This is a genomic window from Arthrobacter sp. StoSoilB5 (genome assembly GCF_019977235.1).
In the GTDB taxonomy this organism is placed as follows: domain Bacteria; phylum Actinomycetota; class Actinomycetes; order Actinomycetales; family Micrococcaceae; genus Arthrobacter.
In genome coordinates this window covers 911,375-1,834,120 of sequence record NZ_AP024646.1, presented here as the reverse complement: position 1 = coordinate 1,834,120, position 922,746 = coordinate 911,375, and the positions used below count along the sequence as shown (strand labels likewise).

The following is a 922,746-nucleotide window of genomic DNA, read 5'->3' as shown; positions in this document are numbered from 1 at the left end:
GCGCCCGCGGAGCAGCATCTGGATACATGTGTTCGGCAGCGCCTGGCGCAAAGCAGCCAAGCGGTCCCAGGGATCCTCGCCAAGGAAGCGGAGCGCGACGTCGTACGTTGCACCGCCCCAGGCCTCCACCGAAAGCAACTCCGGCATCAGGGCGGTGACTGCCGGGCCGGCAGCCACGAGGTCGCGGGTACGGACACGGGTGGCCAGCAAGGACTGGTGGGCATCACGGAACGTGGTGTCCGTAACGGCCACAGCCTGCTGTTCGCGCAGTGCCTTGGCGAATCCCTCAGGACCGAGCTCCAGCAGCCTCTGGCGGGAACCGGAGGTGGGGACCGGACCTTCAACGACGGGCAGCTTGGTGGCGGGGTCGGAGTGGACCGTGAGCTCGCCATTGGGCTTGTTGACGGTGACATCGGCAAGCCACGTCAGCAGCTTGGTGCCGCGGTCCGCGGAGATGTGCGACTTGAGCAGCTCCGGACGCTTGTCGATAAAGTCCGTGGCCACGTTGCCGGCGTTGAAGTCCGGATCGGCGAGCACGGCCTGCAGGAAAGGAATGTTGGTGGACACGCCACGGATGCGGAATTCCGCCAGGCCGCGTCGCGCACGGGCAACGGCGGCCGGGTAGTCGCGGCCACGACAGGTCAGCTTGACGAGCATCGAGTCGAAGTGCGGGCTGATCTCGGCGCCGGAGTAGACCGTGCCGCCGTCGAGACGCACGCCGGCGCCACCAGCTGAGCGGTAACCCGTGATCTTTCCGACGTCAGGACGGAAGCCGTTGGCCGGGTCCTCTGTGGTGATGCGGCACTGCAGGGCGGCGCCCTTGATGGAGACCGTTTCCTGGCTCAACCCGAGATCTGCCAGGGTCTCGCCGGAGGCAATGCGCATCTGCGCCTGGACGAGGTCCACATCGGTGATTTCCTCGGTGACGGTGTGCTCCACCTGGATGCGGGGATTCATTTCGATGAAGACGTGCTGGCCTGCACGCTCGCCTTCGGTGTCAACCAGGAACTCGACGGTTCCGGCGTTGACGTAGTTCAGGGCCTTGGCGAAGGCCACTGCATCACGGTAGAGCGCTTGGCGGATGTTTTCATCCAGGTTCGGTGCGGGCGCGATTTCCACGACCTTCTGGTGACGGCGCTGCAAGGAACAGTCACGCTCGAACAGGTGCATCACGTTGCCCTCGGCATCCGCCAGGATCTGCACTTCGATGTGGCGCGGACGCAGCACGGCCTGCTCAAGGAACATGGTGGGATCGCCGAAGGCGGCATCGGCCTCGCGCATTGCTGACTGCAGGGCTTCGGGGAGGGCTTCACGTGTCTCCACGCGACGCATGCCACGTCCACCACCGCCGGCCACAGCCTTGGCGAAGATCGGGAAGCCGATTTCGTCTGCTGCCGCGATCAGTTCGTCGAGGTCCTTTGACGGCTTGCTCGACTTCAACACCGGGACACCGGCCCTGCGGGCAGCTTCCAGTGCGGCAACCTTGTTGCCTGCGAGCTCCAGGACCTCCGCAGGCGGGCCTACGAAGGTGATCCCCGCGGCCTTTGCTGCACGCGCCAAGTCGGGGTTTTCCGAGAGGAAGCCATAGCCGGGGTAAATGGCGTCGGCGCCGGCTTCCTTGGCGACGCGGACAACCTCCTCGACGTCCAGGTAGGCGCGGACGGGGTGGCCCACCTCGCCGATCAGGTAAGCTTCGTCGGCCTTCTGCCGGTGGATCGAGTTACGATCCTCGTGCGGAAAGACGGCTACGGTCTTGGCGCCCAGTTCATAACCAGCGCGAAACGCCCTGATCGCGATTTCGCCGCGATTGGCCACCAGAATTTTCGAAAACATACTTCTCCTGCATCATTGCGGGTGGATCGGTCGGTGGTCACAGTGTGTAGTGCCGCCAGCATCAAACACAAATCTTTGTGGCAACCATCACAATGGAATCGTCATCTGGGCTGTATATGCGTGCGCGCGACTCCCCACCGTGCTATTACCAGCACTATCCCCCAAGCGCCCGGGCGCGTAGAAAGCGGGAATCCACGGCCCTGCCCCATATGATGTTGGAGGGGCTTCGGCAAGCCCCGGCTCCGGCGGTCCCGGAGCGGAAAACAGCGCGATACGGCAACCGGCGTTAGGTTTTGGGTTTTCAAGTGCAAGTAGTCAGCATCAGCAGCCTCAAAGGCGGAGTGGGAAAGACGTCCGTGACCACCGGCCTGGCGTCCGCGGCCCTCGCAGCCGGCATTCCAACCCTCGTGGTGGACCTCGATCCCCATGCCGATGCTACGACGGCACTCGGTGTCCAGCGCGGCGAGCAGCTGGATATTGGCCGCATGCTCAAGAGCCCCCGAAAAGCCAAACTCCCCGAGAACGTTGCCAGCAGCAGCTGGGTCTCCAACGGTTCCAGCGGCGGCACGCTTGACGTGGCTGTCGGATCGGCGTTCACGGGCATCTATGACCGTCCGGACCTCGGTCGCCGGGACTTACGCAGGCTCTCGGCCGTCCTTGCAGGAACAACCAACTACGAACTTATCCTTGTCGATTGCCCGCCTTCGTTGAACGGGCTCACACGGATGGCATGGAGCGCGAGCGACCGCGTAGTACTCGTCGCCGAGCCCGGCCTCTTCTCAGTCGCCGGCACCGAGCGGACCATGCGCGCCATTCAGTTGTTCCGGCAGGAGTTTGCTCCCAACCTGGCCCCGGCCGGGATCGTTGCCAACCGGGTCCGCACCGGATCGGCAGAGCACACGTTCCGCCTGGCTGAGATGGAATCCATGTTCGGGGAACTGCTGTTGACGCCGCACATCCCCGAGCAAGCCAACTGGCAGCAGATCCAAGGGGCGGCCCATTCGGTACACCATTGGCCAGGGGATTCAGCCAAGAACTCCGCAAAGCTCTTCGATGCGCTCCTGCAGAGCCTGCTCCAAGGCCAAACGGCCACCCGGGATCGCCAACGGCGCTAGCCTCCCTATGTTCCAGCCAGAGCAACTGCCAGCAGCAGCACGTGCCGGCAGCAGCCACAACGGAAGAAGCCGCCTCCTATGCCTAGGAGGCGGCTTCTTCGTTAAGAACCAGATTCGGTGAGGTAGCAACCAGGTTTGGTGGGGCGCTCTAACCGATACGGCGCGCAACGCGCCGCTTGCTCAATTCGTCGTCCGGAAAGGACTGCTCTGCGGCGTGTTCGCTCGGAAGCGCGGCAAGGCTTCCCTCAACTTCCCGCCATACACGTCCCACGGCAATACCAAAGACACCCTGTCCGCCTTGCACGAGGTCAATGACTTCATCGGCAGAGGTACATTCGTAGACACTCGCGCCATCGCTCATCAGGGTGATCTGCGCGAGATCTTCAACGCCGCGCTCGCGAAGGTGCTCGACGGCTGAGCGGATCTGCTGCAGGGACACACCGGTGTCAAGCAGACGCTTGACCACCTTGAGCACCAGGATGTCCCGGAAACCATAGAGGCGTTGCGAGCCGGAACCCGCAGCACCGCGGACGGCTGGCTCAACCAAGCCCGTGCGCGCCCAATAGTCCAGCTGACGGTACGTGATACCTGCAGCCTTGCACGCAGTCGGGCCGCGGTAGCCCGCGTCCTCGTCCAGCACAGGAAGGTCCTCTGTGAAGAGCAAACCTTGGGCGCCGGATGCGGGCGCAGCAATGCCGGTCGAGGCCTGCTTCAGCTCGCCTGCTTCGCCTTTCGGACTCACGTGACCTCCTTGTTCTCAGTTCCCTTGGGGACGGTGCCTACCACTGATCACAACGCCGAAATTCAGCCGTGTAATTCCCACAAGCCGCACCTTCCAGTGTGACTTGCGCGGGCAGTGTATGCAACGGGAACTTGATACCTTCGACGTTAGGCCCGGGAGGCCCCTAGGTCAAAGACCCCGGGCGCAAAATCCGGTCGTGTCGAAAGTTTCACCCTCAACTTTAGGCTTAGGGTGACTCAGCCTTCGAAATCCTCAGGTTCGACGTCGTCCAGGAACTCCCGGAAACGCCGCATTTCACGTTCTTCGTCCACGCTGGGACCTGGCTCTGAATCTTCGCCTTCGTCGTGCTCGGTGATCCGGACCCCGGCCTCGTCCATCACAGCGTCCGCACACCAAATGCGGCACTTCGCCCGCAATGCAAGCGCCAACGCATCAGAAGCGCGCGAACTGACCACGGTGCCGTCGTCGAATTGCAGCTGTCCATAGAAGATGTTGTCTTCGACTGCCACGATGTTGACGCTGATGATGGAATGCCCCAAGGACTCTACGACGTCGATCAGGAGGTCGTGAGTCATCGGCCGCGGTGGGACAACGCCTTGCTGGGCCAAGGCGATGGCACTGGCTTCAGGTGTGCCGATCCAGATGGGGACGTGCCGCTCCCCCTTGATTTCCCGCAGGAGTACCAAGGGCTGGTTGGACGGCAGTTCGATCCGGACGCCGACAATTTCAACTTCGATCATCAGGTGTCCATCCGGGAGATACGGTCGTGGACAAGCGCCCTGTGCAGTGTCAGGCACAGTTCGCTGATTTCACGCGCTGCCTCGGCAGCGCGTGCTTGGGACGCGGCGTCGCGGCGGGACGTCAGGGGCGCAACTGCCCTTTCCACCAGGCCGAACTCGCGTTCGGCTGCAGCCTGGAACGGGCGGAGGTGGCGCGGCTCCAGGCCGTGACCCTCCAATTGGACGCAGGCGCGCGCCACCTGGAGGGCGTGTTCGTCGAACTTGCCGCCAACGTGGCTGATCAGTCCGAAACTCAGGAGCGATTCCAGCAAAGGCACGCTTGCGCCCGATTCGGTGCGGAGTTGCTCTTCGGTCAATGCGCGGGCGCGCCCCTGGATTTCCGCAGCCATTTCCGCCGAAACCACCCGGGGGGACACCGTGACGCCCGGAGGCAGGTTCTCGGGCCGTTCCCCGCGATCGATCGCGTCCAGATAATCCTTGATGACCTTGAGTGGCAAGTACTGGTCACGCTGCAGGGCAAGAACAAAACGGAGGCGCTCAACATCACTGTCCGCGTACTGCCTGTACCCCGCAGGGGTCCGCTTGGGATTAATGAGGCCCTTTTCCTCAAGAAAGCGGATTTTGGACGCTGTCATGCCGGGAAAGTCGTCGCTCAATTGAGCCAGGACTTCCCCTATGTTCAGGACCTGCGGTCCGCGACGTTCCGGCTGGGCCATTGCCACAGGCAGGTACCCCGGGGTCAGACTTGGCCAGCCGGGCGGCCAGGGCTCAAGTAGTAGGTCAGACGGAACTTGCCGATCTGGACCTCATTGCCACTCTTCAGCTGCACACGGTCCACGCGGTCGTGGTTCACGTAGGTTCCATTGAGGCTACCCATGTCCACGAGTTCGAAGCCCGTTGGGGTGCGGTGGAACTCTACGTGCTTCCGGGACACAGTGACGTCATCCAGGAAGATGTCGGCATCGGGGTGCCGGCCGGCCGTCGTGGTATCGGCGTCCAGGAGGAACCGGGCTCCCGCGTTTGGTCCGCTGTGCGCAATGAGCAAGGCAGAGTCCGGCGGCAGGGCATCAACGGAGGCACGCTCTTCGGGTGCAAGCCTGGGGGCAACGCTTGGCTCATCCCACGTTGGCGTGATGCTGATCGAGGTGGTCTCCGACGAGGGTTGCTCGTCCGCGCCTTTCCCGACATTGGCTTGATTCTGTTCGCCGCCAACCATGGAATTTCCTCCTCATCCGCCAGCAGTTCCATACTCTGCCAGCCACTTCCGCCTCCCGGTACCGCCGGGCAAATCGGTTGCTGGCCCGCCTTCCCGCGTCCCCAGCTAAAGGAATGCAGCCGGGCGGGCCAGATAACTTTAGCCTACCTGTTGTTCGTACTCCGATGCACTGAGCAGGGAATCCACTGCGTCGGCTTCTGCAAGCTTTACTTCAAAAAGCCAACCGTCGCCGTAAGGATCGGAGTTGATGAGTGCCGGATCCTGGTCCAGTGAGTCATTCCGATTAATGACTTCGCCGCTAACAGGGGCATAGATATCACTGACGCTCTTGGTGGATTCAACCTCACCAACAACTTCATTCCCGGTGATCTTGGTCCCGGGTTCCGGCATCTGGGCGTAGACAACGTCGCCCAGGGCGTCCTGCGCGAAGTCGGTAATACCAATCCGCACCACGCCGTCGGCGTCAGGTGCTGAAACCCATTCGTGCTCTGCGGTGTAGGAAAGATCGGCTGGGATATTGCTCATGGGTCGCCTTTCATCGGGACATTTACGGATCTCGACGGCGGCCCGGGCATCCGGCCACCGCTGAAAGTATAGGCACAATTCCCCTGTGCCTGATGAGGTCTCTGCCATGATTGACCCATGACTGAACAAGCACAAGTACCGGCTCGGAAAAAACGCAATTGGGGCGTGAAAATAATTCTGATCCTGGTGGCATTGCTTGTCGCTGTGGCCGCCTACTTCATTCTTGGGGCCATACTCCCCCGGTGGTGGTCCGACGTCGTAGCAGGACAGATCCGGCGCGATCTCGGCGCAAGCGTACTGGTGGGCATGTTTTACGGCTTCGTCTTCACCTTCATTCCACTCTTGGTGGCGTGGCAGGCTACGCACAAAGTCATCGCCTGGCCGTGGAAGATCGTGATCCTGCTTGTAGCGGTGGCGATCGCCACGCCGAACCTCTTGACTGCGGGCATCGTCTTCGGCACAACGGAATCCGCCCACGCTGGACAACGCACCTTGAGCGTGGATGCCGGCTTCTTCACCACGTGGACGGCAATCTCGGCCGTAGCGGCTGCCGTGATTTTTGTTGTGCTCACTGTTCTTGGGGCCCTCTGGCGCAGGCGGGGCAAGCAAATGAAGGTGTTGAAGCAGGCCGAGAACGAACGTAGCAGGGCTGCGAAGAGCGCAGAGCAGGAAGCCCGGGACAGCACCCCCAAGCCATAGGTCGGCCAAAGGGAAAAGCCCGCCGTGGAACGCTTGAACCGTTCGCGGCGGGCTATCACTTTCTCGTATCAAGCGTCAGGAGACGGTGGCCCCCTGAGGTTCGCGTTCGACGTCGGGCGTTGCTGCCTTTGCTGCCATAGCCTCCTTGCGCGTGGCTGCTGCAGAGGCGGCAAGCATAACCAGCAACGCGGCGACAGTTAAGGCAGCTCCCGCCCAGATGGGCGAGGTGTAGCCGAGGCCGGCCGAAATTGTGACTCCACCGAGCCAAGCACCCAGCGCATTACCCAAATTGAAGGCGCCAATGTTGGCACCGGATGCCAGGGTGGGCGCGGAGGAGGCAAAGTGCATCACGCGCATTTGCAGGCCGGGCACCGTTGCGAAACCGAAACCACCCATGAGGGCCAACGAGACCAAGGTAGCGATGCTGCTGGACGCCGTGAGGGCGAAGAAGACCAGGACCAGCACCAACCCGCCCAGAATGGCAACAAGGGACTTGTCCAGCGCCTTGTCAGCGGCCTTGCCGCCGAGGAAGTTGCCCACGAACAGCCCGCCGCCGAAGATCACCAACAGCCACGGGACGGCGCCTGGCTCGAATCCGGAAACTTCAGTCAGCGTGAAGGCGATGTACGTGAAAGCGCCGAACATGCCACCAAACCCCAGAATCGTGACGACGATGGAAAGCCACACCTGGCCGGATGCAAAGGCTCCCAGTTCACCGCGGAGGCCCTTGGTCGGATCCCCACTCCCCTTCTGGACCATCAACGCGACACCGAGCAGGGCGATGACGCCTATGCCTGTAATGGCCCAAAACGTTGAACGCCAGCCCAGGTTCTGGCCGAGCAGGGTGCCGAAAGGTACGCCGAGGACGTTGGCGGCAGTGAGTCCGGTGAACATGATGGCAATGGCCCCCGCCTTCTTGTGGGCAGGAACCAGGCTGGCCGCAACAACCGATCCGATTCCGAAGAAGGCTCCGTGGCACAACGCCGCGATGATCCGGCCGAGCAGCATTGCCATGTACGAGTCGGAGATGGCCGAGAGGAAGTTGCCGGCGATGAACAGGACAAGCAGTCCAACAAGGACCGGCTTTCGCGGAAGCCTGGTGACGGCGGCGGTAACCAGGAGGGCACCGACCGTGACGCTTAGTGCATAGCCGGAAATGAACCAGCCTGCCGAGGCCTCGCTCACCTGGAAATCTGCCGCTACCTCCGGCAAGAGGCCCATGATGACGAATTCGGTCAATCCGATGCCAAATCCGCCGAGGGCGAGGGCAATCAACCCTGCGGGCATATGGAACTCCTTAACTTAAATGGAATGGTCCCCGGGAGAAAGGTGGAGGTGCGCACCTGGGAACCCGTAGAATAATAGTTGCAGACGCTGTATATATAGTTGCACACGCTAGTTAATTGCGCAAGCAACTACTTTCGGGCGGCTGCACTGAGACTCAAACCAAGGCAGGAGCACAACAGCATGGGCATCAAGGATGACGCCGTAGAAGTACGGGCACAGGGATGGCGCACCCTCGCTGCCCTTCACGGAAGCATTGAGGCTGAACTCGAGAAAGCCCTCCAGGCTTCGAGTGAGCTGTCCGTGGTGGAATACGCGGTGCTTGACGCGCTCAGCCGACAGGACGGATGGCACATGCGCATGCAGCAGCTTGCCCGGGCCACGGCTCTTTCCAGCAGTGCGACCACCCGCTTGGTCAACCGTCTTGAGGACCGCGGGCTGCTAACGCGGATCCTCTGCGCCGATGACCGCCGCGGGATCTACACCGAACTCACAGTGGCCGGGCAGAAGCTCCTCGAGGCCGCCAAGCCGGTCCACGATGAGACGTTGGCGTCCGCCCTGGAGGCCGCTGAGCAGGTACCCGAACTCGAACCCCTGGTACGCGCGCTCGGAGCGCTCCAGAAGGCTTAGCCGAATCCCGGCCTTGTTCGTTTTTCCCGGCGCTGAACGGCGGGTGCAACGAACAAGCCCGGGGCCCTTCGTAACCATTAACGACCAAAGGCCGGAACCACGTGTTTCCACGTGATTCCGGCCTTCATGGTCGGGCTGACAGGATTTGAACCTGCGACCCCTTGACCCCCAGTCAAGTGCGCTACCAAGCTGCGCTACAGCCCGCTGGTTCCACCGTTCTCCGCCCAGGTTTTCCTCCGAAGAGTCCCACCTAAGCAGTCCGGCCGAACCACCTCCAAAAGCTTACACGAAGTTGGAGGGTGCCAACGCCATCACGGCCAAACTCGGCTGTGATGCCCGTCTCATTTAGCGCTTCTTGCCACGCTTCTCGCGGACGCGCATGTTGACCTCGATGGGCGTGCCTTCGAAGCCGAACGTTTCGCGCAAGCGACGCGTGATAAAGCGCCGGTATCCCGGATCCAGGAAGCCGGTGGTGAAGAGCACGAACTTCGGCGGGCGGCTGGAAGCCTGGGTGCCGAAGAGGATACGCGGCTGCTTGCCACCACGGACAGGGTGCGGGTGGGCAGCAACCAGTTCACCGAGGAACGCATTCAGGCGACCAGTGGGGATGCGACGGTCCCAGCTCTCCAGCGCGGTGTCCAAGGCAGGAACCAGACGGTCCTTGTGCCAACCGGTCTTTGCAGAGATGTTGACGCGGGGAGCCCACTCAACGTGGGCAAGGTCCTGCTCGATTTCGCGCTCAAGGTAGCGGCGGCGCTCGTCGTCGAGCAGGTCCCACTTGTTGAACGCGAGTACCAAGGCACGCCCGGATTCAATGGCCAACTGCAGGATGCGGACATCTTGCTCGCTGAGGACCTCATCGACGGCCAGAAGCACGACGGCGACCTCCGCCTTTTCGAGTGCGGCCTGAGTACGCAGGGACGCGTAGAAATCGGCACCCTGTGCCATGTGCTGGCGGCGGCGGATACCCGCGGTGTCCACGAAGCGCCAGGTCCGGCCGCCGAGTTCGATGAACTCGTCCACGGGATCACGCGTAGTGCCGGCCAGTGGATCTACAACAACGCGCTCGGAGCCGGCCAACTTGTTCAGCAGCGAGGACTTGCCAACGTTCGGACGGCCGATCAGGGCGATGCGGCGGGGGCCACCGGACCTCTCCACGCCCTCCACCAGTGAGAACTCGGGCAGGGTGTCCATGACGTGGTCCAGGAGGTCGGCGACGCCGCGGCCATGCAGGGCGGACACCGGGTAGGGCTGGCCGAAACCAAGGCCCCACAACGCTGCGGAGTCAGCTTCCTGCGCAAAGTCATCCACCTTGTTGGCCACCATGATGACCGGCTTCTTGCTCTTGCGGAGCATCTTCATGACGCCTTCATCCGTGGCGGTCGCGCCTACGGCGGAATCCACGACGAAGAGAACGGCGTCGGCAAGCTCAACAGCCATCTCGGCCTGTTCGGCGACGCGGGCGTGGATGCCCTTGGCATCGTGTTCCCATCCACCGGTGTCTACCAACGTGAAGTTACGGCCATTCCAACGCGCGGAGTACATCACGCGGTCGCGGGTGACACCCGGGGTGTCCTCAACGACAGCCTCGCGGCGGCCCAGGATGCGGTTGACCAGGGTGGACTTGCCCACGTTCGGACGGCCAATGATGGCAAGCACCGGATCCAGCTTGAGGGGACCTTCGTCGCCCTCGTCGTCGTAATCGCCGCTAAGCAGCGCGGCGTCGTCTTCGTCGAGGTCGTAATCATCCAGGCCGGCCCGGAGGGTGGCTGCACGGAGTTCGGCCTCTTCATCGTCCAGGGCCGCCAGGTTTTCAGCCACCTGGTCGGTGCCGGTGGGCGTGTATTCGTCGTCGCCGGCTCCGTGGAGGCCGGATTTTTGAGTCGTATCGCTCATTGCACGTTCCTTAATGGTGGTCTGCCGGCGTCCCGGCTACTTCTGTTTGGCGGTGCTGCGGTGTGGATGGTCCGGACGGAGGTTCCTGGGGAAGGCCCTGCCCTGTAGTCCTGACTGCATCCTGGACGTGTCCGGCCAGTGCATCGCGGATTGCCGCAGCCGCCCTGTCCATTGAAACACGCCCCGGTTCGCCCTTCCGGCGCTGCACCGTGAGGGGTTCTCCGAAGCTGACATACAGCCTGCGGCGGGGTTTGGGAATATGGTCGCGGTGCTCATCGTCCTTGCGGGTTCCGAGGATCGCGACGGGTATGACGGTGGCTCCGGAATTAATAGCCAGCCACGCGACACCGTTGCTGATGCTGTCGGCAGAGCCGCTCCCCCGGGTACCTTCGGGCAGTATCCCAACGCAACGGCCGGCGTCGAGCAATTGCTTGCCCACGTGCAGGGCGCTGCGGTCACCGCTTCGGTCCACGGGAATCTGCCCTGATCCCTTGAGGACGCACCCAAGGAATCCACGGAACATCTCTTTCTTGACCAGGATGTGCATGGGACGCGGCGAAGCGCCGAACATCACTGGACCGTCCAGGAAGCTGATGTGGTTGCCGGCAAAGATCACTGGACCAGCAGCGGGTATGTTGCTCTTGCCCCCCACGACAGTGCGGTAGATGACATGATCCAGGATCCAGCCGACGGGACGGCTCCAGATGCGTGTCCACTTGGCTGGAAGGCGGAGCTCCGGAAGCTGGTTACTAGTCGCCATAGATGACCTTGCTAACGATCGCCAGGGCTGTTTCCACTGTTTCCTCAAAGTCGAGGTCAGAGGAATCGAGGGTCACGACGCCGTCGGCCGCCTGGGTGAAGTTCACCACCGTGGAGTCCTTGGCATCGCGTTGTGTCACCTGTGCGGCAAGCTGTTCCTTGCTCTGTGTGCCGCCCAACTGGATACCACGACGCCGGAGCCTTGCTTCTTCGCTCGCGGTCAGGAGCATGCGGACCTCGGCGTTGGGAGCCACCACTGTGGTGATGTCGCGTCCCTCGACCACCATCCGGTGGTGATGTTGGTCGATGAGCTGGCGTTGGCGGCGGATCAGCTCCGTGCGGGCGCCCAGCGTTGTAGCGACGGCGCTCACGGAGGACGAGATCAAGGGATCGCGGATTTCATCGGTGATATCAGTGCCGTCTACTGCCACGTACTCGGTAGCCGTGCTGGTGCTGATTTCCAAGGGCATGACCTTGGAAGCCTGCTCCACCGCGGCGCCGTCCTGAAGGTCGAGGCCTGTTTTGAGGCAGTACCACGTGAGTGCGCGGTACATCGCACCGGTATCCAGGTACGCCAGCTTCAAGCGTCGGGCAACTTCCTTGCTGACGCTGGACTTGCCGGACCCCGAGGGGCCGTCGATCGCGATCACCAGCGGCTTGCCGGGGCGGGCGACTGTCTCCGGCCCAAAGAATTCACGCGTCATTACTGGAGTACCCGCCATCCACGATCGGTCAAGGCTTCAACAAGGAGGTCGTGCTTGCTTGGCAGGACTGAGAGCTCCACCATGCCCACGTTCTGACCCGACGAATGGTCGAGCCGGAGGTCTTCGACGTTCACTCCGATCTCGCCAATTTCGGTGAGAAGCTGCGCGATCTGGCCCGGCTTGTCATCTACGAGGATAGTCAGCCAGGAATACGCCTGCGGAGGTCCACCATGCTTACCCGGTATCCGGGCTTGCCCAGCGTTGCCTTCACTGATGAGCTGGGCGAGATCCAACCGCGCTCCGGGTGCAAGCGGCGCTTCCAAAGTCCCGATCAAGCGATTCAGGTCCTCTCGGACGCCATGCAGGATGGAGACGACCTTTTCCGCATTGCCACCCAGTATCTGTACCCAAAGGGTGGGATCGCTGGCAGCGATGCGTGTGGTGTCCCGCAACCCGTTCCCGGCCAAGGAAAGGGCATGCAGGGGTGTCCCCTGCAAACGGCTCGCCAGGAGGGAAGACATGATCTGCGGCAGATGGGAAACCAAAGCCACTGCTTCGTCGTGCTCGTCGGCAGTGAACTGGGAGACGATAGCTCCCAGGTCCCCTGCCAGCGAACGTGCCGTTTGCAGTGCGACGGTGTCCGTTTCCTCGGATGGGCAAACCACCCAGGGCATGGACGTGAACAGCTCGCCCCTGGCGGCAACCGGCCCGGACTTCTCCCTGCCGGCCATCGGATGGGTCCCCACGTACCTGGCCAGGTCCACGCCGCGCTCCCGCAACTGGGATTGGATCGTGGCCTTAACGCTTGCGATGTCAACCACGACGGCGGGCGGGTAGTCCGCCAGGGCTTTCTCCACGACGTCGGCCGTCACGTCGGGCGGCGCGGCGACCACAACCAACTGAGGCTGCTCGTCAAGCTCAGCCAGGGGCCGGCCTGCACCAATGTCTACCGCGACCGCCTGGTTCGTCGGCGAGGGATCGAAAAGGAAAACCGGAACGCCGCGTCCGCGCAGGCCGAGGCCGATGCTTGCCCCGAGCAGGCCTGTACCAAGAACCACGACCGGACCATCAAGATGGCCGCGGCCGTGCGTGCGGAATGCCGACATGCCCTAGAGCCCCACGGATGCCAGGAGGTGACCGACTTCCTGCCTGCCGAGGTTGCGGATGCTCCCCTGGCGCTGGTCTCCCAGGCCAATGGGGCCGATCTTGACACGGACAAGACGCTCTACCGGGAAACCCACAGCATCGAACATGCGGCGCACAATACGGTTCTTGCCGGAGTGCAGGACAACCTCGATCAGGACGTGCCCAGGGGTGGAGTCAACCAAGCGGAAGGAGTCCACGGTTGCCAGCCCGTCTTCAAGCTCGACGCCGGACTTCAGCTGCGCGCCAACGCCCTGCGGGAACGGACCGCGCACCTGAACCAGGTACGTCTTGGGCACCTCATACGAAGGATGGGTCAGGCGGTTGGCGAGTTCGCCGTCGTTGGTCAACAAAAGCAGGCCTTCTGTGGCGACGTCCAGGCGCCCGACGTGGAACAGCCTCTCACCCTTGGCGTTCTTCAGGAAGTCGCTGATGCACGGGCGACCCTCGGGATCCTCCATGGTGGAGACAACGCCCTTGGGCTTATTGAAGACCATGTAGACGAGGGTTTCATCAAGCTGGATGCGAATACCGTCAACGTGGATCACGGCGGTTTTGGGGTCGACCCGCATGCCGAGCTCCGTGGTGACCTGGCCATCGACCTCGACGCGGCCTTCGAGGATCATTTCCTCGCATACGCGGCGGGAAGCCACGCCGGCCTGCGCCATGACCTTCTGCAGGCGCACGCCGTCAACATCGTGAAGGTCCGACTGCGGGACTTCCTGGCGCGGACCGCGGTTGCGGGCAGGCTTGCGGATGGGGCCCAGGTTCTGGCCGAAGCGTTCGCTGCCGAAGGCTTTTGAGCCGTACTGCCTGGCGGGCTTCGCCTTGGGCTTCAACGCACCGGGGGTCCCGGGAGCCTTGCCATAGCCGGGCTTGTTGGAGCCGGGCTTGCGGAAAGGCTTGGCCGGCTTGGCGGCCTGGCGGGGGTCGTAGCTGCCGGCGGTCGTGGGGTTGTCAGGATCGAAAGGGGCCGCTTCCCGGGGCTTCGCAGCCTTGAATGGACGGCCTTCGCCCTGGTTGAAATTGCGCTTTCCAGCGCCGGCACTTCCGCCGCGGCCAGAGAAGCCGCCGGCGTTGGAGCGGCCCGTGCCACCCCTTGCCTCATTGCGTCCCGAACTGTTGCGTCCCGAACTGTTACGTGGTGAACCCTGGCGTCCCGCCTGTGTCATGACCCGTCCTTGTGTAGTAATGGCCGGCATTCAGTGCTGCAATCAACACTAGCCAGCCGGGCAGACATCGTCTGCCCCTTGTTGCCGTGGCACCGTCCGTGCGGTGCCGTGAATCAGTATGTAGTTCTCTTGGAGTGCCGGCTTACATCCGGCTGGCGTCGTAGTACTCGTCGATCCCTTCCAAACCCGGAAGGTGCGGCGAGAGCTGGGGCAGTTCCGCCACCGAGCCTATGCCCATCCGTTCCAGGAAGTAGGAGGTTGTCCTATACAGCACAGCCCCGGATTCAGGATCGTTTCCGGAGTCTTCGATCAAACCACGTTGGGTTAGAGTCCGGACCACGGAATCGACGTTGACGCCTCGAATTGCGGATACCCGGGCCCTGGAGACCGGTTGCCGGTAGGCAATGACCGCCAGTGTTTCAAGCGCTGCCTGAGTGAGCCTGGTGGTCTGCCCTTCGAGGACGAACCTGCCCACGATGTCCGCAAAATCGGACCGTGAATAGATCCGCCACCCACCGGCGACGTTCCGCAATTCAAAACCCCGGGGGGCAGAGCTGGCAACGGCAAAGCCGACAGCATCCACGTCCGGGGCTTTAACAGTATAGCCGCTATACTCCCGCTGCAGGTTCTGCAGCAAATCCTCGACGACGGCGACCGTTACGTTCAATCCCGCGGCCAACTCTTCGGAGGTGGCTGGCTCGTCGATGACCATGAGCACGGCTTCCAACGCTGCGCGTGCCCCGCCGGGCAGGGTTTCGAGCTCAGCAAGGCCGGCTGCGGCCACGTCCTGCTCAGTCACTGGTTTTCCCTTCGCTCGTTTCCTCGTATTCTTCGCTCAGGTTCGAGCTGTCCCATTCGGCCACGTCCCCCGTCCACCTAACAGTCAGTTCTGCCAAGGGACCGGGCTGTTCGAATGCCACAACACGGTCGCGGAACATCTCCAGCAAGGCCAGGAAGCGGGCCACCACCACCAGGGTTGTCTCGGCGTCGGCTATCAGTGTGCGGAAGGAGAGCGGGGCCCCGAGTTGCAGGCGGTATCCGATGATCTCGGCTTGCTCCTTGACGCTCACCGGCGGTGCGTGGAGGTGGTCCAATCCCACCTCTGCGGGCGCCACGTCCTTGGGCTTCAGCGCCTTGGCTGCAAGCTCTGCAAACTGTGCGGGAGTGTGCCGCCACACCAGTTCGGGCAGCAATGCGGCGAAATGTCCTTCCAATGCAACTTGGCGCGGATACCTCCGGCCTTCCTGCTCCAGCGTTTCGCTGATGAGGCCTGCCACTTGCTTGAACGCCTTGTACTGGAGCAAACGGGCAAAGAGCAGGTCCCGGGCCTCGAGGAGGGCAATGTCTTCGTCGTCTTCCACTTCGCCGGCAGGAAGGAGCCGGGCAGCCTTAAGGTCCAGGAGCGTGGCAGCGATCACCAGGAATTCGCTGGCCTCATCCAACGCCCAGTCCTCCCCCAGTTCCTGGAGGCGGCGAATGTACTTGATGAACTCATCGGTGACGGTGGCCAGCGCCACTTCTGTGATGTCCAGCTTGTGCTTGGATATCAGGCCGAGCAGGAGGTCGAAGGGACCGGTGAAGTTGGCAAGCCGAACCTCAAAGCCCGCCTTGCGGGCGTCGGAGGAGCCGGCGTCGGGCATTTCTTCCGGTATGACCGCCGCGGCGGGCGGGGCGAGTGACCGTCCCACGCGGTTCGCTACGGTGCGCCGCCGCGCGAGATAAGTTCCTTTGCGAGGCGGCGGTAGGCGTCTGCTCCGATGTGGTTGCCGGCGTAGCTTGTAATGGGCTCCGCGGCGACTGTAGCGTCCGCGAACTTAATCGAACGCTTGATGACTGTCTCGAAAACTTTGTCACCGAAAGCCTCCACGAGGCGCGAGATGACTTCGCGGCTGTGCAGGGTGCGGGCGTCGTACATGGTGGCAAGAACGCCGTCCACCTGCAGCCGGGGGTTCAAACGGTCCTGCACCTTCTCGATGGTTTCCACGAGCAGGGCCACAGCACGAAGTGCGAAGAACTCGCAGATCAGCGGGATGATGACGCCGTGGGCGGCGGTCAGCGCGTTGACGGTCAGGAGGCCCAGCGAGGGCTGGCAGTCGATCAGTACGACGTCGTAGTCGTCTTCGACACTCTTGAGTGCACGGTCAAGGACCTGTTCCCGGGCGACTTCGTTGACGAGTTGCACTTCGGCAGCGGAGAGGTCGATGTTTGCCGGTAGAAGGTCCACGCCGTCAACTCCGGTCTGCTGGATAGCATCCCGGATATCCACCTTGCGGTCCATGAGGACGTTGTACACGGTGAGATCGAGTTCGTGCGGATTGGCGCCGAGTCCTGCGGAAAGGGCACCTTGGGGATCGAAGTCCACCAAGAGCACCCGCCGCCCATACTCCGCGAGCGCCGCTGCGAGGTTGATGGTGGACGTGGTTTTGCCCACCCCGCCCTTCTGGTTGACCATGGCGATGACCCTGGCCGGGCCGTGGGAGGCAAGCGGAGCCGGTTCCGGGAAGTCGCGGTGAGGGCGGCCCGTAGGCCCCATGATGGCGTCTTCCAGATCGAGCTCGGTGTCTCCCAGCGTAGCTGTTCCCCGTTCGCTGCTCACGTATCTAACCACTCTTTCGACGACGATCTTCCCTGCCGCTGTTCCCCTGGATACAGCGCTGCTACCCACCTAGGCTACAGCGCCCGACACGGCATTTCGGGGAACTTGACTTTCGCTGCCGTTTGAGCCTTGACCCTCTAGTTGAGGTCGAAGGTTGCCAACGGCGGGCCTTTATTACTTGGACTCCCCGGCGAACGGCAGAGGGCCGACACCCTTCAATCGGGTGTCGGCCCTCGTGCGGTACGAAGCTGAGCCTGCTAGATGCTTGCCTTGTCCCGGGCTTCAGTCTCTGGAGCAGCCTCGGCGCCGTGGGCGATCATGGTCTGCTCGTCGAACGGCTCGCTTCCGGAGAGAACCCGCTCCACCTGGGCATTATCGATTTCCTTGACCCAGGTGCCGATCAGAACGGTGGCAACGGCGTTACCGGTGAAGTTCGTCAGTGCACGGGCTTCTGACATGAAGCGGTCGATGCCAACGATCATGCCCACGCCACCCAGGAGCTCGGGCTTGTGCGCTTGCAGGCCAGCCGCGAGCGTTGCCAGGCCAGCTCCCGTGACGCCTGCGGCGCCCTTGGAAGCGATGATCATGAAGATCAGCAGCGAGATCTGGGCGCCCAGGTCCAGCGGCGTGCCCATGGCGTTGGCGACGAACAGCGAAGCCATGGTCAGGTAGATGGCCGTGCCGTCAAGGTTGAAGGAGTAGCCGGTGGGCACTGTCACGCCGACAACCGGCTTGGAGACACCCAGGTGTTCCATCTTGGCGATAAGGCGCGGCAGGGCTGCCTCGGAGGAGGACGTGGAGAAGATGAGGAGGTATTCCCGGGCCAGGTACTTCATCAGTTTGAAGATGTTGACGCCGGCCACCGCACGGAGCAGCGAGCCAAGGATGACCACGATGAATACTGCGCAGGTGATGTAGAAGGCCAGCATCAGGGTAAACATGCTGAGGATTGCCTGGGCGCCAGTGGCACCAACGACGGCGGCGATCGCACCGAAGGCGCCGACGGGAGCCAGCCACATGATCATGATGAGGATTCGGAAAACAAGGCGCTGTCCGTGGCCGATTGCCGTGAGGATGGGGGTGCCCTGCTTACCCATCTTCTGGAGTGCAAAGCCGACCAGGATGGCTGCAAGGAGCGTGGGAAGGACGGGAATATCGCTGGGGATGATGCCCAGGAGGAAGTCCACGGTGCTGTCCGTGGCCGCCTTCTTGTTGGGATCATAAGGAGTCAGCTTCAGGCCTTCGCCCGGGTGGATGAGGTTGCCGACAACGAGGCCGATAGCCAGAGCGAAGGTTGACATGGCCACGAAGTAGCCCAGTGCTAGTCCGCCCACCTTGCCCACTGTTGCAGCTTTGGCGATGGAACCGATGCCCAGGACGATGGTGCAGAAGATGACCGGGGCGATCATCATCTTGATGAGCTTGATGAAGCCATCCCCGAGTGGCTTCAGGGACTTTCCAACCTCAGGGAACATCAGGCCGACCACGGCACCGAGCACAACGGCCAGGATGACCGCGATGTACAGGTAATGCGACTTGTCGAGCCCCCTGCGTCCACCGGTGGCGGCTACTGCCGACTCTCCTCGTTGAGAGGTCATGGGATTCTCCTTCTGGATACTGTGTAAGGCGCTGCGGTCCTGCACTTGTGTCCAATCCGCTGCCCTTGTGTGATATCCATCATTGAGCCATTGGTGACACACATCACCGTTGCGGTCATATTGGTCATGGGAGGCCTATTTGTTTCATCGCTGGAGCATCGCCCGCCGCTTGTTTGTGGCAAACCTGCTGTTCGTGCTGGTGCTGACGGCTGTCTTCGGCGCGTTCTCCGTACTGGAGGCACGGGACCGGGCATACGAGGACGCGGGCAGCCGGATGCTTGCCATCGCCACGTCCATTGCGAACAACCCACTGGTGTTGCAGGCGGCGGCGACTGCCGACCCATCGGCAACCCTGCAGCCCTATGCGTTGGAGGTCATGAAGGATGCGGACGCGGATTTCATCACCATCATGGCTCCTGACCGGACGCGCTGGACCCACCCCCGCCCCGAAGAGCTGGGCAAGCCCTACATCGGCACGATCGAGCCCGCCCTGCGGGGTGAGACTTTCACCGAAGTCACCGCCGGTACGTTGGGCCCCTCGGTCCGGAGCATCGTGCCCGTCAAGGATTCCGACGGCACCGTCAAAGCCCTGGTGGCGGCAGGGATCACAGTAAGGACGGTGGATACCGATGTCGCCGAAAGGCTGGGAGTGATCGGCGGCATCGCCCTGGTGGTGTTGTTCTTCGGTTCCATCGCCTCATGGCTGCTCGGACGCTACCTGCGATCCGTAACCCGCGGCTGGGGTCCGGAACAGCTCGCCCAGCTGTTCGCCTACTATGAATCTGTCCTGCACTCCGTCCGCGAAGGCGTGATCCTCATCGACACCCACGGAAAAGCAGTGATGTACAACGATCAAGCCGCTGAGTTGCTGGGGCTGGAACCTTCCGACGCCGACCGTTCGCCCGATGAGGCTCCCAAACTGTCCGACCTCCCCTTCGACGGGAGCCTGCGAGCGCTTTTCGAATCCGGCAGGCCAGCCCACGACGAAATCCATTTGACCGGTTCACGGATCCTGGTGGTCAACCAGGCCCCTGCCGTTGGTCCGGTTCCTGCCCGCAGCCGGCAGAAACCATCGGTCTACGGCACAGTGGCCACCATTCGCGATCGCACTGAGATTGAGTCCCTGGGGACAGAGCTGGAGACCATGAAGACACTTTCAGACGCTTTGCGGGCCCAGACCCATGAACATGCCAATCGACTGCATATGATCGTTTCCCTGCTTGAGTTGGGCCGCACGCCCCAGGCACTGGAGTTCGCCACCAAGGACCTGGAGCTCAGCCAGCAGCTCACGGACGACATGCTGGCTTCCGTGGACGAACCGGTGATGAGTGCCCTGGTGATGGGCAAGGCCGCCGAAGCACATGAGCGCGGGGTTGAACTGGTGGTTCGAACGTCCGGAAGCTCGGGGGTCCGTGGTTTGGAAATCCAGGACCTCGTGACGATTCTGGGAAACCTCCTGGACAACGCCATTGATGCTGCGGCGTCCGGTGACATGCCGCGAAGAGTGGAACTGGACGTTGAAGCCGGCACTGCAGCGGTTGAATTCACCGTTCGGGACTCCGGCGCCGGTATTGATCCTGATTCAATCGATGACGTGTTGCAGTACGGGTACAGCACCAAGTCATCCCAGGATGATCCCCGCGGAGCCCATGGCCGGGGAGTTGGCCTTGCCTTGGTCCGGCAGGCTGTCGAACGGTTGAACGGTACTATGGCGATCAGCAACCCAGGCGGCGCCCAGTTCCATGTTGTGCTGCCCGCGACCGTCCCCCAGGAAGAGAAGGCATGACAGACATCCGCGTCCTGGTGGTCGAGGACGAGCCCATCGCTTCGGACGCCCACTCCATTTATGTGGGCAGGCTCCAGGGGTTCACTCTGGTGGGAACGGCTCCGGATGGTCAGTCTGCCCTGCGCATCCTTGGCGAATTCGCGGCGTCGGGCTCCCCAGTGGACCTGGTGCTGCTGGATATGAACCTGCCGGACCTCCACGGCCTGGATGTTGCCCGGCGCATGCGTTCGGCGGGAATCTTCGCCGACATCATCGCCATCACGGCCGTCCGGGAACTGAACATCGTGCGCAGCGCCGTTTCAATCGGCGTCGTGCAGTATTTGATCAAGCCTTTCACCTACGCGACCTTTGCCGACAAGCTGAACAGCTACCGCACTTTCCGTGATCAATTGGCGGGCTCGGTGTCCGGCAAGTCCAAGGCCGGAGCTTCGCAGAGCGACGTGGACCAGGCCTTCGCCAGTCTCCGGGCCCCAACGGAACTTCCGCTGCCCAAGGGCTTATCCGGTTCAACGCTGGAATCGGTCAAGGATTTGGTCCGCGCCCGGCAGCAAGCTGTATCCGCCAGTGAAGTCATGGATGCTTTGGGGATGTCGCGGGTCACGGCCCGCCGGTATCTGGAGTACCTGGCCGACGCCGGGACGGTTACGAGGGCGCCGCGCTACGGAACACCGGGACGTCCGGAGAACGAGTACGGCTGGAACCGGGGATAGCCTTCTCCCGATTGAACGGGTCCAGCAGTAAGCTGGACCCGAACCCGTGGAGAGCCCATGTCCCAAGAGCTACAGCAACTTTCCAAGGCCCGCGATGCGTTTGCCCGTGGGGAATGGGACGTGGCGCGTCGAAGCCTGGAACTGGCATCCGAGGACGCCCCGCTCAGCTTGCCGGACCTTGAGATCCTTTCCCGTTCAGCGTGGTGGCTGGGAGATGTTCAACGGTCCATGTCCCTCTCGGAAGAGATCTTCCATCGCTTGGACAACGACCATCAGGCGCAGGCCGCGGCCCGGACAGCACTGACGCTCTCCATGCAGTGGGGCATCCGTGGCAATCTCGCGGTTTCTTCGGCCTGGCTCAACCGGGCGCGGCGGCTGCTGGAGAACATGCCCGAAGTGCCCGAACACGGGTATCTGCTCTACCTTGAGGCCAACGACGCAATGAACCTCGAAGGTGATCCGCGCCCAGCACTGGCGGCCTCGGTGTCCCTCAAGGAGATGACCCGGCGGCACGATTCACCCGAGCTCGCCAGCTTTGGGTACATGCTCTCCGGCTTGGCAGCGGTCCGGACAGGACAGTCCGCACGCGGTTTCCAGGACTTGGACGAGGCCATGCTGCCGGTGATCGCGGGCCAGGTATCCGCTGAGTGGGGCGGAGACATCTACTGCTCCATCATCCACCTCTGCTACGAGATGGCTGACTTCGCGCGAATGAGGGCTTGGACCGATGCGCTGGCCACGTGGTGCGCCGGCCTCTCCCAATCCTTCATGTACAGCGGCATATCGCGCGTTCACGAGCTTCAATTGCTCGGCACGGAGGGCCACTGGGGGCAGGTCGAAGCCGAAATGCCCCACGAAGCCGAACGCCTCAGAAATGCCCACGGCTGGATCGCCGCGGACGGATACTGTGAGCTCGGAGAGATCCGTCGACGCCGGGGCGATGTGGCCGGGGCCGAGTCCGCGTTTGCATTGGCCCGCGGACTCGGCGTGGATGCGCAACCAGGAAGTGCCTTGCTGCTCGCGGATGCAGGAAAGACAGACGCCGCAGTGGAAGCCCTTCGGGCTGCCTTGGCGGATCGTGGAACCCTGGGGAGGGCGGGCCTTCTGTTGCCCTTGGTGGAGTTGCTGGCTCCCCGGGACCCCGGCGCGGCGGCCACGCATTGCCTGGAACTCGAACAGACTGCCGCTTTCTACGGAACCCCTGGCTTCCTGGCGTGGGCCCATCATGCGCGGGGTGCTTTGATGATGGAGGAGCGTCGCTGGGCTGAGGCGATGAATGAGCTTGAATCCGCAGCACAGACCTACCGCTCCCAACACATGCGATACGAGCTGGCACGGATCCACGAACGCCTGGCAACTGTCCGGGCTTCCCGGGGTGAAACTGGGCGCGCGGAGGCTGAACGCGCTACTGCGGCGGCCATCCGGAACCAGCTCGGCGCCAAGCATATTTCCTGGACGGCGCCTCCCCGGGAGCCGGGTGGCTTAACCTCCCGGGAAGTGGAGGTGCTGGGCTGCGTCCTTGCTGGTTCCAGTAACCGGCAAATTGCCAAGTCGCTGACCATTTCGGAGAAAACAGCCGGACGTCATTTGGCGAACATCTTTACCAAGATCGGGGTCACCTCCCGGACGGCCGCCGCCGCCTGGGCCCACCAGCACGGCATCCCGGAGCGACCCGGATCGTAGATGCCGCCCCACGGGGCCCTGCATGGTTCGCCCCACGCCCGCAGAAAAAATGCAGAAAATGCCCGAAGAAGCCCGTCGGGGCGTGAATCTACCGTGGGATGTGGGCAACAGGCCGGAGCCACCGGTCCCCGAAGATCAAGGAAAAGCCATGGAAAGCACCCAGTCCGGGCAGTATGAAACCGCCACGATGCCCGAAACGACTTTCGAAGAAGCGGGACAGGACGCTGTCCAGGAAGCAGCCGGCAGGTTGATAGACATCCTGAACAGCTCATCCATCGGACTGCTTATTGCCGTCGGGCACCAGACCGGCATCTTTGAGACGCTTGCCTCCCTGCCCCCGGCGACAAGTCAGCTCGTCGCGGATGCAGCCGGAGCGAACGAGCGCTATGTTCGCGAATGGTTGGGAGGGATGACGACCGCAGGACTCGTGGACTTCGAACCCGGCGATTCCACCTACCACCTCCGTCCTGAATTTGTTCCTGTTCTGTGCGGGACCGGAATGGAAAACCTGGCGCGCACGCTGCAGTATCTCCCACTGATGGGTGAGGTGGCCCCCAAGATTGTCAGGGCTTTCCGGGAGGGAGGTGGAACAAGCTACAGCGACTATCCGCAATTCCACCACATTATGGCTTCCGAAAGTGCGGCAGTGAATGACGCCTCGCTCCTGGAGGCGATCGTCCCTTTGACCGGTTGCGAAGGCGACTTGAAGTCAGGGATCGCCGTGGCTGACATCGGCTGCGGGGAGGGCCACGCGGTGAACCTGCTTGCCGCCACCTTCCCCCGCAGCAGCTTCACGGGCTATGACTTTGCTGACGAGGCGCTGGCGGCGGCCAGAGCCGAATCCGCAGAATTGAGACTTCCAAACGTCCGGTTCGTGCCCAGGGATGTCACCCGGCTTGAAGAAGAAGCTCGATACCACCTCGTGACGGCCTTCGACGCCATCCACGACCAAGCGCACCCGGCCCAGGTCCTGAAAAACATCCATAAGGCGCTCAAGCCCGGTGGAACATTCCTCATGGTGGACATCAACGCCTCCAGCAACCTCGAAATGAACGCTGGCCTGCCGTGGGCTTCCTTCCTCTACACCATCTCCACGTTTCATTGCATGGCCGTATCCCTGGGGCAGGGCGGTGACGGGCTGGGAACCGTTTGGGGCAAGGAATTGGCGACAGCCATGATCCGTGACGCTGGCTTCAGCGCCGTAGAGGTCAAAGAACTCGAGGAAGATCCGTTCAACGTGTACTACGTCGCCAAGCGCTAGGCGTGTATACACAGATCAATATATATGGCTACTTTGGTGACTATTTCGATAGTTTTGTATACACTGAGGGCATGCGCGCCAGTGATCGGGCCTATGCGGCTCTCCGTGAAGACATCATTGAGTGGCGCCTGAGGCCAGGTACCGTCCTTGCCGAGGTGGAACAGTCCGAGCGGCTGGGGGTGTCCCGGACGCCGGTGCGGGAGGCGTTGGGCCGGTTGAGTGCTGAGGGATTGACGACGGCGGCCGGCGGCCGTGGCGTCGTCGTGACCGATATTTCGCTGGAGAGCATTGATGAATTGTTCGAGTTGCGCGAAACGCTGGAGGTGAGGGCTGCGGCCCTGGCCGCTGAGCGGGGAGAGCCGGCCGTTTTCGCCCAGCTGCATGCGCAGCTTCTGCAGGCGCCGGAGCTGCTCAGCGAGAAGGATCCTGCCCGTCACGAGTATTACGCGTTGGTGGGACGGCTGGATGAGGCCATCGATGCTGCGGTCTCCAACTCCTACCTTGCCCAGGCCATGCGGAGCCTGCGCGTCCATTTGGTCCGGGTCCGCCGGCTGGCAGCGGACGACACTGCCAGGCTCCACGCTGCTGCCGCGGAGCATGCGGCCATTGCCGAGGCCATCGCCGCCGGGAATCCCCGGCTGGCAGAGGCCGCCACCACACTTCATTTGCACCGCAGTCTCACCCACGTCAAAGCCGCCCGCTGGGCGCACTGAACCGTCCCACCAGAAGGAGCACCATGGTCAAGAACAACCACGTCCGTGTTTACAAGTCCGAAGAGAACCTCCCGCGTGAGGAGCAGCTGGCGCACAAGATCGCCGTGGTCGCCGCTGACCCCGTCGAGGTCACCGCCGAGGTGACGGACATGGTGATCAACCGCATCATCGACAACGCCTCGGTAGCGATCGCGTCGTTGAACCGTGCACCGATCATCGCAGCCCGCGCCCAGGCCCTGACCCATGCCCCGTCCGCGAACGGCAAGGGCGCCCACGTTTTCGGCATCACCGACCGGGTCTCCCCTGAGTGGGGAGCCTGGGCCAACGGTGTTGCCGTGCGCGAACTGGACTACCACGACACGTTCCTGGCCGCGGACTACTCCCACCCCGGGGACAACATCCCGCCGATCCTCGCCGTCGCGCAGCACGTCGGTTCCACCGGCAAGGATCTGGTCCGTGCCATCGCCACCGGGTATGAAATCCAGGTGAACCTGGTCAAGGCCATCTGCCTGCACAAGCACAAGATCGACCACGTCGCGCACCTGGGCCCGTCCGCCGCCGCCGGCATCGGCACGCTCCTTGGCCTGGACGTTGAGACGATCTTCCAGTCCATAGGCCAGGCCCTGCACACCACCACCGCCACCCGCCAGTCCCGCAAGGGCGAAATCTCCACCTGGAAAGCCCACGCCCCGGCCTTCGCCGGGAAGATGGCCATCGAAGCCGTGGACCGTTCCATGCGCGGGCAGACCTCCCCCGTGCCGATCTACGAAGGCGAAGACGGCGTGATCGCCTGGATGCTCGATGGACCCGACGCCTCCTACGAAGTGCCCCTGCCGCTGCCCGGAGAAGCCAAGCGCGCCATCCTGGACACCTACACCAAGGAACACTCCGCCGAATACCAGGCCCAGGCCTGGATCGACCTCGCCCGCAAACTCCACAACGAACACCCCGAAACCACCGACCCGGCCAACGTGGCCTCGGTCCTGATCAAGACCAGCCACCACACCCACTACGTCATCGGCTCCGGCGCGAACGATCCCCAGAAATACTCCCCCACCGCGTCCCGGGAAACCCTGGACCACTCCATCCCCTACATCTTCACCGTCGCCCTGCAGGACGGGTCCTGGCACCACGTAGACTCCTACGCCCCCGAACGCGCCGCCCGCCCGGACACCGTGGAACTCTGGCACAAGGTCACCACCGTCGAAGACCCGGAATGGACCCGCCGCTACCACTCCCTGGACATCGCCGAAAAAGCCTTCGGCGGCACCGTTGTCATTACCCTCACGGACGGAACGGTGGTGACTGATGAGATCGCTGTGGCCGACGCGCACCCGCTCGGTGCCCGGCCGTTCGCCCGGGAACAGTACATCAACAAGTTCCGCACCCTTGCTGCCGGGTTGGTGGAGGAAGCCGAAATCGAACGGTTCCTCACCGCCGTCGAACGCCTCACCGAACTCGCCGCAGGCGAACTGGACCAGCTGAACATCACCGCAGCACCCGGCGTGATCAACCTCGAAGCAGCTCCGAAGGGACTGTTCTAAATGCTGTACTCCACAACCACCCCCGAACAGAAACGCCTCAAACTCCGCGAACTGCTGAACTCCGGGACCGTGCAGCAATTCCCCGGCGCGTTCAACCCGCTCTCCGCCCGGCTCATCGAGGAAAAAGGCTTCGCCGGGGTCTACATCTCCGGCGCCGTCCTCGCCAACGACCTCGGCCTGCCCGACATCGGCCTGACCACCCTCACCGAAGTAGCCACCCGCGCCGGGCAGATCGCCCGCATGACCGACCTGCCCTCACTCGTTGACGCAGACACCGGCTTCGGTGAACCCATGAACGTAGCCCGCACCATCCAGGAACTCGAAAACGCGGGCCTGGCCGGCTGCCACATCGAGGACCAGTTCAACCCCAAACGCTGCGGGCACCTCGACGGCAAGAACGTGGTTGACCTCGACACCGCCACCAAACGCATCCGCGCTGCAGCAGACGCCCGCCGGGACCCGAACTTCCTCATCATGGCCCGCACCGACATCCGCGCCGTCGAAGGAATCCACGCCGCCCAGAACCGCGCCAAAGCCCTCGTCGACGCAGGCGCCGACGCGATCTTCCCCGAAGCCATGGCCACCCTGGACGAATTCCAAGCCATCCGCGACGCCGTGGACGTGCCCATCCTGGCCAACATGACCGAATTCGGTAAAAGCAAGCTCTTCACCGTGGACCAACTCCAAGGCGTCGGCGTGAACATAGTCATCTACCCCGTCACCCTGCTCCGCATTGCCATGGGCGCTGCAGAGCGTACGCTGGAATCGATCAAGGCTGCGGGGACCCAAGAGGCACAAGTGGAAAACATGCTCACGCGTGCGCGCCTCTATGAACTCGTGGATTACGAGGCATACAACCAGTTCGATACCGGCGTTTTTAACTTCCAGGTCCCTGGCATCCGCTAGGTCCGGGAATCACCAAGGGGAAAGCAAGCACTCCGGATTAACGGGGCTCTTGCACAATGAACGAAGGAGTTCAGCATGGCTGCTGAAGACATCAAAAAGGGCCTTGCCGGCGTCGTGGTGGACTACACCGCGGTCTCAAAGGTCAACCCGGACACCAACTCCCTGCTGTACCGGGGATACCCGGTCCAGGAACTGGCCGCCAAGTGCAGCTTTGAAGAGGTCGCCTACCTGCTATGGAACGGCGAACTGCCCGACGATGCCCAACTGGCTGAATTTGTTGCCCGCGAGCGGGCGGGGCGTGCCCTTGACCCAGTGGTCAAGTCAGTCATCGACACGTTGCCCACCACCTCCCACCCCATGGATGTTTGCCGTACCGCAGCTTCGGTAATGGGAGCCCGGCATGAGCTGGCTGAGGATTCCTCACCAGAAGCCAACATGAAGAAGGCAATCGACCTCTGGGCTGCGATGCCCGCGGTAGTCGCCTACGACCAGCGCCGCCGGCGCGGCCAGGACGTGGTCGAACCGCGGGAAGACCTCGACTACTCCGCGAACTTCCTCTGGATGACCTTTGGCGAGGAAGCAGTAGTGGAGGTTGTGGAGGCGTTCAACGTCTCGATGATCCTCTACGCGGAGCACTCCTTCAACGCCTCCACCTTCACGGCCCGCGTGGTCACCTCCACGCTCTCTGACCTGCACTCGGCTGTGACCGCTGCCATCGGCGCCCTCAAAGGCCCACTGCACGGCGGCGCCAACGAAGCCGTCATGCACACCTTCGACGAGATCGGCATCCGCAGCGAAGAATCCATGGAGGAAGCCGCGGTCCGGGCCCGTGCCTGGATGGAAGACGCCCTGGCGAAAAAGAAAAAAGTCATGGGCTTCGGACACCGCGTCTACAAGCACGGCGACTCCCGCGTGCCCACCATGAAAGCCGCACTGGACAAGATGATCGCCCACTACGGACGGCCCGAACTCCTGGGCCTCTACAACGGCCTCGAACAGGCCATGGACGAGGCCAAGGCCATCAAGCCCAACCTCGACTACCCCGCGGGGCCCACTTACCACCTCATGGGCTTCGACACCCAGACCTTCACCCCCTTGTTCGTCGCCAGCAGGATCACCGGCTGGACAGCCCACATCATGGAGCAATTTGCTTCCAACTCGCTGATCCGTCCGCTGAGCGAATACAACGGGCCCGAAGAGCGGCACGTGCCGTAGCTCGTTGGTGCCTCTGCACGCCATAGCAGCAGCTACCCCGGCGGGCCGGTCACCGAAAGGCGACCGGCCCGCCGTCGTTCACCTAGTAGCCCGGAGGGTGAGTCTCCGTTGGCTAGTCCGTTGCAACCCAATCGATGGTGTGGACCTCGGCCACGCTCTCGTTATCGGCAGCCAAGTCCACTCGAACTGCAATCCGCTGGCCGGAAATCATCGCGGGGAGCCAATGCTCGGCGTCTGCCCACATCCGTTCCACCGGCAACTTGGACACGGGGAACCATTCCGGCGCAATCTCGTCGCTTTCAGACGGTTCCCCTTCCCAAGCACGGGTCAGATACACAGTGGTGGCCATGTTCCACTCAGGTCTGGCAGGAAACACGAAATCAATGATGCCGGCCGGGATGAGGTCCGCGGCGTTGACCAGCACGCTGATTTCTTCCATGACCTCGCGGCAGACGGCCTGGATTGCGGTCTCCCCAGGCTCCACGTGGCCGCCTACGCCCACCACTTTCCCACGTCCAAAACCGGTCTTCTTGGTGCCGAGGAGGACGTGCTCCCCGTCCCCGCCGTCGCGGAGGAGGAAGCACAATGTCACATGGGCTGCTGTCATGCTGCCTACCTTAACCCGATCTCCCGTGCCGCGACTGCCATTGCTTCAGTGCAATTGCCACACTCAGTCCAATTGCTACAGTGAGCCCATGAGCGAAGGTGGGGGCGAAGCGCACGCCGAGGCAGCGGCCATCAAGAACACTGTGAAGCCGCACGTCGCGGACGATATCGGTGCAGCCCCCGTGGCCGAATCCGAGGCACCCACCAAAGCAGCACCGGAGCGCGACGGATGGCTGCCCGGTTGGGTGGTTGCGCATCCGCTCTACGCCGGCTGGGCCTGGACAGTGGTGTGGGCAGGACTCATCGTCCTTGATGAAGTGGTGGACCTGGCTGGATGGACCTGGTACCTACTCGTCCTCGCCGCTGCGCTGCCGACGCTGCTGTCCACGCTGGCCGTGCTGCATGCCACGCCACGCAGCCACCTCAAGGCCGTGGACGCCACCGTCCTTGGCCACTTTTTCGTCCGCTTCCTAGCCCTGGTGGCGGCCTTTATGGTGTGGGCCGCTTCGGTGGTGATGAGTGCTTCCATCTCCACAACTGTGCAATCCGTTATAGGCGATTCCGAAAAAGAGGTGACCGCACTCGGCTTCAACCTCATGCTGGCTTCGGTCCCGCTGGTTCTCTCGGTCCTGTGGATGGCGTTTATCGTGCGGTGCGCCTGGTTCCTCCGGCGGCTACGCGGTTGGCGGCAATTACCGTTGAAAACACGGGTACCCAAGAAATTCCTCAAGGGGCGTCCGCGCTTGAAACGGGTAGTGGTGGGACTCGCCCACCCCGGGCTTTTGCTCGTGGCCGGTTTGGGGACGTCGCTGCTGGCACTGTTTGTGGATGCTGTGGAATTGACATTCAGCGTGCTGGACTAGCTGCTGGCGCCTACCGGAATACAGCTCAGCGCAAGCTCAGCCGAGCGCCCTGGGATGGGCAGCTGCGTACACCTCACGAAGGGTATCGGCCGTGACCAAAGTGTAGACCTGGGTGGTGGTCACCGATGCGTGCCCCAACAGCTCCTGGACCACGCGTACATCGGCCCCGCCCTCCAGAAGATGCGTGGCAAAAGAGTGGCGCAGGGTGTGCGGCGAAACATCCTTGGTGATGTTGGCCTTCTCTGCAGCAGTCTTCAGTATGGTCCAGGCACTTTGCCTGCTGATCCTGCCGCCGCGGGCATTCAAGAACAGCGCTGGTGTCCCTTTGCCCTTGGAAGCGAGCATCGGCCTGCCACGGACCACATAGGCCCCGACGGCGCGCGCACCGTAGGAGCCCAAGGGGACCAAACGCTCCTTGGAACCTTTTCCGAACAACCTCACGATCGCCGGCCCGTCGCCAGTATCCTCAAGGGAAACGTCGTCGACGTCCAGCCCTACGGCCTCGCTGATACGCGCCCCCGTGGAGTAGAGAAATTCAAGCAGCGCCCGGTCCCTTAAACCCGTAGCAGAATCCGAACCTGCAGCTTCAAGGATCCGCGTTACTTCACCCACACTGATGGCTTTCGGAAGCCGTTTGCCCGGCATGGGTGGGTGGACATCGTTGGCGGGATCCGACGTCGTGGTTCCTTCAAGAGCCCAAAACTTGTGGAGCCCCCGAACCGCCACTACGGTCCGGGCTGCCGACCGAACGCCCAGGGCCGCAGCGCCATCGGATCCATCGGACAAGGCTTGGGCGAAGGCGGTGACATGGTGCCGCGTGATGTCTCCGGGCCGTTCCAAACCTTGGCCGGCCAGGAAGTTCGAATATCGGGCAAGGTCCCGGCGGTAGGCAGCCAAGGTGTTGGCAGCCAGACCGCGCTCCACTCCGACGTGCTGAAGGTAGTCGGTGACTCCGCGATCAATGCCGTTGGCGGTGCGGGTGGCGGCCTCGGCCATTCTTAGCGCTGGCTCGGGTGCGCAGGCCAGGGCGCGTCCGCGGGACGCAGGCTGGAAAAGCCATCGGCCTTCGCGGCAGCAGCGGCAAGGATTCCCAGGACCGCAGACGGATTGTGCAAGCGGCCTTCCAGTACGGCCTTCACGGCGTCGTCAAGCGGAATCCAGTGGAACTCAATTTCTGACTCTTCATCGGTGCGGACATGCAGGTCAGCCTCGGGAACATCGCTCAGCCCCCGGGCAAGATAGATGCGGACCGCTTCGCTGGAGGATCCGGGAGAGTTAAAGAAGTCCACCAGGACATTCCACGTCGCCGCAACAAGGTCAGCTTCCTCAGCGAGCTCCCGGGCGGCGCCCACCACGAAGTCCTCGCCCTCAACATCCAGCAAGCCTGCCGGGATTTCCCAGAGGTCCATACCAACGGGGTGCCTGTACTGCTTCAGGAGCAGGATTTCACCGTCAACGTTCATAGGCAGCACAGCCACCGCGCCAGGGTGGTCGATGTAATCACGGACCAGGGTGTCCGTATCCTCGCTGAGCTGGAAGGCGTCGCTGACCACATCCCAGATACGGCCTTCGTAGACCTTGCTGGTAGACAAAAGACGGCGCGGGCTCGGCGTATCCGAAACCTGCCTTGAGGTGCTGGGGGTTTCAGAAATGCCGGGCATCGCGCCGTCCTTCGTTAGTGGTGTTTGCGTTTAGTTGGCAGCCACCGCGTTACTTGGCAGCTACCGCGCTGGCACCGGTCTTGGTTCCCACAACGGCACCTTCACGCCGCTCCAAGGCTGCCTTCACGAGGCCCGCGAAAAGCGGGTGAGGGCGCGTCGGGCGGGAGCTAAGCTCCGGGTGTGCCTGCGTAGCAACGTAATATGGGTGCACTTCGCGGGGAAGCTCAACGTACTCAACAAGCTTGCCGTCAGGCGAGGTACCCGAGAAGACGAGGCCCTTCGCCGCGATCTGCTCACGGTACTTGTTGTTGACCTCGTAGCGGTGGCGGTGGCGTTCGCTCACTGAAGTGGTGCCGTACGTCTCTGCGACGACGGACCCCTCGTCCAGCTTGGCCTCATAGAGGCCCAGGCGCATCGTGCCGCCGAGGTCTCCCTTGCCTTCCACAATGTCCAATTGCTCTTCCATGGTGGCGATGACCGGGTACTTGGAGTCCGGCTCGAACTCGCTGGACGAGGCGCCTTCAAGGCCAACTACGTTCCGGGCGTATTCGATCACCATGCACTGCAGGCCCAGGCACAAGCCCAGAACCGGGAGCTTGGATTCACGGGCGAACTTCAACGCCCCCAGCTTGCCTTCGAGGCCGCGGATACCAAAGCCGCCCGGTACGCAAATAGCGTCGACGCCGGCAAGGGACTTGGTGGCACCGGCGAGGGTTTCGCACTCGTCCGAGGGAACCCAACGGATCTTGACCTTGGCCTCATTGGCGAACCCACCTGCGCGGAGTGCTTCGGTGACCGAGAGATACGCATCCGGGAGGTCGATGTACTTGCCCACCAGGGCGATTTCGACCTCGTGCTTAGGGTTGTGAACAGCCTCAAGCAGCTTGTCCCACTTGCTCCAGTCGACGTCCTTGAACGGCAGGTCCAGGGCGCGGACGATGTAGGAGTCCAGTCCCTGTGAGTGCAACGTCTTGGGGATGTCGTAGATGCTGGGTGCGTCGGCCGCGTTGACCACGGCGTCGATGTCGACATCGCACATGCGGCCGATTTTCTCACGCATGGCATCCGGAACTTCGCGGTCCGAACGGATCACGATGGCTTCGGGCTGGATACCAATGGAACGCAGGGCTGCCACGGAGTGCTGCGTAGGCTTGGTCTTCAGTTCCTGGGAAGGACCAATGTATGGGACCAGCGAAACGTGGAGGAAGAAGACATTGTTCCGGCCGATGTCCTGGCGCACCTGGCGGGCCGACTCAAGGAAGGGCTGCGATTCGATGTCGCCCACGGTGCCACCGATTTCGGTGATGATGACATCCGGAGCGTTCTTGCCTTCGGAGGGAAGGCGCATGCGGCGCTTGATTTCATCCGTGATGTGCGGGATGACCTGAACGGTGTCTCCGAGGTATTCACCACGGCGTTCCTTGGCGATGACCGTGGAGTAGATCTGGCCAGTTGTCACGTTGGCCGAACCTTCGAGGTTTTCATCGAGGAAGCGCTCGTAGTGTCCAATGTCGAGGTCGGTTTCGGCGCCATCATCAGTCACGAAAACTTCGCCGTGCTGGAAGGGATTCATCGTGCCCGGATCCACGTTCAAATAGGGATCGAGCTTCTGCATAGTTACAGACAAACCGCGTGCCCGCAGCAGGTGGCCGAGGCTGGAAGCCGTCAGACCCTTACCGAGCGAGGACGCCACACCACCGGTGACGAAGATGTGTTTGGTCGTCTTGGACGAGCCCGGGAACCGGGAATTTACACGGGAATTTGATCGCTGCACCACGGAATTCGAGCTTATCATCAATTACGCCTTCCAAGCGTCCGTCCGGATTCCCCAAATGGTCAATAGTTGCCCAAGACCATGCCTGCAATCAAGAGCCGGGCGGGAGCAACTGCACGGATGTGATAGTGCTCGCAGTCCGGCACTTGCTCCGGTCCCACCAAAATCCTAGGCCTCCTGGGGAAGCAATCTCGCGTCGTCCAGCAACTCCTGCGCGTGTGCCTGGGCAGATTCCGAGTCCTCCTGGCCAGCCAACATGCGGGCAAGCTCCTTGACCCGCTCGTCGTCGCCCAGGAGCTGAACGTCGCTGGAGGTAAATCCGGTGGTTGTTTTACCGTCGGCGCCGCGCACCGACGTCTTGGTGACGCGGATGTGCTGATCAGCGAACGCGGCAACCTGCGGCAGGTGCGTGACCACCAGGACCTGGACATGGCGGGCCAGCATCGCCAACCTCCGGCCAATCTCGACGGCGGCACGCCCGCCGACGCCTGCGTCCACTTCATCGAAAACAAACGTAGGAACAGGATCCACGGCAGCGAGCACCACCTCGATGGCCAACATCACGCGTGAGAGCTCACCGCCGGATGCCCCCTTGCCCAGCGGACGGGCAGGAGCGCCGGAATGCGGCTGCAGGAGGAAGGCGATCTCGTCAGTGCCCCAAGGGCCCAGGGAGCCGTTGTCCTCGACGTGGATGACCAGCGTGGCGTCCGCCATGGCCAGCGCCTTCAGTTCGGCGCTCACACGGGCTGAGAGGTCCTTGGCTGCCTTGAGCCGGGCCTTGCTGATCGCGGCAGCCAGCTTGCGGAGGGTCGCCTCCGAAGACGCAACCTCAGCGTCCAGGGATTCGATGCGGCTGGAATCGTCCTGCAGTTCATCCAAGCGCAGCCGGGCGGTGGCAGCCCACTCCAGCACTTCATCGATGCTGGGGGCATACTTGCGGATCAGCTTGGCCAGGACGGCCCGGCGTTCCTCGATTTCGGAGAGCCGCTCAGGGCCTTCAGTGTCCAACGCAGCCTGGTAGCTGGACAACTCAGCAGCGATGTCGTTCAGGAGGAAACCGACCTCAGCCAGCCGGGCTGCGGCAGCACCCAACTCCTCATCGTGATCTGCAACGTGCTCAAGAGTCCGCTTGGCTGCGTCGACCATTGACGTGGCATCCCCGGCATCGCCGAATTCCTCTGCAATGAGTGACTCATGTGCGGCTGCCGCTGCCAACCGGAGCTCCTCAACGTTGGCGAGCTTTACAGCCTCCGCCTTGAGGATTTCGTCCTCACCCGGCTGCGGATCCACGTCATCGATCTCTTTGAGTGCCGCGTCCAGCGACTCCGCTTCACGCAGGCGTTCCCGCGCCTCGCTGCGAAGGGTCTCCAGCTCGGCCTGAATTGACTTCCAGTGGTTGTACAGGTCCTGGTACTCTCCCAGGACCTTGGCCACCGATGCACCAGCGAAGCGATCCAGGGCGTGCCGCTGTGCAGTCGCGCTCTTGAGCCGGATCTGGTCCGACTGGCCGTGCACCACAACCAGGCTCTCGCCAAGTTCGGCCAGGACCCCCACAGGTGCCGCCCGTCCACCCACGTAAGCCCGGCTCCGGCCATCGGCACCAACGGTGCGCGCCAGCAAGAGCTCGGCCACGCCGTCGAACTCCTCGGCCTCACCGCCAGCCTCCTTGGCCCGCTCCACTGCGCTGTGGGCTGGATCAAGCTTCAAGACTGCCTCGGCGGAGGCCGATTTGGCGCCGCTGCGGACGGCGCCCGCGTCCGAACGGGCACCCAGGAGAAGCCCGACGGCGGTCACCACCATCGTCTTGCCGGCACCCGTTTCACCGGTAACGACGCTGAGGCCAGGACCTAGCGGCAGGGCGGCATCGGTGATGACGCCGAGATCACGGATTCGGAGTTCTTCAAGCATGCTTCACTTCGCATTCGTGGGGTCGGATGGCTCACCGTGCCCCGGGTTTTGGGAGGTTTCGGCGTCCCGGGGGCTACCCGCTTCCCGGGGAGTCGGCAAGGGCGCCGGTGAAAGGGTTCGGATCACCGGGATGGGACCGGTGTGGACTTCCCCTGACCGGGGAGCCGGACCGCGCCAGCCGTGGATGGGGAGTTGGAACTTGCGCACAAGCCGTGCCGAGAAAGGTGTCCTGTGCGTCCGTGCGAGCCGCACCGGCGTGGCAGAGCGCGTCACCTCAACACGGGCTCCAGGAGGCAAATCAACGGAGCGCCTGCCATCGCACCAAAGGACACCCAAGGCATCCGTCCGGTTCATGATTTCCACGGCGAGCTTGGAACGCGGAGAGACCACCAAAGGCTTCGCGAAAAGGGCATGGGCGCTGATCGGCACAATAACAAGCGCCTCCACCTCAGGCCACACCACCGGTCCACCTGAGGAAAACGCGTACGCTGTTGATCCTGTGGGCGTCGCAAGGACCACCCCGTCACAACCAAACGACGTCAACGGCCGTTCATCCACCTCAGTGACGACCTCAAGCATGCGTTCCCGGTTGGCCTTCTCAATAGCGGCCTCGTTCAGCGCCCACGTGTGCCAGATCTTCTGGCCCTTGATCCACACCTGGACATCGATAGTCATGCGTTCTTCAACGGTGTACTGGCGGCTCGCGATCCACTCAACCGTCTGAGCGAGGTCAGCACGTTCGCTCTCCGCAAGGAAGCCCACGTGGCCCAGGTTGACGCCCAGCAAGGGAACGTCCACCTCGCGGACCAGCTCCGCAGCGCGCAGGATTGTTCCATCGCCGCCCAGGACCATGACCAGTTCCACGTCTTCCAAACTGACGTCGTCGTGGAGGATTTCAATGGGCGTGTCCACGGCGCCAAAGAAGCGCTCAACGTCTGCCAATTCTGACTTCTGGAGGACCGGAACCAGGCCCGACGAGTGCAGTTGCGTACAGGCATCCCACGCTGCGCGGAGCGATTCCTCCCGCCCTGTGTGGGCAAGGACAAGTACATGCCTGCTCATCGGGTTCTGCTTTCTAGTCGTTCGGCCAGAGGTTCTTTATCAACGCAGCAACGTCCTCGTCCCGCTCTTCGATCTTAGGCAACACCGCGGACATCCTGCGCTTCATCCACAGGAAGTATTCAACATTTCCGTCCTGGCCCGGCAGAGGACTGGCCGCCAGGCCGTGAAGTTCCAGCCCGGCATCAACGGCACCGCGGGCCACTTGGGCCACCGCCCGGCGTCGTTCATGCTCCGATGACACGACACCTGTGCGGCTCAGCCGCTCCTTGCCCACTTCGAACTGCGGCTTGACCATCAGGACAAGGTCCCCACCAGGTTCCGTACAAGCAGCAAGCGGCCCCAGGACCAACGTCAGGGAAATGAAGGACAGGTCTGCGACGGTCAGGGCTGCGGTGCCGCCGATCTGCTCCGGCGTCATATACCTGACATTGAGCCCCTCATGGACCACCACCCTCGGATCATCCCGAAGGAGCGGCACCAGTTGGCCATGCCCGACGTCCACCGCCACCACTTGCGCGGCACCTTGGCGAAGCAGCACGTCAGTGAAGCCGCCCGTGGAGGCACCGGCGTCGAGACACCGGCGGCCGGCTACCTCGACCCCAGGAAAAGCGGCCAGCGCGCCCGCCAACTTGTGCCCGGCCCGGCTCACGTAAATGTCCTCGAGGTGGGATTGGACGTCCAGCTCCGTATCGGCGTCCACCTGCTGGGCCGCTTTGGCGAACACAACCCCACCCGAACTCACCTTGCCGTCGCTAATGAGCTTGGCAGCATGCGTCCGGGACCTCGCCAGCCCACGCGTGACGAGTTCCTGATCAAGTCTGGCCATCCGCTATTCGTCGCCTTCCGGGCGGGTAGGACTGGCATGCCGGTCCGCAGCCGGCGGCAGGCCAGGCTCAGCATCCAGCGCCTCCAGGAGAGAGTCATGAAGAGCTGAATACAGCCCCGCATGGTCTGCCACCGGAGCACCCTGAACCCCTTCCAGCAAGCTCAGGGCACGGTCCACAGGGGCATCGCCGGTGGGATCCAGAGCCTCCGGCCAGTGGACAGCAGGCCGTTCAGCCTCAGCTTCGGGCAGATTGTTGGGCTCGGTCATCGCACCAGTCTAGTGAGTTCGCCATTCCAGCTGGGGCGCTTGGGCCACAGCGGTGTCCGGAACCGCAGCCCACCATGCCGCACACGCGGCCCGCCACGCGTCGAGGTCATCCTTGTGCCCCGTGAGCGTGACCTTGCCGTCCTCGGCAATGGCTGATGCTGCACCGCAACGGTAGGTGCCGGCGTCGCTGACGATTTCCGGGTAGGGAGCGTAAAGGTCACCCAAGTTCGCCAACAAGTAGTCGGGGCGCTCTTCCGTCCGCGCAGCCAAAATCGTCAGTGTGGTATCCACCCCGGTGAGCACTGCCGCCGTCGCAAATCCAGCCCGGTTTCCGCCGAGGATGTCCGTGTCCAAGCGGTCCCCCACCACCAGCGGGCGATCAGACTTCAGCCGCTTGGCAGCAGCGTGGAACAACGGCGCTTCGGGTTTCCCGGCCACCAGCGGCGTCTTGCCTGTAGCGGCCGCCACCGCGGCAACGAGCGTGCCGTTACCAGGAGCCATACCGCGCGCCTGCGGGATGGACATATCCGTGTTGGTCGCGAACCATTGGGCGCCACCGGCAACAACATAGGAGGCCTCAGCGAGGTCCTTCCAACCGATCTCCGGGTTGAAGCCCTGGACAACAGCCACCGGCGACTCCGCAGCGCTATGCACGGGCTTGAGGCCCACGAGTTCGATCTCGTGGGCCAACGCCGCACTGCCCGTGATGAGGACGTGAGACCCGGCAGGCAGCATGGAAGCAAGCAACTCCCCCGCGGCCTGCGAAGAGCTGACCACCTGGTGGTCCTCCGCAGGCGCGCCGAGTTCCCGCAAATGCGCGGCAACCTGGGCGGGGGTACGCGAGGCGTTGTTCGTCACATATCCCAACCCGACGCCGACTGTTTCCAGCCGCTTCAGCGACTCCACAGCCCCGGGAATGGCATGGGGACCTGCATAGACAACGCCGTCAAGATCGGAAAGAACGGCGTCAAAATACGAAACGAGTGAATCAGCCATGCTGGGAGTCAGTGCCCTGTTCCTGGGTGGGTTCCGTGTGGGTTACGGTTTCGTCAGCCTCTTCTGCTTCGTCGGCTTCGTCCGTTTCATCGGCTTCGTCGGCTGAATCAATGTCCGACTCAGCGTCGTCCGACTCGAAGTAATCCGACTCGGCATCGTCAATGTCAACGTCGTCGTATTCGGCATCTGCAGCAGCCGCCTCGGCGATCACCGATTCGCTTTCCGGCCTCACGACGTCGGAATCCTCACCGCGCTTCTCGAAGCGCGGCTTCCGTGCAGCTGCTGCTTCTTCCTGCTCGTCCCAGCCGAGGTCAAGAATTTCCGGTTCGGCGAAGTCGCCAACACCCAGGGCATTCTCGGCTACCAGTGCCTGACGAGTCCACTTTTCGGCTTCCTCAGTCCGACCCACAGCCGTCAGTGCTTCAGCATAAGCACGGAACAGGCGGGGGCTGTAAGAGAATGCCCGGTTGATGTCCAGCTGCGGGATCTCAAGTTCGGCAACAGCAGCATCAAGCTGGTTGAGGTCCGCCCGGGCGCCCGAAGCCACGATCGCCAGCTCTACCTTGCCCGGCGCGTCCAGGTCCTGCGCTTCAGGGGACCGGACCATGTCCAGAGCACGGTCAGGGCGGCCAAGGCCACGCTCACAGTCCGCCATGACGGGCAGATGAACGTTGGATCCGCTGATGCGGCGGTACGTACGGAATTCCCGCAGAGCCTCGCCATAATGGCCAGCAGCATAAGCCGTCAGGCCAACAGCTTCCCGAACAGCCGACAGCCGGCCACCCCTACGGCTGGCAGCAAGCGCGTGCTGGAAAGCCAGCTCGGGCTCGACGTCGATCAGGCGGCCAGCCATGACCAGGTGCTTTGCAACCCAGCCTGCGCTCTGCTCTTCCAGGGTCTTGATCTGATGCCCCGTGGCGCGGTCAAGTTCCTTACCTGTGACGTCCTCATCGATCTCGGGAGAGCGTTCGCGGTCAGGGCGGTTGGCGCTGCGGATGTCCTTGGCGTTGGGAACCCGGGCCGGACGCTCTTCCCAGGAGCCGGCTCGATCGCCACGGTCGCCACCGAAGGAACGACGCTCGCCGCCGCGCTCAGGACGGTCACCAAAGGGCTTACGCTCGCCACGGTCACTGCTGTACGGACGACGTTCTTCGCCATCACGACGCGGACCATCAAAGTTCCGAGGACCGCGCTCAGGACGGCCACCAAAGGGTTTACGCTCGCCACGGTCGCCACCGAAGGAACGACGCTCGCCATCACGGGCCGGACGGTCCCCGAACGGCTTACGCTCGCCACGGTCGCTGTTGAAAGGGCGACGCTCGCCATCGCGGGCCGGACGATCACCACGGTCACCGAAAGGCTTACGGTCACGATCGCCACCGAAGGAACGACGTTCACCATCGCGGGCCGGACGGTCACCAAAGGGCTTACGCTCGCCACGGTCGCTGTTGAACGGGCGACGCTCTTCGCCGTCACGGCGCGGACCATCGAAGTTCCGCGGGCCGCGCTCAGGACGGTCACCGAACGGCTTACGCTCGCCACGGTCACTGTTGAACGGGCGACGCTCGCCATCACGGGCCGGACGATCACCACGGTCACCGAAAGGCTTACGGTCACGATCGCCACCGAAGGAACGACGCTCCCCGGCGCGCTCAGGACGGTCACCAAAGGGCTTACGCTCGCCACGGTCACTGTTGAACGGGCGACGCTCGCCATCACGGGCCGGACGATCACCACGGTCACCAAAGGGCTTGCGATCACGATCGCCACCGAATGAACGGCCTTGCTCCTTGCCGTCGCGATTCTCCCTGGAACGGAATCCCCGCGGATCCCCACCGGAGTTGTTGTTGGGGCGGAAAGACCCGCGATCGCCGCGATTCCCGCCAGAGTTCCCGCGGTTGCCGTCGCGATTGCCGCCGTTGTGCTCAGCCATGGTGGATTCCTCCTGTTGCGAGCCGACCACTGGCGCGTGCGTAGTCGCTCATAACCCTTATTTCGTTGTCACGCCGCCTGCAACACTGCGCTGCCGACTCGTATGTCTTATGCAATTCTAGGCGACGGCGCCTCAGGCACCGAACGGCTGGGCACCCGCAGAGGTGTTCCGTGGCACGTCTCACAGCCTTGTTGGCGCTGCGTTGTTTGGTGGGTTAAATGGGGCAAGCCCCGGCCGTGAGGGTCGGGGCTTGCCTGGTTTAAATGTGGGAGACCCCCCGACCTGGTGTGGGTTGGGGGGGTCTCTACCTAATGTGTGTCCGGCGGTGTCCTACTCTCCCACACCCTCCCGGGTGCAGTACCATCGGCGCTGTGGGTCTTAGCTTCCGGGTTCGGAATGGGACCGGGCGTTTCCCCCACGCTATGACCGCCGTAACCTTGTTACCCGTCCCCCGCCTTTTTTGCCGGTTGGTGCCGGTTGGGGGGTGGGAAGTTTTGTGGTTACAACATTGTGGTGTTGTTATTTAGTTGTGTTTGTTCCTGTGAGCAACGGTGTTGTTGTTCGGGAACCACATAGTGGACGCGTGCAGTGTTTGTGTGTGGTGTAAGTTGTTGGCCTATTAGTACCGGTCAGCTTCACGAGTCTTTGGTCCTCGCTTCCACATCCGGCCTATCAACCCAGTGGTCTGGCTGGGGGCCTCTCACACAAATTGTGTATGGAAATCTCATCTTGAAGCGAGCTTCCCGCTTAGATGCTTTCAGCGGTTATCCCATCCGAACGTAGCTAATCAGCGGTGCACTTGGCAGTACAACTGACACACCAGAGGTTCGTCCGTCCCGGTCCTCTCGTACTAAGGACAGCCCTTCTCAAATTTCCTGCGCGCGCAGCGGATAGGGACCGAACTGTCTCACGACGTTCTAAACCCAGCTCGCGTACCGCTTTAATGGGCGAACAGCCCAACCCTTGGGACCTACTCCAGCCCCAGGATGCGACGAGCCGACATCGAGGTGCCAAACCATGCCGTCGATATGGACTCTTGGGCAAGATCAGCCTGTTATCCCCGAGGTACCTTTTATCCGTTGAGCGACGGCCATTCCACAATGTACCGCCGGATCACTAGTCCCGACTTTCGTCCCTGCTTGAGATGTCTCTCTCACAGTCAAGCTCCCTTGTGCACTTACACTCGACACCTGATTGCCAACCAGGCTGAGGGAACCTTTGGGCGCCTCCGTTACTTTTTAGGAGGCAACCGCCCCAGTTAAACTACCCATCAGGCACTGTCCCTGACCCGGATCACGGGCCGAAGTTAGATGTCCAAAGTGACCAGAGTGGTATTTCAACGATGACTCCACCCGAACTGGCGTCCGGGTTTCAACGTCTCCCACCTATCCTACACAAGCCACTCCGAACACCAATACCAAACTATAGTAAAGGTCTCGGGGTCTTTCCGTCCTGCTGCGCGTAACGAGCATCTTTACTCGTACTGCAATTTCGCCGAGTTTATGGTTGAGACAGCGGGGAAGTCGTTACTCCATTCGTGCAGGTCGGAACTTACCCGACAAGGAATTTCGCTACCTTAGGATGGTTATAGTTACCACCGCCGTTTACTGGGGCTTAAATTCTCAGCTTCGCCACACAAGGTGGCTAACCGGTCCTCTTAACCTTCCAGCACCGGGCAGGAGTCAGTCCGTATACATCGTCTTGCGACTTCGCACGGACCTGTGTTTTTAGTAAACAGTCGCTTCCCCCTGGTCTCTGCGGCCCACACCCGCTCCACAGAGCAAGTCTGTATCACGGGGCAGGCCCCCCTTCTCCCGAAGTTACGGGGGCATTTTGCCGAGTTCCTTAACCATAATTCTCTCGATCGCCTTGGTATTCTCTACCTGATCACCTGTGTCGGTTTGGGGTACGGGCGGCTAAAACCTCGCGTCGATGCTTTTCTTGGCAGCATAGGATCACCGGATCCCCCCTTACGGGAGTCCCATCAGATCTCAGGATCGTGCTCGAAACACACAGGAACGGATTTGCCTATCCCTGACCCTACATCCTTGGACCGGGGCAACCATCGCCCGGCCCGGCTACCTTCCTGCGTCACACCTGTTAATACGCTTACCTCCCGGGATCAGGTCCCGCGCTCGGCCAAAACCCACACACCACAAGGGTGATAGGGCAGGCTCCGGGCGGTTAGTATCCCCCGCTTGGCATGGGCGGTTTTTCGCCGGTACGGGAATATCAACCCGTTGTCCATCGACTACGCCTGTCGGCCTCGCCTTAGGTCCCGACTTACCCAGGGCAGATTAGCTTGACCCTGGAACCCTTGATCATTCGGCGGACGGGTTTCTCACCCGTCTTTCGCTACTCATGCCTGCATTCTCACTCGTGTAGGCTCCACCGCTGGTTTCCACCGCGACTTCACTGCCCACACGACGCTCCCCTACCACTCCACACCCCTGAACCACGAAGGCTAGGGCAATGTGTGAAATCCACAACTTCGGCGGTGTACTTGAGCCCCGCTACATTGTCGGCGCGGAATCACTTGACCAGTGAGCTATTACGCACTCTTTCAAGGATGGCTGCTTCTAAGCCAACCTCCTGGTTGTCTTCGCAACTCCACATCCTTTCCCACTTAGCACACGCTTAGGGGCCTTAGTTGGTGGTCTGGGCTGTTTCCCTCTCGACTATGAAGCTTATCCCCCACAGTCTCACTGCTGCGCTCTCACTTACCGGCATTCGGAGTTTGGCTGACGTCAGTAACCTTGTAGGGCCCATCGGCCATCCAGTAGCTCTACCTCCGGCAAGAAACACGCAACGCTGCACCTAAATGCATTTCGGGGAGAACCAGCTATCACGGAGTTTGATTGGCCTTTCACCCCTACCCACAGCTCATCCCCTCCATTTTCAACTGAAGTGGGTTCGGTCCTCCACGACGTCTTACCGTCGCTTCAACCTGGCCATGGGTAGATCACTCCGCTTCGGGTCTAGATCACGCCACTACACTCGCCCTGTTCAGACTCGCTTTCGCTACGGCTACCCCACACGGGTTAACCTCGCGACGTAACACTAACTCGCAGGCTCATTCTTCAAAAGGCACGCCGTCACCAGAATCAGACTGGCTCCGACGGATTGTAAGCACACGGTTTCAGGTACTGTTTCACTCCCCTCCCGGGGTACTTTTCACCTTTCCCTCACGGTACTGGTCCGCTATCGGTCATTAGGAAGTATTTAGGCTTATCAGGTGGTCCTGACAGATTCGCACGGGATTTCTCGGGCCCCGTGCTACTTGGGATCCTCTCCAGGCGGTACACAACATTACGGTTACGGGGCTCACACCCTCTCTGGCCGGCCTTTCAAGACCGTTCACCTATGCCTGCACTACACACCCCACCAGTCCGGCAGAACCAGTACGGAAAGTCCCACAACCCCGCCCATGCAACGCCCGCCGGCTATCACACATGGAAACGGTTTAGCCTGATCCGCGTTCGCTCGCCACTACTAACGGAATCACTCTTGTTTTCTCTTCCTGCGGGTACTGAGATGTTTCACTTCCCCGCGTTCCCCCCACGCACCCTATGTGTTCAGATGCGGGTCACACAATCACCTTGCAGCGTTGTGCGGGGTTTCCCCATTCGGACATCCTGGGATCAACGCTCGGTTATCAACTCCCCCAGGCTTATCGCAGATTCCTACGTCCTTCTTCGGCTCCTAATGCCAAGGCATCCACCGTGTGCCCTTAAAAACTTGACCACACAAGATCAATAAACTTACTCGAGAGAACCATGCGCCACTTGGGCCCAAGGTTCATTCATAAGAAATTGCTGTAAGAACACACACACACGTGTGTGTGTCCTAGATGCTCGCGTCCACTATGTAGTTCTCAAACAACAACCCCATCAACCAGACCCCCGGACACCACAACCCACAACACGGGGCTGATAACAGTGACCGGCAATACCGGAAGCAGGAACAAGAAGAAACACCAGAACTGTGCCCCCCTGCATTGCTGCAAAAAGGTCCTGTTGCCTCAGGACCCAACAGTGCGCCAAACACAACCCACACAATCCACGCCCCGGCACGTTCCTGACAACACCCCACCACCACAAAAGCAGAAAAGGCGTTGCCGTACTGGCACCAGGACACAACCGGTAAAGGCCATGCCAAAAAACTTTGATTCGTTGATATTCCACCCATGAGCACCCACCGCAGAACAGACGCCTGCGCAATGGGCAACACTGACAACCACCACGCACCCGCATACACGGACACCAGCAGTTGTTAGCAGCTCCTTAGAAAGGAGGTGATCCAGCCGCACCTTCCGGTACGGCTACCTTGTTACGACTTAGTCCCAATCGCCGGTCCCACCTTCGACGGCTCCCCCCACAAGGGTTAGGCCACCGGCTTCGGGTGTTACCAACTTTCGTGACTTGACGGGCGGTGTGTACAAGGCCCGGGAACGTATTCACCGCAGCGTTGCTGATCTGCGATTACTAGCGACTCCGACTTCATGGGGTCGAGTTGCAGACCCCAATCCGAACTGAGACCGGCTTTTTGGGATTAGCTCCACCTCACAGTATCGCAACCCTTTGTACCGGCCATTGTAGCATGCGTGAAGCCCAAGACATAAGGGGCATGATGATTTGACGTCGTCCCCACCTTCCTCCGAGTTGACCCCGGCAGTCTCCTATGAGTCCCCGGCCGAACCGCTGGCAACATAGAACGAGGGTTGCGCTCGTTGCGGGACTTAACCCAACATCTCACGACACGAGCTGACGACAACCATGCACCACCTGTAAACCGACCGCAAGCGGGGCACCTGTTTCCAGGTCTTTCCGGTTCATGTCAAGCCTTGGTAAGGTTCTTCGCGTTGCATCGAATTAATCCGCATGCTCCGCCGCTTGTGCGGGCCCCCGTCAATTCCTTTGAGTTTTAGCCTTGCGGCCGTACTCCCCAGGCGGGGCACTTAATGCGTTAGCTACGGCGCGGAAAACGTGGAATGTCCCCCACACCTAGTGCCCAACGTTTACGGCATGGACTACCAGGGTATCTAATCCTGTTCGCTCCCCATGCTTTCGCTCCTCAGCGTCAGTTACAGCCCAGAGACCTGCCTTCGCCATCGGTGTTCCTCCTGATATCTGCGCATTTCACCGCTACACCAGGAATTCCAGTCTCCCCTACTGCACTCTAGTCTGCCCGTACCCACTGCAGAACCGGAGTTGAGCCCCGGTCTTTCACAGCAGACGCGACAAACCGCCTACGAGCTCTTTACGCCCAATAATTCCGGATAACGCTTGCGCCCTACGTATTACCGCGGCTGCTGGCACGTAGTTAGCCGGCGCTTCTTCTGCAGGTACCGTCACTTTCGCTTCTTCCCTACTGAAAGAGGTTTACAACCCGAAGGCCGTCATCCCTCACGCGGCGTCGCTGCATCAGGCTTTCGCCCATTGTGCAATATTCCCCACTGCTGCCTCCCGTAGGAGTCTGGGCCGTGTCTCAGTCCCAGTGTGGCCGGTCACCCTCTCAGGCCGGCTACCCGTCGTCGCCTTGGTAGGCCATTACCCCACCAACAAGCTGATAGGCCGCGAGTCCATCCAAAACCACAAAAGCTTTCCACCCCCCACCATGCGATGAGGAGTCATATCCGGTATTAGACCCAGTTTCCCAGGCTTATCCCAGAGTCAAGGGCAGGTTACTCACGTGTTACTCACCCGTTCGCCACTAATCCCCCCAGCAAGCTGGAGATCATCGTTCGACTTGCATGTGTTAAGCACGCCGCCAGCGTTCATCCTGAGCCAGGATCAAACTCTCCGTTGAAAACAAAAAATCAAACAGACACAACCACACCCACCGGAAATAACGACGGACCATGGCTGCACAAAATTCGAAACCAGCTGAAAACCAGACCACCACACACGGGGGTGCGCAGCAATCCGGCCATAATTTCAACCAATCAATAAAACAATCGGCATCAACAAACTTGGCACACTATTGAGTTCTCAAACAACAGGTCACTATTCCAAAGCTGTACCACCACCAACCCAAACGGGCCACTGGATCGCTCCGGAGCAACTTTTCAAACTTACCCGAACAACCGCATCCTGGCAAATCAGCGTTCCCGCGATTCCCGATCCGATCCTCGGCCCCACCCGGCTACCCGCACGCCCAAAAGCGCGCCATATTCCAGGCTGTTATCAAAGGGGGTCGGCCCCCACGGCTTCCAGCTCCAAGCTGTCTCACTCGCGGCGACTCAGAAGACATTACACGCCCACAAGCCCCCACACAAATCCACCCCAACACCACCCAAAAACCCCGCAAACACACGCCAAACACCCCCACCCAGGGCTTAGGACCAGCCCGGAATCGCCAAAACAACTACCGTGAAGCCCGTCACACGGGTCAAGCCCCACGACCCAGGCCGCCAGGCACTAACGCCAACTACCGCCGTCGAACGTCCCCAACAACCCCACCAAAAACCACGACTACCCGAGAGAGCAACGCCCAAAAAACGTCAGGACGTGAGAGAACAAACCCCAAAACGCCTCAGGACGTGAGAGAACAACCAAAGGCGGCGGTCACCCGGCAGCGCGCGTCCACGCAAGGAACGAGCGAACGCGCAGAGGATGACGGCTGCCACCGCACGGCAGAACAAGCACGCTTAAACGCAGAAAAGGCCGGCAACCATAGCAGTTGCCGGCCCTTTCAGGTATGTGCGTTGAGTAGGCGAACTAGGCCGAAACCTCAATGGTCGCCAGGTTCTTCTTGCCCCGGCGAAGGAGCAGATACCGGCCATGAAGCAGTTCGTCCTGGGCGATAACAGCCTCGGGATCGGACACCTTGGTGTTGTTCACGTAGGCGCCGCCCTCGCCGACGGTCCGTCGGGCTGCCGACTTGCTGTCGGACAAACCGGAGGCCACCAACAGGTCGATGATCCCAAGACCCTCGGCACTGATCTTGGCGGAGGGAAGTTCCGACGTCGCTGCTTCCAGGGTGCGCTCGTCCAGGACGGTGAGGTCGCCGTTGCCGAAAAGTGCTGCCGAAGCGGCGATGACCTTTTCGGTTGCATCGACGCCATGCACCAAGGAGGTGACCTCGAATGCGAGCTTCTTCTGGCCTTCCCGCGCGAAGGGACGCTCCGCTACAGCCCGGCCAAGCTCTTCAATTTCTGCGCGCGAAAGGAACGTGAAGACTTTGAGCCTATCCACCACGTCAGCATCCGCCGTGTTCAGCCAGAACTGGTAGAACGCGTACGGGCTGCACATTTCGGGGTCCAGCCAGATGGCGTTGCCCTCGCTCTTGCCGAACTTGGTACCGTCAGAGTTGGTGATGAGCGGCGTACCAAGGGCGTGGACGCTCTTGCCTTCCACCTTGCGGATCAGTTCCGTACCGCTGGTGAGGTTGCCCCACTGGTCCGAGCCGCCGGTCTGCAGTGCACAGCCGTAGTCACGGAACAGTTGGAGGTAGTCCATGCCCTGCAGGATCTGGTAGCTGAACTCGGTGTAGCTGATGCCCTCTTCGGAGCTCAAACGCGAGGCGACGGCATCCTTGCGCAGCATGGTGCCCACCCGGAAGTGCTTGCCGATCTCACGGAGGAAGTCGATGGCACTCAGCGGCGCCGTCCAGTCCAGGTTGTTGACCATGCGCGCCGCGTTCTCGCCCTCGAAACTGAGGAAACGGCGCACCTGGCCCTGGAGGTAGCCGACCCACTCCGCCACCGTGTCCTTGGTGTTCAAGGTGCGCTCCGCCGTCGGACGCGGATCACCGATCAGGCCCGTGGAACCCCCAACCAGGCCGAGCGGCTTGTGGCCCGCCAACTGCAGGCGCCGCATCAGCAGCAGCTGCACGAGGTTACCCAGGTGGAGGGACGGAGCGGTGGGATCGAAGCCACAGTAATACGTGATCGGATCCCCGGCGAGCAGCTTTTCCAGTTCCGTTTCATCGGTGGAAACGTGGACCAGGCCGCGCCATTTGAGCTCCTGCCAGATGTTGGCAAAGGCGGGATCGTTGTGCTGGGACTCGATGTTGTTTACGTGTGACACGAGTTCTAAGTTAGCAGGATTGTTGAGTCCACTTTTCCTAGCGTTCGATGCCGGCAGGTAGCGGTGCCGCAGCGATGAGCCTGAGCCGCTGCGTGGGTCGGGTCATGGCGACGTACAGGTCGCCCACCTTGCCATGCTCCTGATTGAGCATGGCGGCCGGTTCCAGGACGATGACGCCATCAAATTCCAGACCCTTCGCTTCCTTGGGACTGATGACCACGATGTCCTGCTCGTAGCTTCCAGCCCCCGCGCCGATGCGGCGACCGTAGATCGCGCGCAGCGCCGCAGTCGCCTGCGGCAGCAGGGGGCCGTCGGCGATCACAGCGAGCAGGCCGCCGTCGATGGCTTCCACTTCCCCGGGCAGGACCTCGACCAGGCGCGACACGATGCCGTCCGCTTCGACGCGGTCCACGATGGGTGACCATTTGCCTTCGCGGACGGCCTTCGGAGCGGAGACCACGAGGCCTGCGCGGTTGGCCATCCGGACAGCAGCTTCCGCGATCTGGGATGGCGTGCGGTAGTTCACGGTCAGCTCTTCGAGCTGCCAACGGTCACCGAACGACGGCGCCAGTGCGCTTTGCCACGAATTGGCACCGGCCGCGGCACTCGTCTGGGCGATGTCCCCCACGATCGTGAAGGACTTGAGGGGACAGCGGCGCACGAGGAGCCGCCATTGCATGGCCGAAAGTTCCTGGGCCTCATCAACCACGATGTGGCCGAAAGCCCACGAACGGTCGCTCGTGGCGCGCTCCGCTGCGGTGAGCCGGTTCTCGCGCTCCTGGTTCTGGTCTGCCAGCTCTTCCGCGCTCACCAAGACATCCACGCCCATGGCTTCCATGTTGGCCAGGGTCTGCTTGGCGTTGGCGAGATCGCGGGCGCGGTCTGCTTCCTGCTGGGCCAGTCCCCTGCCCGCGGCAGGGTCCAGCTCACCCAGCAGCTCGGCAGCTTCGTCCAGGAGCGGGACGTCGGCCTCGGTCCAGGGCGCATCGACGGGCCGCTGCAGCAGCGAACGCTGTTCCGGTGTCAGATGCGGCGTGCAGGCCTCCAGGATGGCGGGTTTGCTGAAGAGCTCGGAGATCAGCTTCTCCGGCGTCATCGGCATCCAGCAAAGGTTCAACGCGATGCGGACGTCCCTGGCAGACCGGACGTCTTCGGCGAGGTAGGCGCGATCGGCGTTATTGCCGATGTTCGATTCCTCGACGAGGTCAGTCAGTTGCTCCGTAAGCTCACGCAGGAGGATCTTGACGAACGTGAGCCGGGCTTCGTTGTGAGGCTTTCCGGTGGCCCGGGCCTTTTCCCGTGCACGGCGGACCTGGCGGACGGTCAGCGTCAGCTTGCGGGAATCGACTTCGAGAATGCGGTCTTCTGCAGGCGTACGTTGCCGGTTCGCGACGGCGTTCGCCACCACCGTGGCCATGTCGAGCTTGCCCTTGAGGGCCGCGACGTCAGCGTCTTCCTCTGGAACAGCGTGGATTCCGGGCATAAGGCGGCCCAGGCTCGCCATGACAACGCCGGTCTCGCCCAGCGATGGAAGGACGCGCTCGATGTAGTGCATGAACGACGACGACGGGCCAACGAGAAGCACACCAGCACTCTTGAGGCGGTCGCGGTGCGTGTACAGCAGATAGGCGGCGCGATGGAGCGCGACGGCCGTCTTACCCGTGCCTGGACCTCCTTGGACGACGAGCGCCCCGGAGATGGAGGAACGGATGATCCTGTCCTGCTCAGACTGGATGGTTCCCACGATGTCGGACATGCGGCCCGTGCGCTTGGAATTCAAGGCCGCGAGGAGCGCACCCTCGCCCTGCAGGGAATCGTTGTCCGCGAGCATCCCGGCGTCCAGGACGTCGTCCTCGATCGCTTTCACGTCGCGACCTTGCAGGATCAGGTGCCGACGGCGGCGCACGCCTTGACGGTCGAACGCGGTGGCCTGGTAGAAGTGGCCGGCTTCGGGCGCACGCCAGTCAACCATGAGCCGCTGGAGATCGGACGTGGACAACCCGATGCGGCCGATGTACTGCGCCTCACCCGAATCCAGATCGAGGCGCCCGAACACCAAACGGTCGTCGACGGCGTCGAGCTGGGCAAGACGGTCCTCGTACAGAGCGGCGAACGCGTCACGTTCCGAAACGTTTTGCATGGTTCCCACTGCACCGGCCTTGCGCACCTGCGCCAGTTGGGCGCGCTTTTCTTCCCGCAGCTCATCGAGCCGGGCGTATAGCCCAGCAACGTATTCCTGCTCGTGGACCAAATCAGCGTCGTGCATCGAACCGTAACCCCTATCGCAAAAGACAGACCGTCCATTCTACAGCGATTTTGGTAAACGTGCGGGGTGCATGCCACATGGCGGACCAAGGGCCCAAAAGTTCACGCGCGGTTGCGTGGCCGCGCTGCTTTGTATCGTGACACGGTGGGATCGTCTTCGATCCAGAAGCGCCAGGGATAGTCGGTACTCCCACCGGGACCAGCCACTCCAACCCGCGGCCCGCTGGCCACGGCCGCTGCCGGAGTCTTGGGCAACCAGAGGCCCAATGGTGGGGCGAGAGCGTCACGCCCGGTGTCCGCCGTCGTGAGTCCCAGCGCGGAGGCGAGCCGTGCCGGTCCACTCGCCAAGTCCTTGTGCGTTTTGGAGGCAGGCCTGCGGACACTGGCGAGGCCCTCACCATCGACAATCTCGCCGGCCCGCAAGAGCAGCGCGGACGGTGAGCCCTCGGGACCGCACACGATATTGGCACAGTAGTGCATGCCGTAAGTGAAGTAGACGTACAGGAATCCCGGCGGTCCGAACATGGGCGCGTTCCGGGCAGTGGGACCGCCGAAGGTGTGCGACCCGGGATCGGGGTGTTCGGAATCGTGTGGACCCATATACGCCTCCACCTCCGTGAGCCTGACCGAGACCGGGCCGGCTTCGGAATGGTGGCTGAGCACGGCGCCCAGTATCAGCGGAGCGATAACACGCGGATCCCCCTCAAGGAACCTACGCACTTCTTCGGGGCCGCTGACGCCGTTGCCGTTCTCCATGGACGAGCTCATGACCAGACACTAGCAAAACAGCAGAACGGCCATGTCCGATTTCCGCTAGCAGTGGCGAGGGCCGGCTGGCAGGATGAAGGAATGGACTTCTGGCAGCGCTACAGGGCAATCGACGCCCGGGACACCCGGTTCGACGGTCAATTCTTCACGGCCGTCAGCTCCACGGGCATCTACTGCCGACCGTCGTGCCCCGCCCGGACGCCGAAGGCCGAGAACGTCACGTTCTACGAAACCTCGGCCGCTGCCCACGAAGCCGGGTACCGCGCTTGCAAGCGATGCCTCCCGGAAGCCGTCCCCGGCACGCCGGCTTGGAACATCCGCTCGGACATCGCCGGCCGCGCGATGCGCCTCATCAACGACGGCGTCATCAGCCGCGAGGGCGTCGACGGCCTCGCGCACCGCCTGGGCTACTCCGCACGGCAACTCAACCGCATCCTCAGCCATGAACTGGGTGCCGGTCCCCTCTCCCTGGCACGGGCAAGCAGGGCGCAGACGGCCAGGACGCTGCTGGTCTCGACAGATATGCTGCTCGCCGACGTCGCCTTCGCTTCCGGTTTCAACAGCGTGCGGCAATTCAACGACACCATCGCAGAGGTGTTCGCGATGACCCCGACGGCGTTACGTGCCACGGGCGCGAAATCCGGCGTTCGCCGGGGTGCTGGGGAGGCAAGCGACGGGACGCCAGCGGCTCTGACGTTGAATCTGCCGTATCGGGAGCCCTTCGACCCGGGAATCTTCGACTTCCTGGCAGTTCGTGCGGTGCCGGGCATTGAGGCGGCAAGCACCGGACACGATGGAACCAGGACCTATGCCCGAACCCTCCGCCTCCCCCGGGGCAACGCCTCGTTCTCGGTGGCCTACAGCCCCTCAAGGCAGGGCAATCCATTGCAGTTGTCAGCCAGCGTCGTGGACCTCCACGACCTCCCGGTCTTGTTGAGTCGTGTGCGCAGGTTGTTCGATCTGGACGCCGATCCAGAAGCGATCGACGACGCCTTGGCCATGGACCCCCGGCTCACAGGGAGCATCAAGGAGATTCCTGGAATTCGCGTGCCGGGAGCCGTCGACCCCCAGGAATTGCTGGTCAGGGCAATGATCGGCCAGCAGATCACGGTTGCTGCTGCCCGAACGGCCCTGACCCAATTGTCCGCTGTTGGATCCCCGGCCGACGGCGGATTTCCCGGCTTGGAACGCCTGTTTCCGACCGCGGCGGAACTCGCCGAACACGGCCGCACCCTGCTGCGGGGACCGCAGCGCCGCATCGAGTCCATCGTTGCCGTGGCCGAAGCGATGGCCACAGGGGCCCTCGAGTTCGGCTACGGCGACGACGTTGCAGGGTTAGGGCGCATGTTGCTGCCGTTGCCAGGAGTTGGGCCCTGGACTGTAGGGTATGTCGCCATGCGGGTGCTGGGAGCGCCGGACGTTTTCCTGGGCAACGACGCCGCAGTGAGAAACGGGCTGAAAGCCCTCCCGACGGGTCCCGGCCTCAGCTCTGAATTCGGGGAAGTCAGCCCTTGGCGGTCCTACGCCACCATGCATTTGTGGCGCGCGGCAGCAAAGCCCAAGAAGGCGTAGCCCCAACGCGTCAGGAAGTGCGAGAGCATCACCCCAAACGCCACAGGAAGTGCGAGAGCATCACCCCAAACGCGTCAGGAAGTGCGAGAGCATCACCCCAAACGCCACAGGAAGTGCGAGAGCATCACACTAGCGGGCCGCAGGTTGTGCCGCGGGCCACGGAAGGAGCTCGGGCAGGTCGACTCCGTCGGCCGCCGCGGTGGCACGCAGGCTTCCCAGGCTTGGTTCGCGGCCAGCGAGCCATGCCGCAATGTCCGTGAGCATACCCGTGATGGCAATCGATGTGCCCCCGCTGCCGATGACTTGCTGCGGTAGTCCTGTTGGTTGGAGGACAAATTTGTAGGTCTCCGGAACCCGTGCTTCGAGGAAATTGAACAAGTGCTCGCACAGGGGGCGGCTCCACGTCTCTGGTCCGTAACCCAAACCCAGGTCAGAGGCGTGGATGACGAGCTCGCGCCACAGCGCCAGGCCGCCGTCGAGGACTGTGCCGTTCCGGTAGCTGATGCGGGCCTCCCAGTCGTCGGGTCCCAAAGCATCAAACGCCGAGAGGGCCCGCGCCAACGCGGTTTCCACGGACTCCTTGTGTTCCTGGAGGCTGTGCCCGGCGGCAAGTTCGATCGCCTTCGTACGGCCCTCCACCCCGCCGTCGTAAAGTTCCACCGTTTCGCCGCGCCGCGCGAATTCCAGTTGCCGGGCCATCGCGTTCGAGATTCCGGCGATGTGGGCAAGGACGTGGCCACGGGTCCAGCGTGGGAGCTCGGACGGTTCCGGCACGGAAGCTTCGTCCATTTTGGTGAGGAGACGGGTGACAATGTCAGCGGCTTTGTGAAGCTCTGCAGGCAGCGTCTGAGCTGTGATTGCGGTCATAGCGCCATGTTAACGCACAGCGGGACGGCACCCCGCGACAGAAATGCTTGGAGCATACCTGCGAGGTGCCGCCCCGTGGTGTTTCAGCTGGCGTAGGAGCGCGCAGCGTCCAGTTCAGCTTCGAGGGCTGCCAATTGGCGTTCGACGGCGGCTGGTGCCGTTCCGCCCTGCGAGTTGCGGCTGTTGAGCGAACCTTCAGTGCTGAGCACGCTCCGGACCTCAGGAGTCAGGTGCTCCGAAATCGCTGCGTACTCCTCGTCCGTCAGGTCCCACAGCTCCACGCCGCGGCCCTCGGCCTGCTTGACGGCAGCACCGGAGAGCTCGTGGGCCTCGCGGAAGGGCACGCCCTGGCGGACCAGCCATTCAGCGATGTCCGTGGCAAGCGCGAACCCTTGTGGGGCCAGCGACTCCATGCGTTCAGTGTTGAACTTCAGCGTCGCAATCATGCCGGAGACGGCAGGGAGCAACAGTTCCAGGGTGTCGGCGGCGTCGAACACTGGCTCCTTGTCCTCCTGGAGATCGCGGTTGTACGCGAGCGGCAGTCCCTTGAGCGTGGCGAGCAGCCCGGTGAGGTTGCCGATGAGGCGGCCTGCCTTGCCGCGCGCGAGCTCCGCAACGTCCGGGTTCTTCTTCTGCGGCATGATGGAGGACCCCGTGGAGTAGGAGTCATGCAGGGTCACGAAGGAGAATTCCTTGGTTGCCCAGAAGATGACTTCCTCGGAGATCCGTGAAAGATCCACACCGATCATCGAGCACACCCAAGCGAACTCGGCGAAGACATCGCGGGAGGCTGTGCCATCGATCGAGTTGTGGACTGCCGAGAAGAAACCGAGATCGGCTGCAACGGCCTCGGGATCAAGTCCCAGCGAAGAACCTGCCAAGGCACCCGAACCGTACGGCGAGACGCCCGCACGCTTGTCCCAGTCCTGGAGGCGCTGCACATCGCGCAGCAGTGCCCAGGCATGGGCTAGCAGGTGGTGGCTCAAGAGCACGGGCTGGGCGTGCTGCAAGTGGGTCCGGCCCGGCATGGCCACACCTTGGTGTGCCTTGGCCTGCTCGACGAGGGCATCGATGGTGGCGAGTACGCCACTGGCGATGATGCGGGCGTGGTCGCGCAGGAACATGCGGCCCAGAGTGGCTACCTGGTCATTGCGGGACCGGCCGGCGCGGAGCTTGCCGCCCAACTGTGTGCCTGCCCGTTCGATCAGGCCGCGTTCCAGCGAACCGTGCACATCTTCGTCACTCTCGGCGGGCTGGTAGGCGCCGCTCGCGACGTCCTCATCCAGCTGGGTGAGTGCGGCAAGCATGCCCTCGAGCTCTGCGTCATCCAGCAATCCGGCCTTCGCCAGCACCCGGGCGTGCGCCTTGGAACCAGCAATGTCGTAGCGGGCCAGCCGCCAGTCAAAGTGCGTGGACTTGCTCAGTGCGGCAAGCGCATCCGCGGGGCCGCCGGCGAACCGGCCGCCCCACAGTGCACCTTCATTTGTTGCGGACGTCATTACTCGCCCGAGACCCGGAGGTCGCGGCCCGAGGCGACCTTGGAGGACATGCCCCACAGCTCGATGAATCCGCGCGCCATGGACTGATCGAACGTGTCGCCGGTGTCGTACGTGGCGAGGTCGAAGTCGTACAGCGAGGTGTCCGAACGGCGTCCGTTGACGATTGCCTGTCCGCCGTGCAGCACCATGCGGATGTCGCCGGAGACGTACTTCTGGGTGTCCTCGATGAACGCGTCCAGGGAGCGCTTCAGCGGGGAGAACCACTGGCCGTCGTAGACCAGCTCGGCCCAGCGCTGGCCAACGGTGGCCTTGAAGCGGGCCTGCTCGCGCTCGATCGTGACATCCTCGAGGTGTTTGTGCGCCGTGATCAGCGCCATGGCACCCGGTGCCTCGTAGATTTCGCGGGACTTGATGCCAACGAGGCGGTCCTCGACGACGTCGATGCGGCCAACGCCCTGCGCGCCGGCACGGCGGTTCAGTTCCTGGATGGCCTGCAGCGGGGTGACCTTCACGCCGTCGATGGCAACCGGCACGCCGGCTTCGAAGGAAATGGTGACCTCGTCCGGCGCCGGCGGGAACTCCGGGGTGGCGGTGTAGTCGTAGATGTCCTTGGTGGGAGCATTCCAGATGTCCTCAAGGTAGCCGGTCTCGACGGCGCGTCCCCAGACGTTCTGGTCGATCGAGTACGGGTTCTTCTTGGTGGTCTCGATCGGCAGGCCCTTTTCCTCAGCGAAGGCAATCGCCTTGTCGCGGGTCAGGGCGAGGTCGCGGACGGGCGCGATGCACTTCAGGTCCGGGCCGAGGGTCTGGATGCCGACTTCGAAGCGGACCTGGTCGTTGCCCTTGCCGGTGCAGCCGTGAGCGACGGTGGTAGCACCGAACTCGCGGGCAGCCTTCACCAGGTGCTTGACGATCACCGGACGCGAAATGGCGGACACCAGCGGGTAGTGGCCCTGGTACAGGGCGTTGGCCTTCAGCGTCGGCATGGCGTATTCGTTGGCGAATTCGTCGCGGGCGTCGGCAACGTAGGCTTCGACGGCGCCGCAACCAAGGGCGCGCTGGCGGATGGTCTCCAGGGACTCGCCGCCCTGTCCAACGTCGACGGCCACGGCGATGACCTCGGCGCCGGTGGCTTCACCGATCCAGCCGATGGCTACGGACGTATCGAGGCCACCGGAGTAGGCCAGAACAATGCGCTCAGTCACGAGAGTGCTCCTTTGTTGTTGCTTGGTTCATTCGAATCAATGCTGTGTGAATCAATGCTGAAAAAGATCAATTAGTTGCCAGGCCCGGCTTCTTCGGCCATGCGCAGGAAACGCGCCGCCAGTTCTGCCCCGCCATCGGGATCCCGTGCGACCAGCAGCAAAGTGTCGTCGCCTGCGATCGTACCCAATACCGACGGCATCACCGAGTGGTCGATGGCGAGTGCTAGGAAGTTCGCGGCCCCAGGAGGTGTTCGCAGGACAACAATGTTGCCCGAAGCCTCAGCCGTTACGAGCAGTTCACCGCATAGCCGGGAGAGCCGCGCGTCCAGTATTTCCTGCGTGACGCCGCTTTTAGCGTTACGGTCACCGCCCTCCCCGGGAACGGCATAGACCAGTGCGCCTTCCTTGCCGCGAACCCTGACCGCGCCAAGTTCCACAAGGTCGCGGGACAGCGTGGCTTGGGTGACCTGAACGCCGTCGTCCGCCAGCAGGGCTGCAAGCTCTGCCTGGGAACGCACGGACTCACCCGTCAGGATCGCGGTGATACGCGCCTGGCGTGCGGTCTTGGTGGCCGGGCTGGCGCCCGGAACCGACGGATTCGTGGACACTAGAACGTGCTCTCCCCAGTGCCTTCAACGGGAGATAGGCCGTCCACGAACGCGAGTCCGGAACGGTGCATCAGCCAGGCCATGAGTGCCTTCTGGGCATGGAGTCGGTTTTCCGCCTCGTCCCAGACGATTGACTGCGGGCCATCGATGACGCCTGCGGATATTTCATAGCCCCGGTACGCCGGAAGGCAGTGAAGAACCACGGCGCCCGGCGCGGCCTGCGCCATGGCTGCCTCGTCCACTGAGTAGTCGCGGAAGAGCTGCATCCGGGCTTCCTTCTCCGCTTCCTGGCCCATTGACACCCAAGTGTCAGTTGCCACGACGTCGGCGCCCTTAAGTGCCTCGGCTGCATCACTCGTGACGAGGACGGAGCCGCCCGTCTCCGTTGCGCGCGCTTCAGCCGCTTCTACGATTTCCGCCGCCGGCAAGTAGCCAACGGGACCGGAAATACGGACGTGCATGCCAGCCGTTACGCCAGCAAGAAGGTAGGAATTCGCCATGTTGTTGGCGGCGTCACCGAGGTAGGCCATGGTCAGGCCCCTCAGTTCGCCTTTGTGCTCCTTGACCGTCAGCAGGTCAGCGAGGAGCTGGCATGGGTGGTAATCGTCGCACAGGGCGTTGATGACCGGTACCTTGGAGTTCTCGGCCATGGCGACCAGGCCCGAGTGGGCCCCGGTCCGCCACACGATGGTGGAGACCATACGCTCAAGGACCTTGGCAGTGTCCTCCACGGATTCCTTGTGGCCGATCTGTGCTTCGCCGGGGTTGATGATGAGCGCGCTGCCGCCCATGTCCGCAACGCCCGTGGCAAAGGAAACACGGGTTCGGGTGGAGGTCTTGTCAAAGATGACGGCGACAGTCTTGCGGCCGTTGCCTTCGCCAGCGAAGGGTTGGACGCTGTACGGAGCGGCCTTCATGCGTACCGCGAGCTCAAGGACCTCAGCTTGTTCGGCTGGGCTCAGGTCCGTGTCCTTGAGGAAGTGACGGGTGGTGGTGGATGTAGTCACTGTGAGTCCTTAGCAGTTTGGGCCGTAGCCGTTGCAATCAGCTCAGGCAGCGCAGCCAGGAAACGGTCTGCCTGCTCGATGGTGAGGATCAGCGGAGGCGCAAGCCGGATGGTCCGGGGCCCGGGGCTGTTGATTATGAAGCCTGCCTCCAACGCCGCCGTCACCATGGCAGGCGCTATATCGGCATTGACGTCGAATCCGATGAGGAGACCTTCGCCGCGTACTTCAGTGACGGAATCAAGCTCGGCCAGTCCGTCACGCAAGTGCGCTCCGACGGCCAGCACATTCTGAAGAACGCCCTGGCTCTCGATCGCATGCAGCGTGGCAAGGGCAGCCGCGGTCGCCACGGGGTTTCCACCGAAAGTGGTCCCGTGCTGTCCGGCGGTGAGCAGGGCCGACGTCGTGCTTCCGAAAGTGATCAGCGCACCAACGGGGAAGCCACCACCAAGACCCTTGGCCAGCGTGATGGCGTCCGGGACGATGCCCGCGTCTTCGCTGGCGAGCCACTTGCCGGTCCGGCCGATCCCTGTCTGGACCTCATCAAGGATCAGCAGCGCACCGGCCTTGCTGGTTGCTTCCCGGGCCGCCCGCAGGTACTCGGCGCTCAACGGCCGGACACCAGCTTCGCCCTGGATCGGCTCAAGGAAGACGGCTGCTGTGGAATCGTCGACGGCGGAGCGCAGGGCTTCGATGTCACCGAACGGGATGTGGACCACACCGCCGGGCAGCGGCTCGAAAGGAGTCCGGTAGGCCTCTTTCGCCGTGAGTGCCAAGGCACCCATGGTGCGGCCGTGGAAAGCGCCTTCGAGGGCAATGATCTTGGTGCGCTTGCCTGCGGGCCCTTCGCTGTTGCGCCTTGCGAGCTTGAATGCAGCCTCGTTGGCCTCCGTGCCGGAGTTCGCGAAGAAGACCTTGGATCCGGCCGGAGCGTTGGTGATGGCCAGAAGTTTCTCGGCCAACGCGATCTGCGTGGGGCTCGTGAAGAAATTGGAGACGTGTCCCAGGGTGGCGAGCTGGCTGGAGATCACCGAGGTGACGAACGGGTGGGCGTGGCCCAGGGCGTTCACGGCGATGCCACCGAGGAGATCCAGATACTCCTTGCCGTCGGCATCCCACACGAGGCAACCCGCACCGCGGACCAGGACCCGCTGCGGCGTGCCGAAGACGCCCATCAGCGACGTCGAATAACGTGCGAGCCAGTCACTCCCGGTGCTGTGGCCAGTGATGGCATCGGCAGGGGTTTCGACCAATTCTGCTTTGTTGGTGCTCATGCGGTCACTTCCTCATCAGGTACTACCTGGGTGCCTATGCCGGCGGTCGTAAAGGTTTCCAGCAGCATCGAGTGCGGCAGCCGGCCATCCACGATGTGCGCGCGTTCCACGCCTTCGTCGATGGCCTTCAGGCAGGCGGCCATCTTGGGGATCATGCCCGACTCAAGCTTGGGCAGCATCTCGCGGAGTTCGGACGCTGTCAGCGAAGAGATCAGCGACGATTTGTCCGGCCAGTTGGCGTAGAGGCCCTCGACGTCGGTCAGGATGACGAGCTTGGTGGCGCCCAACGCCGAGGCGACAGCTGCGGCCGCCGTGTCTGCGTTGACGTTCAGGACCTGGCCAGTAGTGGGACCGGAGCCGTTCCCGTCATCGAGGATTTCCGGAGCGACCGTGGAAATCACGGGGATGCGGCCGGCGTCGAGGATGTCCTTGATACCGGCGGGATCCACGCCCACGACTTCGCCCACCAAGCCGAGGTCCACTTCCTCGCCGTCCACAACGGTTCCGGTGCGCACGGCGCGCAACAGGCCGCCATCCTCACCAGACATGCCAACAGCATAGGGACCATGCGAATTGATCAAACCCACGAGTTCACGTCCCACCTGACCGGTGAGAACCATGCGAACCACATCCATGGCTTCCGGAGTGGTGACGCGGAGTCCGCCCTTGAACTCGGACTCGATGCCGAGGCGGCCAAGCATGGAGTTGATCTGGGGGCCGCCGCCATGAACCACCACAGGGTGGATTCCCACGTGGTGGAGGAACACGATGTCTTCGGCGAAGGCTCGGCGAAGGTCATCGTTGACCATGGCGTTGCCGCCGTACTTGATCACCATGGTGGTTCCAGCGAAACGCTGGATCCAGGGCAGTGCCTCGATGAGTGTGCCCGCTTTGTCCTGGGCATCGCTCATCGACGTGGTTTCCCGGGTGTGCGCAGTCATAGTCATCCGCTCAGCTCGAGTAAGCGCTGTTCTCATGCACGTAGTCGTGCGTGAGGTCATTGGTCCAGATGGTTGCCTCGGCGTCGCCGGCCTGCAGGTCGATGTCGACGAGCACTTCACGCGGTTCCAGGTCCACCAGGTTGCGGTCATCGCCGATGCTGCCGTTGCGGCAGATCTGCACGCCGTTCATGGAGACGTTGAGCTGGTCAGCTTCGAACACGGCATCCGTGGTACCCACTGCCGAGAGCACCCGGCCCCAGTTGGGATCCTTGCCGAAGATCGCCGCCTTGAAGAGGTTGGAGCGGGCAACAGCGCGGCTGACGATCTCTGCGTCGCGTTCGCTGGCTGCGTTGAACGTACGGATGGCGATGTCGTGGCTGGCGCCCTCGGCATCGCCGATGAGCTTACGGGCCAACTCGGCGCAGACCTTCGTGATGGCCTCGCTCAGCTGCTCCGCAGAGGGCAGCGCTTCGGAGGCACCCGAGGCCATCAGCACCACGGTGTCGTTGGTGGACATGCAACCGTCAGAGTCTGCGCGATCAAACGTGACACGCGTGGCATCGCGGAGGACGACGTCGAGTTCATCCGCCGGAACCTCGGCGTCGGTTGTGAGGACTACCAGCATCGTGGCGAGGCCGGGTGCCAGCATGCCGGCACCCTTTGCGATGCCACCAACGGTGAATTGCTTGCCTTCAGCATCGGTTCCAGTGAAGACGGCTTCCTTGGAGACGCTGTCCGTGGTCATGATCGCCGTGGCTGCGGCTGCGCCGCCGTCCTCGGACAGCTCCCGGAACGCGGCTTCGACACCCGGAAGGATCTTGTCCATGGGCAACTGCTCGCCTATGAGGCCAGTGGAACAAACCACGACGTCGGAAGCTGAGACGCCCAGCACGTCCGCCACCTTCTCGGCCGTGGCGTGGGTGTTCTGGAATCCCTGCGGACCGGTGCAGGCGTTGGCACCGCCGGAGTTCAGGATTACGGCGTCCACACGTCCATCGCTGACCACCTGGCGGGACCAATGGACGGGCGCGGCAGCCACTCGGTTGGACGTGAAAACGGCAGCAGCAGCCTTAAGCGGACCGTCATTGACCACGAGGGCCAGGTCCGGGTTGCCGGAGGCCTTGATGCCGGCCTTGACGCCTGCAGCGCGGAATCCCTTGGGGGCGGTAATGGTCACGGTGCAACTCCCTGGAGGTTCAGGCCGGCGGTTTCGTCCAGGCCGAGGGCAATGTTCATGGACTGCACGGCTCCGCCTGCGGTCCCCTTGGTGAGGTTGTCGATGGCGCACGTGACAATGACGCGGCCGGTGTGCTGGTCGAAGGCCAACTGCATGACTGCGTGGTTGGAACCCTGCACTGACTTGGTGGTAGGCCACTGGCCCTCGGGAAGGAGGTGGACGAACGGCTCGTCGTCATAGGCTTCCGTCCAGGCCTGGCGCAGTTCCGCGTAAGTAACTCCGTGCCCGACTTTTGCCGTGGCCGTGGTGAGGATGCCGCGGCCCATGGGAGCCAGGGTCGGCGTGAACGAAACGGTGACCGGCTCACCCGCGGCGTTGGAGAGTCCCTGCTCGATTTCCGGCGTGTGGCGATGACCGCCGCCAACACCGTACGGACTCATGGAACCCATGACTTCGGAGCCGATCAGGTTGACCTTTGCTGCCTTGCCAGCCCCAGAGGTACCTGACGCTGAGACAATCACGACGTCGTCCGTCAGCAGGAGATTGCTGGCGAAGCCTGGCGTCAAGGCAAGCAGGGCCGACGTCGGGTAGCAGCCGGGAACGGCGATACGTTTGGCGCCTTTGAGGGCGTCGCGCTGGCCCGGCAGCTCGGGCAGGCCGTACGGCCACGTCCCGGCGTGGGCCGAGCCGTAGAACTTTTCCCACGCAGCGGCGTCCTGCAGGCGGTGGTCCGCACCGGCGTCGATGACTACTGTGCCTTCCGGCAATTGCGCAGCGATCTCGGCAGAGGCGCCATGCGGGAGGGCCAGGAACACGACATCATGCCCGGACAGGTTCTCCACGGTGGTGTCTTCCAAAATCCGGCTGGCCAAACCGTGGAGATGCGGCTGCAACTCCCCTAGTCTTGTACCGGCGTTGCTGTGCGCAGTGATCGCACCGATAGTGACGTTCGGATGGCCTGAAAGCAGGCGCAGCACTTCTCCCCCGGCGTAGCCGCTGGCACCGGAGACGGCAACAGAAATAGTCATAGCTCCACTGTACAGCAAAACTATTCATGGTTGCCGATATTTATGCATGCCGTCTTCTGGCAAGTGCTGCTGTCTTCTGGCAGGTGCACGGCGTCACATCGGTTAGTGCGGACAGCGTATGCTTAGTGGAGGGTGATCCAGACCGTGCAGTCCGAACGTCGGCTGCAGCGTTGCCCGTTAGCGATACGGGGCACATATATGGCACCCACGTCCACCACTGAGCGCCCCAAGACACGCGCAATTCAGCCAAACCCCGTTGTTCAAAGCTATTCGGAGCTCCTTAAGAGCGTGAAGGCTGCCGGGCTCCTTGAACGGCGCAGCGGGTTCTACATCTGGCTCTTCGTAGCCCTCATGATCCTTATGGCCGCCACCTGGACAGGCTTCGCCCTCTTGGGTGATTCCTGGTTCCAGCTCCTGATCGCTGCCGCCGTGGGTATCTTCTGCACTCAGTTGAGCTTCCTTGCCCATGAGGCCGGACACAAGCAGATCTTCGCTTCCCGTCGTGCCAACGATTGGTCCGCGCGCCTTCTGGCCACAGGAATCGCGGGCATCAGCTACTCCTGGTGGGAGCAAAAGCACGGTGCCCACCACAACCATCCCAACGTCATTTCCAAGGATCCTGACATCCGGAACAATGCTCTGGTGTTTTACGAAGATGCAGCCGCGGAACGCAAGGGGCGCCTAGCCTTCCTGACCAAGAAGCAGGGCTGGTTCTTCTTCCCGCTCCTGATGCTTCTTGGCCTGAGCCTGCAATTCGATTCTCTTCGCTTTGTCTTCGGCAAGCAGAAGGTACGCCACCGCTGGGTGGAGACGCCTATCCTGGTTGCCCGTCTTACAGCACTTCCGGTCCTCGCCTTCACCTTCCTGCCCATCGGTATGGCGTTTGCGTTCCTCGGCGTCCAGATCATGGTCTACGGCTTCTACATGGGTGCTTCGTTTGCCCCCAACCACAAGGGCATGCCAGTCCTTCCCAAGGACAGCCGCGTGGACTTCCTCAACCGCCAGATCCTGACCTCGCGCAATATTTCCGGTGGCCTCTTCATGGACTTCCTCCTGGGTGGGCTCAACCGTCAAGTGGAGCACCACTTGTTCCCGGACATGGCTCGCCCCCATTTGTACAAGGCCACAAAAATCGTGCGCGAGTTCTGCGCCAAACACTCCATTACTTACACCGAAACCTCGCTGATTCAGTCCTACGGCATCGTGGTCAGGTACCTGAATGAAGTTGGCCTGGCAGCCGGACGTGGCTTCGACTGCCCCGTCGCTTCGACGCACGGACGCTTCTAGGCCTCCCCTACCCAAGGCGGCATCCTTCATAGGATGGATCCTGGAACCGGGCACCGGAAGGACCGCCCCGGAGTAAGGAGCCACCATGACGCACGCCATCGTTGCACAGCAACCCGGAGGACCCGAGGTCCTCGAATACACCTCCGTGGAGCCACCTGCACCAGGTCCCGGGCAGCTGCTGATCAAGGTCGCAGCTGCCGGGGTCAATTTCATTGAGACGTACCAGCGCCGAGGCACTTACAAGGTTGACTACCCCTTCACCCCAGGCGCGGAAGCCGCCGGAACGATCGAAGCAATCGGTGAGGGCGTGGAGGACTTCGCCGTCGGTGACAGGATTGCCACGGCCGAAGGCTCCAAGACCTACGCCGACTACACGCTGGTGGACGCCTCGAAGGCGCTCCCCGTACCGGCCGGCGTCGATGATCACACCGCAGCCGCCCTGCCGCTGCAGGGTATCACCGCCCACTACCTGATGAACTCCTCCTTCCGCGTGGAACCCGGGCACACGGTGCTGCTGCACGCGGGAGCCGGGGGTGTGGGACTGCTGCTGACCCAACTGTTGAAGGCGCGCGGGGCTCGGGTCATCACGACGGTTTCTTCCGACGAAAAGGCCGACCTCTCCAAGCTCGCCGGCGCCGACGAAGTCTTGCGCTATGAAGGCTTCGCGGACAAGGTCCGCGAACTCACCGATGGCGAGGGCGTCAATGTGGTGTATGACGGCGTAGGCAAGGATACGTTCGACGACTCCCTGCGAAGCCTGCGCATCAGGGGTGCCATGGTCCTCTTCGGCGCAGCCTCAGGCCCTGTCCCCCCGTTCGATCCCCAACGCCTGAACTCCGGCGGGTCCCTGTCGTTGACCCGCCCCACGATGGGCCATTTCGTCCAGAACACGCACGAGCGGCGTTGGCGTTCAGCTGAGATCTTCGAGGCCGCGGCGAACGGTACGCTGGCGGTTCGCGTCGGCGCTACCTACTCCTTGGCCGAAGCGGCGCAGGCGCACCGGGACCTTGAAGGACGCCTCACCACGGGGAAGGTCCTCCTGCTTCCCTGATCAGCCTGCTTCACTGATGGAGCTGCTATGTCCAGCAAGCTGTGACGGCAAAGCGAACACTCGTGCAACAAACCGTGACGGGCAGGAAACGTCAGACACCTTTTGTTCACTTTCCTGCGAAAAGCTGACCCCGTGAGCACAGAACACTCTGCCGTGGCCGGGAACATGCATGCCTTGGCCACCTACCGCCCCCAATTTCCGGGGGCGTCTGCAGCACCGGCCCAGCGGACCCTGGTGGATATCCTCGAAGCGACCGCGGCAGCTTTTCCGGAATCCTCCGCACTGGACGATGGCCGGAAGTCACTGAGCTACACCGAACTGCTTGCAGCAGTCCGCACGTTCGCGCGGGAGCTGAATATCGCTGGCCTTGGCCGAGGGCAGAGGATCGGCGTCCGCATCCCGTCGGGTACCAATGAGCTCTACATCGCCATCCTGGGGATTCTCGTGGCCGGAGCTGCCTATGTTCCGGTCGATGCGGACGACCCCGATGAGCGCGCCCGGTTGGTCTTCGGCGAAGCCAAAGTCGGAGCCGTGGTTGGTGCCGGCCTGGCCATTGAGCTCGTTGGCGTGGGACGGCAGGCTGTGGCTGCACCGGGAAAACCCGGGCTGGATGACGACTCGTGGATCATCTTCACCTCCGGTTCCACGGGCACGCCGAAGGGCGTAGCCGTCAAGCACCGCTCCTCCGCCGCTTTCGTGGACGCCGAAGCCCGTCTCTTCCAGCAGGCCGATCCGATCGGCCCGCAGGACAGGGTTCTGGCCGGCCTATCGGTTGCGTTCGATGCTTCCTGCGAAGAGATGTGGCTGGCCTGGCGGCATGGTGCCTGCCTGGTACCGGCTCCACGCGCCCTTGTACGGACCGGCATGGATCTGGGCCCATGGCTCATCAACCACGGCATCACCGTTGTTTCCACAGTGCCGACCCTCGCTGCTTTGTGGCCAGTCGAAGCCCTCGAGAATGTGCGCCTCCTCATCTTTGGTGGGGAGGCCTGCCCGCCTGAACTCGCCGAACGGCTCGCCGTCGAGGGCCGTGAAGTCTGGAACACCTACGGGCCTACCGAGGCCACTGTTGTCGCCTGTGCGGCTCCCTTGGGCGGACCCGGTCCCGTTCGAATCGGGCTGCCACTGGACGGCTGGGACCTCGCCGTCGTCGACTCCGCCGGCGTTCCGGTGGCCGAAGGCGATATTGGGGAATTAATCATCGGCGGAGTCGGACTGGCCCGATACCTGGATCCAGGCAAGGACGCTGAGAAGTATGCAGCCATGCCGACCCTGGGCTGGGAACGCGCCTACCGGTCCGGGGACCTTGTGCGCTTCGAGGCCGAGGGGCTGGTCTTCATCGGGAGGGCCGACGAACAGGTCAAACTGGGTGGGCGACGGATCGAACTGGGCGAAATTGATGCCGCGTTGCAGTCCCTTCCTGGAGTGGCAGGTGCTGCGGCCGCTGTGCAAACGACGGCGGCAGGTAACCAAATCCTGGTGGGGTACTTGGCTCCTGCAGATAGCGTCGAGCTAAACCTCGGGGAAGTCCGTGGGATACTGGGCGAAAGCCTTCCGGCGGCGTTGGTCCCCTTGCTTACCATTGTGGATTCGCTGCCCACCAAGACCAGTGGAAAAGTGGATCGACATGCTCTCCCGTGGCCGCTTGCCGGAGCCAGCGCCATGGAGGCCGGCAACGCACCACTGAATCTGCCAGATGATGCCCGCTGGATAGTGGAGCAATGGGAATCGGTCCTCGGCAGCCCGGTGGGCTCCCTCGACGCGGACTTCTTCGCGTACGGCGGAGGCTCGTTGGCAGCAGCACAGCTTGTCTCCGCCTTGCGTCTTCGCTACCCCCTCATCACCGTGGCGGACATCTACGCCACGCCGCGGATCGGTGCACTGATAGACACTGCCCGGCAGTCGCTTCCCGACGGCGGCATGCCCGGTCCCGCTGCGGAGCGCACCGTACGGCCCACTGCGTTCAAGTCGCAGATCTTCCAGATCCTCATGGGGGTACCACTGCACATCCTGGTAGGCATGCGGTGGTTGACCTACCTCATGGCTGCCAACCAGCTGCTGGCCGATTTCGGTGGATTCACCGCGGCCCCCGTTGTTTCCTGGTGGTGGATCGCGGCGTCCTGGCTGGTCTTTGTCAGTCCGCTGGGCCGCATGGCGATCTCGGTGGTGGCTGCCCGAATCCTCTTGGGCAAGGTCGGGCCAGGAACATATCCGCGATCCGGCAAAACGCACCTAAGGCTTTGGCTGGCTGAGCAAATACAGGACCTCTCCGGTGCTATTGGCCTGGCCAGCGCACCGTTCGTTCCCTATTATGCACGTGCCCTCGGCGCAAAGATCGGCCGGGATGTCCACCTGCACTCTTTGCCGCCGGTAACCGGCCTGCTGTCCTTGGGAAGTGGCGCCAATATAGAGCCCGAAGTGGACCTCTCTGGCTGGTGGGTGGACGGCGACTCAGTCCACATCGGCCAAATACATGTTGGAGCAGGAGCAGTGGTGGGATCCAGAAGCACCCTTATGCCCGGAGCCACCATCGGCGCTGGGGCGCACGTCGAAGCAGGGTCTGCAGTGCTGGGCAAGGTGAAGGCTGGGCACCTCGTGGCTGGCTCCCCGGCAGGACGCCTCGGAAAAGCAAAACACGACTGGCCGGAGCCCAGTAGCCGACGCCCCATCGTGGCCCGCTTGTGGTTCTCGGCATTCGCCACCGGCTCCGCGGTTCTGGCCTTGATCCCTTATGTGTCCGCCTTCGCCGGTGCTTTGGTCATCCTCGCTTTTGTCCGTGGGCATGGGTCTCTCGGAGAAGCCTTGCCGCAGATCACCATGGCGTTGCCGCTTGCCGCCCTCGCATGGTTCTTCAGCAACCTCATCCTGATCCTGGTTGTTACCCGGCTTCTAGGCTTGGGACTCAAGGAAGGCTACTACCGGGTCCGAAGCCGCATTGGCTGGCAAGTTTGGGCCACCGAGCGGTTGCTGGACATGGCGAGGGATCTGCTCTTCCCCATCTACGCGAGCCTCTTCACTCCAGTGTGGCTACGCCTGCTGGGGGCCAAAGTGGGCAAGAACGTAGAGGCATCAACTGTGCTGTTGGTGCCCAGGATGACGACGATCGGCGATGGAGCTTTCCTCGCCGACGACACCATGGTGGCCTCCTACGAGCTCGGCGGCGGCTGGATGAAGATCGCGCCAGCCAAGATCGGGAAACGCTCGTTCCTGGGCAACTCGGGTATGACGGCGGCTGGCCGCAACGTGCCCAAGAACTCGCTCGTCGCCGTGTTGTCCGCTACGCCGGCCAAAGCCAAGTCCGGCACCTCATGGCTCGGCAGCCCACCTGTCAGGCTGCGCCGCACAGCCGTCGACGCCGATCAGAGCCTCACGTTCCAGCCACCCTTGAAGCTGAAGCTGGCCAGGGGTCTCTGGGAATTGTGCCGACTGGTGCCGGTCATCCTCACGGTGGCAATCGGCGTCGGCGTCATGCTGGTTCTCGACGCTATCGCCAGAGGCTGGAGTTACTGGCTGGCCGCACTTCTAGGCGGTGTGGTGGTCCTGGCTGCCGGAGCGGTGGCGGCGTTCAGTTCCATCATTGCCAAGTGGATACTGGTAGGCACCATTCGCGCCGGTGAGCACCCCTTGTGGAGCTCGTTCATTTGGCGCAACGAGGTTGTGGATACGTTCATCGAAATGGTCAGTGCACCGTGGTTCGCCCGTTCGGCCGCAGGAACCCCTGCCTTGGTGTGGTGGCTGAGCGGCCTTGGCGCAAAGATTGGCCATGGAACGTGGTGCGAAAGCTACTGGCTCCCCGAGGCCGATCTCGTAACGCTCGGCGAAAATTCCACGGTCAACCGGGGCTGTGTGGTCCAGACCCATCTTTTCCACGACCGGGTCATGAGCATCGACACCGTGACATTGGGCAACGGCGCAACCATGGGCCCGCACGGTGTCATTCTTCCTGCCGCCAGCATTGGCGACGGCGGCACCGTTGGTCCTGCGTCGTTGGTCATGCGCGGCGAAACGGTGCCGGCAGGCACCTATTGGATGGGAAACCCCGTGAGTCCTTGGGAGGGTCCGGCAGCACCGTCCGTCCGACTCAAGTAGATTGGGGCAGACCATGACGGCACCGATAACTACTACCGCGACCAACGCCGACCCATACACCTTGGACCACGGCAGCACCAGCTACCGCGTGGACAGGTACGAGTTGGACCTCGATGTCAGGCTGGGCAGCAACAAGCTGATCGGCAAAGCGGTGCTGAGTTGCACGGCTTTGGAACCATTGACGCAGATAGTCCTGGACCTGGTGGGCCTGCGGGCATCCAAAATCCAAGTGGATGGCAGGAAGGTCCAAAAGTTCAGCCAACGCGCCGAGCACCTTGTGGTCGCAACTGCGTCTCCCTTGAAGGCGGGCCAGTCCTTCGTCGTGGAGATCCGCTATGATGGCAACCCGCAACCGCGCCGGGGCTTGTGGGGCGAGGTCGGCTGGGAAGAATTGACCGACGGCGTCCTGGTGGCTGGACAGCCCAACGGCGCGGCGTCGTGGTTCCCCTGCAACGATCATCCCCGCAGTAAATCGTCGTTCCGGATCTCCGTGACCACCGATGACAATTACCGGCCTGTTTGCAACGGCCAGCTTGTGTCCCGATCACGAAAATCAAGCCGCGAGACCTGGGTCTACGAGCATTCCGAGCCCATGGCCACCTATCTCGCCACGGTGCAGATCGGCCGTTACAGCATGATTCCCCTCAACCCGGATGATACCCACCACCGCGTGCCCCAGTTCGCCGCGGTTCCGCCCGGCATGGCCGAGGACGCCAGCTGGGGCCTACGACGCCAGCCGGACATGATGCAGACCTTCGAGGACTGCTTCGGCCCCTACCCGTTCTCGGAGTACACGTCGGTGGTGACGGAAGACGTGCTGGAAATCCCCCTTGAGGCCCAGACCGTGTCCATTTTCGGACGCAACCACATGCGTGATGCCTGGGATGCGCAGCGACTGATCGCCCACGAGCTTTCCCACCAATGGTTTGGAAACTCCCTCACTGTCAGCACCTGGAAAGACATTTGGCTGCACGAGGGATTCGCCTGCTACGCCGAATGGTTGTGGTCCGAAGAGTCGGGCACGATGACGGTGGCCGATCGGGCATTGGCAGCGTGGAAAAAGCTCGACGGCGGTCCACAGGACCTGCTGGTTGGTGACCCCGGTCCGGAGCTGATGTTCGACGATCGGGTCTACAAGCGCGGGGCTTTGGCTGTTCATGCGCTGCGTATCGCGGCCGGGGATGAGGCGTTCTTCGGTTTCCTGCAGCATTGGACTGCCGTTAACCGCCACGGCTCAATTTCCACAGCGTCCTTCATCGAAGCGGCCGATTCGTTTATCCCGGGTTTCGACGCCGCCGCTCTGCTGCGCCCCTGGCTCTACGAAGCAACGCTCCCGCCTTTGCCGCAAGGCTAGGAAACCGCCACCGCCGCCACAAACCCCTCCGGCAGTTCCTGGCCGTTTTCGTGGATCCTGGGGATGTCGCAGAGGCCGGGCAGGTCCAGAACATCGAGATCTGCCGGGTCGCGCCTCAGGCCCTCCCCGGTCATCTTCAACCAGGCTTCCTTGCGCGCCCATAAGCGTGCGCGCTGCACGGTCCATTGATTTTCCGGCATAGTCTTCAGGAAGTGCTTCTCCCCCGGGGTCAAGGCAACATCATCAAAGCCTTCGAACGCCGCTTGATTAGTCGCTTCAAGGTCCACTCCCAGCCGGAGGGCCGGCGTCGGATGCACGACGCCGGCCAGCAGCAACCAGCCCTGGGCTTTGGACGCGCTCAGCGCTAGAGGCGCGGGGGCGCCGTCGAGCATGAAGCCTGGACGTCCGTGGTCCTGGCCGTGACCGCACTGTGGGCAGACGTAGTCAGGCACGAGCCGGGCGGGATCCACGTCGAGGAGCGAAGCGGCCAAATGCCGCAGCGCAACCCGGCCAGCAATGAATTCTTCCCGATCCTTGGAACGGGCGTAATGGAGCGCCCGGTCCTGGGCGGGCCGCCCAAGCTCCTGAAGGCGGGCGCCCGAAATGAGCAGTCCGTTGAGCCTTAGCAGCTCGAACACAGGGCTCTGCATCACGCCCCACCCAGACGGACGAGGTCGTCGCCCGCTGCCATGAGATCCTCATCGTGGGTGGCTACGACGACCGTTGCGCCGCGCCGAGCCTCTTCTATGAGGAAGTTGATCACTAATTCACGATTCTTTCGATCCAACGACGCTGTTGGTTCGTCGGCAAGGACTACATCTGCCCCGCGGAACATCGCTCGGGCCAATCCAACGCGTTGCTTCTCACCACCACTTAGCCTGGCAGTCTGCTCCTTCCCCCGACCCGAAAGCAAGACGTGGTCGAGGACCTGCTCCACGCGATCGAGCTCTGGCTGACGCAGCCCGAAAAGACCCCTACGCCCGACAGTCACGTTGTAGTCAACACTGGCCTCTTCAATGAGCCCGTAGTCCTGAAAAACGAAAGCGACGTGGTCCCGCCAAAACCGGCGGCGCCGGGCATCGTTCCATGTAGTGGCGTCCTGACCGCCTACTAGTACGCTGCCCGTCCCGACTCGACCCAACAGGCCAAGAACATTCAAGAGCGTCGTCTTACCGCTGCCGCTCTTCCCAGCAAGTACGAGCATGCGGCCTGGCTCCGCTTTCACGGAAGCAGAGTTCAAAACGGCCTTTCCATCGATAACAACCGAAACACGGTCGGCGCTTAATTGCATATGATCTATCCTCTTCGTGCGAGTGTCGTGCGGAACGTCGTCGTTGCCGCCCATTGATGCAGGAACCATGCGACGGCAAGGTAGACCAGCGGGGCAAATCCGGAAATCCCAATGCTTGAAGGATCTAGTGCTGCGAACGACAGGGCCATGACGGCGCCGAACAACAAAGAGGCAGTTGCTTCCCACAACAGTCTCGGCAGGAGGATTGAACCCCACGATTTCCCGGCTGTGTGTTGTACGAACCAGCGACGTCGCCGAAGAAGGGCGAAGATCCAAGCGGTTACGCTTACGCACATAACGAGCGCAAGTACAGCGAGAGCGATGGCCCCTGCGCCGAGTTGAGCGTTGCGTTGCTTCGACTGGGCGTCATAAAGACCCAAGTCGGCTATGCGGTCAATCGACAGGACTTCCGCCCCCATGTCCCGCTCCTTCAAGAGCTCGCCCACCTGTCCGGGATCAGTGAATATTACATTTCCGCGACTCACCGCCGATGCCAGGAAGGCGTCATCGAACTGGGCCAAATCATTCACCACGAGGATCAGAGGACGCCGATTTGTGTCCAGGGTTCCTGACATACCACCTGATACGACAATCGGGACGTCGCTGGTGTTGCTGAACAGCTCAACATCTGGTCCTTGTCGGGACGTAGTCCACAGTTTCAGGTTGGGAAGAAGCTGGCGCTGGACCGAATCCGGTAGTTCATCCAGCGACTGCAGGGCACCAATGGGTTTCCAGATTGCTCCAGCGGCCCCGTTAACGGTGTCAAGGTATTGCCGATCAGTGAGGACAATACTATCGAAATCCAAATTCCGGAGGTCAACGGCCGCCAGATCGTCAACCAAATTGACTGTGTCAGAGCTCAACGACATCGAGAACATCGCAGCGTCATGCTTCGCCATGTCTCTGGTTAGGCCAGCGAATGCCGCCTCTTCGGCGTCCCCAAGCCGGTTGGCGATACGTACAGTAACGCTGTCGCCCATGGATTCCCATGTCGCGCCTTGAGATATGGCAGCCGAAGCGTTCGAAACCACGCCGGAAACGGTCGGCAATATGGCGGCAACGATGACCACTGCAACTACTTTCAGCAATTCGCTGATCACCCAGGAACCTCGCTCTGACGGTCGACGGGCTGCAATATCCCGTACAGAAGGAAGGGTGAGCGTCCCAATTAGCAGAGCCAACAAGACAGCAAACACCGCTACGGCGCCGGTAAACAGCCCAAAGGCCGAGATGAAAAACCCAAGACGGCCAAATCCTGTTGTCAGCACGACGACAACTGAGATCAATAAGGTTGCGAGGACAGGTAGCGCCATGGCTCCAAAGAACGAGCGGAGGTCAGTGAGCACAATATGCGATAGTCGCATGCCCGCCATGATCCGCAGCTCCCGGCCGCGCGCGCGCAGCACGTACCACGACATGATCGTGGCACCTAGCAGCAAGATTGCCGCTGACATCGGCACCCAAGCTCCAACAGTTAGAAGAGCATAGGAAAGCAACCCAAGAGGAGTCTTCTCGTTGAGCACCGCTTCGGCTTTGAGATCACTCATGGCCCAGGCCTGAAAGGCTACCGCTTGAGAGTCGCTCGCGTAGAGAGCGTAGACGCCATTCAGCGACGTAATGCCGAGATCGCCTGACTTCATCATCGATCCGCTCATGGTGGGCGAGAACCAGTCGATATCCATATTCTCGATATCCCCTGAGCCGAAGGCGAATGCGACGCGCTTATTCAGAAAATCATCCGGCGCACTCGCTACCCGGATGATGCCTGTACGCGAAGAGTCGGCGTAATCATCCAACCGGTCAATGATTTCCTCGCGGGATAGCGGGCTGCTGTCGAAGCGAATTGATGACACGTAGTCAGCATCGGGTAACCCATCGAGATCTGCCGCAGCTGAATAGACGCCAGCAATCAAAGCAATCAAAGCTGCTATCGCTACAGCGGCAAAGCGGACCAGGATCTTCAACATGATTCCACCCTACGGTCGTGCGCTGCACCGCATTTGCACACGGTGCAGCGCAAGAACACTTTTACTAGCAACCAGTGATGCGGTAATAGGCCCGGTTGTTCTGGAAGCTCGACGTTGCTTGGGAGTTGTTCGACCAAGTTCCAGCAGCCACGTTGGGTGAGGACGAGTAGCCCCAGTCATTCTGTGTTGACGAACCATGACACAGATTTTGCTGGAAGTAATCGGAGAAGAGGTGCACTCCACTAACGACACCGTAGTTCCACACACCGCCCTCCCCAGGATATACGGTGGCGGCTACTGCTGCCGCGCCTCCCACTGCAGAAAGACCAATTGCAATGATGCTTCCAGCAAGGCTTCGACGAATGTTCACGATATTTTCCCCTCGTTTCTGGTATTCAAATGTCCCGATACCAATCCCGTCCATGCCCAGATAGCAGCAGGAAAAGATCAGTATTGGCGTCCATCGTTAGATCACCAGAGACTCCCCGAATGCTTGGTTTGACCTCGCCTCGCGCGACACCCCCAATGTCTGAACTAACCATAGGTGTCATTTAGTAAGGAAACCAGTTAAAAGCGACTTGCAAGACGGAAAATCAATTTAATGTCCATTCGATTTGAGATGACTGCTTAATCCGCTTTAGTGTCACTTAGGGCGAAATCGTGATGCGCCTTTTCAAATATTTCTTAAGGTTTCACAGTTGCTACAACCAGCACGGAAGCAAAGGTTACGTGTCCTGCACAGCCCGATATCTGGAACCTGGCAGCCTTCGACTCAGACCCAGGCATAGTTGCGCCAAAGACAAACCTCGCTAAAGAAAGGATCCCCGGAACCCTCAGGTTCCGGGGATCCCGCTCACAGCGGGTGGATCAGCGCTGGACTGCTCCGAAGCGCTCTGCAGCAACAGCCACGGCGCCAGCGCGGGCCTCCGATGCCTCGTCCGCAGTGAGCGTGCGGTCAGCGGCGCGGAAGCGAAGGCCGAAGGCCAAGGATTTCTTGCCTTCCTCAATGCCAGGACCGACGTAGACATCGAACAACGCTACGTCTTCAAGGAGCTCACCGGCGCCTTCACGCAACGCGGCAAGGACCTCGTCAGCCGGCACGTCCTGCGGAACAACCAGGGCAACATCCTGTGTGGCCACCGGGAATCCGGAGATGTGCTTGGCAACAATGACGTCGGCAGCAGCTTCGAACAGCGCCTCCACGTTGACCTCGAGGGCCACCGAGCGGGCGGGCATGTCATGGGCCGCCAACAGCTTCGGGTGCAGTTCGCCGGCGTAGCCCACCACGTCGCCGGATCGCAGCGCGAGCTGTGCGGCACGTCCGGGATGGAACGCCTGGTGGCTTCCCTGGCTGACTACGAGTTCAACGCCGAGAACATCAGCGATGAGCCGGGCGACATCCAAAGCATCGGCCCAGTCCCATGCACGCGGCGTGTGCGTCGCGGCTGCGGGTGAATCATGGCCAGTCAAAACGGCGGCGATGTGCAGCGGCTGGTGCGGGACGCCGTCGTACAGTGCATCCAGTACCTCGTCGGCCGGCTTGACGCCCAGCGGCGGAATGGAATCCGTGCCCAGCTTGTCGCCAGGGAGGAAGACCGAACCGGCTTCATACAATGCCAGATCGCGGAAGCCGCGTGAGTGATTGCGGCGGGCCACCTCGATCAGGCCCGGCAGGATGGACGTACGGAGGTAACCGTGCTCCTCGCTGATGGGGTTCGCCAGCTTCAGCGCGGGACGCGCCTGGCCCTCAACGGCAACGCCGAAGGTGTCGTTGGCTGCCTTGGCCACGAACGGATAGGACAGGACTTCCGTCAGTCCGGCGTCCGCGAGTGCTTGCACGACGCGGCGCTTCTGCTGCTGACTGCGGCTCAGGCCACGGCCCGGAGGCGCAACAGGAAGGGTCGCCGGGATGTTGTCATAACCAACCAGACGGGCAATTTCCTCGGAGAGGTCTTCCTTGGTTTCAAGGTCGTTGCGCCAGCTCGGAGCTGTCACCAGATAGCCGGTGGCAGTCTTTTCCACGGCAGCACCAAGATCCACCAGGGATGTGGTGATCTGCTCTTCCGTGAAGTCGATGCCAATCCGGGCGGCAGCGAACTCTGCCGGCAGTTCAATGGTGACGGCGTCAGGAGCGGTTCCGACGTCGGTACCGGACTCGTCAGCGGTGCCACCAGCCAGTTCAACCAAGAGGTCCACCACGCGCTGAGCGGCGATATTGGCAACGTGCCAGTCAACGCCGCGCTCGAAACGCTTGGAGGCCTCGGACGGGAGCTTGTGGCGACGACGCGAACGGGCGATCGATACTTCATCGAAGTGTGCCGCTTCCACCAGGATGTTCGTGGTGGCATCCGAAACCTCGGTGTGGGCACCGCCCATCACCCCGGCGATGCCGATGGCTCCGGAGTCATCAGTGATCAGCAGGTCTTCGACGTCGAGCGTGCGCTCTTTGTCATCCAACGTGGTGATCTTCTCCCCCGCAACGGCACGTCGGACCACGATGTCGCCCGCAAGCCTGTCGAGGTCGTAGCAGTGGTTCGGCTGGCCGAGCTCAAGCATGACGTAGTTGGAGATATCAACCGGCAGGGAGATGGAACGGACGCCGGCCAGACGAAGACGCGCGGACATCCACGGCGGGGTGGGACGGGAAGCGTCCACGCCACGCACTGTGCGTGCCACGAAGCGGTCGCAGCCCGGCTTGCCATAGATGGGGGCGTCGTCGTTGAGCTTGACGCCATACCCGCCTTGGAGGCTTGCCGGAGCGTTGACCTTGGAGGCCGGGTCAACGAAGGATGTTCCGGTGGCGTGTGCATACTCGCGTGCCACACCGCGGATGGAGAAGGCGTAACCGCGGTCCGGGGTCACGTTGATTTCTGCGGCCTGGTCATAGAGACCAAGGAGTTCCATCGCGTCCGTGCCGATTTCCGGATCCAGCCCGATCCTTGAGAGGACCAGGATTCCATCATGGTCCTCGCCGATACCCAGTTCGCGGACGGAAGCGATCATGCCCGCAGACAGGTGGCCGTAGGTCTTCCGCGCCGAGATCTTGAAGTTTCCCGGCAGCACAGCCCCGGGAAGCGTGACAACAACTTTGTCGCCTTCCACGAAGTTGTGGGCGCCGCAAATGATGCCCTGCACGCCGGAGGGATCGATTCCCTCGCCAGTCAGGGTCTGTTCCTGCCCTTCAGGGACAACACGGACCTGGCACCAGTTGATGGTCTTGCCATTGGACTGCGGTTCCTTGACCAAGCTCAGCACCTGGCCCACCACAATCGGGCCCTTGAGTTCATCCGTGGGACGGTGGACTTCTTCTTCTTCGAAACCGACCTTGACGAGGTCAGCCATGACGTCTTCGGCCGTAGCATCGGCCGGAACCTGCGCGAACTCACGCAGCCAGGAAAGTGGGATACGCACTGTTAGATCTCCATCCCGAAGTGCTCGCTGAAACGTACATCGCCCTCGATCATGTCGCGCATATCGCCGACCTCGTTGCGGAACATGAGCGTGCGCTCGATGCCCATGCCGAAGGCAAAACCTGAATAGACATCCGGATCGATGCCGGCAGCCCGGAGGACGTTGGGGTTGACCATGCCGCAGCCGCCCCATTCGATCCAGCGGGGACCGCCCTTGGCGCCAGGGTGCCAGATGTCCAGCTCAGCAGACGGCTCGGTGAACGGGAAGTAGTTGGGGCGCAGGCGGATGGAGGCTTCGTCGCCGAACATCTGCCGGGCGAAGTGCTCCAGCGTTCCACGGAGGTCGGCCATGCTCAGGTTCTTGTCAATCGCCAGGCCTTCGAACTGGTGGAAGACTGGCGTGTGCGTTGCGTCGAGTTCATCAGTGCGGAACACCTTGCCCGGGCACAGCACGTAGATGGGAACCTCGCGCTCCAGCATGGAACGGACCTGAACCGGAGAGGTGTGGGTGCGCATGAGGAGGTGCGCTTCGGGAGGCTCCACGAAGAACGTGTCCTGCATTTCGCGGGCCGGGTGGTCCGGCTTGAAGTTCAGGGCGTCGAAGTTGAACCACTCGGACTCAACCTCGGGACCTTCGGCAATTTCCCAGCCCATGCCCACGAAGATGTCCGAAACACGGTCCTGCAGCGTTGAGAGCGGGTGCCGGGCACCGGCACGGCGTCGACGCGGAGCAGCCGTGACATCAACGGTTTCCTCTACCAGGATCCGGGCATCATTCTCGGCTTCCAATACTTCGGTCCGGGCGGCGAGCGCCTGGTTGACCCGGCCGCGTGAGGATCCCATGAGCTTTCCGGCGGCAGCCTTGTGTTCCTTGGCAAGGCCACCGATTTCACGGTTGGCCAGGCTCAGGGGCGACTTCTCGCCAGTGTGGGCGAGGCGGACAGCCTTGAGTTCTTCGAGGGAGGAGGCAGCCGCAATCGCGGCGATCGCATCCTCAACGGCGGCGTTGATGGCGGCTTCATCCAGCGGATTCGGGATGGCAGCGCCTGGCAAAGTGTCAGTCATCTACTGTTCTTAGCTACGAGTCGGGAGCGGCCGGCATGGCTGGCCTGCAAAACGAAAGGGCAGTGCTCACCGCGGACGGCAGGCACTACCCTTCAGTCTAGTTGAAGCTCACAGGCGCCATCTAACCGCTGAGGCACGTCCGTGTTCTAAGTACCCGACGCCGGTGGCACGGCAGGCGGCGGAGGAACCTGGCCGTCGTCGTGCTTTGGTTGTTCTGCTTGCACCTGCGTAGGCTGCGGCGCCGGGGGTTGTTGGGTTGGCTGGCTTCCAGGTGTGTAACCCTGCCCTGCCCAGTTTTGCTGGGGCGGCTGGAAACCTTGCTGGCCAGGCTGTTGCGGGTATCCAGGCTGCTGGGGGTAGCCGGACTGCTGAGGCGCGTAGCCGGGCTGATTGTAAGTTGCCGCCCCTGCGAGCGCCGGCGCCTGCTGGCCAGACTTCCTGCGCAGCAAGACGAAGAGGAGCACCAAGGCTGCAGCGACAACGAGTACGGCTACGAGGATCCAGATGATCCACATCGGAATGCCCGCGCTGGCCTCGGCCTTGGCCTGGACGGTGGTTTCACTGATGGAGAGCATGTCGAAGGTGGCAGTGTTGCCGTCCACCGCCGCACCCTTGGCCTCGACAACCTTGCCCGGGAACGTGAATTTGACGGTGGCTTCGTCGAAGACGGACTTGGCCATTCTGGCCGCTGCCGGATCGCTGCTGTCCGAGCCCGTGACTCCGCCCATGGTGATGAAGTAGAAATCTCCATCCTTCTTCAGCTCGAAGGAGGAATCCGAACCCGATGATTCGCCAAGCTTGCCGGGGTCCAAATTAACCGCGGTGATCCGCTTCCCCTTGTACTTATCGTCCTCGTAGTCCACAACCTGGGCACCGTCGGGGATGTCCATGTCTTCACTGCCGTTGCCGTTGGTCTCCATGAATTCGTCGAAGGACTTCTCGCCCAGGACCGATTTTTGGATGGCGTAGACAACCTCGTAATCGATGCTCTTTTCGTTGTTGACCTTCACCGCCATGTTGAGCTTGAAGCAACCGGTCAGTGCCACCATGACTGCGATCATGACACCGACGACGCCCATGGCGCGTTTGACGTTCATTTTTCCTCTTCCCCCTGGAGTGAGTACGCACCAGGCGCGCCCGGTGCGTGAACAGCGTATCCCCGCCGATCCTGCCGTGCCATACGCCACGGGTCTAGCATGGCTTCATGACTCCCGGGCAGCGCTTACGGCAAGTCGCCAACATGCTGAACCTGACCACACCGTTGGGGCTGTTGGTCGCGCGGACGTCCCGATCGCGCATTTCGCGTGGGCCCCGGGGACTGCTGATAGCAGCAGGGTATGCCTGGAAGCTCCCACACGCCGGAGCGTTTACTGTGGGGAACGTCGTCCTCTACCGCGCAGCCCACGGCCTGGCAGGACGCAATGAGCGGCTCCTTGCCCATGAGGAGCGGCACAGCACGCAGTACGCCTATTGCCTGGGGTTGCCGTTCCTCGTTTTCTATGGTGTCGCGGCCGGGTGGTCCATGCTGCGCACCGGCAATCCGGCGTCGAGGAATTTCTTTGAACGGCAGGCTGGACTGGCCGCAGGCGGCTACATTGACCATGGAATCGAGGCCGAAGCATGAAACGCACCATAACCGTCACCGGAAGTGCGAGCGCCAAGGCAGTTCCGGACCTGGTGACACTGACTTTGGGCGTCGAGACGCGACGGGAGACTGCATCCAGGGCATACGACGACGCAGGGAAGGCGGCCGCCGCCGTCGTCGCCAGTTTGCGCGCTGCAGGCGTGCATGACGCCGATCTGCGTACCAGCGCCCTGAACCTGCGGGCGGACCTCGTATGGGTGGAGGGACAAGGGCAAAAGGTTACCGCCTATGTGGCGTCCACTAATGTTCGCGTCGGCATCCGCTCCCATACCCAGGCACCGGCCACCATCGCAGCGGCGGTGGCCGCCGGTGGGGACGACATCCGGATCAACGGCATAGAGCAGGGTTTTGCAGACATCTCTCCGGTCACCAGCCAGGCGCAGGAAGCCGCATGGCAGGACGCCCTTCAGCGGGCGGAGCAGTACGCGTCCCTGGCCTCAGCCCGGCTGGGCTCCGTAGTCTCCATTTCCCAGCATCCCCTGCCGGGCTCCCCTATCCCGATGGGTGGACTCGTCAGGGCCTCTGCTGCTGACGCACTTCCTATCGAGGCCGGGGAGTCATCGGTAGCCGCAAGCGTCACCGTGGAATGGGAACTCTTGAATCCCTAGGTCCATCCACAGGCGCCTGGACTGCCGTCCTGACGACCACCGCGATGCCGGCAGCCATGGATTCCAGTGGCATGGAGGCAGTCAGGCTCCCCGCGGGCACCTGCTCCGGAAGAAAGGGAAGATGGACAAACCCTGCCCGAACGCCGGCCTTCCCTGACAGGGCGTTCATCAGCGCATAAAACACATGGTTGCAAACGTAAGTACCTGCAGACTGCGAAACCTCACCCTTGATGCCGGCGATCTGCAGGTTCCGTAGGGCGGCTTTGATCGGCAGCGTCGAGAAGTACGCCGCCGGACCGCCGGGAACCACTTCCTGGTCGATGGGCCGCTGGCCCTTGTTATCAGGGATGCGGGCATCATCGCAGTTGATGGCAACGCGCTCCAGGGAGACCCTGTCCCTCCCTCCGGCCAATCCCGCGCACAGCACGACGTCCGGCGTTAGGGTTTTTACGGCATCGAGCAGGACGGTTGCCGCTTCACCGAACACGCAGGGCAGCTCTAAAGCTTCCACCTTGTGCCCCTCGGAGCGCAGGATGTCGCGTGCGCGCAGGGCAGCCGCCCAGGACGGATTGACCTCTTGATCGCCAAACGGTTCGAATCCAGTCAGCAGAATCATGGGCCAACCTTAGCAAGCTCCTGAATCGGCATTCGGGGACCTTGACATTGGTTCGAACATACATTCGAATGGAGTGCATGAGATGGGACGCACAAGCACTTTCGCCAACCCGTGGACCGGCGTCCGAAAGCCTTGGCAGTACGGCTCCGGGGCCCGCCCCGGCCTTGGATGCCCTGCTGCCGCTGGCCGGGCTTGTGCGTTCCATCTCAACACCCGAATTCTCCGGAGTCACCTTCCATGAGGTCACCGCAAAGTCAGTGCTCAACAAGGTGCCTTCCGGTTCCAATATGCCTTTCGAGTGGACAGTGAATCCCTATAGGGGTTGCAGTCACGCCTGCGTCTACTGCTTCGCCCGGAAGACCCACACCTACCTGGAGTTCGACGCCGGACGTGACTTCGATTCCCAGGTGGTGGTCAAGATCAACGCGGCAGAGGTCCTTCGGAGGGAACTCGCCAAACCTTCCTGGGAACGGCACCAGGTGGCCCTGGGAACCAACACAGACCCCTACCAGCGCGCCGAAGGCCGATACGCGCTGATGCCAGGGATCATCCGGGCCCTGGCAGATTCAGGCACCCCGTTTTCCATCCTGACCAAAGGCACGTTGCTTGCCCGGGACATTCCCCTGCTCAAGCACGCGGCCACCCAGGTCCCGGTGGACCTGGGGATCTCACTGGCCATGACCAACGAGGACCTTGCTGAGATTGTCGAGCCCGGGACCCCCTCGCCGAGGGCCCGCCTCAAGCTCATTGCGCGGCTACGTGAAGCAGGTCTGGGTTGCGGAGTCATGGCTATGCCCATCCTGCCTTGGCTCACGGATTCAGACGAAGCCCTTGAATCCCTTTTCTCGGAACTTTCCAAGGCCGGCGCCACGGGCGTCACTGCCGGAGCCCTCTACCTCAAGCCCGGTACGCGGGAGTGGTACATGAAGTGGCTCGCCGCCCACCATCCCGAACTCGTGGGCCGGTACCGCCGCCTGTACGGACAGGGTTCTTATGCCTCCAAGGAATACCGAACCTGGTTATCGGGCAGGGTCAATCACTTCAAGGCCAAGCACGGCTTTACCGGGACGCATGGCTTCAGCCACCGGAATGCCCGTCCAGCCACCCCTGCAACTCCGGGCGCGGATGCTGTTGTCGGCACGCCGCTGCCAGGCCAAGAGCGACTTTTCTGAACAGACGCCCAGTGAAGAAGCAGTAAACAGGCCTAGGCAGGTGCAGCCACGCGTTCCAACAGTGCCCTGACGATAGGGAAGTCCGCCGGGATCCAGGCAAGGCTAAGAGCTTCCCCGCCATCAACCAGAGATACCCAGCGCAACTCGTCGTGATCTTCAAGCGCCTGGGGTGTGCCTTCAGCGAGTTCCGCCAACCACACACGCATGGCCGCGCGCTCATTGAGGGGCCATCCCGCTGCTTCCCCGGACTCCAGCTCGGCACCCAGCCGAACAGTCACTCCCAGCTCTTCCGCGAGCTCCCGATGCAGGGCAGCCTCGGACGATTCGCCGTCCTCCACTTTTCCGCCGGGAAATTCCCACATTCCGGCGAACTGCGGCGGCGCGGTGCGACGCGCTGCAAGGAGTCGACCAGGAGCGTCCAGGGAATCGACGACGGCGGCACCCACCACGTTTATCAATCCAGTCACCGAATCAGTCTATGGGTGGTGGGGATCATGGGCATCGTCACATTGCGACGTCAAAGTGTTGGGCACCGGACTAAACTTGTAATCGGATTTTCTCCACCTTTCCCCACGCCCTCAAGGCACCTCAAGAAGCAGGCTCATGACTATCACCGTGTCCCCAACCGCCGTCGCCACAGAAAGGCGTCACCTAGGTTTGGCCATCCTCGCGCTGGCCATGGGCGGGTTCGCCATCGGCACCACAGAATTCGCCATGATGGGACTTCTCAAGGAAATCGAGGAAGGCCTGGGCATCAGCACCCCGGAGGCCGGTAACCTCATCTCCGCCTACGCCCTGGGCGTCGTTATTGGAGCGCCCATCTTCGCGGCATTTGGAGCGAAACTGCCCAGGAAGCACTTGGCGTTGGGGTTGATGCTGTTCCTATCCATCGCCAACCTGACCTCCTTCATTGCACCCGACTACGGCTTCATGCTGCTTTCGCGCTTCGCTTCCGGTTTGCCCCATGGCGCGTTCTTCGGTGTGGCTGCCGTCATCGCTGCGGGATTGGTGGCACCCACTAAACGAGGTTGGGCCATCTCCATGGTGATGGCAGGCTTGACTGTCTCCAACGTCATCGGCGTGCCCCTGGCTACCTGGGTGGGCCAGACCTTCGGCTGGAGGCTTCTCTTCATCATTGTGGGGGTCATTGGCATGCTTACCGTAGTCATGGTGTGGAAATTCGTTCCCTTCGAAGCAGCGCACCCCGAAGCCAGTATTCGGCGCGAGTTGGGAGCCCTCAAGCGGCTCCAGGTGTGGCTTGCGTTGCTGATCGGAATCATCGGCTTTGGTGGGTTCTTCGCCGTCTACACCTACATCGCCCACACTATGACCGGCGTGGCAGGGATACCCGAAGGCCTCATTCCCGCGGTGGTGGCGTTGTACGGACTGGGCATGGTGGCAGGCAACATCATCGGGGGCCGCATTGCCGATAAGTCAGTCATGGGCACCATCTATTGGGTCATGCCCGGTATCGCCGCAGCCCTGGTGGTTTACGCCATCGCGGCGCACTGGGCTTGGTCCGCCTTCATCATGGCCTTCGTCGTCGGCGGCATCGGTTCAATGCTGACGCCAGCTTTGCAGACGCGGCTCCTGGATGCTGCTCCAGGCGCAGCCTCGCTCGCTTCGTCCCTGAACCACTCCGCCCTGAACATTGCCAACGCGCTGGGCGCTTTCCTCGGCGGTACCGTGATCGCCTGGGGTTGGGGCTACGTGGCTCCGGCCCTTGTTGGTGCGGTGCTCGCAATCCTCGGCTTGGGAGTCGCCATCATCAGCGGCCTGCTGGAACGCAAGAAACCGCTGGCCACCTGACCAGCCTGCGGCTCGCTGACCAGCAGCTGTCCACTTCAACAAGAAAGGATGGGCTCCGCGAATAGCGGAGCCCATCCTTTCTTAATGCTGACCGGACTATGCCTGTACGCGCTCTACATCCGGTTCCAAGTAGATGACCCGCGCAATCGGAACAGCCGCCCGGATCCGCTGCTCGGCGTCGTCGATGACTCGTGCAATTGCCTGGCCGGTATCGGCGGCACCCATCGTGATCTTGGCAGCAACCAAGAGTTCTTCAGGCCCCAGGTGCATGGTCTTGAGATGGATGATGCGGGTTCCGTCGGCCTGCAATGCCTCAGTGATGCGCGCAACGTCGTCTTTGGTAGCCGACTCACCCAGCAGGAGCGACTTGGTTTCGACCGCAAGGATAACGGCGATGGCTACCAGGAGAAGGCCGATCATTGCGGTACCGAGCGCGTCCCAGACGCCATCCCCCGTTACGAGGGTCATGCTGACGCCGAAGAGCGCGAAAACCAAGCCCAGCAAGGCACCGAAGTCTTCAAGGAGGATGACAGGCAGTTCGGGTTGCTTGGCGTTGCGGATGAACTTGGCCCACGTCTGCTTGCCACGGATATGGTTCGATTCCACGATGGCGGTTCGGAAAGAGAACGACTCGGCAATGATGGCGCCAACCAGGACGGCCAACGGCACCCACCAGAAGTCGCCTTCGATGCCGTGCGGGTGCTGGAACTTCTCCCATGCCTCGTACAGGGCAAAGAGGCCACCCACGCTGAAGAGGACAATGGACACGATGAACGCGTAGATGTACCGCTCGCGGCCGTAGCCAAAGGGGTGCTCGGGGCTCGCCGCACGCTGCGCGCGCTTGCCACCCACCAGGAGAAGGATCTGGTTGCCGGAGTCTGCCACTGAGTGGATGGCTTCAGCGAGCATGGACGATGACATCGTCAGGACGAACGCAACGAACTTCAGGACAGCGATGGTCAGGTTCGCGGCGAGGGCCGCCACGATCGCTTTGGTACCGCCACTTGCAGCCACGAAAGCTTCACCTCTTCGGTTTTGGGAAAGTTTGGAATGGGCCAAGAAGAGTCGTCATCGTGACGATCTTGCAAGAATTACCGTACCGGGCGTCGGGTTATTTATGCATTCCCGACCCGGGCGCCCTGCTGCGAACGGGCACTTGCATAGAGGCAAACAGTGGCCGCTGTACCCAGGTTCAAGCTCTCCGCTGCCCCATAGACAGGAACAGCTACACGGTGATCCGCAAGAGCCAATTCGGCGTCGGACAACCCTTGAGCCTCGTTCCCGAACAACCATGCCGTAGGCGCCTCAAGCGCATAATCAGAGGCCACATCGCCGTTTCCAAGCCTGCGGGCAGCATTCTCGTCCTGGAGCTTGTCCAGGTTCACTGTCCCATAGCCGTCAGCGGCCAGGACGCCGATCCCCCGTTCCCGGCAACGCGCCACGAGCTCTTCAACATCAGCCCCCAGGACGACCGGGAGGTGAAACAACGAACCGGCCGTGGACCGGACCGCCTTGGGGTTGTAAATGTCCACGCTGGAGCCCGTCAGCACCACAGCATCAGCACCTGCAGCGTCGGCCGCACGCAGGACCGTGCCTGCATTGCCGGGGTCCCGGACCTGGCACATCACCGCAATCAGGCGAGGACCGGCGTCGAGCACTGATTCAAGGCTGACATCCACAAAACTACACACGGCAACAATGCCTTGCGGATTGACAGTGTCCGCCATGGCGGACAAAACCTCGTCACTGGCCAGCCGAAGCTGCGTTCCTTCTGCAAGGTCCGCGAGTTCCGGCAGCCGGTCCAGGCAGGCCTCGCTCGCAAAGACTTCATGCACGACGGCGCTACCGCCTGCCGCTATGCGCTCACGGTGAAGCGTCAAGGCCTCGCGCACCGCCTGTGGACCCTCAGCCAGGAAACGGCCGCGCTTTAAACGAGCCGGGCGCCCGGCAAGCTTGGCGACGTCCCTCACCCGATCTGCTCGGGGGTTGGTCATCGGAAAGTCTTGCGGGCGCCCGGTTTGGTTCATATAAAGAACTTTAGTGGCAGTTGCGACTAGTTCTTGATCTGCTGGCGGGCTTCGCCGCCGGCCGGCTCGAAGCCAGCAGCCTTTGCAGCCTCAACGGTGGAGAACCAGTACTCAGCAGCCGTGTTCTCGTACCAAGTGGAACCCGGTACGTGGTACTTCTTGGACTCGGCGTTGCCCTTGATGGCGTGGCCTTCCGGAGCACCTTCGCCTTCAACGGCAGCAATAGCGCCATCGATGGCCGGCTTCTCGGAAACAGCAGCCTTGACAGCCGTTGCAGAAGCAGCAGCCGGAGCAACCTTGGCAGCCTTCGGTGCAGCAACCTCAGCCTTGGCAGCCGGAGCGGACGTGTCGGCCGGGAGGGCAGCCTTGGCAATGTTCACCAGAGCGGCAAATGCGTTTGCGTCCGAGACAGCCAGTTCGGCAAGCATGCGGCGGTCAACCTCAACCTCAGCGGCCTTGAGGCCCTGGATCAAGCGGTTGTAGGTGAGGCCGTTGGCGCGGGATGCAGCGTTGATGCGCTGGATCCAGAGGCGACGGAAATCACCCTTCTTCTTGCGGCGGTCGCCGTAGCTGTACACAAACGAGTGCAGCAGCTGCTCTTTGGCCTTGCGGTACAGGCGCGAACGCTGACCGCGGTAACCCTTGGCGCGTTCGAGGATAACCCGGCGCTTCTTGTGGGCGTTTACCGCCCGCTTCACACGTGCCACGTGCGTACTCCTTCAGAAATCTTTATCCCAAGCTGCTACTGCCGGAGAACCGGCCGGCCTGAGAAGGCTTTTGGTGTAGTCGGCCGCTACCGGATGGCAGCAACCAAAGAACTTGGAACTTAGACGCCGAGCATCTTCTTGATGACCTTGGCATCGCCCTTGAAGACGATCTTGTCGCCGGCGAGGCGACGGGTCAGCGTGGAGGACTTGTGCTCCAGGTAGTGGCGGCGGTTGGCCTGCTGACGCTTCAGCTTGCCGGTGCCGGTCAGCTTGAAGCGCTTCTTAGCACCGCTGTGGGTCTTCATCTTCGGCATGGGAACCGATCTCCTTACGTGTCCACGGACAAAGTCCGCAGTTCTTTCGTGCAGCCGGCCTACGGGGGCCGGCGTGCTGGTTGCTTGCCGTTGGAGGCCAGGGCCTCCGCGGCGCTGAACTAGTTGGTCTTGCGTGATGCAGGCTTCGGCGCAGCCTTGGGGGCTGCGGGCCGAGCTGCCGGCTTGGGAGCTGCCGGCTTGGCGACGGGCTTCGGAGCCGAGGGAACTGCAGGCTTCGGGGCAGCTGCCGGAACAGCTGGCTTCGGAGCTGCCTGCGGGACCGCTGCCGGTGCGGGGGCTGCCTTGGGGGCCGGGGCTTTCTCCGCCGGTGCAGCCTTCACAGCCGGGGCTTCCGCAACCACGGGTGCTTCTTCGACTACTGGCGCCGGGGTTTCCTCAACCACGGGAGCCTCTTCAACTACCGGAGCCTCTTCAGCTACCGGAACCTCTTCAACTACCGGGGCTTCTTCAACAACCGGAGCCTCTTCAGCAACGGGAGCTTCGACCTCGGGAGCTTCCACGGCTTCCTGCTTGGGCTCTTCTTCGGAAGCAAGCAGGCCTGCCGGAAGAAGGTCACCCAGGGTCTGCGTCAGCGGAGCCTGGTCACCCGTGGTGTCCACGCGTCCGGATGCCTTGGCCTCGTTCTGCGCCTTGGCTTCTGCACGCTGGGCGGCACGCCGGGCTTCAGCCTTGGCTTCGGCCTTGTTCTTCAGCGGACCGATCACCATGACCATGTTGCGGCCATCGATGCGAGGGCTGGACTCGACAATGCCAACCTCGGCTACGTCTTCAGCAAACTTCTGAAGCAGGCGGATGCCCATCTCAGGACGCTGCTGTTCGCGGCCACGGAACTGGATCATTGCCTTGACCTTGTCCCCGGCACCGAGGAAACGAAGTGCGTGTCCGCGCTTGGTTTCGTAGTCGTGCTTGTCGATCTTCAGGCGGAAACGGATTTCCTTAAGAACCGTGTTGGTCTGGTTCTTGCGGGCCTCACGCGCCTTGACGGCAGCCTCGTACTTGTACTTGCCGAAGTCCATCAACTTGCAAACAGGAGGCTTAGCCTGCGGGGCAACTTCAACGAGATCGAGATCGGATTCGGCAGCAAGACGCAGGGCGTCCTCGATGCGGACAATTCCTACCTGTTCGCCGGCAGGGCCGACCAGCCGCACCTCGGGGACGCGGATACGCTCATTGATTCTTGGCTCGCTAATGTTAAAGCTCCTGTGGTTGTGGTGAGTTTCACCGGCAAATAGAGAAGGCCTCCAATTGCTGGTGCAATCGAAGGCCTCAAGGATCGGATGTGTTCCCTTGAAGGGGAAGCACGCACTCGGGAGGCTGCGCCTCCGTGTGTCCGACCTGTACCCGGCAACCTCTTGTTCCCTGAGGGAATCCTGTCCCCGAAGGGAAACGGCTGACGCGGGTGGGAGAGAACTCCGCTTGCAAACTGAAAATCAATTCTACAGAAATAACCCGCCGAGCGCACATTGCACGGGCGGGAGCATTTAATGCGAATAACGACTTCCAGTCGGTCTGTGACAAGCTTACCAGTATGAGCACTGAAGACAGCAATCCGCGCAACTCCTACTCCGAGGACACAGCCACAGCCCCCGCCGCCGACGCCGGGGTTTCCCAGCAGATCCGCGACATCGCGGAAGTTCCGGCCGTAGAGGTCATCACCACCGGCGCGGTCCACCTGATGAGCGCCGCCGCTGTGAAAGTCGGCCTTGCCGACGACCCCAACGCAGAAGACCTCAAAGACCTCGACGAGGCCCGCAAACTCATCACCGCTTTGGCCGGCCTGGTAACGGCGGCTGCCCCCGAAATCGGCTCCCAGCACGCCGGGCCCTTGCGTGATGGGCTGCGTTCCCTCCAGCTGGCGTTCCGCGAGGCTTCCCTTATCCCCGACGCCCCTGGCAAAGGCCCAGGTGAGAAGTTCACCGGACCCGTGAACTAGCCCGGAACCGCCGCAAGAATTTCCGACGGCGGCCCAGCCACACAGGTGGCCGGGCCGCCGTCGTCGTTAATGGCAGTTGGAATATTCGCACTGGGCCACTCGCGCAGGGAATCGCGCAGGGAATATTCGCGCTGAAGAATTTCCCGACGCTGGAACTACACCCGCGCGGCACGCCGTCGCATGGACATGAGGATGAAGCCAGCGACGCAGAGCACGACCCCTGCTGAACCGACGGCGGCAAAGCCGCCCGATGTGCCCACGGTGTCGATGAATATCCCGGCAAGAGGCGCCCCCAGCGCAATTCCGGCGGTTAGTGCGGAACCGTACCAGCCCATCGCCTCGCCGCGACGTTCCTCATCCACAAGGTCCGCCACCTTCTCGGAGGAGGCCGACAGCACGGGAGCGCAAAGAAGGCCCGGGAAAATCGAGAGCACGGCCAGGGTCCATGTGTCGTGGGCGAAACCCATCGGGATGGTGAGTGCCGCCATGCCCAACAACAGGAGCATGGGAGAGACCGGACGATTCATGGCTCCGTAGATCAGCCCGCCCACCACAGATGCCGCACACCAGAAGAAGAAGACGATGCCGATCTGGTTCTGGTGACCACCGCGCTCCAGCAGGCCAACAATACTGACGTCCGAACCGCTGAGTACCATCCCAGATCCCGCAGCTACGGCGAACAGAGCCGCAACGGAAACCGTAAACCAGGTGAAGTTACGGGCTACGCGGGTCCGGAGGCCGGCCGTGCGGGATGTGGCCGTTGGCGCCATTTCAGACGCTGCCTCCTGCACATGGCCTGGGGCAGAGGCCACCATGGCCGCCTCGGCAGCGGCAAGGTCCGCGGCGGCACGTGCCGCAGATTCCTCCGGGGTGCAGGTGCTTTCAGTCCGGGTGGGTGGATTGAACCAGATCAGGAACAGGCCAGCCACGGAGACAGAGGCCCCTACCGCCGTGAGTCCTACGGCCGAGAAGCCGCTCGTGGCAACAATCGCGCCAACAGCGGGGCCGATCATAAACACAAGCTCAGTTGCGATGGAATCGAGCGCAAACGCCGAGCGCCGCTGGTCTCCATCCACCATGACGCCCAGCGACTGACGGACCACGCTGAAGATCGGCAGGGTGAACAAGCCCCCCACGAAGACCAAGGGAAGCAACCACGCATACGGGACGTGCGGAACGATCGTCCAGATGACTGTCTCCGAAACGACAGATGGGATCAGGGCCTTCCGCAGTCCTACCATGTCCACCCGCCGACCACGCCAGGGTGCCCCCAAGGCAATGCCAATTGTCATGACGGCGGCAGCAGCACCCGCGGCAGCATAGCCCTCCCCCAGCGTCAGGACGATGTGCAAAGTCAGAAGCACGCCAGCCGCCGAATGAGGAATGCGCGCAACCATTCCCACGAGCAGGAGCCGCCGGACAGGGCGGATGGACAGCATCTCTTTGTAGAGAGCGAAGTTCACTGGCTAAATCCTCTTGTTCCCCCGGGGCAGTCCCCGGTGGACGGGTACTGCCGTTAGTGCCGCCCAGGCTCCTGTGCCGCGCGGTGCAGTTTTACTTCGATGGAGTCGACGCCCTCGGCAAACGATTCCACCTGCGCCCACGCCTCATTCAAGCCAAGCACCAGCGATTGAACGGCAGCTGCGTCCAGTCCGTCCTCAAGGAAGAGCACTATCCGCAGTTCCGGGCCGGCACCTCCGCCGGGAACCGTGCGACCGTCCGCAGTCAGGGAGGCGACACCGCCACCGGGCTGCGTTTCCAACCGGCGCACCGCCGGAAAGGCCTGGGCCTGTGAAGCGAGAGCAAACTCCAGTTGATCATCAAGGTATGACGGCGTCCAGTCCCGCTGCTGGGCCAGCGCCCACATCGCGGGGCGGCGAACCACGAACGTGAACGCTGAACCGGGGTCCAGCACCAACAATTGTGCGCCTTCAGAAACGGCTGAAAGGGCCGCCCTCGCCGCATAAACAGCTACTGGCCGCGCCTCCGAATGCCACGCTTCAAGAGCAGCAGCCGTGGTGAAGACAGGCATTGCCTTCCGGCCATCAGGCGCCTTAAGTGTGACCAATGCCATATCGGCCTGCTTGTCCATGTGCAGCCCATCAACGCCTTCGGCCTCCTCTGCGAGCTGGGCCACTACGGGGACGAAGACCCTGGCCGTAGCGAGCGAGGCCACAACGTCGGCTTCACCACCGGTCCCCTCCACGAGGGCCGCAATGGCGGCGAGGTAACCGGCATCGGCAGTGCCGTCGTCGTCCTCGAAGTTGTGGATCTTGGCGTCGTCACCGCTCAGGCTGCGGCCGGCCCAAGGCTGCCCTGCAGAGTCGGTGGCTCCCCCGGCGCCGGCCAGGGCGGCGGCGATGTGCCCCGGCAGTTCACGCCGGACAGCGTTACCCTTGTCCGGGCTGTCGCCGTGGTGCGTTTCGGGCTGAGGCATCAGCGACGGCCGGCAACGTCCAGGGCTTCGGGCAGAGTGAAGGCACCGGCATAAAGCGCCTTGCCCACAATCGCGCCTTCAACGCCCAGCGGAACGAGTTCACGCAGCACCCGAAGGTCCTCGAGGCTGGAGATACCGCCCGAGGCAACAACCGGCTTGCCCGTCTTCTCAACCATCTGGCGCAGCAGGTCCACGTTCGGTCCCTGCAGCGTTCCGTCCTTGGTGACATCGGTGACAACGTAGCGTGCACAGCCGGCATCCTCCAGACGGGCAAGGACCTCCCAGAGGTCCCCGCCTTCCTTCGTCCAGCCACGTCCAGCCAAGGTGGTTCCGCGAACATCAAGCCCGACGGCGATTTTGTCACCGAAGCGGTCGATCGCACGGCGGGTCCATTCCGGGTTTTCCAGTGCCGCTGTGCCCAGGTTCACCCGGGCAACCCCCAGCGCCAGGGCGCGTTCCAGCGACTCGTCATCCCGCAAACCGCCGGACAACTCAACCTTGACATTGAGCTGGGACACGACCTCGCTGATGAGGTCTGCGTTGTTGCCGCGGCCAAAGGCGGCGTCGAGGTCCACCATGTGAACCCACTCGGCACCGGCGTTCTGCCAGTTCAAGGCAGCTTCAAGGGGCGTTCCATAGCTGGTTTCCGAGCCAGCCTCACCTTGCAGCAGGCGGACTGCCTGGCCATCAACGATGTCAACGGCAGGGAGGAGTTCCAGAACGGACTGGGCGGAGGTGGTCATGTGGGTCCTAGGAGTTGATGGGGACGCGCGGCGTTCAGTTGCCTGGAAGCGTCAGGAGATAGGCGGCCAACAGGGACATCCCCGCCAGCACATAGAAAGAAACGGAAACCCACAAGGGCTTCTTCTGCTGGTGGAAGGAAATGCCTCCGCCCACCAGCACACCGGCGAGGCCCATAAGCACTACCGACCACATTTAGGCTGCGCTACTGTCGTCCGATGCCGGAGCCTGTGCCGCCTTGGAGCCGGGTTTCCGGAGTCCGTCCACCCAGTTACGAAGGAGCCGCGCCCCGGCATCGCCGGATTTCTCGGGATGAAACTGGGTTGCACACAGGGGGCCGTTTTCAACGGCAGCGATAAAGCGTGCACCGTGCTCGGACCAGGTCACCAACGGTGGGGCCATCCGCGGCTGGACGACATCGAAGTTCCACTCCTGCACGCCATAGGAGTGCACGAAGTAGAAGCGTTCCTGCTCGACGCCAGCGAAAAGCTTGGATCCTTGGGGCACATCCACCGTGTTCCATCCCATGTGGGGAACCACGGGGGCCGGAAGGAGTTCAACTTTGCCCGGCCATTCGGCCATGCCCTCGGACTCGGTGCCGTGCTCGACGCCGGCTTCGAAGAGGACCTGCAGGCCCACGCAGATTGCCAGGACGGGCCGTCCACCGGCGACGCGGCGGCCAATCATGCGGATGGCATCCACAGATTTGAGTTCTTTCATCACCGTCTCAAAAGCACCCACGCCCGGGACCAGCAGCCCGTCAGCGTTCAGCACGTCTTCAGGCTTGGCGCTGAGGACCACCTGGGCACCGGCACGTTCAAGGGCGCGAACGGCGGAACGAACGTTTCCCGAACCGTAGTCCAGCACGGTAACGGTGGGCTTACCCTCGGGCGACTCCGGCTTGACGGCGGCCGAAGCGTGGGTAACGGCGCCGTTCTTCAGAATTTGTCCACTCACAGCGCCCCCTTGGTTGACGGAATGCCCTCGACGCGAGGATCCGACTCAACTGCTGAGCGAAGAGCGCGCGCAAAGGCCTTGAACTGGGCTTCGACAATGTGGTGCGGATCGCGGCCAGCAAGGACATTCATGTGCAGGCAGATACCTGCGTGCAACGTGATTGCCTCAAACACGTGGCGTGTCAGCGAGCCCGTGAAGTGCCCCCCGATCAGGTGGTACTCCTGTCCCGCAGGTTCCCCTCCGTGCACCAGGTACGGGCGTCCGGAAACGTCCACGACGGCATGCGCCAGGGCCTCGTCCAAGGGAACCGTTGCTTCGCCGAAGCGGCGGATGCCGGCTTTGTTGCCCAAGGCCGTGCGCAAGACCTCACCAAAAGTAATGGCGACATCCTCCACCGTGTGATGGGCATCAATGTGGGTGTCCCCGGTGGCTTTGACGGTCATGTCAATCAGGGAGTGCTTGCACAACGCCGTCAGCATGTGGTCATAGAAGGGAACCGTGGTGCTGATATCCGAGACACCGGTGCCATCGAGGTTGATTTCCACCAGGACGGAGGATTCGCTGGTGGTGCGCTCCATGCGAGCAGTGCGGGCAGCGGACGGCGTGGCGCCGGTTTCGCTCATTGGGACGTCCTTATACACGAAGGGTGGGGTGGGTCTATTGACAAGTTTAGTTGGGCTGGGACGCCGGGCTGCCCAGGAGGGTTTCCAAGGCCTCAAGGAAGACCGTTGTTTCCTTCTCCGTTCCGGCAGTCACCCGCAAGTGTCCGGGAATTCCGACGTCGCGGATCAGGACACCCGCCTCCAGCAACCCCTGCCAAATGGCGTGCGGGTTCTCAAGACCGCCAAAGAACACATAATTGGAGTCCGAGGCCGAGGGCTTGAGTCCCATTCGAAGGAGTTCGGTCACAATGCGATCGCGTTGGACCTTGATGTCCTCGACGTCAGCCATGAGCGCTTCGCGGTGGTTGAGGGCTGCCAAAGCGGTGGCTTGCGTGACTGCTGAAAGGTGGTACGGCAGCCGGACGAGCCTAATGGCATCCGTAACCTCAGGTGCGGCGGCCATGTAACCCAAGCGGGCACCAGCCAGGGCAAAGGCTTTGCTCATGGTGCGTGAAACGATCAAGCGCTCCCGCCCGGGAAGCAGCGTCAGTGCGCTTGGTGTGTTGTCGTGCGCGAACTCGTGGTAGGCCTCGTCCACGATGACGATAGCTTGGCTCGCCTCGCCCGCCTCGTACACGGCTTCGACCACGTCCAAACCCAGTCCGGTGCCAGTGGGGTTGTTCGGAGAGCACAGGAAGACGATATTTGCGCCAGTCTCCTTCACTTGGGCAGCAGCAGAAGCTGCGTCCAGCCCATAGTCATCAGCACGAACGCCGCGGACATACTCGGTGTCGGTGCCACTGGCAAGCAACGGGTACATGGAATACGTGGGAGGGAAACCCAATGCCTTGCGCCCGGGGCCACCAAAGGCCTGCAAAATCTGTTGCAGGACCTCGTTGGAGCCGTTCGCGGCCCAGATGTTGTCCGCGGAAAGCCCGTGTCCGAGGTAATCCGCCAGGGATTCACGGAGTTCCGTGAATTCGCGGTCAGGATACCGGTTCAGGCCAGTAGCCGCGGCAGCAACGGCCTCGGTGATCGCCGCTTGCACATCTGCCGGCACGCCATGGGTGTTCTCGTTGACGTTGAGCAAAATCGGGACGTCAAGCTGCGGTGCGCCATACGGGCTCAGTCCACGCAGATTGGTCCGGAGGGGAAGTCGGTCAAGTCGCTCAAGCTGGTCACTCACCAAGACAGTTTAAGGTGCCAGTGCGACTGCGGAGTAACTGTGACGCCGGAGGCGCTTTTCGCGCACCCGGCCGACCGTTTAGTTGGCGGGAACGAAAAGCTGCTGGCCCGGCTGGATGCGTCCTCCGCGGAGGTCGTTCAACTGGATGATTTCCGCGATGACATCGCGGGGGTCGCGCTCAGGAGCGGCCGCACCGGCAATGCCCCACAGGGACTGCCCGGGCTGGACGGTAACCGTGACAGCAACGGGCGGCTGCAACTGGGCCCGCGTATCCGAGGCTTTGGCGGGAGAGTTGATGAAGCCGGCCAGGCTCAGCAGTGCGGCAAGGAGCAGCATGGCAGGGATGCCGAAGAAGACGATCCTGCCGCGCCGGGTAAGCCGGAGACGCGTAGGCGCCGGGGTGTTGCGGAATTCGTGGAACGTTGAGATTGCGGACATGAGCTGAGCCCTTCTGAGCGATTGCCTGCATCGGATGCCCGTTGCCGGCTGCCAATTCCTTGTGTTCGCTTGGATCAACGTCCGGATGTTCGAACACTTTCTTCGAACATCCGGCCGATGGTCCGCGTTTATAGAACACATATTCGAACCTTGCTATGACATTTTTAGCACTTATCAACGAACGGTGTCGAGACTCGCTAGAACGAATGTTTGATAAACGCCTGTGCCTGGCCTAGGTTTGAGTGAAGAAACAGGCACTGTTTCAGTGGAACAGGAGGGTCTGACATTTTTCAGACCCGACCATCCCCGGGCACACTTCGGATCGTGACCGGGCGGAACGGAAGGGCATTGGCGAACATGGCAGCGAAAGCCACCGGCGGCGGGGTACCCCTGCGGAGCCAGCAGCCTCAAAAGAGTCCCAAAAGCCTGACTGTCCGGCAGAAGAAAATACTGGAAACCATTCAGCGGTCCGTCAATGACAACGGGTATCCGCCGAGCATGCGCGAAATCGGGGACACCGTTGGTCTCGCAAGCCTGTCCAGCGTCACGCACCAGCTCTCGCAGTTGGAAAAGCTCGGCTACTTACGGAGGGATCCCAAGCGCCCCCGCGCCATGGAGGTCCTCATGCCTTTGACGCTTGATGGCGGGACGATTCCCGGCGTGGAAGCGGCCACCACACTGCGCAGCGCAGGTGGACTCGCCGTGACGGAATTGGCCAGTGCCAGCGACACCGCAATGGTGCCCTTGGTGGGAAGGATTGCAGCCGGCGGGCCAATCCTCGCCGACCAGACCATTGAGGACGTCCTGCCCTTGCCCCGGCAGTTGGTGGGCCACGGCGAACTGTTCATGTTGAAGGTCGCTGGCGACTCAATGATCGATGCCGCCATTTGTGATGGTGACTGGGTAGTTGTCCGGCGACAGAACGACGCCATCAACGGCGACATCGTCGCCGCCCTCCTGGACGACGAAGCCACAGTGAAAACCTTCCGCCAGCGCGACGGACACACATGGCTGCTGCCCCAGAACACGCAGTACGAACCGATTCTGGGAGACCAAGCCACCATTATGGGCAAGGTCGTCTCTGTCCTGCGTTCCCTCTAAGGCGTTCGCCTACGTTTTCTTTGTGCCCAGGCGTTCCAGAACGCCGCGCACCACGTTGCGATCCGTCGTCGCCCAAAACGGTGGCAATGCGGCGCGCAGGAACCCTCCGTACCGTTCGGTGGAAAGCCGTGAGTCCAGCACCGCCACCACACCTTTGTCGGCGGTAGAGCGAATAAGGCGCCCTGCGCCTTGCGCAAGGCGAATTGCCGCGTGGGTAGCCGACACCGCCATGAACCCGTTGCCCCCGGACTGCGCAACGGCCCGCGAGCGTGCAGTCATCAGCGGATCGTCGGGCCTCGGGAACGGAATGCGGTCGATCACCACAAGGCGGCATGAACCACCAGGGACGTCAACGCCTTGCCACAGGGACATCGTGCCGAAGAGGCAGGTGTCCGGTTCATCGGCAAATTGCTTTACCAACGCTGCCATGGTGGATTCGCCCTGGCAGAGGATGTCCACATCCAGCCGCGGGCGCATGGCGTCTGCGGCTTCCTCGGCCGCCCGCCGTGAGGAGAACAGGCACAAGGCTCCCCCGCCGGATGCACGGATGAGGTCTTCGAGCTCATCGAGGGCCTCGGCCGACGTACCGCGGCCGGGCTTAGGCAGGTGTTTGGCCACGTAGAGGACGCCCTGCTTGGGATAGTCAAAGGGTGATCCGACGTCCAAGCCGGTCCAGCTCGGCGCCCCGTCCCCGATCAGTCCGAGGCCGCCCGCTGCAGGCTCAAACGCCGATCCAATTGCCAGCGTCGCGGAAGTCAGCACCACTGTGTGCCCTGCAAATAGGCCTTCCCGCAGCCTCCCCGCCACGCTGAGTGGGGCGATGTTGATCAGTGCCGGCGATGTCTCATCCGGCTGGGAGTAACCCTGCTGGGGATCGAAGGTGCTGTTTCTGGAGAACCACACCACTTCACGGTTCTCCTTGGCGGCGAGCATCCTCTCGCACAGTTCCAGAATGAGCATGAGCCGGGAGCGCGCAAGCTGCCGACCGCCGTCGACCGCGTTTGAAGAGTCAGTCTTCGAATCCGACAACGCGGCGCGGGTGGCATCCCGCAGTTGGTCCAGGCAGTCAAGTTGTTCGTCGTTGAGCCCATTGGGCAGCAGACCGTTGGGGACTCCGGCAATAGCCATATCCAGCCGGTCCGCAGCAGCATTCAGGGCGTCAACGGTGATGGCCGTGTGTTTGCGGGCGCTCGAGGCGGCCGCATGGACCATCGCCACGGACAACTGGCCCGACACGGCCCCCGTGACCCGGTCCTGAAGCTCGTGAGCTTCGTCAACCACCACGACGTCATATTCAGGCAAGACCGCGAGTCCTTCAAACGCGCTCACGGCCAGCATGGCGTGGTTGGTGACTACGACGTCGGCTTCGGCGGCCCTGGCGTGTGCCAGCTCGCTGAAGCACTCCTCGGCAAGTGGGCACTTCTGTGCTCCCAAGCACTCCATTGACGTCACAGAGACCTGCCGCCAGGCACGATCCGTGACGCCGGGCATTAGTTCGTCCCGGTCCCCTGTGGGGGTCGTTTCGGCCCACTCGCGGAGCCGTACTACTTCCTTGCCCAATTGCGACGACGGGCCCCCAACGGCCGCTGCGAAATGCGGCACGCTGGTGTCCTCGCCAAGGGAAAACAGTTGGCCTTCCGACGGCTCCTCGCTGGGGAAGCCCCCTTCGAGCTTTTGCAGGCAGACATAATTTGCCCGACCCTTGACGAGAGCTACTTTCACGGGCCGTTCAAGGGCCGGGCTTATGGTCTCCAACAGCCGGGGCAGGTCCCGGCCCACAATTTGAGTCTGCAGGGCCAACGTAGCGGTGGACACGAGTGTCGGTTTGTCGCTGTCCATGGAATGCGCGATCAACGGAATCAGGTAAGCCAAGGACTTACCTGTCCCCGTTCCCGCTTGGACGAGCAAATGTTCACCGGACTCGATTGCCCTGGTGACTTGTTTTGCCATCTCGTGCTGGCCTGCACGGCTTTGACCGCCCATTCCAGCAACAGCTTTGTCCAACAGTTCGAGGGTGAACTTCTCCCCCACCGACTCGACGACGTCCGCCGCCACCTCCTCAACCATTGCTGACGAATGACTCCAGCTCGGCGGCCAATCCTTCACGGACCATGGCCACCACACGGGTTCCGCTTTCCTCGTGCTCGAGGCTCAGGATTTCCGAATCGGAGTTGTGCAGCTTGTTGATCATGTCACCGCGGTCGTACGGGATGAGCACCTCGAGGCGGACGCCCGGCCTGGGAATGGACCGGCTGATCTCTTCCAGGAGTTCCGGGATGCCTTGGCCTGTGCGGGTGGAGACCACTGCGTGCCGCGGCTCTTTCTGCTTCAGGCGTTCCACCACAAAAGGATCCGCGACGTCCACCTTGTTCAGGACGATGATTTCTGGAACCTTGCGGGCGTCCACCTCGGTGAAGACGGCACGTACTGCTGCGATCTGCCCCTCCGGGTCCGGGTGGGAGGCGTCCACGACGTGCAGGATCAGGTCTGCGTCTGCAACCTCTTCCAACGTGGAGCGGAAGGCTTCCACCAGCTGCGTAGGCAACGAGCGGACGAATCCGACGGTGTCAGCAAGGGTGTAGCCGATGCCATCCGGTGTCTGCGCCTTCCTGACCGTGGGGTCCAGGGTGGCGAACAGCGCGTTTTCCACCAGCACCCCGGCATCCGTCAGTCGGTTCAGGAGCGAAGACTTTCCGGCGTTGGTATAGCCAGCGATTGCAACTGAAGGTACGGCATTACGACGGCGGTTGGCCCGTTTGGTCTCGCGGGCCGGCTTCATCGCGGCGATCTCCCGACGCAACTTGGCCATGCGTGTACGGATCCTGCGGCGATCAAGTTCGATCTTTGTTTCACCGGGACCACGGGAACCCATGCCGGCTCCGGCGCCACCCACCTGGCCACCGGCCTGGCGGGACATGGAGTCACCCCAGCCACGGAGCCTCGGGAGCAGATACTCGAGTTGCGCGAGTTCAACCTGCGCCTTACCTTCACGGCTCTTTGCATGCTGCGCGAAGATATCCAGGATCAGCGTGGTCCTGTCCACCACCTTGACCTTGACAATGTCCTCAAGTCCGCGCCTCTGGGACGGGGAAAGCTCGGTGTCAACCACCACAGTATCGGCGCCAGTGGCGGACACGATGTCTTTGAGTTCCTGGGCCTTACCCGAGCCGAGGAACGTTCCCGGGTCCGGCTTGGTGCGGCGCTGAACCAGCCCGTCAAGGACCTCGGATCCGGCAGTCTCTGCCAAGGCCGCCAGTTCCCGAAGCGAATTCTCGGCGTCAGCCAAAGTGCCTTCTGTCCAAAGGCCGGCCAGGACAACGCGCTCCAGGCGCAGTTGCCTGTATTCAACTTCGGTGACATCTTCGAGTTCAGTGGAAAGGCCCGCGGTACGGCGGAGGGCACGGCGCTCGGCCAGGTCTTCCTGGTCGCCGTCGTAAATGCTGTGTTCGTGGTCAAGCGTGGAGATCGCTTGCGCCCTGCCGAAAACACCTTTGGCATCATTGTCATCGGATGCCACTGCGGGTACATCCTTGGAAAGAATCCGGTCAATGACGGCCTGGATTTGTTCAGGACTCATGTCCTGGGCGTCGGAATCGGATCCGGAGTGCTTCTGGGTGGTCATGGTCTCCTTAGACTGTTCGGCATATCCAGAATAGTGCTGTTTGGTGTCCAATGGGACGGTATTCGCGGTGGGCTGACGAGCTTCGGCCATAGAGGGCCTCCTGTGGTGCTGGGATCGAGCGTGTGGGTCCGCGGGAGGTCCTGTCCTGCTGGAGAATCCATTGCCACACCAGAAGCCATCAACCGAAAGACAGATGGCTGGAGCCCGCTGTCTTCGAGACAGTTGGGGTGGGACATGTTCTTCTGAGCATCCGCAACACCAATAACGGGAGATGCAGATTGTGCCGGACGGAACCTGCCTGGCGGAATGGCCATGCGCTGGGCTGATGTGCCAAGCGGGGCCTGCATCGCGGGCGGGTGCCTAGCCGATGTGTTGCATCGGCTCGGGCTGATTACTCAAAGATCAAGAACATGCCCCCAACGTTAGCACCCGGTGTCAAACCACTCCGACTGGTGGCAGTTTCCCAAGCCGCCGATAGCCAACTAATCTGGCAAATTATGGAGTCTGCACACTATTTCAGCGCCCAACCGGCCGGACCGTTCACCCGCAAGCCCCTCACTGTGGAGCTCGCGGGAGCTACCCGTCACGTGCAGACGTCATCGGGCATCTTCAGCCCCGACGGTGTGGACAAGGGTACCAAGGTACTTTTGGCCGAGGTTCCACCGCCTTCGCCCCGTGGCAACCTGCTGGATATTGGGTGTGGTTGGGGCCCTGTTGCCCTCACCATGGGGCTCATGGCACCCCTGGCAAAGGTCTACGCCGTGGATGTCAACGAGCGCTGCATCGCCCTGACCAACGAGAACGCGGCTGCCCTGGGCTTGGACAATGTGACAGCCAGCCACCCGCATGAAGTAGACCCCGGCGTCGAATTCGACACCATTTGGTCCAACCCGCCCATCCGCATCGGCAAGGACGAACTACATTCGCTTCTCCTGACATGGCTGCCCCGGCTGGCACCGGGCGGCAACGCATGGATGGTGGTCCAGAAGAACTTGGGCTCGGACTCACTTCAACGCTGGCTGGCCAACGAATTGGACAAGTCCTTCACGGTCTCCCGCGAAAGCACTTCAAAGTCCTTCAGGATCCTTCGGGTCAGGAAAGCGTCCCAGTAGCCACAATGACTGCCGGTCCGCTGAGCTCAACGTGTTCGCGGCCATCCTCACCGGGGAAGAACTTCACAACCACCACGCCACCGGGAACGTTGACATGCCAGGTATTGGGGGCGCTGCTGCCAGCCCAATGACGGATCGCGACGGCAGCGGCACACGCACCGGTGCCACACGACTGGGTTTCGCCTACTCCACGCTCGTGGACGCGCATGGTGATACTTCCCACGCCATCGTGGACCAGCGGTTCAGCGGGCACCACGAACTCGACATTGGTGCCATTGGCAGGCTTGGGATCCACTACCGGAGCGGTGAACAGTTTCGTGGCGGCGAGCTCACTGAGCTCAGCAAGCGCTACAACCGTGTGCGGGTTGCCCATGCTAACGGAGAGTCCGGGCCTTGCCACTTCCAGGCCGTCGGCGCTCACCAAGGCGTCCATGGCTTTACTTTGGGCTTCTGCCGGGAAGATGAACTCCCAAGGGCCCATATCCACGGCATAGCCGTCGGCCGTGCGCACAATCTTCTTAATGCCGCCACGCGTTCCAATGGTCAAGGACTCACCGGGTCCGAGCTCAACCAGGCCCTGGGCGAGGAGGAAATGCACGAAGACCCGGACACCGTTACCGCACATCTCCGACAACGATCCGTCGCCGTTACGGTAGTCCATAAACCATTCCGCGGAAGCATCCTGCTCCAGCAGTTCGCGGCCTTCAGGCAGGTAGCGGGATGGGACAGCGCGGATAAGGCCATCGCCACCTATCCCCCGATGCCTGTCGCACAGCTGTGCTACCTGCTCGGGAGAGATCTCGTGGACATCACCGGGATCAGCAATCAGGACGAAATCATTGCCCGTTCCATGCCCCTTGGAAAACGCCATTCCGGAAAGGCTGGCAGTGGGCGCGGAGGCACCGGCAGCGGCGGACTGCTGGGAGGGAACTGCGGCGGTTTGATCCATGGGACTAGGCTACCCGCCGGGCAGGTTCGGCCAGAAATTGCCGTATGCGGTACCAGCCCCGGCTAGGCCAGGGACACTGCCTTGGACACGAGCTCAGGATCCTGCCAATCGAGCCAGGCAATGCGGGGATCGGCCCTGAACCATGTCAATTGTCGACGCGCGAACTGCCTCGTGGCCACAATGGTCTCCTCGGCTGCTTGAGCGACACTGGCTTCAGCGTCGAGCACTTTGAGGAACTGGGCATAGCCTAAGGCGCGCGACGCCGTCTTGCCCCGCCGCAGGCCCGCTGCATCAAGCCGATCCACTTCCTGGAGCAGCCCCGCGTCCACCATCCGATGTACACGGAGTGCAAGCCGCTCCCGCAGAACTTCCCGGTCAACGGATAAACCAATCTGCACGGCTGGCTGGAAGTACTCGCGTTGGGGCATGAACGAGCTGAACGGGCGGCCCGTTATTCCATGGACCTCAAGCGCCCTGATCACTCGCCGGGCATCGCCAAGGCGGTCTGCCGAGACCGGATCCACCTTTTCAAGCCGGGCCCGCAACGGCCCCAGACCAAACGTTTCCCATTCGTCTTCAAGCTGTTTTCGCAAGACGGGGTCCGTGCCGGGGAACTCCAGGACATCCAGGGCTGCCCGCACGTACAGACCGGAGCCGCCCACCGTGATGGCCCGCTTGCCCCGTCCGTGGATGTCACTGATGACTTCGCGGCATTCCGCCTGGAAGTCCGCCACGCTGGCTTCCTCCGTGACGTCCTTTGTGTCCAGCAGATGGTGTGGCACGCCCTTGCGGTCCTCCACGGGGATCTTGGCCGTACCGATGTCCATACCCCGGTAGAACTGCAGGGCGTCAGCGTTGATGACCTCGCCATCGAGGGCCAGCGCCAACTCGACGCCCAGATCCGATTTACCGGACCCTGTTGGTCCGACGACGGCGATCACCGGCGGCGCGACATGTGTGGGATCCATTCGATCTCTCAAGCAAACGCAGTCAGGCGCCGCGAACAGGCAGCGACGGCATGCCCAGCGACACGCCCCGCTTGCCCGAGGCCGCACCCGGCGTGGGAACACCACAGGAATCTGCCTGGGAACGATCCCAGGCGTCACCCGCGCGTGAGCGCCGCAACGTGTAATCCCCTGGGCCGGCAGGATCAGCGACCAGGTGGAACGCAGCGGCCTCGGTGATGGTCACGGTGACGAAGTCCCCGGGCCGAGGGGTTTCTGCTCCGGCAGGTACTGAGAAATGAACGAGCCGCTGATCCTTGGACCGCCCCGACAAGCGGTGCGTTTCATCCGCTTTGCGGCCAGACTGTGCTGTCACCAGAATTTCCACCCGGCGACCCAGTTGCTTGGCGTTCTCCTCGGCGGCGATACGGTCCTGCAGAGCGGTCAGCCGTTCATAGCGCTCCTGGACCACTGCCTTGGGAAGCTGCTCGGGTAGCTCGGCCGCTGGCGTCCCAGGCCGTTTGGAGTACTGGAAGGTGAAGGCTGAGGCGAACCGGGACTTCTCCACGACGTCAAGCGTCGCCTGGAAATCTTCCTCGGTCTCGCCCGGGAAGCCAACAATGATGTCTGTAGTGATGGCAGCATCGGGGATACGATCACGAACCTTGTCCAGGATGCCCAGGAACTTGCTGGAGCGGTACGAGCGACGCATGTCCTTGAGGACCTTGTCCGAGCCCGACTGCAAGGGCATATGCAGCTGGGGCATCACGTTGGGGGTCTCGGCCATGGCATCAATGACGTCGTCCGTGAATGCCGCAGGGTGCGGACTGGTGAAGCGCACGCGCTCCAGGCCTTCAATTTCCCCACATGCACGCAGGAGCTTCGAGAAGGCCTGGCGGTCACCGAACTCCACGCCGTAAGAGTTGACGTTCTGGCCCAGCAACGTGACTTCCACCGCGCCGTCATCCACCAAGGCCTGTATTTCCGCCAGGATTTCCCCGGGACGACGGTCCTTCTCCTTGCCGCGAAGGGAGGGCACGATGCAGAACGTGCAGGTGTTGTTGCACCCTACTGAAATGGAGACCCAGCCCGAATAGACGGAGTCACGTTTGGTGGGAAGGGTGGAGGGGAAGACGTCCAGCGATTCGAGGATTTCGAGTTGGGCCTCGTTGTTGTGCCGTGCCCGCTTCAGCAAAGCCGGAAGCGCTCCCACGTTATGGGTGCCAAACACAGCGTCAACCCAAGGGGCCTTCTTGACGATGGTTTCCCGGTCCTTCTGGGCAAGGCAGCCGCCAACAGCAATCTGCATGCCGGGGTTGGCTGCCTTGACCTGCCGCAGCTGGCCCAGGTTTCCGTAGAGCTTGTTATCGGCATTCTCCCGAACGGCGCACGTATTGAAGACCACGATGTCCGCCACTTCGCCTTCCGCTGGCACGTAACCGGCGTCCTCAAGGAGGCCGGCCATGCGCTCGGAGTCGTGGACGTTCATCTGGCAACCGAACGTCCGGACCTGATACGTCCTCGGTTCCAACGGCGCAGGCGCATTCGTCACTTGGGCATCAGCATTGGCTGCCAATGCTGATGCTGAAGGCGTGGTTTCTGCTGAGGGGGAAGGAATGGTCAAACTCACTACTCAAGGGTACCGGCTTGGGCAAGTACCTCACCGACGATCCGAAAGGCCATGGAGGGCGCATAGCCTTTCCGGGCCAGCATTGATGCCAACCGGCGCGTGTACTTGTCACGTTCTGCGCGGTCCGAGAGATCGATGCCTGGCCTCAACTTACGCTCAACAAGCTCGCGGGCGGCGGTTTCCTCATCCTCATCGCTGAGCTGCGAGAGCGCTTCCTCGGCGTCATCCAACTCAATACCCTTCTCCGTCAGTTCACGGCGAAGAGCGCCCTTGGCCAATTTCCGGCTTTGGGACCGGCTGCGCACCCACATTCTGGCAAACTCGGCGTCATCAATGAGCTGGACTTCCTCGAAGCGGTCCAACACAGCCTCCGCAACGTCCTGGGGAACATTCCGTTCGGCCAGCTTGCGGGACAGTTGCAGCCGACTCCGTGGCGCCATCGTCAGTTGCCGCAGGACGATGGCGCGAGCCACGGATTCGGGATCAGGCTCCGGATCCCCGGAGACGGAAGACTCCGGGTCCGGCCCGGTTCTAGCCGTCAACGGCCTTCAGCTTCGGAGAATCTGCCTCCGGCTTCACACCCACGCCAAGCTTTTCCTTGATGAGGCGCTCGAGTTCCTGAGCCAGCTCCGGGTTGTCCCGCAGGAAGCGCCGTGAGTTTTCCATACCTTGGCCCAGCTGATCGCCGTCGTACGTGAACCACGAGCCGGACTTCTTGATGATGCCGTGCTCGACGCCCATGTCAATGATCCCTCCCTCACGGGAGATGCCCTGGCCGTAGATGATGTCGAATTCAGCAATTTTGAAGGGGGGCGCCATCTTGTTCTTGACGATCTTTGCCTTGGTTCGGTTACCGACGGAGTCGGCACCTTCCTTCAGCGTCTGAATGCGGCGGACGTCGATGCGGACTGACGCGTAGAACTTCAGGGCCTTACCACCGGTGGTGGTTTCCGGCGATCCAAAGAAGACACCGATCTTCTCACGCAACTGGTTGATGAAGATGGCGGTGGTCTTGGTCTGACTCAGGCGACCGGTGATCTTTCGCAGGGCCTGGCTCATGAGCCGCGCCTGGAGGCCGACGTGCGAATCGCCCATCTCGCCCTCAATTTCAGCACGCGGAACCAAGGCTGCCACAGAGTCAATGACAATGACGTCGAGGGAGCCGGAGCCTACCAGCATGTCCATGATTTCGAGAGCCTGCTCACCCGTGTCCGGCTGGGACACGAGCAGGGCGTCCGTGTCCACCCCAAGCTTGGCGGCGTAGTCGGGATCAAGGGCGTGCTCAGCGTCAATGAACGCCGCGATGCCACCGTTGCGCTGCGCATTTGCTACAGCGTGCAGGGCCACGGTGGTCTTACCAGAGGATTCCGGGCCGTAGATCTCAACGACGCGGCCACGGGGCAGGCCGCCAATGCCAAGGGCGACATCCAGCGCAATGGATCCGGTAGGAATGACTTCGATCGGGGCGCGGGTGTCATCACCCAAACGCATGATGGAGCCTTTGCCGAACTGCTTGTCGATCTGGGCAAGCGCTGCTTCGAGCGCCTTCTCACGATCCGGGGTTGCCGCCATGGTTCACACCTCTGATGCTTTCTCGCTGTGGAGTGGCCTGAATGGCCGCTTTCCTGTCATGTCAGACGCTATTACGGCTCCCTGACATTTTTTGAAGCCGACGTGGGCTATGTGGATAACCATGCCCTCCGATTGCCTTTGGAACGCGTCCTCCAGGATCAATTTTCCTCTCACAGGAGCATATCCCCATCCGAACAGATATTCGAACAATGGAGCGGCGTGTCACCGCCAGGGAGCTGGAAGTCCTCGGCTAAACGTGGCCGGGCTTAGCTGGCTGCAGGCTTGATATCCCTGCCTAGCCTGCGTTCCGGAGGGACATCCTGGACTTCGCACATTGCCAGCCAGACCTCGCGTGGCTGGTAGCCAGCAGCCAGCGCCTCCACGGCAGTCCGTCCTCCCACCCCGGCGAGCACCAGGGAATTGGCCAGGACCCGGGAATAGCCCGCCCCGAATTCATCGTCCATCAAACGCCAGAAGTCACTTGCCCTCACGGATAGAGTCTCTCACGGCCCCGGACTCTAGAATGGTTGCCATGAGCAATCCTCTCCAGAGCACGCCTCCTGCGGCCGTGCCAGGCGACGCCGTAGACGACGCCCTTCAGCAGGTGGAACACCAGCTGAGTCTGCTCTGGCGCCGCGCCCGTTCAATCTCGCACCAGTTGTCGCGCCAGGTCCACCCCGACATGGAGCCCGCTGCCTATGGGCTGCTGACAATCATCCGCCGCGAAGGCCCCATCCGCTTGACAGACCTCGCCTCGTGCATCGGAGTCGGCAAGCCCTCGGTGAGCCGCCAGATCGCATTCCTGGAGAGCATCGGCTTGGTCTACAAAGAAGCAGATCCACAGGACGGCAGGGCTCAATCGATTCGTCTGACGGAAAAAGGCGAAGAGAAGATGCATCAGGTCCAGGACGCCCGACGGCAGGTGTTCCGCGAGCGACTCGGTGAGTGGCCGCTGGAGGATGTCCAAACCCTGGCCGACTACATGGGCCGACTCAATGCCGTCTACGGCGAAAGTATCCTCAAGGACTCCACGCTGAAGGATCCGGAATCCGGGGACACCGCCGATCCCTCTGAAGACTGACGCCACTGCGAGGCCGGCTTTTGTCCACATAGCATCACGCACGCGAAAGGTCCCCAGCCACAGGCTGGGGACCTTTCTTGATAATAATTCCTGGTGTGACCCTTTACCGGGCTCCGGAGAGCATGCCCTGCGGGAAGTCGTCGGTAAGGTCAAGGTCGCGACCGTAGCGCTGGGAGAATTCCTGCGGAACGGTGTCCGGAACAGCTACGCCCTCCGCAACGGCCACGCGGTCGCTGACTTCGCGGAGCATGCTGGACAACGGGACGTCCAGGGCGGTGCAGATAGAGGACAGGAGCTCGGAAGAAGCCTCCTTTTGGCCGCGTTCAACCTCACTCAGGTATCCAAGTGAGACGCGGGCGCTGTGCGAGACCTCGCGGAGGGTACGGCCCTGACGCTGGCGGACATCGCGCAGTACATCACCGATTTCGTGGCGTAGTACAACCATTTTGCGCTCCTTCTGTTCGCTCTGTGCCTGATCAGCCAAGCCCACATCCTTCCAGCGGACAACGCCGTTTACGGATACGGGCTGCTTTACCATCTGTATCGCCTTGCTCCCTCGTTCATCCGGTTCGCTGGCTGGCGGACCGGTGTGGTTTCCTACATCCTAGGCGCCCCGGCTGTTCCGAAGCGACACAATGACACAACTATTGGCAATGAGTTTTTGTTCCCGGCTACTTTACGAACGGTAACCAACCCCTCCCAGTGCTTCAAGCAGACGCTCCAGCGCGGCCTCGCAGGCTTGTTGCCTGATACTCTGCCTGTCCCCCGAAAAGGTGAATTCAAACGCATTGCTGCCCATAAGGGTCGCGACGCCAACGAACACGGTTCCTACAGCTTTGCCGTCGTGGGGCTCCGGCCCAGCGACGCCGGTAGTGGAAATTCCGACGTCGGCCAAACAGGCCCGCCTGGCGCCCTCGGCCATGGCCGCAGCTACTCCCCCATCCACTGATCCAACAGCGGCAATGAGGTCGGTAGGAACGCCGAGCATGTTGGTTTTCACGGAATTCTGGTAAGCAATCACGCCGCCCTGCAGCATTCCGGACGCACCGGGCGTGTTGGCAAGGCTGGCCGCCACCATTCCTGCGGTCAGTGACTCGGCCGTAGCCACGGTAAGGCTCTTGCCGAGCGCCAGGGCGACTGCCGCCGTCGCCAGTTCTGACGCTTTGGCAGCGTCTGCGGGAAGGCTCATGCGCGGCGGCCAGCGGCACGAAGCCTGAGCGCCTGGACGACGTATTCCACTCCGGTCCACAGCGTGATGGCGAGGGCGGCCATCATGACCCAGAAGGCCACCATAACCAGCCACGGTGCGATCGCCTCGAGCGGCAGGATGTATAGGAAGATGGCCACCGTCTGGATGACTGTCTTCAGCTTTCCGCCGCGTGAAGCCGGCATGACTCCGTAGCGGATCACAAAGAACCGCAGTGCCGTGATGCCCCACTCACGGACCAGGATGAGGATAGTCACCCACCAGGGCAGTTCCCCGAGGATCGATAAGAGCACCAGGGCTGAACCGATGAGCAGCTTGTCCGCGATGGGGTCCGCGATCTTGCCGAAGTTGGTGATGAGGCCACGCGCGCGGGCGATGTCGCCGTCGAGCTTGTCCGTGTAGATCGCTACGGCGAAGGCCACAACGGCCGCCCATCGCCAAAGGCCGTGCTGGTTGTCATCGGCCACCATGAACCAGACAAAAAACGGAACCAGGACGATGCGGAGCATCGTGAGGATGTTGGGGAGGTTCCAGACGTCGGAGCTGCTGGAAGTGGCGTTGTCACCCTCGGCTGTAGTCACTCCTCTAGGCTACCGTCTCTGAAGCGACCGACTTTAGAGGCGACCGTCATTTGAAGCTACCGCCCGGTGAGGGACCACGCGTCCTCGCCGCCCTCATCCTCGTCATCCGGAGCGTCGGCGCCGTCGTAATACACAACAGCCTGCGTCCTGTTTTCGAGGTCCGCCGCCACGAGGTCTTCGGCATAACCGCCGACGGCGATATTTGAGTTCGCGTTATCGCTCAGGGCCGCCGTGTGTGCGTCGGGCGCGGCCGGCGATTCCTGCCCCTTCATGGCCGCCAGGACAGCTGCGAGGTCGTCGGGCTTGACCAGGACGTCGCGTGCCTTGGAACCCTCCGAGGGACCCACGACTCCGCGGGACTCAAGGAGGTCCATGAGGCGACCGGCCTTGGCGAAGCCCACACGGAGCTTGCGCTGGAGCATCGAGGTTGAACCGAACTGCGTGGTGACAACGAGTTCGGTGGCCTGCAACAGCACCTCGAGATCGTCCCCGATGTCGTCGTCGATCTGTTTCTTGGGGGCCTCGGCGGCGACGTCGTCCCGGTACACGGCCTGCAGCTGGCCTTTGACGTGTTCCACAACCTTATGGATTTCAGATTCGGTCACCCAGGCACCCTGGACACGCATCGCCTTGGACGCACCCATGGGCAGGAACAAGGCGTCACCTTGTCCGATGAGCTTCTCGGCGCCCGGCTGGTCGAGCACAACGCGGGAGTCCGTGACGGACGAGGTGGCGAATGCCATGCGGGAGGGCACGTTGGCTTTGATGAGGCCGGTGACGACGTCAACGGATGGTCGCTGCGTTGCCAGTACCAGGTGGATGCCGGCGGCACGGGCGAGCTGCGTGATGCGGACGATCGAATCTTCGACGTCGCGCGGGGCCACCATCATGAGGTCGGCGAGCTCGTCCACTATCACCAGCAAGTACGGATATGGCTTGATGATGCGCTTGGAATCAACCGGAGGCGTAACCTTGCCTGCCCTGACCGCCTTGTTGAAGTCGTCGATGTGCTTGTAGCCGTAGTTGGCGAGGTCGTCGTAGCGGGCGTCCATTTCACGGACCACCCACTGCAAGGCCTCGGCGGCTTTCTTGGGGTTAGTGATGATGGGCGTGATCAGGTGCGGGACGCCTTCGTAAGCGGTGAGTTCCACACGCTTGGGGTCCACCATGACCATCCGTACTTCGTCCGGAGTGGCGCGCATCAGAATCGAGGTGATCATGGAGTTCACGAAGCTCGACTTACCGGCACCGGTAGCACCAGCAACCAGCAAGTGGGGCATCTTGGCAAGGTTTGCCACGACGTAGCCGCCCTCGACGTCCTTGCCAACACCCATCACCATGGGGTGGTCCGTGCGCCGGGCGTTCTGGCTCCGCAGGACATCGCCCAGGGACACCGTTTCGCGGTCCGTGTTGGGGATCTCGATGCCGATGGCCGACTTGCCGGGAATCGGGCTCAGGATGCGGACATCGCTGGATGCCACCGCATACGAGATGTTCTTGGACAGCGCCGTTACGCGCTCCACCTTCGTGCCGGGAGACAGTTCGATTTCATAGCGTGTCACTGTTGGGCCGCGGCTGAAGCCGGTCACCGCGGCGTCGACGTTGAACTGCGTCAGCGTGTCTGTCAGGGCGGCCACGACGGCGTCGTTCGCTTCCGTGCGCTCCTTCGGTATGGAGCCGGGCGTGAGGAAGTCCGAGGCAGGCAGGGTATAAGTGACGTCCCCAGCCAAGGACAGCTGTTCAGTCCGCTGCGGGATCGGCGTGGGCGGCGGCGGAGGCGTAGCGGGCCTCGCCGGAACCTGCGCCACCGTGGGCGCAGTCATCTCCGGCGTAAGGACGGGAATTGCCTCTGTGGGGTTGTCGATTCCGGGGCTGGCGCCCAAACCCTGGGCGGCCTTGATCTTGCCGACCGCTATCTCCGCTTGGGTGGGGCGGCGTACGCCCGGCGGAACGCGGGGCACAGACGCCTTGGGGGTTTCGTCGTCGTCGACTATTGCGTGCTCAAAGGCCTCGTCACCGACGTAACCTTCCAAACCGGCGTCGGGATCCTCATCCTTGCCGAAGAAGCGCATCCGCTTCTTCTTAGGCTTTGCAACGGCCCCGTTTTCATAAAGGTAGCTGCGATCGTGGGCATCCTTGCCGGACTCGGCGTCCATGAGGTCCACGCCCATAAGATGCTCATAGGCGGAGCGGATCCGCGAAGGAATCGCCCCAAACGGCGTTGCGGTAACGATCAGCACCGACACGAAAGCCAGCACGCTGTACACGATCACAGGAACCGCGGCATGAATGGCAGCAAGCGGAGACGCTGCAAGGAAGCCCAGCATTCCACCCGCCCTGCGCAGCCCGTCGAAGCCATCAGCCACGGTGGGCTGTCCGCCAATGATGTGGGCCAGGCCGGAACCAGCGAAAGTCATGATCATGAAGCCGATGCCAACGCGGTTATTGCCGCGGCCATCCTGCGGTTTGCGGAAGAGGCGGAAAGCGCAGATGAAAAGCATGAAGGGCAAAACGAGCGATATCCAGCCGAAAGTGCCATTGACTACGCTGTAGACGGCATCTGGCAGCCACCCTGTCAGGCCCCACCAGGCGAAGGTGGCAATGGCGATGCCCAGCACGAGATTGAACAGGGCTGCACCGTCGCGGCGATCGGCGGGATCGAGGTCGCTGACGTCGTATCCGATCCGGCGGACTCCTGCGCCAACGACGTGGCCAATACCCTGCCAGGCACCTGCCAGCATGCGCAGGGGAAGTGGGGCATGGGGCTCGACGGCGGCCGACTGCTTGGTACGGGCAGTGCTGCCCCGACCGTTCCTGGGAGTGGAGGCGCTGCTTTTGGATGCAGCTGCGCCCCGGCCTGTGCCGCCGGATTTACTGCTGGAGCTGCCTCGTGGCGTGGAGGAAGTACGGGTCGCCATGGTTGCCACGCTACCCCAAGGGGGCCCGAAATCAGCGGATTTCCGGCCCCCAGGATGCATGTTGCCGGTGGACTACGCTTCCAGGACCACCGGGATGATCATGGGACGGCGGCGGAGCTTCCGGTTCACCCACGTTCCGATGATCCTGCGCACCACCTGCTGCAGCTGGTGGTTGGTGTGGTCGGCATGGTTGAGCACGGCTTCTTCCAATGCGGCGTTGATCTTGGGGATGATTTCGTCGAAGACGGAGTCGTCCTCCGCTACGCCACGTGCATGGATTTCCGGTCCGGAGACAATCTTGCCCGTGGTCCGGTTGATGACCGTGATGATGGAGATGAAGCCTTCGTCGCCCAGGATGCGCCGGTCCTTTAGGTCAGCGTCGGTGATTTCACCAACGCTGGAACCGTCCACATAAACAAAGCCGACCTCCACCTGGCCCACGATGTTTGCCTTGTGGTCCTTCAGGTCAATGACAGTGCCGTTGTCGCTGAGGATGATGCCATCGGAGGGCACACCGGATTCCTCCGCGATATTTCCGTTGGCAATCAGGTGCCGCGTTTCACCGTGAACAGGCATCGCATTGAGGGGCTCAAGGATGTTGTAGCAATACAGCAACTCACCGGCAGCTGCGTGCCCGGAAACGTGAACCTTGGCCGTTCCCTTGTGGATGACATCGGCGCCGAGCTTCAGCAAGCCGTTGATGATGCGGAACACTGCATTCTCGTTGCCTGGAATGAGGCTGGAGGCAAGGATCACGGTGTCGCCTTGGCCAACAACCACGCGGTGGTCGCCGTTGGCCATGCGTGACAATGCCGCCATGGGCTCGCCCTGGGAGCCCGTGGACATGAGGACCACCCGGTCATCGGGGAGGTTGTCAATGTTCTTGATATCCACCAGGATCCCGTTGGGTACGTCCAGGTACCCCAGTTTGGCCGCGATGGCCATGTTCCGAACCATCGAGCGGCCTACGAAGGCAACGTTGCGGCCGTGCTTGGCTGCGGCATCGAGAACCTGCTGGACACGGTGGACGTGGGAAGAGAAGGAAGCCACGATGATGCGCTTCTTCGCCTGTCCGAACAGTCGATCAAGGGTGGGTCCGATTTCCTTCTCGGCGGTGGTGAACCCCGGAACGTCGGCATTGGTGGAGTCGGCCATGAAGAGGTCCACGCCTTCTTCACCCAAGCGGGCGAAGTGACGGAGGTCGGTGATGCGGCCGTCCAAGGGCAGTTGGTCCATCTTGAAGTCGCCCGTGTGGAGGACGGTGCCACCTTCGGTGCGGATGAAGACTGCCAAGGCGTCCGGGATCGAGTGGTTCACAGCGACGAATTCGCACTCGAACGGGCCGAACTGTTCCACCTGGCCCTCGGTAACAGTCAGCGTGTACGGCTTGATCCGATGCTCCTGGAGCTTCGCCTCCACCAAAGCCAGCGTCAACTGCGAGCCGATCAGGGGGATATCGGCTTTGAGGCGCAGCAGATAGGGAACAGCACCGATGTGGTCTTCATGGCCGTGCGTGAGCACTACGCCAACAACATCCTGCAGCCGGTCCTCAATGTAAGAGAAATCGGGAAGGATCAAATCAACGCCCGGCTGCGTTTCCTCGGGAAAAAGTACGCCGCAGTCAACGATCAGCAACTTGCCGTCGATTTCGAAGACCGCCATGTTGCGGCCTATCTCCCCCAGTCCACCTAGCGGAACAATCCGCAGTGTGCCTTTCGGCAGTTTCGGCGGAGTAACCAGTCCAGGAAGGGCTGTTTGGGTCATATTGTGCTTCTTTCCGGCGGAACCGTCCTAGACGTTGAAGTCCATTCCGGCTTCCGCCAAATCCCCGCGGATGGTTTGGATCTCGGCCTCGTCCGGCTCCACGAGGGGCAAACGGACAACCGAGTTGGGCAGGACTCCCTGCCACTTGAGAATCTGCTTGGCGGCTACCGCGCCTTGGACCCGGGTCATGGTTGCACGCACCACGGGTTCCAGTTCAAAGTTGATGGCCCGCGCCTTGGCAAGGTCATTGGCATTCACGGCGTCAATGAGTTCACGGAAACGCCGGGTGGCGACGTGGGTGGTCACGCCTACGAGGCCTACGGCTCCGAGGGCCATCCACTGCAGGGTGAGGCCGTCATCGCCGGAGTAAAACACCAAATCAGTCTCCGCCATGACGCGGGTGGCCGCTGCGAAGTCCGCTTTGGCATCCTTGACGGCCACGATGTTCGGGTGCTTCGCAAGCCCGATCATGGTCTCGGGAGCGATGGCAATGGACGAGCGGCCCGGGATGTCATACAGCATGACCGGCAAGTCCGTGGAGGACGCGATCGTCTCAAAGTGTGCCCGAACGCCGGCCTGGCTGGGCTTGTTGTAATAAGGGGTGACAATCAGGAGGCCGTCGATGCCAATCTGGGCCGCGCGCTGGGAAAGATGCACCGAGTGCGCGGTGTCGTTGGTACCGGTTCCGGCGATGATGGCGGCTTTGCCACCCACGGCCTCTTTGACCGCGCGGAACATGCCGAGGTTTTCTTCGTCAGTAAGGGTTGAGGTCTCTCCAGTGGTACCGGTAACCACGAGTCCGTCGCAACCGTCCTGGACAAGCTTCTCGGCCAGTGCCGCAGCTTGGTCGTAGTCGACCTTGCCATCCTCGGTGAACGGGGTGACCATGGCGGTCAGCAGGGTACCAAGTGCGGGAATGTGGGCGCGGGAGTCAGACATAAGAAAAACGTTACCTTGTCACGGCCATGTTCCGGGAATGGGTTCCGCGTGATGGTCGTCATCGGGGTTGCCGACTACGCGTGCTTGGGCGCCCGAGCCGTACCCTCCGAGCAATACTGCGCCACTGCTTTTTCCTTCAGCTGTTCCGCCCAGGCAACCAAGCGCTGGGAAGCGCGAACGTAGTCGAAGAGCTCCCTTGGCGTGAGGGCTTCAAGGTCGGTTTCAGCCAAACGCCGCGCAAGCTCAGCACCTGGCGCCTGCTCGACCAGGACCGTGCCCTCGCGCTGCCACTGGACGTCCTCCGGCGGTTCACCTGCCACGAGTTGCCTGAAAAGGAAATCGACCACACCCGGGCTCATCGCCTTCATGGGTCCGGCGAGGCCTTCCGGCGGCTTTGGAGCATCGTTCATGCAGCCATGCTATTCGAACATATATTCGAAGACAAGGCCTGTGAGCCAGCACCGCGCGTCCTACATACTGGTTCCATGCGGGTGACGACTGTTTTGGTTGAGGGCGAAAGTGACCGGCTTGCGGTGGAAACACTGGCCGTTCGCCTTGGCCATGACCTGATGGCTGAGCGCGTCTCGGTGGCGCCGATGGGAGGGGCAACCAACATCGTCCGGTTCCTGGACCGCTTCGGCCCGAACGGCTCGGACCACCGGATACTCGGACTTTGTGATGCAGGCGAAGCACATGGCATTGCCCGCGCACTCAGCCGGGCAGGCATAGGGTCCGGTTCCTTGTCTGAGAACGGCTTCCACGTTTGCCATGCGGACCTGGAGGACGAACTCATCCGCTGCCTTGGGATCGATGCCGTGCTCAACGTGATTGCGGCCCAAGGAGAGCTTGCCTCATTCCGACTCCTCCAACGGCAGCCCTCACTACGCGATAAGCCGACATCGGCGCAACTGCGCCGGTTCTTCGGGGGACGCAGTGGTAACAAAATCCGCTACGCATCCCTGCTCGTCGACGCACTGCCGGCAGGACAGGCACCCCCGCCGCTCGGTCGCCTCATTGAATCACTTCCGCTATGAGGCATCCGTCCGCGAAGGCTGCTTGCAGTCCGCTTCACAGCCGGACTAAAGCAGCTTGTGAGACGATCGCAGCATGACTTCGCAAGAGACGGCGCCAGCCCGGAAGGTGCCCCGGGGAGGCAAAGTCTCCACCCGCCTTACGGGCATAGATGCCGCCCGCGGCCTGGCCTTGCTGGGAATGATGGCCACCCATCTGATGCCGACGTTCGGCCCCTCCCCCCAATGGGAACCTACCTGGGTGGGACTGGTTTTCTCGGGCAGGTCCGCTGCACTGTTCGCAGTCCTGGCGGGAATTGGATTGGCACTCACCACCGGGAAACAAGAGCCGCGCCACGGCATGGACCTCTGGGCAGCGAGAAGCGGTGTTGCGATGCGTGCCTTGGTGATTGCCGTCGTCGGCCTTGCGCTTGGAGGCCTGGACGTCAACATAGCGATCATCCTGGTGCACTACGCCGTCTTGTTCGTGTGCATCCTGCCCTTCCTGGGGTTGCGGTTGAAAGCCCTCTTGGTGTGGGCGCTCGGCTGGATATTGGTGGCTCCCCTGCTGGCCTACCTCGTCCGGCCCTGGCTGCTCGACGCGAACCCGCCCTTGCAGTTGGGACACAACCCGAACACCGAGGACCTTCAAACGCCGGGACGCCTCATCGCCGACTTGTTCTTCACGGGGTACTACCCCGTGTTCCAGTGGATCGCTTACCTGCTGATCGGACTGGCGATCGGCCGTTTGGCGCTCACGACGCCGAAGATCCAGTTGCTGCTGTTCACCGGTGGATCCGCCGTGGCGGCGTTGGCAAAAATCCTGGGAACCCTGGCCATGGAGTTATGGGGCGGCCGCGCCGCACTGGAAGCACTGCCCGGAACGCGGGGATACCCACTGGAAAGCATGCTCCAGGTAAACCTCACCGGGTTGCAGCAGGTGGATTCGTGGTGGTGGCTGGCAAGCGCGGCACCACATGCCGGCACCACCCTGGACCTGCTTCATACCGGCGGCGTGGCTGCCGCCGTCGTGGGTTTGTTCCTGATGCTCGGCACCCTGGCCGAACGCATCAAAGTCAACTTCCTCATATTCCTCAGTGGTCCGGGCGCCATGACCCTCACGTTGTATTCAACCCACGCGTGGGTGGTATCCGGTTTCCACAACAAACCACTGCCGGCCGGGTGGACTGACGAAGGAATGTATTGGACGCAGGCCCTTGCTGCAGTAGGCATCGGCGTGTGCTTTGCCCTCTTCCGGCGGCGGGGTCCACTGGAGTGGGTGGCCCACCAGGCGTCGAGGCTGGGCAGCTACCGCCCGGCAGCCGTGGGCTGAGAGCGGAAGAGCTTCACGGCGTCGCGCATTGAAGCGCGGGCACGTTTGCGATCGCCGGAGGCGTCGTAGGCGCAGCTCAAACGGAACCAGGAACGCCAATCCCCGGGTGCTGCCTCGGCCTCCGCCCGGTACTTTTCGAACTCGGCGTCAGCGGCAGCACGGACAATCCGACCACCGGGCGTGCGCGGCAAGGTGTCCACCGGCAGGCCACCCTCGGCCTCCAGAACCTTGGCCATCTGTTCGGTACGTGCCCCAAACAACAGCTCGCGAATGAGTGCCCAAGCGCCAATCACAGGCAGGACAAGGTAGGCGGCGCCGATGCCCTTCGCCACCAGGTTGGGATCACCAAGCAACAGGATGGATCGCTGGAGGGACACCACCAGATACAGCACCAACAGCAAGGTGATGGCACCAACCCAGATCTTGGTGCGGTTTTTCTTCACTGCAGCCCACAGAGATCCCATGGCCCTAAAGCCCCAGGTCCAGGTAGCCGTCCAGGCCCACAGTCAGGCCGGGATGGTCCGCGACTTTGCGCAGCCCGAGCAGGACACCAGGCATGAATGAGGCCCGGTCGAAGGAGTCATGGCGCAGCGTCAGCTGTTCTCCGGGACCACCAAAGAGCACCTCCTGGTGCGCAACCAGCCCTCGGAGACGCACGCTGTGGACGCGTACACCCTCAACATCGCAGCCCCGGGCTCCGTCCAAGGACGTTTGCGTGGCGTCAGGACTTGCAGGCACCCCCGCTTCCTGGCGAGCCTCCGCAATCAACTGCGCAGTGCGGACGGCCGTGCCCGAAGGTGCGTCCACTTTGTTCGGGTGGTGAAGTTCGATGATCTCCACAGACTCGAAATACTGTGAAGCCTTGGCCGCGAAGGCGGATGCCAGCACGGATCCGAGGGCAAAGTTCGGGGCGATAAGGACGCCGGTTTCCGGATTCTGTTCCAGGAGCGCGCGCAAGGATTCAAGGCGCTGCGCATCCCACCCGGTTGTTCCGACCACAGCATGGATGCCGTGCTCGACGGCGAAGCGCACGTTGGTCTCGGTGGTGTCCGGAACAGTCAAGTCCACAACGTACTTGGCACCTGTGTCCAGCAATGCCTGCAGGGAATCGCCGCGACCAAGAGCCGCCACCAGCTTCATATCGTCGGCTGCTTCAACAGCCTTTACGGCTTCAATTCCCATGCGCCCGTAAGCGCCCAGCACTGCAACAGCAAGTTGTTCGGTCATGCCTTTAACCCTACCGCCGGGCCGGGTACCGGCAGGAACCGTGACTCCGCGCCTACTCCCCCGGGCCGTTCCCGTCTACTCCCCCGCCCCGACCCATTCCACTGTGCCGTCGCTGAAGAACTGTTCCTTCCAGATGGGCACCTGGGCTTTGACGCGGTCCACGAGTTCGGCACAAACGGCAAACGCCTGACCCCGGTGGGCGGCCGCTACGGCACACACCAGCGCGGGATCCCCGATCTCCAGCATCCCGATCCTGTGTGCGGCCCAGATCCTGACTGGTTGCTGCGCTTCACCTGAGTGCTCAGCCACCAGCTCCGCAACCACGTCCGACATGATCCGGTGCGCTGTGGGGTGGGCGCTGTAACTGAGGCGGTCCACGGGCTTGCCGGAATCGTGGTTGCGTACGACGCCGCTGAAGCTGACCACCGCACCGGCGGTGTCAGACTCGACTGCCGCAATTGCCTGCTCCACGGAGATGGGCTCGGCGCTAAGGACAGCGCTAACAACTTCGAAGTCTGTTTCAGTGCCCATGGCTTCCTTCCAATTGATCGACGAGGTGCCCGATCACCGGATCCAGGACAGCCAAGCCATCCATGACGCCCTTCGGGGAACCGGGCAAGTTAATGATGAAGGTCTTTCCTGCTGCTCCGGCATGGCCGCGGCTCAGCATGGCCATGGGTGTCTTTGCGGCGCCAGCCCGGCGAATGCCCTCCATAATGCCCGGGATCTCACGGTCCAGCAGGGGCAATGTTACTTCCGGCGTCCTGTCATCCGCGCTCAGGCCCGTTCCGCCACTGGTGATGACGACGGCGGGCTGCTGCGTCAGGAGCGCCCTCAAAGCAGCGCCAACGGGCTCGCCATCGGGCACCACCATGGTGGGGAAGGCGTCAAAGCCGTGTTCCTTCAGCCAATCCAGGATGACGGGGCCGGTTTCGTCCGCGTAGATTCCCGCTGCCGCACGGGTGGAAGCGATAACGACGCCGGCCTTCCGCGGCCCGTGGGCGTTTGGTTCGCACGCACTCATGCTTGGGCTCCTTCCGGCGCCGCGCTGCCCTGGTTCCAGGCAGTGTGTTTCCAATCCCCGCTCTTACCACCGCTCTTGGCCAGCACCTGGATGTCTGTCAGTACTGCGTGCTTGTCCACGGCCTTGATCATGTCGTAGACGCTCAGGGCCGCTACGGACGCAGCGGTGAGCGCTTCCATTTCGACGCCGGTGACACCACGCGTCTTCACCGTAGCTAGTACTTCGATCGAGTCGGTTCCCAGCTTGAAATCCACGGTGACCTTGGAAATGGGCAACGGGTGGCACAAAGGGATCAGTTCGGGTGTTTTCTTAGCGGCCATAATCCCAGCCACCCGCGCCACGGCGAGCGCGTCGCCCTTGGGGAGTTCGCCGGCGCCGAGGAGAGACAGGACTTCGGCAGTGCTGCGCACAGTGGCGGTGGCAGTGGCCTCACGGGTGGTAATTGCTTTCTCGGAGACGTCCACCATTTGGGCAGTGCCGTCTTGCCGGAGATGGGTCAGCCCGCCTGCGCTGCCGGAAGTGTTCGTGGGAGTTTCATTCACAGCATCCATACTTCCACTTCACTTCCCTCCGCGAGTTCCGTGACGTCGCTGGGGATCTGCACCAGGGCGTTCGAGCGCGCCAAGGCGTGCACGAGGTGGCTTCCGGCACCACCCTCCATCCGGACAGAGCCGTCGGGCAACAGGGTGCCACGGCGGACTTGATGCTTCCCTTCGGGTGAGCGCAGGGGTTCAGCCAAGCGCGCCCTCTGTACGGGCCGAGGTGCAGGGACGCCGTGGATCACCGAAAGCGCGGGTCGCAGGAACATTTCGAAGGAGACGAGGCAGCTGACAGGGTTGCCGGGAAAGCCGAGGAACGGAACACCTTCAAAGCGGCCTATTCCTTGAGGGCCTCCGGGCTGCATGGCCACCGGCAGGAAATCCACGTGCTGGTCCGCCATGGCTTGGCGGACTACCTCGTAGGCACCTTTGCTGACGCCGCCGGTGGTCACGATCAGGTCCACACCGTGTTTGCCGTCCTCACTTCCCACGTGGCTGTGAAGTACTGCGAGCAAACGGGCGGGATCGTCATCGGAGATTCCGCTTCTCACTACGTTGAGGCCCGCTTGACGCATGGATGCTTCCAGGAGCGTGCCGTTGGAGTCATAGATCTTGCCGGGTGCCAGGTTCTGGCCCGGTGCGAGGACTTCATCGCCCGTGGTGACCAGCAGGACGCGCCATGGCTTGCGGACTTCGACGGCGGTCAGCCCCAGCGCCGCCAACAAGCCGAGCTGCGCTGGCCCCAAATATGTCCCCGCGGGCAGGGCCAGGTCACCTTCCTTGATGTCGCTGCCGGCGTTGCGGACGTAAGTGCCGGGAGTAGTCGCGGGGACTTCAACCTCAACGTCCGTGGCCTCAGGATTTGGGAACGTGCTGGGAACCGCAAGCTCAATGGGAACAACGGCGTCGGCACCCTCTGGAATCATGGCACCGGTCATGATGGGCACGGCGAAGCCGGGCTTCAACGCGTCCGGAGCCGCCCCCGCCGGAACAGGTGCCGCCACACGTAGCTTCGCACCGCCGTCGGGAATGTCAGTGGAGTTGACGGCAAAGCCGTCCATTTGGGAGTTGGCAAACGGCGGCAGGGAAAGTGGCGCGAGGAGGTCGACGGCGAGCACCTTGCCCAACGCTTCCAGCAGCGGCAGCTGTTCAGTCGCCATGGTCGCGGCCGGACGGCTCAGTAGCTCCACTACGGCGTCGCGGTGGGCGGCAACGGATCTGGGCAAGGACATCCTCCTGTGTGGTCACGCTGTGTGGTCTGGAGATTATCCGGACGTACCCAGAGTAGGGCCTTAAGTGACCTTCACATTGATGGTGTGGTAGCCGGTGGCGCCGTCGGGAGCCACCGGGGCCCGGTCTTCGGTCTGTGGTTTGCCCGAAGAGTCAGTTGCACGCACTTGGACTTCATAGTCGCCGGGTGTGAGATCAAGGCCGAGCTGCCACTGGTACCAAGTGTCCGTGGATATTCCTGGTGCGAGCATCGCCTGCTTCCAAGGACCACGGTTGACGCGGAGTTCCACGTGGTCCACGCCACGATGCTGGGCCCAGGCCACACCTCCGAACTGAACTTTCCCCGCTTTCACCGTCCGGCCACTGCGCGGAACATCGATACGGGATTGCGTCTTGATGGGGCCATGGTCACTCCAGCCGCGGGGAGTCCAGTACGCGGTGTCGTCGGCAAAACGGGTGACCTTGAGTTCGGTGAGCCATTTTGTTGCTGAGACGAAGCCGTAAAGGCCCGGCACGATCATCCGCACTGGGAATCCATGTTCCAAGGGCAATGGCTCGCCATTCATCCCGACAGCCAGGAGGGCATCGCGGTCATCTGTGAGCGCTTCCAGGGGCGTACTTGCTGTCCATCCGTCATTGCTGGTGGACAGCACCATGTCCGCCCCGGGCTTGGGGCCCGCCATGGCCAGGAGCTCGCGCACAGGCCAGCCGAGCCAGAGTGCATTTCCGATGAGTTCGCCGCCGACTCCATTGGACACGCACGCGATAGTGATGTGCCGTTCCGTCATGGGCTTGGTGAGGAGCGTCGCGAAGTCGAGTTCGATCTCGCGGTCCACCATTCCGGTCACTTTCAATTTCCATGCCGGAGGGTCGATGGCCGGCACCGTCAAAGCAGTGTCGATCCGGTAGAAGTCGGTGTTGGGGGTGACCAAAGGGCTGATGCCTTCCAGTGGCAGCGATGCGCCGGCCGGAATGGCCTGCTGCGAGGTTGCTGGCTCCGGAAGCGTCAACGCGCCTCGAAAACCTGATGCCACGGCTGTCGCCCGCGTCAGGACAGCGGTGACCGCTCCACCGACTGCCGCCGCGAGCGAGGTGACCGCGAGCGCGTTCAGGAAGCTCCGCCTTGCGAGAGGGGCAGTTTCGGGCAGTAGTGGCGGTGTTCCGGGCGGTACCCAGGTGCCCAGCCGGCGAATCAGCATGCGGAGCAGCAGCATGGTGACGACGGCGGCCACGATGGGGGCGATGGCGGCCTGCGGTGTTGTTTGGGCCCGGGTCAGGACGGCGGTCAGGCCGGCAGCACCGGCCAGGCCCGCGAGGACAAGTCCGAGTCCTGTTTGCCGGCGCTCCAGGAACCCTGCCAGGGCGGCCAGGACCCCGGCCACAATCACGATGGTAGCGACCAGTACGATCTTGTCCGCAGTTCCGAAGAGCTGCACGGCGAGATCCTTCACTCCGGGAGGCACGGAATCGATAACTGCACCGCCCAGTGCGGTCACTGGAGAGACGAGGGGACTGAGGAAGCCCGCGCTCAGCTCGCCTGCGGCAATGCCCGCTGCTCCGGCGCCCAATCCGGCAACCGCTGCCCAGAATCCAGGCCTTCTCATGCTGCGCCTCCTTGGCGATCCGCGGCAGAAGCAGGCTTATGGGCTCCATGGCCTTCCGGAGGGGAACCTGCGCCTTCCTGAGGGGAAACTGCCGGAAGGGAGCCCGCAGGAAGCGACAGCGCAAAGCGGCACCCGCCGTCGACGTTTTCCACGGTCACATCTCCCCCGTGCGCTTTTACGATGCCTGCCACCATGCTCAGTCCGATTCCTGCCCCGCTGTAGCTTCCCTGCGGTCCCGCGGAACTGCCTCTCGAGGGGTCCTTCTGCCACCCGGTTTCGAACAGATGGGGCAGGTCCTCCGCGGGGATGCCCCCGCAATGGTCTTGCACGGCGACCACGGTGTTTCCGTTGTTTCTTCCAACGCTGATAAGTACGTCGGTATCCGGCTTGCTGTAAATGATCGCGTTGAGGAGGACGTTCCGGAGAGCCCGGGCCACGCTGGGTCCGTCGGCTACTGCCATGCATTCGCGGTCTCCGCCGCCGGTGAGCGTGATGCCGCGTTGCGCTGCAAGCGGCGCCAGGTCCGACAGCGCATCACTGACAAGGTCATAGACATCCAGTGGTTCGGCGCGCAAGCGCAGGCTTCCGGCCTGGATCTTGGACAGCTCCAGGAGATCGTTGACCATGGCAGTCATTTGCTCCGTCTGCCCGATGATTTTCCGGTAGTACTCCGGGATATCGGCGACCATGCCGTCCTCGAGGGCTTCGGTCATGGCACGCATGCTGGCCAGCGGAGTGCGGAGGTCGTGGGAAATCCACGATACGAGTTCGCGCCGCGCAGTTTCAATGGCTGCCTCCCGTTCGCGCGATTCCGCCAGGTTGCGGCTGCTGGCTTCCAGTTCCTGGGCCAGCTCCGCGAGTTCAGAGGTCATCGCAGGCCCGGCCCGCATTCCATCGGTACTGCTATGGTCCAGCGTTTCGCCCCGACCGAGCCTTCTGGCCGCTCCCACAAGGCGCGCCGCATTCCGGGACACGCCGGCTCCAAGCACGAGCGAGAGGGCCACTGCTACAGCCGACGCCGTCGCCAGGATGTACCACATGACCTCAAGGTCCCTGGCAGAAATGAACATGGCATTGAAAGCGCTGACCATGCCTGCCACGAGGACTGCCACTGTAGCCACTACAACCAGGCAGATCTGGGCCAGCACCGAGGCACGGCGAAGGACACGCAGCAGCCCCAGCGTGATGGCACCGATGATCACTGCCCACAAGAACACCCAGGCAAGGATGGTCGCCAGCTCAGTGCCCTGCATGGCCATCCCCTTTGGCATCGAACCTGTAGCCAACGCCCCAAACGGTCTTGAGCAGCTCTGGTTTGGTGGGATTGTCCTCGATCTTCTCGCGGAGGCGACGCACATGGACTGTCACTGTGGAAAGGTCGCCAAAGTCCCAGCCCCAGACTGCCTTGATGAGTTCTTCGCGGCTGAAGACCTGGTTTGGCCTGCGCAGCAAGAAGGCCAGCAGATCGAACTCGCGCACCGTCAACGTCAGCGGGGTTCCCAGATGAGTGACGGTCCGGGATGCGGGATCAAGTTCAAAGCCTGCCAGTTCCACCGGTGGTTCAGGGGAGAATTCCTTGACGCTGCGGCGCAGCACGGATTTGACGCGAAGGACAAGCTCCCGCGGCGAAAACGGCTTGGTAACATAATCGTCCGCGCCCATCTCCAAACCCAGGATCCGGTCATCTTCGGTTCCCAAGGCAGTGACCATAATGACCGGCACGCTCATGCTTTGCCTGAGCCGCCGGCACACTTCCACTCCGTCCAGTCCGGGCAGCATGCGGTCCAGGATCACCAGGTCAGGGTGGCGCGTTGCGGCTAGTTTAAGCGCCGTGAAGCCGTCGCCTGCCACGTCCACCTGGAATCCGGCCCGCAGGAGATAGTCGCGAACAACATCAGCGATGGTCTGCTCGTCTTCGACGAGAAGAATGCGGCGATTACCGGGCTCTGCCGCTGATGATGCCGATTGCGTGGTCACGCTTTCAGCATAGGTACCGCGGCGCTGCCCGGCACCGGATCCAGGCCTCTTCCGGGCCAATGTCCGCATTCCGTAAGAACTGACCGCAGCAAGGCATCTCCCTGGGGCAGGTCCTGGGCACGTCCGGGGCACCTCAACCAGGCGTCCGATGGGTGAAACGGAATGTAGCCGGTATCACTGTTCAAGCCAGTGTGGCGTAGCCTGAATTTATGAGTGTTCAGCTAGGCATGCCTGTGCCTCTTTCGGGCAGCGCTGCGGGCAGCGGCCCGGTTCCGCCGCCGCGTCCGGCTGGCACGCCCACGGGCCTGTGGGACCGCTACGGACGCCGGGCGACTGATATGCGCCTATCCCTGACGGATAAGTGCAATCTGCGCTGTACTTATTGCATGCCTGCGGAAGGGCTGGAATGGCTCTCCAAGCAGGCAGTGATGACCAAAGACGAGATCATCCGGATTGTGCGCGTAGGCGTTAACGCCTTGGGTGTGCGGGAACTGCGCCTCACCGGCGGTGAGCCTTTGGTCCGGGCGGACCTGGTGGACGTCATAGCAGGCATCCGCAACGAGCACCCCGAACTTCCCATTTCGATGACCACCAACGGCGTTGGCTTGGACAAGAAAGCTGCTGCCCTCAAGGCCGCGGGTCTTACCCGGATCAATGTCTCCCTTGATTCGCTTCACGAAGAAACCTTCGCCAAGCTCACGCGCCGGCCTTTCCTGGACCGCGTCCTTGCCGGTGTTGACGCTGCCTGGGCTGCGGGCCTTGGTCCGGTCAAGTTGAATGCCGTGCTGATGAGGGGCATCAACGATGCCGAGTCTCCGGACCTTCTCGCTTGGGCCTTGGGCCGCGGCTACGAACTCCGTTTCATCGAACAGATGCCACTCGACGCCGACCACGGTTGGACCCGGCGCAATATGATCACTGCGGCCGAAATCCGCGAACTCCTGTCCAAGGATTTCGTCCTCAGCCGGGATCCGCGCGAACGCGACGGCGCCCCAGCCGAACGCTTTGAAGTACGACGCCGGGACCTGGCAACCAGCCAAGCCACAGGGCCGGTCCTCGGTACTGTAGGGATCATCGCCTCGGTCACCGAACCGTTCTGTTCAGACTGCCGGCGCACCCGCATCACAGCCGAGGGCAAGATCATGAGCTGCCTGTTCTCCCGGGAGGAATTCGATCTCCTCGGGCTCCTTCGGGACGGCGCTACGGATAACGAGCTTGCCCAACGCTGGCAGGACGCCATGTGGGTCAAACCCAAGGCCCACGGAATGGACCACACCGGCCTCGGCGCACCGGACTTCGTGCAGCCGGACCGCAGCATGAGCGCAATCGGAGGCTGAACCCTTGCTTGTACGTTACTTCGCTGCCGCACGCGCGGCCGCAGGAGTCGAAGAGGAGATCCACCCGCTTCCGGAAGGAACCAGCCTGGAGGCCCTGCTGGAAGCTGCCCTCGCCGTCGAACGTCCAATGCCCCCGGAGGGAACGCCAACGCTCGCCCGCATTGTTGCCCGCAGCAGCTTCCTCAGGAACGAGGTAGCGGTTCGCGATCCCTCTGTCCCACTGGGTGCGGAGGACGTCATCGACGTCCTCCCTCCATTCGCAGGCGGCTAAACGGCAGAGTCAACAAACCCGGATTCACCGGCCGCGGCGCTTCCGAATGCCAACGCCAGGACGCCGGCACGGCTGTGCATTCCGGTTTTCGCGAAGATGCCCTTGAAATGGTCCTGTGCCGTTAGTGGCGAAATTCCCATCCGGTTGGCGAGGGACTCGTTCTCCAGGCCTGCCGCCAGCAGGGCCAACGCCTGCCTTTCGCGCGCCGTCAATCCGTAAGCCCGAACGAACACACCAAGGCGGGCTGCGGGCAGGCACTCCTGGATAGTGACAGCGATGGCCGGAGTATTTGGCGATTCAGTGGGGCTGTCCATCCGCGCGGCCCGCAACGAGGCCCACTGACCGCCACCGACGTGAATTCGGGCTGCGGACGCTCGATTGTCTATCTGTGCTTCCTTGGCCAACAGCTGCGCCACGACGTTGTATACCTCTGCCGGGATCCCGGCATGTGGACGGGGTGCCCGCTGTAGAAGGGACAACCAGTCGCTTGCGCTGCTTGTCTGTCCGAGGACCCGCATGTCTTCGTCCATCACCAGGACAGCTTGGGCGGGCATGGCCCCTTTCGGCCCAACAGGAGCTGCGGCGAATTGCTGCGCCCGGCTGCGGCGCAGTCCAAGGGTCATCGCCGGCGCGAGCGAAACAAGGAATTCGAGTTCCTCCACGCTGAATGCAGGATCTGTGGCTTCCCGCCAGAGATCGAGCCATGACCAGATGCCGTGCTGGTCCGCGAATGCCAGTGACGCGATGTCTCCCACTCCGTATCCGCGCAGGATGGTGTCCCAGAGCGGGTGTCGGGCAGGATCTCCAGCAGTGGCAGCAAAGAGTGAGGCGGCCGGCCGCGCGGCTTCGGACAGGACTGTCCAGCGGTTTATTCGGCTGGCATATCTGGCCTTGATGACCAGTGGCACCTCGTTGGGGCACGGCACTGCCGCCATGGGCGCAACACCGGTTGCCGACTCGGGATCCGTCAACGGCCAAACGAAAGCGCTGAAACCCACCACGTGCCGGATCTCCGCCAAAGCCGCCTCGCGAAGGGCATGGTCATCCCCCGCTGCGAGAAACAGGTCCTCAATCCGTTCCCGTGTTCGGTAGGTTGCCCACGAGCTGGCCATGGAGCAAGTATGCGCCGCCGCCGGCAGTTCCGGACCCCCATGAATCTGGGATATCCTCGCCTGTCCCCCGCTCCTAAGCTGGCAGCACCAACGTGAACTACAAGGAGGGAATGCCATGTACACCCTGTACATCGAACACGGAATCAAGGACTTCACCCAATGGAAAGCCGCCTTCGACCGTGATCCCTTGGACCGCGCCGCCTCAGGTGTACAGCAGTTCCGGGTGGGGAGGCCCTTGGAGGATCCCCGTTACGTGCTGGTTGAAATGGATTTCGAGCGTGCGGAGGAGGCTGCGGACATGGTAGAGCGGCTACAGGCATCTGTCTGGAGTTCCCCGGTCAACGCCCCGGCCCTCCAAGGCGCGCCAAAGACGCGGATTGCCGAAACGGTGTATACCGGAACGTATTGACGGAGCCCCTGCCTGACCGGAACTCTGCGCAGTTTCCCTCATGCCGCCGTCAGGTCTTCCGGAACACGCTCTTTAGGAGGGGGCTGAATTCGGTCGTGCCCTCGAGCCGCAGTTCCGCCGTGTGCACCAGGACCCCGTCCTCGACACGGAACGTGTGCCGGGCTACGCCGTCGGGTGTTCGCCGTTCCACCGTCAGAGTCCCGGAGTGCCATGTGCCGCGCACCGGGGCAGTTGGCGGGCGGCCCATGCTGTCAACGTAATACCAGAGCGTGTCCCCATGGGCGGGATCCACGGTGAACATTCCATGCCCTTCAAAGTGCGTTCCGTCGGGCTCACGGTGCCGGTAGCTCTGCACCACGGCGTATCCACCTGCGGCCTGCGTGAAAACTGCTTCGGCCTCGGCAGTCCGGGCTGCACCCCATGGTGACTGTGCTATTTCCGTGATGCCCCGCCAGTGTCCGATGAAGGCTTTCAGCAGTTCTGCGGCATGTCCGCTTGGGGGCAGGTCCATCACGACTCCAATGTGAGCAGGGCAGCATCATCGTGTGATCATGCTGCCCTGTTTACAGTGCGGGAGTCCAGAGAATATGGACGGGATGAAGACGCTGCGTCCTATAAGCCGAAGGTCTCACTTTCTTCGAAAGGCCCGACGACGGTGATGGTGCGGGGAGCTGCGGCAAGTTCCATGGCGAGTTCCTGGACTTCGTCAACAGTGACAGCCTTGATCCGGGCCAATGTCTCGTCAATATCCTGGAACTCCCCGGATACGAGTTCTGCCCGGCCCAACCGGGACATACGCGAGCCGGTGTCCTCGAGGGCGAGGACGATGCCGCCGCTGAGTTGCCCCACGGCCTTCCGGAGTTCCTCCTCGGTGATCCCATCCTTGGCAAGCTTGTCCAACTCGAGACCAAGAAGAGCCAGCACTTGGCGGACCTTTGACGGAGTGCATCCCGCATACATGCCGAAATAGCCGGCATCTGCATAAGCAGCCGTGAACGAATAGGTGGAGTAGACGAGGCCGCGCTTCTCGCGGATCTCCTGGAAAAGCCTGGAAGACATTCCGCCTCCGAGCACTGCATTGAGCACGCTCATGACGAACCGGCGGTCGTCCGTGGCCACGATGGTGGGGCAACCCATGATGATATTGGCCTGCTCCACGGGACGCTTGACCACGTGGAGACCAGACGTGCCCGTGATCACGGCGCGGTTGGTAGGCCGGCGATCTACCGGGGCTGCTTCCGGAGCCAGGTGCCAGCCTGCTGCTTCCAAAGCCTTTTGGACGAGATCGCAGACGACGTCGTGATCCAAACCGCCGGCCGCGGTGATGACCAGTTCCTCCGGACGGTAGTAGCGCTGGTAGTGCTCCCAGACGGAATCCCTGGCAACCGCTTTGATGGCGTCCGGCGTTCCACCAATGGGACGCGCGAGCGGGTGGCTGCCGAGGACGGCTGCCACGAATTTCTCGTGCGCCACGTCTGTGGGGTCATCGCTGTCCATGGCGATTTCTTCAAGGATGACGTCCCGCTCCTGTTCCAGCTCCGCCGGATCCAGGACAGCACCGGTGATCATGTCCGCGATGACGTCGATGGCCATGGGCAGATCCGTGTCCAGCACCCGGGCGAAGTAGCACGTACTTTCCTTTGCAGTGGCAGCGTTGGACTCACCACCCACCTCATCAAAGGCTGAAGCGATTTCCAAGGCGGTGCGACGTTCAGTGCCCTTGAACAGGAGGTGTTCCAGGAAGTGCGTGGAACCATGCTGGCCGTCCGCCTCATCACGGGAGCCGACTGCCACCCAGAATCCGATGGTGGCCGAACGCTGCCCGGGCATTGCCTCGGTGAGGACACGCACGCCGCCGGGTAGGACCGAACGCCGTACGACGGAACCGCCCTCGGCACCATGGATCAGTTCGCCGCCGGGAAGTGTCTGCTCCAACGGCAAGGGTACGACAGTCATTAAGACCTTTCGGGTTCAGGGGCGCTGCTGGTCAGTCAAATCTGCCCTGCAATCCTATCAGCGGGAGGATCCGCCAGAGGCCCCCTTCCGAAGGGCCCCATCACAGTATGCGTTGTTAAAAGCCGGAGGGGCCTGTGGACCTTTCAGCCCACCGGCCCCTCCGGGTACTGCTTACAGACTACTCTGCGGAAACTTCGGCTTCTGACGGAGCGTCCTCGGAGGCTGCGCCTTCTTCCTCGGCAACAACCGGGGAGAGGGAAAGCTTTCCGCGGTCGTCGATCTTGGTGATCTCGACCTGGACCTTCTGGCCGACCGAGACGACGTCATCAACGTTATCCACGCGCTTGCCGTTGGCCAGCTTGCGGAGCTCGGAGATGTGCAGCAGGCCATCCTTGCCCGGGGTAAGGGAAACGAAAGCGCCGAAGGTGGTGGTCTTGACGACCGTGCCCAAGTAGCGCTCACCGATTTCCGGTACCTGCGGGTTGGCGATGGCGTTGATGGCGGAACGTGCTGCATCAGCAGACGGACCGTTGGTGGCGCCAATGTAGACCGTGCCGTCATCTTCGATGGAGATGTCCGCGCCCGTGTCTTCCTGGATCTGGTTGATCATCTTGCCCTTGGGGCCGATGACCTCGCCGATCTTGTCTACGGGGATCTTCACGGCGATGACGCGGGGGGCGAACTCGGAGAGCTCATCCGGGGTGTCGATCGCTGCGTTGATGACCTCGAGGATGTGGAGGCGGGCTTCGCGGGCCTGCTTCAGGGCTGCTGCGAGCACCGAAGCGGGGATGCCGTCGAGCTTGGTGTCCAGCTGGATGGCCGTGACGAACTCGGACGTACCGGCAACCTTGAAGTCCATGTCGCCGAAGGCGTCTTCGGCGCCAAGGATGTCGGTCAGGGCTGCGTAGCGGGTCTGACCGTCAACCTGGTCGGAAACCAGGCCCATGGCGATACCGGCAACAGCTGCCTTCAGCGGGACACCGGCGTTGAGCATGGAGAGCGTCGAGGCACACACCGAGCCCATGGACGTCGAACCGTTGGAACCGAGGGCTTCGGATACCTGACGGATGGCGTACGGGAATTCTTCACGGGAAGGCAGAACCGGCACGAGCGCGCGCTCTGCGAGGGCGCCGTGACCGATTTCGCGGCGCTTCGGGGAACCGACGCGGCCAGTCTCACCGGTGGAGTACGGCGGGAAGTTGTAGTTGTGCATGTAGCGCTTGCGCGTTACCGGCGACAGCGAGTCGATCTGCTGCTCCATCTTGAGCATGTTCAGCGTGGTGACGCCCATGATCTGGGTCTCGCCACGTTCGAAGATGGCAGAACCGTGAACGCGGGGCAGAACCTCTACCTCGGCGGTCAGCTGGCGGATGTCCGTGAGTCCACGGCCGTCGATGCGGACCTGGTCCTTGAGGATGCGCTGGCGGACAACGTGCTTGGTGACCGAGCGGAAAGCTGCGGACAGCTCCTTTTCACGGCCTTCGAAGTTACCGGCGAGTGCACCGAGGACTTCGTCCTTGAGCTCGTCGGATGCGTTGTCGCGCTCCTGCTTGTCGGCGATCTGGAAGACCGCAGCCAGCTTGTCGGCGGCAGCGGCTTCCACAGCTGCGTAGACGTCATCCTGGTAGTCCAGGAAGACCGGGAACTCGACGGTCGGCTTCGCCGCACGGGCAGCAAGATCGGCCTGGGCTTCGCAGAGCGCCTTGATGAACGGCTTTGCGGCTTCGAGGCCCTCCGAAACAACTTCTTCGGTGGGAGCAGTTGCGCCCTGTTCCTTGATGAGGTTCCAGGAGTTGTCGGTTGCTTCGGCTTCAACCATCATGATGGCGACGTCGTCACCTGCAATGCGGCCGGCAACAACCATGTTGAACACGGCGTTCTCAAGCTGCGAGTGCTTGGGGAAGGCAACCCACTGTGAACCCTGTTCGTCGGCGATGAGGGCAACGCGGACGCCACCGATCGGGCCGGAGAACGGGAGGCCGGAGAGCTGGGTGGACATGGAAGACGCGTTGATGGCTACGACGTCGTAGAGCTCGTCCGGGTTGATCGCCAGGACGGTCACGACGATCTGGACCTCGTTGCGCAGGCCCTTGACGAAGGCCGGGCGAAGCGGGCGGTCCATGAGGCGGCAAGCCAGGATCGCTTCCGTGGACGGGCGGCCTTCACGGCGGAAGAACGAACCCGGGATACGGCCGGCAGCGTACATGCGCTCCTCGACGTCAACCGTCAAGGGGAAGAAGTCGAAGCCTTCGCGCGGCTGCTTGCCTGCGGTGGTTGCCGAGAGGAGTGCGGTGTCTTCGTCGATGTAGACCATCGAAGCGCCGGCAGCCTGCTTGGCAAGACGGCCGGTTTCAAAGCGGATGACACGCTTGCCAAAACGGCCGTTGTCAATAATCGCTTCGGAGAACTGGATTTCGGGACCCTCCATGAGAGTCACCTCCGTTTCTGATTTAGCGGAAGTCCGCCGCATCAACCCAGGCCTCTTCTTTATTCCTGGCCTGTACGACACCCGGTCATCGATCGAGATCCACGGGCTTCATCGTCACCGATGACCCTCCCGGGAATCACTACCGAGGACCGCGAATGCGCGATGCGGTTGATTTCCTGTTTTTTTAGTTGTTTTTGAAGAAGGCGGCCCGTTCCGCGAGGGATCGGGCCGCCCCCAAAGGCAGACTAGCGGCGCAGGCCGAGGCGCTCGATGAGCGAACGGTAGCGGGCGATGTCAGTGTTCTTCAGGTAGGAAAGCATGCGCTTGCGACGACCAACCATGGCCAGCAGACCGCGCTGGGTGTGGAAGTCGTGCTTGTGCTCCTTCATGTGCTCAGTCAGATCCTTGATCCGCTGGGTCAGGACTGCAACCTGGACCTCGGGCGAACCGGTGTCGCCTTCAGAGGTTGCGTATTCCTGGATGATGGACTGCTTTACAGCGGCGTCAAGTGCCACGTGAACTCCTAGAGTTGTGCCGTGCCTCCCGGTGCAGCGCCTCGCTGACGGGTTGCTTCCGGTGCGTCTCCGCACACAAAAACAGGTCCAGCCGCCACGGACTGCAGCCGGATCCACTAATAGTTTACCGGCAGGTCAGCATTGTTGTCGAAACACGTCGTGCCGGGCGAGTAGTCCTGCTGGGGCTAGGGCTTGGCCAGCAGTTCGTGTGCCTGGGCTACATCGAGGCACATCTGCTCCACCAGGGCCTCGGGCCCCCGATAGGCCACCATGCCGCGCAGGCGCTGGGTAAACTCGACCGCGACAGTCTGGCCGTAGAGGTCGAAGTCCTCCACGTTCTCCTCAGGACGGTCAATTACGTGGGCCTCCACCTGACGGCTGACACCATCAAAGGTGGGGTTGGAGCCGACGGAAATCGCAGCCGGCCATCGCGTTCCGGACTGGTCTACCAACCAGCCTGCGTAAATGCCATCCGCAGGAACGTAACCCGTGGAGTCGTGCGACAGGTTTGCCGTGGGGAATCCCAGGTCCCTGCCGCGGGCAGCCCCGTGGACCACTTCACCGCGCATACGGTGGGGGCGTCCGAGGACAGCGGCAGCAGTCACGACGTCGCCTTCCGACAAGGCTTCCCGCACCCAGGTTGAGGAGCAGCGGCGGTCGGTGTCGCCGTCGTCGTGGACCGGGAAGCCTCCTGCGCCAAACTCATTGACCACCTGGACGCCAAAGCCGAGCTGCTCGCCGAGCTCCTGCATGGTGACGACATCCCCCACGTTTCCAGCGCCGAAGCGGAGATCGTGGCCGACCACGACATGCGCGGCGTGGAGGGACTCGAGGAGGACCTGCCGGACAAACTCGATGGGCGTCATGGACGCGAGATCCAGCGTGTACTTCATGACCAGGACAGCGTCCACCCCTGTTTCGCCCAGGGCGTCCAGTTTGTCCTGGAGGCCCATGATCAGCTCAGGGGCGGAGTCGGGGCGGTGGACCTGGGCGGGGTGGGGATCAAAGGTCACGGCCACTGACGGGATGTGGTGACGCCTGGCGGTGTTCGTCAGTTGTGCGAGAACATGCTGGTGGCCGCGATGGACGCCGTCAAAGTTCCCGATGGTAACGACTGTTGGTCCGAAGTCCTTGGGGACTTCGGTGGGATCGTTCCAGATGTGGACCATCAACCTCGCCTTTTACTGCAGATATTCGTTCCGCCCGGCAACCTCCCGGCGCCGGAACATTCTAAGGTTACCCGCTGTGGCTATTCGCTTTGGACGGCCGGCGCTTGTTCAGCCACAGCAGTCCGAGGACGGGCAGCACGAGCGGGACGAAACCATAACCACGTCCAAACAGCGACCACACAGTGTCATGCGGGAAGGCCACCGGATCGAACAGGCTTATGGCCCCAACCACCAGCACGCCGAGGAGTTCGACAAGTACCGCGGCCAACGACACCTTGAACCACGTGCGGCCCGGCTTTGCCAGTGAGATGGTCGCTACGACGTAGACCACGGCGGCGAACGCCGACAGGACATGCGCCAACGGAGCCTCAGCAAACTTGGTGGCAATCTGGTAACCCGCGCGGGCGGTCGCCGAGAGCGCGAAGACGGCATAGACAGCGATCAGCAAACGCCCCGGGCCGGTGTTGCGGGTGTCCTTTTGCGGGGCCCGGCTGGCGTTGGCTTCAGTCTCGGTTCCACTCATGTTTCGTTTTTCCTTCACGGTCAGTACCAGATTTGGTTCATGCGGGCGGCCATAACGAGCGCGGTCACACCCACCGCTGCGAGGACGAAGTTGCTCCAGCGGGTCCGTTCCAGGATGGCCCAGTACACGGCTCCCAACGGAATCATCAGCGCCGTGACCAGATACCCCCAGAACTCCCAGGCTTCACCGGCCATCTGTTCGCCCAGGGCCACGCGAACAATCGAACCCACCAGGTAGACCAGCAGCGCCAGCTCCACAGCCAGCACGGAGAAGATGGTGACGTCGTTCGGGGCCTTCTTCATCAAACCTGCCACGACACACATGATCGTGGAGACCAGGCCAACAATGAGAATGGAGTAGAAATAGCCGTCCATGCCTACTTTTCCCCGCCGACTGTCCCGGTTCCGGTGCCGGGGGCAAAAACCAACACAGGCTTTGCGAAGCTCCCGGTATCGGCGAGCAGGGCCACCAGCTCTCCCGACGGCGCGAACGCTGCGGCAGGATTCTCTGCCGTGGCGGCAGCCGGCGTTCCGGCGCCAGGCCCCGCGGCGATGCGTCGGCCAAATGAGATCTCGGTGGTTTCCTCGCTGCTCAACTCCCTGTTGGGCATGAGGGAACGCGCAGCCAGGGACATGTCCAGGACTTCGAGTTCTTCAGCAAGTTGTTCCAAAGTCCGCGCTTGGTCGATCGTGTACGGACCCACCTGGGTTCGCCGTAATGCGGTGAGATGGCCGCCGACGCCCAAGGCGATACCGAGGTCGCGGGCCAGGGCCCGGATGTACGTACCGGAGGAACATTCCACTGTGACATCGACGTCGACCACCCTTCCGCCGTCGATCCTGTTGATGGCGTGGATGTCGAAACGGTGGATCGTGACGGGCCGTGCTGCCAGCTTGACCTCTTCGCCGGAGCGGACACGGGCATAGGAGCGTTCACCGTTAACCTTGATGGCGCTGACGCTGCTCGGCACCTGCTGGATGGGACCGGTGAGGGCAGCGACGCCGGTTGCAATGGCGTCATCGCTGACCTCCGCAGCACTCCGCGCCTGGGTGACTTCGCCCTCGGCGTCGTCAGTGATGGTGGTTTCGCCGAGCCTGATGGTAGCTGTATACGTCTTGGACGTTCCGACAATGTAGGTCAGCAGCCGTGTGGCCTTGTTGATACCAAGAACCAGGACGCCGGTAGCCATGGGATCGAGCGTGCCCGCGTGCCCCACTTTCCGGGTGCCTGCCAGCCGCCGCATCCGGCCAACCACATCATGGCTGGTCCATCCCTGCGGTTTGTCAACGATTACCAGTCCAGAAAGCACGCTTACCAGTATATGGGTGGCTAGGATGGCTCCCATGCCTGAGCTTGCCGCGCACGTCCGCGACGTCCCCGTAAACCAGATCCGTGAAATTACCGAGGCCGCCTGGGCCACCCCTGAAGCGATTGTGCTGAGCATAGGCGAGCCGGGCTTTGCCCTGCCACGGCACGTCCTCGACGCCGGAATAGCCTGCCTTGAGCGGGACGAAACCAACTACACACCAAACGCAGGCATCCCCGCGCTCCGCGAGGCCTTCGCCGAGAGGTTCCGTGACTATCATCACGTGGAAATAGGTGCCGAACGGGTCTACGTGGTGGACGGAGCGCAGCAGGGCCTGCACTTCGCCATGAGCCTGCTCCTCTCCCCCGGCGACGAAATACTGATCCCGAACCCCGGCTATCCCACGTTCGCAATGACCAGTCGGCTCCTCCACGCAGTGCCCGTTCGGTATCCCCTGTACCCACATAACGACTTCCAGCCGGACATTGCGGACATTGAAGCCCTCATCACGCCGCAGACCCGGGTTCTCGTGTTGAACTCGCCCTCCAACCCCCTGGGTGCCGTCATCAGCGAGGACGCCACCCGCCAACTTGTGGAACTCGCCGTCCGGCACGATCTCTGGATCCTCTCGGACGAGTGCTATGAAGCCTTCACCTTTGACGTCCCTCACGTCAGCCCGGCCCGGTTCGACAGCAACGTCCCCGGTGAGGCGCGCGTCTTCACTTCGCTGACGCTGTCAAAGACCTACGGGCTCACGGGCCTCCGGATCGGCGCCTTGATCTGCCCACCCGGTTTGGAAAAGAAGATGAACAACGTCATGGAAGCGATTGTTTCCTGCGTTGCCTCGCCCTCGCAGTATGCGGCGTTGGCGGCGTTGACCGGCCCTCAGGAGTACGTGACGGACGCGCGCAACCACTACAGGACCAACCGTGATGCCGCCTCCGCTGTTCTGCAGAGCAAGGGAATCCCCTTCCTGGGAGCCCAGGGAGCCTTCTACCTGTGGGCTGACGTGTCCCATGTGAGCGGCGGCGACGTCCGCGCATGGGTCCACGCTTTCCTGGCGGATTCCGGTGTCGCCTTCGCGCCCGGCACCGCTTTTGGGTCGATCGGCGAAGGCTGGATCCGGATTGCGCTGTGCGGCGATCAACAGGACCTGCTCGACGGCGTGCAGCGGCTTCCTGCCCGGGCGCACGTACTGTCGCCGGAGCTCGCGCAGCGATAGCTGGCGTCAGTAGTCGGTGCGTTCGGCATAGTTGCGCCATGCCTCGAAAGGCGTCTCGGAAGCAGCGACCGGCGCGTGTTCTACGGGAAGCAGCTCCGGCCGAGTGCCGGCGAAGTACTCGTAGAACACCGCATCATCGAAGCCGGCCCTGGCGGCTCCGTGCCTGTCAGCGGCGAAGTACACCCGGCCGATCCTGGCCCAGAGCGTGGCCGAGAGGCACAAGGGACATGGCTCGCAGCTGGCATAGAGCACTGAACCGCTGAGATCGAAATTGCCGATGTCGGCTGCGGCGCGGCGAATGGCAACCACTTCCGCATGCGCGGTGGGATCGTTGTCCCGTGTTACCCGGTTGACACCCTCATGGATGCGTCCATCCGGGGTGACGACAACAGCGCCAAACGGCCCACCGCCGTCGGAGACGTTCTGCACGGCGAGCCGAATCGCATGGTTCAGGAATTCCTCAAGCTGCTGAGCACTGTGCGCCGACATGCTCCGATCTTAGCGAGCATGGACGGCAGAAAGGCCGGTTCCCCATGAGGAACCGGCCTTTCCGGCAAGAAAAACTTCTAGCGGTTGGCGTCTTCGTCGAGTTCGTCATCGTCCGCGAGGTCGATGTCTTCTTCGTCGAAGTCGTCTTCGTCGATTTCTTCGGATGACTCGCCCTTGTAAGGGTCAGCCTCGCCTGCGTGCTTGGCGCCGGCAGCCAAAGCGGCTACCTCGGCGTCCCGACGCTTTGCCTCACGAAGCAGTTCCTCAAGGTTTGATGCGTTGACAGGGATCTGGTCCGCAACGAACTCGAGGGTCGGAGTGAGCCGGACGGTGATGTTGCGGCCAACTTCCTGTCGCAGCACACCCTTGGCCTTCTCCAATGCCCTCGCGGCATCAGCGTGGGCCACCTCGTCACCGAAGACGGTGTAGTAGATGGTGGCGTGCTGAAGGTCGTTGGTGACGCGGGCGTCGGTGATCGTAATGGACTCGACGCGCGGGTCCTTGACCCTGCGGCCGAGGGCCTCGGCAACGACGACCTTTATCCGCTGCGCCAACTTGGCAGCGCGTGCCGGATCGGCCATGACTTCCTCCTGGAAAGTAGAAACGGGTACGGAACGGGTCCGCCGGGGCTACCCGACGGACCCGCTCCAAGCGGAACCTAGACGCGCGGCTTTTCGCGCATCTCGAAGGTTTCGATGATGTCGCCTTCGGAGATGTCGTTGAACGAGCCAAGACCGATACCACACTCGAAGTCAGTACGGACTTCGGTTGCGTCATCCTTGAAGCGCTTGAGCGTCTCAACGGTGAGGTTGTCACCGATGACCTTGCCATCGCGGCTAACGCGTGCCTTGGTGTTACGACGGATGATGCCCGTGCGGACGATCGAACCGGCGATGTTTCCGAACTTGGAGGAACGGAAGACTTCGCGGACCTCGGCAGTACCGAGCTGGACCTCTTCGTACTCCGGCTTGAGCATGCCCTTGAGGGCCATCTCGATGTCATCGATTGCTGCGTAGATGACGGAGTAGAAGCGCATGTCCACGCCTTCGCGGTCAGCCAGTTCAGCGACGCGCTCAGCAGGCTTGACGTTGAAGCCGATGATGATGGCGTTGTCCACCGTTGCCAGGTTGACGTCGTTCTGCGTGATGGCACCCACACCGCGGTGGATGACACGGAGCTGAACGTCGTCGTCTCCGACATCGATCTTGAGGAGGGCGTCCTCAAGGGCTTCCACGGCACCGGAGACGTCACCCTTGAGGATGAGGTTGAGGGTGTCGATCTTGCCTTCGGCAACGGCCTGGTCAAAGTCTTCCAGGCTGATGCGCTTGCGACGCTTGGCCAGTGCGGCGTTGCGGTCGGCAGCTTCACGCTTCTCGGCGATCTGGCGGGCCGTACGCTCGTCCGGCGTCACCAGGAAGGTGTCACCAGCACGCGGCACGTTGGACAGGCCGAGGACCTGAACCGGGCGGGACGGCAGAGCGACATCCAGTGCCTCGCCGTTCTCGTCGAACATGGCGCGGACGCGGCCGTGAGCCGTACCGGCCACGATCGTGTCACCCACGGCCAGGGTACCGGACTGCACCAGGACGGTAGCCACGGAACCGCGGCCCTTGTCCAGGTTCGCTTCGATGGCAATGCCTCGAGCGTCCTTGTCCGGGTTGGCGCGCAGATCCAGTGCGGCATCGGCCGTCAGCAGGACGGCGTCGATCAGTTCATCGATGTTCAGGTTCTGGCGTGCGGAAACCTCAACGAACATGGTGTCGCCACCGTATTCTTCGGGAACCAGGCCGTACTCGGTGAGCTGACCCTTGACCTTGTCAGGGTTGGCGCCTTCCTTGTCGATCTTGTTCACTGCGACGACGATCGGCACGTTGGCTGCCTGGGCGTGGTTGAGTGCTTCCACCGTCTGCGGCATAACGCCGTCGTCGGCAGCAACAACCAGGATCGCGATGTCGGTGACCTTGGCACCACGTGCACGCATGGCCGTGAAGGCCTCGTGACCGGGGGTGTCAATGAAGGTGATGTCGCGGGCCTTGCCCTCGTGGATGTGGCTGATCTGGTAAGCACCGATGTGCTGGGTGATTCCACCGTGCTCGCCGGCCACAACGTTGGAGTTGCGGATGGCGTCAAGCAGGCGGGTCTTACCGTGGTCAACGTGACCCATGACGGTGACAACCGGCGGGCGTGCCTCGAGGACATCGTCACCCTCGGCGTCGAGCTCGTCCTGGATGTTGATGTCGAACTGGTCCAGCAGCTCGCGCTCTTCGTCTTCCGGCGAAACAACCTGGAGCTTGTAGCCAAGTTCGGCGCCAAGCAGGCCAAAGGTGTCTTCGTCGAGGGACTGCGTAGCCGTTGCCATCTCACCGAGGTGGAACAGAACGGTCACGAGCGACGCGGGGTTCGCATCGATCTTCTCGGCAAAGTCCGTGATGGATGAACCACGGCGCAGACGGATGATGGTCTCGCCATCGCCGCGGGGTACTGATACGCCGCCCAGCGACGGAGCACTCATCTGCTCCAGTTCCTGGCGCTTTGCACGCTTCGACTTGCGCTGCTTGCCACGACCGGCGCCGCCCTTGCCGAAGGCACCCTGGGTACCACCGCGACCGCGGCCACCCTTGCCGAAGCCACCGCCGGCGGGAGCGCCGCCACCGGTACCTGCACCTGGTGCGCCACCGGGACGACCCGGTCCGCCACCCGGACGGCCTGCGCCACCGGGACGGCCAGCGCCACCGGGAGCCGGACGCTCAGTGCGGTTGGGCATCATGCCCGGAGTAGGACGGTTCCCACCGGGGCCACCAGCGGGACGCGGGGCACCACCGGGACGGGGTGCACCGGGACGCGGAGCGCCCGGACGGGGACCACCGCTGCCTGCTGCGGGACGGGGACCACCGGCACCTGCTGCGGGACGGGGACCACCGGGGCGTTCGCCATCGTTGCGGCCACCGGCGCGGGGCATGCCCTGTGAGGTTGCAAACGGGTTGTTACCCGGACGCGGCGGACGTTCGCTGTCGCCCCCACGGCCGCGGGGCATGCCCTGGGACGTGGCGAAGGGGTTGTTACCCGGACGGGGACCACCAGGACGCGGAGCCTGGCCGCCCTGGCGGGACGGAGCCGGAGTCTCTGCCTTGGGAGCAGGACGGGCACCTGGCTTTGCCGAAAACGGCGTGGACGCAGCGGGAGCCGCGGGCGCTGCCGGGGCAGGCGCCGCAGGAGCAGGTGCAGCGGGGGCAGGTGCCGCCGCTGCGGGCGCTGCCGGAGCAGGAGCCTTGGGTGCTGCCGGGCCCGGCGCCGGAGCGGCCGGACGGGATGTTGCGGGAGCAGCCGGAGCCTTGGGGGCGGCTGCAGGTGCGGGGGCAGCTGACTTTGCAGCGCCTGCACCCGGGTAGGCGTCGCGAAGCTTCTTCACGACGGGGGCCTCAATGGTGGAAGAGGCGGAGCGAACGAATTCGCCCAATTCCTGCAGTTTTGTTACTGCATCTTTGGAAGTAATACCGAGCTCTTTGGCGAGCTCATGTACGCGGACCTTGGCCACATTTCTCCTGTCTCGGTCCGCACCGAGCCAGGCACGAACCGTCTACTTCTTACTGCGGGCCCCTGCCGCTAGCGCGACTGAAAGGCCCATTGCAGAGCGCAACAAAGTTGTCATCGTTACGCACTCATCGCTGGGAACTCATCGGGTTTCCATCAGTTTTCTGACCCGCTTTCAGGTTTGGACGGTTTTCCTGTGGCAGCCGGGGCCTCCACAAGTGGCGCGCCTGACATGAGGTAGCTTTCGACGGCGCTCGTTTCGGTAGCGCCCGCAAGGGCCCTTCCGAAAGCACGCCGCTTGATCGCCAATGCCAAGCACTTTTCGCTGGGGTGAAGCCACGCACCCCTGCCGGCCATCCGGCGTCGAACATCGACGAGGACAGTGGATGAACCACAGCCTTGGGCGACCAGCCGGACAAGCTCGGACCGGGAGCCTTGCTTCCGGCATCCGATGCACGTACGAACGGGACCATGGCCGCGTTCAAGCAGTTCAGCCACGATGTGTCCTTACCTGCCTCTGCAAACTTGCGCTGACGACCGGCCCTGCACACGCAAGTACGGCACGTCAAAGCGCGCGGATACCGGACGTAAGCCCGGTTCCATCTATTCTAGCCCCCCGGCCCCGGACAGCCGAAACCGGCCGCACAGCCAGCGCGGCGCGGAGCCCGGCGGCCAGGCCACCGGGATGGCCGCTACTCGGCCTTTGCCGGGGCGGCGTCTGACACGATATCGATCCGCCATCCTGTCAGCTTGGCAGCAAGGCGTGCGTTCTGGCCTTCCTTGCCAATCGCCAAGGAGAGCTGGTAGTCCGGAACCACTACCCGGGCCGAGCGCGTTGACTCGTCCGTGATGGTGACGGAATTCACTCGGGACGGCGACAAGGAGTTGGCGATGAAGGTCGCCGGGTCCTCGCTAAAGTCCACGATGTCGATCTTTTCGTCGTTGAGCTCAGTCATGACCGCACGGACGCGGGAACCCATTTCGCCGATGCAGGCGCCCTTGGCGTTCACGCCCGGGGTGTTCGCCTTGACGGCAATTTTGGTGCGGTGACCGGCTTCCCGGGCAAGTGCCACGATCTCCACGGAACGGTCCGCAATTTCCGGAACTTCCATTTCGAACAACTTACGGACCAAGCCCGGGTGCGAACGCGACAACGTAATGGACGGACCCTTTGCCCCACGGTGTACATCCACCACGAAAGCACGCAGCCGGCTGCCGTGGATGTACTTCTCGCCAGGAACCTGCTCGGGTGGCGGCAACAGCGCCTCCACGGATCCGAGGTTGACCTGGATCATGTGCGGGTTGTTGCCCTGCTGGATCATGCCAGCGACGAGTTCGCCTTCACGGCCCTTGAACTCACCCAACACGTTATCGTCCTCAACGTCGCGAAGACGCTGCAGGATGATCTGGCGTGCCGTGCTCGCGGCGATCCGGCCGAAACCGGCGGGGGTGTCCTCGAACTCCCCAATAGCCTCGCCCTCGTCGTCGATTTCCGTTGCCCAGATGGTCACGTGGCCGCTCTTGCGGTCCAGCTCAGCACGGGCCTTCTCGAAGGCACCGGGCGTCTTGTGATAGGCCACCAGGAGCGCTTGCTCGATGGTGGGAATCAGGAGGTCCAGCGGGATTTCACGCTCACGCTCCAGGAGTCTCAGTGCGCTCATGTCAATATCCATTAGGCCTCCTCGGAAGGTCCATTGTGTTCGTCTGCCAGCCCGGCCTCGTGGAGGTGGCTGAATTCAATCTCGACTTTTCCGTGGCGGATCCTGTCGAAAGGAATAGTGATTGGCTCGCCCTGCTTGGGCTTCATGCCCTTCTTGACCTCGTGCTCCGGAATGAGCGTCACACCAGTGTCATCGACTGACGCGATCCGGCCCAGGACGTTCTCACCTTGGATGACGTTGACCCGGACCATGCGGCCGCGGGCCCGGTGCCAGTGGCGCGGTTCCGTCAGCGGACGGCCTACGCCTGGCGAAGAAACCTCGAGGTCGTAGGGACGGCCGTCGTCGTGGGGATCGTTGTCCAGAATATCGGACAAGCCACGCGAGACGTCGGCGATGGCGTCAAGGCTGACACCTCCGGTCTCCTCCTGTGGAAGATCCACGACGACGTGGACCGTCCGGTGTGAACCGGCGACGTGGATGGAAACATCCTCGAGGTAGAGCCTGTTGGCAAGGACTGCCGGTTCGAGCAGCGCCTTTAGCCTGCGCTCTTCCGGGTTGTGGATGGTGGCCGTTGAATTCGACTCAGTACGGTCTGTTGAAGTCGTGGCTTCCGAGTCACTCACGTTGCCCGCCGCCTCCCGATAGATGTTGTTGTGACTACTAGCCTAACGATTTTCGGCAGCACATGGTGCATGGAGTTTCCCGCCCACATGACACCATGGTGTGTTGTGGACGAGCAGACAAGTGAAAAACGACGATCACCAGCGTGGGGCCGGCTCCTTCTCATTTCGGTGGTGGCACTGCTCGTTGCAGGCACTGGAATCGTGCTTCTTCCGCGGGATTCCGGGACTCCCCCGGAGCTTTCGTTTTCCGAGTCCGCCCTCGCCGACGCTTTCACCGATACCCAGAGACTGCGGGAATCGGCCGCAGGATTGTCGGCAGCCACAGGATCCGGTTCTCAAACAGCAGCCCTGGACAACGCTGTGACATTGCTGACAACGCAGTCGAGGGCCCTTCTTACGCCATCTGCCGCTACCAGCGGCCTGCCCAATACCACCGGTAGTGCTGCCTCCGCGGCAACGGGCCAAGATGACACGACCCCGGTGGCCATCGTGGCTGGCTTGACCGCCAGCGGCAGGCAACGACTGGACGACGCCCGCGAGGCCGACGGCGGGACCGCAAGGCTGCTCGCCGCCGTCGGATCCGCCCAACTGCTGCAGGGCGAAAAACTGGCTGCGGCGTGGCAGCTGACGGTACCGTCGCCGACGTCGGCCGGCACCCCGCCTGACACAACGCCGGCTGCGCACCAATGCCCCTCCGTGAGCCCCACTCCGGATGCAACGGCTGCCACGACAGATGCTGCTTTGGCCGCCACTGTCCGCTCGGAGCAGGAAGCCGTGTACATCTACCAGGTGGCACTGAAGCGACTGGACGCCAGGGCAACTGTCCAGGCCGCGAAGGACCTGGCGATGCACGAACGCCTCCTGCTGCAGGCGGAAGCCCTGACCCGCCTCAACTGTGGCGACGTGCCCACCCGGGAGCCCGGATACCGGCTACCTGCGCAGTTCGCTGAAAACCCGGGCGCCGGTTTAGGGACTTTGGAATGGGACTCTTTGCGGGGATTTGGCGACCTTATTGCGCTTTCCACTGGAGAGACCCGGGACTGGGCCGTCAGCAACCTGCTCGCCGCAGTGCGGAGGAGCATTGACTGGGGTGCCACTCTGGCCGCCTTGCCGGGCCTGGAGTTCGACGCCGATGACTTTCCTCCCCTGCCGGCGCCCACACCCAGTCCAACCCGGGCTGAGTCCCAACCGGGCTGAGCCCAAACACCCGGGACGGGATAGGCGAGCCTAGCCATGCTGGCCAAGGCGGCCCGCTGGTGCTTGGCTTGAACCATGGCTTCCGCAGAAACTGCCACTACGCACGAGAATGAACCGCATCGTGATGATCTTGCCCACAGGTTGAACTGGCTGCGCGCCGGAGTTTTGGGCGCCAACGACGGCATAGTCTCCGTCGCCGCGATCGTGGTCGGCATGGCCGGTGCCACGACCAATACCGGCAGCATCCTGGCTGCCGGCACGGCGGGTCTGGTGGGTGGCGCCATTTCCATGGCATTGGGCGAATACGTATCCGTCAGCAGCCAAAGCGACACCCAAAAGTCGCTCATCGAGAAGGAACGCCGGGAGCTCGCAGAACAACCGGAAGAAGAACTCGAAGAGCTCGCCGCGATCTACGAGGCGAAGGGACTCACCACGCGCACCGCCCGGACAGTCGCCGAAGAATTGACGAAGCACGATGCCCTTGCGGCCCACTTGTCCGCCGAGCTCAATATTCACGAGGACGACATCGTCAGTCCGTGGAACGCCGCCTTTGCATCGGCAGTGGCATTTACCCTGGGCGCAGTGCTTCCCATGCTGGCCATCCTGCTCCCTCCTCCGGCAATGCGTGTCCCGCTGACGTTCGTTGCCGTCCTGTTGGCGCTCGCGATTACGGGAGCCGTGGGGGCATGGATTGGTGGGGCACCGAGGATCCGGGCAGCAGCCCGTGTGGTGTTGGGCGGAGCGTTGGCTCTTGCAGCCACGTTCTCGATCGGAAGCCTGTTGGGCGCCAGCGGCGTTTTCTGAGGGTACTACCGCCCGGCAGAGCTAGGCTGATCGCGTGACCCTTCACGCCATGATTCCGATTCCGGGCGACCTGCACGCCCGTTACAACCGCGACTCCGCGGGGCGGGACTGGCTGGCGAGCCTTCCGGGGCTCATCAGCGAGTCCCTGGACCGCTGGCAGTTGTCCGTGGACCTCGCACCCGGCGAGGAGCCGTGGAACGGGCATGGAGCCTTGGTTGTACCCGTTCTCCAGTCCGGCAGGCAGGCTGCCCTGAAGATCGCCTATCCACATGAGGAAGCACTCCTGGAGCGCCACGCTTTGGCCCTGTGGGGTGGCCACGGAGCTGTCCGCCTCCTGGCAGCGGACGCCGCGAGCTGCTCCATGCTGCTGGAACGCCTGGACGCATCGCGTTGGCTGCAGGACGCCCCCATGGATGAAGCTATGGAGGCCTGGGGTGAGATCATGCGCGAACTTTCCATTGCCCCGGATGATCGTCCCGAATGGCGGGGATTCGATCACATCGCTGCAACGGCTGAGCGCTGGAGCGACGAACTGCCTGCGGAGTGGGAACGGCAGGACCACCCCTTCCCGCGATGGTTATTGGAGGCTGCGCTGGAAGTGTGCCAGACCCGGGGCGCTGTTGGCCGCCGATCCGGCAAGGACGTCCTGGTGCACACTGATCTCCACTTCATGAACATCCTTGCCGCATTGGGCGCGGACACCGCCAACTACCGGGCCATCGATCCCCAACCGCAGATCGGTGAGGCAGAATTTGCGGTGGCACCTGTTCTGTGGAACCGGATCAAGGATCTGCCGGGAAGCGATCCTGGCGCTGCCCTACGGGATCGGTGCCGGGACTTCAGCCTCGCCGCCGGCCTTGATCCGGAGGTCGCACGACAGTGGAGTATTGCCCGCGAAGTGAACAATGCCCTGTGGTCCGCGGGAAAACCAGGGCACGAAGGCGACCTGGCCCGTTCCCTATGGGTGGCCAGCACATTGGCGGGCAGGACGCTCGAAGGACTTCCAGCAGCACACGATCTGCCAGAGCCCGGGGACGCCGTCAGCTGAAGTTGTCGTTCCATACGTCCATGCCGAGCTTGATGATCAGTGCCGCGACGACGATCAGGAACACAATCCGCACAAAGCCGCTCCCCCTGGCCACTGCTGTACGGGCACCAAGGTATCCGCCCGCCATGTTCGCCAGCCCGAGCACCAGGCCCACTCCCCACAACAAGGAACCGTGGGGAAGGAAGAAAATCAGGGCACCGGCATTGGTGGCCATGTTGACGATCTTGGCCTTTGCACTGGCTTCAAGGAAGGCGTAGCCCATGGCCGAGACCAAGGCGATCACCAGGAAGGATCCCGTACCGGGCCCGATGAGGCCGTCGTAAAACCCGATCACAGCACCGATCAGGCAGGCCACGACGTAGTGCTTGTGTCCATCGTGCCGCAGCGCCGTCAGCTCACCGGCGCTGGGGCGGAGGGCCGTGAAAATCGCGACGGCGACCAGCGCCACGACGATGATCGGCTTGAAGACGCTGGCCGGCAGCGACGCAGCGAGGATGGCCCCGCCAAAGCTGCCCGCCAGGGCAATGACTGCCATGGGAATTGCTGTCCTGAGGTCCGGCCCCACCCGGCGGTAATAGGTGGTGGCACTGGTGGTGGTGCCGAAGATGGAACCCATTTTGTTCGTGGCCAGGGCCTGGACCGGGGTGATGCCAGGAACCAGCAGCAGAGCGGGGAGCTGGATCAGCCCCCCGCCTCCTACTACCGCGTCAACCCACCCTGCTGCGAATCCAGCAACCACAATCAGGATGATCGTGGTGAGCTGGATAGTCTCGAAGCCGGAAATCACCGGTTACGGACAGCGTTGACCACGTAATCCACGGCCTTATCCACCGAGATGTTCTCGGCTTCACCGCTGCGGCGGTCCTTGATCTCCACTACGCCGTCCACGAGTCCACGGCCGACCGCCAGGATCGTGGGCACGCCGACGAGCTCGGCATCGCCAAACTTTACGCCGGGAGAAACCTTGGGCCGGTCATCGAAGATGACGTCGAGGCCGGCAGCCTCCAGTTCAGCGGACAGCTTCTCTGCAGCTTCGAAAATTTCGTCGCCGCGGCCCACAGCCACAATGTGAACATCGGCCGGGGCTACCGTGCGTGGCCACACGAGGCCGCGGTCGTCGTGATTGGCTTCGGCGAGGGCTGCGACAGCACGGGTTACACCAACGCCGTAGGAGCCCATGGTGACCACAACCTGCTTGCCGTTCTGGTCCAACACCTTCAGGTCCAGTGCCTCGGCGTACTTGCGTCCGAGCTGGAAGATGTGGCCCATTTCGATGCCACGTGCAGTTTCAAGTGGTCCCGAGCCGTCAGGCGCAGGGTCCCCTGCCCGGACGTCGGTGCATTCGATGACGCCGTCCCACGTGAAGTCGCGGCCCGCCACGAGTCCGAAGACGTGCTTGCCGTCAACATTTGCGCCAGTCACCCAGGTTGTGCCGGAGACAACGCGGGGATCCACGAGGAAGAGCAGCTTGGAAGATCCTTCCAGGCCCAGCACCGCTTCATCCAGGGACAAACCAGGGCCGATGTAGCCCTTGACCAGCCACGGCAGCTTCTTGAGATCTTCATCGTTGGCAGCTTCGAGGCCGATCTCGCCCGCGATGGGAAGGAACGCACCAATGTTGGCTTCCACCCGCTTGAGATCCACGGCGCGGTCACCAGGAACGCCGAGGACGACGATCTGGCGTTCACCGGTGGGGAGCGTCACGGCGAGCACGACGTTCTTCAGCGTGTCAGCGGCAGTCCAGGCGCCGCCGTCGGCCTCGCTGCGGGGTGCCAGCTGGTTGGCTGCGTCAACCAGGGTTTCGATGGTGGGGGTGTTCGGGGTGTCCAAAACCTGGGCAGCCGGTGCGTCCGTGAAATCAATATCCTCAGGGACAACCGTGGTGACGGCCTCGACGTTGGCGTAGTAGCCCCCGGCCGAGCGCACAAAGGTATCCTCGCCGATCTCCGTGGGGAAGAGGAATTCCTCGCTCTTGGAGCCGCCCATGGCGCCTGCGGTGGCCGCAACCGGGATGACTTCCAGGCCCAGGCGTTCAAAGATCTTCAGGTAGGCAGCGCGGTGGGCGGCGTAACTTGCGTCCAGGCCGGCGTCGTCAACGTCGAACGAGTATGAGTCCTTCATGATGAATTCCCGGCCACGGAGGAGGCCTGCACGGGGTCGCGCTTCATCGCGGTACTTGTTCTGGATCTGGTACAGGCTCAACGGCAGGTCCTTGTACGAGGAGTACAGGTCCTTGACCAGGAGGGTGAACATTTCCTCGTGCGTCGGGGCCAGGAGGTAGTCGGCGCCCTTGCGGTCCTGAAGCCTGAAGAGGCCCTCTCCATACTCGGTCCAGCGGTTGGTGGCCTCGTAGGGTTCGCGCGGCAGCAATGCCGGGAAGTGGACTTCCTGTGCGCCAATGGCGGACATTTCCTGCCGGATGATTTCCTCCACCTTGCGCAGGACACTGAGTCCCAGCGGCAGCCACGTGTAAATGCCCGGCGCGGCACGGCGGATGTAACCGGCCCGGACCAGGAGCTTGTGGCTGGCGACCTCGGCGTCGACGGGATCTTCACGCAGGGTGCGCAGGAACAACTGGGAAAGGCGAAGGACCACGGGTACGTATCCGTTTCTATGGCAGATGTGGCAAAAACAACTGTCTACTAATCTACCGGCTGGTGGCGGGCGGCTCCGCACAGAGAAGAGCCACGCCGTCGAGTCTGGAAGCCCCTGGCCAATATCGGCTGGTCATCCTTCGATGGCGTGGCTCTGCGGCCGGCCGGCCGCAGACTCTGTCCGGGGACTAGTCCCCCGTTCCCTCCAGCGGAACGGGATCGCCTGCGACTGGGAAGCATTGGTGACTGCCGAGCTCACGGATGGTGCGGCTGCCAAAGGCAACCTTGAAGGTCTTTGCCATGAATTCCCCTGTAACCACCCGTGCCCCATCGACACGGCTTGGGAAAAACTTATGTGATAGCGGACACGTTTTCAAGGATTTCGCTGGCAAATCACCCTTGACCGCGCGGTTGGGCAGATTTAGCGTTAATTCATCACTTGGTGAATTACCTGATGGTGCCGGAGGCCGCCATGTCACTCGCAGCAATAGAAGCCACGGGCCTGCAGATCACGCGAGGCCGAACAAGAATCCTGCGGGGCCTGGACTTCGCGGTGGGCAGCGGTCGCATCACAGGACTGCTCGGCCCCTCAGGAAGCGGCAAGACAACACTCATGCGCGGCATTGTGGGGGTACAACGGATCACGGGTGGATCCATCAGCGTTCTCGGCCGCCCAGCAGGCAGCGCGCCACTAAGGCACGACGTCGGTTACGTCACCCAAGGTGCCAGCGTCTATGCAGACCTCAGCGTTGAAGCCAACGTCAAGTACTTCGGCGCCATGCACAAGGCGACGGCGGCGGACGTTGCGGAGTCGATTGCCGCCGTCGGGCTCGAATCATTTGCAAAGCAGAAGGCGGGAGACCTGTCGGGCGGGGAATTCAGCCGCGTATCACTGGCGTGTGCGCTGGTGGCGCACCCTAAATTGTTGGTCCTTGACGAACCGACAGTGGGCCTGGACCCAGTGCTGCGGGCAGAGTTATGGGAGAGGTTCGCTGCCATGGCCGCCAGCGGAACAACGCTCTTGGTCTCCAGTCACGTCATGGAAGAAGCGTCGCATTGTTCCTCGTTGCTGCTTCTGCGGGACGGCCTGCTGCTTGCCCAACTAACCCCAGCCGAACTCGCCACGCGCGGACGCAGCAGTGACCTTGAACGGGCGTTCCTGAACATGATCAAGGACGCCCAACAGGGCCCCGATAGCGGTCAACCAGCAAAAGAAAGCCAGGTGGCATCATGAATCTCCGAATGACCTTGGCAACCACAGCCCGCGTCCTGGGCCAACTGCGGCACGATCACCGCAGCGTGGCACTCATTCTGGTGGTCCCGGCGCTGTTGCTCGCCGCCGTCTATTTCCTTTTCGAAAACGAAACACTTCCGCCGGGCTTTCCGCGCACGTTCGACCGCGTCGGCCTGATGATGCTGGCGATCTTCCCGTTCGTGGTCATGTTCCTGGTCACGTCCATCACCATGCTGCGCGAACGAACATCCGGGACCCTGGAGCGGCTCCTCACCACACCCATCCATAAGGCAGACCTTTTGTTCGGCTATGCTCTTGCCTTCTCCATCATGGCCGCGCTGCAATCGCTGGTGGCCACGGCGGTTGCGTACTGGATTTTCGATCTCGACATCAAGGGCACTCCCTGGTTCGTCGTAATGATCGCGGTCATCAACGCTGTCCTTGGGGTGGCCTTGGGGCTGCTGTGTTCCGCCTTTGCGCGCACTGAGTTCCAAGCCGTCCAGTTCATGCCCGTAGTGGTGGTGCCGCAGATCCTGCTCTGCGGCCTTTTCGTCGCCCGTGAGCAGATGAACGAGGTCCTCGAGGCAATCTCCGGCGTCCTTCCCCTGACGTTTTCTGTTGATGCCCTTCAGGAGATCGCCGGGAACGCCGATGCCACGGCCACCCTGTGGCAAGACACGATGGTGATGGGCGGAATAGTGGTGGGGGTCCTCATCCTCGCCTCACTGACACTGCGGCGGCAGACTTCATGAGCCTCCAGCCCCTGCGCCGCGGCCGGCGAAGCGGTAACGATCACTCGCGCGAAGCCATTCTGCTGGCTGCACGGAAGCTGTTCGCCGAGCAAGGGTTCGATGGCACCAGTCTTCGGCAAGTCGCGCGGGAAGCTTCCGTGGATCCGGCCATGGTGCACCACTTCTTCAAAGGCAAGGACGAACTGTTCGCATCCAGCGTGGAGTTGCCTGCGGACCCTGAAGACGTCTTGGCGGGCGTTGAAACGCTGGATCCGGGGGCGAGGGCAGAAGCACTGATCCGCGCGGTAGTTCGGTTGTGGGAGGGCCCGGCGCAGCCCGGTCTGGTGGCATTCGTTCGGGGAACCATTGGGTCCAAAGCCAAAACGGCGTTGCTGCGGGAGACTGTGAGCCGGACCATCCTCTCCAGGGTCATGGTGGGCGTGCAAGGTCCTGCCGAGGAAGTACGACTGCGTGGCAACCTGGTGGCGACACAAGTGGTGGGACTGATGCTGCTCCGCTATGTGATCCGGCTCGAGCCCCTGGCCAGTGCTGATCAGGAGGAAGTGGTGAGGATAGTGGCGCCGACCATCCAGCGGTATCTCACCGGGAACCTGGATACCGCCAATCCGGACTAGCCAAGAACTGCTAGAACAAGACCGTTGCGAACGTACCGACTTGCTCGAAGCCCACCCTTTCGTAGGTGGCGCGCGCTTTGGCGTTGTAGTCGTTGACGTACAGGCTCGTCACGGGCGCGAACGTACGTGAGAGATTCACGACGGCGGCCATGTAACCAGCGCTCTGGTGGTGTCCACGCATCTCAGGATTCATCCATACGCCTTGGACCTGTGTGACGTCCGGAGTGACCGCGCCCAACTCTGCCTTGAAAACCACAGTTCCCGTGGCGTCGATGTGGACCAGGGAGTGCCCTTGACGAATAAGCCCCGCAACCCGCCTGCTATAGAAGTCCTGGCCTCCCAGGAAGGGCGAGTAGCCAACTTCTTCTTCGAACATGGCGGCGCAGGCAGGCAGGATACGTTCAAAGTCCGCCATGGTGCCGAAGGTCAGCAAAGGATTGGCTTCGATGGCCGGCCCACCGGAAATGGTCAAAAGGGGCTGTCTGGAGCGGACTTCGTGCGCGAAGTGGCCCAACTGCTCAAAGCGTGAGTAGAGCGCCAGCACTGTTTCCGCAGGCCCAAAGATGGAGGCGTACCGCCTGCCGGATTGGTGTGCTGCCGTAGCCACGTATCCGGTAAGATTCGGATCGAGTTGCACGGGGACCAGATTTGCCCCGGCCCAGCAGGCTCCCAGAAGGGTGTCGTCGTCGAACACGCCAAAAACGCTCGCGCCCCCACTGGTGGGGGCTGCCGTTCCTACGCTGTCCAGATGCGCCAGGATAAAGACGTTGGCAACGGGATCCTCACTCGCAAGCGCGCGAAGGGCCAGGGTGTCGGCACTGCCGAGCACCCTGACCCCCAGGCCTGTCTCGTTACGAGACGCTAACCACGGGGCTACCCTTGACAGCATCTTCGCCATCGGCCTCCCCCATCTCTTCAGCGATACGCATGGCCTCTTCGATCAGTGTCTCAACAATTTCGCTTTCAGGCACTGTCTTGATGACTTCGCCCTTCACGAAAATCTGGCCCTTGCCGTTTCCGGAGGCCACACCGAGGTCTGCTTCGCGGGCTTCGCCGGGGCCGTTGACGACACACCCCATCACTGCGACACGGAGGGGAATTTCCATCCCCTCAAGGCCAGCGGTTACCTGCTCAGCCAACGTGTACACGTCCACTTGGGCGCGGCCACACGAGGGGCAGGACACAATCTCAAGCTTGCGCGGACGCAGGTTCAATGACTGCAGGATCTGGTTGCCAACCTTGATTTCCTCCACGGGCGGTGCCGAGAGGGACACACGGATGGTGTCACCGATGCCGCGGGACAGCAGTGCCCCGAAAGCAGTCGCGGACTTGATGGTTCCTTGGAAGGCCGGACCAGCTTCGGTCACGCCAAGGTGCAGGGGCCAGTCGCCCTTTTCCGCGAGCATCTCGTAGGCCGCGACCATGATCACGGGGTCGTTGTGCTTGACGGAGATCTTGAAGTCGTGGAAACCGTGCTCTTCGAAGAGCGAGGCTTCCCAGACGGCGGACTCCACCAGGGCTTCGGGGGTTGCCTTGCCGTACTTCTTCATGATGCCCGGCTCCAGGGAACCAGCGTTGACGCCAATGCGGATGGACGTCCCATGGTCCTTTGCGGCTGCGGCGATTTCCTTGACCTGGTCATCGAACTTCCGGATATTACCGGGGTTCACACGGACCGCAGCGCATCCTGCTTCAATGGCTGCGAAAACGTACTTCGGCTGGAAGTGGATATCGGCGATCACGGGAATCTGCGATTTCCGGGCAATGATCGGCAATGCCTCGGCATCATCGGCTGAGGGGCATGCAACGCGGACGATGTCGCAGCCGGAGGCCGTCAGTTCGGCGATCTGCTGAAGCGTGGCGTTGATATCCGTGGTGGGCGTTGTGGTCATGGACTGCACGCTGATGGGTGAATCAGAGCCAACGCCAACGGACCCAACCTTGATCTGACGCGTCTTACGGCGAGGGGCAAGGACGGGGGGTGGGGCTGCTGGCATTCCCAGGCTGACCGAGGTCACGTGGACTCCTTGGGTTTGGGGTGGATCGTTGTGGTGGAGGACGCCGGAGCTAGGACGCGTGGGCAGCCAGGACGCCGATGATGGGATCCCATTCCGTGCTGCGGATGCCTGCAATGACTCCGGCTTCAGCGAACGGATCCTGCTTCAGGAGGTCGTTGAGTTCGGCTTCATTTGCCGCCTTGAAAATGAGCAGTGCGCCGGCACCGTCACCATAGGGGCCGCTCGCAAGCAGCGTGCCGTCCTCTGCGAGGTCGCCCAGCCAGGCACGGTGCGCGGGGCGGGCTTCGTCGCGGAGGGCGCCGGATTCGGCGACGTATACATACTCAACAGCGAAAACAGTCATGAAGCTAGCCTATCCCGCCGCGTCGCATGATCCGCCATCGATTCCGCCCTCGGAGGGCCCTGCCGTCCAGCGCATGGAGACATCAGCCAAAGATATTCACAGGCTTGACGATGTCTGCGTAGATCAGCAGCGCACCCATGGCCATCAGCAGCGCTGCCACCACATACGTGGCGGGAAGAAGCTTCGCGATATCAAAAGCACCGGGATCCGGCTTTCCCCTTAGCCTGGCCACTTGGCGCCGCGCACCCTCATACAGCGCACCCGCCACATGACCACCGTCGAGGGGCAGCAAGGGCACGAGGTTAAAGACGGCCAGCGCGAAGTTGAGCCCTGCAAGCAGCCCTACCAAGGTTCCAATACGTGATTGGAGGGGTACTTCTTCCATGGCGGCCACTTCGCCAGCCACCCGACCGACGCCAACCACACTGATGGGGCCGTTCGGATCACGGGGTTCCTCGCTGAAAGCGGCCTTCGCCACACCAACCACTCGGGCCGGCAGGTTAAGGATCACTCCGGAAATCTGCTTGATGTTCTCTCCCGCCATGGGAAGAACCGAGGACGCCGGCTGGGGAACCAACGCGCTTTGTGCGCCGATTCCCAGGAAGCCCACCTCCTGGTACTTCAGTACGCCGTTGGCGTCCTGCTCCTGGCGGCCATCGGCGCCCACAACCGGACGTGAAGACAAGACGGGGGTAACGGTCGTGGAAACTTCCGAGCCGTTGCGCTCTACGGTGATGGGCACCTCCCTGCCAGCGGAGGCCCGGATCCAACTGGTGAGTTCATCCCAGCTTGTGACGGTTTTGCCGTCGAAAGTCTTCACGGTGTCGTTCGGCTGCAGGCCGGCAGCAGCCGCAGGTGTTGGCTTGCAGTCCGCCGAATCCGGGTCCACCGTTTTCCCCGCAGCAACCTGGCACTTTGAAACATCCGCGATGGTGGTGGTGGCGGTCGCGACGCCAAATCCCATGAGAAGGACGGCCAGGAGGACCAAACCGATCAACATGTTCATGGCCGGTCCACCGAGCATGATGATGATCTTCTTCCAGACCGGCAGCTTGTAAAAGACCCTGTGTTCGTCCCCTGGGCCCACTTCTTCATGTGCGACCGAGCGGGCCTCGCTGGCAAGAGTCTGGAACATGCCCGTGCTGGATGGACGTACACCGCCATCTTGTTTGTTGGGCGGGTACATGCCAATCATGGCCACGTAGCCGCCTAACGGAAGAGCTTTGAAGCCGTATTCCGTTTCGCCCTTCTTCTTGGACCACAGGGTAGGCCCGAAGCCGATCATGTACTTGGTCACGCGCACTTTGAAGAGCTTCGCGGGGACCAGGTGGCCAACCTCGTGCAAAGCAATGGACACTGCGACGCCAAGGGCGACGAAGACGACTCCGAGGATGAAGAGAAGGACGGGACTCATGCCGATGGGACTGCTTCCATAGGGGTTTCTGTGCTAATACGCGTTTCGCTGTTACACGGCGCTGTTGGCTAAACGATCATGCGTGCGGGTGCGTGCCCACTTCTCAGCATCCAGCACGGACTCCACCGTAAGCTCCGAGGAACCTGAATGTTCGCTGAGGACGGACTCCACCGTATCCACGATGTCCGTGAAGCGGATACGACCGGCGTGGAAAGCCTCCACGGCTTCCTCGTTGGCCGCGTTGAAGACGGCCGGGTAGGTGCTGCCTTGCTTCGCGGCGTCCTTTGCGAGTTCCACCGCCGGAAACGCAACCGAGTCCAATGGTTCGAACGTCCAACTTGTGGCCTGCGTCCAGTCGCATGCCTGGGCGGCACGCGGAACCCGTCCGGGCCAACCCAGCCCCAGCGCTATGGGAAGCCGCATGTCAGGCGGCGACGCCTGGGCGATGATGGACCCATCCACAAACTGGACCATGGAATGGACTACCGACTGCGGATGGACCACGACGTCGATCCTGTCCAGGGGCACATCGAACAGCAGATGTGCCTCGATCACTTCAAGGCCCTTATTGACCAGGCTCGCGGAGTTGGTGGTGACCATGAGGCCCATGTCCCACGTTGGGTGCGCCAAAGCCTCAGCGGGTGTGACGTTGTGAAGCTGCTCACGGGTTCGGCCACGGAAAGGACCGCCGGAGGCGGTGAGAATCAACTTCTCCACCTCCTGTTCGGTGCCGGAACGCAGGCATTGGGCGATGGCTGAATGTTCGGAATCAACAGGCACAATCTGGCCAGGGCTGGCAGCTGCTTTCACCAAGGCACCACCGACGATCAGCGACTCCTTGTTGGCGAGCGCCAGGGTGGCACCTGACGCGAGCGCGGCCAGGGTTGGCGCCAGGCCGATGGAGCCAGTGATGCCGTTGAGAACCACGTCACAGTCCACTTCCGCGATGCGTGTGGACGCGTCCGGCCCAACGAAAATTTCAGGGGCAAAGCTGCCCAATCCGCTCCGCGCGGCCGCGGCGTCAATCAGGTCTTGAAGTGTTGCCGGATCGCCTTGGGCAATGCCTACCGCCTTCGCCCGCGTGTGGACAACCTGATGGGCAAGCAGTTCCAGGTTCCCGCCGCCGGCGCTCAGGGCCACCACTTCGAAAAGGTGCGGGGCGCCGTCGACGACGTCAATCGCCTGTGTGCCGATGGAACCGGTGGACCCGAGGATGACGATCTTGCGCGGCTGCATTGTTTAAGTATCCCAGCAGCTGCAGAAGGCTGCGAACGCAGCATGCGGCTAAGTGGAAAACCCTGCTTGACCACTTCCTCCCCGCGCGTAACGTGGAATTTGTGGAGTGGCTGGCCTGGTTTGACGCGCAGGACTGGTTTGACGCGCAAGACTACGAATTTGCGCGGCAAGTATTGCAACGCGGCACCGCTGTGCTTTATCTGGTTGCCTTTCTCTCCACCATGAACCAGTTTCCCGCCCTCCTTGGCGAGCACGGCCTGCTTCCCGTCCCCTCGTTCCTTGAGATGGCCCGCCGCTTGGCACGGCCCACCCTCTTCCAGTGGCGATACTCGGATGCCCTGCTGCGCGCAGTTTGTTGGGTAGGAATCGCTGTGTCCGCGATGCTGGTAGTCGGCCTACCGCAGCTGGGACCACCGTGGCTTCCGATGCTGGCGTTCCTGGCTCTCTGGTTCCTCTACATGTCGATCGTGAATGTGGGCCAGACGTTCTATGGCTTTGGCTGGGAGATCCTGCTCCTGGAGGCTGGCTTCACGGTAGCCTTCCTTGGATCGGACCAGGTTCCACCGCCCACCACCATCCTGATCCTGATTGTTTGGCTGGTGTTCCGGCTTGAGTTCGGCGCGGGAATGATCAAAATCAGGGGCGGCCGTGAGTGGCGGGACCTTACCGCCATGTTCTACCACCACGAGACGCAGCCGATGCCCGGACCGCTAAGCAGGCAGGCCCACCTCCTCCCCCGCCCGTTACACAAGGTGGAAGTGGTGGGAAACCACTTTGCCCAGTTGGTGGTTCCGTTCTTCCTGTTCGCGCCGCAGCCGCTGGCCAGTATCGCGGCAGGAATAATCATCGTGACGCAGCTTTGGTTGGTGGGCAGCGGCAATTTTGCGTGGCTGAATTGGATGGCAATCGTTCTCGCCTTCGCTGCCGTGAGTGATCCAGTGGCTCATGCGGTTCTTCCCGCTATCCCGCTTGAGTGGCACCCGGGAGCCCAAACGCCGGTGTGGTGGCTCGGCGTCGTACTTGCCGTGACGGTACTGCTGGTGGTCCTCAGCTACCGGCCGCTCCTGAACCTCTTCTCGCGCCAGCAGCTCATGAACGCGAGCTTCAACCGGTGGCGCCTGGTGAATGCCTATGGCGCGTTCGGTACGGTAACGAAGCAGCGGATCGAGATCGTCGTCGAAGGCACTATGGCGGAAGAGCCGGACGCTCCCGACGAACACTGGCTGGAGTACGGATTCAAAGGCAAACCCGGGGATGTCCGTCGCCTCCCGCGGCAGTGGGCGCCGTACCACCTCAGGCTTGATTGGCTCATGTGGTTCCTGCCCCTGCGGACAGTCCATGAGGGTTGGTTCTACGCCTTCCTGGAGAGGCTGTTGGAGGCGGACAAGCCCACGCTTGGGCTGCTTCGCCATGACCCGTTCGACGGCGAACGCCCGCGTTGGGTGCGTGCGCGCAGCTATCTTTACCGTTTCGCCAGCCGTGCGGAATTCCGCGAGACTGGTGAGCGTTGGGTGCGGGTGCTGCTGTATGACGCCATTCCGCCGGTCTCACTTACACCTCGACGGCGGCGGCTCCTCTAGCCCTGCCTGACTTGGCCGCGGACGCGGGCTTGGCAGTGGACGCGGGCTTGGCAGTGGACGGGGGCCGTGGTGGCGCCGTGGACTCACGGACCACAAGATGCGTTGCCAGTTCCACCCTGCGGGAGTCGATGTCCTCGCCACGGACCTGGCGCAGGATGAACCGCAGGGCCGAGCGACCCATCTCCTGCAGTGGCTGCGACACGGACGTCAGCGGCGGAACGGATTCCTCCGCCTGGTGCGTGCCGTCGAAACCGACGAGGCTCATGTCCTCCGGAATGCGGATGTTCTGCCGTCGGGCCTCTGCGAGAACTCCCAGCGCGATGCTGTCGCTTCCAGCGAATATTGCCGTGGGCGGATCCTCAAGGGCCAGCAGCGCCTTCATGGCCTTCACACCATTCTCGGGCCGGAAGGCGCCCGAGGACACATAGTCCTCGTCCACTGCGATGCCCTCCGCCATGAGTGCGGCCATATAGCCGTGCAAGCGTGCTTGGCTGCACTCGGCGGTGGCAGGGCCGCCGATGTAGGCAATCTTGCGGTGTCCCAACTCGAGCAGGTGGGTCGCAGCGGCCTTGCCCCCGGCCCAGTTGCTGGCCCCGACGCTGAAGACGTCTGCCGGTGGCGGATTAAGGGGGTCCACCACCACGATGGGGATCCGGCGGCGTTGGAAGGCTTCCAGTTGCGCGGACCCGAAGGCGGAAGTCACCACGATCATTCCGCTGCGGCCTTCGTCGATGATGCGTTGGGCCCGCTCTTCGGGGCCCAACGGTGACGCTGTTTGCCTGCTGGTCACAGAGAGGATGACTTCCATGTCCGAGACCGCCGCATGCTCCATGACACCGTTGAGGACTTCCACGGAATATGCCGAATTCAGGGAGTCGAAGACCACCTCAACCGCCTGCTGGGGTGGCGGACTTTTGCGCTGGAGGGGCGACTTGTATCCGGTCCGCTGCAGGGCAGCCAGTACCCGTGCACGCGTTTCCTCCGCCACGTCCTCCCTGCCGTTCACCACCTTGGAAACCGTAGGTGCCGAAACACCCACCTCTTTGGCCACCGCAGCCAGAGTGAGCTTGAGCGGACGTTGCTCGCGTTCCATGAATCCCCCTGCTTTCGAAAATATTTCGTTCCAATGCGAGTATGCGTGATGCCGCTTGAAAGCTCAAGAAGGCTGTAAGTCCGGCGCTGCTAAAGCTGGAAGAAGTCTTGACGTGTGATGAATTGCACTTTAGTTTAGACCGTGACCTAAACAGTATCTCCGAAATATTTCGATATTTTTCGGGAAGGGCCACCCCTTTGGGAGATGGGCACCGCAACGTGCCCAACGAGGCGACTACACATGGAGAAGCAATGAAGCAGTTCCAATCATCACGGCGTTCTTTTCTGGCTCTCGCGGCTGTTACGCCATTCGCAGTCATGGCAACCAGTGCCTGCGGTACGTCCGGGCCGGGCAGCGCGAGCGGAGGAGGCGCCAGCATGTGGTTCCTCTCCGGTGAGCCGAACCAGACCACCATCCAGAAGGCCGTCGATGCATTCGGTTCCTCGAATCCGGACAACAAGATCGCTGTGACGTACTTCCAGAACGATGCGTACAAGACGAAGATCAAGACCGCGATCGGCGCCGGCCAGGCACCCACCATTGTCTACGGCTGGGGTGGCGGTACGTTGAAGACCTACGCCGAGGCCAACCAGGTGGAGGACCTGACCAGCTGGTTCGAGGCCAACCCGGATCTGAAAAACAAGTTCTTCCCCGCTTCCTTCGGTGCAGCCACCGTCAACGGCAAGATCTACGCCCTCCCCAACCAGTACGTGGCCCCCGTTGTCCTGTTCTACAACAAAGAGCTCTTCGAGAAGGCAGGGGTGCAGCCGCCCAAGACCTGGGACGACGTCATGTCGCTGGTAAAGACCTTCAACGACATGGGCGTAGCGCCGTTCTCCTTGGGCGGTCAATCCCGCTGGACCTCGATGATGTGGCTCGAATACCTCCTGGACCGCATCGGAGGCGCCGAGGTGTTCAAGGCGATCTTCGAAGGCAAGCCCAATGCCTGGATGGATCCGGCTGTGATTGAAACGGGCACCAAGATCCAGGAACTGGTGTCGGCCGATGGCTTCATCAAGGGCTTCTCCTCCATCACGGCAGATTCGAAAGCGGATCAGGCGCTGTTGTTCACGGGGAAAGCAGCAATGTTGCTTCAAGGTTCCTGGACGTACGGACCCATGAAGAAGGAAGGCCAGAACTTCGTCCAGAACGGAAAACTGGGCTTCGTCACCTTCCCGACGGTCCCGGGAGGCAAGGGAGATCCGAAGAATGGCGTAGGCAACCCCGCCCAGTACATGTCCATTTCGGCCAAGGCCACGGACAAGGAAAAGGAAACGGCTAAGAAGTTCTTCAAGGACGGCATCATGACCGAAACGGTCATCGACGCCTACATCAACTCCGGTTCGGTCCCGATCGTCAATGGAATTGAAGACAAGCTCGCAACGTCCCCGGACAAGGACTTCCTGAACTTCGTCTACGACCTTGCCAAGAACGCCCCGAACTTCCAGCAGTCATGGGATCAAGCCCTGAGCCCCACCGCCGCCGAGGCCCTGCTTAACAACATCGACCAACTCTTCCTCAAGTCGATCACGCCACAGCAGTTCGCCCAGAACATGAACGCCACCCTGGGCAAATGAGCTCAACAACCGCTCATAGGGCTGCTACGGGATCGCGGAAAATCGAGCAAGCCGGGCAGCAAAAATCTGCACTTGCGTGGCTGACGCTGCCTGCTGTGATCTTTTTCGTGGTTTTCGCGCTTGCGCCGCTGGTAGGTGTACTGGTCCTGAGCTTCGCCAACTGGGACGGCATCGGCGCCATCGGGGCAGCTGGACTGGAGAACTGGTCCTCGGTACTCACCGACCCCGGACTGTACAACGCCCTGGGCCTGACCTTCCTGATCATGATTGTCTCCTGGCTGGTTCAGACCCCCATCAGCCTTCTCCTGGGAGTCTTCACTGCTGGCACGCAGCGCTACAGGGCTGCATTGGCCGTGTTGTACTTCTTGCCGCTTCTTCTCTCCTCGGCTGCAGTTGCCATCGCTTATAAAGCACTGCTGGACCCTAACTTTGGACTGGCCATGGGACTGGGCTTGCCCTTCCTGGCCCAGGACTGGCTGGGCGTCCCTCAGTTGGCATTGGGCCTGGTCATCTTTGTGATCGCTTGGCAGTTCGTGCCGTTCCACACACTCATCTACCAAGGTGGTGTCCGGCAGATCCCCAAATCCCTGTACGAGGCAGCACAGATCGATGGTGCGGGAATCCTTAAGCAGTTCTTCCACATCACGCTTCCGCAGTTGAAATACACCATCATCACCTCGTCCACCCTGATGGTTGTCGGATCGCTGACGTACTTCGACCTCATCTTCGTCCTCACCGGCGGCGGACCGGGCAACTCCACCCGCATCCTGGCGCTCGACATGTACTTGCGCGGCTTCCGGGCCAACCTGATGGGCCCTGCAAGTGTCATTGCCGTCATCCTCGTCGTCGTAGGCCTTGTCCTTGCCTTGTTCCTCCAGCGCCTTGGAGGCAAGGACAAGCAGGGCAGCCAATTGGAAGGTTTGTAAGGTGAGTACTGTCCTTCAAAGCGATTCGAAAACCGCTCCAGCCACTCCCCCGGCCCACTCCACCAAAGCCAAGCAAAGCCTCGGTTCACGGGTCCGGCGGCTGAACATACCCGGAGGCCTTGGCGGTTGGATGTGGCTGGCCATCATCATTGTGCCGATCTACTACATCGTCATCACCAGCCTGAAGACGTCTGAGGGGTACTTCGGGCAGAACCCGTTGGCTCTTCCGGCGACTCCCACCTTGGAGAACTACCAACTGGTTCTCGAGGCCAATTTCAGCACGTACTTCATGAACAGTGTCATCGTCACGCTCGGCTCCGTGATCCCCACGGTGCTGATCTCCTTCATGGCCGCCTTCGCGATCGTTCGTGGACGCGGCCGGTACCTGAAGTTTGTCAACGGTATGTTCCTGATGGGCTTGGCGATTCCGCTCCAGGCAACCATCATTCCGATCTACCTGATGATCATCCGGCTGAATCTGTATGACAGCCTGCTTGCCATCATGCTTCCATCCGTGGCGTTTGCCATTCCATTGACGGTGCTGATCCTGTCCAATTTCATCCGCGATGTGCCGAACGAATTGTTCGAGTCGATGCGGCTGGATGGCTGCAGTGACTGGCAAACGATGTGGCGGTTGGCGCTGCCTTTGACCCGCCCGGCGATAGTGACCGTGGCAATTTACAACGGCCTGCATGTCTGGAACGGATTCCTGCTGCCGCTGGTACTTACCCAAAGCCCCGGACTCCGTGTTCTCCCCTTGGGACTGTGGACTTTCCAAGGCGAGTTCAGCGTCAATATTCCTGCCGTGCTTGCCTCCGTCGTCCTGAGCACCCTGCCAATCCTGGTGATTTACGTCCTTGGACGCCGTCAGCTGGTTAGTGGCCTTACCGCAGGCTTCAGCAAGTAGCAGCTGCCAACCCAGGACAAGAAAGGACTTGTTGTGACTGAACCAAAACCCTTGCGTGTAGGCATGGTGGGCTACGCCTTCATGGGTGCCGCCCACTCCCACGCGTGGCGGACCGCTCCGCGGTTCTTCGATCTTCCGCTCGCCCCGGAACTGGCTGCCGTGGCCGGCCGCAACGAAGAAGGCGTCCGTGCTGCGGCCCGTAAGTACGGTTGGGATTCCGTGGAAACGGACTGGCGCCGCCTGATTGAGCGCGATGACATTGACCTCATCGATATCTGCACGCCCGGAAACACGCACGCCGAGATCGCCATCGCCGCCCTCGAAGCGGGCAAGCACGTCCTCTGCGAAAAGCCACTGGCCAACTCAGTGGAAGAGGCGGAGAAAATGACAGCGGTTGCCCGGGCGGCAGCCGGGCGCGGCGTGCTGTCCATGTGCGGCTTCAGCTACCGCCGCACTCCCGCTTTGGCCCTGGCAAAGCGGATGGTGGAGGAAGGGCGCCTGGGCGACATCCGTCACGTCAGGGCGCAATACCTGCAGGACTGGCTCAGTGACGCGGATGCGCCGCTCACGTGGCGCCTGGATAAGTCCAAGTCCGGTTCCGGTTCACTGGGCGATATCGGCGCCCACAGTATCGACGCCGCGCAGTGGATCACGGGCTCCACCATCACCGGAGTCTCGGCATTGATGGAAACGTTCGTGAAAGAACGGCCTGTGGGTGGAGATTACGTGGGCCTCGGCGGCCGCGGCGGTTCGGACGCTCCCAAGGGTCCGGTCACCGTGGACGACGCCGCGCTGTTCACCGCGCGATTTGGCGCAAGGCACGACGGCGGTGCTGCCGCCGGACCAATCGGCATTTTCGAAGCCACTCGTTTTGCCTTGGGCCGCAAGAATGCCATGCGGCTGGAGCTGAACGGGACCAAGGGCTCACTCGCTTTTGACTTCGAGGACATGAACTCGCTTCACGTCTACGATTCAGCCCTGGAACCAGACGCAGGATTCCGCAAGATCATTGTCACCGAACCGTCCCATCCGTACACAGGCAATTGGTGGCCCACAGGGCACGGCCTTGGTTACGAACATGGATTCACCCACCAGGTTGTGGACCTGGTGAATGCCATCGGCGCTGGGGAGCAGCCCTCGCCGTCGTTCGCTGATGCCTTGCAGGTTCAGAGGGTGCTGGCCGCCGTTGAGGCTAGCGCGGGCAACGCGAGCCGCTGGCAGAACGTCTGAGAGGACCCATCATGACCCGACCCATCACCCTTTTTACCGGCCAGTGGGCCGACCTGCCGTTTGAGGAAGTAGCGCGCCTTGCTGGCGAGTGGGGCTTCGACGGCCTGGAGATTGCCTGCTGGGGCGATCACCTGGACCCGCAGCTCATCGTCGAAGACGACTCATATCTTCAAGGCAGGCTGGACATCCTGGAGAAGCACCACCTCTCGGTCCACGCGATCGCCAACCACCTCACCGGGCAAGCAGTGTGCGATGACCCCATCGATGAGCGCCACCGGGACATCCTGGCGCCCGATGTGTGGGGCGACGGCGATCCCGAGGGCGTCCGTCAGCGGGCCGCCGACGCCATGAAGACCACAGCCCGTGCCGCGGCAAGGCTGGGGGTCAAGACCGTTACGGGTTTCACGGGCTCGTCCATCTGGAAATGCGTCGCTATGTTCCCGCCGGCTTCCGAAGCCATGATCGAGCGCGGCTACCAGGACTTCGCAGACCGTTGGAATCCCATTCTGGATGTCTTTGACGAGGTGGGTGTCCGTTTTGCATTGGAAGTCCATCCTTCCGAGATCGCCTACGACTACTGGACTGCCAAACGCACACTGGAAGCAATCGGGCACAGGGAGAGCTTTGGATTGAACTTTGACCCCTCCCACTTCATCTGGCAGGACCTTGACCCTGTGATGTTCCTCCAGGACTTCGCGGACAAGATCTTCCACGTGCATGTGAAGGAATCCGTACGTCACCTCGACGGACGCAACGGCCGCCTTGGATCCCACCTGCCGTGGGCGGATCCCCGCCGCGGCTGGGACTTCGTCACTGCAGGCCATGGCGACGTGAACTGGGAACCCATTTTCCGGATGCTCAATTCGATCGGGTATGAGGGACCCACCAGCATCGAATGGGAGGACGCCGGAATGGACCGGCTGATCGGCGCTCCACAAGCGCTGGCCATGGTCAGGGATCTTGCCACCATCCGCCCGCCCGCTTCCGCCTTTGACGCGGCTTTCGCCTCCCGCTGAACCGACTTTCGAACACCAACAGACTCACCCGGACGCTTACGTATTACGAAGGAAGACATGACAAGCAAGAACAAGACCGCACTGGTGGTTCGAGGTGGTTGGGACGGACACCAGCCGGTGGAAGCCACGGAACTCTTCATCCCCTATCTCAAGGACAACGGCTACGAGGTCCGGGTGGAGGAATCCCCCAAAATCTACGCTGACGCGGAGTACATGGCCGGAGTGGACCTGATCGTGCAGTGCATGACGATGTCCACCATCGAGAAGGACGAATTCGAGGGGCTCCGCACCGCCGTCGAAAATGGCACCGGACTTGCCGGTTGGCATGGCGGCATCGCCGATTCCTACCGCAACACCTCGGACTACCTTCACTTGATCGGGGGCCAGTTCGCCTGCCACCCCGGCAAGCACCAGGACGAACGGACCGGTGAACAGTCAGACAACTATGTGCCTTACACCGTGAACATGCTTCCGGCTGCAGCAGAGCATCCCATTACCCAGGGAATCGGCGATTTCGACCTCGTCACCGAGCAGTATTGGGTCCTGGCCGATGACTACATCGACGTCCTGGCCACCACCACCCAGAAGGTACGCGAATGGGACCCGTGGAACCGTGAGGTCACCTCGCCTGCTATATGGACCAGGCAGTGGGGCAAGGGAAGAATCTTCGTCTCCACTCCCGGCCACCGCGTGGAAATCCTCCAGGACTCCAACGTCCGCACCATCATCGAAAGGGGCATGCTGTGGGCATCCCGGTAGAACCAGCCAAACCGCTGAATGTAGGAATCATTGGCTGCGGCGCCATCATCGCCCAGTACCTTGCGAGCTTCCGCCGACTGGACGCCATCAACCTGGTAGCCGTCGCGGACCTTGATCCCGCCCGTGCCGAAGCAGTTGCTGAATCCTACGACGGCGTCCGTGCGTTGTCCGTGGATGGGTTGCTGGCGGCGGACGACGTCGAACTTGTTCTCAACCTGACCATCCCGGCCGCGCATGCGGACATCGCGCTCAAGGCAATCGCGGCGGGCAAGGCCGTTTATGGCGAGAAGCCGTTGGCGGCAACCACGGCCGAGGCCCGGCAAGTACTCGAGGCAGCCAACGCGGCCGGAGTGATGGTCGGCTGTGCCCCGGATACTGTCCTCGGCACCGGTATCCAAACCGCCCGGAAAGCGATCGACGACGGCCTGATTGGCGCTCCTGTTTCGGCGACCGCAACCATGGCTACGCCCGGGCACGAGCGCTGGCATCCGAACCCCGACTTCTACTACCAGCCCGGCGGGGGTCCGCTGCTGGACATGGGCCCTTACTACGTGTCCGCTCTGGTCACGTTGCTCGGCCCCGTAGTGTCGGTGGTGGGCGCAGCCAGCCATACGCGCAGCGAACGAACCATCGGTTCCGGTCCCCGCAAGGGGCAAAAAGTGACGGTGGAGATCGATTCCCACGTCACAGGTGTGTTGGTGCACGCATCCGGCGCCTTGTCCACGCTGTTCATGAGCTTCGACGCCGTCAAGACCAAGAGCCCCAACATCGAAGTCCATGGGGAGAAGGGGTCGCTTGTTGTTCCGGATCCCAACCACTTCGACGGCGACGTGCAGTTGTTCGAGCTGGGAGCCGAGGAGTGGAAAACGCTGCCTGTATCCGCCGGTTACGTTGATGCCGGCCGCGGCTTCGGCATCGCTGACTTGTCGGCCACTCCGGCCGGACAAGAGCCCCGCGCGGGAGGCCAACTGGCTTTCCACGCCCTTGAGGTCATGGAGTCTGTGCTGGAATCCGCCAAGAACGGGAGCGCTGTAGTCATCAAGAGCACCGTCAAGCGCCCAGGGATGGTGGAGCTAACGGAACTCTCGACGCCGGTACGCGCCGCACCGGTCCGCGCCTAGGGCTCCAGCCGCCCGTCGAATTGGCAGTTAATACCAATGTTCCCGAAAAACATTGGTTGTGGAGTCTCATGACTTAATGGACACTTCTGTCTCAGGACATCGTGGACAGTGTGTCTCGGGACATCGTGGGCACTTGTGCGGGTTTTGCTCGTTCCATGAGCGAACTCAAACCCGATATGAAGGTCCGGTATCTTGTCGCCTCGTGGCCTGAGGAGAGTCCTCGAGGTGCCGTGGCAGCCTTCTGCCGCGAGCACAACGTCTCACGGTCTTGGTTCTATAAGGTCAGGGCCGCTGCGGTGTCGGGTGGGCCGGCACAAGCGATGGCTATGCGTTCGACCAAGCCACGTACCAGCCCTAACGCTACTCCCGCAGGGGTCACCGCGTTGGCTTTGCATGTGAGGGAAGCGTTGGAGGCCCAAGGCCATGACCATGGGCCTTTGAGCGTTCAGGCAAGGATGCGCCGGGACGGTGTGGAACCGCCGTCCCGGGCAACGCTTGCCCGGCTCTTTACCAAGGCCGGCATGGTGGTTCCGGAGCCGCGGAAGAAGCCTCGAAACGCTTACCGCCGGTTCGTATATCCCGCACCGAACTGTTGCTGGCAGATCGACGCCACGGAATGGCAGCTGGAAAACGGGGCGGAAGGTTGTGATTTTCCAGCTCATTGATGATCATTCACGCTTGGCCTTGGCGTCACTGGTTGCGGCCGGAGAAACGAGCGAAGCGGCCCTGCGGGTGGTCAAACATGCCATCAGTAAACACGGGGTTCCCCGGAAGTTTCTCTCCGACAACGGCATGGCCCTGAACCCCACACGCAGGGGACGAAGCGGGGCATTGGTGGACTACCTGAGATCTCTCGGAGTCGAACCGATCACGGGCAAGCCCTACAAGCCCACCACCCAGGGCAAGAACGAACGATTCCACCGCACACTGCACCGGTTTCTGCACAAGCAAAAACCGGCTTCAACGATCAAGGATCTTCAAGCCCAGGTCGACACCTTCGACCACTACTACAACACCGAGCGTGAACATCAGGCACTGCCGGCCCGAATGACTCCCCAACAGGCTTGGGAAGCCACCGAGAAAGTGCCCGCCCCCTCGGTCCCCGTGATCTCTGAGATCAAAACCCAGATCCGGCGAACCGTACGAAGAACCGTCAGCCGCCTGGGCGTCGTCACGGTCGTGGGCACGCACTTCCAAGTAGGCAGAGACCGCGCCGGAGAAACAATCCACATCCTCTACGACGCACAACGCATCATGTTCTTCGACGGGCACGGAACCGAAATCATTTCCCATCCGCGCCCGCCAAGAGGAACCAAATACATAGGCAACAACAAACCCCGCGGCTTCATGGCGAACCAAGTGTCCACGACGTCATGAGACATACAGTGTCCACGAAGTCCTGAGACTCGAAGTGTCCTCAATGTCCTGAGACATGACACCGAAAAACATTGGTATTAACTGTCATCTCGCGTGCCGGGCCCGGCGCAGAGTTGCCTCGGCATGCTTGAGGATGGGGCCGTCGATCATCTTGCCCTTGAACTGGAAGACACCTGTCCCGGCTGCAGACGCTGCGTCGAGAAGCTCCGCGGCCTCAGTCACGGCTTCAGGCGATGGCGCGTAGGCCTCGCGTACTGTTGCCACCTGGCTCGGGTGGATGCAGGCCTTGGCACCGAAACCGCTGGCCACGGCGTCCAAGGACTCCGCCGCCAGGCCCTGGAGATCGGGGATGTTCACATAGACGGAGTCGATGGCTTCCTTGCCCGCGGCCTTGGCGGCAAGCAGCACAGCGGACCGTGAGTGCAGGGCCACAGCGCGGTAGCCGCCGTCGTCGTTCCTGCTGGAGAGACCGCCCAAGGAGGCCAACAGGTCCTCCGCGCCCCACATCAAGGCAACGACGTTGGGTTCGGCTGCGATGGCTGAAGCATTGACGACGCCGGCGGCTGTTTCGCAGAGCGCAATCACGCGGTAGCCCTCAAGCGCCCTGAGCTGCTCGGCACTCTCCGCTTTGGCGAGCATGACAGTGCGGTAGGGAGAGTGCGCCAGGCTGTGGAGATCCTTCTCGAATTCGGCCGAGCCCACAGGATTAACGCGGATAATCGTCCGGCTGGGGTCAAGCTCAGCGGCGTCCCCATCGGATCCGAGCTGCCCGAGGATCGCGCCCCGGGCACGCTGTTTGTCCCCCGGAGCAACGGCATCCTCGAGGTCAAGGATCACGGCGTCCGAGCGCTCCGCTGCCTTGCCGAAACGTTCCGGCCGGTCAGCTGGGCAAAACAGGAGTGCCGGCCCCATAGTGAACGGCGCAACCGCTCCGTGGAGGGGCGAGTCGGGAGAAGGCATAACGGTTCCTTGCTGCTGGAATACTGACAATGCGGGAAACGGCCTAGGACTGCGCGGTGTGCGCTTCCTCGGTCCACATCAGGCAGGTACGGGTGGCAAGTGCCACCACCACTCCGTCCTGGTTCCTGCCGGTATGTTGCATGGTCACCACGCCCTGGCCGGGACGCGAGGACGACAACCGTTTACCGGTGATCACCGTTTCCGTGTACAGGGTATCCCCGTGATAGAGCGGGTGCGGAAAGGTGACATCCGTCAGCCCCAGCTGGGCGATAATGGTGCCCTGCGTCAGCTGGGTCACCGACTGCCCCACCATCGTGGACAGTGTGAACATAGAGTTCATCAGCCGCTGCCCGAACGGCTGCGCCGAGCTCCAGGCTGCGTCCAGATGCAGCGCCTGGGAGTTCATGGTCAAGGTGGTGAACAGGACATTGTCCGTCTCCGTCACGGTTCGTCCGGGCCTGTGCGCGTAGATCACGCCCTCTTCAAGCTCATCGAAGTACAGTCCGCGCTGCTCAACAACCCGCGTCATACGGTGAGTTCCTGGTCCTCTTCGAAAAGTTCAGCACCGGTGGCTGCCACCACATCGTCCAAGGTGACGTTGGGGGCCAGCTCGCGAAGGACCAGCCGCGGCTCCCCTTCGTCCTTGACGACGTCGATCACGGCAAGGTCGGTGATGATCCGGTCCACGCAGCCCTTGCCCGTCAGGGGCAGGGTGCAGTCCTTGACGATCTTGGGCCTGCCGTTGCGGTCCACGTGCTCCATCATGACGATGACCTTCTTGGCACCGAACACAAGGTCCATGGCGCCGCCCATGCCCTTGACCATCTTCCCGGGGATCATCCAGTTGGCAAGATCGCCGTTGGCCGCCACTTCCATGGCCCCCAGGACCGCCACATCCACGTGGCCGCCACGGATCATGCCAAAGGACGAGGCCGAATCGAAGAATGCAGCCCCTGGTTTGGTAGTGACAGTTTCCTTGCCTGCGTTGATGAGGTCCGGGTCAACCTGGTCCTCGGCAGGGTACGGGCCTACACCCAGAATGCCGTTCTCGGAGTGGAGGATCACTTCCACCCCCGCGGGAATGTAGTTGGGGATCAGCGTGGGCATCCCGATCCCCAGGTTCACGTACTGACCGTTGATGAGTTCATGGGCTACCCGTGCGGCAAGTTCGTTGCGGCTCCAGCCTTTGGCCTCGTGATGTTCGACGTCGGCACGGCGATACTCGTGCCGCACGGCTTCGGGGCGGGGCGGGATGTCCTGATACGTGTTGTCGTTCATTGTGATGCTCCTGCCTGCCCGGTTGCTTGGCTGGTGGTCAGAGCCACCGTCCGTTTCTCAATCCGTTTCTCCGTGGAGGGGGCCACCACCACCCGCTGGACGAAAATGCCCGGAGTGTGGATGTGCTCGGGGTCGAGCTCGCCGGTTTCCACAAGCTCTTCGACTTCGGCGATGGTCGTCTTGGCGGCCATGGCACAGAGCGGGTTGAAGTTCATGGCTGCTGCATGGAAAACGAGGTTTCCGTGGCGGTCGCCCTTCCACGCATGGACCAAGCCGAAGTCCGGAGTCAGCGACTCTTCCAGCACGTAGTCGGCGTCATTGAAGGTGCGCACCTCCTTAGGCGCGGAGGCAATCGCAACGTTCCCTTCGGCGTCGTACTTTTGCGGCAAGCCGCCCTCGGACACTTGGGTTCCCACGCCTGCCTTGGTGTAAAAGGCGGGAATGCCTGCACCGCCGGCCCGCAGTTTCTCGGCCAGGGTGCCTTGCGGGGTCAGGACAACTTCCAACTCCCCCGCAAGATACTGCCGGGCGAATTCCTTGTTCTCTCCCACGTACGAGCTGATGGTACGGCGGATACGTCCGTCCCTGAGGAGGATGCCCAGGCCCCAGTCGTCCACCCCGCAGTTGTTGCTGACGGTTTCGAGGTCCGTGGTGCCTTGGCTGTGGAGTGCGTCGATGAGTGAGACGGGGATACCGCATAAGCCAAAACCGCCAACGGCGAGCGAGGCGCCGTCCGGGATGTCCTTCACCGCTTCCGCGGCGCTGGCAACAACCTTGTCAATCATCCTTGATCCTTCCCGTACGGTTACAGACCCAGCTCGCGGGCGATGAGCATCAACTGGACCTCGGTGGTGCCCTCCCCGACTTCAAGGATCTTGGAATCGCGGTAATGGCGCGCCACCGTGAACTCGTTGATGAAGCCATAGCCACCGAACACCTGGGTGGCGTCCCGCGCGTTGTCCATGGCTGCCTCGCCTGCGACCATCTTAGCGATGGCGGCTTCAGTCTTGAACGGCTTGCCGGCCAGCATCCTTGCCGCCGCGTCGTAGTAAGCCAAACGAGCCGTGTGGGCCCTGGCCTGCATCCTGGCGATCTTGAATTGGATGGCCTGGTACTTGCCAATGTTCTGCCCAAAGGCGCTGCGTTCCTTGGCGTATTTCACCGAAAGGTCCACGCAGCCCTGCGCCGCGCCGGTACCCAAGGCCGCGATGGCGATGCGGCCCTCATCCAGGATGGACAGGAAGTTGGCATATCCCCGGCCCCGCTGGCCCAGGAGGTTCGCCTCAGGAACGTGGACGTTGTCCAAAGTCAGTGGATGTGTATCCGAGGCGTTCCAGCCCACCTTGTTGTAGGCCTTCTCGGCCCTGAAGCCCGGCGTTTCGGTGGGCACCAGGATAGTTGAGATTTCTTTCTTGGTGCTGCCGTCCGCGTTTTCCGTCTTGCCGGTGACGGCGGTGACCGTGACCAACGTGGTGATGTCCGTGCCGGAGTTCGTAATGAACTCCTTGTTGCCGTTGATGACCCATTCGCCGTTCTCCACGTGGGCGTGGGTCTTGGTGCCGCCGGCATCGGAACCGGCTTCCCGCTCAGTCAAACCGAATCCTGCCAAGGATCGTCCGGATGCCAATTCCGGGAGCCAGCGCTCCTTCTGTTCCTGCGTGCCGAAACGGTACACGGGCATGGCGCCGAGGGACACGCCGGCCTCCAGCGTGATAGCTACGGACTGGTCCACCCGGCCCAGCTGTTCCAAAGCCAGCGCCAAGGCGAAATAATCCCCGCCCATTCCACCAAACTCCTCCGGAAACGGCAGACCGAACAGCCCCATCTCCCCCATTTGCTTGATCACTTCATAGGGGAAGCTGTGTTCTTCGTCGTGCTTGGCGGACACAGGAGCCACCACTTCGTCCGCGAATTCGCGGACGGAATCGCTGAGGTCCTGGTACTCCTCGTTGAGGTCAAAAGTGCTCATGGCTGGACTTCCTTGTTTGTGTTGGCGGGCTTGTTTGTGTCTGCGGCGGTTTCTGCGGACCCTTCAAGAGGATCGGCTACGTGAATAGTGGCGAGCACCTGGTCCGCTTTGACCAGGTCGCCGGGTTTGCTGGTGAGGTGGACGGTTCCGGAAACCGATGCCACCAATTGGTGCTCCATTTTCATGGCCTCGACGGCCAGGAGTGCCTGCCCCTCTTTGACCACGTCTCCGTTGGCCACTGCCACGGACACCACAGTCCCCGGCATCGGCGAGCGCACTTCCGGGTCTGCAGCGCCTTCTTCACGCTGGATCCCGGCAAGCATCCGCCGGAGACGTTCGGCACGGTCCAGGACTTGCAGGCGGCAGGCCCAGCCATCGTTGCCAACGTAGATCTCGCGGGCCGCACTGACCCCCTCGGGCACTGCGCCTACCGCATAGGTGACCGAACCGCCGTCGATCTCCAGGACGATGCCGTCCCCAGTGCGCTCCACCACTGTGACTTTGGCGGCGCGTCCCGCTTCGGGGCCGTGGTCGATGACTGCCGTGAAAATGCCCGAGTCCTCAGTCAACGCAACTGTGGCGGTGCCGCCCCCAGGCAGTCCGAGGCTGGCTGTCCAAGCGGCGCGCCCGCCGATGCGCCACGAGTCCGGCGAGCTCCAGGCGCTACCGGCGAGGGTAGAAGCACCCAACGTCGCCTTCTTTTCGAGCCACAGCGTCAATGCGGCAGCAATCAATTCGTTGGCGCCCGCGTGCCTGAACTCCATGGACGGCAGCTTTCGTTCGATCAACCCCGTGTCCAAGTGACCGGCACGGACGTCGGGATCATTGATCAGCAGCCGCAAATACTCCACATTCGTGTCGACGCCAAGCAGGGTGTACCGGCCCAACGCAGCGTCCAGGGTGTCCAGGGCGGTGGTTCGGTCTTCGCCCCAGGCAACGACCTTGGCCAGCATGGGATCGTAGTCGCCCGTGATCAGAAGGTTGTCGCGCATGGCCGAGTCGATCCGGACATTGGCGTGGGCGCGCTGTTCTCCGAGCACCTTGGGATCCGCCGTGCCATTCTCGGCAAGCCCCATCACGCGTCCCATGGAGGGCATGAAGTTCCGTTCGGGCACCTCGGCGTAGACCCTCGCCTCCACGGCGTGGCCCTTAAGTACGACGTCGGACTGCGCCACGGTGAGCACCTCACCGGCGGCGATCCTCACCTGCCATTGAACGAGGTCCACCCCGGTGACCATCTCTGTGACGGGATGCTCCACCTGGAGCCTGGTGTTCATTTCCATGAAGAAGAACTCGCCCGGGTTTTCATCGGACACCAGGAATTCCACGGTTCCGGCACCGCTGTATTTGACCGAGCGCGCGGCGTTGCAGGCAGCCTCGCCGATCCGCGCCCGTTCATCGGCGCCGTCCACCAGCGATCCGAAGAGTGCCGAGGGGGCTTCTTCGATGACTTTCTGGTGACGCCGTTGGAGGGAGCATTCGCGCTCGCCAAGGTGGATGACGTTTCCGTGGTTGTCCGCGAGGACTTGGACTTCGATGTGGCGGGGAGTCTTGATGAGCCGTTCCAGGAACAGGGTGTCATCCCCAAAGGCCGAGGCTGCTACGCGACGTGCAGTCTGCAGGGCGGCGGCCATATCTTCGGGCCGCTCCACGATGTGCATCCCCTTGCCGCCACCACCCGCTGAGGGCTTGATGAGCAAAGGAAACCCGATTCCGGGCGCAGCATCGATCAGTTCCTGGTCCGTGAGTCCGGGTAGCGCAATGCCGGGCACGCAGGGGACGTCGTAAGCCATGACGTGATTCTTGGAGCGGATCTTGTCGCCCATAACCTCGATCGCGTCAACAGCAGGACCGATGAACGTGATACCTGCGGCGTCCAGGGCTTTCGCGAACTCCACATTCTCGGAGAGGAAGCCGTAACCGGGGTGGACTGCCTGCGCACCGCTGCGGCGGCAGGCATCGATGATGGCATCGATTTTCAAGTAGCTCTCCGACGGCGCCGTCCCGCCGATAGCTACTGCAGTATCGGCGAGCGCGACGTGCTTGGCGTGCTTGTCTGCGTCCGAGTAGACGGCGACGGAGCGGATGCCCATGTCCTTCAGGGTTCGGATCACGCGGCAAGCGATCTCGCCTCGATTGGCGACGAGAACGGCGTTGAACGGTCGGGACGCCGGGTTGGCGTTAGGTGCTGTTGGCAGGGTCATGCTCACATCCTGAAGAGGCCGAAGGAGGTCTCCGGTAGTTGTTGGCGGGACACGACATCCAGGGCCATTCCCAGAACGCGGCGAGTGTCTGCGGGATCGATGATGCCGTCATCCCAGAGCCGCGCAGTGGAGTAGTACGGGCTGCCTTGGTCCTCATACTGCTGCTTGATGGGGACTTTGAAGGCCTCTTCGTCTTCCGCGGACCATTCCTGGCCGGCGGCCTGGTACTGATCCCTCTTGACTGTTGCCAGCACGCTGGAGGCCTGGTTTCCGCCCATCACCGAGATCCGCGCCGCCGGCCACATCCACAGGAAACGCGGCGAGTAGGCCCGCCCGCACATGGAGTAGTTTCCGGCGCCGAAGGAACCACCGATAACGACGGTCAGCTTGGGCACCCTGGCTGTTGCGACTGCGGTGACCATCTTTGCGCCGTTCTTGGCGATGCCGCCTTGCTCGTAGTCCTTGCCCACCATGAACCCGGAGAGGTTCTGCAGGAAGATCAGCGGGATCCCGCGCTGATCGCAGAGTTCGATGAAGTGGGCGCCCTTGAGTGAGGACTCACTGAACAGGACGCCGTTGTTGGCCACGATACCAACGGGGTGTCCATGCAGGTGCGCGAACCCGGTCACCAGGGTGGTGCCGTAGTTCTTCTTGAACTCATGGAACTCGGAGCCGTCCACGAGCCGTGCGATCACTTCGCGGACATCGTACTGTGCGTTGACGTCCGTGGGAACCACGCCGTAGATCTCTGAAGGATCGACGACGGGCGGCAGGACGACGTCGAGCACATCCCATGCCGGCTGGGCCGGCTTGGGTAACGTGCCAACGATGTCCCGGACGATCTCCAACGCATGCTGGTCGTTTTCGGCCAGATGGTCAGTGACTCCGGAAATTCTTGAATGCACCTCACCGCCGCCCAACTCCTCAGCGGTCACAATCTCGCCAATGGCTGCCTTCACCAGGGGCGGCCCACCGAGGAAAATGGTGCCCTGGTTGCGGACGATCACAGTCTCGTCGCTCATGGCCGGCACATATGCCCCGCCGGCCGTGCACGAACCCATCACCGAAGCGATCTGCGGGATTTTGGCCGCGGACATTCTGGCTTGGTTATAGAAGATCCGGCCGAAGTGTTCCTTGTCCGGGAAGACCTCGTCCTGCTTGGGCAGGAATGCTCCCCCGGAATCCACCAGGTAGATACACGGAAGCTTGTTTTCCAGGGCGATTTCCTGGGCCCTGAGGTGCTTCTTGACGGTCATGGGGTAATACGTGCCGCCCTTGACCGTGGCGTCATTGGAAATCACCAGCACGTGGCGTCCATGGACCAGGCCGATCCCCGCGATGACCCCGGCGCCCGGCGAATCGTCGTCGTACATTCCGTTGGCGGCCAAAGGCGCAATCTCCAGGAAGGGACTGCCCTCATCCAGGAGGTAGTCGATTCGCTCCCGGGGCAACAACTTTCCACGGGCGACGTGCCGCTCCCTGGATTTCACGGGTCCCCCGAGAGCTGCTGCGGCAAGGCGTTCCTTCAATTCCCCTACGAGCGCCAACTGTGCTTCCTGGTTGGCTTCAAAGGTGCCGCTATCGGTTCCTGCCAAGCTGGCAATTGTCTCCATTGACCGCTGTTCCATTCCCGGCCCCAGGCCATTTCGGTTAGTGCCACGTAACTGAAATTTAGGTTAGTCTTTATTAACTGTGATGTCCAGCACAGTGGGACTGCATCAAGGAGGAGAACGTGACCGGAGGCCCGGAAACAGGCACTGTCCGCAGCCCAGCCGCAGCAACCCAACGCGGCCAAGCCAAGGAGCTCCGCAGGGTGGCATTGCTTTCAGCCGCAGCGGGACTCTTTGCAGAGAATGGCTTCAACCGGGTGTCGCTTGAGGACCTTGGGGCGGCGGCAGGGGTTAGCGGACCCGCTGTGTACCGGCACTTCCCCGGCAAGCAAGCTGTTCTCGGCGAGCTCCTCCTCAGCGTCAGCCGCGATCTGCTCGACGGCGGCCTCCGGGTGGTCTCGGAAGCGGACAATCCCACGGACGCCCTGAAAGGCTTGATCCGGTTCCAAGTGGACTTTGCCCTGAGCAACCCGGACGTCATCCGCGTCCAGGACCGGGACTTCGGGAGCCTCAGCAGTACCGACCAAGCGGAAGTCAGGTCCCTGCAGCGCGCCTACGTGGAAACGTGGGTGGACGTCCTCGGACGCATCCACTCCGGCGCGGATGTCGCCGGCCTCCGTGTCCGGGCACATGCTGCCTTCGGCCTCATCAACTCCACGCCCCACTCCGTTCGCCATCACGGACGGAAGATCGCGGTGAAGTCTGCCAGGCCCATTCTGGAACAGATGGCCTTGGCTGCCCTGACAGCAGCCTGATTGTTTACTCTTTTCGGGAGATTGAGGGGCCGCCTTCCAGGTGCCTCTTAAACTGATGCTCCTATTGCTGTCAATGGTCGTTGAGCCAGCTTTCGTAGCGTTTGTGGAAGTTGTCGTCGCGGGTGAGTCCGCGTTCGAGACGGGATAGTGCGGTAGGCCAGACGCGGAGGTCATCAGCGGCGGCCTGGAGGGTGATGTTCTTGGCTTTCCGCAGGGCCCGGAGCTGCCCGGCGAAGGGTGCTGGGTGGGGGTGCATGATCTGGTCATAGATTTCACGTGCAACGTAGCGTTTGAGGCAGCGCATGATTTCCTTGGTGGTTTTGCCTTCTTGTCGGCGCCTGGCCACGTAGGTTTTGGTCCGGCTATCACTCATCATCCGTACGAGCACTACGCGATGGATGGCTTTATTGGCTTGCCGGTCTCCGCCACGGCTAAGTCGATGCCGGGTGGTTTTCCCTGAGGCGGCCGGGATGGGGGCAACGCCGACCAGGGCTGCGAACCTTGCCTCCGAGGTGACCCTTTCGGAGTTGTCGCCTACGGTTACCAGCAACTGACTTGCAACGTCAGTGCCAACACCCTGAATGTCCCTGAGCGTAGGGGCGTGAATGGTGAGGATTGCGTCGAGTTCAGTATCGATCAGGGCCACTTCCGTGTTCAGGTGCCGGTAGCGGACAGCCAAGCGCTTGAGAACGATGGCGGTGGCGTTTGGAGGCTCGGCAGGGTCACCGATCGGTCGGCTTTTCTCCAGTGCGCTCATCATTGCAACGCGGCTTAAGCCGCGGTACTTCGCCCGGATGGGCTCAGGAGCAGAGACCAGGATGCTCTTGATCTGAGCCATGACCGCGACCCTTGCCCGCATGGCAGAGTTTCGTTCAGCGCGCAGAACACGTAGTGATTCCACAGCCCCGTCCCTGGCTTTTGGCGTCGCAACCCTGCTGCCGGCAAGTGCAGCTTCCGCAGCCTGATAGGCATCCAACGGATCAGACTTGCCCCGTAGCCGGCGTTCTTGCCGGTTTGGACGCATCACTTCCAGGACCCAGAAGTGCTCCCGACTCAGGACGCGTGCGAGCTCCGCTCCGTAACTGCCTGTGCCCTCCACGCCGATGGACGAGACCGGGCCAAATCCGGTGATGAACTCCACGATCTGCCGGTAGCCGGAACCGACGGCAAGGAACTCCTTGTCCCCTAGATGCCGCCCTGTTTCACTGATGACGGCGACGTGGTGGGTATCGGCATGCGTGTCGATCCCAGCGATGACTTTCGGATGTTGTTTTGCCATGATGAAACTGCCCTGACCTTCTGTTGCGTGCAATGGAACATGAAGGGCACGCCGGCCGGGTGGTCAGACAAGACAGTAATGGGATTCTTTGAGCAGGCTCCTATGAGGTCATGTCCACCTGGCCGCCGCGCTTATTACAGCCTGCGTCACGGCGGACAGATCATTTTGAAGACAAACCACAAGGGCGTCAGTCGGAGGCAGAGTCACACCGCAACACAAGCCAATTCCATCATTACTGTCGGACCCCGATGAAATGATTTTGATCATGGAAGATATGGAGCAGCTGACAGCACTTCGGACGGAACCGTCCCCTGTTGTCGCTGCCCTGACCGCGGCCCGGTCACAGCGCTTTTTGAGGATGCCGGACCTGGTCAAGGCCGGGTTCAAGGATTCGACGGCGTCCATCACCGCGATCGGCCATTTCCAAGGCGGGCTGGGCAACAGAGCCGGGCTGGGCAACGACGCTGCGCTGCTCAACGGCAAGGCCAGTTTCGCCCCGGCTTCAGGGCCCGCGGGCGCCATAGCCACGGGTAGCGGGTCAACAGGCGCCAGAGCCACGGACACCGGACGGGACCTGGCAGCTCTTTTTGAGGACGGCGCGGCTCTTCTGGACCCGTTGCGGTTGTCCGCAGCGGCCGATGCGGCGCGGCTGTTTGGGTTTATTGAGGCCGCTGACTTTGCCGGCAGGATCGAGGAGATCTCCCGGTCGTTGGAGTACTTGCAGGTTGTCGCGGCGCAGGCAGTGGAAAGGACCCGGAAGGAAGCACAGCATGCGTCGCCGGGGGCGCCAGCTGGCCCGCCGGAGTGGCGGACCGGTTGGACTGAACCGGCCACGGGTGCGACGGTCGCGGGAACGGACAGCGTCCTGGATGACGGGTACCGGAATGCCACTGAGTTCCTTCGGGCCAGGTTGCGGATCAGCATCGGGGAAGCCCGGCGCAGGCTCGCCCTCGCACCCGACGTCCTTCTGCAGGCCGGAATGGCCGGGCAGGAGATCCCGGCACGGCGCGAAGTGCTGGCCGAAGCCCTCTCCTCAGCCCTGGTGCCTTCCCGCTCCGCGACGATCATCAGCACCGCACTGGAAAAAGTCCGGCAGCTCACCGATGACGACACCATCACCCGGATGGAACACGCCCTCAGCGCCACGGCCATTGAATCCGATCCGGACTTCGTCACCAAAATGGCCAAACGCTGGGTCGATTCGATCGACCAAGACGGTCCCGAACCATCCGAAGAAGTCCTCCGCCAACTCCAAGGCGCGTTCCTCCGCCGCCGACGCCGCCACGGGCTCCACCACATCGAAATCTTCGCCACCGCAGAACAATACGAAACCCTGGCCACCGCCATGAACACCGCCACCAACCCACGACTCTCCGGCCACTACGGCGAGCCCGGCACGGCACCTGACGGCAGCACCAGCCGAGACGATGGCACCGGAACGGCACTCCACCCCGGACCAGAACACAGCTCAGGCGGACCGGATCTGGACCGTCGCACCCGGGCCCAGAAACTCCTCAACGGCCTCGTCGGAGCCTGTGCCCTCGCGATGACCACCGGGAAACTGCCCTCCAACGGCGGACTCCGACCCCAACTCACCGTCACCATCGACGAACGCGACCTCTTCGAACGACTAAACGACCACCAACGACTCAACAACCACCAACGACTCAGCACAGGCACAGCAACGTTCCTGGGTCCGATGCACCCGAACACCATCCGCAAGATCGCCTGCGACGCCGACATCATCCCGGTCCTGCTCGGCAGCGAATCCCGGGTCCTGGACATCGGCCGCACCACCCGGATCTTCCCACCACACATCCGCAAAGCCATCACCGCCCGGGACCAAGGCTGCGCCTTCCCCGACTGCACCATGCCCGCCCCCTGGTGCGAGGCCCACCACATCACCTACTGGGCCCACGGCGGCACCACCTCCACCGACAACGGCACCCTGCTCTGCAGCCACCACCACCACCTCATCCACAAAGAAAACTGGCGCATCGACATCACAACAGGGGTTCCCTGGTTCATCCCCCCACCCCACATCGACCCCAAACAAACACCCCGACGCAACCACCACCACACACCCCAGAGAACATAAGCCTGCCCGACAACGATGCCGGCTCCGGCCAAGGCGGTGCCCCGGTATGCGGAAGGGTGCCGGATGCGATGCCAGTTGCCTGATTTCCCCTGCCTGCGACCTGCCACCTTCACAGGCAACCCTTATGTTCTTGGGCCGTTCCAGTATTCCTAGGACTCACAGGGCCAGTTTCAGGGGCTGTGCGGGGCGGCAGTGAAGCCTAGGCTGAAGCTCGAACCCATGCTGAATCCATAAAGCAACAGGGTTGGTACCAGCCACTATTGAGGAGCGCACCATGAGGATTGCCGTCACTGGCGGAAGCGGAAAACTGGGCAGGAGCGTGGTCCGTCGACTGGCGCAGGACGGGCACCAGGTGCTCAACATTGACCGTGCGGGAAAAAGGGGCCGCGGCTACGTGAACGTGGACCTCCGCAATTACGGGCAGGTCCTGGACGTTGTCCTCGGTTTGGATGACCAACACAACGGCTTGGACGCAATCGTCCACTTGGCCGCCATCCCCGCACCGGGGCTGGCCCCCGACGCCGCCATTTTTGAAAACAACATGCTGTCCACCTACAACATCTTCCAAGCAGCACGAAGAGCGGGCATCAAGAAGGTGGTTTATGCCTCCAGCGAGACGGTCCTGGGGCTCCCCTTCGACATCGACCCTCCCTACATCCCCGTGGACGAGGAGTACGCGGCGCGACCCGAGAGCACCTACTCCCTGGTGAAGCACCTCGAGGAGCAGATGGCCATCCAGCTCACGCGCTGGGACCCTGCTTTGAGCATCACCGCGCTCAGGTTCTCCAACGTGATGGACCCGGAGGACTACGACGCCTTCCCGTCCTTCGACTCGGACGCTACCCTGCGTAAGTGGAATCTGTGGGGCTATATTGATGCCCGCGACGGCGCCCAAGCCGTTGTCCGCGCCCTGGAGAATGGCACATCCGGTTTTGAGGCCTTCATTATCGCCGCTTCCGACACCGTGATGAGCAGAAGCAGCGCCGAACTGGCCGCCGAAGTCTTTCCCGGCGTCGAGGTCGTCAAAGACCTGGGCCAGCACGAAACCATGCTGTCCGTCGACAAAGCCCGCCGCCTCCTTGGTTTCGAGCCGGAACACAGCTGGCGCGATTACCACTCCAACCGGACCACGCCCACGGAGGACTGAACGCGTGGGCTTGAACGCGCGACGACCCACCCCTTAGCCGCAGTTTCCTGCAAGCACTCGTAAAGGGGTGGGCCGGCGCAGCTTCACATGTGGGCGGAGCTAAACCATGGTCACCACCATGGCGGGGTCGGCCAGGATAGCGCCAAGGTCCGCCAGGAAGCGCGAACCCTGCTCGCCGTCCACCAAGCGGTGGTCGAAGGACAAGCTCAGGGACATGACCTGCCGTACCGCGATCTCATCATCCACTACCCACGGCGCCTTCCGCACAGCGCCCAAGGCGACAATGGCAGCTTCGCCTGGATTGAGGATAGGCGTCCCGGCGTCGATCCCAAACACGCCGATGTTGGTGATGGAGATGGTGCCGCCCGAGAGGTCGGACGGGGACGTCTTGCCGGCACGTGCGGTATCCGTGAGTTCCGACAGCGCTGTGGCAAGTTCCCGCAGGTTCAGGCGCTCGGCGTCTTTGATGTTTGGTACCGTAAGGCCACGCGGCGTGGCAGCCGCGATCCCAAGGTTGACGTAGTTGAACTGGATGATCTCCTGGCGCGCCTCATCCCAGCGCGAGTTCAGCGTTGGATTGTTCCGCAAAGCGACCAGGACCGCTTTGGCCGCAATCGTAAGCGGGGTGAGCTTGTAGCCTTCGAACGCCTTGCTGGCCTTCAGTCGCGCGAGCAATTCCATGGTCGCCGTGACATCTATCGTCAGGAATTCCGTCACGTGCGGGGCGGTGAAGGCACTCTGCACCACGGCTGACGCAGTGAACTTCCTGACACCCTTAATGGGTGTACGCGTTTCACGATCGCCTGTTGCGGCTGGCTGTGCTGGTACTGCGCTTGCGGCTTCCGCTTCACCAGCGAAGTTTTGGACGTCTTCCCGCGTGATGAGTCCTCCCGGACCAGTGCCGGAAACCAACTGCAGGTCGATTCCAAGATCGCGGGCCAGTTTCCGGACCGGGGGTGTGGAACGCGGACGCTCGGCAGGGACATCGTCGGGTTTGGGCTTTGCCTGCACTGTTGTTGCCGCAGCTTGTACCAGGCCGCGGGCGCGGCGGACCGGGCGCCCAGTGTCCTCGACGACGGCGCCATAACCTACCAGGTTCGGCTCCCTCTTGGCGGGCGTCACGTCAGCCCCAGCCTCAGCCGTTTCAGGTTGGGGCGTTTCAGGTTGGGGCGTTTCAGGTTGGGGCGCCGCAGCCTTAGCCTCGACGGCGGTCGAGTTACCGCCGCCGTTGGCGTTGCCTCCATTGGAGGCCCCGGCGTCGTCCACTTCGAAGGAGACGATCGGTTTACCGACCTCCACCACGGACCCCGGCTGCTCGTGCAGGGCCGCCACCACGCCTGCGAAAGGCGACGGCAGCTCAACGACTGCCTTGGCGGTCTCAACCTCGGCAATAACCTGATTGAGGGTGACGGTGTCCCCTACCGCGACCTTCCAGCTCAGGATTTCCGACTCGGTAAGGCCTTCGCCAAGGTCCGGCAGCCTGAATTCCTTGATCATGGTGGCGGTCATCCTTCCAGTCCACTCAGGGAGTTGGGGCGGCCCAAGGTGCGGTCTACGCCATCCAGAATCCTGTCCAGGTTGGGCAAATGATGCATTTCAAGCTTCGAGTAGGGATATGGAACATCGAAACCGGTAATCCGGACGGGGGCGGACTCCAGGTAGTTGAAGCAGCGCTCAGTGATGCTGGCGGCAATCTCCGCCCCGAGGCCACCGGATTGACCGGCCTCGTGCGTGATGACCAGGCGGCCCGTCTTTCGCACAGATGCTTCCACCACCGGGTAATCAACGGGAGCCAGTGAACGGAGGTCAATCACTTCCACCGAGATTCCTTCATCGGCCGCAGCCTGTGCCGCATCCTTTGCGGTCTTGACGAGAGGACCGTACGCCACAAGCGTGACGTCCGATCCGGCGTTGACCACAGCTGCTTTGTCCAAGGGCATGGCGTTGGAGAGATCGATCGACTCGTCGACGTCACCCTTGTCGTGGTAACGGCGCTTGGGTTCGAAGTAGAGCACAGGATCATCCGAAGCTATGGCCTGCTGGATCATCGTGTAGGCGTCCTGCGGGTTGGACACCGCAACTACCCGAAGGCCCGACGTGTGGGTGAAGTAGGCCTCCGGCGATTCCGAATGGTGCTCCGGAGAGCCAATGCCACCTCCGAACGGAACGCGGATGGTGATGGGCATCTTGACCCGCCCCTGCGTACGGTAGTGCATCTTGGCCACCTGGCTGACGATCTGGTCGAAAGCCGGATAGATGAAGCCGTCGAACTGGATCTCGCACACTGGGCGGTAGCCCCGATATGCCAAGCCCACTGCTGTTCCGATGATGCCGGACTCGGCCAGGGGCGAATCGATCACCCGGTGCTTCCCAAAGTCTTTTTGGAGTCCGTCGGTGACACGGAAGACGCCACCGAGCGAACCAATGTCCTCGCCGATGAGGACGACTTTGGGATCGTTTTCCAGTGACTTGCGGAGGCCTGCGTTGATGGCCCGGGCAAACGTGAGCTTGGACATCAGAGTGCACCTTCCTCGACAGGCTGGTTGAAGCTGTTCAGGTAACGCGAATAGTGATCCTTCTGGCGTTCAATCCAGGAATTCGGTGTGCTGTACACGTGGTTGAAGACGTCCAACGGCTGCGGATCGGGCATGTTGACGCAACTGTTCCGGAGTTCGGCCGCAACAGCGTCAGCCTTGGCTTTGACCCTGCCTTCCAGGTCTTCCGTGAGCAGGCCCTTGACGTCCAGGAGCCTCCGTAGCCGGAGAATAGGATCCTTGGCAGCCCAGTCCTCCAGCTCATTCGGGTCCCGGTAACGGGTGGGATCATCGGCAGTAGTGTGAGGGCCCATGCGATAGGTGACCGCTTCGATAAACGTTGGCCCGCCGCCGCTGCGGGCCCGGTCCAAAGCCCAACGCGTAGCGGCCATGACTGCGAGGACATCATTGCCGTCAACACGCAGGCTGGGGATACCGAACCCCGTTGGCCTGTCCGCCAATTGAACGTGGGACTGCACCCGCACGGGTTCAGAAATGGCCCAATGATTGTTCTGGCAGAAAAACACTACGGGTGCCTGGAAGCTGGCGGCGAACACCATGGCCTCGCTCACGTCGCCCTCGCTTGTGGCGCCGTCTCCGAAGTAGGCAAGCACTGCCGTGCTGGCACCGTCCAGTTGGACGCCCATGGCGTACCCCGTGGCATGGAGGCTCTGGGAACCGATAATGATTTGGGGTGTCGCCATGTTGATTCGCTGAGGATCCCAAGCGTAGAGGGCGTTTCCACGCCACACTTGGGCGATCTCCGAGACATGGGCGCCGCGGATGTAGGCCACGCCGCTCTCACGGTAGCTGGGGAAGACAAAGTCGTCGTCGCGCAAGGAGCGGCTTGAGCCAATCTGGGCTGCTTCCTGTCCCAGCAGCGGCGGCCACAAGGCCAGTTCACCCTGCCGCTGGAGGGCCGTGGCTTCTGTGTCGATGCGGCGGATGACAGTCATGTCCTCAAACAAGGAGCCCAACTGCTCATCGCCGATGTCCTTGATCCAGAGATCAAATTCCGGGTGGCTGATCCGCTCGCCTTCCGGCGACACCAACTGGAGGAGGTTGCCCCCCGTCCGCAAAGGATTTTGTGCACTTTGTCCGGGGCGCGGAGCGTCATTTTGCACTCCCTTGCCCGCCTTATCCGTCAACACAGGTGATCGCAACCTTCCGGCTCGGTTTTGCCGGCCCTGCTGGACTTGTGATCCAGCCGCAGACCGACCCCCTGGCTCCTTCGCCCGGGTTAATTGTGACCCTACTCACAAGACGCATCGGGTACAACTACCCTCCAAAATCTTGAGCATTCTGCCATATTGAGATGCGCCAGGCCGTGCTAATCTTGCGCATTATGCAACCTTTGGATGGCACCGACACCCGGCTTCTTTCAGCGATGGCAAAGGATCCCAGGGGGACAGTTGTGGCCCTCGCCCAGAAACTGGGCCTATCCCGCAATACGGTGCAGGCTCGCATGGCCCAACTTGAGAAGAAGCACGCTTTCCTCTCCTTTGAGCGGCGCATCAACCCGGTAGCCCTCGGCTACCCGCTCACGGCGTTCATCACCGTGCACGTCCAGCAACAGAAACTCGCCTCGCTGGCGAAGGACCTGGCAGACATACCTGAGATCCTGGAAGGTTTCGGTCTGACCGGATCAGCAGACTTGCTGTTGCGCGTGGTTGCGCTGGACGCAGAAGACCTCTACCGGATCAATGGCAAGATCCTTGCCTGCGACGGCGTTGACCGCACCGATACCGCCTTGGCCATGCGGGAAATGATTCCCTACCGGGTACAACCCCTGCTGGGGCGGCGCTCCGAAGCCTGAGCCATCTTTTTCTCCTTCGGTTATGACCCTTGGTGCTCTTGCCTTTGGAACCCTCTTGCCTGTGGAACCGCGGATGCGATTTGATGCAGGTGGACGCATCGGGGGCCGGCCAGCGGTTCCCGGCTACGTGGTGGCGCTGCCGCAGGCTGCCGAAAGGGGCACTACAGTGAGCAACCCGCAACAACCCAATGGTCGAGACGGCAGCCAACACACCGAAAATGAATACGGCCAAAACCCGCCACCCGTCCCACCCGGACCCGGGTACCCCCCACAGAATTCGACGCCCCCTCAGTGGCAACAGCCGCCGTCGTCCCCTGGTTCTCAAGGCCAATACCCGCCCGGCCAGTACCCGTCTGGCCAGTACCCACCTACGCAAAACCCGTATGCCCAAAGCCCTTACGGCCAACAGTTCCCGCCGCCGGCCAAGAGCAAGAAGGTGCTCTGGATCGTCCTTGGCATCGTGGCAGGAGTGATCGTCCTGGCTGTGGTTGGCATCCTGGTGCTGGTGAACGTGGTGGGCAGCGCGACATCAAAGGCGAGGTCCTTGGCTGACGAGTTCACCAGCCTGGTGGTCTCAGGGCAAACAGAACAGGCCTACGACAACTACCTGCACCCAGCCTTGAAGGACGAACTGGATAAGCAGTCCTTTATCGACGGTATTGCCAGCCTGGAACTTGATGATTCCTGCAAGCCCAATTACAACTCCGTCAGCGTCAACTCGGATAACGGCAATAACAAAGCGGACATCGCGGGAACCTTGCAATGCAGTGGCAAGAGCATCGATCTCAAGTACGTTTTCGAGGGCACAAACGACCTCAAAATGAGCAGCATCCGCCTGCGTCCGTAACGGCTCCAAAAAAATCTTCAGGTTCCACCCATCCACACCAGCGCATGGTCCGAATCACTGCTTGAGAGCCCCGCCCGGGGTTCCACAGGACGGCCGGGAAAGTCCCGGCCATCACCGGAAGGTTCGGACCAATGCGTACTTCGCCCAATCGCTTGATCGCCACCATCTTCGGAGCCGTATACCTCTTGGTAGGCGTGCTCGGATTCTTCGTTACCTCGGGAACCGGGTTCTTCGCCACTGAAGGTGCCAACCTGATCATCTTCGCGGTGAACCCCTTGCACAACGTCATTCACCTAGCCATCGGGGCGGCCCTGCTTTATGCGGGCATGAACAGCGTCACGCTGTCCAAATCCGTGAACACCGCGGTCGGCGGCGTCTACCTGCTGGTGGGTATCCTCGGGCTGTTCCTCGTGGGCACTTCGCTGAACATCATCGCCTTGAACGGCGCGGACAACGTGCTGCACCTTGCCAGCGCTGTTGTGCTGCTGGGAGTTGCCCTGTCCCAGGACAAGGCAGTGGTCGCCTCCGCCCGCGCCTGATCGCGGAACCAGCGAGTCCAAGGAGAGCCGCATGGAAGCCAAACACCACCCCACGCTGAACTCAGCCGTGCTGTTGTTCGTCTACTTCGCCGCCATGGCTGGCGGGTTGGTGGATCTGTCCCTTGCGGCCGGCTACCTTTCAGGAGCTGCTGCATCTGGATTGGTGGTTGCCGGAGTGGTGGCCCTCGCAGCTGGACTAGCCTTACTGGCTTGGTCGTTGTGGGGGCTCCACCGGAACTCCCTTGTCTTCACCCGGCTTGCGTTTCCCGGACTGGCGACGGCAGCCGCGGCACATATCGGCGTCCTCACATGGCGTTTGGCGTCCACTGAGGGCTCGCTTGATGTGAGCCATCTTGCCGCCTTGGGCCTGTCCCTCATGGCACTTGCCGGGGGCGGCTGGCTGGGTCGGCAGGCAAAGACCAACGACGGCGGCGCCCACGGCCTGCCAAGGACCGGGCGGCTTCTGGCAGCCGCGTTCGGGGCCGCCGTCGTTGTTGCTTCAGTGGCCACGCCGGGATTGGCCGCATCGATGGCAGGCCAGCACGCCGTACCCCACGGGGAACACGGCCAGGCCCCCTCTGAAGGAAAACACCCGGGACTGGTTCCAAGCGGCCACCACTAGGGGCAATGGCCCGGACCGGCGCATCATCGGCATTGCCCACTGTTGATGGTGCGCCCGGTTCGTGGATCATGGAGCCATGGATCCCGTTGAGGCGCTCGAAGAAATCTCCTTTTGGTTGGAACGCGGCCAAGCCCCGTCTTTCAAGGTCCAGGCCTTCAGGAAAGCAGCCGACGCCGTTCGGAAGCTTCCGTCCGAAGAGCTGGCCAGGCTCATCCGAAATGGAAGAGTCACAAGCCTGAAAGGTGTTGGGGACCGAAGCGCGGAAGTCATTACCCAGGCAATGGAAGACAGGGTGCCCGATTATCTGGCCGACCTTCGCGAGCGCGGCACCGAATCCTTGGCATCCGGCGGCCACACGCTCAAGGCAGCGTTGCGCGGCGACCTCCACAGCCATAGCAACTGGTCCGACGGCGGCTCGCCCATTGAAACCATGGTGGCCGCTGCCAAGACCCTCGGCCGGGAATACCTTGCCCTCACGGACCACTCCCCCAACCTGACCATCGCCAACGGCCTCAGCGTAGAACGGCTTGAGAAACAACTCGGCGTCGTGGAAGGGATTAATGCCAACCAGGACGGCTGCCGGTTACTCAAAGGAATCGAAGTGGACATCCTGGAGGACGGGACCCTGGACCAGTCCCCGGAGATGCTGGACCGGTTGGACGTCGTGGTGGCCAGCGTCCATTCGAAGCTGCGCTCGGATAAGCAGACCATGACCAAGCGGATGTTGGGCGGTATCAGTGATCCGCACACCAACGTGCTGGGCCACTGCACTGGCCGCTTGGTCCAAGGATCGCGCGGCACCCGGCCCGAGTCCGAATTCGACGCCGCCAAGGTCTTCACCGAATGCGCCGAGTGGGGCGTCGCCGTAGAAATCAATTCGCGGCCGGAGCGGCAGGACCCTCCGGACACGCTGATCAAGATGGCGCTTGACGCCGGCTGCCTGTTCAGCATCGACAGCGATGCCCATGCCCCCGGCCAACTGGATTTCCTCCAATACGGCGCCGAGCGCGCCGAAGCACTTGGGGTGCCGAAGGAACGGATCGTCACCACCTGGCCATTGGAACAGTTGAAGGAGTGGCTCAGCCTCAAGAAGTAATTCGATGCGGCATGGCGGTGGCTCCCCCTGCCACTTGGCAGAAGGAGCCCCCGTTTTTGGTTGAAGCTTAGTGGTCCACCGCTTTCTCTGCGCCGATGCCTGTCAGCGAGCGCACTTCCATCTCAGCTTGCTTGGCGGGATCCTCACGGCGCTTGTCCAGGACGGTTCCCAGCCAGCCCAGGAAGAAGGCAAGCGGGATGGACACGATGCCCGGGTTGCTCAGCGGGAAGAACGCGAAGTTGGCTCCCTGGATCATGGACGTCTTTGCGCCTGAAACCACGGGTGAGAAGGTGATGAGCAGGATGGCCGAGGCCAGGCCACCGTACATGCTCCACACCGCGCCCTGCGTGGTGAATTTCCGCCAGAACAAGGAGTACACGATGGTTGGCAGGTTGGCCGATGCTGCGACCGCGAAGGCAAGTGCCACGAGGAAGGCGACGTTCTGTCCGTTGGCGAAGATGCCGCCCAGGATGGCCAGGATGCCGATCACCACCACGGTTCGCCGGGCTACCTTGACCTCTGTGGTGGCATCGGCTTTGCCCTTTGCGATGACGTTGGCGTAGATGTCATGGGCAAAGGATGCTGCAGCGGTGATGGTCAGTCCAGCCACCACGGCAAGGATGGTGGCGAATGCGACCGCCGAAATGAAGCCGAGCAATAGCGGCCCGCCAAGGTGGAAGGCCAGCAGGGGTGCGGCAGAGTTGACGCCGCCGGGGGCCGACTTAATGGTTTCCGCTCCGACCAAAGCTGCCGCACCGTAGCCCAGTACCAGGGTGAAGAGGTAGAACAAACCGATCAGCCAGATCGACCAGACCACGGACTTGCGTGCTTCCTTGGCCGTGGGGACTGTATAGAAACGCATCAGGACATGCGGGAGGGCAGCGGTGCCGAGGACCAACGCCAGGCCGAGGGACATGAAATCAAGCTTGGACGTTTCCGTCTTGCCGTACTGGAGGCCCGGGTTGAGAACAGCTGGGTTGTTGGCGGCTTCGGCGGCGGAGCCGAGCAGGTTGGACAGGTTGAAACCGTAGATCGCCAGTACCCAGGCAGTCATGACTGCAGCTCCTGCGATCAGCAGGATGGCTTTGATGATCTGCACCCATGTGGTGCCCTTCATGCCTCCAATGAGTACGTACATGATCATCAAGGCGCCGACGACGATAATCACCAAAGCTTGTCCGCCCCAGTCGCTGATTCCCAACAGGAGCGAAATCAAGCTGCCCGCTCCCGCCATCTGCGCGAGGAGGTAAAAGAAGCACACTGCGAGGGTGGAGAGGGCGGCCGCGATGCGGACCGGGCGCTGGCGAAGCCGGAAAGACAGGACATCGGCCATAGTGAACTTGCCGGTGTTGCGCAGGAGTTCGGCCACCAGGAGCAATGCCACCAACCACGCGACCAGGAAGCCGATCGAGTAGAGGAAGCCGTCATATCCGTTGATGGCAATGGCGCCGGTGATGCCGAGGAACGACGCCGCGGAAAGGTAGTCACCCGCAATCGCTGTACCGTTCTGTGAACCAGTGAACGAGCGGCCGGCGGCATAGTAGTCTGCCGCGGTCTTGTTGTTCCTGCTGGCGCGGAAGACGATCACCATGGTGACAGCTACAAAGAGGGCGAAAATGCCCATATTTAGGAGCGTTGTATCTTTCAGTGCTCCGACGTTGACTGCGGGGACAACGGTGCCGATGTGGTTGATGTTCATTTGCCTGCCTCGATTACGTTGCCGTCCTTGTCAAACCGATGACCCTCGATCTCATTGCGGATGCCGGCCGCGATGGGGTCCAGCTTCCTGTTGGAGTAGCTCACGTACCAGGCCGTGATGCCGAAGGTGGTGACAAATTGGAGCAACCCGAGGATCAGGCCGACGTTGATGTTGCCCCAAACTTTGATGGACATGAAGCCGACGGCGTAGTCGGCCAAGAGAACGTAGGCGAAATACCAGAGCAGGAACGCCACTGCCATCGGGAAGACAAAACTGCGGTGCCGCTTGCGCAGCGTCTTGAACCGTTCCGTTTGCTGGACTTCCTGGAAGTCCACGGACGCAGTTGCGTCCTGGGGTTGGGCTTCATTACCCATGGTTCCTCCTGATTGTGATGTGTCCACATCAGCTCGACACGCGCTGCCAATGTGACTGCAATCACTATCGAACGAGCCACGCTGCGCGTACCAGAGAAGCACTGGCCAGCGTCGCCCAACGGTCAGGATGCTGCGCCGAACGGTGGGATGTGAGCGAGCATTCGGGAAAAGCCGGGAAGGATGTGAGCGGGCATCCGGTTACGCTGGCTCTATGCCGGACTCCCCGCTTTTCACCGCAGCCGCGATCGCCGTGATCGTGATGGCCATCGCCGTCGTCGTTGGTGTTGGACTGAAGGTGATCCGCTCCTTCCGGGACCTTGGCACGGATGCTGAGCGGGCCACCTACAACACACTGCATGCAGCATCACGTGCGGGGCAGCATCTGCGTGGCGGACTGCAGGCGGCTGGTGCTGCCAAGGCGAGCAAGCAACTTCGGATGCTTCTCGGCTGCGATGCGCTGGCTATCACAGACACCGATTCGGTCCTTGCGTGGGACGGGGTTGCCGAGGAGTTGAGGCCTTCCCTGATGCGCCTGGCCGCCGAAGTCTTGGCCACGGGGCGAACGGCAGTGGTACCCCACGCCGGGCACCCAAACCGGGCAAAGTCCGAGCATGGCAGCCATGACTTCAGTGCCGTCATCGCCCCCATCCGTGCCGGCTCCAGGGTGGTCGGATCAGTGGCGGCCCTTGCGCCTGCTGCCGGAGCCGGGCTGGTAAGGGCCACCAGCGAAGTGGCTGACTGGATTGCCGCCCAGCTTGACCTCGCCGAATTGGAAGCCTCGCGGACCCTCTTGATGGAGGCCGAAGTCCGGGCTCTCCGTGCTCAGATCAGCCCGCACTTCATTTACAACTCCTTGAACGCCATCGCTTCCTTCATCAATACGGACCCCGCGCGTGCCAGGGAACTCGTAGTGGAGTTCGCAGACTTCACCAGGTACTCGTTCCGGCGGCATGGCGACTTCACCACTGTGGCCGAGGAACTGCGCTGCATCGATCGCTACCTCCTTCTCGAACGGGCCAGGTTTGGCGAACGCGTGCAGGTGAGTCTTCGGATCGCGCCCGAAGTGCTGAGCACTGTCATTCCGTTCCTCAGCCTTCAACCGCTGGTGGAAAACGCGGTCCGGCACGGCCTTGAGGCGAAGGAAGGTCCGGGACACATCACCATTTGCGCCAACGATTCGGGCGCGTTCGCAGAGGTCACAATCGAGGACGACGGCGTGGGGATGGACCCGGAGCACCTGCGGTCCGTGCTTGCCGGACACACAGACGGCGAGCACGTGGGATTGCGCAACGTCGATGCCCGCTTGCGGCAGGTCTACGGGGACGAGCACGGCCTGGTTATCGAAACTGCCCCGGGAGAAGGAACCTTGATCACCATGCGGGTGCCCAAATCCCAGCCCGGACATGACGCCTGACACACAGGGCTAATCTTTAATCATGATCAACGTGCTCGTCGCTGACGACGAACTGCCTGCTGTGGAGGAGCTTGCCTTCCTGCTCGGGCAGGATGCGCGCATCGGCGCGATCTACCGGGCGTCGTCCGGCACCGAGGCTTTGCAGATGTTGGAACGGGAGTCCGTTGACGCCGTGTTCCTCGACATCCACATGCCCGCCCTTTCTGGCCTGGACATCGCCCGCGCCATCTCGCACAGCACCAGCCCGCCCGCCGTCGTGTTTGTCACCGCTGACGAAGACTGCGCGTTGGAGGCCTTCGACCTCGCCGCCATTGACTATCTCCTCAAGCCGCTCCGGGCCGAGCGGCTGGCACGTTCCGTGGACCGGATCAGTGAGCTGATCAAGGATGGGACACCTGCTCCCGAAATGATCACGGTGGACCTTGGCAGCACAACCCGCATGATCCGTCGCGATGATGTGAGCTATGTGCAGGCGCAGGGCGACTACGCCAGGCTGCACACGGCCGAAGCCAGTTACCTGATCCGCGTCCCCCTCAGCGATCTGGAACAGAAGTGGGCGGAAGCCGGGTTCATCCGGATCCACCGCAGCTACCTGATTGCGCTCAACCATGTGGGCCATCTAAAGCTCTCGGCGACGGCCCCGAGCGTCAGAGTGGCTGGCGCCGAACTTCCCATTAGCCGGCGCCACTTGCCATCGGTACGGGACAAGCTGCAATCCACCCGCATCCGGCCACAAGGATGACGCGCGTTCGGGTCACGGCACCACGCCAATCAGCGAAACCTGCTCCCACCCGGCTCCCTTACGGTGGTGAAGTCGGCGAGGATTCGGACGTAGGACGCGTCTTTGTTCGTTCCCTGATTCGCTCCCAGTTGCGCCTCGCACTGGTGGTGGCCTGCGGCTTCCTGCTGATTCTCGCTGCCTTCGCCCTCTTGCTGGTCTTCGGACCCGGGGTAGCTGAGACCAGGATCCTTGGCATTCCGCTCGACTGGCTGCTTCTGGGATTGGGAATCTACCCCGTGATAGGCCTCAGCGCGTGGCTCTACAACCGCGCGGCCGCCCGCAATGAAGCCCGCTATCAGGATCTTGTGGAGGACAAGTGAACCCTGCTGTTGGCCTGGTTGCTTTCCTGGCAGTTTCGATCACCACGGCCGTCATCGGCTTCTATGGCCTTCGCATCTCGCGCACCACCGGAGACTTCTACGTCGCCTCACGCACAGTACCGCCGTGGTGGAATGCCTCCGCGATCGGCGGCGAGTACCTCTCGGCCGCGAGCTTCCTGGGAGTCGCAGGACTGATCCTGCTATCCGGGACCGACGCCCTATGGTTCCCCGTTGGTTACACCGCAGGCTACCTGATGCTGTTGCTGTTCGTGGCCGCTCCCCTTCGGCGCTCCGGCGCGTACACCATCCCCGATTTCACCGAAGCGCGCCTGGATTCCAGAATCGTTCGACGCGTCACGAGCCTGGTGGTGGTGGCGGTCGGCTGGTTGTACATCGTGCCCCAGCTTCATGGCGCTGCGCTCACCATCCGCATCACCACTGGCCTGCCGTCGTGGGTAGGTTCGACGGCGGTTGTGCTGGTGGTGTGCCTCACGGTGGTGGCAGGAGGGATGCGATCCATTACGTTCGTCCAGGCTTTCCAGTATTGGCTCAAACTGACTGCGTTGGCCGTGCCTGTGATATTCGTACTCCTGGTACTGGCCGGAAGCGACACCCAGTACCAGGCCCAGCTTCCGGTCAATCCCACCGGCCAGCCAGCCGCCAGCGCCTACCAGAACATTTCACTCATGGTGGCGTTGCTCTTCGGGACGCTGGGCTTGCCGCATGTCCTGGTGCGCTTCTACACGAATCCCGATGGACAATCCGCACGACGCACCACACTGATCGTCCTAGGGCTCCTCTCGGTCTTCTACCTCTTCCCAACGCTTTCGGGCGCTGTGGGCAGGATGTTTGCCCCGGAACTCGCGCAGTCGGGCCAAGCCGATGCCTTGGTCCTGCTGTTGCCCGGCAGGCTGGTTGGCGGGACAGCCGGTGAACTCCTCTCAGCACTCGTGGTCGCCGGCGCTTTCGCCGCGTTCCTTTCCACCACGTCGGGGCTGGTGGTGTCACTTTCCGGCGTCATCAGCCAGGACCTTTTCGGTGGAAGTGTCCGGGGATTCCGCCTCGCAGCGCTGCTGGCCGCCGTCGTGCCTTTGGGCTTTGCTTTCATGACCGACACCCTGGCCTTGGCTGGGAGTGTTGGACTCGTCTTTGCGTTTACGGCTTCCACCATTTGCCCCGTGCTGCTGTTGGGAATCTGGTGGCGTGGCCTGACCGATGCAGGGGCGGTTGCAGGGATGGTGACCGGTGCACTGCTGTGCGGCGGGGCCATGGTGGTTAGCACGGTCATGGGCCAGGGCAATGCACCTGCCTGGCTTGCCCAACCGGCTGCATGGACGGTCCCGGCGGCTTTCGCAACGACAGTGGCAGTCTCACTCTGGACCAAAAACCGCGTGCCCGCTTCCGTGAACCGCGTAATGTCCCGCCTGCACGTTCCGGAACGGCCCGTAGCCACCGAACGCTAAGCGCAGGCAGCTGTTGTCCGCGCAGCGCCTGTTGTCCGTGCAGCGCCTGTTGTCCGTGTATTGCGGCAGGGTGGACAATGGCGCCATGTCCGAAGAACCGGGTGCAGCCAACGCCGAACTTCCGGTGAGCCAGCCGGCAGCTGCCCAAGCTTCGGCTTCCCCGAGCATACGGGCGCAATTGCTGGCCACCGAACACTGGAGCCTGCTTGCCTCAAGGAGCACTACGCAAGGCGAGGTCCTCACGCGCATCAGCATGTTCCTGACCTTCACGTCGGCCAGCCTGCTGAGTGTGGCCCTCGTGGGTCAGGCTACGCAGTTCTCCGAGTCCTTCAGGGCATTCGCGCTGACTATCCTCACCATCGACCTCCTGGTAGGGCTCTTAACCCACATACGCGTCATGAGCGTGGGGATGGAGGACCTGATGTATGTCATTGCCATGAACCGGTTGCGTGCCGCTTACGTCGATCTTGACCCGGGCCTGGCGCGATACCTCATGGCTGCGTCCAACGACGACGAGGAAGGCGCCAAACGGACGTATTACTTCTTCGGCGGTAGGAAGGACTTCAGCCAAGTGGCTGGCAGCAGCATGGTGTTCATGGCAACCGTGAACGCTGCCCTGATCGCTTTGTTGGTTGGCTCGGCACTGTTGGTCGCCGGGCTACCGGCCGGTGCAGCCGTCAGCGTAGCCGTCGTGGCAGCATTGGCTTTTTTCGTTACTGCAATGGCCCGCGGCAGGCGCCGCTACCTCGATGTGTGGAAGAACAATCCCACCATCTCTCCAACCCCGCGTTAGTTTCGGGCCTTCTTAGTCGATGGCCGCCATCAGTTCAACCACCCGGTCAAGGAATGCATCCACCTGGGCTTCTTCGTAGCCCTGGTCACCCTTGGCCGCGCGGAAGACGGCGCGGCGGACGGTGTCCACGCTGAGGGGCTGATCGTGCTCAAGGTAGCCAATGAGTTCGGCGCAGAGTGCATCCACATCCTGGACGTTGTAGCTGCGAGCCTTCTTCTTGGCCGGGCGGCGGAAACGTTCGCCGTCGGGCCGGTGCAGCCGGCCGCGAAGGATGCCGGACAACTTACCGATCTGCCGCAGCCAGGCTTCCTCGCCCTGCTGGCTGATGAGCTCGTCCCGTTCCCGGCGTGCGAATGCGTCTTCGAGGCGGTCCAAGGCGGCGTCAACGCTGTTGGCGTCGTACCCACCCTTGACGGGGTCAAAAGCTACGTCGCGAACGTCCGTGCTGGTCACTTGGTCAGGGGCGCCCACCGGGTTCTCGAAAGAGGTCCTGGCACGGCTGAGGAACGCATCCACTTGCTTGGCGTTGTAGCCGTACTTGCTGCGCTCCACGCGTTCGAACGTTGCGGGAATCTGGCGACGAATATCCAAAGCCACTAATTTTCCTTCATCGGGGTTGTCAGACGCCGCTCAGCAGCGCGAACAGAACATAGGCTACAGGAGCCGCGAAGACAATCGAGTCCAAGCGGTCCATGACGCCGCCGTGGCCAGGAAGAATGCTGCTCATATCCTTGACGCCAAGTTCGCGCTTGACCATGGACTCGGCGAGGTCTCCCGCCGTCGACGCAGCAACCATGCCGGTAGCCAGCACCAGGCCCACCCACCACGGTTTGTCCAAAAAGAGGACACATGCGAGAACGCCAATGATCATGGCGCCCCCGACAGAACCCGCAAATCCTTCCCAGGACTTCTTGGGACTGATTTTCGGCGCCATGGGGTGCTTCCCGAAAGATGCGCCCACGATGTAGCCGAACGTGTCATTCGATACGACCAGGAGCAGCATGGTGGCAATCTCCCAGGCTCCCCCTGGAATGCCGTCCGGCCATAGGCCCACCGGAGTCGCGCCGCCGCTTGCATGGAGCGGAAGTGCGGCGAAGCTGATCAGGAACGGTATCCAGGCGAGAGTGAACACCCCCGCGAAGACGCTGCGGGGGGCACCTGCGGCACTCTCAATGGACCGCCACAGGAGCACAGCGACGCAGCTTGCCGTCATGGTGAACAGCAAACCTTCCAAACCGCCAAAGTAGGCGGAAACCGGCATCACCAGGGTTCCGATCATCACAGGGATGATCGGCATTCTGGTTCCCTGGGCTTCCAGGGCCCTGAAGACTTCCCAAGCTCCCAACACCGCAAAAGATGTGGTGAGAAGGACGAACCCGAGCGGAAGGAACAGCAGCCCCCCAAGAACCGCGAAAAGCATGGCAAGCCCGACGCCGATGGCAGCCGGAAGATTCCGGCCAGCCTTCGGCGTCGGGTTCCCCCGCAGACGCCTGACGCGTTTGCTCGTGTCGCGTGTCGGGACCCGCCCGGCGGGTGCCGGCTCTGCCTGGTTCATTAGACCTCGAGCAGCTCGGCTTCCTTGCGCTTGAGCAGTTCGTCAATGCTGTCGACGTGCTGCTTGGTGATGGCGTCGAGTTCCTTCTCACCGCGTGAACCTTCGTCCTCGCCGGCGTCACCGTCCTTGACGAACTTGTCGATTGCGTCCTTGGCCTTGCGGCGGATGCTTCGGATGGAGACCTTGGCGTCCTCACCCTTGCCCTTGACGATCTTGACGTATTCCTTACGGCGCTCCTTGGTGAGCTCCGGGATAGTGACGCGGATGATGTTGCCGTCGTTGGAGGGGTTGGCGCCAACCTCAGAGTCGCTCAAGGCTTTCTCGATGTCGCGCAGGGCCGTCTTGTCGTACGGCGTGATGAGGATGGTCCGTGCGTCCGGCACTGCAAAGGATGCAAGCTGCTGCAGCGGAGTGGGGGTGCCGTAGTACTCCACGATCACCTTGTTGTAGAGCCCGGGGTTGGCCCGGCCCGTACGGATCGAGGCGAAATCTTCCTTGGCTACCTCAACCGCCTTGTCCATCTTCTCGCCGGCTTCGAGCAAGGTCTCTTCGATCACGGGTTTCTCCTCAGAAAATAGTCGCTGCCCAACTGCGGGCGGCAATGCACGTTACAGGAATGCACAGTAAAGATCCGCCCCAGGGGGCGGAAGGTCCTAGAAATATCCTAGCCGCTGCTAGGGAGTAACCAGGGTTCCCAGCGTTTCACCCAGGATGGCGCGGGTAACGTTGCCCTCGCCTTCCATGCCAAAGACCACCATGGAGAGATTGTTGTCCTTGCACATGGTCATGGCTGTCTGGTCCATGACACGGATGTCCCGGCGCAGCGCGTCGTCATAGCTGAGGACATCTAGCTTTTCGGCGGAGGGATCCTTTTTGGGATCTGCGGTGTAGACGCCGTCCACTCCGCTCTTGGCCATCAGCACGACGTCGGCGTGTACTTCGAGCGCACGCTGGGCAGCCACTGTGTCCGTGGAGAAGTAAGGCAGTCCGGCACCAGCACCGAAGATGACCACGCGGCCCTTTTCCATGTGGCGAATGGCCCGGCGCGGAATATACGCCTCAGCCACCTGACCCATGGTGATGGCACTCTGGACGCGGGTTTCGACTCCCGCTTGCTCCAGGAAGTCCTGCAGCGCGAGGCAGTTCATGACCGTACCAAGCATGCCCATGTAGTCCGCACGGGACCGGTCCATGCCGCTCTGGGATAGTTCGGCTCCGCGGAAGAAGTTTCCACCGCCAACCACAATGGCTACTTCAACGTCTGGGACGGCAGCAGCGATCTGCTTGGCGATAGCGCGGACGGTCTCAGGATCGACGCCGAGCTTGCCTCCGCCGATGACCTCGCCGGAAAGTTTCAGAAGTACACGGCGGCGGGTCTTCTCGGGCTGGATTGCAGTATTGACGGTTTCCATGGTGCCTTCCCGTTGGTGGACTCTGGCTAGATTATCGTGCTGTGGGTCATTATCGTGCTGTGGGTCCGCGCAGATACTATCCGGACGGGTGCATGAAAAAGGGGCGGCCACCGAAGTGACCACCCCTTTTCATGACTTACTAGTTTCCGACGCGGAAACGGGTTACTGCGGTTGCCTTGACTCCGGCTTCCTCGAGGACCTGTGCAACAGTCTTCTTGGAATCCTTGGCGAATGCCTGGTCAACCAGAACTTCGCCCTTGTAGAAGCCCGTCACGCGGCCTTCAACAATCTTGGAGAGAGCGGCTTCGGGCTTGCCTTCAGCCTTGGCAGTCTCTTCAGCGATGCGGCGCTCGGACTCGACGAGTTCGGCCGGGACGTCTTCGCGGGTCAGGTAGTTCGGAGCCATGGCTGCAACGTGGACGGCGATGTCGTGTGCGGCGGTGGCAGCGGCTTCGCCTTCACCGTCAACAGCGAACAGAACGCCAACCTGTGCCGGAAGGTCCTTGGAGGTCTTGTGCAGGTAGGCGTCAACCGTGGTGCCCTCGACGCGGGAAATACGGCGGACAACAACCTTTTCGCCGAGGACAGCGCCCTCTTCGATGACGATCTCGGACAGCGGCTTGCCGTCGACCTCGGTGGCGAGCAGGGTTTCGAGATCGGCAGCGCCGGACTCGACAGCAACGTTGAGGACCTTGTCAGCCAACTGGATGAACTTGTCAGCCTTGGCGACGAAGTCGGTCTCGCAGTTGACCTCGATCATTACGCCCACGCCGCCGGTGACCTTGGCAGCAACCAGGCCCTCTGCGGTGGAGCGGCCTTCGCGCTTGGTAGCGCCCTTGAGGCCCTTGATGCGGATGATCTCGATGGCCTTCTCGGCGTCACCGTTGGCCTCGTCAAGAGCCTTCTTGACGTCCATCATGCCGGCGCCGGTGCGCTCGCGCAGGGCCTTGATGTCAGCAGCAGTGTAGTTCGCCATGTGAACCCCTCTGTCTAGAAAGTTGTGTGTTTACGGACTGACAGGACGGCAGCCCACCGCGTGAGCCGCCATCCTGTCAGTTACCCCCGCTGCCGTTTCCGGCCTCAGGGAAGGTCCAGATTTACTTGGCTGCTTCGGCTTCGCCGGATGCAGCTTCAGTAGCGGGAGCTTCAGCAGCCTCGGCGGCCGGAGCTTCTTCAGCCTTGCTGCCCTCAAGGAGTTCGCGCTCCCACTCGGCCAGCGGCTCTTCCGGAGCCTCGGTGGTGCCGGTGGCGCGCTGGTTGCGGGCGATGAGGCCCTCAGCTACGGCGTCAGCAACAACGCGGGTGAGCAGGTTGACGGAGCGGATGGCGTCGTCGTTGCCCGGGATCGGGAAGTCGACTTCGTCGGGGTCGCAGTTGGTGTCCAGGATGGCAACAACCGGGATGTTCAGCTTCTTGGCTTCGTCGACAGCAAGGTGTTCCTTCTTGGTGTCAACAACCCACAGAACAGACGGGGCCTTGGTCAGGTTGCGGATACCACCGAGGTTGGACTCAAGCTTGGTGAGTTCGCGCTTGAGGAGCAGGAGCTCCTTCTTGGTGTAACCGGAGCCGGCGACGTCCTCGAAGTTGATCTCTTCGAGTTCCTTCATGCGCTGGATACGCTTGGCGACGGTCTGGAAGTTGGTGAGCATACCGCCCAACCAACGCTGGTTGACGTACGGCTGGCCAACGCGGGTAGCCTGCTCGGCAATTGCTTCCTGAGCCTGCTTCTTGGTGCCGACGAACAGGACGGTGCCGCCGTGGGCGACAGTAGCCTTGACGAACTCGTAGGCGCGGTCGATGTAGGACAGCGACTGCTGGAGGTCGATGATGTAGATGCCGTTGCGCTCCGTGAAGATGAAGCGCTTCATCTTCGGGTTCCAACGACGGGTCTGGTGTCCAAAGTGGACGCCGCTGTCAAGCAGCTGGCGCATAGTTACGACGGGCATGCCGACGCTCCTTCCGGCAGGTCATTCATGAGAGAGCCCATGGGGCTGCTCTTACCCTGCCAATAGTTGACGGTTGTTTAGCCTTTGCCCGGACGGGCGCGGCTCCTGGCATCCATTGCACTTCTCATCCGGAGTGGGGCCAAAAGGCTCAACCGGACCGCAAGAGGCACAATCCTCCGCAGCCTAAAGCCAAGAGGCTTCGCTGGTGAAGGGCTGGATACGCGTAGTCAGCTCGGGACCCTCACATATCTGAATGAGACATGCTCCTGAATTAGCTTGAGGGCACAGCAAACTGCTCCACCAAGTGTACTACAGCAGCACCAGTCGTTTGACCGGCCGAACGGGGACGTTATCCACATAGGACAGCCCGGGGATGGCCCTGCAGAGATGCAACGGAAAGCCTTGGCACATGGCCATTTTGAAGCTTTCCATTTCCCTGCTCGTCCTCGCCGCGACTGTGGCTGGAATCCCCGGCGCAGCCGCTCCTACAGGGGCGCGGTGGAGCTGGCCCCTCTCCCCCAAGCCCGGCGTCCTTCGGACGTTCGATCCGCCGGACAAGCCGTGGCTCAGCGGGCACCGCGGCGTAGACCTGGGGCCAGCGTTCGACGGCGCTTTGGTCGCCTCGCCTGCCGACGGCGTGGTGACCTTTGCCGGCGTCGTTGTTGACCGTCCGGTTCTCACGATCGATCATGGCGACGGCCTCCGGAGCAGCTTTGAACCCGTGACGAGTGAGCTGAAGCCCGGGGATTCCGTACATAAGGGCCAGCCCATTGGCTCCCTGGCGCCGGGGCACTGCGGCGGAACACCCTGCCTTCATTGGGGCGTCCGCCGCGGCGAGGACTACGTCAACCCCTTGGGATTCGTGGAAGACCTGAGACCATCCATCCTGCTGCCTTCGGACTAGTCCCCACCGCCAAAGGACCAGCTAGACGATCGCGGACACGCCGGTGATGGCGCGCCCGGTCACCAGGGTGTTGATCTCGTGGGTGCCTTCATAGGAGTAGATGGCCTCGGCGTCGGAGAAGATCTTGGCCATTTCATAATCCGTGACAATGCCGTTGCCGCCCAGGATGCCGCGGCCAAGGGCAACACTTTCACGCATGCGTGCGGTAGTGAATGCCTTCGCCAATGCCGACTGCTCGTCCTTTGCGGCACCCGCATCCTCAAGCTGCGCCAAACGGACCATCATGCCCATTGAAGCCACTACATTGCCCAGGATCTGAACCAACTGGTTCTGGACCAGCTGGAAGGCCGCCAAGGGCCTGCCAAACTGCCGGCGCTCCACTGCATAGGCCCGGGCCACATCAAAGGCGGCCAGCTGAAGCCCTACGGCTTGCCAGGCGACGGCAAGGCGGGTGACCTTGAGCACCTTGTTGGTATCGCGGAAGCTGTTGGCATTGGCCAGCTTGAAGAAGTCCGGCACCACAACATTGTCCAGGGTGATGTCAGCGTTCTGGACAGTACGCAGGGAGATTTTGTTCTCGATCTTGCTTGCCGAGTATCCGGGGAGCGAGGTGTCCACGAGGAATGCCTTGACCTGGTTGTCGGCCACATCCCGCGCGTAGATGACCACCCATTGGGAGAACGTGGCGTTGCCGATCCAGCGCTTTGCGCCATTGAGGATCCAGCTGTCCCCGTCACGCTGTGCGGTGGTCCGGGTTCCACCGGCCACATCTGAACCACCCAGGGGCTCGGTCAGGCCGAAGGCGCCGATCTTCTTCAGGGAGTAAATATCCGGAAGCCAGGCATCCTTCTGCTCCTGGGAGGCCAAGGCCTCGATAGAGCCCGTGAACAGGCCGTCATGCACTCCCATGAACGTGGCGATCGATGCATCGGCACGGGTCACTTCAGCATGGAGGATGCCCGCAAACAGATTGGAGTAACCCTGCCGGCGCACCGGACTGACCAGATCGAGTTCCGCGAGCTTGGGAATGAGGTCCATTGGGAATTCGGCGCGGTTCCAGCAGTCCACGGCGATGGGCTTGACCTCGCGGGCCAGGAACTGGCGAACCTCGGCCAGGCGATCCTGCTCCTTGCCCGTCAGCAATTGCTCAAAGGCGTAAAAGTCACCATCGGCATAAGGGAGGTTGTTGGCATCGAATGCAGCGTTGGACATATGCGCTCCTTCAAGGATGGCGGCCACCTGCCACCACGTCATGACCCCGGAAGTTACCGGCGAGTAGAAAGTTACTGATGAGTAACATACCGCACGCCGGTGGTGTACCGCAATGAAGGCGAGGGTGGGACCGGAAACGCAAAGGAGCCGCGGCTAACGTCTGAAACGTCAACCACGGCTCCCGTGTAAATGTAGGGCTACTCGGACTTGAACCGAGGACCTTAGGATTATGAGTCCCGCGCTCTAACCAGCTGAGCTATAGCCCCGTGATGCCCGTCCGGCCGCTGAAGAAGCAGCAGTAGGGGCACATGCACTCTAGCAATACTAATAGCTGCGTGAGAGTGCTTTTGTCACACCACCTTGTCCTCGTACGAAGCACCCCGGTAGAGGTCCTCGAACGTCTGGAGTGTCCCGTTGATGCTGTGGGGCTCCACCATTTCGCGGCTCACCTTGCCCATGGCCTTAAGTTGGTCCTCGGGAAGCTCCACCAGCTTGGTAATCTTCGCTGCGAGCTCTGTGCTGTCGTTCGGCGTGAACAGGTATCCGTTTTCGCCGTCGCGGACCAAGTGCGGGAGCGCCATGGCATTTGCCAACAGCACCGGCGTGGAGGCCGACATGGCTTCGAGCGTCACCAACGATTGAAGTTCAGCCGTGCCGGGCATGCAGAAAATATCGGCCTTGATGTAGGCCTCGCGCAGCTCTTCATCGCTTGCCAGTCCAAGGAACTTCACCCGATCCCCCAAGCCAAGCTTGGCCACCTGTGCCTCCAAGGCCGGGCGGACTTCGCCGCCGCCAACGATCTCCAAGTGGATGTTGAGTTCACGCGGGGTCTTGGCCACAGCGTCGATCAGTATATTGACGTGCTTCTCTTCCGCAAGCCGTCCCGCGAAAAGAACAGTGGGGTTGGCGTGGGGTTCAATCGTCTCGCCCGGCTTCAGCTCATAGGCGGCAGCGTCAATGCCGTTGGACAGGGGCAGGACCTTCCGGAGGAACGCGTGCTGGTGCATGGCCTTGGCCGCCAGAGGGGTAGGTGTTGTGACGACGTCCGCCTGGCCCATCACCTTGCCCATATCCTTCCAGGAGATACGGCCCACGATGTCCTTGAACCACTGCGGGAAAGGCAGGAACGGGTTCAGGTTTTCAGGCATGAAGTGGTTGGTGGCAACAACCCTGATGCCACGCTTTACAGCTTCATAAAGTACGTGCTCGCCAATCATGTAATGGCTTTGAATGTGCACCACGTCCGGTTGGACCCTGTCGAACAGGAGGGTGATTTCCTTCTTGATTTCCCAAGGGAAGCAGATGCGGAAGTATTCGTGGGTGAACACTCCATGCGAGCGGAGGCGGTGCACCGTGGCCTCGTCACGGAACTCCGTGTAGCTCTTGCCTGTGTCCGGACGGCAGGCCAACACGTGCACGTTGTGTCCGCGCGCGGTCATTCCCTTGGCCAGGCGATAGCCGAACTGCGCAGCACCGTTCAAATGCGGCGGGTAGGTATCCGCCGCGATCAGGATAGTAAGGGGTTTGTTGGTGTCGGGAATGGTCACGTGGAGAACTCCTGATGGTCACGGTGCGGAACAGCGTTGCACGGGTCAATGCTGTGGTGTCGCCGGGTTGCCGGACCGCTGCGAAGCGGTGGCGCAAGTTAAAGCGATGGTAAAGCCCTGCCCTAGGCCTTCCGGCTTGCAGCCGCCTTCGCGTCCTTCTTACGCTTGGTGACTTCCGGATGGTGGCGGCTCAAGGCAATAACCCCCACGATAGCAAGGGAAGCTGCGGCGGCCATGCCGATTGCCATCACAGCGTGGACATCGGGACGAAGCTCACCAAGGATGACGATGCCGATGGCGATGCCTACCATGGGGTCCACGACGGTGAGTCCGGCGATGACCAAATCGGGTGGGCCACCTGAATAGGCGCTCTGGACAAACCACGATCCCAGGCCGCCGGCCGCCACGATTGCAATGAGCGTGTACCACTGCACATTGAACAGGAACAGGCCGTTGGGATCCAGCAGGTGCTTGCCGATGATCCGGGTCAGGACGGCCACGAAGCCAAACAGCACACCCGCGCCCACGATGTACACGAAGGCGCTCATGCGGTGTTTGAACAGCACCGCAAGGGTGCCGAAAAGACCCACGGCCAGAGCCAGGAGCAGCACGATTGTCAGTTCGTCTTCGGCGTTAACGTGGTGGTTTTCCTGCGTGACATTAACAGCCAGGAGCACGAACAAGGCGGACCCGGTGACACACGCGCTGATGGCCACCACGGTGGCACGGTTGATGCTCAGGCCTTGGTCCTTGGCATTGACCACCGTGGTGATGACCAGCGCGATCGCACCAATTGGTTGCACCACAGTCAAGGGTGCTGATACGAGGGCGATAGCGTTCATCACCATGCCAAGGCATAACAGCAAAAGCCCAAGCATCCATCGTGGATTGCGCAGAAGCCGCAGGAACCCGTTGGAACTCAAGGCCAGGCCTCCGGTATCGGCCTTGACCGCGCTCCCCTGGCGTTGGGCGCCAATGGCAAGGAAAAAGGCACCAAGTACGGCAAGGAAAACCGCCAGCCAGACCATCAGCCGTGTCCGCCGTCGTTGGCCCGCAGTTCCTTGCCCTTACGCAAGATGGCCCAGTAATAGTTGTAGGCCGCAATCCAGTGGCCCAGCAGTCCAAGGCCGAGGAACACCCAAGCCGCGGCGAAGTAGGCGTCCGTGTAGGGTATCGGTAATTTGGAAAGAACCAGCAACGGCGTGCCCACCAGCAGGAGCCCTGTGCGGATCTTGCCGATGATGCTGACAGGAAGGTCCGGATGGCTTCGGAAGTAGATCAGCGAGGCAATAGCCAGAATGGCGTCCGGCACCACCAGCGCCGCCAGGTACCACCACTGCACGACGCCGGCAATCGCCAAAGTGACTGCCACGGCTATGAGCGCCGCCCGGTCCGCCAGAGGGTCCAGTATCCTGCCCAGCTTGGAGGTTTGGTCGAAGCGGCGGGCGATATACCCATCCACCCAGTCCGTGCTGCCCATGATGACCAGCACGAGCACAGCAAAGCCGTACTCCTTCTGCCACAGGACCAGCCACACAAAAAGTGGGACGCCCATGAAGCGGAGAACGGTGAGCACGTTGGGAACAGTAAAGATGAGGTCGTGGTCCACTTGGGGACGGCCCGGGTGCGATCCTGCGCCGATAAACCTCATGGTGTCCCCCTTCCTCTACTCCAGTGTGTGCGGTACCGCGGCAGGCTGCTACTTCTTCAGCAGCTTTCGCAGGGCAACCACGAAGACCGCGGCAGCGGCGGCAAAGGCCACGAGGTCCTTCCACCGGGAAGCGAGGCGTCCAGTGAAGTCCTCGGGGACGGCGTCGCCCAGGCCAGCGAACTTCGCTGAAGCAAAGTCCCTTCCTTCCTGGAACTTCACAGTGGCGGTGTCCAGCAAAGCCTGGCTCTGTTTCTTGACGTCCAACTGTTCGCCAAGCTCGTCTCGGACGCCGGTGAGGTGTTCGCGCCGCTTGTCCAGGCGCCGGCGGAGTTCTGCCTCGGTGGGTGCCTTGACGGCGTCCGCTTCCTTGGCTGCTTCCTTGGCAGCCTTTTCTGCTTTCGCCTTTTCAGCGGCTGCTTCCTTAGCTGCCTTCGCCGCCTTGGCAGCGGGCGAATTGGGATCGAGAATGGACTCGTCGAAGGCCGAGCCTTCCTTCATAATTCCCAGATCATGTTTGAGGCCACGGATGGTGTCCTCGGGGACCAAGGGCATGGCCTTCTTGAACTTGGCAACGCCGATCAAGGCCCCGAGTGCAATGATCACGAGGAAGACCGCGGCAACAATCAGCGCCGCGAGCCAACCAGGCATGATGGTTGCCAAACCTAGAATCGCGGCCACGACCAGCGCGATCACAAGGAGGGACATAAAAACAAGGGCCACGCCGAAGAACGCGCCGGCCACGCCAACCTGGGTGGCCTTGCGCTTGAGTTCGACCTTTGCCAAGGCGATTTCGTCGTTGAGTTGCCTGGGAGCCAAACGGGCAACGAGCTTGAGGGTCTTCGGCAAAGTACGGATGGCTGGTCTCGTGCTGGTCCGGCCGGTGTGACGTCCACTCATTGGGTTCCGCCTAACTGCTTCCTCTGGGCATCGTGTCGGGCGAACGCGGCCGGAGAAAGATCGCCGCGGGCACCTGTCCTCAAAACTATCATTCAGGTTCCGGCTCAACTTTCGCCGATGGCACCGCGGCGCGCCTGACGTAGCTGCATAAATATGATGTGACGGCCATAGGATAGATAATCGTGACCAATCCCATAGCTCCGGGCGATTCCCTGAGCCGACGCGAAAAGCTTGTTTACATTGTCCTTCTGGGTGCCCTGACCGCTTTGGGGCCCTTCACCGTGGATCTCTACCTGCCTGCGTTCCCTGCGCTGGAGGAGAGTTTTGGTGTCTCAGCCACGGCGATCCAGCTGACTTTGACCGGTACTACCGTTGGGTTTGGCCTTGGCCAGTTGGTGGTTGGTCCCTTCAGCGACAAGTTTGGCCGCCGCCTGCCGTTGATCCTCGCCACGGCCCTCCATATCGGGTCATCGGTGGGCGCAGCGTTGGCTACGGACATCGGGCTGCTCTCCCTCTTCCGCGTGCTCATGGGTATCGGCGCCGCGGGCGGCGGCGTTGTCGCGATGGCAATGGTCCGTGACCTCTTCCACGGCTATTCGATGGTCCGCATGTTCTCCCGGATGTCCCTGGTCAACGGGCTGGCCCCAATCCTTGCCCCCATCATCGGTTCCCAGTTGTTGCTGGTGTTCCCATGGCCCGGCATCTTCTACTTCCTGGCCAGCTACGGCACGCTGGTGATCCTGGCCGCGATTTTCTTCATTCGCGAAACCCTCCCAGCGGAACGGCGTGGGAAAAACACGGTCACGGTAAGGCAGCGCTACAAGACGGTACTGACGGACCGGATCTTTGTGGGCATGTTGATGGTGGGCAGCCTTAACTTCGGCGGCCTGTTCGCCTACCTCTCCGCCTCCACCTTCCTGTTCCAGAACATTTATGAATTCTCGCCCCAGGAGTACGGCATCCTTTTCGGCATCAATTCGCTGGGCATCGTGGCGGGGGTCCAGATCAGCTCGAGGTTGATCCGGCGCGTGGCTCCGCAGTGGATCGTCGCAGGAGCCACGGTGTTTATGCTGCTCATGGCTGCCCTGATCATCGTGCTCGATCTCTTCCACGTGGGTCTGTGGGGCATCCTGGTTCCACTGTGGTTCTACATCTGCGCCACAGGCTTCATGTTCCCCTGCGTCCAGGTCCTCTCCCTGGCGAACCACGGAGCCCAAGCGGGTACGGCGGCCTCGCTTCTGGGCGCAGCGCAATTCATGATGGCAGGCATTGTCCCGCCGGTGGTTGGCTGGCTGGGTGTCAGCTCGGCGGTCCCCATGGGTGCCGTCCAGGCTGTCTGTATCACTGGAGCGATTGCGGCATTGTGGCTGGTGGTCCGCCCGTGGACAGTCCCCTCAATCCATTAGGCCCCTCAATCCATTAGTTCGGCATTTCACTTGAACCCGACCGTAGGCTGTGACCATGACCAAGAAACCGCACCGCAACGGTAGGGGCCTTTTCCTCGGGGCCGTGCTTGGCGCCGTCGTCGGGGCACTGTTGGGCCGCCTCGCCGGGAGTGCACTGTTCGGGGCGGTTCTTGGCGCCGTCATCGGAGCCGCTTTGCTGTACCGGGTGAACCCCGGCCCCTGGAACCGGGAGTAACGCAGACCACCAAAGACCCTCCCCTTCGGGCGCGTGGCAGGGCAGAATGGTGGCCAGCCGGGGGTTACCCCCGCTTCGCCGGTGAAGGGGACATCACATGAGTGCGGCTGTGGGATATAGGGGCACTGTTCGCGGCCTGGCGACCGCACGGCGGCTACCCCTGACTTTGGGACTAGTGCTGTTCATTTGGGTTGTGGGCGCAGTTTCCGGGAGCCTTCTCGCCGGCCCGAACGAGACACTTCTGGAACAGGTCGGCCTGGGTTTGGCACTGGATCCGGGCCCGGCATGGTCAATGTTCACGTCATCCTTCTTTGCAACATCCTTGCTCGACTACCTGGCCTGCACTGTGATGGTCCTGCTGGGCGTGGGTATCGCCGAGCGGACCATTGGTCCTTGGCTGGCACTTGCAGCATTTGTCTTCGGTTCTGCCCTGAGCGCCGTGGTGCTGATGGGGCTGGTTGCCTTTGGGACGGACAACAGCGACCAATGGCTGAGTTTCCTGGGTGGCGAATATGTTGTGGGCGCTTACGGTGGTGCCGCCGCTGCGTTGGGATGTTCGACGGCGGCACTTGAGGCATTGTGGCGTCGCCGCCTTCGGACCTGGTTGCTGGCCGCCACGCTCATGTTCGCGTTGTTTGTAGGGGTCGCCCAAACACTCCAGGCCCTTGCTGGCGCTGTCATCGGCATTGTGGCTGGCTGGGCCGTCCAGGCTCTGGTACTGCGGCGCCGTGCAGGCTCCCTTCATTCTTCGAGTCTTCGTGAGACCCGGTTCCTGGTGGGCACAGTGGTGGGTGTGTTCGCCCTTGGCCCCTTGCTCACGCAGTTAACGGGCACTTTGGAGGTCGGGCCGCTGTCTGTGGTGTCCGAAGTAATGCTCCAAGCAAGCCCCAGCGTGGATGAAGTACAGGAAGCCTGCGATAACGACAAGAGCTGCGTCACCCTGCAGAGCGTGGTGGGCGTGCAGAGTTTTGGCGCAACCATCCTGACACTGATCCCTGTGCTCTTGCTGCTGGTCTGTGCTGAAGGGCTGCGCCGCGGGCGTCGCCTCGCCTATCGGCTGACCCTCGTCATCCAGCTGTACCTGGCGTTCGTGACGATCCTGGCAATCGTGCAGTACGTGACGGATCCGGAAGTGACCCTTGGAAATGACGACATCGGTTACCTGTTGCTCTATGCCGTTCCAGCTGTCCTGGCGCCCCTGATCATCGCGGTCCTGCTGCTGGTTAACCGCCACAAATTCCGCGTGGAATCCAGCGACGCCGGATACCGGGTACTGGGCAGGACAACCCTCATCATGGCTGCTGTAGCGGTGGCCCTGTACGTGGTCTTCTGGTTCGTGGAGGGCAACCCGGCCCGCTCATCGCTGTGGGACCTGGCAGGCCAACTGACCCACATCCTTGTCCCCTTCCCTGTTCCGTTCGTCGTTGAACTGCCGCAGGGACTGCTGAGCACTGTTCTCTACGGACTGGGTGGGGACGTCATCTGGCTCTGCATCCTGTTGATGGTGCTGAACAATTTCCAGCGGTTCCGGATGTTGGCAAATGACCCTGCCGCGGATCTGGGACACACCCGCGAATTGCTTCACAATGGCGGCGGCAGCCTGTCCTGGATGGCCTTATGGGACAACAACCAATACTGGTTCACCCCGGACAGAAGGGCAGGCCTTGCCTATCAGGTGCACAACGGAGTGGCCCTGACTGTGGCGGGTCCGTTCGGGGCCCGCGAGCACCACACAGAGGCCGCAACAGGCTTCCTGGCCCATTGCGCGGCCCTGGGCCTCACACCGTGCTTCTATTCGGCCACAGCGGAGCTTGACGAGGCCCTCCTACCCCGCGGCTTCCGCAAACTGGAGGTAGCGGAAGAAACCCTGCTGAATATCCAGGCCATGACGTTCAAGGGCAAGGAATGGCAGAACGTCAGGACCGCCTTGAACAGGGCTGAGAAGCTGTCCATCAAGGACTACTGGTACCACTATGCGCAGATGCCGCCCGGGATCCGGGCACAACTGGCAGAGATCTCGGAGGAGTGGGTGGCGGACAAGGCCCTCCCCGAGATGGGGTTCACGTTGGGCGGACTCGATGAACTGAAGGATCCCGAAGTCATGTGTTGCGTGGCAGTGGATGACGACGGCCTGGTCCATGGCGTAACAAGCTGGCTACCGGTTTTCACAGATGGCGTGGTATCGGGTTGGACGTTGGATTTCATGCGCCGCCGAACCACCGGGTTCAAAGGAGTCATGGAATTCCTGATCGCCTCTGCCGTGAATCACTTCAAGGACGACGTTCCCCGGATCTCGCTGTCAGGGTCCCCGCTGGCCAACGCCGGAGCCGGGACGGGCGATGGTGACGACCACAGCGCTTTGGACCGGGTCCTGGCCGTGCTGGGCAATGCGCTGGAGCCCATGTACGGCTTCAAGTCGCTGGCAGCTTTCAAGTCGAGATTCCAGCCCGAGCACCGCACCCTGTACATGTATTACCGGGACCCGTTGGCGTTGCCGTCCATTGGTCTTGCCGTTGGCTCCGCGTACTTGCCGGGGCTCTCCCCCTCACAGAGCGCCGGTTTGCTGCGGCAAATGGTGGCCCGGGAGCCCGCCGCGTGACCGCCGGACAAACGCGGCAGCCATGAAAGGCCTCCTGGAAATCGAGATCAGCGGCCCGGTGGTCATGACGATAGCCGTCGTCATCGGCGTCGGGCTGTTCCTGTTGCTGTTCCTCAGGCCGTCATCGCGCTGGATCATCACCGCGGTGGTTGGCATTGTGGTGACAGCGGTGCTGGGCTGGTTTACGGTCTGGATCGTAGAGGATGTCCTGGACGTCTTCCACGTGGGCCTGACACCTCGCGTGTGGTTCTGGGTGATCACCGGCTTTGCTGCCCTTGGATTGGCGGTGGTCAGTTTTCGCCACAGTCCGCGATGGCGGAAGGTGGCGGCGGCACTATCCATCCCGGTATTCCTCCTGGTCACTGCGCTTGGCGTCAACATGGAGTTTGGCCTCAACAAGACGCTTGGTTCAGCGCTGGGAATTTCCACCGAGGAAGCCATCCAGCTGAGCAAGCCGGACCCGGACGCTCCCCTCCCGGCCGGGCCGCTCTGGCAGAACTGGAAACCGCCCGCAAACATGCCAACCAAGGGCGAGGTGGGAACGCAGGTCATTCCAGCCTCCGCCTCGGGTTTCAATGCCCGCCCTGCCGGGATCTACCTGCCGCCTGCGGCCCTTACGGAGAACCCTCCACGTTTGCCGTTGTTTGTCCTCATGATGGGCCAGCCGGGGCTTCCGGACCCCCAGTACGTTTCGTCCGCATTGGACGAATTTGCCGTGAAGAACAACGGCCTGGCACCCATCGCGATCGTGGCCGACCAGATCGGACCTGAGCAAGACGACACCCTGTGCCTGGACACAGCCAAGTACGGAAACGTGGAAAAGTACATCAACGTTGACGTGGTGAACTGGGCCAAAGCGAACCTGAACATCCTCCCGGACCGCGACCATTGGAGCATTGCCGGATACTCGAACGGTGGGCAGTGCGCCATCTCCTTCGCCCTCAAATACCCCACCTTGTGGGGCAACGTGGTGGATATCTCCGGCGAGGAGTTCCCCGGCGCGGAGGACCCCGCGGGCAACCTGGCCGAGATCTTTGGCGGCAACCAGGCAGCGTATGACGCCCAGAAGCCCATCAACATCATGAAGGGCAAACACTTTCCTGATACCACTGCCGTTTTCACCGTGGGCTCGGATGACGTGACATATGTGGCAGCTGCAAAGGCTGTCTCGGCAGCGGCGCGTGCTTCCGGCATGACGGTGACGTACTACGAGGTGCCAAATGGCGGACACGTGGGCATCGCGTTGAACGCTGGCCTGGCCAAGGGCTTCGAGGTGCTGTATCCGAGACTTGGCTTGTCCCCATAGGCAGCCCTGTTCCCGGCCCGTCCCCGGCGATAAAGTTGAGATGTGCCACATTGGCAAGAGCTGCAGCCGCTTCCGGCACCTTGGCAGCGACGGGATGAACGCATCCTGCCGTTGTGGTGGGACCGGCTGTGCTCCGTGACCAGTCCCCAATCTGCGGCCCTCTATGCTGCCGGCCTCTTCACCGATGATCGCCGCCGGCCCATCGCCCAGTGGTACAACCCCGAGGTGGACGCCGCCTTGCTGGTTGCCCCGGAGACCTCACCTGAGTGGCCCGTCCAGCGGTTTGGAATTTTCTATGCACCGCCGGGTGGTGGATTCAGCCGCGTCTACTCCGCTCCCCACGAGTGGCATCCGAGGGAACCCCGCACGCCTCCCACTGAACAGGAAGCCTTCCTGGCCGCAGTGGCGGAAGCAGCCCGCTTCCTTCAGGTGGAGATGGATTTCGTGTAAAAAAATGGACCCCGCACCAGTGTGAAACCGATGCGGGGCCCTTGCGCTCCTCCGACTGGACTTGAACCAGTAACCCTTCGATTAACAGTCGAATGCTCTGCCAATTGAGCTACGGAGGAATGAAGCGGTTATGACTTTAGCAAAGGTTTTAGGCGAATGCGAATCGGGCGGAGATACCCCCTGGGGGTATAAAAATACCCCCGTTCCGAGACACCGGAACGGGGGTATTGTGCGCTCCTCCGACTGGACTTGAACCAGTAACCCTTCGATTAACAGTCGAATGCTCTGCCAATTGAGCTACGGAGGAATGAAGCGGTTACTAGCTTAACAGGGCCCCGCCGGAAAACGAAATCGAGCGCCGGGCCTGCGTCCGGGGGCCATCAGCAGGGAACGTCAGGAGTCCGAACGGAGAGCGCGGCGCTGCATTTCCAGCACCATCAGTTCGCGGTTCAGGCGCTGGAATTCCTCCGGAAATGCAGTTGCGTCAAGGCGCTGCAGCTGGCCCATCTTGTCAGCTTTGATGCGCGTGATCTGCAGTTCGAAAAGCCTCGCCAAAATGTCCCGGCAATACCGTTGCATGGCCTCCGGAGTACTGGCCGGCAAGGGAGTGACGGCCAGCTCGGAAACCAAGGGCCGCAAGGGCTCCGGAACTTCCTGCCGGATGTGCTCCACCCATGCCACCGGATCAGCCGCGTGTGCCAGCCCTGTGGCACGTACGGCTGCATGCACCGCCGCATATGCCGGCGTAGCAAAATGGGAAGCCTCGAAACGCTCCCAGGCACCGTCACCCAGGACTGAGGGCTCCTGCAGGACGACTTCCAGCGCTTGGCGCTCCATCCCTGCCACGGGGTCCCGCGGGTCGGGACGATTGAACACCTGGCCGTTCGACGGCGGGGCTGCCGGCGTCGTCGTGGGTTGTTCCGTAGCGCCGGGCGCACTACCGCCGGAAGCCGCGCGCTTGGCTGCCGCCCCAACGTAGCGGCTGACTTCCTCAATAGGCATGCCCAACCAGCCAGCGAGTTCGCGCGTATAGGCGGGCCGGATGCCGGAGTCGCGGATTTGCGCCACAACGGGCGCGGCTTCCCGCAACGCCGCGACGCGACCTTCCACGGTGTCCAGGTTGTGCCTCCGGAGCGATGCCCGGATGGCGAACTCGAACAGGGGCTTCCTGCTATCGATGAGTTCACGTACTGCGGCGTCGCCCTTGAGTTGCCGAAGATCACACGGATCAGCGCCAGTGGGCTCTACTGCGACGTACGTTTGCGCGACAAATCGCTGGTCCTCCTCGAAGGCGCGGAGGGCGGCCTTCTGGCCGGCAGCGTCTCCGTCGAAGGTGAAGACCACTTCTCCCCCGGTGCCGTCGTCCGAAAGCAGGCGCCGGGCGATCTTGATGTGTTCGGTGCCGAACGCCGTCCCGCAGGTGGCCACCGCCGTCGTGACTCCGGCCAAGTGGCAGGCCATGACGTCCGTGTACCCCTCAACCACCACCAACTGCCGGACCTTGGCGATGTTCCGCTTGGCGATGTCGATCCCGTAGAGGACCTGGGACTTCTTGTAGAGCGTGGTTTCGGGGGTGTTCAGGTACTTTGGGCCCTGGTCGTCCTCGTAGAGCTTGCGGGCGCCGAAGCCGATGGTGTCGCCCGCGATGTCCCGGATGGGCCAGATCAGCCGGCCACGGAAACGGTCGTAGATACCCCGGTTTCCTTCGGAAAACATGCCTGTAAGCCTCAGTTCAGCGTCGGTAAACCCACGGCCGCGCAGGTGCTTGAGGAGTGCGTCCCAGCCCTGCGGTGCATAGCCCACACCGAAGTGCTCGGCGGCCGCGCGGTCAAAGCCCCTGCCGTCGAGGAAGTTCCGGCCCTCGGCGGCACCGGGAGTCAGCAGTTGGGCGCGGAAGAATTCGTCCGCGATTTTGTGGGCGTCCAGCAGGCGCTGCCGCTTGCCCACTTCTTCGCGGCTTGGGCCCGTGCCGCCGTCCTCATAACGGAGTTCATAGCCGATCCTGGCAGCGAGCTTTTCGACTGCCTCATGGAAGGAGCTGTGGTCCATTTTCTGGACGAAGGAGATGGCATCCCCGTCCTCGCCGCAGCCAAAGCAGTGGTACCTGCCCACCTGCGGGCGGACTGTGAAGGATGGTGAGCGTTCGTCGTGGAAGGGGCACAGGCCCTTGAAACTTCCCAGGCCGGCGCTCTTGAGCGTGACGTAACCGTCAACGACTTCCTTGATATCCGTGCGCTGGCGTACTTCGTCGATATCTTCACGTTTGATCAAGCCAGCCACGTGACCATCCTAGTCGCTCAGGGAGGCCATGATAGCCGCTACCAGAGCGACGGCAGGCTCCCCACCAGGCGCTCGTACATGGCTAACGCAGACCCATCCGTCAGCGACGCCACCTGGTCAATCACTACCCGCAGACGCGCACCGTCGTCGGCCGCGTCACGCCAGTCAGCAGCGAACATCGGCTCAAGGTGGCGGTCACCTGTGGCGTTCAGGACGCCCACCAGGGCATGCAGCACTTCGCGCTGGCGTTCGTACACGGGCTGGCGGTGGTCCGTGGAAATGACGAACGTAGTAGCCAGGCCCTTGAGGACGGCGATCTCCGTCACAGTGTCCTCCGGGACCATCAGTTCCGCGCCGTAGCGGGTCAGGTTGGCAGGGCCAAAATGGTCCCTGGTGGTTTCCATGGCGCTTTGGCAGAACCGGCCGATGAGCTGGCTGGTCATGTCCTTCAGCGCAGCCATGGACTTTCGGCTGCCGTCGGCCTCGCGGACCCACACCTTGGTGGCCTCAAGCCGGGCAAGGGCAGCATCGATGTCAGCAGGATCGTTGTGCGGGAGGTACCACTGCTTGGTGTAGCCCACCACGCGGGCGCGGTGGTCCGGATTTTCCATCCACTTCAATTGGAAATGGCCAGCAACGATCGCGTCCTCAACGTCATGGACCGAGTAGGAAATATCGTCCGCAAGGTCCATCACCTGGGCCTCAATGCAGGAGCGGTTGCCCGGAGCGCCCTCCCGTAGCCACTCGAACACGGGAAGATCGTCCTCATATGCACCAAACTTGCTGGTGCGGTGGCCATGGATGACGGGGGCGTCGACGGCGGACCACGGGTACTTGGACGCGGCATCCAGGCTGGCGCGGGTCAGGTTGAGCCCGGCGGGCCTGCCGTCCTCGGCAAGGACTTTCGGTTCAAGGCGCGTCAACAACCTCAGTGTTTGCGCGTTGCCCTCGAAGCCGCCAATAGTATGTGCCACTTCGTTCAGGGCTGACTCACCGTTGTGGCCGAACGGTGGATGGCCGAGATCGTGGCTCAGGCACGCGGTATCCACGACGTCCGGGTCGCAGCCCAGCGAACGGCCAAGCTCACGGCCCACCTGGGCAACCTCGAGGCTGTGCGTCAGCCGGGTGCGAACGAAATCGTCCGTGTCCGGAGCAACAACCTGCGTTTTGGCACCCAGCCGCCGCAAGGCCGAGGAATGGAGCACCCGTGCCCGGTCGCGTTCAAAGTCGGAGCGGTAGTTGGTCTTTCGCGGCTCTTCCACCCACCGCGCAGAATCCGCTTCGGTGTAGCCCGGAATGGCCAGCACGTAGTCGTGCGGCGTTCCAGTGCGGCCCAGCATCGCTTCGGTTCCCATGGGTATCTGCCTCCTTCAAGCGCCGTTGTGTGGTGCCTCTTGAGCCAGTCTTACACGTGTGAAGCTAGCCTCCTGACACGTCCAGCTCTGCTGCGGAGATTTCGGCACTCTGTTCCGCGTTCAGCTGACGGCTCATGAGCCAGTCCTTGGGCAGGGCGGGCTTCTTAGGAGAACCGGCACGGCCTCGCGGCCCCTCGGAATCGATGCCCGGATAGGGCAAGTCCGTGTCCAGCTCTCCAAGGAGTTCACGAAGGACCTCGAGCGTGGGCACGGTGGCAAGTTTGGCGCGAAGCTCCCCACCCACCACATAACCCTTGAAGTACCAGGCCATGTGCTTGCGAATTTCCCGGAGTGCCTTGTATTCGTCGTTACCGAAGGTTTCCACCATGAGTTCCGCATGCCGGTAGACGCCCTCGGCAACTTCCCGCAGGCCCGGACGGTGGCGCTGGTCGCTGCCTTCGAACGCTGCTTGGAGATCACCGAACAACCACGGACGGCCCTGGCAGCCACGGCCCACAACGACGCCGTCCACACCGGTTTCCCGAACCATGCGGACCGCGTCCTCCGCCGACCAGATATCGCCATTGCCCAGCACCGGAATGTCGGGCAAGGCCTCACGAAGGCGGGCGATGGCGGACCAGTCTGCCTGGCCGGAGTAGAACTGCGCAGCCGTCCGACCGTGGAGGGCGACGGCGGCCACGCCGGAATCGCGGGCGATGCGGCCGGCGTCGAGGTACGTCAGGTGATCCTCGTCAATGCCCTTGCGCATCTTGATGGTGAGCGGGATGCCGCCCTTGGAGGCTTCCTTCACCGCGGTCTGCACGATGGCCGTAAAAAGATCGATCTTCCACGGCAGCGCGGAACCGCCGCCGCGGCGGGTGACCTTGGGCACCGGGCAGCCGAAGTTGAGGTCGATGTGGTCAGCGCGGTCTTCCTCGACGAGCATGCGGACTGCTGCGCCGACGGTTACGGGGTCAACACCGTAGAGCTGCACGGAACGGACTTTCTCGTCCTCATCATGGGAGATGATGCGCAACGATTCCGGAGTCCGTTCCACCAGCGCACGCGAGGTCACCATCTCGGCCACGTACAGGCCACCACCATATTCACGGCAGAGCCTGCGGAAGGCGGAGTTGGTAATGCCCGCCATGGGGGCAAGGATCACGGGAGTGTCCACGGTGATCCCACCGAGCTGCAAAGGCGGAAGCTCAAGCTTTGGGGCAGGGGGCGTTGCTACTACAGTCACCCATCCATTGTCGCAAATCGGGGCAAATCGACCGTTGGGAGCCCCCTGCGGCGCAGTTAACCCTGCTTCGGCGCGCTACGGCGCCGGGTCTGCCCTGTCGCCGCGCCGCTCCGCTTCCCTCTTGGCACGGCGGCTCCCCGGCCGCGCAGGCCGGGCTCCGCCGTCGAGCGTTTCCTCGCGGTCAGAACCGACGACGGCGGCCGCAGCGGCGAGCGCACCAGTGTCCTCGACGTCGTCCGGGTCGACGGAGCGTGCCGCCAGTGTGGCACTCTTCACGCCTGTCGCCTTGACCACGAGCACGGCAATCAGCGTAGTAACGGGAATGGCCAACACCAGGCCGATGGAGCCCACCAGTGTCCGGATGACTTCTTCGGACAACTCCGCGCTGGTCAGGGCCTCGGCGAGTGGGCGGTCGTAAAGCATCACGATGATGAGGATCGGAAGGGCCGCGCCAGCGTACGCGAAGGCGATGGTGTAAACGGTGGAAGCGATGTGGTCGCGGCCAATCCGCATCGCCGAGGAAAACAGCTTGCGGGCGCTGGTATTCGGGGCCAGTTCGTAGAGCTCCCAAACGGCCGAGGATTGTGTAATGGTGACGTCGTTGAGAACACCGAGGCCTGAGATGATGAGGCCGCACAGGATGATGCCGGAGATGGAAATCTTGTCCGACATATTTATCAGCGTCGCGGCGTCGTGGTCGCCTACGCCCGCAAGGTTGGCAGCGTCGGTTGCCCATGCCGCCAACAGCGCCGTAATGCCCAGGCCGAAGATGGTCCCCAACAGGGCCGTGGAGGTCCTTGCCGAGAATCCATGGGCGAAGTACAGGACCCCGATCATGATCACAGTGGAACCAACCAAAGCCAGCATGAGTGGCGGCTTCCCCTCCACAAGTCCCGGCAGGATGAAGCTGACCAGCACTGCATAGGCACCCACCAAGCCAAGGAGCGCCCGGAAGCCGCGCCAGCGCGCCACGGCGATCACTACCACCGCATAGAGGATGGCCAGCAGGGCGATCGGCAGGCTCCGCACGAAATCCACGAAAACGTACGACGGCGAGCCGTTGCCTTGCGCTGCGCCTTGGACACCGGAGAGGTTCAGGTATCGGATGGAGTCCCCCACATCCACGCCATGGGACTTGGCGACGTCCGGGTTGATCACCACCTTGACGGGGCTCCCGCCCTTGTCCGGCTGGGTAAAGGCAAAGGTGCAGTCGGATCCGCCGGACTGGCCTTGAACTGTTTGGCCTGGGTCCGTTTGGCTGGTTCCCGTCTGCCCTTGCGTGGACTGCCCAGTTTGTGTGCAGCTTTCCTGCACCACACTCTGGATCTTTCCGGTGTCGAACGTGACTCCCGGGGCAGCCTGGTAGGGACTCGCGAACGAGATTCCCTCCCGGCTGCCCGAGGGCCACATGACCATCATGGCGATGACCGTGAGCACGCCAAGCGGTACCAGTACCGCAGCCAACAGCCAGTTGGCGCGCTTCCGGGACGCAATTGCCTGTGGCGTTGGCTCGGAACCTTCAGTGTGACCGTGGGAGTGTCCGTGACCCATCAGCAGCAAAACCTCATGGTTTCAACCCTAGCGGGGTCCCACCGAAACCCCGTCTCAGGCCGGCTTGATGTTCTGGTTCACGTGGAATAGGTTGCCGGGATCGTACTTGCGCTTGACCTCCACCAAACGATCCCAGTTGGGGCCGTAGTTCTCAGTGACCCGGTTCTGGTCTTCGGTGTCCATGAAGTTGATGTATCCACCAAGCGCCGAGTGCGGTGCAAGAGCCGCCGCATACTCCCGCGTCCAGGCGATGTTGGCTTCGTTGTCCGCGGGTTCCATCCACTGGGTGGCGATGACCGGCGCGAACTTCATGTTCCTGTGCGCAAACGCTGTGTCGCGGACATCAACGCGTGAGACGGCCCCGTCGATCGGGTAAATGTGCACAGCCGTATTGACGCTGGTGACCGTCGCGCCGTGTTTGGCGTGCGCTTGGATGGCGCCGTCACTGAGTTCGGGGAGGAAGTTCGCTTTCCAATATCCCTGCATGCCTTTCTGGTTGAGTGCGTCGAAGGCAACGTTCAGGGCTGGGTACGGCATGGGTGCTACAAGCGAGCCCGCCACGGGCGCGGCGTCCAAGAAGGGCTGCCACCGTGCTTCGCCTTCTCCCATGTCCCCCGTCCACATCCCCACAACCACACAGACAGGCTTGCCATGCCACTCTTCGGGAAGGAACGGAACTGGCGGCCCTTGGTGGAAGCCCAGGAAAGCGCCGAACTCTTCCGGCGCGTTCGCGATGTAATCGCGGTAGAACCGGGCAACGGTGTCCGTATGCTCTGCGCTGTACAAGATGACTCCCGCATGAACCATGTCAACGGGATGGAGTTTGAATTCGAACGAGGTCACCACGCCGAAGTTGCCCCCGCCACCCCGGAGCGCCCAGAACAGGTCCTCGTTCTGGTCCTCGCTGGCTACAAGGAACTTTCCATCCGCGGTGACGACATCGGCTGAAATGAGGTTGTCGCAGGAGAGACCGTACTTTCGGGCCAGGTAGCCTATTCCCCCGCCCAGGGTCAGTCCGGCAACTCCCGTGGACCCGACGATCCCACCCGTGGTCGCCAGCCCGAAGGCGTGCGTTGCATGGTTGAAGTCAGCCCACGTGGTTCCGCTTTCGGCCCGCGCAGTTGCGGTCTCCGGATCAACCCGGACCCCTGTACGGTTGACGAAGTCCAGGACCAAGGCATCGTCCCACGTTCCAAATCCAGGGGCACTGTGTCCGCCGCCCCTGATGGCCAGGGGCATGGAGTTCTCCCGGGCGAAGTTAACCCCCGCGATCACATCGGCCACTTGGGCCACCCGCACGATGCCCGCCGGACGTTTGTCCACCATGGCGTTGAAGACTGCCCGTGCCGAATCATAGTCAGGGTCTTCGGGAGTGATGAGCTGCCCACGCAGCTGATCCCGCAGCCCATCCAGGGCCGTTCCATTCATGTTGTTACCACCGATTCAGACGAGACCGGAGCTGTTCCACAGACGCCGCTTCCCTCCGAGTATGTTCGGCGCGTGGCTTACGTCGCCTTCCTACTCCTGCACCGTGGCCGCGTCAAGGGCATCTGCCAACATGGATCCGGGCAGGTCCTTAAACAGGATCCCGCCCTGCCCATCGGTGATGGTCAGGGCGGGATCCGGGGATGCAAGAACGGTGGTCAGTCGCTCACGATCAGGGTGTCAGCGCCACGTACATGGGCTTTGCCCGAATCCAGCAAGGGTGCCAGTACGCTGCGCAGGGCCGTCATCGATTCGTCCACTTCCAACAGCACGGGGTGCTGGTAGGCAATGAGCGCCAGGAGGTCCCTCACGGCAGCCTCTGCGTCGTCGTCGGACAGGTTCGGATCGTGACCGAGGAAGACGTCCGAAGGCTCTTCGGAGTTGCCTTGGGCGTAGCTGATGGCGAAGGCCTGGATCTTGCCTTTTCGGCTGGCGGGCACTCCGGCACCAAAGGCGCTTGCTTTCGGCGCACGCAGCACAATGGCTCCGTGGGCCCCGGCGAGATCGTGCAGGAAGAGCCGCTGCACTGTGGCAATGCTGAGCTCACCTGGGCTGTCCCAATGATGGACGGCTGAGTAGTAGCTGCCCACCACTTCGCTCAGTTCCACGGATCCGGTGGCGAGGTCCTCCACGCGTTCGGAGGCTGCTTCTTCAGAACCGTCGCCGAACCGCGGAAGCTTCAGCGGCTCCGGATCCACCACAACCAGCTGGGAACGCTGAATGGGTCCCAACCCTGCGGCTTCGGCGAAGGCGGCACCCGGCGTGCCCGGCTCCACTTTGCTGCGGAGCTTGGAAACGCCCGACGGCGAGTTCCCGGCTTCGCGGCGCAGCATCGTCAGCAGGGTGGCGCCTACGCCGTTGCGGCGATGGTCTTTGGCAACCTCGATGTAGGCCCAGAGGCGTTCCGGGTGCAGCGAAGCCTCGTGGACCACTCCGGCAGCAACTGGGATGCGAACGCCGTCAACGACGTCCTCGGCCACAATGCAACGGCGCCACGGCTGGTTGCTGGAAGGCGCCAGCGCGGCACGGAACTGCTCGGCTGGGAGCGTTTCCGGGCCGCCCCAGATTTCCAGGAGGGCGAGGTCGTCGCCTTCCTTCCACTCGCGGTATTCCAAAGCCACGATTAGGCGCCGATCAGTCGTGCTGCCAGGTAAGCCTCAACCTTGTCCAAGGACACGCGTTCCTGGCTCATCGTGTCGCGCTCACGGATGGTCACGGCCTGGTCTTCGAGGGTATCGAAGTCCACCGTGATGCAGAACGGGGTACCGATCTCGTCCTGGCGGCGGTAACGGCGGCCGATGGCTCCGGCGTCGTCGAAGTCGATGTTCCAGTTCTTGCGCAGCTGGGTGCCCAGCGCCTTTGCCTTCGGGGACAGGTCCTCGTTGCGGCTCAGCGGCAGGACAGCTGCCTTGACCGGGGCAAGTCGCGGATCCAGCTTCAGGACTGTGCGGACATCGACGCCGCCCTTGGCGTTGGGTGCCTCGTCTTCTGTGTACGCGTCGATGAGGAACGCCATGAAGGAGCGGGTCAAACCGGCGGCGGGCTCGATCACGTACGGCGTGTAGCGCTCGTTGGTGGCCTGGTTGAAGTAGCTCAGGTCCGTACCGGAGGCCTTGGCGTGCGTGGAGAGGTCAAAGTCCGTACGGTTCGCGATGCCCTCGAGCTCGCCCCACTCGGAGCCCTGGAAACCGAAGCGGTATTCGATGTCAGTGGTGCCCTTGGAGTAGTGGCTCAGCTTCTCCAGCGGGTGCTCGAAGAAGCGCAGGTTCTCTTCGCGGATGCCCAGGCTGGTGTACCAGGACATGCGCTCCTTCATCCAGTACTGGTGCCATTCCTCGTCCGTGCCGGGCTCGACGAAGAATTCCATCTCCATCTGTTCGAACTCGCGGGTCCGGAAGATGAAGTTGCCCGGCGTGATTTCGTTGCGGAAGGACTTGCCGATCTGGCCGATGCCGAACGGCGGCTTCTTCCGGGAGGTGGTGAGTACGTTGTTGAAGTTCACGAAGATGCCCTGTGCGGTCTCCGGGCGGAGGTAGTGCAGGCCTTCTTCGCTGGCCACGGGGCCGAGGAAGGTCTTCAGGAGGCCGGAGAATTCCTGGGGCTCGGTCCACTGGCCACGGGTGCCGCAATTGGCGCAGGCAATATCCTTCAGGCCGTTCTCGGCCGGGCGGCCCTTCTTTTCCTCATACTCTTCCTCGAGGTGGTCGGCACGGTAGCGCTTGTGGCAGGAAAGGCACTCCACCAGGGGGTCGGAGAACACCTCGACGTGGCCGGACGCTTCCCAGACCTGGCGGGGAAGGATGACTGAGGAGTCCAAGCCAACCACGTCTTCGCGGCCGCGGACTACGCTCTGCCACCACTGGCGCTTGATGTTTTCCTTCAGTTCCGCACCAAGGGGACCGTAGTCCCACGCCGAACGGGAGCCACCATAGATTTCACCGGCCTGGAAGACAAAGCCCCTCCGCTTGGAGAGGGAAATGACCTGGTCAAGGACGGATTTTGCTGCCATGGGTACTCCATTTGTTCTACAGGGCCGCTGGGTGCGGTCCGCGGTGGTTTGCCCCGGAATCCGGACGATGTTGTCCGGCGGGGTGGGCTGGGGAAATAGTGCCGGTAATAACTGTGCAGAAAGCTGCGTCTCCTAGCCTACCGGCCTTTGCCCGGGACCTTTCGTACGAATGCTCCCTTGGGCCAGGGCAGCGTGGCCACAACGATGGCTGCCAAGGTCAGGACCGTACCCAGCACCGTGGGCAAGGCGACCACCGCACCGGGACTGGGGATCACGACGTCGAGCACCAACGAGCCCACCAGCTGCCCTGCGATCATGCCCAAACCAGTGATGAGCACGCCAAGGCTGCGGACCAGCAACGCCGCGAGCCCAATGAATATGCAGCCCATGGGCCCGCCCAGGTAGTACCACCATTCACCGGGAAGGGGGTTGCCCACGCCCGCTACCGAAAGCTTGATGAGCCAAGCGATCCAGAGGATGACGGAACCGGCAATGAAGTTCACCAGCGTGGCTGCCACGGGCGTTCCATAGTGCACGGTGGCGGTCCCATTCATGGCTTGCTGGAAGCTCATGAAGAACCCGGCAGCCAGCGGCAGGAGGATCGGCAATACAAGCGAAGCGACGTCTGTGCTGCCGCCGAACCGTGGGGAAACAGCCCATGCCACAGCGGCGACAGTCAGGATGCTGCCCAGAACCCGGACCCCGGTGATGGACCGCCTGCCGCCGGGGCCGATACCCAGGCGATCAACCAGCAATCCACTCAGCGTCTGCCCCGTGACGACGGCCACGGTGAACAAGGCAACGCCCAGCAGGCCAATAGTGAAGGACTGGGCAAAGACGAACAGCGCGCCGATGCCACCTGCCATCACGTAGAACCTCGGAAAGCTGCGGTTGCGGACCGCCGGGACGATGCGCCGGAGGCCGGCCCTGCCTTTGGGTGTCAGCACTGAAATTGCGGCGATAAGCACAAGCCCTGTGGTGAAACTCACCACAGAGGCGGCGATGCCGTCCTCCAATGTGGCCCCAAGCGCCCCGTTGATCCTTCCTTGGAGCGGAATCACCAAACCGGTTGCGACAGCAACCGGGAGGCCAACGGCGAGCGGAAGCGTGGTACGGGGAGAAGGCTGTGGCACTGTCCCCACACTACTTCAGGCATCATTGCTGTATGAGCAACCCGGAAATCGAAGAGATCCCCATCCGCGACGACATGATCCGCCTCGGCCAGCTGCTGAAGCTCGCCAACCTCGTGGAGGACGGCGTTGAAGCAACGGAGCTCATCAAGAACGGCCTGGTCAAGGTCAACGACGAAATCGAAGACCGCCGCGGCCGCCAACTCCATGAAGGCGACACCGTTAGCGTGAACGGCCAGACGGTCCGGATCACCAAGGAATCCTGAAGCGGGTTTAGTCGCTGAGCACCTTGTGGGTCAGGAACTCACCTACGTGGCCGATCTCCTGCTGGTTGATACCGTGCCACATGCCCGTGTAGAGCACCTTGGTGAGGTCCACGTGCTTGCGCACCCAGCCCATGGTGTATTCGATCTTGTCCGGAGTAATGACGGGGTCCTGCTGGTCACGGCCCCAGAACATCGGTAACGTGCCGTCAAGTTCGGCATCGCGGAAGGCAGGGTCATCGCCGGCGTCCACCACAAAACCCGAAAGCCCGACGACGGCAGCAAAGTCCGCGGGACGGTACCGGAGCATGGTGGTCGCCATGGCCATGCCCATGGAGAAGCCAAGCAGCGTCACTGAAGAATGCTTGGCCTTGACGGTGTCCAGCCATTCCAAGGCGTATTCAGCGGCCAGTTTGACGGCGTCCAGCGAGTAGTCGATTGACGCCGTGAGCGGGAACCACGTGAAGCCTGGCCCCATGGGCATCGGTGCCCTAAGTGAGGCCACCACAAAGCCCTCGGGCAGCAGGCCGGCGAGGCTGAAGAGATCGTCCTCGTTGGAGCCGTAGCCGTGCAGCAGCAACAGAAGCGGCTTGCCCTCCCGCTCGGCTTCGTCATGGGACCACAGGACAACGGGCGCGGGGAATGCAACGGCTTCAGTCATGGGTCTATTCTTGCAGTTACCGATGGGTAACAACCTACGGTGGCGTAGGTTTACAGGTTCAAGGCAGGATGGAAAGCGTGAGTGACGTCAATTCATTGGTGGAGCCGGGCGACCCGGTCCAAACACACCCTTGGAGCCGTTACGTGGCCCTGGGGGATTCGTTCACGGAAGGCATCGGCGATCCCGAGCCCCAGAACCCCGGCGGCTTCCGCGGATGGGCTGACCGGGTAGCGGAAGAACTCGGCCGCGGCCACGAGGATTTCGCCTACGCCAACCTTGCCATCCGTGGACGTTTACTGCAGCAGATCGTGGATGAACAAGTTGGTCCTTGCCTGGAACTCCAGCCGGACCTGGTCTCGATTTCTGCTGGCGGCAATGACCTCATCCGCCCCGGCGGCGACCCGGACCAGTTGGCGGAGAAGCTGGACGCAGCCGTACAGGAACTGGGCTCCAGTGGAGCCACGGTAGTGCTGTTCAACGGACCTGACACAGCTTCCTCGGTCTTGGGCCGCATCCGCGGCAAGGTGGCAATCTACAACGAAAACCTCAGGACGGTGGCGGCACGGCACGACGCAATCATTGCGGATATGTGGTCGCTGAGGCAGTTGGCCGATCCCCGGATGTGGGACGAAGACCGCCTGCATTTCTCACCCCTGGGACACCACACCATCGCAATGATGGTCTTGGAAGCCCTGAACGTCCATCACAGCCTGGAACCGCTCGTTCCGAAGCCCCTTCCGGCGCGCACCTGGCGCGAGGCCCGTTCCTCGGACCTGGTGTGGGCCCGTGAGTACTTTGTCCCGTGGGTTATCCGCAGGCTGCGGCACAGATCCTCCGGTGATGGCATTACACCCAAACGCCCGACGCCGGGACCGGTCTTCGGACCCAACGGCACCATGCTGCCGCGCGGCTAAGGTAATGCGACTGCGGCCAGGAGTGTTCAATGCAGCCTAAAGACATTGTCCGCCTGCGCCTGCGCCGTCAGCAGTTGCGGGCTCCTTTCGGCGGGAGCGTCGATGACGTGCTGCGCAACCTCCTCGCCGTGCAATCGCAGGAATTTCCCTATGCCCGATGGACTCTTGCCCAGAGAACGAACGGCAGCACTGCCGGGCAAGTAGAGGAGGCTGTGGCTGACGGCAGGATCCTGCGGACGCACATCCTGCGGCCGACGTGGCATTTTGTGCATCGTGAGGACCTCGGCTGGTTGATGGGTTTGTCTGCCGATCGCCTGCATCAAGGAAACAAGGGCATGTACAGGCAGACGGGAGTTGATGAGGCCACTACCGCCGTCAGTGGGCGGATCCTTGCAGAAGCTGTGGCCGGTGGCGCCCACAAAACCCGCGAAGAACTAGCCGACGTGCTGGAACAGGCGGGGCTTCCCAGCAAAGGCCTTGGCTTCATTTACCACCTGATGCACGCGGAGATCAGCAAAATTTTGGTGAGCGGCGCTCCGGTCCGCTCCGCTGGCGGCGCGCTGAAGCAGACCTACGCCCTCTTCCAGGAACGTGTGCCCACACCTGGCGACACTTCCTTGACGGGCGATGACCGCGAGTGGGCCTTGGGCCAGTTGGCGCTGCGATACTTCAGCAGCCGGGGACCTGCCACAGTCAAGGATTGCGCCGCGTGGTCCGGACTGACCATGAAGGATGTGCGGCTTGGCGTGCAGGCGGCTGGAGAGTGGGCTCCTGGCGCCCTGGCCACCGTGGCAATTGACGGCCTGGACTTCTACCTGCCGGCCGAAGACATCGATGTGCTTGCAGCGTCTCCCCCACCAGCCGACGCCGGGCCAAGACTTCCCCGGGTCGATCTCATCCAGTGCTACGACGAGTACGTGATGGGCTATTCGGAGTCGCGGCACTACCTCGGCGGAAAGGCGCCCTACTTCCCGGAGGGCGATGCTCCCATTCACGTGGTGTTGCTGGATGGCAGGTTGGCCGGATGGTGGCGGCACGCCTTCAGCGGTGGGATCTGCGAAATCGACGTCAGAATGAACCGGCCGGCCACAACAGCCGAACACCATGCTTTGGAGGCAGAAGTGGAGCGCTACGGAAAGTTCCTGGGCATGGAGGCAAAGTTGGTGTGAATCTGCGGGACTAAGCTGGGTTAAGACCTAGGAGGCCTGCACCGTGAACAATCTGATCTTCTGGATCATCGTCTGCTCGTGGCTGATTCCCTTGGGGATCCGCATATACAACAAGTCCCGGGCGCGGCGGCTCCAGGACCGCAACTTCTCCCGTCCGGGCTACCCGCCACAGGGGTTTCCTCCGCCGGGCTACCAACAGCAGCAGAATTACCAGCCGCAAAACTACCCCGGCTATTCTCCCGAGCCCACCCACATCCGCCCGGCGGATGCGGCACCGCCGGCGGGACCGCCGTCGAACGTTTCTTCAACTACGTTCCCCAGCAACAGCGGTTCCGGGCACCAAGGCTTCCGCGCACGCAAGTTGGCCGAACTGGACCTCAAGTTCAGCAACGGCGAAATTGCCATGGAGGATTACATGAAGCAGCGCGGCGAAATCATGAATGGCTGAGCCGGCTTAGGCGAAGAAGGCCTCGCGCAGTTGCTCTGACAGTTGGCCGATTTCGGTCAGGAAGCCATCGTGGCCGATGGGAGCCTCGATGACGTGGACGGGAACATTGCCTGGCAGATTTTGCGCCAGCTCCAATGACTGGGCCGGGAAGTAGAGGCGGTCCGAGTCGACGGCTGCCACGAAGAACTCGGCAGTGGTGCTTGCCAAGGCGTCCTTCAAGGTGCCACGGCCCCGGCTGATGTCATGGGACATGAGTGCCTCAGTGATGGCGATGTAGCTGTTGGCGTCGAACCGGCGCACGAGCTTGGTGCCTTGGTGGTCGAGGTAGCTTTCCACCTGGTAGCGGCCGCGTTCCCCCAGCACCGCAGCGGCCAGCGGCGTCTCCTGGTGTTGCGCTTCCCGCCCGAAGCGGAAATCAAGCTCCAGCGCGGAACGGTAGGTGATGTGGGCTATCCGGCGGGCCAGGGCGAGGCCCGCCTCGGGAGCCGGTCCACCGTAGTAGTCGCCATTGTTGAAGTTGGGGTCCTGGCGGATAGCCAGGGTCTGCGACTGGGCGAAAGCGATTTGCTCGGCTGTGCTGTAGGCGCCGACAGAAATAACTGCGCACCGCTGAACGCGCTCAGGATAGGTCACAGCCCATTCAAGTGCGCGGGCGCCGCCCATGGAACCGCCCAGGACGGCGTGCCATGCTTTGATGCCCAATGCATCGGCCAGGCGCGCTTCGGCTGCCGTACTGTCGCGCAAAGTGACCAGGGGGAAGCGGGATCCCCAAGGCCGCCCGTCCGGCGCCTCGGACGACGGGCCAGTGCTGCCGTAACAGCCGCCCACAATGTTGATGGAGATAACGAAGAACCGGTTGGTGTCGATCGTCGCACCGGGACCGACAAGCTGCTCCCACCAGCCTTCCTCATCCGTTGCGCCGCGGGCCACATGCGTGCTTCCCGTCAGTGCGTGCTGAACGAGGACAGCGTTGGACGCATCAGCGTTCAGCTGCCCCCAGGTTTCGTAGGCCAACACAACATCGGGGAGGAAACCGCCGGCTTCAAGTTCCAGCGGACCTACGCCGGCGTACTTGACCGTCCCATCTTCTTCGCCCGATTTGGGGAGTGCTGTAGCAGTAATGGTCATTCCTTTGACACCTAACCTCGCGCTTGCCCGTCGCCTTGCGTGCGACAGGCCAGGTCTTCACCCGGGGCACCCCACCGCGGAGGAGGGTTGCCGGCCAGCAAGCCGGGGCTGTCACTGGCACTCATGACCTAATACGTAGAGTCTAGGAAAAATACGGGTGTTTTGGCGAAGAATGTGACAGCTGTGTGACGGTTTGGGGTCGTTTGCTTCAGGAACACGCACGGCGAAGGGCCGCCCGGCGAATTTTCGACTGCGGCGGGCGGCCACTCCTCCCAGTGCGCTTAAGCGCCTTTGGCAGCCCGGAACCCGGCCTCCAGGTCAGCGATGATGTCGTCTACATGCTCAATTCCCACGGACAACCGGACCAAGCCTGGATTAACACCGGCGGCCACCTGCTGTTCCACTGTGAGCTGGCTATGGGTGGTCGACGCCGGATGGATGACCAGCGAGCGGACGTCACCAATGTTGGCAACATGGGAGTGCAGCTCCAGGCCGTCGACGAAGCGCTTGCCGGCCTCGACACCGCCCTTGATAGTGAACGCCACCACGGCACCGGTGCCCCTGGGGCCATACTTCCGGCCGCGGTCGTACCAGGGGCTGGAGGGCAGCCCCGCGAAGGCGACCGATTCGACGTCGTCCCTCGACTCAAGCCATTCGGCAACCCTGGTGGCGTTGGAGACATGGCGCTCAACGCGCAGGCTCAGGGTTTCCAGGCCCTGGGCAATGAGGAAGGCGTTGAAGGGGGAAACCGCCGAACCCAGATCGCGCAGCAACTGCACACGGGCCTTGAGTATGTAGGAGAGGTTGGCTCTGAGCGCGCCGTCCTTGCCCAGGTCCCGGGCGTAAACGAGTCCGTTGTAGCTGGGGTCCGGGGTATTGAATCCGGGGAAGCGCTCCGGGTCCTTTCCGAAGTCGAAGTTTCCGGAGTCCACGATCACGCCGGCGATCGCCGCACCGTGGCCGCCAAGATACTTGGTGGCCGAGTGCACCACGATGTCCGCACCCCATTCGATGGGACGAATGAGGTATGGGGTTGAGAGCGTGTTGTCCACGATCAGCGGCACACCGGCCTCATGCGCGGTGCGTGAAATGCCCTCGATGTCCAGCACGTCCTGGCGCGGGTTGGAAACTACCTCACCGAAGAACAGCTTGGTGTTGGGCTGCACAGCTTCCCGCCACTGGTCCAGATTGTCCGGGTCCTCCACGAACGTGACGGAGATGCCGAACTTCTTTAGCGTGTGGGCCAACAGGTTGTAGGTTCCGCCGTACAGGCTGGGGCTGGCGACGATGTGATCGCCGGCCTCGGCAATGTTGAGAATGGCGAACGTTTCCGCGGCCTGTCCTGAGCTGAGGAGCAATGCGCCCAGTCCGCCTTCCAGGCTGGCGATGCGCTGCTCCACGGCATCCTGCGTCGGGTTGCCGATGCGGGTGTAGATGGGGGCAAGCTCAGCCAGCGCAAACCGGTTTGCCGCGCTCTCTGCGCTGGGGAACACGAAGGAAGTGGTCTGGTAGATCGGAAGCGACCGCGCTCCCGTGGCAGAGTCGGGTTCCTGCCCTGCGTGGATCTGGCGGGTTTCGAAAGACCATCCTTGGGACATTGAATTCTCCTTTTAGTGGCGCGCGGGTTTGCCGTGGATCGCTGGAGGCGTTGGCTGGGGCCAGTCTAGGAAGCGTCCGGGGCCTTGGACAGCTTTGTGACGAAGGCAGTATTTTTCGGTCTTCAGGCGACCCACCGTGACGCATTCCGGCGGCACACAGCTGAGGTCCCATGATAGTTAGGCTTCCCTTAGCTGAGACCCCGATCACAAAGTGCCAAGATGAAGCCATGCGCATGGATCACGTCTCTTACGCTTGTGAACGAGATGGCCTTTTGGCCACTACCGAACGAATTTCCGCAGCTCTGGGAGTGGACGCAGTCCGGGGCGGAGTGCACCCGCGCTTCGGTACCCGGAACATGATCATTCCCTTGGCGGATAACAAATACCTGGAAGTCGTGGAGGTCCTGGACCACCCCGCTTCCGACAAGGCACCCTTTGGCCAGGCGGTCCGCGCGCGCTCAGCAGCTGGCGGCGGTTGGATGGGCTGGTGCGTCGCCGTTGACGACCTAGCCCCCTTCGAAGACCGCCTCGGCCGCTCCGCGGTTCCGGGCAACCGCAAGTTCCCGGATGGCCGCGAACTCGTGTGGCGGCAGATCGGCATTCTCGGCTTGATCGCCGATCCCCAGGTGCCGTACCTGCTCAAGTGGGAGGGCGACCCCTCACTGCACCCGTCCAGGGTCTATGAGAGTGACGTCAAGATGTCCAGCCTCACCATCGCGGGCTCGGCGGAACGCGTTACCGAATGGCTGGGCGAACCCGTTGAGAAGCCGCTCGAGGACGTCGCTGTCCAGTGGATGGCACCGCACGGCACGCCCGGCATCATGTCCGTCACTTTCGAAACCGCCTCCGGCGCCGTCACCATCTGAGGCGCACCTTCCCTTGGGGCCTGGTCCCCTCCCCGGTCCATCGTGTCCGGTCAAGCTTCGGCCGCCATCAGCGGGTGCCAACGACGTCACCCACCGATGGCGGCCGAATATTTTTAATGCCAACAGGACTGGCATTGGTTAGCCGAGCCCCACTGCCTTCCCGAACAGGCTGAATCCCACAAACGCGACGATGTCCAGCAACGCATGCGCAATGACCAAAGGCATGACCCGCTTGGTCTTGGTGTAGATCCAGGCAAACACCAGGCCCATGGCGAAGTTGCCTATGAAGGGTCCGAAGCCTTGGTACAAGTGGTAACTGCCACGAAGGGCCGCGCTGACGACGATGGCCAACGGGGTACTCCAGCCAAATTTTCCGAAACGGTCCAAGAGATAGCCCACCACGATCACTTCCTCCACCACCCCGTGGCGGATCGCGGAGAGAATCAGCACAGGTACAGTCCACCAGTAAGCCTCAAGGCCGCTGGGCACAATCGCGGTGGTGATTCCCAGGGCCCTGCCTGCGGCGTACAAGCCAAGTGACGGGATGCCGATCGCGGCGGCGAGCCCCAATCCCTGCAGAGCGTCCTTACCCGGACGTGCAAAGTTGAATCCCAACCGGGTGAAGCCTGAGCCACTTCCGCCTTCCCTGCCACCCTGTGAGTGCGAGGACAGGAAATAGAACACCAGGACCACCGGCACCAAGGCGAAGATGATGTCCAGCAGCTGATACGTGAGGTCGAAGTACTCGCGGGTGCTTTGGGACCTGTTCAGCGTGGAGGTTGCCTCGGACAGCGGCGCGCGCGTCATCTTGTCCAGGAGCTGCACCACGGAGTACACGGCTGATTGGCCCAGGGACAGGCCCAGCACGATGAGCACTTCGGCGCGCAGGCGGCGGCGGGAAGCAAGGAGCATGTACCTATCTTGCCTGCAGTTCCTGCCACTTTGCCGTGAACTGGACACCTTCCCGTGCCACTGGTGGGCAGGACCCTATGCTTGGTGGGATGAGTGCGCCAGGGAGAATCTTCATGATCCGGCACGGCCAGTCCGCCGCGAACGCCGACACGTCAATCTACAACCGCGTGCCGGACTACCGCATCCCGCTGACCGGACTCGGAATAGAACAGGCACGGATAGCAGGCGAGGCCCTCCGGCGGAAACTCGACGGCGAGCAGGTCCGCGTTTACGTGTCCCCCTATTTGCGGGCCTACCAAACCCTTGAGGCGATGGACCTGGGCCCGCTGATCGAGCGCGTGATCGAAGAACCCAGGCTCCGGGAGCAGGACTGGGCCAACTTCCAGATCGCCGGGGAGATCGAGGACCAGAAAGAACTCCGCAACCTTTACGGCCACTTCTTCTACAGGTTCCGTGAGGGCGAGTCAGGCTCGGACGTCTACGACCGCGTGTCCTCGTTCATGGAGACTCTCTACCGGCACTGGGAAAAACCGACGTACGCACCTAATACCCTCATGGTCACCCACGGACTAACCATGCGGTTGTTCTGCATGCGCTGGTTCCACTGGACTGTCGAATATTTCGAGTCGCTCAACAACCCCGACAACGCCGAGCTCCGCACGCTGGTAAGGACCGACGACGGCCAGTACAGCCTGGATTCACCGTTCAGCCAGTGGGTGCCCAGGGACGTTGACGATTCAGTGCTCCACGCGCCAAGAATGCGTTTCTAGCGGCATTGCCTAGCTGGCAGGGGCGACGATGACTTCCGTACCCTTGGCTTCGAACGCGGCTTTGTCCTCGGCGCTGATGCCCGAGTCCGTGATCAGGTGCCTGAAGTCGTAGCCCGCCATGGCGGCAAAGGAGCGGCGTCCCACCTTGGAGGAATCCGCCACAACATAGGACTCGGTGGCGCGGCGGGCCATCACGGTGTTCACCATGGCTTCGCCCTCGTCGGTGATGGTGGGACCGAGTTCCGGATCCACGCCGTTAACGCCAATGAACGCGATGTCCAAGGCAACCTTCTGCATGATCACGTCTGTGTAGGGCCCAACGAGTTCATAGGAGCGCGGGTTCAGGATGCCCCCGGTGACCATGATCTTGATGTTGGGACGGACGGCCAGTTGAGAGGCAATGTTGATGGCATTGGTCACCACCGTGAGAGTGGGTCTGTTGGACGGCGCGTTGAGGTCCTCGCGCGTGGACAGGAGCTGCGCAAGTGCAGTGTTGGTGGTTCCACCACTGAGGCCGATCACGGCTCCGGGCCGGATCAGCGCGGAGGCCGCCTGGGCAATTTCCTGCTTGGCCGCGGCGTGGTCGTCACGGTTATAGCGTCCCGGGAGGTCGTAGGACACGGAGCCCGTGGTGGCGCCGCCGCGCGTCCGGCTCAGGAGTCGCTGCTTGGCAAGACTGTCCAGATCCCGTCGCGCCGTAGCTGGCGACACGCCAAGCCGCGTCACGATGTCCTCGACTTCCACATGGCCGGATTCGGCCAGGAGGTCAAGGATGGCGGTCAGCCGATCGGTGCGGGTCATGACAAGCCTTTCGCGGAGTATTGCTATTTCGCTTTCGCGAACAGCGTCAGCAATCGTGCGGATTCCAGCACCAGTGCGTCCCGGCCGGCCTTGATGTACTTCCGGGAATCCACCACTGCAGGGTTGGCATCGAGGTACTCACGGACGGCGCGGGTAAAGAACCCGTTCAAATGTGTGGATACGTTGATCTTAGTCATACCTGCGCCGATCGCGGCTACGAGCATCTCATCTGTGACGCCTGAAGAGCCGTGCAGGACCAGCGGCTTTCCGACCGCCGCCTTCAGCCGCGTGATCAAGTGCAGGTCCAAGGCTGCACTGCGTTCGGTCATGGCGTGTGAGGAGCCCACTGCCACGGCGAGCGCATCCACGCCGGTTGCTTCGACGAACGCAAGGGCCTCTGCCGGATCGGTGCGGACACCGGGTGCATGGGCGCCGTCCTTGCCTCCTACTTTGCCGAGCTCGGCCTCGACATAGACGCCGCGTTGGTGGGCGTAGCGGGCCACGCGCTGGGTTACTTCGACATTCCATTCATAGGGCAGATGTGCGCCGTCGAACATGACGGAGCCAAAGCCCAGGTCCACGGCCGCGACAGCGAGGTCTTCGGATTCAGCATGGTCCAAATGAACCGCAACCGGCACTGATGCGTCGCGGGCGATCACCAGGGCAGCCGAGGCGATCGGCTCAAGTCCGCCGTGGTATTTGGCGCAGTTTTCGGAAATCTGGAGGATCAGGGGAACTCCGGCTGTCTCGGCACCAGCCACCAGCCCCTCGGCCGTTTCCACATGAATAACGTTGAACGCGCCCTGGCCGGTGCCGTTGGCCACAGCCTTGTCCATCAATTCCCGCGTACTGACAAGGGTCATCGGGTCTCCTTCCATGTCACGATCAGTTGTTCTTCAAGTTCCTGGTACCTCGGCGAGATCTCGCCAGCGGCGGGCATGAGCACCGCGGCCGCGGACCAGGCGGTGGCCTTGCGAAGAATTTCGCGAGGCTCGGTGATGCCTTTGGCGAGGGCGACGGCGGCAGCCGCCACTCCGGCGTCGCCCGCCCCTGTGGGGTTGCCGCTCAGCGGCTCGGGGAGGCGGGCACTCCAGTACCCACCGGGTGCTGCGTGGTCGAAGGCGAGCATTCCGTCAGCACCGGCGCTCACAAGGACCGTGCGTGCGCCCATGTTGATCAGCGAGAGCGCAGCGGCTTCGAGGCCGACCTCCCCGGTGGCTTCCGCCAGCTCATGGTGATTGGGCTTGAGGACGTCGGCACCGGCTTGTGCCGCGGCGATGATGCCCGGGCCGGAAGTGTCGATGATGGCGGGGATCCCGGCGTCGTGCGCCAGGCGTACCAGAGACGGGTAGAAGTCGGCGGGCGCACCTGGCGGCAGGCTGCCCGAACCCACCAGCACAGCGGCGGGAGCTTCTCCGTCACCGCCGCTTACTGCCTTGACGACGGCGGCAGACAGCGAGCGCCAATCGTCCGGCAGGAGGGCTTGGCCTTCCTCGTTGAAGATGGATGTTTCGCCGGCAACGGTGTCGACGAGCGCGATGCTGCGGCGGGTCTCGGCGGCGACGGCCACCAAGGTGTGCGGCACGCCGCTCGTCCAAAGTTCTGCAGCCAGGGTTTGTCCCGCGGCGCCGCCCGTAGGCGCAATGGCAAGCACGGGGTGGCCGAGCTGATGAACCACGCGGGCTACATTGAGTCCCTTGCCACCGGCGCGGCTGATGGGCGTGGGGACCCGATGGCTGGCGCCCCCGGTGATTCCTTGGACGGTGTACGTCATGTCGATGGCCGGGTTGGGCGTCACCGTGACAATGCGGGCTGCGGCGGGGCCGGTCATCGCGCACCATCCAAGAGCGCCCGGGCGTTTAGTGCCGCGCCGAGGAGCCCGGCGTCCTGGCCAAGCTGGGCTTGGATAAGGCGTGGACGTCGTTGGAAGTCCAGGATCTGGTCAACCCGTGTGCGGAGTGGTTCGAGGAGGTTCTCGCCTGCTTCAGCCAGGCCTCCCCCAATCACCACCGCTTCAGTGCCGATGATGTTTACGCACTGGCATATGGTGAAGGCAAGGGCGTCCACGGCGTCCGCCCAAACGCGCGCAGCAACGGCATCTCCGGATTGGGCCCGCAGCAGGACATCGCGGGCGCCGTCCACCGTAGTCCGGGAGTGCGCGCAGTAGCGCTTGGCAATGGCGCCTGCTGAACCCACGGCTTCGAGAATGGTCATTCCGGTGCTATTCGGGCCGGCGTCGGGGTCCGGTACCTGGGCATGGCCGAGCTCACCAGCGAAACCACCAGCGGTGACGGCCACACCCCCTGAGAAGACCGCAGCGGCAATACCAGTGCCCACCACCATGACCACGACGTCGTCGAATTCCTTGGATCCACCAAAAGCGTGTTCCACTGCCGCGGCGGAGCGGACATCGTGATCGAAGGCCACGGGAAGGCCGAGCCTCTTCTCTGCTTCAGCGGTGAACGGGAAATTTCGCCACCCGAGGTTCGCCGAGTAGATCCCGACTCCTTCCACGGAATCCACGATGCCGGGGACGATGACGCCCGCTGCTTTGGCGGGGATGTCCGGGAACTCGACGCCAAGTTCTTCAGCCAACCCTGCGAGGCGATCAAGAATTGCCTCGGCAGGGCGTGCTGCGTCCAAGGGCGTGGGGACGCGGCGCATGCCCAGCACGTTGCCGGCGGGATCCACCAGCCCTGCTTTGATGTCGGTACCACCCACGTCGAAGGCCAACACTGCAGCTTCAGCGGCTCCGAGAACCATGATGGGCGCCTAGGCGGAGGCGTCGAGAATGACGGAACGCGTCAGGTTCCGGGGCAAGTCCGGATTGAGGCCGCGGACACGGGCACGTTCCAAGGTCACCTTGTGGACGCGTGCCAGTTCAGCAAGAGGGTGCTTGTCCGTGTGGATGTACAGCGCCCCCGTGGCGGCCATATCCTTGTCCAGGCCTTCAGGCTGCGCGCCGAACAACCAGGTCACGCGTCCGGGCGCCGCGATGGAGATCGGACCGTGCCGGTATTCCATCGCGGGGTAGGATTCGGTCCACCCTTGGACGGCTTCGCGCATCTTCAAGCCAGCCTCGTGCGCCAGGCCTACAGTCCAGCCGGTCCCAAGGAACGTGAACTGTTCGGCGTCCAGGAGTTCCTGCGCAACGGGGCCCGTCACTGCGTCCTTGGCGTCTTCGATAGCCTGCTTGAGGCCAATCCCAAGGCTGGAGAGTAAGTACACCAAGGCCGTAGTTGCGAAGCGGGTCTGCACGACGGAACGTTCATCTGCGTATGGGAGACCGATCACGGCGTCGGCCAGGTCCACGATTGGCGACGACGTATCGCCAATGATCGCAACGGTGGGGACGATGCCCTTCAGCTCGGCCAGGATCTCCAGCACCTCGGTGGTGGTGCCGGACCGCGTGATAGCCACAACGGCGTCGTACTGGCGATCCGCACTGTTGCTGTTCAGGAACGCCTCCGACGCCGCAAAGGCATCCGTCACGCCTTTGCCCGCGGATTCGCGGGCGGCTGCGTAGCTCTGTGCCATGAACCAGGAAGTGCCGCAGCCAATGACGGCAATGCGCTTACCGTCAGCGGGAAGCAACGTCTCGGCACCGGCCTGCTCGATGGCACGCTGCCAGACCTCGGGCTGTGAAACCAGCTCTTCCTCCATGAAGGCGCCCAGTGTGTTCTCGCTCATCGTGTGTTTCGCTCCTGCTCAGCCAATGACGTTTTCTGATCTATAGAAACACTAAACGATCAGTTTCGATCTCACAAGGATCATCTACTGGAGTGGATCCGCCCGTTGCGCCCCCAGGCTTTCACTTCCGTCATTTGACCGAGTATCTGTGTCAAGTTGTGCGATTTAGTAAATATCCCGTGAAGTCTTGTCAACTTCTGTTCCATGCAGCAGTCTTAGACGGGTCCGCAAGAACATGATTATTATTCACCCGGAATAATCAAGAAGGAGCATTATGCCCGGCTTGTCATCCCCGCATCCCCCAGTCGCAAGGCGCTTGGCCTCGTTGAGCCTGGCCTGCGTGGTCGCCTCATCCTCATTAGGTTTACTGGCCATCCAACCGGCCGTTGCCGTGGTTTCCAGAGAATCAGGGGAAACCGTGGCACCCGCCGGGACCGCGACCCTCACCTCTGGACAACTCAGTGTTGCGGTGTCCACCACGTTCCCGCAGGTCCTCAGCTATTCGGACCGGGCCACGAACGCCCGGATCGACGGCACCACGGCCCTGCTCTCCACCGTCACCATCAACGCTGTGGAATACGACGTCACGGCTACGTCCACGAAAACAGACGACAGCACCATGGACTACGTCCTGACCGTCCCCGCATTCGGCAGCACCGTCCTCAAAGCCCGGCTGTCCGTCAAGAAGAACGTTGTCTCCTTCAACGTCACAGAGATCAAGGACTCTGAGGGTTTCCGGGTCAAGACACTCCAGCTCCCCCGGCTGAACCTGGTGTCCGTGGCCTCCACCCAGCCCGGGGCGCAGGTCTCCACCGCCAATCTCTCCGTGGACAGAAGCGTCACCGGCGACCAGTTCACGCCGATTACTGCCACCACGCCGCTCGATGCCACAGCCAAGAGCTCGGCCTACGCACTGGCCAACACTGCCTCCCTGGGCGCCGCACTGGAATCCAATGCCCTCTATGACACTTCCTCCGGCCCGGGCTCCAAGGACCGTGGCCGCTTCTGGCGCCAGGCAGTCAGCGATGGTGCTGGCGGCGTCTCGATGGGGGTAGCAAGCGACCAGTGGCTTTACCGCGCCGACGGCTCGCAAACCACCGAGGAACTCCCGTGGACACGAGTCGCTATCACCGCTGATGCCAACGCCGATGGCGGTGTGGACTGGCAGGACGCCGCCATCGCCATGAGGTCCATCCAGGTCAGCCCCAACAAAGGCGAACAGACGCCGGACAACGTCATCACGCACATCCCGTTCAACTTCGCATCGCAAGCAACCCACCCGTTCCTGCGCACCTTGGACGACGTCAAACGCATCGCCCTGGCAACCGACGGACTGGGCCAGGTGGCCATGCTCAAGGGCTACACCAGCGAAGGACACGACTCCGCGAACACCGATTACGGCAACAACTTCAACACCCGCGCCGGCGGGCTCGAAGACCTGAACAAACTCGTCAAGGAGGGCAAGGACTGGAACGCCAGCTTCGGCGTCCACATCAACGCGACAGAAATCTATCCCGAGGCCAAGTCCTTCAGCGAAGACCTGTTGCGGGCGGACAAGGGCCTTGGTTGGAACTGGCTGGACCAGTCCTACTACATCAACCAACGCCAGGACATCAACTCCGGGAAGCTCGCGCAGCGCATCAAGGAACTCCGCGAAGCAACGGACAAGAACCTGGACTTCGTCTACGTTGACGTCTATTACGAGTTCGGCTGGCTCGCGGAACGCCTGCAGCAGGAACTGGTCAAGAATGGCTTCCGGGTTGGCTCCGAATGGGCAGACCACCTATCCCGGAACAACACGTGGTCCCACTGGGCCAACGACGAAAAATACGGGGGTTCCACCAACAAGGGCATTAACTCCCAGATCCTGCGCTTCATCAACAACACAGAATCAGACGTCTGGAATCCAGACCCCAAACTCGGTGTGAGCCACATTGTGGAGTTTGAAGGCTGGACCGGCCAGAACGACTTCAATGCCTTCAGCGAGAACGTCTGGACAGCGAACCTGCCGGCGAAATTCCTGCAGCACCACCAGATCACCAAGTGGACCCCTGAACGAATCGACCTCGCCGATGGCGTGGCCGTCACCGGAAACACTGCCCCCGAGCGCAACATCACAGTGGGCGGGACATCGGTGCTCCAAGGCGGAACGTACCTGCTCCCGTGGTCATCCAAGGAGAACGGCAAGGCAGACAAGCTCTACCACTACAACCCCGCAGGAGGCTCCAGCATCTGGACCCTCACCCAGGAATTCGCGACAGCCGGCTCACTCGAGCTGTTCAAGCTCACGGACAACGGACGGGTCAAGGTGGCCGACGTTCCCGTAGTCAATGGCCAGGTCACGGTCACCGCAGACGCGAAGCAGCCCTACGTTCTTGCCCCTGCCAACAACAAGGCCGCCCTGCCCGCCAGTGCCAAGTTCGGCGAAGGCACCGCTTTCACCGACCCCGGCTTCAACGGCCCGGACCTGGCACCGTGGACCCCGACGGGAACCGTCACCCAAGTCCGCGACGACAAGGGCCGCCGCTTCGCCGAGATGGGCGCCTCGCCGTCGTCGATCAGCCAGGAAGTAAAGCTCGACGCCGGAACGCATTCGGTGGGCGCGTGGCTGGAAATCCAGCCCGGCAAGAAACGGCCCACCACGCTGTCCGTGGAGATCAACGGCAAGACCGAAACCGCCACCATCGATTCGTCCAACGCCGAGAACTACGTGGCGGGCGATGAAAAGCACGGCACAGCCTTCCAGCGTGTCCGGGTCCTGGTGGACGTACCGGCCGACGACACGAAGGCCACTGTCAGCATCACAACGAACGACGGCGACGCCACAGTCCGCGTCGACGACTTCCGGTCGGTGAAAACCGCCCGCGTGGCCACCACCGGCGTGCTCAGCGAAGACTTCGAAAACGTCGACCAAGGCTGGGGACCGTTCGTGAAGGGAAATGCGGGCGGCTCCACGGACCCACGCACGCACATCACCGAACGCCGCGAACCATTCACCCAAAAGGGCTGGCACACCAATGTGATCGACGAAGTGCTGGACGGCAACTGGTCGCTGATCGCCCATGACGAGAACCGGGCACCCAACGGCGGACCGGGCCTGGTGTACCGCACCACCGAGGCAACAGTTCCCTTCAAGGCAGGCCACAAGTACAAGGTCTCCTTCGACTACCAGAACTCCAAGGCAGGTCAGTACGCCTGGGTTTCCGGCTACGACTCGCAGGCCGGCCCGGCAGTAACAGGCAGCAAGGCGATCGACGCGAAAACCTCCACCAGCCGCTTCGAGCAGATCCTCGATACCGGCTTCTGCGGCGACTACTTCGTCGGCCTGCAGCGCACCGGTAGCTCCAACGGCTCGGACTTCACCCTGGACAACCTCCTGGTGGAAGACCTCGGCGCTTCTGAAGCCGTCCCCGCCTGCGCCCAGCTCAGCGCCGCCCTGCAGGGCGACGTGATCCAGCAGGGCAAGGCACAGGACTTCGTCACCACATTCGTCTCCGACGAGCCTGCCACCATCAACGCACTTGCCGTTGAACTCGAACTGCCGGAAGGCTGGACGGCCACACCATCCACGCCCGCCACAGCAGCAACGCTGCCGGAAGGTGGCCGCTTGGCCACCACCTGGAAGATCACCGCACCGGCCAGCGCAGACGGAGACTACGCCATCAAGGCGACTGCCCGGTACACCACTACTTCTTCAAGCAACGAGCCAGCAGGCAGCCGCACCATCAGCACCACGGCCACCGTCCGCACCCTGCCCAAGCCTCCGCAAGCCACCGTCTTCGCGAGCGACCACCCATGGGTCAGCGCAAGCAACGGTTGGGGCCCGGTGGAAAGGGACCAATCCAACGGTGAGCAGGGCTCCGGCGACGGCAAGCCCATCACACTGAACGGCACCGTCTACGCGAAGGGCCTGGGAGCCCACGCCAACAGCACCATCCGCTACTACCTGGGCGGGTACTGCACGGCGTTCACCGCGACCGTGGGCATCGACGACGCGCAAGCGACCCGTGGCAGTGTGAAGTTCTCAGTGGTCACGGACGGCACCACGCGTGTGACCACTCCGGTGTTGGGTGCCAGCAGCGCACCCCTGCCACTCACTGTTGACGTCACCGGTGCACAATACGTGGACCTCGTGGCCAACGACGCCGGCGACTCCAACGGCAACGACCACGCCGACTGGGCCGACGCGAAGTTCACCTGCTCCTAGACGGCGCGAACGCCTGCCCGCCACACCGAATGAGTCAGCGGAATGCCCGGACGGTACGCCAAGTGCGTGGCCGACGGCGCCTTCAGCATATGAAGGTCCGCGCGATGTCCGACGGCGAGCGAACCCACCGCTCGTTCGCCGTCGACGTCGTTCCCCGACTCCCGGCCCAACGCCAACGCGCCGCCGTACGTCGCCGCCCGGACGGCTTCGTGGACGCTGAGGTGCATCTGCAGCACGGCAGTGGTGACGCAAAAAGCAATGGAACTCGTATAAGAGGTCCCCGGATTGCAGTTGGCGGCCAAAGCGACCTGCACACCGGCGTCGATCAACGCACGGCCGGGCGCCAACGGCTGACGCGTGGACAGATCACAAGCGGGCAGGCACGTAGCCACCGTTCCACGCGTGCCGGAACCCGTAGCGGCGTCCCAGCCGGTCCACGTCCCCGCGAGTGCCTGGATGTCGCTGTCCGAAAGGTAGTTCACATGGTCAACGCTTGCCGCCCCGAACTCCACGGCCAGCGCCACTCCCGGCCCCTCCCCCAACTGGTTGCCGTGCACACGAAGTCCCAGACCGGCGTCGCGCGCAGCCTTCAGGACCCGCCGCGACTGGTCCTCCGTGAACGCGCCGCGCTCGCAGAACACGTCCGCCCAGCGGACATACGGCAGAACGGCGTCGAGCATGGGACCGCAGACCAGGTCCGTATATTCCTCCGGGTCCGAACCTGCCGGGACCAAGTGGGCGCCGAGGTAGGTGACTTCGTCCACCAGTGCCGCGGCGATGCGGGCGCTGCGGGCTTCGTTGTCCACGTCCAGGCCATAACCGGTCTTGCTTTCGAGGTAGGTGGTGCCCTGCGAGACAGCTTCCTCCACCCGGTCCTGCACCAGGCGGGCGAGCTGGTCGTCGCTGACGCTGCGCGTGGCTCCCGTGGTGACGGCAATCCCCCCGGCGCTGTAGTTCTGCCCGGCCATGCGGGCCTCAAACTCGGCGGTGCGGTCGCCGGCGAAGACCAGGTGGGAGTGCGAATCGACCCAACCGGGCAGGACGGCACGGCCCTCGGCATCGATGGTGGTATCAGCCGCCGGGGCGTCTTTGCTGGACCCAATCCAGGAAATGCGCTCGCCTTCGAACACGATCGCGGCATCCTTCAGGACACGATGCTCCAGGTCCTGGGTCATGAGTTCGCCGATGTTGGCGATCAGTGTGCTTTTTTGTCCTGGACTGCTGATTCCGCTCATGAACCTATTGTTCAGCGGCGGATGGACCAGCGAACGGCTGCGAGCTGTTCCGCTGTCCGGGATTCCGGACTGTCGGGACTGCCGGTCCCCAGGATGAGCGCGGCAGCCAGCTCCGCGATGGCAGATGACGTCTGGAAACCGTAGCCGCCCTGACCCGCCAGCCAGAAGAATCCGGGCGCTTCAGCGTCGAAACCGACCACCGGAACTCCGTCGGCGGCCTCGGTCCGCAACCCTGTCCAGGCACGGTCTACTGAGCGGATGCCCAGGGTCGTTACCGAGTTGAGCTTGCCGATCAGCTTGTCCACATCACCGGCATACGGTTTAGCGTCCTCGGCACCACTCGGTACGGTCTCCGACGGCGAGATCAGCACCTGGTTGCCCTCGGCGCGGAAGTAGAACGTGTCATCGGCAGCAGCGACCATCGGCGTCTCCGGAGTCAGCGGAGTATCCACGTTGACGATCGCCGCAGTCCGGCGGAACGGCTGCAGTCCCAGCTTCTCCACACCGCTGATGACGGCCAATTCGTCAGCCCACGCACCTGCCGCGTTAACCACGACGCCGGACTGGAACCCTTCGGTGCCGGCCCCCACCTGCCAGCCGCTTCCGAGCCGCTGTGCCGAGTGAACCCGGGCGCCGGTGATGATGTCCACCCCTGCGGCTTCGGCCCTCTTCCGGTGGTCTTCCAGCAATAACGGCGCATTGCAGCCATAAGAACCGTTGTCCAATCCTGCAGCCGTGAACGAGTCCGGCTTGAGCACCGGGCACAGCCGGAGTGCCTCGGCATGCGTGATGGTGTGCATGTTGCCACTGGCCTCAGCGCGCACCGTTTCCTCGTCGCCCACAAGCATGAAGCCACGGGGAGTCAGGACAGGCTCCGGGAGTTCGGTGTCGCGCTCCTTCATCATCTCGAGCGTCCGGAGAGTCAGCTCCTGCACCACTGGCGGACCGTAGCTGGGGATCAGCTGACGGGCCGACCTCGATGAAGTGTGGAAGGCCAAGGATTGCTCGGCCTCCACCAGTGCCACGGTGCACTTCCCCGCGAGAGCCGCGGCCAAGGACAGCCCTGCGATGCCGCCGCCAACGATTACCACGTCATAGTTCGAAGCCATGGCTCCATCCTTTCAGACGGTAAGGGCCAGGGACAGCCGGATCCTCTCTCACATCACCACCCCCAAAACCGGATCCTCTCTCATATCACCACCACCAAAACCGGATCCTCTCTCACATCACCACCACCAAAAACCGGATCCTCTCTCCCTTTCGTCAGGAAAGTGAGAGAGGATCCGGTCAAAAGCGGTTGGATGTGAGGGAGGATCCGGTCAAAAGCGGTTGGACGTGAGGAGGGTTTGTGCTTAGGCGATCGCGGCGCGACTCTTGACGAACGCCTGAACGCAAGCTTCGACGTCGTCCGCGCTGTGTGCGGCCGAGAGCTGGACCCGGATCCGGGCTGCGCCCTTGGGCACCACGGGGTAGCTGAAGGCCGTGACGAAAACGCCGTTGCCCAGCATCTCGTCGGCCACCTTTGCGGCTACCACGGCATCCCCGAACATGACGGGAATGATGGCGTGTTCGCCGTCGAGCAGTTCGAAGCCTTCCTCGCTCATGCGGCGGCGGAACAGTGCGGCGTTCTCGAACAGGCGGGTCCGGAGTTCACCGGACTCCTGGACCAGTTCGATCGCCTTGATGGTGGCGGCAACAATGGCCGGGGCGAGGGAGTTGGAGAACAGGTAGGGGCGCGCCTTCTGGCGCAGCATGGCAACGATTTCGCCGCGGCCGGAAACGTAGCCGCCCGAGGCACCGCCCAAGGCTTTGCCGAAGGTGCCTGTGTAGATGTCCACGCGGTCCGAAACGCCTGCGTGCTCCGGAGTACCAGCACCGGTGGGGCCCATGAATCCGACGGCGTGGGAGTCGTCCACCATCACCAGGGCGTCGTGCTTTTCGGCGAGGTCGCAAATGGCTTCAAGGGGCGCAAGGTAGCCATCCATGGAGAACACGCCGTCGGTGACGATGATTTTGCGGCGCGAACCCTCGGCCTCAACGAGCTTGGCTTCGAGATCGGCCATGTCCTGGTTTGCGTAGCGGAAGCGCTTGGCCTTGCTGAGGCGGATGCCGTCGATGATGGAGGCGTGGTTGAGGGAGTCCGAGATGATGGCGTCTTCGGGGCCGAACAGGGACTCGAACACGCCACCGTTGGCGTCGAAGCAGCTGGAGAACAGGATGGTGTCCTCGGTGCCGAGGAACTTCGAAACGCGGGATTCAAGCTCCAAGTGGAGGTCCTGGGTGCCGCAAATGAACCGTACCGAAGCCATGCCGAAGCCACGCTCGTCCATGGCGGATTTGGCCGCGGCGATGATGTCCGGGTGGTCGGCCAGGCCCAGGTAGTTGTTGGCGCAGAAGTTCAGGACGGTGCTGGCTGGCTGCCCGAGCTGGCCTGCGGCGATGTGGCTTGCCTGGGGGGAATCGATGTGCCGTTCGGTCTTGAAGAGTCCGGCGCGGCGGATCTCGTCGAGTTCGCCTTGGAGTTGGTCTTTGATGGCTGAGTACATGGGGTGCTCCTAAGTTTTCTGGGGATCCGGTGGCAGTTCAGTCCAGTTTCTACAGTTCAGTCCAGTCGAGGACTACTTTGCCGCCGGTGCCGGCGCGTGCGATCTCGAAGCCCTTTTCCCAGTCAGTTGCGGACAGCTTGTCTGTGACGACGGCGGAGATGTTGCGGTGCAGCGCGGGGTTGGACGAGAGCATGGCGCTCATGGCGTACCACGTCTCAAACATCTCGCGTCCGTAGATGCCCTTGAGGGTCAGCATGTGGGTGACCACCTTGCCCCAGTCGATGTCGATGGACTGGCTGGGAAGGCCCAGCATGGCGATGCGGCCGCCGTGGTTCATGTTGTCGATCATCTCAGGCAGGGCCGTGGGGTGCCCGGACATTTCCAGGCCAATGTCGAAGCCTTCGCGCATGCCCAGTTCCTGCTGAGCCTCGCGGACACGCATCTTGGAAACGTCGACGGCGAGATCCACGCCCATCTGGCGGGCCAGTTCCAACCGCGGAGCGGAGACGTCGGTGATGGCGATCTTGCGGGCGCCTGCGTGGCGGGCGACGGCAATAGCCATAAGCCCGATCGGTCCTGCGCCGGTGATCAGCACGTCCTCACCGACCAGCGGGAAACTGAGCGCCGTGTGAACCGCGTTGCCGAACGGATCGAAGATAGCGCCGAGTTCCGGTGTGACGGATTCGTCGTGGTGGACCCAGACGTTCGTCTCCGGAATGACCACATACTCTGCAAAGGCGCCATCGCGCTGAACACCAACGGAGACGGTGTGGATGCACATCTGGCGGCGTCCCGCACGGCAGTTACGGCAAATCCCGCAGACCACGTGGCCTTCACCGGAGACGCGATCCCCCACCTTGACGTCGCGGACGTCCTCGCCGATTTCCACCACTTCGCCGTAGAACTCGTGGCCCGGGATGAGGGGTGTTTCGATGATGCTTTGGGCCCAGGAATCCCAGCTCTGGATATGGAGGTCCGTGCCGCAGATGCCAGTGGTCATGACGCGGATCTTGACGTCGCTGGGGCCGGCTTCGGGCTCGGGACGGTCGACGAGTTCGAACCCTGCTTGCGGGCCGGATTTGTAGAGAGCCTTCATGGAATTCCTCACTGGCTGGGGCTGCTTCGCTGCTGCTGACTCCATTAGAGCCCCGCCAACGATTTAGCACAACTAGTTTTTCCTCAATCAACGATTTAGCATTTACTAATGGAAATTCATCAGCTGCAGATGCTCAGGGAACTCGGCGACCTCGGCAGCGTCAAAGCAGTTGCGGAGACCCTCATGGTCACGCCGTCGGCCGTTTCCCAACAGCTCGCCCTGCTCCAGAAATCGGTTGACGTTCCGCTGACTCGCAAGGAGGGACGCGCGCTGGTGCTGACCGACGCCGGCCGCGTCCTCGCCGAGGCAGGTGCCGCCGTCGTTAATGCCATGGCTGACGCGCGGGCGGCGATCGGTGCGTATCACGACGCTCCCGACTCGCCGGTGAGCGTGAGCGCCTTCCACAGTGCCGGGCAGGCGCTGTTCGCGCCATTGGCAGCTCTCCTGGCAACCGGAGGGGCGTCCGACGACGGTAAGTCACCCAGGCTGCGTCTCTCGGATGAGGACGTGGCCCAGGAGGATTTCCCGGGGTTGGCTGCACGCTACGATCTCGTCCTGGCGCACAGGATGGACAACAGCCCGCCCTGGCCGGAGGACAAAGTGGCGGTGATTCCCCTGGCCGACGAGCCCTTGGACATTGCCTTGCCTGCGGGTCACCCGCTGGCGTCCCGGCGCGAACTGGAGCCATCCGACGTAGTGGATGAACCATGGGTGACCAGCCGTGATGGCTACTCCCCCGCGGACGTCCTGGCCGCCGTCGTTGCCGTGAGCGGCAGGCCAGCTGAGGTACTTCACCGGATCAACGACTACTCCACTGTGGCTGCGCTCGTCTCGGCTGGCGGCGCGATCGGGCTGCTGCCGCGATTCACGGCTCGGCGTGTGCTGGACGCCGGGGTGGTGCTGCGTCCGCTGGCCGGCGTGAATTCCGTGCGAAAGATCGACATCCTGGCCCGGCCGGAATCGCTTAAACGGAAATCGGTCATGACGGTCTGCGAGTCACTTCAAACCGTCATGACCGAGCTTATCGAGCTATCCAGCCCCCGCTAGCTAGTCGCGGACCAGTGCGGGCTGTCCGGCGTCGAAGTACTCCACGAGTTCGGCCGGAAGCTCGGGGACCTCCCGTGCGGATCCGTCGCCGCGCAGCGATTCCGCGGCGAGGATGCCGGCCACCACGGCCTGGCGTGCGGCGATGGGGCTGGTTTGGGTCTGGCCGCCATGGGCTGCGAAGCGCAGGAACTCCTCAATCAGGCGCGGATCGGCGCCTCCGTGTCCGCCCTCGCCATCCTGGATCTCGATGACTTCGTCCGGAGCTGCGAAGCCCGAGCTACGGCTGGTCCACACGTTGATGGTCTCACCCGGCCCATCACCGAAGTTCTCGATCCTGCCCTTGGTGCCGATGATGGTGTAGTTCCGCCAATAGTCCGGCGTGAAGTGGCATTGCTGGTACGAGGCCAGCACACCGTTGTCCAGGACCATGTTCATCATGGAAATATCCTCGACGTCGATCACTTCCGCCAGGTCCTTCTGCTCCGTCGGCGGCCAGTTGTCCACGGAGAACCAGTCGCCCATGCGCTTGCCATCGTTGTTGCTGCGGTTGGTGACGCCGCCATAGACCGCAAGATCACCGACGGCGGCAACGCGCTTGGTGTAGCCGCCCGCCAGCCAGTGGATGACGTCGATATCGTGGGCACCCTTCTGGAGCAACAGCGAGGTGACGTTGGCGCGCTGCGCGTGCCAGTCCTTGAAGTAGTAGTCGCCGCCGTGGCCCACGAAGTGGCGGCACCAAATGGCTTTGACCTCGCCGATCCGGCCTTCCTCGATGATTTGGCGCATCTGTACTACAACCGGCATGTGCCGCATGTTGTGGCCTACATACAAGCGCGTCCCGGTTTCGAACGCCGTCTTCAGGATGAGGTCCGCGGCCTCCAGCGTGACGTCAAGCGGCTTCTCGCAGAACGTCGGGATGCCCGCCTTGAGCGTCCGGAGTGCGACGGCGGCGTGCTGGTTATCGGGGGTCAGCACCAGTACGGCGTCGAGGCCGCTGGCCAGCAGTTCCTCGAGGTCGTCCGTGACGCGGGCCGACGGAATGCGTTCCGCGGCATCCGCGCGTCCGCGTTCGCTCAGATCGCAGACAATCGTGACCTCTGAGCCCTGGCCCGGCTTATGGGCGTGTCTCCACAACCCCGAGCGCAGGCCGAAACCCACAATGCCGACCTTCAAATCCTTTTCCATGGGGTGCAATTTCCTTCTGTTGATTCTTAGTAAAGTCTGGTTGCGGCGCTGCGGTGTGGCGCCGATTCGCGCACGAACAGGTGCCACGGGAAGTCCAGGACCGCAGGCTCGCGGGAGGCCTCCGAGGTAACAGGTGCCGTGGCCCTCTGCAGGAGAAGCCGGGCAAGCTTGTCAAAAAAATCCACTGGACCGACGGTGCTGAGTGAAGGCGACATACGCTCCCCCTCCACGGTGTTGCCCACACCGATGACGTCCACGTCCACGCCCACGCCCAGCCCAAGCCGCTGGGCTGCATTAATGGCCGCGACAGCCGCGAAGTCCGTGGTGGCGTAGATGGCCGTGGGCCGGTCCGGCAGGCTGAGCAGCCGGGTCGCAGCAGCGTAGGCACCGGCGGACGTGCCATCGAAGAGCCCCACAAAATCCTCGTTTTCCGGAATGCCTGCTTCCGTTAAGACCTCTGAGTAGGCCCGGTAGCGGGTTCCGCCAGAGGTGCCGGCAGCCGTTGCCGGAGTCAGGCAAGCGATCTGCCGGTGGCCGTGGAGCAGATGCTCCACGGCCATGCGGCAGCCTGGACCTGCGATGGAACGGATAACGTCGAAATTCTCCGCTCCAAGCTCCTCATCAAAGACCACCAACGTGGTCCCATGCTCCGCGAGCTTCCGAAGGGCGCCCCGCTGCTCGGGGCGGACTGCATCCACGAACACGGCATCGGCGTTATGTGTGCCGAGGACCTTCACCCAATCGGCGTCGCCAAGGATCATCGGGGTAATCCCGTACGGAGCGGCGGCCCGTTGCACCGCATCAATGACGGACAGTGACCACGGATCCGAAAGCATGGTCAAGGACAGGATCACGGTGTTGGTTCGCCCCGTCCGGATAGCCCGCGCGGCCTGGTTGGGGCGGTAGCCAAGCCGCTCGGCAGCTGCCTTGACCTTTTCCGCCGTCGGGTCCGAAACTCCTGGTCCCGCATCCCCCCGACGGCCGGACAACACGTAGGAAACCGTGGCCGTGGAAACACCTGCGAGTTCGGCCACCATGCGAATGGTGGGCCGGACTCCGGTGTTAGTCGCTTTTGCCATGATTTCCCCCTGCTTGTTGTGTCTTTTTTCGTCTGGTTTTTTGAGGCTAGCTCCTGAACACGGGAGCGTTGGGATCCAACGCGGCCTGGTATTCGTCGCGCATCTTGTCGCCACCTTCGCTCTTCCAGCGCTTGACCGCGTCCTTGAGTTCGTCGATCTTGGCGCGGCCGGTAATGATGTCCACAACCTTGTCCCGCAACTGCTTGGTGATTTTCGCTCCGACCTTGGCGTTCGTATCGGAATAGGAACCGTTGGTGGGGTTGCGCCACGCGAGCTCCAGCAGTTTCTCTTCCTGCTGGCTGACATAGCGGGTGTCGTCGTCGAAGCCGGGGTTGAAGATGACGTTTTCGGGGCTGGACATGATGTTCAGCGCCGAAACCAAGCCCGGCGCATTGGTGGTTCCAGTCTCCGTGCGGACCGGGTTGCCCGAGCCGTCCAGGGTGTAGTCCTCGCCGAGCTCGCCGAAGTTCTTCTGCATGTACTCCACGGTGCCGAACGGTGCCGAGAGGTAGTTGATGAGGGCCAGGAGTTCGCGGATCTTGCCTTCCTCAGCCTTCTTGAACGGCGTGAAACCGACCGTGCCGTAGCCCATGTCGTAGGTTGGCTTGACCTTCCCGTCGGCGCTGAACGGAACGAGGATGTCGAACTTGGCGGTCTTGTTCAACGCCCGGTAGCTTCGGATGTCGTGGGGGCCCACTACCACCTGTGCCGCAACACTGCCGTTGGCAACCCGGGAGCGAATGTCCGTGGCTTTGGAGTCCGGGTAGAAGACGCCGGCCGCGAACATCTTGGCGGTGAATTCCACGCCAGCCATGTACTCGTCCGTTTCATACAAATGCGTCAAGGTACGGTCCTTGTTGACGGCCCAGCTGTTCGGTGCGCCAAACCATTCAGTAACCATGTGGAGAGCGTTGATGTAGGCCGGCTCAAGGGCGTACTTCTGATCGCCCGGACGCGTCAGTTCCTTGGCCTTGTCCAGGAATTCGTCCGCGCTCGAAGCCTCGAAACCACCTACTTGGGCCCAGACATCGTGATTGCCCACGTACACCTGGCCGAACGGGGTGCTCGGGATGGGCGCTCCCCAAATCTTGCCGTTCACGACGGCGGTCTTCCAGGAATCGGGCTTGAGTGCGGCCAGGTTGGGGTACTCGAGGACGGCGTCACCTGAGAGATACGGCGTCAGGTCCTGGAACTTGGCTTCAAGCATGGGGCCAACGTTGGGGATGCCTTGGTTGGGCGGAACCCACATCATGTCCGGCAGTTCGTTGCTTGCCAGGACAGTGGCGAACTTGGCCGGATAGCCGTCTCCAATGTCCTCGGCGATCTGCAGTTCCAGGTCGCCGCCGAGCTTGGCGTTGAGGCGCTGCCAGAAGGGGTTGTCCTTCAAGCCGGGACTCATGGTGTCGAAGGTTTCCGTCAGCCCAGTCACCTTGCCCTTTAGCGGCGGAGTCTTCACGGACTGCACGGCAGTGGGCAGTTTGAAGTAGCCGGCCTGCAGGCCTTTGGCGTTGCCGGCGAGGTCCGGAGTGACGCCGATGAATTCCTTGTAGGTGGGCAACTTCACGGACGCAGAGGCGGCGGCGCCTCCGCTGCCCGCAGCTCCGCCACCCCCGCAAGCAGACAGGCCGACGGCGGTGACGGCCAAGCCCGCGAGGCCAAGGAAGCCGCGACGGCTGAATCCAGCCTGTCCTGAGGTAGTGCTCGTCATGGCATAACCCTTTCTGGTTACTTTCTTCATGGTTGGTATTGCATGTCTATGGACCGGCCGTGCGGCTAGCCCTTCACGGCGCCTGTGATGACGCCCTTGGCAAAGTGCTTTTGGAGGAACGGGTAAACCATCAGGATGGGGACAAGCGCCACTACGACTACTGCCATCTGGATGGACTGCGGCGGCGGGGTGGTGGTGATTCCGAGCTGGTCTGCCGCCCCGCTGCCTTGGACCACGAAGTTGCGAAGCAGCAGTTGGATGGGCCATTTGCTGTGGTCATTGATGTAGAGCAGTGCGTTGAAGAACGAGTTCCAGAAACCAACGGCATAGAACAAACCGACGACGGCGATGACGGCCTTGGACAGGGGCATGACGATCCGCCACAGGATCTGCCAGTCGTTGGCACCATCGATCCTGGCGCTTTCGATCAGTTCGCCCGGGATGTTCATGAAGAACGAGCGCATCACCACGAAGTTGAAGGCACCGAAGATGCCCGGAAGGATCAGCGACCACAGGGAATCCAGCAGCCCGAGCTGTCGAATCATGAGGAAGGACGGGATGAGGCCCGGCGCGAACAACAGCGTGAACAGCACAGCGAGCACCACGGGACGGCCGAAGAGGACAGATCTGCTGGTGGCGTAGGCCATGGTGATGGTCACGAACAGCGCCAGGATGGTGCCCACAGCAGTGATGAGCATGCTCACCCCGAGGGACTGCAGGACCATGGGACCTTTGAAGATCGTGGCGTAGGCCTCCAAGGTGGGCCGCTCGGGCCAGAGCACGAATCCGCCGGCCTGGACGAGTTGCTCGGTGTCCGCCAGCGACGTCGATACCACCAGGAGGATTGGTGCCAGGATGGACAAGCTGAAAAGGACGAGGACCACGGCCTTGACTGTTTGGTACAGCGGCGACGGGCGTTCCTTCCATACGGGTCGTTTGGGGTTGTAGCTCAGTTCCCGGGGTTTCCTCGTGAAAAGTGTTGTTGCCATGGGGTTCTCCTTGTGCAGCAGCCGCATGGGCTCAGCGTGCTTGCTTTGCAAAAATTCCGTCTTCGCCGAAGCGGTGGGCAAGTTTGTTGGCGCCGTAGATCAGAAGGGCGCTGACAACACCCTTGGCCAGGCCGGCCGCGGCACCTGAACTCCAGCCACCACCGACCACGCCGGTGTAGTAGGTAAAGGTGTCCAGAACCTCCGCTGCCCCGGCACCCACGGCGTCACGTTGGAGGATGAACTGCTCGAAACCGACGGAGAGAATGTCGCCGATGCGCAGGATCAGGAGGAGCACGATCACGGGCCTGAGCCCGGGCAGCGTGATGTGCCACATCCGGCGCCAACGACCCGCGCCGTCCGCCGCGGCCGCCTCATAGAGTGAGGCATCGATGCTTGCCAAGGCGGCCAGGAAAATGATCATGGCCCAGCCGGCGTCCTTCCAAATCATCTGGACTACCACCATGACGGGGAAGGTCTCCGGGTTGGTCATGAAGGGAATCGGATCCATGCCCCAGTCGCGGAGCAGGTTGTTCACGAAGCCCGCACCGCCAAGCATCTGCTGGAAGAAGGCGATCACCAGTACCCATGAGAGGAAGTGCGGCAGGTAGGCGATGCTTTGGAAAATCCTGCGGACCCGCGTGCTGACCAGGGAATCCACAATCAGGGCGAGCACCAAAGGCACCGGGAAAAGGAAAACCAGCTGCCAGGCCGCCAGGTAGAGCGTGTTCCAAAACGCGTGAATGAAGTCGGGATTGCCGAACAGGTCCACGAAGTTCTGCCAGCCAACGAACAGACTGTCCCCGATGCCGAGGTATGGCTGGTAGTCCTGGAACGCTATGACGTTGCCCAGGATGGGGATGTAGAAGAACAGCAGCAGGAAAGCGACGCCCGGGAGCATCATCAGGAGCATCTGCTTGTCGCGTCTCAGCCGTGACCGGAAGCTTTGCCGGGGCGCCTTGGCAGCCTTGCGCTTCCCCGTTCCGGATTTTCCTGTCGATGGCTCCGGGACGCGGTGCGCTTCCGGCAAGGCCGGAGCTTGTTGCGTCGTCGAGTTCATGCTGTCTCCTCAGGTGCTGGGCAAAGGTCATCAACGTCATGATGAGTGTGATCCAAACCACGCTCGTTAACCGTTTAACAAACCATAAGTGACGTCTTCCCTATTTGCAAGATCATGATTGAAACTGACATTAGAAATCAGTTTTGATCATTCTTGGCTGTGTGGCCGCCGCCACTAAGATTGATGGAGAACCGCAGAGGGAAGGTTGACATGGCAGATTGCTGCACCCCGGGCGCCAGCGCCCGGGAACATTCCACACCCGGGCTGACACTCCCACTACGGGCGGTGGGCGGACATCACAGCCCGGCCGCCGGCGTCGTACGCTCCAACAACGGAGCCCAAACGGCCGGTAACGCCGACGTCGACATTCCGTCCGGGACCTTCGCCATGGGCGATCCTTTCGGCGAAGGCTACGACGGCGACGGCGAAACCCCGGTGCACGAAGTATCCGTTTCCGGCTTCACCATCAGTGCAACCACGGTAACGAACACCGAGTTCGCGGCATTCGTGGATGCCACAGGGCACCGCACGGAATCTGAAGAGTTCGGGACCTCTGCGGTGTTTCATCTTGCAGTCAAGGCGGAGCCGCACGACATCCTGAACCGCGTCAACAACGTCCCCTGGTGGCTCAATGTGCGCGGCGCGTACTGGGCCCACCCAGCAGGCCCCCTCTCCCACTGGACGGATATCCCGGACCACCCGGTGACCCACGTGTCCTTCAACGACGCCGTGGCGTACTGTGCCTGGGCCGGGCGGCGACTGCCCACCGAGGCCGAATGGGAGTATGCAGCCCGCGGCGGCGTGGCCGGTCAGCGGTATCCATGGGGCAGCGAACTTCACAATGACGGCGCCGAAGGCAGTGCCCGCCACAACTGCAATATCTGGCAAGGCGAGTTTCCCATGCGTAACGACGTCGAGGACGGCTACCTCACCACAGCGCCGGCCAGGTCCTTCGCCCCAAACGGCTATGGGCTTTACCAGACCAGCGGCAACGTGTGGGAGTGGTGCAGCGACTGGTTCCTGCCGAAGTACTACAAGACGTGCCTCGCTGCCGGCACAGTGCAAGACCCCCAAGGGCCAACGATTGGCCGTGGAAGAGTGATGCGGGGCGGTTCATACCTGTGCCACGACTCTTACTGCAACCGTTACCGGCTGGCCGCGCGGAGCTCGAACACCCCGGACTCGGCCAGCGCCAACCTCGGGTTCAGGACCGTAGCGCTCTAAGCGGTTGTAGGGGCGCGGACCAACTGGTTACTGTCTGTCATTAGCGGCGGCTAACTGTGTCCGCGCCCCTTGAGGCCATGGCCCTTGAGGACGGCCGGAAGCTCACCGGACACGATCCGCTGTGCCGTCACGGTGTCGCCGTCCTTGGACCCGGCTATCCGGACGGTGTCGCCGGCCTTAAGGTCTGCTGCGGTAGCTGAAGGCAGCGTGGGCTTACCCTTTCCGTTCCGGAGCTCCGAAAGTTCAGTGGGCATCCGTGAGATGCGCGTATCGGAATTGATCGCGTAGCTCTGTGTGAAGCCGTCGTCGCTCTTCACCGTGATCGAAGTGCTGTTCACGGACTCGATCTTGCCTGTCTGCGTAAGAACGATCCGATACGTGCCGTCCTGGTTTTTGACGGTGAACTCTCCGTGGATGCCCCGCCCATGCACGGCGAAGCTCTTCGATCCTGGAGAGGGCGAGGGCGACGCTGTCGCCGTTGGGTCAGGTGATGCGGTAGCGCTCGACGGCGTAGGGCTGGGCTGGGTGCCTGCCCACACAGCGGCGGCCCCGCCGCCGGTCAATGCGACGGTTATGCCGCCGGCTATGAGGGCCTTGCGAAGGCCCGGTGTCATGGAGGACATGTCCGATCCTTTCAGTGCCAACCGTGGGCTGACACTTCAATCATGGACCCGCATGCTGTATTCCAGCTGTGACTTTTCGCCCAAATGCAAAGTAGCCCACAGTTAGACAACTGCGGGCTACTTTGGTGGGACGCGCGGGAAGCTAGCCTTCGACGCCGAGCTTCTCCAGGATCAGTTCGCGGACACGGCCGGCATCAGCCTGGCCACGGGTGGCCTTCATGACGCCGCCAACAATCGCACCGATGGCCTGGACCTTGCCGCCACGGATCTTCTCCGCGACGTCTGGCTGTGCGGCCAGTGCGGCGTCGATGGCTTCCAGGAGCGGACCGTCGTCGGACACCACGGCCAGGCCGCGCTTGTCGACGATCTCCGCCGGAGTGCCTTCGCCGGCGAGCACGCCGTCCAGCACCTGGGTGGCCATCTTGTTGTTGATCTTGCCTCCCTCGACGAGCTTGTTCAGCTCGACGATGACCTGCGGCGTGACACCGAGTTCGGCGGGATCGACGTCGGCAACCTTGGCGCGGCCGACGATCTCCCCCATCCACCACTTGCGGGCAACGTCTGCGCTCGCACCGGCTGCGATGGTTTCCTCGATCGAGTCCATGACCCCGGCATTTACCACATCGCGGAATTCCAGATCCGAGTAGCCCCAGGCTTCCTTCAGGCGCTTGCGGCGCTCGGCCGGCGGCTCGGGAAGGGTGGCGCGAAGCTCCTCCACCCACTCACGCGAGGCAACGACGGGAACCAGGTCCGGTTCCGGGAAGTAACGGTAATCGTCGGCGTCGGACTTGGCCCGGCCAGACGTCGTCGAACGCGTGTCCTCGTGCCAGTGGCGGGTCTCCTGGATGACCGGCTGGCCGGAGTCCAGGACGGCAGCATGACGCTGGATCTCGTAACGGACGGCATGCTCGACGGCTCGCAGCGAGTTGACGTTCTTCGTCTCCGAGCGGATGCCGAAGCGTTCCTGGCCGTGCGGGCGCAGGGAAACGTTGGCGTCGCAGCGGACGTTGCCGCGCTCCATCTTGGCATCGGAAACACCAAGGTTCTTCACGATCTCACGGACAGCCGCAACGTAAGCCTTGGCCAGTTCAGGGGCACGGCTTCCAGCACCCTGGATCGGCTTGGTGACGATCTCCACGAGCGGCACACCAGAGCGGTTGTAGTCCACCAGAGAGTAGTCGGCACCCTGGATGCGGCCTGCGGAGCCACCCATGTGCGTGAGCTTACCGGCGTCCTCTTCCATGTGGGCACGCTCGATCTCGACGCGGAAGACCGTCCCGTCTTCGAGCTCGATGTCGAGGTAGCCGTCGTACGCGATCGGCTCGTCATACTGCGACGTCTGGAAGTTCTTCGGGGTATCCGGGTAGAAGTAGTTCTTCCGGGCGAAGCGGCAGTATTCGGCGATCTTGCAGTTCAGGGCAAGGCCGATCTTGATGGAGGACTCCACAGCCGTTTTGTTCACCACCGGAAGGACGCCGGGCATGCCGAGGTCGACCTCGTTGACGTTGGTGTTGGGCTCGTCACCGAAGACGTTGGGCGCGGAGGAGAACATCTTGGTCTTGGTGTTCAGCTCCACGTGGACCTCGAACCCCAGAACAGGATCGTACTTCTCCATGGCCTCTTCGAAGCTCAGGGTTGCATCGACGGACATTAGTTTGAACCTCCGGCGGAGTTGGATGCGGCACCGAGGGCGGGTGTCTTCAATTCAGGCGCCTGCGCAAGAAGGGGACCGCCCCACTTTTCTTCAAGGATGGACTCGAGGACAGCACCCACACGGTAGAGGCGGGCATCCTGGCGGGCAGGGGCCAGCAGCTGGACGCCAACGGGCAAGCCGTCCTCGTCCGCCAGGCCGCCGGGCAATGACAAGCCCGGGATACCAGCCATGTTGGCGGGGATGGTGGCGACGTCATTCAGGTACATTGCCAGCGGATCGTCCAGCTTCTCCCCCAGCTTGAACGCCGTAGTGGGAGCGGTGGGCGAGATCAGGACGTCCGCCTTGGCAAACGCAGCATCGAAATCGCGCTGGATCAGCGTACGGACCTTCTGGGCCGAACCGTAGTATGCGTCGTAATAGCCGGCGCTCAGCGCGTAGGTGCCCAGGATGATGCGGCGCTTGACTTCGTCACCGAAACCGGCGGCGCGGGTTGCGCCCATGACACGCTCGATGGTCATCGGGCCGTCCTTCGGCAGGACGCGCAGGCCATACCGAACGCCGTCGAACTTGGCCAGGTTGCTGGACACCTCGGACGGCATGATCAGGTAGTAAGCGCCCAGGGCGTACTTGAAGTTCGGGCAGGAAACCTCCACGATTTCCGCGCCGGCTTCCTTGAGGAGCTCAAGGGACTCGTTGAAGCGGTTCTCGACGCCAGCCTGGTAGCCCTCGCCGTGCAGCTCCTTGATGATGCCGATCTTCAGGCCCGCGACGTTGCCCACACGGGCAGCGGCAACGAGGTCATTGAACGGATCAGTCAGGGACGTTGAATCAAATGGATCGTGCCCGCCGATGACTTCCTGCAACAGAGCCGCGTCCAACACCGTGCGGGACACCGGGCCAATCTGGTCCAGCGAGGATGCCATGGCAATCGCGCCATAGCGGGACACCGCACCATACGTCGGCTTCACGCCAACGGTTCCGGTGACAGCACCCGGCTGGCGGATCGATCCGCCCGTGTCCGTGCCAAGCGCCAACGGCGCTTCAAAAGCGGCGACGGCGGCAGCCGAGCCACCGCCCGAACCACCAGGAATGCGGTCCAGGTCCCAGGGGTTACGGGTGGGGCCGTACGCCGAATGCTCCGTGGAGGAACCCATGGCGAACTCATCCAGGTTGGTCTTACCGAGGATGGGCATCTTGGCCGCACGCAGCTTCTTCACCACAGTGGCGTCATACGGGCTGTGCCAGCCCTCAAGGATCTTGGAACCAGCCGTCGTCGGCTGGCCAATCGTCACAATGAGGTCCTTCACGGCAATCGGCACACCGGCCAGGGCATGAAGTTCATCGGCAGCGGCGCCACCGGCGGCGCGGGCAGCGTCAACCTCGGCCGCAACAGCCAAAGCTTCCTCAGTGTTAACGTGCAGGAACGCGTTGACCTGGCCGTCCACGTCAGCAATACGGTCAAGGTGCGCTTGCGTCACCTCAACAGCGGAAACCTCGCGGGCAGCCAGCTTCGCAGCGAGATCGGCAGCGGAGTGGCGGATGAGTTCGTTCTTCAGCTCAGTCATAGTAATTAGTCCTCATCCAGGATTGCCGGGACCTTGAAACGGTTCTCGTAAGCATCCGGAGCGCCGGACAACGCCTGCTCAGCCGTAAACGTGTGGCCCACGACGTCCTCACGGAACACGTTGGTCAGCGGAATCGGGTGGGACGTGGCCGGGACATCCTCCCCGGCGGCTTCGCTGACGGACTTCACCGAATCCACGATGACGGCAAGCTCAACCGCCATCCTGTCCAGCTCTTCGGCACTCATTTCAATGTGAGCCAGACGCGCAAGATGCGCGACGTCGTCACGGTTGATCGCAGCCATGGATCTCCCCTGCAAAGTTCAAATGGTTTTCCGAACCAGTCTACTTGGCTTGGGTGTGCCGAGTGTCCTGACGCTACACCCGCACACAAACCCAAAAAGACAGCACAGCGGACCATGTCGCGCTTTGCTGTCTCGTTGGGGTTTGGGTGTTAGCCGATGCCGATGGCTCCGGTCAGGACTCCGACTGCCAGCATCACTATCGAGATGACAGCCGTGCGCCAGAGGACCTTCTTGTGGTGGTCGCCCAGGTCTACCTTGGCCAGCGAGACGAGCAGGAGGATGGCCGGGACCAGCGGGCTCTGGAGGTGGAAGGGCTGGCCGGTGATGGAGGCGCGGGCCATGTCCGCTGCACCGACGCCGTAGTGTGCTGCGGTTTCGCTGAGGACAGGGAGTACGCCGAAGTAGAAGGCGTCGTTGCTCATGAAGAAGGTCATCGGGATGCTCAGCACGCCGGTGATGACGGCCATGAATGGACCCATGTCCGCCGGGATGATCTGGACGAGCCACTCGGACATTGCCTTCACCATGCCTGTGCCGTTGAGGACACCGGTGAGGACGGCTGCTGCCATGACCATGCTGACGACGGCGACGATCGACGGTGCGTGCGCGATCAGCTGGGCTCCTTGGTCCTTGACCTTGGGGAAGTTGACCAGCAGCGCGATGGCCGAGCCCACCATGAAGACGAACGGGAGCGGGACGATGTTGGCTACCAGCGTGACCATGACGGCGACGGTAAGCCCAAGGTTGAACCAGAACAGCTTGGGGCGCAGCGTGGTGCGGTTCGGATCCAGTGCGGTATCAGCCATGGCGGTGTCGTGGTCGTCGACGAGAACTTCAGTACGTTCCAAAACTGCGACGCCGGCGCCTCCGCCGCTGCCCGGCTTGCCTGCAGTTGTGGTTGAGCCGCCGCGGCCAGTGCCGCCGTCGAACGCGTTGGAATGACCGGCGACGTCGCCCCAGATCTCGGGAGCAGTGGTGCGGAGACGGTTGCGTTCCTGCAGGCCCAGCAGCCAGGAGAAGACGAGCACGACGATGAGGCCGACGATCAGGGACGGAACCATGGGGACGAAGACGTCGTTGACGTCCAGCTTAAGTGCGGTAGCGGCGCGGGCTGTGGGGCCGCCCCACGGCAGGATGTTCATGGTGCCGTTGGCGAGGCCGGCCACGCAGGTGAGGACCACGGGGCTCATCTTCAGGCGCAGGTAGACCGGCAACATGGCGGCGGTGGTGAGGATGAAGGTGGTTGAGCCGTCGCCGTCCAGGGAGACTGCCGCGGCGAGGATAGCTGTGCCCAAGACTACCTTGGCGGGATCATTGCCGAGCTTGCGCAGAATGAACTTCACCAGGGGGTCGAACAGCCCGACGTCGATCATCAGGCCGAAGTAGATGATGGCGAACATCAGGAGCGCGGCAGTGGAGGTCATGGACTTCATCGAGTCCATGACCATGGGACCGATGCCCAAGCCGGCCCCCGCGAAGAGACCGAAGATGGTGGGGACGATGATCAGCGCCAAGACGGGCGTCAACTTTTTGGTCATGATCAGGACCATGAATACCGCAATCATTGCGAATCCAAGCAAAACCAGCACGGCCGGCTCCTTACTACTGTGAATGGCACCACTTCGATGTGATGCGCACTACAGACGTTATAGTGGCGCCCGTCACGGGCTGGGGTTTCCGGGAATTGTTGGGAATACTGATCATTGCGAGCGTTTTGCGCATTGTGCTCAGTGCTTCAATGGAGCTGGAGGAAAGGAGTGACGGTGCCGCGCGACAGCCGGGTCAGTATGCGTTTCTCCACCCAGACTCTCCTTCTGCAGTTGGGGGTTGTTCTCCTCGTGGTGCTGCTAAGCGGCGCCGTCCACGCGTGGCTGGTCTACGAACGCATCGGCGACGAAGCCGAAAGCCAAGCACTCACCCTCGCCCGAACAGTGGCAGCCGATCCCGATGTCAGGCAAGACGTCCAGGCAATCAGCAAAGAAGAAGGAACGCCGCCGCCCAGCGTCCTGGCCGCAGGTCCGTTGCAGGCGGCAGCAGAAGCGGCCAGGATCCGGACCGGCGCGCTCTTCGTAGTCATCACCGACGAAACCGGGCTTCGGCTTGCCCACCCGGACGTTGCACGGCTTGGAGAACGCGTCAGCACCGACCCCTCAGTGGCGTTGGCCGGCCAGGAAATCACAACCCGCAATACTGGCACTTTGGGTCCATCAGCGGGTGCCAAGGTGCCAGTGTACGCACCCTCAAGTGACGGCCCAGGTACGGCTGGAGCCATCGTGGGCGAAGTGAGCGTGGGCTACTCCATGGAGTCCCTTAGCAAGAGCCTGGCACAGGACATTGTGCCTATTGCCCTGACCGCCGGCGGAGCACTCCTTGCGGGAATCCTGGCTTCTTTCCTGCTCCGACGCCGCCTGCAGCGGCTCACGCTGGGCTTGGAGCCGGAGGAGATCAGCACCCTCGTCCACGACCAAGTGGCAGTGCTCCAAGGTGTGGACGAGGGCGTGATCGGGATCGCCGCCGACGGACGCATCTCCGTGTTCAACGCAGCTGCCGCCAGGCTCCTGGACCTGCCCGACGTCACCGGCCAGGACTGGGCAACAGCCAACGTTCCCGGGCAACTCAAGCAGCTCACCCAGCCGGCAGCCCGTGACGCCGAAGCCGTGGAACTGGTAGCCGGCGGACGGGTCCTGGTGGCCAGCGCCCGCAAAGCCTGGCACCGCAAGGAAGACCTCGGCTGGGTGGTCATGCTCCGCGACCGCACCGAACTGCAGCAACTCACCCGCCAGTTGGACGCGGTCGGAACCATGTCCACCGCCCTGCGCGCACAGCGCCATGAATTCGCCAACCAACTCCACACCATTGCCGGCTTCATGAGCATCGGCCAACACGAGCAAGCCAAGGAATACCTGGCGAAGATCTCCGCCACTGGCCCCCTGAAATTCCCTGTGGAGCAAGCAGAACTCCTTCAGGACACGTACTTGCAGGCTTTCGTCGGCGCCAAGGGCGTGGAGGCCTCCGAACGCGGAGTGGCACTCCGGATCGGGCCGGAAACACTGGTCCGCGGACACGTGGCCGATCCTCAGGACGTCACCACAGTGCTCGGCAACCTGATCGACAATGCCGTGAGCGCCGCCGTCGCCGGTTCCGCTGCGGAGCGTTGGGTAGAACTTGAGTTGCTGGACGATGCCGGCCAGGACAGCAGGACACTGCACATCGTCGTCGGCGACTCCGGGGACGGTTTGGGGAACCTGGAACCTGAGGAAGTCTTCGCTGAAGGATTCACGACGTCGGAACAACCGGTGCGTCAGGGGGCCGGACAAGGTTTGGGGTTGGCTCTGGTGCGGCAGTTAGCCAGGCGCAGGGGTGGGGACGTCCGCGTCCTGGAAACCGGCAGGAAAGGCGGTCCCGGAGCGGTCTTCATGGCAACGATACCGGGCGTGATGGGGCGAACGGCCGACGGCGGTGGCGCTGGTTCAATCGGCGCTGAAGATTCAACCGGCACAACAATGCGGGAGGACAGCAGTGGCTGACGATTTGAGGGTGCTCATTGTGGATGATGATTTCCACGTGGCCCGGCTGCATGCAGCCTACGTGGACTCCGTGGCCGGCTTCATGGCGCTTGCCCCGGCCGGTTCGGTGTCCCAGGCGCTGCAGGCCATCCACAGCCTGCGGCCGGATCTGGTGTTGCTGGACGTATACCTGCCGGACGGTTCCGGGCTGGATTTGCTGGGACAGCTGGACATCGATGCCATCATGCTGACAGCGGCTTCTGACGCCCCGTCCATCAGGGTGGCGATGCGTCGCGGCGCCCTGGGGTACTTGTTGAAGCCCTTCACCGCGGAATCCTTGTCCCAGCAGCTGAGATCGTATGCGCGGTATCGCCGGATCCTTGGGCAGCAAGCAGGTGTTGACCAGACCACGATCGAGCGTGCCAAGCGCGCACTGGTCCCAGGCGACGTGACGCCCGCGCAGAAGCCACGCTCAGCCACCGAAGCCGCAGTACTCGAATCACTGCTTCCCGGCGAACAATACTCAGCCGCCGAAGTCGCAGACCGCGTGGGCGTTTCCCGGGCCACCGCTCAAAGGTACCTGTCCTCGCTTGCGGACGATGGCGCCGTCGAAATCCAATTACGCTACGGAAGCACGGGCCGCCCGGAACACCGCTACGGCATCCCGGGCTAGGCCCAGGCTACGCGGACTTCTGCGCCACGAGCTCGATCTCCACCAGCATTTTGGAGTCCAGGAACGGCAGCACGTGCACCAGGGCAAGGGTGGGACGGATCTCGCCGAAAACCTCACCGTGGGCGCGGCCAGCGTCTTCCCACTTGCTGATGTCCGTCAGGTACAGCTTGGACTGCACGACGTCCCCGTAGGAGAACCCGGCTTCTTCGAGGACCGCTCCGAGCTTCTCAAGGATGTACTTGGTCTGCGAGTAGAAGTCATCGCCGACGATGCCATCAGGCCCACTGGCCGCCGTGGCAGAGATGAAGAGTGTGTTGTCCACCTGGACCGCGCGGGAGTATCCAAGGGTCTGTTCCCAGACGGAACCCGTGCCATATGTCTTGCGCATGCCGCGCCTTTCCTGATCGCTGTTCCCGTCCCGGCAATACAGAACGTGACGGGGTTTACGAAAGGAAACTTTATGGCTGTGGGAGGTCCAGCCTGTAAACGAACAGCTTTATGTCGGTGCCGGGGACGAACCAGTCACGGTGCGGAGCGCGGGCAAAACCGGTGCGGGCGTAGAGGGCGTTGGCGCCCTCCCACGTTGCCCCAGTGGTAAGGGAGACGGCACCGATGCCGTCCATCGCTTTGGCTTGCTCGACGACGGCCTGCACCAAGGCCCGTCCGGCGCCCGAACGCTGCACTGCGGGGTCTACTACCAGGGTGCGCAGTTCCAGTTCGTCGTCCAGGCCGATGTCCGAGAAACCGCCGCCCGCTGGCGCAGCAGTGACCGAACCGATCACCTGGCCGTTGCGTTCCGCCACGAAGATTTCGGCGTGCTCCGCGCGAGCTGCCACGTCCTGGAGTTGCCGCAGGTACGGGTGGTCCGCGCTGCCGTAGTACCCCGCGGTGACGTATGAATCCTGCGTGATGCGGGCAACGTCGTCGTAGTCTTCGGGCAGGGCTGGGCGGACAGTAATCGGCGAATGCACTTATCAATGGTAGTGGCGTCGGTACCGCCACGGACGCCAAACAGCCCTTTCCGTGACCGAACTATCAGTCGGCCGCAGAATTCCCGACGGCGGATTGTTGCGTCACGTTGATGGTGGCAGTCGCCACTGGGCTGCTTTTGTGTTGCCTTCTGTGGCGCTGGATTGAGTCCTGTGGCGTGCCGTGAAGCCCGGTTTCCCGCTGTTGCGGGCACGTGTCGAAGCGCTGGCGAAGGGTGCTGCGACCGTGCTTGAGTTGCCACACGGCAACCGCACATTGCCCTTCACTGCGCTAAACAAGCTCGGAAAGACAAACCACTCGGACATACAGAACAGGAGGAACGATGCCCCAGGCCCACTTCAACGCGACGCAGGCTCGCACCTGCTGTCCGTCCTGCCTTCAGAAATAAGCGATTCGCACCACCGCCGCCCGTTTAAGCCATTGGCTCCGGGCTGCGGCGACCCACCCGCACCTGAAAGGCTTTACATGTCCGCGTCCCCCCGCGTTCGAACACGGATCAACACCCATCATCGACACACAGCACCCAACCGCCGCCAAGTCCTCGGCGCCTTCATCGCCCTCCCCGCCCTCGGCCTGTTGACTGCCTGCGGCGGTCCGGCAACGGCTGGTGGCGAATCCACGCAGGCCGCGCAGGTCACGGCACCGCTGGCCACCGCTGTCCCGGAAGGAACCACGCTGGTAGTGGGCGACCCCACGGTACAGGTTGCCTTGGAACTCTCCGGCCTGGACAAGAAGCTCAGCTTCCCGGTGAAGTTTGCCAACATTTCCGGCGGGCCGGCCACTACCGAAGCGTTCCGGGCCAACGCCCTGGATGTTGGCTCGGTGGCCGACATACCTCCTATCCATGCCACGTGGACAGGCCTGGATGTCCGGATCATTGCGAGCGTCTACCGCAAAGACGCCGTGAACCACCCACTCTATGAATTGGGTGTGGCCCCCGGCGCCGGGATTACGGAACTCCAAGGCCTCCGTGGCAAGAAGATCGCCTACAGCCCCGGGCAGGCCCAAGGCGCTTTGGTCCTGCGCATCCTGGAAAAGGCGGGCTTGGAACAAAAAGACGTCAAGCTCGTGGAACTGCCCAGCACCGGGGACACGTATTCCACGGCCCTGTCCAGCAAGCAGGTTGATGCTGCCCCACTGGGAGGCGTTCAAATCAAGCGATACCTGGCCAAATACGGTGCCGACGGCGGAACCACCCTCCGGCACGGCCTCCGCGACGACCCCGGTCACCTGTATGCGCCGGCCAAGGTCTTGGAAGATCCGGCCAAGGCTGCCGCACTTGCGGAGTATGTGGGCCTGTGGGGACAGGCACAGCGGTGGATCCAAGACCACCCCAAAGAATGGCTTGAGGGCTACTACGTCAAGAATCAGGGGCTCTCCCGCGAGGACGGCCAGTACCTGATCGATGCCGCGGGCGAGCGCGATCTCCCTACCTCGTGGACGGAGGCCATTGCCCGCCACCAGCAAACCATCGACCTGCTGGCACGCGAGCAGAAGAAGCCCAAACTGGACGCTGCAAAGCTGTATGACCTGCGGTTCGAGGCTATCGCCGGCACGGCCTACGCCGCGGCAGGGGGTGCCTAGCCATGACAACCACTGCTGCCCAGCGCGCGTCTGCCGCTACCGCCCGCGCCCGCACGGCTCCCCCACCAACGCGCGACGCCGGCACCCACCCGGGTGCCGCCGTCGAACCTCATCTGGGTGTCGAACCTCATCTGGGCGTCGAACCTCATCTTGACCCCGCCCTCAGCGGCCGGCCGGATGTGCGGCCCACGAGCCGCCGCCTGGGTCCTGGACCAAGACGCCGCCTGGCCGGTTTGGTGGGTCCCGTCGCGCTGATCGTGTTGTGGGCTGCGGCGTCGGCCACCGGCCTGCTGGATCCGCGGATCTTGTCCGAGCCGTGGACCGTGGTGTCCACGGCGGGCGAGCTGATCGCGGACGGCCGACTCCAGGAAAATCTTGCAATCTCTGCCCAGCGTGCAGGTTTGGGGCTGTTGTTCGGGATTGTGGTGGGAGCCCTGCTGGCACTACTGGCTGGACTGAGCCGCGTGGGAGAGGCGTTGATCGATGGTCCTGTGCAAATCAAGCGCGCCATCCCCGGCCTGGCCTTGATCCCCCTGCTGATCCTGTGGTTCGGCATCGACGAAACCATGAAGGTCCTGACTATCACGTTGGGGGTGTTCGTGCCCATTTACCTGCAAACGCACGCCGGACTGCGCGGTATCGACCTGCGATACGTCGAGTTGGCACAGACCGTGGGGCTAACCCGGTCCGGGTTCATCCGCCGCGTGGTGCTCCCTGGAGCGCTGCCCGGATTCTTCCTGGGCCTTCGCTTCGCCGTCACTGGCGCATGGGTGTCCTTGGTGGTGGTGGAGCAGATCAATTCCACCAGCGGCATCGGCTACATGATGGAGCTCGCCCGCACGTACGGCCAAACCAACATCATCGTCCTGGGCCTTGCCGTCTACGGCGTCCTGGGCCTGCTTTCCGACGCAGCCGTCCGGCTCCTGGAACGAAAGGCATTGTCATGGCAACGCACGCTGGCGGGCTGAGTGTCTCGCAGGGAGCCCAACCGCGCACGGGACCTTCCCACGAGGTCTCCGTACGTAACCTCATCCGAAGCTTCGGCCCCAAGGGCGTGCTCAACGGCGTGGACCTGGACATTGCTCCTGGCGAGTTCGTCGCCCTGCTCGGCCCCAGCGGCTGCGGTAAGAGTACATTGCTCCGCGCTCTTGCCGGACTGGACCGCGACGTCCGCGGCAGTGGGATCGTCAAGGTCCCCGACCAGGTGTCAGTGGTGTTCCAGGACTCGAGGCTCCTCCCCTGGGACACCGTCCTGGGCAACGTCACTTTGGGCCTCGGGGATCACGACGCCGATTTCCGCGGACGCCGTGCACTCGCCGAGGTGGGACTCGCTGGCCGCGAAAAGGCCTGGCCGCACGAGCTGTCGGGAGGTGAGCAGCAGCGCGTCGCCTTGGCGAGGTCGCTGGTGCGGGAGCCCCGGCTGCTTCTTGCCGATGAACCGTTCGGCGCCCTCGACGCCCTGACCCGCCTGAAGATGCACGCGCTGTTGAAGGAACTCGTGGCCGCGCATCGCCCCGCCGTCCTGCTCGTCACCCACGACGTCGACGAGGCCATCACCTTGGCCGATCGCGTGATCGTCCTCCAAGACGGCCGCGTCGCTCTGGAGCGCGAGGCCGGAACCGGCGTCGAGCGTTCATCGCTGAGGGGCGAGCTGCTCTCTGCCCTCGGCGTCCACGTTGCTGCCTGAAACCCCATCCTCACCGAGTCCCATCCCCTCACCAGAAATCAAGGAGAAACCCATGTCCACCCCACAACGCCAACTCCACCTCAACGCCTTCCTGATGAGCACCGGCCATCACGAGGCCTCCTGGCGCCTGCCGGAAAGTGATCCTTTCGCATCCACCAAGGTGGAGCACTACCAGCACCTGGCCCGCACGGCGGAACGCGGAAAGCTGGATTCCATCTTCTTCGCGGACTCCCCTGTCCTCTTCGGCGAGGTGGGCCGTCGCCCTGCCGGCAAGTTGGAACCCACGGTGCTGCTGACCGCCATCGCCGCGGCAACGCAAAAGATCGGCCTGATCGCCACGGCCTCCACCACCTACAACGACCCCTTCAATCTGGCACGGCGCTTCGCGTCAGTGGACTGGGTCAGCGGGGGTCGCGCCGGTTGGAACGTCGTCACGACGGCGGGGCCGGACGCGGCGCGAAACTTCGGCGTCGATGACCAGCCGGCACATGCGGTCCGTTACGAGCGGGCGGCCGAGTTCATCGAGGTAGCCCAGAAGCTGTGGGACAGCTGGGAGGACGAAGCAGTACTTGCTGACAAGGCCGAAGGAGTGTGGGGGGATGCCCACAAGATCCGGGCCATTGAGCACGAAGGCAAGCATTTCCGCGTCCGTGGTCCCCTGAACGTCCCGCGTTCCCCGCAGGGCCACCCGCTGATCGTGCAGGCGGGGTCCTCAGAGGACGGCAAGAAGCTCGCCGCCCAGTACGCCGAGGCCGTGTTCACAGCCCACCAGACAGTGGAGGATGCGCAGGCTTTCTACGCTGACCTGAAGGCTCGCACCCTGGCGGCGGGACGGGATCCCGAGGGCATCAAGATCCTGCCCGGCATCGTCCCCGTGATTGGTTCCACGGAGGCAGAAGCACTGAAGCTGGAGCGTGAACTCGATGAGCTCATCAAGCCTGAATACGCCCGCGAACAACTGGCAAGGACCCTGCATGTGGCACCCGGGGATCTCCCGCTGGACCGGCAGTTGCCGGCTGATCTTCCGTCTGAGGATGACATCGAAGGCGCCAAGAGTCGCTATACGTTGATCGTGGAGCTTGCCCGCCGCGAGCAGCTCACGGTCCGGCAGCTGATCGGTCGCTTGGGTGGCGGGCGTGGCCACCGCACTTTCTCTGGCACGCCCGAGCAAGTGGCCGATGCCATCCAGGACTGGTTTCAGGCAGGGGCGGCTGACGGCTTCAACATCATGCCGCCCGTTCTCCCCTCCGGTTTGGAGACCTTCGTGGACCAGGTAGTGCCGATCCTTCACCAGCGTGGGCTGTTCCGCACCGAATACATGGCGTCTACGCTGCGCGGGCACTACGGGCTTGCACGGCCTGAGAACCGCTTTGCAGGTTCTGCGGCACAGCAGCTTACCTCCATCGGCTCGGCGTTCTGATGGCCGAATACCGGATTTCGTGGTTCGTGGTCAGCGCTTGGGCCAACTCCACAACGGGCCTTCCAAGGAACCGAGTCCCTTGATCCTGGTCTCGCCCAAGTCCTTGTAGAGCTCGTGCTCGTGGGCCGCTCCACTTTCCCGGAGCGCCCCGAGCAGTGATTCGGAGTGTGTCACCACGATCATCTGGCTGTTGGCACTGGCTTGGACGATGAGTCCAGCCAGTGCCGGCATCAGATCGACGTGGAGGCTCGTCTCGGGTTCGTTGAGGACCATCAATTCCGGCGGCCGCGGAGTGAGCAATGCGGCGGTCAGCAGCAGGAACCGCAACGTTCCATCCGAGAGTTCGGCTGCCTTCATGGGCCGCAGCATGCCAGGCTGCCGCAACTCCACGCTGAAGCGGCCGTCGCTCACGGCGATCCCGAGGTGGCTCCCCGGAAAAGCGTGATCGACGGCGGCATCCAACTGACGCTCAAATCCCACTTCACGCATGGTCTGCAGGGCCGCAGCCAGGTCCTTCCCGCTGTGGTGCAGCACGGGAGTGCGGGTGCCGAGCTGGGCTTGCCGGGCGGGTGCTTCCGCATCTGTCCGGAAGTGATCGTAGAACCGCCAGGAACGCACTGAGTCCCGAACCCGGAGTACTTCAGGTGCCCGGTCCTGGTCCGAAACCTCCGTCAGCATGCTCTGGAAGGTGTCCAGCCGCCGCGAAAGCTCAGTCCAGTCCCCGTCAGCGCCCCGGAGCTTCGCAAGGCTTCCTTTGCGATCCACCAACAGGGAACCTGGCCTTGCTACTGGTCCGGAAAAGATCTGTTCGCGCTTGATCTCGGGATCCAGGCTAAAAGCAGAAGGACGGGCCCTGCCTGTTTCCTGGTCGAATCCGGCGCCACTGGACACGGGCATTCCCAAGTCCACGAGGTAACCGAAGTCGTCCCCGGAATACCCCAGTTTCAGGTTGACGGAGTCCCGGCGGACCGTACCTTGGACAGGAACTTCGCCTCGCCGCATCGCCTCGCTGATCGACTCCGGGCCAGCCCAGAGTGTGGACGCCAACCCGCCATCCCTGGCCAACGAGCCCACCACATTTCCGGAGTCACCCCCTGCACATTCGGCCAGCAGGCGCAGCGCACGGTAGAGGGAGGACTTGCCGCTGCCGTTGGCCCCTGTGACCACGTCCAAGCCATGCAGCTCAATCGCGAGATCGCGGATGGACCGGTAGTTGGCGATGGCAAGGGTCTTGATCACGGGCACAGGGTGTTGATCAGAGCGGAAATTTGCCGGACAGCTCCAAGGCCCCGGCGCACGTCCATGCAGCCAAGCGGTCCTCGGTGGTGGGGCCGCCGTCGAGCGGGCTCTGAAGCCGTGGCCTGCGCACCCAACAGCCCGCTTCTTCAGCGATCAGGGCGCCAGCGGAGAAATCGTGCTCGTTCAATCCGCGTTCCCCAAAAGCGTCGTAAGTGCCATCTGCCACCAGGCACAGGTCCAAGGCCGCCGAACCCAGCCTCCGAACGTCCGCGAAGCCGTCCATCAGCTCGGCGAGGCCTGCCGCTTGATTGGCGCGCGTATCTGGATCGTAGCTGAATCCCGTGGCCAGAATGAGTCCGGTGCGCCCGGGAACGGGGCCAGCCAGCCGGGTAGCCTCCCCCGCAACTTCCAGCCAGGCGCCTTGGCCTCGGGCCGCCGAATAGACGCGGCCCAGGGCCGGCGCGTGAACTACGCCGGCCAGCCAAACGCCGTCGGCATCGGCCACAGCCACCGACGTGGCGTAGTAGACGATGTTGCGAATGAAATTGGTGGTGCCATCAAGGGGATCAATGGACCAGCGGTAACCCGAGGCCTGCTCGGGCCGGGTGGTGCCGTGCTCCTCCCCGGTGATGGTGTCGTTGGGCCGAGCCGCCAAGATGGCCTCGCGGACTGCATTCTCGGCTGCGACGTCGAACTCGGTAACCCAGTCTCCGGCATCGCCCTTGTTGGATATGCCCAGCCCAGCGCCGCCCGTGCCCACGGCAGTTCTCTGCGAAAGGACCGCAGCTCCGGCGGCAGCAGCACGTTTCGCTACGGCCAGTAGCTCAATGGCGTCGGTCATTGCGTTTTTACTGTCTCGGCGTCAGCGGCTTCGGCGTCGGCGTCAGCGTCGGACCCTGCCGGACCGTTGGCCAACAGCTCACGGAAGCCGTCCTCATCCAATATGGGAACACCGAGCTGCTCGGCTTTGTCCAGCTTGGTTCCCGCACTTTCACCGGCAACCAGGTAGCTGGTGTTCTTGGACACGGACCCTGAAGCCTTGCCGCCACGGATGATGATGGCTTCTTTGGCCTCGTCCCGGCTGAAGTTGGGCAGCGTGCCCGTCACCACGATCGTCAGGCCTTCAAGGGTTCGCGGCATGCTGGTATCGCGCTCGTCCTCCATCCGCACACCGGCGGCGGCCCAGCTGTCCACGATCTCGTTATGCCAATCCACGGCGAACCATTCCTTCAGGGCCGCTGCGATGGTGGGTCCGACTCCATCAACGTGCGCAAGCTGCTCTTCAGTGGCGTTCCGGATGGCGTCCATGCTGCCAAAAGCCGTTGCCAGGGCCCGGGAGGCCGTGGGTCCCACATGCCGGATGGACAATGCCACAAGGACACGCCACAGGGGTTGCTTCTTCGCTTTCTCCAGCTCAGCAAAGAGTTTTTCCGTGGTTGCTGTTGGCTTGGAGGGCGACTTGGCCGTCCCCCTTGAGTAGAAGTACGGAACAAGCTCATACTGGCCCGTGCCTACCCCCTTGGACCTCTTCTCCCTGCGGATCATGACGTTCGCCAGATCCTCGTGGGTCAGATTGAACAACCCCGCCTCACTGGTCAACGGAGGGGTCTCCGGCTCTGCCGGCTGGGTCAGGGCGATCGCAGCTTCCCAGCCCAAAGCCTCGATGTCGAACGCACCGCGTCCGGCAAGGTGGAAAACGCGCTCACGCAGCTGGGACGGGCAGGACTTGGCGTTGGGGCAACGGATGTCCACATCGCTTTCTTTTGCCGGTGCCAATGGCGTACCGCAGGACGGGCACTCGGTGGGCATGACAAATTCCCGCACTGGTGGATCCTGTTGGTTGCGCAGGGCCAGCACGGGCCCAACGATCTCCGGAATCACGTCACCGGCCTTGCGGAGAATCACGATGTCGCCGATCATGACGCCCTTGGCCTTGACCACATCCTGGTTGTGCAGGGTGGCCATCCCCACGGTGGAACCCGCGACCTTCACCGGCTCCATCAAACCGAACGGCGTGACTCGCCCCGTGCGGCCCACGTTGACAAGGATGTCCAACAGTTTGGTGTGGACTTCCTCCGGCGGGTACTTGTAGGCGGCGGCCCACCTGGGGACGCGGGAGGTGTAGCCGAGCGCACGTTGGGTGGCGAAGTCGTCGATCTTGACCACGATGCCATCAATTTCGTGCAGGAGATCGTGCCGGTGTTCGCCGTAATGGGCGATAAATTCCAGGACGCCCTCAAAGGAATCCAGTACTTTCAAGTACGGGCTGACAGGCAGTCCCCAATCGGCCAGCAGCTTGTAGGTTTCGGATTGGCTCTTGGCATTCAGTCCCTCCCGGGCGCCGATGCCGTGAACGAACATACTCAGTGGGCGCTTTGCAGTTTCTGCCGGGTCCTTCTGGCGGAGCGAGCCCGCAGCCGCGTTGCGTGGATTGGCGAGGGGCGCTTTGCCCGCGGCAACCAGGGCTTCGTTGAACTCAATGAAGGCCTTGGAGGGAATAAAGACTTCCCCACGGATTTCAACTTCCGAGGGATAACCGGAGCCGCTGAGTTCCCGCGGGATTTCCTTGATGGTGAGGACGTTGTGCGTGATGTCTTCCCCGGTGGTGCCGTCGCCGCGGGTGGCGGCGCGAACCAGCTTGCCGTCCCTGTACAGCAGATTGACGGCGAGTCCATCGATTTTCAGTTCAGTCAGCCAGGCGATGGGCGGCGCGCTGTCCCCCAGCCGGGCCACTGAAGCTTCAGCCTTGCGTACCCAAGCCTCGAGTTCCTCGAGGGAAAAGACGTCGTCCAGGCTGTACATCCGCTGTAGATGCGCGACGGCGGTGAAGGCGGCAGAGACTTCGCCCCCGACTTCCTGCGTGGGCGAGTCATTGGAGACGAGTTCCGGATGCAGCGCTTCGATTTCTTCCAGGCGACGGTAGAGTTCATCGAACTCGGCGTCGGAAACCGTGGGCGCGTCCTCTTGGTAATAGGCATACCGGTACTTGCGCACGAGGTCGGCAAGTTGCTCATACTCATCCCGCAGGCTCTCCGAAGGAGGTGTTCCCTCTTCTGCGCCCAAGGCCGCAGCGGCATCCTGGGTTGTGGTGCGGACCGGATCTGGATTCTCTGGTGTGCTCACAGGTCTATCTTGCCGCAACCCGCGGACATTATTGACCCGTCAGGATGAGAGCCCATGCCAGCCGATTCCTAGCTGCGGTTCTCCGGCGGCATGGCGATCTGCAGCTTGCGTACCTTTCCACGTCCCACGATGTATCCGCGCCCGGGGATGAAGTCCTTGCTGATGCGGCCCAGGGACGTGTTGAGGAGGGTGTCCCCTTCCACATCTCCAGGGTTGAGCAACAGTCCACGCCTGCCCGATTTGAAGGGCTGGGCCAAGGACCATGCCTGGGACCACGTGGACGTTTCGGATTCGCCGACAACCCATTGATCGGCTTTGATGGCAGCCGTTACCAACCGTCCCACGCCCGATTCTGCCAGCGTGTCCGTGAACTCGGTCAGGCCCTCGATGAAGATAGCCATACTGCCCGGGTTGTCCGTGGCTTTGTCGATGAGGTCATCCACCACATCCGAGACCTCGTCGGGTCCCACCAGGGACCTGCTCCAGATGTTCATTGAGGCAACCGCAGACCGGCGTGATCCGATGTAGATAAGATCCGTCCGCGGGTTGGACCGCCGCAGGGCGTATGCCAACGTGACCAGGGCGACTGTGCGTCCGGCACCCGGCGGCCCAGCGAGCAGGAGCGAACCCTTGGCGGCAATGGTCGCCGACCCCAGTGTCTCGTCGTCCACACCAATAACAGGGCTGTCCGGGGCACCGGTGGGCAGGATATCCAAGTCCACGAGTTCCGGCAGCCGCTGGATCTGTGGCGCCTGCTCCAGACCTTGGCGCACCATGGCCTGGCTGAGCTTGGACACTTCGCGGGCCTGCAGCGCCAGGTTGGAGTTGCCGCCCAGCACGGCCAGTTGGACCTCCAGGCCGTCCAGCAAACCGCGGCCGGGAGGCGAGGCTGCGTTGAGGACGTCCTTTGGCACATCGAGGGTCATGTAATCGTCTTCGGAGCTCAGGCGCAGGACCAACCGCTTTTGGATCGAGGCAAGGAGCGACGCCGGGACAGAGTTGGTGCGGTCGCCGCTCACCACCAAGTGGATACCCAGGGGACGTCCGTCCGTAGCCAACTGGAGGAAGATGTCCCACAGTGCGGACAGGTTGCTGTACTCATAGCCTTCACGGAAGGAGGACATGCCGTCCACCAGGACGAAAATACGCTTTTCGTCCGAACGGTTTGCGAGTTGCCGGTATTCAACAATGGTGGAGGCCCGGACCTCGGCAAAACGCGCGGCGCGGTCATCGGCGACGTCCTTCAGCCAGCGCAGAAGGCGGCCAACCCGCTCGACGTCGTCGCCGCTGATGACCTCGCCCACGTGCGGAAGGCCGTCGAGCATTTTCAGGCCGGAGGAACCGCAGTCGATGCCGTACACGTGGACAGGACCACCGCGGGGTGTGACGGCGGCGGCGATCGCGATTCCCCGCAGCGCAGCTGACTTACCCGAACCACCCGTTCCGTAGACGGCCATGTTGCCATCCTTGTCCGGTTCGTAGAACACGGTGGGCTGGTCTTGGTGTGCGGGGTCATCGGCCACGCCCAGGAGGAGTCGCTCGTCCGTGCGCGGGTTTGGCAACTTGGAAAAATCGTAGGTGGTTGCCAGTTCGTTCAGCCACGGCTTCCGTGGCGGTTCAACGGCCAGGACATCGGCAGCCCGGATGATGTTGGTGGTCATCCTGGCAATGTCGTTCGGTCCGGCAGGCTCTTCCTCCACGGCGGCGACGGGCGGTGGTTCCCAGGAGGGGCCGGAACCGAAGGACATCTCGACGATGTCTATCCGGGGACGTTGCGGCTTGTCGGTGGTCCAGCCACCTGCGTATCCGGTCTGGAATCCCTGAATGCGCCCGGGGCCAGTCTTCGCTGCCCCACGGCCTGGAATGGACGGATCGAAATAGGCGGCCGTGGGGACGCCAAGAATGTCCACTGCATCCACTTCATCCGCCATGCGCAACGCAACACGGAGGTTCGTGTTGGCGCGCAGGTTGTCCTTGATGACGCCTGCAGGACGCTGGGTGGCGAGGATCAGGTGCAAACCCAGGGAACGTCCGCGGGCGGCAACGTCCACCACGCCGTCCACGAACTCGGGGACCTCGGTGGCAAGCGCCGCGAATTCGTCCACGATGATGATGAGGTACGGGGGTGCTTCAGGGTCTGCTTCGCGCTGCAGGGCCAGCAGGTCCTTGGCCTTCTTCCGGTTCAGGAGGCGTTCGCGGTAGTGCAGTTCGGCCCGCAACGAGGTCAAGGCCCTGCGGACCAGGTGCGGAGACAAGTCGGTCACGAGCCCTACAGTGTGGGGCAAGTGCAGGCAGTCGGCAAAAGCGGCGCCACCCTTGTAGTCCACGAACAGGAAGCTGACCCGGTCCGGGCTGTAGGCGGCAGCCATTCCCATCACCCAGGACTGAAGGAACTCCGATTTGCCCGCGCCAGTGGTTCCACCCACCAGCGCGTGGGGACCCTCGTTCTTGAGGTCCAGGTAGAAAGGTTCAACGCCCTTGGAACCCACCAAGGCGCGGAGGCTTCCGTTGTCCTTGCGGTTGGGCACGGCCGTGGCATGGACTGAGTTGTTCTCCTGCCACCGTTCAGCCACGGCATGCGGGTTGTCCATCAGTTCCTTGCCGATCAACGTCGCGTAGGAAACGGCCCGCGGGAGGTCCGAATCGTCCTCAAGCGGGTTTCCGACGTCAACCAACGGCGACATCATGCGCGCCAGCTGTGTCGCGAGACCGGCGTCGAGGCTTTCGCAGCTCACCGGATAGGTGTGGCGGCCGAGCCGGACCTGGCCGGTGGTGGTGCCGTGGTCGCCGTCCACCGAGAGGAAATCCCGGCAGCCTGCAGGCAGGGACTGCACATTCGCTGCCACCCACATGACGTGCACGCCGAAGTCCGGGCCGCGTTCCACCAGCCGCGTCAGCCGTCCCCGGTCCACAGGTGCATCGTCCTCAACAACTACCAGGACGGCCGGAAGCACGGGACCAGGAATCTCTTCGTGCTCGTCCTTGAGCGCCGGGCGTGGCTGCGGACCGGGTTCCTTGGCCTGGGCCTCGCGCTGCTCCACAAGGTCCTCCAGGCGCGACAACAAGGAAGCTCCAGCAGCAGGGCCTGCGGCCAGATGGTCCCCGGAGAGCGGGCTGTGGCCGGAACCAACGTGTGGAAGCCACTGCAACCAATCCCAACGCTCACGGGAACGGGCGGAAGTCAGTGCAGCCAACACCATCTCCGCGGGCGAGTGGAGTCCCACCAACTGAAGCACCATGCCCCGGGCGACGTCGTCCACGACACTGCGGTCCCCGGCCACACCGAAGGAACCCGATGTGCGCAGCTGGGACACGATGGGCACGCCATCAATGACGCGGACCTGCTGCAGGCATTGCTGGATTTCCCTCATATACCGGGGTTCGGTTTCGTTGGCGCCGGGTTCTTCGAACTGTATCCGCGACGGCGCAGAGCCCAGTCCGAACCGGACACCAAGGAAATGCTGGTGCTCGGGCCGGTTGGTCCACAGGAGCGGGCCGAGTTTGTAGATGGCGTCCACGGTGTCGCTGACGGAGGGCGCTTCCTGAAGCCGCACGGCGCGTTCAATGTTCTGTTGCCTGTCGATGTCCTCGCGGAACGCAAGCATGGAAGCCTGGAACTGCTTATGGCCTTCCTTCGCCTGGCGCTTGCCCTGCATCTTGTGGTCCACATAGTGGCCAACGATGAACAGCGGCATCATGGCCATGAACAGCACCGAAAGCAGGTTCTGGGTGAATGCGAAAAGAACGCCACCCATCAGCAGCGGTGCGATCAACATGATGTACGGGAACGGTTGGTGTTCGGGGCGTTTGGGGCCAGCTGGCGGCACGCGCTTAGGAGACTCAAACCTCGGCAACACCCGCGGCGAGCGGTTGAAGTCGACCAGCGGCGATGATGGTCCGCCCCCATGGTTCCGCGAAAGGGACACGACTCCCACGGTGGTATCGCCCAGGGTCACCGTATCCGAAGATTCAAGCGTGGCGCGGGTGACCGGCAAACCCTCCATAAGCAGTCCGTTCGCCGAGTTCGTGTCCACGATCTCCACGGTCTCGCCAACGGTGATGCGCGCATGGCGCTTGGACGTCAGCGGGTCCGAGAGCCGGATGTCGGCGTCCCTGTCCCGGCCGATGTAACTGGTGCCGAAAGGCAGCGAAAATTCGCGTCCGACGTCGGGCCCTGACATAACGCGCAAGGTGGCCGCGGCTGGTCCTCGGTTTTGGCCGTTGGTACCGCCGTTGCCGTTGGAAGCGGGATGCTCGCTCACCTGCGCGAGCGAAACCTTGGAGCCGGGCCGCAGCCCGGACTCGAGCAGGTTATCCGAGGGCCTGAGGACATGGCCTGAAAGGCCTCCGCCCACGAACGCTTCGTCCACGCTGATGGACAGGTTCGACGGCGGTTCTGTCCCCTTTCGTGCGGGGTCGGCAGCCCAAAGTTCGGTGGCGATGTCCGCCACGGTGGCGCGACCATCCACCGTAACGGCGAGGTCCTTTGCTTCCGCGGGGTCTCGCCGCAAGGTCAAGCGGAACTTCATGCTTCGTCTGCTCCAGTCATGGTTTCCAGAAGGTATAGGTCCGCGGCTGTCACCAGGTGCGAGGTCACGGCGTGCTCCACCAGGCGGGCACGGCGGTTGGTGGCGAGTTTGCCGGCGCCACCCCGGAGACCTACGACGCCGACGCGGTCCAGTTTGTCGCAGACGTTATCCAGCTTTCGATTGAACCGTGTCAGGGCCCAGCCCAGCCTCTTGGCGGCCTCCGCGGACGACGGAATCGCGCTGAAGCCGGTACCGTCACGCCGAAGCATGGGCTCAGCGAGGGCCACGATCAGGGCCTTCTGCGAGTCGGTGAAAACCACCGGCCCTATGGTGGTGTCCCCCGCTTGATCCTCGTCCCGGGCTTCATGCCGGAAAGACGGCGTCTTCAAATGCACTGCGAACTCATAGGTGGTGGGCCCGGCTGTGAAGATCACGTTGGTGTGGCTGAAGACGAGCGGGATCCGGGCGCCGGGAGCCAGCCATGCCTGCATGCCGCCCGATCCATCGGCGACGGTTGCAGAGAGCATGCTGCCTACGTTGCTGAGCCACCACATGCCGTCATACCGTGCAATCTGCAGAAAGCGCCGGTGCAGGTACGGGTTGTCGTCGACTTCCAGGTCCCCTTCGCGACCGATGTCAAAGACGTCGTCGTCGGATGGTTCGTACCATTCGCCACAGAAATCTATTGCTAGATCCCCCATGATCTGTGCCTCCTCAGATGGCCGAAAAAAAGTTTCATGTGCCGGCTATTCCTCCAGGCAGGCGATGGAATCCGGCCCCTCGGGCGATGCCGCACCATCCTCACGAACGATGATGGCTTGTATACAGATGGGCGGATCTTCCAGGCCCGACATAAACGCATTCGGCGTGTTGGTCGATTGGTAGGGCCCGTCCCCCTTGGCCGATTTGATCCTCCACTTGAAGGCATCGCCGGCTTTCGGCTGCGGGTTCTTCCATGTGAAGACGATGATGTTCCGGTCTTTGCTACTGCGCTCCGCGTGGAGCCCCTCCACGTCGGGAACACCGCCGTCGTCCAACGGGTCGGCGGGCTGCTTGCTCGCAGCCTCGCTTGGGAGCACTTTGGGCTGTGCCTGGGCACCCAGGACCACCCCGACTACGATCGCGACCACCAGAACAGCAGCGCCTGACACCGCGAGCCACAAATTACGTTTGCCATGGTCCGGAGGTGGCACGGCCTCGACGCCGGGTGCTTCGATGCTGTGGGAACGAGTAACGGTGGCGCCGAGATCGTCCTGCCGGCCGGAAGGCTGCCAGCCGCGAAGGACTGTGGACTCGGCGGGATCGGGATCCGAAATGCTTGGCGCGGGTGCCTGGAACCGGGGAGGAGCCGTGTGCACTTGAGCCGGCTGCGGGCTGTTTACCGGGATGGTGGACGGGAAGGTCCGTGCCGGGAATGTGGGAGCCGAGCCGGTGGTGGCTGTTCCCGAAGCGTCCGGATCGATCGAGGCGATGCTGCGGACGCGGGTTTCCTCGAAATTGTCGTCCGGGTGCTGCTCGTCTCCATGACCCGGTTCTTCGAGCACCTCGAAGGGCGTCACGGACAAATTCAGTTCGGTCTGTATTCGTTGCAAGGCCAGGGCAAAAGCATGGGCCGACGAGTAGCGGGACTCCGGGGACTTCGCCATGGACGTAGACAGGACGAGTTCCAGGGACTCCGGAACGTCGGCACGGCCGAGCCTGGGCAGCGGTGAGTTGGTGATGCGCGAGATCAGTTCCCGCTGCGAGTTGTCCTGGCCAGGAAGAACAAAAGGTGAGCGACCCGCAAGCAACGTATACAGGGTGGCGCCGAGGGCCCAAATATCCACGGGTACGCCGTCAACGGCCCCGCCGCGGAATTGCTCCGGTGGTGACCAAGGGATGGACATTCCGGCATCGTCCTCGGTATCGGCCCCAATGGTGCCGGAAATGCCGAAGTCGGTGAGGGCGGGACGGTTGTAGTCGGTGACCAGGATGTTGGCAGGCTTGATGTCACGGTGCACGATGCCTGCCCGGTGGGCGGTCTCGACGGCGGATGCCACCTGGATGCCGACAGCCAGGACCTCATCCACGCTGAAGCGCTGGCGGCGGTAGCGGACATCGAGGCTGGGCCGGGAGCAGTACTCCATGGCCAGGTAGGAGTGGCCGCCCTCCGTGATTTCGGCCTCGAAAATCGTCACGATATACGGGTGCGAAGACAACTGCGCCATCAGGTTCGCTTCGGACTCGAAGCGCCGGCGTGCGCCTTCTGTCTTCAAGTCGGACAACAGCACCTTGACGGCTACTTTACGGCGCGGCCTGTCCTGTTCGTACAGGTACACGTCAGAGAATCCACCGGAGCCCAACAGACTGACGTACTGGAAGCCGGGAATGGGTGGAGGCGGCGCAGGGGGCCTCTTGGAACTCAAAGAATCTCCTCGAAACGCAATGAAATGTCGTCGCCCAGTTCAGCGATGTCGCCGTCCAGAAGGATTGCCATCTCGTTTTGAGCGAGCCGCCGGGGTGCTTGGCCTTCCCGGATGAGCACCGTTCCGTTGGTCGCTTTAAGGTCGCACAGCATGACGTGCCAACCCTCCAGCCGGACCTCGACGTGTGAGCGGGAAATGTCCCCTCCCGGGCTTTCCACCTGGATCAGTCGCGGCATGGTGCCGCCTTGGACGCGGGACACTGAGGGCTGCCTCCCAATGATGAGCGACTGGTCCAAGTCGATCAGTTCACCCGTGGATAACCGCATCCTGCCCAAGCGGGGACGCGGGACCTGGAGGGAATCACCGGATAGCGCGAACCCACACATGGCGCACTGGGAGTACGTCGGAGGGTTGGCATGACCTTGGGAGCACACCCGTGCTAAAACGCTGGGACCGTTGCCGGCCGGGGCATCCTCGACCCGGGCGTCCTGGTGTGCAGCTCCCGCTCCAGCACGCTGCGCATCTGCGGTGATGCTGCTCTTCATAACCGTCTGACCGTCGTGATCGGCATCGGCATCGGCAGAGCCGCTGGTTTGTGCAGGAGCAGCCGAGTCAGCCCGCCCGTCATGTGCCGGGATCTCGGCAGGGCTGCGCTGCCAGGGAACGGAGTCGATCAGTGGACCTGGTACCGCAGGTTTTTCGGATGCCGGAGTTGGCGGCACTGGCGTATGGGGCATTGGAGTCTGCGCCACTGGGGTATGGGCGGTCGGGGCATCGTCATCACCGGATTCTTCATCCACCCGCACAGCCGCGTCTTCGATGTTCCGCATCACGGTTTTGTCCCATAGGTGGTCATAATTGGTGGTGCTTTCCAGCGAATGGCCTGCTTCAAGGGAAGGGCCTGCTTCAAGGGAAGGGCCTGCTTCAAGGGAAGGGCCTGCTTCAAGGGAAGGGCCTGCTTCCAGGGAAGGAAGTATGGGATCCGTAGTGCCGGTGTGGACAGGAACGCCCGGGGAATCCTCCGCGATTTCGGGATGTCCCGGCGCGATGGTGAGCCCTAAATCTGCGTCGGCATAGCCAATCATGGTTTCATCGGAAACCAAGGCCGGCCCGGCAATCTTCGCAGGAGTGGGTTGGAGCACCACGTCCAGCGACGCAAGCAGAACCACGCCCTCCCCCAGCGGCAAGCTGCCATCCGGCGTCGAGGTATTACCAGGGCTTGCTGGGCTTGCTGGTACGGAGGCGGATGGGGATCCCGGGCCTATCCGCAGGTTGTACGCATGGGCGGCGGTGAGACGGCGCTCCGTCCAGGTGGTGACGTCACGTCCAGAGAGCAACTCTTCCCCGGCGGACATTTTCACAACGAGTTCAAGGTCGCCGCGAAGGAACACACGCAAAGCGTCCTTGGAGTCGATGATGCCAAAGGGCGGGATGCGGCTAAGGGAAACTCCGAAAGCCTCGGTCACTTCGTGGAGGACCTCATGGGCTTCGGGGGCCGACGCGAGAAGCTCCCACACGGAATCGATCAAGGCCGGCGATGTGTCGGGACCCAACAGCACCACCGTGCCTTGACGGACGACGCCGAACCAGTCACCGCGCTGATACCGGGCGTGGGATGGGTTGTTATTGCTTTCCATCTACGCCCTCCTCCTGATCCGTTCCCGTAACCCAGGCCCTGGGAAGGGTGTCCTCCTCAACGTCGGATTCGGTCTCTGGACGCGGCGCCGTTGTGGCGATGCCGGCGTCGTTAAGGACGTTCTTGGCGTCAACCACAATCACCGTGACGTTGTCCCGTCCGCCGCTGCGCAGGGCAGCCTGGATCAAGGCATCCACTGCGTCCTGCGGATGGGCCATGGTGCTAAGGATGCGGAACAGATGGTCATCCCCCAGTTCGCCGTTCAGCCCGTCCGAGCAGACCATGATCCGGTCCCCCTCCTGAATGGGGAGCAACCAGAAGTCTGCCTCGGTTTCGTCGCCGGTGCCCAAAGCGCGGGTGACCACATGCCTGCGGGGGTGAACGGCAGCTTGCTCGGCCGTGATGTCACCGGAGTCCACCAGCTCCTGGACTTCTGAATGGTCAACGCTGATCTGGGCGAACTGCCCCTGGCTCAGGCGATACGTCCGGGAATCCCCAATGTTCATGACCAGCCAGTACGGCAAACCCATTTGTTCCACCACAACAACGCCGGAGAGCGTGGTGCCCGCACGTGCCCCTGTGGCTTCGCGGATCCTGGCGTCCGCTTTCAACAAGCAATCCTGCAGGTCCGCTGCCGAAGCCGATCGGACCCCCGCAGCCAGGACCGGTGCACTGCCCAGGGTCCGGACACACATGCCACTGGCGATCTCGCCGGCTTCATGGCCACCCATGCCGTCGGCAACCGCGAAGACGGGATCTGAGGCTATGAAGGAATCCTCGTTGAGCTCGCGGCGCAGTCCGCGGTCCGTACCGTATCCGTAGCTGAGCTGAAAGGCGGATCCAGCGGTGTTGGAATCCGCATCGGCGGGGCTGGCCGGCTGTGAGTTCATGCTTGTCCTAGGTGGAAGGAACGGTCCCCGAAGTAAACGGTGGAACCGGGTCTGACGAAAACTGCTTCCCCCGGATGAAGCCGGGCTTGGAGGCCATCGGGCGTAGTGACAGCGCTGCCATTGGTGGAGTTGCGGTCTGTAACCCACACGCCATCGCCATCAACCCGCAGGTGCAAATGGGTTTTGGAGATGGACCTTCCGGGATCCGAAACGGCCACCAACTGCCCAGCAGCTTCCCCGGGCTGGGGTGCTGGATTGCGGCCAACAAGGACCGTTCCTCCAAGTTCCACGTCCTGGCCGTCGTCAACACGGATGCGGAGCACTGCCTGGGCCCGTGCAGTTCCAGGCCGCATCTGGGTCCGCTCGACGTCGTCGTCGGGGTGCGCGGAGGCCACAGGCGCCGGCTGCGGGTTGGAGACAGGCTGCGGGTTCGAGACAGGCTGCGGGTTGGAGACCGGCCGCGGGTTTGAGACAGGCTGCGGTGTGGACACGAACTGGGCAGCTGACATTGAGGGGACCGGCGAGGCCACTGGCTGAACCGGCGGTAGCTCCACCGGGGCAAAGCTGTAGGGCCCCTGGATTCCTCCAGTAGCAACCGGGTTCCGGCCCGCGTGGACATCGAATACCAGGGACTTGGCCGCCATGTCATGCCAGCCACGTAGCTTGCCGTTCCTATCCCAGGCGTTGGAAACAACCACCAGGCAAGCCCAAACCACCCCGAGGACCATGAGCGGGAGCGCGATCCACAGGACCAGTCCCAGGAAGCCAAGGCCCAACAGTACAGCGCCGAGGATTGCCCCCAGTAAAAGAAGCCCGCCGGTGAGGATGCCTCGGACAAAAACTACGCCCCCGCCCGGCGCGTAGCCGTCGGCATCGGAACTCCGGATCCCCATCAGGTGATTACCGATGGTGTTTCCGGACCGGGCTTCGAGTCCCAGCAGTACAAACATGTAGAGCACTGTGACACCCAGGCCGATGCTCCCCAAGAGAACCAACAGTCCTGTGTCGTAGACGATAAAACCGTTCCGCCGCGTTTGGGTGATGCCGGCAATGCCAAGTGCGAAGGTGGTTGCAAGGACGGCAACAGGTCCCAACCAGTCCAGCACTGCAGCGCCCAGGCGTTTCCCCGCAGATGCCGGTACAAGTTCGAGCTGTGCAGTCATTGTGGTCCCTCCCCCTGGCCCCGGATGTGCTTTGGCAGCATCTGCATATCCCTGCTGCTGCATTGGTGGTGTCGTCGCCGGCACTACCGAGATACTACCGGGATCGGGCAGGCCTTGCCGGGTTGCGAAGTCCAAGGCCGCGGCCTGGGCACGGTTGACGTTGCGCTCCTTCCGGGCGCCACGATTGGCCAGCGGCGATCCGCAATGAGTGCAAAAGGCCGCGCCGGGGCGCACCGGGTGCTTGCAGGCCGGGCACAGCTCAGGTTCACTGCTCATCAATCCTGCCCTTCTTGAACGGGTTGCCCTTCTTGAATGGGTTGCCCTTCTTGAACGGGTTGCCCTCCTATAACAGCTTGCCCTTGGTGAATATGGCGCCCGCCGTGTCCCGGGGTGCCTGTTCCCGCTGGCCCAGCGCGGCCCTGCCATCGGAAAGCAGGGACCTCGGCGAGAACCGGGCCTGCTGCCGCTTCCAGAAACCAACGCTCCCTGCGATGTCCTCGAGCGAGGAATCCACGATCTCCCAGTACTCCTTGACTTCTTCCTCGCTGGGTTGCCCCGCGCCGAAAACTGCGGCGTCAGCCCTGTGTGCCAACATCGTGGTGGTAGTTCCCGTGACCGGGAACGCATCCGCGATGACAGTAGCCGATTCACGCCGGGTCGACTTCGCGTCAATTGAGGCGCCCATGTCTGTGGCAAGGCTCAGCACCTCGTTCCACCCACCGCCAACCCGCTGGGCGGGGTGGCCATCACGGAAACGAGCCTTCCGGCGTCGTGATTTAAGCAGCAGGATCAGCAGCAGCGGCACGGCGAGAATCCCCACGGGAATCATGGCCACGCCGAGGGCTGCAAGCAATGGTCCCCAGAACAGCCACGGGTTGTCTTTCTTCTCGTCGGCATCCAAGGCGTCCGGCGTGGAGTCCGGCGGCAGGTCCGCGGGCTCCTGAGGCGGGGGCGGCGGCTGCAGCACCTGCGGCTTGGGCTTGGACTTGTTCTCCGGGTCCGGCGGAATGGGCACGTTGTCCTTGGGCGGAGTGGGATCAAACGATACCCAGCCGACGCGGTCGAAGGCCACCTCCACCCAGGCGTGCACGTCCTTGCCTGTGATCTTGACGTCCCCGGCACCGTTTTCCGGGCTCTTGGGATCCGGATAGAACCCCATGACAACGCGAGAGGGGATGCCGAGGTGGCGCAGCATGAGTGACATCGCTACGGCGTACTGTTCGTCATCGCCCAGCATTTGCTTGGCGGAAAGCAGGCTGCGGACGCGCGCCGCGCTGTGTCCAGGAAGGCTCGGCAACTGGCCGTCAGCCACCAGGCCATTACTAAACGCCCCGCTCTTCTGGAAATGGGCTTCGATCTGCCGCACACGGTCGATGGCGGTGGGCGCGTCGGCCGAGAGCTCGTTGGCCTGGGAGGCGACGATCGGAGGCACTTCCTGGGCTTCGGGCAACGCGAGCTTGGCGAAGTCGTACTGCGTCAGCTGGCCATGTTCGAGGGTCCCCGGATCAGAAACCTGGACTGTGTAATTGTCGCCCTTTGCCAGGCCCTTGGTGGTCACAGCCGTATCCGTGCCGGCGTTGAAGTACAGTCCGGACGCCGCCCCGGAGCTCTGCAGGAAGCTCATGCCCGTAGTGTGCCGGCCACCTGGGACAAAATAGCCCTGGTAGTCCTCGATGCTGATTTCCAGCGTGTAATTGGTTCCACCTACCGGGCTTCCCGTATCTGCCAGCGTGTTTAGCGAGCGGGCATCGCCCACCTTGCTGAAGTTGCCGGAGCTGTTGGGATCCATGGTGTAGTTCAGGCCGTTGAAGGCATCCAACGCCGCGAGTCGCACGCGTGCGTCCTTGGGCAGTCCCTTGACCGTGAACAGCGTCTGGTCCTTCTCGTCCTTGACGAAGTTCCGGAAGCTCGCCAACGGCGTGATGTAGTCGCGGGGGTCGAACGGCGGGACGATCGTGTTGCGCAGTACCTTCCGGTCATCGCCCGCCGTCACAAGGGGCGAAGCGACTGCGGTCATTCCGACGGCGGCGGCCACCACTGCGGCAGCAGTTCCCAGACGGCGAAGCTTCCCGCGGCGGGCCGCACCGGCGTCGAACTCCGGCCTGTTGGCGGAAACGGCTTTGGTGCTGCTTTGCCGGAGTGCGTCACGGCGGAACGTCGCCCAGACTATCGACACGATGGTCAGCGAAACCCCGCGCTCCACGTTGAGGAAACCGGCGCTGGTACTGAACGCGATGCCCGTAATGAAGAGGACCAGCACGGGCAGCAGCGGCCAATACGGGCTCTTCAGGCGCCAGGTCAACAAACCGGCAGCCAGCGCAGTGATCAGTGAACTCAGGAACGGCACTATGAGCATGCCGTTGGCTGTGCCCACCGGCACGCCGACCGTGAGCATATCCTTCCAGGCGAACACGACGCCCAGCAGCAAGGTCCTCAGCGATTCAAGGCTGGGCAGCACCCCGAGCACGGCTGAGTCTGGCACCGCCAGTGCCGAACCGAACAGCATGTAGGCACCGAAGCCCAGGGCGGTGGTGATCAGCAGTCCCAAACGAAGGTGCGCGTTAAGGATCGCGATGCCCAGTCCCAGGAAAACGCCACCCAGCCCTGCAATGAGGTACCGCGGGTCTCCCCCGAAGCTCAGGCTGAAGCCAAGCACGCCCAGGAACAGCAGGATCACCAAGGCGCCACAGTCCACGGCAAAATGCCACAGCGGGCGGCCGTCGGCGAACACCGATCCCGGGTTCTTGGCCCGGGAACCCGGGCGCGGACGCACGCGAAGATTTGGTGTGGTGCTCATGCTGCCGCCTTTCTCAGCACGATTGCGAGGTCATCGAGGTCGCCAACGGTGAGGACGGTCAGGTCTGCAATGTTGGCCCTCGACGGCGCCGCTCCGGGTTGGACGCGCACGGCAAGGCTGCGAACACCAGGCGGAACGGACGCGGCCGCCGTGCGAAGCTGCGTAGCCGTGACGTGGCTGCCGACGACGAAGAACACCACCGAAGCGTTGGGAACGGTGTCTGAAAGGGTCCGGGCGAGATCGACGGCGGTCTTCCGGAGGGGTGCCCCCACAATCCGGGTCATGTCATCCAGCAGGTTACGGCCGGTTTCACAACGGAGCGGTCCCTTTTGGGTCAGGACGTCCAGCTCACGCTGTTCTTTGATAGCTTGGCGGCCGATTGAGGCGGCGACGGAAATGGCCATCTCGAACTCGCCATCCGAGTCGTATTCATCCGTATTGATGGACAGGGAAATGGCAAGGTGCGCCCGCCGGGTTTCCTCGAACTGGCGGACCATGAGCTTGTTGGTGCGGGCCGTCGTCTTCCAGTGGATGTGCCGGCGATCGTCACCAGGAACGTAATCGCGCAAGGCATGGAAGGACACGTCCGCGCTGGAAAGCTCCGTGGTGGGCATACCTTCAAGATCGCGGATGAAGCCTGCCGCCGAGCTCCCCAAGGATACGGTGCGGGGGTGGACGAACAGGTCTACCGGCTCAGTCCAGAGCACGCGCCGCCGCAGAAGATGGAGTGGATCCGCACGCACGGATCGTACGGGACCAACCACAATCACAGCACGCCGTGCCGTGGGAATGGTGAAAAGGTCTTCATGCATCTGGGCCGGCTTCATCCGGGGCAAGTGGAAGATGGCTGTCGCAGCACCCACCGGCAACTCCAAGGAGGCGGGCAACAATGGCCTTGCCGAAACGTTGGACACGGCGATGCTTCCCACGGCGTCGTCCCCCACAGCCACACGGGTCCGGGCCAGATCCAGGACCACGCCATACGCCGAGCGGCCCACGATGAAGCCCACGGCCAACACAAACAGCAAGAAAGCAACCATCGCGGCAGACTTCGCCTCCTGCCAACCCCAAGCCTGCCCGGCGATCCACAGCCCGATTGCCGCAGCCAGGACCACCCAGCCGAGCACGCTCACCACGGACAGGACGGGCCAGACGAAGCGAAGCCACAGCTCCCGCACCTTGGTCCATGCGAGTGCGAGCCACTCGCACGCTGTTCCCGCTGCTTCAGCCCACACAGCCGAGGGATTGAGTTTGCCAGGCTTCTGGATGCCGGGTTTTCGCTGCCAGGCACCGACGACTTTGTTAAGCGTTCGCACAGCCCTATGCGCTCGCGCGTTGCTGCGGGGCGGCGACATCGGCCAGGACACGCGTGAGCACAACCTCCGGTGTCGCGCCGGAGAATTCGGCCTCGGGATCCATCACCAAACGGTGCGTCCACACCACAGGGGCGAGTTCCTTGATGTCGTCCGGCAGCACAAAGTTGCGTCCCTGTCCGGCGGCCCAGACCTTCGCCGCGCGGACCATGGCCAAGGCACCACGGACGGAGACGCCCAGACGGGTCTCTGGAGCATTGCGCGTCTCTTCGCATAGCCGCGAAATGTACTCCAGCACTGCAGTGTCCACGTGGGTGGTGGCCGCGAGATCCGCCATATCCGCCACGGCTTGGGTGGTGATGATGGGCGTGAGGTCCTTGGAACGGTCCTTCAAGTTTGCCCCGCCCAGAAGCCGCACGGTAGAAGCGTGGTCCGGGTAGCCGATGGACGTCTTGATCAGGAACCGGTCCAGCTGGGCTTCGGGAAGCCGGTAGGTGCCTGCCTGTTCGATCGGGTTCTGCGTAGCCAGGACCATGAACGGACGGCCTGCTTCATACGTGGTGCCGTCCACGGTAACGCGTGACTCTTCCATGACCTCCAGCAACGCTGACTGCGTCTTCGGCGAAGCACGGTTGATTTCATCGGCAAGGACGATGTTGTTGAAGACCGGGCCCTTGTGGAACTCGAACTTCTGGGTCTTCTGGTCGTAGATGGTCACGCCCGTGACGTCCGAGGGCAGGAGGTCCGGCGTGAACTGGATGCGGTTGTGCGAGCCCTGGACCGTAGCAGCAAGTGCACGGGCCAAAGACGTCTTTCCAGTACCCGGAGCATCCTCAAAGAGCACGTGGCCTTCGGCCAGCATCGCCGTGAAGGTCAACCGGATGACGTGTTCCTTGCCCAGTATTGCCTGGCCCACGTTGGCAACGAGCTTCTGGAACGTCTCTGCAAACCACGCGGCCTGCTCGTTTGTCATGGTCATGGGTTGAGTCCTTTTCTTCGGGTGCTGTGTTGGGACGGGGTCAGCCGGCGTGATGCTGCCGTCAGCATCGGCCGACGTCCGGGCCGTTGATGTCGATGGTGGCGAGCTTGACGTACCACCCCGGGTGCGGCCCGTTTTCCATCCGGTACCACTTGTAATAGGACGGCGGGTTTGAAGTCTCACTGGAGCCGTAGATATTCATCCAGCACGCAGACGTGATCCAGCCATCGGAGTAGGACACCCAATTGGTGTCACTGCTTCCGCACTTGGCGTCACCGCCGACGTTGCTGTAACGATCAGGAACCCCGGGCTTGCCCGGGCAGCTGTTGTTGTCTGAACGCTTCACTCGAACAGTGGTGACCGGTGGCGTGGGATCGTTTCCGGAGGTCGATTGGGCGCTGCCCGCAGGACCGGGGTTGATCGTCACGGCCCGGACCCTCAGGGTTCGGGTGTTGTTCCAGCCACCGCCTGGGGCGTCGTAGTTCGTCGCCTTGCCGACGCCGCTCCAGCCGCCGCCGTCCAGACTGACTTCGTAGTGGTCCAAGGGCCTGCCGTTCATGTTCGGCGCGGTCCACGACCAGTGCACCTGGGGGTCGCCGACGCCGGACTTGCCGCCGTTCACGTTCGGGGCACCGGGATCGCCATAGGGATTTCCGGTTCCGATCGCTTTGGCGTCACCGGACATGTTGTTCTTCACGGAGCTCGCGATGATGTTGACCACCACGTCCTGGCCGTTGGGTTGGCCACCAATGTCGCCGCCACCCCGCCCGATGGGCCCGGAACCGTATGCCGTCTGCCAGCGGTACTGGATTTCACCGTCCTGCGAGCCATTGCGCTCGGCGGCCGTCAGGGGCGTGAACGTCACCCTCAGCTGCCCGCTGTTGCCTGTGGGGGCAACTGATCCGCTGCCCACCGTGCCTGGCTTGCCCGCCGCGCGGATCGCGGCCGACTGCTGGCTCACGCCGCTCACTCCGGCTTTGTTGGTGGCCGAGACTGTGAATGTGTAATCCGCTTCGGCATTACTCACTGTCACGTTTTGGGACGTTGCGGCCACTGCCTGCGAACCAACGACGGCGCCACCCCGGTACGTGGTCAGCGTGTACGCAGACACGGGGTCACCGTTGTTGTTGGGAGCTGCCCAGCTCACCTTCAACTGACTCTGGCTACCAACCGATCCGGCGCCGGACACAGACGGAGCAGCCGGCGTGGCCGGTACTCCTGCTGGCGTTTCCGCGGCCGAGTAGGGGCTCCATTCGGACGGCTCCTTGGCATCGTTCCTGGCCAGGACCCGGATCTTGTAGGCAACGCCGTTCGTCAATCCCTTCCAGACGTAACTGGCGCCCGTGAGGTTCTGGATCTGGGCATTCTGGCCCGCAGGAGCAGGCGAAATCTCCAGGTCGTAAGACTTGATCGGGGATCCCTTGCTGGCTGGCGGAACCCACGCCACGGACAGTTGCTTGTCGCCGAACGTGAGCGTGGGGGCCGCTGGAGTGTCAGGCTTGACGTCGGGCCGGACTTCCGCGGACAGCGGCGAGCGCTCGGACTCATTGATGGCATTGGTCGCCGTTACCGCAAAGTGGTACTTCACGTTGTTGGTCAAGCCAGTCAGGGTGCAGGTGTTGGCAGGGCAGTCCTGTTTGTATCCACCTTCGCCGTACACCGTGTACTTGGTAATCGGCGAGCCGCGGTCCGCCGGAGCATTCCACGTCAGCAGGGCTGTCTCGTCTCCCACGCTTTGCGCCAAGGGCGTTGTGGGAGGAGCAGGCTTGTCCTTCACCGTGAGCCGGATGCGGGCAGTGGCGTAGCGTGAGGCCTCGCCGGTCTTGTCCTCCACCGTGTAGGCAACCACCATGGTGCCCGTAAAGCCTGATGAGGGCGTCACAGTCACATCGCCGTTGCTGAATTCAGCGCTGCCCTGGCCAGTTTCGGTGATGGCCGAGACGATCTTCAGCGGCGTATCCGGGAACGGGTTCGAATCGTTCGCCAGTACATTCGCGGTCACGGGCTTCCCCGATTGAGCGTCCGGCTCTACGTCATCATTGGCCACTGGCTTGGGGCGGTTTGAGGCCGTCAAGGAGAGCTTGAAGGTTGCCACCGCCTCCAGGCCGCGGCGGTCCTTGGCCTTGACCTGGACGGTGCCACTCTGCCCGATCCTCGCGGAATCGTCAGCCGAAACCTTGAGCGTCTTTCCGTCGATGTTCACTTTGAAGCCTGCCGGTGCGGCACCGACGATTTCATAGTTCATGTTCTGGACGTCGTCAGCATCCGGATCCGAGGTGAGTTTTTCCAGGTCGGTGCTGACGGAGTCGCTCTTGGGAACATCCACCGCGCTGCCCAGCAGCACAGGCGGGTTGTTCTTGTTGGGGTCCGGAAGCACCTTGGTACGGATACTTAGTGTCGATTTCAGGCCGTTGGGGTCGTCCGGACCCGTGCCATCGGTGACCTCGAAACTGATGGAGCCCGGACCCACATACTCCGGACCGGCCGTGTACTTGATGGCTGTCCCGCCATTGGCCACGGGGTCGCTGCCGTCTGCGCCGATCAGTTTGATGCGGTCTGTCTGGGTCAGGCGCGGCGAGCGTCCATCGCGGACTTTCACCCATTCGCGCAAGTCCACGGTGACGGACTGCCCGGAGATCAGTTCAACTACCTCGTCCTTGGCCAGGGTTGGCACCTGCTGGCCGACGCCCGGAACCCAGATGATCGCTGTCGACTTCTGGCCGTCCACGTCTTCCACCGTGTAGGGCACCAATTGGGGCTGCTCCGTGAGTTCAACGATGACGTTGCCCTCGGAACCTGGCCGGGCGGTCTCTACGTCCGTGCTGATCTTGAGGTTCTCTCCCACGCCGTCAGGATCTTCATCATTTTTCAGAACAGGAACATCCACGGCTGTCTTGCCCAGCGTTTGTGCCGACGTCACGCGGTCGTCGCGCGCGATCGGGGCCTGCAGCGGGACGTCGTTCTTGACGATGACGCGGATGCTGGCCTGGCCAACTGCGTCCCGGTCGTCAGCCACGGAGTAACGGACGTTGACCGTGCCCTCCGCCGCCGGAGCAGTGAGCAGGATGCGCCCGCTGGTCTGGCTGACGTGTGCGTCCAGGGCCTCATCGGCCTCAATGCTGTCCGTCATGATGCGGATCGGGTCGCCATCAGGATCAGTGTCGTTCGCCGTAGCGTCAACGGCAATCTGGCGGCCCGGCCGGACCTTGACTTCGTCGTCCACGGGCGTCGGCTTCTGGTTGTCTTCCCCACGCGGCGCCACGCCAATAGTGACAGTGCCGGTGTTGACCGCCCCTTGGCGATCGATCACCTTGTACCGGAACGTGTCGGTTCCCGCACCGTCCCCTGCGGCGACGAAGTCGATGAAGTTGCTTCCCGCGGTCGCAGTTCCCATGGTGGGTGTACTGTCGATGCCGGTGAGCTGGACCGAATCGCCGTCGGGATCGATGCCGTCAAGCGGCACCGGGATGCGGACGCTGCCGCCGGCAACCACGCGGGCCGTCAGGTTCTGCGGTTGCGGGCGCGAATTTTGGGCGCCTTCCAACGGCAGGATGTGGATGGTCACCGCGGCGGCGCTCTTCTGCCCCTGCGGATCCACGGCGTTGTAAATGGCACGCACCGTCTTGGGCGTGGGGCCGGCGATGAAGCGCAGGGTGTTTTCCGAGACAAAAGCATGGCCATCGGCTTCCGCAATGTTCTGCGCCAGGACCGGATCCACGGAGAGCTCTTCGCCCTGCGGGTGTGTGTCATTGTCCAGGACAGGAATAGTGACGACGTCGTTGACACGGACGTTCACTTCGTCGGGTTTCGGCTGCGGAGCCTCCACGACGGCGGGTGCCGGCACCGGGACAACGCCTACCGTTCCAGTGGCCGACTTATGGCCGTTGGACATCGTGTAGCTGAAGACGAAGGGCTCCTTGGCGCCCAAGACGTCCGTGATGCGCAGGACGCTGTGGTCAATCACACTGACCGAGGCCGTTGAGCCCTCAGGGACAGTAACGGATTGCAGCACCAGCACGCCGCCGGAAGGGTCGGAGTCATTGGCGAGCGGATCCACGAGGACGCTCCCACCTACGGGCAGAAGCGCGACGTCGTGAACGGCAACCGGCGCGCCGGCATCCTTGCCGGACTCGACGTCCACCCTGATGAGGCCCTGGCTGCTTTGCGGGCCGTTGCTCGCAATGTAGGTCAAGTAGACCGGACCAGGAGTGTTGCTGCGGAAAGTGAACGATCCGCCGTCGGTCACTGCGCCCAGCTCGACCTGGCCCGCAGCCTCCACGTGGGCCACACGCAGGGCGCCTCCGTTGGGGTCGACGTCGTTCTTCAACGGAGAGATCACCAAGTCCTGGCCAACCACCGCTGTTACGTGGTCCGCGTTGACAACAGGCGCAAGCGCCCCCGGCGGCTGCACGTTGATGACCACACGACCAGTGGTAGTTGCCCGCCCGTCCCACACGGTGATGGTGACGTTCTTCTTGCCGGGGGCAGCACCGGAATCCTGGTACGTGAGCAAGCCATCGCGGCGGACCTTGACCTGGTCCTGGTCGTTGTCTGCTTTGGCGTCCAGCAGGACGAGGTCGTCGCCGTCGGGGTCCATCCAGTCGGTCAGGATGTTCTGGCTGACGGACTTTCCCTGTTCCACCAGCATGGTGGTGGGCTCAGCCCTCTTGAAAACAGGAGGCTTGTTCTCCTCCGGTCCAACCACATGCAGGGTGACCTTGCCGCCTGCTGACAAGCCCCGACCATCGGAGGCGTTGTAGTCGAAGACCTCGGTGCCTGGCTTGGCTTCGGCCGGCACCTTGATTTGGAAAGCTGAGCCGCCGTAGATGTTTTCCAGCGCGCCCGCCTTGGGGCCGTTGGCACCGGCCGCTGCGGTGAGGACATCGCCGTCGGGGTCTGAGTCGTTGTCCAGGACACTCAGGATGGAGGTCCGGCCGGGCCTGACGCCAAACTCATCTGGTTTGGTCTCGGGCGCACGGTTGGGCTTGGTGCGGTCCGGGAGCACGTTGATGGTGTTGTTGTCCGCGGATTCCTGGTCCTGGTCATCGGATTGGTTCTTGGGTGGGACAACATCGTCCCAATTGTTGACGAGCTGCATGTTCTGGTTGACCAACCACACGCTGCCGGAATTGATGTCGTTGAGCACCACAAGGTCGCGGTTCACGCGGAAGACGTAGCTGGGAGACGCGCTGGCCTTGGGGACGTCGTTCTTCTTGTCGTCGGCGTCGTTCTCGCAATCACGGATGTACTTGTTGGCGCCGGCCCACGCGGCATGGGTGCACTTGCTGACCTGCACCGGGGCTGCCGGAACGCCCTCCCCATCCACGTTCACCGTGGCAGCGGTTGAACCGTCCAACGGCTGCTTCAGGAGTACTTTCCGCGTCGCGATTGCCACGTATCCACTGTCTTCGCTGCTCTGCTGGAGTTTGGCTTCCCGTGCGTCCTGTAGCTGGAGTTTGCGCCCACCAGGAAGGAAGAGGTTTCCGGAGCCGGCATCCAGCACTACCGGTTTGTCGCCCACGACGGCAATCTGCAGATCACCGGCGCCCTTGAGCTCGTCCACCTTGGCTACTTCCGACGCCGCCCGCTCGCCGTTGGCGTCCACGGTGGTGATGGTGATTTCGCCCTTGCCCGGGTCCGCAGTGTAAATTCGGTTGTCCCGTCCCACAGCCGACACCATGTTCTGGGAGCCCGTGAGCACGGGTTCGCTGGATTCTTCATCGAAGCCGTTCACGGTGGATGGCGAAAGGGCCCACACCTTCCCGCGGGCGGGGTCGGTAACTGACAGCACACTGGATCCGTAGCTGACTTGCGAGGATGAGGGCAGCTGCTTGTCGCCACCCAACTTCAGGTTCGCCGCAGAGACCTGGTTGATAGTGGAGCCAGACTCGTCGTCAACAAAGACGTTGCCGTCATGCTGCAGGACATCGAACGTGGTGGTTGCCGGCGTCACAGCCCCATCAAGCACGCGCGAGGGATAGTTCAACCGTCCCACGGCGTTCTTGGTCTTGCTCACGACCCACACGCCGCCGTCGTTCAAATCGACCTCAGCCGTCTTGAACCCCGGATAGAGCACTGCGCCCGCCACCAGCAAAGCGCCAGCCGCGGTCACAGCAGTTGCAGATACGAGTTTCCTGTTTCGACGCTTTTTCAGCCCCAGCTTGCCGAAGAAAGATGTCACAGCCCCAAAATTCCCTTTGTTGTACAGCCGCCCTTAAGCGGCCTCCAGGCCACCCGGCATGTGCCGGCAGCCATGCATTCCGCAGTACCCCCATACGGCGGCGGAATTTTCAGTCCCTAAGACTATCCCACGCACCGCATGAGTAGCCAAGGGAACCCGAGATTGGACTCTCCGTTGGCTTCGTCAGCCTACGGCCTTTCCCGGGAAGGTGCGATGGGGACAACTCCCCGCATCACTCCATTAGAGTAGCTGGTTTATCCATCGATTTGCGAATCTTACCTACAGGCGCTTTCACTGAAAAAGTGCGCTTTCCAGTGAGGAAGTGAGAGAGCGTTGCCCAAAAACCCGCAGGATGTGAGAGAACGTTTAGTCCAGCACCAAACCCTTGCCGCGGCCGCGGGCGAGCATCACTGGGTGGATCTCACCGAAGCCCCGGACATTCTCGGACTTCTGCGGGACCAGCACGAAGCGTTCGTCCTGACCGAGTGCAGCAGCGGTCATCGCATCCACCAGGACAGTCCCAGGTTGGGCCAAGGTAGTCAGCCGCGCCGCAAGGTTCACGGTGGGGCCGTAGATGTCGCCGAGGCGGGACAGGATGCGACCCCAGACCATGGACACGCGCGCCTGTGGAAGGATCTCGTCTTCCGTAAAGGCTTGCGCCAAAGCCAGGGAGATTTCCGCGCCAGCCGCCGGTGTCTCGGCGATGTAGAGGACTTCGTCGCCCACGGTCTTCACCAGGCGTCCGCCGCCCACAGAAATGATCTCGGCGCATTTGTTCTCGAAGCGCTGCACCATTTGGGCCAGGGTTTTCTCGTTCATGCGCCGGGAAAGGCTGGTGTAGGAAACGAGGTCCGCGAATCCCACGGCACGGGCCAGGGGCAACGGGGAATCGTCTTCGTCCCCTTCGCGGCCTTCCTCGCTCGCTTGCAGCCCCGCTTCGGCGCGAACGGCAAGCCGCTGGACACCTGCGTTGAGCTGCCGGCGATAGGAGTAGACCAGGATCTCCTCCAGGGAATCCACAAGGGCCGGCAGCTGGCCCACCAGTTGCTTGCGGGCCACGGCATCCGGAATGCCCTGCTCCTGGACCATGTCTTCAACCAGGGCCTCGATCTGCCAGACCACCATGCGGTCCGTCATCTGGCCGATGGAGCGGGTAACGGATATCGCGGCTTCCTCGGTCAGGATTCCCGCACGGACAAGGTCAAGAATGGTGGACAACGCAGCTTGGTCGCGTTCGGTAAACGCGACGTCGTCGTCGCCGAAGTTGGGGAAGCCCAAAGCCCGCCACAACTTCCGTGCGGAAAGAATGGAGACGCCGGCACCGGCCGCAACTTCACGACGGCGAAGCTTGCGTTCGCCGCCAAGCAGCCTCGCCTCGAGCGCTTTGATGGCCAGGCGCTCTGCCGACATCACGCCGGTCGGCGGGCCGGTAGTCGCGGTCGCCTGGACGGGCGCTGGTTCCGTGTCCTCGTCCACTGAAGGTTCGGGTACGGCGTCGAACTCCTCGTCCAGGTCCTCGCCGGACTGCTGATCCTCAACGCTCATCTCTTCCACCTTCTCTCAATTCCCACGGCAACTCATCAAAGTCCTGCAGGACTTCACCCTCAAAAATCCCACCCTTGGGCAGTTCATCCATGGCGTCAAGAATGAAGCCCCTGAATTTTCCAACCTCCGGTACGTCCGTCAAGACAGCTTCGCCGGAGGGCCCGGTATCCAAGGATATATTCCCGGAGTGCAATGTCCGCTGCAGCAGGTTCTGGTGGACCCCCACGCTGCGGACAGCCATCAATGACACCTGCCAGTCGCCCCGGCGAAACATTCCGTATTTGGCAATTATCCTGCGGCTGGTCAGGATGAACCTGACTGAGCGCCATTTCAACACACGCTTCACGCTGTAAGCCACCAGCACCAGCCCTGCCAGGACCAGACACGCACCCACAAGCCATGGCGTCCATTCCACTGTAATGAACGGGGCAAGCCGCTGCGGATTTCCTTTGATGATCCACGCACACGCGTAGGCTGCCACGGCAGGAACCAGGATGAAGGCCAGCGTTGGAAAGAACAGCGAGCGGGCCTGTTGACGCGTAATGGTGATGACCTGCTCCCCCGGAAGCAGCTCTTTACGCATAACCGCTTTCCGTGGCGCGCAGATGGACCACATCACCAGCCGTCACCACATGTTCCCGGCCGCCATGGTCCACCACCAGAAGCGATCCATGCTCGTCCAGTCGGGAAGCGTGCCCCACAACCTCGTGATCACCGGGCAGGTGCGCCCGCACCTCGCGTCCCAGGGTGACCATTGCCGACTCAACCCTCTTATGCAGCGATGGCCCGCCCACCAAGCCTGCAGCGGGATCGCCCTCTGAGTTGCAGAAGCTGCGGTACAGCCTTGTAAACCGGGAAAGGTAGCTTTTCAGCAGCGCGGTGCGGTCCGTCGTCGTGGCCCCTTCCAAGGCCAAAGACGTTGCGGTAGGTACCGGCAATTCATCCTGTGACAGCGAGACGTTCAGGCCAACGCCCAGGATCACTGCTGGGACCGATCCGTCACCCATCGGCGTCATTTGCGCCAGGATTCCTGCGACCTTGCGCCCATTGACCAGGACGTCATTGGGCCACTTGATCTCTGCTGTAACGCCAGCCGTTTCCTGCAATGCTTCGCGCAGGGCAACGGCGGCAAGCAGTGAGAGCCACGAGTAACTCTGCGTGGGCACTGGCATGCCTTCGGCTGTGACGGGCCGCAGCACCATCGACACGGAGACAGCGGAGCGCTCCGGCGATTCCCAGTGTCTGTCCAGCCGTCCGCGCGCCGCCGTCTGGTGTTCGGCGGTCAACACAGCAAGGTCAGCCCATTTTTTTGGCTCCACAGTTACGGCGCGTACCAAGTCCTGGTTGGTGGATCCGGTGGACTCGACAATATTCAGTTGGGAAATACCGGTTGCCGACAGGAAATCGGGCTGGAGCAGCGCGTCATGGTCCAATGATGGCCGGTGTTGCCCGGGGACTAGGGATTCTCTGTTGGCAGGCTGTTCGGCATCCATAGCTGAATCCTATCCAGTTGCAGCCCGCTGGACGCCGCCCAAAACATGGGAATCCGCTTAGAGGAAGATGTCCGGCACCAGGCTGCCCTCCGGCGCGCCGAGGCTGTATGGCGCGAAGTCCTTCACGCCGGCTGCCCGCAGGACTTCTTCGTCAGTGTAGAAGTTCCCCGAACCGCTGACGCCGTCGGCAAGGTTGGCGCCCGTCAGCACGGCGTGCGCAGCGTCGGCCATGATTTCCGGTCCCCGGGCTGCCTTCACGATCTGCTGCCCACCAGGCATGTTCCGGATCGCTGCGGTATCGATCAAGGTGCACGGCCACAACGAGTTGACCGAGACGCCGTCGTCCTTAAGCTCTTCGGCGAGCCCCAGGGTGGTGAGGCTCATTCCATACTTGGCCATCGTGTAGGCCAGGTGCATCCCGGCCCATTTTGGATCGAGGTTCAGCGGTGGAGACAACGTGAGGATGTGCCCGTTGCCTGATTCGCGCAACGCCGGGAGGGACAGCTTTGAGAGCAGGAACGTTCCGCGAACGTTGATGTCCTGCATGAGGTCATAACGCTTCATGTCTATGGCATCTGTGCGGGAAAGGTCGATCGCCGACGCGTTATTGACCACGACGTCGATTCCCCCGAAACGCTCGACGGCGGCACTCACCGCCGCGGCGACGTCCTCGTCATTGCGGACATCACCCACGAGGGGCAGGGCCTGCCCTCCGGCGGCGACCAGTTGATCGGCAGCCGTGAAGACCGTCCCCTCCAGTTTCGGATGAGGCTCTCCCGTCTTGGCCATCAGGACGATGTTGGCGCCGTCCCGGGCTGCACGGGCGGCAATCGCCAGTCCAATCCCACGGCTGCCGCCGGACATGATGATGGTGCGGCCTTTGAGCGAACCGCTTGCTACATAAGGGGTGCTGCCCTGCGGCTTTCCTTCTTCAGAAGCCGGGGAAGCATCGTTGCTTGGAGTCATGGAGACACTCTAACCCAACTATGTTACCGACGGGTAACATAGTGACAGCTTTGGCTTGGGCGCTGAAAATTGTAGGGTTTCTACAGCGGTTCGCGGCAATGGCGTCACTAGACTGGCCAGCGGGGCCTGTTCTTTGTACGGAAGCTACTTAAGTCAGCTACTTGTTTGCACCAGAACTGCGCCAGCGAAAATCAGCTAAAGAGCCGGAGACACTTGATGAGCCACGATCTGACAACGACAGCGGGAAAGATTGCAGACTTCCGCGACCGCCAGGCCCGTGCAGAGCAGCCTTCCGGCCCGGAAGCGATCGAAAAGCAACACGCACGCGGTAAGAACACTGCCCGCGAACGCATTGACCTCCTGGTCGATCCCGAATCATTCGTTGAGTTCGATGCCCTCGCCGTCCATCGCTCCACAGCCTTCGGCATGGAGAAAAAGAAGCCCCTGGGCGACGGCGTCGTCTCCGGTTACGGCACAGTGGACGGGCGCCTCGTTGCCATCTACAGCCAGGACTTCAGCGTCTACGGCGGCTCCTTGAGCCAGGTCAACGGCGAGAAGATCGTCAAGGTCCAGGAGTTCGCCCTCCGCAACGGCTGCCCCGTAGTGGGCATCAACGACGGCGGTGGCGCACGTATCCAGGAAGGCGTGGCCTCGCTGGCCATGTTCGCGGACATCTTCCGCAACAACGTGCACGCCTCCGGAGTCGTCCCACAGATCTCCCTCATCATGGGCCCCTGCGCCGGCGGCGCTGCATACTCCCCCGCCCTGACCGACTACGTGGTTATGGTGGACAAGACTTCCCACATGTTCATCACCGGCCCGGATGTCATCAAGACCGTCACGGGCGAGGACGTGGATATGGAAACCCTGGGCGGTGCCCGCCAGCACAATGCCACCACCGGAACGTCCACTTACCTTGCCTCCGACGAAGCCGACGCGATCGAATTCGTCCGCGAACTCCTGGACTTCCTTCCTTCCAACAACCTCTCCGAAGCGCCGGTGGTGGAACACGACCAGGAATTGGAACTCGACGACGACGACCTCGCCCTGGATGGACTGATCCCGGACTCGGCCAATCAGCCGTACGACATGCGCAAGGTCATTGAGCAAATCGTGGACGACGCCCATTTCCTTGAAATGCAGTCGCTCTACGCCCCCAACGTGATCATCGGATACGGTCGGGTTGAGGGCCACACGGTGGGCATCGTTGCCAACCAGCCCATGCAGTTCGCAGGCACCCTGGACATCTCCGCTTCCGAGAAGGCAGCCCGGTTCGTCCGGCACTGCGACGCTTTCAACATCCCCATCATCACGCTGGTGGACGTGCCCGGATTCCTCCCCGGCAAGGACCAGGAATTCCAAGGCATCATCCGCCGAGGCGCCAAGCTTCTGTACGCCTACGCTGAAGCCACCGTGCCCAAACTCACCGTCATCACCCGCAAGGCTTACGGTGGCGCGTACATCGTGATGGGCTCCAAGAAGCTCGGCGCGGACCTGAACCTCGCTTGGCCCACCGCCCAGATCGGCGTCATGGGCGCACAGGGTGCGGTGAACATCCTTTACCGGCGCGACCTCGCAGCGGTTGCCGAGGCCGGTGGCGACGTCGAGGCCAAGCGCGCCGAGATCATCCAAGGCTATGAGGAAGAACTCCTCAACCCTTACCAGGCGGCGCAGTTGGGTTACGTCGACGCCGTCATTGCACCATCGGACACCCGCCTCCAGATCATCCGCGGCCTGCGGGCCCTCCGCGACAAGCGCGCCAGCCTGCCGACCAAGAAGCACGGAAACATCCCGCTGTGAGCAAGGCACACGAGAGCGCTGCAGCGTCCGAACCCGCCCTGCCCATGTTCTCGGTGGTCAAGGGAGAACCCACCGCGGAAGAGCTCGCGGCGCTTGCCGCCGTCGTCGCTTCCGTGGGAGTACCCCAAACACCGGCGCCTGCAAAGCCGAACGTTCGCCACTGGGTGCGCCGTCAGCAATTGCGCCTGGAGCCCACGCCGGGTCCAGGCGCGTGGAAACGCAGCCGCGGGTAGCCTCACTTCTTCGCGATGGCGGGCAGAAAGTTCAACAACCCTTTCACGTGAAGCGAGTCCCGGTTAGGCTCTGTGGGTGACTACTGCAAACACCCCTGCGCGACCCAAGACCGCTGTCGATTCCGTTGCTGACGCGTACACGGAAAAGCTGATCGAACTCAATCCCAGCTTCGCCACCACGTTGGGGTTGCCGGGGCACGAAACCGAATATCAGGACTACTCGCCCGCGGGCATCGAGGCCCACGCGCAAGCTGCCCGGCAGGCTTTGGACGAGTTGGCCGCGCTTGAGCCCGCCGACGAATCGGACATCGTCACCCTGGACGCCATGCGCGAGCGGCTTGGCCTGGAATTGGAGATCCACGAATCCGGCTGGGACGCCGCCGACCTCAACAACATCGCCTCGCCGGCCCAGGATATCCGAGCCATCTTCGACCTCATGCCGACGGACACCGTTGAGCACTGGGAACACATCGCCGGCCGTGCCGCCAACGTTCCCGGTGCAATCGAGGGCTACATCGCTTCCTTGCGCTCTGCAAAGGAAGTGGGCAAGGTCGCGGCTGCCCGCCAGGTGCAGATCGTCATTGAGCAAACGGGCCGCTACGCCGCCGACGACGGCTTCTTCGCCAAAATGGCCGCCGGGGCACTGCTCGGCGGCGCGCCGCTTCCGGCAGAACTCCAGTCCAAGCTCGACGCCGGCGCCTCCGCCGCGCGATCAGCCTACGAATCGCTGGGTGCTTTCCTTCGGCACGAGCTTCTCCCCGCTGCCCCGGAAAAGGACGCGGTGGGGCGGGAACGCTATGCCCTGGCCTCCCGCTCGTTCCTCGGCGCGGCCGTTGACCTCGAAGAGACCTATGCGTGGGGCGTCCAGGAGTTGGAACGACTCATCAGCGAACAGGAGAAGGTGGCCGCGCAGATCAAGCCCGGCGCCACCATCGAAGAAGCAAAGAACATCCTCAACAACGATCCCGCCCGCCAGATCAAAGGAACCGACGCCCTGAAGGCGTGGATGCAGGAACTCTCGGATCGTGCAGTATCCGAGCTCGCCGACGTCCATTTCGACATCCCGGACGTCATGAAAACCCTCGAATGCATGATCGCACCTACAGACGAAGGTGGGATCTACTACACCGGCCCGTCCGACGACTTCTCACGGCCAGGCCGTATGTGGTGGTCCGTACCCGCCGGCGAAGACACTTTCACCACGTGGTCCGAAACAACCACCGTCTTCCACGAAGGAGTCCCCGGGCACCACCTCCAGGTCGCAACTGCCACCTACCGCCGCGAACTCCTCAACAACTGGCGCCGCAACGTCTGCTGGGTCTCCGGACACGGTGAAGGGTGGGCACTCTACGCCGAGCAACTCATGCTGGAACTCGGCTACCTCAAAGACCCCGGCGACCACATGGGCATGCTGGACGGCCAGCGCATGCGTGCCGCCCGCGTTGTCTTCGACATCGGGGTGCACCTGGAACTACCCATCCCCGAACGCTGGGGCACCGGAACCTGGACGCCCGAGAAAGGCTTTGACTTCCTCAAAGCCAACCTCGATATCAGCGAGGGACAACTCCAGTTCGAATTCGCCCGCTACCTCGGCTGGCCTGGGCAAGCGCCCTCGTACAAAGTGGGGCAGCGGCTCTGGGAACAGATCCGGGCCGAGCTTGAAACCCGCGGAGGGTTCGATCTGAAGTCCTTCCACAGCAAGGCACTGAACATTGGCTCGGTCGGTTTGGACGTGCTGCGTCGGGCGTTGCTGGGGTAATCGCCAACCGCCCCGAGACGCACGCCACACCCAGGGCGGGAATAACTTCATAGGTGTGTAACATTTCTAAACGTTCGTTAGGTATGTTATTTGGAGTGCACCTAGCGTGTTCCCGTGAGCACCTCAACCAACACTTCCCTATCAGCTGGAAAGACCGGCTTCCGGCTCCCCAAGTGGGCCGGATCGTTCGGCGTCCAGATCATCGCAGCCCTCATCATCGGCCTCGTCCTTGGCCTCATCGCAAAGTACACCGGCAGCACCAAGGGCGCCCCCAACGGCCTTGGTGCTACCCTGCAGACCATCGGCTCAAGCTATGTCTCGCTGCTGCAGACCGCCGTCGTTCCTTTGATCTTCACCGCCGTGGTGAGCTCCATCGCGAACCTGCGCCAGGTTTCCAACGCCGCCCGCCTCGCCTGGAACACGCTGCTCTGGTTTGCCATCACATCGCTTGTTTCGGTGCTCATCGGCATCGGCCTGGGTGTGCTCCTGCAGCCTGGTGCAGCTACCGGTATCACGCAGAAGGCCGAGTACGCCGGCAAGACCGGTGACTGGTGGGCATTCCTGATCGGGCTCTTCCCCAAAAACTTCCTCGGACTCGGCGCAAGCTCCACCGTCACCGAGACCGCCAATGCTGCCACCACGGTCAGCACCTCCGTCAGCTTCAATGTGCTCCAGATCCTGGTGGTCGCGATCGCCGTCGGCATTGCTGCCCTGAAGGTCGGCAAGCAAGCTGAAGCCTTCCTGACGTTCAACGCCTCGGCATTGGCCGTCATCCAGAAGGTCCTGTGGTGGATCATCCGCATCGCTCCCCTGGGCACCATCGGCCTGATCGGCAACGCAGTTGCCATCTACGGCTGGGACACAATCGGCTCCCTGGGCAAGTTCACTGTCGCTATCTACATCGGCCTGGCATTGGTTCTGTTCGTGCTGTACCCGATCCTGGTCCGCGCCCACGGCCTGTCCATCAAGCAGTACTTCTCCGGTGTATGGCCGGCCGTACAGTTGGCCTTCGTCTCCCGCTCCTCGATCGGCACGCTGCCGCTCACCCAGCGCGTCACTGAGCGGAACCTCGGCGTCCCCTCCGGCTATGCTTCGTTCGCCGTGCCGCTCGGCGCCACCACCAAGATGGACGGCTGCGCCGCTATCTACCCCGCCATCGCGGCGATCTTCGTGGCCCAGTTCTTCGGTATCAACCTGGACTTCAGCCAATACTTGCTGATCGTGCTTGTCTCCGTCCTTGGTTCAGCGGCCACGGCAGGTACCACTGGCGCCGTCGTCATGCTCACACTGACCCTGTCCACGCTGGGACTGCCGCTGGCCGGCGTCGGACTCCTGCTGGCAATCGACCCCATCCTGGACATGGGCCGCACGGCCGTCAACGTGGCAGGCCAGGCCCTGATCCCGGCAATCGTCGCCAAGCGCCAGGGCATCCTGGACGAGTCGCTATACAACGCGCCGCGTAACGGCGCCGCGTTCGCCGACGAGTTCGCGATCGAGACCGCTGCTGCCGGGACTGATCCGCGCGAACTGGCCGATTCCAAGGCCTAGCACCTGCTGGCTTTTCGCACTACGCAATCCCTTGGGGACTTCTCCCCAAGGGATTGCGCGGTTTAACGGCGAAAGCTGGATAGGCTCGGAGCATGTTGATCGTCACCTCCAATGAGATACCCGGCCACCGCATCGACGCCGTCTTCGGCGAAGTCATGGGACTCACAGTCCGTTCCCGGGATATCGGCTCCCAGATGCTTGCAGGTTTCCGCTCCCTCGGTGGCGGGGAGCTGCCCGAAATGACCAGGGCACTCTACGAAAGCCGACAGGAAGTCATGGCCCGCATGGTCAACGAGGCACAACAGCGCGGCGCCAACGCAATTGTCGCCATGCGCTTTGACACCTCCGAAATGGGTACCAACTGGACGGAAGTCTGCGCCTATGGCACGGCCGTCTACGTGCTTCCCCTCGGTGAGGGCGAACCCGGCGCCACCGGGCAGTCCGTGTACTTGACCAAGACAGCATCCCAGCAGCCTGCCCAAGGCCAGCCGCAGCAGCCAGACCAGCCGACTCACCCTTCGCCCCAGGCTCCCCCGCACCAGTTCTGACGCCTGTTGCCTTGGCGCTGTATTGACCTGGTGCGCCGTGTTGCACAGTCGCGGTGAGTCCCACCAGCAACACTGGTGGGACTCACCCCGATGTCGGGTTGAGTGGGTGGCCCGGTAAAGGTGGGTGGCCCGGTAAAGGTGGGGCTTGGGATTGGTATGTATGGCCTGTGGGCGCAGTGATACGGATTCTATGGACCCCTCTTGGCACCGTTTTTGCTTGCCAACCGGGGTTTTCCTTGGTGTGGTTGCATCTTTCGCAGAGCCCGGCGCCGTTTTCCAGGCTGGTGGGTCCGCCGTCGTGCCATGGAACCACATGGTCGAAGTGTCGAAGGGGCGCGTCGCAGTACGGTGTGCGGCAGGTGTCGTCGCGGATTTCGATGAATCGTCTGAGCCGCGGCGGGAAGAGCCGTGCTTTGGAGTCCATGGCTAATAGTTCGCCTCTGGCGGGTGCGGTGTAGAGCCGGCGGAGAAACACCTTGAAGTCATTCCCTGTGCCTGGGTCAGTGGGGCTGCGCCTCGCGGGTCCGGGCTCCGTGGGGCCAGACCCAGTGTGCGCGGGTTCCGTAGGACGGTCCTCACCGCGCTCGGCTTCAGCGGGTCCGCCAGCGAGCAACGTTCTGGCCCATTCTGCGGGGACGATTCCGTAGCCTTGGAGCCGTGCGGGTTCGCTGTCGCCTTGGAAAAGCGTGCGGTCCGTCATCACCAGTTGGACGTCAACGCCGGTGATGCCGCCGGGTGTGCCGGTGAGGCGTTCGACGAGGGTGTCGGCCATGAGCTGGCCCCGGGAGCGGGTGTCACCGCCGGATCGGGCCGAATCAGCCGCCCGGGTGAGCGCGGTGTAGGCGGCGACGCCTTGGGCGACGGGCAGCAGGGCGGTGAGGATGGTCATGGTGTCCGGCGCCGGGCGGAGGCTGACGTGCCGTTCGGTTGCGGCGCGGGCCGCGCGTTGGGCGACGGAGCGGGGATCCCTGCGGTAGGCGGCGGCTTTCGCGGCGGCGATGATCGCCCGATCTCCGGCGCCGTCGAAGGTTCCGGTATCGGGGGCGAGTTCTTCGTCCACCGCGCAGCGGTCTTCGGCGGACAGGCAGGCTGTTTCCTTCACGAGCAGGGTGGCCCGCCATTCGTTGAGCTGCCCGGTTTCCAGGGCGGCCATGGTGCGGGGCATCTCCGTGACGAGGGCCTTCGCAAATCCGAGGAGACGCGATCCGCGGTTGGGCGATTCGCGCCGGGCCAACGCGAGCTGCGCAGCGACACCCTGGCCCTGCTCCGATACGGGCACCCCGGCAGCCGCTTGCTCGCGGCGCTGGGCGAGATCGAACGCGACAGCGATCTTTGCCTGCAAACCCGCTATGGCGGACTTCATGTCTTCGAGCGCACGCAATTGATTGATGAGGTCCCTGCTCACCACACTGGCCTGATCGGGAGGCACGAGGCGAGCAGGAACAGCTGGCGTTGCGACTGCTGTCATCGTCTGTCTCCCCCCTTTCCGCTCCGTACCAACACCCTTTCAGCAGGCACCGACATTATTAGCCGCCCCTGTCCGTCCACCGATGACACCGGTCGCCTTGCGGTCCCCGGCACGGGTTGATGGCACGTCGAGCCCCTATTTCCCCCATCGGTCAAAATATAAATTGCGCAGAGTGCAAAGTTGCACTTAGTGTAAGTATGTGACTCCAAACAGCAGCCAGTCGACCACGCTGGAACCCGCCGAGTCCAGCAGCCCCTCGCGGCGCGAGCTCAATAAAGCGGCAACCCGCAGCTCCATCGCCACCGCAGCCCTGGACCTTCTTCGCAGCAACGGCCCCGGCAATTTCACGGTAGAGGACATCGCCGCGAGCGCAGGCGTTTCGCGGCGCACGTTCTTCAACTACTTCGCGAGTCTGGAGGCTGCCTTGGCGTCCGTGGCCGATGGTTTCATGGACCGCGCCCTTGAGCAGTTCCGCCTGCGCCCGGCGGACGAATCCATTCTGGAATCCGCCCAAGCCGCCCTGATGGCCCTGGCAGATCCCATGTCGGTAGCACCCATGGCTGAACTCTTTAGCCTGACCCAGGACAACCGTTCCCTGGCGCGTTCCGAGCTCGAAGCATGGGAACACTGCACGGGGCAGATTATCGACGCCGCCCGAGGCAGGCTTGGCCCGGACATCAGCGAGCTCTACCTGCATGCTCTTGCGGGATCGGTCATTTCGTGCGGCAAGGCGGCTATGACCGTCTGGTTCGCCGAGCGGGGCCCTGACCTTTCGCCCGAATCGCTGGCTGTTCTTCGCCAGCACCTCATCGACGCCATGGGGCTGCTGGGAGCCGGCTTCGCGCCGTCGTCGGAAGCCCCGCCGCAAGGGGCGACAGCTGCACCCGCATCAGCCCCTTCCCCCGTTCCCGCCTCCACAGATCGGTTCTGACATGGCCTCGTTCCTCTACCGTCTCGGCAAGTTCTCGTACAAGCGCCGCTGGCTGGTCATGTCACTGTGGCTGGCAGTCCTGGTGGCCGTGGGCGGTTCTGCCGCCGCGTTCCACGGCACTATGTCCAACAACTTCAGCATTCCTGGCACGGAAACGCAGAGGATGGCGGACAAGCTCAAAGAGGCCCTGCCCGATGCGTCGGGCGGCTCGGCCAGCGTGGCCTTCGACGCCGGCGAGTCCGGTTTCGACCAAGCCAAGAAGGATGCTGTCACTGCGGCGCTCGAAAAGCTCCAGGCGTTGCCCGACGTGCAGGGGACGGTGAATCCGTTCACCACCCAGGAGCAGTTGGACAAGGCCGCTGGCGACATCGCCGCCGGTGAAGCAAAGGCTGCCGCAGGCCAGACGCAGTTGGACGCAGCCCGTGCCCAACTGGCCGCCGGGGAAGCCCAGCTCGCGGGAGCGGAACAGCAGATGGCTGCCGCAGGCCTCACGCCTGCACAAATCGAGGCCCAGCTCGCGACGCAGCGCGCCGAACTCGCCGCGGGCAAAGCAAAGCTCGACGCCGGAATCAAGGAAGCTTCCGACGGCGCCAGTGCCTTGGCTTTGGGGAAACGCCAACTGGAGGCTTCTGAAGGCATACGCTTCGTGTCCAGCGACAACAAGGCCGCCATCGCCCAGGTCCAGTTCAAGACGTCCATCAATGCCGTTGATCCCGCCGTCCGCAAGGAAGTGCAGGACATTGTTCAGGGCGTCTCCTCCGCAGGGGTCACGGCATATGCCAGCAAGGAAATCACTGAGGATGTCTCACAGATCTTCGGCATCGCGGAGATCGTCGGCGTCGCAGTGGCAGCCCTCGTTCTGATCCTCATGCTTGGCACCCTCATTGCTGCAGGCCTTCCCCTTGTCATGGCCCTGATTGGCGTGGCTGTAGGCGTCGGGGGCACGTTCGCGCTGACTGGCGTGATCAACATGAGCTCCATCTCCCCGATGCTTGCCCTGATGCTTGGCCTCGCAGTCGGCATCGACTACTCCCTCTTCATCGTCAACCGCCACCGCAACCAGCTTCTGGCCGGGATGGATGGCGAGGAATCCGCAGCACTTGCGACCGGCACGTCCGGTAACGCCGTGCTGTTCGCCGGCCTCACGGTCATCATCGCTCTGGCGGCACTCGTGGTCCCGGGGCTGCCCTTCCTCGCGGTGATGGGTGTTGCCGCCGCAGCGACAGTTGCGGTCGCCGTCGTCGTCGCTTTGACCTTGACGCCCGCGATCCTGGCGTTGATCGGCCGTCGGCTGATCTCCAAGCGTGCTTGGGCCAAGGCTGCCGAGCACAATGCCGAGCCCGGCCACGAAGCGGCGGACCGTGCCCTGGAAGAGAAGCGCAGCAGCAGCGGCTGGGGCGGATTGGTCACGCGGCACCCCTGGGTTTCCCTTGTAGCAAGCGTGGTGCTGTTGGGCGCCCTGGCCCTACCGGCTTCCCAGCTTCGCCTGGCACTTCCCGACGGCGGATCCGAGCCGGTCGATTCGCAAGCCTTCAAAGCCTACGACCTCACGCGCAGCAGCTTCGGCGAAGGCGTCACCGGCCCGATCGTCGTCGTCGCCGAATTCCCGGAAGGGCTCAGCGAAACTGATGCCAAGAACAAGCAGTTCGACGTCGCGGAGCAGTTGCGCAGCGTGGAAAACGTCACAGCGGCGGTGCCTGTGGCCCTGAGCGAAGACCGCCGAACGGCAGTGTTCCAGGTAATTCCCAAGGAAGGCCCGGCCAGCGCCAGCACCGTGCAGGTGGTTTCCGACGTCCGGGCAAAGGGCACCCAAATCCGCGACGACCTGGATGTCGCCATCGGTCTCACCGGCCAGACGGCGGGCAACATTGACGTCTCCGCCAAGCTTGGGGCTGCCCTGCCGCCGTACCTGGCGATCGTCGTCGGGCTTTCGCTGATCCTGTTGCTGCTGGTGTTCCGTTCGGTTGTGGTGCCGCTGCTCGCGACCGGTGGGTTCCTACTTTCCCTCGCGGCTGCGTTCGGCGCCGTCGTGGCCGTTTACCAGTGGGGTTGGCTGGGAGCGATTTTCGACGTCGCCAACCCTGGCGCCGTGCTGAGCTTCCTGCCGATCATCCTGATCGGCGTCCTGTTTGGCCTCGCGATGGACTATCAGGTGTTCATAACGTCCGGGATGCGTGAATCGTATATGCACGGCGAAAACGCACGCCACGCTGTACGGACCGGGTTCAGCCACGCGTCAGCCGTTGTGACCGCCGCCGCGATCATCATGGTCAGTGTGTTCTCGGGCTTCATTTTCAGCCACCTCACCATGGTCCGGCCGTTGGGCTTCGCCATGGCGTTTGGTGTGCTTATCGATGCGTTCGTAGTCCGCATGACAATCGTTCCCGCTGTCATGTACCTCCTCGGCGAGAAGGCATGGTGGCTGCCCAAGTGGCTGCACCGCGTCCTGCCGGATGTGGACGTCGAAGGCGCCAAACTGAACCGAAGTGACCGCCCAAAAGCAGGCTCCGAGGAACTGGTCCACTGATCCTCTCTCACATCCTCCCGGTTCCTGACCGATCCTCTCTCACATCCTCCCGGTTCCTGACCGATCCTCTCCCACATCCTCCCGGTTCCTGACCGATCCTCTCCCACATCCTGCAGAAAGGTCCGACGTCGGTACTCAACTCTTGGGTGCCGACGTCGGAGATTTTCTGGCGTCGAGCTGAATCAGAGCACTAATAACCTCGGCCGCCGTGCGGCGAGTGAGCGTCGGCGAGGGCTCATAGGTGGGACCACACCTGACCGTGGGAGACCCAACCGGTCTTTGATCCTGCGGTGCGGCCTCCCGAGATATCGGCGATCGGGTGATCTCCAACCATCCAGCCATCAGTCAGCTCGCCGCCCAATTTCCGGGCCGCAAGTCGGAAGGTCCCAACCTCGGGCTTCTTCACGCCTACGGCCTCGGAAATCACCACGCAGTCCACGTACGGTTCAATTCCAAGGTGTTCAATTTTGAGAGTCTGCTGAGCCGTGGCGCCATTGGTGACGATGCCGATCCTCCAACCGGCCGCCCGCGCTTCGCCAAGGGCGGTGAAGTGTAGGTGATCTGAGAGCGCATCCCCCCAAAACCGACAGGACGTGAGAGCGCATCCCCCCAAAACCGACAGGATGTGAGCGAGCATCGTACTAGGCTGGGACGGTGACCCGATTGATCCTCGCCTCCCAGTCCCCTGCCCGCGCCAAGTTGCTGACGGAAGCGGGGATCCGCCACGAAGTCCTGGTCTCGGATGTAAACGAGGACGCAGTGCAGGCGCACTACGGCGTGACGGATGCTCATGACACCGCCCTGCTGCTTGCCCGGGCGAAGGCTGAAGCCGTCGCCGCGCTCCCCGAGGCCGAGGGAGCCTTGGTGATCGGTTGCGACTCGGTTTTCGAGTTCGACGGCGAATCGCACGGAAAGCCCTATACGGCAGAGGTTGCCCGCGAGCGGATGCTGCGCATGAGCGGCTCCAAGGGCGTGCTTCACACCGGACACTGGCTGGTGGACTGCCGGGAGACTGCCGTGGACGTCGATGAGGATGAGATCGCGGATGGTACGGGAGCAACAGTTGGCTCAGTATCAAGCGCTGTGGTGCACTTCGCGGAAATGTCCGAAGAGGACATCGACGCCTACATCGCTACCGGAGAACCACTGCACTGTGCAGGATCCTTCACCATCGACGGCCTCGGTGGGGCCTTTATCCGCAAGGTGGACGGTGACCCGCACGCCGTCGTCGGCCTTTCCATCTCGACCCTCCGCGACTTGCTGGTCCATGCGAACCTAGGCATCACGGAATTGTGGGACGCGAACCACCAGTAGACGCGATTTGTAGCAAACCTACAAAGGAACATCGCCTCACACACGGAATCCCCCATCAATATGGGCGGAACCCTCACAATCACGCTAGGCTCCTCAAGGACAGAAGGAGTCAACAACTTGTCAGCTAACCCGGCGCAGCCCATTTCCAGCCCTCTTACCAAGGTCTTGATTGCCAACCGCGGCGAAATCGCGGTCCGCATCATCCGAGCCGCCCGGGACGAAGGCATCGCCTCCGTAGCCGTCTATGCAGACCCGGACCGTGATGCCCTGCATGTCCGCCTTGCCGACGAAGCGTATGCCCTTGGCGGCAACACCGCAGCTGAGTCGTACCTTGTGATGGACAAGATCATCGACGTCGCCAAGCAGTCCGGCGCCGATGGAATCCACCCCGGGTACGGTTTCCTCGCCGAAAACGCAGAGTTCGCGGCCAAAGTGATCGACGCCGGCATCACCTGGATCGGCCCCTCACCCGAAGCGATCTCCGCCTTGGGCGACAAGGTCCAGGCTCGCCACATCGCCGAGAAAGTAGGCGCCCCGCTGGTCCCGGGCACAGCCGATCCCGTGGAATCCGCGGACGAGATCCTCAAGTTTGCCGAGGAATTCGGCCTGCCCGTCGCCATCAAGGCTGCTTTCGGCGGCGGCGGACGCGGCATCAAGGTTGCCCGCACCATGGAAGAGATTCCTGAGCTGTACGAATCCGCTGTCCGTGAAGCCATTGCGGCTTTCGGCCGCGGGGAGTGCTTCATCGAGCGCTTCCTCGACGCGCCGCGCCACGTCGAGACGCAGTGCCTGGCGGATGCTTACGGCAACGTGGTGGTTGTCTCCACCCGTGACTGCTCGTTGCAACGCCGCAACCAGAAACTCGTCGAAGAAGCCCCTGCCCCCTACCTGAGCGAGGAGCAGAACAAGCGGCTCTACGAATCCTCCAAGGCCATCCTGAAGGAAGCCAACTACCTCGGCGCCGGTACGTGCGAGTTCCTGGTGGGCCAGGACGGCACCATCTCCTTCCTCGAGGTCAACACCCGGCTGCAGGTGGAGCACTGCGTTTCCGAGGAAGTCACGGGCATCGACCTCGTTCGCGAGCAGTTCCGTATTGCACGTGGTGAAGCGCTTGGCTACGAAGACCCTGAGGTCCGCGGCCACTCCTTCGAATTCCGCATCACCGGTGAGGACCCGGGCCGCAACTTCATGCCTGCTCCCGGCACGGTGAGCACGCTGAAGAACCCCACGGGCCCTGGCATCCGCGTTGATTCCGGCATCGAGGAGGGCGACGTCATCAGCGGCAACTTCGACTCGATGCTGTCCAAGCTGATCGTCACGGGCGCAACCCGCGAGCAGGCCCTCCAGCGTTCCCGCCGCGCCCTTGAGGAAATGGTGGTGGAAGGCATCCCCACCGTCATCCCGTTCGACCTCGCAGTGGTCACCGATCCCGACTTCGCACCGGCAGATGGCCCTTTCAAGGTACACACCCGCTGGATCGAGACCGAGTTCGTCAACAGCATCCCCGCTTGGTCTGCCACTGGCGCCAACACGGAAACGCACGACGCCGGTGAGCGCCAGCGCGTCGTGGTCGAGGTTGGCGGCAAGCGGCTTGAGGTCGTCCTGCCGTCCGGCTTGGGTGCCAGCGCCGCCGCTGTTTCCAGTGGTTCGGGCACCAAGTCGGGCAAGTCCAAGAAGCGCTCCCGTTCGGCAGGGGCCACAGCGGCTGCTGCCGGTGGCGATGCTCTGACATCGCCGATGCAGGGCACCATCGTCAAGGTCGCAGCTGCCGATGGCGACGTCGTGGCCGAAGGCGATCTGATCGTTGTCCTGGAAGCCATGAAGATGGAGCAGCCATTGACGGCCCACAAGTCCGGCACGGTCCGTGGCCTCGCAGCCACCTCCGGTGAGACGGTCGCTGCCGGCGCTGTCATCGCTACGATCGAGGACTAACCCCCAAAGCACCTCTTAACGACGTCGGCCCCGCACCAACCAAACGGTGCGGGGCCGACGTCGTAAATTCACACAAGGTCAGGCGACGTTGTTCTCGTAGTCCATGTCCTTGGTTTCGCGGGTGAGCCAGAGCGCCACAAAAGTGACCACCGCGGCGATGGCCATGTACACGCCAACCAGCCAGGTGCTGCCGTTAGCAGCCGACCAGAGGGCGATGGCGACGAAGGATGCCGGGGCGGCTCCGATCATGGACGACAGGTTGTAGGCCACAGCAGAACCGGTGTAGCGGACGTTGGCCGGGAACAGCTCGGGCAGGATGGCTGCCATGGGGCCGAAGGTCAGGCCCATGAGGGTGAAGCCCACAATGAGGCCAACCATTGCCGCTGCCTGGCCGGGACCGAACATAGTGAACCACAGCGCACCGAACACGAAGATGCCGGCAGTGACGCCCAGCAGGAACTTGCGGCGGCCCCACTTCTCAGCCAGAGGTCCGGAAACCACGGTGAAGATACCGAAGAACACCACGCCGATGATCAGCATCCAGAGGAAGTCGGACCGGGTAATGCCCAGGCCGGGGATAAATGCGGCAACCTGGTCCGCCGTCATGGGCTTACCGGCCTTTTCAGCTGCCGCCTGGGCGCCGGCCAGGGTGGGCTTGGTGCCGTAGGACAGGGTGAACGTGGTCATGATGTAGAAGAGCACGTAGGTGGCGAACATGATGAAAGTGCCGGCCAGGACCGGGCGCCAGTGGCTCTTGAGGGTTGCGGCGAGGGGCAGCTTCTGGACTTTTTCCTGTTCGATCACCTTGGTGAAGGAGACGCTCTCCACCAGCTTCAAGCGGACGTAGAGGCCGACGATGACCAACACAGCGCTGAGGATGAACGGAACGCGCCAACCCCATGCCAGGAATTCTTCGGCACTCAGGGCCACATTCATCCAGATGAAGATCACGTTGGCAATGATGAAGCCAATCGGGGCACCCAACTGCGGGAACGTTCCGTAGATGGCACGCTTGCCCTCTGGCGCATTTTCGGTGGCCAGCAAAGCTGCGCCGGACCATTCCCCACCCAGGGCCAGGCCTTGGAAGAAGCGCAGGACAACCAGCATGATCGGGGCCAGGACCGCCCATCCCTGCATTGAAGCCGTAGGCAGGAGACCGATCAGGAACGTTGCGATTCCCATGGTCAACAACGAGGCGACCAAGGTTCCCTTGCGGCCGATCTTGTCACCAAAGTGGCCAAAGACGACGGCGCCGATGGGACGCGCGAAGAAGGCAACACCGAAGATGGCGAACGCACTGAGCAGCGCATTGATGTCTGTGGCATCGGGGAAGAACAGCTTGGGGAAGACGAGCACTGACGCGGTGGCATAGGCGTAGAAGTCGTAGAACTCGATCGTCGTGCCGATCAGGCTCGCGAAGATCACTTTCCCCCGCGAATTCACCGGCTTGGTGGACTCGCCTTCCTTGGACGTGGCAGTCGAAGACATGTAGTAGCAGCTTTCGTTCACACCGGCCGATGGCCCTGGGAGCCTGCCCGGCGAAGGATTATTCGAGAGTTCAATAATAGTTCCCGCAGTCCATTGACTGGACAACTAAGTCCACAATGCGGACCAATCGAAAAGTCTCATTCTGTGGTCCGGGCCACACTACCTCACCATTGCCTCACGCGCTGGTGACCCCGCCGATAGGGAAATGTCACAGCACGTTTACAAAGGGCGACGGTCCGCGAAACGCGTGAAACCTACCTTGGAAGAACAACGTCCCCACAAAGGAGGCACTCCGTGACTGTTGACCGCACTGCAGAAGAACTGGCCCCCACCCAGTCCACTGCTACCGCCGTTCCCACCCTTGAACACCGCCCCGGCCGCTGGATCGCCAACTGGGATGCCGAGGACAAGGGCCAGTGGGAAGCCGAAGGCCGGTCCATCGCCAAGCGAAACCTGTACTGGTCGATCTTCGCCGAATTCCTCGGATTTGTCGTATGGCAGCTCTGGTCGATCGTTGTCGTCCAGCTCCCCGCAGCAGGTTTCAAGTTCGATACCAACCAGATCTTCTGGCTCATCTCCATCCCCAGCCTTGTAGGCGCCACGCTCCGCATCCCCTACACCTTCATGGTGCCGAAGTTCGGTGGCCGCAACTGGACCATCGTTTCGGCACTGCTCCTTCTGATTCCCGCCAGCGGCCTGGCGATCTGTGTTTCCAACCCGGAGACGCCTTTCGGTGTCATGCTCCTGGTGGCAGCCCTGGCCGGCTTCGGTGGAGGCAACTTCGCCAGCTCGATGGCCAACATCACCTTCTTCTACCCGGCCCGCGAAAAGGGCTGGGCACTGGGGCTGAACGCCGCGGGCGGAAACCTCGGTGCCGCCGTCGCGCAGCTTGTGGTTCCCATCGCCATCACCCTGCTTGCAGCTGGAACCGTCAACCTGCCCATGGCCGGCATCATCTGGATCCCGCTGATCCTGATCGCCGCTTTCGGTGCCTGGAAGTACATGAACAACCTCACCAGCGCCAAGGGTGATGTGGCCGGATCCGTCGCGGCCCTCAAAGAACCCCACCTGTGGATCATGGCATTCCTTTACATCGGTACGTTCGGTTCGTTCATCGGCTTCGCCGGCGTCTTCCCGAAGCTGATCAAGGACTACTTCCCCGATTTCTCCTCCATCCACGTCGGTGCAGTGGCCTTGTCCCTGGCATTCCTCGGCCCGCTGGTCGGTTCCCTGGCCCGTCCCTACGGCGGACGCATGGCAGACCGCATGGGCGGTGCCCGGATGACCATTACGTCGTTCGCTTCGATGGCCGTCATCACGTTGACCATGATCTGGACCCTCCCGCTGAAGAACTTCTGGCTCTTCCTGAGCCTGTTCCTGCTGCTCTTCGTAGCCAGCGGCTTCGGTAACGGTGCAACCTACCGCATGATCCCGGTCATCTTCGCGACCTCCAGCCGCGCAGCCCGAGCAGGTGCCCCGAGCACCACCACGGCACGGTTGGCATCCTCCTCACTGGGCCTGATCTCGGCGATCGGTGCCTACGGCGGATTCGTGATCCCCCAGGTACTGAACGCATCGAACACGGCAAGCGGCTCCTACACCCCGGCGTTCTACGGATTCGTTGGAGCCTACGTCCTGATGCTCACCGTCTGCTGGGTCTGCTACATCCGCCCCGCCCAGAAGCGCAACACGATCGGACACATCTAGATGCCCAACGGCGCCGATACCCACTGCCCGTACTGCGCGCTCCAGTGCGCCATGACGCTGACCCCGGCTGCACAGCCGGGGTCGGCGCCCGCGCCTGCCGCAGAACCGGCCAGCCCCGCTTTGCCCCTGGAAGCTGCCGTACCCCTTGAAGTTTCCGGGCGCGACTTTCCCACAAACCGGGGCGGGCTGTGCCGCAAAGGCTGGACATCGGCGTCGTTGTTGCGTCACAACGGCCGGGTCACCGAACCGATGCTCAAAGGATCCGACGGCGTCCACCAGCCGATCTCCTGGGACCAGGCGCTCCTGCTGATCACCGCTGCCGTGAAGGACACACAGAAACAGTACGGAAACGACGCCGTCGGAGTTTTCGGTGGTGGCGGCCTCACCAACGAGAAGGCGTACATGCTGGGCAAGTTCGCCCGGCTGGCACTGCGCACCTCACGCATCGATTACAACGGCCGGTTCTGCATGTCTTCGGCTGCCGCCGCCGGCAACCGCGCCTTCGGCGTCGACCGCGGCCTCCCCTTCCCCGTCACGGACCTGGACTCCGCGTCCGTGATCCTCATGCTCGGCTCCAACGTCGCCGAGACCATGCCTCCGTTTGTCCAGCACCTCCAGGGCGCGCGCGACGCCGGCGGGCTGATCGTGGTGGACCCCCGCCGTTCGGCTACTGCAGCCTTCACGGGCGACGGCGGCGGTATCCACCTCCAGCCGACGCCCGGCACAGATTTGGCCCTCCTGTTGGGCATCAGCCACGTTGTTGTCCACGAAGGCCTGGCAGACACCGGCTTTATCGAGGCAAACACCAAGGGCTATGCTTCCGTCGTCCGCAGCCTCAACGCCTTCTGGCCCGAGCGCGTCCAGTCCATCACCGGCGTTCCGGCCACCCTCATCCGCGAAACCGCCCGCCGGCTGGCACAGGGCGCCCGCAATGGCGGCAGCTACATCCTCAGCGGCCGTGGCGTGGAACAGCACGTGGATGGTACGGACACAGCCACCGCGGCCATCAACCTCAGCCTCCTCCTGGGCTTGCCCGGCTCGGCGCGCAGCGGCTACGGCACACTCACGGGCCAGGGCAACGGCCAGGGCGGCCGCGAACACGGCCAGAAGGCCGATCAGCTCCCGGGCTACCGCAAGATCACCGATCCCGCCGCGCGCGCCCACGTCGCCAAGGTTTGGGGCGTCGACGAGTCGCTGATCCCCGGAGCCGGCCTGCCCGCCGTCGAACTCCTCAAGTCCCTGGGAAAGCCCGACGGCGTCCGTTGCCTCTTCGTGCACGGCGCCAACGTGGTGGTTTCGGCGCCGGACACGAACGCGGTTACACAGGGACTGCGCAGCCTTGATTTCCTGGTGGTTTGCGACTTCTTCATGTCCGAGACCGCGGCAGAGGCGGATCTGGTCCTGCCCGTGACGCAGTGGGCGGAGGAAGAAGGGACGCTGACCAACCTCGAGGGCCGCGTCATCCGCCGCCGCCGGGCACTCACCCCTCCCCCGGGTGTTCGCAACGAACTGTGGCTCATGGCCCGGCTCGCCGAGATGCTGGAAGCACCCTCCACGTTCAGTGATGACCCCGAGACAGTGTTCGAAGAGCTCAGGCTTGCCTCTGCCGGCGGCCTGGCTGACTACTCGGGCATCGACTACGCCATGCTGGACCGCGGCGAGGCAGCCTACTGGCCCTACCCGGTGGGCAGCACCGGGACGCCGCGACTCTTTGCCGACGGATTTGCCCATGCCGATGGCCGGGCCGTGATGGTCCCGGTGACGCCCTCCAAGCGGGCCGTTCGTTCGTTCGCGGACGATTCGCTGGCGCTGGCAACCGGCAGGCTTCTGGAGCACTACCAGTCCGGCGCCCAGACGCGCCGCGTGAGCGAGCTGCTGGCTTCCCAGCCGCAGGCCAAGCTCCTGATCCACCCTGGCACGGCAGCGGCACGTGGCATTGCCGACGGCGATTACGCAACCGTGACCAACCAGCGCGGCGAGGTCCTCTGCCGGGCGGAACTGAGCAATTCGGTCCGCCCGGACACCGTCTTCCTGCCGTTCCATTTCCCGGGCCAGGAAAACGCCAACCGTCTCACTGAGGCGGTCACCGATCCCATTTCCGGCATGCCGGAATTCAAGACCAGCCGGGTATGGGTCCGGCGGGCAGCCTCCACGGAGGTTTCAGCGGCCCCGGCCGCTGTCCCTGCCGGCACGGGGCTGCCCTTGCACGCCAAGGAGGCATCATGAGCGAGCGCATTGTTGTTGTTGGATTCGGCCCGGTTGCTGCACGGCTGGTGGATGAGCTGCTTCCTGCCGTCCGGAGCGGGCTCGTACAGATGCTCGTTGTCGGACAGGAAGCTGAGGCCGCTTACAACCGCGTGATGGTTGCCGAACTCGGCGTCGGGCGGACCACTCCTGAAGCTTTGGCCATGGCTGACGCCGCTGAACTGGAGGCCGACGGCGTTGACGTCCGGTTGGGTGTCAAGGTCAAGAGGATCGACCGCGCACGCCAACACGTGGTTCTCTCCGATGGCACCAATGAACACTACGACCGCTTGGTATTTGCCACCGGCTCCCGCCCGGTCATTCCCAACCTCACCGGGTTGAACCCGGATCCCAATGGCCCGGTGCTACCGGCAGGCGTCACTGCCCTGCGCGATCTTCACGATGCAGCAGTGCTCCGTGAAGCCGTAGCTGGCGGCAAGCGCGTGGTGGTCCTGGGCGGTGGCGTGCTTGGCTTGGAAACTGCCCTCGCCGCCGCGGAGGAAGGCGCCCAGGCAACGGTGGTCCACAACGGACCCTTCCCTTTGGGCAGGAGCATTGACCGTGGCAGCGGATCGGTCCTCACCAGCAGCCTCCGTTCCGGCGGCGTACGGATGGCCGGCAACGCGAGGTCCACAGGTGTGGAAACCGCTGGACCCGGAGGAAGTTTCTCCGCTCTGCTGCTGGAAGACGGCTCTGCGATCGACGGCGACCTGCTGGTCCTCTCCTGCGGCGTCCGCCCCCGGATCGAGCTGGCTGAAGGCTGTGGCCTCCCCACCGGCGCTGGGATCCTGGTGGACCACCATCTCCGGACCTACCACGAGCCCCACATGTTCGCGATCGGCGACTGTGCCGAGGTGCGTTGCCCTGACGCTGCCTGCCTCGATTGCCGGACAGCCACTGGCCCCTCCGGATTGGTAGGCCCCGGGTGGCGACAGGCCGAATGGCTGGCTGAATATTTGGTGGTCCTGGCACGGGACGGCCAGGAAGCCGCGGATGCGCTTGAAGCCCTGCCCACAGAAAAGCCGGGCGTTGTAGTCCTGAAAGCACGGGGCATCAACCTGGCCGTTGCCGGCGATAACCAAGCCGATCCGTGGGACGAAGAGCTGCTTGAGGCCGGGGCCGCTTCTGGTCGGGCGCGCCGACAGATCTCCCAGTGGGCCGATCCTGAGCACGGCCGCTACGTCAAGATGACAACCCGCGGCGGTGTGCTGGAGGGCCTGGTAGCCGTGGGCATGCCCCGTACCGCTGCAGAGCTCGTAGTCCTTTTCGAACGGGCCTCCGAACTTCCCGCAGACCGCTCACTCTTGCTCCGCTTGGACGGCCCGGACCAGTTGGATTCCGGCGCTACCAGCAACGATCCCCAGCGCACCGTGTGCCGGTGTGCTGGCGTCAACGCGGCAAGCATTGAGGATTCCGTGCTGGAAGGCTGCAGCACTGTTGGGGAGGTCTCCAAGGCCACCCGCGCAGGCACAGGGTGCGGCGGATGCCACGAGGACATCAAGGGGCTCATCGAAAAACATTTCCAAGCGGCTGCCGCCTGAGGCCGCGTGAGCACCCAATTCGCGGGACAGCTGCGAACCCACTGAAATGCTGCGAAATCGTCCGGTCCTGATCGGCGGTCTCGCAGCTTTCCGGCGAACTCGCTGGTTTAGAATTCCCGAGTGAAGGTATCCGAACCCGCGACCGGCGTCCATTTTGTTGAGGGGCCCGCGTCCAACTGGGTCATTGTCCGGGATGGCACGGGCTTCCTACTGATCGACGGCGGATACCCCGCCGACCGTGACCTGGTCCTCGGATCGGTCAAGGGGCTCGGTCTGGATCCCGCCGATGCCAAAGCCATGCTCATCACCCATGGCCACGTGGACCACACGGGCTCCGCGGCGTATTTCTCGCGAACGTTTGGCACGCCCATCCTCTGTGCTCCGGAGGAATTGGCACACGTTCAGGGCAAGGAAAAGCATCAGGTCACGTTCGGCCAGGTCATTGTCCGGGCTTGGCGTCCCCGCGTTTTCCGCTGGCTGCTCCACGTCATCAAAGCGAAAGCGCTCCAAGCCGAGCCTGCAACGGGTGCCGAGGCATGGGACGAGGACAGGCTCCGGAGCCTGCCCGGCCAGCCGGAAGCTATCCTCTTGCCCGGGCATACCCCAGGCAACGCTGCTTTACTGCTCCCCGGGGCGCAGGCCATCGCCGTAGGCGACTCGTTCGTCAGCGGCCATCCGATCAGCACAAAGTCCGGGCCCCAGATGCTGCACCGGATGTACCACTCGGATCCGGAGACCGCCCTCGCAGCGGCACGCTCACTGAACACCGTCCAAGCCAACGTGATCCTGCCGGGTCACGGTGCCGTGTTGCTCATGCCCTTGCCCGAAGCCATCGCGGCGCTCCAAACGTAGGAAGCGCCGCAGGAGCAAGAACTACATGTGCACGTGCAAGCGCCGCGCTGCCTCCGAGATGGACCCGGTCAGTGACGGGTACACCGTGAAAGCACTCGCGACGTCGTCAACGTGCAGCTTCTGCGTCACCGCCACGGAGATCGGGAAGATGAGCTCGGAAGCGTTGGGGCCAACCACCACGCCACCGATCACAGTGCCGGAGCCCTTGCGGGCGATGATCTTGACGAAGCCATCCTTGGTGTTACGCATCTTGGCGCGGGCGTTGCTGAGCAGCGAGAGCATCACGACGTCGCCTTGGTACTTCCCGGAGGCCAGGTCTGCCTCGGACACGCCCACGGACGCGATTTCCGGGGAGGTGAAGATGTTGGACGCCACCTGGTTGAGCTTGAGCGGCTTCACGCCGTCGCCCATGAAGTGTGCAATCGCGATGCGGCCCTGCATGGCAGCTACGGATGCGAGAGCGAAGACACCCGTGCAGTCGCCGGCTGCGTAAATGTTGGGAGCAGTGGTGCGGGAAACACCGTCCACTTTGATGTGTCCGGACTCCGTCAGCGTCACGCCGGCTTCCTCAAGCCCAATTCCTGCGGTGTTGGGGATGGAACCAACACATACCAGGCAGTGCGAGCCCGTGACTACCGATCCATCACCCAGGGTGACCTTCACGCCGTCGTCGGTCCGCTCAACTGCGTTTGCGCGGGACCGGGACAAGACCCGAACGCCGCGGCGCTCGAACACGCCTTCCAGCAACTTGGCAGCGTCCGTGTCCTCGCCGGGCAGGACCTGGTCACGGCTGGAAATCAGGGTGACCTTGGAGCCGAGGCCGTTGTACGCGGAGGCGAACTCGGCGCCGGTGACACCGGAGCCCACCACGATCAGTTCCTCGGGCAATTCGTCGAGGTTGTAGATCTGGGCCCAGTTGAGGATGCGTTCGCCGTCGGGCTTGGCTGTAGGCAGCTCGCGCGGGTGTGCGCCCACCGCGAGGAGGATGGCATCTGCGTCGATGGTCCGGACGCCTTCAAGGGTCAGGACCTCGATGGTGTTGTTGTCCAGCAGCTTGCCGGAACCGATCACGATCTCCACGCCGAGGCGCTCCAAGCCCGCACGGATGTCGTGGGACTGTCCACGGGCGAGATCCAGGACGCGATCGTTGATGTGCTTGAGGTCAGCGCGCGGTTTGGACCCTCCACCGTCGCCGTCGAACTTGACGCCCAACTCGTCCGCCTCACCTACGCGGGTCATGAGGTCGGCGGTGGCAATCAGGGTTTTGGAAGGCACGACGTCGGTCAGCACGGCGGAGCCGCCAAGGCCCGCCCGCTCGATGATGGTGACTTTTGCGCCGAGGGAAGCGGCCACCATGGCGGCTTCATATCCTCCGGGACCACCTCCCAGAATCGCGATACGGGGGGAACTGAAGTCAACTTGGGTGGTCACAATTCTCAATTCTCGCTCATTGCACGGCAGGCTGCCAGTCAGCCAAGCCTCACCCGCCGGCGTCGAACCGGTCCCTACCAAATTGCTGCACACGCAGGGTAGCTTGTACCAGTGAGTAACACTGAGCTGATGAACACAGACCCCTTCGAGGCTGCCCGGGCAGCCGCGGACTTCATTGCCGCCGAAACTGGCGTTGAGTCCCACGACGTAGCCTTGGTGCTCGGTTCCGGATGGGCCGAGGCTGCCGATCTCATTGGCGAAACCACCGCCACCCTGAATGCCTCGGAAGTTCCTGGTTTCCATCAACCCTCCGTTGTGGGCCATGTTGGAACCATCCGTTCGGTCCTGACCAAGGAAGGCAAGCGCGCTTTGGTCCTCGGAGCCAGGACGCACTACTACGAAGGCAAGGGTGTCCGGTCTGTAGTCCATGGCGTGCGCACTGCCGCAGCCGCGGGCTGCAAGACGCTGGTCCTCACCAATGGCTGCGGTGGCCTCAACGAGGACTGGACTCCCGGCACGCCTGTACTCATCAGCGACCACATCAATCTGACCGCCACGTCCCCGCTTGAGGGCGCCACTTTCGTGGACCTCACGGACCTCTACTCTTCACGCGTCCGGCAGCTGGCCCGCGAGGTGGATCCCTCCCTGCAGGAGGGCGTCTACGCCCAGTTCAGTGGTCCTCACTACGAGACGCCTGCCGAGGTCCAGTACGCCAAGCGCATCGGCGCGGACCTCGTGGGAATGTCCACGGCTTTGGAAGCCATCGCCGGACGCCATGCAGGCATGGAGGTCTTCGGCATCTCGCTGGTCACCAACCTTGCCGCGGGCATCAGCCCGGTTCCGCTAAGCCACGCCGAGGTCCTCGAAGCCGGCCAAGCGGCTGGCAAACGTATTTCGACGTTGCTTGCGGAGATCATCGCGAAGCTCTAAAGGCTTGTTAGCCCTTTACCGGCCCTTGGGTGGGAATCGTTGGACCAACGCTGACCACTACCCCGTTGCTGGACACGCCGTCCACTGTGGCTGTGATGGTTGCCTGGCCTTGCACGGGGCCTCCCCGTACCAAGCCATTGCTGACGGAGGCGATGATCGGGCGGCTTGACGCCCAGGTAATGACGGGCTTCCCGGATTTGCCGTCGCTGTACGTGACTGTGGCGGTCAGTTGGACGGTGGCGCCCGGTTCGACTGCGTGCGGGCCAGCAGGACCCACGACGACGGCAATCACCGCATGCTCCACCGTCACCTTCGATTGAGCTTTCCATTCCTTCCCATCAGCGTCCACGTGCTTGGCTTCGATCAGCACTTGCCCCAGGCCCCGCGCGGTCAGGAGCCCGGAGGCCGAGACTGTTGCGACCTTCGGGTTGCTGGTGGACCAGGTCACGTTGGATTCGGGTTTGGTGGACCCATCCGTGTACGAGGCAATTGCAGCCAATTGGTGGGACTGCCCTTGCTTGATGGTCAGTTCGGCGGGCTCGATGGCCAAACCGGAGAGCTTTGCCGGTGGTGGCGTGGTGACAGTGATGCGCGCAGTGGCCTGGAACCCGTCCTGGGAGGCCGAGATGGTGGCTGTGCCCGGCGCTACAGCAGTGACCAGGCCATCACCGTCCACGCTCGCTATGTCAGGATTGCGGGACTCCCAAACAGCAGTGACGTTTAGCTTCCCGAGTGAACCATCGCTGTATGTTCCCTCGGCGACGAGCGGCACTTTGCCTCCAGGGCTGGCCTCGGCATCGCCTGGAGTGATGCGCAGGGCCGTCAGCGAGGCCGTTCCCGGCGTGGTGACCTTGAGCTCGAAGCGTCCGGAGACGCCGTCGACCGTTGCTGTCAGGCCGGCGACGCCGGGCGCGACCGCCGTCGCCTGGCCATCAGCGGTGATTCCGGCCACAGCAAGGTTGTCCGAGGCCCACTCGACGCCGTCCTGCAGCGGACTCCGTGAGCCGTCGCTGTAGGTTGCTTCGGCCGACAGCTGAAGGACGGCCTCGGGGAGGAGCGAGCTGGTGGGTGCGCTCACAGCGATGGACTCCAGCACTACGGGTGGCCTGTCAAGGAGCATGCGGACCGCCACCAACCCGGCTGTCACGAGCACCGCGGCAGCGATCACCACCACCCAGGTCCGGACCAGCCTTCGCCGAACAGTGGACATTCCTTCATTCAGGGCACGCTCCAGGTCGGCGGGATGGGTCCTGGCATGGAGCGCGGCCTCCGACAACAACCGCTCCCGCACGGCGTCCCTCACGGCCGGCCTTCTTCCAACGCCAGGCGGTTGGTTTTCTCTTCGGCGGCCGCCAATGATTTGCCCACTTCCAGGGCCGGACGATCAGTCATCCCGGCAATCTCGCCAACGGTCAGATTTGCGAAGACATGAAGTACGACGGCGACCCTCTCGTCGTACGGCAACCGCGCCAGCGGACTCTGGCTGGCCTTTCGCTTCTTCTTCTGGCCATCACGGCTCTGGAGCCAGTGTTCGTGTTTCTTCAGGAGTTCGACGAAGACGCACAGTGTGTAGACACGCAACTGGGGCGTCACCGGCCCCTTCCAGGCGTTGGTGCACTGGGACCACGCCGCCTCCAGCAGGCGGCGAGCAGTTTCCGGGTTGTCGCAGAGCAAGTGGGCACAATACTCCATGTCCCCCCTTTGCCGTTCGAAGACACTGCGAAGTTCGTCTTCGCGGTCTTTGAGGGCGGGCGCGAGTTTGATGCTGGGCGATGCACCGAGTTCGATTTCCCTGATCGCAGGCATGAGGACGGCAACGGCCAAGGTCAACAGGCCTGCGCCAATGGGGAGGGCGGACAAAAGATCCGGAACCAGCCAGCCCGCCACGATCGCTGCCAAGGCGAGGATCGCGAGGACCAGCCGCACGGGAGTCAGGGAGGACCGCCAACGCCGCTTTGGTAACTCACACATGCTGCACCAGCTCACAACAGGCGGGATCCGGTAAACCCTGGTGGCTCCGGAGTCGCTACCACATTTTACGTCCATCGATTGGACATTTGAAGGCTCGGTCAGCGGCCTTCACTACCCGCCAGTAGGCCTCATCGCCCCCTGGCGCTTGAACCATTTCAAAAGTAAACACACAGCAAATTCTCAGAATAAATCTGCTTTTTCACGAAACATTTGATTCTGCTTCGAACTCGTGGCACGCGCGCGCATTGGGAATGTAAGCGCTTGCATACACATGTCTGACAACCCGTTTTGGCATCCGAAACGCGCTTTGATTTGTCCCGCGAAGCCCGTCTAGCGTGGGAGTCGTTCCGGTAAGTCGACGTGCCGGAGCCACCGCAGCGAGAACCCCACAAGGGACCGCTGCACCTCGAAACGATGGCGTCCTTCGAAGACGCCTTCAAGCGGATCGAGCGGACGCCGTAGTAGCGAGCCCCTTAACGGGGATCAGGGCATGCGCCCCACTCCACGAAGTCCAACACTCCGCGAGAAGAGCAAGCATGAACACGCACTCAACCCTTCAACGGCCGCGCCGCCGGCTGCGACAGGCAGCCGCCCTCGCAGCCGCAGCCAGCGTGGCCGGCAGCATCCTGCTGGTGACGCCGGCTGCGCAGGCCAACCTGCCGGCCGACCCGCCGTCGAGCACCATGCCGGCACCCACGCCCGGCTTCCCACTGCCCAGCGTCCACACGCAGGAGGCCTACGACCCAGCGGCCGACTTCACGTCCAAGTGGACCCGGGCAGACGCCAAGCAGATCATGGCACAGAGCAACACCAACGTTGCTCCCGGCCAGAACTCCATGAGCCCCGACGTCACCATGCCGGAAATTCCCAAGGACTTCCCCGCCATGAACGACGACGTCTGGGTGTGGGACACGTGGTCCCTGACAGACGAGAACGCGAACCAGATCAGCTACAAGGGCTGGGACGTCATCTTCTCCCTGGTTGCGGACCGCCACGCCGGCTACGGCTTCGACCAGCGCCACTGGAACGCCCGGATCGGGTACTTCTTCCGCAAGACCAACGCTGATCCGGCCAAGGACAAGTGGAACTACGGCGGACACCTGTTCCTGGACAACACGTCCATCGGCAACACGGAATGGTCCGGCTCCACGCGCCTCATGCAGGGCAACAAGATCAACGTCTTCTACACGGCCACCACGTTCTACGACGTCGCTGAGCGCAACGCAGGCGGCGGCGGCATCGCTCCGGACGCTGTCATTGCCAAGGCACTGGGCAACATCCACGCCAACCAGGACGGCGTGACCTTCGACGGCTTCCAGCACACCAAGCTGCTGGAACCGGACGGAAAGATGTACCAGAACAAGGCCCAGAACCCGGGCTTCGCTTTCCGTGACCCGTACACCTTCGCGGACCCGGCGCACCCGGGCAAGACCTTCATGGTCTTCGAGGGCAACACCGGTGGCACGCGCGGCGACTACAAGTGCAAGCAGGAAGACCTCGGCTACCGTCCGGGCGATCCTCACGCCGAGACCGTGAACCAGGTCAACACCACCACGGGCGCCTGGTACCAGACCGCAAATGTTGGACTGGCAGTGGCCGACAACAAGGACCTCACCAAGTGGAGCTTCCTGCCCCCGATCCTGTCCGCCAACTGCGTCAACGACCAGACTGAGCGTCCGCAGATCTACATCCAGAACGAAAACGGCAAGAACAAGTACTACCTGTTCACCATCAGCCACCAGTTCACCTACGCGGATGGCATGCGCGGCCCCGACGGCGTCTACGGCTTTGTGGGCAACGGCGTTCGCTCCGACTTCCAGCCGGTGAACAACAGCGGCCTGGCCCTGGGCTCCCCCACGGACCTGAACATGCCGGCCAACGCGCCGGAGGGTCCGGACCCGCGCCAGAACGGTCGTCAGTTCCAGGCTTACTCGCACTACGTACAGCCTGGCGGCCTCGTCCAATCGTTCATCGACAACGTGGACGGCGTCCGCGGCGGCTCCCTGTCCCCCACCGTGAAGATGAACTTCCAGGGTGGCGTGACGCAGGTTGACCGCAGCTTCGGCAAGAACGGCCTCGGCCCGTTCGGCTACCTGCCCACCAACCTCCGCGTGGGCGGCGAAGGCCTCTACAAGTAGGCCGCAACACCCCCGGCCATAAGGCCACGGCAGGGGTGCGGGCTCCACAAGGGCCTGCACCCCCGCCACTCCCCAACCCCAGGATCTCTCCCCATGACTTACCCCAATCCCCGCCTTTCCCGCCGTCACCTGCTTGCGGCGAGCGCCGCCGTCGTCGTCGCCTTTTCCGCCGCCGCTTGCACTGCTCCAGCAACGGAAAGCCCGACGTCGGCCCCCACCCCGGGCGGGCACCGGCCATCCGCTTCGGATCCGTGGCGGCCCGCTGCCCACCTGACTGCTGAAAAGAACTGGCTCAACGATCCCAACGGCCTCGTTTACCACGATGGGACCTACCACGCCTTCTACCAGTACAACCCTCGCGGGAACTCGTGGGGCAACATGTCCTGGGGCCACTCCACCAGCACGGACCTGGTGCACTGGGAACAGCAGCCTGTTGCCATGGAGGCGAGCCCGCAGGAGGAAATCTTCTCCGGTTCGATCGTGATGGATAAGAACAACGCGTCCGGGCTGGGGTCCGCGCAGAACCCGCCCATGGTGGCCCTCTACACCAGTGCATATGGAAAGAACGGCGCCCTCCCCCAAGGTGCCCAGGCGCAGTCCGTGGCCTTCAGCCTGGACAAGGGAACCACCTGGCAGAAGTACAAGGGCAACCCTGTCCTGAACCTGGCGCCCACCAACAACAACTTCCGCGACCCCAAGATCACCTGGTACGAGCCCGGACGATACTGGGTGATGACTACCGTCGTAGCGGACGCCCAGGTTGTGAAGATGTTCAAATCCACAGACCTTCTCCATTGGGACTACCTCAGTGATTTCTCGGGGGTCGGCGCCCAGGGCGGGCTCTGGGAAGTACCCGAACTCATCCAGATGGATGTACAGGACTCAACGGCGAAGAAGTGGGTCATGCTGCTGAGCATCAACCCAGGTGGCATCGCCGGAGGCTCAGGCATGCAGTACTTCGTGGGCGAATTCGACGGCACGCGCTTCACGGCCGAAAACGCGGCGGCACCCAGTGCTCCACTCACGGAGTCCCAGTGGCTGGACCATGGCGCCGACTATTACGCCGCCAACTCCATCTCGGGCGCACCAGGCGGCAAGCCCATGCTCCTTGGATGGATGGGCAATTGGGACTACGCCCAACACGTTCCCACCACGCCGTGGCGCGGGTCCATGGCCATCCCCCGCGAACTCACGTTGGTCCGGGGCCAGAAGCGGCTTGAGTTGCGATCAGCCATTGCCGGCGTGGCGAGGGAAGCACTCGAACACGCAGGTGAGGTGAAGAGCAAAAACCTCACCGTCGGCCCTGATCCGCGGGATCACAACAGCGATCTTGGCGCCGATTTTGCCACCCGTACGCAGCTTATTGAGCTCGAAATGGACCTTACCGCGGCGCGGGAAGCAGGAATTCTTCTTCGTCGATCAGCCGACGGCAGCGCTAGCCTGCGCATTTCCTATAACAAGGAAAAGCGCACCGTAAGGGTGGACCGTTCCAAGGCAGGGACCAGCAATTTCTCCGAGAAATTCAGCCCTTATCACGAGGTTGCGCTGCCCTCCTCCGGCAGCGATAGCAAGGTCCGCCTGCACATCCTCCTGGATTCCTCGTCCGTGGAGGTCTTCGCCCAGGATGGGGCGGCAGTTATTTCGGACATCTTCTTCCCCGATTGGGACAACACGGGATCTTCGGTGTTCAGCATGGACGGGGACACGGACTTCACCGTCCGCTCCCACTCCCTTTAAGGCAACGAGGGGTCAGATACGGCTCATTGCGACCAGATTTATTGGCCAGATCTGACCCCGCGTTGCCTTTGACGTGGGCAATGAGGATAGTTTTGTCCCTATGACATCAAGCGATGCCGACTTTAACCAGCTGATCACCGACGCCCGCGATTGGGCTTCCCACGACCCCGACCCGGCGACGTCGGCTGCCCTTCTTGAGCTCACCGACCTCGCCAGCAGCGGTGATGCGGGAGCAGTCCAGGAACTGGGCGACAGCTTCAACGGCACCCTGCAGTTTGGCACCGCCGGCCTTCGTGCGGCTCTCGGCCCCGGCCCCAACCGGATGAACAGGGTGGTGGTGCGGCGGGCAGCGGCGGGCTTGGCGGACTTCCTGAATGAAACCGTGGCCGCAGTTGCGCCGGGTACCCGGCCACGCGCCGTCGTGGGCTTTGACGCCAGGTACAACTCGGACATTTTCGCGGAAGAGACGGCCGCCATCTTCACCGCCGCCGGGATCGAAACCTTCCTGATGCCCGCCGCACTCCCGACGCCGTTGCTCGCCTATGCGGTCAGGGCGCTGGATTGCGATGGCGGCGTCATGGTCACTGCCAGCCATAATCCGCCGCAGGACAACGGCTACAAGGTTTATCTTGGGCGGCACGCCGTGAACGAGAGTGGCAGGGGTTCGCAGATCGTGGCCCCGTACGATGCGCAGATTGCGGCGAAGATCGAGTCCGTGGGCGCGTTGGAGTCGATCACGCTTGCAGAAGACGGCTGGACTGTACTGCCCACCTCCATCGCCACTGACTACCAAGCCGCCATGGCAGGCCTGGTGGATGCAGAGCACTTCCCCGCCCGGGACCTGAAGATCGTCCTGACACCCATGCACGGCGTGGGCGGTGAGACTGCGGTGGCTGTCCTGAACGCAGCCGGTTTCGCGGACGTCACGCTTGTGGCGGAACAGGCCGAGCCGGACCCGGATTTCCCCACGGTCGCGTTCCCCAACCCGGAAGAGCCCGGCGCACTGGACCTGGCGTTGGAGGCTGCCGGCAGCTTGGGCGCGGACATTGTTTTGGCGAACGACCCCGACGCCGATCGGGCGGCCGTCGCTGCTTTGGACCCCGCTACGGGGGCGTGGCGGATGCTGCGTGGCGACGAAGTGGGTGCGCTGCTGGGCGCTCATATCGTTGCCCGCATGGCCGCAGGCGCAGGCGAAGAACCCAGGGCAGGCGTCTTCGCCAACTCGATCGTTTCCTCCCGGCTGTTGTCCCGGATCGCGGCTACTGCGGGGTATGCCCACGAGGAAACTCTCACGGGCTTCAAGTGGATTTCGCGGGTACGGGGCCTCACCTACGGGTACGAGGAAGCCTTGGGTTATTGCGTGGCGCCGGACCTGGTCCGGGACAAGGACGGCATCTCAGCGGCAGTGCTGATCGCGGAATTGGCGGCAACCGCAAAGGCCGGGGGCAAGACGATCTTCGACACCCTGGATGAGCTCTACCTGGTGCACGGGCTTCATGCGAGTGACCAGTTGAGCATCCGGGTGGCTGATCTGGGGCTCCTGGATGCCATGATGAACCGCTTGCGGGTCAACCCGCCTGAAGCGTTTGGAGGGTCCGCCGTCGAGGTTTTCACTGACCTCGCCGAGGGCAGCGAAGCGTTGCCGCCTACGGACGGGCTTTTGTATCTCACACGGGACCAGAGCCGCGTGATCATCCGGCCCAGCGGCACGGAACCAAAGCTCAAATGCTACCTGGAGGTCATCCAGGCCGTGGAGTCCGCGGCGGAGCTTCCCGCTGCACGCCAAGCAGCGCGGACATCCCTGGACGAAGTCCTTGGGGATGTCCGCGAGGCATTGGGCTTATAGAGGCAGGCTCTTAGAGTTCAACCTCGATGAAGCCATCCACAAGGCGGGTGGCAAAGGTTGCGAGCTTGAGGTCAGGGTCGGTGAAGCACTCACCGGTTTCGAGGTCGTAGACCTCTTTGTGCAGCGGCGACGCGATGGTCGGCCGGCTTCCGCGGGATCCGATGATGCCGCGGGCCATGACGTTGGCCAATGTCGCCGGGTCCTGCTGTGCGACTGCGAAGACTTCGCCGGGTGCGATGCGGAACAGCGCTACCTGCCGGCCATCGATGAGTGCCGCTTCGCCCCAGGCCACTTCGAGTTCGTCCACCGGGCACACACGGTGCCATTCGCCAACGGCGGCAGTAGTCAGTTCGTCGGCACGGTCCAGAATTACGGTCATTTCAGCCCCTCTCACTGTGTCCGGGCGCTGGCAATTTCCACCTGCACTCCCCCGGACCGGGCCACGCTTGCGGCCACTCTTCAAAGCTAGGGCGCGGGTGTTTCATCGGGGGTCCGCATTTGTGTCCGGTGCGTAAAAGAGACCTCACACACGGCGAAATGCGTTCGTGATGCAGAAGTTAAGATCACGAAACAAAAGGGAAACTGAAGCGAAACTGCCCGTCCGTAGGCTGAAAGCACAAGTTGCGGAGATCCGTCTGCAACATCTGCGAAAGGCCCACCAGTGACCGGACACACTTCAAGTACAGAGAACCCGCGCCGCATCGTTGTCGTCGGAGGCGGCCCTGCGGCCCACCGTTTCGCCGACGCCATGTACAACCGCGGTCTTGAAGGCTGGCAGGTTACGGTGCTGACCGAAGAGGCGCACCTTCCCTACGACCGCGTTGCGTTGAGCAAGGCCCTGACGGAAACCGACGTAGACCTCACCCTGGGCGATGCTGCCATGTGGGAGCACGAGGCTCTGACGCTGAAGACCGGCGAGCGCGCAGTCAAGATCGATTCCGTCGCCAAGAGTGTCCTCACTGCCGCCGGCAACAAGTACGAATACGACCACCTGGTGGTTGCCTCGGGTTCGGATGCAGCCCGGCTCCCGATCCCTGGTTCCGAGCACACCCACGTGTACCGCACGCTCGAGGACGTTTGGGCCATTAACAAGGCCATTGCAGAGCTTCGCGAAAAACTGGGCCGCAAGGTTAACGCTGTCACCATCGGTGGTGGCCTGCTGGGCCTTGAATCCGCCGCAGGCACCGAGCAGCTGGGTGCCACGCCGATCGTCATCAACGGTGCACCGTGGCTCATGAACACTCAGCTGGATGAAGGCGCCGGCCAGGCGCTTGGCCGCCTGATCGAGGCGAAGGGCTTCGAGGTCCACGGCGGCGTCTTCCCGTCCGAAGTACTGACGGACGACGACGGCCAGGTCACCGGAGTCCTGATGGCAGACGGCCGCACCATTGATGCGGACCTCGTGATCGTCGCTATCGGTGTGAAGCCACGCGACGACCTCTTCCGCGCAGCTGAGGGCGAAGAGCAGCTGTTCAGCCTGGGCCAGCGCGGCGGCGTGGTGATCAACGATTTCTGTGCCACCGAGGTGGACGGTATCTGGGCCATCGGTGAAGTGGCCAACTTCGAGGGCATGTGCTTGGGCCTCGTTGCACCGGCAAACACCATGGCCGAGATTGTGGCCGACCGCCTGCACGGCGGCGAAGCAACCTTCCCCGGTTTCGATACCGCCACCAAGCTGAAGTTGTCCGGCGTGGATGTGGCGAGCTTCGGTGATGCCTTCGCGCGGACCGAGCACTCCCTCGAAATCGTCTATGCCGACCCCGCCCGCGGCGTTTACCAGAAAATCGTCACCACTGACGATGCAAAGACCCTCCTGGGCGGCATCTTCGTCGGCGATGCTTCCCCGTACATGAGCCTGCGCCCGCTCCTGGGCCGCGAACTGCCCGCCGAGCCCGGCGCCTTCCTGAGCGCTGCCGGTGGAGGCGAGGCTCCGGAAACCGAGCTGCCGGACGATGCAATCCTGTGCTCTTGCAACAACGTATCCGCCGGAACCATTCGCGATACCATCAACGGTTGCGGCGCCTGCGATGGCAACGCTCCAGTGCAGGAGCTCGGCGAGCTCAAGGGTTGCACCCGTGCAGGTACCCAGTGTGGTTCCTGCGTCCCCATGCTGAAGAAGCTCCTTGAAGGCGAACTGAAGAAGTCCGGCATTGAGGTTTCCAAGGCCCTGTGCGAGCACATCAGCCTGTCCCGCCAGGAGCTGTTCGACGCTATCCGCGTCCTGGAACTTACCTCCTTCGAGGAGATCATGGCCAAGTACGGCACGGGTGCCGGTTGCGATATCTGCAAGCCGACCATCGCCTCCATCTTGGCCAGCCAGCACTCCGCCTACGTCCTGGATGCCGGCCGAGGGTCCCTGCAGGACACGAATGACCGCGCCCTCGCGAACATGCAGAAGGACGGCACCTACTCAGTAGTTCCGCGCATCGCCGGTGGCGAAATCACCCCCAAGGGTCTCGGCGTCATCGCAGCGGTCGCCGAAAAGTACAACCTGTACACCAAGATCACCGGTGGCCAGCGCATCGATATGTTCGGTGCCCGCCTCGAGCAGCTCCCGGACATCTGGAAGGAACTGGTTGACGCCGGCTTCGAGTCCGGCCAGGCCTACGGCAAGAGCCTGCGCACCGTGAAGTCCTGTGTTGGATCCACGTGGTGCCGTTTCGGTGTCCAGGATTCCGTGGCCATGGCCATTGCCCTGGAACTGCGCTATCGCGGCCTGCGCAGCCCGCACAAGCTGAAGATGGGTGTTTCCGGTTGTGCCCGCGAATGCGCCGAGGCCCGCGGCAAGGACGTCGGCGTCATTGCCACGGCTGATGGCTGGAACCTGTACGTCGGCGGCAACGGTGGAGCTACGCCGGCACACGCACAGCTGCTCGCCAAGGACTTGGATGACGAAACACTGCTGAAGTACATCGACCGCTACCTCATGTACTACATCCGCACCGCCGACCGCCTGCAACGCACCGCGCGTTGGCAGGAAGAACTCGACGGCGGCATCAAGCACGTTGAGGAGGTAGTGGTCCACGACTCGCTTGGCATTGCCGAGGAGCTTGAAGCGGCCATGGCCAAGCACATCGATACCTACGAGGACGAGTGGGCTGAGACCCTGAAGGACCCGGAGCGCCTCCGTCGTTTCCGTTCCTTCGTCAACGCCCCCAACCAGAAGGACGAGTCCATCTCCTTCGTTCCGGAGCGCGGCCAGATCCGCCCCGCCACGAACGAAGAAAAGGGCGGCGTGCTCATCGCCTCCACCATCCCGGTCCGCAGCGCAACCGTCGGCGCAGAACCCGTCGGCGCAGAGAATTAGGGGTCCCCATGCAGCTCACCATTGATCTCACAGGCCGCGACGTCCTCGTCACCGGATCCGAAAAAGCCGCGCGCCAAGCGGTGCGCCGCTACCAGGGTGCGGGTGCCAACGTGTTCCGCCTCAGCACGCCCGTTGGCGCACCTGGCGACGGACCGCTCCCTGAGCGTCCGTTCCTGGTAGCAGTCGTCGACGACGGCGACGCCGGCTGGGAGCCATTGGTGGAGCGTTGCAGCGGTGCCGGGATCCCGGTTGCCTTTGAGCCTGCGCCCGGCGCTGAAGGCCAGGTAACCCTGGTGGGCGGAGGCCCCGGCGCCTTGGATCTCCTCACGGTTGGTGCCGTGGACGCCCTGCGGGATGCCGACGTCGTGTTTTACGATCGCCTTGCTCCTTACCAGGAGCTCGCTGACCTGACGTCCGGCGAGTTGGTGGACGTTGGAAAGCAGCCCGGGCACCACAAGGTCACGCAGCGGGACATCGAGAAACTGATGGTCGAAGCTGCACTTTTGGGCAAGAACGTGGTCCGGCTCAAGGGCGGCGACCCGTACGTCTTTGGCCGCGGCGGCGAAGAAGTGGCCGCCTGTGTTGCCGCTGGCGTTCCCGTCCGCGTGATCTCCGGCGTCACGAGTGCTATCTCCGTTCCTGCCGCAGCGGGAATTCCGGTAACGCACCGCGAGGTCAGCCACATGTTCACGGTGGTTTCCGGACACGCGCCCCTGACCGAGAAGGAACACACGCACCTTGCAGGACTCGGCGGCACGATTGTGGTTCTCATGGGCATCGGAACCCTCCCGCAGCTTGCCGCCGGCCTGCGCCGCGCTGGCATGCACGCCGACATGCCGATGGCCGTGGTGGAGCGCGGTTACCGCCCGGGCCAGCGCACCACCATCGCCGATCTGGGTACGATCGAAACGGCAGCCACCGGTTGCAGCAACCCGGCCGTGCTGGTCATAGGCGAGGTGGTCCGGGTGGCTGAAGCCAACCGTAATCATGCCGAAGCATCCGCTGAACTGAGCCGACTCGCGGCTTCGCTCCTTGAAGCCTGAAAGTAAATCAATGACTGTTGCACGTGCCCTTGAAATCCAAGACGTCACAACCGCCACGGACGTTTCAGAAGCTACCGACGCGCCACTGGACGGGTTTCGCATCGGCGTTACTTCGCACCGCCGTTCCAGGGACCTCATCGAGGCCTTGGAACGCCGCGGTGCGAGCGTGCTCCATGCCCCCGCCCTGAAGATCGCCCCCGTGCAGGAGGACATGGTCCTCATCGAGGACACCCGCACCATCATCGCCGCCAAGCCTGATATCTGCATCGCCACCACGGCCTACGGCATGCGCCGCTGGTGCGAGGCCGCGGACTCGTTCGGTATTGGCGAGCAACTCCTCGAAACGCTCTCGGCCTGCCGCATGTTCGTTCGGGGGCCCAAGGCCCGCGGTGCCGTCCGGGCGGCCGGCCTTGCCGACGTCGGAATCAGCAGTGACGAAACCACGGCGACACTCGTGGACATGCTTCTGGCGGAAGGCGTCCGCGGCAAGACCGTGGCCGTGCAGCTGCACGGCTACACCGATGTTCGCCAGCTGGAGCGCCTCCGCATGTCCGGCGCCACCGTGCTGACCGTGACGCCGTACCGCTGGGTTAAGCCCGACGGCGAGGACAAACTGCCGCGCCTGATCGAGGCTGTGTGCAACGGCAATCTTGACGTCCTGACCTTCACCAGTGCTCCCGCAGTGGACGCAATGTGGAGCACCGCGCACGAGATGGGCCTGTACCGTCAGCTCATCGAGGCGCTGAAGGGTCCTGTGACGGTTGCCGCCGTTGGGCCGGTCACCGCACAGCCACTGGTCGACGCCGGGCTGACGCCACTCATTCCCGACCGCTACCGCATGGGCGCACTGATCCGCCTGGTGACGGAGCACCTGTCTTTGAACCACGTGCGCCGCCTGGAAACCAAGAGCGCCACCATTGAACTCCGTGGGCGCTGCCTGCGGATCAATGGCGAAGTGATTGATCTTGCGCCAGCCCCGCTCCTGCTGCTCCGGGCCCTGCTCGGCGCCGGTGGTGCCGTGCTGTCCCGTGAAGCGCTCTCGGATCTCCTGGACCTCCGTGGTTCCGTGCACGCCTTGGACATGACCGTCAGCCGCCTCCGCTCTTCGCTTCCGGACGGCAAGCTCGTGGAAACCGTCGTGAAGCGCGGGTACCGGCTGCGGGCCTAGGTTTTCCGGAATCGGCTGCCCTGCGGGCTACGCAGCCTTACTGAGCAGCACAGGAAGTCCTTGATTAACCGACGTGGACCCAAGGCCGCCTGGTGACGTCCGGTTCTGCCTGGCGCAGCACTTCACGTGTGACAGGGGCGATCTCGCCTTCACCGAGGAAGAGGAAACGGAGAAGGTTGAGCAGCGGATTGCCTTCGGTCCAACGGAAATAGATGTGTGGCATCAGCCCCGTGATGTCCCGGATGTGAAGGAGGACGGACGCGATCGTGTTCGGCACAGCTGGAGCGTGAACCTCCAGGATCCTGTAACCGTGCCGGACAACGCCCCTGACTTCCAGGGCAGTTTCGAAGTCCGAGGAATCATCCACCACCACTTCCAGGAACAGCGCCAGGTAATCATCCGGCAAGTGGCTCACTGCCATGGCGGAGTCGAGCTTTGCCCGGTAAGCCTTGGCTGTTTGCCGGAGTGGTTCGTGGGAGATGATACCGATGGGTCCGTCCTCTGCGGCTGTGACGAACTCGATGGCCTGCTGGTCGAAACTGACGTGCGTTGCATGCAGTTCGAAGGACCGCATCACGCGCGAGAGCAGCGAGATGACAATGATGCCAAGAATGAAGAATCCCGCGATCCTGATGCCTTCGGGCCGTTCAATGATATTGGCGACTGTGGTGTAGATGAATACGAGCGCGATGATCCCGAAGGCGGCTGTGCGTTTTGCCTGCTTCCGCCTATTTGCCGAAAGCGTCACTGCTACGGCAGCGGACGTCATCAGCACCAGCACGCCGGTTGCGTACGCCCCGCCCTGCGCGTCAACGTTGGCATCAAACAGCAACGTGACCAGGAATGCGATGACGGCAAATACCAGCACCAAAGGACGCACGGCCTTGGCCCATTCAGGGGCCATGCCGAACCGGGGCAGGTAGCGGGGAACGAGGTTCAGCAATCCGGCCATGGCCGAGGCACCCGCGAACCACAGGATGGCGATAGTACTTAGGTCATAGACGGTGCCGAAGGAGGGCCCAAGGTGTTCGTGGGCCAGGAAGGCGAGGGCCCGGCCGTTGGCCGCGCCGCCGGGCTGGAATTCCTTCTCGGGGATGAGCACCACGGTGGTGAAACTGCTGGTGATAAGGAACGAACTCATGATCACGGCCGCTGTGGTCAGCAATCGTCGGGCACCCTCTATCCGCCCGGCCGGATGCGCCTCGGTATCCGATTCGTGGCCCTTGATTTGGGGCATCACAGCCACGCCGGTTTCGAAGCCGGACAAACCCAGCGCGAGCTTGGGGAACACCAACAGCGCGATCCCGACAGCCACGAACGGGTTGCCATGGGATGTTGTCAGCGCTGTCCACCAATCCGCGACCGCAGACGGATGCGTCAATACCTCGACCATTGTGGTTGCCACCACCACAACATTCAAGGCGAGATAAATCGCAACCAGGACCACGGCAACGCCGATTGCTTCCTTGAATCCCCGCAGGAAAACTCCAGCAAGCAACGCAAGCAGAATGAGTGTGATGGTGACGTTCTGGCCGTGGAACCAGCCAGGCACAAATGGGTTCTCAACGAGGTGGGCGGTGGCGTCAGCGGCTGAGAGCGTCATGGTGATCATGAAGTCCGTGGCGGCAAACCCGAGCAGGACCAGAACGAAGAGCTTGCCACCCCAACGGGGCAACATGCGCTCCAGCATGGCGATCGATCCCTCGCCCCGGTGGCTTTCCGCAGCCACGCGCCGGTACACAGGTAATGCTCCCAACAACGTAACGGCGACCAGGATGAGTGTGGCCAGAGGTGAAATCACGCCGGCAGCCAAGGCCGCGATGGCGGGCTGATACCCCAGGGTGGAGAAGTAATCTACGCCTGTCAGGCACATAACACGCCACCACGAATGCGTCTTCTCTTGCGCCGAGAGCAGGCCGCCGGGCCCTTGGTGGGACCCTTTCGAGTCCTGGAGACCGAACAGCAGCCAAGTCCTGAACCGGACCCGGACAGACGGGCGGGGCGTGGAGGGATCTGCCGGTGGCCGGCTCATGCTGGTCATAAGCACCTCCCGCGAACCGCTTCGTGATATGCCGACGCTAACACCAGCAACACCGGGCATCGGGAGACCCCGGAGAATCTTGACGGAATCCTAACGCCCCGTCGGTCTGCAGATGACTAGCTCTTGTGCACCAGGTAGATGGCGCCGGTGGTCACGTCCTCTTCCAGGGCCTCCAGCGTACGTCCACGGGTTTCCGGGACCTGGGTGTAGATGAACACCAGGGCGAGGATGCCCACAACACCAAACAGGAAGAACGTTCCCGTGATCCCCATCCCGGCCACAAGTGTGGGGAAGAAGAGACCCAGAAGCGCGTTTGCGATCCAAAGGCAGAAGACGGACAGGCCAATGGCGAAGCCGCGGACGTGCAGCGGGAAGATCTCGGACAGCATCACCCACACCGCAATGTTCAGGAACGTCTGCATCGATCCCACGAACGCAACCACCAGGACGAGGATCACGAACGGCCTGGCCGCGTTGCCCACCGGAAGGACGATCGACGCGATGCCGATGAGGAAGTGGCAGACCGTGGTCAAGGTGAAGCCGAGAAGCAGTGTTGTGCGGCGGTTGACGCGCTGCATCAACGTCAGAGCAATGACACCACCGACGACGGCGATCACACCGGACGCGATGTTGGCGATGAGCGCGGCATTGGAGTCGAATCCGGCCTCAACGAGCACGGATTGGCCGTAGTACATGATCGAGTTGATGCCCGTCAGCTGTTGGGCGACGCCCAGCCCAATACCGACAAGAATGATGCGCAGGATCCACTTGTCCTTCAGTGCGCCCCATGATGTAGCCCTCGATGCCCTTTCTTCGTCCGCGAGGTGCTTCACGTCCGCCATTTCTGCTTCGGCACGCTCGTCGGAGCGAATGGTCTTGAGCACAGCCAGGGCTTCCGGGTTCCTACCCTTGGAGATGAGCCAGCGCGGAGACTCCGGCATCCGCAGCATGCCAAAGAACAGCGCGATGGCGGGCAGTGCGGCAACAGCGAGCATAATGCGCCAGACCCCGCCGACCTCGCCCCAGACGTTGCCGATGATGGCGTTGACAACGAACGCAGCCAGCTGGCCGATGACGATCATGAGTTCGTTGCGCCCAGCCAGGGAACCGCGGATTTCGTAGGGCGCCAACTCGGCAAGGAAGACGGGAACCACGGTGGACGCACCGCCAACGGCAAGGCCGAGGATGACGCGCCCGATGACCATTACCTCGAAGCTTGGCGCCGAGACGCAGGCCAATGTACCCATGAGGAACAGCACGGCCAGGAGGATGATCGTCTTCCTACGGCCCCAGCCGTCGGAGAGGCGGCCACCGCCGACTGCTCCGGCAGCTGCGCCAAACAACAGCGAACTGGTGACGATCCCTTCCGTCAGCGGTGTCAGTGCGAGGTCGGCTGTCATTGGCCTCAGCGCGCCGTTGATGACACCAGTGTCATAGCCGAAGAGCAGGCCCCCGAACGTAGCCACCAGGGCAACAAGACCCAGCCGCTTACGGTGCGGGCCATTTGTTAGCGGAGGAAGGGTGGCATTGCCGGTTCCTTTGCTCTGCGTTTGCGTAGCAGACATCTGGACTCCTTTGTCAGTGTGTTGCGGGCCATACTCGCCCGCGCTGAATACAGACTAACGCGCGAAAGGTCTAAATGTAAGGTCAAACTAACAAATGACGAATTTGTCTCTCTTGCCCGTGGGAGGATGGACTATGGCTCTTGACCCTCAGCCCCGCCCTGCCACCCAAAGCGACGTCGCGCGTGCGGTGGGCGTCTCCCGGACCCTGGTGTCTTTCGCTTTCCGCGGCGCGCCCGGCGTCAGCCATGAGACCAAGGAGGCCATCTTCGAGGCAGCCAAGCGTCTCGGGTACCGGCCCAACGCCGTAGCCGCCGATCTGGCCCGCAAGCACCGCTCCGCCGTCGGGCTTTATCTGCTTGATATCCGCAACGAAATCTACGCCGATGTCCTCAGCGGCGTCCGGACCGCACTCCCCCAAGACAGCAACCGGCTGATCTTGAGCGTTTCGCGGTCCGTGGACGGCGTGGACTCCGGTGCGCTGGAATCGCTGATTGAAGCCCGTGTTGGCATTATCATCGCCGCGACGCTGCTGGACTCGGACGAACACGTGCAACAGATGGCCCGGATCGTCCCGCTGGTAAGTGTGACCCGGCCGGTACCCGGCGTGGACAGTGTGTACTCGGATGATTCCGCGGGGGCGCGGGCGGCAACCAGGCACCTTCTCAGCCTGGGGCATACGCGCATCGCCCATCTGTCCGGCCCGGTGTACGACGGCCACGTCGTCCGCCGCCAGAGTTACGAACAGACAATGCACGACGCCGGACTCTCACCACAGACGGTCGCGGCAGAAGACTTCACACAGGATGCGGGACAGCGGGCAGCCGCACAGATGCTGAACCAGTCCGATCGGCCGACTGCGATCTTCACCCATAACGACCAGTTGGCGTTGGGGGCCCGCGAAGCCGCTTATGCCCGCGGGCTCTCGGTTCCCGAAGATTTATCGCTGGTGGGCTATGACAATTCCAGGACCGCCCGCCTGCACGGCATTGACCTCACGTCCGTGGATTTGCACGCTGTTGAATTGGGGCGGATTGCCGGCGCAGTCGCCCTGGACCGGCTCAATAATCCCGACGCCCCCATCGCCGACGAACGCCTCACGCCGCAATTGGTGGTGCGCAACTCGACGGCGCCACCGCCGATATGCCGGTAAGACATGACGGCTTCAGGAAAATCCTCGCCGAAGCCGGCTTCCCCTCGACCGACGACGCCGACATTACCATCCTGCGCCTGCATGCGATCGAGCCGCCGCTGTGAGCCAGGAGGACCCCGGCCTTTAACGGGGCAGGCGGTACCGCACATGGGTGACGAGCTTGGTGCCGGCTACTTCCGTCGGTTCAAGCTTGAGATTGCCGACGCCCTCCAACAACCGCTCGCCACCACCTAGAACCATGGGCGAAATGTGGAGCCGCAACTCGTCCATCAGCCCCGCGTTGAGGTACTGCCGGGCTGTCTCGGCTCCGCCAGCGATGGCCACGTCTTTGCTTCCTGCGGCCTCCCGCGCCTGGGCAAGCGCAGATTCGATCCCATCGGTCACGAAATGGAACGTGGTGCCGCCCTGCATCTCCAGCGGCTCATGCTGATGGTGTGTCAGGACGAAAACCGGTGCGTGATACGGCGGTTCCTCACCCCACCATCCCCGCCATTCCTTGTCCCACATGTCTGGACCGGGCCCCGCGAACATGTTCCGCCCCATGATGAAGGCACCGGCTGCAAGGATTTCTTCAACCTGGGCCGCGTTGGCTTCGGCCTCTTCAAACATCCACCGGTGCAGGAGTTCTCCGCCGTCACCCAATGGCTCCGACAGCCGCTGGTTGGGACCGGCCACGAAGCCGTCCAAGGAGATGGTCAGATCACATGTCACTCGGCTCATGCGCCCATCATGCCACCCTGCAACCCGATGCGGCGTTGCTTCAGCGTGCAGCCCTCGCCAAATGCCCAGCCGCGGCGGAAACTGGGGCTACACATCTCAGGAGGAGCAATGACATCCGAACTGATGGAGCGGCTCAACATTCTGGTCGGCGAGTGGGAGACCGTGGCTCCTGCCATGGACGCGGTGGGCCGGACAACCTTCGAATGGCTGCAAGGTGGTGGTTTCCTCATCCAGCGGTCCACCGTGGACAGGCCGGAATTCCCTAATGCTCTTTGCACTATCGGCGCTACAGGATCAGACGGCGCACTTCAGCAGCACTACTTCGATTCCCGAGGCGTGGCCCGCATCCTCGACATGACCCTGGAAGATAACTTGTGGACCCTTTTCCGCGACGGACCCGATTGGCCGCAACGCTACATCGGCCGGATCAGCGAGGACGGTAACACCATCACTGGCCGTTGGGAGCGGGGAACTTACCTCGGCGCCCCGCTTCAGCACGACTTCGACCTCAACTTCACGCGCGTCCTCCCATGACATCCGGCGAGCCAGGCCGGATAACGGAATAACTCCACCTCATGGACAGATCCCCGGCCCGGTGGGAACATAAGGGCGATAGTCCGGAGGCACCGCCCGGTCATGCCGGGGCCGCCTTCAGGTCAGCTTTCCTCTGAGAGGAACGGCCATGGGTCGTCTGGGGACCGGGAACAGCGGGGATGTGGGTTTCGAACCCGCACCCGATCCGGCACGCCACAGCGCACACAACATCGAAAAAGTTGACGCCGTGGTGGTCGGTTCCGGATTCGGTGGTTCGGTGGCTGCACTCCGCCTGGCCGAGGCCGGACAATCCGTGGTGCTCATGGAACGTGGCAAGCCCTACCCGCCAGGCAGCTTTGCGCGTTCGCCGGCGGAGATGGGCCGGAATTTCTGGGACCCGGACCGCGGCCTGTATGGGCTTTTTGATGCCTGGACATTCCGGGGCACGGAGGGCCTGGTGTCCAGCGGCCTGGGCGGCGGTTCGCTGATCTACGCCAACGTCCTCCTGCGCAAGGACGAAAAGTGGTTCGTCAACGAGTCCCCCATCCCTGGCGGCGGTTACGAGAATTGGCCCTTCACGCGGGCCGACCTTGATCCGTACTACAAAGCCGCAGAAGACATGCTTCAACCGGTCCCTTATCCGTACAACGACACACCCAAGACCATGGCCATGGAGAAGACCGCCGCAACCCTCGGCCTACCCATCAGCCGACCCCCCATTGCCGTCACTTTTTCCACGGAGCCCACCAAGGAACCCCAAACCAACAGGCCACTCCCCCTCCCGGAGTACGGCAGCATCCACGGACCAAACACCGTCCGGACCACGTGCACGCTCAGCGGTGAGTGCGATATCGGCTGCAACGCCGGTGCCAAGAATACGCTGGACCACAACTACATTTCGGCGGCCGCTCATCAGGGCGCGGATATCCGCACGTTCCACGACGTCCGTGGGATCAGGCCACTTGGAAGGGGAGGATACGAGGTCCGCTACGTGGTGCACGATCCCGAGCGCCAAGGTGAGCTCCTCAAGGAGCGCATCATCCACTGCCGCCGGCTCATCCTTGGCGCAGGCACGTTCGGCACCAACTTCCTGCTTCTGCGCAACCGCAGTTCACTACCCGCCCTCAGCGACGCCTTGGGCACCCGTTTCAGCGGCAACGGCGACCTCCTGACATTCATCATGGGCGCCAAGACTCCCGCCACCAACGGATCGCCACCCGGAGTGCGAACACTCACCGGCAGCCGCGGTCCAGTCATCACCACCGCGATCCGGATTCCCGATTCAAACGACGACGACGGCGACGGTCGCGGCTACTACGTGGAGGACGCCGGGTATCCGGCCTTCATGAACTGGCTCATGGAGACCGCCCAACTCAGCACCGCCGTCAAACGGACAGCCAAGGTTGCCCGTCAACTGCTGAAGGACAGGCTGTTCGACGCCGGGCGCTCCAACGTTTCTGCCGACCTCGCCGCCGCACTGGGTGATGGGCGCCTGTCCTCCAGTTCGGTGCCGCTGCTTGGGATGGGACGGGATATCCCCGACGGCGTCATGACCCTTCGCGACGGAAGGCTCGCCATCGCGTGGACCATGGCGACCTCCAAGGACTACTTCGGACGCGTCCGCGGAACGATGTCCGAGATCGCCAAGGACCTCGACGGGGACTTCATCGACAATCCCCTGTGGTGGGCCAAGCGCGTCATCACGGTCCACCCCATTGGCGGCGCGCCGTCCGGCCGGCATCCGGGCGAGGCGGTGTGTGACTCATACGGCGAGGTATTCGGATATCCCGGCCTGTTCGTGGTGGACGGCGCAGCGATGCCGGGTCCTGTAGGCGCCAACCCGTCGCTGACCATTTCCGCCTTCGCCGAACGCACCTGCGCGCACATCCTTGAGAGCACCCACAGTGCCGCACACAGGGGAATCAGCCCCGCTGATGCTGCTGGTGCCGGCGACCTGACTGATGCCGGCACCCATCCGTCAGTTCCCCGCGAGTTGGCGCCCGACGCTACCAAAGGCAAGGGCGCGCAGGAGGAGCGGCCCGCGAGCGGCGTCGCTGATGTCCCGGCTGAGGGAACCAGGAGCCGTGGTTTGGGGTTGCCGCAACCCCGAGACCAGCAACCGGCGGCAACAGACACGCGGACGTCTGTGCGGTTCACCGAGCAGATGCACGGCTGGTTCAGTCCCGGATTCAGCGATCCGGAGAAGGGGCGAAGCCTGGGCAGGGACCGGGGCCGGAAGATCATGTTCGAGCTAACGATTACCGCCGCGGACATGGATAGGTTCGTGGAGGACCTGAGCCACCCGGCGAAGGCGGAGGGGTATGTCCTGGCAGATTACTTCGGTGGCCGGATGCCGGTGGAACGAGGCTGGTTCAACCTTTTTGTGGAGGACGTTTCCGATGATGGCAGGCCAGCCAGGCGCATGCTGTACCGATTGTGGCTACGGGACCCGGGCGGGACACCGTTCACGTTTACCGGGTACAAGCTGATTCATAACGAGGCAGGACTGGACGTCTGGCAAGACACCACCACGCTTTACGCGACGATCCTGCGGGGCCACGTTCCGCCGTCGGAAACGCCTGGCGTAGATGAGCAAGGCGGGGAGGACGTCTTCGGTGCTGGCATTCTGTACATCCGCCCGCTCGACTTCGCCAAGCAACTGACCACGTTCCGTGCCGAGGGCCCGGCCCCGGCTGCGGGTTTGGCGTCCTTCATGAAACTGTTCGCCGGTGAGTTGTGGCAGGTGTACGGACGGGGCCTCAAACGGATTCCGTTCCCGCTACGGAGCCCACTGCGGCCACGCAGATGAAGAGCTGGGAGCTTGCGAGGCACCGTGTTGCCCTGGGCTTCACCCCCCAGGCTGCGGTTCGTTGGCTCTCGCCGATGTCGCTGGCAAGGACGGCATTGAAAGTCATGGCAGCGACTGTGTTCGCGGACTTCGGTGACAAAAGGGAACTCGAGGGCAGTTTTCCGGCTGATCCTTTACGCCTGGACAAACTCCCCGTCCCCGGCCAACCGGCCCAGCCGCCGGTCACAAGCCGCGGGCTCCCGTCGCCCGGGGAGCTCGCGGCATCACGCCCTACAAGCGCCGGCGGGCCTCCAGGCCCCACCGAGTTGTGGCTCGATTTCACCGCAGACCTGGGAGACGGATTCGACGCAACCTACTCCGTCGCTTTGCTGCTCGCCCAGGACAAGCTAACGGTTGACGGCCACGAGCTCCCCCGCGGCAGGGTCCTGGTCCTCGGAGGAGATGAGGTCTACCCCGTTGCCTCACCGGCTGCCTACCAGAATCGGATGGCAGGGCCCTACCGGATGGCGTTGCCCACCAAGCACAATCCCACACCCGTCATGCTCGCGCTCCCAGGCAACCACGACTGGTACGACGGCCTGACCTCGTTCATCCGGATGTTCACGCGGCAACGGAGCATCGGGGGCTGGCGGACCATCCAGACCCGCAGCTACTTCGCGGTCAGGCTCACAGGTCAATCGCCCACGGAGGTTTCCGGCGAACGGCAGGATGGCACCCCCGGTTGGTGGATCCTGGGCCTGGACAGCCAGTTGGGGCAGTACATCGATGAACCTCAATTGGACTACTTCTATAGGAACGTCACGCTGCAGCTCCAACCCGGAGACGCCATCATCCTGTGCGTCGCCGCCCCTTTTTGGGTCGACGCGGATCAACCAGGGCCCAATGAGTTCCGGCAGGTGAACTTCTTCGAGCAGGACTACCTGCGCCGCCGGTTCAATCCCGAGACGGGCTTGTTCGAGGCCACAGGCGCAAACGTGCGGCTGTGGCTCACCGGCGATCTCCACCACTATTCCCGCTACGAGGAACGATCATTCCCTGACGGAAAGAACGCCGACAAACAGGGCACACAAAACCTCCCACCGGATCCAGCGAGAACGCAGATGATCACCTGCGGCCTGGGCGGTGCGTATCTCTCAGATGCACATTGGCTCCCCGAACACCTCATCCTTCCCGGCCACGCGAATGCACAGGGCTTGTCCTCCAGCATCACCGAGCCCGAAAACTCCCACCGTGGCCAGGATCAAGCACCACCCACAACACGCCACTTCACGCGAATGCCCACCCTCTACCCGGACCAGGCCGACTCCCACTTGCTCGGTCCACGGCTCGCGAACCCCTTCTCGCAGTATTGGCTCCCCATCCGCAACCCTGGCTTCGGCTTGTCCCTGGGCATCGTCCACGTGGTCGCCGCAGTGACGCTCTGGACAGTCTTCAGCGCGTTCCGTGGGGAGTCTTTTGTGGACAGCCTGCGTAGCCTGACCCGTGGGAACACCCTGCTCCTCGTCGTTGTCCTGATCCTTGTGGTGCCGATCGTGCTTGCAGTCGTATCGCTCCTGGCACGACTGCTCGGGCTGTCCAAGGCAGGCATCGTGGTCTTCACCCGGGGCACCCTTTACCAACTGTCCGCACTCGCGGTGAGTTCCGCCGTCGTGATCCTGCTTCCCTGGCCAAACGGGTGGCCGGACGTCGTGATCCTGCTCTTGGCGCTGGCGCTGGTGTACCTGGGTGGCTGGGCACTTGGCAGTGAGGCCTTCGCGCTGTTCATCCTGGCGACGCCCAGCGGGGAGGTGTCCACATGGAAAATGTCCGGCCAATCCATCGAAGACCATAAGGGATTCCTGCGCCTCCACCTCGCCGATGACGGCAACCTGACTGTCTACCCGCTGGTGGTGGACACAGTCTGCCGCGATTGGCAGCTGGCACAGAACGACGACGGCGCGCGGCTGGTTCCGGAATCCGGCCTGCCAACCGTACGGCTGCTTGAAGAACCCATCACCATCATGCGGAAAGGAACCGCACCATGATCATCACCCGTGCCGAGCACCGGACCGACGTCATCCCGTTCCGTGCCCGGGACAACACCCCTTTGAGCCTGGTCCATGTGACGTCGCCGGTGGAGGTGACCAAAGGGCCGGTCATGCTGGTCCACGGTTCCGGAGTCCGGGCAGAGCTGTTCCGGCCTCCTGTCCGGACCACCATAGTGGACGTCCTGCTGGAGGACGGATGGGACGTGTGGATGCTGAACTGGCGGGCATCCATCGACCTCGATCCCCTCTCCTGGACGCTCGCCGACGCCGCCGTGTACGACCATCCTGCCGCCGTCGAGCACGTCCTCAACGCCACCGGCGCGGAAACGATGAAAGCCGTCATCCACTGCCAGGGATCAACGTCGTTCACCATGTCCGCGGTGGCCGGGCTGCTGCCCCAGGTGGACACGATCGTCTCAAACGCCGTATCCCTGCATCCCGTGGTGCCGGCGTTCTCCCGGCTCAAGATCGACTACCTGACGCCTGTGGTCAAGGTCTTCACTCCCTACTTGTCCCCGGCGTGGGGCTATAAATCGCAGGGCTACTTCACAAGGGCCATCCGGGGCCTGGTCAAAGCCACGCACCGCGAGTGCGACAACATCGTCTGCAAGATGGTCAGCTTCACCTACGGCAGTGGCCGCCCGGCCCTTTGGGCGCACGAAAACCTCGACGACGCCACTCACCAATGGCTCAGCGGTGAGTTCGCCGAGGTTCCCGTGACGTTCTTCGAGGAGATGGGCCGCAGCATCAAAGCCGGCCACATGGTGGCTGCCGGAAACCATCCGGAACTACCGGAGAACTTTGTGGCCGAGGCTCCCCAAACAGATGCACGGTTCGCGTTCATTGCCGGGATGGACAACCTATGTTTCCTTCCCGAAAGCCAACAACGCACGTTCGAATTCTTCCAAAAGCACAGGCCTGGGAAGGACTCCCTCCACCTCATCCCCGGCTACGGGCATCTGGACGTCTTCTTCGGCGATCATGCATGGCAGGACACCTTCCCGGTCATTGTCCAGGAGCTCAACGGAACCAAGGAGCCGAATTCATGAAAACACTCACCGAACTGGTAACCCCACTACTCAAGCTCATGCCGTCCCCGGTTCCCCGACGCCAGGAACGGCTCCGCGGCCAGCACGCACTCGCCGATGGCATCAAGTACGTCATGCCAGTCAATTCCGATGACTCCCCCGTGCTCATGGCGGCCTTCCCCATCAACAAGAAAGCCGCGGCCGCCGCACTCCCCGGCACAGAAATGCGGCCCTTCAGCCTGGGCGGCAAAGGGCTGCTTGTGGTCACAGTGGTCAATTACAAGTCCACGGACATTGGCAAGTACATCGAATACTCGCTGGCCATAGCCATCACCCACGGCAGCAGGCCCGCCCCGCCCATCCTCCCCCTGATCTTCCAGAAAACCTTCAAACTGGGCCAGTTCGTTGTGGACCTGCCCGTTAGTTCAGAGGTTTCGGTCAAGGGTGGCAAGGGAATCTGGGGCATGCCCAAGCATCAGGCCAACCTGGACTTCGTGGTCACCGATTCCACGGTGTCAGCACAGTACGACAAGGACGGCCGGCTGGGTTGCTACATCGAAATAGAACGGCCCGAGCCCCTCGGCCTGCCCCTGAAGCTCGCAGCCTCAAACTACTGCGTCTTCCGGAACATGCTCTGGAAATCCGATATCTACTTCGAAGCCATCGGGGACATCGCCCTCGGAGCACAGGCCAAGGCGCGCCTCATCCTCGGTGACGCGCCCGGCGTCGAGCCTTTGAAGAACCTGCAGGTGGAAAGCAAACCAGTCTTCACCGCCTGGCTGCCGCAAGCCCACGGTGTCCTTGACGATCACTACGAAGCCTGGTTCCTCACGGCACCCACGGAATCCGATGCAGCAGCCCTTCGGGGAGGCGACATGCTGGACAGCGTCGTGAACCTGGGCCAGGGCCAGGAATGGCTGGCCCCACCGGACCGGAGCCGGATTGCCGCGACGGAAGGCTCCGGCGCCGTACCCCGCGCTACTCCGGGAAGCGTCCAATGACCTGGCTACTCCTCATCAACGCGCTCTACTTCCTGTTCGGTGCAACCATGTACGTGGGCACCATGTGGGTCCTGAAGTTCTTCCTGTACCCCACCTGGCGCTCGCTGGCCCGCGACAACGTGGACATGCACTTCGGGATCCCCACCCGCGCGGCCACCAAGTTCTTCACCATCGTGGTGCCCATCATGTTCATCTCCGGCGGCATCCTGGTGTGGTCCGAGTGGGGCACCATCCGCGTCATTCCAGCCATCATCTGCTTGGTGGGCATCATCGTCCTGACCTGGGTTGGCCAAGGCATCATCATTCCCATCAACAAGCGCATCCGGGGCGGCGACTTCGCGGACGACTCTGAACTGCGCTCCCTGCTGAAGCGCTGGATGATGCTCAACGACATCCGTTTCTACGTCTCCACGCTGACCTGGGCAGCCATGGTGTGGCTGCTGGTGGATCGCGGCCGCCTGCTGGAGTCGTTCGCATGACCGCACATCAGCCAGCACAGCCGGCTCCCCACCACCAGCCCCACAACCAGGCCCACCACCAGGCCCGCCGCCCCGGCGTGCTGGCCTGGGCCGCCGCCGATCCCCTCCGCGCCATCCTGGCAGCAATCGCCATCATCACAGTCCTGACCGGGGCCGTGCAGGTTCCCTTTGGCGGCACGGTCCTGCAACTGATCGGCGCCGACCCCACGCCCGGAATGCGCCAACTCTTCGGAACCGTGGGCATGTTCATGGTGGTGGTGGGCGGACTGCTCCTCCACACCCTGCTCAACGCCATGCCCTCTCCCGAGGTGGTGCTGTGGTCCGGACTGCAGAAAGCAGGGGCGTTCGGCGCCGTCGGAATCGGGGTACTGAACGGCGTCTTCTCACCCGTAGCGCTCCTGGTGGCCTTCTTTGACCTCGCGACGGCGGTACTCCTGTTCGTCTATTGGCGACGGATCAGTGGGGGTATGGCCGGAGGGGGTATGGCCGGAGGAAACGCGCTGTGAAGCGTTCTTTGGTGCTCGCAGGTGGCGGAATGCGCGTGGCCTGGCAGGCCGGCGTCATGAGGGCGCTCGCCGAGGAAGGACTCGAGTTCCAGCATGTTGACGGCAGCTCCGGCGGGATCCTGACGGCAGGGATGCTGCTGTCCGGGGTTTCGCCGGCAGAAATGTGTACCCGGTGGTCCGGCGTGGACGTCAAGGACTTCGGCTCGGCGCTGCCCGTCGGCGACTACCTCAAAGGCCCATGGTCGCTGCCAGCTATAGGCGATGCCGACGGCATCCTGAACAAGGTCTTTCCCACCCTGGGCATCAACGATGCGACCATCCGCGGCCGCGCCGCGGAACCGGGCGCCGTCGAGGGTTCCTTCAACGTGGTGGAGTTCACCGGGAAGCAATGCCACGCAATCGATGCCACCGCGATTGATGCGGAGCTCATGGCCGCGGGAATGTCACTACCCATCTTCCTGACACCTCTGCGCCGGGATGGGAAGATCTGGACGGATGCCGTCTGGATGCGTGACGCCAACGTAGCCGAAGCCCTGCGTCGGGGAGCGGAGGAAGTGTGGCTGATTTGGTGCATCGGCAACTCGCCATATTGGGGCGACGGTCCCCTGGAGCAGTACGTCCACATGATCGAAATGAGCGCCATGGGAGCCCTCCTTGCAGATTTTGAGGCTGCGAGGGCGGCTGGACGCGAGTTTGTGCTGCATGTAGTGCGCCCCGAGCATCCGCTTCCGCTGGACCCCGAGTTCTACCTGGGCAGGATCGACGCCGATACCCTGATCGGCATGGGATATCGGGATGCCCGCGCGTACCTGGACACTATGACGCCAGCCGGCGTACCGAAAGACGCCAGCTGCACCGCCATGACCGAACCAGCGGCGGGCGTCCGTTTCAACGACACCCTGCGCAGCGAACTGGAGGGCTCACCCCTGACGTTCAAAGGCACTGTCATTCTGCCCACGGCAGGGTCCGGGGCGCCGCCGCAGTTCACGGGATTCCTGGAGCACCCGCTCTTCGGTGGCCGCATCTTCCTCTCCGGCGGCCACGTAGAGACGCAAGGCCACGACGTCACATACCTTGCACGCATCAGGCTCGACGGCGGGTGGCAGGACGTGGCCTTGACGCGCACCTTGCGGGACGATCCCGGTCCGGACGCGTGGACCGACTCGCGCAGGGCAGTATTGAAAGTGAACGGCTTGCGTACGGGTAGCCTGACAGCCGAGCTAACCATGAGCCTGGCCGACGCCGCAGGACTTTTGGCATCGGTGGAGCCAGTTGGTGCCCACGGCTTCGTTGACCGGGCAGAGGCCGTGGCCAGCTTCGCCGCCAACGGATTAAGAGAGTTGCTGGGACGATACTGAACCCCACTGTGATCCACGTTATTACCGGCTGGTAAACAGCGCACTACGGATCTACAAAAGATGGCAACAACGGGGAAACACCCGCGAAAAACCGGGCCCCTACGCTGAAGATCAACAGGTCACGCCAGCGAAAGGGCCAAACATGTCCTCCACTCCCGTTCACATTGTCATTGCAGGCGCAGGTCCGGCGGCCCAGGCTTTGGTGCGGCGGCTGGCCGGTGGCGCCTCCGGCTCCCGCAAGGAAGTACAGCGCAGGTTCGATGGCACCATCACTGTGCTCAGCAATCGCGACGAATGCCCCGACGCCCTCCTGGAACTGGCAGAACTCCCGCAGGTCTCGGTCCGGTTCGGGCAGGCCGCCAGCTTCATTGACGCCCAGGCAAAGATCGTCACCACCGTGGACGGCATGGAGTTCTCCTACGACCAACTCGTGATCGCGACGGGTTCAGCGCCAACCTTCCCGCCAGTCTCCGGTGCCGAAGCCAGCCTCAGCTACTCCACTATCGACGACGCCGCGAACATCGGCGAAGCGGTCAAGGACGTGGCCCGGATCGTCGGCCGACGCCCGCTGGGAATCCTCGTTGGCAATGGTCCCGCGGCCGGGCAGGCAGAGGCCGTGCTCCGGGCCCGCGGAGTCCGTCCCGTCCGCACCACCCTCCGCCCTGCCGCCGTCGTTTCTTCCAACGTCGATACCCTTGTGCCCGATTCCGCCCTGCCTGCCACCGGGATCCTTTTCGAAGACGGCAGCAGCATGAACGGCGACCTCGTGGTCCTCGCCGAAGAACGTACGGCGCGTACCGAGCTCGCCGAAAGCGCCGGTCTCCAGATAGCTTCCGACGGCGGCATCGCGGTAGGTCGCGACCTCGCTACCTCCGTCCCGGGCATCTGGGCGATCGGCGACGCCGCTTCCTGCGACGGCCTTCGCCTGGGCCTTCTCCTCTCCGCCGAGTCCTCCGCGATGCTGTGCGCGTCGGGGATGCTGTTGGGGGCACGGGGCAGCAGCCAGCAGGCCGCGATGGCAGCATAGCTGTTGCCCCACTTTGCCTATGTGGACAACCCCGACCGGCAATCGGACCATGTGGCAAGATGGTCCTTTGACGGGCAGTGACAACCCTGCGGCCATCGGGCCGGCCACGCCCGGCACGGAAGGATCCCATGAGCAACGAAGCCGTCGCGCCCGCAAGCATCGCCTCGTACATCGACCACACGCTGTTGAAGCCCGAGGCCAGCGAGGCTGAGGTTTTGAAGGTGTGCGCCGAGGCGGTGGAGTACAAATTCAAGTCCGTCTGCGTCAATCCGATCTGGGTCAAGACTGTAACCAAGGCCCTTAAAGGCTCGGGAGTACTGACCTGCTCGGTTATCGGTTTCCCCCTCGGCGCCACGCCCAGCGACGTCAAAGCGTTCGAAGCCCGAGGCGCCGTTTTGGACGGCGCGGATGAGATCGACATGGTGATCAACATGGCGGCCGCCCGCGCGAACGACAAAGGTGCCCTGGTGGATGACATCACCGCCGTCGCCGAAGCTGTCCACGCCGGCGAGGCCATCCTGAAGGTCATCATCGAGACGTCCATGTTGACCGATGAACAGAAGGTCATTGCCTGCGAAGCCGCCGTGGAAGCAGGGGCTGACTTCGTCAAGACCTCCACTGGATTCAATGGCGGCGGAGCAACAGTTGAGGATGTTGCCTTGATGCGCAAGACCGTAGGGCCCGATGTTGGGGTCAAAGCGTCCGGCGGAGTGCGGTCCCTGACCGACGCACAGGCTATGATTGCTGCTGGTGCAACACGTATCGGAGCGAGTTCCGGAATAGCCATTGTCAAAGGTGAACAGGGTTCATCGGATTACTGAGGCGTCCGCGACTGCCACAGATTTTGAGCCCTGCGGGGCCGAGGAGGAATGAATGTCCAAGAACGCAACAAGCGCGCCCATTGAAAAAGAGAACAACCTCGGCGTAAGCATTGTCCTGTTCCTGATTGTGATCGTGCTGTTCCTGGGCGCCATCTACTCCCTGTCCTTCCTCAGCCTGGACAACCCGTGGCCCATGGCCGTGTGCTTGGGCCTGTTCGCCCTCGCATTCTGGATTCCGCAAACCATCCTTGGCCGCTCGGACTCAGCTGGCGAAAGCTAAACTTTCACGCAATATGGGATGGCCCGGGCATGCGCCCGGGCCATCGCTGTTGTGAAGGGCTTAACTGTTCAGCCAAGGATGAGGGACAAAGTAGGTTTCCGCCTTGATGGGAATGTCACCGCTGGGGAACAACCCGTCCGCCTGCGTGGAATACTGCCTGATCCGGGTGTGCTTGGATGACAAGCCTTCCTCCCAAATCCAAGGCTGGTACCCCAGCCGCGCCAACTCTGCCGCGTCCGGCTGCGACACCAAATCGTAGGGAAAGTCCGAGTATAGGACCAGGTTTTCGGAGTGGCCCTCCCCAGCCTTGCGAGTGATGAGGTGGTCAACGTGGCTTCCCACCCCTACAGGACAAAAGAGCAACTCCGGCTTGGTCGCAGCCATGAGCTCGGCGACGTCGTCCTGGAGTTGCCGGATGAGCGTTTTGTCTCCCCGCGCAATCCGTCCCAGCGCAATGTCGAACCTATACGTCGAGTAGCGGTGGGTAAGCTCCGGTAGAAGCTTGTTGCCAGCGCCTCTGGCCAGCCGAGGCAACACTCGACGGCGGAACAAGGCATCCACTGCACCGAGATGAACCGGCCGTACCCCCATGGCTTCCAGGACAGCCATGTCCTCTGCCTTACGGGCCTCGAACAACTGCACGCCATCCTCCAGCATGCACTGGCGCAGGAAAGAGCGGGCGGCCCTGGTGTGAGGCGCAGGGGAAGCTTCCGTGAACACAGTCGCCACTATGATCTCCCGTTCCTGCGCCTGCGCCTCAATAAGCGCGCCACAGGACAAAACGGCGTCATCGAGGTGCGCAGACAGGAACAGCCAGGGGCGTCCCCCTGCCAAGGATCGTTCGATTCTTGACTCAATTGCCATGCGGAGACCTTCCTGGTGGATGGGGTCCGCTTGGAGCGGCTTCAGCAACAGCATCGCGGAAGGACTCAGCCTGCATTTCAGCGAGCCGGTCCCAGTTGAAACCGGAAGCAAACGCCCTGCCTTGGGACCCCATCTCCATCAGCCCGGCCTCCGGATATCTTCGAGCGATTTCCGCAGCAAAGGCGTCGACGTCGAACGGCGGAACCAACCAGCCTGCAGAGTCGGGGACAATCTCCCTCAAGCAAGGGATATCGAAGGCAATGACCGGAGTTCCAACAGCCAGTGCCTCGATGGCCACGAGTCCAAAGGTCTCCTGCCTGGATGGAAGCACCACGAGCCGCGCCTCACTCATAGCCTGGAATTTCTGCTCCCCTGAGAGCCACCCCAGGAGTCGTACGCGGTTAGACAGGCCCCTCTCTTCAATGACCGAGTGAAGCTTTGCTTCGTCAGGGCCAGAACCTGCAATCAGGAGCTGCCCATCGACGCGTCCGGCACATTCTTCCCAGGCTGCCAACAGCAGATCGAGACCTTTGCCGCCGAATTCCAGGCGCCCTATGCACAGGACGTCCTGACCTGGTTTGGGTTCGGGTTTCCACGCTGCGGGATCCACGCCGTTACCGATCACGTCCACATGAACGTCCGGGTTCATAGCCTTCAGGCGGTCTGCGATTCCCTGCGAGACTGCAATCATCCTCCGGTAGCGCCGGACAGCCCACCGTTCCACCCAATGCAACGGCAGCCCGTATTGGCGTGCCTTCTCGCGCGCATGCAACCACTGGACCAGGCCAACCGTGGGGCGCGTGGTCCAGAGCGGTGCAGCCATGCTGGAGAAGGGCGCGAAAAAGTCCTCCACCACCAAATCAGCGGCAGCTCGGCGCCGGTGCACTTCAAGAGGCAGCAGAAACACATAGCCCAAAAGCCGGGTCAGCCTGTTCCCGCCGCGGCCTATTCCTATTGGCACGTAGTGAACGCCGTCCTGCGTGCGTTCAGACCACCCGGGGTACCTGGTGGTCAGTACCGTCATCCGGAAGCCTTTGGCAGCCAGTCGACGGTCGATCTCGTGTGTCCTCACGGCTCCCCCACCGGCGCCGGGCATGCCGGGGTCTTCGAACCCAAGATGTAAAACCCTCATGATCTCTACCGTTCTGTCCCATGGTCTTTGGACGGGAACCCGATGTTTGCCGATGCCGCAGCATCCAGGTCAGCTTCATGCACGAACCAGAGCGTCGTATCACCATTGGTAGGCCCCTCGGAAGTGAAAACAGGAGTGGCGTGATCCTTCAGCCAGGCGAGCATAGTGGGGTTCGCATAGCCGTATCCCTGGCTGGTGGGCAGCGACTGGGTAAGGATGTAACCAGCTCCGTGCTCTTTCATCAAGGGAGCCGAAGGCCAGATACCGAACCTGGCATCGTCCATGAATATCAGCTCCGCAGTGCTGTTGGTGACGCTCACCCGAGCATCTGCCGGCAAGTTTGCTTTGACCCACTGCCTTGCGCCGGCAAAGCCATTGTCCACGGTGAGTGCAGTGCGCATCCCGAGAATTACCGTCAAGGCAACGAAGCACATGCTGAACACGGCAAGGACGCTGCGGCCCTTGGGATATCTCTCTTGGAGCTCCACCACCGCCAGCACGGAACACAGTGCGCCAGCCACCATGACGCCGTACCCGTATTGCTCTTCGAACGTGCCGAACACAGCGCTGTAAGCGCCCGCGGCACCCAAAGCCAGCCCTGCCAGTCCAATAAACCGCCGGCCAGCATGAAGGCTGAAGCACAGCAGGAGTCCCGCCACGGGACACAGCGCCAGGAGGACATAACTAGTGCCGAAGTGACCGCTCTGCTCGATCAAACGGGACAGGATGCTCGGCGAGCCTTCTGCCGTGAAGCCCGTGCTCTTCTCAACCCCGGACATCCGCACCAGCCCGTTGCTTTTGGCCCACACCCAGCCCGGCATTTGTTCCCGCACAGCCACTACGGCAAGGTAAGCAGCATAGGGAATGACGGTCGCGGCCACCACAAGCGTTGCCTTGCGCCAGGGCAGGGTTTCCTTCCACAACACAGCAACAAGGACCGGGGCGATGGTGCAGATGATGAAGAAGTCCTTGCACAGAACGCCATACCCCAACAGCAATCCGGCCACCGTCCACCGCAGGAAAGCTGCACGCTTCCTCGCGGGTTCCGGCATTCCTACCAGGACCAAAAACCCTGCGAGCACAGCCGCCATTGCCGAGGTCTCGAGGAAGGCATGGCTGTTGTTGCGCAGAATGAAGGGCTCGAACGCAAGAAGCACAGCACAGAACCACGCGGGGGCAGTACCAGTAAGCCTCCTGACAAGGAGAAACCCCAGCCCCACGGTCAGTGCCCCCAACGTGGCATTCAGCCATCGCAACTGCAGCAGGACGTCCACAATTTCGCCTGAGACGTCAAACAGCTTGATCACGGCGGCTTCGAGGATGAAGTAGCCGGGCGGGTGGAGGAAGAATGGCCCGTCCGGGAGCGTGGGAAATTGACCGGCACTGACGGACTCACCCAAGCGCACGTAGAGCAACTCATCTACCCAGAGCTCAAAGCCCCGTTCCAAACCGAGGGCGCGAACGCAGAAAGCTCCGGCAACCACAGCCAGGAACATCATCAAGGTGCCCGGGAGTCCCTGCATACGCCACGCGCCGATGACGTCCATGAGGCTGGTTTTTTGCTTGGACCGTCGGCCGGTGCTCCTCGCGCTTTCACCAGCCAGCCGCCGTCGGGGAATCCCGGCAACGCTCCTGCCCGGCAATAAGCCGCGCTGATGAGCCAGCACGGCAAGGCCCGCACCGGATGCTAAAAGCAACCACACCCACGGCTGCATCTGGCTGGCCACACCCAGCACCGCAATCAGTCCGGCCGGGTAGGCCAACCACCGCCAGGCCACAGTTCCCGGTCGGGCCGTGGCGGCAAGGACTGGATGAGCGATGTAGGCCAGTACCAAGGATGCCAGCACGGAGCCTGCAGCTGAACCCACAGCCATGCCGGCAACAGCGTTCACATGCCAGCCGGCCCATAGACCGCCCACCACCAGAAGGCAAGCGATGGCAAGGCCCATCTGGCATCGCCGGTAGGCCCTCACCGCGAGAAGGACTGTTGACAGTACCATCAGCACGGCGTAGCCAAGGCCTGCCACCGCCAGCCACGGCAACAGCTCCAGGGAGCCGTGATACTTTTCCGGCACAATCAGCCCGGCCAGCATGTGAGGGGCGGTAGCGATGATGACGAAGGCCACCAACGCCAACTGCCCAAAGGACGTGAAGGCGGCTCCAAGGATCCGGCGTACGTCCGCGCCTGACGTGCGCAGCAAGGGAAAAACCACCAAGGCAGTACCGGCCGCCACGTACACCGGCCCCTTGGCAATCGATGCCAATGCCTGGAACCCTGCTGCCGCGGACGATCCTTCGTCCAGGAACCCAACCACCACAACATCGATGCCAACCAGTATGGAAACCACGCACAGCACCGACGCGATCTCGATTGTCTCCGCCCACCGCCATTTATCCAGCAGGACCCGCGGACGCCAGTGCAGGTCCCGATAGAAGGAAAGCGGGACGGCGAGGGGAGCTACCGAGCCCACAGCAAACCCAAGGACTGCTCCCCCCGCACCCCACGCCAGGACAATCACCAACGCGCTGAACCCGAGCCTGAGGACAACTTCGCCGATGTTTGTCAGGGCAACCCACGTGAAACGCAGCTCGCCCTGCAACCATCCCGAGGGTGCCGTCACGATGAAGATGGCAAAGGAACCCAACGCTACGGCTCCTGCCAGCGCCGGTGTGGCAAAGGCCAATGTCACCATTCCCGTCGCTGCGGCTGCGACTGCCCCGGCTATACATGACACAAAAACCGAGAAGGCCATGCCATCCTTGCGTTCCTCGGAACCTTCAGGACTAACAGCGACTACGTGGGACAAAGGAAGCGGAACCAGTGCTGAAGCGACAATCCCTACGATTCCCATCAGCATCGCGGCCGACGCGAAGTGCGTGTAGTCCGTAGTGGGCAGCATGTTGGCCATGAGCAAACTGCAGGCGTAACTGACCACGCCCACCACCCCGGCCGACATGGCCAGGAAAACGCTGTCTTCCCCTACTTTGCCTCCCCGTCCGGATGTCCGTTCCGGGGAACGCTCCCGCCCCCGGGCAGTCGGCGCCGGATGCGCCCTAGAAGCCATCAACGGCGTGGGCGGGCATAGAGACCCTTCCGGGTCCGGCGAGCAGGTCGCTCCGCCCCGCTGGCTGCAAGTCTGCTGCGTCCACCCCAATCTGCTTCAAGACAGCGAAGGCTTCGAACTCGTCCCGGCCTTTCATCAGTACTGAGACCTGTCCGTCGTCCGCCCACACTTCATCCGTTGGACGCAGGATGACCCGAAGGTCGGCCCCGGGCGGTAATTCGAAACGCACCAGTGTGGACATATCGGAGCGCGGACTGCCGCTACCAAGGGTCTCCAGACGCTGTGACTCTTCAAGGACCACACCAGCCAGAAGGTCCGAACTCCGGTCCCAGGTGAAGCATCGTGCCCACTCCTGGCATCGTGCAGAGAACTCCTGCGATGCCTGATGTGAGGCCAATTTCTCCAGGGCGGCTACTATGGCGCGCCCAAATTCCTTAGGGGTATCCACAAGCCATCCTGTACTGCCGTCCACTACGGAGTCCCGGATGCCTGGAACACGCAGTGCAAGGCATGGAACGCCCCAGGCGGCCGCCTCGATCACTGAACATCCCCAGCCCTCTGACGCCGACGTGGAAGTGGTCATCCATGCCCGGTTCAAGAGGCTGTTGCGGACCTCGTTGGGCTGGTAACCGTGGAAAGTCACGATATGGCTGAGCCCCATGTCCATGGCGAGTTGCTGTAGCCGGGCTCTTTCGGGCCCGTCGCCAACGATTTCCACCCGCAGATCGGGAATACGGCTGGCGACAACAGCAATCTGGCCCAGCAACAAATCAAGTCGTTTGTGCGGCACCAAACGGCTGACCACGGTAATGGTGGGCTCGGGAGCCCTGGGGCCGACCTGTTCCGGAACGTCGATAGTACCGTTGGGTACGACGTGAATTGGTCCGGAGAACCCAAGCTTGCGGAGTTCCAACCGCGTGGACGGTGAGACGGCAACAATGGCCCGCTGGCCATAGACGGCTTTTGCGCCTCTGCTTTCAAGGAAACGGCCAAGGGCAGCCAACGGCGGAGAGAACCGGCTGCGGAATTGCTCTTGGTGAACGTGATGGATCAATTGAATGATGGGTGTCCCGCCTGGCACGAAGAGTGGCGAGAAGAAGGGGATTCCGTTCTGGCAATCCACCACGGCATCAAAATGACGGCCTCTGCGCACGAGCTTGAGCGCTGCATGGGCGTAGATGGCCAGGGGACCACCAGCGCGCAGTATCCGGATATCGTCGATGACGTCCTCCGCGGGCTGGTTCATTTCACGCCCGGTAAACCACGTGACTTTGGCCCCGGCCGCTACCCACCTGCGGGAGATCTCGTGCATATACTGCTCGGCGCCCCCGGCTTGGGAATGCCCGACGTCGCGCCAGTTCAGGATAAGTACGTGCTTCCCAGCAAGGTGTGCTGAGGACAATGGGAAAGCACTGGTCATAGGATCGATTTCTCTAGTTGAAGTACGGACGCAAAACTGGCGATTCCGTCTTGGAAGGGCCGGAACGTTGACGCTTCTCCGTCTGTCCAGGCGACAGGCAATTCGATGATTCTGGCCCCTTGGTGTTGCAACCTCAGAAGAAGCTCCACATCGAAAGCAAACCCCGTAGCGCGGCATTGGACCATAGCGGCGGTGAGCGAGTCCCGTTCGAAAAATTTGAAGCCGCACTGGGTATCGAAGATGCCCTTCACCTTGGACTTGGTCAGTGTGCGGAAAGCTTTACCGCCTATGCGCCTTCCCAGTTGTTGCGGCCGGACAAGGGTGGAACCTGGCGCGTGGCGCGAGGCAATAACTGCTGCAGCACCCTCTTCGAGGTGGGACATGGCAGCAGTCAGCGTTTCCAAGGGGGTGGCCAGATCGGCATCGAAGAACCCGGTGAAACGTGACGTACCGCTCAGGAGGCCCCGGCGAACAGCTGCCCCTTTGCCACGACGGGAACATCCGATCACGGAAATCGGGACGCTGCTTCCTGCCTCGCCCGAAATACGACGTACTACAGCACCGGTTTCGTCAACGCTGCCGTTATCTACCACCACAATCCGGGAAGACCAGGGCTGGCTTGCCAGGAAATCGATGGCCTGCAACAGGGTATTGGGAATCCTTCCGGCCTCGTTATAGGCCGGAATAATGACTTCAAGATCAACCAGGGAACGCCGCAGTGAATCCGCGTGTCGCCGGGCCTGAAAGCCTCCCCTGCCGCCGTTGTTCATACTGCGTGAGTGGAGCACGGCTATCTAAACCTCCGTATACGTGAAAACGTCAAAGTTCGTTTTCTCGTAAAGGAAGTGGGTACAAGTCCTCAGTCATGACGCGAACTTGGCGTCCGGATCACCGGGCTTGGATCACGCCGCCCAACGCCGCCAGGACTCCTGGCCAGTGCTCCTGGGCCAGGGCCCATGCCGCAGCCCCCATGCCCACCATGGCGTAACCGCTGACGGGTATCAGGACCAGCCACTCCCGCCGCGAGCCGGCCCTGCCCAACAGGGGAATCGAGAAAGCGCCGTTGGCCCTCCAAATGCCGCTGATCAGCGATTTGCGCAGGAATTTAGGTGGTTTGATCACGATGGGCCACAACAGCGGTACCCCGCCCACGGTAATCATGTCTCCCACGATGTGAACGGCGACGCCCGCCAGCATTGACAGCGGGAGCCACCCCCACTGATCGGGTGCGAACCAGGTCACGAGTCCAGCCATCACCACGGCGAAGAGCCAGTTGGTGATCCAGCCGGATTTGGGAAACAGATTCAAAGCCTTGGCCGCCAGGTTGATCATGAACATGCACAGCAAACCAGCGCCGACCGAGAGCTTTCCTACCGGCGTAACCATCTGGAATTGAGCTGCCATGGCAGCCAGCACCACAAAGGCAGAGGCTCCCAGAAGTGAGTGTGTCCCTTGCCGGTGCCCTCCGCTGGCTTTCTCAATGCCCACCGCAATGACGTTGGAAAGCGGTGGAAGCGAATTCGCTATGGTGCTGTGCCGGTGGTCCCAGTCGCACACCAAGGCGGTACCCGCCGTCGCCATGGCTCCGATCAGGATGCCGGTGGAATCCAGCGGATACCAGCCCAACGCGTAGGGGCCGGTCGAGGCAATAGCGATCCACGCCGCGGCTCCCGACGCGGCGTGGTGTCCTCCCATCATTCGGTTAGCCTGCCTTTACCGCAACATCCGCGAAAATCGCGGAGATCACGCCGTTGGCCCATTCGAGGATCTCGGCGTCCTGGAGATCACGGCCGCCGATCCTGGCTGTTTTGGGCTTGGGGATCAGGACAGCATCCAGGGCAGGCTTGACCTGGGAACCCGGGTACATGCGGTTCAGGCGCATGGTCTTGGACTCGGGCAATTGCGCTGGCGAGAAGCGGATGAAGTTGCCTTGGAGCGCGACGTCGGACAGGCCGGCTTCGCGGGCCCCCACCCGGAAGCGGGCCACGGCGATGAGGTTCTGCGCCGGCAAGGGCGGCTCACCGTAACGGTCCACGAGTTCAGCGAGGACCTCGTCAATGGCTTCATTGGTCACCGCGGCGGCCAGCTTCCGGTAGGCCTCCAGGCGCAGCCTCTCACCGGGCACGTAATCATGCGGCAGATGGGCGTTGACGGGCAGTTCGATCTTCATCTCGGCGGCCTTCTCCTCGGCCTCCCCGCGGTACTCGGCAACAGCTTCACCAACGAGCCGGATGTAAAGGTCGAAGCCCACGCCCTGGATGTGGCCGGACTGCTCCCCACCCAGCAGGTTGCCCGCACCGCGGATTTCGAGATCCTTCATGGCCAGCTGCATGCCGGCGCCGAGTTCGTTGTGCGCCGCCACAGCCTTGAGCCGTTCCAGCGCCACCTCGCCCAACGGCTTCTCGGACGGGTACAGGAAGTAGGCGTAGGCGCGTTCACGGCCACGACCAACACGGCCACGGAGCTGGTGGAGCTGCGAAAGTCCATACTTGTCGGCACCATCCACAATCAGTGTGTTGGCGTTGGAGATGTCCAGCCCGGTCTCGATGATGGTGGTGCAGACCAGCACGTCGAACCGTTTCTCCCAGAAGTCCACAATGATCTTCTCAAGGCGGCTCTCGGACATCTGGCCGTGCGCCACTTCCACCCTTGCCTCGGGCACCAGCTCGCGGATCTGCGCGGCGATACGTTCGATCGAGGACACGCGGTTGTGCACGAAGAAAACCTGCCCTTCGCGCATGAGCTCACGGCGGATGGCTGCCGACGTCTGCTTGTTCGTGTACGGACCCACGTAGGTCAAGACCGGATGGCGTTCCTCCGGCGGGGTTGCCAAGGTGGATGTCTCCCGGATGCCCGTCAAGGACATTTCCAAAGTACGGGGAATCGGTGTGGCACTCATGGCCAGGACGTCCACGTTGGTTCGCATCTTTTTCAGCGCTTCCTTGTGTTCCACACCAAAGCGCTGCTCTTCATCCACGATCACCAATCCCAGGTCCTTGAACTCAAAGTCCTTGGACAGCAACCGGTGCGTACCAATCACAACATCCACCGCGCCGCTCTTGACGCCTTCGGCTGTTTCCTTGGCTTCCTTGCCGCTTTGGAACCGCGAAAGGGGTTTTACCCGCAGCGGGAATCCGGAGAAGCGCTCGGTGAAAGTCTCGTAGTGCTGCTGGGCCAACAGTGTGGTGGGCACCAGGACCGCCACCTGCTTGCCGTCCTGGACGGCTTTGAAAGCAGCGCGAACCGCAATCTCGGTCTTGCCATAGCCGACGTCGCCGGAAACCAGGCGGTCCATGGGGATTTCCCGCTCCATGTCCGCTTTGACCTCGTTGATGGTGGTCAGCTGGTCCGGGGTTTCCACATAGGGGAAGGCTTCCTCGAGTTCGCGCTGCCACGGAGTGTCCGGAGCGAAGGCGTGTCCGCGGGATGCCATCCGGGCGGAGTAGAGCCGGATCAGCTCTCCAGCGATCTCCTTGACGGCCTTGCGTGCCTTGGACTTGGTACTCGCCCAGTCAGCGCCGCCCATCTTGCTAAGCGCTGGTGTGTCCCCGCCGACGTAGCGGGTGACCTGGTCCAGTTGGTCCGTAGGAACAAACAGGCGGTCCCCGGGAGCACCGCGCTTGGAAGCTGCATACTCCAGCACCAGGTACTCACGCAGCCCGGCATCGGACGACGACGTACCTGTCACCTTGCGCTGGATGAGCTCCACGAACCGGCCGATTCCATGCTGCTCATGCACCACAAAGTCACCTGCGTGCAATTGCAGGGGGTCCACGGCATTCCGCCGTTTGGATGGCATTCGCCGCATATCCTTGGTGGAACTTGCGGTGGCGCGGCCCAGCAGGTCCGCTTCGGTCAAAAGGCCCAGTTTGAGGCCGTCCAGGACAAAACCACGTCCGACGGCGGCAGTGGTCACCTCGATGATGCCCGGCTGCGGATCCTTATCCAGCGAGTCCACGCGTGCACAGGGGATGTCGGCATCGTGGAACAGTTCAACCAGGCGCTGGGCTGGTCCCGGACCGTCCGTAACAACTACCAAACGCCACTGCTCGCGGACGCGTGAGCCAATGAACTCCAGCATTTCGGCGACCTCGCCCTGGTAACCGCGCGGTTCGCGGGCATGCAGGTTCAGGACGTCGATGTCCAGCACCAGGTCCTCGTCCGTTGCGAGCGAGGTGATGGACCACCAGGACACGCCGTGTTCCAGGGCGGCAGATCGGGTGTCGGTCAGCGAACGGAAACTCGCGGCGTGCAAGTCAGTGGATGCCTGGGAGGACAGGTCAAGGGGCGCGGAACCGCCGTCGGACGCGGTGGACCAAGCAGCTTCCAGAAACTCTTCGTTGGTAGCAGCGAGGTCGTGGGCGCGGGTGCGCACCTTTTCCGGTTCGATGACCACGCCCAGGGAGCCGGCCGGAAGCTGGTCCACGAACGGCACCATGGCATCCACCAGCACCGGGGCCAAGGACTCCATGCCTTCAACGGCGATGCCCCCGGCGATCTTCTCCAGCATGTCTGCCGCAGCCGGCATATCGGCTTTGAGTTTGGCAGCACGCGACATGACGGAGGGCGTGATCAGGATTTCGCGGCAAGGCGGCGCGTGCAGTTCCGTGGGGTGGTGGATCCCGGGCGCGGACAGCGAGCGCTGGTCGGCCACGGCGAACCAGCGCATCTGGTCAACTTCATCGCCGAAGAACTCCACACGGATGGGGTGGTCCTCGGTGGGTGGGAAAACGTCCAGGATGCCGCCGCGGACTGCGAATTCGCCGCGGTGCGTCACCATGTCAACCCGTGCATAGGCGGCGTCGGAGAGTGCCCGGACTACATCTGTGAAGGAGCGTTCCTGTCCTACCTGCAGCGTGACGGGAACCAGGTCCCCCAAGCCGGCAACAATGGGCTGGACCACGGCGCGAACCGGGGCAACCACCACACGCAACGGTGCCGCCGTCGAGGTTTCAGGGTGGGTCAGGCGGCGCAGGACGGAGAGCCGCCGTCCCACGGTGTCCGAGCGCGGCGAGAGCCGCTCATGCGGGAGGGTTTCCCAACTGGGGAAGGTGGCCACAGACTCCGCGGGCAGGTACGAGGCGAGGGCCGCCGTCAGGTCCTCGGCCTCACGCCCGGTGGCGGTGACCGCGAGGACAACAGGGGAACTGCCGGCCTCTGAACTTTGTGTGGCCAGGGCATCGGCCATTTCTGCCAGCAACACAGCCCGCATCCCTGTAGGGGCACTGATCTGGTAGTCCGTACTCCGGGCCGAAAAGGGCCGCTGAGCCTCAGTTCGGACGCGCGCAAAAGTCTTGTCCTCCGCCAGTGCACGGCGCAGACCGTTGAGGCTCATGGCTGAAACTCCTAGGGTGGGTCCAAGGGCAGGCAACACAAATGCCCGGAAATTCGAACGAATGCCGGGTCATTCCAGCCTACCCCTCCCTCCAGCCGCAGGAGTTCCTTTGCAGTCATCCCCAGGCCAGCCTTCCAAGACCGTCCTCGTCACGGGCGCCACCGGTTACATTGGAGGCCGCTTGGTCCCCCGGCTACTTGAGGCTGGCCACCGGGTGAAGGTGGTGGTCCGCTCGCCGCAGAAGATCGCCGACGTTCCCTGGCACCGCGACGTCGAGATCATTAAGGACTCCCTTTCTGACGCTGGAAGCCTGGAACAGGCGCTCAGGGACGTGGATGTGCTGTATTACCTGGTCCATTCCATGGCTTCCGGCAGTGGTTTCGAGGCCAAGGAAGAATCCATGGCGCGGCTCGTGGCAGATGCAGCCACGCGTGCCAACGTCAACAGGATCGTCTACCTCGGCGGCCTGCACCCGGAGAACACGGAGCTCTCCACGCACATGCGTTCCCGCGAGACGGTGGGACGGGTCTTCCTCGAATCGCCGGTGGACTCCATCGTGTTCCAGGCCGGCGTGGTGATCGGTTCGGGTTCGGCGTCGTTCGAGATGATCCGTCATTTGGCCGATACCCTGCCCGTCATGCCGGCACCCAGCTGGGTTAATAACCGCATCGAAGCCATCGCTGTCCGGGACGTGCTGCACTACCTGGTGGCTGCTGCGACGCTGCCGGATCGCCTGAACCGGACTTTCGACATCGGTTCACGTGACGTCCTGAAGTACAAGGACATGATGAACGAGTACGCCGTGGAGCGGGGGCTGCCCCGCCGTTTGGTGATCGCCCTTCCGGTTCCGGCACCCAAGCTCGCGGGCCTGTGGGTCGCGCTGGTCACGCCTATTCCGCTGTCCATGTCCTTGCCGCTGGTGCAGTCACTGCAGCACGACGCAGTGTCGCGGGAGCACGACGTCGACGATTACATTCCACAGCCCGACGGCGGCCTGACGCCGTACCGTCGTGCCGTCGCCTTGGCGCTGGGCAAGGAGAGGGACGGCCAGGTGGAGACCACGTGGGCAAACGCAGGCGTCGACGCCGATCCTCTCCCCAGCGATCCCGACTGGGCGGGTTACAAGGTATTCCTGGACGAGCGGACCTTCCATAGCGACGCGATGCCTGAGCATGTCTGGACGGTCATTGAGGGCATTGGGGGCAAGAACGGCTGGTATTCGCTTCCGCTGGCGTGGCGGGTCCGTGGTTGGCTGGACAAGCTCACCGGCGGCGCGGGCCTGTTGAGGGGGCGCAGGCATCCAAAGAAGCTGGCCAGCGGCGAAGTGGTGGACTGGTGGCGGGTGGAAGCCATAGACCGCGGGCATTTGCTGCGGCTGCGGGCCGAGATGCGGGCTCCCGGGCGCGCCTGGCTTGAGTTGTCAGTGGAGCCCGACGGCGGCGGGAGCCTTTACAAGCAGCGCGCCATTTTCTTTCCACGCGGCTTGGCGGGCAGGCTTTACTGGCTGGGTGTCTACCCGTTCCATGGGATTATTTTCCCGTCGATGGCGCGGAACATTTCCGCGGCGGCAATGACCCTTCAGGAGCAGGAACAGAAGAAGGGTTCTGGCGTGGCCACGGACACCCCGTAGGATGTTGGGAGCTAAAAGAGCTTCACCACCAACATATCCACGGAGGACCCATGGCCCTGAGTGCATCCACCACCCTGCCGCACAGCGTTGACCGCGTTGCGGCCGTATTTGTCGACGAAGACTTCCTGCGTCACACGAGCGAACTGGTGGGCGGCTCCCTGGAATCGTTCACGATCGACGGCGACACTGCCGGCGCTTTCAGCACCACCACGGTTCGTACGCTGCCCACCACCCGTTTGCCGGATATCGCCCGCAAGTTCGTCGGCGAGAGCCTGACCGTCACGCAGACCGAGCAGTGGGAGGCACCGGCAGCCGACGGCTCCCGCGCCAGCAAGATTGCCCTTAAGGTCTCCGGCGCTCCGCTTGATGTCACTGCAGTCCAGCGCCTCGTAGCCGAAGGCGGGAACACCCGGATCGAACTTGAGGGCAATGTTTCCTCGTCGGTTCCATTCCTTGGCGGCAAGATCGCCGATGCTGCAGAGCCGATGGTTGGCAAGGCCCTGAACATCCAGTCGCAGCAGGCGCAGGCCTGGCTCGAAAGCCACTAGCGTGCAGCTCCCTGCCATCCTGGGCTGGGTCCTGATCGTTGCCGGCGTCTGGTCCCTGGTTGTGTGGCCGCAGTTCCTCAAGCGCGTCATGAAGGACCCCCGGGCCCGCGACGCCGCTGGCAAGGCCACCAGGTTCCTCACGGTGCACGTCGTCCTGGTCTCCATTTCCATGGTGCTGGGACTCGCGACGGCGGCGATCGGAATTGCAGGCCTCGTTTCCTAGGTTTCTCCCAACTGAGTCGCAGCAGTGCGCGTTTTGAGAGCTCATAACGCGCACTGCTGCGACTCACTTGGGTAGAATGGGCTTTGGTGTGCCGGGAAGTCTGGTCGGCGGTGTCTTTGCGATGTCCGTCTTTCGACCACTCGACCCACAGGAGCTTCCGTGGCCAAACAACCCATGACCACCACTGTTTTCAGCCGCTCCAGCTACCCCGAGTATCGCCGCATCCTCTCGATCCTCCGCACAGAGACCGTGGGCGGCGCCCTCCTTCTGGCCGCCACGGTCATCGCACTGATCTGGGCCAACTCCCCCGCCGCCGATGCTTACTTCGCCCTGCGCGACGTCAAGATCGGCTACGAGCCTTGGCATCTGCAGCTAAGCCTTGGCCATTGGGCCTCCGACGGCCTGCTGGCTGTGTTCTTCTTCCTCGCAGGCCTTGAACTCAAGCGCGAATTCGTCGCCGGAGAACTTCGTAAACCTGCGCGCGCCGTCGTCCCCGTAGCTGCAGCCGTTGGTGGAGTTGTTATCCCCGCCCTGATCTACGTCCTTTTCAACCTCGGCTCCGCCTCGGAGACACTCAAGGGTTGGGCCATCCCCACGGCAACGGACATCGCCTTTGCCTTGGCAGTACTCGCCGTGATCAACACGCACCTTCCGGCGGCACTCCGGACTTTCCTGCTGACTCTCGCCGTGGTGGATGACCTCATCGCCATCGGCATCATTGCTTTCTTCTACTCCTCCGGAATCCAGCCCCTTATGCTCCTGGCCGCCTTGGTTCCGCTGGCGCTCTTCACCTTCCTGGTCCAGAAGCGAATCCGTAACTGGTATCTTCTGCTCCCGTTGGCCCTTGCCACCTGGGGTTTCATCCATGCCTCGGGAATCCACGCCACCGTTGCGGGAGTCCTCCTGGGCTTCGCCGTCCCAGTGTTCGCCAGCGGCAAGAAGGGCGAACCGGCCGAGGGCCTGGCCGAGCACTTCGAACACCGCTTGCGTCCCTTCTCCGCCGGGTTCGCGGTGCCCGTCTTCGCCTTCTTCTCCGCCGGAGTGGCGCTGGGCGGCGTGGCGGGTATGGGGGCCGCGCTCAGCGATCCGGTTGCCGTGGGAATTGTCGCGGCTTTTGTGCTGGGCAAGGCCGTGGGCGTCTTTGGCACCACGTTCCTGGTCACCAAAACCACCCGTGCAAGCCTGGATTCCAGCATTGCGTGGATCGATCTCTTTGGACTGGCGCTGCTGGCCGGGATCGGATTCACCGTCTCGCTGTTGATCGGCGAGCTAAGCTTCGGCACCGGATCTGCGCACAACGACCACGCCAAGGTGGCTATCCTCGCAGGTTCCCTGATCGCGGCGCTGCTGGCCGCCGTCGTGCTCCGGGCCCGGAACCGGCGGTACCGCCTGGTTCAGGCAGAAGAGCAAAGGGACGACGACGGCGACGGCGTACCTGACGTCTTTGACCGCGCCTAGCGCGGGGCTGCTCTGAGAAGGCTAAGCCGTTGCCTGGTTCAGCGCGTCCTCGGCGGCGACCCACGAAATCATGGCGCATTTGACCCGGGCGGCGTAGCGCGCCACGCCTTCGAATGCCGCGGCGTCCCCCAGAATCTCCGGATCTGCCTGCACCTTTCCACGCGAGCGGAGCACCTCACGGAAGTTGTCGATCACCGCGTGAAGTTCTTCAACCGACATTCCCTCGCCCAGGTCAGTCAGCACGGAGGCCGAGGCCATGGAGATGGAACAGCCTGCGCCATCCCAGCTGATCTGCTTGACCGTTCCATCGGCAACTGCCAGGCGAAGGGTGACCTCGTCCCCGCAGACCGGGTTGAGCTGGTGCGATTGTCCGGTTGACGTGCCCGTGGGTGCTTCCGTGTCCGCGAGCCCGCTGCCGTGGCGCTGCTTGGAGTGGTCCAGGATGATCTGCTGGTACAGCTGGTCAAGACTCATGGTGCTGGTTACCGTTCGTGGAAGTTTGTGGGAGCCGCTGCGGTGTAGCAGCAGCAGGGGTCAGGCCTGGAAATAGGCCCGAACGCCAGACACGGCGTCAAGGAATGCATCGACGTCATCCGTGGTGTTGTAAAGGTACGTACTTGCGCGCGTAGTAGCGGTCAGCCCCAAACGGCGGTGCAGCGGCTGGGCGCAATGGTGGCCAACACGAACGGCGATGCCGCGATCGTCAAGGAACTGCCCGACGTCGTGGGCGTGGACACCGGCGACGTCGAAGGCGGCCAGTCCGATCCGTTCCGCGCCGGAGGCAGGACCCACGACGCGGATACCGTCGATGCCTTCAAGGCCCTTGACCAGGCGCTGGCCAAGCGTGGTTTCCCAGGCATGGATGCGGTCGATCCCCGTTTCGGACAGATAGTTGATGGCGGTGGCCAAAGCAACCGCCTGGGAGATGCGCTGGGTTCCGGCTTCGAAGCGTTGCGGAGCCGGCAAGTATTCGGCCCGTTCCATAGTGACCGTAGTGATCATGGAGCCGCCTGTAAGGAACGGCGGCAGGACGTCCAGGAGTTCCTGCTTGCCGTACAGGACGCCGACGCCAGTGGGGGCCAGCATCTTGTGGCCCGAGAACACCGCGAAGTCCACGTCCAGGTCCTTGACGTCAATGGGCATGTGAGGCACCGACTGGCAGGCATCAAGGACCACCAAGGCACCCACGCGCCGGGCCAGGGCCACAAGGTCCGGTACCGGATTGATGGTGCCCAGGACGTTGGAGGCATGGGTGAAAGCCAGCAGGCGGGTCCGCTCCCCCACAATGTCTGCCGCGGCATCGAGCCGGAGCGAGCCGTCGTCCGTAATGGGAATGTACTTGAGCGTGGCGCCGGTCCGGAAAGCGAGCTCCTGCCATGGGATCAGGTTGGCGTGGTGCTCCATCTCCGTGACCACGATTTCGTCGCCCGGACCAATGGCCAGCTCCTTCAACGCTGAGCTGCCACGGCCCTGCGCAGCCCACAAAGCGGCGTTGGACAGTGCATAGCTGATGAGGTTGAGACCCTCTGTGGCGTTGGAGGTCCACACGGTTTCCTCGTACTGCGCGCCAATGAAGTCCGCGACAGTCTGGCGTGCGTCCTCAAAGACCTCAGTCGCGCTCACCGCGAGTTGGTGGGCGCCACGGTGCACGGCGGCGTTGCGTTGTTCGTAGAACTCCTGCTCGGCCTCGATCACGCTCAAGGGGTTCTGCGAGGTCGCGCCGGAATCTAGATAGATCAGCGGCTTGCCGTTGACCAGTTGGTCCAGGACGGGGAAGTCGTTCCGGATCCGCAACACCTCCGCGTTGTCCATGGCGGGCACGGACTGCTGCAGTGAGGCGGGAGTTGATACGACTGTCAAGGGGCGCTCCTTGGAAATCCTTCAGGGACACTCAATTATCCCACGGTGCGACGTCCCTGGAGATGTGCCGTACAGCACGTCAGTGGCCTGCAGTACCGGGCAGCCATCCCAGCGGCGGAGCAACGTCGCTATCGAAGGCGCTGTGCAACCGCTCCATGAGGGTCGACGCGCGGCGGCTCGCCGCGCTCCGGGTCCGTTCTTCGTAGCCGCTGGCCGCACGGGCGTAACAGAGGGCAGCCTGCGCGAATTGCCGCTCTCCGGAGAGGCTCTTGCCAGCGGACTCAAGCGACTTGGGGTCGTTACCCAGCAAAGCGGATGCGAAGGTTCCCATCGCCGCCGCGCCAGCCCCCTGCATCGAGGCGGCAAGCTCGCCAAGGCGGCGCTGCACCACGAGGTCGTCGACGGCGGAAGTGCTTGCGTTGAGCGTCATGAGTGCCAATGCCTCAGCCTCCATCAAAGGACTTTGCCTGTCATGGAACACCTCAGCCACCGAAAACAAGTGGCCAGGCTTGCCCGAAACCCTGTCCTGCGCCGCCGCCACGAACAGGGCGCTTAGCTGGGGCAAAAGGCCCTCGTCCGTGAGGCCTGCGTGGGCTGCTTGACTCTGCTCCACTCTGGCCATGGCCTGCTCCAAATCACCACACTGCGCCTCTGAGTACGCCAGCAGCGCCGATGCCAGCCGCAGAACCGGCGCCAGGCCGGCGTCGTGCAGTTCAGCTACTACAGGTTCCAGCGTTCGCAACGCAGCCCGCGGGAGCCCCTGGCTGAGCTGCGCATACCCCCGCGCTACATCCAGGCACCAAGCCAGGTGCGCCGGCACTGCGTAGGCCCAGGGGCAATCCAGGAGCGAGTCCACCTGGCTCCACGACAGATTGTGCCGCAGGCAGACCACGTGGCGGAGCAGGACGCCCGGCCGGAACATCTCCAGTGCAGGATCTGAGTTGATGGCGGCCATGGCAGCGCCAGACTTCCCCAGCGCTTTGGGCGCATCTCCGGAAAGAAGGAGTTGTTCGGCTTGGTGGACATTCCACATGACCCGCGCCGCTGGATCCGACGGTTCCTCCGGCTCGTCAGCTCCGCCGTCGGGCCTTACCGGCATGGCGGTCGCCGCACCCAGAAGGCTCAGGGCCATCAAGCGGCGTGCAGCGTCGGCCTGCACCTCGGGCTGTGATCCTGGGCCAACCAGCTCCCGCAGCTCCGGTGTGGCCTCTTTGAGCTTGCCCCCGGCAATGAGCGCCCTGGCACGGAGCATCCTGGCTTGATCCCGGTGGCCGGGACCCTTGACGCCCACCGAAGCCCTGATGGCCAGCTCAGCGGTCGACGGCCTGTCGGCGGCCGGAGCGGCGGCAAGGATGAGTTCGTCCGAGAGGCTGAGCCCGCAATCGAGGGTCCACGTCATCCACCGCAGCATAGCGGGGGCCGAATCCGGGGTGAGTCCGGGCTCCTCCACGCCGAGCCGCAGCGCCGTGCTCCGCACGTGGGGAACGGATAGCCGGATGCCCTCGCCCCAGAGCCACGAACTCGTCCGGACAAGCGGCGGACGGCCCGGAAGCACCCTGATGTGGTGAGAGGCGAGAAGGTGTTCCACGGCCTTTTGGCCGAAACTGTGTTCCACAACGTCCAGTGCCAGAGGCTCGGCGAGCGCGATGACCTCCAACGCCTTAAGTTCCTCGGCAGCGTGGTGTGAGACGTCGGCCCGGACGTGGTCAACCACCCCAGGCCATTGGCAGTGCGCCCGAACATCGATGGTCCAGTAACCGTCGCGCTCTACCAGGAGGTGGGCGTTGCGTGCATCCTGGATTGCAAGGCAAAGGAGTCCCACGTTGAACCCGCACATCGCCGCCAGAAGGCTGCTGGCACGCCGTTGGACCTTTCCGCCCAGTACGTCCTCGCACAAAGCCTGAGCCTCACTGAACGTGAAGGGAGCCAGGAAGTACTGCTCTAGGAAGCCGTCTTCCCACAACTGGTACAGGTCTGGCGGAAGGGGGCGGCGACTGTCGGCCGTAGCTACCAGGGTGGCGCCGAATCCCGGCATCAGCTGGAGCAAGACCGCCAGGGACGCAGGGTCGACGTAGTGGATGTCATCCACGAGGAGGACCAGTGGGGGCCGCTTTGGTTCAGGGTGCCGCTTGCTTCGACGCCGTGCCAGTGGTGGTGTGTACAGGTATTCCGCGGGACCGAGGCTCCGTGTCAGCGCCCGGAGGACGTGAAGTCCCGGGAGCGCAGTTTGTTCGCCGGCAGGCTCCACTGCCGCGCTCAACGCACCATAGACGGTTGTTTGGAGTTCCGGTTTTCCGGCGAATGTCCGGACGTCCAGAGAGTCCGGGAGCCCTGCTTTGACGGAGAGCAACAGGTGGCTCTTTCCCGATCCCCTGTCTCCGATCACGACTATGCCGTTGGTGGAAGGAGAGGGTACTGCCGAAAGGATCAGATCCAGGATCTGCTTCCGGTCCGGGAATGTTGATGGTCTCAGCCCGACTGTGACAGTCTCTTCGTCCAGCCAGGGGTCCGGCAACATGCGCACTCCAATAGCAGCAGTCCCTTGGTCCGGGAGGGTTTCGGCTTCCGCGATTTTGCGGGATCCCTGGCCTAGAAGCCGGCGACGGCTGGGGGGAGAGTCTCGGTCTCAGAAGACTCTGTCGCCGCCGGCTTCGTACAGGGCCGGACCGCCTCTCGGCGGCCGGAGCACCGGCTCAAAGAGACCACCGATGCGGTATTTCGATTTGGAATTCCGGGGATGCTTGGGGCTTACCGTCCTTCCAAGATCAGTTAACCGCGTGGCAGAAATCAGAACACCAGTAATCGGTACTCGATTAGTAGGGCGGTTTTTGGGCCCCGATACTCTGTTGTACTCAGTCCCCTGATGGGGCACTACTTGGTCCCGGCCGGGATGGGACGCGGGTTACTCCATTGATTGGTGGTAATCGGTGCGCTACCGCACACAAGTGGTGCTTGGGGGCCTCGAGGGCTACTCAATCGGCTCTGCCGTCAATTGCGGACAGCAGCTCCGAGATCTTCGCGCCGGCGGATGCCCAGCTTCGCATAACTGCGATACAAGTGGCCCTCCACAGTTCGGACGGAGACCATAAGTTTCTCGGCGATCTGCCGGTCAGTGAGTCCGGAAACGGCCAGCGCCACAATATCCTGCTCCCGCCGGGTCAAGGGCACGGAACGGTCCACCTCGGTATGGGGATCGTGAAGCTGCGCGTCGCCCAGACTGGCCTCGCTGACGTCCCGCAACACGGCCGCCTGCCGTGCCTCCGGCCGTTTACCCTCGGCATCGAAGGCGATGGCGGCTTTGTCGAAGGCGGCCGCCGCCGGCCCGGGCATGCCCCCGGCCGCCAACAGGTTGCCGGCGTTAACGAACGCATCGCCGGCGCCGCCCATCTGGGCAGTCGCCAGCATGTGCCAGCCGCTGGCCCACGCCCCAGCCATCGAAGACGCAGTTTCCTGGATGGCTTCCATTGCCTGCAGGTCTCCCAGCTCTGCCCTGAGGACCAGGTTCTGGAGCAGGACGCCCGGCAGTTGATGCAGATGCGTGGAATCGGGCAGGCTCCGCAGCTTCTCCAGGCCTGTTCCCCTGTTCAAATGCTCCTTGGCGGCCAGGGTAAAGAGTTCAGCCAGCGCTTCTACATAGGCGCCGCCAGCGGCAGGGACGCCCAGGTCCGCGGACAATCGCTGGGCGAGCTCGTTGTTTCCGGATCTCGCAGCCGCATAAAACGCCAGCGCGTTACCCAGGCGGCGCAGCCTCTGCGGGTCCTTCACACGGAGGGCCTCCACCGCGGGAATCAGCAGCGCACCGGCCTGTTCCAAACGTCCCTGCCTGAGCAAGGACAGTCCTTTGAGGGCCTGCACGTCTCCGCCGAACGTAATGAGCCCCATGGCAGAACTCGCGGCATATCGGTTCAGTGCGGTCTCGGCAGCCGCCCAATCCCCCGATTCCAGCGCGGCCAAGGCATAGCGGACCAGGATGAAATCGGTGAAGTACAGGAGGTCGTCGTTGTGTTCATCCAGCAACACCAGGGCTTCGCGGCCCATCTCCAAGGCCTGCACGGCCTGCCCTTCGACCATCAGGAGTTCGCACTGCATGGCCAATAGGAAGAGCTGGTTCATGACGAAATCAGGCTCGTCCGGGCCAAGACCGACCTGGAACGCGCCCAGTCCCCCGCGAAGTTCCCCATAGCGGCCGTCATGGGCCAACGCCGCCAATTCCAAGGCTGCTGCATGGCGTCTGATTTGCTGGACCGCAGGATCCTCGGCCGCGCGGCCAGCCACCAGGGCGTCGGCGGCAGAATGCGCATCAGCCAGGATCTCACCTGAGCTGTCCCCCATCGCTGACCGGGCAGCGCCCCACAACAGTCCTGCACCCAGGGGCCCCGACGGGTCCGCGTCCAGGAACCCGGCATCTTCCTCGAGCAACTGCACGGCACTGCGGTAGTCGCCGTCGTTGTATTTGACCATTGCCATGACGGCACGGGCACGTGGACGCAGCGCTTCCGAACGGACCTTGGCGGCCGCCGCCAAGGCAAGCGGATTCTGGAGCAGTTTTGCGGCGAGGAACGCCGCCCGCAGCAGCTGTTCGTCGTCGACGTCGGCACCACAGTCCAGCGCCCAGCTCACCATTCGGAGCAGGCCCTCCGCTGTGGATGGCTCCGCGGGCAGATGCTGCACCATACGCTGGCGGATCTGGAGGCTGCGGGCGGGCGAAACAATATGGCGAAGGGCCTCGCCGTACATCGGGTGCCACATTTTCAGGGGGCTGCCAGCGCCGTTGCTGGAGATCACGAGCCTGTTGTCCATCAGGGACCGGAGCGTATCCCTGCCAACAAGCGCGTCCAGCACAGCGGCCGGGACGGGTTCGGACAAGGCAATCACGTACATGGCCTCCCGTTCGGCCTCGCTGGTTCGCAGTACCCTGTTCCGTACCACTTCGGAGAGGCCCTCGCCAGTGCCTGAGAGGGCCCTCGTCAGGAACCACACGCCATTTCGACGCACGAGGTTCCCGTCAGCCTTCGAATCCTCCAGGAGGCAACGGAGCAACAGGGGGTTGCCTTCAGAAACAGAATGCAAAACTTCTGCCGTGCTGGCCATGACCGCCCCGCCCAAGGTTTTCGCGGCCAACTCAGTAACTGTTTCTTTTTCGAGGGGATGGAGTTCCAGCCGCTCCGCCAGGCCGTCGTACCACAGCTGAAGGAGGGCAGGGGGTAGCCCGGGCCTTGGCCTGCTGGTGGCCACCAGCCGCGCCCAGCCGGCCGTCACCAACTCGGCCAGAATCTGGGTGCTGGCCTCGTCCAGGTCATGGGCGTCGTCCACTACCAGCAGGAGCCGGGCGCCTTCGCTTCCACGCCGTTTTTCGAACTGGGACCAAAATTCGCGGAGGATAGCCACGGGCGAAGTGGCCTGTTCCACGGGCAGGTCCAGGAGATAGGGTGCCAGGACACCGAAAGGAACAGTGGACAGCGCGGGACTTCCATGGATCCGCATCACCACCATTTCGTTGGCTAAACGGGCGGCGATCTCCGCTGCCATGGCCGTTTTACCGATGCCGGGATCGGCAAGGAGCAGTACGGCGCCAGCGCCCTCCTGCCTCAATATTTCAGTCGCAAGGTCCAACTCGGCTTCCCTGCCAACAAGGTACTCAGCCTGCATGGGCACGCACCCGGTGGACGGAAACTACACTCCTCGACTCACAGGAGGCCATTGAGCTCGCCTCGCGATGAGACGCCGAGCTTGGTAAATACTTGATATAGGTGTCCCTCAACGGTCCGCACAGACACCCCAATATCCATAGCGATTTCACGATTGCTGACACCCTTTCCAGCCAGTTTGGCAATTTGCCGTTCGCGCTCGGTCAACACCGGCGCGTCGCTCCGTGGTTGGATCGGCAACGCCGAGACCGATTGTTCCAGACGCTCAAGCCTAAGCTGCGCGGTCCTGGCCGCGGTGGTTTCACCGGCATCCCGCGCAAAGTCCAAGGCCATGGCCACACACCTGGCTTCGACAACCAACAAATCCAGTGCAGCCGCGGCATCGGCGGCAGCCAAAAGAGAGCGGGAACTCCTGCTCAATGATCCCCGAGCAAGATCACGGGAAATCCCAGCCAATGGGCCTTGGCGGTTTCCGGCAATCTCTTCCAGCAATTTGTACTCTGCATCCGTGCCCTCCACGGTGGCGCCGAAGAGGCAGATGCCGGCGGTTGTGAAGCGTCGTTTGGCAATGTCCTGATGGACCCTGGCCAGAAGCCGCTGTTTGACTTCCGGGTCCCCCATCCAGCGGCCTGCCATTTCGGCGCAAAACTCGGCAACGGACTCGGAGAAATAGTTTCCAGCACCCCGGCATGTCCGGTACAGGTCAAGGTACCGTCCGGCTTCCAGCGAGTTCCCCAGCTGGGCATAGGCAAAGGCGGTAGCAGCGTAGGCAACCTTGACCATGTTCATGGCCGGGCGGAGCTCAAGCTGGGCGACGGCGGAACGCAACGGCTCGATCGCGCAAGAGGGCTTTCCAGCGTAAGCATAGGACAGGCCCACGCCCAGTTCGGTGATAGCACCCCGGTACTGGAGGCGGGAAGGTGTGGAGGGTGCGCGCCGCATGAGCTCGATGCATTTGCGCCATTGTCCGGACAGCAGCAGCACCTGGAAAGCATGCCGCGCGAAAGACTCCTCCAACTGCGCTGGCCTGTCATTGTTCCCCAGCTGCCGGGACACGGTGCGTGCCAGTTGCTGCGCTTCCAGTTCCCGGCCCATGATGCAGCGGGCTTCAATGAGGCAAAAGGCGGACTTGAGCCAGTGTTCACGGTCCTCGGCCGGGTCCTTGGCCAGTTCACCTTCCAAGTCATCGATTACGTCGGCGTACTCGCCCATGTACGTCTGGTATTCATAGTTGCAAAGGAGGAGCCGGTTCCGGGCCCTCATTATGGTCTCCGGCGGGTATTTCTCCGGGTTCGAAACCATGGCTTCCAGGGTTTCACTCCCGGCGGCGATCACTCCGGGCACCATTGCCGAGCGGCCGTCAATCCACGTCATCGCCTGGCACTTCGCCGCTGTTACTTCAGCAAACTCCACAGGGTCCAAGGCGGCTATGTGCGCCTCGGACACTTCATCCAAAGCCTGGGCCGCGTGCAGGGGCAGGTCCAACATGAGGTAGGCCGCTGACTTCAGGCGCTGCCCCGGCACCCATTCGGCGTCCTTCGGGTCCAGTGAGAGTGTGCACTGGATGGCGAAGTTGGGATCGTAATCATCCAGCGCAGCCCGTCCGGCTGCGAGGGCGTGCGCGGGCGATGGTGGGGGCTCATCCTCGCACGCATGCATCCACGCGGCGTAGCTCAGCAGGTCCTGTGGAGCCAACCCACCCAACTCCGGCTCTTTGGGTCCAAGAAGCATTAACCGCAGCTCTCGCCGGCGCCGGGTACTCAGCCAACCCCGGACAACCTCACCCACGTATGCGTCGCGGAGGGAAACCCAGTGCTCCCCGGCCCGGTCTACGCTAAGCAGCCCGGATTCCTCCATCTCTACAAGCACTTCCGTGCCGAAGATGGCGGCAAGGTCCACGAGTGTTGCGCGCTGCGCGCAGGCCAGGATCTCAACGACGGTCCGGTTGGCCTGCGGTTCGCGCGCGAGCCTGGAACGGACAAAGTCCTCCACAACCGTGGCGCCTTCAAGCTTGATACGGTCCCTGAGCGTCCAAACGGAATCGTTGAGGACGAGATTGCCGGAATGGCGTTGCTCGTCCAATAGCGCATGCAGGAGCATCGGATTCCCGCCGACTGCGGAGTGGAGTGAACCCACGAGCGTCGATGAGACGTAGTGCCCCAGTACTGAACCGAGAACTTGCTTCGTCTGTTCTTCACTGAGCGTGTTGAGGTGGACTTCGCCCAGTTGCTCCTCAAGGACCAGCCGGTGAAAATCGGCCGGGAGGTCGCTGGAACGTTGAACGGTTGCAATGACCTTTGCCGTGCCAGTGGCCATCAGGTTCAGCAGTACGCCAGTGCTCATGGGATCCATGCCGCCGGCATTGTCAACGATGAAAACAGTCTCGCGGCCTGCGGCTTCAGCCCGGATCAGGGAAGTAATCGCGTGCAGAATGCCCGTGGGCGAACTGACGGCCTCGGACGGCAGCCTCGCCAAGAGGAATCCGAGGCAACCATAGGGAGTTTGGCCGTTGGCAACCGTGTTGCGCAATTGCAGGCTGTGAATCTTGGGGCCAAGCGAGGAAACTACCGCCCGGGCCAAGCCCGATTTGCCGATGCCCCGTTCGCCAGTGAGCACCACACCGTACGAATCAGGCGACTCAAGGTGCTTGGTAGCACGGGAAAGATCCTGGCTCCTGGCCAGCAAGGACCATGTCTGCCGATCGGATGGACCGCCCACAAGGTCCGGAGCCGCAGCCTTTGCTGCGCCTCCACCGCCTCTGTTTAGCAACTCCGCCGACATTCGCATCCTTCGCTACACATCCGCGACAGTCCCCCACCGCTTACCTGCGTACCATGCACACTACCGCCGGGCGCCGACAGTTTGTAGGGCTAAGGGCGCCTCGAATCCTCAGGCTTTCCTCAGGCTTTCCTCAAGATTTGCTCAAGCTCTTGCGGCATGATGCTTTTGCTGGGCCGCCAACAGCCCCTCATTCATGAGCAGTTCGACGGCGTCGGCCGCCTCGTCCAGCAGAAATGGCAGTTCCTTCTTCTCCGCCGTCGCAAAATCCCGGAGGACAAAGTCCGCGGTATCCATACGGCCAGGAGGCCGGCCCACCCCTACGCGGACGCGCAGATAGTCCTTTGTTGCCAGCGCCTTGGAGATATCGCGGAGGCCGTTATGGCCCCCCTCGCCGCCACCTATCTTGAGTTTGACCGTGTTGAACGGGATATCAATCTCATCGTGGACGGCAATCACGTGATCCGGCGCAATGTCGAAGAATTTACTCAAGCCCGCCACTGGACCACCGGAGACGTTCATGTAAGTCATCGGCTTGGCCAGCACTACGCGGGGGCCGCCAATTCCCAGCCGGCCCTCCACCACCTGCGCCCTCGCTTTATGGGTCTTGAACTTGCCGCCCACGCGCGAGGCCAACTCGTCCAGCACCATCTGGCCCACGTTGTGCCGGTTGTTGCTGTACTCACTGCCGGGGTTGCCGAGGCCAACTATCAGCCAGGTGTCAGTCATGGTCTCATCCTAGGGAATCGGGTCAGGGAATCAGGTCAGGCGAACAGGGTCAGGGAATCTCTGTGGCCCGGGGGTCGACATCGCGGATGCGTGGGACAGAAGAAGAAAGTGGCCGGGACCCAAGGGGTACCCGGCCACTCAAAAGGCGTTTGCCTCACATAGTCAAAAGACTACTCAGCCGCTGCTGCGGTGGTTTCTTCTTCGGCTTCAGCAGCGGTCTCGGAGATGCGGACCACCAGGGTGTCACCTTCGGTGAGCAGGGTGGAACCCTTCGGCAGGACCAGGTCCGATGCGTGGATGTTCTCGCCAGCCTTGCGGCCTTCGATGTCAACCTCGACGGCGGTGGGAACGTGGGTTGCCTCGGCCTCAAGGGAAACCGTGGTGGCTTCGAGGCTGGCAACAGCACCCGGAACAACTTCACCGGAAACGTGGATGGCGATGTCGACGGTAACCTTCTCGCCAGCCTGGACGGTCTGGAGGTCAACGTGCTCGATGATCTGCTTAACCGGGTCGCGCTGGATGTCCTTGACGAGCGTCAGGTGCTGCTCGCCGTCGACGTCGATTGCCAGCAGGGCGTTGGAAACGCGGACAGCCAGCGTGGTGGCGCGGCCAGGCAGGTTGATGTGGATCGGCTCTGCGCCGTGACCGTAGATGACGGCAGGGATCTGGCCGGCCATGCGTGCACGGCGGGCAAAACCCTTGCCGAATTCGGTGCGCAGTTCTGCGGTGAGCTTCTGCTCAGACATGTGTACTCCTTGATTACTGTGGCGTCCGGGAAACTCCGGACAAGTCGATCAGCAAGGGCGGAGGTCTGTGGACCTTCTACGCCCGGCGATCGTTGCTGCCCAGCAGCAAGCCCGCCTGTGTCGAAGGAGATGCAGACCCAGTCGATAACGGAGACCCGCAATTCCGGTTCAAAACGCGCACCGGATGTGCTCTCCCTCGCCAAGGTATCCCCAAGAGTTTACCAGTGGATACCGCCATAACTGAAAACGGGCCACCCGCACGCCCGGAGGCTGCGGATGGCCCGTCTTGTCAGTAGTCCGGCGTCAGGCCTTGCCGTCGAAGAGGCTGGTGACCGAACCGTCGTCGAACACTTCACGAATGGCGCGCGCGATCAAAGGTGCGATCGACAACACCGTGAGCTGCGGGAAGCGCTTCTCGGCCGGGATGGGCAGGGTGTTGGTGACAACCACTTCGCGTGCGCCGGATTCGGCCAGGCGCTGCGCTGCCGGATCCGAGAAAACGGCGTGGGTGCAGGCGATGATGACGTCCTTGGCACCGGCGTTCTTCAGGACCTGGACGGCGCCGGAGATGGTTCCACCGGTATCGATCATGTCGTCGATGAGCACGCAGGTGCGGCCTTCAACCTGGCCAACAACGGTCTTGGACACCGCCTGGTTGGGAACGGTAAGGTCGCGGCTCTTGTGAACAAATGCCAGCGGGGCACCGCCCAGGCGTTCCGCCCACTGCTCGGCGACGCGGACGCGGCCGGTGTCCGGCGAAACAACAGTGATGTTGTCCGCCTCCACCTTGGTGCGGATGTAGTCCGCAAGCAGCGGGATGGCCATCAGGTGGTCAACCGGGCCGTCAAAGAAGCCCTGGATCTGGGAAGTGTGCAGGTCCACGGACATGATGCGGTCCGCGCCGGCGGTCTTGTACAGGTCCGCTACCAGACGGGCGGAGATGGGCTCGCGGCCGCGGCCCTTCTTGTCCTGGCGCGAGTAGGGGTAGAACGGCGAAACAACCGTGATCCTCTTGGCAGAGGCGCGCTTGAGGGAGTCGATCATGATCAACTGCTCCATGAGCCAGTTGTTCAGCGGTGCCGGGTGTGCCTGGATGACGAAGGCATCGGTGCCGCGGACACTCTCAGCGGAACGGACGTAGATCTCCCCGTTGGCGAAGTCATAGGCGTCGATGGGCAGGAGCTCGGTCTCCAGCTCCTTCGCGATTTCCTGCGCCAACTCCGGATGTGCCCTTCCGGCGGCGAGAATCAATTTCTTCTCGCCGTGTGCGGTAATTTCGCTCATGCCTATTTGCCCTCTTCTGTGGTTGCTGGAGATTGTGAGGATGTGGAGGCGGGGGTCAGCAGGGATTCCTGCGCGGCTTGGGCCAGCTTCGCTGAGGCGGTGCCGGGGCGGTTGGCCAGCACCCAGCCTTCGGAGTTTCGCTGGGCGGCCAAGCTAACGGCCAGGGCTCCTGGGGGGACATCATTGCGGATGACGGCACCGGCGCCGCTGTAAGCGCCATCACCGACTGTCACGGGAGCTACAAAAACGGTGTTTGAACCAGTCCGCACACCCGAGCCGATCACCGTGCGGTGCTTCTTCTCGCCGTCGTAATTGGCAGTGATGTTGCCACAGCCGATGTTGGTGTCCTCGCCAATTTCAGCGTCACCCGCGTACCCGAGGTGGGACAACTTGGAACCGCGGCCGATGGTCACATTCTTGGTTTCGTAGAAGGCACCGATCTTGCCGGTTTCCCCCAGCACCGTTCCCGGGCGGAGGTACGTGAACGGTCCAACGCTTGCACCGGCTCCGATGGTGGAACCCGAGCCATGAGTGCGGGTCACCTTGGCGCCTTCGCCCACGTTGACGTCGGTCAGTGTTGTGTCAGGACCCACGACGGCGTCCCTCGCCACAGTGGTGGAACCGTGCAGTTGCGTGTTGGGCAGCAAGCGGACGTCTTCATCGAGCCTCACGGTGGAGTCGACCCATGTGGTGGACGGATCCACTACAGTGACGCCCGCCCGCATCCAGGACTCGACGATGCGGCGATTAAGCTCGGCGCCGAGCGCGGAAAGCTGGATGCGGTCGTTGGCGCCCTCAACCTGCCAGCGGTCTTGGGTCACGACGGCGGCAACCCGGCCACCGGCGTCGCGCGCCAAGCCCAGGACGTCAGTGAGGTACATCTCGCCCTGTGCGTTGTCAGTGGTGACCTTGGCCAGCGCGGTGCGGAGCACGGCGGCGTCGAAGGCGTAGATGCCGGAGTTGACCTCGAGGATGGTGTGCTCAGCTTCGCTTGCGTCCTTGTGCTCGCGAATGCCGGTAACAGTGCCGTCCTCGGCACGCAGGATGCGGCCGTAGCCCGCGGCGTCGTCCAATACCGCGGTTAGCACCGTCACTGCGTTGCGCTGGGCTTCATGGGTGGCCACGAGCTCGCCCAGCAATTCGCCGGTCAGCAAGGGCACGTCCCCGTAGGTGACCACAACAGTTCCGGTGAGTTCCGCTTCGGCGTCAAGTGCCTTGAGGGCAACCTCCACCGCGCGTCCTGTGCCCGGGATCTCGTCCTGGTCGACAATCAGGGCTTCGGGGTCCAGCGCGGACACGTGTTCTGCCACGCGGTCGCGTTCGTGCCGGACAACAAGGGCAAGCTTCAGGGGTTTGATGGAGCGGGCGGCGAGGAGGGCGTGGCCCACCATGGAGAGGCCGCCGATTTCATGGAGAATCTTGGGAGTCCGCGACTTCATTCGCGTCCCGGCACCTGCAGCCAAGACGATGACTGCTGCGGGACCGGTGGTTTCGGGGCTCACGTACTGGCTCTCCTTGCTCGGTTTTATCCCGGGTGACCCGGCTTCGGAATGCTGCCATCCCAACTATGGACCCAGGCACCGTTCGAGCTGTTCCAGGTACAGAGTGGAGCGCATTTTCCGACCGTTCCGCCCATAGGATTCGAACCTATACTCCACGGCTCCAAAGGCCGGGGTGCTGCCATTACACCAGAGCGGACCGTGCATGCTGGCACCCCCAGGCGGCAGGGCCTGACGGTTTCCCGGATCACCGGGATGCACACACAAGAATCTAGTTTGCCATGACCTTTGCATGGTTCGCGACTTGACCCGCTGCGACGGGTCTCCGGATGCCCTGTTACGGCCCTTTCCGACCAGCCGCGGGGCGGCTTAGGGCATGATGGACACGTGAGCAAGCGCACTGAACTTCCCCGGCCCGCAGCCGCCTTCGAGCCTCTGGCAGACCGCCCCGTGCGGTTGAGGATGACGGGACACCAGCGCCGCTCCCAGCTCATCGGCATTGGCCGGGCACTCTTCGCGGCCAAAGGCCTGGACGGCACCACGATCGAGGAAATCGCCGCCTCGGCGGGCGTTTCCAAACCAGTTATCTACGAGCATTTCGGATCCAAGGAAGGCCTCTACCGGCAGGTTGTCGAGACCGAATTCCGGATCCTCCTGGACTCAATCACCGAGGCATTGAGCACCGATGCCAAACCCCGCGTCCTGGTCGAACGTGCGGCATTGGCACTCCTTGGCTACATCGAAGACCGCACTGACGGGTTCCGAATCCTCATGCGCGATGCCCCGCCCTCCCAACCCGAGGGCGCCTTCTCCACGCTGCTGTCCCACGTCACTGCCCGCGTGGAACACCTGCTCTCCGATGAATTCGCCCGCCGCGGATTCAGTGCCGCAGACGGTGCCATGTACGCGCAGATGCTCGTTGGAATGGTGGCCATGACAGGCCAATGGTGGCTGGACAGCCGTGAGCCGGACAAGCGCGTAGTAGCCGCGCACCTGGTGAACCTGGCCTGGAACGGACTCACAGGCCTGCAGAAAGAACCAGAGCTGCGATCCGACGCCTGACGCTCCCTCACATCCGAACGCTTCTTAGCCGACGCTCTCTCACATCCGAACGCCCTTGCCCGACGCTCTCTCACATCCGAACGCCTCCTGCCTGACGCTCTCTCACATCCCGGCCCGTCTCAGCCAACCCTCACTCACATGACACCCTTAAACGTCGCGCGCTTTGCCTCTTCCCCATTCCGGAAATGGCCGTCTTTACGACGAATGTGCAAAAGGAAGCTGAGGAACGTTAGGCCGAGGATCATTGCTGTGAGGGACACGTAGTCCACGGCATCCCACGTACCTCGAAGGACGAGCCTAGTGCCTACGATCACCATCTGCAGGGCAGTCCAGGTCGACCACAGGACAAACTGAAAGCGAAAGCCCCCGCGGGACATCCTGGGCTGCAACCTCTTGGGCCTCGACCTCAGACATTTGCCGAGGCTACAAGCCACGTCTCTGATTGGGAACAGGCTCAACGCACCGCATAACAGCCCTGGCCACGTCGATGGCCCGCTATTCCGTCGCTGGCCAGCAACAAAAAAGCGGGGTGGCGACGTCATACCCCAGTCGCGCCGGGATGTGGCCTGTCAATGCGGGAGCCTCGGATATCACGCCGTGGAAATGAGAGAGCAACGCCTAAAAGCCGGTTGGATGTGAGAGAGCAACGCCTAAAAGCCGGTTGGATGTGAGAGAGCAACCCTTAGAAGCCCGTTGGAAGTGAGAGAGCAACCTGAAACGCGGAGGATGCGCGCCCTTCTTTCGCCGCCGAGCCCGGCGGCAGAGCAGTCACCGAGCCGCGACGCAACAACTATTCGCCGAGGATTTCCGCGGCCTCGAGCCATTCAAGCTCCAGGCCCTCTTTCTCGTCCAGCAGTTCCTGCAGCTTGGCGTTGAGTTCGCCCAATGCGTCGAAGTCCCCGGACTCGGATTTCGCGGCCATTTGGGTGTGCAGCTTTTCCTCCTGCTGGGCAAGTTTGCCCAGTTGGCGGTCGATCCTGTTAAGGTCCTTGCGGGCTTCACGCTTTTCGGCCTCGCTGGCGCCGGACGGAGCAGCAGCCGAAGAAGAAGATCCGTTGGCAGAAGTCGGTGCGCCGGATCCCCCACCTACAGCGCCGGAAGCCAGTGCCGCTTCGCGCAGTTCAAGGTACTGGTCCACGCCACCCGGCAAGCCGCGGAGTTTGCCGTCGCCCAGCAGGGCCATCTGGTTGTCCGTAACGCGCTCCAGAAGATAGCGGTCGTGGCTGACCACTACGAGGGTTCCGGGCCAGCCGTCAAGGACGTCTTCGACGGCGGCAAGGGTATCGGTATCGAGGTCGTTGGTGGGCTCGTCGAGCATGAGCACATTGGGCTCCCCCACCAGCAGACGAAGGAGTTGGAGCCGGCGGCGCTCACCACCTGAGAGATCGCTGACGGGTGTCCACTGCTTTTCCTTGGTGAACCCGAGCTGCTCCACCAGCTGTCCAGCCGTGAATTCCTTACCGCCAACGCTGAAAGACCGTTTTTCGCGCTCAATGACCTCGATGACGCGCAAGTCCGAGACGTCGTCGAGTTCCTTCACATCCTGGGTGAGCACGGCGGTGACCACGGTCTTGCCGCGTTTGACTTTCCCTGACGTGGGCTGGATTTCGCCGTTGAGGAGCTTGAGCAGCGTGGACTTGCCGGCTCCGTTGACGCCCACGAGGCCAAGTCTTTCGCCCGGCGCCAGGCGCAGGGTGATGTTGTCGAATAGTTTCTGCCCGTCCTCCCCGTCGATAAAATCAAGGGTCACGTTCTCGAGGTCCAGCACGTCCTTGCCCAGGCGCGCGGTTGCCATCTTGCTGAGGGCTACGGAGTCGCGGGGATCCGGCACGTCGGCGATGAGGTCGTTGGCAGCTTCGATACGGAACTTCGGCTTGGCAGTACGGGCGGGGGCGCCCCGCCTCAGCCAGGCAAGTTCCTTTTTGACGAGCTGCTGGCGTTTACCTTCGACGACGGCGGCCATGCGGTCGCGCTCTGCCCGCGCCAAAACGTAGGCGGCGTATCCGCCGTCGAACATGTCCACCATGGCGTCGTGGACTTCCCAGGTGTAGTTGCAGACTTCATCAAGGAACCAGCGATCGTGGGTGACCACCAGGAACGCGCCTTGGTTGGCGCGCCAACGCGTCTTGAGGTGCTTGGCCAGCCAGGCGACGCCTTCGACGTCGAGGTGGTTGGTGGGTTCGTCCAGCATGATGACGTCGTGGTCTTCGATGAGGAGCTTGGCCAGTGCAACACGCCGCTTCTGGCCGCCGGAGAGCGCATGGACGTTGGCGTGCCAATCAACATCGCCAACCAGCCCGCCCATGACTTCGCGGATCTTTGCGTTGGCTGCCCATTCGTGGTCCGCGCGGTCGCCGACAATCGCAGCGCCAACTGTCAGGTCGCCGTCGAGCACGTCGCCTTGGTCGAGGTAGCCGACGTTGACGTCCCCACGTTTGGTGACGCGGCCTGAGTCGGGCGTCGAGCGCAAGGCGAGCAACCGCATGAGGGTTGATTTTCCGTCACCATTGCGGCCGACCATGCCGATGCGGTCGCCATCCTCCAAACCGAGGGTGACGCCGTCGAGGACAGTGCGGGTCGCGAACGAAACGGTGAGGTTTTCGCCGCCAAGCAGGTGGGCCAATGGGTACTACTTTCTACTGCTGGAATGCGGAGCTACTAAAGGAGGGTATCGGAGATGATCCGGGCACCGGGCACGGGGCCGTGGACGGCAAGTGCAGTGTGGCCTCGGTGGGTCAGCTCTTCAGCGAGGACACTGGCGGACACCGAGTCCCTGGCGAGTAGTGCGATGGTGGGTCCGGAGCCGGACACCATGCCGGCCAGTGCGCCCCGGGCTTCACCCAAGCCGATGGTATCGCGGAGCTGTGGGGCCAGCGCGATGGATGCACGCTGGAGGTCGTTGATCAACACCCTGCTGAGTGTCTCGGGATCGCCATGGCGGAGCGCTTGGAGGATAGTGGGGTCCACGTCCACGGGTTCCGGGACTTCCACGCCTTCGGAGTCGCGGAGTCCGTCGAGGGTACGGAAAACGTCGGGCGTGGACAGTCCGTAGTCTGCGAATACCAGTACCCAGTCCATTTGGGCCTTCGCCAGCGCGGGCGACAGTTTGTCGCCAACACCGAGCCCGACGGCGGTCCCGCCCAGCAGCGAGAACGGCACGTCAGCGCCCAATTCGGCTGCCAGGTGGGCGAGTTCCTCACGGGAAAGGCCGCTGTTCCAGAGCGCATCGCACGCAAGCAACGTGGCTGCGGCGTCGGCGGAACCCCCACCCATGCCTCCGGCGACGGGCACGCGTTTGGTGATTTCCAGATGGACGCCGGTTGGATTCTCGGATAACTCGGCCATGATGGCTGCTGCCTTGTAGGCGAGGTTCCGTTCGTCCAGGGGAATATCGACGCCGTCCAGGTCCAGCGTGCTGTTGGGGCTGATGCTAACCGTAATTCCCTCAGCCTCGGTGCTGGTGGCCGCCACCTCCTCATACAGGGAAACGGCAAGGTAGACGCTTGCCACGGAGTGATAGCCGTCAGGGCGCAACGGACCCACACTCAGCGAAACGTTGATCTTCCCCGGCGCCTTGACCCGGACAGTCCTGGCATGGAAACGATCACCTACGTATGGCAGGCTGCTGGGTTTGCGGGTGTTCGGACTCATGCGTCCGCTGGGTGGCGGGCTTCGGCAATCCGGACGTAAGCAGAGATGTCCAGGACCTCACCCCGGGCTGTGGGATCGACGCCTGCGGCCACGAGGCACCGCTCGGCCTCGGCTGCGCTGCCCGCCCAGCCGGCCAGTGCTGCGCGGAGTGTCTTGCGGCGCTGCGCGAAGGCGGCGTCAATCACGGCAAACACTTGCTCGCGGGTGGCGTGCGTGGCGGGAGGGTCATGGCGCGTAAAGGCAACGAGCCCTGAATGGATTTTCGGAGCCGGCCAAAACACGTTCATGCCGATCACGCCGGCCTTGCGCATGTGCCCGTACCACGCAGCCTTCACCGAGGGCACGCCGTAGATCTTGCTTCCCGGGGTCGCTGCAAGGCGGTCTGCGACCTCGTCCTGCACCATGACCAGGCCATGCTGCAGGCTCGGGAAGTGCTGCAGCAAATGCAGCACCACGGGGACAGCCACGTTGTAGGGAAGGTTGGCCACCAGTGCTGTCGGTTGTACTGGCAGCTCCGTGACCTTCATGGCGTCCGAGAGGACCAGGTGGAAATTGTCTTCAGCTTCGGGACGCCATGCACGAACGGTCTCGGGAAGCTTCCTGGCCAGCACGGGATCAATCTCGACGGCGACCACGGTTCTCGCCGCATCCAGCAGCCCGAGCGTCAGCGAGCCAAGGCCCGGGCCCACCTCAAGTACGGTTTCCTCGGCGTCGATATTGGCTGCCGAGACAATCCTGCGGATGGTATTTCCATCGATGACAAAGTTCTGGCCCAACGTCTTGGTTGGGCGTACACCGATTTCCTCGGCTAACCGTCGGATGTCTGTGGCGCCCATCAAAGGCACGACGGCGGCGGGTTCGGAATTCGGTTCAGTCACCTAGGTATCGTATCGTCTGTGCGGGGTCAGGCTGCGTGTGCGCAGCCCCAGTCGCTGAGGCCGTTCTTGGCGTAGAGGCGGTTAGCGATTTCGATCTGCTGTGCTTTGGTCGCAAGGTTGGCGGTGGGGGCGTAGGCGCCGCCCCCGTTGGCCAACCACGTGGGGCTGGAGAACTGCAGGCCGCCGTAGTAACCGTTGCCGGAGTTAATGGACCAGTTTCCGCCCGACTCACACTGGGCGATCCTGTCCCACATGGCCTCGTTCGGGGCGCCGGTGGGACCACTGGAGGTGGCAGCCTTCGCAGCAGTTACGGGCCGGGCTTTGGTTCCGACGGCGATCTTCTCGGTGACAGGCTGGGTAGTGACATTGCTCGATACAAGGGTGCGGGACGCTTCACGACCATCCACCAGGACAAGCTTGAAGGTCTTCACAACCGAACCTGCAACGCCCTTTTGGGTTACTTTCTCATCGCCCTTGTAGAGCTCGGCACTATCGGTGCTAACGCTTTCGAAGGGCATTTCCTCGGTAGCTTCCGCGGTCTTGCTGGTGTCCACGCGGGAGACCTTGATCACCATGTCCTGGATGACCGGAGCGTTGCCGGGCTGGGAGACGCGGTCGCTGACACCCAAGGTGACTCCGGCATCCTTCAGGACGGTGGCGACGTCCGGCGCGGTGGTGGTGGTGCTGGTGTCCTTGCCGTCAGCCACCAAGCTGATCGTCTTTGGGGTGGAGATCGAAACGAACGAGCCCGTGACAGCCAGGGAGGCGTCCTTCGGCTGGGAGATTTCGGAAGAACTCGCCACTCCCAGTTCACTCACCAGGCCGGCGACGTCCGGGGCGTTGGTGTTGACTGTCTTGCGGGCGCCGTCCAATTCGATGGAGACGGCCTTGGCGAGGTTGATATTGACGACTGAGCCGTTTTCCACCTGGGCATCAAGGTCCGGGGAAACGCGGTCTGCATCCTTCAGCTCGACCTTGGCTGCTTTGACCACTTGGTCAACTGTGCCGCCGAAGGTCTGGATGGAGCTCACCTTGCCATCAACGTTCAGGGTGATTGTCTTGTTGTTGCCGACGAAGGCAACTACACCGACCACCAGTGCTGCAACAACCAGCAACTGGGCACCGACTTTGAGAAAGCTGAACTTGCCATCCGTTGTGAAGAACTTGATCACGATTGCCCATAACTCTCAGACCGTCCGGGCACGGGGAAAAGCGCAAAAAATTAATGCCAGCCGCAAAACTGAGGGGCCAGGCAAAAAAGCCTGGTCCCACCCTCTGCTGCCGGCATCTGCGCCGCCAAATACATTCAACTAAAGAGTCCGGACGGATCCGGACCAGTTGTCCGAAGGCCTTCCCCGACCCCGGCTACTTGTTGTACACAGTAACCGATCCGTTATAAACGGACCAAGAATTCTACATACCGGGTATTCAACGTCACAGCGTCATATGGGGTGCGAAAGCCGGCGCTCAGGCCCACGATCCGTAGGCATTCACGGTATTTTCAGCCAATCTGGCGCATAGTTCCGAAAGGTCATCTTTTGTCACTTCCGCCATGGACCGGACGGTGTACGGCACCATATAGCTCGCATTTGGCCGGCCACGGTGCGGGTGCGGCGTGAGGAATGGCGAATCCGTTTCCACCAGGATGCGGCTGGGCTCTGCGATCCCCAACGCTGCCCGGAGGTTGCCGGCATTCTTGAACGTCATTGTCCCGGCAAAAGACATGTACCAGCCGTTGTCATTGCAAATGCGGGCCAGCTCCTCATCACCGGAGAAGCAATGGAAAACCACCCGTTCCGGGGCCCCTTCCTCCCTCAATACCTGCACAACGTCATCGTGTGCGTCGCGGTCGTGGATCTGCAGCGTGAGGCCAAGCCGCTTGGCGATGTCGATGTGCCTCCGGAAGGAATACCGCTGATGGGTCAGGCCCTCACCGCGGGTTCGGAAGAAGTCCAAGCCCGTCTCGCCGATGGCACGGATCCGAGGGTGTCCAGCCAGTGCCTCGATCTCTGCGAGCGCCGATTCCAGTTCCCCACGGCCAGCGTAGACAGGTGCGTCGTTGGGATGGATGGCAACGGCGCCCAGTAAACGGGCATCGGCTTCCACTGCCTCTACGGTGAAGCGGGAGGATTCCAGGTCACAGCCCACCTGGATCGCCCCTTGGACACCAACAGCCTCCGCGGAGTCCATAGCGTCCGCTACGCTCACCTCGATCAGTCCGTGCCGGAAATCCAGGTGTGTGTGGTTGTCCATCACCGGGACGGGCAGCGGTTCCGGCGCCGGCGGGTACTCTTTGCGGGAATCCGCTGCTTCTGATGCGCCGGGGGACGCGCGATAGGGAGACGGGGCGAGGGAATTGCACATGTTCCCACCTTAATCGGACTGCAGTCCCCCATGCTCCCGGACAAATTCCAGTTGGCACATAAATTCCCCTGAGCACTATGTCAGGGACGGCCAAAGTCTGGGTAGTCTGGAACGGACAGGCGGCCGACAGCGGCGTTGGCCACGGCTGAAGGGCAATCCATGGAGTCCAAGCGACAAGTCACTGTTGAACCTTCGCGGCTACAGGGCGAGGCGTACTCTGCCCTGCCCCGGGATGCCGCCGCGTTCAACGGACACAAGCCGCAGCAGGTCATGGACGCCGAGCGTTTCCACGATGCCAGCGAGCGCATCCTGGCATCGATCAGCAAGGTCATCGACGGCAAAGCGGACGCAGCGAAGCTGGCCCTGACAGTTCTCCTGGCCCAAGGCCATCTCCTGCTGGAGGATGTGCCCGGCGTTGGCAAGACGCTGTTGGCAAAGACACTGGCGCGAACAGTGGATTGCACGGTGTCGCGGATCCAGTTCACCCCGGACCTCCTGCCCTCTGACGTGACGGGCGTGTCCATCTACAACCAGTCCTCGCGGCAGTTCGAGTTCCGGCCCGGCGCCGTGTTCGCAAACATCGTGATCGGCGACGAAATCAACCGCGCCTCGGCCAAGACCCAATCCGCGCTGCTGGAGTGCATGGAAGAACACCAGGTGACGGTGGACGGGCATTCGTACCAGCTGGGATTGCCGTTCATGGTGGTCGCGACCCAGAATCCCATCGAAATGGAGGGCACCTACCCGCTGCCCGAGGCCCAGCGCGACCGCTTCATGGCAAGGATTTCCATGGGCTACCCGGACCGGGATGCCGAGATCGAGATGCTGGAGACGCATCAGGCCTCCTCGCCACTGATCAACGTAACCCCCGTGGTGACGGCCGCCGATGTGGCAGCCATGATCGCAGCCGTCCAGCAGGTGTACGTATCCACGGCCATCAAGGAATACACGGTGGCCATCGGCCGTGCCACGCGTGAGAGTGCACGCCTTCGACTCGGCGCCAGCCCACGGTCCTTGCTGCAGTTGTTGCGCGCCGCAAAGGCCACGGCGGCGCTGGATGGACGCGACTTTGTCCTTCCGGATGACGTCGTGGACGTGGCCGAATCGGTACTCGCCCACCGCATCATCCTGGACCGCAAGGCCGCGAGTTCCGGAGATACTCCGCAAACCGTGCTGCGGGGCATTCTCGCTTCCCTCCCGGTTGCCCAGGAACCGCCGGGCGCGTGGCGCAGGGACAAGCAAAGCGCGTAGGAGACAGCCCGAATGGCGCTCGTGGATCGGCTCCCCAAGCATTTGTTCACCAGCCGCGGATGGGGATTGCTCGCCGCCGGGGTGGTTTCGCTGGTCTCCGCGCACATCATGGGCAGGCGTGATCTCCTGACGCTGGCCGTTTTCTTGTTGATCCTTCCGTTGGTTGCGCTGGCTGGCGTCCGGGTGCTGAAACCCAAGTTCCAGGTGTATCGGGAGTTCAATCCCTCCACGGTTGAAACGTCCACCGCGACTACTGTTCGGCTGGCAGTTGCCCGCTCCACGTTCTCCACCGGCCACGTGATCATGGAGGAGCAGTTGCCTCCGCGGTTCGGCGATCCGCCGGCTTTCCGGTTCCCGGCGCGCTCAGCAACAGGCGGTACCAGCCGCTACGAATACCATCTGCGGTCCGGCAAGCGGGGCCAATTCCGCATCGGCCCCGTCACCGCCGAGTTCAGCGACCCGTTCGGCTTGTCGCTGCGGCGCCATTCCATCGACGACGGCGACCTCCTCACCGTGACGCCGGCCGCCGTCGAACTTCCCGTAACGGGACTCGCCGGGGCGCGTGGCAACGACGGCGTAACAGCCACCCGGATCAGGGCGAACCCCAGCGACGACGACATCATGACGCGTGAATACCGGCATGGGGATCCCATGCGCCGCGTCCACTGGCCCGCCACGGCGCGGCACGGACAGCTCATGGTGCGCCAGGAGGAATCCGTGACCACACCGGAGGCCACCATCATCCTTGACCAACGCTTCGCAGCCTTCGCGTCCAGCAGCGGCTCTGTTTTCGGACTGCACGACGACGACTCGGACCTGGTGACGAGCCCCAATTTCGAGTGGGCTGTGACAGCGGCGATGTCCATCAGCGCGCACTTGGCCGAACGGAACTACTCGCTGCGCCTTCTGGATGCCTACGGCAGCCCCGCATTCATCCGCTCGCGGTCGGCGCCGGACCCGGGCGTGGAAGAGTTCAATGGCGTCGGCGGCCTTCATGCCATCGCCGAAGGGCTGGCCGCCATTGAGCTGAGCGGTCCAAGACACCACTGGGTTGACCACCACAGGGCTGAACACCAACGCCCTGAACACCAACGGGCCGGACAAAACACTTCAGGGCACGCCCTGCGCTCCCCTGATCCCACCGGTTCCACACCTAACCGGCATAGTGGGGCTTCGGAGATCCCCGGTCAGGAAAATGTTGATTCCGTCTTCGAGGATCGCCTCATGGACAAGCTCGCCGCACATCGTTTGCGCGGCCCACTCCTTGCCTTGCTCGGCCATCTGACTTTGGCCGAGGCCAAGGCGCTTGCCCCAGCGGCCGGCTACGGCGCCAATGCCTTCGCCCTGGTGGTCCTGGACCCGCCCGGAAACAGCGGATCACGCAACAACGAGTCAGGAAACAACGAGCCCCGCAACAATGACGAGATCCTGGAAACGTTGAGGCAAGGCGGCTGGAAGGCTGTCTCCGTCACGTCGAAGACGCCACTGACGGCAGCGTGGTCCAGCTTTGACGAAGGCGGCATAGTGGTTGCTGCGAGCGCGGCCATGGACGTTCGGCGCGGAGCGGCGGTGCCACGATGACCGCCACCTCCCATCGGGGGTCCCCCACAACGTACCCGGGCGACCCATCCCGGCAAGGTGCAGGCGGAGCCGTCAGTCCGCCGCCGCAACGGCCACAGGCACCCGGACTCTACCCGTGGATCATGGCGGGCTCCGTGGCCGTTGCCATTCTGGGTGCAGCCCTATCCCTGAATGGAGTGTTCAGGGGCTGGGCCTGGTTCATGCCGCTGATCACGACGGTTGTGGCTGTTGCCCTGACACTGGCAATCCTGCGGACCCTCCGTATCCAACCGTTGCTTGCCACCTTGGGTGCTTTGGCAGCGTTGGCCGGGATACTCACTTTCACGTTCTGCCGGCAGGACAGCTTCCTGGGCTTCATTCCTACCACCGGCACCTTTGGGGCGGTGGGTCGGCTCATCAAGCGGGCCGCTGAGACTGTTGTGTCCGAGAGCGCTCCGGTTGCCCCCAATGCGGGGATCGTATTCGTCACCTGCGCATGCCTGGGACTACTGGTGATCCTGATCGACGCGTTGGCCGTCCCGCTCTCGATGCCGGCAGCCAGCGGAATCGGTCTCCTTGCCGTCATGGTGGTTCCGGCAACCATCAAACCGCAAAGTGTAGGAGTCGCAGGCTTCGTTGGGGCCACGGTGGGATATCTGCTCATCCTTGGGTGCAGCCAGTGGTTCGCCCCCGACGCGAGGCTGCAGTCCGGAGCCCCGCGAAGTTCGGGCCAAATCAGGCGCTCCCTGGTGACGGGGGCACTGGCTCTGGGACTCGCTTTGGTTGTTCCGCTGGCAATTCCCGGCTTCGAAACCGGTACCTTTCCGCAAGGTTCGCGGTTGAGTCCCTGGGGTACCTCGAACGGCCTCAATCCGATGATCACGCTGGGTAACAGCCTGCGCAGTCCCACGGGGTCCGGACGCATCACGTACTCCACCAGCTCCAGCGCAGCCACTTACCTGAGGTCCGTCACCATTGACCACTTTGACGGCGAAACGTGGGCGCCGGATGACCGCTCTGCCATACGGCGCGCAGGGGTGGACCGGATAGAGCCGGGTTATTCCATTCAAGGTGAAGTCGTGAACGCGGTGACGTCGATCAACGCGGGCTTGTTCACCAGCCCTTACCTACCGGCGCCGTTCGCCCCCGTATCTGTCAATGGCCTCAATGGCCGTTGGACGTGGGATCCTGCAACCCTCAGCATCATGAGCACCGAGACGAGCACGCTGGCCCAACGGTATGTGGTCTTCTCAGCGGCGCCCAGGATCACTGCACAGGCCTTGTCGCAAGCCACGGGTCAGCCCCGATCCGTTTCGGAAGACTTCCTCCGCGTCCCGGGGAACCTTCCAAGCATTGTGCGCCAGACCGCGGAACAAGTCACGGCTTCGGCAGGCAGCAACTATGCAAAGGCGCTGGCCATCCAGAAATACCTTCGCTCCAGTGAATTCACGTATTCCCTACAGGCTCCGGTGCAAAACGGGTATGACGGCAACGGTTTGTCCGTTCTGGCGGACTTCCTGGCGGTCAAGAGCGGCTACTGCGTCCATTTCTCCTCCGCCATGGCGGTCATGGCACGCGTGGAAGGCATCCCCAGCCGCATCGCTGTGGGCTATGCACCGGGCCGCCTGACAGGCGAAACCGTAGCTTTGGTTGGCCAGGGGTCCTTCCCCGAGTATGAGGTAGACGCCCGCGATGCCCATGCGTGGCCCGAGCTCTACTTTGAAGGACTGGGATGGGTGCCGTTTGAGCCCACCCCCTCGCGCGGCGTTGTTCCGGAATATGCCACGGAGTCCTCGGTCCCCGGCAGCCTGAGCACCAATGCTGACGAGAAAGACGTGCCGGGCACCTCAGTGACGCCTGCCCCGAGCTCCGTTCCGCTGCCAGGAGGCGACACGCCAACCGCTGGCTCTGGTGCAAGCGACCCTCTGCCAACTGTCATTGCCACGATTGCGGCAGTGCTGTTGCTCGCGGCTTTCCTTTGTTCGCCGAGGCTTAGCAGGGTGGTCCTGCGACGCCGCCGGCTCAACCCCAAGAAACCAGCGGACCGCGGATCACCTGATGCCCTGTCACCGGACGCCGCATCACCGCAGGCCGCGTCCCCGGGTCAGCACGACTCCGCCGCCCTCGCTTGGGCGGAGTTGCAGGACCTCGCCACGGACTTTGGTGTGCCGTCCACGCCCAGTGAAACGCCGAGGCATTTTTCTGCCCGTCTCCGTTCAAGTTCGGTCCTGGGCGAGGCCGGAGGTCTCGACGACGCCGCACATGCCGCCGTTACGTCACTCACCGCGGACTTCGAACGGCAACGTTATGGCCGCCCCATGGAGGCGGCCTCGCCAGCGGCGGCCAGGGTCGCCGTCGTGCGTGAATCGTTGCGGAACAACGCCAGCTGGCTGGTTCGCTTCCGCGCCAACTGGCTGCCGCCCTCGCTCATGCGCCGGTGGTTCCATGCACTGGGTGCCCCGTTCCGCGCTATAGGGACGCTTTTCCGGCGGACGGGGCACGGCATCGCCAGATCCTGGCGCGCACTGAGGGGCCTGCTTCCGCAACGCCGTTGACACCGCCAAAGCCCGGCGGGAACAGCAAAGGGCCCGGCTCCGGAACGTGTGGTTCATTCCGGGGCCGGGCCCTTTGCTGGTGTCTACCGTTCTTGTTGCGAGAGCGGTGGACGGGATTCTGGGTAGGTTAGTCGGCGTACGGGTCCGCGATACCTACGTACTGGGTGTAGAGGTACTCTTCGATGCCTTCGGAGCCGCCTTCGCGGCCCAGGCCCGACTGCTTGACGCCACCAAACGGTGCCGCAGCGTTGGAGATGACGCCGGCGTTGAGGCCGAGCATGCCGGTCTCGAGTTTCTCGCTGACCCGGAGGCCACGGTTGAGGTCCTTGGTGAAGACGTAGGCAACCAGGCCGTATTCGGTGTTGTTGGCCAGGCGGATCGCGTCGTCCTCGGTGGAGAACGTGACGATCGGGGCCACCGGTCCGAAGATTTCTTCCTGCAGGATGCGGGAGTCGGCGGCGACGTTCTTCAGCACGGTGGGCTGGTAGAAGTAGCCGGGACCGTCGACGGCGGCACCACCGGTGACTGCTGTGGCACCTCCTGCTACGGCTTCGGTGACGAGGGCGTGCACGCCATCGCGGGCCTTGCCGTCGATCAGCGGACCAACCTTGGACTCCGGCTCAGTACCGCGGGCCGTGGTGAGGGAGCCGATCTTCGCGGCGAACTTCTCAGCGAAGGAATCGGCGATGGACTCGTGCACAATGAAGCGGTTTGCTGCGGTGCAGGCCTCGCCCATGTTGCGCATCTTCGCGGCGATGGCGCCTTCGACGGCCTTGTCCAGATCGGCGTCCTCGAAGACGACGAACGGGGCATTGCCACCGAGTTCCATGGAGGTGCGAAGGACCTTGTCCGCAGCTTCGCGGATGAGTGCCTGGCCAACGGGAGTGGAGCCGGTGAAGGAGATCTTGCGGAGGCGGTCATCCTTGATCAGCGGGCCGGTGACGGCACCGGCCGTGGAGGTCTGGATGACGTTCAGGACACCGGCGGGCAGGCCGGCTTCCTGCATGACCTGGGCGAACAGCAGGCTGGTCAGCGGGGTCAGGTTGGCGGGCTTGAGCACCATGGTGCAACCTGCGGCGACGGCCGGGGCTACCTTGCGGGTGGCCATGGCCAGCGGGAAGTTCCACGGTGTGATGAGCAGGCAGGGTCCAACCGGCTTCTTCTGCACGAGCAGGCGGTTCTTGCCGTCCGGCGCTGCGGAGTAACGGCCGGAAACGCGCACAGCTTCCTCGGAGAACCAGCGCAGGAACTCGGCGCCGTAGGTTACTTCGCCGCGGGCCTCAGCCAGCGGCTTGCCCATTTCCAGGGTCATGAGCAGGGCAAAGTCTTCGGCACGCTCGGTCACCAGTTCGAAGGCACGGCGCAGGATCTCGCCGCGTTCGCGGGGCGCTGTGCGGGCCCAGTCAGCCTGTGCGGCAGCGGCGGCATCCAAGGCCGCGGCACCGTCTTCAGCACCGGCGTCGGAGATGCTGAGCAGGACCTTGCCCGTGGCCGGGTCCTCAACATCAAAAGTCTTTCCGGATCCTGCCGGGCGCCACTGACCGTTGATCAGCAGGCCGGTGGGAACGGAAGCCAGCAGTTCGCTTTCGCGTTCAACCGTGACAGTCATGGCGACTCCTTCGTCTTGGGTGCTTTGGAGGGTTGCACCACTAGGGTTCCTTGCCAGAATTGGCTTGAATTACTGCCACGGTACTGCCACGCGAGAATCAGTGTCTACGCCTTCGCGCACTGCCATAAGGGTCCCAATTTGTGCATCTGCACAGGGACGATCAGCGTGCTGCAAGCACCGCCGAGTACAGTTCGCGCTTGCTGATGCGGGCGTCATCTGCCACGGCGGCGACGGCTTCCTTCAAGCGGATGCCTTGGGAGATGAGCTCGTTCACGGCTGCAACGTGGTCTTCCGGCTTGCCGGGAGCTTGCTCGGGCGCGCCACCCACAACAACGGCGATTTCACCGCGAACCTCGTTGTTTTCTGCCCATTCCAGGAGCTCACGCAGCGTTCCGCGGATGACTTCCTCGTAGGTTTTGGTCAGTTCACGGCAAACAGCCACCCGGCGTTCCGCGCCAAAGCGCTCATGCAATGCCCGTAGCATCACTTCAAGCCGGTGCGGGGCCTCGAAGAAGACCATGGTGCGGCGCTCGTTAGCCAACTCCGCGAGGCGGGAATTCCTCTCCCCTGACTTGCGTGGCAGGAACCCTTCGAAGCAGAAGCGGTCTGTTGGCAACCCGGAGAGAGCAAGGGCTGTCAGCACAGCGGAAGGTCCCGGCACGGCCGTAACAGTCAGGCCAGCGGCAACAGCGCCTTCCACCAAGCGGAAGCCGGGGTCCGAGACTGCGGGCATTCCGGCGTCGCTGACCATCAGGATGGTTTTGCCGGCCCGCACATACTCCAGCAGTTCACCGGTCTTGGCTACCTCGTTATGTTCGTGGTAGCTGATGACGCGCCCGGACACCTCCACGCCCAAGGCCTGGACGAGCCGATGCAGGCGGCGGGTGTCCTCCGCGGCAACGATGTCCGAGGTGGCCAAGAGTTCGATCAAGCGGGAGGATGCATCGCCCACGTTGCCGATGGGCGTGGCAGCAAGCACAATCCTGCCGATTGCTGCCGTCGGGCTGGTGTTGGCACCGGCGTCCAGTTCATCGACCGCCGATGCATCGTCAAAGCAGGTCTCATCCGGGGTGCTACGTTGTTCTTCCACCTGCCAAGCCTAATGCCGCGCGCAGTTCAACGCCGCAGTAAGGATGGAAAGGTAGCATGGGCGGGTGAGCCAGTCCCCCGTTCCCACCACCGATTCCGGAACTCCCGCAGCGTCGGCATTACCAGCCGGAGCCGCGAACGTGGCGGCAACCGATGGCTCCGCTGAGCCCGTCACATCAAACGTGGCCCGGACAACCATGTCCAAAACACCCGGGCCCAAGTCAACCACGTCCTGGCGGCCTCCCTCCGGACAGGGCGCTGCAGCTGGCAGTAACGGGAAGCTGAATTCCGGACGCGGGCTGGAAGGCCACCACTGGATTGCCAGCCCCACCAAGGCCTACACGGTTGGCGCCCTCACGTCGCGCCTGATCGGCGGGATCCAAACCTGGCGGGACTACCCGGCGTCGTTGCGATTGTGGTTCTGGCTGATCCCCGCCATCACCGCCGTGATCGGCGGAATCCTGCGTTTCTTCCGTCTTGAGGTCCCGCACAGCCTGGTGTTCGACGAGACGTACTACGTCAAGGACGCGTATTCGTACCTCATCAGCGGATATGAACGCAGCTGGCCTGCCAACGCCAATGATTCCTTCAATGCCGGCAATCCCGGGATCCTGCTCAATACCCCCGAGTACGTGGTTCATCCTCCGGTAGGGAAATGGATGATCACGTTCGGTATGTGGTTGTTCGGGGCGGACAATCCTTTCGGCTGGCGTTTCGGAGCCGCATTGACCGGGACGCTCACGGTCTTCCTTGTCTCGCTCATCGCGCTGAAGCTCTTCCGCTCCCATACCCTTGCCGCAGTGGCCGGATTGCTGCTCGCGGTTGACGGCCACCACCTGGTTTTGTCGCGAACGTCCCTATTGGATATCTTCCTTGCGTTCTGGATCCTTGCCGCCTTCGGCGCGTTGCTGTTGGACCGCGACGACGGCCGGCGTCGCCTTGCTTCCAGGCTAGCCGCCCAAGCGGCTTCAACACCCGATGGCCGCCCTACGCGCGCACAACTGTTGGCTGGCCCCTGGCTGGGGATGCGCTGGTGGCGCCTGCTTGCCGGGCTTTGCCTCGGCCTGGCTGTCGGCACCAAATGGTCTGCGCTGTTTTTTGTCGCGGCCTTCGGCTTGTTGACCGTCTTCTGGGACATGAGCGCCCGCCGCATCGCCGGAATCCGCAGCTGGACCAGCGCCGCAATCCTCAAGGACGGCATACCGGCTTTCCTGACCATCGTCCCTGTCGCGGCCGTCACGTACGTGGCCACGTGGACCGGCTGGTTCCTTTCCAAGGACGCCTACTACCGCCAGTGGGCGGCCACCAACCCGGCGCCTGGATGGGATTGGCTGCCCAATTCCGTGCGCTCCCTGGCGCATTACCATTTTGAGGCGTACAAGTTCCACCAGGGCCTCAGTGCCGACCACCCGTACGAGTCCAGCCCCTGGACCTGGCTGCTCATGGGTAGGCCTACCTCGTTCTATTACCAATCACCCAAGCAGGGCACTCCTGGCTGCCTTGCCGAGACCTGTTCCTCGGCCATCCTTCCCGTAGGAAACCCCATCGTGTGGTGGGGTGGCACCATCGCCCTGGTGATCCTGCTCTTCTGGTGGGCGGGCCGCCGGGATTGGCGTGCCGGGGCCATCCTGGCCGGAATCGCGGCTGGATATCTGCCGTGGTTCATGTACCCGGAACGCACCATGTTCATCTTCTACGCAGTTTCCTTTGAACCGTTCCTCGTGCTTGCCCTGACTTATGTCCTGGGGTTGGTGCTGGGCCGCAGCAGCGATCCTCCCTGGCGGCGGAGGTCCGGACTGTACGTGGTGGGCCTGGTGGTGGTGCTGGCCGTGCTGGCAACTGCGTTCTTCTACCCAGTGCTTACTGCCGAAGTCATCAGCTACCAGGAGTGGCGGATGAGAATGTGGATGCCGTCGTGGATCTAGGAGGAAGATCGTGAGGGAGGCAAGCACGGAGCTTCTGGTCGAGGCCGACGAGACAACCAACGTGACGGACCTCCTTCTGGAACGATGCGCCAAGGACCCGTTCGGCAACCTTTACGCCCATAAGACAGCAAATGGCTGGCTCAACGTGCCTGCCGCACGCTTCCTCGCCGACGTCCAGGCACTGGCCAAGGGCCTGATCGCAGGTGGCGTCAATCCCGGCGATCCTGTTGCTGTGCTCTCCCATTCAAGCTTCGAATGGACCTTGGTGGATTTCGCCATCTGGATGGCTGGCGGAGTTACCGTGCCCATTTATGAAACCTCGTCGGCAGGCCAGATCGAATGGATCCTTGCCGATTCCGGTGCCCGGCGGATCTTTGTGGAAGATACGTCGAAAGCTGACCTCGTTCACGCCTTGGTTGAGAAGTCGACGGCGTTGGGTGAGGACCCCGTGACGATCATCCGTATGGAGCACGACGGCGAGGCCCCCAACCTGACCAGCCTCGCCGCCGTCGGAATTGGCATCATGGATGCGGAACTGGAGCGTCAGCGCAGCGCCGCAAACCTGTCCGACGTCGCCTCGATCGTCTATACCTCCGGCACAACCGGCAAACCCAAGGGCTGCGAAATCACCCACGGCAACTTCGTGCTCGTTGCCCGGAACGTCATCCCGTTCCTTCCCGAACTGCTGATGCAGCACGGCGCGCGTACGTTGATGTTCCTACCGTTGGCGCACGTCCTGGCGAGGGCAGTTCAGGTGGTCTGCCTCACCGCCGGCATCACGTTGGGCCATAGCTCCGGCGCCAACGGACTCATGGCGGATCTCGGCGCGTTCAAACCCACATTCCTGCTGGCAGTTCCCCGTATCTTCGAAAAGGTCTACGCAGGGGCCGGACACAAAGCAGCCATGTCAGGTAAGTCCGGGCTGTTCGCCGCAGCGTCAGAAACCGCGGTGGAATATTCGACGGCGGTAGACCTCGCCCAGCGCGGGGAGGGACCCGGTCCGGGTTGGTTCCTGGGCCTCAAGCACTCGGCATTCAACAAGCTCCTCTACCCCAAGGTGCGGGAGGTGTTTGGCGGTGCCGTTGGGTACACCGTGTCCGGTGCCAGCCCGCTCAGCCTCCGGGTGAACCATTTCTTCCACGGCGCGGGGATCCCTGTCCTTGAGGGCTACGGCTTGACTGAAACCACTGCGCCTTGCACGGTCAACACGCCAAGCATGTCCCGGATTGGGACCGTTGGCATTCCGTTGCCTGGCACCACCATCCGTGTGGCAACGGATGGCGAGGTGTTGGTCAAGGGAATCGGTGTGTTCAAGGGCTACCACAAGAACGAGGACGCCAATGCTGAGGCTTTCGTGGACGGCTTCTTCCGCACAGGAGACCTCGGCGAGCTCGATCCGGACGGGTTCCTGACCATCACAGGCAGGAAGAAAGACCTGTTGGTCACGGCCGGCGGCAAGAACGTTGCTCCGGGTCCCCTTGAAGAGAAACTTAGGGAGCACCGGCTAGTGGGACAGGCCGTGGTGGTGGGCGACGGCAGGCCGTTCGTCGCAGCGCTGGTGGCCCTGGATCCAGAAGGGCTCGCAGACTGGTGCGCCGAGCACAAGCGTGAGCTCATGTCCCCCGGTGAAGCCGCGAGGGACGAGCACGTGCGTGCGGCCATTCAGTTGGCGGTGGACGAAGCCAACACTCTGGTGTCCTCAGCTGAATCCATCCGTAAATTTGGTTTTATCACCGCAGATCTCAGCGTCGAATCCGGCCACTTGACGCCGTCGCTCAAGCTCAAGCGGGCCGCGGTGGTTAAAGACTTCTCCTCACTGGTGGAGAAGCTTTACGAAAAGTAGCGGCACCTGCATCGCCGCCAGGACTTGTCCCTGAACGCAGAAACGGACACGAAGCCCGAGTGCAGGGGCATCGTGTCCGTTCAGCGGTTCGTTATCCGACGGTTTCGGCGGTGTCCTTGCGGAGACCGACTGCATCGCCTTGGTCGTCGGTCTCTGTCGAGGATGACTCGTCGTCATCGGCCGCTGGCTTGGGCTCCAACCCTCGGCGACGGCGCGTGGGCCAGGTGAGGATGAACGTAACCGTCGCAGACAGGAACACCAGCGCTCCGATCACGATTCCTGCGTCCACCCAGAACTGTCCCGGGAAGAGGCGGATGAGGGTGTCTTCCAGGGAGAACGTCCACGTGCCGTTGGCGAAGAAGATCCGGTGGAATTCCGTGAAGAACTGCTGCCAGCTCAGGGCTGCCAACACGGCAAGGCCAATGATGATGACCAGCGTGACGATGGACCCGGCGAAGAGCCCGCGCCGAACGCCGCCTTCACTGCGTTTACGCAAGTAGACAATGGCAATGATGCTCAGGAGGATGAGCAGCAGGCCGGCACCAAACGATGTCAAAATGACGAGCTTCACGTCCGCCATGTGCGAGACTTCGCTGTCTTTGAAAAGCTTGGCCCCGTCCTGGTTGACCAGCCCACCCAAATACCGCGGCCCTGACCAGTTGCTCAAGTAGTCCACGGCATAGGAGCCATAGGTCATGCGATCGTCCGTGCTGAAACCGTAGCCGTCTCCAGGGAAACCAGGACGGTTGTATTCGACCCACAGGAACAGGGGGCTGGTAACTGCCCGGACAGCCAGGACCAGCAGGATCACCGGGAAGAAGACCGCCAGCAGCACCTGGAAAATGCGGGGGCCGATCGGCTTGACCTTCGCCGCCTGTTCGCGTTCGGCATTGCGCCGTGCGACCTCGTCCGCTGGCGGACGAACCTGAAGGGCCGACGTCGGCAACGGTTCCGAATAGTGCGACGGTTGGCGAGCTGCGGGCGCATCGGCCACTGTCTCAGCGAAAAGCGGTGGCTCCGGCTCAGTGTCCGCAGCCTCGGCAGCCTTCCGGTCAGCCCGGCTCTCTGGCTGAACCGGTACGGGGGCTGGGGACGCAGCAGAAGAACCACCCGGTGCCTTGGGCTTCATCCAGTCGAAGGCCGGCTCGTCAGGGTCCTCATGGACGTCCGTCTCCGGATCTTGTGGTTTTGGGCTCTTGTCGCTCACAGCGGTTTCACTTCCGTAGGCATCAACCGGCTCAACCATGCTGCCGGCACTCTTGTCTGCATTCGAGCCTACAGTCCGGGTTTGCGCGGAGACGAGGAGCCACCCCGCCTACAGCAAGATCGAAACGTAACTGTAAGGTGCGGGCGTGTTGCCCCTAGGCAGCAATCCCACGGTATCCAGCGTCGTGGCTATCCAGGTCGCCCGTGGCACCGGAGCGGAATGAACGTCCACCAAGGACCAACGTGTACGTCCAATAGCCAGCCAGGACCAGTGCCCCAATCGCGATCTTCACCCAAACCGGCAGGAGGCTTGGCGTCACGAACGCTTCCACCACGCCCGAGATGAGGAGTACCAGGACCAAGCCGAGTGCAACCGTAATGAGCGAACGTCCTTCGTCGGCGACGGCCTGCATCCGGGTCCTGGGTCCAGGCCTGACCATCGACCAGAAAATCTTCAATCCGGCTGCGCAGGCGATGAACACTGCGGTGAGTTCCATGAGGCCATGCGGAAGGATGTAGCTGAAGAAGACATCCAGCTTTCCCGCCGCGGCAAACACCCCGGCGGCTACCCCGACGCCTTGGGCGTTGAGGAAGAGAATCATGGGCACCCAAAACCCCGTAATTCCGAATGCCACGGCTTGGGCGGAAATCCAGGCGTTGTTGGTCCAGACCGCGCCTGCAAAGGACGCTGCCGGGTTCTCTGAGTAGTAGTCGATGAAATCGTCTTCGATGTACTGACGCACCCTGTCATCGCTGCCAAAAGCGGCCCGCAGCGCCTCAGGCGACGTCCCGATCCAAAGGGCATACGCGCCACCAACCAGCACGAAGAAAACCCCACACCAAACCGTCAGCCATCGGAGCCTGTAAAACGCCGCGGGCAGTGCGATGACAAAGAAGCGCGCGAGGTCTTCCATGAAGTTCGAACGCGCCCCGGTGAATCTGGTCCGTGCCTGGGCAAGTGCGGCAGAGAGCGATGATGACAAGGCCGTCTCGGGAGCCACAGAGCGGATCAAGGACAAATGCGCGGAGACAGTCTGGTACAGGCGCAATAATTCGTCGGCCTCGGCTCCAGTGAGCCGCCGCTTATGCGCCAGGAAAGTGAGCCGCGACCATTTGTCCCCATGCACGGCCGAAAAGGCATCGATGTCCACGCCACCACCCTAGCTCCTGTCCGCCGCGCTGAGCACAGCTTAGACTCGTTGATGCGGGCACGGTGTGCGCCCGCCGCGAGTGCTACGCACGGGGGGACCTTGAGTTCTATCATCACAGGCGAGGCAGTTGTCCTGGAGTTGCGCCCGGCATCCTTCGCTGCCCGCGCGCTGGGGCTCATTCTGGACGTCATTGCCAACGTCCTGCTACTGATCCTCCTGATCATCCTGATCTTCTCGGCGGCCCGCGACCTCGATGAAGCGGCCATACGGGCCATGATCCTGGCTTGCGTCGTTTTCTCCTTCGTCATCGTTCCCGTGGCAGTGGAGACACTCACTCGGGGGCGCTCACTGGGGAAACTCGCGGCCGGGCTGCGTGTGGTCCGGGACGACGGCGGTTCCATCAGATTCCGCCACGCGGTCATTCGTGGGCTGCTCGGGTTCCTTGAGATCTACATGACTTTCGGTGGCCTCGCCATTGCCGTGGCGCTCTTCAACGCCAAGTCCAAGCGCCTCGGCGACGTCGTTGCCGGAACCTACTCGCTCCGGCAGCGCGTCCCTTCCACGCCGAGGATCATTCCTGGTGCTCCGCCGTACCTTCAACCGTGGGTATCCATGGCGGACATTGGCAGGGTTCCCGACGCCACAGCCCGCAGGGCCGGGACCTTCGTCCAGCAGGCATACCTCATGGCACCATCCTCACGCATCAGGATGGCTGCGGCGCTGGCCACCGAGCTTGCCAACTATGTCGCACCTCCGCCGCCCGCCGGAACCATCCCCGAGGACTACATAGGGGCGGTCCTCGGCGAGCGGCGCAACCGCGAGCTTGCCCGCCTTCGCACGGCCGAACAGCGCAACGCCGCCGTCGGCGAAAGGCTGCGCAGGCTGCCCTTCACACAGGGCTGAGACGACGCCCGGCTGCGGCCATCGTTATGTTCCTAGTGCCAGTGGGCTGGCGTGATGAGCCTTTCGGGTAGGCGCGTTTCGAAGTTTCCTTGGGCGGCGTTGATTTGCGGTTGGGTGACGTAGAGGGTCTTGGCGAGATTGGCGCCGTGGAGACGGGTATCCCGCAGGTCGGCACCCAGGAGGTCCGCCGCGGTTAGGTCGCTGTGCTCCAGGTTTGCCCCTATGAGGTAGGCACCGCGAAGATCCGAGCCGCATAATCGTCGCCCGGCCAGGTTGGTGCCCATGAGGTCGGCACCTGGGTGGATGCCGCCGTCGAACCTTTCACGACCCTCAGCCCCATACGAGGCCCGTACCTCCGCGCTGACCTCCATCAGCAGCGCACGCACCCCGGCGTGTAAACGCTCGACGTCGGCGGCCAGGACCGCGGACGCGTCGCCTCCTGCCGTGGTTTCTATGTCAGAGGACAACTGACCGGCCGTGGCCGCCAGCTCGGGATCGAATGCGCGTTGCTGTGCTTCCGATAAGTACCACAGCATTTCATGGAGTTGCTTGACGACCTTGAAGACAGCAAACATCGAAGATTTGGACAGTGGGTCCTGAACCCAACTCGTGCCCCCGAACGTGAGTTGGGAAACCACTTGGCCGGCGCCGAAGCAGTCAAAAACAGTGCACCCACTGAATCCCCTTGGCCGCAAACGTTGATGGATGGTGCAGGAAAAGTCGCTGGCCATGTTCGGGCAGGCCGAGGCAGCAGGCTTATCGATTGCGAAATCAGCCGAGCGGGCAAATCCGAGGGCAGTGCAACAGAGGGCAAAGCAGTTGCCGCAGTCCGGGCGAAGGGTTGGCGAAATAGTCATTAGTGCTCCAGGCGATGAAATGGAATCCGGTGGAAGGAGCCGGGGAACCCGTGGGGTTCCCCTAACGAAGATTCGTCATCACCACTGAGGGCAGCACAAATGAAAGGACCGACAACATGCCAGGACCAGAAAAGAGGATCAAAGAGCGCAGGAAATAATCACTGCCTCGATCTTAACAGCAGTTCTGCCCGGCGCGTGCCGGTGACTTCGACTTTTGAGTGGAGTATTATCGCTGGGCGTAGCTTGCCCAGGGGATGTTCCAGTCGCCGAAGCCCTCAAGGGGTTCAACAGCCGGTGCCCCGGTATTCAGGATCTGCACCACGTCACCGGTTTTCATATTGTTGAAGAACCATGCAGCATCGTCCGGCAGCAGGCCGACGCAGCCGTGTGAGACGTTCACGCGGCCAATAGCCCCCCAAGCGGATTCCAGCGCTTGGTGGACGTAGACGCCGGACCAGGTGAGGCGGTTGGCGTAGTCCACCACCATCGGCGCATAGTAGCCCTTGTCCCCCGGTTTGAGGCCGATGCTTCCAGCGTTGAAGTTGGATTTGCGTTCCTGCTCCAGGATCACGGCGTACCCGGTGGGCGAGAGCCAGTCTTCTCCGCCCAGCGATACGGGTGCGGTGTGCATCAGTTGGCCGTCGAAGTACACGTTCATTGTCTTCGTGTTGTCATCCACTACAGCCACCCGCTGAGGTCCCGTAGTGAAGGTGGAAACGACATCGCCGTTGCCGATCATGTTGTTGCCGAAGTCCACGCCCAGAAGCTTCATTTCCACCGTGACGGTGGTTCCGGACGCCCAGAATGCCTCCGGACGAATGCGGACCTTCTTGTCCGAGTACCAATGCCAGGCCACTGGCTGGCCTGACGAAACCGTGATGGCCACGCGCTTTTCCATGGCAGCCTTGTCAACCACAGGTTCACTGAAGTTGATTTCAATCGGCTGGCCCGAACCGGCCACCGTGCCATTACGCGGATAAATGGAAGCATCGGCTTCGTAGGCAGCGGAAACCGTGGTGAAGGTCTGCGTCTTCTTGGTTTCCTTGCCGGCTGTGTCCACAACGGTGAAGGAGTAGCTGTATTGGGTCTTGAACTTCAGGACCTCAAGGGTGGTCCACGTGCTGCCATCTGCGCTGGTCTTGCCCTGCACAGGTGTACCGCCGTCAACCGGCGCCAGCACTACGTCCTTGACCTTGCCATTGACGGCCTTGATCTGGGGGCCAACAACCGGATTCCACTCCACAGCGCCGTCCAGCGGTGTGATGCCCAGTTCAACAGGTTTGGCTTCTGGCGTCGGAGTGGACTGGGCTACTCCAGGGCCACCCTGGGTGGAACCGGCCAGCAATCCAGGAACGGTGGCGACGCCGATACCCCCCACGACGATGGCAGCGCAGATCCCTGCAATGGCAAGGATCTTGCCCTTTTTGCGTGTGGCGACTTCCGTCATGGTTCCCGTCTTCCTGTCCCCCGGCAAGCAATACTGAACACCCAATTCTAGCCGAAGGGCCGGCCACGCTGGTCACGTGTCCGGCCCTTCACCACGAGTTTGAGGCCGCTGCCCCATCAACGTGAATGCGGCTTAGTAGCGGTAGTGCTCCGGCTTGTAGGGGCCTGCAACGTCCAGGTCCAGGTAGTCTGCCTGGTCCTTGCTCAGTTCCGTCAACTCCACGCCCAGTGCATCCAAGTGCAGGCGTGCCACCTTTTCGTCCAGGATCTTGGGGAGGACGTAAACCTGCTTCTGGTATTCGCGTTCCCCGGCTGGCTGGTCCTTCTTGGTCCAGAGTTCAATCTGCGCGATCGTCTGGTTGGTGAACGAGTTGCTCATCACGAACGATGGGTGGCCCGTTGCATTGCCCAGGTTGAGGAGCCTGCCTTCAGACAGGACGATGATTGAACGCTCGGAGTCGGAGCCGGCATCAAAGACCCATTCGTGAACCTGCGGCTTGATTTCCACCTTCTTGACACCGGGAACCTTCGCCAGGCCGGCGATGTCGATCTCGTTATCGAAGTGGCCGATGTTGCCCACGATCGCCTTGTTCTTCATGCCCAGCATGTGCTCGGCCATGATGACGTCCTTGTTTCCGGTGGTGGTGATGAAGATGTCACCTTGGGCAAGCACGGATTCCAGCTTGGCCACCTGGTAGCCGTCCATTGCGGCTTGCAGCGCACAAATGGGGTCGATCTCGGTAACTACAACGCGCGAACCCTGGCCTCGCAGCGCCTCTGCCGCACCCTTGCCGACGTCGCCATAGCCGCAGACGACGGCGACCTTGCCGCCCATCAGGACGTCAGTGGCCCTGTTGATGCCGTCCGGCAGCGAGTGGCGGATGCCGTACTTGTTGTCGAACTTGCTCTTGGTGACGGAGTCGTTGACGTTGATGGCCGGGAACAGCAGCTTTCCCTGTTCGGCGAGCTGGTACAGACGGTGCACTCCCGTGGTAGTTTCCTCGGTCACGCCTTCCACTCGCGCTGCCAGGCGAGTCCACTTCTGCGGGTCCTCGGCCAAGGTCCGGCGAAGGAGGTCAAGAATGAGGACGTACTCCTCGGCGTCTTCCTCCGTGGCTGCCGGAACTGCACCTGCAGCTTCGAATTCGACGCCCTTGTGCAGCAGCAGGGTGGCGTCGCCGCCGTCGTCCAGAATCATGTTGGGACCCAACTCCGGGTTGGTGTCCGCTCCCGGCCAGGTGAGGATCTGCTCAGCGGTCCACCAGTACTCCTCGAGGGTCTCGCCCTTCCAGGCGAAGACGGGAACGCCCTGCGGATCTTCCGGCGTACCTTTGCCGACCACGACGGCGGCAGCGGCCTCGTCCTGGGTGGAGAAAATGTTGCACGAGGCCCAGCGGACCTCGGCGCCCAGTGCTGTAAGGGTTTCGATCAAGACGGCGGTCTGCACCGTCATGTGCAGCGAACCGGCGATGCGTGCGCCCTTGAGCGGCTGCGAGGCACCGAACTCAGCACGAAGGGACATGAGGCCCGGCATTTCGTGCTCGGCGAGACGGATCTGGTGGCGGCCTGCCTCGGCAAGGGAAATGTCAGCCACTTTGTAGTCGAAAGTCATGGAAGTCCTTTAGGTGTACCGTGCGGGATTGCTGTCTGGAAGTACGTCAGGCTTTGGCGTGGTGCTGGCCGGAGCCTGCGGCGTTGGAAGCAGCAAGCAGTTCCGGCGGCAGAAGCAAGGGAATGCCGTCCTCGATCGCGTAACGGACCTTTTCACCGTTTTCGGCGGGAGCAGTTGAAACAAGTTCCTCGCCCTCCTGGACCAGCGGTGAGCCCGTCACGGGGCAGCGCAGGATGGACAACAGTTCAGGACTGACCTTTGGCATGAATGATGCTCCCTGGATGGCGCGCGTGTGGCGCCGCTGGCGGATTTGTCTGCAGATTCCAGCCTACAGCGCAGGACCACGCCGCAAGGATCCGACGACGATTTGAGTCCCGGCAGGGGCTGGTCAAGCAGAACTAGGACGGTTCCCGCAAAATCCGCAAATGGCCGCGGCGCGTACCTTCAACCATTGCCGGCGCCTCGACGTGCGGGCGACTGGTGCGGGCGGGGGTGTCCGTGGCCGCCGACGCAGCTTCCCGCACCGCGTTGGCAAGTGCCAGCAGGTCGTCGGGGCCTGGCTCCGGAGGTGTTGTAGGCATTGCCAGGCGCAAGACTTCCCAGCCTCGCGGAACCGTAAGGGATTCCGCATGCTGGGCGCAGAGATCGTAAGCATGTGGTTCGGCGTACGTGGCGAGCGGGCCGAGGACCGCCGTCGACTCGGCGTACACGTACGTCAAAGTAGCCACCGCGGATTGGCGGCAGGCGGACCTTGAACACTGACGAATAGCACCCACAACATCCCAGATTAGCGCCCTTTGGCCACTACCCTGTGCATTGGCTGCCCGTGGCCCACCCGCAAGCTCCAGTTTGTGTCGCTGGCGGCGCGCTGCACGGCATGATGTCGCGCTGGCGGTTCCTCGGGACTAAAGTCGATATATGCAGTCACAGCCACATGTTCCTGGCTTCACAATCCGGTGGACTGACGCCGATGGCGATCAGGCAAAGGAACACACCGGCGCGGATGTCCGTGGTTTCCGGCGGCGCAGGAGAAACCGCCACGGGAGGGGACTGCGCGGAGAACTCATGCTCCCAAGCCTCCCCGGCTTCCGGACGCGCGCAGAACGTTTTGACGACATGGTGCTGGACTCCGCTGAACGCCTCCAGGATATGTGGGGCAAGCAGTTGGATGGCGTGCTCTTTGCGGTCGACGAAATCCCACCGAACCTTGAGCAATTGGTCGCGGAGGGTACGGCAGCTCCCATGGGCTCCTATACTCCAGGCGGCCGTGGGGAAGCGCCCATGATCACCGTGTACCGGAGGGTCGTCGAACAGACTGCCGGAACTCGGGAAGAGCTCCAGGACCTCGTCCATGACGTCGTGGTGGAATACACCGCGGAAATGCTCGGTGTCCCACCAGAGACGCTGGATCCTGTATACCGGCGTCGCTACCAGTAGCGCCCAAAGGCGAGCCCGTAACGCCGCTGGTAGCCCACCGTCACTAGTAGCCCACGGTCACTAGTAGCCCACGGTCACTGGGACTTTTTCAAGTCCTGCAGCAGCATCCTGGATGCCCAGCACGGAGACGTCGGGGCGGTCCTGCCTACCCAGCAACAGTGCTCCGTACACCGGGTCCCCTGATGCCGATACCACATACCCTGCAATCACAGCCTGTCCGGATTTTGCCGGGAGCCCGATCAGCGACGTTGTGCCGCCGGACATGTCCACATCCACGGACTTGCCCACCTTCCCATCGGCGGTCACCGGTGCATAGCTGACTGTCGCACGGCCCTCGGGAACACCGAAGCTGAAGAAGCCCTGACCGTCATGGGGCACCGCCACCACATGCTGGCTGCCGAGGCGGGCCGAAGACGGAGACCAAGCGAAATCCGTGGGCTCCTCCGCTTTGGCACCCCTCGCAATCCTGGTTGAAGCCACGAAAGCGACATCCGAACTCGCGCTCACTGTATAGCTGCCAGCCGGAACGCCGTCGAGATCCAAAGTAGATACTGTGCCGCCCTTGACGGTGACTACTCCCCCGTTGGGAAGCTGCCGCTCACCATTTGCGCCGTACAGCCGGACTTGAACCACTGCGTCGGTGGAGCCAGGCACGGCAATTTCAAGCGCGGGAACGGCATCAGCAAAGCCGGATTTGCTGCCCAGTGCCTTGATGGCGGCCGCATCCTGGATGTCGACGCCCGCCATCACCTGGAGATTGGACGGCCCGGAACCTGGGGACAGGAACTCCACGCCACCCGGCACGAGTCCGCGCAGCACGCTCTGCTGGATGGTCCCGGCTACGGGTCCGCCTGAGCTGCGCACGTGCACTGCCAGTTGGGATTCGCCAGGGGCCAGGCCGGCAAGGTTCACTGAACGGGTGGTTCCGGGAGCGATCAGGAGACCGCGTGCGCCAGGGGCCTGGATCTGTCCTTGAGCGCCAAAAAGGTCCAGGTTGACGGTTGCCGGCGTTTCGGATGCATTGCTCAGGTTCAGGACCGCTGTCCTGCCGAGCGCGGTGTCCGCGCCCAACAACCACGCGTCGTTTCCAGGTTGCTGGCACGGGGCCGCGGCCAGGCCACGGAGGTCGCCGTCCGTGGCTGAGTAGCTGAGATTAGCGGCCAAGGAAGCTTGTTCATTTCCGATGGGGTCAGCGCCTACCACCGTGGGGGCAGCAACGGGGCTGATGGAGGCCACCGCGGCCGCCAATACCGGCGGGCCCGGCGAGGGCGACGGGGTGCTTGTGGGTGTCTTTGCAATCTGCGCAACCGCCTCCCCCGCCAAGGACGTCACTTTGCTTCCCGGAATGGTGCCTGCGGGATTGCTCAGGACCACGGCATTGAGCGCACTGGTGGCAGTGGTGGAAACCGGGCTGAATTCAGCATCCGTGCCTACATCGGTTCCAGTGACAAGGCGCGCTGGTTCCGGGCAGACGCCCAGGGAGCGACCTGCCGGAACATCGGCCTGCCGGATGTCCACGGCAGAGCCCCCGGAGGGGGCCGGAACCATTGAGGTGGCGGCAACCGCTCCCCCTCCCGCAGCAAGAATCACCACGGCAGACAAAACCCCTGTGATGATCCCCTTGTTGGAGCCGCGGGTGCCCTTGGTGGAGCTGCGCTTCCCTTGATCGTCGACCTTGTTCTTGGGGTCGTCAGACACTGCTGTACTCCTTACGGAGGGAGACTTCGTCCCTCGACATGCCGGTTCGCGAGCGGCGGGCAGGCATCGGAACGGCCAGCAGCACGGTCAGTCCGAACACCACTGCCTGCAGGATGCCAAACCAAAGACCCCAGGGGTTGGTGTAGCGGATTTCAAGGTCGCCTCCGCTGGCGGGAAGTTCGAAGGCTTGGGCCCAGCCGGACGTGGTCGCCTTCAGCTGGCGCCCATCCATCCAAGCACTCCATCCGGGATCGGACCGTTCGGCCAGGACCACGCGGCGCCCCTCGTCACCCGAGGGCACGGATGCGTCCACCGATACCTCTGCTGACGGCAGGGAGCCGATGATTTCACCCTGGGCATTCAGAATTCGAACCCTGTGCGCGGTGTCCGCGGCGGTCGAGGCAGAGGGGCTCCGCGGCGTGACGCGCCACAACCAACCGGCGTCGGTTTGTCCAACAGCAACCAGACCCGGGACGGCGTCGATCCTGCTGGCCGTTAGTTGCGCTGCGTCGTCAGCGGCCTTAAGCACCACAAAACCTGCACCGAGCTGCTCAAGATCGCTGCGGGGGTCCACTCCTGTGCTAGCCACGATTGTGGCCACAGCCCTGCGGAGGGACGCAGTAGCGTCGTCGTCGGTGGCAATCTCTTCACGGCCGGGAGCGCCGATGATGGTCCTGGCCGAGGCGATGGTGGACAGGCTGTCCAGCGTAGTCCCGGCACCGCGCATCAGTGAGGACGTGAAGGCGCCCTGCTCACCGCTGGTAATAACCAGGGTTCGCGTACGTTCCGGTCCCTCGCCACGGTCGACGGCGGTGGCTGGCAAAGTGCCCCTATCCACCGGCCGCACTTGGCGGGCCGAGCCCAAGGATGACTTGTTACTGTCCCCGGTCAGTGCGGCGTCAGCGGTATCGGTGGCCACCGGGGCCTCGGACGAGGGCTGCAGGACGTTCTGTCCTGCCCATGCCGCCATCCCGGCCAGGGGTCCACCCATCAAGAGGGCAAGGGCCACGCCCGAGGCCATGCGACGGAAGGACGCCTTCCAACGGGTGGTATCCGATGCCCTGTTGGAAACTGCGAATATTCTCTCGGCACCCAGCAATGCCGCACCGAGCAGCAGGATACCCGCGGCCGAAACCGCCGGTCCGGTGAATGGGCCAATAATCACATTGTTGTTGACGCCTGTGGCCACGTGGCCCATCAGCCAACTACTGGCCAGCGTTGCCAGTGCGGCCAACCAGAAGACGCGGGCCAGGACGGTGCGCTTACCGGGAAGGAACAACGCTGCGACGGCCAGGAGAAGTACCGGGACGCTGACCAGCAGCGCCAGCAACAGCGCCCAAGGCACAGCGCCGGGTCCGAACATCCCAAGGCCTGTGAGGCCGCCGTCGATCTTGAACGCCAACGGCTGGCCCAGGAACTGCTGCCACAGCGGTGCGGCGTCGAAGCTGAGGGGCAGTCCAGGATCTGCGAGCAAAGAACGGGGGCGGTCGAGTACCGAAATACCGTAGGGAATGAATAAGGCTGCACTGGGCAAAAGGGCCCACCACAGCGTCTTTCCCCGTTGTCCGAGCACCACGGCTGCCAGGACCACAACAACAGTAATCGGCCCCAGGAGCGAAGGTGCCGAGGCGGTGATGGCAGCCATCGCCAAGCCTGCCGCCGCTGCGGCGGTCCAGGACGGCGTGCCGTTAATGCCTGGCTTACCGAGCACGGGCACCGGGCGGCGAGTGAAAGGTGCCCGTACGGCATGGTGTCCCCGGCCTATGGCGGAGCCCGAGGCCCGTATCAGCGCCAGCATGAGCAAGGGCATCAGGACGTGGGCCACCAAGGCGCCCGGCCTGCCCTGGTTTATGGCAATAAGCAATGCAGGTGCCCCGGACCAGGCAAGGGCGGCAACCATCCGGAACCGGCGCCGCGTGGTTAACGCACCAGCAGCGAACCAGGCGCTGATCGCAGACAGTGGCATGGCCAGGATCAACAGCCACACCATTGCCGAGTTGCCATCGCCGCCGCCGAACAAGGACAGAAGCCACAATACGTAAGCGAAGGGATCGCCGTGCCCCGGCAGCCCCGCTCCGAGGGAAATCCACCAGGTGGAGGCGTTGGACCAGATATCAGCAGGGGACTCGGACAAAGGAAGGAGTCCTCCTCCGGCCACAATTCCCGTGCGCAGGAGGCCAACCAGCCCTACCAAAGAAGCCGCTAGCGCGATGATGGCGGCAGCAACTGCACCGGTACCCACCCACCCGCGTTCGTTGGTTGCCAGCGCCGCGAAATCGTCGGAGGCATCGCCGCTGGGTTCGGGGGCTAGAAGATCGGAGGCGACGGAAGTCTCCTCGCTGGGGCGGATTGCCTCCAGCAGGGAGCGCCTGTTGGCGCGGACCTCGCGGGACGACGTTTGGAGGCCCCGGACCACCGAACGGTGCACGCGACGTGTCCTGGCCGCGGTACGCCGGCCCCTTGCAACAGCGAATGGCCGGAGCAAGCCCGCAATCGTCGCGGTGAACTGGGAGAATCCGTAGCCCGGTTCCTTGACCAGAATGCTCAGCACCAGCCGGACGAGCGCGCCCAAGAGCGCCCCCGCGGCCTGGAACGGTACGTTCCACCACGGCGTGTGCTTGAGGCGCATGTGAATTTGTGCCTTGCGGGCCGCCGAGGACGTGCCTAGACCATGGGGGCGGTGCTCCACGTGGAACATCCGCGCGCTTGGCACCACCACCACACGGTTTCCCGCAAGCCAGTTGCGCCAACAGAAATCGACGTCATCGCCGCTGCCCGGCAAAGCAGGGTCGAAGCCCTGCAGGTGCTCCCAGACGTCCCTCCGGATCAGCATGCCGGCAGAGTTCACGGCAAAGGTGTCAGTGCGGGCGTCGTATTGCCCTTGGTCCACTTCGTCGGCGTCGATCAGCGTGAGGCGTTCAGCCCAGCGGCTAGTGGACAAGCCAACGTCCACCACATGGCGTTCGTGGTCCCATCCAAGTTGCTTGCAGCCGGCAACAGTTACCGACGTGGTTCTTTCCACCGCGTGGAGAAGCTCGGCCAAGGCATCCGGCGCCGGAGCGGCGTCATCATGAAGGAGCCAGATCCATTCGACAGCACCGGCGGGTTCTGCGTTGTTGGCAAAGCCCACGGGAGCAAGCTCATCCAGGCCCGCCTGGACAGCAGCACCGAATCCGGACTTTGGCTGGACGTATTCGGTGACGTTTGCTTGCCCCAAGGCCTCACGGAGCAGCTCGAGGGAATTGTCCGTGGATCCTGTATCAATGCCAATGGCGGCATCTGCCGAACGCGTCTGGTCCGACAGTGCCGCCAAGGTCCTGGGGAGATAGTTCCCGCCGTCGTGGGCAACCACGACGGCGGTAACGTGTACTTCCTTAAGAATTAGACTGCCCGCTTCCTCAACCGACGACGTTCGCGCTCAGAGAGCCCGCCCCAGATGCCGAATCGCTCGTCGTTTGCCAGGGCGTACTCGAGGCACTGCGAACGGACGTTGCACGCTCCGCAAACCTTCTTGGCGTCCCTCGTTGATCCGCCCTTTTCGGGAAAGAATGCTTCCGGATCTGTCTGGGCGCACAAGGCGTCAGTCTGCCATCCGAGTTCGCCCTCGTCATCGAAGTCGCCTTGGCCCGGCAGTCCAATCCATACCGGCTGTCCTGGGATTTCCTGGGGACGACGCAACTCCATGGGAGGATCGTCCACGTCTTCGTCCGGCCCAGCGGGCAGGTCACCAATCAACGCCTCGTGTGCAGCGAGGAGGGCAGTTGCTTGGTCCTCCAAAGACTGCTGCACGTTCTGGTTGTATCGGTCTGCCGCTTCCGGATCCGCCGGGTCCACATACCAGTCCCCTGGCACTTCCCGCGAACGGTATTTCACCGACGCATGTTCTGCGACGACTGCATCTTCCTGGATACGCAACGCTTGCCCCATGGCGTCCCTCCTGATTTTGCAGCTGCTGCTTGGATGTGTTTCCGATTCCCGGCGATGTTCCGGGAATCTGTGCAGCGGCGTTGATTACTAATTACACGCGTGTAACTACCCGCCAGTCAAGCCGCGCCGGGATAATAATCAAGAATCTGTAGAAACGTGGGATGCGCCACGCCCAACATTTTCCGTCGTGGCGCGCGAGGCTCCGGGCCAAAACGGAAGCCTGGCATCAGTTTCCATGAACAACTCCTGACATTCCGGGGAATTCCCAACCCAACCCCGGGATGTCCATCGTATGGACTTAACGGACCTGTGTTGCATTTCACATTCTTCGGCGACCCCGGCTTGCCATCGTGGCAGGATTGACCCATGAGCATCCCGGCAGCGAACCTGATGACCGCCCTGCGATCCGGCCACTCCACCTCACCCAGGCTGACGTGGTACGGACCCGATTCCGAGCGCGTAGAGCTATCCGGGCGGGTATTGGACAACTGGGTAGCCAAGACCAGCAACCTCCTGCAGGACGAACTCGACGCCGAGCCGGGCATGGCCATCCGCCTGGACCTCCCGGCACACTGGAAGTCCTTTGTGTGGGCGCTGGCCGCTTGGCAACTGGGCATGGAGGTGGTGTTCAATGACACCGCAGCCGACCTGCTCGTTACCGACACCCCCGACGACGGCGCCCGGGGCGGCTTTGACGCGGTCGTTGCCGTGCCGCTCGCGGCACTTGCGATGCGTTGGCCCGGCGAGCTGCCATCCGGCGTCGTGGATTATGCCGCGGAGGTCCGCTCGCACGGTGATGTCTTCATGGCGCACAACGAGCCTGAGGCAGGCCTCCCGGCCGTCCGTGGCACAGCTGGCCACACCCACGACAGCCTTCTGGACGGATTCGCCGCAACCCAGGACACCGGCGTCCGGCTATTGGTTCGGGCAGCCGAGGGTTTGGAGCCGGGCCTGGCAGCGGCGTTGGGCGCGTGGAAAGAGGACGGCTCAGTGGTGCTCGTGCATCCCGATCTGGAAGTGACGGAGCACCTGCTTGAGAATGAGCGCGTCAGCCGTTCTTGACCGAGGGGAATTCGCCGGTGGGCGGCGCAGGAGCGGCAGCCTCCGCGGCGTCCACCTTGGGCTTGTGGTGCAGTTCGATGATCTCGTGGTCGTGGGAGTAAGCAGGCTCGGCGTCCAGCTCTTCGTTGAAGACCCAGAAGCGGTACGCGAAGAACCGGAAAATGGTGCCCAGGATGAGTCCCACGACGCTGCCTGCGATGAACAGCGACGGCTTGTCATTCAAGTCCAGGATGTACTTGGCGAACCATACACAACCGGAGGCGATCAGCAGTCCGACGAAATTCATCACGGCAAACAGCACGGCTTCACGGACCACGTTCGCCTGTTTGCGGTGGCGGAAAGTCCAGAAGCGGTTGGCTACCCAGGAGAACACGCTTGCAACGATCGTCGCGATGGCCTTGGCCCAGACTTCGCTTCCGTGCATCGGGCCCGAAAAGAGCCAGATGTAAACTGCTGAGTCAATGACAAAAGCAACACCGCCTACGGCGCCGAACTTTGCTACCTCACGCCAAAAAAGTGAGGCAAGTCCGCGGATGCGATCTGCAAGTGTGGTGATCATGACCCTCCATGGCCGTTGAAAAGTGGGCCGATGGGCCAGATCCATTTTAGCGCCCATTTCCAAGCGCTGCCTTTGAGTCCCCTGTGAGAACGCCGATACCGGGGCCCTGTCCGCCGCCAGCCCACGGCCAAGCCCGGTTTAAATCGTGACCATAGAGTGGCTGAATAGTGGCTGAATCAGCGTTCCGGCCGCTGGTTCGGTAGGCTGAACCTTGTGACTTTTCCAGTAATTGGTGTTGTTGGCGGCGGCCAGCTCGCCCGCATGATGGCCCCGCCCGCTACCGCTTTAGGCTTCGAACTACGTGTTTTGGCTGAGGGCGAGGACGTTTCGGCTGTCCCCGCTGTGGCCAACGCCCCCATTGGCGACTACAAAGACCTTGACGCTCTCCTCGAGTTCTCCAAGGGCGTGGACGTCCTCACGTTCGATCACGAACACGTTCCGACGCAACACCTGCGTGCCTTGCTCGACGCCGGTGTGAACGTCCAGCCGGGACCGGATGCCTTGGTAAATGCCCAGGACAAACTCGTCATGCGCGCGGCCATCGATCGCCTCGGCCTGCCGAATCCGGAATGGGCCGCTGTTGACTCCGTGGAAGATTTGGTGGCTTTCGGCGACAAGATCGGCTGGCCTGTGGTGCTGAAGACGCCGCGCGGCGGCTACGACGGCAAGGGCGTCCGGATTGTCGACTCCGCTGATGATGCCGCTGGCACTTCTGACTGGTTCCAGTCAATGAGCCCACTGCTTGCAGAAGCCAAGGTGGACTTCAGCCGCGAACTCTCCGCGCTTGTTGCGCGCACGCCCAGTGGCGAATCACGTGCGTGGCCCGTTGTTCACACCATCCAGGTGGACGGTGTGTGCGACGAAGTTATCGCCCCCGCCCCGAACATCCCGCTCGAAGTTGCGGCGGCAGCCGAGGAGGCTGCGCTACGTATTGCCAACGAGCTCGGGGTCACGGGCGTCATGGCTGCTGAGCTGTTTGAAACCCCAGGCGTTGGCGCCGGATTCCTCATCAACGAACTCGCAATGCGCCCCCACAACACGGGGCACTGGACGCAGGACGGGTCCATCACCAGCCAGTTCGAACAGCATCTCCGGGCGGTCCTGGACCTTCCACTGGGCGCCACGGATGCCATAGCGCCGGTATTTGTCATGAAGAACTTCCTGGGTGGAGACAACCAGGACCTCTTTGAAGCCTTCCCCATGGCCTTGGCTTATGAACCGGCGGCGAAGGTGCACTGCTATGGCAAGTCCGTGCGGCCAGGCCGAAAGATCGGGCATGTCAACCTGGCCGGCACCTCAATCTCGGATGTAGATTCCGTCCGCCAACGCGCCACGGCGGTGGCCAACATCATCCGTGACGGCCGCATGCCTGCACAGACCACCTCCGAGGAGACCGAATGACGTCAGAATCAACAGCCCCACTCGTAGGGCTCGTCATGGGCTCCGACTCCGACTGGCCGGTCATGGAAGCCGCTGCGGACGCCTTGGCTGAGTTCGGCATCCCGTTCGAGGCAGATGTCGTCTCCGCGCACCGCATGCCCACCGAAATGATTCGCTACGGCCAGACCGCACACGAGCGCGGCCTGCGCGTCATCATCGCCGGAGCAGGCGGCGCTGCGCACTTGCCTGGAATGTTGGCTTCGGTCACTCCCCTGCCCGTGATCGGCGTCCCCGTTCCCTTGAAGACCTTGGACGGCATGGACTCACTGTTGTCCATCGTGCAAATGCCTGCCGGCGTCCCGGTTGCCACTGTCTCCATCGCCGGTGCGCGCAATGCTGGACTCCTGGCTGTACGGATGCTGGCCTCCGGCACCGACGACCTTGCCGTCCGTCTTCGTGAAGACCTGCTGCGCTTCGCCCAGGAGTTGAACGACGTCGCCACCAAGAAGGGCGAAAACCTGCGCCACAAGGTGGAAGAGGTCTTCTCCCCTGCCAATGCTTCCGCCCGGAGCAGCCGCTAGGAAGGCAGCGGATGACCACCATGCACAAGAACACGAATGAGTCAGGTGCCGCCCTGACTGATCCAGTCCGCTATCCATCCGGGGCCAGTGCCCCGGTGCGGACCAAACGCGCCTTCGTGCTGGTCCTCCTCACTCTCTTCATCCCCGGCAGCGCACAGATCGTCGCGGGCGACCGAAAGCTGGGCCGCATGGCCCTGCGCGTCACACTCACAGTGTGGGCCCTGGCTGTGCTGACGCTTTTGATTGCGCTGGTGAACCGGAGCCTGCTGCTCAGCATCGTGACGCATCCCGTGGGATCACTGTTCATCATCGTTGTCCTTATCGCCCTGGCTTTGGGCTGGGCCTATCTGTTCCTGAACACGCTTCGGATCATCCGGCCCAACCTGCTGGCGCCCGGGATGCGTCCCATCATTGCCGTCGTCCTTGCGGTGGCAACTGTCCTCGCCAGCGGGTCATTGGGCTACCTTGCGTACGTGCTGAACGTCAGCCGCAACGCGATCGGCAGCATTTTCGACGCCGGCCCTGCCATCGATCCCGTAGATGGTCGCTACAACTTCCTGATGATGGGCGGCGACGCCGGTGATGACCGGACGGGTCGGCGTCCAGACAGCCTTTCAGTCATCAGCGTGGACGCCAAAACCGGTGAAAGTGCCATCATTTCCGTGCCCCGGAACTTGCAGAACGCACAGTTCAGCGAGGGCTCGCCCATGCGGAAGATCTATCCCGACGGCTACAACTGCGGCGATGAATGCCTCATCAATGCCGTCAACACCGAGGTCACCAACAACCACAAGGACCTGTACCCGGGGGTTGCCGATCCCGGAGCCCAGGCAACCCTTGAAGCTGTGTCCGGGACCTTGGGGATCACTGTGCAGGCGTATGTGCTGGTGGACATGGACGGGTTCGCCAAGCTCATCGATGCCATGGGCGGCATCCGCATCAAGGCTGGCGGCTGGGTACCCATCAGTGGTCCCGTGACTGACGAGGCCAACGGAATCCACGGCATGCCTGATGGCTGGATCCCGGCCGGCGACCAACACCTGGATGGCTTCCACGCATTGTGGTACGGCCGTTCCCGCGAATTCGTTGACGACTACGCCCGCATCGCCCGCCAGCAATGCGTACAGCAGGCCATGCTCAAGCAGCTGGACCCCGGCACGTTGCTCACCAAGTTCGAGGACATCGCCAACGCAGGCACCAAGGTGGTGGAGTCCAACATCTCCTCTGCGCAGCTCGGCAGCTTTGTGGACCTTGCCTTGAAGTCCAAGAGCCAACCAGTCAAGCGCCTCACTATTGGCCCGCCCGATTTTGATGCCTCGTTCTCCACAGTGCCCGACTTCGACCTGATTCACTCGAAGGTCAAGGAACTGCTGACCTCCGAGGGCAGCCCCAAGGCCGATGACTCCATGGTGTCCAACAACGGCGCTGTGGGTTCTAATACTGCGGGCTCTAGTACTGTGGGCTCTCATGTCGCGGCGGCTGGCCCGGTCCGCGGCGGCTTGCCGGCCAGGACGCCAGCAGGTCAGCAGCCGTCTCCGTCGTCGTCGGATTTCACACCGGTGACCACCACCCCGGACGGCACACCCATCACGGAAGAACTACTCAACGGCCTCAAAGCCCAGGGCGACGAGCAAGGCATACGGGATCTCGTGGCGACCAATGGGCAGTGCGCCCCGCTGTAGCCCCCTGCAGCACCACCACCTCACGTTCAGCGCGACGATAAGGACTTTCCTTCGTGTATCAGATTGAGAATGTTTTGCGACCCTACGCGTGGGGTTCGACGACGGCGATCGCCGGCTTGCTGGGGCGGCCGGCCTCAGGTGGTCCGGAGGCAGAAATGTGGATCGGCGCCCACCCTGACTCCCCTTCCACGGCCATTCACCCGAATGGAGTTACGCAACCCCTCGATGCCCTGATCGCAACGGATCCTACGCATTTCCTGGGAACCGCCAGCCTTGCCGAGTTCGGGCCCCGGCTTCCCTTCCTTACCAAGCTCCTGGCCGCGGAACAGCCCCTTTCCTTGCAAGTGCACCCCAGTTTGGAACAAGCACGCGAAGGCTTCGCCCGGGAGAATGCGGCTGGGATTCCCGCTGATTCCCCCGAACGCAACTACCGGGACGATAACCACAAACCCGAGATGATCTTTGCGCTTACCCCGTTCCGGGCGTTATGTGGCTTCCGCACCCCTGCAGCAGCCAAGGGCGTGTTTGAGCACCTTGCCAAAGTGCTGGATTCCGCTGCGGTGGAGGTCCCTGCGGTCATCAGCGGTGTCATCTCCGATCTCAGCCTGCCCGACGAGTCCCAAGCCCTCAAGGCTGCCTTCACCCGCCTGATTCAGGGCGGCACCGACGCCTCCGATGCGATTCACGAGGTAGAGGCCGTCCTGCGTGCCGGCGCTCCCCAAGAGCCCCACCAGGATGCGCTGGCGGCGATGCTGGGAATCAATGAGGCCTTCCCTGGCGATGCTGGCGTGCTCATTTCCCTGCTCCTCAACCACCTGTCCTTGCAGCCGGGCGAGGCCGTGTACTTGCCGGCTGGCAACGTCCACGCCTACCTTCACGGCCTGGGCGTAGAAGTCATGGCTTCCTCGGACAATGTGCTGCGCGGCGGCCTCACGCCAAAGCACGTTGACGTCCCGGAACTCGTCAAGACCATCCGTTTTGAATCGATGGGCGTGCCCCGCGTTGAAGCCAGCGGCACGGAGTTTGGCCAGGAACTGTATCGCCCGCCCTTCAAGGAGTTCCAGCTCCAGCGGATCGAACTCGGCCCGGGTGCCGAACCGGTGCCGCTGGCACAGTCCGGTCCAGCCGTCGTCGTGGTTGTTGCCGGATCCGTGGTGCTCGACTCTCCCAAGAGCGACCTTCCGCTGCAGCGCGGCGGTGCCGCTTTCATCCCTGAGGTGGAGAACCCGGTGAACGTGCACCCTGTGCAAGGCGCGACCGATACAAGCATTGCCTTCGCCGTGACCACAGGACTGGGTAACTGAGCCGTGGACTTTTTTCTGCAGTCGCCCGCTTGGGCTGACGTCCAGCGCTCGCTCGGCCGCCGGGTCCATGAGCAGTCCGGCCCCGGGTGGAGCTTTCTCGCCATCGAGGAAAAGAACCCGGCCGGCAAGGTCATCTACGCCCCTTACGGGCCCGTGGCAAAGTCCGTGGACGCCTTCGACGCCGCGACGGCAGCTTTGGTGGCATTGGCGAAAAAGGAGCGTGCGGTGTTCGTGCGCATGGAACCCGCATCGGCAGGGTTCACGGCATCAGAGGCCGACGAGCTGCTCCGTGCACGCGGCCTGCAGCCCGCGCCCGTCAACCAGCAGCCCGAGTTGAGCTGGATCGTGGACCTCGAGGGCGACTTCAAGGACGTCCTTGCCGGAATGAAGCCAACCAACCGGAACCTGTACCGGAACATCCACAAGAAGGGCGTGACGTTCCGGGCATCCCAGGATCCCGCGGACATCAAGATCCTCCTGCATTTCCTCCACTTGACGGCAGCACGCAACGGGTTCAAGCCCCAAAGCGACGAGTACCTCACGCAGGTGGCCGAATCATTGCTCCCCGCCGGTGCAGGGACGCTCTTCATAGCGGAACTTGAAGGCGAGCCGATCGCTGCGGCTTTCACCTACGATTCCGCGGACACCCGCACCTATGCCCACGCCGCCTTGGATGACACCCACCGCAAGCTCAGTGCCGGCATTCCCCTGCTGGTCAATCTCATGGCAGATGCCAAGGAGAAGGGCCTCAAGCACGTGGACCTCTGGGGCGTGGCCCCCGAGGACCAGCCCGACCATAAATGGGCCGGCTTCACGTCCTTCAAGAAGTCCTTCGGAGGCCGCGAAGTAGCCTACCCCGGCACCTGGGACCTCCCAGTGAACAAACTCCGCTACCGCGCCTACCAACTGGCAAGGCAACTCCGGGACAAACTCCGCTAAACACTCCGGGGGCCGGGCCAACTCAGAAGGTCCGGCCCGTACCGCCACGACCCACTTTGAGGCGGGCTACCCCGCGCCACGCCGCAGATCACGGCGTGTCGGCAGGGTTCCCAAGTCAAAGTAGGTGGTGACGGCACACCCCGCGGCCCGGCCACTCCAAAACAGCGCGAAACCGGAACCCGCGGCACCATCGCATCCAGACAAGCGAAAAGCGCCCTATCGCGTCAGCGGCATCAAATCGACGAGGTACGAGGAGATAGCCGCAGAGCGATGGGGCGCTTTTCGCGCGTCAAGGACGCGACATCAGCGGAGGTTACGGCTTGCGCGCGTACGTCTCCCACTTGGATGCGAGGTGCTCAGCATCAACGAAGCGCACGGTGCCGGACTTGGAACGCATCACGATGGACTGCGTCAGTACGCGGTCCTTCTGGTAACGAACGCCGCGGAGGAGGTCGCCGTCGGTGATACCGGTGGCTGCGAAGTAGCAGTTGTCCGAGGTGACGAGGTCGTTGGTGGAAAGGACGCGGTCGAGGTCGTGTCCGGCGTCGATTGCCTTCTGCTTCTCGTCGTCCGAGGTGGGCCACAGACGGCCCTGGATAACACCGCCCAGTGACTTGATGGCACAGGCCGCAACGATGCCTTCCGGGGTGCCGCCGATGCCCATGAGGGCGTCCACGCCGGTTCCGGACCGGGCTGCTGCGATGGCACCTGCGACGTCGCCGTCCATGATGAACTTGGTGCGTGCACCGGCTTCGCGGATTTCCTCCACGAGCGGGCGGTGCCGGTCGCGGTCCAGGATCATGACGTTGAGCTGGTTGACCTTGACGCCCTTGGCCTTGGCGATCAGGTGCAGGTTCTGCTTGACGGGCAGGCGCAGGTCCACCATGTCTGCGGCTTCAGGACCAGTGACCAGCTTTTCCATGTAGAAAACAGCGGAGGGATCGAACATGGAGCCGCGTTCCGCCACTGCCAGGACGGCGAGGGCGTTGTTGATGCCGAGGGCGGTCAAGCGGGTTCCGTCGATGGGGTCCACGGCGACGTCGCACTCAGGACCGGTGCCGTCACCAACCTGCTCGCCGTTGAACAGCATGGGGGCTTCGTCTTTTTCGCCTTCACCGATGACCACGACGCCATTGAAGTGGACGGTGTGAAGGAACGAACGCATGGCATCGACGGCGGCGCCGTCTGCCTTGTTCTTGTCGCCGAAACCTACCCAGTGGCCACCGGCAATAGCCGCGGCCTCGGTGACACGGACGAGTTCCAGCGCCAGGTTGCGGTCGGGTTCGTCGGTGCCGACGGCGAGCGACGGCGAAATCGTGGAATACTGCTGGGTCATTGGTGCAGGAGACACTTGAACCTCTTCTTCGAGTGACGATTCACGGGACCGGACACGGTTGCACGAGGCAACCTGGGGTCCCTCTATGAACGATCATAGTCGCCGCATGCCCTTGGAGTCGCTGGATGACCACGGCCGGCAATTCCAGCGGTGAGGTTCCCGGTTGTGTGTTCACAGCTGGGATAAGGGACTATGGAGGTGTGAGTGAAACGCAGGACAAGCCCACTGCCGGCAATGAGCCCGAGGCAGCAGCGGCAAACCGCAACAGCGCCCCGGATGCCTCGGATGTCCCTTATAAACCCGTCATTCCGGCAAAAGCCGCCAAGCGGGCCAACGCATCCGTCATTGGCATGATCATTGCCTTGGTGCTGTGCGTCCTCGCGTTCCTTCCTGTGGTGCTGATGAACCCTGCCCCCAAGGGCGAAGGGTTTCGGCCAGCCGTCGATGTCGCTTCCATAGCCCGCAACGCTGCGGATGTGGCGGGATTCACACCAGTCACGCCGGAAACGGGCGACACATTCAGGCCGAACTACGCCCGCTGGGAATCCGGCTCGGGGACGGGCGTGCCTACCTGGGAGGTTGGCTACCTGACTCCCAAGGAAGCCTTCATCGGCCTGACCCAGACCACCAAGTCGAATCCCACGTGGGTGCTGCAGCAGACCGGCAACCTTCCTGTCACCGGCGTCCGCAACGCTGGCGGCCAGGATTGGGAACTGCGTGATTCCGGCAAGGACAAGCGGAGCATGGTGCTCCAGTACCGAGGCACTACCATCATCCTCAGCGGCACGGCCAACCTCGATGAGTTCGCCACGCTCGCGGCGGCAGTGGTTAAATCTGCGGATCAGGCTGCTGCGCCCTCTGGAACCCCCACGCCCTCCTCTTAAGCACACGCAGCTTAAGCACACGCAGCGAAACAGGTTCACGGGCCGAAACAGTTTCACGGGCCGCCACCTCTGAGCCGTAAAGTAATCAGGTGCCTACCTATCTGACTCCCGCCCTTGCTTGGCGCCGCCTCCAAGAGGGCAATGAACGTTTCGTTTCCGGCGAATCCCTGCACCCCAACCAGGATGCTTCGCGACGCTCCTCCCTGGTGGAGAACCAGAATCCCTTTGCCGTCATCTTCGGCTGCTCGGATTCCAGGCTTGCCGCAGAGATCATCTTCGATCTCGGCTTGGGCGACGCCTTCGTGGTTCGCACAGCCGGGCAAGTGATTGATGACGCCGTCCTTGGCTCGCTTGAATACAGCATCGCCGAACTCCGCGTTCCACTGATCGTCATTCTTGGCCACGACAGCTGCGGAGCCGTGAAGGCCACCAAGGCCGCGGTGGAAACGGGTGAGATGCCCGTCGGATTCATTCGTGACCTGGTGGAACGCATCACGCCGTCGGTATTGACTGCCAAGCGCAATGACCAAGAGGACGTCAACGACATGGTGGTGGAGCACGTCAAGCAAACGGCGGCCCGGTTGGCCGACAGCTCGCGTGTGATTTCCGACGCCATCGACGACGGCCGCGTCGCCGTCGTGGGCCTGTCCTACAAGCTCGATGAGGGCCGCGCGGCCCTCGTTTCCGGGATCGGCAAGCTCTAGCCAACCGTGCTCCGGCGTCCGCGCCGGAGCACGTAGCACTCCCATCCGGGTTTTCGATGCGGCGCCCAATCGCCCTAAGCTAGCCCCATGACTTCCACCACTGAGTTCCGTATTGAACATGACACGATGGGCGAAGTTCGCGTCCCCGTGAACGCCCTGTACCGCGCCCAGACGCAGCGTGCTGTGGAGAACTTCCCCATCTCCGGCAAGACGCTTGAGCGCACCCACATCGAAGCCCTTGCACGCGTCAAGAAGGCCGCTGCACTGGCGAACGCCGAACTGGGGGTGCTCGATGGTGAGCTCGCCGAGGCTATCGCCGCAGCTGCCGATGAGGTGGCAACGGGCAAGTACGACGGCGACTTCCCGATTGACGTCTTCCAGACCGGCTCGGGTACTTCCTCCAACATGAACACCAACGAGGTCATCGCTGAGCTCGCCTCGCGTGCCCTCGCAGCCGCGGGCAGCGATAAGGTGGTCCACCCGAACGACCACGTGAATGCGTCGCAGTCCTCCAACGATGTGTTCCCGACGTCCGTGCACGTTGCCGCAACCTCGGCCCTGATCAATGACCTGATCCCGGCCCTGGAATACCTGGCAGCATCCCTGGACCGCAAGGCCGTGGAGTTCAAGGACGTCGTCAAGTCCGGCCGCACGCACCTTATGGACGCCACACCGGTTATGCTCGGCCAGGAGTTCGGCGGCTACGCTGCACAGGTCCGTTACGGCATTGAGCGCATCAACGCCGCACTCCCCCGCGTTGCCGAGGTTCCGCTGGGCGGCACCGCAGTCGGTACAGGCATCAACACCCCCGCCGGCTTCCCGGAACGCGTCATCGAACTGCTCGCAGCCGATACCGGCCTGCCGCTGACCGAAGCCCGCGACCACTTCGAAGCCCAAGCGAACCGCGATGGCCTCATCGAAGGTTCCAGCCAGCTGCGCAACATCGCGATCTCCTTCATGAAGATCAACAACGACCTCCGCTGGATGGGTTCCGGTCCCAACACGGGCCTCGGCGAAATCGCCATCCCCGACCTGCAGCCGGGTTCCTCGATCATGCCGGGCAAGGTCAACCCCGTCATCTGCGAAGCGTCCATCATGGTTTGTGCCCAGGTCATCGGCAACGACACCGCCATCGCATGGTCCGGCACCAACGGCGCCTTCGAACTCAACGTAGGCATCCCCGTCATGGCCGCCAACCTGCTTGAGTCCATCCGCCTGCTGGCCAACACCAGCCGCGTCATGGCCGACAAGATGATCGACGGCATCACAGCCAACGTGGAGCGTGCCCGCTTCCTGGCCGAAGCTTCCCCGTCCATCGTGACCCCGCTGAACAAGTTCATTGGTTACGAGAACGCCGCCAAGATTGCCAAGATCGCCGTCAAGGAGGGCCTGACCATCCGCCAGGCAACCGAGAAGCTTGGCTTCGTGGGTGAAGGCGAGGGCAAGGTCTCCGAGGCAGAACTCGACAAGGCCCTGGACGTCACCACCATGACGTCCCCGGCGCACAAGGCCTAACTCTGGCCTGAAACTTTAGGCTGACGCCGGCATCAAATAGCGTTAGTCCTCCACCTGGTACGCCACGGGGCCTTCGGGTCCCGTGGCAAGCCTGATGGCCTGAAGGTTTCCCTCGCTCATGTCAGGCAGTTCATCCAGACCAAACCACCCAACGGCAATCGATTCGTCATCGTTTACCTGAGCGTTGCCGGAAACATATCTGCAGCGGAAAGTGATGTCCAGGAAGTCGCAGACGTCGCCATTTGGGAAAGTCACCGGCCCCACAACCCCGACACCGATGATCCGCTCAGTTTCAGCAACTACTGCCGTTTCCTCAAAGATTTCCCTGACCAGTCCGGGCGCGGGATGCTCTCCTGGCTCAAGTATTCCGGTAATCACCGTCCAGTGGCCGTTGTCAGCCCGTTGGCAGAGCAACACCCGGCCACGGTCGTCGAAAACAACTCCCCTGACCGCCGGCAACCACAGAGGGTCATTCCCGATCTTCTCCCGCAGTTTGAGTACGAATTCCGGTGCGCCCATAGAGTCTAAAATCCCTCACATCAATCGTGGTGTCGAGGCCAGTGCGTCAAGCGTGCACAGGGCTAAGCATGCCCCAGCGATAGGAACCCGGGCATCCGTGCAGCGTTGCAGTTCGGCCGCAGTTGCAGCCGATTTTGGGCAGTATCACGCAGGCAAAAGCACCATGCTTGCCACGGCTCCGGCCAGCATGAAGGGCCCGAACGGGATGGCCGAACCCAGGGTGCCTCGCCTGGACACGAGGATCACCAGGCTCCACAGTCCGCCCAGCAGGAATGCCGCGAAGGTTCCCGCGAAAACATGGGTCCACCCAAGGTAGCCCAGGTAGAGTCCAAGCACTCCGGCCAGCTTTACGTCCCCGAACCCCATACCGGGTGGATAGACCAGCCGCAGCAGGAAGTAGAAAAGCCAGAGCACGGCGCCACCGGCCACCACCCCCAATCCGGGGACACCGAACACTGATGCATCGGGTCCTTCCCTGGCGCCAGGTTCGCCAACGAACACCAGAATCGCGGCGGCAAGCAGCAGAACCCCGCCCACGGCGTAGGACGGAAAGACGATCCGGTTCGGAAGTAAATGGCTCCTGATATCGATGACGGTCAAGCGCACCGCCATCACCAGGAAGTACGCGCACGCAATAACCACCAGCCAGAAGCCCAGCGGGCTGGCATCCCAGAGGTCGGCGAGTCGTCGGATCACCCTGCAGATGCTATCCGATTTGATCCAGAAGCCAGCTTGAACGCGTAGGTAAACTGTGGATATGGGGCGCTACAGTGCAGGTGGATCCGGTTTCGGAACAGGTTTTGGCCCGGCCAATGGCAACAACGGCCAGCCGCAGGACTTGTCCTCCACATTCCGCAACCTTTGCCGTTCGTCGCCGTGGAAGTGGACGAGTCTCCGCTTCGAATACCTGGAGCGGCCCGGGACCGGCGCAAATCTCGTACGTGCATGGCTGAGGCGGCCGGGAGCGCTCCGCCTGGAGACGCCTGACGGGACGTTGCTGCACAGCACTACAGGTATCAACGATTCCCGGGACGAGTTCTACGTCAGTGCGACGCGTCGCTCCTGGCTGCTTCCGGCACACCTCGTCACTCCGGTCTACGACGACGCCGGCTTGGTCCGCAGACGCCCTGAGGCAGCGTACGGTGAACCCTCCTTTGGCAATGGCCGGCTCGCTGCAGCACTGGACCCAGTGGAACTTGCGGGAAACGCACCTGTCCCGTTGGAGTTCCCGGATTCCAACCCCGTGTCACTGGAAGAGCCCCGGGAAGTTGACCATGAAGGACGTTTGGCCTTGGAAACAGTGGTTACCCGTGGCCGGACCTACGTGCCCTCCGATCCCAGCGAACCCTTGGCTCATCCGGGCCGAACGCTCATCAGGGTGGACGCGGGGACGGGCGTTTGCGTCGCCAGCCAAAGCCTGGACGGCGATACCGCCGGCAAGGGTCATTGGCTGAAGATCCTGGCCGTTGACGAATACATGCTGGATGATCTCTTCCTGGCCGAATCGATGAACCTGACTGACGTTCGGCGCCATATCTCCTGGGACATCGGTCCAGCCGCTTGACAGCCCTGCCTCCGTTCAATCCAGCGAGGCAGTCGCCAGCCCTATGACTCGCGTGCTCCCAGCAGCCGGGCTAAGCTACGGCGATGACATTGCTGGCAGACATCTGGCCCCCGTTCGGACTGACCCTCACCACCCCGAGGCTCACCATCCGCCCCGTCCTGGATGAAGATATCCCTGCTGCGGTTGCCGCCGCCCGGTCCGGGGTCCACGAACCCGGCAAGAGCCCCTTCAGCACACCGTGGGCCGAGCTTCCGGATGACGAGCTGGGCCCCAACATGGCCCAGTGGTACTGGCGCTGCCGCGCCAATTTCACGCCAGAATCGTGGACCCTCCTCCTCGCCATATGGCATGAAGACGAGTTCCTGGGAGTGCAAGACCTCGGCGCCAAGAACTTCAAGACGCTAAAGACCGTGGGCACGGGCTCCTGGCTCAAGCAGTCCGCACAAGGCCAGGGCTTCGGCAAAGAGATGCGCGCCGCCGTCGTAAGCTATGCCTTCGACAACTTGAAAGCGGAAGTTGCCGAGTCCGAGGCCGCCGTCTGGAACAAACAGTCCCTGGGCGTCTCCACAAGCCTGGGCTACGAACTCAACGGAATTTCCCGCGACGGCTGGGGCGACAGGGTGGAAACCGTCCAAAGAGTCCGCCTCACCCCGGAAAACTTCAACCGCCCCAACTGGACCCTCAAAGTCCAAGGCCACGAAGAGCTGAAGAAGTACCTGAAGCTCTAGCCGCGTGGCGTCGAATATAGCGCGGCCGCGGTCTCCCGGAAAGGAGCGCATCGCGACGCATCGGCCCCCGGAGGTCGCCCAGCGACCGCAGGGGGCCTTTTGCGTGGTGTCTAAGCGACGGCGGGAGGCCGCTGCCGCGCGGAGGTGACCACCGCGCGGCACCAGCCCACCTAGATTTCAGCCCCTTCGAGCAACTCCGTCACCAGGGCCGCAATCGGCGACCGCTCAGACCGGGTCAGTGTGATGTGGCCGAACAGCGGATGTCCCTTGAGGGTCTCGACGACGGCGGCGACGCCATCGTGCCGCCCGACCCGAAGGTTGTCGCGCTGGGCGACGTCGTGGGTGAGGACGATCTTGGAGTTTTGGCCGATGCGGCTCATCACGGTCAGCAGGACGTTCTTCTCCAATGACTGTGCCTCGTCCACGATCACGAAGGCGTCGTGCAGTGAACGTCCGCGGATGTGGGTGAGGGGCAGGACTTCGAGCATGCCCCGGTCCATGACTTCTTCCACAACTTCTTGGCTGACCAACGCTCCCAGTGTGTCGAACACGGCCTGCGCCCAGGGGTTCATCTTTTCCGATTCGGATCCGGGCAGGTATCCCAGTTCCTGGCCGCCTACGGCATACAGCGGCCGGAATACGACCACCTTTCGGTGTTCACGCCGTTCCAGGACGGCCTCAAGGCCCGCACAGAGTGCCAGGGCCGATTTGCCGGTGCCGGCACGTCCGCCGATGGAGACGATGCCCACTGCGGGGTCCATGAGCAGGTCTATGGCGAGCCGCTGCTCCGCTGATCGGCCGTGCAGGCCGAACACGTCGCGGTCGCCTTTGACGAGGCGGACTTGCTTGTCGGCACCAACGCGGCCCAGGGCCGAGCCACGGTTGGACAGCAGCACGAGGCCGGTATTGACGGGAAGTTCCGCAGCGGAGGGAATGAAGACGGGCTCATGGCCGTAAAGGGTGGTTATTTCGTCTTCGCTGGCTTCCACTTCGGCTATGCCGGTCCAGCCGGAGTCTTTGACCAGTTCGTTGCGGTATTCGTCTGCGTGCAGTCCCATGGCGGAGGCTTTGACGCGCATGGGGAGGTCCTTGGACACCACGGTGACGTTGTGGCCCTCGTTGGCCAGGTTCTTGGCTACTGCCAGGATTCGGCTGTCGTTGTCGCCTCCACGGAAGCCCGCGGGAAGGACCTCCGTGGAAATGTGGTTCATCTCTACCCTGAGCATGCCGCCGTCCACACCGATGGGTATCGCGTGGTCCAGTCCACCATGTTCGATTCGGAGGTCGTCCAGGAGCCGCAAAGCTTTGCGGGCAAAGTACCCAAGTTCGGGATCGTGGCGCTTGCCTTCCAGTTCGCTGATGACCACGATCGGGACGATCACTTCGTGCTCTGCAAAGCGCAGTAGCGCGTGCGGGTCGGAGAGCAGGACGGATGTATCGATCACGTAGCTGCGGCCTGTCGCGGACGTTGCGGTCCGCGCTTTTTGGGAGACCCTCTTGGCGCGAGAGGTAGCTGCACTTTCCCCGTCGGAAACCATTGCGGGCAGTTGCTCAGAAATAGCCACATCGACTCCAGCCCCGGGCGGTCGCCCGGCCTAATGGTGAAGCGGCTCGGCCGGAAGGCCGGGCGTGGCCTCCCATGTAACTGGTGCGATAGTTCGCTCCATCTACTGGCCTCCCCGATCAGCGGGCGGTTTTGCCTGCTGATGGGATTAACGTAATCCTCGGCACATTCATTTCCGTAATCCGTCGTCGGCAAGTCGCATGTCCGGATCGTAAAATTTTGGTGAACCGACGCGCACCTAGGTTCCGAAGCGACGCTGGCGCCCGGCATAATCCCTGAGCGCCCGCAGGAAATCGACCTTGCGGAATGCCGGCCAGAGGGCCTCGCAGAAGTAGAACTCGCTGTAGGCGCTTTGCCACATCAGGAACCCGGAAAGCCGTTGTTCACCGGAGGTGCGGATGACGAGGTCCGGATCGGGTTGGCCACGCGTGTAAAGGAAACGTGAGATGTCGTCCACCGAGAGTTCATCTGCGACGTCGGACATAGTGCGTCCCTTGGCGACGGCGTCGCGGAGGAGTTCCTTCACGGCGTCGACGATTTCACGCCTGCCTCCGTAGCCGACTGCCACGTTCACGTGGATTTTTTCGTGGACCGGCGTGCGGGCCGTTAGCTTATTCAGACGTTCGGCCAAGTAGTCCGGCAGAAGCTCCGGGGCGCCCATGGCGTGCACGGAGACGTCCTCGTTTTCGTCCAGGCGGTCCATGGTGTTGGCTATGATGCCCATGAGCAGGTCAAGCTCTTCGCCTGAGCGGTTCATGTTGTCTGTGGACAGCATGTACAGCGTCACTACTTTGACGCCTAGCTCCTGGCACCAGCCAAGGAACTCGTGGATTTTGTCCGCCCCAGCCTGGTGTCCCTGGCTGGTTGGCGCGTTGAATTGGCGGGCCCACCGTCGGTTGCCGTCCACCATGACACCGATATGCCGCGGGATACGGTCTTGCTTCAGGGAGCGAAGGAGTCGACGTTCGTAGAAGCCATAGAGGAAACCGGGCAGTTCCACCGGACTCTCACCTGACTTCCTTGCTCTTACGACGACGGCGCACATCCAAGGCTACCTTCCCGAGCTGCCAGGCTGGTGCAGGGTGGGCCAGATTCACATCGAGCAAAGGCTACCGAAGAGTAACTTACCAAAGCGTAGGTTACCCTTAAACGATGGCCGAGCTCCTCACAATCAAGCCCGCATGGCGCGGTTGGATCCATGCCATTGCCGCCCCTTTCGCCCTCGCGGCCGGAATCGCCCTGGTGGCCCTTGCCCCCACTGCCGACCGAAAAATTACTTCCGCCATCTATGCTGTGACGGGTGTCTTACTCTTTGGCGTGAGTGCGGTTTACCACCGCGGAAACTGGTCTCCAAAAACCCGCCTGGTGCTGAAGCGGCTTGATCACACAAACATCATGATGGTGATCGCCGGAAGTTATACGCCGCTGGCTTGGTCGCTTCTGGAACGTTCCCAGGCCATCACGTTGTTGTGGATTATCTGGTCCGCAGCCATTGTCGGCGTCCTATTCCGGGTTCTATGGACAGACGCTCCGCGGTGGCTCTACGTGCCCATCTATATTGCGCTGGGTTGTGGGGCGCTCTTCTATCTCCCACAATTCTTTGCAGCGAATACCGACTCTGCCGTCCTCATCTGCGTAGGCGGCGCCCTCTACATCGCCGGAGCGGTCTTCTACGCCATCAAGAAGCCCAATTTCAGCGTCCAGCACTTTGGCTTCCACGAACTCTTCCACGCCTTCACGGTCCTGGCGTTCGCAGCACACTTCGTCGCCATCATGTTGGCCGTCCTCAGCTAGGCACCCAGGCAGCAGCCCGCCAGCCGGCAGCAGTCCACCATTCCCTCAGGCGCCGGAGGTCATCCGTGCCAGCATGGAGTGCACCTCCGCGACCGTCCCCACCGGTCTTTCGCACACCATATCCCGGCACAAATACACCTGGGGAGAGCCGTCGGGCCCACCCGCGCGATGAACCAGCAAGGGGACCTCGCCATCACCAGCCGGGGACGCGGCGTCGTCCTCTTGCACTGCGACCACCAGTCCCGGGCTGGCCGATTTGAGAAGCGCTTCGTGCAGTTCCTGCCGCAAACGCGACCCAGGGCCAGCGACGGCGGCCTCCACTGGCCCGGCCAGCGCCGCTTGCGCCGTGGCCAGGAGCCAACCGGCAACGCGAGGTGCCCGTGTTGCCAGCGGCGGAAGCAAGCCCAGGATATTCCCCGCCATGAGGCGGTGGGCATGTGAGCCTGAGTAGGCGGAATACGTCAGCAGCGCGCCAGCAAACCCGGCTGCCCCGCTGGGCGTGGCATTGTCGAACGGATCAAGGGCAGCGCGCTGCCCCTGGGCGTTGAACACCTGCCCCGATTCCCCGGCCGAATCAGCAAGGTGTCCGTCCTCTACAAAATGCGCTTCAGCGGCCTGGATGAGTTGCTCCGCGAGACGGTACCAGCGCTTTGTCCCCGTCACCGCGTACAGGGAAAACAGGCCCTCTGCGCAGAACGCGTAGTCTTCCAGGAGTCCCCCAATGCCGCGGGCCTTGGAATCGTGCGAGACCCGGACCAGCAGCCCGTCTTCAGCATTCCAATGCACATTCTCGAGATAAGCAGCAACCTTCCCAGCGGCAGCCACGAGATCCGGGCGGCCCAGCACGGCTCCGGCCTCGGCCAGCCCCGCTATCGCGAGCCCGTTCCAACCAGCCACCACTTTCTCGTCCCTCGCGGGCTGGTTCCGGAGATCCCGCGCGGCAAGGACGGAAGGCCTGACCCGGTGCCAGAGCCTGGATTCGGAGGCGGACAAGGGCCGGCCGGGATGCAGCGGCGAACCCAATTCCGAGACGGTCCCGTGGGCGCCCACATTCATCATGCGGGCCACGGCCGCGGCGTCATCAGGGCCGAGGACCTCACGCAAGGCCCCTGGCGTCCATAGGTACGCTGCGCCCTCGTGGTGCACACCGTCCACCACGGTATCGGCGTCCAGCGACGAAGCCAGGCCACCCCCTGGCAGCCCCAGCGAGGCCAGCATCCAGTCCGCGCACATGGATGCTGTCTCCGCCGCTTCCTCAGGCGGGAACACTTCATTGCCCCCTAGCCGCACCCAGTGGGCGTAGACACGCAGGAGCTGGGCATTGTCGTAGAGCATTTTCTCGAAGTGGGGCACGGACCAATCCGCCGTGACAGAGTACCGGGCGAAACCGCCGTCGAGCTGGTCACAGAGCGCCGAACGCGCCATCCCGGCCAGTGCGCGTGCGGCCATGTCACGCGCAGCGTCCGCCGTCTCCGGCGCAGCCGCAGCGTTGCGGATGAGGAACTCAAGAACCGCCGACGGCGGAAACTTTGGGGCGCCGCCAAACCCGCCGGCGTCTGGGTCTTCAGACCGGGCCAAAATCTTCACGGCATCCGAAAGAAGCCGGGCATCAAGTTCTTCGGGCGGGCCATCAAGCCGTACGGCGGATGACAGCTGGGCATTGGCCATGTTGGCGGCCAGTCCCCTGGCGTTCTGTTCAACAGCTTCGCGGCGTTCAATCCATGCCTCGTGGACCGCCTCCAGCACGTTCCGGAAGGACGGCCGGCCGGGCATGGGAGCTGGCGGGAAGTACGTGCCTGCGTGGAAGGCGAGGCCGTCCGGAGTCAGGAAAACGGACATTGGCCAGCCGCCTTCGCCACTGATGGCCTGCGTGGCAGCCATGTAGACAGAATCGACATCCGGCCGTTCTTCGCGGTCCACCTTGATGGGCACAAAGTGGGCGTTCAGGTAGTCCGCGGTTTCCTGGTCCTCGAAGGACTCGTGGGCCATGACGTGGCACCAGTGGCATGCGGCATACCCGATGGAGAGAAACACGGGGACATCCCGGGCAGCCGCGAAAGCAAATGCCTCGTCTCCAAAGGGGCGCCAGAAGACAGGATTATCGGCGTGTTGGCGCAAATAGGCAGACGGTTCTGCGCCCAGGACGTTGGCAGCCCCGGGCCAGTTGTTTCTGCGCGGGTCAGCGGGTCCCTGGACCGGCATCGCCGTTCTCGTCCGTGGTGCCGGCGTCAGCAGTCCCAGCCTCGGCCGCCAAGCGTGCTTCCTCCACCTGCGCACGGTACCGAACCCTGCGGATACGGCGAACCATGTCCACGATGAGGAACGTCGTGAGGATCACGATGAAGGCCGTGAGGACGAAACCCCAGGTGCCTGGGGTCACCTGGTCCTCGGACAGGCCAGGCCGCAGCGTCCCCGTGGGGTCCGGCGACGGGCTGACGGTCAGGGCGAGGATCAAGTGGTGCACGTTCAAACCTTCTATGGGAGCTGATGCATGCCGGCTGGCTTCAGCGTGAGCGGGGCAGTTCTATGGCCGCCGGCGACTTCTACAAACGATAGAAACTAGTGGCGATACTTATCTTATCCCCGCAAAGAGATCCTTTTCGGGTAACTCCGTAGGGACCCGGGACGTGATCAGCGTGTAGTCCTCCCATGGCCACGCCGTTCGCTGCAGTTCAGGTGAGACGGCAAAGAAGAAACCCACGGGATCAATCTGCGTTCGATGCGCCCGGAGGGCGTCATCACGGGCCTCGAAGAAGTCACCGCAGTCCACCTGCGTGGTGGTCTGGCGTGCGGGAGCGGGAGGAGTGTGGCCCTCTGCATCGGCTTCAAGCCAGGCGGCCAGCCGCTCAGCATAGGGCGACTGCAGCCCAGCTTCTTCCAGCGCAAAGTGCAGTGCACGGAAGCGCTCGGGGCTGAAGGCGCGATCGTAATAGAGTTTGCTGGGTGCCCACGGCTCCCCTGTTCCGGGGTAGCGCGTGGCGTCGCCCGCTGCCTCAAACGCCTCCACCGCGACCTTGTGGGCCATGATGTGGTCCGGGTGCGGGTACCCACCATTTTCGTCGTAGCTGATGATGACGTGCGGCTTGAAGTCGCGGACCAAGCGGACCAGCGGAGCCGTGGCGCGTTCCAACGGTTGCAGGGCAAAGCATCCCGGCGGTAGCGGCGGAAGGGGATCACCCTCGGGCAGGCCCGAGTCCACGAACCCAAGCCAGCGCTGCCGGATACCAAGCACGGCCGCCGCGTTGGCCATTTCCAGCCGGCGCGCGCCTGCCATGTCCCGCTTGGGGTGCGGAGCTTCCACCATTCCAGGGTTTTGGATGTCGCCCCGGGAACCATCGGTGCAGGTGGCGACCATGACCTCTACTCCTGCAGCGGCATACATCGCCATGGTCGCTGCACCCTTGCTGGACTCATCGTCCGGATGAGCGTGGACGGCGAGCAGCCGCAGCTGCTGCTCGGAACTGCTGGACGCTGTCACTCGACGGCTCCTCTTTCATGGACGGTGCTAAATCAGGACTGTGCAGGAGGTGCCGGGATCCGCACTAAACTGGATGGGTGACTTCAGAGGACCTATCGGCCACCGAACTACCGGCAAGCAACAGCCTAGCCAATCGCTACGGTGGTCAAAAGCGCGGCTTGAGCCGTACATCGAGGCGGAACATCGTCATCGTGGCCCTGGTCCTCGGAATTGTGTTCGCAGCATGGGTGGCAACATCCTCCGCGCAAGCCCCTGTCACCTTCAAGGACATCGGATACAGCACCGTGGATGGCACTGAAGCCGAGGTCGACTACCAAGTCACGAAGTACCCCGGAGCCACAGCGAAATGCGCCGTGAAGGCCATGGATTCCAAGTTCGCGGTGGTGGGCTGGAAAGTGGTTGAGATCGGCCCTAATGAGCCTAAGGACGGCGCCGACGGCGGGAGTACGACATCCCAGCGCACAGTGTTGAGAACCGAGTCTCCAGCCGTGTCCGGCGTAGTGGATAATTGCTGGATCGTGGACAGCGGGAAATAACAATCGTGTGACCCACGACTCAACCAGTTTGGGTTCGTCCAGAGGATTTACTACAATGGATGAAACCTTCACCCCGTTAAGTTGGTTACTGAGTTCCACGAGTGGCCACCTCGGCGGGGTCTTTGCTTTGTCAGATCAAGAGGAGAAATCCGTGTCTACCACCAATAGCGCCACAGCAGCTTGGCTTACCCAGGAAGCTTTCGACCGCTTGAAGGCTGAGCTGGACCACCTTTCCGGCGCTGGCCGGGCGGAAATCGTCCAGAAGATCGAAGCCGCCCGCCAAGAAGGCGACCTCAAGGAAAACGGCGGGTACCACGCAGCCAAGGAAGAGCAGGGCAAGATTGAAGCCCGCATCCGTCAGCTCACAGCACTCCTGCGCGACGCCCAGGTGGGCGAGGCCCCTGCCGATGACGGAATCGTGGAGCCCGGCATGCTGGTTGTTGCCCGCATCGCCGGGGACGAGGAGACCTTCCTGCTCGGCTCCCGCGAGATCGCCGGAGACTCCGACCTCGATGTCTTCAGCGAGAAATCTCCGCTCGGTGCCGCCATCATCGGCCACAAGGAGGGCGAAAAGCTGAGCTACACCGCCCCCAACGGCAAGGAAATTCCGGTGGAGATCGTTTCCGCCAAGCCGTACGTCGCCTAGGCAGCGCGAAAAGCCCGACGCCGGTCCACCCCTTTCCGGGGTGGGCCGGCGTTTTTCGTGCCCGGGTAACCCAACTGGGTCGCAGCAGTGCGCGTTTTGAGAGCTCATAACGCGCACAAATGCGACTTACTTGGGTCAGGTGGCGGCCTGGAGTCTCGGACGCAGCAGGATGGCCGCGATGACCCCTCCAATGGCCCCGCCCAGATGGGCCTGCCACGAAATAAAGCCCATGACGGTGGGCAGCACACCAAAGAGAATGCTGCCGTACGCCATGAAGAGCACCACGGACAGAAGAATCTGCCACCAGTTCCTGTTGAAGAAGCCCCTGACCAGAAGGAATGCGAAGAACCCGAACACCAGCCCGGACGCCCCCACTGTCACTCCTCCCCCGCCAATAAGCCACACCGTCAAGCCAGAACCCAGCCAGCTAAAGGCCAAAGCTGTGAGGAACACCCTGATGCCAGCCAGGAAAACCAGGAAACCGAAAATGATGAGTGGCAGGGTGTTGGAGAGCAAATGGTTGAGGTTCGCATGCAGCAGTGGGAACGTCAGGATGTCCAGCACGCCGTCCAGGCTGCGCGACCGCAACCCAAAAGTCCCGTTGAGTCCATGCCTCATCAACGTATTGAGGAACTCGATGACGTAAAGCAGGATCACGAAGCTGCCCATGAACAGCAGGCCGCCCTTGGCTCGGCCCGCGAGTGTCTCCTTGGCCTCGGCCTTGGATCCGTCAGGCGTTTCGAGCACCATGTCCGCGACTCCTGTCAGTGCACCACGATCGGCTGGAAGCCTTCGGCCCTCAAGGCGCCGAGGACCTGTTCGCCGTGTTCGTGGCCCTTCGTTTCCAGGTTGATGGTGATGGAAACATCGCCCATGCTGATGGAGCCGCCCAGGCGCGTGTGGTCCAGGCCCGTGACGTTGGCGTCGTTTTCGGCAATGATGCGGGCGATCGTAGCCAGTGAGCCCGGGCGGTCGTCCAGCATCATTCGCACCGTCATGAACCGGCCCGCGGCAGAGAGACCGCGTTGGATGACTTTGAGCATCAGCATCGGATCGATGTTGCCACCGGAAAGCACGACGGCGGTGTTCCCGGGGTTTTCGATCTTGCCGTCCATCAGCGCGGCTACTCCCACCGCGCCTGCCGGCTCCACGACCATCTTGGCCCGTTCCAGGAGGAAGATCAGGGCCCGTGCGAGGGAATCCTCGCTCACGGTCACGACGTCGTCCACGAGTTCGCGGATGATGCTGAAAGGAAGCTGCCCTGGCCGCCCCACAGCGATGCCATCGGCCATGGTGGAAACCTTTTTGAGGGGCACCAGGGCGTCGGCGGCGAGGGACGGAGGGTAAGCTGCTGCGTTTTCCGCCTGCACTCCGATGACGCGGATCTCGCGGCCGAGCTCTTTGGCCCTTGCCTTGATGGCCACTGCGACGCCTGCAAGCAGTCCGCCGCCGCCAACACCCATGAGGATGGTGTCCACGTTGGGGATCTGGTCCAGGATCTCCAGCCCAATGGTGCCCTGGCCCGCGACGACGTCCACGTTGTCAAAGGGGTGCACAAAAACGGCGCCCGTTTCATTGGCATAGCGCTGGGCTTCGGCCAGTGCCTCATCCACGTTGTGGCCGTGCAGGATAACTTCGGCACCGTGGCTGCGCGTTGCTGCAAGCTTGGGAAGCGCGACGCCCAGCGGCATGTAGATCCGGGCGTTGATGCCCAGGCTCTTTGCGGCTACGGCTACGCCCTGGGCGTGGTTGCCTGCAGAGGCAGCCACCACCCCGCGCTTCTTTTCGGCATCAGTCAGGCGCGCCATCCGCACATAGGCGCCACGGACCTTGAAGGATCCGGCACGCTGCAGGTTCTCGCATTTGAAAAAAACATTGCCGCCCACGAGGCTGCCCAGCGCACGGGAGGACTCCACCGGAGTCTTCGTAATAATGCCCTCGAGCAGCTCCTGCGCCTTGAGGACATCGTCCAGTGTGACGGGCAGGGTTTCGAGGGTATTCACTGACTATTCTCCTTTATTGGTGTCAACTGCAGGCTCCTGGACGGAGGTGTTATCTGCGGTCCTGGTCTTGCCGGCAGCGCCGCTGGCGCCGTGGGATCCGACTCTCGGAAGGTGGACTTCCTTGAAGTTGGAGTCGCCATCCGTTTCCGTGGATGCGGCCCCAGGCTGCAGCTCGGCCGCACCCAATCCTTCATCATGTTCCCACGTCCGGCCGGCAATGTAGCGAACCGCCGTGTTTACTACGGCGAGCAGTGGTACTGCAAAGAGCGCTCCAGGAATGCCTGCGAGATAGGATCCCGCAGCCACGGAAAGGATCACTGCCACGGGATGAAGTGCCACAGCCTTGCCCATGACCAGCGGCTGCAGGATATGGCTTTCCAGTTGCTGGACAAGCAAGACGATGGCCAGCATGATCAGGGCATTCACGGGTCCATTGGCGACCAGTGCCAGCAGGACGGCGATCGCACCAGTGACCAACGCACCCACCACGGGAATGAACGAACCAATGAACACCAGGACACCGAGCGGAAGTGCCAAGGGTACCTGGATGATGGCGGCGCCGACACCGATGCCCACCGCATCCACGAACGCGACGAACATCTGGATCCGGGCGTAGCTGACCATCGAAGTCCAGCCGCGCCGTCCGGCACCATCAGCTGCCCTTCGGGCTGCCCTGGGCAGGAGCCGGACCAGGAACGCCCAGATCCTGGTGCCTTCGAGCAGGAAGAAGATCAGGATAAAGAGTGCCAGGACCAAGCCGGCGGCGAAGTGTCCGGCGGTGCTGCCAAAGGACAAAGCACCGCTGAGGATGCTGCTGCTGTTGTCCTGCAGGGCAGTGGCGCCGTCGGAAATGTACTGGTCAATCTGGGCAGCCGTCAGGTGCAGGGGCCCGGATGCAAGCCAGTCCTGGATCTGCTGGATTCCCGTGAGGGCCTCAGTCCAAAGCTCCTCAAATCCCGAGACAAGCTGCCTTCCTACCAGCGCAAGCGCGCCTCCGATGACCCCAATGAAACCCAGCACCGTGATGGCCACGGCCGCACCGTTGGGCAGGTTCCGCTTGCGCAACCAGACCACCACTGGGTAGAGGAGTCCGGCCAGGAGGGCAGCGACCATCACCGGAATAATGAGGAAGCTGACCTTGCCAAGCAGCCACACCAAGGCGCCGATCATCAACAGGATCAGGCCCATCCGCCACGACCATGCGGCTGCAATGCGCACTCCGTAGGGAATGTCTTGGGCGATTTGTAGGTCAGAACGTGATTTGGCGTCCGGTGTTGGCGTCATAAACCCATACTTCCGCAGGCCGCCCCGTAAGGGAAACCGGCCCGCCGCGCGTGCATGGTCTAGAGGGAGGCGGTAATCCCCCACGTCATGGTGAAGGACTCCCCCGGCGCAAGCCAACGCAAACCGTCCCCACTGTTAAAGGCGTTGGCTGGACCGGTCATGGGCTCAATAGCGACCACTTTGGAACGGCCAGGGAAGGTGTCGGTGACGAACACATGGACATACTGGCAGTTTTGGTCCTGTTCGAGGGAGACACTGCGTCCATCCGGCGCCGTGAGCGTGTGGCGGGCCACGCCGCCGTCGAACGTCAGGTCCGTCAAGGCGACGTCGATGTCCAGGCTGCCCACCGTACGACCCCCGGAAAAGTCCCAATCGCCTTCCACAGAGGCGGTGCTGCGGGGAATCAGTCGATCATCCGCTACGAGGCGCGTGGCTGCGTTGACCGTCAGGATCAAATCCTCAGGGGTTACGTCGCCAAGACGCAGGTATGGATGGGAGCCAAGGACGAACGGAGCACTGGCCTCGGAATCGTTGGCCAGCGTTTGTGAGACACGAAGGTCCAGGTTTCCGTCGAGCTCATACCGGACAAGGTGCCGGACAAGGAAAGGGTAGCCATGCTGTGGGAAGACGGTTGCTTCAAGCGTCACCGAGAATTCGGATTCATCCACCAACGTATAGCCGGAGTTCCGAAGGAGTCCGTGGCTGGCGTTGTTGCGTGAGACCTCGGTGATGTCGAGTTGCTGCTTTTTGCCGTTGAGATACCAGATGCCATCCTCCACCCGGTTGGCCCACGGGGCGAGCGCGATTCCTGTGGCTCCCGGCGGAATCTCGGCGTCGCCGTAACTTTCGGTTAATTGGACACCGTCGCGGGAATACAACCGCAGACCCGCCGCGAGCTCGGTGACTATGGCGAGCGCGTCGTCGCGGCGAAGCTCGAATTGGCGGCCAGTGGCGAAGCGGCGGGGTGCGGAATCGGCCCCGTTTTCGGCGGATGGGGAAGTGGCAGGCATGGCAATACCGTACTGCATTCACGTCCTTTCACCACGAGCGACATGTTAGCTTTTGTTTGAAACTATGCGTTTTTGGTTGCTTGTGGGATGATGGATCCATGAGTCGCATTACCAGCACCCGCCTCGCTGACAACCGTGAGCTGATCTACTTCGATGACCCCGGAACTCCCGAGCGCACACCGGACTCGCTGGTGGACCACCGCGAGCTGCCGGCCCGCGGCGAGCCCGGCGAGGTCAGGTATGACGCCCTATCCGGTGAGTGGGTAGCAGTGGCTGCCCACCGCCAAAGCCGCACCCACCTCCCGCCGGCGCACCAGTGCCCCATTTGCCCCACCACTGCTGACAACCCGTCGGAGATCCCCGCCCCGGATTACGACGTCGTGGTCTTCGAGAACCGTTTCCCCTCGCTGGGACCGGCACTGGGCGACATTCCGGAGATCCCGGGGAACGGATTCGCCGGCCACGCCGTCACCGGGCCCGCCTTCGGTCGTTGTGAAGTTGTGGCTTTCACCCCGCAGCACACGGGGTCCTTTGCTGAGTTGGGACAGACCCGCGCCCGCACGGTCATCGAGGCCTGGGCACAACGCACTGAGGCGCTAAGCGCACTGCCCGGCATCAAACAGGTCTTTCCCTTCGAGAACCGCGGCGCTGATATCGGGGTCACCCTGCACCACCCGCACGGCCAGATATATGCGTACCCCTACGTCACGCCCCGGGCGGCCACCCTTGGCGCGGTTGCCCGCAAGTACTACGACGACGTCGACGCCAAAGAAACGCTCGCCGCCTCGCTCCTCAAGGCAGAACGCGAGGATGGCAGCCGCATGGTTCTCGAAGCCAATCACTTCAGCGCCTACGTGCCCTTCGCTGCTCGCTGGCCCCTGGAAATCCATCTTGTCCCCCACCGCAGCGTCCCCGACCTGGCAGCCCTGACGGGCGAAGAACGCGACGAACTCTCCCACGTCTACCTGGACCTGCTGAAGCGCCTTGATGCCCTGTACCCGACCCCGATGCCGTACATCTCCGCCTGGCACCAAGCCCCGTTGGATCCGATCCTGCGCCCAGCCGGCCAGTTGCACTTGCAGCTGACGTCACCGCGCCGCGCTGCCGATAAGCTCAAGTACCTGGCGGGTTCCGAAGCAGCGATGGGCGCGTTCATCAACGACACCACCCCGGAAGCCGTGGCGGAGCGACTGCGCAACGTCGCTGCTGCCACAGACGCCACACAGTTGGCCGAGACCCTGGAAGGCACCCGAGCATGACCACCACCACTGACACCAGCGTGCTTTCCGCGCGCTTCCAGGAGACCTTTGGTTCAGTTCCCGACGGCGTGTGGCAGGCACCGGGGCGCGTCAACCTGATCGGTGAACACACGGACTACAACGAGGGCTTCGTCCTGCCCTTCGCTATTGATAAGACAGCCAAGGTGGCTGTTCGGCTTCGCGGGGATTCCACCGTGCGGCTGTTGTCCATGTTCGGTGGTCACGGCCTGGTGGAGGCTGACCTCTCCGGCTTGGAACCGGGATCCGGGCAGGGCTGGTCACGCTACCCGCTCGGAGTCGCCTGGGCCTTGAAGGAACGTGGCATCGACGTTCCCGGTTTTGACCTCCTGCTCGATTCCGACGTTCCGCTGGGTGCTGGACTCTCTTCCTCCCACGCAATCGAATGTGCGGTCATTTCTGCCCTCAACGACCTCACCGGGGCAGGTTTAGGCGCCGAGGATCTGGTGCTTGCGACGCAGCGCGCTGAGAACGTGTTCGTCGGAGCACCCACCGGCATCATGGACCAGTCAGCTTCCCTCCGTGGAGCCAAGGGGCACGCTGTGTTCCTGGATTGCCGGGACCAGCACGTTGACCTGGTCCCCTTCGATGCGGAGGGCCTGGTCCTGCTGGTCATCGACACCAAGGTGTCCCATTCACATGCAGACGGCGGTTACGCCTCCAGGCGCGCGTCCTGCGAGTTGGGTGCCGAGATCCTCGGAGTCAAAGCACTGCGCGACGTCGGCGTGGAAACTTTGGAGGAAGCCTCCGGCTTGCTGGACGAGACAACCCTACGCAGGGTTCGGCACGTCGTCACCGAAAACGACCGCGTGCTCCAGACCGTGGAAATCCTCAACAGCGAAGGGCCCGCCAGCATTGGCGCGTTGCTGGACGCCAGCCATGTGTCCATGCGAGACGACTTCGAGATCTCCTGCCCTGAGCTGGACCTCGCTGTGGAGACGTCCCGGGCCAACGGCGCGATCGGCGCCCGCATGACGGGTGGGGGTTTCGGCGGTTCTGCCATCGCCCTGACTCCGGTGGGCCAGGAGCAGCAGGTTCGCGACGCCGTCGTGCGTTCCTTCGCTGAGAGGGGCTTCACCGCCCCGGACATCTTCACCGTGACTCCAGCGGCAGGCGCCCTTCGCCTGGCCTGACCGTCCCACGGCTTACGCCCGCCGTCCTTCCAGATGCCGGGCGTAAGCTGGGGCCATGACTGAGGCTGTCATCGTTTCCACTGCCAGAAGTCCAATTGGCCGGGCCTTCAAAGGCTCCCTTAAGGACGAACGTCCCGACGACCTTGCTACTGCCATGGTGCAGGCCGCTCTCGCGAAAGTTCCAAGTTTCAATCCTGCTGCCGAAGACGGCGGCGGGCTTGATGACATCCTGCTGGGCTGCGCCGAACCCAGCGGGGAAGCGGGCTCCAACATGGCCCGTGTGGTCGCCGTCCTCGCAGGCCTGGACCACGTACCGGCCGCTACCGTCAACCGATTCTGCGCGTCCAGCCTGCAGACCCTCCGGATGGCCTTCCACGCCATCAAAGCCGGGGAAGCGAATGCGATCGTCTCGGCCGGGGTGGAAAGTGTTTCGAGATACCAGAATTGGGCAGGGGCCGGGCAAACCGACGCCGGCAACCACAACCCGCTCTTCGAGTCGGCAGCCCAGCGAACGGCAGCCCGGGCGGCGTCGAACATTCCCTGGACGGACCCGCGGCTTGGCGGGAGGCTTCCCGATATCTATATCGCCATGGGACAGACAGCGGAGAATGTGGCCACCACTTACGGAATCAGCCGGGCCGAGCAGGACCAATGGGGCGTGCTGAGCCAAAATCGCGCCGAGGCTGCCATTGCCTCGGGTTTCTATGCCCGGGAAATCACGCCGTACACGCGAAAGGATCGCACGGTGGTTGATCGGGACGATTCCCCGCGGGCAGGAGTGACCCTGGAAGCTGTATCCACTCTCCAGCCCGTATTTCGTCCCGAAGGCACAGTGACCGCGGGGAATGCGTGCCCACTCAACGATGGCGCCGCCGCCGTCCTCGTCATGAGCGACGCCCGTGCACGCGACCTCGGACTTCAGCCGTTGGCGCGCATTGTGTCCACCGGTGTGTCTGCCCTCTCGCCCGAGCTGATGGGCATGGGACCCGTTAAATCAACGCAACGGGCGTTGGCACGGGCAGGACTGACGATTCACGATATCGACCTCGTGGAGCTCAATGAAGCTTTTGCCGTCCAGGTGGTAGCGAGCGCCCGGGAGCTGGGCATCGACGCAGAGAAGCTCAATGTCCACGGTGGCGCCATTGCCTTGGGCCACCCGTTTGGCATGACCGGAGCGCGCATGACCACCACGCTCTTGAACGGACTGAAGGAACGCGACGGCACGCTTGGCTTGGCCACGTTGTGCGTGGGAGGCGGTCAGGGAATGGCTGTTGTTTTCGAACGCCTCAGCTGAGGCGTCCTCTGAGGGGTGTCCTTTGAGCCGGGCCGGCAGAGTAAAGAAAAATGCCCCCGAAGAATTTTCGGGGGCATTTTCGTGAACTCAAGCGGAGTTAGTCGTCGCCGCGCAAAATTGCCAGAAGCCGAATGATTTCGACGTAGAGCCAAACCAGCGTGACCGTCAGCCCGAAGGCGGCAATCCAGGAGTAGCGCTCAGGGGCGCCGGCGCGGACACCTTCCTCGATGCTGGTGAAGTCCATAATGAGCGAGAAGGCTGCCAGGCCAATTGCAAGGATGCCAATGAAGACGCCAAGCGGGATGCCGGCAATCGTGATACTCGTGCGAAGGCCAAACGGCTCCTGGACTGCACCGGTCCACATCATCACGAGGTTGATCAGTGCGAAGACCGCGTAGCCGATGGTGGCAATCATGAAGAATCGCACCATCTTGGGTGTGGCACGGACCTTGCCGCTCTTGAAGAGCAGTAGCGTGACGCCGAAGACGGCCAGCGTCCCGATGACCGCTTGGAGGCCGACGCCCGGGAACATTCCGTCAAGAATCCGTGTCAGGCCACCGAGGAACAAGCCCTCAAGGCCGGCGTACGCAAGAATCAGTGCCGGTGACGGCTGCTTCTTGAAGGTATTGACGAGGGCCAGGACGAATCCGCCCAGCGCACCGACGATCATGAGCATGGTGGACAGGCCGGGAGCCACAAAGAGCGTAATACCCGCGCCGATGACCAGGGCAACAAGGCAGGCGACGGTCTTCATGATGACGTCGTCGTAGGTCATCCGGCCGGTATCGGCGGGGCCCGCTGCCGGCTGGTTGTACATCTGCTGCAGTTGTTCGTTGGTCATGTTCTGCTGCGGAGCCGACCAAGCGGACTGGGCGTCGAGGACCTGTCCAGGCGCGCGGCCAGGTGCCTGGTTAAACTGCTGGCCGTACGGGTTGGAATACGGATTTTGCGGAACAGGCGGTGCCTGTTTGGCTCCACGGAAATTCTTTCCGTTGAAGATAGGGTTTCCGCCAAGTGCCATTGCGGGTGTCCTCCTGAAAAAGGGCTAAGTGATAATTCACGGTACCAATTACCACGCGCGCACGGCAGGGAAAGTTCCCTTGTTCACCCAGACGAAACTCAACCGTGACACGAATGTGGAAGATTGCTTGTTGCCCAGGACTTCACAGTTGTTATCCGATCGCTATCTTCTGACCTCTATGCAGGGCATTTTTTATCCGCACCGAGCGGTAACATAGGCCACACATGGGTGACTTAGATCACAATCGAGGCAGCTAGGCAGGAACTGTTCGCAAGCCCCATGACCGTTCGCACCGGCTGCAATGGCGCAGCCGGGACCACCCCCACTGTGGAGGTTTCCATTTTGAGAAGCACACTTCGCGACCCGTCCATGAGACGGTCCAAGGGACCGCAGAGAGCCGTGGGGGCGTTTTTCGCAGCCCTCATTGCCGCTCTGTTGATCGCCGCCCCCGCGGCGGAGGCAACCACCCCCTCGCCTTCGCCATCCCCAACGAATTTCCAGAACAATATCAGCGGCTTCCTCCGCGACGACGCCCGCGCGCCCATACCGGGCGTGAAGATCAAGGCCTCGGGCAACGGGTTTGAAGGCGAAGCAACCTCCGGAGCCAACGGCGCCTGGAACATTGGCGTCCCCGTGCAGGGCACGTACAGAGTTGAGCTGGATACCTCCACCTTGCCGGAGGGCATCAAGCTTGCCGATGGCCAGGAGAATCCCCGCGACGTCACGTTCAACCAAACGTCCAACCTGTCGGTGATCTTCGCCTTCGGCAAAGGCATCGTCGTCCAGCAACAGGACTTCGGCCAGAACCTCCTCAACCGCCTCGTTGCAGGATTGAGTTTCGGCCTTCTGCTGGCACTTGCCTCCGTGGGTTTGTCCCTCATCTTCGGTACCACCGGCCTCACCAACTTCGCCCACGGCGAGATGGTGACCATGGGTGCTGTGCTCGTCTTTATGTTCAACGGTTTCGGTTTGCCGTTCTGGCTGGCCATCCTGCTTTCGCTGATCGGTGGTGGGCTCTTCGGGTACGTTCAGGACGCCGGGCTATGGCGTCCCCTTCGGCGGCGGGGTTCAGGCCTGGTCCCCATGATGATCGTCAGCATCGGCCTGGCATTGGCTATCCGCTACGTCATCCAATTTTTCTTCGGTGGCGCTACCCAACAGCTGCCCGGAGCCCAGAGCGCTGAGGTCCAGATCGGGCCCATCTCCATCTCTCCGAACAACCTGTGGTCCCTGTTGATCAGCGCCGTGGTGATCGCCCTGATCGGCATCATCCTGCTGAAGACACGTCTCGGTAAAGCAACCCGTGCGGTGGCAGACAACCCTGCGTTGGCGGCTGCTTCCGGCATCGACGTCGACTCGGTCATCCGGCTTGTATGGATCGTTGGCGGTGTTCTCGCTTCCCTCGGTGGCATCCTATGGGCCTACTACCGGCCCGGCGTGACGTTCGACATGGGCTCGCAAATCCTGCTGCTCATCTTCGCCGGCGTGACGCTCGGTGGCCTGGGAACCGTCTTCGGTGCCCTGATCGGCTCCATCGTCGTCGGTATCTTCGTGGAGCTGACCACAGTCTTTGGCCTCCCGGCCGACCTCAAGTACGTGGGCGCTTTGTTCATCATGATCGTTGTTCTTCTGTTCCGACCGCAGGGTATCCTCGGCCGGCGTGAGCGTGTGGGTTAGGAGCGGGCCATGGACTTCGGATTTATTCTTTCCAGCGCCCTTGGCGAACTGTTCAGTCCAACGACGGCGGCCTACGCACTTGCTGCTCTGGGCCTCGCCGTACACTTCGGCTACTCAGGCCTGTTGAACTTCGGCCAGGCCGGCTTCATGGCCGTGGGCGCCTACGGCTTCGCCATTTCCACGTTGACCTTCAAGACCCCCTTCTTCATCGGATTGCTTATCGCGGTCCTGTGTTCGGTCATCTTCGCCTTCATCCTGGGTATTCCAACACTGCGTTTGAGGGCGGACTACCTTGCCATCGTCACCATCGCGGCGGCTGAAATTGTCCGCTACGTGGTCACCACCAACCAGCTCACCAGCGTCACGGGTTCAGCCAACGGCCTGGCAGCGTTCGAGGGCGGCTTCTATTCCATGAATCCCTTCCCCGAGGGGTCCTACATGGGAATGAACAACCGCGACTTCTTCATCCGGGTTGTGGGTTGGGGCCTGGTCATTATCTGCTGCCTGCTGGTGTGGCTGCTGATGCGCAGCCCATGGGGCCGCGTCCTGAAAGGTATCCGCGAGGACGAGAATGCCGTGCGTTCGCTCGGCAAGAACGTCTACTCCTACAAGATGCAGGCCCTGATTATCGGTGGCATCCTGGGCGCTCTGGCAGGCATGATCTTCACCCTCCCCCGCGGAGCCGTCCAGCCGTCCAACTACGGCACCGAGCTCACGTTCTTCCTCTGGACCTGTCTCCTGCTCGGTGGCATGGCTACCGTCCTAGGCCCAGTGATCGGAGCCATGATCTTCTGGGTGGTGCTCTCGCTGACGCAGAGCCTGCTGTATGGGCTCATCGAATCCGGAGCCATCACATGGCTGACCACTGTCCAGGCCGGCCAGCTGCGCTACATCCTTGTTGGTGTGGCCCTGATGCTCCTGATGATCTTCCGCCCGCAAGGCGTCTTCGGCAATAAGAAGGAGCTTGCTTTCGCATGAGTGAGACCAACGAACAAAACAGCAACAACCCAATCAACCCAGTTACGCCATCCAGCACTGGTAACACTGGTAGCCCTGCCCACCGCGCCACTACAGGGGACGAGGCAAACATTGATTACATGACCGATTCGCGTCCCATCGCGGTCGGAGAAAACACTCCCGGCTGCAAGAAGCGGGATCCGATCGTCGTCGCCGAAAACGTTACGCGGTCCTTCGGCGGCATCAACGCCGTGGACGTCGAATACCTTGAGATCCCCCGCCACAAGATCACGGCCTTGATTGGGCCCAACGGTGCCGGCAAGACCACACTGTTCAACTTGCTCACGGGCTTTGACACTCCAAACAGCGGCAAGTGGCAGTTTGAAGGAAACAGCATTGCCGGCGTCTCGTCCTACAAAGTGGCACGCATGGGCATGGTGCGGACATTCCAGCTGACCAAGGTCATGGGCAAGCTGACAGTCATGGAAAACATGCGGCTGGGTGCAGCAAACCAGCCGGGCGAGCGCCTCTCCAAGGCTCTGTTCAAGGGCATCTGGGGTGGCCGCGAGAAGGAGATCACGGCACAAGCAGACGTGCTCCTTGAGAAGTTCAAGCTGGACACCAAGAAGGACGACTACGCGGCTTCCCTCTCAGGCGGTCAGCGTAAGCTCCTCGAGATGGCCCGCTCCCTCATGGTGCGGCCCAAGCTCGTCATGCTGGATGAGCCCATGGCTGGCGTGAACCCGGCACTGACCCAGTCCCTGCTGGACCACATTAAGAACCTCAAGGCTGAGGGCATGACGGTCCTCTTCGTGGAGCACGACATGAACATGGTGCGCCACATCGCAGACTGGGTAGTAGTCATGGCAGAAGGAAAAATCGTGGCCGAGGGTCCTCCCGGCGAAGTCATGAAGAACCCCGCCGTGATCGACGCCTACCTTGGCGCACACCACGATGTTGACCTCGGCGACGCAGAGGGCATCAAGGTGCTCGAGGCAGAACTTGAAGCCGACGAAGAATCGGTAGTGGGAACAGAAGACGCAGGCATACTGTCCGACATCGTAGAAACCAAGAAGGAGGACGGGAAATGAGCAGCACCAGTGCAATGCCCGCCTCGGCAGATGCTCCGGCAAGTGAATCCGTCGTCAAAGTCACCAACCTGGTGGCGGGCTACATTCCTGGCGTCAACATCCTCAACGGCTGCTCCATCGAGGCCCGCAAGGGCGAGCTGATCGGCATTATCGGCCCCAATGGTGCTGGTAAGTCCACCCTGCTGAAGGCCATGTTCGGCCTGGTGAAAGTCCATTCCGGCACAGTGGTGGTCCGGGGCCAGGATCTCACCGGTTTGAAGGCCAACAAGCTGGTTACGCAGGGCGTCGGCTTTGTCCCCCAGACCAACAATGTCTTCGCAACCCTCACCATCGAAGAGAACCTCCAGATGGGCATGTTCCAGCGGCCCAAGGCGTTCGCTGAACGCTTCGACTTCGTCACCAGCCTCTTCCCGGAGCTGGCCAAGCGACGTGCCCAGCGCGCCGGTTCCCTCTCCGGCGGTGAACGCCAGATGGTAGCCATGGGGCGCGCACTCATGATGGATCCCGCGGTACTCCTGCTCGATGAGCCATCGGCGGGCCTCTCCCCCGTCAAGCAGGACGAGACCTTCCTTCGAGTCCACGAGATCAACCGCGCCGGCGTCTCAGTCATCATGGTGGAACAGAACGCCCGCCGCTGCCTGCAGATCTGCGACCGTGGCTACGTCCTGGACCAAGGAAAGGATGCCTACACGGGCACGGGTCGCGAGCTCATGAAGGACCCCAAGGTCATCCAGTTGTACTTGGGAACCCTGGCAGACGAGGTCTAGCAGCCGCATTTCGCGTTCAAGGAGGGCCTTGGGTTTACCCAAGGCCCTCCTTCGTGCCCCCGTTGCGAGGCCCGCTCTGCGCCCCAAAACCACCCCCACCCACGCACACCAGGCCCCACAACACAGCCCACCCGAGCCGTGGACGAGGGGCACATGAAGCAGAACAGGTCCCCTTCCTGTGCGGAAGGGGACCTGTTGCTTTGTTGCGGTCTAACCAGGGCTTTGGCTTAGAGCTTGCCGAACTCTTCACGGACCGGCTTGTAGGTGTTGTTGTCCTGGTACTCGTAGATACCGATGTACGCCTCGGTGGGGTCACCGGCGTCGGAGAACGTTACCGGACCCGACTGGCCGTCGTAGTCAATGTCCTTGCCCTGGCGAAGCAAAGTTACGCAGGAAGCGAAGTCGGTGCACTTCTCGCCGCCTTGGGAAACTTCCTTCAGCTTGGCTGCGATGTCCGTACCCTTGGTGCTCTTGGCCGCTTCAGAGGCCAGCGAGATCAGGTTCACGGCGTCGTAGGACTCGCCGGCGTAGCTGAAATCCTTCAGTGCAGGATCGATAGCGAGGAGCTTCTGCTTGAAGGCATCCTTTGCGAAGGTACCGGGGATGGTTCCCTGTGCGCCCTTCAGGGTGCCGGCCTGGAAGTCCTTGCTGTAGTCCGAGGTATTGCCGTCAACCATGAACAGCTGCGTGGGCTTAATACCCTTGCCGGTGATCAGGGGGACGATGCTCTTTGCCTGGTCGAAGGTGATCAGTGCGATCGCATCCGGCTTGGCGGCGATGACCTTGTCCACCTGGCTGCTGAACTGCGAGTCACCCTCGTTGAACAGTTCCTCGGCCACAACCTTGCCGCCAGCGGCCTCAAAGGCTGCCTTGACGTTCTTCTGCAGGCCCGTGCCATAGGCGTCGTTGAGGACGATCATGCCCACAGTCTGGGCGCCACAGGTAGCCATGTAGTTGCCCAGGACCTTGCCCTGCAGGACGTCGGAGGGAGCAGTACGCCAGTAAAGGCCCTTGTCGTCCCATGTAGTGAAGTCAGGGGACGTGTTCGCCGGCGAGAACTGGATGACCCCAGCGCCCGTGATCTGGTTGATGACAGTCTTGGAAACACCGGACGAAGCCGCACCGATGATTGCGCTCACGCCCTGGCCCAGGAGGGCGGTGGTGGACTGTGTTGCGATGTCGGTCTTGGTGTCACCGGAATCGCGGTGCACAACCGCAACCGGAGCGCCCAGGACGCCGCCTGCATCATTGACTTCCTTGATACCGAGGTTAACGCCAGCGATTTCGGGTGGGCCGAGGAACGCGAGCGACCCCGTTGTCGGCAGAAGCGATCCAAGTTTCAGAGGAGTGGCGGTAGTGGTGGTCGAGGGAGGTACGGATCCCGTGTTGGTAGCAGCCTGGCTGTTGCCGGCTCCCGCCCCTCCACTCGGAGCCGGGCAGGAGATGCCTGCAGCGGCGGCGGAACTTGACCCGGTCTGGCTCGGCGTGGAGGACCCACCACAAGCTGTGGCCAGGAGGGCAACCCCAATGCCAAGCGCTGTAAGCTTGGCGGCTCGGGGCGCCGCTTGGGAAAGATCAAACATTCGTTGTCTCCTCGATCGAAAGGTGCGAACTGCCTTTGATGCGATAACTCAGGTGTGTTCCTGATTAAGACTCAAACTAGTGCAATTGATCCCTGAACATAAGTGATTCAGGTCACATCCCTATAACACTCGTTGCCTGTGGGGAATCTACGAGCCGGCTGGGAAATATCTCTGAAGAATGCGGCCAATAAATGGCGGCAGGAAATGGAAGGAGAGGAAACCTCCTCCCCTTCCATTTGTGCCCCAGGTGGGACTCGAACCCACAACACGCGGATTTTAAGTCCGCTGCCTCTGCCAATTGGGCTACTGGGGCGCCCGCACCATGGTATCCCAGCTACACGCGTTCGAATGGCTCCGCGCAGCGAAAGGTTCCCCGAACGCCGTCGGGCCATGCCGGAAGCGGCAGCAACTGGAAGTGATCACCCCAGGCAGCCTCGGGTGGTTCCACGCCCAAAGACGTGGCCGGTACATAACCGAAGCGCGGGTAGTAGAGGGGGCTGCCCAGCAGGGCAATCGCGGGCTCGCCGGCCGCCGTGGCGCGCGCGGCGGACTCACGCATCAGGGCCGAACCGACCCCGCGCCGCTGAAATTGCGGGAGGACCCCGATGGGACCCAACCCCACGAGTTCCAGGTCTCCGATCCAGCCGCGGGTGCTGATGACGTGCCCAACAATGTCTCCGCCAATCTCGGCTACTATGCTCAGCTCGGGAATGTACTCGTCGCACTCGAAGAGCTCCCGCAGCAAACCAACTTCCAAGGGCGTCCCCTGGACCGGCTGACCGGTCACCGGAGACACCGAAAAGGCCCTCGCCGTGAGTTCCAGGATTTCAGGGCGGTCTTCCGGCCGCTCCGTCCGAAGCACCACCCCACGGGCCAGCAAACGCAAGACGTCCAAAGCGCGGCCAGCGTCTGCCACAGGAACCAGCAGGTGGTCATGGTGAAAGCCAGCCAGGACGTTGCAACTGATGCCTGCGTGCGTCAGCGCCGCGCTCACTGCGGCCGTCAGTCCCACCGCTTCCAATGCTGAATGGATCTGGAGCGTGATCCAGGAGGCCACGAAATCGTAAGTGAGGCCCATCCTGTCCGCCTCATCCCGTCGCAGGACCACGGTCAGCCCTTCAGCCTCACGGACGGCGGCCTCGATGTCGCCTTCCAACGGCCTGCCGTGCGGCCAGAGCGCGTACACATAGTCGCCATCCCTAATGACAGGATGCAGGGACTCCAGGAGGCTCTTCAGATCGGTTTCGCCAGGCATGGGAACAGCTTAAACGACGACGACGGCCACTCCCTTAAGGGGAGCAGCCGTCGTCGGATGTGTACTACTTGGCGTCAACCGGTACCGGAGTCTTGTCCTCGGCGGGCTTTTCCGCCGCAGCAGGCGCGGGGGCAGGTGCAGCAGCCGGCTTGGGGGCCGGGGTTGCAGCCGCAACGAAAGCGCCGCGCGGGTTGTCGAGGTCCATCAGCTGCGTGGTGTCGCGGCCTGCGAAGAAGGCCAGGATCCAGCCGAAGATCACGCGGAACTTGCGCTCAACCGTGGGCATGGCCATGCCGTGGTAGCCACGGTGTGCCAGCCAGGCGAGGCCGCCCTTGAGTCCGATGCGGCCCAGCAGGTTGATGTTGGCGACACCCTTCCATTCGCCGAAGCCGGCAACAGCACCAAGGTTCTTGTGCTTGTAGTCGTGCAGCGGCTTGTCCCAGCGGGAAGCCCAGAGGTTCTTGGCGAGCTTCTTTGCCTGGCGGAGGGCGTGCTGGGCGTTCGGGACACAGGTACCGTCCGGCAGTCCCTTGCCCGTGAGGTCCGGGACAGCGGCGATATCGCCGGCTGCCCAAGCGTTCTCGACGATGCCTTCGTCGCCGGCAATACGCAGGTCCGGGAGGACACGGACACGGCCGCGCGGTTCCAGCGGGAAATCTGTGGAGCGGATCATCGGGTTGGCCTGCACGCCGGCAGCCCACACCAGGGTATCGGCTTCAACTTCACCGGCGGACGTCTTGTCCGGCAGGTTGATCAGCTTGAGGTTGCCCTCTGCACTGTCCAGGGAGGTATTGAGGAGGACCTCGATATCGCGGCTGCGCAGGTGCTCTACAACCCACTCAGCCTGGGATGCGGTGACCTCGGGCATGATGCGGCCCATGGCCTCAACAAGGATGAAGCGGACTTCTTCCTGGCGGACACGCGGGTTGTTCTTGACCGCTGCGCGGGCGAGGTCTTCCATCTCGGTGAGGCATTCGATGCCGGCAAAACCGCCACCGACAACCACGAAGGTGAGGGCCTTGGCGCGCTCCGCGGGGTCCGTCATGGTGGAAGCGGCCTCAATGCGCTCCAGCACCTTGTTGCGCAGTGCTACGGCTTCCTCGATGGTCTTCAGGCCAATGCCCTTGTCAGCGAGGCCCTTGATGGGGAAGGTGCGGGTAATGGCACCGGCTGCGATGACGACGTCGAAGTACGGAATCTCGAAGGGAGCTTCACCACTGGCAGGAGCCACAACCGCGGTGCGGTTGGCGTGGTCGATGCTGGTGACGCGGCCCTGGATGAGCTCCGTCTGCTTGAGGTGCTGGCGGTGGGAGACGACCGCGTGGCGTGCCTCGATGTTGCCACCAGCGACCTCGGGGAGGAACGGCTGGTAAGTCATGTAGGGCAGGGGATCAACGACGGTGACGATGCCACCGGCATTCGCGATCTTCTTCTGCAATTTAAGGGCTACGTACAGGCCGACGTAGCCGCCGCCGACGACGAGAACCCGGGGACGGTCAATGAGCTCTGGGGTGGTTGCCATGAAACCAGAGTACAGCACTTTGTGAAAATCTTCACTAGCTACTTCCTGGTGGGCGGATCCACCGCTTCCAGTGCTCCCGTTTCGGCCTCCTCCGCGGCAGCAGGAGGGTTCTTGGCGACCCTGCGCAATTGGATGGACGCCCCCACGACGATCACAGCGAAAATGCCGCCGAATCCGAGCACGACGGCGGCCGGAAGGGCGTCATCCACATGCGCAGGAGTTGCCGCAGCAGGAACGGTGGGATCGGGCAGTGTGGGTGCCGCACTGGTAGGACTGGCCACCGGGGCCTGGGTCGGCGTGCTGAAGTCACCTCGCCGGTGGACACGGATCCAGTCCGCGACGGAACCGAGCGGATTGGTGGTTGTGGTCTCTACGTCATCCTTCAGCGCTGCCTCCGCATTGAGCACACCGTAGCCGTAGAGCGGGTCCTTGCCGGGAGCGCCGGCGTCCTTGGCCGTGCTCACAATCCTGTTGATGACCTGCTTTGCGCTCATGTCAGGCCACTTGGACCGGATGAGTGCGGCCACGCCGGAAACGATGGGCGCGGACCCGGAAGTTCCAGCCCATTGCGCGTATCCGCCCCCGGGAAGGCCACCCAACAGATTTTCGGCAGGTGCTGCAACGCCAATACTGATCCCCTGGGAGGAGGAGTCAACACTGGCCTGGCCGTCGGCGTCGAGACCGGCCACGGTAAGCACGCCGGGAATGGTGGCAGGAGCTCCAACCTGGACGTTGCCACCCACGCGGTTGCCGGCGGCAGCGACGATCACCACATCTTTTTGTTCGGCATAAAGGAACGCTGCATCCCAGCTTTGGGGCCACACCGGCGAGGTGCTGCCCAAGGAAATATTGATGACCTTTGCGCCATTGTCCACGGCCCAACGCACGGCGTCGGGAATCTGCTCCTGGTCCGTTTTGCCTCCCGGGTTGGGTGAACCAAGCCAAGTGGACACTGCCAGGATCTCCGCTTCAGGCGCGACGCCAACGATCCCCTCCGGTCCCCCGGCAGGAGGAACCGTCGTCGCGGCTGAGGGCGACGGGGAAGCTGCGGGCGTTGTGTGTCCGCGACCGGCAAGCATGGTGGCCACAAGGGTTCCGTGCTCGGTCTTCGCGCCGATGCTCTTCTGGCCGTTGGGGGCTCCGGCACCGGATACGTCCGTACCGCCCACCACGACGCCCTTCAGGTCAGGATGGCCTCCGTCAACGCCGCTATCGATGATGGCGACCTTGACCCCTGCTCCCTTGGAGACCTGCCAGGCATTCGTGATTCCCGATTCCTTGAGCCAGTACTCCTTGTCCCGCCAGGAATCGGCCATGGCCGCCGGCGCAGTCAAGAGCGCGCCCGCAAGCGCTCCCCCGGCCAGCATTGCGGCAAAGGCAGCAGAAAGTGGGCGGTGGCATCGCAAGGTCATGCGGAGTCCCGGATACTCAGGGCAATTCCATCCAGGATGTCGTGTTCGCTGGAGATGGCACCGGTGATGGCACCGTGGCCCACGGCGGCAACCCGTTCCAGGATGCGCCGCCACACCAGGGCTCCAGCACCAATGACGTCCACGCGGCCTGGATGCATGTAGGGAAGAACGGCCCGTTCGTCGCGGGTCATCTCCAGCAGGCTGGTGCAGGCGTCGCTGATGGTTTCAATATCCAGGTAGGCGCCGTGGATCCTGTCCGGCTGGTACGCGCTCAGGCCCAAGGCATGGGCGGTAATAGTGGTGATTGAACCCGCTACGCCAACCACAGCTGTGGCACGGTCCAGCGGAACTGTTTGGCCGGCAAGGTCAAGTGCGGCATCGACGTCGGCCTCCGCTGCTGCAATCTGCGCAGCCGTAGGCGGGTCGCTGCGAAGGTGGCGTTCCGTCAACCGCACGCAGCCGATGTCCACCGAACGAGCGGCAATCACACCGCTGGAATCGCCGAGGACGAATTCGGTGCTGCCACCACCGAGGTCAACCACCAGAACGGCGTCATCGCCTGTAACCGGCAAAACGCTGCTGGCACCTGCGAAGGACAGCGCAGCTTCCTCATCACCGGAGATAACTTCAGGCTCCACACCCAGAAGCTCTCGAATTCCGTCAACGAAAACCTGGCGATTCCGGGCATCGCGGGTGGCCGAGGTCGCCGCAAAGCGAACGCGCCCGGCACCGTGTTCACGGATAAGCGCTGCATAGTCCGCTGTGGCGGAGAAGGTGCGCTCCAAGGCCTCCGGTGCGAGTTCGCCCGTAGCGTCCACGCCCTGGCCAAGCCGTACCACGCGCATTTCACGCACGACGTCGGTCAGCGGCCCGGGTGCCCCGTTGGCCGAGGCGTCGGCAATGAGGAGGCGGATGGAGTTGGTTCCGCAGTCAATGGCGGCGACGCGGCTCATGCGTCCTCCGTCAATTCGCTGCTGGAGTCTGCCTTGGGCTTACGGACTGGCGCCGGGCGCCCCACGATGTCAGGCAAACCTTGAGGACCGTGACGGCTCAGATCCCTCGACGGGGCCTCGCCCGCAGTGTCCCAGGCGCCATCGCAGTAGCAACGGTCCTTGGTCCACCACTCTGAGATTGCCGCCAGGGCCTCGTCGCCCAGCGGGTTGACCCCGGGACCGGCAGCCAGCGAGTGGCCAACCAGCACGTGCAAGCACTTGACGCGGGTGGGCATGCCGCCAGCGGAGATCCCATCGATTTCCGGCACGGACCCGGTCCCGGAACGTCCGGCAATCTCGTTGCGAGCCTGCAGGTAGGCCTCGTGGGCGCCATGGTAAGCATCGGCGAGTTCCTGATCCGCAGTGAGCCGGTCATTCATTTCATTCATGAGCCCGCCCGCTTCCAGCCGCGACACCGCGGAAGTGATGACCGGGTGGGTCAGGTAGAACGTGGTGGGAAACGGAGTCCCGTTGCTGAGCCGGGGCGCAGTGGCCGCCACGAGCGGATTCCCACATACACAGCGCGCGGGAATCTCCACTACGTCCCGCACCGGCCTGCCGAGCTGGCGGCTGAGGACATCGAGGTCGTGTGCTGATGGCTGGCGGGATTCCTGCGGCACGGCTGCCGTGTTCTCTTCCACTTGCGCTGCCAACCTTCCTGCCCTTTTGGCCATGTCCCTGAAGGACACGACGGCGGCGGGCACCGCGTCTAGTCTGTTGCCGATCGTCTGATTGACTCCCAGAGCGCATCCACCCAGGGCAGGTTTGCCGGGTTTGCGGATGAGCCGGAGCCGGTGCGGCCCCCAGGGGTACCGGCGGCTTCTTCCCCGCCAAATACCCAGTAACCCGTTTCACCCGGCATAACCATGTTAATGCGGTCGCGGGCCTGTTGTTTCACGTAGTTGGGATCCTGCCACCGGGAAAGCTGCTTGTTCAGCTCCGCCTGCTCTGCCTGATTGCTGGCGATCTCGGCCTCCAGTGCGGAGATTTCGGCTCGTTTCTCCAGGAAAATCCTAACGGTGGGCGCCAGCATGATAGTGATGGCAATCATGACGACGGCCAGCGCCAGCATCCTGCCCGAGAACGCCTTGGCCGGTACGGGATCGAGGTCCTGGGCTTCGCGTGCACTGTTCCCGGAGGCTTTGTCAGCAGATTTCATGGACGTGGGGCGGCTGGTCTTGGCGGCTGAGGTCCTGGCGCTGCCCGGGGCCTTGCTGCTGCCGGAGGTCTTCGTACTGCCCGGGGCTTTGCTGCTGCCTGGGGTTTTCGGAGCCGACGGCTTTCTGGTGGCCGTTGCCGGCGTCGAAGATTCCGCAGAGCTGCGGGAGGCGCCGAACTCGGCCTCGATGACGTCCCCGCCCGCAGAGCCTGCGCTGTTGGGCCGACCTGCGCTGTTCGGCCTACCTGCGCTGTTCGGCCGACCTGCGCTATTCGGCCTACCAAGGGCGTCGGCCCTGGGAACCTTTGGACGACGGGTGGCCATGACACTCCTGTAATGCCCGGTGCTTGCCTGGCGGGTTGCTGCGCTTGCCCTGCGCGAAACGTGCGTGTGCGGAACTTGCGTAGGTCCTGCTGTGCCCGCGGTTCCGCAGGCACGCGTTAAACAGAACCGGTGGCTATGGTCTTTCCACCATAGCCACCGGTCAGCCGTTTTCGCGGAATGCTAGCCCTTGAAACGCGGGAACGCGCTGCGTCCGGCGTAACGTGCGGCGTCGTCGAGTTCTTCTTCGATGCGCAGGAGCTGGTTGTACTTGGCGACGCGCTCGGAGCGGGCCGGGGCACCGGTCTTGATCTGGCCCGCGTTGGTGGCAACGGCGATGTCAGCAATCGTGGTGTCCTCGGTTTCGCCGGAGCGGTGCGAGGTGATGGTGGTGTAGCCGGAGCGCTGGGCCAGCGAAACGGCGTCGAGCGTTTCGGTCAGGGAACCGATCTGGTTGACCTTGACCAGCAGGGAGTTGGCCGTAGCGGCGTCGATGCCCTGCTGCAGGCGGACCGGGTTGGTGACGAAGAGGTCATCGCCCACCAGCTGGACCTTGTCACCGATGGTGTCGGTAAGGGTCTTCCAGCCTTCCCAGTCGTTCTCGTCCAGCGGGTCTTCGATGGAAACCAGCGGGTAGTCGGCAACAAGCTCAGCGTAGTAGGCGCTCATCTCGGAGGCGGTCAGTGCCTTGCCTTCGAACTGGTAGGCACCGTCCTTGTAGAACTCGGAAGATGCAACATCCAGGGCAAGGGCGATGTCCGTACCCGGGGTGTAGCCGGCGTTCTTGATGGCTTCCTGGATCAGGTCCAGGGCAGCGCGGTTGGACGGCAGGTTGGGGGCAAAGCCACCTTCGTCGCCGAGGCCCGTGGACAGGCCCTTTTCCTGGAGGACGGACTTGAGGTTGTGGTAGACCTCAACGCCCCAGCGCAGGCCCTCGGAGAAGGTCTCGGCGCCGATGGGGGCGATCATGAATTCCTGGATGTCGACGTCGGAGTCAGCGTGCGAGCCACCGTTGAGGATGTTCATCAGCGGAACCGGGAGGACGTGTGCGTTCGGGCCGCCGAGGTACTTGTAGAGCGGCAGGTCCGAGGAAGCTGCGGCAGCGTTGGCAACGGCCAGGGAAACACCCAGGATGGCGTTGGCGCCGAGCTTGCTCTTGTTGGGGGTGCCGTCGAGGTCGATCATGGCTTGGTCGATGCTGCGCTGGTCCGTTGCGTCGAAACCAATGAGTGCCGGCGAGATCTCGTCGATGACCGCGTCAACGGCCTTCTGGACACCCTTGCCGAGGTAACGGCCCTTGTCGCCGTCGCGGAGTTCAACAGCTTCGTGCTCGCCGGTGGAGGCGCCGGAGGGAACTGCTGCGCGGCCGATCTGGCCGTCGGAAAGCAGGACCTCAACTTCTACGGTCGGGTTTCCGCGGGAATCAAGGATTTCGCGGGCGTGGATGGCATCGATAAGCGCCATGGATGTGCTCCTTATGGGCAAATTACAGGAATGTGGAGGGAAATTCTCAACGTCCTCGTCGCTACTAGCGTAGTCGAGAGTGGCTTAGGTTACGGAACGGGTTCCAACTGCTCACGTCATGAAGGCTGGGCCTGGCCGTTCTGAAACGATCGAACCGCCGCACGGAGTGCACGCTCGGCGTCCAGTCCTTGCTCCCGGGCACCAGCCACGACAGCGAGCAACAGCTCACCGAGCTCCTCCTCGGAAGCCGGAATAGCAGGAAGCCCGACGGCGGTGGCCCGGTTTTGGGCGTCAATGGACAGACCCGCACGCGCGGCCCGGTCCAGGGACTTTTGCGCCCCTGCCAAGGCAGGCAGGTGCGGTGGAATTCCCTCGAACGGATCCGCACGCCCCGGTTTCTCGGCACGCTTCACGGCATCCCACTTCAGGATGATTTCCTCGACCGTCGCCGGGAACGTGGCCTGCAGCGAACCATCGGGCTTGAAAACGTGCGGGTTACGGCGGACCATCTTGGCGTTGATGCCGCGGGCTACGGCATCAAAGTCGAAGCTGCCGCGTTCCTCGGCAAGCCGGGCGTGAAGCACTACTTGAAGCAGTACGTCGCCCAGCTCGCCGCGAAGTTCCTCGTCCCTGGCGGGCGAATCGCCGGCCTCGATCGAATCCACAACCTCATAGGCTTCCTCGATCAGGTACTCCACCAAGGATTCATGGGTGAGCGCCCCCATCCAAGGGCAGTGATCCCGCAAGGAGGCGATGGTCCGGATCAACTCCGAAATGCCGTTGCCGGACTCGTTAGCCGAGGTTGGCGTAGGCATCGTTGATGTACTCGACCAAAGCTTCACGCTCGTCCAGGGGCAGGAAGGCGGCCTCTGCGGCGTTGAGCGTCAGCTCAAGCAAATCATCGAGATCGTAGTCGAACGTCTCCACCAGGAGCTCGAACTCATCCGTCAGGGTGACACCGCTCATGAGCCTGTTGTCCGTATTGATGGTGACATTGAAACCGAGCTGGAAAAGCATGTCCAACGGGTGGCTCTCGATGCCTTCGCCAAAGCTGGAGATGGCCCCGGTCTGCAGGTTGGATGACGGGCAGATTTCCAGGGCAATTCCGCGGTCGCGCACCCAGGCGGCCACGCCGCCGAGCGTCACCATGCCAATGGTGTCCTCGCCGTCGTCGTCGGAGTTGTCCTCAAACTCCACCGTGATGTCCTCGGCGATCCGCACCCCGTGCCCAAGCCGCAAAGCGCGTCCGTCCACGAGCGCCGACTGGATGCTGTCCAGCCCCGCGGCCTCACCGGCGTGGACCGTTGCCGGGAAGTTGTTCTCTGCAAGGTACGTGAAGGCATCCTTGAAGCGGGAGGGCAGGAAGCCGTCCTCGGCGCCAGCGATGTCGAAGCCGACAGCGCCCTTGGCGCGGTGCCGAACAGCGAGTTCCGCAATTTCCTGGCCACGGTCCGCGTGACGCATGGCAGTGATGAGTTGCCCCACCTGAATCTGCTGGCCGCGTTCTTCCGCTGCATCAACACCGGCTTCAAGGCCCTCCTGGACCGCTTCCACCACTTCATCCAGAGTCAGGCCCTTCTGCAGGTGCTGCTCGGGTGCCCAGCGGACTTCACCGTAGATCACACCGTCCTCGGCAAGGTCTTCCACGAATTCCTTGGCAACGCGGAACAGGCCCTCCTTGGTCTGCATGACGGCGATCGTGTGGTCAAAGGTTTCCAGGTAACGGACCAACGAACCGGAGTCAGCCGATTCGCGGAACCATTCGCCCAAGGCAACAGGATCAGTGGAGGGCAGCGTGTGGCCGACGGCCTGCGCCAGTTCGATGATGGTGGCGGGCCGCAGTCCTCCGTCCAGATGGTCGTGGAGGGAAACCTTGGGAAGGCTCTTCAAATCGAAGTCGAGGGCAGGGGCGGCGTCAACAATGGGCTCAGTCACGTACCAAGACTATCGTGCAGGGATCTCCGGGCGAGCTTGCGGTTTTAGGGGCACGCTGGGTGGCCTGGGAGACGGCTGGAGGCTAGCCAGCAGGCTTGGAGAGGTCGACCCCGGCGACTGCCTTGGGCGTCAACTCCTGCGGGACATCCTTTGCTGTGTCCTTCTCCAAGTTCTGCTTCGCTGTGTCCTTCTCCAGGTCCTTCTTCTCCAGGTACTTGTGCCACCAGCGCAGGACGTGGTCCACCACGATGCCCAGGATCACCGCGAACGCCACGGCAATACCCACGCCAAGCAGCGGGTTGTTGTGCACCCATTGCCCGGCGAGCAGTCCGATGCCGATGGAGTAGCAAACCCAGGTGACGCACGCAAAGGCATCCAGCAGGAAGAACGTCCGGTGGCGGAACCCGGTTTGGCCGGCGACGTAGTTCACAGCCACACGGCCCCAGGGAATGTAGCGGGCCGTGAAGATCAGGACAGCCCCACGTTTCTCGAGCTCATACTGGGCCCAGGCAAACATCTTCCGGACCTTGGGACGCCGCATCCATTTCCAACGGTTCAAGCCAATTTTGCGGCCCAGCATATAGGCCATGTTGTCGCCGGCCATGGCACCCACCAGTGCGGTGCCACCGAGGATCCACAAGTTGGGCTGTCCGTTGTGGAGGGACAGCGCCGAGAGGCCCACAATGGCTGTTTCGCTGGGGAGGATGGTGGCGAATCCGTCAATGAAGAAGAAGACCAGAAGGACCGGGTAAATCCAGGGCTGCCCGGCTGCATGCTCGAGCATTTGGTTCAAAAACTCCACGCGGCGGTAGCTCCTAGGCGAATATGACTTGACACTGTGACGGAAGTCGCTCTTAGTGTCCCATGGCGGGGACGTCGTTCGCTACGCCCCAGCCTCGGGATCACGGACTTAACGCTACGCCTCGACCACGCGTTCCGTACTCAACCGCCGGACTGATCTTCCGGCGTCGTCCCTGTCATACCGTGGGTGGAGGCGGCCCATCTTCCTCAGCGATATTCGTACCCGCCGCGATGTTCTTACCGTCCAGCGGAACCGATCCCCGGACCTTGCTGATGATGCGGTCGATGATGATCCCCAGGATCACCGCCACCACAATCGCAATCACTGCACCCAACAGGTGGTTGTGCTCGAACCAGACCCCAAAGAAGTAGCCGAGGACCACAGAATAGCTGGCCCACAGGACGGCCGACATTGCAGTGAGCCCAATAAAGCGGCGATGGTTGAAATGCGTGGCACCAGCCGTCAAGTTCACTGCCACCCGGCCGATGGGAATGAAGCGCGCCACCATGATGAGCGAGGCAGACCGCCGTCGAAGTTCCTTGCCGGCCCAGCGGAAGGCTCCTTGCATGCGCTGTGTACGCATCCAACGCCAACGCTGGATCCCGATGCGGTGACCGATCAGATAGGCAATGTTGTCGCCTGAGAAAGCCCCGATCGCTGCCACCACACCGAGCAGCCACACGTTGGGTGAGCCTCCGCCGCCGGAGACAGCACTTAAACCGACCACCACGGACTCGCTGGGAATGGGTGGGAAGAAACCGTCGATCAGGCAGCAGGCCAAAACAAGGAACAACACCCACGGCTGCCCGGCCGCGGCGAGGATGAAATCGTTGATGGCCTGCACGGGATATAAGCCTAGGCGATCCTGTCGATGATCAGCTGATGGGCCGGTCTTGAGCCCTCAGGCGCAATCATCACGGCGTCCTGCAGCGCTTCCCTTGCCCGGTCAAACTTTTCAGGAGTGTCCGTCAACAGCGTCATCAACGGCTCGCCTGCCCTTACCAGCGCGCCTGGTTTGGCGTGCAGCCGCACCCCGGCTCCGGCCTGGACTTTGTCCTCCTTGCGGGCCCGGCCAGCTCCGAGACGCCACGCCGCGACGCCCACGGACAGGGCATCGAGCTCCACCAGGACGCCGTCAGCCGGGGCGTAGACCACCTCGGATTCCTTCGCTACCGGCAACGCAGCGCGCGGATCGCCCCCTTGCGCTTCGATCATCCGGTTCCAGACATCCATGGCCCGTCCATCCTTGAGGGCGGCGGCGGGATCGGCATCGTGAATGCCGGCCCCGGCCAGCATCTCCTCAGCCAATCGGACAGTGAGCTCGACGACGTCTTCCGGACCGCCACCGGCAAGGACCTCCACGGACTCCTCCACCTCGATCGCGTTGCCGGCGGTCAAGCCCAGGGGCGTGGACATATCGGTCAGCAGGGCCACCGTGTGAACGCCTGCGTCCTTGCCCAAAGCCACCATCGTCTCCGCGAGCTCACGTGCCCGCGCCTCATCTTTCATGAACGCACCGGAGCCCACCTTCACGTCAAGCACCAGCGAGCCCGTACCTTCCGCGATCTTCTTGCTCATAATCGAAGATGCGATCAGCGGGATTGCCTCGACGGTTCCCGTGACATCGCGCAGGGCGTAGAGCTTCTTGTCGGCCGGTGCGAGACCGGATCCGGCAGCACAAATGACCGCTCCGACGTCCTGGAGCTGCGCCATGATCTCGTCATTGCTCAAATTCGCGCGCCATCCGGGGATCGCTTCGAGCTTGTCCAAGGTGCCGCCGGTGTGGCCGAGTCCGCGGCCGGACAGCTGCGGAACGGCGACGCCGAATACTGCCACCAGCGGAGCCAACGGGAGGGTGATCTTGTCCCCTACCCCACCGGTGGAGTGCTTATCGCTGGTTGGCTTCCGGCCGCCGTCGGGCGTTGTCAGCGACGAGAAGTCCATCCGCTCCCCCGAGGCGATCATCGCTGACGTCCAGCGCGAGATTTCCTGGCGGTTCATGCCGTTGAGCAGGATGGCCATGTTGAGCGCGGCCATCTGTTCCTCGGCAATCACGCCGCGGGTGTAGGCATCGATGGTCCAGTCAATCTGCTCGGGTGTGAGCGTGCCTTTATCGCGTTTGATGGAGATGATCTGAACGGCGTCGAAGGCTTCGGTGGTGGTCACGTGGTTTCCTCCAGGTTTTCGGGACCAAAGGCGTCAGGCAGCACCTGGTCCATGGACTTGATTCCCTGCGTTGTCATGAGCTGCATGCCCGGCGCCCGGAATTCGTAGAGCAACTGCCGGCAACGCCCGCACGGCATCAGGACGTTCCCTTGGCCATCGACGCAATAGAAAGCCGCGATCCTGCCTCCGCCGGTCATGTGTAGCTGGCCCACCAACGCGCATTCAGCACAGAGGGTCAGCCCGTAACTGGCGTTCTCCACGTTGCAGCCGCTGACAATCCGGCCGTCCTCGGTGAGGGCCGCAGCCCCCACCGGGAACTTGGAATACGGGGCATAGGCCCGCTCCATGGCCTTGATCGCAGCTTCTTCCAGCGCATGCCAATCGACGCGCCTTTCGTCAAGAGTCGGCATCGTCAACCCTTCACGTACGGTATGCCGCTTGCGGCCGGTGGCCGCGACCTACCCACCAAACCGGCGACGGCGAAAATGGTCACCAGGTAGGGCAGCATGGCCATGAACTGGCTCGGCACCGGGGTTCCGATGATGCCCAGAATCGATTGCAGGTTGTACGCAAAGCCGAACAGCAGAGACGCCAGGAAGGCTCCAATCGGATTCCATCGTCCGAAGATCAAGGCTGCGAGGGCGATGAAGCCGCGGCCTCCGGAGATTTCCTTGGTGAAGGAGTCGATGGTGACAAGGGTGAACACGGCACCACCGATACCGGCGATCGCACCGCCAAGCGTCACGTTCCAGAAGCGGGTGGCGTTGACGTTGATGCCGAGGGTGTCCGCAGCCTGTGGGTGCTCGCCGACAGCACGGACGCGCAGGCCCCAACGGGTCTTGAACAAGCCGAACCACACTACGGCCACGGCCACATACATGAGGTATCCAGCAATGGATTGCTTGAACAGGATGGGTCCGATGATGGGAATGTCCGAAAGGAACGGAATCGGCAGGATATCCAGGCGGCCGGGGGTGTTGAACTGCTCCTTGTTTGGAGCCATGACGGTGCCGAACAGGAAGCCGGTGAGGCCCGAGACCAAGACATTCAGGACAACGCCCACAATGATCTGGTTGACGAGGTATTTGATGCTGAAGACCGCCAGGACCATTGACACTGTGGCACCAGCGGCTGCTGCCGCAATCAGGCCGACGTAAGGGCTGCCGGTCACCGTTGCCACCAAGGCGGCTGTGAAAGCTCCACCGAGCAACTGGCCTTCAATGGCAATGTTGACCACGCCCACCCGCTCACACAGGACACCGGAGAGGGAGCCAAACACCAAGGGAACAGCCAGCGTCACCGAACCCGCAACCAGGCCGGCAAGGGAGATTGAAGGCTGGCGTGCGCCGGCAACAATCCATACGAGCAAGGCGAAGACGAAGACCACTGCGAAGGCGATGGGCAACCACTTGGGTGAGCGCTCCCCCCGTGTCCACAGGTAGATCGAGTAAGCGGCCATGGCCAGGAGCACGATGGCCAGGACGATGCCACCTACCTGGCCTGGAATCGCCAGCGCCGGGACGGCAAAGGCGTCACCGGGATCGCTGATTTTCATCTCCGCCGTCTGGTCCGGGCCCATGAGGCCGAAGAACACGAGCGCAATGAGTGCCAGGACGCCGAGCGAAACGGGGACCTTCAAAGACGGGCGGAGCCCAGGCGCTGCTGTTGCGCCCGGTAGTGGAGCGGTGGATGTTGCGCTCACTTGGCACCTCCGGTGGCGTTGGCAAGGGCCGCTTTCCGGGCAGCCCTAGGCGTGTTGGTCTTCTTTTTGGGCTCAAGCCTGAAGATCGACCTGATCAAGGGGGGTGCTGCGATGAACAGGACGATCAGGGACTGGACCACCAGCACGATGTCGATGGGCGTGCCCGTTTGGATCTGCATCTGGACTGCGCCGGCCCGGAAAGCACCAAAGAGAAGGCCCGCGAAGAACGTTCCCCATGGAGTGCTTCGGCCAAGCAGTGCAACGGTGATGGAGTCGAAGCCGATCTGGCCCGCTACGCCGCCAGTCAGCACCTTTTCCGTACCGGCCACCTGGGCAACTCCGCCGAAGGCTGCGAGCGCGCCGGCAAAGGCCATCACCAGGATGGTGGCACGGGGTACCTTGACCCCGGCCGTCCGCGCGGCCACGGGGTTGGCGCCGACTGCGCGGAACTCAAAGCCAATGGTGGAGCGGTTCAGCATCCACCACACGCCGTACGTCAGCAGCACCGCTACCAGGAAGCCCAGGTGGAGCCGGGAATCTGGAATGAGCACGGGGTAGGTGGCAGTGTCATCCAGCCGGGGTGAGATGGGGCTGTTGTCCCCCGGTCGCCGGAACGCCGCAGTGTTCAGGAGGAAGTCCAGGAGGAACAGCGCGACGTAGTTCAGCATGATGGTCACGATGACCTCGTGCGCCCCGGTCCTGGCTTTGAGGATGCCAACTATCGCACCCCAGGCAGCGCCTCCGAGGACGCCCACGATGATGACGAGCAGCAAGTGGAGCCCGAAGGGCAAGTGCCACGTGAAGCCGACGTAGGCAGCCAACGTGGCGCTGATGATGATCTGGCCTTGGGCGCCGATGTTGAACAAGCCTGCGCGGAAGGCCAGGGCAACGCCGAGGCCTGCACAGATCAGCGGCGTGGCCACCGTCATGGTTTCAAGCAGGGGCATGAAACCTTGGCGGGGGTTGAAGACCGAGCCCTGGAACAACGCGACGTAGCTCTTTGTCATGGCATTCCACAGCGCCAGCAGGAAGTCCGTTGGCCGCGCGAAGAAGTAACCCGCGCTCTCGGCAACCTTCTTGTCCGTGCCGGCAATGAGCAAACCGCCCAGGAACAGCGCCACGATAACCGCCAGGACGGAGACAAAGCCGCTGCCCGTGACGATCTTGCGCATCGTGCTGCCTTGCTGGTGACTGGTGCCCCCGCTCTGCGAGGACACGGGAACGATGGACGGTTCCAGCGTGCCACCAGCGGTATCGAGTGCGACGTCCGCCGCGCGTACTTCCGAGGCAGATTCCTCGGGAGTCTGGTCCTTACCCGGGGTCTGGTCCTTACTCGTCATGGGAGCCTCCTTCCGGGCCGACGCCGGCCATCATCAGGCCGAGGGTGTCACGGGGAGTTCCAGCTGGGACAATGCCCACGAGCTTCCCCTTGTAAAGCACGGCGATCCTGTCCGCGAGTTCGATCACTTCATCGAGTTCCGTGGAAATAATCATCACCGGTGTTCCCACATCCCGCTCGGCAACTATGCGTTTATGCAGGAATTCGATGGAGCCAACATCTACACCGCGCGTGGGCTGGCTTGCGATGAAAAGCCGCAACGGCCTGGACAACTCGCGCGCCATGACTACCTTTTGCTGGTTGCCACCGGAGAGCGTTCCGGCCGCGGATCCCGCCGACGGCGTCCTGATATCGAACTCCTGGATCTTGGCTTCGGCATTTTCTGCCACTTTGCCGGGCTTCATGCTGATGCCGCTGGCAAACGGTGCTTGGTCGTAAAGGTCCAGCACCAGGTTCTCGGCGACAGAAAAGGGGCCCACGAGCCCGTCCACCGTGCGGTCTTCCGGGACAAAGCCGACGCCGGAGCGCAGCACGTCCTTGACCGGCAGGCCCAGGAGCTGCTTGCCATCCAGCGTCACGGATCCCGTGACGTGCGGTTGGATACCGAGGATGGCTTCCGTAAGTTCAGTCTGGCCGTTGCCCTGGACACCCGCGACGGCGAGGATCTCGCCTTGGGCGATGTCGAAGCTGATGCCGTCCACCACGTTGGTGCCATTAGGGGCGCGGACTGTCAGGTCCTTCACCACGAACGTGGTTTCCTTGGGCTGGGCAGGGGCTTTGTCCAAGGTCAGGCTGACCGGGCGGCCCACCATCATGGAGGCAAGTTCCGTGGCCGAGGCCGTAGGTGGGGCATCTCCTACTACCTTGCCGCGGCGGATTACCGTGATGACGTCGGAGACAGCCTTCACTTCGCGAAGCTTGTGCGAAATGAACACGATGGATGTGCCGCCTGCTTTCAGCTGCCGCATGATGTCCAGGAGCTCATCCGTTTCCTGGGGCGTCAGCACTGCCGTGGGCTCATCCAGGATGAGCACCTTGGCCTCCCGGACCAGGGCCTTGATGATCTCGACGCGCTGCTGGACGCCCACGGGCAGGTCCTCCACCAAGGCGTCCGGATCGACGTCGAAGCCGTATTTCTTTGAAATGTCCCGGATTTTCTTCCGGGTTTCATCAATGCTGAGGACGCCACCGAAGGACGTCGGCTCTGCCCCGAGTGCCACGTTTTCGGCGACAGTGAAGACAGGAACCAACATGAAATGCTGGTGCACCATGCCAATACCGGCAGCCATGGCATCGCCCGGGCCGCGGAAGTTGACCGTCTTATCGTCAACGAGGATCTGTCCGGCCGTCGGTTCATAGAGTCCGTACAGCACATTCATGAGGGTTGATTTTCCGGCGCCATTTTCGCCGAGGAGGCAATGGATCTGGCCGGATTCGACCACGAGGTCGATGTCTTGGTTGGCGTAGAAGGTCCCGAAGGCTTTCGAGATCCCCTTCAATTCGAGTTTCACAACTCCCACCGTTCTTTGAGTCCGAGGGACGGCTGTACTGCTCCAAAGCCATTGGCTTTGAGCAGAAGCCTATTCTTGCGAGGGCCAGCAAGATAGGCGCTGGGGTCCGCAAAATAGGCGCTGGTCAGGGCAAAAACGCGCCGCCAGTACCGGCACTCGGTACTGGCGGCGCGTCCAGGAATTGTTACTTCTTGGGGCTTGCCCCTGATTCAACAACCAGCTTGCCGGACACGATGTCCGCCTTCAGGGCCTCGAGCTCGGACTTGGTCTCGGCGGAGACCGCGGAATCGAGGTCGTGGAACGGTGCAATGGCAACACCCTTGTTGGCAAGCGTGCCAACATAGGCTTCGTTGCTGAACTTGCCTTCCTTGTCGTCCTTCACCACGGTTTCTACCGCCTCACCCATCTGCTTGACCACGGAGGTCAGCATGAGGTCCTTGTACTCAGGAGCAGTGAGGTAGCCATCGGAGTCAACCCAGATGAGCTTGACGTCCTTGCCGGCAGCCTTGGCTTCCTTGAGGGCTGCACCTGCACCCTTGCCCACCGGGCCTGCTACGGGCATGACGATGTCCGCGCCCTGGTCCAGCAGGTTCTTGGTGATCTGCTTGCCGGTGTCCTGCTTCTCGAAGTCACCCGTGAACGAGCCATCCTGGCTGGCCTTGTCCCAGCCGACAACCTGTACAGACTTGCCCTTGGCCTTGTTGTAGGCCTGGACGCCGTCATAGAAACCGTCCATGAAAATGGTGACTGTAGGGAGCTTGATGCCGCCGAAGGTTCCCACCTTGCCAGTCTTGCTCGCTGAGGCTGCGGCGTAGCCTGCGAGGTAGGCAGCCTGGGCGGTGTCATAAACCACCGACTTCACGTTGGGGATGGGGGTCGGATACGAGAAGTCGATGATCGCGAAGTGCTTGTCGGGGTTCTTCTGCGCTGCTGCCTTGGTGGCGCCGTCCAGGAGGAAGCCCACCGTGACGGTCAGGTTGCACCCAGCGGAAACCATACCGTTGAGGTTGGCCTCGTAGTCGCTGTTGGCCTTGGACTCAGCCGACTTCATGGTGATGCCGAGGTCCTTTTCGGCCTTCTGCAAACCCTCGAATGACGACTGGTTGAAGGACTGGTCATCGAATCCGCCGGAGTCGGACACAATGCAGCCGATGTAGTCGCTCTTGGTGGCGGCGCCCGAACCGGCGTCCGGAGCTTGTCCGCAACCGCTGAGCATGAGCGCTGCCGCTCCCGCAGTTGCAATACCGGCCATTGAACCGCGCTTAAGGGTGGCACGCAGTGGGTTCTTCAATTTTCCTCCAGGAAGAAAGTGAGTCGCGCTACGACGGATGGTCAATGAGTGTCCGTTTCGAATACCCGAGGCAGAAATTCTGTTTTCACTGAAGTTCGCAGCACTGCGCCGAAGCGCCTTGATACCCCCAACACTAGTGGCGTGGACCACACGCAGGTAGCACAATCCAGCCCTCATGGGCAGATTGTTGACCTTTTGTTACCAAGCAGTAGCCGGGTGCGCAAGTCACACCCGGTCCACCCCCAACATCACAGCCGGACGAGCATCTTTCCGGTGTTTGCGCCGTCCAGCAAATCAATGAATGCCTGCGGTGCGTTCTCCAGGCCGTCCACGATCGTCTCGTCGTAGCGAACCGTCCCGTCCGCGAGCCAACCGGCCATCTTCTCCGCGAATTCCGCCGCGTGCTGGCGCTGCCCACCCACCAGGAAGCCCCGCAGGGTCAACTGCTTGCCGATCGCCAGCGCCAGGTTCCTTGGTGCAACCGGCGGCTCGGTGGAGTTGTATTGCGCAATGGCGCCGCACATCGCGACGCGCCCGCCCACATTGAGCGTAGCGAGAGCGGCTTCGAGGTGCTCGCCGCCGACATTGTCGAAGTACACATCGATGCCGCGCTCCCCTGCCGCCTCACGCAGCTTCTCAAGAACCGGAGCATCGTTGTAGTTGAAGGCAGCGTCGAAACCGAGCTCCAGCAGCCTGGCAACTTTCTCCGCGGAACCGGCGCTCCCAATCACCTTGCCGGCTCCCGACGCCTTGGCAATCTGGCCCACCATGGATCCCACAGCACCGGCCGCGCCGGACACGAAGACAACATCACCTTCCTTGAACTCCGCCACTTTGAGCAGGCCCGCATAAGCCGTAAGACCAGTCATGCCCAAGGCGCCAAGGAATGCCGATGTTGGGGCGAGGCCGCTCGGAACGGTGGTTGTGGCAGCCGCGTCCACTACTGCGTGCTCGCGCCATCCCAGTTGATGCACGACGACGTCACCCACCTTGTGTGCGTCGGACCTGGACGCAATTACCTCACCCACTGCACCGCCGTCGAGCGCTGCATCCAGGCGGAAGGGCGCGGAGTAGGACTTGACGTCATTCATGCGTCCGCGCATGTAGGGGTCCACGGACATGAACTGGTTCCGCACCAGGAGCTGGCCGTCCTGAAGCTCCGGCAGCCCGGAGGCGGCCAGCCGGAAGTTCTCCGGCGTCGGGCGGCCGACAGGGCGTGAGCTGAGCTGGATTTCGCGTGTTTCCACAGGCAGGGCTGTTGTTGTGGTGCTCATGCTGCAAACTCCACGAGCTTGAGGTCCACTGCCATGTTGCCGCGGGTGGCGTTGGAGTAAGGGCAGATCTGGTGGGCCTTGGCCATCAGTTCCTCGGCGGTGTCCCGATCCAAGGCGGGCAGGGCGATTTCCAGCTCGGCGGCCAACCCGTAGCCCTCGCGGTCAGTAAGGGCACCAAAGTGGACCTTGGCGGCAACGGCAGAATCGCTGAGGTCAACGCGCTCCTTGCGGCCAACCAAGCGCAGGGCGGAGTGGAAGCATGCGGCGTATCCGGCGGCGAACAACTGCTCCGGGTTGGTGCCTTGGCCGTTGCCTCCGAGCTCAACCGGGCTGGCGAGGGCGACGTCAAGCTTGCCGTCGTTGGTGCGGGCGTTGCCATCGCGGCCTTCGCCGGAGGCCAAAGCCTGGGCAGTGTAGAGAGTCTTCACGAATCTTCCATTTCTCTTGGATATCAAAGGGCTTGTGGTGGCTTTAGAAGTGTCAGAGTGACTTCTGTAGTGCAGCCGTGAGTTTGCCGAGCGTCGCGTGCAGCTGCTCAATCTCGTCCGGGGAGAGGCCTGCGGCATCAGCGAGGCGCTTGGGGACGGCCTTGGCGCGGGCACTCAGTTCCCTGCCGGCGTCGGTTAGGACGACATCCACCCGGCGTTCATCATCAACTGAACGGTGACGCTCAACGAGCCCAAGGGCTTCAAGGCGCTTCAGGAGAGGCGACAACGTACCGGAGTCGAGCCCGAGTTCGGCGCCAAGTTCCCGCACGCTGCGTGGTTCCTGCTCCCACAGGACCAGCATCACCAGATACTGCGGATAGGTAAGGCCCAGCTCGTCCAGCACGGGGCGGTAGACCGCCGTCGCCGCCTTGGACGCTGAATACAGGGCAAAACAAACCTGGTGGCGGAGGCGGGGTGCATCACTCATGAATAAAACGATAGTGCACAATTCAATTGTGCACAACTTATCTATGGGAAAAGCACCCAACTAGGTAGCAGATAAGGCCGTTATGAGCGTCCAAAACGGCCTTAACTGCTACTTAGTTGGGTTTAGTCCTGGAGGTCGCGGACCGTGCGGAGCGCGGCCGCAGTGAGGACGCGGATGGCGTAGCCGAGGGCGCGCTCGTCCACGATGAAGTCGCCACGGTGGAGGTCGTATTCCTCTCCGCCAGGCGTGTGGGTGCCCAGGCGCATCATGGCACCCGGAAGATCGGCCAGGAACCACGCAAAGTCTTCGCCACCCATGGACTGGGGCGTCAGGACCACGGCGTGCTCGCCGAGTTCGGCACGGGCCGCAGCTTCAATCAGGGCCGTTTCATGCTCGGAGTTGACCACGGGAGGAACGCCACGGGTGTGCTCCAGGTGCACGTCCACGCCATAAGGAGCGGCCACCTGCCGCACGACGTCGTCCAGCAACTCCCCCGCACTGTGCCAGGCATCGCGGTCCAGGCAGCGCATGGTGCCTGCCATGTAGCCGGTGCCGGGAATGGCGTTGGGTGCAGAACCCGCCGAGATCTGGCCCCACACCACGGACACTCCACTGCGGACATCCACGCGACGGGAGAGCACGGCGGGTACGTTGACCGCAATCTGCGCCAACGCGAAGACCAGGTCTTCCGTCAGGTGCGGCCTGGACGTGTGCCCGCCGCGACCCGTGAGCTCGATCTTGATGGTGTCCGATGCCGAAGTGATGGCCCCGATGCGGGTGCCGATCTGGCCAACGTTGATCCGGGGATCGCAATGCAACGCAAGGATCCGGGGCACGCCCTCCAGCACACCCTGTTCAATGCAGGACAAAGCGCCGCCGGGCATGGTCTCCTCGGCAGGCTGGAAGATGATGCGGACAGTCCCGCCCAGCGGAGTGTTCTTGTGCATCCGCTGCAGCACCAAGGCAATACCGAGCATGGTGGTGGTGTGGATGTCATGTCCGCAGGCATGCGTGACGCCGTGGTTCTTCGAAGCGAACGGCAGGCCGGTTTCCTCGATGATGGGCAAAGCGTCGATGTCGCCCCGCAAAGCAGTTGCGATGGGGCCTTCCCCGACGTCCACGGTGAGTCCGGTACCTTCAAGGCGCCGCGGCTGGAGTCCGGCAGCTTCGAGCCGCTCCACGAGTTTGTCAGTGGTGCGGAATTCCTTGAAGGAGAGTTCAGGGTGCGCGTGCAAGTCCCGCCTGAAATCGATGAGTCCGGGCAGCAGCTCGTCCACCCACGGACTTACAACGGGGGTCGGCTCAGTTTCAGTGGTGTAATTGCGCACGTCACAACTCTAGCCATCCACGGCCTCCGAAGAACGAAAGCCACCTCTTGGTTACGCCGCGTTCAGGCGCAGGACAACCAAAGAGGTGGCTCACGGTATAAGGGGCTTGCTACAGAACGTCCGTATCGCCGCTGGCTTTGAGGGCGTCAACAGTGCCCTTGACCAACTGGGCGTGTTCCTTGGTGGTGACCAGGAGTGCGTCCGGCGTGTCCACGATGACCACGTCCTTGATCCCGATGAGGGCAATCACGCGCTTGGTGTCGGACACCACTACGCCGCTCGCATTCTCGGCGAATACACGGGCGCCTTCGCCAAGCACAGTCACTTCATCAACGTCGCCTGCGTTGTTCAGGCGCCCGATTGCGGCAAAGTCGCCGACGTCGTCCCACCGGAAAGTACCGGGCACGACGGCGACATCGCCGGCTGCCGCTGCGGGCTCGGCCACCGCGTAGTCGATTGCAATCTTGGGCAGTGAGGGCCAGACGCGAGCCGTGACTTCAGCGCGCTGGGGACTGTCCCAGGCTTCGGCAATCTCCTGGAGGCCCTTGAACAGCTCCGGCTGGTTGGCTTCGAGATGCTTGAGCATGAGCGCTACGGGAGCGACGAACATGCCTGCGTTCCAGACGTAGTCCCCCGCTTCTACGTACTTGTTGGCAACTTCCTGGCTGGGCTTCTCAACGAACTCCGCTACGGCAAGCGCATTCGGAGCACCTTCCACGTGCAGTGCTGCGCCCGAGCGAATGTAGCCGAATCCAGTGGAGGGGTGGGTGGGCTTGATACCGATCGTGACGATCTTGCCTGTGGCAGCAGTGTAAATTGCCTCGCGCACGGTGTCCTGGAACAGATCGTCCGGGCTGATGACCTGGTCTGCTGCGAATGAACCCATGATGGTGTCCGGGTCGCGGCGGTGAAGAATGGCAGCGGCCAATCCGATAGCAGCGCCGGAGTCCTTGGGCTCGCTTTCGAGCACCAACTCGTCATCGCCCACTTCGGGGAGTTGCCGGCAGACTGCGGCACGGTGTGCCTCGCCCGTCACAACGAGCACACGCTCGCCGGCCAGCGGCTCAAGGCGGTCGTAGGTGGCCCTCAACAACGTGCTGCCAGAGCCGGTCAGGTCGTGGAGGAACTTGGGCGCAGCGGCACGCGAGAGTGGCCACAGCCGGGTCCCCACACCGCCCGCCGGAATAACCGCATGAAAGCGGTTCAATGGCGATTCCGGGAATGTCGCGTCTTCTGTACTCACCGCAACACTTTATCCGACGCGGCTGCGAAGCCCCGCAGTGCGCCTCGGATGTGGCCTTCGTCTCACGAAGCGCGGCAAATTGCCCAAATATCGCCTAAATATCGCGTAAATGCGGGCAGGAAACATGGAATTAACAAGCAGAGAAGCCCGTCCTAAATTGAATAAGCTGGTAGCGAAGCCTAGATTTAGGCGTGAGCTACGAGTGCTCTCGCAGCAGGCGTTCCCCCCGCGTGGATCCCATGCCAGCGCCGCTGTGTTGCAGGAAGGTTTAATCAGTGCCGACAAAACCAGCTGGCACCTTGTACCGCGGCCGTGAAGGCATGTGGTCCTGGGTTGGACACCGTATTACCGGTGTAGTGATCTTTTTCTTCTTGTTGGTCCATGTGTTGGACACCTCATTGGTGCGCGTGTCCCCTGAGGCCTACACGGCCGTCATTGGTGCTTACAAGAACCCCCTCATGGCCCTGGGTGAAACGGGCCTGGTCGCCGCGATCATCTTCCACGCCTTCAATGGCCTGCGTGTGATCGCCATCGACTTCTGGAAGAAGGGCGCGAAGTACCAGCGCCAAATGCTGTGGATCGTGCTTGCGCTGTGGCTGGTCACGTTCGCCGGCTTCGCTATCCGCCACCTTTCCCTCGCGCTGGGAGGCCACTAAGCCATGACAACGATTGAATCCCCACGCAGTGGAAAAATCGCTCCGAAGTACAACCGCACGGGCTCCAGCCGCGGCAACTTCGAGATGATCGCCTGGCTCTTCATGCGCCTCTCCGGCATTGTCCTGGTGGTGCTGATCTTCGGCCACCTCTTCGTGAACCTTCTGGTGGGCGAAGGTATCCACGCCATCGACTTCGGCTTCGTCGCCGGCAAGTGGGCGGATCCCTTCTGGCAGTTCTGGGACCTCGCCATGCTCTGGCTTGCCATGCTGCACGGAACCAACGGTGTCCGGACCATCATCAACGACTACGCGGAAAAGGACTCCACGCGCTTCTGGCTCAAGGTAGTCCTCTATGCCGCCACGGCTGTCATCATCATTCTCGGCACCCTGGTGATCTTCACGTTCAACCCGTGCCCCGTCGTCGACGGCGTCCAGCTGCCTGGCGGCTTCTGCCCGGCCCCGTAGCGGCTTCCTGGCGCAGCCGGCCGGCCCTATAGGGAACCGGTTGCGCCTGACTTAGCGGAACAGCCTCCGCCGACCATCTGAATTTTTGAAAGAGAGAGCATCTGGTATGCAGGTCCATAAGTACGACGTCGTCATTGTCGGTGCAGGTGGCGCCGGCATGCGCGCCGCGATCGAATCCGGTCAGCGCGCACGCACAGCGGTACTGACCAAGCTCTACCCCACCCGCTCGCACACTGGTGCAGCCCAGGGTGGCATGTGTGCAGCACTGGCCAACGTCGAAGAAGACAACTGGGAATGGCACACCTTTGACACCATCAAGGGTGGCGACTACCTGGTTGACCAGGACGCAGCCGAGGTCATGGCGAAGGAAGCCATCGACGCCGTGCTGGACCTGGAGAAGATGGGTCTGCCGTTCAACCGCACGCCCGAAGGCCGGATCGACCAGCGTCGCTTCGGTGGCCACACGCGTGACCACGGCAAGGCTCCCGTCCGCCGTGCTTGCTACGCTGCCGACCGTACGGGCCACATGATCCTGCAGACGCTGTACCAAAACTGCGTCAAGCACAACGTTGAGTTCTACAACGAGTACTACGTCCTTGACCTCCTGATCGTCGAAGAAGACGCAGTACGCGAGGACGGTACCCCGTACAAGCAGAAGCGCGTAGCAGGCGTGGTCTCCTACGATCTCGCCTCCGGTGAGCTGCACGTTTTCCAGGCCAAGTCGGTTGTGTTCGCTTCCGGTGGTGCCGGCAAGGTCTTCAAGACCACGTCCAACGCCCACACCCTCACGGGCGACGGCATGGGCATCGCGTTCCGCCGTGGCATCCCCCTGGAAGACATGGAGTTCTTCCAGTTCCACCCGACAGGCCTCGCAGGCCTGGGCATCCTCCTCACCGAGGGTGCACGTGGTGAAGGTGCCATCCTGCGTAACTCCGAGGGTGAGCGCTTCATGGAGCGTTACGCCCCCACCATCAAGGATCTTGCACCCCGTGACATCGTGGCCCGCGCCATGGCGAACGAAGTACGTGAAGGCCGCGGTTGTGGTCCGAACAAGGATTACGTCCTCCTGGACCTGACCCACCTTGAGCCTGCCCACATCGAGGCCAAGCTTCCGGACATCACCGAGTTCGCCCGCACCTACCTTGGTGTGGAACCGTTCACGGACCCGGTTCCGGTGTTCCCCACCGCCCACTACGCCATGGGCGGCATCCCGACGAACATCACCACCGAAGTCCTCCAGGACAACGACACGATCGTGCCGGGCCTCTACGCAGCCGGTGAAGTTGCTTGTGTATCCGTCCACGGCTCCAACCGTCTGGGCACCAACTCACTCCTGGACATCAACGTCTTCGGTAAGCGCGCCGGTATCGCCGCCGCCGAGTACTCCAAGACGGCCGACTTTGTCGAGCTGCCCGAGGACCCGGAGGCCATGACGCGAGGCATCCTTGACGGCCTGCTCAACGGCAGCGGCACCGAGCGCGTTGCCCAGATCCGCAAGGAACTGCAGGACACCATGGACGCCAACATGCAGGTGTTCCGCACCAAGGAATCCCTGGAACAGGTCCTCAGCGACATCGCCTCCTTCGAAGAGCGGTACAAGAACGTCACCGTCCAGGACAAGGGCAAGCGCTTCAACCTGGACCTGCTGGAAGCCGTGGAACTGGGCTTCCTCCTGGACATGGCCAAGGTCATGACCGTCGGTGCACTGCACCGTGAAGAGTCGCGCGGCGGCCACTACCGCGAGGACTTCCCGGACCGCGACGACGATAAGTTCATGAAGCACTCCATGGCTTACCTGGACTCCTCCGTTACCGTCGACTCGTCGGCCGAATCCGTTGCGGGCATCCGTCTCGAGACCAAGCCCGTTGTCTTCACCCGTTACGAGCCGATGGAGCGTAAGTACTAATGACTACCGAAATGGCAGAGCCCGCTTCCAAGATCGAGCTTCCGGCGAGTGTCGCTGGCGACGGTGAAATCCCCACTTTCCACATCACCTTGCGCGTCCGCCGGTACGATCCCGAAATCTCGGAAGAAGCCCGCTGGGACGACTACAAGCTGACCATGTACGGCACGGACCGCGTGCTGGATGCCCTGCACAAGGTCAAGTGGGAGATCGACGGCAGCGTTTCCTTCCGCCGCTCCTGCGCCCACGGTGTTTGTGGTTCAGATGCAATGCGCATCAACGGCCGCAACCGCCTCGCGTGCAAGACGCTCCTGAAGGACCTGGACACGTCCAAGCCCATCACCGTCGAGCCGATCAAGGGCCTCCCCGTGGAGAAGGACCTGATCGTGGACATGGAACCCTTCTTCCAGTCCTTCCGCGAAGTCATGCCGTTCCTGATCAACAAGGGCCACGAGCCCACCAAGGAACGCCTGCAGTCCGTTGAGGACCGTGAGCGCTTTGACGACACCACCAAGTGCATCCTCTGCGCTGCCTGCACCTCGTCCTGCCCGGTGTTCTGGACCGATGGCCAGTACTTCGGTCCGGCCGCAATCGTCAACGCTCATCGCTTCATCTTCGATTCCCGCGATGACGCCGGCGACATGCGCTTGGAGATCCTGAACGACAAAGAAGGCGTGTGGCGCTGCCGCACCACCTTCAACTGCTCGGAAGCATGCCCCCGCGGCATCCAGGTGACCCAGGCAATCGCCGAGGTCAAGCAGGCCATCCTGGCCCGCAAGATCTAGCCGGCCGTTCACTCAAAGAACAACACGACGACGGCGCCGCTCACCACTGCTGGTGAACGGCGCCGTCGTCGTTAATGACCTGGCTGACCCGGGCCCCGGCCGGTAGCCGTAAAAGCAAGGAGACCAGCGTGTCACGCTCTGAGAAGATCAGCTTCACTGGAAGCACGGGCGATGCCCTGGCCGGCATCGTGGACGTACCTGAGGGCCCTGTCCGTGGCTGGGGCGTGTACTCGCACGGCCTGACCCTGGGCAAGGACAGCCCTGCTGCTTCCCGGATCTGCAAAGGGCTCGCCGAGCAGGGCGTGGGCATGCTCCGGTTCGACAACCTTGGCCTGGGCGGCTCCGCCGGAGAATGGTCCGCAGGCTCGTTCAGCGTCAAAGTGGCGGACACCATTCTCGCTGCCGACTTCATGCGGGAGCAGGGCAGAGGAATCTCCTTGTTGGTGGGCCACTCCTTCGGTGGCGCCGCGGTGCTGGCTGCTGCGCGCGATATCCCTGGACTCAACGCCGTGGTGACCGTGGGCGCGCCTTACGAGCCAAAGCACGTTGAGCATATGTTCGACGCCGAAATCGACTCCATCCTGCGCGACGGCAGCGCCGTGGTCGACCTGGGCGGCAGGCCCATGGAAATCCGCCGCCACTTTGTTGAAGACGTGGAACGCGCTGACCTGCGCGACTGCATCCGCACCCTCCACAAGCCTTTGATGGTGATGCACTCCCCCACGGACAACACCGTGGGCATCGACAACGCCAGTGAGATCTTCCGTACTGCGAGGCATCCACGGAGCTTCATTTCGCTGGAGGGCAGTGAGCACCTCCTGACGGGCAAGGGACAGGCGGCACGTGTTGCGCGGATTATCGGCGCGTGGGCGGATCCGTATCTGGAAGTCCGCGACGCCTAATACAACCCGGGGTCACTTATGGCCCATGTTTCCTTCTGGAAGGGGCCGTAAGTGACCCCGCGTTGGCGTTCACCTACTTGCCGATGGCGGCTTTGCTTTCGCTGAGCCATTGCTCGGCGGCCTTTTCCGGTGTCAGCCGCTTGAACAGGACCTCTGTGTTGATGCGGGCGGTGATCTCGGAGACCGCGGTTGAACCGGTGGGACCGATAAAGGTGGGGGCAAAATCCATCTTGCCGATCTGGTCGATATAAGCGGCCTCGACCTTGCCCTGGGGTGTCAGCAGGTCCTGGATGGCAGTGCGCATGCTGGAGTTGCTGGGCACGCCGCGGTCACTCTGGATGATCTTGGCTGCGGCCTCGTTGTTCACAAGGAAGTTCACCAGCTTGGCGGCGGCATCCGTGTGCTTGCTGCGTGCAGAGATGGTGTAGAACTGTGAGGACTGGAGCCAGATGCCGGGCGTGGGTGTTTCGCCGGGCAGCTTGAGCAGCTTCAACCCAGCGCCCGATGCTTTGCTCAGTGCGGACAGGGAATTGGACCAGGTGAGCATCATGCCAGCCTGCCCCATGCCCATCAGTGTCTGCTCGGTGCTGACGTTCAGCTTCTCCACGGTCTCTGATGCGCTGGGGGCTGCGCCCGATTCACTGAGCTTCACAGAAAAGTCGAAGTAGTCCTGCACGGTGTCCTTGTCCAGTCCCAGCTGGCCGTCCTGGGTGTAGAGCGATTTTCCGCGCTGACGGGCGAAGGCGTCCAGCGAGTCATGCGTAAGCACGGTTGCTGTGCCGTAGGTTCCTTTGGGGCTCTTTGCCGTCACCTCTGCGGCCACCTTGGCGAAGTCATCCCAGGACCAAGTGCTGTCATCGGGAACTGCAACGCCGGCAGCCTGGAATACCGCCGGGTTCACCACGATGGCGAGTGCATTGGCACCGGTGGAAACGCCGTACTGCTTGCCTTGGACCTGCCCGTTTTCCAAGGCACCTTGGTCCATTGCGGACAGATCCAGTGGGCCGCTGACCTTGGCGAGGTCCAGGAGGGCACCGCGGTTGGCGTATTCGGCCGGGTAGGCGCCGCCCATGGTGATGACGTCGGGGGCATCATTGGCAGCCACTTGCGTGGCCAACTTGTCGAAGTAGCCACCGATGTCGCCATATTCCGGCTTCACTTTGATGTTCGGGTTGGCTGCTTCGAATTCCTTGATGGCTTTGTTGGTCAGCTCTGCCCTTCCGGCGTTGCCCCACCAAGAGAACCGGATTTCCACAGGGCCGTCTTGGGGCTGATTGGACGAGGGACTCGAGCACGCCACGGTGAGGCCCAGCATGCCGACGGCAGCCATGAATGCTACTGACTTTCGCATGCGACGGAGAGATTTACGCGTCATTGGGTAACTTCCTTCAAGTCTGAGAAAACGGTTCCTGAAACGTATCAAGAGGGTTTATGCTCGTCAATAGTTATGAGCATTAACTATTTCAATCACCACGAAACCTGGAGGGCGTGCGAGTGCACACAATTACCGGAAAAATCGACCGGAAGGCTCTCGTACAGCGGCACAATGTGCATCAGAGACGTCTCGATCCCAGAAGCCCGCTTTCCGTGGGCAATGGCGAGTTCGCCTTCACCGTTGATGTCACTGGACTCCAGTCCCTGCCAGGGGCCTACCCGGTTTGGGACCGTGACGACCTGCCACCGGGAACACTCCTCGGCACACAGTCCCAGTGGGGATGGCACTCCGTGCCACCGGCCCAGCCCTACGAACTCGCGGGCTCCACAGTCCTTTACGACTCGCCCCGGGGCCCCGTGCCCTACGTGGACATGGTGGGCGACATCGTCAACGATCGCGAAACGGATACATCCCTTGCCGAGACATGGTTGAGGGCAAACCCCCATCGCTTGGATCTGGCGCGGATAGGCTTCAGGTTGGTGCAGGACGGGACGGAACGCGGCCTGACCGAAGCTGACGTGGCGAACCCCGAGCAAACAATTGACCTGTGGACGGGCATTGTCACCAGCGCCTTCACGCTGGCGGGCCACCGAATAAAGGTCACGACGGCGTGCCACCCCGACCGCGACGAACTCGGCTTCCGCGTGGAGTCGACAGCACTGGGCGCCGGCCTGCTTATAGGCATCAGCTTCCCTTACGGCTCCGAGGCCTGGCACGACGCCGCGGACTGGGACAATCCCGATGCCCACACCACCTCGCTCGACGGCCCGGTGACGTCCGAAGAGCACGATGGCTGCGCAACATGGACAGTCCGCCGGGAACTCGATGCGGCCCGCTATCAGGTGGTGATCACCGGCCAGAACCTGACAGTGGAGCAGGCCGAACAGCACCAACTCCGAGTAGCCCCTGCTACGGCCGGAGGTACGGACGCCACCGATGCGCTGGACTTCTCCGTCACTTTCCTTTCCGCCGGAGATGGCGACTGCATCCCAAGAGGCAACAACAGGCCAACAGCCATGACACCAGCGGTGAGTCCTGACGCCACTGGCCGGACCGGCGTCGAGCTTTCGCCTGCCAGTAGCGTCACCGCAGCATCCGAGGCCTATTGGCAGCGATTCTGGTCCTCAGGCGGGGCGATCGAACTTGATGCGACCGACGATCCCAGGGCAAAGGAACTTGAGCGCCGGATTGTTCTATCGCAGTACCTGACTGCGGTCAATTGCTCGGGTTCGCTGCCGCCCCAGGAAACGGGGCTTGTCTGCAATGCGTGGCGAGGCCGCTTCCATCTGGAAATGCACTGGTGGCACGCCGCGCACTTTGCACACTGGAACCGGACAGAACTCTTGCTGCCATCGTTGCGGTGGTACTCCACGGTGCTTGAAAGCTCCCGCCAGACTGCCAGGATGCAGGGATTCGACGGCGTCCGCTGGCCCAAGCAGACCGGACCGGACGGCAGGGAAAGCCCAAGTCCGATCGGGACATTTCTGATCTGGCAGCAGCCGCATCCCATTCATTTGGCCGAGCTCGTATATCGGGCAAACCCCAGCCGTGAAGTGTTGGAAGAATTCGCGGACATTGTGTTCGAGTCAGCTGCCTTCATGGCCAGCTTCGCCCACCCAACGCAGCGCGGATTCGAGCTAGGGCCACCCTTGATTCCTGCACAGGAAAGCTACGGCTCCATCCGGGCAACGGTCACCAATCCCACGTTTGAGTTGGCCTACTGGCAGTGGGGCCTGCGAACAGCCATTGCCTGGCGCGATCGGCTGGGTTTGGAACCTGTGCCGGAATGGTCGGACGTGGCAGATGGCATGGTGCCGCCCCGCGTGATCGATGGCGTGTACGCTGCGATCGACGTGGAGCCCTTCACCATCCGCACGGACCACCCGTCGATGCTGTGCGCGCTTGGTGTCCTGCCCCTGACGGACCTGATCGACCCTGGGATCATGCGGGCAACGCTCACCGATGTGCTTGCCGACTGGGACTGGGGAAGCACTTGGGGGTGGGACTACCCAGTGATGGCCATGACAGCCGCCCGCTTGGAGGACCCCGAGGCCGCCGTCGATGCCCTTCTGCTGGACGCCGGAAAAAACACCGTGCTGGCCAATGGGCATAACCGCCAAACGGATTCGCTGCCGCTGTATCTGCCCGGGAACGGCGGACTCCTCGCTGCCGTCGCGTTGATGGCCGCTGGATGGGACAACGGACCCAACAGGCATGCCCCGGGGTTTCCGGCCGACTGGACGGTCGCGTGGGAGGGCCTGGTTCAAGCGCCCTAGCCTGAGCCAGGACGCCCGCAGCATTATTCCCGGCGGGGTCCGACCGCCGCGCCAACCAGGGCACCCAGCCCGAGGCCTACGAGGATTCCCACGAAGGGAGAGTTGAAGATGAGCTGTCCGACTACGAGTCCGGCCGCGGCCCCGAGGAGGCATGCGATCCAAAGCTGGCTATTCATAGCACCTCCTGTGAGGAACGGGACGGCCGTTTCCCACCGACGTCGCAACAGGTTTGTGTTTGAAGCTATCAGTCGGGATGTTCATACGAAAACAGGTTCCACCGCGGGTGCTTGGAGTGCCCTTGGGGTCGGTTGTCGGCCGGAAGGCATGTATGTTCCTTGGCTGAGAAAGCCGGGAAGAGCTCAGCCGCCGTTTCCCAGCACCTGGCCAAGATGCGGCTCGCTCGGATGGTCTCCACACGCCAAGAGGGGACCAAGGTCTACTACCGCCTTGCCGACGGGCATGCCTGGCAACTCGTTGCCGATGCCATTCACCAAGCGGAACACGCGATTGGCACCGCACCACACCACGGCATCGACGCCCACCAGGCAGAGGGCCGGGAACGGCGAAAGCGAACACCACAGGGGTCACGAGCACACTCATGATGATGACCACTCTCACCATCACGACCACCGCACGTTCAAGGCTTGGTTGAAGGAGGTTTTCCTTCCCCACTCCCACGATTCGGCGGACTCTGTCGACGAGGCGATGGAATCGAGCTCCGAAGGAATCCGCGCGGTCAAGTTCTCACTGCTCGGACTCGGCGCCACGTCACTTTTCCAGTTGGCCATAGTCTTGGTTAGCGGTTCGGTGGCACTGCTGGCCGACACGGTGCACAACTTTTCAGATGCCCTCACGGCAGTGCCGCTGTGGGTTGCGTTTCTGCTTGGTCGGCGTCCGGCCACCCGCACCTATACCCATGGCTTCGGCCGAGCCGAAGACCTCGCCGGATTGTTTATCGTGGCCATGATCGCCCTCTCCGCGGTCATCGCTGCCGTCGAGTCCATCCACCGTTTCTTCGCACCACAACCAGTTCAGAACCTGGGGTGGGTTATGGCTGCAGGGCTGGTCGGGTTCGCCGGTAACGAACTCGTCGCGATCTACCGGATCCGAGTCGGCCGAAGGATAGGATCAGCAGCCTTGGTCGCCGACGGAATCCATGCCCGCACGGACGGCTTCACGTCCTTGGCGGTGATCGCCGGCGTCATCGGTATCTGGGTGGGATTCCCGCTGGCCGACCCCATCGTGGGTCTGTTGATCTCCGCTGTCATCAGCGTGCTGCTTTGGGGAACAATCCGTGACATCGGCCGCAGGCTCATGGACGGCGTCGATCCGGCCCTTACTGACAAACTTGGAGCAGTGGTACATAAGCACGCCCCTGCCGAATCCACCTCCCGGCTCAGATGGTCCGGCCATAAACTGCACGCCGAAATCAGAGTCCCCGCATCGGCCCTCACTGACCTTGCTGAGCTGTCCAAACTGTCCGGCGAACTCAAACACGCAGCGACGCATTCCCTGCCCAACGTGGGCTCAGTCACCGTCATTCCAGTGTTTGTGAAGCGAACCCAAGAGGACCGCTGACCCCTATGTCCGGGGCGTTGTTCGGCGTGAACCCAGGACCTTCTTGCGAGGCGTCTCCCCGCCTGCAGTGTCCGCCTCGCGGATAGCGGCCCACGAAGCGGAAACGAGATACACCTGGCTTACCAGGTTGAACCAGATGAGCAGGCCGATGATGATGGCGAACGAGGCGAGGACGGGGTTGTGTCCTGCCCTGGCGAGGAGTTCCGTGCTGAATAACTGAAGCACCGTGGTACCTATGCCAGCCAGCGCAACTCCTTCGATGAACGCCTGGCGCCCCAACTTGAGGCCACCTGCAATATGGAACAACACGGCCGCCGTCGCGCAGTTCAGCAGGAGGGGGACCACCACCTTGACGACGGCTGCCACGGGCGCGGCGACCGCTTCATCCAACCTGAGAAGGTCGAAGATCCAGGCAGCGGCCGTGCCAAAGACCAGGGAAGCGCCGGCACTGACTACGAGGATCACCCCAAGGAGCAGGAGCGTACCGGCGTCGATCAATTTCTGCAGGACGGGGCTGCGTTGCAGGGGGTTTGCGTCCGTCACACCCCGCAGGCCTTCCCTGACGCTGGCAATCCAGCCAAGCGACGTGAAGATGGTGACCGCTGCCGCAATGACGGCTGTCCATCCGAGACCGGAGGGATTGAGCAGCGATTGCGGGTCGACGAGTCCTTCGCCGCCATTCACTTGGAGGAGCCCCGGAGCCGCAGAGGCGACACTGCGAATGACTGCGTCTTCGAGCACCGGGTTGCCGCCCAGGACGATCCCGGCGATGGCAAAACCAGTAGTAAGGAGACCTGTGACGGAGAAGAACATGTTGAAGCCGATCCCGGCACTCAGAAGTGGCCCGTGCTGCCGGGTGTAGTTCTGGAAGGATCGCATGGCCCGGTTGGTGTTCAGCCTTGCGAGCAGGAGGGCAAAAAGGGCACCGGCCCTCTTCGGCAGGCCTTCACCGGCGCGCTTGGCGTGGCCCCAGTCCTGCCGCTTATGAAGGAGTTGAAGTTTTAGCTTGGCCAGCTCAGTTGGCAGCGGAGGATTGTCCGCCTGTGGATGTTGATTCCGCCTGCTGCGTTTTGTCAGTGTCGCCGCCAAAGTCGAGCTCTTCCCGTAGCTGCCAAATTCCATTGGTGTCGTGCTCGTAGAGTCCCATGCTAACCACTGGGAAGGTTGCCCGGTAATCTCTCAGGACCGTTTCGGCCTCGTCGAGGTTCTCCTTGGAAACATCATGGGCCACGGTGACATGCGGGTGGTAAGGGAAGGGAAGCAACCGCTCAAGCGGACCTGTCTGGAGTTTTTCGTGCAGTTGTACACACTCTTCAAAACCCTCTTCGACGTTAACGAACACCACCGGCGAAACGGGCCGGAAAGAACCAGTGCCGGAAATGGTGATGGTGAACGGTTCCTGCGAGCGGGCGACATCGCGCACGTGGTCCCGGGTGGCGGCCCAGTCCTGGGTGGGCGTGGTGGTGATAAGCGTGATGTGGGCGGGGATGACGTCAGCCATGGGATCGCCAAACGATGCCCTCCAGGCCTGCAGTTCCCGCGCGATCTCCGGTGGGAAACCGAGGATCACGCCAACGCACATGGTGTCACCGGCACCGCAATCGGTGCCGGTAACCGCGGGCTGGCGGGATTCGTCCGGACCGACGCCTTGAGGGGTACCGGTCTGGACGTTGAGCTGGCCAGCTGCGCACATGGGCTTAGCGGACTCCTTGCTCGCCGCGGTAAGCATCCCCGCGGTAGGGCAGGAAGCCCACCTTGGAGTAGACGTCCGCGAGCGTTGCCGAAGCGATCTCACGGGCTTTGTCCGCACCGTGAGCCAGGAGACGGTCAAGTTCAGCCGGATCCGCCAGGAGCTCGTTGGCACGCTCACGGATGGGTGAAAGGTGACCGGAGACGAGTTCGGCGAGGTCTACCTTGAGGTGGCCATACATCTTGCCCTGGTAATCGGCGACGATTTTCTCCACCGGAGTGCCGCTGATAGCCGAGTAAATGGTGAGCAAGTTGGAGACGCCCGGCTTGTTTTCACGGTCGTAGCGGATCTCGGTCTCAGTATCAGTGACAGCGGATTTGATGCGCTTGGCCACGGTCTTGGGGTCATCGAGCAGGTTGATGAGGCCCGCGGGTGACTCGGCAGACTTGGACATCTTGGCCGTGGGGTTCTGGAGATCGTAAATCTTTGCCGATTCCTTCTGGATGAAGGGCTCGGGCACCTGGAACGTCTCGCCGAAACGGCTGTTGAAGCGGTTGGCGAGATCCCGGCTGAGCTCCACGTGCTGGCGCTGGTCTTCGCCCACGGGTACGCCGTGCGGCTGGTAGAGCAGGATGTCTGCGGCCTGCAGGATGGGATAGGTAAAGAGGCCGACGCTGGCGTGGTCCGATCCCTGCTTCTGCGCCTTGTCCTTGAACTGGGTCATGCGGCCGGCTTCACCCATGCCCGTGATGCAGTTCAGTACCCAGGCGAGCTGGGCGTGCTCCGGAACCTGCGATTGCACGAACAGGGTGCACTTCTCCACGTCCACTCCGCCAGCGATGTACTGGGCGGCAGTGACCCTGGTGCGGCGGGCGAGTTCGGCAGGATCCTGCGGAACGGTAATGGCATGCAGATCCGGAATGAAGAATACGGCGTCGTACTCGTCCTGCATGCGGACCCAGTTGACCAGGGCGCCAAGGTAGTTGCCAAGGTGCAGGGAGTCAGCAGAGGGCTGCATACCTGAAAGGACGCGCTGCTTGGCGCCAACGGCAAGCTTGGTGGAGGTCACGGTACTCCCGCTGGGCAGTGTGGCGGCTGGGGTGCCGGTTTCAGTCGTGATGGAGCTAGTCATTGAGCAATACTTTCGTGAAGCTTAGAGCCGGTAGTCCACTACCAGCGGTGCGTGGTCTGAGAAGCGGGTGTCCCACGAAGGCGCCCGGTCCACCACAGCCGAGAACGCGGCTGCTGCAAGTCCGGGAGTAGCCAGGTGGTAGTCGATGCGCCAGCCTGTGTCAGTGTCAAAGGCCTTCCCGCGCTGGGACCACCAGGTGTAGGGGCCAGCGACATTTCCTGCCAGGCCCCTGTGGACATCCCTCCATCCGATTTCATCACCCAGGAAGCGGTCGAAATACGCGCGCTCCTCCGGCAGGAAACCGGCACGCTTAACGTTGCCTTTCCAGTTCTTGATATCGAGTTCAGTGTGTCCGACGTTGAGGTCGCCAACTACCAGCGCGTGATCGCTGTGCTTGGCGAGCTCGGGAAGGCGTGTGGTCATGGCGTCAAGGAAGCGGTACTTGTCCTCCTGCTTGGGCGTACCTGCCTCACCGGAGTGAACGTATGCGCTGACCACGGACAACGTGGAGGATTCGCCTTGGGTGTTCCTGACGGAGAAATCCGCTTCAACCCAGCGGCCCGCGGTGGCGAAGTAGTCATCGCCGATTCCCACCCGGGTGGCAGTGGGTTCCTCGCGGGAAGCAATGGCAACCCCTGCGCGACCCTTTGCCTCAGCCTCGGCGTGGAGGATGTACCAACCTTCGCCGAGCAGGGCGTTAACGATTGCATCAGGAGCGCGGACTTCCTGCAGGCAGAGGATGTCTACCTCGCGTGGCTCCAGCCATTCCGCCATGCCATTCTTGTAGGCAGCCCGAAGGCCATTGACGTTGACCGATGCGATGCGAAGGAAGTCCTTCTTCAATGCCGTACTCACCCGGTCTACTCTAGTCGATGATGGTGCCGGCCACGGGCTCGTCCGAGCCACCTGCGGACTTGATCATGTCCCGGGCGTTGGTGGCCGTGATGGCGATGGTTTCCAGTGCGCGGTTGATGGTGTCCTGGTTGGCCCCTGCCCCTTTGGCGCGTTCCTCGTCCACAACGCGGACCTGCACCTGCACGATCTTGAAGGAGTGGTCCAGCTTGAGGTCACGGACGTCGTCGGCTTGGCTGCGCTCGGCAACAACGCGGGTACCGCCGCTGTCAGCAGAGGACGACGACGGCGCGCGGCCGGTTGCCGAGTTGAAAGCGGCCTGCGCTTCGCTCAACTTCGCCCCCGCCCGCCGCGCGGCCCTGCGGATGCTGAACACCACGAAGTTTGCAAGGGCGAGCCAGCCGAAAGCCACCACCGCCACGACCCAACCCACAACATCGTTCTGGTTGGCGGCAAAAATGACGGCCACCAGGAAGGCGATGATGACCACAGTCATCCCGAGACCGCCGATGCGGAAGCCTTTGAAGAGGCCTTTGCCTGAGGAGGAAGTGGACGGGTGCGGGTCACCGAGAGATTGCATGAGTCAATTGTCGCAAACCGCGAAAGGTGCCTACGCCGCTTCCACGGATGGCGAACACAAACTCCCTCACTTGAGGAACAGTTGGCGCAGCCGTCCAGTGGTCAGCATGATCCCCAGCGCAATCATCACGAGGTAGTAGCCAACGTGAATGGCAGTCGCAGGACTGAACGAGCCCACGCTGATCTGTCGTAGCAACTCAACTCCGTGCCACAGGGGCATGGCCTGGATAAACCACTGGATGTACTGCGGGTAGACGCTGAGCGGGTAGAACGTGGCGCTGAACAGGAACATGGGCAGCAGGAAGAAATTGATCCAGTCCATCTGCTGGAACGTCTTCATGAAGCTCGTAATGCCCATGCCGAAACTCGCGAAACCAAAAGCAATCAGCACGGATGCCGGGATGACCAGGATGGCCCACCAGGTAGTGATCAGGCCCATGACCCCCATCACCGCGGTGAACCCCGTGGCATAGAGAAGGCCCCGCAACAGTGCCAGGAAGATCTCGCCCATTGCCACGTCCAGCGGGCCGAGGGATGTGTAGAGCATCCCCTGGTACAGCTTGGCGAAGTTCATCTTGAAGAAGACGTTCCACGTGGAATCGTAGATGGCGCCGTTCATGGCTGAGACCGCCAGGAGTGCCGGCGCTATGTAGGCCGCGTAGCTGATGTCCTCACCACCAGGTCCTTGCACTTCGCCCACGATTGAGCCCATGCCCACGCCCATGGCCAACAAGAAGAGCACTGGCTCGAAGAACCCGGACAACAGCACCAGCCACGTACTGGACTTGGCCGCCATGAGCCCACGCGCCACCACCGCTTTGGCATTACGGGAGTAAAGGGGACCGAATTTCCGCTCGCGTGCCACATCCGTGGCGCTGTGGCCGCCGGTCAGGATACTCATGAACCCATCCTCTTTACGAACTGGCGCCTGACCAGGAGCCAGCCGCCCGTGGCGGTTCCCAGCAGGAAAACCACATGGGCAATGGTCAACACAGGGTTCTCGTCCATGCCATAAGTGAAGACGCGTCCCAGCTCTGTTCCGTGCCACACGGGCGAAATCCAGCCGATCCAGCGGACAGCCCACGGCAACGTGTCCAGCGGGAAGAACGTCCCGGAGAACAGGAACAGGGGCATGACCACGAACCGCTGCACCAAAGCGAACTGCCCCTTGTCCTCGGTGATGCTTGCGGCGTAGGCCATCAATGGCAAGCCGAAGGACAGGGCTGCCGTGGTAGCAACCAGTGCGGCTACCCATCCCCAGGGACTTGGGGATGCCCCAAACATGGCCACCACCGCGAAGTAGATCAACGACTGAAGCAGGAACCTGAGCGTGCTGGCCATGATGTGGCCGCTCGCGATCTGCTGCGGAACCAACGGTGAAGCGTGCGGACCGTAGAAAACCCGCCGCCATTTGAAGCCGTCCGTAACCGGGTAGGAGAACTCCCCTGACGCCGTCATCACCGCCGCGGAAACCAGTAGCGCCGGTGCGACGAACTCCAAGTAGCTGACGCCGCCGAAAACGGAGTCGCTGTTCGCGTCTACCAGGCTCGCCAGCCCGACTCCCATTGCGAAGAGGTACGCCACCGGCTGGCCCACGCTGTACAGGAACACGGACCAGCCGTAATTGCGCATGACGCGAAGCACCTGTTCGGCGTAGAAAAAGGAACCCCAACGCCGCGCCCTGACCGCCGAGACGGCAGGCGAGTGTGCCCGCAACGGCTGGTCCGCCGTCGTGATTGGCCTGGCAGTACCTTCACCGAAAGGTCCCAACGGTTCCCTGGTCAATGGGGCTCCCTAGTCAATGAGGCTCCTACCAGTGAGCCGGAGGAACACGTCCTCCAGCGAAGAACGGCGCACCAAGGAAGTCATCGGGTGCAGCCCCCGTGCCGAGACCTGCTCCAGCGCCGCCTCGCCGTCATGCGTATAAATGAGTACGCGGTCAGGCAGGGTCTCGAGTCGCTCGCCAATGCCCTGGAGCTCGACGCCGATGCGCGAGTTCCGATCGGACCCGAACCTGAGTTCAAGTACTTCCCGGGAGGAATGCTCGCGGATCAGGCTGGCCGGCGATCCCTCGGCCATGATCTTGCCCTTGTCCACCACGATCAGGCGGTCGCAGAGCTGCTCTGCCTCATCCATGTAGTGGGTGGTCAGGATCAGTGTTACGCCGTTTTCCTTGAGCCTGAACAGGCGGTCCCAGAGAATGTGCCGGGCTTGCGGGTCAAGGCCCGTGGTGGGCTCGTCCAGCAGCAGGATGCGGGGTTCGTTGATGAGCGAACGGGCGATCGTCAAGCGCCGCTTCATGCCGCCGGAGAGGGCATCCACCTTGGCGTTGGCCTTGTCCGTCAGCTGCGCGAACTCCAGCAGTTCGTCGGCTTTGGGGCGCAGATAGCTCAGGGGCAGGCCGAAGTAGCGGCCGTAGACGATGAGGTTTTCGCGGACTTTGAGTTCCTGGTCGAGGTTGTCCTGCTGTGGCACCACGCCCAGATGCGCCCGGACCTCGGGGCCGTGGGATTCCGGATCCAGGCCCATGATGTTCAGCGTTCCCGACGTGCGCTGGGAGACGCCACCGATCATTTTCATGGTGGTGGACTTGCCGGCACCGTTGGGCCCGAGCAGCCCAAAGGACTCTCCCGCCGCAACGTCGAAGGAGATGTTGTCCACGGCTGTGAGCTCGCCATAGGTCTTGGTGAGGTTCCGCGCGCTGATGACGGTGGGTGGGTTCATGTCGAAGCTGGTTTGCGACGATTTCGAGTATGTTGCAGAGCCGATTGCTTCATTGTGCACCCTCAGCAGACTAGTAGCGCAACCGAATATGTGAAAGGGCTCTTGCAGATATTTTTGCAAGAGCCCTCTCGGTTGTTGGTGGCGCCATGTCAGGACGGTGGCTGCGAACGCAGGACCTCCAGGCGCTGCCGGAACTCGGTCTCGTCAATCTCGCCCCGCGCATACCGCTCGCGCAGCACACCCTCAGCGCCTTGGGTTGCCGCCCAGTGATGGTTGCGCCGCCAGGCCCGCCGGCCCACGAAAATGAACAGGAAGATCACGAGGATCCAGAACAGCGGGAACAGCAGGAAGAACGGCCAGTACGTGCCGTCTCCCCATGGACCATGCGCGACGACGGTGGCCGGCAGTTGTGCCAGCGCTCCCCCGAGCGTGGTGGTCTCCCCGACGATTGAAGTCAATGCGGTGAACATGTCAGTGATCCAAACTCTCTCCGCCGGTGCCCGGCGTGAACCGTCTTTCGGCTCTGGTTTGAGTCTGCTCGCGGGCGGTTGCTGCCGCGTCCGCCGTCGGGAGTCACTTGGTAGCAGACCCCTACTCCGTGTGGAGTGGCCGGGCGGCGGTTAGCTGCTCCAACCGGGCCGGACCAAGCCCGATTCGTAGGCGAGAACCACCAGCTGCGAGCGGTCCCTCACCATGAGCTTGGTCATGATGCGCGAAACATGGGTCTTGGCGGTCAAGGGCGTGATGAAAAGGCGCTCCGCGATCTCGGCGTTGTTCAGGCCCTCGCCCACCAGCTTCAGGACCTCGCGTTCACGATCCGTGACCTGAGCCAGTGGAACCACTTTTCCCGCGGCCCGGCTCTGCGCCGCCAACTGGGCCATGATGCGGCGGGTCACCGACGGCGAGAGGAGGGCATCGCCATCGTGGACCACCCGGACAGCGCGGATGAGTTCCTCGGGCTCGGTGTCTTTGACCAGGAATCCCGCCGCACCAGCACGGACGGCCTCGGCGATGTATTCATCGAGCTCGAACGTGGTCAGGATGATGATGCGCGTCCCGATCAGCGCCGGATCCGCGAGGATCCTACGGGTGGCGGTAAGGCCGTCGTCGTCAGGCATGCGGATGTCCATGAGGATGACGTCCGGTTTCTCGTGTGCAGCCATTCGCACGGCATCGCGGCCGGTCCCGGCTTCGGCCACCACTTCCATATCCGGCTCGGCATCCAGGAGCGCACGGAAGCCTGCCCGGATGAGGGTTTGGTCGTCGGCGAGGAGGATGCGGATCACGGGAGGTTTCCTTCAGGATTTTGGGTTATGGGCAGCACAGCTTCGACGCTCAGTCCAGGATGCAGTTCGCGCAACGTAAGCGTCCCGCCCAAGGCAGCCGCCCTCTCCCGCATCCCCATGAGTCCGTTGCCCGGAAGCGCCCCACCCATGCCCGCGCCGTCGTCGTTGACCCGTACGGTCAGCACCCCCTCACCGCTGGTGAGGCTCACGACGGCGGTTTGGGCGCCCGAGTGCCTACCCACGTTGGTCAAGGCCTCCTGGATAATCCGATAGGCGGCCTCCTGCTGGGCTGGACCGATCTGGGCTGGACCGATCTGGGCTGGACCAACCAGCGCAGGGTCCGTCCTGTCCTCAAGGCGCACCTGCAGGCCTCCCAGCTCCGCGTTCTTCACCAGTTCGGGGATCCTTGCCAGCGTTGGCCGCGCTGCCGGGCTCAGCGGGACGTCATCGCGCAGCACGCCCAGGAGTTGGCGGACCTCCATCAGGGATTCCTTGCTGGCCGCCTTGATGGCTTCCAGTGCGGGCCGGAGCTTCTCGGGATCGTCGGCGCCCACGTGGAGCGCCACCGACGCTTGGACGTTGATCATGGACAGCGAATGCGCCACGACATCGTGGATATCGCGGGCAAGGGTCAGCCGGTACTCGTCGCGCTCAGCTTGCTGGGCAGCCTCACGCCGCCGCCGGTATTCCGCGAACCGTTCACGCCGGCGTCGGAATCCCTCCCCCAGCAACACGAGGATGGCCGCCCACGCCACGCCGGCGGAGGCGCGAAGCGGCCAGTTGTTGTCCCCTGCCAAGGCTGCAGCCAGCACAACCGAAGCCGCGGCGATTCCGGCACCCATCCATGCCTGCCACCGGAGCCCGGCCGACGCCGTCAGGATGATGGACAGCGCCAAGGACAAGGCGATCGGCCCCCACGCATAGCCGAGCCACAGGTAGGTGCCCGTTGCCACCAGCGCCACGGGAAGCATGATGGCCGGCCTGCGTTTCCGGAACGCTAAAGCGGCCGGACCCGCCAGCAGCAGCAGGAAGGCGAGCGCGTCCAAAAGCCGCGGAGCATCCTGATGGCTCGCAGCAGCCAACGTCCCCACCACCTGGATCACGGCCACCGTGATGACGATGAAGCTCGTAGGTGGACCCGCAAAACGGCGTGGACCCGGTGCTCGCTGGGACCCAGGGAAACGGGGCTGCGGGAAACGGGGCTGCATACACCGAGCCTAGCTTTGGTCCGGTTGTTCGTCGTCGGGTTAACGGAGCAGGGCGCCTACTCCTGGCGGAGTAGGCGCCCTTGGCTCTGTTCTGTTCACGCAGGCGTCAGGCGATTCCTGCTGCGCGCTCGGCGCTCTCCACAACGTTGGCGAGCAGCATGGCACGGGTCATCGGACCCACGCCGCCCGGGTTCGGGGACAGCCAGGCGGCGACGTCGGCAGCTGCGGGGTCCACGTCTCCGGTGACCACAGCCTTGCCGTTACCGTCCTCCACGCGGCTGACGCCGACGTCGAGCACGATAGCGCCCGGCTTGAGGTCTTCAGCCTTGATCATGTGCGGTACGCCCGCAGCGGCAATTACGACGTCGGCCTGCTTGAGTTCCGCAGGCAGGTCAACGGTTCCTGTGTGGGCCAGGATGACGGTGGCGTTGACTTCCTTGCGAGTGAGCAGGAGGCCAATGGGGCGGCCGATGGTGACCCCGCGGCCTACTACCAGGACGCGCTTGCCCTTGAGCTCGATGCCGTGCCGGCGCATCAGTTCCACGCAGCCCTTGGGCGTGCAGGGAAGCGGAGACTTCATTTCGCCACTGACGTTGGCCACCAGGCGGCCGAGGTTCATGGGGTGCAGGCCGTCGGCGTCCTTGTTTGGATCCATGGCTTCCAGGATGACGTCCTGGTCAATGTGCTTGGGCAGCGGCAACTGAACGATGTAGCCCGTGCATTCCGGGTTCTCGTTGAGCTCGCGGACAACCTTCAGGAGGTCTTCCTGGGAGATGTCCTCGGGCAGGTCGCGGCGGATGGACTGAATGCCCACCTCTGCGCAGTCCTTGTGCTTGCCGGCGACGTACCAGGTGCTGCCGGGATCTGAACCCACCAGGATGGTACCCAGGCCGGGGACGATGCCCTTGGCTGCGAGGACGGAAACGCGTTCGGTCAGTTCTGCCTTGATGGCTGCGGCGGTGGCCTTGCCGTCAAGGATCTGTGCGGTGGACTGTGTCATTCCATCTGCTCTTTCTGGTGGGTGACCTATTTCGAAAGCCTCTTGGCAGGCTCATGCCAACGGGATCCGCCGCCGATGGGTGTGGCGGCGGATCCCGTTGGCTCCGGTTCAGTGCCCGGCAGTGCTTTATGCGTGGGTTACCACTGCTCGTGCTGCGGGTACAGCGGGAAGTCGGCGGCGAGCTTGTCCACGCGGGCCTGGAGGGCCTCGACCTCGGTAGCGGAGCCAGCCTTCAGGGCAGTAGCGATGATCTCGGCAACCTCGGTGAATTCTGCAGCACCGAATCCGCGGGTAGCCAGTGCAGGCGTACCGATGCGGAGGCCGGAGGTGACCATCGGCGGACGGGGATCGAACGGAACGGCGTTGCGGTTCACGGTGATGCCCACGGAGTGCAGGAGGTCTTCAGCCTGCTGGCCGTCCAGCTGCGAGTTACGCAGGTCAACAAGGACCAAGTGGACGTCCGTGCCGCCGGTGAGGACCGAGACGCCGGCGTCGGCGACGTCGGACTGGTTCAGGCGGTCAGCGATGATCTTGGCACCCTCGAGGACACGCTCCTGGCGCTCCTTGAATTCTTCGCTGCCTGCGATCTTGAAGGCAACGGCCTTGGCGGCGATGACGTGCATGAGCGGGCCACCCTGCTGGCCCGGGAAGACGTTGGAGTTGAGCTTCTTGGCCCACTCTTCCTTGGCCAGGATCACACCGGAACGCGGACCTGCAAGGGTCTTGTGCACGGTGGAGGTGACGACGTCGGAGTGCGGGACCGGGCTCGGGTGCAGGCCTGCTGCAACCAGTCCGGCGAAGTGTGCCATGTCCGTCCACAGGAGCGCGCCAACCTCGTCGGCGATGGAGCGGAAGGCAGCGAAGTCGAGGTGGCGCGGGTAAGCGGACCAGCCAGCGATGATGACCTGCGGCTTCTCGGCGATGGCCTGCTCGCGGAGCTTGTCCATGTCGATGCGGAAGTTGTCTTCTTCAACCTGGTACGCAGCTACGTTGTAGAGCTTGCCGGAGAAGTTCAGTTTCATGCCGTGGGTCAGGTGGCCGCCGTGTGCCAGGGAGAGGCCCAGGATCTTGTCGCCAGGGGTGATCATGGCGGACAGTGCAGCAGCGTTGGCCTGCGCACCGGAGTGCGGCTGGACGTTGGCGTACTCGGCGCCGAAAAGGGCCTTGACGCGGTCGATGGCGAGCTGCTCGGCGATGTCTACGTACTCACAACCGCCGTAGTAACGCTTGCCCGGGTAACCCTCGGCGTACTTGTTGGTCAGGACGGAGCCCTGTGCTTCCATGACGGCGCGCGGGGCGAAGTTTTCGGAGGCGATCATTTCCAGGGTGCCGCGCTGGCGGCCGAGTTCCTGGTCGAGGACTGCTGCGATCTCGGGATCGAGCTCAGCGAGCGACTGGTTGCTGACAGACGCGGAAGTGGTGGTAGGCACGGAGATCTCCTGGCTAGGCAACGGGTGGTGCTACAGGTCAGGCTACCGGCAGCAGCATTCCCGCGTCCCCTTGATTACGGAGGCATCGGTCACGTGCAAGCAGCGGTAAGACATGACCCTCGGCCCAGGCGTACGATCCGTGGTCTTCGTGATTGCCGCTCCCTGGTGGTAGCCCACCCAACGCCAGTTGCGACCCGTTAACAGTACAACAACACAGCACGGGTAGGCTTATCCGCGTGACTGACTCCGCCTCGCCTGCTGCTTTTGTTGTAACACTCTCCTGCCCCGACCGCCCCGGCATCGTCCACGCGGTAGCCGGAGCCTTGCTTGAGGCGGGCTGCAACATCGCCGATTCCCAGCAGTACGGAAGCCCCAGCACCGGCAACTTCTTCATGCGCGTGGAGGCTACGACGTCGTCTTCCCAGGACGAGCTGGCCGCCGCACTGCGGCCGGTCGCAGAGTCCTTTGGCATGACGTGGCAGATCAACCCGGTGGGCCGGAAGGTCCGTACCATCATCCTGTGTTCCAAGGATGCGCACTGCCTCAACGACCTCCTGTTCCAGCAGCGCACGGGAACCCTGCCAATCGAGGTCCCGGCGATCGTTTCGAACCACCGCGACCTTGAGGAGCTGGCGCAGTTCTACGGGATCCCGTTCCACCACATTCCCGTGACGCCGGAGACCAAGCCCCAGGCCGAGGCCGCACTCTTGAAACTGATTGCAGAGCACGACATCGAACTGACCGTCCTGGCGCGTTACATGCAGGTCCTTTCCAATGAGCTCTGCACGGAATTGAACGGCAAGGCCATTAACATCCACCACTCGTTCCTGCCTTCCTTCAAGGGTGCCAAGCCGTACCACCAGGCCCACGCGCGCGGTGTGAAGATCATCGGCGCTACGGCCCACTATGTGACGGCCGACCTCGATGAGGGCCCGATCATCGAGCAGGAAGTCATCCGCGTGGACCACGCCCGCACTGCTGCGCAGTTCGTTCAGATGGGCCGCGACGTTGAGGGCCGCACGCTTGCCCAGGCAGTCCAGTGGCACGCAGAACACCGCGTGCTTTTGGATGGCACCCGGACCGTGGTGTTCAACTAAGGCCACCCCTAAGCTGGGGGTATGCAGGGCATCCCCGAAGCCGACCATGAGGCTGACCTCGCAGTTTTCTACGACCGCCAAGCTCCCATCCCCAGCACCCGCGCACTGACGCCGCACCGCATCGAGTGCCGGGAATGGTTCATCCGGCTGCTCAAGGATGAGCACCGGCACTCGGTGTTCGAGCTCGGCTGTGGCACCGGGGTGGAAGGCCTGGAGTTCGTCCGTTCCGGCCTCCACTACACCGGCGTGGACCTCTCGTCAGAGAGCGTTCACGTGGCGCGCTCGGCAGGGCTCGAAGCTACCGTCGCCAGTGGTCGCCAGTTGCCGTTCCCCGATTCGGTGTTCTCGGCCGTTTGGACCATGAGCACGCTGCTGCATGTCCCCAACAGCAGAATCCACGACGTCGTCAGCGAACTCGTGCGGGTCAGCGCGGCTGGTGCGCCAATCGCCGTCGGGCTTTGGTCTGGTGAAGACGTGGAGGTTTACAACCCCGAGGACCTGGATGAACCTCGCCGTTTCTTCAGCCGCCGCAGTGACGAGACCGTGCGGCGGATCTTCGGCGAGCACGGCTCGATTGAGCATTTCCGGACCTGGCCCGAGGGCACCGCCCTGGAGTCCGGTCCGGGAGCGGGCAACTGGACGCAGCACTACCAATTCCTGGTCCTGCGAACCCCCTCACCCAACTAAGTCGCATTTGTGCGCGTTTTGAGCACTCATAACGCGCTCAACTGCTACGTAGTTGGGGAACTATGCTGGGGCTCATGGCTCCCTCTTACACATTTGCCGGGGACACCCCGGCCATCCATGAATCTGCCTTCGTGGCACCAACCGCATCGATCATCGGCAAGGCCACCTTGGCCGAGGACTCCAGCGCCTTCTATGGTGTGTCCGTGCGCGCAGATACGGCCGCCATCAGTGTCGGCGCCGGATCGAACCTGCAGGACAACGTGGTCCTGCATGCCGACCCCGGCTTCCCCTGCACCGTAGGCGAGCGCGTAAGCGTAGGCCACAGCGCCGTGGTCCACGGCTGCACTGTGGAGGACGACTGCCTCATCGGCATGAGCGCCACCATCCTCAACGGCGCAGTGATCGGCACGGGCTCGCTCATTGCAGCCGGCGCCGTTGTCCTGGAAGGCACGGTTATTCCCCCGCGCTCACTCGTGGCCGGAGTCCCCGCCAAGGTTCGCCGCGAACTGACCGACGAAGAGTTCGACGGCGTCAAGCACAACGCCGCCCACTACAAGGAGCTCGCCGCGGCGCACCGGGAAATGCACGCGTCCTAACGACAATGCGGGGCCTGCGATTGGTTTGGGACGCAGGGCAGGCCCCGCAACGCATCTAGTCCAGGCTGATCGGGCCGAACTCGTCCAGCAGGTCGCCCGGACCCGGGTTGCTTGCAACAGAGGATCCACCCAAGTGGTTCACCACACCCCACACGGCGTTCAGGCCCGTGGTCACGGCGCCCTCGGCCCAGCCAGCGGTGAAGGAAACGTCGTCGCCGGCGAGGAAGATGCCACGCTGGCTCTCCGGCAGCTCATCTTGCTTGAAATGTGTGAAGAGCCGCTGCTGGTACCGGTAATGCCCCGGCAGGTTGGCTTTGAAGGCACCCATGAAGTTGGGGTCTGCTTCCCAGGACACGGTGATCGGCTGCCCCACGATGTGGCTGGCGATGTCCACGCCCGGGTAGATCTGCTCCAACGAATGCAACATGAGCTTGACGCGTTCCTCAGCAGTGAGGGCAAGCCATTTCAGCGCGTCATCGTTCCATGTATAGGACAGGAGGATGACGGCGGGCTTGTCAGGGCCGTCGTCGAGCAAGTATGTGGCCCGGTTGAGGCGGTCGGTGAGAGTCATGGACAGGACTTCCCGCCCGGTCTCGGGATCGATGTCCTTCCAGAACGGCCGATCCACCATCACGAACGTCTTGGACGACTGCATGTAGTGCGAGCGCTCGATCGCCGTCCACAGCTCGGCCGGGAACAGCGCCTCCTCGGTGTGGATCCGCGTGGACAGCAGCCACGACTGGCACGTGGTCACCACCGCTTCGTAGGTGGCCTCGCGTCCCCAGTTTTCGCGGACTACCAGGTCCCCGTTATCCGCCCGGCGAATATTGTCCACGGCTCCGCGCGGCGAGCCAGAGTGCAGCGACGCCAGCGAGGTGCCTTGCGGCCAGTACTTAAGGTCCGACGGCGCGTGGTTCCACAATGCCTCGGGGAGCCTTTGCGCTCCTCCCGCTATGAGCCGGTGCTGGTCGTCTGCGTCGGTGTAGACAACCCGGAGGATCTCCAGGATGGAGTTGGGGAAATCGGTGTCCCAGCCACCGGTGCCGAAGCCCACCTGGCCGAAGGCTTCGCGGTGGGCGAAGCCGGCCTCCTTGAAGGACTTGCTGGCTGCGATGAATCCGTAGAACGTCTGCTCGTCCAGTTCGGGCAGGAGGGCGTTCCAGAGTTCCTTGATCCGTTTGGTATCACGGGCCTTGATGGCTTCCTGCATTTGCGCGAAAGCAGCGCCATCGTTGATGGCAGCCTTCCAGGCGTCGGCCACTTCGCGGAAGAATTCCGGTAGCTCGTCCGCCGTGGTGGCGTAGTGCTTCTTGCCGGCGAGTTCGATCACCGTGCTGGACGTCGCCGGGGCCATCGGGTTGGGGAAGTCATGCGTTTCCAGCCCAAGCAGGTCCACGTAGTGGTAGAAGGCCTTGCCGGAAACCGGGAAGCGCATGCCACCAAGGTCTGCCACTACACCGGGAGCGGATGGGAAGCTGGCGGTCCTCAGCCGGCCACCGATCTGGTCGGCCTCGTAGATGACAGGCTTGAGGCCGAGCTTCATCAGCTCATAGGCCGTGACGAGCCCGGAAAGGCCTGCACCGATGACGGCGACTTCCGTGCCGTAGCGGTCTTCCGGGAGGACGCCGAGCCCGTCCGGGTGCGCGAGGTAATGGTCGTAGCTGAACGGGAAGTCCGGGTTCAGCATGGTGATGGGGGCTTCAGCGGCCTCGCCGGCAGGGGCTTCAACGAGGGGTAGTTCGGTGGCGATGGTCATCAGTTTGCGGCCTTCACGGGTTCCGGGCTCACGGCCCTGGTGGTGGTCAGTTCACGGTAGTCCTGATCGCTGAGCGCGGCTACCTTGGAATTCCGGCGTCCATAGCCGAAGTAGATGGCGATGCCCACGAGCATCCAGACCCCGAAGGTGATCCAGGTATCGGCGCCGAGGTTGAGCATCAGGAAAGCACACATGAGCGTGCCCAGGATCGGAGTGATCGGGTACAGGGGGACCTTGAAGCTGCGGTCAAGGTCAGGGCGGTTCCGCCGCAGATAGATCACGGCGACGTTGACCAGCGCGAAGGCAAAGAGCGTGCCGATGCTGGTGGCGTCTGCCAACGCACCCAGCGGGACCAAGCCGGCGGTGAGTGCGACGGCGGTACCTACTATCAGGGTTCCGGCAACTGGCGTGCCGGTGCGGCGGGAGACGCGGCCAAAGACCTTGGGCACCATGCCGTCGCGGGACATCGATAGCAGGATGCGGGTCTGGCCGTAAAGCACCGTCAGCACGATGCTGGCGATGGCAAGCACTGCACCGGCAGAGAAGACCAGCGCGATCCAGGGCTGGCCGGTGATCTCGTGCAGAATCTGGACCAGGGCAGCTTCCGTGCCATCGAACCAGCCCCAGGGACGGGCACCGATGGCGGCAACGGAAACCAGGACATAGATGCTGGTGACAATCACCATGGAGAGCATGATGGCGCGGGGCAGGTCCCGCTTGGGGTTCCTGGCTTCCTCGCCAGCGGTGGAGGCGGCATCGAACCCGATGTAGGAGAAGAACACGCTTGACGCTGCAGCAGAGACACCGGCTGCGCCCATGGGCATGAGGGGCTCGAAGTTGCCGGCGTTGAAGGCTGTGAAAGCCACTGCGCAGAAGAAGATCAGGATGCCCACCTTGATGATGACGATCGCGGTGTTGATCCATGCACTTTCACGGGCGCCCCGTACCAGCAGGATCATGGCAAGAACCACGATCACCATGGCGGGAATATTCACCACCCCACCATCGCCCGGGGGCTGGCTCATGGCCTCGGGCAGGACCTGTCCAAACGCAGCCAAGGTCTCGTTGACGTACTGGCCCGCGCCTACAGCTACAGCTGCCACGGAGACCGCGTATTCCAGCACCAGGCACCAGCCGCAGATCCAGGCCATGCCCTCGCCCATGGTGGCGTAAGAGTAGGAGTAGCTGGAACCTGCCACCGGGACCAGCCCGGCCATTTCCGCGTAGGACACGGCCGAGAAAAGCGCAGCCAAACCAGCGATCACGAAGGAGATCCAGATGGCCGGACCTGCCAGCGGCACGGACTCCCCAAGGATCACCAGGATGCCGGTGCCCAGTGTTGCTCCGACGCTGATCATGGTCAACTGCAGGACGCCGAAGCTGCGTACCAGCGGGGTGCCGCCTTCGCCGGTTCCGGCCTCGCTGGCCATCTGCCCGATCGGCTTGCGGCGCAGGAGTTGGGCACCGAGGCTTGGCCTGGCCATGCTCGTCGCCGTTGAGTTTTGAGTGTTCACAGGCACAGTCACCCTTGACGTCCCTTCAAAGTAGTTTCGATTTCCCCTCCACAAGACTGGCATGTGAGCCACCTCTCACAATGGTGCAAAATGACCTATAGTGTTCAACCATGAGACGTATTGCACAGTACCAAGAGGGCGGTTCGCTGGCCCTCTCCGGCCAGGTCAAAGTGGACCTGTCCGCCATTTCAGACAACATCAAGGCCCTGAAGAACCGGACCAAGGCACCCTTCTTCATGGCCGTGGTGAAGGGCAACGCCTACGGTCATGGCCTCGTGGAAGTCGCCCGCACGGCCGTCGCTTCAGGAGCCGACTGGCTCGGAACCGCGCAGCTCACGGAAGCCACCGCACTCCGCAAAGCCGGCATCACTGAGCCGATCCTTTCGTGGCTGTATCTGGCATCCCAGACGAGCGACACCATCCTGGAAGCCCTGGAAAACGACATCGATGTGTCCCTCGGCAGCGTCCACCAGCTGCAGGTGCTGGCAGGTATCGCCGAACGCCTGGGCCGTCCCGCCGTCGTGCATCTTGAGCTTGACAGCGGACTCAGCCGCGGCGGGGCGCGACAGGAGGATTGGGCTGAGCTCGTAGCGCATGCCCGCCAAGCAGAAGTGGACGGCACCGTCCTGGTACGCGGCATCTGGACCCATTTGGCGTGGGCAGACGTACCCGCGCATCCTGGCAACGCCAGCGCCGTCGCCGAGTTCGAGGACGCCGTCCGCGAGGCGCGCGAGGCCGGACTGAACCCTCAACTCCGGCACGTTTCCAGCTCGGCCAACATCCTGGACCGGCCGGAATTCCACTTCGACATGGTCCGGGCGGGACTGGCAATCTACGGCCTCGCGCCAGCAGACCACCTCAATCCGACCGACTTCGGATTGAGGCCCGCCCTCAGCGTCACGGCGCCGCTGGTAATGGTCAAGAAAGTCCCCGCGGGTACGGGCGTCAGCTACGAGCACCAAGCCATCACCTATGAACCCCGATACCTGGGGCTCATTCCCCTCGGCTATGCGGACGGCATCCCGAAAGGCATCAGTGGCCGCTCGGTAGTGAACATCGGAGGGCGAAGCGTCCCGGTCATCGGCAAGGTCTGCATGGACCAATTCATGGTGGACCTGGGACCGGACGCCACCGGGATCGATGTCGGCGATACTGCCGTGTTGTTCGGCGACCCCGCCACCGGTGCGGCGAGCGCCGACGATTGGGGCGCCGCGATCGGCAGCCATGGGGATGAGATCATCAACAGGATCGCGCCGCGGCTGTCACGCGTCTATGCCGCTGGGGACGCCGCCTACGAGTGCCCTGACTACCAGGAGCCGGCAACTGCCGGGCAGGACAATGTTGCCTGAGCCCGCCACCGCCCGCCTGAGTTTTGTCACGCTGGAGCAGTTCCTGGAGCAGCTGCCGCCCGAGCTGAAAATGCTTCACGACGGCGGCAGCGGCGCCTCGCTGCTCCGGTGGGTGGAACCCAGCGAGTTGGAAGACCCCACGCCGTATCTTCCCGAGGGCGAGTTCCTGCTCACCGCCGGGCTGCCTTTCCTTGGGGAAGGCGGCTCGGCGGCCAACGTGGACGCCTACGTGCGTCGGTTGGTGGATGCGAAGGTGGCGGCGCTCGGATTTGGCATCAGGCCCTATTTCGACGCCGTCCCCGACGTACTCCTCGACGCTTGCCGGAGGCACAACCTCACCCTTTTCGAGGTACCTGAGTCCCTTCCCTTCGCCGCGGTTGGCCTGGAATTCTCCCAGCTCCTGGAATCGGACAACGCCCGGGTGTTCCGACAGCTGGCCGAAACCAACCGCCAACTCATGCGGGCAGTCCTCTCCCCCAGGCCGGAACACGAATTGCTGGCAGCCCTGGTCCAGCGGGTGCCCGTGTGGGCGCTGCTGGTAGGGGCGGACGGACGGGTGCGGGCGCGCGGGCACAATGCCGGCGGCAGCACCGGCGTCGAGCATTCCCTGCTGGCGCCGCTGCTGGAGCGGCTGCTGACAGGCAGCGGACCGCGCGTGGAGATGGATGGTTTCGAGCAGCCTGGTTCCGCCCTGGTGTTCGGTCATCCTCTGCGCAGCACCAAGGATGCCAACCTCGGGGCGCTGATTCTTGGCTCGGACGCCCCGCTGACGCCAGCCCAGAACAACGTGGTGCAGTCGGCGGTGGGTTTGCTGGAGCTACTGGTGCGGCAACGGACCAGCGGATCCCTGGCTCCGAGCCAGCTGGCCACGGCGCTGCTCCTGCATCCGGACACGCTGACCACAGGCCCCACCAAGCACATCAACGGGCTCAAGGACCTGCTGGCGCAAAGCCTCTCCTCCACCCGCTCCGGCCAAATGCGGGTTGTGCAGGGCATCAAGGCGGACTCCCCGGACTGGCCTGCCGGCGACGGCCCGGTCCGCGAGCTGTTGCAGTGGCGGAGGTTGTTCGATACCAAGCTTGTGGAAATAACCGACTACGGCTTCGCGGCCATCACCCGTTTGAAGGTGGACGACGCGCTGCTTGCCGACGTCGAAAAGCTTGGATGGAGGCTGGCGATCGGCGAGCCCACCGAACTCACCGGGCTTGCCGCGGCGTATCAGCGGGTAAGTTCGCTGCGCGGGCGGGTGTTGTCGAGCGGAAAGAGTGTCCGCGTGGACGAAGTGCAGTGGTCTGTGACTGGTCTTCTGGGACGCGAGGCAGGGACCATGCTGGCTGAGCGCCTCCTTGCCCCGGTGTTGTCCTTGGAATCTGACCGCCGCGACTCCCTCCTGTCGGTGCTGCGCGGGTGGCTCAGCGAAAACGGCAGCTGGGACGGTTCCGCCAAGCTGCTGGGCCTGCACCGCAACAGCGTCCGCCGGCAAATAGGCGTCCTCGGTGAGCTGCTCGACAAGGACCTCAACCAGGCACAGGTCCGTGCAGAACTATGGATCGCGCTGCAGTACGCGGATGAGTTGGTTGCCGGATTGTCCGGGCCCGACGGAAGGGGTGCTTAGGCGCCGGCCTCCCACTCCCGGTAAAGCTCCGGGCGCCGCTCGCGCAGATAAGGGACTTCGTCGCGTGCCGCTTTCACTGTTTCCGTGCCCACTTCCGCGAACAGGAGCGCCGCCGACTCCCCTGCCGCTGCGAGCAACGAGCCATCGGGGCCTGCGACAACGCTGCCGCCCAGGAAGTTGTAGATGTCCTCGTGCCCGCTGTGGTTGGCGTAGGCCACATTGAGCTGGCTCTCCACGGCGCGGGCACGGATGAGCACCTGTGGCACGTTGTCGAAGCCCATGGACAGAGCAGTTGGGACCAGCAGGAGTTCGGCCCCGCGCGTAGCTGCGGCCCGGACTGCCTCCGGGAACTCAACGTCGTAGCAAATCAGCAGCGATGTGCGGATCCCGTTGAAATCCACGACGGCGGGAGGTTCTTGAGCGCCGACGAACGCCTTGCGCTCCTCCGCGCCAAAGAGGTGGACCTTGGCATAGTTGAGGAGTTCCTTGCCGTTGGCGTCCACGAGGGTAGCAGTGATGTGCCAGCCGCCGTGCTCGGCAGCCTGCGCCGGAAGGCTGTAAACGAGTCCAATATTGTGCCGGCGGGCAATGCCAGCGAGGCGTCCGCGGATGCCGGGAAGTGTTGCCGGGTCCAATTCGGCGTGAAGCCGCAGCGGTGCGTATCCCACCGGGAAGAGCTCCGGCGTTAGGAGCAGCCCGGCCCCCGCCTGTGCGGCGCGCCGGGCGGCGTCGTCGATTGTGCGCAGGTTGGCCTCAACGTCCAGGACGGAAGCGTTGGCCTGCAGGACGGATAGCAGCATCTTTACCACCTTGGTTTCAGCCGATCCTGGCTTTGATGGCGCAGGATTATTTCTTGATTCCAGCGTAGGCACGGGGTGCGGCACGTGCATCGGGGCATTTGGACCCGCGAATGCAACAAGCAGGACGCATTGCACGGAACGCGGGATCCCACCTTCCCTTGCGAGGCCCGCTCTGCGTCCCATTCCCGGCATTTGCCACGCAAACCAGGCCCCGCAACCACTAGGAGCGGCCCCCCATTGCGTTGGAGAATGTCGGGAATGCTTGACACCTTGTGTTCACTTCTTGACTACAAGGTTGCTTTTGGGGCAATCTTCTTGTCATGCCCGCTATGCAGCGCTCAACGAAGAGCCAACCACGAAAACCCGGCTCGCAGTCCGCGCTCCGGCACCTGAACCAGCAACGGATTATCGAGTGCTTGTTGAGCGGGCCGTCAACGCAAGCCGAGCTGTCCAGGCAGACTGGACTCTCCACCGCCACGGTGTCCAACATCGTTAAAATCATGCAGGACGCAGGCCTCGTGTCCACGGAGCCGACCACCAGCTCCGGCCGCCGCGCAACCAACGTGAGGTTGAACAGCAACGGTGCGGTCGCCGTCGGAATCGACTTCGGACGACGCCATCTGAGGGTGGTCCTGGCGTCGCTGGGATACCACGTTATTGCCGAGGATTTCATTGAGCTTCCGCTGGGCCACCATGCAGAAGAAGGCATCGCCGCAGCCGTCCGGCTACTTGGGCGATTGCTCGCCGAAAACGGCATCGATCCCAGCGCGGTTGTGGGAGCAGGAGCGGGCATCCCAGGCCCCATTGACCGCAGGACAGGCACCGTTGCGCAAGGTGCCATCCTGCCCGAATGGGTGGGAATCGACATTCTCCATAGGCTTGAGGAAGCCCTGAATTGTCCCGTCTTTGTTGATAACGACGCCAATCTCGGGGCCTTGTCAGAGGTGACCTGGGGACCCCATAGCGGCGTGTCCAACCTGATGTTCCTCAAGATCGGATCAGGCATTGGTTCCGGCCTGATCCTGAACGGAGTGCCCTACTACGGGAACGTGGGGATCACAGGCGAAATCGGCCACGCGACCATTCACGAGCACGGGTTGGTGTGCCGCTGTGGCAACCGTGGCTGCCTCGAAACCATCGCCTCCACCACCACCATGATTGAGCTGTTGGGTCGCGGTAAAGAGACATCGCTGACACCACAGGACATTGTCCGGAATTGCCTCGCAGGCGACTCCGCAACCCAGCGCGTAGTGGATGATGCCGGCCTTGCCGTTGGGCGCGCGCTGGGCAACGTCGCCAACTTGATCAACCCTGAGGTAATCGTGGTGGGCGGTCCGCTGGCGGGCCTCGGAGACCTCCTCTTGGACCCCATTCGAAGGGGGCTTGTGCGGCACGCCGTACCCGTTGTGGGCGAAACAACGCACCTCGCAATGTCGTCTTTGGGAGCGCGAGCAGAAGCACTTGGAGCAGCCGCTTTGGTGTTCCAACACGCAGGAATCACGGGTAGGTAACGAAATCGTTAGCTGGTTCTTGCGTTCAAGTCTTGACGACAAGATAGGTGATCCAGTTTACTTTTTCATCAGACAGCTCCGCCGTTTGGGGAGCGACAACGAAGTCATGCATTGGAGGCGTAAGGGCTGATGACAACCCTCGACACGCAAGGCGAGCCGATCCTCTTGGAGATGCGCTCGATCACGAAGGAATTCCCCGGCGTGAAGGCCTTGTCGAATGTGAGCCTGCGCGTAAAGGCCGGCGAGATCCACGCAATCTGTGGCGAAAACGGTGCTGGAAAATCCACCCTGATGAAGGTCCTTTCCGGTGTGTATCCGTACGGCAGCTACACCGGCGACATCGTGTACATGGCCGAAACGCAGCAATTCAAGGACATCCGCGCAAGCGAAGCTGCGGGCATCGTCATCATCCACCAGGAGCTGGCGTTGATCCCGGAGCTTTCCATCACAGAGAACATCTTCCTTGGCAACGAGCCCTCCAAATGGGGGATCATCGACTGGACCGAGGCCCGCAAGCGTTCCATTGAACTGCTGGCCAGAGTTGGCCTCCGCGAGGACCCGGACACCCCCATCAAGGAACTCGGCGTCGGCAAGCAGCAACTGGTGGAAATCGCCAAGGCGCTGAACAAGTCCGTCCGCCTGCTGATCCTGGACGAGCCCACAGCAGCCCTGAACGAATCGGACTCCCAGCACCTGCTGGACCTGATCCTGGGCCTGAAGGGCAAGGGCATCACCTCGATTATCATTTCCCACAAGCTCAACGAGATCGAACAGATTGCCGACGAGATCACCATCATCCGCGATGGCAAGTCGATCGAAACGCTGAACGTCAAGAGGGATGGCGTTGACGAAGACCGCATCATCAAGGGCATGGTGGGCCGGACGCTCGAGTCCCGTTTCCCGGACCATGAGCCGAAGATCGGCGAGGTCTTCTTCGAGGTCAAGGATTGGACCGTCGGTCACCCACAGATCCAGGACCGCCTGATCTGCAAGGGCTCCAACTTCTACGTACGCCGCGGTGAAATCGTGGGCTTCGCAGGACTCATGGGGGCCGGGCGCACCGAACTTGCCCGATCGCTCTTCGGACATTCCTACGGCCGCTACATCAAGGGACAGGTCTACAAGGACGGCAAGCCGGTCAACCTTCGCAGCGTTCGTGCGGCAATCGACGCCGGCTTGGGCTACGTGACGGAAGACCGGAAGTCCCTCGGTTTGAACTTGCTGGATGACATCAAGACCACCACGGTTGCGGCAAACCTCCGCGCGATCAGCAAGTACACAGTGGTGGACGAGCGCAAGGAATTCTCCGTGGCAGAGGAGTACCGAAAATCCCTGCGCACCAAAACCCCGTCGGTGGAGGAAGGCGTAGCCAAGCTCTCCGGCGGAAACCAGCAGAAGGTCGTGCTGGCCAAATGGATGTTCACCGATCCGGACCTCCTGATCCTGGACGAGCCCACCCGGGGAATCGACGTAGGCGCCAAGTACGAGATCTACGGCATCATCCAGAGGCTGGCAAACCAAGGCAAGGGAGTGATTGTCATTTCCTCGGAGCTTCCCGAACTCCTGGGCCTGTCCGACCGCATTTACACGATTTTTGAAGGCGCCATCACCGGCGTCCTGGACAAGAACGAAGCCAGCCAGGAAAGCCTGATGAAACTCATGACCTCCGCCCGCAAGACGGCCTGACCGTTGGCCCAGACTCACCCCTTCCTGACACAAGGACCAAAACAATGAACGCGCTCAAGAAGTTATTTGGTGGCAATACCCGCCAGTTCGGCATGATCTTCGCCCTGGTGGCACTTATCGTCTTCTTCCAGATCTTCACCGAGGGCCGGACGCTGACCCCGGGCAACGTGATCAACCTGTTCAACGGCAACTCCTACATCCTGATCCTGGCCATCGGCATGGTCCTGGTCATCATTGCCGGCCACATCGACCTCTCCGTGGGCTCCGTGGCCGCATTTGTGGGTGTTTCGGTGGCCCTCGCCATCCGGGACTGGGGTCTTCCCTGGTATATGGGAGTGCTCTTCGGGCTGGTCCTCGGCGCCGTGATCGGGGCCTGGCAAGGATTCTGGACAGCGTACGTGGGCATCCCTGCCTTCATCGTGACGCTGGCAGGCATGCTCCTGTTCCGTGGTTTCAACCAGTTCGTGGGCAAATCCAACACCATCCCCGTCCCCAGCGACTTCCAGTACCTGGGCTCGGGCTACCTGCCTGAAATCGGACCGAACACCGGCTTCAACAACCTCACCTTGTTGCTGGGAATCCTGGCTGCGGCATTCGTTGTCATCATGTCCTTGCGGGCCCGGGCTACCAACAAAGCCCTCGGCGCCGACGTTCCCGAGCTCTGGGTTGAGGTCACCAAGCTGGTCCTCATCTGCGGTGCAATCCTCTACGCCACATACCTCTTCGCCACCGGCCGCCCGGGAACTTCCTTCCCTATCCCCGGTTTGATTCTGGCCGTGCTGGTCCTGATCTACGGTTTCATCGCTGACAAGACCATCCTGGGCCGCCATGTCTACGCCGTGGGTGGTAACCGGCACGCAGCAGAACTGTCCGGCGTGCAGTCCAAGAAGGTCAACTTCATGGTCATGCTCAACATGTCCGTCCTGGCAGGCCTCGCCGGCATGATCTTCGTTGGCCGCTCCACCGCATCCGGGCCCTTTGACGGCGTCGGTTGGGAACTCGACGCGATCGCTGCCGTGTTCATCGGTGGCGCCGCAGTTACCGGCGGCGTTGGTACAGTGATCGGCTCGATCGTGGGTGGCTTGGTGATGGCTGTGTTGAACAACGGCCTCCAGCTGCTCGGCGTTGGTGCCGACCTCACCCAGATCATCAAGGGCCTGGTGCTCCTGGCAGCCGTGGCCTTCGACGTCTACAACAAGATCCAAGGCAAGCGGTCCATCACCGGCCTGTTGATGAGGAATTTCCAGCGCAACAACGACATCAAGCCTGATGAAACCACATCCACCAAAGAGGTCATCTCCAAGGAAGCCTGACCGGTTTCCATCTGATTCGCTCCACCCCACCACACAGAAAGTGAACCAAGATATGCGAATGTTTGGTAAAGCAGGAAAGGCAGCAGCAGTCGCTGCCATCGCGGCACTGGCGCTGACGGCCTGCGGCCGCTCTGACAGCGGCTCAAGCAGCAGCACAGCTGGCGGGGAAGCGTTCCCCAAGGACTCGCTGATCGGCGTCGCACTTCCGCAGAAGACCAGTGAAAACTGGGTCCTCGCGGAGAAGCTGTTCAACGACGGCCTCAAGGGCGCCGGCTTCAAGGCGGACGTCCAGTTCGCCAACGGCGGCGTCTCCGACCAACAGAACCAGATCAGCGCCATGGTCACCAAGGGTGTCAAGGTCATCATCGTTGGAGCCATCGACGGCGCCCAGCTGGGTACCCAGCTCAAGCAGGCCAAGGACTCCGGCGCGACGGTCATCGCTTACGACCGTCTGCTCCTCAACACCGAGAACGTGGACTACTACGTGGCGTACGACAACTTCAAGGTCGGTGTGCTGCAGGGCCAGGCCCTGCTGGACGGATTGAAGGCCAAGAAGCCTTCCGGTCCTTACAACATCGAACTCTTCGCGGGTTCCCCGGATGATGCCAACGCCAAGGTCTTCTTCGATGGCGCCATGAGCGTCCTGAAGCCGAAGATCGACGACGGAACGCTCAAGGTCCTCTCCGGCCAGACTGCCTTCGAGCAGGCTGTCACCCAGGGTTGGAAGGGCGAAAACGCGCAGAAACGTGCCGACACCCTCTTGGCGGGCAGCTACACCTCGGCCTCGCTGGACGGCGTACTTTCCCCGAATGACCTCTTGGCACGCTACATCCTGAACTCCGTCAAGGCCGCCGGAAAGCCGATACCGGTCATCACAGGCCAGGACTCCGAGGTTGAGTCCGTCAAGTCGATCATGGCTGGCGAGCAGTACTCCACCATCAACAAGGACACCCGCAAGCTGGTTGAGCACGCCATCACCATGGTGAAGGACCTGCAGGCCGGCAAGCAGCTGGAAATCAATGACAAGGATTCCTACAAGAACGGTGTCAAGACTGTTCCGGCCTACCTGCTCCCGCCGCAGATCGTGACGGCAGCAAACGTCAAGACGGCTTACGTCGATGATCCGGTACTCGGCCCGATCACCAAGTAACACCGTTTAGCAGCAACTAACAGCTAGCCCCGGTCCGCCAGCATTCAGCAGGCGGGCCGGGGCTTCGCTGTGCCACCGGGGCTTCGCTGTGTCACCTGACTGGAGGCTACTTTCCCGGGATGACCTTGATGACGCCTGGCCCCGAGAAGTTCAGTACCGCGTTGCGAACTGCCGCCGGTGATGTGAGCGTGCGGTACGTGTACGTATCCGAAGGTTCCCATCCGACGTCGGACGTAAAGTCCCGCTGGGCCCATTCAGGTACCGCAGTGCCGGAGTCAACCGCGGCAGCTACCGCCGGGGCCTTGCGGTCCTCGAAGGAAGCTTGGGCCACGGCCTCAAGATCGACCGGCTCGCCGTTGAACCACGAACCGGTGTCGCTGAACATGTTGCCGTTATAGCTCGTGACTGTAATGGACTGATCCGCGCCGGCACCCGTGTAGTCGAAGGCGTTGTATTCGGAGAAGATCCTGGACTCATACCCCGCACCCAGGAAGTAGCTGGTGCCGCCCTGGGCTGCGCTGATCATGGGGTAGTCCGGATCCTCGGTGCTGGCCACGAAGTAGTTGTTCAGGACATGGACCTGTCCGAACCGGACCCGGGGACCGCGCTGTTGCGTGTTTTCGAACAGGTTGGAGATGAAGCTGACCCGTAGCTTCCCGCCGTCCTTATCTACATGCTCATCGCCGGATCCGAGGAGGCTTGTCTTGTCGTGGTCCCGGAGCTGGCTGTTGGAGACCGTGACGAAGTCCGTGCCGTCCTTCAGGTCCAGCAGGCCATCATGCCTGATCACGGGCTCGTTCTTGAAGTCCTTTGGAGCTTCGCTGTCCGGGAATCGGCCGTCCGTCAGGAGTACATGGTCGATCCAGATGTGGTCCGAGGTCACTGCGGACAAGCAGTCGAAACGGGCGTTCCAAGCACCATCACCGTCGTCCGGGGACCAGGAAGTGAACCAGTCCACGGGTGATTCAATGCTTAGGTTCCGGATCACCACATTGCTGGCCACGTTCATGATGATGTTGGCACCCACCAGTCCTGAATCCTCGTCCAGGCCGAGAAGTGTGGTGTTGCTGGGAAGGTTCACCTCGATCTGCCGCTTCATGGCGTTGCTCCCCTGTTGGCGAAGCTGCCTCATCTGCTTGCAATACGGGAACGTTTGGTCACTCCAGATCTTGCCGTTGTCCTGGAAACAGCTCATGTACTTCTGGATGTCGTATCCGGGGGCGTAGTCCTGCTCCCCCAGGATCTTCCCGTCTGCGGACTCGTTGCCGTTGATGGTCCCGCGAATGTAGATGATCTTGGGCGCCTTGGGGTCGCCATTGTTCAAGGTGGCGGCCTTGAGCTCGGCCAAGGTGCTGACCACGTGGATGTTCTCCGGCGCGGCACCGGCGCCACCGTTGGTCCCCGGGCCAACGGACGCCCAGCCTGTTGGGGCGGAGTCATTGACTGAAACGGTGGGTGCCCCATGCAGGTCAGTTGAACCTGCGCTGCCTGCCGGAGCGGATGCCAGGCAAGCGGCCAGGGCGATGCAGGCGGCGGCAGCTATTCCTGCCGAACGCCGCGCGGTGGGATTGGAGCGTGATGTGGACGTCATTGGCCTGTTTTCCGGCATGCCAAATAGAGCACATGCCTTGTAGGGAATGGGCAATTGGACTAACTAGGGAAACCTTGCCCGGAGTTTGAGAAAACGCTTTCTCGGGGCAATCCAATTATGCCTGCCTGACGTGACGGCGTGTCAAGGGGCTTCCAGAATTCCCAGGCAATGGAGATTCTGCTGGATCATTAGCCTTTCACAGCCCACGCATAGCTTCGGCAGGCTTCCCGCACAGCAGCGCTCAGCAGTGTTGGACCTGCAGCCCGCGACCCCGCGGCCTGCAGCATTCAGCAGGTCCAAAGGAGAAACGTGAGCGTCCTTGCCCGAAGCGTAGGCAATGCCTTCCGCAACAAAATCAGAACGGCCGCGGTGGTCGCTGTGCTGGCCGTAGCTATCGGCCTGGCATTGGCCATGCTTGTTGCCAACCAGGCCGTGGGTGCCAAGGTCCAGGAGCTCAATGCTTCCGTGGGCACTACCCTCACCGTTAATCCTGCCGGTGGGCAGGGCTTTGAGGGCGGCGGCGAACCGCTCACGACCACTCAAGCGCAGACGGCAGCTTCGGTCAGCAACGTCACGTCCGTGGTGGGCACCAAGGCGCTCCGCCTTCAGACTGCAACCACAGAAACAAACACCACACAGCAGGCCGCTCCAGGCGGTTTTGGTCCCGGCGGGCAGCAGGCCACTGTCACCACCAACCTGACGGCGGCCATCGACGCCGGTACGCTGGGCAACCGTAACGGCTCCACCGGGAACACTGGAAGCACGGGCAGCACCACCCAGCGGGTACGCGCCCTGCCGATTACCGCAACTGGCATCGGCGCCGAGGTTGACAGCACCGGCAAGGCCTTGAACATCACTAGCGGCACCGGCCTGGGCGACTACACCACGGCAACGGCGAACGCGCTGGTTGGAACATCGCTGGCGGAGAAGAACAGCCTGACCGTGGGCTCCACCTTCACCATCCAGGACAAGACGTTCACCGTGGCTGGCATCTTCGACGCCGGAACCGCCTTCGGAAACAACGCCGTCTATCTCACCCTTCCAGAAGCCCAAGCGCTGGCTGGAACTCCTGACGAACTCTCCACCATGATCGTCACGGTCAACAGCATGCAGAACGTCGATAGCACCAAGACGGCAGTTCAGTCGGCGTTGGGAACTGACAAGGCGGACGTCACCCAAGGCCAACGCAACCTCGAAACCGCGGTCAGCTCCCTGGACAGCGTCAAGAACATCTCCCTGGTCGCGTTCATTGCCGCACTCGCTACCGCAGGACTCATCATCCTTCTGATCATGGTGATGCTGGTCCGCGAGCGCCGCCGCGAAATTGGCGTCCTGAAGGCTATCGGTGCCCGCAACCGCACTATTGGCCTGCAGTTCGTCCTTGAATCGCTGGTCCTGGTGGCCTTGGGCAGCGTGGTGGGTGCAGCTATTGCATCGTTTGCCAGCGGCGGTATCGCGTCCGCACTGATCAGTTCGAACACCAGCACGACGGCGGCAACCACCACCCAGCGAGGCGCCGGGCTGGCGGGGGCCGTACCAAATGGCACCATCCCGGGCGGCGGCTTCCCCGGGGGCGGCTTCCCCGGGGGCCAAGGCGGTCCGTTCGGCGGGGCCTCCCAATTGCTCACGTCCGTCACGGCGAGCGCCTCCCCCGGCGTCATCGCTGCAGGCATCGCCGCGGTCTTCGCGGTAGCCATCATCGGCGCGTTGGTCCCTGCCTTGCTGACCGCCCGTATCCGTCCCATCGAAGTACTCCGAGGAGAATAGCCGTGATTGAAGTCAAGGACCTGGTCCGTCAGTTCAAGTCCGGCGACAGGACCATCAAGCCTGTCAACGGTGTCAGCTTCCAGCTGGAGAAGGGATCTCTGGCGTCGATCGTCGGCAAGAGCGGCAGCGGCAAAAGCACGCTGTTGTCCCTTCTGGGCGCGCTGGACAAACCGACCAGCGGAGACGTCGTCGTGGATGGCGTCAGCCTGGCGGGATTGCCGGACAGCAAACTGACCGAGTACCGCCGTCGTGATATCGGTTTCGTGTTCCAACAGTTCAACTTGATCCCGAACCTCAGCGCCGTGGACAACGTCATGCTGCCCATGGAGTTCGCAGGCGTCCGCAAATCAGCACGGCTTAAGCGGGCCAAGGAACTGCTGGAGCAGGTGCAGTTGGATCCGGAGAAGCAGTCCCGCCGGACCAACCGTTTGTCAGGTGGCGAGCAGCAACGCGTCGCGATCGCACGGGCACTGGCCAACGAGCCCAAGCTGATCCTTGCCGATGAGCCCACGGGAAACCTGGATGAGCAGACCGGCGAGCACATCATCGAACTTTTGAGCTCACTGAGCCGGGACCACAACACCACCATCCTGGTTGTCACCCACGACCGCAGCCTGGCGCAGAAAACGGGACGCTGCTTCCGCCTTCAGCAGGGCCGGCTCACAGAGGAGATCAAAAGCGGATCGCATCGATAACCTTGACGCGCACCGCCACGAGCGCAGGGATGGCTCCGGCGAGTGCGCCCACCAAGACAGCCGCGCCAAAGCCCAGCAGTGCGGCGTCGATGGGAAAGGACGGGTATTCGATGAGTCCGGGCGCTACCTTTGACTCGATCCAGGGGTTCTTCACCACGGCAACGGCCAGCATGACGCCTGCGATTCCAGCAACCGCCGTGGCTACTACGGATTCCATCATGACGCCGAAGAAGATCCTGCCCGAGGTGGCGCCGAAACTGCGGCGGATGCCGATCTCCCTTACCCTGTAGCGAACGGTGACCATGGAGATGTTGAGCATTCCCACCGCACCGAGCAGGAGCACCAGCCCGGCTACGCCGCCCACAATCCACTGGGCCGGTCCCAGCGGATCACCGTAGGCGGCGAAGTCGACACGCTGGGCTTGGGCGTAGTATCCCGGGAACTGGCCCTGCAGGTCCGCAGAGATAGCGGCGGTCAGTGCAGCGGCCTGTTCCTCCCCCACCCAGAGTTTGAACTCGGACATGTCAGGTTTCATCCCCGTCATTGCGGCGGCTTTGGTGAGGATGAACGCGGCCGGAGGAGCGTCCGGCCAGGTATCGGGAACGACGCCGATAATCACCGCCGTTGCCGGCTGGTCACCTGGGATGCTGACGGTGGGATCGGTGGCCAGATTGGGCCTGCCCGCCTGGTTGTAGAAGGCTTCGGAGACCACGACGGCGGGTGCGAACCTTTGGTCGTCGTCGGCAGCGAACCACGTTCCTTGCGAGAGGGGCACGCGGTGGATGGTGCCGTACCCGATGTCCACTATGGTCATGTTCACGGCGGTCACTCCGCGGGGAAACTGGAAGCCTGCCTGGGTGCGGCCCACATGGGCCGACGTGGTGATGCCGTAACGCTGCTGGATTCCTGCGTAGGCCTTCTCCAGTTTTTCGGCGTCGGGGGCGGACGGGCCGTTGACGCTCAACGTCAACGTTGCTACGCGGCCTCCATCGCGTTCGGACTGCACTTTAATCCCCTCGCGTACCAGGCTGCCGAGGCCCACCACGGATGTCAGCGCAGAAACAGACAAGGCGACTCCAAGGAGGGCCAGTAGGATACGCACCTTGTTGATGCGGAGTTCCTGCCACGCTTCCACCAGCGTGGACATGAAGCCGGTCATACGCTTACTCCTGCTGTCTTGGCAACTGCCAGCGGGGTGAGCACGCCCGAGTCCAGTCGATAGCACGCACGTGCCAATGCCGCCACGTTGGTATCGTGCGTGATGGTCACCAGTGCGGCCGCGGTTTCAGTGGCCACAGAGTCCAGCAAGGCCATGACGGCCTGCCCGGTTTCGACGTCCAGTGCGCCCGTTGGTTCATCGGCAAGGATGAGCCTCGGCTTACGGATCAGCGCACGGGCGATCGCCACTCGCTGTTGCTCACCGCCGGACAACATGTTTGGCATGGTGTTGGCGCGGGCGGCCAATCCAACGCGGTCCAGCATGTCCATCGCCAGTTCGCGGCGGCGCCAAAATTCCCTGCCCTTGGCATAGAAAAGCGGTGTGATGACGTTGTCCAGGGCACTACGGCCCGGGAGCAGGTTGAACTGCTGGAACACGAAGCCAACTGTGGAACCGCGCAGGCGGGCGCGGGCGTTGCTGCTCAACCGGTCCGCAGATTGTCCGAGGAATTCCAGCTCACCGGACGTGGGCACATCCAGGAGTCCCAAGAGGTTGAGCAACGTTGATTTTCCGCACCCTGAACGGCCCACTATGGCCGTGTGGTCACCGCTTTGAACCTCAAGATCGACGCCTCGGAGGATGTGCAGTTGCTGCTCGTCCGGCAGCGTCACGGAACGGGTTACCGAACGGAGGCTGACGAGGGTTTCCCTGGTGCCTTCTACTACTTCTGCTGTCCCTGTCACGCGCTTCAGCCCGCCGGAGCGTAGGCGATTTGTCCCGGCCCCATCATGGGGTCCGGGGCAGCCGGAGCACCGGGTACGAACTCCAACACCTGCTCGCCTTCGGCCAGTCCTGAGACCACTTCAACCACGGAGCCATCGTTCAGCCCCAACTGGACCTTGCGCTCCTCCGGCGCCCCTCCGGTTGCGCCAGCGAGCCAGACGATCCCGTCCTTCACGCTGCCTTTCACCGACGTCAATGGCACGGTCACAACATCGGCGGCGACGCCGGCACTAACGGTCATGGTCGCGCCAAGTCCGGCAAAGACCTCGTGCCCAGCCGGGATTGCGCAGCTAAGCGTTCCCGTGGGTGTGCCACCCGCGTCCGGTGGCGTGGCAGAACCGCCCCCGGGTCCAGCGATCGCGCCGCCCACACCCATGCCAGCACCTCCGCCAGTGGAAGCCAAACCGCCCGAGGCACTGCCGCCGTCGTCGGACGCGTTGTTCTTGAGTGTCACTTCGGTGCACTGGAACGGCGCCGGTCCACCCACCAATGAGATCTCCGCTGGGCCGGGCTTTCCGAGCAGGCGGTACTGCTGGGCAGCGGTCACCGAACCGGCCACCGTGTAGGTGCCGGGGTCGATCTTGCCCACGCTTTCCCCGACGCCCACTTGCTGGTCGATCAGCGTGGTCAAGGACTGCAGGGTACCGCCGCTGGGGGCAAGGATGTCGAAGTAGTCATAAACCGGCTTGGACGCCGAGGACATTCCGTCCTTGGATGGCTGCGCTGATGTCACTGCGCGCTCGGCCTTGACCTGGAAGAGGGCATCGCCCTTGGCCACCGTGGCACCCTGTTCGACAAATACCTTGATGACCTTGCCCGCAGACGTGGACCGTATGACCTCAGCTGTGTCGCTTTGGACGGTTCCCTTGATTTCCACAGTATTGGTGACCGTAGCGCGCGTGGCCGGGACCACCGGAATGTCCACTTGCGCCAAGGGCGCCGGCTGGGAAGCAGATGGTTTGAGGCCGTCCACGAAAGCGATCTTGACCAAAGCCACCGCAATTATTGCGAAAACCAATAACCAGGCAACCGGCAAAATGACGCGCCGAAAAATACCCATCCCTGCTCCATTTCGGTAACTCCCCACAGAACCTCTGCGAGGGATGATGGCCTAAGCCTAAGCGAGGAATTCAGCGGCCCCGGACATTCGTGTGACTCGACAGAGTGCTTACTGTGTTGGAAATGAGAGGATTGCTGCCATGACGCTCCCTATCGCCAAGCCGTGGCTGTCCACCCAGACCAATCAGGATCCCCGCGCGGCCACCGGCCGGCGTTTGCGATGGGGAGTCGTGTCAACGGGCAACATCGCCAACAGTGTTTCCCTGGACCTTTCCTTGCTGGAGGACGCAGAACTCTACGCCGTGAGTTCAAGGACCCAAGCTGCCGCAGACGCTTTTGCGCAGACGCTTGGTTTCGCCCAGGCCTACGGGAACGACGGCGGTGTCCCTGGCTACCAGCGGCTGTTCGACGATCCCGCGGTCGACGTGGTTTACGTGGCGACACCCCATGCCCAGCACTTCCAGATCGCCGCGGCGGCCCTGCGCGCCGGCAAACATGTCCTGTGCGAGAAAGCACTCACCATCAACGCCCGCGAAGCAACCGAGCTGGTGAAACTGGCCCGCGAGCACAAGGTGTTCTTCATGGAGGCGGTCTGGAGCCGCTTCCTGCCCAGCATGCAGCGCGCCTTTTCCATTGCGGCGTCAGGGGAAATCGGGCACATCCAGTGGGTCAGCGCGGACCTGGGCTTCCCCGCGCCCTACGATCCGTCCGCCCGCATCTGGGCGCTCAATGACGGAGGCGGGGCCCTGCTGGACATCACCGTCTACCCCTTGCTCTGGGCCTTGGGAACACTGGGCTTCCCCCAGTCAGTTACCGCGATCGGCACGTTGAACGAAGACGGCGTGGACACCCAGAATGCACTGACGCTCGGTTACGCCAGCGGTGCCCAAGCGCAATTGACGTCATCCCTGACTGCCCATGGACCACGGACTGCCACAGTGGCTGGCGGGCTCGGGTATCTGCAGACGGTGGGCTCGGTCAACAATCCGCGGGAACTGCTGATCCGTGTTGGCTGGGACGAGCCGCGGCATGAACGGTTCGACGTGGTGGGCGTCGGCTACACGTACGAACTCCGCGAGGTGACACGGTGCATTCAACAGGGCCTGATGGAAAGCCCGGTCATGCCCCTGGATGACTCCGTCAACGTCATGCGCTTGTTCGACGGCGTACGTTCCCAGTTGGGCATCCGGTACCCGAACGACGCGCGGTGAGATTACGGCGCCCGGCACGTGCCGCCGTCGGGAGTTAACCCAACCGTACTAACGCCGCTGGCCGACGGGCTGCCTTGCCAGCTTCCGGTCCACTGACCAAGCGCCAGGACCCAGGAACACGAATGCCACGGAAATGGCGACGTAGACGATCAGGAGCTCGGCATTAACACCCGCCTTGTCCGTGAGCAGGGGCTTGCCGGCTTCCGTCACGAACCAGATTCCGGCGAACAGGATCGCGGCGAGGAACCCGGCCACTCTGGTCAGCGCCCCGAGCACCAGAAGCAGCCCTAACCCAAGTTCACCGGCGATGACGAGCCAGGCCACGATTTCGGGCTTCTGCACGCCCATGGCGGCGACTGACGCAGCGAAGGCGGAGTGCCCTGCCACGAAACTTTTGGATGCCGTGCACCATGATCAGCGCGCCAAACACCACGCGCAGGATCGTGACACCGCGGGCAGAGGACTTGGGAGACGGGTGAAGGAATTTCACCCGTCCCAATCTTCCATGCCTTTGCGTTGAGCGCCAACCCAACTAGGTCGCAGTTGAGCGCGTTTTGACGCCTCAAAACGCGCTCAACTGCGACCTAGTTGGGTGAGTGGGGGGCAGAATGGAACGTGATAGGGCCGAGGATGAATGGAGCTGGCATGGTTGACGTCGTAGTTGTTGGTGGAGGGGCGATGGGGTCCGCCGCAGCGTGGCAGTTGGCGCGCAGCGGTAAGTCCGTGATCCTTCTGGAGCGGTTCGAGGCCGGTCATCACATCGGTGCATCCCACGGCGCCACCCGCAACTTCAACACCGCCTACGCTGAGGCCGACTACCTGGACCTTCTTGCCGAAGCGAAGACCCTGTGGGATGAGCTTGCTGCCGAAACGGGCGCGCCGCTGCTGGACCTCGTGGGGTTGGCAAACCACGGCAACGTCGAACGGCTCCGGACCGTCCAGGCTGCCCATCAGGAACGCGGGATCGAGAGCTACTTCATCTCAGCGGACGAGGCCATGGACCGCTGGCAAGGCATGAACTTCGCCACCGATGTGCTCTTCGTTCCCGGATCTGGGCGGGTCCGTTCAGCCAACGCGCTGGTGGCACTCCGAACGGCCGCCGAGTCCCATGGCGCCATTTTCAAGTATTCGACGCCGGTCCGCGACATCCGCATCGACGGCGCCGAAACCGTGGTGGTGGTGACGGACGAGACCGAGTACACGGCCAACCGCGTTGTAGTCACCGCCGGCGCCTGGACGAACAAGGTCCTCGGCGAACATGCCAAGCTACCGCCCCTGGTTGTTACCCAGGAGCAGCCCGCCCATTTCACCCCCGTGGACAACACGCTGGTGTGGCCGAGCTTCAACCACAACCCGGACCCCGATCCGAACAACGAACTCTACGAATACTGGTACAGCCCTGTGTACGGCATGCTCACCCCCGGCGAGGGCGTCAAGGCCGGCTGGCACGGCGTCGGCCCCGTGATGGATCCGGACGAGCGCACGTTCCAGCCCATACCCGAGCAGCTCGACGCATTGGTACGTTACGCGCAAGAGTGGCTTCCCGGCGTCGACCCTTCAACCGCGGTTCCCATCAGCTGCACGTACACCACCACGCCTACTGAGGACTTTGTGCTGGACCGCTTCGGACCGTTGGTGGTGGGCGCCGGGTTCTCAGGGCACGGTTTCAAGTTCACACCGGCTATCGGCCGGGTGCTGAAGGACATCGTCGACGGCGGGGTGGCACCTCAGCGCTTCCTGGCCGACCGTTAGGAATTCATCAACAGATAATGCCCCCAAGACCGCGTCTCAGGGGCATTATCTGTATGCAAACCAGGAGTGACTAACTCAGGGTCGCGAGGACCTTGTTGAACGTGGCCGACGGGCGCATGATCTCAGCAGCCTTGGCAGCGTCCGGACGGTAGTAACCACCCAGATCGACGCCGGGACCCTGGACTGCGTTCAGCTCGCCGACGATGACTTCCTCGTTGGAGGTCAGGGCTTCAGCGATGGCAGCGAAATCCTTGGCCAGCTCGGCATCCTCAGTCTGCTTGGCCAGTTCCTGTGCCCAGTACGTGGCCAGGTAGAAGTGGCTTCCACGGTTGTCCAGCTCGCCAACGCTGCGGCGCGGGGACTTGTTTTCCAGCAGGAACGTACCCGTGGCGCGGTCCAACGTGTCGGCAAGGACCTGTGCGCGGGCGTTGCCCGTGGTGGTGGCCAGGTGCTCGAAGCTGACGGCCAAAGCAAGGAATTCACCCAGGCTGTCCCAGCGGAGGTGGTTTTCCTTGATCAGCTGCTGGACGTGCTTGGGAGCGGAACCACCGGCACCGGTCTCGAACAGGCCACCGCCGTTGATCAGCGGAACGATGGAGAGCATCTTGGCGCTGGTGCCGAGCTCAAGGATCGGGAACAGGTCCGTGAGGTAGTCGCGGAGGACGTTACCGGTGACGGAGATGGTGTCCTCGCCCTTGCGGATGCGCTCCAGGGTGAAGGCTGTTGCCTCCTCCGGGGACATAATCTCGATCTGCAGGCCCTCGGTGTCGTGGTCCTTGAGGTACTCGTTGACCTTGGCGATGAGGTTGGCGTCGTGCGCACGGCCCTTGTCCAGCCAGAAAACGGCCGGGGTCTGGGAAGCGCGGGCCCGGGTAACGGCAAGCTTGACCCAGTCGCGGATCGGGACATCCTTGGTCTGGCAGGCGCGCCAGATGTCACCCGGGGATACCTGGTGCTCGGTGAGGACGTTGCCCTTGCTGTCCACGAGCTGGATGGTTCCGGCTGCCTGGACTTCGAAGGTTTTGTCGTGGCTGCCGTATTCCTCGGCCGCCTGCGCCATAAGGCCCACGTTGGGAACGGTGCCCATGGTGGTGGGATCGAACGCGCCATTGGCACGGCAATCGTCCAGGACTACCTGGTAGACGCCGGCGTAGGAGCTGTCCGGGATGACGGCGAGCGTGTCCGCTTCCTTGCCATCCGGGCCCCACATGTGGCCGGAGGAACGAATCATGGCCGGCATGGAAGCGTCAACGATGATGTCAGACGGAACATGCAGGCTCGTGATGCCCTTGTCCGAGTCCACCATTGCCAGGGCGGGACCGTCTTCAAGGCCCGTGGTGATGGCTGCCTTGACGCCCTCGCGGACGTCTTCCGGCAGGTCTTCCAGGCCGCTGAGGATGGCTGCGAGGCCGTTGTTGGGGCTGATGCCTGCGGCTGCGAGCTGCTTGCCATAGGTGTCGAACAGTTCCGAGAAGTAAGCCTTGACCACGTGGCCGAAGATGATGGGGTCCGAGACCTTCATCATGGTGGCCTTCAGGTGTGCGGAGAAGAGGATGCCCTCTTCCTTGGCACGGGCAACCTGTGCTTTGAGGAACTCGTCCAGGGCGTCAGCGCGCAGGGCGGTAGCGTCCACAACTTCACCGGCCAGTACGGGGAAGTCCTTCTTGAGGACCTTGGTGGTGCCGTCTTCGCGGACCAGCTGGATGCTGAGGGAATCGTCAGCCTTGAGCACAACGGATTTCTCGTTGGAGCGGAAATCGTTCTGGCCCATGGTGGCAACGTTGGTCTTGGAATCGGCAGACCAGGCGCCCATAGAGTGCGGGTTCTGACGGGCGTAGTTCTTCACCGACAGCGGTGCGCGGCGGTCAGAGTTGCCTTCACGCAGCACCGGGTTCACAGCGGAGCCCTTGATTTTGTCGTAGCGCGAGCGGATGTCCGTCTCGGTGTCCGAGGAGGGGTTGTCCGGGTAGTCCGGAAGGGCGTAGCCCTGGGCCTGGAGCTCGGCGATGGCAGCCTTGAGCTGCGGCACGGAGGCGCTGATGTTGGGCAGCTTGATGATGTTGGCTTCCGGCTGCTTTGCCAGTTCGCCAAGTTCAGCCAGGGCGTTGCCCGTGCGCTGCTCTTCAGTCAGGAAATCGCCGAAAACGGCGATGATGCGGCCTGCCAGCGAAATGTCGCGGGTCTCGACCTCCACACCTGCGGTCGAGGCATACGCTTCCACAATCGGCAGGAATGAGTAGGTAGCCAGCATCGGCGCTTCGTCTGTGTGGGTATAGATAATCTTGGCCATTGGCGGGGTTCTCCCTGAAAGTCTGCAGATTTCAACATCTCTAAACTTACCCGAGTAGGCCCGATTGGCGGCCCTTCGTGTCCGGGATCACTCCTTCGTTACCCCTCGCCTAATGTGGCTCCTCGTCGTGTGACAAGAAGTGAAAGCAAAATATCACAAACTGTGAAACAACTCTTTACAAACTTGTCATACGTTGGGTAGCTTCGATTCCGTCAGTCGGCGGTCGCCATCACTGGCCGCCTTACTCCCTTGATAGGTTGGAACAACGTGACAAAAACCAAGACCCTGGCCACAAGCCTGCTGAGTCTGTCCGCTGCCGCAATCCTTGCCCTGGTTGGAACCACCAGCGCAATCGCGGCCCCCGCCAAGGACATCGACTCCAGCGGCGCTGCGGTCAGCAGCCATGTAGCGTCGGACAACGGCGCCGCAGACTACTGGACCCCGGAACGCATGAAGAACGCCATATCGGGCGACATCCTTGCCAGCAAGGCATTGGACCGCGGCCGGCTCCTCAACCTCGGAAAAGCCCCGGTCACCGAGGCTCCGGGCGCCCTTAACAGCATCGAGGGTCAGCAGGCGTCCACCGACTCCAAGGCCATCAACCTCAAGACCAACCAGAGCGAAACACCCGTCAAGCACATCGGCAAGATCTTCTTCACCCTGGGCGGCTCAAACTACGTTTGCTCCGGCAACTCCGTGACGGCAGCCAACAAGAGCACCGTCTCCACCGCAGGCCACTGCGTCAACGAGGGACCGGGCGCCTACGCCACCAACTTCGTCTTCGTACCCGCTTACCTCAACGGCTCCGCACCCTATGGCAAGTGGACAGCAAGGGCGCTGTACTCCCCCACCCAGTGGGCGTCCAACGGCAACATGCAGTACGACACCGCCTTCGCCGTGGTCAACACCCTCAACGGTCAGCGGCTCGCCGATGTCGTAGGCTCCTCCGGTGTCCAGTTCAACGCCGCCCGCGGCCTGAGCTACAAGTCCTTCGGCTACCCGGCAGCTGCTCCGTTCAACGGTGAATCGCTCAAGAGCTGCTCCGGCACCGCCACCAACGATCCCTACAACCCGCAGTTCGCTACCCAGGGCATCCCGTGCAACATGACCGGTGGATCCTCAGGTGGTCCGTGGTTCATCGGCAACAGCTCCGGCGGCTACCAGAACTCGGTGAACAGCTACGGTTACGGCAGCAATTCCAACACGATGTACGGCCCGTACTGGGGATCCGTCATCCAGTCGACGTACAACACGGCGGCGGCTTCGTAACCGTTTTGGCAAGTCCCTGCTAGGTAGGTGCGTGTTAACGACGACGGCGGCCGTCCCCAACCGGGGGCGGACGCCGTCGCTGTTCTACTGGCTTTTGGGCTGTTGCCCGTCCACGTTAGTGGAAGAAGTGGCGTGCGCCGGTGAAGTACATCGTGATGCCAGCAGCGTTGGCTGCGGCGATGACTTCCTCATCGCGGACCGAACCGCCAGGCTGGACCACGGCGCGGACGCCGGCGTCGATCAGGATCTGCAGGCCGTCAGCGAACGGGAAGAACGCATCCGACGCAGCCACGGCACCGCGTGCGCGCTCAGGTGCGTCGCCGCCGCTGGCGTTGGACGCGCCGCCAGCACCTTCGACGTCGGACTCCACCGTGACGCCCAGCGTGTTGGCGCGCTCGACGGCAAGGCGGCAGGAGTCCAGACGGTTGACCTGGCCCATGCCGATGCCCACCGCGGCCCCGTGATCTGCGATCAGGATGGCGTTGGACTTGGCAGCACGGCAAGCGGTCCAGGCGAAAGCGAGGTCCGCGAGGGTCTTTTCGTCGGCAGCTTCGCCTGCGGCGAGAGTCCAGTTGGCGGGGTTGTCGCCGTCGGCGTCCACCTTGTCGCTCATCTGCACCAGCACGCCACCGGAGACCTGGCGCATTTCGGAGGGGTAGCGGCCGTAGCCCTCAGGCAGGGCAAGCAGTCGGATGTTCTTCTTCTTGGAAAGGATCTCCACAGCTTCCGGCTCGAAGTCCGGAGCGATGACAACCTCGGTGAAGATATCAGCCACGGTTCGCGCCATGCCGGCAGTGACGGTGCGGTTCGCGGCGATCACGCCACCGAAAGCGGAGACAGGATCGCAGGCGTGGGCCTTGGCGTGGGCGTCAGCGATCGGATCTGCTGCGTCGGCTGAACCAACGGCCACACCACACGGGTTGGCGTGCTTGATGATCGCAACGGCGGGCTCGGCGAAGTCGAAGGCAGCGCGGAGGGCGGCATCGGCGTCGACGAAGTTGTTGTAGCTCATGGCCTTGCCGTGCAGCTGGTCAGCCTGGGCGATGCCGGCCGGAGCAGCCTTGTCCACGTAGAGCGCAGCCTGCTGGTGCGGGTTTTCGCCGTAGCGGAGGACCTCGGAGCGTTCCAAGGACAGACCGGCGTAGGCGGGCCAGTCGATGATGCCGTCGCCGTCTTCGTCCAGGAATTGGCTGGCGGTCCAGGTGGCAACAGCGTTGTCGTAGCTGGCCGTGTGGGCGAAGGCCTTGGCAGCCAGGCGGCGACGCGTGTTCAGGTCAAAACCGCCATGTGCTGCGGCGTCGACTACTGCGCCGTAGAAGTTCGGGTCCGTAACGATGGCGACGGCGGCGTGGTTCTTCGCGGCCGAACGCACCATGGCGGGGCCTCCGATGTCGATCTGCTCAACCACCTCGTCCTGCGCTGCGCCGGACTTCACAGTCTCGACGAACGGGTACAGGTTCACGACCACGAGGTCGAACGTCTCGATCTCCATACCGGCAAGGGTTTCCATGTGGGCCGGGACGCGGCGGTCGGCCAGGATGCCTCCGTGCACACGCGGGTGCAGGGTCTTGACGCGGCCGTCAAGCATTTCCGGGGAGCCGGTGACTTCTTCGACTTCCTTGACCGGGATGCCAGCAGCGGCGATCTTCTTGGCGGTGGAGCCGGTGGAAACGATTGCGACGCCGGCTGCGTGCAGGCCCTTCGCGAGCTCCTCCAGTCCCGTCTTGTCGTAAACCGAGATCAGTGCACGGCGGATGGGAACACGGTCAAGCTGCGTCAAGCTCACAAAAGTCTCCGTCTTAGTTCGCGTAGATGTCGCGGGTGGTGGGGATACGGAGAGTTTATCGTGTTTCGCTGGCGCGCTGGTTTCGGGTCCTGGTTGCCCTTTCGTTGCGGGGCCCGCTCTGCGCCCCACTCCCCACGTTTGCCACGCACAACAGGCCCCACAACATAGGGTTGATCCATGGAAGCCACCGATGTCGTTCTCGCCGCCGATGTAGGGAAGAGCCGCTGCCGCGTGGAGTTGCGCAGTGGCACCGAATTACTCGGTGCGGCGGACCAGCACGGGTTCCCCGGAGTCCACATGGACAACGGCCCCACCATCGCTTTCGACCTCCTGCTTGAGACGGTCTCGATGCTCCCGCCAGGCCTCCCTGTCAGCACGTTGACGGGGATCGGCGCGGCAGTGGCGGGCGTCGAGGCTTCTGCGGAGAAGTCCCGTGAGCTGGCCTCCATGTTGTCCCAACGCTTCGGGGTCCCGGCAGCTGTTCTTTCGGACGCCACCGCAGCCCAACTCGGAGCCCTCCAAGGCGCGCCCGGCACTACCCTGATCGTGGGCACGGGTGCGGTGGCCTTCCGTTTCGATGAAGCCGGCGTCCTTCATCGCGCCGACGGTTGGGGACCCTACCTGGGCGATCGTGGCAGCGGCCGTTGGATCGGCCAGCGGGGGCTTCAGGCAGTTTTGGAAGCGCACGACGGCGGCCCGGCCACTTCCCTTTCGGCTGCGGCAGGGGCTCTGGTCGACTCCCCGGAAATGCTCCCCGGCTGGCTCGCATCCGTCGAAAACCCATACCGGGCAATGGCCCGGTTCGCACCGCTGGTTCTGCACGCAGCGGAGGCGGGTGACGCCGTCGCGAATGTCATTGTGGACGAGGCCTGCCGGGTCCTGACCAAGACCGTGCAGCTGGCCGCGGCGGGCGATACCGGGAGCTCACGCCGTGTTGCCCTGCTGGGCGGAGTGGTCAGCTCCGGGTTCTTCGCGGAGCTCTTGCGGAACTCCCTTGCTTCGGCTGGGATTGAGGTGGTGGCCCCGCTGGGCGATGGCTTGGACGGTGCTGCCCTCGCTGCGACGCGCCGCGGGCTCATCCAGGAAAGGTACATCCACCGTGACGGAACAAACTGGCCGGACTAGCCCCACTGACGCGGACAGGCTGGCGGGCCTGCGGACGGAACTCGCCGGGCTGGAGACCGAAGCCGCTGCCGAGAACCTGAGCGAACTGGACATCCTGGGCACGGAGGAACTCGTCGCTGCCATGCTTGCCCACAGTGCAGGAGTAAACTCCGCGGTTGAAGCAGCGAGCCCTGCGATTGTGCAAACCGTCGACGCCGTGGCGGAGCGGCTCCAGCGCGGGGGTCGCCTTCTTTATGTGGGGGCTGGAACGGCCGGGCGCCTGGGGGTCCTCGATGCAAGTGAGTGCCCGCCGACGTTCGGCACCCCGCCGGGACTCGTCGTCGGAATCATCGCAGGTGGCGTCCAGGCGATCCAGAAGCCGGTGGAGTACGCCGAGGACAACGCGACCGCAGGCGCGCGCGACCTGCACGACATCAACGTAACGGAAGCGGACGCCGTCGTGGGTATTACGGCGTCCGGCCGAACGCCTTACGTGATCGGCGCGCTGGAAGAGGCCCGGAAAAAGGGGGCGTTCACGGCGTCGCTGGCGTGCAACAAGGGTTCAGCTGTCAGCCATTTGGCGGACGTGGCGATTGAGGTTGTGGTGGGTCCGGAGTTCATTGCGGGTTCCACACGGCTGAACTCGGGCACGGCCCAGAAACTTGTCCTCAACATGATCAGCACACTGGTAATGGTGAAGCTCGGCAAGACCTACGGGAACCTGATGGTTGACCTGAGAGCTACGAATGAGAAACTCCTGGCCCGTTCGCAAAGGACAGTGCAGCACGCCACCGGAGTGGACGCGCATGAAGCCGCGGCAGTGTTGGACTCGGTCAACGGCTCGGTAAAAGCGGCCATCCTTGTGCTGCTGACTGGCATCGACGCAGCTCAGGCCAAAAGCGCTCTGGAAGTAGCCGGTGGTTTCCTGCGAAGGGCGATTGAAAACCAGAAGTAGCGCGAACAGCGGTTTGGCCCAAGCGCATAAAGTTGCATGCAGGAGGGCAGATGAATACATACACAGCCGTGCCCAGCGGCGAACAAGTTGTGCAGGAACTGCCGTGGAAGTGGAAGGTCCAAGGCAAGATCTTCGTGATCGGTGGGCTCGGATTCATGTTCGACGCCTGGGATGTGACGCTCAACGGCATTCTCATCCCGCTGCTGTCCAAGCATTGGTCCCTTCAGCCGGCTGACGCTGCGTGGATCGGCACGGCCAACCTGGTGGGCATGGCCGTCGGCGCGTTCGCCTGGGGAACCATCGCAGATACCATCGGGCGCAAGAAGGCCTTCACGGCCACCCTCCTGATCTTCAGCATCTTCACCGTGCTCGGCGCCTTCGCCCCGGACATTGTGTGGTTCTGCATCTTCCGCTTCATGGCCGGGTTTGGGCTGGGCGGCTGCATCCCGGTGGACTACGCGCTGGTGGGTGAGTTCACGCCGCGGAAGCAGCGGGGCAAAGTCCTCACTGCGATGGATGGCTGGTGGCCTGTGGGTGCGGCGCTCTGTGGCTTCATCTCCGCCGGCCTCGTTGCCGCCTTTGGGGACTGGCGGCTCACCATGCTGATTATGGTGCTGCCGGCGTTGCTCGTTTTCTGGGTGCGGCGCAGTGTTCCCGAGTCCCCGTTGTTCCTGATTCGTGCCGGCCGTCGGGCTGAGGCAGCGGCGGTGATTGATGGTTTGGTGGAGGCCACGGGCGCTTCACCCCGCGCGTATAGCCTGCCCGAACCCCAAGCCGCTCCCCGGCTCTCCCCCGGCAGCGCATGGGAACAGTTGCGCAAGATCTGGACGTTCAACTGGAAAATCACGACGGCCGCCTGGGCCCTGTTCTTCAGCATCTTGTTGGTCTATTACCTGTCGCTGACGTGGATGCCCCGGATCCTCATTGGCGCCGGATTCGAGGAGTACAAAGCCTTCGTCACCACAGCCGGGATGGCCGCCGTCGGGCTTTTGGGCGTGGTGGTCGCCGCGCTGTTGGTGGAGCGCGTGGGCCGCAAGTGGATCCTCGCCATCACCGGTCCGCTATCCGCGCTGACGCTGGTGATCGTGGCGTTCGTGGTGGACGTGCCAACTGCCGCAGTGTTCTGGCTGTTGGTGTTCGGCTTCGTGGTCCAGGTGGCAATCCCGGTCCTCTATGCTTACGTGTCCGAGCTGTATCCCACAGAACTCCGGGGATCAGGCTTCGGCTGGGCCTCGACGTTCTCCCGCATCGGCGCAGGCTTCGGGCCTTTGGTGTTCGCTTCCTTCTTCTGGCCCGAGTTCGGACTGGCACAGTCGTTCGCGATGGCCGGCGGGCTGGTACTGCTGTCGGTTCTGTGGATGGCGTTTTTCGCCCCCGAGACAAAACAGCGGGTGCTCGAGTAAGCGCCCCGCGTACCCAACTGAGTCGCAGTAGAGCGCGTTTTGAGTCGTCAAAACGCGCTCTACTGCGACCTACTTGGGCGACCAGCCGCGGGCTTCGAGCGCCCTGCGGACCTTGGCCACAGCGGACCTCGCGTCATTGGTCATGTGGCGCTTTGAGATCCGGACCAATATCCACCCTGCCCGGCTGAAGTCTTCCTCGCGGGCAATGTCCCTCACGATCTGCTCCGGATCCGAATGGCCCACGCCCTCGTACTCGACGGCAACGCGCTGCTCGCGATATGCCAAATCCGGTTGACGCACGACGCCGGGACTTAGTTCCGTAGCTACGTTGACTTCCGCTGTGGGCAGGCCAGCCCACTTGAGCGCCAGCCTCAGCCTCGTTTCGGGGGAAGAGTCGGCACCCACGCAGGCTTGCTCCAAAGCGAGGCGCGCCTTGCGGATACCCGGTGTACCCCAGTGCCGGTCCAGCATTTCTTCAAGCTCATCCATGGTGCAGTGGGGCTCACTGCGTCCCTCGAATTCCGGCCTCGGGATACGCAGCAAATGATCCGCAACGACAGTGATCTCGTCGATGTCCATTTTCCGGGCACAGTCCAGCCACGTGCGAGCCCGGCTGGTGATAAGGAGGCCATTGAACGTCGTGATTTCATCCTCGAAGAACTGTCCCCGATGTCCCACCACACCGCGCCGTCGAGGGATGGCCATGGTGTGGGGCCGCGAGATGTGGATGTCTGGTCTGTGACTACCCGGTAAAAACCCTGGGAACTCCCACAGCAAAAAAGCAGTGGCATGCGAGGCCGCCGAAAATGGCGTGACCAGGGTGACCGGACGAACCAGGTCCGCGAGGGCATGTTCTGTTTTCAGACGAGGGACTCGAATCGCCCGGCTCGGCGAGTCTAGACCGTGGTGACTCAACCGCCGTCGAGATATCCCGGCTGCAACAGCTTCCTGCCAGGTGAATGGTATCGACGAGAGTGGTTCAGGCATCGGCCGAGGAGTCTTCATGCCCCATGCTGACAAACATCACCATGCCCATGCGGCGTTATCCACAGGCCCAAGATGCTCTACGGAAACTAGGTAGCAGCACAGCGCGTTTTGAGGGGTCTAAACGCGCTTAAGTGCGACCTAGTTGGGAGGAGCGGCGGCGAGGTCAGCCAGCGTCTGAACCAGCAGGCGGCGCTCAACTACCTTGATGCGCTCGTGCAGGGTTTCCTCGGTGTCATTGGGCTCAACCACAACGGCTTCCTGGGCGATGATGGGGCCCGTGTCCACGCCGGCGTCGGCCCAGTGAACCGTGCAGCCCGTGACCTTCACCCCGTAAGCCATGGCGTCGCGGACACCGTGGGCGCCAGGGAAGGATGGGAGCAGCGCCGGGTGGGTGTTGACGTACTTGCCGTTGAAGGCGTCGATGAAGTCGGCGCTGACGATCCGCATGAAGCCGGAAGACACCACCACATCCGGGGCATAAGAGAGGACCTTGTCGCGCAAGGCAGCGTCCCATTCGGCGCGGGTTTCAAACGAGTTGAAGTTCACCACGAAGGTCTCAATGCCGGCCTCGTCCGAGCGCTCCACACCGTAGGTATCGGGCCGGTCCGCCCCCACAGCGGCGATCTCGACATCCAGTTCACCCGACTTCACGGCGTCGATGACAGCCTGAAGGTTGGAACCAGTACCGGACACGAGGACAACAATGCGCATTGCACTAGCTTATGGGCGGCTCGCGTAGGCTGGAAAACATGAATCCCGACGTCGGTCCCAGGCCGAGCCAGCAACCCCGCACTGCGGCGGAAAAGTCCGCCTTCGGCGTGACGCAGATCCTGTTCCGCGCTTTCCTTTTGTCGGCTTTGGGATCGTTTTTCGTGTTCTCCCTGAACGTGAACTACGTGTGGTTGAGCGCCATCCTGACGATTGCGGGTTTGGTGCTGGGCATCGTTGTGCTGGTCCGGTCGGTGAAGTACAAGCACCCTCGACTGGTGTTGTTCGGCACCATTTCAGGACTCGTGGTCTCGGCGGTCATGTGCCTGCTGATTCTGACGTCCGTGCTCTTCTTCAAGCAGGTCACCACCTATCAGGATTGCAGTCGCTCGGCGCTGACGGAATCCGCCAAGACACAGTGCCTCACGCAGCTTGAGGACTCGATGCCGGGCCCGGTCCGCTAGCCGAGCCAACGAAAGCCCGGCCCAGCGAAAAGCCGGGCCCACAACCTCAGGCGTGTTCGTCGTCGAACGCTACTTCGTCCAGGTTCGCCTCGCGCAGCTTCTGGCGGCGCTCCAGCCACGGACCCACTGCGTATCCGACCACGACGCCGATGCCCACTTCGGCGGCCAGCCAGACTGCCGTCCATAGTGGGTGGGGTCCGATTTCCGTGAGCCGGCCGATACCGGCTGAGCCTCGGGCGACCCATGCGAGCGCACCGCTCAACACCCCAGCGACGGCTCCAATGAAGGCGCCCAGGAACAGGGTGGACGCCGCGGCTGTGAACCAGCGTGCCTTGATCTTGATGGAGAGCCACTCGTCGAAGTGGTTTTCGCCTTCGCGCAGGAACCACCAGCCGGCCATGATCCCCGCAACCACGGGGAGGGCAAGAGCCATGGGCCCGGCGTCCAGTTGTCCGGAGGGAAGCCCACCGAAAACCGGGACGGCAGGCAGGGGCCCGACGGCGGTGCCCAGCGGCCCGGCGTGCGAGCCGACGCCAAGCGAGAAGCCAGCCCCGGAGGACCATGCCAAAGCGAAGACCACGAGGTTGGGAAGGAAGCCGAGCTGCGCGATCGTGAGGACGGCCCCGCCCAACGCGCCCGCTTGGAGTCCTTCGTAAACAGCGATGATGTCCGTCCAGTGCCAGACGATGTCCACGGCCAACAGCACTGCGGCGAGGCACACGGCGGCCATCGTTGCAACGAATCCGGCCTTCAACGCTGAGCCGACGTATGAGCCCGCCCACCGTGAGTGTTGGCTGGTCTTCGCGATCCAGGCCACGGCGTCCACACCGATGAGCCTGCTCCAGGAGCCGGCCTCGCGCCGAGCGCCGACCACCAGCCCAAGTGCGAAGGCGATCAGCGGGATGGTCATGGCGAACCACAGGTTGATGACCACCTCGGGGGTGCGGCACACGAATCCTGTCGCTGTGCCGAACGCGGCGTACACAACGCAGGCTCCCATGAAGGCCTGCCACAGCTGGTCCGTGTAGGAAGCGCGGGCAAGTCGTCGTCCCGCCCGCCAGGCAAGCAGGAACGGAATGAGCGTCAGTCCAAGTGGAATCAGCGAAAGAAGACCCGTTCCCGGCTGGCCGGCCGTGCCCATATTGACCTGCGCCAAGGTCAACGGAACACCGTGGATCAGCAGCCAGGCCTGCCCGGCCAGGCGCGCCAGGAAGTCAACGTTCCGGTTCTGGAATCCGTCGGTGGCCCACACTCCCACCAATGGAAGCACAACAACAATGGCGGAAATGAAGGCTGCCTGCGCCGCTTCCAAACCACCCTGTAGCCAAAGGGGCATCGGGAGGCCACGGTTTCCGGTCTGATCAGCGCGCAGTTTCATCGTGTTCTATCGTGCCACGGTAGGCAGCACTCCCCCGGCAGGCGCCCTGTAATACCGCCAATCCCAGCGCTTTTTGCATGAACCGGCCGTAAAATGGGAGATGTTCGCAAAGGGGTGACTGGAGGGCGACATGAGTACGTCTGCTTCACATGCACGCGGCGTCCATTTCGGACGGCAAGACATCCAGGTAGTAGGCCTGGGTGTGGGTGGCGTCGTTGCGCTGGTGGGCATCCTGGGCTTCATTCCAGGCATCACCATGCAGTACTCGGAGCTGCAATTCTTCGGCCCTGACTCGCATGCGATGCTCTTTGGCGCGTTCCAGGTATCCGTGCTGCTCAACCTCGTACAACTGGCCATCGGCGCCACGGGATGGGCGATGTCCCGTACGGCACACGGCGCGCGGAACTTCCTGATGGGCTTTGGCGCCCTGTACATCGTGCTGAGCATCTACGGACTGAGCGTCGGCGTCGATTCCGCAGCCAACTTCCTGTCCCTAAACTCTGTGGACAACTGGTCTCACATGGTGCTGGGCATCCTGATGATCGCCGCTGGTTGGATGTTCGCCCAGTACTTCACAGACGATAAAAAGGCCCGGAAATAATAGAAGCCGGGAACTAGGAGCGGCCAATGAACAGGTGTCACAACTAATAAACAGAAAGTCGTACTAGCAGCTGGTGCAGCCACCTACGGATTCTCTCCAAAGGTTGCACCAGCCTTCTTTGTTAAAGCTCGACGGCGGGTGGCTGGCTTAGGTGGCCGAAGCGGCCGTCCTGGCCCGGCGTCGTGGCACAAATGACGCACAAAATTGCTGGACTTCCCTGCTCTGCCCCAACGAGACTGTGTACACGAACAGGCGCATGGCCTATGGGGGTCAATGGATGAGGCCGGTTCACATCGTCTGAAGGGACAAGGTCAATGGACGACCTCTCGGCATTTTTCCCCTTGATCGCCGGCATTCTTGGCGTGATTGTTGTCATCGGCTTCATTTGGTTGGCAACCAAGGCAATGTGGAAGGTGGCGGAACCGAACGAGGCCCTGATCATTTCGGGGCTGACCCGCGGCACGCTCGAGAATACCGACGGCATGGATTTCAAGATCGTCACGGGCAAGGGCGCTTTGGTGGTTCCGGGGCTGCAGACGGTGCGAACCCTTGCATTGACGCTGAATGAAACGGAACTCAAGGTCTCGTGCGTCACGTCCCAGGGTATCCAGGTGATTGTGGACGGCGTGGTGATCTACAAGATTGGCGACGCTCCCCCATTCATCGCGAACGCCGCCCGGCGGTTCCTGGGGCAACAGCCGAAAATGGAGAGCCAGGTGTACAACGTCTTTGAAGGGCATCTCCGCTCCATCATCGGCAGCATGACTGTTGAAGAGATCATCCGCGAGCGCGACAAGCTCGCCTCACTCGTCCGTAGTGCCAGTGGCGTGGAGATGGAGAAGCTTGGCCTCGTGGTGGATTCCCTGCAGATCAAGGACCTTCAGGACCCCACGGGCTACATCCAAAACCTGGCCAAGCCTCACATTGCCCAGGTCAAGATGGAGGCCCGGATCGCCGAGGCCACCCGCAACCGTGAGGCGGCTGAGAAGGAAGCGGAAGCTGCTGCACTGATTGCGGATGCCCAAAGCTTGTCCGCCATCAAGCAATCTGCCGCGCAGGCGAATGCTGAGCAGGCCCGTGCCAACGCTGCGCAGGCCGGACCGCTGGCCGATGCTACTGCGCGGCAGCAGGTGGTGGTCCAGGAGACCGAAGTGGCAAAGCTTGAGGCCGATCGCGAAGAACAAAAGCTGCAAACCACCATCCGCAAGCCAGCGGATGCCAAGGCCTACGCGCAAAGGACCGAGGCCGAAGCGAAGAAGGCTGCTGACATCAGTGCCGCCGAGGCCTTGGCGAAACGCATCGAACTCGACGCTCAGGCAAACGCCCGGCGCGTTGAACTCGAGGCCCAAGCCAATGCGGGGGCTGCGGCAGCCATGGCCGGGGCCACCAGGGTGACAGGTGAAGCCGAGGCAGCGGCGACCACTGCGCGCGGCAACGCTGCGGCATCCGCGGTCAAGGCCAAGGCACTGGCTGAGGCCGAAGGTATCAAAGCCAGGGGTGAAGCGTTGGAAACGAACCAGGAAGCTGTCATCAACCAGCAAATCGCGGAGAACATGCCCGCCATCGTTTCGGCAGCTGCGGAGCCTTTCTCACGCATCGGCCAGCTGACGGTCCTCAACGGCGGCGATGGACTGAACAGCATGGTGGGTGGGATTCTGTCCCAGGTTGGCAGCTTCTTGCCGTCACTGGCTTCCGCCTTGAGGGGGAAGGATGGCGCTAGCCGACCGGCAGCACCGCCCACCCGACCCACGGCTGTGAAGTCTGCGCCGGCTAAGGCGTCAGATGCGGCGTCAGATGCATAGAGAAGTCAATCGGAGCCTCACCGGCAAGATCGGAAGGGTGACCGGGACCATCGCCCCGGGCACCATCGGCGAAGTCATGCTCCCCTTCCATGGCGGTACCAGCGCGTTTTTTGCCTATCCGTTCGACAAGGCGAGCATCTTTCCTGTGGGCGAAAAGGTGCTGGTGATCTACTTCGAGCCACCCCAGACCGTGTACGTGGATGAGCTACCGGATGTGCTGCGGGAATCCTGACCGCGGACTGGCCCGACGGCGCAAAAACACCCGAAGCAAGAACACTAGGGCTGCGGCCCGTAAATGAATTCCTTGGCGTGATTGACGGCCTTCTTGAAGGCATCGTTACGTAGCGAGACCTGCTCTTTGCTCCCGCCCTTGCCGGGTTCGACAAACATTGTAGGCCCTGGGCGAAGTATCCAAATGTCGCCGGCCGGCGGGAGGTAGAAAACGCCAAAGGACCGACGTTCGGGATCGTCCGTCCAGATAGGGACCACGGCCACAGCCGCTCCGGTATCCACATTGATCCATTGAGCGCGCGGCATGGGTTGCTCGTGGACTTCCGGATCCAGGAACGGCGCGGTTCCCTTTCCCCAGCGTTTCTCGAATCGCTCGTAGAACGCGGGCATCAGATGGCTGTCGTACGAGCGCCAGGCACTCATATGTATCTCCTTCGGACTTTGGGCGAGGGGAATCCGGGGGTTGTCCTGGGCAGCGGTTCCCAGTGGACCGGGCCGAAGACCAGAGGCTGTTGATCCTTTTCGCTGGCCGCTGGAGCGGCTGGCGCTTTATGGATGCGGACCTTGACCGGCTTCCCTGAGGAACCGCTGGATCCTGACGAACCGCTGGATGTAGTACCGGTTTGCCGACTGCGATCGTAAGCACTCCGCTTCGCCGGATCCGAGAGCACCACGTACGCCTGCATGATGGCGTGGAGTTCCTGGAGGTCGGCCGCCTTGGTGGTGTCGCCGTCGTCGGGCTTTTTGCGCGTATCCGGGTGGTGGGTGCGGAGCAGCGAGCGGTAGGCGTGGGTGATTTCACGGGCTGTCGCGCTGGGAGCCACGTTCAGGATCGAGTAGTAGTCGGGTTGGCTGTTGCTCACTGCTGGTTCCGGATACGTGCTGCGGATTTGGCGATGGCCCCCGGCATGGGCCGGGAGCCATCAATCGGGAGACAACGTCAGGGGCCGCGTTTTCCTCTGCGCAACAAGCGCTGTGGCGTGGCACGAAGCCTGCGCCCTCTTTTCCGATGCTGCGGCCGATCGGAAGCTCCCGGTCTGACGCTCCGCTGGGTTGGCCACCCCCGGGTGGAGCTCCAGCGGAGCAGCTGTGGCTAGGCGTTGATCTCCTGCCGTTGGCTGTTGGACGAGATCTCGATGCGCCGCGGCTTTGCCTTTTCGGCGACGGGGATGCGGAGTGTCAGCACACCTGCGTCGTAGCTGGCTTGGATTCCATCGGTATCCAGGGTGTCACCCAGAATGAGCTGCCGGCTGAAGACGCCTTGCGGGCGTTCGGCGGCAAGCATCTCGGTGTTCTCGCCCGCAGGCGACTTACGTTCTGCCTTGACCGTCAAGACGTTGCTTTCGACGTCCAGCTCCACCGAATCAGGCGTGACGCCCGGCAGATCGAGGGCAACGATGAATTGGCCGTCCTCCTGCCAAGCATCCATCGGCATGCCGGCAGGCCTTGCTGTTGTGCCAAAAACCTGTTGGGCGAGCCTGTCGAATTCGCGGAACGGGTCTGTGCGCATCAGCATTTGGTTCTCACTCCTTCAGATCATGATGCGGTTTTGTTGTTGTGCCAGCCTTCCGGATCTGTGTTGGCTGGTATAGATTTTTTATAGCACCGGTGAGAGAGTGGTGCAAGAGGTTTTTTCAAAGATTTTTTGAGAGGTTTGCATGGCTGGCGATCACGACACCGAGCGGCCGGATTACGACGGCGGCACGCCCGCGGAGGCGGACGGCGCTGGCACCCGTGACGCTGCCGACCGCGACGGACTTGGCGTCTACGCCATCTCCGTTGCGGCTGAACTCGTGGGTACAGGCCAGCAGAATCTGCGCCTGTATGAGCGCAAAGGGCTACTCACCCCGAAAAGGACCGACGGCGGCACCCGCCGCTACAGCGAAACGGACCTTGCGACACTGCGGAGGATTGGCGCGCTCCTTGACGAGGGGCTGAACCTGGCCGGCGTGAAACTGGTGCTCGAGTTGGAGGCCGCCAACCGCGGGCTCACGGAAGACAACCGGGAGCTGACCGAGGACAATCGTGGGCTGGCCGACGACAACCGGGAGTTGAGGGCCGATAACAGAGGCCTGCGGAAGGATCTGAAGCGGGCGCGGGGTGGGGAGCAAGGCTCCAGCAAGTGAACCGGGCAGATGCCAGGCAGGCCAGCGTGATAACTCGGCGCTCGTGGCCTATCGGCGCCGGAAGTTCCGGATGTGCAGGTAGGCCATGGCTATCAGTAGTGGAACGTGGATGGCCGGCATGTTGTGAGCGAACCATTTCGGAAGGTAAATGTCCGTCACCGCGCCGCTTTCGGCCCCATAGTGTTCGGCGAGCTGCGTGAGCGGACACCGGAATCCATTGCCTGCGAAGACCAGGGATTCGCCAGCTATCACCGCCGCTGCCATGCCAACTCGTCTGTCAGTGCGTCCAGCCACACCCTGGTAGAGCACGTAGACAACGCATGACTCAATCGAAAGCCACGCCACGGTGTGGAATGTCTTGATGGCAGTGACGGCGGCAGGGTGAGGCTTGGACGCTGCGTGAACTCGGCCGATCTGCATATGAATGCACCTCCTGATTCGGAGCACGGCGTGCCTCGGTACGTGGCTCCGTCCTTCCATCCCAATTGTGGAACCTGCCGGCCCCCGGCAACAGAGGCTAATCGTCCCGGGCGGCGCGCTGCCGAAGCGCTTCCCGATCATCCCAAAACGCACTGGTGCGCAGCAACAACCTGGGGGTCGATGCGCGCAGATCCCTCACCGCCTCCCAGATCTTGGAGATCTCTCGGCGGCGCCCCGCGAGGAAGAACTATCCCTCTGCGTCGCCCGGACTGAAGCCATTCGCCTCGCTAAACACATCCTCGAACTAGACGAACAGCTCATGAACAATGAGAAGCAGCTGGACTAGCTGGTGAGAGTCAGCGAGGCAGCATCCTTGCTGAAAGAGAAGGGCTTCAAGGCAATCAGCGCAGCGAGGTGCCTCAGCGCTTCAGAGATCTTCAACCACACCCATGCTCACTACCTCGTGAAAACGAAGACGCCCAGGACGATCGCACCGGTCATGAATCCTACGACTCCAAGCACTTTTCCGGCGGAGGCTTTTACACCACAGGATTCTGCTTTTCGTGCATTTATAAAAGCCATAACACCCAGCGGAAGACCAAGAACAAACAAACTGATAACACCCAAAATAATTGAATTTTTTCGGTATCGAGAGAGACTCCACGCGGGATACCTAACCATGGACTGCATGGTTAGGTATCGATACCCACACCCGACGACAAAGGATCTCAATTTTCCGATCCCAGCCCTCCCAGATGACACTGAGGCGGAAGCGGTCACCCTCCGGCTCTAAGGCGACGAGAGACACTTCAGTGAAACCCCAGTTGACCTCTTCAGGATGCTCCACGGAATAATCCATCAGGGCTCTTACCAGATTCAGGGAGTCCACTGCTTCCAGATGAATCTCGACATCATATGGAGCACTGAGCACGTTGCCGCCATTATCGATGAAGCGTCTGAAACCGCCTGTACAGAATAGCCATATTTTTCGAGAGACAAATTATGGAGCAGCGACGATGAGAGTGAATCGTTGGCCCTCAACCAGCCACCGAAGGTTTCTGAATCAAAGTTCATTTTTCATCCATCTCTATGGTCCAGCTGGGAAGTCATCCGAAGGACCGGCTGTTTGAAGCCCGCCAAGTCGCCAGCCCAGAGGTCGCCTGGCCGGTGGGTCACGAAGCGGAAGGCAGCTGAGGGATACGCTTCGTCGCGCCCGTAATCGACGGACAACCATACATCGACTTGGACGCCTGGCCTCTCAGCGGCCGCGCTGTCAATGACAAGGACAACCGGATCAGTATCCTTTCGTTTGTCCTACCTGCCTACCGAATTGCGCCGCAACTCCCTCGAAATCGTGGAGGCCGCTCTACCGACCACCGTTCCGATCTGCCGCAGAGATTGACCCTGGGCACGCAGTACGGCGACCTCTTCACGCTGGGCGAAGGTCAGGCACCGACCCTTCAGATCACGGCCCCGCCGAGGCCTGACACCACCGGCCTCAAACAGGACCCTGCGCCCGGTACGCCGGCTCGTATCGATCCGAGCAACGGCATCAGTGATGAAATCACCAGCCTGCATCCCGGCCCAAAAAACCTGCAAAAGATCAGGCCTCACATGAACTGAATACCCTGCCATGACAACGCCCATCCGCTAAGTGTTGCAATCACCGCAAGAACCCAAGGATCCTCTAACGGGCAGCACTAATCACCAGCGTCAGACAACCGTTTCTGCTGAGTTGAGGCATAGATGTGGGTGAAGTAAACGCCATACTCGCTATCATCCGCGAACTCCGATAGGTCCAGATCGCCGGTTGCCTCGAACTCTGACCACAGCTTTTCACCCACAGCCTCCCAGGGCGATGGACCGCATCCGCAACACCAAGGGAACGACTTCGAAATCCAACCCAGGACAAACCGAACCGTGGTGTCAATCTCGGCATCAGACGTCAGGAAGGCAGCCAGCTCGGGAAACAGAGACACGTCGAGGTCGTAGTCAGGTAGGCCGGTCAGAGGCCGAGGACTCACAAACTGTTGCGCAGTGCCGCCAGAACAGCGCCATGAAGATGCATCACGGCAGAACATTCACCACGAACCGTGGAGAGCCCCGTAACCTCAACCTGGCTCATGGCTCCTTTCCCTGCAAGGTATTTCTGTCGTACTAGGACCACAGTGCCGAGCCTGAGTAATTTCCCTGCCAACAAACTGCGTGGTCATAAGTCCGACATGCCAAGGTCGACCGGACATCACGTAGCCATGCTTCTGATTTTCGGGTATTGAACTGATTCCTGAAACCATGGAGGTGCTCCTCAAGAGTGAAAGAGGCATCGACCAACAGTCGATGCCTCTTTTATTTGGAGCTAGAGTTTCGTCGCAGAGGAGCAGACGAGAAAGTTGGTGCTCGCTTGCGCTCCTTTGTACTCGCCAAAGATCGGAAACGTACGCACCTCGCTCAGAATGCCATTAAGGAACGAGCCGATCCTTCCATTAGCCCATTAACGGCTTCCACCCCGTGGCGCGGCTTGTACAACAGTTCGGATTCATGCAAGGGGATAGCCTTAATAGCTGAGTGGTTCCTCGGACCATCCCGACTCCCCTGAATCACTCGACGCTGGAACAGTGATCCAGCCAGTCACGATAGTCGTCGAGAAGACTCTCAACACCGCTCTTTTCGTCTGAATCTAAGGCCCCGGCCGCCAGTCCGGCTTCCATACACTTGATCAACACCTCAACGGTAGAACGATCGAATCCCTCGATCAAGAACTTCTGGGGATCAAGCAGGACGACACCAAAGCGAGATTCTGGTAACAGTAATTCGCGAATCTCTTCAGCGCGTTCATGGGTGAGCCCGGGAATAGATATCCCCCATGGATCATTTCTCATTTTTTATACCATTGCAGGAGCGCATCATAAGTTCCCAATCGAGTCTTGGCGCCAAATCCGTCAACCTTTGATGCCATTTTCCAAACCCCTAACGAATGCGTATCGGCATCGGGGCTAATGAAATTCTTACCGTTAGTATAGATGGCCTGACCGTGGCTTTGACGACCGCTAACCTTGGCATATCCTAGCCACTCCGCCAAGCCGGACGCCTGCCCTGTCGTGAGTTTTGACCCTTGATTCTTGGACAGCATCAGTCCGTTGAGGTCACAGGTATTGTGGACGAGGATCTCAGCACGGCCAACGTGGTAAGTGTGGATGCCCTCGATTGACAGGTTGTAGGCAAGGGCTGTCCGAGAAGTTCCGTCACTCAAACCGGCAACGGTGACTTGGGTGCCGTCGGATGCCAGGACCTTTTCTCCCTTTGCGAGCTGGTCGGCGCGTTCGAAGCGTTGATCTGTTACTGACCAGAAGGGGTGATCTTCGGTAGTCGTGATGCTGTCCCTGTCTAGGATGAGCTCAGCAACTGTGTCCTCGTGTACGAAGACGTGTTGGGACTGCTTTGGGTTCCTGTTCGCCAGTTTCTGGGTCGGTGGCTAGGACCTTGTCTCCGATTTTGACTTCGTCGATCGGCTTCTTAGATCCGTCTCCCATGAGAACCACGGTGAAGCCTGCAAAGGAACACGCTTTCGCTGCACTACTCATGCTTCCCGAGTAAGTACTGGGGGACGAGGTCGCTGCCTTGGCTGCGGCTTGGTTGCCGAGGTTCTGTGTTTGCTGTTGGGCTGCTTGGTAGGACTGTTTGGCAAGGTTCTGGGAGGCTACTCGGCCGGAGGCAGCGCTTGCTGCACCTCCAGATCCGTTGCCAGCGAGTCCTCTGACGAACGAACCGACATACGGGGCGGCTTTACTGAGTACTTGCCCGACGCCGGACCCTACCGCGCCTCCGGCTAGTCCCCATCCGATGTTGTTGGCCATGCCGCCGTAGTATTGCTCGGCTGAGGGAGCTGGTTTTCCTTGTGCCATGTCGGCCATGGCCGTAGCACCGGACGCAGCAATCCCGCCGGCGACAGCACCCGCAACGATAACCGCGGCCCCAGCGACGGCACAGACGACCGTGGCGATGCATCCTGCGACCAGGGAAGCAACACCGACGGCGACTACGGCACCGACGACGGCACCCGTGACGGCTCCGACAATTTCTGAGCCGTGGTCCTTGAAGAAGTTGCCGACGTCCCCCCACCAGTCCAGACCTGACGGGTCCGAGCGGTTGATCGGGTCTCCCCATGAGTAGGAGTAGGGGGTGAATCCTTCGCCTTTGTCGGTGTGGAGGACCGGGTCGGGGCTGGTGAAGGCACCGGTGACGGGGTCAAGTTCGCGTGCTCCGAGGTGGGTCAGGGAGCTGACGGTGTCATCGAGCCCGCCGATGTATCCATTGACGGCGCCGAAGCCTGCTGGGTTGGCGGCGTTGGAGCCGACACCAGCGGTTGTTGCGCCGGCGGCGGTGTAGGTGTTGTTGCCTTGGCCGGTGAGGTTGTTGCCTCGTGCGAGGCCGAACGGGTCGGTGTAGCGCTGGATTGCGGTGATTGGCCCGGTCCCGACTGTGGGTTGTGTCATGGTTTGGGCCGTGTTCACGGAGTCGCCGACGATCAGGGACAGTTTCGCGGATCCGTTTGCGGCGGTACGCTGCGCGACGGTCTTTCCTGCGAACGTGTACGTGCAGGTGGCTGTTTTTATCGGTGTGGTGGCTTTGGTGGCGTGCGCGGTGATCCGGCCGAGGGTGACCGTAGTGCCGGTTCCGTCGACGATACCGACGAGGTTGCCGGCGGCATCGTAGTACCTGGTACCGAGGCCGCCTGCCCCTGTGGTGGGCCCGGGTGGTGTTCCGTTGGTCGCGCCCGGGTTCGGGTTCGCCGGGACGGTGCTCGTTCCCGTGGTGGTGGCCAGGAAACCGTCGGCGGTGTAGGTCAGGGTTTGGCCTGCCCGGCCTGTCATCCGTCCGGCTGCGTCCCAGGTGAAGGTCCGGGTCGTTGGTGTGCCGTTCACGGTGGAGACGATCGAGTCAACCTGGTGCGGTCCTGCGGTACCGGGTGCTGCGTAGTTGTACTGCTCGGTGACGGCCAACGCTCCGGAGGCGCCGAAGCGTTTGACCTGTGAGCGGTCACCGGCTGCGGTGTACGTGTAGGTTTGCGCGTACGCTGCCGGACCGCCAAGACCGCTTACGCTGGTCGAGGCAGGGCTCGGTGCTGTCGTTCAGGCCTTGGACGCGGGTGTCCACACGGCTTCCAGCCGTGAGGCGTAGTCGTAGTCGTAGCACTGGTAGTCAGTCGCCACGCTTGGGCGGCTGTTGAAGGCCAGTTCCCGTGCGGTGAGCTTGCCGGCTGCGCTGTAGGTGTAGGTGTAGGTGGTTTTGCCTGCCTATCTCGTGAAGACGATGATGCCAAGGACGATCGCTCCGCTGATGAAGCCTATGATTCCAAGGACCTTTCCAGCCGTAGCTCTGACGCCGAGCGCTTCTGCCTTCCGGGCATTGATGAACGCGAGGGCCCCCAGCGGAAGTCCAAGGATGAACAGGCTGATGACACCGAGAATGATGGACGTCTTCCGATGCCGGGAAGCCAGAACTTGGTCTTGTGCGGTCAGGGTAGCAGGTACGGACATGGACTTCTCCTATAAGAGTTGAGCGGACAAAAATGGTAGTGCCAGGCCTTGTATCAGCTAGCTTCAGCGGTTTTGGTTATACCCGGTAGTCGCATGAGGAACAATGTCTATGTGACCCACAACAGCGAAATGATGCGCGAGATGCCATGGCCGTTCCCGGACGGTCGATTCCCAGATGAGCTCGGTGCGGTGGTGATGACTTCCGTACTCTCAGGCACCAGACCCGCTCTACAAGTACTACACGACCCTGAAAATGGTTGGAGCATCGCCGACGGGGTAGATGACCCAAATACCCCCGGCGGCGCCGTTGCGACTCATATCAGACACATCATTGATATGGATCCCACTTTGGAAGTCTTGGCATCTATCCCCCCGGGAACCTTGGCAGATCGATTCGAGGTTGGCGGAGAGTGGCATTTCAGGGCCTTCGCCTGGGAAGAGGAGCAGTAGCGCAGCTCTCTTTCGAAATGATCCGAAGCTGATCCGGGACCGCGGGTCATGCGTTACGGCGCCCATTTCCTTGGACCGTATCGGTCTCTGGCCCGTCGGCATGAACCTTCTAAATCACCGACTGCCGATGAACATCCTCGAACGCTGGCCGTTGCTGCTTCACTATCGACTCGAAAGCGCCAACCCCGTGCTCATTTATGTACTGAGCTTCGGGACCCGTTATGGGCACCAGCCAGAGAAACTGGATATCTTGGTCGCCTACGCGCAGAGGAGAAAAAGCCTCGGGCAAGTGTTCGGGGGCGCGGACGAAGATGGCCTCCATTTCGGAGCCATCGAACATCCGTCCCCGAGGTCCGATCACGTCTCCTGCAGACAGAGGCTCTCCGCTTTCCAGGGATTCTCCTGTCACTTGGACGAGTATCGATCCCATGACCGAAGAAGCTTCGGGCCTGGAAGACGTCATCAGCAACTCAGTTGAGGTTTCACCGCCCTCCGCTATCGAAAACCGAACAAGCTTACTGAGTCCGATGGTGGAGTAATGTACGGACCCACCCTCGCTTACCGGCTCGTAAACGGCTAGGGAAACTACATTCCCTTCGGGAGTCTTGCCGGCAGGGCCGCCCCCCTGGATTCGCCCAAGAAAGTGCTCCAGGTGCTCTATCAATCCTGTCATGTGTGTCATCTGAACCTTAGATCGTTGTTTCCGCCAGACCTATTGCAGGCGATGCATTCTAGGATGACATCCGAGTTGTAGTTGTCGATAATGTACTGCCGTGAGAAAGGCGATTCGAAGCCTCGGTTAGTCCGGGAGGGATTATGTGACATATCCCAGTCCCTTTTAGCCCCAGACCCCGGCGCGACCTTAACCTCTGCACCACATGACGTACATAGACGACCGCCTGTTGGGCCTGGCTCCGCGTCGTTCCAAACCTTCATTTGGTAGGTCTGACGGAACGTACTCCGAGAGGTAAGCTCACCGCTCTTGTTCGTCCCCATAAGCGGACCGGCGTAGCTCGGCTGAGCAGGCGGGCCCGCCGCGGCCGCTTTAGCTGCTGCTTGGTTTCCGAGGTTTTTGGTTTGTTGTTGGGCGCCCCGCCGGACAGGACATAGGCCTTGCCTGTAGAAGGGTTCACCTGAATGTTCTGGGCGCCACCGGTCAGCGGAACGGTAGTGGTGGCGTTGGTTGCACCATCGATAACGGTGACGCCGCCGCTGATGCCGACATAGATCTTGTTGCTGCTTTCATTCACAGCCAGGACAGACGGTTCCGCGGTCATTGGCACGCGCACAGCGGGACCATACGTGGCCCCGTCCACCACGGAAACATAGCCGCCTGCTGTGGTGATGTAGATCTTGTTGGTCACCGTATTCACGGCAACATCGAAGGCCCTGTCTCCGGCGTCCACGGCAGGCGCCCCGGCTGGTCCCCCAATACGGGTCACACCTTCGATCGACGTCACGAACACCGTGTTCGTCACAGGGTTAACAGCAATCCTTGCCGGCTGCTCACCTGTCGAGAAAATATCCGTCACCGCGTCGGCCATCGCGGGAGACGTCGGCGAACCGACGGTTCCCAGCAACAAAGTCAGGCCCAGCCCGACGGCGGCTGACCGCGCCGCCGCCCGGCGCCGTCGTCGTACGTTTACTCCCCCAAGCGCGCGCGAACCATCCCCAGCAGCAAACATGGCAAGACCCCCCAAAAGTCGAGACGCGGCAGCGCGTCATAGAACGGGAGTCTACCGGGCGGCTCCGACAACAGAAGCCCCTCCTGTTAACCAACTCTTCCTCCACAGGCCACCCGTTCGAACCCACAAGGCCAACCGTCCCGACCACCGTTGAAAGCGTGAGGATCGCAATCGTCGCCGAATCATTCCTGCCACTGATGAATGGGGTAACCCACTCGATACTGCGGGTGCTGGAGCATCTGCAGGAGCGCGGGGATGAGGTGATGGTGATCGCGCCGTCGACGTCGGACACTGATGTTTCGAGCGTCGTCAAGGGTGCGTATGTGCACCGGCTTCCCTCAGTGCCGCTGGCCGGTTACACGAATGTGCGGGTTGCGTTGGGTGGTGTGAATCGGGTCAAGCGAATCCTTGCCGATTTCGCCCCCGACGTCGTTCATCTCGCCTCCCCGTTCGTCCTCGGCTGGCGCGCAGTGCAGGCAGCCGATCAACTCGGCATACCGACGGTTGCGATCTACCAAACCGAAGTTCCCAGTTACGCCGCCCGCTATGGCGTGCCGTTCCTGGAGAACTGGGCGTGGAACCGCGTGGACAACATCCACCTTCTGGCCACCCGAACCCTTGTGCCGTCTACGTTCGCGCTGAACCAGTTGCGCGGACGCGGCATCCTGCGCGTTGATATGTGGCGTCGGGGTGTAGACACCGCGCGCTTCAACCCCGCAAAACGCTCGACGGCGTGGCGCAGCTCGGTAGCGCCCGGCGGCGAGCGGATCATCGGCTACGTCGGCCGCCTCGCCGTGGAGAAACAGGTGGAAGATCTTGCCGTGCTGGCGGACCTGCCGGATACGAACCTCGTGATTGTTGGTGATGGCCCACAACGGGAAGCACTCCAAACGGCGCTGCCGAACGCGGTTTTCACCGGCTTCCTCGGCGGGGATTCATTGGCGCAGGCCGTTGCTTCCTTCGATCTCTTCGTCCATCCCGGCGAGTTCGAGACGTTCTGCCAGACCATTCAGGAAGCCATGGCATCGGGCGTTCCTGTGGTCGCGACCGGCCGCGGCGGCCCCTTGGACCTCGTAGAAAACTCCCGAACGGGTTGGTTGTACGAGCCGGGAAACCTCACCCAACTTCGAGACTACGTGCAGGACCTGATGGGCGACGACGCCAAGCGGCGCGCGTTCGCAGCGGCAGCAACTGCTTCGGTCCAGGGCCGGACGTGGCCCGTGCTCAGCGCGGACTTGGTGCGGCATTACATCGAAGTCGTCGCCGGCATTCCCAGCGAAGCCGGCCCCACTGAACTGACCTCAAGCAAAGGACCCTCCTCATGAAGATCTCCGTGATCGGCTGCGGCTACCTCGGCGCAGTCCACGCCGCAACGCTCGCGTCCATGGGCCACACTGTGGTGGGCATCGACGTCGATTCCCACAAGGTTGAGCAGCTCAACAAAGCGCTGGCCCCCTTCCACGAGCCCGGCCTGGACGAACTGCTCAGCGACGGCCGCACCACGGGCCGTCTGAAGTTCACCACTGACTTCTCAGCGGCAGCCGACGCCAAAGTCCATTTCCTCTGCGTGGGCACACCGCAGTCCAAGACCTCTGACACGGCCGATCTTTCTCATCTGATGAGCGCCACGAAGAGCCTCCTCCCCCACTTGGCCAAGAGTGCCGCCGTCGTGGGTAAGTCCACCGTGCCGGTAGGCACCGTGGAGACGCTGCGCGCGGTCCTGGCCCGCCGCTCGGACGTCCTGCTCGGCTGGAACCCTGAGTTCCTGCGCCAGGGCACGGCCGTCAAGGATTCGTTGGTCCCCGATCGTCTGGTTTACGGCGTCCCCGGCGGGAAGGGCGCCGCAGCCGGCGCTCCCGTGACCGCCGTTCTGGATGCCGTGTACGAGCCCCTGATCAGCGCCGGCATCCCCCGTTTGGTTTGCAACTTTGCCACCGCGGAGCTGATCAAGTCGGCGTCGAACGCTTTCCTGGCCACGAAGGTCAGCTTCATCAACGCAATGGCAGAGCTCTGTGACGCCTCGAGTGCCGACGTAAGCGAACTCAGTGAAGCCATGGGCCTGGACCCGCGTATCGGGAACCGTTACCTGCATGCGGGACTCGGGTTCGGCGGCGGCTGCCTGCCCAAGGACATCCGATCCTTCCGAGCCCAGGCACGCGAACTCGACGTCCCGTCCGTGGACCGATGGATGGAATTGGTGGACACCATCAACCTGGACCAGCGCACCCGCGCCGTGGATGTGGCACGGGAAATGTGCCGAGGTTTCCTGTCCGGCAGAACGGTGACGATCCTCGGTGCTGCGTTCAAGCCAGACACCGACGACATCCGCGACTCACCCGCCCTTGATGTTGCCCAGCAGCTCGCTTCTGCCGGTGCGCACGTGACCGTCACCGACCCCAAAGCCATCAACAACGCTTGGATCCGCTACCCGCAGATCCGTTTCGAGGCATCCACCAAGCGCGCCCTTGAGGGCGCTGAGCTGGTGCTTCTGCTCACTGAATGGGACGAATACGTCTCCCTTTCGCCGTCGTTTGCGGGCTCGCTCGTACGACGGCGGATGGTGCTGGACGCTCGGAACGTGCTGGACGCTGAGGCTTGGCGAAGCGCGGGATGGACCGTCCGCGGGTTAGGGACCGGAGCGGCGGTGGTGGCGGAGGAAATGTTCCTCTAGCCGGCTCGAACTCCCGGGAACATCACGACAAGTACCGCCGTTATCCACAATGTAAGAAACCTTTTTCCTTACAAGGAGGTAGGGCAATGAGGTGGCGTGGCCGGGTTATCACCAGAGGCCTTGTTGATCTCAAAGCGGGTGCTGAGCAGAATACCAAGGACCGCTCGCACCCTTGGAGCAGATATGTGGCGCTTGGGGATTCCTTTACCGAAGGGATTGGGGATCCGGAACCAGGAAGCGCCGGAGGGCTGCGCGGCTGGGCTGACCGCGTTGCCGAAGAACTCGCAGCCGACCACCCGGATCTTGCCTATGCCAACCTTGCCGTGCGTGGGTTGCTGCTGCAGCAGATCCTCGACCAGCAGATCGGTCAGGCACTGACCCTGAAGCCTGACCTGATCACGTTGTCTGCCGGCGGGAACGATATGGTGTTCCACGGCAGCGATCCGGACAAGCTTGCCAGCAAACTTGAGACCGGAGTGAGCCTTTTGGCTGAGACGGGCGCGAAGATTGTTTTGTTTACGGGACCCGACTGGGGATCCACCCCGATACTGGGACGCAACCGCGGCAAAGTGGCCATCTTTAACGAGAACGTTCACGCTATTGCTGCCCGTCACGGCACATTCATCACAGATCTCTGGGCCCTGAGGCAACTCAAGGACCCAAGTATGTGGGACCCTGACCGGCTGCACCTCTCCCCGCTGGGTCATCACACGGTTGCCATGGCAGTACTGGATACCCTCAATGTCCCGCATACGCTGCGGCCGTTTGAACCCAAAGAGCTGCCGGAAAGCAGCTGGCGTCAAGCCAGGGCCGGTGACCTCGCGTGGGCAAGGGCATACTTTTTCCCTTGGGTGTTCAAGCAGCTGCGACCCCACGGTTCCGTAGAGGAACGCCGGGCGAAGCGGCCGTCTGCTGGCCCTGTCTTCGAAAGCGAGAACCCTTCGGAAGCGTCCAAGGCACTGGTGGAGCGATGACTTTTCGTTCCTCAGCAGAGGCCGTGCAGGGAGGTTCCATCAAGGCCAAGGGCGTCTTAACAACGATGCGTGTTGGGCGTATTTTATTTGTGTAGATCCGCCCCACCGAAACCCGTTAAACCGTAGCCCGGTGCCGACACCGGGCAAGACCCTCTATTGGTAATTCAATCTTCGGGAGCTCACCGTGGACACGGGAGTGATAACGGCTTATATCGTCGGTTATCTCATAACTGCAATCACGGTGTTTGTGTTTTGTCTGCCAGCCATAGTGCTCTTTGTGATTCTGTTGCTGGTGGCAGGGGCACTTCGGGTGTTGGTGTGGCCACTGGAGTTGCTGATCCGGAAACTGCGCCGGCACCCGAAGGAAACGCAAACGGACCAATCGTGGTTGTTGGGCTCAGGTTAGGAGCCGTGCAGGTCTATTAGCGAGTCCGTTAGCGAGAAGGAGGAAAACGATGAACATCGGACAAAAGCCAGAAGCGCCGCGTGAAGTACCTGAAGCAGACGCTGTTGAGCAGCAGACGCCCGTCCTACCCGAGGGCTCTGAAGAGTCTGAGCTCATGAAACCGCTACCTGATGACGCCCCTGAGGCCGATGTTCTGGAGCAGCGGACAGACGTGCTTCCCGGCGGTTCAGCGTTTACACGACTCGCTGGCATGTCTGAAGCAGAGGCCGCGGAAGGAGACTATATCGAGCAGGCACTCGCGCCCTCCTTCGACGAGGAAGACGACTACCGCGAAAACAACGAGGAGGTCGGCTAGAAGCAGCCCCCAATCCGTGCGCTAAGTCATAGAAGACTTCTCCTGTTGGGGCCCGTGTGACCGGTGTTACTGTCGCACCACGCGCCTTTCGCATGGGCGCACTCTAAGGGGGCAACACATTGCACACACAACTTTCGCGCGCCGGAAAACACTCGCTTTTCGGCGGCAAATCGGCACGGGGTTTTCGCGGTAAAGCTCTGGGAATCACAGCCATCGGATCACTGATGATTTTGCTGACCGGTTGCGGTTCGGGGTCAATGGGAGCTGCTGGATCGGTGAGCAGCACCACGGAATCGACGTCCGCAACTGCGTCGCCTACGCCTACTCCAACGCCAAGCAAGATAGCCGGGAAAGCCTGCACCACAGAGAAGAACACCCAAGTAGCGGCGGGCGAAACGTACATTTGCACAGTCGATCAATCGGGAAAACTCGCCTGGCTGGACTCTGCAACAGCAGTGAAGCTTTCTGATCAACGCGCTGCGGACGCCGCGGCAAAAGCCGCGGCAGAGAAGGCGGCAGCGGACGCAGCCGCGAAAGTGGCAGCGGACAAGGCAGCGGCTGACAAGGCTGCCGCAGACAAACTTGCCGCCGACCAAGCGGCCGCTGCCAAAGCCGCCGCAGATCAGGCCGCTGCTGCCGCTGCGGCTGCGAAGCCTGCCCCCGCCGCTCAAAGTGGGTGCGACCCGAACTACGCCGGTGCCTGCGTACCTGTTGCGTCCGACGTCGACTGTGCCGGAGGTAAAGGCAACGGACCGGCCTACGTGAGAGGCCCAGTGACGGTGGTTGGTTCTGACATCTACGGCTTGGACAACGACCACGACGGAATCGGTTGTGAGTAGTAGCCACTGAACCAGTAGAGATCAATGGCCCATTCGCGGTGGGCTCGCAGACCCTCATGACGCCACCCGGGGATGAACCCATCCAGTTGCGCATCGCGGAGGTAGTGGACGGCGAGGTGTTCGTCGACGAGCACGCGTCGATGAGCTGGGCGGCTCACCACCTAGTCCGTCCCAGCAAACACTCATTTTTGCGTGAAGCGAACCCAAAAAGCCATGATTTGCTCGCCTTTGGATACCTAGAGCGAACGAAAGAACACCTAGTCCCGATTTCCGGCCATAGTCTGCTTTTGTGCCTTCGGGACGAGAAACCCGGTGTCCGGCGGGAACCCCACTCGTCCTAGGCGAAGGAGGCACGACGGCACGGCTCCACCTAAGAACCCCCAGGTGGAGTCGTGCCCAGCCGGCTTGCCGAGGGCTTATCGAGGACTTCGGCGCAAACGGACCAACCGGAACACGATGCCCACCACAAACATCAGCACACCCAGCCCGACGGACAGCGGCGGCAGCGTCGCAACCAATGCCACACAAGCAACAGCTCCAGCCACTTGCAGGGCCTTCGGGTACCGGCGGTCCTCGGCGGGCTGAGTGAAGGCCGCGATATTTGCGACCAAGTAATAAAGCAGCACGCCGAACGACGAGAAGCCGATTGCACCACGAAGGTCAGCCACGGCAATGATCAGGGAAATCACTACGGCCAGCGTTGTTTCGGCCCGGTGTGGAACCTTGTACCGCGGATGGACGGCAGCGAGCCAGTGCGGGAGGTCGTGCTCGCGTGCCATCGCAAGGCTCGTCCGGCCCAGCCCTGCAATCAGCGCGAGGAGGGCACCCAGCGAGGCCACTGCCGCTCCGATCCGAACGATGGGAGCTGCCCAGGACATCGCACCGGCGTCGACGGCGTCCGCGAGGGGTGTCGGCGTTCCGGAAACGCCGTCGGGTCCCAGGGTCGCTAACAGCGTGACAGCGATCATGGCATAGATGACGATCGTAATTCCCAGGGCGATGCTGATGGCCCGGGGTATGGTGCGGCGGGGCTCTCGAACTTCCTCCCCCATCGTGGCGATCCTCGCGTAGCCGGCGAAGGCAAAGAAAAGCAGCCCAGCCGACTGCAGTATGCCGTACCAGCCGTGCGCCAGCAGCCCCTCCCCCACAAAATTGCTGAAGTCAGGTCCGGAACCACCCCAAACGGCGGCCACTGCTATCGCCAGAGCGGTCAGGACGGCGATCACCAGGATTCGCGTAAGTCCCGCGGTGCGGGTTACTCCGTGATAGTTCACAGCGGTCAAAATTACGACGGCGGCAATCGCCACCGGGCGTTCCCAGCCCGCCGGCGCGGCATAGGCTGCGAAGGTCATGGCCATGGCTGCAGCGCTGGCCGTCTTGCCGATCACGAATCCCCACCCAGCCAGGAAGCCGTACCAGGGCCCAAGCCGCTCACGTCCGTAGACGTATGTTCCGCCGGAGGTGGGGTACCTGGCAGCGAGTTGTGCGGAAGACGTCGCATTGCAGAAGGCCACGAAGGCCGCGACAATCAAACCAATCAGCAGTCCGGATCCTGCTGCCGCAGCGGCTGGTGTGAACGCCGCGAAGACGCCGGCACCGATCATGGAGCCTAAGCCGATGAGGGAAGCATCGAAGGTGCCGAGGCGGCGGGCCAAGGCCGGGGAATTGCTCACGAGAACCCTTCACGCATTAAGGTCTGAGCTCTGCCGGTGTCACCGGCGGACTCGTACTGGAAGATACGTTCAGCCTAACGTGAGTCAGCGCGCCGCCATTGAATTGCCCACGAGGATGAAGAGGCCGTTACGCGAGGTTGCGCCGGTCTTTCGCAGTGCGTTGGAAATATGGTTTTCCACTGTTCTCGCGCTGATCCCCAGATGTTCAGCAATCTCAACGTTCGAGCGATGTCCCGCCAACGCGGCAACCTCAATTTCGCGTTCCGTGAGGGGCGTAGTCCTGAAAGTGTTGAAGGATAGCTGCTCGTTGGTTGACGGGAACCTTGCCGCGAACAAAGACGAAGCTTCGGCCATGGCCTCGGCCGCTGCCGTGTTCCCCTCCAGAACGTGACGCTTGAGGGCACCTCGAAGCAGCATGCCGATCTGATAGTTGTCGGCGTCCAGTTCGTAGTGCTTCAGGAGGAGACCGAGCAGCTTGTGATCGCCTTCCACAACCGCGCTGGCAACGGCCATCATCTGGTCATGAGCCGTTACCCCACTGTCCCGCAGGATCTTGCGGAGGATATCAAGAACTGGTCCTCCGGGACACAGGCATGTGCAGAGCAGCGCCGTCATTGTTGCTTCCAGGATGTAGCCACTCTTCATCTGGCGTTTGATGAGCTTTACTGCCCGCCGATCAAAAACTGAGGGTTGGGTAGTCTCTGCGGCAACGAGCTCATGTACACCCTTGCCGATGCCGGGCAATGGGCCAACATCAGGCACCTCACTCCGCGCCTGCGAGGCGATGGACAACGCCGGTGAGATGGCCGTCGTCGCGTGCCGTAGGCCGGCGAGCCGCAGCATCGCGTCATAAAGGACATCGACGACGAAGCCGGGCCGGCCCATGGCAAAGACACTACTCATGAGGTATTCGGCTTCTTCGAAGTACCCGCGGTACAGCAGGCCGTGCGCTGCAACATAGCTACTGGCCACCACACCGAATTGATCGAGGTTTCGGCGGGCCTCGGCACGCCAATCCAGCGCGAAGACCAAGGAGTCCTCAATCCTGCCTGCTGCAAAGAGCGCGAACCCGTGAAGGAACGGACGGAGGTGGGGGAAGGCGTCGTCATCCTCAGCCTTCTCGGTCACGCTGAGAACCGTACCCGGCCGAAAGCGATACAGCTCAAGCAAGCTTTGGACGAGTCCCTCCAAACCGGGCGGATCGTGCTCAGAGCCCCCGGCAGAAGGCTCCGTTCTCGGCGGGATCCGGCCGTGCGAGGCGTTGATAAAGAGGATCGCGGCCTCGGCAGTAGAAGCCTGTTCGGGGTTGTGCTCAGCGAATCCTTTCAGGATGTCCACTGCCGTACTCACGCCTTGCCCTGAGTAGATTGCAAGGAACGCCTTGGTGATCGTGAGAAAGAGAACGTCAGTCGGGTCGCCGTTGAGAGTGGACGTCTCCCGGCAGACGCGAGTGGCACGCATGACGTCCACGGGCGCTCCCCAGTAGACCCTGAGCAGAGCTGCGGCGTTGGTTGCCGATTTGTTCGCTTGCCATCGTTCATAGCGCGTGCGTTCGCGAGCGGCACTGTGATCGTGAAAATGCCGGGCCGTTACGGCGTCGTCGTTTCCTTTCTCAAGCCGCAAGGATGCGAGCACCCGGGATAAGCAGTCGGCAGTGGTTGAATTGCCCTGCGCACTTTGAGGCACAGTCTCAAGTGCTCCAGCGATCTTGTTCCGGAGGAGATGCCGGTCCCTGAGCGTCTTCTGGCCCCTGAAATAATCGGCGATGACGGGCGGACTTATAGCGGCGATCGGCCCATTGTGGTGATCGTCCATAACCGACAGGAATCCCCGCCGTTCAAGGCCTTCCAACACGTCGGGCTGCACCACTTTTTGCAGAACGTCTACGCGGGCTGTGCCAAGGATTGCCATGGTGTGCAGGGCAGTGATTTCTTCCGTGGCCAGGTCCGCAAGGAGTGCCTCCAGAGTTCCTCTCAGATGGTCGTTCCAGAGGGTGTCACCTGTCATCTGCCACTGCCGGCCACGCATGACCAGCAGCTCGCTTAAGGCAGCAGTCTCCGTGATCCGGACAATGAGTCGAGGGTTTCCGCCGGACTTTGTCAGGATTCGCGCGGTTGTATCCGCGTCTGCAGGAGCCCCCAAGACCTGAGCCACCAAGGTGTGTACCTGCTCATAGTGGAGGGGGTCCAGTTGCATCAAGGCTTCGCGGCCACTGTTCATGACGGCCAGTTGCCCCCGTGAGAACGAGCCGTTGTCCGGAGCCGTAACGATCAGCGGACAGTCGGACCTTCGCCGAACCGATTCCAGGACTGCCAGCGATTCGTTGTCCACCAGATGGATGTCGTCAACTACCAGCACGTGCTTTCCGGGCTTGGACAACTGGCTTGAGAGCGCATCCGCGATGTCCATGACTCCACTGCGGCCGGGCCGAAGCTCCAACCCCAGGCTCTTAATGGCGGAGTAAGGAATGGAGCGATGCGTGCGCAGGCCGCTGATGAAGTGGGTAGCCATCCCGGTTTTTTCCAAGTTGGCCACCACGTTTCGCACCACCGTGGTCCTGCCGCTTCCGGGTGCCCCAATAATCCGCACGCCTATGCCGCGGCCAACGAAATCGAGGATGCGCTGAACCTCAGAATCGAACACTCGATCCAACCTTCTGTTTCTGTGGATGACCGACATGCGGCTCACTTCGCAGGTTAGATCTCGGAAACGGGACTAGGTGGCAAAACAGCCTTGCACAGGCCGTTTAACGCCGTTCTAGGTGGTGATTTGGGCAAAAATAGGTGCTCGCGGTGGTGGTCTAGGTGGTGCGCGTGCCGTGCCAGAGCGTGTGGAAAGGAGTCGTCTGCAGTCTGTTCGTCCATGAGAGGCCCTCGGTTTCGTAGTGGATTACCAACCACGCTACGGACGTTCGAAGGTGAGTTACAGGGGTGTAATTCGCTATGTGGATATGTGTTCTAAGAAACCAACAACAACTCGTATATATGTTCGACTACAACGACAAGAAAAAACAGGGCCGGTCCATGACCGGCCCTGTTTTTCGTTTATCCGAAGACTAGATAGCCTGGATGTTTACTGCCTGGGGACCCTTGGGGCCCTGCTCGACGTCGAAGGAAACCTTCTGGTTCTCTTCGAGGGAGCGGTAGCCCGAGGAGTTGATCGCAGAGTAGTGAGCGAAAACGTCCTGGCTGCCATCCTCAGGAGAGATGAAGCCGAAGCCCTTTTCGGAGTTGAACCATTTCACGGTACCTGTAGCCATTTTTTCAGTCCTTACTGAAGGTGGAGATTCTCCCGACTTTCGGGTCTCCGGTGTGGGGTGTTCTCCACCGTTACTTCAGAAGGTCGCGATCCAGATGGATCGCGGGGACTGCCTGAACTACCAAATGCCAAACACAACAACACCGTCAAGTTTACATAGATCTGAGCAGATAGCTAGTGCGACGTCAGATTAATCAATCCGATGGCCGGACTGACCAAGAAAATTGTCGCGGTGTTGGCTTAGCCTGTGAGTCAAGACCGTCTGGCAGCAGCCGGTACGAAACTCGAAGACTTAGGGATCCTGTGGACTTCTACGCCATAAATACTCTGCGTGAGAACCACGCGGGCTGGTCCCTCCTTCGCGCCCAAAACGCCCCGCTGGCCCTGCACTTCTTCATGGCCGCCTTCACGGACCCTAATCAGCGCAACGTTGGCCGCCAGCAACTGATCGATACTTTGGACGACGTCTTGTTCGGCGTCCGGGAATCCTTCGGCGAGGACAGGTTCCCTCGCAGCGCGTCAGAGTATCTGGACGACTGGGCTGCTCCGGAGCGCGCTTGGCTTCGCAAGTACTACGTTCCGGGTGAGGATGAGCCGCATTACGATCTGACTGCCGCGGCGGAGGACGTCGTCAGGTGGGTGGAGAGCCTCAGGGGCCGTGAGTTCGTAGCCACGCAATCCAGGCTAACCAGCATCTTCGCTGTCCTGAAAACCTTAGTCCAGCAATCGGAGACCGACCCGGAAGTGCGGCTTGCCGAACTGCAGCAGCAAAGGGACCAGATAGACAAGGAGATGCAACGGATCCGGGCGGGCGACGTCAAGGTCATGAGCGGCCCCGAGGCTCTGGACCATTTCCAGCAGCTCACGGCGTTGGCCAAGGACTTGCTCTCCGATTTCCGCGAGGTCGAACAGAACTTCCGGAAACTGGACCGCCAAGTCCGCGAGCAGATCGCTACGTGGGACGGCAGCCAAGGCGAACTGCTGGACACGATCTTCGCCAACCAGCAGGACATTGGCAGTTCCCTCCAAGGCCGCACGTTCCAGGGCTTCTGGGACTACCTCATGTCACCCCAGTTGCGGAACGAGCTGAACGATCTCCTCCAGCGAGCCACTCAGATCGAGGCGTTGGCGCAGGCAGACAACCTCCACACAATCACCAATCTCCACCAGGACTGGTTGCCGGCCGTTGAACAGACACAGAGCACAGTGAGGCAGCTCTCCCAGCAGATGCGCAGGCTCTTGGACGACAAAGTCTTCCTGGAGAATAAACGCATCATGCAACTTATTCGAAGGGTTGAGGCGACTGCACTGGACACCCGGGACCACCCACCGTCGAGCGTTATTATGGAAATCGATGCACCGTCCGTCGACGTCGCGTTGCCGTTCGAGCGGCCGCTTTACGAGCCCGGAAGCCGCGTGATGGTGATGGACGAGGTGGTCACCGCTGACGACCAGGACCTGGATGCGAGCGCGCTGTTCAGCCAATTCCACGTGGACAGGGAGCGCCTGAAGTCCAACATCGACGATGTTCTTGAACACGCGGACCAGGCAACGCTCGCGGACATCACCGCAGCACACCCGCTGACCCAGGGGCTCGCTGAACTGGTGCAGTATTATCAGCTGGCGGTCGAATCGGACTGGGCCACAATCGACCCAGATGCAACCCAGGACCTCCAATGGCAGCTCCCGGATGGCACGCTAAAGGAGGCAACCATGGACCAGATCATCTTCGTGAGGCCGGCGTGACAATCGAAACAGCAAGCACCCCCGAGGAACTGCCCGCCGTCGTGACCAGGCTCTTTAAGGGCGTGGTGTACGCGGAGAACGATCAGAAGATCTGGCAATCGCTGATAACGCTCACGTCCCAAGTGCGGGATTACGTTGCGGTGCTTGGGCTCAACCTGATCCTTGACGAGTCGGAGGGCTACGCCTTCCTGAAGTCGCGTGAGGATCCTGGAGGAATGCTCCCCCGGCTCATCCCCCGGAGGCAACTCACGTTCGATGTCAGCCTGCTGCTCGCCCTCCTCCGGAAGCGGATGCTTGAATTCGATACCAACAGCAGCGAGCTCCGCCTCATCATGTCGGAGGCGGAAATAAAGGATATGGTCTCTGTTTTCCTGCCCGAGTCCAGCAATGAGGCCCGGATCCTGGACAGGCTGGGGACCAACATCAAGAAAGTGCTGGAGCTTGGTTTCCTCCGGAGACTCAAGGGCGAAACGGAAGCGTATGAGGTGATGCGCATTTTGAAGGCCTACGTTGACGCGCAGTGGCTGGAAGAGTTCGACGCGCGGCTGGCTGACTACCGTGACTCCCTCACCGGAAGCAAATGACCATGACCACTGACGTTCAGGACACGCTGTTCAGCATCGACGACACCACAGAAAATGCGGACGACGGCGGCCTGCCGCCCGGGTTCCGACTCCAGCGTTTGGAGCTGCTCAACTGGGGCACATTCCACGGCGGCGTGCGGACGTTCCGTTTGGATGGCGCCAACAGCCTGCTGACCGGCGACATCGGCTCCGGGAAGTCGACCGTCGTGGACGCGATCACTACCCTGCTTTTGCCTGCCAACCGGATCGAGTACAACAAGGCCGCCGGCGCGCAGAAGCGGGAACGCACGCTGATGTCCTACGTCAGGGGCTTCCACAAGAGCACGCGGAGCACTGGCGGCGAGTACTCCAAACCCGTGGCGTTACGGGCACCGGGCGCGCTATCAGTGGTCCTCGGCGTCTTCCACAACGCGGTGCTCAACAAGACCGTGACGCTGGCCATCACCTTGTGGACCATGCAGGAAGCCGGGCAGCCAACGCGGTTCTACTCATTGGCCGAGAAGGAGCAATCGATCGCGAACGATTTCTCCAACTTCGGTCAGGATCCCGCCAAGCTGAAGAAAAAGCTGCGAGCGGAGGGCGTTACGGTCCACGACACCTTCGATCCGTATGCGGCGGCGTTCAAGCGACACTTTGGCATCAGCGGCAATCAGGCGATGGAGCTGTTCCACCGCACCGTCTCGATGAAGCAAGTGGAGAACATCACCCATTTCGTCCGGACCAACATGCTGGAAGACGATGACGTCGAAGCAAGGATCAGCAAGCTGATCGGCCACTTTGACGATCTCAAGAAAGCACACGAGGCCGTGGTCCGGGCGAAGGATCAGATCGAGCTCTTGAAGCCCATCCGCGAAGGTGCTGCCACGCACCAGAAGCTCAGCGCGGCCGAAGACCAAGCGCGCAAGCAACGGGATCAGCTGCATCCATGGTTCACGGACCAGCAACTCACGCTGAGCCTGGAACATCAAGCCGAGCTCGAGCGGACGGGACAGAAGCTCCGCGAAGACAGCACGCAGCTGACCTCGGACATTGCCCGGCTGCGGCACGAACTCGCGATCGTGCTAGAGGACATCCGGACCAGCGGTGGCGGCCGGCTTGCTGCCATCGATGCTGAAGTGGCGCAACATGAAGAGGCGTCCCAAGCGCAACGCAAGCGCTTCGAGCAATACACAAGTGCCGCCGTCGAACTTGGATTGAACGCTCCCGAAGACCGGGTGCTGTTCGACGCTAACCGGCAACGCCTAAGCCAGGTAGAGCAGGACGTTGCCGGCCGGGCCGCGGAGTTGCAGGATCGTCGAACGGCTTTGCATTCGGAGCTCAGGGAGCTGGCAGCGCGCAGGGATGATCTCGACGCCGAACTGGCCAGCCTTGGCTCCCGGCAGACGCTGCTGGCTCGTCCGCAGTTGGAGCTCCGGCGTCGTATTTGCGAGGGCACCGGCATCGCCGAGTCGGCGCTCCCCTACGCTGCCGAGCTGTTGCGCGTCCGCGACGGCGAGGCCGAGTGGGAAGGCGCGGCTGAACGTACGCTGAGGAGCTTTGCGCTCCAGCTGCTCGTGTCCGCTGAGCACTATGCGGCGGTGAGTTCATGGGTTGACGCGAATGACCTCAGGGGCAAGCTGGTGTACCGGCGGATTGGCGACTCGTACCCACAACGGCCTTCCGCGCCCGGGACGCTGGGTGCGAAGATCGCGATCAAACAGGGCACCCCGTTCCGCGATTTCCTGCTGGATGAGCTCATCACCCGGTTCGATTACGTCTGCTGCGACACTATGGAGGACTTCCGCCGGCATCCCAAGGCGCTGACGGTTAATGGTCAGTTGAAGGGATCGCGGGGAAGGCATGAGAAGGACGACCGCACTGGCCTGACAGACCGGCGGACATTTGTCCTGGGCTGGGACAACCACGAGAAGATCGTGCGGATTCGGGCTGAGCGGGACGACGTTGACGGCAGGCATCGGAGCGTCGGGACGCAGCTGGCAAAGGTGGACGCGTCGCTGGGTGACGCTGCCCGGCTGAACCGCTTGCTGGGCAATGTTGGGTCTGTGACCGAGTTTGCGGAGATCAGCTGGCAGGTGACTGCCCGCCGGGTCCAAGAGCTCATGGATGAGAAGCTCCAACTCCAGCAAGCGAGCAGCGTGTTGCAGCAGCTGACGGTCAAGGAGTCCGAGGTTGCTGCCAGGATCGAGAAGCTTCAGGAGCGCTCTGACAAGGTTCAGCAGCGGCTCGGGGCCAACGAAAAGGACGCCCGGGACATCGCAACGGTGATCGAGGAATGTCGCCTGACCTTGCAGGAACAACCGCTAACGGACGACGGCGAGGTACTGGCTGCCGTAGCGCGGCTCACTGCCGAGACACTCGGTGAAAAGTCCCTCACCTACCGGAATACCGTTTCGACGGAGAGTTCGGTCCGTTCGGGGCTGACCGGGACGATCGATGCCTTGACCAAACGGATCGCCACGGCGGCTGCTTCCACTGTCCGGCTCATGGCGGACTTCCGCAACAAGTATCCTAACGAGACCACGGACATTGACGCGACACTGGAGGCTGCCGAGGAGTTCAACCGGCTCCTCGAGCAACTGGAACGAGATGACCTACCCCGGTTCGAGGCGCGCTTCAAGGACTCGCTGACGCAGAACACCATCCACGAGGTGGTGGCGTTCAACGCGTTCCTGGACAGCCGCCGGCAGGACATCGTGAACCGGATCAGCGAGATCAACCTGTCCTTGGCGGAGATCGAGTACAACCCGGGCAGGCACGTCCAACTGGAGCATCAGAACTCCACGGACTTGGATGTGCGGCAGTTCGGGATCGACCTGCGGGCCTGCTCCGAGGGCACCATCGGTGATGACGATCAGTACTCGGAGCAGAAGTACCTGCAGGTGGAACGGCTGATCGAGCGGTTCCGTGGCCGTGAAGGTTTCACCACCCTGGACGAGCGCTGGACGGCGAAGGTGACGGACGTGCGGAACTGGTTTACGTTCTCGGCATCGGAGAAGTGGACAGAGACCGGTGAGGAGTTTGAGCACTTCACAGATTCGGGCGGCAAGTCCGGCGGCCAGAAAGAGAAGCTCGCATACACGATCCTTGCGGCGGCCTTGGCGTTCCAGTTCGGGTTGGCTTCCGTGAAGAGCGCCTCGCGCCTCGGCGCAGGTGGTCCTGCCAAGGGGAGGAGCTTCCGTTTTGTGGTGATTGACGAGGCGTTTGGGCGTGGCTCTGACGAGTCGGCACGGTACGGCATGGAGCTGTTCCAGCGGATGAAACTGCAACTGCTGATCGTCACACCGCTGCAGAAGATCAACGTCATTGAGCCGTTTGTGGCACACGTGGGCTTCGTCGCCAACACCAACGGCAACGACTCCCAGCTTCGTAACATGACCATCACCGAGTACCGCGAGGAACGGGAGAAGCGTGCCGGCTAAGTCTGCTCCTGCCCATCGTTGGACCACTCTGGCAGGGTTGCGGGCGCTGTCTGTTACCGCTTGGGACCGCGGCCAGCTCCTGCGGGAGGCTCTGGAGCCGACTGACGTATATCCGCGGCGTCGAGCGTTGAAGCGGCCCTCCGCAACGGAACTGCGGGACGATTATGCTGCCGCCCGCGAATGGGCTGCTGAGCTCTTCGCCGATGTGGGGCCGTACAGCCTGGAAACGGTCGACGTCGGCCGCACCACCATCGGGTCAAACCAACTTCCCGCCGTGGCCGTGTTTGATTCGGTGGAGGACGAGGTTGCGTTTGTTGGTAAGGCGCGGGAGCTGCGACGGTTCCGTGCCCTGGCGTCTTCACTTCTAGCTCTTGATCCCTTGTTGAAGGCGTGGGCGCTAAAGCGACCACTTGCACTGTTGGAGTTGGGCGACGCGGCGTTGACTGCTGCACGAGTGGCACTATGGCTGCGTGACAACCCCTCCCCCGGTGTTTATGTGCGGCAGCTGAGCCTGCCTGGGGTTCACACGAAGTTCATCGAGACACACCGCAGGACAATTGATGAGATAACCGCCGTGGTGGAGCCTGCGGAGGGCTCGGAACAACCCGCCGGTGCGGCGCCTGACGAGCTTCTTAAGGTGGCGGAAGCTTCGGTCGCCGATGAGTCCTTGCTGGAAAGACCGACCGCCCGAACACGGGCTGCACGGTTCGCGGAGCGCCACGGTTTCCTCCATCAGCCGGAGCAAGTCCGATTCCGTGTGTTGGATTCGTCGATCCCCTTGCTGGGTGACGCCCGGGACATCACGGTGACGGCTTCCGGGTTCGAGTCCCTCAGGCTTCCGGTGAGCACAGTGATCATCACCGAGAACCTCGTGAATTTCCTGGCCCTCCCGGATCGGCCAGCCACGCTGGCAATCTTCGGCGCCGGCTACGGCTTCTCATCTCTCCGGGATGCGGCGTGGCTGCAGGACTGTGAGGTTCTGTACTGGGGTGACCTGGACACCCATGGCTTCCGCATCCTGGACCAATTGCGGTCAGTCCATCCGCATGTATCGAGCGTGCTGATGGACGAAGAAACGCTACAGGTGCATCGGGATGCTTGGAGCGTGGAATCCTCACCTTCACGTGCTGTGTTGAGTCGGCTGAAACCTGAGGAAGCTCGCGTCTATGAAGCTTTGCAGGCAGGAAGCTACGGAGACCGAGTGCGGCTGGAGCAGGAGCTGATTGGCTGGGAGTGGGCGTTGGATCGGCTTGGTGTTCGCCGTCGCTAGATCATCCAGATTCGCGCAGCATAATCAGCGCCGCCGGTGGCTAAGCGACGGCCGTCTGGGCTGAACGCCACCGCCCTTACGGCCTTGTCGTGTCGGACCTCCAGGAGCTGCGCCCCAGTGGTGGCATTCCAAATCCGCGCGACGTTGTCGTCACCTCCGGTGGCCAAACGGGTCCCGTCAGGGCTGAATGCGACGGCTTTGACGGGCTTCCCATGGCGCACCTCTAGCAAGCGGTTGCCACTGTCTGCTGCCCAGACCCTGGCAGACTTGTCATCACTGCCAGTCGCCAAAATCGACCCGTCCGGGCTGAACGCGACTGCCGTCACGCCAGCCAGTGCATGGCGGACCTCCAGCAGTTGAGCTCCTGTTGTCGAATTCCAGATACGGGCCACCCTGTCATCACTTCCAGTGGCCAGTCGGTATCCATCCAGACTGAAGGCAACTGCCCTTACCGCCTTCGTATGGCTAATTTCGAATAGATAGGCTCCTGTGGAGGCATTCCAGATCCGCACTGTCTTGTCTTCGCAGCTTGTGGCCAGCCGCGCACCATCGGGGCTGAATGCCACAGCTGTAACTGAGCTGATCACTGCAGCATGCTGAACTTTGATTAGCTCATTTCCCCTTGACGCGTCCCAAACGTACGCCGTGCTGCCCATGACACCGGCAGCCACACGCGAACCGTCTGGACTAAATGCCAATGCCATGATCATTCCGCGGAGGAACCCTTTGGTTTCCTTTGTCATGATGGCATTGCCGTTGTTACAGTCCCAGACCCTAGCCATGTTGTCCCAGCCTCCAGTGGCAAGTCGGCCACCGTCGGGGCTGAAGGCAACAGCACGAACCTCGCCTTTGTGGCGCACCACCAACAGCTCGGAGCCAGGGCTTCGGCTTTGGACCGCTTGCTCTGCCGAATGAGGCGTTACAGCAGCCTGTGCAGGCGTATTGCCGACAGCACGACCGGAAGCGGTTTCGAAGACATCAGTAATATCTCGCACGCCCGCCTGGACATCACGAGTCGGAGCCTGGCCGGTGCTGGGCGGAGCTTGATCCGGCGCGTCGTAGGTCTTGCCGGACTGATAGCCGAACAGCGCAATTCGGGCCAATGTCGCCAGCCCATCCGGGTCGGCGGCGGCAGAATCGATAGCGCTCAGTGCGGAGTCCGACGCTAGGACTGCCCGCCAATCCTCGGCAGCCGCATATCGACGGATTTCTGCTTCCAGGCTAGCGACCTTTTGCTTTAGCTCGCAGGCTTCCAGGCGTGCGCCGGCGTCGGGGAAATCCGGTTCGTTTCGCAGCTGAGCATAGCTACTCGCAGCTGCAGCCCAGTGGCGTGCCTCCTCCTCTGAACGGGCCTTACGGTAAGTTTCTTCAAGGTACGCCTTGCGCCGGGCAGTCTCTCGCAGCCCCGCGGCATCTTGATATTCAGCGTCCAAGGTGAGCAGTTGATCGAAGAGACTGACGGCCGTCCCATACTGTTTCAGATACAACTTCGAAATTGCACGATCGTACAACTCGATTAATTGTGTTCGATCGTTTTGGAGGAATTGTTCTGTAGGACTCTGGACTTTCCTGGGCTTCCCCCCAATGTTGAATAGTTGTGTGGATCCGCCGCGCACATACAACACAGGCGTGACCCATTCCAGCGAGCCAAGGCCTAGTATGGCCCTCCGCCCACTGCCTGCAGCCGTGTCAACGTCCCGTCCATGGGCTATGGCACTGTAGAAACCATGCGAGAACGCGATCGCGGCGTCGTCAGTAACGGTGAACTGCATGGCGGCAACCGCATTTATCCCCCCGCGCACGAGCGCTGCAGCTGTCCCGGAAAATAGGTCCTCCCTCCCAGCCGCCCCTGAGGCGCACGAATTCAACACGACCAGACGAGGTGTGGGTTGCGCCTCACGGAGGAGTTGCATCAGCCTCGAAGCCGGAACCATGTTCGTTCGCCCATGGACTGACTCGAGAGCAATGCGGCCTTCCTGGGTCCGGACGTCGTAGTCTCCATGGCCGATAAAGTGCAGGATATGCCAGGGACCCTCCATCAATGTGTTCTGGATTGCCTGCCAGGTGGCGTCTGGAGCCCAGACCAGATCCGTTAGTCCGGCGGCCACGGGTCCGCTTACGGCGTCAGTTAGTCGTTGCCTTTCTGCATCTGCATCCAGCCCGGCCAAATCGTAGGGTGCTGAAACAACACCTAGGATCCTCAGCGGAACCATCACGTCGAGGGGGCGAACACTGTAATCCACAGCGGGGATCCGACGAAGAAGGGGCATATCTTGGCACAAGTAGGAGCCCGTATCCGGGTCGAAGAGCAGTTCCCACGGCAACGCAGCCAATTCGGGCGCGGCAAGCCTGAGAACGACCCGCAACGGCCGCCCAGAATGCTGAGCGGCTCCCAGGCTGGAACGGTACGTCCCTCCAACCGAACCAGCGAAGATCGCCCTAAATAGCTGCTCTCCAACCTCGTGCAGGGGTTTCTCTGCCGCCGGGATCGTCCTGCGCGCAGACACGGCAGAGGCCAAAATCCTATCCTCCAGCTCGGTCAGCCTGCCAAGAACCCCGTCCACATCGAGCTCGAACCTGCCGGACGATTCGCCCCCTGACGGCGACGTGATCACGCGGACCAAATAGTCACCAGAACCATGGGTAATTTCGAGCTCAATATCACCGTCCATCGTCTGCCCCGCCGCTCATCAACGTGGTCTGCCATCCCAGTTCTAAGAATCTATTCAGGGAGGACCAACTATGGATTTAAGAGTGACGCACGCGTTTGCCCACCACAAGTAGTAATCGGGCCGGATCCGGTTTATGGTATTCGGCAACAGATAGCACTCTCCAAATTCCCAAAGGAGCGCCGGCGCCCACACGCAAAGACTTCCCTATGGGATTCTCCTCGCGTAATTGGGCCACCGGCGTCTAGGCCTGCGTGAGCTCCAAGTATCGGTTGCGGCTGTGCCCCTGGAGATGAATATTGGTCCGCCACGGTGGGGGCCGTGGTGCCTACCGCTGGACCTTCAAAGACCGGCTCAAATATGCAGGTCCCAAACGGCTGGCACGGGCTTAAAGTTCACCCCAAGGCGGCAATCCCGGACTTCTTTCTGCGTGCAGGTGGTTGTAAAGCTACAAAATGACGAGACTTGGAATGGCGCCACGGGTTACCAAAACGTGCAACGGCTGCGGCGATCGCGCCGTATGCTGCAGACATATCCCCTCTCGCACGGTCCATTACCTAGGAGGACAAGCAAATGCAGATGCCCAAGCCCTCGGACGCCGACAAGGAGCGCTTCCGTTCTGTGCTGCCCGATCATCCGGATGTCGTCGTCAAACCGATGTTCGGCAATCTTGGCGCTTTCGTGAATGGGAACATGTTTGCGGGACTGTTCGGCCCCACCATAGGCATCCGTCTTTCCGACGCCGATAAGGCCGAGCTCGAGGCTGATCATGAAACTCAACCCTTCGGTCCCGAAGAACGTCCCATGGGCGGATACACCGGTCTTCCGGAAGCTTGGAACGATGACGCTGAGAAGGCCGAGCCATGGGTGGCCAAAGCCTTTGACTACGTGGCCGGGCTACCAGCGAAGAAGCCCAAAGCACGGCCTTCCAAGGACTAGATACCAGGCGCTCGCAAAACCCGCCGAATCGTGCTGAGATCAGGCTATGGTCTCCATGAATGGACGAACGGCCCTGGTGACCGGCGCGACAGGTGGTCTTGCTAAGGCCATCGCCACTGCTTTGGCCCGCGAAGGTGCCACCGTCGTCGTGGTCGGGCGGACAAAAGCGCGGGCAGAAGAGGCCATGCGCGACATCGGCGCCGCGGTCCCGGCCGCGACCTTGGAGCCTCTTGCCTGCGATCTCTCAAGCCAGTCGTCAATCCGCTCGGCGGCTGAGGACTTCCTTTCCCGCCACGACGAGCTTCACGTGCTCGTCAACGCGGCCGGTGTGTTCCGAAAGGAGCGCCATGTCACCGCAGATGGCCTGGAGCTCACGTTCGCTACGAATGTGATGGGCTACTTTCTGCTCACCAATCTGCTCCTTGAAGCACTCAAGCGCGGTGGAAGCACAGACGACAGAATGCCTTCCCGGATAGTGAACATCGCTTCAAAGTATTCGGGCGGCCCCTCGGTAACCAAGATCGATTTCGACGACCTTCAAACGGCACAGGGCACCTACAGCTACCTGCGCTCTACCCCGCCGACAATGCTCGGCCGGGTTCTCTTGACGCAGGAGTTCACGGAGCGCCTTCGCGGATCAAACGTGGTCGTCAACGCAGTCCATCCGGGCCTCGTCAAGCACACCGGTCTTCTGCAGGACGTTGGCGGACCGTTCCGCTGGGTGACAAACACTTTCGGCAAGCCTGCGGAGAAAGCAGCCGATACACCCGTCTGGCTAGCCACCGCTCCAGAAGCTGCGTCAGTGTCCGGCAAGCTCTGGGCGAAGCGCAAGGAGCTGCCGACGCCGGGCATGGGCTCTGATCCCGCCGCCCGGAAGCGGCTGTGGGAAGAGTGCACGCGCTTGTCGAAAATCCTGTGATCTGACGGCCAAGAGCCCAGGCAAACTGCCCTCCCGCGCCCGCACCTCCAAGCGTAAAATCCACCCCATGGGACGCACCCCGGAAACGGTCATCATCGGCGGAGGCCAAGCGGGACTCGCCACGAGCTACTGGCTGACCCAGGCCGGCGTCGAGCATCAAATCCTGGAAAGGCGCGACTCGCTGGGAGGTGCGTTCCAGGACCGGTGGGACGGGTTCTACATGAACACGCCGAACCTCGCACTGGGCCTGCCTGGGATGCCTTATTCCGGTGACGAACCGGACGAGTTCATACCGCGGATCGCTGCCGTGAACCTCTTCAGACGGTACGCGGAAGTGATCAATGCTCCGGTCCGCACCGGCGTGGACGTGACTCGGCTGGCGACGTCGGCGGATGGGTTCACCATCGAGTCGTCGCTCGGGCACATGCAAGCACGCAACGTCGTCCTGGCGACCGGTGCCTATCAAGTCCCGAAGGTTCCCACCGTTGCTGGCAACCTGCCGCAGAACATCTTCCAACTCCACACCCACGAGTACCGCAATCCCGGGCAGCTACCTGATGGCGCTGTGCTGATTGTCGGGACCGGGCAGTCGGGCGGGCAGATCGCCGAGGAACTGCACGCGGCGGGCCGCGAAGTGCACCTGGCTGTCTCCACGTGCCCCGAAGCGCCGCGCCGGTACCGCGGCCACGACCTCATCTACTGGCTGCTGGAAGTCGGCATGCACGGGCCGGACTACGGCATCCATGCCCTCACCCGCGAGGGGCTCCCCTCCCCTGCGGCCCGTTTCGCTTGCAACCCGCTGCTCTCCGGCACAGACGGCGGCCACAACATCCACCTCCGCGAGCTGGGCCGCCGCGGCATGCATCTACACGGCCACTTGGAAAACATCGACGACGGCGCCATCACCTTCAGCGACGACCTCCCCGAACGCCTCGCAACCGTGGAGTCAACGTTCGCCCAGCGCTCCGGACGCGCGATCGAGGCATACATCGCGGCCGCGGGCATCGAAGCACCCGAGCAACCGCCGGAGCCCGAGGACGACTGGCTGCCAGCAGAACCGGCCAAACTGAACCTTGCCGACGAAAACATCACAGCCATCCTGTGGGCAACGGGCTACAAGCTCGATCTGAGCTTCATCGACATGCCCGTGCTGGACGAATGGGGCTACCCGCGGCACTCGCGCGGAGTCATGGAACGCCCTGGCCTGTACGCAGTGGGCCTGCCCTGGCTCACGCGGCACTACTCGTCGATCGTTGGAGGGGTGGGCCTGGATGCGGAGTACGTGGCCGGCAGGATTGCGGGGGCCTGAGAACTGGTAACGAGTCGGAAGCAGCGAAGCCCGTTTAAATTTCCATGGTGCCAAGTGATCATAGTTCCGTGCCACTCATGACATCGTTGCTCAAGACTCCAATCCGGGGCATGATCAATCCAGCAATGTCTCCGTCACAGCTTCATCAGACAAAGGGGTCCATGTGAATATCTCTGACGTACTGCGCGCCGTCGAACTTGGATCGGATGTCGCAGAGAATGAACCTGCGCTCGAAGCATATTTCATTGAGACGAATGACTTTAGACTCATCCTCGAAGATGAAGCCGACCTAATTCTAGGAGTAAAGGGAAGCGGCAAGAGTGCCATCTCGCGCATACTCGCCTCGGACAGCTTCGACATTCCTGCACTTGAAGACGTTGATATTATTCCAGCTTTCAATACTGGTCGCAGTGCTTTCTTTGCTCGAGTCCCCAGCGATGCAGGCGAAAAGACTTTCCGACGACTTTGGGTAGCGTTTGTTATTTCTCTGGTTGGAAACCGGCTTCTTGACCACCATGATGAATTCTTTGATGGGGAGACGCTGCGAAAGCAACTCAAAGAGTCGGACCTGCTGTCCACCGGCGCAGGTGGAATGTCAATTTGGAAGAGGCTGACCAAGTCCATCCGATCTTTTACTCCCGAGGCCTCCATTGAAGTCAACGAATCCGGCCTACCCGTCTTAACCACGCGAGCGAAACATAACTTCGATGAGAACGATTTGGACCAGGAGACGAGCCCTGCGTGGCTTGATGACGACTTTGATCCAGACGACATAGTCCAGGCGTTAGTCGAGATACTCGACAGCATTGGCATGCGGATGTGGGTGGTTCTCGATCGTTTGGATGAAGCGTTCATTGATCGACAGGACATCGAAAAGGACGCTCTCAGGGGTCTGCTACGCGCTCACCTGGACCTTGGCTCTTTCGGTCGGAACATACGACTCAAAGTCTTCCTTCGATCGGACATATTTGACCGCGTGACGCGAGGTGCTGGCTTCCTCAACCTTGACCACCTCCGGGTCCTTCGTCTCCACTGGACACGTCAAACGATTGAACATCTTATTGTAGAAAGGGTGGCATCGAGTCCTGCACTCGCAAGTTACATTCCGGAAGTAGCGTCCACCCGACACACAAAATGGGTGCCTGCGATATTGAACCGGACCATCCCGCCCAAGGTTAGTTTTAATGCAGGCCGATCAAACGAATCAATGCCAGGGATCACCTGGTGCCTCACTAAAACGACTGACGGACTGAAAGAGTACAGTCCGCGGAACGTCCTCACGTTGCTAAGGGAGGCGCAACGGTACGCTCTTAGCCGTCCGGATAACAAAACCCGGCGGTATGACAGAAGCCGCTCCCTTTTGGATGCAGCAGATCTGGATGTTGGATGGAAGCGCGTTTCGAACGCCCGGCTTGTTGACACATTGTTTGCCGAGTTCAATGACATCCGTGCCGCTTGTGAAAAGTTCCGAAACGGGACACAACGGATGCGGAAAACTTTTCTTTTGAAGGCACTGCAGGAGCTCGAAGGTGACTTTTCGCAGATTGTGACGAACTTGAAGTACGCCGGCTTTCTTATTGAACTGTCGCCTGACCTCTATGAAGTGGCTGACATATATGTTCCCGCCCTCAACATTAAGCCTGGAACTTCGGGGTCAAAAGACGTGTCCAATCCTCAGAAGTCGTCTACCAGACCATTGGCGCCGGGTGAAAGCCTGGCGGAACAGGCCCGCGTGTTCTTGGCGGCTCGCGACTATGAGTCCGCCTTGAAAGTCGCCCTGAGCGGAGAGAAGAATCAGGTCGAGTCAATCGTCGTTGCTGCAGATGCCGCACTCCGCTCGGCTCGGCAGCCATTACTGCAGGGAGCACTTGAGGCCCTGAATGATGTCTCCCGTCCTACAAACCATCTTGTTGCTCGTGGCGTGGCTTTGAACTTGGCACTCGATCGCGTGCCAGCAGCCCTTGACCTCATCAGCAGGCAGCCGGAAAGGAAGGCAGAAGTTGTTTGCCATCACCTCGTTGGCGCATTCGGGAACGACGTCTCATTGGAGCGGGAGGCTTGGAGATCGCTATTGGGACAGCTCGCGGCTCTGCCTCCCAATTGGAGTTACCTGATCCCAGTAACGGCCGGAAGCCGACTTCTGGCAGTCAGTCGCGGGCTTGCACAGGAAGCTGAACTCATGGCCCTATCCAGGGTCGTGTTCGATCAATGGTGGCCGAGGCCGGTTGATAGATGGACTCCTCATGCCAGGAAGATCACGCATTCTCTAACAAACTACGTCAGAGACTCGGAGAAGGGCAGGCGCCCAAGCCTCCACCCGTACCAGGTCGTGTCCCTGTGGGCGACACTGGGTCATTTTGGAGAGTCTCCCAGAGAACTAAGATCATCGCTGGTCATCGCCACGGCCAAACGGCTTCATCTGGCCGAGAATCACCATCGTGACAACTTCAGGGAGTGGGCCGAGCTCGACGACTACGCCGAAGAGATCGCACGTCACGCTGGGATCTTCTAGGACGCCAAATTCGCTTTCGCTCATACGGAGGCAACCGCCCTCCCCCTCGACCCACCCAAAGCGTAGGGTTCACCCATGGAAGCAATCCGCGCGTTCTTTCTTCCAGGAAGCGTCCTTCCTGCTGCGCCCGCCTACACCGACCTCATCAAAGCGCTGGGCCCTGACGTAGATGCGTTTGCGAAGGACTTGGACCTCTACGAGGCCGACGAGCCGCCACCCAATTGGTCGCTTGATACCGAGGTCGATGGAGTCCTCCGCGAAGCAGACGCCAAGCAGTGGGACACGTTCCACCTTGTCGGCTACTCCGGTGGAGGAGCTGCTGCCCTCGCCTTCGCTGCCAGGCACCCCGAGCGCCTGCTCAGCCTGACCCTCTTGGAACCTGCCTGGGCGGGAGATTGGGATTGGAGCAAGGCTCACTCCCGGTTGTGGAAGCGTTTTGAGGACCTCGAGTCGCTTCCGCCTGAGCAGTACATGGAGGCGTTCGCGAGGCTGGGAGTAAGGCCCGACGTCGTCCTTCCGCCTCCGCCGGCAGGTGACCCGCCGCCGTGGATGGCTAAACGACCTGCAGGAATCAAAGCGTTCCTGCGCGATTTCGAGAAGTACAACCTGGACCGCGAGCAACTCAGCACGTTCGCAAAACCAGTCTTGTTCGTGCTCGGAGGGCTAAGCAACCCGGACCAGTACGGGGATATCGCAGATCGGCTGTCCAGGGTTTTCCGGGATTATCGAGTGGAGGTGTTTGAAGATCGTCACCACTTCGATCCCCCGCACCGGATCGAACCCGAACGGCTCGCCGAGCTTCTAAGGGAGCACTGGAACCGCGCGGAGGAGATCAATCGCGCCGACTGAATCTACGGATGCCGTCATCATCGGCGCAGCCCAGCCGGGACTCGCGACGAGCTATTGGCTGACCCCAGGGGGCGACGAGCATCGGATACCGGAGCGTCGGGATTCCCTGGGTGGCGCATTCCAGGACGCTCGCACGGGTTCTATATGAACACGCCGAACTTCACACTGGACCTTTCCTGCATGCCCTACACCGGCGACGAGCCTGAGGCCTTCATTCCCCGCAACGCAGTGGTCAACCTCCTCAGGAAATACGCGGAGGGGATCGGCGCACCGTCCACACGGGCGTGGACGTAACGCAGCTGGCCACTTCCCCGGACGGCCGATTCAGCATTGACTCGTCGTTCGGGCACATGAAAGCCCGCAACGTGGTGCTTGCAACCGGCGCGTACCAGGTCCCCGAGGTGCAAGCGCGGCTAACCTGGCCCAGGCGAACATAACGTCGATCGGGCAACCGGATACAACCTCGATCTGTCCTTCATCGACATCCCAGTGCTGGATGAATGGGGCTACCCAAAGCACACGGCAGGCATCACCGAACAGCCTGGTCTGTACGCCATACCGCTTCCATGGCTGACACGGCGCTACTCCTCGATCCTCGGCAGCGTGGGGCTGGACGCGGAGAACGTGGCTTTCCTACGCTGCTGGAGCCTGAATGGATAGCTCAGACAGGAGCGCGAGCCTGTCTCTCCTTGGTCAATTTCGGTACTTAATCCACGAACGCTAGAGCAGCCGCAACCGGGACTTCAACTGCGGCTGCCCTCTTCCCTAGAAGAGCTCGTGAGCGTCGTTTACCTCAGACCAGCTCGCGCCGCCCGAACCACCGTAGGGATAAAGTGCATACCAAATCGGTTGCCTTGATAGTGTGATGGCGTATTTGACTCCACCAGCGTAATTGATCAAATTCACAGTGCCGATTTGATCTCGATTCCAGAATGATTTCACCTTGTCCTGGAACTGGGTGCCAGCCGCGTTACCAGCGCCCCAAACGAGGCCTCCATGCGTGGCCCCATAATAGAACTGCCGCTTACCAGCACTCGGTAGATCATTGCCAGACGTCACGTTAGTGAAACAGATTTCACCTGCTGCGCACGCAATAGCACCATCACCACTGTCTGCATGGGCAACTGCCGCACCCGCACCGATACTTGCTAGGGCGATTGAACCAGCAAAACCAATCTTCGTGATCTTATTCAATTTTTCCCCAATTCCAAATAGTCCGGTCCCTACTGCTTAGTAGGAAGCAAGTCCCGATCGGACCTTGCAAGTTTGATAATAGCGCAGAAAGAGCAATTTAAGTCGCTATTCTTGTTTAATTTAAAAATGCCAAAATATCTATTTTCAATCTTTGGCACGACAATTAAAGCGCTCACGGCAGGGAGACGGACTATATTCGCGCTTCTGGATAAAAAACTCAGAATCCGCGCATTTATGAAGTTTTGAAGATATCTACGTGGCGCCTTGTTTCAGTCGTCATTCGCGCTATCCGGAACCTGTATTCAGACGGCTGTATCAGCGCGCCAATGCCTGCACTGGACTTATTTTTGTTGCTCGCAAAGCAGGCCACAGGCCTGCCAGAACACCGGAAACGGTGCCGCCCAACATCGCACAAATGACTATCTGGGCATCAAGCACCGGAACCCATCTGTTGATGAGAGAAATCATCAGTACAAGTCCGCTCCCCAGCGAGCTCCCCACCGCCCCGCCGACAATACCTAGCATCGTTGTTTCCATAAGGACCTGCGTGAAGATATCGACGCGTCTGGCGCCCATTGCGCGACGAAGGCCAAACTCCGGGATTCGAGCCGACATTGCAGCCATGGCAGCGTTTCCGATCGAGATACAACCGATGAAAAGAGTCAACGTACTCACGAGGAGCGCCATCAAAGTCACATTCGATGAGACTTCCTGGCGAAGAGTCTTGGGATCAGGCGGGGCGACTACCTTGATCCGATCCGGCGTTCCTGGAGAAAGGGCCAAGGCCAACTGACCTCCGACCTGCTCAGCCGCACCAGGGGTCGTCTCCACAATAACTTTTGTGGAGTTCAGGTCAGTTCTGTACATGGCCAAGGTTGACTGCGGGGCTATGGCACCACCAATAGTGTCTCCGAGCCGATCGGCATCGTCGTAAATTCCGGCGAGTGTCATAGTAAGACCGCCAACATCCACTGCGGCACCAATCGTCCGCACTCCGATTTGCCGGGCAGCATTGGCCGAGAGCAGTACTACACGGTCCGCCCTGGTCACGTGACCGGCATCAATTGAGCGCCCAGCGACCATTCGGAGACCTACGGCTTGGAGGCTGCCGGCGTCGAGGCCGAAGAGAGGAAGGCGAAACCTCTCAGCATCCGGACTGTACGGGTGCGCGACGGGGATTCCGCTGTAAGCGTCAACACGGCCGCACGACGCTGTTCCCGCAAGCTGCTGTGTACGTTTGAGACCGTCCGCCGTTATCCAATTTGACTGCTGGCCCGTATCAATCTCGTCAAGCTCGGCCGTTACCGTTGTAGCACGGCGAACGTCGAAACTCGTTGAAACTTGCTGACCTATAGTGCTCGTGAGACCCAAAGCTGCAACGAAAGACAGGCAGCCTAGAACCACGCCAACGGACGTGAGCAGGGAGCGAGCGGGTGCAATGTACGTCGATAACCACGCTTCCCGCGTCAGGTCTCGAAGAGCAAGTCCCTTGGCTAATTTACGTCTCGTCATTGAGTTCAACCCTCCCGTCCCGCACCACCACTCGTGTCTTTGCAGACTCGGCTATCTTCTGGTCGTGCGTAATTAGGACCACAGTGATTCCGCTGCTGTTCAGTTCTTGCAGCAGACCGAGGACCTTTCCGCTATTTGTGCTATCCAGATTTCCGGTCGGTTCGTCGCAGAGCAGTACGGAGGGCTCGAGAGCCAGCGCTCTCGCAAACGCCACCCGTTGTTTCTCGCCGCCAGATAATTGTCTGGGGTCCTTGCTTGTGTAGTGGGCCAGACCAACTTTTCGGAGCGATTCGAATGCGCGTTCCTTGCGTTCCTGTCTGGAACGAATGGAGTACAGCATTCCCATCTCAACGTTGTCCAGAACCGAACGTCCAGGTAAGAGGTGAAAAGATTGAAAGACAAATCCGAAGAGCCGACCTCGTAGTCTGAGGATGGTCCGTTCGTCTGTAAGATCAACGGTTTCACCATGCGCCATATACAAGCCGGCGGATGGACGATCGAGCAGCCCGATGACATTCATAAGGGTTGACTTTCCAGCGCCTGAGGGTCCGGTGATTGCAAGGAAGTCTCCGTCATGAATACTTAAATCCGTCGGATGGAGCCCCACAGGGGATCCCGCGTTGGCGTACAACTTCGAGATCCCCTGCAAAGTGATCAAGGGCCGTGAAGGTAAGGCCACGTTTTCGCGACTAGGATTTCCCGACGACAAGTTCCGAACCTTCTTCCAAAGGAAAATCGGACGTTCGAATCGCCACCCATCCCCCAGCAGTGTCGCCCAGCGTGACCCCTATTCGCATACTTCCTGCGCTTTCCGGACGTTCGACGTAGCTCGATCCATCAGGATTGGTGTACACCGCAGTGAGCGGCACCGCGGTCACCGGTGACAACGCACCACCACTTGAGATAGTCACCTTGTCGGTTTGTCCGGTTGGGGATTGAACTCCGCCGCCATTGTTGAACTCCAGCTTGACGAGGACACCACTGCCGACCTCTGATACATCGGTTATGTCTGTGGCTACTTCGACGACTTTCAGGTCGAGTTCGGGGCCTCCGGATTGCGAAATCTTGGCCGCATCACCGGGTTTGAGATTTTGCGCTTGAGCAACCGGAATCGCGGTGTGGACAACAATAGAACCTGCAGTTGCACTACCGAGGCTTTTCGTCTCGGCGGTGATTTCGGTTCCGACTTGGACGTCGCGCGTCTCCAGACGTTGAACTTCACGTGGAAGAGCGAGAACTTGCTGCGGGAGCAGTATCACGCCTTTGACGGGCGCGGCAGCTTGCTGTTTCGAGTCTTCCACGGCGGTGGAAGACTCGATTGTTGGCAGCATTGGCTTGGCTTCCTGAGCAGAGTCAGCTGCGGAGACGTGATAGCCGATGTTCGCAAGGTGCCTCGTCAGTGCATTTGAAGTCGCGCCATCGAAGCTGTCGTTTGCTTGGCCGAGAAGGCCCATCGTAACTAGGGACTTCTCGAGTTGTTCCACGTCTGGACCGCTGAGGCCCTCATGGAGTTCCCGATACGCCCGGAATGGCCAGGAGAATGCGAAAACTGGTAATCCATTGACTTCAAGGACAGGACTGCCCTCATAAATAGGTTGGCCGACTTGCATCGGAGTGCCTGTCACCACTCCACCGGAAGAAATAAGTGCAGGTGGAAGCGGAACGACCAAGCCGGGCGTCTGAATTGCCTTTCCACGAGTGACTATCTGTTCATGAAGCGGCCTCACCTCAACGCCCACGGTGAGCTGCGTCGGCCGAGGTGGCGCAGCGTCAGCCAACGCCTGGGCAGGCGACTTGAACGCACTTGCGCTGATCATCATCGTGACGACGAGAGCTACAACTACCAATCCAATCAGGGCGATGCCAATAACGCGTCTAGATATCCGTCGGCTTGCGGACGGCCCGGAAAGTTCCATCTAGCTCGTCCCAAATTTGGCACCGGTGGCAGACTTCGCAAGCGCCTCAACCTGAGGGGACAGTTCACTCAATTGCCCTTCGTACTTGGCAATCGCGCTGGTGGCAGCTGCTACCCGTTCCCGAACATATTCGTCGCGGTAGCCCGAGTCGACTGTGCATTTGTAGTACTCGACGGCGAGCTTGGACTCTTGCTCCGTTGGAACATACGGCGCTGCTGGAAGCCCTCGCGACGAGAAATTACCTACGGCTGGCGGCTCATCCGGCTCGGCGCGCTCCGCTTTCCCGAAAGGAATGCCAAACGTCATACCGTAGCGAGAGTTCTTATCGGCTCTAATATTGTAGCCTTTGTCCGTCAGGCATTTCACTGTGAAATCGACGATCTTGTTCCAGTTGTCCAAAGAGACGGCCAATAGTGCTGAGGTTAAATTGTTCTGGATTTCAACGTATTCGTTGTAAGTCTTCTCTGCATCGGGGCCAATTGCAGTCCACGATTCGCGCGCACATATGTCCGTTGCTTCGTCAATGGACGCGTCCCTAACGATCACTTTAGGAAGACTCGCCGGGAGTGACTCCCCGAAGCCACGTTGCTGCGCATCATCTTCGCTGAGAAAGAGCCCAGTCGGCAGATTTGCGCTCGGAAGTCTATCGCGGGCCGACTGTGTTTCTTGATAGCCAACCATGGCATCCCGAAACTGCGGGAAACCTTCAGCGGCCAAGCAGTCGAGACGGAGTCTTCGTTCCTCAACTCGAAGCGTGTCCAATGCTTCAGCCTTAAAGGCGTCAAATGGATTGCCTTGCTGGATGGCATCGTCGTTAGTACTAGTACTGCATGCCGACAGTACGAAGCTGGATACCAAAAGTATTTGCATGACCAATTGCTTCTTCTTCATCTTCCCCACTATCAGAAGCGAGCCAACAATGCGTCCAGAGAGTTCGACTATTCAGTTGACCCGTGAGATAGCCAACTATGACTTCTGCGAGGTGTCAATGAATACGCGAATTTTGCTCAGAATTCTGATTGCCGGAAGAAATACGGAGACTTCTTTCGCTAGAGCGCGTCACGATCCCCTCACTAACAACACATGTAGTGGGGACTTACATGTTGAAAACCGGGTCGCCGTTAATTGATCCTCGGCGCTCGAGATCATTGTTCATTACACCTACGCGTCGCCCCAGAAGGTGTGGGGGCGTGAATCCGTGAGCCTTCGCCTTCTTGCGAGCATGCCGTAAATCACCCCGGCACTACTCAGCTCTACTCGGCGGCATGCGACCGGACGCTGACTACGTGGCGGGGCAAAGGTTATTGCAGCCTTAATGGTGACGTCGGACAGGACCGGATGCCTATCCCTACTGGTCCATTTCGGACATATCCCCCACCCCAGGCGTCCCCTCAACCAGAGCGTAGCGCTGCATCACGGCACCCTTCGGCGAGGCGACCACCAGCCATGAGCTGGATAATGCCCAGTGAAACGGCCCCCCAGGAAAGGATCTGGATGGCATTTCCGCCAGAGCGATCCTCAATAGGCCACACCGCGGAGGAAACCCATGAGGCCCGCACTGCGTGGGCAGCGGTGGCGCACGCAGTGGCGGAATTCGAGCCGGTCACAATGGTCGTGGACCCGCCGGACATTGCTGCCGCCCGGACCTATCTTTCGGCTGCCATCGATTTGGTGGAGGTGCCCCTCGATGATGCCCGGATGCGGGACATCGGGCCCACATTCGTCACCGACGACGGCGGCCGGTTGGGTGGGGTGGACTGGGTCTTCAACGGCTGGGGGCAGCAGGACTGGGCCACTTGGGACAAAGACTCCGGGGTCGGTGCGGAAGTGGTAAGGCTGTCAGGGGCCGAACTGCTGGACAGTCCTCTGGTCAATGAAGGCGGCGGGATCCAGGTGGACGGTCTGGGCACCGTGCTGGTCACCGAGACGGTGCAGCTGGATAAGTTCCGGAACCCGCACCGGACCAAGGCGGACGTCGAAGCCGAGCTGGCCCGCACCATCGGAGCGACGCATGTCATCTGGCTGCCGCGCGGGCTGACCCGTGATTCGCAGGAACTCGGAACCCGCGGACATGTGGACATCGTGGCCGCTATCCCCTCGCCCGGTGTGCTGCTGGTCCACTCCCAACGCAACCCATCGCACCCGGACTTCCCTATCACCGCCGACATCATCGCGATGCTCGCCGGGACTCGCGATGCCCAGGGCCGTGCCTGGGACATCGTCGAGGTACCGGCCCCTGACACACTGCGCGACGAGCTCGACTGGGTCGACTACAGCTACATCAACCACTTGGTGGTGAACGGTGGCGTCATCGCCTGCAGTTTCGAGGACCCCGCGGACGCTGGAGCCCGCCGGATCCTGGAGCAGGCGTACCCGGGCCGCAAAGTAGTGATGGTCGATGCCCGTCCCATCTTCGCCCGGGGCGGCGGCATCCACTGCATCACCCAGCATCAGCCGGCCGTCTGACCGCAGCAGTCCTTAGCCCCCGCAGTGGGGGGCGTAACCCGCCGCCCACTACGATGGTCCAGTCGATGACTAAACCTTTGGTGGGTAGCCTCAGTTACGGAAAGCCCATCGGTCCCCCACCGGTGGGCTTTCTTCGTCTCACGGTTCAGATCTGACGCGGCAGGCGGCGAACCTGATTACCAGCGAGCCCGACCTGCTCTGGTCCTCACTCCCTACAGGCATCCCGGTGCGCCGTCCCAGTTCCTCACAACCGGGACACATCGGGGCGGGACACTCCCCCAGAGACGCTGTCATTGTTCGCAGTCGCTTGCACTGATGTCCTCTCTATTCCGCGGTGTGCGCAACCGCCTATGACCACGTATTGATCGAAGCCGGCTGCACAAACGAGTCATTTCGCGTCCCACGGCTCTGGACTAGGTTTTTCGTATGGGTGTTCTGTTCTCGGCCCTGTTCCCGCGGTGACGAAATGACGGACAACGATGTTCCGCTCTTCAGTCATGGCCTATTGGCCATGACCGAAGAGGACTGGGATACCGCGGTCCGAACCGCCGCCGTGATCACTCCCCTGTCGCAGCGGGACGTAATAGGGCTCAGCGCTGCGGCCGAAGCTGCAGCGCAGCTGGGTGTGTCCCTGCGGCAGGTCTATGTTCTGGTTGATCGGTGCAGGCGCGGTTCCGGCAACGCAACCGACCTGTTGCGAGGGCAGTCAGATGGCGGACGCGGGACCTGGCGCTTGGCCGGGCCCGTCGAAGACGTACTGCAGGACTTGATTCGGGCCCGTTATCTGAAGCGGCAAAAGCTATCCTTGGCGGCCCTTCACCGCGATGTCGTCCAAGCTTGTTCCTCAAAGGTCTGGCCGCACCCTCCCGGAGCACAGTTGCCCGCCGGATAGCAGCCCTGCATCCTGTCGACGTCACCCGTCGGAGGGAAGGCGCAGACGCAGCGCGTCCTTTGCAGGCAGCCGGCGGCTCGCCTCCAACCGTTAATCGCCCGCTGGACCAAGTGCAGATCGACCACACCGTGATTGACCTGATCGTGGTGGACGAGCACGACCGGCAACCCGTGGGACGGCCATACCTGACAGTGGCCATAGATGCGTTCAGTCGATGCGTGGTCGGGATGGTCCTCACATTGGAGCTACCTTCAGCGGTTTCGGTAGGACTTTGCCTGGCGCACGCCTGCTGCGACAAGCGACCCTGGCTGGAGCGTCTTGGGATCGAGGCGAACTGGCCGATGAGCGGCAAGCCCGAACAGCTATACGTCGACAACGCGGCGGAGTTCAAGAGCGAGGCTCTAAAGCGAGGCTGTGAGCAGCATGCCATCAGACTCGCATACCGCCCGCCGGGAAGGCCGCACTACGGCGGAATTGTGGAACGAGTCATCGGCACGGCCATGACCATGGTCCATGAACTACCTGGAACGACCTTTTCCAACACAGCTCAGCGCGGTACCTACAACGCCGAGAAGATGGCGTCATTGACGCTGCGGGAAGTGGAACGCTGGCTGATCCTTGCAGTAGCCGGCTATCACGGCAGCGTCCACAGCAGTCTGCACCAAACACCCGCGGCCCGATGGGCCGAAGGGATCGCTGCATCTCCTACCAGCCCATCGGTGGCAGCGAACCCCACCGCGTTCCTCGTGGACTTTCTTCCCGTCATCCGAAGGACGCTGAGTCGGACAGGATTCGTCATCGACCACGTCCACTACTTCGCCAACGCACTCAAGCCATGGATCGCCCGGCGCAAAAAGCTGGGAAAGTTCGTCATCCGCCGAGACCCACGCGATATCAGTCGAGTCTGGGTTCTCGACCCGGAAGGACATCACTACATCGAAGTGCCTTACCGCATTTTGTCCCACCCTGCGGTCACGCTCTGGGAACATCGTCAGGCCCTGGAGCGGCTCCGACGTGACGGAAGGGCCTGCGTCGACGAGCTGGACCTTTTCCGCATGATTTCCCTGAGGCGCGAGATCGCCCAATCCGCGCGGAAGACTACCAGGAAGACGCGCAGAGAGAACGAACATCGCGGACACCTAGCTGCGGCAGAGACTCTCCCGACAGTACCTGAGCCGCCAGAATCGCCCGGGGCCAACACTGACGCGAGCAGACCGGACGTTGTGCCGTTTGAAGAAATCGAGGAATGGTAGGCGTGGACGAAGAACTTACGGCGCAGGATCTTGACCATCTTGGGGCCACTGCGCAGGCAGCAGCCCGATTGCCGGATGCTGAGCGGATCAAAAGGATCCGCTCTGACCGGTGGATTGGCTATCCTCGAGCCCAGACCACCTTGGCCAGGCTGGAGACTTTCTACGATTGGCCGACGAAGCAGCGGATGCCGAATCTGCTGCTGGTCGGGCCGACCAACAACGGCAAATCCATGATCATCGAGAAGTTCCGACGCCGGCACCCGTCTATCTCCGAACCTGATCGCGAGCACATTCCAGTTCTAAGCATCCAGATGCCCTCGGACCCATCAGTCAGCCGCTTCTACGCTGCCCTCCTGGACGCGACAGGAGCCCCACCACGGCCCAGGCAGCGGCTGGCCGACCAGGAACGGCTCGCTCTATCCGTCCTGCGGAGCGTGGGGGTTCGGATGCTTGTCATTGACGAGCTTCATAACGTGCTCTCAGGAAGGGACAGCAGCAGGCGAGAATTTCTTAACCTCTTGCGCTTCCTCGGCAACGAACTCCGGATCCCCCTTGTCGGCGTCGGAACCCGCGACGCGTACTTGGCGATCCGTTCCGATGACCAGCTGGAGAACCGCTTCGAGCCCATCACACTCCCGCGCTGGAAGGAAGACGCCGACACCCTGTCGCTGCTCGCCAGCTTTGCTTCCTCGTTCCCGCTCCGCAAACGTTCAACGATCGCCACCACCGAGATGGCAAACTACCTGCTGGCACGCAGCGAAGCAACCATCGGGGAACTGACGCTGCTGCTGACAGAAGCAGCAGTCGCCGCCGTGGACAGCGGCGACGAAGCAATCAACCACAGCAGCCTGAGCCTGGCTGCCTACGCTGGCCCGAGCGAACGTCGCCGCCTTCTTGAACGCGAGCTGGCATGACGGTGCCGACGCGGTGGCCACAACACCCACGGCCGCGAGAGGGTGAGGCTTTGTCGTCCTGGCTGGCGCGCCTCTCGGGTTGCTACTCCATGAGCCTCCGGCGTCTTCTCGATTCGGCAATGGAGGGCGTCGAAGTCCCTGAAGATGATCTTGACCTCTCCCCTTCGCCAGCATTGCTGCGGACACTAACTCAGCGGACGGGAGTCTCTCCGGAAACGCTCAACCGCATGAGCCTGATCGGCTGGACCCCTTGGCTAACAGACTCCCTCGAAGCCGAGCCTGCCGCGTTCAATACTTACGTCGGCCAATTCTCCGTCCTGCTTGCCCGGGGAGGACGGCCCCCTCGGACCGTGGCGGACTGGCGGGCCTGGATCCCTAGCAATCCGTTGAGCAGGGCATGTCCACAGTGCCTCGACGACCCCTCCCTGCAAGGACTGCTCCTCGCTTGGAAGCTGCCGTTGATGCTCAGCTGCCCTGAACACGGGTGCTTTCTGGAACCGTGTATCGGCGTTCGCGGTAACTTCGTCATTCTGGCTCCCACGGATTCGCGACATGGAAACTCCGGCGCGCTTGTCCGCGCCATGGACAGACTCACCTGGCAGGCTCTCACCACCGGTTATGTGGAGCTGCCCCGCCGGGCTGTACATGCGGGAGTCTGGTTCCGGTTGCTGCGGACCATCATTGATGAGCTGAGTGGACCGTTGTCCGAGTGGGGTGTCCAGGCTGCTGGCCTTGAGCGACTGTGGGGCGAGTGCGATCTGCCCTTGCGTGGAGGGCTCCCCCGGTGGCAACCCTTCGAAGACGCGCCTTGGGAGCAACAGGCAAACCTGCTCATGGGGGTAGCCCAAGCAGTCGACGCCCTGATGTCAGGCCACATGGCCGGCCGGGGCACATCTGCGCACCTCTTCCTTCCAGAACCGGAACACCCTATCGGTGACGGCACCCCGCCCAGGCCAACGGTCCTGCGGGACGCCGTGGCGAAACTGGACAGGATCACCGCGGCTGCGCTCGGCAACCCCAAAACCGCACAGGCACTCTTCGATCTCGCCGCCAGCGCCGTGCTCCGGAACAGATCCTTATAGACCTTCGGCTGTCAGGCTTTCCGGTGGTCGGGGTGGGAGGTGATGTATTTATCCGGAATGCCTTCGGACCTCAACGCCTCGATCTGACGATCAAGATCCTGCTTCGCGGTGGAGACCCTGGCGTACCCAATATCCATGCCTCAAATGTACCGAAAATTGCTTTGTACGGATCCGATGGGACATTCCGGTGAGCATAGTTCTGGGACGAAATCCCAAGGCGTGTTGCATCCTTTGAGAATGCCCGGCCAAGCCGTCCCACTCCCAAGGGAGTGGGACACTTAAGCGTGTAGCGTTTAGGGCACCCCGGATTCTGTCGGTCGAAGCAACGCCTGTATTAGGGACTTGCGGCTATGTATCGACGTTTGGATTCGCCTGAGGGCGCGCGGTTTCTTGCTCTGATTCGTGAAGGAAAGGGTCTCAAACCGTCATCCCGCGCAGCGGGTGTCGGAAAGGAAACAGGATACCGATGGCTGTGCGAAGCGTTCCTGGAATTGCGTGGCTCGGGTCTTGGCGCCGAAGCCGCGGAGACGAGGCTTGGATTCTCCTCTTCTCGAGTGAACGAGTGGGAGCGCAAATTCCAGCAGGACGACGGACGCCATCATTTCCAGGTCGACCCGGACGTGGAAGTCACGTTCTGGGCCTCATACCAGGAAGGCGCCAGCCTCGCGAAAGCAACGCAGGATGCGGGAGTCAGCAGGGCCAGCGGATACCGCTGGCTCTACAATCGCTTCGCCCTGTTGCGGGCATCGAACGGACCGGCGAGGGTCCGGAACGAGCTGCGGCTGCTGCCGGGCACGGCCGCAACATGGGACAAGAGATGGAAGACGGAACTTGCCGCTGCAAAGGAGCGCCTCGACCGGGCTCATCAGGCCGGAATCCGGGACGCCCGGCTGTTCGCCGGACGGGCGGCCCAGAAGGCCTCCCCGGCGAAGGCTCGACGTGATCTGACACGGACACGCTACTGGGACCTGGTGAGTGCCGGATCCAGCAACGCGGAGGCCTGCAGGATGTTGGGTATGAGCAGACGCGCCGGCACAAAACTTAGGAACCAACGAGCTGAGCAGAGCCATATGCGGGTTCCCGTCCAAGGCTCCGGACGCTACCTGTCCCTACTGGAGCGCATTCAGATCGCTGACCTGCTCCGGCTGGGCTGCTCACTGCGGCGCATCGGGCATGAACTCGGACGCTGCCCCTCAACAATCAAAAGGGAACTGGACCGTCACCGCGACGGCCACGGCCGGTATTCTCCGCACGCTGCCGATCACAAGGCCAGCCAGCAGCGGCGCCGGCCACGGCGTCGGAAGCTTAGACGGAACCGGCGACTTCGCGCGATCGTGCAGCGCAAGCTCAATCGCCACTGGTCCCCCGAGCAGATCTGCGGCTGGCTTGCACTGCAATTCCCCTTCGAACCGCGCCTTCAACTGAGTCCCGAGACCATCTACCGGGCATTGCTCTTCAACGATGACGGCGGTCTGGATAAGAAATACTGCCCCCGACTGCGCACCGGACGGAAAATCCGCAAACACCGCTGGCGGACCGGTTCGGGTCACGGCGCCGTGGTCCGGAACATGACCATGATCAGCCAGCGACCGCCCGTCGTTGAGACCAGGACCGAAGCTGGCCATTGGGAAGGCGACCTCATCGTCGGGCCCGGCTCGACCTCAGCCATGGTGACGCTGCGGGAACGCAAGACCCAATACGGCATCATCATCAACCTGCCAATCGACCACACCGCGGCCCGGACCAACGCTGCCATCACCGCCGCGTTCGCTTCACTCCCACCGCACCTGAAGCAGACTCTCACCTGGGACCAGGGCGTAGAGATGGCCCGCCACCAAGAGCTCGCCGCAGCGACAGGCATCCAAATCTACTTCGCAGAACGCTCCAGCCCCTGGCAACGGGGAGCCAATGAGAACTTCAACGGGCTGGCACGCCAGTATTTCCGCAAGGGCACCGACCTCTCCAAGCACACCCATGAATACGTCAAGAGCGTCTGCAACGAGCTGAACACCAGGCCCCGTACGACCCTCGGTTACCTCACGCCCAAGGCACTGTTCCAAACCGAAAAACGCACCCCGCCTGCCACCTCCGGATACACTCGAAAGCAGCCGGCTGAACTGCCGGACTCACTCGAACGTTGCGTCGATCACTAGAATCCGCCGCACCTTCACCGGGCATTTTTGCGGGCGGGTCTTACGGGAATCTACTAGCCCTAACGGCACGGACGCCGATGCGCGGTAGATCCGACCGCGAAGGGACCGGCTTACGGGCCACTGGTGCGTTGTCTTTCCGGGGCATCGTTGGTCATGCTCCACGGCGATGTGGCTAAGGGATGAGGTGATTGCCCGAGCGCCCGGAACAGGCTGAGGCTTGGAGCCATAAAGTCGGCTTCCGGCCAGCTCACCTCAGACGTGCCCTCCCTAACGGGGTCTTTCGTTTTCGGCGTCGTTGCGTTCGCTTACACGGTTCGAGCGAAGGAAGTACACCCCCAAGGCTGCAGCAAAGATCGCAAACGCGATCTTTAAACCGCCCAGGACGAAATTGGATTGTGAGATGTCAAAAATTCCATATATGAGACTTGCCAAGGCCATGATTAGACTTGCGACTGCAAAAAACCTGTTCGTGGGTAGCATCTAAGACTCCTTGCAGCCGCGCAGCCGATCGCTATTTGAACTTAACCGCTGCTTCCTATTGAAAGCACCAGTCGTCGTTGGCCCGAGCATACGTTGGAGAGGGCCCAACCGTCGACGGTCAAATAGGGACGAATGTAATCGAGCAGGCGCGCCCATTAAATAGTGGCGCACCCGTCCTTCACGGCGTCGGGACTGCCCCCCGGTTTTGTTGACTCCATCACCTAACGCGCTGGGTGACCGCAGCGTCCGTTGAGGGATCCTTCACCGGACGCTTCAGACTGGACTTAGACGTGCGGCGGGGCGCCGCCGGTCCCCTCGGGCTGGAGCAACCATCAACGCTGGAAAAGCCGCGAGAATCCTGCGCGTCGTCATCCCGGAGACGCTGGCGGCCAGATTCGGGTGTCAAAGCGGGCCGGGTAGCCGAGCTCTTTCGCGGCTCCAAGGACGCCCTCAGGCCATTCGGCCAGGAACATCCACGGCATGTTGTCGTCAGCGAGGAAGTTGATCCGGGTCCAGGAATATAAGACGTGAGGTCGGCCTGGATAAATGTCGCGGACGGCGGAACGCTGTAGCCGCCAGGGGCCGAAGTAGCGTGCGAGCCACCGGGACCTCAACCGGAACTCAAGCTGCGAGGGGCTCATGCTGAGTATGACCCAGGGTCCGATGATCCTGAATCTTCCGGGGATTGCGAGCCCGCCTCTAAAAACATATTCCATCGGTGCCTCTTCGGATTGCGGTCGGTATGTCCCAGAGGTAGCAGAGACCGCCAGTTGGAAACCAGATCGAGGTCGGACCATCAATTGGCTGATGTAGTCGCAGACGGGCACGGCTTCACGATGTGCGCGCTAATTCAAGGAGCACGGAAACGGCGACAAAAACAATTCCGCCTATCACAGAGACCACGCCGTACACCCGAATATAAGCACGCAGCCAACGTCTGGCCTCATCTACCGACCATAGCTCCGCATATGCAGCAGCGTAACCACGATAGTTTGTCGCCAGGACCATGCCCCCAACGAGCCCATCAAGCCCAAGTATTCCTATTGAAAATGCGACGACAGGCCTTTGGCCGTGGGATGTGGCCAGGGTTGCGAATGCGATCAGGAACACTGCAAGGGATGCCAGCGCTCCTACGCGGAGCGGCATCGGAAGCTTCCGGAGACGCTCGATGTATCTTGTCACCGCTCGTTCCTCCAAGAGATGGACCCGCGCACCGAGACCGGCGAGCCAGCCTGCTCCGCTACCTCGGGCGTTTCACGCCCACTTTGATCCATGAAACAAATCTCCCACATCGTTGTCTGGAATTTGAAGGGAGCGGAACAAGAGACCAGGGAGATTTCTGTTTGTAGATTCTGTCGCTTAGCGGATGTCCTTTCGGGGATCCTCAAACGGTCGTACTCGCTCGGGCGACAAACAGGCCAAGCTTGCGGGTGACTCTGGGTGGAGTTTCGTGCACTCTTGCTAGCCTGACCCCAGCGGGAAGAACAGCCGCACCAACAGGGGAGTCCATCGATGGCGGTTAGACCAGTACGAATTCGGGGCCTCCGAGCAGCAGCAATACGTGCTTCAGTGCTACTCCCCTCAGGCTGCAGTCAGCGGCCTGAAGTGGGCCGGGAGGAATTGATCGGGACTTTTCTTCTTCTTCACAAAGGTTCGGGACAATCGTGATGATTATCGTGGTGCTGCGGCAAGCACCTCCGGCACCACCCTGTTTCAAAAGGCGTAGGTGTCGGGGTGAAGGTTCACTGGTCTTCGGTGTTCAGGATCAGGTCGGGGAGGTGAAAGCGCCCGGAACTCGTCAAGTTCTTCGTAACTTTCGCTTCAAGGACCTCAGGATCGGAGCCATCGCCCAACCCACCTGAAGCGCGATGCGGAGAATCGTCCAGACGAAGACAAAACACCACAGGGCATTAAGAATGAGGAATATTGCAGCTGAGACGGGGTTCCCGACCGGATCTTCCACGTTGATGCGTCCGACGGTGGCGAAAACATAGCCAAGTAGGGGTACAGCAGTCAATGCGGCAAAGAGGCTGAATGATTCGTCGCGGACCAGCGGCGTCATGAGCAGGATCAAGGCTGAGATGCCTGCATAATTCCAAGCAACCCAGCGGATTCGTCTCATTGCCCGCGCCTTAGTGGAATTGTTGTCGTTTGCTTTTTCCTGCACGGCAGTGTCGCCTCTCAATCCGTCGCGTCAACCGTACTGGCGAGTCTATCGGCCAACATAGCGTGGGTAGTCTTCCGGGACGATGTCTCTTGTTATGTTCAACGGATACGTTCCCCAATAGAACTGACTCACGAAGTCATAGGATTGTATGTCCCCGGTGGGAACCGGAGCCGATGAGGAGCCCATAACGGTCAGTCTCTTTATCTTGTCCACTTCGTCGAATTCAAAACTAACGGATCCGGGGTAGGCGGGATGCCCATCTAGGGGTTCGAGGGTGTAACCGGTGGAGTGAATTTCTTTGACCACAACGTCACCTCCGAGATCGCCGAGTAGGGGAATGCCGTCCATGCCCCACCATCGAGTGGTCAAGCGCTGGCCCGCGCGCTCCAGCTTCGCGGATCCCTGTTCGCCGAACGGAGTCCAGATGGGTGGGAAGATATCGCCAAAATGATTTCGGACCTGTGAAAAAAATTCTTCGTTCGTGAGGTTAGAGGATCCGATCAGGTAGGAGTGTTTGTAAGACCACTGAGCCGATGGCGCCTTGCTGACGCCCGGCGAAGCTGCGGGCTTAGCCCCCACGACGCCCGACGAGGGCGGTGTAGCCAAACGCACGGTTTCTTCAGGTCCGTAGAACTTTGGTCCCGATGCGTACTCAGCTGTGGAGTATGTCCCCTTACGGTCGTCTTCGCAGTCGCAGGTTGGTTTGAGCCCTGTGGAGTCTGAGGCGTTTATGACGTTGCCGAAGGCGTAGGTGTAGGGGGTGAACCCTCGTTGGTCTTCGGTGTTAAGGATCGGGTCGGGGGCGGTGAAAACACCGAGGACTGGGTCCATGTCGCGGGCTCCGAGGTGGGTGAGGGAGCTTATGGTGTCGTCGAGTCCGGCGATGTATCCGTTGGCTGCGCTGAACCCTGACGCGCTGGCTGCGTTGGTACCTGTGCCGGAGGTGGCGGCCGCGGCGTTGGTGAACGCGGCGGTGCCGGTTCCGGTGCTGTTGGCTCCGCGGGCGAGGCCGAGGGGGTCGGTACGCCGGACGAGGGTGACCGCCCCGGTGCCGACGGTGGTGTTGGGCAGTGCCATGGTTTGGGCGGTGTTGATGTTGTCGCCGATGATGAACGCGACCTTCGTGCCCGCACTGGTTGCGGTGCGTTGGGCCACGACTTTACCAGCAAAGGTGTAGGTCTTGGTCGCCGTTTTCACGCCGGCGGGGGTGGAGTGGGCCGTGATGCTGCCCAGGGTGATGGTGGTTCCGGTTCCGTCGGTGATGCCGACCAGGTTCCCGGCGGCGTCGTAGTACCGGGCACCGGTGCTCCCGGCACCCGTGGTGGGTGCTGGTGGTGTTCCGGCTGTCGCGTTGGGGTTCGGGTTGGCCGGGACGGTGCTGGTACCGGTAGTGGTATCTACCTTCCCGTCAAGGGTATAGGTGATGGTTTGTCCTGCACGGCCCGTCATCCGCCCTGCCGTGTCCCAGGTGAAGGGCTGTGGCGTGGTGGTGGACCCGGCGACGGAGGTGACGGACTGGACCCGGTGGGGTCCTACGGTCCCGGGTGTGGGGTAGGCGTAGGTTTCGGTGACGGCGAGGGCGCCGTTGGATCCGAAGCGTTTGACCTGGGACCGGTCACCGGCACCGGTGTAGGTGTAGGTCTGGGCGTAGGGTGCGGGCCCGCCGAGACCAGCAACGCTCGTGGCACTGGTGGACGGTGCTGTACCGCAGGCGGTGGTGGCGGGTGTCCAGACGGCTTTGATCCGGTCGGCGTGGTCGTAGGCGTAGCACTGGTTGTCGGTCGGTGATGATGGGCGTGCGGTGTAGGCCTGCTGGCGTGAGGTGATCCGCCCTGCCGGGTCGTAGGCGTAGCTGGTGGTTCCCAGGTCCTGGGGGGTGATGCCGAGGTAGTTGGTTGCCTGGGAATTGTCCAAACGCCCGGTCGTTGCATCCCAGGTGAAGGTCACATCGATGCTGCCGGCAGTGTTGGCGCCGGAGGAGAAGTTGTTGTCCTTTTGGGTGTATTTGGTCAGCTGGTTCAGGTGGTTGTACATGCCGCTGCCGGCGTACATATTCCCGGACCCGATGACTTCTCCGGGGTTGTCGAACTCGTCCCAGCCGTAACCGACAGTTTCGGCCGGCAGGCCGGCGATGGCAGGGGTTCCTGCGACGTCGGTTTTGCCGGTGTACGTGGTGGTGTTCGTGAACGTGTAGGTGCCGTTGAAGTTGGTCAGCCCGGCCGGGAGCGTGGTGGTGGTGGTTCCCGGGGTGTAGGCCAGGTCGAACCCGGTGAACGTGGTCGTGACGGGCTGGTCGAAGGCGGCGCCGTTGTTCCTGGTGGAACTGGAGAGCACACCCAAGGTGCCGGACCCGTCGTAAGTGTTGGTGATCAGGGTCTTCTCGGTGCCGCCAGCGGCGGTGACAGTCTGCTTGGTGACACGGTCAAGGACGTCGTAGGTGTACTTCGTGACCGTGTTCAACTCATCGGTCCGGGACGCGACCCGGCCCGCAGCATCGTAGACGATGGTGCCTGTACCGGTGTCGGGGTCTTCGCTGCCGATCTGCCGCCCTGCGGGGTCGTAAGCCCAGGTCCACAGGTTGTAGCCGTCGCCCATGCGGGTGAGCTGCCCGAGGGCGTCGTAGATGTAGGAGCTGACATCGGCTGAACCGGTCGCGGTGGTGCCGTAATACAACTTCCGGCTTTGGATTTTGCCGTCGGTGTTCACGAGCGTGGTGACCGGGGACTTGGTGAAGCCCGTGTCGTCGGTGACGGTCACGGTGGTGGTGTCCACCCCGGTGTAGGCGTAGGTGGTTTTGGAGATTTCGTCGTTGTCCCAGGCCATGGCCCGGACAGCCGAGACCCGGCCTCCGGCCTCGTATTCATACAGGGTCGATGAGGGCACCGCGATAGTCGGCGTGACCAGAACACCGTCCGGGTCGGAGAAGACGTAGTAGGCGTTGCGTTCGAGGTCTTTTTGCCCGGCGGAGTTGTAGGTTGTGTCGGTGACGATCGTCCCGCCGCCAGGTGACTGCGCCTGGGTTTGCCGGACACGGCCCATGCCGTCATAGATGGTGTAGCTGGTGGTCTGGTCCTGGTGGCCGCTCAGGACCGTTTTCTTCACCCAGGACGGGCTCGTCGCTGAGACGTTGTAGCTCGTGGCCACCGTCGGGATCGGATAGCTCGCCTGTGGGCGGCGGATATCCCAGGACCCGGTTTCGCGTCCGGACGGGTCGTATTTGGCGCTGGTTTCGTGACCGTTCTGGTCCACGGTTTTCAGGGTGTTCCCGCGGATCGAATCCAGGGTCGTGACTGTGGTCCACAGCGCAGCGTTCTTGCTCGTCACCGTCGTAACTGCGCCGGTGGCCGGGGCATAGGTGGTGGTGGTGACCCGGGCGGTGCCGGTGCTGTTATCCGTGGACTGCGTTGCGGGATCCCTTAACGGGCAGTCGTGCGGGAGCTCCTGCTACCGCAGGTAGTCCGATAGCATTGCTCCCAATTAGCCGGCGATGGCGTTGGACTGATTATCAAGAATCTCCGGAAGGCAGCGCTCGACGATGGTTGGAAAACCTGCACGCCCTGGGTGGTGGCGCCGCGGTGAGTTGAAACCCCGTTTGCTTTTGCTAGGCGTCATCCTGGGGGTGGCTGGATCGGCCGTCTATTTCTTCAGTTTGGGGTGGGGTAGGCCAATAAAGCTTGGGGAGCTCCTATGGGCTCTGTTCGCCTTGTTCTTCATCACGCTAGCCACAGCAGCTCTCGGACTTCTCGTTGCCGGAATCGTCGATGTCTTTGAGCGCGTAGTGCCAGAATCGTCATCCCGATCGAGGCGTGCGATGTTCACAGGTGGTGTAGCACTGGTATCTACATCCGTCGCGACCTTTGCCTTCTTCAGTGTTCTTCCCTTGGTACTGCATGCGGATCGCTGGGTGACGGCTGCTGCCACCGGAATTCTCGGAGGCGCCGCATTTGCCGCGCTTTCCTACTGGCACTCCGAAGAGGTATGACCGCTGAAACAGCGCCCGGTGAAGGATCCTTCACCGTGCGTCTCCTTGGCGATTGACGGTTCTGACCCCGCCTGACACCTCAGTAGCCTCTGCGCAACGCCATATCTTGCACCTCATCACGGAAAATGGGAAAAAGCTCGTCGAGCTGTGTTGGGGACTTGAAGAGTCCTTGTTTCAATGGCTTCCACTCGGAGCCTTGCTCTGAGTATTTTTGCAGCATTTCATCTTGGTAGGAAGTTATGAATTACATCCTCGTTTTGCAATGGCCAGGTCGCTCTGAGGTTGACTACGACGAACTTATCGCGATGGAAGACCTGCTTCTGGAGGAACTCCCGGAATCGCACGGAGTGGTGGACGGGCACGATTTTGGATCAGGCGAGATGAACATCTTCGTTCACACAGAACGGCCGGTGGAGGCGTTTGCGGATGTGATGACGGCGTTGAGTTCTCAGCCACGGTGGACAGATGCCCGGGCAGCGTACAGGCCCATCGAGGCCGACGAATTTGTAATTTTGTGGCCAAAGACCCTCAAGCACTTTTCGGTGTCGTGACGATGCAATTGACCGCTCTTGGTTGCGACGTAATGGCTGACTCTTGAGGAGAGCCGGCGCAAAACTGCACCCCAGACGGCGACAGTTTATGCCGCTACATGCGTCTTCCCGGGGGGGGAGAAGCGAGGTGCAACCTGGGTGCCGGCAACGGCTGACGATATGCTATGCATCCACCTTGAGGAAGTCGAGGTCGCTGGTGCGTCAAATGAGCGCCTTTACAAAGTCGGGTTCCTCGTCCCGGACCTCGCAAGGCCCTTCGCGCGCCCCGGTGCACAGCTCGTCATTCTGGAGGGCCCGAAAATTGTAGCTAAGGACAGCTCAAGACGTCTTCGATGCTTGGTAGCTGTGGACGGCCTCGTCCAAGGGTCAAGCGTCGCAGAATCCGGATCGCATCCGACCCGTCTCAACCGCGTCGCTCGAATTGGCGAAGCCGAGACTCGGCTTACAGGGGATGCTTGGTCGTACGCGACATTTCCCCGCAGAGCTTCAAAGTGTTTCACCATGAGCGAGTACCTGGACGGGGATGAGCGGCGCACCTAGCAGTGAGCCTTGGGCTGGCTTATTCCGTCGCGGCAACTAAGGGAAGCCTTGATGACCGGGCCGGTCGCTGCGTCACGGAACGTACCACATACGTTACATTTCGCACGCCCCTGCGAAACGCTCGCCAAAGATGACACCAAAGGGACGACGCGCCCGCAGTTCTGGTTATGCCAACGCGTCCCACTTCCTTAGAAGTGGAACACCCAAAAAGACGTAGTCCGGGAGGGACCACTGCGGAACTGCGGCTTGCCGGTCAGCACCGGCGATGAAACACTCTGGCCATGAGTCCTTGGTTCGAACGCCAGAAGGTCACGCCGCCAGCGGCTGAAGCTACCGTGCACTATGTATCTGCTTCTGCCATTATCAATGCGTCAAGACAGCGGGTCTGGGACTTCATCAAGCCAGCGGAGAACAGCGTCCTGGTTTCCCCGGATGTTGTGCGAGGCTTCCGAGCTCCTGGCGAGGAGGGAGCCGGTGAGATCCAGGTGTTCATCTCGATGCGCGATGGACTAGAGCATGTTTCGGCCATAGAAGTCGTGGAAGAGATTCCGCTGGAACTGGCTATTACCCGGACCCTGGGTGACAAGGATCCACGTGCGCGTGGGCGGACTTTCTTGCGAGGCGAAGCGGACGGGGTAACGGTTCTTGAACACGGGCAGTACTTCAGCCTGCCAACTGAAGCCGCAGGCCACTTCCATCACTATGAAAAGCACTACAGGCTCCACTGCCGACAGTATGTCGAACGGGTGAAAGCATTTGTTGAACAACCTCAAGCGGCTGTCGCAGATGCTCCTCCTAATGCCGAGCAGTGAAATCCATCACCTAAAAGAGGATGCACTCGACATCGCCCACACACCAGGCGTGGGTATTCGTCTTTTGGCCAGATTAAGCGGGGATACCCGCCGGGAAGACATGGAGGGGGACGGCACAATATCTCTCGGAACTACCAGAACGCCTGGGCGTGGAATGCAGACTCCCCCAGCCAATTTGACCATCGGCAGCCAATTGAGCACTGCGAGATCACGACACACGTGGAATTCTGTATGAGATTCTGTTGGCTCGCGCGGGATTTTGGGCCCCTGGCAGCTCGAGCGTTCAGCGATCCGCGATCTCTACCCAGGCCGTCCGAACGCCCTTTCACCTTGGGGGCGGGTGAACTTTCTCAGTAAGGAGAACCTGCCGTGGTCGTTTCTGACCCAGTGGCCACTGGACGTGCTTGAAGCCGCGGAAGAGCCCGGCTACCCGGTTCGATAAGACGTCGGAATCCCATGAGGGTTAAGGGTGGATATGCACCGGCTGGCGTGAGGCTGACTTCGTAGCCGAGGGTCTTGAGCTGGCGGACGGCTCGGTTTCTGGCCTTGTTCAGGATCAGCGCTGTCGTGCCCAGGGCAGCCTTCAGGTAGCTATTGCCCGGTCTGGTTCTGGTGGATTTGATGTCTCCGGCGGACTCATTCGAGCCGGGGCAGACACTGGCCCATGAGGCCAGATGCGCCGAGGTGGGGAAGATGTTGACCGCATGCTTTTCTGCGCGTATTCCGCCAGCACTTCTGGGTCGCGCTCACCGCCAACCAGCGCCTCCAGCATTGCCCGCGAAGAGACGCCGGTGAGGTTGCTGACGCTGTCGCCAATCAATGCCCGGAGCTCGACGACGTCACGATCGACCTCGCCCAGCAAGTCGGCGACACCGTCATGGACGTTGCCGTCAATGAGCTTCTCGGCTCCGGAGTGGAGCACGGACCGGATCGGCTGGCGGGCCTCCAACCACTGACGCCCCTTTTCCGCCCGAGCGCCTTAGCTCTGACTCGAAGTCACCGTAGTCCCGGTGTCAGTGGGAGAAGTCTGCTGAGATCTCGGCGAGGGTGCGCCCCTTCGTCTCAGGCGCGAGCCATTGCGAGAGGACCGCACCGAGTAATGCCACGACGGCGGCCACCACCATGCTTGGGCCCATGCCGATATTGGCGATCGCCCAGGGCAGGGCGAAGGTGCCGAGTGCAGCGCCGATGCGGCTGAAGGCCGCGGCGAAGCCCATACCGATGCCGCGCAGGTGGCCGGGGAAAACCTCGGCCGGATAGACCTGGGTCATCGTTGTGTAGCCGGCATTGAAGAAGGAGAAGGCCAGGAACAGGGCCAGAACCAGGATGGCCGGTGCGTCCGCCCAGACCCCAATGACCAACAGAATTCCGGCGCAAAGCCACTGCCCCGGGACGGTGAGGATCCGCCGGCCGAGCCTGTCAATCAGCAGCACGGTGGTGACAACACCAGCGGCCGCCAGTGCGGACAGGCCGACGCCCCCAGCCCAGCCGCCGCCGAACCCGAATTGGTTGAGCACCTCGTCAGCGAAGGTCGCAATCGCGAAGTACGGGGTGACCGCGCAGAACCAGAAGCCTGCGGTAAAGAGGGTGGTTCGCCAGTATTGCTTCGAGAACAGCATTGAGAAGGAAGCGTTCTTGATGGTGCTTCTGTCCTTTGCGGCTTGCGCCTCCTGTACCATCCTCAGGTTGATCTCTTCGGTGATGCTGTCATGCATTTGCGGTGATTCGACGTACTTGCGTGCGATCGCCAGTGCTTCATCGCGCCGCCCCTTTGTGATGAGCCAGCTCGGCGATTCGGGGAGGCCGATGCGGGCGACGAACAGGACGGCGGCGAGTATAGTGCTCGTGCCGATGACGAGGCGCCATGGAGTGCCGGCGTCGTGCAGTAGCGTGCCAATGATGAATGCCATCATGAAGCCGACGTACCAGGCGAACAGGGTCAGCCCGAGCAATCGCCCGCGGAGCTTTGGAGGGGAGAACTCTGATAGCAATGGCCCACCGATTGAGTATTCGCCGCCGATCGCGACGCCCATGAAGAACCGGATGGTGGCCAGCTGGATCACGGCGCCGTCCCCGGAGGTTACGAAGAACTGGGCCGCTGAGGCGGCCAGGAACAGGCCCATGTCCACGAGGAACATGGGCTTGCGTCCGAACTTGTCAGTGGCCCAGCCGGCCAGTGGGGAGCCGACGAAGATGCCAACCAGCGGGCCTGCCGCGATCATGCCCAGAGATAGTGCGTCGAGCTGGAGATCTGACCGCATGGGTCCGGTGACGGGGCCGATGATTCCGAGGATGTAACCGTCGAGGAACATCCCGCCGATGAAGACTGCGACAAGCCGCACCATGAAGCGGCGTTTGAACTTGGAGCTGGTCTCTTTTGATATGGAGGTGTCGACGGAGGCCGTCGTGCTGGTCGGATGGATCATTGAGATTTGTTCCCTTCTGGCTTCAGCGCAAACCGCTGACGGCACCAGAGCGCCGTTTCCTAGACGCACGGACAGCCGCAGCCCTTAGCGACCGGTGGACGATGCCGACTGGCTCGATGCCAGCCGATATGGCCGCGCAGGACTCGCGAGACGATTTCGGCGTCGTCATGTATCACTGCTGTTCGAGACGGATATGGCAAGGCCTTGCTTTCCGGCTCCCTCGCGCCGACCCATCGAGATCAAAACCTCGAGTCGGGGTCGGCAACATGTGACATATGACTCATATATCAGAACTCTAAGGGTGGGATCCGCCCCGGTCAAGAGCTTGACAAGCTAATTGGTTGTATCCGTCGACTCTCACCACGGTCTGACTGAACCGGCGCAGGGTCCGTGCCGCAGTCATACGAGTTCCGGGGGCGCGTAGTGGACCGCCTCGAATTCGGCCGGCGTCGCCATTTGCGATGGCTGCCGTGGAGCCTGCGGATCAGAGGACAGCAGCGCTACCGGTGAACACGTTCCTTACGCCGACATATCCCCCACCCCGGGCGTCCCGTCAACCAACGCGTAGCGCTGCATCACGGCACCCTTCGGCGAGGCGACCACCGGCTCGATGAGTCGTAGGTTTGTCGGAACCACCCCAGCGGCGAAGACCTTCTTCCCGCCACCGAGGAGGATCGGATACACCCAAAGCGTGAGCCGATCGAAGAGCCGCTCAGCGAACAGCGTCTGCACGAAGTCGAGACTGCCAATGACGTGGATATGTTCGTGCCTGCCACGCAGTTCGTTCAAGGCAGCCACCACATCAGGACCGAGCAGAGACGAGCCATCCCACTCAAGGTTCAGCGTCTGGCGCGAGGCCACGTACTTCGGAATCCGGTTGAACAGCTGCGCTATGCCCCCGTCCTGGTGCGGCCAGTACCCGGCAAAGATGTCGTACGTCCGGCGCCCAAGAAGCAGGGCGTCCATCCCCACCATCCCGGATTCGACCTGCTCGCCGACCACGTCATCGAACAGAGGCGCCTGCCAGCCGCCAAACTTGAAACCACCGGCCGGGTCCTCTTCAGGTCCGCCCGGCGCTTGCGCCACGCCGTCCAGCGTAGTGAACAGGTCGATGTGGATGAGTCCCATGCCGGGCTCCTTCTCGTCCGCCCGCCGTCACCCCGGCGACGGGATCACTCCGAGGCTTCCACAGGATGCTTTACGAAGCAACGGCCAACGGAGAACATCGACGACGGCGAACGCACGTGCCGCTGAGGCCTCACCAAACGTCGGCGCTAGCAGCGGTTCTAAACTTCCTCGAGCTCCAACTGCGGCGCCGGCTTCCGGAACCCGCGGGTCAGGAAGGCCAGGTACACCAAGCCCACGCCGGCCCAAGCGAGCCCAAAGCCGATCGACAATCCACTCAAGCTCGTCCACAACCAAATGGTCAGCACAAAGCCAACACCAGGCAACACCAGGTTGTGAACCACGCCCCGCGCACCACGCGCCTTCTCATCGAAGAAGTAGTGCTTGATGACGGCGAGATTGACCACGGAGAACGCGACCAGCGCGCCGAAGCTGATCAGCGACGAAATGGTGAGCAGGTCCAGCACGAAAGCCAGCAGGGAAACGGCTGTCGTCAAAAGAATCGGAAGCACGGGCGTGCGGAACCGGGCATGCAGTTTGCCCAGCGCAGCGGGGAAAACTCCGCTACGGCCCATCGAGTGAATGATCCGCGAAACAGAAGCCTGGGACGTCAGCGCCGATCCAAGGCTTCCTGCAATGTATGCGGCGGTGAAGAAGGCGACCAGCAGGTTTCCGCCGGCTGCCCCAATGACCTCGATGGCCGCTGCGTCCACGTCATTGAACGTGCTGACCGGGAGTACCAGGTGGCTGATGTACGCGAGCCCAAGGAAGATCACGCCAGCCAGGACAGTGGTGAGCATGATGGCCTTGGGCAGGTTGCGCTTCGGGTCCTTTGTCTCCTCGGCGAAGGTGGAAACCGCGTCGAATCCCAGGTACGAGAGGCACAGAATCGCCGAGCCGGCCAGAATCGGCGAGACGCCTTCGGCCCCATCGACGCCGGTGAACGGGGCCATCAAGTCGAGGTTGCCGGCACCGGTAATGGATGAAAGTCCCAGCGCAACGAACAGGACGATGAAGAGCCCCTGCAGTCCCACAACAACGAAGTTGGCTTTGGCGATCGCGGTAATGCCGAGGATGTTCAGTACCGTCACGGCCAGGATGGAGACGATCATGAACACCCACGCAGGGATCGCGGGGAATGCGGCTTCCATGTAGATGCCGATGAGCAGGTAGTTGATCATCGGCAGAAGCAGATAGTCCAGCAGAAGCGACCATCCAGCCATAAAGCCAAGCCCGGCTCCAAATGACCGTGTCGCATACGTGTAAGCGGATCCGCCAAACGGAAACGCCTGCGACATCCGGCCGTACGAGCGCGCCGTGAACAGCATGACCACAAGCGTCACGGCGTACGCGGCCGAGAGGCGCCCGCCCGTCAGCTCCACCACGATGCCGTAGGTGCTGAAGATCGTCAGCGGCACCATGTAGACCAGGACCAGCGACGGAACACCGAGAACGCGGCGCCAGCCCTGATTTGCGGTCTGCGCGGAAGTTGGCCCCACAGGCTTCTCGCCTGCCGGTGTATCTGTTTCAAACGTGGGGGTCATGGGGATCCTAAGTCGTCATGCTGAGTTACTAACGAAGCTACGGCGAGGCCGAAACTTCGTAGCTGCGACTGGACCTGCGGGGTTCCCGCGATCCTGACGTGCTGGCCTGGCTCGTGAGCACTCGATGGAGGACACTCGCCAACGGAAGATGGAAATGAATAACGTTCATTTATTGTGACGGTGAGGCGGGTCACAGTCAATATGTGACGCGACGAGCGTAAAGAGCGCTGAGACGTGGCCTTGACGCGTGACGCTCTACAGCCGTTCCTGCCAGCGAGCGACAACGTCCACGACGGTCTGGGGTGCCAACCGCCACCAGGAAAATACGACGACGGCGACAGTCGCCTTAGGGGACGTCCTCCCCGACACCTCACACACTCGAGTTCCGCTACAACGGCGACAGCTCAGCCTGTGACCCGGCCAAACTGCATGTGAGACAGAAGTCCCCAATATATGTGTCAACCAGGAACGAGACGTGACGCGCTTCTTCATATATTTTTGACAGCAGATCGTTGGCACCGATGCCATTACTCAGACGATCCGCCGCTTCGTGACCTCGGACCGTAGCCGGCTACAAAAGGGACGAGGACAGTGGGGGTACTTCTGTGGGGGCATTGTCGGAGCTGACGGATCCATCAGCAATTTCAAGGGCCGTCGATGAATTTAGGATTCTTGGACGTGATGCCTTCCTTGCGAAGTACGGGCAACAACCGTCCGCCCGGTACTTTGCTGAAGTCGACGGCATGCTGATCGACTCCAAACCGCTTTTGGCAGTTGCCTACGGAAAACAGCATCCTGCCAAGGGCACGCTGTCCATCCGGCTTTTCTCAGGCGGAGAAGAGGCTGGAAGGGCACTGAAGCGCTTCGGCATAGAGCTAATCCGGCGCAACAGCGTCAAGCCGGGGGTCATATATGGGGAAATCCCGGATTGTCCGCCAGGGACAGTTTTCAAGGATAGGCGGGAGGCCTATGACGCCGGTGTTCACAGGACCACGCAGGCAGGCATCGCTGGTCAGGCAGACGGCACCCAATCCATTTGCCTTTCCGACGGATACTCTGATGACGAGATTCAAGGCGACCTGATCACCTACACCGGCTTTGGCGGCCGCGACGCTAACACAGGCCGGCACATTGCCGATCAAAAGCTGGCAAAGGGCAACCTTGGCCTCGTCGAGAATTACAAACTTGGCCGGCCTGTTCGCGTCCTGGCCAAGGAGTCCGTGCTCACAGCTAGGAAGTCCCACAATGAATACGTCTACCTAGGGCTGTTCACGGTCACGAACTGGGGCTGGGGCATGCGTGACGGCTGGAAAGTCCTGATTTACCAACTCCGAGCAGTTGCCGGCGACAGTCTCATACCCGATGAAGTTGCTACGGCTTTGACCCGCGGGGAGGATGTAACGCCGCTTCGACGCAGCGCACACGTCAATCGGATCATTCGGAACTACGACGTCGCAGCTTCCGTCAAACGCCTCTATGACAACACCTGCCAGATATGCAGAACCAGACTCCTCACGGCCGCCGGGGCATATTCGGAGGGCGCACATATCCGCCCATTGGGCATCCCCCACAACGGCCCGGATAATTTGGAGAACATCCTGTGCCTTTGCCCAAACTGCCACGCCCTTTTTGACGGACACGCCCTAACTGTTCGGCCCGACGGCACGATATTGAATCTAGGGAAGCCAGCAGGAAAGCTCACCGTGGCGAGCGCACACGGCCTGAACTACGAACATCTTGCTTATCAGGAGCAGATCTCCGCGGCTTCCTCTAGACGCGCTAACTCCTCGTAGGGTCCATAACCAGCCTGGGCTGGCAGGTACATGCAAATTCTCGGCCGGCTGAAGTATTCTAAACCAATTTGGGCCACCTTGGAGTCTCTTAACAAAGCTTGATGCCGTCGAAATCAAAGGATTTGGCTCAATGTGGAATGAGGATAGGAGCTTCCACTGGCCTGAGTTGCATATCAGGTACATCGTTACCTTGTGACAGGGAATACCTTCAGCAGAGCAAAGTCGTCTAAGGCAAGCTTGTCCACACACCTAAGAGAACGCAAAGGGTTCCAGTCATTTCGTTTGGAATTCAGGCCTGAAACAGAATTATAAAACTCTTTCCTAGAGCTGATTGAAATAAGAGCGAATAAAAGCTGCAATGAGCTTACGTCGGACTGACAGAAACTCGGGGTATGATCCTGCAGTTACCTCGAAAAGATTTGCTGGTATTGCATTCTCGATGAAATTTCTTTTGAGATCAGAACCCTCTATAATTTCACCTAGAGTAAGTTTTCCGGAAGCAATTTGTGCGGATATTTCTGCCATGTATTCAACCGGTGGTTTGTTACCGATGCTGATGTTAATGGCGGTCTCGGTCAGTGCGAAGTTGGCTACTTGATTATAGTCCCCCCGGTCAGGGAACCCGTTCTTTTGAAGATAATCCTTTGGAACGACATGGTGGATGTCCCCTGATTGCTCGTGCATGGCTGAAACCGTGATGCTCTTCGATAGAAAGCCACGAGCACCGGTCGCGACCTGCGCAGCAAGAAAAGTTTGGAAGAACGGACTGGTCGAGCTAGTGGTCTCTAAGGCGTTGGGTAGGGACACTTCCCAGAAGCCATCCGTCAGCTCTGACTCCTCAATTTGCTTGAGGTACGCCGCAGCGCCAAGGGTGCCGATCCTCCGGATGTCCTGCTCCCATATCGACTCGAAACTCCCTGAGTGTCGGCCCGTCAGCATAGACAGGACGAACCAGCGCCGGACGATGCGCTTGCGCTCACCTTCTGACAGCGTGCCATCGGAGCGCAGACGGAGGTAAAGGGCGTACGCAAAGTTTAGTGCGTTCTTTGAACCAATCATGTTGGAGGCGATGAAGCCCGCAGATTTTATGACCATGACGAAGTTCTCGAAGTGATACTTTTTCACGATCTCCAGTAGCGCCGCTTCCAGCTTGTCATAGGCAACGGGGATGCGGGATTCGTCCACTTTTCGGGTTTCGGGATCGCGTCCAGAAAGCTCACTCACGATGGACGAGGCCTTTCCGCGGCTGAACCCCAGTAGCCCTGCGACGCGGATAATATCGCTGTATTGGGGGTCGTATAGGTCGTCAGCGTCATCCTTTAACCAAGAGATCGACTTAAGGTACGGCGTTGCTGCGAAGTCTGAATCGTTGTCCTGGATGTCGACGTAGGCGTGAGGAGCTATCGCAAGCTGGCAGAAGTAGTCGATCAGCTTGCGGATATTGCGGCCGCGTTCTCCATAAGTGGCGATTTTACTCATGGCGAAGTCCGCGCTACTGAGCGGGACGCCCTTGGAGTTGATTCGGATGAAAATCTCAGCAACTGTTTCAACGTCGAGATCGTCATCAAGGGAGATGATGCCGATCTGTGCGTTCTTGATAGCCTGCAGACGGTCAATGCTTGCTTCGACCGCGGCATGGTCGATTTCTGGGTTGGCGTCGAAGTAGGCTTTCACGAACGTGTACGTGGAAGTCGCATTAAACAACTCGCTGATATCCGGAATCCATTCGGGATTCTTTGCAATGGGAGGTGTTAGGGTTGCGAACTCTTCCCGGACCGGGTTGAAGGCTATAACGATGCGTACCGGTTTGTATCGCTTATTGACAACCTTCAGACCTGCAATGGCAGCACGGAGCGCCGTGACGCGCTGCTGCCCATCGATCAAGATGTGCTGGTGGGCGGCCAATTGACCACCTTTGAGGTAGGCACCCACGGACTGCCAAGTAATCAGGTAGCCGACCGGGTAACCCTTGTAGAGCGAGTCCACAAGATCACGAACTTTTACGCTGTCCCACACGAACGGCCGCTGGAGCTCGGGAATGGCGATCTGCTCTCGCCGGACGTCCTCCAGAAGTTGAGTAACAGCCGACTGAGTGACCTTGTACTTTGCCATTTGACTCCTTGTTCCCCAACTTGGGTGAATGCAACCTTCCGGTGCCCACCCCTCTTCACTCCCTATGACCCAACCTAGAGGCGAACGAGACGTATGGGGGGAGAGACTGATCGTCCTATGACGCCATACTAATCGGACGGACACTGCAGGCCCCACTAAGACGTCGCGTCAGATGTCATATCTGCGGAGCAGGAGACGAGCCGGTTCGCTCGAGCCGTCGTTACCCACACGAGAGTTGCATTGACCCAAATAGTTCCACTGTGCTTCGCCCGATCTGCGAGGCACGACGGCTGTTTCGACTACCCAAGATAGTGTTGCTCTGTTGACACTCATACACTCGACCCCGACCAGCGTTTCGGAGCCAGGCTCAGGCCCCCCGCTTCTCGCCGACGAGGACAGGAAGGACCGCCAGGATGCGCATTATCGACAACATCAATGCGGTGCTCGGCGAGGATCTCAGAGCCGAAATCAAACCGGGCTCGAAGTTGCGCATCGCAGCGTCGACCTTTTCCATCTTCGCGTTTGAGGCGCTCCGCAAGGAGCTGGAGCAAGTTTCCGAGCTCGAATTCATCTTCACTTCACCAACATTTGTAACGTCTCAGGTTACCGATCGATTAGCGAAAGAACGACGGCAGTTCTTCATCCCCCAGGTCGTGAACGGTAAATCGACCCTTTACGGGTCCGAATTCGAGATCCGTTTGCGTAATCAAATGACCCAGCGCGCCATCGCGCGGGAATGTGCGGATTGGGTGCGCCGAAAGGTTCGCTTCCGATCGAATAAGACCGGTGCGCCGATGCAGCAGTTCGCGATCGCGAACGGCAACGCCGTGTACCAGCCGCTTCAGGGTTTTACCTCGACAGACCTCGGCTATGAACGCGGCAACGCGGTTTCGAACTTCGTCACCAAGTTCGACGAAGCGCCGATGACCACGCAGTACGTCGAACTGTTCGATCAGATCTGGCACAACCCAGCGCAGCTGGACGATGTGACGGACGCTGTATTCAAGCACATAGAGAGTGTGTACGTAGAGAACTCTCCGGAGCGGATCTACTTCCTAATGTTGTACAATATTTTCTCGGAATTCCTCGATGAACTGAGTGAAGACGTGCTACCTAACGATCGCACGGGTTACCAGGACACGAGGATCTGGCAGAGTCTTTACAAGTTTCAACAAGATGCTGCGGCGGGGATTATCAACAAGCTGGAGACCTACAACGGCTGCATCCTCGCCGATAGTGTGGGCTTAGGCAAAACGTTCACCGCGCTGGCAGTGATCAAGTACTACGAGCTGCGCAACAAGTCGGTGCTGGTGTTGTGCCCTAAGAAGCTCGCCGAGAACTGGACGAACTACAACGCCAACCTCACAACGAACATCTTCGCTACTGACCGGTTCAACTATGACGTGCTGGCCCACACCGACCTGTCCCGCACACGGGGCGAGTCCCTCGGACTCAGGCTAGATCGGATCAACTGGGGCAACTATGACCTTGTCGTCATAGACGAATCGCACAACTTCCGCAACGCCGACTATGCCGAGGAGAAAGAGTCCCGTTACCAACGGCTCATGCGCCAAGTTATCCGCGAAGGTGTGAAGACCAAAGTGTTGATGCTGTCGGCAACCCCGGTGAACAACCGGTTCAATGACCTGAAGAATCAGCTTCAGCTGGCATACGAGGGCGAGTCGGAGAACCTCGCCCAGCACCTAAACATCTCCACTACGGTCGAGAAGGTCTTCAGCGACGCTCAGCGAGTTTTCAACGCGTGGTCGAAGCTTGACCCGGAGAACCGAACAACCGAACGAATCCTCCAGATGCTCGACTTCGATTTCTTTGAATTGCTCGACTCAGTGACCATCGCTCGGTCCCGTAAGCACATCCAGGCGTTTTACGACACCACCGAGATCGGCGGTTTTCCGGAGCGGTTGGCCCCAAAGTCTATCCGCGAACCGCTCACTGATCTGCCGGAGTTGCCGAGCTTCAACGACATCTTCGAACAGCTCCAGGTGCTCACGCTGGCGGTCTACACGCCGCTGGCGTACGTGTTCCCTAGCCGGATCAGCAAGTACCAGGACCTATACAACGTCACCGCGGGTAACGCCCGTTCCAACCTCGGCCAGCAGGGCCGCGAGCAGGGCCTGAAGAAGCTGATGACCGTCAACCTCCTCAAGCGCCTGGAAAGTTCCGTCGACGCATTCCGCCTGACGCTCAGCAAGATCGAGGACGCCGTTGACAGTGCCCTAGTCCGCACCAGCTCGCGGGGGTCCTTCCCCAGCGACCTGAGCGCCGAACTGATTGACCTCGACTTCGACGTCGAAGATCAGGACGATGCGAACATCGAGGCGCTCTCCTTTGGGGAGAAAATCAAGATCGACCTCGATGATCTCGACATCGAATCCTGGCGCCGAGACTTGTGGAATGACCGCGAGACGCTGCGTGAACTGCTTGATGAAATGCGTAAAGTGACCCCCGACCACGACCTCAAGCTCCAGAGGCTCAAACAGCTGATAGCCTTTAAGGCGGCCAACCAGATCAACCCTGGTAACCGGAAGGTGCTCGTATTCTCCGCTTTCGCCGATACAGCCAACTATCTGTACCGTGAACTCGCACCTGCTCTTGCCGAGGCGGAACTCGAGACGGCTCTCATCACTGGTGGCAACCATACGAAGACGACGCTGGGCACGGGGTTCGATTTCCAGCAGGTGATGTCTATGTTCTCCCCGCGCTCTAAGCAGCGCCACCTCATTATGCCGAAAGAGACCCGTGAGCTGGACGTACTCATTGGCACTGACGTCATCAGCGAGGGCCAGAACCTCCAGGACTGCGACTACCTGATCAACTACGACATCCACTGGAACCCCGTTCGGATCGTCCAGCGCTTTGGCCGCATCGATCGCATCGGCTCCATCAACCAGGTCATCCAGCTGGTTAACTTCTGGCCCGACATCTCGCTCGATGAATACATCAACCTCAAGGAACGCGTTGAGAACCGCATGGTTATAGCCGACGTCGCGGGCACGGCCGACGACAACGTCCTCACCCTGGAAGACTCCGACGCCGCATTCCGCAAGGAGCAGCTCCGCAAGCTTCAGGAGGAGGTCATTGAACTCGAGGATGTACGTACCGGCGTCTCTATCACAGACCTCGGGCTCAACGACTTCCGGATGGACCTCCTTGGCTACATCAAGGAATGCGGCGACCTCGCCGCCGCCCCCAAGGGCCTGCATGCCGTCATCCCTGCAGACCCCGACAAAGGTTTGAAGCCTGGGGTAGTCTTCGCTCTGCGGAACGTGAACGCCGATGAGAACATCAACCGCGGCAACCGGCTTCATCCGCACTACCTCGTCTACCTCGACGACGACGGCAACGTAATCGTCGACCACACCGAGGCAAAGCACTTGCTCGACCTGCTGCGCGCCGGATGCCGCCCCTACGACCAGCCTGTCGCCGACGTTGCTCACGTCTTCAACGCCGCCACAGCCGAGGGCGCTGAGATGAGCAAGTACTCCGAGCTGCTCACCGACGCGATTCATTCGATGATCGAGGTCACCGAGGAGCGCGACATTGACAGCCTTTTCACAGGAGGCCACACAACCGCCCTCACCCAGAACATTGCAGGACTAGACGACTTCGAACTCATCGCCTTCATCGCCGTGGTTGACCGCAACCAAACGGGGTTTTCACGTGACTGATCTGCTATACAGGTGGCCAGCCGCTGCGGCATTGGGCAGCCGGGTGCCCAAAGAGAGGTTTTACGAGCACGGTACCGTCAGTGCAGCTCTTCGTGAGAAGTTCGTTTCCGAGGTCCAGCGCATCACATGGGCGTACAAGCTCGCCGAAGCCACCATTAATCTCCCTGGTAGCGGAGCCGTACCGGAGGTGCAAGTATTCGAGGTCGACGCCAAGGTGGACGATGTCTCCGAGTCGGTCTTAACGGCCATTGACAGAGCCATCCCGTTCCCCATCATCTTCGAGATCACCCGAGGAGATGACGCCGATGCGGACGTGCGTATGGTGGCCGCGCACAAACATCTCGGCACGGGTGCGCCCAAGCTCAGCGCCTACTACTGGACGGACTGGCAGCACGCCGACACCGAACGGCAGCCGCTCCCTACCGCGATCAATCTCCCCGCCCTCTACGCCGGGCTGCTGGCCCCCCTGACCCCGGTAGCGGTGAGGGCAGGGGAAGAAATGACTGAGGTCGCGGCCAGACTAGCGATCATTCAGGCGCTCGAACGCGAGATCGCCGCGTTGGAACGCAAGCTCCGAAACGAACCCCAACTCAACCGCAAGATCGAGATCCATCGCAGCCTCAAAAAGAAGCATGCAGAACTCAAACAACAAAGGTAGACCCCGTGGAGAAACTGCGCATGACGTCGCCCGACCTGACCGACGCCAACATCGACAAGGTGGCCAGGCTATTCCCCAGCGTCGTCACCGAGACCCTTGACGCGGACGGCAACCCCACTAAGGCAATCGATTTTGACCTCCTTCGTCAGGAACTATCCAGCCACGTCATCGAAGGACGACAGGAACGCTACCAACTAGACTGGCCCGGCAAGCGGGCGGCTGCATTCGCAGCCAACGCTCCCATCGCCAAAAGTCTTCGTCCAGTCCGTGAAGAGTCCGTCAACTTCGACACCACCAAGAACCTCTTCATCGAAGGCGACAACCTCGATGCACTGAAGCTTCTTCAGGAGTCATACCTCGGCAAGGTCAAGCTGATCTACATTGATCCCCCGTACAACACCGGGCGTGACTTTATCTACAACGATGACTTTGCGGCGACCTCTCGCGAGTTCCTCGTTAGATCGGGTCAGGCCGACGAAGAAGGCCGTGGGCTGGTTGCACTAACTGAAACCGACGGCAGGTACCACTCTGACTGGCTTAGCATGATGTACCCCCGGTTGAAGCTGGCACGTAACCTGCTTCGCGATGACGGTGTCATCTTCATTTCGATCGACGATCACGAGGTAGACAATCTTCGCAAGCTGTGCGCCGAGGTGTTCGGGGCACAGAACTTCGTCGCCCAGGTTATTTGGCAGAAGGTCTTCTCGCCCAAGAACTCCGCTCAGTGGTTTTCCGAGGACCATGACTACATCCTCGTGTTCGCGCGAGACAAGTCTCAATGGGTGCCCAATGGACTACCGAGGACAGCAGAGATGGATGCGCGCTACAAGAACCCTGATAACGATCCAAGAGGCCCTTGGACATCTTCAGATCTTGCTGCGCGCAATGCCTACGGCGCTGGACTGTATCCAATCACAACCCCGAGCGGGCGCGTGGTAAGTGGACCGCCACGTGGGCGGTACTGGGGTATCTCAGAACAGAAGTTCAAAGAACTCGACACCGACGGTCGCATCTGGTGGGGAGAAAATGGCGACAACATGCCGCGGCTCAAGCGGTTTCTCTCGGAGATGACCGGCGGGCGTACCCCGCAAACTTTCTGGCCTTACTCTGAGGTCGGCCACACCCAGGACGCGAAGAAGACCCTGCTCAAGTATGTACCGTTTGAACACACGGAGAACGTGTTGAATTCGGTGAAGCCCGTCCAACTGATCCAACGTATTCTTCAGCTCGCCACGTCAGTGGACTCCGAAGACATCGTTCTCGACTTCTTCAGCGGAAGTGGTACAACGCCGCATGCTGTCCTGGCCCAAAACGCTGCAGACGGCGGGAACCGGCGATTCATCTGCGCGCAAATCCACGAGCCGCTAACGACGCCTGAACCAACGTTCGACTCGATCCTCGGCATGAGCCTCGAACGCCTGAAAAACGTCGCTACCGAATTTTCTGGGCAAGTTCAGGTCCCAGACGTGGGCTACCGTCTTTTCCGCGTGGACACGACCAACATGGCTGACGTTCTTCGGTCTCCTGATGAGGCCGATCAGCTTACCTTGGACCAGTTGGAGTGCAGCGTGAAGCCCGATCGCAGCGGAGAGGATCTGTTGTTCCAAGTGCTGCTCGACTGGGCGCTCGAACTGACCATGCCCATCACTGTGGAAATAATTCAAGGGCGCGAGGTCTTCTTCGTTGAGGATGGCGCGCTGATCGCGTGCTTCGACTCCGAAGTTAGCTCTGAACTTGTCCGCAACATCGCCGAACGTGAGCCGTTACGCGCTGTGTTCCTGGACTCCGGATTTGCGTCCGACGACGCTCGGATCAACGCTGAGCAACTGTTCCGTGAATTGTCGCCTGCGACTGACGTGAAAGCGATCTGATTGGGATGAAACTTCAATTCAAAGTTCAGCAGTACCAGACCGACGCCGTTGACTCCGTCGTAGAGGTTTTCGAGGGGCAACCCAAGTACGACGGCATCTCCTACAGGATTGACCCTGGCAAGGTAACGCCCGTGTCGAACCCGGCCCTGTTCGAAACAGATGAGGCTCCCGACTCGGGACTGCGCAACGCCGAGATTGCGCTGACAGGCGCCCAGCTGCTGGAGAACGTTCACAAGGTGCAGCGATCCCGAAACCTGCCCCTGTCGACGAAACTCATCGACAGCAAGGCGGCGCCGGGTGCCCCCAACCTTGACGTCGAAATGGAGACAGGCACCGGCAAGACCTACGTCTACATCAAGACGATAATGGAACTGCATAAGCGGTACGGATGGTCAAAATACATCATTGTGGTCCCATCAATTGCGATTCGCGAGGGCGTGAAAAAATCCCTCGACGTGACAGCCGAGCACTTCCAGCAGTCCTATGGAACGAAGCCGCGCTCGTTTATCTACAACTCCTCACAGCTGCACGAGCTGGAACGGTTCAGCTCCGATGCGGGTGTGCAGGTGATGATCATCAACATCCAAGCATTCAACGCCACAGGGAAGGACAACCGCCGCATCTACGATGAGCTCGACGACTTCCAATCCCGCCGCCCCATCGACGTCATCAAGGCAAACCGGCCAATCGTAATCATCGACGAGCCTCAGAAAATCGGTGCCGAAAAGTCCCTCAAAGCACTCTCCGAGTTCAATGCACTCATGCTGCTGCGCTATTCGGCAACCCACAAGGTCGAGCACAACAAGGTACACCGGCTCGATGCGCTTGACGCCTACAACCAGAAGCTGGTCAAAAAGATCGCCGTCCGTGGCATCACCGTCAAGGGCCTGGCCGGTTCGACAGCCTATCTGTACTTGGACGCAATCGAGATCTCCAAAGGTGCCAAGCCCCGTGCACGGGCCGAGATCGAAGTGCAGACGAAAAGCGGGCCTATTAAGCGGCAAGTCAAACGCCTTGATGTTGGCGCCAACCTTCACGACGTCTCGAACGGTATCGAGGCCTACAAAGGCCTGTTCATCACCGAGATCGACGCGAACCGCGACGTGATCGAACTGAGCAACGGCGACGTCGTTATCGCTGGGCAGCTTGCCGACCGAGACGTCACAGAAGAGACGAAGCGCCGCATCCAGATTCGCGAGGTCATCCGCGCCCACCTGGACAAAGAGCGTGAGCTGTTTAGCCAGAGCATCAAGGTGCTCTCTCTGTTCTTCATCGACGAGGTCGCCAAGTACCGTGACTACGACCGCGAAGACACCCGCGGCGACTACGCCCGCCTCTTCGAGGAGGAGTACACGGCCATCCGGGATGAAGTGTTGGGCGAGCTGGCGCTCGACGCAGCCGCCGAGGCATACCAGCAGTACCTGCGCCGTGACGAGGTCGGTGCGGTGCATGAGGGGTACTTCTCCATCGATAAAAAGACCAAGCGCCTAGTAGACGGCAAAGTTTCCGGCCGCGGAGACGATACAGGCCAATCAATCGATACAGACGCTTACGACCTAATCCTCAAAGATAAGGAACGGCTACTGTCGTTTGCCGAGCCGGTGAGGTTCATCTTCTCCCACTCCGCGCTGCGTGAAGGATGGGACAACCCCAACGTCTTCGTCATGGGCCTACTCAAGAAGAGCGACAACACTGTCTCCCGCCGCCAGGAGATCGGCCGCGGCCTCCGGCTTGCTGTTAACCAACACGGCGAGAGGATGGACAACCCGGTCACCGTGCACGACATCAACGATCTGACTGTCGTTACCGACGAGTCCTACACCGACTTCGTCGCAGGGCTTCAGAGGGAAATCTCCGAGTCCCTCGCCGCCCGTCCGCGCAAAGCCAGTGTTAAGTTCTTTACCGGGAAAACCATCCACACACCGTCCGGCGACTCCGTTGTTGAGGAAAAGCTAGCCACCGCAATCTACTTCCACCTCGTTCAGAACGGCTACGTCAACGAGGACGGTCTCGTCACTGATAAATACAAGGACTGCAAAGCAGCCGGTAGTCTCGTACAGCCGACTTCTGAGGTGCTGCGTTCCGTTATCGACTTTGTCTGGCCCCTCGTGGACATGCTCTACCTCGACGTGCCTATTCCTACCGATGACCGAAAACCGAAGAAGATTCCGCTTAACGACAACTTCGCCAAGAAGGAGTTCCAATCACTCTGGAGCCGGATCAACCACAGGGCTGTCTACCAGGTCGAGTTCGATTCGGCTGAGCTGATCCGCAAGTGCACTACTGAACTGGACAAGCACCTGAATGTGGCTACCGTTCAGTACGTCGTCCAGGCCGGACAGCAACGCGAGTCGATGGAGGCTGACGACCTCACGAGCGGCGCTGGTTTTGCCGTCTCGAGCACCGAGACCCACACCGAAACGAGAAGTGCAGGCTCAAAGGTGAGGTACGACCTGCTGGGCGAGATCACCGGAAAAACGCAGCTCACCCGGCGGACCGTCGCCGCTATCCTGCGCGGTGTCGCCCCCGGGACCTTCGCCAAGTTCAGGCTGAATCCCGAGCAGTTCATCACCGAAGCGGCCCGGCTCATCAACGAGCAGAAAGCAACCGTCATCGTTGAACACCTGACGTATGACGCGCTGGAGGACCGGTTCCACTCCGCGATCTTCACAGAGAACCAAACGAAGCAGGATCTCGCGCACGCGGGCAACAAGCTGACGAAACACATCTACGACTACGTCATCACCGACTCCGAGATTGAGCGGGCCTTCGTAGCCGACCTCGACATCAGCAAAGAGGTCGCGGTCTACGCCAAGCTCCCGCGCGGCTTCTTCATCCCGACCCCAGTCGGTGACTACAACCCCGACTGGGCGATCGCGTTCACCGAGGGCAACGTGAAGCACGTCTACTTCGTCGCCGAGACCAAGGGATCACTTTCAACCCTTCAGCTCAAGGGCGTCGAGAATGCAAAAATCGACTGCGCCCGCAAGTTCTTTGCATCTGTAAACACAAGGAACACTGAAGACGTTAGGTACGACGTGGTTGCAGACTATGGCCAGCTTATGCAACTTGTGGGAGCGTAAGTCTGAGAACCCCTGGAGCTACTTACGCGGACTCCTGATATTCATGGTGGAAGTATCTTGTCCTCCCTTTGCATCTGTTGTGATGCAAACGCAGACCAACTTGCGAGGCTGGAGCGATGCCCGTCCCGGCGAGAACGGAACCTGTCTCGCCGGTGGAAGGCAAGATACCGCCAAGGTACGCGTTGTTCCCATAAGAAGCCGACACGGTCTTGAGGGCTGCCGCCCGATGCGACGAAGAGGTTGTTGCGGACCTCGTGCGGGCTGGTCATGTCGTCCAGGAAGGTGCGCGACGGGCAGCAGAAGGTGTTGTTGTAGATGCAGTGCTTGCGGGTGCCGCTGCCGCCAGCAACCAACCGAGGGTCGCCGAGCATCGAACCCATCTCGCCAGCTGGCGGCAACATACCGCCAAAGTACGCGTGGCGCCGTCGAACATCTCGCTCATCTGTCACGTGGGCGCTTCCGCCTTTCGCGGATGTTCCAGATGCTCACCATCCCTTGGCCGCTGCACCAAGAACACCGAGACCAGCACCAGCACCGCCCCGACCAGCTGCCACCCCGACAACGACTCCCCCAGGAACACAAACCCCAGCACAGTGGCAACAAGCGGGCTCAGGAACCCCAGGAACGACACCACCATCGTGGGCAGGCGTTGGATGCCTCGGAACCACACGGCGTAGGCGGCCAATGCACCGATGACGCTGAGGTAAGCGAAGCCCGCAAGGTTTGGCAGAGAAACGGACCCAGGCAGTCCTTCGACAACCAACGTCACGGGCAGGAGCATGACTCCGCCCATGGCCAGCTGCATCCCAGTGAAGCCGAGCAGGCCCACGCCGTCGGGCCTTCCCCAGCGTTTGGTGAGGACTATGCCGGCGGCCATGCTCAGCGCCCCAGCCATCCCAGCTACGACGCCGATGATCGTTAACGTTGCGTCGGACCGCAGAACGAGCAAGCCAACACCTGCCGCTCCAACGGCACAGGCGACGATGTGCGCCGCGCGGATCTTCTCCCCGAGAAGCAGCACGCCAAGGAACAGCACGAACAGGGGCTGGACGGACCCGACCAGCGCTGCGACGCCTCCGGGCAGTTGGTACGCGGTGAAGAACAGGAGGAAGAAGAACAGCCCAATGTTGAGTGCCCCCAACGCAGCGGCCTTGAACCACCAATTCCCCCGCGGCCAGGTTCGGGTAACTAGCATCAGAACGATCCCAGCCGGTAGAGCCCGGATCGTGGCTGCCAGAAGGGGTCGATCAGCTGGAAGGAACTCGGTGGTCACCAGATACGTGGAACCCCAGACCATCGGCGCGAGTGCGGTGATGAAGAGGTCGCGAGGGGATGCCTTAGATAGGCCAGGCCCTCCCGAATTGCTGCTGACAGTCGCTACAGTCCCGGCCATTGTTCACTTCCATACATTTTGATGTCGAACTATTTGACGTAAGACAATGTAGGTGCTGTACTGTTTGAGGTCAAGCCTTGGAGGACGATGGACCGCGACGCAGTAGACATGATTCTTGAGCAGTGGAACAAGGAGCGCCCCGACCTGGACGTCGGCTCCATGGGTGTTCTTGGCCGACTCAACAGGGCCAGTCGCTTGGCTGCTCTCGACGTTCAGAAGTTCATGAACCAGTTTGGGCTGGAGCCATGGGAGTTTGATGTCCTGGCTACGCTGCGGCGGTCGGCGGAGGAAGCTCCGCTAACACCCGGGCGTCTGGCCAGCCTGACGATGATCGGCTCCGCGGCCATGACCAACCGCGTGGATCGGCTTGTGTCCCGCGGGTTGGTTCATCGGGAGACCAACCCCGAGAACCGCAGGCAACTGCTGATCAGCCTCACGCCCGAGGGGCTTGCCCTGGTAGACGAAGTTGTTGAGCACCACGTGGAGAATCAGCAGAAGATGCTCGAGGGCCTCACAAAATCCGAGCGGACGCAGCTGGCGAACCTCCTGCGGAAGTTTTTGCTGACGAACAACGACGGCGAACCGAGCTAAGCAGCAAAGCAGTGTGGGACCCGCTTCCCCAGCGGATCCCACACGAGCCCTACCTCACCGAACCGCCAAGGTTACCCCAGCCCCACCGGCAAATTCCCCACAGCGATATCCATGATGTTCAGCCCCTCGTCCACCAACGCACTCCCCTGAGGCAGCGTCACACTCGCCAGCTCGAACGCCGGAGGAATGTCGATCTTCGTCGCGAACACCCGAGCCGGCTCATCAACACGCACCACGGTCGAAGGCCCACCGTTGTAAGCCTGCGTGTGCCGCTGGTGATATGCCGACGAAGCCACCACAACACTCGTATCCGTAGCGACCCCAGCAAGCCAGTTCGGCAGGTTAAGAGTGACCTGCCTGCTCTGGCCATTCGTGAAATGCAGGGTCGCGATTCCGGACGAGACACCACCGGTGGAGAACCCCGTCACCAGCAAAGTCCGCCCGCGGCCGGAAATACGAACCTCCTGCCCCGCAGCCTTCAAAGTGTCCGGCGTCCCCACAGCCGCAGGATGCCAAACCGACTGCACACCAAACGCCGAATACTTCGCACCAGAGACAAGCCCAGCCGCAGCCAACGCCTCCTCCGAGAACGTCCGCCGATCCGCCGTCACAGCCCCATTCCGAGGATTCGCCGCACTCGCTACCGACGTCTGGTTCACCAGCGCCCCCAAAGGCAAAGCGGAAGCAGCAACGCCCGGCCCCTGGTATGCGCCAATATTCGGAACGGAAGCGGCACCCGAGGTGGGGTTCCCGAAGAAGTCCTTGCCGCCGTCGTCGGCTACAACAACGCCGGCCCCAAGCAAAGGCGACCCGGACAACAGCCGGTACCCCGGCACATCCAGGGAAGTCTGCCCACTGCCGCCAGCAACCAACCGCGGATCACCCACCACGGACCCCGTCTCGCCTGCGGGCGGCAACATGCCGCCAAAGTACGCGTTGTTCGCATACACAGCCGACGCGGTTTTCAAACCACCGCCCGGTGCCACGAAGAGGTTGTTGCGGACCTCGCGCGGGCCGGTCATGTCGTCCAGGAACGTGCGCGACGGGCAGTAGAAGGTGTTGTTGTAGATGTAGTGCTTGCCGGTGCCGCTGCTGCTGCCGCCCATTCGGCAGTCGTCCTGGGCGATGTTGTAGCGGAGGATGACGTTGGCCGAGGTGGCGCCGCCCGCGCAGTTGGAGATGCAGTTGAGGTAGAAGCCGCCCGCGTTCCCGTACGAGTAGTTGTACTGGAAGGTGCAGGTGCCCACCACGTTGATGTCGCAATCCCAGGCGGTGGAGTCGTACGTGGACGTGACGCTGTTGCCCACCACGTTGTGCTGGAACAGGGTGTTGCGGGAGTTGTACGGCCACATTCCGGCGAAGTTGCCCGCGATGAACGGGTATTTGCCCATCCCCAGGTTCAGCCCGCTGTTGTGCTCCACCAGCGGCGCGTCCGAGTTATGCACCACGATCGCGTCGCCGCCAACCTCATGAATCGAGTTGTGCCCGATGTACACGTTGCGGTGATACAGCGAGGTATCGCCAGCCAGCTTGATGCCGCCAGCACCGGCGTCGTTGACCTCGTTACCCGTGATCGTGATGCCGTTGTAGGCCCCCGAACCGCCCTGCACCTGGACCATGATCCCGGCGGACAGCGGGAACTCGGCACTGCGGGGCCCGGTCTTGTTCGACCAGCCAGCCACGTCCTCCACGTGGTTATCCGTGATCACCACCCCTGCTTGCGCGAACGTCGTGGTGGTGTTGAACAGGATGCCCACGCGGCGTCCCAGCTCCGCCGACGGGTTGATCACGTGCAGCCGGCTCACGGTCCAGTGGCTGGCATTGGTGATCTGCACGGCAGCTACAGCGCCGCCGCCGTTGATGGTGGGCTTGTCGCCGTCGCCATAGCTCGCGACCGTAATCGGGTGGTCCGCGACGCCAGTACCGCCCGGCGTCAGCGCGCCGTCGCACGCGGTTCCGGCGCGGAACAGGATGGACTCACCCGCGGCGAACGCGCCATGGGCATTGACTTGGGCAGTCGAGTTGAACGGACTTTGCTCAGTGCCGTCTCCCGGCGCACTGGCCGAGCAGTCCACGAAGAATTTGGTGCTGCTGATCGTCACAATACTTGCCGGGGTCCTGCCGACGGATGGCGTCCCGAACGGCCCCGGTCCGCTGACGCCCAGCTCCGTGGCACCGCCTTTGGTATTCACCGGCACCACGAACGTCAGCGTTGCTACACCGCTCTGGTCAGCGGCACCACTGGTCACCTTCGCGCCACCCAGCGTCAGGGCCACTGCGCCCAGCGGCTGCAAATCACGCACGACGACGGTCGCCGGGGTCCCCGGAACAAGCGCACCGAGGTTGGTCTCACCTGAGGCCTCGAGACGCAGTGGTGCAGCGAGGAACTCGTCCGAGCAGTTGATCCTGGCATCGGCCCAGTCGGCGTGATCGTTGCCGTTCCCTTCCGGCCCGGCGTCCACCTTGAGCTGCAGCGTGGTCCCGCCCCTGAGATCCACGTTGACGGGCAGGGCCCCGTCGGTGCCCTTCCGCTCCCCCGCGAAGCGCTCCACGCCATCCACCAGGACCTTGAAGTCCACCCGGCCGCGGTCCCCTTGCGTATCGTCCACACCTACCTGGGCGAGGAACTGCCGGCACTGCCCGCCAAGGTTGTATGTGATGGACGACGCCGCATGGGTCCCGAGCCCCTTCGCGTACACCGTGCCGCCGATAGTCAGCGGCCTGCGGTTCGCATCCCCCAGCGCCTGGCCGCCGTTGCTCATGTCCAGTTCAGCCGGTCCCCAACCGTTGGTCATGCTGGCCCAGGGAACGTCGCTGGCATATACGACGCCGGTGGGCGGCGGGGGCAGTTCAGCGGCGGTTGCTGCGGGGCTGGCTGCGACTCCGGCAGCTACCAGCGTCGCCCCTATGAGCGCTGCGGATGCGGCGGTTGCGGCCAGACGCCTGGCCAAGGTTTGTGGATGCAAGTGAGGCTCCTCATTGAGTGGGTTTCCTCAAGGAGTTTCTTGCGGTTGCACTGCGGAGGGCAACGAAATGCACAGGACTGAACACGCGAACGCAGCGCCCTACAGCCTCACCTTGTAAACGTGGTGGGTGGATTCAACGGGGAAGTCATCCGTGAACTTCCCGTCCTTGACGGCGATGGTGCGGTTCTCGTTCACCACTTCAATCGTCTTGGCAGTGACTCCCGCAGGCAGGGTGAAGGTCCGCTGCCCAGTCTGTGCATCCTGCGTCATAGCGAAAATGTACGCGGCCCCGTTGTAGGCCTTCAGCATCGTGTCCAGCCCCTCACCGAAGTTCCACACATAGCTTTGCGTGTTCAGAACCGGCGCCAGAGCCTTCACTTCCGCGTTGACCTCGCCCATTGCCTGCACCTGATCCCGGGAGCAGGCGCTGTTGTGGATGCGGACATCAGCCAGCGCATTCCCAGACATGCAGGGGTTATCGTCGCCACCCCCAGGTGACTGCGTGAACCACACAATCCCGCGCGACTCGTGAATGAGCATCGCCCACACTTGGGCCTTCACCCTGTCCGGTGTCATCTGGTCGGATAAGTCATGCTCACCTTCGGGGCTCAGCACGGTCGGGACCATCCAGATGGGCGAGTACACACCTCTCGCGGCGTTGACCTCCTGCATCACCTGCATGGCCTTCGCGTACGCGGACGACGTCTGGCAGGTGGCCGTCGTCGTCGGGTTGTATCCCTGGGGTGTGCGGAGCCGCCAATCGCGGCAGGCACCGGCGTAGTAATAGTTGGACGTCGAGGACACGTCCACGGTCTCCCAATAGCGCGTAGTGATGTCCATTGGCGCGTCGTAGCTGATGAGCGATGGAGTCCAGTTGGCGTAGGTAAAGCGGCCCTCCTCTTTGGCCTTCAGCTCTTCGACCGTACGCTTCATGTGGGCTACGCCCTCATCCCAGCCAAACCTGCCATCCACCTCATCGTCGATGAAGTTGCCCGGGAGCTGCGCCCAGTCGTTCGGTGCGTTCTTCACTTTCATGAGCGAGAACATGCCGTGCTGGTCGAAGAGCGAATAGTCAGTGTCCGGGTTCAATTGGACGTAGAAGTTGATGCCATGCGCCTTGTCGAACTGCATCTGCTCGCCATTCGCTGATGCGTACCAAACTCCGATGGGGAAGAATCCCGGGTCGTCCCACCCTGCGGCGTCGGCTTTGCTGAACTTCTTATAGAAATCGGGACCACCATCCCAGGGAATCCTGGGGAGTTTGGCCAAGGCCGCCGGAGGCGTTGCGGCTGGCGAGCCGGTGGATGAGGCAGACGCCGATCCCGTAGGGGCTCCGGAGGTAGCGGACGAGTTCGACGGCGGGGCGTTTGGGTCCGCTGTTGCCGTGCAGCCGGAGAGCAACAGGACGGCAACCGCTGCTGCCGCTGTGAAGTAGCGAACCCGCCTCATGGCTCCTCGATTCCGTCCCGACCGGTGAAACCTGAATGTCTATAGGATGACAGGGCTTTCCCCCAGCCCCTAACAAAACTTTGGCGATCCAGCTAAGCTCCGATCCATCGTGTGATGGCTATGTTGCTAATGGGGGTAACAGTGATGTTCCGATCAAGGTCGACTACTCATGGACGGCGCACTTCTCATGCACTGCGGAGGGTTCGAAGCCGGAGACGCCCGCATTTCCTTGGCGCAGCTGCGGCCATGGTTGCAGTCTTTTTCTTAGGCATCGCGGTGGTTCCGGCACAAGCAGACCAACCCACCACCCGCGCTTCCAGCGTCCCCAGCAACAACTGGGATTACGTCAGCATCAATACCAGCTACTTTCACGACGTTCTTGCCCGTGACACAGCAGGTGATCTCTGGGTGTATCCAGGTGACGGCCTTGGCGGCTGGAAGAAGCCCCGTTTCAAGATGGGCGAGGGCTGGAACGTCATGACCGCAATCGTTGGTCCGGGCAAGTTCCAAAGCGAGTTCACGGACGACCTCCTCGCCAGGGACACAAACGGCGATTTGTGGCTCTACCCTGGCACGGGAGGCGGAAGTCTCAAGCCCCGCATGCACGTAGGTGTGGGCTGGAACGTTATGACTGCTTTGGTGGGGCCTGGGGACTTCAACGGCGACTACATGGCAGATCTCATGGCCCGTGACGCGGAGGGCCGCCTCTGGTTGTATCCAGGAGACCATCGAGGCGGTTGGCTCCCCCGGTTCCAAATCGGTGAAGGCTGGAACGTGATGACGGCCCTTATTGGTCGCGGTGATTTCAATGAGGACCGGAAAATGGACCTCCTTGCACGGGACACCAGCGGCCGCCTTTGGCTCTACCCCGGAAACGGCACTGGCGGGTGGCTACCGCGGATGCAAGTCGGCGAAGGCTGGAACACCATGACGGCGATCATTGCCACCGGCAATTTCGACAACAATTACGAGGGGTATGCGCAGATCATCGCACGGGATACCAATGGCATCCTCTGGCTCTATCCCGGGATTGGAAGCCGTCATCTGGAGCCGCGCAAACAGATCGGAGAAGGTTGGAACGTCATGACGGCGCTGGTCTGATCTGTTTTATCCGCCGGACCTCCAGCTGCGCTCATGAAGCCGTTCAACGCCGTCGAGAAGGAGATCCAGGGCGAACTCAAACTCAAACTGGTCGTCGCAACCGTGGCCTACTACTGACGCGTCGTCGTGGGCTGCGGCCAGGGCGATCTTCAGTAAGTGGGGATGGCTCTCGGCCATGTGCTGAATCATCGCTGTCTGCGCGTCAGGGGTGATCTCGGATGGCTCCCGTCCTTCTGAGTCGTCAAACACTTCCTGGGTGAATCCCCACATGCGGCTGCCCAAAGCGTGCATGACGTGATGGGTGAGGTCGGGGGTAAGCCCGCCAGCCAGAAACAGCCCGGCAAGGGTGTCCATGTACTCCAGCACAGCCGATGTTGTGTTTGTTCTGGTCTCGATCACAGAACGAGCCCACGGATGCACCATGAGTGCCCGTCGCGCAGAGAGCACTCTCAGCCGGACAGCACTCTTCCAATCTGCATCGCGGACCGGGGGGTCGATCTCCCGCACAATGGTGTCCACCATCTGGTCGAGGAGTTCCTCCTTGTTGGCCACGTGTTTGTAAAGCGCCATTGGTACGACGCCGAGGTCCTGAGCGAGTCGTCGCATGCTGAGCGCGTCAATGCCAGCCTCGTCTGCAAGTTCGACGGCGGCACGAAGCACGCGCTCCCGGTTCAGGGGTGAGCGCCGCGTGTCTGTTTGTTGGGTCATGAGTACGGCCCTCCATCCTGGATCGGTTCCGCCAAGTATTGACAGTGTGTACAGCGTACACCTACGCTTTTCCTCATCGAGGTGTACGCCGTACACCGACGAGCCAAAGGGCCAGAACATGAGACCAGAAAACTCCATCGCCGCGTCCCGAAGCCGCTTTCGCCGGGCGCAGTGGCCCGTCCCCGCCGCATTGATCTTCCTCAGCCTCATCCCGGTGATTGCCGGGGCAGTCCGCCTCACCGAACTGACGGGCGGCGGGGCCGTGACGCCACAGAACGAGAGATTCTTCGACTCACCCATACCAGTGGTCACCCACATTGTCAGCGTTACCGTCTACTGCCTGCTCGGGGCCCTCCAGTTTGTCCCCTCGCTTCGCAACGCTCGGCGCAAGTGGCACCGGATGGCGGGCCGCATTCTCGTTCCAGCCGGCCTCCTTGCCGCACTCTCCGGCCTATGGATGTCCGTGTTCTACGCGCTTCCGGAGGGCGATGGCGAGGCCCTCCTGATACTCCGCTTCATCTTCGGATGCGCCATGGCGGTAAGCATCATCCTCGGATTTCTAGCGGTTCGCCGTAGGGACTTCGTGGCGCACAGTGCGTGGATGACCCGAGGCTACGCAATCGGTCTCGGCACAGGAACACAGGCCCTCGTTTTCTTGCCCTGGATGCTTCTTGTCGGCCCTACGGACGAGGCGACCCGGGCGGTACTCATGGGGGCCTCTTGGGTTATCAACCTCGCGGTAGCCGAAATAGTCATTCGCCGACGGGCCGGCAAGTCCACGCCAGCGTCCCATCCTGAGAGCCGATCCCGCCAGACCTCCTTGCGTCCCTCACGATAGCGGGCCGGCCCATCCCAGGCTGGCGACAAGGACCGTCCGGGTTGTCATTTCGGAAATTTCCGACATATCATCATCGACTGCTTCCCGACGTCTTCGGCGCCCTCGCGAACCCTTCGCGGCGTACCATCCTCGATAGCCTCCGTGAGGGTCCATTGACGGCGGGCGATCTCACGGGCCGCCTGGACCTCAGCCGTTCTACAGCGTCCGAGCATTTGGCGGTCCTGCGGGAAGCCGGCTTGGTCCGGGAGGAACGGCAGGGCCGAAACAGGATCTATCACCTTGAGGCCGAGGGCCTGCGGGAAGCCAGCAACTGGCTGAAGCACTACGAGCAATATTGGAACCAGCGGCTCGACGCCCTGGCCGAACTATTGGATGAGGAAAACACTCCATGACCGAAAACGCCATCAGACTCGAGCGCACCTTCCCGCACCCCAAGGACGCAGTATGGGCTGCGCTAACTACACCAGAACTGCTCGCCCGCTGGTGGGCTGCCGGAGACATCGCACCCGTGGTGGGCCACCGCTTCACCATGGACATGGGTGGCTGGGGCCAGCAGCAATGCGAAGTCCTCACCGTCGAGCCCGGTTCCGCGATCACCTTCATGTTCGCCGAGGGCGTCCTGGACACAGCCATTACCTGGGCTTTGGAGTCCACCGAAACCGGCACCGTCCTTCACTTCGAGCACGCCGGCTTCAACCTTGACACCCCCATGGGACGGCAAGCCATTGAAGGTATGGGCAACGGCTGGCCGGGCCTCCTGGCGCGCATCGACCAAGTCCTGGTCAGCGTTAGTTAGACACAACCACCCGAAATTCATGAAGTTGGAAAAGCCAAGGCGGCATTTGAGATGCAAGACTCGAATTGACAACAACTGAATGCCGGATGTAAAGCGAACGCGATCCGTAACCATTCGTTGTTGACAAGCTAATTGCCTTTATTTGTGCTATTGGAACCTTGCTTCAATCCCAGATATCAACGACATGTTGCCTATGGACACTAAAACTAAATTGATTTGACTAACTACAAATCGACCCCCTAAGTTAGCAATGCACTCACAGTGGGTGTATTGAAAGGGGGACTTCATGAATTCACGGGATACGCGCGGTATCGTGCTCAATTGGAGTAAAAGAGGGGTAGCTGCGACTCTCGCAGGAGTAATACTCCTATCGGCACCCGGCGCCGTCCGGAGTATGTCCACAACCACAGCAGCCTCATCTCCAGTTAGCATCTCGGCCGCATCCACTGCACCGTCCAGCACCCAGGGGCTTCTGTCAGCAACGCTCTCGGCGCCGACGGAAGCTACGGTGAGCACCACTGCCACAGATGCGCAAAAACGGATCAATATCAGGCCGGTCCTGGACTGGATCCGGTGGGCAGCCCCATGGGTCTGGAACGCGATGGTCAACGCAGTAAAGTGGGGCTGGGGTGCTTTCCTGAACTGGTGGAACGGCCTGGCAGGATGGATTCGCAATACCATCAACTGGTTCATCGGTGGAGCCCTCTGGGACTTCTTCATTGAACTGCGCCGGTACTTCTTCGGCTGGTAAGAGCACGATCGGGTGGCTGGGTGCCTGAACGACACCCAGCCACCAGGCAACCAGATCTTAGAATGGGGAAAGAGATCAAGCGCCTTCTCGCTCACGGAATCACCTTGGCGGTTCTGCTCAATGTCGCTGTTGTTTTGGCTTTAGGACTCTCTTATGAAGCGCTCGCTGCCGCTAACGTTGATCCGCGACTCATCACCACGCTTTCGCTGATCATCTGCGGCTGTGCCGCTATCGCACTCTCTGCCGCACGCTTCAAGGTCAATTTGCTCGACGCAGGCCAGCCAATGACCATCGGTGGCCTATTGCATGCCAAGCGGTGCGCCGCACTGGTTGCCGGCTCCACGATCGCGATCGTTTGGATAGGTATTCAGGGGGGTAGTGACTTCCTGACGGCGGCCGCTGGTCCGGCTGCGGTCCTGATGGAGGAAGTAATATTCCGCGGCCTCCCATTGGTCCTTATCTACGGAATGGCAGCCTCGCGCACTACGCAAATCGGCATCACAATAGTGTTTTCACTCACGTTTGCATCGCTTCATCTATCACCGCTTGCAGTCATGTACGTGGATCGCTTTCTCTTCGCAGTTCTGGCCGTCTTACTGGCAGTTCACTTCCGATCAATATGGCCAGCATTCGTTTATCACCTGCTGTCCAATATCACGGCGGCTTCCGTCGCCGCCCCCTTGCACAATGACCACCAAGCCTGGATGTATATTCCGATTGACTTGGCACTATTTTTACTGGTGTTTATAATGTGTTCACGAACAATAACCAAGAGAATTGTCTCAGAACGGACTAGCGTGAAATTATGACCCTGAGACTGGATAACATCTCGAAGTCTTTCGGAAACATAAAGGCCGTCCACGATTTGAGCTTTAGCTGCGCTCCAGGGACAATCACGGGGTTCATCGGGCCAAACGGGTCCGGGAAATCCACCACGCTCAGAATGATCGCGGGGCTGACCCGGCCGGACACCGGCTCCATTACGATTGCTGGCTCGCCCTTCCACGAACTGCTCAACCCGGGGGAACAGATAGGCTTCCTGCTTGATCCTTCGGCGCACCATCCCGGCAGGTCGGCCCGCGAAACAGTCATTTTGACCGCCGCAATGATGGGGCTTCCCATGCACAGGGTGGATACCGTTCTTGAGTCGGTCGGCCTGGCCAGCGCGGGTCGTCGAAAAGTTCGGTCCCTGTCCCTGGGCATGCGCCAACGCCTTAGTTTGGCCATCGCACTTCTCGGAGATCCCAAGTACCTCGTCCTGGACGAACCAGCCAACGGGTTGGACGTCGAGGGAATGAGCTGGCTTAAGGCATCCATCCGGCGATTTGCCGCAGACGGTGGTGCAGTTCTCATCTCAAGCCACTTGCTGAATGAGCTTGAGTCCTACGTAGATCGCGTAGTCATCATTGACCGCGGCCGCGTGATCTCCAACTCCTCCATAGGAGACCTGGGAGGGACGGAAGTCACTGAAGTCGATGGCCCTCACAGGTCTGAAATCAGGCGCGTCCTGCAGGCCGAGGGAATCGCAATGGCCGACGCCCCTCATTCCGTCAATGAGCGAATTTCGGTCATGTCGTCACCGGAGCACGTCGGTGAAATTCTTTGGAGGAATGGCATCCAAGTGAGCCTACTGCACAGAAAGCCGGTGGAATCATTGGAAAGTTACTACAGTGAACTGACCTCCCCGGAGTTTGCAGCGGTCTCCAGGACGGAGGAAGGGAAATGAGCGGCATCAGCAGTCCGGTATCGAACCCCATCGGCGTTGCCGTCTACGTCGAAATGCGGAAACTCATCAATACCCGCAGCTCACGATGGCTTCTCTTTAGCATGACGCTTCTCGGTATCCTGATGATCGTCGCGTTCGTGGCCGTCTCAGCAAGCCGCAATGAGCCGATTGACATGTCCATGATGCTTGCAGCGTTGGCGTTGCCCGCTGGCATAGGCGCGCCAATTATTTCCATTCTCGCGATTACGTCCGACTGGCAGCACCGGGACAACGTGAAGTTCTTCGTGTTACAGCCAAGGCGGGGAGTGCTGCTTCTCGCAAAGTACATCGCTGTGGCAATCTTTGGCCTCGCCACCATGCTGGTGATTTGTGCTGTGGCATTCGCCGTGTCGGCAGGATTCTCCGTTTTCACGAGCTCGGACATCATGTTTGGAAGCCTGAGCAGGAGCGTCTGGCTACTGGTTTGTGCCACTCTGGTTGGCGTCATGTCAGGCGCTGCGGTGGCGTCCGCGCTCCTCTCGACGCCACTCGCGATTGTCTTTGTGCTGTTTCAGTCTTTTGTGTTCGACTCGTTGATTGGCCTGGTCGCTGGCGATGCCACGCCATTTCTTCAATCAGCCACGTTCACCAACGTTCTGACTGAAGGCGGCAACGCTGCAGCTGCCGCGTCTTCAGCTGTCATATGGATTCTTATTCCTTGTGTCATCGGGATCTGGAGAAACCGAACCAAGGATGTTGTCTAACCGCATTACGCGGGGATGGAGTAAGTCGATGGAAACCAGCACACAACAAGATCTTGTGTATGCATTGAGGCGGCGTGGAGTCGCTGAAAACATGATTCCCGGGCTCCTCAAAGAAGCCAATGAAAAGAGTTCGAGCCTCGGCAATCAATTCAGTGTGCCCGACTTCGTGGCGGGCATTCCCCGCGGCACCGGCCTGTCCAAAGGCACGAAGATTGGACGCGTGGCCGCCATTTTCCTTCTGGTCGGTATCGCCGCTCAGCTGTTTCTCAGCGGAGTCCTAGGCGTGCACCTTGGGTTTCCCGGCGTCCTGTACTACTACGGTGCGGTACTCGTTGGATTGAGCGTCCTTGTCTTTTCGGCGTACCGCGTTGACCGCAAATTGCCTCGGCTCTAACCACAAGGAAGTCTGACGCTAAGGGCTTCATTCCGGGCCGTATTCTTCTTCCAGTTCGGCGAGAACCTCGGCTGCTGTCCGGCTTCCGCCGTCCGCGAGTCGTCGAAGTTCCTCCACGTCGCCACGTTCTGAGGCAAGCTCAATGAGGAGGTCCACGGCGTCGGTACTCCCCTGCGCGGCAAAACGACGCAGTTCCTCAAGGTCGCCCCGCCCAGCGGCCAATTCCACAAGCTGGTCTATGGCGTCCTGGCTGCCTTGGTCTGCCTGCGCCCGAAGTTCGGTCAAATAATCGTCGGTCATGGTGTGAACATTTCACATTTATGGTGGATGAACCAGAGGAGCACGGCAGCAAGGGGCTGTCGGCCCTGTTCGGGCCGACAGCCGGGGCCGTGTCTAGAAGGTGGTCAGCACGGGCCCTCACACTAAAGGCCGCGTCTGTAGCGGCTAGCTCCCCGTGGCCAAAACCACACTGATCTGATCGCGGATCTCGTCTCCAACTTGCTCGTCGGTGAGACCGCTATTGGCAGACGAGGTCATGCTGATGAACATAATCGCGGAAATGACATGGGAAAGTTTCGCTGGGTCCCGGGCACCCAGCTGCTTATCACGGGCCAGGACCTCTGCGATGGCGGCCTCCGTGCGGATGGTCAGCGCAAGGGCCTCCGCGTGGTGGGGTTCGGCGGGGTCACCGAAGACGATCTCTTTGAGGTACGTCCGGCCGTTCTCGATCTGTACACGATTGCACTTCACGATGGGGCGGATGATCGCCATGATCCCGTCAAGGACGGTTTCTTCCCGCTCTGCGGCGGCGACGCCCGAGCTAAGCGCTTCGGCGTATTTGACGTTGTGGACCAGGAGAAGCAGCTCCGCCTTGGTCTTGGCGTACAAGAACAAGGTTCCCGATCCGACGTCGGCCTTCTCAGCCACCTGCTGGGTGGTGACCTCGTCTACGCCGTACTGAGTGAAGAGCTCTCGGGCGGCAGCGGTGATGCGGTCAAGCTTCTCCTGCTTATTCCGTTCACGTCGGCCAAGGGTCGGGGGCACAGCCTGCATTCAGCTACCGTATCAGCGGCCCAGGAATTCGAGGGCGACGGGGACGAACTCCTGGTGGTACTGGAAGATGCCGCCGTGTCCTGAATCGGGGTAGATGATCAGTTCGCTGCCCGGAATCCGGCGGTGCATGTCGCTGGAAAGCCTGGACGGCACCATGCGGTCGTTGTCGCCGTTGGCGATGAGTGTCGGCTGGGTGATTGCGCCCAGGTTGGCCGGTTCCGTGCGACCCCACTTCTTGATGGCCTTCAGCTGCATCTGGAAGGCCTTGGTCTTAATGGGCGCGTCCAGGTTGGTGGTTCGCTCCTTGAGCCGCTGGATAAATGCCCTCCCGGCAGGCTTGCCGGCGGCATTGCGGTTGAAGAACAGGAATTCCTTTGGGTCCTGCCGGGTCAGGGTGGCCCTCAAAACGTCGTAGTAGGTGACGCGAGCCACCTTGTCGATGTCCTTCCCGCCCGCAGGACCTGTGCCCGCGAGGACGAGCTTCCGCACGAGCTCCGGGTATTTGACCACCAAAGCCTGGGCAATCATGCCTCCAAGCGAGAATCCAAAGAGGTCTACTTTCTGGTACCCGAGCGCCTTGATGAAGGTCGCGGCGTCCTCAGCCATCTCCTCGATCGTGCCCGGAACGTCGCCGGTTGTGGCACCGACACCACGGTTGCTAAAGGTGATCACGTGGTGCTTCTCGGCGATGGGGTCGATGATGCGCGGGTCCCAGTTGTCCATTGTCGCGGCGAGGTGGACCAGGAAAATGACGGGGATCCCGCCCTTGGGGCCCAACTCGCGGTAGCTGTAGGAGACGCCGCCAGCGGTAACGGTGCTGACTGGTGCGTCCTTGTAGGCGGTGATGACATTGCTCATGATGTTTGTTCCTGAGGGTGTGATTGGTAGTAGTTGATTGCTTAGTGGCTGACGACTGTCTTGCCACGAACGCCGCCCTTTTCCATTTCGGCAAGGACGTCCGGAGTCTGGTCGAACGGGACTACTCGGCCCACCACGGGGCGGATCTCCCCGGCGTCGATGAGCGCGGCAATCTCGCGGAGCTGGCTGCCGTTGGCGCGCATGAAGAGAAACTCATAGGTGACGCCGAGACGACGCGCTTTACGCCGGATGCCACCACTAATCAGCGCCACAGCGCCCTTCATCACGGCGTTTGCTCCGAGCTCTTGGGCAAAGGCAGGATCCGGCGGGCCTGAAATGCCGATGGCCTTACCGCCCGGCTTGAGGACCTTCAGGGATCGCTCCAGATTCTCGCCGCCAAGGCTGTCGAGAACCAGATCGTAGCCATGGAGGATCTCCGCAAAGTCCTCCGTCCGGTAATCAATGACCACGTCCGCCCCGAGCCCGCGAACAAAGTCCGCGTTCCCTGCGCTGACGGTCGTGGCAACGGTGGCCCCAAGATACTTGGCGAGCTGGATCGCGATGGAGCCCACTCCGCCAGCTCCCGCGTGAATCAGGACCTTCTGACCCGGGCCAACCTTGCCGCGTTCAACGAGTGCCTGCCAGGCGGTCAAGGCAACCAGTGGCAGGGATCCCGCTTCCTCCATGCTGATCGACGCCGGCTTGATGGCAAGGTCTGTCTCGGCCACAGCGATCCGCTCCGCAAACGTACCGATGCGATCCTGGTGCGGACGGGCGAACACCTCATCCCCTGGCTTGAAGGACTGTACTTTCGCACCGACGCTCACTACGACTCCGGCGAGGTCATTGCCTAGGATCAGCGGCAGCCTGTACGGGAGGACCTGTTTGAACTGCCCCTGGCGGATCTTCTCGTCCAGCTGGTTCATGCTGGATGCCTTTACCTGCACCAGCACGTCATGCGCGCCGACCACTGGCTCGGGAACGTCAACCTCTTGCAGGCGTTCTTTGTACTTGTTGAGGACGAAGGCTTTCACGGTTGCTCTCCTGACGAAATAACTGAGTAAGCTCAATTCTGAGTGCACTCAGTTCTTAAGTCAAGAGAGTGCCGTGGCTTCCCAGCAAAACGGGACGAAAAAGGAGACACGTTGTGTCTCCTCACTTTCAATCTATACGGCAGTGGGGGGCTTGCCGCAAGGCCCGGGGGTTGCTGCAAAATTGAGAGCCGACGCCGGGAGTACGCGCTGTTCCAGACGCGCGGTTCCGGCGCCACCAGCCCAGAAAGGAGCTGACAGCGTGCCTCTCACAACCAGCGCGTTCAACCTTCCCGAGCACCTCGCACCCAAAGCAGATCCAGCCCTGATCGCTGCCGACGAGCAGCACTTCGCAGCCATCGCAGAAAGCCTTCAGCAAACCATCTCCGAGCTGTCCGATCAGCTCGAAGCCATTCGCAAAGCCCCAAGCCGCTTTGGCCAGGAGGCTGTGGAGAAGGACGTCGAAACCCGCCGGCTGACCGGTCGGCTGCGTGCACTGCGTCGCTTCGGGCTGGACCTTTGCCTCGGTCGCGTCGTCCCCGCCAGCGACACGGAGCCGCTCTACATTGGGCGACTCGGCCTCACGGACAGCGACGGCCGGAGGCTGCTTGTCGACTGGCGCTCCCCCGCGGCCGAGCCGTTCTTCGGAGCCACCCATGCCAACCCCATGGGCCTGGCGGCCCGCCGTCGTTATCGCTGGACCCGGGGCCGGATCACTGACTACTGGGATGAAGCTTTCGCCCAAGACCCAGCCTCCGCAGAACTGCCCGGCGGCACGGCTGCCCTTGAGGACCTTTCAGCCTTCATCGCCAGCCTGGGTACCAGCCGCTCGGCGCGGATGCGGGACGTGCTGGGGACTATCCAGGCGGACCAGGACGCCATCATCCGTGCATCTTCCCGGGGTGCTTTGGTGGTCGACGGCGGTCCAGGTACAGGCAAGACTGTGGTCGCCTTGCACCGCGCCGCGTATCTCCTTTACTCGGACCCACGGCTCGGTCACCGCAGGGGCGGCGTCTTGTTCGTCGGCCCGCACCGGCCGTTTCTGGCCTACGTTGCAGATGTGCTCCCCAGCCTCGGCGAAGAGGGTGTGCAGACCTGCACACTGCGGGATCTCGTGCCTGAGGGAGCCGACGCCGCCCTTGAGGCCGACCCCGAGGTTGCCCGGCTCAAATCCTCGGCAGACCTGGTGAAAGCAATCGAGCCGGCTGTCAGGTTCTACGAGTCATCGCCCAGGGAGGGCTTGGAAGTCGAGACGCCCTGGGCGGATGTCTGGCTCAGTGCCGACGAGTGGGCCGAGGCCTTCGACGCACCAACGCCCGGCACTCCACACAATGAGGCGCGGGACGAAGTCTGGGAGGAACTGCTCACCATCCTGGTGGACAAGTTCGATACAGACGAGGTTCCGGAGGACTTGCTTCGCCGGTCCTTCGCGCAGAATCCGGACCTAGTGGAAGCATTCAGCCGGGCATGGCCGCTGCTTCATTACACGGACCTCGTGGCCGATCTATGGCGGGTGCCAGCCTACCTGCGTTTGTGCGCCCCTTGGCTAAGCGCTGATGAAGTGGCGAAGCTTCAGCGGGCCACGCCCAACGCCTGGACCGATTCGGATTTGCCCCTTCTGGACGCAGCCCGGCAACGGCTCGGCGATGCTGAAGCGTCCAAGCGCAGGCGTCGGCAGAAGGCTGAAGCCGCTGCGGAGCGTGAGCTCATGGACCGGGTGGTGGAAGACCTCGTTGCCGCGGATGATTCCGAAATGCTGGTCATGTCCATGCTGCGCGGCGAGGACATGCAGGAGAAGCTCATGGACGAATCCATGCTCAGCGCGGACCCGGACCAGCTCGCAGGCCCCTTCGCACACGTAGTGGTCGACGAGGCGCAGGAACTGACCGACGCCCAGTGGCAGATGCTCCTGCAACGCTGCCCGTCCCGGAGCTTGACCATCGTCGGCGACCGCGCGCAAGCCAGGCACGGATTCACCGAGTCCTGGCAGGAACGACTGGAGCGCATAGGGCTGAGCCACGTGAACCTGACCCATCTCAGCATCAACTACCGCACACCGGAGGAGGTCATGACGGAAGCCGAACCGGTCATCAAGGCAGCCCTCCCCGACGCCAACGTCCCCACATCCATCCGTAGCAGCGGCCTCCCGGTCATCCACGGATCCGTTTCGGACCTGGACTCGATCCTCACCACGTGGCTTGAGGCGCACGCCGAAGGTATCGCTTGCGTTATCAGCAAGAACGACGGCGGACGCGGCTCGCTCCCAGCGTCGCCCCGCCTCCGTTGGCTGGCCCCGGAACTATCCAAGGGCCTCGAGTTCGATCTTGTGGTCCTGGTTGATCCGGAGGAATTCGGGACGGGCATCGAAGGAGCCGTGGACCGCTACGTCGCGATGACCAGGGCCACCCAGCAGCTGGTCATCCTCACCACTGCCGCCGCCGTCGTCGAGAGTTTCTAGCTGGATGCCTCGGCAGCCGCTTTCAGGTCGGCCGCGAACTGTTCGAAGCTCGCGTCGAAGGACGGGATCTTGCCCGCGAACAGCGGAAAGATCGGCCCGCCGATGCGTTCATTCATCTCGAAGATGGTCTGCCCGCCATTGGTTTCCGTGAGGGTGTAGACGCGGGTGCCCAATGGATCGCCCCAGGCGAGGCGGCTGGTGGGTTCGAACTCCTTGATCTTGAGTTTGAACGTTCGGCTGGGATCCAGTGTTGACACCAGCTGGATGGTTGACCCTGGTTTGATCTCGCCCTTCAAAGAAACGATGGTTGAGTTCCATCGGGGGTAGTCGGCGGCGGTGGTCAGGACGCGCCAGACTGTGGCCGGATCGGCGTCAATCGTCGTGGCCACCTTCGTGGTACGGCTGAACGTCTTGCTGACGGTGGTGGCGGTTCCATCTGCGCTGGTTGTCATCGCATTCCACTTTCTAAGAATCCGTGCGTGCCCGCTGCCATCAGCGGCGGGCACGTGCGGGACCGGTCCTTCGAATGCTACATTCCCGCCTCGTGAACTTGTTGGAGCGACTATGCCGCGGTCCCCTTCCCCGGCGTCGTCGGTGCAACAGGGCAGAAAGCGGCAACACCGAGCGGGAAACCAGCACAGCGGCGAGAACCACGACAGTCACAAGAACGGCGATGGCAACCAGCACCAGCCACAGTTCCGGCACGGGCGAGCCAGTAAGGATTTCCGGGGTTTTTTCGAGTCCAAGCATCTACTTCTCCTGCAATTTGGGGCCTATCTATTGCAGTGGTGAGTAGGAGTGAAGGCCGGAACGTGTCGCGGAAGTCAGGATTTTAGTTGTCTGGCCTTCAGCGCGTGTCCACGGAGGGCCGCCGCCACATCACGGCGAGCACCAACACCAGCACGTTCAGGCCGAGCATCACCAGCACCATGAGTCCCCAGTTGGCTTGGTTCACACCGGAGCCATACAGCACGCCAATCAGCACAGTTGCAGTGATCGCGCCGAGGTAGCGGCAGGTCTGGAAAATTCCCGCAGCTACTCCTCGTTCCTCCGGGCGTGCAGAAACGTAGAGCCCCTGGTTCGAAGCCGTGCTCACCATCCCGTAAGGGATGCCCATCAATGCAGTCAGCAGGAACACCAAGGGCGCCCACAGAGACAATGTCAGGGCGCCAAGGCCCACTGCGGCAACAGTCAGAATCAGCACGCCGGTGATCAGGACGGAACGCACGCCGAACCGCTCAATCAGCCGAACGGTCAGTGGCGTCACCACAACCGACAACGCCGCAAGGGGCAGCATCAGCAGGCCCACCACACCGGCGTCGTAATGACCTGCCTCCTGCAGCAACTGCGGCAGTCCGAAGAATGCAAAGTAGTAGACGCCGCTGAAGACGACGAAGAGCAAATAGACCAGCAGCAGCGGCCGGTTCGTGCCCAGCAGCCGGAGATCCAGGAACGGCGGCCGGAAGCGCAGCTCACGCCAGGCGAAAAGCGCGCCGATCACTGTCGCGGCACCCAGGAGCCACCAGCGGTAACCCGGCAACACGTTGAGCAGCGCCATCATCGCGAGCATGAGCGAAGTGACGAAAGAGAGGATGCCGGGGATGTCGGAGTCGCGGATCAGCGCCGAGAGCTTGCCCGTTTCGCGGCCGGAATCAGCTGGCGCGGCCTTGTGCACCACAATGAGCGCCAGCAGCGCTATAGGCACGTTGATCGCGAACAACGCCTGCCAACCGACCAAGCTCACCAACAAGCCGCCGACCACGGGACCCACGGCAGCAGCCGACGTGTTTGCCATCTGGATCCGGCCCAGTGGCCGCGTGGACGGCATATTAGCGAGCTTGCTCAGTTCAGTGACCATCACGACGGCCGAGGGGTAGGCCGTGGCGGTCCCTACAGCCATCAGCGCGCGGGCCACGCACACCAACGCGAAGCTGGGTAGGAACGGTGCGATGGCGCAGGTGACCGCCACCAAGGCCATGCCGAAGGTGAACAAGCGGCGGGGGCCGAAGCGGTCGGCGAGCCTACCCATGAGCGGCTGGCCGGCAGCGGATGCGAGGTAAAACGACGTGATCACCCAGGTAACGGTGGCGACGTCGAGTGCGAAATCCTCGCGCAGCACCACTAATGCTACGGCGATCATGGACGAGTTCAGCGGATTCAGCGCCGTCCCGAGGCTCAGCGCAGCGATCGCGAGTCCGGGCCGGGGTCTATTGGTCGTCACCCACCCAAGTCTGCTGCATGGTTGCTTCGGGTTACGAAACGAGTTCGCGGGGCGGACGGTCGAAGGCCCGCAGTTTGTCCATTCCTATTGGTCGAGGGAACGATCCTGCAGAATCCCAGCCCTACTCCTCGAAGTGGGTTGTAACCTTCCCCGAGGACACTGCGGCGATGATCGACTGGGCCAAATGCCGCAGTTTGATGTTTCGATTGCTGGACGCCGTACGCAGGATGGTGAATGCTTCCTCCTGGCTGCAGTGGTTCTGCGCCATGATGGCGCCCACGGCCAGGTCGATCACCGTGCGCGACTGCATCGCAGCGGCGAGATCGTTCCGTGCATCGCTGAGTTGGGCGATCTTCAACGCGAGCCGCAAGGACTTGGAAGCATGCGAAGCAAACACCTCGGCACGTTCTACGTCATCGTGGCTGAACGCGTGGGTCCGCTCGGAGTATAGATTGAGAGCAGCACGGGTATCCCCCTCGACCAGCAGCGGCACGCTCAGGATGGACCGAAGCCCCTGATGGGAAGCGGCCTCGACATATTCCGGCCAACGGTGTTCGCGGAGAAGGTCCGGGACCAACACAGACGTCAGCTTGTCCATGGCCGTAAGACACGGTCCCTCAAAGGTGTTTTGGAGTTCGTCCATGACGCGGGCACGGTCGTCACTGCTGGCAGCCGTGGCTGACTTCTTGCGCCGAAGGACTGTGATGCCGCAATAAACAGGGGACTTGCGGTGTGAGAGGCTCTCTGCCGAGAAAGAAGCGAGATCGCCGAGAAAAGCCTCGACGTCTTCGCTGCCCAGGACGAGATCCAGAAAATATCCGTTCTGGAGAGCTTCCTGCTCGGGGCGGGGGTTGACCATGTGGCACGTTCCTACTGACTGAAAAGCGTCCCCAGCAGACAGCAAAGGAGCGAATATCGCCGCCCTCTGCAAAACGGTCTGAAGACACCATATCCTCCAACGATCAACGGTACAAAGTGCGGCACTCCATGCGTTGACCTGCAGATTGACGAACCTGATTGGGTCACTTTGTCAATCCGGGCAGGGTGTTACATCGAACAGAAAGTAAGTAGGCTTACTATATTATTCGAGTCCGAGCACCGGACCCATTCGTGCAAAGGAGACATCTGATGGGCGTTGAAGACAGCATCCGCAAAGCCGCCGAAAACGCGATGGAAGACCTGGCCGGCACCTCGGATCCAGTGGACGATCAACATGTGCCCGAGCCCGGCGCGAAGGATGACGACATCCAAGTCCACTCCTCCATCAGCGAAGGTTCAAACGCGATGGACTCCGAGTCGCCTGACCAGGGCAACCCGACAACCCCGCGTCACAATGCAGCTACGAGCGACACAGCTGCGAGTGACTCCGGCGAACGCCAGAACGAGCCAGGACCCGACGCCGCTACTGGCCAAGGCATGGAAACGGACGACAACGTTCAGGCCCCTTCGGGCGACGTCCCCGGACCGGCAGGCCTGCCGGATGGAACCCCGGACGAACTCCGGGCAGACCCCTCCGAAGGCGACCAAGACCCGTCGACGAGCATGGGCCGGGGCTAAGCTCCAGCCGCACCCTTAAGGGCGTGGCGCCGCCGTCGAGCCCCGCACCACAAGCTCCGTTCCGAGCTCGATCCGCTGCGGCAACTCCTCGTCGCCTTCGAGATGCCGGAGTAGCGCGCGCATTGCCGTCTCAGCCATCTGGACCACGGGCTGGCGGACCGTAGTGAGGCCTGGTTCGATCCATTCAGCGGCAGGGATATCGTCGAAGCCGATGATTGAGAGGTCCTCCGGGATCCGCAGCCCCGCAGAACGAGCAGCACGGTAGGCACCGAGGGCTTGTGCATCATTGCCCGTGAAGATGGCGGTGGGCCTGTCATCCAAGGCCAGGAGAGCCTCGGTCCCACGGGCGCCGGATTCCGTGGAGAAATCGCCCGGCACCATCAACGAAGAATCAGCTTCAACACCACCCCGGCGCAGGGCAGCCAGGTATCCGTCTTCACGGGCGCCACTGCACTGCAGGTCCTCGCGGCCGCCGATCATGCCAATGCGCTTATGACCGAGTTTCAAAAGATGCTCGGTAGCTGAGAAGGCGCCATCCCAGTTCGCAGCGCCCACGGTCATGAGGTCCGGCCCCGGCTGGCCTACGGGGTCGATCAGGATCACCGGGATTCCGAGGGCCTTTATGCGTTGGATCTGCTTGGAGTCCAGTTCGTACACGGCGAGCAACACGCCGTCGGACTTCCGCTCGGCGAGGTTCGCCAGCCACGGGCGAATCCGCGATCCGTCCAGGGACAGGCTGCTGACCACGGTGCCATACCCGGCTTCCTGGGCCACGCGCTCAACGCCTTCAATGATTTCGCATGCCCATTCCGAGGCCAGCCCCGGGAACACGAGGTCAACGAGCCCAGCCTTCTTGCTGCGCTTTGCCGGCCTGCGGGCATAGTCGCGCTTGGCGATGATTTCTTCTACCCGGGCGCGCGTAGCCGCTGCCACATGGGCGTGGCCATTAAGGACCTTGGAAACCGTGGGCACGGACACTCCGGCTTCGCGGGCGATCTCGCTGATCGTCGCCCGCCCAGAGTCCTGCTTGGTCACCATGGAACGCACCCCTTTCGGCCGGGGATCACCCCCCAGCGGCAATAGTTTCGGAAAGTTCCCATGTCTGGATTCGGCCGCACATGCCATAAATCCTGCGGGTTTTCCGTTCGCCCATCGTAGTCCTCGAGTCCTGCAAGTAGAAACTTTCCATCGACTCGAGAGAGTCCAAATTGCCCTGGGTGAGCTCGGCCTGCCGCGCCGCCCCTTCGGCCAAATAGCCGCGCCACGTTCCGGCCCGGTCACTCACCAATCGGACAGCGGCGGCATGAAACTCGGCCAACGCCGAAACGCCGGACTTCATCACGGCCTCCTTCAGCTCCAGATACCCCTCCAAAGCCAGGTCCCGACGACGCCGCGCAGCCGCCTCCGCAGCCGGGTCACCGCCGTCAGCGTCCTTGGACGGAAGCACAGCGGCGCGCGAGTAGGTCTCGACGTCAACCAGGTGCTCCAGCGGGAAGGTCATCACTGCGTCGCCGTTCTCGGGAAGACCGGCGTTCTGCATGACGATCAGCACCTTGAGGTCCAGGGAATCGTTGATCGCGCGGTGGACAGTTCCAGGCGTGAACCAGACCACCGTGCCTGGTGCCAGATCCGTAGTAGTGAAGCCACGCGAGTCCAGCGTCTCCAGTCGGCCGGTTCCTTCCAGGACGACGTACGCCTCCGCCGATGCCGTGTGCAGGTGCGGTGACCCGCCGGCCTCACCGTCCTCACTTGGCCAGTTGTAGATGCTGACTTCGGACACGGCAGTTGCGCCCGGGAATGAAGTGCACATTAGGCCCAACCATCCAATGCGGCCGTGGCAGCGTCCGCGAGCGCAGCGGCTTGGTCATCCTCAAGGGAACCGTCAGCAATCACGACGGCGTACCGGTACTTGAGCGGTTCCCCGACCTTTAGCGGGACTACTTCGCTGAAGAACGGCGCGGACCCCAGGCAGGCGAACATCGACGAGCGGGCAAACCATTGGTTGGGTGCACCCACGTTGGCCTGGTCCTCCACGAACATGATGCTCGACTTCCGGCAAGTGACGTCGTGCTGGCCGGTGAAAGCAATCCATGGTGACCGCGTGCCCATGAACTCGTCCGCACCAGTCCCCGCTGAGGAGCGGAACTCGCCGCCGGTGAAGGACCGGGGACCGCGCCAGAACAGGCCGCCATACCCTGCGTTGTCCCGACCTTCCGTAGTAGGGCTTCCGATGCCGATCTCAGCGCCGGAGACGTTGCTCATCCCGGTTTCGAAAAGGAGTGCCCACGAGTTTCCAGCTGGCAGCAGTTGGATGGCAAAGCGGCGCTGCTCCCTGACGAGGGGCAAACCCTGTTGACCGGGCCCGGTTGGCTGCGCCGTCCAGAGCAGGGACTCAGCGGCGGAAATCGTAGACGCAGATTCCTCGATGTAACTGAAGGCCTCATGGTTCATGGCGCCGTTGTTGTCCAGGTTCGCGTAGCCGGTCTCGCGTGTGTACGTCGCGCCACCCCAGAAGTTGTGCTCCCCCATATTTGGCAGCGCCCAGGAAAGTCCTTTATGCCAGACGTGGTCCCACGGGCGGGAGATAGTAACTTCGTCGCCGCCCAAGGTGGTGAGCGGGTGGAAGAAGGGGCGGGGGCTTTCATACTGTTCGTCGGTGGGGCGGTACGTATATGTTGCAATGTTCTGGCCACCGGCCTTGAAAGTCAGGGAACGGCCGTCGTCGAAATAGCTGAGGGCGGTGCTCTGGGCGGTTTGGGCTGACGTGGTCATTGATTCTCCGTTGAGTCGGTGGTGGTTCAGGAGCGGGCAGTGGAAGCCAGGACGCGCGTCCCGCGGCCCTCCCCATCCATGCCTGCGTAGAAAGCGTGGCCAGGAACGATTTCCCCGCGGCGAACCGGCTTCCCTGTGAAGGCGGAGGCGTAGATTGCGGCAGCGAACTCAAGTGTTTGCCTCGCTGAGTCCGCTCCGGCTGGGAGCGGGAGTCCGGCGTCGAGCGCGTCATACATCGCCAGGAACTGTGCCGAGTGGCCGCTCCCCCGCTCCAAAGGTTCAGCAGACCAAGCACCCGCCACATGGTCCTCATGGCCAGGTGCCGCCGTGATGGTCCAGTCCTTGGTGCCGTAGCCATACAGGTGGCTGAGCTCGATGGTGGCGAACTCGCAGTCGACGCGGATCTCCGAGGTTTCGCGGGGCGAGAGCAGGGAGTTGATGACTGTGGCCGCGGCACCATTTTCGAAGCGCACCAAGGCGGCCGAGAAATCCTCGGTGGACGTTGCCCGGGCTTGCCGGGAGGCGATGGCCGTGACTTCTTCCCAAGGGCCGAGCAGGTGAAGGAGGAGATCGAACTGGTGGATGCCGTGGCCCATGGTTGGACCACCGCCTTCCGCCTTCCAGGTGCCCCGCCACGGGAGGTCGAAATACTCATCCGGCCTGTACCAGAGCGTGTCGCAGCGGGCAACGAGGGCACGTCCGAAGTCGCTTCCGCCGATCAAGGAACGTGCTGCCGCCGATGCATCGCCAAAGCGGTGCTGGAAGACGCAGGAGAACTGCGCGCCGCCCTTGGTTTGGGCGTCGTTGAGGCGGTCGAAGTCCGCGAGGCTGAGCGCTGGTGGTTTCTCGGACAGGACATGCACACCCGCTTCGAGGCACTCGATGGCATGATCGATGTGCATCATCGGCGGAGTGCAAAGGTGCACGATGTCCGGCTTGGCTTCGGCAAGCAACGTGGTAAGGCTTTGGTATCGGCCAGCGATTGCGTGTTCATCGGCAAAAGCCTGCAGCCGTGCGTCGTCGACGTCGCACGCAGCCACCAACTCTGCCCTGTTGTCGGTGCGGGCCAGGTTGGACGCGTGCACGGCAGCGATCCCGCCCGTTCCAACGATGGCCACTCTGTACGTCTGCATATGAGGTTTCTCCAACGGGTTTTTACTCGAATAGTGTCCGAAAGTTTCTGATTATCAACCATGCCAACTGCCCGCGTTGGCACCGTGATGCGTCAACGCTATGAAGAATCTGCTCGTAAATCAACACATTTTGGCCCTAGAAACTAATTGTAAGTTTCTGATAGTTTCTAAAAATCGCCCATCAACCCAAGGAGAAACCTGTGAGCAGCGGCGCCGCTGAACAGCAAGCACTTGCCCGCGTCCCCATCCCGGCCGCGGTAGAACACCTCATCCGGGAAATGACCTTGGAAGAAAAGCTCGCCCAACTGGTGGGCGTGTGGGTCAACGCCTCCAGCGACGGCGATTCCGTGGCACCCCTCCAGAGCCAGATGGCGGGCGATACGCGCTCCTGGGACGAGGTCATCTCCCATGGGTTGGGCCAGATAACGCGCATGTACGGCACCGTCCCGGTGGAGCCATCCGAGGGCGCCCGGCGCCTTGCGGCCGCGCAGGAGCAGATCATGGCAGCGTCCCGGTTCGGAATTCCGGCGCAGGTGCATGAGGAATGCCTGGCCGGTTTGGCGGCGTGGAAGGCAACGGCTTTCCCGGTCCCCCTGGCTTGGGGTGCCACGTTCAACCCCGCTTTGGTACGGGAGATGGCGGTCAGGATCGGCTCGTCGATGCGTAACCTGGGCGTCCATCAGGGCCTGGCTCCCGTGCTCGACGTCGTCCGGGATTTCCGATGGGGCCGGGTGGAGGAAACCATCGGTGAGGACCCCTACCTGGTGGGCACGGTAGCCACCGCCTACGTCCAGGGGCTCGAATCCACCGGAATTGTCGCCACCCTCAAGCACTTCGTCGGCTACTCCGCCTCCCAGGCAGGCCGCAACCACGCCCCCGTTTCCATGGGCCCCCGCGAACTCGCCGACGTCATGCTGCCGCCGTTTGAAATGGCGATCCGGCACGGCGGCGCGCGTTCCGTGATGCACGCCTATACCGACGTCGACGGCGTACCAGCCGCCGCGAACCGCGACCTACTCACCGGGCTGCTCCGTGAGGAGTGGGGCTTCGCCGGCACGGTGGTGGCCGACTACTTTGGTGTTGCGTTCCTGGACGTCACGCACGGTGTGGCCGCCGATTCCGGTGACGCCGCGGTGCTGGCGCTGCGGGCCGGCGTCGACGTTGAGCTTCCCACCGTCAACTGCTTCGGTGAGCCGCTGGCGGAGCGGGTCCGTGAGGGTGCCGTGGACGAATCCGTGGTTGACTCGGCACTGAGACGGGTTCTTACCCAGAAGGCCGAGCTTGGTCTTTTGTCGCCTGATTTCTCTGTAGCGCCAGCTGCCCTTTCCGGCCCTCTTGAACTGGATCCTGCCGAGGACCGGGCGTTGGCCCGTCAGCTCGCAGCACAGTCGTTGGTGTTGCTGAGCAATCGACCGTTTTCAGGGGCGCCGGCTTTGCCACTTTCGGGCTCCGGAACCATCGGCGTTGTTGGACCGCTGGCTGACGACCCCTTCGCGATGCTCGGCTGCTACTCCTTTGATGCGCATGTGGGTGCATCCCACCCGGATGTGCCGATGGGAATTTACGTGCCTACAGTTGCGGGTGTGGCTTCCTCCCGTTTCCAGTCCGTGACGAGGTCCGTGACGGGGAATTGCGAATCAGCCTCGGAGGCCGAGATTTCCGCAGCGTGCGACGTCGCTGCCTCCAGTGATACCTGCGTTGTGGTTGTTGGCGACAACGCTGGACTGTTCGGCCGGGGCACCTCAGGCGAAGGAAACGACGCCGCCGATCTCCGCCTTCCCGGGGACCAGCACCACATGCTGGACCGGATCCTCACAGCTTCTTCCGAGGCCGGGACGCGCGTTGTCGTAGTGGTACTGAGCGGGCGACCCTATGCATTGGGTGACTTCGTAGACCGGGCCGATGCGATCGTTCAAGGTTTCTTCCCGGGCGAAGAGGGCGGCGAGGCACTTTGGGACGTGCTGACTGGCGTCGTCAATCCCTCCGGAAAGCTGCCGGTCTCCGTGCCGCGCTCCCCCGGCGGCCAACCCGGAACCTACCTTCACTCACGGTTGGCAGGACCTACTGAAGTGAGCGCACTGAACCCGTCGCCGCTTTTCGGGTTCGGACACGGCCTGTCCTATACCAGCTTTGAGCTCTCAGACCACCAGTGCAGCTCTCCCGCAATGTCGACGTCGGACTCGGTCACCGTCAGTTGTACGGTGCGCAATGTCGGCGGCGTGGGCGGCGCCGAAGTGGTGCAGCTGTACCTGGAGGACCCTGTAGGCGAGGTGGTTCGTCCCATGCGCGAGCTCATCGGCTACGCCCGCGTGGAGCTGGAAGCCGGCGCGTCCGCCGTCGTGGATTTTGTGGTCCACGCGGACCGCACGTCCTTCACGGGGCTGGACCTCCAGCGCGTGGTGACACCTGGCTTGGTGAAACTGCATGTTTCTACGTCGAGTACCTGTGATGTGCAGACCCATGAGGTGATCCTGCACGGGCCGCGGCGTGTGGTGGGGTTTGAGCGCGAGATGCTGACGCCGGTTCAGGTGCGGGCATTGGCGTAGCCCTATGGCTTCCGGACCCTGGCCCTGGGCGTCAAGCGATGCGCGCGTCGGTGTCAGGGTCTTGTCGCACGCCGAGCATTCCAGCGATTCTGCCTTCGAGCGCGGCAACGGTCGCTTCCGGAAGGACGATCAGGCCGTCGAGTTCCTTGCGCGCACGCTTGTACGCCGTCTGCCGTTCGGCCGGGGTAGCTGCGGAGTCTTCTGCAATACGCAGCAGCTTCCTCGCCGTTGCCAGTCGTTGACGTTCGGGCCCGGTGAAGTTGGAGTCCTTGATGCGTCTCGCTTCGCGTTCGGCCACATCGAAAGCGAGTTCGAAGCTGTGGACAGCGGCACGATACTCAGCCAGCCGGGCCGGCGTCGTCATGTCCTGCGGAGCGGCTGGCCGAAGTCCATCCGCTTCCTTTTTGGCTCGGAGGAATGCGACAGTCAGAGGTTCGCGGACGTCAGTCATCAGCGGATAGTCAATGAGCTTTCCAACGTCCAGTTCGTAGTCCAGCCACTTGTGGTTCACTGCATCTTGCGTAGCCATCAGCGAGACCACCTCGGCCTGGTTGGCTTGCTCGTGCACCGCAAGCTGGTTCTTCAGCTTGTACAACTCAACTTTGCGGCGATGGCGCTCTTCGCTGGCTTTGGACCACGACCTTGCCCACCCGCCAGCCATCCCGCCGATAGGGAAAATGAGCCACCAGTAACTGCCAAGGAAGTCGAAGAGGGGTTCCACAGATTCATCCTCCCACTTCCAGGCCCATCCCGTCCGTGGGCTCAGGCTGAGCCAGACCTGCGTGAGCATGAGAGATTCTTATCCTACGCCCATTTATTGATAAGCCAGTCTGGATCCTCGGTAGGCTCCTTCTGACCAACTTTTCCCTTCGGAAGGACACACATTGCCAATCACGAATGACCACAACGACGTGGCATCCGGCGCCCCATCCACTCAGCCCCTCAACGTCGTCGTTGCGGGTTCCACCAGCGCCGCGGGTCAAGCTGTTGTCGGCTCGCTGGTTGCGCTGGGGGCGCGCGTCGCCGCCGTCGATCTGGACGCCGCCCGCCTCGAAGCACTCGCAGCCTCCCACGACGGCGTGGTGCCCTACACCTGCAACCTTGCGGATCCCGAATCGGTGGAGGCCCTGGCAGGTTCAATCCGGAGCGAGTTCGGAGCCGTGGATGGGCTGGTTCACCTCGTCGGCGGCTGGCGTGGCGGCGAGGGAATCGTCGGCCAGAAGGACGAGGACTGGGATGTCCTGCACACCAGCATCATGACGACCCTTCGCAACACCTCTCGTGCGTTCTACTCCGATCTGGAGGCATCACCGCGTGGGCGCCTGGCCATCGTTTCGGCTGTCGCCGCAGCCAAGCCCACAGCATCCGGTGCCAGCTACGCTGCAATCAAGGCCGCCTCGGAAGCCTGGGTTCTCGGCGTCGCAGATGGCTTCGAGGCTGCCCAGTCCGGCCACAAGACTGAGCCCAAGGAACAGACGTCGGCTGCTGTGGTGTTCGTGGTCAAGGCTCTGCTGGACGACGCCATGCGGGAAGCTGCTCCGCACCGAAAGTTCCCGGGCTACACCCACGTCAACGAGCTTGGGGACCACGTCTCTGCCCTGTTCGCTGCCCCGGCTTCCCACCTCAATGGCGCCCGTCAGCACTTGAGCTAAGTTCCGCCGTCGTACCCTGTGGCTACGATGTCCCGTATGGACCAGCGACTGCACTTCATCACGTTTGCCACGGCGGATCTCGACCATGCCCGTTCGTTCTATAAGGACGGACTCGGTTGGGATCCGCTCATGGACGTGCCCGGGGAGATTATCTTCTTCCAGGTCGGGCCGGGTTTGATGCTCGGACTCTTCGATGCTGAAAAGTTCGACCAAGACCTGGCCAGCGGCGTTCCTACGAGCAGCGTCAGCGGCGTGACCCTTTCGCATAATGTCGATAGCGCTGCCGAGGTATCCAGCACCATCGAGCAACTGGTATCTGCAGGCGCAACCGTGCTGAAGCCCGCCCAGTCCAGCGCTTTTGGGGGCATTTTCCACGGCCACGTCAAGGATCCGAACGGCATTGTCTGGGAGATCGCGCACAACCCAGGTTGGAGGATCGACGACGACGGCACGGTGGTTTTCGGATGAGCGACTTCCCGCCGACCTTCGCTGACGACGTCATCAACCAAGACGCCCGGGCCCAGTTCGATGCATTCCTTGATGAGCATCGGCGAGCACTCTCCGAGTCTCTGGACGGGCTGACTGAAGAGCAAGCGCGCCGCTCGTTGGTCCCTTCGCGAACAACGCTGCTGGGATTGGTAAAACACGCCACATTCGTGGAAAAGGTTTGGTTCGATGAAGCCATCTCATGCCGGTCCCGGAGCGAGATCGGCATCCCAGCCACGCCTGACGAGTCTTTTATTCTCGAGGACACTGACTCCATCGCAAGCATTCAGCAGGCACATCGCCAAGCGTGCGAGGCCTCGCGGCGGGCCGCCTCGAATGTGGGGCTGGACGACCTCGTGCTCGGAAATCGACGAGGCCCGCTCCCCCTCCGCTGGGTGTATCTGCACATGCTGCGGGAGCTCGCGCAGCACTGCGGCCATGCGGACATCCTCCGTGAGCAAGTGACCAGATAGTAGCAATTTTTCGGTTTTACGCGGGGACGCTAAAAATGTCAGACCCTGGTGGGAGGGTTGATTCATGGAAAGGGTTGGGCAGTTCGCGGCACGTGGGGCGGTAGCCTCCGGTGACGGTGGTGCCCTCTCCCGGGCCAGGATGCGGAGCATGGGAGCGCCTACCCGGCTTGCCATGGCATCCAAGAGTTCGACGTCGATGCTGACACGAGCGGATAATCCCAGGCGCGCTGAGCTGCTTCGCGGGCTCGATTCGATAAGGAGTGCACCGCATTCCCCTCCCGGCCCGGATGAAACCCTGGATGCCACCGCCAGTCCGGCCCAACCAGGCACCGGCCATGGACACGTGCACTCAGAGCCCACCCCGCCTTCGCTAGCCGGCGCCATGGAAACCCTGGTCTCTGCTTTGGATGGCCCACGCGGGATGGCCGCCACTGAAGCCCGGCTGTTCGGGTTTGTTGAGGCATCACACTTCGCCGGGCGGGTGGAGGAGATCGCCCGGACCGTGGAGTACCTTCAGGTGGTCGCGGCCCAGGCGGTGGAACGGACCCGGCAGGAAGCCCAGCAGGCACACTCCTCCGCCGCGGGCACCAGATGGCGGACAGGCTGGACCGAAACCACAACCGAACTTGAACGCGAACCCGGGGCCGGGGCCGGGACCGCAACCTCGGGTCCGGACTCCGCCGCTGTTGGGCCCGCCGCTGTTGGGCCCGCCGCTGTTGGGCCTGCCGCTGTTGTTGGGCCCGCCGTTGTTGGGCCTGCCGTTGTTGGGCCTGCTGCTGTTGGGTCGGCGGATGCTGCCGCGGTGGTGGATGATGGGTACCGCAACGCCGCGGAATTCCTGCGCGCCCGCCTGAGGATCGGCATCGGCGAAGCCAGGCGCCGGCTCGCCCTCGCAGCCCAAGCGCTCCCCCGCGTCGGCATCGCCGGACAACACATCCCGCCCCGCCGCGAAATCCTTGCCAAGGCCCTCGAATCCACGCAGATACCCACCCGCTCAGCGACCATCATCAGCGCCGCCCTGGACAAAGTACAGCTCCTCACCGACGAGGACACCCTCGCCGGAATGGAACAAGCCCTGACCACCACCGCCCGTGAATCCGATCCCGACTTCGTCCTCAAAATAGCCAAACGCTGGACCGACTCGATCGACCAGGACGGGCCCGAACCCAGCGAAGAAACCCTCCGCCAACTCCAAGGCACCTTCATCCGCAAACCCCGCCACGGACTGCACCACCTGGAAATCTTCGCCACCACCGAACAATACGAAACACTCACCACCGCCATGAACACCGCCACCAACCCCCGCCTCACCACCGGCAACGGCGACACCGGCAACGGCGACACCCCCGGGGACAACCACACGACGGGCGGGCCGGACACGGGCGGGCCGGACACGGGCGGGCCGGACACGGGCGGGCCGGACACGAACGAAGCGGACACGGGCGGGCCGGGCACGGGCGGGCCGGGTACGAACAGTGGCGGCCAAGCTGGTGAGCCTGCCGGTCAGCGTCGTGGCCGGAACGGATCAGCCAGCCCGGACCTGGACCGCCGCTCCCGCGCGCAGAAACTCCTCGACGGCCTCGTCGGAGCCTGCGGTGTCGCCCTGACCACCGGCAAGCTGCCAGCCAACGGCGGACTCCGGCCCCAGGTCATGGTCACCATCAACCACCACGACCTCCTCCAGGAACTCACGAACACGGCCAACACCCCCAACCGCGCAACCAACACCCGAACCCGCCCGGCCAACACCCCCACGAATCAACCCGGCCCGCAACGAACCCGGCCCAGCTCCGGCGCCGCCACATTCAGCGGCCCGATCCACCCCAACACCATCCGCAAAATCGCCTGCGACGCCGACATCATCCCGGTCCTGCTCGGCACCGAATCGAGGGTCCTGGACATCGGCCGAACCACCCGGATCTTCCCACCCCACATCCGCAAAGCCATCACCGCCCGGGACCAAGGCTGCGCCTTCCCCGACTGCACCATGCCAGCACCCTGGTGCGAAGCCCACCACATCACCTACTGGTCACACGGCGGCACCACAGGAACCGAAAACGGCACCCTGCTCTGCAGCCACCACCACCACCTCATCCACAAAGAACACTGGACCATCACCACCAACACCGGCGTGCCCTGGTTCACCCCACCACCACACATCGACCCCCACCAAACACCACGCCGCAACCACCACCACACACCCCTCAGAACATAAAGGCGCCACAAAGAAGAGCACGTCAAAGAAGGGCAACGTCAAAGAAAGGGATAGTGGATAGTGGTTGGATATTGAATGCTGCCTAAACAGCTGACGTGAACTTGCCCTCCACAAACTTCAGCAGTGGTCGGGAGTTCAGACAGATCAGATACACCAACGCTCCCGCCACGAACAGGATCAGCCAGGTTGTGGTAGCCATCAGCACGAAGCCTGCAACGAAAATTATCCCTGCGTTCCCCAGCGATATGCGCCTCTGCGCGCCCATGGTGTATACAGACAACCGGTAAATGTCCTGCGTCCGGAACGTGAAGCGGGAGAGGAGGAGCATAGCGTTGACGGCTGCGGCGGAGACCATGAGCCCGAGCCCCACCAGTCCAATTCGTGCTGCGATTTGGACAGGATCGATTCCTCCGCCTGAACCCAACAACGCGGCGTTCAAAGAACCTGGCAGGACACTCAGGTTGAAAGCAATGGCCACAAGAACCACGAGGTACGGCAGCAAAACCACCACGGCCTGGCCAAAATTGCTGCGGTACGACTTCATGAAGTCATGAAAAACTCCGGTGTCCTCGCCTGCCAACAGCCGGTTGAACGCGTAGCAGGCAGCCACGAATGAGGGCCCCACAAGGACCAGCGGAATCAATGCCAACGGAATCAATGCCAACGGCCCAACGACGCCAACCAGCACCGGTATGAGCACAAGCAGTGCGTTGGCGAGCACCAGCAATGCATCGCCAACCATGATGCCGTACACCGTTCCAGCTGCCTTGAACAACGTCCCGGATCCAAACTCTGCTTTCGTGGCTGCCATCAGAACTACTTCTTATCCGCGTAGGCCTTGTATGCCTTGTTCGCGAGCTCGACGTACTTGCTCTGCCCCTTGCTGTCCAGCTCCTTGACGTAGGCGCCAAACTCGCTGACACCACGCTGCCCGGTGATGAACTTGAGGGTGTTCTGCTTGACGTGGTCTTTCAATGGGGTGAGTGCCAGGGTAGCTTGCTCGCGATCGACGTCGTTGAAGGGTACCGGTGGAGCAACCGGGCGGGGCTTCTTGGACTTCATGGCCTCCTGGAACGCCAGCTCCTCGTCGTTGAACGTGGATTGCAGGAGTTCCGTAGCGCCGCCGTAAGCGAAGTTTCCGCCTGAGAATCCGTAGTCCACCCGCAGGTCCTTGGTGCCGGAGGGATTGAGACCTTGAAAGTTGATGTCGGCCGCCAGCTTCCGCTTGCCGCCCTCCTTGGTAAAGGTTGTGCCCTCTACGCCCCATTTGCTGAATTCCTGGCCCGCGTCGCTGTAGAACAACCAGTCGATGTACTGGATAAGTGCCACAAAGCTGTCCTTGTCCTTGACGGACGAATTCAACATGATGCCATTCTCCAGCCGGGTGCCACCGATGACGTCGCCTGCGGGTCCACCGGGAACCGTGATCTTGCCGATCTCGAAGTTGCCCTTGCCCAGGGATTGTTCCATGGATGTGCGGTACGTGATGACGTTCTGCGAATTGGCGCTGATCACGAACGACTTGCCGGAGACAAACTTCTGGATGGCGGAGTCGTCGGTTTGGGTGAAGCTCTCAGGATCCATCAGACCTTCGGAGACCAGCGAGTTGAAGTAGGTCACCAGGTCCTTGAACTTCTCTGAGCCTGCCGCAAAGCCGAACTCCTTCTTGTCCTGATCGAACAGGAGCCCGTCCACCAGGCCCCAGCCTGCCACAGTGCCAAACGTTGGTGCCGCGATGTTCAGCACGCTGTCGCCCTTGAACCTGTCAGAGAAAGGTACGACGTCGGGATACGCCTTTTTGAGCGACCGCAGCACTTCACGGAACTCGTCCCATGTTGTGGGCTCGGCCAGGCCTTCCTTCTTCAGGACGTCCTTGCGGAAGCACAGCGAGTAATCGGGCCACAGTTCCTCGTGCAGACCCGGAAGAACGTAGTACTTGCCGTCTTCCTGCGTGAGTGCTTCGATCTCTGGCTCGAGCTTCCATTTCTTGACCTTCTCCTGGAAGTGAGGCATGAGTTCCACATAGTCGCTCACTGGCAGCACCGCCCCGGCGGATACAAACGCGGCTTCCTGTCCCGGATAGGTTTTGGCGATGATCTCCGGGGCGCTGCCGGAACTGATGAGAAGGCTCCGTTTCTGCTCGTAATCGCTGTTTGGAACGATGGTTGGTTCCAAGGTGACGTTATTGTCCCTGGCCATCTTGGTAAAGAGCAGCCAGTCCTTCTTGTACGGATAAGTAGGCTGGTCGGAGAACAGGAAGGTGAACGTCAAGGGCGTCGTCGCCTTGAACGTGTCACCTACCTTGAAGCTGTCCATCGCACCATTGCGGGATTTCGAGGTGTCCACCTTCTCAGTGGCCTCAGAGTCGCAACTTGTCATCATCAGCCCGATGGTGACAACGGACGCGAGGCCTAGGAAGTCTCTTCTACGGAACTCTCGTTTGGCGATCATTGGGTGTCCTTTCATAAGGGGTTATTCCTTGACGGAACCGAGCATCACGCCCGAGAAGAAGTACTTCTGGACGAAGGGGTAGACACAGAGGATGGGGATGACTGTCAGGACGATGGTGACCGACTGGATGTTGGCGGCGATTTGGCCAACGTTTTCCGCGGTGCCGCCGGCGGAGCCCGCAGTAGTGACTCCGGCGATCATGTTGCGCAGGTAGATAGTGACCGGAAACAGGTCTGGGTTATCCAGGTACAGGAAGGCCTGGAACCACGAGTTCCAGTTTGCTACCGCGTAAAACAGCACCATGGTGGCTACGATTGCCTTGCTCAGCGGGAGCACCACCCTGAAGAGGATGCCGTATTGCGTGAGACCGTCGATCGATGCGGCTTCCTCCAGTTCACGCGGCATGTTTTCGAAGAAGGACTTCATGATGAGCAGGTTGAACACGCTAATGGCATTGGGCAAGACCACGGCCCAGATGGAATCCCGCATCCCCAGGGAACTGATGAGCACGTAGTTGGGGATCAACCCGCCGTTGAAGAACATGGTGAATACGGCGAGTCCAATGAAGACGCTGCGGCCCTTGAGGTCTTTCTTGGCAATGGCGTAGGCGAACGAGGTGGTCAGCACCATCGAAATCGCCGTAGCCACCACTGTGTACAGCAACGTATTTCCGTAGTTGGTCCAGAACGTGGAGTCGGCCAGGATCAGCTTGTACGTTTCTGTGTTGAAGCCCATCGGGAACAGGTTGACCTGCCCTGCGTTGATGAACCCCTCGCTGGAGAACGACTGAGCAATGATGTTCAAGAATGGATAAACCGTCAGGAATACTACGAACAGCAGGAACACCAGGTTGAACGCCCTGAAGACCCGCATTCCGGTGGACACTCTCATGTCCTTCAGGAGAACGCCGTTCCCCGTAGCGGCGCGCAGAGCAGGAGCACTTTTAATCGCTGTCTTGTTCACCACAGGCTCGTTCCTGCGAGGCGCTTGGATATCGCGTTCGCTGAGAGGATCAGCGTGAGGCCGATGACGGATTCAAACATTCCGATCGCCGCCGCATAGCTGAAGTTGCTGGATTCCAGGCCTACCCGGTACAGGTAGGTGGAGATGACATCTGAACTTGCGTAGTTGAGCGGGTTATAGATGAGCAGGATCTTCTCGAAGCCCACTGCCATGAACGTGCCAATGTTGAGGATCAACAGCGTGATGATGGTCGGACGGATGGCGGGAAGCGTCACGTGCCAGGTCTGTTGCCACCTATTGGCTCCATCGATCCTTGCGGCTTCGTACAGTGATTCATCCACCCTGGTGAGCGCCGCCAAATAGAGGATCGCTCCCCAGCCCATGGTCTGCCACACCTCTGAGCTGATGTACATCGGCCGGAACCAGCCTGGATCCTGCGTGAAGTTCACGGTGTTGCCGAACAACGATTCCGCGATCTGGTTCACCGTGCCGTTCATGGAGAAGTTTTGCAGGATCATGCCGGCGATGATCACCACGGACATGAAGTGCGGCAGGTATGCCACGGTCTGCACAAACTTTTTGAACTTCTGGGACCGGAGCTCGTTGAGCATCAAAGCGAAGATGATGGGCATCGGGAAGCAGAACAGCAGCGTCAGTACACCCAGAATGATGGTGTTCTGGAAGGCCTGCCAGAAGCTGGGGTCATTGATGAAGAGGGTGATGTATTTGAAGCCCACCCACTTCTCACCGAAGATGCTGCCGCCCGGCTGAAATTGGCGGAAGGCAATCACGTTCCCGGCCATCGGCAGGTACCTGAAGATGAGGAGGTATGCCATTGGTAGCGCTAACAGTGTGTACAGGCGCCAGTCCCGTTTGAGCGCCAGCTTCCAGCTTCCGGGCTTGACGCGCCGCTTTTTCTGTTTGCTTGGCTCAGTGCCCGGGACAACCTCGGGCGGAGCGTCGAGCCTCAGTGCCATGGTGTTGCCGCCTTAGCTGCAGAGTCTTCAGGGACCAAGACTTCTTCAAGGACAAGTACGCCGTTTGCTGGAAGTTCCACTTCCCCGTGAATCGACTGTCCGCTGATGCGGTCTATTCCCCCGTCGAGGACGTTTACGCCGGCAGGCGCGTCATTGTGGTTGAGAACCAGCAGGAAGCTTTTGGCGGCGTCGCCGGAACCGCCGGCGTCAGGACTGCCGCCGCCAGGACCCAAGCCAGCACGACGCCGGACCTGGACTCCCGTAGGTGCCTTCAGTATCGGTTCCACGCCTGCGTGTTGAAGTTCGTCGTCGAGCAATTGCTTGAGCAATCCGTCCTCGACCCGGGCCGAAAGGTAAACCGCACTGCCTTCACCGAAACTGTTGCGGGTAATGGCGGGGACTCCCGCGAGGCGCCCTGAAGAGTAGCCGGCCAGGACCTCTGCTGTCTCGGTGTGCAAGTGCTCTGTCCAGTAACTGGCCGAGGAGGTACCGCCGTCGGCCGTGGAGAGCTTAACTTGCTCGCCCACGCCAGCAAGCGGGTGCATCTCTTCACTCCAGGCACCCAGCACGTTGCGGAGGGCGCCCGGGTAGCCACCCAGGCGGATGGTGTTGTTCTGGTCCACGATGCCGGAGAGATACGAGACCATCAGACGGCCGCCGTCGGACACGTAGTTTTCGAACCTTTGGGCCGCGGCGTCGGTGAGCAAGTACGAGGCTGGCATGATCACCAGGCTGTACGCGGACAGGTCGCTGTCGGCATTAACGAAGTCCACCGTGATGTTGGCCTCGAACAGCGGGCGGTAGAAGCACAACACTTCCTGGGTGTAGTTCAGGTCAGAGCGCGGCGAGTTGCCCAACTCCAGTGCCCACCAGCAGTCCCAATCGAAAACGATGGCAACCTTGGCTGTGGATCGCGTGCCTGTGAGATCGGCCAGAGATTTCAGTTCCTGGCCGAGCTCGCAGACCTCGCGGAAGATCCGGGTGTTCGGGCCTGCGTGGTTCACCATGGCGGAGTGGTAGCGCTCGGTGCCACCCTTCGCCTGCCGCCATTGGAAGAAAAGGATGGAATCCGCTCCCTGCGCTATGGCTTGGTACGAGCCCAACCTCATCTTGCCCGGCAGTTTGGAGACATTGACGGACCATTGGCTGACTGCACCTGTTGCCTGCTCCATCACCATCCAGGGCTGGCCGTGGCGGAGTGAGCGCATGAGGTCGAAATTCAGCGCCGCAGCCACGTGGGCGTCGTCTTCGCGGGGATCGGGATAGATGTCCAGTGCTGCCGCATCTTCTTCTGCAGCCCATGCCCAGTAGTCGTCGGTCTTGTAGAAACGCATGAAGTTGGTGACGATCGGCAGGTCCGGTGAGTGGCGGCGCAGGATGTCGCGCTCTGCCTTGAAGTGCTCCAGCATGCTGTCGGAAGTGAAGCGGTGGAAGTCCAGGCGCCGTGACGGGTTTGACCACGTGCGTGGCTGCGCGGGAACCCTGACCTGGCTCCAGTCCGAGTAGATCTGGCCCCACACGGTGGTGCTCCATGCCTCGTTGAGTTCATCGAGCGAGGAGTACTTTCCCTGCAGCCACTTGCGGAACCCTTTCTCAGCCCACGGCCCGTACGAGGTTGGCCCGTATTCGTTTCCTACATGCCACATCCGCAGCGCGGGATGCTTTGCGTAGTGCTCCCCCATCTTGTCGGCGAGTGCCAGTGACCTGGCTCGATACACCGGATGGGAGACGTCAAAGTGTTGGCGGGACCCGAAGCCGAACGTACTTCCGTCGGGGCGTTCCGGCATGATGTCCGGGTGCTGCTCCACGAGCCACGCCGGGGGCACGGCGTCCGGTGTCGCGAGGTCCACGCCGATGCCATGGGCGTGCATCAGGTCCATGACGTCATCCAGCCACCCGAAGTCGAAGACGCCGTCGCTGGTTTCCAAGCGGCTCCACGAGAAAACAGCAAGCGTCACCAAATTCACCCCGGCCTGCTGCATGAGCTTTGCATCCTCAAGCCAGACCTCGCGCGGCCATTGCTCCGGGTTGTAATCACCGCCATAGGCGATGCCGCCAAGTTGTCGATGCAGTTGGTCCATCCGCTTTTCAGCAGCCCGTATGTCCTCAGGATCGATGGTCATCTTTGTCCTTCGCTCGGCCTAGGTCGCTCTGGGAACTACAGTGCGACACACATCACAGGGAGAAACTATCGTAAAGTTTACGCAATAACAACAGCTCGCTCAGGGAAACTGGAAAGTAACTTTGACGCTGCTATTGCGGGCCCTAGGCGAACAATGCTGAACTTTCCGAGCCTATTCAACCGGTAAAGGCGCGCGAAATTGAACTGGCGCAAAGATTTGTTTCCGACCAAATTCAGAAACTATCGGATTTGGAACAAACTCTTTATCCCAGCACTCAGTGCCCCAGCACAGGATGCAGATGCTCGTACCCCGACCGCCTACCAAGGGCGCCGAGCGAACTGCATGTGTGGGACGTTGACACGTGACCAAATGGTCACCTATTCTGAACACATGGACGCCGTGTTTAAGGCACTGGCAGACCCCACCCGGCGGGAACTGCTCGACGAACTCTTCCGCGAGGACGGGCAATCCGCCTCCGCACTCGGAGCCCGGTTCGAGATGACCCGCTTCGGCATAGCCAAGCACCTCAAACTGTTGGAGGATGCCGGACTGTTGGTCACGCGCCGTCGGGGACGTGAAAAGTTGCATTTCCTGAACCCCGTCCCCATCCGGCTCATCCACGATCGCTGGGTGAGCAAATACGCAGAACCATGGGCCGCTGCACTCAGCGACCTCAAATCCAGATTGGAAAGCCCCATGGAAAAGATCTTTGAGATTTACATCAAAACCACTCCGGAACGGCTCTGGGACGCCATCACCAACAGCGAAATCCGCAGCAAGTACCAGTTCGGGAATACGTTCACGGCGGACTGGACTCCTGGCGGCCGCTTTGAAATGCACAACGTCAAGGCAGATGAGCCATTGGGCGAGGGCGAGAACATCGAAGTCGATCCGCCGCGCCGGCTCGTCCAGACCATGCGGGCGTTGTGGGGCGAGGACGTCAAAGCGGAAGGAACATCGCGGATCACCTGGGAAATCGAGCCCGTGGGCGATTCGTGCCATCTCACCGTCACGCACGATCAGCTCCGCGAAGGCGCCAACGAGCAGCTGTACGGCGGCTGGCCCATGATCCTCTCAGGCCTCAAGACGTGGCTCGAAACGGGCGAAACGCTGACAACGCCCGGCTCACTCATGTACGCCTAGGCGCCCTAACCCAAGGCGACGGTTAACCCACGACGACGGCGGGCCGCTGCCGCCGTCGTCGTCGCTGCTTCAGTCTTCTGTTAGTCAGGCGACGGGAGTAGCCAGCTGTTCTTCGGAGAGCCATGCTGCCTGCATGGTTCCCAGTAGGTGCGGAGCGAAATCTTCGCCAATTTCCAGCACCACCCGGCAACGCGCACCGCGCTGGTCGGGGAAACCCAGGTACTGTCCACGGAGATCGCACACGGTCTGGCCACGGCTGGGACCGTTGGTTGTATCTACCTCCACGCGAACGGTCGGCGCCACGGCCAGCTCCACTCCCCTGACGGCAATGGCTGCGGCGAGAGGATCGTGCATCGCGGAGCAGGCCCGTCCGAAAATGTCGACGTAGAAGCCGAAGTAGTAGCCAAGCATGTCGCCGAGCGCCCGCGAAACAGGGTGCTCGGATGCCAGTAGCTCCTGGCGGTGGGTTTCTTCCAGGACGTTGGTCATGGTGACGTCCAGCGGTACCAGCGTCACGTTCCAATCGGCCGCGAGTACTTCCGCCGCAGCCTCGGGGTCGTTGGCGATGTTGGCCTCTGCCACCGGCGTGATATTTCCCGGGGCCAGGGCTGCGCCGCCCATGATGGTGATTTCGGCTATGAGTTCCGGCAACTTGGGCTCCAGCCGGAGGGCTTGGGCGATATTGGTCAGCGGACCGATAGCCACAACGCGCAGTTCCCCAGCATGCTGGTGAGCCAGCTGGACCAGGAGTTCCGCAGCCGAGGCCTGGATCGGCTCGCGATCCGACGGAACCAGGTCCACCCCGCCGATTCCATTGTCGCCATGCACATGAGGCGCCCCGCCGTGGAATGTCCCGACCTGCGGATCGTGCGCGCCGATCGCCACGGGGATGTCCGGATGCCCGGCCAGCTTCAGCAGGTCAAGGGTGTTCCGGGCGCCACCTGCGGCACTGATGTTGCCGCTCACGGTGCCGATGCCAACGAGTTCTGCTCTCGGCGTTGCGAGCAGGTAGGCGAGGGCGAGGGCATCATCGATTCCCGTATCGCAGTCGAGGTAGAAGGGGGCTGCTGTGCGCTGATTCATGGTCTCTCGTTTCAGGATCTGGCGGAGTGTTGTGAAGAGGAGTGGGGCGGGCGCGCGCGCCGCGTGCCGCCGTCGGGCTTTAGATTTTTTCGCCCTTTGGAGCTGTGATGAACAGGCTGACAATGAAGGCGAGGACGGTGATGGACACCGAAATCCAGAGCGCCGCCGAGTACCCGGCTGCGGTGCCCTGACCGGCGAACGGGGCAACAACGACGACGCCGAGGCTCGCCCCGATGCCGAACGAGGCGCCGTTGATTCCCGGCAGTGCGGCGGGTGCTTCCTTGGGCGAGAGCAGGACGGACAGGCCGTTGATGGCGGTGAGGAAGAAGCCGTTGTAGAAGATGCCCAGGGCTGCGATGGCGATGAGGACTGCTACTTGGTTGTCGGCGAACAAGGCAGCGGCAATGGCGCAGGCCAGGCTCGTGGCCGTGCCGACGCGGACGGTCTTGATCCAGCCACGGCGGTCGGCAATCCAACCTGCAAGAGGGGCCGCGAACACGCCGATCAGTGCTGCCGGGGTCAGGAAGAGCAGCGCCGCGACCGAGGCCGACAAGCCGAAGCCGTTCTCCTTGTCCTGGCTGAGCAGCACCACGGTGAAGTTGATGATGGCGAAGATTCCCGCGAGCGTCAGCACAGTGGTGGCGATGACCGGCCATACCTGGCGCGAACGGAGGTGGTGGACCGCAACCAGGGGCGTGGCGCGCTTCTTCTCGATGAGCCAGAAAGCCGTGAAGGACGCGATGCTTCCAGCCAGCAGGGCAAGTGCGGAGGGTGAGGTCCAGCCTGCGGAGGACCCCGTGGATACGAAGTACGTAATGAATACGAGGAACACGGACAGCGAGCCGGCGCCCCACCAGTCCATGCGTCCCGGAGCCACAGCGGATTTCCCGCCCGGGACAACTTTGATGACGCAGACGACGGCGATCGCGGCCAAAGCGAGGACGGCAACGAAGATCGACTGGAAGCCGAGCGTCTCAGCCATGAGTCCACCGAAGTAGCCGTCAACACCACCCACACCGCCGTTGATGGCAGCGATGATGCCGATGGACGTGCCGAAGAGCCGGGCCGGCAGGTATTCGTTGAGCACGATGTAGGAGAGGGCGAAGATGGCACTGGAAACACCCTGCATGAAGCGACCAGTGACCAACAGCGGCAGGTTCGGAGCGAAAATGCACAGCACGGTTCCTGCACCCATAATGGCCAGGACCAAGAGCAGTGCCGTCCGGCGCCCGATGAAGTCGCTCCAGCGTCCGATCACCGGGCCCGAGATAGCGCCCGCCAAGAAAAACATGGACTGCACCTGTGCCACAGCCTCGGGCGTCTCGCCGAAGAACGAGCCGATGTGCGGGAGGGCCGGGGTGATCATGCTGGCATTGAGCTGGAAAGACAGCACGGCCAGGACCAGCGTGGTGATCAGCAGGACAGCAGCACGGCCTCCGGGCCGCGTATCCGGCGTCGCTTCTGCGGCTACTGAAGACTGCGCTTCCACCGCGGTGTTGGGGATATTCACATCAAACTCCTTTGTCCGAGGGCGCAGGCGGCGCCACGAGATGTGAGTTGTTATACAAGCATGTATTACGAGCTTGTGCAACCTATCACATTTTTCGGGTACAGTGGCCGTAACCAATCTCAAGTGAGGCACCCTTGACCGACAACGCCGTCCAGTTCCTGTCCCGACCCATTGCGCCCCAACCCGGCCAGCCTTTGCGCGTTGCGGCTTACTCACGCATCGCCGAGGCAATCAGGACCAAGCTCCTCCCTCCCGGCTCGCTACTGCCTACCGAGACCGAGTTGGGCGTCATGATGGACGTCAGCCGCACCGTGATCCGGGAAGCGCTGATGCTGCTGGAGGAAGACGGACTCACCCGGGCCCGCCGCGGTGTGGGCCGTTTCGTTGCCGATTCCCTGCCCCGGATCGGCATCGAACACATCCGCCCGTTCGATCAACTCCTCGGTGGCCCGGACCAGGACATCCAGGTCAAGCGCGTTGCTGCCATCAAGCAGCCGGCCTCGGAATTCGTGGCACCCGGAATTGGTGTCCAGCCCGACGAAGACTGTTGGTTTTGGGAAAGCGTGCTGATCCGCAATGGCGAGCCCGTGGCCCACCTGCAGGAAAACGTCGCACAAGGAATCCCCGAGGCCGAGGCCCTCGCCGAAGCAGCGGAAGCGCCCACCCTTTCAGCTGCAACCCTTTTGGAGGTCCTCAGCGGGCTTCCGGGGGCGTCACTTGGACCTGGTGAATGCGAAATCAGCCTAAGCACCGCGGGTCCCAGCCGCGCTAAGTTGCTGGATCTTCGACCATCCGAGCCGGTTCTGGTCCTCACCCAATACGTCCGCCGCAAGGGCTCCCCGTTCTACCTTGCAAAATGCCTCGTGGCTGCCAAAGCCGGTCACCTCTCCGTTATCCAGTCCTCCTGAATCCTCCCGAAAAGGTCCTTCCATGAGCTCCTCCCCTCAGTCTTCTGCGCCCATTTTGCCGGCCGCGAGCACCGCGCTCACCGTTGTAGGCAGCATCAACCTCGACATCACGGCAACCGCCAGCCGCCTCCCGACGCCCGGCGAAACCGTTGGCGGCGCCGTCCTCCGCCAACAGCCCGGCGGCAAGGGCGCCAACCAGGCCGTGGCTGCAGCCCGGCTCGCAGGAGCCTCTCGCATGGTGGGGGCAGTAGGCCGGGACCAAGCTGGCCGAAGCCTCCTCGACGCAATGGCGGGTGCCGGCGTCGACGTCGATGACATCGCGCAGGTGGATGCTGCGACGGGCACGGCACTGGTCCTGGTGGACAGCGATGGCGAGAACCAGATAGTTGTGTGCCCGGGCGCCAACAGTGAAGTGTCCGTGGTTGGCGTGCCCTTTGCCGAGGAAGAAGCCGTCTTGTGCCAGCTCGAAGTGGACCAGGAAGTGGTGCTGGAAACGGCTCGTCGCACCAAGGGATTCTTCGCCCTCAACGCTGCACCGGCCGCCCCCATCCTTCCGGAGCTCCTGAAGCGTTGCGACCTGGTGATCGTCAATGAAACCGAGTACGCACTCATCCCCGAACTCAAGAACGCACCACTGGTTGCCGTGACGTATGGCGGCGAGGGCTCGGCGATCTTCGAGCACGGCGAACGCGTGGCCGAAGCTCCTGCCGTTCGGGTCACGGATATCGCCAACACCATCGGAGCTGGAGATGCATTCTGCGCGGCGTTGGTTCTAGCCCTGAGGGCCGGACTTGAACACAGCCATGCCCTGGCTGCAGCAAACGCCGTAGGTGCGGACGCTGTCCGGGATGCTTCGTCACAGCCTGCGTTGAAGCCGTTGGCGCACTACATCGAGGCGACGCGGCAGGCCCGCTGAACCAACTAACCCACGATCCGGAACTCCTTGAACTCCCCCGTCGCCGAGGAAACGTCTGATTCCACATTCTCCACCCTGCCTGGAGCCCGTGGTGAGTTCAGCCAGTCCAGGAAACGGCCAACGTGCGCCGTGGACCCTTCGGCCACGAGTTCCACAGAACCGTCGTAACGGTTGCGGACCGTGCCGGTTAGAAGGAGTTCGTCCGCTTTTCGCGCCGTCCAGTACCGGAATCCGACGCCTTGAACCACGCCGCTCACGCGAGCCGTGAGCCTGACAGCCTCGTTGGCAGGACCAGCGTGCGTTTCTGGGGACTCAGCCATGGACCTAATGTAACCCCCGGAATCTCCCTGCGTCAGGACGTCCGTTTGCTCCAAGTCCCAACTCCAACTTGGAGCAAATTTGGAGTTGGGACTTGGAGGAACCTGGAACTAGGCCGTCACGATATCGTGCGTCGCGTGGCTGTACGTGAAGGTGACAGTGCCGCCGTCGTGGTTTAGCTCGTGGTTGGCGCCATCCCGGACCCCGAACGCACCATAGTTCTCGTCCCAAGCGCGGTTCAGCGCGATCTTGTAGGTATAGAAACCAGCCGGCAGGTCGGCGGTCAGCGTCCATACCTGGACCAGGGGGTTGAACTCCATCTGGGCTTCGTCGTACTGGGGAGCCCAGTCTTCCGGAGCGCCAAGGATCTTGTTGAAGTCACCGGCAATAGCGACGGCGTCCGGCTGCGGCAGGGTCTCGACGGCGGGAGCCGCCGCTGCCTTGGCAGGTGCCTTACGCGTGGGAGCCTTCTTCGCGGCAGGCGCAGCCTTGGAGGTAGCGGCAGCCTTGGTGGTGGCAGCTTTGGCCGTGGCAGCTTTACTGGCGGCAGCCTTCGGAGCAGCAGCCTTCTTTGACGTAGCCGCACGCTTCGTCTTGGCCTTGGCGGGAGGGGCCGTAGGCACGGGAACGTCGGCTGGTACCGGCGTTCCGGCGTCGAGGGCCTCCGCGAAAGCCGAAACGTCAGGGAAGGCGACAGTCGCACGCAAGCCGTCTTCCGGGATGGTCCAGCCCGAACGCCCCTTGACCAGCCAGCCGGCCTTGACCAGCTTGGCCGAAGCCGACGTCAGGGTTTTGTGGCCGCGGGGAATGCCCCCACTGAGAAGTTCAGCCTCATGGTCGTTGAAAGGAACGCGTCCAATGGCCTCTGCCAGGACTTCCCCTGCGTTCAGCGTGGCTCCAGACCATACGCCCTCAGCAAGGATGTCCAGTACGGCCTTCAGACGAAGGTTGGTGTTCTCGGCGGTGTTCGCGCCCATGCTTCTCCTTCTACGGTGGATAATCCCTTGCAGTTTGCCAATGAATTGTTAATTCGCGCGACTGATATTGGTAAACACCGTGTGTCGTGACCGAGTGTGACATCCCGGCGGCCGGAAGTGATCGACGGGTCTCGGCTGGACCACCAAATTTAGGGTTTAGTGCCCTGGAACGGACGCCTTGACCCACTCCGTGACTTCGTCCAGTAATACTGCTTTCCGGGCGTCGCTCGCGAACGAGGACCGGATCGAGTTTGCCGCCAACGTGGCCTGCTCCGGCACCGAGAATTCAAGGACCTTGGCCAACTGCTCGAAGTTGTCGTCCACATAGCCGCCAAAGTAGGCGGGGTCGTCCGAGTTCACGCAAACGTTCAAGCCGATCGCGAGCATGTCCGGCAGCGGGTGATCTGCGAGCTTGTCCACCGCGCGCAAGCGAACGTTGGACAGTGGGCAAACCGTCAAGGGCACTTGCTCGGCGACGAGCCGCTGCACAACGTCCGTGTCCTCCATGCAGCGGATTCCGTGATCGATCCTCTCCACATGCAGCACGTCCAGGGCCTCGGTGATGTAGGACGCCGGTCCTTCCTCGCCCGCGTGCGCGATTCTCCGCAACCCGGCGTCGGCGGCGCGCTGGTACAGTCGCTCAAACTTCGACGGCGGATTGCCCACCTCTGCCGAGTCCAGCCCGATGCCGACGATGGGGGCGTGCATCGCCAGGAGCTGGTCCAGTACCTCGAGTGCGGAGTCCTCGGACATGTCCCTGAGGAACGCGGCAATCAGGAGTGTCGAAACACCGAAGTCCTCCTCCGACGTCGCCAAGGCGTTGGCCATGCCGTTGACTACAGTCTCAAGCGCTACTCCCCTGGATACGTGCGCCTGCGGATCCATCATGATTTCCGCGTGGCGCACTCCCCCGGCAGCTGCGCGCTGAAGATAAGCGCGGGTCATGTCAGTGAAATCCTGCTCGGTCTGCAGGACGGCCATGTTGGCGTAGTAAAGGTCAAGGAAGGACTGCAGGTCCGAGAATTCGTACTTCTCACGCAGTTCTTCGATGTCTTCATACGGTAGTTCGATACCGTTGCGTTCGGCCAGGGCAAAGATCAGCTCTGGCTGGAGAGTCCCTTCGATGTGCAGGTGCAGTTCGGCAACCGGGGGCGCCGTCGTCGTTTTCTCGCCAAAAGTTTCCACTCGACAACTCTAGGCCCCATCCGTGTACGTGTCCCGGAGCACTCAACTTGGTTCTTCGCCGCGGGACCCCCAAACTGAAAGGATGCAGACTTTCCTCCCTTTCGCCGATTTCCGTGAGAGCGCCGCGGCGCTCGACACCTCAAGGCTCGGCAAACAGCGCGTCGAAGCCCTCCAGGTCCTCCGCGCACTGGTCATTCCGGAGTACGGTTGGCAGCAGCACCCGGCCGTCCGTATGTGGATGGGCCACGTCCCGGCGCTCACCATGTACGGCCTGGCAATGGCCGACGAATGGATCCAGCGCGGCCACCCGGACAACACCCGTGGCAACATCGCGGAGTTCGCGCCGCAGGCTGCACACCCTGATTACGCCTCCCGGATCATCATGCCGCCGTGGCTGGGCTACGAGGACCTGCACCTCAGCCATCGCTCCAAGCTCATCGGTAAAGACCCCAAGTTCTACGGGCGGATCTTCCCGGGCGTCGAAGAAAAGCTCGAATACGTGTGGCCCGAGCCCATGCACGAATTCCACCCTGAAGACCCGGAAGACGACCGTCTCTGGATCCTGCGCGCCAATGTGGAGGACATCCGGCCGGAACAGCTCACCACGGTGAGCATGCCCCCGCACGGCAAGGCCAAGCAGGGGGCTGCTGTTTCCGATACCGATGAGTACCAATTCGTGTACGCGGAAGAGAAGTCCCGCCGCCAGCTTAAGGGCCCCAAAAAGCGCCCGGCCAAGGTGCTCGAGAAGAAGCCCACCCGGAAACGCCAGGCCCAGGAAGCTGCCTTCAACACGCTTCCCGGCAAGACCGAGATCGCCGTCCCGTTCGACGGTGGCCAGACCTTCGCTGTCGGATTGATTCATGGACGGCCCATCACGGTTGAGGGCAAGTTCGCCCGCAACTTCGAAGTAACTGACGTGGTCAAGCGCTCCGATTTCGATTACCCGGCGCTCCTCCAGGATCCCCGGGTGTTCTTCCCGATCCCCGCGCCCGTCAAGTAGCCGGGCAAGTAAGGGCGAGGGAGGGCAATGGATTTCCAGCACATCATCGAAGTGGTGGGCCGGTACATGGACTTCGCCGGCGTGGCAGTCATGGTGATCGGGGCCTTGGTCTCGATCCCACTCGCTTTGCGCGGCTACCAACCGAACCGCGCCCGCGGCCTAGCCCCGTTTTCGCCGTACCGTGCCTACCGGCAACTGCTGGGACGCTCCATCCTCCTGGGTCTTGAGCTCCTTGTGGCAGCCGACATCATCCGGACCGTTGCCGTGACGCCCACGTTTGAGAGCGTGGGCGTCCTGGCGATCATCGTGCTGATCCGCACATTCCTGAGCTTCTCGCTTGAGCTGGAGATCACCGGCCGCTGGCCGTGGCAAAAGGAGAAGGAGCCCGACGGCGGCACGTCCGTTCCGGATGGCTCGTCCGTGCCGTCGTAGCGCGGGGTTTGGCTACTTCCCGAGCCCTGCCCGACGAAGAGCCTCCGCCATGGCTGTATTGGCGGGAGCCTGGGTCTGCTGTGGCTTGCCCTGACGCCGGTCACCCTGCCGCCCCGCCTGGCCACCGCCGCGCTGGCCCGGCTGGCCACCTGATCGCTGCCCTCCAGCATCGCGTGCGCCCGAGTTACCGCTGCCTGAGTTGCGTCCACCGGAACTGCGGCCGCCCGGCGTACCGGGTTCGTCGTCGAGCCTCAACGTCAGCGAGATGCGCTTTCGCTCGGGATCGGCTTCGAGCACCTTCACCTTGACCACCTGGCCTGACTTCACAATCTCACGGGGGTCGGAGACGAACTTGTTGGACAGGGCTGACACATGGACCAATCCATCCTGGTGCACTCCGACGTCCACGAAAGCACCGAACGCGGCTACGTTGGTGACGGTGCCTTCCAGGATCATTCCGGGCTTGAGGTCGGAGATCTTTTCAATGCCCTCGGAGAACGATGCCGCTTGGAACGCCGGACGGGGGTCGCGGCCCGGCTTCTCAAGCTCGGACATGATGTCCTTGACGGTCGGCAAGCCGAAAGTGCCATCCACAAATGCCTGCGGATCCAACGCTGTAGCTGGTCCGCCGCCTGCCGCCACCAGGATCTTACGGGCCACCGAGTACGCCTCGGGGTGAACGCTGGAAGCATCCAACGGCTCCGCTCCCCCAGTGATCCGAAGGAAGCCAGCGCACTGTTCGAAGGCTTTCGCTCCCAGCCGGGGTACCTTCTTGAGATCGCTGCGCTTGGCGAACGGGCCATTCTCATTGCGGTACGCAACAATGTTTTCGCTCAGCAAAGGTCCCACGCCAGCCACCCGGCTCAACAGGGCAGGCGAAGCCGTGTTGACGTCCACGCCCACGGCGTTCACACAGTCTTCAACCACGGCATCCAAGGAGCGGTCCAGCTTGGCAGCCGTGACATCGTGCTGGTACTGGCCCACGCCGATCGATTTGGGTTCGATCTTCACAAGTTCGGCCAGGGGATCCTGCAGGCGCCGGGCAATGGAGACAGCACCGCGGAGCGATACGTCCATGCCCGGGAGTTCGGACGCTGCCAGGGCCGACGCCGAGTACACTGAAGCCCCGGCCTCGGAAACCACGAGCTTCTGGACCCCCTTGGAACCTGCGGCCTCAAGGGACTTGATGAGCTCGGTGGCCAGCTTGTCCGTCTCCCGGGACGCTGTGCCGTTGCCAATAGCAACGAGTTCCACGTTGTACTGCTTGGCGAGGCGACCCAGCGTGGCCAAGGCTTCATCCCACTTCTTCACAGGCGCATGCGGATAGATGGTGTCCGTGGCAACAACCTTGCCGGTGCCGTCCACCACTGCGACCTTTACGCCGGTGCGGAGTCCCGGGTCCAGGCCGAGCGTGGACCGATTTCCGGCCGGTGCAGCCAGCAGCACGTCGCGAAGGTTTGCAGCGAAAACGCGCACTGCTTCATCCTCAGCATCAGCAAACATACGCGCGCGAAGGTCCGTGGTAAGGCGGTCCAGGATGCGCCCGCGCCAGGCGAGCTGGGCCGTCTGGGTGAGCCACAGATCGGCGGGACGGCCGTGGTTGGCGACCCCAAGGCGCTTGGCCACAGCGTTCTCATAGCGGCTGCGTGCGGCGGCCAGGGCGTCGTCGTCGGCGGGGTCTGCTTCGGCGAGGTCCAACTCAAGTACGCCGTCCTTCTCACCGCGCAGAAGCGCGAGCACCCGGTGCGATGGCATGCCGGAGGGCACCTGCGTGAATTCGAAGTAGTCCTTGAATTTCTGGCCTTCGGCCTCCATACCCTTCTTGACGCGTGAGACCATGCGACCCTGCTTCCAGAGCCGCTCGCGCAGGTCCTCCGCGAGGTCAGGGTCCTGGGCAACGCGCTCCACCAAAATCGCGCGGGCGCCTGCGAGCGCGGCGGCTGGGTCCTCAATGGAGTGCTCGGAGTTGAGGTACTTGGCGGCCTCGGTTTCCGGATCCAGTTGTGGGTTCGCGAGCAGGGCATCGGCCAGGGGCTCCAACCCGGCTTCGCGGGCAATCTGGGCCTTGGTGCGGCGCTTCGATTTGAAGGGTAGGTAGATGTCCTCCAGCCGCGCCTTGGTATCGGCACCGACGACGGCGGCCTCCAGTTCCGGCGTCAGCTTTCCCTGCGCTGCAATCGCCTCAAGAACGGTCTTCCGCCGCTCTTCCAACTCACGCAGGTACCGAAGGCGTTCCTCGAGATCGCGCAATTGAGTGTCATCGAGCGTCCCGGTGACTTCCTTACGGTAGCGGGCGATGAAGGGCACGGTGGATCCGGCGTCGAGCAGTTCCACCGCGGCTTTGACTTGCCAGGCCTTGACCCCGAGTTCTTTGGCGATGAGGTCATGGATGGCGGAGTCGGCAGACTGGTGTTGGAGAGATTGAGTCACCCTGACAGTTTGCCTCACATGACCGACAGTTTTCAGGTCCGGGTTCCGGAAGGCCTATGCCCGGAGCGCTGTTAGTGCTGTAGTTGGACCATGCAGGAACTGCTCATCATCCTTCAGGACGGGTTTGTTTCCGATGACGTGAGCGTGACCGTCAACGGCAAGGAAGCTGTGTCCGAACGGGATGTGTCCACCAAGATGCTGTTGGGAATGGCCGACGAAATCACGGTGGAACTGCCGGCGAAAGGCGCCACGGTGGGTGTTGAAGTCCGCAGCAGGAAGCTCAGCGCAACGAAAAAGCTCGCGGGTAAACCCCGGAGCCTGATCGTCTCGATAGAAAATGACGAACTCGTCCTGCGCGAAGGAACGGGCCGCGAGGCGTTCCTCTAACGGGGAGCGCTTCGCGGCGGCTGGATTACTTCCTGCAGGATCAGTAAGAGCCGGTTTGCTGCTAGTGGGACATATGCTCCTTGGCGGAGATGTGCTCCACCATTTCGCCGACGCGCTGTTCTGCGTAGTGGTTGCGGGCAATATCTCCCTGGCTGATGATGCCTACCAGCTTGTGATCCTTGATGACGGGAAGACGGCGAACCTGATGCTCTTCCATCATGGCGATGGCTTCGTCAACGTTGGCATCCGCGTCAACCCAGTACGGCTTACCGGTAGCGAGGTCGCTTGCCCGGACTTCACGGGCGTCCTTTCCCTCGGCCAGACACTTGACCACGATGTCGCGGTCGGTGATGAAGCCGGTGAGCTTGCCGTCATTGCCGCAGATGGGAAGTGAACCGCAGTCCAGATCCCTCATGAGCCTGGCGGCATCTTCGAGAGTTTTGTCCTCGGCGATGCATTGGGCATCCGTCGTCATGAATTCACGTACGACACTCATGGGTCCTCCTTCATCGAATGGGGTTCACCGACGCGGGGTCCTTCGGCTCCGACGCCGATGATGCCAGCCTACGCTTGGCTACTCCGGCTGACTAGGCGATCCGGCAGGTTACCGAACGGAAAATTATGGCAGCACCCTAGATATAGTCCATTCGGTGGAGTATTCTCTTTCTGGGTTACACACGGCTTCTGGGCTTGGCCACTCTCACCCCCTTTGGGACTCCCCGCATGCATCGCCCCGCCCTGAACCGTCATGCCGTCCAGCTGGTTCATCCAGTGATGGGCGAACGCATATTGACTGCTTGCAGAGCGAGAAAGATCCTCACATGGACACCCCCAACGTCCCCAGCACCCACTACAACCCTGTCCCCGGCAATCCCAGTGAAATCCCGTTCCCGCCCTCTCCCGGGCCTCAACCCAATCCGTTGTCGTGGCCGTCGGAAGATTGGTGGAGATGCTGGCGCTCCGCTCCCGTCAGTGGCCGCTATGAGGGCAACCAGGCAGGCAATGGCCCTGTGGGCAGCGCACTGGACCTCCGTTTGGACGTCGATCCGCGGAAGGCCGTGGAATCCCCGGTGCTGAACAAAGTCAGCGGCGATCTCTACAGCACCCGTTGGGTCAAAACTGGTGGCGTAAACCAACTCGTGAAGACCTATGTGGAGTCGTGGATCGTGGACGCGCCCGTAGTCACCATGACCCACGCGGACGCACGCATTACTGGAACGGTCCGCTATTGGAAAGGCACCCATCCCGTCACCACGGTGGAAATCGTCGTGTCATGGGCCCATGGAGCGATAACCGGCGCGGTTGCCACGTTCACGGCAGGCGGCGTTGCCGGGCAGCCATACGCGTGCGCCTACCGCTCAGACTGTTTCCGCGATATAAACCTCGAACTCGACTACTGCACTTCGGTGGACATCGAGCCCAAAGCTCCCGTATACAACAGCCACTCACACAACAACCGCCCTGCGGACCTCGCCAACCGGACCATCACCATAGAGTCCTCGTACCGCGACGCGGGCGTCGCCGTCACCGTCGATCCCATCCACACCGTGATCGATGACAGTGCTGCCGGCTTCGCTTCCTGGAACGTCGGCGAACTTCACGATGCCATGGAGACCTCGTTCGGCAAGTTCAACGCCGGATGGCCTGCCTGGAACTTGTGGGGCGTGCAGGCCGGCCTCTTCGACACCGCCGGAGTTGGTGGCATTATGTTCGACGCCGCTGCAGGCTTTGGCGGCGCCGGTCGCGGTCCGGACCGCCAGGGTTTTGCGGTGTTCCGCAACCACTCCTGGTTCACCAACCTCGTATCCAACCCCACCACCCAGGATCAGGCCTGGGCGATGCGCCACTTCCTGTACACATGGGTCCACGAGGCAGGGCACGCTTTCAACTTCCTGCATGCGTGGGATAAGGCCAGGCCGGATTCCCTGTCCTGGATGAACTACGACTGGAAATACGATCAGCGCAACGGCACCGATACCTTCTGGGGCAACTTCCGGTTCCGGTTCGACGACGACGAACTGCTCCACATGCGCCATGGCGACCGTGCATCCGTAATTATGGGTGGAGATCCGTGGGCTTCCGGTGGGCATCTGGAATCCCCTGCCGGCGCCATGACCGTCTCCGGACCGGGCAGCGATATTGAACTGACGCTCTCAGCCAAGAGCCACTTCGACTACATGGAGCCTGTGTCCATTGAATTCCGCTTGCGGAACACCAGCGATGTGCCAGTGGTGGTGGATGGCCGCCTGGATCCCAGGTTCGGAAACACCACCGTCTACGTGCAGAAGCCCAACGGAACCGTGGTTCTGCACGAATCCGTGGTCTGCTTCTATGGCCTTCCGGAACCGGTGACCCTGGAACCTGCCGCAGCGGCCACGAGTGATGACAGCGACCGCTACAGCCAACTGGTCCAGTTGGCATATGGAGTGCAAGGCTTCGCTTTTGACGAGCCCGGGCAGTACTTGGTCCGCGCCATCTATTCGACAGACGGCATAGTCCAGGCGTCCAACACCTTGCCCTTGCGGGTCGGCTTCCCGGTCACACGGGAGGAAGATCGGTTCGCACCCGAGTTCTTTACCCGGGAAGTCGGTCTCACCCTGGCGTTTGAAGGTTCGATGTCGCCCCATCTGAGCAAGGGCCTGGACGCCCTTACGGAGGCAGCCGAGCGGTTCGGCGGCGAGCCTTTAGGCGTCAAGGCGGCTACCGCCGTCGCGCAATCCGTGGGAGATGACTTCTATCGCCGCAAGGAAGACAAAATGGTGAAGCACCATAGCGCCGACCCTGAGCGGGCACTGGCGCTGACCGATGCCGGGCTCGCGAGCTACCAGAAGGCCAGTGGTGCGGCGAACAATCTGGCGTACCGGAAGCTCGTGGAACTGCGGACCGAACTGCATGTGAAGGCGAACGACACAGCAGCCGCAAAGTCAGAGGTGGAGACCCTCGCCAAGGACCTGGGCTCCCGCGGCGTCAACCCCACAGTCCTGGCCCAGGTCAAGGAACTGATTCCATCAACTCCGGCGGCCCGTTCCCGCCGGTCGGCTCCGAGGAAGCCTGCCAAATAGTCGTCGGATGACCGTTTGGCATGTGGCTCCTCCGCAGCCGGCGACGGCGGCACGCTCCATCGCTCGAAAAGGTGGGTGCCGCCGTCGCTCCTTTAAGTCGTTGCAGCTATTCGGCGATGTCCTCGGCCCACAGTTCAGGGTGTTCCTCCTGGAAGGCGCGCATCATGTCCACGCAGCGGGGGTCATCGAGGACAACCACGTCAACGCCACGCGAACGCAGGAGGTCGAATTCGCCCGGAAACGTCTCCGCTTCGCCCACCACGACGCGCGGAATCTTGAATTGGATGATGGTTCCCGTGCACATCGCACACGGCGCCAGCGTGGTGTAGAGGGTGGTGTCCCGGTAGCTCTTTTGGCGTCCGGCAGCCCGAAGCGCAGACATCTCGCCGTGGGCTATGGGGTCTCCGTGCTGGACCCGTTCATTGTGCCCACTCGCGATGACCTTCCCACCTCGGGCCAACGCGGCGCCAATAGGAATGCCGCCCTCGCTGAGACTCTTTTGCGCGGCCTCGTAGGCGGCTTCGAAAGCGGGATCGGCGGTGGTACGTGCTGATTCAGTCATGGGTGCAGTCTAAATTGTCGGGGGCCGCTGATAGCTTGGCTTCATGGTCCACTTCGCAGTGGTTCATCCGGCAACAGGGAGTAGGTTACGGTGTTCTTTCTCGATTCGGAGATAGCTGGCGCGCCGCAGGATTTGGTGTTCTCGGCCAGCGATCTTGTCATCGCTGCCACCTGCGAGTACCAGCTGCTCCGGAAACTCGACGAAAAGCTGGGCCGCTCCCCCAAGCCCGACTTCGCGGCCGATGCCATGCTGGAGCGCACCGCCAAGCTTGGCGATGTCCACGAGCACCGGGTCCTGGACGAGTTCGTGGATGAGTTCGGGCTGTGGGACCCTGCCACGGGAAAGGGCGTTTACGACGTCGTCCCCGCCTCCGACATGGACCGCTCCACCCTTTTGGCCAAGCACGCAGAATCCATCCACGCCTTGCGCTCCGGAGCGGATATCGTGTTCCAGGCCGCGTTCTTCGATGGCCAATTCCACGGCCGCTCCGACTTCCTGGTGAAGCGTTCCGCGGGCCAGTACGCAGTCTTCGACACCAAGCTGGCACGCCACGCCAAAGTCACAGCGCTTTTGCAGCTGGCAGCCTACGGCGATCAGCTCCTTCAGGCCGGGATAACACCGGATCCCACAGTCACGTTGGTCCTGGGCAACCGGGTGCACAGCGATCACCCGCTCGCGGAAATTCTGCCGGTCTTTAAGGAACGCCGGGAACGTTTCCTCCGCATGACCGCCGCCCATATGGCTGCTTCAGGACCCATCGAGTGGGGCGACTCCCGTTTCTCCGCGTGCGGCCGCTGCGACTATTGCGCCGAGCAAGTACAACTGCACCGGGACCTCCTGATGGTTGCCGGTATGCGGATCAGCAAGCGTAAGAAGCTGATGGACGCTGGAATCACCACCATCGACCAACTGGCTGCATTGCCTGCGGTCGGAGACCCAACGCTGCTGCGCCTTCGCGAGCAAGCCCAGCTCCAGACGGGGACGGGAACCCCCGACGGCACGGTCAAGTACACCGACAAAGCCGGGGAAGCCAAAGCAGTGAGCTACAAGGTGCTGCCGGAGAACACCCTCGGCAGGCTCCCCACGCCGGACCCTGGGGACATCTTCTTCGACTTCGAGGGCGATCCCCTGTGGCAGGACCCAGCCACCGGCAAATGGGGTCTCGAGTACCTTTTCGGAGTCATCGAAAACCCATTGGAGCCTGGCGCTGAGCCCGTCTTCCGCCCGTTCTGGGCGCATTCGAGGGCTGAAGAAGGGCAGGCATTCGTGGACTTCCTGGAGTACGTCGCCAAACGCCGCGCCAGCTACCCCGGCATGCACATCTACCACTACGCGGCTTACGAGAAGACGGCGCTCCGCAACCTGTCGCTGACGCACGTGATGGGCGAGACCGCCGTCGATGACCTCCTGCGCCAAGGTGTCCTGGTGGACCTCTACGACACCGTCCGGCACAGCATCCGCGTATCCGAGAACTCGTACAGCATCAAGAAACTCGAGCCCCTCTACATGGGCCAGCACCTGCGTTCCGGCGATGTCACCGACGCCGGAGCCTCCGTTGTTGCCTACGCGGACTACTGCACTGCGCGGGACACGGGCAACGCCGGCCAAGCCGCCGCCATCCTGGAGAGCATCAGGGACTACAACGAGTACGACTGCCTCTCGACGTTGGAACTGCGCAACTGGCTCCTGGCCCGCGCCGCCGAGCGATCCATCGTGCCGGGGGGCTTGGTTGATTCGGGGGATGCCGCCGACGCCTCCCAGCGCGCCGAACCGCCCAAATACGAGGCTGCTCCGGAAGAAAGCGCCCTGCTGGACTACGTCGCTGCGCTGCCGGAGGAGCAACGGCTGTCCCCCGATTCCCGGGCAATAGCGATGGTGGCAGCAGGCGTTGGATATCACCGGCGTGAGGACAAGCAATATTGGTGGGGGCATTTCGACCGCTTGGAGAAGCCAGTGTCCCAGTGGGAGGACGGGCGTGATATTTTCACGGTGGAGCGGGCTGTGGTGCAGCAGGAGTGGGCGAAACCAACCCCTCGCAGTAACCCTGTCCGGATCGTGAAACTGCTCGGCCGTTCCGGCGACGGAGCAGGATTGGAACCGGGCAGGACCTATTTCCGGATGTACGAATCTCCGCTGCCGGAGGCTTTGGCTGCCAACGAATCGGTGCTCGGCCGGGCGGGTTGGAGCAACACTAAGATCATCGAAGTCGGCGAAGATGGAGATTTCGAGTCGGTCACCATGGCCGAGAGTCTTCGCAAAGACTCAACCGAGTTCAGCCAGGTACCGATGGCACTGACTCCAGACGCCCCCATTGCCACCAAAGGGCAGAGGGCAGCGCTTGCAGAGTTGGCCAACAGGCTCAGGGATTCGCTGCCGGAATGGCCTCAGGATCCCGCATTGGACCTGTTGCGCAGGAAGCCCCCAAAACTGCGTAGCCTGGAAGCTCTGCCCGCCGTCGGCCGGGGTCCTGATGGCTACATCGACGCCATCACTGCTGCGGTGAAGGATCTGGACAACTCCTATTTGGCGGTCCAGGGACCTCCTGGCAGCGGAAAAACTTTCGTCGGTGCCCACGTCCTGGCCCGTCTGGTGGAGCAGGGATGGAAGGTCGGGGTTGTGGCGCAGTCCCACGCCGTAGTGGAACACATGCTCTGTGCTGCCGTGGAGAAGGCGGGCGTCGATCCTCAACGGGTGGCCAAGGAGGTCAAGCACGGCGACCATGTGCCGTGGTCGCAATGCGCCAAAGCTGACGTGGAGGACGCATTGTCCAAGCCCGGCGGAGCCCTGATTGGCGGGACAGCCTGGACCATGGTGGGAAGTTCGATTCCGCCAGGTTCGCTGGACTTGTTGGTCATCGACGAAGCCGGCCAGTTCTCCTTGGCCAACGCTATGGCCGTCAGCCGGGCCGCCAAGCGGCTCCTGCTTCTGGGAGACCCGCAGCAACTGCCTCAGGTCACGCAGGGCAAGCACCCGGAGCCGGTAGATGAGTCAGCACTCGGTTGGCTGTCCGATGGATACAACACCTTGCCACCGGAACTTGGATACTTCCTGGCCCTGTCCTGGCGCATGCACCCTGCCCTGTGCGATGCGGTTTCGGAGCTCTCTTATGACGGCCGCTTGGAAGCAGCACCCGCGGCCTCCGTGCGCCATCTAGGCCATGCGGAGCCCGGGATTGCTTGCGTATACTTCCCCCACACCGGCAACTCCACAAGCTCGCCCGAGGAAGCCGCCGAGGTTGTCCGCCAGGTACAGGCGCACGTGGGCCTGCCGTGGACTGACCCGTCTGAATCGCCAGGCAGCCGGCCTCTTGAAGAAGCCGACATCCTCGTGGTCGCGGCCTACAACGCCCAAGTGCAACTCATCAAGCACGAGCTCCGGGCAGCGGGGTTGGCAAAAGTGCGGGTAGGTACCGTAGACAAGTTCCAAGGTCAGGAAGCGCCTGTGGTCATTGTGTCCATGGCTGCGTCCGCAGCGGGCGAAGTGCCGCGTGGCATGGAGTTCCTGCTGTTGCGGAACCGAATCAACGTGGCGGTGTCGCGCGGGCAGTGGCGCGCCGTCGTCGTGCGTTCGCCCGAACTGACCAACTACCTGCCTACGCATCCGGAGGGCCTGGAAAACCTTGGCGGCTTTATTGCCCTCTGCCAGCGCGCGGGTGCCTAGGTGCGTCCTGAACCACCCGCCTCCCCGCCCAACTGGGGGACAGATAACGCTCCAGTGAGGGCTCAGAGGAGCGCTATCTGTCCCTTAGTTGGGAAGGAACAGTAGTTGCGACGGCTAGGGCCTCGTCCAACACGCGGCCGAAGTTGGTGGCGTCGTGCGCGAAGCGGCCCAGGAAGAGTCCGGAGACACCGTCCAGCTGCGGCAGCAGGCCCGGTTTCGCCGAGCCGCCATAGATGATCGGCATCTCGCCCAGCCCTTGCTCGCCGAGCAAAGCGCGCAGCTCACGCACCACCTCGGAGACATACACAGCCGCTGCTGGTTCCGCAGCACCGATTGCCCACACGGGTTCGTACGCGATCACCATGCGGGAAGCCACCGACCAGTCCCCGGACAGCGCTGCCTTAACCTGCCCGAACACGGCATCGGCGGCAGTTCCAGGTTCACCCACCACAGCCTCCCCCACACACAACAGCGGCGTGAGTCCGACGTCGACGGCGGCACGCACCTTCAGTGCGATGACAGCGTCGTCCTCACCGAAGTGCCGCCGGCGTTCGGCGTGGCCGATCTCCACCAGGCCAACGCCCAGCTCCGCAAGCATCGATGGTGAGACTTCGCCCGTCCATGCGCCGTCCGACCAGCCGCAGTTCTGGGCTCCGAGAACCAATGGCGAGCCCTCAATAATTCCCGAAGCCGCGGGCAGAACGGGGAACGACGGGATCACGAACGGGACCACCCGCCCGGCCTCCAAGGCCGGACGGGCGTCCACTTCTGCAACCAACTGCTCCAACCACTCCAGGCTCTGTGAATAGCCCATGTACATCTTGGTACTGACGCCGATGTATAGGATGTCGGCGTACAAGGTCTCGGCAGTGACAGCAGCGCTCACGCCTACTTGCCCAGCAACTCGTCGGCTTTGTTGCTGAAGGCCCGGGTGCCGAACATCATCAAGGCAGCCAGGAACGGCAGGACACCCAGGGCGTAAACCCCCATTGTTCCCGTGTCCGAGGCTGTCACTTGGTTGACAGTGGTGCGCAGGATCGGCGCCACAAAACCGCCAAGGTTGCCAAGCGAGTTGATCAACCCGATACCCGCAGCTGCGGCTGTGCCCGTGAGGAACGCCGTCGGATATGACCAGCAGATGGGACCTGTCGACAGGAAGCTGGACACCGCCAGGGTGATGAAGATGATGCCGAGCGCCGGCAGGTGGTTGGCCCCGGCCCAAGCTGAACCAAAGATGCACAGGCCGGTTGAGATGAACAGGGCGGTGCCCCAACGGCGGCGACGTTCCACCGTGTTTGCCGCTTTGCCAACGAAATAGCAGGCAAAGATCCCGAAGAACCACGGAATAGCAGCAAGGAGTCCGACGGCGAGCCCCACTTTTTGGCCGGTGAGCTGAGATACCTGCTGGGGAAGATAGAACGTGACACCGTAGACGGCAACCTGCAGGCAGAAGTAGATGGCCGTGAAGTACCAGACACGGCCGTTGCGCATGGACGCAAGGACGCCGCGCGGACCTGATTCTTCCTTGACGGTGTCCTCCAGCGCCATGACGTCGATGAGCGAGGCTTTCTCTTCCTTGCTCAGGAATTTCGCGTCCTGCGGGCTGTTGATGAGGAAGAAGTACGCTGCGATGCCCGCCAGGACAGCCAACATGCCTTCGACGAAGAACATGACCTGCCAACCAGCGACGCCCGGTACTTGGTCGCCAATGTTGATGAGCCAGCCGGAAAGCGGCGCGCCCATCATCTGAGAGAAAGGCTGGGCCAAGTAGAAGATGGCAAACATCTTGACGCGGACTTTGTTGGGGAACCAGGCGGCGAGGAACATGATGACGCCCGGGAAGAGCCCTGCCTCGGTAACGCCCAGCAGGAAGCGGAGGATGATGAACGACGTTTCGCCCTGTACAAAGGCGAAACACGCCGACACTATGCCCCAGGTGATGGCGATCCGGGCGAGCCAGACCTTGGCTCCGAACTTGGTGAGCAGCAGGTTGCTGGGAATCTCGAACAGTGCGTAGCCGATGAAGAAGATACCGGCACCCAGCGCGTAAGCGCCCGCTGTGATGCCTTTGTCCACCCCAAGGGCAGCTTCGGCAAAACCCACGTTGGTGCGGTCAAGGAATGCCACCACATACAGGATGACGAGCATGGGCATGAGCCGCAGCGAAGCCTTGGATATGGCCGACTTCAGAATCGGCGAATCCAGCAACTCCTTGGTGGAAGTCGAGGCAACAGACATTGAAACTCCTCTTTGAGCAATCAGTTGGGGTTGTGATGGCTAAGTCAGCGCGCCATCAGCGCGGGAAGAAAATGAGCACCATGCCCACGGCGCAGGCAAGGATGCCCAGGGCAAGGTAGATTTTGCGTTCTCTGGTCCAGGCCTTCATCTCGTCAAAGTCTTCATTGCCGGCGACCTAGTGCATGTACAGTCCGCCATCCACATTCAGCGTCTGGCCGGAGATGTATCCGGCGTCCTCGCTGATGAGGAAGGCGATGGCGGCGGCGATGTCACGGGTGGAGCCCACCCGGTTCACCACGAGGTCCTTGGTCAGCTCGTCCTTGCGCTCCTGGCTCAGGGTGCCGCCCATGATGTCGGTGTCGATAGGGCCGGGCGAGATCGCGTTGACCGTGATGTCGTATTCGCCAAGTTCGCGGGCCGTGGCGCGGGTCAGGCCGATCACGCCTGCCTTGGCCACCGAGTACGGCGTTTTGGAGAACGTGCCGCCGCCGCGCTGGGCCGAGACTGAGGAGATGTTGACGATCCGGCCGATCCGGTTCTTGACCATGGACTCCGCCACGCGCCGGGTGGCGTAGTGGACCCCGTTGAGGTTGATGTTCAGGACGCGGTCCCACTCGGCCGGCTCGAGTTCGAGGTAGCCGATAGGCGAGCTCACACCGGCAACATTCGCCAGGGCGACGATCTGGGGCAGCTCGGCTTCGAGCTCGTCGATGGCCGCCCGGACCTCGGCTTCGCTTGCCACGTTGGCGCCGACACCGTGTGCCTTGACGCCATATTCCGCGGCGATTTCCTTGGCTGCGAGCTTGCAGGCGGCGTCGTCGAGGTCGATGATGCCGATGTTCCAGCCTTGGGCGGCCAGGTAGTTGACGGTGGCACGGCCGATGCCGCGCTCGGAAACGGCGCCTGTGACGATTGCGGTGCGTTCAGCGGGGAAAGTCATGTGTTTTCTCCTGAAAAGAGGGTTAGTTGATGGGGGCCGGGCCGAGCTCTTCAATGAGCTTCTGCATGGCGACGTAGGCCTTGTTGCGGTAGGCGATGAGTTCCGGAGTACGTTCGGCGGGGACGTTGAGGAAACCTGCGCCGGTCTTGGTGCCGAGCTTGCCTGCTTCGACGAGGTCCGAGAGGATCTTCGGCGTCGCGAAGCGTTCCGGGAAACCGGTCTGCAGCGACTTGTAGCAGAAGTTGTAGACGTCCAAACCGGCCATATCCGCGATGGCGAACGGACCAAAGAACGGCAAGCGGAAGCCGAACGTCGTGCGGACAAGGGTGTCGACGTCGTCCGCTGTTGCGATGCCCTGCTCCACCAGCTGTGCCGCCTCGTGGAACAGCGCGTACTGCAGGCGGTTGAGTACGAAACCGGTGACGTCCTTCACGACGGCGGTCTGCTTGCCGGCCGCGTGTACGAGGTCACGCGATGCGGACACCGTTGCTGCAGCAGTACCGGCATGGGGAATGACCTCGACACCCGGGATGAAAGGCGACGGGTTGGAGAAGTGGACGCCCAGGAACCGTTCCGGATTGGTCACGGCTTCGGCAAGTGAAGCAATGGAAATCGTGGACGTGTTGGAGCCGATCAGGGCATCCGGACGGGCCGCAGCGCTGATCCGGGCGAGCGTCTGATGTTTGATTTCCAGAACCTCGGGGACGCATTCCTCAATGAAATCGGCGTCGGCAACAGCTTCCTCGATGTCCTTGGCAGCCCACAGGTTCTGCTTGAGGATCTCCGTGGAACCTTCAGGGAACAGGCCATCGGCAATGAACTGGTCAGACTCAACCAGGAGGCGGTCGTAGTTCTTCTGCGCGACCTCAGCGGAGACGTCGGCCAAAGCCACGCGCGCCCCGCCGAGCGCCAGGACCTGGGCGATCCCACCGCCCATGTAACCGGAACCGACGACGGCGATCTTCCGGGCTGCGTTGTTGGCGGAACCTTCGGCTGCTTCAGAAATGGTCATGATCAAACTGCCTTCGTGTAGTCGGGCTCGTACGAGCAGATAGCGTCCACCTTGGCGGCGGAGGATGAGGTTTCGTCGAAGCGGTGGTTGAGCCACTCCCCTACGAGCTTTTTGGCCAGTTCCAAGCCAATCACCCGTTGGCCGAGTGTGAGGACCTGGGCATTGTTGCTCAGCACGGAGCGTTCCACGGAGTAGCTGTCGTGGGCCGTGACGGCTCGGATGCCGGGGACCTTGTTGGCCGCGATGGCCACGCCAAGGCCGGTGCCGCAGATCAGGAGCGCACGGTCAAACTCACCATCGGCCACTTTGCGGGCGGCCTCGACGGCGACGTGCGGATAGGCGGTGGAGTCGTTGAAGCCAACGCCGACGTCAGTCACGGACGCGACACGCGGGTCGGCATCCAGCAGTGCCACAAGGGCCTGCTTGTATTCGACTCCGGCTTCATCATTGCCGACGACGATGCGCCAGCCTTGGGTGTTGCTCATGCTCAGGCTCCGTTTCCGGCCGTTGCCGCTGACGCAGCGGTGGCCAGTTGTGAATCGATGAATTGCGAAATCCTGGCGGTGATCAGGCCAAAGGACACTGCTCCGGGATCCGGGTGTCCAAGGCTCTTCTCCGCAAGGGGTCGGGCCCGGCCCTTGAGCGGACGCAGATCTGCGGTCTTTGCGGCAGCGGACTCAGCGGCCGCAGCGGCAACTGCCAGCGCCCGGTCAACCGGAGCACCTCCGTCGAGCTCTGTCAGGAACGCGTCCCGGAACGGGAGGAGCGCGTCCACCATGGTCTTGTCCCCGGGGTCGGCCTTGCCGAGTTCGGTGATGGCGTCCGCGAAGGCTTTGACGGCTGCGGCCGCGTCCCTGGACGAATACGATTCGCGGTTGCCGAGCGCCTGCCCTGCCGCGATCACGGCCGAGCCCCACAGTGCTCCGGATGTTCCGCCGGCGCGTTCGCTCCAGGCCTCGCCCGCCGCTGCAAGGACCCGCGATACGGAGGAACCGGACGCTGCCCCTCCCGCGGCGGCTGCGGCGTCCACGCCACGACGCATGCCGATGCCGTGGTCGCCATCGCCGGCGATCGCATCCAGCTTGCCGAGCTCCTCTTCATGCTCGACGACGACCTCCCGCACCTGGACGAGGATGGCAGCGGCCTGCCGCCCGAGTTCGGCGGCAGCCACGGTGGACTGTTCGACGGCAGCCGTTTCGGCGTCGTCGACTGTTGCCTCAGCGCGAGGTGTGCGCGGTGCCATGCTGCCTTTACGGAAAGCGGGAGTATCCGCGGGCGCAGCCCAATACTGTTCCAGTTCCTCATCCAGCCACAGCAGCGTCAGCGAGAGTCCGGACATGTCCAGGCTGGTCACCAGCTCGCCGCACTCGGGTTCAACAACCGTGAGGCCGGCGGCGGTGAGCAGCTTCTCCACCTTGCCGAACAGCAGGAATAGTTCGTCGTACTTCACGGTGCCCAAGCCGTTGACGATGGCCACCACGCGGTCCCCGGCGTCGTCGGGCTTGTCCGCCAGGAGCTTGGAAACGAGGAGTTCTGCCAGCTCAGAAGCAGTGGGCATCGGGTGCTCGGAGATACCAGGCTCGCCGTGAATCCCCAGGCCAAGCGACATCTGGCCGGCCGGGACATGGAACAGCGGATCCTTGGCGCCGGGAAGCGTGCAGCCGTCGAAGGCCACACCGAGGGAACGCGTGCGGTAGTTGGTCTTGATGGCCAAACGCTCGACGTCGTCAAGGTTCAGTCCCGCTTCTGCGGCGGCGCCCGCAATCTTGAAAACGGTGAGGTCCCCGGCAATTCCACGTCGCTTTTCGAGTTGGTCGATCGGGGCGCTGGCGATGTCATCGGTGACGGTGACTGTTCGGGTTTCGATGCCCTCGGCGTTGAGCCGGAGCTGGGCCTGCCCGAAATGCAGGACGTCGCCGGCATAGTTGCCGTAGCTCAGCAGCACGCCGCCACCGGCGTTGGCCGCCTTCGCTACGCGGTACACCTGACCGGCCGCCGGGGAGGCGAACATGTTCCCGCAAGCGGAGCCCGTTGCCAGTCCGGGGCCCACCAGCCCAGCGAATGCCGGGTAGTGTCCTGATCCGCCACCCACCACCAGCGCTACCTGGCCTGACGGGACCTCCGTGGAGCGGACCACGCCACCATCGACGCGTGCGACGTAGCCGCGGTTGGCAGCCACGAAACCGTCCAGGGCTTCATCGGCAAAGTCTGCCGGGTTGTCGAAAATCTGGGTCATTTCCTAGACTCCTGCGAATTCGGCTGCGGGCTGCTGGCGCCCCTGCGCAACTTGGCTCTGGCCGAGCGCGTAGCCGTCCGTCTTCGGGAGGACATGGCGGCGCAGGTAGTCCTGGTTGCTGGCCGTGACGCTGAGGCCGTCGCCGCCGTAGTGCTCGGTGCAGAGGATGCCTTGGAAGCCGACGGACAGTGCCACTTTGAAGGCTTCGCGGTAATTGATGAGCCCGCTTTCCATCGGAGCCGGCATGGTGATGTAGCTGTCGCGGGCAACGTCTTCATCGCGGATGTAGTTCTTCATGTGCCAGTAGTTGGAGTAGGGCAGCGTCTTGGCCACCATCTCGCGCCAGTCCTCGATGGGCCGATGCAGGCGGATGAGGTTGCCCAGGTCCGGGTTGAGGCCGACGTTGTCCAGGCCAATGTCTTGCACCAGCCGAACGGACGAGTCTGCGGTGCCGAGGTAGGTGTCCTCGTACATTTCCAGGGAGAGGAGGATGCCGGCGTCCGCTGCGTGCTTGCCGAGTTCACGGATGCGGGACACTGCGTTGCCCCACGCTTCCTTGTCCCCCACGGGGTCCTTGTAGCCCTCGACGGTCCAGAACCACAGCTGCTTCTGCTGCTCCGGGGTGATGGCCTGGTGGAGGCCGAACGAGACAACTTCGCAACCGAGCTCGGCGGCGGCGTCGATGGTTCGGTGGCTGTACGCGAGGTTGTCTGCCCAGTCCTGGGTGTGGATGACGCTGCGGCGGATGGCCGAGATGACCGGCACGCCGATGCCCACTTCGTCAGCGGTCTGCTTGAACTCGGCCAGGCGCCCCTTGCTGAGGTCGCCGGGACGGACCCAACTGTCGGTCAAGTCCGCGTTGGCGAAACCCGCGTCCTTGACTTCCTGGAGGACCGAAGCCCAAACGGAAGCATCGGCGTCGTTGATGTGCTGTCCCGCAGCGTCGGTGCCGGGGAACTGCAGGAGGGCCGCGGTGATGGGCCAATTCTCGGCGGTATACGCCATGATGATCACTCCTTCGTGGAATCCTGTTTCCTATAGGATTTACGAACCGGATGAAGCTGTCAACCCTTTGAGTGAAACTTCCTAGATCCTATATGTCTTACATATGACTGTGAAGGGGCTCACTGCGGGCAGGAAAAAGGCCCGCCGCATCAGCGACGAGCCTTCGTTTAAGCAGCGGTTGTCAGTCTTCCGGCGCGTCAGCCATAGCGCGACCCCGCACCTTTTCCACGTGATCGACCATTGCCTCCGCGGCTTTCTCGGGATCTCCACTGGTCATCGCGTCCAGCACGGCCTGGTGCTCAGCGATAGCCTGCTCCGCATCCGTGATGCCCACTCCCCCAAACAACCGGAAGCGCTGGATCTGCCCGCCCAGCGTGTTGTATGCCGTGAGCAGGAACTGGTTCTTGGCTTGGGCTGCGATCAGTTGGTGAAAACGCTCGTCAGCCTCAAGGTAGCTGCGGTACTCAGCGAACGTGCCACCGCGCGGGGCAGTCTTGAGGTCCTCGACCGCTTGCCTCAGCGCGTCCAAGCCTTCCGAAGTCATGCGCGAGCAGGCGAGGCGGGCATTCACGGGCTCGATGGACAGCCGCGCCTCCATGAGTTCAGCGAAATCCTCGCGCGTAAACACGGGGGCCACTCGGTAGCCCTTCAACGCCACGCGCCGCACCATGCCCGTGTGCTCCAGGCGCGCCAACGCTTCACGCACCGGAGTGGGAGAAACGTCCAATTCCCGTGCCATACCGTCGATGCTCACTGCGGCCCCGGGTTCGAGTCGACCATCCATGAGCCACTCGAGGAGGGCTTCATACACGTGGTCGGCCAGCACTTGGCGGCTGACGGGAAAGCCGGGGCGGGCAAGAGCCGGCGAAGGTTCAGACATGCCACAAATCCTATAGGAAGCAGCACGACGTCGGCACTCAGGTGAGTGCCGACGTCGCGCGCCTTGCTTGAGGTGCTGCTCTTTAGTTCGCGTAGAACGGGTAGTCCGTGTAACCCTCGGCGCCGTCCGCGTAGAACGTCGAAGCGTCCGGTTCGTTCAGCGGCAGGCTTTCACGCCAGCGGCGGGCAAGGTCCGGATTTGCGATGGCTGGGCGGCCAACCACAACGGCGTCGGCGAGACCTTCTTCGATGATGGCGAAAGCTTCATCGCGGGTAGTGATCTCGCTGAAGCCGGTGTTGACCAGGAAAGTGCCGTTGAAACGCTCGCGAAGATCCTGGACCAGCGCACCCTTGGGCTCGTGGTGCAGGATGCTCAGGTACGCGAGGTTGAGCGGGGCGATGGTGTCCACGAGGACCTCGTAGGTTGCGCGTACGACTGCGGCATCCGTCTCCGCGATGCCCTGCACATTGTGTTCGGGGGAGATCCGGATGCCCACGCGGTTGGCGCCGAGCGCTTCCACCACGGCATTGACCGTCTCGATCACGAAGCGGGCGCGGTTCTCCGGGGAGCCACCGTAGCTGTCCGTGCGAACGTTCGAGTTGGGCGCCAGGAATTCGTGCAGCAGGTAACCGTTGGCGGAGTGCAGTTCGACGCCATCGAATCCTGCCTCGATCGCGTTCTTGGAGGCAGTGACGATCTCCTGAATGACGGACGGCAGCTCGTCAGTGCGGAGTTCGCGGGGCACCGGGTAAGGCTGCTTGCCATGGGGCGTGCGGACGTCCCCTTCAATGGCCACGGCGCTGGGGCCGACGATCTCGTGACCACCGGTGATGTCGGCGTGTGAAACACGCCCACCGTGCATGATCTGCGCGAAGATACGTCCGCCTTCCGCGTGAACGGCGTCCGTCACCTTCTTCCAACCCGCAATCTGCGCCTCTGTGACCAGCCCGGGTTGCCCGGGGTAGGACTGGCCTGCAGGCGTCGGGTATGTACCCTCGCTGACAATCAGCCCGAGGGAAGCGCGCTGACGGTAGTGCTCCGCGATCAAAGAACCCGGCACGCCCTGGACGCCGGCGCGAAGACGGGTCAGCGGCGCCATCACCAGTCGGTTGGGAAGTTCGAGCTCGCCGAGGGCCAGAGGGGAAAACAGCATGCGCAGTTCCTTTCAGAATGAATGAGGTTCACTCCTTGGCAACTGTGCAGCGTCTGCAACTATTCCGATTGAGGGTCAGATCACACCTCACCGTGCCCTGATCTCCCGCATTGCCTCGTCGAAGCACTCGCACAGGGCTAGCACCGCAACAAGATGGGCTTCTTCGGCATGAGGTGGATCCGTGTCAATGCAGATGGCTTCATTGACAGCCTGGGCGAGGTCCTTGGATTCCTTGCCGGTCAGGGCCCACACCCGCGCTCCCGCGGATTTTGCGGCGGCAGCCGCATCCCGGAGATCGTCCGTGATCCCCTTGGCGGCCAGCAACACCACAATGTCTCCGCGTCGCACCAACTGCGGAATCTGGCCGCTGATGCTTCCATCGGCCCCGCTGCCGGCCTCCTTGTTGACCGATATGGCCTTGAAGACCGCGCCATCGCCGGGCGAGCCATCGTTGGCATCGTGGGCGGCAAGCTCGGTAGCGAACCTCTGTGCTTCGTGAGCAGAGCCATCACTCCCGGCAGCGAACACACTGCCGCCCCGCAGCCGGACACGGGCCAACTCCTCGCCCCATTCAGCGAGCCGCGACGATTCGCGGCGCAAGGCCGCAACGGCCGGACCGATCTCACCCAAATGGCCCAAGACAACGTCCACTGCATGCCGGTTGTGCTTCGAATCCGCTGCACGCAGCGCCTGGCCGGTCCGTCTCACCACGATGCTCACTTCCTGCCTCCCTATCCCCTGTACTTACACGTTCCTGTCGCCTTCCCGCGGAGAGCCATCGCGAGGACGTACGTCCCGTGTCGCAGAGTCCCGCAAGGGCTCTTCCCTTACTACCCCGTCGCCCGCGGAACGATCCCGGGTCATGCGTTCCCCACCCGCGTCCTGCGCACGGACGTCATCCGAACGATTCCGGTCTGCGTCGTTTTCCCGATCGCGGTCCGTCTTGACGTCCGGGTCGACTTTGTCGGCATGTCGCAGATTCTCCTCGACGCGTCCGCTCGCTTCATTTGCTTTCTCCGCGTGGCGCTGTGCTTCGCGCCGGAGCCGATTGGCCTCGACTTCCGCCTGAACCGCAGCGGCCTCGGCCTGGGCAGACTGTGCTTTAGCTTGGTGCGCACCCACAGCTTCCTGGTCGGCCTTTTCCCGCAGTTCCCCCGCCCGGCGGCGGTTGAGTTCGGTCTTCTTCTTGCGTCCTACGACTACCGCGATGATCACAGCAGCGACTACGACCACGGCCAACACGATGATCAATACCAATTGCCCTGTGTCCATGTGAATTGCCTCCCTCGTGGACGGCTTGTTATTGGGCGCCGTCCGTAGCCCATGCCCTGCCCGGTACTGAAGCTGTACCCATTTCCTCGTTCGTTCAATCCCCTTATTCCCCGGGCACCCTTGCCCGGGAAAACCTTGTACCTCAGCTTAACACTGGTAATCAGGCTACTTACTATGTGATGGCAACAGGTGGCTGTCGGCATCGTCCGCAGGGCCGCCGTCGTCGTTGCTTGGAAAGCTAGCTTCCAGTGGCCTCAGGGTGTTCCCTGGCGCGCTTCTCATCCGGCGTCTCGCCGCTCTCATCAGGGATAAACGTTGGGTCTACTTCCGTGCTGAAATCCCCCGTGCCGGGGCTGCTGCCGGAATGCCCGACGTCGGCACTCACCGGAGGTTGTTCGGCGTCAGCGGGTGCTTTGTCCGGTTCTCTTGGTTCTTCACTCATAGCTCAATGTAGGCCTGGCGTCCGGGCCTGTCGAGGCCACCGGAGTCCTTGTGTGCTGGTGCCAACTCTGCTTCGCTGGAAGGGTCTCATGCAGCGCGGGACACCTCCAGCCAAGAGCAAGGAGTGCGATTGTGAAAGCAGTGACATGGCAGGGCAGGCGCTCGTTGGCCGTCATAGACGTCCCCGATCCCGTCATCCAGGAACCAACGGACATAATTGTCCGAATAACATCCACGGCTATATGCGGCTCGGACCTGCACCTCTACGAAATCCTGGGCCCCTACATGCACAAGGGTGACGTCATAGGCCACGAGCCCATGGGAATCGTTGAAGAAGTAGGTTCGGAGGTCCACAGGCTCCAAAAGGGCGACCGCGTTGTTGTGCCTTTCAACATCTCCTGCGGCCGGTGCTACATGTGCAACCAAGGCCTGCAGTCGCAGTGCGAAACAACGCAGGTCAAAGCCAAGGGCTCAGGGGCTGCACTCTTTGGATACTCCGAACTCTACGGCTCCGTCCCGGGTGGCCAGGCACAGTACCTGCGTGTGCCTTTCGGTGACTACGGCCCCATCAAGGTGGATTCAAACCTGCCTGATGAACGCTACCTGTTCCTCTCCGACATCCTGCCCACTGCCTGGCAGGCCGTGGAATACGCCAACGTCCCCGAGGGCGGCACGTTGGCGGTGCTCGGACTCGGTCCTGTGGGCCAGTTCGCCTCCAGAGTTGGCATCCACAAAGGTTTCCGCGTCATTGGCGTGGACCCGGTTCCTGAGCGCCGGGCCATGGCGGAAGAACACGGAGTAGAGACCATGGACTACAGCTCGGACGTCGCCGCCCAGATCCGCGAGGAGACCCTGGGTCGCGGTCCGGACGGAGTGGTGGATGCCGTAGGCATGGAAGCCCACGGGTCACCGGTGGCATCATTCCTGCACCGGGCGGTCTCCCTCCTCCCCGACAAGCCGGCGCAGGTGGCCATGGAGACCATGAGCGTGGACCGCCTTGCCGCCCTCCACACGGCGGTGGACCTGGTGCGGCGTGGTGGGACTGTTTCACTCAGCGGCGTTTACGGCGGCCAAGCCGATCCGATACCGCTCATGACAATGTTCGACAAGCAGATCCAGCTCCGCATGGGGCAATGCAACGTACGCAGCTGGACTGACCAACTGCTCCCCTTGGTAGAGGACGACGCCGATCCGCTGGGAGTCATGCACCTGGTCACCCACACAGGTGGCCTGGATGAGGCGCCTGCCCTCTACGAGAAATTCCAGAAGAAGCAGGACGGCTGCATCAAAGTGGTCCTCAAGCCCTGATCGGTGGATGAACTGGCCGCAGCGGCTTAGGCGAGGTGCTTTCCGCCGGTCACCCCGATGACTGATCCGGAGATGTAGCTGGACTCCTCCGTAGCAAGGAGAACGTACGTGGCGGCAAGTTCAGCAGGCTGGCCTGCCCGTCCCAGAGGCGTGTCCTGGCCGAACTTCACGATCTTCTCCTCGGGCTGGGTTGGTGGTTGCAAAGGGGTCCACACCGGACCGGGAGCTACGGCATTGACCCGGATCCCCTTGGATCCCAGGGATTCTGCCAACGAGAACGTCATGCTGTTGATGGCCGCCTTGGTGGCGGCATAGTCGATGAGCGAGGGACTCGGATGGTAGCCCTGGATCGATGAGGTGTTGATGATCGAGGCCCCGGGGTGCAAGTGGGACAAGGCCGCTTTGGTAAGCCAGAAGAGGGCGTAGACGTTGCTCTTGAAAGTCCGGTCGAACTGCTCGCTGCTGAGGTCTTCGATCCCCTGGCTGGTGGTCATTTGGAACCCCGCGTTATTCACCAGGACGTTCAGGCCACCGAACTCTTCCAGGGTTTGGGCGATGACTTCCTGGCAGAATTCCTCGTCCCGCAGATCCCCCGGAAGCGCCAGTGCACGGCTGCCCGCGGCTTCGATCAACTGGACCGTCAATTCGGCGTCCTGCTCCTCTTCGGGCAAATACGTAAACGCCACATCAGCACCTTCACGGGCGAACGCAATGGCTACGGCTCTTCCAATTCCGCTGTCTCCGCCTGTAATCAGGGTCCGGAAACCCATCATGCGGTGATGGCCCACGTAGCTTTGCTCTCCATGGTCCGGGCGCGGGTTCATTGCCTCGGTCCAGCCCGGGTAGTCCTGGGTTTGCGGTTCGAACTCCCCGGACGGATACATCGTCCGTGGATCTGATGCGTCTTCAGGATCCTCCGCCGGGTTAAGGACGTGGTTCTCCAAAGCCATCACGATGTCTTCGTCGAGATCCGTTGTTGACTCGGCCTGCTCGGATTCCTCTTTTTGCTTGGGCTGCCCGGTTTCTTCGTTCCGCTCATCCTGTGCCATGCCTAATTCTAAGCATCCTGACTATTCGCGCCCAGCGTCAGCCCAAGTAGGTCGCACTTAAGCGCGTTTTGAGAGCTCAGAACGCGCTTAAGTGCGACCTAGTTGGGTGGGCGCGGCTACTTCTGGGCGGGCAGCACCAGTGCTCCTGACTTATCCGTGGACAAGGCAAGGGAGGAGATGAAGCGGGGTTCGCCGTCGGGACCGTCCTGGCCTGACCGGAGCATGTCCGGGCGTTCGAACTCAAGGCCAGTGACGTGGCAGAGAAGCTTCTCATCGCTGGGGTTTCCATCGGCGTCGAACATGGGCAGGTCAATCCCGTCGTCGGTGCGGCGGAGGTAGTAGCGGCCACGCGTCGCCAAAGCCAGAACCGGGGGAAGCACCAAAGCAAGGACGACGGCGAAAATTGGCGAATACGGCTGAACTCCGGCACCGAAAGCCCCAAAAAAGACCGCGATGGACATCCCTGCGGACACCAGCATGGAAACGAAACCGACCGGGTTGACGGCGTAGAGCATGCCCCGGCGGAACTCAGGAACCTTGGGCGAGATCTTCAACAGGTACTTGTTGATCGCAATATCGGAGGCAACGGTGACCACCCAGGCCATGGCGCAGTTGGCGTAGAAGCCAAGGATGGTGTTGAGGAACTCGAACATGTTCGACTCCATGAGGACCAATGCGATCACCAGGTTGACCACCACGAACACCATGCGGCCCGGGTAGGTCTTGGTGATGCGGGTAAACGAATTGGTCCAGGCAAGCGAGCCGGAATAGGCGTTGGTGACGTTGATCTTGATCTGCGAAATAACCACCAACACAACAGCCAGGGACATCGCGAGCCAGGCCGGCATCATCTCCTGGTACACACCCAGGAACTGGTGGACGGGTTCGTTGGCGTGCACGGACGCGGCGGGATCGAGCCTGGCGATCAAGTAAATGGCAATGAACATGCCCACAACCTGCTTGATGGCACCAAAAATAACCCAGCCTGGTCCTGCAAGAATTACAGCACGCCACCAAGCACCCTTGTTCTCCGCGGTCTTGGGTGGCATGAAGCGCAGGTAATCGATCTGCTCTGCGATCTGGGCCATCAGCGAGAGGCAGACTCCGGCAGCCAGCATCACGGAGGCGAGATTGGTGCCGCCCTCGCCCGAAGCACCGGTGTAAGCAAAGAAGGCGTCGATGCTTTCCGGGTGTGACAGCAGCAGATAACCAACCGGAACCACCATGAGCAGCAACCACAACGGCGTGGTCCACACTTGCAAAGTAGCCAGCGTCTTCATCCCATAAATCACCAGCGGAATGATGATGATGGTGGACACGGCATACCCAATCCACTGCGGGACGCCGAGCCCCAATTGAAGACCCTGGGCCATGATGGAACCTTCGAGGGCAAAGAAGATGAAAGTGAAGGTCGCGAAAATGATGTTCGTGACCACTGACCCGTAGTAGCCAAAGCCGGACCCGCGGGTGATGAGGTCGAGGTCGATGTTGTACCGGGCAGCGTAGTAAGCGAGCGGAAAGCCCGTGGCGAAGATGATCACTGCGGCCACGATGATGCCGAAGATGGCATTCACCGTGCCGTAGGCGATGCCGATGTTCGCGCCGATGGAGAAGTCAGCCAGGTAGGCGATCCCGCCAAGGGCACTGGTCGCCACCACACCGGCGCTCCATTTCCGGTAGGAGCGAGGCGCGAACCGAAGTGTGTAATCTTCCAGACTCTCCTTCGCTGCGCTCATCGCATCGGCGTTCCCCGCCGTCGTAGTTCTTTGGGTGTCTGTCAGAACGTCGCTCATCCGTGCTCACTCTCGCAATTCGTGGTCGGTGCTTCGCCAACGACGCTAGTCACGCAGCGGGTCAAATCAGTCACAACGATGTTTCACAGCTGTAACTTCTGCACCAGCCGTATCCGTCGCAACCCATAAGGGTGTTCCAAAATCCGTGACGCCACTTTGTGCGGACCCCACAAAATCGCGATGCGCACCCCCGGATACCGTCAAGTCCATGACGACCCAAGCAACCCAAGAAGCCACTGGCTACGCCATCCTGGACACCGCACGCGAGCAGGTCCTTGAGCGAGGTGAAGGCCTCAATGAAGCCCAGCTTGTGGAGATCCTCCAACTTCCGGACGAGGCCATCCCCGCTGCCCTCCAGCTCGCCCACGAGGTCCGCCTCAAGCACTGCGGCGAGGACGTCGAAGTGGAGGGCATCATCTCCATCAAGACCGGTGGCTGCCCCGAAGATTGCCATTTCTGCAGCCAATCAGGCCTGTTCGATTCCCCGGTCCGCGGCGTGTGGCTGGACATCCCGGAACTCGTGAAGGCCGCCAAGGAAACGGCCGCCACCGGTGCCACCGAGTTCTGCATCGTCGCAGCTGTCCGTGGCCCCGACATCAAGCTCATGAACCAGATCAAGTTCGCGATCGACCGTATCAACGAGGAAGTTGAGATCAATATCGCGTGTTCCCTCGGCATGCTCACGCAGCGCCAGGTTGACCAGCTGGCCGAATGGGGCGTCCACCGCTACAACCACAACCTCGAAACCGCCCGCAGCTACTTCCCCGAAGTAGTGACCACGCATAGCTACGAGGAACGGCTGGACACGTGCAACATGGTCAAGGCCGCCGGCATGGAATTGTGCTGCGGTGCCCTGATCGGCATGGGCGAAACCGTGGAGCAGCGTGCTGAACTCGCCGCGCAGCTCGCGGCGCTGGAACCGCACGAGGTCCCGCTGAACTTCCTCAACCCCCGCCCCGGCACGCCGCTGGAAAACCAGGGAATCATGGACGGCAAAGACGCCCTCCGTGCCATCGCCGCGTTCCGCTTGGCCATGCCGCGCACGGTGCTCCGTTACGCTGGCGGCCGCGAACTGACCCTCGGCGATCTCGGCACCCGCGAAGGCCTGCTCGGTGGCATCAACGCCGTGATCGTCGGCAACTACCTCACCACCCTGGGCCGACCCGCCACCGCCGACCTCAACCTCCTGGTGGAGCTCAACATGCCCATCAAGGAACTCCAGAAGTCGCTATGACCGCTGTAGGCGCCACGACGGCGGAATACTGCGGGCACTGCGGGGGCGCGCTTGCCGGCACCCAAGGCGAGCGCCCGACGTCGGACGCTCACCAGGGCTGCCAGCAACGGTTGGCGATGGAGCCGCCCCGCTATTGCGCGCAGTGCCGCCGCCGCATGAAGGTACAGGTGACGCCGTTGGGATGGTCGGCCGAGTGCTCGCGCCACGGACTGGTGTCCCGATGAGTTCCCTGATCGAACGGGACCGGGCGAGCCTGTGGCATCCTTACGCTCCGGCTTCCGGGACACTCCCGCTTTGGGAAGTTGAGGCGGCCGACGGCGTGGCGCTGCGCTTGCGGGACGAGGACGGCCGCATTCATGAGGTGCTGGATGCGATGTCGTCGTGGTGGTCGGTGATCCATGGATACCGCCATCCTGTGCTGGATGCTTCGGTTCAGCGCCAGCTGGGCTCCTTCAGCCATGTGATGTTCGGCGGATTGACGCATCAGCCCGCTGTGGATCTTGCTGAGAACCTGCTGGCTATGGCACCAGGGGAGTCCGGCCGACAGCTGGAGCGCGTGTTCCTGGCAGATTCGGGTTCCATCTCGGTGGAGGTGGCCCTGAAGCTGGCTGTGCAGTTCCAGACGGCGTCGGGGCGCCCGCAGCGGCAACGTTTCCTGACTGTCCGCGGCGGGTATCACGGCGACACCTTCGCGGCGATGGGCGTTTGTGATCCCGTTGACGGAATGCACTCAGCCTTCCCTGGCCTGTTGGCGGGCAATGTGTTCGCGCCGCGTCCTCCAGCCGCGGCGACGGCCACGCCAACAAGCATCAGTGACTGGCGGACGTCAGTGGAGGCGCTGGCCCGCGAGCATTCCAATGAGCTGGCGGCGATCATCGTGGAGCCTGTCCTGCAGGGGGCCGGAGGCATGTTCATCTACCCCGCCGAGTGTGTGCGGATCCTCCGTGAGGTGGCTGATGAGTATGGGCTGCTGCTCATTCTGGACGAGATCGCCACGGGCTTTGGCCGAACGGGCGCGTTGTTCGCGGCGACTCATTCCGGCACCGTCCCGGACATCCTGTGTGTGGGCAAGGCCCTCACGGGTGGGTACATGACGCTGGCGGCAACTTTGTGCACGGGTGAGGTTGCCCGGGTGGTCTCCGGCGGTGCTGCCGGTGCGCTCCTTCATGGCCCCACCTTCATGGGAAATCCGCTCGCCTGCGCCGTTGCCAATGCGAGCCTGGGGCTGCTGCGGGACGGAGATTGGCGTGCGGACGTTGAGCGCCTGGGCGCAGGACTCGGGGAGGGACTGGCCCCGGCGTTGGTGCTCGACGGCGTGAGGGACGTCCGGACTATCGGCGCCGTGGGCGTCATTGAGTTGGCGGACGCGGTGGACGTCGCCGCAGTGACCCGGGCTGCCGTGGAGCACGGCGTGTGGGTCCGCCCGTTCCGCAACCTTGTCTATACGATGCCGCCGTACATCAGCTCAGCCTCCCAGATCAGGACCATCACCGCGGGCATGGTGGCTGCAGTTTCCGCCGCCGCAGACAGGCTGGAGGCCAGAGCATGAGCGTCTCCATGACCGCCTGGCTGGAACAACAGGCCGGGGTCCGCGAGCGCCGGGGGCTGGTTAGGAAGCCGTCAGTGCGTGGCCCGCAGGGCGCCCACGGCAGTGACAGCGGCGGACAGCGCCGGATGATCGACCTCGCCAGCAACGACTACCTTGGCCTGTCCACGGACCCGCGCCTGGCGGAAGCCGCCACTGACGCGATCAGGCGGTGGGGCACTGGAGCTGCATCGTCCCGGCTGGTGACAGGCACCACGGAACTGCATCTCGAGTTGGAGGACCAGCTGGCTGCGCTGACCGGAGCAGAGGCTGCGTTGGTGTTCTCCTCCGGCTACCTGGCTAATCTGGGTGTCACCACGGCCCTGGGTGGTCCCGGAACACTGATTGTGGCGGACGAGTACTGCCATGCCTCGTTGATCGATGGTTTTAGGCTGAGCCGCTCTGAAGTGCGGGAATTCAAGCACAATGATGCAGCGGACGCGGCACGGCTCCTGTATGGGCGGACACAACCACGGGCCTTGGTGGTGGTGGAGTCCATCTACAGCGTGGGCGGGGACGCTGCTCCCTTGGCGGAGTTGTTCAGCCTGGCCGAAGAAAACGATGCCGTGCTGCTGATCGACGAGGCCCACAGCCTGGGTGTTGCCGGCCTTGGCGCCTTTCAAGGGCGCGGCGCTGTGGCGGGCACCAGCCTGGCGGACCATCCCGGCGTCGTCCGCACGGCCACCTTGTCCAAAGCATTGGGCAGTCAGGGCGGTGCGGTGCTCGGTTCCAAGCTGCTGCGCGAGCACCTCGTGAACCGTTCGCGAAGCTTCATTTTCGACACCGCGTTGGCCCCGCCCGCCGCGGCTGCTGCGATGGCCGCCGTCGGAATCATCCGGCAGGAACCTTGGCGCGCCGCGGCTGTCCACCACAACGCAGCCGCCCTCGCCGCCCAACTGCCACCCGCGCTGGAACGCCCAGCCGCCGTCGAGCGCTCTGCCGGAGCAGTGCAATCCATCCCCATGGCCTCGGCGGAAGCGGCCTTGGCTGCGAGCCAAGCCGCCTTGGCTGCCGGCGTCCAGGTGGGGTGTTTCCGTCCACCTTCAGTGCCCGACGGCATCTCCCGCCTGCGCCTGACGGCCCGGGCAAACCTCACCCCCAATGACCTCGACCACGCCTGCGCAGTGCTGCGCGACATCCTGGAGCGAACCTCATGAAACTTCCACGCATCATCCTGGTGACCGGTACTGATACCGGCGTCGGGAAGACCATCACGACGGCGGCACTCGCCGCAGCGCTCACGCAACGCGGCTGCTCGGTGGCCGTCTACAAGCCCTGCCAAAGCGGCAACGTCGACGGCGATTCGGACTGCGCGGAAGTGGTGCGGCTTGCCGGCCCACTCACGGCCGAGGCCGGCGTCGTCCTGGAACAGCCGTTGGCTCCCGTCCCCGCTGCTGCCTGTGACGAAGTGGTGCTGCCGCAGCTTGCTTCGCATGCCGAGCGAATCCGCGCACTGGCCAACACCCATGACCATGTTCTCGTGGAAGGTGCAGGCGGGGTGCTGGTTGAGTTGGACCACGACGGCGGGACGCTGGCTGACCTGGGCACACTCCTGGGCGATTCGGCTGGGTTCGCCGTGGTGGCGCGGCCATCGCTGGGCACCTTGAACCACACGGCGCTGACGCTGGAGGCCCTGGACCGACGGGGCTTGCCGGTAGTGGGAGTGGTGCTTGGGAGTTGGCCCGCCGTCCCCGGGGCTGTGGAGCGCAGCAACCGCGCCACCATCTCGGACTGGCCGGTGCCGCTGCTGGGTGCCATCCGGCACGAAGCCGCAGGGTTGGCCCCCGAGGTGTTTCGCGAACAGGCGGCCTCGTGGCTTGTGGGGGTGCCGGCATGAGCACCGTGACCACATGCCCGTACAAGGTGTTACGCGATCCGGACACCGTCCGCGAGGTCCTTCACCGCCCTGGCGACTTCAGCCCAGCCAACGCGCTGCTGGCCGTGACACCGCTGAGCGGCCAGGCCCTCCGCATCCTGCAGAAGGCACGGTTCGCCCTTCCACCGGTCCTGGCCAGCAACCACTCCCCATCACACGCCGCTATCCGCAAAGTGGTGGCGGGCTTCTTCACTCCCGCCAAAGTTGCTGCCATGGAACCGCGCATCCGGCAGCTCTCCCGGGAGTCAGCCGCCGCCGCAGCCCGGCTCCTGGACTCTGCAGGAAACGTTGATTTGGTGCAGGCAGTGGCCGCCTATCCCCCGGCAGTCGTCATGCTCGAAATGCTGGGCCTACCCGTCCGGGACCTTCCCCAGTTGAAGGCATGGAGCCTGGACTCGCTTGAGCTTTTCTGGGGCTGGCCGGATCCTGAACGTCAGCTGGAACTGGCCCACACGGCGGCGGACTTCTACACCTGGCTGCGCGAGCTGGTCCTGGAAGCCGTGGCCGCGCCTGCACTCGAGGGTACATCCAACCTCTTCAGGGCACTCGCAGACCACGGCCTCAGCACGCCGGAGATCTGTTCACTGGGCTACTTCCTGCTCATCGCAGGCCAGGAGACCACCACGCAGCTCATCAGCACCACGCTCTTCCGGCTGGCCGAAGGCTCCCGGGGAATCACCTGGGACGAGGCATCCTCCAGTGCCAAGTCCCGGGACATTGTCCGGCATGTGCTGGCCACTGAGTCTTCCGTGCCTACATGGCGCAGGGTGGCCACCCGCGATACGGAGCTCAACGGCGAGCCAGTGCTTGCCGGGGAAGAAATCCTGGTGGAGTTGACGGGGAACCACGGCTTTCCGTGGGCAGCCGGGGAAAGCGCCGAACACCAAGGACCCACGCCCTACGGCCTGGCCTTTGGCTCAGGAATCCACCGCTGCCTTGGTGCGAAACTCGCCGAACTGGAGGCCGCCGTCGTGGTTCAGGAAACTACTGCGGCCCTCAAGGGCGCCCGACTCCGCGACCCAAACCCCGAATGGCTCCGTTTGCTATCGTTCCAGGCTCCCCGGACAGTGACAGTGATGCCTGGGTAGGCTGGACTTTATGGGCGAGAGCCGGGACTTGCTGACGCCGGAGCAGCGCAGCCGAAACATGTCCAGGATCCGGGGCAAGAACACCAAGCCCGAGTTACTGGTGCGCAAACTCCTGCATGCCAAGGGCTACCGTTATCGGCTGCACGGGCAGGCTGGCGGGACCAAGCTGCCGGGTCGCCCTGATTTGGTGTTCTCCAGCCGCCATAAGGTCATTTTCGTCAACGGCTGCTTCTGGCACTTCCATGACTGCAAGGTAGGACTGCACTCTCCCGCTGCCAATGCGGAGTTCTGGGAGGCCAAGCGCACCCGGACCCGTGAACGCGATCTGGCCCAGAGGGAACAACTGCGCGCCGATGGTTGGGACGTGCTGACCGTGTGGGAGTGCGAGCTGCGGAACAGCTCAGTCCTCGAAGAACGGCTGACAGTGTTTTTGGAGGGCGGAACGCCCTATGGCGCCTTGAATCCCGAAGATTCCGCCGACTGATCAGTGGCGGTACGGGAGCCCTGCTCCCACAACGCATATGCTGACGATCCGCCAATACCAAGCAGCACCGTCAGGCAAAACACGATGATGACCATGAGACCCACCGAGGGCCGAACACCACCGTTCATGCTGATTCCCGTTTCTGTGCCCACGCCCTGATCCCCCGCTCTCGGCGATTACTCCATTTCCTTTACTTACTTTCGGGGCCTCTGATCAAGACTCCCTCTGAGTCCGCTCAAGATTGGATCAAGCTTTCGATTCCGGGCGTTCCAAATGTTCCCCGAGACCTACTGTTGAATCGTGAATCTATTGCTCGGAGGCGGGAGGGGTTTGGTGTCTGAGTATGACGAGTGCACAGACTCACTGGTTGATCCCACGGTCCTCACCGAACTCCAGGCAGAACTTGGCGGAGACCAATCCATCGTCAACAGGTTCGTCCGCAGCTACATAGACCTCCTGCCGTGGCGGGTTGGCCGCCTGCATCACGCGCTGAACAACCTGGACATGGAAGATGCCATGGACGCGGTGCTAAGCCTGAAGACATCCAGCGAGATGGTGGGCGCCATCTGCATGCGCCGCTTGGCCACTGAATTGGAGATCAGCATCAGGCTCCTCCCCAACGCCAGCCACCTTCAGGAACTTAGGCCCCAAGTGAACTTGATCGAGGCATTCGTCTTCGGAACGATCTGCGAACTCCAAACACCACTTTCGTAAAGATCTTCACGAAAATAAAGAAAACCGTTGACTCGCTAAAAATCTTCACTATAGTTGTGTGAGTTAGCTCACCAACGAAGGATGCGGCAATGACTACCGAGACTCCTGCACCGCCAGCCACCAGCGAACTGCTGGCAACTGTGGGGAACAAGGTGCGCACCATGCGCAAGGCAAAGGGCATGACCCTCGCCCAACTCTCGGACATCACGGGCCTCAGCCAGGCGATCGTCAGCCAAATCGAACGCGGAATGGCCAACCCTTCCTTTACCACCCTCGCCCAATTGGCCCACGGCCTGGATATCCCCGTAGGGAGATTCTTCATTGGCCAGGACCAATCCACCTCACCCGTGGTCCGCAGATCCGAACGACGCAACCTGAAGAACGTCACCCGTGAATCCGTGGGCGAAGCCGTACACGAACTGCTGACTCCCAACCGCGACGGAAGCATCGAAGCGCAGTGGATCAGCACGCCCCCAGGGCACGACACCAGCGCAACCCCTTTTACCCACAGCGGTGAAGAGTTCTGCTACATCATTTCCGGCCGTAAGGACGTCTATCTCGACGGCGTCTGCTACAGCCTGGAAGAGGGCGACTCGATCACCTACTCCTCAGAAATCCCCCACTGGTACAAGAACAGCTACGAAGAGGTATGCGTAGCCATCTGGGTCAACGCACCACACGCGTGGTAACACTGCTGCCCCTCAACGGCGCCAGCGTTTTCCCTTAACTGTCCGGACACGAACCGTGGCCGCAGACAATCCTTGCCACTTTCGCACAACACGCCTCCTCCAACAGGCGTTCCTGCGTCATACCCTCCCACGCCCTCCGTGGCGTCAGCGTAAGGACACTTCCATGCTCAACACCCAAACGACGGACAACGCCGTCCCGTCACCAAGCACCAGCCACTCCTCCCCCACAAAGAACCCAAAGTTCACTCCCCAGGTCCGCAAAGGACTGTTGGGCCTTGGCCTCGGCAACGCCCTTGAATGGTACGACTGGATGGTCTTCGGCCTCCTGTCAGCCTTCATCGGACCGAACTTCTTCCCCAACACAGAGCCACTCTCCGCCACCCTGAACGCGCTGGCCGTGTTCGCCGTCGGGTTCGCCTTCCGCCCCTTGGGCGGCATACTGCTGGGGACGCTCGCAGACCGGATCGGCCGGCGTCGGGTCATGCTCTTGTCCATCATGCTCATGGCCGGCACCACGCTGATCATTGCCATCACACCCAACTACGCCACCATCGGCGCCTGGGCCGGCGTCATCCTGCTGGTGTGCCGCGTCCTGCAAGGTATCTCCACAGGAATCGAAGCCCCGCTCTCCACCTCCCACGCTGTGGAGCTTGCCCCGGAAGGCCGCGAAGGCTACGTCGCCGGCATCATGTCCTTCTACGTGAACATCGGCATCCTGCTGGCCTCGCTGGTGAGCTTCCTTTGCAGCCTTGTCCTCGGCGGCGCAGCCATGGCCGATTGGGGCTGGCGCGTACCGTTCATCATCGGCGCAGCCTTCGGTTTCGTGGTGCTCTACCTGCGCCGTTCCCTGCCGGAAACCCTCAAGGCCGAGGAAATGGCCACGAACACGCCGCGTGCCGTGTGGTCCGGAGTCCGTAGGCACTGGCTCTCCGTCCTTGCCATCATCTTCGTGGTGGGTGCAGCACAGGCCTACAACTACGCCTGGAACGTTGGCCTTCCCAGCGCAGCCCGCAGCGGTTTCAAGGAAGACCCCACCGCGGTGTTTGCCCTCACCACCATCCTGGGCGCCATCCTGGTGGTTGGCAGCTGGATCATCGGCAAGTTGGCCGACGGCAAGGCGATGTCCAAGTGGTTCCTGGTGACCCGCATCCTCGCCATCCCGTCCGTGTTCCTCATGCTGATGTACGTTCAGCCCGGAATTGGCGGATTCGCCGCAGTCCTCCTGGGCGGCTCAATCGTCCTGGTCCTGAACATGACCCTTTACAACGTGGTCAGCTCATCCCTGATGCCCAAGAACATCCGCGGCACCGGCGTCGCCTTGGGCTATGGCATCGGCGTGGCACTCTTCGGTGGCACCGCCTCCTACCTTTTGGTCTGGTTCCAGTCCCTGAACCTCACCTGGATCTTCCCGGTCTACGTGGCCGTCCTCTCCATCCTCAGCATCGTTTTCTACCTCGCCGCACGCCGCTCCAACGGCATCTTCGTCGGAAAGTAAGGAACCTCCCATGAACACCCTTGAACTCAGCACTACGACGGCGGACCTCACCGCCCCCGTCATCTCACGATCCGACGTCCTGGTAGTCGGAGGTGGTCCCGCAGGCGTCGCCGCAGCGGTTACCGCCGCCCGCTCAGGAGCCAAAGTCACGCTCCTGGAACGCTACTCATCCTTGGGCGGACTCGCTTCCGGCGGTATGGTCCTGGTTCTCGATGACATGATCAATGGCCAGGAAATCACCGTCACCGGCATCGTCTCCGAGTACGTGGAGCGCTTGCAAAAGCTTGGCCTGGCAATCGTCCCGCCCGCCGATGACCGCAAGACTTCCGAGGAACTCTGGAACAAGTGGGGCCGCTACGGCACCTTCGATTTCCACTCGCACACCAACCCCAAGCCCATCTGCTACGCCGCGGCTTTCGATCCCGACGGTTGGAAGCGCGTCTCCAACGACCTCGTCCGAGAGGCCGGCGTGGACCTCCGCCTGCACTCCTGGTTCTCCCGTCCCATTGTGGACAACGGCGTGATCAAGGGCGTCATCTGCGAAACGAAACTCGGCCCGCAGGCGTTCATGGCCGACGTCGTGATCGACACCACCGGCGACATCGACGTCGCCTCCCGCGCCGGCGCCAGCTACGCCAAGGACAACTACCTCACCACGCTCGTTTTCCGATTGGGCAATGTGAACACCAAGGCAGCCGAAGCCTTCGAACAAGCCAACCCGAAGGAAGCGCGCGCCATCAACCGCAAGATCAAGCGCCTCCTCGGCGGCGCCTGGGAACTCTGGTGGCTCAAGACACCCATCGACGGCGTGGTCTGGTGCAACGCCCCGCACATGAGCGGATTCGACGGCGTTGACCCGGCGGACATGACTGCTGCTGAGTTCGCCGCCCGTGACCGCATCTCCGAGGCCGTAGAATACGTCCGCGCCAACCTGCCTGGCTTCGAAAACTGCTACATGCTGGACGTAGCCTCCCAGATGGGAGTCCGCCAGACCCGGCTCCTGCAAGGCGAGTACGTCATGACCAAGGACGACGTCACCCAGCGGCGCCACTTCGCGGACACCGTTGCCCGCGGCCGTGACTACTACTACCCGTACCGCTCGCTGCTCCCCAAGGAAGTGGACCAGCTCCTGGTCGCCGGCCGCCACTACTCCGCCACCCCCGAGGCACAGAAAATGTCGCGCGAAATCCCGCCCTGCATGGCAATGGGACAGGCCGTCGGCGTTGCGGCCGCCCTCGCCGTGGAGAACAACGTGTTGGTCCGCGACGTCTCCGCGCTGGATATCCAGCAGGGCATGCGCCGGCATGGTGCTGACCCAGGCGACGTCCCGTCGTCGAACGCTACCGTGGACTCCAACGAGGCGGTGCCGGCATGAGCACCGTTCTCCTCGACCAGACTGAAAGCACGACGACGGCCCCTGCCGCCGCTGCCGCCGGCGCCTCAGCTGCTGCGGCAGTTACCCCGCTGCCGCTTGACGGCATCAAAATCGTGGACTTCACCCAGGTGTTCATGGGTCCGTCCTGCACCCAACTGCTGGGCGATTATGGGGCAGACATCATCAAGGTGGAACGTCCTGGCGCAGGCGATATTTCGCGCAATTCCTTCCCGGATCAAGATGGCCAGGACAACCCGATCTTCCTGTCCATCAACCGGAACAAGCGCAGCGTCTCCGTGGACACCCGCACCGACGAAGGGCGTGAGGTGCTGCACCGGCTCATAGCTGATGCAGACGTAGTGGTCAGCAACTTCCGCTCCGGAGTCATGGAACGGATGGGCTTCGGCTACGAGGACCTGAAAGCTGCGAACCCGGGAATCATCTGGGCCTCGGGCACGGGTTTCGGCCCCGAGGGGCCCTACGCCCATAAAGGTGGCCAGGACGCGATCGCGCAAGCGTATTCGGGAGTGATGTGGCGCCGCGAATCCGATGACGCCAAGCCCTCCATCTACCCCACCACCCTGTGCGACTACATCACCGGCATGCACCTCATGCAGGGCATCCTTCTGGCACTGCGCACGCGCGAAGCGTCAGGAGTGGGCCAGAAGGTGGAAGTGACTATGTACGACTCCATGCTGCACCTGCAGATGCAGGAAGCGTGCATGCAGCTCAACCGCGGCTACGAGGTCAACTGGGGCGCCATGCCGCTGAGCGGTGTCTTCGAAACCACCGACGGCGCCGTATGCATGGTGGGTGGTTTCACGCCCGATCCCCTGGCCAGGATTTCTGAAGCCCTTGGCTTGGACGAGGACCTCACCCGGCGGCCCGAATTCTCCAACCTTGAGCAGCAATTCAAGAACAAGCCCGGACTGCAGGCCATCTTCCGCGAGCGCATCGCCACCAATACCACTGAGTATTGGACACAGCAGCTTGAGGAGCAGGGGCTGCTGAATGCCCCCGTGCACACCCTCGAACAGGCCTTGGCGGACGCGCAAACAGAGGCCAACGGGATGATCGTGGAAGCAGAGCACCCCGGCGTCGGCACTGTCCGTATGCTGAACGCTCCCATCCGGCTCTCCGCCACTCCGCCCACCATCCGCCGCGCCGCACCGCGCCTCGGGGAGCACAATGTGGAGGTCCTGCTGGAGAACGGCTTCGACCACGAGACGATCGAGCGCCTGCAGCAGCTGGGGGTCTTGCGGTGACGGCCACAGCTGTCCAAGCCTCGGTGGAGGCGCCGGTGGATGTTGTGACGCTGACCATCGAGAACCACGTGGCAACTGTGGTCATCGATCGTCAACACGTCCTCAACGCCGTGGATGGCACCACCCATGCACGGCTAAACGAGATCTGGGCCCAGCTTGAGCAGGATCCGTCCGTACGTGCGGTTGTCATCACCGGTGCCGGGTCCCGTGCCTTCTGCGTTGGTGCTGACATGTCGGCGTCCGCCGTGGACAAGACCGGATTGGAATATTGGGCCGGCCTGGACCCCAACGGCTTCGGTGGCCTGAGCCTGCGCACCAGTTTGGACATCCCCGTGATAGCCCGGGTCAACGGCTACGCCTTGGGCGGCGGGATGGAAATGGTGCTGGGTGCCGACATTGTGGTGGCCGCCGACACCGCAAAGTTCGGCTTGACGGAACCTCGCGTTGGGCGATTGGCGCTCGACGGCGGCATCCACCAGTTGGTGCGGCGGATCCCCTATACGCAGGCCATGGGGATGCTCCTGACAGGCCGCAAGGCAGACGCTGCCGAGATGCAGTCCATGGGGCTGGTCAACGAAGTTGTTCCTGCCGAAGAGCTCGACGCCGCTGTGCAGCGCTGGGTGGACCAGATCGTTGCCTGCGCCCCCACCTCAGTCCGCGCGGTGAAGCAGATGGTGACGCAGACCTCCCACCTGACGGCCAGGGAAGCCCGCGGCCTGCGACTTCCGGCTCTTATGGGGGCGCTGGACAGTGAAGACTCCGCAGAGGGAGTGCGTGCTTTCCAGGAAAAGCGCCCCCCAGTCTGGCCGGGGCGTTGAACGGCTCAGTGAACCGGCACGACCACTGACCTGCCCTGCCTACAGAAACCATTTAGAACGAAGTAGAGGAGATACCGATGCCGCCATCAGTCGCGCCCGAATCCCTAAATCCCGAATTCCTAAACTACGCAGTACAGCACCGTGAATCTTTGGCTCCAGGAGTGTGGGGCGTTGTCGCCACGCCATTCCAAGGCAGCACGCTGGACGTGGACCTGGACAGTTTGTCCGAGCTCGTGGAGCATTACGAGGCCATCGGCGCCACGGGACTCACCGTACTGGGAGTCTTCGGCGAAGCAGCCGCACTGACGGCTGAGGAACGCCGGCAAGTGCTGGAAACCGCCGTCGAATGCACCGCGCTGCCATTGGTGGTGGGCGTGACCGCCCTGGCCACCCGGCCCGCCATCGAGGAAGTCCGGGCAGCTCAGGACGTTGCCGGAGAACGCCTGGCAGCTGTGATGGTGCAGGCTAACTCTGCCAAGCCCGAGACGGTGACTGCGCACTTGGATGCCATCCACCGGGCTACCGGCGCCAAGGTGGTCCTGCAGGACTATCCGTTGGCGAGTGGCGTTAGTATCCCCACATCCGCACTGATCAAGGTGATGGCTTCTTGTGATTTCGTCATTGCGGTCAAGGCCGAAGCACCGCCCACCAGCGTCGCGATCGCGGAGCTGCGTGCCGGCGTCGGGATTTCAGTCTTTGGTGGCCTCGGCGGGCAGGGACTCCTGGACGAACTGATGGCTGGCGCAGCAGGCGCAATGACGGGTTTCTCCTACCCTGAAGTCCTCATAGCGTGTGTGCGGGCATGGCAGCAGGATGGCTATGAAGCAGCCCAGCGCGAACTGCTCCCCTATCTGCCGCTGATCAACTTTGAGCAGCAGGCGAAAGTGGCGCTGGCTATTCGCAAGGAGTGCCTGCGCGAACGGGGACTCATCAAGGACTCTGGCGTTCGTGCCCCTGCAGCGGGCTTCCCCGAAGTCCTGCGCGGGAGCATGGGCACACATCTTCGTGAGGCAGCTGCTGCACTTGAAAATGCCACATTGCCGGTAAGGAGCTTCTGATGGATCTACGAATTGCGGGCAAGACAGCCTTGGTCGCCGCTTCCACCGGTGGGCTTGGCCTGGCCGTGGCCCGTGCCCTCGCTGCTGAAGGCGTGCGCGTGGCGATCGTGGGCCGTCGTCGGGACCGCGCAAAGGAGATCGTCGCTGAACTGCAGGCCGCGTACGGAACTGGTACTGCCGGTGCTTCCGGGAACCGTGTTTCCGGTGCTTCCGGCATCGTGACCAAGGGCTTTGACGCCGTGGCGATCGAGGCGGACCTGACCACGCCCGAGGGCATCGAATCGGCAGTCGAACAGACGGTCGCGGACTTGGGACCCATCGATATCCTGGTCCTCAACGGCCCAGGCCCCAAACCCGGTGCCGCAGCCACGCTGAGCTCCGATGACATGGCAGCGGCGTTTGATCTCCTGGTCAAACCGCAGCACGCCTTGGTTTCCCAGGTACTTCCGGGTATGCGGGAACGGCGATGGGGCCGGATCCTGGCTATCGGATCCAGCGGCGTGACAGCCCCGCTTCCCAACCTCGCCGTCTCCAACACCGGACGGGCTGCCCTGGCCGGATACCTCAAGACCCTCGCTGCCGAAGTTGCCTTGGACGAGGTCACCGTTAACCTTCTTCTGCCAGGCCGCATCGCCACCGACCGGGTCACCCAACTTGACCACGCCGCCGCCAAGCGACGCGGTACCACGCTGGAAGACATCCAGCTCGAATCCCGCAAGACCATCCCCGCCCGACGCTATGGAGAACCTGCTGAGTTCGGTGCGGCTGCCGCCTTCCTGTGCAGCGCGCCGGCGTCGTACATCACCGGCGTCGCGCTGAGGTGCGACGGCGGCCTCATCCGTAGCCTCTAGCCACCCCTCCCTCCCGAAATCCTAAGGAACATCATGACTTCCACAGCAGTTGACCCGCAGGCGATCACCGACCCGCAGACGATGACCGCCCAGCACCTCATCAATGGCCAATGGCTCGGAGACGCGGACACACAGCGAATGAATCCGGCCCGGCCAGGCGAACTCGCAGCCCTCTCACCCAGCGGCAGCGCCCAGGACGTGGACGCCGCCATCACCGCGGCCGTCGCAGCCCAACCGTCATGGGCGGCCCTGCCAGCACCAGCCCGGGGCGCCATCCTCATCGCGGCCGGAAACCTGCTCAACGAGCGCCAACACGCCATCGCCGAAGACCTGGTCCGTGAGGAAGGAAAGACGCTGGCGGAGGCAAAGGGTGAGGTCAAGCGTGCCTCTGACGTGCTGCGCTTCTTCGGCTCGCTGGGCTGGGCAGCAACCGGCGAAGTGTTGCCAAGCGGCCTGCCAGACACCACCATCACGACGCGTCGCGAACCGTTGGGCGTGGTGGGACTCATTACCCCGTGGAACTTTCCCATCGCCATTCCGGCATGGAAAACCGCGCCTGCCCTGATCAGCGGCAACGCCGTGGTGATCAAACCCGCCGAGCTCACTCCGTTGTCCACCACCCATCTGGCACGTGCCCTGCAGGACGCCGGACTGCCCTCCGGCGTGTTCAACGTGGTGCACGGGAAGGGCCGCGTGGTGGGTGACGCGCTGGCCCGGGACCCCCGCATTGCCGGCTTGTCGTTCACGGGTTCCACCAATGTTGGCCTTGGGCTGCAGGAGATCCTCAATGCCCGGCGCGCCCGGGTACAGCTCGAAATGGGCGGCAAAAACGGTGTGCTGGTGCTGGATGACGCCGATCCCCGCAAAGCTGCAAAGGTAGTAGCGGCAGGCGCATTCGGCCTGACGGGACAGGCGTGCACAGCAACGTCCCGCGTCTACGTGACGCCCGGCATCCGCTCCGCCTTCCTCGAGGCCTTGGTGCAGGAGGCCGCCGACTACACGAGCGGTGACGGACTTGATGGCGACGCCCGGATGGGCGCTGTAGTGAGCAGGCAGCAATTCGAGCAGGACCAGGCAGCGGTGCGTACCGCCGTCGAACGCGGGGCCACACTTCTGCACGGACAGTACGACGGCGACCCCAGCGGGGCGCTGTTCTTCCCGGCGGCGATTCTCGCCGGGCTGCCGTTCGACGACGCCGCCGTAACGGAAGAGATCTTCGGTCCAGTAGTGGCCGTTCTCGAAGTGGCCGACTATGAAACCGGCCTCGCCGCCATCAATGACTCCCGCTACGGGCTCACGGCCGGCATCTGCACGGACTCGCTGGCCCTCGCCACGGACTTCGCTGCCAGGGCGCAAGCTGGCGTGGTGAAGATCAACCGGCCCACTGCCGGGCTGGACCTGAACGTCCCCTTCGGCGGCGTGAAGGATTCCTCCACCAACACCTTCCGCGAGCAAGGCAGGTCCGCCCTGGACTTCTACACCTGGGGCAAGACCGTCTACACCGGTGTTTAGTACGCCATGAGCTACGTGATCGCACAGCCCTGCGTGGATGTGAAGGACAAGGCGTGCATTGACGAATGCCCGGTGGATTGCATCTACGAGGGCGAACGCTCGCTCTACATCCATCCGTCCGAGTGCGTTGACTGCGGGGCATGCGATCCCGTGTGCCCCGTAGAGGCGATCTACTACGCGGAGGACGTGCCTGACGAGTGGGCAGACTACGTCAGGGCGAACGCGGAGTTCTTCGAGGCGGATATCTTCGAGGACGTGGGCCGCGATCATCCTGTGGTGACCGCGGCCCCGGTGCGGGTCTTGTAGTCGGTCTGGCCAACGCCGAGTCCAACTAGCCAACATCGCGGGTTTGGAAGCCGTACCGATCAACGACGTGAAGCGGCGTCTTCAATGTCCACGTACGCTGTCACGCCCCCTCGACGGCGTTACCTTCGCATCCCGCCAAAGAGACGGGTGTACTCTATCCACCGGGTGCGTGTCGCCCCCTACAGTGCAGACCTTCAGAGGAGCCGACTATGGCTGATGACAGGGTGACCCGAAAGCAGTGCCACGTGCGACGGGACCGGGGGCGGTGAACAAGAACCGGCTCGAGGCGTTCAGTGACGGCGTACTGGCCATCATCATCACCATCATGGTCCTGGAGCTGCACACCCCGGAAGCGCCAACATGGGAGGGTGTTGCCGCAGTTCTGCCGACCCTTTTCAGCTACCTTCTGAGCTTCGTGTATGTCGGGATCTACTGGAACAACCACCACCACATGATCCACCTGGCCGGGCGAGTGAACGGCGGGATCCTCTGGGCCAATTTGCACCTGCTGTTCTGGCTGTCGCTCTTCCCCTTCACGACACGGTGGATGGATGAGTCCGGCTTCGTGCAGGTCCCCGTCCTGTTGTATGGAATCAACCTGCTGTGTGCTGCGATCGCATACTACATCCTGGAACGTCGGCTGATCGCCGCCCAAGGCAGGGACGGGGCCCTGGCCCGGGCTCTCGGCCGTGACTGGAAAGGCAAAGCCTCCCCCGTGATCTATGCTGTCGGCATCGCAGTCACACCGATCCAGCCCCTTTTCGGGATCGCCATCTTCACCGTCGTGGCGCTGATCTGGCTGGTGCCGGACCGCCGGGTTGAGCACTTTGTCGCCAGGACTCATCAAGGCGACAACGGCGCCGGCTAATCGGTAAAGCGGTCTACGTGCACGTTCCCGGACTATGACTCTTTTCGGCAACGGACGTCTACTCTTCGCGGTCGATCTCCGACCGGCTCACTCAGAGGGCAGAAGCCAGCGAACGGGCATGGAGAGCCCCGCCGGGCTTGACATGTTCATCCAACATCAGTCGATCGTGAAGACGAGTAAGGAGCCTGTGGCGGTAGCTACGAGCTTGCCTCTGGCGTCGGTGACAGTCGCGTCCGCGAAGGCAACGCGATTGCCGGGCTTCGATACAACGCCTACACAGGTCAATGGGCCGCTGTCAGCAAGCACTGAGCGAAGGTAGTTCACCTTAATCTCTATGGAGGTGTAACCCTGGCCTTTGGGAAGGGTCGTCTGCACGGCGCAACCAAGGGCGGAATCGAGCAGGGTGCATAGGAGCCCGCCGTGAACCGAGCCGATTGGGTTGTAATGGGACTCGTCGGGATCACAGGTAAAGGTGGCAGTGCCCGGTGCCGCATCCACCAGGGTCATGTTCAGTAATTCGCCCATCGGTGGGGGTGGCAGTTTTTTGCCCATCATTGCGTGCAGGTATTCCAAGCCGCTCATGCCGGGCATGGCAGCCGCGCCAATGGCCGGATCGTCCCAGGCTACGACTCGTTTACGCTCGCTCACTAATGCTCCTCTTGTTCGCTTCAATTACCTACCGCTATGGGAGCCCGGACTGCATTGCCCCATTCTGTCCAGGAACCGTCGTAGTTCCTCACCCGGTCCATACCCAACAGGAAAGTCAGGGCAAACCAGGAATGGCTTGAACGCTCACCAATCCGGCAGTAGGTAATAACTTCATCGTCCACCTTGAGGCCAATTTCATGGAAGTAGATCTCCTCCAGTTCCCTTCGCGGCCTGAACGTTCCATTATCCGAAACAGCCCGCGCCCACGGGACATTGCGCGCCCCAGGGATATGCCCTCCACGGAGGACCCCCTCCTGCGGGTAGTCGGGAATTGAAGTCCGCTCACCCGTGTACTCCTCAGGGCTGCGGATGTCGATGAGGGATAGGCCGAGGTGTTCCTGGACGTCATCCTTGAACGCCCGGATGGACGAGTCATCGCGCGTGACTACCGGATAGGACGTTGCGGTCCTGGCGGGCGGCAGCGACGTCTCGAGGGGACGCCCTTCAGAGATCCACGTTTCCCGCCCGCCGTCGAGCAAGCGGACGTCAGGATGGCCAAAGAGCCGGAACACCCAGAGGGTATAGGCAGCCCACCAGTTGTGCTTGTCACCATAAATGACAACGGTGCTGTCCCGAGAAATACCCTTGGACGCCATAAGATTGGCAAATTCCCACCCTGTCAAATAGTCGCGGATAACAGGATCGTTCAGATCTGTATGCCAATCAATTTTGACGGCCGACGGAATGTGGCCCAGTTCATAAAGAAGCGGATCCTCGTCAGACTCCACGATGACCAGTCTGTCATCAGCCATGTGCCGTACAAGCCATTCGGCTGTAACCAGTCTGTCAGAATGCGCGTACTCAGTGATTCGGGCGGAATTGTCAGGAGGTAAAGCTTGCATTGAGGTCCTTAGTGGGGTTAATAGCCCGGTGAGCGAAAAGACCCCTTCTGCCCACTGTTCACGAACGAACAGAAATGGGAGTCAATTCACGAGCCTTGATTCAAGTTTTCGGGCCCGGTGCGCCCGGAGATTCGCCGGGTTTCCGCAGATTTTTACGTCATGCCACACGCCGCTGTTGTTGCGTGAGCGATCAAAGAACGCAACCCTGCATTTTTCGCTGCGGCACAGTTTGAGCCGATGCCAGGTCCCTGCCAGTTGCGCCTGGAAAATCTCCGTCATGGCCAGGGATTCAATATGCCCGGCTCCGGCTCCCTGCGGTTCAGCTTGGATCTCGCCATTCGATTTGAGCCTCAAGGATGTGGCGGTCGTCCAGACTGTGGGCAAAGCGTCGATGTCGGAACCAACGACGGCGTCCGGGTCGCCTCCGGCGTTTAGGGTGCCTGCAAGTTCATCACGAAAGTACCGCAGGTGTTCCAGGTCGCGTTCCGTAAGTTTGACTTCGACATAACGCCGGCCGGTGGCCAGTGCCCACTGTTTCAGTCCAGCATCCAGCCAATCCTGGGCAAGCCCGAGATCAAGCAACAAATCGGTCCTTCGCGGCTTTCCAGCGGATTTCGTGTTGAGCAGGTCATGCACAAAACCGAGCCCTCCAGGAGCACATTCCATGTCATAGCGTTGCGTCGCGTTCCAGTCGCTCACTGCATCCCCTCTCGCCAACTTTCAGGGCACCCTTGGCCATCCACCATGTTAAGTGCGATTAGCGCCCTTGAAATTCCAACACGGGGCGCGGCCTTCCCGCTTCCAGTGCCTCCACGGCCGATTTCAGCCCGGTTTGGGTGTCTTCGCGTTCAAACAACGGCATGGCGATATCGAACATCGCTTGGTCTGCCGCAGCGACGCCGCCCAACGACCAGGTTCTCAGGAGTGCCTTATGCGCAGCGTATGCCTGTGTAGCTCCGGTGGCGATGCGCTGGGCAAACGCCAAGACTTCTTCCGTGAGCTTGTCCTCGGAAACGACGCGGTTCACGACTCCTGCACGGTCCATTTCAGAAGCGGATACTTTCTCCGAAGTCATAGCCCATTCTGCTGCCCGGCTCTTGCCTGCCCTTTCGGCAACCCGGTAGATGCCACCCAAGAGGGTAACGATGCCAAGAGTTTGTTCGGGATGCCCGAACTCGGCTGATTCTGCTGCGAAAATGAGGTCAGCCCGCAGGGCGAGTTCAAACCCTCCTCCAAAGCAAAGACCCTGGACTTCGGCAATCACCGGCATCGGCAGCAGCTCCAACTGGTTGAAGACTGACATGTACCGCTCAAACAAGGCACGCAACTCCCGCGTTTCCGCGCCCGGCCACGTCATGATGTCGCCTCCGAAGCTGAAGTCCGCACCTTCAGCCCGAATGATGACCACACGGGCGTCGCTCCTGCCTATCGCGGTTATGGCTTCGGAAAGCTCGTCCGCCATCTGGAGGTCGATTCGGTTCTGGGGTGGATTGTCCAGGATGATGGTGGCAATCTGGTCGTGGACCGTGAACGTAAGGTGGGTCATTGGCATAAGCCCTTTCGCTAGGAAGTAGTTGCGAACCAGCTGAATCCGAAGGAATCAGTCGGCGGAGTAGAAACGGGATTCATCGCCCACGGACTTTCCGAGGCGTTTCCCCAGTTCAGCCGAAAACCGGAGCGCTGCGTCAAGCGGGCGATGGTGGATGGCGGCCGAGACGATCTGGCCGGCTTCGTCCTTGGTGAGGATAGTGACTCCATAGATTTTGAGACCGCTGAACGCGGTGGCCTGCCATTCAAGGTAGGTGCGCGGCCCATTGACGGTTTGATGGGTGAACTCAAGCGATTCGTAAATAGAGCTGGCTGCGCTCATTACCGCTTTCACGTTCTCCCGGCCGGTGATCGGCGACCGGATGACGGAGGCCTCAAGGACAACGTCGCGGTGGAAGGCCTCGCCGAAGTCGTCCGCGGATTTGCTGGCAAAGGCATTTATCCATCCCTGGGCGTCTGCTCCGCCAGACGTAGTGGCAGAGGCTTCAGAAACTTCTTTGAGGAATCGCCCGATGAGTCCTGCCACGTTCCGAGGCTGCTCGACGTGAGGCCAGTGGCCCGCCCCACTGAGCACTTCCTCCTTGACGTGTCGGAATCGCGGGGCGACAGCTGAAGAGACCAGCTCGGCGGTGGCGAACGGGTCTGCGTCACCGCGGATTATTAACACTGGTGAGCTAAATTCACTCTCCGCAGGGGCGTTCGGAATCCCTTCGTTCCAGCAGTCGACGAGATGGGTAACGACTTCTGGACGGATGCGGCCCCCTATATAGGTGAGCTTGTCCAACCCGAACTCGTTCAACCCGCCGCCAAGGTACTTCCGGATCCCTCGTTGGGCTTCTGCATCCCCGCCCACATGCCGGAAAGGGCCAACAGCTTCCTCAGGAAGGTGGGTCCCCGCCAAAGGCACCGGGGTAACAAATACAGCACCCACCACCTTGCCTGGATGGCGGACAGCAACAAGTTCAGCCACCAACGTTCCCATGCTTTGCGCCACGACCACGACGGGCCTGTCCAGACCCGCCACGACCCGAGCGACGTCGTCGGCGTATCGCTCCAGGCTGTACGGGCCTTCGTCCCCGCTCCGGTCCCCCATCCCTGCCAGGTCCAACCTCAGAAACTGGGCGTTTGCGGTGGCGAGTTCAGAGACGACGTCGTCCCAGACACTCTGATCATCCAGGAATCCGTGGATGAAAAGCACGGCCACGTCGCCGCTGCCAGTGGTTGTCAACGAGGGGTCCTGCTTCTGCAACTGCTCCATTACAGTGCTCATCTACTGCTCCTTGGTGAGGGTCGAGCCGGATGGGGACCAGGCTGCTGTATTGATGGGTGACCAGTCATTCGGCTGACCGTCCAGCCGTGCCATGCGTTGATTGTGCTTGGACTTCAGGAGTTCATCCTCGAGGGGCGTGGTGAACACGTTTTCAACCAGGGTGTACTCAGCCGCCAACCGCCCGACGGCAGTAACTGCTGCCGTATCAATCCGGCCTCGTTCCAGGTAAAGCTCGTCCTTGACATGGAAACGGACAACTTCGCCCCAGACCACGTGATCGTTCATCTCGCCGACAGGGATGATGCGGTTAACGATGCATTCCATTGCGATGGGGGCGTCTTTGATCCTGGGCGCAGACACGGCTTGTGAAGCCTCTTTTTCAAGACCCACGGCCTCAAACTCGTCGATACCCGAGGGAAATTCGAAGGCCGAGGAGTGCAGGGCGTGTGCCTGTGGAAGCGTCGCCACGTTGACCACAAAGTTTCCCGTTTCGCGAATGTTGACGAACGTGTCCTTGAGGGTCTTCCCGTCTGAGCGCGGCTGCAGCGAGATCGACACCATGGGCGGCTTTCGCCCCACCGCCGTGAAGAAGGAAATGGGCGCAAGATTGGCCACTCCGTCGGGCGAGACGGTGCTCACCCATGCGATAGCCCTGGGAATGATGCTTCCGATGAGGAGTTTGTAGGAGTCGACGGCGTTGAGATCCGCACTATTGATGATCATGGAGAGCCTGTATCTTTCCTTGTCAGTGTGGGGGCGTTCCTGTAGAAGAAACGCGACCTGAGGCTGCATCGGCGCGGCCTGCGGTGATGGGAAGTTTTGGAGCTTAGTGAAAGTCAGCTGAAGTAAGCGTATCCGTTTTACCTATTTCGGACAAGAGTGTTGATTCAGAATTTCAAAACGCCTTAAGTGGTGCAACCGCGCGGGAGCGGGGACGGCAGCTATCTCTCCAGAACGACAGCAAGCCCCTGCCCTACACCGATGCAGATGGCAGCAACGCCAACACCGCCTCCACGGCGCTTCAGCTCGCGCGCCAGGTGGATAAGAATGCGGGAGCCGGACGCCCCCAGCGGGTGGCCCAGCGCCAACGCTCCACCATGGATATTCACTTTCTCCGGGTCCAGGTCGGGCCAAAGCCGCAGGCACGCCAGGCTTTGGGCGGCGAACGCTTCGTTGAGCTCCACGACGTCCACGTCTGCCCAGGTTTTCCCTGCCCGCGCCAACGCCTGATTGGCAGCCTCTACCGGCGCAATGCCGAAAATATTTGGATCGTTGCCAGCCACTCCGCGTGAAACGATGCGAGCCAGAGGTTCTGTTTCCAGGGCACCCTCACGGCCGATGAGCATAGCCGCTGCCCCATCATTGAGCGGAGAGGAATTGCCCGCCGTTACCGAGCCACCGTCACGGAATGCCGGCTCCAGGCCAGCCAAGGCCACCTCGGAGGTGCCGGGTCGCACGCCCTCATCGGTGTGGAGCGCCGAATCCGGATGGGGCACGACTTCGTCGTCGTAGATGCCCTCGGACCAGGCCTTGGCAGCCAAGCTGTGGCTTCTCACGGCAAACTGGTCTTGCTCGGTCCTTGATATGCCAAACTTGTCGGCCAGGATTTCAGCCGTCTCGCCATTGGAGATGGTCCAGGCCTCGTTCATCCGGGGGTTGACCATTCGCCAGCCCAGCGTCGAACTGTGCAGGGTTTCAGGGCCGGCCGGATACGCCCGCTCGGGTTTTGCCAGGATCCAGGGCGCCCTGCTCATCGATTCAACGCCCCCGGCAACAATCAGCTCCGCATCCCCGATTTCCACAGCACGGCTTGCCTGGATCGCAGCCTCAAGTCCGGAGCCGCACAGTCGATTGACCGTGACGCCAGGCACCGAGGTCGGAAGCCCGGCGAGCAGCGCGGCCATGCGTGCCACATTGCGGTTATCCTCTCCAGCACCATTGGCGTTGCCCAAGATCACCTCGTCAATCCTGTCCGCTTCCAGCCCGGGCTGCCTGTCCACCACTTCGCGGACGACATGGGAGGCCAAATCGTCAGGACGAACGCCGGCCAATGATTTGCCGAATTTTCCAAAGGGGGTACGGATCCCGTCGTAGATGAAGCTGCTTGCCATGCTTCTGCCTTTCGTCGTGCATCGGGGAAGGAAATCTGGAATGGGTGGCCGGCTCGCGGCCGTGAAAGGAGCATACGCCAAAAAGTCTTTGCGGGACAGAGCCTAAAGCTGTACGCTTATTTCACATCTTTACCCCCTTACCCACACCTCACAAATTCCCCGCGGCGCGCGGCGTTGCTCCCGCGGCTTCACCCTGCCCGTCCAGGGGCGCTGGAAAGAAAAGAGAGACTCATGGCAGAACGACTGGATGTTGAATTCGCGGCCGACGGGGGCATCACGCTCCGCGCTTGGCTCTACATCCCGGATGGGCCAGGACCTCATCCGGCCATTACCATGGCACACGGCTATGCGGGAACCCGCGCTCACGGCCTCGCCGCTTACGCCTCCCGCTTTGCCGCCAACGGATTCGTGGTCCTGGTCCACGACCACCGCAATTTCGGCGCGAGCGAGGGAGAACTCCGCCATGACATCAATCCCTGGCAGCAGATCAAGGACTGGCGCCGGGCTGTGACCTACCTCGAAGGCAGGCCTGAAGTGGACCCCTCGCGGATAGGCCTGTGGGGGTCCAGCTACTCCGGCGGGCACGCCTTGGTTTTGGGAGCTACGGAAGAGCGGCTCAAAGCTGTCGTGTCCCAGGTGCCTGCCATCAACGGCCATGTGGCCGGTTCCCGCCGCGCCGTGGGTGACGCGAGGATTGCCCTGGAACAGTCCTTCGTCGACGACGAACGAGGCCAGGCCGCCGGCGAGGCGCCAAAGATGATCGCAGTGGTAAGCAGTGATCCAAACCAGCCTGCCGCATACCGGCTTCCCTCAGCTCTGCGCTTCTACACGCAACCCGGCCCGGAAGAGTACGGCTGGGACAACACCGTCACCTTGCAATCCACCCGGGCAGCGCGCCTCTACGAACCGGGAGTCTGGGCCTCAAGGGTGTCCCCCAAGCCGCTGCTCTTCATCGTGGCCGCTGACGATGAACTGACCGGCACGGACCTGGCCCTCGAGGCCTACGAACAGGCCCAGGAGCCCAAATCGCTCGTGATGCTTCCAGGGGGCCACTTCGAGCCGTATGTAGAAAACTTCGAAGAATCAAGCTCTGCCGCTCTCGATTGGTTTTTGCTGCACCTCTAAACCACCACAAACTTCAGGGAAAGTGACGCATATTATGGCACCTACAACCGAGCTGGTTTACGACGTATTTGTCTCCGGCACCCTGCCTCAAACAGGACGAGGGACACTTCCCAACGGTGACCCCCGCATCTGGTCCCCGCTGTCCTCCACGCTGATCTCCGGACAGGAAAACGCGGTGCTGGTTGACCCGCCCATGACGGTTGACCAGACAACGAGGGTCGGGGACTGGATTGAAGCATCAGGGAAGACACTTAGCCACATCTACATCACCCACGGCCACGGCGACCACTGGTTCGGCGCTGGTCCCCTGGCCGAGCGGTTTCCGGGGGTTACAGTACTGGCAACCCCGGGCACGCTCCAGGAAATGGCCATGCACGGCTCTCCGGAGTTCCGTTCCTCCTTCTGGGACTCGATCTTCCCGGACCAGATTCCGCCCACCACAACAGTGACCCAGCCAGTGGACAATGGGTCGTTTGAACTTGAGGGTCATGAACTGCAGATCATTGAAGTGGGCCATACCGACACTGACAACACCACCATGCTGTTCGTTCCCTCCGTCGGTCTCCTGGTAGCCGGGGACGCCGTCTATAACGGAGTCCACCCCTACCTGACTGAGTCCCAGGACGGGGGTCTCGAAGCCTGGCTGCGGGCGATTGACATCGCGGAGAACCTTGAGCCGAAGTTCGTTGTGGCCGGGCACAAGAATCCCGCATTGCCGGATCTGCCCGGTCAGATCCAAGAGACCCGCAAGTACCTTTTGGACGCATCAAAGCTCCTGGCCGAGGAACCAACGCCGGAGGAGTTCTTCTCCGCAATGCTTGCGCTTCATCCTGACCGCATAAACCCGGGTGCGTTGTGGGGTGCGGCCATGAAATTGCTCAGTTGACCAGCACCGGTGCCCGCGATGGGGCGGTTGCGACGGCTTCGGAAGCGCGGTCGCCCGATCTCGTCACTGAATCACCACCAAAGCCTCCGTCGCACCCCTTCAACCTGTTTGCCATTCCCCTGGGCATCACGGGGCTGGGAGGCACCTGGCAGGCAGCCCGCCTGCCACTTCATGCCCCCGCGTGGCCAGCGGAGGTCTTTTACGGGATCAGTGCCGCTATCTGGTCCGTCCTGCTTATCCGGTACCTGGCAAAAAGTTTCCGATACGGGTCCGAGGGACACTTCGACAAAGAACTGAGGCACCCCGGAAACGGTCCGTCAGCGTCCTTCATTCCCTTGGTGGGCATCCTCCTGAGCAGTCACTACATCGAATACAACAAGGTGTTCTGGTCCGTGCTGTGCCTGTTCTTCGTCATCGCTCTCACGCTCCTCGGAGCAAGGCTTCTGGTCCACTGGGTGACCGGAGGAGTAACCCTGGAATGGGTCCACCCTGGTTACCTGCTTCCCGTTGCCGCAGGTCCCTTCATCGCCAGCATCGGCTTCTCCACCATGGGTTGGCCCCAAGCGGCGATCGCCGCGTGGGGAACCGGTGCTTTTTTCTGGCTGGTGATCGGAACGGTGGTGACGGTGCGCTTCATGGCGGGGATTGAGATGCCGGACGATTTGAAGCCCGTCTTGGCCGGGTATGTGGCCGCCCCCGCAACGGCCTGCGTTGCCTGGATAGTCATTCGCCCGGAGGGTTCCGGAATCATCCAGGCAGGACTCACGGGAATCCTCCTCATGATGATTCTGATGCAGGTGGTTCTGATTCCCCAGTACGCCAGACTGCCGTTTTCGCTGACGTTCTGGATCTTCACCTTCCCGGTGTCAACGTCGGCGAACTACGGCATCCGGTGGCTCAGGACCGTCGACGTCGCCGGCTCGGAACTCATCTCCTGGACCCTCTTGGGCCTTGCCACGGCTTTTGTCCTTGGTACCGGAATACGGACGCTCATTTACGGTTCGCCAGCCAAGAAGCCGCGCTGACGCTTCCGCGCGGCCGTGACCACAGCAAGTCCGCGCGGATGCGCCCAAGTGGATGTTCGACGTCGGGCGCTTGAGTTGTGGGAAACGGTTGCCGTGTGCAGGGGCGACAAGGAAGGACCTTCGGGTGGAGCGGGACTTGTAGAGAGTCCAGCTCCACCCGGAGGTCCTTTCCGCGTTAAGTGCACTCGTCAGCGGGGCATGACTACGGCACGGGCTAATCGAGCCCCGGGCAGCTTTTGGTGCGGGACGCGATTCGCTCTCCCGTCGGCACGTGCCGGAGGCGCTGCCCGCGAACTACGCCTGGAGGCGTGACAGTCCCCGTCCGGAGGTCACCGAACCCGTCTTCCGGGTGACGCCGCAAACAGTCGGGCCACCTTGCTCCGGAGCAGGAGCAAGGTGGCTCGAATTGGGACTCTTTATCGCTGGCGTCCGGTGACCCTGTGGCGATCAGGGCCGTAGATGAGGGCCGCCTTATGAATCGGAACGTGAACGGCGTGTGGTCATCGCCCTGACTGCACCCACGGCCGCAGCTCCCGCCAGGAGCGGAATGGCCAGGGCGAAGAAGATCTGGTCCACGCCCCATCCTGCGCCCAGCATCACGCCACCCAGCAGACCGCTGACGATGGAGCCGGCCTTGCCGAAGCTGTGCATCCATGACACGCCGGTTGCGCGGGCTTCAGTGGGGAAAACCGACGTGCTCAGTGCGTTCATACCGCTGTTGGCACCCACCAGCACAACGCCGATGGTGAAGCCCAGAACCAGCAGCAGGGGCAAGGTCAGGTTGACTGATGCCAGGATCCAGGCCGCTCCGGCGGCCAGCATGAAGGCGGCACCGAGGGATAGGTATTTGCCCAGCTTTTCCATGGCAAAACCGATAGCCAAGGCTCCGATCACACCGCCGATGCCGAACATCGACACCACATTGCCTGTGCCCGCAGCATCGATATTAAGTTGCTTGACGATCAGCGGCAGGTAGTTCAGGAACATATAAACCACTGCGGCGCAGATGAAGTAGCAAAGCCAGATGAGCAGCGATACCACCATAAGTTTCTTGGACAGTACCGCCCTGACACCTCCAACCGGCTTGGCGGCGCCAGCCTGCGGTGCGCCCGTCAGATCCACTGTGTTCATGTCAAAACCCGGGATGATGGCACTCAGTACCTTCGTCACGTTTTCTGTCCGGCCTCCCCTTCGAATCATAAACACCGTTGATTCCGGAAGGCCCCACACCAGTGCGGGCAGGAGAATCAATGCCAGGACTGTTCCGGTTCCGAGCAGCCACTGCCAGCCCAGGGTGGGAAGAATGGTGGATGCCAGGAAGCCGGTGATGACTGTCCCCAGCGGGAAACCGGTGAACGTGATGGCCACAATGGCGGCCTTCCGCTTTTCAGGCGCGAACTCGGCTACGAGCGTGATGACCAGGGGCATGACAGCTCCGAGGAACAGGCATGCCACCACCCGGAAGATTCCCAACATCAGGTCGTTTTGTGCCAGCGCGCCGCCTAAGGTGGCCAGCCCGAATCCTGCCGTGCCTACGATAATCGGGAGCCTTCGGCCGATCTGGTCCGATAGCGGGCCGGCAACCATGGAACCGACAGTAAGCCCCACAACTCCCAGCGTCACCATGGTGGTAACAATGGCCAGCGAGGTACCCCACTGGGTGACTATTTGTGGGTAAATGAATCCCCACAGGCCGATTTCAACTCCTTCCAGGGTCATGGTCAGGAACCCGAGAAGGATGATTACGCGCCTCCTGTTGCCAAGCGGCGCTTCATTGAGTATTTCCTGAACGGTCAAGCGGGAGGATCCCGGGGTCCGGAGGCCGGTCGTCTTTGACGCCTCGTTGGCAATTGCCATGTTGTTCGCCTTTCTAATGCACGCCGTCGTTGGCGTGCGTGAGCTGATGCGAAGCTCGTAGTGCTCGTGGATCGGGGCACGCAGTCTTCCATGGGCGATTGCCGTCTAGGTTGTTCACTTGCGCCTTGCTCATGGCAACCGAACCCTCAAGTGTGATCGGGGACACAAGGTGAACTCTGCGATTGAAAGAAGCCTAGGCTATACAGCTCTTTCAAGCAATGGCTTTTCGGCACTCAATCCGCTGGCCTTGCCGTCCGGGAGATCGCCTCGACCCGCAGCGCCTTCAGCCAGTCACTAATCACGCTCCAGGACTCTTCCCAGCCGCCGTCGAGCATCATGTCATGTCCGATCCCGGCGAGTTCCCGCACATCGGCGCCGTAGCGCCGTGCGGTTGCGCGCGCTGACCGCACTGGCACCATTCGGTCGTGCTTGCTGTAGACGGACAGAAGTGGATATTCAGACTTCATCCTCGCCGGAAGGTGGAAAAGCAGCTGGTACTGGACCCAGGGCGACTCGCCGCAAAGGGATCGGGAAATCTCCCCCGCCTCTTCAGTGCCCATTCGCTCGAACAACATGTCCGGCGGCAGCCGAATGCTTCGACCCGCGAGAAACCGCATCGCTTGCCAGGGATGGCTTCTCAGCACCGACAAGACCGTTCCGAAGGCCGGGCCGGAAGTGATGGAGCCAACAAGCACGCCCGCAGTCACCTTCGCCGGCTGCAGCGCCAACACCCGCTGCACCACCAGGCCACCGAGCGAGTGACCAACCAAGACGAGCTCATCAGCATCGACAGTCTCGACCGCTCGAAGGACGTCTTCAACATAATCCTTCAGCCGCGCCGAGCGGAGCCTTCCTCCGCTGCCGCCGTGACCCCGGAGCGAGACCGCGTACGCCGCATAGCCATCCTCGGAAGCTGCGTGCATCCAGTTGCGCCAGCAGGTGGCGTCATGGCCGAGGCCATGCACAAAGAGAAAAGCAGAACGGGGTCGGATCCCGCCCGGAGGGCCGGACGCGAGAATCTCGAGTTGAACATTGCTACCGGGGTTAAACATCATCGTTTCCACAGCAGCTGAACCTATCAGAGAGTGACAGAAGTAACAATGGTTTGCATATTTCGACGGCGTGCTGCTGGGGGCTATGGCATGATCAGCACCGCTCCATGAGCGACGTCGGCATATCGCACCTCTCGGGCGCTTCCCTGCCAGCAAGCAAAAATGCTCGATCGGAATACCCGGCCGAGCATTTTGCCCCAATTGTTAGTGATTCCCGAGCCGCCGGCGATATCGCCCTCGCGCGGGTCAGCGGGTCATGAGTCAATGCTCTCTACATGAGCCGCGGAGCGGACGCGTGGTGGGCTGATCCAACTAAGTAGCACTTGATGCCGTTCTGAGCCCTCAAAACGGCATCAAGTGCTACTTAGATGGGCCGGCGCAGCGTTAGTTGCCCTGGGCCAGTGGCGCCAGCCGGTACCCAACGCCGCGCACAGTCTCGAGCCAGCGCGGGTTCTGGATGCTGTCGCCAAGTTTCTTGCGCAGGTTGCCCATATGCACCTCAACGGCGCGTTCATCGGCGTCGCTGACGTAGCTGCCGACGTCGTAGGGTTCATTGCGGAGACGCCGCGCCAGATCGGCCTTGGTCCGCACAATCCTGCCGGTCTCCAGGAGCGCAAGCAGGAGGTCGAACTCGGTGCGTGTTAGCCTCAGCTCCTTGCCGTTCAAGACTGCTGTGCGGGAACCGACCGAAACGGCGAGGCCGTTGTGGGTCATTTCCGGATCTGTTTCTTCCACGGCGGCCTTGGACTCCGACGACGCGCGGGGCCTTCTCATCATGGCCTCGACGCGGGCCCGGAGTTCGCGGGGCCGGAACGGCTTGGTGAGGTAATCATCGCCCCCGGCCTCCAGGCCCATGAGGGTATCCAGCTCCTCAGCACGGGCCGTGAGCATGATGATGTAAGCGTCCGAGGATTTCCGGATCTGGCGGGCCACCTCGAAACCATCGATGTCCGGGAGGCCCAGGTCCAGGGTAATAACGTCTGGATTCAGTTCGCGGGCTGACGTGACGCCGGCGGATCCAGTGGACGCAACGTGGACGTCAAACCCCGCTTGGGAAAGGACCACGCGCACCAATTCGCGAATATCCTGGTCATCTTCAATGACCAGCCCCACACGTACTTCACTCATCGCTGCCCCTCAGCCCCTTCGATAACCCTTCGAAGTATAACCATTATGGTTAGGCTGATCTCATGAACCGAACTTCTTCTGCATTCCCGGTGGTTGTGTCATGACCCACCCAACCACCTGGGATCTTGGCCAGAAGAAGAAACTCCTTGTTTTTCAGCGCTCTTTCCACGAACACACGCTGCGCATGAGGGTGGTACTAAGCCAATTGCCGCTTTCCGTCTGCGTGTGCATTTCGGCGATTCTGGTGTGGCTGTTTTTCCCGGCCACTCTCGAGAATCCCTTATTCCTCGTCTTCCTGCTGAGCCAGGCATTCCTGTTGGCGGTGTGCATCATTGTGCCCTGGCACCGGCTGCCTTTTCCCAGCTTCCTGGTGATACCCATCCTGGACATGGTCTCGATTTCCTTCGGAAGGGAGGGAGGGCAGGAAGCGCTCACGGGGCTCAGTGTGCTGGTGGTTCTTCCCGTCATTTGGCTGTGCGCGTCCGGCCTGTACCCAAGACTGGCCATTGCTTTGTCATTCGTGGGTCCGCTCTGCATCGTTTGGACACCTTTGTTCGTCAAGGGGGCTTTGACAGAGCAGGACCTCACAAAGCCCCTGCTGTTCCCGATCCTGATCCTTGGCATCGGAGTTTCGGTGAGCGTGCTGACCCTGAGCATGGTGCGCCAGCAGCGGGCGTTGGAGCAAAAAGATGACGAGCTAAAGAAAGCCCTGGACGTCACCACCAAGCAGGAGCGGCTGCTCAACACGGTCATGGAAGCCTTGCCGCTGGGTGTGGTGGCAGTGGACGGCGAAGGTCATGACATCCTCATGAACCGCCGCCAGCGCCAGACCCACTCCCTGGCAACACCTCCAGGCAATGACGATCCCAACGAATCCGAACTGCTCGTCTTCGATAAGGACAAGGCAACCCCGCTGCCCGCTGACCGCCGTCCAGTCAGGCGTGCGGTCCTGGGGGAAAGATTCACGGACCAGCTGGTGTGGCTTGGCTCCGGCGCAGACCAGCGCGCCTTCACCACAAGCGCCCGCCCCATGGTGGACGACGCCGGGAACTTCGCCGGCTCAGTTGTTGTTTTCAGCGACGTCACGGACTTGGTGAACGCCCTGGCCGCCAAGGACGACTTCGTCGCCAACGTCTCCCACGAATTCCGGACGCCGCTGACGTCCATACTTGGCTATGTGGAGCTTCTGCTGGATGATCCCCGCGCCCTGGACGCCTCCTCCCGGAGGCAACTCGATATCGTTCGGCGGAACGCCGAAAGGCTGCTTACCCTGGTGTCCGACTTGTTGGCCGTACGTTCAGGGCACATGATCATTCAGCCCCACACCGTGGACGTGGCGGAGCTGGTTCGGGGAAGCGTCAGCTCCGCCGGTCCCCGGGCTGCGAAAGCTGGCATTCGGTTGTCCATGGACGTCCCGGACTCCTTGGAAGCCCACGTGGACTCCTCACGAATAGCCCAGGTCCTGGACAACCTGGTATCAAACGCCATCAAGTACTCCCCCGAAGGCGCAGACGTGGAGGTAGCCGCGTGGGAGGACCAGGATTTTGTGTTCTGCCGTGTATCCGACACCGGCATGGGCATGACTGAAGAAGAGCAGGCAGAGGCCTTTACCAAGTTCTTCCGAGCTGGCGGCGTACGCAACAGCACCATTCCCGGCGTCGGGCTTGGACTGCCCATCAGCAAAGCGATCGTCGAAGCGCACGGCGGCACTATCACGCTGCAGAGCGAACCGGGCCGGGGCACAACCTTCACAGTGAAGATGCCCGCCTGAGCGCTACCGCTTGGTTGCCGGCATTCCCGCCACTGCGGCATCACGACGGCGGCCAAAGAGGAAGTAGCTCACCGGCCCGAAGAAGTTGATGAACGAGACAGCGCGCCAGACAGCCTTCTTGCCCCTGATCCTGGAATCGGGGGTCTTGCCGATGCTCCGTTGCGCCGCACCGAGCAGGGCCATATTTACGGCTCCGCTGATGATGAGCATGATGCGTTGGCCTTTGCTCATATCGCGCCACGATTTCCTGCGAGCCATGATGCCTCCCTCGAAAATTTCCAAACGGACGTAGCTCTCAGGCTAGTCCGACGCCGACCGTCCCGCCACAGCCTGACGCACCACCTCGCCCCACGATTGTTCGGCGAGGTCGGCCACCGCCGCGAGGATTTCCGACGGCGGCAGGGACAGGTCCAACGGATACTCCACGATGTCGATGTCCGTGTTGAGGATCCTGCGCAGCTTCATCTCCCCTGGACCGGCGTAAACAAGCCATGCCGTGGGGACCCGCAGTGCTGTGCAGTACGCCAGCAACTGATAATGGTCAGCGTTCAATGAAGCGCCGGCGTCGCCTGCCGCGGTGTACTTGGAGTCGTACACCACCACGGGCCTCCCGCCCAGGAAGTGGACGGCATCGGGGCGAACCGTCAGGCGGTCCGTGTCCCGGACAGCCTCATTGAGCAGCGCTCCATATTGAAGCCGCATCTCCCCCGGGTACGCACCCATCGCATGGCGAAGAGCCGAGCCCACGAACTCCTCGAAGACCTGTGCCATGTCCACCACAAAGGAAGCCGTCTGCTGCTTCCCTTCCCCGGCCTCAGCCGAGGCATTGCGCAGGATAACCTCCGAGAGCCGCAGCACCGAGTGGTACCTGAGATTCATTCGGTTGGCCCGCCACGGCGGCAGCGGGGCTCCGGACTGAAGGCGCGTGACGGCGTCGAGCTTTCCCTTGAGCTGGCGCAAGCGGCTCAGGACATCGGCCCGGACGCCGGGCACCTTCCCCATGCGTTCCAAGGCAGCGCGGAGGATGCGGTTCTCAGCGATGTCCTCGGTGAATTCGTCGTAGGACACTTCCAACGGCACCATCATCCCGGGCCTGCGGGAGATCTGGTCCGAGATGCGGATGCGGCCTTTCACGGTCCGGAGCGATTCATCGATGGTGAGGTAGCCCTGAAGGACGCCTCGGCTCAGCGCACGGTCAGCCAGCTGGGCCAGCGATTCGGCCAGGGCACTCCAGAGATCAGGGTGCTCAACTGCTTCCACGGAGTGGTCGCGGAAGCCTTGATCGCCCGCGTAGCTGAGGAGGAAAAGCAAGCGACTCAGGCCAAGCCGGTCCTTGGGGCGGACCTCGAGCTGGACTGTGGAAGTCCTTACCGAGCCGACTTTGCCGACGGGTTCGATCCTGTAGAGGCCCATGCCCATCGGTGACGCCTTGGCCAGTCCGCTGGCGTTGATGAACGCAGCAGTTGGGGGGTCCAGCTTGTCCACTACTCCGCGTGAGAGTTCGTCCATGACGATGTGCCGCGGACCTGTGTTGGCCGGGCTTGTGTTGGCCGACCCCGTGCTGGTTTGGCCCGTCTTTGCTGGGCCCGCGCTGGCTGGTGGCCGTCGCGGCCGCGGCGGGACGGCCTTAGCGGGCAGCAAGTCGTCCCAGCAATTGGTCCAGGCCGAAGCGTTCCTCAAGCTGCGCGCGGTTCAGTTGCCCGTGGTAGTGCTCCTCCAACAACGGCATGAGCTCGTACTTCCAGATCCTGCGAAGCCCTGTGGGGTTCTGGGCAGCGTTCTTCATGAAGTACGACGGCCCAATCATCAAGTCCCGGTCCCAATCATCGATGGCGTCATTGAGGGCGTCCAGGAGATCCGCATTGAGCGTGTCCAAGCCCCGGGCTTCAAGGAAGCGCCGCAGCGAGCCCCTGACCGGTTCCACCTTGGGATGCAGCTCGATGAACGCGAAACGACGCCGGATGGCGGCGTCCATCATGGCGATGGAACGGTCAGCTGTGTTCATGGTGCCGATGATGTAGAGGTTGTCCGGCAAGCTGAAAGGCTCGTTCGGGCTGTACTGCAGGTAGATGCGATCGTCACGATATTCGAGCAGGAAGTACAGCTCGCCGAACACCTTGGCCAGGTTGGCACGGTTCATTTCGTCGATGATCAGGAAGTACGGCTTGTGTGCGTTCTCCGGTTTGGCAGCTTCCTCAGCGAGCCGACGCAGGGGCCCGGCGACGAGCTTAAAGGAGACCTGGCCGTCGTCGGTCTTGTCCGGCCGGTAACCTTCAAAGAAATCCTCGTACGCGTACGACGGGTGGAACTGCACCAGCTTCACGCGTTCATCAGTGCTGTCGCCTGCGAGCTCGGCAGCGAGGTGCTTGGCAAGGTACGTTTTGCCGGTACCCGGCGGGCCATAAAGAACCAGTTGGCGGTTCTCTTCGAGCAGTTCTGCGATCTCCTTCAAGGGCTCGAGGTCCATGTGAAGGGACGCCGCGAACCCTTCCGTCAGGGGCCGGAAACCTTGCTGGACAACCTCGACGACGGCGGTGGGCGGCGCTTCATCCTCGCCATCGGTTTCGGCTTCTACCGGGAGGAGTTCCTGCAGGGCCTGAATAACCCTGGTGACATCCACGATGATGCCGGGCGTTGACAGTTGCCGCTGCGCGTGGCGTGGGAGTTCCGTGATGGCGTAACTGTCATCGAACCACCGGACCTTGCGGCGGATGCGCCGGTTGTCCTCATGGTGCTCGGGCTCGCCGAGGACCACGCCAACCCGGACGCGTCCGGCGTGCTGGTAGAGGGTGAGGTCCCCCGGCTTCATCACCGTCAGGAAGGCGAAGACCGCCGTCTTGGTGTCCTCGCGCTCCACATAGCCCAGGTGCTTGTAATCCTCGTCCACGGCATGCTGGACCACGCCTGCGGTTACTCCCGCAGAAAGCGAGCGGAGGTGCTCAACATCCAGTGTGGCCGTCTCTTCAGCCACCCAGGCGGCCAGCAGATCAGCGTTGTCGTGATGCGTCCGCAACAGCCAGGACCGGCGGCCGGGGTCTCCCACCTTCCGCCATTGGCTGACCAACTGCCGGGCGTACCAGTCGATGCGCTGGCCCGCTTGTTCGTCCAGGTGCAGCCGGATCCGGTGGACGTCCGCGGTGATGTCTTCCTCGGTATCGCCCTCGGCACCCCCAACGAGCGAGGCGAAAGCGTCACGAATCTCCCGGCGCTCCACGTCAGCCACCACGGGCTCGAAGTAGCTGGGCCACACCAAATACTCAATGCTGCGGCGCAGGGCTGGCTGGTCCTCCGGTGTTCCAACAGCAAGTTCGTGGAACTTTAAGGGGTCGGCCAGCGCCTGGTTGATGGTTTCCGTGCTTTGGCTGTCCACATGGGCCACGAAACGGCACAGCCACTTCAGGTGGTCCCAAATGGTCCAGTTGAACTCCGCGGTCCGGTCGCGGATCACGCCGTGGTCCGTCATGCCCTCGTAGAGCTGTTCCGGCAACTCGATGGGAGGTTCCACCCACGATGCCGCCTCGGCGACACGTGCTCGCTTGACCCTGAGGGACTTGACCTCATGGGCCAATGGCAGCGACTGCAGGAAGAGTAGTTCAACGGCCAGCAGCTTGGCTTCCCGGGACGCGCCGTCAAGGTTTTGCCGGAGGTTGGTCATCATGGGCGCTTTGGAGTCTTCCACCCCGCGCTCCAGACGTTCGAGCAGCTCCCCGGCGGCGTCTGCCGTCCATGTCAGCGTGCGTCCATCCAGGGCTGAAGGTTTCCCTTGAAGTGCCGGGCCCAGCACATACCAAGCTGCGTCCTCGATCTCCTTGGAGATCCCGGGGGCGCGGTCAATGGCAGGCTTCACGGAGGGGGTCACCATGCCAACTTACCTTGTTTGACTTAGCCAAGCATCTGGATTTGGACACGCCTGACTCTGATTGAGTTGCGATGTTTGCGCACACATGGCTTGACGTGAGCCTGTCATTCCCATAGACCTGCAGTACCCGTAATATGCAGTGATCGGATCCAGACAATGGTGTGGACCTCCAACGCTTTTCACCGGGCCCCGGCCCGCGTCCGGGGCCGGGACTTGTGAACAACAAACCTTCTGACAAAGGCCCAACGCGGCTCCGTAGGCACGCCCGGTTTCCACTGGCGGTGGTTGCGGCGGCGGTCCTGCTTGGCTGCTTCCAGTCTGGAGCAGCCACCACGGCGCCCTCAGCCATCCAGCAGATACCCGCAAGCTCATCGACGGACGAGCCTTCTGGAGCCAACCGTTCCACAAATGACCCTACGATTCAGGCAACCCCCTCTTCAGCGGCGCCTCAATCTGCTCCCACGAACCCCTTGGGTGCGGCGCTGTGTCAACAAACTGTTCCGGGCTTCGGAGTAGTATCCACGGGCGGCGTCCCGTCAGACCTCCAACTCCGCAACGCTTCGACCATCATGGTGGCGGCGGACAAACTGGGGCTGCCACTTGATGCCCAAATCCTTGGCGTCCAAGCCGCGCTTGGAGAATCGTCTCTTGAGAGCAAGGACTTCGGCGACGCCGCCGGGCCGGACTCCCGCGGGCTGTTCCAGCAGCGCGCCAACGGGGCATGGGGCTCCTATGCCGACCGCATGGATCCGTTCGTTAGCGCAACCAGTTTCTTTCTCGCCCTGAAGGGCATCAAGGACTGGCAGCTTCTGCCCTCCAGTTTGGCAATCCACCAAGTACAGCGGAATCAAGATCCAGACCACTACACCAAGTACCGGGGATTGGCCCAGGAGATCGTGGGTTTCCTGAGCTCCCAGGTTCTTCCGGCAGCCAGCACTTGTTACAGCGGCGGCGGTTGGTGGCAACCATCAGTTGGTAGCGCTGCCCTTGGTCATGCACGGCCAGCAACGGGCACTTTGATGTCCCCGCTCCTGAACCTGCATCCAAGTTCACCTTTCGGGCCGCGCACCAGTCCGATCACTGGATCCCCCGGTGAATTTCATACAGGGCAGGACTTCGCCGCGGCCTGTGGCACACCGGTTCATGCTGCCGATGACGGCTACGTGCGCGCGGTGGGCTGGCATGCCTGGGGCGGAGGCAACCGGATTGAAATCGATCACGGCAACGGGCTGATCACTACGTACAACCACCTCCAGGCCGGTGCCGTGCGCAAAGGGCAGGTAGTGGAGGCCGGAGAAGTCATCGGCTTGGTCGGCTCCACCGGTTGGTCGACGGGATGCCACCTTCACTTTGAAACGATTGCGAATGGCGTCCTGGCGAACCCGTCATCGTGGAGCCTGATTCCCCTGGATCATGAATCGTCGGTTGCTTTCCTCCAACTAACGAGCTTCTCGCCAACAGGAACGACGCCGATTGGCGAGGTACCGCAGTGGTCGCTCGGCCAATCGCTTGGCGAGCCGGCGACTCCGACCGCTGAGCCGGCTGCCACTCCAACTGCTACGCCCGCTCCAACTCCAACGGCTACGCCCACGCCGACTCCGACCGCTTCCCTAACACCAACCGCCACCCCAACCGCCACCCCAACACCAACCGCTACCCCCACGCCGACCGCTACCCCCACGCCGACCCCAACACCAACCGCCACCCCAACACCAACACCAACACCAACACCAACCCCAACACCAACCGCTACCCCCACGCCCACATCGGAATCCACGCCGACGTTCAGTCCAACAACCACCACGGTTCCCACCGCAACGTCCACAACGACGCCAACAACCACCGCTGCCCCCACCACAACCATCACGGCCACGCCGACCCCAACCATCACGGCCACGCCCACGCCCACCCCAACTCCATGAGCGTGGCCAACCTAGCCCGCAAGCAGAGGGAGAAGGGATGCGTCCTCCTGGGGTCCTGCTAGCTGGCCGCCGCGATGGGTTTTGCCACAAGTCATGCGGATGGGCCGGTCGTCCTGCCCGAGGGGGTGAGGTCCGAAAACCTGCTCCAACAGATCGCCGGCCCCAGCGCCGTCCAAATGCCTAGTGCATTCCGAATTGGTAGTTGAAGGGCACAGCTTCGCCCGGACAGACTTCTTCCCAGAGCGCCGCTATCGCATCTTCCCCTTCGCGGAGGTCCGGTATCTCCACCCCTGCCCGCAGGATGGCAGCAGCCTCGCCCGCCTTGCCGAGCCGGGCAAGTGCCAATGCCCTGAGGAACCTCAAACGCCCGACGGCGGCACCCTCCTTGGGTGCCGACTCCACCAGTTCCAGTGCCTGGGATGGGTCCTCGTGGCGGATGCTGAGTGTCACAGCCTCGGTAAGCAATGCGGTGTTGGACGGGTCCGCTTGAACTCCGTTCCCCAGTTGCTCAAGCCCCTCATGAACCGTTGCCTCATGATCCGTGCCCTCATCATCCGCACCCTCGGCCAGGAGTGCCAACCCCAGTCCCCGATGCGCGAGCGCCATGGTCTCCGGCCGGACGCCCCCTGCAGCAAGCACCTCGCGATATGCTTCCTTGGCTCCTTCCAGTTCTTGCCGGGCATGCCTCATCGTGGCCACATGGAAGCGGGCCTCAGGACTCTCCTGTCCCTCAAGCAGCTCCTCCCAGTCAGTTCCGGCAACAAAGCTGGGCGCGCCGTCGAACGCTTTTCCCTTCAACAGTTCCAGCCACGGCTCCTGCTCCGCCGTCACGCTTTCCGCCACGAACGGCGTGCCGCTCTCATCGATCCAACGCTTGCCTGTCCTACGGCGCCGCGCCCGTTCCACCACACCCCAACCGCTGCCGTGGAGCAGCATTGTGGACGGCGGGACGTCGGCATCGCTGATGGCGGCGGGCAGCATGGCCTCCAGGTCTTCGTGGGGCAGCAGCTCTTCCAGGCGCTGGCCGGCGTGGATCACGGCGGCATCCCAGTCCGCTCCGTGGGAGGTGCCCGGGTCCAGACGCCCGTTGCCATAGGCCTCCACCCAGGACCACTGCGCACCCGCCGGCATGATCAGGTGCTCGAACTGGGTTTGCGCCAACCCGGCCTGGATCTCGGCGTAGGGACCTGCGCCCGGGCTCAACCACTCCTGCCACCGCTTGCCTCCCTGGCCCTGTCCCCAGACAAAAAGCTTCTTTCCCCGAAGCCGACTGGTGGACAACATCGCCAGCCCGTCGCCGTCGTCGTCCGCAGCCACAACCCAGCGCCGTTCGGAAGGATCGATGTCAAAGAAGAAATCCGCGGCATGCGGGCTGTTGACCAACCACGTGCCGTCGTAGCCGTTGTGGTCCGTGGGCCGGACACGGGTGATGTCCGTGGCGTAGTCGCTGCCAAAAGCTTCGTCGGCGGGGGCGATCACGCGCGTGCGGTCGGTCTCCGGAATAGCCGCGTTGCTCCACCAATACATCGGAACGTCGTGGTCGTTGGGGTTGCGGATGCGCACTGCTGCGAAGAGCACCTCCGATTCTGCAGGCAACCATATGTCCACCTGGAAGACCACTTCCCGCAGCCGCTCGAACTCCCACACCCTCAGGATGTGCTTACCGTCCACGGTATGGACGATTGCAGTGTGCAGTGGATCGCAACTGGTGGGTGAGTGCCCTCGCGTGCCGATGTTCCACTCCAGGCCGCCCGCGAACCAGGCCTTTCGCAGCGCGATGTTGGCCAGCTGGGGCGCGCCGTGGGTGTGGAGGAGCTGCTTGCCCGTCACTTTGTCGAACAACTCCCAGATACGGCCGCCCAAGGACGGTATGACGGTCGCCCTGAGTTTGCTGTTCTCAAGCACGACGGCGGGCAGCTCCTTGGGTGCCGCCTCCCGGCTATAACCGTCCTGCATGAGATAGGGGTATACGTTGGACACCACTCCGTACCTGGCCGCCGCTTGGAGTTCTTCCGGCACTCCCTCACCCACGGTGTACGGCTGATCGAGTTCCGCGGCCACTACCGGCAAGGGGTTGAGGGGACCGATATCCGCCATGGTCAGGGAAATGGTGGTGACGGCGAGGTTGGACGTTGAAATGGCAGACATGTCAGTATCCGATCGTGAGGAGCGCGCCACGTTGCGGCGCAACGGTGATGTGGTCGCCTGGCTTGTAGCTCATGGCGGATTGGAAGCCTTGGATAGCGGGCGCTTCCATGTTGCTATCGGCGGGGTAGGTTTCTCCAGCACGGAAATTCAAGGTCACAGCCACAGTCTCCTCGGCCCAGGAGGCCAGCGCTATGACTATGCCCCTCTCCGTGAACCACGTAGTAGCCAGGATGCCGGGGTGGCTGGTGTGCACCGGAGCATCTGGATCCCAATGCCCCACCATCCGTCCACGTTCCAGCCCGTTCTCCGCCCAGAATTTCCAGAGCGGTCCATTGTCCACGGCCGGTGCCCTGCCCGTCATGCCGAACACCATGCCGCGCCACGGATTTCCGCCGTCCTGGAGCATCTCGCCCATGAGGCCAAACGGAATGCCGGACAATTCCACCAGCCAGTAGTAGGGATCGGTGGTGTTGTAGTCGAAGTACTCCCCCAGCCAGAGCCGATCCACATACGGCAACTGCTCCATGTACAGATTGGCCGAGGATGCGTATCCGTCATGTGCGGTGAACTGGTTGGCAGAGTGGAGGTCGATTTCAGGGCCTTCCAGCCCCCTGGATCGGCACGCCCGTTCAAGGACCTTCCGGACACGCAGCATCGCATGGCGGTCAAAGGCGATGTCGTCCAGGTAGATTCCGTCGATTCCGTCGTCGCCCTTGGATAGTTCCGCCAGGCTGCGCACGTAGAAGTTTTCCCACCTTGAGCCGCCCGTGGTCACCACGGCGATGTCATCCACATTCGGAGCGAACCACGCCGAGACATATCCGTCCCCGGCATGTTCCTGCAGCCACATGTGTCCTGCGCCTGGACCGTCGCTGAAGACTTCGTGATCCAGCTGCAACAGCGGCAGGAGTTCGGGGCTATGGAACGTGAGTTCACGGACCGTGTTGTAGACCTTGGCTTTCAAGCCGTTCCGATGACAGGCGGCCACGTAGTCCCGCAGGGCGTTCGCGGTGAGCAGGGGGTCGTTGATGTACGGTGCCGGGGAGGTGGCATGGTGCACATTGACCACTGTGGCTCCGGACTCTTTGATGGCTTCCGGCTCGGCCGGCGCGTGAAAGTATCGCTTGGCCAGATGTTCCCCGGGTTCGATCGGCTTGAAAGGGGTCAGCAACAGCCGGAAGTTGAAGTCGAGGTCTTCCCCTGGACTTAACATCCGGGCGCCACTCGAGGCACGAAGGCAGACTTTGTGCCCCACAGTACGCAGTGTGACTCTGCCCCGAACCTCGCTTCCGTTCCCGCTCCCCCCTTGCCCGTTGGCCCAGTCCCGGTTGGCCCAGGACACCGGCTCCACGAGAGGCTTTTCCCGGTAGAAGTTCGTGTTGAGGGGCCGTTGGTAGTTGGCGTCCCTCAGCGCCAGCTGGATTCCAGCGTTCACGCCTCCGAGCCAGAGTGCGTCCTGGTTCTTCGTCGCCACCTCCCACGCCCAGTCCAGGGACTCCGGTCGGCGCCCACCCGGAACGCCCAAACCCATGGCGAACGGAACCGCCGCCTCATGGAACATAAGCTGCAACCCGACGTCGGACACGTCAAAGGCCTCCTTTGGCGCCAGCCGCAGGGAGTACGAAACCGCCCCATCGGCGTCGAGAACGCCGTAAAGCTCCAGCGATACTGCAGCCCTCCCGCGATTCAGGCCCCGGTAACCGTTCCACGTGCACCGCCACGAAATGCGTGCCGGACCTTCCACCAAGAATTCCAGCAGCGAATACTCCCAGTCGATTCCATCCACTTCCAGGGTTGTTGGGGTCACGAGAACATCGACGCCGGGACCATCAGTTGCGGTGACGTCCGCCGTGAACGTGGACGTCACCTGCTCCGGAAGCCCTGAAGGCGCCAGTTTCAGCTCCCTGCCGAGGATGCCCAAGGTCCGGGTGGCTTCATCCAGGGTCACCGCAGTGAAGGGCGCCACGAGTTCCGTATCCTGGGCCATCGCCGAATCGAGCCAAGCGAGTCGCCTCAGGTACCGTGGATCGCCAAAGCCGCCAGTGAGGATGTCTGGATCCGCCGATTCGTTGGGCTCGACGTCCAGTACCACGTCCACTGTCTGGGCCTGCGCACCAGTCGCTGTGACGGTGATGGTGGCGGCGAAGGTGCTGCCAGCGGCTTCCGCCGGAATGGGCAGGATCACGAACAGCGCCTGCACTTTGCCTGCGGGAACTTGCAGGGCCTTTCGCAACGGTTGGCCGAGGCGATCCAGGCCGCTGGTGTTGATGCAGTGGCCGCCCGCCGGCGCTTGCACGCCCACAGTGATGCCACCCAGGTCATCCAGGGCGTACATGCCAAGCTGCACCACATAGTCCTCGCCCGGTTGTGCGCTGCCGCGGAAAGTAGGGGACGGACCATCGATGGACCAGTGCGCCGGGATTGCCTCCCGCATGGAAATTGGGTTCAGCCGGTCTTCAGGAAAGAGAAGGAAGGCCGTCCCGGCATGCCTGGCGTGCAGCGCCTCCAGCTCATCCTTACGGGCAGTGAAGTTCATTGGTGCGAACGAGTCCCGCTCACTGGCGGCTTCATACCGAAGCACCCTGGCGGCAGGCAGCGCGTCTCCCTTGTTCCCTGTTTGGACGGTTGCCGCCCCCAACGAGCCCACGACGCCGGCGGCCCACCCGGGTTCCGCGGCGGGCCGATGCGGGAGGTACTCCGCCTGTGGATAGTGGGCTTTGCCCAGCATCGCGTACGGCAAGTAATAGACGTAGTAGATTCCTTGGCCGTCGATTGCTTCGAAGACGATGCTGCCAAACTCCTTGGTGGCCTCTTCGACTATGACGTTCCGGACCCTGTTTCCGGATGAAGCGGAGACCACGATGACCTCCACGGCTGCCGGATCCGCGTCCTGGCGCCGCCAAGGTATGAACACGCGCTGTGCATTGCGCGCACTTCCATGGAGAACTTCCACGACGAACCGGTGGTTCCCATAGAGCAGTTTGTCCCAGGTGCCGATGCCACAGTCCACCTCCGGGTGGCCTGGAGTGGATGGGCTGCTGAGAGGGGTGGTTGGAGGTGAGGTGATAGCCGGAGAAACCGGCTGGGGCAGCGGCATCGCTGGGGCTCCTGAAGGTAGCTTGGGGGCTTTTCACCGATGTGGTGAATCCTTCAATCATTGGCTGCTGGGCTGCCCCTGTAAAGGGTCATTGCGATGCGCGATCACTGCCATTCGAAAAGAGCACATGCCCCGGGGACCGCGTCGTTAGTGCACGTCGGTGACCTCCAGGTTCCGCACAACCAGTTTCCGCAGCATGGCCGTGCCGCCTTCCGCGCGCAGTTCGGTGCCCAGGCTTCCGGACAGGGGAAAGACAAGATCGCTTAGGACAACGCTGCCGCCTTGGGCGAAGGCCTCCACCGATTGGTCCACGATGACGCGAAGCCTCAGCACCCCGTCGTCGAGCTTCACCGGTGCCGACTCTGCCGACGCGAACTTTTCGTGGAAGCTTGTGTTTCCCGAGTTGCGACGATCCAAGGTGAGCTGGCTCGTGACGGCATCAAAGCTGAGAACCGTCGCGGCGCTCCCGTCCGAGGCGGCGAGAAGCCTGAACGCAACCGTCCGAGCCGTGCCTGGCAGGATCTCTGCCTCTATCAGCTGGGCTGATCCGTCCATGGCGTCGGGCAGCTGCACCCCGGAATCGTGAAGTTCCACATCCTGAAGAACCCTGGCCGGTTCCCCGGAGTCCAGCGGCAGCACCGGGCGCTGCACCAGGCGCGGTAAACCGTCCACAGTCGCGAGTTCCACCTCGCGGGCAAGCGACATTCCCGAGCGCCACGGAGACGTGGGCAAGGAGTTGGCATAGTCCCAGTTGTTCATCCAGCCAATCATGATGCGGCGGTTCTCCGGGGCGTTGCTGAAGGAGACTGCGGCATAGTAGTCGCGTCCCCAATCGAGCCACAGGCACCGCCTGAGATCCGTGGTCCCGTCGGCGGCCGGTGAAACGAGCGAATCACGATCGGCAGTGAACTGCGCCCCATCGAAGTGACCGACGAAGTATTGCCCGCCCGAGCCACCGGCCACGGAGCCAGGATTGACATTAACCACCATGACCCACTTCACGTTGTCCGGATCCCCGTCGACGGGGAGCGGGAACAGATCAGGGCATTCCCATTCGCCTTCGGACGAGTTTGCAGGGCCAAAAGTACTTAGGTATTCCCAATCCTTGAGGTTGTCCGAGCGGTATAGGACAACCTGCTGATGCTGGGCCTCAACGGCAACCATGATCCAGCAGGAACCGGCCGATCCCTCGTAGCGGAACACCTTTGGATCACGGAAATGGGCCGAACCGCGGGCAAGCACGGGGTTGCCCGCATATTTGCTCCATGTCATGCCGGCATCCGTGGAGAACGCGAGGGACTGGGCCTGTGTCCCCTGGTATGCCGTGCCTTCCTTGAAGGCGCTCGTGTAGATGGCCACCAAAGCCGGATCTTCCGTTGTGCCGAATCCCGATGTATTTCCGTGGTCCACCACGATGCTCCCGGAAAACACGTCTTCTTGCTCGTCGCAGGCGATGGCAACCGGCTGCTCGGTCCAGTGCAGGAGGTCAGATGAGGTGGCATGCCCCCAGGACATGTTGCCCCAGACGTTGTCGAAGGGGTTGTTTTGGTAGAAGAGATGGTACAGGCCTTGGTACCACACGAGTCCGTTGGGGTCGTTCAGCCAGGTGTCCTTGGCCGTGTAGTGAAGTATCGGGCGCATCGCGGAGGCGGCCTCTTCGTCGGGGCCGGAACGGTGCGTTGTTGTTTCAGTCATCGGAGGTCTTTCGGGAGGGAGGCGACGGAATCGCGAAGAACCATGGGGCAAGGAAGAACGGTGGGGTGGGTGGCGAACAACTGCAGGTCGGTTTTCCCTTCGATGGCATCAATCAGGTTTTCCGTTGCCCAGGCGCCCATTTCGTAATGCGGCAACGCGACGGTTGTCAGTGCGGGGTAAAGGTTTTCAGCGATGAGTTCCTGGTTGTCGAAACCGACCAAGGAAATGTCGTCCGGAATCCTCAGGCCAAGTTCCGCAGCGGCCCGGTACGCACCCATGGCCATGCGGTCGTTGTAGCAGAACACAGCCGTGGGCCGGCTCTCGGGTTTCAGCAGGCGCAGTGCCGCCTGGTAGCCACCGGGCATTTCCGAATGCTCGGATTGGACCAGTTCTTCGTGGAACGTCAGCCCGGCATCTGCCAGCGTTTCCTTGAAAGCCCTCAGCCGGGAGTGGGTCGCGGGAACGTCGTCGGTGTTGTTGAGCATGCCGATCCGCGTGTGCCCGGCATCGATCAGGGTCTGCACGGCCGACCTTGCGCCGCCCACTTCGTCGGGGATGACTGAGGAAACAGTATGGCTGATGTCTTCGGAGTCCACCAGGACGGCCGGCAGTCCGGCAAGGTTCTTGGGGACAACAAGCCTCCGGTGGTACATCGTGGCGTACAGGATGCCGTCCACCTGCCGGTCCAGCAGGTCCGCCACCTGGCTTTCCTTGGAATCCTGGGAGCTGGTGCTGGTGGAGTTGATGATCATGATGTTGTAGCCCCGACGCTTGGCAGTTTCCTCGGAACCCAGGATGATCCTGCCTGCGTGCGGCGTAGTAGCGATTTCCTCGCTGATGAACCCGATCATCCCCGAACGTTGGGTCCTCAAGGCCTGGGCAAGCCGGTTCGGGCCGTATCCCAGGCGATGGGCGGCCTCCTGGACCCGTTCCCTCGTTCTTGCGCCCACCCGGGCGTAGGCGACGTCGTTGAGGACATGGGATACGGTGGTGACCGAAACCCCGGCCGCGGCCGCCACATCCTTGATACCCACTGATCTATTGGTCATTGGTCCCCCACGTCCTCATGATGTTGGTGCTGATCCTGCGCTCGAACTAACATGTGCCGCCTGGAAACCGACCGTGGGCGTGGCCCTCAAGGCGTTAACAGCCCTATCAGCGATGACTTGGGCCTCGCTTCCGGAATCGAGGATCGTATTCCGGGCTGATTCGGGCTCGACCAGGACGGCGGTAACTGCGAGTCCATCAGAAGCCCCCGTGGTCAGCAGCGCGTCCACCTGCGCCGAGAAGCAGGAGTCACTGGACGTGGCGTGGACGTCCAACGCCACCACGTGGTTGTTGGAAACGAAGTTCCCAGCCCCCTCCAGCAACCGGATGATGACCGGCGTCGCTCCTGCGGGACGGACGCTCTGTGCGTCGATGACCTCGGAGAAGTGGTTGCCCACCACAGAGTTGTTGCTCCCGCTCACACAGAGAAGCCCGTAAAGATCGTCCAGCCCGTTATCGACTCCCAGGAAGGGTGTCCAGGGCTCATGGTCACGCAGGAAGTGATTGGTGGCCACGAGGTTCTCGGAACTGTTTGCTGCAAGAACCACCATCCCGGGGTAGAACGAATGCAAACGGTTGTTGGTGACGCTTGAACGGGTGACGCCTTTGAGGTGGATGCTGCTGGCACCACGGGGAAAGACGTTGTTCGCGGTGATCAGGAGCCCGCCATGGTTCTCGGCGTAGATCGAGTGACCCTTGAAGCCTGCTCCGATCAAGTTGTCAGTGATCTTTGATGCCTGTCCCCAGCCGCGCAGCCCAATGCAGCTTCCGCATTCAGCGATGAAGTTATCGTGAATGGAGAGGGCATCCGCGTTGTGGATGGTGAGGGCGTTCTCAAGGTAGATGAACCCCATGCCGGTTACGCGGAATGAGTCATTCGCGCTCGCCACATAGATACCGGTCTTGCCGTTGACGTAGCTGTTTTCCGCTGGCAGCCCCGAGCCGTCCGGGGTGAAGTGCAATCCGTCGATGCAGAAGTTGGAGAACTCCACCGAACTGATCCGCGGGCTCCCATTTCGCTCGATGTAGAAGGCGGCTCCCTTGGATTCCTCCCCGTCCCCGCCGACGGGAAGGTCGACGATAATGCGGCTCCCTCCCGGCCACAGCTCATGCAAGTCGGGCCATTCGTCTTCGGGAACGTTGAAACGGATGCTTGAGGACGTAAAGCCATGGCCAGAGCCTTGGATCCTGAGGAAACTGACGTCGATCACCACCTGCGTCCGGAGGTGGTAGTCCCCCGGCGGAATGTAGATCACCGCTCCCGGCTTTCCGCCATCGTTCGCATCCGTGGCCGTCTGCCGCTCCTTGACGTCAGCGATGATGCTGTTAATGACTTCACCGACGTCCTCGGTCGGATTGCCGACCGGCCACGTGGTCACGTCGTAGTAGTTGTTGCTTGACATAGCTTCTGCCCTTTTGTGTTGTGGTTTCCCAGCCCTTGACGGCCTCAGCCTTTGACGGCGCCGAGCGTCATGCCTGCGACGATCTTGCGCTGCAAGAGAAGGGTGAGAAGGATGACCGGGATCGAGTACACGGCGGCAAGCGCCGTCATGGATCCCCAGTCCAGGCCGAATTGGGTCTGGAAGTTCGCGATCACCACCGGAGTGGTCTGGGAGCGGATGGCGGTCATGAGGAGCGCAAAGAGGAACTCGTTCCAGGAGGCCAGGAAAGCAAAGATCGCGGTCACGGCGATGCCTCCGGAAACCACCGGGATGACCACCCGCCAGAGCGCACCCAGCCTGCTGCAGCCATCCACGGTTGCCGCCTCTTCCAAGTCGCGGGGAACAGCCTCAAAGAAGCTGGACATCAACCAGATGGACAACGGCAGCGAAATGGTGGTGTGGGCAATGGACAGTGCGATCGGCGTGTCCGCCAAACCTGCCGAAGCCATCATGGATGCCAGCGGAATGCCGATAGCTACCGGAGGCACCATGCGGGTGACCAGTGCGGCCATGATGAACACCCGGCCGCTCGGAGTCTTGTAGCGCGTGATGCCATACGCCGCCGGGACAGCCAGCACCAAGGACAGCAGGGTGCTGATGATGGCGGTCTGGATGCTGTTGATGAATGAAGCCAGCACACCGCTGCGGCCCAAGGCGTTCACGTAATTCTCAAGCGTCCATTCCTTGGGGAGGATGGTGGGTGGAACCGCGATGGTATCGATGGGGGTCTTGAAGGAGGTAAACAGCAGGTACAGGAACGGGAAGCCGTACAGCACCATGGCTGCGGCCAGCAGGATCCACAGGATGGTCCTTGTGCTGCGGCGACCGGCCTCCAGGCCTTCGCGGTTGACGCCGCGGCGCTTGCGCGGGGCACCATGCGTGGGCGTTGAAGCGGAACTCCTGGCAGTCATGGCAGGCGCCTTCCCGCCGTCGGGCTTTGTTCGTTCGGCGACGCGCATCAGTTGTCCTTTCCTGGCCGCCAGATGGTGGCCACCGCGAAGAATGCGACGGCGAGCATCGCCAGCAGGTAGATGGTGCCCATGGCGCTGGCCAGGCCGGGATCGCCGAAGCGGATCATGGTCCGGTAGATCAGCAGGCTCATGGTTTCGGATGCCGACTGGGGGCCGCCGTTGGTTTGGATGAGGATGGTGTCAAAGGCCCTGGCGGCATCGATTCCGCGGACCACCAGTGCCACGGCGATCACCGGGCGTAGGAGCGGAAGGATGATCTGGAACAGGAGCGCCGGTGCCTTGGCGCCGTCCAGGCGTGCTGCCTCGATGAGGTCGCCGGGAATGTTTTGGAGACCGGCGAACAAGACCAGGCACATGAAGGACGTCGTGAGCCAGATATCCGGGACAGCCACCGAGAACAGCACGATGTTCGGGTCCGAGAGCCAGCCGATCTGGTTGGGGTTGGAGAGGATGCCCGCTTGGTGCAGGATGGTCCCGATGAGGCCGAAGTTATCGATCATCAGGAACTTCCAGAGCAGGCCGGCCACGATCGGCGCAATCATCAGCGGGTAAAGGAAGACCGTTCGCCAAATCTGGGACTTGCGTCCCAGCGTGGTGAACAGGAGGGCCATCCCAAGTCCGAGCGCGAACTCGAGCGTTACCACCACCACGGTGTAAGCGAGGGTCCGCCAGCCGGCACCCATGAAGGCTTCGGAGGCGAACGCGGCCGCATAGTTTTGGAAACCGACGAAGTCACGGGGACCGCCCGCGATGGGCGAGATCTTGAAGAAGCTGTCTGCGACGAGGCGGAACAGCGGGTAAGCCACAAACACGGCCAGGAACAGCGCCGCTGGGGTCATCAGGTATAGGGCGAAGCGGCGATCGGAGATACGCACGATTTTCTCTTCTGTTTGTTGGGGCCGCGGCCGGCACCGGCTGAGTCGGCTGGTGCCGGCCGCGGAGTCTTTACTTGAGGAGGTCCTGGATCTGCTTCTTGGCGTCAGCCAGGAGGGTGGCAGAATCGCCGCCTGCCACTGCCTTCTGCAGGAGAGGCACCAGCACGGTGTCCACAATCTGCTGCCACTTGGCTGTTGCCGGACGTGTTGCGGTTGCCTTGCCGTTCAGCGTTTCGATCAGCGGCTTGAAGCTCTCGTAGCCTGGCTGGTTTTGGTACTTCTCAAACGCTGAGATGCGCGAGGCGAGGCCGAGGCTGGATTCCACACCCATGCTGTTGTGGTCGTACGCGCACTTGATGAACTTCTTGGCGGCATCAGCGTTCTTGGTCGCCTTGGGCACGGACAGGTACCACGGGCCAGGAACACCCGCGACGCCGGCGCTGCCGCCAATCATTGCTGCAGCTCCCACCTTGCCTGCCACGGGAGAGTCCTTGGGGATCTGCCGGTAAGCGTGGGCCCAGAAGCGGGTCATGGCGGTCTTGCCCTGGTTGAACAGGTTCTGAGCCGCTGCCCAGTCAACCTGTGCAGCGCCCGGAGGGGCGGACTTGGTGAGGCTGACGTAGAAGTCGAGTGCTTCCTTGTGCGCAGCGTTGTCGATCACCACGTTGTTGTTCGCGTCAAGGACCATCGGCGAGCCGGCCTGCAGGACGTGGGCAAGCCATTCTGTTTCTACGGCGCCCTTCACGTCCGTGCCGTACATGCCGTCCTTGGTGAAGAACTCGGAGATGTCCTGGTACTGCTTCCACGTAGTGGGAGCTGCCAGTTCATAGCCGTACTTTGCCTTGAAATCTGCCTTGTTCTTGGCGTCCTCGAAGAGGTCCTTGCGGTACAGGATGATCTCTGCGTTGGTCCAGGCAGGCATACCGATGAAGTGGCCGTCAACGTTGGCTTCCTTGACGAGGGCGGGGAAAATGTCTTTCTTGGCTTCATCGGTGAACAGTTCATCGATTGGCTGGACTGCATCCTTGAAGCTGGGGAGCCACACGGAGTCCAATGCCGCGACGTCGAAGGAAACGTTGCCGGAGGAGAACTCGCTGGAGAGCCGGTTGAACATGCCGTCATAGGGCAATTCGACGAAGTTGACGTCGAGGCCGGTGTCTTTCTTGCACTGCTGGGCAACGCCTGTGAGCTCGGCGTGGCCGCCGGCTTCCACCAGGACGTTGACTGTGCTGGAACCGCTACCGGATGTCGGTGCGGGGCCCCCGGCACCGCAACCGGTAGCTGCGAGTGCGACGGCAGTGCAGAGGCCGCCGAGTGTGACGAGCCTGGAGATGGTCTTTCGAGTGGACATCGCTGTCGACTTTCTCTTGGAACGGGATTGAAAGATTGTGTGCGGGGTGAAGAATCGTTTTGCCAAAACGACTTGGCAACACCATAGGCCCGATTTCCCGAGTATGTCAAGCGTCACATTGTGGATGTTTTTGGGCCTTGACGTACCGGGCGGCCCAGCCCTAAAGTCATCGTCGCAGGCAGATAAACCGTTTTGGCATATTTTGGCTGATGTCGCAGCTTTTGGCACCCCGCTGTGCCTGTTTCTGGCTCACGGCTGATTTTGCGGCTGAGGCCTGCTCTTCCGGCTGACAGTGCATCCCGTCCGCCGATTTCCACCCTTAGTCAGGCCCTTTCCCATCCGCCGCCATTGCGGCCTGGTTGGGGACCCCCATTCAAAGGAGAACGTATGAAACCCATCCCGGACATCAGCCGCCGGAGTGTGCTCCGCGCCCTCACGGCGTCGGCGGCGGTCGCCTTCACTGTGGCGGCAGCCGGTGGCAGTGCCACTGCAGCACCTGGACAGGTGGCCGCAACGCCCGACGCCGGTCCCCAGCCGCAGGGGCACCGGCACTTGATCGGCGTCCTGTAAAGCAACCGTCCATAGAGCACCCGTCTGTAGAACCACCCACAACCGCCGGAGGCGTGCGGCAGCATGCGTCTAAGCGAGGCACGAGCGAGCATGCAGAGCACGGCGCCGGCGGTTCCGGACGCACTTGAAGAGAAGCAACACAGTTCAGTCCCCCAACGATGTGAGGAGAACCAGCTTTGACCACCGTCTATGACGTCACCACCTGGAGCGTGCCAGGGAATCCGTCCGCTACCCCGTACAACGACATCGGGCTCATCATCAACAGCATCATCGCCGACATCAAGAGCCAGCAGACCAGCCAGGCGTCCAAGCCAGGTGCCGTTATCTATATACCCCCGGGAGACTACTCCCTCAAGACCCGCGTCAATGTGGACATCAGCTTCCTGACCATCCGTGGATCGGGACATGGCTTCACCTCGTTGAGCATCCGCTACAACGCCGGCAACACCTCGGGCTGGCACGAGATCAACCCCGGCGCCAGCCGCGTCAGGGTGGAAAACACAGACGGGAACACGGACGCCTTCCGGGTCTACCGCACCGGCGATCCACGGCTCAGCTCAGTGGTGTTCGAGAACTTCTGCCTTGACGGCGTCTCGTTCGGCTCCAACGAGAACGATTACACCAACGGCAAAACAGGCATCCGCTTCGATTCTGCCAACGATTCCTGCCGTGTGGAACGCATGGGAATGGTCTACCTCGAGCATGGGCTTGTGGTGAGGGATACGGACGCCTTAAGCGTCAGCAGCAACTTCCTTGCTGAATGTGGATCATGCGTGGAACTGACAGGATCGGGCCAGGCCTCAAAAGTGACCGACAACCTCATTGGCGCCGGCTACGTGGGATTCTCGATTTTCGCCGAGGGACACATGGGCTTGCTAGTCACGGGCAACAACGTCTTCCCCAGGGGCAAGAGCAGCGTGCATTTCAAGAACTGCACGCGGTCCTCCATAACGTCCAACCGTTTCCATGCCTTCTACCCCGGCATGGTGAATTTTGAAGGAAGCTGCACGGAAAATCTCGTTGGGGCCAATCACTTCCTGCGCCAGATGGAACCATTCGATCCCCTCAAACCGTACAACAACGGTTTGGACGATCTCTTCGGACTGGTGCACATAGCGGGCAGCAACAACACCGTTGTTGGAAACCATTTCAGCTACGACGTCGCATCGGGATCGGTCACGCCGTCCGGGCAGACGCCCACCATCATCCTGGTGGCTTCCGGAAACAACAACTACATCGCCACCAACAACACCGTCTCAGCCATCGCAGTGCACACCGTAGTCCTGGATGCTTCAACCTCGGGCTCCAAGGTGCTCGATAGCGGCGATAGCAACCAGGTGGTGAGGTACGCGTCCAACTACGCGTTCAGGGCCACGCCGTAACGGCACACCATGAATTACGACGGCGGACGTCGCCCCAGGGCGGGTCCGCCGTCGTCATCCGCAACGCAAGTCCTTGACGAAAGGTCTGTCAACGATGACAAGACGCCCCAAAGCCTTAATGTCGATTGGGGTAGCCGTGGCACTCACCGCTGCCTCATCCGCAGTTGCTACCACCGCCCAGGCCACCGACCCGGACCCGGCCACCCAGCAATACCGGCCGTACCTGCACTACACGCCCGAAGCGAACTGGATGAACGATCCCAACGGGCTGGTCTTCCACAACGGGAAATACCACATGTATTACCAGTACAACCCCAACGGAACACGATGGGGGGACATGAGCTGGGGCCACGCTTCCTCCACCGACCTGATCCATTGGGAGGAACAGCCACTCGCCATTCCGCGGGGATTCAACGGATCCGGCCAGGTCATCGAGGAAATCTTCTCCGGCTCAGTAGTGGTGGACACCCAGAACACCAGCGGACTCGGGACTCTCCAAAATCCGCCGTTGGTGGCCATCTACACGAGCAATTACACAGCGGCCCACCCCACCCAGGCCGGTAAACAGGCACAGTCGCTGGCGTTCAGTACCGACGACGGGCAGACTTGGACCAAGTACGGGAACAACCCGGTCCTCAGCAGGAACACCTCCAGCTTCCGCGACCCCAAGGTCTTTTGGTACGACGCCCCGACCGGTCCGGACTACTGGGTGATGGCGGCTGTTGAAGCTGACGAGCACCGCGTCCTCTTCTATAAGAGCAACGACTTGAAGCAATGGAATTACTTGGACGACTTCGGTCCGGCAAATGCGACCGGAGGGCAGTGGGAATGCCCTGACCTTTTCCCCCTCGCCGTCGACGGAGACCCAAATAACGTCAAGTGGGTCCTCAGCGTGAACATCAACCCTGGAGCGGTGGCAGGGGGCAGCGGCGGACAGTATTTCGTTGGAACCTTCAACGGCACTTCATTCACCGCCGAAAATATCGATCCCGCCAGCCAACTTCCACCCGGAAACGTCCTTGCGGGATTCAACGGCGGCAACTACAGCGGCTGGAACGTCCAGAACGATCCGTCAAACAGTTCCGGGCCTTGGGGAAGCGTTCCCGCATCCGGGACTCTCCCAGGACAAATGGCGGTTACCGGCAACATCGGAGCCGGGCTGGTTAACGGCTTCAACGGCGGAGATGCTCCCGTTGGCACCATGGAATCAGCACCTTTCACTCTGGACAAGGACTACCTCAACTTCCTCGCAGGCGGCGGAAAGCACCCGCAGGAATCCGGCCAGCAATCGGGAAACCAGCCCCCTCCGGGCTATCTGCTGTTCGACGGCTTCGACTATTCCGGAACGCTGACCCAAGCCGGCTGGCAACTCACCGGGGACTTCCAGGCGGCCCTGAACCCCTCGACGTCGGGCGGTGAATTCGCCATCGGGAAACGGATCAACACCTTCGAAGGCGGCCCGTACCAGGACAACAACGTTGGTACCATCACGTCTCCCGAGTTTTACCTGACCAACACCAACATCGGATTCCTATTGGGCGGCGGCAGCCGCACTGGCGGGGAACTCCAGGTTGAGCTGCTGGTTGGCGGCGTGCCGGTGCGCACGGCAACCGGCACGAATTCAGGGGACCTGAACTGGCAGAATTGGGACGTTTCCCCTTGGTACGGCCAGATCGCCCGCATCCGAGTTGTTGATAACGCAACGGGGCCCTGGGGCCATCTGACACTTGACCACATGGTGCTGGGCTCGGAGCAGGCGAAGCCCAGGAGCTCTGAAACCACAGTGAACCTTGTGGTCAATGGGCAGACAGTCCGCACCGCCACCGGTAACGACTCCGAACATCTGGACTGGAAAGCCTGGGACGTCAGCGCCTACAAGGGCAGCCAGGCCACCATCAAAATCGTGGACAACAACCGCGGCGGCTGGGGACACATCCTGGCCGACGAGTTCGTTTCCTCGTATGCCTCCCATCTGGAACAGCACGATTGGCTGGACTGGGGCAGGGACTACTACGCGACGGTGTCCTTCAACAATGCTCCCGACGGCAAGCGCATCATGCTGGGATGGATGAACAATTGGGACTACGGCCAGGACACTCCCTCCACGACATGGCGCGGGACCATGGCATTACCCCGCGAAGTCGTTCTTACCCAGACGTCCATGGGCCCGCGGCTGCGGCAGCAGGTGGTGTCCCAGGCCGATGCATTGAAGAACACCGCAGCGGCGTACACGGCGTCGGCCCAGGACATCGCGCCGGGAACAACCACGCTTCCCATCACAGGTGACGTGGTGCAGGTTGACGCCGAGTTCTCACCGGGGACCGCGGCGGCGTTTGGCCTGAAAGTCCTTGGCAACGGAACCGAAGCCACCCGGATCGGCTATGCTCCGGCCACTAAACGGCTCTCCATCGACAGGACCAACTCCGGCAACGAGGGATTCCATCCAGCCTTCAGTTCAGTGGAGGATCCGCGGGTCGAGTTGATGAATGGCCGGCTCCGCCTGCGCCTTTACGTGGACCGTGCATCCGTGGAGCTCTTCGCCCAGGACGGCCTGACGACCATCACAGACCAGGTCTTTCCAGCCGCTGGTGCCACCAACATCTCGGTTTTCTCCGAAGGAGGAACCGCACGGCTGGAAAGCCTGAGGGTAACTCCGTTGAACCAGGCCATGTGGGGAGGCTGACCTCGGCAGTGGAAGCTATTCCGGAGGAGCACCGAGTTCCAGCGCATTGATCTCCGCCCTGAGCATCCGGACCGTGTCCCTGTCGGTGACGGTATACGCCGTGGGGTCGGCATCATCCTGCGCGCCAAGGGATATGGTCCGCTCCCCCAGCGTTGAGACGGTTCTCTTGGCGGACAAATGAACGGCAGACAGGCCGGCAGCGTGCATCGCCGGGATGTCGCCAAGCGTAAGTCCGCCTCCGGCCATGATTTCGATGGCTCCCCCGGCCCGCTCCACCATCTCGGAAAGTGTGGCAAGGCCTTCACCTGCGGTGGGCTCATGGCCTGACGTGAGTACCCGGGTGAAGCCGAGTTCCAGCAATTCGTCAAGGGTGGCCATGGGGTCCCGTGATTGATCGATCGCGCGATGGAAGGTCAACTGCGCTTCCGGGCTGGCCTGCCGGGCAGAATCCAGCAGGCGTCGTATCGCGTGAACATCGACGTCGCCCTCTGCGGTCAGGGCGCCCACCACTACGCCGTGGGCGCCCTGAGCCAGCAGATGGCGTACTTCGTGCACCATGGTGTCCACATCCGAGGCGGAGTAGTGGAAATCGCCGGGGCGGCATCGTATCAATGGGTGGATCTGCAGGCGTCCCGCGACGTGTTCAACGCTGGCTTCCATCAGTCCCTGGCTTGGCGTGATGCCCCCAAGTTCCAGGCTGCTGCAGAGCTCAATCCGGTCGGCACCTTCGGATGCTGCGGTACCGGCACCCGCCGCGCTCACCACGGCGATTTCAAGTTTCATGGTGAAACTCTACGCGCGGTAACGCTCCAACTTTTCCTTCTGGTCCGGTGTGAGCCTGAGGACCCTGCCGGTAGCTTCTGCCACGAATGCCAGGTGCGTAGTTGCCTTGACACAGTCTTCTTTTGTGACGGGGTCCTTGATGACGTAGTGAAGATCAAAGCTGGCCCCCTTGATGGCGCCGACCCAAATCTGCACAACCGCCGGAATATTGCGGTATTCCAAAGTCCGGACGTACCGGACTTTGTGCTCCACAACCAAGGTCATGGTGCCCTCTTCGACATCATTGAACAGGGCTGCCGGCGGTTCCACGCCCGGAAGGCCGGCACCCCGTGGGGGTCCGAAAGCCGCGATTCGGGCTTCCTCCAGCATGCGCACGATCTGCACATTGTTGATATGCCCATATGCATCCATGTCACCCCAGCGCATAGGTACAAGTACCTCGATGCGCTGGGGTGCCACGGAATCCTGGGCTTGAACCGCAGTCTTCAGGGAATCCACGCTCAGCTGTGCACCGCCGTCGAATCATCCACGGCCGTCTCTTCCTCACCGGCAAACTGGGACATGTAGAGACGGTAGTAAGCGCCTTGCAGCACCAGCAACTGGTTGTGGTTGCCCTGCTCAACGATCTGCCCGTTCTCCATCACCAGGATGGTATCGGCGTCGCGGATGGTCGACAGACGGTGGGCGATCACAAAGCTGGTCCGGTCCGTGCGGAGGGCGGCCATGGCCTTCTGCAGCAACAATTCCGTACGGGTGTCCACCGAGCTGGTGGCTTCATCAAGGATCAACAGCGAAGGATCGGAGACAAACGCACGTGCGATGGTGATGAGCTGCTTCTCACCGGCACTGACGTTGTTGCCTTCTTCGTCGATGATCGTTTGGTAGCCATCCGGCAGTGCCCGCACGAAGCGGTCCACGTAGGTCGCCTTGGCCGCTTCCATGATTTGTGCCTCGGTGGCGTCCAGGTTGCCGTACTTGATGTTGTCGTAGATGGTCCCGCCGAACAGCCACGCATCCTGCAACACCATGCCCACTTTGGACCGCAGCTCGGAGCGGCTGAGATCCTTGATGTCCACGCCGTCCAAAGTGATTCGACCGGCATTGAGCTCGTAGAAGCGCATTACCAGGTTCACCAAGGTGGTCTTTCCAGCACCGGTGGGCCCCACGATGGCCACTGTGTGGCCAGGCTCCGCGCTGAAGGACAGGTCTTCGATGAGGGGCTTGTCCTCCACATAGCTGAACGAGACATGCTCGAATTCCACGTGGCCATCTGTCTTGGCCGGCAGGTGGCGGGTGCTGGTCTCTTCAACTTCTTCGTCTGCGTCAAGGAATTCGAAGACTCGCTCGGCCGAGGCGACACCGGACTGCAACATGTTGGCCATGCCCGCGATCTGTCCGAGCGGCTGGGTGAATTCACGCGAGTACTGGATGAAGGCCGTGGCGTCGCCAAGGCTCATGGAACCTGAGGCAACCCGCAGGCCGCCCACCACCGCAATGCCGACGTAGGACAGGTAGGACACGAAGTTCATTGCCGGGAAAATTACACCCGAAACAAACTGGGCACCGAACGAAGCCTTGTACAGGGCCTCGTTGCGCTCATCGAAACGCACCAGCATGTCGGCGTCGCGGCCGAACACCTTGACCAGGTCATGCCCCGAGAACGATTCCTCGATCTGGCCGTTCAGCGAGCCGGTGTTCTTCCACTGTGCAGCAAAGAGCTTCTGGCTCCTTGCACCAATGACGCCGGCCATGACACCGGAAAGTGGCAGTGCTATCAGTGCGATAAGTGCCAGCTCCCAGGACACGATGAACATCATCACCGTGATGCCCAGCACGGTAAGCACCGAGCTGACCAACTGTGCGAACGCCTGCTGCAATCCCTGCTGGACATTGTCGACGTCGTTGGTCACACGGGAGAGGATGTCGCCGCGCTGGCGCGTGTCGAAGTAGTTGAGCGGGAGCCTGTTGAGCTTTGCCTGGACGTCATTGCGGAGCTGCTTGATGACGCGCATGACGATCCTGTTGAGCAGCCAGCCTTGCGCCCACAGGAAGATGTTGGCCACAAAGTACATCAGGAGCACGATCGAAATGAGGAACGTCAGCTTGGGGAAATTGATCCCGTTGGTGAGTTCCATCTTGGAGACCATGTCCGCAAAGTTCTCTTGGCCTTGCTGGCGCATGAGCTCGACGAACTGTTCCTGGGAGACGCCGGGAGGGAGCTGCTTGCCCATGACGCCGCCGAATATCACGTCCATTGCGCTGCCCAGAACCTTGGGCGCAATCACATTCAGGACTACCGAGACCACCACAAGGCCGATTACGACGTAGACGCCAACACTCTCGGGCTTCAGCAAGCCCATGAGCCGCTTGGCCGACGGCCAGAACTCCTTCGCTTTCTTTGCCGGAACATCGCCGAACATGCCGCCATCGGCTTCCGAAGGGACGTACTCCTCCTCTACGAAGTCGTCGTCAAGCGCCTCGGTTGCCACTTCATCTTCGGCCGTGGCCTTGGCATTCTTCGCGGCCTCTGCCTTGGCAGCCCAGCCACGCTTCTTCTGCTGGTTCTGCTCGCTCATGCGACTTCCTCTACGCTCAGCTGGGATTCAACAATTTCCTGGTACGTAGGCGAGGTTTCCAGCAGTTCGTCGTGCGTTCCGCGATCCACGATCCGGCCGTTATCCAAAACCAGGATCTCGTCCGCATCGGCAATGGTCGAGACCCGCTGCGCGACGATGATCACTGTGGCGTCCTGCGTCTTGGCCTTCAAGGCCTTACGGAGCCTGGCGTCGGTAGCGACGTCCAGTGCGGAGAAGGAATCGTCAAACAGGTAGACATTCGGCTTGGTCACCAGGGCCCTTGCAATGGAAAGGCGCTGACGCTGGCCCCCGGACACATTGGTGCCACCCTGGGCGATCCGCCGGTTCAGGCCTGACGACTTCTCCTCAACGAAACCCTTGGCCTGCGCGGTCTCCAGCGCCTCCCATAGTTCCTCGTCAGTGGCCTCCGGCTTGCCAAAGCGGAGGTTGTGCTCGATGGTCCCGGAGAAAAGATACGGTTTCTGCGGCACGGCTGAGACTCGGCTGGTGATCTCCGATGCGTCCAGTTCGGTGACAGGAACGCCGTCGAGGAGGACGTCACCTGAGGCGACATCGTAAAGCCGCGGCAGCAGGGAAACGAGAGTGGTCTTTCCTGCGCCTGTGGACCCGATGATCGCGAGGGTCTTGCCGGGCTCAGCTGTGAAGGAAATATTGCTCAGCACCGGCGCCTCGGCCCCGGGGTACTTGAAGGTGACATCGCGGAACTCCACGTGTCCCTTCTTTTGGGCCGGGACCACGGGGGAAGCCGGATTGTGGATGGAAGGCTCCACGTCCAGTACCTCGCCAATACGGTCTGCACAGACGGAAGCGCGGGGAATCATCATGGCCATGAAGGTACCCATCATGACTGCCATGAGGATCTGGAGGAGGTACTGAAGGAAAGCCGTGAGGGACCCCACCTGCATGTCGCCGGAATCCACGCGCTGACCGCCGAACCACAGCACCGCCGCGGTAGAGAGGTGCAGGATCATGCCGATGGCGGGGAACATCAGGACAAAGAGATTGCCGATCTTCACGGAGACCGCGGTGAGCTCCTGGTTGGCATCACCGAAACGCTTGGCTTCGAAAGGCTCCCGCACAAAAGCGCGAACAACCCGGATACCAATGATTTGCTCGCGCAGCACGCCATTGATGGCATCGATCTTGGCCTGCATTGAACGAAACAGCGGCATCAAGCGAACCACGAGGTAGCCAACGACTGCCACGAGGATGGGCACGGAAACCCAGACCAGCCAGGACAAGCTGAGGTCCTCGCGTAGTGCCATGATGATGCCGCCCACGCACATGATGGGGGTGGAGACCATGAAGTTCAGGCCCATCAGAACCAGCATCTGAACCTGCTGGACATCATTGGTGCCGCGCGTGATCAGCGTAGGAGCACCAAAACGGTTCACGTCCTGGGCGGAAAAGCTGCTCACTTGGCGGTAGACGCTGCGCCGGATGTCCCGGCCGATCGCCATTGCTGTCCGCGCACCGAAGTACACAGCCGTGACGGCGGTAAGCACCTGGCCGAGTGCGACGGCGAGCATGAGCGCGCCGGTCCGCCAAATGAAGTCGGTATCGCCGCGGGAGACTCCCTCGTCAATGATTTTGGCGTTGAGGCTTGGGAGGTAGAGCGTGGCAATGGTGGACGCCAACTGGAATATGAGGACGGCCACTATCTGCGGCAAATACGGCTTGGAGTAGCGCCGTATAAGGGTGACAAGCATGCCCACGGGTCCTTAGAAAGAGTGCGTGAATGAAGTAAAAGAAGTCTTGCAGCAGGGGCTGACAGTATTAGCCTCCCTACTCTACGAAATCCGTTGCCTTGGCGAAACAACCTTGGGAAAAGATCATCCCAGCGGAGTATTTCCCGTGCCGGATATGCTCCCGCTGGGGCAAGAACAGAGCACAGCAAAGCGCCGGCTGGATTCCCAGCCGGCGCTTTGCTGTTCCTTGACCTACCCCGCGTGCTTGCCGTGGTCCGGACGGGCTTCAACGCCTTGGAGAAGCAGCAGCGCCATCCGCTCCTGCTGCCTGCGTTCGCGCTTGAGTTCCTTGCGGATCGCGGCGAGTTCCTCTGCGGTGTTGGCCTGCTGCGCCGCGATGGTTTGCTGCTCCCGCAATCGTGCCTGCAGTTCCACATTGGCGCGGCTGAGCTGCAATTGCTGTTCGGCCAGGACGTATTGGGTACGGGACAATTGCTCCTGGACTTCCTTAATGTCAACCGTGGCGTGCGGGCGTTCCTGGGTAAGAATCCGTGCGAATTCAAGGTCGAGATCGGAGCCGGAGTCCGAGGGCGGAACCTGGCGGCTGGCCCCGGGGACGGAGCGATCGGCACCCAAGCGGCTGCCGCCGTCGTCCGTTTTTCCTGCATCCAACGACGCCGCATCCAGGGAGGCCGCATCCAAGGACATGGCAGCATCTGCGGACGCCGTCGCCACGAGTTCGGTCTCCGGCGCTGCGTCAACGGTGCGCCGTAGCGGGCGTTCCTTGATGAACAGCACAGCCAGGAGCGCCACCACGCTGATGATGGCGGAGATCAGGAAGATCTGGGCCGTGGCGTCGCCATAGGCAGCGCGCATGATTTCAGCGATGGGGGCGGGCATGTCGGCCAGGTCCATGCTGGCTCCGGATGAGCCGCCCTGGACCGGGATTCCCGCGGCAGCCATTCCCTGAACAGCGAGGTCCTTCACATGGTTGGACATGATGGCACCGAGGACGGAGACACCGATTGCGCCACCCACCGAGCGGAAGAACGCGACGGAAGCACTCGCGGTTCCGATGTCCTTGGCCTGAACCGTGTTCTGCACCGCCAGCACCAGGTTCTGCATGAGCATGCCCAAGCCAAGCCCGAACACCCCGGTGTAGATCGCCACGATCCACAGTTCAGTGGTGTGGTCCATGGTCCCGGCGAAAGCGAGGCCACCGATCAGGAGCACAGAACCTGCGATCAGGAACCGCTTCCATTTGCCAAAGCGGCTGATCAGGATGCCCGATGCCACAGAACCAATGAGGTTGCCAGCGATCATCGGCAGTGTCAGCAGACCGGCCTCGGTGGGCGTGGCTCCACGGGCCACCTGGAAGTATTGGCCAAGAAACGTGGACGAGCCGAACATTGCGATGCCAACCGCGATCGAGGCGATGATGGCCAATGCCGTGGTGCGCTCGGAGATGATCTTGAGCGGAATGATGGGCTGGGCGACCTTGGTTTCCACCAGCACCAGGAGGGCCAGCAGCGCTACGCCACCACCCACCATGAGGGCTGACTGCCAGGAGAACCAGTCGTAGTAGTTCGGGTTGCCGGCAAAGGAAACCCAGATCAGGAGCAGGCTTACGCCGGAGGTCAGCAGGATGGAGCCGAGCCAATCGATCTTGGCAGGGCGCTTGATGTGCTGGATCTTCAGGGTCACCTGAAGCAGGATGAGCGCGATCACGGCGAGCGGCACGCAGACGAAGAACGTCCAGCGCCAGCCGAGTGGGCTGTCAACGATGAAGCCACCCAGCAGCGGCCCGCCGGCGGTTCCAACGGCCATGACGGCGCCCATGTAGCCGGAGTATTTGCCGCGGTCGCGGGGCGGGATCATGGAGCCGATGATTGCCTGCGCCAGGGCGGTGAGGCCACCCATGGCAACACCCTGGATAACGCGCGCGGTGAGCAGCAGCGGGATCGTCTCGGACAGGCCCGCCATGACGGAGCCCGCCACGAAGATGATGATGCTCAGCTGGACCAGGAGCTTCTTGTCGAAGAGGTCCGCGAGCTTGCCCCAGATGGGCGTGGTGGCAGCGTTCGCCAGCAACGCGGCGGTGATGACCCAGGCGAAATCGGTTTGCGTGCCTTTGAGTTCGGACATGATGGTTGGCAGCGCGTTGGCGACAATGGTGCTGCTGAGGATCGCCGTAAAGAAAGCAGCGAGGAGGCCTGTGAGGGCTTCCATGATTTGCCGGTGGGTCATCGGGGCTGGGTTTCCGGATGCGGTCCTGTCCACTGCTGCGGCGTTCTGAACTGGTGTGGCCATGCGTGGCTCCTAAGCTGTGTGGGTGGTTGAAGTGGAGCCGGCCGCCGTTGCCCGGATGGAGTCCTTGAGGGACGCCGTGAGTTTGTTGATGACCTGGGAGGCCTCGAGGGCGTCGGCCTCGCTCCAATCGGCCAGGTAATCGCGCAGCCTCACGCTGCGTTGTTCTTCGAAGTCGCGCAGCTTCGCCGCGCCTTCCTCCGTCAAAGCGAGGAGCTGGGCCCGGCCGTCCGCCGGATCGGGCCGTCTGGCGACGAAGCCAACTTCCTCGAGCTCGGCGATGTGCCGGCTGAGGACCGGCGCACTGACGCCCAGGCGGGCAGCCAGGGCGGTGGCCCGGGTCTCCCCCTCGCCGATAAAGCGCATGACGCCTTGGACCGCCATCCCGACGTCGGGAACGCGGGCCATATGGGCGGTCACCACACAGCGCAGCGTGCGCTGGAGATCGAAGATTTGATGCACAAGATCGGTTGCTGTGGCAGAACCGACGGACATGGAAAACACCCCTTTTTTGCTTGCCTAAAGCAACTATAACTCAGATTGATTGCTTTGGGAAACTAAAGAAGAGGCAAGGGGTGAACCTATCGAGCCAGCTGAGTCGCCGCCGCTATCACCTCGTCCACCCGGCGGGGGCGCTTGATGCCCGGCGGAACAGCGGCAACAAGCCAACTTTCCGGAAGATCGTCCGCGATGGGCACCAAGGCGACTTTGGCATCTGCATAAACCGGAGCCACCCCCGGCCACGCGTGCGTCACGGAGATGGCCCTGCCACTGGCCACCACTCCGCGAATGGTTTGCGCTACCACGCTTTTCCAGCGAACCTTAGGTTCGATCCCGGCCGCCAGGAACATGGCCGTGACGCGTTCAGCGCTGGGCGGCACGTTGAAGAGGATGACATCCTCACTGGCAAGGTCGGCGAAGCGTAACGACGCCCTTGCCGCCAAGGGATGGCTTGCAGCCACCATGAACTGCGGCCGTGACTCCACGATCTTGACGACGTCGACGCCCGGCACCACCTGCAGGGAGTAAACAAAGGCGAGGTCCAGTTCCCCCTCCCCGACCGCCTTTTGTAGGTCCTCGGCGGCGCCCTCCACAAAGTCGAGCTCCACCTCCGGCCACTTCTCCGCGAAATAGCCGATGAGCTCCGGTATCACTCGTGGAGAGATGGCCACCATGCAGCCGATGGACACCCGGCCACGCATCTCTTCGTGGGACCCCATGAGCGCACCGGCCCGCAGATCCGCCGTTTCCCTCAGGATTCGCCGGGCACGGACGCCAAGTTCAAGTCCCGCCAGCGTGGGCTCCACCCTTTTCGCCCGGGTCCGAATGAGCAGGTCCAGGCCGAGGCTTTTCTCCAACTGAGCTATCGCCATGGAGGCAGCAGCCTGCGAGATATTGCTTTCGCTCGCAGCCTTAGTCAGGGAGCCGTGATCGAGCACCGCCACAAAATACTCGAGTTGGCGCAGCGTGAACTCGGTCATCAATTCTCCTTATGAACTTCTTTGAATTGATTGATTATACAAGTGAAGTGAGCCGGGCCACACTTGAGAAAAGCCAAAGTCAAAGGAGACCCCATGACACTGACGTCATCCCTGAAACCACACGTGATCACATTGGGCACCGCGGGCGGGCCCAGATGGTGGGCGGCTGCGGACTCCGGTGAGCGAACCGGAATCGCCACCGCGGTGGTGGTTGGCAAGGCCTTCTACCTGGTGGACTTCGGGCAAGGCGCCGGACGCCGGCTCAGCCAGTCAGGTTTGGAGCTCAAGGATTTGAGGGCGCTCTTCATCACCCATCTGCACTCGGACCACGTCTATGATCTGGCCGGACTCGGCATCTTTGGCCTGTACGCCCTCGCGGACCGCGCTGACAACCCGGTGAAGATCATTGGACCCGGCAATCGTGGTGAGCTACCCCCGGTGTCGCCACGCGCCGTCGTCAATCCTCTTCCCTTGGCGCCGGAGAACCCGACGCCGGGCACCCGGCAGATGTTCGAGCAACTAATGGCTGCCCACGCCACGGACCTCAATGACCGCATCCTGGACAGCCTGCGGCCCAGCCCCCTGGATATCTTCAAAGCCGAAGACATCCGGATCCCCGCACAAGCCGGCTACCACCCCAACAACAACCCGACGCCGGACATGGCACCGTTCGAGATCTACCGTGACGAGCTGGTGACAGTGACGGCCATCCTCGTGGAACACCCTCCAGTTGCTCCCGCCTTTGCCTTCCGCTTCGATACCGCTGAAGGTTCCGTGACCATCTCCGGCGACACTGCGTACACGGAAAACATGATCACCCTGGCCCAAGGAACGGACTTGTTGCTGCACGAGGCCATCGACTTCGACTGGGTGGAATCGCTGTACGCAGATAAGACCGACGACGGCAGCCGCGCCGCCCGCGACCACCACTACAAGTCCCACACCAGTGTCCGGGAGGCAGCGAAGCTGGCTGATGCCGCCGGCGCCGGGCACCTTGCCCTGCATCACCTTGTGCCCGGGCACGCATCCACATCCGTGTGGCTCGAAGCAGAAGAGCACTTCAACGGAAAATTCACCGTTCCCAACGATCTCGACGTCATTCCGTTCGCGCGCCAGCGCTGATGCGCGAAACCCCATCCCCGGAACTGAGGAACCACATGAGCTCAGCACCATCCCAGGACACCCTGCAAGAAGCATCCCGCAGCGTGCCTGAACACTCCATGAAGTCCAAGGACATGCGCCGCATCCTGGCATCCAGCTTCATCGGCAGTGCCATCGAATACTACGACTTCATGCTCTACGCCACTGCCGCCAGCCTCGTTTTCAACAAGGTCTTCTTCGCAAATCTTGGCCCCGGATTCGCCCTTTTCGCTTCTTTCGTAACACTCGCCGTCGGCTATGTTGCGCGCCCCCTTGGCGGCCTGATCTTCGGACACTTCGGGGACAGGCTGGGCCGCAAGAAAATGCTGGTCCTGTCCATGCTCATCATGGGTTTCGGAACCACGATGATCGGCTTGTTGCCCACCACGGCCCAGATCGGGATCGCCGCCCCTATTGCATTGGTGGTCCTCCGACTGGTCCAAGGCGTGGCGGTCGGTGGCGAATGGGGAGGCGCTGCCCTGATGGCCATAGAGCACGCACCCAAGAAACACCGTGGCTTCGCGGCGGCTTTCGCCAACGCCGGCGGACCGGCCGGAGCCATCCTGGGCACCCTCGCGCTGTCATTGTTCGCAGCCCTGTCCGGTAACGATTTCCTGGCCTGGGGTTGGCGTGTTCCGTTCCTGCTCAGTGCTGCTCTGATCGCGGTGGGGATGGTCATTCGCCTCAAAGTTTCCGAAACGCCCGCTTTCCAGAAACTTGAAGCAGAAGGAGCCAAACGGCGGGTGCCCCTGTTGGACGTCCTCAAAAACAACCGCCGCGCTGTGTTGCTCGGCCTGCTCGCCACCACAGCTTTCTACGTATGCCAATCCATGACCACCGTATGGGGCGTATCGGTTGCCGTGGAAAACGGTGCGGACAAGAACGGTGTGCTGAACATCAAGGCGTTCGCGGCATTGCTGACGTTGATCATCTGCTTCTACTCGGCCCGCCTCAGCGACAGGATCGGCCGACGTCGGGTCCTCATCGGCGCATCCCTCCTGGGTGCCGTCCTTGCTTACCCCATCCTTCTGCTCATCAACAACGGCGAACTGTGGGCATTTGCCCTGGCGATCGTGCTGGGCAACGGCCTGGTGCAAGGCTTCCTTTACGGTCCGATCGCCGCCTACGTGGCCGAACAATTTCCCACCCGCAACCGCTACACCGGCGCTTCGCTGGCATATCAAGGGGCATCCATGGTTGGTGCCGGCTTTACCCCCATGATCGTTGCGGGCCTGAGCCTCGCGGCCGGTGGTGGTCTGTGGCTCATCGCGGTGTTCTGGATCGCCGCGATGCTGGCCGCAGTAGTAGCGGTGAAACTGACCCCCGAGGGCACCCAACGCGAACTCGACTAATTGCATAAAGCAGCCAGCCCCCGCACGGTGTTCCGTGCGGGGGCTGACTGTTTGGGCTGTTTAGTCGTCCAGGTGGGTGGGGCCGAACATCTTCAGCAGCGTCTCAACCACGACGACGTTGGGGCCATCCGCTTCGAAGGACGCCTTGAGCGCGTCCCCCACTTCCTCCGGGGCAACCCGGCGGGCCGGGACGCCGAAGGATTCAGCGAGCTTGACGAAGTCCGGGCGGGCAAGTTCTGTAGCCGTAGCCTTGCCGAAGGCTCCCACCATGTATTCGCGCAGGATGCCGTAGCCGCCGTCGTCCACAATCAGCCACGTGACCGGGATGTTGTGCTGCCTTGCCGTGGCCAACTCCGAGATGGAGTACATGGACGAGCCGTCCCCTGACACTGCCAGGACACGTCCGGGCTTGCCGGTGGTTTCCAGGCCCACAGCACCGCCAATGGCTGCCGGGAAGCCGTAGCCGAGGCCGCCGGCACCTTGGGCTGAGTGGAATTGACCCTCGCGGGCGTCCCAGCAACTCCATCCCCAGTACGCGGCGATGGTCATGTCCCAGAAGGTCTGCATGTCAGCGGGAACCGCTTCGCGGATATCCGACATGAACTTCAGTTCCTTGGCCAAATCCTGGGACTCAAGGCGTGCCTTGACCTTGGCCAGGGACTCCTTGACCAGGTCTTCCGGGCTGGTGCCGTGCCAGGATCGCGTGGCCGAGTCAGAGGCGCCGGCTGCTGCCAGAGCTTCGTCCAAAGCTGCGAGTGCCTGGCCGGCGTCGGCACGGATGCCCAAGCCGGGCCGGTTGGACTCAAGGACGCGGGGTTCGGCGTCGATCTGGATAATCCGGCCCCGGGGCTCGAACGTGAAGTAATTGGAGGTCACTTCACCAAGGGAGGAACCGATGACGATGAGCACATCGGCGTCCTCCAGGAGATCCGTCATGTACCGGTCTTCGATCCAGGACTGCAGGGACAACTCATGGTTCCACGGGAACGCGCCGTTGCCGCCAGGAGTGCAGATGACCGGAGCGCGCAGCTGCTCGGCAATCGAAAGCAGCGACTTCTCGGCCCGGCCACGACGCGTACCGCCACCTGCGATGATCGCCGGACGTTCCGCCGTCGAAAGCCATTTCACGGCCTCCCGGATCAGCTCCACGCGCGGCGGGTTGTCCGCTGCCTCGGCCAGGGCGTCCTCCACCGGCGGGACCATGATGGGATCCAGCAGGACGTTCTGCGGGATTTCGATCCAGACCGGGCCCTGCGGGGAGGAAATCGCCTCCGTCCAGGCGTCCTGGATGGCCGACGGGATACCTGATGCGTGCTGGATCAGGCGCTGGCTCTTGGTGACGTTCGCGGCTGAGGCCTTCTGGTCATCGAGCTGGTGCAGCATGCCCTTGCGGCGAGCGCCCAAGCCTTCGAGCGGAATCTGGCTGGCGACGACAACCATCGGAACGCCGGTGGCATAGGCCTCCTGCAAGCCGGCCAGGGACGTCAGTGCGCCCGGACCGGTGGACAGGAACAGCACCCCGACCTCACCGGTGGCCCGGGAGTAGCCGTCAGCTGCGAAGGCGGAGTTGTTCTCCACACGGGAGGAGACGAAGTGCAGGTTGCCGCGACCCATGGCATCAAACAAGCCAAGGGCGTGCTGGCCAGGGATACCAAAGACGGTCTTGGCGCCGAGAGCTTCAAGGGTCTCGACGACGAGGTCCCCGCCGTTGCGCTGGTTGGTCCCCTTGGTTGGGGCTGCCGTGCCAGGATCGAAGTCGATCATCGCGCCTCTCCCGCGGCGCCGGTTGCCTGGGCGAGTTCTGCAATGCGGGCACCGAGGGCCTGCTGTGCGTAGCCGTTCGGTGCACCGAGACGGTCGCCCTCCACGGCGTTGTCCGCCATGAGGGTCACCAGTTCATAGGCAACGTGGCTGCCGGCGACGCCCGTGATCTCAGCGTGGTCATATGCCGGAGCAACTTCGACGATGTCCGCACCCACGAGGTTCATGCCGCGGAAGCCACGGATGATTTCGAGGAGTTCGCGACTGGTGATGCCGCCGGCCTCAGGCGTGCCGGTGCCGGGAGCGTGTGCCGGATCCAGGACGTCAATGTCCACGGAAATGTACAGCGGACGTTTTCCGATGCGGTCGCGGATCTTGGCCACTGTCTCAAGGACGCCCTGGTAGTAGACGTCGGCGGAGGTGACGATTCCGAACCCGAAGCGGTGGTCGTCGTCGAGGTCCTTCTTGCCGTACAGCGGACCGCGGGTACCCACGTGGCTGATGGCCTCCGTGTCCAGGATGCCTTCCTCGACCGCGCGGCGGAATGGCGTTCCGTGTGTGTATTCAGCGCCGAAGTAGGTGTCCCAGGTGTCCAGGTGGGCGTCGAAGTGCAGCATGGCTACGGGTTCCCCCGCGCGCTCTGCGGCTGCCCTGAGCAAGGGCAGTGCGATGGTGTGGTCGCCACCGAGTGTGACGAGCTTGCTGCCGTTGGCCGTGAGGTCCAGCGCGTTCTGCTGGATGGTCTCGATGGCCTCGTTGATGTTGAACGGGTTTACCGCCATATCACCGGCATCGGCCACCTGGATGTTCTCGAACGGGCTGACGTCCCAGGCAGGATTGTACGGGCGCAGGAGGCGGCTGGCCTCACGGACATGGTTCGCGCCGAAGCGGGCGCCGGGACGGTAGGAAACGCCGGAGTCGAAAGGTACGCCGACCACCGTGACGTCAGCTTTGGACACCTGGTCCAAGCGGGGCAGGCGGGCGTAGGTGGCGGCACCGGCGTAGCGCGGGATGCGGGACGAATCGATGGGACCGAGGTTCCCGTTGGCCTCAATGCGGAGCTCTTCCAAAATGCGCCACTCCTTAGTGGATAGGTCGAGATGAATCAGTAACTGTGACACCCATCATACACTCAAAGTTTCCTAATAAGCATCACTTGTTTACAACCTTTCGTTTTCTGCGGTGGCAGACAAAAGCACAGTGCGGCGGCAGGCGGAGGTGAGATGCCTGTCACATCGGGCGTAAAGATTCCATAAAAACGGGGGTCGGGGCGTGGAAGGCGGCCATACGCTCCTTGCGTGGGCAGCACCCTGCTGCACGAAAGGAAACCGTGACCACCCTGACGAGGCCGCCGGCCGACCCTACCGACCGGCCCAAAAAGGCATTCCACCTCAAATCGTGGCTGCTGGAAGGAATGCCGGACACCTCGGGCAAACGGCAAGGTCCCCACGGACGGCCAGCGGAAGCCCACAAACCCCAGGCGTGGTGGAAGGTCATGTGCCTGACGGGCCTGGACTACTTCTCAACACTGGGCTACCAGCCTGCAATCGCGGCGCTGGCTGCCGGATTACTGTCGCCGTTGGCCACGCTGCTCCTGGTCTTCGTCACCTTGGCAGGCGCATTACCCGTGTATCGGCGCGTTGCCAGGGAAAGTCCTCGTGGCGAAGGTTCCATTGCCATGCTGGAGCGCCTCCTTCCCCGATGGGGCGGCAAGTTGTTCGTCCTGGCGCTCCTCGGGTTTGCAGCCACGGACTTCATGATCACCATCACCCTCTCCGCCGCGGATGCCACGGCCCACCTGATCGAGAACCCCTTCGCTCCGCACTTCCTGGAAGGCCAGCATGTGATCATCACGCTGGCCCTGATTGCAGGACTCGGCATCGTCTTCCTGCGCGGATTCAAGGAAGCCATCAACGTGGCCGTCGTGCTGGTTGCCGCATTCCTCGTGCTCAATCTCGTGGTGGTCGTCGTCTCTATCGGCCATGTGTTCACGGAGTCCCGGGTCATTTCTGATTGGTGGACTGCGCTGAACACATCCCACGGCGATCCCATCCTGATGATTGCCCTTGCACTTCTGGTGTTCCCGAGGTTGGCCCTTGGCCTTTCGGGATTCGAGACCGGCGTCGCAGTCATGCCCCAGATCAAGGGATATGCATCGGACACCGAGGCCAATCCAGCGGGGCGGATCAAGGGAGCCCACAAGCTCCTGACCACCGCGGCCATCATCATGAGCTCATTCCTCATCACGTCCAGCTTCACCACCGTCATGCTGATCCCAGCCTCGGAATTCCAACCAGGCGGCAAGGCTGATGGACGCGCCCTCGCTTTCCTCGCCCACAAGTTCCTGGGAGACGGATTTGGCACGGTGTACGACGTCAGCACCATCGCTATCCTGTGGTTCGCCGGAGCCTCGGCCATGGCGGGGCTGCTGAACCTGGTCCCAAGGTACCTACCGCGCTATGGCATGGCTCCTGCCTGGGTCCGTGCACTGCGGCCGCTCGTCCTGGTGTTCACCGTCATCGCCTTCATCGTCACGATTATTTTCCAAGCCGACGTCAACGCCCAGGGTGGCGCCTATGCCACGGGCGTACTCGTCTTGATCACGTCCGCCTCCATCGCTGTGACACTCTCTGCCCGGCGAAAGAAGCAGCGGGCACAGTTCATCGGCTTCGGAGTGGTTTCCCTGGTTTTCATCTACACCACCGTGGTCAACTCGATCGAGCGCCCTGACGGCCTGAAGATCGCCGCACTGTTCATCCTGGGAATCATGGCGGTGAGCTTCATTTCCCGCATCCGACGTGCCTTCGAACTCCGTGCCACGCATATCAAGATGGACCAGGCTGCACTCGAATTCACGGCAAATCACGCCGAAGGACCTGTCCGGATCATCGCGCATGAGCCCAAGCACCTTAGCGCCGGACGCTACCGGGAGAAGCTCCAGCACGCGCAGCAGGCCAACCACCTGCCGGTGGATTGCGATGCGGTGTTCATCGAGATCATCGTGGACGACAGCTCAGACTTCGAGCAGGAGCTTCAGGTAGTGGGCAAGAAACGGCATGGCTTCAAGATCCTGGAAGTCCACAGCAACAACGTGCCCAACACCTTGGCCGCCGTCCTGCTGCACATCCGCGACGTGACCGGTTTCATGCCGCACATCTACTTCCGCTGGACCGAGGGCAACCCGATTTCCAACCTCAGCAAGTTCCTGTTCTTCGGCGAGGGCGAGATCGCGCCCGTGACCCGCGAGGTACTGCGTGAGGCTGAGCCGGACATCACCCGGCGCCCCTGGGTCCACGTGGGCTGACCCCTCTCGCGGGGGCTACCGACTCGCTGCGGGCACCAGAACCCAGAGCACCTCGACGGTTTCGTCCGTGGGATTGATCCACGTGTGGGGTTCGCGGCCCGGGAAGGAGAGGGTGTCCCCTTCTTCGAGGTCGTACTCCTCGTTGGTCAGGATGAGCTTGATGCGCCCCTTGACCACATGGAGAACGTCAACATCGCAGTCCACCGCATAGAGCTCGTTCTCACCACGGCCCCGAGGCTCGATGGTGGCCTGGAGGATCTGCAGGCGACGTTCTGACCGGGCAGTCAATAGGCGCTCCACGATGCCCTGGCCACCCAGGGAAATCCGCGGACCGTCGTCACGCCTGGTCAGGTGGGTTTCCGGGGCGGCAAACAAGTCACCCACCGAGACGGACAGGACCTGGCAAAGGGTTACGAGCGAAGCGACCGACGGTGATGTCAGGTCCCTCTCGACGCGGCTGAGGAAACCCTTGGTCAGCCCAGTAGCGTCCGCCACTTGCTCGATGGTGAGGCGCTGCGCCTGGCGGGCTGCGCGGATTCTGGAACCGATAGCAACGGGAACGTTGCTTGGTTCAACGGGGAGAGCCTTCATTCACGAACCTTTCAGGCCTGTCATTGGGCCCTGTCATTGCAGCAATAGTAGCGGCAGCACGGGCTGTGGGAGCCACCAACAGCCCCACGATGACCAAAGCCCCTTGACTGTTACTCCGATCACAACATATCCTCATAGGCAACAAGTGTTGTCTGTGAGGCACACAACACCAAAACCAATCTCCAATCATCAGCACGGAGACTTCGACGCTTCCCAGGCGTATCGTCGAAAACCCCAACCTTCGTGCATCAGCTCCAAGGAGCCACTCATGGACTCTTCGTTCATAAACATCGCCATTGTGGTGGTGTACCTGCTTGCCATGCTGGCATTCGGCTGGTGGGGCAAGTCCCGCACCAAGAACAACAGCGACTTCCTGGTGGCCGGCCGCCGCCTGGGTCCCTTCCTTTACACAGGCACCATGGCCGCAGTTGTCCTTGGTGGCGCATCCACCGTCGGCGGCGTGGGCCTGGGCTACAAGTTCGGCATTTCAGGCATGTGGCTCGTAGTCGCGATCGGCGCCGGCGTCCTCCTCCTGAGCCTGCTTTTCGCCGGCACCATCCAGCGCCTGAAGATCTACACGGTCTCGCAAATGTTGAGCCTTCGCTACGGCAGCAAGGCCACACAGACATCCGGAATTGTGATGCTGGCTTACACCCTCATGCTGTGCGCCACGTCCACCGGTGCATACGCAACCATCTTCGTCGTCCTCTTCGACTGGGAACGCTGGATGGCGATCGCCGTCGGCGGTGCAATCGTGCTTGTCTACTCGACCATCGGTGGCATGTGGTCCATCACCCTGGCCGACCAGGTCCAGTTCATCATCAAGACCGTGGGCATCTTCTTCCTGATGCTTCCGTTCGTCATGAACGCAGCCGGAGGACTCGACGGCATCCGTGAGCGCGTCGATGCGAGCTTCTTCCAGATCGACGGAATCGGCGTCCAGACCATCATCACGTACTTCGTTGTGTACACACTGGGACTTCTGATCGGCCAGGACATCTGGCAGCGCGTCTTCACCGCCAAGACTGCCAAGGTCGCACGCTGGGGCGGAGCAACGGCCGGCGTTTACTGCATCCTGTACGGCGTGGCTGGCGCCCTGATCGGCCTTGCCGCCCGGGTAGCACTGCCCAACATCGATGTCGCCAACCTTGGCAAGGACGTGGTCTACGCCGAGGTGGCAACCCACATTCTGCCCATCGGCATCGGCGGCCTTGTCATGGCGGCCGCTGTTGCAGCCATGATGTCCACCGCTTCCGGCGCCCTTATTGCCGCCGCCACGGTGGCACGCGCAGATGTTGTTCCCTTCGTGGCCAGCTGGTTCGGCAAGACCATCAACACGGACGACACGGAAAACCCCGAGCACGACGTCAAGGCCAACCGTTACTGGGTTCTTGGCCTGGGCATCGTTGCTGTCCTGATCTCCATGGCTGCGCAGGACGTAGTTGTTGCCCTCACCATTGCCTACGACATCCTCGTGGGCGGCCTCCTGGTCGCGATTCTCGGAGGCCTCGTGTGGAAGCGCGGAACCGGTATCGCTGCTGCATGGTCCATGGCAGTGGGCTCGGTCCTGACCCTGACCTTGCTGATTCTGTTCGCCATTGGAGTCATTCCGAGCGCGGATGGCGTCTACGCCAACGAACCTATCTACTACGGCCTGGCGGCCTCGTTCGTGGCATACGTCGTGATTTCGCTCCTCACGCCTCCCACTGCACCAGAAGTCCGGGCTGCTTGGGACAAGCGGGTGGCCGGTGCCGTCTCGGAGGAATTGCCCCTGGAAGCCCACCCGGTCAGCAGCCACACCGCCAGCTAGCTGTACTCAGTCAGTAGGTTGTTTGCACCTGCTGATGGGTGGTTTGCCTCCGAGGCTGCCGTGCGGCCGGTGGTTGTTGTAGAAGTCTAGCCATGGCTGCAGGGCGTCTGTCCGGGCCTGGTTGGAAGTGAATGGTTGCCGGTAGGCCCAGCCTTCTTGAAGGGTGCGGTTGAAGCGTTCTGCTTTGCCGTTCTGCCAGGGATGGCGGGGTTTGATCAGGACGTGCTTGGCGCCCAGTGCAGCGAGTGCGTCCTGGAAATCTTTCGATAACCGGTAGGCAAAGGCGTTGTCGGTCATGACCCGTCTGACTGGCGCGCCGTTGGCTGCCATGGCCGCTGCGGCCCGGGTGAGGAACCCTGCGCAGGTCGGGCCTTTCTCGTCGGGCAGGACCTCGGCGTAGGCCAGACGAGTGTGGTCATCGACGGCCACGTGGACGTAGTCGAAACCGACCCTTGTATGGCCTGTTGAGTGGTTGCGGGCGGATTGGTTCGGGTCTGCCCGCCAGCCTCCGCCGTCGGGAATCCGGCCTAGTTTCTTGACGTCGATGTGGATCATGTCTCCGGGAGCGTCGCGCTCGTACCGGCGGTCCGTGGCACGGGATGCCCGGATCCGTTCCCCGGTCACCGGGTCCAGGTCCCACAGCCGGGGCATACCCGCGCGGGTCAGAATCCGGGAGACCGTCCGGGCGCTCGTCCCGCACCGGGCTGCCAGGCCCGCTGGCCCTTCGCGGTGCTTCACGCGCTGGGTCAGGACATCGGCAACCAGCGCAGCAGAAGTCGCGTGTGGGCACGACCTTGGGCGGGAGCTGCGGTCCTCGAGGCCGGCCCAGCCATGGGTGCGGTACCGGCTGATCCAGCGGTGCGCGCAGGTCCTTGAGATGCCCATTTCTTTGGCCACATGGGCCACGGGACGGCCGGCGAGGACGCGCTCGATAAGGATCCGCCTACCGGTCGGGGTCAAGCGGGCATTACGGTGGGACATGAAGACCTCTTAGTCGTTGGCTGTGTGTGGTAACCACCAACCTAAGAGGTCTTCACCTATTCACGATGTAACCAACGTCCTGACTCAGTACAGCTAGCGGCCCAGGGCCACAAGGCACCAGGCTTCAGGCACCAGGCTTCAGGCACCAGACCTCAGGCATCAGGCACGAACTGAACTGAGCAATGTTCGACGGCGGCGCCGCCCCTTTTCGGGGCAGCGCCGCCGTTGCTCTGTCCGGGGACCGTTGTGCTGTCGGGGACCCGTTGCGAGGCCCACTCTGCGCGCTATCCAGGCCACAAAAGGCGCAGAGCAGGCCCCACAACAAGCAGGCCCCGTAACAAGGGGGGGTAACCAAGGACGCTACTTCTCCACTCGGCACTCCTCCAGTACAGTGGTGCATGCTTCAAGAGAGGTGGCGCCAAGCTCCGACTGGCCACACACCAACCCCATGTTCAAGGGTGGTTCGGATGAGGAAGCGGCCCGCCCCGGACCAGAGACAACCGAGCGGGCAAGAGCACTCCCCCAAAGGAACAGTCCTTGCCGTACCAAGGCGTTACCACCCCAAGCCAAGGCGTTACCGCCCCCATCCAGGGCATCCCCACCGAAACCAAAGCGCGGACCGTGCGGGTGATTCCCGGCGTCGACCTTGTCCTGGGGACTGTGACGCTGGTACTGAACGGCGGGCTGCACCGGTTCCGACACCCCGAGCCGCGCTTGATTGCGCAGGCGCTGGCCCAGGCCGTGCGCCCTTCGCGTTGGTGCGAATCGTCCAGGACGCTGACCGTGACTGTTGCAGCGCTCGGGTGTTCAGCAGGGCTCGAGCGTCATTTCACGTTTGGTGAAGAAGGCCCTGCCTAGGGTTCTTCGTCTTCTTCCCCGCGGAACTCTTCGGTTTCGTCAAGGGGGACAACGCGCTCGTCGTCTTCCGGGACGTCGATTTCCTCCACCCAGGGTTCGTCGACTTCCTGGTCGTCGCTGTAGTCATAAGCGGGGTCCGACTCGATGGTCTCCCGTACCGGGTGGTTGGCGTGCGGTTCGGTGGTATCCATGCTGCAACCTCCGTCTGGTGGGCTGGCAGGCAGCCCGCTGACCGAGTGCGGGGAGGGCCCCCGCCCCTGTCTATCCATCTGAGCACTGTGCCCGCAGGCGGTCAAGGCAAGGGCCGGCACGGGACCAAGGAGGGCTCGAAGCAGAGTGTTTCCACCCCGGAAATTAAGGCACGCCGAACATTCCAACTAAGGAATACCGGCCAAAAATCCGCGCCAATAAGCGGTACAGTGGGCGTGCAATGGGGCCGCAACTACCCCACCCAGCACAGGAGAGAAAGTGCAAAAGCACCAGGAATCCCACGGTCCGTCGAGCCCCGCTCCGGACCCCGCCCCCGGATCCGGAACACCACCCCAATCAGGCCGGCCCACGTCCTCGGACATCAGGCGGTGGCGTCAATACCTGGCTGACGAGCGTGCCGAAGCCGCTGTCTACCGGGAGCTCGCCCAGCGTCGCGACGGCGAAGAACGCCAGATCCTGCTCGCCTTGGCCGAGGCAGAGGGAAGACACGAGGCACACTGGCTCAAGCTCCTCGGAGAACACGCCGGAATGCCGAAGGGAGCTTCCACCCGCAGCCAGATACTGGGCTTCCTGGCCCGGCACTTCGGCTCCGTATTCGTGCTCGCGTTGGCGCAGCGCGCCGAAGGCCGCTCTCCTTACGGGGCCGAACCCGCTGCGACTCCGGCCATGGTTGCCGACGAGCAAATCCACGAAGAAGTTGTCCGGGGCCTTGCCACCCGTGGCCGCAACAGGCTCTCCGGTACCTTCCGTGCCGCTGTTTTTGGTGCCAACGATGGCCTGGTGAGCAACCTTTCACTGGTCATGGGTATGGCCGCAACGGGCGTTCCAAGCCCGGTTGTACTCATGAGCGGCGTGGCGGGATTGCTGGCCGGCGCCCTTTCCATGGGTGCCGGCGAGTACGTTTCAGTCCGGTCGCAACGGGAGTTGCTAAGCGCCACACTGCCCACGCAGGCAACCCTCACCGCCGCCCCGTCCTTGGATATTGAGCACAACGAGCTCGTGCTGGTGTACCTGGCTCGCGGCATGACCCGCGAGGCCGCCGAACACCGGGCCGCCGAACGCATGGGACTCTTCAGCTGCGACTGCGATCCCAGCCTCTCCTTGCAACCCGAGAAGGAGCAGCCCGCCGACGACCATGAAACCGTGGGGTCTGCCTGGGGGGCTGCGATGTCCAGCTTCTGCTTCTTCGCTTCCGGTGCCATCGTGCCGATCCTTCCGTTCATTTTTGGCATGACGGGCGTGGCGGCACTGGTAGTAGCCGGCGTACTGGTGGGGATCGCGCTCCTGGCGACTGGCGCCGTCGTCGGGCTACTGTCCGGAACCTCACCGCTGAGCCGTGGCTTCCGGCAGTTGGCGATCGGCTTGGGCGCTGCGGCCGCCACCTATGGGCTTGGCCTCGCGTTCGGAACGATGATCGTCTAGGCGGTAATGTTGGTTCGTCCTCCGCGCGGCCCCGCGTGACCGGGGCGTGAGGAATGGAGAACCGTGGATTCGGAGCAGTCGCCGTTGCGCGCGCCAAAACACCGTCGTGCCGGCACAACCCTCCAGATTCTTCGCGGCCTACTCATGGCTGTCCTCGCCGCCGTGGTGGCTGTGTTCGTCAGCGGCCTCCTCCACGGCGATCCTCGCATCACCAGCCTGCTTCCGGGCATTGCCCTGCCCAATTCGCCCAAGAGTGAGCCAAGCCAGCAGGCCCCGCCCCGGGCCCTGGACGCACCGCCTCCGGGAGTGGAAGAGGCAGACGCCCCGCTGGCCTCGCCGCTGGCTCCAGAACACGCCAGCGATTCGTACAAGTTCCTGGCAACCAACGACGACGGCACTCCGGTTGGGTACTCACCGTGCCGCCCCTTGCACTACGTGGTGAATGGCGCCACCGCGCCTGAGGGTACGGACAGGCTGCTCAGCACCGCAATCGCCAATATCTCCGCAGCGTCCGGAATCCAGTTCGTCAACGATGGCAGCACAGACGAGTTGCCAACCGGGAAGCGCGAACCGTACCAACCATCCAAGTACGGCGACCGGTGGGCTCCGCTGCTGATTTCATGGACCACTCCCGAGGCAGCTCCGGCGCTGGCTGACAACGTCATCGGTACGGGCGGCAGCACCATGTACTCCCTCAACAACGGCCCCAAGAGCTACATCACCGGCAGCCTGGAGCTCGACACCCCGCAAGTGGCGGAGCTCCTTGCCGAGGAAGGCGGTTCTGACTACGTTCTGGCGGTCATGCAGCATGAGCTGGGGCATGTCATGGGTTTGGACCACGTTGATGATCCTGTTCAACTGATGTACCCGGAGATTGGCGCCCCGGACGGGTTGGCTGCAGGCGACCTGAACGGCCTTCACCTGCTGGCCTCCGCTCCCTGCCGCAAGGACATCTGAAGCTGCGCAGCCGGCCCGCAAATCGCCATGGACTCGCGGCGCCATGGGTTCTATCCTGACGGAAGCGGCCGACGACGGCGCACACCGTCCGATTGGGCCGTCCCGTGAGGGGGTCCGATGGAACCTTATGGGTCGCCACCATGGCCAGACCCCTATCCCCCGCCGCCTTATCAACCACCCGCCAAGCAACCCATCAAGCACAGCAGTATCGCCGCCATCCTGCTCCTGCTAGGCATTCTCGGTTTAGTCTGTGCCGGTGCATACTTCAGTGGCGAACTGCAACGGTTCTGGTCCGATTCCGCTACGCAAAGCCAAGCGCCGCGGCCAGGGCTGGTTCCCTTTGGCCAACGCCAGGATCCACTTCCCGGCTTTGAAGAAGCCGATGCACCCCTGGGCACGCCGGCGCCGTTGCAGCGGACCAGCACTTCCTATAAATTCCTGGCCGTCAAGGAGGACGGAACCCCCCTCGCCTACTCCCCCTGCAGGCCGATCCACTACGTCGTGAACGCAGATCTGGCCCCGACCGGCTGGTATTCCATGGTGGAAGACGCCGTTCGACAGGCCAGCCTGGCCTCCGGCCTCAAGTTCATCTATGACGGCCCGACGTCCGAGATCCCCACCACCAACAGGGCCGGCTACCAGCCCACCACCTACGGCGACCGCTGGGCCCCGGTGCTCATTGCCTGGACCACCCCGGAGCAGGTGCCCCGGCTGACCGGCCAAACTGTGGGGCTGGGTGGAAGCTCCTCTATCGGCCTGAGCAACGGTTACAAGGCCTATGTGACTGGCTCGGTGTCGTTGGATGCGCCGCAGTTCGCCGGGATCATGGACTCGCCCCAGGGCAAGGAAGTGGGCACGGCCGTGATCATGCACGAACTCGGGCATGTGCTTGGCCTGGACCATGTTGATGACCCCCGCCAGCTGATGTACGACCAAGCCTCGTGGGTTCGCCAGTACGCCGCCGGAGACAAGACGGGCCTTGCCCAGCTTGGCTCAGGCCCCTGCAGCAAGGACTTCTAGCTGGCCACGACTGCGAGCGCGTCCTCCACCGTGTCCACCAGGAAGATTCTGTCCGCCATGGGCCTCCCGGCGGCGAGGCTCCGCAGCATGGGCCATGCCGGGTACGTCCGTTCCCAATGGGCCCGGCCCACCAGGACCATGGGAGTGATGGTTTCGGGGGCACCGTAGTAGTTTTCGCAGGCGTCCTGGAAGATCTCCTGTACGGTTCCGGCCGAACCCGGCAGGAACACGATCCCGCCGTTGCACAGCTCCAGGAGAATCGCTTCGCGGATCGCGTTGGCGAAATACTTGGCGATGTGCGTGGAGAACAGGTTTGGTGGCTCGTGACCGTAGAACCAGGTGGGTATTCCCAGCGTCGCGGTGCCTTCCGGATAACTTTCGACGACGGCGGCTGCTTGCCGCGCCCAAGCCGTCACCGAGGGCCTGAACCCAGGAACGGAAGCTAGCACTTGCAGCGCCGCGGTGGAATCGGCGTCGGGCAGTCCACTGAGGTAGGCGCCCATGTTGGCCGCTTCCATTGCGCCGGGACCACCGCCGGTAGCTACCGTGAATCCGGCTTGCGCGAGCAACCTGCCCAGCCGCGCGGCGTCGGCGAATTCCCTGGTTCCGCGTTGAGCGGCGTGTCCACCCATCACGCCCACGAGCTTGGTGCCTGATAGTTCCCCGTTGCCCAGCAGTTCATCCAGGGCGTCGCCAATTGCGTGGTCGTGGAGTGCCGCGGCGAGCGTTGCGTCGAGGCTTGCATGCTTTCCCGGAAGAATGCTCCACTCATAAATCCTCGCGTCCAGCGTGGCTTCATACTCAGTGGCGGAAATGTCCTCATAGAGTTCCCTTGCCGTGTAGAGGGCGCCACGATAGGGGTTGAAGGGCACGCCGCGCATCTTGGGAAAGATGAGTGCGCCCCGGCTTCGCAGGCTCTCCTCAATGCCGTCGTCGAAAGTGCATCCGAGGAAGATCGCGCCCTGCGGGTCCATCATTTTCAGTTCCCGCGAGCGGCCGCGCAGGTCCAAGGACTGCGCGTGCCAGCCGTGCATGGACCCTGCCCCGGACGTAACCAATTTGTCGAAATGGACAATGCTTTCGACGTCGAGGGTCCGCGGACTCGGGTTCAAGGCACCGGATGGATTCATGGCATCAGCGTAGTAGTGCCGAACGGCTTGAGTCCCGTTACGTGCAAGGCGACATTCCGTTGCATGATGAAGCATGAAGACTTCAGATGACGCCGCTGGCGCCCGGCCACGTATCGGAGTTCCGGTCCGCCTCAGCAGCTCAGACAATTCCGACGCCCGGGTGGGCGAAGCCAACCAACTCTTCACCTTCATTGTGGATTTGCTCCGTGAAGCCGGTGCGCAGCCGGTGCTGCTGACTCCCGTTTCGGCCGACAGCGCAGGGCGCCTGGCCTCGGTCATGAAAACGCTCGACGGCGTGCTGTTGCCCGGTGGCGGGGACCTGGAACCGCGTCTTTACGGTCAGGACCCGGAGGATTCGGTGTATGACGTGAATCCGGAACAGGACCATCTGGACATTGACGTCGCCCGGGCCACGATCGACGCCGGGCTTCCGCTGCTGGGGATCTGCCGCGGCCATCAATTGTTGAATGTGCTCTACGGGGGGACGTTGATCCAGGACATGGCACCGTCCATCGTCAACCACAACGGACTGGATCCCGACGACCCCACAGCCAAAGAGTGGGCCTGGCATGACGTAGTGCTGACCCCCGGATCGAAGACCGCCGCCCTTTATGGCTCGCCGGAAGGGACGTCCATCAAGATCGCCTCAGGGCATCACCAGGCCGTGGCCAGGGTGGGCGAAGGTCTGGTGGTGACGGCCATCGCCGACGACGGCACTGTGGAAGCGCTCGAGGACCCTTCCCGCTGGGTTGCTTCAGTGCAGTGGCATCCGGAGGCTTCCCAGCTTCCCGATAGCGTGCGGCTGGCGCCCTTCAAAGCGTTCGTGGAAGTGTGCCGGAACCCTACCCAGGCCCGGCCTGGAGGAGTACAGTAGCGCTCACTGCATCGCTTTCAGCTCTGCTGAAAGCTCGGCCAGCGCATAACTCCATTGAATGACGTCCTGTGGGCGTTGTAAGTTTGCCGGCTGGGGGGCCCAACATCTGCTCAAAGGAGCATGGTTGTGGACCGTCCAAAATACGTCCATCGTGGCAGCCGTCCGAATCGGCAATCCCATTTCTTCAGCACGCGGCTTGTAAGCCTGATCCTTGGTCCGCTGCTGGCCTTCGCGGGACTGGTCGCATATTCGGCTGCCCCTGCAGCGGCAGCCGTACCGCCATGCGCCGGAACCGGCGGTGCCATGCAGATCGTGGCTCACACGGACGATGACCTGCTTTTCCTCAGCCCGGACTTCATGAGGGACATCCAGGCCAAACGCTGCGTCCAGACGGTGTTCACAACTGCGGGCGAGGCCGGCGAGGGTGCCGTGTATTGGAAGAGCCTGGAAGCCGGAATCAGGGCCAGCTACTCCAAGATGGCAGGCGTGTCTGATTCGTGGACTACAACGGACGCAGGCGTTCCAAACCGGCCGCTGACCATGCAAACTCTCAATGGCGCACCCAACATCTCGGTAGTGTTCATGCGCCTTCCTGATGGTTTCCCGAATGGAGACGGCAGCGCGGCGTACAACGACCAGAGCATCCTCAAACTTTGGGACGGACGGCTTTCCTCCATCAGGCCCGTGGACAACGCAGCCACATTTACCAAATCGCAGTTCCAGACCGCGTTGAACCGGCTGGTGGCCAACTTCCAACCAACCACGTTCCGTACACAGGATTGGACCGGAAACTTCAACAGCCCCTATGACCACAGCGACCATTGGGCAACCGCCAAATTCGCACAGTTGGCAACGCGCAGCTACACCGCACCCCACACTTCACTGGCCTACGACGCCTACGTGATTGACGAGTACCCCCAGAACGTGACCGGCGCTGAACTCACCACGAAAGTGGACACGTTCGTGCGGTTCGCGGATTTCGACATGTACATCTGCAGCAGTCCAGGCGAAGGATGCCCGGATTCCCCCTATGACGAGTGGCTGAAACGGCAGTACATCACGGCCATTGAGTGGGTGGGCAACGCCGCGAAATCCGCTGGAACCACTGTCACGGCGTCATCCCAGAAAGCAACAGCCCAGAGTCCTGAGAAAGCCCGGGATGGGTACGCGTGGGGCACTCCCATGGACGCAAACCGTGAGTGGGTGACAGCCGCTGAAAAGGCAGGCAGCTGGATTCAATACAACTTCTCCCCCACAAGGACCATCAACTCCGTGACCTTGTTCGACCGGCCGCTCCTTTCTGACCAGGTCACCGGAGGAAACCTGTTGTTCTCGGATGGAAGCACGGTGACGGTCCCGGCGCTTCCCAATAACGGTTCCGGGCTCACAATCAATTTCCCGTCCAAGACCGTGAGCTCGGTGCGGTTCAACATCACCTCAGTCAGTGGCACTACCACCAACGCCGGTTTGGCCGAGTTTGAGGCCTATCTCGGAGCGGACAACGTGGCCCCCGTGGTGACCGCGACGCCTCCGGGTGGAACCTACGCTGTGGGCCAGACCATCACACTCACAGCCAATGAGACAGCGACGATCTACTACACCACGGACGGCAGCACGCCCACGACGGCAAGCAGCAAGTACGCCAGCCCCATCCCGCTGAACGGACCGATGACCCTGAAGTACTTCGCCGTTGACGGTGCCAACAATTCGTCTGCCGTGGCCACGCAGACGTACTCAACAGGCCCTGATATCACCAAGCCTGTGGTGACAGCCAACCCTGTCGGCGGCGCCTACGCAGCAGGTACCACCATCACCTTGTCCGCCAACGAGCCAGCCGAAATCCGCTACACCACGGACGGCACGGATCCCCTCACTGCCGGCCTGGTATATACCGCGCCAATAACCTTCAATGGGCCGGGCCCCATGACCCTGAAGTACTTCGCGAAGGATACGGCTGGTAATACCTCCGATGTCGCAACACAGACCTACACGGTTCCCCCGGACACGACGGCTCCCGTTGTGACTGCCACTCCCACCGGGCGGGCACTGGCCAGCGGCGCCACGATCACGCTGACCGCGAACGAGCCAGGGGCCGCTATCTACTACACCACCAACGGCAGCACCCCCACGGCCACGGAATCTGCTTCCAACATCAAGTACTCCAGCCCGATCGTGATGGGCAACTCCACCCTGACGCTGAAATACATAGGCGTGGATACTGCAGGCAACACTTCCGCTGTGGGTACACAGACGTACACCGTTCCCGTTGCCGGACCGCCGTCGGCCCATGACTTCAACGGCGACGGCCGCGCTGACGTTCTGGCGGCCGATACCGCCGGCAACCTGTACCTGTATCCCGGTAACGGCGCAGGCGGGCTCTCGCCTCGGCAGCTCGCCTTGCCGGCCCCAGCATGGTCATCCAACACGGACACCATCACTCCGGGCGACTTCAACAGCGACGGGAAGCCCGACCTCCTGGCACGGTCCGGCGACATTCTGTGGTTCTATCCCGGTGACGGCGCAGGCAGCTTCGGCGCACGCAAACAGGTCAGCACCGGTTGGAGCACCATGACACAGCTGTTCTCCCCAGGGGATTTCAGCGGTGACGGCATTCCCGATTTCATGGGACGTCGCAGCAACGGCGACCTCCGCTTGTATGAAGGAAATGGTGCCGGAGGGCAGCGGACTCCCTACACAGTCGGCTGGGGTTGGGGCGTCATGAACGCCATCTTCAGCACTGGTGATTTCAACAGTGACGGCAAGGCAGATGTACTGGCGCGGCGTACTGATACAGGCGCATTATGGCTATATCCGGGCAATGGTTCCGGGGGCTGGCTGCAATGGACGCAGATCGGGACTGGATGGGGAACCCGCACTGCGATGGCCGGGCCACGGGACCTTGACGGCGACGGTAAGAACGACGTCGTAGGCCGCATCGGAGACACTTTGTGGCTCTATCCCGGATCGGGAAGCGGAACGCTTGGCAACGTTCCGCCGGTTAGCCTCGGCACGGGTTGGCAGGCCATGAAGGTCATCGCCTGATCAGCCCCCATAGACCTGGCGCGGGTCGGAGTTTTCCCCCAGACTCATCCGGCCCGCGTCAGCTACGTCCGATCCTCTCTCACATCGAGGCGCTCTTTCACCGATCCTCTCTCACATCGAGGCGCTCTTTCACCGATCCTCTCTCACATCGAGGCGCTCTTTCACCGATCCTCTCTCACATCCCACGCGCGGTAGGTCCCTACGTCGGCACCCAAGTCAGGTGCCGACGTCGTGGCTTTCCTGACGCAAGGGAGAGAGGAACGCCGCCAATCCCCAAGGATGTGAGAGAGGATCGGGAAAAAAGCCACAGGACGTGAGAGAGGATCGGGAAAAAAGCCGCAGGATGTGGGAGAGGATCAGGGGGCGACGCGGACCGGGACGCCGGTTTCGAGGGACTCCTGGGCGGCGTCAGCAACCTTGGAAGCAGCAACGGCGTCCCCGGGCGTGCACGGATTCTTGCGCTCCCCCAGGACCAGCTCAACAAACGCAGCCATCTCAGAGCGGTAGGCCTGGTCGAAGCGCTCGGCAAAAGTCTTATGGGAGATTCCGTACGGGAACGTGACCCCTGGCTCAGCCGACCGGACAGCCATGTGTTCATCCATGCCAACCGCAATCGAGCCGTCCGAGCCCTGGAGTTCCAGCCGCACATCATGCCCGGCCCCGTTGTAACGGCTGGCCGACACCGTACCCACCGTGCCGTCGTCGAACGTTACTACCGCCAGGGCGGTATCGACGTCGCCCACCTCACCGATTGCCGGGTCCCCATTGTTGGAACCTCTGGCATAAACCTCCACGATTTCCTTGCCGGTGAGCCAGCGGAGGATGTCGAAGTCGTGGACGGAGCAATCCCGGAACAGCCCGCCGGAGGTTGCCAGGAACTGAACGGGCGGCGGGGTCATGTCGCATGTGAGGGCACGGACGGAGTGGATCCAGCCCAACTCCCCGGCTTCGTAAGCGCGTTTGGCTTCCAGGTAGCCGGCATCGAATCGGCGTTGGTGGCCGATCTGCACGGTTCCGGCCCTCTCGCGGATGTACTCCAGGACCGGCAGTGACTCCGCAACACTCACGGCCACGGGTTTCTCGCAGAACACGGGAATTCCAGCATCTACGCCGGCGCGGATGAGGTCCGGGTGTGTCGCCGTGCCGGTTGCGATGACCAGCCCATCCACTCCCGAGGAGATGAGCCCGGCCACCGAACCAAAGAATTCCGCTCCACATTCGGAGGCCACGGACCGGGCGTGTTCCTCCGCCACGTCCGTCAGCTTTAGCTGAACCTGGACGCCCTCCGGGTTCAGGACTTGGTTGAGCACGCTGATGTTCTTAGCGTGCATCACACCGATTCGGCCAACACCTACCAGGCCCAGGGTTACTTGCTTCATCATTCTCTGTCTCCGTCAATGCAGCAGAAGGTGATTCCTCACAGGGAGTCTTGAGGCGACAGTAAACCTTGTCAGTTTGTCCTGTCAAATGGTAGGCACGGCGGGAACGTCAAGTGACGCTTCCAGTGCCGCATCGGCATCCTTAAGGACCTTTGCCGCAACTTCAAGCCCTTCGATGCGGCCAAGGGAAACGTCCTCGTGTTCGATGTTGACCAGCATGTTGGGGTCAACCTCGTAAAGGGCACGGAGGAACTCGGTCCAAAACGCTGTGTCATGTCCGCGGCCAAGTGCAACGAAGTCCCAGGCCGAGTTCCTGGGCCATTCGTTGGCCCACTCGTCGCCACCGAGGTTGGTACGGGGCTCGTCGGGTGAGAGTCGGCGGAAGCTGTTGTCCAGTACTCCGTACAGCGCAGCGTTGTCCTTGTTCACACGGACGTCCTTCGCAGCTGCCTGGAACACCAGGGGGCCGAGTTCGCGGACCACAGCAACGGGGTCCATCTGCTGCCAGAACAGGTGGGAAGCGTCCAGCTCGACACCAACATGGGTGGCTCCGGTGAGTTCGATGAGTTTGTAGACATCGGCCGTGTTGAAGACGAGGTTCTGAGGGTGCAGTTCAAGGGCCACCTTGACGCCAAGGTCAGCAGCGAGGCGGTCCATTTCTCTCCAGAACGCAGCGGCCACATCCCACTGGTAATCCAGGACGTCCAGCGCTGCTGAGTTCCACGCGTTGACCACCCAGTTGACGGTGGTGGCGCCGGGCTCGCCGCCGGGCAGGCCGGACATGGTGACCACGCGGTTCTGGCCGAGGCGGTGGGCGAGTCGAATGGAGCGGCGGATGTCTTCTGCGTGCTTCTCGCCAATCTCGTGCTTCGGATGCAGCGGGTTGCCGTTGCAGTTCAGTCCCGCGATGGAAACGCCGGTACCTTCGAAGATCGCCAGGTAGTCGTCGCGCGCTGCGTCGCTTTCCAGGATCTGGTCAAACGTGGGGACGTGCACGGCAGGCAGGAACCCGCCGGTGTTGATCTCGATGCCCGTGAGGCCCAGATCGGCAATGACCTTCAGCGCCTCGGGAAGCGGACGGTCGTGCAGGATCGCGTTGTAGACGCCAAGCTTCATAGCGTGATCTTCTTTCCGTTGTTAAGTGCGGACTCGGTGACGGCACCCAGGAGGTCCATATTGCGGACACCTTCGTCAAAGGTGGCGCAGCGGGGCAGGGATTCTTCTTCGCCGAGGCCTGCAACCTCCTCGAGGAATGCACGCGCCTGGTAGCCGAACGCGTCGTTCTGGCCGAAACCAACTTCCGGGGCATCCATGGCGAGGCCGCCAGCGATATACGGGTGCTCCGGGCCGAGGATGACCTGGCGGTAGCCGTTCTGGTTACCGGAGCCATCGTTGAGGAACAGCTGGATTTCGGACGGCCGGCGCTGGTCGAACTTGGCGGCACCGTTCTCGCAGAACACCTCGAACTGGAGGCTGTTGGCGTGACCGGCTGCAACGCGTGAGACTTCGAAGCTGCCTGCGCCGTTCGCGAACTCAGCGTTGAAGGCTGCGTAGTCGTCGTTCTCAACGGCTTCGAAGGTATCGCTGACTGCAGCGTGGTCGTGTCCGATCACGGCGCCGAGCGGCAGCGGCCGCTTGTCGATGGCGGTCGTGAGGCGGCCACCGCTGATGGACTTGATGTCGCCGCAGAGGAATTCGGAGACATACGTCAGGTGGCTTCCGACGTCGGCCAGGGCACCGGAGCCGGGGCCGCCCTTGTAGCGCCAGCTCATGGGAGCTGCGGGGCTGAATCCGTAATCGGTCCAGTACCGGCCGCTGAAGTGCAGGACGTTGCCAAGGGCGCCGTTGCGGATCAGGTCCCGGATGTACGCGATGCCGGGCGTCCGGCGGAAAGTGAATCCGATGCGGGCCAGTGTTCCGCGGGCCTCGGCGGCACGCGCGGCATCGGCCATGGCGCGGGCGTCTTCCAGGGTGTCGCTCAGCGGCTTCTCGCAGAGCACGTGCTTGCCGGCAGCGAGCAGGCCTTCCACTACTTCACGGTGCAAGGAGTTGGCGATGACCACGCTGACGACGTCGATGTCGTCGGCTTCGGCGATTGCCTGCCATGACGTGTCGTTGCGCTCGTACCCGAAACGGCGGGCAGCCAGGGAACCGAATTCGGCGTTGACGTCCCCGATCGAGACCAGGCGAACCGGGGGCAGCACGGGGCTGTAGAGGGCAGATGCCGTGCGGTACGCGGCAGCGTGGGCCTTGCCGGCCATGCCTGCACCGATGACGGCGACGCCGAGGCTTTCAGCCATTGATTTCTCCTTCGAAATTTCGCCGCCGCGCGGGGCGCTGGACGGCTTTTTGTAGCGCTACAATTTTTACGCTGGGTTTGATCGTAACTATGTCTATATGTCCTGTCAATCAATAACCGACTATCCTCAAGGACAGACAAGAAAGGCACACCGATTCCGTTGAACAGCGCACAGACCCGACGCCCCACCCTCTACGACGTCGCCACCCAGGCCGGAGTCTCGCCGTCGTTGGTTTCCTTGTTCCTCAAGGACCCGGGAAGGATCAGTGAAAAGCGTCGGGACGCCGTCCAAAAGGCAATCCACGATCTGGGCTACCGGCCCAGCCGCGCCGCCACAACCCTCGCCAGCAACCGCACCAAGAGCATCGGCCTGGTGATCGACGATTACCGGAACCTCTGGTTCGTCGATCTCCTCCGGGGCATGGAATCTGTCCTTTCGGATCTTGGCTACCAGGTCATGCTCGCGGACTCCAGGCCTGGCGAGAACCGCATCAAGGAAGCCACGGACGGCCTCCTGGCCATGCACGTGGATGCCTTGGTCCTCGCCGCGGAGCCCAGCGAGTCCATGCTCACCAAGACGTGGGTGCCCACTGTGGTTGCCGGATGGCGGAAAGGCGTCCCGACAGGTGCGGACCTGATAACCAACGACGACGACAACGGGGGCACCATGGCGGCCAACCATCTGCTGGGGTTGGGCCACAGCCGCATCGGCCACCTTTCCGGGTCCGACGGCGCGTCAGCACACCGGCGCGCCGGTTACCGGCGCGCCCTCGAGGCAGCCGGCGTCGAAGTCGTGATCAGCGAGTCTGCGGGAACATCAGAAGAAGACGGATACGGCGCCGCTTGTTGGCTTCTGGACCACCACCCGGACACCACAGCGGTCTTCGCCGCCAACGACACCATGGCGCTGGGCGCTTTCGCCGCCATCAAAGCCCGTGGGCTTTCAGTCCCCCACGATATTTCCGTGATCGGGTATGACAACTCCCCGTTGGCCAAGTCGCGCTTCCTGGACCTCACGTCCATCGATAACCGAAGCGACGTTGTGGGCGTGGACGCTGCGCAAAGGCTACTGGCCAGAATCGACGATCCGACGCTGGAACCGGTGCGGAAGCTCATCGAGCCGACGCTGGTACTCCGCGGCACGACGTCGGCCATTCGCTAGGGGAACCGAACACGGCTCTGCCCGGAGCCAACAGATGCTCCGGGCAGGTCCACCACGGAAAAGCTAGTGCCGCTTCGCGCTTTCCGGTGCAGCATCAGCCACGTCCGCTACCTCGGCCTTGACTTCCTTAAGGGCCTCGGTGTGTCCGCCGAGCTGTTCAAGCTCATGGGCTAGTTCCGCAAGTTCTGCGCCGCCGGCCATCTGTGCCGTCAGCTCATCCAAGGTGATGTCCTTCTTGTCGTAGTAGCCGATCGACTTGCCGCGCTTGAGCAGCAGGAAGCGGTCACCCACGGGGAAGGCGTGGTGCGGGTTGTGGGTGATGAAGATGACCCCAAGGCCACGGTCGCGGGCCTGCAGGATGTACCGAAGCACAACGCCGGACTGCTTCACGCCAAGCGCAGCTGTGGGCTCGTCCAGGATCAGCACCTTCGCACCGAAGTACACGGCCCGGGCGATGGCCACACACTGGCGCTCGCCGCCGGAAAGCTGGCCTATGGGCTGTTCAACATCGCGCAAGTCGATGCCCATGTCAGCAAGTTCCTTCTTGGTGATGTCCTTCATTTTCTGGACATCCATGCTCTTGAACGGCCCGAACCCACTGGTCAGCTCCGAGCCAAGGAAGAAGTTACGCCAGATGGGCATCAAGGGAACCACGGCCAGGTCTTGGTACACGGTGGCGATACCGGCGTCGAGGGCGTCCCGTGGTGAATTGAACTTCCTGGCATCGCCCATCACGTGCAAGGTGCCTTCGTCGTGCTGGTGCAGGCCCGCGATGATCTTGATGAGCGTGGACTTGCCGGCGCCATTGTCGCCCAGGACGCAGGTGACCCGACCATTGTCCACGGCCATGGTTACATCGCGCAGGGCGATGATGTTGCCGTAGTGCTTGCCTATGCCATCGAGTGACAGCAGGTGCACTGGTGTGTGCGTCAACGGGTCCTTCTCGTCTTTCAGCAGTGTCTGCTGGTCGATCTGTTGTGCGTTCATTGTTCCGGCCCCTTACTTCAGCTCTGCCCGGCGCTTGACGATCAGGTTCACGATGGTGGCCAGCAGGAGCATCAAGCCCAGGAAGAACTTGAACCAGTCTGGATTCCATTGTGCGTAAACGATGCCCTTGTTGGCCATGCCAAAGATGAAGGCACCGATAGCGCCGCCCACTGCCGAGCCGTAGCCGCCTGTCAGGAGGCAGCCACCGATGACGGCAGCAATGATGTAGAGGAACTCGTTGCCAACGCCTTCACCGGACTGCACGGCATCGAAGGCAAAGAGATTGTGCATGCCCAGGATCCAGCCGCAGAAACCAACCGCCATGAAGAGGCCGATCTTGGTCTTGGTCACGGGGACGCCAACTGCGCGGGCAGCATTGGCGTCGCCGCCCACTGCGAAGATCCAGTTGCCAACGCGGGTGCGCAGCAGGATCCACGAGGCCACTGCTACAAGGACGATCCAGAAGAACACTGTGATCTTGACTTCCACTCCGCCGATGCTGATGGAGGATGCAAACACAGCTCGTGCTGATTCGAAGCCGTCCAGCTTGGAGATCGACGGCGAGGATACGCTGCCGCCGATAAGACGGGTCAGTGCGAGATTGAGGCCCGTCAACATGAGGAAGGTCGCCAGTGTGACGATGAAGCTCGGAAGTTTGGTCTTGACCAGGATCCAGCCGTTGATGAACCCGATGCCCAACGAGACCACCAGGGCGAGGGCGACACCAACCCATGCATTCAGCGAGAAGTTCCAGCTGAAAAGCGAGGCGGTCAGGGCCGACGAGATCACGGCAACACCCGTGGAAAGATCGAACTCGCCACCGATCATCAACAGGGAAACCCCCACTGCCATGATGCCAATGGTCGATGAACCGTAGAGCACGGTGGCCAGCGCGTTCGGTTGCGTGAACGTCTGGGAAACGGAGGCGAAGAAAATGAAAAGGACTACCGCACCGACCAGCGCACCGACCTCGGGCCTGGCCAGGAACTTTTGGACCGGACTACGGCGTCCGACCCGTTCGTCGCCAGGGGCCGAGGCCCCCGCCGGCGGCAGAGTTGTTGTATTTGCCATAGGAATGACTCCTTGTTGGTCAGGCTGCGCGGCGGTTCCCCGCCGCGCAGCCGGATGCCTGGATCTAGCGGACGCCCTGCTGGGCGAACTTGAGGACATCTGAGGCGTTGGTCTTGTCCACGATGGTTGGTCCGGTCAGGACAGGCTGGCCGCCGCCGATCTTGAAGCCGCCGCGCTTTACCTGCCAAAGTGCGTCTACTGACATGTAGCCCTGAAGCCATGGCTGCTGGTCAACGGTGAAGATTACTTGGCCGTCTACGATCTTCTGGGCAAGTTCGGCATTGAGGTCGAAGCTGGCTACCTTGGACGAACTGCCGGCGTCGGCAACGGACTTGAGCAGGGTGAGGGTGATAGGGGCGCCGAGACCGATGATCACATCGGCATCTTTGGACGCCTGGAGTTTCGCTGTGGCCGTTGACTGGACGGCGGTCATGTCCTTGCCGTCAACGTAGAGGATTTCCGTTGCCGGAACCTTGGCCTTTACGCCGGCGCAGCGCGCTTCCAGGCCCACGTGGCCTTGCTGCTGAATGACGCAAACGGGGTGCTTGTAGCCTTCTGACGCGAGCCGGGTGCCGACGGCCTCGCCAGCGAGCTGTTCGTTGGAGCCAAAGTGCGTGAAGGCGCCCAGCTGGCTGGAAACGGATTCGCCGGCGTTGAGGCTGACCACGGGGATGCCCGCAGCGGTGGCCTTCTTCAGTACATCCTTCAACGCATCCGGAGTCGCCACCGTGACAGCAATGCCGTCAACTTTCTGGTCGATGGCCTGCTGAACAAGCTGCGCCTGGCGCCCGGCTTCGGGATCGCTGGTGTACAGGAGCTCTACGTTGTCCTTGCTTGATGCTTCCTCTGCGCCCTTGCGGACAATGTCCCAGAAGGTGTCCCCAGCCGCCGCGTGCGTAATCAGGGCAACTTTCATGCGTTCCGTGCTGGCTACCTGTCCGGCGCCAGCACCTCCACCGGAATCTGCCGGCTTGCCGCCCTGGCTCGAACAGGCGCTCAGGGCTACCAACGGAACCACTGCTGCGACGACTGCCGCTTTGCGCCACGAGAATTTTGCCACCGTTATCTCCTTTGATGTCAGCTTCGGGCGTCCGGAGACTCGTGCCGGATCGCCTGCTACCTCGATCATGGTGACTCGCCTCACACTTTGTCAATACTTTGTCCTGACATTAGGATGTTTTAACGTAAGTTCCTCGAGTAGATGACGCCCCAGCCCGGCTTGCCGCCGCTTCCTTGACCAGCCCGGGCTGGCTGCTATTATCAGAAAAAGGCAGTATGTCCTATCAAGAGAACATGACGGGACAAACTCATCCATCCGGCCGAGGAGGAGCATCCTGCTCCCCCGGCCGGCCTTCCGCAGGCTAGGAGATACCCGTGGCGAACCAACTCAGCCTCAGCATCGACCGTTCGTCCCCGGTGCCGCTCTATCACCAAGTGGTCCAGGGGATCGAAGCTGCCATCCATAGCGGCGTTCTGGAACCGGGCAGCCGCTTGGACAACGAAATCGACCTTGCCGCACAGCTCAACCTGTCCCGCCCCACCATGCGAAAGGCAATGGACGAGCTGGTCCGCTCCGGCCTCCTTGTCCGTAAACGTGGCGTTGGCACACAGGTTGTTTCCAGCCAGGTGCGGCGGCCCCTGGAGCTCTCCAGCCTGTACGACGACCTCAGCAACAACGGCAAGAAGCCCACCACGGATGTGCTCAGCTTCTCCCACGTGGAGGCCGACGCAGCAACGCTCACCGCGCTCCAGCTTCCGCCCGGGTCAAAGGTCTACCACTTCACCCGTCTCCGCAAAGTCGGCGGCAAGCCCCTGGCACTCATGGAGAACTGGGTCCGTGACGACATCACCAGCATGGACGAAGCCCAGCTCGCAAGCGAAGGGCTCTACGCCATCCTTCGTCGCGGCGGCGTGAATTTCCGGTTGGCATCCCAGCGCATCGGCGCCATGATCGCCAACGACTACCAGGCCCCACTCCTCGAAGCCGAGGTCGGATCAGCCCTTGTCACCATGGAACGCACCGCGGTGGACGATACCGGACGCATGGTTGAAACGGGCCACCACGTCTACCGGGCAGATTCCTACAGCTTCGAAATGACACTCGTACAGCGCTAACGCAAGGACACATACTTATGGCCAATTGGGTCTACCCACTGGGAACTGCAACGGACGGCAAATGGGACGTATCGCTCGGAACCTCCGATTCCACCCTGGCCGTTGATGGCTGGGCCCATACGGGACTGAAGGTTGCGACGCTCGCTGCGGGTGCCGCCGTCGAACTTCCTGCCGCTGCCGAAGAGCGCATCGTGGTGCCGCTGAGCGGCTCCTTCACCGTCACGGTCGACGACGGCGGGTACAGCCTCGCGGGCCGGCAGTCGGTTTTCCACGGGCCCAGTGACGTCCTGTACACGGGTATCGATAAAACGGTCACCATCAGCTCGAACGACGGCGGCCGGGTTGCAGTTGCGACCGCACCTGCCAAGGCTGAGTACCCCACGCGCCTGATCACGGCGGCCGAGACCCCCGTAGAGCTGCGAGGCGCAGGCAACTGCTCCCGTCAGGTACACAATTTCGGCACACCGGCGGCGCTTGAGGCTGACCGCTTCATCGTTTGCGAAGTCATCACTCCTGCCGGCAACTGGTCCTCCTACCCTCCCCACAAGCACGATGAGGAGAAGGAAGGCGAGACGCACCTCGAGGAGATCTACTACTTCGAAACACGCGTCGCTCCTGACTCCCCGGCCCCCGCGGACTCAGACGCAATCGGCTACGCCCGCGTCTACGCCTCCGACGACCGGCCCATCGACGTCTCCGCAGAAGTCCGCACCGGCGATGTAGTCCTGGTTCCCTACGGCTGGCACGGACCAGCCATGGCAGCCCCGGGCTACGACCTCTACTACCTCAACGTCATGGCTGGCCCCGGCCGGGTTCGTGACTGGCTCATCAGCGACGACCCCCACCACGGCTGGATCCGCCAGACATGGGAAGGCCAGGACATCGACCCCCGGCTCCCGTTCGGCGCGTAACTATCCGAAGCACAACCAAGCGAGTTTGTGTACAGCCAAGGCCCCTAAGAAATGTTCTTAGGGGCCTTGGCTTTAGGGAAACTACTTATTTTGTCCCGGCGATGTAGTCGTTCATCGTCTTGAGCTGGTAGCGGGAAACATCCTCGGCGTTCTCGTCCTCTGCGAACACCGACGAGACCATAACCGTGTTCTCCTTGTCCAGGAAGCCGATCTCCTTCAAGCCGCCGAAGAATTCGTCCCAGTTCACATCGCCGTCGCCGATTTTGAGGTGCTGGTGGACGCGGACAGCGTTGCCGGGCGGGTTGGTGATGTACCGGAGGCCGTGGGAGGCGTGGTGGTTCATGGTGTCAGACACGTGAACCAAACGCAGCTTGTCGCCAGCTGCACGCATGATCTCCAACGGCTTGTTGCCCATGTGGAACGTGTGTGAGGCAACGTAGACCATGCCGATGTTCGGGGAGTTGACGCCCCGGATCACGCGCAGCGCTGCGAGGCCGTCTTCCACGAAGTCGTCTGGATGGGGATCAATGAGCACATCCATGTCTTCGCGCTCAATGATCGGCAGGAGCTCCTCCATGGAGCGGTAGAACGCGCGTTCGGACTCCTCGGCCTTCTCCGGACGCCCACTGAACTCTGTGTTCATGGTCTGGACGCCAAGGTCCACGGCGATCTGGATGGCGCGCTTCCAGTAGCGGACCGCAGCCTCGCGGGCGTCCTCGTCCGGGCCCGACCAACGCAGCACGGGCAGGACGGAGGCGATCTCGACGCCGGCATCCCTACACGCTGCTTTCAGCTTGCCCACGAGCTCGTCATCGGCCTTGGGGTGGTTGAAGAACGGGATGAGGTCCGCATGCGGGGTTATCTGCAGGTACTTGTAGCCTAGATCGGCCGCAACGCGCGGGAACTCCAGAAGGCTGTGCGTGTGATGGAACGGTGTGGGATCAAGGGCAATCTTCATCTGAGTTCCCTACTTGTAGAGATCCGGCTTGGTGTTCAGCTGGACCTTGACCTTCTCGCCCGACTTCTGAGCTTCGACGCCAGCCTCGCAGCAAGCGGCCGTGGCGTAGCCGTCCCAAGCGGTGGGGCCGCCGATTTCGCCGCGGAGGGCGGCGTCCACCCAAGCCTGCACCTCGACGTCATACGCTGCTCCGAAGCGCTCCTCGAAGCCCGGGGTGACGCTGCCGCCCCATTTGCCGGCCGACTGGATGTAAGGGCCGCTGTCCCCGCCGATGCTCACGATGCCGTCCTCAAAGGACGCCTGCGTGGCAACCTGGTAGCCGAACTTTGCGTTGACGTAGATCTCGACGTCGGCCAACACGCCGGATTCGGTCTCGAGCAGCACATGCTGGGGGTCGTGCTGGCCATTCGGGGCGTTGCGCGTCGGCTTACCCAGACGTACCTGAACTGACGTAATTTCCTCACCCGTGAAGTAGCGGATGGCGTCGAACTCGTGAACCACGGAGTCGTTGATCAGCATCTCGTTGGTGAAGCCCTCCGGCGTGGTGGGGTTGCGGTGCTGGTGGTGCAACATCAACAGCTCCCCCAATTCGCTGTTGCGGATGATCGAACCCAGCGCCGCGTATTCGGCATCAAAGCGTCGCATGAAACCCACCTGGATGCGCTGGTGGCCCAATGCGACCTCTGCCTGGACAACCTTCCAAGCACTGTCAGCGTCAGGGGTCAGCGGCTTCTCGCAGAGAATCGGGAAGTCCTTCTCCAGTGCCTTGTAGAGGATTTCCTCGTGCAGGAAACCAGGGGTGGCGATCAGCACTGCGTTGACGTCACCGTTGTTGAGCGCCTCATCGGCACTGGCCAGCGCCACAGCGCCGTCGATACCCTCGATGGCGGCTTCCGCCCGGGCAAGGTCGACGTCGACGACGGCGGCTACTTCAGCGCCGTGGATGCGCGTGCTGAGCCGCTTGATGTGGTCCGCACCCATGCGGCCTGCGCCGATGACTGCGACACGGAGAGTCTTTGTCACTGTTTCTGTCCTTTGTGAGGTTCGGTTTTGTTACTGGACCCGTGTGCGGGATCCGCAGGAAAGGAGGTAGTTCCGGGTTCGCTTGGCGATGGGCATCGGCACATCGAACGCTACCGGGTACATGTCTTGTTCCACGATGCCGAAGATCGGCCGGTTGAGGCCCTCAACTGCTTCGATGACGGCGCGCAGGTCCGGGAGGCCGTTCGGCGGCTCGGTCATGACGCCGGCGAGGTTGGCGGCTGCCCAGGTCATGTTTTTCTCGTTGACCTCGGCGAGGACCTCCGGGTTGATCTGCTTCAAGTGCAGGTAGCCGATGCGGTCCGGGTAGTTCTTGATGAGTTCCAGGCTGGAGGCGCCGCAGTATTCCGCGTGACCGGTGTCCAGGCAAAGGCTCAAGTACTGGGGATCCGTGGCACCCAGCAGGGTCTCGATGTCCTTCTGCGCGCCGACGTGCGAGTCGGCGTGTGAGTGGAACTGCTGGTGCAGGCCGAAGTCTTCGAGGAGGACCTTGCCCATGCGGTTGTGTCCGGCGAAGAGGTCCGCCCACTGCTCGTCGGTCAGTTCGCCGTTTTCCACGGCCTCGCCAGTGACGTCGTCGCGCCACATCGCGGGAATGACCACGATGTGCTCGCCACCCATGGCTGCAGTGAGTTCGGCAACCTTGCGTGCGGGCTCCCACGCTTCGTCGTACTGCTTGGCACCGCGGTGGAACGCCGTGAAGACCGTGCCGGCAGTGACCTGGAGGTCGCGCTGCTTGAGCTCTTCTGCCAAACGGGTGGGATCGTTCGGCAGGTAGCCGTAGGGACCCAGTTCGATCCATTTGTAGCCGGATTCAGCAACCTCATCCAGGAACCGTTCCCACGGAGTCTGCTGGGGGTCATCGGCGAACCACACACCCCAGGAGTCCGGGGCGGTGCCAATGATGAGCTTGTTCTCGACATCAGTCATGACAGCGGTGTCTTTCTTCGGGGAGGGCTGTTAGTTGGAGGGGAAGTTGTAGGAGGCGCCGGAGGCGTGGGTGGGTTCTGGCCAGCGGGAGGTGATGACTTTGCCGCGGGTGTAGAAGGAGACGCCTTCGGGGCCGTAGATGTGTTTGTCGCCGAAGAGGGAGTTCTTCCAGCCGCCGAAGGAGTGGTAGGCGACCGGGACGGGCAGGGGCACGTTAATGCCCACCATGCCCACGGTCACGGAGCGCTGGAACTTCCTTGCTGCGGCGCCGTTGGAGGTGAAGATCGCGGTGCCGTTGCCGTAGGGGTTGGCGTTGATCAGCGCGATGCCTTCTTCGAGGTCGGCGACGCGGACCACGACCAGGACGGGGCCGAAGATTTCCTCGGTGTAGGCGCTCATTTCGGTGCCCACGTGGTCGATCACGGTGGGGCCGACCCAGAACCCGTCTTCGTGGCCGGGGACCACGAGATCGCGGCCGTCCACGACCATGGCCGCGCCGGCGGTTTCGGCTTCGGTAACGATCCGCAGGATGCGTTCCTTGGAGGCCGGGGTGATGACCGGGCCCATTTCGGCGTCGGGTTCGGTGCCGTTGGCGACTTTCACGGCCAGGGCGCGTTCTTGAACTTTTTTCACGATCAACTCCGCGGCGTCCCCGACGGCGACGGCGACGGAGATGGCCATGCAGCGTTCCCCGGCGGAACCGAACGCGGCGGCCGCGAGGTGGTCCGCGGCGTTGTCCAGGTCGGCGTCGGGCATCACGATCGCGTGGTTCTTCGCCCCGCCCAGGGCCTGGACCCTTTTGCCGTGCCGGGTGGCGGTCTCGTGGACGTACTGGGCGATCGGGGTGGACCCAACAAAACTAATGCCGTCCACGTCCGGGTGGGTCAGGAGCCCGTCAACGGTTTCCTTGCCGCCGTGCAGGACCTGGAACACACCATCGGGCAGGCCGGCCTGCTTCCACAGCTTGGCCAGCAGCATCGGCGCGGACGGGTCCCGTTCGGAGGGCTTGAGGATGAACGCGTTTCCGGTGGCGATCGCCATCGGGGCCATCCACAGCGGCACCATGACAGGGAAGTTGAACGGCGTGATGCCGGCGACGACGCCCAGGGGTTCGCGGAAGGAGAAGACATCGATACCGGTGGAGACCTGGTCCGAATAGTCGCCCTTGAGCAGCTGCGGGATGCCGCAGGCGAACTCGATGACTTCCAGGCCGCGGCCGATCTCGCCCTTCGCGTCCGAGAGGACCTTGCCGTGCTCGGCCGTGATCAGCTCGGCGAGTTCGTCCACGTGCGCGGCGACGAGTTCGCGGAACTTGAACAGCACCGCGGTGCGCTTGGCCAGGGAAATGTCACCCCAGGACTCCGCGGCCCTCTTCGCCGCCGCGACCGTGGCGTCCAGATCGGCTTCGTTGGCCAGGCGCAGCTCAGCCGTGACCTGCCCGGTTGCGGGGTTGTAGACGGGCTGGGTCCGGTCACCTTCACCGGACGTTTCGGCGCCGTTGATGAAGTGGTTAATTGTGGTCAGAGTGGTCGTCGTCGACATGTGTTGACTTCCTTGTCGGTAGCTTGAGGGAAATTAGCCGAGCAGCTTGCGCTGGCGGTTCTTGTGCTGCGTGTAGGTCTTGTAGGCCTGCTGGGTGGATTCCAGTTCGGCGACCTGGGAGACGGGGACGTCCCACCAGGACTCGGAGCTGGGCGCGTCGAGCAGAGGATCGGACTCGACGTGGATGACGATCGGGCCGGTTTCCGGGGCCGCCTTGGCTTCCTTGACCGCGGCGCCGAGGGCCTCGATGACGTTCTCGCCCGGTTCGATCCGGATGACCTTCGCGCCGAGTGACTCGGCATTGGTGGCAAGATCGATCGGCAGGTGCTCACCGGCGTCGAAACTGTGCTGTTCCTTGTCCAGGACGCGGTACTGTGTCCCGAAACGCTGCGAACCGAGCGACTCGGACAGCGAACCAATGGAGGCGTAGCCGTGGTTCTGGATCAGGACCACGATCAACTTGATGCGTTCGGCGACGGCGGTGACCAGTTCGGTGTGCATCATCAGGTAGGAGCCATCCCCCACCATGACCACGACATCCCGGTTGGGACCACCGGCAGCGGCTTCGGCCAGAGCTGCGCGCTTCACGCCCAAGCCACCGGGAATCTCGTAGCCCATGCAGGAGTACGCGTATTCCACGTGGTAGCCAAACGGGTCGCGGACGCGCCACATCTTGTGCAGGTCACCCGGGAGGGAGCCCGCGGCGCAGATGACAACATCCTGGTCGTCCATGGCCTTGTTCGTGGCGCCGATGATCTCGTTCTGCGCGGGCAGCGGCGTGTACCGGGTGTCGAAGGCCTCGTCCACGATCGCGTTCCAGCGCTTCTTCTCGGCTGCGACCTTCTCTTCCAGGTCAGCACCCACGCGGTAGCCGCCGAGCGCCTGGTTCAGCTTCGCCAGTGCCTTCCGGGCGTCAGCGACGATCGGCAGTGTGGTGCCGTGCTTGTACGCATCGATCGGAGCGACGTTGATGTTCACGAACTTCACGTCCGGGTTCTGGAACGCCGTCCGGGACGCGGTGGTGAAGTCTTCGTAGCGCGTGCCAATGCCGATGATGAGGTCCGCCTCGGCAGCGATGGCGTTGGCCGCCGTCGTGCCGGTTGAACCGATGGCGCCCAGGGAGAATTTGTGGTCCCACGGCAGGACGCCGACGCCCGCCTGCGTATTGCCCACGGGAATGCCCGTCAGCTCAGCGAACTTCGCGAGTTCATCGTTGGCGTAGGCGTAGAGGACGCCGCCGCCAGCGATGATCAGCGGACGCTTTGCCGCCCGGATAGCCTCGACGGCACGGCGGATGTCATCGTCCTCGGCCTCGGGACGGCGGATCCTCCATTCGCGCTCTGCGAGGAATTCTTCGGGAACGTCAAAAGCCTCGGCCTGTACATCCTGCGGCAGGGAGATGGTCACCGCCCCGGTCTCGGCAGGGTCCGTCAGGACCCGCAGGCCGTGGTGGAACGCGGAGAACAACTGCTCCGGCCGGGACACACGGTCAAAGAACTTGGACAGCGGACGGAAGGCATCGTTGACCGTGATGTCGTACGCGTACGGCAGCTCCAACTGCTGCAGCACAGGATCCGCCGCGCGGGTGGCGAACGTGTCGCTCGGCAGCAACAGCACGGGCAGACGGTTGGTGGTGGCCAACGCCGCACCAGTCAGCAGGTTCGAGGAACCCGGACCGATGGACGTGCTGATCGCGAACGTCTGGCGGCGACGCGTGTGCCGTGCGTAGCCAACGGCCTGGTGTGCCTGGGCTTGTTCGTTGCGGCCCTGGTAGTACGGCATGATGCTGGGGTCCGCGGCCTGGTACTGCTTCAGCGCCTGGCCAACGCCAGCAACGTTGCCGTGCCCGAAGATACCGAACATGCCCGGGATCAGGCGCTCACGGTACTCGTGGCCGTCGATGGAATCCACGGTGTACTGCTTGGAAAGAAACTCGACCACGGCCTGCGCCACGGTCATCCGACTGGTTGCTGTTCCTGTTGTGGTCCGCATAGCGGGGCTACTCCGATACTTTTACTGGAATACGGTCTGACGAGGTTTGCTCGGCAGCAGCCGTCAGGGGCTCAGTGCTGTTCAGCAGCGAGGCGGCGGTGGCTACGGCACCTGCCACATCGCCGTCGTGCGGGTAAAGAAGCGTCCTGCCAACTGTGAGGCCGCGGACGCCGGGGAGCGCGAGGGCAGCCTGCCAACTCGCGAAGACCTCGTCCTGGGAGCCGTCAGGGTCACCTCCCAAGAGCACCGTGGGAAGCGTAGTTGAAGCCATGACTCGCTCCATGTCCGCCACCACCGGCAGTTTCATCCAGGTGTAGGCGCTGGTGGAACCAAGGCCCTCGGCGATGCCAACAGACTTGATGACAGCGTCCGCGCGGAGGTCGTTGCGGACTTTGCCATGGGCGTCCCGCACAGACAAGAACGGCTCCACCATGGCGATGAGCTTGCGCTCAGCCAATGAATCGATGGCCTTGGCGGTTGCCTCAAGAGTGGCCACCGTGTCCGGGTCGCCCAGGCAAATACGCGTGAGCATCTTGCCTCCATCAGCGCCGAGTGCCTCCAATGCGGCTGCTGTGTGGCCGGTGAAACGGTCATCGAACTCATTGACCAGGCCGGCGAGGCCACCGCGGTTCATGGAACCGAAGATGAGTTTGCCGTCCAAAGCGCCGAGCAGCAGGAGATCGTCCATGATGTCCGGTGAGGCGAGGATGCCATCCACCGCGGGATTGGCGAGGGCGATTTGCAGCCGGTCCAGAAGGTCGCGGCGATCGGCCATCGCCATCGGCTCAGCACCGACCGACAGGGCGCCACGGGCAGGGTGGTCTGCCGCAACGATGAAATTCTGGACGCCGTGCTTCAAACCTGGATGGCGACGCCGGGTGGCGGCCGCGCGAGCGACGGCCTCGGGGTCCTCGAGCCGGATGCGGCTCAAGTGCTCATAACGGCGGGGATCATCGTTCAGGCTCAACGGACTGCTCCTTCTGCGAACGTAGGTGCTGCCGGCGCTGAGGCCGCAACGGAGGAAGCTCCCGGGACGGGCCGGCCGCGTTCCGCGAGCAGCGAGGTGACCTCATCCGGCGTCGGCATCGCGTCCGCGCAAGAAAGGCGCGAGGCGACGATGGCACCCGAAGCGTTTGCGTAGTCCAGCACCTGGGACAGCGGCCAACCGGACAACAAGCCGTGGCAGAAAGCGCCGCCAAAGGAATCGCCGGCACCCAGGCCGTTGACGGTTTCAACCGGGACGGGAGCCGAAACGACGCGCTCGGTGCGGGTCTTGGCCATGACGCCTTCCGGACCAAGCTTCACGACGGCGATCTCGACGCCGGCTGCCAGCAGGCGGTCTGCCTGTTCGTCTGGCGTCCCCTCCCCTACTGCTACCGCGCATTCCTTGTCGTTGCCGATCGCGACTGTGACGTGCGGGAGGATCTTGGCAACTTCTGCACGGGCTTCCTCTTCCGAGGACCAGAACATGGGGCGGTAGTCGAGGTCCAGGATGGTGAACTGACCTTCCTTGAGGCCAGTCCGCGGCCGGGATTCGTGAGCGGTGAGGTGCGCGCTGCGGCTGGGTTCCTGGCAGAGGCCGGTCACCGTGGACCAAAAGATGCCGGCATCCCGGATCGCGTCCAGGTCCAGTTCTTCTGCTTTGATCTGCAGGTCCGGGGCCGTGGGGAAACGGCCGTAGAAGTAGAGCGGGAAATCTTCCGGTGGCTTGATGGCACAGAAGGTCACTGCGGTCGGGTACTCCTGGACCGGGGAGACAAACGAATCGTCAACGTTGAACTTGTGCAGTTCCCGGTGCAGGTAGTTTCCGAACGCGTCGTCGCCGGTGCGGGTAATGACTCCCGTGCGGCGGCCGTGGCGTGCTGCAGCGACGGCCACGTTGGAGGGCGAGCCTCCCAGGTATTTGCCGAAGGACGTCACGTCCTCCAGGTCCACTCCGATGTCGTTCGGGTAGATATCAACGCTGATGCGCCCGATCGTAAGCAGTTCGTGGGTCACGGTGATCGTTGACCTTTCTCTTGTGAACTCTGAACCTTTGAGCGCTGGGCCCCAATGCCTTGCCACCCCTCAGTGAGCGGGGCCACATGACTACTTTGCACCAGTTTTCATGTCCTGTCAAAGGTTTGTACTGACATATTTACAACATGACACCGACTGGATCTACCTGCGCGGAATGGCCAATTCTCCACTGACGTATTGACTGCGCCCAAAGCCGAAGGACCAGTCGCCAGGCGAGTTCTCCACGTAGCCAATGAAGACGTCCTCTCCTTTGATTCCAAGCTCGCCGAGCCCTCCGGCAATCGCTTCGAAGAGAGAACTCTTGGCCATCTGGGTGCGGCCGGCCTGGGTGAAGATCTGGATCATGACCACCCCGGAGCTCCGCTCAAAGCCCAACCCGGCATCCTGGGCCACGATCTGACCCTGCGGGTGTTCGGTGAGTATGTGGAAGTAGTCGCGCTCCGGGATTTCATACTCAGACACGATCGCCCGATGGATCGTGCGGCTGATAGCTTCCAGCTCTTCCGCCGAGTGGCCTTGGTTGACGTCGATTCTTACAAGTGGCATGTGCACAGTCCTTAGAAATAGTTTGTCCTGACATACTAACAAATATGTGGACCGTGCGTACAGCAAAGGCCCGTCCGGGACATTCCGAACGGGCCTTCGGCGCGTGCTGCGGGATCAAAAGTACGACGGCGGCCCGGCACCTTCCATGGGAAGGCACCGGGCCGCCGTCGCGAATCAGACACCCAAACACGTACGCGACACCCGACCCGACCCAGGACACCCACATCCGGGTGTCACCAACGAACATTCGCGTCCCCAACGAAAATGCGCGTCACTCAGGACTGGCTTAAAGAACGACGGCGGCCCGGCACCTTCCATGGGAAGGCACCGGGCCGCCGGCGTGCGTGTTCTGCCTTACGGCCGTAAGCCTAGAGAGTTGCGTAAACCTCGCGCAGCAGCCTGGCGGTCTCGGACGGCGTCTTGCCGACCTTCACGCCTGCAGCTTCGAGGGCTTCCTTCTTGGCCTGTGCGGTACCAGCGGAACCGGAGACGATGGCGCCGGCGTGGCCCATGGTCTTGCCCTCAGGAGCCGTGAAGCCTGCGACGTAGCCAACAACCGGCTTGGTGACGTTGGCCTTGATGAAGTCAGCCGCGCGCTCTTCAGCGTCGCCACCGATTTCGCCGATCATGACGATCGCTTTGGTCTCCGGGTCGGCCTCGAACGCGGCCAGGGCGTCGATGTGCGTGGTGCCGATGATGGGGTCGCCACCAATGCCGATGGCGGTGGAGAACCCGAGGTCGCGGAGTTCGTACATCATCTGGTACGTCAAGGTACCGGACTTGGACACGAGGCCGATGGGGCCCTTGCCCGTGATGTTTGCCGGGGTGATGCCAACGAGGGCTTCGCCCGGGGTGATGATACCGGGGCAGTTCGGCCCAATGATGCGGGTGATCTGCTTGCCGTCAGCGTCAACCTTGGACTGGGCGAGTGCCCAGAATTCGGCGGAGTCCTGAACCGGAACGCCTTCAGTGATGACTACAACGAGGCCGATGCCGGCTTCGATGGCTTCAACCACGGCGTCCTTGGTGAATGCCGGCGGAACGAAGACGATGGAGACGTCTGCGCCGGTTTCAGCGATGGCTTCCTTGACGGTGCCGAAGACGGTGATTTCCTTGTCTCCGTGCAGGACCGTGCTGCCGGCCTTGCGGGCGTTGACGCCACCAACAATGTTGGTGCCGGCCTTGAGCATCAGTGCGGTGTGCTTGGTGCCCTCGCCGCCGGTGATGCCCTGAACGATGACCTTGGAGTCTTTGTTGAGGTAGATAGACATTGTCGCGTCCCTTTACTTAGCTGCGTTGGCGAGCTCGGCGGCCTTGTCGGCGCCCTCGTCCATGGTGGCGGCCAGGGTAACCAGCGGGTGGTTGGCCTCGGTCAGGATGCGGCGGCCTTCCTCAACGTTGTTGCCGTCGAGGCGAACGACCAGCGGCTTGTTCGCAGCGGATCCCAGCTCGGCAAGTGCACCCACGATGCCCTTTGCCACAGCGTCACAAGCGGTGATGCCGCCGAAGACGTTGACGAACACGCTCTTGACCTGGGAGTCGCCCAGGATGACGTCCAAACCGTTGGCCATGACCTCGGCGGAAGCTCCACCACCGATGTCCAGGAAGTTGGCGGGCTTGACGTTGCCGTGGTTTTCACCAGCGTAAGCAACGACGTCGAGGGTGGACATCACAAGACCGGCGCCGTTGCCGATGATGCCTACTTCGCCGTCCAGCTTGACGTAGTTGAGGTCCTGAGCCTTTGCCTTGGCCTCGAGCGGGTCAGCTGACTCCTTGTCCTCGAGCAGTGCGTGGTGCACGTGGCGGAAGTCGGCGTTTTCGTCGAGGGTGACCTTGCCGTCGAGGGCGATGATCTCGCCTGCGCCGGTGCGGACAAGCGGGTTGACCTCAACCAGGGTTGCGTCTTCCTTCTTGAAGACGTCCCAGAGCTTCAGAATGACGTCGGCCACTTTGCCGCGCAGTTCTTCAGCGAAACCTGCGGCTGCGACGATCTCGTCAGCCTTGGCCTGGTCAATGCCTACAGCGGGATCGATGGCGATCTTGGCCAGGGCCTCGGGACGCTCAACAGCCAGCTGCTCAATTTCCATGCCGCCTTCAACCGAGCACATGGCCAGGTAGTTGCGGTTGGCGCGGTCCAGAAGGACCGAGAAGTAGAATTCCTCGGCGATGTCCGCACCCTGGGCGATCATCACCTTGTTTACGGTGTGGCCCTTGATGTCCATGCCCAGGATGTTGGTGGAGTGCTCAAGCGCCTCTTCGGCAGTCTTGGCAACCTTGACGCCGCCAGCCTTGCCGCGGCCACCAACCTTAACCTGTGCCTTTACGACAGTAACGCCGCCGATCTTCTCGGCAGCTGCCTTTGCTTCTTCAGGAGTGTGCGCCACGATGCCGGCGAGCACGGGTACACCGTGCGCTTCGAACATATCGCGCGCCTGATATTCAAACAGGTCCACGGTTTAGTGTCCTTCTACGTCGAAGTAGTTTCTGTTCAGCCGGGAACCGCGATGACCGCGATAGCCAGCTGCGGAAAGTACGCGGTAAACAACCGGGATTGAAGCCGGTCACATTGCGTAAGGTCCTCTCGGAACTTTAGCCCTTTGAGGAGTCCCGCCAGCTACACACTACCGGTTAAGTGAGTAACCTTACACTTCTATCGCATGTAGAAAAACCGCATAATGACGCGGATTTTGGGCTGCACCGAGGTGATCAGCCCGCTCCTTCGAGGTTCCCACGGACCCTGTTGCCGCCGTCGGAAATCAACTGGTAGCCCGCCTGGCTGACAAAGAATGCCACGCCACCAGAGACGTTTCCGCAGGCAACGCCGCCGTTATAGGCCGAGCAGCGCAGGCCGTTGCGCTCGATGTTCTGGCCGTCGGCCAGCTCGCGCAGCTTGGAGATGGGGCCACTGCGGCTCCCTTTGGGCCCGAACTCGGACTCCATTTGTGTTACGCCGGAACGACACGAGCCATAGACCGCCTTATCGGGAGAAAGAAGCACCGTCCCGCCAAGGTAGCCAAGGCCTGTGCCACCGCAGTCGTCGGCAACGTCATCGACCTCCGTCTTGGCATACTTCGCCAATTCGCAATGGACCACAGGCACCACGGCGAACTTGTTGTTGGCCGCATCAGAATAGGAGTTCACCTCATAAGGCACGTTGAGGTGGCCGCCCCTGGAGGACGTCATGGCACACACGATGTTGCGGTCCTGCGTCACAAACGCGGTGACGTCCTCGCCGGCGGACAAGGTGGTCTGCTCTGTTACCGGAACCTGTTTGAGCTGTTCCAGCGGAGCCAATGGAGCCGGCGGAACGTAATCAGGGTCCTTGGTGGCGAAGGAGCAGCCCGTGGCCACCATCATGAGCAAGGCAGCCAGAATCCCCAATACAGTCCGTCGCATGCCACCAATTATGCCGTGGGGCCTCAGGCATCCAGTTTGGTCAGCGGCGCGTACCGCAACAGCAGCCGCTTCTCACCGACGTCGAACTTCACCTTCGCAACGGTCTTGTCGCCCGAACCTTCGACCCCCAGCACCACGCCGTTGCCGAAACTCGTGTGGTTGACCTTGTCCCCCACCACCACTGAAATGACTTCCTTTTGCGGCTGCACCCTGGTGCGTGCGACGGCGGCCGGGACGTCGGCGTCGAATCCGGCGGTTGGGCTGGCGGCAACACCGCGGGACGTGCCCGCTCCCCAGAAAGAGCCGCCGTAGCGGTTGGAGCCTATGGGAGCGCTCCCCCAACCACCGCCTGCCGCTTGCCGGCTCATGCCTTCACGCTTCCAGTCCACGAGTTCGGAGGGGATCTCCTCCAGGAACTGGCTGGCGGGGTTGTACTGGCTCTGGCCCCACATACTGCGGACCTCCGAGCGCGTGACGTAGAGGCGCTTGCGTGCGCGGGTAAGGCCCACGTAGGCAAGGCGGCGTTCTTCGGCGAGCTCTTTGGGATCCGTGGCGGAGCGCTGGTGTGGGAAGATCCCGTGCTCCATGCCAGTGAGGAAGACCACCGGGAACTCCAGGCCTTTGGCGGTGTGCAACGTCATGAGCGTGACAACACCCATGCGCTTGGCTTCGGCCACGGCGGCGTCGATATCTGCTCCTGGAGCATCAGGAATTTGGTCAGCATCTGCCACCAGGGAAACCTGTTCCAGGAACTCACCCAGTGAACCGTCCGGGTTATCGCGTTCGTACTCGCGGACCACGGCCACCAATTCAGCCAGGTTCTCCACACGGGACTCGTCCTGTGGATCATTGCTGGCACGCAGACCGGCGAGGTATCCGGTCTGCTCGAGCACGGCTTCCAGAGCCGCGGCGGCGCCAGAACCTGTGGCAACCTCAGCCAGGTCATCCAAAAGCTTCACAAAGCCCAGGACTGCGTTGACGGACCGCGTAGCCATGCCGGGAGCTTGGTCGGCACGGCGGGCGGCAGCCATAAAGGACGTCCGCTCGCGTTCAGCCAATGCAGCAACTGCGCCCTCGGCGCGGTCGCCAATCCCGCGTTTGGGTTCGTTGAGGACACGGCGGAGGTTGACGTCGTCATCCGGGTTCACCAAAACACGCAGGTACGCCAGGGCGTCTTTGATTTCCTTGCGTTCGTAGAACCGCGTGCCGCCGACCACTTTGTAGGGCAGGCCCACCCGGACCAGCACGTCTTCAATGGAGCGCGACTGGGCGTTGGTCCGGTAGAAAATGGCGACATCGCCAGGACGCAGCCCTTCCTCGTCCTGAAGGCGGTCGATTTCCTTGGCGATGAACTGGGCTTCGTCGTGCTCGTTCTCTCCCACGTAGCCGACGATCTTCTCGCCATCTCCCTCTGCCGTCCACAGCCGCTTTTCCTGGCGGTTGGGGTTGCGGGAAATCACGGAGTTGGCGGCCGTGAGGATGTTCTGCGTGGAGCGGTAGTTTTGCTCGAGCTTGATGGTGCGCGCATTGGGATAGTCGGCTTCAAACTCCACAATGTTGCGGATGTCCGCACCACGGAAAGCGTAGATGGACTGATCGGAGTCTCCCACCACGGTGAGTTCGCTGGGCTCGACGTCGGTATCAGTGCCAAGGCCAACGATTTCCCTCACCAGCGCGTACTGGGCGTGGTTGGTGTCCTGGTATTCGTCCACCAGCACATGCCGGAACCGGCGTCTGTAGGACTCGGCGAGTGCCGGGAACGCCCGGAACATGTAGACGGTCTCCGCGATGAGGTCATCAAAGTCCATCGCGTTGGCCTGGCGGAGCCGCTGGGTGTAGCCCTTGAAGACGTCTGCCACCGCCATCTCAAAAGGATCGTTGTAGTTGGCCGACGACGCGTAGGAATCGGCATCGATGAGCTCGTTCTTTAGCGCTGAGATCTTGTGCTGGATGGCCTTGGGGGCAAACTTCTTGGGGTCGAGGTCCAGGTTCTTTGCCACAAGCGTGATCAGGCGCAGGGAATCCGCGGAGTCGTAGATGGAGAAGTTGGAGTTCAGGCCCACGTTGGCGGCCTCGCGGCGCAGGATGCGCACACAGGAGGAGTGGAAAGTGGAGATCCACATGGCCTTGGCCCGGCCCCCCACCAAGGCTTCGATGCGCTCACGCATTTCTGCGGCGGCCTTGTTGGTGAAGGTGATGGCCAGGATTTCGCCGTGGTGGGCCCGTTTGGTGGCGATGAGATAGGCGATCCGGTTACTCAGCACACGGGTCTTGCCTGATCCGGCACCAGCAACGATCAGCAATGGACTGCCGGCGTGCTTCACGGCTTCTTCCTGCTGGGGATTCAAGCCTTGGAGCAGTGCGTCGGCGGACGGCAGCCTACCGGCCTCCTGGTTACCCCAACCACCGGAAGCGGGACGTTCGTTTGTTCCACCGCTGGACCCGCCACTGCCCTCACCGAACCGGGCGCGGGCAGCCCCGCCGCCTGCGTGCGAAAGCTCCGGGGCAGCCTTGATGGCGGCTTTGGAGCCTGCGTTGAAGGGGCCGTCTGCGTAGGGGTCGAACAACATATCCATGGTGTCTACCAGTCTAGGCGGTGCCTCCGACACTCAAAGGCCAACCCCAAACGGGCGCTGCCCGGGGGCTCAAACACTACGCAAACTGCGGAACAGAAGTGAGGGCGGCGCCCAACTCGCGGACCGCCGTCGGGCCTCCTGCAATGAACCAGTTAAGTCCGTTGACCTGCACGACGGCGGTGTCCCCGCCGGCAGCGCGGACAATCGCCTTGCCTGGGAGCCAGTCCCATTCCGGGCAGCTGTGCTGGAACCAGCAGCCAAGCTCGCCGTCGGCCACCCGGCCAAGATCACACGAGCCTGAACCGAACATTCGCAGCGACGCGGCCGAGACAGCCGCAGCGTGCCAGGGCATTGCCGTACGGGGGTCTGCCAACCAGGTGGGGTGGATGTAGGTGGCAGCGCACAGTTCACCTACCGTGGCGTCGCCGGGTGCACTGATCCGTTCCCCATTCAGCGTGGCAGGGTGCTCTTCGCCGCCGAGCCAAAGCTTGTCCAACTCGGGCTGGTAGATGGCCCCGAGCACAACCGATGGATCAACAACTGGATTTCCCCCATGGTCGACGTCGTTCCGCTTCAGCGCGATCGCCGAGCACCAATACGTGGAGCCGTGCAGGAAGTTGTACGTTCCATCAACCGGATCGATCACCCACGTCCGGCCACTGGTACCGCCAACAGAGGTGCCCTCCTCGCCCAGGATGCCGTCCTCCGGGCGGCAGCGCCGCAACTGTTCCAATACGTAAGCTTCGGCCGCATGATCGGCCGCCGTGACGACGTCGGACACCGACGTCTTGCGCGTGCCCTGCAGCCCGCCCATGCGCATGAGCAGCGCCAGCTGGCCTGCCTCGCGGACCAGTGCGCTGGCCAATTGGTAATCATCCAGTGATGGATCAAGTTCAGTTGCGGTGTGCCTGCCGGTGGTCATGGTCCCAGCTTATGTGGCGGGATAATGAATGACATGGCCAAGACACCAGCGCAGCGCATCAAGAAGCACGGAGCCAAGGCAGTGGTGCCCAACCACACCCTCCCACCCGTGATCAATCCCACCACGCAGCGGACCCCTGAAAAGGCGCAAGGCAACTCCAAGCTGATTGTCATCGCAGGCGTTGTGGCCAGCCTCTTCCTGTTCTGGTACCTGCACTTGCTGACGCTGAACCAAATGACGCAGCTTTCGGGCGGCCTGGCTATGCCTGACTCGCTGATCGGTGGGTTCTCCCAGGACTACGTTGCCCAGCTTCGCGCCGCCATGGACGAGTCCGCCCGGGGCCAGTTGAACTACGTCCACAAGACCGCCGGCACACTCTTTCCGCTGATCTTCGGCTTCAGCTGGCTCCTGCTGATCGGCACCAACGTTGCGCGCAAGTCGTGGCGATGGGCAATGTGGGCTGCTCCCCTGCTGTTCGCCGTGGCGCGCTTGTGGTCCAACGTCGCCATCGATTCCATGTTGGCTGCGGAAACTCCCGACGCCGGTTCGGTTGCCTTGGCTTCCGCCGTCACCATTGCGTCGTGGGTTCTGTTCCTCATCAGCCTGCTGTGCGGTGGGGCGGCGGTGTTCCTGGGACGGAAGAACGTAAAACAGCCCTGACGGCCTTGCGCTCCTTGGTTACCCGGTGCGCCACCACCAGGCCCACCAACGACAATCCGAGGATGATCGGATAGGCCATGGTCCGCTCGATGGCGCCCGGTTCCTCGACGCGCAGCTGCACGGCAAGGACGTAGATGGTTGCTCCAAGGGAAACTGCGCCGAACAAGAGCACCATCCACGACATCTGGGTATGGCCCCGCCACACTAGGCCCAGTATTACCAAGGACAACGGCCCGGCGATGAAATACAGCCCGGCACCGGTCAGATGCAGCGCGAGGTCAGTGTCTTCGGGGATCAAGCCAACCATTGCCTGTCCTATGCCCGCCACGAGGATCAGCACTCTCACAGCCCCGGCGGCAATCCAGGGAAAGGCCTCGGCTGGCGCGGCGGGTGATGCCATCCTTGGCCGGATGACCCGTACGCCCGGTTCGGCCGCGACGGAGAGGACTGCCGAGCTCAACAGCACCGCCCCGAGCACCATGGCAGCTCCTTGGAGCACGAACGAGGCATTCATCAGCCAATTAAGCGGGGAGCACACCTCGTAACCGTTGAATGGACCGCAGTGTGCAGCTCCGAGGTCGCTGATGACGTGGGCACGCCTGTCATAGCCGGGATTGCCCCGCCATACAGCCATCGCAGTGGCTTCCACCACGAAATAGTGGATGAGCGTGATCGCTGCCCAGCCCCCAACAAGCTCGCGTCGCCCTGCGAGGTCAGGCAAAAGCCCGCGGTCCCTGCTACGCGGACCACCCGCCGTCGTCATAGCGCAAGAATAGACCTACCCTTGGGACACGGGCCAGAGCGGCTGGGGCTGGCCCGTCACTGAACCCTCAACCTCGCGGCTTTCCGTTCCGTCCGCACCCGCTGGGCGATGACCAGCCCCGCAGCCGCCAGGCCGATGGTCACGGGGTAGCCCATGAGCCGTTCCAGGGTTCCCGGATGAGGAACCTCCATTCCCGTGATCCCGCCAACGATGAGTGCGCCGATACACAGGGAGCCGCAAGCGGCGATGAACCAACTCATGGGGGTCTGCCGGAACCATAGGATGCCGAGCAGAAGCAGCGCGAAGCCACCGCCAACAAAGAACATCAGGGCCCCGGCAAAATGCCATGGGGAGCCCACATCCTCGGGGACCAGTCCAACGATCACAGTCCCGGCGCCGGAAACACCCGTAAGTATTCGAATGGCCACGGCCATGATCCACGGCTTGGCCAGGAGCCGTGTCGTTGGTTCCTCCTGGGCCGTGGCGGCGCGGAAGCGCTGGGCACGCACGCCCGGGCGCGCTGCCACACACAAAAGACCGGCGGTCAGGAGCGCCGCGCCAAGGATCAATGCCAGGCCCTGGACAACAAAAGAGGCGTTCATCAGCACATGTAAAGGGGAGCACACGGCCCGGTCTTCGTAGACGCCGCACGATATTGCGCCGAGGTCGCTGATGAACCCGGTAGCTCTGTTGTAGGGTTCCGGACCAGCCCACGCCTCGATGACGGCAGCCTCGGCGACGAAATACTGGACCACGCTTAGCTGCGCCCAGCCGCCTATGTTTGCCCGTGTAGCGCTGACATCCGGAAGGAACGTGCCGGTCGCTGCCGGTGCTGTCGCATGCCCTCTCATGACCGCCAGCCTAGCCGTGTTCAGGCACCGCCCCGTCAGCTTGTATGCTTGTAGTCGTGTCCGGGCCATGGAGCTCCGTAACGGTACTCCGGGCTATGGACACGCAGGCCCTCGTAGCTCAGTGGATAGAGCACGGCTCTCCTAAAGCCGGTGTCGTTGGTTCGATTCCAATCGAGGGCACTTGAACCTCCAGCAGCCCATCCAGGACTTGCGCGCCTATTTGGCCGGCAAGTGGAATGTGGAGCGGACTCTCCTGGACCGGGCCACCGGCACCCGCGGAACCTTTACCGGCGTCGTGCGTTACACGGAACTGCCCGACGGCGGTCTTCACTACCGCGAGGACGGAACCATGCACTGGCCAACTCATTCCGGCCCGGCGTTCCGCGAGTACGTCCTCAAGCCACGCCCTGAACCGGAATCCATGGACGTTTTGTTCCCCGACGGCAGGCCATTCCATGTGATGAGCTTCGCTGAGCAGGCCAACCAGGACAAACACTGGTGCGACCCCGATGACTATTACGTGAACTACACCTGGGAGGGGCCGGATGCGTTCAGTTTCACGTGGGATGTGCGCGGCCCCGCAAAGGATCTGCTGCTGGGATCGCATCTGGTCCGAATCAATGCCGGGAGGCAATCGTGAGCGCTACTGACGTGATCGTGGTGAGCGCTGTCTGCGTCTACAACAACCAGGGTCAACTTCTGACCGTCCGCAAGCGCGGCACGGACAAGTTCATGCATCCCGGTGGCAAGCCCGAGGCCGGCGAAACCGCTGCCGAAGCTGCCGCCCGCGAATTGTTCGAGGAAGTAGGCATCGAGGTAGCTCCGGAAGACCTCGAACCGCTGGGCGCCTGGCTCGCCGTCGCTGCCAACGAGGCTGCGACCAACATCGAGGCCACGGTCTTCACGGCTCCGGGAACCTGGGAAGCGCACCCTTCGGCCGAGATCGCCGAGATCCGGTGGCTGGACCTTGCGGCGCCCTTGCCCAGCGACCTCGCACCGCTCCTCACAGACCACGTCATCCCAGTGCTCACCCATAGCGCTACAGCTCAGGAACAGCTTCCTCAGCCACTGCCGTAGCTTCCGCGAACTGGGTCCGGTACAACTCGGCATACCGGCCGTCGGCAACAAGGAGCTCAGTGTGCGTGCCACGCTCCACGATCCTGCCGTCCTCTACCACCAGGATCACGTCTGCGGCACGGATGGTGGACAACCTGTGGGCGATCACGACGGCGGTACGCCCCTCGAGTGCCTCCCCCAAGGCCGCCTGGACGGCGGCTTCGTTGGTGGAGTCCAGCGCGGCGGTTGCTTCATCAAGAATCACGACCCGCGGCTGCTTGATGAGGAGGCGGGCGATGGTGAGGCGTTGCCTTTCTCCACCGGAGAGCCGGTAGCCGCGCTCACCCACCACGGTTTCGAGGCCATCCGGCAGCGACCGGATCATCGGTTCCAGGCGTGCACGCCTGAGCACCTCCCACATGTCTTCTTCGGTGGCATCCGGCCGGGCCAGGCGCAGGTTGGAGGCAATGGTTTCGTGGAAGAGGTGGCCGTCCTGGGTCACCATTCCCAGGGTGTCCCGCAGGGAGTCAAAGCGGAGATCCCGGACGTCCACGCCGGTGCCGGATCCGTTGCCGCCAAGGCGCACGGTCCCGGAATCGACGTCGTACAGTCGGGACAGCAGTTGGGCCACCGTGGACTTACCCGCGCCGGACGAGCCCACCAAGGCAACCGTCTGGCCCGGCTCAACCCGGAAGCTGACACCGTGCAGGACTTCCTCGCCGCCACGCGTGTCCAAAGTGGACACGTCTTCCAAGGATGCCAAGGACACTTTGTCCGCCGAAGGGTAGGAAAAGCGGACGTCAGCGAATTCCACGGCTACGGGTCCGGCCGGAACAGCTACGGCGTCCGGCTTTTCCTGGATGAGGGGTTGCAGGTCCAGGATCTCAAAGACCCTCTCGAAGCTGACAAGTGCGCTCATGATCTCCACCCTCGCGTTGGAGAGCGCTGTCAGCGGAGCATAGAGGCGGGTCAGCAGGAGGGCCAGGACCACAACATCGCCTGGCGCCAGTTGTCCGCCGAGGGCCAGCCAGCCGCCCAATCCGTAAACAAGGGCCAGCGCAAGGGCCGATACCAAAGTCAGTGCCGTGACAAAGGTGAACTGCAGCATGGCCGTGCGGATGCCGATATCACGGACCCGGCCGGCCCTGTCAGCGAACTCGCGGGATTCCTCGTCCGGACGGCCGAAAAGTTTCACCAGTGTGGCGCCGGGAGCGGAGAACCTTTCGGTCATCTGCGTACCCATGGCAGCGTTGTGCGCCGCGGCCTCACGCCGAAGGTCTGCCAGCTTGGAACCCATGCGCCGGGCGGGTATCAGGAAGATCGGCAGCAACACCATGGCCAGGACAGTGACCAGCCAGGACGTGTTGAGCATGACCACAAGGGTCAAGGCGAGCGCCACGACGTTGCTGACCACACCGGACAAGGTGCCGGCGAACGCTGACTGCGCCCCGATGACGTCATTGTTCAAGCGGCTGACCAGAGCGCCGGTCCGTGTCCGGGTGAAGAAAGCGATGGGCATACGCTGCACATGGTCGAACACGCGCGTACGGAGGTCCACGATGACGCCTTCGCCAATGGTGGAGGACAGCCATCGGGTCAGCAGGCCGACTCCGGCTTCACCGACAGCCACGATCGCGATGAGCACGGCCAGCCAGATCACCGTGCCCACACCTGCGTTGGCAATGATGGCGTCAACCACTTGCCCGGCAAGCACTGGCGTGGCGACGGCCAGGAAGGCACCCGCGATCGAAGCAATCACGAAGGCTATGAGCTTGCCCTTGTGCGGTGCGGCAAAGCCCAACACGCGTTTCAGCGTTTCCTTGGAGAACGGCTGCGAGCCGCTCTTGGCTGTGGTGATGTTGTAAAGCGAGCTCCAGGCCACGCGGTCCATGCTCATGGTTAGTTCTCCTGGCCGAGGGTGTGGTGAAGCTCCTGGATACGGCCGTTCTCCAGATGCCATCGCGAATCGAGCCGAACGTTCTCCAGCAAACGCCGGTCATGGGTGACCAGCAGGAGGGCGCCTTCGTAGCTTTCCAGCGCTTCTTCAAGTTGCTCGATCGCAGGGAGGTCAAGGTGGTTGGTGGGTTCGTCCAGCACCAGCAGGTTCACGCCCCGGGCCTGCAGGAGGGCCAGCGCGGCGCGCGTACGCTCCCCGGGGGACAACGAATCGACTGTCCGCGAAGTGTGGTCTGCCTTGAGGCCGAACTTGGCAAGGAGCGTGCGGACGTCGGCGCTGTTCCAGTCCACCAGCACGGCTTCGACGGCTTCGCCGAGCTGCCGTCCACCGTCAAGCAGTCCGCGGGCCTGGTCGATTTCGCCGATGGCGACAGAAGCGCCCATGGAGGCCTCGCCGTCGTCCGGTTTCCGGGTGCCCAGCAGCAAACGCAAGAGAGTGGACTTGCCGGCGCCGTTGGGCCCGGTGATGCCGATGCGCTCCCCGCCGTTCAGTTGGAGGTTGACCGGTCCCAGCGTGAAGTCGCCCTGGCGGACCACCACATCACGCAGCGTGGCCACCACGGCACTTGAGCGCGGTGCCTGGCCGATGCTGAACTGCAGCTGCCATTCCTTGCGCGGCTCCTCCACCTCGGTGAGGCGGGCGATGCGCGATTCCATCTGGCGGACCTTCTGCGCCTGCTTTTCGGACGACTCGGTACTCGCGGCCCTACGGATTTTGTCGTTGTCCGGGTTCTTCTTCATTGCGTTGCGGACGCCCTGGGAGCTCCACTCACGCTGCGTGCGTGCGCGGGACACAAGATCAGCCTTGGTATTGGCAAACTCTTCGTAGCGTTCGCGGGCGTGGCGCTTGGCGACTGCACGCTCTTCGAGGAACGCTTCGTAGCCGCCGTCGTAGACAGCCACGGAATTCTGGGCCAGGTCCAGTTCCACAATGGTGGTGACGCACCGGGCCAGGAACTCGCGGTCGTGGGAAACCAAAACCACTCCACCGCGCAGGCCCTGCACAAAGGCCTCCAACCGGGCCAGGCCATCGAGGTCCAGGTCATTGGTGGGTTCATCGAGAAGGACAACATCGAAGCGGCTAAGCAGCAGCGCAGCCAAAGCAACGCGGGCAGCCTGCCCGCCGGAGAGGCCTGTCATGAGGGCGTCGGTACCAAGCTCCAGGCCAAGATCCGCCAACACAGCCGGGATCCGGTCTTCCAGGTCTGCTGCACCGGATGCCATCCAGCGGTCGAAGGCCAGGGAGTAGGCATCATCCGTTCCGGGAGCGCCTGAAGCGAGGGCTTCGGCAGTGGCTTCCATCTCGGCAGTGGCCTGGGCACAGCCCGTGCGGCGCGCAATGTAGGCCGCAATGGTTTCGCCTGCGGTGCGCTCATGTTCCTGGGGCAGCCAGCCCACAAAGGCGTCCGACGGAGCCAGGTTAACGGTCCCCTCCTGCGGCTGGTCCACGCCTGCCAGGATGCGCAGGAGCGTGGATTTGCCAGCACCGTTCGCTCCGACGACGCCCACCACATCACCCGGAGCAACGGTGAGGGAGAGCTTTGAAAAGAGCGTGCGGTGGCCGTGGCCACCGGCAAGATCCTTGGCCACCAGGGTTGCAGTCATTCTCTATTCCTCTCGCAGCGCCAACACGGCGCTCGCGTCTACATCACCAGCACGGCAAACAAGCGTGGGTTTCATCTATCAAACGCGGCTTCCATGCCCGTGATTCCCAAGGGCATGGAAAAACCCGCTGGTCCGGACTTGGGGGGTGTACGGACCAACGGGTTCAAGCATCAAGCATAATTCAATGTGGCGTCGGCGTAAAATCGATCCGTACCTTCCCTCCGGCTCCTTTTCGGGCCAGCCCGGACTTGCCCGTTTGAAATATCCCAGAAAGCCCCTTATGCCCTTACCGTCCAAGGCATTCCAACGCTGGCTTCACGGCGTTGCGCCCAATGCCAGCACCGCGGACGTCTGCAGGATTTCCGGGATAAAGCGGACAACACTGGCCCAACAGTTGGTCCGCGGCAAGGTGGCCGAGTCCACGCTGGTCAGCATCAGCCGCGGCTATCACATCAATCCCGTGCAAGCCTTGGCCACATTTGATCTCTACGCGGACCTTCGGGGCGGTGCCGTTCCACCCACGCCTGGTGAACTGGTGAGCCAGATTGCCACCATGGATGTGCTGCGCGCCGTGGTGGAACGCAGCGAACCGGGGTCCGTCTCCGTCACGGGTCTATCGCCAACACCGCACCCCACCGCGGTGCGGAACTGGGTGGATGCAATCGACGACGGCGAGTTGCGGCACCGGGTCAGCGAAGCGACCGGGATCGCACCACAGAACTTCTCTGCCCATCTGACAGCCAACAGGCTTCCTCCCGAACTGGCCATCGCTACGTCGCGGGCTGCCGGCGTCGGACCCGCCGGAGGGCTTGTGGCCGGCGGATTGATCACCGAAGCCGAGGCTGGCTGGTCGCCCAACGGACGCCAGGAGGCACTCGACCGGATGACGCTGGGCGAGCTGGTGACCCTGGCAGGCGAACGGCTCCAGGCGCTGGGCAAGACCTTGCGCCGTCAAGAACAAGACCATGAACGAATTGAACGAATTTGGGAGAACCTCGGATGACGGCTGTCCTGCCTTGGGCAACCTTGCTGGTGTGCCTGGCGATCACCATTGCTCGGATTCCGAGCCTGTTGCGGGGTGAGAACCGGGTGGTTTTCTACATTTTCGCGCTGATCACCCTGGATATCCTCCTCAGCATCGAAGGGCCGTACCTTGCCATCGATGCCCTGCTGGGCGGAGTGAACGTAACCAACCTGATCCTGCGGTTCCTGCTGTACGGTACGTTCCTGCTGATGGGCATCAAGATTGCCATGGGCTTCGCTTCAAAGTCAGCTGAACGGGCCATTCGCGGCCCTTGGGGGCTGGCAGTCCTGGGAATCACGGTGGCATTGACCACGTTCTTCTTTGTCATCACGGACACCCGCGGTTCCACGGTGGGAATGACAGGGCTTACCTGGGGACCATCCATGGAGGCCTACGCGGCCCTGGGCCGCTTCTACCCTGGATATGTATCAGCCTGTTTGCTGCCAGCGATCTGGCGCACCATCGTAGGCCGCTTCCCCGCCTTGCTCCGTGCCGCGTCAGCCCTCCTGTTTATTGGCCTGGCGTTGCTGTTGGTGTCCCAACTCTTCCCGCTGATCCCGCTGGTGCACCTGTGGCTGCGTTCCCTGATTAACTACTCCGCAGTGCTGGCCACCGCCATTGGGCTCGCTGGCATCTGGTTTTCCAAGGCATTTGCCAGACGCAAAGCAAGACGTGCGGCGTAAGACTTTCACAAAACCATTAGATCGTGGCACAATCATGAATGTGTGAATGCGGCTGCAGCCTGGCACCGGGATCAGAGAACGGGTTTCCGGTGAATGTGGCGCCCACGTGATCACAATTGGGGGGATGAGTGGTGGCGGGCTGTTGGGGACCGCCCCCACTCAGCCTTTTTAACCACCCTTTCTTCAGGCCTCCAAGCCATCCCTGCCGGGAATCCGCAGTGGCCCGTGGCTAAGATGGCTCCATGACCAGCCTTCGCTCCCGCCGTTCTCTTTTCGCCGCTACCCTGGCCGCCGCCGCCCTTGCACTCTCTGCCTGCGGTGGCGGTTCCACTCCAGCCCAGTCCGGTGGCGATACATCCTTGTCCGATGTGAAATCCAAAGGCGAACTCGTCATCGCAACGGAAGGAACCTACCGCCCGTTCAGCTTCCACGCCGAGGGCGCTGGTGAATTGACCGGCTACGACGTTGAGATTGCCAAAGCCGTGGCTGAAAAGCTGGGCGTGAAGGCGAGCTTCCAAGAAACGCAGTTCGACGGCATTTTTGCTGGCCTGGACGCCAAGCGGTTCGATACCATCGCCAACCAGATCTCCATCAATACCGAGCGCAAAGCCAAGTACGAGTTCTCCAAGCCCTACACAGTCTCTACCGGGGTTGTGGTGACCAAGAAGGACAATTCCAGCATCAACAGCTTCGCTGACCTCAAGGGCAAGACCACAGCGCAGTCACTGACCAGCAACTTCTACAAAATGGCCGTGGAGGCCGGCGCCAACGTTCAGGCAGTTGAAGGCTGGGCCCAGTCCGCCACCCTCGTACAACAGGGACGCGTGGACGCAACGGTGAACGACAAACTCACCTACCTGGACTACGCGAAAACCACCCCGGATTCCGGTTTGAAGGTGGCCGCCGAAGCGCCGGACAAGACCGAGAGCGCCCTGGTGTTCCGAAAGGGTTCAATAGAACTGACCAAGGCTGTAGACAAGGCCCTTGATGACCTCCGGGCAGATGGAACCCTGACTAAGATCTCCGAAAAGTACTTCGGCGCGGATGTCACCAAATAAATGAACTGGGACCTCATTTGGAGTTCCTTCGGGCCGATCATCACAGGTGCAGTAACGGGCACCATCCCCCTCACCCTGGCTTCCTTTGCTTTTGGCCTGGTGCTGGCCTTGGTGGTGGCGCTGCTGCGGCTGAGTTCCAATTGGCTGATATCAGGCATTGGCCGCTTCTACGTTTCGGTTATCCGTGGCACTCCCCTGCTGGTGCAGCTTTTCGTGATTTTCTTCGGCCTGCCCAGCATTGGCATCCGGCTGGATCCGTGGCCGAGCGCCATCATCGCGTTCTCGTTGAACGTGGGTGGCTACGCCGCGGAGATCATCCGGGCGGCGATTCTTTCCGTGCCCAAGGGACAGTGGGAAGCCGGCCATACAATCGGCATGTCCCACGCCCAAACCCTGGTGCGCATCATCCTTCCGCAAGCGGCCCGCGTGTCCGTTCCACCGTTGTCCAACACCTTCATTTCCCTGGTTAAGGACACCTCGCTCGCTTCCCTCATCCTGGTCACTGAGCTCTTCCGCAACGCGCAGCAGATCGCTGCGTTCAGCCAGGAGTTCATGGCCCTGTACCTGCAGGCAGCCCTGGTCTATTGGGTCATCTGCCTGGTCCTTTCCACCGCGCAATCCGCCGTGGAGAGGAGATTGGACCGCTATGTCGCCCACTAATGCACCTCAACCGAACGAGCCCCGCGTCACGTCGGTGCTCAAAGCCCGGAACCTCGCGAAGGCCTTCGGCAGCAACGTGGTGCTGCGCGACATCGACATCAACATCCTGCGCGGGCAGGTGGTGGCCCTGATCGGGCCTTCGGGTTCGGGCAAGACCACGGTTTTGCGCTCGCTCAACGGCCTTGAAATCCCCGACGCCGGTACCGTGACCTTTGGGGGAACCGGCCGTGACGGAGATGGGCTCTCGATCGATTTCGGCGCCAAAGTGGGCAAGAAAGATCTCGCAGCGCTCCGGGACCGCAGTGCCATGGTTTTCCAGCACTACAACTTGTTCCCGCATATGACCGTACTGAAGAACATCATTGAAGGTCCGGTCCAGGTCCAGAAGCGCCCCAAAGCAGAGGCCATCGCCGAAGCCGAACGTTTGCTGGAGCGCGTGGGCCTGGCTGACAAACGGGACGCCTACCCGTTCGAGCTCTCAGGCGGACAGCAGCAGCGCGTGGGCATCGTCCGTGCCCTGGCGCTCAAGCCCCAGCTCCTCTTGTTCGACGAGCCCACCTCGGCCCTGGATCCCGAACTCGTTGGAGACGTCCTGGGCGTCATCAAGGAACTCGCCGAAGAGGGCTGGACCATGGTGATCGTGACCCATGAGTTGGCCTTCGCCCAGCATGTGGCGGATGAGGTCATCTTCATGGACGGCGGAGTGGTAGTGGAACGGGGTCCTGCTGCCGAGGTGCTGCGCGCACCCAGGCAGGAACGGACCAAGCTGTTCGTGAAGCGGCTGCAACACGACGTCTGAGGGCTCTTGGCGCGGGCTTGCGTTCTTTAGCGGGCGAAGCGCAACGTGACCAGCTGGAACGGGCGCAGGACCAGCTCCGCACAGTCGTGCCCCACAACCACTCCAGGGGCCTCTACCGGCCGTTCCAGCAGGTCCGTCGCCAGGACGCCATGCGCGTCAAAGTTTGCCCTTACAACACCGGCTGAGCGTTGTCCAAGAGATTCATAAAGGCGCACAATGACGTCTCCGGAACCATCCTCCGCCAGTTTCACGGCTTCCACCACCAAGGCAGGGTTGGAAACGGCCAGCAGGGGTTCCACTGGCCTGCCGCCGCTGACGTAGCGCGGCTTCAGGTTGGTGCGGTAGCCCTCCTCCACGGCATCCCCGATTTCCGCTCCAGGCCTGATGGACAGTTCAAGTGTGTGTTCGCCTCGGTCGGCTTCAGGGTCCGGGAACCTGGCGGAGCGCAACAGCGAGACGCGGATGGTCGTCGTCGTTCCGCCATCGCCGCGGATCGCCCTGGTGACGTCGTGTCCGTAGCTGGAGGAGTTGCTGACGGCCACGCCATAGCCGGGCTCGGCAACGTGGATCCAGCGATGGGCGCAGATCTCGAACTTGGCGGCGTCCCATGACGTGTTGGTGTGGGTGGGCCGGAACACATGGCCGAACTGCGTCTCCGACGCCGAACGGTCAGCCCAGACGTCCAGCGGGAAGGCGATCTTCAGCATCTTTTCGCGTTCCTGCCAGTCAACTGTGGTGGCGATCCCCAGCGACTCCGCGCCGGCGTCGAGCGTTATCCGCTGCGTAATGGTGGAGGCACCAATCGAACGCTTGACCACCACAACGGCGCCTGCCGCCGTGCGCTCAAGGTGGATCGCTTCGGCTTGGGTCACCTTGGTGACGTTGCGCCGGTAGAACTCCTCGATATCCCAGGCGTCCCATTCGTTCGGAGTATCCCTGAACAGCTCAAGCAGGTTGCCGGGCTCGCCGGGTGCCATCGCCTCACGGCCAGTGGCATGGTCAGTGAGTGAGGTCAACAAGCCATCACGGTCCACGGCAGCCCGGATGATTCCATTGTCCAGGATGTAACCGCCATCCTTTTCGCTGGCGTCAACAACTGCCTCCGGCTTCACGGCTTCCGCGGCGGCGAGTGCGGGCACGCCGCTACGCTTGTGCGGGGCGGCATTGAGCAGGAACTGCCTGTCTCCGTGGCCGACGAGTGCCTGGGTGGCCCCGGCGATGATGGCCTCGAGATCGTGGGCGATAGCGTCATAGTTCCGCTCGGCGTCCTGGTGGACCCATGCGATGGAACTGCCCGGCAGGATGTCGTGGAATTGCTGCAGGAGGACCAGCCGCCAGAGGCGCTTGAGCTCCACCTCCGGATAGGCGTAGGAATCGCCCAGGCGTACGGCCGCGGTGGAGCACCACAGTTCTGCTTCACGCAGGAGGTGCTCGCTGCGCCGGTTGCCGCGCTTGGTCTTCGCCTGGCTGGTGTACGTTCCACGGTGCATCTCCAGGTACATCTCGCCCACCCAGACCGGGAGGTTGCGGTACTCGGCTTCGGCCGCGGTGAAGAAGTCCTTGGCCGTACCCATACGGACCTTGGGCGAACCTTCAAGATCTGCGGTGCGGCGTGCGGCGGCCACCATCTCACGCGTTGGACCGCCACCGCCATCGCCATAGCCGAAGGGAACAAGTGACATGGTTCCGCGGCCGTGCTCACGGTAGTTGCGCTCCGCATGCGCAAGCTCGCGGGCGTGGAGCTCCGCGTTGTACGTGTCCACGGGCGGGAAGTGGGTGAACAACCGGGTGCCGTCAATGCCTTCCCAGCTGAAGGTGTGGTGCGGCATCAGGTTCACCTTGTTCCAGGAAATCTTCTGCGTAAGGAACCATCGCAAACCTGCCGATTTGACGATCTGTGGCAGTGCTCCCGAGTAGCCAAAGGAATCGGGCAGCCAGGCCTCCTGGCATTCAACGTCGAATTCCTTCAGGAAGAAACTCTTGCCTTCCACGAACTGGCGCGCCATGGCCTCGCCGCCGGGCATGTTGGTATCAGATTCAACCCACATGCCACCAACGGGCACGAACTGCCCCGCCCTGACCTTTTCCCGGATGCGGACAAAGAGCTCAGGGAAGAATTCCTTGATCCAGGCCATTTGCTGGGCCGAGGAACATGAGAAGACGAAGTCAGGGTCCTCGTCCATGAGGGCCACGACGTTGGAGAAGGTTCGCGCACACTTGCGGATGGTTTCACGAACAGGCCACAACCATGCGGAGTCGATGTGCGCATGGCCGGTTGCCAGGAGTTGGTGGGCCGAAGCGTAGGCGGGCCGGCTAAGTACTTCGGCCAGTGCCTCGCGGCCGGCAGCAGCCGTTCCCGCGACGTCGTCCGGATCCATGACGTCCAGCATCCGCTCCAGGGCACGCAGGATTTCGTGGCGCCGCGGCAGCTCCATGGGGAGTTCGTGCATGAGCCCGCTCAGGGTCCACACGTCCTGGTTGAGTTCCCACACCGTTTCGTTGAGTTCGGCAATGGCAATCCTGCCCAGACGATACCGGGGTTCCTCTCCCGACGTCGCCTTGTCCCCCAACGGAGTGGGCACGAATGACCAACCTTGCGCCACGTCCGGATTGGCCGCAGCCTCCACATAGAAATCCACGGACAATCCGCCACCGAGCAGCTTCAGCGGAACATGGTAGTTGCGCGGTGATATCGCCTTGATGATGCCGGCATCGGCGCGCCAGGCGGTGCCTTCACATTGGAACCCCGGAACGTCGCTGTTGAAGCCCAGGTCCACGATGATTTCCACCGCCGTCCCCTCGGCAGAACCCCAGCCTTCTGGAACTTCGCCCTGCAGCCGGAGCCATTTAGTGCTCCACGGCTTGCCCCAAGGCGCGCCCGGCTCCTGGGGCGTAAACAGCTGGCGGATGGCCTCGGCTGCGGGCACGGGTTCCCCAGGCGCGTCCCAGCTGCTGAGCTGCAGTGGAACGGACCTGCCATAGATGGCCGGAAGAAGGCGTTCCCGAACGAATCGATCGAGACGCTGTTCAGTGATCCGGCGGTCGTCGTGCAATTAAATCCCCTTCGGCATTGGCTGGTGGCAAAGCGTCATGGCCGGCGGGCCAGCCGGCACTTCATGGACGACATTATTCGAGGACACAGCGATTCCAATCGATGGATAAAATCTACGTCGTTCCAGCTCAATAGCCAAGTGATCGAGGACTATCCGCAGCGAATGGGCGCTTAGCCAGCCTGTTCCCCTGCGATCCTGTCCCTCCCTGCGTACACGTTCAGGCTCGCTCCGCGGCTGAAGCCCACCAGCGTGATGCCTGTTTCGTCGGCGAGCTCGGCAGCGAGGCTGGACGGGGCGCTGACGGCTGCAAGGACGGGAATTCCCGCCATGGCAGCTTTCTGGACAAGCTCGAAAGATGCCCGCCCGGATACCTGAAGAACCGTTCCCGCCAGCGGAAGCTTGCCGGCCCGCAAAGCCCAGCCAACCACTTTGTCCACAGCGTTATGGCGACCCACGTCTTCCCGCAGGCACAGCAGCTCGGAAGTACCGTCGTCGTGAATCCTGAAAAGGCCCGCGGCGTGGACGCCGCCCGTCTTGGCGAAGACCGCCTGGGCCTCGCGCAACCTATCCGGGAGCTCGGCCAGCGCCCTCACGGGGACGGTGACGTCGTCGTCCGCGGGACTGTGCCGCGAGGACTTCCTGACGGCGTCGATCGAGTCGGTGCCGCAAATGCCGCAGGAGCTTGAGGTGTAGACGTTACGGCCTGTCTCCGGACGCTCGACGTCGGGACGCAGCTGGGCATCCACCACGTTGAAGGTCTGTACGCCATTCTCGTCCTCCCCCGCGCAGAAGCGCTCCGAGACCAGTTGCCCCGGCTCCCAGATGATGCCCTCCGAGACAAGGAAACCCGCCACCAGATCGAAGTCGTCTCCGGGGGTCCTCATCGTCACCGAGAACGACATATCGCCGAGTCGGATCTCAAGGGGTTCCTCCACCGCGAGGACGTCTTCCTTGTACCGGACAGGGTGTTCCAGGGCCTGGGGCGATCCGTCCAGGACGAACTTGTGCAGCTTCCGGCGCTGGGTCACGCGTCCCATGTCAGGATCCGCTCTCCTCGGGGTGTTTTACGAACCGCACCGTCATCGCCTTATAGCCGGGCGTGTTGGATTCACGGGCCACCAGCTCACGGTGCACCAGGGCGTTGGCTTCCGGGAAGTATGCGGCAGCGCAGCCCTTTGCCGTGGGGTATGCGATCAGCCGGAACTTATTGGCCCGCCGCTCGCTACCGGCAAACGTGGAAATGACATCCACCAGGTCACGGTCCTTGAAGCCGAGGCCAGCCAGGTCTTCCTCATGGACCAGGATCACCCTGCGGGCATCGGAGACTCCGCGGTAGCGGTCATCAAGGCCATAGAACGTCGTGTTGTATTGGTCGTGGCTGCGCACCGTCTGCAGGATCAAGTGGCCCTCCGGCGCTTCGAGGTACTCCAGCGGGCTTACGGAGAATCGTGCCTTGCCGATGTCCGTTGCGAAGGTACGCGTGTCCCGCGGCGGGTTCGGCAGGACAAAACCGTTCTTGGTGCGGACCCTGGCATTGAAGTCCTCGAACCCCGGGATAACCCGAGAGATGTGGTCCCGGATCACGTCATAGTCCTCTGCCATTGCCCGCCAGTCCACGCTGTGGTCATCGCCCAGGACTGCCTGGGCCATGCGGGCAACGATCACGGGTTCGCTCAGCAAGTGCTCGGAGACGGGGCTCAGCCTGCCCTGAGTCTTATGGATGACCGACATTGAGTCCTCCACCGAGAGGAACTGCTTGCCCTTGGGGTGTTTGTCGTCGGTGTCCGTGCGTCCAAGCGTGGGCAGGATCAGGGATGTCTTCCCGTGCACCACGTGGGCACGGTTGGGTTTGGTGGAGATATGCACAGTCAGGCCAGCGGTCTTGAGGCCGGCTTCCAAGGCCGCAGTGTCAGAACCGGCCGCAGCGAAGTTTCCGCCCATGGACACAAAGACATCCACCTCCCCCTTTTCCAAGGCGTGCTGGGTCTCCACGGAGTCATATCCATGCTCGCGAGGCATCCGGAATCCAAACTCCTTGTCCAGCGCGGTAAGGAAGGGTTCGCGTGGCTTCTCCCAGATACCCATGGTGCGATCACCCTGGACGTTCGAGTGGCCACGCACGGGGCATGCGCCGGCTCCCCGCTTGCCGAAGTTGCCTTGGAGCAGGAGCAGGTTGATGATCTCCTTCAACGTGTCCACGGAGTGCGGCTGTTGAGTCAAGCCAAGTGCCCAGCAAATGATGGTTGCCTTGGACTTGGCCATCAGCCCTGCCACAGTAACGATTTCCTCGCGTGCCAAGCCTGTTGCCCGCTCGGTTTCGTCCCAGTCCAGCTGGGAGCGTGCCTGGGCGTACGCTTCGAAACCTTCGGTCTGCTTGCCGATGAACGACTTATCGACCACCGTCCCCGGGTTCCGTTTCTCCTCCTCCAGGAGCAGGTGGCCCAGCGCCTGGAACAGCGCGAGGTCCCCACCTACTTTGATCTTGAGGAACTCGTCCGCGATGGTGGTCCCGCCGCCGATCACGCCGTTGAGGGACTGGGGGTCCTTGAAGTTCAGCAGCCCGGCTTCCGGAAGCGGGTTTACGGCGACGATCTTTCCGCCGTTGTTCTTGCAGTCACGCAAAGCGGACAGCATGCGGGGGTGATTGGTTCCTGGATTCTGGCCCACCACGAGCACCAGTTCGGCGTGGTGGATGTCTTCCAGCGAAACCGTTCCCTTGCCGATCCCGATGGTCGGGTTCAGCGCACTGCCCGATGATTCGTGGCACATGTTGGAGCAATCCGGCAGGTTGTTGGTGCCGAGGCTGCGGGCGAACAATTGGTACATGAAGGCGGTCTCGTTGGCCGTCCGGCCGGAGGTGTAGAACACGCAACGATCGGGCGTGGTGGCATTGACATGCTCCCCGATCAAGGCGAAGGCGTCGGTCCAGTTGATAGAGGAATAGTGCGTATCCCCGGGCTTGAGGACTACGGGCTCGGAGATCCGCCCTTGGCTCCCCAACCAGTATTCGGTCTTGTCCTCAAGATCGGCGATGGAATGTTGTGCCCAGAATTCCGCCCCCACCGTCCGCGTGGTGCTTTCCTCAGCAATTGCCTTGGCGCCGTTCTCGCAGAATTCCGCGGGACTGCGCCGTCCCGTGATGGATTCCGGCCAGGCGCAGCCAGGGCAATCAAAGCCATCGTGCTGGTTGACCCGGAGCATCGAACGGACCGTGCGGGCTACTCCCGCCTGGGCGTAGCCCCTTTCAAGGGCGACAGTGACAGCCTTGAGGCCTGCCGCGGCTCGCTTGGGCGGGTGGATTTGCAGGTCATCTTCATTGATGTCCTGTTCGGGAGCATGCCTATTCATGAGTCCATCATTGCAAGCCGGGGCACCCAGTTACCACCTGCGTCCAGCCGGGGAGCCTCAGGCCTCCAGCGCACTCCAGTCAACGGGACCCGAAGGGGCCTTCTTTTGTTGCCGCGCCGGCGCCTTTCGTGGTTTTCCCTCAGCCCCTTTGGGCGTGGGCAATGGTTTACCCCACGGCAAAGGAAACGCCGGGACCAACTCGCCCATCTGGACGCCGTGTGGTGGCACCACCATGACGCCATCTGCTCCTGCCAGCCCACGCATCATCCCGGGCCCCGTGTGCTGCGCGGGCGATGCCAATCCATAGACCAGCTTGAAGGGCATCAGGCGCGTACGTCCAGGATCGGCGTCGATCATTGCACCGCTGGGAACCTCGCCAACTTCTTCCAGCTTCCCGTGCCCGAGCGCGGCCAGCAGCGGGCCGCCGACGGTGAACAGCGCCATCATGGCTGCCAGCGGATTCCCGGGCAGGCCCAGGACAAACCGTCCGTCCGGAAGTTCTGCCAACACCGCCGGGTGCCCTGGGCGCATGGCAATGCCGTCGATCACCAGCCTGCCGCCCAGTTCAGCCACGGCCCTCCTGAAATGGTCCGTCCCCGAGCGTCCGGTCCCGCCCGTAGTAATAACGACGTCGGCCGGCGGCTCTGCTGCGGCGAATGGTTCTGTGGGTTCAGGCTCGGTGTCCTGCAAGGCGGCCAGCCAGTCGTCGTAGTTGTCTCCCACCTTGAGTTGCTCCCCTGCGATGCCACCCAGGAGCTCGACGACGGCTCCGAGCTGAGGCCCAAAGGTGTCACGGACCTTGCCCGGCTCGGGAACCCCCTGGGTCACCACCTCCGACCCCGTCAAAAGGAACCGCACCAAGGGCTTGCCCAGCACTTCCAGCTCATCAAGGCCGGCCAGGGCAGCCAAGGCAATGTGCGCAGGATTCAGGATGGTCCCGGCTTTAAGCAGCACATCCCCTTCAGCTGCTTCTTCTGCAGCCTTGCGGATGTGCTGGCCGTTGCGTGGCTCCCCGGGCTTGGCTGCCCCGCCGAGCGCAAGGACCGGAAGGTCGTCGTCGTCCGTAGTGATGACGCCGCTCTCAGTGCGCAGAACCGCTTTGGCACCTGGTGGAATGAGTCCGCCAGTGACGATGGGGCTCGCCTGATGGGGAGCAAGCCTGTGGCCTGGCTCGATGAGAATCCATGGACCGGTTCCATTGACGGCCCAGCCGTCCATGGCGGAGGACGCATAGTGTGGCATGTCCTGTATGGCGAGTGCGTCCGAGGCAAGCGTCCGTCCCAAGGCCGCCTTCAGTGGTACCGGACTTGCCGGGATAAGAGCAGCGACGTCGAAAGCGCGCTGCCGGGCCTCATGCCATGTATGTGCCGCGTGGTGGCCCTGTCCGGGGGCCTCGGTCATTCTGCCTCTGTCCCGGGCTCCAGGTATTGCTTGGCAACCTGGCGGGCCAGATCAAGGGCAGCGCTCATGGCGGTGTCGTCCGCGGCCTGTCCGATCCCCCTGGCCATTCCAGCCGCATAACCGGCAATGAACGTCGTCAGGGGCGCTGCAGGCCGCACCACGGAGTGGGCGGCAACACCCGCCACCGCAAGGACTTCATTGATGTCCACTTCAACGCCCTCGAGCTCAAAGGCCTGCAACAGTGTGCGGCACCATTCCTCGAGCGTCTCTTCCTGGCTCTTCACGTCCGCCTCCTGCTCGTTGTATATGCCCAGGGCCGCTGCGTCCTCCCACGTGTCCACATCATCCGTGGACCCTTCGGGGACGCTAACGGCCAGCAGGTTCAGCCTAGCAAGCAGCCGGAACACTGGAGAGTTCGTTAACCCCGAAGCTTCCGAAGCTACGGCAATTTCCCTTTCCAAAGCCCGGGTGCTGTACACCCCCAGGAGAGGCTGTTGCCGGCCATCGGCTGAGACTGCCATGGCGCCTTCCACCTCCGGATGCTGCCGCAATGCTTCCCAGAGGGGCACGATGCCCCGGGAAGCGTGCGGCATGTCGCATGCCAGGACGAGTGTCCACGGCGCTTGCCCTCCTGCCTGGTGGATGGCCGCCAGGCCGGCAGCCATCGCGGCGGCAGGGCCTGCGAAGGCCGGTTCCTCCCGGGCGGTAAGAACTCCCTCAGGCAGGACGCCGATACCGGGAGTGTCTGGACCAACCACCACCACGGCGGAAGCACCCTGCGCCGCCTGCAGGGCATGCGAAAGGAGGCTGGCGCCGTCGAACGTTAATCCGGGCTTGGGCACGCCACCGAGGCGGGTGGCCCTGCCACCCGCCAGGATCACGGCGTTGAACTCCATCCGCCCAGAGTACCCGGACGGCGGGAGGACAACAGAAATCGATCAGGCGGCGGATTCCGGCAAGAGGAACGGGTCCCAGTCCGGCGCAGGTTTTTCGAGTTCTTTGATCTGCCACATGGTTCCTGTGGGCACACCGGGCGTGAAACGCAGTTTCCAACCCATCTCGGCGAGCGTGTGGTCACTCTTGGCGTTGTTGCATTTCAAGCACGCCGCAACCAGGTTTTCCCAGGAATCCGCGCCGCCCCTGGATTTGGGGTGGACGTGGTCTATGGTGTGCGCTGTTTTCCCGCAATAGGCGCAGCGATGGCTGTCGCGGCGAAGGACGCCGCGTCGGCTCACCGCGGTGATCCTGTTGTACCGGGGACGGATGTAGCGATTGAGAAGGATCACGGAAGGTCTTCCGAGAATCTCCTGTGGCCCGACGACAGGCTCGTCGCCTTCGGCCACTACGCTAGCTTTTCCAGTCAGCACAAGGACCAGCGCCCGGCGGAAGGTTACTACCGCCAGCGGTTCATATCCAGCATTCAGAACGAGTGTGCGCATGCACGTACCTCTTCACGGCCGCACCCGTCAGGGGCACGAGGGCCGGCTGCCCTCTGCTTGTACGGGCTGTGGATCGACAACACAAGGGTAAGCACTTATATGCCGTATCAACGAATTTTTCTGCCGTTTCGGCCGTGGTGTTGGCAAAAGTTCATGCACGGGACACCTTTTTGAGGCTAACCGACGGTGGTTAAAGCAGAACACCCCGCTGGCCTAAGCCTTGCGGGGTGTTCCGTGGAGTGTTTGATCAGCCGTTGACGCGGATGAAAACGGGGCCGGAGCCAACGTTCACGCTGAACAGTGCCGTAGTGGATCCGTTCCATCCACCGTGGACTGCCATGCCGTTGCCGACGTAAACAGCGATATGCGCCATTCCGCCGTAGCCACCGTTGGCGTAGTAGGCGAGGTCGCCGGGCTGGGCTTCAGCTGCACTGACCGTGCGGCCGAGGGAGAGGTAGCCGGCCGGCCAGTCGTGGAAGTGAATGCCGACGGCGGCCAGCGAGTTGGTCACCAGCATGGTGCAGTCCTGCGTGACGCCAAGCTGTGCGTAGGCCGCTGCGGCAATAGCTGCACCGAGACCACTGGAGGCCGCGGGCGCCTTGGCTGCGGGGGCAGTGTTGACTGCCAGAGTGGCGTTGCCGCCAGCAGCCGGCGCAGATTCCTTGGCCGGGGCCTTCTCGACCACAGGAGCGGGTGCTTCCACCGTGGTGACCACGGGGCGCTCGTAGGAGATGGCAACGCTCGAGTCGGCAGCAATGGTGGCCTGGGCAACCGTCTGCACGTCAAGGGCGGACGCGGATGTAGATTCGCGCTGGACATTGGTGTCCGCAGCATTTGCAGCCACGCCGCTGGTCAGGACAAGGCCCGATGCAGCTGCGATCACTGCTGCCTGACGGCCAACGCCACCGGCGTTGTCGCTGACAGCCTTTGCGATGACGGCAAGTGAGCTGGTCTTGGGGGCCTCAGCTCGATGCCGTGCAACCTTGTTTGCACTGGTCATGATTACTCTCTTTTCGTATCCGCGCACGCTGGGGTCGCACGCGGGTTATGGGCGGCCAGCACATGGGGGGCATGCTGGCTTACCCCGAATGGGATTTTCCTAGCGGAGGGTGAAGAACGAGGATGTGCCGGTGGAGGCCACGGAGTGCAGCAGGGTGCCCTGGCTGGGGTTCAGCGCGCTGATCATCATGCCGTTGCCGACGTAGATGCCAACATGGGCTCCGCCGTTCTGCATGACGAGGTCGCCGGGAGCTGGCGTGCTGGTGGGCGTCATGACCGTCCAGGCATTGACGCGGGGGATGCTGATGCCGGCCTGGGCGTAAACCCACTGGGTGAATCCGGAGCAGTCCCAACCATTGGGGGAAGTGCCGCCCCAAACGTAGGGGTGGCCGATGCCGGTGTAGGCAATGGCTGCGAGTCCGGAGGCTGCCGCGCTGGAAGCGGAATCCTTGGCCGTGGAGGACAGGGCAGAGAGTGCGCCGTTCGCCTGGCTATCGCTAGTCTGCGTGCGCTGGGAGGCCCGCTGAACCTTGGGGGCTTCCTTGGTGGCCACTACCGGGCTCTCGAAGGAAACGGTTGCGGTGGGCTCGGCGGTGACAACTGCGGTGGCTACCAACTGCTGGGTGCTGGAGCTTTCCGACTTGGAAACGTCGGTATCTGCGGCCTGGGCCGGGAGTCCGACGCTGAGAACGAGTCCAGAGGCTGCGGCCAGAACGGCGGCTTGGCGGCCTACGGTGCCTGCATTGGTTGAGACAGCCTTGGAAAGGTTGTTCAACGGGTTCGTACGAACCAATTCGGCGCGATGGCGCGCAGGGGTAGTGCGTGATGACACGAAGGTAGCCTCTCCCAATGCCTGCGAGGTGAGCTGTCGGATTCGGATGGGAGTCATCCGGCCGCGCGGCTTCCGGGAAGCTTTTGCGACTTAACCCCAAGGCCTTCTGATTCGAAGACCAAAATTGGTTCCCCCGCCCCTGCCAGACGATTTTTGCGAACGGACCTTGAGTGGTGGCAGAGCTAGGCAATCCACCCAAGTGCATCGGCCCCCTAAAAAGCCGATGCGCTTTAGACGGTACAACAGATATTCGTGAATGTCACATTCAGGTCACGGGGCGTGTCATCAATGCGAGAGAGCACCATCAACTAGCTCAGAGCCAACCCATGGGATCTACGACCTCGCCATTTACCTGGACCTCAAAATGGAGGTGGCAGCCGGTGGATGCGCCCGTGGTGCCGCTGAGCGCGACGGTATCGCCACGGTTGACGGTCTGGCCCACCTTGACGTTGAAGGACGACAGGTGGTTGTACGTGGTCTCGAGGCCGTTGCCGTGATCAACCACTACGCGGTTGCCTCCGCCATACTCATGCCAGCCCGCGAACGTGACCTTGCCTGCGGCTGCGGCGTGAACAGCGGTACCGCACTGGGCCACGAAGTCCTGGCCACGGTGGAAGTCACCCGTGCCGCCGGTGAGCGGGCTGACGCGATAGCCAAAGGGCGACGCCGTGACCAACTTGTCCAGTGGACTGCCCAAGGTGCCAAGTGAGGAGGCGCGCTGGATGCTGCCCGCAGACTGCGCGCTCAGCAGCTGCTTGAGCTTGCCGTCAGGATCGGCTGCGGTGGCGACCGCTGCGCGGCTGAAATCGATTTTGGCAGACGCTGCCGCAGAAACCTCGGGCTGGCTGCCACCGGGCACGGTCAGGGCCGCCTCAGTCTGACCGGACTCGGATGTGGCCATGACGGGGCTTGTGGCCGGCAGACCTACAGTCAGGGCAAGTCCGGTGGCGGCAAGCGCAACTCCGGCTTTCTGCCCGACACCACTGGCTGCGGCGAAGTCGGCTACCTGGCGCAATGGGCTCTTGCGGCGGCGCACCTGACGCGGGGTGTCGCGTGGCCGGATCTCCATTGCGGCGCGGGCTGGCCGCAGCTCAGCAGCGGGGCCGGACGCGCGGCGGCGACCCCTGACGTTCTGCGATGTCAAACTCTGTTCCTCTCTAGAAAGCCTGCGAAGTTAGCTGTCGGATTCGGGTCAGAGAGTTCAAAGACCCGGTCCGCACGAAGCGCAAACGGCACACAGGTATCCCAAGGAGGACTTGCGTTAGTAGGCACTTCTGCTGCGGACTTCACCCCAAGGCTGCTTCTTTAGGCAGCCGCTTGTGGTTCCCCCGCCTCTGCCAGTAGTTGATGACACACCTGATCCGCTGGCAGAGCTCGGCTCCAGATCAGGTAACGCTTTGGTATCGGCGCTAGTAGATAACTATAGGCGATTAAAGTCCGCAGTAATAAATTCGTTATCTTTCGAAACACCGTGTTGTGGCGTGGCTCCATACCATCAATCGCGGAAACCCGCAGGTCACACGCGCGCCAAAGACCCCAACGTGAGATCTGACACGCCGGAAAGTCAGCTAACGGCGACGAAGACGTGCGCGGCTACCTCGGGAGGCAGCTCAAGCGCTCCTTCAATGCCGGGAACGCGAACAGAGATGTACTCCCCCACCCTCTCCAAGGAGACGGTGGCGCCGGGACGAATCCCGCCTTCATCAAGCTGGGTGAGGAGTTCCGGCTCAACCTGGATGGGCTCAGCGAGTCGGCTGACGACTACGCGTGAATCGGCGGCGTACCCGTCCATCGCGTGCAGCAGGTTGACGTCCAGGCGTGCAAGGGGCTGGCCGGCGAGGCCGCCAAGTGCCTCCAGACCCGGGATGGGGTTGCCATACGGCGACTCGGTGGGATGTTCCAACAACTCATACAACCGCCGCTCCACACGTTCGCTCATGACGTGCTCCCAGCGACATGCCTCGTCATGGACATACGCCCAGTCGAGACCAATGACGTCCGCCAGAAGCCTCTCGGCAAGGCGGTGCTTTCGCATGACTTCAGTGGCCCGCTTGCGTCCGACCTCGGTCAGCTCCAGGTGACGGTCGTTGGACACAATCACCAGGCCGTCGCGCTCCATGCGTCCGATGGTCTGGGAAACTGTGGGTCCCGAATGGCGCAAACGCTCGGCAATACGTGCGCGAAGAGCCACGATGTTCTCTTCTTCAAGCTCCAAAATGGTCCGAAGATACATCTCAGTGGTATCGATCAGATCCGTCATCCAGCTCAGCTCTCCTCGAACGCATTTGTTGCGTAATCTCCACCGTACCGCGTCCCAGCCAAGGTGGACGGTGTGCAATCGACACCTCAGGAACGCCAACCCTAGCCTAGCTTATTTGGAATTACTCTGGATAATGTTTCCGCGGGCACGAATGCCCGTAGTCGTTCAGGCATTCCACGTGGCGGACTATGACAACCGCAGATTCCTGAGCGCGGGCCCGGTCAGGCAGAATGATGGAGTCGAAGGGGCAGCCGATGCCACCTGCCACCTCCCCTCTCTAACCGATACCCATTGGAGCCACACGTGAGCGACAACAGCATCACTATTCCCGCCGACCTGCTGCCCAAGGACGGACGCTTCGGCGCAGGACCCTCCAAGGTCCGCCCGGAACAGGTCCAGGCCTTGTCCGCCGCATCGACCACCATTCTTGGCACATCCCACCGTCAGGCGCCCGTCAAGAACCTGGTGGGCTCGGTCCGCGAAGGACTCAGCCAGTTCTTCCGCGCACCTGAGGGCTACGAGGTTGTCCTCGGCGTCGGCGGCTCCACCGCTTTCTGGGACGTAGCGACTTTCGGCCTGGTTGAGAAAAAGGCCCAGCACCTTTCCTTCGGCGAGTTCGGTTCCAAGTTTGCGGCGGCCACCAACAAGGCCCCCTTCCTCGATGCATCCTCCATCATCAAGTCCGAGCCCGGCACGCGGCCGTCCCCCCAGGCCGAGGCCGGCGTTGACGTCTACGCGTGGCCCCAGAACGAGACTTCCACGGGTGTTGCCGCCCCGGTCAAGCGTGTAGAAGGCGCCGACGCCGGTTCGCTCGTCCTGGTGGACGCCACCTCAGCCGCTGGCGGGCTGGACGTGGACGTCGCCGAATCGGATGTCTACTACTTCGCCCCGCAGAAGAACTTCGCCTCTGATGGCGGCCTGTGGCTGGGCCTGTTCTCCCCCGCAGCCCTGGAGCGCGCCGCGCGCATCAAGGCAAGCGATCGCTGGATCCCGGACTTCCTGGACCTGCAGACCGCAATCGAGAACTCCAAGCTGAACCAGACGTACAACACGCCTTCGCTGTCCACGCTGCTGACGTTGGATGCGCAAGTGCAGTGGCTCAACAGCAACGGTGGAATGGACTTCGCCAGCAAGCGCACGGCGGACTCGGCCAGCCGCATCTACTCCTGGGCCGAGGCCTCCGAGTACGCCACACCGTTCGTCGCCAAGGCTGAGGAGCGCTCCAACGTCATCGCCACCATCGACTTCGATGACTCCATTGACGCAGCGGCGATTGCCAAGATCCTGCGCGCCAACGGCGTGGTGGACACTGAGCCCTACCGCAAGCTCGGACGTAACCAGCTCCGCATCGCCACCTTCGTGGCAATCGAACCTGACGACGTCTCAGCCCTGCTCGCCAGCATCGACTACGTCGTGAGCGAACTGAAGAAGTAGAACGTACGACGTAACTGCCGCGGTTTTCCGCGCAAGGGCAGGTGCCGGCGTCGTCTGGGTTATTCCCGGACGGCGCCGCTGCCGTTAATCGACTGGCCGTTACTCGCCTGGGTTAGCAGATTCGGGAGAGTCATCGGCAGCAACGTCGGCTTCAACTGCGTCATCGTCTTCATCGGATTCAGCGGCATCCGATGCTTCGGCGGCGTCGTCTTCTTCAGCCTGAACGGCTTCCTCCGACACCTCCTCTACCGTCTCCTCCACCAAGGGTGTCTCGTCCTCCGGGCGGACACGCTTTGCCCATGGCACCCATTCCGGGGCCAGGATGGAGTCCTCTGAGGGCAGGAGGCCGAGCTCGCTGACCGTTACGATCTTTGACCGGGAATTGCGGGTGATCACGGCGTACCACTGCCACCCGCCGTACCCTGCAAGCTTCGACTCGAAAAGGTGCGTGACTACGCGATCGCCCTCGGACTTTGCGCCGATGTGGGCACCAACCTCGCCGGGGTTCGCGATGGTCTCCACCGCTTCCCTTGCCACGTCGACGGCGGCGGCCAGGAACGCATCCGGCTTGCCGGTGCGCCACACGGGGATGCCGGCCCGCGGCTTCGCTGGGACCGGCTTCCGCGCAGGGGTATCCCCGATGACAGGAATGTCGGCGGCAGTGACGGCCCCAGGGCTGGCCTGCGCGTCCCTTCCGGACTTTGTATCCTGTGCGGATTCCGATGTCATGGCGGTTCCTAGGCTTCCAGCTCGTCGGCAACCTTGCGCAGCGCCATGCCGATGGCCTTGGCCTTGTTGCCTTCCGGGTACTTACCGGACGACAAAGTACCGGACAAGTTATCCAGCACGGTCACGAGGTCCTGTACCAAAGGCGCCAGGTCCTTGGCGTTCATGCGCTTGGCCTTGGCGATGGAGGGCGTCTTGTCCAGGACCCGCAGGCCCAATGCCTGGGCACCGCGACGGCCATCGGCCACGCCAAACTCCACGCGGGTACCGGCTTTGAGCTCGGTTACGCCTGCGGGCAGCGACGTCTTGGGCAGGAATACTTCCTGGCCGTCTTCAGCCGCGAGGAATCCGAAGCCTTTTTCCTTGTCATACCACTTGACCTTGCCGGTGGGCACGTAATCAACCTTCTTCGTTCTTGCTTTGGAGACACGTCGCGCCGCCACCGCATCCACAGGGATCTGCGGGATCGAGGGAGACAGCACGGTCCGTGTTGGTCTGTTAGTTCAAGGTTATCCTGCCGGACCACCTATTCCCGCTTTGCGGCGCCTTTGCTGCGCCGTTGCTGCACCGTTCCTGAGACATAAGCGAGCCAATAGCCCATGGGCCTACGTCATGTTGCCCGGCTGCTAGCGTTAGGCGCATGACTTCCCCGGGTTACCGCCGCCCCCTCATGATTGTTGCCGCCGTGATCGCCGTCGTTTCCTTGGCCGCCGTCGGCGCAGTTATGGCTATCGCCTTCAATGGTGGAGTGGCACCCGTGTGGATCACATCCACGGCGCTTTATGGGCTGCCGGTTGCCTTTATGCTCGCTGTGGTCCTGGTGCTGGATGCCGTTCGTCAACGGCGCCGGCAGTAGTGAATCAAGCGCCCGTCACAAGCGAATCAACCGGGGCGGCTTTGCCCTGCCCACACATCAGCGGCCCGGTGGCGGTAACGTTGGATTGATGTCCCTTATTCGCGCGCTCAGCAAGGAACTGGAAGCGCGCAGCGACAATTCGCTGCGGGCCTTGTTTGCCGCGCGGCCTGACCTGATTTCCCCCATGGCGCCGGACTTCGCCGCACTGGCGGCCCGGGCCAGCGCACGTGTCAGCGTGCAACGGGCGTTGGAGCGCCTGACGAAACCTGAAATGCAGGTGTTGGAAACACTCCATTTGTGTACCAACGCCGATACTGGCCACAGTGTTTCCGCCGCCGGCCTCAAGAAAGTCATTGCGGGTTCCACCCTGTCAGCGCTGGAACCGATCCTCGCCAAACTTCAGGAGTTGGCCCTGGTCCACCGGGCCGATCCCCCTGCAGCGTCAAATTCACAATCCAATTCCAGGCAACGGTTCTACCTTCCAGTAGGAAGCCTGAAGGACGTGATCGGCATCTATCCGGCTGGCCTGGGCCGAAGCTACACCGAGTTGGTCAGGCTGCAGCCGGCTTTCGCCCAACGCGTGGTTCAGCTCGTAGCCGAGCTCCACCAATACGGCCTGGATATCCACCCCGCAAGCACGCCCATGGATGCTGCCTTGTCCCTGCAGCGCTGGACCTCAAGTCCAGAGAATGTACGCGCCATCCTGGCGACGGCACCCACAAGGACTGTCGGCCTGCTGGACAAGTTCGGCAGTTGGGCCATGGGCGCTGTGCCCCAAGCTCAACGGCGGGCCTCCGTGACCCACGAAAGCGCCGACGTCGGGCCTATCGACTGGCTCCTGGCGCGCGGCCTGCTGGTCCCCTTGGATGCCGGCCACGTCGAATTGCCGCACAGCGTTGGGATCGCCCTGCGCGGTGGCGCGATCGTGGACGACTTCACCCTGAGCCCTCCGGTTCCGGAACTCGGCCACACAAGTGCTGCCCTGAGGCGCAACGCGGCGATGGGCGCCATCGCCGAGACCCTGCGGCTAACCGGCGACATACTGTTTGCAGTGCGCGAGCAGCCACTGGCAACCCTTCGGAGCGGCGGCGTGGGCGTGCGTGAGCTGCGGCGCCTTGCCGAGTCCATCCGGTGCGGCGTCCACGAAACTGCCATCCTGTTGGAGTTCTGCGCGCTGGCCGGCCTGGTACGGCTGGACGTGGACAGTTCCACGTGGATCCAACCGCCCTCCCTGGAATGGCTCTCTTTGCCACGGCAGGAACAGTGGCTGTGGCTGGTGAACGCATGGTTGGCCAGCGAGCGCGCACCGTCGATGGTGGGGCAGCCACTCCCGGGATCGACCCCTGGCTCGCCATCCCATCAGGGTTCGGCGGGCAGCACCATTAATGCATTGTCAGCGGAGGCTCAAAGGCCGGACGCCCCAGTGGTCCGTCGCAGGATCCTGGAAATCCTGAATGAATTGACGGTGGAGGCGGCCGCTCCCGATGGCAAGGCGCCGGTCCTGGACGCGCGTGCCGTGCTGCAACGTGCGGAATGGACGCAGCCGCGCATGTCCCGCCGGTTCAGTTCGCTGGTCCGGGGGATCCTCGAGGAAGCCACGCTGCTTGGCTTGATGGGGTCCGGGGCCTTCACGCAACTGGGTTCGGCTGTCGCGCTCGGCCATCCGGAGGAGGCCCTGACCCTCCTCGGTGAGCACCTGCCGGCGGCAGTCAACCACATCCTCCTTCAAGCGGACCTCACTGCCGTAGCGCCCGGTTATCTCGCTCCCGAACTCAGCGCAACGCTGCTGCTCATGGCCGACGCCGAGGGCCAGGGCCCGGCGTCGATCTACCGTTTTTCCACGGAGACCATCCGCAGGGCGCTCGACGCCGGCCAGGATGCGGAATCGCTCTTGGCCTTCCTCCGTGAGCACTCAGCCACGGATGTGCCGCAACCGCTCGCTTACCTTGTGCAGGACACGGCGTCCCGGCATGGGCGTTTGCGCATCGGTTCCAGTGCCAGCTTCATCCAGAGCGACGACGAATCCGCCATCGCTGATTTGTTGCAGGAGGCCCGGACGTCAGCACTGAGCTTGGTGCGGATCGCCCCCACAGTACTGACGTCCTCTGCCAGCCCCCGCGAGACGGCGCGTGTACTGCGCGAGCTGGGACTTTCGCCTGCCGTGCAGGACGCGGAGCCCGCCGTCGTTCGCTTCAAACGCACAACGGCAGTGCCCGGCAGCGCGCGTCCGGTCTATACGGCGCCGCGAACGGCACCACCGGACGACGACGTCGAGGCTCAACTTTCAGTCCTGCGGCAGCATCGTGGCGTCCCGGCTGATGCGGCGGGCGAAGCATCCACGCAGCTTGGCCTGGAAACGCTGCAGAAGGCCATCCGGCTCAAACAGGCGGTCACCATGAACGTGGTGGACAGCCTGGGGAATGCGAACACCGAAACCGTGGTGCCCGTCTCCGTCTCCGGTGGCCGCGTCAGGGTCTTCGACCCCGGTAAGGAAACGGAACGCGTGCTGTCCATCCATCGGATCATCGATGTGGAACCTGCCGTAGACCGGCAGACGTGAAACCGGCACACATGAGAACTGCACCAGTAGGCACGGCGCGCCTGGAAACATCGCGCTTGGAAACGACGCGTTTGGAAACTGCGCAAGTGAGGATTCGAGAGTGACCGACGGTCCCCTGATCGTACAAAGCGACAAAACCATTCTCTTGGAAGTCGACCACGAGCTCGCTACCGAGGCCAGGCATGCCATTGCGGCATTTGCTGAACTTGAGCGGGCGCCGGAGCACATGCACAGCTACCGGCTGACGCCTCTTGGGCTCTGGAACGCCCGTGCCGCAGGTCTCGACGCCGAGCAGGTGTTGGATACGCTGCTGAAGTACTCCCGTTTCCCGGTGCCCCATGCATTATTGATCGATATCGAAGAGACCATGTCCCGCTACGGCAGGCTTCGCCTCGAAAAGGATCCACAGCACGGTTTGGTGATGCGTACCGACGACTACCCCGTGCTCGAGGAAGTCATCCGCGCCAAGAAGATCGCCCCACTGCTTGGGCCCAGGATCGATGGTGAGACTGTGGTGGTTCATTCCTCGCAGCGAGGCCAGCTCAAGCAGCTGCTCCTCAAGTTGGGGTGGCCGGCTGAGGACCTTGCCGGGTACGTCAACGGGCAGCCCCACCTGATCATGCTCGACGAAACAGGCTGGCAGCTGCGCCCCTACCAGAAGCTGGCCACGGAGAACTTCTGGGCCGGCGGCAGCGGCGTCGTCGTTCTTCCGTGTGGTGCGGGAAAGACCCTGGTGGGCGCGGCCGCCATGGCCACATCCTCCACTACAACACTGATCCTGGTGACCAACACGGTTTCGGCACGCCAGTGGAAGGACGAACTGCTCAAGCGGACGTCCCTGACTGAAGATGAGATCGGCGAATATTCCGGTGCGGTCAAGGAAGTCCGGCCCGTCACCATCGCCACCTACCAGGTGCTCACCACCAAACGCGGAGGACTTTACCCGCACCTTGAACTGGTGGACGGCCACGACTGGGGCCTGATCATCTATGACGAGGTGCACTTGCTGCCCGCCCCGATCTTCCGCATGACTGCGGACCTCCAGGCCCGGCGGAGGCTCGGCCTGACGGCCACGCTGGTGCGGGAGGATGGCCGGGAAGGCGAAGTCTTCAGCTTGATCGGACCCAAACGTTACGACGCTCCATGGAAGGACATAGAAGCGCAAGGCTACATCGCACCCGCGGACTGCGTGGAGGTCCGCGTGGATCTACCCCGCGACGAGCGCGTGGCTTATGCCATGGCTGATGACGCTGACAAATACCGGCTGTGTGCAACCTCCGAGACGAAAACCCAACTGGTAGAGCAGCTCGTGGCGGCGCACAAGGGTGAGCAACTACTGGTCATCGGCCAGTACATTGACCAACTGGACGAGATCGCAGAGCGGCTGGATGCTCCCCTGATCAAAGGGGAAACCACAGTGAAAGCCCGGCAGAAACTCTTTGATGCCTTCCGTAAGGGCGAGATCCAGACCCTCGTGGTGTCCAAAGTGGCCAACTTCTCCATCGACCTTCCCGAGGCTTCAGTCGCCATCCAGGTTTCGGGTTCCTTCGGATCCCGGCAGGAGGAGGCGCAACGCCTGGGCCGCCTGCTTAGGCCCAAGCAAGACGGCCGTTCAGCCCGTTTCTACTCCCTTGTGGCCCGCGACACCTTGGACCAGGACTTCGCGGCCAAGCGCCAGCGGTTCCTGGCTGAACAGGGCTATGCCTACCGGATCATGGACGCCAAGGACGTGGGTAAAGACGCTCCCGCAGACGAATAATCGTCAGGGCATTGCTATTTATCTCCAGCAATTTTAGGATTCCAAGTGAAGCTCTCCGCCCTTTAGGGTTGCCCTTGGTCCAGGCAGCCTGGCGGCCAGTCGTCGGTATTGGGGGAAGCCCGCAGCCAGGGTGCCGACGATTCGAAGGCCTTGAAGAATCTGTGATTTCTTACCAGAGGACTCCTTATGCGTAAAACCCTCCTGGTCCTGTCGGCGATTATCCTGCTATCAGGACTTGCCCAGCTCTTTTTCGCCGGCTACTTCCATTTTCAAAACACTATTGAAGCCCAGCACGAAGCGGGCGTTTATCACGTAATGAACGGCCAATATGTGCTGCGTTATTCGGCGTTGCTGGCTGTGATCGTTGCGGCTATTGCCAAGGCCGGATCCCGGACCATCTGGCTCGCCGCCGGAATCTTCCTTATGACATGGGTGCAGCTGTTCATCTTTATCATCGGCGGCATGCTCACTGGCTCATCGGAGGACTTCATCACGCCCTCCGGCTCGTGGGTGGCTTCCATTCACCCCATCACGGGCCTGCTGATCATCTTCATGTCCTACTGGTTGTTCAAACGTGCCCGCGCACTTGCTCTCAATCCCCAGCCCCTTCCACCCAAGGCAGCAGCATCGGATGCTTCCGCCTCGTCCACCGCAGCTTGACCAGCGGCGGCTGTGAATATCTCACAGCTACTGGCCTTGGACCTGGTGCTGGCCATTCTCGCGGCCGGTGCTTGGATTGCCGCGGCCTGGATGGTCATTTCTTCAACAGCTGACAGGAGGCCAGCCAAGCCACGCGGCATGGACTTGGCGCTACTTGTCCTGGGCATGGCCGTTGTGATGACGGCAGCACGCTATGCCTTGCTCCCCGCTTTGGTGGCGGGCAGTTGGTGGTTTGCCAGCGAACGCACAACCATCAGCCTGCCTTTGACCGCCATCCCCGCGGCTTGGGCCGCGATGGCCGGTGTTCCGTACTTGCTGAGGAGGCGGAACACCGGCTCAACACTTGGATCGGATCTACCCCGGGGTGCTGACCGGGCCCCCGCCGCCCGGAGTCATGAATGGGCCGTACTCGCCACGGTTTCAGCCGCGGCCGCGGCTGTTGCATCACTTGCCATCGCCTTCGTTCTCGGACCGTTCCCTGCCCCGTGGACCCTGGCTGTTCTCTTGTTCCTGGTGGCCGGGACTGTGATGATTGCCAGGCTGGCGCTGTTCCCTGTGTTCGGGCGTCCGCCCGCTGCTTCCCGCGGCAGCGTCGCTCCCGGCCGCGGCGGCGCGGTTCGCAGGCGCACGACGGCGGCTGCCGCAGTTGCCGGACTCATGGCCTGCACCGCTTTGGGCTCGGGAGTCTTTGCCTGGCTGGGTAGCCGGTCCGCCGATGGCGCGGTGATTGCGGCCGCCGTCGGCCATCACAATGGTGCCACCGCTGCAACCGTGGTGGACCCAACCCCGGTAACCAGCCTGGTGGGCGACATTCCTGACAATGCCGTGGTCCGGCATTATGAACTCACCGCCCGCACGGAACACGTAACCCTGCCGTCCGGGGAGTCCACCGAGGCATGGACATTTGGCAGCCTACCCGGGCCCGCGATTGAGGCTCAACTGGGCGAGGCCATGGAAGTTGAGCTTAAGAACCGGGACGTTATGGCTGGCGTCACCCTGCATTGGCACGGCTACGACGTCCCCAACGCCATGGACGGTGTGGCTGGGGCAACACAGGACGCCGTCATGCCGGGGCAGTCCATGACCTACCGGTTCATTGCCGCCCAAGCAGGCACGTACTGGTACCACACGCACCAGGACTCAGCCGAAGGTGTCCGCAAGGGCCTCTACGGCACATTCGTCGTACACCACCCCACACAGCCCCGCGCTGATACGGACATTGTGGTGGCGGGGCACGACCTCGGCGGTCTGGGGTTGCTGGGCTCCTCAGACCGTAGCAGTGCGCATGGGGCCATCCCGGGCTCAAGCGTTCGGGTACGCCTCATCAACACTGATTCCCTGCCGCAGCGCTACCTTCTGGACGGAACAGCGTTCAAGGTTGCGGCAGTGGATGGAACGGACGTGAACCAGCCCCAGGAGGTGACCGGGAAGCTGTTGCGACTTGGAGCAGGAGCCAGGATGGACATCGCGTTCACGATGCCCGAATCCGTGGTGACGCTCCGCTCTGACTCCGCGGCCAGCGCCGTCGTCGTGTTTGCCCCGTCCAGCCGTGCTGCCGAAAATGCCGATCCTGCAGCAAATGCCGTGGACGTCGCAGCGAAAGCGGCCGCCGTTCCGGAGAAGGCCCAGCCGGGCGTCTTCGCCACGACGCCCGTCCTGGACCTGTTGGACTACGGCGAACCCGTGGCCGGAATACCGGCAGCCGCAGAAAATGCCCGGGAGGAAGTGCTGGTACTGGACCGGCAATTCCGCTTTGTTGACGGAGTTCCCCGCTACGCCTTTACCGTGAACGGCGCTGCCTATCCCCTGGTGCCATCCATTGAGGTGGCCAAAGGGGAGACGTTGAAAATGACGATAGTAAACCGCACCGCAGAGCCGCATCCCATGCATCCCCATGGACACCACGTTCAAGTTCTCAGCAGGAACGGGGTAGCTCCGAGAGGATCGCCGCTGGTCCTGGACACCGTGGACGTGCTCCCGGGCGATGTATGGGAGGTCCTGTTGAAGGCGGACAACCCGGGCATATGGATGGATCACTGCCACAACCTGGAACACGCTGCAGAGGGAATGATGATGCTGTTGAAGTACGAAGGAGTGTCATCTGACTTCGTACACGGAGGCCATTCCCACAACCGGCCTGAATAGGACCGTGGGCTTAGGCCACCATCCGGGTGGCGTGCTGGACAGCAACCTCATCCACCACTGCCCAGCAATCGGAGTCATGGAGTTGGGCACTGGCAAAGCGCTCGGCTGAGGCCAGGTCCGGAAATTCCTCGCGCCGGATGTGACCCGAGTCCGTGTCCAGGTACGTCACGTGGAACTCGACGTCCGCGGTTTGTTCCTGGTGATGAATGCTGATGGGGGCTGATTCTTTTGCCATGTTTCCAGTGTGGAATGGGGCACTGACATTTTTAGGCGCATCCGTAGGCGTGTTCGGATCTTTAGCCTTCGGATCTTGGCCTTCGGATCTTTGCCCCGGCCCAGTGGCTTCGCAAGGATTCGCACCGGCTTCCACTTTCCTTGATGTCCGATCCACGTGAATGCAACCGAAATGGGTTCCACAGGGCGTTCAAGGTGTCCGAAGATACTCGGCGGAGACTTCCCGGACTGTGGCGCTAAGGACGTCGAGCACTTTTGACGCCGTCTTCCAGCGCTGCCAGTAGAGCGGAACATCGAAAGGACGCTCGGGGGCAAGTTCAATCAAGTGCCCTTCGGCAATCTCCGGCCCGCATTGAACTTCCGGAATCAATCCCCAGCCGAGGCCCAGGCGAATGGCATCGCCGAAATCCTGTGAGGCTGGAACGTAGTGCCGCGGCCCCTTTTCCTGGGCTTTTGAACCATCCGGCCCAGCCGGCCACGATTCCACGAAGGCCCACTGGTAGGTGTCCTTTCGGTCAAAATCCACTGTTGGGGCCGCGTTTAGCGTGGAACCGTCCACCCCGTCTGCGAACCAACGGTCCACAAACGCAGGCGCTGCCACGGCCCGGTAGCGCATCACTCCGAGGCTCTCCACGCGGCAGCCTTGCACCGGCTCCGGCGTGGCTGCCACTGCAGCCATGACAGTCCCCGAACGCAGCATGGACGTGGAGTGTTGTTCGTCGTCGCGGTGGAGATCGAACGTGACGTTGAGATCGCTGGGCACTCGGGCAAGTGCCTGCAGGAACCACACCGCCAGCGAGTCGGCGTTCACCACAATTGGCACCGCCAACTGTGCTCCCTCGGCACTGAGCCCCAGCTCCCTTCCAGCGTCGGCTTCCAGTTGGGCTAGCTGGCGGGCAAGCCGGAGGACCACTTCGCCGGCCTCGGTGGCCTGGACGGGGTTGCTGCGCTGCAGCAGGACCCGGCCCGCAGATTGCTCCAGGGCCTTCAATCGCTGGGACACGGCCGACGGCGTGATGTGCAGCATGCGGGCTGCGGCGTCCAACGTGCCTTCCGAAAGCACGGTGGCGAAGGTCAGGAGTTGCTCTGACGGAAATTGCGACATAAGGAAATCTTACGGGGCAACAGAATCTTTAGCTGGTCTAAGGAAGCTCATGAACTTAGCGTCGATATGTGACTTCTACTGACATCCTTACGTCCGCAGGCCTCGGCCTGGCCACCGGCCTGGCCCTTATCGTTGCCATCGGCGCGCAAAACGCCTTCGTGCTTCGGCAAGGAATCCTTGGCCAACATATCGGCGCCATCGTCGCGGTCTGCGCGTTGTCCGACGCGATCCTGATCGCAGCCGGGGTACTCGGCACTGGAGCGCTGATCACGGCGGCGCCGCTCGCCGTCGTCGTCCTTCGATACATCGGCGCAGCGTTCCTTGTCGTTTACGGCATCATGGCGGCGCGCCGGGCCTTACGTCCGCAAGCCTTGACCGCAGCGGGGACAGCGAACGACGGCGGCGCGAAGCGCGGCCTCGCGGCCGCCGTGACCACCGTGCTGGCCCTGACCTGGCTCAACCCCCATGTATACCTCGACATCGCCCTGCTGGGTTCGCTGGCGAGTGCGCAGGGGACCTCGTTGCAGTGGTGGTTCGGCGCCGGGGCGATGCTGGGAAGCATGCTGTGGTTTTGCTCGCTCGGCTTCGGAGCCCGCTTCCTGAGGGGCTTCTTTGCCCGACCAGCGTCGTGGCGCTTCCTGGACGGAGGCATTGCCGTAACCATGGCGGCCCTCGGCGCCGGGCTCGCGCTGGGAGCGTAGGGGGCACGCAGTCCGCTCACACCAAGCATCCAGATAACTCACAGAAACTGGGAGCATCATGGATGTCATGAAAAAGAACGGCCCCGAAGCCAAGCTCCTTGTCGTCGACGACGAACCCAACATCCGCGAGCTTCTCTCCACGTCCCTGCGGTTTGCAGGTTTCGAGGTCGTTGCCGCATCCAATGGTCGCGAAGCCCTCGCCGCGGCCGATCTCCATGCCCCTGACCTGGCTGTCCTGGACGTGATGCTGCCGGACATGGACGGCTTCACAGTCACGCGCCGGCTCCGCGCTGCAGGCAAACACTTCCCCGTCTTGTTCCTCACAGCGAAGGATGACACCGAGGACAAGGTCACGGGCCTAACAGTGGGTGGGGACGATTACGTCACCAAGCCTTTCAGCCTGGACGAAGTGGTGGCCCGCATCCGCGCCGTACTCCGCCGCACGCAGCCGCTGGAAGACGACGACGCCGTGATCCGCGTAGACGACCTCGAACTCGACGACGACGCCCACGAGGTCCGCCGCGGTGGCACCGTGATTGAACTCTCCCCCACCGAGTTCAAGCTCCTGCGATACCTCATGCTGAACCCCAACCGTGTTCTCTCCAAGGCACAGATCCTGGACCACGTCTGGGAATACGACTTCAACGGTGACGCCTCGATCGTGGAGTCCTACATCTCCTACCTTCGCCGCAAGGTGGACATCGACCCCGATGCCGCAGCCCTCATCCAAACCAAGCGCGGAGTGGGCTACGTGCTGCGAACGGCAGAGAAGCGCTGACCTTGCTGCAACGCTGGAAATCGGCGTCCCTGAGGTCGCAGCTCGTCGCCATCATCATGGGACTGCTCCTCCTTGCGCTGGCGGCGACGGGGGCCGGCACTTTGACGCTCGTCAAGAGCTACCTGCAGGGTCAGGTGGACGATAAACTCAAGGCCGCCGTCGCGCTGGCCCAGGACCAGCAGTCATTCGACAAGCTGTCCGAGCCGAATCCCGCCGTGCCCACCGACTACTCGCTCACCCTGTACGTTCCGGGGCTGTCGCCATACCAATTCGGCGGCCTGCAGAGTGACCGCCCTGCGATCGCGAACATCACGCCGGCGGAGGCGAAAGTCCGCGGGAACGCCCCATTCCAAGTCAATGGCACAGCTGGCAGCAACTGGCGCGTCGTAGCCGTGGGCGTCGTCGCCAACGGGCAGAACGGCGTGGTGATTATCGGCCTGCCCCTGACGCCTGTAGACAAAGTAATGGAACACGCCGTCCTGGTAGTGGTGGGCGTTGGCCTGCTGACCTTGGTGCTGGCGTTCTTCATCGCTACATGGACCGTGGCACGATCCTTCAGGCCCTTGGCGCGCGTGGAGAAGACTGCTGCAGCCATCGCGGCGGGCGATCTCTCCCGACGCGTGGAAATCGACAACCCCAACACAGAAGTGGGCAGGCTTGGCGGTTCGTTGAACGCTATGTTGGCCCACATTGAGGCTTCCTTCGCGGCGCGCGCCGCGTCGGAAGCGCGGATGCGCCGCTTCGCTGCGGATGCCTCCCACGAGCTCCGGACTCCTTTGGTCACCATTCGAGGTTTCTCGGAGCTTTACCGCCACGGCGCGCTGGCAACCCCCGAAGACGTCGCCACGGCCATGGGCAGAATCGAAAGCGAAGCCAAGCGGATGGGTTCCATGGTGGAGGACCTGCTGCTGTTGGCCCGGCTGGACGAGCAACGGCCGTTGCAGCTCAAACCGGTGGACCTCCAGTTGTTGGCCTACGACGCCGTGGTGGATACCAAAGCCTCATCCGGCGACCGGACAATTACGCTGATCGGACTTGACGGAACAACCCCCACTCCAGCGCCCGTCCAAGGGGACGAGGCCAAGCTCCGGCAGGTTTTAGGCAACTTGGTTGGCAACGCGCTGCGGTACACGCCCGACGGCAGCCCCATAGAACTCGCAGTTGGTGTCCGGACCACTCCTGAAGGCGCATTTTCGGTCATCGAAATCCGCGATCACGGCGCCGGCATTCCGGAGGCGGAGACCAACAAGATCTTTGAACGCTTCTACCGTGCCGATACCTCGCGCACCCGAGAGACCGGCGGCAGTGGCCTGGGTCTGGCAATTGTGGCTGCCATTGTTGGCTCCCACGGGGGCAGCGTCCGTGTAAAGGAGACCGACGGCGGCGGCGCAACTTTGGTGGTCAGCCTTCCGTTCCACGAGGAACCCGCCGAGCTGTTATCCAAGTAGCGCTGGTGCCCCAGTATTGCTGTTATCCACATAGCGACGAATGGTTGTTCCCCGGCCACAGGCGGCTGCCTAGGCTCGATGTTGTGGCCACGCACACCGCCGCGAGCAGCGGAACATCATCGTCGAAAGGCATCACCCATGAGCGTCATTTCCGTCGACACTGAGCTCCTTCAGCTCAAGTCGTCCAACGTCAAAGCAACCGTTGATCGCATCAGCACGGACGTACTGTCCATGAAACACGGACTGGATGAGCTTCAGGCCACCTGGAAAGGCTCAGCTGCCACCAACTTCCAGTCTCTTGTCCTTGAATGGTCCTTGACGCAAAACAAGGTCGAGGCCTCGCTGGCTTCCATCAACATGGCTTTAGCCTCGGCCGCAGCGAGCTACCTCGAAGTGGAGCAGGGCAACACCCAACGCTTCGCCTACTAGGGATTCCGTGCTCCAGCTACACACGAGGTCCAGCTTCACCTAAAGCTCCTGCGGGGCCGGCTGTCTTCCCCCTGTGCAGCCGCCCCGCAGGTCATCAAGGCCGGCCGGGTCAAGGCTTTTCACCTACCTCGTACTTCCCAGGGCACTGTGGTTCATGCGAGGTCAGTTTCAGGGGTGCCTTGGTGGAATCGGAGCCGCCACTGTCCTCGGTCCAGCAGCCAAACGGAACTGCGGAGGGCCGAACCGGAGTGCGCGAAACTTCGGTAGTTGAGCAAGATAGTGTTCTCATTCAGGCGGTCGGCGCTAAGGACTTCCAGTTCAATAGGCTCGCCGGGATCCTCCTCAAGGGCGACCATCATGGCATCACGGGTCCAGAAGCGACCAGAACTGCCAATCTCGGCAAAGTCAGGATGAAGCAATACTCCGATCCTGCCGATGTCCGTGCGTACATCGGGGCGCAGGAGCTCGCGCTCCAAGGCAACCACGATTTCCTCCGCAGGCAGTTCCTGGGTGGAAGCGTCCTCGTCCAGTTCACTGAAAAGGTCCGGCTGGCCGAAGATGCCCGACTCTCCAAACAGCGTGGGTTCCGAGTGGGGTTGGAAGCTGCGCACGGCCCTGGCCGCTGTGGCAGGAACAGGCTGGGCCAAGACTGGACCTGCCCCCGCAAAGCCCGGTCCGCTTGGGGCTGCCGTACCCTGCTGGAAGGCGGTGGCCACCGCGCGTGCGCGCTCGTCTGCTGCCTCATTGAGGTCGTGGCCGGCATGGCCCTTAACCCATTCAAACGTGTATTTGCGCCCCACGATTGCTTGGTCGATGTCCTTGAGCAGGTCCACGTTCAGGACGGGCTTGCCGTCAGCCTTGCGCCACCCCTTCCGCTTCCACCCTGGCATCCACTTAGTGATGCAGTTGATGACGTATTGGCTGTCGCACAGGATCAGCAGTTCTTCGTCGGGCACGTGGGCCGTGGAGCGGAACAGGTCCAGGACGGCCATCAGCTCGCCCATGTTGTTGGTGCCGTGTGGCCAGCCCCCTGCGCGCCAACAGGAGTCATCAACGTACCAGGCCCATCCGGCCGGCCCAGGATTGCCGAGGGCAGAGCCATCGGCGGCAGCAATAATCGTCATGCATTCAATCCTGCCAGACCACACAGACACTGAAAGCCTGATAACACCCAACTGGGGGACAGCACCTGTCGCTACGGGCCCTCATAAGAGCCCGATCTGTCCCCTACTTGGTTCTTAACGCCGACGGCGGCCCCCACCCGAAGGTGTGGACCGCCGTCGTTTGCTGTGTAGCGTGGCTTAGCGCAGGAGGCTTAGAAGCCGCCCATGCCGCCCATGTCGTCGCCACCGGCAGCCGGAGCGTTCTTCTCAGGCTTGTCGGCAACTACGGCCTCGGTGGTCAGGAAGAGACCAGCGATGGAAGCAGCGTTCTGGAGGGCCGAGCGGGTGACCTTTACGGGGTCGTTGACGCCGGCAGCCAGCAGGTCTTCGTAAACACCCGTGGCAGCGTTCAGGCCGTGGCCGGAAGGCAGGCCGCGAACCTTGTCGACAACAACGCCCGGCTCGAGGCCAGCGTTGAAAGCGATCTGCTTGAGCGGAGCGTCGATGGCAACCTTGACGATGTTGGCACCTGTTGCCTCGTCACCCTGCAGGGTGAGGTTGGCGAAGGCCTTGGCACCGGCCTGGATGAGGGCAACGCCACCACCAGCAACGATGCCTTCTTCAACGGCAGCCTTTGCGTTGCGGACAGCGTCCTCAATGCGGTGCTTGCGTTCCTTGAGCTCAACTTCGGTTGCGGCACCGGCCTTGATGACTGCAACGCCGCCGGCCAGCTTGGCCAGGCGTTCCTGCAGCTTCTCGCGGTCGTAGTCGGAATCGGAGTTCTCGATCTCGGCACGGATCTGGGCAACACGGCCAGCGATCTGGTCGGCGTCGCCGGCACCTTCAACGATGGTGGTCTCGTCCTTGGTAACAACAACCTTGCGGGCGGTACCGAGGAGCTCCAGGCCAGCGTTCTCCAGCTTGAGGCCAACCTCTTCCGAGATGACCTGGCCACCGGTGAGGATGGCGATGTCGGCGAGCTGTGCCTTGCGGCGGTCACCGAAGCCCGGAGCCTTGACGGCCACAGACTTGAAGGTGCCACGGATCTTGTTGACGATCAGGGTGGCCAGGGCCTCGCCCTCGATGTCTTCGGCGATGATCAGCAGCGGCTTGTTGGACTGCATGACCTTCTCCAGAACCGTGACGAGTTCCTTCACGTTGGAGATCTTGGAGTTGACGATCAGGATGTACGGGTCCTCAAGGACCGTTTCCTGGCGCTCAGCGTCGGTGACGAAGTAAGCGGAGATGTAACCCTTGTCGAAGCGCATGCCTTCGGTGAGTTCGAGCTCCAGGCCAAAGGTGTTGGATTCCTCGACCGTGATAACGCCTTCCTTGCCCACCTTGTCCAGGGCTTCGGCGATCAGGCTGCCGATTTCCGGGTCACCGGCGGAGATGGAAGCCGTGGCTGCGATCTCTTCCTTGGTCTCGATCTCCTTGGCGGAGGCGAGCAGCTCGGTGATGACGGCCTCAACGGCCTTCTCGATGCCGCGCTTCAGGGACAGGGGGTCGGCGCCGGCGGCAACGTTGCGCAGGCCTTCCTTGACCAGTGCCTGGGCGAGAACCGTAGCGGTGGTGGTACCGTCGCCAGCGACGTCATCCGTCTTCTTGGCAACTTCCTTGACCAGTTCTGCACCGATCTTCTCGTAAGGATCGTCCAGCTCGATCTCCTTGGCGATGGAAACGCCATCGTTGGTGATCGTGGGGGCGCCCCACTTCTTTTCGAGGACGACGTTGCGTCCACGCGGGCCGAGGGTGACCTTGACGGCGTCGGCGAGGATGTTCAGGCCCCGCTCGAGGCCGCGGCGTGCCTCTTCATCAAATGCAATGATCTTGGCCATAACGGCGGTAGTCCTTTCGGGACAGTCGTTAAGAAGGAACCTGTCAGATAGGGTGCCCGCGACGGACGGTCCTTTGCTTGCGGCCTCTGTATGCCCCGCGCTCCGGACCTCACCCCACCAAGGTGTTTCTTGATCCTCCTCCGTTCCGAGAGCCGTCCGCCGCCGGCTTAAGCCGGGCCGGAGTTAGCAGTCGAAGCGTAGGAGTGCTAAATCAATAATTAGCACTCGACCGGGGAGAGTGCAAGCAGAGGCGCCACTTTGAGCTATAAACAAAGGGGTTTCAGCCGTTAGCTGACGTGACCGGCGTAGGAACTATGCGACGCGGACGCTTTCAGCCTGCGGACCCTTCTGGCCTTCGCCCAATTCAAACTCCACCCGCTGGCCTTCTTCCAGGGCTCGGAAGCCTTCCATTTGAATGGCAGACCAGTGCACGAAGACGTCGTCCCCGGAGTCATCCACAGTGATGAAGCCGTACCCTTTTTCGGCGTTGAACCATTTGACGGTTCCCAAAGCCATGATGCCCACACTTTCGCAGTAGCCAAGACCGGTTGCCGGGATCTCCGGACCGGAATCAATCCACTGTAACCACAGTCACTATCCAAGCGCTGCTGTGCAGGGTCCCACCATGACTTTTGTTATTGAGGCTTAACCGAGTTGCGGCTTTCGGGCCTGAAACCCACTGAAAAACAGCCGGAAGTCAGCGGAATTACTGGTAGCCAGGTCCCACAACAACTACCAGCGGCTGCTGTATTTCAGTCGATTCAACAACCGCGGTGATACCGAGGAGCTTCCCCAGCGCCTCTGCGTTGGCCTTCTGCCCTGGAACGTTGTAGAAGACCACGGAGGACTGCTGCGGGAGGCCGCCCCAGTTCCCCACGGTTCCCAACGCCCAGCCATCGCCTTGTACGAGGCCCGCGACGCGGCTGGCGAGTCCAGCCGTAGCCGTGCCGTTGTAAACGGCCACAGCCACCGTCTTGTCCACCGGCGCAGAGGAAGGGGTTCCGGAAGGTTCGGCTGAAGGCGTCGTCCCCGGGCTCGGCTCACCGGAAGCGATGGGAGCGTTGCTTGATTCGGTCGGTGCAGCAGAAGGGGAGGTTTCGCTCTGCTGGGGCGCCGGCGTCGAAACGCTTGTGGACGCGCCAGGGGCCACCAAGCCAAGCCGCGGAAGTATCAGGAAAGCCACGAGTCCCAGCACCAGGGCCACGGCTCCAACGGTCAGGACCGGCCATAAATTGGGACGGACTGTCTCCTGGGCGTCGCGATGCACGCCCTGCCGGGAGCTGTTCTGTGGGACCCGGTCGAATTCATCCTTGGCAAATTTGGTCATGGTGAAGCGTTGTCCTTGCTGGTTGCTGCTGACGATCAGCCTGGCGATTTACGCGTCGGACCCCAAGCGCCGCGCTGTCCGCGCACGTTGGCGCGACGTACGTAGTCTACGCAATCTCTTCACAAGCATGGGATCGTGGGCCAACGCATCCTCGGTATCGATAAGTGCGTTCAGGATCTGGTAATAGTGTGTGGCGGAGAGATCGAACATCTCCCGGATGGCCTGTTCCTTGGCGCCTGCATACTTCCACCATTGCCGCTCCAAAGCCAACATTTGTTGGTCACGGTCGCTCAAAGGTGAGTCGCTGCGGGTCCCGGCCGCCAGGTCTTCAAGGGCCAAACCGGTAGCCTGCGGCGCCATTGGTTCCGGCGCGGGTTCTGCCACGGCACACTCCTTGACGCTGGTTGGGGGAAAATGTCCTACCCCCATGTTACGGGCGAATAACAACGCTGTCATTCGCACCGCCGATGCCATGGAGGAGACAATAACTAGGTGACTGGCGAAGATGCACTGTTTGACCTGGAACCTGCCGGCGTGGCCGATCCGGGCTTCGACGAGCTTGTTGACCTGCCCTTGGAAGAGTTGATGGCCGAGGATTGGGCGGACGCGTTACGGCCCGTGGAAGGACAACTCCGTGAAGCCCTGGCATTTGTTGCAGCTCAGTCTGACCAAGGCATCCAAGTCCTTCCTGCAGCTACGGACCTCCTCCGGGCTTTCCGACGACCACTGGCTGACGTCAAAGTACTGATCCTCGGCCAGGATCCCTACCCAACGCCGGGACACGCCGTCGGGCTTTCCTTTGCCGTTTCACGGCACACGCGGCCCATCCCCCGGAGCCTGGCGAATATCTATCGTGAACTCCAGGACGACCTCGGGCTCCCCCCACGTATCCATGGCGACCTCACAGCATGGACGGATCAAGGCGTCCTGCTGCTGAACCGCGTCCTGAGCGTCGCGGCAGGAAGCGCCGGATCACACAGGGGCAAAGGCTGGGAGGCAATCACGACGGCGGCCGTCAGGGCGGTAGCCCATCGCACCGACGGTGCAGGACGCCGGAGCCCCCTGGTAGCGATTCTGTGGGGGAAGGACGCCGAAGCGGTCACGCCGCTGCTGGATGGCACACCGGCAATCACTTCGGTGCACCCTAGTCCCCTTTCGGCATCCCGTGGTTTCTTTGGTTCCAAGCCGTTCAGCCGAACCAACCAACTGTTGTCGGCACAGGGCGCAGAGCCCGTCAATTGGGAACTACCCATCTTGTAACCTTCGACTCATACCGAGGTGGCACCCGACGAATTAGCTTAGGCTTGCCTACATGGCTGCCCTACCCGTTACTTCGTCCGCTACCCGGAACACGCGCCCGCAGGTCAACCTGACTGTCCTGCGCAAAGAATGGCTCTCACCCCACATGGTGCGGATCGTCGCCGGTGGCCCAGGGTTCAGCGACTACGCGAACAACGACTATGTGGACCGGTACGTCAAAATCGTGTTCCCCCAGCAGGGTGTTGACTACCAACTTCCCCTGGACCTGTGGGCCATCCGCGAAACCATGCCTCGCGGGCAATGGCCCCACACACGGACGTACACCATCCGCTGGGTGAACCTTGAAACGCAGGAGCTGGCGATCGACTTCGTCGTCCATGGCGACGAAGGCCTGGCCGGGCCCTGGGCAGCTGCGGCGGAACCCGGCGACCCGCTGATTTTTACCGGCCCCGGCGGTGCCTACAACCCCGCGCCCGACGCCGATTGGCACCTGTTCGCCGGCGACGACGCCGCGATTCCAGCCATCGCAGCCTGCGTAGAGTCGCTCGCCACGGATGCCCGTGGACATGCGTTCCTCGAGGTGGACAGCGCGGAGGACATCCTGCCTATTTCTGCTCCTGCCGGCGTGGAACTCCATTGGCTGCAGCGCAACGGAGTACCAGCCGGATCAAGCGAGCTGCTGCTTGAGGCACTTCGCGAACTGCAGTGGCTCCCCGGCCGCGTAGACGTCTTTGCGCATGGCGAACGGGGCTACATGAAGGGCCTGCGGGAGATCTTCTTCGGCCAGCGGGGCCTGGAGCGTTCGCAGGTTTCACTGTCCGGGTACTGGGCACAGGGCCGGGTTGAGGAAGTTTTCCAGGCCGAGAAGAAGCTCCCCGTAGGGCAGATCTAGCGGCGGGCAGATCTAGCGGCGCCTCACCCGGCGTCGCTCGTTACTGGACAGTCCCTTGGTCAGTGGCCTCGCGAGGTTGTCGCCGAGCACGATTCCTGCTGCCACTCCCAGGACAATCGCGCCTGCGTTGAGCATGCCCCCGGCACCCTGGAGAATGTCCGCTTCCTCGATGGTCAATACATACATTGAACGGAATATGGTCAGGCCCGGTAGCAGGATGAGCGCGGCCGGAACGGCAACCACCAGTTGGGGAGCACCAAGCTTCAGCGCCACTACCCGAGCGAGGAGGCCGATTGCCACCGCCGAAACTGCCGGCGATAAGCGGTCCCCAAAGCCGGCGGTAGTAGCCCCCCACAAGACGAAGAAGCCAACCAGGCCGACTGCCGCCGTCGGGAGTAACAGTCGCATCTGGGTCTGTTCGGTGACGCCGATAGCAACTACCGCGATGGCAATCAGAATGGTTTGGCCCCACAAAGGATACGCATCCGGGAATGTTTTGGTGACGTCCAGGACTTCGCTGCCCATGAGGGTCCCGACCACGACGGCAACGGCGATGCCAGCGACGATCGCGCCGAAGGTGAGCAGCGTGGAGAGGAACCGTCCGGCAGCCGTTACGGGGAAGCCGTTAATCGCGTCCTGCACGGAAGACACAAGCCTGCCCGTCGGAAGCAACAAGAGGATTCCGCCCGCAACCACAATGGACGGAGCAATGTCAGCACCGGCCCAACGCAGCATCAGGGCGATGAACGTGACCAGGAACGAGCACGCCATGGTGATGAAGAAGTCCGGAGTGCGCCACCGGCTCAGTTGCCGTGCAACCAAACTGATCAGCAAGTTGGAGCCAAAGGCCAGGGCTGACGCGCCAGGACCACCGCCCAGGACGCCCACGAACACCGCGGCGAACACAGCGAACGCCACAGTGACCATCCACCGAGGGAACGGCTTGGCGCTGCGGACGATGTCATTCAATCGACGAACTGCTTCGTCGCGGCCCACTCCCCCGGCCACAATGTCCGTAACCAGTTGATGCACTTGGGCGAGGCCCGCGTAGTTATTCGTCCACGAGCGGACCACCCGTAACAGCGTGATCGGTGTCTGGTCCTTCGGCGCATAATTGATGGCCACCGACTGGTTGGTGATGTCCACTTCAACGTTCTTCAAGCCAAGGGCCGCGGTCACGGCAATCATGCTTGTCTCAACTTCAAGGGCCCCTGCGCCGTAGCGGAACATGACTTCGGCCAGATGCAAGGCGAAGTCGATGGTCTTACGCGCTGAGGCGTCTACGCCGAGAACTTGGATGGTCGGGTTGGCGTAGGGACTACCCGCGAGCCGGTCCACGATGTTCATGGGGGCGGTGGGCGGGCTATCGCCTTGCACCAAGCGCATCAGCATGCGCTTGGCATTGGCGTTCTGCCGGATTTGCGATGGCCGCATCGGCTGGGTCTTGGGCAAGCCGTCAGTGTGAGGCCTGCCGCCGGAGCCCTCAGGGCGATCAGTCACGCAGTGTTCCTCCCTTGGCTTTCTTTGATTAGTTCTTCCCCCGGAATTTCCTCAGCAGGTTTCCGCGCTCCGGCAATTTTGCCAGTACCGTCTTGGCGGCACCTGCAAGCTTCCTGACCGCCTGGTAAGCGGTGAAGATTACCGGATTCACCGGCGCCACGAAGTCTCCCACCAGTTGGACTACCTCGCCGCCAAAGCCCTTCTTGAATTCGTAGCCGCCGTGGCCGGTCTCGTCCTGGCCCTGGATACCAAACGTGCCGTAGAAGTTGTAGCGCGAGTAGCCGTTGTTCAGCGCGTGCAACATCATGCCCCAATACAGGGACGTAGCACCGTTGAAGTAGATGTAATCCTGGACGGTGCCGCCGATGACGCATACGACTTCATCGCCGGAGCAAGCGAAGTGGATCGCCGCTACGGTAGCCACGCCCACGGAGTCGGGGAAGCGTTCGATGTCCTTGAGGCTCCGCTCGTAACTATCCACGAGATCCTGGACAACCTTGACGCGGTTGGCCTTCTTCTTGCTCCCGGTTTCCTCCACCTCTCGCTTGAGGTCCGCGAGCGTCTTGGATTCGGCATCCAGGCGCTCCGTGATCGAGGCCCTGTATTCGGGGATGTTGATCTTGGCCATCATGAGCTTGGTGAACTCATCCGAGGTGTTGCGGAGTAGTTGCTCGTAGTACTCACGCTCGCGGTACGTAAATCCCTTTTCATCACCAGCGGTGCTCAGCGCGTTGTAGAAATCGTCCAAGGTTTCCAGCGTGGCCTGTTCCAGGTAAACGCCATTCTTTTCGGCTTTCCGGATGGCCTTGCGCGTGCGGTAGTTCATGCCCATGATGAGCTCTTCGGAATCAGCGATCCCGTCCAGCTTCTTGACGAACATCCAGTTAATGTTCGCGAAATTCATGTCAAAGCCCTGGTGTTTGAAGCCAAGTCCCGCCAGTTCCTTCAGCAGTGGACGGTTGTCCTCCACCTCCGGGTGCTCCGCCCCGTCCTCGTCCCGGGCGATGTACTTGACGTTGGGTGAGATGCGCAGCTCAGCAGCCTTCTTCGAGGCCGCGCGCTTCTTCAACTGCTCGACGACGAACTGCACCACGGCGGGATCCCTGTAGTCCATCAGGGGTCCCTTTGCGCAGTCGCAGGCCTTGTAGCCAAAGCGGTTTGCGGTGTAAACGAGCTTTCCGGCGGCGATCAGGGTGCCACCGCGGGTCACGCCAAAGAGCTCCACTTCCTGCCCACGGGCACGCTGGAATCGCGTCAGCTCCATGGACTGGATGAAGCTGCCGTGCGGGTGTCCCTTGGCGAATGTCTCGAAATCAGCGTCACTGAGAATCACGAATTCCATGTCGGTTCCAGCCTCAATCGGAGTCAAAAGAAATTACCTCACCTAGATAGATTTGCACCCGTTGGTGGCCGGGGCGGGCCTTGAAGTTTGGGGTGGTGCGGATTCTCAGTAGAACTGTCCGCCGGTGCGCATAGTCTCCAACCGGCGGAAGATACGCTCCGCACCCTTGAGCCAGAGCTTGTGGCGGATGGACCCCAGGACAAGGTCGTAGCAGCCCACGAAGTCCGTAACGGTCTTGGTGAAACTCGTCTTGAACAAGCCCATGCCGAACAACGGGTGGGTCTTGTCCTTGATCCGGGCGGCAGGTGGCGTTCCACAGAAATCGTACTCAACACAGCCCAACTCCTGCATCCGCTGGATGGCCGCCCACTGGACCAAATGCGAGTCACCGTATTGCTTACGGTTCTGCGTGGAGCCGCCATCCTTGTATGTGGCCTTGGAGCCATAGTTGATGACGAAAGCGCCGACGCTGGGTGCGCCGTCCTCGTAGACAAAGAAGAAGTGTCCCTGCCCACGGCTGCAGAACTCGTGCCAGAAACGGGAGTAGTAGTCATAGCTCCGCAGCGGCATCGCGCCCTTGGCGTTCACGGTGTCCTGCATCAGTGCGTAGAGCTTGCGGTAGGTCTTCTCGCCGGGCTCAGCTGGGATAACTTCGCATCCTTCACGTTCTGCCCTGCGGACAGCATTGCGTGCACGCGATGAAATGCTCCGCAGCACCTCATTGGCAGGGGCCGAGATATCCAGCAGCGCTGTTGAGTCGTTGGACTGGATATTTGGCGCCTTGACCAAACCCGCTGCTTTGAGTTGAGCCGCTACCTCAGGCGACTCCACGACGTCGGGCTCAATCTTGATGGTGAAGACGTTCATCTTCTGTTCACGTGCCAGCGCAGCGATTGCGGTCAGCATGGGGTTGATGTCATCCACAGAGGCGGCGTCCGGACCCTTGATCAGGTACCACAGCCGGCCCAGGATGGGGAACTTCTTCTCAAGAAGCAAGTTGTAGCTGGAATATTCGGAGGTCTCCAGAACCAGGCGGCGAACCAACCAGCCGTTGCCATCCTTGACTGCCGCATAGGCGTCCGACTGCAGCATGTTGCCGCCATTGGGGTTGGCTGTGACGTGCTTGTCCCAGTTATCGATTTCCTCGGCGGTGGCAAAGCGGGCGGTAAATTCTCGCAAGGTGGCCGTGTCCAATCTCAGGGGTTTGGTGCAGTGTTCAAAAGCTGGGTGCGCATGCGGACATGCAGCCCCAAGTCTATCGGGCCGGGAAAAATAGCCCGACTCGCCAGCGGTTGGCAATTGGAACTAGGCGCGAATAGCCTGGGCCGGATCCGCTCTGGACGCCGCAATAGCGGGATACAACGCAGAAAGAACACCAGTAGCTGCCCCGGCAATGACTCCGGTCCACACTGATTCAGGCCCCAGCACCGGAGTCCACTCCTGGCTCAGGCAAAACGCCACAACGGCCAGCACCCCCACCGCTCCCCCAGCCAAGCCGCCGCCCAATCCCACAAGCAAGCCCTCAAGGATAAACATCCGGCCGATGCTCATGCGGCTCGTACCGAGGGCTCTACGGAGAGCGATCTCCGGTCTCCGTGTTTGCACGGTCAAATACATGGACGTAGCTGCGCTCAGGCAGGCAAGAGCCAGCAACACCCAGGAGATGACACTTATCAATACGCCCAAATCATTGTTGACTCCTCTTCGGAGCGAACGCAGATCGGCCACCGTATTGACTGTGAAGTGCTCGGGGTGGGCTGCGTCGAGGGCTAAGGGGATCACATCCGCCAGTGGCGCTGGAAATCCAGGGAGGGTGCGGACCACAAACACAGGATTGTCGGAAGCAGCGGATGGGTAGGCCCCCATCCCCAGGATGATGCTGTCCGCAAGAACCGGGTTCCTTCCGGTTTGGTGGAGTATGCCCACGACTGGAACTGGCTGCCCACCGATCCAAATCTTCTGGCCTGGACCCGCAGAAGGAATCCCCAAACGCGTGGCAGTCTCATGCCCCACTATTGCCACTGGTTTTCCAAAGGACTCGTCCAAAAGAGATAGCGCAGAGGCTGGCTCAACTACGGCTTGGCTAAGTTCCAGAAACGTGGAATCCGCGGCCAAGAGTGATCCTGCGAAGTCGTCCTCCTGGATCCCCATGGTTGGCCGAAAGCGTGTGGGTCGAAATTCGGAAGTCGCCATCTCAACGCGCAAACCAACCGCGACGACTCCGTGAAGAGCCGCTATTTTCTTCTGCTGAGCTCGCAAACCTGCGAGGTCAGGGTTCCCGGGTTGGGCCCCCGAGGGACTCCTCGATGCCTGCAGTTCATCCAACGCGGCTTCGGCCAAGCGCTCGGAAACCTGCGCGGAGGCGCTTTGGCTAAGCCCTACCGAGGCAACCAGTCCACCCGATCCCAGCATGAACGCCAGAATGAGCAGCAGTGCCTTACCTGTCCTGGAGGTAAGGGACGCCAATGCATCATAGACGTCATCCGCCAATAGATTGACCCGTCGCCCAAAATGGGCGCCGGAGAGAATTTCAGCTGAATCCGGGCGCCCACCCCTTGGCTCATGACGAGCCGGGCCCTGGGAACTCCGTGCATCGGGCTGTTCCAACCGTCCGTCGTTGATAACGACCTGGCGGTTTGCAGCGGCGGCGACGATCGGATCATGCGTTATGACGACGACGGTCACGCCGGTCTGATTCAAGGCTCTGAGATCTGCGATGACACTCTGGGTATTGACACTGTCCAGGTTTCCCGTCGGCTCGTCTGCAAACAGGATCCTGGGCTTGGTCGCGAGGGCCCGCGCTAAGGCAAGACGTTGCCTCTCCCCTCCAGAGAGGTTCTTGCCGGGCACGTCCGTCCTGTGCAGCAACCCAACCCGACCCAGGGCCTGGGTCACCTGCAACTCCCGCTCAACGTGCCGGACACCTTGGACACGGAGGCCGAGCGCCGCATTCCGTGCTGATGATTCATCCAACATCACATGTGAGGCTTGGAAGACAAACCCAAACATCCGGGATCGCAACAAGTCGCGTTGCTTCTCTGCCATCCGTGACACATCGGCACCGTTGATGAAGTATGTGCCCTCTGATGCACGGTCCAACAGTCCAAGAATGTTCAGGAGCGTTGACTTGCCTGATCCTGAGGGGCCGATGATCGCAACAAAATCACCCTCACAAATCTCAAGATTGACGTCTTGGAGGGCAGCGGTGGGCACATCCGCTCCTCCATAGGAGCGCCCGATACCTTCCAACCGGAGCAGGGGAATCCCTCGGGGCTTTGCCATGTTCACGATACGTCGACGAACGTTCCAGGCTCCAGCTCCGATGTCTCGGCCAAAGCAGCCCAGCCATCGCGCTGCCCCGTCACCGTCACATTAACTCGTCCTGCCGATGTGCCTTCACCGGTGTCCGATTTGGGACGTGGGACAGTCACGTATGTACCGGCATCATCCTGTTTGATGGCGGTCAGGGGAACAGCCAATGTCTCTTGTGGAGCCTCCTTCACGTTTATCGAGACAGGCTGACCGGGCTTTGGTTTGTTGGGGTCGTCCGGAACAGAGGCGATTATGTCCATTCCGGGGAGCGTCCCCTTTTCCGGATTGCCTTGGTCAAAAACCCCGATGTTCTCAATGATGCCCTTGGCGTTGTACCCTCCGGCTTCAAGCAGGACGGTCTGGCCAACCGTGAGAGCTTCCGCCTGCGTAATGGACGCCCGTCCCACAACGACGTCCGGGGCGGTTTGCACCGTAGCTACCAAGAGTTCGTCCGTCAGCACTGTTCCTGAGGCGGGGATGCTCGTCACCGACCCCTCATCACCAGGAATTTGAACAAACTCCCTCCACCGGACCATGACCTTCTTGTCGGCAGACCTTGGTGCTGACTCACCAACGTCACGGTACAAGGCTGCCACGGCTTCCTGGGTGGACTGATCAAATACTCCGGTTTTGCTGGGCCGATACCCTATGGACACAAGCCAATTCTGCAAGGCCAAGGCGTCTTGACCGTTGTCACCATCTTTCAGGTCCCGATACAGCGGCACGGAAGTCGATATGACAATGAGAGGACGCCCCGACACAGTCGCAATGATCGTTCCAGGCTTTACGCTGTCGCCAACGGCAACCAGCACGCGCGTGATGACGGCGCGTTCAGTGCCTGGGGGTACTGATGCTGCGAGCCCAACCGACGTTCCCGAGGTCAAGTTCCCCGGGACGATGAGTGTGCTTGCCAAACTTCTACGCTCCACTGTGGCGGTCACTGGGATGGGGGTGTTAATGGAGTCGAGGGCTGCCGACTGGGGCGACCTTACGTAGCTTCCGGCAAGAAAGGAACCGGCCATTGCCGCCATCACTATGGCCAAAAAGCCAATGATCCGCCGGAACCGCGGAACCCGCGGGACCTTGACTATCGCGTCCTGAACCACCGTGTCTCGATCCAAGGGCCTCAAGCGCCGCCCTTGCCGTGTTGCCGCAGAATCGTCCTCGCGTTGGCCAGGGCCTCAGTTTTCTCTTCCGCGAGCCGGTTCATGGCGGCCTGATTGGTGGCGATTAGGGCTGATTGGTACTGCGCTCGGATATCCATGATGCGTTGCATCACGTTTGTTTCCTGCTTGCAGTTCGCATCTTGTACGGCTGTCCTGATTTCGCCTTGCTTGTCCGAAGGGTATGAGGGCACCCAGGCATCGGGAGAATCCTGTCGCATTGAGATTCCGGCTTCTTTGAGGCAAGCAATCCAGTCATTCCGAGCTTCGCTCCACTCAGGATCCCGCTCAGATAATGCATTCGAGTCATTGCTAATGTTTGTTAGCAGTGAGTCTTGGCCCGCGATTCTGCTACGGAATGGAGGTATCTGACTGGCCACTGTGGAGTTATCGCATTCAAAGTACTTCTTCACGTTTGCGTCCGCTGATTCCCGCGTTTTGGAATCATAAATGCCGGGTACCGTACGGATGATTGGCTTGTCATACCCGTAATTTGCCGCAAGTTCTGGAACCCAAACCCCATATGACTGATCGGCTTTAACTGTAAGGTCACCGTGCTTCTCCGGCATGGGGACTCCAGCCTTCTTCATGCATTCTTCGATGACAAACATGTTCGCTGCCGTTATGACCATTGATTCGTCGGGCGTCGCTTCATAAGCATCCATGGGCAAAGAAATGCTCGCAGTCGCCGGATCAAGTTTTGCGTGGACACCGGAATACTTTGCACGATCCACGGAGGGCAGGGAAGCGGTATCCACTCCGTCATGCTGCGAATTGACGCTGCATCCGGCCAATGCAACTACCAACACGAGCACACCCAGTTGATACCGCGCCATTTTGCATCCCTCAACTGTTCTGTACGCTTCGATGTGTACGTTGTGTTAGGCCGAATCAGTATGCTTCGTCATGACTTGAGATGCGGTTGTCCCAGTTACCGCCACCCGGATAGGCAATGTCGGCCAGATAACTAATTGCTTGCCCCTCCTTCATGTAAAAAGAGTTGCCACCGAAGTTCAGGTGCTCGTAGAACATGACGTACCTATAGGCTGGATTCGTGGTGTATCCCACGATGTTTGACGTCGGATCGTTGGCAGCGTCACCGACGTAAGTTGCCGCATAGTTGTTAGAGTATTTCGTTCCGTTCCACACTGAACTCTGGAACAAACAAACCTTACCGTTTGCGCAGGTCTGATCGGCCCAAGCGTTTGCGGAGCCAACACCCACTCCGATTGAGACGAGAACTACCACGGCCGCTGCGGCCAGAAATTTGACAATGCTCCTCATATCACCATTCCATTTCTCTAGAATCGAATTCTGGTGACTAAGTTCATTGTCCAATCGATCGACAACGGCGCCCCCCAGCAGAACCGAAAATACCGATCTGAAGATTGAACGTCAAATGGGATGGTGATTCTCATATTCAAAGTAGAAATATTTAGAGATTTGTGAGAAATTGTGACGTTTCGGCGTCACGAAGCTCGTGGCCTCGACACCTATAAAGGGGGTTTGCGTGCCCACCAGCGAGTCGCCGCCCTGCCCTGCCCCGCCCCTACAGCCGTATCTGGTCAGCGCTCTCCAACTTGATGGCCTTGGGTTCCTTGCCGAGTTCCCGCTGGCCGCTCACCAGGCGATCCGCGTTGGCCAGCCTGGTGAGGCTCAGGCCTGTAAGGTCAGCGATCTGCCCGATGGGGACTTGGAAGGTCCGGAACGGCCCCAGGGGCGGCGGTTCGCCTTCCAGGAGCCGTTGGTCGATCGCTTTCTTCAGTTCAACTTTGCCCAGCAATGGCGATTGGTCCAGGACAAACCCGGCGGCGGCCAGCTTGGCGTCGTTGGTCCACACGGCGATTTTCCAGAATTTCCGCGGAACCTGTACTCCCCTGTACGGGAGGTCGTCATCGAGAAGAACGGGCCCGGTGAACACGGTGAGCTTGGCGTCGTGTGCATCCGCGTGGCCCAGGACGTGATCCTCGAGCCCTACCCACAGTTCCTTGCCTTGGTTGAAGTCGTCCACTTGTGGTGCGGCATTGGTAAAGGCGAACGTGTCCTGGTTGGCTTTCTTGGCCGTGGCCGGGTCGCCCCAGACAGGATCCAGGCGACGCACCAAGTGCCCGCGATCGAACGCGTTGTTTTTGTAGACGTCCGGGCCAGCCTGCTGTTCTTTGGGGATCCTGTCATCGAAATGCCAGGTCCCTTCCCGGGCTAGTGGGCTCAGTTCCCCGCCGCTGATGTTGACACCCACAATCGCCGCGAGCTTCCGGGAAGCCCGGAAGCGCACGGAAAAGTGTGTGTAGTCCAAAAGAATCGTCGTTGCCGACGGACTGGGCAGTTCAACGCGTGCCCGCAGAAAATCTTTGTCGTATCCCCCGCTCATGGATACAGCATGGCACTAGGGACCGACAGCGAACAGACTCAGCATTCGACGACGTTCACGGCCAAGCCGCCCATCGCGGTTTCCTTGTACTTGGAGGACATGTCCTTGCCCGTCTCACGCATGGTCACGATCACCTCATCCAGCGACACCCGGTGCGTCCCATCCCCCCAGAGCGCCATCTTCGCCGCGTTGATCGCCTTCGCCGCCGCGATCGCGTTCCGCTCAATACACGGAATCTGCACCAACCCACCGATCGGATCACACGTCAACCCCAGGTTGTGTTCCATCGCGATCTCCGCCGCGTTCTCCACCTGCCCCGGCGTACCACCCATCACCTCGGCCAACCCCGCAGCAGCCATCGACGACGCCGAACCCACCTCGCCCTGGCACCCGACCTCCGCACCGGAAATCGACGCCTGCTCCTTGTACAACACACCCACCGCACCCGCAGCCAGCAGGAACTTCACCACCACATCGTCCTTATCAGCCTGGGTAGCCTTGTCCATGCCCGGGGCATAATGCAACGCGTAATACAACACCGCCGGGATAATCCCCGCCGCACCATTCGTCGGCGCCGTGACCACCCGCCCACCAGTGGCGTTCTCCTCATTGACCGCCAACGCGATCAGGTTCACCCACTCCTGCCAATACTTCGGATCGTTGCGGTCCTTGTCCTCCTTCAACAACCGCTCCAGCCAGTCAGGAGCACGACGACGGACCCTCAAACCCCCGGGCAACACACCCTCACGCTTCAGGCTCGCCTCAACACACGCCTCCATCACATGCCAGATATGCAACAACCCCTCCCGGATCTCCTCCTCCGACCGGGACGCCCGCTCATTGATGAACATGATGTCGCTGATCCCCAAACCCTTCGACGCACACCGGCCCAGCAACTCAGCAGCCGTACGGAACGGCAACGGCAACTCCGCCTTCGTCTCCTCCAACTCCGCCCGCGCCGCGTCCTCCTCACCCTCACGGACAATGAACCCACCACCGACAGAGAAGAACGTCGCCTCCCGCAAGGTGTTCCCCTCAGCATCAGAGACAGCGAACTTCAGCCCGTTCGTATGCCGCGGCAACACCGTCAACGGATGCAACACCATATCCTCCACCGCATACGGCAGCTCCACGCCTTCTCCTGAGGCACCAGCCAGGTTCAGGACACCTGTCTCAGCGATCGTCGCGAGCCGCTCGTCCACCTCATCAGGCAGGATCAACTCCGGGTGGTAACCCTCAAGGCCCAACAGGGTCGCAGTCATGGTCCCGTGCCCACGGCCCGTCGCGGCCAACGAACCATACAAATCAACCCGCAACGACGCGACCGAGCCCAGGACACCGGCGTCCTTGAGCTCGCCAGCGAACACCGCAGCAGCACGCATCGGCCCCACAGTATGCGAACTCGACGGGCCAATACCCACAGTGAACAAATCGAAAACACCAACAGCCATGGTCGGGATCCCTTAACAAAGCTTGAAAACGGTCCGCCAGATGGTCCTGGCGGATGGCCTCCCCCGCTTGTGGCGAAGGTCGACCGAAGCACGACGCCGGATGGCCCCCAAAGGCGGCAACCCGGCGTCGCAATACTATTCAGTTCTACAATCCCACGCTACGCCTTGTGGGCCGGTGCTGCCTGCGAGCGTTCGGGCCCGTTGGGTCGACGTCCTCCGCGGGCTCGGTCGCTGAAGCGCCCGCTGGGCGGACGCGAAGCTCCCTTGGACGCCCGCTTCCGGACGCCAGCCCAAAGGGACCGCCGGCGAGGGCCATACCGGCGCCCAATACGGGGTCTTGCTGCACAGCATGCCGTGCGAACGGCACCCGCGGCAGCGAAACCCCGAATCGGACTCGGTCGAAGGGAGTTAGGAGAGGTCCCCGCCGTTCTTGGAGGCGTACTCCTCGGCCGAAAGCAGCGGGCCGTCGGACTCAGCCGCAACCTTGAAGAGCCAGCCGGCGCCGTAAGGATCGTTGTTGATGAGGGCCGGATCACCGACAACGGCGTCGTTGATCTCGGTGACCTCACCGGTGACGGGCGAGTACAGGTCCGAAACTGACTTGGTGGATTCAACTTCGCCACAGGTCTCACCGGCGGTCACAGTGGAACCAACCTCGGGCAGGTCGACGTACACGATGTCGCCCAGCGCGTCGGTGGCAACCTCGGAGATGCCAACAGACACCAGGTTCCCCTCGCCGCGGGAGACCCACTCGTGCTCGTCGGAGTACTGAAGTTCGGGCGCTACTTTGGGCATTCTGTTTTCCTTACTGTGGTTGATCAAAAACTATGGCTGGGTGGATGCTGCATCGGATCACCCCCGGCAGGTTGCAACTCCCCCAGCATTCAGCAGTTCGAGGGGCGCCAGAGTGGCCGCGCGTCCTGGTGAGGTGCGCGGCCCCTGCGGGCCCGGCCTCCGGCAGATGCGTCCAAGGGAGCATCGCGTCCGCTCAGCGGGCGCACATGCGACCGAGCCCGCGGAGGATGTCGGTCCCAAAGGACCCGCAACTTACTTTTGGCGCTTGTAGAACGGCAGCGCGACAACCTCGAACGGCTCGCTCTTACCCCGCAGGTCAATATCCAGCGCTGTGCCGAGCTCCGTGTGCTCAACGTCGACGTACGCCAACGCTACCGGGTAGCCCAACGTTGGGCTGGGCTGGCCGGAGGTGACTTCGCCAACTACTGAACCGTCCTTGAGGACCGGGTAGTGGCCGCGACCGGCACGGCGTCCGAGGCCTTTGAGGCCCACGAGCTTGCGTCCGCTGGTGGAGCCTGCACCGTCTGCCTTAAGTGCCGCGAGTGCTTCCTTGCCGACGAAGTCGCCTTCCTTCGAAAGCGCCACGACGGGTCCGAGCCCTGCGGCGAACGGGTTTCCTTCTCGGGAGAGTTCGTTGCCATAGAGTGGCATGCCGGCTTCGAGGCGCAAGGAGTCGCGGGAAGCGAGGCCAGCGGGAGTGAGCTCGCCTTCTTCCGCGGCGTCGGCGATGGCCTGCCACAATGCAGCAGCGGACTCGTTGGCGATGAAGATCTCGAAGCCGTCTTCGCCCGTGTATCCGGTGCGGGCGAGCAGCAGTTCCTGAGTACCGCCGTCGAACGTGAACGGGACCTCAACAGCCGCGTAGTACTTCAGTTCGGTGACCAGCCCGTGCTGGTCGGCGGGGACCAAACGGAGGAGGATGGCTTCCGCACGAGGACCCTGGACCGCGATGAGGGAGGTCTCGGCGGAGGCGTCCTGGACGGTGACGTCGAAGTTCGCGGCACGCTCCAACAGAGCGTCAGCCACTACCTTCGCGTTACCCGCGTTCGGCACAACGAGGAACTTGTCTGCGCCTTCTTCGGTAGATGGGCGGCGGTAGGTGATGAGGTCGTCGATGATGCCGCCGTCTTCCTGGCAGATCAGCGAGTACTTGGCCTTCCCCTCGGCCATGGCGGAGATTTTGCCCACCAGGGCGTAGTCCAGGAACGCAGCAGCGTCGGGGCCGCTGACCCAGACTTCACCCATGTGGGAGAGGTCGAAGAGACCGGCGGACGTGCGGACGGCGTGGTGCTCTGCCAACTCGGAGGAATACTTGAGCGGCATCTGCCAGCCACCGAAGTCGGTGAAGGACGCGCCGAGCTTCTTGTGCTCTTCGTAGAGCGCGGTGTAGTTCTCAGTCATTTCGGGACCGTCCTAGTTCTCGAAGTCTTCGATCGGCGGGCAGGAGCAAACCAGGTTGCGGTCTCCGGCTGCGCCGTCAATGCGACCGACAGGCGGGAAGTACTTGTCCTGCTTGAGGTGGTGGACGGGGAACGCGGCCTGCTCGCGCGGGTACGCGCGGTCCCAGTCAGAACTTACGACGGCGGCAGCCGTGTGCGGTGCCTTCCGCAGCGGCGAGTTCTCAACAGTGAAATCGCCGTGGGCAACCTGGTCGATTTCCTTGCGGATAGTGATCATGGCTTCGATGAAGCGGTCGATCTCGACGAGGTCCTCGGACTCGGTGGGCTCCACCATGAGCGTGCCGGCAACCGGGAACGCGAGTGTGGGTGCGTGGAAGCCGAAGTCGATCAGGCGCTTGGCAACATCTTCAGCGGTGACGCCGGTCTTGGCCGTCAGTTCGCGGAGGTCCAGGATGCATTCGTGGGCAACAAGTCCGCCCTCGCCGGTGTAGAGAACCGGGAAGTGCTCGTTGAGGCGGGAAGCGATGTAGTTCGCAGCCAGCAGCGCGGACTTGGTGGCTTCCGTGAGCCCCTGGCCGCCCATGAGCTTCACGTAAGCCCAGGAAATCGGGAGCACACCGGCCGAACCGAAACGGGAGGCCGAAATCGGGACGTCGTTGCCTTCGGTCCACGACGCAGCGTCACCAGGCATGAACGGCGCCAGGTGTGCCTTGGCCGCGACCGGGCCAACACCCGGTCCGCCACCGCCGTGCGGGATGCAGAAAGTCTTGTGCAGGTTCAGGTGCGAGACGTCGCCGCCAAACTTGCCCGGCTGGGCGAGCCCAACCAGCGCGTTGAGGTTTGCACCGTCGATGTAAACCTGTCCGCCGGCCTCGTGGACCGCATCGCAGACTTCGCGGACGTCGGCGTCGTATACACCATGCGTCGACGGGTAGGTGATCATGATCGCCGAGAGGACGTCCCTGTTGGCCTCGATCTTGGCCTTGAGGTCATCGTGGTCGATAGTGCCGTCAGCAGCCGTCGCCACCACCACGACCTTCATGCCGGCCAGCACGGCCGAGGCCGCGTTGGTGCCGTGGGCCGAGGCCGGAATGAGGCAAACGTTACGCTGCTGGTCGCCGCGGGAATGATGGTAGCCGCGGATCGCGAGCAGGCCGGCAAGCTCGCCCTGGGAACCGGCGTTCGGCTGGATGGAGACTTGGTCGTAACCCGTGATCTCGGTCAACTGCGACTCAAGATCAGCGATCAATTCACGCCAGCCCGCGGTCTGGGAGTCCGGTGCGAACGGGTGGATGGAGGCGAACTCGGGCCAGGAAATGGCTTCCATCTCGGCCGTGGCGTTCAACTTCATGGTGCAGGATCCGAGGGGGATCATGGTGCGGTCCAGCGCGAGGTCCCGATCCGAGAGCTTACGGATGTAGCGGAGCAGCTGAGTTTCGGAACGGTGCGTGTTGAAGACGGGGTGCTGCATGAAATCGCTCGTACGCTCAACGGAAGATTCCAGCGCGAAACCTTCGGCTGATTCAAGCACCGAAGCGTCGAAGACTTCCAGGAGACGGCTGACAATCTCTGAGGTAGTGGTTTCGTCAACAGAGATGCCCACCAGATCAGCGTCAATGCCACGCAGGTTGATGCCCTTGGCCTCGGCGGCAGCGACGACGTCGCCTGCCTTGCCGGGGACGCGAACGGTGATGGTGTCGAAGAAGGAACCGTGCAGGACCTCGACGCCGGCGGCCTTTAGGGAAGCGGCCAGCGTGCGGGCATGGCCGTGTGCGGTTTCGGCGATGGCCTTGAGGCCTTCGGGGCCGTGGTAGACGGCGTACATCGAGGCCACGATGGCAAGCAGTGCCTGCGCGGTACAGATGTTGGACGTCGCCTTTTCGCGGCGGATGTGCTGCTCGCGGGTCTGCAGCGCCAAGCGGTAGGCGGGGACACCGGCGTCGTCCTTGGAAACGCCCACCAGACGGCCGGGCATGGAACGCTCAAGGCCCTTCTGGACAGCCATGTAGGCGGCGTGCGGGCCGCCGAAGAAGAGCGGCACGCCCAAGCGCTGGGCGGAGCCGACGGCGATATCGGCGCCTTGCTCGCCCGGGGGCGTGATGAGGGTCAGCGAGAGGAGGTCTGCTGCCACAGTGACCAGTGCACCGCGTTCCTTGGCCTCGGCGATCACGGAGGAGTGGTCGAAGACGCGGCCGGAAACACCGGGCTGCTGCAGGACGACGCCGTTGATGTCGCCGTCGGGCAGGCCCTTGGAAAGGTCAGCGACCTCAACCTCGAAGCCGAGCGCCTCGGCACGGCCCTTCACGATCGCGATGGTCTGCGGCAGGCAGTCGGCGTCAAGGACGGTCTTGCCGTCGTGGGCGGCCTTATTCTTGTTGGCGCGGCGCATCATCAGGACGGCTTCTGCCACTGCAGTGGCTTCGTCCAGAAGCGAAGCGTTGGCGATCGGGAGTCCCACCAGGTCCTGCACCATGGTCTGGAAGTTCAGGAGCGCTTCAAGGCGGCCCTGGGAGATTTCCGGCTGGTAGGGCGTGTACGCGGTGTACCAGGCCGGGGACTCAAGGATGTTGCGGCGGATGACCGGTGGCGTGACGGTGTCGTAGTAGCCCTGCCCGATCATCTGGACGGCCGTCTTGTTCTTCGAGGCAAGCTTGCGCAGCTCAGCCAGGACCTCGACTTCGCTCAGCGCGTTCTGGAGGGTAAGGGCAACGTCCTGGCGGATGTCGTTGGGAACCGCGGTGTCTACCAGTGAGTCGACGGTGTCGTAGCCGACCGACTTGAGCATGGTCTCGATGTCAGCTTGGCGGCGGGCGCCAATATGCCGATCGACGAAGGTGGTGGAGGCAGAACTAACCGTCACGAAGGAACTCCATTACTTGGGCGGCGTTTGGGTACGCCACAGTGGCTCGGGTTCCTCCCCGCTCTGTATTGGACCTGAGAGTTTCCGCGCTGCCATGTTTGCATGACACATCGCTTGCACCGTCGGTGAGCACAGCTGCCCGCACGCCGATGGCGTCCGAGATTAGCCTGCTACTTTCCAGAGTTGCCTCGCCGCGGCGGTGCGTGGGCCTGAGAGATTCCTGGGGAGGGTTTGCTCCTACGGCGCCCGCATCACTTGCTTGCAGGACTCTCCCGCCGCAGATCAAAGGCATATTCAATTTTTTGCGTGCCCCTTGTGAAGACGCACCACAAGGCTCAATTGTCCTACGTTGTGGGCGTCGCCGCAAATGGATGGCCCGCTACTTGCGGAGCCGGTCCAGCACGCCCAGCAGGATCTCGACGTCGGCCTCCCGCCCGGCGTTGCCGCTTTCCTGGCCGCCCTCGAACATGGCGTTGAAATACAGGCCGTCGCCCATGTAGCTGACGGCTTTCGCTACCTCCGGGCCAACGTCCTCAGCCAGGACGTCCAGCCACTGTTGTTGAATACCGGCGAACTTGCGGCGGGTCTCTTCATGGGCCACTTCGGCCAGTCTTGTGGCAGCGACGAAAGCCCTATCCATGGGGGTTCCTGCCCACAGGGAGGTACGGATGAAGTACGCGGCCGAGCCATCCGGCGCAGCCTTCATGTGTTCGATGTCTTCCTGAGCCAACTGGTCCAGGCGCTCAAGCAGGGCGCTGATCAGCGATTCCTTATTGGGGAAGTGATAAAGCAGCCCACCCTTGGAGACGCCCGCCCGCTTGGCAACGGCATCGAGGGTGGCGGCCCGCTCCCCCACCTCGATGAGGAGGGCTTCGTAGGCATCCAGGACTGCATCCCGGGCAACTGGTTTTCGTGGCATGTATACATCATTCCCTACGGGATTGTTGGCGCTTAATTTGAAACTATACCGTCTGGACGGTACAGTAAGTGTCATGTTCACGCCGTCCTCGACCCCTGCTCCCCGATCCGCCCGTCCCGTCATGGATGGAGGCGCACCGTGGCGCGATTGGACGGCCCTGGCACTCCTGATGTTCCCGGTGCTGCTGGTGGCCGTCGACAACACCGCGCTCACGTTCGCCCTGCCCGAAATTGCCCGCTCCCTGGATGTGGGCGGCGTGCAACTCCTGTGGATCATTGACGCGTACCCGCTGGTGTTGGCGGCATTGCTGGTTTCCATGGGCAACCTGGGTGACAGGATCGGACGACGGCGGCTGCTGCTGATCGGCAGCACAGGCTTCGCGGCGGTTTCGGCTGCTACGGCTTTCGCGCCGTCCGCAGAGTGGCTGATTGCCGGACGCGCCGCACTTGGCGTCTTTGGCGCCATGCTCATGCCCTCAACGCTGTCCCTGATCCGGAACATCTTCGTCGACCCGAACCGTCGTCGGCTTGCGATTGCAGTGTGGGCTGCCGGTTTCTCGGGCGGCGCCGCCCTTGGCCCGATCTTTGGTGGCTGGCTGGTTGAGCACTTCTGGTGGGGTGCCGTCTTCCTGGTGGCGACATTCCTGCTCCTGCCGCTCCTGGCAGTCGGCCGCGTCCTGATTCCGGAATCCAAGGACGCCAATCCGGGCCGGGTGGACGTGCCGAGCATTGCCCTGTCCATGTTCGCCATGGCCCCGTTTGTCTACGGCATCAAGGAATTTGCGGTTCATGGGTTCGGAGCAACGGCTGCGGCGTTCATGGTCTTCGGCCTGGTGATGGGCACCCTGTTTGTCCGTCGCCAGCAGCGGATCGAGAGCCCGATGCTGGATGTCCGCCTGTTCGGCAACAAAGTGTTCAGCACGGCGATCGTGGCCAACGTCCTGTCCCTGTTTTCCATGACGGGCTTCATCTACTTCTTCGCCCAGCACCTGCAGTTGGTCGAGGGCCAATCACCCATGGAAGCGGGCATCGCAATGATTCCAGCGCTCCTGGCAACCATCATCGCAGGCCTGTTGGTGGTCCCGCTGGTAAAGCGCGTCCGACCCGGATTCGTGGTGGCTGGCGGACTTACCCTCAGCGCCACGGGCTACCTGGTGGTGGCTGTGGGTGACCACGGCAGCGGACCTGTATTCCTCCTGTCAGCTTTGACGATCCTGGCCGTTGGTGTGGGCGCAGCAGAGACCATCTCCAACGACCTCATCCTCGGCTCAGTGCCGGCCGACAAATCCGGAGCGGCTTCCGCAATCTCCGAAACCGGCTACGAACTGGGTTCGCTCCTGGGAACCGCCGTGCTGGGCTCCATCCTCACGGCCTCCTACCAGCACAACCTCGTCATCCCGGACGGCGTGTCCACGCAGGCGGCCGGGAAATCGGGTGAAACCCTGGCTGGCGCCGTGGATGCCGCCGCTGCACTACCCGCTCCGCTATCGGATGCTCTGACAGCCGCCGCCCGGATAGCCTTCGAGTCCGGCGTCCACATCACTGCGGCGATTGGGCTGGTACTAATGGCCGGAGCGGCAGTGCTTGCCGCCGTCGTACTCCGCAGGGTGCCTAAGGCGCAGTAGGCTGCCTTCGCGCCTGACGGGGTAAATGCCACGCAGACGAGCCCTCACAAGCCCTCCGTTGGAGCAGCTTTCTTGTCCACGCCCGCCGCCAGCCGGTCGATCCGTTCCAAGGCATCACTCAGCCGGCTGACGGTGTCCCACAATTCGCGATGCTGCTCCCGGACCTCCTCCAGCGCGGCACCTGCTGAGGTGAGGGAAGCGAGATCGAAACTGACATTGGTGCGGGCCCCTGCTATCGCGGCCCTGAGGGCTCCGAAGGCAACCACCACGTCGGCTATGAGCGCAGGATTGCCGTTTGTTGCCAGCCATCCCAGGTCCTCGATGGCGTCGATGGCCCGTCCGCCCAGCACGGCAGACGCTTTTGCGGCATCGACGGATGCCCGGTGAATCGCGTCTTCGCGTTCCGGGCCCGGATCCAGCCGGAACGCGGCCCCGAAAGCCTTGGAAGCCGCGGCATCATCATCGGCCAATTGCAGCGCCGTTTTGCGCAGGGCCCGGGCTCTGGCATGGATGCTTTCCAGCTGTTCGGAGTCTTCAGCGTCCGTGTAGCCAGCCACCATTGAGGTGAGGGACGCGGCAATGGCCAGCATCACGCCGGTTCCCGCGCCTCCCCCCGGCGACCCGCTGGACTCAGCCAATGCCCTGGTCCAATCTTCAACCGTGGAGCGATGTGTAGTGACCTCTTGGGAAGATTCCATGCCACCAAGTTTGCCTCGTAGCGCAAGGCTGCGCGCCAACCCCGCCGATGCCGGGATCGATACACTGGCCACACCCTCGACGTCGCATGGTAAGGATGATCCCTCATGAGCATTGACCTTGAAGAGCTCTACCGTGACCTCCACGCCAACCCTGAGCTTTCCTTCCAAGAGGTCAGGACAGCCGGGATCATCAGCGGACACCTTGAGGACTTGGGACTGCTGGTACACCGCAACGTCGGGAAGACGGGGGTCGTGGGGGTCCTTGACAACGGTCCCGGCCCCGTCGTCATGCTGCGTGCCGACATGGACGCGTTGCCGGTCAAGGAAGCCACGGGATTGCACTACGCCAGCACGGCAGTCGGCGTCGACCACGAAGGCCGCGAAGTGCCCGTGATGCACGCTTGTGGTCACGATGTCCACGTCAGCTGCCTGCTCGGAGCAGTGGAAACGCTGGCCACAGGGCGCGAAGATTGGCAGGGAACCCTGGTGGCGGTGTTCCAGCCCGCCGAAGAATGGGGCGGCGGGGCGCAGGCCATGGTTGCCAACGGACTCTTTGACCTGGTCCCCAAACCGGACGTGGTCCTGGGCCAGCACGTGGCCCCCTTTCCCGCGGGATGGTTCGGCGTGCGTCCCGGCGTCGCCATGGCCTCCGCCGACTCCCTGAACGTGACTTTGCATGGGCGCGGCGGCCACGGTTCCCGGCCTGAAACCACCATTGATCCAGTGCTCATGGCGGCGGCAACCACCATGCGCCTGCAGGGAGTGGTGTCCCGCGAACTCGCCGCCAGCGATTCTGCGGTAGTCACCGTTGGGCAAATCCATTCGGGAACAAAGAACAACATCATTCCCGAGACCGCAACCCTTGGCCTCAGCATCCGGTCCTTCAGCGAGCCCACGCGGGAGAAAGTCCTGAACTCGATCGAGCGCATCGTTCGAAGCGAAGCTGCCGCCTCAGGCTCCCTCAAGGAACCCGACTTCCACTATGAGGAGCGCTTCCCGCTGACGGTCAATGATGAATCAGCCGCGGGACGGGTTGGATCCGCGTTCCGGGCAAAGTTTGGCGAAAACAAGGTCATCGACCCGGGTCCCGTATCCGGCAGCGAGGACGTCGGTGAGCTTGCCACAGCCGCGGGCGCGCCCCTGGTCTTCTGGTTCCTCGGCGGGATCGATGCGGCGCATTTCAAGGACTGGGCCAAAACCGGCCGACTCCCGGACGACGTGCCGTCCAACCATTCACCGTATTTCGCCCCCATCATCCAGCCGACGCTAGCCCTTGGCACGGAAGCACTGGTCACTGCGGCCCGCGAATTCCTGGACGCTCCGAAGTAGGCAGCAGGAAGCCCCGCCTAACGGACAATTCACCGCTGCGCGCGGTGGTGAAATGCCCGTTAAGCGGGGTCCCTGCTAGACCGATGCCTAGACCTTCTCGCGGATGCGGTCGATCTTCGGTTCTGAAACCTCAAATTCCCTGCGACGGCGGGCCAGGAAAGTCCACAAGGTTCCTTCTGTCTGCGGACGCTTCTCGGCAGGGGCCTCAGGTGCCTGATCCTTGCTTGTCTCAGGCTTGTGCATCTCTGGCGTGCGCGCGGAGTCCTTCTTCGTGCGCCTCTCATAACCCTCATAGTACGAGTAGCACATACCCAACCTCCTTTGTGGTTGTCCTTTAATCGTCCTCGCACACGGGCCGGAAGTCGACTGCTATTTGGTACCCCCTTGCATCCAGCCGTGACTACCGCCATACTAAATGAACGCTATTCATTTAGTGACTGTCGTCTCACCGGAGTACATGCCACCATGATTGAAATTACCCGCCTCGAAGCCCCGACTTCCCTGGCCCGCACCGAACCGTCCACCCGCACCCCGCTGCGGGTCGGCGTCGTTCAGCACCGTTGGCACGCTGACGAAGCAGTCCTGCATGCCGAACTGAACGAGGGAATCGAACGCGCAGCCAAGCTGGGAGCCAGTGTTGTTTTCCTGCCTGAGCTGACGCTCTCCCGCTACCCGGCAGACACCCGTCCGGAGAACAACCCGGCCGCTGGTATCCGCCCCTCGGACATCACCGAGGACCTGCTGACTGGTCCCACCTTCACGTTCGCTGCCAAGGCTGCCAGGACGTACGGCGTCTCTGTCCACGCATCTCTCTACCAGCGTGCAGAAAACCCGGACGGCACCGATGATGGCTTGGGACTGAACACCGCCATCCTGGTCTCCCCCGCTGGCGAACTCGTCGCACGCACCCATAAACTCCACATCCCCGTCACAGCCGGGTACTACGAGGACAAGTTCTTCCGCAAAGGCCCGGCCGCCGAGGACGCCTATGCAGTACACGCTCCTGCCGAACTCGGGGGCGCACGCCTGGGCATGCCCACTTGCTGGGACGAATGGTTCCCCGAGCTCGCCCGTATGTACTCCCTGGGCGGAGCAGAGATCCTGGTCTACCCCACCGCGATTGGCTCGGAGCCGGACCACCCGGACTTCGACACCCAGCCGCTCTGGCAGCAGGTCATCGTGGGCAACGGCATCGCCAACGGCCTGTTCATGATTGCCCCCAACCGCTACGGCAGCGAGGGCACGCTGAACTTCTACGGTTCATCCTTCATCGCCGATCCCTACGGCCGCATCCTGGTCCAGGCACCGCGCGACGAATCAACCGTGCTGGTGGCAGACCTTGACCTGGACCAGCGCAAGGACTGGCTCACGCTCTTCCCGTTCCTGGCAACCCGCCGTCCGGAGACGTACGGCCGCCTCACCGAACCTGTAAACCCCAACGCCCCGCTCGGCTCCGCGGCCGAGGCCGCGCCATACCAGGCTGTGTCCGCATGAGCGCCTGGCGCATGCCATCCGAGACTGCCCCGCAGGATCGCGTCTGGATGGCCTTCCCCACTGGCGGCTACACCTTGGGTGACACCGAGGAAGAGGCGCACGCAGCACGGTCCACGTGGGCTGCGGTCGCCAATGCCATCCTCGAGTTTGAACCGGTCACCATGGTGGTTCACCCCGACGACGTCGATACCGCCGCGCGCTACCTGGACCCTCGCGTCGAGGTACTCACCGCAGAGCTCAACGACGCCTGGATGCGGGACATCGGGCCGTCGTTCGTGCTCGATGCCAACAAGCAGCTGGGTGGCGTGGACTGGATCTTCAACGGCTGGGGCGGCCAGGATTGGGCTGCTTGGGACAAGGACTCCCTCATCGCGGCAGAGGTCAGCGGTCGCGCCGATGCCCACCACATCCCGTCAGGCATCGTGAACGAGGGCGGCGGCATCCAGGTTGATGGCGAAGGCACCGTCCTGGTCACCGAGACCGTACAGCTTGACCAAGGCCGCAATCCGGGCCTTACCAAAGCCGACGTCGAAGGGGAACTTGCCCGCACGATCGGCGCCACGCATGTGGTGTGGCTGCCACGTGGCCTCACCCGCGACTCCGAGAAGTTCGGCACGCGCGGCCACGTCGATATTGTGGCTGCGATCCCGAGCCCCGGCACGCTGTTGGTCCACTCCCAGCAGAACCCGGAACACCCGGACTACACCGTCTCCCGGGAAATCATCGACTTCCTCCGCACCACCCATGACGCAGCAGGCCGGGACTGGAACATCATCGAAGTTCCCGCCCCGGAAGCCCTTACCGACGACGAAGGTTATGTGGACTACAGCTACATCAACCACCTCGTGGTCAACGGAGGGGTCATCGCGTGCAGTTTCAATGACCCCATGGACGAGAAAGCACTCCGCATCCTCGCCGACGCCTACCCCGGACGCCGCGTAGTCAGTGTTGACGCGCGCGAACTCTTTGCCCGGGGCGGCGGCATCCACTGCATTACGCAGCAGCAGCCTACGGCCATCTAGAAAGGGCCCTTCATGAGCCAGACAATCCGTAGCACGGCCGCAGGCACCAGCCCGGCCGGCACGTCGCACGACATTAGCGGCAAGGGACTGAAGACGGGGCAGTTGGGGCTCCTCGCCGTCGTCGTTCTTGGCATTTCAACCATCGCTCCGGCGTATACGCTTACCAGCGCGCTTGGTCCAACCGTCAACGAAGCCGGGCTGCAACTGCCCGTGATCTTCCTTATCGGGTTCATCCCGATGATCCTGGTGTCACTGGCGTACCGGGAGCTCAATGCAGATTCCCCGGACAGCGGCACCACCTTCACGTGGGTCACCAAAGCCTTCGGCCCCTGGGTGGGCTGGATGGGCGGCTGGGGCCTGCTCGCGGCCAACATCATCGTCCTGTCCAACCTGGCGGGCGTCGCCGTGGACTTCTTCTACCTGTTCCTGGCGCAGGTTACGGGCTCGCCCGAGCTCGCCGACCTCGCCTCGAACAAGGTACTCAATGTTGCCACCTGCTTCGTCTTTGTAGCATTGGCCGTTTGGGTGAGTTACCGTGGCCTGCACACCACCAAGATCGTGCAGTACGGCTTGGTCGGTTTCCAGCTGCTGGTGCTTGGCCTGTTTGTTGCCATGGCGTTCGCCAACTGGTCCACCTCCGAGACCGCCGTTCCGTTCAGCTGGGACTGGTTCGACGTCACCAAGATTGAAACCTTCGGCCAGATCGCAGCCGGCATCTCCCTCTCGATCTTCGTCTACTGGGGCTGGGACGTCTGCCTCACCGTGAACGAGGAAACCGCCAACGGAAAGAAGACCGCGGGACTCGCTGGCACCCTGACCGCCGTCATCGTGCTCGGCATTTACCTCCTCGTCACCATCGCCACCATGATGTTCGCAGGCGTCGGAGACACGGGAATCGGCCTGAACAACGAGGAAAACCACGCCAACGTCTTCACGGCCCTCGCGTCTCCGGTCATGGGTCCGTTCGCGATCCTGATGTCCCTGGCCGTGCTCTCCAGCTCGGCGGCTTCCCTGCAGTCGACGTTCACCTCGCCGTCGCGCAGCCTGCTGGCCATGGCGCATTACGGCGCCCTGCCTAACCGCTTCAGCCACATGAGCAAGAAGTTCTCGACGCCGGGCTTCGCCACCATTGCGGCGGGCGTCCTGTCCGCGGGCTTCTACGCAATCATGCACGTGATCAGCGAGAACGTCCTCAACGACACCATCCTGGCCCTGGGCCTGATGATCTGCTTCTACTACGGACTCACGGCGATCGCCTGTGTTTGGTACTTCCGGAACAGCGTGTTCTCCAGTGCCCGCAATTTCTTCCTGCGGCTCCTCTGCCCACTGCTGGGTGGCGTCGGGCTGTTCGTCGTCTTCCTGCAGACCGCAGTGGATAGCTGGGCCCCGGAGTTTGGAAGTGGCTCGGAAATCTTCGGAGTGGGGCTCGTGTTTGTGCTCGGCATCGGAATCCTTGCTTTGGGTGCCGTGTTCATGCTGATCATGTCCCGCGTCCGTCCCGGTTTCTTCCGCGGTGAGACCATCCGCAAGGACACCCCTGCCCTGGTGGTGCCCGAGTAGCTGAAGAGCTGCGACAACGCAGAAGAGCGGCCAGTTCGCCGGATAGTTCCGGCGAACTGGCCGCTCTTCGGCGTTCTGGGTGAGCACTACCAACGGTGGGCGACGTCCACCACAAGGCGGGAACCGCCGTCGGGCCCGTCCAATGTAAAGACACGGAACGGAAGCCGCGCACGGACACCCAGGCCGATGCTCGTATAACCCTCAAAGCTGCCGGCGTAGGCAACCTGACGGAACGTCTGATAGCCGGACACGTTGGACAACTCGGCCTTCGCAGCCGGAGCGTACGTCAGTTGGCCGTTCTGGTTGTACGACGGAGCCGTGACCGTCACCTGCAGGTCCGCGTCTCCGAGCAGCGGGATCTCGAAGCCAGATCCGTCCTGGATCACCACAGGAACATACTGCACTGAATAGCCTGCCACCTTGCCGGCCATATCGATCACCAGGCGGTCGTAACAGGTCTGTTGGCCCGTACGGACGTTGGTGACGTTGGCGGAGCTCATGTCGGCGTCCGCCTTTGCCAGCGAGCCCCACATGATTCCGCAATATGGTGAAGCCGAGGCCGGCCCCGGTGCCACCAGACCGAATCCGGCAGCCGCAAGGACTGCTGCCAAACCCGCTCCAAATTTCCTCATTTTTTGTGCCCCCTTCAGGCGAAGTTGATACTTCAACAGTAGGAGTGTGTTCGGTGGTTTGGATGGGTTGTGGCCTCTTCGGCGCACAACCGTTAAAACGACTCCGGGGTGGTCACAGGAAAGTCATCGAGGCGCATTCTTCTGCCCTCTTAGGGACCGTATTGAGGGTCTTCATGCCTTGGTTTGTAATCGAAGATAACGAAACCTGGGCGTTACAAAGGGCTGCGGGCACGCAAAAGCCCCATCCGACCATTCTCCGGCCTGACGGGGCTCGAACATTTGCGGTGCCTGGGATCAGCCCTCGCAGTCCTTGCAGTACTTAAGGCCGTTCTTTTCCAAGGCAACCTGGGACCGGTGCCGGACCAGGAAGCAGGAAGAACACGTGAATTCGTCAGACTGCTCGGGGACCACCACAACGGTCAGTTCTTCACCGGAAAGATCGGCGCCCGGGAGGTCGATACCTTCCGCAGTATCGTTTTCGTCGATGTCGATGACTGCAGTCTGGGCACCAGTGCCGCGGGACGCCTGAAGGGCCTCAAGCGAGTCAGCGGGAGACTCTTCTTCTGTCTTGCGGGGCGCGTCGTAATCAGTAGCCATTGGGTTCGCTTTCGTTGCTGCATAGTGCCATTTCAGGCACCTCAGTGAAGCAGTTTAGGGCATAGCATCCGCGTTGGACGAAAAGTGTGCCCAAAACAACATTCAGCAGCTTTCAAGCCAACCTTTATGGGTTACGGTGAACCATTTTGGAGTGGGATTGGATGGCCTGCGCACTGGCAACCGTGACCCCGCTAAGCGCCGGCAACCACGTCCAGTCCTGCGCATATCCTGCCTCCGGGTCAGCGCAGTCCAGAACGTACGCAGCCTCAATCCACGAGCCAATGTGGGCACCGATTCCGGCTAGGAAGGATCCGATCATGCGGCAACGGTATCCAGCGCCGGTTCGGGGACGGTTTCGCCAGCGTCACGGACTTGTTAAATCGTCGCGTGCTGTCTAAATCGTGGCCGGTCAGTTCTTGAGTGCCTGCTGCACGATGTACTCCGCAATGGCCATCGACGACGTCGCCCCCGGTGACGGTGCGTTCCGTACCAAAACCGTGTCCCGGCGTCGTGAAATCACAAAATCATCCACCAAGGAACCGTCAGCGTTCATGGCCTGGGCGCGGACGCCGCGTGTGCCGGGAAGAATAGTGGCCCCCTCCAACGACGGAACAAAGCGCGTCGCCTCCTTGATGAACTTCTTCGTACTGACAACGGTCTGGAATTCACGGACCGCCGATGGCACATTCTGACGGGCAAAATTCCAGAACCCAGGAAACAGCGCGTAACTGAGGATGTCGCGCACATCCACGGCCTTCCAGGAATAGGCCTCGCGGCCGAAGGAGATGAATGCATTGGGGCCCAGCATCATTTCGCCGTCGATTCTTTTGGTCAGGTGCACGCCAAGGAAGGGATGCTTGGGGTCCGGAACGGGATAAATCAAGCCTCTGACCTTTTCGCGGGTTTCCTTTCCGAGGAGGAAGTATTGCCCAAAGAAGGGAACGATGCGCGGCGTTGCGGGCTCGCCGGTGGCTTTCGCCAAACGGTCCGATTGAAGCCCGGCGCACGCCACCACGAGATCGTAGTGTTCGCTCCCATCCTTCGTGCGGACTATGACGCCACTCCCCTGCTGTTCCAGCGAGGTCACTTCCGATCCAAGCCGAATCTGCCCGCCTGCGTCACGGACGTCGTCGGCGAGCGCATTGGTAATGGCCGCGTAGTCCACGATCGCCGTTTCCGGCGAGTGCAAAGCAGAAAGCCCGACGGCGTTCGGCTCCACCTCGGGTATCTCGTCACCGCGCAGCATTCGCGCCCCGGGCACTCCATTGGCCGTGGCGCGCGCGAAGATGTTCTCCAGTCGCTTCGATTCTTCGGGGGTCTGGGCGATCACCAACTTGCCGCAGGCCTCGTACGGCAGGTCCTTGGTGGCGCAGAATTCCTGAAGCAGTTCCACTCCCCTGCGGCACAGCGTGGCTTTCAGTCCGCCGGGCTCATAGTAGAGCCCGGCATGGACCACACCGGAGTTGTGGCCGGTCTGGTGCTTGGCGAGCCGGTCTTCCTTTTCATAAACGGTGACCTGGACGCCGTCGAGTTTGTTGGATAGTTCCCGGGCCACAGCCACGCCGATGATCCCGCCGCCAATGACCGCGCAACGTTTGATGTTTTTCGGTTTGATATCGCCAGACGGTTCGATTTCAGCAGACATGGGCACTCCTCGTCGTTGGGGATTGGTCCGCATCACTCCCCAGCATTCCACGGAGTGCCCCGGGCACGTCAAAGGGGCGGCACTTGGCGTGCCGCCCCTTTGAGGTATTGGGTGAATTGCTAGACAGCGCTGGGCTGATCGAAGCGCTGGCCGGCCGGGTTGGACGGCAGGAGCATCAGGACCAGCAGGGCCAGGCCACCAAGGAACGGAACGAGACCGACCAGGGCGAGCCAACCGCTGAAGTTGCCATCGTGCAGACGGCGGACGATCAGCGCAATGGAAGGAATGACCGTTGCCAGGCCGAAGATGCCCAGGAGGATAAACCCTACGATTGCGCCAGGCCCGGGTACTGCAGTTCCATTTGCCGAGACCGTCGCGCCAGCTGCACCAAGGATGGTTGTGAGGAGCTGGAGGACAAAACCGATGACGGCAGCAACCAGTGCCCACCACCAGTATTCGCTGCGGCTCGCACGGCCGGTGAAGACCGTGTACTTCGTGAAGAAACGCTTTACAGCGGCGCCAATGGGTGCGCCATAGTAGGGAGCCCACAGCGGCGGTTCGCCGGTCTGTGCAGCATACGGTTGGGTGTGTTGCGGCTGTTGCTGGTAGCTCAAGGTGTTCCCCCGGGGTTTAGGTGTGAATGATGCAATAAGACCAAACTCAGTGAAGAGTCGTTGCTCATCGTAGTGCTCTCCGAGGAGTTTATGCAGATCGATGGACAAAATTAACCGGGATTTAGTCCGTTGACGGAATATGTCGACAGCTGACGGCCCGTATCTTCTTACGATTTCCTCAAATAGCCCGGCCGTCAGTCCTGGTGAGAACCATCCTGGCAAGATCGAACCTGTTGGCCGTACCCGTCTTCCTTAGCAGGTTGGAAATGTGCGAACTCACTGTTTTCTCGCTGATGAACAGCAACCCGGCGATTTCCTTGTAAGTTCTCCCCGCGACGACGTGATCCAGAATGGTGGCTTCGCGAGCTGTGAGTCCGTAGGGAATTCCGCTCGTGAGGATTGCCCGACTGGTGACCGGGGCCAGCGAAATCTTTGCTTGGACTGCGAGTTGTTCCAACGCCAATTGCACGGGAACGGCCTGCAAGTCCATGGCCAGCTGGAGTCCCCTGCGGAGGATCTGTGAGGCTTGGGCCCTCCCGCCGTGACCATGCATGAGAAGCGCTTCGGCCGCCCGCTGGCATGAGTAGGCATGTTCCCACGCCAAAGAAGCATCCCTGCACGCGTCCGCTGCGTGAAGCCATGCCACCGCGTTCGCTTTTTCTGCGCGAGCTCGGCCCAGTTCCGCCGCATAAAGTCGTCCGAAGGCCAGCACTTGGTGTTGATACAGCTCGGATTGCTCTCCGGGCTCGTTGAAAACACTCGGAAAGCGCTCCTCCAGTTGGTCTACTTCAGTCAAGATGCCAGCCATGGACCTGCCATCGTCTTTAGCTCTCTGGGCGAGATCTGCGAGTGCCCTGGCGGCAAGGGGCAGCAACCACTCACACATTGTTGGTGGCGGGCCGGGACGCAGCGCACCAGTCATCGCAGCCTCAAGCGAGGCCTCCGGACGGCCGGCCATGGCGTTGAGCTCCGAACGGATTGCTGCGAAATTGAGGTTGACGTAGGCGTCGCTGTGGCCGTTCACGTCTTCGGCGCATGCCAAATGGGCAAAGGCATCCTGCGTCCTCCCCTGCAATGCATCCAGCCTTGCCGCCGTTAGCCTTGCGCTCACATCTCCCATGGGTCCCGGGTCAAGGCTTATTGCTAATCGCAGCGCGGTCTGGGCCTCTTGCCAGGAACCGATGGCCAGGAAGCTGGCGGCTTCATCGGCTGCGATCTTGGATGCGTACGCATGGGGAGCCCCATGGCGGGCCAGCTCCTCCCGGGCGTGGCGGAGGACCACCGCGTATTGTTCGCTGATCCAGCTTTCCTGGGAGTTCGCAAGCCAGGCCACCGCGTGGAGGTACCCCCAGTAGTCCTGGGCTTGGAGCGCTTCCGCCGCCGCAGCCGCGGCCAGGTTGAAGGCTTCAACTTGGTGTTTGGCAAAGACCTCCACCATTGCGGCCACCGTGAGGGCGTAGGACATAGCTACTGGGTTGCCTGTCAGCCGGGCCACGGCCAGTGCCTTCGCTGCCTCCATGGCTCCGCCATCGCGATCCAGCCATAAGGCGGCGTGCGCGTGCTCAGCCAAGGCCAGGGCATGCTGCCAGCTTTCAGGATCGGCCGAAGAAAGCTGCACAGCCTTTTCCATGTCCGCCACGTCGAAGAATGCCAATCCGGTTGACATGCGGAGGTGCATCCGTCTGACCAGCAAAACTGCCGTCTCCAGTGGCTCTACCGATGCGTCAGTGAGCGAAAGAAGAGACTCCACGGCCTGAAGTTCCGCTGCATGGTTTCCAGCGCGGAACGCTGCGCCCCGGACCTGGGCCCACAGTTCACGGGGACCTTCCGCCGCTGCGGACACCCTGTCTCGAAGGAAGACTGCTCGCTGTAGCATTCTGAGTGCGTCTTCCCCACTTCCGTCATGCACACTTCTGCTGGCTGCCAGCAACGCCCAACGATATGCAGGCTCCCAGCGTTCGGCGTGATAGTGATGTTCTGCCAGCAAAGCGACCGTCCGGGAGCTGCGCACGGAATTCTGCAACAACGAATCCTCATAGGCATCCGCAAAGGCGGAGTGCCAACGGAGCCTCTCCCAGCGGTCCATGCCCTTTTCGAGCATCTCGGCAATCAAAGGGTGGTGGAACCAATAGGTGCCGTCAGGCAACAAGTCCAGGATGCCCGCAGCCGCCGCCTCGTGAATCATGGGCATCATTACGTCCCCGGCGATGGACCCCTGGGTAACAGTGCGTAGCTCATTGGCGTCCACAGCTCGTCCGGCAACAGCCAGTACCCGGGTCAACTGTTGGGCTGCTTCGGGCAGACCTCTCCATGATCTGAGCACAGCAGCCTTCAAATCAGGTGGAAGACCCGGCCCTGGACCGTGCGTACGGGAGCCGAGGCCTTCGACCAGGAGGCTCGTGAAATAGGGATTCCCGGCAGAGCGCTCGAAGACCTCTGTGACCAGCGGCTGCGATGGTGGCGCACCCAGCAACGCAGCCATCTGTGTAGCCGTCGCCGGCCTGTCCAAGGGCCGCAGTGTCATGAGTTTCACCCTTGGGAGCCGGCGGATGTCCGTCATCCACCGCTCAAGAGGGCGGCTTTCAATGGCATCGTTGGACCGGACAGTGGCAATGATGCCCAGAGAACGTTCGGCAGGCCCCGCAATGAGAAACATCAGGATGTCCAGTGTGCCTGGGTCGGTCCATTGGAGATCGTCGATTACCAGAAGCACCGGCTGCTTGCTGCTCAACGCGGTGAGCCACTCGTCGACGAAGATCGGACTGTCCACGCGGGTTTCAGCCGTTCCGTGAGTGGTGAAGGGTGCTGGCATCTCAGGGTGGGTCACGCCGTGGAACGCCGCAAGCAGGGCCTGATAGGGCACCACCACGGAGCTCAAGGGCAGGGCGGCGCCGCTGAGAACGAGCACGTTCTCGCCAGCCATGGCACAGGCCCGTCCAACCAAGGCTGTCTTGCCTACACCGGCGTCGCCGGACAGAATGAGCGTCCTCGATGCTCCCGCTCGGACAGCATCCACCATCCCCTTGAGTTCCGCCAGTTCGTCGACCCGGCCCACGAGTCCGGGGACTTTGGAGTCGGCCTGTATCGCCATCGTTCCAGCTTCGCACCCCGCATGACCGGCGGATAGATCTAAGGGTCATTTGGGTCGCTATTAAGGAGGTCTTCCGGATGCCGTGGGATCCTGCGCGACGCAGAGTGAAGTTGTCACACACAAGAACCGTCAAAAGGAACCCAGCCATGCACACACCCACAAGCCCTGTACGGCGTACCGGCGTCGCACTCTTCCTCATCCTCGTCGCACTGCTGCCCGGCGCCCCGGCAACGGCCGACGTCCCCGAAGGGGACACCACCAGCCATATCAACTGCCTGCTCGAGCGAATCGGCACTCAATTGGTGCGCTGTGACGACCTCACTGGCGCAGGAGTAGATGCACCCTACTGGATTCCGGAGCAAAAATGACAGCCAAAGCACCAAGCGCCAGGCAACCGTGAAGACCTCGATTTCCGCCAAGCCCGGACAGGACGTGAAAGAGCGTCAGGCCAAACACCGCGGGATGTGAGAGAACGAACCAGGAAACGGGCTACGAAAAACGTAACGAGGGTCAGGACGCGAACTGCTTGCGGAGCTCCACTTTGCGGATCTTCCCGCTGGCCGTTCGCGGCATCTCGTCAACGAACACCACGGATTTGGGGATCTTGTAGCGCGCAAGCCGCCCTTCCAGATGCGAGCGCAGCTGCTCTTCGCTGAGCGAGGCACCCTCCCGCAAGGTGACGATGGCACGCGGCACCTCACCCCATTTGGGGTCCTCGATGCCGATCACGGCAACGCTACCCACGGCGTCGAGCTCGGCAATCGCGGCTTCCACTTCCGCCGGGTAGATGTTCTCGCCACCTGAAATGATCATGTCCTTGATGCGGTCCGAAACGAACAGGAATCCGTCGTCGTCTTGGAAGCCCATGTCGCCGGACCGGAACCAGTCGGCGTCGGCGTAGCTTTCCGCCGTGGCGTCAGGGCGGTTCCAGTATTGCTTGATCACGTTGGGCCCGGAGATCTGGATCTCACCAACCTGCCCGGCAGGCGTGGGCCCGCCGAGGGGATCGGCGATGCGGACGTCTGTGAAAAACTGTGGCAAGCCTGCAGATCCAGCCTTGTCCTTGGACCTTGAGACAGGAAGCATGGTGGCTCCGGGCGCCGTCTCAGTCATGCCGTAACAACTCGTGAAGCCAATGCCGCGCTCCTCGTAGGCATCCAGGACACGCCGCGGAACCGCCGAACCACCACACGTGAGCTTGTCCAGGGAACTGAGGTCCGCCGTCGACCATTCAGGATGGTCGCACAGCATCTGGAACGTGGTGGGGACTCCGTTGAGGGTGGTGACCTGGTGCTGGCCGATGAGTTCCAGCACCCTGCCAGCCTCGAACTTGGTTTCCAGCACCACCGTGGCGCCCTTGAGCAGCATGGGCAGCAAACCCATGTCCAGGGAGGCCACGTGGAACAGCGGCGAGATCATCAGGGCGACGTCGTTCCGGTTCAGGTCCATGTCCACAACGGTGTTGATGCAGTTCCAGGTGATGTTTCCGTGCGTCAGCAGAGCGCCCTTGGGCTTGCCGGTGGTGCCTGAGGTGTAGAGGATCATGGCGCCGTCGTCCAGGCTGACAGCCTGATCCAGCGGCGTCGAGACTGCCGCTTGAAGCACCTCGTCATAGCGTTCGACGCCGGATGGCAGCTTAGCTGCGGAACCTTCCGTGGCGCCGTCGGTCGCCACCACCAGGCGATGGGTCACCGGGGTTTCTTCCACGGAACAGGCCGCCAGGGTCTCAAGGGCCTCGGCGTTGATCAGGAGCCGTGACCCGGAGTCCTGCAGCTGGAACTGCAATTCGGGGGCGGCGAGCCGCGTGTTCAGCGGGACGAAGATCGCGCCGAGCAGCCCGCAGGCGAAGAAGGTCTCCACGAAGGAAGGATGATTCTCGCCCAAATAGGCAACCCTGTCCCCCTTGACTACTCCCCTGTCCTTGAGGGCGTTTGCCAGCCGGTCTGTCCGCTCGGCGAGTTCGCCGTAGCTCAGCGTGCGTGCCCCGGATATGAGGGCCGTCTTGGGTCCCGACTTGGTGCGGCGACGGTGCAGCCAGGAACCAACTCCGTTGTTGTCCATGTTTGCGGTACTCCTAACTGACCGAAGTGAGGTCGTTATTCTTAGACTCCCGCGTCAGCAGGATGAACACAATCGAGACGAGTGCCATGACGGAAAGGAACACCACCACGGGGACGATGCTCTGGCCGGAATCCTTGTACAGGCCCGCGATGATGCCGGGGGTGAAGCCGGCACCTATCAGCGTGGCCAACTGGTATCCGACGGCGGCGCCGGTGTAGCGGTTCGTGGTCCCAAACTGCTCCGACACAAACGCTGCCAGTGGTCCGTACAGGGACGAGTGCAGGACGAGCGCCACAGTGAAGGCCAGGAAGATCAGGCCGACATTCCCGGAACCAAGCATCCCGAACATGGGGAACAGGTATGCGATGAACAACGCGAGGCCCGCAACCATGACGGGCCGGCGTCCGAATCGGTCGGATAGCCTGCCGCCAAGAAGAACGAACACGATGGAGATGGCGGAGGCTCCCGCGAATGCATAGAGCACGCCCTGTTGCGGTGCACCCTTGGAGACTGCGTAGGTCACGGAGAACGTTGGCAGCACAACTTGAAGGCCGAAGCCTGCGGCACCTGCGAACATGATCATGATCAGTGCCTTGGGGTGGCGCAGCACTTCAATCAGCGGGATCTTGCGCTTGGTGGTTTGGGCACCTTCCTTGGCTACTGCCTCGGCGAAGATCGGGCTTTCCGAGACCCGCAGGCGAACGAACATGCCCACAATCAGGAGCACGAAGGACAGCAGGAACGGCACACGCCAACCCCAGGCCAGGAACGCGTCCTGGGGAAGGGCAGAGAAGATGCCCATGACCATGGTGCCCAGAACTGCGCCCGTTGGGGCACCGGCGTTCACGAACGACGCCGCAAACCCGCGCCTCTTGGGATCCGAATGCTCCAAAGCCATGAGGGCGGCCCCACCCCATTCACCGCCGACGGCGATGCCCTGGCATACACGCAGGACCACCAGAATCACGGCACCCCAAGGTCCGATGACGTTGGCGCCAGGAATCAGTCCAATCAACGTGGAGGCGATGCCCATCATCGCCATGGAGACGATCAGCATGCCCTTACGGCCGATGCGGTCACCGAAGTGCCCGAAGATGATGCCGCCCAAAGGCCGGGCAACATAGCCCGCCGCGAAGGTGGCATACGCTGCGACCACGCCGACCCACTCGTCAGTACCGGCGAAGAACACCTTGGGGAAGGCAACCGCGGCGGCCGTTGCGTACAGCAGGAAGTCGTAGAACTCGATGGTGCTGCCCAGATAGCTGGACATGATGACCGTGCGCGCCTCTTTGCGCTTAGCGGCCGTGCTCGACTGTGCGAGCGCAGTGTGTCCTGACATGGCTGTTCCTTGGGAGAAGAGGGAAAAGGGGTGGGATCTTTACTTGTAGAAACGCTTCTTACTTGTAGAAACGGGCGAGGAATTCGGCCACGACGGCGGGGCGTTCCTGGCCTTCGATCTCGATGGTGGCGTTGACCTTGATCTGGGCTCCGCCCTTGACCTCGGTGACCTCGGCGATGCTGCCCTGCATGCGCACCTTGGAGCCCACCTTGACCGGGGAGGTGAAGCGGACCTTGTCCAGGCCGTAGTTCACTTTGGTGGTAACGCCGTCGACGTCGAACAGCTCGCCCCAGAACGGAATGATCAGGGAAAGCGTCAGGAAACCGTGGGCGATGGGAGCACCGAACGGGCCGTCCTTGGCGCGCTCAGGATCAACGTGGATCCACTGCTGATCGTCCGTGGCGTCCGCGAACAGGTTGATCTGTTGCTGGGTGATTTCGCGGTAGTCGGTGGTGCCGAGGTCCTTGCCGGTCATGGTGAGCAGGGTGTCGAAATCGACGACGAGATTGGGCATCGTTGCCTCCTGTTGAATGTTGGTTGAAAAAAGTGTTGCTTAGCGGGTGAAAGCGCCCTCGCCCGTGAGGGCGCGGCCTATGATGAGGGCGTTGATTTCGTGGGTGCCTTCGTAGGAATAGACGGCTTCGGCGTCGGCGTGGAACCGGGCGACGTCGGAAGCGAGCGTGATGCCGTTGCCGCCGACCACTTCGCGGGCGAGAGCGACGGTCTCGCGCATGAACAAACTGGTCTGCATCTTGGCCAATGCTGAATCCTGATCCCGGTAAATCCCACGAGCCTGTTGCTCCGTAAGCCGGACCACGAGCGAGAGCGAAGCCGTGATGTTTCCGAGCATGCGGGCCAACTTCTCCTGCACCAACTGGAACGAGCCCAGTGTGCGCCCGAACTGTTGGCGTTCGTTGACGTAGGTCAACGCTGCTTCGAACGCTCCGGCTTGGATGCCGGTGGCGATCCATGCAACATCCGAACGCATCGCCCGGAGCATGGCAGCCACATCTTTGAACGAGTTCACGTTGTGTAGGCGCATGGCCTCTGGAACCCGGACGTTTTCCAGGGTGATGTGGGCGTTCTGCATCATCCTCAGCGAGGTCTTGCCATGGATCTTCTCCAGCGTGACGCCGGGGGCCGAGCGGTCAACGAGGAACGCTTTGACCTGCCCGTCGGCGACGTCCCGGGCGAAGACAGCCAGCACGTCAGCTGTGGACGCGCCACCGATCCAACGCTTGGCGCCGTCCAAAACCCAGCTGCCGCCGTCCGGGCCTGCTCCGCCGTCGACGTCCGCTTCGAAACGCGCGGTGGTGGAGAGCCCGCCGGCGATGTCCGAACCGTGCTCCGGCTCCGTCAGCGAGAAGACGCCCTTGAGCGAAAAGTCAATGACTTTGGGCATCCACTCGCGCTGCTGCTCTTCGGAGGCGCCAACACGGATGGCTGTGCGGAACAGGCCGGCTTGGGCCGTGTACCAGGTGGCCAGGGAAGCATCCGTGCGGGCAAGTTCGAAGGTCCGGAAGCCTTGGTAAATTCCCCGGGCGGGCGCCTCGAACGGTTCCATGAGGTTGAGATCGATCAAGGGCTGCGCCAACTGCTCCGGGAACTCGCCCCGCTCCCAATAATCGGCCAGCAACGGTTGGGCATCCTGCGAAAGGAAGTCCCGGAGCCGGGCCAAGACGTGGCGCTCATCATCCGTGAGGAGGGATTCGGCGTCGTACCAGTCCGCGGCGGAGTAGAGGCGCTGTTCCACGACAGTAGTACTCATCTCAACCGCCCAAACCGAGCAGCCGGACGGCGTTCTCCTTGAGGATCTTCGGCCGGACCTCGTCCTTCACGGGCAGGTCCGCGAAAGCACCCAGCCATTTCTGCGGGGTGATGAGCGGGAAGTCCGTGCCGAACAGCACCTTGTCCTGCAGCACGCTGTTGGACAAACGAACCAGCGACTCCGGGAAGTACTTCGGCGACCACCCGGACAGATCGATGAACACGTTGGACTTGTGCGTCGCGATCGAGTTGGCCTCGTCCTGCCAGGGCACCGATGGGTGGGCCATGATGATCTGCAAGCCCGGGAAATCCGCCGCGACAGCGTCCAGCAGCAGCGGGTTTGAGTACGCCAGCTTGATCCCGTACCCGCCGGGAAGCCCGGCGCCCATGCCGTTCTGGCCCGTGTGGAAAATACACGGCAACCCCAACTCCTGCAGCGTTTCCCAGAGCGGGTAGAACTGCTCGTTGGACGGGTCAAAACCCTGCAGTGAGGGGTGGAATTTGAAACCGCGGGCGCCGAGTTCAATAGCCTGATGCTTGGCCCCGGCGATTGCGTCCTCCCCCGTGCGGGGGTCCACGCTGCCGAACGGGATCAGCACGTCGTTGTTCCGGGCGGCTCCCTCGATCAGTTCGGGGATGCTGTTGGGTTCGTGCTTGAGCTGCGTTCGTGCGTCGACAGTAAAGACGACGGCGGCCATGTTCAGTTCGCGGTACACCTCGGCGATCCTGTCCAGTGACGGCGTACGGTCCTCGGCCTTGAAGTACTTGGCGGAGGCCTCAGTGAGGGCGTCCGGAAGGGAGCCATGGCCGCAGCTGTCCACTTCGAGGTGGACGTGCATGTCGATCGCATCGAGCTTGGCGGCGTCGATGCCGAGTTCGTAACGGGTGGCCATGATCAGCGGGCCTGGGAAGATACAGCCGCCGGTTCAGGCTGCAGTCCCTCGGGCAACGGCAGGAATTGCTCGCCATAGCTCTGCAACGCGTCCGCACCGAAGAGCGAGCCGGCGTTTTCGCGCAGGGCCTCGTAGCTCCAGCCGCCGTCGCGGTATTCGGTGGTTGCCGCCGTCGGGTGCGTCCAGACCTGAAGCCGGTCACCGCCGGCGCCGATCGCCTGGCCGGTGATGCCCGCAGCCTCATCAGAGGCGAGGAAGGCAATCAGTCCAGCGACGTCGTCGGCCGTGCCGAAACCGAGGTCATGACGGAAGAAGGACGGCATGGCCTCGCCGCGTTCCTCAGCTTCCACGGCCTTCTGGAAGTAGGGGACGGTCTTGGTCATGGCAGTGGCAGCCACCGGGATCACGGTGTTGACGGTGACGCCAGACTTCTTCATTTCCAGCGCCCATGTGCGGACCATGCCCACGATCCCGGCCTTGGCAGCGGCGTAGTTGGTCTGGCCAAAGGTGCCGCGCTGGCCCGTCGGAGAACCGATGGTGATGATGCGGCCCGGGATGTTGTTTTCCTTGAAGTACGCGAACGCCTCACGGACGCAGGTGAAAGTCCCCTTCAGGTGGACGTTGATCACCAGGTCGAAATCCTCGTCGGTCATCTTCAGCAGGCTCTTATCACGCAGGATCCCGGCGTTGGTGACCAGAATGTCCAAGCCGCCGAATGCCTCAACGGCACCTGCCACGAGCGCTTTGGCGGCGTCGGTGGTTCCCACCGGAACCACAACAGCGGTGGCCCGGCCGCCGTCGGCCTCAATCTTTGCGACGGCCTGCGCCGCGGTCTCGGCATTGACGTCATTAACAACGACGGCGGCACCCTGGCGGGCGAGTTCCCTCGCGTACGCGAGGCCAAGACCCTGTCCGCTCCCAGTAACAATTGCAACCTTGCCGTTCAAGCTCATGGCGTGCTCCTTCGCATGCAGTCACCAGCCGGAGCCGGTGGGGCCGATCCCACTGCGTCGTGAGATCCTTGTCATGATCAATGAGAATACGGATCATTGAAAAAGTCAACGATTGTTTTTGTTTACTATTGGAGTTGTCATGGGCCCGCAAAGCACCGAAGTTGAGACCCCGCGCCTCGCGGCCGCCAAAATCGGCAACGACGTCGGCTTGTTGCTGGCCAAGCTGCACGCCACTGGCTCGGTCCTGAACAACAAGGCATTGGCGGACTATGGGTTGCGCGAGAGGTCGTTCTCAGTGTTGACGCTGGCTTGCAGCGGCCTGGAACCCACCCAGCGCGAACTCGCCGACTTCCTCAGCCTCGACCCCAGCCAAGTAGTCAGCCTGGTGGACGACCTTGAGCACCGCGGCCTGGTGGAACGCGCACAGGGCAAGCAGGACAGGCGCGCCAAGATCATCGTCTCCACAGCTGAAGGCCGGCGTATCCACACGAAGGCACGCTCGGCCCTGGACGCGTGCGAGCAAGTACAGCTGTCTTCGCTGAGCGACACTGAGGCGACGCAACTCAAGGCGCTGCTCAGGAAGGCTCTCTGGGGCTAGGCACAAAAAAGTGGGTCGCAGTTGTTGTCGTTCTGAGCTCTCAAAACGACAACAACTGCGACCTACTTGGGGTAAGCGCTATGAAACGTGCTGCACCGCGAACTCGTGGCGGCCCGAGTTGACCTCCACAGGTTCCTGCCCCGGCAACTCGACACGCGCCGTCGTCCCGGTGGGAATTTCGACGACGGCGGTGAAGCCGCCGTCGTCCATCCGCCACTGCACCGATGCGGTGCCGTAGGGCGTCTCGTGCCGCGCCGACGCCCAACTGAGGCCGCCGCCAGGCTGCGGACGCACCAGGATCTTCCGGTAGCCCGGCTCGAGCGGAGCCAAACCGGCAACAACGCGGTGCATCCAGTCAGCCACAGCTCCGAGGGCGTAGTGGTTGAACGACGTCATCTCGCCGGGGTTGATGGAACCGTCCGGGAGCATGGAATCCCAGCGTTCCCAGATGGTGGTTCCGCCCTTGCCCACGGCGTAGAGCCATGACGGGCACTCCTTCTCAAGGAGGAGGTCGTAAGCGGTATCCACCTCGCCCGCAATAGTCAGGGCATCCGACACCACGGGTGTGCCGGCAAAGCCGGTGCCGATGCGGTTCCCGTTCGCCCGCACAAGCTCAGCCAATCGTGAACCGGCCCGCGCTTTGGAAGCAGCATCGGGGAAGAGATCAAAGACAATGGCAAGCGCGTACGCAGTCTGCGCGTCACTGGTCATGGTCCCGTCAGCGTGGATGTACTCGCGGGCGAACGCCTCAGTGACTGCCCGGGACAGCGTGAGGTAGTGCAGTTCGTCGTCGGACTTGCCCAGCACGGCAGCCGACTTGGCGAGGTGGCGCGCGGACCAAGCGAAATAGGCCGTGGCCACGAGGTGAGGATCGGTCATTGCCTGTGTGGGATCCTCAGGCGGGGCTGTGGGGTCCAGCCAGTCGCCCAGTTGGAAGCTGCCGTTCCAAAGGCGGCTCTCACCGGCAAGGCGGTCCAGCAGGTCCACCCAACCCTTGGCGCTTTCGTACTGGCTGGCCAGGATGCTTGGGTCGTTGAAGCGCTCGTGGAGGGTCCACGGCGTCAGCACGGCAACATCTCCCCACACCGCACCGGGGCGAATCGGTGTCCAGTAATTTCCGCCGGGAATGACGGGAACGTACCAGGGGACCGTGCCATCGGGAAGCTGTTCTGCGGCTACATCCTTGAGCCAGGATGACAGCATTCCGGAGCAGTCGTAGAGAAAGCTCGCTGTGGGGGCGAAGACCTGGATGTCCCCCGTCCAGCCGAGGCGCTCGTCGCGCTGGGGACAGTCCGTGGGGATGTCCACGAAGTTGCCCTTCATGCTCCACAGGACGTTGTCATGGAGGCGGTTCAGGTCCGGGTTGGAGGACTCGAACCAGCCGGTGCGTTCCATGTCTGTGTGGTACACCCGTGCTACAACGTTCTGGGCGATGTCCCCGCCGGTCCAACCGGTGATCTCTGCGTAGCGGAAGCCGTGGATGGTGAACCTCGGCTCCCACGTTTCCTCGCCCGTCCCGGCCAAGGTGTACTGGTCCGTGGCGTCCGCACCCCGAAGCGGACGGGTATACAGCTCGCCGTCCTGCAAGACCTCCGCGTGGCGGAGCGTAACGGTGGACCCAGCCTCGCCACGCACCGCGATCCGGAGGCGACCCACCAGGTTCTGCCCGAAGTCGATCAAGGTCTTGCCCAGCGGGGACGTCCAGACGCTCACTGGCCGTACCTCATCGGTGCAGCGGACTGGCGGGCCTTCCGGCGCCACCAGCGTGCTGGTTTCGCGTTCGACGCCGGTCACGGGCCCCCAGCCTTGGTCATCAAAGCCGGGGCTGCTCCAGCCGTTTGGCAGCTCGCGGGCATCGTACTTCTCGCCCTTGTACAAGCTGGACAACAGGATCGGTCCGAAGCCGGCCTTCCAGCTCCCGTCCGTTCCGACGACGGTGACTGAACCGTCGTCGTGCGTGACGTGAAGCTGCGCCAGCAGCGCAATCTTGTCCCCATAAAGGTTCGCGTGACCGCCCTTGAAACCTATGCGGCCCCTGTACCAACCGTCCGCGAGCAGCGCGCCCATGGCGTTGTCGCCGTCGGACAGGTGCCCCGTGACGTCGTAGGTGTAGTAGCGCAGGCGCTTGCCGTACACCGTCCACCCCGGCGATAGAGTGTCGTCGCCCACCCGCTCGCCGTTGATCTCCATCTCATAGAGACCGTGCGCGGTGACGTACAGCCTCGCGGAAGCGACCGGACGGTCAAGAGTGAAACCGCGCCGCAGCAGCGGAGGCCGCCTGTCCGAATCCGGATCTTCGTCCCAGGCTGGGGTGATGGCGGTCGCCGTCCAGTCGACAGGCTCCAAAAGACCGGTTTCGACGCCGGATGGCTGGCTCCATTCGCTCGGCGCCTCATCCCCCGCGCCCCAAACCCGGACACTCACCTCTGCGCGTTGGGCGGAGGTGAGAGGAGCCGCCTCCCACGGAACCAATACGGAGTCCGTGGAATCGATGCGTTCGCTGGTCCATTGTCCATCAGCGGTGGTCACGGACAACTGGTACGCCTCTTGCGTCCAGGCAGGTTCGGCAGTTGTCTTCCACGAGATGCGCGGCGTCGCGACGCCGATTCCGAAGGCGTAGGGCAGGTGTTCGAAAGTTGCCGGATGCACAGTGGCAGGCATAGGGAAAGTCTCCTTTGGCTGTTAGGCCGGGTGTGGTGGGTCAGCTTTATGGGGCGCACTCAGTGCTTGGCCGTGCTCAGCCTTTGACGGCACCCGCCGTCATGCCAGCCACAATCTGCCGATTGAAGAACAGGTACATGACGAACGGCGGCACTGTGATGAGCAGGATGTTCATGAAGAGCAGGTTGTAGTTGGTGGTGAACTGGCTCTGGAAGTTGAACAGCGTCAATTGCACCGTTGCGTTCGCGTCGCCCGGCAGGAAATACAGCGGGTTCTGGAAATCGTTGAAGATGTGGACCGACTGGACCACGATCACTGTGACGATCACCGAGCGAAGCAGCGGGAAGATGACCCTGAAGAACAACCGGACCGGTCCGCAGCCATCAATCACGGCGGCCTCATCCAATTCCTTGGGTATGGAGGCGATGAACGCCCGGAACAGCATCACGCAGAAGGACAGCCCGAATGCCACTTCAATGAGGATCAGGCCCGGAAGCGTCTTGAACAGCCCCATGCTTTGCAACACCCAGATAGTGGGCACGATGGCTGGAGGGATGATCAGTCCGGAGAGGATCAGGAAGTTGGCCACGCCGTTCCAGCGGGACTTGCGGCGCTGAAGCACCCAGGCCACCATGGCGGCGAGGACCACCAGGATGGTCACGCTCACCACTGTGAGGATGGTGCTGTTGATGAAGGCGGTGACCAGCATGAACTTCCGGGCGGACAGGACCTGCGTGAAGTTCTCCACGAACTGGAAGCTGGTGGGCCAGGCGAAATCAAGTTTTGCCGCTTCCCTTCGGTCTTTGACGGCCGTGAGGACCATGAAAAGCAAGGGAATGATGAAGACGACGACGCTGACGGCGATGGCCAGGACGCCGATGCCATAGCGCTTGAGGGTGGCGGTCACTGTTCAACCTCCTTGCGGTTCAAGAACATGGACAGGGGCAGGATGATGGCCGTGACAATCAGGAAGAGGACCACGTTCCCAGCGGTGGACAGGCCGTAGAAGCCTGCTTGGTACTGCTTGTAGATAACCGAGGCGATGACGTCCGACGTGAACCCCGGACCGCCTTTGGTCATGGCCCAGATCAGGTCGAAGGAACGAAGGCCGCCGATGAGGGACAGGATGATGACCGTGGCAGTTGCCGGCCGGGCCAGCGGCAGGGTGATATTGAAGAAGCTCTTGAACGAACTGGCGCCGTCCATCTTGGCGGCTTCGAAGTACTCCTGCGGGATGGACACAATGCCGGCGATGTAAATCACGGTAGCCAGGCCCACGCCTTTCCAGACGTCCACCAGAGCGACGGACAGCAGAGCCCACGCAGGGTCCGTAAGCCATCCCGGACCTTCGATGCCGATGGCAGCCAGGCCCTCATTGATCATGCCCTTGGACGGATCCATCAGCGTGGTAAAGACAATGCCGACGCCGATGCTGCTCAGCAACACAGGGAAGAACATCACGGAGCGAAGGTAGCCGCGGGCGATGATCTGGGAAGTCAGCAGGACTGCCAGGAGCATGCCCAGGACTACTTTCAGCGTGGACGTCACCACGCCGTAGATGAACGTGTTGGTGAGGCCCTTGAGGAGGGCCGGTTCCTGGAAGAACTGAATGAAGTTGTCCAGGCCGATCCACGTGAATTCCGTCAGGTTCCAGCGAGTGAAGCTGAAGAAGAACGAAGCGAACGTGGGGACCAGGAACAGGGCGGTGTAAACCACCGCTGCGGGGAGGTAGAACCAGTACGGGTAGGGCGACTTCCCTTTGCGGCGCTTGGACTGCGCGGCCCGCGGTACCGGCCGCACCGCCGTCGTGGTTGGTGCTGTGTTCAGTGTCATGAGAATCTCTCCAAGGGCCGTCCGGGCCGGGAAGGCCCGAACGGCTTGTAGGTTTCGGAGGTCAGTTCCAGCCGGGCAGGTTCAGCTGCTTGGCCTGCTTTTTGACGTCCTCGTCGTAGAGGGCGGCGCCGTCCTTGGCGGAGCGGATACCCGAGCCAACTTCGACCGTGATCTGCTCAAGGGCAGGACCCTTGACAGGGGAAAGGAATTCCAGGGCGGGGCTGTTCTTGGCCTGGTCTTCGAAGAACGGGAGCATGTCCTTCACTGCGTTCGGAACGTCCGAGGGCAACTCACAGTCCTTCACGAGGTACGGGCCGGCTGCCCCCACCGCTGCGGTCTGGGCGTCGCATCCTGCCTTGCTGGCGATGAACGCCTGGAGCTTCTTGGCTTCTTCCAGGTTCTTGGTGGACTTGGGAATGTACGTGCCACCAGGCATCCACACGGTCAGCTTGTTCTTGGACGCGTCATCGCCCGGAAGCGGGAACAGCCCGAGGTCGTTCAGCTTCTCCGGATACGTCACCTTGATGTTGGCCAACGCGAAGCTCAGGATGGGGTACTGCGCTCCCTCGCCGTTGACCAGCTTTTCCTGCGCTTGCTGGTACGTGGTGGAGGCGAAGTCGTCGTTGAACAGTCCGGCCTTGCCTGCCTCTTCAAGGTGTTCGAAGCCCTTGATCGCGGCAGGATTCGTGGCGTACTTGGCCTTGTTGGCGGTGTAGTCCGCGGGGAAGTTGGGTTCCGCAGTGACAACGTTGGCGAAGTCGCCCAGGACGAAGAGCTGGGAAGTCCAAGTGGTCTGGTAGGACTGGATGATCGGCGCGATTCCGGCGGCCTTGATCTTCCGGCTGTTCTCCATGAATTGGTCCCAGGTCTTGGGAACGGACAGGCCCAGCTTCTCGTAGACCTTCTTATTGTAGAGAACGGCGCCAGCCATGCCAGTGCTGAACGGAACGCCATAAACGTCGCTACCGGATGTCACCACAGGTTTGAAGGATTCCGTGACGTTGGAGAGGTAAGACTCATTGGTGATGGGCTGCAGGTTCTGCCCAGGGTTGATCTGCTGCAGAAGCGAGCCCGTGTTGTAGTTGAAGACGTCGGCCATGTCTCCTGTGGACAGCCGGGTCTTGACGATGTTGTCGCCGTCACCGCCCTGCGGACGGGTTTCAATCTCCACCTTGATGCCGGGGTTTGCGGCCGTGAATTCTTCCGCGACCTTCTCCGCCGCCGACACGGTGTTCTCAGCGTTGTCCACCAGCCAGGTGATGGTTTTCTCGCTTCCGCCACCGCTGCTGCCCGCACTGCAACCGGTCAGAGCCAGCGCCAAGACTGTCACTCCCCCAGCCAGAGCGGCCCAGCGCTGCTTGCTCATTGCGGCCATCTTTACCTCCTCGTAAAGCCACAAGCCCCTTAGCTTGTGGAACGTTTCAAAGCGGACCTGCACATCTCGCATCCGGCCCTGTGTGTATTTGTGTAGATCGGTCTACGTTTGTCTACTGTAAGTCATGTCACAGCCCTTGCCAAGAGTTTTTCGTAGATCAATCTACAATTACGGAAGAAGGCAATGGAGGGAAGCCAAATGACCGAGCAGCTGAAACGCGCAACCATCAGCGACGTTGCTGAGCAAGCCGGCGTTTCGCGGGCCGCCGTGTCCAAGGTCCTGCGCAACGCGTACGGTGTCAGCCCCGCCATGCGGGCCAAGGTAGAGGAGACCATGGCCCTCCTGAACTACCGGCCGCTAGCTCTTGCCCGGGGCATGCGCGGCAACAGCTACACTTTGGGCGTCTTCTTGGTGGACCTCTCCAATACGTTCTTTTCCGTCCTGGTTGAGGGCGTCCGCGACGTCGCCGAGGAACTTGGGTACCAAGTTCTCATCGGCCAGGCGCGGCATGGCCTTGACGCCCAAAAGAAGCTCATCGAAGCCATGGTGGACCGCCGCATGGATGGTTTGCTGCTGATCGCACCCTTCGGACCCAATGAGGAACTGGAGCGTCTCGGCCGTACCATCCCCGTCGTAGTCCTCGGCCGCCATGGACCCGCAAAGTACTTCGACACCGTGGCAAGCGACGACATCGCGGGCAGCGCAATCATCGTGGATCACCTCGTCTCGCTGGGCCACGAACGGATTTCCATGCTGGCCAACACCCAGCCGGAGAGCGAGCCGGGAATGCCACAAACCGTCCGCCGCCACGGCTACGACCTCGCGATGAAAAAGCATGGCCTTGAGGACTACATTGACCACGTTCCTGGCCGATGGGGCTACGAAAGTGGCTTGGAGGCGGGGCGGTCAATAGCAAACCGACGAATTGCCGAGCGCCCCACTGCGCTCCACGGCGGCGCGGACGTCGCCGCCCTCGGAGCCTTCACAAGCCTGTTCGACGCTGGGATCAATATCCCCGGGGACATCTCCTTGGTGGGCTACGACAATGTGCCGGCCGCGTCGCTCCCGCCCATAGGCCTGACTACAGTCGATCAATCCGGCGTGCAAATGGGCCGCCAGGCGGCGGAACTGCTGCTCTCCCGGATCGAGGGCCGCAGCGAGTCGGAACACATCCTCGTTCCGCCGCGGTTGATCGTCAGGAAGACGACTGCGGAGCCCGCCGGCAGGTAGCACCCCGGCGTGGCATGGACATGTGCACAGTCTCTCGCGGTGCTGGTAGGCACCTGTCCATACCGGGCTGGAGTCGTGCATGTCAGGATCAAAGTTCACATCCTGTTATCCCGGAATGGACCATGAATCTCCCACTTTTCCACGACCCCCTCCAGGGCCGCGTCACCGTCGACGCACCCGTACGTGAACCCAGGATTGGACGCGATGGCGCATTCCGTCCCAACGCCCGGACACGCATTTCTCCCCGCGTAATGCGATCATCCACCCACGACGCACAGTCGACGCGGAACGCAAGGCAGCGCGAGGTGGCCAAGGTCGCCGAAGATCTCCAGGCATTGATCGCCAGGGCGGGCATCCAGTCCTGAGCAGAAGAGCATCCGAGCATTGGTCGTGGCCTCCGGACGCCCGAGCTGACGCGTGACATGAGCTGTTAATCGCGTTCACGAGGACTACCATCCACACCGTGACTATCCGCATCGGTACCTCGGGCTGGAGCTACGACCATTGGGAGAACGCGCTCTACCCGCCGGGTCTACCAACATCCAAGCGCCTGGCCCACTACGTTGCGCGCTTCGACACGGTAGAGCTCAACGCGAGTTTTTACCGCTGGCCCCGGGACACGGCATTCAAGAGCTGGCATGACCGCCTGCCTCCAGGATTTGCGATGTCGGTCAAGGCGCCCAGAGGCCTCACGCACGGGAAGAAGCTTTACAGCCCGGAAGTTTGGGTGGAACGGATCACCCGTTGCTGGCATGAACTGGGCGACAAAAGGGCTGTGCTGCTTGTCCAGCTTCCTCCTGGTTTTGCCCGCGATGATGCCCGCCTCGATTACTTCCTCGCAGCCCTACCCCACTGGATTCGCGTGGCGGTGGAGTTCCGGCACGATAGCTGGGACCACCCTGACGTATACGCGTTGCTTGAACGCCACGAGTCCGCCTACTGCATCATGAGCGGCGCCAACCTGCCGTGCATCCTCCGCGCCACCGCACCATTCGTTTACGTCCGGCTGCACGGGCCGGATACCGAGCACCTCTATGGCGGCTCGTATTCGGAGGAGGATCTTCGCTGGTGGGCGGATCGGATCCGTGAGTGGAGCAGCATGGGCAAGGACGTGTACGCCTATTTCAACAACGACGGCGGAGGTAACGCCGTGCGCAATGCCGAGACTTTGCGGTGGCTGCTTGGGATCGGCTGACTCGCCAAGGGCGAACCAGCGGGCGGGTCTTAGCCCAGGCGACTTCGCACGATCTCGCTGACGGTCTTGCCGTCGAAGCGTCCTGCAACCTTGGCCGTGACCGGCTTCATGACGGCGCCGATGGAACGCATTGAGAGTTCCTGCCCGTCGGCTTTCAAGTCGGCGATGGCTTCGTCGACGATGCCTTCCACTTCTTCGCGGCTTAGCGGCTTGGGGAGGTACGCCTCAATAATCTCAGCCTCCGCAACTTCGGCGGCTGCCCTGTCTGTTTCCCCGGCTTCGGTGTAGATGCGCGCGGTATCCCGACGTTTTGCAGCTTCCTTTTGGAGCAGTGAAGTAACCTGCGCATCGTCCAACTCGATGGGCGTTTTGCCCGACTTTTCGCGGGTGCTGATCTCACCCAGGACGTTCCGCACGGTGGTGAGCGCTGTCTTGTTGCCCGCCTTCATGTGGCCAACGACGTCTGCTTTGAGGCGGTCTTTCAGTGACATTGTGCTCCTTGTTTGGGGTTCCTACTTGCCATCGTAGTCAGTCCACCAAGTCGACGCTGGCCGGAATGAGGGTCCGGAAATTTCCCTTGCGGAGCATTTAGTAAGCATGCTTAGCTTATTGTGCCGCTGGAATTCCTTGAAGGAACCGGTTGGCTCACCGATCGCACCGAGGAGCCTTAGCGCTACATGGGAGGGACAACCATGCATCTAAACGAACGGGAGCGCAGGGCGCTGCAGCAACTCGAGCTAGTTCTTCGTTTCCAGGCCTGCATCCGTTGATGGGGCCGGAGGGAGCTCGGGAGGAATCGGCCCGGCAAGCTCCTTCTCGGTTGGGCCGCTGACCACAACCTGCGCGGGGCTGTGAAGGAGGTATCCGTTGAGCCAGGAAAACAGTGCACGGACTTTCTGCTGGACCCCGGACAACAGCGCCAAGTGAACCAAGAGCCAGGACAAGAAGGCGAAAAGGCCCTGCAACTGGATTCGTTTGCGACCAAGTTCTGCCACGGCAGCACCGCGTCCGACCATCGCCATATAGCCCTTGTCGACGTAGCGGAAGGGAGTAGGGCTACCTCCCGTAAGCTGCGCGAGGATGTTGGCGGCTGCCCATTTTCCGGCCTGTTGGGCCACGGAGCCGAGCTGGGGCAACTTCGCGCCAGTGGAATCGGTGATGTTGGCAGCATCGCCGATGACGTACACACCATCCACATCCGGGGCGGTCAGGTCTGGACGAACATCCACACGCCCACCTTTGCCCTGCGTCAGCCCCGAAGTGCTGATGAGGTCTCCGGCTTTCAACCCGCCGGCCCAAACAACGATCTGCGCGGGGACGAAGCTCCCATCAGCCAACGCCACGCCATCGCTGCGTACCTCGGTAACGCCCACCCCCATATGCAACTGGACGCCCACCTTCCGAAGACGTTCGGTGGCGTACCGCTGGGACTTCGTGGAAAACATGTTCAACACGCTGGGAACCATGTCCACCAAGTGCACGCGGCACCGGGCAGCAAGCTCGGCCGAGAAGTATTTGCGCACCATATATTTGACGTTTTCAGCCATGGCTCCGGCCGTCTCCACACCAGTGGGACCTCCTCCGACCACGACGACATCCACAAGACCGTCAGAGGTTCTATCTGCCTGATCAAGCAGCCGCGTAATGGCGGTGCCTAGCCTGGTGGCGTCCGTAACGGAGTACAGCGGGAAAGCATGTTGCTCGGCACCTGGGGTGTTGAAGAAGTTGGGAACGGCACCTACCGCGATGACCAGGATCTCCGCCCGCAAACTCACGCCATCGGAGGTGGTGACTGACCGTTGCGAAGCATCAATGGAGGCAACACTCGCCGTCAGGACTTTGACGGTCTTGTAGCGGCGAAAAACGGAGCGCAGCGGGCGCGTAATGGCTGAAACCCCGATCTGGGAAGTAGCCAATTGATAAAGGAGCGGCTGGAACTGGTGGTAGTTGTTCGAGTCGATCAACAGGACGCGTACGCCCTTCCGGCCTAGTTTTTTGGCTGCCGCAACGCCTGCAAAGCCGGCACCCACCACGATGACTTGGTATGTGTCCTCCATGCGAGCAACTTACTTCACCGTGAGTCCGGGCAACAGGGCTTGACAGTCTTCACCTGTCGATAAGATTCGACGCCGGGTGGCCGCCAGCGCTGCACGGAAGGTCGCCGTCGTGCGTTTAGTCTTTGGTCCCCATGGGTACGCAGTGGGTAGTGTTCTGCATTTGGCAAGGACCAGGGGAGGGAGTGGGTTTCCGAGGCAGCAATCCTGCTGGGACGGGACGCAAACCACTTGGAAACAGACGTAGCCGCCCTGTCCGAACAATACGGCGCAGTGGTGAGCTGCCAGGGCGTGATCGCACGGCCACCTGGGGAAGCACCTGAGGAACCGAAACTATGGAAGATCACCACCGGGTACGGAGGCCTGGGTACGTCGGGCAGCGGAGACGTACTGGCCGGTGCCATCACCGGTCTCCGGGCGCGTGGAACCAGCGGCGCACAGGCTGCCTGCTGGGGAACACACCTCCACGCCGCCGCAGCGGACCGCTTGGCCAGCAAGCTGGGCCCGCTCGGGTTCCTTGCCCGCGAACTCGCCGACGAATTGCCCGCCCTGATGCTGGAACTGAACACCTGAGCCATTCCGCGGGCAAGTACCTATGCGGGTTTCAGGAGTTCATGCTCCACAACTGCACTGCGGGAGAGCGTCTTGTACCCCTCCTGTTCGAACAGGACGGTGATGACATCGTCCTCATGCCTCATCACCAGGCCCGGACCCCATTCCTTGTGCATCACGGCGGACTGCACCGGGAATGGATCGCTTTCTCCAGCACGCTGTTCATCTGCGTCACGCTCTTCATCTGCGCTGTGAAAAGCATCGCTGGCTTTGGAAGCATCGGCGCATGCATCACAATTGCCGCACGGCTTGGAAAGTTCTTCACCGAAGTAGCCCAGCAGGAACTGCCGACGGCAGCCATCCGTCTCCGCGTATGCGCGCATCATCGTGAGCCGGGACTGGTCAACGCGCTGGCGGGCTTCGGCCAGTTCGACGGCGCGGGCCACCAGGGCCGGCAGCTTGGCTTTGGACGCCAGGCGGATGCCGCGCTTACCCGTGGTGACGGCGCCTGCTTCCTCCAGCTGGTTGACGAGCCCAGTGAGGCGACGGACAGGGAATCCCGTCAACTCCGCGAGCGCGCCCTTGGGGGCAGGAGCGCCTGCGGCTTTCAGGATCTTCAGGACTGCCAGGAGCGAATCCGGGTCAGGTGAATGCGTGCCGAAGAACTTCCGAAGGCCAAGATCCTCCTCGCGGTAGTGCAGTATGGCGCCGGCCGGTTTCCCGTCCCGTCCGGAACGGCCGATTTCCTGGTAATAGGCATCCAGTGATTCCGGAATGTCGGCATGGACGACGAACCGCACATTGGGTTTGTTGATTCCCATGCCGAAAGCGGTTGTGGCAACCACGACGTCGAGCTCATCGTCCAGAAACTGCTCATGGATGCGCTCCCGGTCAGCATCCGACCGGCCCGCGTGGTAGGCCTCGGCGCGGAGCCCTTCCTTTACGAGTTTGGTGGCGTACTTTTCCGTGTCCTTGCGGGTGGCGGCGTACAGGAGCCCCCGTTCTCCTCCCTTGGCCAGCGCAGCAACCTGCTCCAGGACGGCTTTTCGCTTACCTTTGTCCTCTTGGTGGCGGACCACGTCAAGGCTTATGTTGGGCCGGTCAAAGCCACGGACCAGGACCAGCGGATCCTTCATGCCCAGCCGTTCCAGAATCTCATCGCGCACCGGAGGTGAGGCCGTGGCGGTAAGGGCTGCCACCGGAGGGTTTCCCAATCTTTCACGGACATTTCCCAGATCAAGGTAATCGGGGCGGAAGTCATGACCCCATGAGGAGACGCAGTGGGCCTCATCAACCACGAACAGGGTGATGTGCAACTTGGCTATGCGGTCCACGGTCTCCTTTTTGGCCAACTGTTCGGGGGCCAGAAACACGAAAGTCGCTTTGCCGGACTCGGCTGCTTCCCAGGCGTCCTCCACTTCCGAGTCACTATGGGAGGAATTGATCGCGACGGCCACGCCGTCACCCAGCTGCCCGTTCAGTCCGTCCAGCTGGTCTTCCTGCAGGGCGATCAACGGAGAAACCACGACGGCGGGGCGTCCCGTTTGGTTGTAAAGGTACTTGGCTGCCACTTGGTAGGTGGCTGATTTACCGTACCCAGTGGGCATGACGGCCAGGACGTCGCGGCCACCCGCGAGCGCGTTCATGGCTGCGAGCTGGCCCTCGCGGAGCTTTGGCAGGGAAAAGGAAGACGCCGCAAGGGCGCCCAGGGCTGGATCATCGGACATCGGAAAACGGCTCCGCACAGTGGGTGTTGCGGCCGCTTGCTTCAGCCGAGGTAACCAGACTAACGCGAGGTGGGACCCGGCGTCGTGCGCTTCTTCCTGCTTGTGGATAACTCTGGAGGCCTACCGAAGGCCTGGACTCATGGCGTCATCCCAAGGCTGGCGGTAGCTTTGGAATACTTTTCCTTCGAAGCGGGTAAGGTACCGGAGGTACCGCTGATGCAGGGCTTGTCTACATCCCTTGTTTTGATCGCCTTACTGGCCGTGGCGGCGCCCCTTGCTGTCCGCTTCCTTGACCGGGCGGTCAAGGTGCCGCTGGTGGTGTTCGAGATCGTCCTCGGAATCCTGCTGGGTCCCAGCGTGTTGGGATGGATCCAATCCACGCAGTTCACGGATACCCTGGCTGATTTCGGGCTGGCGATCCTCTTCTTCGTGGCCGGCAACGAGATCGATTTTTCCGATATCCGGGGCCGTCCCGCCATCCGCGCATCAGCGGGCTGGGTGATCTCGTTGGCAGCGGGCGTTGGCGCGGGCTTTCTCCTGTCCCCCACGCCGGAGGCCGCCGTCATCATCGGTGTGGCGCTGTGTTCCACAGCATTGGGAACATTGCTGCCCATTCTTCGCGATGCCGGTGAATCAAAATCCCCGATGGGTACCGCCGTCACTGCATTGGGTGCAGCTGGCGAGTTTGGTCCGCTGATTGCAATCTCGCTGTTCTTCAGCGGCAGGCAGCTGGGTCCGGCAACGGCGGTGCTTCTCGGATTCGTCTTCCTGACCGGCATTGCGATCTTCCTGGCCTCCAGGGCAAGGCACACGCTGTTCCACTCGCAGGTCACGAGGACCCTCCACACCAGCGGGCAGTTCGCCGTCCGCTCCATCATGTTCATCCTCACCGTGCTCGTAGTGCTGAGCATGGTCCTGGGACTGGACATGTTACTGGGTGCATTCGCCGCGGGCGTTCTCTGGAAGGTGGCCATAGAGCGTGCTCCCGAACGGGACCGTAAGGTGATCGAGACCAAACTCGACGCCGTCGCGTTCGGCTTTCTGGTGCCCATCTTCTTCATCGATACCGGCATCGATTTTGATCTCGGCGCACTCACGTCCAGCCCGACAGCCCTGGCAATGGTCCCGCTGTTCGTGCTCCTCCTGCTGATCGTCCGGGGCCTGCCGTCGATGCTTGCTGCCCCACCGAGGTCCACTTTCGCCGAGAAACGGGCGATCATGCTTTTCGGGGCCACCGGCCTGCCGATTATCGTTGCCGTCACAGCCATTGGCAGGGATCAGGGGTTCATTTCAAGCGGAATCTCGTCAGCACTCGTTGGGGCCGGCATGCTCTCTGTGCTCCTGTTTCCGCTGCTGGCGCTTCGGCAGGGCCAGCGTGAACGTCAAGGCAGAACACCAGTGCCGCAGGAGGAAGTCCCTGAGGACAGGGACGCTTAATCATTGCGGCCGCCGCAGTCACGATCATCATCTTGGCCGTCATCGTTCGCGTGGTCATTTTCCACGACAGATAGAGTTATCTGTCGTAGAATATGAACATGAAGCGCCAAAGTCACCTAGTCGAGCGCCTTCCGCGCGGCCTCTTCAGCATCTCCGAGGCCGCAAAGCACGGGGTCTCTCACGCGAGCCTGTACCGAATGCGCGACGCGGGCCTGGTTGAGAGGATCGGCTCCGGGCTGTACATCGCCGGAACGGGCATTGAGGCCGATATCGATCTGCTTGAAGCATCCCGAAAGGCTCCCCTGGCCACGATCTGCCTGACCAGCGCCCTCGCCCGGCATGGGCTCATCGACGAAATCCCGTCCAGCATCGATTTGGCCTTGCCCCGCGGCAAGACCCCTCCGCAACTCTCGGCCCAAGTCACCTGGCATATCTTCGACAAGGCGACCTTCGACGTCGGCCGTTCAAGCATCGCGGTCGAAGGGGAAGATGAGGCGAGAATCGGTATCTACTCGCCTGAACGCTCGATCGTCGACGCCTTTCGCCTTCGCGCAAGCGCCGGCTACGAAACCGGAATCGAAGCGCTTCGTAACTGGCTCAAGCGCCCAGAGTCACAACCCGCACGCCTCATGGATATCGCCTCGTCGGTCCCTCGTTCCAAGCGGCCACTCCGCCAGGCAATGGAGGTCCTCCTGTGACGGCAGGCAGCCGGTCCATTTACCTCCGGCTGCAGAAAGTCGCACGAGAGCGTAGGCGACCCTCTGACGAGATCTTCACGCTTTACGGGCTGGAGCGCTTCCTGGCGCGTCTGGCAGACACACCGTTTGCGGATGACTTCTGCCTCAAAGGTGGCGTCCTGCTGTCCGCCCACGCGCTGCGCCGCCCGACCCGTGACATTGACATGCAGGCACTCGATTTCCGACTCGACGTCGATCACGTCACCGAAGTGGTGAAAATGATGTGCGACGTCGTCGTCGACGACGGCCTGGTCTTCGACCATGCGTTCATGCAGATCGAACAGATCCGCGACGAAGACGAGTACAGCGGCCTGCGGGTCTCACTGCCCGCGGTCCTGGGCCGGGCGAGAATTGCCATCAAGCTCGACATCAGTACCGGTGACCCGATCTGGCCCGAGCCGGAGCAGATCGAACTACCGTCGCTGCTCGGCGGAACTGTGAAGATGAAAGGTCATCCCTTGGTGACGGTGATTGCCGAGAAGACCGTCACCATGCTCCAGCGCGGCACCACGAGCACCCGGTGGCGGGACCTGCTGGACGTGGCACTCCTGTCCGACCGATTCGAGTTCGATGCCGCAGACGTCAGACAAGCAACGGTACAAGTGGCCAGGCACCGCGGTATCGAACTCGGTCCGCTCCGAGCCCTTATGGCCAGCTACGGGGCGACCGGGCAAGCGAAATGGGCTGCATGGCGCAGGAAGCTCAAAGTGGAAGATATGTGCGAGCAGAACCTTGACGCGCAGGTTGAGCGTGTGCTCAGGTTCATTGAGCCGGTGTTCGACGGTTCCGCAGAAGACCATCACCGGTGGAGCCCCGACGGGCGTTCCTGGTCATAGACTGCGGTGATGGCCGGCGCCGAAAGGGCCAGCGGCAATATACCCGCAGCTCAAAGCCAAGCTAAGAGCCCCCTGTCGGATTCGAACCGACGACCCCCGCTTTACAAGAGCGGTGCTCTGGCCAACTGAGCTAAGGAGGCATGCGCCGAAAACGACGCTAGATAAGGTTAGCCCAGACCCTCCCCCTCACGGAAATCACGAAGGCGGCTACCCACCCGGGGCATAAACCCAAGGTGACCAGCCGCCGTCGTAAATTCCTGGAAACTAGCCCTTGGCGTCAACCGCGGTCTGGATCTCAGCGTTCAGATCGGTGGATCCGTCCCACTGCTTCCCGTCGACGAACACGGTGGGGGTGCCGGTGATGCCGATGGCTGCTGCTTCTTGCGTAGCGACCTTTACATAGGGCCGGTACTGCTTGCTGTCCACGCAAGAGTCGATGCTCGCTGAGCCCACTTCCTTGGCCATGGACTTGAGGTCGTTGTCCGAGATACCGGCGCTGCCTTCAGCTGGCTGGCGTTCGAAAAGGAGGTTGAAGAAATCGGCGTACTTTTCCGGCGAAGAGTTCACCACGCACGCAGCGGCATTTGCTGCGCGTGAGGAGTAGTTGGTGGTGGACTGCTGGTCCAGGAAGCCAAGGGGACGGTACTCGAGGGAGATCTTGCCTTCGTTGCGCAGCTTGGTGAGCGACTCCCCGTAGGTCGTCTCAAACCGCTTGCAGACCGGGCAGATGAAGTCGATGTAAGCGATCACCTTGACGGGCTTGCCGGCCTCGGGCTCACCGCCGGGAACGGTGACGGTTGCGGGCTTGGTTGCCGGAGCCGAAGGGACGTCTGCCACGTTCACGGACGAGGCATCGGACTTCACGACGTCGGTGTTGGCCAGCAATGTTACGCCGCCGTGCACGTTGCCGTTCGCGGGAGTAGGGCCTTGATCGGCAATCGGCGCGCTTTGCTGGATGCTGGTGGTCACTACCAGCGCGATGACGGCGAGGATAGCCACGACCGCCACCACAATGCCCCAACCGATCAGGAGCTTGTTGCGCTTGTCCTTTTTCAGCTGCGCTTCGCGGATTTCGCGCGCCTTCTCCCGTGCCTGGGCGGTGCGTTCAGCCTTGGATAGGCGGGGTTCGTTTGCGGGGCTCATCAGTTCCTCGGATTACTCGACGTCGTAGTGCATAGCTTGGGGCAACGGGGCCAGTTTACGGGAGCCAACTAGGAGCTCTGCCGCTGACATGCCTGCCCGGTCGTTGAACGATCAACTGCTGTCTATGATTCCGCCGGTAGGCTGGGAGGTGAGTCACAGCAACCCCAGGGAGCAGTAATGCAGGATTTGGCAAGCGAAAAACTCAAGACGGAAGATGGCGTTAGGGCCTCTCCCACCAAGAAGCCAACGGCGAGCAAGTTCGACTTCATGGTGGTGTCCAACCGCCTGCCCGTCGATCGCTGCAGCAGCGATGGCGACGGCGATGGCGGCGGGGGCTGGCGACGCTCACCCGGCGGCCTGGTTACCGCGCTTGCACCGATGATGACAAAGTCCGACGGCGCGTGGGTGGGTTGGCATGGCGCCCCGGATGAGACTGTCCGCCCTTTCAGCCACGAGGCCATGGACCTTGTCCCGGTCCAGTTGAGCAGCCAGGACGTCGAGCTGTATTACGAGGGCTTCTCCAACGCGACCATCTGGCCGCTGTATCACGATGTCATCGCCCCGCCGGAATTCCACCGTACGTGGTGGGATTCATACCGCCAGGTCAATAAGAAGTTCGCCGACGCCGTCATCCGCCATGCCGCGGAAGGCGCCACTGTTTGGGTCCAGGACTACCAGCTCCAGTTGGTTCCCCGCATGCTCCGCGAGGCGCGGCCGGACCTGAAAATCGGCTTCTTCAACCACATTCCCTTCCCGCCTCCGGAGATCTTCGCGCAGCTGCCGTGGCGCCGCGAGATCATTGATGGCCTGCTGGGTGCGGACTTGCTGGGCTTCCAGCGTCCCAGCGATGCCGGCAACTTCATGCGCTCTGCCCGCCGCTTCCTGGGCGCCAGCGTCAAGCAGCAGCAAGTGCATGTAAAGGGCCCGGACGGCGAGGTCACCCATATCGCCCGGGCGCAGGCCTTCCCTATTTCCATCGACGTCGACCAAATCCGGGAGTTGGCCGGCAGGCCGGACATCATCGAGAGGGCCAAGCAGATCCGCAAGGACCTGGGCAATCCGAAGACCATCCTGCTTGGCGTGGACCGGCTCGACTACACCAAGGGCATCGGCCACCGACTCAAGGCGTTCGAGGAACTCCTGCGCGAGGGCAGCATCAAGGTGGAGGACGCCACCCTGATCCAGGTAGCCAGCCCCAGCCGCGAACGCGTGGAGCAGTACCGCCTTCTGCGCGAAGAAATCGAAGGGACCGTAGGCCACATCAATGGCACCTACGACACCATCCAGAACACTGCCGTCCGCTATCTGCACCACAGCTACCCGGTCGAGGAGATGGTGGCGCTCTATCTCGCCGCTGACGTCATGCTGGTTACGGCGCTGCGCGATGGCATGAACCTGGTGGCCAAGGAATATGTCACGGCCCGATCCGAGGACGACGGCGCGCTGGTGTTGAGCGAATTCGCGGGCGCCGCCGACCAACTGAAGCAGGCGCTCCTGATTAACCCTCATGACATCGACGGCCTCAAGTCCGCCATTCTGCGGGCGGTCAACCTCTCCCCCAAGGAAGCCCGCCGCCGCATGAAGCTGATGCGGAAGCAGATCCTGGACCACGACGTCGATCATTGGTCAGCGGAGTTCCTGGCCGCCCTCGAGGAGAAGGTAGTCCGCGATGACAGCTGAGCAGACTCCCCTGTCTTTGTCCCCGGAGCTGTTGGACGCCATCCGGCGCATTGCAGGCACCGAGCATCTCCTGGTGGCCTTGGACTTCGACGGCACTCTCTCCCCGATCGTGGACCATGCGGCGGATGCCAGGCCGTTGCCGCGATCGGCTGCCGCTTTGGAAGCCCTTGCCGAGCTGCCGCGCACGACGACGGCACTCATCTCGGGACGCGCCCTGGACAGTTTGCGCCAGGTCGCCTCGCCACCTGTCAACACGTTGCTCATTGGCAGCCACGGGGCCGAGGTATGGCTTGGCGAGGGGTCCCTTGGCCTGCAGTTGGATGAGGAACAGCGTGCGCGGCTGGCCTCAGTACGTGAGGTCCTGGCTGGGATCGTCAACATCGCGCCGGGGACGTTGCTCGAAGACAAGCCAGCCGGAGTGGTCCTCCATACGAGGCTCGCAGAAGACGACGTTGCCGAAGACGCCGTGGAGGCCGCCATGAGGGTTCTGCGGGACCATCCGGGCGTCTTCCTGAAGACCGGCAAGCGCGTGCTGGAGACGTCAGTGGTCCATGCTTCCAAGGGCGAAGCCGTGGAATTCCTTCGTCAGGCCACCGGGGCCACGGCCATCCTGTTCGCCGGCGACGACGTCACCGATGAAGATGCCTTGGGCAGGCTCATGGCGGATGACGTCGGCATCAAGGTGGGCCTTGATTTCACGCAGGCCCAGTACCGCGTGGAAGCTCCGGTGCACGTGGCCGAGCTGTTGGAAGCCCTCCTGCGGGAGCGGCGCCGGGTCACTGCTGAAACGTAGGCCGCGAGCAGCATCACATGTGACCTTCGTAACATTTGGGTAGTAAGTCCAAAAGTCTGACATACTCTTGGTTGTGATGTGACGCACAGTACCGTGCGACGTCACACGATCCTCCCCGGCCAATGGCCGGGGAGTTCAACTGAAGAAAATGAACCATTCACAACGGATCGTCCGGCACGTACCTGCCGGTGAAGGGATTGATAACTGTGGCTACAGTTACTTTTGATAACGCTACGCGTCTGTACCCGGGCACAGATAAGCCCGCCGTCGATAAGCTCAACATCGACATCGCCGATGGCGAATTCCTGGTCCTCGTTGGACCCTCCGGTTGCGGTAAGTCCACCTCCCTGCGCATGCTCGCAGGTCTTGAGGACGTGAACGCCGGCCGCATTCTGATCGGTGACCGCGACGTCACGGATGTTCCGCCGAAGGACCGCGACATCGCAATGGTCTTCCAGAACTACGCTCTTTACCCGCACATGACTGTTGCGGACAACATGGGCTTCGCACTGAAGATCGCCGGCGTCTCCAAGGAAGAGCGCGCCGAGCGTGTTCGCGAAGCCGCCAAGCTTCTTGACCTTGAGCAGTACCTGGACCGCAAGCCGAAGGCACTCTCCGGTGGTCAGCGCCAGCGTGTTGCCATGGGCCGTGCAATCGTCCGTAACCCGCAGGTCTTCCTCATGGACGAACCCCTGTCCAACCTTGACGCCAAGCTCCGTGTCCAGACCCGTACGCAGATCGCATCCCTGACCCGCCGCCTCGGCGTCACCACGGTTTACGTGACGCACGACCAGGTCGAGGCCATGACCATGGGTGACCGCGTTGCAGTCCTGAAGGACGGCCTGCTCCAGCAGGTGGACACCCCGCGCAACCTGTACGACCGCCCGCAGAACGTCTTCGTTGCAGGCTTCATCGGCTCTCCCGCCATGAACCTGCTGGAACTGCCGGTTGTTGACGGCGGCGTCCAGTTCGGTGGCACGGTTTACCCGGTCAAGCGCGACGTACTGGAAGAAGCACACGGACAGACGGTCACCGTTGGTTCGCGTCCGGAAGACCTTGAGACGGTCGGCAACGGCGAAGGCCTGCAGGTTGAGGTTGACGTCGTCGAAGAACTCGGCGCCGATGCCTACGTCTACGGCCACACCATCCTGGATGGCAAGAGCCACGACATCGTTGCCCGCGTTGACGGCCGCCGCCCCCCGATGAAGGGCGAGTCCATCTTCGTTCGTCCGCAGTCCGGCCACGTGCACCTGTTCGACACCAAGACGGGCCTGCGCCTGGGCGACTAATCCCCACCGGCACCCTAACCTCGCTCCGCTTCGGCCAGGGAACCCTGCCGGCGTGGGCCCAGCCACCAGAAGTATCCGCATTGTGACAGCGGCCCGACCCTTCCCGGTCGGGCCGCTCTCGCGTTAACCTTTCCGCAGAAAGAACGGTATGAACACGACGGATAACTTGATCCCCCTGCCATGGCACGTCGCGGCCACAGAAAGTGGGGCTTTCACGCTTGCCCCTACTACCCGGGTCGCGGCAAGCCAGGCAGCCGTCCCGGTCGCGGAGCAGCTGGCCGCGCTGCTTCGCCGCGGCACCGGTTTCGCTGTTCCCATCGTCGAACAGGTCAGTGCGGGCGACATCGCCCTGGATTTCGTTGAAACGCTCGACGGCGGCCCGGAAGCCTACCAGCTGACTGTCACCAGCGCCGGTGTACGCCTCATTGCGACAACTGCTGCCGGCCTCTTCAATGCAGTCCAAACACTCCGCCAGCTGTTCCCGCCAGCCATTGAAAGCTCCCGCACCGGCGCAGACGATTCGACGAACCGGATTGCCGGCACCTGGGTGATTCCCGCCGTCGAAATTAAGGACGCACCACGCTTCGCCTATCGCGGCCTCATGCTCGACGTCGCCCGCAACTTCTTCACGGTGGAAGAGGTGAAGGAGCAGATCGATGTCATGGCCCAGTTCAAGCTCAATGCCCTCCATTTGCACCTGACGGATGACCAGGCTTGGCGCATCGAAATCCACGCGCCGGAAAACAATCCATCGGGCCTGGACTATGGCAAGCTCACTGAAATCGGTGGCCAAGGAGCTGTCAACCACCCCGGAGTGGGACTCGCACCGGGCCTTACGGGCTACTACACGCAGCAGGATTTCACGGACATCGTGGCCTATGCCGCCACCAAGAACGTTCTTGTTGTACCGGAGATTGACCTCCCGGGCCACGTCAACGCCGCCCTGGCCGCTATCCCCCAGCTGAACCCTGATGGCCAGGCCAAACCCATGAACACCACCGGCGAGGTTGGCTACTCAACCTTGGACGCGGGGCTTCCTGTCACGTATGAGTTCGTGCGTGAAGTGCTGGGCCAGGTCGCCGCCATCACGCCTGGACCGTACCTGCACATCGGCGGGGATGAAGCCCTGGTGACAGGACACGACAACTACGTGGCCATGGTGCAGGAGTTCGCCCGCATCGCCGCCGAGACCGGCAAGAGAGTGGTGGGCTGGAACGAATACGCCGACGTCGAACTCCCTGACGGCGCCGTGGTGCAGTATTGGCACGGCGATTTCGCCCCGGTGATCCAGCAGGCCCAAGACCGCGGGTCAAAGGTCATCATGTCCCCCGCCGCAAACACTTACCTGGACCAGAAGTACGAGACAACGAGTCCCATTGGCCTTGAGTGGGTGGATGGCGGGCCGTTCACCTGGTCCGAGTACTACGACTGGAATCCTGCCCAAGGCGGCCTGGAAGACAACAGGATCCTGGGCGTCGAAGGTCCGTTGTGGACAGAGACCGTCCGCAACAACCAGCAGGCCTACTGGCTCATGTACCCGCGGGCAATTTCGCTGGCGGAAGTCGCATGGTCCGGCCAGGACGCCCGGGACCTTGGTGATTTCCGACGTCGGCTCGGTGCCTTGGGTGAGCGCCTCGCAAGGCAGGGCGTCACGTTCCAGGCAGCGCCCGACGTCGAGTGGTCCGCGGTGCCTGAGTTTCCCTTCCCAGCAGCAATGAACGCCAACACCGGCGAGTACGGAACAATTGAGGCATGAGCGAGCAAAACGAAGCCCAGTGGCACGACGAACCGACCGACTACGGGCAGATCGGCAAGCTCCCCCGGACTGAAGCGGCCAGCGCACAGGACACTGCACCGCCGGCCAGCGTTATTGGATCCCTTAACATCACCGCTGCGGCGGCGGATCCCGAGCTGCTGGACCTGCCGTGGCATATTGCACTTGAAGATTGGCCGGCGGAAAACCTCGCGGCCCTCCCCCGCGGTATCTCCCGGCACATCGTGCGTTTCGCCCACTTGGGTGGCTCGGTCATCGCCATCAAGGAAACGTCCGAGCACGTGGCCCGCCACGAGTACCACATGCTCCGGAAGCTGGCCCGGCTGGACGTTCCCTGCGTGGAGCCGGTTGCTGTCATCACCGGGCGCACCACCGCGGACGGCAAACCGCTGAACCCGGTGCTGGTCACGCGGCACCTGAAGTTCTCCATGCCGTACCGTGCGCTGTTCTCGCAGATGCTGCGCAAGGACACCCTGACGCGACTCATCGACGCCCAGGCGCTGTTGCTGGTCCGGTTGCACCTCATTGGCTTCTACTGGGGGGACGTCTCGCTCTCCAACACGCTGTTCCGCCGCGACGCCGGCGCGTTTGCCGCTTACCTCGTGGACGCCGAAACCGGCGAGCTGTACCCGGACCTTTCCATGGGCCAGCGCGAGTACGATCTCGAGATTGCCCGCGTCAATATCGCCGGTGAGCTGATGGACCTCCTGGATGGCGGACTCATCGAGGAGAAGGTGGACCCCGTAGCCACCAGTGAGCTCATCATGGACAGCTATCGCCGGCTGTGGGCGGAGCTGACGGAGAAGGAGTCCTTCGAACTCGGCGAGCGCTGGCGCGTGGGAGCACGCATCCGCAGGCTCAATGAGCTCGGCTTCGACGTCGAGGAATACGCCATCAAGACCACAGCGGATGGCTCCACCATCCAGCTGCAGCCAAAAGTCGTCGACGCCGGCCATCACCAGCGGCGCTTGCTGCGGCTTACCGGCCTGGACGCCCAGGAGAACCAGGCCCGCAGGCTGCTGAACGACATGGACCAGTTCCGGGCTGACAACAACCCCGACCTGGACGAGGAAATCAGCGCCCACGCCTGGGTCAGCCAGATCTTCGAGCCGATCGTGCGTTCCATCCCCAGGCACCTCGCCGGCAAGCTGGAGCCGGCTGAAGTAGTGCATGAGGTCCTGGAGCACCGCTGGTACATGAGCCAGAAGCAGGATCGCTACATCCCGCTGGCTGAGACCGTGCAGTCGTACCTGGACACTGTTCTGCAGCACCGCAGGGACGAGGCTGCCATCATGTTGAACCCGGACACCGAGATGCTCAAGATCCTTGAGGTCGAGGTGGAGGAGTCCGGCCGGTACGACGAAGTGGACGAGTACCCGGACGCGGACGACTAACTCAGGGTTCCAGGGTCTCCGCGAGGCCTGCAAGGACAGGTTCCCGGCCAAGTTCAATGTGCGTGTACGCCAGCGAGTACGCCAGGTCCGGACGGCCTTTCAGAATCGCATTGCACAGTTCCGTGTGCTCGTCCCGCTGGAGTTCGTTGCTGCGGTTGTGTGCCAACCCGAAGATCCAGCGCATGCGGCCGAAGAGGGGCTTCACGGACTCGATCAACAGCCTGTTGCCGGAAAGGCGCACGATCTCGGCGTGGAGCTCAGCACTGATCAGGGCGACGTCGTCCGCGCGGTCCTCGTCGATGGCAGCATTGGAGGCTTCCATCAGTTCCACGAGCCGGCCACCGGAATGGCCCTCTGCAACACGGGTGGCAGCCATCCTTGCGGCGAACGTTTCCAGGCAAAGGCGTACGTCGAAGAGCTCGTTGACGTCCGTCAGCGTGAGTTGGCGGACTACCGCGCCGCGGCGCGGGAAGGTGTCCACGAAGCCGTCCTTCTCCAGGCGTTGGATGGCTTCGCGGACCGGGATTCTGGAGACGCTGTACATCTCGGACAGTTCCCGTTCGCGCAAACGCGCACCTTGGGCGAAGGTGCCCGTGACGATCCCCTCCAACACCAGTTGGTAGACGTGCTCCGCGCGGGCCTCGTCATCGCGGCCATTTCCGGTTTCCGGCATCGCCTCAGCCACTGTCAAACTTCCCTTCATGCCAGCGTCCGCTCCATTCGCCGGCCGGCGCCGGTCAGCGTTCCAACCGAGCATACACGGGTGGAAACAGCTCGTCGGAGGGGCGGTTCAGGGCATCCCTGAGCGCGTAGGCGTTGCGCATCTTGGCGAAGAGTTCCTGGGCCTTCGCCCGCCAGTAATTCAGGTCCACTCCCTCTATGAGACCGTCGGCCATGATGGTCCGGCCGGCCACCACTGAGAGCACTGCCTGGCGCGCTGTCCCGTTGAGGGTGAGTGTCCTTAAGGGGTCCTCGTGAACACCGTCGCGGATGTCTCCCAAGGAGAAGGCCACCATGTCCGCTTTGGCGCCGGGCTCCAACCGGCCAAGATCCGGTCGGCGCAGTGCTCGGGCACCTCCAAGCGTGGCGGCGTCGAAGTATCCGGCGAGGTCTCCGGCGTCGTTGCTGCCGGCCAGGATCTTGGCGAGCTGCACGCCAGCATCGATGCCCCGGATCAGGTCCGGCGGGAAGGAGTCGGTGCCCAGGGCTATATTGATGCCCGCTGCCCTATATGCGTTGAAGGAATCCAGGGTGCTGCCGTAGCGCATGGACGTCAGCGGGCAGTGGATGACGCTGGCGCCGCTGCCTGCCAGCCGGGCCAGGTCGCCTCGGTCCTCTCCGAACACGGCGGGATTGCGGTCCGTATAGGTGGCATGCGGGATCAGTAGGCGTTGGGTGAGCATGCCCACTTGGTCCAGGAGTTCAAGGGGCGTGACTCCATGCCATTCGAGGATGAGCTCCCGTTCCACGAGTCCCTGAAGCGAGTGCAGGCGAACCAGGACGTCACGCTCTTCCGAAGCCGCCGCCGTGGCTTTGAGCAGTTCGATGTCAAGGGTCTCGATGCGGCACGGGAGCAGTACGCCTGCGACCAGGGGATCGCCCAGGTCCTTCGCGTGGTCGATGAAGCGCAAGGCGTCCGCCAGCCCCTCGCGGCCGCGGCCGTCGTCGAACATTACCGAGCGTTCGCCATTGTCCAACACGACGTTCACGCCGGAGCGGTATGCGGGCCCAAGGTAGCCGCGCAATCCCAGCCGCCGGCTGGTATCGGCCATGCCCACAAGTTCCTCGAAAGGCTCTGCCCATTCGGAATGGACCTCGGATGCGATAGGCATATAAGTGGTGACGCCGTGCAGGATCAGTTGGATGAGGGCGTATTCGCGAAGCTGCTGGCGTTCCTCAGCGGTAAAGACGTCGGCCCGGCGGTTGCGGAAGTAGTCGTCGGACCACTGGTGTCCCTTTGCCTGCTCCGGGCCGGCCCAGCTGTCCAGGATGAGGTGGTCGATGTCCGTGAGGGCATCGAGGTCGATTAGGCCAGGCATCAGCAGTGCGTCACCGAGGTTGTGTTCCTCGTCTACGGGACCTGTGTAGTTGTGCCCGACGTAGTCAATGGTGTCGCCGCTGTAGACCACGCAGGCATCCTCCAGCAGCACGTGCTGTCCTTTGTGGTGCCCCAAGATGTAGCGGGCAGTTGCCTTTGTGGGCACGGCGCCTCCTTTGCTCGATCAAAACATCTATCTGGTATTCCAAACAGTACATTATTTGTGATTTACATCGCATGAATACTCATCTAATCTATTTTGGTATACAAGAACTCGCGGAGCCAGCTCCCTGGATCATGAAACGAGCACAACCGTTGACCCAGCTACAGTCCATCGAACCGAATACCGGCAGTCCGCCGCAGCTTCCGGCAGCGTCGCCGGAGGACAAGGCAGTGGCACCTGCCGAGGCGCGCTCACTGCTCGCTACCGCCTGGATGAGGATCCGGCGCAGCAAGATTGCCCTCCTCAGCCTGTGCGTAGTGGTGGCCATCATGCTGTTCGCCATCCTGGCCCCAGTACTCAGCGCGCTGTCCGGCAATGACCCCTTCACGTCCAACACCAGCCCGGAGGTACTGGACGACTTCCAGACGCCTGGCCTGCCGCTCCCCGGCTACATGTATCCATCGGCCGGGCACTGGTTGGGCGTCGAACCCGGCCTTGGCCGCGATCTCTTCGCCAGGCTTGCATACGGTGGGCAGGTCTCCCTCACCATCGCCCTGCTGTCCACTGCCGTTTCCGTAGTTCTAGGAACAGTACTGGGCGCTGCCGCAGGCTACTTCGGTGGCAAGACCGACGCCATCATCAGCCGCATCATGGATCTGTTCCTCGCCTTCCCGCACCTCCTACTCGTGCTCTCGCTGACGCCGATCCTGCAGTCACGCCTCCGGGACACACCGCTGGGTGAAGGTAGCTTCCTGCCCATGGCCTCGCTGGTGATCATCCTCGGATTCTTCGGCTGGGCATACCTGGCCCGCATCGTCCGTGGCCAGGTGTTGAGCCTCCGGGAACGCGAATTCGTGGAAGCCGCCCGTTCCTTCGGCGCCTCCCACCTGAGTGTCCTGTTCCGCCAGATCATCCCCAACGTCATGGGAGTCGTCCTGGTGTACGCCACCATGTTGATCCCCACCAACATCTCCGCAGAAGCGGCCCTCTCCTTCCTGGGCGTCGGCGTCAAGGACCCCACACCGTCGTGGGGCCAGATGCTGAACGCCGCACAGTCCGGCAACTGGTACCTCAGCGACCCGTGGTTCCTGGCCGTGCCTGGCGTCATGCTCATCGTCACCGTCCTGGCGTTCAACCTCCTGGGCGACGCCGTCCGGGACGCCCTGGACCCCAAAGCTTCCCGCCACTGACCCACCTTCACCCCAGTTTCACCCACCCCTGAAAAGGAGCACCATGAAAACCCCCACGAGAGCACTGGCGCTTTCCGTGCTGATCGCCGTGGCCGCCACCGGCTGCAGTGCAGGGCAAAGTACGCCCAATAGTTCCAAGCAGGCCGAGTCCGTTACCGAGTTGGCACCAGTGGTGGTGAAGTCCGGTTTCAACGCCAAGGGCGGCAACATCGATGTCCTGATGTCCTCCGACTTCCAAACCCTCGACCCGGGCAACAGCAACTACGTCCAGACCGCCAATGTCGGCCAGTTGTACTACCGCACGCTGACCATGGCCAAGGAAACAGCAGGCCAGCCGCCAACGGTGGTCCCGGACCTCGCCACGGACACCGGCAAGCCATCCGATGATGGCCTCAGCTGGACGTTCACGCTCAAGGAAGGCGTGAAGTTTGAGGACGGGACTCCCATTACCTCCGCCGACATCAAGTACGGAGTGGAGCGCACCTTCGCCCAGGACGTCTTCACCCAGGCGCCGCAAGAGTTGAATGCGGCGCTCGACGCCGGCGGGTACAAAGGGCCTTACAAGGATCCTGCCGCTGTGCTCAAGGCCGTTGAAACGCCCGATGACCGCACGATCGTCTTCCACTTGAAGAAGCCTTTCGCCGAGTTCCCGGCCCTGGCCTCCCGTTCCAATACCGCGCCGGTCCCCAAGGCCAAGGACACCAAGCTGGACTACACCAACCACCCGGTCTCCTCCGGCCCGTACATGGTGGAGTCCTACAACCGTGGCAAGTCATTGAAGTTGGTCCGCAATCCGCACTGGGACCCCGCTACGGACTCCAACCGCACTGCGCTGCCGGACACGTTCAGTTTCTCCCTCTCCACCTCGCAGGCCACCATCAGCCAGCAGTTGCTCGCTGACTCTGATCCGAACGCCATCACCCTCGATTCCAACGGTGCGTTGCAGACCTCCGACTCCGCCAAGCTGGCAGACGCGAAGGTCAAGGACCGTGTGGCGTCCGGGCTCCTTGGCTGCAACGACGTCCTGAGCCTGAACACGGAAAAGATCAAGGACCCCGACGTTCGCAAGGCCATCGCCCTGGCCTTGGACCGCCAGTCCATCCTGGTCCAGTACGGTGGACGACGCTTCGGCGAGATCACCCAGAGCCCGCTCAATTCCAAGATGCGCGGCTACGTTGAGACCGAGCTGGAACTGGATCCGGCGGGCAAACCGAAACTGGAGGAGGCCAAGAAGCTCCTGGAAGGCAAGGACTACCCCAAGACCCTGACGTACGGATATGCCAACAACCGTGACGCTTTCAAGAACACCGGCACCGTGGTCCAGCAGAACCTGAAAGCCCTGGGCATCGATGTTGAGCTGGTAGCCATCCCCGCTCCGAACTACTATTCGGTCCTTGCCAGCGAGCAGCTTCCAGACATGGGCCGTTCAGGCTGGTGTGGTGGTGCTGATCCGGCGTCCGTACGCACGTCGGCTGATCCGATCCTGGGTCCGAACAACGACGGCACGAGCTATGGCTTCTCCAACACGTCCCGCTACTTCGATCCCCAGGTTTCCAAGGCCATGTTCGATCTCCGCAATTCGGAAGGCACCTCCGAGGAACTCGGCAAGAAGTGGTCCGAGGCCTTCGGCGCGGCCCTGAAGACGTACCCCATCGTCCCGCTCATCCGCAGCCACACCAACAGCGTGGTGGGCTCAAACGTCCGTAATGCACAGGTGGGCTACTTCTTCGGCGGGATCGACCTCTCGATCGTCGGCGTCGAGCACTAATCCGGCTTCGTCCAGAAGGAGAAGCGGGCCGCCTGCCCCGGCGGGCGGCCCGCAACCACCACAATGATGACTTTCATTCTTCGCAGGACCGGATCGTTGGTCCTGCTGCTTGCCGCCGTCAGTTTCATCACGTTCACACTGTTCCAACTTGGTCCCTCAGATCCTGCCGCGGCCGCCTGCGGACAGGAATGCACGCCGGAGCGCGTGGCTGAAGCCCGCGTTGCCCTCGGTATGGACCAGCCTTTCTTTATCCAGTACATCGACTACATGCGCGGCCTTTTCTCGCCCCGCATGATTGGTGCGCCCGGAGCACAGACCCTTTGCGAATGGCCTTGCCTGGGCAAGTCCTTCCAGACCAACGAGAACGTGGCTGGCATCATTGCCCGCTCACTTCCCTACACCTTTTCCATGGCCATTGGGGCCCTGATCCTGTGGACCATCACCGGCGTCGGGCTGGGCCTTCTAGCCGCCCTGCGCAAGGGTTCGCCCGTTGACAAATTCATCGTCGGCGCCGCCTCCGTAGGCGTCTCCCTGCCCATCCCCGTCACCGGCCTGTTCCTGCTGCTGTTGTTCGTCAACCAACTGCATTTGCTGCCGTTCACGACAAACGAGATCAACAGTCCATTTGGTCCGCAGGGTCCAGGGGCCTGGGTTGCGAACTACATCCTTCCTTGGATCGCTCTGGCAGTCCTGTTCAGTGCTTCCTACATCCGCGTCACCCGCACCAACATGATCGAAACGTTCGGCGAGGACTTCATCCGGACTGCACGGGCAAAGGGCCTGGCACCCCGGACCGTCACCTTCAAACACGGAGTCCGGGCGGGAATTACACCCGTGGTCACCATGCTGGGCATGGACATCGGGCTGTTGCTGGGCGGGGCTGTCCTCACCGAACAGATCTTCTCCGTCCCGGGCCTGGGATTCACTGCCGTGCATGCGGCCATCTCAGGCGATCTTCCCGTCACCATGGCCATTACCATGCTGGCCGCCTTCTTCGTCATCGTCGCCAATGTTCTGGTGGACCTCGCATACGCCGCCATCGATCCCCGAGTGAGGCTCCAATGACATACACGCCACTGACGTCATCGCCTGCCCGCCCCACGGGCGCCACGGCCACCGCACCCTTCTTGGAGGTCCGCGACCTCACCGTGAAATTCCCTACTGACGACGGCCTGGTTTCTGCGGTCAACGGCATGGACTTCACGCTCGAGCGCGGACAGACCCTGGGCATCGTAGGCGAATCCGGCTCAGGGAAGTCCGTGACCAGCCAGGCCCTCATGGGCCTCCTCAAGGGCACTTCCGCGCTGGTCACCGGGCAAGCCATGTTCCAAGGCAGGGATCTGGTGGCCCTCCCCGAGTCAGCCATGCGGCAACTCCGTGGCCGCAACATCGGCATGATCTTCCAGGATCCTCTCTCCGCCCTACACCCCTTCTACACCGTGGGCCACCAGATCGCCGAGGCGTACCTGGTCCACAACAAGGCGAGCAAGAAGCAGGCCCGGACTGCCGCCGTCGACATGCTGGGAAGGGTGGGTATCCCCAGTCCCGAGCAGCGCTTCGACGAGTACCCCCACCATTTCTCCGGTGGCATGCGCCAGCGTGCCATGATCGCCATGGCGCTGATCTGCGAGCCCGAGCTGTTGATCGCCGATGAACCCACCACAGCGCTGGATGTCACTGTTCAGGCGCAGATCCTGGACCTCATGTCCGAGCTCCAGGAGGAAACCAACTCGGCGCTCATCCTCATCACGCACGATCTTGGCGTGGTGGCCGAGGTCTGCAACGACGTTCTGGTCATGTACGGCGGGCAGTGCGTCGAATCCGGTCCCGTTGACGAGATCTTCTACGACACCCAGCACCCATACACTTTGGGCCTGCTGAACTCGATGCCCACACTGAACAGCGCTGCGAGCCAGCTGAACCCCATACCCGGCCAGCCGCCGTCGCTCCTTGACCTGCCCAAGGGCTGCATCTTCAGCGCCCGGTGCCAGTACGCCGAACTCGTCGCCGACGGCCTGTGCGCAAAGCAGCGGCCCGAACTGAAGGTTGAAGATGGGCACGGCAAGCGCTGCCATTTGAGCGGCCCGCAGATCATCACCATCCGGAATTCGCGTTAGGACCCGCCATGGAACATCAGCCAATTCTCCAGGTGGAGAACCTCCAGAAGCACTTCCCGCTCAAGGGCGGCCTCCTTCCGGGTGCCGCTAAGCGATCGGTCAAAGCGGTCGACGGCGTCTCCTTCAGTCTCGCTCGAGGCCAGACTTTGGGGCTCGTGGGTGAGTCGGGCTGCGGTAAGTCCACCACCGGGCGCATGGTGGCGCGGCTCATGGACCCCACGGGCGGGCGGATAGTGGTCGATGGCGTCGACATCAGCGAGCTGCGTGGACGGGATCTGTATAACTTCCGGCGCAAAGTCCAGATGATCTTCCAGGACCCCTTCGCTTCCCTGAACCCCCGCCAAACCGTGGGTACCGCAATCGCGGCTCCCATGGTGGCGCAGAAGATCAATCCGCAAGGCGGACTCAAGAACCGGGTGAAGGAACTCTTGGACCAGGTGGGACTCAAGCCGGAGCACTACAACCGTTTCCCGCATGAATTCTCGGGTGGGCAGCGGCAGCGCGTGGGCATCGCCCGGGCCATCTCGCTGAACCCTTCCGTGATCGTGTGCGACGAGCCCGTCTCCGCGCTGGACGTTTCCGTGCAGGCGCAGGTAGTGAACCTCCTGCAGCAAATCCAACGCGACACCGGCGTTTCCTACATCTTCATCGCCCACGACCTCTCCGTGGTCCGGCACATTTCCCACGAAGTTGCAGTGATGTACCTGGGCAAGATCGTGGAACAGGGGCCTCGCGATGAGCTCTTCCAGAACCCGCTGCACCCCTACACGAAGGCCCTGCTCTCGGCGGTGCCCCTTCCGGACCCACGGGCCGCCCGCGAGCAAGTGAAGATCCGTCTCCGCGGAGACCTTCCGTCGCCGGCCAATCCGCCCAGCGGCTGTGTCTTCCGGACCCGCTGCCCGTTGATCGGCACGCTTCCCGAGGAACAACGCCAACGGTGCATCAACGAGATTCCAACACCGGCCATGGCCGCCGCGCCTGCCTGCCACCACACAGGTATGGCCGCGGCAGTCCTGGCTGGCGTGCAATAGACGTAGGCAAAAGATTCACTAGCAAAGGAGCAAAACATTGAACACCCTGATCCGCGCCGTCCGCCCTTGGGGAAAGACGCTCAGCGACGTCACCGTTAGCGCCGGTGAAGCTGGCGCCAAGATCACCGCCGTCGAGCCCCACGACCCCGCGGGAACCGTTCCCGCGGGCACCACTGTGGTGGAAGGACGCGGACGCCTCCTGCTGCCGTCATTCTCCGATGTCCACGTGCACTTGGACTCCACCCGGATTGGCCTTCCCTTCCGGGAGCACACCGGCGGTCCGGGTGTGTGGACCATGATGATGAACGATCGGCAGAACTGGCGCAATGCCGAGGTCCCGCTGCAGGACCGCGTCAACGAGACCCTGGGCCGGATGATCGCGCGGGGAACTACGCGTGTTCGTTCCTATGCGCAGGTTGACGTGGACTGCCGCCTGGAGCGTTTCGACGCCGTTGCCGCCGCCAAGGAAAAGTTCGCCGGCCGGGCTTCCGTGGACATCATCGCCTTCCCGCAGGCTGGATTGTTGCTTGAGGAGGGCACGGTAGAGCTCATGGAAGAAGCATTGAAAGCCGGCGCCAATGTCATGGGCGGCATCGATCCCTGCATGTTGGACCGGGATCCGGCGAAGCACCTGGACATCGTGTTCGGCCTGGCCGAGAAGTACCAGGTTCCCATCGATATCCACTTGCATGAGCCCGGCGAATTGGGCGTCTTCAGCACCGACCTCGTGCTGGAACGCACCCGGGCACTGGGCATGCAGGGCAAGGTCACCATGTCCCACGCATATCAATTGGGCAGCGTGAACGAGGCAACCACCCGCAGGCTCATCGACGCCTTTGCCGAGCTGGATGTTTCCATGGCCTCGGTTGCGCCTGCTGCCGCCGGTCAGTTACCTATTCCGCTCCTCACCGAAGCCGGCGTGCGGCTCGGCCTGGGCGAGGACGGACAGCGCGACTACTGGTCCCCCTACGGCAACACGGACATGCTGGACCGGACGTGGCAGCTTGCCTTCACCCATGGCTTCCGCAAGGACGAGCTAATCGAGCACTGCCTGGCCATTGCCACGATCGGCGGCGCGAGCATCCTTGACCCGGGCGCTACGCGGCTGAAGGACACGGCCCACCGGCCCGGCGTCGACGTCGGAGATCCAGCCGAGTTGCTCTTGGTGGACGGCGAAACAGTGGCGTCCACGGTCATGGACCGCGGCAAGGACCGTACGGTGATCCACGCCGGCAAGGTGGTGGCAGACCAGCTGGAACTGGTCTAGGACTACGAAACCCGCTCTTGTTCGCACTCATGACCACACAGTGGACTGAGTGACGGACAAGAGCGGGTTTCGGCGTTAAGCGCTACTCGCCCCTGGCGGTG

Annotated in this window: 786 protein-coding genes, 8 tRNA genes, 3 rRNA genes, 4 pseudogenes and 5 riboswitches (2 of these 806 only partly in view); of the genes and pseudogenes, 317 read left to right on the top strand and 484 right to left on the bottom strand. The window is 62.3% G+C overall.

The window, feature by feature from the left end; all coding sequences use genetic code 11:
• A protein-coding gene (locus LDN75_RS08350) for a pyruvate carboxylase (protein WP_223936661.1) crosses the window boundary here: on the bottom strand, positions 1-1,833 show its 5' portion. It extends 1,563 nt beyond the left edge of the window; only the first 1,833 of its 3,396 coding nucleotides appear in the window; the start codon lies at positions 1,831-1,833; its stop codon lies off the left edge, out of view.
• A 305-nt stretch (positions 1,834-2,138) separates the two neighbouring features.
• Between LDN75_RS08350 and LDN75_RS08345 the strand changes: the two genes are divergently transcribed.
• Positions 2,139-2,948, top strand: a complete 810-nt coding sequence (locus tag LDN75_RS08345) for a ParA family protein (RefSeq protein WP_223936660.1) — start codon at positions 2,139-2,141, stop codon at positions 2,946-2,948.
• Between the two features lie 148 nt (positions 2,949-3,096).
• Here the strand turns inward: LDN75_RS08345 and LDN75_RS08340 are convergent, their stop codons facing one another.
• The 5 genes from LDN75_RS08340 to gcvH (LDN75_RS08320) form a co-directional block, all read right to left on the bottom strand.
• A complete protein-coding gene (locus tag LDN75_RS08340; protein ID WP_216922922.1) occupies positions 3,097-3,690 on the bottom strand; it encodes a MerR family transcriptional regulator in 594 nt (197 codons plus the stop codon).
• Between the two features lie 236 nt (positions 3,691-3,926).
• Positions 3,927-4,430, bottom strand: a complete 504-nt coding sequence (locus LDN75_RS08335) for a bifunctional nuclease family protein (RefSeq protein WP_223936659.1) — start codon at positions 4,428-4,430, stop codon at positions 3,927-3,929.
• A complete protein-coding gene (locus tag LDN75_RS08330; RefSeq protein ID WP_223936658.1) occupies positions 4,430-5,146 on the bottom strand; it encodes a MerR family transcriptional regulator in 717 nt (238 codons plus the stop codon). Before LDN75_RS08330 ends, LDN75_RS08335 begins: the two co-directional genes overlap by 1 nt.
• Positions 5,147-5,169: 23 nt before the next feature.
• A complete protein-coding gene (locus tag LDN75_RS08325) occupies positions 5,170-5,646 on the bottom strand; it encodes an FHA domain-containing protein (protein WP_223936657.1) in 477 nt (158 codons plus the stop codon).
• A gap of 138 nt (positions 5,647-5,784) precedes the next feature.
• On the bottom strand, positions 5,785-6,171 hold the full coding sequence (gcvH, locus tag LDN75_RS08320; protein WP_216922914.1) for a glycine cleavage system protein GcvH: 387 nt from the start codon (positions 6,169-6,171) through the stop codon (positions 5,785-5,787).
• Positions 6,172-6,288: 117 nt separating this feature from the next.
• Between gcvH (LDN75_RS08320) and LDN75_RS08315 the strand changes: the two genes are divergently transcribed.
• Positions 6,289-6,870, top strand: a complete 582-nt coding sequence (locus tag LDN75_RS08315) for a hypothetical protein (protein WP_223936656.1) — start codon at positions 6,289-6,291, stop codon at positions 6,868-6,870.
• Positions 6,871-6,945: 75 nt separating this feature from the next.
• Here LDN75_RS08315 and LDN75_RS08310 read toward each other — a convergent pair whose 3' ends face one another.
• The gene (locus tag LDN75_RS08310) at positions 6,946-8,157 is read right to left on the bottom strand and encodes an MFS transporter (RefSeq protein ID WP_223936655.1); all 1,212 of its coding nucleotides are present in this window, start codon (positions 8,155-8,157) and stop codon (positions 6,946-6,948) included.
• Between the two features lie 180 nt (positions 8,158-8,337).
• On the opposite strand from LDN75_RS08310, the gene LDN75_RS08305 reads away from it, so the two are divergent.
• Positions 8,338-8,784: a MarR family transcriptional regulator gene (locus LDN75_RS08305; protein ID WP_223936654.1), complete on the top strand. Its 447-nt coding sequence runs from the start codon at positions 8,338-8,340 to the stop codon at positions 8,782-8,784.
• Positions 8,785-8,911: 127 nt separating this feature from the next.
• Here the strand turns inward: LDN75_RS08305 and LDN75_RS08300 are convergent.
• The 10 genes from LDN75_RS08300 to LDN75_RS08255 form a co-directional block, all read right to left on the bottom strand.
• Positions 8,912-8,988, bottom strand: a tRNA-Pro gene (locus LDN75_RS08300).
• A gap of 141 nt (positions 8,989-9,129) precedes the next feature.
• Positions 9,130-10,680 carry a ribosome biogenesis GTPase Der gene (gene der, locus LDN75_RS08295; protein ID WP_216922908.1) on the bottom strand — a complete coding sequence of 517 codons (1,551 nt, stop codon included), beginning with the start codon at positions 10,678-10,680 and terminating at the stop codon, positions 9,130-9,132.
• Positions 10,681-10,690: 10 nt separating this feature from the next.
• Positions 10,691-11,440: a lysophospholipid acyltransferase family protein gene (locus LDN75_RS08290; protein ID WP_223936653.1), complete on the bottom strand. Its 750-nt coding sequence runs from the start codon at positions 11,438-11,440 to the stop codon at positions 10,691-10,693.
• Positions 11,430-12,143 (bottom strand): (d)CMP kinase, encoded by a 714-nt coding sequence (cmk, locus tag LDN75_RS08285; RefSeq protein ID WP_216922906.1) that lies wholly within the window; start codon positions 12,141-12,143, stop codon positions 11,430-11,432. The genes LDN75_RS08290 and cmk overlap by 11 nt, the downstream gene beginning before the upstream one ends.
• A complete protein-coding gene (locus tag LDN75_RS08280) occupies positions 12,143-13,249 on the bottom strand; it encodes a prephenate dehydrogenase (RefSeq protein ID WP_223936652.1) in 1,107 nt (368 codons plus the stop codon). The genes cmk and LDN75_RS08280 overlap by 1 nt, the downstream gene beginning before the upstream one ends.
• Before the next feature lie 3 nt (positions 13,250-13,252).
• A complete protein-coding gene (locus tag LDN75_RS08275; protein ID WP_223936651.1) occupies positions 13,253-14,458 on the bottom strand; it encodes a pseudouridine synthase in 1,206 nt (401 codons plus the stop codon).
• Between the two features lie 142 nt (positions 14,459-14,600).
• Positions 14,601-15,257 (bottom strand): SMC-Scp complex subunit ScpB, encoded by a 657-nt coding sequence (locus LDN75_RS08270; protein WP_223936650.1) that lies wholly within the window; start codon positions 15,255-15,257, stop codon positions 14,601-14,603.
• The gene (locus LDN75_RS08265) at positions 15,250-16,146 is read right to left on the bottom strand and encodes a ScpA family protein (RefSeq protein ID WP_223936649.1); all 897 of its coding nucleotides are present in this window, start codon (positions 16,144-16,146) and stop codon (positions 15,250-15,252) included. The genes LDN75_RS08270 and LDN75_RS08265 overlap by 8 nt, the downstream gene beginning before the upstream one ends.
• 8 nt (positions 16,147-16,154) lie before the next feature.
• Complete coding sequence (locus tag LDN75_RS08260; protein WP_223936648.1) at positions 16,155-17,054, bottom strand: AAA family ATPase; 900 nt, start codon at positions 17,052-17,054, stop codon at positions 16,155-16,157.
• Positions 17,055-17,311: 257 nt separating this feature from the next.
• Positions 17,312-18,652, bottom strand: coding sequence for a cation:dicarboxylase symporter family transporter (locus tag LDN75_RS08255; RefSeq protein WP_223936647.1), 1,341 nt, complete (start codon positions 18,650-18,652; stop codon positions 17,312-17,314).
• Positions 18,653-18,791: 139 nt separating this feature from the next.
• Here LDN75_RS08255 and LDN75_RS08250 point away from each other — a divergent pair, with 139 nt between their 5' ends.
• From LDN75_RS08250 to LDN75_RS08215, 8 genes are all read left to right on the top strand, one after another.
• Positions 18,792-20,438: a sensor histidine kinase gene (locus tag LDN75_RS08250; protein WP_223936646.1), complete on the top strand. Its 1,647-nt coding sequence runs from the start codon at positions 18,792-18,794 to the stop codon at positions 20,436-20,438.
• Positions 20,435-21,148, top strand: a complete 714-nt coding sequence (locus tag LDN75_RS08245) for a response regulator (RefSeq protein ID WP_223936645.1) — start codon at positions 20,435-20,437, stop codon at positions 21,146-21,148. Before LDN75_RS08250 ends, LDN75_RS08245 begins: the two co-directional genes overlap by 4 nt.
• Positions 21,149-21,205: 57 nt before the next feature.
• Positions 21,206-22,831 carry a helix-turn-helix transcriptional regulator gene (locus tag LDN75_RS08240; RefSeq protein WP_223936644.1) on the top strand — a complete coding sequence of 542 codons (1,626 nt, stop codon included), beginning with the start codon at positions 21,206-21,208 and terminating at the stop codon, positions 22,829-22,831.
• A gap of 148 nt (positions 22,832-22,979) precedes the next feature.
• On the top strand, positions 22,980-24,092 hold the full coding sequence (locus tag LDN75_RS08235; RefSeq protein WP_223936643.1) for a methyltransferase domain-containing protein: 1,113 nt from the start codon (positions 22,980-22,982) through the stop codon (positions 24,090-24,092).
• Between the two features lie 71 nt (positions 24,093-24,163).
• Positions 24,164-24,805, top strand: a complete 642-nt coding sequence (locus tag LDN75_RS08230) for a GntR family transcriptional regulator (protein WP_223937527.1) — start codon at positions 24,164-24,166, stop codon at positions 24,803-24,805.
• A gap of 23 nt (positions 24,806-24,828) precedes the next feature.
• Positions 24,829-26,349, top strand: coding sequence for an MmgE/PrpD family protein (locus LDN75_RS08225; protein WP_223936642.1), 1,521 nt, complete (start codon positions 24,829-24,831; stop codon positions 26,347-26,349).
• Positions 26,350-27,255 carry a methylisocitrate lyase gene (gene prpB, locus LDN75_RS08220; RefSeq protein ID WP_223936641.1) on the top strand — a complete coding sequence of 302 codons (906 nt, stop codon included), beginning with the start codon at positions 26,350-26,352 and terminating at the stop codon, positions 27,253-27,255.
• A gap of 75 nt (positions 27,256-27,330) precedes the next feature.
• Positions 27,331-28,470 carry a bifunctional 2-methylcitrate synthase/citrate synthase gene (locus LDN75_RS08215; protein WP_223936640.1) on the top strand — a complete coding sequence of 380 codons (1,140 nt, stop codon included), beginning with the start codon at positions 27,331-27,333 and terminating at the stop codon, positions 28,468-28,470.
• Between the two features lie 112 nt (positions 28,471-28,582).
• On the opposite strand, the gene LDN75_RS08210 is transcribed toward LDN75_RS08215, so the two are convergent.
• Positions 28,583-29,077, bottom strand: a complete 495-nt coding sequence (locus LDN75_RS08210; RefSeq protein ID WP_223936639.1) for an NUDIX domain-containing protein — start codon at positions 29,075-29,077, stop codon at positions 28,583-28,585.
• An 88-nt stretch (positions 29,078-29,165) separates the two neighbouring features.
• Between LDN75_RS08210 and LDN75_RS08205 the strand changes: the two genes are divergently transcribed.
• A complete protein-coding gene (locus tag LDN75_RS08205; RefSeq protein WP_223936638.1) occupies positions 29,166-29,939 on the top strand; it encodes a hypothetical protein in 774 nt (257 codons plus the stop codon).
• A gap of 36 nt (positions 29,940-29,975) precedes the next feature.
• Here the strand turns inward: LDN75_RS08205 and xerD are convergent, their stop codons facing one another.
• The 9 genes from xerD to LDN75_RS08160 form a co-directional block, all read right to left on the bottom strand.
• Positions 29,976-30,935, bottom strand: coding sequence for a site-specific tyrosine recombinase XerD (gene xerD, locus LDN75_RS08200; RefSeq protein ID WP_223936637.1), 960 nt, complete (start codon positions 30,933-30,935; stop codon positions 29,976-29,978).
• A gap of 2 nt (positions 30,936-30,937) precedes the next feature.
• Positions 30,938-31,600, bottom strand: a complete 663-nt coding sequence (locus LDN75_RS08195) for an NUDIX hydrolase (RefSeq protein ID WP_223936636.1) — start codon at positions 31,598-31,600, stop codon at positions 30,938-30,940.
• 49 nt (positions 31,601-31,649) lie between these two features.
• Positions 31,650-33,395, bottom strand: a complete 1,746-nt coding sequence (locus LDN75_RS08190) for a CTP synthase (protein ID WP_223936635.1) — start codon at positions 33,393-33,395, stop codon at positions 31,650-31,652.
• A gap of 147 nt (positions 33,396-33,542) precedes the next feature.
• Complete coding sequence (gene recN / locus LDN75_RS08185; RefSeq protein WP_223936634.1) at positions 33,543-35,282, bottom strand: DNA repair protein RecN; 1,740 nt, start codon at positions 35,280-35,282, stop codon at positions 33,543-33,545.
• Between the two features lie 3 nt (positions 35,283-35,285).
• Positions 35,286-36,344: an NAD kinase gene (locus tag LDN75_RS08180; RefSeq protein ID WP_223936633.1), complete on the bottom strand. Its 1,059-nt coding sequence runs from the start codon at positions 36,342-36,344 to the stop codon at positions 35,286-35,288.
• A gap of 13 nt (positions 36,345-36,357) precedes the next feature.
• Positions 36,358-37,170, bottom strand: coding sequence for a TlyA family RNA methyltransferase (locus LDN75_RS08175; RefSeq protein WP_223936632.1), 813 nt, complete (start codon positions 37,168-37,170; stop codon positions 36,358-36,360).
• 3 nt (positions 37,171-37,173) lie between these two features.
• Entirely contained in the window at positions 37,174-37,437 is a 264-nt protein-coding gene (locus LDN75_RS08170) for a hypothetical protein (RefSeq protein ID WP_223936631.1), read from the bottom strand.
• Between the two features lie 9 nt (positions 37,438-37,446).
• Positions 37,447-38,433: an HAD-IIA family hydrolase gene (locus tag LDN75_RS08165; RefSeq protein WP_223936630.1), complete on the bottom strand. Its 987-nt coding sequence runs from the start codon at positions 38,431-38,433 to the stop codon at positions 37,447-37,449.
• On the bottom strand, positions 38,426-39,286 hold the full coding sequence (locus LDN75_RS08160; RefSeq protein ID WP_223936629.1) for a hypothetical protein: 861 nt from the start codon (positions 39,284-39,286) through the stop codon (positions 38,426-38,428). The genes LDN75_RS08165 and LDN75_RS08160 overlap by 8 nt, the downstream gene beginning before the upstream one ends.
• A gap of 54 nt (positions 39,287-39,340) precedes the next feature.
• On the opposite strand from LDN75_RS08160, the gene LDN75_RS08155 reads away from it, so the two are divergent.
• Positions 39,341-40,210 carry a hypothetical protein gene (locus tag LDN75_RS08155; protein ID WP_223936628.1) on the top strand — a complete coding sequence of 290 codons (870 nt, stop codon included), beginning with the start codon at positions 39,341-39,343 and terminating at the stop codon, positions 40,208-40,210.
• Between the two features lie 473 nt (positions 40,211-40,683).
• On the opposite strand, the gene rrf is transcribed toward LDN75_RS08155, so the two are convergent.
• The 6 genes from rrf to LDN75_RS08125 form a co-directional block, all read right to left on the bottom strand.
• A 5S ribosomal RNA gene (rrf, locus tag LDN75_RS08150) occupies positions 40,684-40,800 on the bottom strand.
• Positions 40,801-40,964: 164 nt separating this feature from the next.
• Positions 40,965-44,110, bottom strand: a 23S ribosomal RNA gene (locus LDN75_RS08145).
• 543 nt (positions 44,111-44,653) lie between these two features.
• Positions 44,654-46,174: ribosomal RNA gene (locus tag LDN75_RS08140) — 16S ribosomal RNA — on the bottom strand.
• Together the 16S, 23S and 5S rRNA genes form the textbook arrangement of a ribosomal RNA operon.
• 911 nt (positions 46,175-47,085) lie before the next feature.
• Positions 47,086-48,396 (bottom strand): tyrosine--tRNA ligase, encoded by a 1,311-nt coding sequence (gene tyrS / locus LDN75_RS08135; RefSeq protein WP_223936627.1) that lies wholly within the window; start codon positions 48,394-48,396, stop codon positions 47,086-47,088.
• Between the two features lie 37 nt (positions 48,397-48,433).
• Complete coding sequence (locus tag LDN75_RS08130; protein WP_223936626.1) at positions 48,434-50,662, bottom strand: AAA family ATPase; 2,229 nt, start codon at positions 50,660-50,662, stop codon at positions 48,434-48,436.
• A gap of 101 nt (positions 50,663-50,763) precedes the next feature.
• Positions 50,764-51,417 (bottom strand): DNA-3-methyladenine glycosylase, encoded by a 654-nt coding sequence (locus tag LDN75_RS08125; RefSeq protein WP_223937526.1) that lies wholly within the window; start codon positions 51,415-51,417, stop codon positions 50,764-50,766.
• 93 nt (positions 51,418-51,510) lie between these two features.
• Between LDN75_RS08125 and LDN75_RS08120 the strand changes: the two genes are divergently transcribed.
• Positions 51,511-53,001, top strand: a complete 1,491-nt coding sequence (locus tag LDN75_RS08120) for an AlkA N-terminal domain-containing protein (RefSeq protein WP_223936625.1) — start codon at positions 51,511-51,513, stop codon at positions 52,999-53,001.
• Between the two features lie 129 nt (positions 53,002-53,130).
• Here the strand turns inward: LDN75_RS08120 and LDN75_RS08115 are convergent, their stop codons facing one another.
• The 9 genes from LDN75_RS08115 to argC all read right to left on the bottom strand — a co-directional run bounded on the left by LDN75_RS08115 (position 53,131) and on the right by argC (position 62,604).
• Positions 53,131-53,868 (bottom strand): maleylpyruvate isomerase family mycothiol-dependent enzyme, encoded by a 738-nt coding sequence (locus LDN75_RS08115; RefSeq protein WP_223936624.1) that lies wholly within the window; start codon positions 53,866-53,868, stop codon positions 53,131-53,133.
• Between the two features lie 83 nt (positions 53,869-53,951).
• On the bottom strand, positions 53,952-55,367 hold the full coding sequence (gene argH / locus LDN75_RS08110) for an argininosuccinate lyase (protein WP_223936623.1): 1,416 nt from the start codon (positions 55,365-55,367) through the stop codon (positions 53,952-53,954).
• Positions 55,367-56,572, bottom strand: coding sequence for an argininosuccinate synthase (locus LDN75_RS08105; protein WP_223936622.1), 1,206 nt, complete (start codon positions 56,570-56,572; stop codon positions 55,367-55,369). The genes argH and LDN75_RS08105 overlap by 1 nt, the downstream gene beginning before the upstream one ends.
• A gap of 71 nt (positions 56,573-56,643) precedes the next feature.
• Positions 56,644-57,180, bottom strand: coding sequence for an arginine repressor (locus tag LDN75_RS08100; protein ID WP_223936621.1), 537 nt, complete (start codon positions 57,178-57,180; stop codon positions 56,644-56,646).
• Entirely contained in the window at positions 57,180-58,187 is a 1,008-nt protein-coding gene (gene argF / locus LDN75_RS08095; protein WP_223936620.1) for an ornithine carbamoyltransferase, read from the bottom strand. Before argF ends, LDN75_RS08100 begins: the two co-directional genes overlap by 1 nt.
• Positions 58,184-59,458 (bottom strand): acetylornithine transaminase, encoded by a 1,275-nt coding sequence (locus LDN75_RS08090; RefSeq protein ID WP_223936619.1) that lies wholly within the window; start codon positions 59,456-59,458, stop codon positions 58,184-58,186. The genes argF and LDN75_RS08090 overlap by 4 nt, the downstream gene beginning before the upstream one ends.
• Positions 59,455-60,399, bottom strand: a complete 945-nt coding sequence (gene argB, locus LDN75_RS08085; protein WP_223936618.1) for an acetylglutamate kinase — start codon at positions 60,397-60,399, stop codon at positions 59,455-59,457. Before argB ends, LDN75_RS08090 begins: the two co-directional genes overlap by 4 nt.
• 10 nt (positions 60,400-60,409) lie before the next feature.
• Positions 60,410-61,576, bottom strand: a complete 1,167-nt coding sequence (gene argJ, locus LDN75_RS08080; protein ID WP_223936617.1) for a bifunctional glutamate N-acetyltransferase/amino-acid acetyltransferase ArgJ — start codon at positions 61,574-61,576, stop codon at positions 60,410-60,412.
• The gene (gene argC / locus LDN75_RS08075; RefSeq protein WP_223936616.1) at positions 61,573-62,604 is read right to left on the bottom strand and encodes an N-acetyl-gamma-glutamyl-phosphate reductase; all 1,032 of its coding nucleotides are present in this window, start codon (positions 62,602-62,604) and stop codon (positions 61,573-61,575) included. The genes argJ and argC overlap by 4 nt, the downstream gene beginning before the upstream one ends.
• A gap of 198 nt (positions 62,605-62,802) precedes the next feature.
• Between argC and LDN75_RS08070 the strand changes: the two genes are divergently transcribed.
• From LDN75_RS08070 to LDN75_RS08055, 4 genes are all read left to right on the top strand, one after another.
• Positions 62,803-63,891, top strand: a complete 1,089-nt coding sequence (locus LDN75_RS08070) for an acyl-CoA desaturase (RefSeq protein ID WP_223936615.1) — start codon at positions 62,803-62,805, stop codon at positions 63,889-63,891.
• Between the two features lie 85 nt (positions 63,892-63,976).
• Complete coding sequence (locus LDN75_RS08065; RefSeq protein ID WP_223936614.1) at positions 63,977-64,942, top strand: quinone oxidoreductase; 966 nt, start codon at positions 63,977-63,979, stop codon at positions 64,940-64,942.
• Between the two features lie 165 nt (positions 64,943-65,107).
• A complete protein-coding gene (locus LDN75_RS08060) occupies positions 65,108-69,031 on the top strand; it encodes a Pls/PosA family non-ribosomal peptide synthetase (RefSeq protein ID WP_223937525.1) in 3,924 nt (1,307 codons plus the stop codon).
• A gap of 13 nt (positions 69,032-69,044) precedes the next feature.
• Positions 69,045-70,385 carry a M1 family metallopeptidase gene (locus LDN75_RS08055; RefSeq protein WP_223936613.1) on the top strand — a complete coding sequence of 447 codons (1,341 nt, stop codon included), beginning with the start codon at positions 69,045-69,047 and terminating at the stop codon, positions 70,383-70,385.
• On the opposite strand, the gene LDN75_RS08050 is transcribed toward LDN75_RS08055, so the two are convergent.
• The 6 genes from LDN75_RS08050 to LDN75_RS08020 form a co-directional block, all read right to left on the bottom strand.
• Positions 70,382-71,035 (bottom strand): 4'-phosphopantetheinyl transferase family protein, encoded by a 654-nt coding sequence (locus LDN75_RS08050; protein WP_223937524.1) that lies wholly within the window; start codon positions 71,033-71,035, stop codon positions 70,382-70,384. The two genes, LDN75_RS08055 and LDN75_RS08050, sit on opposite strands and share 4 nt — an antisense overlap.
• Complete coding sequence (locus LDN75_RS08045; protein ID WP_223936612.1) at positions 71,035-71,676, bottom strand: ATP-binding cassette domain-containing protein; 642 nt, start codon at positions 71,674-71,676, stop codon at positions 71,035-71,037. Before LDN75_RS08045 ends, LDN75_RS08050 begins: the two co-directional genes overlap by 1 nt.
• Positions 71,677-71,681: 5 nt before the next feature.
• On the bottom strand, positions 71,682-73,643 hold the full coding sequence (locus LDN75_RS08040; RefSeq protein ID WP_223936611.1) for a hypothetical protein: 1,962 nt from the start codon (positions 73,641-73,643) through the stop codon (positions 71,682-71,684).
• Positions 73,644-74,510: 867 nt separating this feature from the next.
• On the bottom strand, positions 74,511-77,054 hold the full coding sequence (gene pheT, locus LDN75_RS08030) for a phenylalanine--tRNA ligase subunit beta (protein WP_223936609.1): 2,544 nt from the start codon (positions 77,052-77,054) through the stop codon (positions 74,511-74,513).
• 2 nt (positions 77,055-77,056) lie between these two features.
• The gene (gene pheS, locus LDN75_RS08025) at positions 77,057-78,118 is read right to left on the bottom strand and encodes a phenylalanine--tRNA ligase subunit alpha (RefSeq protein WP_223936608.1); all 1,062 of its coding nucleotides are present in this window, start codon (positions 78,116-78,118) and stop codon (positions 77,057-77,059) included.
• Between the two features lie 146 nt (positions 78,119-78,264).
• Positions 78,265-79,215: a hypothetical protein gene (locus LDN75_RS08020; protein ID WP_223936607.1), complete on the bottom strand. Its 951-nt coding sequence runs from the start codon at positions 79,213-79,215 to the stop codon at positions 78,265-78,267.
• A 107-nt stretch (positions 79,216-79,322) separates the two neighbouring features.
• Here LDN75_RS08020 and LDN75_RS08015 point away from each other — a divergent pair, with 107 nt between their 5' ends.
• Both LDN75_RS08015 and LDN75_RS08010 read left to right on the top strand, forming a co-directional pair.
• Positions 79,323-79,742, top strand: a complete 420-nt coding sequence (locus LDN75_RS08015) for a hypothetical protein (RefSeq protein ID WP_223936606.1) — start codon at positions 79,323-79,325, stop codon at positions 79,740-79,742.
• Positions 79,739-80,371, top strand: coding sequence for an SIMPL domain-containing protein (locus tag LDN75_RS08010; protein ID WP_223936605.1), 633 nt, complete (start codon positions 79,739-79,741; stop codon positions 80,369-80,371). The genes LDN75_RS08015 and LDN75_RS08010 overlap by 4 nt, the downstream gene beginning before the upstream one ends.
• On the opposite strand, the gene pcp is transcribed toward LDN75_RS08010, so the two are convergent.
• Positions 80,340-80,987: a pyroglutamyl-peptidase I gene (pcp, locus tag LDN75_RS08005; protein WP_223936604.1), complete on the bottom strand. Its 648-nt coding sequence runs from the start codon at positions 80,985-80,987 to the stop codon at positions 80,340-80,342. The genes LDN75_RS08010 and pcp overlap by 32 nt on opposite strands.
• Before the next feature lie 77 nt (positions 80,988-81,064).
• Here pcp and LDN75_RS08000 point away from each other — a divergent pair, with 77 nt between their 5' ends.
• A complete protein-coding gene (locus tag LDN75_RS08000; RefSeq protein ID WP_223936603.1) occupies positions 81,065-82,159 on the top strand; it encodes an Rv2578c family radical SAM protein in 1,095 nt (364 codons plus the stop codon).
• A gap of 32 nt (positions 82,160-82,191) precedes the next feature.
• Here the strand turns inward: LDN75_RS08000 and LDN75_RS07995 are convergent, their stop codons facing one another.
• Positions 82,192-82,626 carry a (deoxy)nucleoside triphosphate pyrophosphohydrolase gene (locus tag LDN75_RS07995; protein ID WP_223936602.1) on the bottom strand — a complete coding sequence of 145 codons (435 nt, stop codon included), beginning with the start codon at positions 82,624-82,626 and terminating at the stop codon, positions 82,192-82,194.
• A gap of 136 nt (positions 82,627-82,762) precedes the next feature.
• Between LDN75_RS07995 and LDN75_RS07990 the strand changes: the two genes are divergently transcribed.
• Positions 82,763-83,968, top strand: coding sequence for an MFS transporter (locus LDN75_RS07990; protein WP_223936601.1), 1,206 nt, complete (start codon positions 82,763-82,765; stop codon positions 83,966-83,968).
• Positions 83,969-84,064: 96 nt separating this feature from the next.
• On the opposite strand, the gene LDN75_RS07985 is transcribed toward LDN75_RS07990, so the two are convergent.
• The 5 genes from LDN75_RS07985 to infC form a co-directional block, all read right to left on the bottom strand.
• Entirely contained in the window at positions 84,065-84,982 is a 918-nt protein-coding gene (locus LDN75_RS07985; RefSeq protein ID WP_223936600.1) for a cation diffusion facilitator family transporter, read from the bottom strand.
• 101 nt (positions 84,983-85,083) lie between these two features.
• On the bottom strand, positions 85,084-85,995 hold the full coding sequence (locus tag LDN75_RS07980; protein WP_223936599.1) for an RNA methyltransferase: 912 nt from the start codon (positions 85,993-85,995) through the stop codon (positions 85,084-85,086).
• 26 nt (positions 85,996-86,021) lie between these two features.
• Positions 86,022-86,702, bottom strand: coding sequence for a 50S ribosomal protein L20 (rplT, locus tag LDN75_RS07975; protein ID WP_223936598.1), 681 nt, complete (start codon positions 86,700-86,702; stop codon positions 86,022-86,024).
• Positions 86,703-86,821: 119 nt separating this feature from the next.
• Positions 86,822-87,016 carry a 50S ribosomal protein L35 gene (gene rpmI, locus LDN75_RS07970; RefSeq protein ID WP_059387794.1) on the bottom strand — a complete coding sequence of 65 codons (195 nt, stop codon included), beginning with the start codon at positions 87,014-87,016 and terminating at the stop codon, positions 86,822-86,824.
• Between the two features lie 119 nt (positions 87,017-87,135).
• Positions 87,136-88,185 (bottom strand): translation initiation factor IF-3, encoded by a 1,050-nt coding sequence (gene infC / locus LDN75_RS07965; RefSeq protein ID WP_263422352.1) that lies wholly within the window; start codon positions 88,183-88,185, stop codon positions 87,136-87,138.
• A 380-nt stretch (positions 88,186-88,565) separates the two neighbouring features.
• Here infC and LDN75_RS07960 point away from each other — a divergent pair, with 380 nt between their 5' ends.
• On the top strand, positions 88,566-88,970 hold the full coding sequence (locus LDN75_RS07960) for a DUF1844 domain-containing protein (RefSeq protein ID WP_223936597.1): 405 nt from the start codon (positions 88,566-88,568) through the stop codon (positions 88,968-88,970).
• 155 nt (positions 88,971-89,125) lie between these two features.
• On the opposite strand, the gene LDN75_RS07955 is transcribed toward LDN75_RS07960, so the two are convergent.
• From LDN75_RS07955 to LDN75_RS07920, 8 genes are all read right to left on the bottom strand, one after another.
• Complete coding sequence (locus LDN75_RS07955; RefSeq protein WP_223936596.1) at positions 89,126-90,433, bottom strand: MFS transporter; 1,308 nt, start codon at positions 90,431-90,433, stop codon at positions 89,126-89,128.
• Between the two features lie 53 nt (positions 90,434-90,486).
• Positions 90,487-91,407, bottom strand: a complete 921-nt coding sequence (locus LDN75_RS07950) for an SseB family protein (protein ID WP_223936595.1) — start codon at positions 91,405-91,407, stop codon at positions 90,487-90,489.
• Positions 91,407-92,150 carry a bifunctional 1-(5-phosphoribosyl)-5-((5-phosphoribosylamino)methylideneamino)imidazole-4-carboxamide isomerase/phosphoribosylanthranilate isomerase PriA gene (gene priA / locus LDN75_RS07945; RefSeq protein ID WP_223936594.1) on the bottom strand — a complete coding sequence of 248 codons (744 nt, stop codon included), beginning with the start codon at positions 92,148-92,150 and terminating at the stop codon, positions 91,407-91,409. Before priA ends, LDN75_RS07950 begins: the two co-directional genes overlap by 1 nt.
• Before the next feature lie 34 nt (positions 92,151-92,184).
• Complete coding sequence (locus tag LDN75_RS07940) at positions 92,185-92,331, bottom strand: hypothetical protein (RefSeq protein ID WP_223937696.1); 147 nt, start codon at positions 92,329-92,331, stop codon at positions 92,185-92,187.
• A 12-nt stretch (positions 92,332-92,343) separates the two neighbouring features.
• Complete coding sequence (hisH, locus tag LDN75_RS07935; RefSeq protein WP_223936593.1) at positions 92,344-93,105, bottom strand: imidazole glycerol phosphate synthase subunit HisH; 762 nt, start codon at positions 93,103-93,105, stop codon at positions 92,344-92,346.
• A complete protein-coding gene (gene hisB / locus LDN75_RS07930) occupies positions 93,102-93,728 on the bottom strand; it encodes an imidazoleglycerol-phosphate dehydratase HisB (RefSeq protein WP_223936592.1) in 627 nt (208 codons plus the stop codon). The genes hisH and hisB overlap by 4 nt, the downstream gene beginning before the upstream one ends.
• Before the next feature lie 46 nt (positions 93,729-93,774).
• Positions 93,775-94,893: a histidinol-phosphate transaminase gene (locus LDN75_RS07925; RefSeq protein WP_223936591.1), complete on the bottom strand. Its 1,119-nt coding sequence runs from the start codon at positions 94,891-94,893 to the stop codon at positions 93,775-93,777.
• A 78-nt stretch (positions 94,894-94,971) separates the two neighbouring features.
• Positions 94,972-95,331: a LysM peptidoglycan-binding domain-containing protein gene (locus LDN75_RS07920; protein WP_223936590.1), complete on the bottom strand. Its 360-nt coding sequence runs from the start codon at positions 95,329-95,331 to the stop codon at positions 94,972-94,974.
• Positions 95,332-95,688: 357 nt separating this feature from the next.
• On the opposite strand from LDN75_RS07920, the gene lexA reads away from it, so the two are divergent.
• Positions 95,689-96,432 carry a transcriptional repressor LexA gene (gene lexA, locus LDN75_RS07915; protein ID WP_223936589.1) on the top strand — a complete coding sequence of 248 codons (744 nt, stop codon included), beginning with the start codon at positions 95,689-95,691 and terminating at the stop codon, positions 96,430-96,432.
• A gap of 9 nt (positions 96,433-96,441) precedes the next feature.
• Here the strand turns inward: lexA and LDN75_RS07910 are convergent, their stop codons facing one another.
• Positions 96,442-98,499, bottom strand: coding sequence for an ATP-dependent DNA helicase (locus LDN75_RS07910; RefSeq protein ID WP_223936588.1), 2,058 nt, complete (start codon positions 98,497-98,499; stop codon positions 96,442-96,444).
• Positions 98,492-100,054 (bottom strand): GTPase HflX, encoded by a 1,563-nt coding sequence (gene hflX, locus LDN75_RS07905; protein ID WP_223936587.1) that lies wholly within the window; start codon positions 100,052-100,054, stop codon positions 98,492-98,494. Before hflX ends, LDN75_RS07910 begins: the two co-directional genes overlap by 8 nt.
• A gap of 497 nt (positions 100,055-100,551) precedes the next feature.
• Between hflX and LDN75_RS07900 the strand changes: the two genes are divergently transcribed.
• A complete protein-coding gene (locus tag LDN75_RS07900) occupies positions 100,552-101,166 on the top strand; it encodes a methyltransferase (protein ID WP_223936586.1) in 615 nt (204 codons plus the stop codon).
• Here the strand turns inward: LDN75_RS07900 and dapF are convergent.
• The 6 genes from dapF to LDN75_RS07870 all read right to left on the bottom strand — a co-directional run bounded on the left by dapF (position 101,147) and on the right by LDN75_RS07870 (position 106,725).
• Positions 101,147-102,115 carry a diaminopimelate epimerase gene (gene dapF, locus LDN75_RS07895; RefSeq protein ID WP_223936585.1) on the bottom strand — a complete coding sequence of 323 codons (969 nt, stop codon included), beginning with the start codon at positions 102,113-102,115 and terminating at the stop codon, positions 101,147-101,149. The genes LDN75_RS07900 and dapF overlap by 20 nt on opposite strands.
• A gap of 62 nt (positions 102,116-102,177) precedes the next feature.
• Entirely contained in the window at positions 102,178-103,083 is a 906-nt protein-coding gene (gene miaA, locus LDN75_RS07890) for a tRNA (adenosine(37)-N6)-dimethylallyltransferase MiaA (protein WP_223936584.1), read from the bottom strand.
• A gap of 22 nt (positions 103,084-103,105) precedes the next feature.
• Positions 103,106-104,689: a tRNA (N6-isopentenyl adenosine(37)-C2)-methylthiotransferase MiaB gene (miaB, locus tag LDN75_RS07885; protein ID WP_223936583.1), complete on the bottom strand. Its 1,584-nt coding sequence runs from the start codon at positions 104,687-104,689 to the stop codon at positions 103,106-103,108.
• A complete protein-coding gene (locus LDN75_RS07880) occupies positions 104,689-105,231 on the bottom strand; it encodes a regulatory protein RecX (protein WP_223936582.1) in 543 nt (180 codons plus the stop codon). Before LDN75_RS07880 ends, miaB begins: the two co-directional genes overlap by 1 nt.
• Entirely contained in the window at positions 105,221-106,261 is a 1,041-nt protein-coding gene (recA, locus tag LDN75_RS07875; protein WP_223936581.1) for a recombinase RecA, read from the bottom strand. Before recA ends, LDN75_RS07880 begins: the two co-directional genes overlap by 11 nt.
• Positions 106,262-106,527: 266 nt before the next feature.
• Positions 106,528-106,725 (bottom strand): DUF3046 domain-containing protein, encoded by a 198-nt coding sequence (locus tag LDN75_RS07870; RefSeq protein WP_263422383.1) that lies wholly within the window; start codon positions 106,723-106,725, stop codon positions 106,528-106,530.
• A gap of 59 nt (positions 106,726-106,784) precedes the next feature.
• Here LDN75_RS07870 and LDN75_RS07865 point away from each other — a divergent pair, with 59 nt between their 5' ends.
• Entirely contained in the window at positions 106,785-107,342 is a 558-nt protein-coding gene (locus LDN75_RS07865) for a MarR family transcriptional regulator (protein WP_223936579.1), read from the top strand.
• 103 nt (positions 107,343-107,445) lie between these two features.
• On the opposite strand, the gene LDN75_RS07860 is transcribed toward LDN75_RS07865, so the two are convergent.
• From LDN75_RS07860 to LDN75_RS07830, 7 genes are all read right to left on the bottom strand, one after another.
• Positions 107,446-107,880, bottom strand: a complete 435-nt coding sequence (locus LDN75_RS07860) for a helix-turn-helix transcriptional regulator (RefSeq protein ID WP_223936578.1) — start codon at positions 107,878-107,880, stop codon at positions 107,446-107,448.
• Between the two features lie 138 nt (positions 107,881-108,018).
• Entirely contained in the window at positions 108,019-108,531 is a 513-nt protein-coding gene (locus LDN75_RS07855; protein ID WP_223936577.1) for a CinA family protein, read from the bottom strand.
• Positions 108,528-109,130, bottom strand: coding sequence for a CDP-diacylglycerol--glycerol-3-phosphate 3-phosphatidyltransferase (pgsA, locus tag LDN75_RS07850; RefSeq protein ID WP_223936576.1), 603 nt, complete (start codon positions 109,128-109,130; stop codon positions 108,528-108,530). The genes LDN75_RS07855 and pgsA overlap by 4 nt, the downstream gene beginning before the upstream one ends.
• 56 nt (positions 109,131-109,186) lie before the next feature.
• On the bottom strand, positions 109,187-112,048 hold the full coding sequence (locus LDN75_RS07845; protein ID WP_223936575.1) for a DNA translocase FtsK: 2,862 nt from the start codon (positions 112,046-112,048) through the stop codon (positions 109,187-109,189).
• 72 nt (positions 112,049-112,120) lie between these two features.
• Positions 112,121-113,812: a ribonuclease J gene (locus LDN75_RS07840; RefSeq protein ID WP_223936574.1), complete on the bottom strand. Its 1,692-nt coding sequence runs from the start codon at positions 113,810-113,812 to the stop codon at positions 112,121-112,123.
• Positions 113,813-113,839: 27 nt separating this feature from the next.
• Positions 113,840-114,751: a 4-hydroxy-tetrahydrodipicolinate synthase gene (gene dapA, locus LDN75_RS07835; protein WP_223936573.1), complete on the bottom strand. Its 912-nt coding sequence runs from the start codon at positions 114,749-114,751 to the stop codon at positions 113,840-113,842.
• Between the two features lie 74 nt (positions 114,752-114,825).
• The gene (locus LDN75_RS07830) at positions 114,826-115,161 is read right to left on the bottom strand and encodes a hypothetical protein (protein ID WP_223936572.1); all 336 of its coding nucleotides are present in this window, start codon (positions 115,159-115,161) and stop codon (positions 114,826-114,828) included.
• Positions 115,162-115,236: 75 nt separating this feature from the next.
• Between LDN75_RS07830 and LDN75_RS07825 the strand changes: the two genes are divergently transcribed.
• Both LDN75_RS07825 and LDN75_RS07820 read left to right on the top strand, forming a co-directional pair.
• Entirely contained in the window at positions 115,237-115,785 is a 549-nt protein-coding gene (locus tag LDN75_RS07825; RefSeq protein WP_223936571.1) for a TOPRIM nucleotidyl transferase/hydrolase domain-containing protein, read from the top strand.
• A gap of 73 nt (positions 115,786-115,858) precedes the next feature.
• Positions 115,859-117,094, top strand: coding sequence for a heparan-alpha-glucosaminide N-acetyltransferase domain-containing protein (locus LDN75_RS07820; protein ID WP_223936570.1), 1,236 nt, complete (start codon positions 115,859-115,861; stop codon positions 117,092-117,094).
• Here the strand turns inward: LDN75_RS07820 and LDN75_RS07815 are convergent.
• From LDN75_RS07815 to LDN75_RS07775, 9 genes are all read right to left on the bottom strand, one after another.
• Positions 117,070-117,558, bottom strand: coding sequence for a hypothetical protein (locus LDN75_RS07815; protein WP_223936569.1), 489 nt, complete (start codon positions 117,556-117,558; stop codon positions 117,070-117,072). The genes LDN75_RS07820 and LDN75_RS07815 overlap by 25 nt on opposite strands.
• A 4-nt stretch (positions 117,559-117,562) precedes the next feature.
• Positions 117,563-118,321 carry a 4-hydroxy-tetrahydrodipicolinate reductase gene (gene dapB / locus LDN75_RS07810; protein WP_223936568.1) on the bottom strand — a complete coding sequence of 253 codons (759 nt, stop codon included), beginning with the start codon at positions 118,319-118,321 and terminating at the stop codon, positions 117,563-117,565.
• A gap of 75 nt (positions 118,322-118,396) precedes the next feature.
• Positions 118,397-118,852 carry a molybdenum cofactor biosynthesis protein MoaE gene (locus LDN75_RS07805; protein ID WP_223936567.1) on the bottom strand — a complete coding sequence of 152 codons (456 nt, stop codon included), beginning with the start codon at positions 118,850-118,852 and terminating at the stop codon, positions 118,397-118,399.
• The gene (locus LDN75_RS07800) at positions 118,842-119,345 is read right to left on the bottom strand and encodes a MogA/MoaB family molybdenum cofactor biosynthesis protein (protein WP_223936566.1); all 504 of its coding nucleotides are present in this window, start codon (positions 119,343-119,345) and stop codon (positions 118,842-118,844) included. Before LDN75_RS07800 ends, LDN75_RS07805 begins: the two co-directional genes overlap by 11 nt.
• Positions 119,342-119,896: a cyclic pyranopterin monophosphate synthase MoaC gene (gene moaC / locus LDN75_RS07795; RefSeq protein ID WP_223936565.1), complete on the bottom strand. Its 555-nt coding sequence runs from the start codon at positions 119,894-119,896 to the stop codon at positions 119,342-119,344. Before moaC ends, LDN75_RS07800 begins: the two co-directional genes overlap by 4 nt.
• Positions 119,884-121,116: a gephyrin-like molybdotransferase Glp gene (gene glp, locus LDN75_RS07790; protein ID WP_223936564.1), complete on the bottom strand. Its 1,233-nt coding sequence runs from the start codon at positions 121,114-121,116 to the stop codon at positions 119,884-119,886. Before glp ends, moaC begins: the two co-directional genes overlap by 13 nt.
• Before the next feature lie 60 nt (positions 121,117-121,176).
• Positions 121,177-122,718 carry a molybdopterin-dependent oxidoreductase gene (locus LDN75_RS07785; protein WP_223936563.1) on the bottom strand — a complete coding sequence of 514 codons (1,542 nt, stop codon included), beginning with the start codon at positions 122,716-122,718 and terminating at the stop codon, positions 121,177-121,179.
• On the bottom strand, positions 122,715-123,971 hold the full coding sequence (locus LDN75_RS07780; RefSeq protein WP_223936562.1) for a HAMP domain-containing sensor histidine kinase: 1,257 nt from the start codon (positions 123,969-123,971) through the stop codon (positions 122,715-122,717). Before LDN75_RS07780 ends, LDN75_RS07785 begins: the two co-directional genes overlap by 4 nt.
• Positions 123,958-124,695 (bottom strand): response regulator transcription factor, encoded by a 738-nt coding sequence (locus tag LDN75_RS07775; protein ID WP_223936561.1) that lies wholly within the window; start codon positions 124,693-124,695, stop codon positions 123,958-123,960. Before LDN75_RS07775 ends, LDN75_RS07780 begins: the two co-directional genes overlap by 14 nt.
• A 209-nt stretch (positions 124,696-124,904) precedes the next feature.
• Here LDN75_RS07775 and moaA point away from each other — a divergent pair, with 209 nt between their 5' ends.
• Both moaA and LDN75_RS07765 read left to right on the top strand, forming a co-directional pair.
• A complete protein-coding gene (gene moaA, locus LDN75_RS07770; RefSeq protein WP_223936560.1) occupies positions 124,905-126,032 on the top strand; it encodes a GTP 3',8-cyclase MoaA in 1,128 nt (375 codons plus the stop codon).
• A 4-nt stretch (positions 126,033-126,036) separates the two neighbouring features.
• On the top strand, positions 126,037-126,303 hold the full coding sequence (locus tag LDN75_RS07765; RefSeq protein ID WP_223936559.1) for a MoaD/ThiS family protein: 267 nt from the start codon (positions 126,037-126,039) through the stop codon (positions 126,301-126,303).
• Here LDN75_RS07765 and LDN75_RS07760 read toward each other — a convergent pair.
• Positions 126,300-127,415 carry a LuxR C-terminal-related transcriptional regulator gene (locus tag LDN75_RS07760; protein ID WP_223936558.1) on the bottom strand — a complete coding sequence of 372 codons (1,116 nt, stop codon included), beginning with the start codon at positions 127,413-127,415 and terminating at the stop codon, positions 126,300-126,302. The two genes, LDN75_RS07765 and LDN75_RS07760, sit on opposite strands and share 4 nt — an antisense overlap.
• 115 nt (positions 127,416-127,530) lie before the next feature.
• On the opposite strand from LDN75_RS07760, the gene LDN75_RS07755 reads away from it, so the two are divergent.
• Positions 127,531-127,824 (top strand): hypothetical protein, encoded by a 294-nt coding sequence (locus tag LDN75_RS07755; RefSeq protein ID WP_223936557.1) that lies wholly within the window; start codon positions 127,531-127,533, stop codon positions 127,822-127,824.
• A 49-nt stretch (positions 127,825-127,873) separates the two neighbouring features.
• Here the strand turns inward: LDN75_RS07755 and LDN75_RS07750 are convergent, their stop codons facing one another.
• From LDN75_RS07750 to truB, 8 genes are all read right to left on the bottom strand, one after another.
• Complete coding sequence (locus LDN75_RS07750) at positions 127,874-128,335, bottom strand: DUF1579 family protein (protein ID WP_223936556.1); 462 nt, start codon at positions 128,333-128,335, stop codon at positions 127,874-127,876.
• 101 nt (positions 128,336-128,436) lie between these two features.
• The gene (locus LDN75_RS07745) at positions 128,437-129,780 is read right to left on the bottom strand and encodes a pitrilysin family protein (RefSeq protein ID WP_223936555.1); all 1,344 of its coding nucleotides are present in this window, start codon (positions 129,778-129,780) and stop codon (positions 128,437-128,439) included.
• Positions 129,781-129,958: 178 nt separating this feature from the next.
• Entirely contained in the window at positions 129,959-132,208 is a 2,250-nt protein-coding gene (locus tag LDN75_RS07740) for a polyribonucleotide nucleotidyltransferase (protein WP_223937522.1), read from the bottom strand.
• A 245-nt stretch (positions 132,209-132,453) separates the two neighbouring features.
• Complete coding sequence (gene rpsO / locus LDN75_RS07735) at positions 132,454-132,723, bottom strand: 30S ribosomal protein S15 (protein ID WP_223936554.1); 270 nt, start codon at positions 132,721-132,723, stop codon at positions 132,454-132,456.
• A gap of 185 nt (positions 132,724-132,908) precedes the next feature.
• Positions 132,909-133,892 (bottom strand): bifunctional riboflavin kinase/FAD synthetase, encoded by a 984-nt coding sequence (locus LDN75_RS07730; RefSeq protein WP_223936553.1) that lies wholly within the window; start codon positions 133,890-133,892, stop codon positions 132,909-132,911.
• A gap of 67 nt (positions 133,893-133,959) precedes the next feature.
• Positions 133,960-134,415, bottom strand: coding sequence for a hypothetical protein (locus LDN75_RS07725; RefSeq protein ID WP_223936552.1), 456 nt, complete (start codon positions 134,413-134,415; stop codon positions 133,960-133,962).
• Positions 134,416-134,435: 20 nt separating this feature from the next.
• Positions 134,436-134,789 (bottom strand): hypothetical protein, encoded by a 354-nt coding sequence (locus tag LDN75_RS07720; RefSeq protein ID WP_223936551.1) that lies wholly within the window; start codon positions 134,787-134,789, stop codon positions 134,436-134,438.
• Positions 134,790-134,791: 2 nt separating this feature from the next.
• A complete protein-coding gene (gene truB, locus LDN75_RS07715) occupies positions 134,792-135,724 on the bottom strand; it encodes a tRNA pseudouridine(55) synthase TruB (RefSeq protein ID WP_223937521.1) in 933 nt (310 codons plus the stop codon).
• Between the two features lie 34 nt (positions 135,725-135,758).
• Here truB and LDN75_RS07710 point away from each other — a divergent pair, with 34 nt between their 5' ends.
• Positions 135,759-136,943, top strand: a complete 1,185-nt coding sequence (locus LDN75_RS07710) for a pyridoxal phosphate-dependent aminotransferase (RefSeq protein WP_223936550.1) — start codon at positions 135,759-135,761, stop codon at positions 136,941-136,943.
• A 6-nt stretch (positions 136,944-136,949) separates the two neighbouring features.
• Here the strand turns inward: LDN75_RS07710 and LDN75_RS07705 are convergent, their stop codons facing one another.
• From LDN75_RS07705 to rimP, 6 genes are all read right to left on the bottom strand, one after another.
• On the bottom strand, positions 136,950-137,432 hold the full coding sequence (locus tag LDN75_RS07705; RefSeq protein ID WP_223936549.1) for a nucleoside deaminase: 483 nt from the start codon (positions 137,430-137,432) through the stop codon (positions 136,950-136,952).
• Between the two features lie 77 nt (positions 137,433-137,509).
• Positions 137,510-138,013, bottom strand: coding sequence for a 30S ribosome-binding factor RbfA (gene rbfA / locus LDN75_RS07700; RefSeq protein WP_223936548.1), 504 nt, complete (start codon positions 138,011-138,013; stop codon positions 137,510-137,512).
• 77 nt (positions 138,014-138,090) lie between these two features.
• Complete coding sequence (gene infB, locus LDN75_RS07695; protein WP_223936547.1) at positions 138,091-140,967, bottom strand: translation initiation factor IF-2; 2,877 nt, start codon at positions 140,965-140,967, stop codon at positions 138,091-138,093.
• Between the two features lie 152 nt (positions 140,968-141,119).
• Positions 141,120-141,461, bottom strand: a complete 342-nt coding sequence (locus tag LDN75_RS07690) for a YlxR family protein (RefSeq protein WP_223936546.1) — start codon at positions 141,459-141,461, stop codon at positions 141,120-141,122.
• A 194-nt stretch (positions 141,462-141,655) separates the two neighbouring features.
• The gene (nusA, locus tag LDN75_RS07685) at positions 141,656-142,636 is read right to left on the bottom strand and encodes a transcription termination factor NusA (protein WP_223936545.1); all 981 of its coding nucleotides are present in this window, start codon (positions 142,634-142,636) and stop codon (positions 141,656-141,658) included.
• A complete protein-coding gene (gene rimP / locus LDN75_RS07680) occupies positions 142,636-143,247 on the bottom strand; it encodes a ribosome maturation factor RimP (RefSeq protein ID WP_223936544.1) in 612 nt (203 codons plus the stop codon). The genes nusA and rimP overlap by 1 nt, the downstream gene beginning before the upstream one ends.
• A gap of 30 nt (positions 143,248-143,277) precedes the next feature.
• On the opposite strand from rimP, the gene LDN75_RS07675 reads away from it, so the two are divergent.
• From LDN75_RS07675 to LDN75_RS07665, 3 genes are all read left to right on the top strand, one after another.
• The gene (locus LDN75_RS07675; protein WP_223936543.1) at positions 143,278-144,444 is read left to right on the top strand and encodes a DUF4439 domain-containing protein; all 1,167 of its coding nucleotides are present in this window, start codon (positions 143,278-143,280) and stop codon (positions 144,442-144,444) included.
• Positions 144,445-144,519: 75 nt separating this feature from the next.
• Positions 144,520-145,248: a VIT family protein gene (locus LDN75_RS07670; protein ID WP_223936542.1), complete on the top strand. Its 729-nt coding sequence runs from the start codon at positions 144,520-144,522 to the stop codon at positions 145,246-145,248.
• 34 nt (positions 145,249-145,282) lie between these two features.
• A complete protein-coding gene (locus LDN75_RS07665; protein WP_223936541.1) occupies positions 145,283-146,296 on the top strand; it encodes an aminoglycoside phosphotransferase family protein in 1,014 nt (337 codons plus the stop codon).
• Here the strand turns inward: LDN75_RS07665 and LDN75_RS07660 are convergent.
• Both LDN75_RS07660 and LDN75_RS07655 read right to left on the bottom strand, forming a co-directional pair.
• On the bottom strand, positions 146,289-147,083 hold the full coding sequence (locus LDN75_RS07660; RefSeq protein WP_223936540.1) for a TSUP family transporter: 795 nt from the start codon (positions 147,081-147,083) through the stop codon (positions 146,289-146,291). The two genes, LDN75_RS07665 and LDN75_RS07660, sit on opposite strands and share 8 nt — an antisense overlap.
• Positions 147,080-148,891, bottom strand: a complete 1,812-nt coding sequence (locus tag LDN75_RS07655; protein ID WP_223936539.1) for a proline--tRNA ligase — start codon at positions 148,889-148,891, stop codon at positions 147,080-147,082. The genes LDN75_RS07660 and LDN75_RS07655 overlap by 4 nt, the downstream gene beginning before the upstream one ends.
• A 471-nt stretch (positions 148,892-149,362) precedes the next feature.
• Between LDN75_RS07655 and LDN75_RS07650 the strand changes: the two genes are divergently transcribed.
• From LDN75_RS07650 to LDN75_RS07640, 3 genes are read left to right on the top strand one after another with little or no spacing between them, the layout of a single operon-like run.
• The gene (locus LDN75_RS07650) at positions 149,363-150,124 is read left to right on the top strand and encodes an ABC transporter ATP-binding protein (protein WP_223936538.1); all 762 of its coding nucleotides are present in this window, start codon (positions 149,363-149,365) and stop codon (positions 150,122-150,124) included.
• A gap of 8 nt (positions 150,125-150,132) precedes the next feature.
• A complete protein-coding gene (locus LDN75_RS07645; protein WP_223936537.1) occupies positions 150,133-150,876 on the top strand; it encodes an ABC transporter permease in 744 nt (247 codons plus the stop codon).
• A complete protein-coding gene (locus LDN75_RS07640) occupies positions 150,873-151,490 on the top strand; it encodes a TetR family transcriptional regulator (RefSeq protein ID WP_223936536.1) in 618 nt (205 codons plus the stop codon). The genes LDN75_RS07645 and LDN75_RS07640 overlap by 4 nt, the downstream gene beginning before the upstream one ends.
• Positions 151,491-151,500: 10 nt before the next feature.
• Here the strand turns inward: LDN75_RS07640 and LDN75_RS07635 are convergent, their stop codons facing one another.
• The 5 genes from LDN75_RS07635 to dxr form a co-directional block, all read right to left on the bottom strand.
• Positions 151,501-152,379, bottom strand: coding sequence for a GNAT family N-acetyltransferase (locus LDN75_RS07635; protein ID WP_223937520.1), 879 nt, complete (start codon positions 152,377-152,379; stop codon positions 151,501-151,503).
• Positions 152,342-153,508, bottom strand: a complete 1,167-nt coding sequence (ispG, locus tag LDN75_RS07630) for a flavodoxin-dependent (E)-4-hydroxy-3-methylbut-2-enyl-diphosphate synthase (protein WP_216925300.1) — start codon at positions 153,506-153,508, stop codon at positions 152,342-152,344. The genes LDN75_RS07635 and ispG overlap by 38 nt, the downstream gene beginning before the upstream one ends.
• Before the next feature lie 49 nt (positions 153,509-153,557).
• Complete coding sequence (locus LDN75_RS07625) at positions 153,558-153,851, bottom strand: YciI family protein (protein WP_223936535.1); 294 nt, start codon at positions 153,849-153,851, stop codon at positions 153,558-153,560.
• A gap of 82 nt (positions 153,852-153,933) precedes the next feature.
• The gene (locus tag LDN75_RS07620) at positions 153,934-155,265 is read right to left on the bottom strand and encodes a site-2 protease family protein (protein ID WP_223936534.1); all 1,332 of its coding nucleotides are present in this window, start codon (positions 155,263-155,265) and stop codon (positions 153,934-153,936) included.
• Between the two features lie 51 nt (positions 155,266-155,316).
• A complete protein-coding gene (gene dxr / locus LDN75_RS07615; RefSeq protein WP_223936533.1) occupies positions 155,317-156,501 on the bottom strand; it encodes a 1-deoxy-D-xylulose-5-phosphate reductoisomerase in 1,185 nt (394 codons plus the stop codon).
• Positions 156,502-156,593: 92 nt separating this feature from the next.
• Between dxr and LDN75_RS07610 the strand changes: the two genes are divergently transcribed.
• Positions 156,594-158,081 carry a lipase maturation factor family protein gene (locus LDN75_RS07610; protein WP_223936532.1) on the top strand — a complete coding sequence of 496 codons (1,488 nt, stop codon included), beginning with the start codon at positions 156,594-156,596 and terminating at the stop codon, positions 158,079-158,081.
• Here LDN75_RS07610 and LDN75_RS07605 read toward each other — a convergent pair.
• Complete coding sequence (locus tag LDN75_RS07605) at positions 158,053-159,174, bottom strand: LacI family DNA-binding transcriptional regulator (protein WP_223936531.1); 1,122 nt, start codon at positions 159,172-159,174, stop codon at positions 158,053-158,055. The two genes, LDN75_RS07610 and LDN75_RS07605, sit on opposite strands and share 29 nt — an antisense overlap.
• Before the next feature lie 251 nt (positions 159,175-159,425).
• Between LDN75_RS07605 and LDN75_RS07600 the strand changes: the two genes are divergently transcribed.
• The 9 genes from LDN75_RS07600 (at position 159,426) to LDN75_RS07560 (ending at position 168,087) form a co-directional block, all read left to right on the top strand.
• Positions 159,426-160,751: an extracellular solute-binding protein gene (locus LDN75_RS07600; protein WP_223936530.1), complete on the top strand. Its 1,326-nt coding sequence runs from the start codon at positions 159,426-159,428 to the stop codon at positions 160,749-160,751.
• On the top strand, positions 160,748-161,677 hold the full coding sequence (locus LDN75_RS07595) for a sugar ABC transporter permease (protein ID WP_223936529.1): 930 nt from the start codon (positions 160,748-160,750) through the stop codon (positions 161,675-161,677). The genes LDN75_RS07600 and LDN75_RS07595 overlap by 4 nt, the downstream gene beginning before the upstream one ends.
• Position 161,678: 1 nt before the next feature.
• A complete protein-coding gene (locus LDN75_RS07590; protein ID WP_223936528.1) occupies positions 161,679-162,584 on the top strand; it encodes a carbohydrate ABC transporter permease in 906 nt (301 codons plus the stop codon).
• Between the two features lie 33 nt (positions 162,585-162,617).
• Positions 162,618-163,814 (top strand): Gfo/Idh/MocA family oxidoreductase, encoded by a 1,197-nt coding sequence (locus LDN75_RS07585; RefSeq protein ID WP_223936527.1) that lies wholly within the window; start codon positions 162,618-162,620, stop codon positions 163,812-163,814.
• A gap of 11 nt (positions 163,815-163,825) precedes the next feature.
• Positions 163,826-164,830, top strand: a complete 1,005-nt coding sequence (locus tag LDN75_RS07580; protein WP_223936526.1) for a sugar phosphate isomerase/epimerase family protein — start codon at positions 163,826-163,828, stop codon at positions 164,828-164,830.
• Positions 164,831-164,887: 57 nt separating this feature from the next.
• Positions 164,888-165,589: a ThuA domain-containing protein gene (locus tag LDN75_RS07575; RefSeq protein ID WP_223936525.1), complete on the top strand. Its 702-nt coding sequence runs from the start codon at positions 164,888-164,890 to the stop codon at positions 165,587-165,589.
• On the top strand, positions 165,574-166,710 hold the full coding sequence (locus LDN75_RS07570; RefSeq protein ID WP_223936524.1) for a Gfo/Idh/MocA family oxidoreductase: 1,137 nt from the start codon (positions 165,574-165,576) through the stop codon (positions 166,708-166,710). The genes LDN75_RS07575 and LDN75_RS07570 overlap by 16 nt, the downstream gene beginning before the upstream one ends.
• 155 nt (positions 166,711-166,865) lie before the next feature.
• Complete coding sequence (locus LDN75_RS07565; RefSeq protein WP_223937695.1) at positions 166,866-167,375, top strand: hypothetical protein; 510 nt, start codon at positions 166,866-166,868, stop codon at positions 167,373-167,375.
• Positions 167,356-168,087, top strand: coding sequence for an integrase core domain-containing protein (locus LDN75_RS07560; RefSeq protein WP_263422351.1), 732 nt, complete (start codon positions 167,356-167,358; stop codon positions 168,085-168,087). The genes LDN75_RS07565 and LDN75_RS07560 overlap by 20 nt, the downstream gene beginning before the upstream one ends.
• An 84-nt stretch (positions 168,088-168,171) precedes the next feature.
• Here LDN75_RS07560 and LDN75_RS07555 read toward each other — a convergent pair whose 3' ends face one another.
• Genes LDN75_RS07555 through LDN75_RS07525 form a run of 7 tightly spaced genes read right to left on the bottom strand, consistent with a single transcriptional unit; the run spans position 168,172 to position 176,111 of the window.
• Complete coding sequence (locus LDN75_RS07555; protein WP_223936523.1) at positions 168,172-169,047, bottom strand: CoA ester lyase; 876 nt, start codon at positions 169,045-169,047, stop codon at positions 168,172-168,174.
• Between the two features lie 43 nt (positions 169,048-169,090).
• Positions 169,091-169,576 (bottom strand): MaoC family dehydratase, encoded by a 486-nt coding sequence (locus LDN75_RS07550; protein ID WP_223936522.1) that lies wholly within the window; start codon positions 169,574-169,576, stop codon positions 169,091-169,093.
• Complete coding sequence (locus LDN75_RS07545) at positions 169,573-170,325, bottom strand: CoA transferase subunit B (RefSeq protein ID WP_223936521.1); 753 nt, start codon at positions 170,323-170,325, stop codon at positions 169,573-169,575. Before LDN75_RS07545 ends, LDN75_RS07550 begins: the two co-directional genes overlap by 4 nt.
• Positions 170,322-171,110 carry a CoA transferase subunit A gene (locus LDN75_RS07540; protein WP_223936520.1) on the bottom strand — a complete coding sequence of 263 codons (789 nt, stop codon included), beginning with the start codon at positions 171,108-171,110 and terminating at the stop codon, positions 170,322-170,324. Before LDN75_RS07540 ends, LDN75_RS07545 begins: the two co-directional genes overlap by 4 nt.
• A gap of 20 nt (positions 171,111-171,130) precedes the next feature.
• Positions 171,131-172,294 carry an acyl-CoA dehydrogenase family protein gene (locus tag LDN75_RS07535; RefSeq protein WP_223936519.1) on the bottom strand — a complete coding sequence of 388 codons (1,164 nt, stop codon included), beginning with the start codon at positions 172,292-172,294 and terminating at the stop codon, positions 171,131-171,133.
• Positions 172,291-174,498 (bottom strand): biotin carboxylase N-terminal domain-containing protein, encoded by a 2,208-nt coding sequence (locus tag LDN75_RS07530; protein WP_223936518.1) that lies wholly within the window; start codon positions 174,496-174,498, stop codon positions 172,291-172,293. The genes LDN75_RS07535 and LDN75_RS07530 overlap by 4 nt, the downstream gene beginning before the upstream one ends.
• Before the next feature lie 2 nt (positions 174,499-174,500).
• Entirely contained in the window at positions 174,501-176,111 is a 1,611-nt protein-coding gene (locus tag LDN75_RS07525; protein WP_223936517.1) for a carboxyl transferase domain-containing protein, read from the bottom strand.
• 119 nt (positions 176,112-176,230) lie between these two features.
• Between LDN75_RS07525 and LDN75_RS07520 the strand changes: the two genes are divergently transcribed.
• Positions 176,231-176,863, top strand: a complete 633-nt coding sequence (locus tag LDN75_RS07520; RefSeq protein ID WP_223936516.1) for a TetR/AcrR family transcriptional regulator — start codon at positions 176,231-176,233, stop codon at positions 176,861-176,863.
• Positions 176,864-176,933: 70 nt separating this feature from the next.
• Here the strand turns inward: LDN75_RS07520 and LDN75_RS07515 are convergent, their stop codons facing one another.
• The gene (locus LDN75_RS07515) at positions 176,934-178,142 is read right to left on the bottom strand and encodes an IS110 family transposase (protein ID WP_223932928.1); all 1,209 of its coding nucleotides are present in this window, start codon (positions 178,140-178,142) and stop codon (positions 176,934-176,936) included.
• A 265-nt stretch (positions 178,143-178,407) separates the two neighbouring features.
• Here LDN75_RS07515 and LDN75_RS07510 point away from each other — a divergent pair, with 265 nt between their 5' ends.
• Together LDN75_RS07510 and LDN75_RS07505 are read left to right on the top strand one after the other, a co-directional pair.
• Complete coding sequence (locus LDN75_RS07510) at positions 178,408-180,240, top strand: HNH endonuclease signature motif containing protein (RefSeq protein WP_223936515.1); 1,833 nt, start codon at positions 178,408-178,410, stop codon at positions 180,238-180,240.
• Positions 180,241-180,514: 274 nt separating this feature from the next.
• Positions 180,515-181,387: an NAD(P)-dependent oxidoreductase gene (locus LDN75_RS07505; RefSeq protein WP_223936514.1), complete on the top strand. Its 873-nt coding sequence runs from the start codon at positions 180,515-180,517 to the stop codon at positions 181,385-181,387.
• 99 nt (positions 181,388-181,486) lie between these two features.
• On the opposite strand, the gene LDN75_RS07500 is transcribed toward LDN75_RS07505, so the two are convergent.
• The 3 genes from LDN75_RS07500 to pdhA are packed head-to-tail and all read right to left on the bottom strand — an operon-like array spanning position 181,487 to position 185,072.
• Positions 181,487-182,896: a dihydrolipoamide acetyltransferase family protein gene (locus LDN75_RS07500; protein ID WP_223936513.1), complete on the bottom strand. Its 1,410-nt coding sequence runs from the start codon at positions 182,894-182,896 to the stop codon at positions 181,487-181,489.
• Positions 182,893-183,903, bottom strand: coding sequence for an alpha-ketoacid dehydrogenase subunit beta (locus LDN75_RS07495; RefSeq protein ID WP_223936512.1), 1,011 nt, complete (start codon positions 183,901-183,903; stop codon positions 182,893-182,895). Before LDN75_RS07495 ends, LDN75_RS07500 begins: the two co-directional genes overlap by 4 nt.
• Positions 183,903-185,072 (bottom strand): pyruvate dehydrogenase (acetyl-transferring) E1 component subunit alpha, encoded by a 1,170-nt coding sequence (gene pdhA / locus LDN75_RS07490; protein ID WP_223936511.1) that lies wholly within the window; start codon positions 185,070-185,072, stop codon positions 183,903-183,905. Before pdhA ends, LDN75_RS07495 begins: the two co-directional genes overlap by 1 nt.
• 194 nt (positions 185,073-185,266) lie before the next feature.
• Between pdhA and LDN75_RS07485 the strand changes: the two genes are divergently transcribed.
• The 5 genes from LDN75_RS07485 to LDN75_RS07465 all read left to right on the top strand — a co-directional run bounded on the left by LDN75_RS07485 (position 185,267) and on the right by LDN75_RS07465 (position 188,841).
• A complete protein-coding gene (locus LDN75_RS07485; protein ID WP_223937518.1) occupies positions 185,267-185,737 on the top strand; it encodes an Lrp/AsnC family transcriptional regulator in 471 nt (156 codons plus the stop codon).
• A 73-nt stretch (positions 185,738-185,810) separates the two neighbouring features.
• Positions 185,811-186,584: a hypothetical protein gene (locus LDN75_RS07480; protein WP_223936510.1), complete on the top strand. Its 774-nt coding sequence runs from the start codon at positions 185,811-185,813 to the stop codon at positions 186,582-186,584.
• A gap of 131 nt (positions 186,585-186,715) precedes the next feature.
• Complete coding sequence (locus tag LDN75_RS07475; RefSeq protein ID WP_223936509.1) at positions 186,716-187,123, top strand: DUF4383 domain-containing protein; 408 nt, start codon at positions 186,716-186,718, stop codon at positions 187,121-187,123.
• A 31-nt stretch (positions 187,124-187,154) separates the two neighbouring features.
• Complete coding sequence (locus LDN75_RS07470; protein ID WP_223936508.1) at positions 187,155-187,745, top strand: hypothetical protein; 591 nt, start codon at positions 187,155-187,157, stop codon at positions 187,743-187,745.
• A 76-nt stretch (positions 187,746-187,821) separates the two neighbouring features.
• Entirely contained in the window at positions 187,822-188,841 is a 1,020-nt protein-coding gene (locus LDN75_RS07465) for a PHP domain-containing protein (protein WP_223936507.1), read from the top strand.
• Between the two features lie 67 nt (positions 188,842-188,908).
• On the opposite strand, the gene LDN75_RS07460 is transcribed toward LDN75_RS07465, so the two are convergent.
• Positions 188,909-190,540: a cation acetate symporter gene (locus LDN75_RS07460; protein WP_223936506.1), complete on the bottom strand. Its 1,632-nt coding sequence runs from the start codon at positions 190,538-190,540 to the stop codon at positions 188,909-188,911.
• Positions 190,537-190,914 carry a DUF485 domain-containing protein gene (locus LDN75_RS07455; RefSeq protein WP_223936505.1) on the bottom strand — a complete coding sequence of 126 codons (378 nt, stop codon included), beginning with the start codon at positions 190,912-190,914 and terminating at the stop codon, positions 190,537-190,539. The genes LDN75_RS07460 and LDN75_RS07455 overlap by 4 nt, the downstream gene beginning before the upstream one ends.
• A gap of 211 nt (positions 190,915-191,125) precedes the next feature.
• Here LDN75_RS07455 and LDN75_RS07450 point away from each other — a divergent pair, with 211 nt between their 5' ends.
• From LDN75_RS07450 to LDN75_RS07430, 5 genes are read left to right on the top strand one after another with little or no spacing between them, the layout of a single operon-like run.
• Positions 191,126-192,328 (top strand): histidine kinase, encoded by a 1,203-nt coding sequence (locus tag LDN75_RS07450; RefSeq protein WP_223936504.1) that lies wholly within the window; start codon positions 191,126-191,128, stop codon positions 192,326-192,328.
• A 22-nt stretch (positions 192,329-192,350) separates the two neighbouring features.
• Entirely contained in the window at positions 192,351-193,070 is a 720-nt protein-coding gene (locus LDN75_RS07445) for a LytTR family DNA-binding domain-containing protein (RefSeq protein ID WP_223936503.1), read from the top strand.
• Positions 193,067-193,429 (top strand): hypothetical protein, encoded by a 363-nt coding sequence (locus tag LDN75_RS07440; protein ID WP_223936502.1) that lies wholly within the window; start codon positions 193,067-193,069, stop codon positions 193,427-193,429. Before LDN75_RS07445 ends, LDN75_RS07440 begins: the two co-directional genes overlap by 4 nt.
• The gene (locus LDN75_RS07435; RefSeq protein ID WP_223936501.1) at positions 193,426-194,892 is read left to right on the top strand and encodes a cation acetate symporter; all 1,467 of its coding nucleotides are present in this window, start codon (positions 193,426-193,428) and stop codon (positions 194,890-194,892) included. The genes LDN75_RS07440 and LDN75_RS07435 overlap by 4 nt, the downstream gene beginning before the upstream one ends.
• Before the next feature lie 13 nt (positions 194,893-194,905).
• Complete coding sequence (locus LDN75_RS07430) at positions 194,906-195,685, top strand: hypothetical protein (protein WP_223936500.1); 780 nt, start codon at positions 194,906-194,908, stop codon at positions 195,683-195,685.
• 12 nt (positions 195,686-195,697) lie between these two features.
• Here the strand turns inward: LDN75_RS07430 and LDN75_RS07425 are convergent, their stop codons facing one another.
• The 6 genes from LDN75_RS07425 to rpsB form a co-directional block, all read right to left on the bottom strand.
• Entirely contained in the window at positions 195,698-196,282 is a 585-nt protein-coding gene (locus LDN75_RS07425; RefSeq protein ID WP_223936499.1) for a DivIVA domain-containing protein, read from the bottom strand.
• Between the two features lie 22 nt (positions 196,283-196,304).
• A complete protein-coding gene (locus tag LDN75_RS07420; RefSeq protein ID WP_223936498.1) occupies positions 196,305-197,240 on the bottom strand; it encodes a phosphatidate cytidylyltransferase in 936 nt (311 codons plus the stop codon).
• Complete coding sequence (gene frr / locus LDN75_RS07415; RefSeq protein WP_216925335.1) at positions 197,240-197,797, bottom strand: ribosome recycling factor; 558 nt, start codon at positions 197,795-197,797, stop codon at positions 197,240-197,242. Before frr ends, LDN75_RS07420 begins: the two co-directional genes overlap by 1 nt.
• Before the next feature lie 117 nt (positions 197,798-197,914).
• Positions 197,915-198,652 carry a UMP kinase gene (gene pyrH / locus LDN75_RS07410; protein WP_223936497.1) on the bottom strand — a complete coding sequence of 246 codons (738 nt, stop codon included), beginning with the start codon at positions 198,650-198,652 and terminating at the stop codon, positions 197,915-197,917.
• Positions 198,653-198,791: 139 nt separating this feature from the next.
• Complete coding sequence (gene tsf / locus LDN75_RS07405) at positions 198,792-199,628, bottom strand: translation elongation factor Ts (RefSeq protein ID WP_223936496.1); 837 nt, start codon at positions 199,626-199,628, stop codon at positions 198,792-198,794.
• Between the two features lie 121 nt (positions 199,629-199,749).
• Positions 199,750-200,598: a 30S ribosomal protein S2 gene (rpsB, locus tag LDN75_RS07400; RefSeq protein WP_223936495.1), complete on the bottom strand. Its 849-nt coding sequence runs from the start codon at positions 200,596-200,598 to the stop codon at positions 199,750-199,752.
• A 409-nt stretch (positions 200,599-201,007) separates the two neighbouring features.
• Between rpsB and LDN75_RS07395 the strand changes: the two genes are divergently transcribed.
• Positions 201,008-201,502 (top strand): M23 family metallopeptidase, encoded by a 495-nt coding sequence (locus LDN75_RS07395; RefSeq protein ID WP_223936494.1) that lies wholly within the window; start codon positions 201,008-201,010, stop codon positions 201,500-201,502.
• 21 nt (positions 201,503-201,523) lie between these two features.
• Here LDN75_RS07395 and LDN75_RS07390 read toward each other — a convergent pair whose 3' ends face one another.
• The 6 genes from LDN75_RS07390 to LDN75_RS07365 form a co-directional block, all read right to left on the bottom strand.
• Complete coding sequence (locus tag LDN75_RS07390; RefSeq protein ID WP_223936493.1) at positions 201,524-202,714, bottom strand: acyl-CoA dehydrogenase family protein; 1,191 nt, start codon at positions 202,712-202,714, stop codon at positions 201,524-201,526.
• A 192-nt stretch (positions 202,715-202,906) separates the two neighbouring features.
• Positions 202,907-202,980: transfer RNA gene (locus tag LDN75_RS07385), tRNA-Ile, on the bottom strand.
• An 84-nt stretch (positions 202,981-203,064) separates the two neighbouring features.
• Entirely contained in the window at positions 203,065-204,261 is a 1,197-nt protein-coding gene (locus LDN75_RS07380) for a glycosyltransferase (protein ID WP_223936492.1), read from the bottom strand.
• A 122-nt stretch (positions 204,262-204,383) separates the two neighbouring features.
• On the bottom strand, positions 204,384-205,289 hold the full coding sequence (locus LDN75_RS07375) for a DMT family transporter (RefSeq protein WP_223936491.1): 906 nt from the start codon (positions 205,287-205,289) through the stop codon (positions 204,384-204,386).
• Positions 205,289-205,912, bottom strand: a complete 624-nt coding sequence (locus LDN75_RS07370; protein WP_223936490.1) for a CDP-alcohol phosphatidyltransferase family protein — start codon at positions 205,910-205,912, stop codon at positions 205,289-205,291. The genes LDN75_RS07375 and LDN75_RS07370 overlap by 1 nt, the downstream gene beginning before the upstream one ends.
• 48 nt (positions 205,913-205,960) lie before the next feature.
• Positions 205,961-206,809, bottom strand: coding sequence for a phage holin family protein (locus tag LDN75_RS07365; RefSeq protein WP_223936489.1), 849 nt, complete (start codon positions 206,807-206,809; stop codon positions 205,961-205,963).
• A gap of 176 nt (positions 206,810-206,985) precedes the next feature.
• Between LDN75_RS07365 and LDN75_RS07360 the strand changes: the two genes are divergently transcribed.
• From LDN75_RS07360 to LDN75_RS07340, 5 genes are all read left to right on the top strand, one after another.
• Positions 206,986-208,215, top strand: coding sequence for a multidrug effflux MFS transporter (locus tag LDN75_RS07360; protein WP_223937517.1), 1,230 nt, complete (start codon positions 206,986-206,988; stop codon positions 208,213-208,215).
• 55 nt (positions 208,216-208,270) lie between these two features.
• Positions 208,271-208,450: a glycine zipper domain-containing protein gene (locus LDN75_RS07355; RefSeq protein WP_223936488.1), complete on the top strand. Its 180-nt coding sequence runs from the start codon at positions 208,271-208,273 to the stop codon at positions 208,448-208,450.
• Between the two features lie 97 nt (positions 208,451-208,547).
• Complete coding sequence (locus LDN75_RS07350; RefSeq protein WP_223936487.1) at positions 208,548-211,049, top strand: DUF2156 domain-containing protein; 2,502 nt, start codon at positions 208,548-208,550, stop codon at positions 211,047-211,049.
• Between the two features lie 22 nt (positions 211,050-211,071).
• A complete protein-coding gene (locus tag LDN75_RS07345; RefSeq protein WP_223936486.1) occupies positions 211,072-212,355 on the top strand; it encodes an alpha/beta hydrolase-fold protein in 1,284 nt (427 codons plus the stop codon).
• A 42-nt stretch (positions 212,356-212,397) separates the two neighbouring features.
• Positions 212,398-212,805, top strand: coding sequence for a hypothetical protein (locus tag LDN75_RS07340; protein WP_223936485.1), 408 nt, complete (start codon positions 212,398-212,400; stop codon positions 212,803-212,805).
• 46 nt (positions 212,806-212,851) lie between these two features.
• Here the strand turns inward: LDN75_RS07340 and LDN75_RS07335 are convergent.
• The 10 genes from LDN75_RS07335 to LDN75_RS07290 form a co-directional block, all read right to left on the bottom strand.
• A tRNA-Asn gene (locus LDN75_RS07335) sits at positions 212,852-212,924 on the bottom strand.
• Between the two features lie 115 nt (positions 212,925-213,039).
• Positions 213,040-213,112 (bottom strand) — tRNA-Asn (locus tag LDN75_RS07330).
• Positions 213,113-213,198: 86 nt separating this feature from the next.
• Positions 213,199-215,085, bottom strand: coding sequence for a DNA primase (gene dnaG, locus LDN75_RS07325; RefSeq protein WP_223936484.1), 1,887 nt, complete (start codon positions 215,083-215,085; stop codon positions 213,199-213,201).
• A gap of 38 nt (positions 215,086-215,123) precedes the next feature.
• Positions 215,124-216,440, bottom strand: coding sequence for a deoxyguanosinetriphosphate triphosphohydrolase (locus LDN75_RS07320; RefSeq protein ID WP_223936483.1), 1,317 nt, complete (start codon positions 216,438-216,440; stop codon positions 215,124-215,126).
• 64 nt (positions 216,441-216,504) lie between these two features.
• Positions 216,505-217,686 carry a tRNA dihydrouridine synthase DusB gene (gene dusB / locus LDN75_RS07315; RefSeq protein WP_223936482.1) on the bottom strand — a complete coding sequence of 394 codons (1,182 nt, stop codon included), beginning with the start codon at positions 217,684-217,686 and terminating at the stop codon, positions 216,505-216,507.
• A 75-nt stretch (positions 217,687-217,761) separates the two neighbouring features.
• The gene (locus tag LDN75_RS07310) at positions 217,762-219,237 is read right to left on the bottom strand and encodes a YibE/F family protein (RefSeq protein WP_223936481.1); all 1,476 of its coding nucleotides are present in this window, start codon (positions 219,235-219,237) and stop codon (positions 217,762-217,764) included.
• A gap of 54 nt (positions 219,238-219,291) precedes the next feature.
• Positions 219,292-220,665, bottom strand: coding sequence for an FAD-binding oxidoreductase (locus tag LDN75_RS07305; protein WP_223936480.1), 1,374 nt, complete (start codon positions 220,663-220,665; stop codon positions 219,292-219,294).
• A gap of 215 nt (positions 220,666-220,880) precedes the next feature.
• Positions 220,881-221,843, bottom strand: coding sequence for a GNAT family N-acetyltransferase (locus LDN75_RS07300; RefSeq protein WP_223936479.1), 963 nt, complete (start codon positions 221,841-221,843; stop codon positions 220,881-220,883).
• A gap of 2 nt (positions 221,844-221,845) precedes the next feature.
• Positions 221,846-223,231, bottom strand: coding sequence for a glycine--tRNA ligase (locus LDN75_RS07295; RefSeq protein WP_223936478.1), 1,386 nt, complete (start codon positions 223,229-223,231; stop codon positions 221,846-221,848).
• 137 nt (positions 223,232-223,368) lie between these two features.
• A complete protein-coding gene (locus LDN75_RS07290) occupies positions 223,369-224,373 on the bottom strand; it encodes a DMT family transporter (protein WP_223936477.1) in 1,005 nt (334 codons plus the stop codon).
• 23 nt (positions 224,374-224,396) lie between these two features.
• Here LDN75_RS07290 and LDN75_RS07285 point away from each other — a divergent pair, with 23 nt between their 5' ends.
• Positions 224,397-224,627 (top strand): RNA-binding S4 domain-containing protein, encoded by a 231-nt coding sequence (locus LDN75_RS07285; RefSeq protein ID WP_223936476.1) that lies wholly within the window; start codon positions 224,397-224,399, stop codon positions 224,625-224,627.
• Positions 224,628-224,634: 7 nt separating this feature from the next.
• On the opposite strand, the gene LDN75_RS07280 is transcribed toward LDN75_RS07285, so the two are convergent.
• On the bottom strand, positions 224,635-225,285 hold the full coding sequence (locus LDN75_RS07280) for a phospholipase (protein ID WP_223936475.1): 651 nt from the start codon (positions 225,283-225,285) through the stop codon (positions 224,635-224,637).
• Positions 225,286-225,353: 68 nt separating this feature from the next.
• Here LDN75_RS07280 and LDN75_RS07275 point away from each other — a divergent pair, with 68 nt between their 5' ends.
• Genes LDN75_RS07275 through LDN75_RS07265 form a run of 3 tightly spaced genes read left to right on the top strand, consistent with a single transcriptional unit; the run spans position 225,354 to position 227,816 of the window.
• Positions 225,354-226,199 (top strand): SGNH/GDSL hydrolase family protein, encoded by an 846-nt coding sequence (locus LDN75_RS07275; RefSeq protein ID WP_223936474.1) that lies wholly within the window; start codon positions 225,354-225,356, stop codon positions 226,197-226,199.
• Between the two features lie 29 nt (positions 226,200-226,228).
• Positions 226,229-227,368, top strand: a complete 1,140-nt coding sequence (locus tag LDN75_RS07270) for a winged helix DNA-binding domain-containing protein (RefSeq protein ID WP_223936473.1) — start codon at positions 226,229-226,231, stop codon at positions 227,366-227,368.
• Positions 227,369-227,411: 43 nt separating this feature from the next.
• Positions 227,412-227,816, top strand: a complete 405-nt coding sequence (locus LDN75_RS07265; RefSeq protein ID WP_223936472.1) for a hypothetical protein — start codon at positions 227,412-227,414, stop codon at positions 227,814-227,816.
• Positions 227,817-227,822: 6 nt separating this feature from the next.
• Here the strand turns inward: LDN75_RS07265 and LDN75_RS07260 are convergent, their stop codons facing one another.
• Together LDN75_RS07260 and LDN75_RS07255 are read right to left on the bottom strand one after the other, a co-directional pair.
• Positions 227,823-228,944, bottom strand: a complete 1,122-nt coding sequence (locus LDN75_RS07260; RefSeq protein WP_223936471.1) for a homoserine O-acetyltransferase — start codon at positions 228,942-228,944, stop codon at positions 227,823-227,825.
• A 14-nt stretch (positions 228,945-228,958) separates the two neighbouring features.
• Positions 228,959-229,073: riboswitch (SAM riboswitch) on the bottom strand.
• A 152-nt stretch (positions 229,074-229,225) separates the two neighbouring features.
• Positions 229,226-230,542, bottom strand: coding sequence for a bifunctional o-acetylhomoserine/o-acetylserine sulfhydrylase (locus LDN75_RS07255; protein ID WP_223936470.1), 1,317 nt, complete (start codon positions 230,540-230,542; stop codon positions 229,226-229,228).
• Between the two features lie 227 nt (positions 230,543-230,769).
• Between LDN75_RS07255 and LDN75_RS07250 the strand changes: the two genes are divergently transcribed.
• Positions 230,770-231,408, top strand: coding sequence for a VOC family protein (locus tag LDN75_RS07250; RefSeq protein ID WP_223936469.1), 639 nt, complete (start codon positions 230,770-230,772; stop codon positions 231,406-231,408).
• A 138-nt stretch (positions 231,409-231,546) separates the two neighbouring features.
• On the opposite strand, the gene LDN75_RS07245 is transcribed toward LDN75_RS07250, so the two are convergent.
• The gene (locus LDN75_RS07245; RefSeq protein ID WP_223936468.1) at positions 231,547-232,320 is read right to left on the bottom strand and encodes a CPBP family intramembrane glutamic endopeptidase; all 774 of its coding nucleotides are present in this window, start codon (positions 232,318-232,320) and stop codon (positions 231,547-231,549) included.
• A gap of 113 nt (positions 232,321-232,433) precedes the next feature.
• Here LDN75_RS07245 and LDN75_RS07240 point away from each other — a divergent pair, with 113 nt between their 5' ends.
• The gene (locus LDN75_RS07240) at positions 232,434-233,090 is read left to right on the top strand and encodes a histidine phosphatase family protein (RefSeq protein ID WP_223936467.1); all 657 of its coding nucleotides are present in this window, start codon (positions 232,434-232,436) and stop codon (positions 233,088-233,090) included.
• A gap of 9 nt (positions 233,091-233,099) precedes the next feature.
• Here the strand turns inward: LDN75_RS07240 and LDN75_RS07235 are convergent, their stop codons facing one another.
• From LDN75_RS07235 to LDN75_RS07215, 5 genes are read right to left on the bottom strand one after another with little or no spacing between them, the layout of a single operon-like run.
• Complete coding sequence (locus LDN75_RS07235; protein WP_223936466.1) at positions 233,100-233,891, bottom strand: DeoR/GlpR family DNA-binding transcription regulator; 792 nt, start codon at positions 233,889-233,891, stop codon at positions 233,100-233,102.
• Between the two features lie 23 nt (positions 233,892-233,914).
• The gene (locus LDN75_RS07230; RefSeq protein WP_223936465.1) at positions 233,915-234,754 is read right to left on the bottom strand and encodes a class II fructose-bisphosphate aldolase; all 840 of its coding nucleotides are present in this window, start codon (positions 234,752-234,754) and stop codon (positions 233,915-233,917) included.
• Positions 234,751-235,722, bottom strand: coding sequence for a hexose kinase (locus tag LDN75_RS07225; protein WP_223936464.1), 972 nt, complete (start codon positions 235,720-235,722; stop codon positions 234,751-234,753). Before LDN75_RS07225 ends, LDN75_RS07230 begins: the two co-directional genes overlap by 4 nt.
• Complete coding sequence (locus tag LDN75_RS07220; protein ID WP_223936463.1) at positions 235,719-236,654, bottom strand: ROK family protein; 936 nt, start codon at positions 236,652-236,654, stop codon at positions 235,719-235,721. Before LDN75_RS07220 ends, LDN75_RS07225 begins: the two co-directional genes overlap by 4 nt.
• 9 nt (positions 236,655-236,663) lie before the next feature.
• A complete protein-coding gene (locus LDN75_RS07215; protein ID WP_223936462.1) occupies positions 236,664-237,581 on the bottom strand; it encodes an SIS domain-containing protein in 918 nt (305 codons plus the stop codon).
• A gap of 418 nt (positions 237,582-237,999) precedes the next feature.
• On the opposite strand from LDN75_RS07215, the gene LDN75_RS07210 reads away from it, so the two are divergent.
• Positions 238,000-241,788 (top strand): endo-alpha-N-acetylgalactosaminidase family protein, encoded by a 3,789-nt coding sequence (locus LDN75_RS07210; protein WP_223936461.1) that lies wholly within the window; start codon positions 238,000-238,002, stop codon positions 241,786-241,788.
• On the opposite strand, the gene hutI is transcribed toward LDN75_RS07210, so the two are convergent.
• The 4 genes from hutI to tdh form a co-directional block, all read right to left on the bottom strand.
• A complete protein-coding gene (gene hutI, locus LDN75_RS07205) occupies positions 241,785-243,023 on the bottom strand; it encodes an imidazolonepropionase (RefSeq protein WP_223936460.1) in 1,239 nt (412 codons plus the stop codon). The genes LDN75_RS07210 and hutI overlap by 4 nt on opposite strands.
• 11 nt (positions 243,024-243,034) lie before the next feature.
• A complete protein-coding gene (locus LDN75_RS07200) occupies positions 243,035-244,132 on the bottom strand; it encodes an FAD-dependent oxidoreductase (protein WP_223936459.1) in 1,098 nt (365 codons plus the stop codon).
• Positions 244,133-244,375: 243 nt separating this feature from the next.
• Entirely contained in the window at positions 244,376-245,569 is a 1,194-nt protein-coding gene (locus LDN75_RS07195; RefSeq protein ID WP_223936458.1) for a glycine C-acetyltransferase, read from the bottom strand.
• A 49-nt stretch (positions 245,570-245,618) separates the two neighbouring features.
• Positions 245,619-246,665, bottom strand: a complete 1,047-nt coding sequence (gene tdh / locus LDN75_RS07190; protein WP_223936457.1) for an L-threonine 3-dehydrogenase — start codon at positions 246,663-246,665, stop codon at positions 245,619-245,621.
• Between the two features lie 108 nt (positions 246,666-246,773).
• On the opposite strand from tdh, the gene LDN75_RS07185 reads away from it, so the two are divergent.
• Positions 246,774-247,712, top strand: a complete 939-nt coding sequence (locus tag LDN75_RS07185) for a LysR family transcriptional regulator (RefSeq protein ID WP_223936456.1) — start codon at positions 246,774-246,776, stop codon at positions 247,710-247,712.
• On the opposite strand, the gene LDN75_RS07180 is transcribed toward LDN75_RS07185, so the two are convergent.
• The 5 genes from LDN75_RS07180 to LDN75_RS07160 all read right to left on the bottom strand — a co-directional run bounded on the left by LDN75_RS07180 (position 247,713) and on the right by LDN75_RS07160 (position 253,730).
• Entirely contained in the window at positions 247,713-248,897 is a 1,185-nt protein-coding gene (locus LDN75_RS07180; RefSeq protein ID WP_223936455.1) for a Gfo/Idh/MocA family oxidoreductase, read from the bottom strand.
• A 26-nt stretch (positions 248,898-248,923) separates the two neighbouring features.
• On the bottom strand, positions 248,924-249,976 hold the full coding sequence (locus LDN75_RS07175) for a LacI family DNA-binding transcriptional regulator (RefSeq protein WP_223936454.1): 1,053 nt from the start codon (positions 249,974-249,976) through the stop codon (positions 248,924-248,926).
• Positions 249,977-250,022: 46 nt separating this feature from the next.
• Positions 250,023-251,684 (bottom strand): sugar ABC transporter substrate-binding protein, encoded by a 1,662-nt coding sequence (locus LDN75_RS07170; protein ID WP_223936453.1) that lies wholly within the window; start codon positions 251,682-251,684, stop codon positions 250,023-250,025.
• Positions 251,685-251,749: 65 nt separating this feature from the next.
• Positions 251,750-252,673: a carbohydrate ABC transporter permease gene (locus LDN75_RS07165; protein ID WP_223936452.1), complete on the bottom strand. Its 924-nt coding sequence runs from the start codon at positions 252,671-252,673 to the stop codon at positions 251,750-251,752.
• Between the two features lie 31 nt (positions 252,674-252,704).
• Positions 252,705-253,730 carry an ABC transporter permease subunit gene (locus tag LDN75_RS07160; protein ID WP_223936451.1) on the bottom strand — a complete coding sequence of 342 codons (1,026 nt, stop codon included), beginning with the start codon at positions 253,728-253,730 and terminating at the stop codon, positions 252,705-252,707.
• A gap of 210 nt (positions 253,731-253,940) precedes the next feature.
• Between LDN75_RS07160 and LDN75_RS07155 the strand changes: the two genes are divergently transcribed.
• Complete coding sequence (locus tag LDN75_RS07155; RefSeq protein ID WP_223936450.1) at positions 253,941-254,954, top strand: formylglycine-generating enzyme family protein; 1,014 nt, start codon at positions 253,941-253,943, stop codon at positions 254,952-254,954.
• Positions 254,955-255,004: 50 nt separating this feature from the next.
• Here LDN75_RS07155 and LDN75_RS07150 read toward each other — a convergent pair whose 3' ends face one another.
• The 5 genes from LDN75_RS07150 to LDN75_RS07130 all read right to left on the bottom strand — a co-directional run bounded on the left by LDN75_RS07150 (position 255,005) and on the right by LDN75_RS07130 (position 260,687).
• Positions 255,005-255,577 carry a DUF5666 domain-containing protein gene (locus tag LDN75_RS07150; protein ID WP_223936449.1) on the bottom strand — a complete coding sequence of 191 codons (573 nt, stop codon included), beginning with the start codon at positions 255,575-255,577 and terminating at the stop codon, positions 255,005-255,007.
• Positions 255,578-255,719: 142 nt separating this feature from the next.
• Positions 255,720-257,228, bottom strand: coding sequence for an Asp-tRNA(Asn)/Glu-tRNA(Gln) amidotransferase subunit GatB (gatB, locus tag LDN75_RS07145; RefSeq protein ID WP_223936448.1), 1,509 nt, complete (start codon positions 257,226-257,228; stop codon positions 255,720-255,722).
• On the bottom strand, positions 257,228-258,796 hold the full coding sequence (gene gatA, locus LDN75_RS07140) for an Asp-tRNA(Asn)/Glu-tRNA(Gln) amidotransferase subunit GatA (RefSeq protein ID WP_223936447.1): 1,569 nt from the start codon (positions 258,794-258,796) through the stop codon (positions 257,228-257,230). The genes gatB and gatA overlap by 1 nt, the downstream gene beginning before the upstream one ends.
• Before the next feature lie 5 nt (positions 258,797-258,801).
• Positions 258,802-259,098 (bottom strand): Asp-tRNA(Asn)/Glu-tRNA(Gln) amidotransferase subunit GatC, encoded by a 297-nt coding sequence (gene gatC / locus LDN75_RS07135; RefSeq protein ID WP_017199363.1) that lies wholly within the window; start codon positions 259,096-259,098, stop codon positions 258,802-258,804.
• A gap of 149 nt (positions 259,099-259,247) precedes the next feature.
• Entirely contained in the window at positions 259,248-260,687 is a 1,440-nt protein-coding gene (locus tag LDN75_RS07130) for a CitMHS family transporter (protein WP_223936446.1), read from the bottom strand.
• Positions 260,688-260,885: 198 nt separating this feature from the next.
• On the opposite strand from LDN75_RS07130, the gene LDN75_RS07125 reads away from it, so the two are divergent.
• Entirely contained in the window at positions 260,886-262,625 is a 1,740-nt protein-coding gene (locus LDN75_RS07125; protein WP_223937516.1) for an ATP-binding protein, read from the top strand.
• Complete coding sequence (locus tag LDN75_RS07120; protein ID WP_223936445.1) at positions 262,618-263,277, top strand: response regulator; 660 nt, start codon at positions 262,618-262,620, stop codon at positions 263,275-263,277. The genes LDN75_RS07125 and LDN75_RS07120 overlap by 8 nt, the downstream gene beginning before the upstream one ends.
• A 7-nt stretch (positions 263,278-263,284) precedes the next feature.
• Here the strand turns inward: LDN75_RS07120 and LDN75_RS07115 are convergent, their stop codons facing one another.
• Both LDN75_RS07115 and LDN75_RS07110 read right to left on the bottom strand, forming a co-directional pair.
• The gene (locus tag LDN75_RS07115) at positions 263,285-263,665 is read right to left on the bottom strand and encodes a RidA family protein (protein WP_223936444.1); all 381 of its coding nucleotides are present in this window, start codon (positions 263,663-263,665) and stop codon (positions 263,285-263,287) included.
• A gap of 70 nt (positions 263,666-263,735) precedes the next feature.
• Positions 263,736-264,248 (bottom strand): GNAT family N-acetyltransferase, encoded by a 513-nt coding sequence (locus tag LDN75_RS07110; RefSeq protein WP_223936443.1) that lies wholly within the window; start codon positions 264,246-264,248, stop codon positions 263,736-263,738.
• Between the two features lie 484 nt (positions 264,249-264,732).
• Between LDN75_RS07110 and LDN75_RS07105 the strand changes: the two genes are divergently transcribed.
• From LDN75_RS07105 to LDN75_RS07090, 4 genes are read left to right on the top strand one after another with little or no spacing between them, the layout of a single operon-like run.
• The gene (locus LDN75_RS07105) at positions 264,733-265,851 is read left to right on the top strand and encodes an ABC transporter substrate-binding protein (protein ID WP_223936442.1); all 1,119 of its coding nucleotides are present in this window, start codon (positions 264,733-264,735) and stop codon (positions 265,849-265,851) included.
• A 2-nt stretch (positions 265,852-265,853) separates the two neighbouring features.
• Positions 265,854-266,819, top strand: coding sequence for an ABC transporter permease (locus LDN75_RS07100; protein ID WP_223936441.1), 966 nt, complete (start codon positions 265,854-265,856; stop codon positions 266,817-266,819).
• A complete protein-coding gene (locus LDN75_RS07095; RefSeq protein WP_223936440.1) occupies positions 266,795-267,538 on the top strand; it encodes an ABC transporter ATP-binding protein in 744 nt (247 codons plus the stop codon). Before LDN75_RS07100 ends, LDN75_RS07095 begins: the two co-directional genes overlap by 25 nt.
• Before the next feature lie 52 nt (positions 267,539-267,590).
• Positions 267,591-268,958 carry an LLM class flavin-dependent oxidoreductase gene (locus LDN75_RS07090; RefSeq protein ID WP_223936439.1) on the top strand — a complete coding sequence of 456 codons (1,368 nt, stop codon included), beginning with the start codon at positions 267,591-267,593 and terminating at the stop codon, positions 268,956-268,958.
• 30 nt (positions 268,959-268,988) lie between these two features.
• Here the strand turns inward: LDN75_RS07090 and LDN75_RS07085 are convergent, their stop codons facing one another.
• The 17 genes from LDN75_RS07085 to LDN75_RS07005 form a co-directional block, all read right to left on the bottom strand.
• Complete coding sequence (locus tag LDN75_RS07085; protein ID WP_223936438.1) at positions 268,989-270,197, bottom strand: AAA family ATPase; 1,209 nt, start codon at positions 270,195-270,197, stop codon at positions 268,989-268,991.
• A 16-nt stretch (positions 270,198-270,213) separates the two neighbouring features.
• The gene (locus tag LDN75_RS07080; RefSeq protein WP_223936437.1) at positions 270,214-271,038 is read right to left on the bottom strand and encodes an inositol monophosphatase family protein; all 825 of its coding nucleotides are present in this window, start codon (positions 271,036-271,038) and stop codon (positions 270,214-270,216) included.
• Positions 271,035-273,320 (bottom strand): NAD-dependent DNA ligase LigA, encoded by a 2,286-nt coding sequence (gene ligA, locus LDN75_RS07075; protein ID WP_223936436.1) that lies wholly within the window; start codon positions 273,318-273,320, stop codon positions 271,035-271,037. Before ligA ends, LDN75_RS07080 begins: the two co-directional genes overlap by 4 nt.
• A gap of 68 nt (positions 273,321-273,388) precedes the next feature.
• Positions 273,389-277,849, bottom strand: coding sequence for an FtsK/SpoIIIE domain-containing protein (locus tag LDN75_RS07070; protein ID WP_223936435.1), 4,461 nt, complete (start codon positions 277,847-277,849; stop codon positions 273,389-273,391).
• Positions 277,846-278,550, bottom strand: a complete 705-nt coding sequence (locus LDN75_RS07065) for a hypothetical protein (protein WP_223936434.1) — start codon at positions 278,548-278,550, stop codon at positions 277,846-277,848. The genes LDN75_RS07070 and LDN75_RS07065 overlap by 4 nt, the downstream gene beginning before the upstream one ends.
• Positions 278,551-278,595: 45 nt before the next feature.
• Positions 278,596-280,254: a serine/threonine-protein kinase gene (locus LDN75_RS07060; protein ID WP_223936433.1), complete on the bottom strand. Its 1,659-nt coding sequence runs from the start codon at positions 280,252-280,254 to the stop codon at positions 278,596-278,598.
• Positions 280,251-281,891: an FHA domain-containing protein gene (locus LDN75_RS07055; RefSeq protein ID WP_223936432.1), complete on the bottom strand. Its 1,641-nt coding sequence runs from the start codon at positions 281,889-281,891 to the stop codon at positions 280,251-280,253. The genes LDN75_RS07060 and LDN75_RS07055 overlap by 4 nt, the downstream gene beginning before the upstream one ends.
• Entirely contained in the window at positions 281,878-282,780 is a 903-nt protein-coding gene (locus tag LDN75_RS07050; RefSeq protein ID WP_223936431.1) for a protein phosphatase 2C domain-containing protein, read from the bottom strand. The genes LDN75_RS07055 and LDN75_RS07050 overlap by 14 nt, the downstream gene beginning before the upstream one ends.
• A complete protein-coding gene (locus tag LDN75_RS07045; RefSeq protein ID WP_223936430.1) occupies positions 282,777-284,219 on the bottom strand; it encodes an RDD family protein in 1,443 nt (480 codons plus the stop codon). The genes LDN75_RS07050 and LDN75_RS07045 overlap by 4 nt, the downstream gene beginning before the upstream one ends.
• Positions 284,220-284,286: 67 nt before the next feature.
• On the bottom strand, positions 284,287-286,740 hold the full coding sequence (locus tag LDN75_RS07040; RefSeq protein WP_223936429.1) for a transglutaminase domain-containing protein: 2,454 nt from the start codon (positions 286,738-286,740) through the stop codon (positions 284,287-284,289).
• Entirely contained in the window at positions 286,737-288,008 is a 1,272-nt protein-coding gene (locus tag LDN75_RS07035; RefSeq protein WP_223937515.1) for a DUF58 domain-containing protein, read from the bottom strand. The genes LDN75_RS07040 and LDN75_RS07035 overlap by 4 nt, the downstream gene beginning before the upstream one ends.
• 52 nt (positions 288,009-288,060) lie before the next feature.
• Positions 288,061-289,032, bottom strand: a complete 972-nt coding sequence (locus tag LDN75_RS07030) for a MoxR family ATPase (protein WP_223936428.1) — start codon at positions 289,030-289,032, stop codon at positions 288,061-288,063.
• A gap of 61 nt (positions 289,033-289,093) precedes the next feature.
• Positions 289,094-295,213 carry an Ig-like domain-containing protein gene (locus LDN75_RS07025; RefSeq protein ID WP_223936427.1) on the bottom strand — a complete coding sequence of 2,040 codons (6,120 nt, stop codon included), beginning with the start codon at positions 295,211-295,213 and terminating at the stop codon, positions 289,094-289,096.
• A 366-nt stretch (positions 295,214-295,579) separates the two neighbouring features.
• Positions 295,580-296,758, bottom strand: coding sequence for an adenylate/guanylate cyclase domain-containing protein (locus tag LDN75_RS07020; RefSeq protein WP_223936426.1), 1,179 nt, complete (start codon positions 296,756-296,758; stop codon positions 295,580-295,582).
• A complete protein-coding gene (locus LDN75_RS07015; RefSeq protein WP_223936425.1) occupies positions 296,748-297,341 on the bottom strand; it encodes a PH domain-containing protein in 594 nt (197 codons plus the stop codon). The genes LDN75_RS07020 and LDN75_RS07015 overlap by 11 nt, the downstream gene beginning before the upstream one ends.
• On the bottom strand, positions 297,334-298,251 hold the full coding sequence (locus tag LDN75_RS07010) for a biotin--[acetyl-CoA-carboxylase] ligase (RefSeq protein ID WP_223936424.1): 918 nt from the start codon (positions 298,249-298,251) through the stop codon (positions 297,334-297,336). The genes LDN75_RS07015 and LDN75_RS07010 overlap by 8 nt, the downstream gene beginning before the upstream one ends.
• A gap of 57 nt (positions 298,252-298,308) precedes the next feature.
• Positions 298,309-299,217, bottom strand: coding sequence for an NAD(P)-dependent oxidoreductase (locus LDN75_RS07005; protein WP_223936423.1), 909 nt, complete (start codon positions 299,215-299,217; stop codon positions 298,309-298,311).
• A 216-nt stretch (positions 299,218-299,433) separates the two neighbouring features.
• On the opposite strand from LDN75_RS07005, the gene LDN75_RS07000 reads away from it, so the two are divergent.
• The 5 genes from LDN75_RS07000 to LDN75_RS06980 all read left to right on the top strand — a co-directional run bounded on the left by LDN75_RS07000 (position 299,434) and on the right by LDN75_RS06980 (position 305,105).
• Complete coding sequence (locus LDN75_RS07000; RefSeq protein WP_216925413.1) at positions 299,434-301,017, top strand: acyl-CoA carboxylase subunit beta; 1,584 nt, start codon at positions 299,434-299,436, stop codon at positions 301,015-301,017.
• Positions 301,018-301,061: 44 nt separating this feature from the next.
• Complete coding sequence (locus tag LDN75_RS06995; RefSeq protein WP_223937514.1) at positions 301,062-301,250, top strand: acyl-CoA carboxylase epsilon subunit; 189 nt, start codon at positions 301,062-301,064, stop codon at positions 301,248-301,250.
• Between the two features lie 76 nt (positions 301,251-301,326).
• Complete coding sequence (locus LDN75_RS06990; RefSeq protein WP_223936422.1) at positions 301,327-303,009, top strand: DUF885 domain-containing protein; 1,683 nt, start codon at positions 301,327-301,329, stop codon at positions 303,007-303,009.
• Positions 303,010-303,123: 114 nt separating this feature from the next.
• Positions 303,124-304,557 (top strand): dicarboxylate/amino acid:cation symporter, encoded by a 1,434-nt coding sequence (locus tag LDN75_RS06985; protein WP_223936421.1) that lies wholly within the window; start codon positions 303,124-303,126, stop codon positions 304,555-304,557.
• A 92-nt stretch (positions 304,558-304,649) separates the two neighbouring features.
• Positions 304,650-305,105, top strand: coding sequence for a YbjQ family protein (locus tag LDN75_RS06980; protein ID WP_223936420.1), 456 nt, complete (start codon positions 304,650-304,652; stop codon positions 305,103-305,105).
• A gap of 82 nt (positions 305,106-305,187) precedes the next feature.
• Here LDN75_RS06980 and LDN75_RS06975 read toward each other — a convergent pair whose 3' ends face one another.
• On the bottom strand, positions 305,188-306,573 hold the full coding sequence (locus tag LDN75_RS06975; protein ID WP_223936419.1) for an HNH endonuclease signature motif containing protein: 1,386 nt from the start codon (positions 306,571-306,573) through the stop codon (positions 305,188-305,190).
• A gap of 199 nt (positions 306,574-306,772) precedes the next feature.
• On the opposite strand from LDN75_RS06975, the gene LDN75_RS06970 reads away from it, so the two are divergent.
• The 5 genes from LDN75_RS06970 to LDN75_RS06950 all read left to right on the top strand — a co-directional run bounded on the left by LDN75_RS06970 (position 306,773) and on the right by LDN75_RS06950 (position 313,277).
• Positions 306,773-307,504 (top strand): TetR/AcrR family transcriptional regulator, encoded by a 732-nt coding sequence (locus tag LDN75_RS06970; RefSeq protein ID WP_223936418.1) that lies wholly within the window; start codon positions 306,773-306,775, stop codon positions 307,502-307,504.
• A gap of 1 nt (position 307,505) precedes the next feature.
• Positions 307,506-310,031, top strand: coding sequence for an MMPL family transporter (locus LDN75_RS06965; protein WP_223936417.1), 2,526 nt, complete (start codon positions 307,506-307,508; stop codon positions 310,029-310,031).
• 319 nt (positions 310,032-310,350) lie between these two features.
• The gene (locus LDN75_RS24120; RefSeq protein ID WP_263422350.1) at positions 310,351-310,587 is read left to right on the top strand and encodes a hypothetical protein; all 237 of its coding nucleotides are present in this window, start codon (positions 310,351-310,353) and stop codon (positions 310,585-310,587) included.
• A gap of 98 nt (positions 310,588-310,685) precedes the next feature.
• On the top strand, positions 310,686-311,345 hold the full coding sequence (locus LDN75_RS06955; protein WP_223936415.1) for a nucleoside triphosphate pyrophosphatase: 660 nt from the start codon (positions 310,686-310,688) through the stop codon (positions 311,343-311,345).
• Between the two features lie 60 nt (positions 311,346-311,405).
• Entirely contained in the window at positions 311,406-313,277 is a 1,872-nt protein-coding gene (locus tag LDN75_RS06950; RefSeq protein WP_223936414.1) for a biotin carboxylase N-terminal domain-containing protein, read from the top strand.
• A gap of 78 nt (positions 313,278-313,355) precedes the next feature.
• Here LDN75_RS06950 and LDN75_RS06945 read toward each other — a convergent pair whose 3' ends face one another.
• Positions 313,356-314,765 carry an MFS transporter gene (locus LDN75_RS06945; RefSeq protein WP_223936413.1) on the bottom strand — a complete coding sequence of 470 codons (1,410 nt, stop codon included), beginning with the start codon at positions 314,763-314,765 and terminating at the stop codon, positions 313,356-313,358.
• Between the two features lie 294 nt (positions 314,766-315,059).
• Between LDN75_RS06945 and LDN75_RS06940 the strand changes: the two genes are divergently transcribed.
• From LDN75_RS06940 to LDN75_RS06925, 4 genes are all read left to right on the top strand, one after another.
• Complete coding sequence (locus LDN75_RS06940) at positions 315,060-316,472, top strand: MFS transporter (RefSeq protein ID WP_223936412.1); 1,413 nt, start codon at positions 315,060-315,062, stop codon at positions 316,470-316,472.
• Positions 316,473-318,698 carry a molybdopterin oxidoreductase family protein gene (locus tag LDN75_RS06935; RefSeq protein ID WP_223936411.1) on the top strand — a complete coding sequence of 742 codons (2,226 nt, stop codon included), beginning with the start codon at positions 316,473-316,475 and terminating at the stop codon, positions 318,696-318,698. It begins immediately after the preceding gene.
• Positions 318,695-320,257, top strand: coding sequence for an FAD-dependent oxidoreductase (locus LDN75_RS06930; RefSeq protein WP_223936410.1), 1,563 nt, complete (start codon positions 318,695-318,697; stop codon positions 320,255-320,257). The genes LDN75_RS06935 and LDN75_RS06930 overlap by 4 nt, the downstream gene beginning before the upstream one ends.
• 120 nt (positions 320,258-320,377) lie before the next feature.
• Complete coding sequence (locus tag LDN75_RS06925; RefSeq protein ID WP_223936409.1) at positions 320,378-321,109, top strand: MBL fold metallo-hydrolase; 732 nt, start codon at positions 320,378-320,380, stop codon at positions 321,107-321,109.
• A gap of 21 nt (positions 321,110-321,130) precedes the next feature.
• Here LDN75_RS06925 and LDN75_RS06920 read toward each other — a convergent pair whose 3' ends face one another.
• On the bottom strand, positions 321,131-322,540 hold the full coding sequence (locus LDN75_RS06920; protein ID WP_223936408.1) for an NAD(P)H-quinone dehydrogenase: 1,410 nt from the start codon (positions 322,538-322,540) through the stop codon (positions 321,131-321,133).
• A gap of 111 nt (positions 322,541-322,651) precedes the next feature.
• Here LDN75_RS06920 and LDN75_RS06915 point away from each other — a divergent pair, with 111 nt between their 5' ends.
• Positions 322,652-323,470 carry a purine-nucleoside phosphorylase gene (locus LDN75_RS06915; protein ID WP_223936407.1) on the top strand — a complete coding sequence of 273 codons (819 nt, stop codon included), beginning with the start codon at positions 322,652-322,654 and terminating at the stop codon, positions 323,468-323,470.
• 7 nt (positions 323,471-323,477) lie between these two features.
• Here the strand turns inward: LDN75_RS06915 and LDN75_RS06910 are convergent, their stop codons facing one another.
• Positions 323,478-324,773 (bottom strand): Ig-like domain-containing protein, encoded by a 1,296-nt coding sequence (locus tag LDN75_RS06910; RefSeq protein WP_223936406.1) that lies wholly within the window; start codon positions 324,771-324,773, stop codon positions 323,478-323,480.
• Complete coding sequence (locus LDN75_RS06905; protein ID WP_223936405.1) at positions 324,770-325,441, bottom strand: hypothetical protein; 672 nt, start codon at positions 325,439-325,441, stop codon at positions 324,770-324,772. The genes LDN75_RS06910 and LDN75_RS06905 overlap by 4 nt, the downstream gene beginning before the upstream one ends.
• Before the next feature lie 536 nt (positions 325,442-325,977).
• Between LDN75_RS06905 and LDN75_RS06900 the strand changes: the two genes are divergently transcribed.
• From LDN75_RS06900 to LDN75_RS06890, 3 genes are all read left to right on the top strand, one after another.
• Entirely contained in the window at positions 325,978-327,579 is a 1,602-nt protein-coding gene (locus LDN75_RS06900) for a glycoside hydrolase family 68 protein (RefSeq protein WP_223936404.1), read from the top strand.
• 93 nt (positions 327,580-327,672) lie between these two features.
• Positions 327,673-329,316 (top strand): glycoside hydrolase family 32 protein, encoded by a 1,644-nt coding sequence (locus LDN75_RS06895; protein ID WP_223936403.1) that lies wholly within the window; start codon positions 327,673-327,675, stop codon positions 329,314-329,316.
• Between the two features lie 100 nt (positions 329,317-329,416).
• Complete coding sequence (locus tag LDN75_RS06890; protein ID WP_223936402.1) at positions 329,417-331,162, top strand: phospho-sugar mutase; 1,746 nt, start codon at positions 329,417-329,419, stop codon at positions 331,160-331,162.
• Between the two features lie 10 nt (positions 331,163-331,172).
• Here LDN75_RS06890 and nirD read toward each other — a convergent pair whose 3' ends face one another.
• A complete protein-coding gene (gene nirD, locus LDN75_RS06885) occupies positions 331,173-331,541 on the bottom strand; it encodes a nitrite reductase small subunit NirD (RefSeq protein WP_223936401.1) in 369 nt (122 codons plus the stop codon).
• Positions 331,542-331,823: 282 nt separating this feature from the next.
• Between nirD and nirB the strand changes: the two genes are divergently transcribed.
• From nirB to LDN75_RS06870, 3 genes are read left to right on the top strand one after another with little or no spacing between them, the layout of a single operon-like run.
• A complete protein-coding gene (gene nirB / locus LDN75_RS06880; protein WP_223936400.1) occupies positions 331,824-334,469 on the top strand; it encodes a nitrite reductase large subunit NirB in 2,646 nt (881 codons plus the stop codon).
• Positions 334,470-334,477: 8 nt separating this feature from the next.
• Entirely contained in the window at positions 334,478-335,512 is a 1,035-nt protein-coding gene (gene cobA, locus LDN75_RS06875) for a uroporphyrinogen-III C-methyltransferase (RefSeq protein WP_223936399.1), read from the top strand.
• A gap of 10 nt (positions 335,513-335,522) precedes the next feature.
• Positions 335,523-336,680 (top strand): uroporphyrinogen-III synthase, encoded by a 1,158-nt coding sequence (locus tag LDN75_RS06870; protein WP_223936398.1) that lies wholly within the window; start codon positions 335,523-335,525, stop codon positions 336,678-336,680.
• Positions 336,681-336,744: 64 nt separating this feature from the next.
• On the opposite strand, the gene LDN75_RS06865 is transcribed toward LDN75_RS06870, so the two are convergent.
• Complete coding sequence (locus tag LDN75_RS06865; RefSeq protein WP_223936397.1) at positions 336,745-338,721, bottom strand: amino acid transporter; 1,977 nt, start codon at positions 338,719-338,721, stop codon at positions 336,745-336,747.
• A gap of 116 nt (positions 338,722-338,837) precedes the next feature.
• Entirely contained in the window at positions 338,838-340,286 is a 1,449-nt protein-coding gene (locus LDN75_RS06860) for a sugar porter family MFS transporter (protein WP_223936396.1), read from the bottom strand.
• 133 nt (positions 340,287-340,419) lie between these two features.
• On the opposite strand from LDN75_RS06860, the gene LDN75_RS06855 reads away from it, so the two are divergent.
• Positions 340,420-341,436 (top strand): LacI family DNA-binding transcriptional regulator, encoded by a 1,017-nt coding sequence (locus tag LDN75_RS06855; RefSeq protein WP_223936395.1) that lies wholly within the window; start codon positions 340,420-340,422, stop codon positions 341,434-341,436.
• Between the two features lie 123 nt (positions 341,437-341,559).
• Here LDN75_RS06855 and LDN75_RS06850 read toward each other — a convergent pair whose 3' ends face one another.
• Positions 341,560-342,156 carry a dihydrofolate reductase family protein gene (locus LDN75_RS06850; RefSeq protein WP_223936394.1) on the bottom strand — a complete coding sequence of 199 codons (597 nt, stop codon included), beginning with the start codon at positions 342,154-342,156 and terminating at the stop codon, positions 341,560-341,562.
• A 108-nt stretch (positions 342,157-342,264) separates the two neighbouring features.
• Here LDN75_RS06850 and LDN75_RS06845 point away from each other — a divergent pair, with 108 nt between their 5' ends.
• The 11 genes from LDN75_RS06845 (at position 342,265) to LDN75_RS06795 (ending at position 354,026) form a co-directional block, all read left to right on the top strand.
• Positions 342,265-342,690, top strand: a complete 426-nt coding sequence (locus tag LDN75_RS06845) for a hypothetical protein (protein WP_223936393.1) — start codon at positions 342,265-342,267, stop codon at positions 342,688-342,690.
• 148 nt (positions 342,691-342,838) lie between these two features.
• Positions 342,839-345,499, top strand: a complete 2,661-nt coding sequence (locus LDN75_RS06840; protein WP_223936392.1) for a GMC oxidoreductase — start codon at positions 342,839-342,841, stop codon at positions 345,497-345,499.
• A complete protein-coding gene (locus tag LDN75_RS06835; protein WP_223936391.1) occupies positions 345,496-347,523 on the top strand; it encodes a hypothetical protein in 2,028 nt (675 codons plus the stop codon). The genes LDN75_RS06840 and LDN75_RS06835 overlap by 4 nt, the downstream gene beginning before the upstream one ends.
• Complete coding sequence (locus LDN75_RS06830; protein WP_223936390.1) at positions 347,520-348,575, top strand: alpha/beta hydrolase; 1,056 nt, start codon at positions 347,520-347,522, stop codon at positions 348,573-348,575. The genes LDN75_RS06835 and LDN75_RS06830 overlap by 4 nt, the downstream gene beginning before the upstream one ends.
• Positions 348,572-349,555: an acetoacetate decarboxylase family protein gene (locus tag LDN75_RS06825; RefSeq protein ID WP_223936389.1), complete on the top strand. Its 984-nt coding sequence runs from the start codon at positions 348,572-348,574 to the stop codon at positions 349,553-349,555. Before LDN75_RS06830 ends, LDN75_RS06825 begins: the two co-directional genes overlap by 4 nt.
• The gene (locus LDN75_RS06820; protein ID WP_223936388.1) at positions 349,552-350,034 is read left to right on the top strand and encodes a DUF1772 domain-containing protein; all 483 of its coding nucleotides are present in this window, start codon (positions 349,552-349,554) and stop codon (positions 350,032-350,034) included. Before LDN75_RS06825 ends, LDN75_RS06820 begins: the two co-directional genes overlap by 4 nt.
• Positions 350,031-350,540: a hypothetical protein gene (locus tag LDN75_RS06815; protein ID WP_223936387.1), complete on the top strand. Its 510-nt coding sequence runs from the start codon at positions 350,031-350,033 to the stop codon at positions 350,538-350,540. Before LDN75_RS06820 ends, LDN75_RS06815 begins: the two co-directional genes overlap by 4 nt.
• A complete protein-coding gene (locus LDN75_RS06810) occupies positions 350,537-351,898 on the top strand; it encodes a patatin-like phospholipase family protein (protein WP_223936386.1) in 1,362 nt (453 codons plus the stop codon). The genes LDN75_RS06815 and LDN75_RS06810 overlap by 4 nt, the downstream gene beginning before the upstream one ends.
• 142 nt (positions 351,899-352,040) lie before the next feature.
• Positions 352,041-352,925, top strand: coding sequence for an FAD-dependent oxidoreductase (locus tag LDN75_RS06805; protein ID WP_223936385.1), 885 nt, complete (start codon positions 352,041-352,043; stop codon positions 352,923-352,925).
• A 128-nt stretch (positions 352,926-353,053) separates the two neighbouring features.
• Positions 353,054-353,746: a deoxyribose-phosphate aldolase gene (deoC, locus tag LDN75_RS06800; protein ID WP_223936384.1), complete on the top strand. Its 693-nt coding sequence runs from the start codon at positions 353,054-353,056 to the stop codon at positions 353,744-353,746.
• Between the two features lie 52 nt (positions 353,747-353,798).
• The gene (locus LDN75_RS06795) at positions 353,799-354,026 is read left to right on the top strand and encodes a hypothetical protein (RefSeq protein WP_223936383.1); all 228 of its coding nucleotides are present in this window, start codon (positions 353,799-353,801) and stop codon (positions 354,024-354,026) included.
• A gap of 60 nt (positions 354,027-354,086) precedes the next feature.
• Here LDN75_RS06795 and LDN75_RS06790 read toward each other — a convergent pair whose 3' ends face one another.
• From LDN75_RS06790 to mfd, 7 genes are all read right to left on the bottom strand, one after another.
• Positions 354,087-354,890 (bottom strand): PIG-L family deacetylase, encoded by an 804-nt coding sequence (locus LDN75_RS06790; RefSeq protein ID WP_223936382.1) that lies wholly within the window; start codon positions 354,888-354,890, stop codon positions 354,087-354,089.
• Positions 354,880-356,022 carry a glycosyltransferase family 4 protein gene (locus tag LDN75_RS06785; RefSeq protein ID WP_223936381.1) on the bottom strand — a complete coding sequence of 381 codons (1,143 nt, stop codon included), beginning with the start codon at positions 356,020-356,022 and terminating at the stop codon, positions 354,880-354,882. The genes LDN75_RS06790 and LDN75_RS06785 overlap by 11 nt, the downstream gene beginning before the upstream one ends.
• Positions 356,023-356,027: 5 nt before the next feature.
• The gene (locus LDN75_RS06780; protein ID WP_263422348.1) at positions 356,028-358,958 is read right to left on the bottom strand and encodes a glycosyltransferase family 39 protein; all 2,931 of its coding nucleotides are present in this window, start codon (positions 358,956-358,958) and stop codon (positions 356,028-356,030) included.
• A gap of 118 nt (positions 358,959-359,076) precedes the next feature.
• The gene (locus LDN75_RS06775; protein ID WP_223936380.1) at positions 359,077-360,507 is read right to left on the bottom strand and encodes a glycosyltransferase family 4 protein; all 1,431 of its coding nucleotides are present in this window, start codon (positions 360,505-360,507) and stop codon (positions 359,077-359,079) included.
• A complete protein-coding gene (locus LDN75_RS06770) occupies positions 360,504-361,295 on the bottom strand; it encodes a glycosyltransferase (RefSeq protein WP_223936379.1) in 792 nt (263 codons plus the stop codon). The genes LDN75_RS06775 and LDN75_RS06770 overlap by 4 nt, the downstream gene beginning before the upstream one ends.
• Positions 361,296-361,395: 100 nt before the next feature.
• Entirely contained in the window at positions 361,396-362,205 is an 810-nt protein-coding gene (locus tag LDN75_RS06765) for a metal-dependent hydrolase (protein ID WP_223936378.1), read from the bottom strand.
• Between the two features lie 4 nt (positions 362,206-362,209).
• Positions 362,210-365,842, bottom strand: a complete 3,633-nt coding sequence (gene mfd, locus LDN75_RS06760) for a transcription-repair coupling factor (RefSeq protein WP_223936377.1) — start codon at positions 365,840-365,842, stop codon at positions 362,210-362,212.
• Positions 365,843-365,951: 109 nt separating this feature from the next.
• Between mfd and LDN75_RS06755 the strand changes: the two genes are divergently transcribed.
• The 4 genes from LDN75_RS06755 (at position 365,952) to nhaA (ending at position 369,701) form a co-directional block, all read left to right on the top strand.
• Positions 365,952-367,472: an SDR family oxidoreductase gene (locus tag LDN75_RS06755; RefSeq protein WP_223936376.1), complete on the top strand. Its 1,521-nt coding sequence runs from the start codon at positions 365,952-365,954 to the stop codon at positions 367,470-367,472.
• A 50-nt stretch (positions 367,473-367,522) separates the two neighbouring features.
• Positions 367,523-368,020: a DUF2505 domain-containing protein gene (locus LDN75_RS06750; RefSeq protein WP_223936375.1), complete on the top strand. Its 498-nt coding sequence runs from the start codon at positions 367,523-367,525 to the stop codon at positions 368,018-368,020.
• A 1-nt stretch (position 368,021) separates the two neighbouring features.
• On the top strand, positions 368,022-368,243 hold the full coding sequence (locus tag LDN75_RS06745) for a hypothetical protein (RefSeq protein ID WP_223936374.1): 222 nt from the start codon (positions 368,022-368,024) through the stop codon (positions 368,241-368,243).
• 174 nt (positions 368,244-368,417) lie between these two features.
• The gene (gene nhaA / locus LDN75_RS06740; protein WP_223937512.1) at positions 368,418-369,701 is read left to right on the top strand and encodes a Na+/H+ antiporter NhaA; all 1,284 of its coding nucleotides are present in this window, start codon (positions 368,418-368,420) and stop codon (positions 369,699-369,701) included.
• A gap of 21 nt (positions 369,702-369,722) precedes the next feature.
• Here nhaA and sufU read toward each other — a convergent pair whose 3' ends face one another.
• The 10 genes from sufU to LDN75_RS06690 all read right to left on the bottom strand — a co-directional run bounded on the left by sufU (position 369,723) and on the right by LDN75_RS06690 (position 384,444).
• Entirely contained in the window at positions 369,723-370,175 is a 453-nt protein-coding gene (sufU, locus tag LDN75_RS06735) for a Fe-S cluster assembly sulfur transfer protein SufU (RefSeq protein ID WP_223936373.1), read from the bottom strand.
• A 60-nt stretch (positions 370,176-370,235) separates the two neighbouring features.
• Complete coding sequence (locus LDN75_RS06730) at positions 370,236-371,561, bottom strand: cysteine desulfurase (RefSeq protein ID WP_223936372.1); 1,326 nt, start codon at positions 371,559-371,561, stop codon at positions 370,236-370,238.
• 79 nt (positions 371,562-371,640) lie between these two features.
• A complete protein-coding gene (locus LDN75_RS06725) occupies positions 371,641-374,079 on the bottom strand; it encodes an ATP-binding protein (RefSeq protein WP_223936371.1) in 2,439 nt (812 codons plus the stop codon).
• A gap of 470 nt (positions 374,080-374,549) precedes the next feature.
• Positions 374,550-377,210, bottom strand: a complete 2,661-nt coding sequence (locus LDN75_RS06720; RefSeq protein WP_223936370.1) for a LuxR family transcriptional regulator — start codon at positions 377,208-377,210, stop codon at positions 374,550-374,552.
• Between the two features lie 38 nt (positions 377,211-377,248).
• Positions 377,249-379,990, bottom strand: coding sequence for a LuxR C-terminal-related transcriptional regulator (locus tag LDN75_RS06715; protein ID WP_223936369.1), 2,742 nt, complete (start codon positions 379,988-379,990; stop codon positions 377,249-377,251).
• Positions 379,991-380,131: 141 nt separating this feature from the next.
• A complete protein-coding gene (gene pth, locus LDN75_RS06710) occupies positions 380,132-380,716 on the bottom strand; it encodes an aminoacyl-tRNA hydrolase (RefSeq protein WP_223936368.1) in 585 nt (194 codons plus the stop codon).
• A gap of 170 nt (positions 380,717-380,886) precedes the next feature.
• Positions 380,887-381,462 (bottom strand): 50S ribosomal protein L25/general stress protein Ctc, encoded by a 576-nt coding sequence (locus LDN75_RS06705; protein ID WP_223936367.1) that lies wholly within the window; start codon positions 381,460-381,462, stop codon positions 380,887-380,889.
• Between the two features lie 303 nt (positions 381,463-381,765).
• Positions 381,766-382,746, bottom strand: a complete 981-nt coding sequence (locus LDN75_RS06700) for a ribose-phosphate diphosphokinase (RefSeq protein ID WP_223936366.1) — start codon at positions 382,744-382,746, stop codon at positions 381,766-381,768.
• 2 nt (positions 382,747-382,748) lie between these two features.
• Positions 382,749-384,248, bottom strand: coding sequence for a bifunctional UDP-N-acetylglucosamine diphosphorylase/glucosamine-1-phosphate N-acetyltransferase GlmU (glmU, locus tag LDN75_RS06695; protein ID WP_223936365.1), 1,500 nt, complete (start codon positions 384,246-384,248; stop codon positions 382,749-382,751).
• Positions 384,249-384,372: 124 nt separating this feature from the next.
• Positions 384,373-384,444 (bottom strand) — tRNA-Gln (locus tag LDN75_RS06690).
• Between the two features lie 236 nt (positions 384,445-384,680).
• Here LDN75_RS06690 and LDN75_RS06685 point away from each other — a divergent pair.
• A complete protein-coding gene (locus LDN75_RS06685) occupies positions 384,681-385,307 on the top strand; it encodes a TetR/AcrR family transcriptional regulator (protein ID WP_346347174.1) in 627 nt (208 codons plus the stop codon).
• 790 nt (positions 385,308-386,097) lie between these two features.
• Here the strand turns inward: LDN75_RS06685 and LDN75_RS06680 are convergent.
• From LDN75_RS06680 to LDN75_RS06660, 5 genes are all read right to left on the bottom strand, one after another.
• A complete protein-coding gene (locus LDN75_RS06680) occupies positions 386,098-387,930 on the bottom strand; it encodes an ABC-F family ATP-binding cassette domain-containing protein (protein ID WP_223936364.1) in 1,833 nt (610 codons plus the stop codon).
• Positions 387,931-387,965: 35 nt separating this feature from the next.
• Positions 387,966-388,958, bottom strand: coding sequence for a 4-(cytidine 5'-diphospho)-2-C-methyl-D-erythritol kinase (locus LDN75_RS06675; protein WP_223936363.1), 993 nt, complete (start codon positions 388,956-388,958; stop codon positions 387,966-387,968).
• A complete protein-coding gene (gene rsmA / locus LDN75_RS06670) occupies positions 388,955-389,836 on the bottom strand; it encodes a 16S rRNA (adenine(1518)-N(6)/adenine(1519)-N(6))-dimethyltransferase RsmA (protein WP_223936362.1) in 882 nt (293 codons plus the stop codon). The genes LDN75_RS06675 and rsmA overlap by 4 nt, the downstream gene beginning before the upstream one ends.
• Positions 389,837-389,862: 26 nt before the next feature.
• Positions 389,863-391,008, bottom strand: coding sequence for a resuscitation-promoting factor (locus LDN75_RS06665; RefSeq protein ID WP_223936361.1), 1,146 nt, complete (start codon positions 391,006-391,008; stop codon positions 389,863-389,865).
• 295 nt (positions 391,009-391,303) lie between these two features.
• On the bottom strand, positions 391,304-392,200 hold the full coding sequence (locus tag LDN75_RS06660) for a TatD family hydrolase (RefSeq protein WP_223936360.1): 897 nt from the start codon (positions 392,198-392,200) through the stop codon (positions 391,304-391,306).
• Positions 392,201-392,359: 159 nt separating this feature from the next.
• Here LDN75_RS06660 and LDN75_RS06655 point away from each other — a divergent pair, with 159 nt between their 5' ends.
• The 3 genes from LDN75_RS06655 to LDN75_RS06645 are packed head-to-tail and all read left to right on the top strand — an operon-like array spanning position 392,360 to position 397,566.
• On the top strand, positions 392,360-393,451 hold the full coding sequence (locus tag LDN75_RS06655) for a MoxR family ATPase (protein ID WP_223936359.1): 1,092 nt from the start codon (positions 392,360-392,362) through the stop codon (positions 393,449-393,451).
• 12 nt (positions 393,452-393,463) lie between these two features.
• Entirely contained in the window at positions 393,464-395,032 is a 1,569-nt protein-coding gene (locus tag LDN75_RS06650; RefSeq protein WP_223936358.1) for a DUF58 domain-containing protein, read from the top strand.
• Positions 395,029-397,566: a DUF3488 and transglutaminase-like domain-containing protein gene (locus LDN75_RS06645; RefSeq protein ID WP_223936357.1), complete on the top strand. Its 2,538-nt coding sequence runs from the start codon at positions 395,029-395,031 to the stop codon at positions 397,564-397,566. Before LDN75_RS06650 ends, LDN75_RS06645 begins: the two co-directional genes overlap by 4 nt.
• A 127-nt stretch (positions 397,567-397,693) precedes the next feature.
• On the opposite strand, the gene LDN75_RS06640 is transcribed toward LDN75_RS06645, so the two are convergent.
• Together LDN75_RS06640 and rsmI are read right to left on the bottom strand one after the other, a co-directional pair.
• Complete coding sequence (locus tag LDN75_RS06640; RefSeq protein ID WP_223936356.1) at positions 397,694-399,175, bottom strand: NAD-dependent succinate-semialdehyde dehydrogenase; 1,482 nt, start codon at positions 399,173-399,175, stop codon at positions 397,694-397,696.
• Positions 399,176-399,335: 160 nt separating this feature from the next.
• On the bottom strand, positions 399,336-400,166 hold the full coding sequence (gene rsmI / locus LDN75_RS06635; protein WP_223937510.1) for a 16S rRNA (cytidine(1402)-2'-O)-methyltransferase: 831 nt from the start codon (positions 400,164-400,166) through the stop codon (positions 399,336-399,338).
• Between the two features lie 163 nt (positions 400,167-400,329).
• On the opposite strand from rsmI, the gene LDN75_RS06630 reads away from it, so the two are divergent.
• Entirely contained in the window at positions 400,330-402,189 is a 1,860-nt protein-coding gene (locus LDN75_RS06630; RefSeq protein WP_223936355.1) for a phospholipid carrier-dependent glycosyltransferase, read from the top strand.
• Between the two features lie 10 nt (positions 402,190-402,199).
• On the top strand, positions 402,200-404,032 hold the full coding sequence (locus LDN75_RS06625) for an AMP-dependent synthetase/ligase (protein ID WP_223936354.1): 1,833 nt from the start codon (positions 402,200-402,202) through the stop codon (positions 404,030-404,032).
• Between the two features lie 91 nt (positions 404,033-404,123).
• On the opposite strand, the gene LDN75_RS06620 is transcribed toward LDN75_RS06625, so the two are convergent.
• Positions 404,124-405,278 (bottom strand): TIGR01906 family membrane protein, encoded by a 1,155-nt coding sequence (locus LDN75_RS06620; RefSeq protein ID WP_223936353.1) that lies wholly within the window; start codon positions 405,276-405,278, stop codon positions 404,124-404,126.
• Between the two features lie 115 nt (positions 405,279-405,393).
• Positions 405,394-406,389 carry a stage II sporulation protein M gene (locus tag LDN75_RS06615; protein ID WP_223936352.1) on the bottom strand — a complete coding sequence of 332 codons (996 nt, stop codon included), beginning with the start codon at positions 406,387-406,389 and terminating at the stop codon, positions 405,394-405,396.
• Between the two features lie 99 nt (positions 406,390-406,488).
• On the opposite strand from LDN75_RS06615, the gene LDN75_RS06610 reads away from it, so the two are divergent.
• A complete protein-coding gene (locus tag LDN75_RS06610; protein ID WP_223936351.1) occupies positions 406,489-407,292 on the top strand; it encodes an RDD family protein in 804 nt (267 codons plus the stop codon).
• A gap of 32 nt (positions 407,293-407,324) precedes the next feature.
• Here the strand turns inward: LDN75_RS06610 and LDN75_RS06605 are convergent, their stop codons facing one another.
• The 5 genes from LDN75_RS06605 to LDN75_RS06585 all read right to left on the bottom strand — a co-directional run bounded on the left by LDN75_RS06605 (position 407,325) and on the right by LDN75_RS06585 (position 411,983).
• Positions 407,325-408,149, bottom strand: coding sequence for a pentapeptide repeat-containing protein (locus tag LDN75_RS06605; protein ID WP_223936350.1), 825 nt, complete (start codon positions 408,147-408,149; stop codon positions 407,325-407,327).
• A 226-nt stretch (positions 408,150-408,375) separates the two neighbouring features.
• The gene (locus LDN75_RS06600; RefSeq protein WP_223936349.1) at positions 408,376-409,596 is read right to left on the bottom strand and encodes an Ig-like domain-containing protein; all 1,221 of its coding nucleotides are present in this window, start codon (positions 409,594-409,596) and stop codon (positions 408,376-408,378) included.
• Positions 409,597-409,728: 132 nt separating this feature from the next.
• Entirely contained in the window at positions 409,729-411,207 is a 1,479-nt protein-coding gene (ahcY, locus tag LDN75_RS06595; protein WP_223936348.1) for an adenosylhomocysteinase, read from the bottom strand.
• Positions 411,208-411,253: 46 nt separating this feature from the next.
• Positions 411,254-411,472, bottom strand: coding sequence for a Trm112 family protein (locus LDN75_RS06590; RefSeq protein ID WP_223936347.1), 219 nt, complete (start codon positions 411,470-411,472; stop codon positions 411,254-411,256).
• Between the two features lie 133 nt (positions 411,473-411,605).
• Positions 411,606-411,983, bottom strand: coding sequence for a DUF3499 domain-containing protein (locus tag LDN75_RS06585; protein ID WP_223936346.1), 378 nt, complete (start codon positions 411,981-411,983; stop codon positions 411,606-411,608).
• 142 nt (positions 411,984-412,125) lie between these two features.
• On the opposite strand from LDN75_RS06585, the gene LDN75_RS06580 reads away from it, so the two are divergent.
• Entirely contained in the window at positions 412,126-412,644 is a 519-nt protein-coding gene (locus tag LDN75_RS06580) for a metallopeptidase family protein (protein ID WP_223936345.1), read from the top strand.
• A gap of 60 nt (positions 412,645-412,704) precedes the next feature.
• Here the strand turns inward: LDN75_RS06580 and LDN75_RS06575 are convergent, their stop codons facing one another.
• From LDN75_RS06575 to LDN75_RS24115, 3 genes are read right to left on the bottom strand one after another with little or no spacing between them, the layout of a single operon-like run.
• Positions 412,705-414,342, bottom strand: a complete 1,638-nt coding sequence (locus LDN75_RS06575; protein WP_223936344.1) for a DUF5719 family protein — start codon at positions 414,340-414,342, stop codon at positions 412,705-412,707.
• Positions 414,335-417,694: a glycosyltransferase gene (locus LDN75_RS06570; protein WP_223936343.1), complete on the bottom strand. Its 3,360-nt coding sequence runs from the start codon at positions 417,692-417,694 to the stop codon at positions 414,335-414,337. Before LDN75_RS06570 ends, LDN75_RS06575 begins: the two co-directional genes overlap by 8 nt.
• A gap of 29 nt (positions 417,695-417,723) precedes the next feature.
• Positions 417,724-418,269: a WhiB family transcriptional regulator gene (locus LDN75_RS24115; RefSeq protein WP_263422347.1), complete on the bottom strand. Its 546-nt coding sequence runs from the start codon at positions 418,267-418,269 to the stop codon at positions 417,724-417,726.
• Positions 418,270-418,635: 366 nt separating this feature from the next.
• On the opposite strand from LDN75_RS24115, the gene LDN75_RS06560 reads away from it, so the two are divergent.
• Positions 418,636-419,331: a TIGR03089 family protein gene (locus LDN75_RS06560; protein WP_223936342.1), complete on the top strand. Its 696-nt coding sequence runs from the start codon at positions 418,636-418,638 to the stop codon at positions 419,329-419,331.
• On the opposite strand, the gene LDN75_RS06555 is transcribed toward LDN75_RS06560, so the two are convergent.
• A complete protein-coding gene (locus tag LDN75_RS06555; protein ID WP_223936341.1) occupies positions 419,318-419,890 on the bottom strand; it encodes a GtrA family protein in 573 nt (190 codons plus the stop codon). The two genes, LDN75_RS06560 and LDN75_RS06555, sit on opposite strands and share 14 nt — an antisense overlap.
• Before the next feature lie 261 nt (positions 419,891-420,151).
• Here LDN75_RS06555 and LDN75_RS06550 point away from each other — a divergent pair, with 261 nt between their 5' ends.
• Genes LDN75_RS06550 through LDN75_RS06530 form a run of 5 tightly spaced genes read left to right on the top strand, consistent with a single transcriptional unit; the run spans position 420,152 to position 425,776 of the window.
• A complete protein-coding gene (locus LDN75_RS06550) occupies positions 420,152-421,291 on the top strand; it encodes a 5-(carboxyamino)imidazole ribonucleotide synthase (protein ID WP_263422382.1) in 1,140 nt (379 codons plus the stop codon).
• Positions 421,288-421,851 carry a 5-(carboxyamino)imidazole ribonucleotide mutase gene (purE, locus tag LDN75_RS06545; RefSeq protein WP_223936339.1) on the top strand — a complete coding sequence of 188 codons (564 nt, stop codon included), beginning with the start codon at positions 421,288-421,290 and terminating at the stop codon, positions 421,849-421,851. The genes LDN75_RS06550 and purE overlap by 4 nt, the downstream gene beginning before the upstream one ends.
• Before the next feature lie 11 nt (positions 421,852-421,862).
• Positions 421,863-423,533 carry an LCP family protein gene (locus LDN75_RS06540; protein WP_223936338.1) on the top strand — a complete coding sequence of 557 codons (1,671 nt, stop codon included), beginning with the start codon at positions 421,863-421,865 and terminating at the stop codon, positions 423,531-423,533.
• A 53-nt stretch (positions 423,534-423,586) separates the two neighbouring features.
• On the top strand, positions 423,587-424,837 hold the full coding sequence (gene manA / locus LDN75_RS06535; RefSeq protein WP_223936337.1) for a mannose-6-phosphate isomerase, class I: 1,251 nt from the start codon (positions 423,587-423,589) through the stop codon (positions 424,835-424,837).
• Positions 424,838-424,840: 3 nt separating this feature from the next.
• Complete coding sequence (locus tag LDN75_RS06530) at positions 424,841-425,776, top strand: peptidoglycan bridge formation glycyltransferase FemA/FemB family protein (RefSeq protein ID WP_223936336.1); 936 nt, start codon at positions 424,841-424,843, stop codon at positions 425,774-425,776.
• A gap of 313 nt (positions 425,777-426,089) precedes the next feature.
• Here the strand turns inward: LDN75_RS06530 and glpX are convergent, their stop codons facing one another.
• Complete coding sequence (gene glpX, locus LDN75_RS06525; RefSeq protein WP_223937509.1) at positions 426,090-427,112, bottom strand: class II fructose-bisphosphatase; 1,023 nt, start codon at positions 427,110-427,112, stop codon at positions 426,090-426,092.
• 200 nt (positions 427,113-427,312) lie between these two features.
• On the opposite strand from glpX, the gene LDN75_RS06520 reads away from it, so the two are divergent.
• The 3 genes from LDN75_RS06520 (at position 427,313) to LDN75_RS06510 (ending at position 430,215) form a co-directional block, all read left to right on the top strand.
• A complete protein-coding gene (locus LDN75_RS06520) occupies positions 427,313-427,996 on the top strand; it encodes a DUF4245 domain-containing protein (RefSeq protein WP_223936335.1) in 684 nt (227 codons plus the stop codon).
• 89 nt (positions 427,997-428,085) lie between these two features.
• Positions 428,086-428,700, top strand: coding sequence for a carbonic anhydrase (locus tag LDN75_RS06515; protein ID WP_223936334.1), 615 nt, complete (start codon positions 428,086-428,088; stop codon positions 428,698-428,700).
• 87 nt (positions 428,701-428,787) lie between these two features.
• On the top strand, positions 428,788-430,215 hold the full coding sequence (locus LDN75_RS06510; RefSeq protein ID WP_223936333.1) for a class II fumarate hydratase: 1,428 nt from the start codon (positions 428,788-428,790) through the stop codon (positions 430,213-430,215).
• A 42-nt stretch (positions 430,216-430,257) separates the two neighbouring features.
• Here the strand turns inward: LDN75_RS06510 and LDN75_RS06505 are convergent, their stop codons facing one another.
• Both LDN75_RS06505 and LDN75_RS06500 read right to left on the bottom strand, forming a co-directional pair.
• Positions 430,258-430,734: an NUDIX domain-containing protein gene (locus LDN75_RS06505; protein WP_223936332.1), complete on the bottom strand. Its 477-nt coding sequence runs from the start codon at positions 430,732-430,734 to the stop codon at positions 430,258-430,260.
• A gap of 144 nt (positions 430,735-430,878) precedes the next feature.
• Positions 430,879-431,430, bottom strand: a complete 552-nt coding sequence (locus tag LDN75_RS06500) for an A24 family peptidase (RefSeq protein ID WP_223936331.1) — start codon at positions 431,428-431,430, stop codon at positions 430,879-430,881.
• 142 nt (positions 431,431-431,572) lie between these two features.
• Here LDN75_RS06500 and LDN75_RS06495 point away from each other — a divergent pair, with 142 nt between their 5' ends.
• The gene (locus LDN75_RS06495; protein ID WP_223937508.1) at positions 431,573-432,298 is read left to right on the top strand and encodes a hypothetical protein; all 726 of its coding nucleotides are present in this window, start codon (positions 431,573-431,575) and stop codon (positions 432,296-432,298) included.
• Between the two features lie 83 nt (positions 432,299-432,381).
• Positions 432,382-433,026, top strand: coding sequence for a GNAT family protein (locus LDN75_RS06490; RefSeq protein WP_223936330.1), 645 nt, complete (start codon positions 432,382-432,384; stop codon positions 433,024-433,026).
• Between the two features lie 170 nt (positions 433,027-433,196).
• Here LDN75_RS06490 and LDN75_RS06485 read toward each other — a convergent pair whose 3' ends face one another.
• Both LDN75_RS06485 and LDN75_RS06480 read right to left on the bottom strand, forming a co-directional pair.
• Positions 433,197-434,591 carry a PhoH family protein gene (locus LDN75_RS06485; RefSeq protein ID WP_223936329.1) on the bottom strand — a complete coding sequence of 465 codons (1,395 nt, stop codon included), beginning with the start codon at positions 434,589-434,591 and terminating at the stop codon, positions 433,197-433,199.
• Positions 434,592-434,828: 237 nt separating this feature from the next.
• A complete protein-coding gene (locus LDN75_RS06480) occupies positions 434,829-435,635 on the bottom strand; it encodes an isoprenyl transferase (RefSeq protein ID WP_223936328.1) in 807 nt (268 codons plus the stop codon).
• 107 nt (positions 435,636-435,742) lie between these two features.
• On the opposite strand from LDN75_RS06480, the gene LDN75_RS06475 reads away from it, so the two are divergent.
• Positions 435,743-436,384 carry a hemolysin III family protein gene (locus tag LDN75_RS06475; protein ID WP_223936327.1) on the top strand — a complete coding sequence of 214 codons (642 nt, stop codon included), beginning with the start codon at positions 435,743-435,745 and terminating at the stop codon, positions 436,382-436,384.
• A gap of 45 nt (positions 436,385-436,429) precedes the next feature.
• Here LDN75_RS06475 and LDN75_RS06470 read toward each other — a convergent pair whose 3' ends face one another.
• The 3 genes from LDN75_RS06470 to mca form a co-directional block, all read right to left on the bottom strand.
• Positions 436,430-438,586, bottom strand: coding sequence for a thioredoxin domain-containing protein (locus LDN75_RS06470; RefSeq protein WP_223936326.1), 2,157 nt, complete (start codon positions 438,584-438,586; stop codon positions 436,430-436,432).
• Positions 438,564-438,848 (bottom strand): hypothetical protein, encoded by a 285-nt coding sequence (locus LDN75_RS06465; protein ID WP_223936325.1) that lies wholly within the window; start codon positions 438,846-438,848, stop codon positions 438,564-438,566. Before LDN75_RS06465 ends, LDN75_RS06470 begins: the two co-directional genes overlap by 23 nt.
• A gap of 108 nt (positions 438,849-438,956) precedes the next feature.
• Positions 438,957-439,862, bottom strand: coding sequence for a mycothiol conjugate amidase Mca (gene mca / locus LDN75_RS06460; protein WP_223936324.1), 906 nt, complete (start codon positions 439,860-439,862; stop codon positions 438,957-438,959).
• A 77-nt stretch (positions 439,863-439,939) separates the two neighbouring features.
• Between mca and LDN75_RS06455 the strand changes: the two genes are divergently transcribed.
• Both LDN75_RS06455 and greA read left to right on the top strand, forming a co-directional pair.
• On the top strand, positions 439,940-440,398 hold the full coding sequence (locus LDN75_RS06455) for a DUF4307 domain-containing protein (RefSeq protein WP_223936323.1): 459 nt from the start codon (positions 439,940-439,942) through the stop codon (positions 440,396-440,398).
• Positions 440,399-440,549: 151 nt separating this feature from the next.
• A complete protein-coding gene (gene greA / locus LDN75_RS06450) occupies positions 440,550-441,044 on the top strand; it encodes a transcription elongation factor GreA (RefSeq protein WP_223936322.1) in 495 nt (164 codons plus the stop codon).
• A 135-nt stretch (positions 441,045-441,179) separates the two neighbouring features.
• Here greA and LDN75_RS06445 read toward each other — a convergent pair whose 3' ends face one another.
• Genes LDN75_RS06445 through LDN75_RS06430 form a run of 4 tightly spaced genes read right to left on the bottom strand, consistent with a single transcriptional unit; the run spans position 441,180 to position 445,359 of the window.
• Positions 441,180-441,794, bottom strand: coding sequence for a rhomboid family intramembrane serine protease (locus LDN75_RS06445; RefSeq protein ID WP_223936321.1), 615 nt, complete (start codon positions 441,792-441,794; stop codon positions 441,180-441,182).
• A gap of 14 nt (positions 441,795-441,808) precedes the next feature.
• Positions 441,809-443,047, bottom strand: a complete 1,239-nt coding sequence (gene ilvA / locus LDN75_RS06440; protein WP_223936320.1) for a threonine ammonia-lyase — start codon at positions 443,045-443,047, stop codon at positions 441,809-441,811.
• A 3-nt stretch (positions 443,048-443,050) separates the two neighbouring features.
• Positions 443,051-444,331, bottom strand: coding sequence for an AI-2E family transporter (locus LDN75_RS06435; RefSeq protein ID WP_223936319.1), 1,281 nt, complete (start codon positions 444,329-444,331; stop codon positions 443,051-443,053).
• Positions 444,332-444,390: 59 nt separating this feature from the next.
• Positions 444,391-445,359 (bottom strand): aldose 1-epimerase family protein, encoded by a 969-nt coding sequence (locus LDN75_RS06430; protein WP_223936318.1) that lies wholly within the window; start codon positions 445,357-445,359, stop codon positions 444,391-444,393.
• Positions 445,360-445,439: 80 nt separating this feature from the next.
• Between LDN75_RS06430 and galT the strand changes: the two genes are divergently transcribed.
• From galT to LDN75_RS06415, 3 genes are read left to right on the top strand one after another with little or no spacing between them, the layout of a single operon-like run.
• Positions 445,440-446,600: a galactose-1-phosphate uridylyltransferase gene (gene galT / locus LDN75_RS06425; protein ID WP_223936317.1), complete on the top strand. Its 1,161-nt coding sequence runs from the start codon at positions 445,440-445,442 to the stop codon at positions 446,598-446,600.
• The gene (gene galK, locus LDN75_RS06420; RefSeq protein ID WP_223936316.1) at positions 446,597-447,751 is read left to right on the top strand and encodes a galactokinase; all 1,155 of its coding nucleotides are present in this window, start codon (positions 446,597-446,599) and stop codon (positions 447,749-447,751) included. Before galT ends, galK begins: the two co-directional genes overlap by 4 nt.
• 55 nt (positions 447,752-447,806) lie before the next feature.
• Positions 447,807-449,045: an acetyl-CoA C-acetyltransferase gene (locus LDN75_RS06415; protein WP_223936315.1), complete on the top strand. Its 1,239-nt coding sequence runs from the start codon at positions 447,807-447,809 to the stop codon at positions 449,043-449,045.
• 97 nt (positions 449,046-449,142) lie between these two features.
• Here LDN75_RS06415 and LDN75_RS06410 read toward each other — a convergent pair whose 3' ends face one another.
• Positions 449,143-450,066: a Bax inhibitor-1/YccA family protein gene (locus LDN75_RS06410; RefSeq protein WP_223936314.1), complete on the bottom strand. Its 924-nt coding sequence runs from the start codon at positions 450,064-450,066 to the stop codon at positions 449,143-449,145.
• A gap of 279 nt (positions 450,067-450,345) precedes the next feature.
• Between LDN75_RS06410 and LDN75_RS06405 the strand changes: the two genes are divergently transcribed.
• From LDN75_RS06405 to LDN75_RS06390, 4 genes are all read left to right on the top strand, one after another.
• Positions 450,346-451,743 carry a branched-chain amino acid ABC transporter permease gene (locus LDN75_RS06405; RefSeq protein WP_223936313.1) on the top strand — a complete coding sequence of 466 codons (1,398 nt, stop codon included), beginning with the start codon at positions 450,346-450,348 and terminating at the stop codon, positions 451,741-451,743.
• 9 nt (positions 451,744-451,752) lie between these two features.
• The gene (locus LDN75_RS06400; protein ID WP_223936312.1) at positions 451,753-452,721 is read left to right on the top strand and encodes a branched-chain amino acid ABC transporter permease; all 969 of its coding nucleotides are present in this window, start codon (positions 451,753-451,755) and stop codon (positions 452,719-452,721) included.
• Between the two features lie 119 nt (positions 452,722-452,840).
• Positions 452,841-453,791, top strand: a complete 951-nt coding sequence (locus LDN75_RS06395; RefSeq protein ID WP_223937507.1) for an ABC transporter ATP-binding protein — start codon at positions 452,841-452,843, stop codon at positions 453,789-453,791.
• Positions 453,788-454,558, top strand: a complete 771-nt coding sequence (locus tag LDN75_RS06390) for an ABC transporter ATP-binding protein (RefSeq protein WP_223936311.1) — start codon at positions 453,788-453,790, stop codon at positions 454,556-454,558. Before LDN75_RS06395 ends, LDN75_RS06390 begins: the two co-directional genes overlap by 4 nt.
• Positions 454,559-454,785: 227 nt before the next feature.
• Here the strand turns inward: LDN75_RS06390 and LDN75_RS06385 are convergent, their stop codons facing one another.
• The 24 genes from LDN75_RS06385 to LDN75_RS06270 form a co-directional block, all read right to left on the bottom strand.
• Positions 454,786-456,141: an ABC transporter substrate-binding protein gene (locus LDN75_RS06385; RefSeq protein ID WP_223936310.1), complete on the bottom strand. Its 1,356-nt coding sequence runs from the start codon at positions 456,139-456,141 to the stop codon at positions 454,786-454,788.
• Between the two features lie 239 nt (positions 456,142-456,380).
• Positions 456,381-456,454, bottom strand: a tRNA-Leu gene (locus LDN75_RS06380).
• 21 nt (positions 456,455-456,475) lie between these two features.
• A complete protein-coding gene (locus tag LDN75_RS06375) occupies positions 456,476-457,396 on the bottom strand; it encodes an N-acetyltransferase (protein WP_223936309.1) in 921 nt (306 codons plus the stop codon).
• Positions 457,397-457,460: 64 nt separating this feature from the next.
• The gene (locus LDN75_RS06370; protein ID WP_223936308.1) at positions 457,461-458,918 is read right to left on the bottom strand and encodes an FAD-dependent oxidoreductase; all 1,458 of its coding nucleotides are present in this window, start codon (positions 458,916-458,918) and stop codon (positions 457,461-457,463) included.
• A gap of 38 nt (positions 458,919-458,956) precedes the next feature.
• Entirely contained in the window at positions 458,957-460,330 is a 1,374-nt protein-coding gene (locus LDN75_RS06365) for a S8 family serine peptidase (protein WP_223936307.1), read from the bottom strand.
• Positions 460,327-461,283, bottom strand: a complete 957-nt coding sequence (locus LDN75_RS06360) for a Ppx/GppA phosphatase family protein (protein WP_223936306.1) — start codon at positions 461,281-461,283, stop codon at positions 460,327-460,329. Before LDN75_RS06360 ends, LDN75_RS06365 begins: the two co-directional genes overlap by 4 nt.
• A complete protein-coding gene (locus tag LDN75_RS06355; protein ID WP_223936305.1) occupies positions 461,280-461,963 on the bottom strand; it encodes a DUF501 domain-containing protein in 684 nt (227 codons plus the stop codon). Before LDN75_RS06355 ends, LDN75_RS06360 begins: the two co-directional genes overlap by 4 nt.
• 68 nt (positions 461,964-462,031) lie before the next feature.
• Complete coding sequence (locus LDN75_RS06350) at positions 462,032-462,805, bottom strand: septum formation initiator family protein (protein WP_223936304.1); 774 nt, start codon at positions 462,803-462,805, stop codon at positions 462,032-462,034.
• Positions 462,806-462,985: 180 nt separating this feature from the next.
• The gene (gene eno, locus LDN75_RS06345; RefSeq protein ID WP_223936303.1) at positions 462,986-464,266 is read right to left on the bottom strand and encodes a phosphopyruvate hydratase; all 1,281 of its coding nucleotides are present in this window, start codon (positions 464,264-464,266) and stop codon (positions 462,986-462,988) included.
• A gap of 116 nt (positions 464,267-464,382) precedes the next feature.
• Positions 464,383-465,081: a MazG nucleotide pyrophosphohydrolase domain-containing protein gene (locus LDN75_RS06340; protein WP_223936302.1), complete on the bottom strand. Its 699-nt coding sequence runs from the start codon at positions 465,079-465,081 to the stop codon at positions 464,383-464,385.
• On the bottom strand, positions 465,059-466,201 hold the full coding sequence (locus LDN75_RS06335; protein WP_223936301.1) for an adenosine deaminase: 1,143 nt from the start codon (positions 466,199-466,201) through the stop codon (positions 465,059-465,061). The genes LDN75_RS06340 and LDN75_RS06335 overlap by 23 nt, the downstream gene beginning before the upstream one ends.
• Before the next feature lie 82 nt (positions 466,202-466,283).
• The gene (locus LDN75_RS06330; protein WP_223937506.1) at positions 466,284-466,985 is read right to left on the bottom strand and encodes a DedA family protein; all 702 of its coding nucleotides are present in this window, start codon (positions 466,983-466,985) and stop codon (positions 466,284-466,286) included.
• A 193-nt stretch (positions 466,986-467,178) separates the two neighbouring features.
• Positions 467,179-467,847, bottom strand: coding sequence for a DedA family protein (locus LDN75_RS06325; RefSeq protein ID WP_223936300.1), 669 nt, complete (start codon positions 467,845-467,847; stop codon positions 467,179-467,181).
• Positions 467,848-467,858: 11 nt separating this feature from the next.
• Positions 467,859-469,169 (bottom strand): thymidine phosphorylase, encoded by a 1,311-nt coding sequence (locus LDN75_RS06320; protein WP_223936299.1) that lies wholly within the window; start codon positions 469,167-469,169, stop codon positions 467,859-467,861.
• Complete coding sequence (locus LDN75_RS06315; RefSeq protein WP_223936298.1) at positions 469,166-469,579, bottom strand: cytidine deaminase; 414 nt, start codon at positions 469,577-469,579, stop codon at positions 469,166-469,168. Before LDN75_RS06315 ends, LDN75_RS06320 begins: the two co-directional genes overlap by 4 nt.
• Positions 469,580-469,581: 2 nt before the next feature.
• Positions 469,582-470,871 carry an ABC transporter permease gene (locus tag LDN75_RS06310; protein WP_223936297.1) on the bottom strand — a complete coding sequence of 430 codons (1,290 nt, stop codon included), beginning with the start codon at positions 470,869-470,871 and terminating at the stop codon, positions 469,582-469,584.
• On the bottom strand, positions 470,868-472,211 hold the full coding sequence (locus LDN75_RS06305) for an ABC transporter permease (RefSeq protein ID WP_223936296.1): 1,344 nt from the start codon (positions 472,209-472,211) through the stop codon (positions 470,868-470,870). The genes LDN75_RS06310 and LDN75_RS06305 overlap by 4 nt, the downstream gene beginning before the upstream one ends.
• Complete coding sequence (locus tag LDN75_RS06300; protein WP_223936295.1) at positions 472,201-473,721, bottom strand: ABC transporter ATP-binding protein; 1,521 nt, start codon at positions 473,719-473,721, stop codon at positions 472,201-472,203. Before LDN75_RS06300 ends, LDN75_RS06305 begins: the two co-directional genes overlap by 11 nt.
• A gap of 184 nt (positions 473,722-473,905) precedes the next feature.
• Positions 473,906-474,973 (bottom strand): BMP family ABC transporter substrate-binding protein, encoded by a 1,068-nt coding sequence (locus tag LDN75_RS06295; protein WP_223937505.1) that lies wholly within the window; start codon positions 474,971-474,973, stop codon positions 473,906-473,908.
• 287 nt (positions 474,974-475,260) lie between these two features.
• Positions 475,261-476,286 (bottom strand): NADP-dependent oxidoreductase, encoded by a 1,026-nt coding sequence (locus LDN75_RS06290; protein ID WP_223936294.1) that lies wholly within the window; start codon positions 476,284-476,286, stop codon positions 475,261-475,263.
• Positions 476,283-476,714, bottom strand: a complete 432-nt coding sequence (locus LDN75_RS06285; RefSeq protein ID WP_223936293.1) for an organic hydroperoxide resistance protein — start codon at positions 476,712-476,714, stop codon at positions 476,283-476,285. The genes LDN75_RS06290 and LDN75_RS06285 overlap by 4 nt, the downstream gene beginning before the upstream one ends.
• A 52-nt stretch (positions 476,715-476,766) precedes the next feature.
• Positions 476,767-477,201, bottom strand: a complete 435-nt coding sequence (locus LDN75_RS06280; protein WP_223936292.1) for a MarR family transcriptional regulator — start codon at positions 477,199-477,201, stop codon at positions 476,767-476,769.
• Between the two features lie 122 nt (positions 477,202-477,323).
• Entirely contained in the window at positions 477,324-478,529 is a 1,206-nt protein-coding gene (locus LDN75_RS06275; protein WP_223936291.1) for an amidohydrolase, read from the bottom strand.
• A 109-nt stretch (positions 478,530-478,638) separates the two neighbouring features.
• On the bottom strand, positions 478,639-479,772 hold the full coding sequence (locus tag LDN75_RS06270; RefSeq protein WP_223936290.1) for a sugar phosphate nucleotidyltransferase: 1,134 nt from the start codon (positions 479,770-479,772) through the stop codon (positions 478,639-478,641).
• Positions 479,773-480,092: 320 nt separating this feature from the next.
• On the opposite strand from LDN75_RS06270, the gene sdhC reads away from it, so the two are divergent.
• The 5 genes from sdhC (at position 480,093) to LDN75_RS06245 (ending at position 484,483) form a co-directional block, all read left to right on the top strand.
• A complete protein-coding gene (sdhC, locus tag LDN75_RS06265) occupies positions 480,093-480,428 on the top strand; it encodes a succinate dehydrogenase, cytochrome b556 subunit (protein WP_231343329.1) in 336 nt (111 codons plus the stop codon).
• 3 nt (positions 480,429-480,431) lie between these two features.
• Positions 480,432-480,893 carry a succinate dehydrogenase hydrophobic membrane anchor subunit gene (locus tag LDN75_RS06260; protein WP_223936289.1) on the top strand — a complete coding sequence of 154 codons (462 nt, stop codon included), beginning with the start codon at positions 480,432-480,434 and terminating at the stop codon, positions 480,891-480,893.
• 106 nt (positions 480,894-480,999) lie between these two features.
• Positions 481,000-482,799, top strand: a complete 1,800-nt coding sequence (gene sdhA, locus LDN75_RS06255) for a succinate dehydrogenase flavoprotein subunit (protein ID WP_223936288.1) — start codon at positions 481,000-481,002, stop codon at positions 482,797-482,799.
• A complete protein-coding gene (locus tag LDN75_RS06250) occupies positions 482,799-483,581 on the top strand; it encodes a succinate dehydrogenase iron-sulfur subunit (RefSeq protein ID WP_142939921.1) in 783 nt (260 codons plus the stop codon). The genes sdhA and LDN75_RS06250 overlap by 1 nt, the downstream gene beginning before the upstream one ends.
• Before the next feature lie 128 nt (positions 483,582-483,709).
• Positions 483,710-484,483 carry an alpha/beta fold hydrolase gene (locus LDN75_RS06245; protein ID WP_223936287.1) on the top strand — a complete coding sequence of 258 codons (774 nt, stop codon included), beginning with the start codon at positions 483,710-483,712 and terminating at the stop codon, positions 484,481-484,483.
• A 73-nt stretch (positions 484,484-484,556) separates the two neighbouring features.
• Here the strand turns inward: LDN75_RS06245 and LDN75_RS06240 are convergent, their stop codons facing one another.
• A complete protein-coding gene (locus LDN75_RS06240; protein WP_223936286.1) occupies positions 484,557-485,858 on the bottom strand; it encodes a sugar ABC transporter substrate-binding protein in 1,302 nt (433 codons plus the stop codon).
• Between the two features lie 140 nt (positions 485,859-485,998).
• Between LDN75_RS06240 and LDN75_RS06235 the strand changes: the two genes are divergently transcribed.
• Positions 485,999-488,194 (top strand): hypothetical protein, encoded by a 2,196-nt coding sequence (locus tag LDN75_RS06235; RefSeq protein WP_223937504.1) that lies wholly within the window; start codon positions 485,999-486,001, stop codon positions 488,192-488,194.
• Between the two features lie 23 nt (positions 488,195-488,217).
• On the opposite strand, the gene LDN75_RS06230 is transcribed toward LDN75_RS06235, so the two are convergent.
• On the bottom strand, positions 488,218-488,370 hold the full coding sequence (locus tag LDN75_RS06230; protein WP_223936285.1) for a hypothetical protein: 153 nt from the start codon (positions 488,368-488,370) through the stop codon (positions 488,218-488,220).
• 159 nt (positions 488,371-488,529) lie between these two features.
• On the opposite strand from LDN75_RS06230, the pseudogene LDN75_RS06225 reads away from it, so the two are divergent.
• A pseudogene (locus LDN75_RS06225) lies at positions 488,530-488,796 on the top strand (hypothetical protein); the annotation flags it as partial.
• A 103-nt stretch (positions 488,797-488,899) separates the two neighbouring features.
• A complete protein-coding gene (locus LDN75_RS06220) occupies positions 488,900-489,772 on the top strand; it encodes a cation diffusion facilitator family transporter (protein WP_223937503.1) in 873 nt (290 codons plus the stop codon).
• Between the two features lie 3 nt (positions 489,773-489,775).
• Here the strand turns inward: LDN75_RS06220 and LDN75_RS06215 are convergent, their stop codons facing one another.
• The 13 genes from LDN75_RS06215 to glyA all read right to left on the bottom strand — a co-directional run bounded on the left by LDN75_RS06215 (position 489,776) and on the right by glyA (position 501,679).
• The gene (locus LDN75_RS06215; protein WP_223936284.1) at positions 489,776-490,861 is read right to left on the bottom strand and encodes a YihY/virulence factor BrkB family protein; all 1,086 of its coding nucleotides are present in this window, start codon (positions 490,859-490,861) and stop codon (positions 489,776-489,778) included.
• Positions 490,788-491,465 carry a 2'-5' RNA ligase family protein gene (locus tag LDN75_RS06210; protein ID WP_223936283.1) on the bottom strand — a complete coding sequence of 226 codons (678 nt, stop codon included), beginning with the start codon at positions 491,463-491,465 and terminating at the stop codon, positions 490,788-490,790. Before LDN75_RS06210 ends, LDN75_RS06215 begins: the two co-directional genes overlap by 74 nt.
• A gap of 4 nt (positions 491,466-491,469) precedes the next feature.
• Complete coding sequence (trpS, locus tag LDN75_RS06205) at positions 491,470-492,480, bottom strand: tryptophan--tRNA ligase (protein ID WP_263422381.1); 1,011 nt, start codon at positions 492,478-492,480, stop codon at positions 491,470-491,472.
• Between the two features lie 135 nt (positions 492,481-492,615).
• Positions 492,616-493,449: an exodeoxyribonuclease III gene (locus tag LDN75_RS06200; protein ID WP_223936281.1), complete on the bottom strand. Its 834-nt coding sequence runs from the start codon at positions 493,447-493,449 to the stop codon at positions 492,616-492,618.
• A 10-nt stretch (positions 493,450-493,459) separates the two neighbouring features.
• Entirely contained in the window at positions 493,460-494,026 is a 567-nt protein-coding gene (locus LDN75_RS06195) for a hypothetical protein (protein WP_223936280.1), read from the bottom strand.
• A 66-nt stretch (positions 494,027-494,092) separates the two neighbouring features.
• Positions 494,093-494,926, bottom strand: a complete 834-nt coding sequence (locus tag LDN75_RS06190; RefSeq protein WP_223936279.1) for an ABC transporter permease — start codon at positions 494,924-494,926, stop codon at positions 494,093-494,095.
• Positions 494,923-495,762 (bottom strand): ABC transporter permease, encoded by an 840-nt coding sequence (locus LDN75_RS06185; protein ID WP_223937502.1) that lies wholly within the window; start codon positions 495,760-495,762, stop codon positions 494,923-494,925. The genes LDN75_RS06190 and LDN75_RS06185 overlap by 4 nt, the downstream gene beginning before the upstream one ends.
• A 57-nt stretch (positions 495,763-495,819) precedes the next feature.
• Positions 495,820-496,749, bottom strand: coding sequence for an ATP-binding cassette domain-containing protein (locus LDN75_RS06180; RefSeq protein WP_223936278.1), 930 nt, complete (start codon positions 496,747-496,749; stop codon positions 495,820-495,822).
• Between the two features lie 149 nt (positions 496,750-496,898).
• Complete coding sequence (locus tag LDN75_RS06175; RefSeq protein WP_223936277.1) at positions 496,899-497,219, bottom strand: SHOCT domain-containing protein; 321 nt, start codon at positions 497,217-497,219, stop codon at positions 496,899-496,901.
• A 150-nt stretch (positions 497,220-497,369) separates the two neighbouring features.
• Complete coding sequence (locus LDN75_RS06170; protein ID WP_223936276.1) at positions 497,370-498,035, bottom strand: response regulator transcription factor; 666 nt, start codon at positions 498,033-498,035, stop codon at positions 497,370-497,372.
• Positions 498,032-499,243, bottom strand: coding sequence for a histidine kinase (locus LDN75_RS06165; protein WP_223936275.1), 1,212 nt, complete (start codon positions 499,241-499,243; stop codon positions 498,032-498,034). Before LDN75_RS06165 ends, LDN75_RS06170 begins: the two co-directional genes overlap by 4 nt.
• Positions 499,244-499,349: 106 nt before the next feature.
• The gene (locus LDN75_RS06160) at positions 499,350-500,243 is read right to left on the bottom strand and encodes a bifunctional methylenetetrahydrofolate dehydrogenase/methenyltetrahydrofolate cyclohydrolase (protein ID WP_223936274.1); all 894 of its coding nucleotides are present in this window, start codon (positions 500,241-500,243) and stop codon (positions 499,350-499,352) included.
• Positions 500,244-500,380: 137 nt separating this feature from the next.
• Entirely contained in the window at positions 500,381-501,679 is a 1,299-nt protein-coding gene (glyA, locus tag LDN75_RS06155) for a serine hydroxymethyltransferase (protein ID WP_275959815.1), read from the bottom strand.
• 230 nt (positions 501,680-501,909) lie between these two features.
• Between glyA and purU the strand changes: the two genes are divergently transcribed.
• The 3 genes from purU to LDN75_RS06140 all read left to right on the top strand — a co-directional run bounded on the left by purU (position 501,910) and on the right by LDN75_RS06140 (position 504,053).
• Complete coding sequence (gene purU / locus LDN75_RS06150) at positions 501,910-502,770, top strand: formyltetrahydrofolate deformylase (protein WP_223936272.1); 861 nt, start codon at positions 501,910-501,912, stop codon at positions 502,768-502,770.
• A gap of 21 nt (positions 502,771-502,791) precedes the next feature.
• Complete coding sequence (locus LDN75_RS06145) at positions 502,792-503,457, top strand: class I SAM-dependent methyltransferase (RefSeq protein ID WP_223936271.1); 666 nt, start codon at positions 502,792-502,794, stop codon at positions 503,455-503,457.
• Between the two features lie 74 nt (positions 503,458-503,531).
• Positions 503,532-504,053 carry a gamma carbonic anhydrase family protein gene (locus tag LDN75_RS06140; protein WP_223936270.1) on the top strand — a complete coding sequence of 174 codons (522 nt, stop codon included), beginning with the start codon at positions 503,532-503,534 and terminating at the stop codon, positions 504,051-504,053.
• A gap of 55 nt (positions 504,054-504,108) precedes the next feature.
• Here LDN75_RS06140 and LDN75_RS06135 read toward each other — a convergent pair whose 3' ends face one another.
• Positions 504,109-505,809, bottom strand: a complete 1,701-nt coding sequence (locus tag LDN75_RS06135; protein ID WP_223936269.1) for an NAD(P)/FAD-dependent oxidoreductase — start codon at positions 505,807-505,809, stop codon at positions 504,109-504,111.
• On the bottom strand, positions 505,809-507,293 hold the full coding sequence (locus LDN75_RS06130; protein ID WP_223937501.1) for an amino acid permease: 1,485 nt from the start codon (positions 507,291-507,293) through the stop codon (positions 505,809-505,811). The genes LDN75_RS06135 and LDN75_RS06130 overlap by 1 nt, the downstream gene beginning before the upstream one ends.
• A gap of 140 nt (positions 507,294-507,433) precedes the next feature.
• Between LDN75_RS06130 and alr the strand changes: the two genes are divergently transcribed.
• Both alr and LDN75_RS06120 read left to right on the top strand, forming a co-directional pair.
• Positions 507,434-508,672 (top strand): alanine racemase, encoded by a 1,239-nt coding sequence (gene alr, locus LDN75_RS06125; RefSeq protein ID WP_223936268.1) that lies wholly within the window; start codon positions 507,434-507,436, stop codon positions 508,670-508,672.
• On the top strand, positions 508,662-510,287 hold the full coding sequence (locus LDN75_RS06120) for a PucR family transcriptional regulator (protein ID WP_223936267.1): 1,626 nt from the start codon (positions 508,662-508,664) through the stop codon (positions 510,285-510,287). Before alr ends, LDN75_RS06120 begins: the two co-directional genes overlap by 11 nt.
• Here LDN75_RS06120 and LDN75_RS06115 read toward each other — a convergent pair.
• The gene (locus LDN75_RS06115; RefSeq protein WP_223936266.1) at positions 510,284-511,087 is read right to left on the bottom strand and encodes a carbon-nitrogen hydrolase family protein; all 804 of its coding nucleotides are present in this window, start codon (positions 511,085-511,087) and stop codon (positions 510,284-510,286) included. The genes LDN75_RS06120 and LDN75_RS06115 overlap by 4 nt on opposite strands.
• Before the next feature lie 320 nt (positions 511,088-511,407).
• Here LDN75_RS06115 and LDN75_RS06110 point away from each other — a divergent pair, with 320 nt between their 5' ends.
• The 4 genes from LDN75_RS06110 (at position 511,408) to LDN75_RS06095 (ending at position 516,747) form a co-directional block, all read left to right on the top strand.
• Entirely contained in the window at positions 511,408-512,598 is a 1,191-nt protein-coding gene (locus LDN75_RS06110; RefSeq protein WP_223936265.1) for an ROK family transcriptional regulator, read from the top strand.
• 129 nt (positions 512,599-512,727) lie between these two features.
• Positions 512,728-514,284 (top strand): multiple monosaccharide ABC transporter ATP-binding protein, encoded by a 1,557-nt coding sequence (gene mmsA / locus LDN75_RS06105; protein ID WP_223936264.1) that lies wholly within the window; start codon positions 512,728-512,730, stop codon positions 514,282-514,284.
• A 44-nt stretch (positions 514,285-514,328) separates the two neighbouring features.
• Complete coding sequence (gene mmsB, locus LDN75_RS06100; RefSeq protein ID WP_223936263.1) at positions 514,329-515,597, top strand: multiple monosaccharide ABC transporter permease; 1,269 nt, start codon at positions 514,329-514,331, stop codon at positions 515,595-515,597.
• Between the two features lie 52 nt (positions 515,598-515,649).
• Positions 515,650-516,747: a sugar-binding protein gene (locus LDN75_RS06095; RefSeq protein WP_223936262.1), complete on the top strand. Its 1,098-nt coding sequence runs from the start codon at positions 515,650-515,652 to the stop codon at positions 516,745-516,747.
• A 106-nt stretch (positions 516,748-516,853) separates the two neighbouring features.
• On the opposite strand, the gene LDN75_RS06090 is transcribed toward LDN75_RS06095, so the two are convergent.
• On the bottom strand, positions 516,854-518,338 hold the full coding sequence (locus LDN75_RS06090) for a pectate lyase (RefSeq protein ID WP_223936261.1): 1,485 nt from the start codon (positions 518,336-518,338) through the stop codon (positions 516,854-516,856).
• A 309-nt stretch (positions 518,339-518,647) separates the two neighbouring features.
• Here LDN75_RS06090 and LDN75_RS06085 point away from each other — a divergent pair, with 309 nt between their 5' ends.
• The gene (locus LDN75_RS06085; protein ID WP_223936260.1) at positions 518,648-520,105 is read left to right on the top strand and encodes an FtsX-like permease family protein; all 1,458 of its coding nucleotides are present in this window, start codon (positions 518,648-518,650) and stop codon (positions 520,103-520,105) included.
• A gap of 2 nt (positions 520,106-520,107) precedes the next feature.
• Positions 520,108-520,800, top strand: coding sequence for an ABC transporter ATP-binding protein (locus tag LDN75_RS06080; RefSeq protein WP_223936259.1), 693 nt, complete (start codon positions 520,108-520,110; stop codon positions 520,798-520,800).
• Here the strand turns inward: LDN75_RS06080 and LDN75_RS06075 are convergent.
• Genes LDN75_RS06075 through LDN75_RS06065 form a run of 3 tightly spaced genes read right to left on the bottom strand, consistent with a single transcriptional unit; the run spans position 520,778 to position 523,802 of the window.
• The gene (locus LDN75_RS06075) at positions 520,778-521,959 is read right to left on the bottom strand and encodes an ABC transporter permease (RefSeq protein ID WP_223936258.1); all 1,182 of its coding nucleotides are present in this window, start codon (positions 521,957-521,959) and stop codon (positions 520,778-520,780) included. The genes LDN75_RS06080 and LDN75_RS06075 overlap by 23 nt on opposite strands.
• Complete coding sequence (locus LDN75_RS06070) at positions 521,956-522,702, bottom strand: ABC transporter ATP-binding protein (RefSeq protein ID WP_223936257.1); 747 nt, start codon at positions 522,700-522,702, stop codon at positions 521,956-521,958. The genes LDN75_RS06075 and LDN75_RS06070 overlap by 4 nt, the downstream gene beginning before the upstream one ends.
• Positions 522,703-522,707: 5 nt before the next feature.
• Positions 522,708-523,802, bottom strand: coding sequence for an efflux RND transporter periplasmic adaptor subunit (locus tag LDN75_RS06065; RefSeq protein WP_223936256.1), 1,095 nt, complete (start codon positions 523,800-523,802; stop codon positions 522,708-522,710).
• 139 nt (positions 523,803-523,941) lie between these two features.
• On the opposite strand from LDN75_RS06065, the gene LDN75_RS06060 reads away from it, so the two are divergent.
• Positions 523,942-525,012, top strand: coding sequence for a Gfo/Idh/MocA family oxidoreductase (locus tag LDN75_RS06060; protein ID WP_223936255.1), 1,071 nt, complete (start codon positions 523,942-523,944; stop codon positions 525,010-525,012).
• Between the two features lie 48 nt (positions 525,013-525,060).
• Here the strand turns inward: LDN75_RS06060 and LDN75_RS06055 are convergent, their stop codons facing one another.
• Positions 525,061-525,399 (bottom strand): DoxX family protein, encoded by a 339-nt coding sequence (locus LDN75_RS06055; protein ID WP_223936254.1) that lies wholly within the window; start codon positions 525,397-525,399, stop codon positions 525,061-525,063.
• Between the two features lie 258 nt (positions 525,400-525,657).
• On the opposite strand from LDN75_RS06055, the gene LDN75_RS06050 reads away from it, so the two are divergent.
• A complete protein-coding gene (locus LDN75_RS06050) occupies positions 525,658-526,764 on the top strand; it encodes an FAD-dependent oxidoreductase (protein WP_223936253.1) in 1,107 nt (368 codons plus the stop codon).
• A 70-nt stretch (positions 526,765-526,834) separates the two neighbouring features.
• Here the strand turns inward: LDN75_RS06050 and LDN75_RS06045 are convergent, their stop codons facing one another.
• The gene (locus LDN75_RS06045; protein ID WP_223936252.1) at positions 526,835-529,054 is read right to left on the bottom strand and encodes an NADP-dependent isocitrate dehydrogenase; all 2,220 of its coding nucleotides are present in this window, start codon (positions 529,052-529,054) and stop codon (positions 526,835-526,837) included.
• A gap of 267 nt (positions 529,055-529,321) precedes the next feature.
• Here LDN75_RS06045 and LDN75_RS06040 point away from each other — a divergent pair, with 267 nt between their 5' ends.
• A complete protein-coding gene (locus LDN75_RS06040) occupies positions 529,322-530,323 on the top strand; it encodes a hypothetical protein (RefSeq protein WP_223936251.1) in 1,002 nt (333 codons plus the stop codon).
• Between the two features lie 115 nt (positions 530,324-530,438).
• Here LDN75_RS06040 and purH read toward each other — a convergent pair whose 3' ends face one another.
• Complete coding sequence (gene purH / locus LDN75_RS06035) at positions 530,439-532,109, bottom strand: bifunctional phosphoribosylaminoimidazolecarboxamide formyltransferase/IMP cyclohydrolase (protein ID WP_223936250.1); 1,671 nt, start codon at positions 532,107-532,109, stop codon at positions 530,439-530,441.
• A 177-nt stretch (positions 532,110-532,286) separates the two neighbouring features.
• Between purH and LDN75_RS06030 the strand changes: the two genes are divergently transcribed.
• From LDN75_RS06030 to LDN75_RS06020, 3 genes are read left to right on the top strand one after another with little or no spacing between them, the layout of a single operon-like run.
• Positions 532,287-533,234 carry a BadF/BadG/BcrA/BcrD ATPase family protein gene (locus LDN75_RS06030; protein WP_223936249.1) on the top strand — a complete coding sequence of 316 codons (948 nt, stop codon included), beginning with the start codon at positions 532,287-532,289 and terminating at the stop codon, positions 533,232-533,234.
• A complete protein-coding gene (murQ, locus tag LDN75_RS06025; protein ID WP_223936248.1) occupies positions 533,209-534,168 on the top strand; it encodes an N-acetylmuramic acid 6-phosphate etherase in 960 nt (319 codons plus the stop codon). Before LDN75_RS06030 ends, murQ begins: the two co-directional genes overlap by 26 nt.
• A gap of 50 nt (positions 534,169-534,218) precedes the next feature.
• Positions 534,219-535,571 (top strand): MFS transporter, encoded by a 1,353-nt coding sequence (locus LDN75_RS06020; RefSeq protein ID WP_223936247.1) that lies wholly within the window; start codon positions 534,219-534,221, stop codon positions 535,569-535,571.
• Positions 535,572-535,640: 69 nt separating this feature from the next.
• On the opposite strand, the gene LDN75_RS06015 is transcribed toward LDN75_RS06020, so the two are convergent.
• Together LDN75_RS06015 and purN are read right to left on the bottom strand one after the other, a co-directional pair.
• Positions 535,641-536,276, bottom strand: coding sequence for a hypothetical protein (locus LDN75_RS06015; RefSeq protein ID WP_223936246.1), 636 nt, complete (start codon positions 536,274-536,276; stop codon positions 535,641-535,643).
• 420 nt (positions 536,277-536,696) lie between these two features.
• Positions 536,697-537,269: a phosphoribosylglycinamide formyltransferase gene (purN, locus tag LDN75_RS06010; protein ID WP_223936245.1), complete on the bottom strand. Its 573-nt coding sequence runs from the start codon at positions 537,267-537,269 to the stop codon at positions 536,697-536,699.
• Between the two features lie 11 nt (positions 537,270-537,280).
• Between purN and LDN75_RS06005 the strand changes: the two genes are divergently transcribed.
• Positions 537,281-537,730, top strand: a complete 450-nt coding sequence (locus LDN75_RS06005; RefSeq protein ID WP_223936244.1) for a hypothetical protein — start codon at positions 537,281-537,283, stop codon at positions 537,728-537,730.
• Between the two features lie 46 nt (positions 537,731-537,776).
• On the opposite strand, the gene LDN75_RS06000 is transcribed toward LDN75_RS06005, so the two are convergent.
• Positions 537,777-539,108 carry a DUF6350 family protein gene (locus LDN75_RS06000; RefSeq protein WP_223936243.1) on the bottom strand — a complete coding sequence of 444 codons (1,332 nt, stop codon included), beginning with the start codon at positions 539,106-539,108 and terminating at the stop codon, positions 537,777-537,779.
• A gap of 130 nt (positions 539,109-539,238) precedes the next feature.
• On the opposite strand from LDN75_RS06000, the gene LDN75_RS05995 reads away from it, so the two are divergent.
• The 3 genes from LDN75_RS05995 to LDN75_RS05985 all read left to right on the top strand — a co-directional run bounded on the left by LDN75_RS05995 (position 539,239) and on the right by LDN75_RS05985 (position 541,743).
• Positions 539,239-539,709, top strand: coding sequence for a DUF4383 domain-containing protein (locus LDN75_RS05995; RefSeq protein WP_223936242.1), 471 nt, complete (start codon positions 539,239-539,241; stop codon positions 539,707-539,709).
• A 314-nt stretch (positions 539,710-540,023) separates the two neighbouring features.
• Positions 540,024-541,511 carry a flotillin family protein gene (locus tag LDN75_RS05990; protein ID WP_223936241.1) on the top strand — a complete coding sequence of 496 codons (1,488 nt, stop codon included), beginning with the start codon at positions 540,024-540,026 and terminating at the stop codon, positions 541,509-541,511.
• Entirely contained in the window at positions 541,504-541,743 is a 240-nt protein-coding gene (locus LDN75_RS05985; protein WP_223936240.1) for a hypothetical protein, read from the top strand. The genes LDN75_RS05990 and LDN75_RS05985 overlap by 8 nt, the downstream gene beginning before the upstream one ends.
• 44 nt (positions 541,744-541,787) lie before the next feature.
• Here the strand turns inward: LDN75_RS05985 and LDN75_RS05980 are convergent, their stop codons facing one another.
• From LDN75_RS05980 to LDN75_RS05970, 3 genes are all read right to left on the bottom strand, one after another.
• A complete protein-coding gene (locus LDN75_RS05980; protein WP_223936239.1) occupies positions 541,788-542,165 on the bottom strand; it encodes a hypothetical protein in 378 nt (125 codons plus the stop codon).
• Complete coding sequence (locus LDN75_RS05975; RefSeq protein WP_223936238.1) at positions 542,162-542,605, bottom strand: DnaJ domain-containing protein; 444 nt, start codon at positions 542,603-542,605, stop codon at positions 542,162-542,164. The genes LDN75_RS05980 and LDN75_RS05975 overlap by 4 nt, the downstream gene beginning before the upstream one ends.
• 230 nt (positions 542,606-542,835) lie before the next feature.
• Positions 542,836-543,258, bottom strand: a complete 423-nt coding sequence (locus tag LDN75_RS05970; RefSeq protein ID WP_223936237.1) for an Hsp20/alpha crystallin family protein — start codon at positions 543,256-543,258, stop codon at positions 542,836-542,838.
• 142 nt (positions 543,259-543,400) lie between these two features.
• Here LDN75_RS05970 and LDN75_RS05965 point away from each other — a divergent pair, with 142 nt between their 5' ends.
• Positions 543,401-543,868: a MerR family transcriptional regulator gene (locus LDN75_RS05965; protein WP_223936236.1), complete on the top strand. Its 468-nt coding sequence runs from the start codon at positions 543,401-543,403 to the stop codon at positions 543,866-543,868.
• Between the two features lie 48 nt (positions 543,869-543,916).
• Here the strand turns inward: LDN75_RS05965 and LDN75_RS05960 are convergent, their stop codons facing one another.
• The 6 genes and pseudogenes from LDN75_RS05960 to LDN75_RS05935 form a co-directional block, all read right to left on the bottom strand.
• Positions 543,917-544,288 carry a hypothetical protein gene (locus LDN75_RS05960; protein ID WP_223936235.1) on the bottom strand — a complete coding sequence of 124 codons (372 nt, stop codon included), beginning with the start codon at positions 544,286-544,288 and terminating at the stop codon, positions 543,917-543,919.
• 1,326 nt (positions 544,289-545,614) lie between these two features.
• Positions 545,615-545,743 (bottom strand): annotated as a pseudogene (locus LDN75_RS05955) (helix-turn-helix domain-containing protein); the annotation flags it as partial.
• 1,142 nt (positions 545,744-546,885) lie between these two features.
• Entirely contained in the window at positions 546,886-547,167 is a 282-nt protein-coding gene (locus tag LDN75_RS05950; RefSeq protein WP_223936234.1) for a hypothetical protein, read from the bottom strand.
• Positions 547,164-547,661 carry a toxin C-terminal domain-containing protein gene (locus tag LDN75_RS05945; RefSeq protein ID WP_263422380.1) on the bottom strand — a complete coding sequence of 166 codons (498 nt, stop codon included), beginning with the start codon at positions 547,659-547,661 and terminating at the stop codon, positions 547,164-547,166. Before LDN75_RS05945 ends, LDN75_RS05950 begins: the two co-directional genes overlap by 4 nt.
• Positions 547,662-547,683: 22 nt before the next feature.
• Complete coding sequence (locus tag LDN75_RS05940; RefSeq protein WP_223936233.1) at positions 547,684-549,288, bottom strand: RHS repeat-associated core domain-containing protein; 1,605 nt, start codon at positions 549,286-549,288, stop codon at positions 547,684-547,686.
• Positions 549,289-549,582: 294 nt separating this feature from the next.
• On the bottom strand, positions 549,583-549,825 hold the full coding sequence (locus tag LDN75_RS05935) for a hypothetical protein (protein WP_223936232.1): 243 nt from the start codon (positions 549,823-549,825) through the stop codon (positions 549,583-549,585).
• Positions 549,826-549,936: 111 nt separating this feature from the next.
• Between LDN75_RS05935 and LDN75_RS05930 the strand changes: the two genes are divergently transcribed.
• Positions 549,937-550,275: a hypothetical protein gene (locus LDN75_RS05930; protein ID WP_223936231.1), complete on the top strand. Its 339-nt coding sequence runs from the start codon at positions 549,937-549,939 to the stop codon at positions 550,273-550,275.
• Between the two features lie 109 nt (positions 550,276-550,384).
• Here LDN75_RS05930 and LDN75_RS05925 read toward each other — a convergent pair whose 3' ends face one another.
• Positions 550,385-550,948 (bottom strand): suppressor of fused domain protein, encoded by a 564-nt coding sequence (locus LDN75_RS05925; protein WP_223936230.1) that lies wholly within the window; start codon positions 550,946-550,948, stop codon positions 550,385-550,387.
• Positions 550,949-551,207: 259 nt separating this feature from the next.
• A complete protein-coding gene (locus LDN75_RS05920; RefSeq protein ID WP_223936229.1) occupies positions 551,208-551,960 on the bottom strand; it encodes a hypothetical protein in 753 nt (250 codons plus the stop codon).
• Between the two features lie 158 nt (positions 551,961-552,118).
• Here LDN75_RS05920 and LDN75_RS05915 point away from each other — a divergent pair, with 158 nt between their 5' ends.
• The 5 genes from LDN75_RS05915 to LDN75_RS05895 all read left to right on the top strand — a co-directional run bounded on the left by LDN75_RS05915 (position 552,119) and on the right by LDN75_RS05895 (position 557,205).
• On the top strand, positions 552,119-553,285 hold the full coding sequence (locus tag LDN75_RS05915; RefSeq protein ID WP_223936228.1) for a glycosyltransferase family 1 protein: 1,167 nt from the start codon (positions 552,119-552,121) through the stop codon (positions 553,283-553,285).
• A complete protein-coding gene (locus tag LDN75_RS05910; protein WP_223936227.1) occupies positions 553,282-554,631 on the top strand; it encodes a UDP-glucose/GDP-mannose dehydrogenase family protein in 1,350 nt (449 codons plus the stop codon). The genes LDN75_RS05915 and LDN75_RS05910 overlap by 4 nt, the downstream gene beginning before the upstream one ends.
• A gap of 86 nt (positions 554,632-554,717) precedes the next feature.
• The gene (locus LDN75_RS05905) at positions 554,718-555,605 is read left to right on the top strand and encodes an SGNH/GDSL hydrolase family protein (RefSeq protein WP_223936226.1); all 888 of its coding nucleotides are present in this window, start codon (positions 554,718-554,720) and stop codon (positions 555,603-555,605) included.
• Between the two features lie 455 nt (positions 555,606-556,060).
• On the top strand, positions 556,061-556,366 hold the full coding sequence (locus tag LDN75_RS05900; RefSeq protein ID WP_223936225.1) for a hypothetical protein: 306 nt from the start codon (positions 556,061-556,063) through the stop codon (positions 556,364-556,366).
• A 224-nt stretch (positions 556,367-556,590) separates the two neighbouring features.
• A complete protein-coding gene (locus LDN75_RS05895; RefSeq protein ID WP_223936224.1) occupies positions 556,591-557,205 on the top strand; it encodes a hypothetical protein in 615 nt (204 codons plus the stop codon).
• Here the strand turns inward: LDN75_RS05895 and LDN75_RS05890 are convergent.
• The 4 genes from LDN75_RS05890 to LDN75_RS05875 all read right to left on the bottom strand — a co-directional run bounded on the left by LDN75_RS05890 (position 557,163) and on the right by LDN75_RS05875 (position 562,137).
• A complete protein-coding gene (locus LDN75_RS05890) occupies positions 557,163-557,363 on the bottom strand; it encodes a hypothetical protein (protein ID WP_223936223.1) in 201 nt (66 codons plus the stop codon). The genes LDN75_RS05895 and LDN75_RS05890 overlap by 43 nt on opposite strands.
• Before the next feature lie 258 nt (positions 557,364-557,621).
• Positions 557,622-558,878, bottom strand: a complete 1,257-nt coding sequence (locus tag LDN75_RS05885) for an APC family permease (protein WP_223936222.1) — start codon at positions 558,876-558,878, stop codon at positions 557,622-557,624.
• An 84-nt stretch (positions 558,879-558,962) separates the two neighbouring features.
• Positions 558,963-561,521: a LuxR C-terminal-related transcriptional regulator gene (locus LDN75_RS05880; RefSeq protein ID WP_223936221.1), complete on the bottom strand. Its 2,559-nt coding sequence runs from the start codon at positions 561,519-561,521 to the stop codon at positions 558,963-558,965.
• A 412-nt stretch (positions 561,522-561,933) separates the two neighbouring features.
• Positions 561,934-562,137, bottom strand: coding sequence for a cold-shock protein (locus tag LDN75_RS05875; protein WP_011773907.1), 204 nt, complete (start codon positions 562,135-562,137; stop codon positions 561,934-561,936).
• A 302-nt stretch (positions 562,138-562,439) separates the two neighbouring features.
• Here LDN75_RS05875 and LDN75_RS05870 point away from each other — a divergent pair, with 302 nt between their 5' ends.
• Genes LDN75_RS05870 through LDN75_RS05855 form a run of 4 tightly spaced genes read left to right on the top strand, consistent with a single transcriptional unit; the run spans position 562,440 to position 569,155 of the window.
• On the top strand, positions 562,440-563,882 hold the full coding sequence (locus LDN75_RS05870) for a DUF3375 domain-containing protein (RefSeq protein WP_223936220.1): 1,443 nt from the start codon (positions 562,440-562,442) through the stop codon (positions 563,880-563,882).
• The gene (locus LDN75_RS05865; protein WP_223936219.1) at positions 563,879-564,466 is read left to right on the top strand and encodes a DUF4194 domain-containing protein; all 588 of its coding nucleotides are present in this window, start codon (positions 563,879-563,881) and stop codon (positions 564,464-564,466) included. Before LDN75_RS05870 ends, LDN75_RS05865 begins: the two co-directional genes overlap by 4 nt.
• Before the next feature lie 2 nt (positions 564,467-564,468).
• Positions 564,469-567,885 (top strand): ATP-binding protein, encoded by a 3,417-nt coding sequence (locus tag LDN75_RS05860; protein WP_223936218.1) that lies wholly within the window; start codon positions 564,469-564,471, stop codon positions 567,883-567,885.
• Complete coding sequence (locus LDN75_RS05855) at positions 567,875-569,155, top strand: DUF3322 and DUF2220 domain-containing protein (RefSeq protein ID WP_223936217.1); 1,281 nt, start codon at positions 567,875-567,877, stop codon at positions 569,153-569,155. The genes LDN75_RS05860 and LDN75_RS05855 overlap by 11 nt, the downstream gene beginning before the upstream one ends.
• On the opposite strand, the gene LDN75_RS05850 is transcribed toward LDN75_RS05855, so the two are convergent.
• Positions 569,152-570,780, bottom strand: coding sequence for a WD40 repeat domain-containing protein (locus LDN75_RS05850; protein WP_223937499.1), 1,629 nt, complete (start codon positions 570,778-570,780; stop codon positions 569,152-569,154). The two genes, LDN75_RS05855 and LDN75_RS05850, sit on opposite strands and share 4 nt — an antisense overlap.
• Before the next feature lie 1,617 nt (positions 570,781-572,397).
• Here LDN75_RS05850 and LDN75_RS05840 point away from each other — a divergent pair.
• The 6 genes from LDN75_RS05840 (at position 572,398) to LDN75_RS05815 (ending at position 578,646) form a co-directional block, all read left to right on the top strand.
• Positions 572,398-572,763: a TfoX/Sxy family protein gene (locus LDN75_RS05840; RefSeq protein ID WP_223936216.1), complete on the top strand. Its 366-nt coding sequence runs from the start codon at positions 572,398-572,400 to the stop codon at positions 572,761-572,763.
• Positions 572,764-572,818: 55 nt separating this feature from the next.
• Positions 572,819-573,682, top strand: coding sequence for an SDR family NAD(P)-dependent oxidoreductase (locus tag LDN75_RS05835; RefSeq protein WP_223936215.1), 864 nt, complete (start codon positions 572,819-572,821; stop codon positions 573,680-573,682).
• 67 nt (positions 573,683-573,749) lie between these two features.
• Positions 573,750-574,991: an NAD(P)/FAD-dependent oxidoreductase gene (locus LDN75_RS05830; RefSeq protein ID WP_223936214.1), complete on the top strand. Its 1,242-nt coding sequence runs from the start codon at positions 573,750-573,752 to the stop codon at positions 574,989-574,991.
• 163 nt (positions 574,992-575,154) lie between these two features.
• On the top strand, positions 575,155-577,503 hold the full coding sequence (locus LDN75_RS05825) for a hypothetical protein (RefSeq protein ID WP_223936213.1): 2,349 nt from the start codon (positions 575,155-575,157) through the stop codon (positions 577,501-577,503).
• 75 nt (positions 577,504-577,578) lie between these two features.
• Complete coding sequence (locus LDN75_RS05820; RefSeq protein WP_223936212.1) at positions 577,579-578,352, top strand: alpha/beta hydrolase; 774 nt, start codon at positions 577,579-577,581, stop codon at positions 578,350-578,352.
• Between the two features lie 144 nt (positions 578,353-578,496).
• Positions 578,497-578,646, top strand: a complete 150-nt coding sequence (locus tag LDN75_RS05815; protein WP_223936211.1) for a hypothetical protein — start codon at positions 578,497-578,499, stop codon at positions 578,644-578,646.
• A 471-nt stretch (positions 578,647-579,117) separates the two neighbouring features.
• Here the strand turns inward: LDN75_RS05815 and LDN75_RS05810 are convergent, their stop codons facing one another.
• The 5 genes from LDN75_RS05810 to LDN75_RS05790 all read right to left on the bottom strand — a co-directional run bounded on the left by LDN75_RS05810 (position 579,118) and on the right by LDN75_RS05790 (position 583,865).
• Positions 579,118-579,546: a hypothetical protein gene (locus LDN75_RS05810; RefSeq protein WP_223936210.1), complete on the bottom strand. Its 429-nt coding sequence runs from the start codon at positions 579,544-579,546 to the stop codon at positions 579,118-579,120.
• A gap of 315 nt (positions 579,547-579,861) precedes the next feature.
• The gene (locus LDN75_RS05805; RefSeq protein ID WP_223936209.1) at positions 579,862-581,058 is read right to left on the bottom strand and encodes an FtsX-like permease family protein; all 1,197 of its coding nucleotides are present in this window, start codon (positions 581,056-581,058) and stop codon (positions 579,862-579,864) included.
• Positions 581,045-581,665 (bottom strand): ABC transporter ATP-binding protein, encoded by a 621-nt coding sequence (locus tag LDN75_RS05800; RefSeq protein ID WP_223937498.1) that lies wholly within the window; start codon positions 581,663-581,665, stop codon positions 581,045-581,047. The genes LDN75_RS05805 and LDN75_RS05800 overlap by 14 nt, the downstream gene beginning before the upstream one ends.
• A gap of 82 nt (positions 581,666-581,747) precedes the next feature.
• Positions 581,748-582,974 carry a hypothetical protein gene (locus LDN75_RS05795; RefSeq protein ID WP_223936208.1) on the bottom strand — a complete coding sequence of 409 codons (1,227 nt, stop codon included), beginning with the start codon at positions 582,972-582,974 and terminating at the stop codon, positions 581,748-581,750.
• Positions 582,975-583,865, bottom strand: coding sequence for a hypothetical protein (locus LDN75_RS05790; RefSeq protein WP_223936207.1), 891 nt, complete (start codon positions 583,863-583,865; stop codon positions 582,975-582,977).
• A 555-nt stretch (positions 583,866-584,420) separates the two neighbouring features.
• On the opposite strand from LDN75_RS05790, the gene LDN75_RS05785 reads away from it, so the two are divergent.
• The 4 genes and pseudogenes from LDN75_RS05785 to LDN75_RS05765 all read left to right on the top strand — a co-directional run bounded on the left by LDN75_RS05785 (position 584,421) and on the right by LDN75_RS05765 (position 589,581).
• Positions 584,421-585,440, top strand: a complete 1,020-nt coding sequence (locus tag LDN75_RS05785) for an agmatine deiminase family protein (RefSeq protein WP_223936206.1) — start codon at positions 584,421-584,423, stop codon at positions 585,438-585,440.
• Between the two features lie 466 nt (positions 585,441-585,906).
• A pseudogene (locus tag LDN75_RS05775) lies at positions 585,907-587,585 on the top strand (Mu transposase C-terminal domain-containing protein).
• A complete protein-coding gene (locus LDN75_RS05770; RefSeq protein WP_223936203.1) occupies positions 587,579-588,499 on the top strand; it encodes a TniB family NTP-binding protein in 921 nt (306 codons plus the stop codon). The pseudogene LDN75_RS05775 and the gene LDN75_RS05770 overlap by 7 nt, the downstream one beginning before the upstream one ends.
• Positions 588,500-588,549: 50 nt before the next feature.
• On the top strand, positions 588,550-589,581 hold the full coding sequence (locus LDN75_RS05765; protein WP_263422345.1) for a TniQ family protein: 1,032 nt from the start codon (positions 588,550-588,552) through the stop codon (positions 589,579-589,581).
• Positions 589,582-589,592: 11 nt separating this feature from the next.
• Here LDN75_RS05765 and LDN75_RS05760 read toward each other — a convergent pair whose 3' ends face one another.
• Positions 589,593-589,718, bottom strand: a complete 126-nt coding sequence (locus LDN75_RS05760; RefSeq protein WP_223936201.1) for a recombinase family protein — start codon at positions 589,716-589,718, stop codon at positions 589,593-589,595.
• A gap of 417 nt (positions 589,719-590,135) precedes the next feature.
• On the opposite strand from LDN75_RS05760, the gene LDN75_RS05755 reads away from it, so the two are divergent.
• Positions 590,136-591,734, top strand: a complete 1,599-nt coding sequence (locus tag LDN75_RS05755; RefSeq protein WP_223936200.1) for an IS30 family transposase — start codon at positions 590,136-590,138, stop codon at positions 591,732-591,734.
• Positions 591,735-592,582: 848 nt separating this feature from the next.
• Here the strand turns inward: LDN75_RS05755 and LDN75_RS05750 are convergent.
• The 3 genes from LDN75_RS05750 to LDN75_RS05740 form a co-directional block, all read right to left on the bottom strand.
• Positions 592,583-592,855, bottom strand: coding sequence for a hypothetical protein (locus tag LDN75_RS05750; RefSeq protein WP_223936199.1), 273 nt, complete (start codon positions 592,853-592,855; stop codon positions 592,583-592,585).
• A gap of 1,157 nt (positions 592,856-594,012) precedes the next feature.
• Entirely contained in the window at positions 594,013-594,336 is a 324-nt protein-coding gene (locus LDN75_RS05745) for a hypothetical protein (protein WP_223936198.1), read from the bottom strand.
• A gap of 90 nt (positions 594,337-594,426) precedes the next feature.
• Positions 594,427-597,705 carry an RHS repeat-associated core domain-containing protein gene (locus LDN75_RS05740; protein ID WP_223936197.1) on the bottom strand — a complete coding sequence of 1,093 codons (3,279 nt, stop codon included), beginning with the start codon at positions 597,703-597,705 and terminating at the stop codon, positions 594,427-594,429.
• A 295-nt stretch (positions 597,706-598,000) separates the two neighbouring features.
• Here LDN75_RS05740 and LDN75_RS05735 point away from each other — a divergent pair, with 295 nt between their 5' ends.
• The 3 genes from LDN75_RS05735 (at position 598,001) to LDN75_RS05725 (ending at position 600,266) form a co-directional block, all read left to right on the top strand.
• The gene (locus LDN75_RS05735; protein ID WP_223936196.1) at positions 598,001-598,363 is read left to right on the top strand and encodes a hypothetical protein; all 363 of its coding nucleotides are present in this window, start codon (positions 598,001-598,003) and stop codon (positions 598,361-598,363) included.
• 239 nt (positions 598,364-598,602) lie between these two features.
• Entirely contained in the window at positions 598,603-598,914 is a 312-nt protein-coding gene (locus tag LDN75_RS05730; protein WP_223936195.1) for a hypothetical protein, read from the top strand.
• 875 nt (positions 598,915-599,789) lie between these two features.
• On the top strand, positions 599,790-600,266 hold the full coding sequence (locus tag LDN75_RS05725; protein ID WP_223936194.1) for an SRPBCC family protein: 477 nt from the start codon (positions 599,790-599,792) through the stop codon (positions 600,264-600,266).
• A gap of 583 nt (positions 600,267-600,849) precedes the next feature.
• Here LDN75_RS05725 and LDN75_RS05715 read toward each other — a convergent pair.
• From LDN75_RS05715 to LDN75_RS05700, 4 genes are all read right to left on the bottom strand, one after another.
• The gene (locus LDN75_RS05715) at positions 600,850-601,215 is read right to left on the bottom strand and encodes a hypothetical protein (RefSeq protein WP_223936193.1); all 366 of its coding nucleotides are present in this window, start codon (positions 601,213-601,215) and stop codon (positions 600,850-600,852) included.
• Between the two features lie 64 nt (positions 601,216-601,279).
• Positions 601,280-602,692, bottom strand: a complete 1,413-nt coding sequence (locus tag LDN75_RS05710; protein WP_223936192.1) for an MFS transporter — start codon at positions 602,690-602,692, stop codon at positions 601,280-601,282.
• Positions 602,693-603,211: 519 nt separating this feature from the next.
• Positions 603,212-603,820, bottom strand: coding sequence for a dihydrofolate reductase family protein (locus tag LDN75_RS05705; protein ID WP_223936191.1), 609 nt, complete (start codon positions 603,818-603,820; stop codon positions 603,212-603,214).
• A 158-nt stretch (positions 603,821-603,978) separates the two neighbouring features.
• The gene (locus LDN75_RS05700; protein ID WP_223936190.1) at positions 603,979-605,361 is read right to left on the bottom strand and encodes an APC family permease; all 1,383 of its coding nucleotides are present in this window, start codon (positions 605,359-605,361) and stop codon (positions 603,979-603,981) included.
• Between the two features lie 743 nt (positions 605,362-606,104).
• Here LDN75_RS05700 and LDN75_RS05695 point away from each other — a divergent pair.
• The gene (locus LDN75_RS05695) at positions 606,105-607,154 is read left to right on the top strand and encodes a YDG/SRA domain-containing protein (RefSeq protein ID WP_223936189.1); all 1,050 of its coding nucleotides are present in this window, start codon (positions 606,105-606,107) and stop codon (positions 607,152-607,154) included.
• Between the two features lie 321 nt (positions 607,155-607,475).
• Here the strand turns inward: LDN75_RS05695 and LDN75_RS05690 are convergent, their stop codons facing one another.
• Positions 607,476-609,266 carry a DUF262 domain-containing protein gene (locus LDN75_RS05690; RefSeq protein WP_223936188.1) on the bottom strand — a complete coding sequence of 597 codons (1,791 nt, stop codon included), beginning with the start codon at positions 609,264-609,266 and terminating at the stop codon, positions 607,476-607,478.
• Between the two features lie 413 nt (positions 609,267-609,679).
• On the opposite strand from LDN75_RS05690, the gene LDN75_RS05685 reads away from it, so the two are divergent.
• From LDN75_RS05685 to LDN75_RS05670, 4 genes are read left to right on the top strand one after another with little or no spacing between them, the layout of a single operon-like run.
• On the top strand, positions 609,680-612,955 hold the full coding sequence (locus tag LDN75_RS05685; protein ID WP_223936187.1) for a helicase-related protein: 3,276 nt from the start codon (positions 609,680-609,682) through the stop codon (positions 612,953-612,955).
• Positions 612,948-613,613 carry a DUF4391 domain-containing protein gene (locus LDN75_RS05680; protein ID WP_223936186.1) on the top strand — a complete coding sequence of 222 codons (666 nt, stop codon included), beginning with the start codon at positions 612,948-612,950 and terminating at the stop codon, positions 613,611-613,613. Before LDN75_RS05685 ends, LDN75_RS05680 begins: the two co-directional genes overlap by 8 nt.
• A 20-nt stretch (positions 613,614-613,633) precedes the next feature.
• A complete protein-coding gene (locus LDN75_RS05675; protein WP_223936185.1) occupies positions 613,634-615,484 on the top strand; it encodes a site-specific DNA-methyltransferase in 1,851 nt (616 codons plus the stop codon).
• A 5-nt stretch (positions 615,485-615,489) separates the two neighbouring features.
• Positions 615,490-618,567 carry a DEAD/DEAH box helicase family protein gene (locus LDN75_RS05670; protein WP_223936184.1) on the top strand — a complete coding sequence of 1,026 codons (3,078 nt, stop codon included), beginning with the start codon at positions 615,490-615,492 and terminating at the stop codon, positions 618,565-618,567.
• A 445-nt stretch (positions 618,568-619,012) separates the two neighbouring features.
• Here LDN75_RS05670 and LDN75_RS05665 read toward each other — a convergent pair whose 3' ends face one another.
• Positions 619,013-619,864 (bottom strand): EamA family transporter, encoded by an 852-nt coding sequence (locus tag LDN75_RS05665; protein WP_263422379.1) that lies wholly within the window; start codon positions 619,862-619,864, stop codon positions 619,013-619,015.
• 183 nt (positions 619,865-620,047) lie between these two features.
• Here LDN75_RS05665 and LDN75_RS05660 point away from each other — a divergent pair, with 183 nt between their 5' ends.
• Positions 620,048-620,551: a MarR family transcriptional regulator gene (locus tag LDN75_RS05660; protein ID WP_223936182.1), complete on the top strand. Its 504-nt coding sequence runs from the start codon at positions 620,048-620,050 to the stop codon at positions 620,549-620,551.
• A 71-nt stretch (positions 620,552-620,622) separates the two neighbouring features.
• On the opposite strand, the gene LDN75_RS05655 is transcribed toward LDN75_RS05660, so the two are convergent.
• Both LDN75_RS05655 and LDN75_RS05650 read right to left on the bottom strand, forming a co-directional pair.
• Positions 620,623-623,517: an NPCBM/NEW2 domain-containing protein gene (locus LDN75_RS05655; RefSeq protein WP_223936181.1), complete on the bottom strand. Its 2,895-nt coding sequence runs from the start codon at positions 623,515-623,517 to the stop codon at positions 620,623-620,625.
• A gap of 99 nt (positions 623,518-623,616) precedes the next feature.
• On the bottom strand, positions 623,617-624,966 hold the full coding sequence (locus LDN75_RS05650; RefSeq protein WP_223936180.1) for a hypothetical protein: 1,350 nt from the start codon (positions 624,964-624,966) through the stop codon (positions 623,617-623,619).
• 246 nt (positions 624,967-625,212) lie between these two features.
• On the opposite strand from LDN75_RS05650, the gene LDN75_RS05645 reads away from it, so the two are divergent.
• Positions 625,213-626,067 carry a VCBS repeat-containing protein gene (locus tag LDN75_RS05645; RefSeq protein WP_223936179.1) on the top strand — a complete coding sequence of 285 codons (855 nt, stop codon included), beginning with the start codon at positions 625,213-625,215 and terminating at the stop codon, positions 626,065-626,067.
• Positions 626,068-626,073: 6 nt separating this feature from the next.
• On the opposite strand, the gene LDN75_RS05640 is transcribed toward LDN75_RS05645, so the two are convergent.
• Complete coding sequence (locus LDN75_RS05640; protein WP_223936178.1) at positions 626,074-626,775, bottom strand: TetR/AcrR family transcriptional regulator C-terminal domain-containing protein; 702 nt, start codon at positions 626,773-626,775, stop codon at positions 626,074-626,076.
• Positions 626,776-626,893: 118 nt separating this feature from the next.
• On the opposite strand from LDN75_RS05640, the gene LDN75_RS05635 reads away from it, so the two are divergent.
• From LDN75_RS05635 to LDN75_RS05600, 8 genes are all read left to right on the top strand, one after another.
• Positions 626,894-627,613: a DUF2306 domain-containing protein gene (locus LDN75_RS05635; protein ID WP_223936177.1), complete on the top strand. Its 720-nt coding sequence runs from the start codon at positions 626,894-626,896 to the stop codon at positions 627,611-627,613.
• A 41-nt stretch (positions 627,614-627,654) separates the two neighbouring features.
• Complete coding sequence (locus tag LDN75_RS05630) at positions 627,655-628,005, top strand: metalloregulator ArsR/SmtB family transcription factor (RefSeq protein WP_223936176.1); 351 nt, start codon at positions 627,655-627,657, stop codon at positions 628,003-628,005.
• The gene (locus tag LDN75_RS05625) at positions 628,002-628,409 is read left to right on the top strand and encodes an SRPBCC domain-containing protein (protein WP_223936175.1); all 408 of its coding nucleotides are present in this window, start codon (positions 628,002-628,004) and stop codon (positions 628,407-628,409) included. Before LDN75_RS05630 ends, LDN75_RS05625 begins: the two co-directional genes overlap by 4 nt.
• Positions 628,410-628,917: 508 nt before the next feature.
• Positions 628,918-629,160, top strand: a complete 243-nt coding sequence (locus tag LDN75_RS05620) for a hypothetical protein (protein ID WP_223936174.1) — start codon at positions 628,918-628,920, stop codon at positions 629,158-629,160.
• A 62-nt stretch (positions 629,161-629,222) separates the two neighbouring features.
• Positions 629,223-629,969, top strand: coding sequence for a CPBP family intramembrane glutamic endopeptidase (locus tag LDN75_RS05615; RefSeq protein WP_223936173.1), 747 nt, complete (start codon positions 629,223-629,225; stop codon positions 629,967-629,969).
• Entirely contained in the window at positions 629,966-630,886 is a 921-nt protein-coding gene (locus LDN75_RS05610; protein ID WP_223936172.1) for an ATP-binding cassette domain-containing protein, read from the top strand. The genes LDN75_RS05615 and LDN75_RS05610 overlap by 4 nt, the downstream gene beginning before the upstream one ends.
• Positions 630,883-631,629 carry a hypothetical protein gene (locus tag LDN75_RS05605; protein ID WP_223936171.1) on the top strand — a complete coding sequence of 249 codons (747 nt, stop codon included), beginning with the start codon at positions 630,883-630,885 and terminating at the stop codon, positions 631,627-631,629. Before LDN75_RS05610 ends, LDN75_RS05605 begins: the two co-directional genes overlap by 4 nt.
• Before the next feature lie 28 nt (positions 631,630-631,657).
• Positions 631,658-632,023 carry a hypothetical protein gene (locus tag LDN75_RS05600; RefSeq protein WP_223936170.1) on the top strand — a complete coding sequence of 122 codons (366 nt, stop codon included), beginning with the start codon at positions 631,658-631,660 and terminating at the stop codon, positions 632,021-632,023.
• Between the two features lie 27 nt (positions 632,024-632,050).
• On the opposite strand, the gene LDN75_RS05595 is transcribed toward LDN75_RS05600, so the two are convergent.
• From LDN75_RS05595 to LDN75_RS05580, 4 genes are all read right to left on the bottom strand, one after another.
• Complete coding sequence (locus LDN75_RS05595) at positions 632,051-632,323, bottom strand: hypothetical protein (RefSeq protein ID WP_223936169.1); 273 nt, start codon at positions 632,321-632,323, stop codon at positions 632,051-632,053.
• 144 nt (positions 632,324-632,467) lie between these two features.
• Complete coding sequence (locus LDN75_RS05590; protein ID WP_223936168.1) at positions 632,468-633,076, bottom strand: TetR/AcrR family transcriptional regulator; 609 nt, start codon at positions 633,074-633,076, stop codon at positions 632,468-632,470.
• Between the two features lie 12 nt (positions 633,077-633,088).
• Complete coding sequence (locus LDN75_RS05585; protein WP_223936167.1) at positions 633,089-633,934, bottom strand: alpha/beta hydrolase; 846 nt, start codon at positions 633,932-633,934, stop codon at positions 633,089-633,091.
• A gap of 41 nt (positions 633,935-633,975) precedes the next feature.
• Positions 633,976-634,968, bottom strand: coding sequence for an NADP-dependent oxidoreductase (locus LDN75_RS05580; RefSeq protein WP_223936166.1), 993 nt, complete (start codon positions 634,966-634,968; stop codon positions 633,976-633,978).
• 259 nt (positions 634,969-635,227) lie between these two features.
• Between LDN75_RS05580 and helR the strand changes: the two genes are divergently transcribed.
• Positions 635,228-637,423, top strand: a complete 2,196-nt coding sequence (helR, locus tag LDN75_RS05575) for an RNA polymerase recycling motor ATPase HelR (RefSeq protein ID WP_223936165.1) — start codon at positions 635,228-635,230, stop codon at positions 637,421-637,423.
• On the opposite strand, the gene LDN75_RS05570 is transcribed toward helR, so the two are convergent.
• From LDN75_RS05570 to LDN75_RS05555, 4 genes are all read right to left on the bottom strand, one after another.
• Positions 637,420-637,875: an SRPBCC domain-containing protein gene (locus tag LDN75_RS05570; RefSeq protein ID WP_223936164.1), complete on the bottom strand. Its 456-nt coding sequence runs from the start codon at positions 637,873-637,875 to the stop codon at positions 637,420-637,422. The genes helR and LDN75_RS05570 overlap by 4 nt on opposite strands.
• Positions 637,876-637,915: 40 nt before the next feature.
• A complete protein-coding gene (locus LDN75_RS05565; RefSeq protein WP_223936163.1) occupies positions 637,916-638,173 on the bottom strand; it encodes a hypothetical protein in 258 nt (85 codons plus the stop codon).
• 97 nt (positions 638,174-638,270) lie between these two features.
• Complete coding sequence (locus tag LDN75_RS05560) at positions 638,271-639,644, bottom strand: MFS transporter (protein WP_223936162.1); 1,374 nt, start codon at positions 639,642-639,644, stop codon at positions 638,271-638,273.
• A gap of 121 nt (positions 639,645-639,765) precedes the next feature.
• Positions 639,766-640,503 carry a GAF and ANTAR domain-containing protein gene (locus LDN75_RS05555; protein WP_223936161.1) on the bottom strand — a complete coding sequence of 246 codons (738 nt, stop codon included), beginning with the start codon at positions 640,501-640,503 and terminating at the stop codon, positions 639,766-639,768.
• Positions 640,504-640,772: 269 nt separating this feature from the next.
• Between LDN75_RS05555 and LDN75_RS05550 the strand changes: the two genes are divergently transcribed.
• Entirely contained in the window at positions 640,773-641,201 is a 429-nt protein-coding gene (locus LDN75_RS05550) for a hypothetical protein (protein ID WP_223936160.1), read from the top strand.
• A gap of 15 nt (positions 641,202-641,216) precedes the next feature.
• Here the strand turns inward: LDN75_RS05550 and LDN75_RS05545 are convergent, their stop codons facing one another.
• Genes LDN75_RS05545 through LDN75_RS05530 form a run of 4 tightly spaced genes read right to left on the bottom strand, consistent with a single transcriptional unit; the run spans position 641,217 to position 645,106 of the window.
• On the bottom strand, positions 641,217-642,239 hold the full coding sequence (locus LDN75_RS05545; RefSeq protein WP_223936159.1) for a LacI family DNA-binding transcriptional regulator: 1,023 nt from the start codon (positions 642,237-642,239) through the stop codon (positions 641,217-641,219).
• A 25-nt stretch (positions 642,240-642,264) separates the two neighbouring features.
• Positions 642,265-643,011, bottom strand: coding sequence for a cupin domain-containing protein (locus LDN75_RS05540; RefSeq protein ID WP_223936158.1), 747 nt, complete (start codon positions 643,009-643,011; stop codon positions 642,265-642,267).
• Positions 643,011-643,973, bottom strand: a complete 963-nt coding sequence (locus LDN75_RS05535) for a PmoA family protein (RefSeq protein WP_223936157.1) — start codon at positions 643,971-643,973, stop codon at positions 643,011-643,013. The genes LDN75_RS05540 and LDN75_RS05535 overlap by 1 nt, the downstream gene beginning before the upstream one ends.
• Positions 643,974-643,999: 26 nt before the next feature.
• A complete protein-coding gene (locus tag LDN75_RS05530; RefSeq protein WP_223936156.1) occupies positions 644,000-645,106 on the bottom strand; it encodes a Gfo/Idh/MocA family oxidoreductase in 1,107 nt (368 codons plus the stop codon).
• A 200-nt stretch (positions 645,107-645,306) separates the two neighbouring features.
• On the opposite strand from LDN75_RS05530, the gene LDN75_RS05525 reads away from it, so the two are divergent.
• Positions 645,307-647,652: a glycoside hydrolase family 3 N-terminal domain-containing protein gene (locus LDN75_RS05525; RefSeq protein ID WP_223936155.1), complete on the top strand. Its 2,346-nt coding sequence runs from the start codon at positions 645,307-645,309 to the stop codon at positions 647,650-647,652.
• A gap of 31 nt (positions 647,653-647,683) precedes the next feature.
• Here LDN75_RS05525 and LDN75_RS05520 read toward each other — a convergent pair whose 3' ends face one another.
• On the bottom strand, positions 647,684-648,373 hold the full coding sequence (locus tag LDN75_RS05520) for a hypothetical protein (RefSeq protein WP_223937496.1): 690 nt from the start codon (positions 648,371-648,373) through the stop codon (positions 647,684-647,686).
• Between the two features lie 169 nt (positions 648,374-648,542).
• On the opposite strand from LDN75_RS05520, the gene LDN75_RS05515 reads away from it, so the two are divergent.
• The 4 genes from LDN75_RS05515 to LDN75_RS05500 all read left to right on the top strand — a co-directional run bounded on the left by LDN75_RS05515 (position 648,543) and on the right by LDN75_RS05500 (position 652,478).
• Positions 648,543-649,304 carry an SDR family oxidoreductase gene (locus tag LDN75_RS05515; protein ID WP_223937495.1) on the top strand — a complete coding sequence of 254 codons (762 nt, stop codon included), beginning with the start codon at positions 648,543-648,545 and terminating at the stop codon, positions 649,302-649,304.
• A 36-nt stretch (positions 649,305-649,340) separates the two neighbouring features.
• Positions 649,341-649,772, top strand: coding sequence for a VOC family protein (locus LDN75_RS05510; RefSeq protein WP_223936154.1), 432 nt, complete (start codon positions 649,341-649,343; stop codon positions 649,770-649,772).
• Positions 649,769-650,263: a DinB family protein gene (locus tag LDN75_RS05505; protein ID WP_223936153.1), complete on the top strand. Its 495-nt coding sequence runs from the start codon at positions 649,769-649,771 to the stop codon at positions 650,261-650,263. The genes LDN75_RS05510 and LDN75_RS05505 overlap by 4 nt, the downstream gene beginning before the upstream one ends.
• A 64-nt stretch (positions 650,264-650,327) precedes the next feature.
• Entirely contained in the window at positions 650,328-652,478 is a 2,151-nt protein-coding gene (locus LDN75_RS05500) for a DUF222 domain-containing protein (RefSeq protein ID WP_223936152.1), read from the top strand.
• Positions 652,479-652,560: 82 nt separating this feature from the next.
• On the opposite strand, the gene LDN75_RS05495 is transcribed toward LDN75_RS05500, so the two are convergent.
• The 5 genes from LDN75_RS05495 to LDN75_RS05475 all read right to left on the bottom strand — a co-directional run bounded on the left by LDN75_RS05495 (position 652,561) and on the right by LDN75_RS05475 (position 658,992).
• Positions 652,561-653,289, bottom strand: coding sequence for a DUF624 domain-containing protein (locus LDN75_RS05495; RefSeq protein ID WP_223936151.1), 729 nt, complete (start codon positions 653,287-653,289; stop codon positions 652,561-652,563).
• 5 nt (positions 653,290-653,294) lie between these two features.
• Positions 653,295-654,944, bottom strand: a complete 1,650-nt coding sequence (locus LDN75_RS05490) for an extracellular solute-binding protein (protein ID WP_346347159.1) — start codon at positions 654,942-654,944, stop codon at positions 653,295-653,297.
• A 6-nt stretch (positions 654,945-654,950) separates the two neighbouring features.
• The gene (locus LDN75_RS05485; RefSeq protein ID WP_223937494.1) at positions 654,951-655,820 is read right to left on the bottom strand and encodes a carbohydrate ABC transporter permease; all 870 of its coding nucleotides are present in this window, start codon (positions 655,818-655,820) and stop codon (positions 654,951-654,953) included.
• 68 nt (positions 655,821-655,888) lie between these two features.
• Entirely contained in the window at positions 655,889-656,869 is a 981-nt protein-coding gene (locus LDN75_RS05480) for an ABC transporter permease subunit (protein WP_223936149.1), read from the bottom strand.
• On the bottom strand, positions 656,860-658,992 hold the full coding sequence (locus LDN75_RS05475; protein WP_223936148.1) for a beta-galactosidase: 2,133 nt from the start codon (positions 658,990-658,992) through the stop codon (positions 656,860-656,862). Before LDN75_RS05475 ends, LDN75_RS05480 begins: the two co-directional genes overlap by 10 nt.
• Positions 658,993-659,382: 390 nt before the next feature.
• On the opposite strand from LDN75_RS05475, the gene LDN75_RS05470 reads away from it, so the two are divergent.
• Positions 659,383-660,135 (top strand): metalloregulator ArsR/SmtB family transcription factor, encoded by a 753-nt coding sequence (locus LDN75_RS05470; RefSeq protein ID WP_223937493.1) that lies wholly within the window; start codon positions 659,383-659,385, stop codon positions 660,133-660,135.
• An 84-nt stretch (positions 660,136-660,219) separates the two neighbouring features.
• Here LDN75_RS05470 and LDN75_RS05465 read toward each other — a convergent pair whose 3' ends face one another.
• Both LDN75_RS05465 and LDN75_RS05460 read right to left on the bottom strand, forming a co-directional pair.
• On the bottom strand, positions 660,220-661,218 hold the full coding sequence (locus tag LDN75_RS05465) for a nucleoside hydrolase (protein ID WP_223936147.1): 999 nt from the start codon (positions 661,216-661,218) through the stop codon (positions 660,220-660,222).
• Between the two features lie 79 nt (positions 661,219-661,297).
• A complete protein-coding gene (locus LDN75_RS05460) occupies positions 661,298-662,707 on the bottom strand; it encodes an MFS transporter (protein ID WP_223937492.1) in 1,410 nt (469 codons plus the stop codon).
• A 155-nt stretch (positions 662,708-662,862) separates the two neighbouring features.
• Between LDN75_RS05460 and LDN75_RS05455 the strand changes: the two genes are divergently transcribed.
• Both LDN75_RS05455 and LDN75_RS05450 read left to right on the top strand, forming a co-directional pair.
• Positions 662,863-663,636 carry a GntR family transcriptional regulator gene (locus LDN75_RS05455; protein ID WP_223936146.1) on the top strand — a complete coding sequence of 258 codons (774 nt, stop codon included), beginning with the start codon at positions 662,863-662,865 and terminating at the stop codon, positions 663,634-663,636.
• 22 nt (positions 663,637-663,658) lie between these two features.
• On the top strand, positions 663,659-664,552 hold the full coding sequence (locus tag LDN75_RS05450; RefSeq protein ID WP_223936145.1) for a PfkB family carbohydrate kinase: 894 nt from the start codon (positions 663,659-663,661) through the stop codon (positions 664,550-664,552).
• 5 nt (positions 664,553-664,557) lie between these two features.
• On the opposite strand, the gene LDN75_RS05445 is transcribed toward LDN75_RS05450, so the two are convergent.
• The 3 genes from LDN75_RS05445 to LDN75_RS05435 all read right to left on the bottom strand — a co-directional run bounded on the left by LDN75_RS05445 (position 664,558) and on the right by LDN75_RS05435 (position 667,032).
• Positions 664,558-664,872 carry an acylphosphatase gene (locus LDN75_RS05445; RefSeq protein ID WP_223936144.1) on the bottom strand — a complete coding sequence of 105 codons (315 nt, stop codon included), beginning with the start codon at positions 664,870-664,872 and terminating at the stop codon, positions 664,558-664,560.
• A 108-nt stretch (positions 664,873-664,980) separates the two neighbouring features.
• A complete protein-coding gene (locus LDN75_RS05440; protein ID WP_223936143.1) occupies positions 664,981-665,847 on the bottom strand; it encodes a glycosidase in 867 nt (288 codons plus the stop codon).
• Positions 665,848-666,003: 156 nt separating this feature from the next.
• Positions 666,004-667,032, bottom strand: coding sequence for an adenosine deaminase (locus LDN75_RS05435; RefSeq protein WP_223936142.1), 1,029 nt, complete (start codon positions 667,030-667,032; stop codon positions 666,004-666,006).
• Positions 667,033-667,114: 82 nt separating this feature from the next.
• On the opposite strand from LDN75_RS05435, the gene LDN75_RS05430 reads away from it, so the two are divergent.
• Entirely contained in the window at positions 667,115-668,032 is a 918-nt protein-coding gene (locus tag LDN75_RS05430; RefSeq protein WP_223936141.1) for an MSMEG_6728 family protein, read from the top strand.
• 27 nt (positions 668,033-668,059) lie between these two features.
• Positions 668,060-668,464, top strand: a complete 405-nt coding sequence (locus LDN75_RS05425) for a DUF1622 domain-containing protein (RefSeq protein WP_223936140.1) — start codon at positions 668,060-668,062, stop codon at positions 668,462-668,464.
• Positions 668,465-668,476: 12 nt separating this feature from the next.
• Here LDN75_RS05425 and LDN75_RS05420 read toward each other — a convergent pair whose 3' ends face one another.
• Positions 668,477-670,894 (bottom strand): Tex family protein, encoded by a 2,418-nt coding sequence (locus tag LDN75_RS05420; protein WP_223936139.1) that lies wholly within the window; start codon positions 670,892-670,894, stop codon positions 668,477-668,479.
• Positions 670,895-670,984: 90 nt separating this feature from the next.
• On the opposite strand from LDN75_RS05420, the gene LDN75_RS05415 reads away from it, so the two are divergent.
• A complete protein-coding gene (locus LDN75_RS05415) occupies positions 670,985-671,281 on the top strand; it encodes a hypothetical protein (RefSeq protein ID WP_223936138.1) in 297 nt (98 codons plus the stop codon).
• Between the two features lie 61 nt (positions 671,282-671,342).
• Here LDN75_RS05415 and LDN75_RS05410 read toward each other — a convergent pair whose 3' ends face one another.
• On the bottom strand, positions 671,343-671,777 hold the full coding sequence (locus LDN75_RS05410; RefSeq protein WP_223936137.1) for a CBS domain-containing protein: 435 nt from the start codon (positions 671,775-671,777) through the stop codon (positions 671,343-671,345).
• Between the two features lie 325 nt (positions 671,778-672,102).
• Here LDN75_RS05410 and LDN75_RS05405 point away from each other — a divergent pair, with 325 nt between their 5' ends.
• Positions 672,103-674,343, top strand: a complete 2,241-nt coding sequence (locus LDN75_RS05405; protein ID WP_223936136.1) for a hypothetical protein — start codon at positions 672,103-672,105, stop codon at positions 674,341-674,343.
• A 106-nt stretch (positions 674,344-674,449) separates the two neighbouring features.
• On the opposite strand, the gene LDN75_RS05400 is transcribed toward LDN75_RS05405, so the two are convergent.
• Positions 674,450-674,905 (bottom strand): nucleoside deaminase, encoded by a 456-nt coding sequence (locus LDN75_RS05400; RefSeq protein ID WP_223936135.1) that lies wholly within the window; start codon positions 674,903-674,905, stop codon positions 674,450-674,452.
• A 90-nt stretch (positions 674,906-674,995) separates the two neighbouring features.
• Here LDN75_RS05400 and LDN75_RS05395 point away from each other — a divergent pair, with 90 nt between their 5' ends.
• Complete coding sequence (locus tag LDN75_RS05395) at positions 674,996-678,565, top strand: bifunctional RecB family nuclease/DEAD/DEAH box helicase (protein WP_223936134.1); 3,570 nt, start codon at positions 674,996-674,998, stop codon at positions 678,563-678,565.
• A gap of 73 nt (positions 678,566-678,638) precedes the next feature.
• Here LDN75_RS05395 and LDN75_RS05390 read toward each other — a convergent pair whose 3' ends face one another.
• The 12 genes from LDN75_RS05390 to LDN75_RS05335 form a co-directional block, all read right to left on the bottom strand.
• Positions 678,639-679,385: a triose-phosphate isomerase family protein gene (locus tag LDN75_RS05390; protein ID WP_263422378.1), complete on the bottom strand. Its 747-nt coding sequence runs from the start codon at positions 679,383-679,385 to the stop codon at positions 678,639-678,641.
• 68 nt (positions 679,386-679,453) lie between these two features.
• Positions 679,454-680,803, bottom strand: coding sequence for an MFS transporter (locus LDN75_RS05385; protein ID WP_223936132.1), 1,350 nt, complete (start codon positions 680,801-680,803; stop codon positions 679,454-679,456).
• A 175-nt stretch (positions 680,804-680,978) separates the two neighbouring features.
• Positions 680,979-681,743, bottom strand: a complete 765-nt coding sequence (locus LDN75_RS05380) for an SDR family oxidoreductase (RefSeq protein ID WP_223936131.1) — start codon at positions 681,741-681,743, stop codon at positions 680,979-680,981.
• Between the two features lie 22 nt (positions 681,744-681,765).
• Entirely contained in the window at positions 681,766-682,755 is a 990-nt protein-coding gene (locus LDN75_RS05375) for a 3-hydroxyacyl-CoA dehydrogenase family protein (RefSeq protein WP_223936130.1), read from the bottom strand.
• Positions 682,756-682,757: 2 nt separating this feature from the next.
• Positions 682,758-683,240 (bottom strand): ribose-5-phosphate isomerase, encoded by a 483-nt coding sequence (locus tag LDN75_RS05370; protein ID WP_223936129.1) that lies wholly within the window; start codon positions 683,238-683,240, stop codon positions 682,758-682,760.
• 2 nt (positions 683,241-683,242) lie between these two features.
• Entirely contained in the window at positions 683,243-684,991 is a 1,749-nt protein-coding gene (dhaL, locus tag LDN75_RS05365; protein WP_223936128.1) for a dihydroxyacetone kinase subunit DhaL, read from the bottom strand.
• 3 nt (positions 684,992-684,994) lie between these two features.
• The gene (locus tag LDN75_RS05360; protein ID WP_223936127.1) at positions 684,995-685,996 is read right to left on the bottom strand and encodes a sugar phosphate isomerase/epimerase family protein; all 1,002 of its coding nucleotides are present in this window, start codon (positions 685,994-685,996) and stop codon (positions 684,995-684,997) included.
• 181 nt (positions 685,997-686,177) lie between these two features.
• Positions 686,178-686,876, bottom strand: coding sequence for a GntR family transcriptional regulator (locus LDN75_RS05355; RefSeq protein WP_223936126.1), 699 nt, complete (start codon positions 686,874-686,876; stop codon positions 686,178-686,180).
• A gap of 82 nt (positions 686,877-686,958) precedes the next feature.
• Positions 686,959-688,029: an alkene reductase gene (locus LDN75_RS05350; RefSeq protein WP_223936125.1), complete on the bottom strand. Its 1,071-nt coding sequence runs from the start codon at positions 688,027-688,029 to the stop codon at positions 686,959-686,961.
• Between the two features lie 87 nt (positions 688,030-688,116).
• Entirely contained in the window at positions 688,117-688,749 is a 633-nt protein-coding gene (locus LDN75_RS05345; protein ID WP_223936124.1) for an SIS domain-containing protein, read from the bottom strand.
• 24 nt (positions 688,750-688,773) lie between these two features.
• Positions 688,774-689,301 (bottom strand): hypothetical protein, encoded by a 528-nt coding sequence (locus LDN75_RS05340; RefSeq protein ID WP_223936123.1) that lies wholly within the window; start codon positions 689,299-689,301, stop codon positions 688,774-688,776.
• Positions 689,302-689,539: 238 nt separating this feature from the next.
• A complete protein-coding gene (locus tag LDN75_RS05335; protein ID WP_223936122.1) occupies positions 689,540-689,743 on the bottom strand; it encodes a hypothetical protein in 204 nt (67 codons plus the stop codon).
• Positions 689,744-689,874: 131 nt separating this feature from the next.
• Between LDN75_RS05335 and LDN75_RS05330 the strand changes: the two genes are divergently transcribed.
• Positions 689,875-691,050: a zinc-dependent alcohol dehydrogenase gene (locus tag LDN75_RS05330; protein WP_223936121.1), complete on the top strand. Its 1,176-nt coding sequence runs from the start codon at positions 689,875-689,877 to the stop codon at positions 691,048-691,050.
• Between the two features lie 26 nt (positions 691,051-691,076).
• Here the strand turns inward: LDN75_RS05330 and LDN75_RS05325 are convergent, their stop codons facing one another.
• Entirely contained in the window at positions 691,077-692,099 is a 1,023-nt protein-coding gene (locus LDN75_RS05325; RefSeq protein ID WP_275959805.1) for an SDR family oxidoreductase, read from the bottom strand.
• A 116-nt stretch (positions 692,100-692,215) separates the two neighbouring features.
• On the bottom strand, positions 692,216-693,892 hold the full coding sequence (locus LDN75_RS05320) for a hypothetical protein (protein ID WP_223936120.1): 1,677 nt from the start codon (positions 693,890-693,892) through the stop codon (positions 692,216-692,218).
• Positions 693,893-694,100: 208 nt separating this feature from the next.
• Here LDN75_RS05320 and bioB point away from each other — a divergent pair, with 208 nt between their 5' ends.
• From bioB to LDN75_RS05235, 17 genes are all read left to right on the top strand, one after another.
• On the top strand, positions 694,101-695,126 hold the full coding sequence (gene bioB / locus LDN75_RS05315; protein WP_223936119.1) for a biotin synthase BioB: 1,026 nt from the start codon (positions 694,101-694,103) through the stop codon (positions 695,124-695,126).
• Between the two features lie 220 nt (positions 695,127-695,346).
• Positions 695,347-696,675, top strand: a complete 1,329-nt coding sequence (gene bioA, locus LDN75_RS05310; protein WP_223936118.1) for an adenosylmethionine--8-amino-7-oxononanoate transaminase — start codon at positions 695,347-695,349, stop codon at positions 696,673-696,675.
• Positions 696,672-697,868 (top strand): 8-amino-7-oxononanoate synthase, encoded by a 1,197-nt coding sequence (locus LDN75_RS05305; protein ID WP_223936117.1) that lies wholly within the window; start codon positions 696,672-696,674, stop codon positions 697,866-697,868. The genes bioA and LDN75_RS05305 overlap by 4 nt, the downstream gene beginning before the upstream one ends.
• Positions 697,865-698,548: a dethiobiotin synthase gene (bioD, locus tag LDN75_RS05300; RefSeq protein WP_223936116.1), complete on the top strand. Its 684-nt coding sequence runs from the start codon at positions 697,865-697,867 to the stop codon at positions 698,546-698,548. Before LDN75_RS05305 ends, bioD begins: the two co-directional genes overlap by 4 nt.
• Positions 698,545-699,675, top strand: a complete 1,131-nt coding sequence (locus LDN75_RS05295) for a cytochrome P450 (RefSeq protein WP_223936115.1) — start codon at positions 698,545-698,547, stop codon at positions 699,673-699,675. Before bioD ends, LDN75_RS05295 begins: the two co-directional genes overlap by 4 nt.
• A 10-nt stretch (positions 699,676-699,685) precedes the next feature.
• Positions 699,686-700,159 carry a very short patch repair endonuclease gene (locus tag LDN75_RS05290; protein WP_223936114.1) on the top strand — a complete coding sequence of 158 codons (474 nt, stop codon included), beginning with the start codon at positions 699,686-699,688 and terminating at the stop codon, positions 700,157-700,159.
• Positions 700,160-700,492: 333 nt separating this feature from the next.
• Positions 700,493-700,873: an Hpt domain-containing protein gene (locus tag LDN75_RS05285; protein WP_223936113.1), complete on the top strand. Its 381-nt coding sequence runs from the start codon at positions 700,493-700,495 to the stop codon at positions 700,871-700,873.
• A gap of 89 nt (positions 700,874-700,962) precedes the next feature.
• The gene (locus tag LDN75_RS05280) at positions 700,963-701,562 is read left to right on the top strand and encodes an XRE family transcriptional regulator (RefSeq protein WP_223936112.1); all 600 of its coding nucleotides are present in this window, start codon (positions 700,963-700,965) and stop codon (positions 701,560-701,562) included.
• A gap of 163 nt (positions 701,563-701,725) precedes the next feature.
• A complete protein-coding gene (locus LDN75_RS05275; RefSeq protein ID WP_223936111.1) occupies positions 701,726-703,057 on the top strand; it encodes an MFS transporter in 1,332 nt (443 codons plus the stop codon).
• A 10-nt stretch (positions 703,058-703,067) separates the two neighbouring features.
• Positions 703,068-704,432, top strand: coding sequence for an FAD-dependent oxidoreductase (locus LDN75_RS05270; RefSeq protein ID WP_223936110.1), 1,365 nt, complete (start codon positions 703,068-703,070; stop codon positions 704,430-704,432).
• Entirely contained in the window at positions 704,429-705,697 is a 1,269-nt protein-coding gene (locus tag LDN75_RS05265) for a CaiB/BaiF CoA-transferase family protein (RefSeq protein WP_223936109.1), read from the top strand. Before LDN75_RS05270 ends, LDN75_RS05265 begins: the two co-directional genes overlap by 4 nt.
• Positions 705,694-706,515 (top strand): enoyl-CoA hydratase-related protein, encoded by an 822-nt coding sequence (locus LDN75_RS05260; protein WP_223936108.1) that lies wholly within the window; start codon positions 705,694-705,696, stop codon positions 706,513-706,515. Before LDN75_RS05265 ends, LDN75_RS05260 begins: the two co-directional genes overlap by 4 nt.
• A 77-nt stretch (positions 706,516-706,592) precedes the next feature.
• Positions 706,593-707,573: a dihydrodipicolinate synthase family protein gene (locus tag LDN75_RS05255; protein ID WP_223936107.1), complete on the top strand. Its 981-nt coding sequence runs from the start codon at positions 706,593-706,595 to the stop codon at positions 707,571-707,573.
• On the top strand, positions 707,573-708,424 hold the full coding sequence (locus tag LDN75_RS05250) for an SDR family oxidoreductase (RefSeq protein WP_223936106.1): 852 nt from the start codon (positions 707,573-707,575) through the stop codon (positions 708,422-708,424). The genes LDN75_RS05255 and LDN75_RS05250 overlap by 1 nt, the downstream gene beginning before the upstream one ends.
• 33 nt (positions 708,425-708,457) lie before the next feature.
• Positions 708,458-709,936, top strand: a complete 1,479-nt coding sequence (locus LDN75_RS05245; protein WP_223936105.1) for an aldehyde dehydrogenase family protein — start codon at positions 708,458-708,460, stop codon at positions 709,934-709,936.
• Positions 709,937-709,942: 6 nt separating this feature from the next.
• Positions 709,943-710,242: a ferredoxin gene (fdxA, locus tag LDN75_RS05240; protein ID WP_223936104.1), complete on the top strand. Its 300-nt coding sequence runs from the start codon at positions 709,943-709,945 to the stop codon at positions 710,240-710,242.
• 265 nt (positions 710,243-710,507) lie between these two features.
• Complete coding sequence (locus tag LDN75_RS05235; protein WP_223936103.1) at positions 710,508-711,110, top strand: TMEM175 family protein; 603 nt, start codon at positions 710,508-710,510, stop codon at positions 711,108-711,110.
• A 156-nt stretch (positions 711,111-711,266) separates the two neighbouring features.
• On the opposite strand, the gene LDN75_RS05230 is transcribed toward LDN75_RS05235, so the two are convergent.
• The 7 genes from LDN75_RS05230 to LDN75_RS05200 all read right to left on the bottom strand — a co-directional run bounded on the left by LDN75_RS05230 (position 711,267) and on the right by LDN75_RS05200 (position 717,589).
• Positions 711,267-711,758 carry a PaaI family thioesterase gene (locus LDN75_RS05230; protein ID WP_223936102.1) on the bottom strand — a complete coding sequence of 164 codons (492 nt, stop codon included), beginning with the start codon at positions 711,756-711,758 and terminating at the stop codon, positions 711,267-711,269.
• 20 nt (positions 711,759-711,778) lie between these two features.
• Positions 711,779-712,660, bottom strand: a complete 882-nt coding sequence (locus LDN75_RS05225; RefSeq protein WP_223936101.1) for a sulfurtransferase — start codon at positions 712,658-712,660, stop codon at positions 711,779-711,781.
• An 81-nt stretch (positions 712,661-712,741) separates the two neighbouring features.
• Positions 712,742-713,359, bottom strand: coding sequence for a CGNR zinc finger domain-containing protein (locus LDN75_RS05220; RefSeq protein ID WP_223936100.1), 618 nt, complete (start codon positions 713,357-713,359; stop codon positions 712,742-712,744).
• A 58-nt stretch (positions 713,360-713,417) separates the two neighbouring features.
• Entirely contained in the window at positions 713,418-714,206 is a 789-nt protein-coding gene (locus tag LDN75_RS05215) for an enoyl-CoA hydratase/isomerase family protein (protein WP_223936099.1), read from the bottom strand.
• Positions 714,207-714,260: 54 nt separating this feature from the next.
• Entirely contained in the window at positions 714,261-715,478 is a 1,218-nt protein-coding gene (locus LDN75_RS05210; RefSeq protein WP_223936098.1) for an alpha/beta fold hydrolase, read from the bottom strand.
• Entirely contained in the window at positions 715,479-716,201 is a 723-nt protein-coding gene (locus tag LDN75_RS05205; protein ID WP_223936097.1) for a flavin reductase family protein, read from the bottom strand.
• A 218-nt stretch (positions 716,202-716,419) separates the two neighbouring features.
• On the bottom strand, positions 716,420-717,589 hold the full coding sequence (locus LDN75_RS05200) for a thiolase family protein (RefSeq protein WP_223936096.1): 1,170 nt from the start codon (positions 717,587-717,589) through the stop codon (positions 716,420-716,422).
• Between the two features lie 33 nt (positions 717,590-717,622).
• Between LDN75_RS05200 and LDN75_RS05195 the strand changes: the two genes are divergently transcribed.
• Genes LDN75_RS05195 through LDN75_RS05185 form a run of 3 tightly spaced genes read left to right on the top strand, consistent with a single transcriptional unit; the run spans position 717,623 to position 720,625 of the window.
• On the top strand, positions 717,623-718,714 hold the full coding sequence (locus LDN75_RS05195) for an alpha/beta hydrolase (RefSeq protein WP_346347173.1): 1,092 nt from the start codon (positions 717,623-717,625) through the stop codon (positions 718,712-718,714).
• A gap of 34 nt (positions 718,715-718,748) precedes the next feature.
• Positions 718,749-719,600: an MBL fold metallo-hydrolase gene (locus LDN75_RS05190; protein WP_223936095.1), complete on the top strand. Its 852-nt coding sequence runs from the start codon at positions 718,749-718,751 to the stop codon at positions 719,598-719,600.
• Positions 719,597-720,625 carry a TDT family transporter gene (locus tag LDN75_RS05185; RefSeq protein ID WP_223936094.1) on the top strand — a complete coding sequence of 343 codons (1,029 nt, stop codon included), beginning with the start codon at positions 719,597-719,599 and terminating at the stop codon, positions 720,623-720,625. The genes LDN75_RS05190 and LDN75_RS05185 overlap by 4 nt, the downstream gene beginning before the upstream one ends.
• Positions 720,626-721,096: 471 nt before the next feature.
• On the opposite strand, the gene LDN75_RS05180 is transcribed toward LDN75_RS05185, so the two are convergent.
• The 3 genes from LDN75_RS05180 to LDN75_RS05170 form a co-directional block, all read right to left on the bottom strand.
• Positions 721,097-722,482, bottom strand: coding sequence for an MFS transporter (locus LDN75_RS05180; protein ID WP_223936093.1), 1,386 nt, complete (start codon positions 722,480-722,482; stop codon positions 721,097-721,099).
• 233 nt (positions 722,483-722,715) lie between these two features.
• Complete coding sequence (locus LDN75_RS05175) at positions 722,716-723,534, bottom strand: alpha/beta fold hydrolase (RefSeq protein WP_223937489.1); 819 nt, start codon at positions 723,532-723,534, stop codon at positions 722,716-722,718.
• A gap of 384 nt (positions 723,535-723,918) precedes the next feature.
• Entirely contained in the window at positions 723,919-724,662 is a 744-nt protein-coding gene (locus LDN75_RS05170) for a response regulator transcription factor (protein ID WP_223936092.1), read from the bottom strand.
• Between the two features lie 100 nt (positions 724,663-724,762).
• Here LDN75_RS05170 and LDN75_RS05165 point away from each other — a divergent pair, with 100 nt between their 5' ends.
• On the top strand, positions 724,763-726,433 hold the full coding sequence (locus LDN75_RS05165; protein WP_223936091.1) for a HAMP domain-containing sensor histidine kinase: 1,671 nt from the start codon (positions 724,763-724,765) through the stop codon (positions 726,431-726,433).
• A gap of 3 nt (positions 726,434-726,436) precedes the next feature.
• On the opposite strand, the gene LDN75_RS05160 is transcribed toward LDN75_RS05165, so the two are convergent.
• The 3 genes from LDN75_RS05160 to LDN75_RS05150 all read right to left on the bottom strand — a co-directional run bounded on the left by LDN75_RS05160 (position 726,437) and on the right by LDN75_RS05150 (position 730,295).
• Positions 726,437-726,691 carry a PLDc N-terminal domain-containing protein gene (locus LDN75_RS05160; protein WP_223936090.1) on the bottom strand — a complete coding sequence of 85 codons (255 nt, stop codon included), beginning with the start codon at positions 726,689-726,691 and terminating at the stop codon, positions 726,437-726,439.
• Between the two features lie 42 nt (positions 726,692-726,733).
• Complete coding sequence (locus LDN75_RS05155) at positions 726,734-727,942, bottom strand: McrC family protein (protein WP_223936089.1); 1,209 nt, start codon at positions 727,940-727,942, stop codon at positions 726,734-726,736.
• Between the two features lie 118 nt (positions 727,943-728,060).
• Positions 728,061-730,295, bottom strand: coding sequence for an AAA family ATPase (locus LDN75_RS05150; protein WP_223936088.1), 2,235 nt, complete (start codon positions 730,293-730,295; stop codon positions 728,061-728,063).
• A gap of 212 nt (positions 730,296-730,507) precedes the next feature.
• Between LDN75_RS05150 and LDN75_RS05145 the strand changes: the two genes are divergently transcribed.
• A complete protein-coding gene (locus LDN75_RS05145; protein ID WP_223936087.1) occupies positions 730,508-732,214 on the top strand; it encodes a M23 family metallopeptidase in 1,707 nt (568 codons plus the stop codon).
• Positions 732,215-732,394: 180 nt separating this feature from the next.
• Here LDN75_RS05145 and LDN75_RS05140 read toward each other — a convergent pair whose 3' ends face one another.
• The 8 genes from LDN75_RS05140 to LDN75_RS05105 form a co-directional block, all read right to left on the bottom strand.
• Positions 732,395-734,362, bottom strand: a complete 1,968-nt coding sequence (locus LDN75_RS05140) for a DUF5107 domain-containing protein (protein ID WP_223936086.1) — start codon at positions 734,360-734,362, stop codon at positions 732,395-732,397.
• Between the two features lies 1 nt (position 734,363).
• Complete coding sequence (locus LDN75_RS05135) at positions 734,364-737,459, bottom strand: glycoside hydrolase domain-containing protein (protein ID WP_223936085.1); 3,096 nt, start codon at positions 737,457-737,459, stop codon at positions 734,364-734,366.
• Positions 737,460-737,606: 147 nt separating this feature from the next.
• A complete protein-coding gene (locus LDN75_RS05130; RefSeq protein WP_223936084.1) occupies positions 737,607-739,154 on the bottom strand; it encodes a glycoside hydrolase family 32 protein in 1,548 nt (515 codons plus the stop codon).
• Positions 739,151-740,203, bottom strand: coding sequence for a LacI family DNA-binding transcriptional regulator (locus tag LDN75_RS05125; RefSeq protein ID WP_223936083.1), 1,053 nt, complete (start codon positions 740,201-740,203; stop codon positions 739,151-739,153). Before LDN75_RS05125 ends, LDN75_RS05130 begins: the two co-directional genes overlap by 4 nt.
• 15 nt (positions 740,204-740,218) lie before the next feature.
• Positions 740,219-741,604, bottom strand: coding sequence for a right-handed parallel beta-helix repeat-containing protein (locus LDN75_RS05120; RefSeq protein ID WP_223936082.1), 1,386 nt, complete (start codon positions 741,602-741,604; stop codon positions 740,219-740,221).
• A gap of 44 nt (positions 741,605-741,648) precedes the next feature.
• The gene (locus LDN75_RS05115) at positions 741,649-742,602 is read right to left on the bottom strand and encodes a carbohydrate ABC transporter permease (RefSeq protein ID WP_223936081.1); all 954 of its coding nucleotides are present in this window, start codon (positions 742,600-742,602) and stop codon (positions 741,649-741,651) included.
• Positions 742,602-743,489: a sugar ABC transporter permease gene (locus tag LDN75_RS05110; RefSeq protein WP_223936080.1), complete on the bottom strand. Its 888-nt coding sequence runs from the start codon at positions 743,487-743,489 to the stop codon at positions 742,602-742,604. The genes LDN75_RS05115 and LDN75_RS05110 overlap by 1 nt, the downstream gene beginning before the upstream one ends.
• A gap of 70 nt (positions 743,490-743,559) precedes the next feature.
• Positions 743,560-744,840, bottom strand: a complete 1,281-nt coding sequence (locus LDN75_RS05105) for a sugar ABC transporter substrate-binding protein (RefSeq protein ID WP_223936079.1) — start codon at positions 744,838-744,840, stop codon at positions 743,560-743,562.
• Positions 744,841-745,227: 387 nt separating this feature from the next.
• On the opposite strand from LDN75_RS05105, the gene LDN75_RS05100 reads away from it, so the two are divergent.
• The 3 genes from LDN75_RS05100 (at position 745,228) to LDN75_RS05090 (ending at position 749,475) form a co-directional block, all read left to right on the top strand.
• Positions 745,228-745,410, top strand: a complete 183-nt coding sequence (locus tag LDN75_RS05100; protein ID WP_223936078.1) for a hypothetical protein — start codon at positions 745,228-745,230, stop codon at positions 745,408-745,410.
• Between the two features lie 176 nt (positions 745,411-745,586).
• Complete coding sequence (locus tag LDN75_RS05095) at positions 745,587-746,792, top strand: NosD domain-containing protein (RefSeq protein ID WP_223936077.1); 1,206 nt, start codon at positions 745,587-745,589, stop codon at positions 746,790-746,792.
• 94 nt (positions 746,793-746,886) lie between these two features.
• Complete coding sequence (locus tag LDN75_RS05090) at positions 746,887-749,475, top strand: glycoside hydrolase family 32 protein (protein ID WP_223936076.1); 2,589 nt, start codon at positions 746,887-746,889, stop codon at positions 749,473-749,475.
• Between the two features lie 15 nt (positions 749,476-749,490).
• On the opposite strand, the gene LDN75_RS05085 is transcribed toward LDN75_RS05090, so the two are convergent.
• The 7 genes from LDN75_RS05085 to LDN75_RS05055 all read right to left on the bottom strand — a co-directional run bounded on the left by LDN75_RS05085 (position 749,491) and on the right by LDN75_RS05055 (position 758,331).
• Entirely contained in the window at positions 749,491-750,258 is a 768-nt protein-coding gene (locus tag LDN75_RS05085) for a copper homeostasis protein CutC (RefSeq protein ID WP_223936075.1), read from the bottom strand.
• 9 nt (positions 750,259-750,267) lie between these two features.
• Positions 750,268-750,684, bottom strand: a complete 417-nt coding sequence (locus tag LDN75_RS05080; RefSeq protein WP_223937488.1) for a thioesterase family protein — start codon at positions 750,682-750,684, stop codon at positions 750,268-750,270.
• Between the two features lie 74 nt (positions 750,685-750,758).
• On the bottom strand, positions 750,759-752,834 hold the full coding sequence (locus LDN75_RS05075) for an ABC transporter ATP-binding protein (RefSeq protein WP_275959804.1): 2,076 nt from the start codon (positions 752,832-752,834) through the stop codon (positions 750,759-750,761).
• Positions 752,831-754,564 carry an ABC transporter ATP-binding protein gene (locus LDN75_RS05070; RefSeq protein ID WP_223936074.1) on the bottom strand — a complete coding sequence of 578 codons (1,734 nt, stop codon included), beginning with the start codon at positions 754,562-754,564 and terminating at the stop codon, positions 752,831-752,833. Before LDN75_RS05070 ends, LDN75_RS05075 begins: the two co-directional genes overlap by 4 nt.
• Before the next feature lie 231 nt (positions 754,565-754,795).
• Positions 754,796-756,853, bottom strand: a complete 2,058-nt coding sequence (locus LDN75_RS05065; protein WP_223936073.1) for an MFS transporter — start codon at positions 756,851-756,853, stop codon at positions 754,796-754,798.
• Positions 756,854-756,862: 9 nt separating this feature from the next.
• Positions 756,863-757,345, bottom strand: coding sequence for a MarR family transcriptional regulator (locus LDN75_RS05060; RefSeq protein ID WP_223936072.1), 483 nt, complete (start codon positions 757,343-757,345; stop codon positions 756,863-756,865).
• A gap of 86 nt (positions 757,346-757,431) precedes the next feature.
• Complete coding sequence (locus LDN75_RS05055) at positions 757,432-758,331, bottom strand: LysR family transcriptional regulator (protein ID WP_223936071.1); 900 nt, start codon at positions 758,329-758,331, stop codon at positions 757,432-757,434.
• Between the two features lie 93 nt (positions 758,332-758,424).
• Between LDN75_RS05055 and LDN75_RS05050 the strand changes: the two genes are divergently transcribed.
• A complete protein-coding gene (locus tag LDN75_RS05050) occupies positions 758,425-759,453 on the top strand; it encodes an MBL fold metallo-hydrolase (protein WP_223936070.1) in 1,029 nt (342 codons plus the stop codon).
• A 35-nt stretch (positions 759,454-759,488) separates the two neighbouring features.
• The gene (locus tag LDN75_RS05045; protein ID WP_223936069.1) at positions 759,489-760,823 is read left to right on the top strand and encodes an MFS transporter; all 1,335 of its coding nucleotides are present in this window, start codon (positions 759,489-759,491) and stop codon (positions 760,821-760,823) included.
• Positions 760,824-760,883: 60 nt separating this feature from the next.
• Here LDN75_RS05045 and LDN75_RS05040 read toward each other — a convergent pair whose 3' ends face one another.
• The gene (locus tag LDN75_RS05040; RefSeq protein ID WP_223936068.1) at positions 760,884-762,587 is read right to left on the bottom strand and encodes a thiamine pyrophosphate-binding protein; all 1,704 of its coding nucleotides are present in this window, start codon (positions 762,585-762,587) and stop codon (positions 760,884-760,886) included.
• Positions 762,584-763,654, bottom strand: coding sequence for an agmatinase (gene speB, locus LDN75_RS05035; RefSeq protein WP_223936067.1), 1,071 nt, complete (start codon positions 763,652-763,654; stop codon positions 762,584-762,586). Before speB ends, LDN75_RS05040 begins: the two co-directional genes overlap by 4 nt.
• 260 nt (positions 763,655-763,914) lie before the next feature.
• On the opposite strand from speB, the gene LDN75_RS05030 reads away from it, so the two are divergent.
• Positions 763,915-765,888: an amino acid transporter gene (locus LDN75_RS05030; protein ID WP_223936066.1), complete on the top strand. Its 1,974-nt coding sequence runs from the start codon at positions 763,915-763,917 to the stop codon at positions 765,886-765,888.
• Between the two features lie 15 nt (positions 765,889-765,903).
• Here the strand turns inward: LDN75_RS05030 and LDN75_RS05025 are convergent, their stop codons facing one another.
• On the bottom strand, positions 765,904-766,479 hold the full coding sequence (locus LDN75_RS05025) for a cupin domain-containing protein (protein WP_018777077.1): 576 nt from the start codon (positions 766,477-766,479) through the stop codon (positions 765,904-765,906).
• Positions 766,480-766,747: 268 nt separating this feature from the next.
• Here LDN75_RS05025 and LDN75_RS05020 point away from each other — a divergent pair, with 268 nt between their 5' ends.
• Positions 766,748-768,289, top strand: a complete 1,542-nt coding sequence (locus LDN75_RS05020) for a sodium:solute symporter (protein ID WP_223936065.1) — start codon at positions 766,748-766,750, stop codon at positions 768,287-768,289.
• A gap of 6 nt (positions 768,290-768,295) precedes the next feature.
• On the opposite strand, the gene LDN75_RS05015 is transcribed toward LDN75_RS05020, so the two are convergent.
• Entirely contained in the window at positions 768,296-769,270 is a 975-nt protein-coding gene (locus LDN75_RS05015) for an IS481 family transposase (protein ID WP_223936064.1), read from the bottom strand.
• Between the two features lie 401 nt (positions 769,271-769,671).
• Positions 769,672-769,791, top strand: a riboswitch (SAM riboswitch).
• Positions 769,792-769,807: 16 nt separating this feature from the next.
• On the opposite strand from LDN75_RS05015, the gene LDN75_RS05010 reads away from it, so the two are divergent.
• Positions 769,808-770,128 carry a hypothetical protein gene (locus LDN75_RS05010; RefSeq protein WP_223936063.1) on the top strand — a complete coding sequence of 107 codons (321 nt, stop codon included), beginning with the start codon at positions 769,808-769,810 and terminating at the stop codon, positions 770,126-770,128.
• On the opposite strand, the gene LDN75_RS05005 is transcribed toward LDN75_RS05010, so the two are convergent.
• Entirely contained in the window at positions 770,125-770,319 is a 195-nt protein-coding gene (locus tag LDN75_RS05005; protein WP_223936062.1) for a hypothetical protein, read from the bottom strand. The genes LDN75_RS05010 and LDN75_RS05005 overlap by 4 nt on opposite strands.
• Before the next feature lie 277 nt (positions 770,320-770,596).
• On the opposite strand from LDN75_RS05005, the gene LDN75_RS05000 reads away from it, so the two are divergent.
• From LDN75_RS05000 to LDN75_RS04990, 3 genes are all read left to right on the top strand, one after another.
• Complete coding sequence (locus LDN75_RS05000; protein ID WP_223936061.1) at positions 770,597-771,760, top strand: VIT1/CCC1 transporter family protein; 1,164 nt, start codon at positions 770,597-770,599, stop codon at positions 771,758-771,760.
• Between the two features lie 63 nt (positions 771,761-771,823).
• The gene (locus LDN75_RS04995; protein WP_223936060.1) at positions 771,824-772,717 is read left to right on the top strand and encodes a matrixin family metalloprotease; all 894 of its coding nucleotides are present in this window, start codon (positions 771,824-771,826) and stop codon (positions 772,715-772,717) included.
• A 117-nt stretch (positions 772,718-772,834) separates the two neighbouring features.
• Positions 772,835-773,737 (top strand): matrixin family metalloprotease, encoded by a 903-nt coding sequence (locus tag LDN75_RS04990; protein ID WP_223936059.1) that lies wholly within the window; start codon positions 772,835-772,837, stop codon positions 773,735-773,737.
• Here the strand turns inward: LDN75_RS04990 and LDN75_RS04985 are convergent.
• Positions 773,734-774,867, bottom strand: a complete 1,134-nt coding sequence (locus LDN75_RS04985; RefSeq protein ID WP_223936058.1) for a Rossmann fold nucleotide-binding protein — start codon at positions 774,865-774,867, stop codon at positions 773,734-773,736. The two genes, LDN75_RS04990 and LDN75_RS04985, sit on opposite strands and share 4 nt — an antisense overlap.
• A 73-nt stretch (positions 774,868-774,940) precedes the next feature.
• Between LDN75_RS04985 and LDN75_RS04980 the strand changes: the two genes are divergently transcribed.
• Positions 774,941-775,741 carry a gamma-glutamyl-gamma-aminobutyrate hydrolase family protein gene (locus tag LDN75_RS04980; RefSeq protein ID WP_223936057.1) on the top strand — a complete coding sequence of 267 codons (801 nt, stop codon included), beginning with the start codon at positions 774,941-774,943 and terminating at the stop codon, positions 775,739-775,741.
• A 120-nt stretch (positions 775,742-775,861) separates the two neighbouring features.
• Positions 775,862-778,783: a chitobiase/beta-hexosaminidase C-terminal domain-containing protein gene (locus tag LDN75_RS04975; RefSeq protein ID WP_223936056.1), complete on the top strand. Its 2,922-nt coding sequence runs from the start codon at positions 775,862-775,864 to the stop codon at positions 778,781-778,783.
• A gap of 356 nt (positions 778,784-779,139) precedes the next feature.
• Here LDN75_RS04975 and LDN75_RS04970 read toward each other — a convergent pair whose 3' ends face one another.
• The 3 genes from LDN75_RS04970 to LDN75_RS04960 all read right to left on the bottom strand — a co-directional run bounded on the left by LDN75_RS04970 (position 779,140) and on the right by LDN75_RS04960 (position 782,462).
• Complete coding sequence (locus tag LDN75_RS04970) at positions 779,140-780,162, bottom strand: Gfo/Idh/MocA family oxidoreductase (RefSeq protein WP_223937486.1); 1,023 nt, start codon at positions 780,160-780,162, stop codon at positions 779,140-779,142.
• A gap of 84 nt (positions 780,163-780,246) precedes the next feature.
• Positions 780,247-781,278, bottom strand: a complete 1,032-nt coding sequence (locus LDN75_RS04965) for a sugar phosphate isomerase/epimerase (RefSeq protein WP_223936055.1) — start codon at positions 781,276-781,278, stop codon at positions 780,247-780,249.
• Complete coding sequence (locus tag LDN75_RS04960) at positions 781,275-782,462, bottom strand: Gfo/Idh/MocA family oxidoreductase (RefSeq protein WP_223936054.1); 1,188 nt, start codon at positions 782,460-782,462, stop codon at positions 781,275-781,277. Before LDN75_RS04960 ends, LDN75_RS04965 begins: the two co-directional genes overlap by 4 nt.
• Before the next feature lie 153 nt (positions 782,463-782,615).
• Between LDN75_RS04960 and LDN75_RS04955 the strand changes: the two genes are divergently transcribed.
• Positions 782,616-783,623, top strand: a complete 1,008-nt coding sequence (locus tag LDN75_RS04955) for a LacI family DNA-binding transcriptional regulator (protein ID WP_223937485.1) — start codon at positions 782,616-782,618, stop codon at positions 783,621-783,623.
• A gap of 63 nt (positions 783,624-783,686) precedes the next feature.
• Here the strand turns inward: LDN75_RS04955 and LDN75_RS04950 are convergent, their stop codons facing one another.
• The 3 genes from LDN75_RS04950 to LDN75_RS04940 form a co-directional block, all read right to left on the bottom strand.
• Positions 783,687-784,610, bottom strand: a complete 924-nt coding sequence (locus LDN75_RS04950) for an ATP-binding cassette domain-containing protein (RefSeq protein ID WP_223936053.1) — start codon at positions 784,608-784,610, stop codon at positions 783,687-783,689.
• Between the two features lie 12 nt (positions 784,611-784,622).
• Positions 784,623-785,681, bottom strand: a complete 1,059-nt coding sequence (locus LDN75_RS04945) for an ABC transporter permease (RefSeq protein WP_223936052.1) — start codon at positions 785,679-785,681, stop codon at positions 784,623-784,625.
• 64 nt (positions 785,682-785,745) lie between these two features.
• The gene (locus LDN75_RS04940) at positions 785,746-786,741 is read right to left on the bottom strand and encodes a substrate-binding domain-containing protein (RefSeq protein WP_223936051.1); all 996 of its coding nucleotides are present in this window, start codon (positions 786,739-786,741) and stop codon (positions 785,746-785,748) included.
• Between the two features lie 314 nt (positions 786,742-787,055).
• Between LDN75_RS04940 and LDN75_RS04935 the strand changes: the two genes are divergently transcribed.
• Together LDN75_RS04935 and iolB are read left to right on the top strand one after the other, a co-directional pair.
• Positions 787,056-787,796, top strand: a complete 741-nt coding sequence (locus LDN75_RS04935) for a GntR family transcriptional regulator (RefSeq protein WP_223936050.1) — start codon at positions 787,056-787,058, stop codon at positions 787,794-787,796.
• 17 nt (positions 787,797-787,813) lie between these two features.
• A complete protein-coding gene (iolB, locus tag LDN75_RS04930) occupies positions 787,814-788,707 on the top strand; it encodes a 5-deoxy-glucuronate isomerase (protein ID WP_223936049.1) in 894 nt (297 codons plus the stop codon).
• Between the two features lie 85 nt (positions 788,708-788,792).
• Here the strand turns inward: iolB and LDN75_RS04925 are convergent, their stop codons facing one another.
• The 13 genes from LDN75_RS04925 to LDN75_RS04865 form a co-directional block, all read right to left on the bottom strand.
• Positions 788,793-789,665, bottom strand: a complete 873-nt coding sequence (locus LDN75_RS04925; protein WP_223936048.1) for a sugar phosphate isomerase/epimerase — start codon at positions 789,663-789,665, stop codon at positions 788,793-788,795.
• Positions 789,666-789,674: 9 nt separating this feature from the next.
• Positions 789,675-790,688, bottom strand: a complete 1,014-nt coding sequence (locus LDN75_RS04920) for a Gfo/Idh/MocA family oxidoreductase (protein ID WP_223936047.1) — start codon at positions 790,686-790,688, stop codon at positions 789,675-789,677.
• Positions 790,689-790,718: 30 nt separating this feature from the next.
• Complete coding sequence (locus LDN75_RS04915) at positions 790,719-791,636, bottom strand: sugar phosphate isomerase/epimerase (protein WP_223936046.1); 918 nt, start codon at positions 791,634-791,636, stop codon at positions 790,719-790,721.
• A 30-nt stretch (positions 791,637-791,666) separates the two neighbouring features.
• A complete protein-coding gene (locus LDN75_RS04910; RefSeq protein WP_223936045.1) occupies positions 791,667-793,178 on the bottom strand; it encodes a CoA-acylating methylmalonate-semialdehyde dehydrogenase in 1,512 nt (503 codons plus the stop codon).
• Positions 793,179-793,211: 33 nt separating this feature from the next.
• Entirely contained in the window at positions 793,212-795,137 is a 1,926-nt protein-coding gene (gene iolD, locus LDN75_RS04905; protein WP_223937484.1) for a 3D-(3,5/4)-trihydroxycyclohexane-1,2-dione acylhydrolase (decyclizing), read from the bottom strand.
• Between the two features lie 40 nt (positions 795,138-795,177).
• Positions 795,178-796,137 (bottom strand): deoxyribose-phosphate aldolase, encoded by a 960-nt coding sequence (locus LDN75_RS04900; RefSeq protein WP_223936044.1) that lies wholly within the window; start codon positions 796,135-796,137, stop codon positions 795,178-795,180.
• A complete protein-coding gene (iolC, locus tag LDN75_RS04895; protein ID WP_223936043.1) occupies positions 796,134-797,168 on the bottom strand; it encodes a 5-dehydro-2-deoxygluconokinase in 1,035 nt (344 codons plus the stop codon). Before iolC ends, LDN75_RS04900 begins: the two co-directional genes overlap by 4 nt.
• Positions 797,169-797,330: 162 nt before the next feature.
• Positions 797,331-797,735, bottom strand: a complete 405-nt coding sequence (locus LDN75_RS04890; protein ID WP_223936042.1) for a tautomerase family protein — start codon at positions 797,733-797,735, stop codon at positions 797,331-797,333.
• 368 nt (positions 797,736-798,103) lie between these two features.
• On the bottom strand, positions 798,104-799,006 hold the full coding sequence (sucD, locus tag LDN75_RS04885; RefSeq protein WP_223936041.1) for a succinate--CoA ligase subunit alpha: 903 nt from the start codon (positions 799,004-799,006) through the stop codon (positions 798,104-798,106).
• A gap of 12 nt (positions 799,007-799,018) precedes the next feature.
• On the bottom strand, positions 799,019-800,188 hold the full coding sequence (sucC, locus tag LDN75_RS04880) for an ADP-forming succinate--CoA ligase subunit beta (RefSeq protein ID WP_223936040.1): 1,170 nt from the start codon (positions 800,186-800,188) through the stop codon (positions 799,019-799,021).
• A 253-nt stretch (positions 800,189-800,441) separates the two neighbouring features.
• A complete protein-coding gene (locus tag LDN75_RS04875) occupies positions 800,442-801,131 on the bottom strand; it encodes a hypothetical protein (protein ID WP_223936039.1) in 690 nt (229 codons plus the stop codon).
• A 23-nt stretch (positions 801,132-801,154) separates the two neighbouring features.
• Positions 801,155-803,707, bottom strand: a complete 2,553-nt coding sequence (pcrA, locus tag LDN75_RS04870; protein WP_223936038.1) for a DNA helicase PcrA — start codon at positions 803,705-803,707, stop codon at positions 801,155-801,157.
• Positions 803,708-803,783: 76 nt separating this feature from the next.
• Entirely contained in the window at positions 803,784-804,629 is an 846-nt protein-coding gene (locus LDN75_RS04865) for an inositol monophosphatase family protein (protein WP_223936037.1), read from the bottom strand.
• A 33-nt stretch (positions 804,630-804,662) separates the two neighbouring features.
• On the opposite strand from LDN75_RS04865, the gene LDN75_RS04860 reads away from it, so the two are divergent.
• Positions 804,663-805,289 carry a hypothetical protein gene (locus LDN75_RS04860; RefSeq protein ID WP_223936036.1) on the top strand — a complete coding sequence of 209 codons (627 nt, stop codon included), beginning with the start codon at positions 804,663-804,665 and terminating at the stop codon, positions 805,287-805,289.
• Here the strand turns inward: LDN75_RS04860 and LDN75_RS04855 are convergent.
• Positions 805,228-806,010 carry a DUF998 domain-containing protein gene (locus tag LDN75_RS04855; RefSeq protein ID WP_223936035.1) on the bottom strand — a complete coding sequence of 261 codons (783 nt, stop codon included), beginning with the start codon at positions 806,008-806,010 and terminating at the stop codon, positions 805,228-805,230. The two genes, LDN75_RS04860 and LDN75_RS04855, sit on opposite strands and share 62 nt — an antisense overlap.
• A gap of 98 nt (positions 806,011-806,108) precedes the next feature.
• Positions 806,109-806,903 (bottom strand): hypothetical protein, encoded by a 795-nt coding sequence (locus tag LDN75_RS04850; protein WP_223936034.1) that lies wholly within the window; start codon positions 806,901-806,903, stop codon positions 806,109-806,111.
• Between the two features lie 107 nt (positions 806,904-807,010).
• Here LDN75_RS04850 and LDN75_RS04845 point away from each other — a divergent pair.
• The 3 genes from LDN75_RS04845 to LDN75_RS04835 all read left to right on the top strand — a co-directional run bounded on the left by LDN75_RS04845 (position 807,011) and on the right by LDN75_RS04835 (position 807,980).
• Positions 807,011-807,083 (top strand) — tRNA-Arg (locus LDN75_RS04845).
• 1 nt (position 807,084) lies between these two features.
• Positions 807,085-807,543 (top strand): DUF6314 family protein, encoded by a 459-nt coding sequence (locus LDN75_RS04840; protein WP_223936033.1) that lies wholly within the window; start codon positions 807,085-807,087, stop codon positions 807,541-807,543.
• Positions 807,540-807,980, top strand: a complete 441-nt coding sequence (locus LDN75_RS04835; protein WP_223936032.1) for an NUDIX domain-containing protein — start codon at positions 807,540-807,542, stop codon at positions 807,978-807,980. The genes LDN75_RS04840 and LDN75_RS04835 overlap by 4 nt, the downstream gene beginning before the upstream one ends.
• On the opposite strand, the gene LDN75_RS04830 is transcribed toward LDN75_RS04835, so the two are convergent.
• Positions 807,943-809,856 carry an ABC transporter ATP-binding protein gene (locus tag LDN75_RS04830; protein ID WP_223936031.1) on the bottom strand — a complete coding sequence of 638 codons (1,914 nt, stop codon included), beginning with the start codon at positions 809,854-809,856 and terminating at the stop codon, positions 807,943-807,945. The genes LDN75_RS04835 and LDN75_RS04830 overlap by 38 nt on opposite strands.
• 2 nt (positions 809,857-809,858) lie before the next feature.
• Positions 809,859-811,520 carry a ribosomal protection-like ABC-F family protein gene (abc-f, locus tag LDN75_RS04825; RefSeq protein ID WP_223936030.1) on the bottom strand — a complete coding sequence of 554 codons (1,662 nt, stop codon included), beginning with the start codon at positions 811,518-811,520 and terminating at the stop codon, positions 809,859-809,861.
• A gap of 280 nt (positions 811,521-811,800) precedes the next feature.
• On the opposite strand from abc-f, the gene LDN75_RS04820 reads away from it, so the two are divergent.
• The 5 genes from LDN75_RS04820 to LDN75_RS04800 all read left to right on the top strand — a co-directional run bounded on the left by LDN75_RS04820 (position 811,801) and on the right by LDN75_RS04800 (position 815,744).
• On the top strand, positions 811,801-812,523 hold the full coding sequence (locus tag LDN75_RS04820; protein ID WP_223936029.1) for a hypothetical protein: 723 nt from the start codon (positions 811,801-811,803) through the stop codon (positions 812,521-812,523).
• A complete protein-coding gene (locus LDN75_RS04815; RefSeq protein WP_223936028.1) occupies positions 812,520-813,227 on the top strand; it encodes a hypothetical protein in 708 nt (235 codons plus the stop codon). The genes LDN75_RS04820 and LDN75_RS04815 overlap by 4 nt, the downstream gene beginning before the upstream one ends.
• A 242-nt stretch (positions 813,228-813,469) precedes the next feature.
• The gene (locus LDN75_RS04810; RefSeq protein ID WP_223936027.1) at positions 813,470-814,285 is read left to right on the top strand and encodes an amino acid ABC transporter substrate-binding protein; all 816 of its coding nucleotides are present in this window, start codon (positions 813,470-813,472) and stop codon (positions 814,283-814,285) included.
• Positions 814,286-814,945 (top strand): amino acid ABC transporter permease, encoded by a 660-nt coding sequence (locus LDN75_RS04805; protein ID WP_223936026.1) that lies wholly within the window; start codon positions 814,286-814,288, stop codon positions 814,943-814,945.
• Positions 814,932-815,744, top strand: a complete 813-nt coding sequence (locus tag LDN75_RS04800) for an amino acid ABC transporter ATP-binding protein (protein WP_275959803.1) — start codon at positions 814,932-814,934, stop codon at positions 815,742-815,744. Before LDN75_RS04805 ends, LDN75_RS04800 begins: the two co-directional genes overlap by 14 nt.
• 26 nt (positions 815,745-815,770) lie before the next feature.
• Here LDN75_RS04800 and LDN75_RS04795 read toward each other — a convergent pair whose 3' ends face one another.
• The 10 genes from LDN75_RS04795 to LDN75_RS04750 all read right to left on the bottom strand — a co-directional run bounded on the left by LDN75_RS04795 (position 815,771) and on the right by LDN75_RS04750 (position 829,076).
• Entirely contained in the window at positions 815,771-818,797 is a 3,027-nt protein-coding gene (locus LDN75_RS04795; protein ID WP_223936025.1) for a glycoside hydrolase family 38 C-terminal domain-containing protein, read from the bottom strand.
• A 170-nt stretch (positions 818,798-818,967) separates the two neighbouring features.
• Positions 818,968-819,834 (bottom strand): formate dehydrogenase accessory sulfurtransferase FdhD, encoded by an 867-nt coding sequence (fdhD, locus tag LDN75_RS04790; RefSeq protein ID WP_223936024.1) that lies wholly within the window; start codon positions 819,832-819,834, stop codon positions 818,968-818,970.
• 1 nt (position 819,835) lies between these two features.
• Positions 819,836-822,145 carry an FdhF/YdeP family oxidoreductase gene (locus tag LDN75_RS04785; protein ID WP_223936023.1) on the bottom strand — a complete coding sequence of 770 codons (2,310 nt, stop codon included), beginning with the start codon at positions 822,143-822,145 and terminating at the stop codon, positions 819,836-819,838.
• Positions 822,146-822,202: 57 nt separating this feature from the next.
• On the bottom strand, positions 822,203-823,546 hold the full coding sequence (locus LDN75_RS04780) for a molybdopterin molybdotransferase MoeA (protein ID WP_223936022.1): 1,344 nt from the start codon (positions 823,544-823,546) through the stop codon (positions 822,203-822,205).
• Positions 823,543-824,442, bottom strand: coding sequence for an NTP transferase domain-containing protein (locus tag LDN75_RS04775; protein WP_223936021.1), 900 nt, complete (start codon positions 824,440-824,442; stop codon positions 823,543-823,545). The genes LDN75_RS04780 and LDN75_RS04775 overlap by 4 nt, the downstream gene beginning before the upstream one ends.
• Before the next feature lie 42 nt (positions 824,443-824,484).
• Entirely contained in the window at positions 824,485-824,985 is a 501-nt protein-coding gene (locus LDN75_RS04770) for an HNH endonuclease (protein WP_223936020.1), read from the bottom strand.
• Between the two features lie 247 nt (positions 824,986-825,232).
• On the bottom strand, positions 825,233-825,985 hold the full coding sequence (locus LDN75_RS04765; RefSeq protein WP_223936019.1) for an NlpC/P60 family protein: 753 nt from the start codon (positions 825,983-825,985) through the stop codon (positions 825,233-825,235).
• A 99-nt stretch (positions 825,986-826,084) separates the two neighbouring features.
• Complete coding sequence (locus LDN75_RS04760) at positions 826,085-826,816, bottom strand: C40 family peptidase (RefSeq protein WP_263422344.1); 732 nt, start codon at positions 826,814-826,816, stop codon at positions 826,085-826,087.
• 4 nt (positions 826,817-826,820) lie between these two features.
• Positions 826,821-826,991, bottom strand: a riboswitch (cyclic di-AMP (ydaO/yuaA leader).
• 138 nt (positions 826,992-827,129) lie between these two features.
• Complete coding sequence (locus tag LDN75_RS04755) at positions 827,130-827,960, bottom strand: M23 family metallopeptidase (protein WP_223936017.1); 831 nt, start codon at positions 827,958-827,960, stop codon at positions 827,130-827,132.
• A 4-nt stretch (positions 827,961-827,964) separates the two neighbouring features.
• Positions 827,965-828,206: riboswitch (cyclic di-AMP (ydaO/yuaA leader) on the bottom strand.
• A 174-nt stretch (positions 828,207-828,380) separates the two neighbouring features.
• Complete coding sequence (locus LDN75_RS04750; RefSeq protein ID WP_223936016.1) at positions 828,381-829,076, bottom strand: metal-dependent transcriptional regulator; 696 nt, start codon at positions 829,074-829,076, stop codon at positions 828,381-828,383.
• Between the two features lie 303 nt (positions 829,077-829,379).
• On the opposite strand from LDN75_RS04750, the gene serC reads away from it, so the two are divergent.
• Positions 829,380-830,510 carry a phosphoserine transaminase gene (serC, locus tag LDN75_RS04745; protein ID WP_223936015.1) on the top strand — a complete coding sequence of 377 codons (1,131 nt, stop codon included), beginning with the start codon at positions 829,380-829,382 and terminating at the stop codon, positions 830,508-830,510.
• Between the two features lie 99 nt (positions 830,511-830,609).
• On the opposite strand, the gene LDN75_RS04740 is transcribed toward serC, so the two are convergent.
• Together LDN75_RS04740 and LDN75_RS04735 are read right to left on the bottom strand one after the other, a co-directional pair.
• On the bottom strand, positions 830,610-831,239 hold the full coding sequence (locus LDN75_RS04740; protein WP_223936014.1) for a DUF3027 domain-containing protein: 630 nt from the start codon (positions 831,237-831,239) through the stop codon (positions 830,610-830,612).
• Positions 831,240-831,247: 8 nt separating this feature from the next.
• Entirely contained in the window at positions 831,248-831,631 is a 384-nt protein-coding gene (locus LDN75_RS04735) for a cold shock domain-containing protein (RefSeq protein ID WP_216926040.1), read from the bottom strand.
• Positions 831,632-831,876: 245 nt separating this feature from the next.
• On the opposite strand from LDN75_RS04735, the gene LDN75_RS04730 reads away from it, so the two are divergent.
• From LDN75_RS04730 to LDN75_RS04710, 5 genes are all read left to right on the top strand, one after another.
• Positions 831,877-832,092: a hypothetical protein gene (locus LDN75_RS04730; protein WP_223936013.1), complete on the top strand. Its 216-nt coding sequence runs from the start codon at positions 831,877-831,879 to the stop codon at positions 832,090-832,092.
• 88 nt (positions 832,093-832,180) lie between these two features.
• Positions 832,181-834,652 carry a helicase-associated domain-containing protein gene (locus LDN75_RS04725; RefSeq protein WP_223936012.1) on the top strand — a complete coding sequence of 824 codons (2,472 nt, stop codon included), beginning with the start codon at positions 832,181-832,183 and terminating at the stop codon, positions 834,650-834,652.
• A gap of 100 nt (positions 834,653-834,752) precedes the next feature.
• On the top strand, positions 834,753-836,411 hold the full coding sequence (locus LDN75_RS04720; protein WP_223936011.1) for a DNA repair helicase XPB: 1,659 nt from the start codon (positions 834,753-834,755) through the stop codon (positions 836,409-836,411).
• A gap of 186 nt (positions 836,412-836,597) precedes the next feature.
• Positions 836,598-837,071, top strand: coding sequence for a hypothetical protein (locus LDN75_RS04715; protein ID WP_223936010.1), 474 nt, complete (start codon positions 836,598-836,600; stop codon positions 837,069-837,071).
• 12 nt (positions 837,072-837,083) lie between these two features.
• Positions 837,084-839,216, top strand: coding sequence for a multicopper oxidase family protein (locus LDN75_RS04710; RefSeq protein ID WP_223936009.1), 2,133 nt, complete (start codon positions 837,084-837,086; stop codon positions 839,214-839,216).
• A 10-nt stretch (positions 839,217-839,226) separates the two neighbouring features.
• Here LDN75_RS04710 and LDN75_RS04705 read toward each other — a convergent pair whose 3' ends face one another.
• Together LDN75_RS04705 and LDN75_RS04700 are read right to left on the bottom strand one after the other, a co-directional pair.
• Positions 839,227-839,451 (bottom strand): hypothetical protein, encoded by a 225-nt coding sequence (locus LDN75_RS04705; RefSeq protein WP_223936008.1) that lies wholly within the window; start codon positions 839,449-839,451, stop codon positions 839,227-839,229.
• Between the two features lie 189 nt (positions 839,452-839,640).
• Positions 839,641-840,555 carry a LysR family transcriptional regulator ArgP gene (locus LDN75_RS04700; RefSeq protein ID WP_223936007.1) on the bottom strand — a complete coding sequence of 305 codons (915 nt, stop codon included), beginning with the start codon at positions 840,553-840,555 and terminating at the stop codon, positions 839,641-839,643.
• 68 nt (positions 840,556-840,623) lie between these two features.
• Between LDN75_RS04700 and LDN75_RS04695 the strand changes: the two genes are divergently transcribed.
• From LDN75_RS04695 to LDN75_RS04680, 4 genes are all read left to right on the top strand, one after another.
• Complete coding sequence (locus tag LDN75_RS04695) at positions 840,624-841,256, top strand: LysE family transporter (protein ID WP_223936006.1); 633 nt, start codon at positions 840,624-840,626, stop codon at positions 841,254-841,256.
• Between the two features lie 67 nt (positions 841,257-841,323).
• Entirely contained in the window at positions 841,324-842,034 is a 711-nt protein-coding gene (locus LDN75_RS04690; RefSeq protein ID WP_026543233.1) for a response regulator transcription factor, read from the top strand.
• 2 nt (positions 842,035-842,036) lie between these two features.
• Positions 842,037-843,482, top strand: a complete 1,446-nt coding sequence (locus LDN75_RS04685; protein ID WP_223936005.1) for a HAMP domain-containing sensor histidine kinase — start codon at positions 842,037-842,039, stop codon at positions 843,480-843,482.
• Between the two features lie 138 nt (positions 843,483-843,620).
• Positions 843,621-843,911 carry a WXG100 family type VII secretion target gene (locus LDN75_RS04680; protein WP_223936004.1) on the top strand — a complete coding sequence of 97 codons (291 nt, stop codon included), beginning with the start codon at positions 843,621-843,623 and terminating at the stop codon, positions 843,909-843,911.
• 152 nt (positions 843,912-844,063) lie between these two features.
• On the opposite strand, the gene LDN75_RS04675 is transcribed toward LDN75_RS04680, so the two are convergent.
• The 5 genes from LDN75_RS04675 to LDN75_RS04655 all read right to left on the bottom strand — a co-directional run bounded on the left by LDN75_RS04675 (position 844,064) and on the right by LDN75_RS04655 (position 848,539).
• Positions 844,064-845,035 (bottom strand): ribonuclease HI family protein, encoded by a 972-nt coding sequence (locus LDN75_RS04675; RefSeq protein WP_223936003.1) that lies wholly within the window; start codon positions 845,033-845,035, stop codon positions 844,064-844,066.
• Between the two features lie 191 nt (positions 845,036-845,226).
• The gene (gene groL, locus LDN75_RS04670; RefSeq protein WP_223936002.1) at positions 845,227-846,852 is read right to left on the bottom strand and encodes a chaperonin GroEL; all 1,626 of its coding nucleotides are present in this window, start codon (positions 846,850-846,852) and stop codon (positions 845,227-845,229) included.
• Positions 846,853-847,164: 312 nt separating this feature from the next.
• Positions 847,165-847,368: a cold-shock protein gene (locus LDN75_RS04665; protein ID WP_216926027.1), complete on the bottom strand. Its 204-nt coding sequence runs from the start codon at positions 847,366-847,368 to the stop codon at positions 847,165-847,167.
• A gap of 190 nt (positions 847,369-847,558) precedes the next feature.
• Positions 847,559-848,179 carry a LytR C-terminal domain-containing protein gene (locus tag LDN75_RS04660; protein ID WP_223936001.1) on the bottom strand — a complete coding sequence of 207 codons (621 nt, stop codon included), beginning with the start codon at positions 848,177-848,179 and terminating at the stop codon, positions 847,559-847,561.
• A 48-nt stretch (positions 848,180-848,227) separates the two neighbouring features.
• On the bottom strand, positions 848,228-848,539 hold the full coding sequence (locus LDN75_RS04655) for a DUF3263 domain-containing protein (RefSeq protein WP_223937482.1): 312 nt from the start codon (positions 848,537-848,539) through the stop codon (positions 848,228-848,230).
• 132 nt (positions 848,540-848,671) lie between these two features.
• Between LDN75_RS04655 and LDN75_RS04650 the strand changes: the two genes are divergently transcribed.
• Together LDN75_RS04650 and LDN75_RS04645 are read left to right on the top strand one after the other, a co-directional pair.
• A complete protein-coding gene (locus LDN75_RS04650; protein WP_223936000.1) occupies positions 848,672-849,439 on the top strand; it encodes a uracil-DNA glycosylase in 768 nt (255 codons plus the stop codon).
• 52 nt (positions 849,440-849,491) lie between these two features.
• A complete protein-coding gene (locus LDN75_RS04645) occupies positions 849,492-850,331 on the top strand; it encodes a siderophore-interacting protein (RefSeq protein WP_223935999.1) in 840 nt (279 codons plus the stop codon).
• A gap of 12 nt (positions 850,332-850,343) precedes the next feature.
• On the opposite strand, the gene LDN75_RS04640 is transcribed toward LDN75_RS04645, so the two are convergent.
• The 13 genes from LDN75_RS04640 to LDN75_RS04580 form a co-directional block, all read right to left on the bottom strand.
• A complete protein-coding gene (locus tag LDN75_RS04640) occupies positions 850,344-851,831 on the bottom strand; it encodes a threonine/serine exporter family protein (RefSeq protein WP_223935998.1) in 1,488 nt (495 codons plus the stop codon).
• 28 nt (positions 851,832-851,859) lie between these two features.
• On the bottom strand, positions 851,860-853,173 hold the full coding sequence (locus LDN75_RS04635; protein WP_223935997.1) for a peptidoglycan bridge formation glycyltransferase FemA/FemB family protein: 1,314 nt from the start codon (positions 853,171-853,173) through the stop codon (positions 851,860-851,862).
• Between the two features lie 105 nt (positions 853,174-853,278).
• Positions 853,279-854,367 carry a peptidoglycan bridge formation glycyltransferase FemA/FemB family protein gene (locus tag LDN75_RS04630; RefSeq protein ID WP_223935996.1) on the bottom strand — a complete coding sequence of 363 codons (1,089 nt, stop codon included), beginning with the start codon at positions 854,365-854,367 and terminating at the stop codon, positions 853,279-853,281.
• Positions 854,368-854,478: 111 nt separating this feature from the next.
• Entirely contained in the window at positions 854,479-856,455 is a 1,977-nt protein-coding gene (locus tag LDN75_RS04625; RefSeq protein ID WP_223935995.1) for an ATP-binding cassette domain-containing protein, read from the bottom strand.
• 2 nt (positions 856,456-856,457) lie between these two features.
• The gene (locus LDN75_RS04620; RefSeq protein WP_223935994.1) at positions 856,458-857,399 is read right to left on the bottom strand and encodes a peptidoglycan-binding protein; all 942 of its coding nucleotides are present in this window, start codon (positions 857,397-857,399) and stop codon (positions 856,458-856,460) included.
• Positions 857,400-857,611: 212 nt separating this feature from the next.
• Complete coding sequence (locus tag LDN75_RS04615) at positions 857,612-858,484, bottom strand: hypothetical protein (RefSeq protein ID WP_223935993.1); 873 nt, start codon at positions 858,482-858,484, stop codon at positions 857,612-857,614.
• 55 nt (positions 858,485-858,539) lie between these two features.
• A complete protein-coding gene (locus tag LDN75_RS04610) occupies positions 858,540-858,932 on the bottom strand; it encodes a hypothetical protein (RefSeq protein WP_223935992.1) in 393 nt (130 codons plus the stop codon).
• A gap of 265 nt (positions 858,933-859,197) precedes the next feature.
• Positions 859,198-860,019 carry a DNA/RNA non-specific endonuclease gene (locus tag LDN75_RS04605; RefSeq protein ID WP_223935991.1) on the bottom strand — a complete coding sequence of 274 codons (822 nt, stop codon included), beginning with the start codon at positions 860,017-860,019 and terminating at the stop codon, positions 859,198-859,200.
• A gap of 38 nt (positions 860,020-860,057) precedes the next feature.
• Positions 860,058-861,470 carry an L-serine ammonia-lyase gene (locus tag LDN75_RS04600; protein ID WP_223935008.1) on the bottom strand — a complete coding sequence of 471 codons (1,413 nt, stop codon included), beginning with the start codon at positions 861,468-861,470 and terminating at the stop codon, positions 860,058-860,060.
• 408 nt (positions 861,471-861,878) lie between these two features.
• Positions 861,879-862,265 (bottom strand): glycine cleavage system protein GcvH, encoded by a 387-nt coding sequence (gene gcvH / locus LDN75_RS04595; protein ID WP_223935990.1) that lies wholly within the window; start codon positions 862,263-862,265, stop codon positions 861,879-861,881.
• Between the two features lie 252 nt (positions 862,266-862,517).
• A complete protein-coding gene (gene gcvT, locus LDN75_RS04590) occupies positions 862,518-863,666 on the bottom strand; it encodes a glycine cleavage system aminomethyltransferase GcvT (RefSeq protein WP_223935989.1) in 1,149 nt (382 codons plus the stop codon).
• Between the two features lie 12 nt (positions 863,667-863,678).
• Positions 863,679-866,525 (bottom strand): aminomethyl-transferring glycine dehydrogenase, encoded by a 2,847-nt coding sequence (gcvP, locus tag LDN75_RS04585; protein ID WP_223935988.1) that lies wholly within the window; start codon positions 866,523-866,525, stop codon positions 863,679-863,681.
• Positions 866,526-866,712: 187 nt separating this feature from the next.
• Positions 866,713-866,810: riboswitch (glycine riboswitch) on the bottom strand.
• A 94-nt stretch (positions 866,811-866,904) separates the two neighbouring features.
• Positions 866,905-867,444: a TetR/AcrR family transcriptional regulator gene (locus LDN75_RS04580; protein WP_223935987.1), complete on the bottom strand. Its 540-nt coding sequence runs from the start codon at positions 867,442-867,444 to the stop codon at positions 866,905-866,907.
• A gap of 73 nt (positions 867,445-867,517) precedes the next feature.
• Between LDN75_RS04580 and LDN75_RS04575 the strand changes: the two genes are divergently transcribed.
• Entirely contained in the window at positions 867,518-869,068 is a 1,551-nt protein-coding gene (locus LDN75_RS04575; protein WP_223935986.1) for an MFS transporter, read from the top strand.
• A 44-nt stretch (positions 869,069-869,112) separates the two neighbouring features.
• Here the strand turns inward: LDN75_RS04575 and LDN75_RS04570 are convergent, their stop codons facing one another.
• Complete coding sequence (locus LDN75_RS04570) at positions 869,113-869,766, bottom strand: cyclodeaminase/cyclohydrolase family protein (protein WP_223935985.1); 654 nt, start codon at positions 869,764-869,766, stop codon at positions 869,113-869,115.
• A gap of 105 nt (positions 869,767-869,871) precedes the next feature.
• Between LDN75_RS04570 and LDN75_RS04565 the strand changes: the two genes are divergently transcribed.
• Complete coding sequence (locus tag LDN75_RS04565; RefSeq protein WP_223935984.1) at positions 869,872-871,095, top strand: amidohydrolase; 1,224 nt, start codon at positions 869,872-869,874, stop codon at positions 871,093-871,095.
• Between the two features lie 87 nt (positions 871,096-871,182).
• Here LDN75_RS04565 and LDN75_RS04560 read toward each other — a convergent pair whose 3' ends face one another.
• Positions 871,183-871,404: a hypothetical protein gene (locus LDN75_RS04560; RefSeq protein WP_223935983.1), complete on the bottom strand. Its 222-nt coding sequence runs from the start codon at positions 871,402-871,404 to the stop codon at positions 871,183-871,185.
• A 156-nt stretch (positions 871,405-871,560) separates the two neighbouring features.
• Between LDN75_RS04560 and LDN75_RS04555 the strand changes: the two genes are divergently transcribed.
• Genes LDN75_RS04555 through LDN75_RS04545 form a run of 3 tightly spaced genes read left to right on the top strand, consistent with a single transcriptional unit; the run spans position 871,561 to position 875,171 of the window.
• Positions 871,561-872,589 (top strand): nitrilase-related carbon-nitrogen hydrolase, encoded by a 1,029-nt coding sequence (locus tag LDN75_RS04555; RefSeq protein WP_223935982.1) that lies wholly within the window; start codon positions 871,561-871,563, stop codon positions 872,587-872,589.
• Positions 872,586-873,611, top strand: a complete 1,026-nt coding sequence (locus tag LDN75_RS04550) for an agmatine deiminase family protein (protein ID WP_223935981.1) — start codon at positions 872,586-872,588, stop codon at positions 873,609-873,611. The genes LDN75_RS04555 and LDN75_RS04550 overlap by 4 nt, the downstream gene beginning before the upstream one ends.
• 12 nt (positions 873,612-873,623) lie before the next feature.
• A complete protein-coding gene (locus tag LDN75_RS04545; protein WP_223935980.1) occupies positions 873,624-875,171 on the top strand; it encodes an APC family permease in 1,548 nt (515 codons plus the stop codon).
• Positions 875,172-875,257: 86 nt separating this feature from the next.
• Here LDN75_RS04545 and LDN75_RS04540 read toward each other — a convergent pair whose 3' ends face one another.
• The 5 genes from LDN75_RS04540 to LDN75_RS24225 form a co-directional block, all read right to left on the bottom strand.
• Positions 875,258-875,803, bottom strand: coding sequence for a hypothetical protein (locus LDN75_RS04540; RefSeq protein WP_223935979.1), 546 nt, complete (start codon positions 875,801-875,803; stop codon positions 875,258-875,260).
• A 294-nt stretch (positions 875,804-876,097) separates the two neighbouring features.
• Complete coding sequence (locus LDN75_RS04535; protein ID WP_223935978.1) at positions 876,098-876,400, bottom strand: DUF4193 domain-containing protein; 303 nt, start codon at positions 876,398-876,400, stop codon at positions 876,098-876,100.
• A 409-nt stretch (positions 876,401-876,809) separates the two neighbouring features.
• A complete protein-coding gene (gene lhgO / locus LDN75_RS04530) occupies positions 876,810-878,045 on the bottom strand; it encodes an L-2-hydroxyglutarate oxidase (RefSeq protein WP_223935977.1) in 1,236 nt (411 codons plus the stop codon).
• Between the two features lie 119 nt (positions 878,046-878,164).
• Positions 878,165-878,659 (bottom strand): DUF805 domain-containing protein, encoded by a 495-nt coding sequence (locus tag LDN75_RS04525; RefSeq protein WP_223935976.1) that lies wholly within the window; start codon positions 878,657-878,659, stop codon positions 878,165-878,167.
• Positions 878,660-878,837: 178 nt separating this feature from the next.
• Entirely contained in the window at positions 878,838-881,750 is a 2,913-nt protein-coding gene (locus LDN75_RS24225; RefSeq protein ID WP_275959802.1) for an AAA family ATPase, read from the bottom strand.
• A gap of 146 nt (positions 881,751-881,896) precedes the next feature.
• On the opposite strand from LDN75_RS24225, the gene LDN75_RS04510 reads away from it, so the two are divergent.
• A complete protein-coding gene (locus tag LDN75_RS04510; protein WP_223935975.1) occupies positions 881,897-882,118 on the top strand; it encodes a hypothetical protein in 222 nt (73 codons plus the stop codon).
• Positions 882,119-882,260: 142 nt separating this feature from the next.
• Here LDN75_RS04510 and menE read toward each other — a convergent pair whose 3' ends face one another.
• Genes menE through LDN75_RS04480 form a run of 6 tightly spaced genes read right to left on the bottom strand, consistent with a single transcriptional unit; the run spans position 882,261 to position 888,763 of the window.
• Entirely contained in the window at positions 882,261-883,811 is a 1,551-nt protein-coding gene (menE, locus tag LDN75_RS04505; RefSeq protein ID WP_223935974.1) for an o-succinylbenzoate--CoA ligase, read from the bottom strand.
• 13 nt (positions 883,812-883,824) lie between these two features.
• Positions 883,825-885,150 (bottom strand): MFS transporter, encoded by a 1,326-nt coding sequence (locus LDN75_RS04500; RefSeq protein ID WP_223935973.1) that lies wholly within the window; start codon positions 885,148-885,150, stop codon positions 883,825-883,827.
• Positions 885,151-885,208: 58 nt separating this feature from the next.
• Complete coding sequence (locus LDN75_RS04495; RefSeq protein WP_223935972.1) at positions 885,209-885,664, bottom strand: MaoC family dehydratase; 456 nt, start codon at positions 885,662-885,664, stop codon at positions 885,209-885,211.
• A 39-nt stretch (positions 885,665-885,703) separates the two neighbouring features.
• Positions 885,704-886,918 (bottom strand): acyl-CoA dehydrogenase family protein, encoded by a 1,215-nt coding sequence (locus LDN75_RS04490; RefSeq protein WP_223935971.1) that lies wholly within the window; start codon positions 886,916-886,918, stop codon positions 885,704-885,706.
• A 1-nt stretch (position 886,919) separates the two neighbouring features.
• Complete coding sequence (locus LDN75_RS04485) at positions 886,920-887,810, bottom strand: amidohydrolase family protein (protein ID WP_223935970.1); 891 nt, start codon at positions 887,808-887,810, stop codon at positions 886,920-886,922.
• Between the two features lie 2 nt (positions 887,811-887,812).
• Positions 887,813-888,763: an SDR family NAD(P)-dependent oxidoreductase gene (locus LDN75_RS04480; protein WP_223935969.1), complete on the bottom strand. Its 951-nt coding sequence runs from the start codon at positions 888,761-888,763 to the stop codon at positions 887,813-887,815.
• A gap of 139 nt (positions 888,764-888,902) precedes the next feature.
• Between LDN75_RS04480 and LDN75_RS04475 the strand changes: the two genes are divergently transcribed.
• On the top strand, positions 888,903-889,361 hold the full coding sequence (locus LDN75_RS04475; RefSeq protein WP_223935968.1) for a MarR family winged helix-turn-helix transcriptional regulator: 459 nt from the start codon (positions 888,903-888,905) through the stop codon (positions 889,359-889,361).
• 78 nt (positions 889,362-889,439) lie between these two features.
• Here the strand turns inward: LDN75_RS04475 and LDN75_RS04470 are convergent, their stop codons facing one another.
• From LDN75_RS04470 to LDN75_RS04455, 4 genes are all read right to left on the bottom strand, one after another.
• A complete protein-coding gene (locus tag LDN75_RS04470) occupies positions 889,440-892,022 on the bottom strand; it encodes a glycoside hydrolase family 78 protein (RefSeq protein WP_223935967.1) in 2,583 nt (860 codons plus the stop codon).
• 76 nt (positions 892,023-892,098) lie between these two features.
• The gene (locus LDN75_RS04465; RefSeq protein ID WP_223935966.1) at positions 892,099-892,929 is read right to left on the bottom strand and encodes a carbohydrate ABC transporter permease; all 831 of its coding nucleotides are present in this window, start codon (positions 892,927-892,929) and stop codon (positions 892,099-892,101) included.
• Entirely contained in the window at positions 892,926-893,855 is a 930-nt protein-coding gene (locus LDN75_RS04460) for a sugar ABC transporter permease (protein WP_223935965.1), read from the bottom strand. Before LDN75_RS04460 ends, LDN75_RS04465 begins: the two co-directional genes overlap by 4 nt.
• A gap of 61 nt (positions 893,856-893,916) precedes the next feature.
• Positions 893,917-895,221: an extracellular solute-binding protein gene (locus LDN75_RS04455; RefSeq protein ID WP_223935964.1), complete on the bottom strand. Its 1,305-nt coding sequence runs from the start codon at positions 895,219-895,221 to the stop codon at positions 893,917-893,919.
• Between the two features lie 207 nt (positions 895,222-895,428).
• Here LDN75_RS04455 and LDN75_RS04450 point away from each other — a divergent pair, with 207 nt between their 5' ends.
• The 3 genes from LDN75_RS04450 (at position 895,429) to LDN75_RS04440 (ending at position 897,655) form a co-directional block, all read left to right on the top strand.
• Positions 895,429-896,460: a LacI family DNA-binding transcriptional regulator gene (locus LDN75_RS04450; protein ID WP_223935963.1), complete on the top strand. Its 1,032-nt coding sequence runs from the start codon at positions 895,429-895,431 to the stop codon at positions 896,458-896,460.
• Positions 896,461-896,582: 122 nt separating this feature from the next.
• A complete protein-coding gene (locus LDN75_RS04445) occupies positions 896,583-896,825 on the top strand; it encodes a hypothetical protein (RefSeq protein ID WP_223935962.1) in 243 nt (80 codons plus the stop codon).
• 98 nt (positions 896,826-896,923) lie between these two features.
• A complete protein-coding gene (locus LDN75_RS04440; protein ID WP_223935961.1) occupies positions 896,924-897,655 on the top strand; it encodes a DUF72 domain-containing protein in 732 nt (243 codons plus the stop codon).
• Positions 897,656-897,684: 29 nt separating this feature from the next.
• Here LDN75_RS04440 and LDN75_RS04435 read toward each other — a convergent pair whose 3' ends face one another.
• Together LDN75_RS04435 and LDN75_RS04430 are read right to left on the bottom strand one after the other, a co-directional pair.
• The gene (locus LDN75_RS04435) at positions 897,685-898,146 is read right to left on the bottom strand and encodes a GatB/YqeY domain-containing protein (RefSeq protein WP_223935960.1); all 462 of its coding nucleotides are present in this window, start codon (positions 898,144-898,146) and stop codon (positions 897,685-897,687) included.
• A 246-nt stretch (positions 898,147-898,392) separates the two neighbouring features.
• Complete coding sequence (locus LDN75_RS04430) at positions 898,393-899,712, bottom strand: FAD-dependent oxidoreductase (protein WP_223935959.1); 1,320 nt, start codon at positions 899,710-899,712, stop codon at positions 898,393-898,395.
• Positions 899,713-899,901: 189 nt separating this feature from the next.
• Here LDN75_RS04430 and LDN75_RS04425 point away from each other — a divergent pair.
• Positions 899,902-900,282: pseudogene (locus LDN75_RS04425) on the top strand (NAD(P)H-hydrate dehydratase); the annotation flags it as partial.
• A gap of 20 nt (positions 900,283-900,302) precedes the next feature.
• On the opposite strand, the gene LDN75_RS04420 reads toward LDN75_RS04425, so the two are convergent.
• Positions 900,303-901,988 carry a RecQ family ATP-dependent DNA helicase gene (locus tag LDN75_RS04420; RefSeq protein ID WP_223935958.1) on the bottom strand — a complete coding sequence of 562 codons (1,686 nt, stop codon included), beginning with the start codon at positions 901,986-901,988 and terminating at the stop codon, positions 900,303-900,305.
• A gap of 168 nt (positions 901,989-902,156) precedes the next feature.
• Here LDN75_RS04420 and LDN75_RS04415 point away from each other — a divergent pair, with 168 nt between their 5' ends.
• The 3 genes from LDN75_RS04415 to LDN75_RS04405 all read left to right on the top strand — a co-directional run bounded on the left by LDN75_RS04415 (position 902,157) and on the right by LDN75_RS04405 (position 904,998).
• Positions 902,157-903,425: a cation:proton antiporter gene (locus tag LDN75_RS04415; RefSeq protein WP_223935957.1), complete on the top strand. Its 1,269-nt coding sequence runs from the start codon at positions 902,157-902,159 to the stop codon at positions 903,423-903,425.
• 98 nt (positions 903,426-903,523) lie between these two features.
• The gene (locus tag LDN75_RS04410; protein WP_223935956.1) at positions 903,524-904,123 is read left to right on the top strand and encodes a type IV toxin-antitoxin system AbiEi family antitoxin domain-containing protein; all 600 of its coding nucleotides are present in this window, start codon (positions 903,524-903,526) and stop codon (positions 904,121-904,123) included.
• Positions 904,120-904,998 (top strand): nucleotidyl transferase AbiEii/AbiGii toxin family protein, encoded by an 879-nt coding sequence (locus tag LDN75_RS04405; RefSeq protein ID WP_223935955.1) that lies wholly within the window; start codon positions 904,120-904,122, stop codon positions 904,996-904,998. Before LDN75_RS04410 ends, LDN75_RS04405 begins: the two co-directional genes overlap by 4 nt.
• Before the next feature lie 66 nt (positions 904,999-905,064).
• Here the strand turns inward: LDN75_RS04405 and LDN75_RS04400 are convergent.
• Positions 905,065-905,138 (bottom strand) — tRNA-Thr (locus LDN75_RS04400).
• Between the two features lie 124 nt (positions 905,139-905,262).
• Positions 905,263-906,141 (bottom strand): thioredoxin domain-containing protein, encoded by an 879-nt coding sequence (locus tag LDN75_RS04395; protein ID WP_223935954.1) that lies wholly within the window; start codon positions 906,139-906,141, stop codon positions 905,263-905,265.
• A gap of 177 nt (positions 906,142-906,318) precedes the next feature.
• Here LDN75_RS04395 and LDN75_RS04390 point away from each other — a divergent pair, with 177 nt between their 5' ends.
• The 5 genes from LDN75_RS04390 to LDN75_RS04370 all read left to right on the top strand — a co-directional run bounded on the left by LDN75_RS04390 (position 906,319) and on the right by LDN75_RS04370 (position 913,071).
• The gene (locus tag LDN75_RS04390) at positions 906,319-907,821 is read left to right on the top strand and encodes a trehalose-6-phosphate synthase (RefSeq protein WP_275959801.1); all 1,503 of its coding nucleotides are present in this window, start codon (positions 906,319-906,321) and stop codon (positions 907,819-907,821) included.
• Positions 907,811-908,614, top strand: coding sequence for a trehalose-phosphatase (otsB, locus tag LDN75_RS04385; protein ID WP_223935953.1), 804 nt, complete (start codon positions 907,811-907,813; stop codon positions 908,612-908,614). The genes LDN75_RS04390 and otsB overlap by 11 nt, the downstream gene beginning before the upstream one ends.
• A 206-nt stretch (positions 908,615-908,820) precedes the next feature.
• On the top strand, positions 908,821-909,903 hold the full coding sequence (gene ugpC, locus LDN75_RS04380) for a sn-glycerol-3-phosphate ABC transporter ATP-binding protein UgpC (RefSeq protein WP_223935952.1): 1,083 nt from the start codon (positions 908,821-908,823) through the stop codon (positions 909,901-909,903).
• Between the two features lie 148 nt (positions 909,904-910,051).
• Positions 910,052-911,659, top strand: coding sequence for a beta-N-acetylhexosaminidase (locus LDN75_RS04375; RefSeq protein WP_223935951.1), 1,608 nt, complete (start codon positions 910,052-910,054; stop codon positions 911,657-911,659).
• Positions 911,656-913,071, top strand: coding sequence for a DUF4032 domain-containing protein (locus tag LDN75_RS04370; RefSeq protein ID WP_223935950.1), 1,416 nt, complete (start codon positions 911,656-911,658; stop codon positions 913,069-913,071). The genes LDN75_RS04375 and LDN75_RS04370 overlap by 4 nt, the downstream gene beginning before the upstream one ends.
• A gap of 1 nt (position 913,072) precedes the next feature.
• Here the strand turns inward: LDN75_RS04370 and LDN75_RS04365 are convergent, their stop codons facing one another.
• Entirely contained in the window at positions 913,073-913,774 is a 702-nt protein-coding gene (locus tag LDN75_RS04365; protein ID WP_223935949.1) for a GntR family transcriptional regulator, read from the bottom strand.
• Between the two features lie 34 nt (positions 913,775-913,808).
• On the bottom strand, positions 913,809-915,275 hold the full coding sequence (locus LDN75_RS04360) for a chlorohydrolase family protein (protein WP_223935948.1): 1,467 nt from the start codon (positions 915,273-915,275) through the stop codon (positions 913,809-913,811).
• 149 nt (positions 915,276-915,424) lie between these two features.
• Here LDN75_RS04360 and LDN75_RS04355 point away from each other — a divergent pair, with 149 nt between their 5' ends.
• The 6 genes from LDN75_RS04355 (at position 915,425) to LDN75_RS04330 (ending at position 922,645) form a co-directional block, all read left to right on the top strand.
• A complete protein-coding gene (locus LDN75_RS04355; RefSeq protein WP_223935947.1) occupies positions 915,425-916,462 on the top strand; it encodes an ABC transporter permease in 1,038 nt (345 codons plus the stop codon).
• 43 nt (positions 916,463-916,505) lie between these two features.
• A complete protein-coding gene (locus LDN75_RS04350; RefSeq protein ID WP_223935946.1) occupies positions 916,506-918,230 on the top strand; it encodes an ABC transporter substrate-binding protein in 1,725 nt (574 codons plus the stop codon).
• Positions 918,231-918,293: 63 nt separating this feature from the next.
• On the top strand, positions 918,294-919,295 hold the full coding sequence (locus tag LDN75_RS04345; protein ID WP_223935945.1) for an ABC transporter permease: 1,002 nt from the start codon (positions 918,294-918,296) through the stop codon (positions 919,293-919,295).
• Positions 919,292-920,347 carry an ABC transporter ATP-binding protein gene (locus LDN75_RS04340; RefSeq protein WP_223935944.1) on the top strand — a complete coding sequence of 352 codons (1,056 nt, stop codon included), beginning with the start codon at positions 919,292-919,294 and terminating at the stop codon, positions 920,345-920,347. Before LDN75_RS04345 ends, LDN75_RS04340 begins: the two co-directional genes overlap by 4 nt.
• Before the next feature lie 8 nt (positions 920,348-920,355).
• The gene (locus LDN75_RS04335) at positions 920,356-921,378 is read left to right on the top strand and encodes an oligopeptide/dipeptide ABC transporter ATP-binding protein (protein WP_223935943.1); all 1,023 of its coding nucleotides are present in this window, start codon (positions 920,356-920,358) and stop codon (positions 921,376-921,378) included.
• A 37-nt stretch (positions 921,379-921,415) separates the two neighbouring features.
• The gene (locus tag LDN75_RS04330; RefSeq protein ID WP_223935942.1) at positions 921,416-922,645 is read left to right on the top strand and encodes an amidohydrolase family protein; all 1,230 of its coding nucleotides are present in this window, start codon (positions 921,416-921,418) and stop codon (positions 922,643-922,645) included.
• Positions 922,646-922,727: 82 nt separating this feature from the next.
• On the opposite strand, the gene LDN75_RS04325 is transcribed toward LDN75_RS04330, so the two are convergent.
• Positions 922,728-922,746, bottom strand: the 3' portion of a protein-coding gene (locus LDN75_RS04325; RefSeq protein ID WP_223935941.1) for a pyridoxamine 5'-phosphate oxidase family protein. 470 nt of this gene lie beyond the right edge of the window; only the last 19 of its 489 coding nucleotides appear in the window; its start codon lies beyond the right edge, outside the window; it ends in the stop codon at positions 922,728-922,730.

Excerpts from the sequence above, each read along its gene's own strand:
- LDN75_RS08335 (WP_223936659.1), bottom strand. The coding sequence starts at position 4,430 with ATGATCGAAGTTGAAATTGTCGGCGTCCGGATCGAACTGCCGTCCAAC.
- LDN75_RS08330 (WP_223936658.1), bottom strand. The coding sequence starts at position 5,146 with ATGGCCCAGCCGGAACGTCGCGGACCGCAGGTCCTGAACATAGGGGAA.
- LDN75_RS08325 (WP_223936657.1), bottom strand. The coding sequence starts at position 5,646 with ATGGTTGGCGGCGAACAGAATCAAGCCAATGTCGGGAAAGGCGCGGAC.
- gcvH (WP_216922914.1), bottom strand. The coding sequence starts at position 6,171 with ATGAGCAATATCCCAGCCGATCTTTCCTACACCGCAGAGCACGAATGG.
- LDN75_RS08315 (WP_223936656.1), top strand. The coding sequence starts at position 6,289 with ATGACTGAACAAGCACAAGTACCGGCTCGGAAAAAACGCAATTGGGGC.
- LDN75_RS08310 (WP_223936655.1), bottom strand. The coding sequence starts at position 8,157 with ATGCCCGCAGGGTTGATTGCCCTCGCCCTCGGCGGATTTGGCATCGGA.
- LDN75_RS08305 (WP_223936654.1), top strand. The coding sequence starts at position 8,338 with ATGGGCATCAAGGATGACGCCGTAGAAGTACGGGCACAGGGATGGCGC.
- der (WP_216922908.1), bottom strand. The coding sequence starts at position 10,680 with ATGAGCGATACGACTCAAAAATCCGGCCTCCACGGAGCCGGCGACGAC.
- LDN75_RS08290 (WP_223936653.1), bottom strand. The coding sequence starts at position 11,440 with ATGGCGACTAGTAACCAGCTTCCGGAGCTCCGCCTTCCAGCCAAGTGG.
- cmk (WP_216922906.1), bottom strand. The coding sequence starts at position 12,143 with ATGACGCGTGAATTCTTTGGGCCGGAGACAGTCGCCCGCCCCGGCAAG.
- LDN75_RS08280 (WP_223936652.1), bottom strand. The coding sequence starts at position 13,249 with ATGTCGGCATTCCGCACGCACGGCCGCGGCCATCTTGATGGTCCGGTC.
- LDN75_RS08275 (WP_223936651.1), bottom strand. The coding sequence starts at position 14,458 with ATGACACAGGCGGGACGCCAGGGTTCACCACGTAACAGTTCGGGACGC.
- LDN75_RS08255 (WP_223936647.1), bottom strand. The coding sequence starts at position 18,652 with ATGACCTCTCAACGAGGAGAGTCGGCAGTAGCCGCCACCGGTGGACGC.
- LDN75_RS08245 (WP_223936645.1), top strand. The coding sequence starts at position 20,435 with ATGACAGACATCCGCGTCCTGGTGGTCGAGGACGAGCCCATCGCTTCG.
- LDN75_RS08240 (WP_223936644.1), top strand. The coding sequence starts at position 21,206 with ATGTCCCAAGAGCTACAGCAACTTTCCAAGGCCCGCGATGCGTTTGCC.
- LDN75_RS08235 (WP_223936643.1), top strand. The coding sequence starts at position 22,980 with ATGGAAAGCACCCAGTCCGGGCAGTATGAAACCGCCACGATGCCCGAA.
- LDN75_RS08230 (WP_223937527.1), top strand. The coding sequence starts at position 24,164 with ATGCGCGCCAGTGATCGGGCCTATGCGGCTCTCCGTGAAGACATCATT.
- LDN75_RS08225 (WP_223936642.1), top strand. The coding sequence starts at position 24,829 with ATGGTCAAGAACAACCACGTCCGTGTTTACAAGTCCGAAGAGAACCTC.
- prpB (WP_223936641.1), top strand. The coding sequence starts at position 26,350 with ATGCTGTACTCCACAACCACCCCCGAACAGAAACGCCTCAAACTCCGC.
- LDN75_RS08215 (WP_223936640.1), top strand. The coding sequence starts at position 27,331 with ATGGCTGCTGAAGACATCAAAAAGGGCCTTGCCGGCGTCGTGGTGGAC.
- LDN75_RS08210 (WP_223936639.1), bottom strand. The coding sequence starts at position 29,077 with ATGACAGCAGCCCATGTGACATTGTGCTTCCTCCTCCGCGACGGCGGG.
- LDN75_RS08205 (WP_223936638.1), top strand. The coding sequence starts at position 29,166 with ATGAGCGAAGGTGGGGGCGAAGCGCACGCCGAGGCAGCGGCCATCAAG.
- xerD (WP_223936637.1), bottom strand. The coding sequence starts at position 30,935 with ATGGCCGAGGCCGCCACCCGCACCGCCAACGGCATTGATCGCGGAGTC.
- LDN75_RS08195 (WP_223936636.1), bottom strand. The coding sequence starts at position 31,600 with ATGCCCGGCATTTCTGAAACCCCCAGCACCTCAAGGCAGGTTTCGGAT.
- LDN75_RS08190 (WP_223936635.1), bottom strand. The coding sequence starts at position 33,395 with ATGATAAGCTCGAATTCCGTGGTGCAGCGATCAAATTCCCGTGTAAAT.
- recN (WP_223936634.1), bottom strand. The coding sequence starts at position 35,282 with ATGCTTGAAGAACTCCGAATCCGTGATCTCGGCGTCATCACCGATGCC.
- LDN75_RS08180 (WP_223936633.1), bottom strand. The coding sequence starts at position 36,344 with ATGAGCAGGCATGTACTTGTCCTTGCCCACACAGGGCGGGAGGAATCG.
- LDN75_RS08175 (WP_223936632.1), bottom strand. The coding sequence starts at position 37,170 with ATGGCCAGACTTGATCAGGAACTCGTCACGCGTGGGCTGGCGAGGTCC.
- LDN75_RS08170 (WP_223936631.1), bottom strand. The coding sequence starts at position 37,437 with ATGACCGAGCCCAACAATCTGCCCGAAGCTGAGGCTGAACGGCCTGCT.
- LDN75_RS08165 (WP_223936630.1), bottom strand. The coding sequence starts at position 38,433 with ATGGCTGATTCACTCGTTTCGTATTTTGACGCCGTTCTTTCCGATCTT.
- LDN75_RS08160 (WP_223936629.1), bottom strand. The coding sequence starts at position 39,286 with ATGGCTGGCCGCCTGATCGACGTCGAGCCCGAGCTGGCTTTCCAGCAC.
- LDN75_RS08155 (WP_223936628.1), top strand. The coding sequence starts at position 39,341 with ATGCCCCGTGGCGCGGTCAAGTTCCTTACCTGTGACGTCCTCATCGAT.
- LDN75_RS08130 (WP_223936626.1), bottom strand. The coding sequence starts at position 50,662 with ATGCACGACGCTGATTTGGTCCACGAGCAGGAATACGTTGCTGGGCTA.
- LDN75_RS08125 (WP_223937526.1), bottom strand. The coding sequence starts at position 51,417 with ATGGAGAACGGCAACGGCGTCAGCGGCCCCGAAGAAGTGCGTAGGTTC.
- LDN75_RS08120 (WP_223936625.1), top strand. The coding sequence starts at position 51,511 with ATGGACTTCTGGCAGCGCTACAGGGCAATCGACGCCCGGGACACCCGG.
- LDN75_RS08115 (WP_223936624.1), bottom strand. The coding sequence starts at position 53,868 with ATGACCGCAATCACAGCTCAGACGCTGCCTGCAGAGCTTCACAAAGCC.
- argH (WP_223936623.1), bottom strand. The coding sequence starts at position 55,367 with ATGACGTCCGCAACAAATGAAGGTGCACTGTGGGGCGGCCGGTTCGCC.
- LDN75_RS08090 (WP_223936619.1), bottom strand. The coding sequence starts at position 59,458 with ATGAGCACCAACAAAGCAGAATTGGTCGAAACCCCTGCCGATGCCATC.
- argB (WP_223936618.1), bottom strand. The coding sequence starts at position 60,399 with ATGACTGCGCACACCCGGGAAACCACGTCGATGAGCGATGCCCAGGAC.
- argC (WP_223936616.1), bottom strand. The coding sequence starts at position 62,604 with ATGACTATTTCTGTTGCCGTCTCCGGTGCCAGCGGCTACGCCGGGGGA.
- LDN75_RS08070 (WP_223936615.1), top strand. The coding sequence starts at position 62,803 with ATGGCACCCACGTCCACCACTGAGCGCCCCAAGACACGCGCAATTCAG.
- LDN75_RS08065 (WP_223936614.1), top strand. The coding sequence starts at position 63,977 with ATGACGCACGCCATCGTTGCACAGCAACCCGGAGGACCCGAGGTCCTC.
- LDN75_RS08060 (WP_223937525.1), top strand. The coding sequence starts at position 65,108 with ATGCATGCCTTGGCCACCTACCGCCCCCAATTTCCGGGGGCGTCTGCA.
- LDN75_RS08055 (WP_223936613.1), top strand. The coding sequence starts at position 69,045 with ATGACGGCACCGATAACTACTACCGCGACCAACGCCGACCCATACACC.
- LDN75_RS08050 (WP_223937524.1), bottom strand. The coding sequence starts at position 71,035 with ATGCAGAGCCCTGTGTTCGAGCTGCTAAGGCTCAACGGACTGCTCATT.
- LDN75_RS08045 (WP_223936612.1), bottom strand. The coding sequence starts at position 71,676 with ATGCAATTAAGCGCCGACCGTGTTTCGGTTGTTATCGATGGAAAGGCC.
- LDN75_RS08040 (WP_223936611.1), bottom strand. The coding sequence starts at position 73,643 with ATGTTGAAGATCCTGGTCCGCTTTGCCGCTGTAGCGATAGCAGCTTTG.
- pheS (WP_223936608.1), bottom strand. The coding sequence starts at position 78,118 with ATGACTGACACTTTGCCAGGCGCTGCCATCCCGAATCCGCTGGATGAA.
- LDN75_RS08020 (WP_223936607.1), bottom strand. The coding sequence starts at position 79,215 with ATGAACGTCAAACGCGCCATGGGCGTCGTCGGTGTCATGATCGCAGTC.
- LDN75_RS08015 (WP_223936606.1), top strand. The coding sequence starts at position 79,323 with ATGACTCCCGGGCAGCGCTTACGGCAAGTCGCCAACATGCTGAACCTG.
- LDN75_RS08010 (WP_223936605.1), top strand. The coding sequence starts at position 79,739 with ATGAAACGCACCATAACCGTCACCGGAAGTGCGAGCGCCAAGGCAGTT.
- pcp (WP_223936604.1), bottom strand. The coding sequence starts at position 80,987 with ATGATTCTGCTGACTGGATTCGAACCGTTTGGCGATCAAGAGGTCAAT.
- LDN75_RS08000 (WP_223936603.1), top strand. The coding sequence starts at position 81,065 with ATGAGATGGGACGCACAAGCACTTTCGCCAACCCGTGGACCGGCGTCC.
- LDN75_RS07990 (WP_223936601.1), top strand. The coding sequence starts at position 82,763 with ATGACTATCACCGTGTCCCCAACCGCCGTCGCCACAGAAAGGCGTCAC.
- LDN75_RS07980 (WP_223936599.1), bottom strand. The coding sequence starts at position 85,995 with ATGAACCAAACCGGGCGCCCGCAAGACTTTCCGATGACCAACCCCCGA.
- rpmI (WP_059387794.1), bottom strand. The coding sequence starts at position 87,016 with ATGCCGAAGATGAAGACCCACAGCGGTGCTAAGAAGCGCTTCAAGCTG.
- LDN75_RS07960 (WP_223936597.1), top strand. The coding sequence starts at position 88,566 with ATGAGCACTGAAGACAGCAATCCGCGCAACTCCTACTCCGAGGACACA.
- LDN75_RS07950 (WP_223936595.1), bottom strand. The coding sequence starts at position 91,407 with ATGCCTCAGCCCGAAACGCACCACGGCGACAGCCCGGACAAGGGTAAC.
- priA (WP_223936594.1), bottom strand. The coding sequence starts at position 92,150 with ATGACCACCTCCGCCCAGTCCGTTCTGGAACTCCTCCCTGCCGTTGAC.
- hisB (WP_223936592.1), bottom strand. The coding sequence starts at position 93,728 with ATGAGCGAAACCGGCGCCACGCCGTCCGCTGCCCGCACTGCTCGCATG.
- LDN75_RS07920 (WP_223936590.1), bottom strand. The coding sequence starts at position 95,331 with ATGTCCGCAATCTCAACGTTCCACGAATTCCGCAACACCCCGGCGCCT.
- lexA (WP_223936589.1), top strand. The coding sequence starts at position 95,689 with ATGGCAGCGAAAGCCACCGGCGGCGGGGTACCCCTGCGGAGCCAGCAG.
- LDN75_RS07910 (WP_223936588.1), bottom strand. The coding sequence starts at position 98,499 with ATGGTTGAGGAGGTGGCGGCGGACGTCGTCGAGTCGGTGGGGGAGAAG.
- hflX (WP_223936587.1), bottom strand. The coding sequence starts at position 100,054 with ATGACCACCCAGAAGCACTCCGGATCCGATTCCGACGCCCAGGACATG.
- LDN75_RS07900 (WP_223936586.1), top strand. The coding sequence starts at position 100,552 with ATGGAGTCTGCACACTATTTCAGCGCCCAACCGGCCGGACCGTTCACC.
- dapF (WP_223936585.1), bottom strand. The coding sequence starts at position 102,115 with ATGGATCAAACCGCCGCAGTTCCCTCCCAGCAGTCCGCCGCTGCCGGT.
- miaA (WP_223936584.1), bottom strand. The coding sequence starts at position 103,083 with ATGGATCCCACACATGTCGCGCCGCCGGTGATCGCCGTCGTCGGACCA.
- recA (WP_223936581.1), bottom strand. The coding sequence starts at position 106,261 with ATGGCGGCAACCCCGGATCGTGAGAAGGCGCTCGAAGCAGCGCTTGCC.
- LDN75_RS07870 (WP_263422383.1), bottom strand. The coding sequence starts at position 106,725 with ATGGACGATGAATTCGGGGCGGGCTATTCCCGGGTCCTGGCCAATTCC.
- LDN75_RS07865 (WP_223936579.1), top strand. The coding sequence starts at position 106,785 with ATGGTTGCCATGAGCAATCCTCTCCAGAGCACGCCTCCTGCGGCCGTG.
- LDN75_RS07860 (WP_223936578.1), bottom strand. The coding sequence starts at position 107,880 with ATGGTAAAGCAGCCCGTATCCGTAAACGGCGTTGTCCGCTGGAAGGAT.
- LDN75_RS07855 (WP_223936577.1), bottom strand. The coding sequence starts at position 108,531 with ATGAGCCTTCCCGCAGACGCTGCCAAAGCGTCAGAACTGGCGACGGCG.
- LDN75_RS07845 (WP_223936575.1), bottom strand. The coding sequence starts at position 112,048 with ATGGCGACCCGTACTTCCTCCACGCCACGAGGCAGCTCCAGCAGTAAA.
- LDN75_RS07840 (WP_223936574.1), bottom strand. The coding sequence starts at position 113,812 with ATGACCCAAACAGCCCTTCCTGGACTGGTTACTCCGCCGAAACTGCCG.
- dapA (WP_223936573.1), bottom strand. The coding sequence starts at position 114,751 with ATGTCTGACTCCCGCGCCCACATTCCCGCACTTGGTACCCTGCTGACC.
- LDN75_RS07830 (WP_223936572.1), bottom strand. The coding sequence starts at position 115,161 with ATGAACGATGCTCCAAAGCCGCCGGAAGGCCTCGCCGGACCCATGAAG.
- LDN75_RS07825 (WP_223936571.1), top strand. The coding sequence starts at position 115,237 with ATGCGGGTGACGACTGTTTTGGTTGAGGGCGAAAGTGACCGGCTTGCG.
- LDN75_RS07820 (WP_223936570.1), top strand. The coding sequence starts at position 115,859 with ATGACTTCGCAAGAGACGGCGCCAGCCCGGAAGGTGCCCCGGGGAGGC.
- LDN75_RS07815 (WP_223936569.1), bottom strand. The coding sequence starts at position 117,558 with ATGGGATCTCTGTGGGCTGCAGTGAAGAAAAACCGCACCAAGATCTGG.
- dapB (WP_223936568.1), bottom strand. The coding sequence starts at position 118,321 with ATGACCGAACAACTTGCTGTTGCAGTGCTGGGCGCTTACGGGCGCATG.
- LDN75_RS07805 (WP_223936567.1), bottom strand. The coding sequence starts at position 118,852 with ATGGGCACTGAAACAGACTTCGAAGTTGTTAGCGCTGTCCTTAGCGCC.
- LDN75_RS07800 (WP_223936566.1), bottom strand. The coding sequence starts at position 119,345 with ATGAGTGCGTGCGAACCAAACGCCCACGGGCCGCGGAAGGCCGGCGTC.
- moaC (WP_223936565.1), bottom strand. The coding sequence starts at position 119,896 with ATGGATGCTGTGAATGAAACTCCCACGAACACTTCCGGCAGCGCAGGC.
- glp (WP_223936564.1), bottom strand. The coding sequence starts at position 121,116 with ATGTCCTTGCCCAGATCCGTTGCCGCCCACCGCGACGCCGTAGTGGAG.
- LDN75_RS07785 (WP_223936563.1), bottom strand. The coding sequence starts at position 122,718 with ATGAGAAGGCCTGGATTCTGGGCAGCGGTTGCCGGATTGGGCGCCGGA.
- LDN75_RS07780 (WP_223936562.1), bottom strand. The coding sequence starts at position 123,971 with ATGCAGGGCACTGAGCTGGCGACCATCCTTGCCTGGGTGTTCTTGTGG.
- moaA (WP_223936560.1), top strand. The coding sequence starts at position 124,905 with ATGAGTGTTCAGCTAGGCATGCCTGTGCCTCTTTCGGGCAGCGCTGCG.
- LDN75_RS07760 (WP_223936558.1), bottom strand. The coding sequence starts at position 127,415 with ATGGCCAGCTCGTGGGCAACCTACCGAACACGGGAACGGATTGAGGAC.
- LDN75_RS07755 (WP_223936557.1), top strand. The coding sequence starts at position 127,531 with ATGTACACCCTGTACATCGAACACGGAATCAAGGACTTCACCCAATGG.
- LDN75_RS07750 (WP_223936556.1), bottom strand. The coding sequence starts at position 128,335 with ATGGACCTGCCCCCAAGCGGACATGCCGCAGAACTGCTGAAAGCCTTC.
- LDN75_RS07745 (WP_223936555.1), bottom strand. The coding sequence starts at position 129,780 with ATGACTGTCGTACCCTTGCCGTTGGAGCAGACACTTCCCGGCGGCGAA.
- LDN75_RS07740 (WP_223937522.1), bottom strand. The coding sequence starts at position 132,208 with ATGGAGGGTCCCGAAATCCAGTTCTCCGAAGCGATTATTGACAACGGC.
- LDN75_RS07730 (WP_223936553.1), bottom strand. The coding sequence starts at position 133,892 with ATGGTCCACATCTGGAACGATCCCACCGAAGTCCCCAAGGACTTCGGA.
- LDN75_RS07725 (WP_223936552.1), bottom strand. The coding sequence starts at position 134,415 with ATGAGTGGAACCGAGACTGAAGCCAACGCCAGCCGGGCCCCGCAAAAG.
- LDN75_RS07720 (WP_223936551.1), bottom strand. The coding sequence starts at position 134,789 with ATGGACGGCTATTTCTACTCCATTCTCATTGTTGGCCTGGTCTCCACG.
- LDN75_RS07710 (WP_223936550.1), top strand. The coding sequence starts at position 135,759 with ATGCCTGAGCTTGCCGCGCACGTCCGCGACGTCCCCGTAAACCAGATC.
- LDN75_RS07705 (WP_223936549.1), bottom strand. The coding sequence starts at position 137,432 with ATGTCGGCGCACAGTGCTCAGCAGCTTGAGGAATTCCTGAACCATGCG.
- rbfA (WP_223936548.1), bottom strand. The coding sequence starts at position 138,013 with ATGGCCGATCCGGCACGCGCTGCCAAGTTGGCGCAGCGGATAAAGGTC.
- nusA (WP_223936545.1), bottom strand. The coding sequence starts at position 142,636 with ATGGATATTGACATGAGCGCACTGAGACTCCTGGAGCGTGAGCGTGAA.
- LDN75_RS07670 (WP_223936542.1), top strand. The coding sequence starts at position 144,520 with ATGGCTTCCGCAGAAACTGCCACTACGCACGAGAATGAACCGCATCGT.
- LDN75_RS07650 (WP_223936538.1), top strand. The coding sequence starts at position 149,363 with ATGTCACTCGCAGCAATAGAAGCCACGGGCCTGCAGATCACGCGAGGC.
- LDN75_RS07645 (WP_223936537.1), top strand. The coding sequence starts at position 150,133 with ATGACCTTGGCAACCACAGCCCGCGTCCTGGGCCAACTGCGGCACGAT.
- LDN75_RS07640 (WP_223936536.1), top strand. The coding sequence starts at position 150,873 with ATGAGCCTCCAGCCCCTGCGCCGCGGCCGGCGAAGCGGTAACGATCAC.
- LDN75_RS07635 (WP_223937520.1), bottom strand. The coding sequence starts at position 152,379 with ATGCTGTCAAGGGTAGCCCCGTGGTTAGCGTCTCGTAACGAGACAGGC.
- LDN75_RS07625 (WP_223936535.1), bottom strand. The coding sequence starts at position 153,851 with ATGACTGTTTTCGCTGTTGAGTATGTATACGTCGCCGAATCCGGCGCC.
- LDN75_RS07620 (WP_223936534.1), bottom strand. The coding sequence starts at position 155,265 with ATGAGTCCCGTCCTTCTCTTCATCCTCGGAGTCGTCTTCGTCGCCCTT.
- dxr (WP_223936533.1), bottom strand. The coding sequence starts at position 156,501 with ATGCAGCCGCGCAAGATCGTCATCCTCGGGTCCACCGGTTCCATCGGC.
- LDN75_RS07605 (WP_223936531.1), bottom strand. The coding sequence starts at position 159,174 with ATGGAACGCGAGCAACGTCCGCTCAAGCTCACTCTGGCTGCGGTGGCC.
- LDN75_RS07600 (WP_223936530.1), top strand. The coding sequence starts at position 159,426 with ATGAAGCAGTTCCAATCATCACGGCGTTCTTTTCTGGCTCTCGCGGCT.
- LDN75_RS07595 (WP_223936529.1), top strand. The coding sequence starts at position 160,748 with ATGAGCTCAACAACCGCTCATAGGGCTGCTACGGGATCGCGGAAAATC.
- LDN75_RS07580 (WP_223936526.1), top strand. The coding sequence starts at position 163,826 with ATGACCCGACCCATCACCCTTTTTACCGGCCAGTGGGCCGACCTGCCG.
- LDN75_RS07575 (WP_223936525.1), top strand. The coding sequence starts at position 164,888 with ATGACAAGCAAGAACAAGACCGCACTGGTGGTTCGAGGTGGTTGGGAC.
- LDN75_RS07565 (WP_223937695.1), top strand. The coding sequence starts at position 166,866 with ATGAGCGAACTCAAACCCGATATGAAGGTCCGGTATCTTGTCGCCTCG.
- LDN75_RS07555 (WP_223936523.1), bottom strand. The coding sequence starts at position 169,047 with ATGCCTTCTCCCGACTCGCCCCTCCACGGAGCGGTTGCGCCGTTCACT.
- LDN75_RS07550 (WP_223936522.1), bottom strand. The coding sequence starts at position 169,576 with ATGACGCGGGTTGTTGAGCAGCGCGGACTGTACTTCGATGAGCTTGAA.
- LDN75_RS07545 (WP_223936521.1), bottom strand. The coding sequence starts at position 170,325 with ATGAACGACAACACGTATCAGGACATCCCGCCCCGCCCCGAAGCCGTG.
- LDN75_RS07540 (WP_223936520.1), bottom strand. The coding sequence starts at position 171,110 with ATGATTGACAAGGTTGTTGCCAGCGCCGCGGAAGCGGTGAAGGACATC.
- LDN75_RS07535 (WP_223936519.1), bottom strand. The coding sequence starts at position 172,294 with ATGAGCACTTTTGACCTCAACGAGGAGTACCAGGACCTCAGCGATTCC.
- LDN75_RS07530 (WP_223936518.1), bottom strand. The coding sequence starts at position 174,498 with ATGACCCTGCCAACAGCACCTAACGCCAACCCGGCGTCCCGACCGTTC.
- LDN75_RS07525 (WP_223936517.1), bottom strand. The coding sequence starts at position 176,111 with ATGGAGACAATTGCCAGCTTGGCAGGAACCGATAGCGGCACCTTTGAA.
- LDN75_RS07515 (WP_223932928.1), bottom strand. The coding sequence starts at position 178,142 with ATGGCAAAACAACATCCGAAAGTCATCGCTGGGATCGACACGCATGCC.
- LDN75_RS07510 (WP_223936515.1), top strand. The coding sequence starts at position 178,408 with ATGGAAGATATGGAGCAGCTGACAGCACTTCGGACGGAACCGTCCCCT.
- LDN75_RS07505 (WP_223936514.1), top strand. The coding sequence starts at position 180,515 with ATGAGGATTGCCGTCACTGGCGGAAGCGGAAAACTGGGCAGGAGCGTG.
- LDN75_RS07500 (WP_223936513.1), bottom strand. The coding sequence starts at position 182,896 with ATGACCGCCACCATGATCAAGGAATTCAGGCTGCCGGACCTTGGCGAA.
- LDN75_RS07495 (WP_223936512.1), bottom strand. The coding sequence starts at position 183,903 with ATGTCCAAGCTCACGTTTGCCCGGGCCATCAACGCAGGCCTCCGCAAG.
- LDN75_RS07485 (WP_223937518.1), top strand. The coding sequence starts at position 185,267 with ATGCAACCTTTGGATGGCACCGACACCCGGCTTCTTTCAGCGATGGCA.
- LDN75_RS07480 (WP_223936510.1), top strand. The coding sequence starts at position 185,811 with ATGCGATTTGATGCAGGTGGACGCATCGGGGGCCGGCCAGCGGTTCCC.
- LDN75_RS07475 (WP_223936509.1), top strand. The coding sequence starts at position 186,716 with ATGCGTACTTCGCCCAATCGCTTGATCGCCACCATCTTCGGAGCCGTA.
- LDN75_RS07470 (WP_223936508.1), top strand. The coding sequence starts at position 187,155 with ATGGAAGCCAAACACCACCCCACGCTGAACTCAGCCGTGCTGTTGTTC.
- LDN75_RS07465 (WP_223936507.1), top strand. The coding sequence starts at position 187,822 with ATGGATCCCGTTGAGGCGCTCGAAGAAATCTCCTTTTGGTTGGAACGC.
- LDN75_RS07460 (WP_223936506.1), bottom strand. The coding sequence starts at position 190,540 with ATGAACATCAACCACATCGGCACCGTTGTCCCCGCAGTCAACGTCGGA.
- LDN75_RS07455 (WP_223936505.1), bottom strand. The coding sequence starts at position 190,914 with ATGGGTAATGAAGCCCAACCCCAGGACGCAACTGCGTCCGTGGACTTC.
- LDN75_RS07450 (WP_223936504.1), top strand. The coding sequence starts at position 191,126 with ATGCCGGACTCCCCGCTTTTCACCGCAGCCGCGATCGCCGTGATCGTG.
- LDN75_RS07445 (WP_223936503.1), top strand. The coding sequence starts at position 192,351 with ATGATCAACGTGCTCGTCGCTGACGACGAACTGCCTGCTGTGGAGGAG.
- LDN75_RS07440 (WP_223936502.1), top strand. The coding sequence starts at position 193,067 with ATGACGCGCGTTCGGGTCACGGCACCACGCCAATCAGCGAAACCTGCT.
- LDN75_RS07420 (WP_223936498.1), bottom strand. The coding sequence starts at position 197,240 with ATGAACCAGGCAGAGCCGGCACCCGCCGGGCGGGTCCCGACACGCGAC.
- pyrH (WP_223936497.1), bottom strand. The coding sequence starts at position 198,652 with ATGGAAACCGTCAATACTGCAATCCAGCCCGAGAAGACCCGCCGCCGT.
- tsf (WP_223936496.1), bottom strand. The coding sequence starts at position 199,628 with ATGGCGAACTACACTGCTGCTGACATCAAGGCCCTGCGCGAGCGCACC.
- rpsB (WP_223936495.1), bottom strand. The coding sequence starts at position 200,598 with ATGCCCGTCGTAACTATGCGCCAGCTGCTTGACAGCGGCGTCCACTTT.
- LDN75_RS07395 (WP_223936494.1), top strand. The coding sequence starts at position 201,008 with ATGGCCATTTTGAAGCTTTCCATTTCCCTGCTCGTCCTCGCCGCGACT.
- LDN75_RS07390 (WP_223936493.1), bottom strand. The coding sequence starts at position 202,714 with ATGTCCAACGCTGCATTCGATGCCAACAACCTCCCTTATGCCGATGGT.
- LDN75_RS07375 (WP_223936491.1), bottom strand. The coding sequence starts at position 205,289 with ATGGTCTGGCTGGCGGTTTTCCTTGCCGTACTTGGTGCCTTTTTCCTT.
- LDN75_RS07370 (WP_223936490.1), bottom strand. The coding sequence starts at position 205,912 with ATGAGGTTTATCGGCGCAGGATCGCACCCGGGCCGTCCCCAAGTGGAC.
- LDN75_RS07365 (WP_223936489.1), bottom strand. The coding sequence starts at position 206,809 with ATGAGTGGACGTCACACCGGCCGGACCAGCACGAGACCAGCCATCCGT.
- LDN75_RS07355 (WP_223936488.1), top strand. The coding sequence starts at position 208,271 with ATGACCAAGAAACCGCACCGCAACGGTAGGGGCCTTTTCCTCGGGGCC.
- LDN75_RS07350 (WP_223936487.1), top strand. The coding sequence starts at position 208,548 with ATGAGTGCGGCTGTGGGATATAGGGGCACTGTTCGCGGCCTGGCGACC.
- LDN75_RS07345 (WP_223936486.1), top strand. The coding sequence starts at position 211,072 with ATGAAAGGCCTCCTGGAAATCGAGATCAGCGGCCCGGTGGTCATGACG.
- LDN75_RS07320 (WP_223936483.1), bottom strand. The coding sequence starts at position 216,440 with ATGGGAACCGAAGCGATGCTGGGCCGCACTGGAACGCCGCACGACTAC.
- LDN75_RS07310 (WP_223936481.1), bottom strand. The coding sequence starts at position 219,237 with ATGGGTCACGGACACTCCCACGGTCACACTGAAGGTTCCGAGCCAACG.
- LDN75_RS07305 (WP_223936480.1), bottom strand. The coding sequence starts at position 220,665 with ATGAATGGAACGGCCCTGGATGGGCTGCGGGATCAGCTGCGTGGGCAG.
- LDN75_RS07295 (WP_223936478.1), bottom strand. The coding sequence starts at position 223,231 with ATGGCAGCAAAATCCGTCCTTGACCAGGTCATTTCCCTCTCCAAGCGG.
- LDN75_RS07285 (WP_223936476.1), top strand. The coding sequence starts at position 224,397 with ATGAGCAACCCGGAAATCGAAGAGATCCCCATCCGCGACGACATGATC.
- LDN75_RS07280 (WP_223936475.1), bottom strand. The coding sequence starts at position 225,285 with ATGACTGAAGCCGTTGCATTCCCCGCGCCCGTTGTCCTGTGGTCCCAT.
- LDN75_RS07275 (WP_223936474.1), top strand. The coding sequence starts at position 225,354 with ATGGAAAGCGTGAGTGACGTCAATTCATTGGTGGAGCCGGGCGACCCG.
- LDN75_RS07270 (WP_223936473.1), top strand. The coding sequence starts at position 226,229 with ATGCAGCCTAAAGACATTGTCCGCCTGCGCCTGCGCCGTCAGCAGTTG.
- LDN75_RS07260 (WP_223936471.1), bottom strand. The coding sequence starts at position 228,944 with ATGACCATTACTGCTACAGCACTCCCCAAATCGGGCGAAGAAGATGGG.
- LDN75_RS07255 (WP_223936470.1), bottom strand. The coding sequence starts at position 230,542 with ATGTCCCAAGGATGGTCTTTCGAAACCCGCCAGATCCACGCAGGGCAG.
- LDN75_RS07250 (WP_223936469.1), top strand. The coding sequence starts at position 230,770 with ATGCGCATGGATCACGTCTCTTACGCTTGTGAACGAGATGGCCTTTTG.
- LDN75_RS07245 (WP_223936468.1), bottom strand. The coding sequence starts at position 232,320 with ATGCTCCTTGCTTCCCGCCGCCGCCTGCGCGCCGAAGTGCTCATCGTG.
- LDN75_RS07240 (WP_223936467.1), top strand. The coding sequence starts at position 232,434 with ATGATCCGGCACGGCCAGTCCGCCGCGAACGCCGACACGTCAATCTAC.
- LDN75_RS07235 (WP_223936466.1), bottom strand. The coding sequence starts at position 233,891 with ATGACCCGCACCGATCGGCTGACCGCCATCCTTGACCTCCTGGCCGAA.
- LDN75_RS07230 (WP_223936465.1), bottom strand. The coding sequence starts at position 234,754 with ATGACCCTTGTCAGTACGCGGGAATTGATGGACAAGGCTGTGGCCAAC.
- LDN75_RS07225 (WP_223936464.1), bottom strand. The coding sequence starts at position 235,722 with ATGACCGGCCCCGCCGCAGCCCGCATTGTCACGGTGACGCCCAACCCG.
- LDN75_RS07220 (WP_223936463.1), bottom strand. The coding sequence starts at position 236,654 with ATGGTTCTCGGAGCCGCTGAAGCTGCAGTGTTGGCCTTCGACGTGGGT.
- LDN75_RS07215 (WP_223936462.1), bottom strand. The coding sequence starts at position 237,581 with ATGAGCGAGAACACACTGGGCGCCTTCATGGAGGAAGAGCTGGTTTCA.
- hutI (WP_223936460.1), bottom strand. The coding sequence starts at position 243,023 with ATGAGCGGAATCAGCAGTCCAGGACAAAAAAGCACACTGATCGCCAAC.
- LDN75_RS07200 (WP_223936459.1), bottom strand. The coding sequence starts at position 244,132 with ATGGCTTCGAACTATGACGTGGTAATCGTTGGCGGCGGCATCGCAGGG.
- LDN75_RS07195 (WP_223936458.1), bottom strand. The coding sequence starts at position 245,569 with ATGTACTCAGCCATCAAAGACCAACTCCAAGGCGAACTCGACGAGATC.
- tdh (WP_223936457.1), bottom strand. The coding sequence starts at position 246,665 with ATGAAGGCTCTCTACAAATCCGGCCCGCAAGCAGGGTTCGAACTCGTC.
- LDN75_RS07185 (WP_223936456.1), top strand. The coding sequence starts at position 246,774 with ATGGAAATTCATCAGCTGCAGATGCTCAGGGAACTCGGCGACCTCGGC.
- LDN75_RS07180 (WP_223936455.1), bottom strand. The coding sequence starts at position 248,897 with ATGGAAAAGGATTTGAAGGTCGGCATTGTGGGTTTCGGCCTGCGCTCG.
- LDN75_RS07175 (WP_223936454.1), bottom strand. The coding sequence starts at position 249,976 with ATGGCAAAAGCGACTAACACCGGAGTCCGGCCCACCATTCGCATGGTG.
- LDN75_RS07170 (WP_223936453.1), bottom strand. The coding sequence starts at position 251,684 with ATGACGAGCACTACCTCAGGACAGGCTGGATTCAGCCGTCGCGGCTTC.
- LDN75_RS07165 (WP_223936452.1), bottom strand. The coding sequence starts at position 252,673 with ATGGCAACAACACTTTTCACGAGGAAACCCCGGGAACTGAGCTACAAC.
- LDN75_RS07160 (WP_223936451.1), bottom strand. The coding sequence starts at position 253,730 with ATGAACTCGACGACGCAACAAGCTCCGGCCTTGCCGGAAGCGCACCGC.
- LDN75_RS07155 (WP_223936450.1), top strand. The coding sequence starts at position 253,941 with ATGGCAGATTGCTGCACCCCGGGCGCCAGCGCCCGGGAACATTCCACA.
- LDN75_RS07150 (WP_223936449.1), bottom strand. The coding sequence starts at position 255,577 with ATGTCCTCCATGACACCGGGCCTTCGCAAGGCCCTCATAGCCGGCGGC.
- gatB (WP_223936448.1), bottom strand. The coding sequence starts at position 257,228 with ATGTCCGTCGATGCAACCCTGAGCTTCGAAGAGGCCATGGAGAAGTAC.
- gatA (WP_223936447.1), bottom strand. The coding sequence starts at position 258,796 with ATGACTGAGCTGAAGAACGAACTCATCCGCCACTCCGCTGCCGATCTC.
- gatC (WP_017199363.1), bottom strand. The coding sequence starts at position 259,098 with ATGGCTGCGATCAACCGTGACGACGTCGCGCATCTTGCGCGTCTGGCT.
- LDN75_RS07125 (WP_223937516.1), top strand. The coding sequence starts at position 260,886 with ATGCGTTTCTCCACCCAGACTCTCCTTCTGCAGTTGGGGGTTGTTCTC.
- LDN75_RS07115 (WP_223936444.1), bottom strand. The coding sequence starts at position 263,665 with ATGCGCAAGACATATGGCACGGGTTCCGTCTGGGAACAGACCCTTGGA.
- LDN75_RS07105 (WP_223936442.1), top strand. The coding sequence starts at position 264,733 with ATGTCCGCGTCCCCCCGCGTTCGAACACGGATCAACACCCATCATCGA.
- LDN75_RS07100 (WP_223936441.1), top strand. The coding sequence starts at position 265,854 with ATGACAACCACTGCTGCCCAGCGCGCGTCTGCCGCTACCGCCCGCGCC.
- LDN75_RS07095 (WP_223936440.1), top strand. The coding sequence starts at position 266,795 with ATGGCAACGCACGCTGGCGGGCTGAGTGTCTCGCAGGGAGCCCAACCG.
- LDN75_RS07090 (WP_223936439.1), top strand. The coding sequence starts at position 267,591 with ATGTCCACCCCACAACGCCAACTCCACCTCAACGCCTTCCTGATGAGC.
- LDN75_RS07080 (WP_223936437.1), bottom strand. The coding sequence starts at position 271,038 with ATGACCGACGCCATTGAGCTACTGGCCGTAGCGAAACGTGCTGCTGCC.
- LDN75_RS07070 (WP_223936435.1), bottom strand. The coding sequence starts at position 277,849 with ATGAAGTTCCGCTTGACCTTGCGGCGAGACCCCGCGGAAGCAAAGGAC.
- LDN75_RS07065 (WP_223936434.1), bottom strand. The coding sequence starts at position 278,550 with ATGGGGGATCTAGCAATAGATTTCTGTGGCGAATGGTACGAACCATCC.
- LDN75_RS07055 (WP_223936432.1), bottom strand. The coding sequence starts at position 281,891 with ATGGAAAGCAATAACAACCCATCCCACGCCCGGTATCAGCGCGGTGAC.
- LDN75_RS07050 (WP_223936431.1), bottom strand. The coding sequence starts at position 282,780 with ATGAACTCACAGCCGGCCAGCCCCGCCGATGCGGATTCCAACACCGCT.
- LDN75_RS07045 (WP_223936430.1), bottom strand. The coding sequence starts at position 284,219 with ATGAGCAGTGAACCTGAGCTGTGCCCGGCCTGCAAGCACCCGGTGCGC.
- LDN75_RS07040 (WP_223936429.1), bottom strand. The coding sequence starts at position 286,740 with ATGAGCACCACACCAAATCTTCGCGTGCGTCCGCGCCCGGGTTCCCGG.
- LDN75_RS07030 (WP_223936428.1), bottom strand. The coding sequence starts at position 289,032 with ATGACCATGACAAACGAGCAGGCCGCGTGGTTTGCAGAGACGTTCCAG.
- LDN75_RS07020 (WP_223936426.1), bottom strand. The coding sequence starts at position 296,758 with ATGAGCGTTGAGGATCAGCAGTCCGGCGAGGACCTGGACGAGGAGTTC.
- LDN75_RS07015 (WP_223936425.1), bottom strand. The coding sequence starts at position 297,341 with ATGCGTAAAGAGCTGCTTCCGGGGGAGCAGGTCATCACCATTACGCGT.
- LDN75_RS07010 (WP_223936424.1), bottom strand. The coding sequence starts at position 298,251 with ATGGATGCCGAACAGCCTGCCAACAGAGAATCCCTAGTCCCCGGGCAA.
- LDN75_RS07005 (WP_223936423.1), bottom strand. The coding sequence starts at position 299,217 with ATGACTCCAAGCAACGATGCTTCCCCGGCTTCTGAAGAAGGAAAGCCG.
- LDN75_RS07000 (WP_216925413.1), top strand. The coding sequence starts at position 299,434 with ATGAGCCACGATCTGACAACGACAGCGGGAAAGATTGCAGACTTCCGC.
- LDN75_RS06995 (WP_223937514.1), top strand. The coding sequence starts at position 301,062 with ATGTTCTCGGTGGTCAAGGGAGAACCCACCGCGGAAGAGCTCGCGGCG.
- LDN75_RS06980 (WP_223936420.1), top strand. The coding sequence starts at position 304,650 with ATGTTGATCGTCACCTCCAATGAGATACCCGGCCACCGCATCGACGCC.
- LDN75_RS06975 (WP_223936419.1), bottom strand. The coding sequence starts at position 306,573 with ATGACAGCAGTCGCAACGCCAGCTGTTCCTGCTCGCCTCGTGCCTCCC.
- LDN75_RS06965 (WP_223936417.1), top strand. The coding sequence starts at position 307,506 with ATGGCCTCGTTCCTCTACCGTCTCGGCAAGTTCTCGTACAAGCGCCGC.
- LDN75_RS06950 (WP_223936414.1), top strand. The coding sequence starts at position 311,406 with ATGGGCGGAACCCTCACAATCACGCTAGGCTCCTCAAGGACAGAAGGA.
- LDN75_RS06945 (WP_223936413.1), bottom strand. The coding sequence starts at position 314,765 with ATGTCTTCGACTGCCACGTCCAAGGAAGGCGAGTCCACCAAGCCGGTG.
- LDN75_RS06935 (WP_223936411.1), top strand. The coding sequence starts at position 316,473 with ATGCCCAACGGCGCCGATACCCACTGCCCGTACTGCGCGCTCCAGTGC.
- LDN75_RS06930 (WP_223936410.1), top strand. The coding sequence starts at position 318,695 with ATGAGCGAGCGCATTGTTGTTGTTGGATTCGGCCCGGTTGCTGCACGG.
- LDN75_RS06905 (WP_223936405.1), bottom strand. The coding sequence starts at position 325,441 with ATGTGTGAGTTACCAAAGCGGCGTTGGCGGTCCTCCCTGACTCCCGTG.
- LDN75_RS06900 (WP_223936404.1), top strand. The coding sequence starts at position 325,978 with ATGAACACGCACTCAACCCTTCAACGGCCGCGCCGCCGGCTGCGACAG.
- LDN75_RS06895 (WP_223936403.1), top strand. The coding sequence starts at position 327,673 with ATGACTTACCCCAATCCCCGCCTTTCCCGCCGTCACCTGCTTGCGGCG.
- LDN75_RS06890 (WP_223936402.1), top strand. The coding sequence starts at position 329,417 with ATGACATCAAGCGATGCCGACTTTAACCAGCTGATCACCGACGCCCGC.
- nirD (WP_223936401.1), bottom strand. The coding sequence starts at position 331,541 with ATGACCGTAATTCTGGACCGTGCCGACGAACTGACTACTGCCGCCGTT.
- cobA (WP_223936399.1), top strand. The coding sequence starts at position 334,478 with ATGCAGCTCACCATTGATCTCACAGGCCGCGACGTCCTCGTCACCGGA.
- LDN75_RS06870 (WP_223936398.1), top strand. The coding sequence starts at position 335,523 with ATGACTGTTGCACGTGCCCTTGAAATCCAAGACGTCACAACCGCCACG.
- LDN75_RS06865 (WP_223936397.1), bottom strand. The coding sequence starts at position 338,721 with ATGACCAGCATGAGCCGGCCACCGGCAGATCCCTCCACGCCCCGCCCG.
- LDN75_RS06860 (WP_223936396.1), bottom strand. The coding sequence starts at position 340,286 with ATGTCTGCTACGCAAACGCAGAGCAAAGGAACCGGCAATGCCACCCTT.
- LDN75_RS06855 (WP_223936395.1), top strand. The coding sequence starts at position 340,420 with ATGGCTCTTGACCCTCAGCCCCGCCCTGCCACCCAAAGCGACGTCGCG.
- LDN75_RS06850 (WP_223936394.1), bottom strand. The coding sequence starts at position 342,156 with ATGAGCCGAGTGACATGTGATCTGACCATCTCCTTGGACGGCTTCGTG.
- LDN75_RS06845 (WP_223936393.1), top strand. The coding sequence starts at position 342,265 with ATGACATCCGAACTGATGGAGCGGCTCAACATTCTGGTCGGCGAGTGG.
- LDN75_RS06840 (WP_223936392.1), top strand. The coding sequence starts at position 342,839 with ATGGGTCGTCTGGGGACCGGGAACAGCGGGGATGTGGGTTTCGAACCC.
- LDN75_RS06835 (WP_223936391.1), top strand. The coding sequence starts at position 345,496 with ATGAAGAGCTGGGAGCTTGCGAGGCACCGTGTTGCCCTGGGCTTCACC.
- LDN75_RS06830 (WP_223936390.1), top strand. The coding sequence starts at position 347,520 with ATGATCATCACCCGTGCCGAGCACCGGACCGACGTCATCCCGTTCCGT.
- LDN75_RS06825 (WP_223936389.1), top strand. The coding sequence starts at position 348,572 with ATGAAAACACTCACCGAACTGGTAACCCCACTACTCAAGCTCATGCCG.
- LDN75_RS06820 (WP_223936388.1), top strand. The coding sequence starts at position 349,552 with ATGACCTGGCTACTCCTCATCAACGCGCTCTACTTCCTGTTCGGTGCA.
- LDN75_RS06815 (WP_223936387.1), top strand. The coding sequence starts at position 350,031 with ATGACCGCACATCAGCCAGCACAGCCGGCTCCCCACCACCAGCCCCAC.
- LDN75_RS06805 (WP_223936385.1), top strand. The coding sequence starts at position 352,041 with ATGTCCTCCACTCCCGTTCACATTGTCATTGCAGGCGCAGGTCCGGCG.
- deoC (WP_223936384.1), top strand. The coding sequence starts at position 353,054 with ATGAGCAACGAAGCCGTCGCGCCCGCAAGCATCGCCTCGTACATCGAC.
- LDN75_RS06795 (WP_223936383.1), top strand. The coding sequence starts at position 353,799 with ATGTCCAAGAACGCAACAAGCGCGCCCATTGAAAAAGAGAACAACCTC.
- LDN75_RS06790 (WP_223936382.1), bottom strand. The coding sequence starts at position 354,890 with ATGGCAATTGAGTCAAGAATCGAACGATCCTTGGCAGGGGGACGCCCC.
- LDN75_RS06785 (WP_223936381.1), bottom strand. The coding sequence starts at position 356,022 with ATGAGGGTTTTACATCTTGGGTTCGAAGACCCCGGCATGCCCGGCGCC.
- LDN75_RS06775 (WP_223936380.1), bottom strand. The coding sequence starts at position 360,507 with ATGACCAGTGCTTTCCCATTGTCCTCAGCACACCTTGCTGGGAAGCAC.
- LDN75_RS06765 (WP_223936378.1), bottom strand. The coding sequence starts at position 362,205 with ATGATGGGAGGACACCACGCCGCGTCGGGAGCCGCGGCGTGGATCGCT.
- mfd (WP_223936377.1), bottom strand. The coding sequence starts at position 365,842 with ATGAGCCTCAACGGTCTGCGCCGTGCACTGGCGGAGGACAAGACTTTT.
- LDN75_RS06750 (WP_223936375.1), top strand. The coding sequence starts at position 367,523 with ATGGCCCTGAGTGCATCCACCACCCTGCCGCACAGCGTTGACCGCGTT.
- nhaA (WP_223937512.1), top strand. The coding sequence starts at position 368,418 with ATGACCACCACTGTTTTCAGCCGCTCCAGCTACCCCGAGTATCGCCGC.
- sufU (WP_223936373.1), bottom strand. The coding sequence starts at position 370,175 with ATGAGTCTTGACCAGCTGTACCAGCAGATCATCCTGGACCACTCCAAG.
- LDN75_RS06725 (WP_223936371.1), bottom strand. The coding sequence starts at position 374,079 with ATGTTGCCGGACCCCTGGCTGGACGAAGAGACTGTCACAGTCGGGCTG.
- LDN75_RS06720 (WP_223936370.1), bottom strand. The coding sequence starts at position 377,210 with ATGCAGGCTGAGTACCTTGTTGGCAGGGAAGCCGAGTTGGACCTTGCG.
- LDN75_RS06715 (WP_223936369.1), bottom strand. The coding sequence starts at position 379,990 with ATGTCGGCGGAGTTGCTAAACAGAGGCGGTGGAGGCGCAGCAAAGGCT.
- pth (WP_223936368.1), bottom strand. The coding sequence starts at position 380,716 with ATGACTGACACCTGGCTGATAGTTGGCCTCGGCAACCCCGGCAGTGAG.
- LDN75_RS06705 (WP_223936367.1), bottom strand. The coding sequence starts at position 381,462 with ATGTCTGAGCAGAAGCTCACCGCAGAACTGCGCACCGAATTCGGCAAG.
- LDN75_RS06700 (WP_223936366.1), bottom strand. The coding sequence starts at position 382,746 with ATGAGCGAAATTACCGCACACGGCGAGAAGAAATTGATTCTCGCCGCC.
- LDN75_RS06675 (WP_223936363.1), bottom strand. The coding sequence starts at position 388,958 with ATGAGTCCGAACACCCGCAAACCCAGCAGCCTGCCATACGTAGGTGAT.
- LDN75_RS06660 (WP_223936360.1), bottom strand. The coding sequence starts at position 392,200 with ATGTGCAATTCCCTCGCCCCGTCTCCCTATCGCGCGTCCCCCGGCGCA.
- LDN75_RS06655 (WP_223936359.1), top strand. The coding sequence starts at position 392,360 with ATGGAGTCCAAGCGACAAGTCACTGTTGAACCTTCGCGGCTACAGGGC.
- LDN75_RS06650 (WP_223936358.1), top strand. The coding sequence starts at position 393,464 with ATGGCGCTCGTGGATCGGCTCCCCAAGCATTTGTTCACCAGCCGCGGA.
- LDN75_RS06645 (WP_223936357.1), top strand. The coding sequence starts at position 395,029 with ATGACCGCCACCTCCCATCGGGGGTCCCCCACAACGTACCCGGGCGAC.
- LDN75_RS06640 (WP_223936356.1), bottom strand. The coding sequence starts at position 399,175 with ATGACTGTCACGGTTGAACGCGAAAGCGAACTGCTGGCTTCCGTTCCC.
- LDN75_RS06620 (WP_223936353.1), bottom strand. The coding sequence starts at position 405,278 with ATGGTTGAGCCGGTTGATGCCTACGGAAGTGAAACCGCTGTGAGCGAC.
- LDN75_RS06605 (WP_223936350.1), bottom strand. The coding sequence starts at position 408,149 with ATGACTATTTCGCCAACCCTTCGCCCGGACTGCGGCAACTGCTTTGCC.
- LDN75_RS06600 (WP_223936349.1), bottom strand. The coding sequence starts at position 409,596 with ATGACGGAAGTCGCCACACGCAAAAAGGGCAAGATCCTTGCCATTGCA.
- ahcY (WP_223936348.1), bottom strand. The coding sequence starts at position 411,207 with ATGACTTTCGACTACAAAGTGGCTGACATTTCCCTTGCCGAGGCAGGC.
- LDN75_RS06590 (WP_223936347.1), bottom strand. The coding sequence starts at position 411,472 with ATGCCAAAGGTCAGTCCTGAACTGTTGTCCATCCTGCGCTGCCCCGTG.
- LDN75_RS06580 (WP_223936345.1), top strand. The coding sequence starts at position 412,126 with ATGCAGTCACAGCCACATGTTCCTGGCTTCACAATCCGGTGGACTGAC.
- LDN75_RS24115 (WP_263422347.1), bottom strand. The coding sequence starts at position 418,269 with ATGGGGCAAGCGTTGCGTATCCAGGAAGATGCAGTCGTCGCAGAACAT.
- LDN75_RS06560 (WP_223936342.1), top strand. The coding sequence starts at position 418,636 with ATGAGCATCCCGGCAGCGAACCTGATGACCGCCCTGCGATCCGGCCAC.
- LDN75_RS06555 (WP_223936341.1), bottom strand. The coding sequence starts at position 419,890 with ATGATCACCACACTTGCAGATCGCATCCGCGGACTTGCCTCACTTTTT.
- LDN75_RS06550 (WP_263422382.1), top strand. The coding sequence starts at position 420,152 with ATGATGGCCCCGCCCGCTACCGCTTTAGGCTTCGAACTACGTGTTTTG.
- purE (WP_223936339.1), top strand. The coding sequence starts at position 421,288 with ATGACGTCAGAATCAACAGCCCCACTCGTAGGGCTCGTCATGGGCTCC.
- LDN75_RS06540 (WP_223936338.1), top strand. The coding sequence starts at position 421,863 with ATGACCACCATGCACAAGAACACGAATGAGTCAGGTGCCGCCCTGACT.
- glpX (WP_223937509.1), bottom strand. The coding sequence starts at position 427,112 with ATGACCCAGCAGTATTCCACGATTTCGCCGTCGCTCGCCGTCGGCACC.
- LDN75_RS06510 (WP_223936333.1), top strand. The coding sequence starts at position 428,788 with ATGACTTCCACCACTGAGTTCCGTATTGAACATGACACGATGGGCGAA.
- LDN75_RS06505 (WP_223936332.1), bottom strand. The coding sequence starts at position 430,734 with ATGGGCGCACCGGAATTCGTACTCAAACTGCGGGAGAAGATCGGGAAT.
- LDN75_RS06490 (WP_223936330.1), top strand. The coding sequence starts at position 432,382 with ATGACATTGCTGGCAGACATCTGGCCCCCGTTCGGACTGACCCTCACC.
- LDN75_RS06480 (WP_223936328.1), bottom strand. The coding sequence starts at position 435,635 with ATGTGCGCCGTCGTCGTAAGAGCAAGGAAGTCAGGTGAGAGTCCGGTG.
- LDN75_RS06475 (WP_223936327.1), top strand. The coding sequence starts at position 435,743 with ATGGCCGAGCTCCTCACAATCAAGCCCGCATGGCGCGGTTGGATCCAT.
- LDN75_RS06470 (WP_223936326.1), bottom strand. The coding sequence starts at position 438,586 with ATGCCGGTCCAGGGACCCGCTGACCCGCGCAGAAACAACTGGCCCGGG.
- LDN75_RS06445 (WP_223936321.1), bottom strand. The coding sequence starts at position 441,794 with ATGGTGCTCGAAACGCCTGACGGATCCAAGGCCGAGGCCAAGGAGACA.
- LDN75_RS06435 (WP_223936319.1), bottom strand. The coding sequence starts at position 444,331 with ATGACGCCAACACCGGACGCCAAATCACGTTCTGACCTACAAATCGCC.
- LDN75_RS06430 (WP_223936318.1), bottom strand. The coding sequence starts at position 445,359 with ATGCAGTACGGTATTGCCATGCCTGCCACTTCCCCATCCGCCGAAAAC.
- galT (WP_223936317.1), top strand. The coding sequence starts at position 445,440 with ATGAGTCGCATTACCAGCACCCGCCTCGCTGACAACCGTGAGCTGATC.
- galK (WP_223936316.1), top strand. The coding sequence starts at position 446,597 with ATGACCACCACCACTGACACCAGCGTGCTTTCCGCGCGCTTCCAGGAG.
- LDN75_RS06415 (WP_223936315.1), top strand. The coding sequence starts at position 447,807 with ATGACTGAGGCTGTCATCGTTTCCACTGCCAGAAGTCCAATTGGCCGG.
- LDN75_RS06410 (WP_223936314.1), bottom strand. The coding sequence starts at position 450,066 with ATGGCACTTGGCGGAAACCCTATCTTCAACGGAAAGAATTTCCGTGGA.
- LDN75_RS06405 (WP_223936313.1), top strand. The coding sequence starts at position 450,346 with ATGACCGTTCGCACCGGCTGCAATGGCGCAGCCGGGACCACCCCCACT.
- LDN75_RS06400 (WP_223936312.1), top strand. The coding sequence starts at position 451,753 with ATGGACTTCGGATTTATTCTTTCCAGCGCCCTTGGCGAACTGTTCAGT.
- LDN75_RS06395 (WP_223937507.1), top strand. The coding sequence starts at position 452,841 with ATGACCGATTCGCGTCCCATCGCGGTCGGAGAAAACACTCCCGGCTGC.
- LDN75_RS06390 (WP_223936311.1), top strand. The coding sequence starts at position 453,788 with ATGAGCAGCACCAGTGCAATGCCCGCCTCGGCAGATGCTCCGGCAAGT.
- LDN75_RS06385 (WP_223936310.1), bottom strand. The coding sequence starts at position 456,141 with ATGTTTGATCTTTCCCAAGCGGCGCCCCGAGCCGCCAAGCTTACAGCG.
- LDN75_RS06375 (WP_223936309.1), bottom strand. The coding sequence starts at position 457,396 with ATGCCTGGCGAAACCGATCTGAAGAGCCTCCTGGAGTCCCTGCATCCT.
- LDN75_RS06370 (WP_223936308.1), bottom strand. The coding sequence starts at position 458,918 with ATGGCAACCACCCCAGAGCTCATTGACCGTCCCCGGGTTCTCGTCGTC.
- LDN75_RS06365 (WP_223936307.1), bottom strand. The coding sequence starts at position 460,330 with ATGACCTTGCGATGCCACCGCCCACTTTCTGCTGCCTTTGCCGCAATG.
- LDN75_RS06360 (WP_223936306.1), bottom strand. The coding sequence starts at position 461,283 with ATGAGCCGCGTCGCCGCCATTGACTGCGGAACCAACTCCATCCGCCTC.
- LDN75_RS06350 (WP_223936304.1), bottom strand. The coding sequence starts at position 462,805 with ATGGCCACCCGTCGTCCAAAGGTTCCCAGGGCCGACGCCCTTGGTAGG.
- eno (WP_223936303.1), bottom strand. The coding sequence starts at position 464,266 with ATGGCGCTTATCGATGCCATCCACGCCCGCGAAATCCTTGATTCCCGC.
- LDN75_RS06340 (WP_223936302.1), bottom strand. The coding sequence starts at position 465,081 with ATGCCTACGCCAACCTCGGCTAACGAGTCCGGCAACGGCATTTCGGAG.
- LDN75_RS06330 (WP_223937506.1), bottom strand. The coding sequence starts at position 466,985 with ATGCTCGAGCATGCAGCCGGGCAGCCCTGGATTTACCCGGTCCTTCTG.
- LDN75_RS06315 (WP_223936298.1), bottom strand. The coding sequence starts at position 469,579 with ATGCCGACTCTTGACGAAAGGCGCGTCGATTGGCATGCGCTGGAAGAA.
- LDN75_RS06305 (WP_223936296.1), bottom strand. The coding sequence starts at position 472,211 with ATGACGAGTAAGGACCAGACCCCGGGTAAGGACCAGACTCCCGAGGAA.
- LDN75_RS06295 (WP_223937505.1), bottom strand. The coding sequence starts at position 474,973 with ATGGCCGGTATTGCAACTGCGGGAGCGGCAGCGCTCATGCTCAGCGGT.
- LDN75_RS06290 (WP_223936294.1), bottom strand. The coding sequence starts at position 476,286 with ATGAGCACCACAACAACAGCCCTGCCTGTGGAAACACGCGAAATCCAG.
- LDN75_RS06280 (WP_223936292.1), bottom strand. The coding sequence starts at position 477,201 with ATGAGTGATGCACCCCGCCTCCGCCACCAGGTTTGTTTTGCCCTGTAT.
- sdhC (WP_231343329.1), top strand. The coding sequence starts at position 480,093 with ATGTGGTCCTGGGTTGGACACCGTATTACCGGTGTAGTGATCTTTTTC.
- LDN75_RS06260 (WP_223936289.1), top strand. The coding sequence starts at position 480,432 with ATGACAACGATTGAATCCCCACGCAGTGGAAAAATCGCTCCGAAGTAC.
- sdhA (WP_223936288.1), top strand. The coding sequence starts at position 481,000 with ATGCAGGTCCATAAGTACGACGTCGTCATTGTCGGTGCAGGTGGCGCC.
- LDN75_RS06250 (WP_142939921.1), top strand. The coding sequence starts at position 482,799 with ATGACTACCGAAATGGCAGAGCCCGCTTCCAAGATCGAGCTTCCGGCG.
- LDN75_RS06240 (WP_223936286.1), bottom strand. The coding sequence starts at position 485,858 with ATGACGCGTAAATCTCTCCGTCGCATGCGAAAGTCAGTAGCATTCATG.
- LDN75_RS06230 (WP_223936285.1), bottom strand. The coding sequence starts at position 488,370 with ATGAATAGCCAGCTTTGGATCGCATGCCTCCTCGGGGCCGCGGCCGGA.
- LDN75_RS06220 (WP_223937503.1), top strand. The coding sequence starts at position 488,900 with ATGGAATCGAGCTCCGAAGGAATCCGCGCGGTCAAGTTCTCACTGCTC.
- LDN75_RS06210 (WP_223936283.1), bottom strand. The coding sequence starts at position 491,465 with ATGTGCGCAGCTGGCCAGCTCAACGTCCAGACCGGTACCCCTCAAGGC.
- trpS (WP_263422381.1), bottom strand. The coding sequence starts at position 492,480 with ATGCAGCCCTCTGCTGACTCCCTGCACCTTGGCAACTACCTTGGCGCC.
- LDN75_RS06195 (WP_223936280.1), bottom strand. The coding sequence starts at position 494,026 with ATGCAATCTCTCGGTGACCCGCACCCGTCCACTTCCTCCTCAGGCAAA.
- LDN75_RS06190 (WP_223936279.1), bottom strand. The coding sequence starts at position 494,926 with ATGAGTATCCTGACCGGCGGCCACAGCGCCACGGATGTGGCACGCGAG.
- LDN75_RS06180 (WP_223936278.1), bottom strand. The coding sequence starts at position 496,749 with ATGAACCCACCCACCGTCATCAGCGCGCGGAACCTCACCAAGACCTAT.
- LDN75_RS06175 (WP_223936277.1), bottom strand. The coding sequence starts at position 497,219 with ATGTTCACCGCATTGACTTCAATCGTCGGGGAGACCACCACGCTCGGG.
- LDN75_RS06165 (WP_223936275.1), bottom strand. The coding sequence starts at position 499,243 with ATGCAGCCCCGTTTCCCGCAGCCCCGTTTCCCTGGGTCCCAGCGAGCA.
- LDN75_RS06160 (WP_223936274.1), bottom strand. The coding sequence starts at position 500,243 with ATGACACAGTCCACCGCACAGATCCTTGACGGCAAGGCCACCGCCGCA.
- LDN75_RS06145 (WP_223936271.1), top strand. The coding sequence starts at position 502,792 with ATGCAGGGCATCCCCGAAGCCGACCATGAGGCTGACCTCGCAGTTTTC.
- LDN75_RS06140 (WP_223936270.1), top strand. The coding sequence starts at position 503,532 with ATGGCTCCCTCTTACACATTTGCCGGGGACACCCCGGCCATCCATGAA.
- LDN75_RS06135 (WP_223936269.1), bottom strand. The coding sequence starts at position 505,809 with ATGACCATCGCCACCGAACTACCCCTCGTTGAAGCCCCTGCCGGCGAG.
- LDN75_RS06130 (WP_223937501.1), bottom strand. The coding sequence starts at position 507,293 with ATGGCCAGGCCAAGCCTCGGTGCCCAACTCCTGCGCCGCAAGCCGATC.
- alr (WP_223936268.1), top strand. The coding sequence starts at position 507,434 with ATGAGACGTATTGCACAGTACCAAGAGGGCGGTTCGCTGGCCCTCTCC.
- LDN75_RS06120 (WP_223936267.1), top strand. The coding sequence starts at position 508,662 with ATGTTGCCTGAGCCCGCCACCGCCCGCCTGAGTTTTGTCACGCTGGAG.
- LDN75_RS06115 (WP_223936266.1), bottom strand. The coding sequence starts at position 511,087 with ATGCTGCTATCCGTCCTGCAGGCCAACGCTTCCGTCCTGGACGTTGAG.
- LDN75_RS06110 (WP_223936265.1), top strand. The coding sequence starts at position 511,408 with ATGCCCGCTATGCAGCGCTCAACGAAGAGCCAACCACGAAAACCCGGC.
- mmsA (WP_223936264.1), top strand. The coding sequence starts at position 512,728 with ATGACAACCCTCGACACGCAAGGCGAGCCGATCCTCTTGGAGATGCGC.
- mmsB (WP_223936263.1), top strand. The coding sequence starts at position 514,329 with ATGAACGCGCTCAAGAAGTTATTTGGTGGCAATACCCGCCAGTTCGGC.
- LDN75_RS06095 (WP_223936262.1), top strand. The coding sequence starts at position 515,650 with ATGCGAATGTTTGGTAAAGCAGGAAAGGCAGCAGCAGTCGCTGCCATC.
- LDN75_RS06090 (WP_223936261.1), bottom strand. The coding sequence starts at position 518,338 with ATGACGTCCACATCACGCTCCAATCCCACCGCGCGGCGTTCGGCAGGA.
- LDN75_RS06075 (WP_223936258.1), bottom strand. The coding sequence starts at position 521,959 with ATGACCGGCTTCATGTCCACGCTGGTGGAAGCGTGGCAGGAACTCCGC.
- LDN75_RS06065 (WP_223936256.1), bottom strand. The coding sequence starts at position 523,802 with ATGGGTATTTTTCGGCGCGTCATTTTGCCGGTTGCCTGGTTATTGGTT.
- LDN75_RS06060 (WP_223936255.1), top strand. The coding sequence starts at position 523,942 with ATGACGCTCCCTATCGCCAAGCCGTGGCTGTCCACCCAGACCAATCAG.
- LDN75_RS06050 (WP_223936253.1), top strand. The coding sequence starts at position 525,658 with ATGGTTGACGTCGTAGTTGTTGGTGGAGGGGCGATGGGGTCCGCCGCA.
- LDN75_RS06045 (WP_223936252.1), bottom strand. The coding sequence starts at position 529,054 with ATGGCCAAGATTATCTATACCCACACAGACGAAGCGCCGATGCTGGCT.
- LDN75_RS06030 (WP_223936249.1), top strand. The coding sequence starts at position 532,287 with ATGGAAGCCACCGATGTCGTTCTCGCCGCCGATGTAGGGAAGAGCCGC.
- LDN75_RS06020 (WP_223936247.1), top strand. The coding sequence starts at position 534,219 with ATGAATACATACACAGCCGTGCCCAGCGGCGAACAAGTTGTGCAGGAA.
- LDN75_RS06015 (WP_223936246.1), bottom strand. The coding sequence starts at position 536,276 with ATGGCCATCCCTCGACGGCGCGGTGTGGTGGGACATCGGGGACAGTTC.
- purN (WP_223936245.1), bottom strand. The coding sequence starts at position 537,269 with ATGCGCATTGTTGTCCTCGTGTCCGGTACTGGTTCCAACCTTCAGGCT.
- LDN75_RS06005 (WP_223936244.1), top strand. The coding sequence starts at position 537,281 with ATGGGCGGCTCGCGTAGGCTGGAAAACATGAATCCCGACGTCGGTCCC.
- LDN75_RS06000 (WP_223936243.1), bottom strand. The coding sequence starts at position 539,108 with ATGAAACTGCGCGCTGATCAGACCGGAAACCGTGGCCTCCCGATGCCC.
- LDN75_RS05995 (WP_223936242.1), top strand. The coding sequence starts at position 539,239 with ATGAGTACGTCTGCTTCACATGCACGCGGCGTCCATTTCGGACGGCAA.
- LDN75_RS05990 (WP_223936241.1), top strand. The coding sequence starts at position 540,024 with ATGGACGACCTCTCGGCATTTTTCCCCTTGATCGCCGGCATTCTTGGC.
- LDN75_RS05985 (WP_223936240.1), top strand. The coding sequence starts at position 541,504 with ATGCATAGAGAAGTCAATCGGAGCCTCACCGGCAAGATCGGAAGGGTG.
- LDN75_RS05980 (WP_223936239.1), bottom strand. The coding sequence starts at position 542,165 with ATGAGTGCCTGGCGCTCGTACGACAGCCATCTGATGCCCGCGTTCTAC.
- LDN75_RS05970 (WP_223936237.1), bottom strand. The coding sequence starts at position 543,258 with ATGCTGATGCGCACAGACCCGTTCCGCGAATTCGACAGGCTCGCCCAA.
- LDN75_RS05965 (WP_223936236.1), top strand. The coding sequence starts at position 543,401 with ATGGCTGGCGATCACGACACCGAGCGGCCGGATTACGACGGCGGCACG.
- LDN75_RS05960 (WP_223936235.1), bottom strand. The coding sequence starts at position 544,288 with ATGCAGATCGGCCGAGTTCACGCAGCGTCCAAGCCTCACCCTGCCGCC.
- LDN75_RS05950 (WP_223936234.1), bottom strand. The coding sequence starts at position 547,167 with ATGAGAAATGATCCATGGGGGATATCTATTCCCGGGCTCACCCATGAA.
- LDN75_RS05935 (WP_223936232.1), bottom strand. The coding sequence starts at position 549,825 with ATGTCCGTACCTGCTACCCTGACCGCACAAGACCAAGTTCTGGCTTCC.
- LDN75_RS05925 (WP_223936230.1), bottom strand. The coding sequence starts at position 550,948 with ATGACAGGATTGATAGAGCACCTGGAGCACTTTCTTGGGCGAATCCAG.
- LDN75_RS05920 (WP_223936229.1), bottom strand. The coding sequence starts at position 551,960 with ATGTTTGCTGCTGGGGATGGTTCGCGCGCGCTTGGGGGAGTAAACGTA.
- LDN75_RS05910 (WP_223936227.1), top strand. The coding sequence starts at position 553,282 with ATGAAGATCTCCGTGATCGGCTGCGGCTACCTCGGCGCAGTCCACGCC.
- LDN75_RS05905 (WP_223936226.1), top strand. The coding sequence starts at position 554,718 with ATGAGGTGGCGTGGCCGGGTTATCACCAGAGGCCTTGTTGATCTCAAA.
- LDN75_RS05900 (WP_223936225.1), top strand. The coding sequence starts at position 556,061 with ATGAACATCGGACAAAAGCCAGAAGCGCCGCGTGAAGTACCTGAAGCA.
- LDN75_RS05895 (WP_223936224.1), top strand. The coding sequence starts at position 556,591 with ATGATTTTGCTGACCGGTTGCGGTTCGGGGTCAATGGGAGCTGCTGGA.
- LDN75_RS05875 (WP_011773907.1), bottom strand. The coding sequence starts at position 562,137 with ATGGCTACAGGTACCGTGAAATGGTTCAACTCCGAAAAGGGCTTCGGC.
- LDN75_RS05860 (WP_223936218.1), top strand. The coding sequence starts at position 564,469 with ATGACCACTGACGTTCAGGACACGCTGTTCAGCATCGACGACACCACA.
- LDN75_RS05840 (WP_223936216.1), top strand. The coding sequence starts at position 572,398 with ATGCAGATGCCCAAGCCCTCGGACGCCGACAAGGAGCGCTTCCGTTCT.
- LDN75_RS05835 (WP_223936215.1), top strand. The coding sequence starts at position 572,819 with ATGAATGGACGAACGGCCCTGGTGACCGGCGCGACAGGTGGTCTTGCT.
- LDN75_RS05830 (WP_223936214.1), top strand. The coding sequence starts at position 573,750 with ATGGGACGCACCCCGGAAACGGTCATCATCGGCGGAGGCCAAGCGGGA.
- LDN75_RS05820 (WP_223936212.1), top strand. The coding sequence starts at position 577,579 with ATGGAAGCAATCCGCGCGTTCTTTCTTCCAGGAAGCGTCCTTCCTGCT.
- LDN75_RS05815 (WP_223936211.1), top strand. The coding sequence starts at position 578,497 with ATGAACACGCCGAACTTCACACTGGACCTTTCCTGCATGCCCTACACC.
- LDN75_RS05805 (WP_223936209.1), bottom strand. The coding sequence starts at position 581,058 with ATGACGAGACGTAAATTAGCCAAGGGACTTGCTCTTCGAGACCTGACG.
- LDN75_RS05795 (WP_223936208.1), bottom strand. The coding sequence starts at position 582,974 with ATGGAACTTTCCGGGCCGTCCGCAAGCCGACGGATATCTAGACGCGTT.
- LDN75_RS05790 (WP_223936207.1), bottom strand. The coding sequence starts at position 583,865 with ATGAAGAAGAAGCAATTGGTCATGCAAATACTTTTGGTATCCAGCTTC.
- LDN75_RS05785 (WP_223936206.1), top strand. The coding sequence starts at position 584,421 with ATGAGCTGGATAATGCCCAGTGAAACGGCCCCCCAGGAAAGGATCTGG.
- LDN75_RS05770 (WP_223936203.1), top strand. The coding sequence starts at position 587,579 with ATGGTAGGCGTGGACGAAGAACTTACGGCGCAGGATCTTGACCATCTT.
- LDN75_RS05760 (WP_223936201.1), bottom strand. The coding sequence starts at position 589,718 with ATGGATATTGGGTACGCCAGGGTCTCCACCGCGAAGCAGGATCTTGAT.
- LDN75_RS05750 (WP_223936199.1), bottom strand. The coding sequence starts at position 592,855 with ATGAGCCCCTCGCAGCTTGAGTTCCGGTTGAGGTCCCGGTGGCTCGCA.
- LDN75_RS05745 (WP_223936198.1), bottom strand. The coding sequence starts at position 594,336 with ATGAGACGAATCCGCTGGGTTGCTTGGAATTATGCAGGCATCTCAGCC.
- LDN75_RS05730 (WP_223936195.1), top strand. The coding sequence starts at position 598,603 with ATGAATTACATCCTCGTTTTGCAATGGCCAGGTCGCTCTGAGGTTGAC.
- LDN75_RS05710 (WP_223936192.1), bottom strand. The coding sequence starts at position 602,692 with ATGATCCATCCGACCAGCACGACGGCCTCCGTCGACACCTCCATATCA.
- LDN75_RS05705 (WP_223936191.1), bottom strand. The coding sequence starts at position 603,820 with ATGGGACTCATCCACATCGACCTGTTCACTACGCTGGACGGCGTGGCG.
- LDN75_RS05700 (WP_223936190.1), bottom strand. The coding sequence starts at position 605,361 with ATGACCCCCACGTTTGAAACAGATACACCGGCAGGCGAGAAGCCTGTG.
- LDN75_RS05695 (WP_223936189.1), top strand. The coding sequence starts at position 606,105 with ATGCTGATCGACTCCAAACCGCTTTTGGCAGTTGCCTACGGAAAACAG.
- LDN75_RS05690 (WP_223936188.1), bottom strand. The coding sequence starts at position 609,266 with ATGGCAAAGTACAAGGTCACTCAGTCGGCTGTTACTCAACTTCTGGAG.
- LDN75_RS05685 (WP_223936187.1), top strand. The coding sequence starts at position 609,680 with ATGCGCATTATCGACAACATCAATGCGGTGCTCGGCGAGGATCTCAGA.
- LDN75_RS05675 (WP_223936185.1), top strand. The coding sequence starts at position 613,634 with ATGACGTCGCCCGACCTGACCGACGCCAACATCGACAAGGTGGCCAGG.
- LDN75_RS05670 (WP_223936184.1), top strand. The coding sequence starts at position 615,490 with ATGAAACTTCAATTCAAAGTTCAGCAGTACCAGACCGACGCCGTTGAC.
- LDN75_RS05665 (WP_263422379.1), bottom strand. The coding sequence starts at position 619,864 with ATGGTCTGGGGTTCCACGTATCTGGTGACCACCGAGTTCCTTCCAGCT.
- LDN75_RS05660 (WP_223936182.1), top strand. The coding sequence starts at position 620,048 with ATGGACCGCGACGCAGTAGACATGATTCTTGAGCAGTGGAACAAGGAG.
- LDN75_RS05650 (WP_223936180.1), bottom strand. The coding sequence starts at position 624,966 with ATGAGGCGGGTTCGCTACTTCACAGCGGCAGCAGCGGTTGCCGTCCTG.
- LDN75_RS05645 (WP_223936179.1), top strand. The coding sequence starts at position 625,213 with ATGGTTGCAGTCTTTTTCTTAGGCATCGCGGTGGTTCCGGCACAAGCA.
- LDN75_RS05640 (WP_223936178.1), bottom strand. The coding sequence starts at position 626,775 with ATGACCCAACAAACAGACACGCGGCGCTCACCCCTGAACCGGGAGCGC.
- LDN75_RS05635 (WP_223936177.1), top strand. The coding sequence starts at position 626,894 with ATGAGACCAGAAAACTCCATCGCCGCGTCCCGAAGCCGCTTTCGCCGG.
- LDN75_RS05625 (WP_223936175.1), top strand. The coding sequence starts at position 628,002 with ATGACCGAAAACGCCATCAGACTCGAGCGCACCTTCCCGCACCCCAAG.
- LDN75_RS05615 (WP_223936173.1), top strand. The coding sequence starts at position 629,223 with ATGGGGAAAGAGATCAAGCGCCTTCTCGCTCACGGAATCACCTTGGCG.
- LDN75_RS05610 (WP_223936172.1), top strand. The coding sequence starts at position 629,966 with ATGACCCTGAGACTGGATAACATCTCGAAGTCTTTCGGAAACATAAAG.
- LDN75_RS05605 (WP_223936171.1), top strand. The coding sequence starts at position 630,883 with ATGAGCGGCATCAGCAGTCCGGTATCGAACCCCATCGGCGTTGCCGTC.
- LDN75_RS05600 (WP_223936170.1), top strand. The coding sequence starts at position 631,658 with ATGGAAACCAGCACACAACAAGATCTTGTGTATGCATTGAGGCGGCGT.
- LDN75_RS05595 (WP_223936169.1), bottom strand. The coding sequence starts at position 632,323 with ATGACCGACGATTATTTGACCGAACTTCGGGCGCAGGCAGACCAAGGC.
- LDN75_RS05590 (WP_223936168.1), bottom strand. The coding sequence starts at position 633,076 with ATGCAGGCTGTGCCCCCGACCCTTGGCCGACGTGAACGGAATAAGCAG.
- LDN75_RS05585 (WP_223936167.1), bottom strand. The coding sequence starts at position 633,934 with ATGAGCAATGTCATCACCGCCTACAAGGACGCACCAGTCAGCACCGTT.
- LDN75_RS05570 (WP_223936164.1), bottom strand. The coding sequence starts at position 637,875 with ATGACAACCAGCGCAGATGGAACCGCCACCACCGTCAGCAAGACGTTC.
- LDN75_RS05565 (WP_223936163.1), bottom strand. The coding sequence starts at position 638,173 with ATGCTTGGACTCGAAAAAACCCCGGAAATCCTTACTGGCTCGCCCGTG.
- LDN75_RS05555 (WP_223936161.1), bottom strand. The coding sequence starts at position 640,503 with ATGGTCAACCCCCGCCCCGAGCAGGAAGCTCTCCAGAACGGATATTTT.
- LDN75_RS05550 (WP_223936160.1), top strand. The coding sequence starts at position 640,773 with ATGGGCGTTGAAGACAGCATCCGCAAAGCCGCCGAAAACGCGATGGAA.
- LDN75_RS05545 (WP_223936159.1), bottom strand. The coding sequence starts at position 642,239 with ATGGTGACCAAGCAGGACTCTGGGCGGGCGACGATCAGCGAGATCGCC.
- LDN75_RS05540 (WP_223936158.1), bottom strand. The coding sequence starts at position 643,011 with ATGTGCACTTCATTCCCGGGCGCAACTGCCGTGTCCGAAGTCAGCATC.
- LDN75_RS05535 (WP_223936157.1), bottom strand. The coding sequence starts at position 643,973 with ATGACCACGTCAGCCCAAACCGCCCAGAGCACCGCCCTCAGCTATTTC.
- LDN75_RS05530 (WP_223936156.1), bottom strand. The coding sequence starts at position 645,106 with ATGCAGACGTACAGAGTGGCCATCGTTGGAACGGGCGGGATCGCTGCC.
- LDN75_RS05510 (WP_223936154.1), top strand. The coding sequence starts at position 649,341 with ATGGACCAGCGACTGCACTTCATCACGTTTGCCACGGCGGATCTCGAC.
- LDN75_RS05505 (WP_223936153.1), top strand. The coding sequence starts at position 649,769 with ATGAGCGACTTCCCGCCGACCTTCGCTGACGACGTCATCAACCAAGAC.
- LDN75_RS05500 (WP_223936152.1), top strand. The coding sequence starts at position 650,328 with ATGGAAAGGGTTGGGCAGTTCGCGGCACGTGGGGCGGTAGCCTCCGGT.
- LDN75_RS05495 (WP_223936151.1), bottom strand. The coding sequence starts at position 653,289 with ATGGCAGCCACGAAAGCAGAGTTTGGATCCGGGACGTTGTTCAAGGCA.
- LDN75_RS05490 (WP_346347159.1), bottom strand. The coding sequence starts at position 654,944 with ATGAAAGGACACCCAATGATCGCCAAACGAGAGTTCCGTAGAAGAGAC.
- LDN75_RS05485 (WP_223937494.1), bottom strand. The coding sequence starts at position 655,820 with ATGAGAGTGTCCACCGGAATGCGGGTCTTCAGGGCGTTCAACCTGGTG.
- LDN75_RS05480 (WP_223936149.1), bottom strand. The coding sequence starts at position 656,869 with ATGGCACTGAGGCTCGACGCTCCGCCCGAGGTTGTCCCGGGCACTGAG.
- LDN75_RS05475 (WP_223936148.1), bottom strand. The coding sequence starts at position 658,992 with ATGACCATCGATCCTGAGGACATACGGGCTGCTGAAAAGCGGATGGAC.
- LDN75_RS05470 (WP_223937493.1), top strand. The coding sequence starts at position 659,383 with ATGGACGCCGTGTTTAAGGCACTGGCAGACCCCACCCGGCGGGAACTG.
- LDN75_RS05465 (WP_223936147.1), bottom strand. The coding sequence starts at position 661,218 with ATGAATCAGCGCACAGCAGCCCCCTTCTACCTCGACTGCGATACGGGA.
- LDN75_RS05450 (WP_223936145.1), top strand. The coding sequence starts at position 663,659 with ATGAGCTCCTCCCCTCAGTCTTCTGCGCCCATTTTGCCGGCCGCGAGC.
- LDN75_RS05445 (WP_223936144.1), bottom strand. The coding sequence starts at position 664,872 with ATGGCTGAGTCCCCAGAAACGCACGCTGGTCCTGCCAACGAGGCTGTC.
- LDN75_RS05440 (WP_223936143.1), bottom strand. The coding sequence starts at position 665,847 with ATGGGCGCGAACACCGCCGAGAACACCAACCTTCGTCTGAAGGCCGTA.
- LDN75_RS05430 (WP_223936141.1), top strand. The coding sequence starts at position 667,115 with ATGCAGACTTTCCTCCCTTTCGCCGATTTCCGTGAGAGCGCCGCGGCG.
- LDN75_RS05425 (WP_223936140.1), top strand. The coding sequence starts at position 668,060 with ATGGATTTCCAGCACATCATCGAAGTGGTGGGCCGGTACATGGACTTC.
- LDN75_RS05415 (WP_223936138.1), top strand. The coding sequence starts at position 670,985 with ATGCAGGAACTGCTCATCATCCTTCAGGACGGGTTTGTTTCCGATGAC.
- LDN75_RS05410 (WP_223936137.1), bottom strand. The coding sequence starts at position 671,777 with ATGAGTGTCGTACGTGAATTCATGACGACGGATGCCCAATGCATCGCC.
- LDN75_RS05405 (WP_223936136.1), top strand. The coding sequence starts at position 672,103 with ATGGACACCCCCAACGTCCCCAGCACCCACTACAACCCTGTCCCCGGC.
- LDN75_RS05400 (WP_223936135.1), bottom strand. The coding sequence starts at position 674,905 with ATGACTGAATCAGCACGTACCACCGCCGATCCCGCTTTCGAAGCCGCC.
- LDN75_RS05390 (WP_263422378.1), bottom strand. The coding sequence starts at position 679,385 with ATGTACATGGGCTATTCACAGAGCCTGGAGTGGTTGGAGCAGTTGGTT.
- LDN75_RS05385 (WP_223936132.1), bottom strand. The coding sequence starts at position 680,803 with ATGTCTGTTGCCTCGACTTCCACCAAGGAGTTGCTGGATTCGCCGATT.
- LDN75_RS05380 (WP_223936131.1), bottom strand. The coding sequence starts at position 681,743 with ATGACTTTCCCCGCTGAACGCACCGCAATCGTCACAGGCGCCGTTTCC.
- LDN75_RS05375 (WP_223936130.1), bottom strand. The coding sequence starts at position 682,755 with ATGACCATTTCTGAAGCAGCCGAAGGTTCCGCCAACAACGCAGCCCGG.
- LDN75_RS05370 (WP_223936129.1), bottom strand. The coding sequence starts at position 683,240 with ATGAGCAACACCCAAGGCTGGCGCATCGTCGTCGGCAATGATGAAGCC.
- dhaL (WP_223936128.1), bottom strand. The coding sequence starts at position 684,991 with ATGACCCAGATTTTCGACAACCCGGCAGACTTTGCCGATGAAGCCCTG.
- LDN75_RS05360 (WP_223936127.1), bottom strand. The coding sequence starts at position 685,996 with ATGGCGTATACCGCCGAGAATTGGCCCATCACCGCGGCCCTCCTGCAG.
- LDN75_RS05355 (WP_223936126.1), bottom strand. The coding sequence starts at position 686,876 with ATGTCTGAACCTTCGCCGGCTCTTGCCCGCCCCGGCTTTCCCGTCAGC.
- LDN75_RS05350 (WP_223936125.1), bottom strand. The coding sequence starts at position 688,029 with ATGCTGTTTTCCCCTCTGGCCCTCGGCGAGCTCGAACTTCCCAACCGA.
- LDN75_RS05340 (WP_223936123.1), bottom strand. The coding sequence starts at position 689,301 with ATGGACACAGGGCAATTGGTATTGATCATCGTGTTGGCCGTGGTCGTA.
- LDN75_RS05335 (WP_223936122.1), bottom strand. The coding sequence starts at position 689,743 with ATGAGTGAAGAACCAAGAGAACCGGACAAAGCACCCGCTGACGCCGAA.
- LDN75_RS05325 (WP_275959805.1), bottom strand. The coding sequence starts at position 692,099 with ATGGCACAGGATGAGCGGAACGAAGAAACCGGGCAGCCCAAGCAAAAA.
- LDN75_RS05320 (WP_223936120.1), bottom strand. The coding sequence starts at position 693,892 with ATGAGCGACGTTCTGACAGACACCCAAAGAACTACGACGGCGGGGAAC.
- bioB (WP_223936119.1), top strand. The coding sequence starts at position 694,101 with ATGACGACCCAAGCAACCCAAGAAGCCACTGGCTACGCCATCCTGGAC.
- bioA (WP_223936118.1), top strand. The coding sequence starts at position 695,347 with ATGAGTTCCCTGATCGAACGGGACCGGGCGAGCCTGTGGCATCCTTAC.
- LDN75_RS05305 (WP_223936117.1), top strand. The coding sequence starts at position 696,672 with ATGAGCGTCTCCATGACCGCCTGGCTGGAACAACAGGCCGGGGTCCGC.
- bioD (WP_223936116.1), top strand. The coding sequence starts at position 697,865 with ATGAAACTTCCACGCATCATCCTGGTGACCGGTACTGATACCGGCGTC.
- LDN75_RS05295 (WP_223936115.1), top strand. The coding sequence starts at position 698,545 with ATGAGCACCGTGACCACATGCCCGTACAAGGTGTTACGCGATCCGGAC.
- LDN75_RS05290 (WP_223936114.1), top strand. The coding sequence starts at position 699,686 with ATGGGCGAGAGCCGGGACTTGCTGACGCCGGAGCAGCGCAGCCGAAAC.
- LDN75_RS05280 (WP_223936112.1), top strand. The coding sequence starts at position 700,963 with ATGACTACCGAGACTCCTGCACCGCCAGCCACCAGCGAACTGCTGGCA.
- LDN75_RS05275 (WP_223936111.1), top strand. The coding sequence starts at position 701,726 with ATGCTCAACACCCAAACGACGGACAACGCCGTCCCGTCACCAAGCACC.
- LDN75_RS05270 (WP_223936110.1), top strand. The coding sequence starts at position 703,068 with ATGAACACCCTTGAACTCAGCACTACGACGGCGGACCTCACCGCCCCC.
- LDN75_RS05265 (WP_223936109.1), top strand. The coding sequence starts at position 704,429 with ATGAGCACCGTTCTCCTCGACCAGACTGAAAGCACGACGACGGCCCCT.
- LDN75_RS05255 (WP_223936107.1), top strand. The coding sequence starts at position 706,593 with ATGCCGCCATCAGTCGCGCCCGAATCCCTAAATCCCGAATTCCTAAAC.
- LDN75_RS05250 (WP_223936106.1), top strand. The coding sequence starts at position 707,573 with ATGGATCTACGAATTGCGGGCAAGACAGCCTTGGTCGCCGCTTCCACC.
- LDN75_RS05245 (WP_223936105.1), top strand. The coding sequence starts at position 708,458 with ATGACTTCCACAGCAGTTGACCCGCAGGCGATCACCGACCCGCAGACG.
- fdxA (WP_223936104.1), top strand. The coding sequence starts at position 709,943 with ATGAGCTACGTGATCGCACAGCCCTGCGTGGATGTGAAGGACAAGGCG.
- LDN75_RS05225 (WP_223936101.1), bottom strand. The coding sequence starts at position 712,660 with ATGCAAGCTTTACCTCCTGACAATTCCGCCCGAATCACTGAGTACGCG.
- LDN75_RS05215 (WP_223936099.1), bottom strand. The coding sequence starts at position 714,206 with ATGACCCACCTTACGTTCACGGTCCACGACCAGATTGCCACCATCATC.
- LDN75_RS05210 (WP_223936098.1), bottom strand. The coding sequence starts at position 715,478 with ATGAGCACTGTAATGGAGCAGTTGCAGAAGCAGGACCCCTCGTTGACA.
- LDN75_RS05205 (WP_223936097.1), bottom strand. The coding sequence starts at position 716,201 with ATGATCATCAATAGTGCGGATCTCAACGCCGTCGACTCCTACAAACTC.
- LDN75_RS05200 (WP_223936096.1), bottom strand. The coding sequence starts at position 717,589 with ATGGCAAGCAGCTTCATCTACGACGGGATCCGTACCCCCTTTGGAAAA.
- LDN75_RS05190 (WP_223936095.1), top strand. The coding sequence starts at position 718,749 with ATGGCACCTACAACCGAGCTGGTTTACGACGTATTTGTCTCCGGCACC.
- LDN75_RS05180 (WP_223936093.1), bottom strand. The coding sequence starts at position 722,482 with ATGGCAATTGCCAACGAGGCGTCAAAGACGACCGGCCTCCGGACCCCG.
- LDN75_RS05175 (WP_223937489.1), bottom strand. The coding sequence starts at position 723,534 with ATGTTTAACCCCGGTAGCAATGTTCAACTCGAGATTCTCGCGTCCGGC.
- LDN75_RS05170 (WP_223936092.1), bottom strand. The coding sequence starts at position 724,662 with ATGAGTGAAGTACGTGTGGGGCTGGTCATTGAAGATGACCAGGATATT.
- LDN75_RS05165 (WP_223936091.1), top strand. The coding sequence starts at position 724,763 with ATGACCCACCCAACCACCTGGGATCTTGGCCAGAAGAAGAAACTCCTT.
- LDN75_RS05160 (WP_223936090.1), bottom strand. The coding sequence starts at position 726,691 with ATGGCTCGCAGGAAATCGTGGCGCGATATGAGCAAAGGCCAACGCATC.
- LDN75_RS05155 (WP_223936089.1), bottom strand. The coding sequence starts at position 727,942 with ATGGACGAACTCTCACGCGGAGTAGTGGACAAGCTGGACCCCCCAACT.
- LDN75_RS05150 (WP_223936088.1), bottom strand. The coding sequence starts at position 730,295 with ATGGTGACCCCCTCCGTGAAGCCTGCCATTGACCGCGCCCCCGGGATC.
- LDN75_RS05140 (WP_223936086.1), bottom strand. The coding sequence starts at position 734,362 with ATGTCTGCCATTTCAACGTCCAACCTCGCCGTCACCACCATTTCCCTG.
- LDN75_RS05135 (WP_223936085.1), bottom strand. The coding sequence starts at position 737,459 with ATGCCGCTGCCCCAGCCGGTTTCTCCGGCTATCACCTCACCTCCAACC.
- LDN75_RS05130 (WP_223936084.1), bottom strand. The coding sequence starts at position 739,154 with ATGACTGAAACAACAACGCACCGTTCCGGCCCCGACGAAGAGGCCGCC.
- LDN75_RS05125 (WP_223936083.1), bottom strand. The coding sequence starts at position 740,203 with ATGACCAATAGATCAGTGGGTATCAAGGATGTGGCGGCCGCGGCCGGG.
- LDN75_RS05120 (WP_223936082.1), bottom strand. The coding sequence starts at position 741,604 with ATGTCAAGCAACAACTACTACGACGTGACCACGTGGCCGGTCGGCAAT.
- LDN75_RS05115 (WP_223936081.1), bottom strand. The coding sequence starts at position 742,602 with ATGCGCGTCGCCGAACGAACAAAGCCCGACGGCGGGAAGGCGCCTGCC.
- LDN75_RS05105 (WP_223936079.1), bottom strand. The coding sequence starts at position 744,840 with ATGTCCACTCGAAAGACCATCTCCAGGCTCGTCACACTCGGCGGCCTC.
- LDN75_RS05100 (WP_223936078.1), top strand. The coding sequence starts at position 745,228 with ATGAAACCCATCCCGGACATCAGCCGCCGGAGTGTGCTCCGCGCCCTC.
- LDN75_RS05090 (WP_223936076.1), top strand. The coding sequence starts at position 746,887 with ATGACAAGACGCCCCAAAGCCTTAATGTCGATTGGGGTAGCCGTGGCA.
- LDN75_RS05085 (WP_223936075.1), bottom strand. The coding sequence starts at position 750,258 with ATGAAACTTGAAATCGCCGTGGTGAGCGCGGCGGGTGCCGGTACCGCA.
- LDN75_RS05080 (WP_223937488.1), bottom strand. The coding sequence starts at position 750,684 with ATGCGCTGGGGTGACATGGATGCATATGGGCATATCAACAATGTGCAG.
- LDN75_RS05075 (WP_275959804.1), bottom strand. The coding sequence starts at position 752,834 with ATGAGCGAGCAGAACCAGCAGAAGAAGCGTGGCTGGGCTGCCAAGGCA.
- LDN75_RS05070 (WP_223936074.1), bottom strand. The coding sequence starts at position 754,564 with ATGCTTGTCACCCTTATACGGCGCTACTCCAAGCCGTATTTGCCGCAG.
- LDN75_RS05065 (WP_223936073.1), bottom strand. The coding sequence starts at position 756,853 with ATGGCCACACCAGTTCAGAACGCCGCAGCAGTGGACAGGACCGCATCC.
- LDN75_RS05060 (WP_223936072.1), bottom strand. The coding sequence starts at position 757,345 with ATGTCCGTCGGTTCTGCCACAGCAACCGATCTTGTGCATCAAATCTTC.
- LDN75_RS05055 (WP_223936071.1), bottom strand. The coding sequence starts at position 758,331 with ATGACCGAGTTCACGCTGCGCCAACTCGAGTATTTTGTGGCGGTGCTC.
- LDN75_RS05050 (WP_223936070.1), top strand. The coding sequence starts at position 758,425 with ATGACACTGACGTCATCCCTGAAACCACACGTGATCACATTGGGCACC.
- LDN75_RS05045 (WP_223936069.1), top strand. The coding sequence starts at position 759,489 with ATGAGCTCAGCACCATCCCAGGACACCCTGCAAGAAGCATCCCGCAGC.
- LDN75_RS05040 (WP_223936068.1), bottom strand. The coding sequence starts at position 762,587 with ATGATCGACTTCGATCCTGGCACGGCAGCCCCAACCAAGGGGACCAAC.
- LDN75_RS05025 (WP_018777077.1), bottom strand. The coding sequence starts at position 766,479 with ATGAAGGCTCTCCCCGTTGAACCAAGCAACGTTCCCGTTGCTATCGGT.
- LDN75_RS05020 (WP_223936065.1), top strand. The coding sequence starts at position 766,748 with ATGGACTCTTCGTTCATAAACATCGCCATTGTGGTGGTGTACCTGCTT.
- LDN75_RS05015 (WP_223936064.1), bottom strand. The coding sequence starts at position 769,270 with ATGTCCCACCGTAATGCCCGCTTGACCCCGACCGGTAGGCGGATCCTT.
- LDN75_RS05005 (WP_223936062.1), bottom strand. The coding sequence starts at position 770,319 with ATGGATACCACCGAACCGCACGCCAACCACCCGGTACGGGAGACCATC.
- LDN75_RS04990 (WP_223936059.1), top strand. The coding sequence starts at position 772,835 with ATGGAACCTTATGGGTCGCCACCATGGCCAGACCCCTATCCCCCGCCG.
- LDN75_RS04985 (WP_223936058.1), bottom strand. The coding sequence starts at position 774,867 with ATGAATCCATCCGGTGCCTTGAACCCGAGTCCGCGGACCCTCGACGTC.
- LDN75_RS04980 (WP_223936057.1), top strand. The coding sequence starts at position 774,941 with ATGAAGACTTCAGATGACGCCGCTGGCGCCCGGCCACGTATCGGAGTT.
- LDN75_RS04975 (WP_223936056.1), top strand. The coding sequence starts at position 775,862 with ATGGTTGTGGACCGTCCAAAATACGTCCATCGTGGCAGCCGTCCGAAT.
- LDN75_RS04970 (WP_223937486.1), bottom strand. The coding sequence starts at position 780,162 with ATGAAGCAAGTAACCCTGGGCCTGGTAGGTGTTGGCCGAATCGGTGTG.
- LDN75_RS04965 (WP_223936055.1), bottom strand. The coding sequence starts at position 781,278 with ATGAAGCTTGGCGTCTACAACGCGATCCTGCACGACCGTCCGCTTCCC.
- LDN75_RS04960 (WP_223936054.1), bottom strand. The coding sequence starts at position 782,462 with ATGGCTGAAAGCCTCGGCGTCGCCGTCATCGGTGCAGGCATGGCCGGC.
- LDN75_RS04950 (WP_223936053.1), bottom strand. The coding sequence starts at position 784,610 with ATGAACGCACAACAGATCGACCAGCAGACACTGCTGAAAGACGAGAAG.
- LDN75_RS04945 (WP_223936052.1), bottom strand. The coding sequence starts at position 785,681 with ATGGCAAATACAACAACTCTGCCGCCGGCGGGGGCCTCGGCCCCTGGC.
- iolB (WP_223936049.1), top strand. The coding sequence starts at position 787,814 with ATGGCCAATTGGGTCTACCCACTGGGAACTGCAACGGACGGCAAATGG.
- LDN75_RS04925 (WP_223936048.1), bottom strand. The coding sequence starts at position 789,665 with ATGAAGATTGCCCTTGATCCCACACCGTTCCATCACACGCACAGCCTT.
- LDN75_RS04915 (WP_223936046.1), bottom strand. The coding sequence starts at position 791,636 with ATGACTGATGTCGAGAACAAGCTCATCATTGGCACCGCCCCGGACTCC.
- LDN75_RS04910 (WP_223936045.1), bottom strand. The coding sequence starts at position 793,178 with ATGTCGACGACGACCACTCTGACCACAATTAACCACTTCATCAACGGC.
- iolD (WP_223937484.1), bottom strand. The coding sequence starts at position 795,137 with ATGACCGTGGCGCAGGCCGTGGTCGAGTTTCTTTCCAAGCAGTACACC.
- LDN75_RS04890 (WP_223936042.1), bottom strand. The coding sequence starts at position 797,735 with ATGCCACTTGTAAGAATCGACGTCAACCAAGGCCACTCGGCGGAAGAG.
- sucD (WP_223936041.1), bottom strand. The coding sequence starts at position 799,006 with ATGTCTATCTACCTCAACAAAGACTCCAAGGTCATCGTTCAGGGCATC.
- LDN75_RS04875 (WP_223936039.1), bottom strand. The coding sequence starts at position 801,131 with ATGCGACGGACTGTATTGGGGATTCTGGCTGCCTTGCTCATGATGGTG.
- pcrA (WP_223936038.1), bottom strand. The coding sequence starts at position 803,707 with ATGGATATGTTGTTCGACCCCTACGCAGACGGCCCCTTCAACGCAGGC.
- LDN75_RS04865 (WP_223936037.1), bottom strand. The coding sequence starts at position 804,629 with ATGACCACCGGCAGGCACACCGCAACTGAACTTGATCCATCACTGGAT.
- LDN75_RS04860 (WP_223936036.1), top strand. The coding sequence starts at position 804,663 with ATGGCCAAGACACCAGCGCAGCGCATCAAGAAGCACGGAGCCAAGGCA.
- LDN75_RS04850 (WP_223936034.1), bottom strand. The coding sequence starts at position 806,903 with ATGAGAGGGCATGCGACAGCACCGGCAGCGACCGGCACGTTCCTTCCG.
- LDN75_RS04830 (WP_223936031.1), bottom strand. The coding sequence starts at position 809,856 with ATGAGCATGGACCGCGTGGCCTGGAGCTCGCTTTACAACATCACCACA.
- abc-f (WP_223936030.1), bottom strand. The coding sequence starts at position 811,520 with ATGACTGCAACCCTGGTGGCCAAGGATCTTGCCGGTGGCCACGGCCAC.
- LDN75_RS04820 (WP_223936029.1), top strand. The coding sequence starts at position 811,801 with ATGCCCTTACCGTCCAAGGCATTCCAACGCTGGCTTCACGGCGTTGCG.
- LDN75_RS04815 (WP_223936028.1), top strand. The coding sequence starts at position 812,520 with ATGACGGCTGTCCTGCCTTGGGCAACCTTGCTGGTGTGCCTGGCGATC.
- LDN75_RS04810 (WP_223936027.1), top strand. The coding sequence starts at position 813,470 with ATGACCAGCCTTCGCTCCCGCCGTTCTCTTTTCGCCGCTACCCTGGCC.
- LDN75_RS04805 (WP_223936026.1), top strand. The coding sequence starts at position 814,286 with ATGAACTGGGACCTCATTTGGAGTTCCTTCGGGCCGATCATCACAGGT.
- LDN75_RS04800 (WP_275959803.1), top strand. The coding sequence starts at position 814,932 with ATGTCGCCCACTAATGCACCTCAACCGAACGAGCCCCGCGTCACGTCG.
- fdhD (WP_223936024.1), bottom strand. The coding sequence starts at position 819,834 with ATGGGACGCGTGACCCAGCGCCGGAAGCTGCACAAGTTCGTCCTGGAC.
- LDN75_RS04785 (WP_223936023.1), bottom strand. The coding sequence starts at position 822,145 with ATGAATAGGCATGCTCCCGAACAGGACATCAATGAAGATGACCTGCAA.
- LDN75_RS04780 (WP_223936022.1), bottom strand. The coding sequence starts at position 823,546 with ATGACCGAGGCCCCCGGACAGGGCCACCACGCGGCACATACATGGCAT.
- LDN75_RS04775 (WP_223936021.1), bottom strand. The coding sequence starts at position 824,442 with ATGGAGTTCAACGCCGTGATCCTGGCGGGTGGCAGGGCCACCCGCCTC.
- LDN75_RS04770 (WP_223936020.1), bottom strand. The coding sequence starts at position 824,985 with ATGCGCACACTCGTTCTGAATGCTGGATATGAACCGCTGGCGGTAGTA.
- LDN75_RS04765 (WP_223936019.1), bottom strand. The coding sequence starts at position 825,985 with ATGACCAGTGCAAACAAGGTTGCACGGCATCGAGCTGAGGCCCCCAAG.
- LDN75_RS04750 (WP_223936016.1), bottom strand. The coding sequence starts at position 829,076 with ATGACGGATCTGATCGATACCACTGAGATGTATCTTCGGACCATTTTG.
- LDN75_RS04740 (WP_223936014.1), bottom strand. The coding sequence starts at position 831,239 with ATGACATCGGAATCCGCACAGGATACAAAGTCCGGAAGGGACGCGCAG.
- LDN75_RS04730 (WP_223936013.1), top strand. The coding sequence starts at position 831,877 with ATGACTTCCCCGGGTTACCGCCGCCCCCTCATGATTGTTGCCGCCGTG.
- LDN75_RS04725 (WP_223936012.1), top strand. The coding sequence starts at position 832,181 with ATGTCCCTTATTCGCGCGCTCAGCAAGGAACTGGAAGCGCGCAGCGAC.
- LDN75_RS04715 (WP_223936010.1), top strand. The coding sequence starts at position 836,598 with ATGCGTAAAACCCTCCTGGTCCTGTCGGCGATTATCCTGCTATCAGGA.
- LDN75_RS04705 (WP_223936008.1), bottom strand. The coding sequence starts at position 839,451 with ATGGCAAAAGAATCAGCCCCCATCAGCATTCATCACCAGGAACAAACC.
- LDN75_RS04700 (WP_223936007.1), bottom strand. The coding sequence starts at position 840,555 with ATGTCGCAATTTCCGTCAGAGCAACTCCTGACCTTCGCCACCGTGCTT.
- LDN75_RS04690 (WP_026543233.1), top strand. The coding sequence starts at position 841,324 with ATGAAAAAGAACGGCCCCGAAGCCAAGCTCCTTGTCGTCGACGACGAA.
- LDN75_RS04680 (WP_223936004.1), top strand. The coding sequence starts at position 843,621 with ATGAGCGTCATTTCCGTCGACACTGAGCTCCTTCAGCTCAAGTCGTCC.
- LDN75_RS04675 (WP_223936003.1), bottom strand. The coding sequence starts at position 845,035 with ATGACGATTATTGCTGCCGCCGATGGCTCTGCCCTCGGCAATCCTGGG.
- groL (WP_223936002.1), bottom strand. The coding sequence starts at position 846,852 with ATGGCCAAGATCATTGCATTTGATGAAGAGGCACGCCGCGGCCTCGAG.
- LDN75_RS04665 (WP_216926027.1), bottom strand. The coding sequence starts at position 847,368 with ATGGCTTTGGGAACCGTCAAATGGTTCAACGCCGAAAAAGGGTACGGC.
- LDN75_RS04660 (WP_223936001.1), bottom strand. The coding sequence starts at position 848,179 with ATGACCAAATTTGCCAAGGATGAATTCGACCGGGTCCCACAGAACAGC.
- LDN75_RS04655 (WP_223937482.1), bottom strand. The coding sequence starts at position 848,539 with ATGGCGCCGCAGGCTACCGGTTTGGCCCTTGAAGACCTGGCGGCCGGG.
- LDN75_RS04645 (WP_223935999.1), top strand. The coding sequence starts at position 849,492 with ATGGCTGCCCTACCCGTTACTTCGTCCGCTACCCGGAACACGCGCCCG.
- LDN75_RS04635 (WP_223935997.1), bottom strand. The coding sequence starts at position 853,173 with ATGGAATTCGTGATTCTCAGTGACGCTGATTTCGAGACATTCGCCAAG.
- LDN75_RS04625 (WP_223935995.1), bottom strand. The coding sequence starts at position 856,455 with ATGGCAAAGCCCCGAGGGATTCCCCTGCTCCGGTTGGAAGGTATCGGG.
- LDN75_RS04615 (WP_223935993.1), bottom strand. The coding sequence starts at position 858,484 with ATGGCGCGGTATCAACTGGGTGTGCTCGTGTTGGTAGTTGCATTGGCC.
- LDN75_RS04610 (WP_223935992.1), bottom strand. The coding sequence starts at position 858,932 with ATGAGGAGCATTGTCAAATTTCTGGCCGCAGCGGCCGTGGTAGTTCTC.
- LDN75_RS04605 (WP_223935991.1), bottom strand. The coding sequence starts at position 860,019 with ATGAGCGGGGGATACGACAAAGATTTTCTGCGGGCACGCGTTGAACTG.
- LDN75_RS04600 (WP_223935008.1), bottom strand. The coding sequence starts at position 861,470 with ATGGCTGTTGGTGTTTTCGATTTGTTCACTGTGGGTATTGGCCCGTCG.
- gcvH (WP_223935990.1), bottom strand. The coding sequence starts at position 862,265 with ATGCCCAAAGTAGCGCCCGAACTTCAGTACTCCGACGAGCACGAGTGG.
- gcvT (WP_223935989.1), bottom strand. The coding sequence starts at position 863,666 with ATGACTGAGAACTACACCGCGCTCTACGAAGAGCACAAGAAGCTCGGC.
- LDN75_RS04580 (WP_223935987.1), bottom strand. The coding sequence starts at position 867,444 with ATGCCACGAAAACCAGTTGCCCGGGATGCAGTCCTGGATGCCTACGAA.
- LDN75_RS04575 (WP_223935986.1), top strand. The coding sequence starts at position 867,518 with ATGTTCACGCCGTCCTCGACCCCTGCTCCCCGATCCGCCCGTCCCGTC.
- LDN75_RS04570 (WP_223935985.1), bottom strand. The coding sequence starts at position 869,766 with ATGGAATCTTCCCAAGAGGTCACTACACATCGCTCCACGGTTGAAGAT.
- LDN75_RS04565 (WP_223935984.1), top strand. The coding sequence starts at position 869,872 with ATGAGCATTGACCTTGAAGAGCTCTACCGTGACCTCCACGCCAACCCT.
- LDN75_RS04560 (WP_223935983.1), bottom strand. The coding sequence starts at position 871,404 with ATGTGCTACTCGTACTATGAGGGTTATGAGAGGCGCACGAAGAAGGAC.
- LDN75_RS04555 (WP_223935982.1), top strand. The coding sequence starts at position 871,561 with ATGATTGAAATTACCCGCCTCGAAGCCCCGACTTCCCTGGCCCGCACC.
- LDN75_RS04550 (WP_223935981.1), top strand. The coding sequence starts at position 872,586 with ATGAGCGCCTGGCGCATGCCATCCGAGACTGCCCCGCAGGATCGCGTC.
- LDN75_RS04545 (WP_223935980.1), top strand. The coding sequence starts at position 873,624 with ATGAGCCAGACAATCCGTAGCACGGCCGCAGGCACCAGCCCGGCCGGC.
- LDN75_RS04540 (WP_223935979.1), bottom strand. The coding sequence starts at position 875,803 with ATGAGGAAATTTGGAGCGGGTTTGGCAGCAGTCCTTGCGGCTGCCGGA.
- LDN75_RS04535 (WP_223935978.1), bottom strand. The coding sequence starts at position 876,400 with ATGGCTACTGATTACGACGCGCCCCGCAAGACAGAAGAAGAGTCTCCC.
- lhgO (WP_223935977.1), bottom strand. The coding sequence starts at position 878,045 with ATGTCTGCTGAAATCGAACCGTCTGGCGATATCAAACCGAAAAACATC.
- LDN75_RS24225 (WP_275959802.1), bottom strand. The coding sequence starts at position 881,750 with ATGGCGATACAGGCCGACTCCAAAGTCCCCGGACTCGTGGGCCGGGTC.
- LDN75_RS04510 (WP_223935975.1), top strand. The coding sequence starts at position 881,897 with ATGCACACACCCACAAGCCCTGTACGGCGTACCGGCGTCGCACTCTTC.
- menE (WP_223935974.1), bottom strand. The coding sequence starts at position 883,811 with ATGGACAACAACGGAGTTGGTTCCTGGCTGCACCGTCGCCGCACCAAG.
- LDN75_RS04500 (WP_223935973.1), bottom strand. The coding sequence starts at position 885,150 with ATGTCAGGACACACTGCGCTCGCACAGTCGAGCACGGCCGCTAAGCGC.
- LDN75_RS04495 (WP_223935972.1), bottom strand. The coding sequence starts at position 885,664 with ATGCCCAATCTCGTCGTCGATTTCGACACCCTGCTCACCATGACCGGC.
- LDN75_RS04490 (WP_223935971.1), bottom strand. The coding sequence starts at position 886,918 with ATGAGTACTACTGTCGTGGAACAGCGCCTCTACTCCGCCGCGGACTGG.
- LDN75_RS04485 (WP_223935970.1), bottom strand. The coding sequence starts at position 887,810 with ATGGCCACCCGTTACGAACTCGGCATCGACGCCGCCAAGCTCGATGCG.
- LDN75_RS04480 (WP_223935969.1), bottom strand. The coding sequence starts at position 888,763 with ATGAGCTTGAACGGCAAGGTTGCAATTGTTACTGGGAGCGGACAGGGT.
- LDN75_RS04475 (WP_223935968.1), top strand. The coding sequence starts at position 888,903 with ATGGGCCCGCAAAGCACCGAAGTTGAGACCCCGCGCCTCGCGGCCGCC.
- LDN75_RS04470 (WP_223935967.1), bottom strand. The coding sequence starts at position 892,022 with ATGCCTGCCACTGTGCATCCGGCAACTTTCGAACACCTGCCCTACGCC.
- LDN75_RS04460 (WP_223935965.1), bottom strand. The coding sequence starts at position 893,855 with ATGACACTGAACACAGCACCAACCACGACGGCGGTGCGGCCGGTACCG.
- LDN75_RS04455 (WP_223935964.1), bottom strand. The coding sequence starts at position 895,221 with ATGAGCAAGCAGCGCTGGGCCGCTCTGGCTGGGGGAGTGACAGTCTTG.
- LDN75_RS04450 (WP_223935963.1), top strand. The coding sequence starts at position 895,429 with ATGACCGAGCAGCTGAAACGCGCAACCATCAGCGACGTTGCTGAGCAA.
- LDN75_RS04445 (WP_223935962.1), top strand. The coding sequence starts at position 896,583 with ATGAATCTCCCACTTTTCCACGACCCCCTCCAGGGCCGCGTCACCGTC.
- LDN75_RS04435 (WP_223935960.1), bottom strand. The coding sequence starts at position 898,146 with ATGTCACTGAAAGACCGCCTCAAAGCAGACGTCGTTGGCCACATGAAG.
- LDN75_RS04430 (WP_223935959.1), bottom strand. The coding sequence starts at position 899,712 with ATGGAGGACACATACCAAGTCATCGTGGTGGGTGCCGGCTTTGCAGGC.
- LDN75_RS04420 (WP_223935958.1), bottom strand. The coding sequence starts at position 901,988 with ATGTCCGATGATCCAGCCCTGGGCGCCCTTGCGGCGTCTTCCTTTTCC.
- LDN75_RS04410 (WP_223935956.1), top strand. The coding sequence starts at position 903,524 with ATGAAGCGCCAAAGTCACCTAGTCGAGCGCCTTCCGCGCGGCCTCTTC.
- LDN75_RS04395 (WP_223935954.1), bottom strand. The coding sequence starts at position 906,141 with ATGAGCCCCGCAAACGAACCCCGCCTATCCAAGGCTGAACGCACCGCC.
- LDN75_RS04390 (WP_275959801.1), top strand. The coding sequence starts at position 906,319 with ATGCAGGATTTGGCAAGCGAAAAACTCAAGACGGAAGATGGCGTTAGG.
- otsB (WP_223935953.1), top strand. The coding sequence starts at position 907,811 with ATGACAGCTGAGCAGACTCCCCTGTCTTTGTCCCCGGAGCTGTTGGAC.
- LDN75_RS04375 (WP_223935951.1), top strand. The coding sequence starts at position 910,052 with ATGAACACGACGGATAACTTGATCCCCCTGCCATGGCACGTCGCGGCC.
- LDN75_RS04370 (WP_223935950.1), top strand. The coding sequence starts at position 911,656 with ATGAGCGAGCAAAACGAAGCCCAGTGGCACGACGAACCGACCGACTAC.
- LDN75_RS04365 (WP_223935949.1), bottom strand. The coding sequence starts at position 913,774 with ATGAAGGGAAGTTTGACAGTGGCTGAGGCGATGCCGGAAACCGGAAAT.
- LDN75_RS04350 (WP_223935946.1), top strand. The coding sequence starts at position 916,506 with ATGAAAACCCCCACGAGAGCACTGGCGCTTTCCGTGCTGATCGCCGTG.
- LDN75_RS04345 (WP_223935945.1), top strand. The coding sequence starts at position 918,294 with ATGATGACTTTCATTCTTCGCAGGACCGGATCGTTGGTCCTGCTGCTT.
- LDN75_RS04340 (WP_223935944.1), top strand. The coding sequence starts at position 919,292 with ATGACATACACGCCACTGACGTCATCGCCTGCCCGCCCCACGGGCGCC.
- LDN75_RS04335 (WP_223935943.1), top strand. The coding sequence starts at position 920,356 with ATGGAACATCAGCCAATTCTCCAGGTGGAGAACCTCCAGAAGCACTTC.